We start from the raw sequence: 919,566 nt of genomic DNA, 5'->3' as shown, positions 1-919,566 counted from the left end.
CGTAAAGGTCGAGATCCGGCGCGGCGCGGGCAAGCCGGGCGCTGTCGGCGAGGCTGGCATAGGGATCTTCGGGCGAGACGGCGGCCATGGCGAGCGCGCGCTCGACCAGGGTTTCGATATCGCTATCGTCATTGGTCGAGACGGTCGCAACCCTGGCGCCGCGAAACACCCTCAGCGAAAATCCCCTGTTTTCGGAAGCCTTGGCGTTCTCTCGTTTGCCGTCGCGCACCGAAATGCTGTTCGAAACGCCTTCGGAGACGACGACATCGGCCGCATCCGCGCCCTTTCGTCTCGCGACATCGAGAATCTTCGACGCGCTGTCGATCAATTGAACGGGAACCCTTGATGATGTCATGGCTTTGGCCTTTCCTTGCGCCCTCATTTATTGTTCACTTCATTGCGCATCAAGTGCCGTCGCGCCGGCCCTCCCGTTTTCTTGCAATCCAGGAACCTATTTATGGCAACTACGCAGAGCCTTTTCACCGAAACCGTGTGGATGCTGGGGGCCGCGACCATCGCCGCGCCGCTGTTCAAGCGACTCGGGCTCGGCACGGTTCTCGGCTATCTGGCCGGCGGGATCGTGATCGGCCCGGTGTTGCAGCGCATCAGCAACGGCGAGGAGGTGCTGCATGTCGCCGAGCTCGGGATCGTGTTCCTGCTGTTCATGATCGGGCTTGAACTGAAGCCATCCAGGCTCTGGACGATGCGCAAGGATATTTTCGGGCTTGGCCTCGCACAGGTGCTGGTCACTGGCGCCGTGCTGGTGCCGCTTGCCAAATTCGGCGGTATCGGGGCCTGGCCGGCAGCGGTGATCGCCGGTTTCGGCCTGGCGCTGTCGTCCACCGCCTTCGCGATGCAGATCCTCGACGACAGCGGCGACGTCAATACCCGTTATGGCCAGCGTTCGTTCTCGATGCTGCTGTTCCAGGATATCGCGATCGTGCCGCTTCTGGCGCTCGCCAGCATTCTGGGCGGCGGCGTGGAGGAGGCGAGCACTTCGGACGTGCTGATGAATGCCGGGATTGCCGCCGGCGTCGTTGTGCTGATGATCGCCGCCGGCCGCTACGTGCTGACGCCGGTGTTCCAGATCATCGCCGCGACAGGCGCGCGCGAGGTGATGATCGTGGCCGCGCTGTTCCTCGTTATCGGCGCGGCGATGATGATGCAGATGGTCGGGTTGTCGATGGCGATGGGCGCGTTTCTCGCCGGCGTCATGCTCGCCGAATCCTCCTACCGTCATGAACTTGAGGCCGATATCGAACCCTTTCGCGGCGTGTTCCTCGCGGTTTTCTTCATCGCTGTCGGCCTGTCGCTCGAACTCACCGTGGTCTACGAGAACATCCTCTTGATCGTCATCGCCGTTCCGGTGCTGATCGTCGTCAAGGCCGCTGTCATCTACGCGCTATGTCGTCTGACGGGATCGCCCCATGAGGATGCGATCAGGATTGCAGCGCTTTTGCCGCAAGGCGGGGAATTCGGCTTCGTGATGTTTTCGACGGCCGCCGCCGCCGGCATCTTCTCCAACGCCACCGCCTCGCTGCTGATCGCGATCGTGACGGTCTCCATGGTCGCGACGCCGCTCTGCGTCCGTCTGGCCGAGCGGCTTTATGCCCGCCGCGAGGCGCATGAGGAGATGGAGGAGGATTTCGAGGGTGCGAGCGCGGACGTGCTGATGATCGGGTTTTCGCGCTTCGGCCAGATCGCCGCGCAAATTCTGCTGGCGAGCGGCCGCGAGGTGACGATCATCGATTTCTCCGCCGAGCGCATCCGCCAGGCCTCGGCCTTCGGCTTCCACATCTATTTCGGCGATGGCACCCGCAAGGACGTGCTGATCGCGGCGGGGATCGAGAAGGCAAAGATCGTTGCTGTCTGCACCCAGAGGCGCGAGATCACCGACCGGGTGATCGACGTGGTGCAGGAGAATTTCCCGCGCGCCCACATCTACGCCCGATCCTACGATCGCGGCCACACGCTTGCGCTGCGTCAGCGCGGCGTGGAGTACGAATTGCGCGAAACGCTGGAATCCGGCCTCGCCTTCGGTCGTGAGACCCTGGTGGCGCTCGGCACCAGCGAGGAGGAGGCGATCGCGATCACCGACGATATCCGCAAGCGCGACGCCAAGCGGCTGGAGATCCAGGCGGTCGAGGGCATCATGGCCGGCGCCGACATGCTCCACACCCACCCCGTCAGCCCCGAACCGCTGATGCGCCCCAAACGCCGGCAGATCGACCCGACGGTGAAGGTGACCGGCAAGGACATGGCGTAGAGCCCCTCAGGCCGCGCTGTAGACGCGTTCCCCGGCAATGTAGCTGGCGGAAAGCGCGAGGTCCTCGGTCAGCAGAACCAGATCGGCATCGCAGCCCGGTTTCAGCCGCCCCTTCGATGACGCGCCCACGGCGTCAGCCGGATAGAGCGAGGCCATGCGCAGGGCTTCCTCCAGCGGCACGCCCAGCAGGTCGCGCACGTTCTTCACGCAGGTGAGCAGATCGGTATCGGCGCCGGCGAGCGTTCCGTCGGCAAGCGTCAGGCGACCGTCCTTGCGGTAGATCGTGCGGCCGTTGAGTTCGAAACTCTGAAGATCCGTGCCCGTGACCGACATCGCGTCGGAAACCAGGAATATCTTCCCAGGCCCGGCCTTTGCCCGGAGCGCAATCCCCATCGCCACCGGATCCACATGGTATCCGTCGGCAATGAGCCCGCAGGAAAATCCGCCATCGCCGAGAACCGCGCCAACCATGCCCGGCTCGCGATGGGCAAGCGGGCTCATCGCGTTGAAAAGATGCGTCGCCATGGTGGCGCCCGCAAACCGGTACTCCCGCGCGACCGCGCAGGACGCGCCGGTATGGCCGAGGCTGACGATATAGCCGGCCGCCGCGAGGCGCGCGACCTGCTGGCGGGTGACGTTTTCAGGCGCGACCGTGATCAGCCCGACGCCGAAACTGCCGGCATGTTCCACCAAATAATCGCAATCCTCCGTCTCCATCGGGCGGATAAGCGCTGGATCATGCGTGCCCTTTTTCGCAAGCGAAAGGTGCGGGCCTTCGAGATGCAGGCCGAGATAGCCCGGAACGCCCGCCTCCCATGCAGCCTTGCCGGCTTCGATTGCCGCGCGCAGCACATCGGACCGGTCGGTGATCAGCGTCGGCAGCAGCGCGGTGACGCCGGAGCGGATCTGGGCGGCGCAGATGGTGCGAAGCCCCTCGATATCCGGCGCGTTGTTGAACAGCAGGCCGCCGCCGCCATTGACCTGGAGATCGATGAAACCCGGCGCCAGAATCCGGCCATCGGCCGGGATAATCTCGCATTCGTCCGGAATATGACGCGCCGAAACGATCGCCTCGATCCCTTCCGGGGAAAACACCAGCGCGCGGCCTTCGAGAAAGCTTTCGCCATCGAATATCCGTGCGCCGCGGATCGCCTTCTTCATCACTATTCGGTCTCCGTCACCTTGTTGAGCGCCACCGGCGCATCCGGGTTGAAGCCGCGGGCGCGCGACAGTTTCTCGATGACGCCGTAATAGGGCACGATCAGCGCCAGCGCATCGGTCAGCGGATGGCCGGTCGCCACATGCGGCAGCATCTCAGTCCCCTCGCCCCGGTCCGATGACAGGAACACCGTCGCGCCCTTTTTGGCAAGGCCGGAGGCGATCCTGACGACGCTGTCCTCCGCCTTGTCGCGGGCGGCAAACGCGATCACCGGGAAGCGCGGCTCGACCAGCGAGACCGGGCCGTGCATCACCTCCGCCGAGGAATAGGCCTCGGCGTGGAGCTCCGAGGTCTCCTTGCATTTCAGCGAGGCTTCGCTGGCAATCGCAAAGCTCGGGCCGCGCCCCAGCACATAGAGCGACTGGGCATGTTTCAAGGGATCGATCAGCGCCGACCAGTCGCAGGCCAGCGCCTTTTCGAGATCGCCCGGCAGTTTTGCGAGCGCAGCCTTGAGCGCCGCGTCATCGGCCCATTCCGACAGCACGGCAAGGCCCGCCACGATCGAATTGACGTAGGATTTGGTCGCGGCCACCGCCTTTTCCGGGCCGGCGGCGATATCGATCGGCTGATCGGCGATCTCCGCAAGCGGCGAGGCGATGGTGTTGACCAGTGCAAGCGACAGCGCGCCGCCGGCGCGCGCGGCCTTGGCGAGCGCCACGATGTCCGGGCTCTTGCCGGACTGCGACACCGAAATGGCGGCCGCTTTGTTCATCCGGAGCTTCGCCCCATAGATCGAGGCAAGCGACGGTCCAAGCGAGGCGACCGGAATGCCGACGGTCAGTTCGATCGCATATTTCAAAAACAGCGCCGCGTGATCGGACGAGCCGCGCGCGATGGTGACGATCACCGCGGGGTCCTTTTCGGCAAGCGCCCGTCCGGCCGCGGCAAGGGCTGCGCTCTGGCTGTCGAGAAGCCGGGCGGCGGCTTCGGGAATCTCGTCGATCTCGCGGCGCATATTGGTGATGTCGGTCATGCGGTCATCTTCCGTTTCATGGGTCGCCGGCATAGGTCAGCTCGGCGACGAGGTCATAGATATCGCTTCGATAATAGGTTCTGGTCAGTTCCACCGCCCGGCCGCCGGCCGTAAAACCGGTGCGGCGGATCGCGAGCGCCGGCGCGCCGGGCGCAACCGTCAGAAGCGCTGCCTGGGCGGCGGTCAGGATGCAGGCGGTGATCCGCTCCTCCGCTTTCACCATGGTAACGCCGCGCTCGGCGAGCGCCCCGTAAAGCGAGGTTTCGACAAGGTCGGGCCGCTCGAGAATGTCGGCGGGCAGCGTGGAATGTTCGATCGCCATCGGCAGATCGTCGCCAAGACGGATACGGCTGAGGCGGGCAATAGCGGCATTGGTGCCAAGCTGCAGCGCCGCGGCCTCCTCGGCGCTTGCGGCAAACAGGCCGCGCTCCAGCCAGAGCGAGCGCGGCGTGAGGCCGCGCGCCTGCATATCCTCGGTAAACGATGTCAGCCGCTTCAGCGGCTGCTCGATCCGTGCCGGCGGGCGAAGCACGAAGGTGCCGGCGCCATGGCGGCGCTGCAGGAAGCCCTCGCTGGTCAGTTCCGCGATCGCCCGGCGCACGGTCACCCGGCTGACGCCGACGATCCGGGCGAGATCGCGCTCGGGCGGAAGCGCCTCGCCATGGGCAAGCGCCCCGCTTTCAACCGCCCTTGCCAGCTCGGCCTTCAGCCGCCGGTAGATCGGCCCGTCACCCGAAATGTCGAAGTCCTGGAAAACCCGCACGGTCGTCTCCTGCTGCCAATATTGATACCAATTTAATACCAAATGGCAAGACCGTCTCACAAATTTCATCGAGGGATCATCGGCGACCGGCCTTGCCTTGCGGCCGACCGGATGGCTCAATCAAGTTTCCGGCAAATGCGAGACCGCCATGCAGATCGAGGCTCTTGTCTATTTCAACGAACTGGTGCGCTCGCGCTCGATCCGGCAGGCGGCGGTAACGCTGGGCGTCTCGCCGATGGCCGTCAGCCGCCAGCTTGAAAACCTCGAGGCCTATTTCAACGCCGTCCTGATCGAGCGCGGCGCGCGCGGCATTGCGCTGACGCCGGCGGGCGCACTGCTTGCCGAACGCGCCGACGCGATGATCCGCGATCTCGAAAGCGCACGGCAGGTGATCGACGATCTGCGCGGATTGAATGCCGGTCATGTCTCGGTCCATGTCAACGGAGCGGTGATCAACGCGATCCTGGCCCCGGCGCTTGCCGAGTTCTACGCGCTCTATCCGAAAATCTCGATTGCCGTTACGGTGACATCGGCGGAAATCGCGCTCAACGCGGTGACCACCGGCGAGACCGATATCGCGGTCACGATGTTCTCGCCATCGGATGCGCGGATCGAGACGTTGTTTTCACTGTCGGTACGCCACGATCCGGTGATGGCGCCGGATCATCCTCTTGCCGGCGAGAAGGAAATCACGCTTCAGGCCATCCGCCGCCACGCCATCGCCATGCCCGACCGCGCCTTCAGCATTCGCCGCGATTTCGACGATCGTCAGCGCGCGGGAGGGTTCGTGCCCGTGGATGTCGCCTTCACAACGTCCTCGCTGGAACTTCAGAAGGAGCTTGCCCGGCGCAGCACGGCGGTGCTGATCCTGCCGGCGATGACAGTCGCCCGCGAGCTTCGCGACGGCCATCTTGTGCTCCGCCCCTTCGCAAGAGGCGCGGAAATTGCCAGCGATATGCGGCTGGTGCGCGCCGAAGGCCCAACCCCCACCTTCGCCGCCCTGAAGCTCGCCGAGTTCCTGGAGGCTTTCCTTCGCGAGCACGGCTAGAACGCGGATAGTGCCCGCTCAGACCTCGCCGCCGGCGAAAATCGCCTGCACCCATTCGAGAAACACCCGCAGCCTCGGCGCGGTGTGGCGGTTCTGGGGGTAGAGCGCGGTGAGCGGTGTCGGCGGCGGCGGGAAATCCGGCAGGACTTCGATCATTTCGCCGGTTTCGAGCGCCCCGGCGAAATGATAGCGCGGTGCCTGGACCAGCCCGAAACCCGCCCGCGCCAGCGCATTGGCCGTGCCGGAATCATTGGCGGTCACGCGGGTTCCGAGCGCCACGTAGCGGGTGCGGCCGTTCTCGATCAGTTCGAGCGGCATCACCTCTCCGGTGCGCGACGAGATGAAGCCGACCGCGATATGGCCGGCCAGATCATCCGGCGTTTCCGGCACGCCGTGCCGCTCGAGATAGGCGGGGCTTGCCGCAGTGACCTCGCCAAGCGCGCCGAGCCTGCGGGCGATCAGGCCGCTATCCTCCAGTTCGCCGGCCCGGATGACGCAATCGAAACCCTCGCGCACCAGATCGACATAACGGTCGCCCTGACCGAAATGGATCTTGAGATCGGGGTATCGCGCCAGGAACGACGGCAGGCCGGGCAGCAGGAAATTGCGGGTCAGATGAGGATGGGCATCGATGCGCAGAAGCCCGTCCGGATTGCCGGCCCTGAACGCCCCCTCGGCCTCCTCGACATCGGCAAGGATCGCCAGACAACGCCGATAGTAATCGGCGCCGTCGAGCGTTGCCGCGACATGGCGGGTGGTGCGGTCCAGGAGCCGCACGCCAAGATCGGCCTCGAGCCCCTTGATCGCCTCCGTCGCGGTCGAGCGCGCAAGGCCGAGATCGAGGGCGGCCGCGGAGAAGCTGCCGCGCTCGACGACGCGGGTGAACAAGCGCATGCGGTCAAATCTGTCCATGGACATTGTTCACCACAGCCGAATTATCTTGTCAAATTTTCTGTGATTGTTTCGTTCAGGCGGGAGCTTATCTTCAACCCAGTCACAGACATAGGGAGTTTACCATGACCAGAACAGCCATCATCACCGGCGCCTCTCGTGGGATCGGCGCGGAAATCGCAAGGCGGCTCGCCGCCGACGGCATCGACATCGTCGTCAACTACGCCTCGAACGCCGCCGCCGCGGACGAGGTGGTCGCGGCCATCACGGAAAACGGCGGCAAGGCGGTTGCCGTGAAGGCCGATATCGGCGCCGATGACGGCATCAGGACCCTGTTCGATGCGGCAGAGGCCGAATTCGGAAAGGCGGATATCCTCGTCAACAATGGCGGCATGATTTCGCTGTCGCCGCTCGGCACGGTTACGGACGAGGATTTCGCGCGTCAGGTCGCCGTCAATTTCGGCGGCACGTTTCGCGGCCTTCGCGAAGCTGCGAACCGGCTCGCCGATGACGGGCGGATCGTCAATTTCTCGACCACCGTCGTGGGCACAAAACTGCCGGCCTACGGCGTCTATGCCGCGACCAAGGCCGCCGTCGAGACCATGACCCATATCGCCGCCAAGGAGCTTGCCGCACGGGGCATCACCGTCAATGCGATCGCCCCCGGTCCGGTTGCCACCGAGCTGTTTTTCGTCGGCAAGAGCGAGGAACTGATCGCCAACATCACCAGAACGATTCCCGCCGGTCGTCTCGGCGAGCCCGATGATATCGCCGGAGCCGTCGCGTTTCTCGTCAGCGACGAGGCCCGCTTCATCAGCGGACAGGTGCTGCGCATCAATGGCGGCATGATTTAACCACACGATTTAGCAAGGAGAACCGATATGCCATTCGTCAACATCAAGACCCCTGAAGCAGCACTCACCCGCGCCCAGAAGGAAGAAATCGTCCACCGCGTCACCGACATGCTGACCGAGTATTTCAGCGAAGCCGCCCGGCCCCACACCATGGTGCTGATCGAGGAGGTCGGGGACGGCGGCTATGGCCGCGCCGACGAGGTTTTCGTCATCCCCGAGGCCTATCGCGTGCCCGCGTTTCCCTGAATCGCGAACACGCTCCAACCTTTTGCTTTCCACGCGTCCGGACGGAAAACCGGTGTCCACTTTTCCTGGACGCGCTCTATCGCGCCGCGAGTTGAAGCGCGGGCCGGGGCGGAAACGCCTCGGCAAGCCCTTCGACGAACCGCATGATCTTGGCGCTCGGCCTGTGCCGCGCCGGATAGAGGGCCTGCATCGGGCGCGGGGGCGTGCGATAGCCGGTCAGCAGGCGCACCAGACGGCCCGCCTTCAGTTCCTCCCGCAGGATGATATCCGAGCCGAGCGCGACGCCGTGCCCCTCCACGGCGGCGCGCAACAGCATCAGCCAGTCATTGCTGTAAAGCCGGCCGCTGACCTGGATTTCCCGTTCCCGGCCATTTTCGGTAAACAGCCAGCGGCACGGCGTCTGCCCGGCCCGCTGGCCGAAGATCAGGCATTCGTGCCGCGTCAGGTCCTGCGGGGTTTCCGGCGCGCCGTGCCGGGCGAGATAGGCGGGGGCGGCACAGACCACCAGGTCGTAAGGCGCCAGCGCGATCGAGGCGAGGCCGGCGCTTTCCGCTCCGCCGATCCGGATGGTGACATCGAAGCCCTCCTCCAGCGGATCCACGAACCGATCCTCGAGCGTGACCTCGACCTGCACATCCGGATATTTTTCGAGAAACCGGGTGACGAAAGGCGCGAGCGCCAGCGTGCCGAAGGTTTTCGGCGCGTTGACCTTCAGCAGTCCCTTGGGGTGACGGTGCATCTCCGAGGCCAGCCCCTCCGCGGCCTCCGCCTCGCCAAGGATCACCCGGCAGCGCTCGTAAAACGCACGGCCGATATCGGTAAGGCTCTGGCGACGGGTGGTGCGGTGGATCAGCGTCGCGCCCACCCTGTCCTCCAGAAACACGATATGCTTGGAGACCATCTGCGGCGAGATGCCGAGCGCATCGGCGGCGGCCGCAAACGAGCCGAGATCAACCGCCTTGACATAGACGGCCATGCTGGTGAGGCGGTCCATGATTATCCCCTTCTGGTTGGGAGAGTGTGTGTTTTTCCGATATTTAAAAACCTCTGGTGGAGGTTTAAGCCGGGTCATCATTGCATGACAAGGAGAAAACACATGAAAATCGGAATTATCGGCGCGGGCTTTGTCGGCCGCTCGGTGGCGCAGAAGGCGGTTCAGGCCGGCCATGAGGTGATGCTCAGCAATTCGCGCGGACCGCAAAGCCTTTTCAGCATGAAAAGCGCCCTCGGCTGTGCCGTGGGGACGGTGGACGAGGCGATCGCCTTCGCCGACGTGATCGTGCTCGCCGTTCCGCTGACCGCCTATGGCGCGCTGCCGCCGGAAGGCTTCAGGGGCAAGGTCGTGATCGACGCCATCAATTACTATCACGAGCGTGACGGCCATATCGCAGCGCTGGATCAGGGCGACACCACCACCAGCGAGATGATCGCCGCCCATCTCCCCGGCGCCCGTATCGTCAAGGCCTTCAACGCCATCCGCATGGTCGACCTCGACGTCGCGGGACGGCCGGAGGGTGCAGAAGATCGCCTCGCCCTGCCGCTTGCCGGCGATGATGCCGATGCAAAGGCGGTGGTGGCCGGGCTCTACCATCAGTTCGGTTTCGACAGTTTCGATGCCGGACCGCTTCACGAGGGCTGGCGCTTCGAACGCGACCGCCCGGCCTATTGCAACCTGAAACCGAGGCAGGCGCTTGCCGACACGCTGGCGGCCACGACCCGGTAATTTCTGGCGCGGGTGGGCAGAGCAACGCCGCAAATTCAGTGCATGTGGCGTCCGCCGCCTCCCCTCACCCGGCGCATACGCGCCACCCTCTCCCCTCCGGGGCGAGGGTAACCATGCAGCCAGCGCGGGAACAGGCGGGCCAGCACGGCATCGCCGGCTTCCCCTTCTCCCCGTGGGGAGAAGGTGGCCGAAGGCCGGATGAGGGCATGCCCTTCTCCATTGCGCACAACCGCGCAATTGCCCCGCCCGCCGCCTCTTCTTCCTCCCACATGACATAAATCAATTTCCTGCCCGTCCCGCTCGGTTAAACCTGTAGCCAGGGGTCGACGGCTTGCGTTCCGTCAAACATCGGTATACATAATTTTCAGTAATTTCTGAAAATTCAGGCAGAGCAGGAATATCGATGCAATTGTCGCCGATCGTGCAGGATTTCGTGGCCCATTTCGGAGAGATGGGGAGCCGCTGGGGCATCAACCGCTCGGTCGGGCAGATTTACGCCCTGCTCTACGCCACGCGTGAACCGCTCTGCGCCGACGACATGGTGGAAGCGCTGAAGATGTCGCGCTCCAACGTGGCCATGGGGCTGAAGGAATTGCAGGGTTGGGGGCTGGTCCTGCTGCGCCACAAGGCCGGCGACCGGCGGGATTACTTCACCACGCCGGACGACGTCTGGACGATCCTGAGGACGCTGGCCGAAGAGCGCAAGAAGCGCGAGATCGACCCGACGCTGACCATGCTGCGCGAGGTGCTGATGCGCGAGCCGGAAAACGAGGAGGAGCGCTATGCGCAAGCCCGACTGGGCGAGATGCACGCGTTGATCGAGAAACTTTCCGACTGGTACGACGATGTGAAGGTGATGGAGACGGAACGGCTTCTGATGCTGCTGAGCATGGGCTCGGCAGTCACCAAACTGCTCGAAACCACAGACAGGCTCCCCGGCTTCGGCCGGAAGAGCGTGAAGAAGAACAAGGGTTCATGATGGACGCGCTTGTCGAAAGGACCGGGGTCGCGGAGGCCGAACCAGCGCGGAGCAACGCTCCGGAGAGCGGTCGTCCCGTCTCACCGCAAGGTGCTGCGCCGAGTGCTGCCCGCCACAAGTCGCGCGCGCCGAAAACCCGGGCGCTGAAACTTGCCGCCTGGCTCTCCACGCTTGCCGAACTGATGTGGCTGCCGCAGGCGGCCTGCCTCGCTTATGGCATCGGCCAGATCGCCGAGGGCTACGGCATCGCCGCGATCTGGCCGCTGGCCGCGGCCGTCACGGCGCTCGGCCTTGCCAAGGCGGTGCTGGAGCGGGCGGGCAATCGCATGGCCTATCGCGCGGCCCGCAATATCCTCTCGGAAAAACGCGAAATCGCGATCGCCGCGCTCACGCGCCGTTCGCCGCTCGATACCGGCCGGGCCGCCTCGGGCGAAGCCGCAAGCATTCTCGCCGAACAGGCCGAGCATATCGTGCCCTATCTCGCCCGCTTCCAGACCGCCCGCTTCAAGGCGAGCGTCGTGCCGCTTGCGATTCTCGCCGTGGTGCTTCCCTATTCCTGGATTGCCGCACTCGTGCTGATGATCGCGGCACCACTGATCCCGGTGTTCATGGCGCTGATCGGCTGGAGCGCGCAATCGGCAAGCGAAAAGCACCTCGCCAATATGGGCACGCTCAACGCCTTCCTGCTCGACCGGCTGCGCGGGCTGCAGACCATCCGTTCCTTCGATGCCGTCGAGCAGGTCTCGCGGCGGCTGAGGCTTCGCGCCGAAAACCTGCGCCGCCGCACCATGGCGGTGCTGAAGATCGCGTTCCTGACCTCGGCCGTGCTGGAACTGTTCTCCGCGCTCGGCGTGGCGATGGCGGCGGCCTATATCGGTTTTCACCTGCTCGGACAGATCGGCTTCGGCGCCTGGGGCGGCAAGCTGACGCTGTCGGAAGGGCTGTTCATATTGCTGCTGGCGCCGGCCTTCTTCGATCCGCTGCGTATGCTGTCCTCCGTCTGGCACGACCGGGCCGCGGGCGAGGCGGCGCTTTCCGCGCTCGACAGTCTTGCCGAAGAGGGGCTTTCCATGGCCGGCGGCGCGGCAACCGAAGGCGCAACGACCACAGCCCGCCCGGCAAGCGTGGAACTCAGCGATCTCGGCTTCGTCCATCAGGGCTCGAAAGACCCGGTCTTCGACGGCTTCGACCTCACGGTCAAACCCGGAGAGCATGTTGCGCTGCTGGGACCCTCGGGCAGCGGCAAGTCGACGCTTCTCGCTCTGATCGCAGGCCTCGCCGAGGCCCGTCACGGCCGCATCGTCATCGATGGCGTGACGCTTGGCGACGACACCGCCGACGGGCTGCGCGCGAAGATCGCCTGGATCGGCCAGAACCCGCATCTCTTCGCCGGTTCGATCGCCTCCAATATCCGCCTCAACCGCGAAAACATCAGCCGCGACGATATCGCCGGCGCGCTGAAGCTATCCGCGCTCGACACGGTTGCCGAGGCCCATGGCCACGCGATGATCGGCGAAAACGGCGCGGGGCTTTCCGGCGGCGAGGGCCTCCGGCTGACGCTGGCGCGCGCCGCCGCAGGCAAGGGCGCCGGCCTCATTCTCGCCGACGAGCCGACCGCCCATCTCGATCACGATACCGCGGCCGGGATCACCGAGGCGCTGCTGGCGCTCGCCGCCGGACGGACGCTGATCGTGGCGACCCACGATCCGGTGCTGGCCGCGAAAATGGATCGCGTCGTCCACCTTGCTCAGGATTTCAGGGAGAATACGCCATGAAACGAGCCATGCGAAAATCGGGGTTTGCCGCGCTCGGCCCGATCATCGGCCTGTTCTGGCGCGAACGGCGCGGCGGGCTCGTCGCCGGCGCCGCACTTTCCGCCTTCACCGTGCTCGCCGGCATCGCGCTTCTCGGCGTCTCCGGCTGGTTCGTGACCGCCACCGCGATCGCGGGGCTGACCATGGCGACCGCACTTGCCTTCGACGTGTTCGCCCCCTCTGCCGCGATCCGCTTCCTGGCGCTGTCGCGCACCACCGGCCGCTATTTCGAACGGCTGCAGACCCATGACGCCACGCTGCGCGTACTCGCCGGCCTGCGCGTCAACCTGTTCCGGGGCTTTGCGGCACCTGGCGCCGCCCGCGCGCTGGCGCTCAGGCCCGCCCGCCTGCTGTTCCGGCTGACCGCGGATGTCGACGCGCTCGATTCGCTTTATCTGCGCGTGCTGGTGCCGGGCACGGTGGCGATCATCGCCGGGCTTGCCGCCATTGTCGCGCTCGGGGTTCTGTCGTGGCCGCTGGCGCTTGCCGTCGGCGCGGCGATCGTTGTGCCGGGTCTCGCCCTGCCCGCCCTTGCCGCGCGCGCCGCGGAAAAGCCCGCCCGCCGCCGCGCCCATGCGCAGGAAGCGCTGCGCGCCCGCACCGTCGACATGATCGCCGGCCAGAGCGAGCTGGCGCTCGCCGGACGGCTCGATGCCCAGCGCGCGCGGGTGGAAAACGCCGATCGCAGGGAGCATGAAGCCGATCTGGCGCTGAACCGGATCGACAGCAATACCGGTTTCGGCTTCGACATGGCGACCGCGCTGATCCTCGCCGGCGTTCTGCTTGCCGGCGCGGGCCTTGCCGAGGCCGGGCGGATCACCGCGCCGCTCGCAGCCCTCGCGCTTCTCATCGCCTTTGCAGCACTGGAGCCGTTCGCGGCGCTGCGTCGCGGCGCGATGGAGCTTGGCCGCACGCTGCTTGCCGCGCGCAGGCTGTCGCCCCGGCTGGCCGACGAGCCCGCAGCCCGCATCGTACACGCCGCGCCGGACGCCGGCATCGCGGTCGCGCTCGAAGCGGTCACTCTGCATTATCCGGGCCGCGGCGGGGCCGCGCTTTCCGGCCTGACGCTTACGATTGCCGAGGGTGAAAGGCTTGCGCTGATCGGCGCGAGCGGGGCCGGAAAATCCACGATCATGGCGCTGATCGCGGGCGAGGTCATGCCCGAAAGCGGCAGGATCGCCGCCCTGCCGGCAACGCTTCTGACCCAGCGCACCGAACTGTTCCAGGATACGCTGCGCGCCAATCTGAAACTCGCTCAACCCACAGCCGGCGATGAAAGCCTGATGGCGGCGCTCGATGCCGCGGGGCTCGGCGACACCGTGCGCGGTCTCCCCCATGGCCTTGATACCGAGCTTGGCGAACAGGGGCTCGGGCTTTCGGGCGGTCAGGCCCGCCGGCTGGCGCTCGCCCGGCTGGTGTTGCGCGATACGCCGGTGTGGCTGCTCGACGAGCCGAGCGAGGGCCTCGACGGCAAGACAGCCCGCGACGTCATGACAAAGATCAAAGCGCGGGCCGGAAAACACCGTAGTTTGCTGATTGCGACCCATATCCGCCGGGAGGCAGAAATTGCCGATCGACTGATCATGATCAATTCGGGGCGGATCGTTTCCGCCTACAGAAGAGGCGAGCCCGGCTTTGCCGGAGCGCTTGCCGCACTGAGACCGGACTGAACCCCGGCCTCCAATAAAAATGCGGCCTGCCGGTAACACGGACGGCCGGTGAAACTGAGACCCGGTTTGAACGCGGGAGAGACGCAATGGAACTGGACATCGTGGCGCTATCGCGCCTGCAATTCGCTATGACGGCGCTATATCACTTTCTGTTCGTGCCGTTGACGCTGGGCCTTTCCATGATCGTTGCGATCATGGAAACGACCTACGTCATGACTGGCCGCAAAATATGGCGGCAAATGACAAAATTCTGGGGGACGCTGTTCGGTATCAACTTCGTCATCGGCGTCTCCACCGGTCTCGTGATGGAATTCCAGTTCGGCATGAACTGGAGCTATTACAGCCATTATGTCGGTGACATCTTCGGCGCGCCTCTGGCGATCGAGGGCCTGATGGCCTTCTTCCTGGAAGCAACCTTCGTCGGGCTGTTCTTCTTCGGCTGGGACCGCATGTCGCGGGTCGCGCACCTCATCGCCACATGGTGCGTGGCGATCGGCTCGAACCTGTCGGCGCTGTGGATCCTGATCGCCAACGGATGGATGCAGAACCCGGTCGGTTCGGCGTTCAACCCGGTCACGATGCGCATGGAGGTCACCAACTTCTTCGAGGTTCTGACCAACCCGGTCGCGCAGGCGAAGTTCGTGCATACGGTTTCGGCCGGTTATGTCACGGCCTCGGTCTTCGTGCTCGGCGTCGGCGCATGGTATGTGCTGAAGGGCCGCCATGTGGAACTCGCCAAGCGCTCGATGACGGTTGCCTGTTCGTTCGGCCTGGCCGCCGCCCTCTCGGTGGTCGTGCTGGGCGACGAGAGCGGCTATCTGACCACCGAACACCAGAAGATGAAGCTCGCCGCGATGGAATCCATGTGGGATACGGAACCGGCTCCGGCATCATTCACCTTGTTCGGCATTCCCGACGCCAAGGACCGTGAGACCCACTACGCGGTCAAGATTCCGTGGGTGATGGGCCTGATCGGCACCCGCTCGCTCGATACCCCGATCGAGGGCATCAACGAGCTGGTCGAACGCGGCAAGACCAAGATCGAAAACGGTATCCTGGCCTATGATGCATTGACGAACATTCGCCAGAATCTCGGCACCGGCACGCCGGACGCCGCAGATCAGGCGATCTTCGAGGAACATGGCGCAGACCTCGGTTACGCCTATCTTCTGAAGCCCTTCGTCGACGACCCGAGCCAGGCCACGCCCGCCCAGATCCAACAGGCCGCAAACAGCCTCGTTCCCCCGGTCGGCACCCTGTTCTGGTCGTTCCGCGTCATGGTCGGCGCAGGCTTCCTGTTCATCGCCGTCATGGCTGTGTTCTTCTACCTGTCGACCAGGCGCCGGCTGGACAGCCATCGCTGGCTGCTTCACGTCGCGGTCTGGATCATTCCGCTGCCGTGGATTGCCGCCGAATGCGGCTGGATCGTCGCGGAAATCGGTCGCCAGCCGTGGATCATCGAGGGCATCCTACCGACGGCGCTCGCCGTATCGAGCCTCGGCGCGGGAACGGTGCTTTTGACGATCATCGGCTTTGTCGGAATCTATACGGTGCTGTTCATCGTCGAAATGGGCCTGATGCTCGCCGCGATCCGCAAGGGACCGCAGCCGGACAACGGACCTGACATGCCGGTTCTCGGCGCTCGCCGGGTTCAGGGCACCATGGCACCTGCGGAGTAAAACATCATGGTATTGCACGATCTCATCTCCTACGAAGCCCTCCGCGTCATCTGGTGGCTGCTGCTCGGCGTTCTGCTGATCGCATTCGCCGTGATGGACGGCTTCGACCTTGGCACCGGAACGCTTCTGCCCTTCGTTGCCAGAAACGACACTGAACGACGCGTCGTCATCAACACGGTCGGACCCATCTGGGAAGGCAACCAGGTCTGGCTCGTTCTCGGCGGCGGCGCGATCTTCGCGGCGTGGCCGGCGATCTACGCCGTCTCGTTCTCGGGCTTCTATCTTGCGATGTTCGCGATCCTGTTCGCGCTCATCCTGCGCCCGGTCGGCTTCAAGTATCGCTCCAAGCGCGAAAGCGCCACATGGCGCAGTACCTGGGACTGGCTGCTGTTCATCGGCGGCTTCGTGCCGACGCTGATCTTCGGCGTGGCGCTCGGCAACGTCCTGCAGGGCGTTCCCTTCCGTCTCGATAACGATCTGAGGATCTTCTACGACGGCTCGTTCTTCGGCCTGCTGAACCCCTACGCGCTGCTGACCGGTCTGGTCTGCGTCGCCATGCTGGTCATGCACGGGGCGGCCTACCTCACGACCAAGACGGACGGTCCGGTCAACGACCGCGCCCGCGCCTATGGCTCGATCTCGGCTCTGCTCTTGATCGTTCTGTTCGCGCTGGCCGGCGTCTGGCTCTATTACGGGATTGACGGCTATGCCTTTACCGGCGCGGTCGATGCGGCCGGCCCGTCCAACCCGCTGATGAACGACGTTGCCCGCACCCAGGGCGCATGGTTCGTCAACTACGGCAAATATCCCTGGATGATGCTGGCGCCCGCGCTCGGCTTCATCGGCGCCATCGGCGCGTTCATCGGGCTGAAGGGCAACAGGCCGGCGCTTGCCATGCTGTCGTCGTCGGCTTCGGTCTTCGGCGTGGTGGCAACGCCCGGCGTCGCGATGTTCCCGTTCATCCTGCCGTCGTCGGAACAGCCCGGCGCCAGCCTGACGGTCTGGGATTCCTCGTCGAGCCACCTGACGCTGTTCATCATGCTGGTCTGCGCGCTGATCTTCGTGCCGCTGATCATCATCTACACCTCGTGGGTCTACCACATCATGTGGGGCAAGGTGACCAATGCGGACGTCACCAACAAGGACAAGCACGCCTATTGAGCAAAGCCGGCGGGCCCACAAGGCCCGCCCCCTTCACGAAAGGAGAATTCTATGTGGTATTTCGCCTGGATCCTCGGCCTGCCGCTCGCAGCACTTTTCGCGGTGCTGAACGCCATGTGGTACGAACTGATGGACGACCGCGCCAGGGAGCGCGAGAACAAGAGCAGCGGCCTCTGACCTGCCGCGCCTGAAGGTTACGGACGGCTCGCGGATATGCGGGCCGTTTTGTTTTGGGAGTGATTTCTCGTCACGCACCCATCAATCTCCCCAACACAGGGGTAGGCAAAGCGCAACCAGCATCACCGCAAAGCCCCCCAATCTTCTCGCCCCGGAGGGGAGAGATGTCGCGAAAGCGACAGTGAGGGGGGAGACTATCACCGCGGACGCCCTTACGGGTCGAAATGCCGCGCCACCCTCACTGCCCCTTTCGGGGCATCTCTCCCGCCAGCGGGAGAGAATATTGGGAGCAAGCGGCAAGACCCGATGCAACTCATCTGCCATCAAGAGACGGCTGCGGCGCTTCCGACGCAGTAAACACCCGTGAGGAACACAAGACCCGTGCCTCAGCCCTTGCGCGCCCGCCGCCGGTCTTCCGCCTGCGCTTCCAGCAGCGCCCGCACCTCTTCGACGAGGTCGCCTTCCGGCACGGTCTTCTGCGCCACCCGGGCCTCGCGCCATTCGGCGTTGTCCTCGATCTCGCCCGAAAGCCGCTTGCCCTCGATCAGGTCCTTGATCTGGACCACGCCCTCGGCGCGTTCATCGCCGCCCTGGATGATCGCGATCGGGCAGCCGCGACGGTCGGCATATTTGAGCTGGTTGCCGAATTTCTTCCAGTTGCCCTGGTACATCTCAGCGCGGATGCCGGCGCGGCGCAACTCCTGCGTCATCTTCTGGTAGCGGCCCATGCTCTCCGCATCGCCATCCATGACGGTGACCAGCACCGGCTCGATCACCTCGAACGCGCCAAGCTTGCCGAGGTTCTTCAGCGCCGTCATCAGCCGCGACACGCCGATGGAAAAGCCCGTGGCCGGAACCGGCTGGCCCATGAACCGCGACACCAGCCCATCATACCGCCCGCCGCCGCCGACCGAACCGAACACGACCTTTTCACCCTTTTCATTGGTGACATCGAAGGTGAGTTCGGCTTCGTAGACGGGGCCGGTGTAGTATTCGAGGCCTCGGACGACGGAGGGGTCGATTTTGATGCGATCTATCCCATAGCCAGCATATCTGACCATTTCCCACATACGCATCAACTCTCCTAAGCCCTCACTAGCGAGCCTATTCTCATAGAACGATTGCTGCATCTCATCGAGGACATACCAGTCCGCCATATCTTCATCGCGTACGTTCGCTGGCATCGTTCTCCGCTCTGCAATTTCGCTTGCAACACCAACCGCTGTTGATATGAAACCTACAACAACCGTAATTTGCCCTTCATCTAACCCCGCCCCCTTGGTGAAATCGCCGCTCTCGTCCTTGCGGCCCTCACCCAGCAGCAGCCGCACACCCTCGACGCCAAACTTATCCAGCTTGTCGATCGCCCGCAGCACAGTCAGCCGCTGCCCGGCATTCTCCTCGCCGCCAAGCCCGATCGCCTCCAGCACCCCATCCAGCACCTTGCGGTTGTTCACCCGGATCACATAGTCCCCGCGCGCAATTCCGAGCGCCTCCATCGTATCGGCCATCAGCATGCACATTTCGGCATCGGTCTGGACGCCCGGCGCGCCGACGACGTCGGCGTCGAACTGCATGAACTGGCGGAACCGGCCGGGGCCGGGCTTTTCGTTGCGGAACACATAGCCGGCACGATAGGTGCGGTAGGGAAGCTGGATGTCGTTGAAGTTTTCGGCGACATGGCGGGCGAGCGGCGCGGTCAGGTCATAGCGCAGGCTCATCCACTGGTCGTCATCGTCCTGGAGCGAGAACACGCCCTCGTTCGGGCGGTCGCTGTCGGGCAGGAATTTTCCCAGCGCATCGGTATATTCGAACAGCGGCGTTTCCACCGGATCAAAACCGTAATTCTCGTAGACCCTCTTGATCTTGCCGACCATTTCATCGGTCGCGCGGATATCGGCGGCGGAGCGGTCGCCAAAACCGCGCGGCAGGCGGGCCTTCAGTTTCTGCGGTTTTTTCTTGCTTTTGTCGCTCATGGGATTGCTCGCCAATCTGTCTTGAAAAGTCTGTCAGGGAAAGGGTTGGCCGCAGTCTTAAAAGATGCGCGCCGTTGCGGCAAGCCTTCAGGCGGCAAGCGAGAATTCGACCAGCGCCGCCGCCGCCTTGCTCAGATGCCGTTCCTTGTGGCTCAATAGCTGGAACGCGCGCGAGGGCAGGTCGAAATCGACGCGCTTCAGCCCGCCGGAGGCAAGCCACGGGGCGGCAACCGCGCCGGAAACCGCCGTGGCCGCATGGCCGGAACGCACCGCCGAAAGCACCGCCTCGTTGGAGGGCAGCACCATTACCACATCGAGATCGGCGGCGGCGATGCCGAAACCCGCCATCGCATGCTCGAACTCGAAGCGGGTGCCGGAGCCTTCCTCGCGCAGCACGAAGCCGGTGTTGCGCACGAGATCGGCGGCCGTCACCTTCCCGCCGTCCGCCAGCGGATGGCCGGGGCCGACCACCACCATCAGCGCATCGTCGGTCAGATGGCGTTTTCTGAGCCGCGGATTGTCGAGCGTGCCCTCGATATAGCCGAGTTCCGCCTCGCCCTTCGCCACCGCATCGGCCACCGTGGTGGTGTTGCCGATCGAGAGCTTGAGTTCGATGCCGGGATGGCGCGCGTGAAACCGCATCAGCACATCCGGCAGCCAGTAGCTGGCAATCGTCTGGCTGGCGAAGACCGAAAGTTCGCCGCGCTCCAGCCCGCCGAGCTCGCCCAGCACCCGTTCGGCGGAACGGATGCCGGCGAGCGCGCCCCGCGCCTCCTCCAGAAACACCCGCCCCTCCGCCGTCAGCACCAGCCCCCGGCCGACGCGATCGAACAGCGCGACTTGATAAAAATCCTCGAGCTTGCGCAGCGCGCTGGAAACCGCTGACGGCGTCAGGTGCAGCGCTTCGGCCGCCCGGGTCAGGTGCTCGCGTTCGGCAACAGCCACGAACACGATGAGTTGTTCAACGGTCATCATGAAAAAACATTCTCTCCAATCGAACGAAACGTCAAATATTATTCGATGGAAGATGACATTGGAGAAGATCATCTATTGCGCAAATCAGGAAAACCCGAATGCGCATTGCCCTTACCCACGATACCAACCGCTCCTGGATCGCGCCGATCATGTCGCTCGCGCCCGGCATCATCCTGTCCTGTCTCGTGGCGCTTGCCGCGTTCGGACTGGAGGCGGTGGAGGTGCGGCTTTCCGGCCATCGCTTCGTCGAGAACCTGGTGCTGGCGATCCTGCTCGGCACCCTGATCCGCTCGCTGGTCTCGCTGTCGGAGGTGTTCAAGCCCGGCATCCGGTTCTGCGAGAAATTCATTCTGGAAGTCGCGATCGTGCTGCTCGGCGCCTCGATCAGCGTTCAGGCGCTGAAGGCGGCGGGGCCGGCGCTGGTGCTCGGCATTGTCGGCACGGTGGTCTTGGCGATCGCGGTTTCCTACGGCATCGGCCGCGCCTTCGGGCTCAACAAAAAGCTCGCCACGCTGGTTGCCTGCGGCAACTCGATCTGCGGCAATTCGGCGATTGCAGCCGCGGCCCCGGTGATCGACGCCGAGCCCGGCGATATCGCCTCGGCGATCGCGTTCACCGCCGTGCTCAGCGTCGTCATGGTGCTGGCGCTGCCGCTGGCGCTTGTCGGTTTTTCCATGACGGGCACGCAATATGGCGTGCTCTCCGGCCTCACCGTCTACGCCGTTCCCCAGGTTCTGGCCGCCGCCCAGCCGGGCGGCGTGATCGCGGTGCAGACCGGCACGCTGGTCAAGCTGATCCGGGTGATGATGCTCGGCCCGGTGCTGTTTACGCTCGGCATGACCATGCGTTCGGGCTCGGGCGGCGCACAGATCAAGCTCAGGCATATCGCGCCGTGGTTCATCATCGGCTTCGCGCTGATGATGGCGCTGCGCTCGGCCGGCGCGTTCCCCGAGGCGATGGTGGAGCCGCTTGCCCATACCTCCAACGCACTGACCGTGCTTGCGATGGCCGCCCTCGGCCTTTCGGTCGACATCCGCTCGCTCGGCCGCGCCGGCGGCCGGGTCGTCGCCACCGCCGTGCTCTCGATTGCCGCGCTGACGGCGATTGCGCTCTGCCTGATCTTCGCGCTGCAGATCGGCTGATCGCGATCAGGCGACCGGACGCTTCAGCGCCGTGCGCAGCCGCTCGACCTCTCCCCGGCAGCAGCAGCCTTCGAGATGGTCGTTGACCAGCCCCATCGCCTGCATGAAGGCATAGACGGTGGTGGGGCCGACGAATTTCCAGCCGCGCTTCTTCAGATCCTTGGAAATGCGGACCGAAACCGGCGTCGTCGGGTTGGCGCGCAGCGTCTCGAGGTCGACGACGGCGGGACGCTCGTCCGCGCCCGGCTCATGGGCCCAGAAATACGCCGAAAGCGATCCGAATTCGGCCTCCATTTCGATGGCGCGGGCGGCGTTGTTGATCGCCGCCTCGATCTTGCCGCGGTGGCGGATGATCCCGGCATTGCCGAGCAGGCGCCCGACATCGTCGGCGGTATAGTGCGCGACCCTGTGATAGTCGAACCCCCCAAAGGCCTCCCGGAAATTCTCGCGCTTGCGCAGGATCGTCAGCCATGAAAGCCCCGACTGGAACCCTTCCAGGCAGATTTTCTCGAACAGCCGGAAATCATCGGTAACCGGCCGTCCCCATTCGTCATCGTGATAACGCAGATAATCCGGCAGATTGCCATGCCAGAAACAGCGGACCTTGCCGTCCTCGCCCGTTATCAAACCCGCCGTCTCACTCACGCCCGCCTCCTGATTCTAAAACAGAACAAAGAGGAAACATGTTTTTGCCGTTACGGCAAGTGCAGACCTAGCAAGCTCCCCGGAAATGCGACGGGCGTTCCTCCCCTGAAGGTGAAACGACTATGCGCGCGGCGGCTCGTCCGGCGGGTTGACCGGATCACTGGTTACGGCCTCAGGCGGCTGAGGCGGCGGGGTTTCGATCACCTCGGCGTTCCGGCGTTCGCGCCGCGCGAGCATGCTATGGCCGCAAAGTGCTGCCATGGCGCCAAAGCCGAGCAGCACGACGACGATGTTCGCGATCCAGCCGAAGAACGGCAGGTAGTGCAGGAGCGACATCAGCACCAGCCCGCCCGCAATCGCCAGCAGGCGGTTGACGAGGCTCGGACTGAGCGGCCTGATGCTGGTCACCACCCACCAGGAAAGCGCATAGACGGCGAGCAGATAGGCAAATGTCCAACCCACCACCGTGGCCAGAACGACGAACGGGATCAGCGGAATGGCGATGATCGTCATCAGCGCGACCGGCACCGCGCCGATCAGCGTTGAAAGTGCCACGAAGCCGTAGCCGAGCGAGGCGAACGGACGGGCGATCAGCCGCGCCCGCGCGGTTTCCGTCCGCTGCGGCGCGAGCAGCAGGAACACCGCCGCCAGCGCCAGCATGAACACCAGCATCGAAATGAAGCTCGCGACCACGGTGGTGTCGGAGACGACTTCCGTCTCGTCCTCCTGTTCCACTGCGGCATGCGGCGTCAGCTTGTGATAGGTCACCTTGTCGGCGGCGATCACCGAGGTCGGGATCGTAACTTCATCCGGAGCGTAATAGGTCAGCGTCCCGCCGACCGTGGCATCCGGCCCGAACGCGATATCATCGCCCATGATCCGGACATCGCCGGAAACCGCCGCGTTAAGGGTCAGGTCGCCAGTGCCCACGAGCAGGCTTCCCGCGATCGGGGCGTTGATTTCAACCGAGCCGCCCGCCAGCCGGGCATTGCCGCTGACGGCCGCGCCGGGGCCGATCTCGATATCCGCGCCGGCGGCCGAAAGATCGCCGGCGACCGTACCGTCGATCTTGACGGAGAAACCGGCCGCGTAGAGATCGCCGTTCACCGAGGCGTTGGAGCGGACCCTGGCGCCCGCCAGCAGCGCATCGCGCCCGACCGAACCGTCGAGCCGGGCGGTGGCGCCGGCCACGAAGGCATTGCGCGGGCTGTCCTGATTGAGAACCGTCGTCGTGCCGCTGGCATAGGTATCGCCGCCGAAGACCATGATCTTGTCATCGTCCGCCATGGCAGCGGTGCAGGCGAGCACCAGAACCGTGAATACAGTCGCCAGAATGCGTGTTATTCCGCTCATGACCAAAGCCCCTTTCGTCATTCAGCCGGTTCAGACACTATCAGGCTTGTGAGGCCATAGGTAAAGGACTAATCCGGCCGTCAACCCGCGCGACACGCCAGCACCGCCGCCGCCAGCGCCTCCATGCTCTTGCCCCGTCTGTCCGAGCGCCGCCAGCAAAGCCCGAGCCTGCGCGCCGGCGCCGGCTCGGCGAACGGCAGGATGGTCAGCGGCGTGCGGGCGGTTTCGGCGGCCACCGCCATTTCCGGGATCAGCGTCATGCCCATGTCGTTGGCCACCATCTGCAACAGCGTTGTCATCGAGGTCGCTCCGACATTGACGATCGCGCGCTTCGGCTTTCGCTCGCAAAGCGCTAAGGCCTGGTCGCGCAGGCAATGGCCCTCTTCCAGCAACAGCAGGCGATCCGCCTCGATATCGGCCTGGATCAGCGGCGAGGCCAGCACGGTCTGGTTGTTGCGGGCAACCGCCATGAAGAACCGGTCGGAAAACAGTTCCATCGCCTCGATGCCATCACGCTCGACCGGCAGCGCCGCCACCACGACATCGAGCATTCCCGCCTCCAGATGATCGAGAAGCTGGTCGGTGACCGCTTCCTTCAAGGCGATCTCCGCTTCGGGGTAGTGGCGCTTCAGATAAGGCACGAGCTTGGGGATCAGATAGGGGGCGACGGTGGGAATGAGGCCGATCGCCACCGGCCCCGAAAGCGGCCCCGAGGCCGGCCGCGCGGCATGCTCCAGCGCGGCCATCGCCGCCAGCACGCTTCCCGCATGGGCAAGCACCCGCTCGCCCTCGCGGGTCAGGAGCACCTGCCTGCGGGCGCGCTCGAACAGGGCCACGCCGAGCGTCGCCTCCATCTCCATGATCTGGGCGGACAGCGCCGGCTGGCTGATATGCACCGCCTCCGCCGCCCGGCCGAAATGGCGTTCACGCGCCAGCGCCTCAAAATAGCGCAATTGTTTGAGTGTAATCATGATAGGAAAATCCTATCGCAATTTCAGGAAATCGCAATTGGAAACTATCGTTACTTCGTGAGATCATCGTGCTCACCCACAATGGAGGAAACCATGGCTGATAAACCGACCCTGACGACGACAGCCGGCACCGCCGTGCCGGACAACCAGAACTCGATCACCGCCGGCCCGCATGGCGGGGTGATGATCCAGGATTACCAGCTCCTCGAAAAGCTCGCCCACCAGAACCGCGAGCGCATTCCCGAGCGCGTGGTCCACGCCAAGGGCTGGGGCGCCTTCGGGACGCTGAAGATCACCGGCGACATCTCGAAATACACCCGGGCCAAGTGTCTCCAGCCGGGCGCGGAAACCCCGATGCTCGCCCGGTTCTCCACGGTTGCCGGCGAAATGGGCGCCGCCGATGCCGAGCGCGACGTGCGCGGCTTCGCGCTGAAATTCTACACCGAGGACGGCAACTGGGACCTCGTCGGCAACAACACGCCGGTGTTCTTCGTCCGCGACCCCTACAAGTTTCCGGACTTCATCCACACGCAGAAGCGCCATCCGCGCACCAATCTCAGATCGCCGACGGCGATGTGGGATTTCTGGTCGCTGTCGCCGGAAAGCCTGCATCAGGTGACGATCCTGATGTCGGACCGCGGCATTCCGGTCGATCCGACCTTCATGAACGGCTACGGCTCGCATACCTACTCGCTCTGGAACGATGCCGGCGAGCGCTTCTGGGTCAAGTTCCACTTCAAGACGGAGCAGGGCCACAAGCATTACGTCAACGAAGAGGCCGAGACGCTGATCGGCAAGAGCCGCGAAACCTATCAGGAAGCGCTGTTCGACAAGGTCGAGACCGGCAATTATCCGCGCTGGAAGGTGCAGGTGCAGATCATGCCGGAAAGCGATGCCGGTAAGACGCCCTACAACCCCTTCGACCTCACCAAGGTCTGGCCGCATGGCGACTATCCGCCGATCGATATCGGCGTGATGGAATTGAACCGCAATGCCGACAATTACTTCGCCGAAATCGAGCAGGCCGCGTTCTCGCCCTCCAACAGCGTGCCCGGGATCTCGCATTCGCCGGACAAAATGCTGCAGGCCCGGATCTTCTCCTATGCCGATGCTCACCGCTACCGCCTCGGCACCCACTACGAGGCGCTGCCGGTCAATGCGCCGAAATGTCCGGTCCATCACTACCACAAGGATGGCCAGATGAATTTCTTCGGCCAGAAAACCGGCGCGACGGATGCCTATTACGAGCCGAACAGCATGGGCGGCGCGGTCGAGGACAAGTCGGCGATGGAGCCGCCGCTCGCGATCGAAGGCGCGATGGCACGCTACAATCACCGCGACGGCAATGACGATTTCGGCCAGCCGCGCGCCCTGTTCGAACTCTTCGATGATGGCCAGAAATCCCGCCTGTTCGACAATGTCGCGGCCGCCATGGGCGGCGTTCCGGGCGAGATCATCGAGCGCCAGCTTGCCTTGTTCAAGCAGGTCCATCCCGACTACGAAGCCGGCGTCCGCCGCGCGCTGAAGCAAGCGCATGGCTACGAGGCCAACGCGATCTCGACGCCCGGTACGCAGTCTGCGGCCGAATAGACCCAGCTTCTAAAGGACTCTCGTAAAGGCCGGCGCCAACAGCATCGGCCTTTTTGCTATTCTGCGGCCGCCGCCGTCGCGGCACGTGCGAAATGCGCTGGCGCCATGCCGGTGTGGCGGGTGAAAGCGAGGCTGAAGGCGCTGGAGGAACCGTAGCCGACGCGTTCGGCAACGGTCGCGACCGGCAGTCGGCCCTCCGTCAGAAGGCCCTTCGCCAGAACCATCCGCCAGCCGAACAGATATTCCATCGGCGGCACGCCGATTGTGCGGCTGAAACGGGCGAAGAAGGACGAGCGCGACAGGGCGGCGAGATCGGCAAGCTCGTCAACCGTCCACGCGCGCGCGGGCTCGCGATGCATCGCCCGGATCGCCTCGGAGATCCGGGCGTCGCCAAGGCCGCGCAGCAGGCCCGGCGCGGTGTCGGAGGCCGCCGCCGACCTGAGCGCCTCGATAAACAGCACTTCCAGCAAGCGTTCGAGCACGACGTCGCGCGCCGGGCGTTTCGACAGCGTTTCGTCGCGCACAAGCCTCGCGAGCGCGGCCAGCCGCTCGTCGCGCCGGACGATGACGGTATCGGGCAGGAGCGACACCAGCAACGCCGCATCGGCCGATCCGAAGACGCAGTGCCCGACGAGGTATTGGCAATCGGCCGGACCATCCGCCCGTCCCACCCTGAGCGCGCCATTGCCAAGATGAACCGGCGTCGTCACGATCCCGGCTTCCGGCTTCTCGTTCGCGCTGGTGGTGGTGAAGCCGAAAGAGGACGGCACCAGCACGAAATCGCCTTGCGCGAGCGCCACCTCGTCGCGACCATCCGCCTGAAACCGGATCGCGCCCTCGAGCACCAGACCATAGAACACCTGGCCGGTCTGTTCCCGGCGGATGCGCCACGGGCCGGCGCCGGTGACCCATTTGGAATAGGGCGCGCGCGGCTGCAGAAATGAAACGATATCGGCGAGAGGATCGGTCAAAACCGGACTTTCAATGATGTTAACGCGATGATCCATTATGGAGCGTCCGGGCCGCGCTGTCTATATTGGCATTGTCAGCGCGGCCATCCATGCCCCTCGCTTTCATATCCACCCATTCGGTTCACAGCACTGCCGTAGCCGTGCAAAGGAGTCCCCATGAAAACCGTCCTCATTACCGGCTGCTCTTCCGGTTTCGGACTTGAAACCGCCAAAACCTTTCTCGATCGCGGCTTCAGGGTCATCGCCACGATGCGAAGCCCGGACGCAGGCCTGTTTCCCGCATCCGACAATCTGAAACTGCTGCCTCTCGACGTCACCGATCCGGCGAGCATTGCCAACGTCGTGGAGGCCGCCGGCCCGGTCGATATTCTTGTCAACAATGCCGGCGTCGGCTGGCTGAACGCGCTCGAGGGAACGCCGGTCGACATCATCCGCAAGGTGTTCGAGACCAACACAATCGGCGTGATGGCGCTGACCCAGGCCCTCCTGCCGCAGTTTCGCGCCCGCCGCTCCGGCATGATCGTCAATGTCACCTCGACGGTGACGCTCAGCCCGCTTCGCCTTCTTTCGGTTTATACCGCCAGCAAGGCGGCGGTGAACGCGTTCAGCGAATGCCTGGCGCTGGAGCTTGCGCCGTTCAACATCGGTGTCCGCATCGTGCTGCCGGGCCGCGCGCCCTCGACCGATTTCGGCAGGAACGCGGCGTCGCTTTCACCCGACGGCATGAGCGTTCCGGAGGCCTACAAGGAGATTGCCGATGCGGTCTTCGGGCAATGGGCCGCGGCCCCGGCGGATCTGGTGACCCATGCGGAGGACGTCGCGAACGCTGTCCTTCGGGCGGCGACCGACCCGTCAACGCCGATGCGCATTCCGGCGGGCGCGGATGCCGAGGCGGGCATGGCGTCATAGCGCATCGTTGATTGTCGGGGCCGCGAAGCTCTCGCCTGCCCCGGCAGCTCTTACAACAGCTGAACGCATTTACGGATCAGGATCGTCCAGCCCGTCATGCTCGCCCGCATGGGCGATCATGTCGGAGACGACATGTTCGATATGATGGTCGGCGGCCTCGTAATACATCTGCCGCGCCTGGCGGGTGCGCCGCACCAGCCTTGCGCCGCGCAACAGACGCAGATGGTGGCTGACGAGCGACGGCGAGGCCTCCACCTTGTGCGCGATATCGCCAACGGCCATCGGCGCGCTCAGGCAGGCGACCAGGATCTTGAGACGCGTGGGGTCGCCCAGCAGCTTGAAGGTTTCGGCGGCAACTTCGATTTCTGGCTGTTTATCGTCCAAGGGTCTTCACTTATCCGGATCGCACCATTTCTCGGGGGAGCCTCATGCCGGCGCCTGGAGCGGGCAGTCGGCGGGTTGCTCGCCCCATCGGATCTCGATCGTCGCATGGCGGATATCGTAGCGCCTTTCCAGCACAGCCTTGACGCGATCGACGGCGGTTGCGGCATTGCCATTCTCCGCAAGGCTGATTTCCATGGTCGCCGCCGGACGGCCCGAGGTGATCGACCAGACATGGACATGGGCGACGTCGGCAACGTCTGCGACCTCGCTCAGCACATAGCGGCGCAGTTCCTCGATCTCGATATTGCTCGGCGTTCCCTCCATCAGGATCTGCGCGGCGCTGCGCAGAAGCGCCCAGGCGGAACGCAGAATGAGGACGGACATCAGCACCGACAGGATCGGATCGATCGGGGTCCAGTCAGTGTAATAGATGATCACCGCGGCGGTGATCGCGCCGACGGAGCCGAGCAGATCGCCGATGACATGCAGCAGCGCGCCGCGGATCGTCACATGGTCGCGGTCGCCCCGCATCAACAGCAGGAAGACGCCGATATTGACGAACAGGCCGAGGACGGCGACGATGAACATCGGTCCCGCCAGCACCGGCTCGGGCGTCATCAGCCGTTCGACCGCCTCATAGGCAATCCAGATCGTCAGCAGGAACAGCGCGAGCGCATTGACAAATCCCGCCAGCACCTCTGACCGCATATAGCCGAAGGTGCGCTTTTCATCCGAGCCCCGGCGTCCGAAGCGGAACGAGGCCCAGGCAAGCCCAAGGGCTGCGGTATCCGTCAGCATATGCGCAGCATCGGCAATCAGCGCCAGCGACCCAGACAGATACCCGCCGATGAATTCGGCGACCATGAAACCCGCGGTCAGGCACAGGCCGATCAGCACCACGCGTTCATTGTTGCGCGAAACGGTCGGCGCATGGCTGTGGTGGCCGTCGCCGTGGCTGTGGCCATGATCGCCATGATCGCCATGGGCGTCGTCATGTTTATGGTGGCGGTCGCCATCATGCGCGTGTTCATGCGCCTCGCCCTTGCCGGGCCCGCCGCTGCTGACGCCTTCAGACATGTCTGATCTCCGTTCTTATATATGAACATATAAACACCTATTCATATTTCCGGTCAACGGGAATGGTCCGTTCCGGGAAAAAAGAAGCGCGGTACATCGAAAAAACCACGTGGCTGGAGAACCGGGCTTGTCGCGAAACAAGCGCCCCAACGAAATCGCCGGCTTCAGCGGATCTGGCATGAAGACATACGGCTGTGGCGGCTTCGTCAGACTGAAGACCTGCTGGTGAAGCGCGAAGTTGAACCACAAAAACAACATGAAATATTTTCTTAAAATTACCAGTGATATTGTATAAATAGCGATATCGAATTAGTAATAGCATATAGATGGCAATTTATACTTACGTGTAACCCGCCGCAGTAGGTTCTTCGTTGAATTCTCAAGAAAACGAAGCGGCGTCTGCGCCGGACGCGTGGAAGCGGGAGGCAGCGCAAGACCGATAGATCTGCCGGGGCGACTTCGTTCAACATCTGCCGGCATCGGTCTAAAACTGCCGCAACACGGCAAGCGGGAGGCCCCGTCACGCCGTATCGGGGTCAACGAAGCCAGACGCCCAAAGCAGTCGGAGTAGAAACCTGCGTTCCCGTCGGCAATGTCTGCGCGGCAACGCGTGAGGAGGCACAACATGAAGAACCGCGACACATCCCGCAGCGAGGAAAATCACAGCCCTGAAGGAATGATGATGAAGGAAGACGATCTTCTCGACTTGATCGAAATCGCTCTCCAGCTCGCCATGCGGCTCGGCCTGGCCGAGACGGCCAGCCATCTCTTCCTGGCATGCGATACACTCAGCCCTGCCGAGACAGAAGCGCCGCAATGGGGCGAAAGTTCGAATATCAGCACGGCTGACAGCCCCTCCATGAACACATCGGACTGATAACGACGCTCGGTTTCGACCCACACTGACGGAAAACATGGCCAATCATCGGCTCGACCGAAGCAGCCTGATGCCGTTGTGATACACTGCGGTATCACTGCCGCGCGAAACAGATGAAACTGTCTTTGATTTCAATGAATTGATTTTGTTTGGCTGGGGAACCTGGATTCGAACCAGGACTAACGGAGTCAGAGTCCGTGGGTCTACCGTTAACCTATTCCCCAACAGAACGCGCCCGAGGGCATCGTTGATGTGGGGGCTTATAAACAGAAAGGCCGGGCTTTGCCAAGGGGGAGACGCAAAATTTTCCGCGACCCGGCCGGGTCACGCCGTCGAGAGCCCCGGGCGTCTCGTTTGAATCACCTGATGCTCTCTCTTCGCTTTGCCGTATCGGGATTGTCGAAAAACCGGGTTCCCGCCTTTGGCCCGAAACTCCGGCAATGGCGGGCGGCAGAAGGGCCGCGACCTCCGCTGCGCCGGACTGGAAGGACCGGCTTCCGGGCCGGACCGATGCCTGCGCAGAAAAGGCATTGGCCTTCTGGTCTCACACTGTTATGATCACGCCAACTGAAAATCATAAGAGCGCCTTGCAGCGAGCCAAATCAGCGGTTTGCGCGGCGCGATGGAATTGGCAAAGTGGAAGACCCCCAAAACAGCGCTGAGCTGTCCGATGGCGGGGCGCGCTTGAACAATGACGGCAAGGGTAAACGCGCTCGCCGCCGATCCCGGAAAGGTCGCCGCAAGGCCGCTGCCGGAGTGCCCGCATCGCATGATGCCGTCGTCGCAGGCGGCAGTGAGCAGCTGCGTTCGCCAGATGGCGGTGAAGCGAAGGAAGGCCGCGCCATGCGCGGCAAGGCCGCGCGTTCGCCGTCTTCGGACCGAAAGCCAGGCGGCAACCCCGACGAAAACCCGAACCATGCCGCCCATGATGGCGACAAGCCGCAGCGCAAACGCAAGCGCCGTCGCGGCCGCCGGGCGCATACCAAAGGACCGCTCGGCGCCGATGGCTGCAAGCATGTCCCCGGCGCCGAGAACAGACCCGCCCGGGCCGCCGACACCGCAAAACAGCCTCCGCCTCATCCGCCCGTCCGCGAGGTGCCGAGGGCACAGGACGGCGCGCGGCCGCCCGACCACGGCCTCTATGCCGCTCTCGACCTCGGCACCAACAATTGCCGGCTGTTGATCGCCCAGCCGACCCGCCACCATCAGTTTCGCGTGGTCGACGGCTTCTCCCGCATCGTGCGTCTCGGCGAGGGCCTTGCCGCCACCGGCAGCCTGTCGCCCGCCGCGATGGACCGCGCGATCGAAGCGCTCGCCATGTGCGCGGCGAAGCTGAAGGGCCGCTCCGTCAGGCGCATGCGGCTGATCGCGACGGAGGCCTGCCGCTCGGCCGACAATGGCGCGTTGTTTCTCAAACGGGTCCGCGAGGAAACCGGGCTGCAACTCGAAATCGTCAACCGCGAGACCGAGGCGCGGCTCGCCGTCTCCAGTTGCGCCTCGCTGATCGGGCGCGAAACCCGCTCGGCCGTGCTGTTCGACATCGGCGGCGGCTCCTCTGAAATCGCGGTGATAAAGCTCGGCGAGAACCGGTCTTACCGGATTGCCAACCACATCTCGCACTGGACATCGCTGCCGGTCGGCGTGGTCACGCTGTCCGAGCGCTATGGCGGCCATCACGTGACGCCGGAAATCTTTGAAAACATGGTGGCGGAAGTCACCCGGCTGCTTGGCGATTTCAACTGTCCGGGCACCGGCGGCGGCGCGGATGACGAGGGTTTCCACCTGATCGGCACATCGGGCACCGTGACGACACTGGCCGGCGTCCATCTCGACCTGCCGCGCTATGACCGCCGCAAGGTCGATGGCATATGGTTGACCGATGACGAGGTTTCGGCCATGCAGGCCAAGCTGCTGTCGTGGGATTTCGCGGGACGGGCCGCCAATCCCTGTATCGGCCCGGATCGCGCCGACCTCGTGCTCGCCGGCTGCGCCATCCTCGAGGCGATCCGCCGGCGCTGGCCGTCCTCGCGCATGCGCGTCGCCGACCGCGGGCTGCGCGAGGGGCTTTTGACCGATATGATGATGCATGACGGGGTGTGGCGTAAACAGCGCCGCCGCGGCGGCTTCAGCCGGCGCCAGGGCGCGGCCTCAAGCAATGACTGAATGGGACTGAATGGGACTGAATGTGACCAAACCACCGTCCAAGCCGGCCAGAACAGGCCGCAAAATCGGCCAGAAGGTCAAGAAATCGAAGCTGAAGGCCTCTTCGCGCCGCTGGCTGGAGCGCCACATCAACGACCCCTATGTGCAACGCGCCAGAACCGAGGGTTTTCGCGCCCGCGCCGCCTACAAGCTGCTGGAAATCGACGAGAAGCATCAGATCCTCAAGGGCGCGCGCCGGATCATCGATCTTGGCGCAGCACCCGGAAGCTGGTCGCAGATCGCCGCCAAGGTCACCGGCTCCAACGATACCAATATCCGCGTCGCGGCCATCGATTTCCTCGAAATGGACGGCGTTCCGGGCGTCAAATTCTTTCAGATGGATTTTCTTGACGAGACCGCCCCGGACCTTTTGCGCGAAGCTCTGGACGGGCCGCCGGATGTCGTTATCTCCGATATGGCAGCCCCCACCACCGGGCACCGGCGCACCGACCATCTGCGCACCATGTATCTGTGCGAGGTCGCGGCCCATTTCGCCGTGGAAACGCTTGCCGAAGGCGGGCATTTTCTGGCCAAGACATTCCAGGGCGGCGCGGAACATGATCTCCTGACCATGCTCAAGCAGAACTTCCGTCAGGTTATCCACGTCAAGCCCGCGGCCTCGCGCGCCGAATCCGTCGAAATGTTCGTGCTCGCCAAATCATTCAAAGGTCGGAACGCCTGAAAGGCACTGCCTATCCCGTGCCGTAACGCGTGCTCAATCGTGCGACCCGCCCCGCGCCATCACCATCTCCCGCAGCCTTTCGAACACTGCAGGGCCCTGCCGCACACCGTCATGTTCATATTCATTGGTGATCCAGACCTGGCAATTGCCAAGACGGGCCGCCGTCTCCTGCGACAGCCCGGCATCGACATACATGTCGTCGTGATAGACGGCGGCGGCCACCGGAACGTCATTGGCGAACAGCCGCGTGGCGTCATAAAGCGGCGGATTGTCCTGCCTTGCCGCGAGCGCCTCGGCGGCGGCTTGGAACGGGCGCAGCGACCGGATTTCCTCGAACATCCACGGATAGATCATTTCGCCGGTGAACATCAGCGGCCGCAGTGCGGGATCGAAGCGCTGAAACTCGCCCCTCATCCTTTCAGCGGCAAAGGCGGTCGCCCCTTGCCCCTGGGCATAGATGCTCTCCTGCAGCACCGCATAGAGCGGATTGCCGTCAAAACCGGTCTGAGCCATGACGGAGAACAGGAAACCATCCGACAGACGCGTCTCGTCGGGGTCTGCGAAGGCCTCGTCGAGGAGGAAATGAAGCGCCTCGAAACCGGGACCCATGCCGAGCCCCAGACCCAAAGTCTGCAGCCGACGCACGCTCAAACGGTCGCCGTCCGGTAGGTGAACCGCATTGTTTTCGATGAAGTCGGCGATGCGGCCGGCAAGCCGCTCGTCCTCGGGATAGCGCTGATAATAGCGCCGGTTCTTGGCCAGAACGCGCGGGTAGGTGCGGCGGTAGACCTCGTCCGCGTCGGCGGAAATCCCCGAAAGACCGCCCGTGACATAGCAGGCGGCAAGCCCTTCCGGCGCGCGCGACAGATAGGTGAGCGTGATGAACCCGCCATAGCTCTGGCCGAGCGTTTCCCATTTGACCTCGCCCAGCAATTGTTTGCGGATGTGCTCGCAGTCGGCGACGATGCTGTCGGCGCGAAAATGCATCAGGTAATCCGCAGCCGCCTCCCCGGTTTCGAAACGGGAGATGACATGCGCGTCGATCGGACTGCTGCGGCCGGTTCCGCGCTGGTCGATCAGCACGACCCTGTGGGTCTTGAGCGCCGCCTTGAGCCATGGCGGGCCGCCGGCGACCGGACGCGGCGACTTGCCGCCGGGCCCGCCCTGCAAAAAGGCAAGCACAGGAAGGTTGTCCCGCCGCTTGACGGGATCGACGATCTCGCGCGCGAAGATTTGCAGCACCGGTCCCTGAGGGCGGGACCAGTCGAGCGGCACCGGCACCAGCATGTCCCGGATCATCATGCCGGGAATGATATATTGCTTCGGCATCATCGGCAGATCTCCTGTTATCTCTGCCGAGGCCTAAAGCGGATCAGGCAAAAGGGCAACCATGCCCGGCCAAAGCATTTCGCAGTCAGGTGGAATCACCTGACGCCCGCGAAAATGCGGCAAAGAATATAGAGAGGACAACAAAAAAGCGGGCGCTCTGGCCCGCTTTTCGTACTTCTGGATCGTATCGCGCTTATTTGCGCTTGCCGTCGAGGCTGAAGGAGCCGGGGCCGGCGAAGACGAGGTAGAGGAAGACAAAGCAGAACAGGATCGCCGCATCGCCGCCGTTATTGACCGGATAAAGGCTTGAGGGCGCGTGGAACATGAAATAGGCGACCGCCATCATGCCGGACAGCACGAAGGCCGTGACGCGGGTGAAAAGGCCGAGCACGATCAGCACGCCGCCGACGATTTCGAGAATGCCGCCGATCCAAAACAGCGAAAACATCGGGGGATGCATTTCCGAGATCGGGAAGTGCAGAATCTTTTGGGTACCGTGCTCGAAGAAAAGAATGCCGGCCACGACGCGGAGAATGGCGAGGAAAATCGGCGCCATCGGCTGCAACATGCGGTTTGTACTCATAAATCAACTCCGTGATAAGGCGAGATCGTTGCCCGCGCAGGCGCGGTTACAGAAGGCGCTAACATACGCGAAAAAGCGATCTGTGAAAGACGGAGATATGTAAACACTGCGTCGCCGGCTGCATCGATTCGCAAAAACCCAAAAACGCCTGAAGCTGGCCCTATGGATTGCAGTTCCTTTTCTCCCCTCATATAGTCGCCCGACTTTATCGGGGACCGGCCTTTTCGCCGTGCAAGGAGACCAGAGAATGAGCGAACCGACAGGAAAGAAGCCCGCCGGAGAGGACCTCCAGCAGCAGGCTCTTTTTTATCACCGCTATCCGCGCGCCGGCAAACTGGAGATCCAGGCGACCAAGCCGCTCGGCAACCAGCGCGACCTTGCCCTTGCCTATTCGCCCGGCGTCGCCGCGCCCTGCATTGCCATTCACGAAAATCCGCATGACGCCGCCCAGTACACCGCGCGCGCCAATCTGGTCGCCGTGATATCGAACGGCACCGCCGTTCTCGGCCTCGGCAATATCGGCCCGCTCGCCTCCAAGCCGGTGATGGAAGGCAAGGCCGTGCTGTTCAAGAAGTTCGCGGGGATAGACGTCTTCGATATCGAGATCGACGCGCCGTCGATCGACGGCATGGTCTCCACCATTGCAGCCCTCGAGCCCACATTCGGCGGGATCAACCTCGAGGACATCAAGGCTCCCGAATGTTTCGAGGTCGAGCGGATCCTGCGCGAGAAGATGCAGATCCCGGTGTTCCACGACGACCAGCACGGCACCGCCATCATCGTTGCCGCCGCGATCCTGAACGGGCTGGAACTTGCCGGCAAATCGCTCGAGAATGTGAAGATCGTGGCCTCCGGCGCGGGCGCCGCCGCCCTCGCCTGCCTCAACCTTCTGGTGTCGCTCGGCGCCAGGCGCGAGAATATCTGGGTGTTCGACATTGACGGCCTGGTCTATCCCGGCCGCGAGACCAATATGGACGAATGGAAAGCGGTCTACGCCCAGCAAAGCGACGCCCACGCGCTGGCCGACCATATTGCGGGCGCGGACGTGTTCCTCGGCCTTTCGGTCGCCGGCGCGCTGAAGCCATCGCTCCTGAAGCAGATGGCGCCGCGGCCGATGGTCATGGCGCTCGCCAATCCCGTGCCCGAAATCATGCCGGATCTGGCCCGCGCCGAGCGCGAGGATGCAATGATCTGCACCGGGCGATCGGATTTTCCGAACCAGGTCAACAACGTCCTGTGTTTCCCCTATATCTTCCGCGGCGCGCTGGATTGCGGTGCGCGCACGATCAACGAGGAAATGAAGATGGCCGCCGTGCGCGCCATCGCCGGGCTCGCCAAGGAGGAGGTCTGGGAAGCCTCGCGCAACGCCGCCAACGGCGAACCGCTGATCTTCGGGCCGGACTACCTGATCCCCTCGCCCTTCGACCCGCGCCTCATCCTCAGGATCGCCCCGGCCGTTGCCCGCGCCGCCGAGGAGACCGGCGTCGCCGAACGCCCGATCCCGGACTATCAGGCCTATTACGAAAACCTGACGCGCTTCGCCTTCCGCTCCGGCCTGGTGATGAAGCCGGTATTCGCCGCCGCCAAGGCCGCCGAACGCAAGCGGGTGATCTTCTCCGACGGCGAGGATGAACGCGTGATGCGCGCGGCCCAGGTGCTGATCGAGGAAGGCATCTCCCAGCCGATCCTGATCGGGCGGCCCAACGTGCTCGAAACCCGGATGAAACGCTACGGCCTGCGCATGCGGCTGCATGAGGATTTCGAAATCATCAACCCGGAAAGCGATTCGCGGTTCCGCGAATATGTCGACGAGTACCTCTCCTTCGTGGCGCGCAAGGGCGTGACGCCGGAGCGCGCCCGCACCATCGTCCGCACCAACACCACGGTGATCGGCGCGCTCGCCGTCAAGCGCGGCGATGCGGATGCACTGCTGTGCGGGGTCGAGGGCCGGTTCGAAAAACATCTGCGCGATATCGGCAGCATCATCGGCAAGCATGAAAATGTCCGCGATTTCTCGAGCCTTGGCCTGCTGATTTCCAACCGCGGCGCGACCTTCTTCGCCGATACCCACGTGACCTATTGCCCGACCGCGGAAGAGATCGCGGAGACCACGATCCAGTCCGCCCGCGCCGTTGCACGCTTCGGCATGACGGCGAAAGCCGCCCTCGTCTCCCACTCCAATTTCGGCTCGCGCGATTCCGAAAGTGCGACAAAGATGCGGGATGCGCTGGCGCTGATCCGGTCCCGCATGCCCGAACTCGAGGTCGACGGCGAAATGCACGGCGATACCGCGATCTCCGAATTGCTGCGCGAGCGCGCCATGCCCAACAGCACGCTGACAGGCGAAGCCAATCTGCTGATCTTCCCCTCGCTCGATGCCGCCCATATCACCATGACGGTGGTTCAAAGCATGCTGGATGCGCTTCATGTCGGCCCGATCCTGCTGGGCAGCGCCCTGCCTGCCCACATCATGTCGCCCTCGGTGACCTCGCGCGGGATTGTCAACATGGCAAGCCTCGCCGTGGTCGAGGCGGATGTCGCCGCCTCGGAAAAGCGCCGGGCGGCCGAGTAGACAACACGGCAGGTCGCAAGCAGAGGCTGTCCAGCCAGCCTGCTTGCCGCCGCCTCCCCAACAACCCCTGACAACCGCCCGATGACCCTGATCGAGGCGCGACGTTGTGCCGGCCCGCGCCGTTTGCGGCCCGTTGCGCCGAGGCGCGGCAGGATAGCCGGCATCTCGCCTTCCAGACCGCCGTCGCGGGCAGATGGCGGCCAAAACGGGGGAAGTCGCGCCCCGAATTACAACTTTAACTTGATTTTCACATGTTAAAAGGTCTATCAAACTATAGACAATATTCGATTCCAAAGGTTTCCTGCGTCAACTCATGAGGGAGTAGTCCATGGACGTCATACCGTTCACGCTCCCCCGGACGGTAACCGACTCTCCTCTGCATCCTTGGATCGAAATTCGAAAAACTGTTTAGGTATCATAATTTACGACAGAAATGGCGATGATGATGGACGAAGCCAGAATTTTGGAATTGCGGGCACGGGTCGCGCATTCGGAAACAATTGCCGAGCTTATCGTTTCGCTTGGCGAGATAACATCAACCTTTGGTTTTAACCACTTTACGTTGACTGACATCCCCCGAAGCAGCGACGCGCTGCTGCAGTCCCTGATTCACTTCACCTCGCTTCCCTACCCCCTCATCGCGGCCTATGATCAGGCGGAGATCCTGCAAAACTCCGCTTTCGTCCGGTCGTGGAGAAAAGCAACTTCCCCGGTCGAGTGGAATATCGGCCAGTTCGAGCTGGATGATGCGGAGGCGGCTTTCGGCCAGCGCCTCAAGACAATCCATGTCCGCATGGGCGTTGTCTTCACGGCGCCGGATTGCCAGCCGGAGCCCTTGGCTTTCCTGCTGTTCGGGGATCGCGCCCCCCTCAGCGACGAAGAAAAGGACGAAATCAACAGGCTGGCGCTGTGCGCCTGCCGCCGGTTCGAGCAGTTGCGACCGGTTTCCGCCCATCACCTGAAGAGCCTTTCCTCGCGGGAGTTGGAGGTCATCAAATGGACCGCCGAAGGCAAGACCTCGCACGAGATCGGCAGGATCCTCAATCTCTCCGACCACACCATCAATGCCTATCTGGCAAATGCGATCCGCAAGATGGAATGCGTCAACAGGGCGCATCTCGTGGCAAAGGCCATCCGCCTCAGGCTGATCGAATGAGTGCGCGCAGCGGGTCAGCGCCGGAGGGAACGCTCTATCGGCGTCCGGTCTTCTCTTTCCAGTGCAGGCGGCAATAGGAAACGTAGCGGTCATTGCCGCCGACCTCGATCTGGGGGCCTTCGAGCAGCGCCTTGCCCGTCTGGTCCTGCCGCACCACCATGGTCGCCTTGCGGCCGCAATGGCAGATCGTCCTCACTTCCCGGATTTCATCCGCGAGCACGAACAGTTCGGCCGATGCCGGAAACAGCCGCCCCATGAAATCGGATCTGAGGCCATAGGCCATGACCGGAATCCCGAGTTCATCGACAACCCGCGCCAATTGCCAGACATGATCGGCGGTGGCGAAATTGACTTCGTCCACGAACAGGCAATCAATCTTGCGCTTGCCGTCGAGCGCGCCCGCGCATTCGAACAGATCGGTGTCCGGCCCGAAGGTGACCGCATCGGCCTCCAAGCCGATCCTAGAGGAAACCACGCCCTTGCCGCCCCGGTCATCCAGTTCGGCAAGCAGGATGACGGCATGCATGCCGCGCTCGCGGTAATTATAGGCGGCCTGCAGCAGCAAGGTCGATTTGCCGGCATTCATCGTGGCATAGTAGAAGTGGAGTTTCGCCATAGTGCGGTCCTTTTTCTCCTTTCTTGCCGCGATCGCGCGCCTACAAGAAGCCGGAATCGCAGATAGCCACAGAAAACCGCGGGCCGCGCGTTTCGCGCGCTGTGTCTTGCCGCTTCGGCCCGAATGTGAGAAACAGCCTCCTGCTATCCTACCCCTGCCGATGATGATGCAGACCCATGGAAACAGTCGTCGAGATCAACACAATCGATATCATCTATGGCAAGCATGCGCGGCGCGCGCTGCCGCTTGTCGACGCCGGTCATTCGCGCGACGACATTCATGCCCGCACCGGCAACCTCGTCGGCGTCGCCAACGCCTCGCTGACGCTCGGACGCGGTGAAATCGTCGTCCTGATGGGCCTTTCGGGGTCTGGAAAGTCGACATTGCTGCGCGCCGTCAACGGTCTGGCGCCGGTCATACGCGGCGAGGTTCGCGTCCATACCGATAAAGGCGTCGTCAATCCCTACACCGCCAATGCCAAGGCGCTCAGGGCCCTGAGAGCGCGGTCCGTCTCCATGGTGTTCCAGCAGTTTGCCCTGCTTCCCTGGCTGAGCGTTGCCGAAAATGTCGGCCTCGGGCTGGAGCTTTCGGGCGTGCCCAGACGCGAGCGGCGCGAGCGCATCGAGGAGCAGCTTCACCTGGTGAACCTCTCGGATTGGGCCGATCATCCCATCGATGCGCTTTCCGGCGGCATGCAGCAGCGGGTCGGCCTGGCGCGCGCCTTTGCCACCGGAGCGCCGATTCTTCTGATGGACGAGCCGTTTTCGGCGCTCGATCCGCTGATCCGCGCCCATCTGCAGGATGAATTGCTGGAACTGCAACAGCGCCTCAGAAAATCGATCCTGTTCGTGAGCCACGATCTCGATGAAGCCATCAAACTGGGCAACCGCATCGCGATCATGCAGGCAGGAAAAGTGATCCAGACGGACACGCCGCGCGGAATCGTCAAAAACCCGGCAAACGACTATGTCGCCGACTTTGTAGCCAATACCAACCCGCTCACGGTTCTCACGGCAGAAGATATCATGAAACCTGTTGCTTCACGCAGTCAGCTGGACACACGGATCGCGGCGACCGTCAAATCCGCGACGCCGGCCATGACGCTGATACGACTGCTTTCAGACCGGCCGGGAACCATCGGCGTCGTCGAGGGCGGGCGGATTGCCGGGACGATCTCGCACCGCGAGATTGCCGCCGGCCTTGCGCCGCGGCGGCCGGAAAGGCCGACGGCATGAGCGAAAAATCATCTCCCCTGCGCGAAACCGACGAAGCGGCGATCAGCCTTGCGAAATCGCTCCTGCGGGATGCAAGCTTTGCCGCCCTTGCCGTCAACGAACCGGAAACAGGTTTCCCGCTTGCAAGCCGTGTGCTGGTCGCGACCGATACCGACGGCACGCCCGTCATCCTGATTTCGGCGCTGTCGAACCACACCAGGGCGATCTTGCAGGACAGCAAGGTATCGCTGCTGACGGGAGAACCGGGAAAGGGCGATCCGATGGCCCACCCGCGCATGACGACGCGATGCCTTGCCGCGGTCATCGAACGCGGCGGCGACGATCATCAGCGGGTACGAACGCGATTTCTCGACCGCCACCCGAAGGCAAGGACCTATATCGACTTCCCCGATTTCAACCTCTTCCGCCTGTCGCCGGTATCGGCGAACCTCAATGGCGGTTTCGGCAAGGCCTATGCCATCGAGGGCAAGGCTCTGATCGAGCCTGATTGACCAGAATGGCCACCACGCGAAATACCAGTGCCGGCTCGATCTTGAAAAGTAACTAATTTAACAAAGTTGCGGCGACGAGCACCCGAAACGGAGATTTGCTTTATTTTCGCCAGCCCTTTTAAAAACTACCCTAAATTTCACATTATTATTTTCCCGACGACTCGGTTACATTCCATTTTAGGCATTGGAAAAATTATTGACACTTAAAGTCAAACCAAGGAGTACTGCTGTGAGCGCAAACAAACTTTCAGACATGACCTCTCCCGCGGCCAGCCTGCTTTCGGCGATGGCAAATCCGAAGCGGCTTCAGATTCTCTGCGTGCTGATCGAGAGGGAAATGCCGGTTGGCGCGCTCGCAATCCGCGTCGGCCTGAGCCAGTCCGCGCTGTCGCAGCACCTGTCGAAACTGCGCGCCCAGAACCTCGTCGAAACGCGGCGCGAGGCGCAGACCATCTATTACAGCACACATGCCGAACCGGTTCGCAAGCTTCTCGACACGCTCGGCGAGATCTACGACGATGAAATGATCGCCAGCCGCAAGGCGGGCTGAACCTCTGCCGGCCGGCTCATCGAAGGCCGGCACGGGTTGTCCGGGAGACGGCTATCGCCTGCCGGATTCCGCATCGGCAGAGGCTTTCGCTTGACGACGTCGGTGCCGCTGATAACGTACTCTCCATTGAAATGATGCAACAGGGGCCCGGCGACGGGTCGCTTTCTTTTTTGGAGCAGCTCATGTCCGACAGCGCCAATGTGACGCCCAACAATCTCGACGCATTCTGGATGCCGTTTACCGCCAACCGGCAGTTCAAAAAGGCCCCGCGCATGTTCGTGGCCGCCAAGGACATGTATTACACGACCGCCGATGGTCGTCAGGTTCTGGACGCAACCTCCGGGCTCTGGTGCGTGAATGCCGGTCACTGCCGGCCGAAGATCACCGAGGCGATCCGCAAACAGGCCGGCGAACTCGACTACGCCCCCGCCTTCCAGCTCGCCCACCCCAAGGCCTTCGAGCTTGCCAACCGGCTGGTCGATATCGCGCCCGAGGGCATGAACCATGTGCTCTATACCAATTCGGGCTCCGAATCGGTCGAGACCGCGCTGAAGGTCGCGCTCGCCTACCACCGGGCAAGGGGCGACGGCTCGCGGTTCCGGCTGATCGGCCGCGAACGGGGCTATCACGGCGTCAATTTCGGCGGCATCTCGGTCGGCGGCATCGTTTCCAACCGCAAGATGTTCGGCACGCTTCTGACCGGCGTCGATCATCTGCCGCACACCCATCTGCCCGAAAAGAACGCCTTCACAAAGGGCCAGCCGGAACATGGCCTCGACCTTGCAAGCGAACTCGAACGGATCGTGACGCTCCACGATGCCTCCACGATCGCCGCCGTCATCGTCGAGCCTGTCGCCGGCTCGACCGGCGTCCTGATTCCGCCGAAGGGCTATCTCAAGAAACTGCGCGAGATCTGCACCAAATACGGCATACTGTTGATTTTCGACGAGGTGATCACCGGTTACGGACGCCTCGGCGCCCCGTTTGCGGCGCAATATTACGACGTCACCCCGGACATCATCATCACCGCCAAGGGCCTGACCAACGGCGTCATTCCGATGGGCGCCGTTTTCGTCACCTCCGCAATCCATGACGCCTTCATGAGCGGCCCGGAGCATATGATCGAGTTCTTCCACGGCTATACCTATTCGGGCAATCCGATGGCGTCCGCCGCGGCACTCGCCACGCTCGACACCTACAAGGAAGAAGGCCTGCTGACCCGGGCAACAGAACTCGCGCCCTATTGGGAAGAACAGCTCCACAGCCTGCGGGATTGCCCGTATGTCATCGACATCCGCAATACCGGCCTGATCGGCGCGATCGAGCTGGAGCCGATTTCCGGCGAACCCACCAAGCGCGCCTTCACCGCCTTCCTGAACGCCTATGAAGCCGGCCTGCTGATCCGCACCACCGGCGATATCATCGCCATGTCGCCGCCGCTGATCGTCTCCAAGGCCCAGATCGACGAATTGTTCGACACGCTGCGCAAGGTGCTGATGAACAATATCTGACGCCGTCGCGTGGCGCGTCGGGAACAGGAGGCCGGCGTATCGGGCGTTTGGTTCAGATCGCCCGATTTTGCCTTGCCGCATCAGCATTCTCAGGAAGCAGGTCTCCGTTTTTCGACTCCGCGCTCTATTTTTTGCACTGTCGCAAACGGGAGATGCCGTCATGTCCGACGACATTCTGATTGAAAACGAAAACCTTGCCGTCGCGGTGTCGCCGCTCGGCGCCGAGACCCGGTCGATCACGAGCAGGGACGGGCGCGAATGGCTCTGGGACGGTGACCCCGCCTTTTGGACGGGACGGGCCCCGGTCCTGTTTCCGATCGTCGGCAAGGCGCCGGACAACAGGGTGACGATCGACGGCATGGCATTCCCGATGCAGCAGCATGGTTTTGCCCGCAAGAGCGAATTCACGCTTGAAGAAAGCGCGGCGTCGTCCTGTCGCTTTGTGCTTGCCCCGACGGCGGACACGCGGATGGCCTATCCGTTCGAATTCTCTCTGTCGATCACCCACGCGCTGGCCGGCGCCACGCTGACGGTCACAGCCGAGGTGGCGAACCGGGACGACCGGGCGATGCCGTTCGGTTTCGGCTTTCACCCTGCCTTCCGCTGGCCGATGCCGGGCCTGAACAAGGGCCATGTGCATCACATCACGCTCGACAACCGTGCAGAGCCCGCCATGATCCGCCTGCGCGACGGCCTGCTGGACCCGACGCCGCTCGCCTCGCCCTTCGCCGATGGCGTGCTCGCGCTCGACCACGACTATTTCGAGGAGGATGCGATGATCTTTCCCGAGGGAGCCGGCGACCGACTGAGTCTCAGCGCCGAGGACGGTCCCTCGCTGCATTTCCGCTTCGAAAACCTGCCCAATCTGGCGCTCTGGACCAAGCCGGGCGCGCCCTATATCTGCGTGGAACCGTGGCACGGCATGGCCGCCGCCCACGGCAAGGGCCCGGCGCTGGAAGACCGACCTTTCACCCGGACGCTCGCCCCGGGCGAGAGCGCGCGCTTCGGCTGGTCCGTGGCAATAGACGGATAGGTTGTTCCGCGCTCATTTTGATTGCCTAACGCGAAACAATATCGCATATCTCGAAAAAAACACCTGGGTCGCTTCGCATTGATCTTTCAATCGTCGGCGCGCCGCTCGGGTAATGATGAGGGCCGCCGTGTTCTTCGGGGACCTCAACATGAAAAAACTCGTGGCAGAATTTATCGGCACTGCGGTGCTCGTGCTGTTTGGCTGCGGCGCTGCCGTTCTTGGCGGCGATGCCATCGGGCAGACCGGGATCGCCTTTGCCTTCGGCCTCGCCATCGTCGCCATGGCCTATGGCATCGGCCCGATTTCCGGATGCCACATCAATCCCGCCGTCAGCCTCGGCGTGTTTGTCGCAGGCCGCATGCCCGCTGGCGAAATGGCGCGCTACTGGATCGCCCAGTTCGCCGGCGCACTGGTGGGCGCGGTCGTTCTGGCCGTCATTGCCGGCTCCACCGCCAGCCTTGGCCAGAACGGCTGGGGGCCGGGCTATCTCGGCGAATATGCGCTGCCGGCAGCTCTCGTCTTCGAGGTCGTGTTCACCGCGATCTTCGTGATCGTCATCCTCGGTTCGACCGCCGCCGCAGCCCCTGCCGGCTTTGCCGGCCTCGCAATCGGGCTGACGCTGGTCGCGATCCACCTCGTCGGCATCCAAGTGACGGGCGTTTCCGTCAATCCGGCCCGCAGCTTCGGCCCCGCGATCCTGGTCGGCGGCCATGCGCTGGCGCAGCTCTGGCTGTTCATCGTCGCGCCGCTGGCCGGCGGTGTCATCGGGGCATTGCTCTATCGCTTCAAGACGCTCGAAGACTGAGCGCTGCGCATGGTGGACGCCTGAATGTCGGCGTCCACCACGTCAGGATCAGCAAATGCCGTCTAGATCCGTGCGCAAAACCCGTCAAACCCGCCGAGTTCCACCCCGGCGCCGTTCAGCACCGCCGTCATGCCCGGAAAATCGAGCGTATCGACGTGGCCGACGGCCATATGCAGCGGCACGGACTGTGGGATGGCGGCGAAGTTGAACACGAACAGCAGGGTTTCATTGCCCTTGCTGCGGGTAAACATCAGCACGTCGTCATTGTCGCTGTCGAGAAAGGCGATCTCGCCATCGAACAGCGCGTCGTGTTCGCCGCGGAAGGCGAGCGTCGCGCGATAGTGGTTGTAGACCGTATCCGGCAGCGGCGCCTGCTCGAACACCGACAGCGCCAGATGGGCTTCAGGCACCGGCAGCCAGGGCTTTTCGGCGGTGGAAAAGCCGGCATTGGGCGGCACATTGCTCCATGGCATCGGCGTGCGGCAGCCGTCCCTTCCCTTGTAGGAGGGCCAGAAGCGGATGCCGTAAGGGTCGCGCAGGTCCTCGAAGGCGAGTTCCGCCTGCGGCAGGCCGAGTTCCTCGCCCTGGTAAAGGCAGATCGAGCCCTTCAGCGTTGCCAGAACCGAAATGGCGAGCCGCGCGACCGGCTCGCGCTCGGCCTCTGTCTTCGCAAAACGCGAGACATGGCGGTCGACATCGTGGTTGGAAAACGCCCAGCACACCCAGCCGTCCGAAACCGTGGCAAAATAATTCTCCACGCATTTTCGGATATGACCCGGCGAGAAATCCGGGCCGAGGAAATCGAAGGTGTAGCACATGTGGAGCTTGTCATTGCCGGCGGTATAATCGGCGACCGTCTTCAGCGAGCGTGCGCCATCCCCGACCTCGCCGACCGACGCGCGGTCGTCATATTCATCCAGCAGCGCCCGGAAGCGCTTGAGAAAGCCGATATTCTCCGGCCTGGTCTTGTCATAGATGTGCTTCTGGAAACCGTAGGGGTTCACGTCGGGCGCATCGAGGCCGGCGGCATCGTCATCGCCCAGCATTGGCGGGTTGTCGCGCAGCTTGTCGTCGCAGAAATAGTAATTGACGGTATCGAGGCGGAAACCGTCGACCCCGAGATCGAGCCAGAACCGCACCGTCTCGAGAAGTGCGTCCTGCACCGCCTTGCAGTGGAAGTTGAGATCGGGCTGGCTGGTCAGGAAATTATGCATGTAATACTGCTTGCGGGTGCCATCCCACTCCCAGCCCGGCCCGCCGAAGATCGACATCCAGTTGTTGGGCGCCGTGCCGTCGGGCTTGGCATCGGCCCAGACATACCAATCGGCCCTGGCATTGTCCTTGCTCGATCGGCTTTCGCTGAACCAGGGATGCTGGTCCGAGGTGTGGGACAGAACCTGATCGATGATCACCTTCAGGCCGAGCCTGTGGGCCTCGCCGACCAGCGCCCTGAAATCGTCGAGCGTGCCGAACATCGGGTCGACATCGAGATAGTCCGAAACGTCATAGCCCATGTCGGCCATCGGCGATTTGAAGAACGGCGACAGCCAGATCGCGTCGACGCCGAGTTCGGCCACATAGGTGAGCCGCCGCGTGATGCCGGGCAGATCGCCGATGCCGTCGCCGGTGGTGTCCTGAAATGAGCGGGGGTAGATCTGGTAGATGACGCCGCCGCGCCACCAGTTGCCGGTATTGCCAACCGTCATTGAAAATTCCTTGCTCGAAGCGTCCGGCCGCCAGACTATCTCCCGGACCACGCGAGGTAAATGCGAAGTCGGCGTTTCTTTTGCAACGCACCATCACGCCGGAAATTCGACTGTAATATGACTGACACACGGACGGGCTAAAGCGGCTGAAGCCCGCACAGTGCCTTTCGGCTGAGGAAGCCCCGTGAATGCTTGAACCGGCGAAAAGACTGACCCTGGTGTCCGACGCCTGGCATCCGCAGGTCAACGGCGTGGTCCGCACCATCGAGAACACCAATCGCGAGCTTGCGAAGATGGGCGTGGAGGTGACGATGATCACCCCGGACATGTTTCGCAATATCGGCATGCCCACCTATCCGGAAATACGGCTGGCGCTGGCAAGCTACCGTCACGTGGCACGCCTGATCGAGGAAAGCCGGCCCGATTACGTCCATATCGCAACCGAAGGCCCGCTCGGCTACAAGGCCCGCCGCTGGTGCCGGAGCAGAGATTGCCGCTTTTCGACGAGCTACCACACGAAGTTTCCGGAATATGTTTCCGCCCGCCTGCCCATTCCGCTCGGCCTGCTCTATTCCGTCATGCGCAATTTCCACAATGCCGGCAATGGCTGCATGGTCGCGACCGAAAGCCTCGCCCGCGAGCTTGAGGCCCATGGTTTCAGAAACCTGATGCAGTGGAGCCGGGGGATCGACAATACGCTGTTTTACCCGCGACCGAAGTCCGATGCCCCGTTCGGCGGCCTTCCCCGGCCGATCTTCCTGACGGTCGCGCGCGTCGCGGTCGAAAAGAACCTTGAGGCCCTGCTCTCGCTCGACATGCCGGGCAGCACCGTGATCGTCGGCGACGGCCCCGCCCGGCGCGAGCTCGAAGAGAAATACCCGAAGGCGCATTTCCTCGGCATGCTGAAAGGCGAGGAACTGGCAAAGGCCTATGCCGAGGCCGACGTCTTCGTGTTCACCTCGAAGACCGACACATTCGGCAATACCACGATCGAGGCGCTGTCATGCGGCATTCCGGTCGCAGCCTTTCCGGTCAGCGGTCCGGCGGATATCCTCGGCGGACATGATCAGGCGGGCGTCCTCGACGACGACCTCAAGGCCGCCTGCCTGAAAGCCCTTGAATGCTCCCCGGAAAAGGCGCGCGAACTGGCCGCGACCTATACCTGGGAAGCGGCCGCCATCCAGTTCTACCAGAACGTGACCAGCGCGCACGACGGCTGATCGCGCCAGTCAGCGCTTCTTCTTGCGCTTGTGCTCGAACGGATTTTCGCCGGCGCGGAAGTGGATACGGATCGGCACGCCCGGCATCTGGAAATCATTGCGCAGGCCATTGGTCAGATAGCGGATATAGCTTTCCGGCACAGCCTCCGGCCTGGTGCATGAGATCATGAAGGCCGGCGGGCGGGTCTTCACCTGGGTCATGTATTTCATCCGCAACCGCCTGCCGGAAACGGCGGGCGGGGGATGGCTGACGGTCTGCACGTCGAGCCAGCGGTTGAGCCTTGCCGTGGAGATGCGGCTGTTCCAGACCTTGTCGGTATCGGCGATCGCCTGCATCAGCTTGTCGAGGCCGGTTCCGCGCTCGCCGGAAATCGGCACGGCGCGAAGGCCGCGCGCCTGTGGCAGCAGCCGGTCCGTCTTCTCGCGCAGATCGGCAAGCACGGCCTGACGATCCTCGATCAGATCCCATTTGTTGAAGGCGAGCACGGCGGCGCGGCCCTCGCGGATGACGAGATCGACGATCTGCAGGTCCTGCTTCTCGAACGGAATGGTGGCGTCGAAGACGATCACCACGCATTCGGCAAAACGGATCGCGCGCAACGCATCGGAGACCGAGAGCTTTTCGAGCTTTTCGACGACCCGCGCCTTGCGGCGCATCCCGGCGGTGTCGAACAGCCTGATCGGCCGGCCGCGCCACTCCCACTCCACGGAGATCGAATCGCGGGTGATCCCCGCCTCCGGCCCGGTCAGCAGCCGCTCCTCGCCGAGATAGCGGTTGATCAGCGTCGACTTGCCCGCATTCGGGCGGCCGACGATTGCAACCCGGAGCGGCTTGGTGTCGTCATAGGGGGCGACCTCTTCCGGGTTCTCGGCCTCTTCCTTGGTCAGCATCACATCGGTGCGAGCTTCCTCGACCGGCTCTTCCTTGGGGAAGGCCCGTTCCTCGCCGATCGCCGCAATGATCGCCTCGCGCAGATCGTGCATGCCCTGGCCGTGTTCGGCGGAAATCGGGCAGGGTTCGCCGAGCCCGAGCGTGAAGGCGTCGTAGAAACCGGCGTCGGAGCCGCGCGCCTCGGCCTTGTTGGCGACCAGCACGACAGGCTTGCCGCGCCGGCGCACCATTTCAGCCAGCGTATTGTCGGCAGGCGTCAGCCCGGCCTTGGCGTCGACGACGAACAGCGACAGGTCGGCCTCGTCGATCGCCGCCTCGGTCTGGGCGCGCATGCGTCCCGGCAGCGTATCGGCGGCGGCCTCCTCAAGGCCGGCGGTATCGATGATGGTGAAGCGCAGGTCCGAAAGCCGCGCCTCGCCCGGCCGGCGATCGCGGGTAACCCCCGGCGTGTCGTCGACAAGCGCCAGCTTCTGTCCGACCAGACGGTTGAACAGCGTCGATTTACCGACATTCGGTCTTCCGACGATGGCGACCTTGAAACTCATGAAATGTTTCTCCTGACGGTCGTGTTTGCCGCATTCACGCGGGCGTCAGGTGGCTCCACCTGACTGCGAAATGCTCCGGTCAGCCGGTAGCGCTTTCGGTGACATTGCCATCGGCGGTCATCACCTCGAGCATGATCTGGGCGCGATTGAGCACGTTGCGCGGGGCTTCCGGGTCGTTGGAAATTGCCTCGAACCATTCCTGCGCGCGGGCGTAATCCTTCAGCCGGTAAGCGGAAAGACCGAGAATCTCGCGCGCGGAGAAGCGGAACGGATTGCCGTCGCTCGCAAGCTGCTCGACCTCGGCGGACACCTGCTCATAGGTGCCGGTATCGACCAGCAGCCAGCCGGCGCGCAGCTTGGCCGCATCGCGGATCGCCTCCGGCACGGCGCGGTCCTTGCCGATCGACGAAAAGGCCGAGATCGCGGCAGCGGTATCGCCGGCTTCAGAAAGCAGGGTTGCCGCGCGCAACTGCGCCAGCACCGGATAGGAGCCGTGGCCTTCCTGTTCCAGTTGCGCCAGCGTCTGTTCGGCGGCCTCGAGATTGCCGGCCTCGATCTGGTTCAGCGCGGTGAGGAACACGTCGCCGGATTTCGCCGCCGCGCGGGACTGCCAGTATTCATAGCCGCGCCAGCCGGCCGTGCCGATCACGAGAATGACGGCGGCCGCGATCAGGATCTTGCCATAGCGTCGCCAGGCATCCTTCATCCTGTCGGAACGCAGTTCCTCGTTAACTTCGCGGATAAAGCTGTCGTCCTGATTAGCCATCACGTCACTCCGGCGTGCATTTTTGTTAGGTGCGGCCTTCTAACCGTTTTTTTGCTCAGTTGTAAGGGAAAACGCGCCTCATTGCGCTGATTATGCAGCGAACTGGATCGGCACGCCGATCAGCCAGACATGCAGCTTCCAGATGAACAGGCCCCAGAGCACGATGCCGAGCATGCAGGCATAGGCGTCATAGCGCGCCGAGACGTAGGGCTTGCGCGTCAAAAGCCCCGCCCGCTCCCGCCTTGCAAGCGAAATCCGCAGGATCACCGCCCAGATCAGGATGCCGGCAAACAGGATGACCGAGGCCGCCTCGCCGTTCGCCAGAAGATGGGCGAGCGCCCAGATCTTGACCGACAGCACCATCGGATGCTTGGCGATCGTCGCGATCTTTCCGGGCGGAAAGAAGCTTGCCGAAAGACAGATCATCGCGAGCAGCATCAGCAGTACGGTGATATGGGCAAACCAGAATGGCGGCGTATAGAGAACGACGCCGCCCTGACGCGCCTGGCCGTAGGCGAACACCAGGAACACGAATTCGGCGAGCGCCGCCAACGAAAACAGGCCCCGCCACGGGTTTTCGCCGATGCGGTCGATCATCGACCGGCGAAAGCCGGGCGCGAAGGCGTGAACGAGATGCGTTCCGGCAAATAGCAGAACCGCGATAACAAGCATGACCATGAATCAACCCCTGGCGAACATTCCAACTGGCGCCACCTTATGCCGGAAGCGCCGAGTTTAGAAGCGATCCAGAAGATTTCGCTATCGGGCGGCCTGATGATCGAGTTTTAGCTGATAACCCTTTCCCTCTTTGGGTCACCCTCGGGCTTGACCCGAGGGTCCAGGCGGCGTTCCCCGCGTGGCCTGGATGCTCGGGACAAGCCCGAGCGGAGACGGCTGCATCCGAACAGGCAGGCAAAGCGAAGCTGCCATATCGCGCCGCAGGCAACCTCTTCCCTCACCCCTCGGGATGCGGCTCGGTCACGTCGCCGCCGGGCTCCTGATAATCCTCGCGGTCGATCTCGGGCAGCGGCTGGCCGAAGATCGCGGCCTCGAAGGCGGCAAGACGCTTGTAGATCGATATCAGCTCGATGATCGTCGACCATGACATCACCAGATACTGGAACGACGAGGCGACCTGCCCGAAGGCGGTCACGATCTGCTGGACGAGACCATAGGTCACCGCGCCGGCGACGATCGCCGGAACCAGAATGAAATAGCCGAAGATATTGTCTGCCTGCAGATAAAGGCTGCGGGCGAGGTTGAAATAGGTGTAGTGCAGGTAAAGCCGGAAATAATTGCGCCGCACATTGGAAAACAGCTCGATCAGGGTCTCCGGCTGGGCGCGATCCGCATGGTCCTCGCCATAGACGAGCTCCTTACGATAGGCCGCCTCGACGCGCTGGTTGCGGAATTCGAGCCCCGGCAGCTTGACGCCGACCACCACCATCAGGATCGTGCCGAACAGCGACCAGAAGATCGCCGCGGTAAACAGCGGCGCCGGGATCGCGCCGACGATCGGCAGTTCGGTGACGTATTGCGACAGCGAAAACAGCACCGGCAGAAAGGCGATCAGCGTCATCACGGCGTCGATCATCGAGACCCCGAGGCCCTCCATGATCGAGGCAAACCGCATCGTATCTTCCTGCACGCGCTGGGAAGCGCCCTCGATATGGCGGACGCGTTCCCACATGCCGGTATAGTAATCGTTCATCGCCGTGCGCCAGCGGAAGATGTAATGGCTGATGAAGAAGCGCGAAACGATGAACAGCGTGACGCTGAGGAAGGCGATCTGCAGGAAGATCAGCATCAGCGTATAGAAATCGCCGACGGTTATACCGCCCTCCCCCTGAAGCGCGGCCTGCAGCGTATCGCCGAAGGGCCGGCGCCAGTTGTTGATCGCGACCGATATCTGCACCGAGAAATAGGTGATGAAGATGATCAGCTGCGAGCCCCAGACCGACCACGCCTGCCATCTGCGATTGTCGCCGACAAACCACCAGAAAACGCCGAAAATGACCGAAAACACGGCGTAATAGAGATAGAACCAGAGAAAATCCGGGGTGATGAAATGCGCGAGCCCGATCGGCTGGTCGCCTTCCGGATAAGGCGCAAAACCCATGCTGACGCCGAGTTCGCGCACCACGCCATACCATCCGGCGATCGCGACCAGTGTCCATATCAGGGCGGAGAGGAAATACCATTTCGGCCGGGGAAAGAATGACTGGAACAAGATCTGGCCTTCCGGAAATGTTTGCGCTTTCGCAACTACTACGGCATTTCGCTTAAGAAAGAGAAATTAAACATAATTAAGGTGCCTCACGATAGCGCGAGGATGGTGTGGCAGCAGCTACCCGGCGCGGTTTGAACCGCTGTCGAAAGCCCCCGGAAGGCAGAAATCCCTCAAGCCCCCTCGCCCAATGTCAACACCAGCGGGCCGTTGCGGGTGGCGATGACCGTGTGCTCGAACTGCACGGTGAGCGCGCGCGGGTGGGAATAGAGCACCCATTCGCGGTCCTCCTCCTCCGCCCATTCGCCGCCGAACGACAGAAACGGTTCGACGGTGAAGACCTGCCCCTCCGCTATGATCCGCCGCTCGCTGGCATCGGGCCAGGTGGAAAGCTCCGCGGGCTCCTCGTGCAGCGACCGGCCGACGCCGTGGCTGGCAAGGTTCTGGATCAGCGAATAGCGGTTCTTGCGGGCGAAGGCCCCGATCGCATTGCCGATCTCGGCAAAGCCGCCACCGGGCTTCACCTGGTTGATGCCGGTCCACATCGCCCGCTTGCCGTCGCGGCAAAGGCGCTTGACCTTGGCTGTGACCGGCGGAACGGCAAAGGAGGCGCCGGCATCGGAGAAGAAGCCGTTTTTTTCAGCCGAGACATCGATATTGACGAGGTCGCCGGCGGCGATCGCCCGGTCGCCCGGAATGCCGTGGGCCACCTCCTCGTTGACCGATATGCAGGTCGCGCCAGGAAACCGGTAGGTCACCTCCGGCGCCGATCGCGCGCCGTTTTCGTCCAGGATCGCGCGGCCGATATTATCGAGCTCCAGCGTGGTGATGCCCGGCTCGAGCGCCGCAGCCATTCTTTCAATCGCGGTGGCGCAAATCCGGCCGATATCCTTCAGCGCGGCCAGTTCTTCCTCAGTCTCGACAATCATGTAACGCTTTCTCTCAGACCGGCTCTCCCTGAGCCAGCATTTCCTTCACCATCGGGGCAACCTTCGTACCCAGCAGTTCGATTGCATGCAACACTTCCTCGTGCGGCACAAGACCGACCGCGAACTGGATCATGAACCGGTCGAGCCCCATGATGCGCTGGTGGGCGACGATCTTGCGGGCAAGCTGTTCCGGTCCGCCGACGAACAGCGCCCCTTCCGGGCCCATGGTTGCATCGAACTGCGCCCGGCTTTGCGGACCCCAGCCGCGCTCGCGGCCGATCCGGTCCATCACCGCCTTTTGCGGCTCGAAGAAGATGTCGGCGGCCTTTTCGGTGGTATCGGCGAGGAAACCGTGCACCGAAATGGCGCGCTTCAGCCTTGCCGGATCATGGCCCGCCTGCTCGCCGGCTTGTCTGTGAATATCGAACAGCGGCGCGAACCGGCGCGGCTGGCCGCCGAGAATGGCGATGATCAGCGGCAGGCCGAGAAAACCGGCGCGCGCCATCGATTGCGGCGTGCCGCCGGCCGCGATCCACACCGGCAGCGGGTCCTGCACCGGGCGGGGATAGACCGGAAGGTTGTCGATCGGCGCCCGCGTCTTGCCCGACCATGTCACCGTCTCGTTGTCGCGGATCTTCAGCAGCAGATCGAGCTTTTCCTCGAACAGCAGGTCATAAGCTTCGAGCGGATAGCCGAACAGCGGGAAGCTCTCGATGAACGAGCCGCGCCCGGCCATGATCTCGGCACGACCGCCCGACAGAAGATCGACGGAGGAAAATTGCTGGAACACCCGCACCGGATCATCCGAAGAGAGGATCGAGACCGCGCTGGTGAGGCGGATATTCTCGGTGATCGTGGCGGCGCCCGCCAGCACGGTCGCGGGCGAGGAAACGAGGTAATCGACCCGGTGATGCTCGCCGACGCCGAAGACATCGAGCCCGACCCTGTCGGCGAGCCTGATTTCCTCCATCAGGTTCTTCATCCGCTTTTCGGCCTCGCGGCCGCGATCGACTCCGTCGGCCGGATCGACATCGGCAAAGGTGAAAACGCCCAGTTCCATGAGACTGTCCTTACGGTTGAATTTGCTTGACCCCGATATGGGGCAGGCAGGCGGCATTGTCACGCCGGGGGCAGGCTTCAATGGCGAAACGCAGTGTTCACCATCTGTCGCCGGGCGGGCGCGGCAAAAAAAACGACCAACCGGTCAAAATTTCTGCCCGCCCCATGCCATTCTGGGGCCTCGCGGCGATTGCATGGCCCCATATTTGCGCATAACCTTTCCTGCAAACAACAAAAACGGGAATGGTTCGACACATGGCACGCACGGTCGTCATAACAGGCTCCACAAGCGGCATAGGACTCGGCATCGCCGAGGGTTTTGCGGCCGCCGGCGAGAATATCGTTCTGAACGGCTTCGGAAATCAGAAAGACATTGACGCGGCAGTCGAGCGCATCGGCGCGCTCGGGAGCGGGTCGGTGATCTACCACCCAGCCGACATGACGAAGCCGGACGAAATCGCGGCGCTGATCGCCTCCGCGGCCGACACGTTCGGCGGCATCGATGTGCTGGTCAACAATGCCGGCATCCAGCATGTCAGCCCGATCGAGGATTTTCCGCCGGAGCAATGGGACCGGATCATCGCCATCAACCTGACGAGTTCGTTCCACACTATCCGCCACACTGTGCCGCTGATGAAGAAGGCGGGCTCAGGCCGGATCATCAATGTGGTCTCCGCCCACGGCCTTGTCGCCTCGCCGTTCAAGGCGGCGTATGTCGCGGCCAAGCATGGCATGATGGGACTGACCAAGACCGTGGCGCTGGAGCTTGCGGAACTGAGGATCACCGTCAACGCGATCTGTCCCGGCTACGTGCTGACGCCGCTGGTGGAAGCCCAGATACCCGATACCGCCAAAGCCCGGCACATGACCGAGGATGAGGTGAAGACCGAGGTGCTGCTCGCCGCCCAGCCGACGAAGGAATTCGTCACCGTCGAGCAGATCGCCGCGACCGCGCTTTATCTGGCAAGCGATGCGGCAGCCCAGGTGACCGGCACCCATATTTCGATCGATGGCGGCTGGACGGCCAAATGAGCGGCAAGGTGAACGGCCAGACGAGCGCCCATTTCTGAAGGACTTTTGATGACGATACGGTTCATACTGAACGATCAGGAAATTGCGCTCGAGGCGCGGCCGCCGGCGGAAACCCTGCTCGACTATCTGCGTATCAAGAAGCGGCTGACCGGTTCCAAGGAAGGCTGCGCGGAGGGCGATTGCGGGGCCTGCACCGTGCTTGTCGGCCGGCTGACGCGCGGCAGGCTGGTCTATGAATCGGTCAATGCCTGTATCCGCTTCACCGCCTCGCTTCACGCCACCCATGTGGTGACGATCGAACATCTGGCGGCAAAGGACGGCACGCTGCATCCGGTGCAGCAGGCGATGGTCGACCTCAACGGCTCGCAATGCGGCTTCTGCACGCCGGGCATCGTGATGTCGCTTTACGCGCTGTGGATGACGAATGAAAAGCCGTCGCGCTTTGCCATCGAAAAGGCGCTGCAGGGCAATCTCTGTCGCTGCACCGGCTATGAACCGATCGTGAAGGCCGCCGAGAAGGCATCGGCCATCCGCCCCGATGCCGCCTTCGACGCGATTGCCCGCGAGCGCGATCACGTGATGGCAAAGCTTGCCGGCATGAAGACGGGCGCAACCATCACGGTCGGCGACGAAACGGCGCGCGCCATCATTCCCGGCTCGGTCACAGCACTTGCGGATATTCTGAAGGAATATCGCGACGCGACCATCGTCGCCGGCTCCACCGATGTCGGCTTGTGGGTCACCAAGCAGATGCGCCGGCTGAACCCGATGGTGTTCATCAACCATCTGGAAGAATTGCAGACCATCACCGAGACCGACGCCGGCTTCATCATCGGCGCGGGCGTCACCTATTCCGAGGCGCTGCCGGCGCTTGCGGAAAAAATTCCGGCCTTTTCCCGGCTGATCTTCCGCATCGGCGGCGAGCAGGTGCGCAATATGGGCACGATCGGCGGCAATGTCGCCAACGGCTCGCCGATCGGCGACACCCCGCCGGCCCTGATCGCGCTCGGCGCCACGCTGACGCTGCAATCGGCCGAGGGCACCCGGACGATAGCGCTGGAGGATTATTTCCTCGGCTATGGCAAGCAGGACCGGCGCGCCGGCGAATTCGTGCTGTCGCTGACCGTGCCGAAGCCCGCCGAAGACGCTCATTTCGCCGTCCACAAGGTCGCCAAACGCCGCGAGGAGGATATTTCGGCCGTCTGCGGCGCGTTCTATCTGAAGCTTGCCGATGACGGCACGGTCGCCACGATCCGCATCGCCTATGGCGGCATGGCGGGCACCCCGAAGCGGGCCTCTCACGTGGAGGCAGCGCTTTCCGGCAAGCCATGGAACGCAGAGACGGTGGAAGCGGCCCGCGCGGCCTTCGAGGACGATTACCAGCCGATGACCGATATGCGCGCCACCGCCGGCTATCGCATGCTGACGGCGAAGAACCTGCTGACGCGCTTTCTTCTGGAAACCCGAGGCAATGGCCAGGAACTCAGCCGGTTCGCGGAAGAGGAGGCCTGATCGATGGACAAGCCGGCAACCGACACCCTGCCCCTCAAGGCCGAAATTTCCGGCGGCATGCACAAGTCCCGGGTGCATGATTCCGCCCACAAGCATGTGGCGGGCACCGCCGAATATATCGACGACATGCCGGAACCGGCCGGCCTGCTGCATGCCGGCGTCGGCCTTTCCGACCGGCCCCACGCGAAGATCGTCGCCATGGACCTTTCGAAGGTCGAGGCGGCCCCCGGCGTGGTCTGCGTGCTGACCGGCAAGGATGTGCCGGGGATCAACGATATTTCCTCCGGCGGCTACCACGACGAGCCGCTGTTTGCCGATACGCTGGTCGAATATCACGGCCAGCTCATCTTCGCCGTGATCGCCGAGACCCGTCAGCAGGCCCGCGTGGCGGCGAAACTGGCCGAGATCACCTATGAGGACCTGCCGTTCTGGACCAATGTCCGCGATGCGCTGGCCCATAACGCGCCGGACGTCATCACGCCGCTCAAATTGCAGCGCGGCGATGCGAAAGAGGCACTCGAGGCGGCCAAAAACCGGATCACCGCCGAAATGGAAATCGGCGGTCAGGAGCATTTCTATCTCGAAGGCCAGATCGCCATGGCGATACCGGGCGAGGATGACGAGGTGGCGGTCTGGTCGTCCACCCAGCATCCGAGCGAAATCCAGCACATCGTCGGCCATGTGCTCGCCATCCCGTCCAATGCCGTCACCGTCTACCAGCGGCGCATGGGTGGCGGGTTCGGCGGCAAGGAGACGCAGGGCAATGGTTTTGCGGCGATCGCGGCGCTGGCGGCGAAGAAGCTGAACCGGGCGATCAAATTCCGTCCCGACCGCGACGAGGACATGATCATGACCGGCAAGCGGCATGATTTCGTCGCCTTCTACGATATCGGCTATGACGATGACGGCGTGATCGAGGCGGTCGACGCGACCTTTGCCGCCCGCTGCGGCTTTTCCGCCGACCTTTCGGGACCCGTGACCGACCGCACGCTGTTCCACGCCGACAGTTCCTATTACTACCCGAACGTTCATCTGGTGACGCGGCCCTTGAAGACCCACACCTGCTCCAACACCGCCTATCGCGGGTTCGGCGGGCCGCAGGGCATGCTGGCGGGCGAGCGCTTCATCGAGGAAATCGCCTATGCGCTGGGCCGCGACCCGCTCGATATCCGCAAGGCCAATTTCTATGGCCCGAACGGCTCCGGCCGCGATGTCACGCCCTACCACCAGACGGTGGAGGACAACATCATCCTGCGGGTGGTCGAGGAGCTGGAACAGACCGCCGATTACCGCGCCCGGCGGCAGGCGATCGTCGATTTCAACAAGACGAGCCCGGTCATCAAAAAGGGCATCGCGCTGACGCCGGTGAAATTCGGCATCTCGTTCACCATGACCGCCTTCAACCAGGCGGGCGCCCTCGTCCATGTCTATCAGGATGGTTCGGTGCAGTTGAACCATGGCGGCACGGAGATGGGCCAGGGGCTTTATATCAAGGTCGCGCAGGTGGTTGCCGATGTGTTCCAGATCGACCTGGAGCGGGTGAAGATCACCGCCACCACCACCGGCAAGGTGCCCAACACCTCGGCAACCGCAGCCTCGTCGGGTTCCGACCTCAACGGCATGGCGGCCTATAATGCGGCGAAAGAGATCAGGGACCGGCTGATCGCGTTTGCCGCCGGACACTTTCAGGTCTCGCCGGACGACATCGAATTCCTGCCCAACCGGGTCAGGATCGGCGACCGGGAAATCCCCTTCCCCGAACTCGTGAAGGCCGCCTATTTCGGACGCGTCCAGCTTTCGGCGGCGGGCTTCTACAAGACCCCGAAAATCCACTGGGACCGGGCGGCGGGCAAGGGAAGGCCGTTCTATTATTTTTCCTATGGCGCGGCCTGCACCGAGGTCTCGATCGACACGCTGACGGGCGAATATATCTTCGAGCGCACCGATATCCTCCACGATGTCGGCCGCTCGCTGAATCCGGCCATCGATATCGGCCAGATCGAGGGCGGCTTCGTCCAGGGCATGGGCTGGCTGACGACGGAAGAATTGTGGTGGAACGACAAGGGCATGTTGCGCACCCATGCGCCGTCGACCTACAAGATCCCGCTCGCCTCCGACCGGCCGAAGATCTTCAACGTCAGGCTCACGGATTTTTCCGAAAACCGCGAGCCGACCATCGGCCGTTCCAAGGCGGTCGGCGAGCCGCCCTTCATGCTGGCGATCTCGGCCTTCGAGGCGATCTCGATGGCGGTGGCGAGCGTCGCCGGCTACCGCGTCTGCCCGCGTCTCGATGCTCCGGCAACGCCCGAGCGCGTGCTGATGGCGGTGGAGCGGATGAAGCAGGTATGAACCATGGACGAAACGGAGAAATATCGGCGGTTCATCGCGGAGCACGGCAGATCCGTGATCGTCACCGTGGCCGCGATAAAGGGCTCGACGCCGCGTGAGGCCGGCGCCGCGATCGTCGTCTCGGACGACGCGACCTGCGGCACGATCGGCGGCGGGCAGCTTGAATTTCTTGCTATAGACCACGCCCGCGCCCTGCTTGGGGGACGGGTGACCGAGACCCGGCTCGACATCGCGCTCGGCCCGGAGATCGGCCAATGCTGCGGCGGGCGGACGGAACTGGCATTCGAAACCGCCGATCGGCAGACCGTTCAGGCCTTTCTCGCGCGGCTTGCGGCCGAGAGCGCCCGCGAGCCTCATGTGTTCATCTTCGGCGGCGGCCATGTCGGCTCGGCGCTGGCGACAGCACTTGCGCCGCTACCCTTCAACACCGCGATCGTCGAGACCCGGCCGGAAATGGTCGAGGCGCTTCCCGACGGCGTGGAACTCAGGCTTTCCCCCATGCCGGAGGCCGAGATTGCAAACATTCCCGCAGGTGGCGCTGCCGTGATCCTGACCCACGATCACGCGCTTGATTTCCTGATCGCGACCGAGGCGCTGAAACGCGACGACCTTTGCTATCGCGGCATGATCGGCTCGAAGACCAAGCGCGCCACCTATCGCCGCTATGCCCGCGAACAGGGGCTCTCCGAGGCAGCGCTTTCGCGACTCACCATGCCGATCGGCGGCATGGCGGTTTCCGACAAGCGTCCGGCGGTGATCGCCGCTCTGGTTGCAACTGAACTGATCGTAGTCATGTCTGCTGCAAAAGCGGGCATTGTGCCCACCGGGGATGCAACCCGGTAACGCCTTCCTATCTATTTGCGATTCCTCGCAAAACATCCCTTTTTTTTCGCGCGGAAATTGCGCATCATCACCGTGATCATACTATCGGGGACACAATCCATGTTTGAACTCGCCATCATCTGGGAATGGGCGCAATTCGCCGTGCGCTGGCTGCATGTCATCACGGCCATGGCCTGGATCGGTTCTTCCTTCTACTTCATCGCGCTCGACCTCGGTCTGGTCGCGCGACCGGGGCTGCCGGAGGGCGTCTCGGGCGAGGAATGGCAGGTCCATGGCGGCGGGTTCTACAATATCCAGAAATACATGGTCGCGCCGGAACACATGCCGGAACACCTGATCTGGTTCAAATGGGAATCCTATTTCACCTGGTTGTCCGGTTTCCTGATGCTGGCGCTGGTCTATTATGGCGGCGCCGATCTGTTCCTGGTCAACCGCAGCGTGCTCGATGTCTCGGCCCCGGTCGCGATCCTGATCTCGCTCGCCTCGCTCTCGATCGGCTGGCTGTTCTACCATTATCTGTGCAAATCGCCGCTCGGCAATCACACGATTGGGCTGATGCTGCTGCTCTATGTGCTGCTGGTGTTCATGGCCTGGGGCTATACCCACCTGTTCACCGGCCGCGCCGCCTTCCTGCACATGGGCGCGTTCACGGCGACGATCATGACCGCGAACGTGTTCTTCGTGATCATTCCGAACCAGAAGATCGTGGTTGCCGACCTGAAGGCCGGACGCACCCCCGATCCGAAGCTCGGCAAGGAGGCCAAGCAGCGCTCGCTCCACAACAACTACCTGACGCTGCCGGTGATCTTCTTCATGCTGTCGAACCACTATCCGCTGGCATTCGCAACCACGTTCAACTGGGTGATCGCCTCGCTGGTATTCCTGATGGGCGTCACCATCCGGCATTATTTCAACACCATGCATGCCCGCAAGGGACAGCCGAACTGGACCTGGCTGCTGACGGCGATCATCTTCATCGTGATCATGTGGCTGTCCACCTCGCCGCAATTCTTCAAGGCGGAAGATCCCGACATGGCGGTCGCGCCGGCTTTCGAGAAATTCGCGCAGGACCCGCATTTCGATGCCGCCAAGCTGGTGGTTTCCACGCGCTGTTCGATGTGCCATGCGGCCGAACCGGTCTATGAGGGCATTCACCGCCCGCCGCTCGACGTGCGGTTCGAGACCGATGCCGAAATCGCGGCGCGCGCGAACCAGATCTACTTGCAGGCCGGCCGCAGCCATGCGATGCCTCCGGGGAACGTGACCGGCATGACGCCGGACGAACGGGCGAAGCTGGTGGCATGGTACAGGTCGAGCACCGGAATGAAGAACGAATGATCCTCAGGGGGCGGTTGCTGTCGTTTTACCGCCGGCCCGAGGATTTGTCGGACACGGCGAGCTATTTTTACGAGGACGATGGCGGCCTGCTGATCGAAGATGGCCGCATTTCCGCCTGCGGCGCGTTCAGCGATGTCCGGGCTGAGGCCCCGGAGGGCGTCGCGATCGTCGATCATCGCCCGCACCTGATCCTGCCGGGCCTGATCGACACCCACCTTCATTTTCCGCAAATGCAGGTGATCGGCTCCTATGCCGCGAACCTGCTGGAATGGCTCAACACCTACACCTTCGTCGAGGAACAGCGCTTTGCCGATCCGGCCCATGCTGCCCGCATCGCCGTGTCCTTCTTCGACGAGATGATCCGCCAGGGCACGACGACTGCCGTTGCCTATTGCTCGGTGCACAAGGCCTCCGCCGACGCCTATTTCGCGGAAGCCCTGCGCCGCAACATGCTGATGCTCGGCGGCAAGGTGATGATGGACCGCAATGCGCCGGATGCGCTCACCGACACCCCGCAGACAAGCTATGACGACACCAGGGCCGTGATCGCAGAATGGCACGGCAAGGGCCGCAACCACGTGGTCATTTCGCCGCGCTTCGCGATCACCTCCTCGCCCGGGCAGATGGAGATGGCGGCAGCACTCGCCCGCGAGCATCCCGACCTGCATATCCAGACGCATCTGTCGGAAAACCTCGCGGAGATCGAGTTTGCCTGTTCGCTCTATCCGAACGCGAAAGACTATACCGATATCTACGCGCAATACGGCCTGCTGAGATCCAACATGCTGCTCGGCCACGCGATCCATCTGTCGGAGCGCGAGCGCGACGTGCTCTCGGAAACCGGCGCGGTCGCCGTTCATTGCCCGACCTCGAACCTGTTCCTGGGCTCCGGCCTGTTCGCGCTGAAGGATCTGGAGCGCCGCGACAAGCCGGTCCGCATCGCGGTCGCCACCGATATCGGCGGCGGAACCAGCTATTCAATGCTGAGGACCATGGACGAGGCCTACAAGATCCAGCAGTTGCGCGGCGAAAGGCTGACGCCGCTGGAAAGCTTCTTCCACATGACCCGCGGCAATGCCGAAGCCCTGGGCCTTGCAGGCCGGATCGGCACCCTCGAGCCAGGCACCGATGCCGATATCGTCGTGCTCGATGCCCGCGCAACGCCCGCAATGGCACTGAAGATGGAAGCCGTCACCACGCTTGCCGAGGAGCTTTTCCTGCTGCAGACGCTCGGCGACGACCGGGCCATCGCTGAGACCTATATTGCCGGAAGACCGGCCAAATCCACGATATGACGCCGGAGCCGGCTTGGCAGGCTTTCACTCATATGTGATAAGCCTGTTTATATTTGATGCGGGAGGAAATCATGTTCTCAGAGCCTTTGACCATTGCCGATCTGAAACGGCGGGCGAAACGGCGCGTGCCGAAGATGTTCTACGACTACGCCGACAGCGGCGCCTGGACGGAAAGCACCTATCGCGCCAACGAGGCGGATTTCGCCAAAATCCACCTGCGCCAGCGCGTTCTCGTCGACATGTCGAACCGCTCGCTCGCAACCACCATGATCGGCGAGAAGGTCTCGATGCCGGTCGCGCTCGCGCCCACCGGACTTTGCGGCATGCAGCATGCCGATGGCGAAATCCTCGCGGCCCAGGCGGCAGAGGAAGCGGGCGTGCCGTTCACGCTGTCGACGATGAGCGTGTGCTCGATCGAGGACGTCGCCGAGCATACCACCAAGCCGTTCTGGTTTCAGCTCTATGTGATGAAGGACCGGGGCTTCGTCGAAAGCCTGATCGGCCGCGCCAGGGCCGCCGGCTGCAGCGCGCTGGTGCTGACCCTTGACCTCCAGATCCTCGGCCAGCGCCACAAGGATCTCGTCAACGGGCTTTCGACCCCGCCGAAATTCACGCCCAAACATGTCTGGCAGGTCGGAACGCGGCCGTTCTGGGCGCTGGAAATGCTGCAGACCAAACGTCGCTCCTTCCGCAACATCGTCGGCCACGCGCCGGCCTCTTCCGACCTCTCCTCGCTCGCGGTCTGGACCGCCGAACAGTTCGACACCAGGCTTTCATGGGCCGATGTCGACTGGATCCGGGAACGCTGGGGCGGCAAGCTGATCCTGAAGGGCGTGCTCGATACCGAGGACGCGGCAATGGCGGCGAAGACCGGCGCCGACGCCATCATCGTCTCCAACCATGGCGGCCGCCAGCTCGACGGGGCGCTGTCCTCGATCTCGATGCTGCCGAAGATCCTCGATGAAGTCGGCGGCGATATCGAAATTCACATGGATGGCGGCATCCGCTCGGGGCAGGACATATTGAAGGCCCGCGCGCTCGGCGCCAAGGGCACCTATATCGGCCGCCCCTATCTTTACGGCCTCGGCGCCATGGGCAAAAAGGGCGTCACCCGCTCGCTCGAAATCCTCCGCAAGGAACTCGATGTCACCATGGCGCTGTGCGGCAAGCGCGATATCGAGGAGATCGACCGGAGCATTCTCGCGAAGGTGGATTTTTGAGGGAAGCGCAAAGGGCGCTTGGTACTTTGGGGAGATACGCCGCTTGCTCCCCCCAATACTCTCTCCCGCTGGCGGGAGAGATGCCCCGACAGGGGCAGTGAGGGTGGCGCGGCATTTCGACCCGTAAGGGCCTCCGCGGTGATAGTCTCCCCCCTCACTGTCGCGTTCGCGACATCTCTCCCCTCCGGGGCGAGAAGTTTGGGGGGCTGTGCGGCGAGCCCAAAGACGGCTCGTTCAGGCCAGAGATTCTCCCACCCAGCCCGTCGCCAGAACCCGCGCCCAATCCTCGTACCCCCGCTCCCGCGCCATTGCGACCATCCGGCTGGTATCGTAGCGCACCTGCCGGAAACTCGGCGTCCAGCCCAACTCCGTCTTTTCGATCATGGCATAGCAAGCAAACGGCGTTGCGGTTTCGAGCTTGTGGTCAACGGGGATGTGGTAGGCGAAGCCCGGGCAGCCGACCGAGCCCGGATTGACGATCAGGCGGCCATCGGAAAGCATCACTGAGCGGGCGACATGGCTGTGGCCGCACAGGATCAGCGGATAGGAAACGCCGGCCGCGAAGGCCTCGATCTCCGGCTGGCCGCGCATGGTGAAGCGGCCGTTTTCGAGCAGTTCCTCCAGCCACATCACGCCGTCGTCCTTCGGCGTGGCGTGGCACAGATAAACCTCCTGCGCGACCACGGCGGCGCTCGGCATGTCGCGGATCCACTGGAGGGCGTCGGGCATCAGTTCGCGGAAGATCGGCTGTTCCCAGTCGCCCATCTCCTCGAAGGGCCGGTCGACCAGGGCGCGATCGTGATTGCCGCGCACCGTGGTCAGGCCGAGCGGCAGCAGACGGGCCGCGGTTTCGCCGGCGGCAAGCGGGCCGGACAGGCTGTCGCCGAGGTTGACGATCAGGTCCGGCTGCTGGCGCGCGATATCGGCAAGCACGGCCTCGAGCGCATCGATATTGCCGTGAATGTCGGCAATCGCGGCAATCTTCATCAGCTGCCCCGATAGGTCGAATAGGCATGGGCCGAGACGAGCAGCGGCACGTGGTAATGCGCGGTGACATCGGCGATCGAGAACCGCAGCGGGATATCCTCCAGAAAGGCGGGATCGGTCAGGGTCGCGCCGGTGCGCCGCAGGTAATCCCCGGCAAAGAAAACCAGTTCGTACTGGCCCGGCTCGATCTCCTGCGCCGTCAGCATCGCGCCGCCGTCGATACGGCCGTCGTCATTGGTATAGACGGTCTTGAGAAAGATCCGCTCGGCGCCGTTGATGCGGTAGAGATCGATCCTCATCTGTGAAGCCGGCTGGCCAAGCGCGGTGTCGAGAACATGGGTGGTCAGGCCGGTCATGGATATGCCTCCTCGATGATGAACGGTTCGCGATAACGATACTCTTCGAGATTGTCGCCCGGGCCGGCGCGATCAACAACCAGAAAATCGCTGGCCTCGCCGAGCGTCATCAGCGGGTGGTGCCAGACATTGGCGTCATAGTTCACGCCCTGGCCGCTTTCGGCGAAAAACACCCGCGGGGCCGACGGCGCGCCATTGTCATCTTCGGCGACCACAACCAGAAAGGGGCGGGACGACAGCGGCGAGAAGCTCTGGCTGCCGAGCGGATGGCGCTCCATCATGTCGACCTGATAGGGAAAGCGGCGCGGCTCTCCCCGGAAAATGCTGATGATCACGCAAGCCCCCTCGCCCAGCGCTTCTACGCGGGCGAGTTCGTGAAACCGCGTGGTCGTGCCGCCATTGATCAGCCTTGCCGTGGCGGGGTCTGGCGCAATCACGGCGCCGAACGGCGCGAACGCCTCCGGCGTCAGCCGTTCAAGCGCCAGCCTTGTCATGCCTTCACCCCGTAGAGCCTCAGCCGGCTGATGCCGCCATCGGGAAAGATCGCAAGCCGAACATGGGTGACAGGACCGATATTCGCGACCGCGCTGCCGCCGAATTCATGGATATGATCGGCCTGCAGCTTGGTCTGCTGGAGAATCGGCTGCCAGCCCTCGGAGGCTTCGATCTCCTCCATGCTGAAGACGTCCTTCTGGTCGGCCAGGTTGGCGCCGAGCAGCATGCAGGTATCGGGATAATTGCCCTTGAAATGAGCGGTATCGGCAACGACGCGGCGGATGACGCCGGGATGGCCGAGCTTGAAGATCACCCAGTCATGGCCCGGCCCGCGGCGGCGCGCGGTTTCCCAGCCATCGCCCATATTGATGCCGCGTCCGGGCGCCAGCATCCGGTCCGGATGGCCGTAATGGGCATCCGACCAGTGCAGCGCATGAGTGCCGCCGAAGATATAGGCGAGGTCGATCTCCTCGTTCTCGCCGACCTTGTCCCAGTTGAAATAGGCGGAGCCGTAGACCCTGAGCCGCGCGATGCCGCCATCGGGAAAGATGTGGAGACGAAGATGGGTGAACACCTTCTGGCGCGTTTCCTGATCCATTTCGTAATAATGGTGCCGGTCGGGGCCGAGATCGGAAACCGGCAGCACCGCCTGCCAATCGGCGTTCTCGTCCGGCTCGCCGCTGTCCATGAAACAGCCCTCGATCGAACATTGCGGCGGGTAGTTGCCGGTGAAATGGGTGGTATCGACATCGAAACCGCGAATTCGCCCGGGCATGGCGAGCCGGATGATCGCCCAGTCGTGGCCGGGCACGCGCTTGCGGCGGCTTTCCCAGCCATCCATCCACTTGCCGTGCTCGTCGTATTCGCCGGACAGGAACACGGCGGCATCGTCCTTCAGCATCCGGGCAAGCGGCGCGAAGAACTGGTCCGTGGCAAAAATCGCCCGCGCGCCGAGCCGGGCGGAAGCAAGGTTGATCGCACCGACCGCGAAATCGGGCAGGGCTACGGACGTCTCTTGGTCTGACATATATTACTCCGCGAGCATGTGGCGCAGCCTGAGACCGGCGATCTTCTCGACCTCAGCACAGGCTGTTTCAAGCTCAACGGCCGCGGAATTGTCGATCCGTTGCCTGAAGGCGGAGAGAATATCGTCCTTATCGAGGCCGCTGACCGCAATAATGAAAGGAAACTTGTACTTGTCTATATAGGCGGAATTGAGTTTCGTAAACTCGGCATGCTCTTCCGGCGACAGCCGGTCGAGGCCGGCGCCGGCCTGCTCGCGGCGGCTCTCCTCGGTCAGTTCGCCGGCAATCGCAAGCTTGCCCGCAAGATCGGGATGGGCGCGCAGCACGCCGAGCCGTTCATCCTCATGCGCCGCGCGGAATACGGCGGCAAGGGCCTGATCCACGCCCGTGGCCGTCAGCGGCTCCCGGATCAGCCCCCGGTCGAAGGCCCGCTCGGCGATGAAAGAGGAATGCTCATAGACGCCGCCGAAACGGCTGACGAATTCATCGCGGCTTATCATCGCGCATCTTCCTTTGGCAGGTGGTTTTCATACCAGTGACGCGCGATCTCGATCCGCCGCGCGATCCAGACCTTGTCGTGGTTCTGGACGTAGTCAAGGAAGCGCTTCAGCCCCGCCAGCCGCCCCGGCTTGCCGACGAGGCGGCAGTGAAGCCCGATCGACATCATCTTCGGCGCGCCATCGCGGCCCTCGTCATAGAGCGTCTCGAAGGCGTCCCGCAGATAGGTGAAGAACTGTTCGCCGGAATTGAAGCCCTGGGGCGTGGCGAAGCGCATGTCGTTATTGTCGAGCGTATAGGGAATGCGCAGGAACGGCCTGCCCTCGGGGTCGCGCACCCAATAGGGCAGGTCATCGGCATAGCTGTCGGAGGAATAGAGGAAGCCGCCCTCCTCCATGACGAGGTCGAGCGTGTTGACCGAGGGCTTGCCCTGATAGAGGCCGTAGGGCCGCTCGCCGGTGATTTCGGTATGAAGCCGCACCGCCTCGCGAATATGGGCGCGTTCGGTCTCGATATCGAAATCCTTGTATTCGAGCCATCTGAGACCGTGGCTGGCGATTTCCCATCCGGCCTCCTTCATGGCGGCGACGGCTTCCGGATTGCGCGCCATGGCCCGTGTCACGCCATAGACGGTGACCGGTATGTCCATGCGCGTGAACAGCCGCCACAGCCGCCAGAACCCGGCGCGCGAGCCATATTCGTAAAGCGATTCCATGTTGAGATTGCGCTGGCCGGGCCAGGCCTCGGCGCCGACGATTTCCGACAGCAGACATTCGGAGGCGGGGTCGCCATCGAGAATGCAACTCTCGCCGCCCTCCTCGTAATTGATCACGAACTGCACGGCGATATTGGCATCGCCCGGCCATTTCGGATCCGGCGGATTGCGGCCGTATCCCACAAGTTCGCGCGGATATGCGCTTGTTTCAGCGTTCATCATGCCCTCGACTCTCTTTCCTGCCGACGGTAGACGACGGCTGGCATCGCCGGAAGAGGCAAGGCGAAAAAACCGGCACAAATCAAGGGGAAAACCCCTGTCCATCGAGCGATCGTACGCAAAGCCCTACGCCGACTGCCGTGCCCGGAGGGCGCCCATCGGGTGCAGCGAATGGACGCAGAAAGGCGCGCCGGGCTCCTCCTCGATGAACAGCGCGATATGGTCGACCTCGACCGGCTCCAGCAGGATCGGCCCGAAAAACGCTTCCAGCGAGCGCTCCATGCGCGGCATCTCCGCCGCTGCGAGCGGGCCGGTCAGCGGCATGTGGAAGGAGAAGGCGGTAAGCACATCCGGCTCGCCCCAGCGATGCAGGTTGGAAAACTGCACCGGCGTCAGGCCTCCCGACGCCCGCCGCTCGATCTCGGCTTCGGAAAGCGGCGCGCGAAAGCTGTCGAATTCGGTGACGATGCTGGCGGCAAGCGTATCGAGCGCGGGCACGGCCGTCATTGGCGCAAGCGCCAGCATGTTGCCGCGGTGCACGACCCTGAGCGGCGGCAGGGTGAAGGGATGAAAGCGCATGGCAAAGCGCATCATCGCCTTCAGCAGCATCTGCTCGCTCATGCCCTCGGCCAGATGGAACGGCGATTTCAGCATGCCCTGAAAGCCGTAGCGGCGCGGCAGCGCGGTGTGATAGGCGATTTCTGCAAGCGGCAGGCCGACGATCATCGGCGGTTCGACCGCAGCACCCGAAAACGCGTTCCGCCCGACCCAGTTGGCGCCCACAATGGCGAGCCCGTCATGCGGCGATGGCGTAAAGCAGATGGCATAGCGTTCGGCGGGCATCGCGGATCACTTGGGGAAGCGGTTTCTCGCTCCTCCGATAGCTGATTCCGATGACAGGGATACGACGGGCTTACCGGCCGAGGCGCTATTTCGCCCGGCCTTCCGCCCGCCTCAGATAGATGCCGGGATCGTATATTTCCGGCAGCGGCGCAACCGCCATGCCGGTGGCAAGCCGCACCGCGTGGTCCGCCAGCCGGTAGGCGATGCCGAAACTGGTCTTGAAGCCGCCGCCAAGCGCGACGACATCCGGAAAGGCCTCGATCGCGCCGATCATCGGCTCGCGGTGCACGCCGCGCGGGCGCAAGCCGGCCCAGCGTTCGACGACCGGCGCGTCCCGCAGGGCCGGCACGGTTTTGCGCGCGGCCGCGATCAGGGCATCGAGGCGGTGATCGGTGGTCGCCCCATCTTCGAATTCATCCTCCGTGGTCGAGCCGACGGCGACACGCCCGCCTTCGTGCGCGATCACGTAAAGCCCGTCATCGAAGACGATCGGCAAGGACGGGTCGCAGTCGGCGGCAAACAGCGCCGCCTGCCCCTTGACCGGGCGGCCGAGCGGCTTGCCGGCCGGCGCCCAGAGCGGCTGAAGCAGCGGGAAACCGCCGACGCCTGCTGAGACGATAACCCGCCCGAAACCGATCCGTCCGCCATCGCTCAACCGCAGGCATTTCGCCGTCGCGTCGATTTCCGCGACAGGCGCCGTCAGCCGGCGTACATGTCTGGCGTTTTCAAGAAATGCCCGAAGCGCCGCGACCACGCCGCGTGGAAAGATATGGGCGGCAAAGGTTTCATGGACATAGGCGAGCGCTGCGGGATCTTCGGCGGGCCAGCCGTCAAGCGGGGGATGCTGGACCACCCGCCACTCGAACCGACGGCCGCCCTCACGCCAGTTGAGGGCGGCGGCATCGGCGCGCAGCCGGGCGGTCTCGACCTGCCGTTCGGCGTAAAGCGGCATCACCCGGCCCGCGCGGCGATAACCGGTTGAGAGCCCGGTCTCGGCCTCGAGCGTGCGGATATGTCCCTCCAGCGCGGCAAGCGCCTCGAACTGGTACTGCTTCTTTTCATCCCACTGATCCGGCATATAGGCCATCAGCGCACCGAGCAGACCATTGCTCGTGGCCGGCGCGCCGCTGTCGATCAGCAGGGTGTCGATCCCGGCCTTCTCAGCGTGATAGGCCGCCCACAGCCCCATGATGCCGCCGCCGACAATTGCCAGGTCGGCGGCAAGATCGGCAGATGGCATTTGACGGGAGGGGCCGGGCGCGTCATTCATCCCGGCGATGGACCACAAATGGCGGGCGGATGCAACAAAAACAGGCTCTGACATGACCGTGACATGGGATGACGGCGACCGGCCGTTTTCGGAAGCGTTTCAGGACCATTTCTTCTCCGAAGCGGATGGACGGGCCGAATGCGGCCACGTGTTCATCGACGCCAACCGGCTCGGGGAACGCTGGCGGGCTGGCGGCCCCTTCCGTATCGGCGAACTCGGCTTCGGCACGGGGCTGAATTTCTGCGAAACCTTGCGCCAGTGGAAAGCGCTCAGACGCCCGGACGGGCATCTTGGCTTCACCTCGTTCGAACTGTTCCCGATGACCAAGGCCGATATCGACCGTGCGCTGTCGCACTGGCCCGAGATCGCCGCCGAACGGCAAGCCCTTGTTGCACAATGGCCCGCGCATCCCGCAGGCGTGATCACGATCGAACCCGACGCGCAAACCCGGCTGACCGTGATCTGCGGCGATGCGCTGGAGGCGCTGACGGCCCTGCCCGACCGTTTCGACGCCTGGTATCTCGACGGCTTCGCGCCGTCCCGCAATCCCGACATGTGGTCCGAAAGCCTGATACGCGCCGTCTTTGACCATACCGCCGCCCGCGGCACGTTCGGCACCTATGCCGCCGCCGGCTTCGTGCGCCGCAACCTGCTAAAGGCGGGCTTCACCGTCGAACGGCGGCCGGGTTTTGCCGGAAAGCGCGAAATGCTCGCCGGTTGTCGCCCCTCTGAGAGGTAGTGCTTGACTTTTGCAGGCCCGCGCATCATGTAGAGCCCAGCTTTCCACCTGTTCGCATGCCGCGTGAGCATGCCTGGCGCGGATGACCCGAAACGGGTCGCGTCAAGTCCAGGTCAAGCGCATGATAAAGTCCGGCGCTCCCAGTCGGCGCGCGGAAGGCATTTTCCACCAATAAGTTCCCACTTCACGCGGGGCGCTTGAAACCGAAACCACCGGCATTTGCGTTTGGTCGCAATGCGCGGAGGGCTTTCGGCATGCCTTGAAAGGCGCTTTTGAATTGACTGATTTTAATACACTTGGACTTTCCGCCCAGCTCGTTGCCCGTGTCTCCGCCGAAGGTTACGAAACCCCGACGCCGATCCAGGCGAAGGCCATTCCGCTGGTGCTCGAAGGCCGCGACGTGATGGGCCTTGCCCAGACAGGCACCGGCAAGACCGCCGCTTTCGGCCTGCCGATCATCGACATGCTGCTCGCCAACGGCGGCAAGCCCGCCCCGAAGGCCGTCAAGACGCTGATTCTGGCGCCGACGCGCGAACTGGTGAACCAGATTGCCGAGCATCTGCGCATCTTTGCGCGCAAGACCCCGCTCAAGGTCAACATCGTTGTCGGCGGCGCGTCGATCAATCGCCAGCAGCAGCAGCTTGCCGGCGGCACCGACATTCTGGTTGCGACCCCCGGCCGGCTTCTCGACCTGCTCGACCGCAGGGCGCTGAACCTTTCCGCCGTGCGTTATCTGGTGCTGGACGAGGCCGACCAGATGCTCGACCTCGGCTTCATCCACGACCTGAAGAAGATCTCCTCGCTGGTGCCCGACGCGCGCCAGACCATGCTGTTTTCGGCGACCATGCCGAAATCGATCGCCGAGCTTTCGAAGCGCTTCCTGACCAATCCGGAACGCGTTGAAGTGACTCCCCCCGGCAAGACCGCCGACAGGGTCGAGCAGGCCGTGCACTTCGTCGCCGGCAAGAACGACAAGGTCGAACTGCTGCGTCAGGAACTGACCAACAACCCCGAAGGCCGCGCGATCGTGTTCCTGCGCACCAAGCACGGCGCCGAGAAGCTGATGAAGCATCTCGAAAGCCGCGGCTTCGCCACCGCCTCGATCCACGGCAACAAGAGCCAGGGTCAGCGCGAACGGGCGCTGAAGTCCTTCAAGACCGGCGAGATCAACGTTCTGGTCGCAACCGACGTCGCAGCCCGCGGCATCGATGTGCCCGGCGTCACCCACGTCTACAATTACGACCTGCCGGAAGTGGCCGATGCCTACGTTCACCGTATCGGCCGTACCGCCCGCGCGGGCAAGGAAGGCAAGGCCGTGGCATTCTGCACGCCCGAGGAATCCGCGCTGCTGCGCGATATCCAGAAGCTGACCGGCATCGAGATCACGGTTGCCAGCGGCGTACCGCATGCGATGGCCGAGCGCCCCGCCCGCGGTCGCGGCAATGGTCGCGGAGGCGCCGGAAACGGCAAGCCCGCGCGTCGCGCCCGTCCTTCCGCCAATGCCGGCCCGCGTCAGGGCGAAGCCCGCAACGGCGCACCGCGTGACGGCGCCCCGCGCGACGACGCCAATCGCAATCGTCCGGCAAAGGCCCGTCGTCCGCGCAACCGCCAGGGCGACCGCCGCCAGAGCGCTTAAATCCGCTCGAAGACCCGCCGCATTGCTGGCGGGTCCGACTGCTGACGCAGCCCCCTTCTCCACTCCGTCATGCCGGCCTTGAGCCGGCATCCAGGGCAGCCCGAAAAGCCTTTGCCGATTTCGACACAAAGCCTTCAGGGCCCGTCGTGCGGCCCTGGGCCCCGGGTCGAGCCCGGGGTGACGGCGGAGAGAGAGAGGCCGCACCGTGAGCCGTTTATCAATAAGCTGACCCGCCGCACTGCCGGCGGGTTTTGTTTTGCGCCCATTTTTCGGTCAGCAACCGTATGCACTCTGGATACTAAAGCAGCACAAATTTTGCGGAACCGCTCGTTTTTTCAGCGCGTTGCTCTTTATAGCGACCTTAAAAACGACATTGCGCGGCAAGGCATGGTCCTTGCATTGCTGTCGATGTTGTATTGATATGTAAGAATAACAATCGGGGGATGAACGCTTTGGCATTCGATGAAATGATGAACGCGGAAAACCAGCCGCGCGCGCCCTACCAGGACTATTATGACTGGTACAGTCAGCAGAACCCCGCTTCATTGATCGCAAAGTCACGAGATGCCGAGAACATTTTCCGCAAGACGGGCATCACCTTTGCCGTCTATGGCCATGCGGATTCCTCGGAGAAGCTGATACCCTTCGATATCGTCCCCCGCATCATCGCCGGACGCGAATGGCGCAGGCTCGCCGCCGGGATCGAGCAGCGGGTGATAGCGCTGAACGCCTTCCTGAAGGACATCTACCACAAGCAGGAGATCATCAAGGCCGGCCGCCTGCCGCGCCGGCTGATCGAGGAAAACGACGCCTTCCTGCCGCAGATGATCGGCTTCGAGCCGCCCGGCGGGGTCTATACCCATATCGTCGGCACCGATATCGTGCGCACCGGCGAGGACCAGTTCTACGTGCTGGAGGACAATGCCCGCACGCCCTCCGGCGTTTCCTACATGCTGGAAAACCGGGAAACCATGATGCAGATGTTTCCCGAACTGTTCTACAAGAACCGGGTGCGCCGGGTGGAGGACTATCCGCAGCTTCTGCGCCAGAGCCTTGCAACGCTTGCCCCGCCCGGTTTTACCGGCACCCGCCCGCGCGTGGCGGTGCTCACCCCCGGCATCTACAATTCCGCCTATTACGAGCACTCCTTCCTTGCCGACATGATGGGCGTCGAACTGGTCGAGGGCTCCGATCTACGCGTCATCGACGGCAAGGTGCAGATGCGCACCACCCGCGGTTACCAGGCGATCGACGTGATCTACCGCCGCGTCGATGACGACTTCCTCGATCCGCTGACCTTCCGCCCGGATTCAGCCCTCGGCATTCCCGGCATCATGGATGTCTACCGCGCCGGCAACGTTACCATTGCGAACGCGCCCGGCACCGGCATTGCCGACGACAAGGCGATCTATTCCTACATGCCGGAGATCGTCGAATTCTATACCGGCCAGAAGCCGCTCCTGGAAAACGTCCCGACATGGCGCTGTTCGGAGCCCGACAGCCTCGCCTACGTGCTCGACAATATCGCCGACCTCGTGGTCAAGGAAGTCCACGGGTCCGGCGGCTACGGCATGCTTGTGGGGCCAGCCGCCAGCAAGCGTGAGCTTGAAGATTTCAGCGCCAAGCTGCGCGCCCGGCCATCGAACTACATCGCCCAGCCGACGCTGTCGCTGTCGACCGTGCCGATCCTGGTCAAGAAGGGCATCGCGCCGCGCCATGTCGACCTTCGTCCCTATGTCCTCGTCTCCGACCGCGTCCGCATCATGCCCGGCGGGCTGACCCGGGTGGCGATCAAGGAAGGCTCGCTGGTGGTCAATTCCAGCCAGGGCGGCGGAACCAAGGACACCTGGGTGCTGGAGGACTGACAATGCTTGGAAAAACCGCAAACGGCCTCTACTGGATGTTCCGCTACATCGAGCGCGCCGAAAATATCGCCCGCCTGATCGATGCCGGCCAGCGCGTTTCGCTGACCCGTTCGAAAGGCGCCGACGACTGGGACGGCATCCTGCAGAGCGCCGGCGTGCAGGAAGCCTATTTCGAGGTTTACGACAAGCTGACGGCCGACAACGCCATCGACTTTCTGCTGCGCGACCGCCGCAACCCGTCAAGCGTCGCCTCCTGCATCGATTCCGGCCGCCACAATGCGCGCATGGTGCGCACCGCGCTGACCCGGGAAACATGGGAGGCCACCAATGAATGCTGGATCGAAACCCGCAGCCTGCTGGCGGCGAAGGTCAATCCCGCCGACCTGCCCAAGGCCATCGATGCCATTAAGCTGCGCACCGCGCTGATCCGCGGCACGTTTCACGGCTCGATGCTCAGAAACGAGATCTACAATTTCGCCCATATCGGCACCTTCATCGAGCGCGCCGACAATACCAGCCGCATTCTGGACGTGAAATATTACGTGCTGCTGCCGTCGGTGCACCATGTCGGCACCTCGCTCGACAATCTGCAGTGGGAATCGATCCTGCGTTCGGTGTCCGCCCACCGGGCCTATGGCTGGGTGCATAACGGCGAGTACAAGCCGAGCCAGATCGCCGATTTCCTGATCCTCGACGTGCAGCTCCCGCGTTCGCTTGCCTATTCCTACGAGAAGATCGTGCTCAACCTCGACTATCTGGCCGCCGACTACGGCGTCAGGGTCCAGGCCCACGAGACCGCGCACGCGATCCGCAACACGCTGCGCAGCCAGAAGATCAAGACGATCATGGATAACGGCCTGCATGAATTCCTGGAGGATTTCGTCAGCCGCAACAATATCGTCAGCCAGCAAATCAGCGAGGGGTATCGCTTCTACGTCTGACGCAGAAGCGTTAAAAGGAACAACAAACCATGCTTTTGAACATCAGCCATGTGACTGAATACAGTTACGACGAGCCGGTTCAGTTCTCTCTGCAGCGGCTGCGCCTGACGCCGGTGAGTTCCGCCAGCCAGACCGTGAAGGACTGGACGGTATCGATCGAGGGCGCCAAGAGCGAGGTCGCCTATATCGACCAGTATGAAAACCACGTCCGCCTCGTCTCCGTCGAGGGCGAGCAGCACAAGGTGCGGCTGACGGCAAAGGGCGTTGTCGAAACTCGCGATACCGACGGCATTTTCGGCCCGGCCTCGCCCGATATTCCGCTCTGGCTGTTCCTGAGACCGACGCCGCTGACGGGTGCGGACGAGCCGATCAAGGCGCTTGTCGCGCGTCTTGAAGGCGATTCCGATCTCGCCCGGCTGCACGATCTGATGGCGATCCTGCACAATTCGATGACCTTCAAGCCCGGCTCCACCTCGGTTGCGACCACCGCCGCCGAGGCGCTGGAAAACAAGGAGGGCGTCTGCCAGGACTACGCCCATATCGTGATCGCCGCGGCGCGCGCCATGAAAGTGCCGGCCCGCTATGTCTCGGGCTATCTTTATATGGAGGAAGGCCCCAACCAGACGGCAAGCCATGCCTGGGCGGAGTGCTTTCTCGAAGGCCTCGGCTGGGTCGGCTTCGACGCCGCCAACAAGGTCTGCCCGGACGAACGCTATGTCCGCGTCGCCACCGGCCTCGACTATCGCGACGCCGCCCCGGTCTCCGGCATGACCATCGGCGGCGGCCGCGAAACCCTTGAGGTGAAGCTCAGCGTGGCCGGCCAGAGCCAGTCGCAGAGCCAGAGCTGAGAAGCGGACTCACGCGGCATCGTCGTGGTGGTTTTCCGGTCTGACGGCAAGCTGGAGCCCAAGCGCTTTCAGAACACCGATGAGCGTGGAAAGCTTTGGATCGCCGTTTTCACTCAGAGCCTTGTAAAGCGCTTCGCGGGTGACGCCCGCGCGCCGCGACACCGCCGACATGCCCTTTGACCGGGCGACATCACCGAGAGCGGCGGCGATAAGCGCGGGGTCGCCATCCTCCAGCACCGCTTCCAGATAGAATGCGATGTCTTCCGGCGTTTCGAGATATCCGGCTGCGTCGAAGGGCGTCAGTTCTGCATGCTTGCCGATTTCGGTCATGACATTCCTTTCAGAAATTCCCGTGCCCTCTGGATGTCCCGCTCTTGCGCGGACTTGTCGCCGCCGCACAAGAGAATGACGATGGCCTCCCCACGTCGACAAAAATACAGTCGATAGCCGGGCCCGTGATGAATACGTACTTCGCCGAGACCATTCCCGAGGCTTTTGACGTCGCCCAGATTCCCCTGCTCGATCCGACGAATGCGGGCAATGATGCGGGCTCTCGCCTCCCGGTCGCGGAGGTCCGACAACCATGCTGAAAATGCGCCTGTTTGAAGGACCTCGCTCATACTGTGAATTATAGTTTACAGATTTGGATTAAACAAGCGGGAAACGCCAGGTCTCGGGAGCGAGGCAAAAACAAACCGGCAGCGCTTTCACGCTGCCGGTTTGGTCGCATCGACTGCGTACCGATCAAACACCACCCGGATAATTCGGGCTTTCGCGGGTGATCGTCACGTCGTGGGCGTGGCTTTCGCGCAGGCCGGCATTGGAGATCTGGACGAAGGTCGCCTTTTCCTGGAAGTCGGCGATGGTCTTGCCGCCGACATAGCCCATGGCGGCGCGCAAGCCGCCGCCGAGCTGGTGCAGCACCGCGCCGGCGGGGCCCTTGTAGGGCACCTGGCCCTCGATGCCCTCGGGAACCAGTTTCAGCGTGTCGCGCACCTCGGCCTGGAAATAACGGTCTGCCGAGCCGCGCGCCATCGCGCCGACCGATCCCATGCCGCGATAGGCCTTGAAGGAACGGCCCTGGTAGAGGAACACCTCGCCGGGGCTTTCATCGGTTCCGGCCAGCAGCGAGCCGACCATGACGGCCGATGCGCCGGCGGCGATCGCCTTTGCCATATCGCCGGAAAATTTGATGCCGCCATCGGCGATCACCGGAATGCCGGCCTCGCGCGCGGCCTCGGCAGCGGCCATGACGGCGGCAAGCTGCGGCACGCCGACGCCGGCGACGATGCGGGTGGTGCAGATCGAGCCCGGACCGATGCCGACCTTGACTGCGTCAGCGCCGACATCGATCAGCGCTTTCGTGCCATCGGCGGTCGCGACATTGCCGGCCATGATCCGCACCGAATTCGACAGCGTCTTCACCCGGCCGACCGCATCCAGCACCTTCTGGGAGTGGCCGTGGGCGGTATCGATGACGATCAGGTCGACGCCGGCATCGACCAGCATTTCGGCGCGCTGGAAGCCGTCATCGCCAACCGAGATCGCGGCGGCGGCCCTGAGCCGTCCCTGCGCATCCTTGGAGGCATTGGGGTTGAGTTGCGACTTTTCCATGTCCTTGACGGTGATCAGGCCGACGCAATGGCCGCGGTCATCGACCACCAGCAATTTCTCGATGCGGTGGTGGTGCAGCAGGCGCTTGGCCTCCTGCTGCTCGACCGACTCACGCACGGTGATCAGGTTTTCCCGCGTCATCAGTTCGTCGATACGCTGTTCGGGATTGGAGGCGAAACGGACATCGCGATTGGTGAGAATGCCGACGAGGCGGCCGGATGAATGACCGTCGCTGGTGCCCTGCTCAACCACCGGAATGCCGGAGATCCTGTGGGTCTTCATCAGCGCCAGCGCCTCGGCAAGCGTGGCATCGGGGCCGATCGTCACCGGATTGACGACCATGCCGCTTTCGAATTTCTTGACCTGGCGGACCTGCTCGGCCTGTTCATGCGGCGTCAGGTTGCGGTGGATGACGCCGATGCCGCCGGCCTGCGCCATGGCGATGGCAAGCCGGGCCTCGGTGACGGTATCCATGGCGGAAGAGAGGATCGGCAGGTTGAGGTGGATGTCCCGGGCGATCGTGGTCGAGACGTCGACCTCGCCCGGCATGACCTCCGAATGCCCCGGCTGCAAAAGCACATCGTCGAAGGTGAGCGCCTGCATGCCGGTTGCAGCCTGAATAATCTGCGCCATAGCCAATTTCCTCTTCAAAATACGAAACGGCCCGGAGGGAATATCCCCGTCCGGTCCCTTGCAAGATAATCCTGGAAGTTGGCGAGTGCTCGTAACACGAAGATGACGGCTTGGAAATAGCAATCCGCAGCGGTGAGCGCGGATTGCAGTGTTTTCCGGCAAAGCCGTGGCGCTATAGCGGCATCAGAGCCTGAACTGGTAGGTTTTCGGCATGAAGACATAGCCCTGATCGGTCTTTTCGACATAGCCGACTGCGGGAAACGGCATGTGATAGCCAAGAAACGGGATCTTTTCCGCCGCGACCATGTCAAAGACTTCTCTGCGGGTCTTGGCCGCCATCTCCTTGTCCATGTCGAAGCGCACCTGCCAGTCCGGCCGCTGCAGCGAAAGCACATAGTGATTGGCGGTATCTGCCGTCAGCAGCAATTGCCTGCCGTCCGATTCGAGCATGAAGATCATATGGCCCGGCGTATGGCCGAAGGCATCCATCGCGGTGATGCCGGGGGCCACGGTATCGCCGCCCTTGATGAAGCGCGCCTGGTCGGCAAGCGGCACGATCAGCTTTTTCACGCTCTCATGTCCGCCTTCAGCCGGCGTCCCCACCCGCGCCTCGTCGCCCCAGAAGGCATATTCCATGTCGCCGAACACATAGCTTGCATTGGGAAAGGCCGGGCCACCCTCCTCCATCAGGCCCATGATATGGTCGCCATGCATGTGGGTGATCACCACGACATCGATATCGCCGGGCTGATAGCCATTGACCTTCAGCCCGGCCACGAGTTGTCCAGCCCCCCAGGAACGGCCAGCCTGTCCCATGCCGGTGTCGAACAGGATCACCTGCTCGCCGGTATCGACCAGCACCGGCGCAAAGCCGTTCACCATCTTGTCCGCGGGCAGGAAATTTTCCTTAAGCAGCGCGGCGACGGCTTCCGGGTCCTGGCCCGTGCCGAAGGTCTCGCCCGGATTTTCCATCACGCGGGAGCCGTCCTCGACCACGACGAGCTTGAAATCGCCAAGGTTGAAGCTGTCGGTTCTCGGTCCCTGCGATGTTGCCATCGTTTCTCCGTCGGCGGCGATCGCGCTGCCACCTCTTGCAAGAAAGGGCGCGGCGATTGCGGTAAGTCCGGCCGTCGCCATCAGGCGGCGGCGGCGAATGCCTTTGTCTTCTGCCATGATCGTCCTCCTTAAAATGAAACCACTGACTTTGGGGAGAAAACCACGGTTTCAAGACAAGGGCCCGATTTCAGCCGCGCGCCGGTCTCACTTTTGCGTGAGTGTTTCGCCGATTATCCGTTTGGCATTTCGCGCTGTCGGGTCTAGTAAGTATGCCTTTCGCACATTTCTCGACAAAGAAGTCCTGTCAATGAATCCCGTCGTTCCGCTTATCATGGCCGTTGCCCTGTTCATGGAAAACATGGATTCGACGGTGATTTCGACCGCGCTGCCGGCGATTGCCGCCGATCTCAACGTCGGGCCGATCACGCTGAAACTGGCGCTGACGACCTATATGGTGGCGCTTGCGATCTTCATTCCGGTCTCGGGCTGGATGGCCGACCGGTTCGGCGCCGCGCGGGTGTTTCGCTCGGCGATCGTCGTGTTTCTGCTGGGCTCCGTCGCCTGCGCCGTTTCCGGCAATCTGGCGGAGTTCGTCGGCGCCCGCTTTCTCCAGGGCATGGGCGGTGCGATGATGACGCCGGTCGGACGGCTGGTGATCCTGCGCACGACAGACCGCTCCGAACTCGTGCGCGCCATGGCGTTGCTGACGATCCCGGCGCTGGTAGGGCCAATGGCGGGGCCGCCGGTCGGCGGCTTCATAACCACCTATTTCACCTGGCACTGGATCTTCCTGATCAATGTGCCGATCGGCATTGTCGGGCTCATCATGTCCGGCATATTCCTGCCGGCGATCAAGGACGAGCCGACGTCGAACCTCGACTGGACGGGCTTTTTCCTGGTCGCGACCGCGGCTTCCGGCATCGTCTTCGGCATGTCGGTGATCTCGCTTCCGGCCTTGCCGCCGGCAACGGGGATCATCACCGCCGGCGTCGGCATCGCGGCCGCGCTGCTCTATCTCCGGCACGCAAGACGCAGGAACAATCCGCTTTTGAACCTGAAACTGTTTCGGACGCCGACCTATCGCGCGGCGGTGGGCGCCTCGGCATTCTTCCGGATGGCGACCGGCGCGTTTCCGTTTCTCATGCCGCTGATGCTGCAGCTCGGTTTCGGGTTGAACCCGTTCCAGTCCGGCATGATCACCTTTGTCGGCGCGGTCGGTGCGCTGGTCATGAAATTCATCGCGCCGCGCATCTTCTCCGCCTACGGTTTCCGCACCGTGCTGATGGCCGCGGCACTCGGGGCCTCGCTGCTGACGATGAGCTTCACCTTGTTCGAGGCGACGACCCCCTACATCATCATCATCGTGCTGCTGTTTGCCACCGGGCTTTGCCGTTCCTTCTTTTTCACCGGCGTCAATGCGCTCGGCTATGCCGATATCGAGCCGGCGCAGGCGAGCCAGGCAACGGCATCGACCTCGATGTTCCAGCAGGTCAGCCTCGCGCTTGGCGTTGCCTTCGCCGCGACCATTCTGGAGGTCACGGGCTGGATCACGGGCGACGGGCTGACGGTCCAGCATTTCCACATCGCCTTCTTCGTCGTCTCCTTCATCTCGCTGGCCGCGATCATTCCGCTGCTGCGCCTCGACGCGGACAGCGGCTCCGCCGTTTCCGGCCACAAGCGCGGGCAACCGAAGGCCAGCGGCGAGGCGGCGGAATAGAGGTCGCGAAACGCTGAAACGAATATTTACGAACATTTACTTTGACAAAGCGAATGTATTCGCGCATTCTTACGCCGTTCAGCAGCGGGAGTGCGCATGTCGGAACCAGTCGATATCTTCGTCATCGGTGGCGGCGTCAACGGCGTCGGCGTGGCGCGCGATGCCAGCGGCCGCGGCCTTTCCGTCACGCTCGCGGAGATGAACGACCTTGCCTCCGCCACGTCCTCGGCCTCGACCAAGCTCTACCATGGCGGGCTGCGCTATCTCGAATATTACGAGTTCCGGCTGGTGCGCGAGGCGCTGATCGAACGCGAAGTGCTGCTGAAGGCGATGCCGCATATTTCCTGGCCGATGCGGTTCGTGCTGCCGCACCACAAGGGCCTGCGCCCGTGGTGGCTGCTGCGGCTCGGCCTGTTTCTCTACGACCATCTCGGCGGCCGCAAGATCCTGCCCGCCACGCGCACGCTCGATCTGTCACGCGATGAGGCCGGCAAACCGCTCAAAAACGAATATCGGCGCGCATTCGAATATTCCGACTGCTGGGTGCAGGATGCCCGTCTGGTATCGCTGATGGCGCGCGACGCGGCGACACGCGGCGCGCGGATCATGACCCGTACGCGGGTGACCGGCGCCGAGCAGGTGACGGACGAGGACGGCGCGACACTCTGGAAGGTCTCGCTTGCGGATGCCACGGGTCCCCTGCCACCGGTCCATGCCCGCGCGCTGGTGAATGCCGGCGGGCCCTGGGTTGCCGATCTGCTGAAAGGCACGCTCGGCATCGACACGAAGGAAAAGGTCCGGCTGGTGCGCGGCAGCCATATCGTTACCCGCAAGCTTTACGACCACGACCGCTGCTATTTCTTTCAAGGAGCCGATGGCCGGATCATCTTCGCCATTCCCTATGAGCAGGATTTCACCCTGATCGGCACCACCGACGAGGACCATCACGGCCCGGCCAGCGAGGCCAAATGCACGCCCGAGGAAGCGGATTATCTCTGCCGCTTCGCCTCGGACTATTTCGAAAAGCCCGTGACCCGCGACGATATCGTCTGGACCTATTCCGGCGTCCGTCCGCTTTATGATGACGGCGCCTCTTCCGCCACCGCCGCCACCCGCGATTACGTGCTGTCGCTGCGCAAGGAAGGCGCGCCGCTGGTCAGCGTCTTCGGCGGCAAGATCACCACCCATCGCAAGCTCGCCGAAGCGGTTATCCACAAACTGTCCCACTATTTTCCACAGGCCGGCGGCGACTGGACGGCGACCTCGACCCTGCCCGGCGGCGACTTCGCCGTCGCCGATGCGAAGGGACTTCCCGACAGGCTCGTCCGCGATTACCCTTTCCTGAAGCGTTCCGCCGCCTTGCGGCTTGCGCGCAGCTATGGCAGCGAGTGCCGGGACGTTCTGGGCGCGGCCGGAAGCGCCGCCGATCTCGGCCGGGATTTCGGCGGCGGGCTTTACGAGCGCGAGGTGCGGTGGCTCATGGAGAAGGAATTCGCCCGCACGGCGGAGGATATCGTCTATCGTCGCACCAAGTGCGGCCTCAGGATGAGCGCGGAAGAGATCGCGGCACTTGACGACTGGCTGAAGGCGGCTGGCTGAAAGCAAAAACGGGGAGGAGAAACCCATGGGCCATATTCTGGCAATCGACCAGGGCACGACGTCGAGCCGCGCCATCATTTTCGATGACGCGATGAAGATCGTGGCGTCCGCGCAGGAGGAATTCCCCCAGCATTATCCGGCCTCCGGCCATGTCGAGCACGATCCCGCCGACATCTGGTCGACGGTCGCCGCCACCTGCCGCGAGGCGATCGAGCGCGCCGAGGTTGCCACATCCGACATCGCCGCGATCGGCATCGCCAACCAGCGCGAGACCGTGATCGTCTGGGACCGCGACACCGGGCGGCCGATCCACAACGCCATCGTCTGGCAGGACCGGCGCACCGCCGACCGCTGCGCCAAGCTGCGCGAGGACGGGCATGAGGATTTCATCACCTCGGCCACCGGCCTGCTGCTCGACCCTTATTTTTCGGCGACCAAGCTCGCCTGGCTGCTCGACAATGTCGAGGGCGCGCGACAGAAGGCCGAGGACGGAAGCCTCGCCTTCGGCACGGTCGACACCTATCTGATCTGGCGGCTGACCGGCGGGCGCTCGCACGTGACGGACGCCACCAATGCGGCGCGGACCATGCTCTACAATATCCGGGAGGGCGAATGGGACGCCGATATCTGCAAGCTCCTGAACATTCCTCAGGCGATGCTGCCGGAGGTGAAGGACTGCGCCGCCGATTTCGGCATGACGCGGGCCGACCTGTTCGGCCGCGAGATCCCGATCTACGGCGTTGCCGGCGACCAGCAGGCGGCAACCATCGGCCAGGCCTGCTTTGACCCCGGCATGATGAAATCGACCTATGGCACCGGCTGTTTCGCGCTGCTGAACACCGGCGACAAGATGGTCTTGAGTAAGAACCGGATGCTGACCACCATTGCCTATCAGTTCGACGGCAAGCCCACCTACGCGCTCGAAGGCTCGATCTTCATCGCAGGCGCCGTGGTGCAGTGGCTGCGCGACGGACTGAAGGTGATCCGCCATGCGCGCGAGACCGACGCGCTGGCGAAATCCGCCGATGCCAAACAGACGCTCTACATGGTGCCGGCCTTCACCGGCCTTGGCGCGCCCTATTGGGACGCTGAAAGCCGGGGCGCGATCTTCGGGCTGACGCGCAATTCCGGCCCCGCCGAATTCGCCCGCGCCGCCCTTCAAAGCGTCGGCTACCAGACCCGCGATCTGCTGGAAGCGATGCAGGATGACTGGGGCAGTTCCGACAGCGCCAATATCCTGCGCGTCGATGGCGGCATGAGCGCCAATGACTGGACCATGCAGTTTCTCTCCGACATTCTGGGCGTTGCCGTCGACCGGCCGAAAGTGGTCGAAACCACCACGCTGGGCGCCGCATGGCTGGCCGGCAGCCGCGCCGGAATTTACCCCGATCGCGACGAATTCTCGAAGATCTGGGCGCTCGACCGCCAGTTCACGCCGTCGATGGACGAGACCACCCGCGAGCGGCTCTACAAGGGCTGGAAAAACGCCGTCAGCCGCACGCTCGGGGCGATCTGATCATTCCGCGAACAGATACTGCATGGTGACGAGATCGAGCCAGCGGCCGAACTTGACGCCGACTTGAGGGTAGCGTCCGGTGTGGAAGAAGCCGAGGCGCTCATGCAGCGCGATCGAGGGTGCGTTGCCCGCCTCGATCGCGGCGATCATCGCGTGGACGCCCGCATTTTTGGCATAGACGAGCAGGGCCTCCATCAGCGCCCGGCCGATGCCGCCGCCGCGCACATCGCTGCGGACATAGACCGAATGCTCGACGGTATGGCGGTAGCCGTCAAAGGCCCGCCAGTCGCCATAGCTCGCATAGCCGAGGACCACGCCGTCGCGCTCTGCCGCCAGCACCGGAAAGTCCCTGGCGCGGCGCGCGGCCAGCCAGGCCGTACGGTTGTCGAGATCGACCACGATCTCGTTCCAGATCGCGGTCGAATGGATCACGGCATCATTGTATATCTCGAGAATGGCGGGAAGATCGGCCTCGCCGGCGTCGCGTATCAGCATGGAGCTCACCTGAAATGGGTCTGCCCGCCTTTACAACGCAGACGAGCCCGCGTCCATCGCCTCAGTAGGACGGCCAGGCGCCCTCCAGATAAATATACTGTTCGGCCGTCATATCGAGCTGGCAATTGGAGGTGATCGTCTGCGCGATCGTGCCGCCCATGCCGGTCGAATAGGCGAAGGTGCAGGTGGCATCGCGATAGGGGATCCAGGCGCGCTGCATGTCACGCAGACTGTCGGCGATCTTTTCGACGATGCGCGGATCGCCCTCGTTCATCGCATCGGCCTTTTTCGCGCGCGCCATCATCGCCTTGTAGGTTTCGTTCAGCCTGCCATCCCAGAAGGCGGTTTCCTTTTCGGCGCATTCCATCATGCCGATCGTGGTCGAGCCATAATCCGAGGCATCGACGCATTGCGCCGCCGCGAGCCCGACACAGGCCCGCATCGCCTCCGGCGTCTCGGCGGCGGCCAGACAATTCGCGATTGGCGCGTCGGAATACCGCACCTGCTCATCCTGGGCGAAAACCGGCCCCGCGACCATCAGCGCCGCCGCCAGTCCCAATCTGAATACCGTCATACGCACCTCCCTGCTGCCGCGTTGAACGGCAGCATAGTGGCTGCGTAAGAGCCCGCTGTCAAAGCAGATCTCAGCTCGGTCAGAGCTTGGCGGCGCATGCCTTGCAGAACGGCGTCTGCGGCACGGCCTCAAGCCGTTCCGCGGAAATCGGCTTGCCGCATTTCACGCATATGCCGTAGGTGCCGTCTTCGACGCGCTCCAGGGCGGCGGCAAGCGCCTTCAACTCGTCCGAACCGACATGGCCGAACTCTTCCAGCACCTCGTCATTTTCAGCCTCGGTCGCCCGTTCCGCGCTGTCGGGATTTCGGGTCCGGCCGAGATCGTCGTCGATCCGGCGCAGCCGTTTCAGGATTTCGGCCTGGCGCGCTTCCAGCACGGCCTTGTAATGTGCAACGTCCATGATGTTCTCCTCGGCTATCCGTGCCTCACGGCAGGAAGCCCCACGGTAATTTGGTTATCGGCGCACCAGCACCGAGCAACCGGCATGACGCACCACCCTGTCGGCGGTCGAGCCCAGCAGATAGTTCGAAAAATCCGGCCGATGCGAGGCGATGATGATCAGGTCGGCGTCCTGCTCCCTGGCGCAGGCGAGAATTTCACGCGCCGGAGGACCGCTGCGCAATTCGATCTCGGCATCCACGCCGGTATCGCCGCGCAGTTTCGCGAGCTTGTCCTGAGCCTCATTGGCTGCGTTCTCGATCAGATCGGCCGGCACGTCGATCGCGAGGTAGGACGGCACTTCCTCGATAACGTGCAGGAGAACGATTTTCCCGCCTTCATCCAGAAGGCTGGCGGCCTTCCTGAAGATATCGACGCCCTTGTCGAGGGTCGAAATATCGACCGGAACGATGATCTTCCTGAACATGTCTGTTTGCTCCCTTATGCAGGATTGATGGCCTCAATCTGCGCGTCCCATCGAACCGCGCATTGACTAAGATCAATTCTGCACCCCCCGCGATCCGCTTTCGGGAAACTGGTCGGGGTGAAGCGCGATCTCGTGTTCGATCAACGCCAGCACGCGCTTGACCGGCGGCGGCTGAAGCGCGGCCACCCGCTGGATGATCGAATAGGCGCTGACGTCGATCCGTTCGCGCACCGGCAACTGGCAGATCGCCGCGCCGAGCTTGCCGCCCGTATGAAAGAAGTCCGCCACCGGTCGGGCGACCGGCGTCACCGCGTCGGTTTCCGCGATCATGGCGAACGAGAGCAGCGGCGATGTGGTGACGAACACATGGCGGGGAAGCTGGAAGCCGTTCGCCATCAGATGAGCCTCCACCGAACGCCGCATCGGCGCGCCGACCGGCTGCAGCACCCAGTCATACTCCAGGCAGTCGCCGATCGAGATCGATTCCCTGCCGGCGAGCGGATGGTGGACGCCCGCGATCATGACCACCGGTTCCACCCCGAGCGGCCGCATGGTCACGGATTTGGCATCCATATCCTCCGGCAGGCGGCCGATATAGAAATCGATGTCGTGGGAAAACAACGCCTCGGCCAGCTTGTCGGAGGTGTCGACCAGCACCGAAAGCTCGATCTCGGGAAAGTTTTTCCGGAGCTGCCGGATGACCGGCATGATCAGTTGCAGCGAGGGGCCGGTAACCGCGCCCATGCGCACCAGCCCGCGCGCGCCCTCGACGATCTGGGCGATCTCGCGGTGGGCGTAATCGAGCTGGTTGAGGATAACCAGCGCCTGCTCGGCCATCGCCTGCCCGGCCTCGGTCAGTTCGACGCCGCGGCCGTGACGTTCGTAGAGCTTGGCGCCGACGGTGTGCTCCAGTTCCGACAGCAGCCGCGAGGCCGCCGACTGGGTCATGCCGAGCTGGGCGGCGGCCGACGATATCTGGCCCTTGCGGTCGAGCAGCGCGATCAGCCGCATCTGCGAAAACCGCAATCCACGCCGGATAAACTCGTCCTGTCCGCTGTAACGCTCGCCGCTTCCCGTCATATCCATACCATTTCTGCTATATCAGAAACACGATTATTCATTTGTCTGTATAACGGTAAATTGCAACACTCGCCTCATCGCAAGGACATTTTTTGCGGGAGCCGGAACGGGCAAACCCATCGGTTGTCGCGAGGCACAACGGCTGTGACGGGAGGAGATACCTCCAGCCGTATGCTCTGTTCTGGCGTATTGCCGGGTGGTTCGATACCGCGCCGCCCGCGCCTGCGGCAAAGCCTTGCCGCGTTCTGTTAACGGGAGGACATAACAGATGAAAACGCTATTTCTTACAACCGTGGCCGCGATCACCATGACGGCAGCAGCCGCCTCGGCGCAGACCGTCGGGTTTTCGCAGATCGGCTCCGAATCGGGCTGGCGCGCGGCAGAGACCACGCTGACCAAACAACAGGCTGAAGAGCGTGGCATCGACCTGAAATTCTCCGATGCCCAGCAGAAGCAGGAAAACCAGATCGCCGCCATCCGCGCCTTCGTGGCCCAGGGCGTCGACGCCATCCTGCTTGCTCCGGTCGTCGCCACCGGCTGGGACAGCGCGCTGGAAGAAGCCAAGGATGCCGATATTCCGGTGATCCTGCTCGACCGCCAGGTCGACAGCTCCGACGACCTCTATCTGACGGCTGTCGGCTCCAACCTCGTCCATGAAGGCGAAGTCGCCGGCGGCTGGCTGGTTGACACGGTCGGCGACAAGGATTGCCGCGTCGTCGAACTGCAGGGCACCACAGGCTCGTCGCCGGCGATCGACCGCGCCACCGGCTTCCGCAACGCGATCGATGGCCATGCCAATATCGAGATCGTCCGGAGCCAGACCGGCGATTTCACCCGCTCGCAGGGCAAGGAAGTCATGGAAAGCTTCCTGCAGGTCGAAAATGGCGGCGCCGACATCTGCGCGCTCTATGCCCATAATGACGACATGGCCGTCGGCGCCATCCAGGCGATCAAGGAAGCCGGCCTGAAGCCCGGCTCCGACATTCTGGTCGTCGCGATCGACGCGGTTCCGGACTATTTCCAGGCCATGGCCGCCGGCGAGGCGAACGCCACGGTGGAATTGACGCCGAACATGGCCGGTCCCGCCTTCGACGCGCTTGCCGCCTACATGAAGGACGGCACCATGCCGCCGAAATTCATCCAGACCGAATCGAAGCTCTACACCCAGGCAGACGATCCGCAGGGTGAGGCGGAGCGCCGCAAGAGCCTCGGCTACTAAGCATCCTCCCGGGCGCGGTCGGGGTCATCGGGGCCCCGGCCGCCTCGGCATGCATAAGCGCCGCGCGATCGATCCAAGGTGCTCGAAAATGCTTCTGACAATTCAAAATCTCACCAAGAGCTTCGTTGGCATGAAGGCGCTCGACAATGTCGATTTCGAGCTTGCCGCCGGTGAGGTTCACGCCCTCCTGGGCGAAAACGGCGCTGGCAAATCCACGCTGATCAAATGTCTGACCGGCGCCTACAGCCGTGACGACGGCACGATCACGCTGGACGGCCAGACCATTTCCCCGCGATCGACGCTTGAAGCCCAGGATCTGGGGATCGGCACGGTCTACCAGGAGGTCAACCTGCTGGCCAACCTCACGGTGGCGCAGAACCTCACCTTCGGCCGCGAACCGCGCCGCTTCGGCGTCATCGACAATCGCGCCATGCGCCGCGAGGCCGAGGCGATGATCGCCGGCTACGGCCTCGATATCGACGTCAACCGCGACCTCGGCAACTATTCGGTCGCGGTCCAGCAGATCGTCTCCATCGCCCGCGCGGTCGCGCTCTCCGGCAAGGTGCTGATCCTTGACGAACCGACCGCCAGCCTCGATGCCCGCGAGGTCGAGATGCTGTTTGCCGTGGTGCGCAAGCTGCGCGATCAGGGTCTCGGCATCATCTTCGTCTCGCACTTTCTCGATCAGGTCTTTGCGCTGACAGACCGCGTGACGGTGCTGCGCAACGGCTGCAAGATCACCACCGAAAACACCGCCGAACTCGACCGGGTCCGGCTGATTTCCCATATGCTCGGGCGCGAGCTCGATGAGAGCGACCAGCACGGCCAGCGCCGCGGCACCGAGGGCCGGGTTGGCAGCGAGCCGCTGATTTCCGTCCGCGACTTGGGAAAGCGCAATTTCGTCGAACCCTTCGACCTCGACATCCACCGCGGCGAAGTCATCGGGCTTGCCGGATTGCTCGGCTCGGGTCGCACCGAAACCGCGGAGCTGATCTTCGGCGTGCGCAGCGCCCAGTCCGGCACGATCTCCGATGGCAACGGCAAGATTTCGATCACCAATCCGCGCGAGGCGATCGCCGCCGGCTTCGGCTTTGCGCCGGAGGACCGCAAGACCGACGGCATCATCGCCGACCTGTCGGTGCGCGAGAATATCGCGCTGGCGCTGCAGGCCCGTCGCGGCTGGGCGCGGCCCATCAGCCGCGCCGAACAGGACAGGCTTGCCGCCGAATACATCAAAAAGCTCGATATCCGCACCTCCAGCGCGGAAAAGCCGATCGGCGAACTGTCCGGCGGCAACCAGCAGAAGGTGGTGCTCGCCCGCTGGCTGGCGATGAACCCGCGCTTCCTGATCCTCGATGAGCCGACGCGCGGCATCGATGTCGGCGCCCATGCCGAGATACTGCATCTGATCCAGGCCATCACCGAGGAGGGCATGGCGATCCTGATCATCTCATCCGAGCTTGACGAACTGATCGCGGTTTCCGACCGGGTCATCGTCGTGCGCGACCGCCATCACGTGGCCGAACTGACGGGTTCGGCGATCGACACCGAGAATATCGTCAAGGCGATCGCCTCCTCGAAAAAGACGGAGGCCGTGTGATGCCCGCCGGACTGAAACGCGTCATTCCGCAACTGATCACGCTTGCCGTTCTGGTGGCGCTTGTCAGCCTGTTCTTCCCGAGCTTCCTTCAGGTCGAATATTCGGGCGGACGCTTCGTCGGCCCGGTGATCGACGTCCTGAAACGCGGCGCGCCGGTAGCCCTTCTGGCGATCGGCATGACGCTGGTGGTCGCCACCCGCGGCATCGACCTTTCCGTCGGCACCGTGATCGCGATCACCGGCGCGATGGCGGCCGCCACGATCGGCGCCGGCTATGGCATAGTCGCGGCGATCGCGATGGCCGTGGTCACCGGTCTTCTGGCTGGCCTGTTCAACGGCGTTCTGGTCGCCTTCATCGGCATCCAGCCGATCGTCGCGACGCTGATCCTGATGATCTCCGGGCGCGGCATCGCCCAGTTGATCACCGAGGGGCGGATCCTGACCTTCAACCTGCCGGGCTTTGCCTTTCTCGGCTCCGGCGAGGTTCTCGGCATCCCCGTGCCGGTCTGGATCTGGGTGCTGACGGCGGCATTCGCGATCCTGCTTGTCCGGCGCACCGCGCTCGGGCTGCTGATCGAGGCGATCGGCGTCAACCGGCGGGCAAGCGCGCTGGCCGGCATCAATGCCCGCGTCTTGCTGATCGCCGTCTACATGGCATCCGGCTTCTGCGCGGCGCTCGCCGGCATCATCATCACCGCCGATATCCGCGGCGCCGACGCCAACAATGCCGGGCTGTGGCTCGAGCTTGACGCGGTGCTGGCAACCGTCGTCGGCGGCAATTCGCTGATGGGCGGGCGGTTCTCGATCTCGGCGGCCGTCATCGGGGCGATGATCATCCAGACCATCGACACCGGCATTCTGCTCGCCGGCTTCCCCTCGGAATACAATCTCGTGATCAAGGCCGTGCTGGTGATCTTCATCCTGGTCCTGCAGTCGCCCAATATCACCGGCGACCTGAAATATCTCAGGCAGAACCTGTTTGGCCGCAGAAACGCGCGGGAGGCCGGCGAATGAAAAATCCGCGCCTCTATCCGCTCTATGCGACGATCGCGATCTTCATCGTCGCCTATGCGATCTGCTACATCCAGTTCCCGTTCATGCTGTCGACCCGGGTTGCCGGCAATCTGCTGACCGACAACGCCTATCTCGGCATCGTCGCCGTCGGCATGACGGTGGTGATCCTGTCGGGCGGCATCGATCTCTCTGTCGGTTCCGTGATCGCGTTTTCGGGCGTGTTCATATCGGTGCTGCTGCGCGATACCGGGCTTCATCCGCTGGTGGTGTTCGCCCTGCTGCTGGTCGTCACCACGGCTTTCGGCGCGGCCATGGGCTGGCTGATATATACGCTCGGCATGCCGGCCTTCATCGTCACGCTTGCCGGCATGTTCCTGGCGCGCGGCGTCGCCTACATGCTGACCATCGATTCCGTGCCGATCGACAATGAGTTCTTCAAGATGCTGCAGAAGACCTATTGGCTGATGCCCGGCAAGGGCCGGCTGACGCTGATCGGCATCGTGATGCTGCTCTCCTTCGTCTTCGGCCATGTCGTCGCCCACAAGACCCGTTTCGGCGCCAATGTGTTCGCGCTTGGCGGCGGCGAGCAGACGGCGCGACTGATGGGCTCGCGGATCGGCCACACGACGGTCTCGATCTACGCCTTTTCGGGTTTCATGGCCGGGCTTTCCGGCATCGTGTTCGCGATCTATACCGGCTCGGGCTATCCGCTCGCGACCGTCGGCACGGAACTGACCGCGATTGCCACCGTCGTCATCGGCGGCACGCTTCTGACCGGGGGCGCGGGCTATGTGTTCGGGACCTTGTTCGGGGTCCTGACCATGGGCCTGATCCAAACCTATATCGTCTTCGACGGCACGCTTTCGAGCTGGTGGACCAAGATCGCCATCGGTATTCTCCTTCTCCTGTTCATACTGCTGCAAAAGGGCTTGCTGCGATTGACCATGGACCGGACGACTGCACACTGAAAACAACAGCACGATCTCCGGCATTTTCCTGCCGGAGATCCGATAAAAACGAATGGTTTAGGCGAGGCACCCATGTTCTCCATCGGTATCGATTACGGCACAAACTCGGTGCGCGCGCTGGTCGTCGGCTGCGATGACGGGTTCGAATACGGCACCCACGTCTTCGATTATCCCAGCGGCGATCAGGGCGTGCTGCTCGACGCCGACGATCCGCTGCTCGCCCGCCAGAGCCCCGCCGATTACCTGCAGGGCCTGGAAGCGAGCATTCGCGGCGCGCTGCAACAGGCAGCCCGGCATGAAAAATTCGACGCCTCGAAAGTGATCGGCATCGGCGTCGACACCACCGGCTCCAGCCCGCTGCCGGTCAATGCCGAAAACGGCGCGCTGGCGATGGACCCGGGCTTCACCGATAATCTCAACGCCTATTGCTGGCTGTGGAAGGACCATACGAGCTGGCGCGAGGCCGAGAGGATCACCGCGCTCGGCAAGGCGGAACGGCCGCATTACCTCGCCATGGTCGGCGACACCTATTCGTCGGAATGGTGGTGGTCGAAGATCTGGCACTGCCTGAATGTCGACCGCGCCGTGTTCGACGCCGCCCATTCCTGGGTCGAGCTTGCCGACTGGATCCCCTCGGTGCTGGCCGGCGTCAAGGCCCCCGCCGAGATCAAACGCGGCGTCTGCGCGGCCGGCCACAAGGGCCTCTACAATCCCAAATGGGGCGGCCTGCCGGACAAGCAGTTCCTGAACATGCTCGACCCCGCGATCGCCGACCTGCGCGACCGGCTTTACGACACCGCGCAGGACATTTCGGTTCCCGCCGGCGCGCTCTCTCCCGAATGGGCTGAAAAACTCGGCCTGCCGGAGGGCATCGCGATCGCCACCGGCGCCTTCGACAACCATCTGGGCTCGATCGGCTGCGGCATCGAGGAAGGCATGCTGGTCAAGGTCATCGGCACATCCACCTGCGACTGCGCGATCGTCGACCTTTCGAAATCGGACGCCATCCCCGGCCTTTGCGGCATTGTCGAAGGCTCGATCCTGCCCGGCTTTTACGGCATCGAGGCCGGTCAGTCCGCCGTCGGCGATATCTTCAAATGGTGGGTAGAACGGGTCTGCCAGGGCGGCGCGGCGCTTCACGAAGAACTGTCGCGCGAGGCCGAGGCGATGAAGGCCGGACAAAGCGGGCTTCTGGCGCTCGACTGGAACAACGGCAACCGCACCATTCTCGTTGACCAGCGCCTGACCGGCGTTCTCCTCGGCCAGACGCTCTATTCCACCCGCGCCGAAATCTATCGCGCGCTTGTCGAGGCGACCGCCTTCGGCGCGCGCGCGATCGTCGAGCGCATGACCGATTACGGCGTGCCGATCGACAAGGTCGTCTGCGCCGGCGGCATTGCCGAGAAAAATCCGATGCTGATGCAGATCTACGCCGATGTCATGAACCGGACCATGCTCGTCGCCCGCTCGGCGCAGACCTGCGCGCTGGGTGCGGCCGTTGCCGCCGCCTCCGTCGCCGGCGCCCATGACGGCATCAAGGCGACGACGAAGGCAATGACCGGGCTGAAGGACATCCGCTATGACCCGATACCCGAAAACGTCGCGATCTACGAGGAACTCTACGGTCTCTACCTGACGCTGCACGACGGTTTTGGCGGGATCACCCGCGATTCCGATCTGTCGAAGATCATGAAGGACCTGATCGAGATCCGCGACAGGGTTCGAAACGCATAACAGGCGCCAGCGCCGCGCGTCCATTTGTTTTCACGCGCGTCCGGACGGAAAACCGACACCCGCTTTTCCCGGACGCGCTCATTTTCCGGAGGATACCCATGATCGGCCTGAAACCACTGAAAATCTGGTTTGTCTGCGGCTCGCAGCATCTCTACGGCCCCGAAACGCTGGCGGAAGTCGACGCGCAGTTCACCGCGATCGCCGACGCGCTGTCGAAGGACGGCAAGCTGCCGCTCGTGATCGTGCCGCAGCCGGTGGTCAAAAGCCCGGCGGAAGCGACCGATCTGGCGATCCGCGCCAATTCCGATCCCGAATGCGGCGGTCTGATCCTGTGGATGCACACCTTCTCGCCATCGAAAATGTGGATCCGCGGGCTTTCGCAGCTCAACAAGCCGTTTCTGCATCTCCATACCCAATATGCCCGCGAACTGCCGTGGGATACGATCGACATGGACTACATGAACCTGAACCAGGCCGCCCATGGCGACCGCGAGGCGGGCTTCATCCACACCCGTATGCGGCTTGGCCGCAAGGTCGTCGCCGGCCACTGGAGCGACCCGGAAGTGCATGCCCGGATCGACGCCTGGATGCGGGCCGCGCGCGCCTGGGATGACTGGCAGGGCGCCCGCTTCTGCCGCTTCGGCGACAATATGCGCGAAGTCGCCGTCACCGAGGGCGACAAGGTCGCCGCCGAAATGAAGCTCGGCTTCTCCGTCAACGGCTACGGCATCATGGATCTCGTCGATGTCATGAACACGCTTTCCGACGGCGATGTCGCCGATCTCGCGGCAAGCTATGAGAACGCGTACAATGTCGTCGACGCGCTGAAAAAGGGCGGCGACCGCCATGCCAGCCTGCTGAACGCGGCCCGCCAGGAACTCGGCCTGAAGACCTTCCTCGAGGCCGGCGGCTTCAAGGGCTTCACCGACACGTTCGAGGATTTGCACGGCATGGAAACGCTGCCGGGCATGGCGACCCAGCGGGTGATGGCGGCCGGCTACGGCTTTGCCGGCGAGGGCGACTGGAAGACGGTGGCGCTGGTGCGCGCGCTGAAGGTGATGGGCCACGGCATGAGCGGGGCAACCTCGTTCATGGAGGACTACACCTACCATATGGCGCCCGGCCACGAGCAGGTGCTGGGTTCCCACATGCTGGAAATCTGCCCGTCAATCGCCGACGGCAAGCCCAATATCGAGATCCATCCGCTCGGCATCGGCGGCAAGGCCGACCCGGTACGCATGGTCTTCAACGCGAAGCTCGGCCCGGCGCTGAACGCCAGCCTGATGGACATGGGCAACCGCTTCCGCCTGCTGGTCAACGAGGTGACCTCGGTCGAGCACCCGGACCTGCCGAAGCTGCCGGTCGCGCGCGCGGTGTGGGAATGCAAGCCGGACTTCAAGACCGCGCTTGCCGCCTGGATCTTGGCCGGCGGCGCGCATCACACCGCCTATTCGAACGACGTGACCACCGAAATGCTGGACGATTTCGCCACCATGGCCGGCATCGAGCTTGCCGTCATCAATGACGATACCCGGCTCGACCGGTTCAAGCAGGATCTCCGCAACAACGAGATCTACTGGCACCTCGGCCTCGGCATCAAGGCGTAAGGGAGGCGAACATGTACAAGGAAATCCGGCGCGAGGCCTATGAGGCCAATATCGCCCTGCCGAAACAGGGGCTGATCAACCTGACCTTCGGCAATGCCAGTGCTTGCGACCGCGATCGCGGCGTGTTCGCGATCAAGCCGAGCGGGGTCGACTATGGCGACCTCACGCCCGACAACATGGTGATCGTGGATTTCGAGGGGAATATCGTGGAGGGCAATCTGCGCCCCTCCTCCGATACGCCCACCCATCGCTGCCTGTTTCTGGCTTTCGAGGAAATCGGCGGCGTGGTGCACACCCATTCCACCCGCGCCACCGCCTTTGCCCAGGCCGGCCGCGCCATTCCCAATTTCGGCACCACCCATGCCGATTATTTCCACGGCGAGATACCCGTCACCCGCAAGATGACGCCTGAGGAGATTGCATCCGCCTATGAATGGGAGACCGGCAATGTGATCGTCGAACGCTTCCGGGAGATGAGCCCGCTCGATTTCCCGGCCGTGCTCGTCAACCGCCACGCGCCGTTCACCTGGGGCAAGACGGTCGCCAAGGCCGTCGAGGTTGCTGTGGCGGTAGAGTGCATCGCCGAAATGGCGCTGCTGTCGCTGAGCCTCAATCCCGACCTTCAGCCGATCGAGCCGGAACTGCGCGACAAGCATTTCCTGCGCAAACACGGCGCGACGGCCTATTACGGGCAACCGGAATAGCGAAAGCGCCGTCGCCGGACGGCAGAATCCTTGCTTGCCGGCGTACATCTCTGTTAGCGTGAGAACATATTCGCCAGCCGCCTGGGCGACAATGAAACCATGCTGACTTGTGCTAGAGTGGTCTCTTTCCATGAAATCCCTGCGCCGCCTTTTCACCCGACCAAAGCCTGAAGGCCGGACAGAAGCCCCGCCGCAATTTCGCGGCGGCCTGCCGAGCCCGGACGAGGGTTTTGTGGCGATTGGCGATGTCCACGGCTGCGCGGAAGCGCTTGCGGCGCTGTGGGACAAGCTCGCCAAAGCCGCCCCCGGCATGACGATCATTCATGTCGGCGATTATATCGACCGGGGCGAGGATTCCGCCGGCGTCCTGAGGATGCTCCACGAGCGCCAGGCCCATGACGGCGATATCGTCTGTCTCAAGGGCAATCACGAGGAAATGTTCCTCGACTTCCTGAGGGAGCCTGAGGAAAAGGGCGAACGCTGGCTGCGCTATGGCGGGCTGCAGACGCTTCAAAGCTTCGGGGATCTTTCGCTCGGCAAGGCGCTGCCGGAGCGCGATTTCGTCCGTATTCGCGATGGCCTGATCCAGCAGCTCGGCGAGGCGATGATCGGCTTTCTGGCAACGATGCCCCGATACTGGAGGAGCGGCAACGTCGCCGTGGTTCACGCCGGAGCCGACCCGCGCGAACCGCTGGACCGGCAGCGCCCCGCCAGCCTGACCTGGGGCCACCCGGCCTTCGGGGAGTTGCCCCGCAGCGACGGCCTCTGGATCGTTCACGGCCACACCGTCGTCGACATGCCGATCATGGCAAACGGCGTGATCTCGATCGATACCGGCGCCTATGCCAAGGGCAGGCTGACCGCCGCCATCATCCGGCCCGGCCGCGAGGTCGAGTTCCTGCAGGCCGCATCGCAGCGGCAGGGTTAAAACTGCTTGGTCACAAACAGCGATACCGTGCTCTTGTTGTAATCATAAAGCTCGACATTCGAAAAATTCTGCGAATAGGCATATTCCAGGCGAGGCGCGAATCCCTTCATCGCCAGCGTGCGGAATGTCGCGCCGAGTTCCACGTCGAGCCGCCGGTCGAACCGAGGCTCAGTCATCAGCGGAAAATCGCCGACATAGTCCCTGAGCGTGCCCGAGACCCCGATATCGGTCAGGATGCCGCCCGACCATTCCCGCGCATATTTGGCGTTCAGATTGTAGCCATTGTAGGAGTTGATGTCGTTTTCGGCATGGACATGATTGTAGCCTCCGCCAAACCGTATGCTGCTGGCCGGCGTCAGCGCGTAACGATGATTGAGGCTGATACCCGCCTGATAGCCGTCGAAGGCATCGTTCTGATCGTAATCCAGCCACTGGTACGAAACATTGGCAGAGGTGACGCCCCAGGGCCCGAAAGACCGGCGCACGGAAAATACCGGACCGTAACCGACCCGATAGGGTTCATTGCCCATCAACACATATTCCGCCGCGATGCCACCGCTGAAAATCCAAGGGTCCATGCGCCAGGAAAGCTGTGAAAAGCCGCCGAACTGGGTCTGGTTGTAGACGGTTTCCTTGTAGGCGAGACCGGTGATCGAACCGCCGAATGTCAGCGAAAGATCATCGACAAGCTGGAACGTGTAGGTTCCGTTCGCCCCGTAATTCAGCCCGACGCCGCTTTCGGCCTTGTCGCCCGGCGTGAGCGGTATGCCGCCGACATGAACGAGAGCCTGATCGGTCGCGTTCGAGATATTGGTGCTGGGGGCGATGGCGACATAACCGCCAAGCGTCCAGGGCCGGTCGAGGTTCACGCGGTCGATGAAATCCTCGTAGAAGGAGCGCAGCGATTCGCTCGGCGCATTATCGGCCAGTATCGAGAAATGGTAGATTGCTGCCTTCTTCTCGCCCATCAGCGAAAGGGTATGGGCGAGCTCCTGGCGCACCCGTGACAGATCCGGCTTCTCCGCCAGGATCTTGCGCATGATCCCTGCCGCCTGCTTCAACTGTCCCTGGCGCTTCAAAATGAGCGCATAGGTGAATTTCTGCGACAAGGCGGAAAGTTCCGGGTCCCTGGTCAGATGCGCAGACAACGCCATCGCCTGATCATACTGGCCCGATTCGATCAGCCCCTTGATCTTGGGAAATGGATTGTCAGCCACCGCCGCGCCGCCTGAAAGGCCGATGACAAGCGCCAGCATGGCGGGAACCGCCATACGTTTCAGACGGAGAATGAGGCGGGCGAACTGCATTCGACTACCAGGAACTCTGAACTGGAGCGCGGCCAGGAAAAGTGGATACCGGTTTTCCGTCTGGCCGCGCGTTAAAACAAAGAGATAAAGGACCGGGGCATGCCCCATTGGATGATCGCGGGCAGAGCGGCCCGTGATCGCTCTTTTGATGCTCAGTCCCGATCAGCGACGAAAGCCCCGACAGCGCCTGCACCGTTCAGCGGGCCCTGGCCGTTCAGCAGATAGGTGCCCGCCATGCCGGCAGCCCCTTCCCCGTAGAACCCGCCTTCGACACCGGAGGCGCCCTGGTTGATGACGCCGTAATCATTGTCGATCGCGATCGAATTGGCGTTCGAGTCGAACTCGGCCCCGGAGATGGTGGCATCGAATGTGATGTCGCCGAGACCGCTTTGCATCGCTCCGGCGAGCTGACCGGCGCCAAAATCGACATTGGCCTGGAACCCGCCCTCGATATAGCCGAGATAGTCGCCCGGTATCGCCGCGCCGCCCACATGACTGCCCCTATAGGTCGCAAAGCCCGTGACCGGCATGTCGGATGCCGCGGTCATGCCGTTGCTCGACCGAAATGCCATCAAAGTGAGATTTTCGTCGTCGGAAGCGACATCGATCAGCGCCACCACCGGGCCATCCTTGATGGAAGGATCGTCGAAATATCCAAGCTGGAGATAGGCATCGACATCGTCGTTGAAATAGCCGCCCGAACCATCGGCGTAGAAGGTTGCCGTTTCCCCGGCATCCGGTCCTTCCGTGATCTGCACCGTTACGCTGTCATCGTCATTGACACGGATATTGGCTTCGGTCGTGCCCGATCCCGTCATGACGGCATTGTCCCAGTTGACGTCCCCGTAATAGCCAAGTGCGTTAGTGCCGATTCCGTCATTGCCATTGTTGCCGCAGCCAGCCGCAAGCGCGGCCACGCCGAGCACGACAAATGTCAAATGTTTCATTTTTCCCTCTCCAGTTACTTGCTAAAATTAACAAGTAGTTAACATTCTCAATCTCGTCCCGGCCTGTCAACCTCGACAAGAAGGAAAATAGTGAACACAACTTAGAGCGGATGAATTACGATGACCTCCGCGATTGTTACGGCCCCGCAACCGATGTAAGAGAGCGGTAAGTCATATCGGACATGGCCGAGAGGAGACCAGAATTCATGACCACCCAGACCCGGTTGCCGCTTTTCTACAAAAAGCCGCAGGTGCTGCGCTTCGAAGACCACAAGGCGATGGGGCTTGTTGGCGGCCAGGATTTTTCATTCACCGCCGAGGCCACCGCGATCCCGCTTTCGGTCAGCGAATTCATGCCGTCCATCCGGCATTATCCGATCGTGTTCGTTGGAGAAAAGGAGCCCTCGCCCGTCGCGATCGTCGGCCTGAAGCAGGGCCGCAATCTGATGCTCGAGGAAAACGGCGGCTGGGCAGCGCAAACTTACATTCCGGCCTATATCCGCCGCTATCCCTTCATCCTGGTACAGTCGCCGGATCAGGATACCCGCTATCTCGCCTATGATGGCGAGAGCGACCGGGTAAAGCCGCTTTCGGATGCCCCGGACGCAGCGCCGATCTTCAACGATGACGGCACCGCCAGCAAGGCGGTCGAACCGATGCTGCATCTGTGTGAGGCCTATCATCAGCACCGCGCGCAGGACGCCGCCTTCCTGAAGGCGATCGCCGAGGCGGATATCCTCGTCGCCCGCCATGTCGACATGGATTTCCCCGACAAGTCGCGCTACCGCCTCGACGGCTTCAGCATCATCGATATCGAGCGCTACCGCGCTCTTCCGGCCAAGACCCTGAAGCTCTGGACCGAAAAGGGCTGGACGGACGCGATCGCGCTGCACCTCGCCTCGGCCCAGAACTGGGGATTGTTGATGGAACGCAACCAGCGCTTCCTCAAAAGCGCGTGAAGGCCCGGCGCGTTCAGGCGAGGAAGCCGCCGGTTACGGCATATACTGGCCGCCATTGATGTCGATGATCTGTCCGGTGATAAAGCCGGACATGGTCGGCGAGGCCAGGAACACGAAACTCCAGGCGCAATCCTCGGCCGTGCCGAGACGGCCGAGCGGGATCGCGTTCAGCGCCGCATTCATGGCCGCATGCGGCGTATCGTCGTGAAACGGCGTTTCGATGACGCCGGGGGCGAGCGCGTTGACGCGGATGCCGTCGCCGGCAAGTTCCTTGGCAAGGCTGCGCGTCAGAGAATGCACGGCCGCCTTGGCGGCGGCATAGACGCCCGATCCCGTGTTGCCGCCATGCCGCGCGGCAATCGACCCGACATTGATGATCGAGGCGCGGTCGCTCTCCCTCAGCGCGGGCGCCGCATGACGCACCGTTCTGAGGATCGAGCGCGTGTTGAGATCGAAGACCTGCTCGTAGATCGCCTCGTCGAATTCGGCGACCGCGGTCCGGCCGATCGCGCCGGCATTGTTGACCAGGCAATCGAGACCGCCCATCAGCGCGACCGCTTCCGTGACGATGCGCTCGGCGTCTTCGGCGCGCGAAACATCGCCGCCGACGACATGGGCCTTACCGCCCGTAGCCTTCATCTCGGCAGCCAGTTTTTCGGCGGCCTCCTTGCCGCTGTAATAATGGAGGCAGACCTCGGCCCCCGAACGCGACAAGGCGGCGGCGGCGGCGGCCCCGATGCCGGAGCTTGCGCCGGTCACCAGAACCTTCAGTCCAACGAGATCGTCGACAGGAATCACGGGATCGCCCTTTCAATGGATAATGCGGTTTTATAAACCGGAAGCCGCTGGCAAGGCCACCGATGATTTGTTCGAAAGCTGCCGCTCAAATGCAAAAACCCGGCCGGAGCCGGGTTGCTGGCGTCACGTCCGCAGGACGTCAGTTGCAGGCGCTGATCTTGTTGAGCGCCGCCGTGATGCCGATCAGGGAATAGGTGTGGACCGTCTTGGTTCCGCGCGCGGACGTGGCATCCACCTCCATGGTGCGGCCGGCCTTCATGGCTGCCACCAGCGTCGGCTCCTGGGCGGCGTTTTCGAGCCAGCCGCCCTTGCCCTTGTGGTACATCGGGAAGCTCTTGCCATCGACCACGACATCGATGGTCGAGCCTTCCTTGAGCGTGAAGCCCATCATTGCCTGCGGCTCGAGCGAAACGTTCTGGCCGGGATATTTCGTCACCACGAAGAAATTGTCGCCGTGATCGACATTGGCCGGCTCTTTCTTGGCCGGCACCGAAAGGGCGTAACACACCTTGCCGGCATCCGACTGGTAGGAATAGGCGACCCATGCATCGAATTTCTGGATGGGAGTCGGCGTCTGCGCTGAAGCGATCGAGGCGCCGGTGAATAGAAGTACCAGTACGAGGACGATTCTTTTTGCAAACATGTGATCCTGCCGATTTTCTCTGCTTTAGGCTGGCCGCGGCACCATAAAGGCGCGCGTCCCGCGACTTTGAGACCTAGCCAATTACATACCCATGCGAGGTTACCAAAATCTCAACGCCGAAGCGGTTTCCGGCCTGGCTCTGCGTATGGGCTGCCCGATGATTATGACACGACAAATGCCGCCAATCACGGCAAGATTGCGGCGGAGGCGGATCGAAATACCGTCAGTCCTTGCGGATCGCCGTCAACGCCGAATCCGCGCGGTCATAATGTGCGTCGTCAATATTCCTGCGGATCATGGTCAAGGCCGCGGTCAACACCGCAAGATCATCGCTGAAGCCGACGAACATGAAAATATCCGGGATGAGATCGGCGGGCATCACGAAATAGGCGAGCGCCGCATAAAGCACCACCCGCGCTCCGAGCGGCGTGTTGCGGTCGGTCGCGCAATAATAGGCGGCGACGGCATCGCGGGCAAAGGGGATGCGCGCCGCCGTACGGCTCAGCTTGCGCCAGAAGCCTTGGCGCACGATCCGCTCGTTTTCGGCCTGCGTTTCCTCGTCGCCCGGCTCAAGAATGTCGCCATATTTGATATCGCTCATGACAAACTCCCTGCTATCGCGAATATAGGTCGGGCGACATCAAATACCATAGCGCCGGGCCGCCGCATCCATGATCTTCGACATCGCGATATCGCGGGCGGAAACGCCGCCGGAGGAATGGGTGGTCAGCGACACGCCGACCCTGTTATAGACATTGTTCCAGGAAGGGTGATGATCGAGCCGCTCGGCGGCAAGGGCGCATTCGCTCATGAAGGCGAAGGCCTCGCGAAAATCGGCGAACTTGAAATCGCGGGTGATCGCGGTCTCGTCTTCGGCAAGCGCCCAGCCGGCGCACTCGCCGAGTGCGGCTCTCAATGTCTCCGGTTCCAGTCGGGTGTCATCCATGGCATCCTCCATCAACACAATAGCGATCACGAAATTGCGCAAACATCATGGCACAACCTGAAAAACACGCCGTCCTGTTCGTCTGCAGCGGCAATATCTGCCGCTCGCCGCTAGCAGAAGGCCTTTTCGCCGATCTGGTCGACAAGGCCGGGCGTGGTGACGCCTTCAGGCTGGATTCCGCCGGTATCGGCAACTGGCATCAGGGCGAACTGCCGGATATCCGCTCAAGGGCAACGGCAATCCGCCACGGCTTCGACATAGCCGGACAGCGCGCCCGTCAGATCACCCGGCAGGATTTCAGCCGGTTCTCGCTGATCCTCGGCATGGATTTCAACAATGTCACGGCGCTGGGCCGCCTCGCAGGCCCCAATCCGGATGCGACCGTCGCGCTCTTCAGCGAATACACGCTCGGCCGCCGCGAAGAGATACCCGATCCCTATTACGACGAGGAAGACGGGTTCGAGACCGTCTACCACATGCTGTTGGCGGGCTGCCAGTCGCTGTTGTCGAAGCTGTAGGCATCCATCGGATCGTAGAGGTCGAACGCCTCCTCGACCTTGTAGGGTCCGCCGCCGACCGAATCGCGCGAGGACATCAGCACGAACCGCCCGACCGTGAACGGCAGCGTCTGGAAATTGCCGCGGGCGGAAAGGTAATCGACCACGTCGGGCACCTTGGTGCCGCGCAGGCGCGCCAGCGTGACATGAGGCATGAATTTGCGCGGATCGGCCCTGAGCCCCAGCCTTTGACAGATACGGTCGATATCGCCCTGCAGCGCAAAAAGATCGGGCGATGGCGACACTCCGGCCCAGATCGCATGGGGCTTCCTGGAGCCGAAATTGCCGGTTCCGGCGAGCGTCAGCCTGAAGGACGGGCGCTCGATCCGGTCGAGCCAGTGAACAACCTCGTCGGCGGTGCGAAAGTCGACATCGCCGATGAACCGCAAGGTGATGTGGTAGTTCTCCACATCGATCCAGCGGGCCCCGGGCAGGCCGCCGCGCAACAGCGAAAGACTTAATGCCTTTTCGCGCGGGATTTCGAGGGCGGTGAAAATTCTCGGCATGGCGAGCTCCCCGAATCTGCTAGTCACAGCCTCAGCGAATCATTTAACCCGCCTTGAGGCAAGCGTTATTTTGGTTGTTCCCCGCTCGATTGCCGGATCGACCGAATGAAGGCCTCGACGCTTTGCAGTGAGTTTTCGACCATCAGATCCACCCCCGCCGCATTGGGATGCATGCCGTCGGCAAGCTGGTATTCGGCATGCGTGGCGACCCCGTCGAGGAAGAACGGATAGAGCTGCAGCCCGTATTCGCTGGCGAGTTCGCCATAGATCGGGTTGAAGTCGGCGGCGTAGTCGGACCCCATATTGGGCGGCGCCATCATGCCCATCAGCATCACCGGGATTTCGCGATCCTGGAGCCGTTCGACGATCGTTGACAGGTTTTCCGCTGCCTGCTGCGGTGCGAGACCTCTGAGGGCATCATTGGCCCCGAGTTCCAGAATCACGCCATTGGCGCTGTCGGGCACCGACCAGTCGAGCCGGGCAAGCCCGCCGCTGGTGGTATCGCCGGAGACGCCGGCATTGGTGACCGCGACATCGTAGCCTGCCTTTTTCAGCGCAGCCTCAAGCTTGGTCGGGTAATCCTCGCCGGGCGCGAGTTCGTAACCGGCAACAAGACTGTCGCCGAGCACGACGATCTCCAGCGGCGTTTCAGCCCGTGCCGGGGCGGCGAGAATCGCGAAACCGGCAAAAACAATCGGCGCTGTCGCTTTTAATCGCATGTTCGAACTCCTAAATCCAGTTTTCCACCGCAATTCCGGTCCATGCGGACCGTCGCTGCGTAATCCCTATGTGTTGAGCCGAGCAACGAATTTCAAAGCGGGAAACGAATTTGTCCGAAAAGCTGATTGCACTTGAAGACGCCCACCTGACCCTTGGCAGGGGAACCGCCGCCGTTCATGTGCTGAAGGGCATGTCGCTGGAAATCGGCAGAGGCGAATCTGTGGGCATTCTCGGCCCGTCCGGTTCCGGCAAATCGACGCTGCTGATGGTGATCGCCGGCCTCGAACGGCTCGACAGCGGCGAGATCACCATCATCGACACGCCTCTTACGGGCCTTTCGGAAGATGCGCTTGCCGCCTTCAGGGGCGAGAATATCGGCATCGTGTTCCAGTCCTTCCACCTGATCGCCAACATGACAGCGCTTGAAAACGCCGCGATCCCGCTGGAGCTTGCCGGCAGGCGGGACGCCTTCGAGCGCGCCCGCGCGGCTCTCACAAGCGTCGGCCTCGGCCATCGCCTCAGCCATTATCCGGGCCAGCTTTCCGGCGGCGAGCAGCAGCGCGTGGCGATTGCCCGCGCGCTTGCCCCCGAACCGGCGGTGCTGATCGCCGACGAGCCGACCGGCAATCTCGACGCCGATACCGGTGCCCAGATCGCCGATCTTCTGTTTGCCCGCCAGCGCGAAATGGGCACCACGCTTGTGCTGGTTACCCATGATGCGGCGCTTGCCGCGCGCTGCGACCGGCAGGTCCAGGTCCGTTCCGGCGAAATCGTCGCCCCTGCCGGACTTGCCGCGCAATGAGGCAGAACCGGTTGAATCTTCTCCTCTCGCTGAAATTCGCGCTGCGCGAAATGCGCGGCGGACTTTCGGGTTTCTATATCTTCCTCGCCTGCATCGCGCTCGGCGTGGCCGCGATCGCCGCTGTCAATTCGGTGTCTTCGGCCGTCAATGACGGGATCGCCGAGCGCGGCCGCGAGATACTGGCCGCCGATATCCGGTTCGAACGCGACAACGAGCCGCTCGCCGGCGATGCGCTCGCCTTTATCGAGACGCTCGGGGCGATGTCGCAATCGGTGACGATGCGCTCGATGACAAGGCTTCCCGATGGCGCCGACCAGTCGCTGGCGGAAATCAAGGCCGTCGACGGCGCCTATCCGCTCTATGGCGCGGTGATTTCCGATCCCGCCATGCCGGTCGGCGATGCGCTTGCCGAAACCGATGGAAAATACGGCGTTCTGGTTGCTCCGCTTCTGGCCGAACGACTGGGGCTTGCCCCCGGCGACGGCCTGCTGCTCGGCAATGTGGAACTGAGGGTATCGGGCACGCTGGTACAGGAACCCGACGCGCTTTCGGAAGGCTTTGCCTTTGCACCGCGCATCCTGATCAGCCGGCAGGCGCTCGATGCGTCAGGCCTGATCCAGATCGGCAGCCTTGCCGAGTACGGCTACCGCGTGAGGCTTACCGATCCTGTGGTGACGCCGGAGGCGGTCAAGACCGATGCGGAAGAGAAATTTCCCGACACCGGCTGGCAGATCCGCACCAGCGACCGCGCGGCCCCCTCGCTCAGCGAGAATGTCGACCGGCTGTCGGAATTCCTGACGCTGGTGGGTCTTGCCACGCTGATCACCGGCGGCGTCGGGATCGCCAATGCGGTGAGCGCCTATCTCGAAAGCCGCCGGCGCGCCATCGCCGCCTTCAAATGCATGGGCGCGCCCGCCGACATGGTGGTCGCGATCTATTTCCTGCAGATCATGCTGGTGGCGCTGATCGGGATCGCGATCGGCCTCGTTCTCGGGGCGGTCATTCCGCTGATCGCGCTGCCGCTGCTGTCCTCGCTGCTCGAAATCGCGATCCCCGCCGGCATCTTTCCGATGGCTTTGGGGCTCGCGGCGCTGTTCGGCCTCCTGACCGCGCTTGCCTTCGCGCTGCTGCCGCTTGCCGCTGCCCGCAACGTGCCAGCAACAGCGCTGTTGCGCGAGCACAGTTTCGATGAGGGTCGCCGTCCGGCCTGGTCGTTCCTGGCGGCCACCGGCGTGACGCTCGCAGCCCTTGCGGCGCTTGCGATCTTCACCGCCGAGGAGCGTTTCGTCGCGAGCGTATTTCTCGCCTCCGTCGCCGCCGCCTTCGTGGTGCTGCGGCTGGTGGCGGCGGCGATCAAATGGTCGGCAGCGAAGGCGCCGCGTCCGCGCGCGCCCTCGCTCCGGCTCGCGATCGGCAATATCTATCGCCCCGGCGCGCTGACCGGCTCGGTCGTCATGTCGCTCGGCCTCGGCCTCACGCTTCTGGTCGGCCTTGCGCTGATCGACGGCAATCTCAATCGCGAGCTGTCGCGCTCGCTGCCGGAACGGGCGCCGGATTTCTTCTTCGTCGACATCCAGGGCAGCGAGGTCGATGACTTCAAGACACTGATCAACGAGCAGGCGCCTGCGGGCGAACTGGCGCTGGTGCCGATGCTGCGCGGCCGCATCCTGAGCCTCAACAACACGAGAGCGAGCGAATGGGAGGCCCCTTCAGAGGAGGCCAAATGGGTGCTGAGGGGCGATCGCGGCATCACCTATGACGCCGACCTGCCTGAAAACGCGACCCTTGCCGAGGGCGAATGGTGGTCGGAGGATTACGGCGGAGAACCGCTGGTCTCGTTTTCCGCCGAGGAAGGCAAGGAGCTTGGCCTCAAGCTCGGCGATACCGTGACGATCAGCGTGCTGGGCCGCGATATCACCGCGACGATTGCCAATTTCCGCAATGTCGAATGGGATTCGCTGTCGATCAACTTCGTGATGGTGTTCTCGCCCAACACCTTCGCCGGCGCGCCGCATGCCTGGCTTGCTACCCTCACCGATCCCGGCGCCGACACCGCGAAGAACGCCGAAATTCTGGGGGCCGTGACCCGCGCCTTCCCGACCGTCACCACGATCGAGGTGCGCGCGGCGCTGGAAGTCGCCGGCGATCTCGTCAGCCAGCTTGCGACCGCGATCCGGGCGGCGGCCGCGATCGCGCTGATCGCTTCCGTGCTGGTGCTGTCCGGCGCGCTTGCCGCAGGCAATCGCCGGCGCGGGCATGATGCGGTGGTGATGAAGACGCTGGGCGCGACCCGCCCGGCGCTGATCCGGGCGTTTGTCTACGAATATCTGCTGCTGGGATTTGCGACCGGCGTTTTCGCGTTTGCCGCCGGTTCGGCCGCAGCCTGGTATGCGCTGACGAAGATCATGATGCTGCCCTTCGCCCTGTTGCCGATGGTGGCGCTTGCGACCGTCCTTGGCGCGGTGATCGTCACCGTCGCCATCGGCCTTGTCGGCACCTGGCATCTCCTCGGCCAGAAGCCCGCGCTATACCTGCGCGAGCTTTGAGGGCGAGGCTATTTGTCGCGGCGCAGCGCGTCCAGCAGTTCGGCGTTGCGGCGGTCGGCCCAGTAGTTCTGGACCGCGAACAGGGCCCACAATGCAGCAATCGGCCAGCCGATCAGGGTGATCTGCAGGATCAGGCAGATGATCCCGGAAAACGGCTTTCCGATCGTGAAAAACGAAAGCCATGGCAGAATGACGGCGATGAAATAGCGCATGAATACCTCTTACCCTGCGGCCGGCCCCGAGAGCGGATGTGCGGCCCTTTTCCAGCTGAAATGGTGCTTCCTGTTCGGGTTTTGCAAGGCGCGGGACGTATTTCTTACGAAAATTTGAGGAATTGCAGACGGAATTCAAACGGATATGCCTTGTATCGCGTCCCCGTTCCCCTCATATTGTCATCAGGCTTGCTGGAGCCCCCCAGCGGCGCCTGGGCTTCTGCCTTGCGGCGGTGCCCGACACCGTGAACAACGAGGGGCTTTTTTAGAGGAAATCAATGGCTGATCTTCGCAACTATCAGAACCGCGCGCAGGCGGGAGCGCATGCGAGTGCTGAAATCGATCAGGGACTGCGCACCTACATGCTGCGCGTCTACAATCTCATGGCGCTTGGTCTTGTGATCACCGGCATCGCGGCCTACGGAGTTTTCACTGCTGCGGTTGCCGGCGATGCCGGTGGCCAGATGCAGCTCACCCAGTTCGGTCAGGTCATGTACGCCTCGCCGCTGAAATGGCTCGTCATGTTCGCGCCGCTGATCGCCTTCTTCGTGCTGGCGTTCCGGATCAACAAGATGAGCGTCGCCGCCGCCCAGACCGCGTTCTGGGTCTACGCCGCGCTGACTGGCATTTCGCTGTCGACGATCTTCCTGGTTTATACCGGACAGAGCGTCGTCCAGACCTTCTTCATCACCGCCGCGTCCTTCGGCGCGCTGTCGCTTTACGGCTACACCACCAAGCGCGACCTTTCGGCGATGGGTTCTTTCATGGTGATCGGCCTGTTCGGCGTGATCATCGCCATGATCGTCAACATCTTCCTGCAGTCGAGCGCGCTCGGCTTCGCGGTCTCGGTTCTCGGCGTTCTGATCTTCGCCGGCTTGACCGCGTGGGACACGCAGAAGATCAAGGAAATGTACTATGAAGGCGACGGCCATGAAGTGGCCGGCCGCAAGGCGGTCATGGGCGCGCTGACGCTCTACCTCGACTTCATCAACATGTTCCTGTTCATGCTGCGCCTGCTCGGCAACCGGAACTGATCCCGATCGAGGATATAAACAGTGATCAAGGCGGCCCGCGGGCCGCCTTTTTCATGCCCGCAACCTTTCAACCGCCGCGACCCGAACCATGACCGTGACCCTCCGCCCCGCCTCCCCCGCCGACCTTTCCGCAATCACCGAAATCTACGCCGAATGCGTGTTGAACGGGGTTGCGAGTTATGAGCTGGAACCGCCCGGCCGGGACGAAATGGAAACGCGGATGACCGCGATCACCGCCGCCGGCTACCCCTATCTCGCCGCCATCGAGGACGACCGCGTGATCGGCTATGCCTATGCCAGCGCCTTCCGCACCCGCCCGGCCTATCGCTGGCTGGTCGAAAATTCGGTCTATCTCTCGCCCGAGGCGCGCGGCAAGGGCGTCGGCAAAAGCCTGCTGGCGCGACTGGTCGATGAATGCGAACAGCGCGGCTTTCGCCAGATGGTCGCCGTCATCGGCGGCGCCAGTCCGGCTTCGATCGCGCTCCATCTCGCGCTCGGCTTCACCGAGGCCGGCCGGCTGACGGGAACCGGCTTCAAGCACGGTAACTGGCTCGATACCGTGTTCATGCAGCGCCCGCTTGGCGAGGGCAACCGGAGCGACCCGCTGCCCTTGTCGCTTTGACCGGCCGGGACCGCGCCGACGGAACCATTCGCACCGGCAGCGCATTGAACATGGGGACGCCTTGCCAAGAGCGGCGAATCCCTGCACTTTCCCCATCCTCCCTTCATTACGGGCAAGGAAAACGATTTGCGCTACGCCATCTATTTCACTCCCGCCATCGACCACCCGCTGACGATTGCCGCCGGCCGCTGGCTCGGCTACGACGCCTTTGCCGGCGAGGAGCGACCGTTTCCCGACAGCATCGCGCTACCTTCCGGACGCATGAGCGCGGTGACGGCGGCGGCGGCCCGCTACGGCTTCCACGCCACGCTGAAGGCGCCGTTCCGGCTGGCCGACAACACCACGCCGGCAGCGCTTGAGGCCGCCTTCGATGTATTCTGCCGCAAGCATGGTCCATTCGACATTCCCGAACTGAAACTCGGCAAACTCGGCAGGTTCCACGCCCTTGTTCCCGCACGGGAGAACGAGACGCTGCGGGATTTCGCCGCCGATGTGGTGCGCTATTTCGAGCCGATGCGCGCGCCGCTTGCAAACGAGGAGATCGCGCGCCGCAAGCCGGACGACCTGAGCGACGAGGAACGGGACAATCTGGAGCGCTGGGGCTATCCTTACGTCTTCGACGCCTTCCGCTTCCACATGACGCTGACGGGACCGGTGTCGGGAACCGACGCGCACGTGATCGAGACCGCGATCGAGGATTATTTCGCGCCCTTTGTCGGCGAGCCGCTTGAAATTTCCGGCATCGGCCTGTTCATGGAGGAGCGGCGCGGGGCGCCCTTCACCATCCGCCGCTGGCAGCCGCTGACCGGCGGTCAATCAAGAGATATCGGGGCGGGAGATATCGGGACGGGAGATACCCAGGAATGAGCGCGGAAACCGTCTTCGCCAATGCGCGGATCGTCCTTGAGGACGAGATCGTGGAGGGCACGCTGGTGGTGCGCGACGGCGCGATCGCCGAGATCGCGGAGGGGGCAAGCACGGTCGGCGAGGACATGGAGGGCGATTACCTGATCCCCGGCCTGATCGAGCTCCATACCGATCACCTCGAAGGCCATTATTCGCCGCGGCCCGGCGTGCGCTGGGACAAGATCGCCGCCGTCCAGGCCCATGACGGCCAGATCATCGCGTCGGGCATCACCACCGTTTTCGACTGCCTGCGCATGGGTTCCGACGGCGACGACGGCTTCGATCTCGGCGAGATGCGCGACATGGCCGACGCGATCCAGCAGGCCGAGCGCGAGGACCGGCTGAAGGCCCAGCACTTCCTGCATCTGCGCTGCGAGGTTTCCGCCGCCAACGTGATGGAACACTTCGCCGGCTTCGAGAACGACCCGCATGTCCGGCTGACATCGCTGATGGACCACGCGCCGGGCCAGCGGCAGTTTACCGATCTTTCCCAGTACGAGCTCTTTTACAAGCCGAAGCGCGGGCTTTCCGATGAGGCCTTCGCCGCCTTCGTCGCGGAGCGTCAGGGGCAATCCGAGAAATATTCCGACCGGCACAGGCAGATGATTTCCGATCACTGCGCCGCCCGCGGCATCGCCATTGCCAGCCATGACGACGCGACCGTCGCCCATGTGGAAGAGGCGATCGGCCACGGCGTGGCGCTTGCCGAGTTTCCGACGAGTTTCGAGGCCGCGAACGCCTCGCACAAGGCCGGGCTTTCGGTGCTGATGGGCGCGCCCAATGTGGTGCGCGGCAAATCGCATTCCGGCAATATCGCCGCGCGCGATCTCGCCGAACGCGGCGTGCTCGATGTGCTGTCGTCGGATTACGTGCCGTTCAGCCTGCTTTATGCCCCCTTCATCCTCGCCGATACGCTTGAGGCGATCAGCCTGCCGCGCGCGCTGCGGATGGTGACGGCGACGCCGGCCAAAGCCGTCGGGCTCGAGGATCGCGGGCGGATCGCGCCGGGGCTCAGAGCCGATCTGGTGCGCGTTCATCGCCCCTCCGGCGCGCCGGTGACCCGCGCGGTCTGGCGGGCGGGCAAGCGGGTGGCCTGAGCCGATGGCAAGGGCCGACAGGATGGCGGGCAGGATTATCGTCGTGGTCGGTCCGAGCGGGGCCGGCAAGGACAGCCTGATCAACCACGCAGCGGCCCTCCTTTGCGACCACAAGCGCTTTGCCGTGATCCGCCGGGTGATCACCCGGCCCAGCGACAGCGCCAGCGAAATTCATGACACCATGTCGCCGGAAGCGTTCGCGGCGATGAAGGCCGAAGGCGGATTTGCCGTTTCCTGGTCGGCGCACGGGCTCGATTACGGCATTCCGGCCGCGCACCGCGCCTTCGTCGCCAAGGGCGGCGTTGCGCTCTGCAACGGCTCACGCAAGGCGCTCGGCGATTTCCGCGCAGCCTTTACCCGCCTCACCGTCGTCAACGTCACCGCCCGGCCCGAAATCCTTGCCGCAAGGCTTGCGGCGCGCGGGCGCGAGAGCGGCGACCAGATCACCGCCCGCCTCGCCCGCTCGACCATGGCGGTCCGTGGCGATTTCGACGTCGTCACGATCGACAATTCCGACGCGCTCGATATAGCCGGCAATCAGCTTGTGGCGCTGATCCGGGACAGCCTGTCGGAAAACGGGCGCTGAATTTTTAAGCTTCCACCTCGACATCGGTGAGCGGGCGGGAGCAGCAGGCGAGGATATAGCCCTCCTCGATCTCGTCATCGAGAATGCCGCCATTATGCTGCATGTCGACCTTGCCGGATCTGCACATGGTCCGGCAGGTGCCGCAGATGCCGCTCTCGCAGGCGGCGGGAATGCGGACGCCGGCATTGCGGGCGGTCTGAAGCACGGTGAAGCCGGGCGGCACCTCGGCCCGGATGCCGGAATCGGCGAATTCGATCACCAGTCGCTTGTCCTCGTCCGCGCTCTCGCCGACGAACATGGTCGGCGACGGCGCCTCCGGCTTGAAAGTCTCCTGGAAATAGTTGTTTTCCATGTCGAAGCTGGAGCTTTCAAGCGAATCCCTGACGGTCGCCATGAACGGATCCGGCCCGCAGCAGAACACCCGTCGCTCCAGGAAATCCGGCACCAGCAGCGCGATCTTGGCGCGGTCGATGAAGCCCTTCAGCCCCGACCAGAGCTGGGTGCGCTCCAGCTCGGTGACGATGAAGCCGAGATTGAAGAACGGCATGTAGCGCGCCTTGTACTCCAGCTCCCAGCGGAAAATGATGTCGTTCGGCGAACGGGCGCAGTGGATGAAGGCGATATCGGTATCGGGATCGCGGTCGCCGAGATCGCGCGTCATCGACATCATCGGCGTGATCCCGGACCCCGCCGAGATGAACAGGTATTTCTGGGCCGGCTTGGTGGCATAGGAAAAATCGCCGAGCGGGCCGATTGCCTTGATCTTCATGCCGGGATGCAGGTTTTCGAACATCCAGCGCGTGCCGATGCTGTCCTTCTGCGCCTTCACCGTGACGGCGATGGTAAACGGCCGGGTCGGGCTCGAGGAGATGGTGTAGGTTCTGAGCACCGGCTCCGGGCCGATCGGCAGTTCCAGCGTGATATACTGGCCCGGCAGGTAGCGGAACCAGATGTTTTCCTGTTCCGCGCGGAAGGTGAAGGTCATCACATCGGGCGCTTCCGGCGTCCAGGCGACGCATTCGAGCATATGCTCGCGGCCATTCCACGGCACCATCTCGTCGATATGCCTGAAGGTCTTCGGCTTGACCATGTCAGGCAACGATCGACAGCGGCGGCGCGGTGTCGGACAGCCGCGAAATCGAGGTGTTCGCGTACCATTCGACAAACTGCATCACGCCGCCCTCATCCTCTTCGCAGTACGGGCCGGGCTCATAGGCGGGCGAGCGGATGCCGCGCGCGTTTTCCTCCACGATCTGGCGGTCCTGGTCGTTGGTGAAGGTCCACACATGGGTGAGTTCCTCGATATCGTAATCGATGCCCTCGACCGCGTCCTTCGGCACCATCCAGGTGGTGGTGACCTCGGTTTCCTCCGGCCCGAGCGGCAGCACCCGGAAGGAAATCGCGTGGTCGCCCAGGAAATGGTTCCAGGTGGTGGGATAGTGGAACAGCAGCAGCGCGCCGATGCCGGCGGCGGCCGTGTTCGGTCCCATCGGCTTCCTGACCGCGCGCTGGCCCGACATGGTGTAGCTTTCCGCACCCGGGATCAGCGGCATGCGGGTGATGCGGTACTGGCCGTCGGGATTGAGGAAGAACTTCGCCTCCAGCCCCGCCGCCTCGCAATGTGCCCAGTGCGCCTGAATTTCCGGATCGTCCATCATCCCCTGCACCCCGGTGACCGAGGCGGCTTCGGGATAGGTGCGGCAGAGTTCCGGGTGATTGGCGGCGCAGTGATAGCACTCGCGATTGTTTTCCCAGACGAGCTTCCAGTTGCCCTTTTCCACAATAGAGGATTTGAAGGCGACCTTGGTCTCGGGAATGTTGTGCGGCACCAGATAGGGCGCGATCCTCGCCCTCAGCGGCGCGATATCGGGAGCATGATCGGCAAGGCAGACGAAGATATAGCCTTCGATGCTCTCGCAATGCACCGGCTTCAGCCCATATTGCGACTTGTCGAAATCCTCGCCCATATGGCGGACATATTGCAGCGAGCCGTCGAGATCATAGGTCCACTGATGGTAGGGACAGACGAGCTTGGCGGTCGTGCCTTTTTCAGCGGCGCAGACCCTGGAGCCGCGATGGCGACAGGAATTGTGCATCGCCCGGATGACCTTGTCGCGCCCGCGCGTCAGGATCACCGAATAGTCGCCGATCTGGAGCGTCAGGTAATTGCCCGGACGCGGCAGTTCGCAATCATGGGCGACGAACAGCCAGTCGCGGTAATAGAAATTTTCCATGTCGACGCGGAAATAATCCGGGTCGGTATAAAACGGCTGGGCGAGCGTGAAACCGTCGCGGCGGTTTGTCAGCTCATCCAGCATCTTCTGGCGTATCGTCATGGCGGCCTCCGGGGCGAAGACGGGCAATATTTTTTATTTAATCACCCGCGGCGTCCGGCATGCATTCCAATCACGACATGACTTTCGGAAATGACGACACGCGCCTTTTGGCTCTCACCCGCGCGCCAGCGCCGTCACCTCGATCTCGATCCGGTATTTGGGATCGATCAGGCCGCATTCGATCATGGTCGCCGCCGGCGGATTGTCGCCGAAGGTAGCGGCAAGGATCGGCCAGCAGGCCTCGAAATCCGGCGCGTGGGGCAGGTAGTAATTCACGCGGACCACATCGGCGAAACCCGAACCGGCTTCCGCCAGCGCCTTTTCGATGGCCGCGAGCGCCGAGCGGCACTGGCCTGCGACATCGCCGGGAATATCGGCGCCCTGTGCCGTGGTGCCGGCCACATGGACGAAGCCGCCCGCGACCACGGCGCGGCAATAGCCGATCTTGTTTTCATAAATTCCGCCCGAGAAAATCCGTCGCATCAGAAAATCCTTTGTTCAGCGTTTGCGTTGTTCTAAACGATTGTGGAACACGGAGAGCAGGAAGACCATGGCGCGGATCATAGACATCAGCCGGGAGGAAGAGCTTGCGCTTGCGGAAGGTCGGCGGCTGCTGATCGCGGGCGAACTGGTCGCGATCCCGACCGAAACCGTCTACGGCCTTGCCGGCGACGCCACCGACGCGGACGCGATCGCCAGGATCTACGCGGCCAAGAACCGGCCCGCCTTCAACCCGCTGATCTGCCATATGGCCGATCTTGCCATGGCGGAGCGCTATGCCGATTTCTCGCCGCTTGCGCGCGAACTCGCCGATGCCTTCTGGCCCGGACCGTTGACGCTGGTGCTGCCGCTGAAGCCCGGCTCGGGGATCGCGGCTGCGGCCACCGCCGGGCTTGCCACCGTGGCCGTCCGGGTGCCGCGCGGGTTCGCCGGACGGCTGATCGCGGAGACCGGCCTGCCGCTCGCAGCCCCCAGCGCCAACAGGTCCGGCCGGCTTAGCCCGACCACCGCCGGTCATGTGGAGGCCGATCTCGGCGACCGGCTGCAACTGATCATCGACGCCGGGCCCGCGATCGTCGGGGTCGAATCGACGATCCTCAAGGTCGAGGACGAGACCATCACCCTTCTTCGCCCGGGCGGCATACCCGCCGAGGCGGTCGAGCGGCTGACGGGGCTTTCGGTCACGCGACCACTCGCGTCCCACGCCATCGAGGCGCCCGGCATGATGGCATCGCATTACGCACCCAACGCCGCCGTCCGTCTGAACGCCAGTCATGTCGAGCCCGGCGAGGCGCTGATCGTGTTCGGCGCGCCGGTCGTGGACAACGCCGATGCCGCCCATATCGTGCTCCATCTGAGCGAGACCGCCGATCCGGAGGAAGCCGCGAGCAGGCTCTACGACCTGATGAAACAGGCCGACCAGAGCGGCGCAACCGCGATCGCGGTGACCCCGATCCCCCATGAAGGCATTGGCGAGGCGATCAACGACCGGCTTGCCCGCGCCGCCGCCCCCCGCCCTAAGGACCACAACTGAATGACCGGCCCGAATGCAGACCTGATCGCCCGCTTTGCCGAAATCGTCGGCGCCGGCCACGCGCTGACTGCGGCCGGCGATATCGCGCCCTACCTCACCGAAACCCGCGGGCTGTACCACGGCGCGACTTCGCTTGTGCTGAAACCCGGCTCCACGGCCGAGGTCGCCGCGATCATGACGCTTGCTAGCGAGACGAAAACGCCGGTCGTGCCCGCGGGCGGGCGCACCGGCCATGTCGGCGGCGCGGTTCCGCGCGAGGCAGGAACCGATATCGTGCTCTCGCTCGAGCGGATGACCAAGATCCGCAAGATCGACACCGCCGGTAATTTCATGGTGGTCGATGGCGGCGCGATCCTCGCCGAGGTCCAGAAGGCAGCGGCCGACAATGACCGGCTGTTTCCGCTGTCGCTCGGCTCCGAAGGATCGGCACGCATTGGCGGCAACCTGTCGACCAATGCCGGCGGCACGGCGGTGCTTGCCTATGGCAATATGCGTAATTTGTGCCTCGGCCTCGAAGTGGTGCTGCCGACCGGCGAGATCTGGAACGGGCTGCGCTCGCTGAAGAAGGACAATACCGGCTACGACCTGCGCGACCTGTTCATCGGCGCGGAAGGCACGCTCGGCATCATCACCGGCGCGGTGCTGAAGCTTTATCCCCGCCCGAAAGGCCATCAGGTGGCGTTTGCAGCCGTTGCCACGCCGGAACAGGCGCTGGACCTGTTCAACCTTGCCGCAGACCGCTGCGCCTCCGCGCTGACGGGTTTCGAGATCATGGCGCGCATGGCATTCGCCTTTACGGTCAAGCATACCGAGGGCGCGCGTGATCCGCTGTCGAAGCCCTTTCCCTGGTACACGCTGATCGACGTTTCGACCTCAGACAGCCAGCAATCGGCCGACGACATGATGACGGCGGTGCTGGAGGAAGCCTTTGAACAGGGCATTGTGGAAGACGCCGTGATCGCCAAGTCAGAGGCAGAAATCGCGGAACTCTGGCACATGCGCGACACCATGTCGGAGGCGCAGAAGCCGGAGGGCGGTTCGATCAAGCACGATGTCTCGGTCCCGGTTTCCTCCGTGCCCGCCTTCCTGCACCAGGCGGATGCGGCGGTGATGGCGGCCGTGCCGGGCGCGCGCATCTGCGCCTTCGGCCATCTTGGCGACGGCAATATCCATTACAACATCTCCCAGCCGGAAGGCGCCGACAAGGCCGCCTTCCTGGCGCGCTGGGGCGAGGTCAACGAGATCGTCCACGCAATCGTGCTTGCCCATGGCGGCTCGATTTCCGCCGAACACGGCATCGGACGGCTGAAGCGCGACGAGCTTGCCCGCATCCGCGAACCGATCGAGATCGAGTTGATGCAGCGGATCAAGAACGCCTTCGATCCGGCGGGCATCATGAACCCGGACAAGATTTTGAAGGCCTGAACGTCCCCGAAATCCTGGATGAAACCGGCGACTGCCGGTTCAGCCGCCGCTCCAAAACATGCCCAAGCGAGCGCGTTTCCGGTTGAGCCAGAGCACCGTGATCGCGACCACGAGCATGCCGAGATCACTTGCCGGCGCCGCCATCCATAAACCCGTTTCGCCGAAGATGAACGGCAGTATGAAGATCAGCGGCAGGGTGAAGACATAGGTCCGGCCGAGCGTGATCGCCGCCGCCCGGCTTGCCATGCCGAGCGCCTGGAAATAGCCGGCAAGCACCATAAGGGGCGCGACGAGGACATAGGCCGCGGTCACGATCCGCACGATGTGGACGGCCTCGGTGATCACCGCCGGATCGGTCACGAACAGTGCCGCGAGCGGCTTTGCTCCAAAGACGAACGCAAGCTCGACGACAATCCCGTAGCAAAGCCCCGTGGCGAGGCCAGCCATGAGCGTCCGGTCCGACCGGTCGAACAGATGCGCGCCGAAATTGTTGCCGACGATCGACTGGCAGGCGAAGTTCAGCCCCAACAGCGGCAGAAAGGCGAAGGTCAGAAGCCGCGAGGCGATGCCATAGGCGGCGATCGCGACATCGTGGTTGTCGCCGCTCCAGATGCCGATGCCGATAATATAGCAACCCGCTGAAAGGCTGGTGCCGGCCAGACCCAACGACGGCGGCAGGCCGAGCGCCAGAATGCGCGGCCACGCCTCCGTCAGCCGGTAGCCGGTGCGGCGGAAAAGCGCAAGCGGCGTCCGCCCGGAAAGCCTGAGCCACACCGCCACGCCCATGGCCACCGCCTGCGCTGAGAGCGTTCCGACCGCCGATCCGGCAACACCCCAGCCAAGGCCGGCGATGAACACATAGTTGAAGCCGATATTGGCGAGCGTGACCAGAACGCCGATGCCGGCCATCACGCCGGGCTTGCCCTCCGAGCGAAGCGCATCGCCCTGGATCGAGACCAGGAACTGCAGCGGGCTGCCGAAAATCAGCAGCGCCAGATAGGTTCTGGCCATCGCCGCAAGCCCGGCATCGCCTTCGGAAAACCACTCGACAAGCCTGATCCCGAGCGTGAGATAAAACGCCATCAGCAGCACGGCAACGAGCAGCGACAGCATCATTGCCGATTGCAGCACCGCCTGCGCGCCGTCATCATCGCCGGCGCCGAGCCGGCGCGCCAGAATGGAGGCCATGCCGGAGGAAACCAGCGTCGACAACGCCGCCACCGCCATGAAGATCGGAAATACCAGCGTGACGGCGGCAAGCGCGCGGGGACCGACCAGCAGGCCCAGAAAAATCGCGTCGACGATGGTGTAGAGCCCGCTGACAAGCATCAGCAGAACGATGGGTGCGGCGGTCTTGAGAAACAGCGGCCAGACCGGGCCGGAAAGATAGGGGTTCGCCCGCGGCGAAACGACGTCAGACATTCTCGTTGCCCTTCAAGGACACTCATGCCGCCGAAGCGGCCATGCACGGGACCCACATTGCCGAATGCTTCGAGTGTCGTTTGAAAAACGAAAAAGCGAAGTCGGAACTGACTTCACCATCGCCGTTTCCGGCGCGCGGGCGGCGGGCGTCAGCAGCCGCGCGCAACTAGCCTGCACGACCGTTGCAAGTCAAGCGGAGGCCATGGAAGATCGCTCAGGGCCGGTTCCTGAGCGCCTCCGCCTCGGCGTAGAACTTCTTTTCCCAGTCCTTGTGGTTGTCGAGCCCCTCGCGGATGAACGGCGTGAACACGGCCAGATTCATCAGCATCCAGTTGACGAAATTGGCCGGGAAACGGGTCGGTTTGACGAAGTCGACGAACAGCACCACGCGGGTCTTGTCGGTGTGGTTCCAGGCCTCATGCTCATAGGCGTCGTCGAAGATCAGCACTTTGCCTTCCTCCCAGTGGCAGATCTGGTCCCGGACACGGATCGCGAGTTCGCCGGGGGCTGCTTCCGGCACGATCATGCCGAGATGGAGGCGCAGCACGCCATTGTATGGCCCGCGATGCGCCGGCAGATGCTTGCCGGGCTCGAAGATCGAGAACATCACCGTGGTGAGGCCGGGTATCTTCTGCATCGCCTCCCAGGTCTTCGGGCAGGCCTTGATGTTCTGCTCCGATTTCAGCCCGTAGCCTAGCAGGAAAAAGGTCTTCCAGTGATTGTCGTCGGAGATCGTCTTCACGTCGGTCGAGATGTCCTGGAAGCTCGGAAGCTCCGACTGGCGCTCGAGCACCTTGTCAAGCTCGGCGCGGATCGCGGGCGCTGCCGCCTCGATCTCTTTCGACCAGGGAAAAGTGGCATTGTCATAGACCGGCGGATTGCCGTGGATGGCGTGTTTCAGATTGAGCTTTTCCGCCCAGTTGACGATGCCCATGAAGAAGCGGGTCACGGCGCTCGGCCGTTCCATCGGGGTGATCCCGTCAGTGCCGAAGGTCTGGTCGTGACCGGCGGTTTCGCTCTCTACTTTTGCCATGATGCCCCTCTCTCATGCTATGCATCGGACCTTCCTGCACGCGAACAGCATAACATTGTAACAAAAAAGGAAAAAGTGCGGCGCGCGGAACGGATATCCACGCGTTTTTGCTTGCCAACAGACCGGGATGCCGAAACATTCGGCTGACCTCCCTTTGCGAGCGATTGCATGACACCACGCCAACGCATCATTCCGGTCCGACGCGAATATAACCGCTGGGTCGCCAACCAGACGCTGGAGGACTATGCGCTGCGGTTCACCGCCAAGAGCGCGCGGCGGTTTTCCTCAAGCCGGATATCGCAGACCGCGATCGGCGCGATCTCGTTTCTGGCGCTGGAGGCGATCGGCGGCACGATAACGCTGTCCTACGGCACCACCAACGCCTTCTACGCGGCGATCGTCGCCTCCGCCGTGATGCTGCTCGCCGGCCTGCCGATCGCGCGCTATGCGATCCGCCACGGCGTCGATATCGATCTTCTGACGCGCGGCGCCTCGTTCGGCTATATCGGCTCCACGGTAACCTCGCTGATCTATGCCAGCTTCACCTTCATCCTGTTCGCGATCGAAGCCTCGATCATGTCCGGCGCGCTGGAGCTTGCCTTCGGCATACCGCTCTGGATCAGCTACGTCATTTCCGCCGTGGTGGTGATCCCGCTGGTGACCTATGGCGTGCAGATGATCTCGCGGTTCCAGTTGATCACCCAGCCGTTCTGGATCGTGCTCAACATCGCCCCGTTCATCTTCATCGCCTTCATGGACTACGAGAAATTCGAACTATGGCGGGCCTTTGGCGGGCTGAATGCCGCCGAAGCGCAACCGGGCACGGCCGCGCCGTTCACGCTGGCCGGCTTTGCGGCGGCTGCGGGCGTGATTTTCGCGCTGATGCCGCAGATCGGCGAGCAGGTTGACTTCCTGCGCTTTCTGCCCGCGACCGGCAAACGCAAGCTCCATCACCGCATCGCCATCTTCCTCGCCGGTCCCGGCTGGGTCGTGGTCGGGGTGCCGAAGCTGATGGCGGGATCGTTTCTGGCGGTGCTCGTGCTTTCCACCGGCATGCCGGCGTCCGCGGCCGCCGATCCCGCCCATATGTATCTGACCGCCTTCGGCTACATGATCCCCAACCAGACGGCCGCGCTGCTGCTGATGGCCGCCTTCGTGGTGGTCTCGCAACTCAAAATCAACGTGATGAACGCCTATGCGGGATCGCTGGCCTGGTCGAACTTCTTCTCGCGCCTGACCCACAGCCATCCGGGCCGGGTGGTGTGGCTGGTGTTCAATGTCGCGATCGCCCTTTTGCTGATGCAGCTCGGCATCTACCGGCTGCTGGAGGCCTCGCTCAGCGTGTTCTCGATCGTCGCCATGGCCTGGCTCTCGACGATATCGGCGGACCTCATCATCAACAAGCCGCTCGGCCTGTCGCCGCCCGGCATCGAGTTCAAGCGCGCCCATCTCTACGATATCAACCCGGTCGGCCTTGGCGCGATGACGCTCTCCTGCGCGGTTGCGCTCGCCGCCCATTTCGGCCTGTTCGGCGCGCTCGCGGTGTCATTCGCGCCGTTCATTTCGCTTGCCGTGGCGCTCATCGCCTCGCCGGCGCTCGCCTATGCCACCGGCGGCCGCTATTACCTCGCCCGGCGCCAGCGCAAGGGCTGGCAGACGAAAACCGCGATCACCTGCTCGATCTGCGAACACCCGTTCGAGCCGGAGGATATGGCGTGGTGTCCGGCCTATGCCGGACCGATCTGCTCGCTGTGCTGCTCGCTCGACAGCCGCTGTCACGACCTTTGCAAGCCCAACGCCAATCTCGACGCGCAACTGACGGCGGTCGCCCACAGGCTGCTGCCGGCACGGGTCGTCGCCCAACTCGCGACACGGCTCGGCCGCTATGGCATCACCTTCGCGCTGTCGATCACCGCGATCGGCGCCATTCTGGGCATGATCGCCTATCAGACAGCGCGGGCGGCCCCGGAAACCCAGGTGGTGGTCTACAACACCGCGCTGATCGTGTTCTTCGTGTTCGCGCTGATTACCGGCGTGGTCGCCTGGTTCTTCGTGCTGGCCCATGACAGCCGCAAGGTTGCTGAGGAAGAATCCTCGCGCCAGACCACGCTGCTGCTCAAGGAAATCGCCGCCCACGAGAAGACGGATGCCGCGTTGCAGGCCGCCAAGGAGGCCGCCGAATCCGCCAACCGCGCCAAGAGCCGCTATGTCGTGGGCCTCTCCCACGAACTCAGGACGCCGCTCAACGCCGTTTCCGGCTATGCGCAACTGCTGGAGCGCGATCCGACGATTCCCAAGGCGCGTCAGCCGGCGATCCAGTCGATCCGCCGTTCCGCGGATTATCTCTCCGGCCTGATCGACGGGCTGCTCGATATTTCCCGGATCGAAGCGGGCAGGCTCCAGGTGTTTTCCAACGAGATCAATCTGGGTGAGTTCCTCGATCAGATCGTCGATATTTTCGAGACCCAGGCCCGCGTCAAGGGCCTCGCCTTCCGGCACGGCCGCGACCAGAACCTGCCCGCCTATGTCCGCACCGACGAGAAGCGCCTGCGCCAGATCCTGGTCAACCTGCTGTCGAACGCGGTGAAATTCACCGATGCCGGAACCGTGACCTTCAATGCGCGCTATCGCAGCCAGGTCGCCACCTTCATCGTTTCCGACACCGGCAGCGGCATCGATGAAAAGGATATCGGCCATATCTATGAGCCGTTCGAGCGCGGCGGGGCGAAGACGCTCGACAAGCCGGGCCTCGGCCTCGGCCTCACGATCACCAAGCTTCTGGTCAACACGCTTGGCGGCGATATCGAGGTCGAGAGCCGCCCCGGCGCGGGCACGACCTTCTCGGTGCGGCTGATGCTCGCCTCCGTCGACCGCCCGGTTCCCCCGCCCCCGCATGCCGATTTCGATGCCGGCTTCTATGACGGTCCGCGCCGCACGATCATGGTCGTCGACGACAATGCCGATCACCGCGCGATGATGGCGGAGATCCTGAGCCCGCTCGGCTTCGACGTGATGCTGGCCGAGGACGGCGTAGCCTGCCTTGCGCAGATCGCGGACGAAACGCCGGATCTTTTCCTTCTCGATATCCGCATGCCCGGCATGAACGGCTGGCAACTGGCGACCGCGTTGCGCGAACGCAGCAATACCAGGCCGATCATCATGCTATCGGCCAATATCGGCGATGACGCCGTGATCGGTCGCGGCGACGACAGCCACAACGACACGCTCTCCAAGCCCGTCAACCTGAAGCGTCTGAAGGACGTGCTCGGCATTCATCTGGGGCTGACATGGCGGCAATCGGCGGGTGCCGCGCGCGCTGCGGCGGCGAAAATGCCGGAACGGCTCGTTCCGCCGGCGAAAACCGAGCGGGAGGAATTGATCCGTCTGGCCGAGATCGGCTATCACCGGGGCATCAGGGACAGGCTCGCGGCGCTTGCCGCCACGCACAAGCCGTTTGTCGACGAAGCGGCACACTTTGTCGATCGTTTCGATCTCGACGGCTTCCTGCGCTTCATGAGATCGCTTCCGGCCGAAGGGGATGGGAATGGCTGATGCACGGGAAATCGTTCTTCTGGTCGATGACAGCCCGGATGCGCTCAGCTTCCTGACCGAGGCGCTGGAGGCTTCCGGCTATTCGGTGCTGATCGCGACCTCGGGCGCGAGCGCGCTCTCGATCGTCGAGCGGATCACCCCGGATATCGTGCTGATGGATGCGGTGATGCCGGCGATGGACGGGTTCGAGGCCTGCCGGCGGCTGAAGGCCGGGCCGTCGGCCGCCGCGCCGGTGATCTTCATGACCGGGCTTTCGGAAACCGAGCATATCGTCCACGCGCTGGAATCAGGCGGGGTCGATTACCTCACCAAGCCGATCAATATCGACGAGCTGCGCGCCCGCATCCGCGTCCATCTCGCCAATGCCCGCTCGACCCAGAGCGCGCGGGTGGCGCTCGACGCGACGGGGCGTCACCTGCTGGCCTCCGATGCCGAGGGAGGGCTGCGCTGGATGACGCCGCAGGCAGGCCGGCTGATTCACGACGCGGTCGGCGCGGGAGCGGATCTCGGCTTCATCACCCGCCAGCTTTCCGTCTGGCTCGCCGGCGGCGAACCGGCCGCCGACGCCGTGCTTCCGATCACCGAAAGCGACCGCAAGCTGTTTCAGCTTGCCTTTCTGGAGAAGACCGGCGCCAGCGAGTTCCTGTTCCGCGTCACCCCGGCCAATCCCGTCAGCGACGACGAGGCGCTGCGCAAGGAATTTCCGCTGACCGCGCGCGAATCCGAAGTGCTGGCCTGGATCGCCAAGGGCAAGACCAACCGCGATATCGGCGAGATCCTCGGCCTTTCCACCCGCACGGTGAACAAGCATCTGGAAACCATCTACATCAAGCTCGGCGTGGAAAACCGCGCCTCCGCGGCCGTCAAGGCGGCCTATGTGCTGCACGGGATGTGAGCAGAGTTGCCATCGGTTCTAACAACCAAGCTGCGCCAGCTGTTTGTTGCCAAAACCTCCTCAGCACCGTCATGCCGGCCTTGAGCCGGCATCCAGGGCCGCACGGCAATGCCCTTGCGACAGATATTGTTTGATGCGCCCGTCACATCGCCCTGGATCCCGGCTCAAGGCCGGGATGACGGCAGAATGTGGGGCGCCTGCCGGCAGGAAAACGGCTATGTCGGCCATAAAAAAGGCGCGCGCAGCCATGCCGCGCGCGCCTTCCATGCAAACCGAAGCTACGTTACTGCCCAAGCCCCTCGAACAGCGCTGTCGACAGATAGCGCTCGGCGAAGGACGGGATGATGATGACGATATTCTTGCCCTCGTTTTCCGGGCGCGAGCCGACCTCGATCGCGGCCTTCAACGCCGCGCCGGAGGAAATGCCGACCGGCACGCCCTCGAGCCGGGCCACTTCGCGGGCGAGCGCGAAGGCGTCGTCGTTCTCGACCTTGACGATTTCGTCATAGACAGAGGTATCGAGCACACCGGGCACGAAGCCGGCACCGATGCCCTGGATCTTGTGTGGGGCGGGCGAGCCGCCGGACAGCACCGGCGAGGCCGCCGGCTCGACGGCAATGATCTGAATGTCCTTCTTCCGCGCCTTCAGCACCTGGCCGACGCCGGTGATGGTGCCGCCCGTGCCGATGCCGGAGACGAAGATGTCGACCTCGCCATTGGTGTCGTTCCAGATTTCCTCAGCCGTGGTCCGGCGATGGATTTCCGGGTTGGCGGGGTTTTCGAACTGCTGCGGGATCACCGCATTCTCGTTCTCGGCGGCGATTTCCTCAGCCTTGGCGATGGCGCCCTTCATGCCTTTCGGCGGCTCGGTCAGCACCAGTTCCGCGCCGAGCAGCGCCAGCATCTTGCGGCGTTCGATCGACATCGATTCCGGCATGGTGAGGATCAGGCGGTAGCCCTTGGCGGCCGCCGCGAAGGCGAGCGCGATGCCGGTATTGCCCGAGGTCGGCTCGACCAGCACGGATATGCCGGGGGTGATCTTGCCGGCCTTTTCCAGCGCCTCGATCATGGCGAAGCCGATGCGGTCCTTCACCGAGGCGATCGGGTTGAAGAATTCGAGCTTGGCGAGAAGGTTGGCCTTGACGCCATGTTCCTTCGCCAGCTTGTCGAGACGCACGAGCGGCGTATCGCCGATCGTCTCGAGGATGGATCCATATACCTTCCCGCGCCCGGGCTTGCCGTTCTGTTCCATGACTGTGCTCCCTTGAGTTCGTTGCATTCTAGGTAGGGTCGCAGGCGACCGAATTCGAGGCACGAACAGGCGATGCATTCCGGCCTCGGGGAATGCAGTTCCAATTATAGCGCAATTTCCGAAACTTTATTTCAGTCCCGACCCGTGAGCCCTCATGGAGCGTCCGCAGTCACTGAAAAACCGCGCTGTACCACCAGAAACAGGCTCCACCGACGGCAATCACGACCAGCGTCACCAGCCCAAGAAGCCCGCCATATTCCCGGGTGCCGCTGCCATAGGCCAGCACCACTTTGGTGACAAGATTGGACACCGTCGCCGTCAGCACCGCGATCGCGGCGGTATGGACGGGAACGGCGCCGCCGGCCAGATGCGCGGTCGAAAGCGTGATGGCATCGAGATCGGGAATGCCGGAAACCAGCGCGATGAACACGATGCTTGCCGGCCCCAGGAATTTGACCAGAACCTTCGCGGCAAAACCGATGACGCCCAGCAATGCGCCGAACCGCAACACCGATTGCAGCTCGAACGGATTGGAAAGCTGAAGCTCGGTCTTCGCAGCATCGGCTTTCCCGCTGCGATTGAGAATGAGGCTCGCAAGGATGAAGGCGCAAAGCCCCGGCGCAAGGGCGACAGCCAGCGGAATCATCAGAGCCGGCGCCACGACCGAGGCAATCACGAAGCAGCGCACCAGCGACAGCCCGCCGGCGATGGAGGCGGCGCCCGCGAGCCTTCTGGCCAGCGCCGGCTGGCTGACCGAAATGCGCGCGAAGGAGAGCGTCGTCGCCGTCGAAGACACGATGCCGCCGGTGGCGCCGGCAAACAGAATGCCGCGTTCCGGCCCGCCGATGCGCATGGCCACATAGCCGGCATAGGAAAGCGCCGCGATCATCACCGTCATCAGCCAGACGGAAAACGGATTGAATCCGCCCCAGGGGTCGATCGCGCGGTTGGGCAGAAGCGGCAGCGCCACGAAACTCATCGTCAAGAGCACCAGAGCCGAACGCAGTTCCACCCATGTCATCGATTTCAGGAAACCGTGCAGCGCGTGTCGGGCGGCCAGAAGCACGGTCGTGACCACCCCGCCGGCGGCCGCCAGCCGCATATCGCCGGTGGCCGAAACGATGCCGAGCGCAAACACGACAAGCGCCGCAACCACGCCGGTAACGCTGAAATCATGCCGCGGGGTCGCGGCCAGGTATTCGAACACCACAAAGGCGACCGTCAGCCCGGCCGCCAGCATCGCCGGAACCGCCGTCCCGGTCACAATGCCGAGATAGCCCGCGAGCCCGCCCAGAAGCCCGACAAGCGCGAAGGTGCGGATGCCCGCCACCCGCTGCCCGTCGGCGAGATCGCGCTCCTGCCAGCCGCGCTCGATACCGGCAAGCAGCCCGATCGCCAGCGCCAGACCAACCCGCTGAAACGCTTCGATCATGTCCATGAGCAAGTCTCCGCATCGCGCCGGATCGCGCGGTCTCCCAGGAACACTACAACACCGGCAAGAGCGCGGAAATAGGTCGACTTTTTTAACTCAGGAAACGAAGCCTCAAACGCCCGTCGAGCCGAACCCGCCGGTGCCGCGATGGGTCTCGGTCAGGTCGTCGACCACGGTGACCGGCATCTGCGTCACGGGGGCGATGACCACCTGGGCGATGCGCATGCCGCGTTCGATGGTGAAAGGCTCCTCACCGAGATTGACGAGCAGAACCTTCACCTCGCCGCGATAATCGCTGTCGATGGTGCCGGGCGTGTTGAGGCAGGTGATGCCGTGCTTGAAGGCGAGGCCGGAGCGCGGGCGGATCTGCGCCTCAAAGCCTTCCGGAATCTCGAAGATGAAACCGGTCGGCACCAGGGCGCGTTTGCCCGGAGCAAGGGTCAACGGCGCGTCGACGGCGGCGCGGATATCCATGCCGGCGGCGCCCGAGGTTTCATAGGCGGGCGGCTCGATGCCCTCTGCATGTTCAAGGCGTTTCAGCTTCAGCGTCATTTTCGTTTCCATGTTCGTTGCGTTCACCCCGGACCTATCAGTTTGAACGACCGCCTCACCTCCGGCCGATCTCCCCCCTTGAGGGGGAGATGCCCGGCAGGGCAGAGAGGGGTGCGGCGGGAACCGCATTCCCTGAGCCAGCGGCGAGGGTTCACCCCCCTCTGTCGCTTTCGCGACATCTCCCCCTCAAGGGGGGAGATTGTTGGTCGTGGGGCATTTGCTTGTTTCGCCCGCATCCTTCGCCATCCGGTCACGACAGGTCAATTGCATCTTGTGGCCCAAATCGCTACATAGGCCGCCATCAACAGGATATTCGACCGATGCCCGAAACGCTTGCCGAGGCGGTTGCCCGCCGCCGCACCTTCGCGATCATCTCGCATCCCGACGCCGGGAAGACCACGCTTACCGAGAAGCTGCTGCTGTTCGGCGGCGCGATCCAGCTTGCCGGCGAGGTGAAGGCGAAGAAGGACCGGATCCAGACCCGGTCCGACTGGATGAAGATCGAGCGCGAGCGCGGCATTTCGGTGGTCACCTCGGTGATGACCTTCGAATATGAAAACACCGTGTTCAACCTGCTCGATACCCCCGGCCACGAGGATTTCGCCGACGACACCTACCGCACGCTGACGGCCGTCGATGCCGCGATCATGGTGATCGACGCCGCCAAGGGCATCGAGCCCAGAACGCTGAAACTGTTCGAGGTCTGCCGGCTGCGCGACATCCCGATCATCACCTTCGTCAACAAGATGGACCGCGAGGCCCGTGACACGTTCGAAATTCTCGAGGAGGTGGCGGAGAAACTGGCGCTCGACACGGTGCCGATGACCTGGCCGATCGGCCAGGGCAAGAGTTTTGCCGGCACCTATCACCTGAAGGACAGCGCCGTGCGCTATGGCGATAGCCAAAAGGAACTGACAAAGGTGAACGGCCCGGAAGCGGTGTCCGAGAAACTGCCCGAGCACGAGCGCCAGGACTGGGCGGAAATGGCCGAACTCGCCATTGACGGCTACCCCGCCTTCAACCGGCAGGCCTTCCTTGAAGGCCACATGACGCCGGTCTATTTCGGCTCGGCGCTCAGGAACAACGGCGTGCGCGACCTGATCCACGCGCTCTCCGATTTCGCCCCGGCGCCGCGCGCGCAGGTGGCCGATATCCGCACCGTCGAGGCGACCGACCCGAAGATGAGCGCCTTCGTGTTCAAGATCCAGGCCAATATGGACCCGAACCACCGCGACCGCATCGCCTTCGTGCGGGTGTGCTCCGGCACGCTGACGCGCGGCATGAAGGCGCGGCTCGCCCGCACCGGCAAGCAGATGGGCCTGACCGCGCCGCAATTCTTCTTCGCCTCGCAGCGCCAGCTTGCCGACACCGCCTATGCCGGCGATGTCGTCGGCATTCCGAACCACGGCGCGCTCCGGATCGGCGACACGCTGACCGATGGCGAGGCGCTGGTGTTCCAGGGCGTGCCGAACTTCGCGCCGGAAATTCTCCGCCGCGTGCGGCTCGAGGATGCGATGAAGGCCAAGAAGCTGAAGGAGGCGCTGCAGCAGATGGCCGAGGAAGGTGTCGTCCAGTTGTTCACCCCCGAGGACGGCTCGCCGGCGATCGTCGGCGTCGTCGGCGCGCTGCAGCTCGACGTGCTGAAGGAGCGGCTGAAGGCGGAATACGGCCTGCCGGTGTCTTTCGAGATGGCGCGGTTTTCGGTCTGCCGCTGGATTTCGGCCGAAAAGCCCGCCGACCTTGAAAAATTCATCACAGGCCGCCGCGGCGATATCGCCCGCGATCTCGACGGCGATCCGGTGTTCCTCGCCCAGGACGGCTTCTCGCTGAATTACGAAAGCGAGCGGGCGCCGGCAATCAAGATGATCGCTATCAAGGAATACCATCAGGCGAAGGCGGCCTGATATGGCGGGCGATAAGGAGACGATCGGCATTTGCGGCATGGGCCGCATGGGCACCGCTATGGCGCGCCGGCTTTCGGCCTATGGCTTTCCGCTGGTTGTCTGGTCGCGCGGCGGCGTTTCGATGGAGCTTGCCGCCGAGACCCATGCCGAAGTCGCGCTTAACCCTGCGACCCTTGCCCGCAAGGCGGACGTCATCATCACCTCGCTGATCGATGACGCGGCGGTGGAGGCTGTCCTCGAGGCGCTGCTGACGACCTCGCTCCCGGGCAAGCTTGTGGTTGAAACATCGACCGTCAGCCCCGCCTTGCTGAAGCACTATTCCGCAGGCATCAAGGCCAAGGGCGGCAGCGCCATCGACGCGCCGGTCTCCGGCGGCCCGGAACTGGTGATTTCCGGCAAGGCCGGGCTCTATATCGGCGGGGCGGATGCCGATTTCGCCCGTTTCCTGCCGGTCGCCGAAACGCTGTCGGACCGCATCCACCACACCGGGCCGCTGGGCACCGGGGCTGCGGCCAAGATCGTCAACAACATGGTGCTGTGCGGCTATTGGGAAGTGCTGCGCGAGGCGCTGATGACAGGCAAACGCGCCGGCCTCAGCCTCGACAAGATGCTCGATATCCTGATGACCAGCCCCGGCGGCGCGCCCGCGCTGAAGACCCGCGCGCCGCGCATTCGCGGCGAAGACAGGAGCGTCGGCTTTCCCGTGCGCGGCGCGGTGAAGGATGCCACGCTCTTTGCAAGCGTCGCGGACAGCTACGATGTCGACACGCCGGCGATCGATGCGGCGCTGGCGAACTACAAGGCCTGCCTTGAAAACGGCAAAGGCGACGAGGATTTAGCGGCGATGCTGCGCACGGCGCTGGAAAAGGGCTGAGCGCTATTCCCTCGCCTCACCCGGAAGGGCGGCAAGTTCATTGGCGAAAGCTGCGGCCTCTTCGCACCAGATCTGCCGCCTCGGCGGCAGGTCGGCGCGCTGGTCGATCATGCCCCAGCGCAACACCCATTCATCCGCCGCCTCTGCGTCTCCCCTGGAAAGCACCGGTCCACCGCAGGTTTCGCAGAAAGCCTGGGCACGTCTGTTGCCGTTTTCGGCCGTCTTCCAGTATTCGCGCAGGCCATCGCTCAAAATGCGAACATCATCACGCGACACCAGAACCGAAACGCGATAGGGCGAGCCGCTCAACCGCTGGCACTGATTGCAATGGCAGACGACAACTGCTTCAGGGTCAACCTCTGCCGTAAAGCGCACATTGCCGCAAAAGCAGCCTCCGGTGATCTTCATGGTGCATTCTCCGCTTCCCGTGGGACCCCATTCCTGACACGGCACGTCGGCGCGAGGCAACATCACAAGGCTTGAAGAATCCTGAAGCCGGCATCAAATTAATGCAATCGTATGTCAGGAGAGTATTGATGAACATCGGCCAAGCCGCACGGCAATCGGGCCTGCCGCCAAAGACGATCCGCTATTACGAGGAAATCGGTCTCGTCGTGGCCGACCGCGCCCCCAACGGCTATCGCGATTATTCCGACAATCTCGTCCACCGGCTGAATTTCGTTCATCGCTCCCGCGATCTCGGTTTTTCGGTCGAGGAATGCCGGCTGCTGCTGTCGCTCTATGACGACGACGCCCGCGAAAGCGCCGAGGTCAAGGCTCTGGCGACGGCCAAGATCGCCGAGATCAACGAGAAGCTCGCGCGCCTCGCCGGCCTCAAGGCCACGCTTCAGCACCTCGCCGACCACTGCCATGGCGACCACCGGCCGGACTGCCCGATCCTGGAGGAACTTTCAGGCGGTTCAGACGCCGGCTGCCATTGACGGATTACCGCGTCGGAACCGGCTCGTCGCCGCGATAGTCGTAGAACCCGCGACCGGATTTGCGGCCGAGCCAGCCGGCGTCGACATATTTCACCAAGAGCGGGCACGGGCGGTATTTGTTGTCGGCGAGGCCCTCATGCAGCATCTGCATCACCGAAAGGCAGGTATCGAGCCCGATGAAATCGGCAAGTTCCAGCGGCCCCATCGGGTGGCGGGCGCCGAGGCGCATCGCGGTGTCGATGTGCTCGACGTTACCAACGCCTTCGTAAAGCACATAGATCGCCTCGTTGATCATCGGCAGCAGGATGCGGTTGACGATGAAGGCCGGGAAATCCTCGGAAACGGTCGGCGTCTTGCCAAGCGAGAGCACGAATTGTCTGGCGGTCTCGAAGGTCACCTCATCGGTGGCGATCCCGCGCACCAGTTCCACCAGTTCCATCACCGGCACCGGGTTCATGAAATGCACGCCCATGAACCGCTCCGGCCGATCGGTGGAGGCGGCAAGCCGGGTGATCGAGAACGACGAGGTATTGCTGGCCAGCAGCGTTTCCGGCTTCAGGATCGGGCAGACCCTGGCATAGAGCGCACGCTTTTCCGCCTCATCCTCGGTGATCGCCTCGATCACGATATCGGCGGCGGCAAGATCCTGAAGATCGGTCGAGGCGGTAATCAGCCTCAGCGCCTTCTTGCGGTCGTCATCGGAGAGCTTGCCGGAGCTGACCTGTCGCGCCAGATTGCCGTTGATGGTGGCAAGCCCGCCCTCGATCTGCTGCTGTCCGGTGTCGATCAGGTGGACGTCGTAGCCGGCGATCGCGCAGACATGGGCAACGCCGCAGCCCATCGCTCCGGCGCCGATCACGCCGACGCGCTTGATAGTTTCGGCCATCTCGCACTCCCTCATTCCTCATCTCGCGGTCGCCGCGCGCGGCCCCGAACTGTGATAATCCCTCGGGTACGGTTTTTCCAGTGCCTTGCGGCAAGCCCGCGCGGACCGGCACAAAGCAAGGGAATATCCGCCCGCCCCCTGTTGCCCGCCGGAAAAACCCGCTAGAGCCTGTCAGACAGGAATGACAGGCAGGAACATGCAGACGCGACGCATCGCCATATTCGGCGCGACCGGCTCCATCGGTATCAACACGCTCGACGTCATTGGCCAGCTCGGCGGCCGCGAGGCCTTCGAGATCACGGCGGTGACCGGCAATGCCAATGTCGCAGCACTTGCCCGTCTGGCGATCGAGCACGGCGCCGCCATGGCCGTCACCGCCGATGAAAGCCGTTATAGTGAACTGAAGCAAGCGCTTTCCGGCACCGGCATCCGCGCGGCGGCGGGAACCAGCGGCCTCGACGAGGCGGCCGACCAAGGCAATGACGTCGTGATGGCGGCGATCGTCGGCACGGCCGGGCTCGCCCCGACGCTGAAGGCGGCAGCGGCCGGCGCCGACATCGCGCTTGCCAACAAGGAATGCCTGGTTTCCGCCGGTCCGCTGTTCATGGAGGCCGTGAAACGGGGCGGCGGCATGCTGATCCCGGTCGACAGCGAGCATTCCGCGATCTTCCAGGTGTTTGCGGAAAACCAGAGACGCGCGCTCGACCGGGTCATCATCACCGCCTCCGGCGGCCCGTTCCGCGCGATGACGCTGGATGAGATGCGCCATGTCGACGCGGCCACCGCGCGCGCCCATCCCAACTGGTCGATGGGGCTGAAAATCTCGATCGACAGCGCTTCGATGTTCAACAAGGCGCTGGAAATGATCGAGGCGCAGCATCTTTTCGACCTCGCGCCCGAACAGGTCGAGGTGGTTGTCCACCCGCAGTCGATCATTCATTCCATGGTCGGCTATGCCGACGGCTCTATCCTTGCCCAGCTCGGCTCACCCGATATGCGCACCGCCATCGGCTATGCGCTGTCCTATCCCGAACGCCGCCCGCTTTCGGTGGAAAAGCTGGATTTCGCAAGGCTCGCAAGGCTCGATTTCGAAGCGCCGGATGAGGCCCGCTTTCCCGCACTCCGGCTTGCGCGACTGGCCATGGAGCGCGGCGGACTGCAGGGCGCGGTGCTGAACGGCGCCAAGGAGATCGCGCTCGAAGCCTTCATCGACGGCCGCTGCGGCTTTCTGGAAATGGCGGAAATCACCGGGGCGGTGATGGAGGAAATGCGCGACCTTCCAGCCGCAGCGGCCATCGAAGACGTATTCGTCGCCGACGGCGAGGCCCGCAGACGGGCCGCAAAGCGGGTTGGCGACTAGAGCATCGGGTTAACGAAAAACCGGATTCCACTTTTTCGCCCGACGCTCTAGCACAAGTCCGGATGATTACCGCCTGAGAGCAGTCTTGCCGCCATCAGGCCACGGCGCGCGCCAGCGCGCATTGCGACCACAGCGAATGCAGCGCCGAAACCAGATGATCGATATCGGCGTCGGTGTGAAGCGGGGTCGGCGTGAAGCGCAGACGCTCGGTCTTGCGCGGCACGGTCGGGTAGTTGATCGGCTGCACGTAGATGCCGAAACTATCCAGCAGGATGTCCGAGATCCACTTGCACTTGGACGCGTCGCCCACGATCACCGGCACGATATGGCTCGGATTGGGCATGTGCGGAATGCCCTGGCGATCGAGCCTGGCGCGCAGCGTCTCGACCCGTTCGCGATGGCGGGTGCGCTCGATCTGGCTGACCTTGAGGTGACGGATCGAGGCGACCGCGCCGGCGGCAAGCGCCGGCGGCAGCGCGGTGGTGAAGATGAAGCCCGAAGCGAACGAGCGGATGAAATCGACCAGCGCCTTCGAGCCGGTGATATAACCGCCCATGACGCCGAAGGCCTTGCCGAGCGTGCCCTCGATGATCGTGATCCGATCCATCAGCCCCTCGCGCTCGGCAACGCCGCCGCCGCGCGGACCATACATGCCGACCGCGTGCACCTCATCGAGATAGGTCATCGCGCCATATTTGTCGGCGAGGTCGCAGATTTCCCTGATGGGCGCGATGTCGCCATCCATCGAATAGACCGATTCGAACGCGATCAGCTTCGGCGCTGCCGGATCGGCGGCCTTCAGCTTGGCCTCGAGATCGTTCAGGTCGTTGTGGCGGAAGATCGCCCGCGCCGACTTGCCGTGGCGGATGCCCTCGATCATCGAGGCGTGGTTGAGCGCGTCGGAAAAGATAATCAGGCCCGGAATTTTCTCGCCGAGCGTACCGAGCGTCGCCCAGTTGGAGACGTAGCCGGAGGTGAAGATCAGCGCGGCTTCCTTGCCGTGCAGGTCGGCAAGCTCGTGTTCGAGCTGGACGTGGTAATAATTGGTGCCGGAAATATTGCGGGTGCCGCCGGCCCCTGCCCCGCAAACCTCGATCGCCTCCTGCATGGCGGCGATCACGGTGGGACACTGGCCCATGCCGAGATAATCGTTCGAACACCAGACCGTGACGTCGGATGCAGCGCCATCCTTGAAACGGGAGGCGCGCGGGAACTCGCCGCGATGGCGCTTCAGTTCCGCGAAAACGCGATAGCGGCCTTCATCATGCAATTCGGCCAGCTCGTTTTTGAAGAATGCTTCGAAATCCATTACCCAGATGCTCCACCACCGGCCTTGTTGTTTCTCGACAGGATTTGACGAAGATCGCTCCGCGTCAACCCGCAACGGGGCCCATTTCCTGCCCCTGCGACAATCAGCCCTTAATTTGAACTATTCCAAACTTTATCTACGCGCAACCGCCTGACCAAAACTTGATCAGGGTCAATTTGCCGCACGGCTTCGGAATTTTGGGCAATATGGAACCTATCGTCCCGCCGGACATTAACCATTCACCCGAGGCGTAATAACCTGGCCAAGGAGCTTTTCGCTTTTCGCCGGATCGCTATTCGGGTATGTATCGGAAGAGCGGCCACGTGCTGCATGTGAGGGACGGCAATGACAGGTCCGGGACAATGGAGCGGTCAGTCGGCGCGGAACCAAAGCGCAAAGATGATGAGGGTATCATGAAAAAATTATTCGCAGGAATTCTGATCGGCGTTTCTTCGCTTGCAGCCACGGCCTGCACGCCCACGCAGGAAGGCGCTGCCATCGGCGCCGGCACCGGCGCGCTGGTCGGCACCGCAATTGACGGCGGCGGCCTCGGCGGCGCGCTTCTGGGCGGCGCAATCGGCGCAGGCGCCGGCGCTCTCGTCGGCCGGGCCGTCGAAAACCAGCCGGGCAAGTGCTACTACCGCGACCGCTACGGCCGCGAATACACCGATAACTGCCCGCCCGGCTACCGGTAGGAAACAGGGCCGCCGCCGCAAAAGGGGGCGGCCCCGCCAGGGCTTGTCAATTCCGGCGATCGTCCGTGGCAAAACCAGACCCGACATACAGCTTCCGTAACCAACGGTTAATGCTGTTGCCGGGTTTTCGGTTTTCTTGGGCTATGCATTTGGAAACCTGCTAATATTTTGTCGCGTATGTATTTTTCGCGGTGTGGTTCGAGTTGAAGATGGTGACCCGTTCAAAACGGAAGAGATTAGGAATATCCGGCGCGCTGAAGCTGCCGCTGGCGATTTCTGCCGCGATCCTCGCCGTCAGCGGCGAGGCCAACGCTTTCAGTCTGTTCGGCATCCATCTCTGGGGCGAGAAGGAGGTCGACATCTCCTCCATCCAGGACCCCGTGCGCTATACCGTGACCTTCAGCGTGACCGGCGGCGACAGCGAGCTGGAAGGCTTCCTGCGCAAGCGCTCGGCGCTGGTAGGCGATGAGCGCCAACCCGTCGACGGCGATCTCGGCGTGTTAGTGAAGGCGCGCGACGATCTTCAGATCCTCGTCGGCTCGCTGTTCGAGAAGGCCTATTATGGCGGGCTGGTCAATATCAGCGTCGACGGACAGTCGATCGAGGATATCGTCGGCCTGCCCGATTTCGGGCGCGAGGATCCGGTCCCCGTCACGGTCGCGATCGAAGCGGGTCCGATGTTCACCTTTTCCCGGATCAACCTTGAGGGCGCACCGGCAAGCTTCAATCCGAAAAAACTCAATCTCGAGACGGGAAAACCGGCCTACTCGACCACCATCCTTTCGGCCGCCCGCGAGATCACCACCGAACTGAAGGATCAGGGCCATCCGTTTGCGACCATCACCCGCCGCGAGGTGATTGCCGATCACGCCACCTCCACGGTCGATGTCGATATTTTCGCCGAGGACGGTCCGGTCGCAGATCTGGGGTCGATCGCGGTGAAGGGATCCGAGGCCGTCGAGCCCGATTTCATCCGGCGCTATTCGCGGCTGAAGCCGGGCGAGCAGTACTCTCCCGAACAGCTTACAGCGGCGGCCAATCGTTTGCGCACGCTGAACGCCTTCGATTCGGTGACGATCACGACCGCGAGCGCGCTCGATGACAACGGTCAGTTGCCGACGACGATCACGGTGCGCGACGGCAAGTTCCGCTATTACGGCTTCGGCGCCACCGTGTCGTCGATCGACGGTCTCGGGCTGGAAGGCTATTGGGGCCACCGCAACCTGTTCGGCGAGGCCGAGGGCCTGCGCCTTGAAGCCGGCGTTTCGCGGATCGGCGCTTCGGACGACTACGGCGTCAACTCGCTCGATCTCGCCGGCGGCATCACCTTCACCAAGCCGGGCCTGTTCCATCCGTCCGGCATGTTCACCGCCAGCATTCTTACCGCCACGGAGAACCCGGACGCCTACAATGCGAAATCGGTCGCAGGCAGCGTCAGCTACAGCTATGAGCAGAACGAGTACAACACGATCAGCGCCGGCCTGACGCTCGACTACTCCCACATCAAGGACGCCTTCGGCACCGAGGACTACCTGACCTTCTCCGCTCCCATAGGCTTCGACCGTGACACCCGCAACGACACGCTGAACCCGACCGAGGGCATTTACCTGATCACCACGGCCGAGCCTGCCTATGATTTCCTCAACGGCAATTTCTTCTCGTCCTTCGATGCCGTCGGCTCGACCTATTTCTCGGCGGGCGAGGATGACCGCTTCACCCTCGCCGCCCGCCTCGGCGCGGGCACGATCGTCGGCGGCGGCGACCTCAAGGACATTCCCGCGACCGACCGGTTCTATGCCGGCGGCGGCGGCAGCGTGCGCGGCTATGCCTACAAGTCGATTTCGCCGCGACTCGCCAATGGCGACGAAACCGGCGGTCGTTCCTATGTCGAGGCGACGCTTGAGGCGCGGATCGGCGTGACCGAAAACATCCAGGTGGTGCCCTTCATCGATGCCGCCGACGTGTCCGCCGACTACTTCCCCGATTTCTCCGATATCCGCGCCGGCGCCGGCATCGGGGTGCGCTATATGACAGGCTTCGGCCCGATCCGCCTCGACGTCGCCGTCCCGCTCGATCGCTATCCCGGCGGTGACCGCTTCGGCATCTATGCCGGCATCGGACAGAGTTTTTAGTGAGCTCCTTGCAATTGACGATGCATTCATGCCTTTCATGACATGATTGGAAAAACGCGCAAATCGCGATATTTGCCAAAGGGAAATCGCGTCCGAGGAGTTTCATGGCGATATTTTTCAAACGACTGCTGCAGATAGTTGCGAGCCTTTTGGCGCTCGTCATCGTGATCATTGCCGCGGCCGTCATCCTGATCGGCTATACCGAACCCGGCGCGAATTTCGCCGTCCGCCAGGTTACCAAACGGATCGCCTCCCCGGATTTCGCCGTCCATGTGGGCCGGGTCAGCGCGCCGCTGACCGGCAATTTCACCGTCGACAGCGTCACCGTCTCCGATATCAAGGGCCCCTATGCCGAGATCGAAGGCATTGCGCTCGACTGGTCGCCGATGGCGCTGTTGCGCGGGCGGTTTGCCGCCGATAGCCTGTCGGCGCGCACGATCTCGCTTTCCCGCCTTCCCGTTCCGGGCAAACCGGCGCCGGAGACGGCAAAGACGCAATCGAATGGCTTCTCGCTGCCGATCGGCGTCGACATCGAGAAATTCGACTTTCCGCAGATCGATATCGCCGAGGCGGTGGCGGGCGAGGCCTATCCGCTCGCCGCCAGCGGCCATGTAAGCGCCGTTACCGACCGGATTTCGACCGCGCTCGACATCGCGCACCGCGCCCGCGCCGGCACCTATCTCAAGGCCGATATCGAATACGCGCCGGACCAGAACCTGCTCGATCTCACCGCCGAGGTGAACGAGCCGGAAGGCGGCATGGTTGCAACGCTGCTGAAGCTTCCCGGAACGCCCGCGCTCAATATCGCGATCGATGGCGACGGCCCGCTTTCGGACTGGAAGGGGCGCCTGACGGCAGCGCTTTCCGGCGAGACGCTCGGCGAGATCGATATCCGCCACCAGTTGAACGACAAGGCCGAGCGCACCATCACGGTGACCGGCCAAGGGGAATTTGCCGCGCTGACGCCGCCGCAATTCCAGTCGCTCGTCGAAGGCAAGACCGATATCGATGTCGCCGCGACGCTCTATCCCGGCGGGCGGATCGCGATCGGCAAGAGCCGGATCGAAACCGGCAGCTTCGCGCTGAACGCCTCGGGCGCCTACGATCCGAATGGCGACAACGACCTCGAGGTCACGCTTGACGGCGTCAATGACGGTTCCGTGCCGTTTTCCACGCCGATCGGCGACGATGCGCTGTCGCTGTCTCTGGAAAATGCCAGCTTCAGCCTGCATGGGGCAGCGAAGAATGCCGACCTGTCGGCATCAGTCACGCTGTCGCAGCTCTCGCTGCCGCAGCTTTCGGCAAGCGGCGTGTCGTTCGCCGCCAATGGCAAGGGCTTCGACCTTGCCGCCCGCACCGGCGCCTTCAACACCGGTCTTTCGGTTGAAAGCCTTGCCTTCCGCGATGAAAGCCTCGACCGGATGGTCGAGGCGCCGCTGTCGTTCAAGTCCCGGGTCACGCTTGCTGAAGGCACCGTAAAACTCGAGGACATCGCCCTTGAAAGCGGCAGTATCGGCGCAACGGCCACCGTCAATTACGATCTCGAAACCCAGGACGCCACCGGCCACGCCAGACTGTTCGTGCTCGCCGACGCCTTTCCCGATGCGGTCGCCGGCCTGATCGACGACATGACCCGAATCGAGAGCGACTTCTTCCTCTCGACCGCTTCCGGCGCCGCGGCGCTTTCCAATCTCGAGGTGGAAAACGGACTGCTCAAGGCCGGCGGCGATGTCCGCATCACCGGCAAAACGATCGACGCGACGCTGAAGGCGACGGTTTCCGAACTTTCCCGGCTTGCACCGCAGGTCAAGGGCTCGGCCACCATTGACGCCACGATCGGGGGCGACCTTGCCGCGCCCGAAATCGATGCCACGGTCAAGGCGGACAGTCTCGACATCACCGGCGAGACGCTTGAAGACTTCGTGGCGACGATCAAGGGCAAGGCGGATATGTCGGCGCCATCAGGAACGCTCACCGCCAAGGGCAGCTATGCCGGCGCGCCGCTTTCGCTTGCCGCCAATGTCACCTCGAACGACGGCATGATCGAGATCGCGGGCATTGACGGCGCGGTTGGCGGCAACACGCTTTCCGGCGACATCAGTCTCAACGGCAAGTTCCAGCCTGCGGGCGGCATCAGCTTCGATTTCCCGGACCTGAAACTGCTCGCCGGTCTTGCCGGCCAGAAGGCGGATGGCGCGATAGCGGGCCGCGTCGAACTCGACAACGCCAATGACAGGCTCGGCCTGTCGATCGATGCCAGAAGTCAAAGCGTCACCTTCAGCGGCATCACGGCGCGAAACCTCGACGCCGACATGACGGTTGCCGATATCGCTGCGTTGAAGGCGAGCGGCAAGATCACGCTCGGTTCCGTCGCCGTTGCGGGACAGACCGTCACCGACATCACGCTTTCGGCCAGCAACCAGGACACGACCACGAATTTCGACCTCGCGGCCCGCTATGACGGGCAGCCGGTATCGCTGGAAGCGGCCGTGAACCGGGGCGAGACGATGGAGATCGATCTGAAGCGCCTCGACGGTTCGCCGATGGGCGTTGGACTGCGGCTGCTCGAACCCGGCCGGATCACCATCGCCAATGGCACGACGACGATCGAAAGCCTCAGGCTCGGGATCGGCGGCGGCACTGTTGCCGCGAGCGGCAGCGTCGGCGAGAGACTGAACCTGACGGCCAATATCAGCGGCGTTTCGGCCGCGATCGCCAATCAGTTCGTCCCCTCGCTCGGGGCCAGCGGCACGCTATCCGGCACGGTAACGGCGACCGGCACCGCGGCAACCCCTTCGGTCGACTACAATCTGCGCCTCGACAACGGCAATCTGGCGCAGGCGAGCAGGATCGGCGGACAGTCGTTTTCCGTCACCACGACCGGCCGCTACGACGGCAGCCAGGTGACCACCGATACCACGATCACCAATGCCCAGGGCATGAATGCGCGCGCCACCGGTTCGATCGGGCTCACCGGCAACAAGCCGCTGAACCTCTCGATCAACGGCCGCCTGCCGATGCAGATCGCCTCCGCGCTCGCGGCCAGTTCCGGCTTTGCCATCGCCGGCAATGCCGATGTCGACATGACGGTGGGCGGCAGCCTGACAAGCCCCTCCTATTCCGGCGGCGTCGATATTGCCATCAGCGCGCTGACCGACATCAGGCGCGGCATTTCGCTCAATGATATAAACGGCCGCGTCGCCCTTTCCGGAGACCGGGTCGAGATCAACGGCATCACCGGTAAGCTCGCCGGCGGCGGCACGCTCGCGATCAACGGAAGTGTCGGCATCACCGGCAGCTTCCCCGCCTCACTGCAGCTCGTTGCCGACAATGCGGTCATCAATGACGGACAATTGCTGACGACAACGGCCAACGGCACGTTGACGCTGGAGGGGCCGCTTCTGGCGCAGCCGAAACTTTCAGGCCGGCTGACGCTTGCCCGCACGGCAATCGTGATCCCCGACCGGCTGCCCGCGTCGATCTCGCAGATCGATATCGTCCACCAGGATGCGTCGAAGGCGGTGCTCCGGCAGGCGGAGTTGCTTTCGCCGCAGCAGACCAACGAGGCGCGCTCCTCCATGGCGCTCGACCTCACCATTTCGGCTCCCAACGCGATTTTCGTGCGCGGGCGCGGGATCGACGCCGAGCTTGGCGGAAACGTGCGGATCACCGGCACGACCCAGAACCCGGTTGTCAGCGGCGGTTTCGACCTGATCCGCGGCCGGCTGTCGATCCTCAACCGCAGGCTCGATTTCACCCAGGGTCGGATCACCTTCGGCGGCGCCCTGATCCCGATGATCGATCTGAGGGCCAACACTAATGCCGGCTCCACCGCGATTACCATCGCGCTTGAAGGCGTGGCCAACGACCCGCAGGTGAAGCTGAGCTCGACCCCGGCGCTGCCGGACGACGAGATCCTAGCGCAGCTTCTGTTCAACCAGTCATCGTCCCAGCTTTCGGCGCTTCAGATCGCCCAGCTCGCAGACGCGGTCATCCAGTTGACGGGCGGCACGGACCAATCCCTGTTCGGCTCGATCCGTGACGTGCTGGGCGTCGACAATCTCGACCTGACGACGGATTCGACCGGCAATACCGCGGTCAGCGTCGGCAAATACCTGAACAGCAACACCTATCTCGAGATCGAGCAGAGCCGCGACACCGGCACGAAGGCGAGCGTCAATATCGATATCGGCCGCAACTTCATCCTCAAGGGCTCGGCGGGATCGAGAGGCGAGGCATCGGGCGGCGTGTTCTACGAGAGAGAATACTAATCGGTCTCCGCCACGGCCAGCAGTTGAAATGATGGCGATATCGTGGCAATCGAATAGGTAGTCCCAAGGCGACGGGATCATCCGACACGAGGAGACACACCCTTGATCAGCGAGCACAGCGCGGCCGAGGCCGCAGGGCGCTTCTCGTTTATCGCCTTTGCCAGGCGCGAGCGCGTGCTCGGGATTGCCATCATCACCAGCATCATCGCCTTCCTTTTCGAAGACGCGCTGTTTCACGACATGAGCCACCCGCTAAAGCTGGCCCTGCTGACCGCGTGGTTCTTTTTGGTGATCCTGGCAGCCGCTGTCGGCGTCGTGCGTCATGCGGAGGCGATCTCCGGGCGGCTGGGGGAGCCCTTCGGCACGCTGGTGCTGACGCTTTCGATCACCGGCATCGAGGTGCTGAGCATTACCGCGGTGATGCTCAACGGCGAGAACAATCCGGCGCTGGTGCGCGACACGCTGTTTTCCGTGGTGATGATCATCATGGGCGGCATGCTGGGGATTTCGCTGCTGCTCGGCGCGCTGCGCCATCGCGAACTCACCTTCAACCTGCAGGGCGCCAACGCCTATCTGGGCGTGATCATACCGCTGGCCGTGTTCAGCCTGATCCTGCCCGATTTCACCAGCTCGACCGAAGGTCCGACCCTGAGCGCCGTCCAGAAAGTCATGCTCGGCTCGATGGCGGCGGGCCTCTATTTCATTTTCCTGATGATGCAGACGGGGCGGCATCGCGGCTATTTTTCCCAGCCGGACGAGGATGTCGCGCAAACCGAAGAGCACGAAAAGCCTTCCGGGCCGCTCTGGCTGAGCGTCATCCTGCTGTTCTGCTACATCGTGCCGGTGGTCTATCTCGTCGAGCAGCTCGCCAAACCCGTCGATCATATCATCGAAACCCACGGCGCGCCCGGCATAATCGGCGGAGTGCTGATGGCAATCCTGGTCACCACGCCGGAAGGCATCGGCGGGGTCAAGGCGGCACTTAACAAACGGCTGCAGTCGTCCGTGAATATATTCCTCGGTTCGGTGCTCGCCACGATCGGCCTGACCGTGCCGATCATGCTTGTGGTCTCGAGCGTGCTCGGCCTCGACCTCGAACTCGGCCTTGCGCCGACGGATGCCTTGCTGCTGATCCTGATTCTGGCCGTCAGCATCGTCACATTCGCCAGCGGACGCACCAATCTGTTGCAGGGCGCGGTGCATTTCCTGCTGTTTGTCGCCTTCCTTCTGCTGATCTACAGAGGATAACCGAAAGGACCGTCCGACTGATGTCAAAAGCAAGCCTGAACCTGCGCCTTCCCGGTCTTCTTGTTTCATTGTTGTTTCTCGCATTGTGCGGATTGGCCGGGCCTTCTTTCGGCCAGGACCTGGGCGAACCGCTCAAGATCAAGGTTGGCTATCGCGTACTGCCGCCGTTCATCACGAAGCAGAGCGATGGCACAATCACCGGCATGGCGAGTGAGCTCTGGCGGGAGATCGAGGACGGCTTCAACATCGAGCCGACCTATGTCGAATATCAAACCGTCGCGGACCTGCTGACGGCGACGGCGGCCAGAGACGTCGATGTGGCGGTCGGCGCGATCTCGATCACCGAAGAGCGCGCCGAACTGGTCGATTTCACCCAGCCCTGGTTCGATTCCGGGCTTCGCGTCATGGTCGACGACCGGACCGGCTCCTCCCTTGTCAATGTCTGGAACGGTCTCGCCGAGGCCGGTTATCTGCGCTACTACGCCTGGCTGCTGGTGCTGATCATGCTCGGCACCATCGGACTGACGCTGTTCGACCGGCATTTCGACAAGAACTTTCCGAAGCGCTGGCGCGAAGGCGTATCCGAAAGCTTCTATGCCGTCATGCTGGTGGTGACCAAGGGTTCGCTGCCGAGCCGCGCCAAGCTCTTCGGCTGGTATGGCAGGATTTTCTCGGCCTTCTGGCTGATCATCGGCATCGCCGTCGTTGCCTATATCACCTCATCGGTCACCAGCGTCATGACCAGTATCGCGATCACCGGCAGCATCACCGGACCGGATGACCTGCCGGGCCGCACCGTTGGCGTCTTCAAGGGCTCGACGGCTGAAAACCGGATGCGCCGCAACGGCGTCGATTTCATCACCTATACCGGCATGGACGACGCCGTCGCCGCGCTGCGCGGCGCAGAGATCGACGCGATCGTCGGCGATGCGCCGGTGCTGGAATACTACAAGGCACAAAACCCCGCGTTGGGCCTCGATGTCGTTGGCCGCATCTTCGCCCCCGACAAGTTCGGCTTCGCCCTGCCCTATGGCCAGGACACGCTGATACAGCCGATCACCTTGCGTCTTCTGTCGCTGCAGGAGGACGGCGTCGTGCGCGAACTGGCACAGCAATATTTCGGCAATGAGCGGTAGCCGCATCCCGACACGGCGGCGGGCCGTTGCCTTGAAACTCCGCCCGTTCCGTCCCACCTCAGTCCGGCAATCGACATTTTCCCTGCGCTGAGGGCTTCCCAGGCCTGCGCATTCCATCACTGGAGACGACAATGGCTGACAAAATCGCCGACAAGGCCGGCACATTTTCCATCGGCGGCAAGCTGACCGTCAATCGCCTTGGCTACGGCGCCATGAGGATTACCGGCAAGGGTATCTGGGGCGAGCCCGACGATCGCGAGGGCGCGCTTGCAACCCTCAAACGCCTGCCGGAACTCGGCGTCGATTTCATCGATACCGCCGACAGCTACGGTCCCGATATTTCCGAATGGCTGATCAAGGAGGCGCTCCATCCCTACGGCAATGTGAAGGTCGCGACCAAGGGCGGACTGACCCGCACCGGGCCGAATGTCTGGATCCCGGTCGGCCGGCCGGAATATCTGCGCCAGCAGGTGCATAAAAGCCTGCGCAATCTGGGCGTCGAACAGATCGATCTGTGGCAACTCCACCGCATCGACAGCAAAGTGCCGGCCGACGAACAGTTCGGCGCAATCCGCGAATTCCTCGATGAGGGCCTGATCGCCCATGCGGGGCTGAGCGAGGTTTCGGTCGCCGAAATCGAAGCCGCCCGCAAGGTCTTCCCCGTCGCCACCGTCCAGAACCGCTACAATCTGGTCGACCGCACCAGCGAGGACGTTCTGGATTACTGCGCCGACAACAATATCGGCTTCATTCCGTGGTTCCCGCTGGCCGCAGGCGAACTCGCGGGCAAGGGCTCGCTGCTCGACGATATCGCCGGCAAGCATGGCGCGGCGCCAAGCCAGGTAGCACTTGCCTGGGTCTTGAAACGCAGCCCGGTGATGCTGCCGATCCCCGGCACCTCCAAGGTCAAGCATCTGGAGGAAAATGTCGCGGCGGCCAACATCGCGCTGTCCGACGACGATTTTTCCGCACTTGATGCCGAGGGCAGGAAGGTTTTCGCCAGGGCGGCCTGAGCCATCGGCTTCGAAAGCCACGACGCCGCCGGCTGCATTTTTGCCTTGCCGGCGGCGCGAATATCGTGAAACCTGCCGAAAACAGGAATTTCCAGCCATGAAATATGTCAAGCTCGGCCGCACCGGCCTCGATGTTTCCCGCCTTTGCCTTGGCTGCATGACCTATGGCGTGCCCGACCGGGGCAGCCACCCGTGGTCGCTGAGCGAAGAGGACAGCCGGCCCTTCATCCGCAAGGCTGTCGAGGACGGGATCAATTTCTTCGATACCGCCAATGTCTATTCGGCCGGCACGTCGGAGGAAATCGTCGGCCGCGCGCTGAAGGAGTTTGCCCGGCGCGAGGAGATCGTGCTGGCCACTAAGGTTCACGGCCGGATGCATGAAGGCCCGAACGGCGCCGGTCTGTCGCGCAAGGCGATCATGCAGGAAATCGACAATTCGCTGCGTCGCCTCGGCACCGATTATGTCGACCTCTACCAGATCCACCGCTTCGATTACGACGTGCCGATCGAGGAAACGCTGGAGGCGCTGCACGATGTGGTCAAGGCCGGCAAGGCGCGCTATATCGGCGCATCGTCCATGCATGCCTGGCAGTTCGCCACCATGCTCGCCACCCAGAAGGCCAATGGCTGGGCGCGCTTCGTGACCATGCAGAACTATGTCAACCTGCTCTACCGCGAGGAAGAGCGCGAAATGCTGCCGCTGTGCGAAGCCGAGGGCATCGGCGTCATTCCCTGGAGCCCGATGGCGCGCGGCCGCCTGACCCGGCCTTTCGACACCGAGACCAACCGCACCGAAACCGACGAGTTCGGCAAGACGTTGTTTGTCGAAACCGCCGATGCCGACCGCAAGGTGGTCGAGACGGTCGCAGCCATCGCCGAGGAACGCGGTGTGCCGATGGCCGAGGTGGCGCTCGCCTGGGTGCTGTCGAAAAAGGTCGTCTCCGCCCCGATCATCGGCGCCTCGAAGCCGCATCACCTGGATGATGCCGCAGGCGCGCTTGAACTTGATCTCTCGAAGGATGAGATTGCCCGGCTTCAGGCCCCCTACATCCCCCACCGGGTGATGGGCTTCAAGTAGCGGGCAGCGTCCTTGCAGACCTGTTCACGGCAGTGGCGGAAGCAATGCCAAAGCCAGATGCCGAATTGATTGCGTCCACCGGTTGAGGCCGGGGGAACTTTCGTGTTAATAAGCCGTTAACCAGCAGATGTGTCCCGCCTCCGGCAGGGACACTGGCGGGGTGGCTTTGTCCTGGCACGGGGAGGGTGTCATGGCAGTCCGGGCGCGCGGAACGGTTTGCCGTTCGTCTGTGCGCCGGAAGCCCCCGCCACCTCTTTTCTCTTGGGTCTTCGACCTGCCCGCGGCTCACGCGGCACACCCTCCCGAAAAACGTTCATTGCGGTGGCCAGGTCACCGCATTTTTTAGGCAATTCCGCCTGAGCGCAATTTATCGGAGGAGATAACATGCAGAAGACAGCTTTCATCCTGGCCTCGCTGATGGCGACCACGCCGGCGACCGGCTATGCCGCCACGGAACTGACGATGTGGTATCACGGCGCCGGCAACGAGACGGAATCCAGCATTCTCAAAAACATCGTTTCCGACTTCAATGACAGTCAGGATGACTGGGAAGTGGTGCTCGAAAGCTTCCCCGAGGATTCCTATAACGGCTCGGTAACGGCGGCCGCGCTCGCCGGCAACCTGCCGGACATTATCGATGTCGACGGCCCGATCATGCCGAACTGGGCGTGGTCCGGCTATATGCAGCCGCTGCCGATCGACAAGGCCAAGCTCGACGGTTTCCTCCCCGGCGCGATCGGCGAATGGGACGGCCAGATCTACTCCGTCGGGCTCTGGGATGCGGCACTCGCCATGATGACCCGCCAGTCCTATCTCGACAAATACGATATCCGCAGACCGACGCTGGAAGAACCGTGGACAGCGGAGGAATTCGACGACATCCTCGTCAAGCTCAAGGATAGCGGCGATTTCGAATATCCGCTGAACCTCGGCATGGCGGATGCCGGCGAATGGTACACCTATGCCTTCCTGCCCTTCCTGCAATCCTTCGGCGGCGACCTTGTCGACCGCGCCGATTATCAGTCCGCCGAGGGCGTGCTGAACGGCGAGGCGGCGATCGCCTTCGGCGAATGGTGGCAGTCGCTGTTCGAGCGCGATCTGGCGCCCGGACCGAGCCAGGACCCCGCCGACCACCAGAACGGCTTCATCAACGGCGATTACGCCATCGACTGGAACGGCAACTGGACGGCCCGCGCCAAGCTCGACGCCTTCGACGATGTCGTGTTCCTGCCCGCGCCTGATTTCGGCGAGGGCCCGCAGATCGGCGCGGCAAGCTGGCAGCTCGGCATCTCGTCTTCTTCCGAGCATCCCGAGGGTGCAGCAGCCTTCATCGAATTCGCGCTGCATGACGAATATCTCGCGGATTTCTCCAACGGTATCGGCCTGGTGCCGGCCACCCAGGCCGCTGCCGACATGTCGGACTTCTACAAGGAAGGCGCGCCGCTTGCCGTGTTCTACGGCCTGTCGGATGCGCAAGGCTCGCTGCGTCCGGTCACGCCCGGCTATGTGGTCGAGACCAGCGTGTTCCAGAAGGCGATCGCCGACATCGCCAACGGCGCGGATGTCGCCGACACGCTCGATGGCGCGGTCGATGAAATCGACACCGACATCGACCGCAACCAGGGCTATGGCCACGGCGGTTGAGGGGGAACGGCGGCTGGCTTCGGCCGGCCCCGCCTAATGTGGAGGGGAGCGGCGGCTTGCTCCCAATATTCTCTCCCGCCTGCGGGAGAGATACCCCCGAAAGGGGGAGTGAGGGTGAAGCAGCATGTCAGTCTCGTGAGGGCGTTCGCGGGGATGGACCCTCCCCTCACTGTCGCTGTCGCGACATCTCTCCCCTCCGGGGCGAGAAGAGCTGGGGGCTATGCGGAGAAGCCGCCGTGTGGTGGCCCTCCCCTCTCCGGGTCATCCTCGGGCTTGACCCGAGGATCCATTTACCGACGGGCCTTGCCGCCTGGACCCTCGGGTCAAGCCCGAGGGTGACACGGAGTGAAGTGCTGGCGATTGCATTCTACAGCATCGAGCGGGTGACCCGGGGAACGAAAGCAAGCGTAGACAGGAAACACGACACATGAGCCGGAAACTGACGGAGAACAATGGCGCGGGATGGGCGTTTGCCGCGCCTTCCATTCTGCTCATCGGCCTGTTCATCATCCTTCCGTTCTTCCTGGCGATCGCGTTTTCGCTCACCGACCAACGGCTGATATCGCCCAATCCGACCCGCTATGTCGGCGCCGAGAACTATCGTGATCTCCTTGGCCTCAATGTCATAAAACTCGAGCCCGAAACCGCCGACGACGGCACCCTGGCGCGCGACGAGGACGGCAATCTCGAATATCCCCGGGTGCGCACCCTCACCCGCTCCGACGACTATCCGCAATATCGCGGCATGCGCGAATGGTTCCGCGTCCATGCGGGCGACGCGGCCTATGTGGTGGTCGCGCGCGACGTGGTGTTCATGCGGGCGCTGGTCAACACGCTGATCTTCGTCGCGGTCACGGCCCCCGTGCAGGCGGGTCTGGCGCTCGGGCTGGCATTGCTGATCAACCAGCGATTACGCGGCGTCAATGTGTTTCGCGCGGTGTTCTTCATGCCGGTCGTGGTCTCGATCGTGGTCGTGTCGCTGCTCTGGCGGTTCATCTATGACGGCAATGACGGGCTTTTGAATGCGCTCTTGTCCGGCATCACCTTCGGCCTGTTCCAGCCGGTGGACTGGCTCGGCAACACCCATACCGCCCTCGGCTCGATCATCGCCATGTCGATCTGGCAGGCGGTCGGTTTCCACATGGTGATCTGGCTCTCGGGCCTTCAGACAATTTCTCCGACGCTCTACGAGGCGGCGGCGATCGAGGGTTCCTCGAAATGGCAGACCTTCCGCTACGTCACGTGGCCGGGGCTCAGAAACACCGCCGTGCTGGTGCTGGTGGTGATCACCATGCAGGCCTTCGCCGTATTCGCGCAGATCGATGTGATGACCAAGGGCGGGCCGCTCGATGCCACCCAGACGCTGGTATTCCAGGCCGTCGAGCGCGGCTATGGCCGGCAGGATATTTCCGGCGGCTCGACCATCTCCGTGGTGCTGTTCGTGCTGGTGCTCGCGATCTCGCTGGCGCAGCGCTATTTCACGCGGGAAAGGAACTGAGCCATGGCCGCCATCTCAAACGACAATCATGGCCTGAGACTCGCCGTGCGCTATCTCGTTCTGGTGCTGGTGGCGCTGGTGTTCCTGCTGCCGCTGCTGTTCATGGTGATGTCATCGCTGAAGCCCGACCACCAGCTCTTGAACGATACATCATCGCTGCGCGCCTTCCTGCCGGTCGGTGATATCAGCCTCGACAACTACGCCGATGCCTTCCGCCGCGCCCCGATCGGCCTGTTCGTGTTCAACTCGGTGATGGTGACGACGATCACGGTTCTGGCCTCGCTGTTCTTATGCTCGCTCGGCGCGTTCTCGTTCACCTTCGTCCGGTGGCGCGGCAATGCGGTGGTGCTCTCGATCGTGCTCGCCACGCTGATCATTCCGTTCGAGACGATCGCCATCCCGCTGCTGCTGTTCGTCTCGCGCCTGCCCTGGCTCGGCCTCGACGGCTTTTCATCGGGCTGGCTCAATACCTACCGCGTCCAGATCATCCCCTGGATCGCCGATGCGCTGACGATCTTCCTGTTCGTGCAGTATTTCAAGGACCTGCCGCGCGAGCTGATCGAGGCCGCGCGCGCCGAGGGCGCAAGCTGGTGGCAGATCTACCGTCGGGTGGTGATGCCGCTCTCGGGCCCGGTGATCGCCACCGCCGCCATCCTGAAAGCGCTGAAAATGTACAATGAACAATATCTCTGGCCGCTGATCGTGGTGCAGGACGAGGCCCATCGGCCGATCATGGTCGGGCTCGGCTATTTCTTCCAGCTCAACGTGCCGTGGGGCGAGGTCATGGCCTATCTTTCGATGATCACCGTGCCGGTGCTGGTGTTCTATCTGGTGCTGCAGCGCGCCTTTATCGCATCGATCGCGTCAACCGGCGTGAAGGGCTGAGGGAGAACAACATGGCAGATCTGTCACTCAAATCGGTCCGCAAATCCTATGGCAAGGTCGAGGTCATCAAGGGCGTCGATCTCGATATCGGCGACGGCGAGTTCGTCGTCTTCGTCGGCCCATCCGGCTGCGGCAAGTCCACGCTTCTCAGAATGATTGCGGGGCTTGAGGATATCACCGACGGCACGCTCGAAATCGGCGGCAGGCGGGTCAACGACCTGCAGCCGAAGGAGCGCGGCATCGCCATGGTGTTCCAGACCTATGCGATCTTCCCGCATATGTCGGTGCGCGAAAACGTCGCCTTCGGGCTGACGATCGCCGGCGTTTCCAGGAAGGAAAAGGAGGAGGCCGTGAGCCGCGCGGCCCAGATCCTGCAGATGGAGCATCTGCTCGACCGCCGCCCGTCGCAGCTTTCCGGCGGCCAGCGCCAGCGGGTGGCGATCGGCCGCGCGATCGTGCGCAATCCGGCGGTCTTCCTGTTCGACGAGCCGCTCTCCAATCTCGATGCGGCGCTCAGGATGGACATGCGCATGGAGATCGGCAAGCTCCACAACCAGCTCGACGCCACGATGATCTATGTCACCCACGACCAGGTCGAGGCGATGACGCTTGCCGACCGGATCGTGGTGCTGAAGGATGGCGTGGTCCAGCAGGTCGGCACGCCGATGGAGCTTTACCACGAACCCGCCAACCTGTTCGTGGCGGGCTTCATCGGTTCACCCTCGATGAATTTCATGGATGTCGATATCGTTGAAAACACCGGCCGGGGCATCACCGTCAAATCGGAGGCGCTCGATCCGGTCACGCTTCACACGAGCCGCTTCGATTTTACCGGCCACAAGACCGCCCGGCTCGGCCTTCGCCCGCAATATCTCGATGTCGTGGAAAGCGGCACGGCCGGCGGGTTGCACGGCAAGGTCACGCTGGTGGAACGGCTCGGCACCGAAACCGTGATCAATGTCGAACTGACCCGCGGCGGGCGCATCGTCGCAGCGCTCGCAGAAGATCGCCCGCTTGCGACCGGCAGCGAGATCACCCTGGTCTTCGAGCCGGAAAAGGCGCATCTGTTTCCGGTGGAAAAAGCCGCCCGTAAGGCTTCATCCTGACGGGCGCCGCCACCTTGCCGCCGATCAGCGCGGCGCGAGCCTTGCGATCAGATTGTTGACGATCTGGGCCATTTCCGTCGCTGCCGAGAAATTGAACTGATTGATGGCGATGAACACGCCGACGCCGCGCGAAGGCGCAAAGGCGACGTAGCTGAACACGCCATTGGTTCCGCCGGCCTTCTGGATGATCAGCGGACTGTCGCCTTCAGGCATCATGACCACCCATCCGAGCCCCATCGCGTCCATATGGCCGGATTCATCCATGCCCAAAACCGGGTTGAGGCCATCGCGCATCAGCCAAGCCGCGTGGCTGATCGCGCGGGTTTCCGCATCGTCTATACCGAAGCGATCGAGGTTCCAGCGCAGATATCGCACCATGTCGTTGGCCGTGGTGTACAGGCCCGATGCGCCCTGGCGGTTTGCGATCGGATCGCCGGGGTCCATTTCGTTGCCGTTCCAGTCGTAGCCGACCATGGCGTTTCCGCCCGCGGGCCGTTCATAACTTGTCGACATCAGATCGATCCGGTCCAGGACCCGTGATTTGAGCAGATCCGGGTAGCTTTCCCCACCAATGCGGGAAAGAGCCATCGCGAGAACGTCGAAGCCCACATTCGAATAGGCAATGCCGCTACCCGGCGCAAACAGCAGCGGATTTTCGGAAAGATTGGCGGCGAAGGAGGCATCGCTGTATCTTTCGACGCCTTCGACCTCGACGAGTTCGCGCGGCAATCCGCTTGAATGGGTAACGAGATCGATCAGCCGGATTGCCCGGCCGTCCTTTTCAGGGAGAGCATCGACGACGCCGGCATGCGGGCCGACGGGATCAGTGAGCGAAACGGTGCCATCCGCGGCCATGGATGCGAGGGAAAGCCCGGTGAAGGTCTTCGTCACCGATCCGACGCCGATCAGCGTATCGCCATCCGGCTCCTGTCCGCCGCCCTTGGCAATCTCCCCGAAGCCGAAGACTGTGCTTTCATCCCCGCTGACGGCGGCGATCACAAGCCCCGGAACGCCCGTGTCGAGATGGAAAATCTGCCCGGTGAATTCGACGGCTTCGTCGAGTAGCGGGTCGCTCGCTGCTGCAGGCGTTGCTGCCAGAATTGCGATTGCTGCAAAGGCGTATCTCATCTGAGTTCCAATCTTCTGTTTTCAAAAGTCGCGCTGTCGCAGAGGATTCGTCCCGGAGCCCCCTCCCCCATCAGGCCTATAAGCCCAAGCTAACACATTTCGGAGAGAAATGGCTGAAAACTGCGCGGCGCAATCAGGCTGCCCGTTGCCCATCTGGCAGCCTTCAACAAGCTCTCGTGTCCTGAAGGCTGGAACAACATGCCGGCCTTGCCTCTTTAGCAAACAGAAAAGCGCGAATGCCGCGCGGGATTTGCTCAGGAAAAGGTCGAGACCTTCGGCAAGAACACGCCGCTGAAGCGGCCGGGCCAGCCCAACGAGGTGGCCCCCAGCCTGCTATTCCTGGCCTGCGAGGATTCCTCCTATATCAGCGGCCAGGTGCTCCATCCCAATGGCGGCGAGTTGGTCGGCGGATAGAGCATGTCGTCACGGTGAAAGGTGCAGCACCAGTTCGCGGCGGTGGGGACGGTCGCGATGTTCGAACAGATAGAGCCCCTGCCATGTGCCGAGCGCGAGACGCCCGTCGAAGACCGGGATCGAGACCGAGACCTGCGTCAGCGCGGATTTGATGTGAGCCGGCATATCGTCCGGGCCTTCAAGGCGATGGACGAGATAGGACATGGAGGGATCGTCGGCCGGCGGCGCGATCCGGGCGAAATAGGCCGCGAGATCGCGCTTGACATCGGGATCGGCGTTTTCCTGTATCAGCAGCGAACAGGAGGTGTGGCGCACGAACACCGTCAGAAGCCCCTCGTTCATCGCCTCGTTGCGGACGAACCGCTCGGCCTCGCCGGTGAATTCGTAGAGGCCCTGGCCGCTTGTATCGATGGTCAGGAGGGTCTGGGGCATCGCGTTCTCCTCGCGTCAGGCAACGTGCCCTGCCCCGGCCCGCAAGGCCGGGGCAAAGCGCGCCTCAAAGCGCCTTTTCAAGCTCCGGCAGAACCACGAACAGGTCGCCGACAATGCCGTAATCGGCGACCTGGAAGATCGGGGCTTCCTCGTCCTTGTTGATCGCGACGATCACCTTGCTGTCCTTCATGCCGGCCAGATGCTGGATCGCGCCGGATATGCCGCAGGCGATGTAGAGATCGGGGGCGACCACCTTGCCGGTCTGGCCGACCTGCCAGTCGTTCGGCGCAAAGCCGGCGTCGACGGCCGCGCGCGAGGCGCCGACGGCGGCCCCGAGCTTGTCCGCCACCGGCAGGATGACCTCCTGGAACTTTTCCGAGGAACCGAGGGCGCGACCGCCGGAAATGATGATCTTCGCGGAGGTCAGCTCCGGCCGTTCCGAGGCCGAAATCGCGTTCTCGACGAAGCGCGACAGGCCCGGATCGGCGGCGGCGGACACCGTCTCGACCGGCGCGGAACCGGTCATTTCGGAAGCCGGGAAGCTTGCCGTGCGCACCGTGATCACTTTTTTGGCGTCGTGCGACTTCACCGTCTCGATGGCATTGCCGGCATAGGTCGGGCGCTTGAACGTGTCGGGGGCAATGACCTCGATGATCTCGGAAACCTGCATCACATCGAGAAGGGCTGCCACGCGCGGCATCACATTCTTGCCGATCGAGGTCGCCGCCGCGATGATCACGTCATAGCCGCCGGCAAGGTCGAGGATCGTGGCCGCAAGCGGCTCGGCTAGGCTTTCGGCCAGCGCATCGCTGTCGGCGATGAGGACCTTGGAGACGCCAGCGATCTTCGCCGCGTTCTCGGCCGCGGCCGCGCAGCCCTTTCCAGCCACCAGAACGTGGATATCGCCGCCGATCCTGGTTGCCGCCGACGCGGCCTTCGCGGTCTGTTCGGAAACGGCGCTGCCGTCATGTTCGGCGAGAAGAAGTATGGTCATGTCGCGGGCTCCCCTTACAATACGCCGGCTTCGTTTTTCAGTCTGTCCACCAGTTCGGCGGCGCTCGCGACCTTGATCCCGGCCTTGCGCGTGCCCGGTTCCTCGGTCTTCAGCACTTCAAGCCGGCGGGTGCAATCGACGCCGTAATCGGCGGGCGTTTTCCTGTCGAGCGGCTTCTTCTTGGCCTTCATGATGTTCGGCAGCGAGGCATAGCGCGGTTCGTTGAGCCGCAGATCCGTGGTCACGATCGCCGGGAGCTTGACCGAGATCGTCTGCAAGCCGCCGTCGATTTCGCGGGTGACCTTCGCCTCGCCATCGCCGGGCTCAAGCTTTGAGGCGAACGTCGCCTGGCTCCAGCCGAGAAGCGCTGCCAGCATCTGGCCGGTCTGGTTGCTGTCGTCATCGATCGCCTGCTTGCCGAGGATAACCAGCTGCGGCGCTTCCTCTTCGGCCACCGCCTTCAGGAGCTTGGCGACCGCGAGCGGTTCCACGGTCTCGTTGGTCGCGATCAGAATGGCGCGATCGGCGCCCATGGCGAGCGCCGTGCGCAGCGTCTCTTCCGCCTTCGCCGGGCCGATCGAGACAGCGATCACTTCGCTGGCCTTGCCGGCTTCCTTCAGCCGCAGCGCCTCTTCCACCGCAATCTCGTCGAACGGGTTCATCGACATCTTGACATTGGCAAGCTCGACGCCGCTGCCATCCGGCTTGACGCGGATCTTGACGTTGTAATCGACAACCCGCTTCACCGGGACCAGAATTTTCATGTTTATCCTCCAGGCTCACGGCCGTTTCCGGCCAAACGCGCAAATGTTTTCGCCGGAACCGCGTCCGGCATCATGCCAAGGACCATGCTGCCTTTGCGGTGCGGTCGCTTGCCAATGGGCGACATGGATAGTTTGTTTTCCCGCCTTGCGCAAAAAAAACATCGGCCTTGTTGGCACGATTTCGCAGAAATCAGCGGTTTTTTCCGGGCACCCACAGGACATCGCGTTCTCCCTTGCCGTTGGCGTGGCGGGCAGCGACGAACAGCAGGTCGGAGAGGCGGTTGATATAATGCAGCGCCGGCTTCGACACGACTTCCGTCTCGGCAAGCCGCGTCATCGCCCGCTCCGCGCGCCGGCAGACCGTGCGCGCCATGTGCAGATGTGCCGCAAGCGCGCTGCCGCCCGGCAGGATGAACGAGGTCAGGGGCGAAAGCGCGCCGTTCAGCCGGTCGATTTCGGCTTCCAGCCAAGCCACCTGCCCGGAAACGATCCTGAGCGGCTCGTAGGCAAGCGCCTCCCCGGTATCCGGCGTCGCCAGATCCGCGCCGAGATCGAACAGATCGTTCTGGATACGGGCGAGTGCTGCGTCATATTCGCCGGCTTGCTGCAGCCGCGCGAGGCCGATCGCGGCATTGGTCTCGTCGACATCGCCGATCGCCGCCATCCGGACATCGGCTTTTCTGCGGCGCGGGCCGGTTGCAAGCCCGGTGGTGCCGTCATCGCCGGTGCGGGTGTAGATCTTGTTCAGTTTGACCATGTTTTCCGTCGCAGTCCTTTTCAGTCCAACGCAATTGAGCGAGGCCGGTTGTCAAACGCCAGGTTTCGACAATGTTTCGACAACGGATATCGCGATTTTCCAAGCCGGATCAATGGCCGGATTGCATCAGCCAGAGGGTGATCATGATGAGGATGATGGCGAGCGCCTGAAACGCGACGCGGGCCTGCATCATCTTGTTGGAATGGTGCGGGTCGCCGCCAAGCATCATGTTGATGAGGCCCCGGGCCAGAAAGAACACCACCAGCAGCATCACGATGACAGTGGCGAAAACGAATACCGTGGACATTTTTTCTCCTCGAAATCGGCGGCATCAGACGACAAATCCGCCGCGCATGCAAGCATCCGCTCGGCTTGACCCGAGCGTGTCCCGCAACGGCTGTGCGGCGTCGGAACTGAAAGCGAACCAGACGAACCGGTTTTGCCTCAGCTCAAACGCCCCATCAGCCGGTAGAACCAGTCGGCGGGCATGATGCGCTTCAACACCATGCCCTGCTTCGCCGGCGTCGTGACCGGATAATGCGGGCGCGGTCGTCTCGCGGTTAGTGCTTTCAGCAGAACGGCATGGACGGCATCCGGTTCCAGCCTGCTCTTGTTGGGCGGTCCCGAGCCGTCCAGGCGGGCAAGCTGCTTTTTGTACTCGCCCGCGTGGTGGGAGCCCTCGATATCAATATTCTCGCGGATGTGCTTCAGCGCATTGGCGGTAAAGCGCGATGCGATCGGCCCCGGCTCGATCAGGCTCACGAAAATGCCGGTGCCCTCCAGTTCCATGCGCAGCGTCAGCGACATCGCCTCCAGCGCATATTTCGATGCCGAATAGGGGCCGCGATAGCGATAGGGCAACAGGCCGAGGATCGAGGAGCATTGCACGATACGGCCATGGCCCTGAGCGCGCATATAGGGCAGGACCTGCCGCGTCAGCTCGTGCCAGCCGAAGAAATTGGCCTCGAACTGGGCGCGCAGCACATCGGTCGCGACATCTTCCACGGCCCCCGGCTGGCCATAGGCGCCATTGTTGAAAAGCGCGTCGATACGGCCGCCGGTGCGGCCGGCGACGGCCTCGACCAGCGCGGTGATCGAAGCCTCGTCGGTATAATCGAGGTAGAACGCCTCCAGCCCGTCGGCCTCAACGGCCGCGATATCGGCCGGCTTGCGCGCCGTGGCGAACACCCGCCAGCCATCCCTCGCAAGCGCGCGGGCGCAATAGGCGCCGATCCCGCTGGAACAGCCGGTGACGATAATCGTGGATTGCTCGGCCAAGATGATACTCCGGTACACGAATTCATTGATCTTCCTATATAAGGATCGCAGCCGGCCGCGAAAGCGGCAACGCCTTTTGGAGCCAGAATGAGAAAGCCGATCCACACGACGTTCAAGGTGGCCTATGACGCGCTCTTTCATTTCAGCGAGGACGACGGCTGGGCGATGGCGAGCCATGTGGCGCTGTCGACGCTGCTTGCGCTGTTTCCCTTCCTGATCTTCGGCACCACGCTGGCGGGGTTTCTGGGCGCCGACCAGTTTGCCGATATCGCGATCAACACCATCGTCGGTGCATGGCCGAAGGAGATCGCCGAGCCTGTTTCCAACCAGATCCGCCAGGTGCTGACGGTGCCGCGCGGCGGCCTTCTGACGGTCTCGGTGCTGGCCGCCGCCTATTTTGCCTCGAACGGCGTCGAGGCCGTACGGCTTTCGCTGAACCGCGCCTACAGGGTGGAGGAAACCCGAACCTGGTGGTGGCTCAGGATCAGGAGCCTCGGTTTCGTGTTGCTGGCATCGGTCATCTTCGCGTTTTTGAGCATCATGTTCGTGGTCGTGCCGCTGGCGCTTCACTTCGCCGAGCGCTGGTTTCCCTGGCTTGAAAACGGGTTGACGACGCTCGCCAACGCCCGGCTTGTCGGCACTTTCCTGCTGTTGATGTTCGGTCTGGTGATCGCCCATCTGTTTCTGGCGGCCGGTCGCCGCCGGCTGGTCGACGTGCTGCCCGGCATTATCCTGACGCTGATCTTCTGGGCGGTCTTCGCCTCCGGCTTCGCCTATTATCTCGGCACTTTCGCGCAATACAGCGCCACCTATGCCGGGCTTGCGACGCCGATGATCCTGCTGGTGTTTCTCTACTCGATCGGCGTGATCCTGCTTCTGGGCGCGGAGGTGAATGCGGCGCTGCTGAAATACAAGGTGATCAAGCACGCCCCATGGAGCCGCCACCGCTCGCGCAGGGCCAAGCATTCAGATCCCGCAAAGGACACGAATATCAGCCCGTGACCGGCCTTCGGCGCGCAACTGCCTGAGCGCGGTATCGCCATTGGACTTCGATAATTTGCGCCCGTCCGGCCCGAGGATCAGCCGGTGGTGATGATAGACCGGCGCATCGAGCCCCAGAAGCTCCTGCAGCAGCCGGTGGATCGCGGTCGCGTGATAGAGATCGAGGCCGCGCACCACATGCGTGACCGCCTGGGCCGCATCATCGGTGACCACCGACAGATGATAGCTCGACGGCGCATCCGAACGCGACAGCACCACGTCGCCCCAGGCTTCGGGGTCCGCGGGGATATCCACGACCCGGCCATCGCGCTCCTCGCGCCAGGACAGCGGCCTGCCGACGCGGGCGACGGCCGCCGCCATATCGAACCGCCAGGCGTGGCGTTTGCCGGAGGCGAGCAGCGCCCGCCGCTCGCCTTCCCCCCGCAACCGGTCGGTTGCCGGATAAAGCGGCGCACCGTCGGGATCGCGGGGCCAGGATCGCCCTTCCGCCTCATGCGCCGCGACCAGCCGGCGGACCTCGCCCCGGGTCAGAAAGGCCGGATAGGCAAGTCCCATGGCAATCAGCCGGTCGAGCATCGCCTGATAGTCGGCGAAATGCTCCGATTGGCGAAACACCGGGGTTTCGAATAGAATGCCGAGCCAATCGAGGTCCTCGATCAGCGCGGCCTCCAGCGCCGCCGTGGCGCGGGCCTGGTCGATATCCTCGATCCTGAGCAGCAGCCTGCCGCCCGCCACCCGCGCCCGCATCTGGTTTTCGAAGGCCGACAGCGCGTGGCCGAGATGCAGGTAGCCGTTCGGGCTCGGCGCGAAGCGGAAAACGGGTCGATCCTGGGTCGGTTTCATGCGATGAGATGTCCGGTTCTTCGAGACAAGGGGTAAGGCCGATGCAGCGGCTGCGCAATGGCGACGATCTACAAAAGGCGCTCGCGGCCCTTTGCGAAAACGCCCCTCTCCTCGCCCGGCTTGCCGCCGATTGCCCCGAGATCCCGCTTCGCCTGCTGCCGCCGGGTTTTGCCGGCCTTGCGGAAGTGATCACCGGGCAGATGATTTCCAAACGGGCAGCGGCCGCCATTTTCGCGCGGCTTGAGGCAGCCTGCGATCCGCTGACGGCGGAGAGTTATCTGGCGCTTGCCCCGGAGATCCTCGCGAACATCGGCCTGACGCGCGCAAAGCAGGCAACGCTCGATATCGTCGCCCGAGCGATCGACGACGGCAGGCTCGATCTTGCCGCGCTGGAGACGCTGCAGGCGGACGAGGGGATGAAGCTTCTGACGACCTATCGCGGGATCGGCGCATGGACGGCGGAGGTCTATCTGATGTTCTGCGCCGGCCATGCCGACATCTTCCCGGCGGGCGATCTGGCGCTGAGGATAGCCGCTTCCCAGGCGCTGGGCAAAAGCGACCGAATCGAAGCCGAGGCGCTGCGGGCGGTCGCGCGCGAGTGGCAACCCTACCGTTCGGTGGCGGCCCGCATTCTCTGGGCGCATTACGCCCGGATCACGAAACGGGACGTCCTGCCGGTGGGATAAGGCTTTTGCGGGGTTTTCGGGCACAAGCGGACCAAGTGATCAATCAGGCTTCACAATACTGTAACAACGCGCCTAATATACAGAAGACAGATGCCGAATCGATCAGGAGAGCAACTTGACGATTGCAGTCTCGCCTCAAGCCTTGCCGGCGCTCGTTCTGAACGCCGACTACAGGCCCCTGAGCTATTATCCCTTGTCGCTCTGGTCCTGGCAGGATGCGATCAAGGCCGTATTCCTCGACCGTGTCAACATCATCGCCGAGTATGATCAGGCCGTGTCCTCTCCCAGCTTCTCGATGCGGCTGCCGAGCGTCGTTTGCCTGAAAACCTACATCAAGCCATCCCGCCACCCGGCCTTCACCCGCTTCAACCTGTTCCTCAGAGACCGCTTCCAGTGCCAGTATTGCAGCACGCGCGAGGAACTGACTTTCGACCACGTGATCCCGCGCTGTCGCGGAGGCGAAACCACCTGGGAAAATGTCGTCGCGGCCTGCTCGCCGTGCAATCTGAAAAAGGGATCGCGGCTGCCGAAACAGGCGGGCATGATCCCGCACCAGAAGCCCTTCCAGCCGACGGTCCAGGACCTGCACAACAACGGCCGCCAGTTTCCCCCGAACTATCTGCACGAAAGCTGGCTCGATTATCTCTATTGGGACAGCGAACTGGAACCGTAACCGGCCTCACATCTCATGCTGTAAATGCACCCATAAAAGTCACAAAAAAGACGGGTTTTGGTTCCGATGTGAAGCATCGGATTCACCGAGCAGGTGGCATACGTCGAGGAGTGCAGCCGGAGGAGAGGTTACTTGGGGCCTGTCTTCCCTCCACTTGTTTGGAGAATCCGAGGCGTCATACCAAATCCGGCTGATCAATTCGATGTTGGTTTTTGTGGCCACCACTTGAAGCATGTCTGTGTCCTGATGCGGTCCGGGTCGGCGGTGAGCTTTCGGCACTGTGCGGCGATGATGTCATCAAGTTCTTCGATGGTCTTGAGGTGGCTGTTGACGATGGGTTCGTCGACATGGACCCACAGCGTTTCTGCCGGCTGCAGTTCGGGCGTATAAGGCGGCATGTAGATGAGCTGAACGCCTTCCGGTACGCTGGGTAGAGCAGGAGGAAAGGCCATGAAAAGTGGCGATGAAGCCGGCAGCCTTCTTCGATGTCCACACGCCGCCGTCGTCAGGCGGGCTGTCGAGCCGACGTCTCAACGCCTCCAGCAAACCGTCGGTCAGAATGCTGGCGGGCTTGCCGTTTTTGCGGCGAAGATCACCAAGGCTGTCGGGGCCGAACGCATTGTAACGAACCACCAGTTCTTCAATCCAGCGCAGGCCGAAACCGCTCAGTGCCGCGACCTGCGTCGTCGAATGGCCCTTGGCCAGAAACCGGATCACCTCGTAATGCCGCGCCGTCGTCCCATCCTTGGCAGATCGGTATCCGCGATCCAACTCATCCACGCTCAGGTGATCTGCAATCGCAACCATCATCTCCTCCCACGACTTGTTCAACCGCAGAATAGCAGATCATCAAATGCGCCGGAATCCATCGAGTCAATCAGGCGGAAACCGTATTACAGCAGAGGGCAGGCAATTCTTAGCAACCTCCTTTCTCTTTGCATTCCAGTCATATGCCTCCCCGATTGGGGCGAGGCGCACCATAGGTGAAATCCGAAACCCAATGCCTGTTCGGCGCGGGAGCCTTGAACTGGCGGCTCACCCGATCGAGCGGGCTTGGAGCCGACTTATCCGTGATCGTCGTGCGGATCGGCTTGCCCCGAATGACACCATGAAGTGCCATCGATCGCATGAGCCAGGCGACGGTGCGGCGGGCTATGTCGAAGCCCTCCCGCTTCATTTGAAGCCAGACTGCTGCTGACGGTTCACGCAAGCCCCTATGCCGGTATTGAGACGATAGAACCAAGCGGACTGTATCTGAATTTAACCTGATGGTGGACCGTACTTGGGCTCGCATTCGGCTACTAGCAGTTTACGCGAATGAATATCGTTTCGACGGGGTCGTTGGTTCATATCCCATCAAGACCTTGATGCCGTCCCTCAATGCCGGCTGTGTCGCCCCAAGAGTTAGGCGAAAGTTTGAAAGGCAGCTTCGCGATCGAGGGTTTCACCGTGCTGCGCTACGTCGCGGAACGGGTCGGGGGCGCCGACCTTTATGAAGACCTCGACATGATCGCCGATCCGGACGACCCGCGCGACCTGTTCGGCATGCTGCAGCGGGCGGTCTGATCGATGGCGCGCCACAACCAGCGACAGCATTGTCGGAGCGCCCCGTCTGCGGGAGCGCTCCGTCGGAAATCCTGGCCTGAATCGCTTCAGATCGATCCTTCGTAGTCCAGATAGGCCATCATGCCGCTCGCCATGTGATAGAGGTGGTGGCAGTGGAAGGGCCAGCGGCCGGGATTGTCGGCGGTGAACGCGATATCGACCGTCGCCATCGGCGGTACATAGACGGTGTCCCGGAGCGCGCCCTCCAGAGGCCGGCCATTGAGGCCGACGACCTGAAAGTGGTGGCCGTGCAGATGCATCGGGTGCCCCATCATCGACATGTTGGTCATGGTGAGCCGGATGCGGTCGCCACGGCGCGCGCGCAACTGGTCCGCGCCGTCGATCCGCCAGTCGTAGCCGGACATGCTGCCGGACAATACGAGGTCATAGGTACGGGTTGTGGGGCCGGTTTCTAAAGTGGAAAGGCCGCGGAGCCGGCTTTCCAGCGAAAGATCCAGCACCGGCCCGTCTTCCGCCCCGAGGCCGGAAACCTTGGTAACGGCCGCGCCGCGCGTCGCCAGGATGATGCCGGTCCGTTCGCGCGCGCCTTCGCGAAGGGCGAGAACCGGAAAGGCGCCGCCCTCGGCCGGTACGTCGAGCATGATATCGAGGCGCTGTCCCATCGATATGCCGAACCGGGCGCCGGAAAGAGGCTGGACCGGCTGGCCGTCCACGGCCACCAGGCGACCGGGGAGCGTGCCGGTATCGATGGTGAAATTGGTCGCGGTGGCGCCATTGATGATGCGCAGGCGCACCCGCCCGCCTTTTTCGACGGAAAACACCTCCGGATCGTCCAGCGTCCGGTCATTGGCCAGATAGGCATCATAGTCGATGTCGTTCAGGTCCATCTGCATTCCCGGCATCGCCATGCCGGACATCTGATGTCCCTGCATCGCTTGGCCGCCCATCCCTCCATGGCCACCGCTGCCGCCTTCTTTCAGGCCGGCGAGCAGTTCCTCGGGCGAGCGGAACGAGAAGTCATGGAGCAGGATGACGACCTCCTGGACATCAGCCTTTCTGTCTTCTTCCGAAAGGACGATCAGCGGCGCTGCCAGCAGGTTTTGTTCCTGCAGCGTATGGGCGTGCATCCAGTGTGTGCCGCTGTTGAGCAATGGAAAATTGTAGCGGCGCTCTCCTCCCGCCGCGATCATCGGCGCCGGATTGTCGGGAACCCCGTCCATGTCCCATGGCGGGGTCAGGCCATGCCAGTGAACGAGCGTTGCTTCGTTGCTGTGGTTCACAAGGCGGACGTCGAAAGGGCGCCCCGCTTTGAGCGTGAGGCCGGGCTTTCCGTCAGGCCCGACAAGGCCGAAAACCTTGGCGGGCTTTCCATTCACTTCGATCGTGCGGTTGGTGATCTCCAGCCTGGATGGAGCTTGCTGGGCGTACGAGGGACTGGCCCAGGCCAGAGGCAGGCTGGGTCCGAAGGCTGCCGCGCCGAGCGCGAGCCTCTGCATGAATTGTCGGCGATACATGATCGTTCTCCCGAAGACCGGTCAACGGACCGGATGGTGTCACATGAAGGATGGCGGGCTGCCGACATGTCGCGGCAGCCCCGGTTCATGCGAGTGTCCGGGGAGGTTCGAAGGCGGGAGAAACGGGGTGACCGGTCAGGGGCGCGGAGCGATCGAGGAAGACCAGATCCCTGAGAACGGCCGCCGGAAGACCCGACGGCTGCGCGGGCGTGATGCCGGCCTGCGGGCTGCAAACCGCGAGGCAGCAGTTCTTCGCGCCGTGGTTGCCATCCTGGTGGTCCATGCCATGCTGGACCATGGCATCAGAAGGCTGCGCATGGTGCATTGCGACCTGGGGCGACGTTGCGCAATGGGCGGCGGCGCTGCTGACGGAGGGCAAAAGCATGCCGAGCATGATGGCCGTGACAATGCACAGCACCTTCACCGCCGCTCTCATTCGCCGCATGCCCGCCATCCATTCACCACCGCCGGAAATCCTCAGCGCCCCGACGTCCCGCAGACAGTGCGGCTCGATCGTGGCCGATCTTTGGCCTGTCCCGGCGTCTTGCAGGTCCCGAAGCATAAACCGTCTTATGCCAACGGTCATTGAAAATGACCGTTGGTATTCCGTTTGCGAATTCCCAAGTCACCAGGACAATTGGGAAATTCGCAATTCCTTCAAGGCGGGGATGCGTCAGCATCTTCGCGCCTTGGTATTAAAGCTTCGTCGCCCGCAATCTCAGCGCATTGCCGATGACCGAGACCGAGGACAGGCTCATCGCCGCAGCCGCGATGATCGGCGACAGCAATATGCCGAAGAAGGGGTAGAGTATCCCCGCCGCGAGCGGTACGCCCGCAGTGTTGTAGACGAACGCGAAGAACAGGTTCTGGCGGATATTGGCCATCGTCGCCTCGGCGAGGTGGCGGGCGCGGACGATGCCGGTAAGATCACCCTTGACCAGGGTGATGCCGGCGCTCTCGACCGCGACATCCGCGCCGGTACCCATGGCGATGCCGACATCCGCGGCCGCGAGCGCCGGCGCATCGTTGACGCCGTCGCCCGCCATCGCCACCGAGTGGCCGTCGCGGCGCAGCCGCTCGATCAGATCTTGCTTGTCCTGCGGGCTCACCCCGGCATGGACCTCGTCGATCCCGAGCGTCTGCGCCACGGCGTTCGCGGTCGCCTCGGCATCGCCGGTCGCCATCACGATGCGCATGCCCGCTTCGTGAAGCGCCCGGATCGCATCCGGCGTGGTTTCCTTGATGCGATCGGCAACCGCGACAATCCCGGCCGCCGTGCCATCGATGGCAACGAACATCGCGGTCTTGCCCTCGCCCTGGAGGGCGCCGACGCGTTCCCGCAAGGCGGCGACATTGATGTTGTTCGCCTCCATCAGCACGACGTTTCCAAGCGCTACCTTTCTTCCGTCAACCGTTCCGGTCACGCCCTGTCCGGTGACAGCACCGAAGTCGCTGCTTTCGCGTTCCGGCGCTCCGGCCTCGCGCGCGCCGGCGACGATCGCTTCGGCCAGTGGATGCTCGGAGCCGCGCTCAAGGGCTGCGGCGAGCGAGAGCAGTTCCAAGCGGTCGAAGCCGTCCAGCGGCTCGGCATCGGTGAGCGCGGGCTTGCCTTCAGTCAGCGTGCCAGTCTTGTCGACGACCAGCACGTCTATCTTCGAAAAGCGTTCCAGCGCCTCCGCATCGCGGATCAGCACGCCGGCATGGGCGCCGCGTCCGGTGGCGACCATGATCGACATCGGCGTTGCCAACCCCAGCGCGCAGGGGCAGGCGATGATCAGCACCGACACGGCCGCGATAAAGGCATAGGAAAGCGCGGGCGAAGGACCGAACGCCAGCCATGCCAGAAAGGCGATCACCGCGACGGCCACGACGGCCGGCACAAAATAGGCCGCGACCCGGTCCGCCATCGCCTGGATCGGCGCGCGCGAACGCTGGGCCTTCGAGACCATGTCGACGATCCGGGACAGCGTCGTCTCCGCGCCGACGCTTTCGGCGCGCATCAGGAAACTGCCGTTCTTGTTGAGCGTGCCGCCCGTTACAGGCTCGCCCTCGGTCTTTTCGACCGGAACCGGTTCGCCGGTGATCATGCTTTCATCGACGGATGAATGTCCTTCGGTCACCACACCATCGACGGGAACGCTTTCACCGGGCCGGACACGCAGGATATCGCCGGCCTGCAGTGTTTCGACGGGCACATCCTCCTCGCCGGCATCCGTGACCTTGCGCGCGGTCTTTGGCGCCAGATCCAGAAGCGCGCGGATCGCATCCCCCGTCCGTTCACGCGCGGCAAGCTCCATCACCTGGCCTAGCAGCACCAGTACCAGAATGACGGCGGCGGCCTCGAAATAGACCGGCGCCATGCCCATGGTGTCGCGCATTGCCTCAGGAAACAGCCCGGGCGCGACAAGGGAGACGACGGAGAAAACGTAGGCGGCCCCGGTCCCGAGCGCGATCAGGGTCCACATATTGGGGCTTCTGTTGATGATCGACGACCAGCCGCGCTCGAAGAACGGCCAGCAGATCATCAGGACCGGCGTCGCCAGCGCAAACTGCAGCCAGCCGAACAGCGTGTGGCCGAGCCAGTCCGCAAAGGGCAGACCCAGATGGGTGCCCATCTCGAGGACGAAGACCGCGAGCGCCAGGGGTGCTGCAATCATCAATCTGCGCTTGAAATCGACATATTCCGGATTGGGTCCGGCATCCGCCGAAGGCGTCGTGGGCTCCAGCGCCATGCCGCATTTCGGGCAATTGCCGGGGTGATCCTGCACGACCTCGGGGTGCATCGGGCAGGTATAGAGCGTGCCCTCCGGTTCAGGTTCGGGCTCCGGTGGCCCGCCGCTATAGCGTTCTGGGTCGCCCTCGAATTTCGCCTGGCAGTCCGCTGAGCAGAAGTAATAGCGCTTTCCACTATGCTTGATCATATGTTCAGCGCTGGCGCGGTCGACGGACATGCCGCAGACAGGGTCTTCTGCTGTCAGATAGGCCGAAGGATTTTCCAGAAAACGGTTGCGGCATTTTTCCGAGCAGAGATGAAGCAGCCGGTGGTCGTGTTCGGCGGTCGGCTTTCCGTCGCCCGGCTCGACCGTCATGCCGCAGACGGGATCGCGCGTCACCTTCTGCCCTGACGGCCCGCCTCGATGACCGGAGCCAGACGAATGATTCATGTGCGAATGCTGCATCTGTGGTCTCCTGCTGGTTTCGATCTCCTTCATATGGTCCTTCCAGTAACCGGAAGGTCAAGGCCGGGCATGTCGGGTTTTTGAGACGGAGGAGAATTGCGTAAATCTTCCGGCGACGACAGGTAAGCAGGATGCCAAGGCTACGGCTGGAGGTGTGAAGCCCATTGCCGGACCTTTTGGAGCGACTTGATCAAAGCAGAATTTTCCCGCCCGAGAAATCCAATTCGTCAAGACCGATCTTCTCAGGTCGCGCGTTGGATTGAACGAGGGGCGGCGGGAAGATGTGGCGACCTTACCGCCATCTGCCCTCGCATCAGGTCGTCGGTCCCTTATGATGCGATAGAACTGCAAGGCATAGTTCATCCAATACTGAGCCGTGATAGCATCCCTGAAAGGCTGATCGGCTCGACGCTTCATATCCTTTCAAGACCTTGATGCTGTCCGTCGATACGGGCTGTCTCACTCCAATATCCGGACGAATGCCCGAAAGGCAGTGCTCTGCCCCTGAAAACGGGATGGTTTTATGTTGGCGTTTTCCGCGACATTTTCCCGGCAGCGATCAAGGGCGAGAAGACGATGGTCGAGGTTTGGCGGCAGCTCGACGTTCACGCCAATCAGATCGAGCAATGGAAAGATCAATTGCTCACACAAACCGAGCTATTTCTGTCAGTCATCGCACATCGCGATCGTGGCGTAGATCTGCCCGGCGTCGGTTGCGGATCTGATGGTCTTGAGTGTTTCGGGAGACCGCAACTTGCGGGATATCATCGAAAGAAGCTTCAGATACTCCGCCTGATCGCCGGGCGGCGTGAGGATCAGGCAGATGACATCCACGGGCCTATCGTCGATTGCCTCAAACTCGATCGGCCGCGCAAGCCGGATCAGAAGCGCGAACGGCGCGGTCACACCGGCAACCGGCGCGTGAGGAATGGCGATCCCGGCGCCGAAACCTGTTGATCCCAGGTTTTCCCGATGCTCCAGGGCGCCAACAATGTCTGATCGATTGACGCCCAGGAACTCCGCCGCCCGATTGGACAATAGCTGCAGCAGGTTGGTTTTGGAGACGGCGGATACATCGACCAGTACATCGTCCGGCCGCATGACCTCGGAGATTTTCATACGTCTACTCACTTCCAGTTCTTCGCTCGCGGCGCTGGACCGCGCCCGCTCTCAGGACGATATCATACCAAGGCGCGAAGATGCTGACGCATCCCCGCCTTGAAGGAATTGCGAATTTCCCGATTGTCCTGGTGACTCGGGAATTCGCAAACGGAATACCAGCGGCCATTTTCAATGACCGCTGGTATCAGTCGGCTTCACGCAGCCGGTAGCCGACACCCGTTTCCGTTGTGATGTATTGCGGTTCTTCGGGGCTCAACTCGATCTTCTGGCGAAGTTGCCGGACATAGACGCGGAGATACTGCACATCGGCAGAGCTGCCCCAGACCGCCTCGAGCAAGTGCCGATGGGTGATAACCTTGCCCGCGTGCTGCACGAGAACGCGCAGGATGTCGTACTCCTTGGGCGACAGCTTAACCTCCTTGTCGCCGACCCTGACGATCCGCTTGACGAGATCGACGGAGAGCGCGCCGGTTTGGAATATCGGACGTTCACCCTGTTGCTGGAGCTTGTGACGTAAAGCGACGCGGATGCGCGCCGCCAGCTCCTTTGTGCCGAAGGGTTTGGTGACATAGTCGTCTGCGCCGAGTTCAAGCGCCTTGACGATGCCGGCTTCGTCGGTCCGGCTCGATAGAATGATGATCGGCAGTTCGAGTTGTTCGCTGCGCCACCTGGTCAGGAGTTCATGACCCGGCATGTCGGGAAGACCGAGGTCCAGGATGATCAGGTCCGGCTTGTCTGCAGCGACGCTCTCCATCGCATCCCTGGCATTCATCGCTTCAATGACCGTATAGCCCTCGACCGAGAGACCCACGCGCAATAGCTTTCGGATAGGCACTTCATCATCGACAACGAGTATCCTGACGGTCGGGCTGGTCATCGCACATCTTCCAATCTCGGCAGGTCCGCCGGAACAGGCATTCGGATCGTAAAGACGGCGCCACTGCGATCCGTCCTGTTGGCGGCCGCGATCGTGCCACCCATCGCCTCGATGAATCCCCGGCAGATGGAGAGGCCAAGGCCAGTGCCGGCGAGGACGTGATCGCGCTTGCGGGCACGATGAAAGCTGTCGAAGATCCGTTCCAGATCAGCCGATGGAATGCCTTGCCCTTCGTCCAGTATCTGGATCATCATCCATCGTCCGTCCTCCCAGGCCCGGATCCGGATCGTGGTTTCGGGCGGCGCATACTTCGCCGCGTTATCGAGGAGATTGAAGATCGCCTGCTCGAACAGGACGGGATCAGCCTTGAGCATCGGAAGGTCAGCCGGAACCTCGGTCCGAATTTTATGATGCGACAGCATCTTTTTCGCCCGGCGGAGCGCCGAGGCCACCATATCGTCGAGATATTGCAGTGAGGCATTGGGCTCCATCGCACCGGTCTCGATCCGCGACATGTCGAGGAGATTGGCAATGAATCTGTTCAATCGCTCCGACTCGTCGACGATGGTGGAAAGCATGTCGTTGCGATCCTGCTCAGGAAGCGCCGTCGAATAGTCGCGGAGGTTTCCGGCCGCGCCGAGAATGGCCGCAAGCGGGGTTTTGAGATCGTGCGATATCGATGCGAGCAATGCCGAGCGCAGCTTGTCGGCTTCCGCCGCCAGTTTGGCCTTGTCGACATCCGCGACAAGTTGAATACGCTCGATCGCGACCGCTGCCTGGTCGGCCAGTGCATCCAGCAACCGCTGTTCTTCGGGCGTGAGCAGTGGCCCCTCCTTGTCACTGTCCAGTCCGACAACGCCCACCGGCGTCTTGCCTGTCGTAAGGGGGACATAGAGGCGGGCGGCGCCCGGCAAGGTATCCGCCCCCCGTCCAGCCGGTCGGTTGTGCTCCCACGCCCAGCGTGCGGCCGCTATGTCGGCATCGCCCAGAGTGTCGTCAGGCGGTACGCCCGCCCTGACGGCCACAGTGCCATTCTCCGGCAGAAGGATGACGCAGCGCGACTTGAGCATGGTGGCCATCTGATGTGCCGCAGCCCAGAGCACGTCATCCAGCGTGCCTGCTCCGGCCAGTTTCCGGCTGAAAGAATAGAGAGATTCGGTCGTTCGCGCCCGTGCCTTGGCGGCAACTGTCTGCGCTCTGGCGCGAGCGGCGACGTTCGACACGATGACAGCCACGATCGTGAAAAAGACGACGGAGACAATCTCGCGCGGCCGCGAGATCAAAAATGTATGGTAAGGATTGGTGAAGAAAAAATTGTAGCAGGCGGCCGACAATACGCTTGCGTAGAGCGACGGCAACAGGCCGAACCATACGGCGACGGCCACAACACCCGTCAGGAAAATCAGCCCGATGTGCTCGACGCCGAGCCATGGCCAGAGGACCATGCCGAAGCCGATCGCCGTGGCAACGACCATCGTCGACTTCAGATAGGCCGTCCAGTCCGGGCGCCAGCGCGGTTCCGCGACCGCAACGGACGCCCTGGACGCCAGCACGCCCGTCTGCTTGCTTCCGGCCACCACATGAACGCTGATGTCGCCGGCATGACGGACAAGCTCGTGCACAACGGAACCGTGCAGGATTTCGAACCATCGGGACCGGCTGCTCTTGCCGATGACGATATGTGCAATGTTGTTGGCGCGGGCATAGGCAACCACTTCGGCGGAGATGCGACCATCTCCGCCAGGAACGGTCACTGCATCCCCTTCGAGATTCTGGGCCAGACGCAGTGCCGCCGCTACCCGGTCCCGGCCATCGTCATCCAGATCCTGAGTGCGCCGCCCCTCGACATAGATCGCAACCCATGGCGCATGCAGTCGGTCCGCGAGCCTTTTGGCGTAGCGCACAAGCCCTGCCGAACGCGGATCCTCGCTGACGCAAACGAGGATCCGTTCGCCCGCGGGCCATGGACCTTCGATAGCGCCCTGACGCATCTGGGAGAGCAGTTGCTGGTCGACGCGCTGGGCGGTCTGGCGCAAGGCCAGTTCGCGCAGCGCCGTCAGGTTGCGAGGAGAGAAATAGTTCTCGATCGCGCGTTTGGCCGTCCTGGGAACATAGACCTTGCCTTCATTCAACCGTCTGATCAGGTCGTCGGGCGTAATGTCGATGATCTCGACATCATCGGCCTTGTCGAGAATGGAATCGGGAAGCGTCTCCCGCACCCGGATACGCGTGATCTGCGCGACCACGTCGTTCAGGCTCTCAAGATGCTGGATATTGAGCGTGGTATAAACGTCAATGCCATGATCGAGGAGTTCCAGAACATCGAGATACCGCTTGGGGTGACGGCTGCCCGGCGCGTTGGTATGAGCCAGTTCATCGACAAGCACCAGTGCAGGATTGCGCTCCAGCACCGCATCCAGATCCATTTCCTCAAGGATCCGGCCCTTGTATTCGATCCTGGTCCTTGGAACGATATCGAGGCCGCGCACCAGGGCCTCTGTTTCCTTCCGGCCATGGGCTTCGACCACGCCTATGACGACATCGTCGCCGTCGGACTTGCGGGCCCTGCCGGACAGCAGCATCTCGTAGGTCTTGCCGACCCCGGGCGCGGCGCCCAGGAAGATCTTGAGACGACCGCGTGTCTCCTGTTCCGCCTTTTCCAACAGGGCGTCAGGAGAAGGTCGTGTTGTGTCGCGCGCTAACTCTTCCGAACCCATCTCGTTATTCCCGCCATTTTGAGGCAATCAAATGCAAGAGCCAAACAATACAATAGCTTATTGAACATTCGGCCGCCAATTTTTCCGGTGTGGGTGCGGTCGGTTGCTCCAAAATACCGCCTCCAGGCTCGCAATCTGCCGACCCCGGAGACGGCATTGATGGTTAGGTCAACGCATGGGTACGGTGTGATCGGTCTGCGGACAAACACCTGGGCCCATGCGTTCGACACCCGTCAACGTCCCGGCGTTCAGTTGATCGCATCCAGCGCGATGTTGAGCTCGAGGACGTTGACGATGCGGTCCGGGGTCATGAAGCCGCCCGGCGAGAACGCCTCCCTGTAAACCAGCCCCTCAACCTGTGTCCTGTCCAGTCCACGTGCCTCAGCGATCCGGGAGACCTGATAGAGCGCGCCTTCCTCGGAGATATGCGGGTCAAGACCTGCTCCGGAGGCGGCCGCAAGGTCGGCCGGCAGCGGATTGTCCGACGTCGCGCCGTAGCGTTCCACCAGATCGCGGCCGCGGTCAGCGATATCGGTGCTCGTCGGCGACTTGTTGCTGCCGCCGGCGCCCGCGCCGTCATAGTCGACGGCTGACGGCCTCGGCCAGAAGTAGCGCGGTTCGGTGAAGGCCTGCGCCACCTGGCGACTGCCGACGACTTGACCGCTCGCTCCGACGATCAGCGAACCATTGGCCGTGTCGGGAGCGATCGCCTGAGCCACGGCCCAGACGGCGGTTGCATAACCGGCGACACAAATCAGCATGGTCGCCGCGGCGATGCGAATACTTGAGAGAAGAAGCTGCATCTTTCGGATCTCCGGATCAGTTCATGAACATGACGTGTTCGGCAATCGGGCCGAGCGTCGCCGCCGGGAAGAAGGTGAGCGCGCCGATGACGAAGATCGTCGAAGCGAGCATCGCGGCGAAGACACCGCTTTCGACGCTGAGCGTTCCGCTCGATTCGACGCTGCGCCGTTTGGCCGACAGCGAGCCGACGATCGCGAGCGGCAGGATGATCGGGATGAACCGCGCGAGCAGCATCACGATTCCGGTCGCGATGTTCCACGGCACGGTGTTGTCGCCCAGCCCCTCGAAGCCGGAACCGTTATTGGCGCTGGCCGACGTGAACTCGTAGAGCATCTCGGAAAAGCCATGCGGGCCGACATTGTTGAGCGTAGCAGCACCCCACGGCGTCGCCGCGAAGATGGCGGTGCCCCCCAGAATGAAGAAGCCGTGCGCCAACAGCGCGAACAGCGCGAACTTCACTTCCCGCGCTTCCACGCGCCAGCCGAGATATTCCGGGGTGCGCCCGATCATCATGCCGGCGATGAAGACGCCGACGACGATATAGAGAAACATGTTGATCATGCCGACGCCGACGCCGCCGAAGGTGGAATTGAGCCACATGCCGACCATCGGCATCAGTCCGGTCATCGGATTGAGGCTGTCATGCATGGCGCCGACAGAGCCGTTCGAGGTCGACGTGGTCAGCACCGACCAGAGCGGACCGCCGGTAGCGCCGAAGCGCAGTTCCTTGCCCTCGAGATTGCCGACGGTCTGCTCGATCGGCAGGTTGGCGAAGGCTTCGGTCGGCGCGGATTCGAAATAGACCGCGCCTGTGATCTTGACCAGGATGAAGCCCAGCATCACCGCGAAGATCACCATGGCATGTCGTTTGCGCTCGATGATCCGGCCGAACATCCACACACAGGCCATCGGGATCAGGATGATGGCGACCATCTCGATAATGTTGGTCCAGAAGCTGGGGTTCTCCAGCGGATGGGTCGAGTTGGGACCGAAGAAGCCGCCGCCATTGGTACCGAGTTGCTTGATCGACACGAAGGCGGCGACCGGACCGCGCGCAATGGTTTGCTGTACGCCTTCCAGCGTGGTCGCCACGGCCGCCCCGTCGAAAGTCATCGGCACGCCGCCAACAACCAGCAGGATTGCAAAGACGAAGGCGACCGGCAGCAGGACCAGAAAGGACGCGCGCTGCAGGTCGATGAAGAAGTTGCCGAGCGGCTTTCCGGCAAGCCCGCGGGCGAGCGCGGCGAGCGCCGCGATACCGGTGGCCGCCGACACGAACTGCAGCCACATCAGGCCGCCGAGCTGCGACAGGTAGCTGAGCGAGACCTCGCCGGAATAGTGCTGCAGGTTGGTGTTGGAGGTGAAGGACGCCGCCGTGTTGAAGATCAGGTCGCCGGAGAGCGCTCCCTTGCCGTCGGGGTTGAGCGGCAGAACCTGTTGCAGGGCAAGGAAGCCGAAGGTCACAACGAACATGACGACGTTGAAGACCAGCATGGCGACCATGTAGCGCTTCCAGTTCTGGTCTTGCGCGCATACGGAACCACCGACCGATTGAAACAGGCGGGTGAGGCCGCGGGCCTCGCCCTTGTTCGGGTCCATGGCCCATTTCATGTAGCGGCCGAGCGGCCAGGAGATGAGCGCCGTGCCTCCCACGATGAGGACGACGAAGAGAACGGATTGTGTCAGCATCGGTAAGTCTCCGACATCGTTGAAAGGTCAGGCGCGGTCGACGGCATTGGTCATGACGAGCAACAGCCCGAAGACCGCCAGGCCGAGAATGAGATAGAGGATGGTCATGTGCCGAACTCCTTGTGGTCAGGCGAGGCCGATGGCGGTGATGGCGAGGTCGATCGCCTTGATGCCGATGAAGGGCGCGATCAGGCCGCCAAGTCCGTAGATGAGAAGGTTGCGCCGCAAAAGCCCGTCCGCGCCGATGGCCTTGTAGGCAACGCCCTTTAGCGACAGCGGGATGAGGGCGATGATGATGAGAGCGTTGAAGATGATCGCCGACAGGATCGCGCTTTGCGGCGTTGCCAGCCCCATGATGTTGAGTACAGCGAGCTGCGGATAAAGCGCGATGAACATCGCCGGGACGATCGCGAAATATTTCGCGACGTCGTTGGCGATCGAGAAGGTGGTCAGCGCCCCGCGTGTCATCAGAAGCTGCTTGCCGATCTCGACGATCTCGATCAGCTTGGTCGGATCGGAATCCAGATCCACCATGTTGCCGGCTTCGCGCGCGGCAACCGTGCCGGTGTTCATGGCGACGCCGACATCGGCCTGGGCAAGGGCAGGGGCGTCGTTGGTGCCGTCGCCGCACATGGCGACGAGCTTGCCCTTGGCCTGCTCCTCGCGGATCAGCGTGAGCTTGTTTTCCGGCGTGGCTTCGGCGAGGAAGTCGTCGACGCCGGCCTCGGCGGCGATCGCCGCCGCCGTCATCGGATTGTCGCCGGTGATCATCACCGTGCGAATGCCCATCCTGCGCAGCTCGGCGAAACGCTCGCGTATGCCGCCCTTGACGATGTCCTTGAGATGGATGACGCCGAGCAGCACGCCATCCTTGACGACCGCGAGCGGTGTTCCGCCGCTCCTGGCGATGTCGTTGGCGATCATATCGAGTTCGCGCTTGCTCTCGGCGCTGGCGCGCGTCGATCCGTTCGCGGCCGATGCCTGTTCGACATATTTGAGAACGGCGTCGACGGCGCCCTTGCGGATCGACGACCCGTCAAGGTCGACGCCCGACATGCGGCTCTGCGCGGTGAACGGCACGAAAGACGCGTGAAGCGACTGCATGTCCCGTCCGCGAATGCCGTATTTTTCCTTGGCAAGCACGACGATAGAGCGGCCTTCCGGCGTCTCGTCAGCGATCGAGGCGAGTTGCGCCGCGTCGGCCAGTTCCTGTTCGGTGACACCCTTTACCGGACGAAATTCGGTTGCCTGGCGGTTGCCGAGCGTGATCGTTCCGGTCTTGTCGAGCAACAGCGTATCGACGTCACCTGCGGCCTCGACGGCGCGGCCGGACATGGCGAGCACATTGAAGCGCACGAGACGGTCCATGCCGGCGATACCGATCGCCGAGAGCAGCGCGCCGATCGTCGTCGGGATCAGCGTTACGAACAGCGCCACCAGTACGATGATCGGAATGGACCCGCCGGCATAGGCGGCGAAGGCGGGGATCGTGGCCGTCGCCATGACGAAGATCAGCGTCAGACCGGCAAGCATGACGTTCAGCGCGATTTCGTTCGGCGTCTTCTGGCGCTCGGCGCCCTCGACCAGGGCGATCATGCGGTCGATGAAAGTCGAGCCCGCCTCGGCCGTGATCCTGACCTTGATCCAGTCGGACAGCACTTGTGTGCCGCCCGTTACCGCCGAACGGTCGCCGCCGGATTCGCGGATGACCGGTGCGGACTCGCCCGTGATTGCCGCCTCGTTGACCGAGGCGATGCCCTCGATGATCTCGCCATCGGACGGGATGATCTCTCCAGCCTCGACCAGGACGACGTCGCCCGTCTTCAGGCTCGTGCCCGGCACGAGCTTCGTCTCGTTGCTGTCCGGATCGGCGAGGAGTTTGGCCTGGGTCTCGGTGCGAGAACGGCGAAGCGAGTCGGCCTGCGCCTTGCCGCGCCCCTCCGCGACCGCTTCCGCGAAGTTCGCGAACAGGAGCGTGAACCAGAGCCATAGAATGATCTGGAAGGAAAAGCCGAGATCCGCTGCGCCGGTGGCGACGTCCTTGAGGAACAGCACTGTCGTCAGAACCGAGACGACGCCGACAACGAACATCACCGGGTTCTTCGCCAGCGTTCGCGGATTGAGTTTCCTGAATGCGCCCCCAAGCGCGGGGACAAGGATGCGAGCATCGAACAGGCTCGCGGAATTGGACTGGCTCATGCGTGACTCCAGCATGTTGTTTGTGATGGTGGCCCCGGCCTTCAGCCCTACCCGAAAAGCTCAGCACCAAGCCGGGCGACGAGCGCGAGCAGCACCATCGCCACGGTCATGGCGAGGATGATGTTCGATGCTCGGAGCGGCTTTTCCGCTGTCAGGAATTCGGATCGCGGATTGAAGGATTTGCGGATGTGGCGGAGCCATGTTCCGATGGCCCGCACCGCCGGTTTCATCGGACTGGACCTTCGGGAAATCAGAAGCGTTCCGGCCGAAGCAGTGCGTAAATCAGATAGGCGGCGACAAATAGCGTCACCGCTCCGCTAAGAACGTATTCCAGTATCATTTGACACCTCTTCTCGTATGCGGGGCCTGTGTTTGCTCTCCGCATTTCCAATGCAGGTCGTCGCCAGGCAATTGGGGGCGGTACGAACGTGCCCATAGTCCTATTTCCGCCCCCGCCGATCACCGATCGTGGCAAGAATATGGCGCTAAACCGCATAAAGGTTCGAGAGTGGCGAAGAGATCAAGACATAAAAATCTCATATGAAAAGCGCGAATTTTCGATCGGCCGGGGGGCAGAGAGAGGTGCTCGCCTGCTCGAAGTGTCGATGAGTTGCGGCTTGTCCGAACCGTTGTTGTGGGCCGGTCGCAATGGACGAGCATCATCGTCCACAGCGTGCTGATGACCTCCAGCGTGTTCCTGGCTCTGGTGATTGCCCACCTGGCGCTTCGTCTCGATCATCAGGCCACTTTGACCGTGACATTTCTGACGCTCGGGTTTGTCCAGCATTGGCATATCCTCGACATGGCCGGCAGATCGGCCGGTCTGCTGAACAATGACCTCACTCGAAATCCCTGGGGTTTATCAAGTTAAATGTCCGGCTCGGGTGGAAAACGGACTGGCAGGTATCGGGCAACTACGTTGGGAACGCTGACCTTCATAGGGTCAACGAGCTTCGGCGGTAAAGCGCCTCCATTTCGGACGATCAATCAGCCAGTTACGTATCCCGAAATCTGCCATGCGCTGCGACGCGGCAAACGTCGAGGTTGCGGCGGATGGCTAACTTTTGTTGCGATGCAGATGAATGGCGGCTTTCTGAAGCTGACCGCAGGAATCGGGTGTCGAAGTAGCTGAGTATTTCATATCCGTCAGTCTCCAATTTAAGGAGAACACTTGTGGGAATATTACAGGATAAAGTTGCAATTATCTCCGGCGCGTCATCCGGCATCGGCCGTTCGGCCGCGTTGCTTTTTGCCGCTGAGGGCGCATGCGTGGTTTTGAACGCGCGTGGGAAAGCGGCTTTGGAGGACGTCGCGAAGCGTATCCAAGAAACAGGCGGACGCGCGCATTTAGTTGCCGGCGATGTGAGTTCGGCTGAAACACATGAACAACTGGTCGCGGAAGCCGTGCAGGTTTTTGGAGGTCTTGATATCGCCTTCAACAATGCCGGGACCGTGGGTGCCTTAAAACCGGTCGCTGAACTGGAATCCGAAGAATGGATTCAAACGATCGCCACAAACCTGAACGGTGCATTTTTTGCGAGCCGTTATCAGATACCGGCAATGCTCGAACGCGGAGGCGGCTCTATTGTTTTTACCTCCAGCTTTGTCGGCACGAGCGTCGGTTTGCCAGGGATGAGTGCCTACGCCGCCGCAAAAGCAGGACTGATGGGCTTGGTCAAAGGCATCGCGGCGGACTATGGCGTAAAAAATATACGGGCCAACGCCCTTCTTCCGGGCGGCACAGACACGGGGATGGCGGGCGATCAATCGCAGAAAGATTGGGCCGCCGGTCTCCATGCGATGAAGCGAATAGCCCAACCAGAAGAAATCGCGCAGGCCGCGTTGTTTTTGGCGGGGCCAGCATCGAGCTTCGTGACAGGTTCCGCGCTATTCGCGGACGGGGGAAATTCGGCGGTGAAATAGGCGCATCTTTCACTGCGGTCGTTTGAGCTGAACGGCTCGAACGACCAGTCCGGGTCGAAAGCGGTTCCAAGCCCATGAAGCGTGAAGGGCCGCCTAGCTCATGATCTGAGTTCAAACCCGCCGGTCCGGACACGGCCCCGACCAAGTCGACCGTTGGGCGTGCTAGGAACGGCGGCTTTCGGGAAGCTGTCCTTGACTTTGGAACGACAGAGACGAGGTCGGCTCCCGCCAGTCCTGGATTGTTGCCCAAACGGCCAGTTGGGGGTGGAAACCTGCCGTTCCCCACGGTCGGGCAACGAAGGCGGCTATGCAGACGAAACTGCCGTTCGCCAGAAGTCCGTTTTCGCGCCTCGATCCGACCCCGTGGAATGCATGGTCGGCCAATCAGCCAAGGGGGGCAAATCGCGGCAAGCGCCTGCGCGGCTTCGTGTCGCCTGGCACTTGAATGGGTTCTTCCTCACCTGGACTGGAGCGGTGGCAGTATTCGTGCCCTAGAGGAACTGCCGGAACCGAACCACGGCAACGGCCTCAGTCCTCGGTCAGGCGATGGCGCTCTTGAAGTCCTCTGCGGTCGCGCCGGGCAACGTCTTTGCAGTCTCGCGCGCATAACGTGCCGGCGATATCCCGACATTGCGCAGAAACGCCACGCTGAAGGCGCTTGCCGAGCGGTACCCTACCTGCCGGGCAATTTCGCCGACACTGCACTCCTGCTTGCGAAGCAGATCCTTGGATAAGGCCAGCCGCCACGCCGTCAGATATTCCATTGGCGCCATTCCCACGGCCGACAGGAAGCGTTGATGGAAACCCGACCGCGACAGGGCAGCCTCGCGCGCAAGTTCGGCCACCGTCCAGCCATGCTCGGGCCTTGCATGCATACCCCTGATCGCCGCGGACAACCGGTCGTCCGACAAGCCGCGCAACAGCCCCGGAGAAGCGCCAAGCTCGACCGAGGAGCGCAAAGCCTCGATCAGCAGGACTTCCAGCAGATGCTGCAGCACTGCCTCACGGCCCGGCTTGCTGCTTGCTGCTTCGTCGCCCAGCAACTGCATCAGCATGGCGAGGCGATACTCGCCGCGCACCACGATCAGTTCGGGCAGCAATGATGACAGCAGCGTCGCATCATTCGACCGGAATATACAGTAGCCCACCAGAGCCCGCATATCGACCGGACCATCCGCACTGCCGACACGATAGCCGCCGCCGGGCAGGATGACCGGATCGATCACCATATCCTTATCTGTACTGGGTACTTCACTCCACATCATGAAGTCCTGCGCCCAGGGGATGAGGATGAAATCGCCCGCATTGACGAGGACCTCTTCGCCCCGTTGGTCCCCGTAGCGCATGCTTCCTTTGAGCACGGCGACATAATATGGATTGGGCGATTGCGTCCGCCGCACGCGCCATGGCCCTGATCCGGTGACGCACTTGGAAAACGGCGCGCCTGGCTGAAGCAAGCTAACAATCTGTGCGAGGGGATCCGCCATTATGGACTCATTCAAAATTTTCTTGGACACTTGAATATAGATTGTCCAGTCGCCCGTGGCCATCTCCTGTTTAGCCAATCAGGAACAGGACCCTTCCATGACTGAAAACTCACGCATCGCACTCGTCACCGGCGCCAACCAAGGCATCGGGTTGCAAATAGTGACCGACCTCGCTGCCAGCGGCCTGACGGTGCTGCTCGCCTCGCGCAATCTGGAGCGCGGCAAAACGGCAGCACAAGCCATCGCCGGCGATGTTCACCCCATTCAGCTCGATGTCACCGACGAAGCGTCGATTCATGCCGCCGCGGCACAGGTCGAACAGCAGTTCGGCCGCCTTGACATTCTGGTCAACAATGCCGCGATTTCCCGAGCCAATGGCGCGGAGAGCGAGACCATGCAGGACTATATCCAGCGCTCGCGGGCAACGCTCATCCCGGTCGATGAAGTTCGAGCCATCTGGGAGACCAATGTCTTTGGCGTCCTCGCCGTCACCCAGGCCTTCGTACCCCTGCTGCGCAAATCGGAAGCGGCAAGCATCGTCAACGTCTCGAGCGCTCTCGGCTCTCTCACCATCAACTCCACGCCCAATCCCTACCGGGCGACCTTCAACCCCGGTTATGGCGCCTCCAAGACCGCGCTCAATGCCATCACGCTGGCCTTTGCCATCGATCTTGAAGCCGAAGGCATCAAGGTAAACGCGGTGACGCCCGGCTTCACCAGCACCGCCCTCAACAATTATGAAGGCACCGAAACTGTCCAGCAGGGTGCCGCGGAGGCCGTCCGCGTCGCGCTGCTCGGCAGTGACAGCCCTACGGGCACCTTCACCGGATCGGTCAATGAAAGCTACCCCTGGTAATTGCCTCAGGGTCGCCGGCGCGATGCCGGCGGTCCCCGAGCGGTTGACAGTCTAGGATAGACATGGTGTCCGAGCTATAATGCGGATGCGCGCTGGTCCCAAGTTCGGCCTGCGCTCAATGAACTCGCCGAGATGTATCTTTCGCTGCGAGATTCACCAGACTTCCTGCAACAGCTCGACCAGGCGCTACGGGCCTCCAAGGGCGACCCACGCCCGTTCATTACCTTGCCAATACCACGACCCAGACCGGGGGAGCCGCGCGGCGTGGCTGCACCGGAAGCAGGCAACAACGCGGCCGCCGACAACCGTGAGCCGGAGATCGGCAGGTGGCATCCGGTTTTCCACTGCGGCCTGCGTCGATATCGTTTCAGCAGGATTCCAGAAAACGGCTATCCTATCAGGAAAAGATCACAAACCGCAGGTTCCGTGATGGGGCGCTCTTGTTTCGCAATATCCGAAGTTGTTGATTACCTGTATCAATTCGAAACGGCAAGTTTCGATGCACGTTGAAAGGCACGGGAAATCTATGGCTGAATTCAAACGCGGTACTCTGGCCGTTTTCGTCGGAGTCGTTGGTCTGGCGCTGGCATTTGGCGCTGCCGCCAAATCGCAAGTCTCTCCCATGCCGACTGACAGTGCCCGCTCCTATGCCGCTCTGTCGAACGGCACGTCTTCGACCTTGGGGGACACGATGAAACTGAGCCGCACATCGGCAAGTTTCTCGAGGCTCGAAGGCGAAATGAAGCTGCAGTATATCGATGTCTGGAACAGCGGCAACGACGCTGAATTCGGCGGAAATGTATACAAGGTACTCAACGCCGACACGTTTTTCTCGCAAAACAAGAAGAAGAACGGCTTTTGCGACCAGCCCGTGCGGTGGCTTACCGTCAAGGATATCAGCGGTCAGATCGGAGATGGGGCTGTTCGCATCGGGATGCTCAGTATCGATGACTGGCGCAAATACAAGCCGGACGCCTTGGGCGCCTGCAGTGCCGACACATATACGCTGGATTAGCGTCGGTCTTTTCCGGATTGTCTCGCATGAAGGCACGGAATGAACCGAAAGCTCATCGCTGTAGTGCCAGGCGAACAAGAGCGTTGCTTGCACCATTCGTCTGACATCCGGAGCTTTCCTATGCACACCATTTTCATTATTCTTGGCGGCCTGGTTTCGATGGCTCTGATCTACGGGATCGCCCTCTGGCTCAACGCCTCCTTGCGCCGAGCTTTCCTGATCTTCGTCATTGTCTGGGCTGTGGCGGCATCGGTCAATCTCTGGATCGGCGTGGCCCATGCGGGTTACTCCGTGGCAGCAGAACTGCCCATATTTGCAGTGGTGTTTGGCGTGCCATGCCTCATTGGATGGTTCATTTCGTGGCGCCTGTCTTGACGCCCCGACGTCTCGACAAAGTATGATGTTGCTACGGCCCGCGATCTTGCAACGTGCGATGCCGTCGTAGACCAGAGTCAGGCGTCGGCGAATTTCAGGGATAATTATGAAAATTCGACAGGAAAGTTCCATCTCCAGCATTTTCCACCGGCTCGTCCCGACCGGTGCCCTGCGTGACCTCGCCCCGCAAGACACGCCCCGTGTTACGAATATGGAACTGTTCTTTGATCTGGTTTACGTCTTCACGATCATCCAGCTATCTCACTACCTGCTGGAACACGCCAGTTGGCTCGGAGCGCTGGAGTACGTAACGCTTTTTGCTGCCGTCTGGTGGGCATGGAACTATACGGCCTGGGCCGCGAACTGGGTAAACCCCGATCACCCCAGCGGACGCGGACTGATGATCGTGCTGATGGGCTGTGCACTGCTGATGGCGGTGGCCGCGCCACAGGCCTTCAGCGACCGTTCAGGCCTGTTTGCTTTTGCCTATGTCGCCATGGCTCTGATCCGCGCGGCCTACATGGTCTTCGTGTTTCGCGGACAGGTAATGGCGCGCAACTATTTCCAGCTTGGAGCATGGAGCGCGATTTCCGGCGTGTTCTGGATCGCCGGCGCCTTTTTCGCACCCGCCCGGCTCGAGCTATGGATACTGGCCGTCCTTATCGACTACGCCGCGCCTTACGCCGGGTTCTGGCTACCCGGAAAGGGCGCTACGCCGATGTCGAGCTGGACACTGAAAGGCCTGCACCTGTTTGAGCGCAACCAGCTGATTTTCATCATTGCGCTTGGCGAATCCATACTTCTTCTGGGCGGCTATCTGGTCAGCCACGACATCCATGCAGACACCGGTTTTGCCGCTCTGATCGGCTTTCTGCTGATCGTGACGCTGTGGTGGATCTATTTTGTCGACCTTTCTGAACCCGGAGAGCATCGTTTCAAACGTGCAACAGATCACACCAGCCTCGCCCGCGCAGGTCTCGCCTATGCACACGGTGTCGCCGTTTGTGGTGCAGTCATCACAGCGGTCGCCATCGAAATGATCGTGGCGCATCCGCACGACGCAATCCACGGCGAAACCGCACTCATCGCCTTTGCCGGACCATCGGCGTTTCTTCTCGGATGCACGATCTTCCACCGGGTCACGGCAGAGCGGCTGCGCGCCCTCTATCTTCTGGCCGTGGTCGCATTGGCCGCATGGGGCTGGACCGCTTTGCTCCTGCATCTCAACGGACTTTGGCTCGGCGCCGGCATTTTACTGATCATGGTGGTCATGGCCGCCCTTGGCCACCGGAAGGCGTGTTGAGATGCTGTCGCTTCCCACCGCCCGCAACAAGGTGGCGGCCAACGCATGGTTTCTGGCTGCGATCCTGATCCACAACCTGACCTACCCTTTGTCAGCGGCGGGCGGCCCCTGGCCCGCGCTGTTCTACGGTTTCTACGCGGCGATTTTCGTGGCGGCGACGTGGGCATTGACCGATTTCAAGCCCCTGCGTTTCTTCGTCGGGTGCGCCGGACTGGCGGTCTTCTCGGCCGGCATACTGAACTCATATGCCCCCTCTTCCGGCGCGGCGCTGGCCGTCTACCTGACCTCCATCGCCTATCACCTCGGCATGATTGCGGTGTTGGCCCGCTACACCTTCGGAACGCGCACGGTCATGACCGATGTACTGCTCTCGGCCACCTCCCTCTATCTGGTAATCGGGTCGGGTTTCGCGGCCGTCCTGGCCCTCATTGAATGGTGCGCTCCAGGTTCCTTCATTGCCAGTTCGGGGACAGAGATCGACTGGCAGCAGATGGTCTATTTCAGTTACGTAACCCTCACCACCCTGGGCTATGGCGACATCACTCCGGTGGGCTTCTACGCCCAGTCCTTCGTCACCTTCGAAGCGATCGGCGGCACGCTCTATACCGTAATCCTGCTTTCGCGGCTGGTGGGCATGCATGCCAGCAGGGGATAGCCTCCACCAAAGTCAGGGTTCAAAAAAAGGCAATGTGAACAGTCACAGAGGCGGCAAGTTTGAGGCGCTTCAAATACGGCCTGGAGAGCCGTCGACCTGAACAACCACTAGGAAACCGCCCCTTTCTAGGGTCTGTGGGGATTCACAAATCAGCGCGAATGTGATTCACGCTTTGGATGGATCGTTTTGTACTGACAGATGCCCAATGGGCGAAGATAGAGCCGCATTGTCTGGGGAAGCCTATGGATCCCGGTCGCAGCGGAAGAAACAACCGGCTGTTTATTGAAGCCGTGCTTTGGATTGTACGCACGGGCAGCCCATGGCGTGACCTGCCCGCTGCGTTTGGCAACTGGAGCACGGCATTCCGCCGGTTTCGCGACTGGCGTGAAGCCGACATTTTCAAACGCATATTCGATGCCCTCTCTGAAGAACCGGACATGGAATACGCCATGGTGGATGCCACCATCGTCAAGGTCCACCGACACGGTCAGGGCGCAAAAGGGGGACTCAGAGCCAGGCCATTGGTCGCTCAAAAGGTGGGATGACAACCAAAATCCTGGCACTGACCGATGCTTTAGGCAATCTGGTCCGGTTCGAATTGCTGCCGGGCCATCGCTTCGACACGGTCGGCGTCGCGCCGCTCATCGATGGCATCGAGTTCGGTGCGCTACTCGCCGACAAGGCTTTCGATAGCAACAACATTGTAGCCGATCTCAACAAGCGCGGCGCGAAAATAGTAATCCCGCAACATCCGCGTCGATCAGTGCCTCTCCAAATCGACACTGAGATTTACAAATGGCGACACCTGATCGAAAACTTCTTCTGTAAACTCAAAGAATTCAAGCGCATCGCTATGAGAGCCTGTAAAACGGACCAGAGCTTTGAGGCCATGATCTATCTGGCAGCGGCTGTGATCAACTCAAGGTGAATCCCCACAGACCCTAGAGCATCGGGCGATTAATTGGCATCACCCGATGCTCTAGATTCTTTATTTTGACGCGTCGGGTTAACGAAAAACCGGATCCCACTTTTTCGCCCGACGCTCTAACGCGGATCAAAGCGCATCGCCCGCTGAGTTGAGGTCGGTTGTGGTTCGCATGAAGGAGTTTCAGAATGAAGGGACGTCCCGCGCCGGAGCGCGCCGTGATCCAGCATGTGAACTCAAGCCGGAATTCATCGATGACAGCTGTCGCGCAAAAACGACCGTGCTCCCGTTTGTGGCGCCTCCTGACGATCCTCTTCCTCATCCTTGCCGCCGCAATCGGCAAAGGCGCTCTGGCTCAATCTGACGAGCCGCTTGCGGGGGATCGCGCCGAAGTCGGGCTCTATCTCAGTCCTCCCTTCGTCAGTGAACGCGATGGCACGTATGAAGGCATGGCGATCGACATCTGGGAAAGAGCGGCGGGAAACCTGGATATCGCGTCCCACTATGTCGTCTATCCGACCTTCCGGGACCTGGTCCGGGCGACCAGGGACGGCGAGGTCGATATCGCCGTCACCAATCTGACGATTACCCGCGTCCGGGAAAAGGTGCTTGATTTCACGCAGCCATGGTATGATGCGGGATTGAGGATCATGGTTGCCGACACAAGCCCTTCCGGGTTTTCCGGCGTGATTGCCGGTCTGCGGAGCGCCGGACATCTGAGAGCCTATGCCTGGCTGGCATTGGTCATCGCCGTGGCCACGGTTGCAATGACGCTTTTCGACCGCCGTTTCGATAGAGAGTTTCCGAGGAAATGGCAGGAGGGCATCTCCGAGAGCCTTTATCACGTCGTCTCAATCGCGACCTCGGGAAAGGCCACCCGAAAAAACCTGTTTGGCTGGAAAGGGCGTATCTGGGGGGCATTCTGGATGATTTGCGGCGTCGCTGTCGTCGCCTACATCACGTCATCGGTCACAAGCGTCATGACCACCGTTTCCCTGGAAAGCGGCATCCATTCCCTTGCCGACCTTTCCGACAACGTCACGGGCGTTTTCACCGGAAGCGCATCCGAGGAGTATCTGCGCAACAGGGGCATCAGGGTCCGCACCTTCGACAATATCGACAGCGCCGTCGATGCCCTTCAGGCGGCCAGGATCGATGCGATCGTCGCCGACGCGCCGATCCTGGAATATTATGCGCACCGTCATCCGGATGAAAATGTTTCCGTCGTCGGCAATTTATTTCATCCGGACAAGTATGGTTTCGCGGTTCGCCAGCAAAGTCCGCTCGCCGAGCGTGTCACTTTGGAGCTTCTCGAACTTCACGAACTGGGTGTAATTGAGCAATTACGCCTCAGATATTTCGGGAGCATGCCATGATTACCGATCCGACGACGCTCTATCTCCTGCACATCATCTATCTTGTCGCCCTCGCCGCAGAAGCCATGACCGCTGCACTCGCGGCCGGGCGACGCAGCATGGATTGGGTCGGCGTGATCCTGCTTGCCTGTATCACCGGGCTCGGGGGAGGCTCTGTTCGGGACCTGCTTCTGGACCATCATCCGCTTTCATGGGTTGGCTCGCCGGAGCTTCTTCTGGTCACGGGCGGGGCTGCGATCCTGACGATCATCATTGCCCGGCACATGCATCGGCTGCAGCGCGTCTTTCTTTTTCTGGACGCGGTCGGGCTCGTCGTCTTCAGCATTATCGGCAGCAATATCGCCATCGGCCTCGATCAGCCGTTTCTCGTCGTGATCGCCGCCGGCATGATCACCGGCTGCGTCGGCGGCGTGTTGCGTGACATTCTGTGCAACGATGTTCCGCTGCTGTTTCGCGCGGAACTTTATGCGACCGTCTCCGTCATCACGGTTGCGATCTTCGCAGGCGGGGGGCGGTTGGGGCTCGATCACAACCTCGTCCTGCTGCTCGCCCTCAGTGCCGGCCTTTGCCTGCGTTTGCTGGCGCTGCGGTTCGGCTGGAGCATGCCCAAATTCGTCTACAAACACGATCTGCACTGACGTCTGCGACGGATACCATCCCGCCTCCGGTTGCGATGGCGTCTGGGGCGGTTCGCGTCAATCCTGTCGGGTCAATCCGCTCCCTCTTGAAGTTGGTCTGATCGGCCGATATTGACGGAGATCAGTTCGTCGTCGACAATGGCTGTCAGGGCAGCGCCGGTTTTTTGCCGCTAGACGTGATTTCACGTATTTTCGCTGTGCCAGGCTGCAAAAGAGCTCCAAGAGGTGCAGGCACGTGGATGACCGCGCTGCTCATATCGACGCGACATCCGGGGACAAACCCGGAAACCTGCTCGGTTTTGTGCCGGACGATTGGGGCCGGAAATTCGAGTTCGGTCCGTTCGGCGTGACATTGACCCGCATCGGGCCAAACAGCGTGTCATTTTCTGCCGGCTTTCATTATGCCGTACAGATGCTTTCCGCCCAGCCGGACCGGGAGACGGCCCTTTCGTCAGATCGAATGCGGCGGTTTGCGGCCGACCGCGGCACGCTGGAGCTCATACCGCACGCATCGGAATTCTCGGGTCGCTGGTACACACCGAAGGAGAACTGCCTTTTCGCGTTTGATCACGACTGGCTCGAGAGCTTTGCTGCGCGCGAGCTTGATTGCGGCCATCTGGAACTGCAACCTCCTCCGCCTGGAACGGTCGATCAGGCGGGCTATCAGATCGCGGGCCTGATACGCGATGAAATCGATCATGAAATCCGCCCGAGCCACATGTATCTGGAAGGGCTGGCGCTCAGCTATGCCGCGCGAATTCTGCGCAATCATTCCTCCGCAAGAGATCGGAAGCTGGCCCCCGGTCATGCGAAAGGCGGACTGTCTCCCCGAAACTGGAAGGATGTCGAGGACTTCATTCAAGCCAATCTGACCGAGAACTTCAGCCTCACCGCTTTGGCTGAACTCTGCAATCTCTCCTACAGCCACTTTACGCGGGCCTTTCGCAAAACCGCCGGCATGTCCCCTTATCGCTATGTCCTGAACCAGCGTCTGATCTATGCCCAGAATATCATTCTCCGCAGCGATCTCGCCTTGGCCGAGGTCGCCACATTGGCGGGGTTCAGCAGTCAGAGCCATCTGACGTCAACCATGCGCCGGCTGCATTGCGTCACGCCAGCCGCGTTGCGCAAGTCAAAATATTGAACGCCTTCCGTCGATCGCATGTCAGCTTTGCCGGCGGCGCACGTGCCGTTGGGTTGAGCGCGCCGCCGGCGACCCGCGGCGGCGTCGGAGGTCTTGAAGCCGCGCTCGGGACCCGCCTACCTGTAGGAAGTGCGAGACGTCCTGGAGTGTAAGCGGTGTTTTGGCCCCACCTTCCGGATCTCGGCTTGATTGACGATGTTGAGCCCGCACGAAGGGTTGGACATATGTCGACTTCAGAGTTTACGCTTACATCGAGCGATGAAGAGCCGGCGCGCCGTTTCGAGGTTTTCAGGGGCAGCGGTCGTCGGCGCGCGTGGAGCGACGAGCGCAAGGCTGAGATCGTCGCGGAGAGCTATGAGCCGGGCGTGACGGTCTGCTCCGTGGCGCGGCGCCACGGATTGACGCCGCAGCTTTCGGTTGCTCTGCTGCACGCAACAAGGGCAATGCCGTGTGTACCAACATGCTCACCATAAAGCAGCGTGATCTTGAGACCGGTGTCCTTGAGGCATTGACCAATAATCTGATGGCCCCCGAAGCTGTCAGGATATTCTGTGAGGAATATACCGCAGAACGGAACCGGCTGGCCAATTCAGCGCATCAGATCGCAAAGACAAGGAAGCAGAACTCGCCAGAGACAAAAGCGACCATGCCAAACTGGTTGATGCGATTGTCGCCGGCGTGCCTGCCGATCAGGTCAAGGACCGCATGAACGACCTCGATCGCTGCCGAAAGGCCCTTGAGCGCGAACTTGCATCAGTCGAAGCACCGGAACCAGTCCTCTTCCATCCGTCGATGGCGGCGCGCTATCGCGAACAGATTACAAAGCTCATTGCCGGTCTGAACCAGGCAGATCAGATGCTGGGCTCGAAGGAAGCGCTGCGTGATCTGATCGACAGGATTGTTCTGACGCCGTCTGAAGACGGCGCGGGTCTCGATATCGATCTCTATGGCGCGATCGCAGGGTTACTGCATCTCGCGACAGGTGTTTCGTCGGCAACCGACAAAAAGGCTTCACCTGATAAAAGTTAAGCCTTTGATATTATTGATAAAATATCATTGGCCGCGGGGGCAAGATTTGGATACTGTTTTGTTGATGCCGGTGATTCTCATGTCCGTTTTCAAGATTTTTGGCATAGGTATTTCGCGTCGCTTTTTCAGCGTCGACGAGGGGGGATATGCTGCCTATTGCAGGGCGCGGCGGCGCTGAGACGACGGTTGATCAGACTCTGATGCGCGGGTTGGATACCGCAAGACCGTGGTTCGTCTCGGGCCTTCCTCTGTCTCACATAGCGCGTGTCGCCATTTCAGGCTCGCAGAATCACAACGAGGGTTGCCCTGACCGGCCGCCACGCCCGGCAATAAGCAGCGTGATGGAATTGAACTTGTTTTTCTCTCCTTCGCGTTGATGCCTCTTCGTCAGGCTGTCTTTGTTGGGGGAATGGGAACTGTTGTCGCAATAGCCCAGACGAAAGCCGCAAGCTCGCGCGCGATGGCGACGATGACAATGTTGGTGGGGCGACCGCTGGCTTGCATGCGCCGATACCGCTGGCATAGCCGCACTTGCGCTTTCCAGGCGATCGCTCTGATTGCTTCAGGCAGCCCCTCCGTTCGCTTCAGGATTTCCTGGTTTACACGCGCGGGCAGTCTGTAGGTCCAGGCGCCTTCGACCAGCATGCGTCGCGCACGGATGTTGCCGGCCTTCGTGATCGACCCACGCGACACGCTGGCACCGGTCGAATGCTCTTTGGGAACCAGCCCCAGCCAGGCCATGAACTGACGCGGATTACTGAAGCGTCTAAAGTCGCCGATCTCCGATACCAATGTCATCGCCGAGATCTGCGCGACACCACGCAGGGCTTGGATCGCTTCGACGATCGGGTTAAGCGACCAATCCTGCAAGAGCTCCACCATTTGCCGTGTCAGCCGGTCGCGCCGCTCCTCGATCTGCTCAATGGCACGAATATATTCTTCCATGGCAATTTGCTGCGCGCGATGATCAAAGCGCTGTGTCGCCAACCAGTTTCGATGAGCTTTGCTCCAGTGGGAGCGACCTTCGAAGACCCTGCCGTGCCTGAGCAGAAATGACAAGAGATGCTGGCGGGCTCGTCGTAAATCCGAGACGGCCGCTTCCCGTGCCCGGCAAAGATCGCGCATGGCCTCATGCGTCTCGTCGGGAACCCAGATGGATGACAGTTCGCCTGCACGCAACAAGGCGGCAAGCGCGACAGCATCGCGCCGATCCGTTTTGACCTGAAGTCCCGGACGGGTCGGAACGAGCGATGGTGCAACGACAAGGCATTCATGGCCAAGATCGCGAAGTTGGCGATACAGTCCGTAGCCTGTCGGGCCAGCCTCATAGCAAAGGCACAGGCGTCTGTGACGTCCTGCAAGCCTATCGACAAATTTGCGCACTGCATCAGCACGGTTGGCGATTTCGCCGTAGTAACGCACCTCTCCCTTGCGGCCAGCTTCCGCCAGGCCAATGGCTATTTTTTCTTTGCTCACATCCAAACCAACGTAAAGTGCTGTATCATCGGTCACGGATCGTCTCCTATGTTTGAGGCTCTGGCTGCAAAGTTAACCCTCGTTGCCAACATATTGCGACGCGAGCCACCATGCCGATCAGGGACATGGGGTCTCAATACAGACAGAAATGACCGGGTGAAATCTCGTTGTAGCGCTGCACCTTCGCCGTATAGTTCAGCGGACGGATCGGGCTTTCCAATTCATCAACCTGGCCGCCGCGCTTCATGCCGAGCCGCGCGGGATCTGGAATCGGCACGGCCTGCATCAGCTTGCGGGTATAGGGATGCTGTGGATTGGAGAAGACAGCATCGCGCGGGCCGATCTCGACGATTTCGCCCAGATACATCACCGCAACCTGATGACTGACGCGTTCGACCACGGCCATATCGTGGGAGATGAACAGGAAGGCGATGTTCATGCTCTCCTGCAGATCCAGCATCAGATTGATGACCTGCGCCTTGATCGAAACATCGAGCGCGGACACGCTTTCATCGGCAATGATGACCTTTGGATTGAGCGCCAAAGCGCGGGCGATACAGATACGCTGGCGCTGGCCGCCGGAAAACTCGTGCGGATAACGTCTCCCCATGTCGGCGGATAACCCGACCTTTCCGAGAATATCCGCGACCATCTCGCGGGCCTCGCGCCGCGTTCCCAGCCGGTGCTCGAGATAGGGTTCGGCAACCGCCTCGCCAACGGTCATGCGGGGGTTGAGGCTGGCGAACGGGTCCTGAAAGATCATCTGCACTGTCTGCCTGAGCTTGCGCATCGAGCGCACGTCATCGCCAAGCACATCCTCGCCATCGACAAGGACCTCACCGCTGTCCGGTTCGATGAGCCGCATGACCGCGCGCCCGGTTGTGGATTTGCCGCAGCCCGATTCCCCGACCAGTGACAGCGTCTCCCCGGCATGCAGTTTGAACGACACATTCTCTGCCGCATGAACACGGCCGGAAAGCCGCGACAGCAGGCCGGAATGGATGTCGAACCGTACCGACATGTTCCTGGCCTCGAGAACAGGCTTTTCAGCGCGTGCGACTGTATCTTTCGAAACAGCGGCCGGGGTGATTTGCCCGGTCTGGACATCGGTAATAGGAAAGCGCGCCGGCAGTTCACTGCCGGACATCGAGCCGAGCACCGGCACGGCGGACAGCAGCGCACGGGTATAGGGCTCACGGCTGTTTGCAAAAATATCGCTGGTCTTGCCGCTCTCAACCTGTTCGCCGCGGAACATCACCACAGTGCGGTCGGCGATTTCGGCAACCACGCCCATGTCATGGGTAATAAACAGCACGGAGGTGCCTTCTTCCTCCTGCAGGGTTTTGATGAGGTCGAGAATCTGCCCCTGAATGGTGACATCGAGCGCCGTTGTCGGCTCATCGGCGATCAGCAGTTTCGGGCGGGCCGCCAGCGCCATGGCAATCATCACCCGCTGGCGCATGCCGCCTGAAAACCGATGCGGATATTCGTCAAAACGGGACGCGGCGGAGGGAATGCGTACTTTCTCCAGAAGCCGGACCGTCTCTTGCCGCGCTTCTTTCCTCGTTACCGCGCTATGGCAGCGGATCGCCTCGGAAATCTGGTCGCCGATGGTGAAAAGCGGATTGAGGCTCGTCATCGGTTCCTGAAAGATCATCGAGATATCGGCGCCACGAGTCGCCCGCATAGCCCTGTCGGAAGCCGTCAGCAGATCGCGGCCATCGAGCAGGATGCGGCCCTCGACGCGCGACATGTCGCGCGGCAGAAGGCCCATGATGGAAAGCGAGGTCACGCTCTTGCCCGATCCGCTTTCGCCGACAATCGCCAGCGTTTCCCCCGGCATGACGTCGAACGAGACATTGCGGACGACGCTGCGCCAGTCTCCTTCCGAATAGAAGGATGTGGTCAGGTTCTGAACCGACAGAACCGGTGCATGGTCGCCGTCATTCGTGGTTGCCTGATTTGTCATTTTGCTGTCCCCTTCGCGAAACCAGATCTTCAGTCCGGCCATTTGAGCAGGCCATCGAAGCGGTGGCGGCTCAGGTCCTCGATCGGCGTGGCGATGATGTCGTTTGAGCGGCGGGCCTTGTCGAGTTCCTCGCCAAGACGACGCGTCACGATATGCTCCTGCCCCGGATGCAGATTGCACGGATCGAGGTAGAAATAATGATGCTCCGCCTCATGATCACGCACGATGATCGGCGGTTCGCCATGGGCAAGCGCTGCGGAAAGATCCCACGCGGTAATGCGTGCCTCGGAAGGGTCGATCATGACCTTGAGGCGGTCGAGCGGATTGTTGGTCGGATCGGGGTCGATCACGGCATGAATGCCGGGGCGGCCGTCGAGTGCGTCCTTCCACAGATCAAGGTAGCCTCTCTCACGCGCCCGGATACCCTCGTGATCGCGGGTTTCCCAGGCTTCAAGCGCGGCCATGACGCCGAAAATGCTTTCCTTGCCGACCTTCATGCCGCGGCCGATGCCGTAGTTCTGAATATAGGCATTGCGGACCATATCCTTGCGACCGGCAACGATGCCCGACGTCGGCCCGCCAAGGAATTTATGGCCGGAATAGAGAACAATATCGGCGCCGGTCGCAAGGAAGCCCTTCAGGTCATATTCCGACGCCGCATCGACAATCACCGGAACGCCGCGCGCGTGGGCGATCTCGACGAACTCGCTGAGATGCAGCAGGCCGTAGTCGACGACATGGTGAGAGACGACATAAACCGCCGCCGCCGTGTTTTCGGTGATCGCGTTTTCAAGGTGGAAGCGGTGGGTCGAGGTTGCCTGCCCGATCGACACGACCGTTCCCCCGGCAAGGCGGATGGCCTGGTCGACCGGCGCGCCGTAATTGACGATATGGCCAGCCTGTACGATAATTTCTTTTCTGGCCGTCGTCGCCATCGGCAGGCGCTCGACAGCAAGGAGATCCGGACCGGTAATGGCCCCGGCAACGGCGAGGCTGATGCCGGAGGCGCAGGATGCCGTGACAAAACCCGCTTCTGCACCGGTCAGCCGGGCGATGACCTTGCCGGCCTTGCGCTGCAGGTCGTTCATGTCGACGAATTGCGGCATGATCTTCGCGACAGCGGCAACAGCCTCCGGAACGGCGATCGAAGCGCCAAGACTGGTCATCGTGCCGGAAACATTGATGACAGGCCGCAATCCGAGCGACTGCCTGATATCTTCACTCATTGAGATTCTCCGTGGATGTGCCGGACACGCCCGTGCGCAACTCGACAACTGTAACGTAATAATGCAATGTCACTCAAAACTGAGGAATAGGCATGACCGAGACAAATGAAACCGGATCCTTTGACGAACCGGAAACCGCCCCTGAAAAAAAGAAGAAGAGAACCCGGGTCAGCGGCATTGACCGCATCCTCCAGGTCATCGACTATCTTTATGAAACCGGTGAACCTGCCGGCGGTTATGCGATTGCAAAGGCCATCGGAGCGCCGCTTTCGACGATCTATACCATCACCGAGGACCTCGTTGAAAAGGCTGTGCTGACCCGCGCCCATGACGGCATGCTGTGGCTCGGCCCCCGCCTTTACAATTACGGCATTGCCTATGCCCGCTCCGTTGACTTCATGCGGGTGGCCACACAGGAGATGCACGATCTTTGCCGCCGCGCCGGCGAAACCGTCCAGCTTTGCGGCCGGGACGGCCATCATATGCTGGTCATGGCGATGGCCGACGGACCCAGCCATTTCCAGGTGATGTCGCGCGTCGGCTCGCGCATTCCGCTGAACTGGACGGCGTCGGGCCGGCTTCTGGTCGGCCACATGCCGGAAAAGGACCGCATCGAACTGTTCAAACGCGGCGCCCGCGCCTCGCCGACAGGCCGTGCGACCATCGATCCGAAAGCGCTTTCGAAGGCGGCGGCGGAAGCGTTCGAAAACCGGCTTTCCGTTCAGGTTGGCGAATCCGACTATTCCGTCGCCTGCATCGCTTCGCCGATCCGCAATGCGGAGGGCGAATGCACCGCCACGATTTCGATCGTGCTGCCCGAGCAGAAGGCCACGGCAGGCGACGCCCCGTTCGGCGACTATGTCCGGGATTCTGCTGAACGTATCGAACGGTTGATGGGATGGCGGGAACACTAGAATTCAATCCTTCACAGCGACGATCGCTTCGATTTCCACGGTGATATTATTCGGCAGCGAACCGAGGCCAACAGCTGAACGCGCATGAATGCCGGCCTCGCCGAACACCTCGATGAACAGATCGGAGCAGCCGTTGATAACACTCGGATGCTGGGTGAAATCGGGGGTCGCATTCACCATGCCGAGGATTTTCACCACATGTTTGACACGGTCGAGATTGCCGAGCGCTTCCTGCATTACAGCCAGAAGATTGAGTCCCGTCAGCCGCGCGTGTCTGTAGGCATCCTCGACGGTGACGTCGCCACCGACCTTGCCGTAATGTTGTGAGCCGTCGCTTTCGCTTGGTCCCTGCCCCGAAAGATAGAGAATATTGCCTTCCTGTTTGTAGGCTGCAAAATTGGCGATTGGAGGCTGCGCAGGCGGTATCTCGATACCCAGTGTCGCAAGTCGTTCTGCTACAGAGGCCGGTTCGCCTTTTTTAATCGCGGATGTCTGGGACACGAAAACTCCTGTACTTTCAAAATGTGATGGCTGACCGTCTTGGCGATCAGCGAAATGCATAATTCTGGCCGTCATAGCCGCTGCGCCATGTGCCGGGCGTGTGTCGCGAGGCCTTGATAGCGCGTGTGCCGATGACCGCGTAGACGGGATCGAAAAGCTTGGTCATCTGCGCCCTGTCGCCATTGGAATCGACCACGTCCAACGCTTCGTCGATAAGGTTGAACATCGTGAATTCAGCGCGCGCGCCCGGCGACAGAAGATTGTCCATCGGCAGACCGATGACGGCGGCAGGCGCGTGGGTGACGGCACTGACCACCTTGTCGAACGGCATGCCGACCGACAGCAGTTTCGACATGGTGGTCGCCATATCCCAGACCGCGCCGTTGAGCGAATGACCGTGGAGATCGGTGGAGATCGAAAACGGCATCAGGCCGCGCTCAATCGCCGCTTCCGCCACCTTGAACGAGAAGGAGGCGCCGCCATGGCCGATATCGAGACGTACCCCCTCGCCGGCGCAGCGTTCGGCCAGATTGAAGAGGTCTTCATCCTCCATGATCGACGAGCCGAGCTTGCCGTTGAAGCAATGGGTAATGATGTCGCCGGGGCCGAGAACTTCAAGAACATCCTCATAGAGCGCCGGCGGCTCGCCGACATGCACCATCATCGGCAGCTTGAGCAGTCTGGCAATCTTCTTGCCGAGCTTGACCGGCGTGATACCCCACGAGCCTGTAATGACATGGCTGGCGCGGACCTTGATGCCAACGATATGCTCGCGGTTTTCCTCGTAGCACTGGACAATGCGGTCGAAGTCCACGTCCTTGATATCGCGCAGCTCCGGCACCCGGTTACAGGCGACAAGCCCGATGGAACCGAGATTGAGGAAGGCTTTCACGCGTTCCACGGAGGGTTCGATGATGTATTCCCGAAAGCCGTGAAAATTGGCCTCACCGGCCGAACCGGCGTCCACCAGCGTCGTCACGCCCCGTTCGGCTCCGCATTGCGAGGGCCTGATCGAAATATCCGTGCCGCCATGCCAGATGTGCACGTGCAGGTCGGTCCAGCCCGGCGAAATCCAGGCGCCAGCGCCATCGATGACTTCCACGCCCTCACCGGCCGGCAGACCTCGACCGGTCGATGCGACCTTTCCGTCAGCGCCAATGGCTATATCGACAAGGTCTTCCGGCGTACCGGTTCCGAATGCGATCGGCCGGACATTGCGGATCAGCAGAGGCGAACCCGTTTGTTCAAGCGGCATTTTCCTACAGGTCCTTTTTCAGGCGGGGGTCCAGCATGTCGCGCAAACCATCGCCGACGAGTTGGAGAGAGAGAACGGCAAGGATGATGGCCAGCCCCGGGAAAAGCGTCATCCAGTCGGCGGCCCCCAGATACTGGCGGCCCGCGGCAATCATCGTGCCCCAGGTCGGCACTTCCGGGCTGACACCGAGACCGAGGAAGGAAAGCCCGGCTTCGGCCAGAATGGCGTTCGCAAACAGAAAGGTCGCCTGCACCAGGATTGGCGAGAACAGATTGCGCAGCACATGCCGGGTCATGATATGGCGGGTGGAAATTCCCATCGACCGGGCCGCCTCGACAAAGGGAAGCTCCCGGATCACGAGCGTGGACGCGCGCACGATACGGGCAAGCCTTGGCGCATAGACAATCGACAAGGCCACGATAACCGTCATCAGCGAGGGACCAAGTGCTGCAACCAGAGCAATCGCCAGCAGAATGTCGGGAAACGCCATCATCGCATCGATAAGCCGGGCAATCGGCATATCGAGGCTTCTGAAAAACCCGGCGACCAGTCCCAGCGTGACGCCGATGACTGCAGAAAAGACCACGACGGCAGCGCCGACCAGAAGCGAAAGGCGCCCCGCAAAGATCGTTCGGGCGAAGACATCGCGGCCGAATTCATCCGTGCCGAACCAGTATTCGGCGCCCGGCGGCGTCAGCCGGTTGGCAATCGACAGCTTGTAGGCGGAATGCGGCGTGATCCATGGCGCCAGAATGGCCAGCGCCACGAAGATCAACAGCACGAGCAGACCAAAAGCCACGCTCTTGCGTTTGAGAAGCTGCCTGACGAATTTTGCCCGGTCACGCCCCGGGCTGGCGGCTGTGTGTGTATCGGCCATCAGTAACGAACCCTCGGGTCGACGAGCAGATAGAGCATGTCGATTGCAAAATTGATGAGAACATAAAGTCCGGCGATGACCAGCAGCGCACCCTGAATGACGGGATAGTCACGCCGCAGCACCGCCGAGACGACGAGACTGCCGACGCCGGGAAGCGCAAACACCGTCTCGGTGACGACCGCGCCGGCGACCAGCACGGCCGCTGTCAGCCCGAGAACCGTCAGGATAGGAATCAGCGCATTCTTCAGCGCATGTTTCAGCACCACCCATCCTTCAGCCAGCCCCTTGGCGCGGGCGGTGCGGATGTAGTCGTCATTGAAGACATCAAGCATGGCCGCGCGGGTGAATCTGAGAATGAGTGCGGAGGAAACAACGCCGAGCGATACTGCCGGCAGCACCAGATGATGAAGCCTGACCCAGAAACTCGCGCCGGGACCGCCATAGCCGGAGACCGGGAAAAACCCGAACCGCACGGCAAACACCTGAATGAGGATAAGCCCCAGCCAGAAGCTCGGCACGCTTGCTGCCGTCATCGCCACAATGGTCGATGCCTGGTCAATGAACGAGCCGCGCCGGTAGGCTGCATAAATGCCGACCGGCAGCGCGATAACCGCCGCCAGCAACAGCGAGAACATCGTCAGGAAAAAAGTCGGTTCGGCGCGCTGGGCAAGGGCTGTCGTGACCGGGATATTGAGGAAGATGGAGCGTCCCAGGTTCCCCTGAAGCATCTGCCAGATATAGATGACATATTGCTGGAGGATCGACTGGTCGAGACCCAGCCTCGTTCTCAGATCGGCAATGTCCTGTGGCGTTGCATCCGGTCCGAGCATCACCGCTGCCGGATCCCCCGGCGTGACGCGCACGATCACGAACACGATCGTCACGACCAGAAACATCACCACGATCATTCCAAACAGGCGTTTGAGAATATACCGTATCATGAATTTATCTTTCTGTTTCGGCAGCGCGCACCCTCGCCCGCTGCGCCGTGTCCGCGCTTAAAGGGCATTGTTGCCAATCACACCCTTCAGCCAGTGATAAGAGGCTTTCGGAATGCGCTGCAGCGTCGGGTAATCGACATAGACGAGCCCGAAACGCTTGGAATAGCCGCGTCCCCATTCGAAATTGTCCATCAGCGACCAGGCGAAATAACCGCGAACATCATGGCCTTCGTCGATGGCGTCGAGAAGTGCGCCGAGATATTTGTCGAAATAGCTGATCCGTTCATTGTCGACGACCGTGCGGTCAGCCCGCAGCATGTCGGGATAGGACGCGCCGTTTTCGGTGATGTAGATCACCGGCTTGCCATAGCGATTGCTGGTATCGCGGATCTGCTCCAGGAAGGCGGCCGGATCGACAACCCAGTTAACGTCGGTCAGTGGTCCCATGCCCGATGGTGGCATCGATTCCGAAACGCCCCATGTAGCATTCGGGTTGGGGGCGACAAACACGGGGTTGTAGTGATTGAGCCCGAAGAAATCGAGCTTCTGGCTGATTTCCGCCATATCGCCGGCCTTGATCAGCGGTTCGATCTTTTCGGCAAGCGGCTCTGGATATTTGCCGAGCCACAGCGGATCGACCATAACCCGCCGCCACAGGCAATCGCCAAGAACGCGCGCTTCCTCGTGGGCGGCATCGTCATAATGCGGACGAACCGGACCGAGCGAGACGATATTGCCGATTTCGGCATCGGGGGCTTCGGCGCGCACGGCAGAGACCGTCTTGCCATGGGCGAGGTTGAGGTTGTGGATCGCCTGAAGACAGGCATCATAGTTCTGCTTTCCCGGCGCATGGCGGCCGAGATTATAGGCAACCCACGGAATGACATTGGGTTCGTTGATCGGCGCGAACCGCTTTACCCGATCACCAAAATGGCGGATCACCTCGGCGGCATAATCACCGAAAATCGTGGCGGTATCGCGCGAGCGCCAGCCGCCGGCTTCCTCGATCGCCACCGGCATGTCCCAGTGATGCAGGCAGATCCAGGGCTCTATCCCCTCATGCAGCATCAGGTCGATCAGCCGGTCGTAGAAATCAAGACCGCGCTGGTTCACCTGTCCCTTGCCTTCGGGGAAAATACGCGGCCATGCGGTGGAAAGCCGGAAGGCCTTCACGCCAAGCCCGTGCATCAAAGCTATGTCTTCGGGATAACGGTGATAATGGTCGCAGGAGATATCGGCAGTGTCGCCGTTGACGATATTGCCCGGCACTTTCGCATAGGCATCCCAGACGCTGGGGCCGCGACCGTCGGTTTCGGTCGCCCCCTCTGTCTGATAGGCGGAGGCAGCGGCCCCCCAGAGAAAATCGGGCGGAAAATTTCGAGCCATCAGTCAGCTTTCAGAAAATGATACCGAAGCGCGCCGCCGAACAGCGGGCCGGCTTGATGCAAAAGTCCGGGAGGGGCACTTCCGGCAGCACGGCCGGAAGCGCTATCTTGATTGTCGGAATGGGCGGCTTACTTGCCGTTTTCCGTGCTGACATTCCAGAAAAAGGGCCAGGGCGACGGCTGGAAATTCTCAAGCGTCACGGCCTCGGCGCTCAGTGAGTTGAAATCACCAACCTTGAACACGGGGGCATCTTCATAAAAGGTTTCCTGAACCTTGGCGAACAGCTCCTTGCGCTTTTCCGGATCGGATTCGGCCAGGAAGGGTTCGGTGGCCGCATGCTTGGCTTCGGAAGCCCACCAGCCCGGATAGTCATCGGACATCCAGCCGTTCAGCGCCGGTTCGGCCGGGAACGGACCATGGGTGATGAAGATATCCCACAGAGCCGGGTCGGCGCGGCGCTGGGTGAGCGTTGCCCAGTCATAGACTTCAAGCTCGACCGGGAAGCCCGCCATCTTCAGATATTCGGCGGCAACCTGCGCCATCTTGTAGTGGAACTCATACTGGCGGCTGGTCAGAATGCGCAACGGGCTGCCATCATAGCCGGCTTCCTCAAGCATCTTTTTTGCAGCCATCGGATCGGCAGCGCCATAACGCTCGATCCCTGCTTCGGTGTGCCAGACGTAACCTTCAGGATAAAGAGCGCCATCGACGGCGAAGAAGCGCGGATCGCCGAAGGCAGCAAGCAACATATCTTCCGGGTTCAGCGCTTCCTGAACGGCATGGCGGATGCCCTTGTTGGTCATCATGCCTTGCTTGGTATTCATCACGAAGACCGGCGCGCCATAAGGATCAAGCACGACGGGGACGGCCTGATCGGAATCCTCGATGCGGCTGAAATTCTCTGTCGGCAGCGATTCTGCAAAGTCGAACTGTCCGGAAACGATGCCTTCCAGACGGGTATTGGGATCGGAAACCGGGACAAAGCGGATTTCGTCAAGCACGGCCTCGCGCGTGCCGCCGAAGCCGTTAGCCGGTTCGGAACGGGCTGCGTAGTCGTCAAAGCGAACCAGTTGAATATACTGGTCGGGCCTGTGCTCCTTCAGCATATACGGGCCGGTACCGATAAACTTGGCCAGTGGCTCCGCCAGGTTTTCCTTCGGCATGATGACGGCCGCTGAATTGTTGAACGCCAGCAGCGACATCAGCGGCGCGTAAGGCTCACTCAGCTCGATACGAATGCTGTCATCGCCGGTTGCGGTCACGTTTTCGATGTAAGGCGCGGCCTGCTTGCCGCGTGAGGCGATAGCCATCCAGCGTTCGATGGCGGCAACGACATCGCTCGAATCCATGATCGAACCGTCGTGGAACGGCACGTTGTCCCGAAGCTTGATATCGTAAACAGTGCCCTCCTCCGAGATTTCCGGCATCGACTCGGCCAGCAACGGCACGACATTCCACTGATCATCATAGGTGAAAAGCGTTTCGAAAAGATGCTGGGTCGTCATGCCGACCACATCAGCCGTGGAGGCCATCGGGTCGAGCGTCGGCGGTTCGCCGATCGTGGCAACATCAATGATTCCATCGGCCTGGGCGGCGATCGGAGCAAGCGGCAAAGCCATGCATGTCGCTGCAAGCAACATTCGTTTCAACATACGGAAGTTCCCTTCTTTTATTCCGTTACAATGAAATAACAATTATTATTATGATATTAATTGTTAGATTTGAACGGCTGTCAAGTAGCCGCTTCCGCTTTCTGTCGAAAACGGCTTCGCGACAATTCACGACAGGCGGCGATTTTCAGGTTTTTTTGCGCGGCAATCGGCCAGAACTTGCGGGAAGGCTGCCTCGTCGTCAGGAACAATAATTCAGGTTGTTGTTCTGCGCGGCCGTCGCTGGCGAAGCGATGTCATGCGCTGGATCAGCATTCAAAAAAGCCGAGCACTTCCAAACCCTGCCTGCCCGGAAGCGAAAGTCAGCGGTTGTGGTTTTTTCGCAATTAATCTGTGAAGATTCGCACCGCTGCTTTGCGGTCGAAAAGCCATCCGGAGATGGGTCGTCTAACCCGCAACCAGCACGGCATTGAGGTCGACGAGATAGCGGTCGGAAAGCGGAAGGCTGGCGGCGCCGAGCGAACGGCCGTTCGGACCGATCGTGCCTGCGCGAAGCTCGGGCTTGTCGATGCCGGGGACATCGGTCTCGCCGAGGATCGCTGCCGTTCTTGTGACAATTTCAGCGCGGACATCGCCTGGCAGCCAGCCGTCGATCAGCACGGTCTCGACATCAACGACGCAACAGGAGGCGATGATGGCAACGGCCAGGCTCCTGCAGGTCTCCTCCAGCCAGGGTTCCAGTATGCTGTCATCGACCTCCCAGTCATCCGGCGGACCCCACAGGCTTTCGCTGGATTTTCCCGCATCGGTCAGCGCCCGTTCCAGCAGACAGAGCGAAGCCGTATCGGCCAGCTGGCGATATGAACCATCCGCCTGCGCGATCGGCAGGGAACCAAGTGCCGCCGCATTGCCCGAACGGCCGGTATAAAGCCGGTTGTCGAGCACCAGACCGCCGCCGATGAAGTAGCCTATGAAGAAATGCAGGAAGTCCTGCGGGCGTGGTCCCTTGCCGAAGGCCAGTTCCGCGCCGCAGGCGGCGGAGGCGTCATTCTGCAGATAGACCGGTAGCCCGAGACGTGCCTCCAGTTCCGCGCGGATGTCGCGGGTGCGCCACTCGTCCATCCCTCCGTCCGGGGCGCCGGCAATGCGCGCCCAGTCCCAGATGCGGAACGGTATGGCGATGCCGAGACCGGCCAGACGCTGCTGCGGAAGCGGCGCCCGCATTGCGGCAATCGCCGGCAGGACGAAATCCAGCATGTCGTCCAGACGCGGATAGTCATAGACGAGATGGGCGCTTTCCAGAACCTCGCCGATGAAGTTGAGAAGAACGATATCGGCCGAGCGGCGTCCGATCTTGAGGCCGAAGAAGAACGCGCCGTCGGGAGCCAGCCCCATCGGTACGGACGGCTGGCCGATCCTGCCGCGCACCGGCTCTCCGCGTTTCAAAAGGCCTTCCTGCTCCAGAGACCGCACGATCACGGCACTTGTCTGGATCGAAAGTCCGGTCATGCGCGCGACCTCGGCCTTGGCCAGAGGGCCATTCCGGCGGATCGTCGAAAGCACCAGGCGCTCATTATGGGCGCGCACGCCCGATTGGTTCGATCCTCTTGAAGTCGTGAGGTTTTTGCGCCCCTGATCATCTCCGGTGAAATGCGTTGTCACGTTTCAAGCTCCATATTCAGTCATTGGCGCAACATATCCCACGTATTGTAAATTGACTATAATAAATAAATCGGAGTGATTTAATATCTTGACAAAAGGCTGCGCCATCGTGCTTCCTGTGGTCAATGCGGCGGTAGGCGCCGTTTATGCGGACTTGGGAGAGTCCGCCGATCAATGGAGGAGAAGTCTCATGACATTCGATAAACTGAGTGCGAAAGCCCTTTACTGTGCAACGGCGCTTGGCGTGGCCGCGCTGGCCGGAAACGCGCAGGCCGCCGACACCTCGGCCTGCCTGATCACCAAAACCGATACCAACCCGTTCTTCGTCAAGATGAAGGAAGGCGCTGTCGCCAAGGCGAAGGAACTCGGTATCGACCTGAAGACCTTCGCGGGCAAGATCGACGGCGACCACGAGACCCAGGTTCAGGCTGTTGAAACCTGCATTGCCGACGGCGCCAAGGGCATACTGATCACACCGTCCGACAGTTCGGCGATCGTTCCCTCGGTCGAGCAGGCCCGCAATGCCGGCATCCTCGTCATCGCGCTCGATACCTCGCTGGAGCCGATCGACGCAGCCGATGCGACCTTCGCCACCGACAATTTCAGGGCAGGTGAACTGATCGGCGCCTGGGCCGCCGCAAGGCTCGGCGATGACGCCGCCAATGCGAAGATCGCCATGCTCGACCTCGGCGTCAGCCAGCCTTCCGTCGATGTCATGCGCGACCAGGGCTTCCTGCAGGGCTTCGGCATCGATCTGGGCGATCCCAACCGTTGGGGCGACGAAACCGATCCACGCATCGTCGGCAATGATGTGACGGCCGGCAATGAAGAGGGCGGCCAGCGCGCCATGGAGAACCTGCTCGCCAAGGATCCGATGATCAACGTCGTCTACACGATCAACGAGCCGGCCGCCGCCGGCGCCTATCAGGCGCTGAAATCGATCGGCCGTGAAAACGACGTCATGATCGTCTCCGTCGATGGCGGCTGCCCGGGTATCCAGAATGTCGCCGATGGCGTCATCGGCGCCACCTCGCAGCAATACCCGCTGCTGATGGCGTCAAAAGGTATCGAGGCGATTGCCCAATTTGCCGCCGACGGAACCAAGCCGATGCTGACCGAGGGCAAGAACTTTTTCGATACCGGCGTTGCCCTGGTGACCGATCATCCGGTTGACGGCGTGGAGTCGATCTCCGCCGAAGAGGGCATGAAGCTTTGCTGGGGCTGACGCCAACTCTCCTGAACCTTTCGGAGAGGCCGTGAACCGGCCTCTCCGTTTCAAGAAAGCGAGCTGACGGATCGTCCGGTCCCGATGCCTGGAGCAATGTCGGAGTGAGGACCATGCAAGAACCGACGGCAGAGCAGGATGACTACGAATCCTCGCTTGCGCAAAGCCCCGCAAGGATCGCTGAATTCGAGCAGAAGCCGGAGTGGCTGATCGACAAGCTCCAACATGCCCTGCACAAGACACCGTCGCTGGTGCCGTTTATTGTGCTTTTGCTGTCGATCGCGGTGTTCGGGGCATTGCTGGGGTCGAAGTTCTTCTCGCCCTTCGCGCTGACGCTGATCCTGCAGCAGGTCCAGATCGTCGGTATTGTCGCGGCGGCGCAAAGTCTCGTGATCCTGACCGCGGGGATCGATCTCTCCGTTGGCGCGATCATGGTCTTGAGTTCCGTCATCATGGGGCAGTTCACGTTCCGCTACGGACTTCCGCCCGCAGTGGCCATTGTCTGCGGGCTCGCCTGCGGGGCAGCGGTCGGGTTCATCAACGGGGTCCTGGTCGCGCGCGTCAAACTCCCGCCCTTCATCGTCACGCTCGGCATGTGGCAGATCGCGCTGGCAACAAATTTTCTCTATTCGGCCAATGAAACCATCCGCGCCCAGGATATCGAGGCTGAGGCGCCACTGCTGCAATTCTTCGGGAGTAAGTTTTCGGTGGGTGGTGCAATCTTCACCTATGGCGTGATCTTCATGATCGTGCTGGTGATGGTGCTTGCCTATGTCCTGCGCCAGACGGCATGGGGCCGCCATGTCTATGCTGTCGGCGACGATCCCGAAGCCGCGGAACTTGCCGGCGTCAATGTCAAGCGCACGCTGATCTCGGTCTATGTACTGTCCGGCCTCATCTGCGCCTTTGCCGGCTGGGCCCTGATCGGGCGGATCGGCTCGGTCTCGCCGACTTCGGGACAGTTGAGCAATATCGAATCCATCACCGCCGTGGTGATCGGCGGCATTTCGCTCTTCGGCGGGCGCGGCTCGGTGCTCGGCACGCTGTTCGGCGCCCTGATCGTCGGCGTCTTCACGCTCGGCCTCAGGCTGTTGGGCGCGGATGCCCAGTGGACATACCTGTTGATCGGCCTGCTGATCATCGCGGCCGTTGCCCTCGATCAATGGATCAGAAAGGTGTCACTATGATCGAACCGCTTTTGAAGGCCCGCAATCTCGTCAAGCGCTATGGCAAGGTGACGGCGCTCGATCACTGCGACTTCGATCTCATGCCGGGCGAAATCCTGGCGGTGATCGGCGACAACGGCGCCGGCAAGTCGACGCTGATCAAGGCCATATCCGGGGCCGTGCTGCCGGATTCAGGCGAGATCCACATGGACGGCCAGCGCCTCAACTTCACGTCGCCCAACGATGCCCGCGAGGCCGGCATCGAGACAGTCTACCAGACGCTTGCCATGTCGCCCGCGCTGTCGATCGCCGACAATATGTTCATGGGCCGCGAATTGCGCAAATCCGGCTTCATGGGCAGGGTGCTCCGCCAGCTCGACCGGCCGGAAATGGAGCGGATCGCCCGCCAGAAGCTGAACGATCTCGGCCTGATGACCATTCAGAACATCAATCAGGCGGTGGAAACGCTGTCGGGCGGGCAGCGACAGGGGGTTGCGGTGGCGCGGGCGGCGGCCTTTGGTTCCAGGGTCATCATTCTCGATGAACCGACGGCGGCACTCGGCGTCAAGGAATCACGCCGGGTGCTGGAACTGATCCTCGATGTCAGGTCGCGCGGCATTCCGATCATCCTGATCTCGCACAACATGCCGCATGTCTTCGAGGTGGCCGACCGCATCCATGTCCATCGCCTCGGCCGGCGGCTCTGCGTCATCGACCCGAAGGATCACACCATGTCGGACGCGGTCGCCTTCATGACCGGCGCCAAAGAGCCGCCGGAACTGATGACAGCGTCCTGACGAGACCGGTTCCCCGATGCTCTCCGGATGCGGGCGGGCCGACGGGAGGGAACTGCCCTTGTCGGGGAGCTTCCGCCTGTTCGGCGAATAGCGCTGCGAGCCTTCACCCGCCCTTGCCACGCATCAGCATGACCAGGAAGGGCGCGCCAATCAGGGAGGCGGCGAGGCCGGCGGGGATCTCGTAGGGGAAGATCGCGATACGGCCAACCCAGTCCGCGAAGGTCATCAGCCCGCCCCCGAGAAGAGCTGCGCCGATGATCATCTCGGCCGGTCGCCTGAGGCCCAGGAGGCGCGCGGCATGCGGGGCCATCAGTCCGACGAAACTCAAAGGCCCGACGCAAAGCGTGGCCGCGGCACTCATGAGCCCGGCAAGAAGCAACAATACGCTCCGGGCACGGGAGACGCCGACACCGCGCGCCGAGGCGACGGCATCCCCCAGCGGCAGAAGCTCCAGCCAGCGTCGCGACAGCAACGCCAGCGGCAGGAGCGCAACAACGGCCACTGCAGCAAGACCCGCAAGCGAGAAGCCGGCGTTGTAGGTCGAGCCACTCAGCCAGCGCATCAGAAACAGCGCCCGCGGATCGCCGCTCGCCCCCAGAAAGCCGATCACCGCGTCGGCGAGCGCGGTCAGCGCAATCCCGCCCAGAAGCACGCGCTCCGGAACAAGGCCGGAGCGGATCGCGAGCAGGAAGATCACCGCGATCACGGCAAGCGCGCCCGCCGCCATGGCAAGCTGCGCGGGCAGCGACAAGGTGGCAAACATCAGAACGCCCGCCGTCACGCCGAGCGCGGCGCGCGCAGGCCACCGATCGCGGCGAAGAGGTCAGGCCGCAGCAGTGTGAAGGCGCCGGTCCCGCTGCGCCCGATGAAGAACGCGAGCGCGACGACCGCGAGGCTCAGGACAATGGCGAGCGCAAGCCGCAAACGAAGATGATGCCGCGCAAGGTCGGTGCGCATCGGCGCTTCCGGCCTGCGATGGCGGGTCTTGAGGCGCGGCAGAAGCGCGATCAGCAGCGGCGCGCCGAAGATCGCCGTCACCGCCCCCGTCGGCAACAGCCAGTTATTGCCGGCCGCAAGCCAGATCACCGCATTATCGGTCAGAAACAGCAGGGCCGCGCCGGTGATCGCCGACCACACCAGAATTTCCGCGGGCCTTCTCGCACCGGCAAGCCGGGCCACGGTGGGCGCGACGAGACCGATAAACCCGATGACACCGACCGCGCTGGTGACGATGGCAGCCAGCGCGGCAGCGTCGAATAAAAAAGCAGCATCCGGGCGATGTCATAGTCCCCGCCGGCCGCCCCCCCCGCCGACCCCGGCAATCACCCATATAGCGATCGCTAGCCCTGGGCCACCCAGAACGAGGCAGATGGCCGCCGGTCCCCGTATCCAGCCCCTCATGCGCGCTGTTCCATGGCTTCGGTGAACAGCCCGGCAAAACGCGTCGCCTCGCTGACCATGCCGAACAGCAGCACCGGCGGTATCACGATGCGACGCTCCGGCGCGGCAAAGGGCAGCGCTTGCCACAGCGGGCTCTGCTCGAGGCGCGACAGGATATCGGCCGCGACCGGCTTCATGATGATGAGCTGGGTCTGCGGATCGGAAATCCGTGCAAGATCGGCCACGGTCAGGGTTTCATAGCCCCAGTAATTGGCGCTGCGACGCCAGGCGTTTTCCACGCCCAGACGCGTCAGGACGCCGTCGTAAAGTCCGGGGCTTGAATACACGCGCACATGGCGTTCATCGAGAAAGCTGATGATCGCGACGGGTGGCACACTCAGGCGAACAAGCCTTTCGGCGCAGTCATCGAAGATCGCCTCGGCGGTGTTCAGAAACCCCGTTGCCGCCCCCTCCTCGCCAATGGCGCCGCCAAGCCGTTCGGTCGCGGCAAAGGCCTTCGGCAGAACCGGACCGCCATCGGCGGTATAAACATCAAGACTGAGAACCGGACCGTAGTCCCCAAGCCGGGGTGTCAGGTGGGCGAGAAAGGGCGAGGTCAGGATCAGATCGGGTTTGAGCGCTGCCAGGACTTCGAAACTGACTTCCCACGAAGAGCCAATATCTGCCACACCTTCCGGCATGTCGGGTTCACCCACCCATTTGGCCCAGCCGGAAAGCGATGCGACGGCAGCGCGCGTCACGCCGAGCGCCAGAAGCGTCGACGCCCCCGCAGAATCGAGGCAGGCAATCCCCGGCAGCCGCTTCGCGCGCGACGGCAGGGCCGGCAGGGTGCCTGACGCCGCCAGCGCGGCTACGAACGAGCGCCGGCTGAGTTTCGCGCGTGACGTCGCATCAACGGACATAGGCAAGCGGCACGGACTGGCTCGGATGGGGCATGATATCCATTTCGACGCCATACACCGCGCGCAGGGTCTGCGGCGTGAGAAATGCGCCAGGGGTGCCGTCGGCGACCAGCCGGCCGCCCTTCAGGGCGTAGAGATGATCGGAAAACCGCGCCGCCATGTTGATGTCATGCAGGACGATGACCACCGTCAGGCCACTGTCGTGCGAAAGGTCGCGGATCAGGCTCAACACCTCGATCTGGTGGGCGATATCAAGCGCGGAGGTCGGCTCGTCCAGCAGCAGGCACCGGCTGTCCTGCGCGATCAGCATGGCGATCGAAGCCCGCTGCCGCTCACCGCCGGAAAGCGTATCCACCATGCGTTCCGCCATCACCTCGAGCCCGACCATCGCCAGGGCGCTTTCGACCTTTTCGCGATCCGCCTCGCTGAAGCGGCCGATCGCGCCATGCCAGGGGTAACGTCCGCAGGCAACCAGCTCACGCGCGGTCATGCCTGTCGCGGCAGACGTGTCCTGTGCCAGATATGCGATATTGCGCGCGAATGCTCGCGGCGGAATATCGGGCAATCGCCGGCCCCCGAACAGGATCTCTCCCGCCGACGGCGTCTCCTGACGGGCCAGGAGTTTCAGCAATCCCGCAATTCGTGTCCGTCATCGGCCGCGAAGAGCTCGATGACCGGGGTTCGAGCGGCAAGGTGGACGAAGCGCTGCGCTACACCACCGGCGTCTACGCCCAGCCCTTCGGCGTCGACCAGGATACCGACTGGATCTATGTCCGCGGGTTCGACGCGACACAGACCGGCGTTTATCTGGACGGGCTCAACCTGTGGTCCGACGGCTTCGGCGGGTTCCAGATCGACTCTGATTTCCTCGAGCGTGTGGAAGTGCTGCAGGGGCCGGCCTCGGTTCTCTACGGCGGCTCCAATCCCGGCGGTATCGTCAACATGGTTTCGAAGCGTCTGCAGCAGGAGGATTTCGGCTCCAGCGAGATCGGGATCAACAATTTGGGCAATGCCTATCTCGATCTCGACGTTAACGGCACGACCGACGATCAGGGCATTTCCTGGCGCTTTACCGGCAAGATCGCCGGCGGCGACGAATATGCCGACCAGTCGGAGGATTTCCGCGGCGTCCTGATGCCGCAGATCACCTGGTCGCCGGACGAGGAGACATCGCTGAACGTCTACGCCTATTATTCCTATCTCGACCAGAACACCGGTTCGAACGGCTTCCCGCCCTATTACGGCACGGTCGAACCCACATATTTCGGTATGAGTTCGAAAACGGCATCACGCCCTATGTCAGCGCCGCGACCTTCTTCAACCCGAAGATCGGTTCCAGCGCCGATCTCATTCCGGAAAGCGCTTTCGATAATGTCCCGGCATCGGAGAAATACATCTTCCGTCAGCCGATCGAACAGGCACGAGAAGAACTTGGCACCGGCAACATGACCGGAAAATACGTCTTCCGCAGCCACGAGGTCCCTGAAAGCAAATGGCCGGGTGGCGCGACCAAGATCATCGACTCGAAGAATTTCGAGCTTACGCCGATGGCGATGCTGATGATCGAAATCGAACCGCGCGGCATACGCGAAATCCATCGGCATCCGGATGCGGACGAGATTCAGTATTATCTCAGCGGTCAGGCCCGCATGACGGGCTTCAATGCTGTCAGCAATGCCCGGACGTTCAACTACGGTCCCGGAGCGAGATAGCGCATTCCTCGTCGCCCCGATCATGCTTTTTTTGAGAAGACGCAGTTCCAGTGTCTGTCGGCCACGGCTTCTTTCAGGTCGCGCGCGTCCCGGCGCAACGCTTTCACTTCATCTGTGGTTGCGGCCCGGGACGTATCGCCTGCCAACCGCCTCATGCCTGCTTCCAGAAATTCCTTCGACCAGGTGTAGTACATGCTCTCTGCAATACCCTCGCGCCGACATAGCGCCGCGATACCATCGTCACCGCGCTATGCCTTCCAGAACGATGCGGATATTTTCCTCGTGCCATGATCCCTGGATCATGGAATGCCGCTCTTGCGGGTTTGCCGAAACCGACCCTCCACTTTGTCGAAGCCTTCGCCATAGCTATGGCTATGCCGCGCAGGCTTCTTCGCGTGGAAGGATCGGTTCGGGCAAACAGAACGCCTCCATTCCACCGGAAGGGTTCTCGGGCCGCCGGAGGATGCCGCGTTCCCGTGTTCATGCCACCAGCAGCCGCTTGAGGAAGGTGTTTTCCAGCAATTGCTCGCTTTCGATCCGGTGGTGCGCCACCATGCCGCTCGCGCCGAACGCACCCTTGCGCAGCAGGTCGATCAGGCTCGCGGCGTAAGCCGCGGCGACCGATGTCATGGCGTTGAACGGCTGATGCCTGTCGGAGCGAAAGCGCAGGGACAGCGATCGCTCGGCGGGTCGGTTGCGATGCGTGCTGCGCGCTGTCAGGAACAGCAGGAGTTCGTCTTCATCAATGACAGGCAGTCCGTTCATCAACAGTGATCTCAGCATGTCACGGCGGTTTTTCAGTCCCAGATCGTCCAGAAGGAAGCGCATGTAATCGAGATGGCCGGGATAGCGCAGGGTCTTGAAGGTGACATTCCCGACCCCTGCCTCCAGATAGGGCGTCAGGTCGGACAGGCCCCGCGCGGTGGTGAAGCACTCATAGACCGTTCCGTCGAGAATGACCTTTTCGAGATGCTCCAGCGGTTTCAGGAACACCGCCTTTCCGTCATGCACGGCTTCGCAGGCCTGGGTATATTCCTCGATCATCGCGTCGATGTCCCAGATCTGGCCATAACCCAACCGGTTGGTGGGATAGCGCGGAAGCGATCCCACCCGGATCGTCAGATCGCTGATCGCCCGTCCGGGGTCCATCAGCCCGCAGGCAATGTTTTCCACCAGCCCCGGCGCCACGCCGGCGCCCGAAAGCACCACGCGTGTTCGGGCAAGCTGTTGCATCAGAGATAGATTTTCCGGCCGCGCTGGGGAGAAATCCAGAAAATGCGCGCTCGAGGCGCCGGCAAGCTCGGCAATGCCGGATGCCGCCCAATCGGGGGCGGCGGCAACGATCAGATCGCTCCCGCGCGCCTCGGCGGGCATCCCTTCATTCTGGCGCGCGCGCATCGCCTTGACCGGAAGGCCGAGTGCCGCAAACGTGTCGAGCGCCTCTTCCGAGGGGTCGATGATCGTGACGTCGATGTCTCCTGTCAGGCAAAGCGTTGCCGCGAGTGCCGAACCGACCTTGCCCGCGCCGAAGATCGCAATCTTGAACTTGTCCATGGTCTACCCCCTGAAGCGGGAAACAAAGGCCTGAAGCCGGGGATTTCGCGGATTGAGGATCACCTGATCGGGCGAACCGGTTTCCGCGATCACGCCCTGGTCCAGAAACAGAACCCGGCTCGAGACATCGGCGGCAAAGGCCATCTCATGGGTCACGATCGCCATGGTCATGCCGTCTTCAACGAGCTTTCGGATAACGGCGAGAACCTCGCCCACGAGTTCGGGATCAAGCGCGCTCGTCACCTCGTCGAGCAGCAGTACCTCCGGCTCCATCGCCAACGCGCGGGCAATCGCGACGCGCTGTTTCTGGCCGCCGGAGAGGTGGTTGGGATAAGCGGCGTGTTTTTCGGCGAGTCCGACCTGGGCCAGAAGTTCCATCGCGTGGGCGATGGCCTCTTTCTTCGGCTTGCGGCAGACGATCACCGGACCTTCGATGACGTTTTCGAGGACCGTCTTGTGCGGAAACAGATTGAAATGCTGGAACACCATTCCGACATGGCGCCTGAGCGTGCCGATACCGACCGTGTCGCCGGCATCGCGGAAGCTGGTGCCGACATCGCGCCCGCGGAAACGGATCGTGCCGCCGGTGGGCGTCTCCATGACGTTGAGGCAGCGGATGAAGGTGGACTTGCCGGACCCCGAGGGACCGATCAGGGCGACCACCTCGCCACGCGACAATGTCAGGTCGATTCCCTTGAGAACTTCGTGAATGCCGTAGCTTTTCTGAAGGCCGGCAGCTTCGAGAACCGGCGCACCGGTCTGGCTTTGCTGTGTCATGTTCTTCTCCGTTCCCTCAGTCGCTGACCCTGAGCCGTTTTTCAAACCAGTCCGCGGCCTGCATCAGAGGCAGCAGCACGACAATGTAGAGCACGGCCATCACCGTGTAGGATTCCAGTGGCCGGTAGGTCTGTCCGTTCACCACCGCGGCCATATAGGCGAGATCGGCAACCGAAATGACGGAGACGAGCGAGGTGTTCTTGAACTGGATGACCGACTGATTGATGAAGGACGGCAGCACCCGTTTCAGCGCCTGTGGGAGAATGATGCGACGCATCGACTGGAACGGGCTCATGCCGATGGCGGCGGCCGCCTCGCGCTGTCCCTTGTCGATGGATACGATCCCGCCGCGGAAGATCTCCGCGTAAAAGGCGCCGACATAGAGAGACAGGGTCAGCATGGCGGCAAACCGGTTGTCGATATTGACGCCGATCAGCAGCGGGAAGGCGTAGTAGAACCAGAGCAACTGCACCAGAAGCGGACTGCAGCGGAAGATTTCCTGATAGATTCGTCCGATCCAGTTGAATATCCTGAACCGCGACAGCCGGGCCGCACAGGTGACGAAGCCGAGGAACACACCGAAAAAGATCGATCCGAACGTGTAGACAATGCTGATACCCAGGCCGTACACGAACAGGTCGCGATACTGCCATACCGAATGAAAATCCCAGTGATACTGCATCACCTTGCTCCCTGGCTGTCATGCCGATGCCTTGTCAGGGCCAGCGATTGCCCGGAACACTGCTCTTGATGCCGTTTTCTTTCCATGTGGGTTCCCCTCGTTTTGGTGAAGCCCGGCTCCTCTCAAGACAAGGAACCGTTCCTGGTCGTGTCCCGGACGGCCGGTTCCGGCCGTCTGTCGTTCATGTCTGCGCGCTGAACCGGCATTCTGTTAGCCGCTGTCTCGCGCCGATCAATTGTCTTCGCGCAAATCCGTACCGAAAACCGCGAGGTTTCCTGCCGGACCTGCGCTGGTCTGCCGCCGTATGCGCCTGCGACGCCTCAGCGCGCGCCGAGCACGGCAGAGGCAGCGCAGGTATAACGGTTCAGGATGCCGGCGAGACGCTCGCGGTTGGCATCCGAAACCGGCACCATGGGTAGCCGCATTTCCGGACCCGAAAGGTTGTTCAGCGCCAGCGCCGCCTTGACGGGGCCGGGATTGCTTTCGACGAACATGCCGTCGGTCAGTTCCGCCACCAGATCGTGCAGCGCAAGAGCGTGGGCGGTGTTGCCCTCATGCCATGCCCTGACCATCGCGACCATCGATTCCGGCGCGACATTGGCGACAACGGACGTGACCCCAACAGCACCGAGTGACAGGAACGGCAATGTCAGCCCATCATCGCCCGAATGCACGATCAGTTCGTCGCCACAGGCGCGGCGCAGGTCGCTGACGCGGGCCGCGGAGCCGCCGGCCTCCTTGATGGAGAAGATATTGGCGTGATTGCGCATCAGCGTCGCGCAGGTTTCCGGTGCGATCTCGATGCCGCAGCGGCCGGGCACGGAATAGAGCATGACGGGCAGCGAAGTCGCCCCGGCCACGGCGCCATAATGGGCGATGAGGCCTGCCTGTGTCGGTTTGTTGTAATAGGGCGTAACGACGAGCACGGCATCGGCGCCGGCCGCTTCGGCGCGGCGGACTTTTTCAACCGCCTTGTTCGTGTCGTTGGCGCCGGCGCCTGCCATTACCAGTGCGCGGCCCCTGGCCTTTTCGACCGTGCGGGCAATCAGCGCATTGGCCTCGTCATCGGAAAGGGTTGCGGCCTCACCGGTGGTGCCGACGGGCACGAGGCCGGCGACGCCGGCCGCAATCTGTCGCTCGACAAGCGCATCGAAAGCGGCAAAATCGATCGTTCCATCGCGAAACGGGGTGACGAGGGCGGTGAAAACGCCGTTGAAGCGGCTCCTGAGTTCGTTCATTTTCTTCTCCTCTGATTGGGGAATTCACCGGGCCGCGAGGCTGTCGGCGAGCGTATAGCGGCGCGGTTCACGATGACCGGAAATCAGCCACTGGGCTGCGGCAATGGCGCCTTCGGCATAGGCCGATAGCGTGTGAACGTGGTAGGTGAAGCGGGCCTCGGCCGAGCCGAGATCGAAGCTGACGGCGTTGATGCCGACGGTATCGCCTTCGCGGAATACGGTGACCGGCGTTTTTGCGGCGGCAAAGCCCATGACGGCACTTCTGGCCTCCTCGATCTGTCCGGCAAGCAATTTCGATGTTCCGGAAGGTTCAGCCTTCTTGCGGGCGTGATAGGTCTCGATCACACGCGGTTCACCCTCCGGCATCATCCGAGCAAAGCCGAGAACATTCAGGCGAAAGGCTTCGAAACCACGGGCGAAATTCGCGCTGATGAGCATTGGCCGGTGCGCGCAGCAGGCCGACAGGCGAGCATCGTCCTCCGCAGAGAACCCGGTCGTGCCGATGACCACCGGTATGGTCTTGAGGCCGATGGCGTCCTGAAGCGCCATGCTGGCCCGCGGGGTCGAAAAATCGATGATGACGTCGCAATGGCTCTTCATCGCCGCATCGGCCGGGCGATATTCGATGCTGCTGCCTGCAACAGGCTTGCCGACAAGCCTTGAACCCGGCGACACCAGAGCGGCAGCAAGCTCAAGGCCGGGATTGGAGACGATCAGTTCAACCAGACTGGTTCCGACACGGCCCGAAGCGCCGAGAATTCCGATACGCATTGTGCACTCCTCAGTCGATCACGACCTTTTGTTCCGACATTTCCCTGATTGCGACGCGCACGCCTTCTCGGCCGAGGCCGGAACGCTTGATGCCGCCGAAGGGCACATGCTCGGCGCGAAAATCCGGACCTTCATTGATCATCACCCCGCCAACGGCGAGGTTGCGGGAAAACATCCGGATCAGGGCGTGGTCGTTGGTGAAAACGCCCGCCTGCAGCCCATATTCTCCGGCATTGACCTCCGCGATCGCCTCGCCGGCGTCGCTGAAGCGGCGGATCGCGATCACGGGGCCGAAGGTCTCCTCGGCAATGACCGGGGCATTGGCGGCGACATCGGCAAGGACGGTGGGCGCGAAAACAGTGCCATCATGATTGCCGCCGGCCAGAAGCCTGCCGCCGCCGGCGCTGATCGTCGCTTCGATCCTTTCGGCGACCATACGGGCCGCATTGAGGTCGATTACGGTTCCCATGTCGGTGTCGTCACGCGAGGGGTCGCCGAATTCTACCCCGTCCACGGCAGCCATCAGCTTGTCTGTGAAGGTCTTTTCGATTTCGGCATGGAGATAGAGCTTCTTGACGGCGGCGCAACTCTGCCCGGCGATCTCGAAGCGATGGCCGATCGTGGTGGCCACGGCGCGGTCCAGATCGGCATCGGGCAAGACAAACAGCGGATCATTGCCGCCAAGCTCCATCAGGCAACGCACCAGACCGCTGGCGTTCTTGAGCGCCAGCCCGGCCGCCGCCCCGCCTGTGAACGACAGAAGATCGATCGGCGCGCGCGCAAGGGCAAGCGCTGCCTCCGCCGCGCCATTGACGACCTGGAACAGGTCGTCCGGCCAGCCCGCCTTGCGGGCCAGTTCGCACAGCCTGTTGGCCGCAAGAGGCGCCTTCGGCGAAGGTTTGGCGACGACGGCGTTTCCGGCGGCAATCGCCGGGCCGAGCTTGTGGCAGAGGAGGTTGACCGGATAGTTGAAGGGTGTGACTGCACCGACAACGCCGACAGGTTCATAGGTGACGGTCGCGAGCCGGTCGGCGCCGCCTTCGACGATGGCGCAGTGCAGGGCCTCGCCGTCAAGGAAGGTGGCGGCGTCGCCCGAGAGCTTCAGCGTGTTCTGCGCCCGGCGGATTTCGTTGCGGGCTTCCCGGATGGTCTTGCCCATTTCCGACGACACGATGCGCGCAAGGTTCTCGGCATCCGCGGCCATCTCGGCGGCAAGGGCGTCGAGAAGGGCACGGCGCGTGGCCGGCGTCGAGAAGCGGAACGCGCGGGCAGCAGCCTTGCCTTTGATCACGACGGCGTTGATCTCGGCCGGCGTATTGACACAAAGCTCGCCCACCGGCGCGCCGGAAAACGGGTTGCGGACGGAAATCGTTTCTGTTCGCGGCAGGATCGCCGCCTGTGCCTGTGCCATAGGTGCCTCGCTAGTCTTTCGGTTCAATTGGGGAGGGATCCGCAGTGATCATCGCTTCGATCGGGATCGGACGGACCGGCCAGCGCCTGCCGGCAAGTTTCTCGGCTGCGGGGATGTTCCGGTCCGCTCTGAGCTCGGCCATGAATGCTGCGGTATTATGGGCGCAGAAACGCCCCTGGCAGGCGCCCATGGCGAAGCGGCCATTGTGCTTGATCTCGCGCTCGGAGGGTGCATCGACGCCGAGCACGAGCCTCTTCAGATCACCCGCGGTTCTGCCTTCGCAACGGCAGAGGATCGTGTCATCCGGCAGCGTCGCGAATGGCGGAGCGTCCGCGACCGGTGCAAAAATCCGGTTGAGCACCGCCTGGGCCGCGCGCATGCGCGCCAACATCGGTTCGGGTTTCGATGCTCTGCCGGACATGACGGAAATCACTTCGCCTGCGGCATTGCGCCCGTCGGCTTCGGCGGCGTTGCTGCCCAGCGCCTCGCGCCCGTCGCCGGCATAAAGGATCAGGGGGCGGTTCGCGGAAGGTTGACCCTGCGGCGGCAATCCGAAGTCATTGGGCCGGATACCGTCATGCAGGCCAACGCGATCGACGATGATTGTCCTGAGGTGGCCTTTCCGCCCGGAAAGCGTGACGGCAAGACCGTCATCGGTCTGGCGGATATCCTGCACCGTTGTCGCCTGCAGAAGCGTTACCTGCCGGGTGAAGAGCGTCGCCATGTAGCCGAGGGATTCCATCAGCAGATAGGGGAACCGGACAAGCTGCAGGCCGGTGGAAACCGCTTTAAAAGGCGCGCCCGCCTCGACGACGGCGACCGGTGGATTCCCGAGTCGCGCCATCTGCGCTGCAACCGCCAGAAGCAGCGGGCCGTTGCCTGCAAGCAGAACGCGGCCTGCGGGCGGTCGTCCGGTTTCCTTCATCATCACCTGCAGGCCGCCGGCGGTTGCAACGCCGGGCAGGTGCCAGCCCGGACGCGGCAGGACCTTCTCGAGCGCGCCGGTTGCGATGATGACCGCCCTTGGCCGCCGTGTTTCGATACGCCCTGTCCGGCGGTTTTCGGAAACCACGCAACCTTCGCCATCCACCGCGATGAAGACCTGCTCGTGGTGTATCGTGATGTTTTCGGCGGTCACGGCTTTTCTCAGCCGTGCAAAACGCGCCCTGGCGGCGCGCGGTTGCGGAACCGGCGCGACGCCGTCGATGGGCTGGCGGAAGATCGCGCCGCCGATCGTCGGCCGCTGTTCGAGGATCTCGACCGAGACACCGGCGCGCTTCAGCGTCACGGCGGCTGACAGCCCCGCCGGACCGGCGCCGATGACAAGCACTTCGGCCATTGCCGCGGGCTCAGACATAACCGCCCTCCATACTCTCCACCTGCATGCCGTCGCGGGCAGGGGTCAGGCAGGTTTCGCGCACGATCCCGTCGACCCGCGCGATGCAGCACTGGCATGCGCCGATGCCGCAGAAATAGCGGGTCGGCTGGCCGAGCCCGTCGACGCCAAACTGCATCACGCCTTCGGCGGCAAGAGCGGCTGCGATGGTTTCGCCCGGACGGAAGAAGATTTCGCGCCCCATGAAGAAGAATGATCCCTGGCTCATGCCGCCACCTCGCAGATGCCGAAGCGCGCAGGATCGAACGGGCCGAGATCGATCGACGGGAGCTGGCCGGTGACAAGTTCGGCGATCGCCTTGCCCGTGACCGGTCCAAGGCAGATGCCGTCGCCTTCAAAACCGGTGGCGATGAATCCGTTTTCTATGCCGGGCAGCCGCCCGATCAGCGGCAATCCGTCTGAAACGGCGGTGCGTGCGCCGGCAAAGGCTCTGAGAAGCCGCAGCCTGGCAAGGCCCGGCACCAGCGCGACGGCGTCGCTCAGGATCCGGGATACGGCCTGCAGATCGTTGACCTTGCGGTCGCCGAAGGCCTCGCGCGTGCCGCCGATCAGGAATTGTCCCGTTTGCAGTGGATCGATTACAAGGCCAAAGCCGCGCTCGGGCCGTGCGGTTTTGCCGTTGCCGGTGCGCTTGGAGAGCAGGTAGCGGCCCGACATGATCGCGCCGGGCATGGATGCGTTGAGGGCGACGGCCCGTTCGGTAACAAGCAACTGCCCCTTGCGCGGAATGAGGCCGGCCCCGACATTCACCAGATGCTCGGATCCGGAGCCCGCGCTGATGACGACCGCGTCGGCGGCGAGAAACCCGTTTTCGGTTTCAACGCCTTCGAACCGTTCGCCATTGCCGGCAAGCCGCAGACGGTTGGCGCGGGTGTTGCGGTGTACGGCAATGCCGGCGGCCGTGATCAGCCGATGAACGATCTGGTAGCCGATAGCGTGTCCCTCTGCATGGACTTCGACGGCAAGCGACGCACTGTCGGAAAGGACCGGAAAGCGACGGTGCAGCGCGCAGCTGTTGAGGTGCTCGACGTTCACGCCGGCAGACGAAAGGGCTGCTGCGTGAGCCTCGAGCACCGCGCATTCTTCGGCGCTGGTGGCGACGATGAAGGTTGAGCGCTGTTTGAACAGGCCGGCGAGCAGGCCGTCTTCGGCAAGCTCCCGATAAAGCGCGATGCCCTTCAAGGCCGTGTTCATCATCGGGCCGGGATGCTTGCTGGCCACGGAGACCGCGCCATCGGCCGCGCCGGTTGCTTCCGCCGCCGGCGCGCTGCTGTCGATCAGGGTGACGCTGACGCCCTTTTTCGCCAGAAAATAGGCGGTTGCCGCGCCGACGATGCCGGAACCGATTACAATCGCGGATGGTGATGAGCGGGAGGGCATTTGGTTTGACCGGTCTGATAGCGTTCGATATCGATCATATTGATCGCTGCCGGCTTCGGGCGTCGATACAAGAGAATGGCCTTCAAAGGTCATGTTTTTTGTATCAGGCTTGCGGGCAGCCACCCTTTAAAGGAAAAGAAAGGGGATTTTCTCGATGGCAAAGATCAGTCTTACGCTGGTGCAGACATTCTATCATGTGGCGCGCTACGGCTCGTTCTCGGCGGCTGCGCGCGAGCTGAACCTGTCCTATCAGTCCGCTGCCAACCATGTGCGCCGGCTTGAGCAGATACTGAAGAGCAAACTGATCGAGTCCGAACAGGGCGCCAAGCGCATAACGCTCACGCCGCGCGGCCGCGCCTTGTATAATCTGCTGCATCCCGAACTCGACATCATGCTGGAACGGCTGACGAAGCTGATCGAGAACCAGCGCTCCTCGCTCAGGGTCGGAATGCCGCAGGCGATCTTCTTCTATCTGTTTCCGAAGGTTCTGGCCCGCTTCCGCGAGGCTTTTCCCGAGATGGAGTTTTCCGTCTACGAGCGCGATACGGTGCTTGCGGAACTGGTCAAGAACGGTAGCCTTGATGTCTGTATCTCGGAACGCTATTTCGGCGATCCCGTCGTGCCGCAGCGCATGCTGGGAAGTTACCGGCTATCGCTCGTATTTCCGCGCGCCTGGGGCGAATTGCCGGCGCAGGAGGATATTCCGGGCTGGGCCGCGGACAAGCCGTTCGTGACGTATGAACCCGGGCAGACCCTGCGCAATGTCTCGGTCGATTTTCTCGGCCGTGGAGGCAGGACCATTCACCCCTCGATTTCGACGTCGGGCAGTTCCAGCGTGAAGCGGTGTGTCGAGGAAGGGCTCGGCTTTTCAATCATTCCCTCATGGTGCGTGGCTGCCGATGATGAAAAGATCGCCTCGCTCCGCCTCACCAGCCTGCCGGAAATACGGGTCTATTTCGGAAGCGCCGGATTCCTGCAGACCCATCCCATGGTCCAGCAGCTTCTTGAGGATTGCCAGCGCGAACTGGTGGGGCCGGTTCTGGACCCGCCGAGCGGCGATGCCCTGCCATCCCTATGATCCGAACATACAAAAAAGCGCACAAGCGCCGTTGTTTCTCTAGCATTGTCTACGTCGGCGCAGTCGCTAGCCTGTTCCTGGACGTGACCGATGGGGGTTGCGGTTCAATAAAACGATCAATCCGGGGAATTATGGAGATCTCTCAATGAACTTGTTTGCCAAGATCTGTGGCGCGACAGCCGTGGCGCTTTCGCTGTTATCATCCGCCGCCAGCGCCGACACGGTCAGTGAAATTCGCGAGCGCGGCAAGCTGCGTATTCCGGCGATCCTGAACGAGGTACCCTATTTCAACAAGGACCCGCGCACAGGTGAATGGACGGGCTTCGTCATCGATATGGCCGGGGACATCGCCAAGACGCTCGATGTCGAGCTTGAAGTCGTTGAATCGAGCTGGTCCAACGCCATCCTGGATGTCCAGAGCGGCAAGGTCGACATGGCGTTCGCCGTCACCGCGACGCCGGTGCGCGCACTGTCCGTTTCGTTCTCCGACCCGACCTATTACAACAGTTTCGTGCTGATCTCCGCCGATGAAACGCTTGAGGGCAAGAGCTGGAACGAGCTCAACGACCCGCAATACACTTTCGCGGTCGATCTCGGCTCCGCGCAGGACCTGATGGCGCAGCAATACCTGCCGAAGGCCAACATTCTTCGTTTCAAGACCCGCGACGAGGCGATTGTCGCCGTCACCACCGGCAAGGCGCAGGGGCTGATCAACACCATGCTCAACGGGCTGGTAATTTCCAAGAAGGCCGCCAATGTCGGCAGCGTCAAGGTGCCGACCCCGGTTCTGTCCACGCCTTCGGTCATTGCCGTGAACTACGGCGCGGACGAGACCTTCAAGAGCTTCGTATCCGCCTGGGCCGAGTATAACCGCCGCATCGGCAACAATCAGACCTGGATCCTGAAGAGCCTTGAGCCGTTCGGCATCTCGCTGACCGACATGCCCCCCGGCTTCGGCTTCGGCGGCTGATCGGGACCCGCAGCCTTTCCTCCCGCTTTCGCAGACGAAAACACGTCCGGCAAGATTGCCGCGCGTCTTCAGACTGCTGACAAACCCGTCGATTTTTCGACGGGTTTTACGTTTTGTGTTGGTAGCCAATTCTCGGCTGTTTTTCTGAAGCTTTTCGGCGTGGGATAAAACGGCCTTTGTTGCCTCATCCGAATGCTGGTCTGGGCGCCTGTGTCAGGGCCATTGCGATCTTCTTGATGTTCTGGGCGGCGGCCTGGAGCAGGCATTGGCATCGGCGTGATTCAGCCTGCGGAAGGACCGTCTGCCAGCAATTCGGACAGATATTTCCCATAATCGGTCTTGCGGAAGGTTTCGGCGTGCTGGCGTAACAGCGCTGCGTCGATCCAGCCGTTGCGATAGGCGATCTCTTCCGGGCAGCCGGACTGCATGCCCTGGCGCACCGAAAGGGTGCGCACGAAATTGCCGGCGTCGAGCAGGCTCGAATGCGTGCCGGTATCGAGCCAGGCATAGCCGCGCCCCATCCGCTCCACCGCCAGCCTGCCCTCGTGAAGGTAGCTCTCCAGCAGCGTCACGATCTCGAGTTCCCCGCGCGGCGAAGGCTTGACCGCGCGGGCGCGTTCCGGGGCCTCGCCGTCGAGAAAATAAAGTCCCGTGACGGCATAGTGCGACGGCGGAACCTCCGGCTTCTCGATGATCTGGCTCGCCTTGCCTTGCCTGTCGAAGGCGACCACGCCGTAGCGCTCGGGATCGGCAACGTGATAGCCGAACACAGTGCCGCCGGATGTCTTGGCATCGGCGGCGGCCAGCAGTTCCGGCAGTCCGTGGCCGAAGAAGATGTTGTCGCCGAGCGTCATCGCCGACGGCGCGCCATCGAGGAATTCCTCCGCCAGGATATAGGCCTGGGCCAGCCCGTCCGGGGACGGCTGGGTAATGAAGGTCAGGCTCAGACCCCACTGGCTACCGTCTCCCAGAAGCCGCCTGAACTGATCCTGATCCTCCGGCGTGGTGATGATCGCGATTTCGCGGATCCCCGTCAGCATCAGCACCGACAGCGGATAATAGATCATCGGCTTGTCGTAGATCGGCATCAGCTGCTTCGAAATCGCCATCGTCAGCGGATAAAGCCGCGTGCCCGACCCGCCGGCCAGAATAATACCCTTGCGTGCCTTCATGATATCGCCCCCAGTTCCTGCAAGACCTCTGCCAGATCAACCCGCCAGTCCGGTCGCGCAAGGCCGAAGACGGAAAGCGTCGTGCAATCGAGCCGCGAATTCAGCGGCCGCGCCGCCGGCGTCGGATAGGCCGAGGTCAAAATGTCGGTGACCGTTACGGACTTGCCCGCCAATTCGAAAATGGCGCGGGCGAAATCGGCCCAGCTCGTATCCGGCGCTCCGGAGAAATGATAGATGCCGGATTTTTCCGGGGCCTTCATCAGCTGTTCGGCGATCACCCGGCAGGCAAAGGCGATCGCGCGCGCCGAAGTCGGCCCGCCGATCTGATCGGCGACGATGTTCAGGCTGTCGCGGGTCTCGGCAAGCCGCAGCATGGTCTTGACGAAATTGCCGCCATGGGCGGAAAACACCCAGCTCGTTCTGAGCACCGCGAACGCGCCGCCGGCGCGCGCCACGAGCTGTTCTCCGGCAAGCTTGGTGCGGCCATAGGCGCCGAGCGGCGCGGTCGCGTCGTCGGGCGAGAACGGTTTGTCGCCAGTGCCGGCGAAAACATAATCGGTCGAGATATGAACGAACGGAATGCCGCGTTCGGCCGCCGCCCGCGCCATGGCGCCGGGCGCTGCGGCATTGACGTTCAGCGCCGTTTCCTCGTCGCTTTCGGCCTTGTCGACGGCGGTATAGGCGGCGGCGTTGATGACGGCTGTCGGCCTGCGCTCCGCAATCGCTGCAGCACATGCGGCGGGATTGCTCAGATCGGCCTCCTGCCGTGACAGGAACACGGCGTCGGGCAGTATTTTCTTCAGCTCGGTCGCAACCTGGCCGGAGTGTCCGAAAACCAGGATCATGCCTTCACCCCGAGCCGCTCGCCGACGCCCTTCCGGCTCTGCAGCGCCCGCCACCACGCCTCATTGTCGAGATACCACTGAACGGTTTGGGCAAGCCCCTCCTCGACGCTGACGGATGGCTGCCAGCCGAGTTCCGCGCCGATCCGGGACGGGTCGATCGCGTAGCGCAGATCGTGCCCCGGCCGGTCGCTCACGAAGGTGATGAGATCGGCATAGCTGCCGTTCTCGCGCGGCCGCTTTTCGTCGAGGATCGCGCAGATCGTGCGCACCAGTTCCAGATTGGTGCGCTCGTTGTTTCCGCCGACATTGTAGCTGCGGCCGACCCTGCCTTTGGTGATCACGGTCAAAAGCGCATCGGCATGGTCCTCGACATAGAGCCAGTCGCGCACATTCTCGCCCTTGCCGTAGACCGGGATATCTCTACCGGCGAGCGCATTGAGGATCACCACCGGGATCAGCTTTTCGGGGAAGTGATAGGGGCCGTAATTATTGGAGCAGTTGGTGACCAGAACCGGCAGGCCGTAGGTCTCGTGCCAGGCGCGGACCAGATGGTCCGACGCGGCCTTCGAGGAGGAATAGGGCGAGCGCGGGTCATACGGCGTTTCCTCGGTGAATGCACCGTCCGGGCCGAGCGAGCCGAACACCTCATCCGTGGAAATATGGTGGAAGCGGAACCCCTCCGGCCGGCCGCGGGCGACCCAGTAGGCGCGCGCGGCCTCCAGCATGTTGTAGGTGCCGTTGATATTGGTCTCGATGAAGTCGCCAGGCCCGTCGATCGAGCGGTCGACATGGCTTTCGGCCGCCAGATGCATGACCGCGTCGGGCTGATGCTTGGCGAACACCCGGTCGAGTGCTGCGCGATCGCGGATATCGGCCTGCTCGAAGGCATAAAGCGGGCTGTCGGCAACGCGTGCGACATTATCAAGGCAGGCGGCATAGGTCAGCGCATCGAGATTGACGACGTCAAAGCCGCGCGCGACCGCGAGCCGCACGACGGCCGAACCGATAAAGCCTGCCCCACCCGTGACGAGGAGTTTCATGACTGGACCTCAATATGTGAAGGGGTTTGAAAATGCGCTGAAGGACGGCGCATCCCTGTCTTTCGCGGAGACCACCGGATCGATATCCTTCAGCGGCCAGTCGATGCCGATATCGGGATCGTCGAAGCGCACGCTGCCATCGCATTCCGGCGCATAATAATCCGAGCATTTGTAGATGATCTCGGTATCGGGCCCCAGCGTCATGAAGCCATGCAGGAAGCCTTCCGGGATCAGCAACTGCTTGCCATTGTCGAAGGAAAGCTCCACCCCGAACCACTTGCCGAAGGTGGGAGAGTCCTTGCGGGCATCGACCGCGACATCGAAAAGCCGACCGCGCCCGCACCGCACCAGCTTCGCCTGCGCATGCGGCGGCGCCTGGAAATGCAAGCCCCGCACGGTGCCAACGGTTTTGGAGAGCGAATGATTGTCCTGCACGAAATCGACATCGACGCCTTTCTCGGCAAGCGCCTTGCGGTTCCAGCTCTCGCTGAAAAACCCGCGCTCGTCCCCGAAGCGGCGGGGAGTGAGGAGCAACAACCCCGGAATTTCGAGTTTCTGCATATCCATGGCCTGCACCCCCGTCGCGCGTAAAATTCTTGTGCTTCCGATTACACGAGGCGGCAACATGGGACAAGTTGTCTTCGGTAAGTCGCGTCACTGTGTTTCAGGAACAAGTCAGGGACATGGCTTGGGCTGTGGAGCCGGGAGAGGCGCGTATTGGACCATCGACTTTATCCCGTCTGGCGATAGGCAGACAGGTGTGAAATCCTGTAAGGGAGTATCAGCAAACTTAGGAACGGGCTCGTCATTGAAAAACATCTTCATCTCCGTCGTCTATTTCAAAGCGGCGCCGCTGATTAAAACCCAGTATCTCAAGCCCGTCCAGGCCGGCAGGGCGCTGGGGCGATATGCGTTTCCGGAGGTGATCGGCGATGATACCGGCGTCAATATCTCGGAAAAGAACGTCAGCTGGAACGAGCTGACCGTGCTTTACTGGATGCGGCACAATGTCGACGCCGAGTTCTACGGCCTGATGCACTATCGCCGCCTGCTGGTGTTTGCTGAAAAACCGCCAAAGCGGCTGGCCTTTTCCGAAGTCACCGAGCGCGAGATCGAGCGTTATGGCTGGAAGGATGATCTGATCGAAAAGGCCTGCGAAGGCGCCGATATCCTGACGCCGCAGACGCGCGATATCTATCTGCCGGGCCTTCCGGAAGTGCTGATGTCGGCGGGCGAATTCTATGCCCATCAGCACCACGGCGAGGATATGGAGATCGTCGAGGCGATCGTGAAAGAACGCTCTCCCCACATTTATCCCTATCTTGTGGCAGCGCTTACCGGCCGGCGCATCTTCTTCAACAGCGTCACCGTGATGCGCAAGCGCTATTTCGAGGAATATGCGGACTGGCTGATCGATATTCTGGAACAGGCCGAAAAGCAGATCGACACGTCGGCCTACGATTCGCACCAGCGGCGCTTGTGTGGTTTCCTTTCGGAGTATCTCACCTATGCCTACACACTTTACGCGCACGCCGTGCACGGCGCGAAAGTAAAGGAATTGCCAATGACCTGGGGGACCCGCCCGCGTCCCCCTGTGGCACCCGATGAGGTTCTCGGCGAGGCACGCGAAAAGCGGGCCCGGACCTCCTCGGCACCATCCGCGCCGGATGCAAAACCGATCAATATCGTGCTCGCGCTCGATAAAAACTATGTGCCGCACGGCGCAGTCACCATGCTCTCGGCGCTTGAAACGACAGCGGTCCCGTCAAGACTGCGCTTCTTCATCCTCAATGGCGGCGGCGTCGATGAGGAAAGCAGGACGAAACTCGCCGACCTCGTCTCCGCAAAAGGCGCGAGCCTTACCTTCATCGATATTGACGAAAAAGCTCTGCGATGGCTTCCGCTGAAGCGCAATTACCTTACCATCGCCGCCTATTACCGCATGGTGATGCACCGTTATCTGCCCGATGATGTCGGGAAGGCCATTTATCTGGATGCAGATACCGTGGTCGTCGATCCGATCGAAACCCTCTGGAACATCGATCTGGAGGGCCACCCGGTCGCAGGCGCGCCGGATGATGCCGGTTTTCATCAGGGCAGGCGCATACAACTCTCAAGCGACCATCGCTATTTCAATTCGGGCGTGATGGTTTTTGATGTCGCCCAACTCAGAACGATGAACATCGAGGACAGGGTGCTCGGCGCCCTGCGCCGGAGGGGGGCGTGGATCGTGTCAGAGGACCAGGACCTGCTCAACATCCTGTTCGAAAACGACACGAAAATCCTGCCGCTGTCGTGGAATGCGGGCACCCGGATCTACCGCGCCAATCCGCTCGAGCCCTCCTATAGCGAGGAGGAGGCCTATGAGGCGGCGCGGGCGCCTTCGATCGTGCATTTCACCGACGTGAAAAAGCCATGGCACACCAAATGCACCCATCCGTTCACGGAACTCTACTGGGATTATCGCAATCTGACGCCGTGGGCGGAAACGGCCGGCGCGACCCGCAAGCGACGGCTGATCCAGAAAGCCCGCAGGCTGTTGCGGGCGCGCGACCGGCGTTTCGAGCGCAACGTGGCCTCGTAGAGACATAACCGGGCCGTCTCCACCCGCTCAGCCGCCGCTCAGGATATCCATCAAGGTGCGACGCTTGCGTTGCGGCTGCGGACTTCCGTTCCCGACATCGGCCGGCGGGGTCGCCGAGGCGCCGGTCCCGCCGCCATCGAGGCTGCCGAGAAGTTCGACCAGCGTTTTCGGCTCGTTGCCATTCGCCGGCGCCCTCGGTTCGATAATCCTGCCACCGCCGTAAAGCGGCTGCGGCTTCAGGCCGCGATGGGCCTTGGCCATGTAATCCTGCCATATCTGAGCGGGCAGCTTGCCGCCGGTGACCCTGCGCATCGGCGAATTGTCGTCATTGCCGACCCATACCCCGGTCGTGAGATTGGCGGTGAAGCCGACGAACAGCGCATCGCGCGAGGATTGCGTGGTGCCGGTCTTGCCGGCGACCTGCCAGCCGGAGATCTGCGCGGCCTTGCCGGTGCCCTCGGTCACCACCCGCATCAGCATGCCGTTCATGTTCGCCGCCGTCTGTGGTGAAAGTACCCGCTGCGGCGCCGGCGGAACCGCCTGGTAGAGCGGCTGACCGCCCGCAGTCCTGACGCTTTCGATCAGATAGGGCGTCGCCTTGAAGCCGCCATTCATGAACGCGGTATAGGCCCCGGTCAGCTCCAGCAGCGAAACCTCCGAGGTGCCGAGCGCCAGCGACGCGTTGGCGGTGATATCCGAGGTGATGCCGAGCCTGTGGGCGAGGTTGACCACATAGCCGGGGCTTGCCTCCATCACCAGCTGGGCGGCGATGGTGTTGACGGAATGGGCGAGCGCGTTGGTCAGCGTCATCGGTCCGGAATAGGTCTTTTCGTAGTTTTCCGGCGTCCAGTCGTCGATCGTGATCGGCGCATCGTTTCGAACAGAGCCCGGCCGGTCGCCGATTTCCAGCGCCGCGGCATAGACGAACGGCTTGAAGGCGGAGCCCGGCTGGCGTCTGGCGGTCACGGCCCGGTTGAACTGGCTCTTGGAATAGTCGCGCCCGCCGACCAGCGCCCGGATCGCGCCGGTGGCATCGACGGAAACCAGTGCGCCCTGCTCCACCCGGTCGTTTTCGCCGTTTGCGGCAAGCGCCTTTGCAAGACTGTCGCCGGCATCGCGCTCGAGGCCGGGATCGATGGTGGTGGTGACAACGATATCGGTGGCGACCTCGCCGATCATCGGCTTGAGACGCTGCATCACCATATCGGCGACATAGTTTTCCGGCCCGGTCCAGTAGCTCGGCGCGCGCGTCGGTTCGCGGGCCATGGCGGTGGCCATGTCGCTGTCGTCGATCATGTCCTGATCGTGCATCGCGGCCAGCACCACCTGGGCGCGGGCCTCGGCCGCCTCCGGGTCGCGGGCGGGCGAAAGCCGCGACGGCGCTTTCAGCAGCCCCGCCAGAAGCGCCGCCTCGCCAAGCGTCACCTCGCGGGCGGATTTGTGGAAATAGCGCCGCGAGGCCGCCTCCACGCCATAGGCGCCGGATCCGAAATAGACCCGGTTCAGATACATCGCCAGTATCTGGTCCTTGGTGTATTCATGCTCCAGCCACAGCGCCATCAGCGCTTCCTGCACCTTGCGCTCCAGCGTCTGGGCATGGGACAGCGCGACGTTCTTGGCTAGCTGCTGGGTCAGCGTGGAGCCGCCCTGCACCACCTCGCCGTAGCGAAGATTGGTGATAAGCGCGCGAACGAGGCCGATCGGGTCGACGCCGATATGGGAATAGAACCGCCTGTCCTCGATCGCCACCACGGCCATCGGAATATAGGGCGACATCTCGTCGAGCGACAGCGCCTCGCCGCCGGTCGCGCCGCGATTGGCGATCAGCGAACCGTCGGTGGCCAGGATCTTCACATTGGGCGCCCGCTCGGGCACCGCCCATTCATCCACCGGCGGCAGTTTGGAGCCGTAAAAGACGACGATGCCGGCAGCAACGATCCCGCCCCACACGGCTGCCACGCAGCCCCAGTAGAACACGAAGCGGAATACGCGCATCAACCCGCCGCCGGAAGCGGCACGCGCCTTTTTCCGCGATTTCTTCCTGCGTTTTTTGACAGGCTTCGCCGTCCCTCCGCCGCCAAGGCCGAAAAGCGAGGGTTCGGTTCTTTCGCGCTTGTTCTTCTTGCTTGCCATGGCGGGGCCGCGAGCACCTTTTCGTTTCCGTCTCCGGTTCTAACCGGGCCACTTTAAGGTGGTATTAAGGCGCGGGTATTACCCGGCAGGATCCCGGGCAAAAGATATCAACGAGGGTTAACGCAGGCTGAATGGGATGGCGGCTCTCATACGACAAGCGCTGCGATCCTTCTGTGTTCCAGCTTTTCAATTTGCTCGCCTCATACCATGCAACCGCCTTGGACCCCGGTTTTGTCCGAAGTTCATGCAGCAAACAATCTCCCCCTTTGAGGGGGAGATGTCGCGAAAGCGACAGAGAGGGGTATGGGCATAAGCCGCGCACTCTGTGCTTGCGGATAGGGTTCACCCCTCTCTGCCCCTGCCGGGGCATCTCTCCCTCAAGGGGAGAGATTACTGGCTGAGAGGTTCGCGAACAGCAACACACCGCCCCCCTCAGCGCGAAAGCGCGTCGAGTATCCGGATCCAGGAGCGGATGCCCTTGTGGAACGAGGCAAGCTCGTATTTCTCGTTCGGCGAATGGATGCGGTCGTCGTTGAGGCCGAAGCCGACCAGCAGCGAATCCATGCCGAGCTTTCTCTGGAAATCGCCGACGATCGGGATCGAGCCGCCCATGCCGATCACCACCGCGGGCTTCGGCCATTCCTCGGAAAGCGCCGCCTGGGCCTTTTTCAGGAACGGCGCGTTGTAATCGAGCTGGATCGCGGGCGAACCGCCATGGGGATGGAATTCCGCGCTGCAATCCGCCGGCAGTTTCGAGCGCACATAGGCGCGGAAGCTCTCGCGGATCTTCACCGGGTCCTGCGTGCCCACGAGGCGGAAGGAGACCTTCGCCGAAGCCTCTGCCGCGATCACCGTCTTGAAGCCCTCGCCGGTATAGCCGCCGGTAATGCCGTTGACCTCGGCCGTCGGCCGGGTCCAGGTCAGTTCCAGCACCGAGCGGCCCTTTTCGCCGGCAGGCACCGAAAGCCCGATCTCGCCGAGAAACCGGCCATCGGTCTCGCCAAGCTGTTCCCAGCCCTTCTTGACGTCCTCGGGCGTTTCCTCGACGCCGTCGTAGAAGCCCGGCAGCGTCACCCGGCCGGTCTCGTCATGAAGGCCGGCGAGAATATCGGCGAGGATGTGGATCGGGTTGGCGGCCGCGCCGCCGAAAAAGCCGGAATGGAGATCGCGGTCGGCGGCCTTGATCACCACCTCGTCGCCCACCAGACCGCGCAGCGTGGCGGCGATCGCGGGTGTCTCGCGATCCCACATGCCGGTGTCGCAGACCAGCGCGAAATCGGCCTTGATCAGATCGCCATGCTCCTCGATGAAGGCCGGAAGCGAGGGCGAACCGGATTCTTCCTCGCCCTCGAACATGATCGTGATCTTCACCGGCAGTTCCGCATTTTCCTCGCGATAGGCCCGGCAGGCCTGGAGAAAGGTCATCAACTGGCCCTTGTCGTCGCTGGTGCCGCGCCCGGTGATCACCTTGCTGCCGGCAGCACTGTTCTTGATCTTCGGGTCGAAGGGGTCGTCTTCCCAGAGCGAAAGCGGGTCGACGGGCTGAACGTCATAGTGACCGTAAAACAGCACGTGCGGCGCGCCGTCCGGGGCGTTCTCGCTGGTTGCCACTACCATCGGGTGGCCCTTGGTCTTGTGGGCTTGCGCCAGAAAGCCGAGCGTCTTCAGTTCCGCGACCAGCCAGTCGGCGGCCTCGGCGCATTTTTCCCTGTAGGCCGGGTCGGTCGAAATCGAGGGGATTCTCAAAAGGGAAAACAACTTGTCGAGGCTTGAGGGCAGGTTGTCGTCGGCGCGCTTCAAAATCGCGTCTAGCTGGGCCATGGGGGAACCTCCGGTAGGCGGGCAAATCATGGCAGGACCATAGGCCAGCAAGCGGCGATTGAAAACCTTGATCGAGGTATGAAACAGGCAAGAAAAAGCCGCCATGGCCTGGAGGGGGGGACTGACCATGGCGGCTGCTTTTTTGGACAAAGGCCGGAGAGGGGGATGGAGCCTTTGTCCTTTTGTCCGAAGAGGCGGGGGACGGGCCTTCTTCGAACAGCGGCGTGATCAAGCGCCGTTGACTGATAGATGTACTCTGAAATGTGTCGATTCAAGGGAAGCCGAGGGCCCGTTTCGTTACAAATCAGTAATCTGAGCAAAATTTCGGGCTTACCTTCGACCGCGCGGTTCGCCGTTTCAAATTGCGCGGCGCCATCATCAGTGCCCCGCGGCAGTGGAGAACAGGTTCATCACCAGTACGCCGCCGACGATCATGGCGATGCCGAGCCAGGCCGCGAGGTCGAGGCTCTGGCGCAGGATGACGACGCTGACGGCCGCCGTCAGCACGATGCCGAGACCGGCCCAGATGGCATAGGCGACGCCGAGCGGGATCGTCTTCAGCGCCTGCGACAGGCAGAAGAATGCGATAAGATAGAACACCGCAACGCCGATCGTGGGCAGCAGGCGGGTGAAGCCGTAGGATTTCTGCAGAAGCGTCGAACCGACCACCTCGCAGACAATCGCGATACCGAGCGCGCCATAGGCCGCGAGTGCAGGGTTCATCATCAATCCTCTTAAAAAAAACTCAGTGCGCCTCGTCCCAGTTATGGGCGGCGCGGGCATCGACCTTGAGCGGGACCGCCATCGAAACGGCGGGCATGGCGGCGTTTTCCATGATGTCGACGATCACGGCGCGGGACTTGTCAACCGCGTCGTCCTCCACCTCGAAAATCAGTTCGTCATGGACCTGAAGCAGCATCTTCGCCCGGTCATCAAGCCCGCGTTCGCCAAGCTCCGGCTCGATCCGGGTCATCGCGCGGCGGATGATATCGGCGGCCGAGCCCTGGATCGGGGCGTTGATGGCGGCGCGTTCGTTGAAGCTCCGGACCTGATGGTTGGAGGATCTGATTTCCGGATAGTGGATCTTGCGGCCGAAGATCGTCTCGACATAGCCAACGTCCCGGGCCCGCTCCTTGGTGGCTTCCATGTAATCGCGAATGCCGGGGAAGCGTTCGAAATAGCGCTTGATGTAGTCGCTCGCCTCCGAGCGCTCGATACCCAGCTGGTTGGAAAGCCCGAAGGCGGAAATGCCGTAGATGATGCCGAAATTGATCGCCTTGGCGCGCCGGCGCACATCGCCCGGCATGCCTTCCACCGGCACGCCGAACATTTCCGATGCCGTCATCGCGTGGATGTCGATGCCATCGGCAAACGCCTGCTTGAGCTGCGGAATATCGGCGACATGGGCGAGCACGCGCAGCTCGATCTGGCTGTAGTCCGCCGAGAGCAGCTTGTGGCCGGGATTGGCGATGAAGGCGGTGCGGATCTTGCGGCCCTCGGCGGTGCGCACCGGAATGTTCTGCAGGTTCGGCTCGGAGGAGGAAAGCCGTCCGGTGGTGGTCGCCGCCAGCGAATAGGAGGTGTGGACGCGCTTCGTCTGCGGGTGGATATAGCCCGGCAGCGCGTCGGTATAGGTCGATTTCAGCTTGGTCATCTGCCGCCAGTCGACGATCCTGCTCGGCAGCGGCAGGCCCTCGGCGGCGAGATCGTCCAGCACCTGCACGGCGGTGGACCATTGCCCGCTCTTGGTCTTCTTGCCGCCGGGAAGGCCCATCTTGCCGAACAGAATATCGCCGAGCTGCTTGGGCGAGCCGATATTGAAGCGTTCGCCGGCAAGCTCGTAGATTTCATCCTCGAGGGCTGCCGCCTTCTGCGCCAGTTCGCCGGAAAGCCGCGACAGGATCTGCCGGTCGACCGAAATGCCGCGCTCTTCCATGCGGGCGAGCACCGGCAGAAGCGGCCGCTCCAGCCGTTCGTAGACGGTCATCACCCGCTCGGCGGCAAGCCGGGGCTTCAGCACCAGCCAGAGCCTGAGCGTCACATCGGCGTCTTCGGCCGCATAGGCGGTGGCGCGGTCGATATCGACATAGTCGAAAGTGACCATGTTGCGGCCGGAGCCGGCAACATCCTTGTAGGGGATCGGCTGGTGGCCGAGCCATTTTTCCGAAAGCGCGTCCATGCCATGCCCGCCCATGCCGGAATCGAGCACATAGGACAGCAGCATGGTGTCGTCGAAATTCTTCACCGTGATGCCGTGGCGCAGCATCACGAGGTAATCATATTTGAGGTTCTGGGCGATCTTCAGCACCGCCTCGTCCTCAAGCAGGCGCTTCAGCGCCTCAAGCGCCTTGTCGAACGGGATTTGCCCCTCGGCAAGCCCGCCGCCGAGCAGATCGTCCTGGCCGGCCTTGTGGGCGAGCGGCACATAGGCGGCGCGGATCACCGCGCCGTCGTCTTTCGCATCCTCGTCGTAGAGCGCCAGCGAAAAGCCGACCAGTTCGGCCTGCATCGCGTCAAGCGAGGTGGTTTCGGTATCGAAGGCGACAAGGCCGCGTTCGCGCGCCGCCTCTATCCAGCCTTCGAGCGCGGCGAGATCGTGGATCGTCTCGTAGCTGTCGCGGTTGATCGGCAGAGCGGCAAACCGCGCGGCCCTTGCAGCAGCCAGATCGCCCGGGCGCTTGCCGTCCGTCGATCCGGGCGCGGCAGGCGTCGCCGCGCCGCCTTCGCCGGGATCGAGGTCGGGACCGTGGGCGCCAGCACCCCATTCGATGTCGACCGGCGCTGCCTCGATCGCCTGGGCCTCGGCCCCGGTTGCCTCGGCCACGCGCCGGGTCAGCGAGTTGAACTCCATTGCCTTCAGGAAGGAGACCAGCTTCGGCCCGTCCTGCGGCTCCAGCGAGAGCGCATCGAGCGGCAGATCCACCGGGCAATCCTGCTTCAGCGTCACCAGCTTTCGCGATACCAGCACCAGTTCGCGGCTGGCGATGATGTTTTCGCGGCGCTTGTTCTGCTTGATCGTCTCGGCATTGGCGAGAAGATTGTCGAGATCGCCGAATTCCTCCAGCAGCGTCGCCGCCGTCTTCGGGCCGATACCCGGAACGCCCGGCACATTGTCGACCGAATCGCCCGTCAGCGCCTGCAGGTCGATCATTTTTTCAGGCGTCACGCCCCATTTCTCGACGACCTCGGCAACGCCGATCTGGCGGTCCTTCATGCCGTCATACATGTGGACGTTCGGCCCGACGAGCTGCATCAGGTCCTTGTCGGAGGAAATGATGGTGGCATCGCCCCCGGCCTCCACCGCCATCCTTGCATAGGTGGCGATGATGTCGTCGGCCTCGTAGCCTTCCATCTCGATGCAGGGCAGGTTGAAGGCGCGCGTCGCCTCGCGGATCAGCGCGAATTGCGGCACCAGGTCTTCCGGCGGCGGCGGGCGGTGGGCCTTGTAATCCGGGTAGATTTCCTTGCGGAAGGTCTTCGAGGAATAGTCGAAGATCACCGCGAGATGCGTCGGCGTGACCCCGACGGAGGTATCGCGCGCCTGGGTCAGAAGCTTCCACAACATGTTGCAGAAACCGGAAACGGCGCCAACCGGCAGGCCGTCTGTCTTGCGGGTCAGCGGCGGCAGCGCATGGAAGGCGCGGAAGATGAAGCCCGAGCCGTCAATCAGGAAAAGGTGGTCGTCTTTTTTCATGGCGAATCCATAGCCGCTCGGGCGGCAAAGGTCCATGGCCCGCGATCCCGGTCACCCGGCTTTTGAAGCCACGCTGAAGCATCGGCAAGAACCGGTAAAAAGATCCGACTGGAAAATCGACGGGCTTGTCGGCCGTCCGAAGAGCCCTACCCACCCCGCCGCTTGCGGGTCTGTACTTCCGAGAGGAACATGCCGAGCGCGATGGCGACGCCCTGGAACATCATCTGCCATGAGGTCTCCAGTCCCAGCACCTTCAGCGCCTGGCCGAGTTGCGTGAGGAACAGGGCCGCGCCCGCCACCGCGATCATCGAGCCGATGCCGCCGGAGATTGCCGTGCCGCCGAGCACTGCCGCGGCGATCGGCGCCAGCAGATAGGGATTGCCGACATCGAGCGTCGGGTTGCGGATGAAGGCCGAGAGCAGCACGCCGACAATGCCGTAGAGCAGCGCGGCGGCGACGAAGGCGCCCGCCTGATAGCGGCGGATCTCGACGCCCGTGGCATAGGCCGCGCGCGGATTGGCGCCGACGGCCTCGAACCGGCGGCCAAGCTGGGTGCGGCGCAGCAGCACCGTCAGCACCACGGTCAGCGCGATCGTGATCCAGATCGTGGTGTTGAGCCCGAGAAAGCGCGCCTCGCCGAATTCGGCCAGCACCGTCGGCACCCCGGCTTCCGCCGGGAGCGAGCCGCGATACCAGAGCGTGAGGCCGGCAACGATCGCGCCGGTTGCAAGCGTCACGATCAGCGCGTTCAGCTTCAGCCAGGCGACCAGTACGCCATTGACGAGGCCGACCATCATGGCAAGCGCCAGCGCCAGCGCCGTGCCGATGACGGCCGAGCCATCCGCGCCGCCCGATGTGCCGAGCAGCACCGTGCTCGACAGCGTCACGATCGCCGGCACCGAGAGATCGATGCCGCGCGCCATCAGCACCAGCGCCTGCCCCATGGCGGCAATCGCCAGAAAGCTCGCGAAAGGCAGGATGCTGGTCACCGACGTGCCGGAAATGCTGCGCGGCAGAAACAGCGCGCACAGCGCCACCAGAATGGCGAGCGCGATCCAGATCGCCGCGAACTGCATCTGGATCAGCGGTACCCGCCCCCTGCCGCCGCGACCGGCGCGCGAGGTCGGCGTATATGTGGCGATCACGGTTGAATCGGTCATATGACCCTCATCGCTGTTGGAAACACGGGCCGGCATCAGGCCGCCCTCTTTTCGGCCGACGCCAGCACCCTGCGCCGGCGCAGAGCCGAAAGCAGCAGCGCCTCAAGCTCGCCGAGGCCGGAATAAAGGAAGATCGCAAGCAGGGTCATGACGCCGCCGGCGATGATGCCGAACGCGGTGGAAAGCCCGAGAAGCGTGATGACATTGACCATCAGCGCGAAGAACAACGCCCCGAAAAGCGCGCCGACAAACGAGCCGCGCCCGCCCGAAAGCGCCGCCCCGCCGAGAACCGCAGCCGCGATCGAGGTGAGCGCATAATTGGCGCCGACGGTCGGCGCGCCGACGCCGACTTCCGAGCCGAGGAAGAAGCCGGCGACGGTCGCCATCAGGGCTGCGAACACATAGGCGCGGACATGCACCAGATTGACCCTGACGCCGTTGCGCTGGGCCGCGATCTCGCGAAAACCCACCGCCTTGGCCTCAAGCCCGGACCGGGTGCGGTGCAGCCAGAAATCGAGCGCGGCGGCAACGGCGATAAGCACGAAGATCGACGCCGGCAGAAAGCCGATCCGTTCCTTCATCAACCCGGTGAATTCCTGCGAGATCATGCCGCCAGGGATCGGCCGCGCCAGAAGCGCTGCCCCCTGAAGCACGGACAGCATGGCAATGGTGGTGATCACCGCGTTGATATTGGCGAAGCGGATCAGGCTGCCATTGACAAGCCCGACGACGAGACCGATGGCAAGGCAGGCCAGAACCCCGAGGATCTGCATCGGGATCGGCATCTGGAACGCGATCATGTAGGAGGCGGCGACCACGGTCAGACTCATCATCGAGCCGACCGAGACATCGAGACCGCGCACCAGCAGCACGTGGAGCTGCGCCATGGCGACGAGAGCGGCCGGCGCTGTCGCGAGCAGGATGTAGCGGATGTTGACCGTGCGCAGGAACACCTTGCTTTCCATCGCCGCATAGCCGCCGACGATCAGCGTCAGCACGGCGAGGAACACCAGCGGCACCCACCAGATGTTCGAACCCGAAATCAGCGTGCGGAACACCTGCGACAGCGCGCCGGGCGCATCCTCCCCCGCCTGCTTGGCATCGCGGGCGCGCAGGAAGCCGGAGACGATGTTCTCCTCGGTCACCTCGTTCCCGACAAGCTCGGCAACGATCCGCCCGCGCGAAAACACCAGCACCCGGTCGCAGATGCCGGCAAGCTCCTGGGCATCGGAGGAATTGATCACCAGCGTGCCGCTCTTGCCGAGATTGGCGCGGATCGCCTGATAGATGTCGTGGCGCGCGCCGGCATCGACGCCTTGCGTCGGCTCGTCGATCAGCACGGCATCGGCATCGGTGCGGAACGAGCGCGCCAGCACCGCCTTTTGCTGGTTGCCGCCGGAAAGGCCGCTCACCGGGGTCTCCAGCGTGGCGGCGACGACGCCGAATTCATCGCGCATCTCCTCGGCATGGCGCTGCTCGTCACAGGAGGAAACCAGTCCGCGCCGGATGAAATCGCCAAGGCGGGGGAGCGTCATGTTCTTGCGCACGCCGAGATCGGGAAAGATCGATTCCCCCGCCCGGTCGGACGAAAGGCAAAGCACCCCCGAACGCAATGCATGGCGCGGCTCGGTCACATCCACGGGGCGGCCCAAACAGGCGACAGTGCCGGCGCGGCTCGGATTGAGACCGGCAATCGCGCGCAGCGCCTCGCGCTGGCCATTGCCTTCGGCGCCGGCGAAGCCGACGATCTCGCCGCGATGGGCGACAAAGGAAATATCGTCGAAGCCGCTGCCGCTCAGGCCGTCCACGACCAGTACCGGATCATGCACGATTGTGCCGGGTTTTGCCGGATATTCGCTCGCGACATCGCGGCCGATCATCCGCGACACCAGTTCATGTTCGGAGGTCTCGCTGGTGACCTCGAACGTGCCCTCGTGAACACCGTCCCTGAGGATCGTGACGCGGTCGGCGAGGTCGAGGATTTCCGGCAGGCGGTGGCTGACATAGACGATGCCGGTTCCCTCCGCCACGAGTTCACGCACGATCCGGCTCAGATGCACAACGCCGTCATGGTCGAGCGTCGAGGTCGGCTCGTCGAGCAGCAAAACGCGCGGCTTCGACAGCAGCGCCTTGACGATCTCGACGAACTGGCGATGGGCGGGCGTGAGGTCGCCGACCAGACTTTTGGGAGAAATGCCGAGACCGAAGGGAGCCAGTTTTGCCTCCGCCCAGGCGGTCATGGCGCGATAGGGCACTTCGCCGGGGGCAGTGGCGAGGTAGAGGTTCTGGGCAACGGTCAGTTCGCGCACCAGGCTGTCATCCTGATAGACGGTCGCAAGGCCACAGGACAATGCCTTGCGCGGATCGGCGCGCTCCAGCATCCGTCCCGCGATCTCGACCGTGCCGCCATTGGGCGCGATCGCGCCGGAGGCGATCTTCATCAGGGTGGACTTGCCCGAACCGTTTTCACCGAGAATGGCGTGAACCTCGCCCGCGCGGCAGTCAAAGCTGAAACCATCCAGCGCTTTCACGCCCGGATAGGTTTTCGAAACGTCACGCATCGACAGGACGATTTCGGACATGGGTTATCCTCCCCTCATGAACAAAGCGCATGGCGGGCAGAGACCGCCCGCCATGCCGGATGCGAAGATCAGTTGAACATTGCCCGCAGCGTATCGGGATCGACCATGGTCGAAACCGAAACCTCGTCGGGCAGGCTCGGGTCGCACTGGTCGGCGGAGGCCTGTTTCATGGAGAACGGCACGTCGAGATTGGCCGGGATTTCGTCACCGGCAAGCGACATCATCGCCGCCGTCAGCGCCAGACGAGCCTGGTAGTTCTGGCCGGACGAATAGAAGATCTTGAAGTTCGGGTTCCCGGCCGCCTTCATGTCGCAGAACAGGCCCTGCTCGTCGGTGCGCAGCGCCACGACGATGTCGAGCGGCCTGCCCGCCGACTGGTAGGCGCGCACGCCGCCCCGAAAACCATCGGCATAATCGTAGATATAACCGTCGATATCATCGAAGCGCGACAGGATCGCGGAGACCGCCGAAAACGTGCCTTCCTGGGTCCAGTTGGTGTCTTCGGTTGCGACGATATCAAGTCCGCCGACCGCTGCCGCCTCTGCCTTGGCGCAGCCCTGCCATGTCGAGGACAGCGGGTTGCCGGGGGTGCCGCCAAGGGCTGCGATACTGGCCGCATCGGGATTGCCGGTGCGCACCGCCTTGACGAATTCCTTGCCGAGATCGCAGATATTTTCGGAAATATTGGTGACGTAATCGACGCCCGGCGTGCCGGCGACCGTGCCGTTGTGGAGCACCACGGTGATACCGGCCTCGGTCGCTTCCCGGATCGAGGGCGCAAGCGCCTCGCCATGGTCGGCGAAGGTGACGATCACGTCGACGCCCTGCGCGATATAGGCGCGGAAATCGGACAGCGCCTTGGCGGCATCGCCGCGCGCCGAGGTATAGACGATCCTGCCGATCTCCGGATAGGTGAGCGCCTGCATGATGAATTCCATCTTGGTGACTTCGCGCCAGACGTTCTCGCCGAAGCCGTCGGCATAGGCCACCGTCAGATCGCCGCCGGTACCGGTGTCGCACTGGTTGCTGTTCCAGCACTCGATGGCCTTGGCGCGCATCTCGTCGCTCACCGGAAGTGCCGCCCTGTCGAAGGTCTCCACGAACACCGGCCCGACATCGGTGGTACCGAGACGCGACATCAACAAATCATTGGCGGACTGCGCGCCGGCCGTCATCGGCAGACCCAAAGCCACCATCGCGAGCGCCGCCGCGCGGGCAGGCCATTTCAGGCCGTTAGAACGTGTCATTGCTATTTCCTCTCCCTGGTTTGAAGGCCGGACATCCGCCCGTCCCAAAATCGCCGCCCGCATCGCCTTGATGACGTGCCGGGAACCGCACGGCCACGCTCCTCGGGTGACCGGCGTTAATTGCGAATACTATATTACGGTATTACGGTCATACGTCAATATGCTTTAAACCCTCCCGCCGGCTGGCATCACTGGCCGGTATCCCTGAATGTGCCAACGCCGCCGGCATTGCGGCGGCGCAAGATTCCCATTCTGGAATTTTTCCGGCTCCGGCGGGCTACTGCGCCAGATAGCCGCCATCGATGACGAGTTCGGAACCGGTGACGAAACTCGATTCATCAGACGCCAGGAACAGGCAACCATTGGCGATCTCGCGCGGCGTGCCGGCCCGGCCCATCGGCGTCATGCCGATGACGAACCTGTTGATTTCGGGGTCCTGGGCCTGGGTCAACGGCGTATCGATGAAGCCGGGATGGACTGAATTCACGCGGATGCCGTCGCCGACATAGGTGATCGCAGCGTTCTTGGACATCATGATCACCGCGCCCTTTGAGGCGTGATAGGCGTGGGCGCCGGGCACCGCGCCCTTGCCCCAGATCGAGGAAATATTGATGATCGACCCGGACTTTTTCGCCTGCATGTGCGGGATCGCAGCGCGCATGCCGAAGAACACGCCGTCCTGATTGACGCCCAGAACCTTGCGCCAGTTCTCCGTCGAGCCGTCGACGACCCCGTCATAGACGGCGATGCCGGCATTGTTGACGAGGCAGTCGATCCGGCCCCGCTCGGCGATGATCCGCGCGATCGCATCGGCCCAGTCATCCTCGCTTGCGACATCGAGCTTCAGCCCGGTCACCCCCTCGGGGTAAACCCCCGACGGATTGCTGCTGCTGCCGGCATAGACGATCGCACCCTCCTCGCTGAAACGCTCGACAACGCCGAGCCCGATGCCGCGCGATGTGCCGGTCACAAGCGCCACTTTTCCTTCAAGCCGCATAAATTCTCCTCCCGATTGATTTTGTAGCGCCTCCGCGCATGATATTCGTGTAATACCGTATTATGATACGACGCGAAAGCCCCGATCCGGAACAGTTCAGCGCAAGTTTTGCCGCGCCCGCGATGAAATTTTTCCAGATTGGTCGAAACTGCGCGCCCAAGGCCAAAGCCGTGGCCGTAGTTTCACGAAAACGGAATCGAGGGAGGTAGTTATGTCTGCCACAAAAGCGGTCGGCTGGATCGGCGTCGGAAAAATGGGCGCGCCGATGGCGGGTCATCTTCTGGACGCCGGCGTCGGCGTGACCGTGTTCGACGCCCGGGCCGAAAACATCGCGGCGATGGAAGAGGCCGGCGCGCGGGCGGCGGCGAGCATCGAGGCGGTCGGCGGCGCATGCGGCGTGATTTTCACCTCGATCCCCGACGACGCGGCCCTTTCAAGCGTGGTCGCAGCGCTTGCGCCCGCAATGGCAAAGAACGCGATCCTGATCGACACCAGCACCGTGAGCCCGAAAGCCTCCGAGGAGGCCGCGCGCGCGCTTGCCGATCATGGCATCCGCTATCTGCGGGCGCCGGTTTCCGGCAGCACCACGATCGCGGCCGCCGCCGGCCTCACCGTGCTCGTCTCGGGTGACGAAAGCGCCTGGAAGGAAGCCGAGCCGCTCGTCAGCCATTTCTCGAACGAGCGCTTCTATCTCGGCCCCGCGGACGAGGCGCGGTTCATGAAGCTCGTGCTCAACACGCTTGTCGGCGCATCCGCCTCCGTCCTCGGCGAGGCCATCCTGCTCGGCGAACATGGCGGCCTCGATCGCGCCCGGATGATGGATGTCATCCTCAAAAGCGCGGTCAGTTCGCCGCTGCTCGGCTACAAGCGGGAGACCGTGGTGGTCGACGCGGCAACCCCCGCCTTCCGGCTCGACCAGATGGTCAAGGATTTTTCGCTGATCCTTGCCGCGGCGAACAGCGAGCATATAGATATGGAAGTCAGCGCGCTGATCCTGAAGCAATACGAGGCCGCCGCCGAGGACGGCATGCAGGGGCGCGATTTCTTCGCGCTGGTGGACTGGATCAGGGACCATTCGTCACGCCCCGGCTGAAGCGCCAGCGCATGGGAGGGTCCTTGGGAGGGGACCGTCGAATGACCGAATATGAGATGCTGCGTATCATCGATTTCCTGAACGACCTCAACGGTCCGTTCAGCGCGGTCGTGGCCGAAAGCAGGGGCGACCCGGTTTTCGCGCTGACGCTGTCGCTGATGCAGGCCCATCTGACCGGCCGCGACATCACCAAGAGCGCGCTCGCCGAAAGCGGCGGCGTTCCCTTCGTCACAGCGATGCGCCATATCAGCCAGATGATCGAGGACGGCAATATCGTGCTCGATCCGCGCACCGCCACCGGCCGCAGCTTCTACGTTCGCCCGAGCGAGAAGCTGCAGGAGCGCTTCATGGCCTATTGCCGCAGCGTCAAGGCCACGATCGGCCGCACCTTCGGCACCATCAATTCCGACGAGGATGTCGACGGGTTCTATTTCGGCGGCTCCAATTTCTCCCGCGTCGTGATCCCGCCGCCGCGCCTGCAGAGCCACCACGTTTCCGGCGGCAAGGAACTGCGCTTCCTGTTCCGCAAGGACAATTATTTCGAGGCGCTGCGCAATACCTGGGCCGATCTCAGGGCCAATATCGGCTCGATCCAGAATGTCGATCTCCTGCCGCTGCCCCAGCTTTACGACCGGATCATCGAAAACGGCGCGCGCAGGAGTTCCGAATTCGACGTCATCTGCGTCAACAAGCCGTGGGTCGGCGACCTCGTCGATCGCGGGCTGGTGCGCCCGCTTGACGACCTGATCGCCGGAAGCCGTATCCAGCCGCTCGATTTCTCGCCGATGGTCTGGGACTCCGGCGCCTGGCAGGGCACCCAGTACGGCGTGCCGATCTACACCACGGTCGAGCTGTTTCTCGCCCGCCAGGACATTTTCGAACGCGCCGGCCATCCCTATCCCCGCACCTTCGATCAGGTGATCGACGCCGCCCGCGCGTTGCAGCGCCCGTCCGAAGGCGTTTACGGCGTCGCCTGGAACGCGGCGGAAGGCATGCCGATCGCCAGCACCTTCATGGTGCTGCTCGGCTCCTGCAACACCGCCTGCCTCAATCTGCCGCGCCGCCGCATCCATATGCCGATGCATGATCTGGTCTCCGACAAGCTGCGCGGCCAGGTGCTGACCGACCAGGCATTCGAGGTGCTGGACTACATGCACCGCCTCGTCGACGTGTCGGAACCGAACATTCTCGAAATGGACTGGGACCGAAGGGTCGAGGCGCTGCTGACCGGCAAGGCGGTGATGGGCTATTGCTGGTCGATGCATGCGGCGCTGATGGAATATCACGTCAAATCCGTGGTTTCGCGCCGGATGCGCTACCTGGAACAGCCCAAGGGCAAGGCCGGCATGCATGCCAATCCGGTCGGCGGCTTCCACCTGATGATCCCGACCAATCTCGATGAAGACCGGGTCGCGCTCGCCTTCGACGCGATCAGCTGGATGTGTTCGCCCGAGGTGATGAAGGAGCATGTGTCGGAAGGCTTTCCGGTCGCCCCGCGCTTTTCCGTCGCCGCCGATCCCGAGGCCGCCGCAAGCTCACCCGTGATGGGCGTGGTCGCAAGGCTTTTGAAATCCAACTCGGTCTGCACCTGGTCGCGCCCCGCCGTGCCGGAATATCACGGGATCGAGGCCGTGCTCGGCCGCGAAATCCACACAGCGCTACGCGGCGACATCACCGACCGCGAGGCGCTGGAGCGCGCCCAGCGCGCAATCGACGGCCTGCTTTCAACCCGCCAGACGGCCACAGAGAACTACGCCTGACCTTCCACCAAAAAGAGGCCAACATGTCGACAATCGATGACTTCGTCTTCAAGGGCATTCCGACCCGCGTGCTGTTCGGCACCGGTACGCTTTCCAGGGCACGCGACGAGGTGGAAAAGCTCGGCGGGCGGGCAGCGCTGGTGCTGTCCACCGCCCACCAGAGCGCGGAGGCCGACCGACTCGTCTCGGATCTCGGCGAACTTGCCGCCGGCCGCTTCTCAGAGGCAGCGATGCACACGCCGACGGACGTGACCGCAAAGGCGCTCGAAATCGCGAAATCGACCGGGGCCGACTGCGTGGTCTCCATCGGCGGCGGATCGACGATCGGGCTCGGCAAGGCGATCTCGATCCGCACCGGCATGCCGCATCTGGCGATCCCCACGACCTATGCCGGTTCCGAGATGACCGACATTCTGGGTGAGACCGAGAACGGCAACAAGACCACGCGGCGCGACCCCGCGATCCGTCCCGATACCGTGATCTACGACGTGTCGCTGACGCTGTCGCTGCCGGAAAAGCTGACCGTCAGCTCCGCGCTCAACGCCGCGGCCCACGCCGTGGAAGCGCTCTACGCCCCGGACGGCAATCCGGTGATCAGCCAGATGGCGGCGGCCGGACTTGCCGCCCTTCATCGCGGCCTGCCGCGCATCATCGCCGACAGCGCCGATCACGAGGGACGACGCGAAACCCTCTATGGCGCATGGCTTTGCGCCACCGTTCTCGGACAGGCGGCGATGGGGCTGCATCACAAGCTCTGCCATGTGCTCGGCGGCTCCTTCAACCTGCCCCATTCCGAAACCCACGCGATCCTGCTGCCGCATACCGCCGGCTTCAACGCCATGGCGGCAAAGACAGCCCTCAAGCCGGCAAGCGACATCTTCGGCGATCCGCTCGGCGGCGGGCTCTGGGATTTCGCCAAGGCCGCCGGCGCGCCGCTTGCGCTTGCCGATTTCGGTTTCAGCGCGGCCGATATTCCCCGCGCTGCCGAGATCGCCGGCACGGACCGCTATGACAACCCGCGCGCGTTCGACACCGACGATATCGCCCGCATCCTGACGGCCGCCCTTCACGGCGATCGCCCCGAGACATTCTGAAAGGCCACAGACATGCACGAGCACACCACCGAAAGCGGCTATTTCACCGAGGAGGAATCGGCCGAGGTCGTCATCGCCCGCAATGCGAAAGCGAAGGACGCCCGCCTTGCCGAAGTGATGGCGGTGATCACCCGCCACCTCCATGAAGCGGTCAAGGAAATCGAGCCGACGGAAGAGGAATGGATGCAGGCGATCCGGTTTCTGACGGCGACCGGCCAGATCTGCAATGAATGGCGACAGGAATATATTCTCCTGTCCGACATTCTCGGCGTCTCGATGCTGGTCGACGCGATCAACAACCGCAAACCATCCGGGGCCAGCGAATCGACCGTGCTCGGCCCCTTCCATGTCGACGACGCGCCGCTGATGGAGATGGGGGCCGATATCTGCCTCGACGGCAAGGGCGAGCAGATGGAGGTGCGCGGCACGATCCGCGATCTTTCCGGCAATCCGGTCGCCAACGTGCTGATCGATGTCTGGCAGGCCAATGACGAGGGATTTTACGACGTCCAGCAGCAGGGCATTCAGCCGGAGTTCAATCTGCGCGGCCGGTTCCGCACCGGCCCGGACGGGCGCTACCGGTTCTGGGGGGTGCGGCCGAAATATTACGCCATCCCCGATGACGGGCCGGTGGGCAGGCTTCTGGGCGCGCTCGGACGCCATCCCTACCGCCCCGCCCATCTCCACTACATTTTGTCGGCGGACGGCTACAAGACGCTGACCACCCACATTTTCGATCCCGACGACCCCTATATCAACTCCGACGCCGTGTTCGGCGTGAAGGAAAGCCTGATGGCAGGGTTCCGGAAGATCGAGGATGCCGGCGAGATCGCGGCCTCGGGACGCGAAGGCTGGTTCTGGCGCGTAGAGCACGATTTCATCCTGGAGCGCCTGAAGACGTAGCCGCCCTGTCTCAGCCGGCCAGCATCTTCGCCAGCATGAAGCCCGAGCCGGCGCCGGTTCCAGCGCCCGGCCAGGTCGCCGCGCCGCAGATATAGAGCGCGGGCACCGGCGTGTTGTAGCGGGAATAGCCGGCGGCGGGGCGGAACAGGAAGTTCTGGTCGAGATGGTGCGAGCCGGACAGGCTGTCGCCGCCGATCAGGTTCGGGTTCGCCCGCTCCAGATCGCGCGGCGAGAACACCGCGCGAGAACGGATTTTCGCCCGGGTTCCCGGCGCATGGGCCTCGATGATATCGAGCACCCGCTCGGCATAGACATGCTTGGCCTCGTCCCAGTCGGTCTCGGTGATCTCGCCCGCGGCATCGCCCCGGATTTCGGCCGGCAGCACCCGCACCTGCACCCACAGTACATGCTTGCCCTCGGGAGCGCGCGCGGGATCGATCGCCGTGGGCTGGCCGACGACGAGCGCAGGTTCGCCCGGCAACAGCCCGTCCATCGCCTCGGCATAAAGCCGCGACATCATCCGCATGTCCGGCGCGATATGAATATAGGCGTAGTCACGCAGATCGCTCCCCGCCGACCACGCCGGCAGGTCGTCCATCGCCAGATGGATCATCATCGTGCCCGGCCCCGCGCGGAATTTCTCGAACGTGCCGGCAAGGTTTCCCTTCGGCCCGTTCCGAGGCACGAGATCGGCAAACAGCAGTTTCGGATGGACATTGGCGATCACGGCCTTGCGGGCCGCAATCGTCCGGCCTGAGGCGAGCGTCACGCCCGTCGCCTTGCCGGCCTTGTCCAGTTCGACGTTCGCGACCCGCTCGCCGAGCACGATATCGCCGCCGCTGTCTTTTACCACCTGGGTCATCGCACGAATGATGGTATCGGCGCCGCCCTTGCCGATGACCATGCCGAATGCCTGGTTGGCCATCGATTCCAGATAGGGAAACAGCGCGCCGCCCGCGACATCCGGCGCGAAATCGAGGTGCAGGCCCCAGGTCGCCATCATCACCTTGAGCTTTTCATTCTCGAAATGCCGGTCGAGGAAATCACGCGGGGTTGCGACCAGCAGGCGCGCCAGCCGGTATAGCCCCTGCGTGCCCAGCGTCCGCCAGGCCTTCCACACCGCCTTTGCGGTCTGGAAGGAGGGCATCGGCGCGCCCATCAGCGCGAAGATATGCAGCGCGTCGCGGGAAAAATCGGCAAGCATCCGCTCCCAGGCCTCGGCGTCCTTTTGCGACAGCGCCGCGATGCCGGCTTTGGTCTCGGCAAGGTCGGGACCGACGCCGAGCGCGGTTGCGTCACGGAAGACGCTTGCAAAGCAATGCGGCGCCGGCACCAGTTCCAGCCCCGCCGCCGTCAGTGCCTCGCGATGGGCGGCGAAGAAGGCGGAGCCGGCAAACATCGACAGGTTCATCGCGCCGAAATCGTGGCGAAAGCCGGGCTCGGTCAGGTCCTGCGTCTTGACCGCGCCGCCGGCCTCGTCGGCCGCCTCGACGACGCAGACCTTCCAGCCCTTCGAGGTGAGATGGACGGCCGCAGCAAGACCGTTGTGGCCTGCCCCGATGATCACCGCATCATAAACCGTCATTGTCGCCATCCGCGTCCCCTTCGATCAGATATACCTATATGCATACATAATTCCTTGGCGCCAGAAGAGCATTTTTTCCGGACAGACCGCAATAACCTGCGGCAAGATTGCCACTATGCCAACGATTTATGCAATTGCCTCCGTTTGCGACAGGCATGCTCCCATTGCCGGAAGAATTGCCTCCGCATCAGCATGATCCTTGCATTATCATATTTTCTTTCATAGGCTCGTCGGCAACGTCCGCAGCAAGACCGGTTGATCAAGACCGCGCGAAGCGCCGGCACCGGTTTCGGGCGACGAAGGGGAAGTTTATCATGAATGACACGTCCGTGCTTGGAAGCCTCGCCACCGCCCTGCTGTCGGGGTCGGTCAAGGTTGTCGACATCACAGCGCCGCTCGGTCCGGAAACCCCGGTCCTGTACCTGCCGCCGCAATTCGGCCAGAACACGCCGAATGTGAAGGTCCACAAGATTTCCGAATATGACGAGAACGGTCCGTTCTGGGCGTGGAACTGGATCGAGCTCGGCGAGCACACCGGCACCCATTTCGACGCGCCGTGTCACTGGATCACCGGCAAGGACAATCCCGACAACACCACGGACACGATCAAGCCGCAGAATTTCGTCGCCCCCGTCAACGTCATCGACCGCTCGAAAGAATCCGAAGCCGATCACGACTACCTGCTCACCGTCGACAGCATCAAGGAATGGGAAGCCGAGCATGGCGAGATCGAGGCCGGAAGCTGGGTGGTGATGCGCACCGACTGGTACAAGCGCAACGGCTCGACGGAGACCTTCCTCAACGCCGACGACAACGGCCCGCATTCCCCCGGCCCGACGGCGGAGGCGATCGAGTACCTGCTTTCCAAGGGCATTATCGGCTGGGGTCAGGAAACGGTCGGCACCGATGCCGGTTCCGCCGGCGGCATGGAACCGCCCTTCCCGGCGCATAATCTGATGCACAAGCACAACAAATACGGCCTCGCGAGCCTTTCGAACCTCGACCAGCTCCCGGCCAAGGGCGCGATCCTGATCGCTGCACCGCTGAAATTCGTCAAGGGCACCGGCTCGCCGGTGCGCGCGCTGGCGCTGATCGCCTGACGCAGCGGACCGATCGTTCGGCGCGGCCACTGTGTCGCCGCGCCGGTTCAAACCGACCTTTAAGCGGGGACTGACTTGGCGGATTTCGATCACATCATCATCGGCAGCGGCATCAACGCACTGGTGGCCGCCTCTCTCCTCGGCAAGGCCGGCAAGCGCGTGCTGGTGCTGGAGCGCAACGAGACCATCGGCGGCTGCCTGATGAGCGCGGAGGTGACCGCGCCGGGTTACCTTCACGATGTGATGGCGACCACCATGGTGCTGTTTTTGACCTCGCCGGCCTTTGCCGCCCTCGGCGACGATCTTGCCGCGCGCGGCGTGGAATTCTGCCATAGCGAAACGCCGACCGGCGTGTTGCGGCCGGATGGTAGCCACCTCATCTACGCAATGGACCGCAACCGCAATATCGATGCGTTCAACGACAAGGCCGACGGCGACGGCCAGAGCTTCGACGCCGAAATGGCGGCAATGGCGGGCGATGCCGATTTCGTGTTCTCGCTGCTCGGCGGCAATCTCTGGTCGGGCGCAACGGCGAAGAAACTGCTCCGCGAGGCCTGGAAACGCGGACCGCGCGGCCTTGCAGCGTGGTTCGGCGAAGCGCTGACGCCCGCCCGCGGCTATCTCGAGACGACCTATGCATCCGAAGAGGCAAAGGCGCTGTGGGCGCCCTGGGTGCTGCATTGCGGCCTGTCGCCGGAGGCGAGCTATTCGGCCCAGATGCTGAAGGTGATCGGCTTTGCGATCGAGCTTGCCGGCTGCCCGATCGTCAAGGGCGGCGCCCGCAACCTGACGCTCGGTTTCGAGCGCCTGATCCGCGACCATGGCGGCGACATCCGCACCGGATGCGATGTCGCCGGCATCATCCTCGACAAGGACGGCAAGGCGACGGGCGTGCGGCTTGCCGATGGCACGGAAATGAAGGCCGGGCGCGGCATCATCGCCTCCGTCACCCCCGGCCAGCTTTACGGACGCCTGCTCGACGACAGAGGCAAGCCGCTTCCCGCCGATGTCGAAAAGGGCCTGAAAACCTTCCGCTACGGCAAGGGCAACATGCAGATCCATTACGCGCTGAAAACGCCGCCGAAATGGAAGGCGGGCGCGGCGCTCGGCAAGGTCGCGCTGCTGCATCTGACCGACGGTCTCGACGCGGTGTCGCGCTCGGCGAACGAGGCCGAGCGCGGGCTGCTGCCGGCGGAACCGACCGTCTGCGTCGGCCAGCCGACGGTGCTTGATCCCGGCCGCGCGCCCGACGGTGGCGCGATCCTGTGGCTGCAACTTCCAGACACGCCCCGCCATATCAAGGGCGATGCGGCGGGCCTGATCGATTGCCCCGCGGGCGGCAACTGGACGGAGGCGCTGCGCGAGGCCTTTGCCGACCGTATCGAGGCCATGCTTTCCGCCCATATCGAGGATTTCGGGAACAATGTGATCGCCCGCAGCGTCTGCTCGCCCGCCGATCTTGCGGCCATCAACATGAACCTCGTCGGCGGCGATCCCTATGGCGGGTTTTGCGGGCTGGACCAGTTTTTTCTCTGGCGTCCGTTCAAAGCTGCCGTTAACCACAGGACCCACGTGCCCGGTCTCTATCATATCGGCGCCTCGACCCATCCGGGTCCGGGCCTTGCCGGCGGCTCGGGCTTTCTGCTGGCATCCTCGCTGAAATAACGGAGTGGGTCTATGGGTGAGCGGTTTTCGGGCTCGGTTCTGAACGATGACGGAGAAGCGGGCGAGATCGTCCGCAGCCTCGGAGAAATCGGCCTCAACGCGTTTTCGCCCTATCTGATGAACCGGGTGATGGCGCGCTATAACGCCAATCTCGCCGAGGAGCTGAAACATCTCGGCATGAGCACCGCCAAGGTGCGCACCCTTGCCGTGCTTTCGGTCACCTCATCGGCCACGATCAACGAACTGTCTGTTTTCGCCGTGATCGAGCAATCGACGATGAGCCGCACGCTCGATTCGCTGGAGGAGCAGGGCTATATCCGCCGCCAGTCGCGCAATGAGGATATGCGGGTGCGCGATGTTTCCATCACGGAGGAAGGCCGCATCGCCTTCGACGCCGCCTGGCCGACCATGTACGGCTTCCTGCTGCAGATGTTCGACGGCATCGACGAGGACGAACACCGCGCCTTCGTCACCACGCTGCAGAAGATGCTGCGCAATGTGCGGGTGAACGATATCTGAGCGGCGGCTTATGCCCTGCCGGCGGGCCGATCGGGCTCCCTTTCGGGGGAAGCGCATCGCACTCCCCTGCTCCTCCGGCTTGTGTGGATGAATTGTGGCTCGCGGCCCACATCGGCCAGGATGCACATCCCGGTCGATGCGGGCGGGAAGCCGCATCATCTGGCTTGGGCCGAGTCAGCCCTCACACATACTTGTTGACGACATTCTCCAGATATTCCTGACGGCCCGATTTCGGTTCGGGGTTGATGTCGTCCTTCTCCACCATGGCGGCGATGTCCCCGAGCGTCATTTCGCCCGAGAGCATCTTTTTGGCGGCGTCGTCGTTCCAGCCGGCATAACGCTCGTCCAGCGGCTTCGACAATGCGCCGTCCTCGATCATCCGGGCGGCGGCCTTGAGCCCGCGCGCGCAGCTGTCCATGCCGCCGATATGGCCGTAAAGCAGATCCGCCGGATCGATCGACTGGCGGCGCAGCTTGGCGTCGAAATTGGTGCCGCCGGTACCGAGCCCGCCGGCAAGCAGCACCTGATAGTAGGCGAGCGCCATTTCCGGCACATTGTTGGGGAACTGGTCGGTATCCCAGCCGGACTGGTAGTCGTTGCGGTTCATGTCGATCGAGCCGAGGACGCCGAGCGTGCGGGCAAGCGCCAGTTCGTGCTCGAATGTGTGGCCGGCAAGAATGGCATGGCCCTGCTCGATATTGACCTTCACTTCCTTTTCCAGACCGTATTTCTGCAGGAAGCCGTACACCGTGGCGACGTCGTAATCATACTGGTGCTTGGTCGGCTCCTGCGGCTTCGGCTCGACCAGGATCGTGCCTTTGAAGCCGATCTTGTGCTTGTACTCGACCACCATCGACAGCATGCGCGCCATCTGGTCGAATTCGCGACCCATGTCGGTGTTGAGCAGGGTCTCGTAACCCTCGCGGCCGCCCCACAGCACATAGTTCTCGCCGCCGAGCTTCATGGTCGCATCCATGCAGGTCTTGATGGTCGCGGCCGAAAACGCGAACACATCCGGGTCCGGATTGGTCGAGGCCCCCGACATGAAGCGGCGGTGGGAGAACAGATTGGCCGTGCCCCACAGAAGCTTGACGCCGGTCTCCTCCTGCTTTTCGGCGAAATGATCGACGATCTCGTTGAGGTTCTTCGTATTCTCCGCGAAATTTTTGCCTTCCGGGCGCACATCGGCATCGTGGAAGCAGTAATAGGGCGCGCCGAGCAGCGAAAACAGTTCGAAGGCGACATCGGCTTTCAATTTGGCCTTGTCCATGCCGCCGTCATACCAGGGCCGGTCGAAGGTGCGTCCGCCAAAGGGGTCGCCGCCCTCCCATGCCAGCGAATGCCAATAGGCGACGGCAAAGCGCAAATGGTCCTTCAGCGGTTTGCCCAGGACAACCTCGTCGGGGTTGTAGTGCTTGAAGGCCAGCGGGTTATCGCTGTCGGGGCCTTCATACTTGATTTTGGCGATATCGCCGAAAAAACCGGTGCTCATGTCAATTCTCCCATTCGGTTGTTCTCAGGCCCGGTGATTGTCTCACGACAATTCGCGGCCACATTCTACTGGTTGCACTTTGCAGGTCATCACGTGTGAATGACCGTTCTCGTTCTGCCTCGCAAAGCCAACGGCTTCCCAGAAGGCGGCGGCAAGCTCCGTTCCCGCATTGACGAAGATGAAGCGGCTTGAGACGGAGGCATGGGCGACGAGCAAACTTGCAAGCGCCCGGCCAACGCCATGGCGACGAGAGGCTGGGTGAACATAGAAACGGCGCATCCGCGTCGCATCGGCCACCACCGGATCGAGGCTTACGCCGCCGATAGCCTGCAACCGGCCTTCCGACCAGGCCGCCATCAGGCATTCGCCCTTACGGTCATATCGAAAGTCTTCGTTCCACTCGCTGGCCAATCGCTCCATGTGCCGAAAGCCCTCACGGCTGGCTTCTTTTCGCAGGCGCTCGAATCCGTCCGGTAAGGTCGTCTCGACAAGGGCGAGGTCGACAGGTCTCATGACTGGGCGCTCAGCGTTCTGATCGCCGGGTAGAGCGCCCGGAAGCGCTGATAGGCATCCTCGAACGCGGCTCTGTGGGCAGCTTCCGGCTCGATGGTTTCCGCCGTCTTCGGCGGAGTGCAGACGGAAAGCGGATCGGCGCCGGTGGCCGCAAGCATGCCGAGCCGGGCGGCCCCGAAGGCCGCGCCGAAATCGCCGTCGGCGGGAATGTCGATCGGCAGGTCGAGCGCGGTCGCCACCGCCTTCAGCCAGTAGCGCGACCGCGAGCCACCGCCGATCGCGGTGATCCGGGAAAGCTCGGTTCCGGCGGAGCGCAGCGCCTCGAGATTGTCGCGCAGCGCGAAGGCAACGCCTTCCATCACCGCGCGGGTCATGGCCGGCCGGTCGCTCTCATGGGCAAGGCCGATGAAAGCGCCGCGGATCGCGGCGTCATTGTGCGGCGTGCGCTCGCCGGAAAGATAGGGCAGGAAGGTGACATCGCCCGGCGCTTGCAGCGTATCGCCGACCTCGGTCGCAAGTTCGGCCGGGCTTTTGTCGGTGATCGTCGCATACCAGTTCAGCGTGTCGGTCGCCGACAGGATCACGCCCATCTGGTGCCAGGTGCCGGGCAGCGCGTGGCAGAAGGCGTGGACCGCGCTCTCGGGCTTGGGACGGTAGCGGTCATTGGCCGCAAACAGTACGCCGGACGTGCCGAGCGAGACGAACGCCGCGCCATCGGCGACCGTGCCCATGCCGCAGGCGGACGCCGCGTTGTCGCCAGCGCCGCCGGCAATCACGACCGGGCCGGTCATGCCCCATTCGGCGGCAAGCGCGGGCTTCAGCGTGCCGCCGACTTCGGAGCCTTCCACCAGCGCCGGCATCTGCGAACGGGTGAGGCCGGTCGCGGCGAGAAGTTCGTCGGACCAGTCGCGCTTTTCGGTGTAGAGCCATGAAGTGCCCGCCGAGTCCGACATTTCGGAGATATATTCGCCGGTCAGCCAGAACCGCAGATAATCCTTCGGCAGCAGCACCTTCGCGACCTTGTCGAAGATCGCCGGCTCATTTTTCCTCACCCACACCAGCTTCGGCGCGGTAAAGCCCGGAAACACGATATTGCCGGTGATCGCGCGGAAAAGCGGATCGTCGTCGAGCTGGGCGGCCTCGACATGGGAACGGGTGTCGTTCCAGAGAATGCAGGGACGCAGCACCGCGCCGTCTTTATCCAGAATCGTCGCCCCATGCATATGGCCGGAAAGGCCGATGCCCCTGACCGCGGCAAGCTCGCCCGGATGACGTTCGGCAAGGCGGCCAACGGCGATCCTGCAGGCGTCGATCCAGTCGGCCGGATCCTGCTCCGACCAGCCGTGATGGGGCCGCGAGACCTCCAGCGGCGCGTCGGCGCTGGCGATCACCTTCTGGCTGTCATCGATCAGCATCGCCTTCAAGCTGGAGGTTCCGAGGTCGAGCCCGAGATACATGGCGTTCTTCCCTTTCCCGCCCGTCAGGGCAGATTGTTCCTGATAAAGATGTCGATGCGGATGCGCTCCTGCGCGGCAATCACCGGCATGCCGTCGGCCTCGGCCTTCAGCACCCGGATCGCGCTTCTGACCTCGTGGCCCGCATCCTGGTTGAGCACCGCGTCGAACAGGCCGTTCTCCAGTGCCGCGCGCGAATGGTCGGAAAGCTCGTGCCCGATCGTGACGATTTCACGGCCGTCGCCGCGCGCCTTTTCAAGCGCCGCGATCAGGCCGCGATTGCCCGCGCCCAGACTGTAGATGCCGATGATATCGGGATCGGCGGCAAGCGCTTCGGTCACCAGCCGCTCCGCAACCTTCGCGTCGTCGCGGCCTTCCATGGGCGGGGTCAGCTCGAGGTTCGGAAAATCGAGCGCCATGCCCTCCGAAAACCCGGAGAGCCGGTTCTGATGGTCGCGCACCGAAAGCGAGCCGACGAGAATGGCAATACGCCCGGCGCGCGGACCGATGAACCGGCCGAGCAGGGTGGCAGCCGTGCGGCCCGCCGCCTGATTGTCGACGCCGGCATAGTGATCGCGGCCGCTATCCTCCAGGTCGGACACCAGGGTGACGACCGGAATGCCCTTCTTCTTCAGGGCGGCGACGGCGGCGCGCACCGGATCGGCATCGATCGCGACCACCGCGACGCCGGCCGGCTCCTCCTCGCCCGCGGCGATCAGCGCGTTTGCCAGCGCCTCGCCGTCGAAGGCCGGCACGTCGATGATCCGGATTTCGGTTCGTTCGATCCGCCCGCGCTCGCCTGCCTGCTGAACGGCGGCGCGCAGTTCGGCCATGAAGGCGTTGTCGTTTTGCGGCAGGATGAAGGTGAAGGGATAGACCCGGCTCTTGGCAAGATTGGCGGCGGCGACATCGCGGACATAGCCGAGCGAGCGGATCGCCTCCTCGACCTTGACCTTGGTCTTCTCGCGCACGCCGGGCCGGCCGTTCATGACGCGGTCCACGGTCGCCAGACTGACGCCTGCCTGCAAGGCTATGTCATGGACTGTCGGGCGCATTTTTCCTCCCGCCTGGCTCGCTCCCCCACGATCCGCTCCCCGGATCTTGTTCTGCCTCCCTTATAGCGCGCGCTTTGATGTACGTAAATCAAAAAGTCCGTGTGGAATTGCTTGGCTCACAAACCGGGTCAGAAACTGTCCTCGAACAGCTTGTTGAGCCGGCCGATAACGGCGATGGCGGGCGCATCGGTGCGCAGCGCCTCGTTCAGCACGTCGGAGGCCTGCTGCTGGAAGCGGATATAGCCGTTGTGACGCGGACGCCTATAGGCGTGGGCAACGGTATCGGCGGTGTTTCGATAGAACCCGTTGACCGCGCTGTTGACCTCGGCGCTGTTCCAGCCATCGGCGTGGCCGGGCTGGCCGCCGGCCTCTGCGTAAAGCGTCGCCTGCACCGGGCCGCTGGCGATCCAGTAGGCATAGTCGATCGCAGCCCCGGTGTTTTCGCTGAAGGCCGAGACGGCAATCCCCGTGCCGCCGAGCACCGAGCCCGCAGGGCCGCGCTCGCTAAGCCCTGGAATATCGGCAAAGCCGAGCCGATGATGGCGAAATCCATCCCGCGCATAGTGCGCGTAACCGGCCACATAGGGCGAGATGCTGGCCCTGGTATCGGGAGCGGCAAGCGCCTCGAGAACCGCCACGGGGTCCATTGCCTGATTGTCCTCGGGAACCAGACGCGCAAGCTCCGCCAGCCGTTCATAGGCAGCGATACCATCATCTTCGGCAATCAGCTTTCCGGGTGCGTCATTGCGGCAGGGCGTGCCGGCATTGGCGGCGAGCGTGAAGAATGTCAGCAGGTTGTGCGGAGGCCTGAGCGGCAGCATGACGTGGCCGTCCTCGGCAAGCGCGACAAGTTCGTCCCAGTTGCCCGGCAGGCCGGGTGCGCGGTCCGGGCGATAGGCCATGACCTGCGCGTCGACATCGATCGGAAATGCCCATTGATGCCCCTTGTAGCGGAACGCCTCGAAGGCGCCGCCGATCGATCCCTTTTCCAGCTTCTCGCGCTCGTCCTCCCGCCCCTCGATATCGAGCGGGACAAGGCAATTTTCGGCGGTGATCTGGCCGAGATGCGGATGATCGATGACGATCAGGTCGTATTCGCGGGCAATATCGGCCGGCGTGAGGTTTTCAAGGTCCTCCAGGCCGGGCTTTTCCCATTTGACCTCGATGCCGGTTTTCTCCTGCCATTTTCCGGCGCTGGCCGCCAGAGGTTCGAAACCGCGCGGATGGGTCCAGGTCATGCCCTTCAAGGTCGTCATACAGTCAAACTCCAAACCAGCGCCGCACCGGCAAGCGCGATCCTGCAAAAAATAACGGTTTCAGAAATGTCGTTCGCTGCAGAAGAAAGCCGATCGGGAGCGGAATGTTCCAAAGCGCCGGTATTATAGGCTGCGCGGCGCCTTCGCAGACCTCCAGCCCAGCGCCGGTTTAACGCCTGCCCGACACCACCACCTCCGTCCCCCATTCCCGGCAGCGCTCGGCAAGGGGAGCGGCGAGCGGCTGGTCGGTGAAGAACGCGGCGATATCGCCAAGGCCGGCGATGCGCGCCGGCGCGGTGCGGGCGAATTTGGAATGATCGGCGACCAGCACCGTTTTCCTGGCCCGCCGGATCGCCGCCTGGCTGACGCCGACCTCCATCATGTCGAAATCCAGCAGGTCGCCGTCGCCGTCGATCGCCGAGCAGCCGATCACCGCGAGATCGAACTTGAACTGCTCGACGATGCGGTTGGCGAGCGGCCCCACCAGCCCGCCATCGGCGCGGCGCAACTGCCCCCCGGCCACCACGATCTCGCAACCCGGATTGGCGACCAGGATATTGGCGACATTGATGTTGTTGGTGACGACGACGAGGTTCTTGTGGCCAAGCAGCCTTTGCGCCACCGCTTCCATCGTCGTGCCGATATTCATGAAGATCGCCGCGTTTTCCGGGACTGCGGCGGCGCAGGCCTCGGCGATCGCCGCCTTTTCCGCAGCATTCAGCGCCCGCCGGTCGTCATAGCCGATATTGGCGGTTCCAGATGGCAGCACGGCGCCGCCATGAACGCGGGTGAGCTTGCCCCTTTCGGCGAGCGTCAGGAGGTCGCGGCGGATGGTCTGGACGGTGACGCCGAGACGTCTGGCGGCGTCTTCGGCCACAATCCGGCCCTCTTCACGGGCCATCTGCATCAGGTCATCAAGGCGGAACGTTTGCGACACGGCCTTCCCCGGTTTGGCCGTGACCTCCACGGCGCGTTCACTGTTCCCCGCAAAAGAGGCATTTTTCGCCGCGATTTGCAACGGTTTGAACCGGTTATGCGTTGAACGGAGGGTCTGACGGTATTTTGCCTTGATCGGGCGGCTGAAACACTGTCAAAAGCGATAATGCCACCTTAACGGACGGGAAGATACAGTGAGCGGACTTGAAACAGCCATCCGGACAGCGCTGGAAAACACGGACCGGCGGGACGCCAATCAGCGCGCCAGGGTCTATCAATCCGCACGCCAGGCGCTCGAAAAGGGCCTTGCCAACCAGAACATAACCGAACCCGGCGCCGTTGCGCGCCAGCGCCGCAGGCTCGACGACATCATCACCGCGATCGAACAGGAAGAGGCGGCCGCCGCCCGCAAGGCGCGCGACACCGTAACCGGCCGGCCCGTCTTCGACGACCCCTTCGCCGTCGGCCGCGCGCCGGAAAGGCCGGCGCCTTCGCTCGAAGACGAGATCGGCGCGATCACGCCCGGCGAAAGCATGGCGGACGAACCGGCCTTCGAGGTCGAGCCGGACGCCCGCTTCGCCTACCCCGAAAGCCCGGTGATCGCTTCCGAAGATGCCGACAATGTCGATTTTACCGAAGCCGGCTTTACCATGGCGCCCCAGGTCGAAAGCGGTCATCTCGACCGCGAGGCGCTTTCGCCGATGGACGATATCGCCGTCTCGGACGAAGATCGCATGCCGCTTGCCGGCGGGGTAAAGGCCGATGATTCCCGTCCGCGCCGGATGTCCAGGAAACAGCGCAAGGCGGCGGCGAAGGCCGCAAGAACCCGGAAGCCGGTGCGGCGGCGGCGGACCCTGACCGCGATGATGATCGGCGTGATCGTCATCGCCTTCCTGCTGCTCGGCGGCTGGTGGATGGTCGATTCCAATTTCGCGTTCAATCCCGAAAACCTTGACACGTCCGTTCCCAATCCCGCCCCGCGCATCGAGGCCGAGGATTTCGAAGGGGCGTCCGGGTGGACCACGATCTTCCAGCCGGGGACGGCGAATGTGCTGACGCCCGGCCCGCAGGCAAGTCTTGGGAACGCCACCTTCGACAACACGCCTGTCGTCGAGATTGCCTCCAATGCCACCGGCGATGCCGGCGCCGTGACGATCGCGCTGCCCGTCTCCGTGCGCGGCATGCTGGAGAACGGCCCGGTGCTGATCGAGATCAGCGCGGTTGCGCCCGATGGCGGCGGCCAGCCGGTCGGGATCTATTGCGCCGACGGCACGATCGAGGGCTGTCAGCGCCACCGCTTCACCGCCACAACCCATCGCGACAGCATGGTCATCCGGCTCGATCCGAGCCAGGGCGTGCTGCCGAGCCGGCTGATGATACAGAGCGACCTGAACGGTTCCGGAACGCCGCTCGACATCTTCGCCATCCGGGCCCGCGCGGCGGAGTAAGCCTTCCGGTTTTCCGACATGCCCATTCAACAGCCTGAGCCGCCATCCCGGCGGCTTTTGCGTTTTCGGGCAGGCCATACCGGCCGCTTATTTTCATTTCGGTAATTTTTTCGGGCAGTATCGCGTCCGGACCGGCCATTGATGGGGTGAGCAAGGCTGGCGTTGGCGGGGAGGACCGTCACGCTGCCGGCCATGAAGAACAATTCGGCTATGGAGGAGGCCCGCATGTCACGCAAGGTCATCAGGAACGCGCACATCATCTCGATCGATCCCGAAATCGGCGTGGTGCCGCGCGGCGATATTCTGATCGAAGGTTCGAAGATCGCCGCAATCGGCTCCGATCTCGACGCCGGCGACGCCGAGGTGATCGACGGCGAGGGCCGGATCGCCATTCCGGGCTTCGTCGATACCCACCGCCACACCTGGCAGGCGCTTTTGCGCGCGACCGGCGCCGACTGGACGCTGGCGCAGTATTTCGCCGGCGTGCGCGGCGTGATGGGCGATCTCTACACGCCCGACGATATGAAGATCGGCAATCATCTCGGCGCGATCGCCGCACTCGATGCCGGCATCACCACGCTTTACGACTGGTCGCACAACAACAACACGCCGGATCATGCCTCCGCCGCGGTCGAGGGTCTGAAAGCCGCCGGCATGCGCGCGGTGTTCGGCTACGGCAATTCAAACGCCGAATGGGTGCCGGTCAGCGACAAGCCGACCGACTTTGCCGACGTCGCCCGCGTCAGGCGCGAATATTTCGCCTCCGACGACCAGCTCGTCACCATGGGCTTTGCCGCCCGGGGCAACCAGTTCGCCACCATGCGCGTGACCCGCGAGGATTTCATCAAGGCGCGCGAGCTCGGCCTCAGGATCAGCGTCCATATGGGCGACGGGCTCTGGGGCATGAACAAGCCGGTGGTCGAGCTCCATGGCGAGGGCCTTGCCGGACCCGATATCACCTATGTGCACTGCAACGCGCTGCATGACGAGGATTTCCGGGTCATCGGCGATACCGGCGGCACCGCCTCGATCTCGCCCGAGCTCGAACTTCACATGGGCCACGGTTTTCCGGCGACCCTTTCCCTGCTCGGCGTCGGCGTGCGCCCGTCGATCTCGATCGACGTGGTGACCACCGTGCCCGACGACATGTTCTCGGCAATGCGGGCGCTGCTTTCCAGCACGCGGGCGGTGGTCAACAATCAGGCGCTGATCGACAAGGTGATCGTCGACCCGCTGCCGCTGATGGCGACCGACGTGCTTGAATTCGCAACCCTTCAGGGCGCGATCGCCTGCGGGCTTGGCGACAGGACCGGCTCGCTGACCGTCGGCAAGGAAGCCGATATCGTGCTGGTCAACTGCATGTCGCTCAACACCATGCCGATGAACAACGCCTATGGCATCGTGGTCGAGGCCGCCCATGCCGGCAATGTCGAAACCGTGATTGTCGGCGGCACGGTGCGCAAGCGCGATTTCAGGCTGGTCGATTTCGACCATGCTGGCTTCAAGACCCGCGTGGAAGCGGCCCGCGATGGGCTGTTCGAACGCGCCGGCGTTCCCGCCGACGGCTCCTGGCTGCCGCGCCCGTTCGAGGCCGCCGCCGACAGCGAGTTCTAGGCGATGGCGCGTGACCGTCCCGCGCTTTCCGTGATCGGCGGCGGGCTTGGCGCCGGCAAGACGACGCTGATCGCCGGCCTGCTTTCGCGGCCCGACATCGCGCAAACCGGCGTGGTGGTGAACGAGTTCGGCGCCTTCGGCGTCGACGATCTGCTGATCTCCGCCGCAGCGCCGAAGACAAGCGTGGCGTTGCTGCAAAACGGCTGCGTCTGCTGCCGTCCGGGAAACGATCTGTCGGAGGCGGTTCGCAAGATGATCGCTGCGGCAGATGCGCCGCTGCGGCGAATTCTGGTCGAGACCTCCGGCGTCGCCGATCTGTCCGCCGTGATCGCCCGCATCGGCGCCGATCATGCGCTGCGCGCGCTGGTGCGTCTCGATGCGGCGGTGGCGGTGGTCGATGCAACCGCGCCGGATGATGCGCGCCCGGAACATCTCGCCTCGGCCGACCGGATCGTGCTGACCAAGACCGATCTGGTCTCTTCCGCCGTTGCCGACCAGCTTCGCCGCAGGCTTGCCGGAATGAACTCGACCGCGCCGCTTTTCGATGCGGCGGCGCTGCCCCCGGCCGACGACTTGTTCAATGCCGGGCTGATCGACAGCCGGACCGGCGCAATCCAGCCGAACCGCTGGCTGCGCGCCATCGGAACCATCCATGTCCATGATGAGGACGCGATCCGGTCCTGGGTGATCGAATTTGCGCCGCTGCGATGGACGGCGCTCTCCGAGCAGATCGCGCGCATGAGCCGGGCGGCAGGAACAGCGCTGCTGCGGCTGAAGGGGATCGTCGCCGATCGCGACGACCCGCGCCCGCTCGCCATCCAGATGGTGCGCGACCAGATCTACCGGCCGGTCCGGCTTGCCCCGGAAGCGGGCGGCGGCATAAGCCGGATCGTGATCATCGCCCGCGCGCCCGCTGCCCCCGCCATCGAAGCCTTCGCCGCCCGTCTCGGCGCGGCGCAAATCCATGAAAGGGATTGATTTTCATGCACTATATCGTCCATTGCCTCGATTACGAGGGCAACGTCCAGAAACGGCTGGACCATTACGAGGACCACAAGGCCTATCTCGCCACAAACCCGATCAAGACGCTGATCTCGGGTCCGCTTCTGGCCGATGACGAGGAAACCATGATTGGCTCCTGCTTTCTGGTGGAGGCCGACAGCATCGACGCGGTCATGAAATTTCATGAAAACGACCCCTTTTATGCCGCCGGCATCTGGGAAAAGGTCTCGATCCGCCCGTTCAGCAAGCGCGTGGACAACCGCTCATGAGCGCCCCGGTCCGCGTTGCCGCCCCAGTCCGCGTCGCGCTTGTCGGCCTTGGCTGGTGGGGCCAGAAAATCGCCGCCGTGCTGAAGGCCGCCCCCGAGGACGTCGCCATTGTCCGCGCCGTCGAGCCGAACAGCGAGATCGCCAGCGCCTTTGCCGCCGCCCATAATGTGCCGGTAAGCGCCGATCTTGAAACCGCGCTTGCCGATCCGGACGTCGAAGCCGTGCTGCTGGTCACCCCCCACAAGCTGCATGCGCGCCAGATCGCCGCGACGGCTGCCGCCGGCAAGCATGTGTTCTGCGAAAAGCCGCTGGCCATGACCCGTGCCGGCGCGGAAGCCGCCGTCAGCGCCGTCGAGGCGGCGGGGCTGATACTGGCGACCGGCCATGAGCGCCGCTACGAACCGCCGATTGCCGCGATGATCAAGGCGGCCGATGCCGGCGATATGGGCCGGCTGATGCAGTTCGACGCGACCTTCAGTCACGACAAGTTCCTGGACCTCGACCCGACCAACTGGCGGCTCGGGGCGGAAGATGCGCCGGCCGCCGGCATGACCGCGACCGGCATACACCTTCTCGACCTTGCCGTTCGGCTGATGGGTCCGGCCAAAAGCGTGGTCGCCTCGTGCGAAACGCTCGCCTCGTCGCTGCCGCAGGGCGATACCATCGCGACCTTCATCTGCTTTGAAGGCGGCGGCACGGCCACGATCTCGGCCAATCTCGCTATGCCGTTCGTGTCGCGCTGCTCGCTGTTCGGCTCCGCCGGCTGGGTCGATATCCGCGACAAGGCCCATGTCGAGGCCCCCGACGGCTGGATCGTCACCAGCGCTTCGACAGGCAGCAAGATCGCTGTCAAGGAAATCGCCCCCGCCGAACCGGTGCGCGACAACATCATCGCCTTCGCCCGCGCCATCCGCGGCGGGGCCGCATACCCGATCACCACCGCCGAGATGATCGACACCGCAGCCCTGCTGGAAGCGGTGATTGCGAGCGCGAAATCCGGTGAACGGGTTTTGTTGTAGAGGACAACACGAAGCAAAGGGGCGCACATGGGCGCCCCGAGCATGTCGTAATGATGGCAGCCCTTACAGCGTCGCCACCGTCTTCAATGCGCCGTCCAGCGCAATACCGGTCTCGTCGAGAAGGGCGGCCTGGCGCAGGCGTCGGAGCCAGTCGGCGCCGTCCTCGCGGGGTTGCAGCATCGGCACGGCGGAAAGCACCCGGTCGAATTTCGAAAGCCCGCGGACATGGGTATCCGAATAGCCCTTGACCAGCCGCCGGGTCGCGATCACTTCCGCGGCAAGATCGTAATTGACCGGCAGCACGGCAAGTGCGGTTTCAAGCCAGGCCTCGCGGTGCTGGACTTCGCGAAAATGGCGCAGGCTGCCGCGACGGATGCGGCGCATGGCGGAGAGAAGATAAAGCGAGGAGAACCAGAACAGCGTGTTGGTCTTCACCCGCCTGCCCTTGTTGACCCGCCGGTCGAGAAAGGCGAACAGCTTCGGCCGCGCCTCGATCCAGAGCCCGAGCCCCTTCGGCAATGTGCCGCAGACCTCGTCCATGCGCGGATGCATATATTCCGTCATGTAGAGGATCTGGCCGTCCTTGACGCCGACCTCGTTATGGACGCGCTCGAAACGGGAGCCGCGCGCCTTCAGGTCTGCGACCCGCACGACATCGTCATAGGCCATGGCGACGGCAAGATATTTGGCAGCCGCGACGGTGAACGCAAAGCCCTTCGCCTCGCCGCCATTTGCGCGGTCGGCGGCAACAAGCGCGGCCATCCGGCTCAGATATTCATCGGCATAGGCCGGGTCCTGAAAATCGGTGAGCTTCTTCACGCCGGCATAGAGCATGGCATGGGCGACCTCGGGAAATTCGGTGCGGATGCGGTTCAAAAGCCCGTCCAGCTTCGCGTGACCCGCCGTTTCAGGCAGGGCGTCGAGCCGCTTTGCCGGCGTCGCCGAAACCCTGTCATTTTCGCCCTGGAGCGCGCGGGCATAGGCGGCCTCGAACGCCTTGAGGCTGGCGGCAACGCCGCGCCCGCCGGCCCTGATGGTTTCCTCATAGACCTCCTTCGCGAACGGCAGCGCCTTCGAGGCGGCGAATGCGCCGAACATCGAGGAGGAGATGACGCTGCCGTTTTTCACCGCCAGCGTATCCATGTCGAAGGCGATGGTCTTGCGGGCGGCGAAATCGGTGGCGTCAACCACGGTTTCGGGATTGCCGATGCCATCGCCCGGCTTCTCCTTCTCGCCGACGGCAAAGGAGCGATGGGTGGACGCGATCAGCAGCGTCTTGTCCGGCGTCACCAGACCGCGCATCACCGAGCGGCCGGCTTCCATCAGCTCGGCGGCGATCACGACATCGACATCGCCGGGCGTCGGCATCAGCGACAGGATCGGGCTTTCCCCTTCGCGCGCCGGGATCAGTTCCAGATAATAGATCGTCGCTCCGGTGCGCTGGGCGACGCCCGGCACGGATGAGGTCTGGGCGACCCAGCCCTGGCTTTCGGCCAGATGCACGATCCAGTCGGCGAGCACGCCGCCGCCCTGCCCGCCCATGGCGAGGATGGCGATCGAAAACGGCTTGTCGGCGGAAAGCGGCGCGGTGGTCATCATGGTCCTACTCGGCAAAAACGATACGGCGGGCCTGACGGCGGCTCTGAAGCCAGCCGATCACGGCTATGCGGGCGCGGTACAGGAAGCGGTCCCAGCCGGTCGGGTTATGGATGACATCGGCGCGGTAGAAGGAGGGACAGAGAACAGCCGCCTCCGAGACCTCGCCGCAATTGCCGCAGCCGACGCAGGAATTGTCGATCGCGGCCACCGGATCGTCCTTCAGCGGGTCATCGGTGTGCTTGACCGAGAGCGACGGACAGCCCGAAAGCCGGATGCAGGCGTGATCGCCGGTGCAGACATCCTCGTCGACGCCGAAGCGTTCCCTGACCATGCGCTTGCCGTCCTTCACCGCCTTGGCGAATTGCGGCTTCACCCGGCGCTGCTTGTTCAGCATGCATTCGGACGAGGCGACGATGATCTTCGGGCCTTTTTCCTCCGTCGTCAGCGCCTCGCGCAGCGTGTCGCGCATCCTGGCGACATCATAGGTGCGGTCGATCTGGCGCACCCATTTCGCGCCGACGCCCTTGACCGCGTCGACGATCGAATTGTTGGTCTTGCGCCGCGCATTATCGGCGCGGGACGAGAGAATGTCCTGCCCGCCGGTGGCCGCCGAATAGTAGTTGTCGACCACCAGGATGACGCCGTCCTGCTTGTTGAACACGGCATTGCCGACGGAGGTGGCAAGCCCGTTGTGCCAGAACCCGCCATCGCCCATCACCGAGATCGACCGCTTGTCGGCATCGACATTGAAGGCCGAGGCCGAGGCCGGACCGAGACCATATCCCATGGTGGTGCCGCCGATATTGAACGGCGGCAGGATCGAAAACAGGTGGCAGCCGATATCGGCGGAGACGTGATGTTCGCCGAGCTCCTTTTCCACCAGTTTCATCGCCGCGAAGATCGGCCGCTCCGGACAACCGGTGCAGAACCCCGCCGGGCGCGGCGGCACGACCTCGGCCAGCGCCTTGACCTTGGGATCGGCAAGCACGGGACCGGCATCCGGCACCGGCGGACGATTGCCGAGGATCTGCGGCGCATTGGCCTCGAAGAACGCGGTCAGCCCGTTCACCAGAACCGGGGTGGTATATTCGCCGCCGCGCGGCAGGATATCCTTGCCGGAGACCCTGGTCTGGAGATCGCGGCGGCGCATCAGGGTGTGCAGCGCCTGCTCGATATATTCCGGCGCGCCCTCCTCCAGCATGATCACCGCCTTCTTGCCGGCGGCGAAAGCGACGACCTCCTCGTCGATCATCGGATAGGCGACATTCATGCAATAGATCGGCACCCGAGAATTGCCGTAGACATCGGCAAGGCCGAGCTGTTGCAAAGCGCGCATGGCGCTGTTGTAAAGCCCGCCCTGCATGATGATGCCGACATCGCCCTCTTCCGGGCCGAAATATTCGTTGAGTTTGTTTTCTTTGACGAATTCGACAGCCGCCGGCCAGCGCTGTTCCAGCTTTTCCTTCTCGTGCTGGAAGCTTGCGGGCGGCAGGACGATGCGGCTGACATCGCGCCTGGGGTTTTCCAGCGCCTCGCGCAGCGTAAAGGCCGGGCGCTTGTTGTCCCTGGCGGCGAACTGGCCGTGGACATGGCAGGAGCGGATGCCGACCTGCAGCATGACCGGCGTATTGGAGGCCTCCGACAGCTCGAAGCCCTTTTCGACCGCATCGACGATTGCGGGCAGGTTGGGGCGCGGCGTCAGAAGCCACATCTGCGATTTCATCGCGAAGGCGTGGCTGCGCTCCTGCATGATCGAGGAGCCCTCGCCGAAATCCTCGCCGATGATGATGAGCGCGCCGCCGGTGACCCCGCCGGAGGAGAGATTGGAGAGCGCATCGGAGGCGACATTGGTGCCGGCGGTCGATTTCCACGTCACCGCGCCGCGCACAGGATACATCACCGAGGCCGACAGCATGGCGGCGGCCGCCGCCTCCGAGGCCGAGGATTCGAAGTGAACGCCGAGATCGGCCATCACGTCCCTGGCGTCGGCGAGCACATCCATCAAATGCGAAATCGGCGAGCCCTGATAGCCGCCGACATAGGAGACGCCGGATTGCAGCAGCGCCTTGGTGATGGCCAGAATACCCTCACCCCGGAAGGTGTCGCCCTCACCCAGTTTCAGGTCCTCGACCTCACGCGCGAATGACCGCTCAGCCATCTCGACTTCCCCTTTTCCGTTGCCCGGAAATTCGAATTAACATGCATTAGCATATTTTTGGCTTTCTTGAAATGTCAACTGAATTAGCTGTTTTAGGCCTAAATTGCCTGAAGACGACAAAGCTGCACGCCAAAAGGCATGCAATTGCATATTTAAGCGTCACAGTCGCAAAAATCTGCATCCAAAACTTTAAACCTCAAATATTTGCCTTGCCGGGCGGCCCGATTTACTCTTAGAGTTGACCCAGACAACAAGCATGCCCCCGCGGAAACGATCCGACGGGGCTGGGGAACAACTGGAGCATCACCATGACGACCTTTACCCGTCGCCAGACACTTGGCCTTGGCGCAGCCGCATTCGTCTCTGGCATCCTTGCGGGCCGCTTGCCGGTCAGCGCGGCTGAGACCGATACGCTTACCATTGCATTCAACGTCAACCTGCCGTCCTTCGACCCGACCGTCGGCGCTTCCGCCGTCAACCCGACCATCCAGGCGATCTACCGTTCGATCTTCAGCCAGTTCGTCGGCCAGAAGACCGACCTCTCCTTCGAGCCCGGCGTTCTGACGGACTGGGGCTGGAACGAGGACAAGACCAAGGTGTGGATGGATGTCCGCGAGGGCGTGACCTGGCATGACGGCTCCGCCCTGACGCCCGAAGACGTCGTCTGGTCGCTGGAGCGCGCCGCCAATCCGGAGACCGGCAACCCGGGCCAGTTCGTCTGGTCGACGATCGGCAATTTTTCGATTGACGGCAGCAAGGTGACCGCCGACGTGCTGCGCTTCGAGCCGACATTGTTCATGTGGATGGCGTTCCTGACCGGCTATGTGATGCCGAAGGCCTATTACGAAAAGGTCGGCGCGGAAGGCTTCGAGAAGGCGCCGATCGGTTCCGGCCCCTATATGGTCGAGGGTTACGAAGGCAATGCGTTCCTCAAGCTCAAGGCCTATCCGGGCTATTACGGCGACAAGCCGGCCTTCGACACCGTGATCTTCAAATTCGTGCCCGATACCACGAGCCGCGTCGCCGAGATCGAATCCGGCTCCTCGGACGTGACGCTGGAAATTCCCTATGAGGAATATGACCGCCTGATCGCCAAGCCGGGTCTTTCGGGCGTGGCCGAGCCGGTCTCCGACATCGGCATGATCTTCCTCAACAATATCGACGTGATGAACGACAGGAATGTGCGGCTTGCCGCCAATTACGCGATCAACAAGCAGGCGATCATCGACCGGCTGCTGTCGGGTTACGGCGTTGCGCTCGACACGCTGGAAGCGCCGGAATATTCGGCCTTCGATCCCGATATCAAGGTGCCGTACGATCCCGAGCTCGCCGTCAAGCTTCTGGCCGAATCCGGCTATTCCGTCGACAATCCGGTGAAGTTCACGATCCAGACGACGCGCGGGCTGAAGCCCAAGGATTACGAGATGATCCAGGCGATCGTCGGCATGTGGCGCAAGGTCGGCATCGAGGCCGATATCGAGGTCTACGAGATCGCCAAGCATTACGAACTGCGCGCCGCCGACCAGTTGGCACCCGCCGCCTTCTACAACTGGGGCAATGCAATCGGCGATCCGACCACCTCGACCGGGTTTGCGATGTTCGGCCCGTCGCCGCATTCGGTCTGGAACACCGACGACCTCGACGCCATGATCGGCCCACTCTGGGGCGAGATGGACGAGGACAAGCGGATCGAGGGCTGGAAGGCCGTCAGCAAATACATCGCCGAACAGGGCTATGTGATCCCGCTCCTGCAATATGTCCAGCCGATCGTGTTCAGGGACACGCTGACGGTGACGCCGAACCTTTCCGGCGCGCTGCAGCCGACGCTGGTCGCGCCGAAGTAAGCTTTTAGGCACGGGCTGCAGGCATGGTGCCGCCTGTCCCAGTGTCTCAACAGACGCCACCTTCTCATGAGTCATGCTCGGGCTTGACCCGAGCATCCAGGCCACACGGAAAGTGCTGCCTGGACCCTCGGGTCAAGCCCGAGGGTGACGCGGAGAGGGGGAGAGGGTTTTAGAACAAGGCTGGAGCAGAGCACCGCTCTCCTCCTTTAAACTTGAAGAAATGCGGCGGAGTATTCATGTCTGTCACCGGAATTTTCAACCGGGCCATGATGGCGGCCGTGACGCTGTTCGGCGTCGCGGTCATCGTCTTCTGTCTGCTCAGGGTCGTTCCGGGCGATCCGATCGCGATGATGATATCGCCGGGCGCATCGGCCGATGACATTCTGGCGCTCCGGGTCAAATACGGTCTCGATTCGAGCATTCCGGTGCAGTTCGGCGTGTGGATGCGGGAGATGGTCTCGGGCGATTTCGGCACCTCGATCTCGCTGAAGCGGCCGGTGCTGTCGCTGCTGATGGAACGCCTTCCCGCGACGCTGGAGCTTGCCTTCGCCGCGCTGGTCTTCGGCGTGGCCGGCGGCGGGCTGATCGCCATCCTCGCGACCCTTGCCCGCCGCACGCCGCTGGAATCGTTCATCGACGTGCTGAACGGGCTGTTTCTGGCCGTGCCGGATTTCGTCTGGGCGCTGCTTCTGGTGCTGGTGCTCGGCGTCGCTTTTCCGATCTTCCCGACATCCGGGCGCGTCGACCCATCGCTTTCGGGCGATTTCACCACCAATTTCTATCTGATCGAAAGCCTTGTGACGCTGCGGTTCTCGCTGTTTGCCAATGTGCTGTCGCATATGGTCATGCCGGTGCTGGCGCTCGGCCTGCCGCTTGCCGCGGTGATCATCCGCACGCTGAAAGAAGCGCTGAACGAGGCGATGCTGCAGGATTACGTGCTGCTGGCGCGGCTGAAGGGCATGTCCGAAACCCGGCTCGTGGTGCAGGAGACGCTGCGCAACGCCATCGGCCCCACCCTGACGCTGACCGGGGTGCAGTTCACCTTCATGATCGGCGGCACGGTGATCGTGGAGAGAATATTTTCCTATCCTGGCATCGGCAATATGGCGATCGACGCGGTCATCAACCGCGACCTGCCGCTGATCCAGGGGATCGTGCTGATGTTCGGCCTGATCTTCGTGCTGATCAACATCGCCATCGATCTTGCCGGCAATTTCTTCAATCCGAGGCTGAAACATGGCTGACACCACGCTTGCTACCAGCGCGGCGCTCAAGAAACGGCATCCCCTGCTGTCCGCCCTTCTCGGCGAACAGCGCGTGCTGTGGGGCGGCGGCGTGATCGCGCTCTTGTTCCTGATCGCCGTGTTCGCGCCGCTGATCGCCCCGCACAACCCGCTGGAACAGGACCTGATGCTCTCGCGGGTGCCGCCGGTCACCTGGCCGGGCGCCGAGCCCGGCTATTATCTCGGCACCGACGATCTTGGCCGCGATGTGCTGTCCCGGCTGATCTACGGCACCCGAACCGCACTCACGGTCGCCGTGATCGCTGCCGGCCTTGCCGCGATACTGGGTTCGCTGCTCGGCCTGCTTGCCGGCTGGTATGGCGGCTGGACCGACCGGGTGATCTCCCGCCTCGTCGATATCTGGATGGCGTTTCCGCCGGTCCTGCTCTCGGTGCTGCTGGTCGCCGTCCTTGGCGCAGGCCTCCATTCGGTGATCGCGGCGATCGTGATCATCGACTGGACCCGTTTCTGTCGGGTGGTGCGCGCCGAGACCATCGCGCAGGGCGGCATGGATTACGTGACGGCGGCGCGCACGGTCGGCTTTTCGCGCATGCAGATCCTCGTCAAGGAGATCGTGCCCAATATCATGCCGGTCTTCGTGGCACTTCTGAGCCTCGAAATGGGGATTGCGGTAGTGGTCGAAGCTATACTTTCCTTTGTCGGCCTCTCCGTTTCCTCAGACAGCCCGACCTGGGGCGGCATGATCGCGGCCGGCCGCCAGACCATCCATCACACGCCGTGGGTGCTGGTGGCGCCGCTCTGCATGCTGCTCGTCACCGTGCTTTCCTTCAACCAGCTCGGCAACGGCTTGCGCCGGGCGCTCGATCCGGTGATGCGGCGATGACCTTGCTAACCATTGAGGCGCTGAGCGCTGTTTCGCTCCGCGACGGCAACCGCCCCGTCCTCTCCGATGTTTCGCTGAGCCTTGCGCCCGGCGAGGTGCGCGGGCTTGTGGGCGAAAGCGGGGCCGGCAAGTCGACCATCGCCAAGGCGCTGCTCGCCATGCTGCCGGCGACCGTGAAGGTCACCGGCGGGCATATCCGCTTCGAGGGCCGCGACCTGCTGTCGCTGCCGGGCCGCGCGCTGCGGGAGATCATGGGCAACGAGATCACCCTGATCCCGCAGGACCCACAGACCGCGCTCAATCCCGGCCGCCGGATCGAGGCGCAACTGACCGACGGGCTGCGGCTGAAGCGCGGCATGAGCGGCAAGGACGCCCGCACAACCGCGCTTTCAATGCTGGAGGAAGTCTATATCCGCGACCCGGAACGGGTGATGCGCGCCTTCCCGCACGAGCTTTCCGGCGGCATGCGCCAGCGCGTGCTGATTGCCGCGGCCTTTGCCATGCGGCCGAAGCTGGTGGTTGCCGACGAGCCGACGACGGCCCTCGACGTCACCGTGCAAAAGCAGATCCTCCGCCTGATCCGGCAGATGCAGCAGGCGCACGGAACCGCCGTGCTGTTCGTCACCCACGATCTCGGCGTGGTCGCGCAGATCTGCGACAGCGTCACCCTGCTTTATGCCGGCCGGGTGATCGAGGCCGGGCCGACGGCGCAGGTGCTGACCGCGCCCGCCCATGCCTATACGCGCGCGCTGATTGCCGCAGGCCCGCGCTACGACCGGCCGGATGCGGGGCTGACGCCGGTGCCCGACGCGGTTTTTGCGCAGTTACGCGCCGAGATCGGGGAGGTTTCGCGATGACGGAACCGCTGCTTGCCGCGACCGGCATCAAGGTCACCTACGGCGCCGGCGCGTCATTGTTCGGCAGAAAGCCGGGCAATACGGTGCTCCACGGCGTCGATATCGAGATCGCGCCCGGCGAGACCGTCGGCATTGTCGGCGAGAGCGGCTCGGGCAAGACCACGCTCGGCCGGGCGCTGCTCAGGCTGGTCGATGTCGCCGCCGGTGAAATCCGTTTCGACGGGCGGGACATCACCCGGCTCGACGATGCCGCGATGCGACCGCTCAGGCGGCGCATGCAGATGATCTTCCAGGACCCGATGGCCTCCCTCAATCCGCGCCACTCGATCGGCCGAATTCTCTGCGAGCCGCTGATCCTGCACGGGCTGGCGGAAAACCGGAAGGCGGCAAGGGACCAGGCAGCCGCCATGCTGCAGCGGGTGTCGTTGCCGAGCGAGGTGCTGGCGCGCAGCCCGCACGAGCTTTCCGGCGGCCAGCGCCAGCGCATCGGCATTGCCCGCGCCGCCCTTCTGAGGCCAGATTTCGTACTTGCCGACGAGATCGTCTCCGGCCTCGATGTCTCAACACAGGCGCAGGTGCTGAACCTGCTGAAGGATCTCAGCCGCGAGATGGGGCTTTCCATGGCCTTCATCAGTCATGATCTCTCGGTCATCCGCGCGGTCTGCGACCGGGTCTATGTCATGCAGTTCGGCACGATTGTCGAGCACGGGCCTTGCTCGCAGGTGTTCGACACTCCGCAATCGGCCTATACCCGCACCCTGCTCGACGCCATACCGCTGCCGGAAATCGATCCCGGCTGGCTGGACCGGGTGCCGGCAGACGAGGCATAACACCGCGACAATTCGCATTCCGGAGGACATCATGAGCGGCTTTCGCCAGACATGCATCGCGTTCGACCGCGTGGTCGGGACATTCGCGGCGATCCCGCATCCGGTGGCGGTGGAAATCACCGCCGCGGCCGGACCGGATTTCATCTGCATAGACTGCGAGCATGCCCAGATCGGCCGCGAACGGGTGGAGGAGATGATCCGCGCCGCCGACCTGCACCGCGTCCCCGCCATGGTGCGGGTGCCGGGTCATGCGCCCGAAGCGATCGCCAGCGCGCTCGATGCGGGGGCGGCCGGCGTGCTGGTGCCGCGCGTCTCGAGCGCCGATGAGGCGCGGGCCGCCGTTGCCGCGACCCGGTTCCCGCCAGCGGGTCGGCGCGGCGTCGGGCCGGGACGGGCAGCGGGCTACGGCTACCGCATTTCTGAACTCCTGAAATCGGCCAATGACACAATCGTCCTCGCCATCCAGATCGAAACCGCCGAGGGGCTCGCCGATATCGGGGAGATCGCGGCTGTCGAAGGGGTGGACGTGATTTTCATCGGCCCCGGCGACCTGTCGGTCTCGATCGATGCCATGGGACCGGAAAACGCCGACAGGCTCGACGCCGCGATCCGCCGGATCACTGATGCCGCGCGCGCCGCCGGCAAGACGGTCGGCATTTTCCGGCCCGATGGCGCCGACATCGGCAAATGGTCAGCGGCGGGCATCAGCTTCTATCTCATCGCCTCGGATGCGATGGTGCTTTCGGCCGGCGTTGCCGCCGGGCTGAAGCAGGCGCGGGCGGCCGAATAGTCTCAAAACCCGACGTGAGCCTCGGCCATCGCGTTTTCCGACTTCCTGTCGCGGATATGCCAGTCTGGAATGTCGGGCGATCGGACGGCATTGTCCAATGTTCTGGATTTTTGCGCACCGATTTGACGAAACCGGATTCCGTGGAGCCGAGCTAAAAGGCAGGTAAAAAACTGCGCTTTACATGCAGGCAAATACCTGCATAATGATGAATGTTGAAAGTGAGACCCATGGATACCGACACCGTTTTCAAGGCGCTGGCCGATCCGACACGCCGCAAACTGCTCGATCTTCTGTGCGAGCGGAACGGCCAGACCCTCGGCCAGCTCTGCGAAAACCTCGACATGACCCGCCAGTCGGCCACGCAGCATCTCGGCCTGCTGGAGCGCGCCAATCTCGTCACCAGCGTCCGGCGCGGGCGGGAGCGGCTCCATTTCATCAACCCGGTTCCGCTCTACGAAGTCTACGAGCGGTGGATACGCAAGTTCGAGCACCAGCGACTCGGCCTGCTGCATGACCTCAAGACAGAACTCGAAGGAGACAGCGAATGACCAAGGAAAAGACCCGCTTCGTCTATGTGACCTATATCGTCTCGACGCCGGAAAAAGTGTTCGAGGCTATTACCAAGCCTGACGTGACGCGCCGATACTGGGGCCACGAAAACGTGTCCGACGACTGGCGGCCGGGATCGCGATGGCAGCATGTCAGCGCCAGCGAGACCCGCAAGGTCCAGCTCGTCGGCGAGGTGATCGAAAGCAGCCCGCCGTCTCGCCTGGTCATAAGCTGGGCAAATGAATCCGAGGCGCAGGACCCCGAGGCCTATAGCCGGGTGACCTTCGACATCGAACCCTATGAGGAAATGGTGAAGCTCACCGTGACCCATGATGACCTTGTGATCGGCAGCGGCATGGAAACCGGCGTGACCAAGGGTTGGCCAATCGTGCTGTCGAGCATGAAGTCATATCTCGAAACCGGACGCGGCCTCGACGTTTTCGCCAAGCCGAAAGCGGCCTGAACGATAGAGAATCGACTGGAGCGGCACCGCGTTTCACGCAAACGCAGACCCGCTCCGTCTATTTGCTTTGACGCATTTTCACGGACGTCGGATGATTCCACCTGACTGTGAAATGCTCTATGCCTGCCGGAGCCTGTTCGCATTACGTCGAAGCGCAAACAGGCTCTGGCTTTGTTGTTCGCGCGCCCGGACGGAAATCCGCTGGCCAGTTTTCGTGGACTTGCTCGCGCATGCTCTCGAAAGAGATAGTTGAAATTTGAAATATCCTGTGATCAAATAATCAAAATAAAAACATGCAGGCAGGCGGCAGTGCGTCGCCGGCCGGGAACGACACAGGGTAACCCAATGAATATGCAGACCGAATCCCCCCCGCTCAGCAACAGCTTTCCGGTCGACGAGATTCGCCGCCTGTTTCCGGCGATCGCCAAAGCGGGCGATTTCATCTTCCTCGAAAACGCCGGCGGCGCGCAGGTGCCGCAGAGCGTGGTGGACGCGGTCACCAACCATCTGATCGACAGCAACGTCCAGCGCATGGCAAGCTACGAGCACAGCGCCCGCGTCGATGCCGGCCTGGAGGCCGCGCGCGAAAGCGTTGCCGTGCTCATCAATGCCGATCGTCCGGAGGAGATTTCCTTCGGCCTCAACGCCACCTCGTTCATCCGCCTCGTCAGCCTCGGCATCGCCAGAATGCTGGGTGAGCGCCACGAGATCGTGGTCACCGACATGGACCACGACGCCAATATCGCCACCTGGCTGGCGCTGGAGGAAGACGGCGCGAAAATCGTCTGGTGGCGGATGCGGGACGACGGAACGCTCGATCCCGAAGACCTGAAGCCGCTGGTCAACGAACGCACCCGGCTGGTGGCCTGCACGGCCACCTCCCATGCGATCGGCACGATCGTCGATGTCGCCGCCGTCGGCCGCATCGCCCATGCCGCGGGCGCAGAGGTGTTCCTCGACAGCGTCCATTTCGGGCCGCACGGGCTGATCGACGTCAAGGCCTGGGATTGCGATTATCTGGTCTGCTCCGGCTACAAGAACTTCTCCCCGCATATGGGGTTTCTGTGGGGGCGATATGAGGCGCTCTGCAGGCTTCCGACCTTCAAGGAGGATTTCATCCCTGACGTTCCGCCCTACAAGATCGAGGTCGGCACCTTCCCCTACGAGAATGTCGCGGGCATGGATGCCGCCGTGCGCTACCTCGAAAGCGTCGGCGAGCGGTTCCTGCCATCGGGCGAGCACAGCCGCCGCCAGACGATTGCCGCTGCGATGGGCGCGATCCGCGACTACGAGATGATCCTGGCGAAGGAAATGATTTCCGTTCTGAAGCGCCACGGCGCGGTGATCTACGGCATTTCCGACAGCGACAGGCTGGAGCGCCGGGTACCGACGATCTGCTTCAACATCCCCGGCCTGAAGCCGAAAACGCTTTCGGTGGAGATGGGCAAGAGGCGCATCGGCATCCGCGACGGCCACATGTTCGCGCCGCGCCTGATGGCGCGCCTTGGCCTCACGATGGACAGCGGCGCCGTGCGCGTTTCGCTTCTGCACTACAATACGCTTGAAGAAATCGGACGCTTCGACGCCGTGCTGGGCGAAGTCATCGCCGCCCACGCAAGATGAAGCGTCATGATGCCGGCGGCATAAAAATACGCCGCCACCCAACCGCATGCGGTCACCACCAGAGGGAGAATAAAAAATGATGCTTACCCGCCGCCACGCCATCATGCTTGCAACGGCAATCGGCCTTGCCGCCGGAGGTCTTTCCGCCGCCGCCGCCGAAACCTTCCAGATCGGCGCCTATCCCAGCAACCCGCCATTCGAATACAAGAATGCCAGCGGCGCCTTCGAGGGCTTCGAGGTCGATATCGCCACCGAAGCCGCCAGGCGCGCCGGCCTCGAGCCGGAAATCGCCGATTACGGTTTCCAGGCGCTGTTCGCGGCCACCACGTCGGGCCGTATCGATGGCGCGATCTCGTCGATCACGATCACCGAAGAGCGCCTGCAGTCGCAGTCCTTCACCCAGCCCTATTACGATTCCGACATGGGCATTGCCGTCAAGGAGGGCGTCGAACTCTCCGGCACCGAAGACCTGAAGGGCAAGATCGTCGGCGTGCTCTCCGGCTCGACCGGCGCGAAGTGGGTCAGCGACAACGAAGCCGGCCTCGGCATCAAGGCGGTCAAGGGCTACAACGCCCAGCAGGACATGTTCCTCGATCTCGGCGCCGGCCGCGTCGATGCCGCCGTCTCCGACATTCCGGGCATGGAATACCTGTTCACCAAGATGAAGGGCTTCGCGGTCGCAGGCCGGATCAAGACCGGCGAGCAGTATGGCATGATGATGTCAAAGGACCATCCGCAGCTCGACGCCATCAACGAGGCGATCACCACGATGAAGGAAGACGGCACGATGGCCGGGATCCACGAAAAGTGGTTCGGCTCTGCGCCGCCGGCAGGCTCCTCCACCGTCACGGTCTTCGCCATCCCCTGACCGGAAACCCAGAGGGCGCAATACAGCGCCCTCTACCGCTTGCTACCGCTTTTGTTTCCGCGAGGCGCGGGCGAACGCATGCCGCGCTCACCGAAAGTTGCCGCCAATGACCCTGGTCGAAACCTTCTTCAATACCGAAGTGCTCGTCGCGAGTATTCCGTTGCTGCTGCGCGGGCTGACGAACACGTTGATCCTCGGCGTGCTCGCCATCCTGATCGGCGTCAGCGCGGGCCTGCTGATCTGCGTGTTCCGGCTCTACGCGCCGAGGCCGATCCGGTTTCTGACCGTCGCCTATATCGACGTGTTCCGCGCCATGCCGGTGCTGGTGGTGCTGATCCTCGTCTACTACGCGCTTCCCTTTGTCGGCATCCGCTTCTCGGCCTGGACCTCGGCGATCCTGTCGTTCTCGATGGTGATGGCCGCCTATTCGGCGGAGGTGTTCCGCTCCGGCATCGAAAGCGTGCCGGACGGCCAGTTCGAGGCGGCGGCCGCCCTTGGCCTTTCCTTTCCCGTCACCTTGTGGAAGGTGATCCTGCCGCAGGCGATCCGGATCGTGATCCCGCCGACCACCAGCAATTGCGTCTCGATGTTCAAGGATACAGCACTTGCCTCCACCGTCGCGATGCCCGAACTCCTGAAGGAGGCGCAGGACGCCCAGGCGTTTTACGCCAATCCGACGCCGCTGATCGGCGCGGCGATCATCTATCTGGTGTTTCTGCTGCCGCTGGTGCGTCTCGTCGCCGTACTGGAACAGCGGTTCCGCAGGGCGAAAACCCGCTGACCGGCGGGCTCGCCGCTTGACTTTGCCGCCTCTTGCCCCGACAGACGGTGACAGGCTCGCACCACCTTGAAGAGAGGCGCAATGATCAACAACGGGCTTTCCAGGATTTCGTCGAGGATGACCGTGCAGGACGGGGTCTACGAGCAATTGCGCCACGCATTGATGTGGGGCCAGTTCGAGCCCGAACAGGTGACCACGATCTCCTCGCTCGCCGCCGAATTCGGCACCAGCCATATGCCGGTGCGCGAGGCGCTGCGCCGGCTTGCCGCCGAAAAGGGTCTCGAGATCAGCCGCAGCGGCTCGGCCCGTGTGCCCGCCGTCTCGCGTCAGCGGCTCGACGATCTGTGCTGCGCGCGCACGGCGCTCGAGGGGCTGGCGACCAGGCTGGCGACGCCGCGCATGAGCAAGGCCGACATCGACCGCTGCCTCGCGCTTGCCCGCGATCACGAGGCGCTCGGCCGGGAGGGCCATGTCCACGAGATGCTGCGCAAGAACCAGGAGTTCCACTTCGCGATCTACGAGCTTTCCGGCTCCGAAGTCCTGCCGCAGATGATCGAGACGCTCTGGCTGCGCTTCGGCCCCTATATGCGCATGCTCTCCGACCTGGTGATCCAGCAGCTCAATGCGGGCACCATCCACCCCTATTCAACCTATCACTACGAAATGATCGAGGCCTTCCGGCGCGGCGATGCAGAGACGGCCTCCGCGCTGATGGTCAAGGATATCGAGGCGACGCAGAGCCTGCTGCAGGACATGTGCCCGATCTGAGGTTCGCGGGCAGCAATCAGCGGCACGGAAAGAGGGCTTTTCACGAGCCCAAGCTGTGATATCGAAAGGCCGTGGCACTGCTTGGCCAGCGGATCGAAGCTTCCCGGCTTTCATCCAGCCTTCAAGAATGCCGGATAGAGGTGGCGGGCCGCGTCGGCGGCATGTCGGAGCGGATGAAAGCGAAACTATACCATGTCGGATATGCAGGGACTTCACCTTGAGCTGAATGGCCGCAAGACGCGGCTGAAATGGCACCAATTGCGCAAGCGGGTCGCCGATCCCACCTTTTCGCTCGCCGTGATGACGGAGGGCTTCGAGATCGGAGCCTCGATGGAGCTCGATCTCAGGGTGCGCGCCGATGGCGGTTTCGCCGTCGTTCATGATGACACGCTCGAAAGCGAGACCGATGCCCGGGGCCTGGTCTCCGCGCTGACCCGCGATGATCTGGCCAGCATACGCTACGCCCCGGGCGGCGAGCCGCTTATCCTCTCCGAAGATCTCGGCCGGCTGCTGCGCAGCGCCCATCCGGACGCGCTCTTGCAGTTCGATATGAAATCGGATCTCGATGAGGTCGGAGAAGCCGGCATTGCGCATCTCGGCCAGATCATCGGCGCCAATACCGGCAATATCATCATCTCGGCGACCGATCTCGACCTGATCGCCGCGATGCGCGAGACCCTCCCCGCGGTCGCGCGCGGTATCGATCCTTCCGAGGATATCGCCGAGGCCTGGCTGAAAGACGGGTTTTCGGCCGCCAGGGACGTGCTCGATGCGGCGCTTGCCGGACCGACCGGCGCCGGCACCATTTACCTGCACTACCCGCTGGTCCTGAAAGCCGCCGACAGCGGGCTCGACATGATCGCCGCCTGCCATGACGCCGGCATGCTGGTCGATGCCTGGACTTTCAATCCCGCCCATCCGGAGCACGGCCTGGCGGCGGGAGAGCTTGAAACGGTGCGACGCCTCCTCGAACTCGGCGCCGACCAGATAACCACCGATGAGGCCCCGGCCCTTGAAGCCGCCTGGCGCGCGGCGCGGGAACCCGCTTCCGGTTGACGCTGGAATAGGTCGGGGTAGAGCGGGAACGGTTTGCCGTCCGCTTGGAACAGAGAACCGCGTTTCACGGAAACGCCGTCCAGGTTCCTGACAAAATCCCTGCCGAGTTCGTCCGTTATGCCGGTCCCGAGTTGGCCTGATGGGCCGCCTGCGCTGAATTTCAGACAAGGCTGTTTACGCGCAAGGGCTTGCGCTCGCCGCCAGACCGGCCGGAAACCTTTCTTTTTTGTACACGTGTACAATTGTCATGTACACGTGTACAAAATGTCATGTGGGCGTCATGAGGAGGACTTAGGTCATATCTTGCGTCCGATCGGCGAAGGCTAGTTTCCGCGGTTTTGGAGGACGTGCGCGGGTAGTTTTCGCTTCACCGGCATCGCTCAAAATCGGCAGGCCCGGTTTCACCTATGGCGATGCGATATGACAACACGGGCAGGGCTTCCGTGACATTTTCGGAAGACTTCATGCTCAGGGACCTGGAGAGATCCGTATGAGTATCAGGGCATTTATCGGCACCGCTACCATTGCCATCATGGCCGCGACATCCGGCGCGGCGCTTGCCGAAGACTATACCATCACCGTCTGGTCGGGAGGAACGGACGAAAACTCGCTCTACCGCGTCGACGCCATCGAAATGGCGGCCGACTATCTCGAACGCGAGGCCGCCATTCGCGGCGACGAACTCAACATCACCGTCGAAAAGCAGGTCTGGTCGGGCTGGGACGATTTCAAGCAGGCGGTGACGCTTGCCGCCGAATCGGGCACCGCCCCGAACATCATCGTCACCGGCCATGAGGATATCGGCCCGTGGTCGCAGGCCGGCATTCTGCGCCCGATCGAGGACTATGTCGATTTCGACGCCTGGCCGCTCAACCAGCTCTATGACAACCTCATCAAGGTGTCGAGCTATGACGGCATGATCTGGGGCATTCCGCAGGACGCCGAAGCCCGCCCGTTCTTCATGTCCAAGCCGGACCTGAAGGCGATCGGCTACACCGATGCCGATATCGATGCGCTTCCGGGCAAGATCGAAAGCGGCGAATATACGCTTTACGACATGCTCGATGATGCCAAGAAAATGCAGGATGAAGGTGTCGTCGAACCCGGTTACGGCTTCGGCCCGCGCGTCAATAACGGCACCGATTACTGGCAATTCTATCAGTCCTTCGGCGGCGAGATGGTCGATCCCGAGACCGGCAAGCTGGTCTTCGACAAGCAGGCCATGACCGACATGTACCAGTTCTTCGTCGATGCCGTGGCCATGGGCGTGACGCCCGCGACCTATCTCGGCGGCGAGTGGGACACATTCCACACCAATGTCGCGACCGGCAAATACGGCGCCTGGCATGGCGGCACCTGGCACAAGCTGCAATGGGAAAACCAGTACGGCCTTGAGAACTTCTTCGACAACGTCTCGTTCTCGCTGATCCCGGCCGGCAATGAAAACGGCAGGCCGAACACCATCACCCACCCGCTGGTCTACCTGATCTCGACCCAGGGCACCGACGAAGACGCGGCGATCTCCGCCGAGCTCATCGCCGTCGCCTCCGAGCCGCGCATCAACGCGCTGCATGCGGTCCAGTCCGGCCATCTGGCCATCGGCGAAGCCGAAGCGGCCATTCCGTTCTACGCCAATGACCGCTGGGCCAGCGAAGCAACGGAAATGCTGCTTCCCTATGCCAACTCGATCCCGAACAATGCCGATTTCGGCGTCTACTGGGAAGCCATGTTCAAGGGACTGGAAGCGGCCTGGACCGGCACGACCTCGGTCGAGGACGCCGTTAATCAGGCCCAGGCGACGGCCGAAAACGGCCTCGGCGACAAGATCATCGTTCGCTGAACGGACCGATGATGAACGACAAAACCTCCGTCGAAAGAGGTCTCCGCCCGAGCGTGTCCGCACGCTCGGGCGATGAAGAGACCGTCCGCGCCGCCGGCAGGGGCCGTACGCGCGTCAGCCCGTTCGGGCTGATCATGCTGGCCCCGGCGCTTATGTTGCTGCTCGCCTTCTTCTTCGCACCGGTGGTGCTGACGGCGATCTTTTCCTTCACCAATATGACGAGCGCCACGGGCATTACCGGCGGCGCCTATGTGATCAGCCCCAATGCGCTGCGCAATCTCGAATGGCAGGGCATGGACAAGGCGGTTACCGGGAGCCTGAGCGGCACCTCCATCACCGTCGACGGGCCGGCCCTTGCCCGCGCCGCCGAGGCCGGCGTCGACCCGGATTTCCTCGATGATATCGAAGGCCGGTTGATGGGCGAGCACTTCGATGATGCGCGCAGCTTCAAACGCGAACTGAAGACGCTGCCGAACCGCCCGCGCCGCATACGCGATCTCAAGCTTGCGGCCGAACCCTTCAGCCAGTCGATCCTCAACACCCGTTTTGCCACCCGCGACCAAGCGGTGGCGGCGATCGATGCGGTCGCTCCCGACCTTTCGCCGGAGAACCGCGACACGGTTCTCACCGCCGCCTATACCGGCTGGGTCTGGACCACCGACAATTTCGAGCGGCTCGCCAGCGCCCCCGCAACCGGGCGGCTGGTGGCCAATACCGCGCTCTATGTCGGCCTGACGCTTTCGATCTTCAATGTCGGGCTCGGCCTGTTTCTGGCAATCGCGATCTTCTACATGCCGAAGACGAGCGGGTCGGTTTTCAGCGTGTTATGGCTTCTGCCGCGCATCACCCCGGTCGTTCTCTACGCGGTGATGTGGCGATGGTTCACCTGGGATGACGGGTTTCTGCCGATCCTGGCCGGTCATCTCGGCCTTCCCTCGTTCAACTACATGAAGGGCTCCGTGCCGACGGCATGGGCGACGATCATCACGCTCAACGGCTTCATCGGCGCATCCTTCGGCATGATCCTGTTCAGCGGCGCGCTCAGGGCCATCCCGGTCCAGCAGCTCTGGGCAAGCGAGGTCGATGGCGCGAGCCGCTGGCAGCAGGTCAGAAAGATCATCCTTCCGCAGTTGAAATGGCCGATCCTGTTCGTGATCTGCTATCAGTCGCTGTCGCTGCTGTCGTCCTACCAGGAAATCTGGCTGACCACCAATGGCGGACCGGGCAATACCACCAATGTGTGGGCGCTCGAAGCCTTCCGGATCGCGCTGTCGAACTTCACCGGCAATCTCGAATACGGTCTCGGCGCGGCCATGGCGCTGGTGCTGGTTGTCGTCGGTCTCACCCTTTCCATCATTTTCCTGCGTCTCTTCAAGTTCGGGGAAATGCTGGAAAAGCCCAAGATCGAATTCTAGGAGGGAACGTCATGTCACGCAATTTCGCGGCCTGGCCGCTCATCCTGGTGCTGGCGCTTCTCAGCCTTCCGCTTATGATCATGTATGTCTTCGTGTTCGTCGACAGCTTCACCAATTCGCCGCCGGACTCGCTGATACCCAACGAGTTCACGCTCGAACACTGGCAGTTTCTGATCGATCCGGCCATTGCCGGCAATGTCTGGTCGGCGACCCTCAACACGCTGATCTTCGCCTGCTCGATCGGAGCCATCGTTGTCTCGCTGTCGTCGATGGGCGGCTATGCGGTGTCGCGCCTCAACATGCCGTTCAGGCATTTCTTTCTGGCCGGGATCATGGTGATGCATGCCTTCCCGTCGGTGACGCTGATCATCGGGGTGTTTCTGGTGCTGCAGTTCGTCGGCCTCTACGACACCCTGATCGGCGTGGTGCTGGTCAAGTCGGCGCTGATGCTGCCCTTCGGCATCTGGATCATGAAGGGTTTCTACGACACCGTGCCCTGGGAGATCGAAATGGCGGGCGTCCAGGACGGCGCGTCGCGCTTTACCGTGTGGCGCAGGCTGATCCTGCCGCAGGTCAAGCCCGGGCTGGTCGCGCTCATCGTCTTTGCCTTCCTCGATGCCTGGGGCGAATATGTGCTGCCGCGCATTCTGGCCCCGACCGCGGATTATCGCGTGCTCTCGGTCTATCTGGAGCGGGTATCGCAGAAGGATTCGATCTCCTACGACTTCAATCTCTTCAAGGCGGTGGGGCTCTATTACACCCTGCCGGTAATCATCATCTTCATCATCTTCCAGAACCGGCTGATGAACATCTTCAGCGGAGGCACCAAAGGCTGATGCGTATCAAGCTCGAGAATTTCACCAAGACCTTCGACCACACCACCGTCATCGACAAGATGAACCTCGAGGTTCACGATGGCGAGATGCTGGCCCTGCTCGGGCCGTCCGGCTGCGGCAAGTCGACGACGCTGCTCGCCATTTCGGGTATTCACCGCATCAATGGCGGGGGGATCCTGTTCGGCGACAAGGATGTCTCCAATGTTCCCAGCCAGAAGCGCAATGTCGGTGTCGTGTTCCAGAATTACGCGCTCTACCCGCATATGAACGCCTATGAGAACATCGCCTTCCCGCTGGAAGTGCGCCATGCAAGCCGACAGGAGATCGATCGTGAGGTCCGCCAGATCGCGGAACTCGTGCATATCGATCGCTATCTCGACCGGCGTCCCGGCCAGCTTTCCGGCGGCCAGCAGCAGCGCGTGGCGCTGGCGCGGGCGCTGGTGCGCAAGCCCGGCGTTCTCCTGTTCGACGAGCCGCTCGCCAATCTCGATGCCAAGCTCAGGCTCGAAATGCGCTCGGAAATCCGCCGCATCCAGATGGAGACCGGCATCACCGCCATCCTCGTCACCCATGACCAGGTGGAAGCGATGTCGATGTGCGACCGGATCGCGATCATGAACGAGGGCCGGATCATCCAGATCGACACGCCGACGGACATGTACCGCAACCCGCGAACCCAGTTCGTCGCGGGCTTCCTCGGCAATCCGCCGATCGCCTTTGTCAACGGGCGCTCCAGCGGCGAGGCAATCCGCCTCAACGACGATGACATAACCCTGCCGCTGCCCTCCAACGCCAAAAAGCCGGCGGACGGCGAACCGATCATCATCGGCATCCGCCCCGAAATCTTCGGCACCAATGGCGGCAGCCCGGTCAGCGGGCGCGTCAGCTTCGTCGAGACCCAGGGCCGCGAAAACCTCTACGATGTCGCCCTGCCATCGGGCGCGGTGCTCAGATCCATCCAACCCGTCCGCCACGACATTTCGGTGGGTGACGAGATCGAATGGGGCGTCAGGCCGGAGGACCTGCTGGTGTTTCAGGCAGACGGAACCCGACTATGAGCGCCGCGCCCGGACTTTCCGACTTTATCCAGCGTTATGCATGGCCGGCCGGTCAGACGCCGCTCTGCATCGCCCATCGCGGGGCAAGCGACCACGCGGTCGAAAACACGCTCGCGGCCTTTCGTATGGCAAGCGCGCTTGGCGCCCATATGTGGGAACTCGACACGCAACTGACGCGTGACGGCGTCGTGGTCGTCTCCCATGACGATCACCTCGAACGGGTGTTCGGCGTCGACGCGCATATCTCGGAGATGACGGCGGATCAACTCGCCGGTCTTGACGGCGTGGCGGTTCCGACCTTCGCGGCGGTGGCGGCCTTGGCGCGTGAACTCGGGACCGGGCTCTATATCGAGCTCAAGGCGCCGGGCACCGGGCTGAAATGCTGGCAGGAGCTCAAGGATCATAACCAGCGCTTTGCCGCGCTCGGCTCGTTCGACACGGCCCAGGTGCGCGAATTGCGGGATGCCGGCTGCGACTTTCCGCTTGCCGTTCTCGTCGGCATGGGCAAAGACCCGATGGCGCTGGCGGAAGAGGCCGGAGCGGACCTCGTCCATCTGTGCTGGGAAAAAGACGGGCCGCGACCGCAGGACAAGGTGACAGTCGAACTCCGCGACAGTATCTTCCGGTCGCAACGGCAGATTGTTCTCTGGCACGAGGAGCGGGCGGATATCCTGAAAGACATGATCGACCTTCCGGTTCTGGGAATCTGCACCAACCGGCCGGAGATGATGCAGGCCGGCGGGGTATCCAGCGACATCACATGACTGATCCAGTATTTCCGAAACGAGCCGTTACATCCCATGATGTCGCCCGGCACGCCGGCGTTTCGCGCGCCGCCGTGTCGCGCACCTTCACGCCCAATGCCTCGGTCTCCGAAGAGACCCGGCAAAAGGTCATCAAATCCGCCAACGCGCTTGGCTATCGCGTCAACTATCTGGCCCGCAGCCTGATCAACAAGCGCTCCGATCTCGTCGGCGTCGTCGCCGCCGGCCTCGACAACCCGTTCCGCACCATGCAGATCGACCATCTGACGCGCGGCCTTCTGGCGCGCGATCTGAGGCCGATCCTGCTGCCGACCTCGCGTTCGGAAGACGTCTCCACCTTCATTCAGCAATTGCTGCAATATTCGGTCTCCGGCGTCATCATCACGTCCGACGCCCCGCCGACGGAGCTTTGCGAGGAATGCGCCGGCAACGGCATCCCGATCGTTCTGATCAACAAGGGCGAGCACATTCCGATGGTCGACCGCGTGGTCAATGACGACGATGTCGCGGGCCGGGCGGCGGCCGATTATTTCTTCGATGCCGGCTGCCGGCGGCTCGCCGTGATGGCGTCGCCGCATCTGTCGTTCACCGGCCGCAGCCGAAGACGGGCCTTCATCGCGCGGGCGGAAGAACTTGGCGCTGAACTTCAGGTGATCGACGTGCCGGTCAACGATTACAAGTCGGGCTTCGAGCATGGCATGGCATTGGCCGACAGCGCCGCCGAAGCGCTGTTCTGCGTCAATGACTACATGGCCTGCGGCGTCATAGACGCGCTGGCGCGCCTCGGGCGACGCCGCGACGGGCTCGGCGTCCGCATCATCGGCCATGACGATATTCCGCAGGCAGGCTGGGATGCCTATCAACTGACCACCTTTGCGCAGGCCTGCGATCTTCAGGCCGATGCGGCGATCGATTTCCTCGAGAGCCGGATTGCCGATCCAGACGTACCGGCGCGGCTGGAGACGACGCCCGTGCGGCTGGTCGAGCGGGTGTCCGCCGGATGACCAGTTTTTCCGAAGATGATCTTGACGAGCGCTATGCGTTTGCGCGGGCGCTGGCCCAAAGCACCGGCGAGCGCGCCCTTCAGCTTCAGCGAAGCGGCACCGCGCTTTCGGTATCCAACAAGGGACTTCAGGATTTCGTCACCAATGCCGACCGGGAATGCGAAGCCCTGATCCGCGCGGCGATCGCCGATGCCTTTCCCGAGGACGGCTTCCTGGGCGAGGAGACCGGCAAGGCGGGTGGCAAGGCAGGCGGCGGTGGCCCGATATGGGTGATCGATCCGATCGACGGCACCAATAACTACATGCGCCTTCTGCCCGACTGGGGCGTGTCGATCGCGCTGGTGGCCGATGGCGACATCGCGCTCGGCGCGATTTTCGACGCCACCACGAAAACCGTGTTTCACGCCCGCCGGAACCATGGCGCGTTCCAGGGCGACAAACCGCTTTCCGCCTCGAAAAACGACAACCCGAAAACGGCGCTGGCAATCACCGGCCACTCCCGCCGCACCCCGATCGCGCCCTATCTCGACCTTCTTTCGCGGCTTCACGAGCACGGCTTCGACCACCGCCGCATCGGCGCCGCGGCGCTCGGGCTGCTGCGGGTGGCCGAGGGCAAGGCGGAGCTTTTCCACGAGGCCCACCTCAATTGCTGGGATGTCATGGCCGGCATTCTGATCGCCGAGGAAGCCGGGGCCGTCGTCGAACGGCCGGCCCTTCCCGACCTGCTGCTCCAGGGCGGCGCCGTGCGGGCCTCAGCACCCGAAATCAACGCAACGGTCGCGGACCTGTTTCGCATGATGGAACCGGACGAGGTTTCCCGCCAGTTTCGGGAACAGCAGGGCTGAGCCTTCATTGTCTGGCGGCTATGGCCTCATTCTCTCGGGCGGCCGACCGGCCTATGTCGACAATTATTGCGGCAGGATCACCGAGCCTGTGGCCGCCCCCTACCAGCAGCAGAACCCGCCGTCGACGAGAAGGTCGACGCCGGTGCAATAGGAGGCGGCATCGGACAGAAGGAACACGGCCGGGCCGACCATTTCGTCCACGCTCGCCATACGCTGCATCGGCGTCTGGCGCTCGAATTCCTTGGTCTGGTGCACCATTTCGGGCCGGGTATTCATCGGGGTCGCGGTATAGCCGGGGCTGATCGAGTTGACGCGGATGCCGCGATCCACCCATTCCATCGCCATCGATTTCGACATGTGGATCACGCCAGCCTTGGAGGCGTTGTAATGCGCCTGCGAGAGGCCACGATTGACGATGACGCCGGACATCGAGGCGATATTGACGATCGAACCGCCCTTGCCATGGGCCAGCATCGCGCGCGCCTCGGCCCGGCAGGAAAGCCAGACGCCCTTCATGTTGATATCCATCAGCGTCTGGTACTGATCCTCGGGCATGTCCTCGCATGGACTGGCATTGGCGATGCCGGCCGCGTTCAGCGCCAGACGCAGCGGCCCGAGTTCGGATTCGGTTTTCGCAACGGCGTCTTCAAGCGCTGAGGCCGAAGTCACATCGGCCGCGATCTGCAATGACCGACGTCCCGTCCGGGCGATGAAAGCGGCGGTGTTTGCAACGCCGTCATCGGTGCGCCGGTCGACGAGCGCGACGTCGGCGCCACACTGGGCAAGCCCCATGGCGATGCGCTGGCCGATGCCGCTGCCCGCCCCGGTGACGAGCGCGACCCGGCCCGTGAGATCGAACAGGGCCGGCGCGTTCAGTCTGATTTCGGCGTTCTCGTTCATTGTCCGTGCCTTTCTGCTATGCGGTCATCATCCCTGCCGGACCTTTGTCACGACATGATCAGCCCGCCATCGACATTGATGGTCTGGCCGGTGATGTAATCGGCATCGTTGCTTGCGAGGAAGGCGATCAGGCCGGCGACATCCTTGCCCTCGCCCGCCCGCTTCATGGGGATGTTCTCGACCCAGCTCGCCATCAGTTCGCCGGGCTTGAAATCGCCGAGCATCCTGCCCCAGACGCGGTCGTTATAGTCCCACATATCGGTCCTGATGATGCCGGGGCAGATGGCGTTGACGGTGATGTTGTCGGGCGCAACCTCCTTGGCGAGGCTCTGGGTCATGCCCATGACGCCGAATTTCGAGGCGGCGTAATGCGGGGTGTAGATGAACCCGTCGCGCGCCTGGCCGGAGGCGATATTGATCAGCCGCCCGCCCTTTCCCGATGCACGCATGTGGCGGATTGCCTGCTGGCAGCACAGGAACGCCCCCTTGGTATTGACCGCCATGGTCGCGTCCCATTCGGCGACCGTCAGGTCCTCGACCCTGGCGATGGTGATGATCCCGGCATTCTGCACGGAGACATCCACGCCGCCGAACTCCTGTTCCGCACGATCGTAAAGGGCGATCACCGCCTCGGGATCGGTCACGTCGCAGATGACGCCGACCGCCTTTGCCCCGGTTTCTTTCGCCAGCGCCTTCGCTGCCGCCTCAACTTCGGCCTCGACGGAGGCGATGACGATATTGGCGCCCTCGGCGGCAAAGCGGGTGGCGATCGCAAGCCCGATCCCCTTGTTGCCGCCGGTGACGACGACGGTCTTGTTCTTGAACCTGTTCATGGTGATCTCCTTCTATGTGTCAGGCGGTGGCCAGTTCCATCACCGAGACGTCATTTGCCTCGCTGTGGTCCAGTATGCCTGTCTGCCGGCCGGCCGCCATGACGAGGATGCGGTTGGAAACGCCGAGCACCTCCTCGAGATCGGAGCTGACCACGATCACGGCGACGCCGTTTTCGGCCAGGCCGTGAATGATTTCATAGATCGAGGACCGCGCCCCGACATCGATGCCCCGGGTTGGCTCGTCCAGCAGCACCACGCGCGGATTGCGGGCGAGCCATTTGGCGATCACCACTTTCTGCTGGTTGCCGCCGGACATCTCGCCGGCCTTCTGGTGGCCTTTGCCCTTGACCCCGAACTTCGCGATATTGTCATCGGCAAACGCGCGGACCCGGCCCTTGCTGAGCCAGCCGCCGCGGCTGACCGTCTCGAAATTCGAATAGGCGATGTTCTCGGCGATGGTATGATCGAGGATCACGCCCTGCAGCTTGCGGTCCTCGGGCACGAGAACGATGCCGTTGGCAATCGCTTGCGCCGGCGAGGCCGGCGTGATGTCCTCGCCGTTGAGCGTGATCGTTCCGGACGCGATCGGATCGGCGCCGGCAATCGCGCGCACCAGTTCGGTGCGGCCAGCGCCCACGAGCCCCGCTATTCCGAAAATCTCGCCCCGGCGCACGGAAAAGCTGACATCGGTAAACCGCCCGCTCGGCGCGCAAAGCCTGCTGACCTCCAGCACGGTCTCCGTGCCCGGCGTATGCAGCGGCGGAAACATCTGCTCCATGCTGCGCCCGACCATCGCCTCGACAATGGTGCGCACGGGAAGATCGGCGGTGTCGAATTCCTGGACCTTGTCGCCGTCGCGCATCACCACGATCCGGTCGGCGATCTTCCTGATTTCCTCAAGCCGGTGGGAAATGTAGATGATCCCGACGCCCTCGGCCTTCAGCCGCTCGATCTGCTTGAACAACAGCCGCGTCTCCTCGCCCCCGAGCGCCGCGGTCGGCTCGTCGAGAATGAGCAACTTCGCGTTCAGCGTCAGGGCCTTGGCGATCTCGATAAGCTGCTGGCTTGCCGTCGACAGGTTTTCGACCTTGCGGCGCGGCGATATGTCGAGGCCGAGCCGCTCCAGGCCATGATGGGCGCGCCGGTTCATCTCGGCGCGGTCGAGCCGGCCGTTCCTCATCGGATAGCGACCGACGAAGATGTTCTCGGCAATCGTCAGATGCGGCAGCAGCAGCAGTTCCTGATGGATCATGCCGACGCCGGCGTCGATCGCCTCGCGCGGGTTGGCGGGCGCGTAGGGCGCGCCCTGCCAGGTCATCGTCCCGGAGGTCGGCATCACCGTTCCGGAAACGACATTCGAAACGGTGGACTTGCCGGCCCCGTTCTCGCCGAGCAGCGCCACCACCTCGCCGGCATGGATATCCAGATCGATCCCGTGCAGCACCTCGACAGGCCCGTAGGACTTTCGGATGCCCCTCAGGGACAGGATTGGAGACTTGCCGGTTTCGGTCATGGCGCCGCCCTTTCTCGAAGTCGCGTCAGCCGCAAGGGTTACGGATGCTTCTTGACATATTCCGGAGCGGTTTCGCAGGTCGTCAGCACCGCATTCGGGGTCTGGCGTTCCGGAACGCTCTCGCCGGCCGCGACCTTGATCGCGGAATCGACGGCAAGCCGGCCCATCAACTGGGTGCTCTGGGTCGCGGTCACCACAAACGGACCGTCGCATTTTGCCAGATATTCCAGCGCCGCGACATCGCCGTCGTAACCGCCGATGATCACCTGATCGTCGAGGCCGGCAACATCGACCGCCTTGGCAGCGCCCATGGCGAGACCATCGGCCTGGCCGAAGATGAGTTTGATATCGGGGTGGGCCTGCAGCATGTTCTGGGCAATCGAGAAGCCCTCATCCGGCGACCACATCTGGCTCCACTGTTCGGTGACCAGTTCAACGCCCGGGTTTTCCTCGATCGCGCGCATGCAGCCCTTGGTGCGGTCGACCTCGGGCGTCGTGCCCTTCTGGCCGTGGATCATCGCCATCTTGCCCTCGCCGCCGGCAAGGCCGATGATGTGCGCGCAGACCTGATAGGCGGATTCGATGCTTTCGCCGGCGATGAAGGTATCGCCCGGCGCGCCTTCGGGCGTGCGATCGACATTGATGACCGGAATGCCCTCGGCGCGGGCGAGACGGGTCGGCACGGCTGCGGCGGCCGCGCCGGCGGGAATGTAGATGAACGCATCGATGCCTTGGGTCATGAGGTCCTGCACCTGGCTGACCTGGGTTGCCGTGTCGTTCTTGGCGTCGACCACGATCACCTCGATGCCCTTTTCGGCGCCATAGCCTTCAACGCCGAGCTTGATCTGGTTGAAGAAGTCCGCCTGCAGGTTCGGGACCGCAAGTCCGATCTTCTTTACCTCGTCGGCCAGCGACGGACCGGCCAGAGCGACGGATGCAAGCGCAACCGCCATGACTTTCTGATAGGCTTTCATGATATTTCTCCTCCTGGTGTTTCGGGCCCAGATGTTTCAGGCCCGGTTGAAGCCCGGTTGCGCGGGCTCGGTGTTTGGCCGCAGACCCGGCCGAATGCTCAGTTTCCCCTGTGCTTGAAGGTCTCGGCCGCGACCGCGAGCACGATGACCGCGCCGATGATGACGGCCTGAAGAAACGGGGATACGGACAGAAGATTGAGGCCGTTGCGCAGAACGCCGATGATCAGGACGCCGATGATCGTGCCGACGACGCCGCCCGATCCGCCCGAAAGGCTGGTTCCGCCGATCACCACCGCCGCGATGGCGTCGAGTTCATAGGAGACGCCGGAGCTTGGCTGGACGGAGTCGAGACGGGCGGCGAGCAGCACGCCGGCGAGCCCCGCCAGCGATGCGCAGCTCATATAGACCAGCACCGTCGTGCGGCGGACATTGATGCCGGCAAGGCGCGCGACCTCCTGGCTGCCGCCGATCGCATAGAGCATCCGTCCGCCCTCGCGGTAACGCAGGAACAAGGTCGCGACCACGAAAACGACCAGCATGACAGCGACGGTCATCGTCAGGAAACCGCCATAGCGGATGATCGCGCTCATGTTGAACCACGGCGCGAATCCGATGATCTGCGAGCCGTTGGTGACCATGTTGGCAAGCCCGCGCGCAACCGACATCATCGCAAGCGTTGCAATGAAGGCCGGCACCTTGAATTCGGTGATCATCAGCCCCGAGACGATGCCGCAGATTGCCGCGGCGGCGAGCGCGCCGGCGATCGCAACCATCATCGGCATCCCGGCCTCGACGTTGAGATAGCCGAGCACCATCATGGCGAGCGCCAGCACCGAGCCGACGGACAGGTCGATGCCGCCGATCAGGATGACGAAGGTCATGCCCACGGCCATGATGCCGAGCACGGTGATCTGGTCGAGAATGTTCAGGAAATTGCGGAAGGACAGAAAGGAATCGGTCGCCACCGTCAGAAAGATGCACAGCAACACCAGGCCGATCAGCGGTCCGGTGGCGCCGGAAAGCGACACGATTTCCGACAGGCGCGGCTTTTGCGCAGGGGATTCCTGTGTAACAGCCATTTTTTCCTCCTCCAACGCATATGTATTCACAGCTGATGGAAAATCCATAACGGATGGATGCAAGCCTGTCAAGCAGCCGTCATACGGCAAAGCGCGACTTTAGCGCCCCGCAGGTTTAGCCCATACAACGTGGGCATGTCGTTCGGATATGGTCTGAAAGCAACCCGCCCATCTTGACAAATACCCTAACCGGATGTTTACTTCTTATCGAATAATTATGCATAGGTGACTCATGAACCCCCATGAACTGCGCGTTATCGCCAATCGCATCCGACGCCGCGATCTCAAGGCCGTCTACGAGGCGGGGGCCGGCCATATCGGCGGAGAAATGTCGGTCACCGATCTGCTGACCGCGCTCTATTTCCACGTGATGTCCGTCGACCCGGAAGCCCCCCTCGATCCCGCGCGCGACCGGCTGGTGCTGTCGAAGGGCCATACGGCGCTGGCGCTCTATATCGTGCTCTCCGAAAAGGGCTTCATCGACAGGGATGAGATCGCGACCTTCCTCAAGCATCGCTCCCGCCTCAACGGCCATCCCAACCGGGTCAAGGTTCCCGGCGTCGAAACCAATACCGGCCCGCTCGGCCACGGGCTTCCGGTGGCGGTCGGCATGGCCAAGGCGGCCAAGCTCGACCGCGCGTCCTGGCGCACCTTCGTGATCACCGGCGACGGCGAGATGCAGGAAGGGTCGAACTGGGAGGCGATCATGGCCGCCGCTCATTTCGGCCTCGACAACCTCACGCTGGTTATCGACCACAACCGTCTGCAGCAGGGCGCGCGGCTTGCCGACACCAACGATATCGCGCCGCTTGCGCCGAAACTCAGCGCCTTCGGCTGGGCGGTCGAGGAAATCGACGGCCACGACATGGAGGCGATCTGCAAGGCGCTGTCGCCTGAGACCGTCACCGCCGGCAGGCCGAAATGCATCGTTGCGCACACCAACAAGGGCCACGGCATCTCGTTCATGTCCGACAATGTCGCCTGGCATCACAAGGTGCCCAGCGAGGAACAATACCGGCAGGCCATGGCCGAGCTGGAGGAGGCCATCCGATGAATATGACTTTCGAGACCGCGAAACTGCATGATTGCCGCAACGCCTTCACCGAGACGCTGGAAGACCTCGCCGCGCTCGACAACAATATCGTCGCGGTGTGCAACGATTCCGTCGGCTCGTCCAAGCTTGGCGGCTTCGGCGAAAGGTTTCCCGAGCGGCTGATCAATGTCGGCATTGCCGAGCAGAACATGGTCGGCGTCGGCGCCGGCCTTGCCAATGGCGGCAAGATCCCGTTCGTATGCGCCGCAGCCCCGTTCCTGACCGGACGCGCGCTGGAACAGATCAAGGCCGATGTCGCCTATTCCGAAACCAATGTGAAACTGGTGGGCATCTCGTCGGGCATGGCCTATGGCGAACTCGGCCCGACCCATCATTCGATCGAGGATTTCGCCTGGATCCGGGCGCTGCCGAACGTTCCGGTGATTGCGCCTGCCGACCGGATCGAGACCGCCGCCGCCGTGCGCTGGGCCGCGGCCCACAAGGGCGGCTGCTTCCTGCGGCTGAGCCGCGTCGGCGTGCCGGACCTGCTTCCGGAAGGCCATCGGTTCACGCTCGGCAAGGCCGACATTCTGCGCGATGGCGACGCCCTGACCATCATCGCCAATGGCGTCCTGACCCACCGCGCCCTGATTGCCGCCGCCATTCTTCAGGAGCGCGGCATTGCAGCCCGCGTTCTCAACATGGCGAGCGTGCGGCCGATCGACGAGGACGCGATCATCGCGGCCGCCCGTCAGACGGGCGCGATCCTGACCTGCGAGGAGCACACGATCTTCGGCGGCCTCGGAAGCGCCGTCGCCGAGGTCGTGGTCGAGACCGCGCCGGTTCCGATGAAGCGGCTTGGCGTGCCGGGCGTTTTCGCCCATACCGGTTCGGCCAACACGCTGCTGGACGATTTCGGCATGTCGCCTTCCGCCATCGCGGACAGCGCGATCGCCCTGATCGCGCGAAAGGGATGAGATGATGGGCAAGGCGATCCTGGCGATCGACGAGGGCACCACCAATTCCAAGGCGGTGCTGGTGTCGCATGAAGGCGATATCATCGCCAGCGCCTCGGCCCCCGTGCCCATCAGCCATCCGCGCTCCGGATGGGTCGAACAGGATGCCGGGGAGATCTGGCGGGCGACCTCGAAAGCAATCGCCGAATGCCTGAAAAAGGCGCCGGATACCGAAATCGCGGCACTCGGCATCTCCAACCAGCGCGAGTCGATCCTGATCTGGGACCGCAACACCGGTCGGCCCCTCGGCCCCGTTGTCAGCTGGCAGTGCCGGCGCACCGCCGATGCCTGCCGGGGCCTGCGCGAAGCCGGCCATGAAGCCGATGTGATTGCCCGCACCGGCCTGCCGCTCGATCCGATGTTTCCGGCGACCAAAATCGCCTGGCTCCTGCAAAATCACGGGCACGAACAGGCCGATATCTGCATCGGCACGGTCGACAGCTGGCTGATATGGAAGCTTTCCGGCGAGGTTCACGCCACCGACTGCTCAAACGCGGCGCGCACCCAGCTTTTCAATCTCTCCGAAGGGCGATGGGACGAAGACCTTTGCTCCCTGTTCGGCGTCGATCCCGCGATGCTGCCGAACGTTTTCGATTCCTCCCATATATTCGGCGCGACCAGCGGCGTCGGCGTACTGCCGGACGGAATCCCGATCGCGGCCGCCATCGGCGATTCCCACGCAGCACTTTTCGGACACGGCGCGTTTTCAAGCGGCGACGGCAAGATCACCTTCGGCACCGGCTCCTCGGTGATGAAGACGATCGCGGACTATATCGTCCCGCCGGACGGCATCACCACCACCATCGCATGGTCGCTCGATGGTCGCCCGACCTATGCCTTCGAGGGCAATATCCTCGTCAGCGCCTCGATCTTTCCATGGACCGCGGACCTGCTCGGCCTTGACGGCGTCGAGGCCCTGCTGGAGCTCGCCCGGTCGGTGGACGATACCGGCGGCGTCACCCTGGTGCCGGCCCATGTCGGCCTCGGCGCGCCGCACTGGGATGCCGACGCCCGTGGCCTCGTCTGCGGCCTTTCATTTTCCACGCGGCCGGCCCATGTCGCCCGTGCGGCGGCCGAAAGCCTTGCCTTTCAGGTTCATGACGTGTTTTCGATCATGGCGGATGCCGGCGGCGATGTCGGGCGCATCTCCGTCGATGGCGGCCCGAGCCGCAACCGGTTCCTGATGCAGCTTGTGGCCGATTATATCGACCGGCCGGTCACGCCCTGCCGCAATGCCGAGGCTTCGGCGATGGGCGCCGCCCATCTTGCGGGCTTGGCCGTCGGCTTCTGGCCGGATATCGAGGCGCTGGCCGAACTCGCCAGCCGGGAGCCGGAAATCAGACCGGCGACAACGGCAGCCAGGCGCAATGCTTCCATTGCATCATGGACAAAAGCGATTGCCCGAACCACATTGCCGGTGTAGAGAATAAATATTCACACCAGCAGCGACGAGTACCCAAAACGCTATGTCCCGTCTCAACGAACTTCGGATGATCGCCCGCGTGGCGCAGATGTATCACACCGAGGGGCAGCGTCAGTCGGAGATCGCGAAGCACCTGCGGATCTCGCAGGCAACGGTTTCGCGCATGCTGAAGCGCGCCCAGGAAGAAGAGATCGTGCGCACCACCGTGGTCGCGCCTTCCGGCACCTATGCCGAACTGGAATCGGGCCTCAGGAGCCGGTTCGGAATTTCAGAGGCGATCGTGGTCGAATGTTCGGAGGACCGCGACGGCGCGATCATGGCGCGGATCGGCGAGGCGGCGGCGCATTTCCTGGAGGCGACGCTGCAGTCCGGCGAGATCATCGGGGTTTCGAGTTGGTCGGAAACGATCCTGCGGATGGTGGACAACATCCATCCGATGAAAACCGGCAAGGCCCGCTACGTGGTGCAGACGCTCGGCGGCATGGGCGATCCGACGGTCCAGATCCACGCCAACCAGCTCACCACCCGGCTGGCGCGGCTGACGGGCGCGGAAGCCCATCTCTTGAGCGCGCCGGGCGTGGCGCAATCGCGGGAGGCCAAGCTGGTGCTGCTCGGCGACACCTATGTGCGCCAGACCATGGAGCTTTTTTCAAGGATCACGCTGGCGATTGTCGGCATCGGCGCGATGGAGCCGTCGGGCATGCTGGCGCGCAGCGGCAACGTGTTCTCCTCGCGCGAGCTTGCCGAAGTCGCCGAGGCCGGCGGCGTCGGCGATATCAGCCTGCGCTTCTTCGATGCCGAGGGCGGCTTCGTGAAGACGCCGCTGCATGACCGGGTCATCGGCATGACGCTCGAGGAATTGTCGAAGGTCGAACGCGTCATCGCGCTTGCCGGCGGCCGGTCCAAGACCGAAGCCATTCGCGGCGCGCTGCGAACCGGCGTCATCGATCTGCTGATCACCGACAGGTTCACCGCCGAACGCCTGCTGGAAACATGAGCGTCCGGGGACCAGGCGCACCGGCATTACGGTTCTGGTCGACAACGACATAGGTACACGGCTTGGCCGCCCTCTCCCGCATGTCGATGCGCCGCGCATGAAATTGGCGCGTCGGGCTGTGGAATCGCTCCTGAGCGAAACCGTCGTTGGCGTACGCGACATTCGCCGCCGCATGCATCATCGATTTTGGTAAGACACCGGCCGGTATGACCCGGCCGACTTTGGAGCGCCGAGAAAATTCAGAGCAGCTTGTTGCTGCCTTCATCATTCTGGCTCGCATCGGCCGAAGCCTTGCGCAGCTTTTTGCCGGTCTTGGACTTGACGGCGGCATCGGAAGGCTGGTCGGAGTCCGCACCTTTGCCGGTCTCGACCGGCTTGGCCGCAACAGCGTCCTTATTGCTGGTAAAACGTATCATTTGGATCTCCTTTGGTTTGGCATCAGACGAGCGAAACGAAGCGAGCGAAAGACCTGCCGGAGCAATGCGACGCATGAGCGTCAGCCACCGGACGGTACTGTCGAAACGAGAGACGTGTGAAAACCATCACCTTCGCGCGTCACACACAAAGCCGCGCCTGCCTGAACGAGACCAGCCGGTTGGCGGCCTCATCCCACAAAACCAACTTAACACAACGCAGGCTCTCCAGTAATGTAATTCTGCCGATGTCGCGCAGTTCCGGATAGTCACGCAGGATCTCCGGCAACCGATAGAACGGCACCTTCGCCGCGAGATGGTGAACGTGGTGGATTCCGATATTGCCGGTGATCCATCTAAGCGGAAACGGAAGGTCATAATGCGAACTGCCGTGCAGCGCGGCGTTCTGGAAGTCCCAGCTTCGGCCCTTGGACCAATACGTCTCCTCGAACTGGTGCTGGACATAGAACAGCCACACCCCCGCGGTCGCGGCCATCAGCGTGATCGGCAATTGCACCGCCAGGAAGGCGAGCGGCCCCATCAGCCACATCAGCAGCACGACGGGAATGGCCGCGCCGAGCGTGGTTGCGACCGTCGAAGTCCACGGTTCGACGCCCGCGCGCATCAGACCGACCGGCAATCGGTACTGGCAGATGAACAGCCACGCGGGACCGAAACCGAACATCACGGTCGGATGGCGATAAAGACGATAGCGCAACCGCCCCATAAGGGACAAAGCGCGGTATTCCCTGACCGTCAGCGTATCGACATCGCCGATGCCGCGCTTGTCGAGATTGCCGGTGGTGGCGTGATGGACGGCGTGGGTCCGGCGCCAGTAATCGTATGGGGTCAGGGTGAAGACGCCGATGACGCGGCCGGTCCAGTCGTTGACGCGGCGTTGACCGAAAAGGGCGCCATGTCCGCAATCATGCTGCAGGACAAACAGGCGAACCAGGAAACCAGCCGCCGGAACCGTCAGCGCCAGCGCCCACCAATGACCGTGTGTCACGGCGAGCGCAATCAATGTCCACAAACCGACGAAAGGCACGGCCGTTACGGCGATCTCGATCGTGCTGCGGAGCAGATTTGGGCTCCGGTATTGTGCAAGCGCCGCCGTCCAGGAGCGTTTGCTACGTTCGACTGCGGCCTTCGCGGTGCTGCTTTCCAAGGGGTTTCCCAATACCGATATGCGCCCGTTCGCGACGCGCGTTTAACCTGTCACAGATAGCGCCGGCGGCCTTTCGCGCGTGGCCCACAACGCAAGAAAGGCCGGACGCATGCCCGGCCATTCCGTCCGTCTCAAACATTCCGTGCCAGTACATCCGTGGTCACGAAACGCAGACGTGGATTATGCAGACTGCAGGTTTTCCGCAGCGCTCTTGCCCGACCTGCTGTCGGTGACGACGTCGAAGCTGAGCTTCTGGCCTTCAACGATGGTGGTCATGCCGGCGCGCTCGACAGCGGAGATATGGACGAAAACGTCCGAACCGCCGGCATCGGTTTCAATGAAGCCGAAACCCTTGGTGGAATTGAAAAATTTTACTGTACCAGTGCTCATGATGATTTCCTTTCAATCGATCACAGAGAGAACGCCCGTCACGCGCAACGACCGCGACGGCTCGAAATAGTCGACTTTGATGGGAAATTTATCGGGGCGCCAAGGCGCGAACAAACATCAGGTAGCAAGGTCGATGAAACTCATATGCACTTCTTTTGCGGTTAAAACAAGGCATTTCGGTAATTTTTTAAAATAAAAGTGCAAATAAAAGCGATGATTCTGAAATAAAATCCCTTCAAAGGCCTATGTTTTTCTCAAAAAAATATGTATATTTAGCGTTGCAAATCTCTGAACCTGCCCATGAAATCACCTGCACCGAAATGCCCCTGCCTTCAGTCCGGAGCGAGGCAGCAGACTGTGCCGACGCGTTCGTCGTGTGGAACGGTTCAGGCCCTGGAGCGCCGTGGGTCCATTCGGAACGCACAAAGGACGCTCTGACTTATTGAATCTGCGCGTCGTGCTGCCCGAAAACCGGTAACCACTTTTTCGCCCGACGCTCTAGCTTGCCGGCGAGGCAATCGGGTGCGCCTCCAGCTACAGACCTCGCATCTTCGACAGACAAACATGAGGCGCCATCGCAACAAGGCGCGCTCGATACAGGGAGTTCACACATGGCCAAAGGTCAAAAGAAAAGCAATCGCGAAATCAGAAAGCCCAAAAAGGAAAAGGGTCCGGCCGTTGTCGATGCGCCGCTTTCCGGCTCACTGGTCAAAAATGCCGGAAAAGGCAATGCGACGTTCGGCAAGCCGAAAGGCTGATCCCCGGCGAGCGCATTTCGCAGTCGGGCGGAACCGCCTGACGTCCACGAAGATGCGTCAGCACAATAGCTGGAGCAGGTCCGCGTTACCGTGGAAGGCGGACCCGATCCATCGTCCGGAAATTTGCAGCCGGTGGCGTTCCTACGCCGTTCTCAAGGAGATATTCGATCATGGCACTCGCCTTTCCCAACCAAAGCCGCAGTTACGACAAAGGCGGCAAACGCGTCCGCTTCACAGGTCATGACGGCATGTTCGAAGTGATGTTTTTCGTCAATGCCGATGCGCTCAGCGACCCGGCCGACGGCGAAGCGAGCTACCTCGCCGCATTCGATGCGGCGCGCGAGAAAATCTACAACACGGCGCGCAAGCTCTACCTGAAGGGCCGTAAGGCCGTTTATGTTCTTTCGGCTGCTGATTTCGCCTGATCCGGGCGCATTGTGAGAGGTGAATCTCTCTTCCCGGCAGAGGCTCTCGAAAGCGCCACATCGGCGGCACCCAAGGGATGCGGCCGATGCGTGGCATGATCTACCGGCGGCGCGCCCGGCGCATCATTTCTGATCGCGATCGAGCGGATAGCCCGGTGCATCATAAAGCATCCGGATCTGCCGGTCGTCATAGCGGCTTTCCTCGACTTCCAGCACCGAGCCGCGCAGCTGGCACCCATCCCTTTCCTCGACGGCGAAGCGCACCGCTTCCGCGACTGTTTCAAACCGCTTGTAGCGGGGGCTGCGATGACCCTTGGCCTTTCGGCCGGGATAGAGTGCAGCTTCGACCATGTAGTCGAATTCGTTCATTGTGTTATTTCCCATTAAAGCGAAAGTAAACCGGGCGATCTGCTGACCTTGGCGATTGTCAGCGAGACCTCTGCGCCGGCGCGAAAAAGCGCGCTCCGATCACGCATCTGAAAATCATCCCGGACCTGTCACTGTCTGCCATCGGGCAGGCGGCCTCATGCTCATTATCATGGCGAGCAGGCAAACCAGCAATGAATAGAGGGAATGGTTTGGGAAATGCCCCTCACCCTTCCAGTTACGAAGGCAAGGAATTCTTCCCCGGCAGTCGCGCCCATTTCAAATCCGGCTGCCGATCTATAATGCGCCAAAATCACATTGACGGCAAGGTGCAAGCGACACGCGCTGCCCGCCATAGCGTGAGGCCGGGATTTGAACTCGGTCCTGCCGCAACCCGCCGGCGCCCATTACAGTGCTGCGCCGGTCTCGCTGTCGAAGATGTGGACGCGTTCCGGATCGATCTTTGCCGCGAACGGCTGGCCGTGATGGATCTCGTGTTCGCCATCGACGATCGCCGTCACATGCTGGCCGCCAAGTTCGAAGAGGACATGGCTCTGGGCGCCGGTCGGCTCCACCAGCAGCGCCGTGCCGTTGATCACCGATCCCGTGCCGATATCGGGATTGAGGTGTTCGGGGCGAAGGCCGACGGTGACCTTCCTGTCCGCCTTGAGGCCGGCATGGTTGCCGGAGATCGCCAGCACCGTTCCATCGACAAAGCCCACCGCCGGGCCGCCGTCTGCCGCAATAATGATGCCGGGCAGAAGGTTCATCGCCGGCGAGCCGATGAAGGCTGCGACGAACAGGTTGGCCGGCTTGCGGTAAAGCTCGATCGGCGTGCCCTGCTGCTCGATATGGCCCTGGTTGAGCACCACCACCCGGTCTGCAAGGGTCATCGCCTCGATCTGGTCATGCGTCACATAAACCGAGGTGGTCTCGACGCGCTGATGCAGCGTCTTGATCTCCGCGCGCATCTGCACGCGGAGTTTCGCGTCGAGGTTCGACAGCGGCTCGTCGAACAGGAACACCGCCGGATTGCGCACCACCGCGCGGCCCATGGCAACGCGCTGGCGCTGGCCGCCGGAAAGCTGCGAGGGCTTGCGGTCGAGCAGCGCGGTGAGGTCCAGCATCCGCGCCGCCTCTCCCACCCGCTCCTCGATCTCGGCCTTCGGGCGTTTGGCCAGACGCAGGTTGAAGCCCATATTCTCCTTGACCGTCATATGCGGATAGAGCGCATAGGACTGGAACACCATGGCGATGTTGCGCTCGCGCGGGGTGAGCGCGTTGACCACCTCTCCGCCGATCGAGATTTCGCCGCTGGTGATTTCCTCAAGGCCGGCGATCATGCGCAGCAGCGTGGACTTGCCGCAGCCGGACGGGCCGACGAGGGCGACGAATTCGCCATCCTCGATCGCCAGCGAAACGCCGTGGATGACCTCGAGAGCGCCGTAGGACTTTCTGATATTGCTGAGTTCGACGGATGCCATTTTCGACAAGCTCCCCGAGGTTTCACGATTTCACGGCGCCGGCGGTAAGCCCGGCGATGATGTGTTTCTGGGCGACGAAGAAGGCGATGATCGTCGGCAGGATGGTGAGCGTGATGAAGGCCAACACCAACTGCCATTCAGTCGCGAATTCGCCCTTGTAGACCATGATGCCGAGTGGCCAGGGATAGCGGTCCTCCGTGTTCAGCATGATCAGCGGGATGATGTAGCTGTTCCAGCTCTGCACGAAGGCGATGATGCCGACCGTGGCGATGATCGGCCGCGACAGCGGCATGGTCACGTGCCAGAAGAAGCCGATATAGCCGCAGCCATCGACAAAGGCGGCATCGAACAGCTCCTCCGGCAGGTTGCGAAAGTAATTGCGGAACAGAAGAATGCTCATGCCGAGCCCGAAGGCCACCTGCGGCAGGATCACGCCCCAATAGGTATCGAGCAGGCCGAGATCGCGGATGCGGATATAGAGCGGCAGGATCGCGGTCGCCGCCGGAAACATCAGCCCGATCAGAAAGTAATTGAGCAGGTAATCCGAGCCGAAGAACCGGATATGGGCGAAGCAGAACGCGGCGCAGGCGGCAAACACGATCGTGAGAAACACGGTGAACACCGCGATCAGCAGCGAATTGCCCATCTGCAGCCAGTACCGCTTCGACACCAGGATATCGGTGTAATTGCTCCACTGCCACTGGTCAGGCAGGCCGAAGGGAGAACCGCGCAGATCCGGCAGCGTCTTGAAGCCGCCAAGCGCGGTGGTCAGAAGCGGGATGATGACAATGCCGGCGACCAGCAGCAGCGAGACATAGAGATAGGTCTGCGTGCCGACATTCAGCTTGCGGCCTTCCCCGCCGGATTTTGCCGCATCGATCGGCGCGCTTTCGGAGATCTCAGTCATTTTTCATGAATATCCGTTTGTAGCTGAAGGCCAGCGTGACGCAGATGATGAACAGAATGACGCCGACGGCGCTGCCGAAGCCGACCTGCATGCGGGTGACGCCGAAATTGTAAAGGAAGGTCACCATGGTCTGGGTCGAGTTGGCCGGGCCGCCGCCGGTGAGCGGCATGATGAGATCGAAAAGCTGAAGCGAGCCGATAACGGCGAAAAACACCGACAGCCGGACGGTGGAGCCCAGCATCGGCAGTGTCACCAGCCTGAATTTCTGCCAGCCGGTCGCGCCGTCGATATCGGCCGCCTCCAGAATGGAATTGTCGATCGCCTGCAGGCCGGCGATGAACAGCATCATGTGGAAGCCGAAATATTTCCACACCACGACGCCAAGGATCGCCGACATGGCGGTATCGGGATTGGCCAGGAGAAACGGCGGTTCGGCGCCGAAGAAATGCCAGATGCCGGCCACCAGCCCGAAATCGCCGTCATAGACGAAGCGCCAGATCATGCCGGCGGCGACATCGGCCAGCACATAGGGCAGGAAGAAGATCAGCCGGAAGAACAGCGCGCCCCCGATCCGTTTCGTCACCATCGAGGCAAGCCACAGCGCCAGCGGCAGCTGGATGACGATCGACACGGCGATGATGAGGCCGTTATTGATGAGCGCCGTGGTGAAGGCGCTGTTGCGGAAGATCAGCCGATAATTGCGGAAATCGACCCACTTGCTCGGCTCTCCATAGCCATTCCAGTGGAAGAAGGAATACCAGGCCGCCTCGCCCATCGGCAGGATGACGAGCAGCGTGAACAACACCAGCGCCGGCGGCATGAAGATGATCAGCACCGGCCATTTGGTATGGGCCAGCGATCGCCGCCTTCTGCGCCTGCCGGGGGCAGGCCCGACCGGCGCGGGCAGAATGGAATCGGTGGTCGTCATTGGTATTTTTCCCGCATGCAATGCGGCGGCGGTCTGCCGCCTTGCCCGTGCGGCCGGGGATTGCCGATCATAGCCGGTTGGCGTGAAAAACCGCCGGCTTGCCGGATCCCCGGACATCAGGAGCCTTGATGTCCGGGCACCGCCGAAGCGGCGCCCGGAACAGCGCTACATGTTTTCCAGTTCGTAGGTGTCCTGGATCTGCTGGGCGGCGTCCTCCGGCGAGGTCGCCCCGGAAACGATCGCGGCGCTCATGTCGTTGACCACCGCGCCGACATTCGGGCCCAGATCCTGATCGAGATAGTTCTGGTGCCAGGTTTCCTCGGCCAGCGCCTCGGCACTGCTCTTCAGAAGCGGATCGGTGATCGAATCGGCAACGCCGATCGTGACCGGAATGACCTTCTGAACCGCCGATACCCTGCGGGCGACATCCGGACTGGTGTAATATTCGAGGAACTTTTCGGTCTCGGGCGGCGCATCGCGGGTGACGGCCCAGCCGGTCAGGCCACCCATATTGTCGGTGACAAGACCCGGCGCGCCTTCAATGACGGGAAACGCAAAGCGGCCGATATTGTCTTCCGCAAGCCCCTTGCCATCGGTGGAATTGCTGATCTGCGTCCGGCCGGTGTTTTCAAAGGACAGGATCATCGCCGCGCGACCGTCGCCGAAGGTTGCGAGCGCATCGTTCCAGGTCGCGCCGAGATAGCCGTTCTGGAAGGGCTCAAGCGCGCCGAGGGCTGCCAGTTTCTCGCCGGCCGCGACGAATGGCTCGCCCGCAAAGCCGCCATTTTCGCCGGCCTTTGCGGCCATGAAACCGTCATGGCCGGCCTCGCGCATGGCGAGATAGCCCCAGTAGAAATGGATCGGCCACTTGTCGCCGCCGCCGCCGGCAATCGGCGTGATCCCGGCATCCTTCAGCGTCTTCACGGCGCCCATGAAGTCGTCCCAGGTCTGGATCGAGGCGCCGTCCACGCCCGCCTTGTCGAACAGTTCCTTGTTGTAGAAGAACGAGACGACGCCATTGAGGACCGGAGCGGCCCAGACCTTGTCGTCAAACGTCATCCCGGCAATGGAAGACGGCTTCAGCGTGTCGCGCCATGTGTTGTTGTCGGCGTCGAGCGCCGGCGAGATGTCGCGCAGAACGCCGGTTTCCGACTGGGCTTTCAGGACGCCGCCGCCCCAGGTGTAGAACAGGCTGGGGATTTCGGACGATTGCAGCAATGTCGGAAGCTTGGCCTTGAAAGCCTGGTTTTCGAGAAACTGCATCTCGATCGTGACGCCGGGATTGGCCTGTTCGAATTCGTCGGCCACCTGGCGCCAGACTTCCACGACCGGCTCCTGGTTTTCCAGGTGCAGCCATTTGATGACGGTCTCGGCGGATGCCGTATTTGCCGTCGCCGCAAGGGCCGCAAAGCCGGCGGCGGCAGCGCCATAACGAAGCCATTTGGCAGTAATTGACATATCGCACTCCTCCCAAAGTACTTTTTGCACACTCCGGATTAAATAAATGTCGGTACCTGAGTTTTGTCAACCCGAATCTGCCAACGACGAGGCAAACCGCCTTAAAAATAGCCATACCCTGCAAAAACAGCTTGCATCCGCCGCGGGCGCAGGACTAGAAACGAACATCAATTATTTCGCAACGCGGAAAAATTAAACCCTGTCCTGAACCTGCCCGACGAGCCTTCATGAAGACCGCTGATCCTGAATTGATGCGAGCAATCAACCGGTTGAGCGTGCTGGATACGATCCGGCGCAATGGCCCGATCGCGCGCATCGAAATCAGCAAGCGCACCGAATTGTCGACCAGCACGGTCTCCGCGATCACGGGGTCGCTGATCGACGATGGCCTGATCCTGTCGCGTCACGAAGGCGATCTGCGCAATGCCGCGGCGCGCGGCCGCCCCCGGGTGATGCTCGAGCTCAACCCCGATGCGTCGAGGGTTGTCGGCGCCAAGATCGCGGCAACGCGGATGACCTTCGTGGTCTCCGATTTCTGCGGCGAGGTGCTTTCGGAATTTTCGCTGCCGGTGCGCATCGACCGGATGCCGATCGATGTCATCGCCGATCTGGTGGAGGACGGCGTGCGCGCCTGCGTGATGGATACCGGGCTGACGCTTTCCGAGATCGACATGATCTGCCTCGGCATTCCCGGCGTGGTCGAGCACCGCACCGGCATCGTGCGCTCCAGCCCGATCTTCAGGGACGAGAACGTCGATTTCGCAGCCGTCATGTCGCCGCGCTTCGGCATCCGGACCATCATCGAAAGCGATGTCCACGCCGTCACCCTTGCCCATCACTGGTTCGGCAAGGCGCGCCACCTCGAGGACATGGTGCTGATATCGCTGGAGCGGACGCTGGGTCTCGGCGTGCTGCACAACAGCCAGCTGTTTCGCGGGGCCGGCGGGCTCAGCCACAATCTCGGCGACCTCGTGCTCGGCAGCAGCGCCGACAGCATGTCGCGGCTGGCAAGCCTTGCCGGCGAAAGCGCGATCCTCGGCGACGGACCGCGCGAAGGGCTTTACGCCGATGCCGTTCGGCTCGGCCGGGGCATTTCCCATGCCCAGACGCTGATCGAGGCCAAGGATGCGCAGATCATGTCGGCGGCAGAGCGCGCCGGCGATGCCGTCGGGGTGACAGTCGCCAATATCGTCACGCTGTTCGCCCCGCCGCGCGTCATTCTGGTGGGCTCCAGCCTCGCGCTTGGCAAACCGTTCATCGACCGGCTGACCAAGGCCTTCAATAGCGCGATACCGCCATCGCTCGCCGATGTGAGCGAACTGATCTTCGATGACGCGACGGATTTCTTCTGGGCGCGGGGAGCGGCCGCCGTCGCGCTTTACGAACTGTATGAATCGCCATGGAGCACAACCGGTCCGGCGCTTTGAGCTTCACGCTTTCGGGAGGAGTGAAAAATGGAAAAAATCGGTATCGGCATCATCGGATGCGGCAATATTTCGGCCGCCTATCTGAAGGCGATGGCCGGATTCGACATTCTCGACATCCGCGGCATCGCCGACCTCAACCAGGCGGCGGCCGAGGCGAAGGCGGCCGAATTCAATGTGCCCGCCAGCACCATCGACGCGCTGATGGCCGACCCCAAGGTCGAGATCATCCTCAACCTCACCATCCCGCGCGCCCATGTCGAGGTGGCAATGCGGGCGCTTGCGGCGGGCAAGCATACCTATTCGGAAAAGCCGCTCGGCATTAATTTCGCCGAGGGCAAGAAGCTCGCCGAGGCCGCCGCGCGTGCAGGGCTCAGGATCGGCGCGGCTCCCGATACGTTTCTCGGCGGCGGCCACCAGACGTCCCGCGCGATCGTCGACAGCGGCGCGCTTGGCCTTGCCGTCGGCGGCACGGCGAGCTTCATGCGGCCGGGGCATGAATCCTGGCACCCCAATCCCGATTTCTACTATGATATCGGCGGCGGGCCGATGCTCGACATGGGCCCCTATTACATCACCGATCTCGTCAACCTGTTCGGGCCGGTGAAGAAGGTCGCGGGCTTTGCGACCATGCTGCGCAAGGAACGCGAGATCACCAGCGAACCGCGCCGGGGCGACACGATTTCGGTGCAGGTCCCGACCCATATCGCCGGCGTGCTTTCCTTTGCAAACGGCGCCGTGGTGCAGGTGACGATGAGCTTCGATGTGGCCGGCCACAAGCATCTGCCGATCGAGATCTACGGCACCGAGGGAACGCTGCTGGTTCCCGACCCCAATTTCTTCGCCGGCCCGGTCTCGCTTCTGAAAAAGGGCGGAGACTTCGAGGACCATCCCGTCGACCAACCCTATGCCGACGGCAATTACCGTTCGATCGGCCTTGCAGACATGGCCTATGCGATCCGCAACGACAGGCCGCACCGGGCCAACGGCGATCTGGCGCTGCACGTGCTGGAGGTGATGGAAGCTTTCGAGATTGCCGCGGAGACCGGCCGGACGGTCGAGATCACAACGACCGCCGAGCGGCCGGCGCCGCTCTCGGTCTCGCTCGTCAACGGCGTTCTCGGCCAATAGGCCGCGAACTCAGGGATTTCAAACCCGGCCGGCAGCCATCGCCGGCTGATGCAAGAGGAGAATGATCATGCGCGAAGCACTCATCGTCTGGGGCGGCTGGAGCGGCCATGAGCCGGAGGAATGCGCCCATATCATCCGCGACATGCTGCAGGAGGACGGGTTCAAGGTCTATCTGGAACATTCCACCGAGGCCTTCGCCGATCCGCAGATCAAGGATCTGAGCCTGATCGTGCCGATCATGACCATGTCGAAGATCGAGAACGAGGAGGTGAAGAACCTCTCCGCTGCCGTCGAGGGCGGCGTCGGTATTGCCGGCTATCACGGCGGCGCCGGCGATGCCTTCCGCGATTCGGTCGACTATCAGTTCATCATCGGCGGCCAGTGGGTCGCCCACCCCGGCAACATCATCGATTACCGGGTGAACGTCACGAAGCCGGATGACCCGATCATGGAGGGGATTTCGGATTTCCCATACACTTCGGAACAATATTACATGCATGTCGACCCCTCGAACGAGGTTCTGGCGACAACCACCTTTGCCGGCGACCATGCCGAATGGATCGACGGCGTCGTCATGCCGGTTGCGTGGAAACGCCGTCACGGCAAGGGCCGGGTGTTCTATTCCTCGCTCGGACACGTTGCCAGCGAGTTCCAGGTCCCGGAGATGGCGACCATCTTCCGCCGCGGCGCCAACTGGGCGGCGCGCTGAACCTGCAACCGGCGGAGATCACGCCTGATCTGCGCACAATAAACAGGAGAGCATCATGGAATATCGCAGACTTGGAAACAGCGGCACCGTGGTCACCAATCTGTGCCTCGGCACCATGACCTTCGGCGACGAGGCCGATGAGGAGACATCCTTCCGGCTGATGGACGCCTATGTCGAAGCGGGCGGTAATTTCATCGATACCGCCAATGTCTACTCGACCGGTATTTCCGAGGAGATCATCGGTCGCTGGCTGAAACAGAAACCCGGCATCACAAAGGAACTCGTGATCGCCACCAAGGCGCGCTTTCCGATGGGAGACGGCCCGAACCGCATCGGACTGTCGCGCAAGAACCTTGCCGAAGCGCTCGACGCCTCGCTTGTCCGGCTTGGCGTCGAGCAGGTCGACCTCTACCAGCTTCATGCCTTTGACGCGCTGACGCCGCTGGAAGAAACCCTGCGCTTCCTCGATGATGCTGTCTCGAGCGGCAAGATCGCCTATTATGGCTTCTCGAACTTTCTCGGCTGGCAGCTGACCAAGGCGGTCTGGATCGCGAAATCGAACGGCTTTGCGGCACCCGTGACGCTGCAGCCGCAATATAACCTGCTTGCCCGCGGCATCGAACACGAGATCGTGCCCGCCTGCGAGGATGCCGGCATGGGGCTGCTGCCGTGGTCGCCGCTTGCCGGCGGCTGGCTTTCGGGCAAATACAAGCGCGACCAGATGCCGACCGGCGCCACAAGGCTTGGCGAAAACCCCGAGCGCGGCATGGAAGCCTATGACAAGCACAATGCCAGATCCGCGACCTGGGCGGTGCTGGACGCGCTGGAGGAGATCGCGGGCGCGCATAATGCCAGCATGGCGCAGGTGGCGCTGGCCTGGCTTGCGGCCCAGCCGGCGGTCACCTCCGTCATCCTCGGCGCCCGCACCGAAGCGCAGCTCGCCGACAATCTCGGCGCAGCAGAGCTTCAGCTTTCCACGGATGAACTGAAGCGCCTGTCGGACGTCTCGACCCAGCCAATGCCGGATTACCCTTACGGGATCGCCGGTGCTGCACAGCGTTTCCGCAAGATTGAAGGCGGCCGCTGAAGGACGACGCGCTTTCGGGGCTGGCCGCCTTCGCCGGCCCCGCGGCTGCAAGCCTGGCCTGCCTCCCCCGTCTGCATGGGAATTTGACCAAGCCAAGAATCCTGATATGAACGTTTCTTGACAAACGCCTCCCAGCAGCGAACATATCCATGCCACGTAAATTCCTTGTCGTAGATCCTGAAAAGGACATGCATGTCATCAAAGGGCTGGCGGCGCCCGCGCGCATTTCCGTCCTCAAGCTGCTGCGCCGCAAGGGCGCGCTCAATGTCAAGGAAATCGGTGAAATCCTCGGTCTGCCGCAGTCGACTGTCTCTCTCAGCGTGCAATTGCTGGAGGATGCCGGGCTGATCCGGACTGAAAGCCAGCGCGCGCGCAAGGGCAATCAGAAGGTCTGCACGAGCATCTATGATGAGATCGTCATCCTGTTCGGCGATGCGGCGGAGGAACGTCGCAATGACGGCATCGAGGTCGCCATGCCGGTGGGCCTCTATACCGCCTGCGACGTCAGCGCGCCCTGCGGGCTTTGCACCGACGAGGGAATTATCGGGCTTCTGGACGTGCCCGACAGCTTCCTTGACCCGGCCCGGATGAAGGCGGGGCTGATCTGGTTCACGCGCGGCTCCGTGGAATACCAGTTCCCCAACAACGCCCGGCTCGACAACCGCGCCGTCGCCGAGATCGAATTCTCGATGGAGCTTTCCTCCGAAATGCCCGGCACCAATCCGGACTGGCCCTCGGATATCACCGTCACCGTCAATGGCGTCGATATCGGCCAGTGGACCTCGCCCGGCGATTTCGGCGACCGCCGCGGCGTATTCACCCCCGACTGGTGGAAACTGAAGGGCTCTCAATACGGCATGCTGAAGCGCTTTCGGGTGACCGACGCCGGCTCGTTTGTCGACGGCGTCAGGATGTCGGATGTCTGTCTTGCCGATCTCAGGCTCGATCAGAGACATTCGATCCGCCTCTGCCTGAGCGTTCGCGACGACGCCCGCCACCCCGGCGGCATCAACATTTTCGGCAAGGGTTTCGGCAATTACGATCAGGACATCGTGCTGCGCCTGACGACCAGATAGCCTCCGAACTTCCCCGGTCAATCCCGATCTCAGAAAACCGCCCGATCTCAGGAAACCGCTTGACGAACGGTTCGATCAGGTCTTTATTATCCATAAAAATTGGTTTGTACCAAAAAAACAAATCCGGAGGAGGATGCATGCAGGCCCGCGTTACCGCGCACAAGAACTTCACCATTTCCACGATCGATCCAAGGCTCTACGGCTCGTTTCTCGAGCATCTTGGACGCGCAGTATACACCGGCATCTATGAGCCTGACCATCCCACCGCGGATGAAAACGGCATGCGCCGCGACGTCATCGACCTTGTGCGCGAACTCGATACCCCGATCTGCCGCTATCCCGGCGGCAATTTCGTCTCGGCCTACAACTGGGAAGACGGGATCGGCCCGCGGAGCGAACGTCCCACCCGCCTCGACCTTGCCTGGCGGACGGCGGAATCCAACCAGGTCGGCATCCACGAATTCGCGAAATGGGCGAAAGCCGCCAATACCGAGATGATGCTGGCCGTCAATCTCGGCTCGCGCGGGCTCGATGACGCCCGCAATTTCGTCGAATATGTCAATCATCCGGGCGGCAGCTACTGGTCCGACCTGCGCCGCAGGAACGGCCAGGCCGACCCGTGGAACGTCAAGCTCTGGTGCCTCGGCAACGAGATGGACGGACCATGGCAGGTCGGCCACAAATCCGCCGCCGAATACGGCCACCTCGCCAACGAGACCGCCAAGGCGATCCGCGCCTTCGACGACAGGCTGGAACTGGTGGTCTGCGGCTCGTCCCATTCGGACATGCCGACCTTCCCGCAATGGGAGGCAACGGTTCTGGACGAGACCTATGATCAGGTCGACTATATCTCGCTGCACATGTATTTCATGAACTACGAGAAGAACACGCGCGAATATCTGGCGCTGCCGGAAAAGCTCGACCGTTATATCGGCACGGTCAGCGGCGTGATCGACTATGTGAAGGCGAAGAAGCGTTCGAAAAAAGACGTCAAGATCTCTTTCGACGAGTGGAATGTCTGGTATCATGAGCGCGAGGCGGACGAAAAGCGCATGAAGGAGTGGGACTGGCCGCACGCGCCGGTGCTTCTCGAGGACGTCTATAATTTCGAGGACGTGCTTCAGGTCGGCTGCATCCTCAACACCTTCATCCGCCGTTCCGATGTGGTGCGCATTGCCTGCATCGCCCAGCTCGTCAACGTGATCGCGCCGATCATGACGGCGCCCGGAGGCGCTGCCTGGAAGCAGACGATCTACTACCCGTTCCAGTTCGCCTCGCGTTATGGACGGGGAACGGCGCTCGACCTTGATGTCGACTGCGCCACCTATAATGCCGATATTGCGGCCGATGTGCCCTATCTCGACATTACCGGCGTCCACGACTTCGATGCCGGCACGCTGACCTTCTTCGCGGTCAATCGTCACGGAGAGGAGCCGATGACGATCGATCTCGCGCTCGAACGGTTCGGCGCAGCCAAATCGGTCGAGCACATCCTGATCAAGCATGACGATCTCGAAGCGGTGAACACGAAGGACAATCCGGAGAACGTGAAGCCCGTGAAACAGGACGGCGCGAGCCTGTCGGGCGACAAGGTCTCGGTGACGGTGCCTCCGTATTCCTACTCGATGATCCGGGTGACGCTGTAGCGCTCAGTGCGCGGTTCCAAAATGCCGGTGCGCCGCTATTTCTCCTGAACGGGGCGCGGCGCTCCGGAAGTACCAACCATGCGGCGGGAGGCCGTATTGAAACGAGGAGGAGAATAAGATGGCAAGAATGTTTGGTGTAGCCATGGGCGCGATTGTCGCCGCGGGGGTGTTTGCCACCGCCGCACAGGCTCAGGAAACTGTCACCTGGTGGGATTTTCTCGCCGGTGGCGACGGCGTTCGCATGAAGCAGCTGATCTCCGATTTCAACGCTGCGCACGAAGGTGAAATCACCATCGACGCCACGACGCTGGAATGGGGTACGCCGTTCTACTCGAAGATCCGCACCTCGACGGCGATCGGCGAAGGTCCCGATATCATGACCTATCACGCAAGCCGCATTCCGCTTGCCGTCAGCCAGGGCATCCTGCAGCAGATCACGCCCGAGGACTGGACGACGATGGGCCTTTCGGAGGCCGATTATGCGCCGGCGACCTGGGACGCGGTGACGGTGGACGGCAAGCAGTACGCCGTTCCCTTCGATACCCATCCGATCGTGCTCTACTACAACAAGGATGCGCTGGCCGAAGCCGGTCTGCTGACCGAGGACGGCAAGCCGAAAGGCCTTGATTCCCGCGAAGGCTTTGAAGCCACGCTGAATGGCCTCAAGGAAGCAGGCGCCAAGTTTCCTCTTGCTTCAACCACCGCGGACGGTACGTTCATGTTCCGCACCGTCTATTCCTTCATGGGGCAGCAGGACGGCGAGCTGATGACCGATGGCGAGTTCCTCGCCGGCGACAATGCCGAAAAGCTGCAGAATGCGCTGGCCGTGCTGCAGGGCTGGACCAATGACGGCCTGCAGACCACCTATACCGATTATCCCGCGACCGTCGCGCTGTTCACCTCCGGCGAATCGCCGATGATGATCAATGGCGTCTGGGAAGTCCCGACCATGATCGACCTGAAGGACCAGGGCAAGCTGTTCGAGTGGGGCGCCGTGGAACTTCCGGTGATCTTCGACCATCCCGGAACCTATGCCGACAGCCATACATTTGCCATCCCCGCCAATGCGGGCGAGGAGATGAGCCCCGAGAAGAAGGCGGCCGTGCTGGAAGTGATGTCGTGGATGGCGAACAATTCGCTGTTCTGGGCAACGGCAGGTCATATCCCCGCCTACGGGCCGGTGACGCAGTCCGCCGAGTATCAGGACATGCAGCCGAACGCCACCTATTCGAGCGTGACCGAGAACATGATCTTCGACCCCAAATCGCCGCTCGCGGGCGTTGCTGGTCCGATCTATGACGTCATGTCGACCTATTTCGTGCCGACGCTCAACGGCGAGATGGAGCCGGCGGAGGCGGTGGAGGAAATCAAGTACGAGCTGAACGATCTGCAGTGATCGTTGCGGGCCGCCGGCGTCGGAGCGTATCCGCGTTTCATGGAATCGCGGATACGCTCCGACCTCTTGCTTTTCCGCAAGCGCCGGCGGTCATTCCGCCCCGCAGCCGAACGTGATTTGAGGCCACCATGATGCTCCGCAACAAACGGAACGAAGCGATCGTCGCCCTGCTGCTGGTCGCGCCGTTCGTCGCTATCTACGGATTGATCTTCGTCTATCCGACCGTCCGGCTGTTCATCACCTCGTTTCAGGATGCGCCGCTGATCGGCAGCGGCGAGTTTGTCGGCCTCGACAACTACACCAGACTTTGGGGTGACCGGCGCTTCAACACCGCCTTCTGGAACACCATCTATTTCGTCGCCATCACCGTCATTCCCGGCACGCTTGCAGCCTTTGCCATCGCGCTCGGCGTCAACCGGCTGAAAGGCCGGGTACAGGCGCTGGTGCTGGCGCTGTTCTTCCTGCCCTATATCCTGCCGGTGTCGGTGGTCTATCTGATCTGGGACTGGACGCTGAACTTCCAGTTCGGCATCGCCATGTATGTGTTCGACATGCTGGGTCTCGATCGGGTGCCGGTGTTCAAGTCGACCGTCTGGTTCATGCCGGCTGTCGGCGTCATTACGATCTGGTGGACCGCCGGGTTTTCGATCCTGCTGTTCCTGGCCGGGCTGCGCGCCATTCCCGTCGAGATCTACGAGGCGGCGGCGCTCGACAATGCGTCGCGGCTGACGACATTCCGGCAACTCACCTGGCCGCTGATGTGGCCGATCACGGCGCTGGTGCTGACGATCCAGCTGATCCTGCAGCTCAAGATTTTCGACCAGGTCTATCTGTTTTCGGTCGGCGGCCGGCCGAACGACAATCTGGTGCTGGTCTATTACGTGTTTCAGCGGGCCTTCCAGTATGACCAGGGCGGGCGCGCGGCCGCGGCGGCCGTGGTCCTGTTCATCCTCGTTATCGTGGTGTCGGTGCTGAATTTCCAGCTGACCCGGCTTTCGAAGGGGCGCGAATGATGAACGCGACAACAGCAAGACGCCTCAATCTCGCCGGTCTCGTGATCACGCTACTGACGGTTTCTATCGCGGTATTATGGGCGTTCCCGCTCTATTGGGGGGTGATTTCCTCGCTCAAGCCGGAAGACGAGGTGGTGCGCCGCTATATCGAATTATGGCCGGAAACCCTGACCTTCTCGCATTATTACTTCGCGCTGACCCAGACCCAGATCGGCATCTGGTATCTGAATTCGATCGTCACGGCGGTGGCAATCACGGTGCTGACCGTCGGTTCGTCGATGTTTTGCGGCTATGCCATCTCGCAGCTTCAGTTCCCGTTCCGCCGGGTTCTGTGGTGGCTGATCCTGGCAAGCTTCATGGTGCCGATGCAGGTGCTGATCGTGAACCACTTCGAACTGATGGCGCGTTTCGGCCTCATCAACACCTGGGCCGGGATCGTGCTGCCGCAACTGATCCACCCGGTGGTGATCATCGTCTACAAGCAGTTCTTCGACAATGTGCCGAAGGATTTCCGCGAGGCGGCGGCCATGGACAATGCCTCCGAATGGCGCATTCTCACCCGCATTTACATGCCGATGAACTGGGGCGTGACCACCGCGCTTGCGATCGTCACCTTCATCTGGTCCTGGAATGCGTTTCTGTGGCCGTTCCTGGCGGTGACCAAGACCGAGATGATGACGATCACCGTCGGCATAACCCAGGTCAACGACGCCTTCGGCGTCTATTATGCCCGCGAACTCTCCGCCGCCGTCCTGGCTGGCCTGCCGGTCGCGGTCGCCTATCTGCTGTTCCAGCGCAAGGTGACGCAGGCGATCACGCTCTCCGCCGGCATCAAGGGATAGTCCGCCCGAAGTCGGGCGATCCCGCCCAAACGAAAACGCCGCGGTGAAAACACTGCGGCGTTTCTGTTTGGGCTGAATGTCGTGCGGTTCAGTGCACGTGGTAGGCGTTGCCCGCCTCATCGAAGAGGTGCAGGGCGGTCGCATCGAAGGCGAGTTGCACCTGATCGCCGCTCCTGGCCTCGGAGCGCCCACCGTCGGTGGCGATCAGTTCCGTGCCGTCGGCAAGGGTGCAGTAAAGCAGGGTCCGCTCGCCGAGCCGCTCGACGACGCCGACCGTCGCCGTGGTGGTGACCGCCTCGCGGTCCTCCGCCACCACCCGCACGGCTTCCGGGCGAATGCCGATCTCGTAGCGCCCGGGCGCGATCTCGGGGATGTCGATTTTCAATGTCGAACCATCATTGAGGCGCGCCGCCCGCGTACCGTCTCCGGCCAGATCGGCCTCGAGAAAATTCATGCCCGGCGAACCGACAAAGCCCGCCACGAAGCGCGAGGCCGGCCGCAGATAGACCTCCATCGGCGTGCCGATCTGTTCGATCCGGCAATTGTTGAGCACCACGATCCGGTCGGCAAGCGTCATCGCCTCGGTCTGGTCGTGGGTCACATAGATCATCGTCGCCTTCATGCGATTGTGCAATTGCGCAAGCTCGACGCGGGTCCTGACGCGCAGCGCCGCATCCAGATTGGAGAGCGGCTCGTCAAACAGGAAGGCCTTCGGCTCCTTGACGATCGCCCGGCCGATGGCGACGCGCTGGCGCTGTCCGCCGGAAAGCTGGGCGGGCCGCCGCTCGAGCAGTTCCACCATCTCCAGCATGCGGGCGGCTTCCTGCACACGGGTTTCGATCTCATCCGCGCCCATGCCGATATTGCGCAGGCCGAAGGCCATGTTGTCGCGCACTGTCATGTGCGGATAGAGCGCGTAATTCTGGAAAACCATCGCGACATTGCGCTGCCCCGGCGCGAGGTTTTCACTGCGGACCCCGTCGATCGTCAACGCCCCGTCATCCATGGTCTCGAGCCCCGCGATCATGCGCAGCAGCGTCGATTTTCCCGAACCCGACGGCCCGAGAAACACCATCAGCTCTCCGGTTTCCACGGCAAGCGAGATATCGTTGATAACATTGACGGTTCCGAAGCTCTTCGAAACATTGTCGAGCCTGATTGGCGCCATCTTTTCCTCCCGAACGGCTTTCGAACCATTGTTTCCGGTCCACACCAGAAGTCAAGATGTCATATGCCGTTCCGGCGCGATCATTCACGACGGGAGGTCGCCCAAGGGCCGACCCGTTTCCAAGGTTGTACATCAAAATATTGGAACTGCATTTCGCCGGCCCGGAACAGACCGGGCCGGCGAGAGCCCATATCGAAAGCGGCGGCCATGGTCGCATGGCTCGTTTCCCGCGAAAACAGCTTCACCACCGCCGCGACCTTCGACCTTTCCGGCGGACGAACCACCTACTGATTCTGGAGGTAGAACATCGAAACGGCTGCGTTGCGGACCGGCGGGGCGCAATGCCTCACCGGCGGAGGCAACCTGGTATGCCACATGCTGGGGCTTGCGTCCGGACAGAGCGAGGCGGCGTAAAGAGCCTTTCAGGCGAAAGACCGGATGCCATTTCAGGTCGACGCCGCGTGGTTCTCATGACACCCGACCGCGTCCAGCTCCGGCATCATGACGGTGCAAGACCGGACCAGCGGACGATATCGGTTTCGATGTCGAAGAGGTCGAGAACGCGGCCGAGCGACTGGCGCACCATCGCGTCGATACTGTCCGGCGCGGCATAGAATGCCGGCAGGGGCGGCGCGACAATCGCGCCCATTTCGGCAAGCTGGGTCAGCGTTCGAAGGTGGCCCAGATGCAGCGGGGTTTCACGCACCATCAGCACCAGCCTGCGCCGCTCCTTCAATATCACGTCCGCAGCCCGGGTCAGAAGCGACGCGGTTATGCCTGAAGAGATTTCCGACGCCGTGCGGATGGAACAGGGCGCGATGATCATGCCCATCGTCTTGAACGAACCGCTGGCGATCGTCGCGCCGACATTCTTTACGGGGTGAATGTGCGTGGCCCGGCTTTCGAGGTCCTTCAGCTTCAGGCCCGTTTCCGCCGCAAGCGTGAGTTCTCCCGATTTGCTGACGACAAGGTGGGTCTCGACCTCGACTTTGCGCAGTATGTCCAGCAATGTAACGCCGTATATGGCGCCGGACGCGCCTGAAATGCCGACTATGATACGGGGCTTTGACATGTCGTTTTCTCTTTCCGGCTCTCAACCCATGACAAATGCATTTCCGATCGGCGCCATTCTTCCGGCCGCGGAGCCATGATCGCATGAAAACGCAACGGCCGCTCGACCCGCAAAATCCGTTCTGGACCGGCATGCTGGCGCTTTATCGCCGCGATGGCGTCGCGGATATCTGCCTCGACCTGCAGCATAACCATGACATCAACGTCGTGCTGCTCCTGTTTTTCCGTCTCTGCGACCGCGAACGTCTTGCGCTCAGCGATGACAGGCTGGCCGCTGCCGAGGCTTCGGTCACGCCGTGGCACGAGAACGTCGTGCTGCCGCTGCGTCGGGCCCGGCGTTTCATGAAACCGCTCGCAGCCGATCCGGCGATTGCCGCGAACCGGGAGGCGATCAAGACCCGGGAAATCGAGGCCGAGCAGACCGAGCTTGCCATGCTTGTCCGCCTGCTTGACGAGGCCGGTTCCGCCGGCGCCCGAAAGCCTTGCGACAATGCCGAGCGCTTCCTGGCGAAAAAGGGAGTGAAGGACGACGCCATTGCGCGGTTCACATCCCTGACCGGTTGATCTGCTCCCGCGCCCACGCGATTGCCGCGTCGGGCAGTTCGTTGCGTTCGACATCCCATTCGAGCGGGGCCGTGGCATCAAGCCCGAGCTTTGCCGACATGCCATCGCGCGAGGAGGGGTCGAGCCGGTTGCAGAGCACATTCGGCACCATGAACATGTCGGTATCGGCCTGAAAGCGCGTGGCCATGGCCCACAAGACCTCGTCCTCGCGGGCAAGCTCGATGTCGTCATCGACCGCCACGGCGAATTTGGCATAAGGGTCGAGCCCGAACAGCATCATCAGCGCCTGGCGCGCCTGGCCTTCCGCCGTCTTCTTCAGGCCGATATAGGCGTGGAAATGGGTTCCGGACTTGGGATAGAAAAGCCCCGTCACCTGCGGCACCGCTTCCTTCAGCCGGCGGAAGACATAGGGTTCGCGCGGGCTGCGCGACAGGAGAAGATGCTCCGCCGAATAGCCGGGAATGATGTCATGGAACACCGGCGTCGAACGATGGGTGATCGCGGTCACCTGAAAGATGTTGCGGGTCGAGCGATAGGTCGAATAGCCGGTATATTCGCCGTAAGGCCCCTCGTCTTCCTCAGCATCGGCGAGAATGCGGCCCTCCAGCACGAATTCGGCATTGGCGGGCACCTCCATGTCGATGGTCCGGCAGCGGACGAGTTCGACGGGGCGGCGCATCAGGCCGCCGGCCAGTTCGTATTCATCGACATCCATGGCGACCTTGGCGGCACCCGCCAGATTGACCGAGGGATGCGGCCCGATGACGACGGCGACTTCCATATCCCGCCCCCGCGCCTTCCAGCGCTGGTAGTAATCCCAGATATGGCCGCGCGAATGCATGCTGACGCCGAACCGGTCGGGGCCTTTCAACTGCATGCGCTGGTAGCTGAGGTTGCGCGCGCCGGTATCGGGATCCTTGCTGACCAGCACGCCGGAGCCGATATACCGCCCCGCATCGGCCGCAAAGTGGCGCGAGATCGGCAGATCGGCGGCATCGAGCGATCCGGGGAGCATCACATGATCATGCACCGGCCCGTCTGCGACCATGACCGGGGGGAGCGGTCGTTCCATCGCCGCTATCCAGGCATCGCGAAAGCCTGCCTGATCGGTTCCGGCAATGGCGGCGATGCGTTTGCGGTCGCCGAAAAGATTGGTGACCAGCGGCAGGCCGGTCACCCGGTCGGTAAAGGAGACCACGGGCGCGCGACCCGCCTTTTCCAGTTCCAGGACCAGGGCGGTGGGGCCGAAATCGAGGTCGACGGGTTCATCGAGGGCAAGAATATCCCCGCTGTCGAGCCCGGCGAGAAATGCTCTCAGCGAATGGCCCTCTTCGCCGGTTTCCGCCAGCACGTCTTGCAGCGTGGTCATGATCTGTCCTTTCCGCCCGCCTCAGCCAAGCATTTTCGCCGCTTCGCCCGTGCGCGTGTCAATCCAGACGGCTTTGGGTCTTGTATACTCATCCAGCGCATGGGCACCGATGCCGGTCCCGTAACCGCTCGCCTTGACCCCGCCCCAGGGGGCCGCGGCATCGAAGCGCGAGAAGCAGTTGGTCCACACCGAGCCGACATTCAGCCGGCGGGCAACCTCGTGGGCGCGCGAGAGGTCCTGCGTCCAGATCGAGGCGGCAAGACCATAGGGCGAGGCATTGGCGCGGGCGATGACCTCGCCTTCCCCGGTAAAGCCGAATGTGGCGATCACCGGGCCGAAAATCTCTTCCCGCGCAATCGTTGCATTGTCGGCGACATTGTCGACGATCGCCGGGGAAATGAAATTGCCCGGCCCCTCGGGCCGCGTTCCGCCGGTGACGATGCGCCCGCCCTCGGCCTCGGCAATGGCGATGAAACCGCAGACCCGCTCGAGATGCGCCTTCGAGATCAGCGGGCCGAGCGCCGTGCCGGTTTCAAGCCCGTTGCCCATTTTCAGGGCCTCGGTCTTTGCGACCGCGCGCGCGACGAAATCCTCGCGGATGGCGTCGTGGACATAAAGCCGGGTGACGGCGCAGCAGTTCTGGCCCTGATTGGTGAAGCCGCCCATGACGGCGGCGTCGACGGCGGCGTCGATATCGGCGTCGGGATAGACGATGAACGGCGTCTTGCCGCCGAGTTCCATGGTCAGCTGTTTGAAATTGCCGGCGGAGGCGGCGATGATCGCCCGCGCGGTCCGGTGACCGCCGGTAAAGAAGATACGGTCGATGCCGTGATGTTCGGCGATCGCCGCCCCGGCTTCCGCGCCAAGGCCCGGCACGATGTTGACAACCCCTTCGGGCACGCCCGCTTCGGCAATCAGCCGCGCCAGATAAAGCGCGGTGAGCGAGGTTTCCTCCGACGGCTTCAGCACCAGGCAATTGCCGCCGGCAAGCGCCGGGGCGATGTTGCGGGCGGCCATGATCATCGGATAATTCCACGGGATGATCTGGCCGACGACGCCGACGGGTTCGCGCAGCGTATAGGCCAGGTGGCGCGGCCAGCTCACCGGCATGGTCTCGCCCTCAAGCTTGGTGCACCAGCCCGCATGGTAGAAGAAATGCTGGGCGGCCTGGGGCAGGTCGATATTCAGCGCGCCTGCCGCGGGCTTGCCATTGTCGAGGCTTTCGAGAACCGCGAGCTTTTCGGCATGTTCCTCGATAAGCTCGCCGATGCGCCACATGATGCGGGAGCGTCTGGCTGGCGTCATGCCGCGCCAGCGCTCCTGCTCATGCGCCCGCCGCGCCGCATTGACGGCGCGGTCGATCTCGGCCTTGCCGGCGGAGGCGATTTCGGCGAGCATTTCTCCGGTGGCGGGGTTCAGCGTCGCGAAGGTCCGGCCATCGGCGGCATCACAAAAATGTCCGTCGATGAAAAGCTGACGCGGGGTTGCCGCCAGAAGCGCGGCGCGTTCGGGTTCTGTCATCATGGTTCAGTCGGTCCTTCGGAATCGGTCACGGGAAAGGCGCCTGCGGCCACCATCGCCGCGCCTTCTGCGGCAAGTTCCCGGCCTGCGAAAACGTCCATTGCGCCCGGCCGGGCGGTCGCGATCAGATTTTGCAGCAGTTTCGACGCCGCTCCGCCGCCGCCGAGAAGCAGACGGTCGAAACGGCCGGTCACGGCTTCCAGCGCCTCGACACAGGAAAGCGCGCTCGAAGCCACGGCCGCAAAGCCGGCGCGCGCGATTTCCGCCGGGCCGGTCTCCGGCTTCAGCCCCGAAAGCACCGCCCCCGACGCTTCGCCCCAGGGGTCGAGCATTTCCGGTTTCATGGCCACATTTGAAGGCGGCGCGGTGGCCGCCAGCCGTTCCAGCGCCGGTACGTCTTCGAGCCCGAGGATACGCGCCAGCCAGTCGAGCGTCACGCCGCCCGCGCCCGTGCCGGTTTCAAAGGAACGATGCCCGGCGGCGATGATTTCCAGGGTAAAGGGCAGGCGCGGCATGGCGCCCGCCGGCGCCGGCGCGGTGATGACGCTGGTGGTGCCCAGGCTCAGGAAAACCGCCTTCGGGTCCCCCCTGCCCGCCGCCAGAAGCGCCGCCGGGACATCGCCTGGCGCGGCGACAACCGGAAGTCCCGGTTTCAACCCGCAGCCAATGGCGTCCGCATCCACAAGCGCACCGATTTCTGCGCCGATGAGGCTGAGCGGCGGAACAAGGCTTCCATCTATACCCAGCCGTTCGAGCACGTGCCGCGCATACGTCTTGCCGGCGATATCGAGCACGCCCATGCGCAGCGCCGAGCCGGCCGAGAGCGACAGTGTTCCTGTCAGCGACAGCGCCAGAAAATCCTGCGGGCCCAGAAAGGCGGAGAGGCCCGGGGTTTGCATGAAATGCAATATTTTCGGCAGCCCGGAGAGCGGGAAAGCCGGGCATCCGGTTTCCTGAAGGCAGGCCTTGCCGATGCGCTTCTCCACCAGCCGGGATGCGGCGATGGTGTCCGGATCGAAATCGGGGATGGCCTCGGTCACCGGATGTCCGTCGGCGTCGACGCCGACCAGAGCGCCGCGCATGCCGGAAATCCCGATGGCCTCCACCGCGCCGAGGCTTTCGCGCGGCAGGCCCGAAAGGGCTGCAAGAAAGGCATCGCGCCACTGGCCCGCGGGCCGTCTTGCCGGCGGCGGCGGCGCGGGATAGGCGGCGCGCGCCATGGCGATGGCGCTGCCCTCCCGCCTGAGCACGACCCGCACGCCATGGCTGGCGATATCAACTCCAAGCGTGCAGGTTCTGGTCATCGAAGGGCTCCGCTCAAAACGCCTTTTCGGGCAGGTCTATGGCGAATTTCAGCGTACCCTCGCTGCCTGTCTCCGCAAAGCCGCGCCCCAGCTCCTCAAGCGGAATGAGCGGCTGGCGGATGCGCGCGACATCGACCGCGCCCTCCATCAGAAATTCGATGGTCCGCTCGGCATCCTCGCGGCGGAAGCCGACGACGCCGACGATCTTCTGGCAGGCGTAATGAACCTTGTTGAGGTTGAAGCTCAATTCGGCATCGACCGGGCCGGAGGCGAAGATAACCAGCGTGCCGCGCTGGTCGAGGGCGGCAAGCCCGTCCTGGCAGGCCGGCTTCAGCGCCGGGCCGCCGGCGACAATGAAGGCCATGTCGAGCTTCGGGACAGCGCCGGGTTCGGCGGTGCTGGACGCGCCGAAGACACGCGCCAGTTCGCGCCGGTCGGCGCGCGGTTCAACGCCGACGACTTCGGCGCCCAGGTGCTTCAGCAGTTCGACATGGAGAAGCCCCATCGGGCCAAGGCCGTAAACGCCGCAACGCCTGCCCTTCACGTCACCGGCCAGCGCAATGCCGTGGACAATGTCGGCCAGCGGCTCGATCAGGCTGGCCGCCGCATAGGAAAGCCCGTCGGGAATGGCAATCAGGTTCTCGGCCGGCACCTTCACGATTTCGGCAAAACCGCCGCCGATGCCGCTTTCGCGCAGAAGCGCCGCATTGTCCTGAACCGACCCCGCCGCCGAACCGATGCCGGTCAGCACCTCGCGGCCTTCGGCATTGCGATTGCGGATCACCGGATCGATTGCCACGCGGTCACCGGGGGAAAAACCGGTAACGTCCGCGCCGGCGGAAACCACGCTGCCGGCGATCTCGTGGCCGAGAATGAGCGGCGTTTCCTTCAGCATGGCGTCGATGTCGGCATTGTTCCACTTCTTGATGTCGGTGGGGCAGACATTGACCGCGCGCACGCAAACCAGCGCTTCGCCGGGCCCCACATCGGGAAGCGGCAAGGCCTGCATGTCAAAGCGCTTGTGTCCGGTCAGGACGGCAGCCCTGTAATTCATCGTCATGCCCTCACGCCGCCGGTTCGCCGGCTGCCGCCCAGCCGGCGGCAACGGCCTCGGGGTTGTTTTCATGGACCGCGCCCACCAGAGCGTCGACGGCGCCCGCCGGGTTCGGGCGGCTCCACACGTTGCGGCCGACGACAACGCCGGCAACGCCGGTCGACATCCAGGCCTGCATGTCGGCGGCAAAACCTTCGGCATCGCGCGGCGCGCCGCCAAGCGTCATCACCGGAACGCCGGCATTCCTCACGATGCGCTCGAGAACGGCGGTATCGGTCGGCGCCGGAATTTTCAGGATGTCCGCGCCAAGTTCGACGGACATCCGCGCGGAATGCTCGATCAGGGCATTGTCCTTCTCGCTGGCCTTGACGCCCCACAGGGCGGGCTCGACCATCAGCGGCAGGCCGAGCGCCTGGCATTCCATGGCGCAACTGCGCACCAGTTCGACGCCCTTGGTGAAGATTTCCGTGCCCTCATAGCCGACCGGCAGCAGCACCTTGGCAGCCGTTGCGCCCAGCATCATCAGATGTTCGGCGGTTGCGATCCGGGCATGATCGCGGATCTTGCCATGTTCGCCGCACATGGAGGAAAAGATCGGCGCATCCATGGACACGATAAGACGCGGAGCGCCGGGGCGGGCGAAATACCGGCCGGCCTGGCGCGCGACGCCCGGCCCGACAAGAAGTCCTTCGGCACGGCTTTCGGCCACCGCGGCGAGAATGCCGGAAACGTCGCCGCCGCCGGGAGGCACCCCCGAACCGCCATGGTCGAACGCGACGATAACCGCTTTTCCGGTTTGGGGATTGAGGAGTTGATTGACCCGAATGGCGGTTCCGTTCATGGCACTTTCCTGTTGCTTTTAAAATAGAAATTTTATCAGTTGTCTATAGATGTACAGTTATTTGTCAAGACCGGGCGACGGTCTTGTCAGCACCCTGTGTGCCGAGATCTCCGGGATAGCCGGCAAGCGGGGAGAACGCCCGTTCTCGCTCAACGATCGGGCGTCATCGAGAAGCGGAGCCGATGCGCGCGCCCGTTGCGGGTCGTCGGCGATGAGGGCGTAGCGCTTCGAGCGCTACGCCCTATGCGGAAGCAGATGTTGGAGACCGGCTTCCGGCATTTTTCACTTCTTCGCCGCGAATTCCGGCTTTACCAGAGCGTCGATGTCGATCTCGGCCTCAAGCCCGGCATATTCCTTCAGAAGGCCATAGGTGTCGGCGACATTGGCGGTCTCGACGCTGCAGATACCGTTTTCCCTGGCAGAATCCGTCAGGATGAAATCGCGTTGCAGCTCCAACTGCCTGGATTGCTGTTCGGGATCGAGTTCGCCATTGATCGCAAGCACCGCCTCGACGGTTTCTTCCGGGTGATCGAAGGCATAGGCCCAGCCCTCGGCGGTCGCCTGCATGAAGGCCTCGACGATATCCGGATGCGCCTCGGCATAGGCGGCCGTGGTGAAGATCGTCTCGGCATAGGCGTTGACGCCGTAATCGGCCGCCACCAGCGTTGCCGTCGGATAGCCCTGCAGTTCGAGCGCGATCGGTTCGTTGACGACGAAGGCGGTCTTGGCATCGACGCGGCCGCTCATGAGCACCTCATTGCCCATGATGACGACGGTGTTGACCTTGCTCATGTCAACGCCGGATTTGGCCAGCATCGCCTGGGTATAGGTCCAGGGGCCGCCTTCATTATAGGCCAGCGTCTTGCCTTCGAGATCCTTCGGGGTTTTGATGCCGGTCTCCGCGAGCGAGAGCAGCCCCGCCGGGTTTTTCTGGAAGCAGGCGCCGACCACGGCAAGGTCCATGCCCTCGGCCTCTCCGAACAGCACGGCGCTGACGTCATTGGTGCCGAACGTGTTCTGCCCGGCGGCGACCATGGCGGTCGAATTCAGGTTCGGGCCGCCCGGCATGATCTCGACATCGAGGCCGGCATCCTTGTAGAAGCCCTTGGCGTCGGCCATCACATAGCCTGCGGACTGGACATTCAGCAGCCAGGACAGGCGAAGCGAGACGCTTTCCTCGGCACTGGCGGCGGTGGCGAACCCGGTTGCCGCGGCCGAAAGGCCGAGCGCGGCGATGAAGTTGCGTGCGGAAATCGGCATTGGTTTGTTCCCCTTTTATGGTTTCCACGGTTCAAAGAGCGGAAAGGTCAGCTTTCCACATTCGCCCCCGGCCAGCGGAGCGCGAATTTTTCGAGCAGGATCACCGCGTAATACATCGCGATGGTGACCAGCGAGGTGACGATGATGGCCGAAAACAGCATCACGGCGTCCTGCCTGTAGCCTGCGTTGACGATGATGGTTCCGATGCCGAGATTGGCGCCGGTGAACTCGGCCACGATCGCGCCGATCATCGACATGCCGACCGTGATCTTCATCGCCGAGAACAGATAGGGCAGCGCCGCGTTGCGGCGCGCATGCCAGAAAACCTGCGCCTGCGAGGCGTGGATGATCTTCATGAAGTCGAGGACCGGCGCATCAAGGCTTTTCAGCCCGCGCGTGACGTTCACGAGCGTCGGGAAGAAGCAGGAAATGGCGGCGACCGCGATTTTCGGCTGTATGCCAAAGCCAAGCCATATCGTCAGCAGCGGCGCAATGGCGATGATCGGTATCGTCTTGATCACGATTGCCCAGGGGAAAAGCGCCTGCTGAAGGACCCGCGAATAGAGGAAACAGACCGCCGTGAACACGGCCACCGCCGTGCCGATGACAAAGCCGCTGGCGGCGGCGGCGGCGGTGACGATGCCGTTGTCGAAAAGCATGCGCCAGTCTTCGATGATGCGCGCGAAGATCACCGTCGGCGCCGGCAGCAGGTAACGCGGGATCTCCAGAACATACACCATCGTCTGCCAGAACACGCCGACGGCAAGAAACAGGAAAACCGGCGGAAGCAGCCGCGCCGCGCTTTCGGCCAACCCGGCCAGGAAACGGCTGACCCGCGCCGTATTGTCCTGTGTTTCGGCGGTGGTTGCGCTCACAGCCTGTCTCCGAAAATCAGATGTTCGAGATGTTTGACATAACCGGCGAATTCAGGGCTTTCGCGCACATGCCCGTCGCGCGGGCGCGGCAGCTCGATCGGCACGATCCGGCGCACCCGGCCGGGCCTGGAATCGAGCACGACGACATTGTCGGAAAGCAGCACGGCTTCCTGCAGCGAATGGGTCACGAACACGACCGTGCACTGACGCTCGCTCCAGATGCGCAGCAGTTCGTCGCCCATTTCCCGGCGCGTGAAATCATCGAGCGCGCCGAACGGCTCGTCCATCAGCAGGACTTCCGGTTCGAAGGACAGCGAACGGGCAATCGAGGCGCGCTGGCGCATGCCGCCGGAAAGATGGGCCGGATAGCGGTCCTCGAAGCCCTCCAGCCGGACAAGGCGGATGAATTCGCGGGCGCGCGCATCACGGGCCTTCAGCGATTCCGTCTTGAGGATATCAAGCGGCAGGCGAACATTCTGCAGCGTGGTTTTCCACGACAGGAGCGCTGCATCCTGAAACACAAAGCCGAGTTGACGCCCCTTGCCATAGTGCTGCGGCGAACAGCCGCCAAGCGTCACTTCACCCGATGTGGAGGGCTCGAGCCCGGCCAGGATCCGCAGCAGCGTGGACTTGCCGCAACCGCTGTGCCCGACCAGCGACGTGAAGCTGTTGCAGGCAAACGTCAGGGAAATGTCCTGAAGAGCGGTGAAGGCGGCATTCTTCTCGCCGAACACCTTGCTGACGGCCTCGACCGATATGAACGGGTCTGTTGCCTGCTGCTCGTCCGCCCGGGCTGTCATCATGTGCGGAGCACCAATGGCTGCATACCCCGGTTGACATCCATCGACAGCCGATGACGGTCCGTCCGGATGACGGCGGTTGCGAATTCGAACGGACGTCCGTCGGAAAGATGCGTGACCTGCTCGATCAGCAAGACCGGCGCACCCGGTTCGAGATCGAGCAGGTCGGCCGTTTCTTCGTCGGCCTCGATACTGGAAAGCGTGCGGCGGATGGTGCCGATCCGGAAATCGCCCCGGTCTTCCAGCGCGCGATAGAGCGAGCCGCCGAGAATGAGGTCATCATCGATGTCGCCGCAGATCGGCATTGAAAGCGTGTTGACCATGACGGTGAAAGGCCCCTCCGGCAAAGCGCGGCGACGCTTGAGCTGAAGATAGGGGCCCTCTCCGATGAGCTTCGCGTAGAAGGAATTTTTCTTCAGCGTCGCCCGTGACACAAGCTCGGTCCGGTATTCCAGCCCCGACCGCGTCAGAAGGGCTGCGAGCGAATAGCCATCCAGCGGATCTGGACGCGCGGAATTGGTAACGAACGTCCCCTTGCCATGGACCTGCGCCATCAACCCATCCTGCACCAGAAGAGCGATGGCAGAGCGCAGCGTACCGCGGGAGACCTTCAGCTGCTGGGCAAGTTCCGGTTCCGCCGGCAATTTGTGCAGCGCCGGCCAGAGCCCCGACATGATGCGTCGCCGGAAGATATCGGCGAGTTGCAGATAGATCGGCTCGGGTCGCAAGGGATCGATTTCGTTGCGAACATTTGAATGAATATCTATGGACATATATGTACCTTCATATACTTCTCGGGATGAGTCAATTGTCATTTCCACAATTTCTTGCGTGCACAGAACATCGAACAATTGGTCAGCATCACCGGATGTTCCAGGTTCTCCGTTCCGGCGCGTCGGGTTAACGAAAACCGGGGCCGCCAGTCTTTATGCCGCAGAGGGCTTCGCCGCCACGTCGATGGAACAGATCGCCAGCCAGTGCGGCGCGAGCGATCCTGCATTTCTGCCGACCCGGCTTCTCTATGCCGCATCGATCAGGCCGCTGATGTCACAGCTCTTGGGTGAGCCGGATTTTGAGGAAGCGGCAGCACAGGACGCCTATTTCTGTCGCGCCTGGGATCTGTTCCGGAAGGGTGCTGCGGCGCGCGGCTGACCGGAGGCCGGTCTGAAGCCGGTGGACGCCTCAGGCCTTTCCGTCTGTCCGCGCCAGCGCGATCTCCGCCTTGATCGCACTGGTGAAATACCGGCCAAGCCAGGCGCGCGGCATATGCCGCATCACCGCGTTGCGCAGATGGAAGGCGAATTTTCCGCGCGGGATGAAAACGGAGGCCATCTTGCGGCTGCGGGCCTGAAGCCGGATGATGATGGGGCGCAGCGCCGCCTCGTGCTTTTCAATAGCGGATGCGAGATCGGGAGAGGTCGTCAACGCATTTCCGAGCATTTCCGCCGAGGCAAGCGCCATGCCCGCCCCCTGACCGGACACCAGTGTCAGGCAATGGGCCGCATCACCCAGAAGCAGGACGCGTCCTTTCGACCATTCCGGCAATTCCACCATCGTCAGCGTGTCGATCATGGGAGCGGCCCCGGTCGTCTCGGCCCGTTCGAGAATGGCGCGAACCTCGGGATGGCTCTTCCGGCAGACGCGGGCAAGCTGTTCAAACCCCGCTTCCCCGCGCTCCGCCTCGGCCATCTCATTGCGCCAGACATGCATGGCCGCAAGCTGCCCGTCGTGGAGAACGTAATATTCGGCCAGATGACCCGGCTCGGCATAGGACAGGAAGTCGCTCTCGAAGCTGCGCGGCGCATCGACATCGTAGACGGCGAAAGAATAGCCAAGCGGCGCCAGACAGGCATCGTCCGGCCCGAAAAGCTGCTGTCGCGTCTTCGAACGGAAGCCGTCCGCGCCGATCAGCAAGTCCGCCTTGATCGTCTCCCCGTTCGAAAGCGTCACCGACACGTGGTCGCCGCAATCCTGAAAACCGGAAACAATGGTCTCGAAGCGGACCGAAGCCGTCTCGGGCAGCGCCTCGAAAAGCACCCGCACCAGATCGCTGCGCCGAACCGCCATGAACGGCAGATCGCGGATGAAGTCGCGGTAACGCAGGCGCAGAAGCTCGCGTCCGGCGCTGTCCTTGTAGACATTCTCGTCGATGGCGTAGGAACAGGCGTCAAGCGCATCGTGCAGGCCCATCCGCCCGGCCGTCTCGAAGCCCAGTCCCGAAAGGCCGAGCATGTAACCTTTTTCGCGCAACGAGGACGACCGCTCCACGATCAGCGAACGCCAGCCTGCCCTGTCCAGCCACCAGGCGGCCGCAAGCCCGGCCACGCCGGCGCCAATGATGACGGCAAGGGGTCTTGTCATGGCGCGTTTCCTTTGTTCAGGCGGATGTCCATACGGCGAAGAAGCGGGAGGGCGATGGCGGACAGGACGGCCGCAAGCCCGAAACTGACCGCATAGCCCGCATGGGCGGCGATCAGCCCGCCGCCAGCGCCGAACGCGGCCGCGCCAATCGCGCTGGCGGACTGAAACAGCGTGAAATCGACGCCGGGCTGGTGCGCGCCGACAAGCGCCATCAGCCGCGAATAGACCACGACGAACAGCCCGCTTCCGAAAATCATGCCCAGATAGCCGCCGCCGACCTGGGCGATATTGGCAAAGCCGCGCCGGTCGGGCGGCGACTGTTCGATCAGGAAGGCGTCGCAGGCGATATCCACGGTCGCGGCGACCACGGCCAGCGCTATCAGGCCCGAGAGAACAAGCTCGAACCGGCCGATATCGGCAAGGGCAAGCGCCACAAGCAGAACAGCCGCCATTCCCTCCCCGGCCAGAATGATCGCCCGCGACCGCCGCCGCCCGTCCGGCCGGATGCGCCACCGCTCCACCGGCGGCGACCACAGGAATTTGAGGGCCCATACCAACATGGTGAGCGAGACGAGGCCGATCCGGTCGAGCGCGACATCGGAGGCGCGCAGGACGATCGGAACGCCCATGAATGTCAGGCCGCCGATCAGGCTTTGCGCGGTATAGATGCCGCCCGCGGCGGCCAGAACCGAAACAAGCCGGGCCAGCGATAGTGTTGCCGCCACCTCAGAATTCCTTGCGCACCGTCAGGCCGAAGGTGCGGGCCTGACCGAGCGTTCCCAACTCATAGCCGCCGAAGGCATAGCCGGAGGTCTTGTAGCTCTCATTGGTGAGGTTCTGCACGTAAAGTTGCGCGAACAGCCCGTTCGTTCCCTCGAAATCGAGGCTAGCATCGACCGTGGCATAGGCATCCTGGCCGGTCGAATTGGCATCGTCGAAATAGGTTTGCGAGGTGCAGTTGACGCCGAGATTGGCCACCAGACTGCCGCCGTCGAACAGATCCTCGGTGAGCAGGAACGCGGCGTTGACATGCGCGGTCACATCCGGCGCATAGGGCACGCGATTGCCGTCATAGGATATGCCGGTGTAGGAATTGGTGTAATCGAGGAATTCGGCCCGTCCGAAAGCGCCGACGCCGGAAAGCGTGAACCGGTGCGTGGGACGCCATGTCGCGTCGACCTCAAGCCCGGCGCTGTAGGCCTCGCCGGCATTTTCGATGAACTGCTGGCCGATCGGGCCGACATAGAACTGCATGTCCCGGGACCGGATGTAATAAAGAGAGGCCGAGAGATCGAGCGTGTCCTCGAAAAGCGTCGAGCGCAGACCCGTCTCGAAGTTCCAGTTGGATTCGGCATCATAGGGCTCGGCATCGATTATCGATGAAATGCTGTGGTTGAAGCCTCCGGGCTTGTAGCCGCGCGAGATGACGCCATAAAGACGGACATCCGGCGTCAGTTCATATCCAACGGCGACCTTGGGCTGCCAGCCGTTGAAATCGGCGCTGCTTTCGAAATCGAAGCCGTAGCCGGTCGCATAGCTGTCCTCGCGCCAGGCGTCGATTTCTGAGCGTTCATAGCTTGCGCGCAGGCCGGCCGTCAGGTCGAGACGATCGGTCGCGTGCCACGTGGTTTCGCCATAGGCCGCGTAACTGTCGGTGACGACATTGTTCTTGGAACTGCCGTAATAGCCGGGATAGCCGTTCTTCCATCCGCTGAAATCGTCATGGCTATACCATAGCCCGCCGACCCCGCTGAACATCAACCCGTCATAGGTTAGCCGCAGATCCTGGGTGAACAGCCGCTCGTCCTGCGGCCAGATATAGCGCGTCCCGGCTCCCGACGAGAAGTCCCGCTGGACATCGCTTTCCTGAAACGTGGTGATGCTCGTCAGCGTGAAATCGCCGAATGTGTAGCTCCACTGGCCCGCCACATTGGTCATGTCCCGTTTCAGCAGCGGGTAGTCGCCATAGAACGCGCTGTTGTAGTCGCGGTCGTCGACATGATCCTGAAGAACGTAGATTTCTTCACGGGTTTCGAGCTTTTCACGCGAATAGATCAGCGACGCGTCGAAATTGCCATCGACGGGCGCATAGCGCAGCGCGAACCTTGCCGCGCCGTCATGGGATGAATTGATATCGTCGTTGCCGGTCGCAACGTCATCGATGTCGCCGGCATAATAGGAATAAAGTCCGGCGTAATCGAAATAGAGCGTGTCGGGCACCAGTTCGACAGTGCCACCGAATTCGCCATAGGGCTCCTGGGGCGAGGCGTTGGCTTCGATATAGGCGGTGTTGCGATAGTTCTTTCTGGTGACGATGTTGATGACGCCGCCATAGGCATTCGCGCCGTAAAGCGTGCCCTGCGGACCGCGCAGGAATTCGACCTGTTCGACATCGACAAGCGGTTGGGAAAAGGTCGAGGGCGATTGCGGAATGCCGTCGACCAGCACCTGCACCGTCGGATTGAAATAGTCGGGCGAGGAAAGACCGCGAACCGTCACATTGGCATAGATCCGGTTGCCACGATTGCCCATGGTCAGGCCGGGAAACACCTTCTGCAATCCCTCGACGGTGCGGATGCCGCGCTGTTCCAGCTCCGCGCCGCTGACGACCGAGACGGCGGCATCGACCTTGCCGATGTCCTCGCTACGTTTGGTGGAGGTCACGGTCACCGGTTCCAGCACCGTCACCCCGGCGTCCTCCTGTGCCAGGGCCCCCGGCCCGGCGAACACCCAGAAGCAGGCCGTGCCCGCCAGCATTGTCTTTCTCACATCATGCATATTGCAACTGTTCCGATCCGAAACTAAACATGAGTGATAAATTCCACTTTTTAGCAGAGGGCGCTAACGCATTCGGAACCGCGATTGACGCAAACGGGACTATTACCTGATGCCGGAACCCAGGACTCCAGACCCACGGACGAAAACCGCACTCCCGGATCGCTGGCAGGCGTCGGTCGACAATGCCATCGATCAGCAGGGCTGGCGGCCCGGCACGCGGGTGATGCAGTCCGGCGAGGATGTAACCGTCTACACGATCGATTCCGTTCTGGAGGAGGACCGCGTGTTCCGGCCGGAGGGCCCCGAAACCTTTTCCCTGTCGGTCTTTCTGGAGGGGCGCGGAACGCTTTCCGTCGATGGCGCGTCGCCGCTGGAGATTTCGCCCGGTTCCGGCGTCCTGTTTGCCAGCAACCGTTACACGCGCGGCGAAAACAGCCTTCGGGGCGGCACCCGGCTGCGTGTCGTCGACATCCGTTTCGAGCCGCCGCTGCTGCGCAAGCTCGGCGGCGTATCGCTCGCCCGTCTTGGCGGCGCGGTGATGAGCGAGAACAGCCTGCCGGAGCAGGATATCTTTCTCATCGGCTTCAGGGCGCCCGCCAAGCTTTTTTCCATCGCGGCATCCCTGATGGATCGAGAGGCCAGCTCCGGCATTGCGGCGGCGCTTTTTCTCTACAGCAAGGCGGTGGAAGCGCTCGGTATCGCGGTCGATGCCGTGGGACGTCAGCAGACAAACGGATTTGGCCTCCGGCCGCTTACGGAACCGGAAAGCAGGAAGGTTCATGCCGCAATCGCGCTGATCGACGGCCGCTTTTCGGCGGACTGGACGATCGCGCGGCTTGCGCGCGAAGTCGGATTGAACGAGCGAAGATTGAAGGAAGGCTTCCGCCTCACGATCGGAAAATCGATCCACGCCTATCTGCGGATGACGCGGATCGAAGCCGCAGCCGAACTGATTTCCGCGGGCGCAAGCGTGACCGAGGCGGCGCTTGCCGTCGGTTTCGAGAATCTGAGCCACTTCAGCAAGGTTTTCCGCGCCGAAAAAGGCGTTCTGCCCAGCCGCTATGACGCCGGCTGACCAACCGCCGAATAACCGGCGGGATGATCTGACGGCAGCGCCGTCGTGGCGACCGCGATCGCCTGCGGCAGAGTTGCGCTATCGGCATGGCGCTTCGCGCGCCATGCCTGTTCAGGGTTACGGTTGCCGCATCGTCAGCCGACAAGACCGCCGTCATCGCGTTTCACCGCCATGATCGACGAGCGCGGCAGGCCTTCTTCCGCCGGCCACGAGCCGCCCGGATGCTGGACGCCGACGAACATCGTGCGCCGGTCCGCGGACCAGCACAGGCCGGTGATCTCGCTGCCGCGCGGGCCGGTCAGGAAGCGGACGATCTCGCCCGTCGCCGGATCGCCGGCAAGCTGCTGGTTGTTGCCCATGCCGGCGAAATCGCCCTCATTGCTGTCGTCGCCGTCGGTCTGGATCCAGACGAGCCCGCTGGTATCGAAGGCCATGCCGTCGGGGGAATTGAACAGGTTGCCGCTGTTGATGTTGGATGAACCGGCATAGGCATCCGCGTGGACGTCCGGATTGCCGGCCATGACGAACAGGTCCCAGCCGAAGGTATCGGCGGCATGGTCGTCGTCATCGGGATACCAGCGCACAATCTGACCGTATTTATTGGCCTCGCGCGGGTTCGGCCCGCCGACCGGGGTGGCGTCGCCGCCGGCATTCGCCTTGACGCCGCGGTTCTTGTTGTTGGTGAGACAGCAATAGGCCTCGACGGCATAGGGGTTGACGGCGACCCATTCGGGACGGTCCATGGTCGTGGCGCCGACCTTCGATCCGGCCATGCGGGCGAAGATCAGGATGTCTGCGGGTTCCATGCCGGTGGTCTCCGGCGTCAGCGCCAGCCATTCGCCCGTCTGGTCGTCGTTGAATTTCGCGACGTAGAGCGTGCCGTCATCGAGCAGGCCATCGGTATCGCCGCCGGCCACATACGGATGGGCGGAAACGAAACGGTACAGGAACTCGCTGCGCTCATCGTCGCCGAGATAGACCACGACGCGGCCATCAGGAGCCAACGTCACCGCGGCGTTTTCATGCTTGAAGCGACCGAGCCCGGTGCGCTTGACCGGCGTGCTGTCGGGATTGGTCGGGTCGATCTCGACCACCCAGCCGAAACGGTGCGGTTCGTTGGGATTTTTCGACGTATCGAAGCGCGGATCGAATTTTTCGTAGCCGTACTGGCTTTCCTGCGCCATGCCATAGCGCTTGTAGCCGGCGGCGACATCGTCGCTGTAGCTCGTCTCTTCGGTGGCGCCGAAATAGCCGTTGAAGTTCTCCTCGCAGGTCAGATAGGTCCCCCACGGCGTCTTGCCGGCGCCGCAATTGCCGAGCGTACCAAGCACGGCGCGGCCATCGGGGTCCGCTTCGGTCTTCAGCAGAGGATGACCGGCGGCCGGTCCGGAAATCGCCATCGGCGCGTTGTGATGCAGGCGGCGGTTGAACGGGCTGGAGCGCACCACGGACCAGCCTTCCGGGCTTTCCGCGATCTCGAGCACGGAAACGCCCTGCAGGTTCTGGAGCTTCAGAACATCGGCCGCAGTCTGCGGCGTGCCGTCTTCGGTATGCGGCAGGTTGATGTCGCTGTTCACATACTCGTTGTTGACCGCGAGAATCTGGTGATTGCCGATCTCGAAGGTTTCCATGCCGTCGGTATTTTCGCCGAAGACCTTGTCGGATTCCTCGACGGAACCGCCGGTCTCGTGATCGAACTCGGCAACGCCGTCATAAAGCGGATCGCCCCAGCTCACCAGAACCCTGGCTTTATAGCCCTCCGGCACGTGGAAGGCGTAATCGGTCTGGGCCGCAATCGGCGTGAACGGAAAGCGCGATTGCGGCGCGGCCGCTTCGGCCGTTCCGCTCGGCAGCAGCCCGGCGCCCATGGCGACAGCGCCCGAACCGAAGGCGACAACGCCGCCGAGAAAACCGCGACGCGAGATCGCGCGTTCGACCACACGGTCGAAATCGCTTTCTTCGGGTCGGGGAAAATTGAGTTCGTCCCACGCGTCGGCGGGCATCTTGATAGGCGGTATCCTGGTCATGAAGGTCCTCGTAATTTAATATCATTACCGGATTGACCATACAGGGCTTTCTTGACGGTGAAATGAAAGTCCCGTCGACGACAGCATCAAAAACGCTCTTTCGGCCCTGCACATCGCGGCGCTGGCCAAGACCGGAGGTGTCGAGCAAAAGCCGGCATGCGGAAGGACGCGGAGGAAATCCCGAAGACAGGCAAAGGCCGCGCGGCGGGCGCCCGCATTTTTCGGCGCGATCTTCAAACCCGGGGCAATTTTTCAGGAAAGCGGCAAAAAACGGTTGCCATCAAATCATCCCTTCGATAAATGTAATGATATTACGTTACAGATGCTCCAGCATTTGAATCGCGTCCGAAGCCGGACTGGAGCTTGGGGGAACGCTTTATTCGGACGCGTTGTCTTCAGCCGATGGCCCCGCGCCAAGCTATATCGACATGATGCATTACAACGCCGAAACGCTCGCCGCCGCCATCAATAACGGCTGACAACAATAAACCGGGCGAGGCCGAACCTCACCCATTGAAGTTACGTTATACCGTATAGGAGAGACAGATATGAAACGATGGATCCTGGGTGCATCCGCACTCGCGATTTCGCTCGGTGCACCGGCAGCCTTCGCCGAAGACCACGAGGACAGCGTCACCCTCTACCGGATTTTCGTCGGCGACCATGCCGATGCGAAAATCACGGCATTCGACCTCGGCCAGCCCGACAATCGCTGGTCCTTCGACACCACCGGGCAAAACAAGCTCTATGCGGTCAATGACGGTGCGGCCATTGTTGCTGTTCAGTCTGACAGCGATGCGGTTCACTTCATCGACAGCGGCATTTCGCTGCATTCCCATGGCGACCATTCCGATATCGACATTGAGGAGCCGGTTGTCGTCGAGCACAGCCTCAACGGCCCGCGCCCGTTCCACATCATCGATCATGACGGCAAGGTGGTCGTCAATTTCGACAAGGGCGGCTATGCCGAAATCGTCGACGCCCACGAGCTTTCCCATGGCGAGCTTGAAACCGGCCGGCTGGAGCAGGACCGCGCCCATCACGGCTTTGCGGCCCCGGTCGGCGCGTATTGGGTCACGACTGTCGCGACCAACACGCCGGTCAACGGCACCCGCATCGGCCTGCGCGCCGTCACCGTCGATGGCACGTCGACCGGCGATGTCGCGACTTGCACCGGCATCCACGGCGAGGCCTTCTCCGGGGCATATCTGGCCGCAGGCTGCAAGGAAGGCGTGCTGACCGTGACGACCGGCGAGGACGGCCTCGAATTCGAGATGCTGCCCTATCCGGCCGACCTGCCGAGCGATCAGACCACGGGCACCCTGCTCGGCGCGAAAAGCATGCAGGTGTTTCTCGGCAATTACGGTTCCAACGGTCTCGTGGTCATCGACCCTGCCGATGAACCGCACTTCCATTATATCGAACTGCCGTTCCGCCGCGTCGACTTCACGCTCGATCCGGCCAATGCCCGTTTCGGTTATGTCCTGACGGAAGATGGCAGCCTGCACCAGATCGACATTCTGGACGGAAGCCTCACGACAAGCGCCAGGGTCACCGAACCCTATTCGATGGACGGCCACTGGAACGACCCGCGTCCGCGCATCGCCATGGCCGGCGATGAGATCGTGATGAGTGACCCGAATGCCGGCCTCGTCCGCCGCATCGCAAAGGACGGGTTGCAGGAGGTCGGCACGATCGATGTCGGCGGCATGCCCTACAACATCGCCGTTGCCGGCGGCAGCGGCATGGTCCACGAGGGCGAGCATGACGGTCATGAACATGGTGATGAAGCCCATGCCCATGATCATGGCGACCCTGAGATCTACAAGGGCTATTTCGAGGATAGTCAGATCGCAGACCGGCCCCTTTCCGACTGGGCCGGTGACTGGCAGTCGGTCTATCCCTATCTTCAGGACGGAACGCTCGACCCGGTGATGGAGCACAAGGCAGAGTCGAGCGACATGACGGCTGCGGAATACAAGGCCTATTACGACACCGGCTACAAGACCGATGTCGAGCGGATCACCATCCAAGGTGACAAGGTCACCTTCTACGAGGATGGCGAGACGGTTCAGGCCGATTACGAAAGCGACGGCTATGAAGTCCTGACCTACGCCAAAGGCAACAGGGGCGTCCGGTTCATCTTCGAAAAGACCGGCGGCGACGAGGCCGCACCGCGGTTCATCCAGTTCTCCGATCACCGGATCGCACCGGCGACGGCCGATCACTATCACCTCTACTGGGGCGACGACCGTTCGGCCCTGCTGGAAGAAGTGACCAACTGGCCGACCTACTACCCGTCATCGCTCAACAGCGACCAGATCGTCCACGAAATGCTGGCGCACTGAGGCCAGCTCGGCAACCCACGAACAGACGTCCGGTCCTTAAGGGCCGGATGCACTATCTCCAGACCATTTCAACGCCGTGCCGACGGCGGCTCGGAAGGCTTCAGCCGTGACTGTGTCCCGGTGCATCGGGCTGAGGCGACACTCCGCGATCGTTCCGCATGAGCATTGCTTCAACAGCTGGTCCACTCGCTTTGAAGCGCCTTCGGATCATCGATCTGCCGCTCGCCCTCAAAAAGGTGTTCGCGCGCGATGCGGTCCACGGCCTCGCAATTTCGGGACCGGTCATCGGAAAGATCGAGCAAAGCGCGAATTTCATCCAGCGAGAAACCAAGGTCGCCACAGGGCGACATCCACCAATTCCAATCCGTCTCGGTTTCCCGACGCTCTATGCAGCCCTGCGGCGTGCTTTCCGCGCCGCGGCCGGCGCGATCAGGCCTCGTAGCCGTAGATCTCTCTTGCGCGGTCGGGCGTCAGATAGTCGTTGCGCAGGTCGCGTTCGATGTCGGCGCGGCTGCGTAAGCTCGGGTCGCCATAGCCACCGCCATTGCCGGTGACCACGCGGATGATGTCGCCTTCGTTGACGGTGAGGTTGGTGGTGAAGGCGTGGCGGTCGCGGGTTCCGTCGCGGCGCAGCACCTCGACATAATTGACCGATCCGTCGAGCCCGCCCGATGCGCCCCAGGGCGGCATCCGCGAGCGGGTGTAGCCGACCGAGAGGAAATTGTTGTCGGCGCGGACCCGGTAATGCACCTCGATGCCCTTGCCGCCGCGCCACTGACCCTCGCCGCCGGGCTCGGTATTCAGCGCCACCTGCTCGATCCCGAGGCCGTAGCGGGCCTCGGCAACCTCGGCGGGGCAGTTGAAGGTCTCGCCGTGGAAGCCGGAGAACTGGCCGGAAACGCCATCGGAGCCCTCCCACGCGCCCCAGCCGCCGACCTGCGGTTCGACGATGGTGTAGTGGCGGCCGGTATCGGGATGCGGGCCGCCGATATTGGTGCCGCAGATGGAGGCGAAATTGCCGGCCGGCACGGAGCCTGGAAAGTGCTCCGCCATCGCTCTGAGCAGCATGTCGAACAGCCTGATCTCGACCTCGGCATAATAGCCGAGCGCGCCGGGGGCCTCGACATGATAGATCGTGCCGGGCTTCGTCACCACCCTGAGCGGCCTGAAGAACCCGCCATTGCCGGGGGCATCGGCATCGGTGAAATCCTTGAACGCCAGCTGCACGGCAATTTCCGTGCCCTCGCGCGAGCAATTGAGCGAGCCGGACTGGGCCGGGTTGTCGGTCAGGTCGACGATGAATTCGTCGGCGGTGACCGTCAGCGTGACCTTGTGGATCGCGCCGCTATCCTGCTCCTCGGCAAAGCTGTAGCTGCCTTGCGGAATGTTGGCCAGCGCCGCGCGGGCACGGCGTTCGCCGAGATCCATATAATCGGTGACGGCCGCGGCAAACGTATCCGCGCCGTATTTCGCGACCAGTTCCAGCACCCGCCGCTCGCCGATGCGCAATCCTGCGATCGCGGCCCAGAGATCGCCGTTGAGGAAATCCGGTAGCCGGGAATTGACCTTGAGAATGTCGAAAACAGCCTGGTTTTCGACCCCTTCCGCAAACAGTTTCACCGCCGGGATGCGGATGCCTTCCTGGAAGATTTCCGTGGCTTCCGCCGACATCGAACCCGGAACATTGCCGCCGACATCGTTCCAGTGGGCGATATTGGCGACCCAGGCAACCATGACGCCGTCATGGAACACAGGTGCTGCCAGCACCATGTCGTTGAGATGGGTGACGCCGCCGAAATAGGGATCGTTTGAAGCAAACACATCGCCCTCGCGGATTTCCTCGAGCGGGAACTTGGCGAGGATGCCGGCGATCGCCTTGTCCAGAACGCCGATGAAGGCCGGAATGCCAGCGCCCGAGGCGGCGATCTCGCCTTCGGGGTTGAGGATCGAGGTGGAGAGGTCGAGCACTTCGTAGATGATCGCGCTCATCGAGGTCTTCACCTGGGCGTAGAACATCTCGTCGGCGATCGCTTCCAGCGCGTTCTGGATGATGTCGAAGGTGACGGGATCAAAGGTCTTGGCGGTCATGGTTCAGCCCCTCGTCTCGATATGGGTGTTGCCGAAATCGTCGATGAAGACGCGGTTGCCGGGATGGACGACGATGGTCGTGCCCGGATCCTCGATCACGGCAGGCCCGGAAAATTCCATGCCCGGCTCGAATTTCGTGCTGTCGTAGATGGTGGCTTCGTGCCGGCCTTCGGTGGCGTAATCGACCATGCGCCTGCCCTTCACCGCGTCTTCCAGTCGCGCGCCGGTTTTCGGCAGCGCCACCAGTTCGAGCTTGCCGACCGCGGCTGAGGCGACCAGATGGAGGCCGATGATCTCGACGCCTGCGGCAAGACGATAGGTATATTCGCGCTCGTAGATCTCGTGGAACTCCGACACCATCTTCGCCAGAACATCCTCGGTCACGCGACCGGCGGGCACCGGCACCTCGACCGCGAATTCCTGGTTCTGATAGCGGCAGCGCACCATCGGCTTCAGTGTGACCTTGTCGGCGCCGAAGCCTTCGCGGGCATATTCGGCGCGCGCGCGTTCCATGGTGTGCATCAAAAGGGCATCGAGGCCTTCGCGGTCCGCGCTGTCCATCAGGCGGGTGACGAAATAGTCGCGGCGCAGATCCGACATCAGCATGCCCCAGGCGGAGAACACCGGCGCGCCGCGCGGCACGACCACCTTCTTGACGCCCAGTTCCTGGCCAAGCGCCACGCCATGCATCGGCCCGCCGCCGCCGAACACCACCAGCGTGAAATCGCGCGGATCGTAGCCGCGATTGACCGAGACCAGTTTCAGCGCGTTGACCATGTTGGAGTTGGCGATCCGGATGATACCGCGCGCAACCTCTTCCGGGGTGTTGCCCATGCGCCCGGCAAGCCGCTCCAGCGCGCTTTCGAGCGCCGGCATGTCGGCTTCAACCGAACCGCCGCAGAAATAGTCCTTGTTGATCCGGCCGAGAGCGAGGTTGGCGTCGGTCGTGGTCGCATCCTCGCCGCCGCGTCCATAGGAGGCCGGGCCAGGCGTGGAGCCTGCCGAATGCGGACCGACATGCAGCTTTTCGAAATCATCGACCCAGGCGATCGATCCGCCGCCATTGCCGATCTCTACCAGATCCACCACCGGCACCATGATCGGGTAGCCTGCGGACTTTCCGTCGCGCTCGATCCAGTAATCGGTCTTGATCGTGACCTGGTTGTTTTCGATCAGCGAGCATTTGGCGGTGGTGCCGCCGATGTCGAGCGCCAGAATATTGGGCTCGCCGATGATCCGGCCGAGTTCGGCAGCCCCCCAGAAGCCGGAGGCCGGGCCGCTTTCGACCATGGTGATCGGCACGGCCTTGACCGCATCCACCGAATCCACGCCGCAATTCGACTGCATGATGAAGAGCTGCCCGGCATAGCCCCTGCCGGCGAGGCCCGCCTCCAGTTTCTCCAGATAGCGCTCGGCCTTGGGCTGGACATAGGCCGACAGGATGGCGGTGTTGGTGCGCTCGTATTCGCGCCATTCGCGGGTGATCTGGTGGGAGGCGACGACCGTCACCTCGGGCCAGCGCGCCTCGACCTCGGCCTTCAGGCGGGCCTCATGCGCCGGGTTGGCATAGGCGTGCAGCAGGCTGATGGCGATCGCTTCGATACCCTCGGCGCGGAACAGGGTGAGCGTCTCGTCGAGCGAGGAAAGGTCCAGCGGCGTGACCTCGTTGCCGTGATAATCCATGCGCCCGGTGATCTCGCGGCGCAGGTAACGCTCAACGAAGGGGGCAGGCTTGTTGTATCTGAGATTGAAGAAGTCCGGCCGGTTGCCGCGGCCGATCTCGATCGCATCGCGAAAGCCCTTGGTGGTGATCAGTCCGACCTTCGCGCCCTTGCGTTCGGTCAGCGCGTTGATGACCACGGTGGTGCCGTGGGCGAAGAAATCGACCGAACCGACATCGACCTTCGCCTTTTCCAGAACGTTGAGCACGCCCTTTTCGAAGTCCGGCGGCGTGGTGTCGGATTTTTCCGTGCGCACGGTCTGGACGCCGGTTTTGGTGTCGGTCTCGAAATAGACGAGATCGGTGAACGTGCCGCCGACATCGGTCGAAACGCGCGTGATTTTGTCAGTCATTGCAATTCTCTGTTCCTGGAGCGAGGGCCGTCAGCGGCTGCGCCTGCCGGATGCGGCAAGCGAGACCGCGGCCACGATGATCACGCCGGTGGTGAGGTCCTTGTAGAAGGGGTTCACATTGAGGATGTTGAAGCCGTTGCCGATCAGCGCCATCAGCAGCACGCCCGCGACCGAGCGCCAGATCGCGCCCGAACCGCCCATGATCGAGGTTCCGCCGAGAATCACCGCCGCGATCGCCTCGAACTCCATGCCGATGCCTGCCTGCGGGGACGCCATGGAGATGCGCGATACCGCGATCACCCCGGCAACACCGGCGGCCATGCCCGACAGCGAGAAAGTCACGATCTTGATCAGATTGGTGCGGATGCCCGACAGGATCGCGGCCTCCTCATTGCCGCCGACGGCAAAGACGCGCCGGCCGAAGGTGGTGCGGTTCAACAGCACCATGAAGATCACCATGAACACGATCAGCACGATCACGGCGATATTGACCATTCCGATCCGGCCACGGCCGATCCAGGAAAACTCCGCGATCCGGACCGGGATCAGCGCGCCGCCGGTGATCAGGATGGCGATGCCGCGATAGACGAGGCTGGTGGCGAGCGTGACGAGGAAGGAGTGGACGCCGAAGCCGGTGATGATCGCGCCGTTGACCGTGCCGAGCGCAAGCCCGATCAGCGGACCGGCGACAATCGCGGTATAGGGATCGACATGGACGGCGATCCAGCCGGCCGACACCGAGGCCACGCCGAAAATCGCGCCCGTCGACAGGTCGAACCCGCCGCCGATGATGACCAGGGTGAGCGCGCAGGCGATGATGGCGAGCGGGGCCGACTGGTTGAGAATGTTGAGCAGGTTCCGCGCCGTCAGGAAACTGTCGGAAATCAGGCTGAGCCCGATCATCAGGATGACGATGATGGTGAGAACGCCGTATTCGCGGGCGAAGTCGCCGGGCGTGATGGTAAAACGGCGGGCAGGTGTCTGAATGTCGCTCATTGTCGGGTGACCTCCTTGCCGCGGGAGACGGCGCCTTGTTCCTGAAAGATGCGGTGCAATGCCGCGTCGACCGTGGTGTTCCGGCAGTCGGTCTCCGCGAAGATGCGGCCGTCGCTCATCAGATAGCCGCGATGGGACAGGTTGATGACCTCCTCGAGTTCAGAGGAGATCAGCAGCACGGCCACGCCGCTTTCGGCCATTTCGATGATGAATTCGTGGATGCTCTGCCGGGCGCCGATATCGACCCCGCGGCTCGGTTCGTCGAGGATCAGCAGGCGCGGCTTTTCCACCGCCCATTTCGACAGCAGCACCTTTTGCTGGTTGCCGCCGGAATAGAACGCCACCGCGCCGTCGAGGGCCGAGGGCGTGATCGCGAAATGCTCGATCATCCTGCGCGCCCGCGTCCGCTCCAGCCCGCGGTTGATCCAGCCGTGGCGGGAAATGCGGCCGAGCGAGGCAAGCGAAATGTTGGGACGGGTGGTCTGGGTCAGCACCAGCCCCTGCTTGCGCCGGTCCTCGGGCACGAAGGCCAGCCCTTGCGCGATCGCGCGCGGAATGCCGAGGCGGCGGCTCTGCAGGACGCCGTGAATGGCATAGCGGCCGGAAACGATCGGATCGGCGCCGAACAGGGCGCGCGCAACCTCCGAGCGGCCGGAGCCGACGAGGCCGATCAGACCGACGATCTCGCCGGGGAAAATCTTCAGCGATATGTCGGAAAGCCCGGTGTCCGTGGCGACATCCTGCATCTCGACGACCGGGGTCTTCTCATCGGCCGGGCGCGGCGGCAGGGTGGGCCAGATGATTTCCGAGGCCTCGCCCAGCATGGAATCGATCAGGCTGTTCCTGGTCTCGCCGGCGATTGCATCGGTGCGGATGACCTTGCCGTCGCGCATGATCGTGACCTGGTCGCAATTGGCCAGGATATGGTCGAGAAAATGGCTGACATAGATCACGGTGACGCCGCGCGCCTTCAGCCGCGCGATCAGCTGATGCAGGCGTTCTGCCTCGTCCTCGGTGAGCGACGAGGTCGGCTCGTCCATGATGATCACCCGCGCCTCGCGGGCGATCGCGCGCATGATCTCGACCTTCTGGCGCTCGGCGATCCGCATGTCGGCGATCCTTGTATGCGGATCGAGGCCGAAATCGCAGGTCTCCTCCAGCGTGTGAAAACGGGCGAGATCGCCCTTGCGCAGAAAACCGGCGGTATTGCTTTCAAGCCCCAGGAACACGTTTTCGAGAACGGTCAGTTCGGGGACGAGCTGAAGTTCCTGATGGATCATGGCAATGCCGCGACCAAGCGCGTCGCGGGGCGAAAACCGTGTGACGGCCTCGCCGAACACCTCGACTACGCCCTCATCCGCAGAATAATAGCCGCCGACGATCTTGCCGACCGACGACTTGCCCGCGCCGTTTTCGCCGACGAGCGCGTGAACCGAGCCTTTTGCAATGTCGATATTGATGTCATTCAGGATGCGCATGCCGCCAAAGCTCTTGGCGACGCCCCGAAGCCGGATGGCGGTATCGGTCATGGCTTTCCTTTCCATCTTCGGCGCGCCGGGCGGAAACGCCGGCAGGACGCACTGAGCAGGACGGGGTTCCGGCGCGCGTCGGACGCGCACCGGAAGTGTCGAGGTCAGCCCTGCCATTCCGGCTCGAAATCGGGATTGGCCTCGAGCCATTCCCTGTTAATGATCTTCGGCGTTTCGCGCAGCGAATATTCGTCGATCCAGGTCGGAACCGTCTCGCCGTTCAGCGCCTTGACCATGGCGTCGAGCGCGGCTTCTCCCTCCGATTTCGGGAACTGCGCCAGCGTGCCGCTCCAGCTGCCGGCCTTGATCGCGTCCACCGCGATCTGGTTCAGGCCGCCGCCAATGGTGAACAGCTCGGACATGTCCAAGCCCGCATCCGCGATCGCGATCTCGGCGCCCATCAGGTGCTGGTCGGCGTTGGAGAGCACGACATCGATGTCCGGATGGGCCTGCAGAATGTCCTGCATCGCGACCATCGAGGTCTGGGGCGAGTAATTGCCCTCGCCGGTGGCGACGATCTCGATATTGTCGTGCGCGCCGAGGATGTTCTTGTAGGTGTCGTTGCGCAAATTGTCGAAGGGATAGATCAGCTGGCCGATCAGCACCACGACCTTGCAGGGGTCCTTGTCGGCGCAATAGTCGACCACCGCATCGGCCTGCGCGGTCGCGCCCACCACCGGGTCGGAGGCGACGGTGACGGTGAGGCCGGGCACCTGCGGCTCCATCTTCGAAAGCTCGGGGCCGACCGGGAACAGCGTGGTGCCGACCTTGACGCCGGCCTTTATGGCCTCTTCGAGCGCGGTCGCGATGCCCACCGTGTCGTTCGGCGTTATGATGATCGCGTCGAACTTGCCGCCGGCTGCGATATCCTCGACCTGGGAGAACTGCGCGGTGGCCGAGAACTCGCCGTCGAAGATCTGGGTCTTGACGTTGTCGTATCTGGCGGCCGCTTCCTCGATGCCGTCATAGATCGCCTGGTTGAAGCCGTTTTGCGACGAGGCGGCGAGGAAGGCGATGTTGAAATCCTCGGCCTCTGCGGCCAGCGGCGCGGCCAGCGCAGAGGACAGGATCACTGCTTTGAGTGCTGTTTTCATGGATCGGTTTCTCCGTTTGAGATGTCTTCATCTGGTTTATGCGACCATTGGACGGCCATTGCGCAGGGCTCTCCGGCCCCTTGGATCAGTCCGCCTGATCGTGCGGTTCTCGTCATGTCGGGTGGAATGTTGCCGTTTCGGCATCTTCGAGGTGCAGGAGAAGGAAGGCGGCGGTGACCGCCGGCTGCCAGGCGAGGGCCCGGGCGACGGTTGCGGACGTGAAATGCCCCCGCGGGCCCAGCATGTTGACCGTTCCGATCACGCGTCCGTTGGCGATCGCCGGAAGGTTCATGTTGGATTCAAAGCCGAGATCGCGGATCTTCTGCCAGTCGAAGAAGACCTCGGCGATCTGCTCGATGCCGGTTGTGCTGAAATGGCGGTTGCCGGCAATGACCGTTTCGAAATAGCGGTTTTTCTCAAGCGGCTTGAAGCCGCCCGGTTCATAGGCTTCGACATTTTCCGAAAACACCCGGCGCGAGCGCATGCGCGGCAGGTCGTAAACCGAGGCGGTGGTCAGGCCCTTGCCTACATCCGCGTTCAGCCCGTCAAGCAGATAGGCGAACACCCGCCGCGGCGCGTCCGGCTCTGCCGCAAGGCGAAAGATTTCTGCCGTGTCGCAGGGCATCAGCCGTTCCCCTTGTGGTTGCGCGCGCCGCGCGCCGCAACGCTTCCCTGGCCCGAAGGCGTTATCGCTTCAAAAGCTGACAGAGGGGCGTTCGTGCTGGCGGGTTTCATGATGGCGCTGCGTCCGGTCCAGATTGCGGTCGTTGCTGATCAGATCGGCACACTAGCCCTCAAAATTCATTCTGTCGACAGAAAAAATTTAAAAAGCGTCATGGATTGTGTGCACAGAGTGTAGCATATTGCCAGAAAGTTCAGGAGAACCGGACATCATGGTCAAGACAACGTCGGAAAAACACGCGCCCCAGAGCCAGCAGGTCAGGCGCGGTGGCGGCGTCGCGCACGTCTATGAAACCCTGCGCAACGAAATCATCGAGCTCAAGCTCGCTCCGGGCTGCCCGATCGACGAGACGGAGCTGTCGGAGCGGTTTTCGATGTCGCGCACGCCGATCCGGGAGGCCCTTGTGCGGCTCGCCGCCGAAGGCCTGATCACCGCGCTGACCAACCGCACCACGATCGTGTCCAACATCGACTTCGTGCAGCTTGGCGCGTTCTTCGATGCCCTGACGCTGATGTACCGCGTGACGGCGCGGCTTGCGGCGATCCATTACAGCGAGGCCGATCTCGCCGGGATTCGCGCCCACCAGGGCCGTTTCGCCGAGGCGGTCGAGGCCCGGGACGTGCTGGGCATGATCTCGGCCAACCGCGATTTTCATATCGCCATCGCCGAGGCCGGCCGCAACAAATACTATACCGACCTGTTCCGGCGCCTGCTGGATGACGGGCGTCGCATCCTGCGCCTCTATTACCGTTCCTATGACGACGATCTGCCGCGCCAATATGTGGCCGAGCACGAACACATCGTCAGCGCGATGATCGCGCGGGACGAAGAGGAATCCGACCGGCTCGCGATGGCGCATGCCGACCAGATCGTGCGCCAGATCCGGGCCTATATCTCGGCGGATTCGCGCAGCGTTTCCTCGATTTCGCTCTGAGCGGACCCTTGCCGCAGGCGCGCCGGCCGGCCGCGCCGACCAGTTAGTATTTTATTTGTCGACAAATTGAATCATCGGTGCTAGGGAATTTGCAACTGACCGGCCCCGGGCCGCGCCGCAAACGCTTGCCCGCAAACCGCCCCGCCGACCTCAATTCCTTGTGAATGCGAAAGGACCCCAGATGAACGACACGATCTTCACCGGCTGTATTCCGGCCCTGATGACCCCCTGCAACGCTGACCGCACGCCGGATTTTGCAGCACTCGCGCGCAAGGGCCGGGAGCTTGTCGAGGCGGGCATGTCGGCCGTCGTTTATTGCGGATCGATGGGCGACTGGCCGCTTCTGACAGATGAGGCGCGGATGAAGGGCGTCGAGGCGCTGGTCGAAGTGGGCGTTCCGGTGATCGTGGGGACCGGCGCGATCAACACCAAATCGGCGGTGGCGATCACCGCGCACGCCGCCCGTGTCGGCGCTGCGGGTCTGATGGTCATCCCGCGCGTGCTCTCGCGCGGCACATCGGTCTCGGCGCAGAAGGCACATTTCTCGGCCATTCTCGCGGCGGCCGACGGCCTGCCCGCCGTGATCTACAACAGCCCCCATTACGGCTTTGAAACCCGCGCCGACCTGTTTTTCGCCCTGCGCGCCGAGCATCCCAACCTGATCGGCTTCAAGGAATTCGGCGGCGCGGCCTCTCTCTCCTATGCCGCCGAACACATCACCTCCGGCGACGACGACCTGACCTTGATGGTCGGCGTCGATACCCAGGTGTTTCATGGTTTCGTGAAATGCGGCGCCACCGGCGCGATCACCGGCATCGGCAACGCGCTTCCCGCAGAGGTTCTGCACCTCGTTTCGCTTTGCAAGGCCGCCGCTGCGGGCGACAGCGAAGCCCGCCTCAAGGCGCGCGAGCTTGAGGAAGCGCTGATGGTGCTGTCGAAATTCGACGAGGGCGTCGATCTCGTGCTGTTCTACAAATATCTGATGGTGCTGAACGGCGACGCGGAATATAGCCTGCATTTCAACGAAACCGACGCCCTGACGCCGCCGCAGAAGGCTTTCGTCGAAGTGCAGTACAAACAGTTCAAGACCTGGTACGCCAACTGGGCCGCCTGATCATATCCGGGCCGTGCGAGGGAGCATCGTATGCATGTGATTGACAGCCACACCGCAGGCGAGCCGACGCGGGTCATCCTCGACGGCTTTCCCGATCTCGGCTCAGGCCCGCTTTCCGAGCGCGCGGCGCGTCTTGCGACCCGCTTTTACGACAACTACCGCGCCGTGGTGCTGGAGCCGCGCGGCCAGGTCGCCATGGTCGGGGCGCTGCTGGTGCCGCCGGTGGACCCGTCCTGCGTCACCGGCGTCATCTATTTCGATGTCGGGGCCGTTCTGGGCATGTGCGGCCACGGCACGATCGGCCTTGCCGTCACGCTTTATCACATGGGCCGGATCGGCACGGGGCTTCACCGGATCGAAACGCCGGCGGGCATCGTCACCGTCGATGTGCAGGATGAAAGCACGGTCACGGTCACCAATATCGAAAGCCGCCGGGTTTCGGCGGGGATCACGGTCGATGTGCCGGATTTCGGCACTATTGCCGGCGACGTCGCCTATGGCGGCAACTGGTTTTTTCTGGTCGACCCGAGCCCCGTGCGGGTCTCGCCGGACAATATCCGCCAGCTGACCGATCTCGCCATCGCCACCCGCACCGCACTCAACAACCAGAAAATCGGCGGCGAGAACGGCGAACCGGTCGACCATGTCATCTTCTACGGACCTTCCGGCAACGATGCGGCGCACAGCCGCAATTTCGTGCTTTGCCCCGACGATGCCTATGACCGCTCCCCCTGCGGGACCGGCTGTTCGGCGCGCCTTGCCTGCCTTGCCGCTGCGGGCCAACTGGCCGAAGGCCGGGAGATCGTGCAAGAGAGCATCATCGGCTCCACCTACACGCTGTCCTACAAGGCCGGGCAAAAGGGCGGCGTGATCCCGTCGATCACCGGTCAGGCCTATGTCATGTCGGTGGCCGAACTGCTCTTTCACCCCGACGACCCCTTCCGCAACGGCATCGTCATCTGATCCACGCCGCGCAACGCTGTCGCGGCATCGAGACGGAACGAAGGCCGCCCCGTTCTCGGAAGCGGCCTTCAGACTGCTGACAAAGTCCTTTTCAAGCTCCTCCGTCATGCCGGGCTCGACCCGGCATCCAGGGCCGCTTGTGGTGGATTTCAAGAAAGAGTCTTTGCGCGCAAGGACTTGCGCTTGCTGGATCCCGGATCAAGTCCGGGATGACGGCGGAGAGGGAGGCGACTCCGTACTCACTTACGGGGTTTGTCGGCAGGTTGAAGGCCGCCCCGTTCTCGGAAGCGGCCTTCTGTGTTGTGCTGTGGTCTCGGACCAAAAACCTATTTCGTCACCAGCCGGTAATAGACGAAGTCCGACGTCGCGCCGTTGACATAGCCGTCGACGTCGTCCTGCATCGCGACTTCGTAGGCGGCCTGGAACATGATCACGATCGGCGAGGTTTCCTGCACCTTCTTCTGCAGGTCGACATAGATGTCGAGGCGCTTGTCCGGATCGGCTTCCGAGAGGGCCGCCATGGTTTCGGTGTTGATGTCGTCCGGCACGGCCCAGGCGTTCCGCCATGTCGTGGTTGCCTGGTAGTTGCCGTCGGAATTATCGGCGTTATAGGCGAAGGCCTTGGCGTTCGAATGCGGGTCCATGAAGTCCGGACCCCAGTAGAGCAGCATCGCCTCATGGGTGCGGTCGCGGTATTTGGTGATGACCTGCGCGCCGGTCCCGGGGATGATGTCGAAATTGATGCCGGCCTCGGCGAAGCTTGCCTGCAGCGACTGCGCCATGTCGGTGAACGGCGCCGCATTGATGACGTCGAGCGTCACGTCGATCGGCGTCTCGACGCCGGCATCCGCCAGGATCTGCTTGGCCTTTTCAGGGTCGTAGGTGAAAGGCGTTTCGTCATAGGAGCCGGGAAAACCCTTCGGCCAGAAAGCCTGGTGGATTTCCATCTGGCCCTTCAGGAAGCTGTCGGCCATGCCTTCGTAGTTGACCAGATAGCGCGCGGCTTCCCACACGGCCTCCGGCTGCAACGCCTCGGTCTTCTGGTTGAAGGACAGGAAGTGGACGGCGGCCTGCGGGAAGGTCTCGACCTTGATGCCGTCGCCCTCTATGGACGCGATCTGGTCCGGCGTCAGGTTGCGGGCGATGTCGACATCGCCGGAAGTGAGCAGCAATTGCTGCGTTGCCGATTCCGCCACGTGGCGAATGATCACCGATGTCATCGCCGGCGCGCCCTTGAAGTAATCGGGATTGGCGTTGAGGCGGATCAGTTCGGCCGGGCGATAGTCGGCGAGGCTGAAGGGGCCGGAGCCGGCGGAATTCGCGTTCAGCCAGGCATTGCCCATGTCGCCATCGGTCTCGTGCGCCATCACTTCGACCTCGTCGACGATCGAGGCCGGACGGGCAGCGAGCACGTTGAGGGCGAAGGCGGAGGAGAAATCGCCGGTGTATTTGATCGTGACAGTGTTGCCGTCGGCGGTCACCATCTCGCCGACATTGTCAGGCGTCCAGCCGAGCTGGGTGAGAATGAAGGCGGGCGTCAGGTTCAGCTTGATCACGCGGGCGAGCGAGAACACGACATCTTCCGCGCGCACCGGATTGCCGGAGGTGAAGACGGCGCCGTCGCGCAGCGTGAAGGTGATGGTCTTGGCGGCGTCATCGGCCGTCCATTCGGCCGCAAGCCCCGGCGAAAGCACGGTCGGGTCCTCAGCATCATACTGCACCAGTCGGTCATAGGTATTGGTGACGAGTTCGCCGGAGGTGAATTCATAGGCCTGCGCGGGATCGATGGCGACGATGTCGTCGATGTTCTGCGCCACGACCAGCATGTTGGCGGGCGTTTCGGCCACCGCCGCACCCGCGCCCAGGGGCAGGGTGAGGGTTGCCGCAAGCAATGCGGTTCTGAAAAGTCTCATCTTCAGTTCTCCTCTGATTGGTTCGGTTTTGCCGTGAGAGCGGCGGTTTTTGGGGCGGCGTTGGAGCGGAACAGGGCCAGCGTACCCGCCCATAGAAGCTTCGCCGGCCTGTCGGTATGGTTCGACCATGCATGCGGCTGGCTGCCGCGGAAATGCAGGCTGTCGCCCGCCGACATGATCATTTCGTCATTGTCGACGCGCTGGGAGATTTCGCCCTCCAGCACATAGATGATCTCCTCGCCCTCATGGCTGACCACTTCGGAGCGGTAGCCGGGCGGCACGGTCATCAGGAAGGATGAGAGCGTGTTGCCGGGAAAATCGGCGCCGAGGCGCTCATAGATCACCGAGGAGCCGTCGACGGAAAACTTGGTGCGCTCGCCCTCGCGCGTCAGCGCGTCGCGCGGCGCCGGCGTGGCGATGAAATAGTCGATGCCGACATCGAGCGCGCGGGCGATCTGCGCCAGCGTGCCGAGCGAGGGCACGGCATGGTCGCGCTCGACCTGGCTCAGATAGCCGACGGACACGCCCGATGCCTGGCTGAGCGCCGTCAGCGTCATCTGCTTCTGCTGCCGGCGGGCGCGGATGATCGACCCCACCTGCGGCTGCTGCGATACGTCTCCCGCCGGGGCGATTGCCTCGCGCATGGTCCACCTCATCATAATTTTTTTGATCTAAGCAAAAATAATTGTATTATCCAAGCGAAAATATCCCGCCACGGCGCTTCGCCCCCCCCGAGAAGACGAGGGAAATATCCGACGTGAGTTTTGAGCCCGACGGCCCGACAGACGAGACGATGGCCGGCCCGTCGCGCGTGAGGCGAAGCGGGCGCATGCTTGGCGGCATCGTCTCGGTCATTTTCACCATGGCGCTCACCTTTCTGGGGCTTCTGGCGATCACCTTCTTCATCGGCCGGGTGATCCCGATCGATCCGGTGCTCTCCGTCGTCGGCGACCGGGCAACGACGGAGGTCTATGAGGCCGCGCGGGTGCAGATGGGGCTCGACCAGCCGCTGCCGGTGCAGTTCTTTCATTACGTCGTCAATGTGCTTTCCGGCGATCTCGGCCGCTCGGTCTCGACCGGGAGGCTGGTCTCCGACGATCTCGCCCGGTTCTTTCCGGCGACGCTCGAAATGGCGACGCTCGGCATCATCATCGGCGTCCTGCTCGGCGTACCGATGGGCGTCTATGCAGCAAGCTTCCGGGGAAGCTGGATCGACCAGACGATCCGCGTCGTCGGCATGCTCGGCTATTCGGTCCCGGCCTTCTGGCTCGGCCTTGTCGGGCTGGCGCTGTTCTACGCCCGTTTCGGCCTTGTCGGCGGACCGGGGCGGATCGATATCTTTTACGACGGGTTGGTGCCGCCGGTCACCGGGCTGCTGCTCGTCGACAGCCTGATCGCCGGCGATACCGCGATCTTCTTCAACGCGCTTTCGCATATCATCCTGCCGGCCTCGGTGCTGGGCTTTTTCAGCCTCGCCTATATCGCCCGCATGACCCGCTCCTTCATGCTCGACCAGCTCGGCCAGGATTTCGTCACCACCGCGCGGGTCAAGGGCGTTGCCGAATGGCTGGTGATCTGGCGTCACGCCTTCCGGCCCATTCTCGTGCCGCTGATCACCGTGATCGGCCTCTCATTCGCCGGCCTGCTGGAAGGCTCGGTGATGATCGAGACGGTGTTTTCCTGGCCCGGAATCGGCAATTACCTGACGACGGCACTGCTGAATGCCGACATGAACGCCGTGCTCGGCGCAACGCTGGTGGTCGGCGCGGTGTTCATCCTGATCAACAAACTGTCTGACGTGCTCTACCGCGTCATCGATCCGAGGGCGCGCCGATGATCACACGCAACTGGCTTCTGGCCGATTCCCCGACCTCGCTCCTGCAGGCGCGCCTTGGCGCATCCTACCGTGCCGGCAGCGCCCTGCTTGCCAATCCGCTTGCCGCGATCGGTCTTGCGATCGTGCTGCTGCTGATCGTGATGGCGGTCTTCGCGCCATGGCTCGCACCCTATTCGCCTTTCGGCCAGTCGCTCGGCGAACGGCTGCAGCCGCCGAGCCTCGAACACTGGATGGGCACGGACGAGCTTGGCCGCGACATTCTCTCCCGCGTCATCTACGGCGCGCGGATCACGCTGATGATCGTGGCTCTGGTCGCCGTCATCTCCGCGCCGATCGGCCTGCTTGCCGGCGCGGTCTCGGCCTATTTCGGCGGCTGGACCGACCGGATCATGATGGGCATCACCGACGTGTTCCTGTCGATGCCGAAGCTGATCCTCGCGCTCGCCTTCGTCGCGGCCCTCGGCCCCGGCATCGAGAACGCGATCATCGCGATCGCGATCACCGCATGGCCGGCCTATGCCCGCATCGCCCGCGCCGAGACGATGACCTTCCGCAACTCCGAATTCATCGACGCGGTGAGGATGCAGGGCGCGTCGCCGGCGCGGATCATCTTCCGCCACATCCTGCCGCTCTGCACTTCCTCGATGATCATCCGCGTCACGCTCGACATGGCCGGCATCATCCTGACGGCGGCGGGCCTCGGCTTCATCGGCCTCGGCGCGCAGCCGCCGCTGCCGGAATGGGGCGCGATGATCTCGCGCGGCCGCGCCTTCATCCTCGACCAGTGGTGGGTGGCGACCATGCCGGGCTTTGCGATCCTGATCGTCAGTCTCGGTTTCTGCTTCCTCGGCGACGGGCTGCGCGACGTGCTCGACCCGAAACAGGGGGCGGGACGATGACGGCGCTGCTCGACATCGAAAACCTCCGCGTTTCCTTCCCGACCCACGCGGGCCGGGTCGCGGTGGTGAAAGGCATTTCCTTCACCCTTGGCCGGGAGCGGCTCGGCATTGTCGGGGAATCCGGCTCCGGCAAATCGATGACCGGCCGTTCGATCCTCAAGCTGATCGCGCCACCCGGCGACGTCACCGCCGATCGTCTCGATTTCGACGGCATCGACATCCTGTCGCAATCGCAGCGGAACATGCGGAAAATCCGCGGCGCGCGCATCTCTATGGTGATGCAGGACCCGAAATTCTCGCTCAACCCGGTGCTGACAATCGGCGCCCAGATCGGCGAGTCGCTCGCCGCCCATTTCTCGCTGTCGCGGCGGGATATCCGGGCGCGCAGCATCGCCATGCTGGAATCGGTCAGGATCGATGATCCCGAGCGGGTAATGGGCCTCTATCCGCACGAGATTTCCGGCGGCATGGGCCAGCGGGTGATGATCGCGATGATGCTGATTCCCGAACCGGACCTCTTGATCGCCGACGAGCCGACCTCCGCGCTCGACGTTTCGGTGCAGGGTCAGGTGCTCGACATCATGGATCGGCTGGTCCGCGACAAGGGCATGGGGCTTATCTTCATCAGCCACGACCTCGATCTCGTCTCGCGCTACTGCGACCGCATCCTGGTGATGCGATCCGGCGAGATCGTCGAGGAATGCGTGGCGTCCGAGCTTTCAAAGGCGCGCCATCCCTATACGCGCGGACTGCTGGCGGCGATGCCGCGCATGGACGAGGACCGGGAGTTCCTGCCGGTGCTGGAACGGGGAGATACGTGATGACCGCGCTTTCCCTCAAGAATGTCGACATTTCCTATGGCGACACCAAGGTCGTGTTCGGCGCCGGGCTCACCGTGGCGGAGGGGGAGAGCTTCGCCCTTGTCGGCGAGAGCGGCTCGGGCAAGTCCACCATTCTGCGCGCGATCGCCGGCCTCGCGCCGGACTGGAGCGGCGACATCTCCGTACTAGGCAAGGCGCGTGGAAAGAACCTCGACCGGAATTTCGCCCGCATCTGCCAGATGGTGTTCCAGGACCCGTATGGCTCGCTGCACCCGCGCAAGACCATCGACGCCACGCTGTCCGAGCCGCTCGCCGTTCACGGCATCGGTAACCGTTCGGAGCGGGTGGAAGCGATGCTTACCGCCGTCGGGCTCGACCGGCGTTTCCGGTTTCGCTATCCGCACCAGCTTTCCGGCGGCCAGCGCCAGCGGGTGGCGATCGCTCGCGCCTTGATGCTGGAGCCGAAAGTGCTGCTGCTGGACGAGCCGACCTCGGCGCTCGATGTCTCGGTGCAGGCGGAAATCCTGAACCTCCTGAAGCGCCTGCGCGCCGAACAGAACCTCACCTTCCTGCTGGTGACCCACAACCTGCCGGTGGTTTCTTTCCTTTGCGACCGGCTGGCGGTGATGCGGCGCGGCCGGATCGTCGAGATTGCCGATGTCGACAGGCTCAAGACCGGCACCCTGACACATCCCTACGCCCGCGAGCTCTATGCGGCGAGCGGCGGCCATTCCCAAGGACAATGACATGGATACTTCCGAAACGGCGCTTGCCCGGTTTGCGACAGAGATCGCCATACCCACGGACGCCGATGCCGCCTATGGCGCGCTTCAGGCCCTGACCGAGGCGGTCGTCGGCGTGAAGCTCTTCACGGTGATGACGGTGGACATGGCGGCGGGGCTGGCGCGGCGCGCCTATACCAGCGATCCCAGATCCTATCCGGCAACCGGCACCAAGCCGATCCAGCGCAATGACTGGTTCGACATCGTCCATATCGAACGCCGCCCCTTCGTCGCCAACACGATCGAGGACATCGCGAAAGTATTTCCGGATTACGAACTGATCGATTCGCTCGGCTGCCAGTCTGTGGTCAATCTTCCGGTCATCCTCGGCGGCGAGCTGGCCGCGACCGTCAACATGCTGCACGAGACCGATCATTATACCCCGGAACGCGTCGCCGCCATCGTCCGCCACCTCACCATCCCCGCCCAGCTTTGCGTGAGCGTTGCGCGAGGTTAGGGGCAGTCTCTTTTCACATCATCTGTTCGGGCCGGCTTCTGCATCATGCCCACCGGGCGAGGCGCAGACGCAATCACGGCAGGACGTCCGATTTCCGGGCGGCGGTAGAGCGGATCAGCTCCCCTTGCGCAAGGCCTCGGGAAGCAGGTCCGCCGGCATGTCCTGATAGGCGACCGGGCGCAGGAACCGGTCGATGGCCATCGTGCCGACCGAGGTCGAGCGCGCATCCGATGTTGCCGGATAAGGCCCGCCATGAACCATGGCCGGAGATACCTCCACGCCGGTGCCAAACCCGTTGACGAGCAGGCGGCCGGCCAGCATTTCCAGCTTCGGCATCAGCTTTTTCGCCGCCTTGTGGTCGCCTTCGCCAATGTGCAGGGCGCAGGTGAGCTGACCTTCCAGAGCGTCGATCACGGTTTCGACTTCATCGAGGTCCGCGCATTTGACGATCAGACCGGCGCCGCCGAAGACTTCGTCATGCAGGCTTCTGTCGCCAAGGAAGGACGCGGCCGCCGTTTCAAAAAGAGCGGCCTGCCCGTGATGGGCATCACCCGCCTGCCCTTCCGCCAGTTGCGTCACATCGCCGTGGCCGATCAGCTTCGCCACGCCGTCGCGATAAGCCTTGCAGATGCCGGGGGTCAGCATGGTCTGGGCCGGCACGGCTTTCAGCGCCTCGACGGCGCTGGCCTTGAAGTCTTCGAGCCCCTCGCCTTCGACCGCGACAATCAGCCCCGGATTGGTGCAGAACTGGCCGGCGCCGAGCGTCAACGATGCCGCAAAACCCGCGCCGATCTCGCCGCCGCGCGCCTTCAGCGCTTCGGGGAAGAGCAGCACGGGGTTGATCGCGCTCATTTCGGCGTAAACCGGGATCGGCACGTCGCGCTTTGCGGCGATATCGACCAGCGCGAGGCCGCCTCTGCGCGAGCCGGTGAAGCCGACGGCGCGGATCAGCGGATGGGCGACGAGGGCGCTGCCGATCTCGTAACCGGTATCATGCAGCATCGAGAACGTGCCTTCCGGCATGCCGCAGTCGATCACCGCCTGCCGCACCGCGCGGGCGACCAGTTCCGACGTGCCGGGATGGGCCGGATGGGCCTTGACCACGACCGGGCAACCGGAGGCCAGCGCCGAGGCGGTATCGCCGCCGGCCACCGAAAACGCCAGCGGGAAATTCGATGCCCCGAAGACGGCAACCGGGCCAAGGCCGATCTTGCGCAGCCTGAGATCGGGTTTCGGCGGCGTGCGCGCTGCATCGGCCGGATCGAAACGCAGATCCTGAAATGCGCCCTCGCGCACAACGCCTGCGAACAGACGCAACTGGTTGACGGTGCGCATGCGTTCGCCCTCAAGGCGTCCGCGCGGCAGGCCGCTTTCGGCCATGGCGCGCTCGATGAGATCATCGCCGATGGCCAGGATATTTGCGGCCACCTTTTCCAGAAACGCCGCCCGGTCTTCCAGCGCCGTTTCGCGATAGACGGTGAAGGCCTGCCAGGCCAGCCGCGCCGCCTCATCGAGATCGGCAGCACTTGCGCCGCCGAACGCGCCGGCAAGAACCTTTCCGGTGGCCGCTTCCACGGCCGTCAGCGTTCCGTTTTCGCCCATGCGCGTCTGGTTGCCGATCAGCAATTCGCCGGTAATCTTCATTGGTGCATCCTCAGTCTGGTTCTCAAATCGATCGTGTTTCAAGTGCGCGCGGCGCGGGCGCGCAATTCATCGAGCACGTTTTTCCGCACTGGCATGACGCCGGCCTTGCGGTTGCGCGCCCGCGCCCGGTAACGCCTTGCCGACGGAAGGCGCGCCCCCTGCCCTTCCACGGCGTCAAACAGCGCTTCGCCGCGCTTCAGATTGTCAAGGGCCGCCTGCCCCGTAAACGATCCCGGATCGAGCGCGATGATCAGCTCGCCATGAAACGGCGCCACCTTGGCACCATCGTCGAAGGCGATGGATTCGGCGCTGGTGAGATCGCCGATCAGCGGTCCGGCGAGCAGTTCGATCATCGCCGAAAGCGCCGATCCCTTGTGGCCACCGAAGGTCAGCATGGCGCCTTCAACCGCTTTATCCGGATCGGTGGTGGGTTTGCCGTCGGCATCGATCGCGGTTCCTTCCGGCAGCGGCGTTTTCGCGCGGCGGTGCAGTTCGATATCGCCGCGCGCAATCGCCGAGGTGGCGAAATCGAACACGAAGGGATGTTTGCCGGGCCGGGGCCAGCCGAACGCAAACGGGTTGGTGCCGAACACCGGCCGGCTGCCGCCGGCGGGCGCGACCCAGGCATGGCTGACCGTGACGGCAATCGCGACCAGCCCCTCACCGGCAATCGTCTCGACTTCCGGCCAGAGCGCCGAAAAATGAAAGCAATTGTTGATCGCAAGTGCCGCAATCCCGCAATTCCTGGCTTTTTCAGTGAGTACGGGAAGCCCCGCCTCGAAGGCGACAAGCGAAATGCCCCGGCGGGCATCGACGCGGACGATGGCCGGCGCGCGATCCTCGACAACCGGCGTGGCGGCGGGATCGACCTTGCCGCGCTCGATCAGCTCGCAGCAGCTGATCAGCCGGTAAAGCCCGTGCGAATGACATTCGTCGATCTGCGCGCGCACGACGCACTCGGTGATGGCGCGGGCATGATCCCCGGAATAGCCGGCGGCCAGCAACAGGCCCTCGCCCAGCGCCCTCGCCTCATCGGCCGAAATGGTTTCGAAGTCTTCGCTCATGTCGTCTCCCTTCAGGCGTGGTTTCGCACAAGCGCGAGGTCGCACTCTGGCTCTTGGATGAGGATGGGCCGGGCGTCAGGCGAAGGGCTCGGTCGGGCTCCTGCCGGGCCTGGTAAACCATACCGGGCCGCTTTCGTCCATGTGGATGATGTCTTCCAGCCGGACGCCGAACCTGTCGGGAACGACGATCATCGGTTCGTTTGAAAAGCACATGCCCGGTGCAAGCGGCGTGGCGTTGCCGCGCACGATATACGGCGCTTCGTGGATATCCATGCCGAGCCCGTGCCCTGCCCTGTGCGGCAGGCCGGGCAGACGATAATCGGGGCCGAGGCCATGGGCGGCGATCACGCGGCGCGCGGCATCGTCGAGGGTTTCAGCCGGAACGCCCGGTTTCGCGGCGTCGAAAACGGCCTGCTGCGCTTCCCGCTCGATCGCCCAGATCCGGGAGAACTCGGCCGAGGGCTCGGCCTTCACATAGGTCCGGGTCATGTCCGACTGGTAGCCGCCGACAATGGTGCCGGTGTCGACCAGAATGATATCGCCCTCGGCATAGGTCTGATCGTAATCGACGCCGTGCGGCAGCGATGTCGCAGCGCCGAAGGAGCAGATCGCGAAGGTGCTGCCCGAACCGCACAGCGCGCGGTGGGTCTCGTCGATGAAACGCACGACCTCCGAGGCGCGGATGCCCGGCTCGATCATCGCATGGACGCGCCGGTGCACTTCAAGCGTGGCATTCATCGCATATTGCATCAGCGCGATTTCCGTCGGCGATTTTACCGCCCTGAGCGCCGAGATCATCGGTCCGCCGTCGATCAGCCGTTCCGGCGCAATCTGGCGGGCGAGCGCCGAATAGACGAAAAACGGCAGCGCGTCGTCCAGCGCCAGCGTCCGGCCCTGGCCCAGAAGCTTCGCTGCCAGCGCGGCGGAACTTTCATGCTCGTCCCAGCTGGCGATATCGCCGTCGAGCCGCTCAAGCGTTTCGATCTTCGAAACCTCGAAGGCCGGGGCGATATAGGTCAGGCCGTCGGCGGTGATCAGGGCGCCGACCAGACGCTCGCTTTGATGCCAGACAAGGCCGGTGAAATAGGCAAGGCTGGTGGTCGATCCCAGCAAGACGGCATCGGCACCCGCTGCCTGCATGGCCGCGCGCAGACGCGCGATCCGGCCCTTGCGTTCGTCTTCGCTGATCGGTGCGGGGCGGTTGTCGGACATCATGGCAGCGGTCTCTCCATTTTCACGCGATCGCGGATATTTCCTCGTCAACCCGGCCCTAACACATTTGTCGCCAGTTTGTCGACATTATCGTCAACACGCTTTTCGCAATCGCAGGAATTGCATCCGAGGGCATGAACGCGCCGTGAGCTACGAGGCTTCGACCGATGCCGTCTACCGGCCGGAAAACCGGTCGAAGCGCAGGTTTTCGAGATCGGCGGAGGGCTTCTGCTGCGCGGCCAGTTCCGCGATCAGCCGCCCCGTGGCCGCCGACTGGGTCAGGCCCAGATGGCCGTGGCCGAAGGCATAGAGCACGTTCGGCGCGGCCTTCGAGCGGTCGATCACCGGCAGGCAGTCGGGCATGGAGGGGCGAAAGCCCATCCACTGTTTGCCGCCGGCGGTTTCAAGCCCCGGCATCAACCGCCTGGCGAGTTTCAGCAGCATGTCGGCGCGTTTGAAGTTGGCGGGCAGATCGAGACCGCCGAATTCCACCGCGCCGCCGATCCGGATGCCGTCCTTCAGCGGTGTCGCGACAAAGGAATGATCGTTGAAATAAAGCTGGCGCTTCAGCGGGAAGGCTGTTGCCGGCAGAGTGGTGTTGTAGCCGCGCTCGGTATCGAGCGGGACCGCCTCGCCGAGACTTTTAGCAAGCCGCTTCGACCACGCGCCGCAGGCGACGACGACGGTGCGGGCCTCGATCGACCCGCCATCGGCGAGACGGATGCGGGCGCCCGCCTCGATCGGCTCGATGGCGGAGACTTCGGCTATCGTGATCGTGGCGCCGTCTTGCCGCAGGCTGTCGGCGAGCGCGCGGGTGAAATCGGCGGGATCGGAAACCTGCAGCCCGTCATCGCTGTAGATCGCATGTTCGAATAGCGGCGCGAGGCCGGGCTGAAGCGCTTCGATCTCGGCGCGGCCGACGCGATGGAAATCGAAGCCGGCCGCGCGCTTCTTCGCCCAGTCGGGCGCTGCGGCGCGGAAACTCTTTTCACTGTCGTAAAGATCGAGCGTGCCGGTATTGACGATAAAGGACGAAAGACGCGCATCCTTGCGGATCGTTTCGAATTCGTCGGCCGCCAGTTGCATCAGCTCTGCCTGGACCCTGAGGCCGCGTTCGAAATTTGCCCTGGAGCTCGCCCGCCAGAAATGCCAGAGCCAGGGCGCGAGCCTTGCCGCATAGGCCGGACGGATGGTCAGCGGCCCCAGCGGATCGAGCAGCCAACCCGGCGCTTTCCATGCGATCCCCGGCGACGGGATCGGCACGATCTCGGGGAAAGCGAGGATGCCGGCATTGCCCGCGCTGCTTCCGGCGGCGATGGCGCTGCGTTCCAGGATCGTGACTCTTCGGCCACCGGCAAGCAGATAGCGCGCGGCCATGCATCCGATAATGCCGCCGCCAATGACAACGGCGTCTGCGCCAGCTTCGTCTTTCATCGGGAACTCCCCGTGTTTTGAGACCGCATCTCGCCATGCCATGGCGAAGACGGCCCGCCTGCCCTTTCGCCCGCCGTCGGGATTTTCCGAAGCGGAAGCATCAAGATATTGTCCTTTTTGCCATTGTTCAGTCCAGTGACAGCGCGCGCGCCTGTTCGGTTTCCCGGGACAGGTATTCCTGTATCTGGCGCACGATCTGCCCGGCATGGGCGATCGCCAGCCGGTCGGCCCTTTCGGTTTCGCCGGCTTCGATCGCCGCGATGATATCCTCGTGTTCGTTGACATATTGACGCGGAAGCTGGTCTTCGAAGGTGGAATAATAGAGCCGCAGGATCCGGCGCCCCTCATCGAGCAGCCGCGAGAAGAAACCGGTGTAATAGGCGTTGCCCGCAAGTTCGGCGATGGCGACGTGAAACTCGCGATTGGCCTCGATCATGGCGAAGGCGTCCTGCGCCTCCACCGCGGCGACGAACTCGTCCTGCCGGTCGCGGATGTCTTTCATCATCGCCGGGTCATGCGGTCCGCGCGCGGCAGCGCCCCTGGTGCTGATCCGGTACATCAGCGTCAAGGCCTCGAAATAGTGCGGCATCGCGGCAAAATTGATGGCGGAAACGATGGTGTTGCGGTTGGGCAGCGTGGTCACCAGCGTGTCGCTTGCAAGCCTGAGCAGCGCCTCGCGCACCGGCGTGCGCGACATGCCGAAACGTTCCGACAGCCTGACCTCGTCCAGCGGACTGCCCGGTGTCAGTTCCATCGCCAGAATTTCCCGGCGCAGCGTCTCGTAGACCTTCTGGGTCCCCGATCCGCGCGTTTTCGTTCTTGCCGCCTCTGCCGCCGCCATTGCTGCCTCTTTTCCGGTCCTCGGGCTTCCACACAATCCTGCGGGTGGTGTATGCTATCCGTTCAGCCGGCCTGATCCGACCAAGTCGGCGATCTTCGGGTTTGAGCATACGTCGCCGCTTGCAAGTTGTCGACACTTTGTATTCAGAAAACCGGTTTCAAGGGCGGCAATCCCAAGACCACGGCGTCCATCCATCTGGCGTTTCAGGGTTATCGCGTCCTGTGTATCGATGCCGCGCGTTCGCTGGTGACGCGACAGGCTTCACCGCCATGATCGAGAAGGGAAGAAAGGCAGGAATGTCGGATACAACTGATGATCGGCGGCGAACCCATCATCCAGAATTCATCGGTATGTCGGCCGGTCAACCGCGTGGCGCGGCAGGCGCTTTATGACCTCGGCCTGGCGGCAAGGCCGCTGCAGGACAAAAGCGTCGAAGCCATAAACCGAAATCTCGGCCTCCACGCCGCAGTCGACCCGCACCTTCGCCGCGCCGCCGCACTGATGCCGGAAGTCAATATCCGTGACGACCGGATCAATCCCTATCCCGGCCGCGCAATCCTGATGATCGCGATCTTCGGGTATCTCGTCTGGGCAGGCTGGCTCTTCGTCAGGCCCGAGCGCGAGGGAGAAAGTTGAAGCGTTTGAGCTTGTAGCCAAAGCCCGGGAGATCGCCTCCATTGTCTGAACTTGAAAGGCTCTGGAAGCCGAGGCTTTGCCAGATGCCAAGAGCCGTGAGGCTGGCTTCATGCAACCGGAAGCTCCGGTCTCACGAATTCCTCACATCAGCAGGTCGCCGATCGAAAGTCTCCGGAGAGCCTTGGCTATGTTGGCGACAAGGGCTTCCTTGTTGGGCCCGTGATCCGGATAGCGGGTCATGTTGTCGCCATTATGCATGAAAACATAGCCGCCCCGCCCGTCGTCTGTTGGAAATTGCCAGAGCCAGTCCGCGGGTTTCGGGTCGAGGTCCGTGCCCACATCGCTCAGCCAGATCGCGCCGGGCGGCGCATCCGTCCAGCCGCGCGCATATTGGCCGTGGATGCCCTTCCATCCGTCGAAGCCCTCGCCAAGACCGCCGAAAATGCCGAAGCGATCGTCGCGCACCCGAACCTTGATATTGGTGAAGGGGCGGGACGGCACGGCCCGGAACGGGGCCATGAAGGGAAGCCAGGGCTGGCAGGGCTCGGCGCAGATGATCAGGTTGCCGCCTTGCGCAAGAAAGCCCAGGAGATCGTCCGCCTTGCGCTTCAGGAAGATCTCGTCGTGGCTGCTCGGCAGGTAGAGCGTGTCGGCCGCCGCCAGCAGGTCGGGGCCGAGCTCGTAGAGGGGCGCGAACCTCACTTCGAACCCTTCCGCCGCCAGGCTTTGGCCGAGCCGGTCCGGCTGCCATTCGCTCGGGACATGGCTGCACTGGAGATAGGTGAAGCGGTTCGGCCTTCGCCTCTCGATGCCGAGTTCCCGGTTCAGCCACGGGTAGAAGGACTGCAGAAACCGGGTGGTCGCCGGCATGAACCGTTGACCATTGTGGGAATGCGGATCGAGGGAGGCCAGCAACAGCCGGCCGCCGCCGGGAAGCGATGGAAAGTCGAGGAAGAGGCTGCCGCCGCCGTCCTCGATTTCCAGGATCGAACGCGCGCCCTCGGGCACGTTGTAGGATCCGCCCCAATGCCAGCTCATATGCGCGAGCGGCATCGCCTCGGTGATCGGATGGTGCGGTTCGCTCAGCCGGATCTCCAGCTTTTCGCCCTTCGTCCACCACAGCCAGTCGCGGCAATTGCCCGGTGTCCACCGCAGGCCGGGAGTGTCCAGCCAGTCCGCGTGCCCCTGAAGCAATACCACGAGGAAGCCGCCATTGTGCCGGTAGGCATTGAGCTGGCCGGCATGGGCCGCGGCCGCCGGCCCATCCATCGCATCGGGCATGACCACGGCCTTGTAGGCGGAGAGATCCACCTTCGGCAGGTCGTGGATATAGATGAGATCGTCGAGATGGTGGCGGAAATCCCGGAAGCTGCGAAGCTGCCAGCTGTTGCCCCAGTGAATGTAGGCAATTCCCTTCGTCCGGGCGTGGGGATCAGACATCGGCTTTCTCTCCCCGATGACGGAACAGCGGCGCATAAGTGTGTTTTGCCAGGCCGGCGAAATCCGCCCGCGCGATCGGCAGGTCGTAGAGTTCGCTCAGATTGCCGGCGTCGAGGGCCTGCGCGGTCGGGCCGCAGACATAGCGGCTCCCGCTGGTCATCAGCAACACGTCCGTGGCGATTTCGACTGCATGCTGCGGCATGTGGGTGGAAAAGACGATCGTCATGCCATGCTCGGCCTGCAGCCCGTGAAGGAGATCCAGAACCTTGTCCTGGTTCTTGTAGTCCAGCGCCGCGCAGGGCTCGTCCAGCACCAGCAGATCGCATTCCGAGGCGAGCGCCTGGGCGATCATCACCAATTGCCGCTGACCGCCGCTCAGGGCATTGAAGGCCTGCGCCTCCAAGGCCTCGATGCCGAGCATGGACAGGAATTGACGGACAATCTCGTAGTCCCTGCGCCCCGGCGCGCCGAACAGCCCGAGATGCCGCGCCCGTCCCATCAGGGCGATATCCAGAGCGGAATAGGCAAACGACACCTCGAAGAGCTGCGGGACGAACCCGACCTGTCCGCGGACCACGAGCCTTCCGGATTTTGGCTGGATGAGCCCCGTCAGGGTATTGATCAGCGTCGTCTTTCCAACCCCGTTTGCCCCGAGGATGGCGAGGGTGCGGCCTTTGTCGAGGCGGAGATTGTATCCCTCCAGGATCGTCCGGCCGCCTCTTTCCACGGTCAGGTCACGGGCTTCAATCACCGGCCCAGCCTCCCTTGGCGTGCAGGCGGCGCAGGATGACCGCAAACACCGGCACCCCGATGAGCGCGGTGATGATGCCGAGCGGAATTTCGGCGGTGGTCAGGGTGCGCGCCAGATTGTCGACCATCAGCAGATAGATTGCGCCGAGAACGCCGGCCACCGGCAGCATGCGCTGGTGATCCGCGCCGACGAGGGCGCGGGCGACGTGAGGAATGACAAGGCCGACCCAGCCGATGATGCCCGAGGTCGCGACAACCCCGGCCGATATCAGCGCGGAGGTCAGCAGGATGATCCACTGGATGAGAACGACGCGGACGCCAAGCGCGCGTGCCTTCTCTTCGCCGAGCGACATGATGTTGATCTGAAAGCGCAGCAGATAGATCGCGAAGGAGGACGGGACGACGGCGAGGAGGATCAGCAGCACGTCCGAATAGCTGCTGGAAGCGATGCTGCCCATCAGCCAGTACGTTATTGAAGGCAGTTTCTGGAACGGGTCGGCCAAAAGCTTGGCGATCGAAATCGCCGCCGAGAAGAACGCCGAGATGACCACCCCCGCCAGCACCAGCGTCAGCATGCTGGTGCGTCCGCGCACCGTTGAGAGAAGCTTGACCAGAAGCACGCTGCCGAGGCCGAACAGAAAGGCTGTCAGCATCAGCGCATAGCCCTGGAGGCCGAGGAGAATGGCGAGCGTGCCGCCGAAACCCGCCCCGGCCGTGACGCCGATAATGCCCGGATCGACAAGCGGATTGCGGAACAGCCCCTGCAGCGACGCCCCGGAAATGGACAACCCGAAGCCGATGAGAACGGCGGCAAGTATTCTCGGCAGGCGCACCTGCTCGACGACCACCTCCTTGACCGGGTCCCAGAAGGGCACGGCAAGCGGATGGATGTTTTCGATCAGGATCAGGGCGACCTCTTTGAGCGAAAGATCATAGCGGCCGATCGTCACGGAATAAAGGACTGCCATCACCAAAAGCACGACAAGGCCCGGCAGGACGGAGACTCTCGCCAGTTTCCGTCCTGCCGGGCCGATGCGCTCTGGCGCTGCCTCAGCCGAAGAGTTCGGCATAATCGAATGCAGGCGCGTTGCTGTCGCTTTCGAGAACGGCCTTGATCTGGTCGCCGGACAGGTCGGCGCCGTAGATCAGCTTGTAGACATCCGTGATCTGGGTCTTGAAGGCCGGCGCATATTCGGAGCCGTGGGCGATGGCCGCGAGCCAGACCGAGGTCAGGAAGATTTCCGGCGCGTCCGGGGTTCTGGCGAAGACCGGCTGCTTGTAGACGCGCCCGGCCTGGACTGCCGCCATGTTCGCGAGCAGCGGATCGTCGAAGAAATCCTGCGGGTCGAGTTCGGCGGCATAGGCCGGAATGATGATGATGTCCGGGTTCCAGACCAGGAGCTGTTCCATGTCGACGGTGCGCCACCACTCGCCGCTGCCGTCGGCCGCCGGGTTGGTCACGCCGCTGAGCGAAAGATCTTGCGAGCCGTTGGCGATGACGCGGTACTGGTCGCCGATCTGGTCGATATGCAGGACGGACGGCATATCCGCGCCAGCAAGGACCGACACCCTTTCACTGAGCGCCCCGAGAGAATCGGACTGGGACTTGAGGATGGCCTGTGCCCGGTCATTGCGGCCGGTCATGTAGCCGGTCAGCGTCACGTAATCGAGCCTGTCCTGTTCCGTGCAGCACTGCCAGCCGACAACGGTCAGGCCAACCCGTTCAAGCGGCCCGATCAGTTTCTCGTCGTGGGTCCACTGGATCACGGCGTCCGGCTTTTCGGCCAGGATCGCCTCGACGTTCGGCACGAAGCCTTCCTGCGCGGCGCTTGTGCTGATCTTCGACATTTCCGGGATCATCTCGGTGTAGATGCCCTCGGTGAAATAGCGGTCGAGGGAGTCCTTGTTCATCCCGACAATGTGGTCGGCCGTCTCGTCGACCGCCCGGTAGATGATCGGGGCGGAACGGACGATCGTGACGACCCGCTCCGGCGGCGTCTGGAACGTAATCGTCTTTCCGCGATGATCGGTGAAGGCGCTTTCCGCCTGGGCGGCGACCGGTACGAAAAGGCAAAGCGACACCGTAACCGCTGACCATGCTGCACGACGATTTGACATTCGAGACTCCTCTGGCAGGCCTTCGTCCGAAGGCGCAAAAACCCTGCGCTCGAGAAATCAAATATGAATGTTTTAGTCAAGTATTTATTCGACGGGCGCCGTCGGCAGGGAAAACCGAAGACTGAGCCGGCTCTGCCTGCGAGCGATAAAATTGTTGTATGGAGCGGTTATACCTTTCGAAAGCTCCTCGCGCTTCTTTTCGCTATGGTGCGGCGTCTGGACGGGAGGCGTTTATGACGAGGCCGAATATTTTGCTGATCACCACCGATCAGCAACACTACGATGCGCTCGGGGTGCGCGATGCGAAGCTCAAGACTCCCAATCTTGACCGGTTGTGCATGCAGGGGACGCGGTTTGACCGCGCCTATTGCCCGTCGCCGGTGTGCACGCCATCGCGGGCAAGCATCATCACCGGGCAGTACCCGTCGCATCATGGGGCCTGGACAATCGGGGTGAAGCTGCCGGAGGACGTCCCGACTGTCGGTGATCATCTGATTGCCGCAGGCTACAGTACCGCCCTGATCGGCAAGGCGCATTTTCAACCGTTGGCGAGCGCGCCGGGCTCTGAATCTCTCGAGTGCCAGCCGGTCCTTCGCGATCTGGATTTCTGGCGGGGGTTCAACAGAACATGGTACGGGTTCGAGCATCTGGAGCTTGCCCGCAATCACGCCGATGAAAGCCATGCGGGCCAGCACTACGCGATCTGGATGGAGGACAAGGGGCTTGTCGACTGGCGGGACTATTTCCAGCCGGTTCACGGCGAAAGCGCAAGGAACGCGCCCCGCCTCGGCGGAAAGGGCGGCTACACAAGGGCTGACCGATCCTGGTCTCTCCCCGCCGACATGCACTATACGACCTGGACCGCGGAGCGCAGCATGGCCTATCTCGATGAGCACGGCCGCAGCGCAAAGCCGTTCTTCCTGTGGGCCAGCTTTCATGATCCGCATCCGCCTTATACCGTCAGCGAGCCATGGGCATCGATGTACGATCCCGAGGATATGGATATCGACCGGGTGACGCCCGGCGAACATGATCGCAACCCGCCGCATTTCGCCATGACCCAGCAGGCAGAACCCGACTTCGCAGACTGGCACGATCCCTTTCAGGCGCACGGGTGCGAAAGCCATCTCTATCCGGAAGAGGAGCTGAAGAAGGACAAGGCCACCTATTTCGGAATGATGAGCTTTCTGGATTCCGAGATCGGACGCATCCTGGACAGGCTTGATGATATGGGCCTGACGGAGAATACGCTGGTGGTGTTCACGACCGATCATGGCCATTTCCTCGGCCAGCACGGCCTCATCGCCAAAGGGCCGTTCCATTATGAAGACATGCTGCGCCTGCCGATGATCGTCAGGCTGCCGGGGAAGGTGGCCGCCGGCGCGGTCACGCAGGACCTGCAGAGCCTCGTCGATCTGGCGCCGACCTTTCTGGAGGCCGCCGGCATTGCCGTGCCCGGAGAAATGCAGGGCGTGTCGCAATGGTCGAACTGGCGGGGCGGACCGGAAGCGCGGGATTTCATTTTATGCGAGAACCGGCACAACCCGGTGATGCCGCATGTCGAGACCTATGTCGACCGGCGCTACAAGATCACGGTTTACCGTCAAGGCCGTTTCGGCGAGTTGTTCGACCTTCGCGATGACCCCGGCGAGATCAGCAATCTCTGGGATGATCCCGCCTCGCAGGACCTCAAGGCCGGGATGCTTCACGCCATGATACAGGGCATCATGAAATCCGAACCCACCCGCATGCCGCGAATTGCCGGCGCCTGAGGGCGTTATGCGACGCGCTGGTCGATCGTCTCGAAATAGTCCGCGCACAGCGTCATCAGAGCCTGAAGCGGCGGATAGTGACTGATCGCCTTGCGGTAGACCGCGCCAGTATCGGAATTGCGCCGCCCAAGCTCGATCGGCACCGTCAGGATCGGGCGACCGGGAATGCCGAGGGCAGCGGCATCCGGCAGGATGCAGAGGTAGTCGCCGTCCTGCAAAAGGCGGAAAATGGCCAGAAGAGAGCTTGATCGCACTCTGATCTGCGGCAGTCTTCCGGTGCGTTCCATGACGGCGTGCAGCGTCTCCGCCTCGTAGATCGGATCGGCGGAATATATGATCCAGGGATAGCAATGCACGGCTTCATAATCATCGGCGCGGCATTGCTGGATCGGATGATCGGCGCGGGCGACGAGGCGGTCGCAGATCTTGGAAAAGGCGCGCGTCTCCAGGTTGGGATGTTCGCTTTCCGCGTAAAGCCCGCCGAACGAAACATCGATCAGCCCGTCGATCAGCGCCTGCGATGATCCGGCCACGCTGGGGGCCATTTCAAGCGTCAGATTGGGAAATTGCGCATGCAGTTTCGAGGTTACGGTCGGCAGCACGACGGAGGACCACAACGGCCCGGCATGAATGCGCAGCCGACCTTCGGCGGCCGGGTCATTGCCTGCCAGCTCCGCTTCGGCGAGTTCCCAGTCGCGGGCAAGCCGCGATATCGTTGAAAGCAGTTTCGCGCCGAAAGGCGTCGGCCGGACGCCGCGGGCGTGGCGCTCGAGCAATCTGGCATCGTAGTAATCCTCCAATTGCGCCAACGACCGCGAAAGCGCGGGCTGGGTCACGTTCAGGACCTCCGATGCCTTGCGCACGCTGCCCGCCTCGGCAATGGCGCGGAACCGGAAAAGCAGGCTCATTCTGTCCAGCATAGCTATCAAATTCCATTATCGCTGCAGTAAAGAATGGCATTTGTTTTTGATAACTTCAATTGATATCCATCAGATCGCAGCCGTCATCACACTGTTTTGCAGGCGTGCGTTTGCGGGAGGAGCGCCGGCGCCAAGTCTCAAATCCGGTTTGTTGGCACATCAGTATGCGTAAGCAATGATAGACGGATAAATGCAGATCAGGGGCAGCCCTGACCGAAGACCGGTCGGCATGCGCCAAGGGAGGAGATTATGACTTTATCTATATCGATGAAACGCCGGCAGTTCCTGGCAGGCAGCGCCGCTTTCGGCGCGCTGGCCTTGACCGGCGTCGGACGGGCATTCGCGCAGGAATTCGATATTCCCGCACCCATCGGGCCGATCGACGCCGATGGACCCTTCCGCTGGCTCGACAGCGGCGATCAGAAGGCGACCTTCTACAAGGCGTTTTTCCCTGAATATGCCAAGGCGCGCGATATCGAAGTGGTCTATGACGGGCTGCCCTGGAACGAGATCAATCAGGTCCTGCCGCTCGGCATCCGCAACAATACCGCACAGGACGTCTTCAACCTGCCGCTCAACATGCCGCCGGCCTATGCCGTCAACGAGGGCTGGGTGCAGGCCTATGACGATTTCATTCCCGATATCGAGACCTGGAAGCAGGGATTTCCGCCCGGCGCCTTTCTGGAGGGGCTGAATGTCTTCAACGGCAAGACCTATGGCCTGCCTTATACATCGGCCCGCGTCAGTTCGGCTTTCACGCTCTATAACCGGAAATACCTGAACGATGCCGGTTTTGATCCGGAGACGACACCGCTGACCTGGGATACATTCCGCGCAGCGGCCGGGAAGGTCACCGAAATGAACGCCGGGCGCGCTTTCGGCTTCATCATCGGCGGCAACCAGGTCAATCGCTGGTGGGATGCCTGCCGGACGCTGGCCCAGACCAACGGGCTGGCCTGCGGCGATACGTCGATCGGCAATGGCGTCGATTTCCGCTCCGGCGAGGTGGTCTTCGACGCCGACGAGATCGTCGGCGCCATCGAGCTTCTGCTGGCGCTGAAGGCGGACGGTTCGATCTTCCCGGGCGTGATGAGCATCAACGCGCCGCAGGCGCGCGCGATGATGCCGCAGGGCGCCGCCGGCATGATCCTTCAGGGCCCATGGAACATCCCCCAGTGGGAGCGCGAGAACCCGAATTTCGATTTCGGCATCGCGCCGACCCCCGGCAAGGGCGGCTACACCATCGTCGGCTCGCTTGCATCGGCTTCGAACACGATGTTCATCTATTCCAAGTCGAAAAACGCGACCATTGCCGCCGATGTCTTCCATTATCTCGGCACGGAAGAGGGCCAGATCGCGTGGGGCAATGTCGTTGGCTCCTCCGATCCGCCGATCTTCCCGAAGGCCATCGAACAGTCGACGATGTCGGCGCGATCGAAAAAGGCGCTGCAGATGTTCGAAAACACCATCCGCATTTCGCCGAACCCGTTCGCGCGCAACCCCGAGCTTGCGGCCGTCGCCAGCGTTTATCAGGAGCCGACCCCGAATGCGCCCCAGACCATTCAGGGTCTGTTCACCGGCCAGACCACCGACATCAAGGGAGAACTGACCAGGCTGGTTTCCGCCACCAACATAGCGCTCGATGCCGCCTTCAAGACGGCGAAGGACAACGGGGCGAATGTCAGCCGCGACGATCTCGTCTTCCCCAACTGGGATCCGTCCAAGGACTACGTGGCTTCGGATTACGAGGCGCTTTGAGACTGAAAACAGGTGTAAAGGGCCCGCTGCCGGCGGCGGGCCCGCTTTCAGGAAAACATCAATGTCCGATTCCACCGTGTCAGCCAGCCTGATGCGCCGTCTGGGCGCCCGGATATGGAACAGTCGCGTCGACTATCTGTTTCTGGTTCCCGGCATGCTCATCTTCGGCGCCTTCATTCTCTATCCGATCTTCGCCGCGGAATATTTCTCGCTGCTGAACTGGTCCGGCTTCGATTCCAACGCGAAGTTCGTCTGGTTCGCAAACTATGTCGAACTGCTTCAGGACCCGTTCTTCTGGAATGCGTTCGGCCGATCATTCCTGTTCACGCTCAGCACAGTTCCCGCGCAGATGATCATATCGCTGATCATCGCGATCATCCTCAACAACAAGCTGTTGAAGCTTTCGGCGCTGTTCCGCACGATGATCTTCCTCCCGGTGGTGACGCCGGTCGCCGTCATCGGCATCGTGATGACGATCATGCTTTCGCCCTTCAACGGGCCGATCAACATGGCCATCCTGGATATCGGCCTGCTGAAGCGGCCGCTGGATTTTCTCGGTGATCCGGACCTGGTGTTGTGGACGCTGGCCGCGATCTATGTCTGGAAATGGGTCGGCGTCACCATGGTCTACTGGCTGGCCGCCCTGCAGACCGTTCCCGCCGAACTCTACGAAGCCTGCAAGCTCGACGGCGTGAAAGGCTGGCAGGTCACGCTTTACGTCATCATGCCGATGATCATGCCCTTCGCCATCGTCATAGCGCTGATCTCGGCCATCAGCGCGCTCAATGTGTTTCCGCTGATCATGTCGATGACCCAGGGCGGACCCTATTTCGCCTCGGAGGTGATGGAAGTCTATATCTTCCGCTACGCCTTCGCCACGGCCGGCGCCGTGCCGCGCCTTGGGTATGCCAGTGCGGCCGGGGTGTTCTTCGGGCTGGCGATCATGTCGCTGACCATTCTCCAGGTGCTGGCGGTTCGTCATCTGCGCAACAGGGAGAAGCCCAATGCCGCATGATGCCGCTGCTTCAATCCGCCCGCCGGCGTTCTCGCCGCGCATGCGCCGCGTTCTGGTCTCGGTCGTGCTGGCAGCGGTCTGCGCCGTCTGGATCTATCCGCTGCTGTGGATGGTCTCGGCATCGCTGAAGGACAATGCCGCGATTTTTGCCAATGAGGGGCTGATCCCCGGACAGCCGAGTTTCGAGAACTATCTCCGTGCGTGGAAAGAGGCCAATATCGGTTCCTATTTCTTCAACACCGTTTTCGTCACGGTGGGTTCGGTTGTTCTTGTCACCATCGCCTCGTCGATGATGGGCTATGTGCTGGGGCGCCGGCGGTTCGTCGGGCGCGGGCTGATCTTCGCCCTGATCGCGTTCACGATCTTCGTGCCGCAGGGCTACACCATCATCCCGATCTTCGACCTGCTGACGCGCATCGGGCTTGGCCAGTCGCTCTGGGGCGTGATGCTGGCCACCTGCGGCGGATCCTTCGTGATCTTCGTTCTCCTGTTCGCGGGCTATTTCAGCCAGATACCGAACGAGCTCGAAGAAGCGGCCAAGATGGACGGCGTCAGTTTCGTCAAGACCTTCTGGTACGTCATGCTGCCGCTTGCCCGCCCGATTGTGGTGACGGTCGTGGTGATGCAGACGCTCTACGCCTGGAACGATTTTCTTCTGCCGCTGGTCGTCACGCTCGCCAATCCTTCGATCCGGACGCTCTCGGTCGGCGTCTACGCCTTTCGCGGCGAGAACTTCATCGACTGGGGCGGCATGACCGCCGCGTCCACCATCTCCATCCTTCCGGTGGTGATCCTGTTTTTGTTCCTGCAGCGCTACTTCATCGACGGCCTCGCCGGGGCGGTGAAGGGATGAATGCGCAGCTATTTGGGAGAGACCAGACATGACTGGCGTCAGTCTCAAGAACATCAAGAAATCCTATGGCGGTCTCGAAGTCGTCCACGGCGTCGACATCGAAATTGAAAAGGGCGAGTTCGTTGTGTTCGTCGGCCCGTCCGGCTGCGGCAAGTCCACGCTTCTCAGGATGATCGCCGGGCTCGAGGAGATCAGCGGCGGCGACCTTGAGATCCACGGTCAGCGGGTCAACGATGTCGATCCGGCCAACCGCGGCGTCGCCATGGTGTTCCAGACTTATGCGCTTTATCCGCATATGACGGTCGACCAGAATATGGGCTTCGGGCTGAGGATGAACGGCACGCCGAAAGCCGAAGTGGCCAGACGCGTCAGCGAGGCGGCGAAAATCCTGCAGATCGAGGACCTTCTGGACCGCAAGCCGAAACAGCTTTCCGGCGGCCAGCGCCAGCGCGTTGCCATCGGCCGGGCGATTGTCCGGCATCCGCAGGTCTTTCTGTTCGACGAGCCGCTGTCGAACCTCGACGCCGAGTTGCGGGTTGCGACCCGTCTCGAACTGGCCAAGCTGCATCAGCAACTGGCCGGCTCCACGATGATCTATGTGACCCACGACCAGGTCGAGGCAATGACGCTGGCGGACAAGATCGTGGTTCTGCGCAAGGGCAAAGTCGAACAGATCGGCGAGCCGATGGAGCTCTACGAGAACCCGGCCAATCTTTTCGTTGCCGGTTTCATCGGGTCGCCGAAGATGAACTTTCTCGATCTCGAAGGCGGGGAAAACCTGACATTCCGTTTCAAGGACAAAAGCACCGTCGCGCTTGCCGGTCCGGGGGCCCCGCAAACCGCCGTTCTTGGCCTGCGCGCCGACCAGATGACGCTCACGGAGCCGGACAGCGGCCATTTCACGGGCACGGTCAGCGTGGTGGAACGTCTCGGCGACAGCGAGTTCGTTTATGTCTCCACCGAATGGGGCCAGGAACTGGTGGTGCGGCTTCCCGGCGGCTCCAATACGCCGGTCGGCAGCCAAACCGGCATCGCATTGTCCGGGCGAACGCATTTCTTCGACAGCGAGGGACGGTCCCTTTCCGGCATCTCGCTCGCCGCGGACCAGAACTGACATAGAGGGGCAGATCCATGCGACCCAATATCATCTTCATCATGTCCGACGACCATGCCGCGCGCGCAATCTCGGCCTATGGCGGCGGGCTCAACAGCACGCCCAATCTCGACCGGCTGGCCGATGAGGGCATGCGGCTCGACCGCTGCTATGTCACCAATTCGATCTGCACGCCGAGCCGCGCCGCGATCCTGACCGGCACCTATAATCATGTGAACCTGGTGACGACGCTCGATACCCATATCGACAACCGGTTGCCGAATGTCGCCAAGCACCTCAAGCAGTCCGGCTACCAGACGGCGATCTTCGGAAAGTGGCATCTCGGTGAGGGCAAGGCCCACGAGCCGACAGGTTTCGACGACTGGTCGGTCATTCCGGGGCAGGGCGTCTATTACGATCCGATCTTCATCGATCGCGATGGTCCCAAAGTGCATCCGGGCTATGTCACCGACATCACCACAGATATGAGCATCGATTTCATCAAGGCCCGCGACAGGGAGCGGCCGTTCTTCCTGATGTGTCACCACAAGGCGCCGCACCGGCATTTCGTCTGCGATCACAAGCATGAGACCCTGTTTGAGGACGACCTGCCGCTGCCCGGCACCTTCACCGATGACTACGCCAACCGCGCCGCGGCGGCCAAGGAGGCAAGGATGCGGGTGCGCTCGGACATGACCTATGAGGATCTCGGGCTCGTTCAGCCCGAAGGCGGCTCGGAGGTCGGCAAGTTGCTGTTCGATCATCCGAATGTTCACATGCGCAAGGTGCCGGAACTGAAGGACGGTGAAAGCCTTACGCTGATCGATGTGAAGACCGGCGAAAACTTCATCTTCACCGACCCGCGGAAACTCGCCGAATTCAAATATCAGCGCTACATCAAGCGCTATCTCAGAACGGTGCAGTCGATCGACGACAATGTCGGCCGTCTCCTCGACTATCTCGACGAGGCGGGACTGGCCGACAACACGATCGTGATCTACACCTCCGACCAGGGATTTTTCCTGGGCGAGCACGGCTGGTTCGACAAGCGTTTCATGTATGAGGAATCGCTGCAGATGCCGTTTCTGGTGCGCTATCCCGACGGGATAAAACCGGGCGGCATTTCCGGGAAGATCGCCATGAATGTCGACTTTGCGCCGACCTTTCTCGACTATGCCGGCGTACCGGTCCCCTCCTACATGCAGGGAACGAGCATGCGGCCGGTGTTCGAAGGCCGGGCGGGCGAAGACTGGCAGGATGTCGCCTATCACCGCTACTGGATGCACAAGGATGTCATCCACAATGCGTTTGCCCATTACGGCATTCGCGGCGAACGCTACAAGTTGATCTACTGGTACAACGAGCCGCTCGATCAGATCGGGGCGACTGCCGGTGATGAACCGCCCGAATGGGAACTGTTCGACTGCGACGCAGATCCCTTCGAATTGCACAATCGCGCCGGCGACCCGCAATACGCGGATATTTTCAGGCTCATGGTGGAGAAGCTGGATCGGAAGATGACCGAGATCGGCGATACGCCCGAGCACGACAGCACCGCTTTACCCCGCAAGCCTTCCAGCACAACGCGGATACTGTCTTCGAAAGAATAGGATTGCGGGGCGGATACTCGACGAGGTCGAGCGCAACGTGCCCGCAGATCTCGACATTCACGTCATCATGGACAATGACGGCACACACAAGACCAGGCTGATCCGCAACTGGTTCGCCAAGCGTCCGCGCTGGCATGTGCATTTCACGCCCACATCGGCGTCATGGATCAACCAGGTCGAACGGTTCTTCGCGCTGCTGACCGAACGCGCCCTCAGGCGTGGCGTATTCCGCTGGACCAAGTCCCCCGACGACATCCTCGCCAGCAACCAACGCTTCTGCCTCCGGACAATCAAAGCAAATCCATAGAATGAACCGGACTTCAGAATCGGGACACTAGAGACCCCACAATGCCCTGACGGAGTTCGCCAATATATCCGCGCTGTACCGAACGTAGATCATTCACTGCGTGGCGAAGGTGCTCCGCGCCAAACGTTGTCTGGCGGATGAATTCCGCCCCCGAATGTGTCAGATGAGCACCGGTTCTGCTGCGTTCAAAAAGTGTAATGCCAAGTCGCCGCTCAAGTGATTGAACCCGCCTGCTGATCGTTGATTGAGGCAGATCCGGAACATCAGCGGCTCGACGAAAGCTTCCATGGTCGGCGACCGGCATCGCGTATTGGAGATGGCGAAGATCAAATGCAAGGTCTGGCATAAAACCAATTCCGCTTTCTCGTCCATAAAGTGAAAGAAAGATCCCTATTCTGTGTTCAGGGTATCCTGGCATAGTTGCGAAAACTCGTGTTTCTGGTTTTTCAGGCAACTTTTGATTGTGAATGGGTTTAGCCCGCCGCAGATTTCCCTCATTTCTGACTGGCACATGCTGGCGGTGCCCCAAAAAGCCTGACAGACGGGAGACAGCTTCGAACTGTTCTCCTCGACACAGGCCGATATGGCGTCAGGCGTAAGTCGCCATGGCCGCAGGCAGATCGACCGTATTTCCGCTCCGCACGTTTCCTTGACCGCAGCCGATGGCGCGGCGGCCATGGCGGCCTGCAGCGAGATGAGCAGGCTCAACGCCGCAATGATCGCCGGGCGCAATCGCTTTCCGGCAATCCCAAAGGCTTCAAGGCTCCAGACAAAACGATGACCTGCATGTGGCGCCGTTCTGTTATTCTGGTGGAAGCTGGGGTTTCGTTGGAACCACGCTTCGGGTTGGCGCATGGGGTCAATCTCCTGGTTATCCTGAATGCATCGGTCGGGGATTCAAACTGACCGAAAGGGATGAATTGCCGTCGTTTTGCACGTCGCAGAATCGGAAGAGCCAGTTCGGCTTGGCAACGGGCTCGAACGGTGAAGTGTTTGGGGATACGAGGTTCCGGAACGCTCTGTTCGCGCGGCGACTGGAATGTGTCAGTGCGTCACGAGCGGTTTGGGCTTCTTTTCGGTCCATTCCGGTGGCAGCCCGTAATTGGCCGCGATGGCGCCAAACACGCCAGGTGCCCGGCCAAAGGCTTCACACGCGGCGTATTTCGGTTTTCCGCCGAGCCAGGATTGCACGCCGTGTTTCGATGGAAGGGAAATGTCCAACATCTTTGGCTCCTCGCCTGTGACAAGCATTCCGGAAAAGTCACTCGCGAACTTCGATGCGAGGCCATAGGCGTCGCCCACCTCCGAAACGCGAGGGTTGTCCTGGATTGCGTTTGCCCCGCGAGCCCAGACGATCGCCGCGCGCTGGACGCCGCCGCTATCAACGGCCTCCGCTTCCACAGCCAGCCCACCCAGGCCGATGGGCAGTCGTGGCACGCTGAGAAAGGGAACATCGCCGGGTATGGCAAAACCGCCACCCACGGTGACAACGGCTGCAATCCCCGCTGTGATCTTGTTCGTTGGTACAACGTTGGCGATGACGGATCGGATTGTGATATCCGCCGGCTGGCCGGCTGGAACCATCTGATATTTATCGCTCAGCGCGACGCAGAGCGCCCGATCCAGTGCATTTGAGACCAGAGAACGGTCTGCTTGCGTTTTGACGCGGGGTGCGGCGCCAAAGGCGTAGGTGGTTGGCACGATACTGACCGTCTTCACCGCGGCCAGACCTTGGCCGTCTACGTAGATTCGCTTCTTTGACAGCTTTCCCTTAGGCGCACTGAGATTGCTGTAGGAGGTGAGTGTTCCAGCCTCCTTCATAGGCACCGAGGCACATCCGGATACCGCAAAAATCACCGATATGGCCAGACCGAGGTCTCTCAATGGAATAGGACGGCGAGAAGCGGCAAATCCTCGGAACGAGAAAATTGATGGATTGTTGTTCACGCTTTACAGCCTCCGTCACAAATATTGGAGGGACGATGCGAGCGGAGGATTGCCGCAACATTACACACTGGTCTAATGACGGATGATTCGGCCGTCGGCGCGGTTGGGTGGAGGCTCAAGCACACTTTTGCTTGGGCGATACCGTCGACCAGGAAGCGTGCGCTACGGCCAGTCAGGCATCTCGCAGGACGAATGCCACGATACTGGCAATCCCAAGCGTGAAAGTTGCCGCCGTAAGGATTCCCAGTCCAAGCCATGGTGTAACTTCATTGGCGAGCTGTATGACCGTATAGGCCTTCTGGCCGGCGGTAATCGGCCAATACTCCGCAAACCAATCGCCGATCGGACCAGGTATGGAAGGAGCGATAGCGGGCGTGAGCAGAGTGATGCCGACAAGTGCCGCCAGGCTGCCTGCGGTCGACCGCGCAAGAACGCCAACAGAAAGCCCGATAACGGCGACGAGCGTGAGGTAAATCGCGGCTCCGACGAGCGCCCAGGCAACACGCGGGCCGCCTATGCTCGCGATCGGGATACCAGCATCGCCGAGCACCATCTGTACCGCCGTGAAGCTGATCAGGGCCGTGGCAATGCCGGTGCCAAGCCCTATCCCAGAAACCACAGCCGCCTTCGCTATCAGAAGGTGGGGTCTCGAAGGGACGATGGAGAGACTGGTCGCGATCATTCCGGTGTCATATTCGGACGTGATGCTGAGCGCTCCGAGCATTCCGACGAGGAGTTGAGCGAACAGGAGCCCCTTCAGGCTCGTCGCCGTCGGATCCCAGTCATCGGGCAAGTCTGACGGCTGTGCGCCGATCAGGTCGGACACGCCGAGAAGCCCCAGCAACACGCTCGCGAGCATTGCGCTCACCACCAGCAACCAGGTGGTTCTGACGCTGGAGAGCTTTGTCCATTCGGAACACAAGATGCTCATGCGACGTGGCCCTCATAGTCGCGCGCATCACGCGTGAGGCGAAGGAAGACGTCTTCCAGGGAACCTCGGACCTGGGTCAACTCTTCGAGGACAATCGCTTCCCGAGCGGCAATTTTACCGATGGTCACTGTATCGGCGCCAGTGATGAGAAGGCTCGATGCGGAAACGTCCTCGCAAGCAATGCCCGCGCGACTTAATGCCGTCGCAAGCTGAATTCGCGAAGGGGTCCGGACCGCGACAGCGCTCGACGTGTGAAGCCGGATGAATTCCTCCAGCGTGCACTCCGCAATCAGTCGGCCCTGTGCAATGACGACCAACCTGTCCGCGGTCAGTTCCATTTCCGACATCAGATGGCTCGAAAACAGGATGGTTCGTCCCTCATTCGCCAGAGCTCGCAGCAAGGTCCGCATCCAGCGGATCCCTTCCGGGTCGAGTCCGTTAAGCGGCTCGTCAAGGACGAGAATGCCTGGATCGCCCAGCAATGCCGTTGCAATGCCGAGCCGTTGGCTCATCCCCAGGGAGAATGTTCCCACCCGGTGATGGGCGGCACTTGTGAGGCCCACGAGATCCAGGACCTCGCCAACCCGCGCCCTTCCGAGGCCAGCAGCTTGTGCGAAGGCGAGCAGGTGATTGAATGCGCTACGATGCGGATGAGTTGCTCGTGCATCCAGCAATGCGCCGATGGTCCGGGCCGGATTATTCAACTGGGTGAGGTGATGACCGACGATGCTAATTTCGCCCGAGGTCGGCCCGGTCAAGCCGAGCAGCATCCGCAAGGTCGTGCTCTTCCCGGCACCGTTGGGACCGAGGAAGCCGGTAATGACACCCGGTTCCGCGGTGAATGACAGATCCTTCACCACCAGCTTATTGCCGTATCGCTTGGTAAGTCGATGCGCGCAAATGCCGGCTACGCTTGCCTTGTCGACGTGCTGGTTAGGGAGACGCATCTGCCCGCCTGCGATAGGAAGAACTGCGTTCGATTGGATGTCTTGCCTGTTTCCGTGCGCCAGGGACCGGCATTGACTGATGATGCGCATTTCCGCCTACTCCAGGACATAGACGTAGGCATACGCATAGGCGCATTCGGGGTCGATCTGCTCCATCACGGGTCGCGCGCCACCGCCAAAGGCTTTCGAGACCTGGGCGGCGGCAATTGTTGCCAGTGAGGCAGCGAAAAGCGCCCGGCGACTCAACAGGAATTGCCCGCGCTTCTGCATGTCTTGCTGGGCGATGGGATCTTCGTGATCGTCAATCATGCTCACTCCGGGAAAAGGTGTACCCTGCCGGGCAGACAAGGCGGGCAGCTTTGACAGTGCCGTTGGGCTCGACAGGACAACCCGATGGTTGATTAAAAGGGATTGCGGGGATCGGCCAGCAGCGCCGGATCCGGCACAACCGACTTGCTCGCCACGTTTGCCAGCATTTGGTGCGCCATATGAAATCCGAAGTCTTCGGAGATTGCCTTCTTCCAATGTCTTGACAGGATGTTATGGGTCGCCCAACGCGTATAGCGCGGTCGTTTCATTATGTAGCGGGCCATATCCCAGGCCCTTTGGAGAAGCTCTTCACGGGGAAAAATCTCATTGACGAGACCGAGTTCGACGGCCATTGGCGCCGGAATGGACTTGGCCGCGTAGATATAATAGGCAGCGCGCTTTGGCCCCATCAGAGCTTGCAGCGCCATGCCTTGCCCGTCGCCCGGAGGGCTTCCCAACCAGAAGTGCGGGTCCATGAAATCCGCATCCGGCGCTGAAAAGGTGACGTCGGACAGCACCGCGAATTCCGTATGGACGCCCGGACCGTTGACGGCGGCGATGGTGGGAATGTCGATGCTGTAGATGAAGTTCTCGACATGCTTCCAGCCGTCCATCATCCGCTGGAAGATGTGGTCCGGGTCCAGTTCTGATGCCGGTTTCGGATTGAGCCCTTTCGGATCGCCCATCATCCATTTGTCCCCTGTGCCGGTCAGGATCAGCACCTGGTTCTCGGGATCGTTGCCGACGTCTTGCCATACGCGGGCCCACGCGTTGTGGGCGGCATGGGTGTGTTTGTAGGGACCGTCGTCGGTGTGCATGCGAAGCTCGATGATGCCGCCCTGGCGCCGCATCTTGAAAAAGCTCTCGTAACGCTTCGCGTAGTCATCGAACGAGGTTGGAGCGACATAGCCCTGCCATTCTGTGCGCGGATCCCAGGTCATGAGCACTGCCTCCGAGAATGGGTGGTAGAAGCTGCGATTGAGATGTGCGCGGGGACCTCGGCCATCAGCGAAGTCGGCTGGCGTTCTGCCGAAGATGTGCAATTTTCGTTTTTCATAGAAGTTGCTCTCGTTTCAACGCCGCCGCAGGCTGCAACGGCAGTTCACGAAGAACGATGAGGCGCAAGGATTGCGCGAGCATTACGGACCCGGCCAAAATGCCGGCAGGCGCCCCTTCTCGTTGACGTATTCTCGCGTTGCTCCAGAGTTCCCGTTTTGCTGTTGCCTGCAGATGAGACAGGCACTGGAATGAGAACGGTGCGCGATCCATGTCGGGCCGTTGCGAGAAGCGCCGGAGGCGGGCGCGTTTTGCGGCTTTCACGCCCGGTGACGGCTCTTCGTGCTCAAAGCCGCATTGTCACTTTGGTGCCTTTGGAGCCGCTTTCGATACTGGCATACCCGCCATGTTTTTCAGCGATTTGCTTGACCAGGCTCAATCCAAGGCCTGCCCCCCGGCTGTTCGGGACCACGCGATAGAATGGCTCGAACACCAGTTCCTGATGATCTGCCGCTATGCCGGGCCCCTCGTCGCTCACGCTGATTTCGCCGTCCGCCAAGGCTGAAACCGTGATTGTCCCATGCCCGCCGCCGTGATCGATGGCGTTGCGGATGAGATTGCCGACAGCTCGGCGAAGGGCGGAGCTGTCGCCTTTGCGCTCGACGCAGATTTCGTCGCCATGAAACGACATCTCGTAACCTGCCGCGATCGCGAGCGGCGCGAGATCCGCCACCGCCGTGCGCGCGATCTCGATGAGATCCACCGTTTCGTCGAGATCGGCCGTTTGGCTGCCGCGTTCAAAGTCGAGAAGCTGTTCGGCCATATCCGCCAAACGCGCCACGTCATCCAGCAACCGCCTGCGCTCCAGTCCTTCGCACATGCCCTCAATCCGCGTCTGCAAGATGGCGATCGGCGTCCTGAGCTCATGCGCTGCGTCGATCAAAAAGCGCTGGCGTTTCCTGAACTCATTCTCAATACGGTCGAGCGCGCCGTTGAATGCGGCAACCAGAGGAGCAACCTCTTTGGGGATGCCGGCCACAGGAAGCCGGTCCCCACGCCGCTGGGGTTCGATTTGCGACGCCATTTCAGCGATGTCGCTTACGCGCGCGATTGCACGCCCAACAATTTGGGGAACCGCGAGAAAGATGGCCGGCAGCGCAATTGCGAGCAGCGAGAGGTAGATCGGATAGGCCTCGGCGAGGATCGCAAGAACAGGCCACCCGTTGCCGGCGATACCGCCAAAGAGAATCCTGACTTCCCCGATCGGCGTCTCGACGTCCTCGACCGAAGCGATTTCACGCACACCGCTTGCCCCGCGAATGTCGGCCGAATGAAACAGATGTACTAGCGGAACAAGGGCGGCATAGGTTGCGGGGACGGTTCCATGGGAGAGCGAAGCCCCGTCGGTTGTGGCAGCCACGAACCAGAGTCCGTCGTTTCGCTCGATCAACGATCGAAGTGCCGGCGTTTCTCTGAGCGCGAGCGTGCCGTGGGGATCGCGCTCAATCGCCTCCGCCACGGCGGATTTGACCTCTTGCTCCATGGCGATATTCGGCGAAAGAACCATCGTGGCATAGACGGAAAGCCCGATGATAACGACGGCAATGACGGCCGTGATCACGAGACTGAGCTGCCAGCTCAATCTCCATCGCAGCGAGGGATTGGATTGACGCCCGGCGCGCATCATTCCTCCCTCAGAAGATATCCGACACCTCGGATATTGTGGATCGTTACCCCCGCATTGGCGTCCGCCAACCGCTTTCGTAGCCTCGAAATATGCGCATCAAGAGCATTGGATTGTATTTCCTCCTGGTAGTTGTAGACCGCATCCTCAAGCGTCGAGCGAAGAACGGTCTTTCCATTGCGCCTGGCAAGCGCCTGCAGGACCAGAAGTTCGCGCCTGGGAAGATCGAGCGGCACGGAGCCCGCCATGACATCGAGATGCAGCGGGTCGATGTGCAATCGCCCCACCCGAATAATCTGTTCCTCAAGGGTTGGGGGCCGGCGTAGCAGGGCTCGCACCCGCGCCATCAGTTCCTCGATGAGAAACGGCTTTCCAAGGTAATCGTCCGCCCCAAGGTCCAGACCCTCGACGCGCTCCATCGGTTCGTTTCTGGCCGTGAGCACAATGACGGGTGTATCAACCCCGGTCCGCCTCAACTTCGGAATGAACGTCAGGCCCTCGCCATCCGGCAATCGCCGGTCCAGGAGAATGGCGTCGTATTTGTTTTGAAGCGTGAGCTCCAATGCATCCGCGAGATTTAAGGTATGGTCGGTGACAATACCATGCTTGCTCAACGCCGCCGACAGCGCATTCGCCAACTCCCGTTCATCTTCAATCAGCAGGAGTCTCATCGCTTCTCCGTGTTTCATGCAATCAGAAGTCTTCCCTGCCAGGATTGCAACAGCATTACGGGGATAGAAAGACATGGAGAGCATGTCGGTGAAAAGGCGTGCCCCCAGCGGTTGATGTTCGTGCGTGCTGAGCCCGACCGCGACGGCCGGGGTTGATGCCGGTCCGCTCCGACGCGGCCTCTGTGGCTTCGGGTGCTGCCGGAGGCAGGAGGTGGTGCCCGACTGGCTCAGCCACGACAGTGCCTGCGGTGCCCGGCGTATGGACCCCATGTGTCCGCTGACCGTCCAAGATGACGGCGACATTGTCGCTGTTATGGAGGATGTTGCCGATATCCCGGACGTAAGGGCACATAGCTACGGCGTTATCAGACTGAACCGGTTCACACTTGGCTCAGGCGAAGGCCTTCTCTCCAGGCCGCATGTCGAGTTTGCCCACGAAGTCTTCCATGCTGATTTGTCCCAGGTCGACATTCTTGGCACCGCCGCCGGCAACGACCGCGATATCTTCGATCCCGAGCACAGTCAGGATCATCCTGAGATATTGCGTGGCGATGTCGCGGTCCCTGATCGGGGAACCCTCGCCATATTCGCCGCCCGAGGCAATCAGCAACGTGGCCTTTTTCCCGGTGACCAGGCCGCTGCCATCGAAGCCTAGGGTCAGGCCTTTGCGCACGATATGATCGATCCACGCCTTGAGCGCGGCGGGAATGTTGTAGTTGTAGACCGGAGTGGCGATGACAAGTTCGTCGCACTCCAGAAGTTCCCGCACAAGCATGTCGGAGAGTGCCAATTGCGCCTTCATCTTCGACGTCTGTGCATCGGGCGGTGTGAAATAGGCCGCAAGCCAGGGCATCGTGACGTGAGGAATGGCCTCTTCGGCAAGGTCACGACGGACGACCTTCCCGTTCGGGTTCAGCGCCTGCCAATCCGCAAGGTAGCGCTGCGTCATGTTGCGCGACACCGAGGCGTTGCCGCGCGGGCTGGTTTCTACAACGAGAAGTCTTGTCATGCTGCTTACCTTTTCCTGATTGGAGCATGAGGACGAAGGTAGGACTTCCGATAATGCAGCGGGAGTGATATAAATCCGATGATATCCATCACATCAGGTGATAGTTTTGATTTCATCGCTGAGCCTTGATCAGCTGCGCGTGCTGGTAGCGATCGCCGATACCGGCAGTTTTTCCGCCGCCGGCCGCAAATTGACACGGGTGCAATCCGCCATCAGCCAGACCGTCGCCACGCTGGAAGCGACCCAGGGGGTTACGCTCTTCGACCGGAGCGGTCACCGCCCGCAGCTCACGGACACGGGCCGGATCCTGGTGCAGCAAGCGCGGATGGTGTTGGCGAGCGCTGCTCGTTTTGAGGCCGTGGCCGCAGGATCCCGTCAAGGGATGGAGGCGGAACTAGCGCTTGCCATCGACCCGCTGGTCCCCACCGCGCCCTTGATCGGAAGTCTTCGCGCGCTGCACGAGACCCATCCACAATTGCAGATCAGCTTTTCGACCGAGGGGCTTGGCGGCGCGCTCCGTCGTTTGCGGGCAGGCGACGTCTCGCTTGCTCTTTGCCTGCTCCTGCCCGACGTGCCGGAGGATGTGATGGCGACGCCGCTTATCCGGATCAACCTGGTGCCCGTGGCTGCAGCAGATCATCCCCTGGCGACGCTTGGCCGTCCGGCGAGCCGTGTCGATCTGGAGACCCATGTCCAACTGGTTCTATCCGACCCGGCAAGCCGAGACGGGCCGAACTACGGACTGACCGGCTCGGCTCCGTGGCGGTTCGTCGATCTTGGACGGCGCATGGATTTCCTGCTTGCGGGTTTCGGCTGGTGCCGGATGCCCGAGCATCTTGTTGGGGAGCACCTGGATGCAGGCAGGTTGGTCAGGCTCATGCTTGATGACGATACCGGAGGGAATGCAGATCCGTTGACGATTTACGCGGCACATCTGGCCGATCGCGTGCCCGGCCCGGCGGGCCGCTGGCTTTTGAGCGACCTGGCGGCGCGATTGGCAAAGTGAGCTGTACCCTACCGTAACAGCCTGGTGGCATGGTCAGTCATGCGGGTCGCGCGGGTTCCTACCGATGCCCCGAAGGCCAGGAGCGAGGCTCTTCCGGCCTGTCTATTTGCTCTCGATCCGCCCCTCAGAGCCATTTTCAATCTCGCTCATTATCGTGCTCCAGGCCGGGTCATCGGCATAAAGCGCGGTCCGGAGGTAGGCCCAGGTGATGCGCTGGACAGTTGCAACGCGTTCAGGGCTTTCGTCCGAAGTTTCTGCCGCATCATAGCCCGATATGCCGCCGAAGATGTGCCCGGCATCCTTCAGGGTCAGGAGCGATTTGGGGCCGGGAGCAAGTCGGTATGCATCGGCCCGCCAGTCCGCGCGCTCGGAGAACATCGGGTTGATGTCCTTGTCGCCCGTCATCACCAGACAAGGTGTCGTCATGCTGCTGAAGTCGCTGTTGACCAGCGCCGGATAGAGTTCGGCGATCCTGGCGGAGGCACCGCTGCCACTGCCGGGCGGCGAGAACAGCACAGCCGCCTTTATCCGGGGCTCGGAGAAGTCAACATCCTCTCCATTTGCGGGATCTTTGACGCGCATGCCGGCGAGCATGGCGACAGTGTGCCCACCCAGGGAATGACCGACGGCGGCGATGCGGCTCCTGTCGATACGTCCCGCAAGGCCAGGAACGGCGGATTCAATCTCCGCCAGATGATCGATGATGAAACTCATGTCCCGGGGGCGCGATTTCCAGAACAGCGGCCCTTCGGGACCGGTCGTGTCGAGACCGAGGGTCTTGGAGTTCTGGTGCGTCGGAATGATCACCACGAAGCCATGGGCGGCATAAAAGTCGACCAGCGGGCCATAGCCTCGCATCGAGGCAATGAAATTCGAGGAGCCGTGGCCGTGAGACAGCAGGATCACCGGCAGCTTGTCGCCCGTCGCGGGAACGACGACCCGCATTTCAAGCGGTGCCTGGCGTCCCGGGACCTCGAACGTCACCGGGCTGAAGGAAAGGATCGGGGTCGCCATCGGCACCGGCGGTCTGTCCGGCTTTACGGTTGGTTCAGGCATGGTCTTGGTCTCCATTCGAGCAGATGATACTTCAGGGGGGCAGGCCTTCGTTCAGACCGATTCCAGAATGTCCTGGACGAGATCGGCCTTTTGCAGCGGCTGCCATTGCAGGGTTTGCCTTGTCAGGGCACTGGACGCGGGCACGTCCATTCTCGCGATCCGATCGAGCCAGCCGAAATGGCCTGCCGAGTCTTCTTCCGAAAGCGAAGTCACCGGCACATTCAGCCGTTTGCCGATCGCTTCGACGACGTCGCGGACCGCAACGCCTTCCTCGCCGACCGCATGGTAGCGCTCGCCACGCGCACCATTGTCGAGGACGAGGCTGTAAAGCCGGGCAGCGTCGAGCCGATGAACCGCCGGCCAGCGGTTTTGTCCATCGCCGACATAGGCCGAGACACCGTGTTTGCGGGCATGATCCATCAGGTAGGACGCAAATCCCTGCCGGTTCTGATCGTGGACCTGCGGCATCCTGATCACAGACACACGCACGCCGCTGTCGGTCAGCACCATCGCCGCCTGCTCCGACACGCGCGGCATGCCATGGGCGCCGGCCGGCAGACTATCGGTCTCGGTGGAAACCTGCCCCATCAAAGGCGGCAGGCCTGACGTGACGATGAACCTTTTGTTCGAGCCGGCAAGAGCGCTGCCCATCGCCTCGATTGCGATGCGGTCCATCTCGCAGTTGTCCGCCATGCGGGAAAAATCATGATCGAAGGCTGTATGAATGACCGCATCGGCCTGCTCTGCGCCACGGCGCAGGCTCTCCAGATCATGCAGATCGCCCTGCAGGACGTCACAGCCCGCTTGCCGCAAGACTTCGGCAGACGTATCCGACCGCGCAAGTCCGAGCACCTGGTGTTTGTCGTTGAGCAGGTTGGCGGCGATCGCCGAACCGATGAACCCGGTCGCGCCGGTCAGAAAAATTCGCATTTGAATATCTCCAGATTACCTTGTCGGAGTAGGCCGCATCTCTGAGAGCAACCCGCAATCCTGCACGTCTTCACCAAGGCACGGTTCCATTTTCATCCGAGAAGGTTCCGTTAGGACCGTCATCGCCAATCAGGGCAAGCCGCACCGGTTCCCGCGCGCCCTCTTCCACGCTGCGCGTGCCGTTGAAGTTGTTGAGCGCGGTCGAGGTAAAGCCGGGGCAAGCGGCGTTGACCTTGATATTGGTGCCTTCGAGCGCCAGCGCGAATGCCAGCATCACGGCATGCGCCGCTGCCTTTGACGCGGAGTAGTTGCCGAACATCCGCCGGTGCGGATTGGCTGGATCGGAGTTGAGTGTCAGCGATGCGCCAGAACTGCCGGTGATGACGATGCGGCCTGCAGGCGACTCGCGCAGAAGCGGAAGCATCGCCTGCGTCACGGCGATGACGCCGAACACATTGGTCTCGAACACCGTCCGGATATCGGCAAGAGGCGCATCCGTGAGCAGGTTTGTCCTGACAGCCTCCGCGAAGTCCTGGTTCGGCCTCGCGCGCGAGATTCCGGCATTGTTCATCAGGATATCAAGGCGGCCAAACCGGGTGCGGATGAGAGCAGCCGCTTGAGCGATGGATGCTTCGTCCGTGACGTCGAGTTGGATGGTGTGGGCTCCCGCTCCGATGTCCTTGGCCGCCTTCTCGCCCTTTTCGAGATCGCGCGCTCCGACAATCACCGTCAAACCTTTTGCAGCCAGATCCTTGGCGATCTGGAGGCCTATGCCTTGTGTGGCTCCCGTGACGAGAGCAACGCGTTGGTCCGACATGATGAAGTCCCCTTGTTTCTATGCTGGGTTTCTATGCTGGCTTTTTGAAGCCCGAAGGCGTATTAAGCGGAACAGTCTTCCGTCTATATACGGAACAACGTTCCGCTTAACAAGCGCATATTGGGGAATTTTTGGAATCCATGCCTGGCAGATCGTCGGAACGGACCGTGCGCGCCGATGCGCAGCGCAACATCGAAACACTGGTGCGGACAGCACGGGACGTGTTCGCCACGTCAGGCGTTGAGGCGCCGATGCGCGAGATCGCGGAAAAGGCAGGTGTCGGTGTCGGGACGATCTACCGGAACTTTCCGCAGCGCTCCGATCTGATTGCGGCGGTGTTTCGCAGTGAGGTCGACGCCTGCGCGGATGCAGCGACCAGTCTCGCGGAAGCCTATCCTCCCGGCGAAGCGCTCGATCGCTGGATGCAACGCTATGTCGACTTCATCGTTGCCAAGCGCGGACTGGCTGCCGCCCTGCATTCGGGAGACCCGGCGTTCGAAGCGTTGCCGGCCTATTTCGACAGCCGGTTCGAGCCTGCGCTGCAAAGGCTGCTCGATGCCGCCGTTGCCGCCGGAGAAATAAGGCCCGACGCAAATCCGTATGATCTCTTGCGAGCGGTCGCGAGCCTGTGCATGCCGTCAAGCGATGGAGATCCGTCTGCCGCTCGCCGGCTGGTCGCGCTGCTGGTTGACGGGCTTCGTTATCGCGCCGCCGTTCCGCAGGGAACTGCGAGTCCCGCACATGAGCCCGACTAGACGCCGAGCAAATCCTCTCAGGCAGCTTATACGCGCTGGTTTTCCGGAACCCCGCCGGGCCGCCTCAAGAGAATGGCGTCCGATATGATGTCGAAGAGGTGATCCGCCCGCGGCACAAGCGGAGGCTGGTCCGCAAGCCATGCCAGGGCGCTGATCAGTGCAAACAGGTCGTTGCCATCCATATCGTCCCGCGCCAGCCCCTTGGCTTGCGCCCGTTGCAGAAGCGTTGCTCCCGCGTGGCGCAGATCGACGCATGAGGAATGCAGGGCGGAATTTTCGTCGGCGATCGCGGCCACCATCGGCGCGATGACACCCTTGTAGCTGTGCGTCACCACGATCGCCTCGCGCAGCCAGCTTAACAGCGCCTCGTCAGCTTGTTCGCACCGTGCCAGTTCGCCGGCCCTCGCGCTCAACGCGTCGAAGCGCGTGCGGAGCAAGGCCTCCAGCAAGGCTTCGCGCGTGGGAAAATGGCGATGAAGCGTTCCATCGCCAACACCGGCCTTGCGGGCAATGTCCCGCAGCGACGCGTCGGCGCCCTCCCCGGAAAGAAGGTCGCGGGCGACGGCGAGGATGTGGTCGTAGTTCTTTCGGGCGTCTGATCTCATGATATCACTTGACAAGTGGAGCGGCGCGCCGTTTAAACGGGGCATCGCTCCACATAATGCGGGGCAGTGCTCCAGCTGTAGCACGCTTGCCTTGAAAGGACAAAGCCATGTCGAATGAAACAATGAGAGCTGTCTGAATCCACGCCTTCGGCAGCCCGGAAGTCCTGCAATACGAAGATGCGCTAAAAGCCATGCCGAAGTCGGATAAAGCCCTGGTTCGCGTCCGTGCTATCGGGTTCAATCCTCCCGGCCTCGGCGACCAGGTCTACTCCATGGGAGCAATCACCAGCTTTCCTTTGGGGTTGCCCGTCTTTTCGAGCTCAATGATGGCCGGGATCGCTTCTGACAGCGGTACGACACGACCAATCACCGGGGCGAGATTGCCTTGCTCGGCCGCTTCGGAAATGCCCGCGAAGCTCTCGGGGGTGGGATTGGCGAACACGAGGTGATGTCGCGATGAAAGCAGGCAGCCGATCATCTTGGCGGGCGTGGGGACGATGTGCAGTGACATGCCGCCCTTCTTAAGCATCGCGCCACACTGGCGCAGCGATAGCGCGCCTGCGGTATCAAAAATGACATCGAACCGGCGTCGATAGGACCCGATATCGAAGGCGTGGTAGTCGATAACCTCGCTTACGCCCAGCGCCTGAGCGTCCTCGCGTCCGGATGCACGACAACTGCCGGTGACGATTGCGCCTTGCATGCGTGCGATCTGCACCGCCGAGCGCCCCACGCCTCCCAGACACCCGGTGATGAGCACGGATTGGCCGGCTCTCAGTTTCGCCTTTGCGATAAGTCCGATCCAGGCTGCTGAACCGACAACGGTCATGGTCGCCGCCTGCTCGAAAGTGACATTGGACGGCTTCAGCCCAACGGTGTTTGTGTCCGCAACGACATATTCCGCGAAAGCGCCGGCTTGCCGGATGGTGGTGGCGCCGAAGACTTCATCGCCCCGCCTGAATTGATCGACGTCGGGGCCCACGGCTTCGACAATGCCGGCGAAATCATGGCCCAGGCCGCGCGGAAACTGCGAACCGGACAGCATTTTCATTTCTCCGCGCCGGATCTTCCAGTCCATCGGGTTGACTGATGCGGCCTTGACTTGAACCAGAATCTGGCCGCGTCCGGGTTTCGGCCGATCCACATCGACGAGCGCAAGCTCTTCCGGGTTGCCATACTTGAAATATTGGATGCGCTTCATGAGCGTTTCTTCCCGATTTGTGCGGCCTCGAAATCGACGGGTAGTGCGAAACTCACTGAGTTCATTACCCCATCCACCAAACCCAGATAAAGGCTGCCCCAAGCACCGCCTCCGCGACGACCGAACGAAAAATGCCCGCACTGACACGCCGAGCCAGGAACTCGTAGAGACCAAGACATGCAAGCAATATGGCCGTTCCGCCCATGAGCAGGCACACCACTGAGCGGATCTCGGAGGGGGCGGCCGTTCTGCCGAGGAAAAACATCAGGGCCAGGCCGAGATACATCAGGCCCATCCGGCGAAACAGGATGAGCGCGCCAGTCGTGCTCTCGAGCCCCCACTCCTTGAGCACGGTTCCGCCGAAGAAGAAGAAGCGGGCGCCGAGAACGATGCACGCGATTGTCATGACGAGCGCCAATATCTCGAAGGTCAAAGCCGATCTCCTTGTGCAAATGATCGCTGAACCGCGAGAGCATCCAGTTATAGGCAGTCGACTTCAGACGAGCTATGCGCCAAAATCCTATTTTTATTGGAGATCATCCAGGATGGACCCGTTATCCGATATCATCTCGTTCCTGCGATTGCGAAGCTATCTCGTGGGCGGCTTCGAAGCCGGTGGGAGTTGGTCGATCGGCTTTGACGCCCATGAGGCCATCAAATGCTACGCCGTAACCGCCGGCGCATGCTGGATCGCTGTGGAAGGCGCGGGCGAGCCTGTGTTTCTACAGAAGGGTGATTGCTTCATGCTGCCGCGAGGCCGGCCGTTTCAAATCGCCAGTGACCTGAGCCTGCCCCCGGACGATTGGCGGCGCCACTTTCTTGGCGCCGAAGAGGGCGCGCTGGTGAAGCTCAACGACGGCACCGGGGTGACGGTGCTTGGCGGCCATTTTGCGCTCGCGGGTCCTCAGGCGGAGATTTTGCTCGGCATGCTGCCGCCAATCGTGCATTTGCGCGGCGGGCCGGAGGGCGAGACGCTGCGCTGGGCCTTCGAGCGGATGCGGCAGGAACTGACCGAACTCAAGCCGGGCGGCATCCTCATCGCACAGCAACTCGCCTCAATGATCTTCATCCAGGCGCTCCGTCTCTATCTCAATGAGAACAAGGGTATCGGCTGGCTGTTCGCGCTGTCAGATCAACGGGTGGGGGCAGCCATCAAGGCGATCCATCGGGAGCCGTCGCGGCGTTGGACGGTGGAAACGCTCGCCACTGAAGCCGGCATGTCGCGCGCCAGCTTTGCGGCGCGGTTTCGGCAGTTGGTCGGCGAAAGTCCGATCGAGTATCTCACGCGCTGGCGAATGCTCCTCGCCGGGCGCAGTCTGGAGCACGGCGAGCCCATCGGCGCGATTGCCCATGCCCTCGGCTATGAATCGGAAAGCGCGTTCAGAACGGCCTTCAAACGCGTCATGGGCACAACGCCCCGCCATCACGCGCGTTCGTCTGGACATAGTGGTGCTGCGAGCTTCCTCGTGCATAGCGGTACGTAGTTGCGGCGTATGCTTTGGGCGACGTCGAACAGGTGTCCGGACCGTCATCCTCGGCGGCCGGCTTCAATGAGGAACCAGTTCTCGTCGATAAGGCAGATGCGTCCCGCGACGCGTCGGCGTCCTCCCCGGAAAGAAGGTCGCGGGCGACGGCGAGGATGTGGTCGTAGTTCTTTCACTTGACAAGTGGAGCGGCGCTCCGTTTAAACGGGGCATCGCTCCACATAATGCGGGGCACTGCTCCAGCTGTAGCACGCTTACCTTGAAAGGACAAAGCCATGTCGAATGAAACAATGAAAGCCGTCCGGATTCATGCCTTCGGCGGCCCGGAGGTTCTGCAATACGAAGATGCGCCGAAACCCGATCTTCAGCCGGGCGAGGTCCTGGTTCGCGTTCATGCCATCGGGATCAATCCTCCCGACTGGTACCTGCGCGATGGTTACAGGGCGCTTCCCCCGGAATGGCGGCCGCAGGTGGATTTCCCCCTCATTCTGGGTACCGACATTTCGGGGGTTGTGGAGGCTGTCGCCGAGGATGTTCAGGATTTTTCCGTCGGCGACGAAGTCTATTCCATGGTGCGCTTTTTCAGCGTCGGGGAAAGCAAGGCCTATGCGGAATATGTCAGCGTGCCGGCGTCAGAGCTCGCGAGGAAGCCCGCCGGCATAGATCACATTCATGCCGCCGCCGCACCCATGTCGTTGCTCACCGCATGGCAGTTTATGGTGGAACTCGGGCACAGCGAACCGAACCCGCTGCAGCCCCTCCTGCATCAGCCGGTCCCGCTTGAGGGCAAGACCGTGCTGGTGAACGGGGCGGCGGGTGGTGTTGGCCATTTCGCGGTGCAGGTGGCGAAGCTGAAAGGCGCGCGGGTCATAGCCGTAGCCTCGGGCAAACATGAAGCCACCCTGCGCGACCTCGGCACCGACGAATTCATCGACCACACCAAAACCCCACCCGAGGACGTCGCCTGTGACCTCGATCTTGTCGTCGATGCGGTGGGTGGTCCGACGACGGGTCGCTTTCTCCAGACCCTGAAGCCGGGCGGAGCCTTGTTTCCGGTCTACCCGCTGGGTTTTTCGGATGCCGGAGAAGCCGAAAAGCGGGGCATCACAGTCTCCACGACCCAGGTCCGTTCCAGCGGAGCGCAACTGACGGAGCTTGCCCGCTTGCTCGATGACGGAACGATCCGCGCGGTCATCGACAGCATCTATCCGCTTGCCGAGGCGCGCCAGGCGCATGAACGGGCCGCCAGGGGTCATATCCAGGGAAAGATCGTGCTGACCGTTGGCCTATGAACGGGGGGAAACCGACATGCTCATACTCATGGGTTACATCCACATCGATCCTCTGGACGTCGACGCATTCGTCCGCGACGTCCAGGCGATCAGTCTCAGCACGAAAGCCGAAGAAGGATGCCTGTTCTACGGCATCACTCTGGATGACCGGCCGACGGGACGCTTCCTGGTTGCCGAGCGCTGGCGGGATCAGGACGCGCTGACAGCCCATCTTGCAAGGGCGGAGACGCTGGCGTTCCTGACAAGCTGGGGTGACCGGATGAAAGGTGATCTTCAAACCTACGAGGTGCCGGAGGAAAGGCGCGGTCGCAAATGAACCGCCGGTTCCGGGCCAAGGCCGCGCATCGTCTCATCAACCCGGCGATGTCGTCACCGGCCTCAGGTCGCGCGCCAACTGGACGTTTGGCGTGCGCGCCAGTTCGTCGATGAAGCGATCCATGAACAGGCTGACACGGTGACTGGCGGCGAGGCTAGGTGCGCGGATCAGGTAGAGCAGCTTGGGGACCAGCGGGCGCTCGGCCAGAATGATTTCGGCCTCGCCGCGAGCCAGAAGGTCGGCCACGAGATAGCGGGGCGCCTTAGCAAAGCCCAGATGGTTCTCAACGGCGTGCAGAATGAGATTGGGCATCCGGGCAGCAAAGGAGACGGTGACGGGAGCAGTCCCGCCATCGGCAAAGACGATCATGTTTTCGTCAGGGTCGTCGCGGTACTGGATGTAGTCAAGCGGAAGCAAGTCCGCGGGTGCTTTCGGCCTGCCCACCCGGTCGAGATAGCTGCGCGACGCGACGAGGCAAAGCTCGATCTCGGCCAGTTTGCGCACCGTGCCGCTGCCGGCGCCGTCGGTGCTTGCCTGGATCGCCAGATCCAGTCCGGCATCGGCAAGATCAACCAGCTCATCGCCGGCACGGAACTCGATTTTCAGCTTCGGATGGGCGCGGCGTAACTCGGCAAGCACGGGCACGAGCAGGCTTTGCGCGACCAGCAATGCACAGGAGAGCCCCAGGCGGCCATCTGGCGAGGAGTGCAGCGCGGCGAGCGCATCCTGCATCTGCGATGAGACTGTAGAGAATTTTGTGCGCTGACGTTATTTCAGGACATTGGAAACCGTTCTTCGAAATGGCGGCGGATACGGCGATCCGCGTTCGCGCAGCCGCGCCGACATCGAGCACGACCTGCGCAATGACTACCTCCCCCGGAGCGCGCGAAAGAAATCTGCTACGAAGCCTGATCGGTGCGTGGTGAAGGAGATGGAGCGCAATAACAAGAGTGCAGATGCAAATACTCCTATTATCGCGCTTCTGAGAACCCGCAATGGATACCGGAAGCGCATATCATGGCCGGAGCGTTGCCTGTCTCTGGCATTATTCCTGCGCCGAGACGTGATTCAGCGCGATCACCCAACGACCCATGCGCTTGCGCATCAGGCGCGTGTTGATACCCCGCTGGTTGCCGGCTTTGCGGGTGAGTGTATAGCTGCTGACAAGCTGGGCCGCATCATCCGCGAGCACCTCGATTCGAATGTCGGAAAACGCGAGCGAGCCTTGCGAACCGGGCGCGCCGCCGTAATCCGCGATGTAGTGATCGAGGGTCGCCTGCCAGTCCTTCTGGATCCGCCCCCGCGACACGAAAACCACATCCGGGTTTGCAAAGCCTTCCATGTAGCCGATGAAATCGCCGCGATTCCATGCCGCTTCCATTTCGGCGATCACGGCGCGGATGGTTTGCTGCGCGCTCATTGTGGCTCTCCCGTTTTCATCTCGGCGCCATCAAGCCGCTGCCGCCTGCTGACGACCTCGTGGGCCGCGGAAATCAGATGCCGGCGCAGTGCGCTCCCGGCCGCCTCGGGATTCTGGTCAAGGATCGCGTCTACGATCTGCTGGTGCTCGAGTGAGGACCGTTTGAGCCGCCCGGCATCGCCAAGCTGGTATTTGCGGAACGGCGCGAGCTTCAACCGCAGCGCCTCTGCCGAAGCGATGATATCGGTGTTGTGACAACCCGCGAAGATCAGCGTATGGAAACGGGTATTCAACGCCTCGTAGGCGGTGCTGTCGGCAATCTCGGCGAGGCTTTCCATCTCGCGATGCAACGCCTGGAGTTCGGCGCGCTCGCTCATCGCCATACGGTGGCAGGCAAGCCGTCCGCAGACTGCCTCAAGCTCTGCCATCGCCTCGAACATCTCATCGATGCGCGCCGGCGAGATGCGGGTGACCACGACGCCCTTGTATGCAATCCGATCGGCAAGTCCGCGACCGCAGAGAATGTGCAATGCCTCGCGCACCGGCGTACGGGACACCGAAAACTGGGCAGCGATGGCGGTTTCATCGAGTTTGGCACCGGCGGGAATGCCTCCGCTGATAACCTGCTCCTCGAGTTGTCCCGCGATCCTGTCCCCAAGGCTCATTTTCTGCGCCGATGTTTTGTCCAGCATTTTCATTTCCTTACATCCGAACAGGCGCGAAGAGAACCAGATCGTCCCCAGCCTTCAGGCGATAAATTACACAATGCGCTTGCCATATGACACATTAGTATACAGTATGTGCACAGATAATCGGGGGCTCGGTATTCCTCGATCTGAACCCCGGTTATTGTATTATTCTAAGCGAAATTTTGCCCTGTTGTCGACAAACAGGCCATTCGCGCGACATCGAGTCCAGAGGCTGAAATATGGCATTCACCACCCGCCCCGAACTCAGGGGCACTTTCGGCGCCGTCTCGTCCACGCACTGGCTTTCCGCCGCAGTGGGAATGTCGGTCCTCGAAAAGGGCCACACGGCCTTCGACGCGGCGGTTGCCGCAGGCTTCGTGCTTCAGGTGGTCGAGCCGCATCTGAACGGTCCCGGTGGTGAGGTTCCAATCATCGTGACGCCGGCCGGCGCCGACAAGCCTGTGGTGATTTCCGGCCAGGGGCCGGTTCCGGCAAAGGCGACGATCGCGCATTATCGCGGCCTTGGCCTCGACCTCATTCCGGGCACCGGCATGCTCGCCGCCTGCGTTCCCGGCGCCTTCGGGGCGTGGCTGACGCTGTTGCGCGACTATGGCACGGCCGAACTCGAGGATGTGCTGGCGCCTGCGATCGGCTACGCCGAGAATGGCCATCCGCTGGTGCCGCGCATCGCCAACACCATTGCCGCCATGCGGCCGCTGTTCGAGACCCACTGGCCAACCTCCGCGGCAACCTATCTTCCCGGCGGCAAGGCCCCGGAAACAGGAAAACTGTTCCGCAACCCGGAGCTTGCCGCGCTCTACACCGAACTTTTGAAGCAGGCGAACAAGGCCCCCAAGCGCGAGGCCCGCATCCAGGCCGCGCTCGATTTCTGGTATCGCGGACCGGTGGCCGAAAAAATCGCGGCGTTCTGCGAGACCGAGGACGTCTGGGATGTCTCGGGACGTCACCATCGCGGTCTGATCACCGCTGATGACATGGCGAACTTCGTGGCCGGGATCGAGGCACCGGTCTCCACGACCTATGGCGACTACGAAGTGTTCAAATGCGGTCCGTGGTCGCAAGGCCCGGTCCTGCTGCAGATGCTGAACATTCTGAAGGGCACCGATATCGCCGATCTCGACCCGATGGGACCTGACTTCGTCCATCTCGTCGTCGAGGCCGCCAAGCTCGCCATGGCCGACCGCGAAAGCTGGTATGGCGATGGCGGCGATGTGCCGATGGCGACGCTGCTTTCCGACGCCTATGCCGACACTCGTCGCGCGCTGATCGGCGATCAAGCCTCATTCGAAGTGCGCCCCGGTGCGCCGGACGGACGCAACCCGCCGATGCCACCGCATCGCAAGGTTGGAACGATCGCGCAGCCCGGCCTCGGCGGCGGCGAACCGACGGTGGCGAAGGAGGCAAAGCTCCCCAACGATGCGGCAGGCGAGCCGACGCTGACCCGTGAGGGCGCCCAGCGCGGCGACACCGTACAGGTCTCGACCGTCGACCGCTGGGGCAACATGGTCTCGGCCACGCCATCGGGCGGCTGGCTGCAATCGAACCCGGTCATTCCCGGCCTCGGCTTCTGCCTGACGACGCGGGCGCAGATGTTCTGGCTGGAAGAAGGGCTGAATTCATCGCTGAAGCCTGGGGTCCGCCCGCGCACCACGCTGACGCCTTCGACCGTGTTCCGGAACGGCAAGCCCTACATGGCCTTCGGCACGCCCGGCGGCGACCAGCAGGACCAGTGGCAGCTGATCATGTTCCTGCGCCATGTCCATGCCGGCATGAACCTTCAGGAGGCGATCGATGCGCCATCCTTCCACACAGACCATCTGCCAAGCTCCTTCTGGCCGCGCGAGATCAGCCTCGGCGCCGTCACCATAGAAGGACGCTATGGCGAAGAGACCCGCGCGGAACTTGCCCGTCGCGGCCACAAGCTCACCATCGGCGATGACTGGTCGGAAGGCCGGCTTTCGGCGGTGGCGCGAGAAATGGACGGCACATCCCTGTTGCTGAAGGCAGGGGCCAACCCGCGCGGCGTGCAGGGTTATGCCGTCGCACGCTAGCCAGCTAGCGGCCAATCCGAATTTCGACCAAAGAGAGGGAAACAAATGAAAACGCCAATCCACCTTGCGCTTCTCGCAAGCCTTGCCCTTGGGGCCATGGCAGCGAGCCCCGCGGCCGCCCAGTCCGTGCTCAATATCGGCCTGCAGGACGATCCCGACACGCTCGATCCGGCCACCAACTGGAGTTTTGTGGGCCGCCACGTGCTGCAGTCGCTCTGCGACAAGATCGTCGACATCGACCAGGACGGCCAGATCGCGCCGAAGCTCGCCACCAGCTGGGAGTGGAACGACGATTCCACCGCGCTCACGCTGCACCTGCGCGACGATGCCGTGTTCCATGACGGCACGCCGATCAATGCCGAGGCGATCAAGTACAATCTCGAACGCGACCTCAACATGCCGACCTCGCGCCGCAAGTCCGAGATCAGCGCGATTTCGTCGATCGACGTCGTTGACGACACCACCGTCACGATCAACCTTTCGGCCCCGTCGGTTCCGCTGCTCGCAGCCCTTTCCGATCGCGCCGGCATGGTCATCAGCCCGAAGGCCGGCGAGGAACTGGGTGAAAACTTCACCAATGCTCCGGTCTGCTCGGGTCCGTACAAGTTCGTCGAACACATCGCCCAGGACCGCATCGTTCTCGAAAAATTCGACGACTACTACGATGCAGACAGCTATTCATTTGATGAACTCGTGTTCCGCGGCATGCCGGATTCCAACGTTCGCCTGCTCAACCTGCGCTCCGGCCAGCTCGACCTGATGGAACGCCTCGCCGCAACCGACGTGGCCGCGACCGAAGCGGATGCGGACTTCTCCGTGCTGCCTGTCGTCGGCCTCGGCTATTACGGCATCACCTTCGACATCGGCGGCGAAGGCGCCAATCTCGATGCCGGCAAGAAGGCGCTGGTGCGCCAGGCCTTCAGCCTCGCCATCGATCGCGATGCACTGAACCAGGTCGTGTTCGAAGGCCAGGCCGCCACCGGCAACCAGCCCTTCCCGCCGCAGAGCTTCTGGTATGATCAGGAATTCCCGGTTCCCGCCCGCGATGTCGAGGCCGCCAAGGCCAAGATGGCCGAAGCCGGCGTCGAAAGCATCGACCTTGAGGTTCTGGTGCCGACCGATGCGGAACGCCAGCAGGTGATGCAGCTCGTCCAGGCGATGGTCGGCGAAATCGGCATCAACATCTCGATCAAGCCGACAGAACTGATGACGCTTCTCGATATCGCCCGGCAGGGTAAGTTCCAGGCCCATCTGGTTGGCTGGAGCGGTCGCGTCGACCCCGATCTCAACATCACGCCGATGCTCTCCTGCGGTGCGGCCGGCAATGACGCCCATTACTGCAACGAGGACATGGACAAGCTGCTTGCCGATGCCCGGGCGCTCAAGGATCCGGAAGCGCGCAAGGAGATCTACAGCGAGGTGATCTCGATCCTCCAGGAAGACCTGCCGATCGTCTATCTCTACCACTCGAAGTGGATCTTCGCGATGGATTCGGATGTCCAGGGCTTCAAGGCCTATCCGGACGGCATCATCCGCCTGACGGGCGTGACCGCCGAGTGATACGGACGGTCATGACAGACACAGACAACATTGCATCGGCCCTCGTGGCCGATGCATCCCGCGACAATGTGCTCGAGGTCGATGGCCTCAGCGTCGTCTTCCATGGCGACGACCGGACTGTGACGGCGGTCGACGGTGTAAGCTTTAACGTCAAGCACGGCCGCACGCTCGCCGTCGTCGGAGAGTCGGGCAGCGGCAAGAGCGTCACCTCGCTTTCGATCCTGCGGCTTCTGCCAAAGCACAGCGCCGAGATCTCGGGCCATATCCGCTTCGGTGGCCGGGACCTGCTGCATGAACCTGAAGGTGCAATGCGCAATTTGCGCGGCAACCGGATGGCGATGATCTTTCAGGAGCCGATGACCTCTCTGAATCCGTCCTACACGGTCGGCGACCAGGTCATGGAAGTCATCCTGCGCCACACCGACATGAACAAGCGCGAGGCCAGGGAACGGGCAATCGAGATGCTGCGGCTAGTGCGCATCCCGTCGCCCGAGGTCCGGTTTGACCAATATCCCCACAATCTCTCCGGCGGCATGCGCCAGCGGGTGATGATCGCCATGGCGCTTGCCTGCGATCCGGAACTGCTGATCGCCGACGAGCCGACCACCGCGCTTGACGTGACCGTGCAGGCGCAGGTGCTGGACCTGATGCGCGAGTTGCAGCAGAAGACCGGCACGGCCATTATCCTGATCACCCACGATCTCGGCGTCGTCGCCGAAAGCTGCGACGATGTGATCGTGATGTATGCCGGCCAGGTGGTGGAACAGGCAAGCGTCGAACAGCTCTTCGCCTTTCCCCAGCATCCCTACACCGTCGGTCTGCTCGGCTCGCTGCCACGGCTTGATGCGGCGCGCGAACGGCTTGCCACGATCACCGGCATGGTGCCGGACATGTCGGCCCCGCCCACCGGTTGCCGCTTTGCCGAGCGCTGTCCGTTCCGCATGGAAAAATGCGCGGAGGACCAGCCGCTTCACGAAGTTCGTGACGGCCATTTCAGCCGCTGCTGGCGCACCCCGCTCGAGGAGCTTGCCCCTTGACCGACTTCCAGACCCCGATCCTCGAAGTGAAGGATCTCAGTTGTCATTTCGTCGTCAAGCGTGACCTCCTTGGCCGCCCGAAGGCCAAGGTGCAGGCGGTCGACGACGTTTCACTGAAACTGATGCCCGGAGAGACGCTCGCCGTCGTCGGTGAATCCGGCTGCGGCAAGTCGACGCTCGGCCGGATGATGATGCGCCTGATCGAACCCACCACCGGCAAGGTCTTCCTCGACGGCGAGGACATCACCGCGCTCGGACATCATGAATTGCGCTTGCGCCGCCGCCATGTCCAGCTGATCTTCCAGGACCCCTACGCCTCGCTCAATCCGCGCATGACGATCGCCCAGACGATTGCCGAGCCGCTGAAGCTCTACAATATCCTGCCGGCTTCGAAGCGCCGTGCCCGCGTCGATGAACTCCTGAGCCTCGTCGGCCTCAGGCCGGAGCAGGCGAACCGCTATCCGAACGAATTTTCCGGCGGCCAGCGCCAGCGCGTGGTCATCGCCCGCGCGCTCGCCTCCGAACCCAAGGTCATCGTCTGCGACGAGGCGGTTTCCGCGCTCGATGTGTCGATCCAGTCGCAGATTCTGAACCTTCTCAAAGACCTGCAGGCGCGGCTCGGCCTCGCCTTCATCTTCATCTCGCATGATCTGAGCGTGGTGAAGCACATCAGCGACCGCATCGCGGTGATGTATCTCGGCAAGCTCGTCGAACTCGGCGCCTCGGCGCAGATTTTCGCCGCACCGCGCCACCCTTATACGCGCGCACTTCTGTCTTCCATTCCGGTTGCAGCGACGCGCACGATCCGGCCACCGGCATCCGAAAGGCTCGTGGGTGACCTGCCGAGCCCGCTCGCGCCGCCCTCCGGCTGTCGGCTGCACACCCGCTGCCCGCATGCGCGGGAGGACTGCAAGTCCGTGCCTATGGTGCTGGAGGCGACGGAGGACGGTCATGCCAATGCCTGTCCGTTCTGGCGCGATCTGCCGGTAGCCGATCTCGGACTTTCCGGCCGGGAGAACCGGGATCCGCGACTGGAAGCGCTGTTTTCCGCCTTCGAGGCCTTTGCAGCCGAAAGGAGGGCCACGCCATGACATCGCTTCTTGCGCGCCGCCTGCTGCAACTCATCCCGACGCTGATCATCCTGTCGATGATCATCTTCTCGCTGCAGCATCTCCTGCCAGGCGACCCGGCGCTGATGCTTGCCGGTGAAAACCCGACAGACGAGATGATTGCCGCCATCCGAGCGCAATACCATCTCGACCAGTCAATTCCCGTCCAGTACCTGTTCTGGGTGAAGGGCGTGCTGGCCGGCGATCTCGGCATGTCGATGCGCCATAGCCTGCCGGTGCTCGACCTGATCCTGCTGAAACTGCCGGTGACGCTGCAGCTTGCCTTGATGGGCATCCTGGTGGCGATGGTTCTCGGCATCACCGGCGGCGTGATCTCGGCGCTCCGGCCCAATACGGCCATCGACTACAGCGCCAACGTCGTCTCGCTCGCCGGCATCTCGGTTCCGAATTTCTGGCTCGGCATACTGCTGATCCTGTTTTTCTCGGTTCATCTCGGCTGGCTGCCGGCATCGGGCTATGTCAGCCCGTTCAAGGATTTGAGGATGAATCTGGCGACGACAATCATGCCGGCCTTCGTGCTCGGCACGGCGATTGCCGGCATCATCATGCGCCACACCCGCGCGGCCATGCTGCAGGCGCTGGAAAGCGACTATGTGCGCACCGCCCGGGCCAAGGGCCTGAGCGAATGGAAAGTCGTGTTCAAGCACGCCATGCGCAACGCGCTGACGCCGATCATCACGCTCGGCGCGCTCGAATTCGGCACCCTGCTTGGCGGCGCCGTGCTGACTGAGCAGATTTTCACAATTCCCGGCTTCGGCAAGCTGATCGTCGACGCGGTGTTTACCCGCGACTATCCGGTGGTGCAGGGCGTGGTTCTGGTCACGGCCGTGTTCTACATCCTTCTCAACCTTCTGGCGGATATCGGGTACATACTCGTCAATCCGAGACTGCGAGGCTAACCATGTCAGCGATCCCGGACACAGAGAAGGCCGCACGCCTGCCAGTCCTCGGCTTTTTTCAAAGCCGCGTCTGGCGGCGTCTTTGCCGCCGCAAAAGCGCACTTGTCGGCCTTTTCGTGGTGCTGTTCATGCTTTTTATCGCGGCCTTCGCGCCGCTGCTTGCCCCTTACGATCCGACCGCGCAAAGCTGGACTGCGGTGCGCCAAGCGCCCTCTCTTGCCCACTGGATGGGAACCGACGAGGTCGGTCGCGACATTCTCTCACGCATCATCTGGGGCACCCGAGCCTCGCTTCTGGCGGGCCTTACCTCGGTTGCGATCGCGATAGCGATCGGTGTGCCGCTCGGGCTTGCCGCAGGCTTTCTTGGCGGCATTACAGACGGTTTCATCAGCCGGTTCACCGACGCGCTGCTCGCATGCCCCTCGCTGATCCTCGCCATCGCGCTCGCCTCGTTCCTCGGGCCGAGCCTCACCAATGCGATGATCGCCATCGGCATCACCGCGACGCCGCTGTTCATCCGGCTGTCGCGCGGACAGGTGCTGTCGATCCGGAACGAGGAATATGTCGAGGCGGCCAGTGTTGTCGGCAATCCGCGCTGGCGTATCGCGGTGCGCCACATCCTGCCCAATATCCTGCCGCAACTCACCGTACAGGCGACGCTGACGATTGCGTCCGCCATCATTTCGGAGGCAAGCCTGTCCTTCCTCGGCCTCGGCCTGCAACCGCCGGACCCTTCCTGGGGTTCGATGCTGAACACCGCGCAGCGCTACATCTCCAGCGCGCCGTGGATGGCGATGTGGCCCGGCATCGCTATTTTCTCCACAGTCCTTGCCTTCAACCTTCTCGGCGACGGCCTGCGCGATGCGCTTGACCCGCGCGCGCGCTGAAGCTGACAGGCAAACATTCCCCCAAGGACCGATATGCGTCGTTTTCTGCCCGATCAGTTCACGCTTCTCCTCCTCGCCACCGTGGCGCTGGCCTCACTGCTGCCGGTGGCCGGCACGGCTGCGGACTGGTTCGCGATTGCCACCAAATGCGCAATCGCGCTGCTGTTTTTTCTCCAGGGCGCAAGACTGTCGCGCCAGGTGGTGATCGGTGGTCTTTTGCACTGGCGTCTGCACCTCGCCATTCTCGTGACGACGTTCGGCATCTTCCCGCTGTTGGGATTCGGCATCGCTCATCTTTTGCCGTTCGAATTGCCAGATGGCATGCTGGCCGGCATCCTGTTCATCGCCGTGCTGCCATCCACGGTGCAGTCCTCTATCGCCTTCACCTCGATGGCCGGCGGCAATGTTCCGGCGGCGATCTGCGCGGCCACCGCCTCCAACATCGTCGGCATGTTCGCGACCCCGCTCCTGATCGGTATCATGCTGTCTGCAGGCGGACATGGCGGGTTTTCCTTCGATGCGCTCTACCAGATCCTGCTGCAACTGCTTGTGCCCTTCATCGTCGGCCAACTCCTGATGCCGTGGATCGGCGACTGGGTGCGTGGCCACAAGAAAATCCTGTCGCCGGTCGATCGCGGCTCGATCCTGATGGTGGTCTATCTCGCCTTTTCCACGGCTGTTGCCGAGGGTCTCTGGCAGCAGCTCTCGCTCGCCGATCTAGGCGAACTCGTTATCATCAACGCGGTCATGCTGGCTGTGGTGCTGACGCTGACCATGTTCGGCAGCCGGGCGCTCGGCTTTTCGCGTGCCGACGAGATCGCCATCGTGTTCTGCGGATCGAAGAAAAGCCTTGCAAGCGGCGTCCCGATGGCCGGCGCGATCTTTGCCGGACAAAGCGTCGGCGCGATCGTTCTGCCGCTGATGCTGTTTCACCAGATGCAACTGATGATCTGCGCGGTCATCGCCCAGCACTACGCCCGCAGCGCTTTCGAAACGGTGGAGACCTGACGATCGGCCCGAGGTGTTTGTGTCAGGCTGTGTTACGGCCATACGCTCTGCGCCGTCCTTGCCTCGTCAGCGGAGGCCGACAAACGCCATGTCCAGAAGGCAACCTGGCTACTTTCCCAATTGTCCTGGTGACTTGGCAACTCGCAAACAGAAGACCAACGGCCATTTTCAATGGCCGTTGGCATAAGTCCCATGTCCGGTCCACACGACGGCACCAGAAGTCGCCAACATCCGGAAATCACTCTTGCCGGAGAACCCGGAGCCGCAGCGGGGTCATGCGCCATAGATCGCGGTGACAGCTTCCTCGCCGGCGCGGACATGGCCGCGATACATGCCTTCCGAATTGAACGGCAGGGTAATGTTGCCTTCGCGATCAACGGCGATGACGCCGCCGGAGCCGTCGTTTTCTCCGAGATCGACCATCACCACATGTTTGGCGGCCTGTTCGAGGCTTTCGCCGGCATAACGCATGCGAGCCGCGATTTCGGAGGCTGCCGTCCAGCGGATGAAGATTTCGCCGTGGCCCGTGCCGGAAACCGCGCAGGTGGCATTGTCGGCATAGGTTCCGGCGCCGATCATCGGTGTGTCGCCAATGCGGCCCTTGGCCTTGCCGGTCCAGCCGCCGGTGGAGGTGGCGGCTGCCAGATTGCCGTCTTTGTCGCAGGCAACCGCGCCGACCGTGCCATGACGGCGCGCCGGATCGTTATCATCCTTGCCCTTCGCCTTCATTGTCAGCGTTTCCTGCAGCGCATTCCAGCGGGCCTCGGTGAAGAAATAGTCCTTGTCGCCAAATTCGACACCGGCCTTGCGGGCAATTTCCAGCGCATTCGGCCCGGTCATACAAACGTGAACCGTGTGCTCCATCACCGCGCGGGCAGCGCGCACCGGATTCTTCGGCCCGAAAATGCTGGCGACGGCGCCGGCCCTGCGGTCGCGCCCGTCCATGACGGCGGCATCCATTTCCTGTTCGCCGTGATCGGTGAAGACGGCGCCGCGTCCGGCGTTGAAAAGGGGCTCGTCCTCCAGTGCGCAGACGGCCTGAGTGACCGCATCGAGCGCGCTGCCGCCATCCTTCAGGACTGCCTCTCCCGCTTCAAGCGCGCGGCGGAGGCCCGCGTGATAGGCCGCTTCCTTTTCAGGCGTCATCGTCGATTTCAGGATGGTTCCGGCCCCGCCATGGACCGCCAGAGAATAGCGCATGTTTACTCCTTCAGCCCGGCTTCCTGAGCGCAGTAGCGGGCGATATCGGCATGGGTGGCGATCCAGCAGTCACCCTTCGCGGTGATGTGGGACAGTAGTTCTTCCAGGATGAAGATGCGCGAGCGATACCCGGTGATGTGCGGATGCATGGTCAGAAGGAACATGCCGCCTTCCTCATAGGCCCCGTCGAATTCACGGCGGAAGATGTCGAGAACATCGGTCGGCGGCGTATAGGGGCGCTGGGCGCCAAAGCGGTTCATCATGAAATAGACGGCATCATCGCGGATCCACTCGACCGGCAGTTCGACAATGCCGGTGGCCTCGCCATTGTCGAGGATCTCGTAGGGATCATCGTCGGCGAAGAGCGAGCTGTCATAGAGAAGGCCAAGTTCACGTGCGATCTTCAGCGTCGCGTCGGAATAGTCCCATGAGGGCGTGCGCATGCCGACGGGGCGGGTGCCGGTGATCTTTTCCAGCGTATCGGCGGACCGCAGCATCAGCTCGCGCTCCTTGTCGGCGGGCACCTGTGCATTGCGCTCGTGGATCCAGCCGTGAAGCGCGATCTCGTGGCCGTCCCCCACAAGCGAACGCTGTTCTTCCGGATGCAGCAGGGCGGAGACGGCGGGCACGAAGAAGCTCGCCTTTGCGCTGTAGCGATCGAGCGCTTTGCGGATACGCGGAATGCCGCGTCGGGCACCGAATTCGCCCCAGCTGAGGCGGGCCGGCGACTGCCCGCCATCGCGCAGTTCATTGGTCTCGTGGTCGCTGTCGAAGCTCAGCGCCACGGCGCAGCGCGCGCCGCCCGGCCAGCTTTTCGGCAGCAGGCTCTTGCCCGCGCGCACCTGATTGACCCGGCCCCGCCAGGTCGCCTCGTCCCATTCATAGGGTTCGCTCATGCATGGCCTCCATCGACCGAAAGGATTTGTCCGCTGATCCAGCTTGCTTGCGGCGACGCCAGGAATGTCACGGCGTTGGCAATATCGGCCGGCTGACCAAGGCGGCGCATGTGAATACTGCTGATGACCGCCTTCTGCCGCTCCGGCCCGAAGGCCGCCCATTGCTTTTCCGTGGACGGATTGGAAAGAATGAAACCCGGCGCCACGGAATTGACCGTGATGCCAAAGGGGCCGAGCTCGAGCGCCAGTTGTTTCGTCAGGCCGACGAGAGCATGCTTGGCGCTGGCATAGGCCTGGATACCGGTGAGGCTCGGCCGCAAGCCCGCGCCTGATGATATGGTGATGATCCGGCCTGCGCCGCGCTCCTTCATGCCGGGAGCAACGGCCTGCGCGCACCACATGGCGGCATCGACATTGGCCTGAAAGATGACGCGCCAGTCATCCTCGCCGATCTCTTCGATCGGGCGGCCTGCCTGGCCGCGCACGCCGCCGGCCGATGTCACAAGCCCGTCGATCCGGTCATATTGCGCAAGCACCGACCGGATTGCCTGATGCGCACCGTCTCGCGTTCCGAGATCCCCCTGATGTAGACTGATGCCGTCCCTTTCCAACGACGCCATTCCGGCACCATCGATATCGATGGCAGCAACCTCGGCGCCCGAGGCCTTCAACTGACGCGCAATCGCTGTGCCGATGCCCATCGCCGCGCCGGTGACGGCAAAGACTTTTCCGCTAAAATCTAGCCGCACAGCGGCACCATCTCGTCAACGAGCGCAGAAGATTGCGGCCGCTTTCCATCCTCGATATCGTGGATAAGGCCGACCATTTTTGAAAGAGCCGGAACGGCAATTCCATGTGAGGCCGCAAGCGGGAGCATGATGCCGATCTGCGCGTCAACTTCCGTCTTGCGTTTGCGCACGGCTAGGTCGCGCCAGATGCCGGAATGGGTCTTGGCCGTCTTGCGGTTATGCGCCACCATCCTGTCGAGCGCGATGCGCATGCCTTCCGGGTCAGCCGCTAGAAAGGCCACCGGATCAAACCCGTTGAAGCCGAGCGGGCTGACGCCTTCGGCGGCCGCAAGCGTCATGACTTCATGGCCGAGCCTTTCATACACCACGCGGTGTTCGGGCCGCGCCATGGCATCCGACATGGAATCGGGCGTCAACGCGGTGCAGAACAGCAGCGAGCCGTAGCCCATCTTGCCCCAGAGATAGCCCCAGATATTGTCGGTCGCCACCGCGTCCGGCTCGACCAGCGCAAGCAGTTTCCGAACCTCGGCGGCACGCGGCGTCATTGTGCCATCGAGTTCGCCGACAGCGACGGCGGCCCGATTGCCATAAAGAATGCGCCCCGGCTCCAGCCAGTCGGCGCCGAAATTGACAAAGCAGCCGACCGTATTTTCAGCGCCGATCTTCCCGGCAATCACCTTCTCATTGAGGCCGTTCTGGGCGGAAACGACATAGCCGCCCTTGGCCAGATGCGGAACCAGCATGTCGAGCGCATCGGCCGTATGATGCGCCTTGACCGCCAGAAAGACGCGGCTGAACTGTCCTTCAAGTTCATCGGGCGTGCTGGCCGGCAAAACCTGCGTGAATTCTTCCACCGGACCTTCGATCCGAAGGCCCGTTATGCGCATCGCGGCAACATGTTCCGGCACGATATCGACCATATGAACATCATGGCCGGCGCGGGCGAAGTAAGCGCCGAGGACGCCGCCGATCGCGCCGGCGCCCCAGATCAGGATTGGTGAATGACTCATGCCCACGCGCCTTCGATCAGAGCGCGCGTCTCTTCTACAGCGACGGTCCAGATGCGCTCCATGTCTTCATCAGGGCGCTGATAGAAACCGCCATAATTGCCGTCGCCGATCAGTTCGCGCACGCCGGCGGAATTGCGATCGCGCAGCCGGTCGAAATCGACATAAGGCTTCTGTTCGGCTGGCATTTCGCGACCGGGGAGCCGCGTCCAGGGGAAATTTTCCATCCAGCTTGCATGGCTTGCGACGGGGTCTATCTCGCGCACGGTCGCCATCGTCTTCGGCGCCCGCCACCAGTCATGAAAGCGGCAGCGCGCGCCTTCGTGGCGCTCCATCCACTCCATGGTCGCCGGCTGCACCGGCGTATTGCCGCCATGGCCGTTGACGATGAGAATGCGGCGAAAACCAGTGACATAAAGACTGTCGAGGATATCGGAGAGGAGCGCCGCATAGGTCGAAAGCTTCAGCGTTACCGACCCCGGAAACGCCATGAAATAGGGCGTCAGCCCGTATGCGACCGCGGGAAAAACCGGAACGCCGAGCGGCGCGGCTGCATCGGCTGCGACCTTTTCGGAAAGGATGCTGTCGACCGACAGGCTGAGCCAGGCATGCTGTTCGGTACTGCCCAGCGGCAGGACGCAACGGTCATCCGTCTTCAGGTATTCTTCGATTTCAAACCAGTTGCTTTCGGAAATTTTCAACGTTGCCCCTCCGTTTTTTCAGGATTTTTGTTCTGTACGCCTCAATGGTGGGAAGCAGTTCCTTCCGCACGGCGTGGATATCGGGCGTGTGGCGATATTCAAATGCCTGCTGATCGGGACGCAGTGTTTCGAGCAGATAGTCCGCACCGGTCGCATAAACCAGCACATCGGCAGCGGCGATTGCCGCTTCCACATCCGCCGCGCCGCGCACCGCGATCTGCAATTCGGTGATATGCGGCCCGAAACGCCGGATACCCGCTTTCATCATAGTGACGAATGTATCGAAATATGAATAGCCGACGACGCGCGCATCGGTCGAAAGCGAGGCAAGCGCGACCCGCGTGGCTTCATCGGGAATCAGGGTAACGCCGGTAATGGGCGTATCGGTGAAATGCGCTTTCGCCGGCTCCAGAAGGCTGCGCGGCGAAATCACGAGATCGACCTGTTGCGGATCGATGCTGGCAAGATCGTCCATGGTGGCGATCGACAACTGGTCTCCGGCGGCCAGGTGCGGGCGCAGCGCCCGCGCATAGGCTTCAGTGGCCTCAACGAAATTACCGAGGATGAGAAGTCGCATATTGACGTGCGTCTGACGCGACATCATCGACACCCGCGTGGCAAGTTCGGAGGGGTTGATCCCGCACTCGCGGGAAAGCTCGACCAGTTCGGCAATCTTCACATCGAGTTCGCGCAGCCGGCCGGCATTGGCGGAAAGCGACATGCTCTTCACGAACGTGCCTGAGCCCACCCGGCCTTCAATATTGCCGACCTCCTGCAATGCGGCATAAACGGTGCTGACGGTCACCGGCGATATTCGCAACCGGGTCGCAAGAGACCGTACCGAAGGCAGACGCGCGCCCGATGGCAGGTCGCCGGAAGCGATGCCGAACTCCAGCGCGCCGCGCAACTGAACCGAAACCGGAACCGTCGATGAACGGTCGACGGCCTCAATGATACGATCCATGGCCTGATCAAATTGTGCCTGCGTGTCTGTCATAGTGTTATAATGGATAAAAACACTCGGGCTGCCAAGTCATCAATCTGACATTTTTTGAATGACCGAACGGCATTTTTGTATTAACTCAGACTTGACTGTATCAATTTTTGCGCCCTACTGTATCAGAATAATGAAACAAAGGGGAACAAACATATGACGAAATCATTCCTGAGATCCGCCGTCGCGGCGCTGGCTATTCTGGCGGCTGCGCCCGCTGTCTATGCCGAAGACCTGATCATCGGCCTGCGCGCCGGTCCTGATTCCATCGACCCGCACTGGTCCACGCTTGGCAGCCAGGCTGAAGCGCTCCGCCATATCTATGACACGGTTGTCGATGTTGACGACAAGCTGCAGCTGAAGCCCGGCCTTGCTGTAAGCTGGGAGCCGATCGACGACATGACCTGGGAATTCAAGCTGCGCGAAGGCGTGAAATTTCATGACGGCTCGGACTTCACCGCCGAAGACGTCAAGTTCTCCATCGAGCGCATCCCGGAAGTCACCGGCCCGATGCCGATGACGCTCTACACCAAGTATGTCGACAGTGTCGAAGTCGTCGACGATTACACGCTGCGCGTCCACACCAAGGGCACGGCCCCTGCCCTGCCGAATGACTTCACGCGTCTCTTCGTCGTGCCGTCCGAAACCGGCATGGAAGCCCGCAACGAGGAATTCAACTCCGGCGAAGCCGCCATCGGCACCGGCCCTTACAAATTCGTTTCGTGGGAGCCGAAGGGCGACCTCGTGCTCGAGCGTTTTGACGGATACTGGGGCGAAAAGCCGGCATGGGACAAAGTTGTCCGCCGCGAAATTCCCGACGACGCCGCCCGCGTTGCCGCGCTGCGCTCCGGCGATGTCGACCTGATCAACTATGTTCCGGCGTCCGACTATCTGGCGTTCCAGAACGACGACAGCCTGGAAACCTTCATCTCCGACTCGATCTACATCCTCAACATTGCGCCCAGCGTGAAGGACGAGGAGCCGCAGCCGGTCACGATCAACGGCGAGCCGGTCGACGGCAACCCGCTGCAGGACCTGCGCGTCAGGAAGGCGCTCGACCTCGCCATCAACCGTGACGTTCTGGTCAATGTCGTGCTGGAAGGCCTCGGCAGCCCGGCCAACCAGCTGATGCCGGAAGGCTTCTTCGGTTATTCCGACAAGCTTGGCGAGCGCGAATACGACCTCGAGCAGGCCAAGGCGCTTCTGGCCGAAGCCGGTTATCCGGACGGTTTCGAAATCGACTTCACCTGCACCAACAACCGCGTTCCCGGCGATGCCGTGGTCTGCGAAGCGCTGGCGCAGATGTGGGCCCGCCTTGGTCTGAAGGTCAACGCCCAGGCACTGAACGGCACGGTCTTCTTCCCCGCCGCCGCGCGTGAGGAATACACGATGACCATGTCGGCCTGGGGTACGCTCACCGGCGAGGCCGCTTATACCTACGGTGCGCTGGCGCATACCAAGGACGCGGAAAAGGGCTTCGGCAACTTCAACCGAACCGGCTATTCCAATCCGGAATTCGACAAGGTCTTCGACGAGGGCACCCAGACGCTTGACGTCGACGCGCGCAAGAAGCTCTACGAGGATGCCTCCTACATCGCCATGGAAGACCGGGCTTTGATCCCGACCGTCATCCTGCAGACCGTCTGGGCCGCCGACGCCGACACGCTCGAAATCATGCCGCGCGTCGACCAGGAAACGCGCGCCTACGAAATCAAGCCCGCCGAATAAGGCGGCGCGCCGAACGCTCGTGCGCCAGGGCGTTCACGGGCTGCGGCCGGGCTGGCCGCAGCCGCTCATCGGCGAATGATGACCGGCCAGATGGCCGACGGCGCCATTCGTGCGATATTCAGCGCGTCGCAAATACGCGCATGCTAAAATCCAAGAGGCTCGGATGCTTGGCTTTCTCGTCCAGCGGCTGCTGCAGGCCGTTATCGTCATCTTTGCAATGTCGATCATCGTGTTTCTGGGCGTCTACGCCATCGGCAATCCGATTGACGTGATGATCGATCCCGGCGCGACCCAGGCGATCCGCCAGAAGCTGATCGAACAATACGGACTCGACCAACCGCTCTGGCATCAATACCTGACCTTTCTGTCCAATGTCGTTCATGGCGATCTCGGCACGTCGATGGTCTACAATGTGTCGGTCATCAAGCTGGTGTTCTCCAGGCTTCCGGCGACCATCGAACTGGTCTTCGTTGCCGTGATGATCGCGACCGTGATCGGCATTCCGGCCGGCATTTATGCGGGCTACCGCCCCAACAGCCTGGCCGGCAGGGCGATCATGGCGCTCTCGGTTCTCGGCTTTTCCGTCCCCACCTTCTGGATCGGCATGCTGCTGGTCATGGCCTTTGCCGTCAATCTCGGCTGGCTGCCATCGGGCGGACGTGGCGATGTGGGCTCGATCTTCGGCTTGCGCACCTCGCTTGCGACCGTGGATGGCTGGAGCCATGTCATCATGCCGGCCTTCAACCTGTCGCTGTTCATGATGGGGCTGCTCATTCGCCTTACCCGCGCCGGCATGGTCGAGGCGATGCAGACGGATTACGTGAAATTCGCCCGCGCCCAGGGCCTGCCCGACCGGCAGATCGTATTCCACCATGTGCTGCGCAACATCTCGATCCCGATCGTCACCGTCTTCGGTCTGGAGCTTGGCTCGACGCTTGCCTTCGCCGTCGTCACCGAAAGCGTCTTCAACTGGCCGGGTATCGGCAAGTTGATCATCGACAGTATCCTGCAGCTCGATCGCCCCGTCATGGTTACCTATCTCGTTCTCGTGGTGATCCTGTTCGTGCTCATCAATCTCGTCGTTGACATCGTCTACGCCCGGCTCGATCCGCGTGTGCGACTGAAAGGAGGCAAGTGATGGCCGATGCAACGCTCGTGGCCGCGCCGGTGGAAACCCGCCCTGCCCGGTTTCGCAATTTCTGCTCCGACTTTGCCCGCTCTCCGGTCGCCGTCGTCTCGCTGATCATGATCGTGCTGTTGCTGTTCGTATCGTTTGCAGCGCCGCTGGTCTCCCCGCAGGATCCCTATGACATGGCAAACCTCGACTGGATGGACGCTTTCCTGATGCCGGGAACCGTCGGCTCCGGCGGCTATACCCATATTCTCGGCACCGACAATGTCGGCCGCGACATGCTGTCGGCGATCTTTTACGGATTGCGCACCAGCTTCGTCATCGGACTTACGGCCGGCCTGCTGGCGCTGGTCGTCGGCATATGTCTCGGTCTGTCGGCGGCCTATTTCGGCGGCCGGATCGAATCCTTCCTGATGCGCATCGTCGATCTGCAATTGTCGATGCCGGCGATCCTGCTGGCGCTGGTGCTGGTTGCCGTTCTCGGACAGGGCGTCGGCCAGATCATCCTGGCGCTGGTGATTGCCCAATATGCCTATTTCGCCCGCACCACCCATGGCGCGGCGACCGTTGAGCGCGGCAAGGACTATATCGAGGCCGCCCGTTCGACCCCGCTTCCCACGGGCCGCGTTCTCTTCCGCCATCTTCTGCCGAATGTCCTGCCGCCGCTGATCGTGGTTGCCACGGTGCAGGTCGCAAGCGCAATCGCATTGGAGGCGACGCTCTCCTTCCTCGGCGTCGGCCTGCCCTTGACCGAGCCCTCGCTCGGCTCGCTGATTGCAAACGGCTTCAAATATATCCACACGGATCGCTACTGGTTGTCGATCTATCCGGGTCTCTTTCTGATGGTGACGGTGGTGACGATCAATCTGGTCGGCGATCAGGTCCGCACCGTTCTTGACCCGAGGCGCAGCCGATGACCAAAGCGCTGGACGTCCGGGGCCTGACGACCCGGTTTGAAACGCGCGGCGGTGATGTCACCGCCGTCAACAATGTCAGCTTCTCGGTCGAGCGCGGCCGCATCATGGGCCTTGTCGGCGAAAGCGGATCTGGCAAGAGCGTCACCGGTTTTTCCATCATCGGCCTCGTCGAAGAGCCCGGCCACATCACCGCCGGCGCGGTTCTGGTGGAAGGCCAGGACCTGCGCGCGCTCAAGCCCGAGGCGCTGCGCAAGCTGCGCGGCTCCAAGGTTGCGATGGTGTTCCAGGACCCGATGATGACGTTGAACCCCGTCCTGCGGATCGGCGACCAGATGGCGTTGGCAGTGCGCGTACACGAGAAGATGTCGAAGCGCGATGCCTGGGAGCGCGCCCGCCAGGCACTGGAAACCGTCGGCATCCCCGCCGCCCGCGAAAGGCTGAAGGCCTATCCGCACCAGCTTTCCGGCGGCATGCGCCAGCGCGTGGCGATCGCCACTGCGCTTCTGCACCGCCCGGCGGTGATCATCGCCGATGAGCCGACGACGGCCCTCGATGTCTCGATCCAGAGCCAGATTCTCGCCGAGGTGCGCAGGCTTGCCGACGAGACCGGGACGGCCATCGTCTGGGTTACCCATGACCTTGCCGTCATATCCAGCCTCGCCGATGATATCTGCGTGATGTATGCCGGCCGGATCGTCGAGCGCGGCGCCGCCGAAGAGGTGATCTCCGCCCCGCGCCATCCCTACACGGTGGGCCTGATCGGCTCCGTACCGAGCCTGCATGAACCCGGAACGCGTCTGCCGCAGATCCCCGGCTCGACGCCGCAGCTTGCCAACCTGCCGTCCGGCTGTCCTTTCCGACCGCGCTGTCCGCGCGCTTCCGATATCTGCGCCACAGAGCCGCCTGTGAGCGAAGCCGGCAGCCATTCGGTATCCTGTCATCACCCGGTGGAGGCCCCATGAAAAAGCCGCTTCTGACGATCGAAGGCGTTCACAAGCGCTTTACCCGCAAGCCCGGCCTCATCATTCAGGGCATCAACAGGATTGCCGGCAAGCCCTCGGGCGAAACCGTGCACGCGCTTTCCGACATCTCGCTGGTCGTCGCCGAAGGCGAGGTTCTGGGCCTTGTCGGGGAATCGGGCTGCGGCAAATCCACGCTTGGCCGCATCATCTCCGGCATCTATACGCCGAGCGATGGCCATGTCTTTCTCAACGGATCGCCCGTTGCGCGCAAGCGCGGCAACAATGTCGAAAAACTCACCACCAAGGTGCAGATGATCCATCAGGATCCGTTCGCAAGCCTCAATCCGCGCATGAAGGTCGGCGAGACGATCGCGGAAGGCCCGCGCATCCACCATATCGTCAAGGCGAACAAGGTGCGCGCCCGCGTGCGCGGCCTGCTGCAGCAGGTGGGCCTCGAGGGTGCCTACGCCGACCGCCTGCCGCACCAGTTTTCCGGCGGCCAGCGCCAGCGTGTTGCAATCGCCCGCGCACTCGCCATGGAGCCAGAACTGTTGGTGCTGGACGAGGCGGTCGCCTCGCTCGATGTTTCTATCCAGGCCCAGGTGCTGAACCTGTTCATGGATCTGCGCCTCGAACTCGATCTCACCGCCGTCTTCATCAGCCATGACCTTTCGGTCGTCCGCCATGTATGCGACCGTGTGGCGATCATGTATCTCGGCCGCATTGTCGAGCTTGCCTCGGCGGAAGAGCTCTATGCCACCCCGCGCCACCCGTACACGAAGGCGCTGTTCGCCTCGATCCCGAAGCTTGGGGCGGGGCGCGGCTCGTTCCAGCCGATCGAGGGCGAGATCCCCTCGCCGCTCAACCCGCCGAAAGGCTGCGCATTCCATCCGCGCTGTCCGATGGCCGGGCCGCGATGCAAGATCGAACTGCCGCGTCTGGAGCCGGCGGAAGGTGGAACGGCATCGGTTGCCTGCCACCTCAATGACGGCGGCACCGGCGCCACAGCAAAACCGGAGGCAGCATGAACGCGTTCACAAACCGCATCGCCGAAATCAATGACCTTCTCTCAGCCGTCAACCTGCTGCAATGGGATGCGCGGGTGATGATGCCCGCCGGCGGGGCCGAGACCCGGGGCCAGCAGATCGCCACGCTGAAGGCCAAGGCGCGCGAAATGCTGCTCGATCCTGCAATGGCAGATGCCGCCGAAGACATGCTCGCGCAAACCGCTGATGACCGCGAGCGCGGCGCCGCCGAGGCCGTGCTTGCCGCCCGCAAATGGCATCTGGGCGTACCGTCCGCCCTGTTGCGGCGCCAGGATGAAATCTCGGTGCTTGCCGGACGCGCCTGGGAAAGGGCGCGCGCGGATGGCGATTTCGCCCTGTTCCGCCCGCACCTTGCCGAGATCATTTCGCTGGCGCGTCAGATGGCCGAGACCATCGGTTATGACGCGCATCCTTATGACCCGATGGTGCAGATCTACGAACCCGGCGAGACCGCCGCCTCGCTGAAGGCGCTGTTCGACGACCTGCGCGACGGCATCAAGCCCGTGCTCGAGGCCGCGCTCGAGCGCCCGAAGCCGCGCACGGATTTCCTCTATCGCGACTATCCCGCAGAACAGCAGAAGGCCCTGTGTGCGGAGCTTGCCGAAATTCTCGGTCTCGATTTCAACCGCAGCCGGCTCGATACCGCCGTCCACCCCTTCGAGATTTCCTTCACCCGCCAGGACGTGCGCATCACCTCGCGCTGGAACCCGAACTACCTGCCGATGTCGATCTTCGGCACCATGCACGAGACCGGTCACGCACTCTACGAACAGGGCGTTGATCCGGCGCTGAACCGCTCGGCGCATACGACTGACCTGATCGGGCTTTATGCCGTCGGCGGCAGCAGTTTCGGCATGCACGAAAGCCAGTCGCGGCTCTTCGAAAACCACATCGGCCGCTCCGCCGATTTCTGGGCCCTGCACTTCGAACGGCTGAAGCGGCATTTCCCGGATCAACTCGCCGATGTCAGCGAGACGGAATTCGTTCATGCCGTCAACCGGACAGAACCGGGTCTCATCCGCGTCGAAGCCGATGAACTAACCTACGACCTGCACATCATGCTGCGGGTGCGAATCGAAATGGCTCTGATGGACGGTTCGCTTGCCGTCGATGATGTGCCGGAGGCCTGGAATGCCGCCATGCGCGCGGACCTCGGCATCGACGTGCCCCATGACGGGCTCGGATGCCTGCAGGACGTGCATTGGTCGAGCGGCTATATCGGCTCCTTCCCGACCTACACGATCGGCAATGTCACGGCTGCCCAGATCATGGCAAGGCTTGATGAGACGGAGACTCATCTTCGCGCGGCGGCCAGGGCGGGCGATCTGGCGCCGCTTTGCGACAGGCTCGGCGAGATTGTCTGGTGCCATGGCCGCTCCAGAGGCCGCCACGCGGTGCTATCGGCCATCGACGCGGATGCGGGAGATTGCAGCGCATATGTGAACTATCTGCGGGAAAAATTCGGATAGCGCATCGTTGTCGCCAAAAACGCCGCCGCCGCTCAGACCGACTGTCGACCCTCTGCAGGGTTCGCCGAGCAAGATGCCCGCCTTGTCTCCTGCCGGGAGGACAAGCCCTTTGTCTCGGTTGACGATCTCTAGCGCCGTGCCGGTATTACGGCACCTTACGCGACGGCCGCTGGATCAATGTCGCTGGCCTTGTTCTCGCGCGTCGGCGAGGGGGAACGACTTTGCGGCGCTGCATAGGTTCTTAAAGCCCGAACAGCAGCGTTTTTCCTAAATAGAACTGAAACATAGAAAGGAATTGAACTGATACGGTGGATGCCCCACCCAGCGGCATCGAGTATACCCAGACGGCTCTATATTCACCGAGCGGAGGGCGCATCAATGACATCGAAGATCAGCATTCTGGCGATCGACCTAGCAAAAGGCAGCTTTCAGGTTTGCGCAGTCGGACCCGATGGGAGAGTTATCTATAACCGGGCACTTTCTCGGAAGCGGTTGGCGACGTTTCTGGGCGAGCAGCCGGCCTGCGTAGTTGCTATGGAGGCATGCGCCACGTCGCATCACTGGGGCCGAATGGCGCAGTCTCACGGTCACGAAGTGCGTCTGGTGCCGGCGGCGTATGTGAAGCCGTTCGTCAAGCGCCAGAAGAATGACCGCGCGGATGCGGAGGCTATCGCAGAGGCGGCCATACGTCCGACTATGCGGTTCGTGGCGGTGAAGAGTGCCGAAACCCAGGGCCGTGCTGTGGCGTTCCGCACCCACCAATGCCTGGTCCGGCAGCGCACGCAGCTCATCAACGCGCTCCGGGGACATCTGGCCGAGTTCGGGCTGGTGGCGCCGAAGGGACCAGCGAGCCTGAAATTACTCGAGAATGCGCTGGCGGACGAGAGCAGCGACCTGCCTGACCCGGTTCGGGAGATGGGGGCGGTGTATCTCGAGCAGATCGCGCGGCTGAGCGACGTGATCGAACGGCTAGCAAGCGAGTTGGAAGATGCATCGAAGACAGATTGTGAGTTGCGGCGGCTTTGCACCATCCCCGGGATCGGCCCCGTGACGGCAGGCGCCGTGGCGGCGTTTGCGCCCGACCTCGACACTTTTGACAGTGGGCGGAACTTTGCGGCCTGGCTGGGTCTGGTCCCACGGCAGAGGTCCACGGGGGGCAAGGCCAGGCTGGGGTCGGTCAGCAAGATGGGACAGACCGATATCCGCCGACTACTAATCGTCGGAGCGATGAGCGTGATCCGGTGGGTCGTCCGAAAAGGTGGCAGTTCGAATCGCTGGCTCGCTGCTCTCGTGGCACGCAAGCCCAGGATGGTCGCGGCCGTTGCGCTGGCGAATAAAATGGCCCGGATGATCTGGGCCATGACGACCAAGCAAGAGGATTATCGAATGGCGTGACCTGAAACCGAGAAGGGAAAAGGCACGACATGGCCGCAAGGCCTAGGTGAGCGATCGGCGAGGAGTACGCGACAAGGACTTCGAAGTTCAAGGCAGGGAAATTCAGACCCGGGGCTCGAGCGCTTGCAGCTCTCTGAACCGATGTGAACCCAGCTTTCCGAACAGCATACCGGCCCGTGGCGTCATCGGAGGCCACAATCTGAGGCCTGACACACGTCCGATCGAAGACCCCGCCGAAAAATCGAAGATTAGGCTTGCCAAACAGGGGGCATCCACACACGTCCTCTTCGGCGGGAAATCATGCGGCAGCAACGCCCATTGGCTACCCGATTGCAGCAGGTAGAAGATGGCATCCATCACGGCTTGCGCTGAATACCGCGGCCGGGGAGATTCATGAGATTCTCGAGAAGTCCGGTCGCAAGACGGGCATGCTGAACCCGCTCTAAGTCACCCTCTCAAAACAGAAATCCGGGGCCGCCAGCGGCGGCCCCGCCCTCTGGCCGGAGTTCTGCATGTCGGACAACACACAGCCACGCTCACATATTGGCAAAACGGGCCCGTTCGAGCCGTTATGGGCCTTTGTCGATCGTCATTTCAAACTGCTGGCGATCCTGCCAGCCGCCGCCTTCTTTCTGGCGCTGAGCGTGTTTCCGCTGATCGAGCTGTTCCAGATGGCGGCCTCCACGATCACCTTCGAAAACAGCAATCTCGTGCGCACGCCGGCGCTTATGGAAAACCTCGGCAAGCTCGCCGACGACTGGATTTTCCGCAGGGCGATGGTCAACACGCTGATCTTCGTTCTGGTCGCCACGGCTTTCGAGATGGTGTTCGGATTTGCGCTGGCGCTGGCCGTCAGCGAGGTCGTGCGCGGTCGCGGGCTGGTGCGCACCGGCATGCTTCTGCCGATCCTGATCCCGCCGGTTGCCATCGGCAATATGTGGCGGCTGATGTACAATCCGGAATTCGGCGTCATCAACTGGCTTCTGGGGCTGGTCGGCATTCCCCCGATGGACCTGCTCGGATCGACGGGCACCGCCCTGATCGCCGTCATCATCGTCGATATCTGGCACTGGACGCCGCTGGTGTTCCTGATCCTGCTGGCAGGCCTCGAGGCGCTGCCGGAAGAAGTCATGGAGGCGTCCTCCATCGACGGCGCCAGCTACGCCCAGAAACTGCGCCATATCGTCATTCCGCTGATGTGGCCGGCGCTGATGGTCGCCTTCATCTTCCGCTCGATCGTCGCATTCAAGGTGTTCGACCAGATCTATCTCCTGACCTCCGGCGGACCCGGCACGGCCACCGAAGTCATCAGTCTCTACGTCTACAAGGTCTTCTTCAAGCAGAACCAGTTCGGCTACGGCGCGCTGATCGCCCTGATCACGATTGCCATCGTCTGCGCTTATCTCGGCGCCTTCGCGCTGGCGCAGCGCCGTCTGGCGAGGGCGCGCTGATGGTCCGGAAACCGATAAAGAACGGGCTCGTCTGGGCGCTGGTCGCATTCGCGCTGCTGCTCGTCGCGGCCCCGTTTCTCTGGATTGTCGTGGTTTCGCTCAAATACCAGATCGCGATCCTTATGGGACAATTCCCGTTCGAGGCGACGTTCTCGAACTATCAGCAGGTCCTGTTCGGCCGCAGTTCGGACTTTTTGAAAAACCTCCTGAACAGTCTGATTGTCGGCATTGCAAGCACGGTTGTGGTACTGGCGATCGGCACGCTTGCAGCCTATTCTCTGGCGTGGCGGCGCAGTTCCGGCCTTATCAGCGCGATCTTTCTGGCATGGACGCTGACCTTCAATATCGTTCCGCCGATAACGCTTGTCGGCCCGTGGTATGTCATGTTCCGGCAGGTCGGCCTGTTCGACACGCTGACGGCGCTCGTTCTCACCCACATCGTCATCAACCTGCCCATGACGATATGGCTGATGATGGCGGCCTTCGACAATATCCCGAGGGATCTCGAACAGGCGGCGATGATCGACGGATGCCGGCGCACCACCGCCTTCCGCAAGATTTTGCTGCCGCTCGTGGTGCCCGGCCTGATCGCCGCGGGGCTGCTCGCGTTCATCTTCTCGTGGAGCGAGTTTTCGATCGCCCTCAACCTGACCGCAAAGGACACGATGACCGTGCCCGTCGCCATTGCGGCCTATGCGGGACAGTATGAAATCCAGCATGGCCAGATGGCCGCCGCATCGGTGCTGTCGGCGCTGCCGGCGATCGTGCTGATGTTCCTGGGCCAGCGCTTTATCGTCCGTGGCCTGACCGCAGGTTCGGTGAAATAGGAGACACAATGTCCACTGTCGAGCTTCACTCCATTTGCAAGAATTTCGGCCGGTTTCAGGCCCTGCGCGATATCAGCCTGTCGATCGCCGAAGGAGAATTCGTGGTGCTTGTCGGCCCCTCCGGCTGCGGCAAATCCACCCTGCTGCGCATGATCGCAGGACTTGAGACGATCTCGTCCGGGACGATGAAGATCGGCGGCGAGGTGGTGAACGACATGGAAGCGCGCGAACGCGATATCGCCATGGTTTTCCAGTCCTATGCGCTCTATCCGCATTTCAGCGTCGATGAGAATATCGGTTTTCCGATGAAGATCCGGGGCGAAAGCGGCGAAGCGCTCGACGCCCGCGTCAGGGAGATATCGAAGACCATCGGCATGGACGCACTGCTCCATCGCAGGCCAAAGGACCTTTCCGGCGGGCAGCGCCAGCGGGTTGCGATGGGCCGGGCGATCATCCGCGATCCGCGCGTCTTTCTGTTCGACGAGCCGCTTTCCAACCTCGATGCCAAGCTGCGCGTGGAAATGCGCCGCCAGATCCGTCAGCTTCACCGCAGGCTCGGTTCGACCTCGATCTACGTCACCCATGATCAGGTCGAGGCGATGACGCTGGCAGACCGGGTCGTGCTGATGAAGGACGGCGAGGTCCAGCAGGTCGGCCCGCCGATGGAACTCTACACCCGTCCGGCAAACACCTTCGTCGCCGGCTTCATCGGTTCGCCGGAAATGAATTTCATCGATGCACGGATCGCGCGGCGCGATGGGCGAAAGGTTTGCGTCTTTGCTGGCGGGCAGATCATCGAGCCGGACAGACAGACGGAGCACTTGCCCGAAGGACCGGTGACGCTCGCCATACGCCCGGAAGATATCGCCCTGTCGGAAACCGGCATTGCCGGCGCGGTTCACGATATCGAGGTGCTCGGATCCGAAACCCATATGGAAGTGGATATCGGCGGCACGATCGTGACATGCGCACCGCGCGGCATCATGCCGCTCCGGCTGGGCGAGACGGTTCACATCGCGCCGGACCGCGACAAGCTGCATTTTTTCGACAAGCAGACCGGAAAACGCCTCAAGGCGTGGTGTCAAAGCAAACCTTGAAACCCTGCTTCGTGTCGCGCCTCTGCCACAGCCGGATGATGGCGCGCAGCAAGGCGGCGCAATTGCCTAGTTTGTCCGCCTCGACAGCGCGCTCATAGGCGTCGTCGCGCGCGGTGATCATGCCGTTCCGCCGCCGCGCGGTGATCATGCCGTTCCGCCGCCGCGCGGTCTGACCTGTTCAATCGCCGCCCTTCAGTGCGCGGGCGATCCGGCCGGCGATCTCGGTCAACGGCGTCTGGCCGAGTTCCAGCGCATCTCTGGTCGTCATCGCCGAGCGGATCCAGATCATTGAAACGCAGCCCAGCAGCCTGTCAGGCGCGAGGACAGGGACGGCGAAAGAGGAGGTCTGCGGACGGAACTCGCCGCCGTCGCGGACCGCGATGCCGCTGGCGCGGGTCTCCCCGAGCATGCGATCGAGCCAGGCCTTCTGGAGAAACGGCAGGTCCGCGGGATCGCCAAGCCGGCGCAGATGCTCCAGAATGTGATGGCGTTCATCATCGTCGCAAAAGGCGAGATAGGCCCGCCCCGCCGAGGTCCGCAGCATGGGCATGCGGTAGCCGATCATCGCCCGGTCGATGGACAGGGGCGACCTGTTGTGGGTCGTCTCCTGAATGACCATGCTGAAGTTGTCGTGAACCGACAGATCGAGCGGCCAGACGAGCTTTGCGGCATATGCGGAAAACACCGGGCCGGCCGCCTGGCAGAGCTCGGAGGTCACCGCATAGCCATCGCCGAGAGCGGCGGCAAGCCGGGTTACCCGCACAAGGCTCGAAGTCGGCGACAGCGCGACATAGCCGGCCTCCTCCAGCGTTTCGAGCAGGCGATAGACTGTCGGGCGCGGAATATCGAGCGCACGGGCGATTTCGCCGACGCGCGCCGCACCGTTTGCGTTGATATGGCGCAGAATTGCCAGACCACGCGTCAGCGCGCGCACACTGTCGGTTTTCCCGGCCTTTTTCGAGGTCGTTTCATTCATCCGGCAAGTGTCGCACGCGCCGCGCGATTGTAAAGGCATCCGGCATTCGACGGTCAGGTCGCGCGGCGCTTTATGCCTCCGCCTTCACCGGATTGACGAGCGTGCCGATCTCGGAAATCTCGACCTCGCAGACATCGCCGTCGCGCATCCACAGCGGCGGATTGCGGCGCGCGCCGACGCCGCCCGGCGTGCCGGAGACGATCACATCGCCCGGAAGCAGCGGCAATATCGTCGAGCAATAGGCGATCAGTTTCGGGATCGAGGTGATCAGCAGCGCGACATCGGTATCCTGCACCACCTCGCCGTTCAGCCGGGTCTGCAGATGCAGGCGCGCCGGGTCGGGGATTTCGTCGGCGGTCACCATGAACGGCCCGAAAGCGCCGGTTCCGGCAAAGGTCTTCCCGGGCATGAACTGATGCGTGTGTTTCTGCCAGTCGCGCACCGAGCCGTCATTGTAGCAGGCATAGCCGGCCACATGAGCGAGCGCGTCCTGTTCCGCGATCCGCCGCCCCGGCTTGCCGATGATCACCGCCAGTTCGCCCTCATAGTCGAACTGTTCGGATTCGAGCGGCCGGATCAGTGGCGCGCCATGGCCGATCTGGCTGCCGGCATAGCGGGCGAACAGGACCGGATTGACCGTTTCCTCACGTCCGGTTTCGACCACATGGGCATGATAGTTCAGTCCGACGCAGATGATCTTGTCGGGATCGGGAATGACCGGCAGATGCTCGACGGCGTCGAAGGCATGATCCGGCGTATCGTTTTCAAAGATTGCCGCGCGGGCGGGATCGCCGGCGGTAAGGAAAGCGCGCAGCGTCTTTTCGGGCAGGCGTTTGCCAAGGTCGACAATCCCCGCGCCGGTGACGAGGCCGTAGCTTTCGGTTCCGCTGGAGGCAAAAGAGCATAATTTCATGGGTCAGGCCATTTCCGGTTGTTGGGTTCTACAAGGGGCGGGGAAGACGCGTGTCAGAAGCGCTTCCAGTTCGGCCCGGCTGTTGGCCGCGCCAAGCGTGTGCCGGTCCGGACGCAGCACCGTGGCTTGCGCGCCGAGACGGGCGAGATGATCGGCGGCATCCGGCGAGGTATCGGTCGTCACAAGACCGACGTCTTCGGGAAGGTGCAGCCCTTCCGCCAGTCCTGCTTCCGCGACGACCACGAAACGGTGCTTCATCGCATCGTCCATCAGCCGGCCATCCGCAAGCGTCGGCTGGCCGAACAGGCGGCCGGCCAGGGGACCGATGCCCAGTCCCGGCCCGAGCGGCGGCGCTATCGATTCCATGCGGGCCGTGCCATCGGTGGAGGGAAGAGCGGCCTCAAGCGCTTCCTTCGTGCCGCAGGTATTGATCAGCCCGCCAAGCCGGACAGCGGTTGTGATATATTCGCGCGCATTCGGCTTGCGCTCGCTTTCATAGCTGTCGAGCAGGCGCTCGGCCTCCGCGCCGGCGACCTTCTCATTGCTGACGAGCGCCAGTTTCCAGTAAAGATTGGCGACATCGCGGGTTCCCGCGCACATGCCCTGCCCCATGAAGGGCGGCGTCTGGTGACAGGCGTCGCCGACCAGGAAAAGACGGCCCTTGCGCCATTTGTCGGCAACCAGCGAGTGAAACACATAGACGGCGGCGCGCTCAAGCTCGGCCTCCTCCGGTTTCAGCCAGGGCGACAGGATCTCCCAGACCCGTTCCGGCTTCACGATCTCGACGGAATCCTCGTCGGCCAGCACGGTCAGTTCCCAGCGCCGCCTGAGCCCCGGTCCGCGCACATAGGTCGCCGGGCGCTCGGGCACGCAATACTGGATCGAATGGTCGCCAAGCGCCGGCTTGTCCTCGTTGAGGATCACGTCGACCACCAGCCAGCGCTCGTGAAAACCATAGTCCTCCATATCCGTCTCGATATAGCGGCGGATGATGGAGCGGGCGCCGTCGCAACCGACGACATAGCCGGCGGTGATGTGTTCGACCTTGCCGCGGCTCATATCCTCGTAGCGCAGTTCAACTAGGTCGCCGCGATCCTCGACGAAGAAGACGTCGGCACGGGTGCGCACGGACACCTCCGCCTGATCCGCCAGACGACTGCGCAAAAGGTTTTCGAGATCCGGCTGATGGAAGCGGTAGTTCGCCCGCCAGCCCTGCGGCCCCGTGCCCTGTGGACGCGGCCAGTCGAGCAGCAACCTGCCGTCCGGATCGACAAAGCGCATGCCGGGATGCAGTGCCGTCAGCGGCTCCATATCGGCGGCGATCCCGATCCACTGGAAGACCCGCATGACCTCGGCATCGAAATGTGAGAACGGCGGTGCAAAAGTCGGCCACGGAAGCGGCGGAATAATTCGTCCGCGGGCGGAGTAAAATCCGGCCACCTATTTTCCTTCTGCAATGAGCGCAGGAGGGACAGAGGATCTACACCGTGGAACTTTATCTGAAGGTTCGTCTGGCCGTCTCGGAAGGGATGAGCCGACGTCAGGCAGCCAAGCACTTCAACATATCCCGCGACAGCGTAGCGAAGATGTTGTCGTATTCGACGCCTCCTGGCTATCAGCGACAATCACCGGTCCGGCGGCCGAAGCTGGACGCGTTCGTTTCAACGATCGACCACTGGTTGGACGAAGACAGACACGTACCGCGCAAACAGCGCCATACAGCCAAGCGTGTGTTTGACCGGCTTCGTGATGAGTGCGGGTTCACCGGCGGCTATACGATTATCAAGGGCTATATCCGGGAGCGGGAACAGCGCCGTCAGGAAGTCTTCGTGCCGCTTTCTCATCCGCCCGGCCATGCGCAGGCCGATTTCGGTGAGGCGACGGTCGTGATCGGAGGTGTCGAGCAGAAAGCCCATTTCTTCGTACTCGATCTTCCGCATAGCGACGGTTGCTATGTGCGGGCTTATCCGGCGGCGGTAGCCGAGGCTTGGGTCGATGGCCACGTCCATGCGTTCGCCTTCTTCGGGGCCGTGCCTCCATCAATCGTCTATGACAATGACCGCTGCCTTGTGGCGAAGATCCTGCCTGATGGCACGCGCAAGCGGGCAACACTGTTCAGCGGGTTCCTGTCCCATTATCTGATCCGGGATCGCTATGGCCGCCCCGGAAAGGGTAATGACAAGGGGAATGTCGAGGGCCTCGTGGGCTATGCGCGGCGTAACTTCATGGTCCCCATCCCGCAGTTTCCAACGTGGGATGCGTTCAATGCCTTTCTGGAAGAACAGTGCCGCAAGCGCCAGCGCGACAGGCTGCGTGGTGAGAGCGAGATGATCGGTGAACGGCTGCAGCGTGATCTGGCTGCCATGCAGTCCTTGCCAGCCTCCCCATTTGACGCCTGCGATCAGGCCAGCGCCAGGGTCACGGCACAGTCTCTCGTTCGCTACAAGACGAACGACTATTCCGTACCCGTCGCCTACGGTCACCAGGACGTCTGGGTCCGAGGCTATGTCGACAAGGTGGTGATTGGTTGCCGCGGCGAGATCATCGCCCGCCATCCCAGGAGCTTTGATCGGGAGGATGTCATCTTCGACCCTGTGCATTACCTGCCGCTGATCGAGCAGAAGATCAATGCGCTGGATCAGGCAGCCCCTTTGCAGGGCTGGGATCTGCCGGAGGAGTTCGCGACACTGTGCCGTCTGATGGAAGGCCGCATGGCAAAGCATGGCCGGCGAGAATACGTGCAGGTTCTTCGACTGCTGGAAAGCTTCGATATGGCTGACCTGCATGCGGCGATCAAGCAAGCCATTCATCTCGGTGCGATCGGCTTCGACGCCGTCAAACATCTGATTCTTTGCCGGGTGGAGCGCCGGCCGCCGCGACTTGATCTGTCGATCTATCCCTACCTGCCGAGAGCAACCGTGGAGACGACATCGGCGAAGGCGTATATGGGCCTCCTGTCATCGGGGAAGGGAGAAGCGGCATGAGCACCGAAGCACCCGAGATCCTGCTTGCCCACGACCTCAAGAGCCTGAAGCTGCCGACCTTCCAGCGGGAGTATCAGAAACTGGCCCGGCTTTGCGCCACCGAGGGCGTTGATCATATCGGATACCTCACCCGGCTTGCCGAGCGGGAAATGATCGAACGGGATCGCCGCAAGGTCGAGCGCCGTATCAAGGCAGCCAAATTCCCGGTTGTCAAAAGCCTCGACAGTTTCGATTTTACCGCCATACCGAAGCTCAACAAGATGCAGGTGCTGGAACTGGCCCGCTGCGAATGGATCGAGCGTCGCGAGAACGTCATCGCTCTCGGCCCCAGCGGAACCGGGAAGACGCACATAGCGCTCGCCCTTGGCCTGGCCGCCTGCCAGAAGGGCCTGTCCGTTGGCTTCACCACAGCAGCTGCCATGGTCAGCGAGATGATGGAGGCCCGTGACGAGCGGCGTCTCCTACGTTTCCAGAAGCAGATGGCAGGATACAAGCTGCTGATCATCGACGAACTTGGCTTCGTGCCGTTGTCAAAGACCGGCGCGGAGCTGCTGTTCGAGTTGATCTCGCAACGCTATGAGCGGGGCGCCACCCTGATCACCAGCAATCTGCCCTTTGACGAATGGACAGAAATCCTGGGATCCGAGCGACTGACTGGCGCTCTGCTCGACCGCGTCACCCACCACGTCAACATTCTCGAAATGAATGGCGACAGCTATCGTCTCGCCCAAAGCCGCGCCAGAAAGGCTGGCTGAAACCCTTCAGAAAATCGCTACGCCGGTATGAGACCCCCGCTCGGGCTACGCCCTCCCGCGGGTCTCATACCGGCGTCCAAAGTGGCCGACTTTTGCTCCGCCCCGTGGCCGGTTTTTACGCCGCCGTTGACATACCGGCGTGTCCGGATCGGGCAAATCGTCGCTTGACCTACACGACGAGGCAGCAGGACGCCCGGCCTTCTGATGCCAGGCGGTTCGCCGGATGCAAGGGACAACTCATGGATATTCCCGGCGTTCAAAATATGCTTCGGCAGATGCTGGAGCCGTAAATCAGCGGGTCCTTCAACAACGGTGCTGTATCTGGAGAAACTGCTATCCATCCGCCCATGACGACGAGGATGGAGGCTATCGAGAATGCCGTCACCCTGCCATATGGCATTACCTTTTCTGCGAACATGAAGACTGTCAGCAATGCCATCCAGACGAGGTTCATGGTGCCGACGGCGAACATGACACCCATCATGGCCCAGCAGCATCCGACGCAAACAACTGCATGACGAGCGCCCATCTGGAGCGCGCCAAGTTTGCCCGGCTTCCAGTAATGCGCAAGAAACGCAAGCGGGGAACGGCAATGGTTGAGGCAGACTTCCTTTAAGGGCGACACCTGATAGAGCCCGGCGCCAATGAGGACGCCGCCGACAACGAGCGGTCCTCGCTGGTACCAGGACAGAAAGGCTATTGGGCGACCCCGACAAACTGGCCGCAGCAGTGCTGACACTGATCGCTTCCGACAATCCACCGCCGTAGCTATTGCTGGGAAGCGACGCCCTTAAACTGGTGAATGAACGGATTGAACGCATGAATGAGGAAATTGCCGCGTGGGAGGAGCTCACCCGCTCGACAGATGGATGAGCGGGCGCACGGCGCCTGCGCGGCAGCAGCGGCCAGCGCGTTGCCATGCCGTGCCTTCACCGGTGCTCATGCGCGATCGTATAGGCCGAAAAGCCCTGCGGCTATTCGAAAAACATCGTTGGCCGTATTGTTGGAAAAGACCGCGATCAGCAGATCGTCATTGAGGCTGTAGATAAAATAGCTCCGGAACCCGACAATGCTACCCTCATGCATGATCAGGTCGCCGCTTCTCATCACGCCAAAACCGTAGCAGGCCGGGCCGCGCAGATCGCGTCCAGGCCAGCGCGTCGCATCGATGGGCACGACCGGCTGAAGCATGCGCTCAAGGGATGGTTTCGTAAGCTCCGGAAGCGCCATGCGCCTGTAGACGCTCACCCATCGCGCAAAATCATCCGCGGTGGTCACCAGACCGCCATCGGCGGGGGTGACGGGCAGAGACACGATGTCATCCGCGACATGCCCGCAGGCGCTATCGTCCCACCGAAGACCCGGAGCGTCGTCCGGCCGCGACCGGAAGCCTTCGTCATGAATTTCGGAATCCGCCATGCCGAGGGGATCCAGAAGCTCTTGCCTGATATAGTCGCCGTAACGACGCCCTGTGCCATGCTCGATGATCTTGCCGAGCAAGGTGAAGCCGATGTTTGAATATTGAAACCGCGCGCCGGGCGCGAAGTTGAGCGGGCTTCCCATCGCCTCCCGGATCATGCCGTCGATTGTCGCGGAAAACGCCCATCCATCTACAACATCGTAGTATTCGCGGACGACCGCGTAATCGGGGATTCCGCTGGTGTGGGTCAGAAGATGGCTGAGGGAAATTTCGCTCCAGATGCGCGCGCGGTACGTCTCCGGCAGCAGGGCGTTGATCGGCTCATCGAGTTTGATCGCCCCGGTCTCTACCAGCTGCATGATGGCTACTGCCGTGAATTGTTTTGTGAGCGAACCGACGTGCAGCCGGCGGTCCGTCCGGTTCGGCTGAACCTTTCCTGACGGCCCATAGGCGCGCTTGTGAACGGTCCGCTCCCGGGACGTGACCAGAACGACGCCGGAAAAGTGTTCGCTTGCAACCATCTCCCGGAGAAAGGCTTCCGCGTTGTCATCGAGTTTTTCGCTCAATCCGGCCCCCTGCTGCTGAATGTCTTTTCTGCCCGTGCAGGGCTTCGGACGCGAAGCCTGCAAGCTCGCGAATGAAGAAGTCGATGATCGTGGACGGTTTTTCGGCCGCCCGCGTGGCGATCACGAATGTCGACCGGATCGCGGTCGTCCCGGCCATCAGCGGGCGGAAAATGCCCTGCTGGACACGCTCCTCGGCGAAGTGATCCGGCAGATAGCCGAGATAGCGGCCCGACATGACGAACATGGCCTGGGCTTCCATGTTGGAGGCGGTGGCGCGGGCGCGCGCTTTCGGAAAATGCTGCAATTCTCTCATATTGGCATAGGGCCTGACGACGAAATCGAACGCTTCGATCCGGACCACGGACAGCGCCTCTTCCGCCACCGCAAACAACGGATGACCCTTGCCGCAATAAAGCGAGTGGGCCTCCTCCCTGAGGCGGGAAAGCTGCAATCCCTGATAGGGCTGGGTCTCGGGAAGGATCGCGATATCGAGACCGCCATTTGCGATCTCGGTCAGGAGCGCGTCGGGGGTATCGATCGTCAGCTCAACGCGCGCTTCCGGCGCTTTGTCGGCGATGCGGGCAATCACCTTGTGGATCGGCATATCCCGGTCGGTGATCGTATTGTCCACCAGGCCGAGCCGCAGCGTCCCGGTGATGCGGTTCTTCAGCGTCCCGATCTCGCTTTCAAAGGCGTTGAGCGCCAGAAACAGCGTCTTCGAGCGCTCATGCAGCATCGCGCCGCGATCCGTCAGCTCAAAACCGGATCGACCCCGCCGGCAGAGCGTGAACCCCAGTCTCTCCTCAAGCGCCTTGATGTGAAAGCTCACCGCCGACTGGCTGAGGCCAAGCGCGATCTGCGCGCCGAGGAAGCTCTGGTGTTCGACGACAGCGCGGAAAACGGTGAGCGAGCGAAGGTCGGTCTGGGCAAGCTGCATATCGCAATTACATCAATTTTCCTGATATGAGTTCCATATCTTTCCTATTTTTCTGCCTCTATGTCCATGCTCTTCTCGGTTCCAGTCATTACAAAAAAGGGGAACGGAACCATGAAAAGCGTGTTGAACCCGAAATTCCTGCTGATCGGCGCTGCCATCGCAGTCAGCCTTTGTGCAAACATCGCCAGCGCCGAGGATCTGCTCGACAGGATCAAGGCGGACAAGGAATTCACCGTCGCGACCGAGGCCCGGTTCGCGCCGTTCGAATTCGTCGAAAATGGCCAGATCGTAGGCTATTCGGCCGATATCATGGTGGAAATCATGAAAGACCTGCCCGGCGTGGAACTCAACCGTCTCGACCTGCCATGGCAGGGCATTCTGCCGGGTCTCGCCGCAAGCCGCTTCGACTATGTGGTAACCTCCGTCACGGTCACGCCGGAGCGCATGCAGGCCTATCACCTCTCGACGCCGATCGCCGATGCGACGATGGCGATCCTGAAACGCAAGGGCGACACGGAAATCACAGCGCCTGAAGATATCGCCGGCAAGGCGGTCGGCTCCCAGGCCGGTTCCGCGCAGCTTGCAGCACTCGAAACCTTCGCCGACACGCTGAAATCCGGCGGCGGCGCGGTGACGGTAAAGACCTACACCGATTTCACCGAAGCCTACGCCGATCTCGCCGCAGGCCGCATTCAGGCGGTGGTGAACTCGCTGCCCAATCTTCTCGAAGCCGCGCGCCAGCGACCCGATGTCTTCGAGGTGGTTCTGCCGACCTTCGGACCCAAGACCTATTTTTCCTGGGCCGGCCGCAACGATGCCGACAGCGACACGCTGAACGCGTTCATGGATGGTGAACTCGCCAGGCTCAACGAAACCGGCAAGCTTGCCGAGTTGCAGACGAAATGGTTCGGCGCGCCGATGGAGCTGCCGCTCTCCCTGCCGGCCGCCGAGTAAGCGAAAGCGAGGGCTGGTCATGACCCGGGCTGACGCCGGCATCTGGCCGGTCCTTTTCGACGGTCTCGTCACGACGGTAGGCGTCAGCCTCACCGCCCTCCTGCTCGGCGCGCCGCTGGCGCTCGCCATCGCCGCGGCCAGACGCGGCGGCGGCGTTCCCAAAGGCTGCGCCGCGCTCTACGTCTCCTTCTGGCGCGGCACGCCCATTCTGGTGCAATTGCTGATCGTCTTCTATCTCCTGCCCTTTCTCGGGCTCGACCTGCAGCCGGTGGCGGCGGCAATTCTGGCGCTGGCGCTCAACACCGCCGCCTTCCAGTCCGAAATCTACCGTGCAGGTCTTCAAGCGGTCCCAAAGGGCGAGCGCGAGGCCGCCGCCATGCTGGGACTGTCCGCGCCCCAGACATTCCTGCGGGTCGAGGCACCGCAGGCGTTGCGCACCATGCTGCCGGCGCTGATCGGCGAGATGCAGGCGCTCGTCAAGAACTCCTCGCTCGTCTCGGTGATCGCGGTCACCGACCTGACCCGACGGGCGCAACAGGTCGCCGCCAGCACCTTCAGGCCGCTGGACGCCTACACATCCGCGCTGCTGCTCTACGTCATCGTCGGCGCGTTACTGGCCGGCGCCGGTATCTTCGTTGAAAAGCGCCTGAAAGGCAGGCCGGCAAGATGAGCCATGATTTTGTGACGGATCTCCCGCTTTATTTCTCCGGGCTCGTGACAACGCTGACGGTGTCATTGGCCGGGATCGCGATCGCCGTCCTCCTCGGCATAGCGCTTTCCGCGGCCCTGCGCAGCTCCTCGCGTCTGGTCTCGATCCCCGCACGGCTCTATGTCGAGTTTGCGCGCGGCGCGCCGCTGGCGCTGGTCCTGTTCCTGATCTATTACGGCGGCCCGCAATTCGGCCTCGTCCTCAGCCCCTATTTCGCCGGCATTGCCGGTCTCGGACTTTACGGCGCCGGCCCTTTCGCGGAGATTTTCCGCGCCGGCTTCAATGCGGTGCCCGACGGCGAAATCGAGGCGGCCGCGATGCTGGGACTCAATCCCGGCCAGTCGTTCCGTCACATCGAGCTTCCCCAGGCGCTGGCGCTGACCCTGCCGCCGTCCATCGGCCAGGCGATCAATCTGGTGAAGGAATCCTCGGTCCTGTCGGTCATCACGCTCGGCGAGCTGACCAAGGTCGCCGGCACCATCAGTTCGATCAGCTTCGCGGTCGTCACGCCTTACCTCACCATCGCGCTGATTTACTGGGCGATCGTCGAAGCCCTGTCGCAGCTTGGCCTCCATCTTGAACGCCGCCTTGCAGCGAGGGGCATCTGACATGAGCAAGACAAAACCGGCCATTTCCATTCGCGGACTGGAAAAGCGCTTCGGCGACAAGACGGTGCTTTGCGGCATCGATCTCGAGGTGAACGATCGCGACGTTTTATGCATCATCGGTCCTTCGGGCTCAGGCAAGAGCACGCTCCTGCGCGCTATGGCCTTTCTCGATGCCTATGAAGGCGGCAACGTCGAGATTTTCGGCCGGTTGATCGGATGGCGGGAAACACCGCTCGGGCGCGAACGGATGCGCGGAAAGGCGCTGTCTGAAATCCGCCGTCCGCTCGGCATGGTATTCCAGCATTTCCACCTGTGGCCGCATATGAGCGTTCTCGAAAACGTCACGCTGGCTCTGCGGCTGGTCCAGCGCGTCTCGCGCGCCGAGGCCGACAAGGCGGGAAGCGCCGTGCTCGACAAGGTCGGCCTCGCCGACTTCGCCGACCGCCGCCCGGAGAGCCTGTCCGGCGGGCAGAAGCAACGCGTCGCAATCGCAAGGGCGCTGGCGATGAAGCCGAAGGCGATGCTGTTCGACGAACCGACCTCGGCGCTCGATCCCGAACTGGTCGGCGAGGTCCTCGCGGTGATGAAGACGCTCGCCGCCGAGGGCATGACCATGGTCATCGTCACCCATGAAATGGGCTTTGCCGCGCACGCCGCAAACCGCGTCGTGTTCATGGATGGCGGCAGGATCGTCGAGGAAGGCCCGCCCGCACGACTGTTCGCAAAGCCGAAAAGCGAGCGCCTGACCCAATTTCTACAGACCTGGCGCGAGCGCGCGCTCTGACATCTCGAAAGGAAACGCCATGACCGCCCACGGCTATGACAGCGGACGTCTGAACCTGCCCTTCGTCGGCATCTCCACCTTTGCCAAGAGCCCCTATGTCGAGAACTGGGATGCGATCGACGCCGACGTGGCGATCCTCGGCGCGCCCTTTGATTTCGGCACGCAATGGCGCGCCGGCGCGCGCTTCGGTCCGCGCGGCATCCGCGAGGCCTCCACGCTGTTTTCCTTCGGCCATGCCGGCGCCTACGATCACGAGGACGACGTGACCTATCTCGAAGGGGTGCGGATGGTCGATCTCGGCGACGCCGACATCATCCATACCGACACGATGAAAAGCCACGCCAATATCGAATTCGGCGTGCGCAAGATTCTGTCTGCCGGCGCGCTGCCGGTGGTGCTCGGCGGCGATCACTCGGTCAACATTCCCTGCATCAATGCGTTTTCCGACGAGGAGCCGGTTCATCTGGTGCAGGTCGACGCCCATCTCGATTTCGTCGACGAGCGTCATGGCGTCCGCTTCGGCCACGGCAGCCCGATGCGCCGCGCCTCCGAAAAGCCCTGGGTCACGGGCATGACCCAGATCGGCATCCGCAACGTGTCGTCCACGGCAAGGGAAGGCTATGAATATGCCCGGGCGCAAGGATCCGACATTCTGTCAGTCCGCCAGTTTCGCAAACAGGGCGTGGAGGCCGTTCTTGCCCGCATCCCTGCCCGAAAGCGCTACTACCTCTCAATCGACATCGATGGCTTCGACCCCTCGATCGCGCCCGGAACCGGCACGCCGAGCCATGGCGGTTTCCTCTATTACGAAGTGCTGGAGCTTGTCGCGGGCCTGGCAAAACGCGGTCAGATCGTCGGCATCGATCTGGTCGAGGTCGCGCCTGACTACGACCATACCGGAACGACCGCCATCCTCGCCGCCCAGATCCTGCTGAACGCCATCGGGAGAGTGTTCGCGGCGCGGTAGATCAGCGCGTTTATCTGGCGCCGTGACGGCTGCAAACTGTGCGCCGGTTCGCCGGCACGCCATGTTCCGATGGCGAGGCCAGTTCGAGGCTCTGTTTATTGCGTTTGGGACCGGGCTGTAAAACCGGTATCCACATCGGCAGCTATGGCCTTAGCCGATATACCGTCCGGAGCGGTGGTTCCAGGCGATGACGGCATTGAGGATGACGGCGCCAATAAAGGAATTGACCATCAGGTCGAGCGGAAACAGGAAGAGACCGCAGCAGAAAATCAGAATGTCGGACGCGAGTTGCACATAGCCCGCCGGAATTTTCCAGCGTGCCTGAACGACCAGGGCAGCAATACCGATACCGCCAAGCGAGCCGCCATGGCGGATAATGCCGAGAAGGCCCAGGCCGACAAGCACCCCGAAGGCGATTGCCGCGGCAAGCGGGTTCAGCGTTTTGAAGGCAAAAAGCCCGGGAAGAAACGCGACCAGCACAGAAAGGACCGTGACACAGACGAATGTGCGCAAAATGAAGCCTAAACCGGTCAGCCGGTATCCGATCAGATAGAACGGCAGGTTGACGACAAAGAAACACAGGCCGAATGACCAGCCGGTGAGATGGGCGATGATGATCGCCAGACCGGCGGTCTGGCCCGTCATCAGGCCGGCTGCCTGCAGACAGACAAAACCGAGCGCCGTGGATACGAGACCGAAACTGAGGCCCTGAACATCGTCCAGGGCCTTTCTAACCGACCCCGAAAGGCTGGTTCCAGGTTTCATCGGGCCATTGCCAGCCGTTTGCCGGCAATTTCGATTGCAATCTGGTGCGGCGGGCGGCTTTCAACTGCGGCGTGTTCGAGGATCCTTTCGATCTGGTCCTGAAGACCTGAAAGCTTCTCCTCGATCCAGCTTTTGGCCACGACCCCTTCGATTTCCGCGGCGGCGTTCATGATGCCGCCGGCATTGACGATGAAGTCGGGCAGATAGGTAATGCCCCGCTCCTGCAGAGCGCCGGCCAGACTCTCCTCGGCAAGCTGATTGTTTGCCGCCCCGACGATGAGACGCGCCCGAACCTCCGGAACCGTTTGCCGCGTCAGGATACCGCCAAGCGCGCATGGGGCGAAGATATCGCAGTCGATCTTGTGGATGTCCTTCGTGTCGGCGATGCCGGCGTCGAAAGCAACCTGCGCCTTTTCCAGATGCTCCCCGTTGATATCGGCCACGGTGAGACTGGCGCCGTCTGCGTTGAGCAGTTCGCAGAGCCGCCACCCCACATGCCCAAGCCCCTGAACGGCGACATGACGACCGGCAAGGCTCTCCCGCTTCAGGACGAGCCGCGCCGCGGTCTTCATCGATTCGAACACCCCTCTGGCGGTGACGGGCGACGGGTCGCCACTTGCCAGCGCGCCATCCGCAAGGCCGGTGACATGGCGGGTCTCGGTTCGAACCTCTGCCATGTCATCGGTATCGACGCCCACGTCTTCAGCGGTGATATAGGCGCCGTTCAGACGCTCGACGGCACGCCCGAAGGCGCGCATCAGCTCCGGCGTTTTCGACTGACCCGGTTCCAGCATGATAACGCCCTTGCCTCCCCCGAGATTGAGGCCTGCCGCCGCGTTCTTGAAGCTCATGCCGCGCGAAAGGCGGAGCGCGTCTTTGAGGGCATCGGCCTCGCTGTCATAGGCCCACAGGCGGCATCCGCCGGTGGCCGGCCCGAGCCGTGTCGAGTGCAGCGCGATGATGGCTCTGAGGCCGGAGGCCTGATCGCGGGCAAAGACCACGGTTTCGTGATTGTCAAAATCTTGATGCTCGAAAATCGACATCGGATTGTCATTCCTTCAGTGTTTTGGGAAGGTTGCGGATGAAACCGAAATGCAGGGCGGTGACATTTGTCTTCAACGTCGCGGCGAAGGCGAAAAGGTCGCGCGACAGGGCGCCGCTTTGTCCTACCAGCACGACCTCGTCGCCGGGTTGGGCTTCGGCTATGCCGCCGAGGTCAACGATGGAGGCAAGCAGGGTACGGGCGATCACCGGCGCTTCCCGCCCGCGAATGAAGACCGACCCGAGCGGCTGGCCGAATGGCAGGCCGTCAAAATGGCCGATTGGGAAAACGCCGATCCGGTCGCCGGAAAAGTCCGCGCCGCCATAGCCGATCGGCACTGCGGTATTTTTGTCCAATGCCCGGACCTCCAGCAGGCGCGACGTGATCTTGGAGACCACCGGCTGAAGCTGAGAGCCATGAGTTTCCTCCGGTGAAAGCATGCCGTAAAGCGCCCGCCCCGGATCGACCCGGGCATAGCCAAGGTCCGGCGCGCTGAACAGCGAATGGCTTGCGGACGCCATGCCGGAAACCTGAGAGCCGAGTGTCGCGCGGGCAAGGTCCAGAAAACGGTCATAGGCGGCGATTGCCGGCTGGAGATTGTCTGCCTGGTTCTGCCCGAAATGGGTATAAATCCCGCAAAGCCCGCCATGCCCGGAGCCGCGATAGGTCTCAAGGGACTGCTGCCATTGATCATATCCGAAACCATAGCGGTGCAGGCCTGTATCGACCTTGATGAAGAAGGGCGTGTCCGGTTTTGTCCTCAGCACCGCTTCAAGGCTGGCGGAATTATGCGCCGTGACGATGATCCCGCTTGCGCTTAGATCGCCGATATCTTCCGGCAAGGCCGCAGGAAACAGCAGCACGCGGGCATCCGGTTGAATATCTTTCAGTAGAAGCGCTTCTTCCGGCGTACCGGCACAGAACTGGCTGATCCCGTTTGCGATACCCAGTTCCATGGCGACCCTGAGGCCTAGTCCGTACCCGTCGCCCTTGCAGACCTGCCATATTTCCGTTCCGTCCGGGATTAGCCTGCGCACGCATTCAAGGTTGCTGGCGAAGGCCCTGGCGTCCACGACAACCTGATTGGGGCGGGAAAGTTCACATGCGCCCATCTCAGTTTCCGACCTTCAGGAGTTCTGTCGCGTTCATCGCTTCGAGAAAATGCCCTTGCTGGAGCGCAATGCGCTGTGGCCGGTCCATTTCTGCCAGCTTCCGGCGCTGCAACTCGGTCGCATCGACATCGACAAGGCCGCAAGAGTTGAGCACGACGCCGTAAACGTCCCGGGCGAAAGCATTGTCGATATGACCGTCCTCGATGTCCCGCAGCACCGTTTCGGCCGGTCTTTGAAGGGGATCGCCATAACCGGCGCCGCCGGCGGCGATGTGAACCACAACATCGCCGCGTTTGAGCGGCTGCTCGCCCATTTTCATGGTCGCCAGCAGCGCCCGGCTTCCGTCCGGATGTTCCAGAATGGTGAGCGAGGGCGAGCCCGGCATGCCGTCCTCGATGGGCAAGGGCAGGTAGCGCCGCCGATCCGAGCGCAGCGTCATCGCAGCATCCTCGCTCTCTATGACATAGGAGCGGATCATCGCCGCGCCGCCGCGCGTGCGTCCGGCCCCGCCCGAGTTGGCGGCATAGCCATATTCACGGATCCGCAACGGCAGGCGCGCTTCCATCAGTTCGATCGGCTGGTTGGAGAGGTTGGCGCCGGGATTGGAAATGCCTTCGACGCCGTCATGGGCGGCGCGTCCGCCCCAGCTTCCGAGAATGCCATCGGTGACCAGCCAGCGCGCATGGGTTCCCGCGTGGTAGCCTGAGAAGGTGACGGCAGTCGGCCCCCCTTCGCCGCCGGCCGGGACAAGCCCGGGCATCAGCTTCCCGAAGGCGGAAAAGCACGTATCGAGCATGCGATAGGCGATCACGCCGCGCGCCGCGCACGCAGCGTAGGGCCGGGGATTGACGATCGACCCGAGTGGCGCCGTCATTTTGACGGGCCGCATATAGCCTTCGCAATTGGGAATGCCGGGGCCGAGCACCGTGCGCAACGCGGCGTAGGCCAGCGACCAGGTCGTCGTGATCGGGCAGTTGATCGCGCCGGCCACCTGATCGGATGTGCCGCTCCAGTCGAAGCCGATTTCACTGCCGCTGATGGTAATGGCAACGGAGAACCTTATCGGCTCGCCATCCGCGCCCAGCCCGTCGATGAAGTCCTCACCGTTAACGACGCCATCGGGCATGGTCGCAATGCGCTGGCGGACCAGTCTTTCGGAATAATCATGCAATTCCTCGACCAGCGCCGGAAACGCCGCGCCGTGCTTGGCCGCGAGGCTCTTGAGCGAGCGGCCAACGGTGTCGCAGGCCGAAATCTGCGCCCTGAGGTCGCCCATCACCTCCTCGGGCATGCGCGAATTGGCCTTGAGCAGATCGAAGACCGCCCGGTTTTCACGGCCGGCCTCGTAAAGCCGCACAATCGGGATGCGCAAACCCTCCTGAAACAGCTCCTCGGCATTGAGCGCCATGCTTCCCGGCGCCATGCCGCCAATGTCGGTGTGGTGCACCAGAGCGGAGGTGAAGCCGACAAGAACCCCGTCGAGATGGACCGGGCGGATGAAGAAGATATCCGGCAGGTGCATGCCGCCGGCATCATAAGGATCATTGACGAGAAAACCGTCGCCTTCCGCGATCGCGCTGCCGAAACGCTCCGTCAGCGTCTGCATGATCCGGGGAAACGAACCCAGATGGATGGGGTTGGTCAGCCCCTGGGCGATGATGCGGCCCTTGTGGTCGCAGATGGCGGTGGAATAGTCCATCGAATCCCGGACGATCGGCGAGTAGGCCGAACGCAGAATGATCAGCGCCATTTCGTCGGCAAGCGATTCCAGCGCATTTTTCAGGATTTCGAGCGTTACAGGGTCGCCGTGCGGCTGCGTGACGATCTCGGATCTGGCGGTCAGCGACATATCAGGCCTCCGGCGTGATGACGATGTTGAAATAGGGGTCGAGCGCGGCCTGCCATCCGGGAGGCACGACGGTGGTGCTGTCATATTCCTCGATGATCAGCGGTCCCTTGCGGGCGCCGTTCGACAAGGCGCTGCGTTCGACAAGCGGCGTTTCGACCCGACCGCCCGACGCCTCGAAATAGACATTTCTGCTGACTTCCCTGTGCTGCAGGGCGCGCGCCCTGGGGGCGACGAAGCGGCGTTCCTTGCCATCTTCGCGCAATCCGATCACGCGCAGGTTGACCAGTTCGATGGCGCTTTCAGGCGACGCATGACCATAGGTGCGGGCGTGTTCGGCGTGGAAAGCGGTTCCGGCTTCCGTAAGCAGCGATCCGGCATCCTCGACATCGACCGGAACAGAGAGTTCGTAGGCCTGACCGACATAGCGGATATCGGCTTCAGCCTGGAACCGGATCTGCTCCCTCGGGCAGCCATCCGCCATCAGCGCCGCCGCGACATCGCCGGTCAGGCCGCTGAGCGCAGTCGCCAGTTGACCGGTGTCGAGCTCGGCGAAGCGTTTGTAGACCGTGCGGGTCAGTTCCCGCCGGGTTTGCGAATAAAGAAGCCCCATGGCGGAGAACACGCCCGGGTTCGGGGGCACGACGACGCGGCGCATTTCGAGGAGTTCAGCCACCTGAACGGCAGCGAGCGGCCCGTTGCCGCCGAAGGCAAAGAGCGTGAACTCGCGGGGGTCGCGGCCGCGAAAGGTCGAGACCGCCTTGACCGCGCGCATCATGGTGGCGGCGGCAATCGTATAGACCCCGCTTGCCGCCTGCTCAAGTGAGAGCCCTGCGGGAGCAGCGACCGTGCGCTCGAGGAATTCGGCGGCACGCGCGGCGTTCAGCTTGACCGCGCCACCGGCGATCTCGACCGGGTTCACAAGGCCAAGCACCACCGCTGCATCGGTAAAGGTCGGGGCGTCGCCGCCTGTATCATAACAGGCGGGGCCCGGGCTGGAGCCCGCGCTGTCCGGGCCGACCTGCACGGCTCCGCCATCATCAAGGCGCACGATGGAGCCGCCCCCTGCCCCGATCTCCGAAACGTCGATAAACGGCATCTTGACCGCATGACCGCCGCCCTTGACCAGCCGGGAGCTGAGGTTGATGCCGGCGCCGACTTCATATTCCGTTGTCCGGGTCGGCTCGCCGTTTTCGATCATCGCCGCCTTGGCGGTGGTGCCTCCCATGTCAAAGGTGATGATCTCGCCGTAGCCGGCGGCCTGCCCGAGATTGGCGGCGGCGATCACGCCGGCGGCGGGACCGCTTTCTATGATGGCGGCCGGCAGGTCCGCTGCCGCGCGCGCGCTCATCGCGCCTCCGTTTGACTGTACGACGGAAAGCGGCGCGGTGAGCCCCGCTTCGGCAAGCCGCCTTTCGAGCGATAGCAAATAGCGCTTCACCACCGGTCCGAGATAGGCATTCACGACCACGGTGCTGGTGCGCTCATATTCGCGGATTTCGGGAAGCACGTCCGTCGAGCGGGACAGATAGATTTCCGGCCCGAGGGCATCCTGAAGACAATCGAACGCGGCGGCTTCATGCGCTGGATTTGCGTAGGAATGCAGAAAGCTGATCGCAACGGCTTCCAGCTTCGCCGCCTTGATTTCGACGGCGATGGCCTTCAGTTCCTCCAGGTCGATCGGCTGCAGGACGGAACCGTCGGCCAGCATCCGCTCGCTGACCTCGTAGCGATGGCGGCGCAGCGCCAGCGGGACTGGCTTGCGGTAGTTGAGGTCATAGAGCTGCGGCACCCTGAGGCGCCCGATCTCGACGACATCCCGAAAGCCCTTTGTGGTCACAAGACCGGTGCGTGCGCCTTTGCCCTCGAGAACGGTGTTTGTGGCAATCGTGGTCGCGTGGATGATCTCCTCGACCCTGTCCGCGCTGGCGTCGAGCTCTCCCAGCAACTGGGTGATGCCATTGATGATGCCACGGCTGTAATCGTCCGGCGTCGATGGGGTTTTGCAGCAATGAATCGTTTCATCGCTTGAAACCAGAACAACGTCCGTAAAGGTGCCGCCGATATCGGCACCAATGCGGTATGTAGTCGGCATGTCTTGTCTCCGGTTTTGCGCATCGGCCGGGAAGCGCTGAGGTCTTCGCGAGCGACAATGCGTCGTGTCAAATTTTCCCGGGCTTTGCGCCCTTCGGGCGTTTCTGTTTTTCCTTGAACAGCGAACCGCTATGGCGCTGAAAGCGCCGGCTGCGGGCCGGCCCGGCTTGCGTATCGCTCGCGCCCCTTGATGCCCTGAGGCACGGCGTCGATCAGCGTTCGGGTGTATTCGTTTTGCGGGGCGGAAAGGATCTGTCCGGCCGGCCCCTGCTCGACGATCCGGCCGGCCTGCATCACCGCGACGCGATCGCACATCGTTCCGATAAGGCCAAGGTCGTGGCTGATCACGACCATGGTCATGCCCAGTTCCCGGTGGAGCGTTTTCAGGAGTTCGATGATTTCCTTCTGGATCGAGACGTCGAGCGCCGAGGTCGGCTCGTCGGCGATCAGGATCGCGGGTCTGGTCGAGAGCGCCCGGGCAATCCCGATCCTCTGGCGTTGTCCGCCGGAAAGCTGATGCGGAAAGCGATCCAGCAGCGCCGGATCAAGCTTGACCTGCCGCATCAGATCCTCAGGCGACGCGCTCACCGCATTGCCCGCTGCCCGGCCCGCCTCGATGAGCGCGCGACGGATCGTCTTGCGTGGATTGAGAGACGTCTGGCTGCCCTGAAACACAAGCTGCATGATCCCGCTCAGCCGGATACGATCCTTGCGCGAACCAAGGCTGAGCTCATGTCCCTCCAACATGACCGAGCCGGTCGTCGGTTTGTCGAGCCCGATCAGCAGGCGCGCCAGCGTGCTTTTGCCGGAACCGCTCTCGCCGACAATGCCGATCACCTCCCCCTCCCTGATCTTGAGGTCCGTGGGCGTCAGCGCATTGGTCATGCTCTTGTCGAAGAGCCGCGCCAGGCCTGATCTGGCTCTGGGATAGGATTTTGACGCTTGCCAGGTCTCAAGCACCACCTTGCCCGTTTCCGCCGGCGCGGTCGGCGCTGCGGCGGCGCTCAGTCGCGGGATGGCGGCAAGAAGGCGTCTGGTGTAGGGGGCCTGCGGGTTCCCCATCACCTGTTCGGCGGTCCCCTGCTCCACGCATTCGCCGTTCTGCATCACGGCAATCCTGTCGGCAAATTCGCCGACCAGATCCAGATTGTGCGAGATGAACATCAGCCCCAGCCCGCGTTGCTCGCAAAGCGAAATCAGCAGCCTGGTGATCTGCACCTGCACGGTGACGTCGAGCGCAGTGGTCGGCTCGTCGGCAATCAGGATGTCGGGATCGCAGGCGATCGCGAGCGCGATCATCACGCGCTGACGCATGCCGCCTGAAAGCTGATGCGGATAAAGCGACAGGCAATGGTCCGGGTCGCGAATGCCGACCTGCGCCAGAAGGCCCGCCAGATGCGCCCTGCGGCCTTCCGGCGTTTCGATCTCATGGGCCTTCAACACATCGCTGAGTTGCCGAAAAATGGTGAAGACCGGATTGAGCGATGTCATCGGATCCTGAAAGATCATCGCGATCCGGCGCCCGCGTATGTCCTTCATCTCCTTGGCCGACAGCGACAGAATGTCCTTGCCGTCAAACCGGATTTCGCCGGTCGCGGTGGCGCTGTGATCGAGAAGGCGCAGGATGGCCATCGCGGTCACGCTTTTGCCGGAGCCGCTCTCGCCGATGATCGCGAGTTTCTCCGATGGCGCCAGCGACAGTGAAAGATCACGCACCACCGAATAGTGTCCGAAGCTGATGTTCAGCCCTTCGATTTCGAGAAGACGACGGGTCATACCGGACTTGCTCCCATCTTTGCCTGGCGGCGGGGATCGAAGAAATCGCGCAGCGCGTCGCCGAGAAGGTTGAAGCCGATGACGGAAAGAAAGATCGCGATGCCGGGAAACAGCGACAGCCAGTATTCGCCGGTGAACACGGTCTGCTTGCTGTCGGCCAGCATGCCTCCCCAGCTCGGCGTCGGCGGCTGAACGCCGAGGCCGACAAAGCTGAGAGACGCCTCGATGATGATGCCGATGCCGACAAGCACGCTGGCCTGAACCAGCAATGGCGATATCACATTGGGCAATATGTCGCCGAACAGGATCGCCGGGGTGGACGCGCCCTGAAGGCGCCGGGCATCGACATATTCGTTCTTCAATTCGGCAAGAGCGAGCCCGTGGGTGATGCGGGCAATACCGGGAAAGAACAGGAAGCCCACGAGCAGGATCAGTTTCGTCTCGTTCGAGATGACGAGGCCGCCGATGGCGGTATCGCCGGTTCCGATGATCCCGACCACGGCGATGGCCCATATCAGCACCGGGATGGCGGCGAAGATATCGACCAGCCGCATGGCCACCTCCTCGAACAGCGATCCGGCGGCATGGGCTGCAAAAAGCCCGAGCGTGACGCCGATCACCATGCCGACGACAACAATGCCCAGACCGATGAACAAGGACTCCCTTCCGCCCCAGATCGTGCGGGCCAGAACATCGCGACCAAGCGCATCGGTTCCGAACAGATGCTGAGAGGATGGCGGTTGATAGGTGGCGAGGATGTCCGTCGCCGAGGGATCTGGAAGCGGCAACAGGGGAGCGATGACTGCAAGCATGACCATCGTGACGATCAGCAATGCACCGATCGCCGCAATCGGAGATCTCAAAAGCATATTCATGTCAGTTCTCAGTTTGCCAGGCGCGGATTGATCTGCCGTTGCAGAACATCCGAAAAGGTGGAGGCGATCACGAAGACCAGCGTGACAAACACGACGATGGCTTGGATCATCGGGTAGTCCCGCTGAAAGATCGCCGTCAGCAGTGCCCTTGATACGCCGGGTATATTGAAGACCATCTCGACAATAACCGCCCAGCCGAACATGTATCCGAACGACATGGCGGCCATGGAGACGAAGGGAGGAAGCGCATTCTTAAGCGCGTAAAGGTAGCTCATCCGCGCCGGCAGGCCGAGCGCCCGGGCGGTGCGCATGTAATCCTGCCCGAGAACATCGATGAAGCTTGCCCGCAGCAGGCGCGACATGGCGCCGATATAGTAGACCGCGATCGCGGTCGCCGGCATGATCAGCGCCGCAAGATGCTCTCCGGCCCCTTCCGGCCAGGGCGGCAGACCGACAGGCGGGAGCCATCCGAGCGATACGCCGAAAACCCGCATCAGGAGAAGGCCGAGCCAGAATCCGGGAACCGAAAGGGCGGCCATGCAGACAATGCGGATGGCATGGTCGGGCCACCGGTTTTCCCAGAAGGCAGATATGGACCCGAGCAGGACCGACCCCGCGACGGAGAGGGCAAAGGCCGAAACAACCAGTTCGAGCGAGACCGGGATCGTCTGCAGCAATCTTTCATTGACCGATTGTCCCGTCATGAAAGAGGTCGCAAACCCTTCTGTCGGCAGATGCGCCAGCCACGACAGATATTGCGCCACGATCGGCTGATCGAGCCCGTATTGCGCTTCATAGGTCGCGATCTGGGCCTGGTTTGCATCGGCGCCCAGGGCCATCAGCGCAGGCGAGACGCCACCGAGGCGCGTCAGCGCGAAAATCGTCGCGCTGACGACCAGCAGGACCATGAGCCCGCTGGCAATTCTGATGAGGAGCCACATATCAGGCGACCAGCTTGACGTCGCGCAGACGCAGGGTGATGCCGGTATTGACCTCGAAGGCGCTTACCCTCGGCCCCCAGAGATTGAAGGCTGACGGCGTACCGATAAAGGCTGCCGGCGCTTCTTCGGCAAGCAATGCCTGCGCTTCGGAAAGGATCGGCCCCAGCGCATCTTCGGCGACCGACTGGCTTTGCGCGATCAGTGCGCTCAGCTTTTCGTTCTGATAGTTCGTGCCGGCGTTGAGCGCCTGTCCTTCCATGAACAGCGCGTTCATGATGAATGTCGGGTCGACCGTGCCGACGACCGCCCACAGCACCGTCTGATGGTTGCCATTGAAGATTTCGCCGAACATCTGGCCGGTTTCAAGCGGCGTCAGCGTGACGGTGATGCCGATTGCGGCCAGCGCCGCCTGGATGTAGAGGGCCGTATCACGCACATCGAGCAGATAGGCGTCGGTCGGATAGATGAGGTCGAAGGCGGGCTGGTCGGCATAGGCTGATGCCGACAGTTCGGCCTTTGCCGCCTCAAGGTCGAAGGCGAGCTTGGCTGCTGCCTCTCCGTCGAAATAGGGCGAGGCCTGCGGCACAAGAACCGAGGTCGGTTCCAGCAGGCCGCCATAGATCTTTTCGGCAACGGCCGCCCTGTCGATGGCGCGGGCGACCGCCCGGCGGAAATGCACATCGTCGAACGGGGCGACGCCGCAATTGTGCATCATCATCATGGCCGCGCCGAGCGCCGGTTTGGCTGCTCCGGAAATATCGCCGCCCTGTGCCGTCAGGCGCAAATAGTCGCGCGCGGACGGGCCGCCGACGACATCCGCCCCGCCGCTCATCAGCGCCGCCACGCGCGCATTGGCCTCGCTGGCGATATCGATGCGCACAATGTCCCAGTCCGGCGCATCGCCCCAGTAGTCGGGGTTACGTTCGAGTTCAATGAAGTTGCCGCTTTCGGCTCTCTTGAAGATCGCGGGGCCTGTTCCGAGTCCCGCTGGCACGTTCTGGAAGGCATCCGCGCCCACGTCCTCACGGCTGCCCGCGGGGAAAATCCCCATATATTTGGTCATTGAATCGAGCAGCGGACGATAAGGCCGCGAGAGATGAAACTTGACCTCGTAGTCGGAGACGATTTCGACCGCGTCGATGACCTCCCAATAGGCGCGCCTGAGCGCCTTGTTTTCCGGATCGAGCATGAAATCGTAGGAATACTTCACATCCGCGGCGGTAAAGGGCTTTCCGTTCTGGAATGTCACGCCCTCGCGAAGCCGGAAAGTGTAGGTCTTGCGGTCGTCGGAAATGTCGGGAAGCGCGACGGCGAGCTGGGGAACCAGCTTTCCGTCGACGTCGACCTCCAGGAGATTCTCATAAATGAGCTGGGAGACCGCCATCGCATCGTGATTGCTCTGGTTGAGCGGATCAAGGGTCGACGGGGTGGAGGGGATGGTCGCTGTCAGGACGCGCTGGCCCTGTGCGTTGACCCGCATTGAGAAACCAGCGGCCATGAGCGCCGCCGTGCCGGCCATGAAGCCGCGTCTTGAAACTGATGTCATTGCTGTTCCCTGATTTTATCTGGATTATCGGTTGATCATTGCGACCGCCTCATCGGCGGACAGGATGTCGGCCCGCGTTGAAAACGGGACGGAAACGAGCGCGTCATGAACCGCGCGGTCTGGATCGAAACACCCGTCCTCGACAAGCAGAATGCGGAAATCGAGATCACTGGCCTCGCTCAGCGTCGACACAACGACGCCGGACGTCGCGATGCCTGCCATGATCAGGGTGTCGATGCCGCGATCGGCAAGCATGGCCTGAAGCGCGGTCCCGTGAAACCCGCTGACGCGATGCGCGGTGATGACAATATCGCCGGATCTCAAAAGCGTCGGCGCAATGCTATCCGCGGTAAACAGGCCGAAACTCTTGATCATCTGGCCGTTTTTGTTGAGCGGCGCGATCTCGCGATAGTCCGCGCTGAACCCGACCTTCACGAAGAAAACCGGAATGCCTGCCGCTCTGGCAGCCTCCGCCAGCCGGTCCATCCGCCTGACATAGGCGTCAATGCCGGCATCCTCGAACAGCGCCAGAATGTCGGTCTGGTAGTGCAACAGCACGAGTGCTGTTTTTTCGGGAGTAAGGGCCATTGCGTCCACCTTCTGACTGCCGGGCTCATTCGCGTTGGTTTCGCCTGCTTTCACAGGAGCGGCGGCGAACACGCCCGCGGCAGCGACAGCGAACTGGCGTCTGGTGAGAAGTCCGCCATGCCGTCTGCCTGCCTGTGCGTCAGCGCGCATTGACAATGATGCAACGTCATCAGGCATGCCGTCTCTCCAGAACAAATGAAACGTTTCATCAAATATGAAACGTTTCATTTGTTCTGTCCAGTGCTTTTTTAGACCGAGTTGCGCGCAATGAATTCCGGTGCCACGAGCGGGATCTCCAACGCGATTCCCGACTTCTTCTCGATGTTCGAGATAAGCTGTTTGGCCGCAAGGCGTCCGACCACTTCGGGATGGATACGCACAGCGGAAATGGGCGGGTTGCTGATCTCGAGGAAAGGGTCGTCGCCGATCGAGACAATCGCGATATCATCCGGGCAGGACAGGTTGCGTTTTTGCAATGCGCCCATGATTGCAGGGATATCGTGCACATTGGCGATGATCGCGTCATAGGACGGTTTGGCGCCCAGCTTTTCATCAAGAACCACCGGATCGAAGCGTCCGGTATGCATGATATCGAAACCGGCATCGCGACCGAGCGCCTCACGCAAGCCGGCAACCTGTTCGCGCCCGGTCCAGGTGTGTTCATGCCCCGCGACAAGCAGAATGCTGCTGTTCCTGCCGCGCTGTTTGAGGTGGCGTGCGGCAAGACAGGTGCCCTGCCGATGGTCGCTGCGCACAGACGGGAAAGCGCCCGCCGCGTCGCGCTCCCAAAGCACGATGGGAACGTTCATCTGCTTGAGGTCGTCGATCAGCTCGGCATTCTCGTCGGAACTGATGGTCAGCAGCAGGCCGTCGACATTGCGTTCACGCATGAAGCGCAGCAGCAGCGCCTCGCTTCCAACATCGTTCAGGAAATCGCCGATGATGGGCGCATAGCCATGTGCCCTGGCGACATCGCTTGCCGCCGCGACCATTTTGGAGGCCATCGGTTGCCTGATATCGGTCACGACGATGCCGAGCGCCTTGGTCCGGTTGGTCCGCAATGTCCTTGCATTGGCGTTCGGACGGTAACCGAGTTCGTCGATGACGGCGTTCACATGATTGCGCAATTCGCTCGACACCGTGGCGTTGCCATTGATGATACGAGAGACCGTTCCGACAGAGACCTTGGCCCGAATGGCCACATCCTTGATCGTCGCCGGCTTGCTTGCGCCCTTCTCCACCAAGAATCGATGCTCCCGTTCCGCGTTGACCATGCAAGCTTATGCTGAATTCACCGGCTTTTGAAAAGTATCCGCGTGAAATCGAGCTTGCCTGACGCCAGCTGTTTCAGACGATGGTTACGAGGATGCCTGAAGACTTTTGCCGTCCGGTCGAAACAGTGTCCAAGTCCAGTTTTGGTCTTGATGGGATACGAACCGGCGACCCCGCCGTTATGATCGATCCGCGTACAAATTCCAATAACCGGACATGAGCTGAGCCCCGGTGGGATGACAAAAATGGGGCGCGGTTGCGGTCGACCTGCTGTTCCGGCGATCTCGCGAGAAGCAGGCCTGCGAGGGACCCGTGCAACAGCCCGAGATCGGATAGAAACCGGCTTGGGCCGGATTTGCTTGAACCAGCGTCAGATAGAATGCGAACCGCCGTCGCACATAGCAGAAGCGGCATGCCCTGCTTTCTCTCGGTCCAGCATCGCCCTGCTTCCGTGGACCGTACAGTTGAGAAAACCATCTCGCGAAACCAGCGCTGTTGCGGGTCAGCGTCCAATTTTGGATGCCACATCGCAGACACCGTGATCCCGGGCACTTGGACCGGCAGCGGAACTTCGTTCTGATCAACAGCGCGCCACACCGACTGTTTGCGATCGCGGATCGTCGTCATAACGTCGTCCAAATGCCATACGTCGATGGGACTCGGCGCTTTCCGCCGCCTGCGGCCGGCATCGTCTGACCCGAACGTCTTTGCCCGGCAATGGATCGTCTCGCAGGAAACGACGATGCCGCGCTAAAGCAGCATCTCTTCGACCAGACGCAAGTTCAGCGGAAATACAGCCAGACTGCAGTGGCTACCACCGACGAGCGAAACGATGGCGCTTGTAGCTGACTGGGCTGAGGCTCCTCACAGCAGGGGAGCCGCAAATCCCTTCACCGGCAGTTAACCTGACATCACCCGCCAATACAGTTCGTCGCTCATGATCCAATCCGTCAATCTATCGCGCCGGCAAATAAAGCGCTTGATTCAAGCACGCATTTGAATTACGCATTTGAATTGTGCCTATCCATCCAGGGAGGGGTGGAGAAACGCGGTGACTTTGAAAACGGGAGGAGAACCATGAAACATCGAATTTACCTTGCTGCAGCAGTGTCCCTTCAAGCGTTGACGCTGGGCGCATTACCGCTCCATGCGGAAACCTTTTCAGCAACGATTGCTTCTGGCCATCCACCCGTGACAGGCGGTGTCCAGGCGATTTCTGAATATTTCATTCCTGAGGTGAACCGCCGACTCGAGGCGGCTGGCGGCAAGGACAAAATCAATTGGAACGAGGCCTATGGCGGGTCGCTGGCAGACCCGTTTGGTGTGCTCGAAGCGGTTGAAAGCGGCATCGCAGACTTCGGCTATGTGCCTCAGGTTTTCGAGGCCGACAAACTGCCGCTTGAACAAATCACCTATGTCGCGCCCTTTGGAACGAGCGACCTTGGAACACTGATGGCTATCATGAACGAACTGCATGCAGCCGTTCCGGAAATGGATGCCGCGTGGCGCGCAAACAACCAGATGCCGCTCGCCTTCGTCGGCGTTGACACCTATCAGTTGGTCACGAATTTCGAAGTGACCGGCGTATCATCCTTGAAGGGTCGCAAACTTGGCGCTGCAGGCCTGAGCGCCAATTGGCTGCGCGGAACCGGCGCGGTTGCAGTTTCAGCCTCGTTGCCCGATCACTATAACAACATCAAGACCGGCCTGACCGACGGGGTCATCACCTTCGAATCCAGTATCTCGCCCTACAAATTCTACGAGGTGGCGCCTTACGTTACCAAGGTCAATTTTGGCGCCATGTCATCGTCCTCATTGACCGTCAATCTCGACACCTGGGCGCGGTTTCCAAAAGAAGTGCAGGATATCATCAAGAGTGTAGCTCAAGATTATGAGCAAAAGGCTCTGGAGATCTATGCCACGCGGGCTGACCGCAGTTTGGCGACGGCGAAGGAGAAGGGCGCGAAGATTGTCGATTTTTCGGAATCGAACCGCGAGGAATTTGTCGATTCCCTGCCGAACATAGCGCAGGAATGGGCCTCTGATCAGGATGCGCGGGGCCAACCGGGTTCCACGACGCTGCAGGAATATCTTCGCATTGCCAACGAGAAGGGCGTCACCTGGCCTCGTGACTGGTCCCAGAAATAGAGCTGGAAAATGCGCGAGAACACGTCCTTTTCCTCCTCCGTTGCCCGTTCGGCAAGCCTCAGGCTTGTCGAGCGGGCGGTGACGGGGCTGTCGCGTCTCACCTCGGCGATCGGGAGCTTGATGATCGTGATCAGCATGTTCCTAATCGTTACCGACGTCTTCATGCGGTATGTCTTCAACAACCCGATCGAGGGTGTCGCTGAGATCGTATCTGCATCCATCGTGACGATTGTCTTTCTGCAGCTCCCCAACACGATCCGACACAAGCGGATGATCAACTCCGATGTCTGGCTTGACCGGCTGCAGCAATCGAAACCCCGTTTTTCAATGTTTGTCGAGGCCATCTATTTCTTGGCCGGCGCATTCATGATCGCTGTTCTGGTTCATTCGATCCTGCCCAAGGTCGTGCGTGCCTACACCGATAATTTCACGATAGGAACGCCCGGTATCTTCGTGTGGCCTCTCTGGCCTTTTGAATTCGGCGTTGTCGTCGGAGCGGGGTTGGCGGTTCTGGTTTACCTCCTCATGGCCGTTCAGCACTTTTTCCGGGCCGCCGCAATGAAGGGAGAGCAGGCATCATGACACCCTTGATGATTGGTTTGCTGTCTATCGTCGCAATTCTGGTGCTGGTGCAGTCGGGACTGCATATCGGCATAGCACTCGCTGCCGTGTCGTTTTTTGGCGTGGCGCTCATCCGCGACAACTTCGATATCGCTGGCACGTTTCTGGCGCTCGCCGCACTGGACAGTATCGCGAAATTTTCCTTCGGGGTCATTCCGCTTTTTGTCCTGATGGGTCTGTTGGTTTCCATCTCCGGCATCGGGCGCGATATTTTCGACGTGGCCGGGCAACTGTTCCGACGCGTGACAGGTGGGCTCGGCGTGGCAACGGTTTTCGCCAATGCCATTTTCGCTGCCGTCAACGGAACCAGCATCGCGTCAGCCTCCGTCTTCACCCGGATTGCTGTTCCTGAACTTCTCCGCCATGGCTATTCAGCAAAATTCTCCGTGGGCGTTGTGGCGGGATCGTCCGTCCTTGGAATGCTGATACCCCCCAGCCTGCTCCTCATTCTCTACGGTATTATCGCCGAAGTCTCCATCGGGTCCTTGTTCACCGCCGGAATTCTGCCCGGAATCACCCTTGCGATCCTTTTCATTGCGACGATATTTGTGATCGGTTTCATCAACCCGGCTGACCTCGGCAACAGCGGCGAGCGTACTGCGAAATCCGACGTCGCCCTTATGTCGGCTGGCCAGATGCTGTGGCTGTCTTTTCCCATCGTTCTGCTTATCGTCATCGTGCTGGGCGGAATATACGGCGGCGTCTTCACACCCACCGAGGCTGGCGCCATGGGTGCCTTTGCTTCCTTGCTTGTTGCTATTGCCCGCAGAAAACTGACTCTTCGCGGCTTCTGGGACCTTCTGCTTGAAACTGGAACTGTGACGGCGGCGATCTCGTTTGTCATCATCGCGGCCCACATTTACGCGAGGCTCCTGTCCTTGAGCGGCCTGCCTTCCGAATTGAGCGCAATCATAAGCACCCGCGATCTTGGCTTCGTCACGGTGATGATTGCCTATCTTGTCCTGGTGATCTTGCTCGGCACCATTTTGGACTCGGCATCCATCATGCTCATTCTGCTGCCGTTGGTCGTACCGGTCATGATCAATATGGAGGTGGATCTTGTGTGGTTCGGCATCGTGACCATCGTTGCGGTCGAGATCGGCCTACTCACACCCCCACTCGGGCTGGCGTGTTTTGTCATCAAAAGCAACCTGCAGGATCATGACATTCCCATTTCGACAATCTTCCGTGGCGCCCTGCCTTTTGTCGCGGCCATGTTTGTCGCTTTGCTCATCGTTATATTCGTGCCGGAACTGTCTCTCGCTCTCATCAATTAAGGAAACTCAATGACTGCGTCTAATCATCCGTTCCGGAAGGGCATAGCTGACCTGGGCAGGGGGACGTATGCCTATGTGCAGCCAGACGGTTCGTGGGGCTACTCCAATGCCGGATTGATCATTGCTGGGGATCAAAGCGTGCTTGTCGACACACTCTTCACTCTCGGTTTAACGAAAGAGATGCTGGACGCTTTCAAGGACATAAGTCCTTCAGCACAATCCATCGACGTTTTGGTAAACACCCATGCCAATGGAGACCATACCTTCGGAAACCAGCTCGTGGACGGGGCGCGCATGATTGCGTCGAAGGCCTGCGTGGAGGAAATACTGGAGCGGCCGCCGGAAGTCTTTCGTGCTTCTCTCGAAGACTGGAAATCAAACGGCGAAGCCGGCGCATTCCTGCATGAGGTCATGGGTTCAAAATTCGATTTCACTGGAGTCGAGGTGCGCCCCCCAAAGGAAACGTTCTCAGACTTCCTGGAATTCGACATCGGCGATACTCGAATTGAGCTTCATGAATTCGGACCGGCCCACACCCGTGGCGACATTGTCGTGCATGTCCCCTCGGCGAGAACCGTTTTCACTGGAGATCTCGTTTTTAACCAGGTTCACCCGATCCTCTGGGCCGGGCCATTCTCCAATTGGCTGCGGGCCTGTGATACGATTCTTGGCTGGGATGTCGAGACGGTCGTACCAGGTCATGGCTCGGTGTCCACGCTTTCGGCGGTTAAGGAAATGCGTAACTATCTCTGCTTTGTCATGGAAGAGTCGCGTCAACGTTTTGATGCAGGTCTGAGCTATGCCGAGGCTGCCTGGGATATAGCGCTTGGCGCGTACGATTCTTGGCTTGATCGGGAACGGATTGTTGCCAACGTTGCCCAGGCTTATCGGGAAATGAGCGCCGGGGCCGTCAATCCAGCGCGCAATGAAATTCTCGCGCTGATGGGGCGGCATTATCACGGTCACCGATCACCCTGTGGCGACGATGGCTGCGCTTGCCACGCAACCAAATAGCTCCGTCCTCAGGTAGTAGCTGGATAAAACTCTCTCTTAAAAACGACCTCAGCGAAGAAAGTGCAGTCTTCATGTCCCGACAAGCGCAGCAGATAAATAGCAAAGACGATGCAGGTCAGGAAAGCGCGGTGCCATCGAAACAGCGCATACTGGATGCAGCATCGCTTGCATTTGCAAAGGATGGGATTGACGGCGTGTCGCTGCGCCAAATCACGACTGCCGCTGGAACCAACTCAGCTTCGGTCAATTACCACTTCAAATCGAAAGCGGATCTGGTCCATGAAGTGCTTGACGACCTCGCCCGCAGAGTCAACGAGCGTCGCATTGCAGCCCTGGAGGCTTTATTCAAGGAGCGTGACAGCGGCGGCGCTCCGGATATCGGCGATCTCATCGACATATTCCTGAGCCCTTATCTTGAGCCGGATCGACCCCACGAGGGTGTTCTTCTGACCAAATTATTGCACGCCCATAGGGCGGCGCCCAGTTCGATCACCACCGAGATCGTAAAAAAGCGTTTCGACCCGCTGGCGACCCGCTTTGTCGATGCGCTGAAGACCCTTTATCCCGAGCTGGATCGTAGCGTTCTGGTCTGGAGATATTTCTTCATGGTCGGCGGCGTTCTTCTTGGCGTTTCCGAGGTCGTGACGTCTTCTCGTCTGAATTCTGTCTCGGAGGGCGCGATTGAGGTTGCAAGAATGGAAGATCTCCGCGTGCAGCTCGTCAGCTTCCTGACCGGTGGCTTTGCCGAGAAGTGAAATCGGCCGCTGCATACTCGAGTATCGTTGGAGGAAAGTAATGATAATTGAGCGCGATGTTGAAATTCGCATGGATGATGGTGTTTGCCTGCGCGCCGATGTTTTTCGTCCTGACGATGCGGCGAAAGTACCCGTCATCATGACCGCCGGTCCCTATGGAAAGGGCGTTGCGTACCAGGACCATTACAAAGCGAGTTGGGACTGGATGACCAACCGCCATCCCAGCCTTCTGAAGGGCTCGCAGCACAATTATGTGACTTGGGAAACGGTTGATCCAGAAATCTGGGTGCGGTGGGGATATGCCGTTGTCCGCGTTGACAGCCGGGGCTCGGGCAGATCGCCCGGTTATCTCGACATAGTCTCGCCACGAGAAACGAAGGATTTTTATGAGGCGATCGAATGGGCCGGCGTGCAGGAATGGTCGAACGGCAAGGTCGGGCTCAATGGAATTTCCTACTATGCCATTACGCAGTGGAATGTGGCTTCGCTTCAACCGCCGCATCTGGCGGCCATCATCCCGTGGGAAGGCGCTTCGGATTTCTATCGGGACTTTGCGCGCCATGGAGGAATTCTATCCAACAAGTTCTTCCAGACCTGGTATCCGCGTCAGATATTGGCAGTCCAGCATGGCAACCCCCAAGGCCCAATGGACCCTTGGCTGAATGAACGTTCCACAGGTCCGGCAGAATACTCAGGGACTGAGCTAGAAAACAACAGAAGCAATACGCTTGCAAACCTGCGCGCGCGCGAGATGGATGACACCTGGTACCGCGAACGTTCTGCAGATTGGGAGAATATCACCGTTCCATTTCTGAGTGCGGCGAACTGGGCAGGCTGCGGCTTGCACCCACGCGGCAATTTCACCGCCTTCAAGGAAGCCGCATCGACGCGAAAATGGCTTGAAGTACACCCCGGACGCCACGAGGAGTGGTTTCTTCTCGACTACGGTATGGACCTCCAGAAACGCTTCCTGGACTATCATCTCAAGGGTATTGAGAACGGCTGGAACGACGAACCTCCCGTTTGGCTCCACATAAGGCGGCCTTTCCAGGAGGAAGCCGAGCTGCGTAAAGAAACCGCGTGGCCGCTCGAACGGACACGGTGGGTCCCTTTCTATCTATCGGCGAATGATGGCGGCCTGGATACGGCACAGCCCCGAGAAAACGCGGCCACGGCTTTCGTTGCCGGAACCGGAAACGTTCGGTTCCTGTCCGCGCCCGTAAAGGAAGAGACGGAGATCACCGGACCATTGGCTCTAACACTCTTCATATCCTCTTCGGCCGAAGACGCTGATCTGTTCGTGACATTGCAAGCCTTTTCTCCCGAGATGAAGGAGGTGACCTATGTGGGGTCTGTAGATCCCGCCGCCCCGCTTTCGCAGGGCTGGTTGAGGGCCTCACACCGCAAGCTGTGTCCGCAACGTTCGACACCTTGGCAACCTTGGCATACGCACGACGAGAAGCAGTCTTTGACGCCAGGGGCGATAGTCGAGGTTGTTGTTGAGATATGGCCCACATGCATCGTGCTTCCGGAGGGGTATCGGATCGCCGTCGATATTCGAGGGCGTGATTTCCAACGCGACGATGCTGAAACGATATACAAGGGCTCAGGTCCCTGGCTGCACGATGATACTTCAGATCGTCCGGCTTGGCTTGCGGAGGCGAAAATATCAATTCACACCGGATACGATCATCCCTCCCGGCTTATTGTTCCCGTGATCTCGGCAGCGGGGAACAATGCCAATGATCCACAGCCCGCCTGAGCCCCATCGAATGACAAAGTTGATCGTAAGCTGGCTTCCTGAAGCCAACAGAAAAGGTTGCCTTTTCCCCCTGAACAATCTGCCATACGGCGTGTTTTCCGCTCGCGGCAATCCGCCACGCTGCGGGATTGCGCTCGGATCAGATATCGTTGATGCGGCAGTCCTGGCAGAGGCTGGACTCCTTGAAATTGATCCCTTGACCTTTCAACAGCCTCACTGGAACGCCTTCATGGCGCTCGGTCCGAAGGTCTGGCTCGACGTTCGCTCGCGGTTGATCGCGCTCTTTCGGGAAGACGGAGAGGCCGCACTTCGCGAACAGGAGCAGTTATGTCGCAAGGCGTTGGTTTCGATGTCAGATGCTGAACTGCACAAGCCCTTCAGCGTGACGGAGTTTACGGATTTCTTCTCAAGCTGGCACCACGCCTTCAACGCGGGAAGTCTGTTCCGTAGCCCCGAAGATGCTGTGCCTCCGAATTGGAAACATATGCCGATCGGCTACAACGGGCGCGCCTCGTCCGTTGTCGGTTCAGGCACGAAGATACGCCGACCTTGGGGACAGCTAAAACACCCGGATCAGATTGAACCCGTTTTCGAGCCCTCCCGAAAATTCGATTTCGAGCTGGAGCTCGGGGCCATTGTGGGTACGAGTACCAACGGACCGGTGACCGCTGAGGACGCGGACGACGTAATCTTCGGCTACATCCTCGTGAATGACTGGTCTGCCAGAGACATCCAAACTTGGGAAAGCCGGCCGCTCGGACCGTTTCAGGCCAAGGCGACGGCAACGACCGTAGGCAATTGGATCGTGTCTAAGTTCGCGCTCGAACCCTCACGAACAGGTGGCGGTAGCGAGAACGATGACTTACTTCCCTATCTGCAGGTGCACCGCCCCAACCTCTATGACATCGATTTCGAGGTGACTCTGATGCCTGAGGACGGGAAAGAAACGACGATCACCCGCAGCAATCACCGGCATATGTATTTTTCCGCTGCACAGCAAATCGCACACCACACGACCAGCGGATGCCCGATGCGCGTTGGAGACCTGATTGGCTCCGGGACAATATCCGGACCGACCGACGAGAGCCTCGGTTGCCTTCTCGAGCTCTCGCAAAACGGAAACCGCCCTTTGAAACTTCAGAACGGCGCGGTCCGCCGGTTCTTGGACGACGGTGATTCGATCCGTATCACAGGCATCGCACAACAACAGGAGGTCAGCATCGGGTTTGGCGATTGCAATGGACAGCTTCTATCGGCCCTGCATGATCCTTACACGGCCTGAGCGTCCGCGGATTTTGCATGAACCGGGCGAAACCAGCCCATGCGCAGCAATTGCGCGATCCCACGGGCATCCTTATCAAAACCTGCGGCTACCAGACCTTCGCGCAGCCATTGAGACAATGGCCCCGCCTCGAGACCAATCCTGACGATCGGAAGCTCAAACTCGGCAAGATACCGCGACAACGCTGCCGGTTCACTCGCCACTTTCGTTTCGCGTACTATCTTGCCCGACGCATCCACCACGCAAATACTGCTCTGTTCCAGCGACACATCGATTCCTGCATAATAGTCCATGGCTGTTCCTCGCTTGATGCCTGGGGCCGAAACCATCGGACCCCGTTTCAACATCATCACTCTGGGGGACAGCCACCTTCATGGCCACCAGAGGAGCGCAGGCCCATACGGCATCTAGAAGGACCGGAGAAAACTGGCTGCACCCGCAAGGTACGAAGCCGAGCGGAGCCCGTGACGGGACATACAGGTGCTAGTGGTTTGATTCCAACGTTTGGAACCCTCGGTTTCGTGCGGTGATGATGTCCTCGGGATCGGCTTTCCAGACAAATGGCTTGGGACAGTCAGCATTGTATTCGCGCACGAAACGGTTGATTGCGGCCTGCAGATCGACGACGGAATGGAAGACCCCGTATTTGAGCCTTCGCCGTGTGAGTTTGGCGAAGAAGCCCTCGACGGCGTTGAGCCAGGAGCAGGATGTCGGGGTGAAGTGGAAGGTCCAGCGCGGATGGCGGGCGAGCCAGGCGCGGACCTTGTCCTTTTTGTGTACGGCGTAATTGTCGAGGATGACGTGGATGGCCTTGTCTTGCGGCACCTCGCGCTCGATGCGGTTGAGGAAGCGGATGAACTCCTGATGGCGGTGGCGCTGCATGTTCTGGCCGATGACCGTGCCATCCAGCACGTTGAGCGCGGCAAACAGAGTGGTGGTGCCGTGGCGCTTGTAATCGTGGGTCATGGTGCCGGCACGGCCCTTCTTCATCGGCAGTCCGGGCTGGGTTCTGTCGAGAGCCTGTATCTGTGATTTCTCGTCAACCGACAGCACCACGGCATGGGCCGGCGGGTCGACATAAAGACCAACGATGTCGGTGAGCTTTTCGGCGAAGGCTGGATCGTTGGAGAGTTTGAACTGCCTCCAGCGATGCGGGCTGAGACCGTGAGCCTTCCAGATCGCCTGAACCGTCGAGGCCGCGATGCCGGCGACCCTGGCCATGGCGCGCAGCGTCCAGTGTGTTGCCTCGTGCGGCGGCGGTTCCTGCGTCAAGCGGACGATCTCGGCAACACGCTCCGGCGGGACCGGCGCCTTGCCGGGTGGCCGGGACCGGTCATGAAGCAGGCCGTCGACGCCCTCATGCATGAACCGCTCCTGCCAGCGCCACACACAGGTTTTCGACTTGCCGGTCTCGGCCATGATCGCCGAGGTGCCCAGACCATCGTCGCTCAGAAGGATGATACGTGCCCGCCAGACGTGCTTCTGTGGGCTGTTCGGGGCCGCGACGATGGCGCTCAATCGCTGCCGGTCGTCGGGAGATACCGTAAAGGAAATGTTGCTGCGCATGCCGCAGACTCGCACATCTCAAAGCGGTTGGGAATCAACCAACGGACTCCTTTGATCCGATCAATCCACTAGCGAAGCAATTCGAGCACCGACGCCAGAAACATGCGGGCGCCCGCCACACTGTCTTCCGGATTGACGTATTCCGCTTCGTTGTGGCTCAGGCCGTCCCGGCACGGAACGAAGATCATTGCAGATGGCGCATGGCCGGCAAGAAACAACGCGTCGTGAAAGGCGCCCGAGATCATCGATCTAGTCCTGAATGCGGCCTTTTGCGCGGCGATCTGCAATGCCGAGATCAGATCGTCCGCAAAGGTGACGGGCGCCATATCAACGGTCTTGCGGATTGCAACCGACACAGCTTCCGCTTCGGCGGCCTCCGCCAGGCGTGCGCGGATGCTTTCTTCAAGCCGGTCGAGAACATCGGCTTGCGGGTGGCGAAGATCGATCGTGCAGGACGCCGTGGCCGGAATGGCATTAACGCTGCCGGGCGTCACGGCAATCCGGCCGACCGTGAAGCGGGCCTCTGCGTTTTCAGACATCACGGTGGCATAAAGCGCTGCAAGCGCTGCCGTGAGCGCCTTCAGCGGATCGCGCCGGTATTCCAGCGCCGTGGTGCCGGCATGCGCCGTCTGCCCTTCGAACTCCACCTCCAGCCAACGCGTCCCCTGCACGCCGGTGACAATGCCGACGGGAATGCCTTCGCGCTCGAGCGACGGGCCCTGCTCGATATGCAGCTCGAGATAGGCGATGACCGGAAATCCGAGCTTGCGGTGACCGAGGTCAGGCGCCAGCGCAGCGACGGTCGCAAGGCGCTCGTCATTGAAAAGAGCGCCGTCATCGACCGCGCGCAGCCCTTCCCATTCGGCTGGGATATTGCCCTCGACAAAGGCGCGCGCTCCCATGCAGCCGGGCGCGAACCGACAGCCTTCCTCGTTCGTCCAAGCGACCACCTCGACCGGCCTCGGCGGCACAAAACCGGCATCCGCGAGACTTTCCAGAACTTCGAATGCCGTCAGCGTGCCGAGCGCGCCATCGAAACGACCGCCTGCGGGCTGGCTGTCGAGATGCGAGCCGATCAGCAAGGGCGGCAGGCTGCCATCGCTGCCCTCCATGCGGATAAACAGGTTGGCCATATCGTCCTGAAAGACGGAAAAGCCGCGCGCTTTGGAAAGCGCCGTCAGAAGCGCACGGGCTTTACGATCCCCACGTGTCAGGGCCTGCCTGTTGACCCCGCCGCCCGGCGTGGCGCCGATCGCGGCGAAAGCGTCCAGGCGCGCCAGAAGGCGGTCTCCATTGATTTGAGGAGGTGTCATGCCGTCGGCTCCTGTTCATAGGCTGCGGTATGAAAGTCGATCTCAAGCCGCATCGCCTTGCCGAAGACGGCGCTCAGATGCGCCCTTTGGCCTTCACCTAGCGTCTTGCCAGCCTCATCAAGGCGACCCTTCAGCCAGGTTGCCTGAGCGGCAAAGGTTTCATCGGTGTGAAGTCCGACCCATTCGGCCAGAAGCGGATCGGAAATCGGGTGCTGCGCGGCGTCCTTTGACCACGTCCAGTACATCCATTCGGCAGCAAACATCGCCGCAACCGTGTCGATGAAACCGCCATCGCGCGCGATCCCAAGCATGCCGTCGCGAAAACGAGAAACGGCCGGAACGTCGACGTCGAAGCCCCCCACATCGATCCCGCGCGCGACAAATGTCCGCTCGAAATAGGCGATCTGCTGGTTGGCGAGCGCGTCGAGCACGCCGATCAGCCAGCGCCGGTCGGCCATGGTCTCGGCCTTGGCCGTCGCATAGGCAAAGATCGAGATCGCCGTTTCGACAAAGGCGCCCTCGAACACAAGATAGCGTTCGAATGCTTTGTTCGGCAGCGTATCGGCCTTTATGTCCTCGACAAAACGGTGCGTGACCATTTCATCGAACACGGATCTGTTTTCGCGCAGAATGAAGTCGGAGAGCTTTTCCATCCTGGCAGGCCCTCAATCGCGGCCGAGGGCCGGGCGCGCGGCGTCCATGAACGCCTTCACCCGTTCAGGATCAACCGGGTTCCACCACACGCCACCCTCCTTCAGCGAGGAGGCGACGATAACGCCATTGGTACGGGCGAGGATTTCGCCGATATTGTCCTTGTTGACCCCCGAGCCGACCATCAGCGGCAGGTCGGTCGCCGAGCGGACCTCGTCGATCTCCTCGATGGTTGCCGCATTGCCGGTGCGCTGCCCCGTGGCGATCACCACATCGGCATCGAAGAAGGCCAGATCGCGGGTCTGTTCGGGGATGGTGCGATCGGCGGTGATCGCATGGGCGCCGTGCTTGACGTGGCTGTCGGCGAAGACCTTGATGTGTTCGGCACGCAGCAGCGAACGGTAGCGTAGCGCCTCGCCGGCCCGGCCTTCCATGAAGCCCTCATTGGCGACATAGGCATTGGCCCACTGGTTGACGCGGATGAAGCTGGCGCCGCCGGCGAGCGCAATCGCAAGCGCCGGGATCGGGGCGTTCGCGAGCACATTGATGCCGAGCGGAACGCCGGTTGCCGTCTTGATCCGATCGGTCACCACCGACATGAAGGCCGCCGTTTCATGGCCGATGTCCTCCGGCTTGGAGAACGGGATATCGCCATGATTTTCAATCACCAGACCGTCGAGGCCGCCGCCGATCAACGCATCCGCATCCCGCATGCAGGCATCATAGATGCTATCGACCGATGCGCCTCTGTAACGCGGCGCGCCGGGGAAGGACGGGCAATGGATCATGCCGAGCAATGCCTTGTCAGCCTGAAATATTTCCCGTATGGCGCTTGAAGTTCCACTTGCTATTTTCTGCATAAAACTCTCCAGGAAGCATAAAAAATGCGTGCGTTTGTGATTGGCAATGCCGCTATTGACGAAACCATTTCAGTCGACGGGCTACCAGAGCCCGGCGTCTCGATCCTGGGCCGGATCGCCAGCCGCGACCTTGGCGGCAAGGGCACGAACCAGGCCGTTGTGATGGCGCGCGGCGGCCTTGAAACGACACTCGTTTCGGCCACCGGCGACGACTTCCGTGCCGACACGATCCGAAACCAGCTTGCCGAAGAACCGCTTGATGCAAGGCTTTCGCGCCTTTCCGGCATCTCCACCGATTTCTCGATGGTGCTGAACACGCCCGACGGCGAAAATTCCATCGTCACCACCACCGAAGCCGCCGAAGCACTGCCGCTTGACGTCGCCATGAAGGTACTCGGCGAAGCGAAGCCCGGCGACTTCCTTGTCATGCAGGGCAATCTCAGCGCTGAAAACACCGAAACGCTGCTGAAGACCGGTCGCGAGCGCGGCATGGTGACCGCCTTCAACCCGTCGCCTCTTCGCCCGTATTTCGAGCGCCTCTGGCCTTTCATCGACATCGTCTTTCTCAACGAGAGCGAAAGTCTGAGCCTTGCGGGCGCCACCGGGCAGAAGGCCGCCGAAACCCTGCATGGCTTCGGCATTCGCCAGGTCGTGCTGACCGCCGGCACCAAAGGCGCCATGCTGAGCACGGCCGGCGGTGCGTTCGTCCACGTTCCCGCCGTCAAGGCGAAAGCCATCGACACCACCGGCGCCGGCGACACTTTCATGGGCGCCGCACTGGCGTCCGCTGCCCTGCGTGGCGGCATGCTCGACGAGCGCGCCATTTCCCACGCAAGTGCTGCCTCCGCGCTGACCGTGGCCCGACGCGGAACGCGCCGCGCCTTTCCCAGTCGGGACGAACTTGCCGTGATTTTCGCCGGTTAAGGGGGTAGCCGGCGCGTTGGGAATGCAAGTCCGTCCCGGTCTCGTCATTCCTTTTCGGCCAGCCAGCCGAGAATGTTCTTCCAAAGCCTGCCATACCCTTCCCATTCGCAGAACGCCGGCGAAAGCCAGTGCGGGCCGATATCCGAGGTCCAGACTGCACTTCTGCCCTTGCCGGCCTTGCCCGTCACCAGCAGCGGATGCCCGCCCTGTTCTTCCGGCAGACGGGCAACCACGTCGATATCGTCACGCGCGCGCAACTCGACCTCGTTGACGCCGAGCATGACCGGCCAATCACCGGAAATGCCCGCAAGCGTCGGGTGATCGGCGAGCAGGATGTCGGGCGTCGTGCCTTCCGGTATTTCCACGCGATCATCCCACGGCAGGCAGGTCACCGGCAGCACATCCTCGACGGCGGTGCGCCGCCAGCGTGCCTTGCCGTCTATGCCCTGGAACGAGAAATAGCCGCCGCACATCAAAAGGCCGCCGCCCTTTTCGACCCAGGCCTTGATCAGCTTCAGGCGGTTGGGAACAGTCTTCGACTGCTGCCATACGGCAGGCGGCAGAAGCAGCGTGTTGGCGCCGATGTCGGAGAGGATGATCACGTCATATGCGTCGAGCCCTTCCATTTCGAAGGGAAAGCCGTCCGCGGCCTCATGGGCGGTCATGTAGGTCAGTTCAAATTCACTGCCCTTCAGCGCGTCGACCAGCGGCTTTGCGCCAAGGTGGAAGTGGACGCTGCCGAACTGGTCGAAACCCTTGTAATGCGTTTCGGAGGTGACCCAGCTTTCACCGACCAGGAGTGCTTTCTTTGTCATTTCAGTCCCGTTTCTGTTCGAATTTTATTGCGCGGCGCTGTCGAAGACGGTGCGTGGATTGTCTGTCATGAAGCGCCGGAGCGTCTTCTGATCAAGCCCGTGGCGGGCAAGGCGCGGCAGGAAATGGCGCAGCACGAAGGCATAGCCGTTGCCGCCATAATGCGTCAGCATCATCTTCAGGAAGACGTCATGGGACAGCAGAATGCGGTCGCCATGGCCGGCCTCGACCAGTTGGACGATAGCCCGGGCGCATTCCTCGTCGCTCGGGCACTGCACCTGCTGATCCGCATAGAAGAAATCCATGCCGATCATGTCGTATTCGATGAAGGCGCCGCGTGAGGCAAGTTCACTTTGATAGGTGAAGTCATCATGCGACGGGTTCATGTGGCAGAGCACGGTGTGTTTCAGGTCCGCGCCCTCGCCCGCTACCGTGTCGAGCACCTCATGGCCCAGACGGAACCAGCCCGGCAGATGCACCATCAACGGCAGGCCGGTGCGTGCCTGCGCCTGGGCTGCGCCACGCAATGACTTGCGCTCTGCATCGGTAAAATCGCCGGAAACGCCGATCTCGCCGATGAGGCCGATCTTCACGCCCGTGCCGTCAATGCCGGCAGTAGCCTCGGCAACGATCTCGTCGGCAATATCCTTTTCCGACATCGAGGCGAGCTTTTCGGGATGGGAATCCTGAAGGTAGTATCCCGCACCGATGACGATGTTGAGACCGGTCGCCGCCGAAATGCGCTGCATGGCTTCGGGATTGCGTCCGATGCCCTGGCAGGTCGGCTCGACCAGCGTGCGTCCGCCGGCGTCGACGAACGGCTTCAGTTCGGAAATTGCCAGCCTCTCGTCATCAAGCGTGATGTTGTGCTTGTTGACGAAAGGATCCTGACGCAACTCGCTCAGGATCTCCATGCAGACGAAACTGCCTGCGAGATACTGCCGCTCCGGTGTGTTGGGCGGGTTCCACCAGCATGTGCAGTCGTTCAGCACATGCTCGTGCATCAGCGTCACACCGATATCGGCGGCGCTGACCGGCCCATTGACGGTCATGACCTTGCCGGAGCCCGTATGGGCTTCGGAAAGTTCGGCTACAGACATTATTTGCCTCCCCTGCCCCGGCGGAAGCTGAAATTCGCGCCGAATATCCGGGTGTTGAGCCAGATCGCCAGAAGAATGATCGCGCCGGTGACGATCTGCGTGAAGAACGGCGAGATGTGCATCAGGATCAGGCCATTTCCGATGACGGCAATGGTCATGGTGCCGAGCACGGTACCGAGAATCGTGCCGCGGCCGCCCATCAGCGATGTCCCGCCGAGAACCACGGCGGCGATCGCCTGCAGCTCGAAGCCGACGGCGGCGTTGGATGAGCCGGAACCGAGACGCGCCGCCATCAGCAGGCCGGCAAGGCCGCAGGCGAGGCCCGAAAGCACATAGACCGACATCAGCACGAATTTGGCGGGCATGCCGACGCGGCGGGCGGCCTCCAGATTGGAACCGATGGCAACGACCTGGCGGCCATAACGCGTCTTCGAGATGACGATATAACCGATGATGGCGACGATGACCGCGATGATGGCCGGGAAAGGCACACCGAACACCTCCCCACGGCCCAGAAACAGAAAGCCGGGCACGTCACGGATCGGGATCGAATATCCCTTGGTGAGATAGAGGGCGAGGCCGCGAAAGATCGAAAGGCCGGCGAGCGTGACGATGAACGCCGGGATGCCCTGATAGGAGACGAACCAACCCTGAAACAGTCCGATGAAGGCCCCAAGCGCCAGCATGGCGACGATGGCGAGCGGCCAGGGCATGCCCGCCGCGATAATCATCGCGACCACCGCATTGATGACCGCGATGATCGAGCCGACGGACAGGTCGATGCCGCCGGTGATGATCACGAAGGTCATGGCAATGGCGACGATCAGGATGGGCGCGGCCTGCCGGATGACATTGAGCAGGTTGCCCGCCGTCAGGAACGTGTCGGTACTGACGGAAAAGAAGAGGAAGCAGACCGCAAAGAAGAAGGCGATGGAGAGCACCTGGGCGTTTTCACCGAGAAAGTCGATGATCGGCGAGCCCTTGGCGCGTTCGGTATATGCGCTCAATGTTTTTGTCCCCCGACAATGAGTTGGACGAGGTCTTCAAGGCTGGTGTCGCCGATCATGCGTTCGGCCACCTTGGTGCCTTCATACATGACGGCAATACGGTCGCAGACACGGAACAGATCCTGCAGACGGTGCGTGATCAGGACAACGGAAACACCCTTGGCCTTGACCCGGTTGATCAGGTTCAGCACGGCTTCCACCTCCGCCACGGCAAGCGCCGACGTCGGTTCGTCCATGATCAGCACTTTCGGCTGGAAGGATGCAGCGCGCGCAATCGCGATGGCCTGACGCTGTCCGCCCGAGAGTTTTTCAACCTTTGCGGAAAGACGCGGAATGCGGATTTCGAGCGCCTCGAGCATGCGCTCGGCCTCGACCGTCATTTTCTTGCGGTCAAGAAACAGGCCGCTGGAGATTTCGCGGCCGAGAAACAGATTGCCCACCACATCGATATGGTCACACAGGCTCAGATCCTGGAACACCATTTCGATGTTGCGGTTGCGGGCATCGGCCGGTCCGGTCAGCTCGACGGCGTCCCCGTCAACCCTGATCGTGCCGCCGTCCGGAATGTATGTGCCGGAAATGATTTTGGTGAGGGTCGATTTCCCTGCGGCATTGTCGCCGACGAGGCCGAGGCACTCGCCGGGATAAAGGTCGAGGTCGACCCCGCGCAGCGCCTGATGGGAGCCGAAGGTCTTCGTTATGCCGCGAAGGGAAATGGCCGATTCTTTCGAGGGCCTGTCCGGCGAGCGGAGGGGGGCATCCCCTCCGCCGCCAGCAGCACCCATTTGCTGGATATCAGACATCATTTAAAGATAGCGCGGTAAGGTTCGACATTGGTCTTGTCGACGATCGTGACAGGCACCGAGATCGAAGCCTCGACGCTCTCGCCGCCGGACAGATCGTTGAGCGCCTCGACGGCGGCGGCACCCATCAGCGCCGGGTCCTGCTGAATGACGGCCACGACGAAACCGTCATCGATGGCATTGATTGCCTGAGCCGTCAGGTCCCAGCCGAAAATCTTGATGTCGTCCTGCTTGCCTTGGCTTTCGACAGCGGCAATCGCACCCATCAGCGCCGGCTCGCCGGTGGCGTAAATAGCGGTCAGGTCGGGGTTGGCGGTAATCAGGTTTTCTGCCGCTGCAAGCGCTGTATCCTGAACATTCTGGCCGTCCACGACGCCGGCGAACTCGATGCCGTCAACGCCTTCGATTGCGCCCTGAAAGCCATCCTGACGAACGTTCTGAATGTAGGAGTTCAAGGCGCCGACGACGCCGACCTTGGCCTTGCCGCCCATATCCGCTTTGACATAATCGAGGAAATAGGCGCCGATGTCTGCGCCAGCCTTGGCGTTGTCAACGCCGATCTGGGCTTTCTGTGGGCCTTCCGGCAGGATGGCATCGATGGCGACGACCGGAATGCCGGCCTTGTCGGCCTGCTCGACGGCGGGCATGATGCCGTTGACGTCGATGGCAACAACAGCAAGGCCGTCAACGCCTTCCTGGATATAGGTTTCAACGGCGTTGTTCTGCATCGCCGGGTCGTTGTTGGCATTGTATATCTGCAGTTCAACGCCGAGTTCTTTTGCCTTTTCTTCTGCACCACGATTGATGTCGTTGAAGAACAGCGCCTGCTGGTTGATCTGCACAAGCGCGAACGTCTTGTCCGCGGCGACTGCACCGGTCGAAAGGGCGCCTGCCATCACGCCGGCGGCAAGCGCTGTCGAAAGGAGTGTCCTGCGGGAAAATCTGGAAGTCATGCGTTCATCCTCTGGCTTGGTTATGGGCGTCGCTTTTTTTCGATCGCCGGCGGCGCGACGGAACTCCGCACGACGATTTCCACAGGCAGCAGTTCTTCCCGCTCGAGGGATTCGGACTGCTGCCAATCGGTCTGAAGAAGAAGGGACAGGGCGCGCGCCCCGATGGAGCGAACCGGCTGACGCACCGCTGTCAAAGGCGGCGAAAACAGGTGAAGCGGGCCGACATCATCGAAGCCAACGACAGACACCCGGTCGGGAATGGTCACGCCCTCGGAATAAAGGACCTCGATCATGCCGATCGCGATTTCGTCGGAGCTCGCAAATATGGCCGTGGCCGGAAGCTTCTCGTCCAGAAAGCGCCGCGCCGCAAGGCGACCGGCCGAAACCGTGTATTCACCGCGATAGCGGGTGATCTCCACATCTTCGCCAAAACATTCGCGAAGCCCCTGCTCGAGTCCCGCATAACGGCGGGTGGTGGAGATCATCTCCTCAGGTCCACCGACAAACACCACCTTGTTGTGGCCGAACGCGGCCAGATGCCGTCCGGCGAGGTAGCCGCCCTGGTGGTTGTCGCAGAAAAGCTTGGGGACCATGGCGCCCGGAACGTCCTCGTCGACGATGACGACCTTTCCGGTGCGGTTGATCAGACCTGCAAGCTCGCCGTCATCCGGATGGTTGGTAACGAAGATCAGCCCATCGACATGGTGATGCTCGATGAGACCGAGATATTTCATCTCGCGTCCCGGCCGGTTGAGCGTGGCATTGAGCGAAACGGCAAGACCCAGCTTGTCGGCCTCCTCTTCAATCGCAGCCACCAGCATGGCAAAGAACGGGTTCGCGATATCGGGAATGACCAGTCCGATCATGTCGGAGCGGCCGCGACTGAGGCGTCGAGCATGAGGGTTCGGCATATAACCGAGATCGTGGATGGCGGTTTCGATGCGCATCCGCGTTTCATCTGGCAGGACCAGTGAGCCATTCAGGAGACGCGAAATCGTCGCCACGGAAACACCCGCAGCCTTCGCCACATCTTTCAGGCCCGGTGCCTTTGCCATTTCGTTCGCCCTCGGAAGGCCTCTGCGACCTTCTCAGTCTAATTTTGTAAAGCGATTTACTAAACCGCTTTACAAGAAAAATTCAAATCCGCCCTTTTGTCAACTCAATATCTCAGAGATGACGAAACCCACACCATGGAACGACAGCGACAAACGGCTTCATCCGCCGGCTCTCGGCACCTTGACAGGGAGATGGGCAACGCCTGTGCCGGTGGCCCGACAGATGGCGAAATCGGCCCGACGTATCGGATCCGAGACGCGCCGGCAGTCAGTAGCCGCGGGTAAGGTCGACAACGTCGGGCAATGTTCCGGCGCGGCGGTATTCTGCGATGTTTACCGCCACGATGGCGGCGGCGGTTTCGGGGGTGGTGGGGGCGGAGATATGCGGCAGCACCGTGATTTTCGGATGCGACCAGAGCGGGCTTTCGGGGGCAAGCGGCTCGGTTTCGAAGACATCGAGAACCGCGTGCCTGATCTGGCCACTTTCAAGCGCCGCGACGAGGTCGCGGGTCACGATGATCTTGCCGCGCGCGAAATTGATGAGGCCCGCGCCGCTGGGCAGCAGCGAAAGCGCGTCCGCGTCGACAAGGCCGGTAGTCTCGGCCGTCAGCGGCAGCAGGCAGACCAGAATGTCGGATTGCGAAAGCATCTGCTTCAGACCTTCCGCGCCGGAAACGGCCGTCACGCCGGCAACATCCTTCGGACTCCGGCTCCAGCCACAGACCTGAAAGCCGGCCTGGCGCAGAAGCAACGCGGCGGCGCTGCCAAGCGCGCCGAGGCCCAAAATCCCGACCCTGGTATCACGCGCCGCGCGATAGGGAAGCGGCTGCCAGAGCCCCTGCCGCTGCTGCGCCGCATAGGCCGGCATATCGCGCGAGAGATAGAGCGTCCAGGCGAGCACCGCCTCGGCCATCGCTTCGCTGAGGCGGGGATCGACAAGCCGGACAACCCGTGGCTTCAGGTCGGCAAGCTCTATCACCAGTCGTTCCACGCCGGCCCAGAGACTGTGCATCCATTGAAGGTTCGCAAGCAGCCTGAGATCGGCCGGGTCCGGATTGGCGACGATCGCGATATCGGCGCGCGCCCGCTCCTCATCGCTCATCCTGGCGACGGGCATGATCTCTTCGTCAGGCATGGCGCGCTGCAGCGTTTCCAGCCAGTGCTGTTGCTCCGCCGGCGTTTGCCGGGTGACGAGGGCGATCATCGGGTGGCAAGGGCGCATGAGACCTCCTGGACTGGAACGAGACGGCTTACCACAGAAGATGTCGAACTGCGCTTTTTGCACAGGATGTGGACGTACCGCACGGCCTTGCAGGGGAGGTGAAAACCAGTTTCAAGACGCGGGTCGATCTTCCACAGGTCGAACAACTGACTTGGGACGCGAAACCGCCTTTCGAACCTTCGCCCAGTTCTTAAAGAGACACAGTTCGTATTGATGGACCACACCAATGGTCTTGATGGGATATGAACCGGCGACCCTGTCGTAAGGACATCCATCCGAGCAAAAATCCAAATACCCAAACACATGCTTGGTACCGGTGGATGACAAAGGCAGGGTCGGAATTTGGCTGTCCACAAAAGGAGGTCAAATCAGGAGAGCGGGCAAGTGAGGCAACTGAAGCGTCGCCTCACACTGCGGCTTCAAACCGCCACGAAGCCGCCATCCACCATCAGTTCCTCGCCTCCAACGAAGCTGCTCTCGCCCGAGGCTAGAAACAGCACGGCCCTGGCAACCTCTTCAGTCTGTCCGAGCCTGCCGAACGGGATGGCTTGGTCCATCCATTCCTCAATACCGGCATTGTTTCGAAGGTAGGTCGCCATGGCCGGGGTCAGAACCATGCCCGGCGACACCACGTTGACACGAATGCCGCGGCCTTTCAGGTCGACCGTCCAGGTTCGTGCAAAGGATCGGATCGCTGCTTTCGTCGCGCTGTAGATCGAGAGGTTGGCGAAGCCCTTGCTGCCGGCGCCCGAGCCGGCCAACACGACGGACGCGCCGGCTGACATCAACGGCAGAGCTTTCTGCACCGTGAAGACCGTCCCTTTGACGTTGATGTTGAATACGCGGTCGAAATGGTCTTCTCGGATCTCCCCGATCGGCGCTGTTTCAGACACGCCGGCAATGGCAAAGACCACATCCACGTGGCCGTGATCCTGCTTTATCCGGACGTAAAGCCGGTCGACCGCGCCAGGGTCGCTCACATCGCCCTGAACGCCGATGACGCCGTTCCAGCCTTGGAAAAAGAGGCTGCATTCGCATGGTCTATAAAACGTTACACTTCAATTGAGACTCAGGCAGCAAGAGTCTCAATTGAAGTGTAACGTTTTGCCAAAATATGCCCGAGTCCCAGTTTGAAGTGTAAAGCGACAACCGGCTTTTTCTTCCACCAAGTGCGTCTTGCCGAACAAAAGGGGTGGGACGTCAAAACCATTGCAGCAAGTTTTGCCGTCTTTGCCGTGGTTCAGGCGATTGTTTCCGTGGGAATTGGGCCGGTCATCGACCGGCTCGGTCCGAAAAGGTTGCTGCCTGTGTTTCTGCTGCCGCAGGTCTGCGCAATGCTCCTGCTGGAATTCATGAGCGCACCCTAGATCGCACCGGTCCACATGGTGTTGATGGCGCTTTCCATGGCGCTCGGATCGACATTGGCGACCGCGCTCTGGGTCGATCTGTTCGGCCCTGCCGAACTCGCTCGGGTGAGATCGTTTGTCGAAGCCGGAACGGTCATCGCGAGCGGCGCATCGCCGATCCTGATGGGTGTTCTTTCCTTTCAGGCACTCGCCTGTGGCGCGTATGCGCTTCTCGCCTCCGTCGCGACGATAAGGGTCATCAAGATGCCCCGCGAATTCAGATCCATGGATAAATCCCGCGCCTGAACACCAGAACGGCTGAGGCAGAACGATGTCGGTGCACCGTGCCGATCCCGAACGCCATCGTGACGGCTTTGCTCCGCCCCAGACACGTCCTTCAACTTTTTCTCCGCTTTGCGTAACAGATCCGGCGTTCGGCAGTCTCTGTGAAACAGGCTCCAACGGGCCGCGATTTCACGAGGCGACCGAATGGCACCGACAGATAAAAAGCCGAAAACCAACGGACAGCGGTGGAAACGGCCGAAGCGGTTTGACCGCAACCTCATCGTGATCGGCGCAGGCTCCGCCGGTCTTGTCTCGGCCTATATCGCCGCGGGCGCAAAGGCAAAGGTGACGCTGGTCGAGGTGAACAAGATGGGTGGCGACTGCCTGAACTTCGGCTGTGTGCCATCCAAGGCGCTGATCGGCAGCGCGAAGGCGGCGCATCGAATGCGCCACGCTGAGCGCTATGGCCTCAGACCGGTCAAGCCGGAGATTTCCTTTTCCGCCGTCATGGAGCGGGTGCATTCGGTGATCGCCGAAATCGAGCCGCATGACAGCATCGAACGCTATACCGCACTGGGTGTCGAGGTCCTGCAAGGCTATGCGAAGCTGATCGATCCCTGGACGGTGGAGATTGCGTTGAGCAGCGGCGAAACCCGACGGCTGACAACCCGCGCGATCATCATTGCCACAGGCGCGCGCCCCTTTGTGCCGCCAATTCCCGGTATCGACGAGGTCGGCTATCTCACATCGGATACGCTCTGGGATAGTCTGCGCGAGCGCCCCGAGGCTCCAAAACGGCTGGTCGTTCTGGGCGGCGGGCCGATCGGCTGCGAACTGGCGCAAAGTTTTGCACGGCTTGGGTCAAAGGTCACTCAGATCGAAATGGCGCCGCGCCTGATGATGCGCGAGGATGAGGACGCCTCCGGGCTCGTCGAGGCATCCCTCCGATCGGATGGCGTGGCGGTTCTGACGGGTCACAAGGCTGTCGCCTGCGGCGTGGAAGCGGGCAATAAATGGATCGAGGTCGAACACGGTGGTGAAAGACAGCGCATCGAATTCGATGACATGATCGCAGCCGTTGGCCGGTCGCCGCGGCTGAAAGGTTTCGGGTTGGAAGAGCTCGGCATTAAGACGGACCGTGTCGTCGCGACCAATGCGTATCTGCAGACGCTTCACCCGAATATCCTCGCCGCCGGTGATGTCGCGGGGCCTTATCAGTTCACCCATGTCGCCGGGCATCAGGCCTGGTTTGCCACGATCAATGCGCTTTTTGGCGACATCAGGCGTTTCAAGACCGACTACCGCGTCATTCCCTGGGCAACGTTCACAGATCCGGAGGTGGCGCGCGTCGGCCTGTCCGAGACCGAGGCGAGGGAAAACAACATTCCCCACGAAGTGACGCGCTTCGGCAACGACGATCTCGACCGCGCAATCGCCGATGGTTCGCCAGGCGGCTTCGTCAAGGTGCTGACGGTTCCGGGCAAGGACAGGATCCTCGGTGCGACCATCGTCGGCGACCATGCGGGTGATCTGCTCGCGGAATTCGTTTTCGCCATGAAACACGGACACGGCCTGGGCAAGATCCTGGGTACGATCCATATCTATCCGACGCTGGCCGAAGCCAACAAGATGGTTGCGGGCCAGTGGCGCCGCAACCATCTCAACGGCGTCCTCCTTTCGCTGCTCGAACGATTCCAGACATGGAGGCGCGGATGATCGACGCCCGGATATTGCCGCTGCAGCGTGCTGGCCTTCAGCCGATTGCCGGGCTTCTGGCACGGCGCGGCGTGCGCGCCGACGTGATCAGCCTCATCGGGTTCCTCGCCGGTCTCGGCGCCTTCATCGGCCTGTGCTTCGGTGCATGGTTGCTGGCGCTCGCCCTTGTTCTCTGCAACCGGGTCTTGGACGGGCTGGACGGCGCCGTGGCGCGCATCCAGGGCCCGACGGATCGCGGGGCCTATCTCGATATTGCGCTCGATATGGTGTTTTACGCCCTCATACCGCTGGGTTTTGCCGTTCAGGCTCCCGCTATCCATGCACTGCCGGCGGCTGTGCTGATCGTCTCCTTCGTCGGAACCGGCTCGTCCTTCCTCGCCTTTTCCGCAGTGGCCGCCAAGCGCGGTAAAAGGGCGCCGGAATTTCCCACGAAGGGCATCTATTACGCCGGAGGATTGGCGGAAGGGTTCGAGACAATCGCGGTATTCGTCGCAATGTGCCTGTTTCCCGGAAATTTCCCCGTGATCGCCTACGGCTTTGCTGCGCTCTGCGCGCTTACCACCGTGATCCGATGGCGGCAGGGCTGGGCCGCCTTTTCCGGCGCCGAAAAATGATCGCAGAAACGAACGTGCCGAGCAGCGAGCGGACACGGCCATGCGCCTGTTGTCAGATGTCCTTGTTCAGACAGTCAAGGGCGTTGCGCAGCGTCACACGCGCCCGATGCAACAAAACGCGCATGTTTCCCTCGCTGATGTCGAGAAGCGCACAGACCTCACAAGGATCAAGCTCCTGTTGACCGCGCAGGATCAGCACCGCCCGCTGCGCCGGGGGAAGCGTCGCGATCACGGCCTCGACATGCTGCAGAATGCTCCGGCCTGCCACATGGCGCTCGGGCGTCAGATCGTCCCAAAGCGCGGGCATTGTGCGCCAGCGTCCGCGTCCGTCAAAGGCATCCGCCAGCCCATCGCCGTCACCCTGCTCGTCAAACAGGACGACACGCCCCTCGCGCTTTGCGCGGGTGCGGGCCTTGTTGATCAGGATGGTGAATATCCAGCTCGCCAGCGAACTGCGTCCCTCGAAGAGGTCGATACGGTTGAGCACGGACACCCATGTATCCTGAACCACCTCTTCCGCTATCTGACGGGACTGGACCATCCCCGTGCAGAAACGGACCATCGCCGCATTGTGCCGTCGAAACAGGCGTTCGAAGGCCTCATGGTCCCCTTCAACCAGCAACCGCGCCAAAGCCTGCTCGTCATTTTTCGTATTGCTCACAATCCCTCCGGCCACCGTTGGCGTTCCATTAGCAGAACAGCCCTTCCGGAAGTCCAGAGCGATTTGCGCCGATCAAGCCATCGTGACGCAACCCCGCTTCCGCCTCTCGGGAACTTGATTCAAACCAGTGCGGGCGATGCGTTATGAACCGAATGAGCGGCCCTCACGTTCATGCGCCATCGCCACATGAACCACGCCTCGTCGCTCCCGTCCCGATTGCGGGGAAGAGCCTTGCCGGGTTGCTCGACCGATACCACCACGACCGGTGACTTTGCCCACGACTGGATATTCAAAGATGCCTGATGACCATAACCAACCACGCCCGCCAACAGGCAACACAGCTTCAGCAAAACCCCTGTCGCGCTTCGCGCCTGTCGGCATTATCTTGCTGGGGCTGGCGCTCGGCTATGCCCTTGGCTTGCAGAACTATCTGAACCTCGGGTTTCTTGCCGAACAACGGCAGGTGTTGCGGGCCTATGTGGATGCCAATACGGCCTGGTCGGCGCTGATTTTTGTCAGCGTCTACATTGTTGCCGTCGCCTTTTCGTTTCCGGTGGCGTCGATCCTCACCATCTTCGGCGGGTTCCTGTTCGGCTGGCTGGCTGGCGGGGCGCTCGTCGCCGTCGGCGCCACGGCCGGCGCATCAATCCTGTTTCTGGCGACGCGTTCGGCCTTTGGCAGCTTTTTGCAGCACCGTGTCGACGGGGTCGTCAGGAAACTCGCGGATGGCTTTCGCGAAAATGCATTCGGGTATCTGTTCGTCATCCGGCTCGCGCCGGTGTTTCCGTTCTTCGTGGTGAACATCGCCGCCGCCCTGTTCGACATCAGCCTCGGGCGCTTCGTCGCCGCAACCTTTTTCGGCATCCTGCCCGGCACCTTTGCCTATGCCTATCTCGGCCAGGGCGTCGACAGCGTGCTGGTCGCCGCGCAGGAGGCGGGACGCGAGGCGCGGATTTCCGATCTGGTGACGCGAGACATCACGCTCGCTTTTTTTGCGCTGGCCGTAGTGGCGCTGATCCCGACGGTCGTCAGGCAGATCCGCAGACGCCGGATCGGTTCCTGAACGGCGGGCGGCCGGAAAAGCGAAACCGTCGGCAGAAAAAACATGCCGGGCTGTAACGGATCGTGGCCGCGCGAGTCCTTTCCATAGAGTCCAGAACAAGGATTGATCTGATGTTGCGATGCAGTGAAGTCGCCCAACGCGCCAGCCTTCTCATAGACGGCGAGCTCGGCCCGTTGCAGCGCCTCAACATCAAGCTGCACCTCGCCATGTGCCGCGGTTGCCGCGCCTTTGTTGCGCAAATGCGGATCACGCGTGATCTCACACGCACGGCAAGCGGTTCGGAAGAGCAGCACATCGACCCGGAGATCCAGGCAGCACTCGCGCAAAGGCGGCCGCGGCCCGTCGGCAGGATCTGAGGATGCGAGCAGTTAAGTTCATCGAAGACGGGGTTCGCGCGAACCGGCTCCGACCGATCCGCACAAGGGAGAACAGAACAACATGGGTTTGATGAAACAACTTCTGGCGGCCTGCGTCATAACCGGGATTAGCTGTCTGAACGCCGCAGCCGCCGAACCCGATGTGAGCGGCTGGCCGGAGATCGAAAAGGCAGCCGCGGGCCAGACTGTTTACTTCAATGCCTGGGGCGGCTCGGAAAACATCAACGCCTATATCGAATGGGTGGGCGCACAGATGCAAAAGCGCCATGATGTCACGGTCGTTCAGGTCAAGCTCGACGATACCGCAAGCGCCGTTTCCAAGGTGGTGGCGGAAAAGGCCGCCGGAAAAGACGAGGGTGGCTCCGTCGATCTTATCTGGATCAATGGCGAGAACTTCGCCTCGATGAAGCAGCAGGATTTGCTTCTTTCCCCCGGCTGGGCAATGTCGCTGCCCAACTGGCATTATGTGGATGTCGAGAACCAGCCGACCATCCTCGCGGATTCCACCGAGCAGACCGATGGGCTGGAAAGCCCCTGGGGCGGGGCGAAGATGGTCTTCTTTTACGACAGTGCCCGCACGGACGCCGGTTCCTTGCCGGACAATGCCGCCCAGCTCCTCGACTGGGCGAACAAGCACCCTGGCCGTTTTTCCTATCCCGCTCCGCCGGACTTCATCGGCTCGTCCTTCCTGAAGCAGGTACTGAGCGAGGTGATCGACGATCCCTCGAAGCTTGGCGAACCGGTGGACGAGAAGACCTTCGAGCGCGACGTCGAGCCGCTCTTTGCCTATCTCGACCAGTTGCATCCGATTGCCTGGCGCTCGGGCCATGCCTTTCCGCAGAACTATCCGGACATGAAGCAGAAGCTGGCTGACGGCGAACTGGATATCATCTTCGCCTTCAACCCGGCGGAAGCCTCTGCCGGTATCGAGGCGGGCGAATTGCCCGATACCGTGCGTTCCTTCACTTTGTCCGGCGGTACGCTGGGGAACACGCATTTCGTCGCCATCCCCTACAATGCCAATGCCCGGGAAGCTGCCCTGCTAACCGCCAATTTCCTGCTGTCCCCGGAAGCGCAATTGCGCAAGCAGGATCCGGCCTATTGGGGCGATCCCACCGTTCTTGCCATGGACAGGCTACCGGAAGCCGACCGCGCTGCCTTCCAATCGCTCGATCTTGGCGTGGCGACCCTTCCGCCAGACCAACTGGGACCGGTCATCGCCGAGCCCCATGCGAGCTGGATGGACAGGATCGAGACCGAGTGGCGCAAACGCTACGCAAGCGGCAACTGATCCGTGTCGGGCATTCAGGGCGCACAAGCTGAAGCGGGGCGATGGCTGGCGCGCCTTGCCGCAAGCGCGGTCGTGGTCACCCTTGCTCTTCTGGTGCTGCCCATCACCTTCGGATTGCTCGGAACATTGCTCCCCGCCTTCGGCTACCTGCCTGCACTCGGCGGTCACCACTTCGGTCTCGATGCCTTCGCCAGCCTGTTTGCCGCGCCGGGGCTGACCGACGCGACGATGCTGAGTTTCATGACCGGGTTGGTTACCACCGGGCTTTCCCTCACGATCACCCTGGTTTTTATCGCAGGATTTGCCGGAACGCCGACGCTATCGCGCGTTCAGCATCTGCTCTCGCCGCTTCTTGCCGTGCCGCATGCGGCGGCAGCCTTCGGGCTTGCCTTCCTGATTGCTCCCTCAGGCTATCTGGTCCGGCTCGCGGCGCCCATTCTCGGCATCGAACGGCCACCGGATATCCTGATCCCGCATGATCCTCTGGGACTTGCGATGATCGCCGGACTGGTGCTCAAGGAAACGCCCTTCCTGTTTCTCGTCACGCTCGCCGCCCTGCCGCAGATCGATCTGGCCTCTGCCCGCAGGCTGGCAGCCTCCTTCGGTTACGGACGGATCAGCGGCTTCATCTACCTTCTGTGGCCTGCGCTCTACCGGCAGATCCGTTTCGCCGTCTATGCCGTCATCGCCTATTCCACATCGGTGGTGGACGTCGCGCTGATCCTTGGACCCAACCTGCCGGGCACGCTCGCCACGCGTCTCGTGCAATGGATGAGCGATCCCGATCTCACCTTTCGTTTCATGGCCTCCGCCGGCGCTATCGTTCAACTGGCGGTGACGCTTGCGGCGCTCCTCGTCTGGTATGCGCTGGAGCGGTGCTGCGCCACATTACTTCGGCTGTCGCGGGATCGCGGTTGCCGCTTCGCGCGGGATGCGGCACTGCGGCGGTTCTCGGCTGTCGTGATCGGGATCCTCGGCTTCGCCGTTTTTGCAGGTCTCATACTGCTCGCGATCTGGTCCGTGGCCGGGCTGTGGCAATTTCCAGACCTTTTGCCGCAGAGCTTTACCTTGCGCAGTTGGGTGCGGGCATTGCCACAGATGATCGATCCGCTTTTCACCACGCTTGTAACCGGCTTTTTCTCGACACTGATCGCCATCATGCTGACGGTCGGCTGCCTCGAACGGGAGAGCCAGACTGGACGGACCGGCGGTGAACGGAGCCTGTTCATTCTGTACCTGCCGCTGATCGTGCCCCAGATTACCTTCGTGTTCGGTCTGCAACTCCTCTTCATCGGCAGCGGCAGCCAGCATCGCTACGCCGCGCTGATCCTGGTCCATCTCGTTTTCGTCCTGCCTTATGTGTTTCTCTCGCTCGCAGATCCCTGGCGAGCGCTCGACCGGCGCTATGAAATCATCGCCACAGCGCTCGGACGTTCCCGCCTGGCCGTGCTTGTCACCATCCGCCTGCCGATGCTGATCCGACCGATCCTGACGGCCTCGGCCATCGGCTTTGCCGTTTCGGTCGGACAATACCTGCCAACGCTGCTCATCGGCGAGGGACGGTTGCAGACCATCACCACGGAGGCCGTCGCGCTCGCCTCCGGTAACAATCGCCGCGTTATCGGCGTCTATGCCCTGCTGCAGACAATTCTGCCGCTGATCGCGTTTTCACTGGCCGCGATGCTGCCCGCTCTCCTCCACCGGAACCGTCGGGACATGAGGGTTTGACCATGCGGCACGAAAATAACCGAAGCGGCCTTTCACTTTCCAATATCGTGATCCGTCTCGGCAGCGACACGCTGATCGATCTGTCAGCGCATGTTTCATCCGGCGAAGTGTTGACCGTGATGGGGCCTTCCGGCTCCGGCAAATCGACGCTGCTCTCTTTCATCGGCGGTTTTCTCGATCCGGTCTTCGAAACCGCGGGAAGAGTCTCCATCGATTGTATCGATCTGCTCGCCCTGCCGCCGGAAGCGCGACGGGCCGGCATCCTGTTCCAGGATCCGCTCCTGTTCCCGCACATGTCGGTCGGAGCCAATATTGAATTCGCGATTCCCGCCGACGTGAAGGATCGCCGCGCCCGGCGACACATCGCAGCCGGTATTCTGGCCGAAATGGATCTTGCCGGTTTCGAAAACCGTGACCCGGCAACGCTTTCCGGCGGGCAGAAGGCCCGGGTCGCGCTTGCGCGTGTGCTCGTCTCGCGCCCGAGGCTTTTACTGCTGGACGAACCCTTCTCCAAGCTCGACACGGAATTGCGCGCGCAGATGCGCCACCTCGTCTTCACCAAGATGCGCGATGCCGACCTTCCTGTCATTCTCGTGACCCATGATGAGGCCGATGCGGATGCCGCAGGCGGTGTCGTCCATCGCGTCGGCCCTAAAGACCAGCCCTATGCTTGAGAACAACGAAACGGATAGACCGATTGTCCTGCTCGGTGGAGGCCATGCGCATGTCGAGGTCGTCCGCTCTCTTGGCGAACATGGTCATGGCCGGAAGATCGTGCTCGTCTCGCCATCGCGCCATGCGCCCTATTCCGGCATGTTGCCAGGCTATATCGCGGGCCGGTACCGCTTCGAGGATTTTCATATCGATCTGGCCGCCCTGTGTGGGCGCAATGACGTGACCTTTCTGGAAACATCGGCGACCGGCATCGACCCCAAGCGCCGGAGCGTATCGCTCGCCGATGGAAAAGTTGTCGGCTACGATCTGCTTTCGATCGATATCGGTTCCGCGCCTTCGCTTCCGGCAGGTATTTCAGGCGGCATCCCGGTCAAGCCGATCGCGAGTTTTGCCGAGCGTCTGGCCCAGTTGGACGCCCTGGCCGCAGAACACGAAGGACCGTTCCGCCTCACGATCGTCGGCCAGGGCGTCGCGGGGATAGAGATGGCCTTCGCTCTTCATGAGAGGTTCGCGCGCGACCGGGTGCAGGTCACGCTTGCAGGCCGCGCTCTTCGCCCTGTTCCCGAGCGCAGCAGAAGAACACGGAAACTCGTGGAAACGGCTCTGCAACAGGCTGGCATCGAACATTATTCCGGTTTCGATGTCGTCGCATTCGAAAACGGCGAACTCGTCGCCCGCGATGGCAGGCGACTTCCGGTCGACGAGGCCGTGTGGACCACGTCGAGCGGTGCTCCGGAGTGGCTTCGCAAGACCGGTCTCGAACTGGACGCGGGCGGTTTCATCCGCGTGGATGCCGCGCTGCGTTCCGTCTCCCACAGCAATGTCTTTGCAGCCGGCGATGTCGCATCGCTGCCCGACCCGCGGCCCAAGGCCGGCGTCTTCGCCGTTCGCCAGGGCCCGATCCTCGCGGACAACATCCGTCGCAGCCTGACAGGTGAAGCTTTGCGAGCCTTTTACCCCCAGCGCGCGTGGCTGGCACTTATTTCGCTGTCAGACGGACGCGCCATCGCCGACAAGTGGGGTCTCGCGGTTTCAGGACGTGGGGTGCAGGCCTGGAAGCACTGGAATGATACGCGGTTTGTTCAGCGATATCGAAGGCCGCGCTAAGATCTTGAAGGGATATGAACCGGTGCCCACGTCGTTGCATGCTTTCGCTGGCGTGGAAGTGCCGTCGGACCAAGAACTTGCCGCGTCCGGGATGGCGTTTTGAGGCCGGGGGGCTATCCGAGTCTGGTGTCAATCCGTCAACCAATGCATCAGGTTCATCTCTGGCCCGGACGAAAGTCCGAGCTGTTGTTGAATCGCACACCGCAATCCGCGCGGCCTTAGCCCGTTACGTCCGGATGGATGATGTAGCGCACTTCGCCCGACCGTTTCCATACGCTGGCGATATCTGCGAGAGGCACGACCTCACAGGGCGGCGTCCATCCGGCTTCTTGCGCCGCGGCCATGAGTTCACCAGCGGATGCCAGATAATCGCGCACGGGAACCGAGCCGATGCCCGCGCCAAGAATGTCGAGTCCCGAGCTTTGCAGCCCGTATCCGGAGAGCGGCACCGTGGTGCCGCCAAGCGTTCCGAGAACGAGGTAGGAGCACCTCGGCTCGCCCGCGGGTGAACCGCGACCCGCCATGGCGACGGTGAGAACACGCTCTGCCACCGATCCCCAGACGAAGTCGAGCACGACGTCGACGCCGACGTCGAAAACAGCCTTCAGGGCATCGTCTGCATCCCGCGCGTCGAGCGCGATGCCGGTGTCGGCAGCGAGCCCATCCAGCTTGTCGGCGGAACGGACAACCGCGATGGTGCGCCCTGCTCCGAGATGGCGTGCAACATTCAGTGCCAAACGTCCGGCCGCTCCGTTGGCACCGGTGACAAGCACCGTCTGTCCAGACTTGATCGGCACTCGGCGTGTCAGCGCATCCCAGGATGCGAGCCCCGCGGTTGCGATCGCGGCGGCGCGTATATCGCTCAATCCGTCCGGAACGGGGACGGTCATCGCCGCCGGGACAAGCGTCCGCTCCGCCAGCGCGTCGAAGGGAGCCTTGGGGAAGAGAAAATAGACATAACGCCCCGACGCATCCTTACCCACCCCATCGACGCCGACCACGAAGCCTTTGCCGTCATCTGACGCGGGTTTCATCGCGGCCCGCGTACGCACGATCGGGCTGATCGGCGCCGCGGTTACAGAAATGACAGCTTCGCCCTCGGCGGCTTCTGGCTCCTTGAAGTCGCCGTAACGAGGGCCAGCCTCGGGCGATGTGATGATCGCAGCTTTCATGGTGAGCTCTCCAGTTCTTTGACATAGACGGCCAATGCCTTTGCCCGGATGCCGCCGGAGGCAGCCTCGGTAGCGTTGTTCTGTGCGGAAGGATCAGGATCCGGCGAAATAGGCCCGCATATCCTCTATGTCGCGCTGGTAGATGCCCTGGACCCAGGCTTTGACTTCGTCAGGATCGCCTTCGCGGATCGAGAAGGTGCCGCACCAGTGGACAAGCGCGCGGTTGCCATCGGTGATCGGGATGACCTGAACCTTGCCGCTATAGTCATGGATCATCGAAATGATGATGGAGGAGATGCGGGAGGCGCGCGCCGGATCGTCGCTCATGGCGCAACAGCTTTCGCATATGATACTGGTCCAGGCGCTGCGTCTTCATGTGGAGGAACAAGGCGCTGATGAGACCGGCTGGCTTGCCGCACTCGCCGATCCGCATATCGGCCCGTCGATCCGCGCAATTCACGCGGAGCCTGCTCGTGCCTGGACATCGGAGACCCTGGCCCGGCAGGTTGGCGTGTCGCGCACCGTCTTTGCGCAGCGGTTCAAGCGGAAGGTCGGCACGACGCCGATCGCCTATCTCACCCGCTGGCGCATGATGCTGGCCGGCGAACGGCTGATCGAAACCAGCGACAGTGTTGCCGAAATCGCGACATCGCTGGGATATACGTCGGAACACGCCTTCGCTGCGGCGTTCAAACGTGAAATGGGTTGTCCGCCGCGTCGCTACTTTCGGGAGACCAGCGGATTGCCGCGTCTGTGAAACGCCAACCTGGTCCGAAAGCTCTCCAGTTGGGTAAGACTGCTTTCCAGTGGCCAGCTAATGGTAGCGCCTTCCTGCCCTGAAAATGTTCAGCCCAGTGCAGACGTTCCGATGCGGATCGTCTGGGCTTCCGCCCTATTGCGATGGTCAATGCATCAAGGCTTACGGTTGTCGTAACGGATGCGATTGTCTGCGATAGCTTCACGGTGGGCCGCTGCCCAATCGGCGAGACGCCTTGCCGAGTCGGACAAGGAATGTCCGAGCGGCGTCAGGGCGTATTCGACCTGCGGCGGACTGGTGTGGCGCACTATGCGGTCGATCATGCCGTCGCGTTCCAGCGTCTTGAGCGTTCTGGTCAGCATCTGTTGCGAAATGCCGCCCACGCGCCGCTTGATTTCGTTGAAGCGGTGTGGGCCCGAGCGAAGCGCGACGACCACCTGGATCGTCCACTTGTCGCCGATGCGGCTGAGGATCTCGCTTACGGCGCGGCAGTCGACGCCGGCTGGCTCGACAGTCATATCCATCTGACCTGCTCCGGAATTTATGCTTTTGACGGTTCTTTTTAAGTCCCATAAGTGGCTGTGGTCAACAATTTAGACCTGGCTCCAGAAATTGACTCTGGCCGGGTTCAAACAAGGAGACCACACGTGAAGCTGTTTTATTATCCCGGCGCCTGCAGCCTGGCCGATCACATAGCGCTTATCGAGGCCGGGCTTGCCTATAAGCTCGTCAGCATCGATCGCGAAAAAAGGACCGAGGACGGTCGCGATTTTCTGGCGCTCAACCCGAAGGGCTACATTCCGGCCATTGAAATGGACGACGGAACGATCCTGACGGAGAACCAGGTCATCCTGGCCTATATCGCTGAAGAAAGCGGCAAGCTCCTACCCGAAGATCGCATGCTGAGGTGGCAGACATTCGAGGCGCTCGCCTTCATGTCCAGCGAAATCCATGGAGCTTACGCCCCGTTCTTCAGGGATTTCCCCGAACCGGAAAAGCAGCGCGTCCGCGAGAAGATCGGGAAGGCCTTCGCACTTCTCGCCGATCAGATGGGCGACAAGGCATTCCTGATCAGCAACGAGATGACGATTGCCGACTGCTATCTCTTCTGGATCCTGATGGTAGCGCCAAAGAGCGACGTTGATCTGCCCGTAAATCTACAAAATTGCCTGGATCGGATGAAGGCAATGCCCTCCGTCATCCGGGCGCTTGCGGAGGAAGGATTGAGCTGATCTGCAGTTCGGCGATAACGCCGCTGCGGCGAGCGCAGTCGAATAGCGATGCGCTCGCCGCGGCCATGCACAGCAGGGCGTTGGGATCGTTCAGATCCGGGCGCCACCGGTCGCATCAATCATCTGACCCGTCGTCCAGCGCGCATCGTTCGATGCGAGGAAGGCGATGACGTCGGCGACGTCTTCCGGCTTTCCGACACGTGAGAAGACCGAGAGGGCTTCGGCGCCGGCGCGCGCATCCGGCGATGCCAGCCACGCGGCATTCATATCCGTCTCCGTGACACCCGGCAGCACGGCATTGACCGTAATTCCACGCGCTGCAAATTCTGGCGCCAGCGCCAGTGTCAATGTCTCCAACGCCCCCTTGGAGGCCGCATAGGCCGGATGTGTCGGCGCCGCGATCCGGGTGAAGCCGGTGGACACATTGATGATGCGGCCATCGTCGCGAATATGGTCGGCCACTGCCTGGATCAGGAAGAATGGCGCCTTGTAGTTGATGGCCATCACTTCGTCGAAAGCAGCTTCGCTCGTCTGCTTCAACGGCAGGGCGGGCGCGATGCCGGCGTTGTTCACAAGAATGTCGAGAGCGGCGGAACCCGTCTCGGCACGGGCGGCTTCGCCGAACTGTGCCCAAAGGCTATCGGCCGCGTCCTTGCCCTCTCGCAAGTCAGCCTTGACACCAACCGCCTTGACCCCGAGCGCCTCGATGTCGCGAAGCGTGGCATTGGCCGCCTCCGCGTTGGCGGTGTAGTGCACGCCGATCAGTGCCGCGCCTTCCTTCGCGAAGGCAAGTGCCGCCGCCCGGCCGATGCCGCGCGAACTTCCGGTGATGAGGGCTATCTTGTTTTCCAGTCTCTTGGTCATGGATCACTCCGTTGCTAAATTAAATAGTGACCGATACAATAAGAGCGTAAATGCTGCTGTCAACAATTTAATAGGGATCACTATTTAATGTCGAATCCAGTTCGCAAACGGGGCAGACCGCGCGCGCTCGATCGCGACGTGGGCCTCGACATCGCGGCACGCCTGTTCTGGGAACGCGGCTATGAAGGAACCTCGACCGCCGACCTCACGAAGGCCATGGGGATCAATCCGCCGACGCTCTATTCCATGTTCGGCTCAAAGGAGGAACTGTACCGTCAGGCGCTCGAGTTCAGCACCGCCCGCGAAAGCAGCCGCCGGATGGAAATCTTAGCATCCCCTCTTCCAGCTTACGACGCCCTCAGGCAGTACCTCTACGATATCGCTGATGGAGACACTCAGCCCGACAAGCCGCGAGGTTGTATGGTCTCGACAGCCGTCCTGCAGCATGCGGAAGAAAACGCATCCGTCGCGCAGATGACAGCGGCCTTGCGGGAAGCATCGATGCAGACCCTCAAAACCCGATTTGACCGGGCGGTCGAACAAGACGAATTGCCGCCGCAAACCGACACCGAGACGCTCGCGCGCTTCTATGGCGCGATTATCCAGGGCATGTCGGCACAGGCCTGCGATGGCGCCTGCAATGCGCGGCTGAAGCAGCTGATCGATCTCGCGCTCACGGCCTGGCCCGGGAAGCATGGCGCCTGAAGAGGTGTAGCGCCCAGAGACAGGTGATCTGCTTGTGCTTGCCGCAAACGTCGCAGAACTTTATTGGTGGTTCGCCCCGGACGCCTTGAAGGGATACGAACCGCGAATCCCCATACTAGAGTTTCAACGGCTTGAGAACGTTCGATAGTTTCCTCCTATCGATTGTCCCGTCAACGGATCAGGAACATGTCCTCGCCGCGATGGTGCAGACGCGTGCGCTTCATTCTCTGGTCCTATCACTGGGATAGAGCTTCCTTAAAACGGAGTATTTCAACGGGGCAAGGTCAGCGGCGATCTCGCTGGAGGCCTTTCGTTTCCGGTCCAAGTTAAAGCCCCGCCTGGTAGGTGTAGATGTCACTCGGCGTAGGGGTTCGACGCCGATCGGCACTATATGTATTTGTAATTTCTGAAGTGAGTGGGGTTCCGACATCATGCTTATTGACACCTATGATCCGAAGCTGGTCCATTACGGCAACTGGGAACCCTCGTCGGGGTATGAAAAGACCCATGAACTGATGAAGCTTCCCGACCCGCCCGATGGAATTTTCTGCGCCAATGACCTGATGGCGATCGGTTGTCTGGAGGTGTTCAAGGAACTCGGAAAGTCGATCATCGTCGGTCTTCGGTGAACGTTCCATCAGGTGATCTTCGACAGCCCGACTGATCACCACCGTTACCCTGGTCCGCCAGTGCCGCGACAGCGCGCGCGACGTCCCGTGACACAACCTCGGTCTGCATCAGGTTGCGCGCCTTGTACTGCTCGATCGTCAGTCCGTAACGACGCGCCGATGTCGCCAGCGCCTCCGGCGTCCACAGATCGGTATCGAAGACCCCGTCGGGATGGATGGCGTTGACCCTGATCCCCTCGGGCGCCAGCTCTAGGGCGGCCACCCGCATCAACTGCGTCAGCCCGGCCTTGGAGACGGAATAGGCGGCCGCGCCGGCGCCCGGAGCCATGACATTGCGCGAGCCTATAAAGACCACGCTCGGATCGACGCCGTGGCGCAGGAACGGGATCGCCTGTTTCAAGAGCTTACGGTGCGACGTCAGGTTCACCGCCAGGGATGCGTCCCACGCCGCGGCCTCAAGCACTTCGATAGTCGCTCCGGCGCGGAATATCCCCACGTTGGAAACAAGGATGTCAATGCCGCCGAAGTCGGCCACCGTATGCCGCAATGCGGCGGTCACCTCCGCTTCGTCGGTGAGATCAACTGTCACGCCTCTGAAATCCGGACGGTTCATGAACCTCTCGACGTCGGGATTGATATCAAGCCCGACCACGACCGCGCCACGGTCGCGCAATGCTACCGCCGTCGCACGACCGATGCCGGTGGCGCATCCGCCGATCACCGCAATCTTCCCCGCAAGCGGCGGCGGTGTGCCCTGCGCGCGCAGCTTCGCTTGCTCCAGCTCCCAGTATTCGAGCGCCCGCAGATCGTTTTCGTCCAGTCCCTGCCAGCCGCCGAGACGGGCGGCGCGACGCAGGGCCGTCAAATTGGCTGCTGCGACATCGGCGGAAACATCCGCCCGCGCCAGCACCGACCCGAAGCTGCGCACCGCGCCGTCGGGCAGGATTGCCCAATGGGGATGCGGCGGCAGCGGCTGCAGGTCGTCATCATTGCCGCGCTCGACATAGGCGCGGTATTCAGAAGCGAAGTTCTCGAGCGCCAGTTCGATGTCGCCGCCGACGACAACTGGGAACGGCTTGTTGTGAATGACATGCTCGGGGGTCAGTGTGCCGTTGCGGGACAGCCTGCCGATTTCTTCGATCTCGTCGACCGGCAGGGCGGTCGAGGGCCGCGAGATCATGGCGCGTCCGGCCATTCGGCTGACGCGGCCACGCAGGTCGGCAATCGCGACGGGATCGGTCTCTGTTTCTCCCGCCTTCGGCAAGGACGGAACATGCTCTGAGAGCCATCCCTCCGCCCGCGCGCAGATCGCCACCATGCGATCATAGCTTTCACGCGCGGTCTCGCCCCAGGTGAAAACACCGTGATGCTCGAGGATGATCGCATCGGTCTCGGCCAACCCGGACGAGAGAATCGCTTCACGCATCTGCCGCGCCAGATCAAATCCCGGCTTTACATATGGCAGTATGATAACGCGCGGCCCGTAAATCTCGCGCAACAAGGCTGTGCCGTTGACGCTGTTGGAAATCGTCAGCACGCCGTCAGCATGAGAATGATCAACATAGGGCGCGGGAACGAGAGCATGAACGATGGCCTCGATAGAGGCGGCCGCGGCTTGCGGATCAAGACGCGCCCGCTTGACCTCGGCAACCATGTCGCTATCGGACAGACTTTCGAGCTCGGCCAGCGCCAAAAGGGCGGGAAGCTCAAGCGCGGTGAAGCCCTCGACGCCCATCGTGCCCAGATCGTAACCGCTGGCCTTCACCCAGATGACCTATTTCGACGCGCCGAAACGGTCGGCGGCTGCACCTTTGAAGGAAGTATTGCCACCGCCATGCAGGACCAGGGAGCGATCGCGCCCGATCAATCGCGAAGAATAGGCTCGCAGATCCAAACCTGTCTCCGCCTTTGCAGCCTCGGCCTCGTCCCAGAGGTTTTTCATGCCATTTCCCTGATTTCAAGTTTTCGGGGCCGGCGGACCGGCCCCGGTGTCGGCGCCTGCGACATCAATCCGTCGTCTTGTTCCGCAGATCCTGGAACAGCTCGTAGCCTTCTTCGCCGGTTCGCCCCTCATGCACGACAGCGGCGAGCGCGGTCAGCATGGCTACCGGATCTGTTGACTGGAAAACATTGCGCCCCATATCGACGCCGGCTGCGCCCTGGTCGATGGCGCGGTATGCCATTTCAAGCGCTTCGCGTTCCGGCAGCTTCTTGCCGCCGGCAATTACGATTGGCACCGGGCAACCAAGGGTGATGCGCTCAAACCCTTCGTCAACGTAGTAGGACTTGACGAATTGCGCGCCAACTTCGGCGGCGATGCGGGTGGCAAGGCCGAAATAGCGTGCATCACGCGCCATCGACTTTCCGACTCCGGTGACGGCCATGGTCGGGATACCATAGCGGGTGCCGGTATCGATCAGCTTCACGACATTGGCGATGGACTTGTGTTCATATTCCGCGCCGATATAGACCTGCGCCGCCATTGCGGTCGCACCCAGACGGATTGCGTCATCAATTTCCACGCTGACAAGCTCATTGGAAAGCTCGGTCAGGATCGAGTTGCCGGCAGAGCAGCGCAGAACGACAGGCTTGCGGACTTCAGGCGGAATTGAGCTGCGCAGGCCGCCCCGCGTGCACATCAAAACATCGGCATGCTCGGCAAGGGGTGCGATCGTCAGATCGAGCCGTTCGAGACCGGTGGTGGGCCCCTGGAAATAGCCGTGATCGAAGGCGAGCATGACCGTGCGGCCCGTGTCAGGACGAAAAACCTGCGAAAGACGCGCCTTCATGCCCCAATCGTGATGCGCATTGCCTTTTAGAAAGAAGCGCGAGGTATCCGCCGGCCGCTCCCGTCCCCAGTCCTTGCCGTCCTTGATATCGTCCAGATCTGCCATTCAACCCTCACTCTCGCCGCGTGAAAGCGGCTGTCTGGTCGTCATACGCTTTCACGCGGAACCGAACGTCAACACTCGCTGACGGAACCGCTATTTCCACCTTTCGACGAAATCCCGAGTGATCTCAGGATCTGCCGACACCGGATGCGTAAACGCTAACAGCGCGAGTTAGAGATATCAATAATTTTGTTTCTTTTATCGTAAAATTTGTTGCTTAACAACATTTTGGATATTTCTGATTGGGAGCACGCTCCGCATTCCAACGCGCGCGAGGGTATGTAATCCTTATCAAATAATTGGGTTTATTAATTTATTTTCTGCTTCAATAGCGATATCAGAAATGATTAGACAGAGACCGGAAATTGTTCGATACAAGAAAATGTTAAATTCAACGAGAGAAGCGATGAGCGATCATAACAATTTGGACGTCGACACCGAGGCAACGCCCTCCAAGGCGGAACGGCGACGGACCAAAATCGTCCAGTTTCTGATGAGCGGTTCATCGATCCAGATCCGGGATCTGGCCGAAATGCTCGACGTCAGTCTGATGACTGTCCATCGCGACCTATCCGTTCTGGAAGCGGAAGGCCTCGCGCGCAGATTGCGCGGATCAGTTTCAGCAGAAAAGTCGCTATTGTTCGAGAGCAGCTACAACTACCGCGGACGCAAGAATGTGGAGGACAAGAAGCGGCTCGCACGCGCGGCTATCGCTCATCTTGAGCCCGGAAATGCTGTCATGATCGACGACAGCACCACCACATTCCACCTTACCGACTACCTTGATGAGGTCTCGCCGTTAACCGTCGTCACCAATGCCGCGCCGATCCTTGAGCGGCTGCGGCAAACACCGGACATCGATCTGGTATCGACGGGCGGACGCTATCACCCGGGCTATCACGGCTATTTCGGAGCCAATTGCGAAAAAGCCATGCGCTCCTATCATGTGGACGTAGCGATCCTGTCGACGACCACGATCCAGGGGCTATCGCTCTATACGCCCGACGAAATCGTTGTCCGCGCCAAACAGACGATGATGCAGGTCGCCCGACGGCGGATTCTGCTCGCCGATGCGACCAAATTTCAGTTCAGCGCCCTGAACTATGTCGCAGAAATCACCGATTTCGACCTCGTGATCCTGACTGGCGACATACCATCCAAAGAACTCGAGTTAATTCGCGCATCGAACGTGAATGTCGAGATCGTCTAGACAACAGCATCTAGTCACCAGGAACCAAATTTGCCATCATTGATATGAAGCGAATTTTGGGGGTTGGCGATGAGGGGGCGGGCATCGGTTACAATTGAACTCAGCGATGAGGAACGCGGGTTTCTGGAAGCGCCGTTGCGCCGGCACAAGGCTGCGCGATCGCTGTCCGACAGGTGCAGGATCGTTCTGCGATGCGCTGATGGCGCGACAAGCAGGGAGATCGCCGCCGAACTCGGACATACCGAGCATACGGTCGGCAAGCGGCGGCGACGGTTTTCCGAACACCGCATCGAAGGGCTTTCGGACGCGTATCGCGCCGGCCGGCCTCGGACGAACAGGTTGCCGACCTGCCTCGAACGATTGTGATCAAATGGACGCTGGAGACGACGCCGAAGGATGCGACCCATTGGTCGATTCGGTCGATGGCCGAGGAAATCGGTCTGTCACACACCACGATCCGCCGCATCTGGAACGCGTTCGGACTGCAACCGCATCGCGCCGAGACGTTCAAGCTGTCCACCGATCCCCCTGTTCGTGGACAAGGTGCAGGATGTGGTCGATCTTTACATGTCTCCACCGAACCGGGCTATCGTGTTGTGTGTCGATGAAAAATCCCGGATACAGGCGCTCGACCGCGAGCAGCCCGTCCTGCCCATGGCGCCGGGCCTGGCGGAACGACGCACCCATACATATGTCCGCAATGGCGCCACCTCGCTGTTTGCCGCGCTCGATATCGCCACCGGAGCGGTGATCGGGAAATGCTGCAAACGCCACCGCGCGACGGAGTTCCTCGACTTCCTGAAGGAGCTGGACCGGAGAATGCCCAAGCGGCGGGACGTGCATGTCGTCATGGACAACTACGCCACGCACAAGACGCCGAAGATCAAGGCCTGACTGGCCCGCCGCCCGCATTGGCCCGTTGCCCGCATTGACACGTCCACTTCACGCCGACCTCGGCAAGCTGGCTGAACCAGGTCGAGCGCTGGCTCCATAATATGACAACTCCGTTGCGGAAAGGGGCATCGGCGCTAATCTCCAGTGGCGCCGAGGGGATAGTGGCAGGCCACCTGATGGCCATCACCGAAATCCCGCAATTTTGGTCGCTCGGAGCGGCAGCGATCGGCGGCAAACGGACAGCGGGTGGAAAACTTGCAGCCCTTCGGCGGGTCGAGCGGGCTTGGAATTTCGCCTTCCAGCAGAATGCGCTGGCGCTTGCCGCGGTTTTCCGCCTGCGGAACCGCGGATAGGAGAGCCTGGGTATAGGGATGGCGGGGCTCGCGATAGAGCGCATCGGTTTCGCCGATTTCCACCAGCGAGCCGAGATACATCACCGCAACCCGCGACGACACCTGCCGCACCACCGCCAGATCATGCGCGATGAAGATATAGGTGAGGTTCAGCCGCTCGCGCAGGTCCGAGAACAGGTTGACGATCTGGGCCTGAACGGACACATCCAGCGCGGAGACCGGCTCGTCGGCAACGATCAGCTCCGGTTCGACCGCAAGCGCGCGGGCAATGCCGATACGCTGGCGCTGTCCGCCGGAAAATTCGTGCGGATAGCGGTCGAGATATTCCGCGCGCAGGCCGACGATATCCATAAGCTCTTCGAGCCAGTCATTGACCGCGCCGCTCTTGCGGATGCCGTGAACCCGCACGGCCTCACCCACGATCTCGCGCACGCGCCGCTTCGGGTTGAGCGAGGCCGATGGGTCCTGGAAGATCATCTGCATCCGCCGGCGCACCGGCAGGAGCCCGCGTTCGCCCACGCGCGTGATGTCCTTGCCATCGAATTCCAGCGTTCCCGAAGTCGGATCGTAAAGCCGCGTCAGGCAACGGCCGAGCGTGGATTTTCCGGATCCGGACTCGCCCACAAGCCCGAGCGTTTCGCCCTGATGGACTTCGAGCGTGATGTCGTCCACGGCATAGAGCGTCCGGCCCGAACCGGGCCGCATGGTCTTGCCGACGGTAAAGTGCTTTGAAAGATCGCGGGAGGCAATCAGCGGCGGTTGCTGGCCTGTCATCTCGCTCATGCGTCCACCTCATGGCCTAGAACGGCGCGTCGCGCGGCGGCGCGCTCGGCGCCTTCGAGCACACAGAGTGCTGTATGATTGCCATCCCGACGGGTTGGCGGACGGGCCGCGCATTCAGGCCTGGCAAAGCGACAGCGCGGGGCAAAACCGCAGCCGACAGGCGCCTGTTGCGGGGTGGGCGGCATTCCGGGGATCGAGGGAAGCCGTGCCAGCTTTTCACCGTAAAGCGGCGGGATGGAAGCCATCAGACCCCAACTGTAGGGATGCATCGGCTGGTCGAAGACCTCCGCCGTCGTTCCCTTTTCCACCATCCGCCCGGCATACATGACATGGACCCGGTCCGCGACTTCGGCGACCACGCCCATATCATGGGTGATGAGGATGATCGCGGAACCGAATTCGTCGCGCAGTTTCAAAAGCAGATCCAGAACCTGCGCCTGCACGGTCACGTCAAGCGCCGTCGTCGGTTCGTCGGCAACCAGAAGAGACGGACTGCAGGACAGCGCCATCGCGATGACGGCGCGCTGACGCATGCCGCCGGAAAGCTGATGCGGATAGCGGTCGACCGCCTCGTTCGGATTGGGAAGGCCCACCGAGGCAAGGAGTTCCACCGCGCGCAGACGTGCAGCCTTCTTCGACACATTCTCGTGGGTCCGGATCTGCTCGGCAATCTGCCAGCCAATTGTGTAGACCGGCGTCAGCGCCGTCATCGGATCCTGCGAGATCAGGCCGATTTCCTTGCCGCGCAACCGGCGCAACGCCCGGTCCGGCAGTTCGAGCAGACGTTTGCCCTGAAAGGCGACGGAGCCCTCGACGAAGGTGGTCCTGGGATCGTTGAGGCCGAGCAACGACAGCAAGGTCACCGATTTCCCCGATCCGGACTCGCCAACGATCGACAGGATTTCTCCTTTCTCGACATGGAAAGACACGTCGTCGATGGCCTTCATCCGGCCCCGGTCGGTGGCAAAGGATACCGACAGGCCCTGCACATCAAGCAGCGTCGCGTTTGCGCTCTTTTCCATCAGCGCCCCCTTACCCGCGGATCTATGACAACATAGACGATGTCGACAATGGCATTGGTGACAACGACAAAGAACGAAGCGTACATCACGGTGGCGAGGATCATTGGCAGATCGAGATTGAGCATGGCCTGATAGGTCAGGCGGCCGACTCCATTGAGACCGAACACGACCTCCGTCAACAACGCGGCGCCACCGACGAGAACGCCGAAATCGAGGCCGAACATGGTCACGAACGGGATCATCGACATCCTGAGCGCATGTTGCAGCATGACGCGGCCGGGCGACAGACCCTTGGCGCGGGCGGTGCGGACATAGTCTTCCTGATAGGCCTCCACCAGATTGGCCCTCAGAACGCGGCCATAGATGCCGATGTAGAGGGCGGCCAGCGTGAACCACGGGATCACCAGGGTCTTGAACCACAGCCAGGGACCATCGAAGAACGGCTTGTAGCCGAGGCCCGGCACCCAGGAGAAAAGCCATGTGTCATGAAAGCGGCTCTGGGAAACCAGGTTCATCAGTTCGCCAAGCCAGAACACCGGCATCGACACGCCGATGAGCGCGAGGATCATCAGGCCCTTGTCGATCACCGTATCGCGGTACATCGCCGCCAGAACTCCGACCACGATTGACCCGAACACCCATAGCACCGCCGCTCCAAACACCAGCGACAGCGTGATTGGGGCGGCGCGCATCACCTGCGGCACAACCTCCAGCCCGCGATTGACGAAGGAGGTCAAATCGCGGGTGACGAACAACTTCTTCATCATGATCACATATTGAACGGGCAGTGGCTTGTCGAAACCGAAATCCTTGCGGATCGCCTGAACCGTTTCCTGCGCGGCATTGCGCCCCGCAATACGCGCGGCAGGATCGGAGCCGGGCGTTGCGAAGAAGATCAGGAACACGAGCGCCGAAATGCCGAACATCACGAAGATCATCTGGCCGAGGCGCTGGAGGATTGCAAAAAACATTGATCGCTCCTCAGCGCATCTTGGTTCTGGGGTCGAGCGCATCACGCACACTATCGCCGAGCACATTCAGCGCCAGCACGGTGAGCACGATCGAAATACCGGGCGCAAGCGCCACCATTGGCCGGGTGTAGAGCAGACCCTGCCCGTCCTGAATGATCGTGCCCCAGCTCGCATCCGGCGGCTGAACGCCGATGGAGAGGAAGGAGAGTGCCGATTCCGTGACGATGTTGAGCGCCATCATGATCGGGATATAAACGATCAGCGTGGTCGTCACATTCGGCAGGATATCCTTGATGAGGATCCGCCAGCGCGGAATGCCGAGGCCGCGGGCGGCAAGCACAAACTCGCTTTCGCGCAGAGACAGAACACGCCCGCGGATCGGCCTTGCAATATAGGGAACGTAGATGATGCCGATGATCACGATCGGGAGCGCGAGGCTTCCCGAACTGATCTCGATCGGGCCGAGAACGATCGTCTGCGACAGGAGCACGATCGACAGCGAGATGGCCAGGAGATAGACCGGGAACGCCCACAGCACTTCCAGTATTCGCGACAGGACCATATCGACCCAGCCGCCGAAGAAGCCCGCGGAAATGCCGATCACTGCCGCCAGCACCAGACAGATGAGCGTTGCCGCCGATGAAATCAGAAGCGAATTGCGCCCGCCGTAAAGCAGGCGGGCTGCGACATCACGGCCCTGATTGTCGGCGCCGAGCATGTATTGACCGTGCCAGGTGGGGCCGATGGGGGTGACGCCAAGGCCGAGACCGGTGGTCGAGGCCTGCATGATCTTCTCCGCGTTGCCGTCAATCTCGATCGAGCCCGAGAGATTGGAGCGGAACGGGTCCGACTTCGCGACATATTTCGCATAGAGCGGCGCGGCGAGACAGGCGAGCACGATCAGTACCAGCACGGCGAAGGCGCCGATGGCGGCCTTGTCGCGCGACAGGATCAGCCATGCCCGGCGCATCGGGCTTTGCCCGACGCGTGGCTTAGGCTCTGCCGGGTTCACTGGTAACGCTGCGTCTGTCATGGGCATGGATCTCGTCTGGCCGGTGACAGGGCGCAAACGCCCTGTCTCTGATGTCTTCAAGGCGCTGCCGCCGCCGGTCGCCCGACTTGAGGCCATCTGACCGGGAGCGGCAAAGCCGTTCTTGTTACTGCACCCAGGACTGGTCGATGAGCCAGCGGAACTGGTTGGAGAAGATGAAGTTGCCGACGCGCTTGGAGGTGAAATCGACATTCTTCGGCGTGAACAGCGGCGCGACCGGCGCCTGCTCCATGAACGCCTTGTCGATCTCGGCCCAAAGCTTGTTGGCACCTTCCGGATCGGTTACTGCCGTCTGCATGGCTTCAGCCATCTTGGCGTCGATCTCTTCGTTGCAATAGCCCGCAATGTTGATCGAAGCGTCCGAACCCTCGTTGAAGGATGCGCAGGACAGGAGAACATTCAGGAAGTTCGAAGCCTGCGGATAGTCCATGAACCACTGCGAAACCGAGATCTGCACATTGTTGTCGGTGTTCTGGATATAGGTGAACTGGATGTTGGGCGAGATCGCCTGCATCGTGGCGTCATAGCCGAGTTCGGCCAGAACGCTCTGCAGATAGGTGCCAACGGCGCGAGAGGTCGCGGTGTCTTCGGCAACCACCGTCACCTTCTGTCCGGCCGTGCCGGATTCCTCGACGAGCTGCTTTGCCTTTTCCATATCGGGCGCCGACCAGGTCGTGCCCGGATTTTCGGTGTAGAGGCAGCTTTCTTCAAAGCCGGGGAATTCCGGCGGCAGGATCTGGCAGGTCGGCTGCGCGAGAACGGGGCCGCCATAGATGCTGACCAGCGCATTGCGGTCGATGGCATAGTTGACGGCCTGGCGCACCTTGACGTTATCGAACGGCGCAAGATTGGTGTTCATCGGCGCATACCAGAAGGCGGCAAGCGGATTGACGTGAACCTGGTCGGCGTACTGCGTGCCGAGTTCGTTCAGCCGATCTGCCGGCGGCGGATCGAACATCCAGTCGAGCTGGCCGTTCTGGATTGCGTTGATCATCGATTCTTCATTCATGCCGAACCGGTAGACGATCTCGTCCGGGAAGCCCTGCGGCTGGGCGTCGACGCTCCATTCGGAAAATTCCGGATTGCGCTTCATCACCATCTTGTCGTTCGGATCGTAGCTCCCGATCATGTAGGGACCGGTGCCCGGAATATAGCTCGTGCCCGCGTCGGTCGCCGCGGTTTCGGCAGGCAGGATTGAGGCATGCGGAACGGCGAGCTTGTCGAAGAATTCCGAATCCGGTGCGACCAGATGGAAGGTCACCGTGCCGGCCGCTTCATCAGCGACAATGCCGCCTTCCAGCGTGCAGCTCTTCGACTCGGCAAGGCATTTGTCGGCGCCGACGATGTTGTTGTAGAACGAGCCGGAGGTCGGGCCGTTGATCTTGAAGATGCGCTGGAACGAGGCGACGACATCTTCCGCCGTCACATCCGTGCCATCGGCGAACTTGAGGCCGTCACGCAGCTTGAACACGTAGGTCTTGCCGCCATCCTGCGGTTCTGGGATCGCCTCGGCCAGATCGGGAACGATCTCGTAACCCTCCGCACGCGAGGCCTGCTTGAACTTCACGAGACCATCGTAAAGGATCTGGAACACTTGCCAGAACTCGGCGGTGTAGTTGACGTGCGGGTCGATCGTGCCGGCCGCCGACACCGCGCCCAGCATCATGGTGCCGCCGCTGTGCTCTTTCAGAAGCGCTTCGCGATCCTGCGCCTCGGCAACGCCGCCAAGCGCCGTCTGTGCCAGAAGGCCCACGGCGAGCGCGGCTCCTGCTGTCTTCAAATGCCTGATTGTCTTCATCACTGCTGTTCCTCTTTTGCTTTCTGTTTTTGGGTTGATCGCACGCCGCTCAGGCGGCCTTTTCATCGAGATAGGCGCAAACGGCCGCTATGCAGGCTTCCCGTTCCTCGACATGCGGCATGTGGGACGAAGCGCCGAACACGGTCCAGCGGACATCCGGAATTTCTTCCAGGAAGGGCGTCACGCAAGCTTGCGTCGCTTCATCGAAGCGCCCGGAGATCAGGTAGGTCGGAGCCTCGATTGCGGAGAGCTTGCCGACCACGGACCAGTTCTTCATCGTGCCGACGACATGGAACTCGTTCGGACCGTTCATCGTGTGATAGACCGTGGGGTCCTCGTCGATCTGATCGAATGTATGCTGGACCTCCGGCGGCATCGGTACGATCCGGCAGACATGGTTCTGATTGAACACGTCGGTGGCGGCCTTGTATTCGGCGCTGTCCGTCGTGCCTGCCTTTTCGTGCTTCAGGAGCGTCTCGTGAACGCCGCCCGGAAGCGCCTTGCGCAGCCGGTTGGCTTCGGAAATCCAGGTCTCCATAGCGGCCGGAGAATTGGCGATCACCAGCGCCTTGAGGCCCTTTGGGCAATCGATTGCAAATTCCGCGCCCAACATGCCGCCCCACGACTGGCCGAGCACGCAATAGGCATCGCGAATGCCGAGATAATCGATCAGATTGTGCAGTTCCTTCTTGAAGAAATCGACGGTCCAGAAATCGGCGCCCTTTTCCGGCAGGTGTGTGGACTTGCCATTGCCGACCTGATCGTAGTGGACGACGGCGCGGCCGCTCCCGGCGACATCCTTGTAGCTGTCGACATAATCATGCGTGCAGCCAGGACCGCCATGGACCACGATCAGAGGCGGCTTGCCGGATTTCAGGTCGCCGGTGATCCGATACCAGGTCCGATATTCGCCGTAGGGCGCGAAACCTTCTGTGACTGACACCTCTTTCTCCTTGTCTTTCATGCACCGCATTTGGTGCGGCCTTCATTGTTGCAGATGGCCTCCGCCGCTTCCTCGAGCGTCATCCGCCAGGTCATGGCAATGGCGCGCAGGGTCTTCATGGCCGCCTCCTGATCGCGCGCGCCCTCTTCCATCAGCAAGAGGACGGCCTGGACGACGGACGGGCGCTGGCGCAGCCGGCCCTCGAGAGCGCGAATGTCATCCGTCTGCCGGCGTATTGTCTTGAAGGCGTGGCTTGCCACGAGCAGAACGCTGTAGACACCGGTGGAGCCGATCGGCTTCAACAGATGGGCATCGGCGCCCTGTGCAATCGCCCATTCGATCCGGCCCGGCGCTTCCGATCCGATCAGCCCGATGGTGGGCATGGGCGCACAGCCCGGCTCCCAGGGAAACTGGCCCTCATGGCCGCCATCGACATCGAAAAACACGAAGTCGGCCTCGGCATCCGCCAGATCGAGCTGCGGCCAGACCACCCGTGTGGAGATCCTGAGAAGCGCCAGCTGCCGCACCAGCGCCTCACTGGTTGCATGCGGCGGGTGGAGAATGAGAGCTTTTTTGCCGGCGATATCCGGTCGCTTGAATGTCTTCATTTGACCACCTTCAAGCTTGCTGTTTTTTCGGCGCGCGGCATTGGCTGGAAAGCTTCGCGTGCGGCATCACCGGAAAGATAGGGGTCGGCCACGATCGGTCCGATGCTGCGGTCGAACAGGCGGAACCGTCCGTCTTTCCCGACTTCCGCCATATGGCATGAAAGTGCTGCGTGCTGTGTTGCAGGATCGACCGAGAGCGCCCCGATCGGCGTATCGAACCTGCGCGAGGTGACGACCCGGCGCACGACCTGTCAACGGCGGCGTAAAAACCGGCCACGGGGCGGAGCAAAAGTCGGCCACTTTGGACGCCGGTATGAGACCCGCGGGAGGGCGTAGCCCGAGCGGGGGTCTCATACCGGCGTAGCGATTTTCTGAAGGGTTTCAGCCAGCCTTTCTGGCGCGGCTTTGGGCGAGACGATAGCTGTCGCCATTCATTTCGAGAATGTTGACGTGGTGGGTGACGCGGTCGAGCAGAGCGCCAGTCAGTCGCTCGGATCCCAGGATTTCTGTCCATTCGTCAAAGGGCAGATTGCTGGTGATCAGGGTGGCGCCCCGCTCATAGCGTTGCGAGATCAACTCGAACAGCAGCTCCGCGCCGGTCTTTGACAACGGCACGAAGCCAAGTTCGTCGATGATCAGCAGCTTGTATCCTGCCATCTGCTTCTGGAAACGTAGGAGACGCCGCTCGTCACGGGCCTCCATCATCTCGCTGACCATGGCAGCTGCTGTGGTGAAGCCAACGGACAGGCCCTTCTGGCAGGCGGCCAGGCCAAGGGCGAGCGCTATGTGCGTCTTCCCGGTTCCGCTGGGGCCGAGAGCGATGACGTTCTCGCGACGCTCGATCCATTCGCAGCGGGCCAGTTCCAGCACCTGCATCTTGTTGAGCTTCGGTATGGCGGTAAAATCGAAACTGTCGAGGCTTTTGACAACCGGGAATTTGGCTGCCTTGATACGGCGCTCGACCTTGCGGCGATCCCGTTCGATCATTTCCCGCTCGGCAAGCCGGGTGAGGTATCCGATATGATCAACGCCCTCGGTGGCGCAAAGCCGGGCCAGTTTCTGATACTCCCGCTGGAAGGTCGGCAGCTTCAGGCTCTTGAGGTCGTGGGCAAGCAGGATCTCGGGTGCTTCGGTGCTCATGCCGCTTCTCCCTTCCCCGATGACAGGAGGCCCATATACGCCTTCGCCGATGTCGTCTCCACGGTTGCTCTCGGCAGGTAGGGATAGATCGACAGATCAAGTCGCGGCGGCCGGCGCTCCACCCGGCAAAGAATCAGATGTTTGACGGCGTCGAAGCCGATCGCACCGAGATGAATGGCTTGCTTGATCGCCGCATGCAGGTCAGCCATATCGAAGCTTTCCAGCAGTCGAAGAACCTGCACGTATTCTCGCCGGCCATGCTTTGCCATGCGGCCTTCCATCAGACGGCACAGTGTCGCGAACTCCTCCGGCAGATCCCAGCCCTGCAAAGGGGCTGCCTGATCCAGCGCATTGATCTTCTGCTCGATCAGCGGCAGGTAATGCACAGGGTCGAAGATGACATCCTCCCGATCAAAGCTCCTGGGATGGCGGGCGATGATCTCGCCGCGGCAACCAATCACCACCTTGTCGACATAGCCTCGGACCCAGACGTCCTGGTGACCGTAGGCGACGGGTACGGAATAGTCGTTCGTCTTGTAGCGAACGAGAGACTGTGCCGTGACCCTGGCGCTGGCCTGATCGCAGGCGTCAAATGGGGAGGCTGGCAAGGACTGCATGGCAGCCAGATCACGCTGCAGCCGTTCACCGATCATCTCGCTCTCACCACGCAGCCTGTCGCGCTGGCGCTTGCGGCACTGTTCTTCCAGAAAGGCATTGAACGCATCCCACGTTGGAAACTGCGGGATGGGGACCATGAAGTTACGCCGCGCATAGCCCACGAGGCCCTCGACATTCCCCTTGTCATTACCCTTTCCGGGGCGGCCATAGCGATCCCGGATCAGATAATGGGACAGGAACCCGCTGAACAGTGTTGCCCGCTTGCGCGTGCCATCAGGCAGGATCTTCGCCACAAGGCAGCGGTCATTGTCATAGACGATTGATGGAGGCACGGCCCCGAAGAAGGCGAACGCATGGACGTGGCCATCGACCCAAGCCTCGGCTACCGCCGCCGGATAAGCCCGCACATAGCAACCGTCGCTATGCGGAAGATCGAGTACGAAGAAATGGGCTTTCTGCTCGACACCTCCGATCACGACCGTCGCCTCACCGAAATCGGCCTGCGCATGGCCGGGCGGATGAGAAAGCGGCACGAAGACTTCCTGACGGCGCTGTTCCCGCTCCCGGATATAGCCCTTGATAATCGTATAGCCGCCGGTGAACCCGCACTCATCACGAAGCCGGTCAAACACACGCTTGGCTGTATGGCGCTGTTTGCGCGGTACGTGTCTGTCTTCGTCCAACCAGTGGTCGATCGTTGAAACGAACGCGTCCAGCTTCGGCCGCCGGACCGGTGATTGTCGCTGATAGCCAGGAGGCGTCGAATACGACAACATCTTCGCTACGCTGTCGCGGGATATGTTGAAGTGCTTGGCTGCCTGACGTCGGCTCATCCCTTCCGAGACGGCCAGACGAACCTTCAGATAAAGTTCCACGGTGTAGATCCTCTGTCCCTCCTGCGCTCATTGCAGAAGGAAAATAGGTGGCCGGATTTTACTCCGCCCGCGGACGAATTATTCCGCCGCTTCCGTGGCCGACTTTTGCACCGCCGTTCTCAGACCGGCTCGGCCTCATCGAGAGCGATGATTTCCTCAGGCGTCATCGCGGCGTACTTGTCCGAAAGCGCACGGATTTGATCGACAAGCTCCTGAGCGCGCTCAGGATTGGCGCTGTTGGCGACGAAATCGTCCCAAATCGGCGCGAGGCGCTTTTCGATTTCGGCCATGTCTTCCGGCGAGGGCTCGACCGTGGTCACACCCGCCTCGTCCATCAGGGCGAGCGCATCCTTGGTCAGGTTGTCGTAGTGGATCGCGTTGTTCATCGCCGCCTCGCGCCCGGCAACCGCAAGGACTTCCTTCAGATCGTCGGGCAACGGGTCATAGAAGTCCGGGTTCATCGCATTCGGAATCCAGATCAGCGCGCCGTTGAGCCGGTAGTTATATTTTGCGACATCGTACAGACGATAATCCGCCATGGCCGCGGTGCTGAGGATCACCCCGTCGACGACGCCCTGCTGGAAAGCGGCGTAGGTGTCTCCGATCGAGATGTTGACGGGCACCGCGCCCAGAAGCTCGAGCATGGTGCTGATCAGCCCGCCGGCGGAGCGGATTTTCAGGCCCTTCAGATCTTCAACCGAATTGACCGGCACCTTGGTGATGATGTCGTAGGGCGAGGTGACGCTGGTGAAGGCAAGGTCGGTACCCAGCCGCTCGAACTCGTCCCGGAAGTATTCGGGGTACAATTCGTTGATCACACGGGTCGCGACGTAGACATTCGGATAGGCCAGTGGAAGCTCGGTCGCCTTCACGAGGTCGAAGCTTGAAGACATGTAGACGGGGAAAGCGGGCGTGACGTCTGTAATGTCCCCGGCGATCGCCTTGAAACCGTCGGGCGCGCTGTGCAGCGTGCCGTCCGGAAAAGCCTCGATCGTGATGCGGCCATCGCTGAGTTCGGCGATACGCTCCGCATATGGGACGTAGACTTCCGTCCATGCCTTTGAATTGCTGGGTTTATATGTGGACAGACGCAGGGTGTAATTCTCCTGCGCCGCCGCCTCTCCAACTGCTAGGGTAGCGATGAGCGCTATGGCACAACTCCTCAACAAACACATCATGATCTCCTCCCAGCTCATGTGATGCATGTTGCGGAGTAAAACAAACATTCGTTGGTTTTGCAACTCCTCATCGAAACCCAAACCGGCAGGTCCAAGAAAAATACCGTGTTTACAAACGGTCGTTTGTATGAGACGCTCGGCAATCCTTGGAGGATCGGCTTCAATTGAAATGGAGCAAGGAGGGAGGAAAGAATGTTTATCAAGAAAATCGTAGTCGGGGCCGCGCTCGCACTTGCGCTGTCCGCTGGAACGAGCGTCGCGCAGGAGTTCGAGGTAAAGGTTTCCTATAACCAACCCGAGACGTCTCCTGCCTGGCAGGAGGTCTTTCAGGCCTATGCCGACGAGCTCGAAGAGCTCAGCAATGGTCGTATCGAGGCCGAAACCTATCCGGGCGGTGTACTGCACCCGGTCGGCGACGGCTTCAAGGCGCTGATCAGCGGCGTCACGGACGCGACAGCGGCCTACCCGATCTATATGGCGTCGAGCTTCAACCTGATCCATGCGAACGAACTGCCGCACGCCCTGCCGGACAGCGACATTGCCGCGACCCGCGTCGTCAATGAGATGTACCCGGACTACTACATGGATGAGTACGAGCGGGTTGGCGTCTATCTCGGTTTCTATGCGGTCACGCCATCCTACGACATCCTGTCGCGCAAACCGATCTCGAGCGTCGATGACCTGAAGGGCATGAAAATCCGTGCCGCCGGCGGCACCATGTCCGAGATCGTCGAGCGTCTGGGCGCCGTGCCAGTCACCATGACCATCACCGACACCTATTCCGCCTTCCAGCAAGGCGTTCTGGATGCAGTGCTCCTCAGCACTGCGGATCTCGGGGCCTACAATCTGGATGAGATCGGGAAGTACAATTACCGGATCGGCATTGGCCGTGTCGCCATCCCGACCGGGTTCAACAAGGCGCTGTACGACTCCATGCCGGAAGATCTGCAGGAAGTGGTCGCCGTCGCCGGCCGTCACGCCGCGATGAACTATGCCAAAATGTACACCAAGCTGACCGAAGATGCGCTGGCCGGCATGAACGAGGAAGGCGTCGAGATCATCGAGCCTTCGGAAGCGGACCTCGCCAGGATCGATGAACTCCTGGCCCCGATATACGCGGCCTTCATCGAGAAAAACGCCTCGATGCAAGATCCGACGGCCGAGGAGACCCTGGCGCAGCTTGAGCAACTCACGGAAAAATACGGCGCGATGAGCGACGAGGACATCCTCGCCCTGGACGAGGAGCAGCCGGTCACCGGCGCCTTCCACTGACAAGAGAACGGGCGGGGTCGGCCAACGGCCGGCTCTGCCCGCACCACTCATACACCGGACAACATCATGGTACGCTATCTGCTCGTAAGAGCTTCTTCACTGATGTTCGGCGTTGCAGCCTATGTCTGCTACCCCGCGATCCTCATCATCATCTCGATCGACGTCGTACGCCGCTACGTATTCAATTCTCCCTGGACCTGGTCGCAGGAATTCGCCTCGCTGATGCTCTTCCTCGCGCTTGCCCTCTCCGCACCCGCAGCCTGGCTGGCCGGGGTTCACATCCGGGCGGAATTTGTCCGGGCCAACGTGTCGGAGAAAGCGAAATCGCGCATCGAGCGCGTGGTCTGGCTGCTTGTGGTTCTTGTGAGCGCAGCCCTGGCCTTCCAGTGCTGGAAAGACGGCAAGATGATGATTCTCTTTAACGAAAACTCGCCTGAGCTGGACCTTCCGCACGTCTGGTTCCGCTTCGCACTGGGCGTGTCCGCCATTATGACCGGATTGGTCGGTCTCTGGGGTCTCGTCACGGGCCATGTGGCCGACGCGGACAGTTCCGAGCACGAGGAGATAATCGAATGATCCCGGTGATCCTCAGTTTCGGGGTCCTGCTTGCGCTGATCGCCTTGGGTATCCCGATCGGGCTGGCCATGATCAGCATTGGCCTGGCCGGCCTCTATTTTGTGGGAACGTTGAATAGCGCCCTGGCCCAAATGACGCTGGTCTACTGGTCCGAAGGCACGAGCTTCCTGCTGCTGTCTCTGCCCTTCTATATCCTGATGGGCAACCTCATCCATCACACCGGCATCGCGCGCAGCCTGTACCGTAGTGCGTCACTCTGGTTGAACTGGCTGCCGGGAGGCCTTGCCATTGCGTCGGTCTTCGCTTGCGCGGGTTTCGGGGCCGTCAGCGGCTCCAGTGCTGCCACCGCAAGGACCATGGGCGGCATCGTTATTCCGGAGATGAAGCGCTACGGCTATGGCATGCGGCTGGGAACCGGCGTGATGTCGGCCTCTGGCACGCTCGGCATCCTTATTCCGCCCAGCATCATCATGGTCTTCTACGGCCTGATGACCGAAACCTCGATCGGCGATCTGTTTGTCGCGGGCATCGTGCCCGGCATCTGCATTTCGATCATTTTCGCGCTGATCGTCCTGATCACCGCAGCCATCCGGCCAAGCGAGGTCGGCCGGAGGATCGACCCGGCAAGCTTCACCACGCGCGACATGCTGATATCGCTTTTTGAAGTCTTGCCGGTTCTGGGCATCTTTGCGGTCATCCTCGGCGGTCTTTACCTCGGCGTCTTCACGCCGACCGAAGCTTCGGCCATCGGTGTGGTCGCCGTGCTGCTCTACGGAGCGCTGTCGCGGAAGCTCAGCCCGGCAGCCGTCCGCAACGCACTGACCGACAGTGCCCTGACGACCGCAATGCTCTTTCTGATCATCGTGGGCGGATATCTCTTCACCCGGTTTCTCGCGCAGACCGGGCTGATGGGCACCATCCTCGGTTTCATGAACAGCCTCGACCTGAACTACTGGGAATTCATCATCGCGGTGACGATCCTTTACCTCGTGCTTGGCTGCATTCTCGATCTGTTTGGAATGCTTATCCTGACGGTCCCGATCCTGTTCCCCTTTGCCATGTCGCTTGGCATCGATCCGGTCTGGTTCGGCATCTATATCGTGATCGTCGCCGAGGTCGCGCTGGTCACGCCGCCGATCGGGATCAATGTCTACATCATCAACGCGGTGGCCAAGGATGTGCCGCTAGGCACGATCTTCCGGGGCTGCATCCCCTTCGTGGCGGGCATGTTGCTGTTCATCGCCGCCCTGGCGGTCTGGCCGGAAATCGCGCTGTTCGCAATCCGATAGGAGGACTCTGCTTTGATCATCACGGCCATCATCGACCTGCAGGAAAGGCTTGTGCCCGCAATGGCAGGGTCTAACGCAATGGTAGCGAACGCTGCGAAACTGGTCGCCGGGTCCAAGGAATTCGCTCGCCCGATCGTGGTGACCGAGCAGAACCCCGACAAGCTGGGCGGAACGGTCGCCGAACTGCAGATCGACCGGGAGACGGCAATCCCGAAAATGTCGTTCGACTCCTCCGGACTGATCCTGCCCGGTTCGGAGACGGTCGAGATGGTGGTCCTTGCTGGTTGCGAGGCGCATATCTGTGTGCGTCAGACAGTGCGCGGGCTGAGGGCGCGCGGGATCGACGTGGTCGTCGCCGTGGATGCCATCGGATCCCGGAAAGACATTGACTATCGCACCGCTCTTCGGTCGATGCGCGACATGGGCGCAAAACTGGAGACCGTGGAATCCATCTTGTTCGACTGGCTTGGAACCGCCGAGCATGACAGGTTTCGACCAATCTCGCAGCTGATCCGGTAGGCTTGCGGAGCCGGATGAAAACGGGGCCCAGCGACGGGCCCCGCTTTGTCATTTGTCGGCGCGCCAGTCCCATGCCGGCAGGCGTTTCTCGAAGAAGCTCGCCATGCCTTCCGCAGCATCGGCCCAGTCCCACATATCCGCGACCCGATCCACGGTGTAAATGAAATTCTCATCGTGATTGTGCCGATCGACATAGCGGATCAGATTCTTTGCCGCCGCAATCGCCTTGGGCGAGCAGCGCAACGCCAGATCGACCTCGCGCTCGACTGCGGCGTCCAGATCATCCGCCTCGACCGCCATGCTCAGGATGCCGTATCCGACGGCCTCTTCGCCGCTGAATGGCCTGGCGTTCAGGAACAGCCGCCTTGCATTCGCTTCGCCCAGTCGCTTGACCACATAGGGCGCGATCATCCCGGGGAGCATTCCGATGCGCGATTCCGTGATCGCAAAGGTTTCGCTCTTCAGCCCGATCGCGATGTCGCACGTGGAGACCAAACCAAGACCACCGGCATAGGCCGCGCCATTGATTCGGCCGATCAGGGGTTTGCTCAGGAAATCGAGTTCCCGCAGCCAGCTGGCCAACTTCTGAGCCTCGGCAATGCGTTCCTCGCGGGGCCGGCCGGACTGGCTCTGCTGATATTTGAAATCGCCGCCGGCGCAGAAGGCCTGGCCCTCGCCCGACAGCACCACGACGCGAACCTTCGGGTCCTCGTCATAATCGCGGACAACCGCGCGCGCCTCGTCGTACATCGTGCCATTCATGGCATTGCGAACTTCCGGCCGCGCCAGCGTCAGGTAGCCGACCCCCCTATCGTCGACATGCGCCTTGATCGTCTGAAATGTCATCCGTCCCTACCTTGTTTCGATTACAGGATTTACAAACAGTCGTACGTTAGTTTAATGTCATCAAGAGCGTTGATCAACCACTGATACCGAAATGCGAGACGAAGAGATGCGGAATGAACTCGAAGCAAAGCGCCGCAAGGCGCTTGAAGGTGGCCAGGGCAAGGCCCGCGACAAATACCTCAAGTCCGGCAAACTGCTTGTTCGCGACAGGCTGAAGCTGTTGTTCGATGATGGTTTCGCCTTCGAGGACGGACTTCTTGCGGGAAGCGAACGCGACCTGCCTGCCGACGGTATCGTCACATGCATTGGCAAGGTGAACGGCCAGGATGTCGCCGTTATCGCCAACGACATGACCGTCAAGGCCGGCACCTGGGGACCGCAGGCCCTGTTGAAGTTCAATCGGATGCAGGACCTCGCGCTCGAGGCCGGGATTCCCATCGTCTATCTCGTCGACTCGGCCGGCGCGCGCATCGACGAGCAGAAGTCGCTGTTCCTCGGCCGCAACGGCTGGGGCAATATCTGGTACAAGCAAGTCCAGATCTCGGGCCGTGTGCCGCAGGTCTGTGTGCTGTTCGGGCCGTCGCCGGCGGGGGCGGCCTATGTTCCGGGCCTTTGCGATCTGGTGATCATGGTGGACAAGCAGGCGTCGGCCTTTCTCGGCTCGCCGCGCATGGCCAAGATGACCATTTCCGAAGATGTCACCGACGAGCAGATGGGCGGCGCAAGACTGCACTGCATGTTCAGCGGTCTTGGCGATGTCCTGGTCAAGGACGATGCGGAGGGCATCACAAGCGCCAAGGAATATCTCTCCTACCTTCCCGGCAACTGGGAAGAGCCGGCCCCGATGGCCGAGGCCGTTGCCGCCGAACCCGCCGCCGCCGCCCGCATCAATGAGGTCGTGCCGAAGAACCAGAATGTCCCCTATGATGTTCATGACCTGATCGACGGGCTTATCGACGAGGGCACCTTCTTTGAGGTGAAGGCGCTCTACGCCAAGGAGATGACCGTGGGCTTTGCAAGGCTCGGCGGGCGACCGGTCGGCATTGTGGCCAACAATTCAAAGCACAAGGGCGGGGTGATCTTTTCGGACACTTCGGACAAGGCGGCCCGTTTCATCTGGACCTGCAACGCCTACAACGTGCCGCTCCTGTTCCTTCAGGACGTCAGCGGCTACATGATCGGCAGTTCGGTGGAAAAGGGCGGCATTATCCGCCATGGCGCAAAGCTGTTGTCCGCGGTCTGCGAATCCACCGTGCCGCGAATCTGCGTGCTGGTCCGCAAGGCCTATGGCGGCGGGTATCTGGCAATGTCCGGGGCGCCCACGCATCCCGACGCAATGCTTGCCCTGCCAACGGCGATGCCGGCCCTGGTCGGCCCCGAGGCCGCCGTCAACGCGATCTATTACAACAAGATCATGGAACTGCCCGAAGAGGACCGGGCGGAATTCATCCGGCAAAAGCGGGATGAATTTGCGCAGGACATCGACGTCTACAAGGCCGCCGCCGACACTTTCGCGGCAGAAGACGTGCTTGCACCGGAAACGCTTCGCGACGATCTCATCAAGCGTTTCGCAATCTACAGCCGCCGGAAAGCGCCCGTCATCCCGCGCCGCTCCGCCGTTCATCCCGTCTAAGGAGTAAAAAAATGGCAAAAACGATCGATTCTATCATGGCAGGAAACGTCTGGAAGATCCTGGTCAAGGAAGGCGACAGTTTCGATATTGGCGATACTGTGGCAATCCTTGAGTCGATGAAGATGGAGATCAACATCGAAGCCGACGATGCCGGCACGGTGGACAAGCTGATGGTCGCCGAAGGCGATACCGTCGACGAGGGCACGTCGCTCTTCAGTTATTCCTGATAGGCATCAGCTAGAGATGGGGAGGATAGTAAAATGATGAGAATGGATGTCGGCTCTCATGTCACCCACAACGCGGGACGATTTCCGGACAAGACAGCTCTTATCCAGAACGATCGCAACGTGAGCTATGCCGAGCTGGACCGCGTGTCCAACCGGATCGCCAACGCGATACGCGCAACCGGAGCCAGCAGCGGCGACCGCATCGCCATGGTGATGCATTCGACGATAGACTGGGTCGAAGCCTTCGTCGGCATCATCAAGTCCGGCTGCGTGGCGGTCCCGTTGAACTATCGGCTGATGGCCCATGAAATCGCAGCGCTTGTCGCGGATTCGGGCGCCGGGATCGTGTTCGTGAGTTCTGATCTGGTTGGTCTGACCTCCGAGGTTTCGGGGATCGATACGCAGGTCGTTTTCGACACCGCGGACCGCGACGGGTTTCTGGCCGATGCGTCATCGGAGCCCTGCGGCGTGGAAATTGACCGCGCGTGGACCAAGGTCATCATTTATACCGGCGGCACGACCGGCCCCTCGAAGGGCGTCATGCTTTCGCATGAGAACGTGTTCTGGAATACGCTGCACGAAGTCATCGACACCCGGATGCACGAGGATGACAACACCATGTTGCTCACCCCGCTGCATCACGCCGCCGCGCTGAACTGCTGGCTGCTGCCGCATCTCTATCTTGGCGCCACGGCGACGATCGTTCCGAAATACGACCCGGCGCTGGCCATCGCGACCATCGAAAAGCACAAGGTGACGAACGCCTTCACGCCGCCCTCGATGGCGCGTGACATCTTCAATCACCCTGACGCTGCAAAAGCGGACCTCAGTTCGTTCCAGCGCTGGTATGTCGGCGGCGCCAACCTGTCGCGGCGGGACCGGAACCGGATGCACGACCTGATCCCCGGCGTGGAGATCTTCTTCCAGTACGGGTTGTCCGAGGCGGGCGTGATCGTGACGGTTCTCAAGGAAAAGGACTATGAACGCGCGCCGCAGGGCTCCATCGGCCGCGCCTTCCTGAACTTCGACGTCAAGATCTTCCGCGAGGATCTGAGCGATGCCGAAAGGGGCGAAGTCGGCGAAATCGCCGTGCGGGGTCCAAGCGTGATGAAGGGCTATCACAACAAGCCCGATGCGACCGCCAAAACTTTTCACGAGGGCTGGCTGCGGACCGGCGACATGGGGTCGATGGACGAAAACGGTTTCGTCCAGTTCCACGACCGCCTGAAGGACATGGTCAAGACCGGCGGGCTGAACGTCTATTCTCAGGAGGTCGAGCAGGCACTGCTGAAGCATGCTTCGGTGCGCGAAGCGGCGATCCTGGGCTTCCCGAGCGAGAAGTGGGGCGAAGAGGTGGTCGCGGTCATCGTATGCCAGGACGGCTGTTCGGAGGATGCGGCCGAACTGATCGCCTTTGCAAAAACCGAACTCGCCGGCTACAAGGTTCCCAAGCGGATCGTTTTCCTCGGCTATGGCGAAATTCCGATCAACGACAGCGGCAAGATCGCCAAGAAAGAGCTCAGGGCCAGGCTGGTCCCCGACAAGGAAGTGGAAGATGTCTGAACAGATCATGCCGGCTGACCTGCTGAAGGGACAGACGATCCTGGTCACGGGCGCGGGGCAAGGGAATGGTAGGGCGATCGCTCTTGGCATGGCCGCTGCCGGAGCCCGCATTGTGAGCGCCGATCTGAACGGGGACACCGCGGCGAAAACCGCGCGGGATTGCGGCGCGGACGCCCGGTCCTTTGTCCTCGATATCTCGGATCGCGACAGCGTGCTGGCCATTGCGGCAGAAATCGAGAGGTCCTGCGGCCCGATCGACTGCCTGGTCAACAATGCGGGCATCCTGCTCAGGGGTCGCGTCGAGGAAGATCCCGACATCGAAAAGTGGAAGAAGACCTTCGAGGTCAACGTGACCGGAAGCTATTCGGTCGCCATGGCGTTCCTGGATCAGCTCAAGGCGACCAAGGGGTCGATCATCAATATCGGGTCGATCCAGTCCTTCGTCGCCACGCCGAATTCCACGGCCTACACCGCTTCCAAGGGGGCGGTGCTGCAGATGACGAAGTCCCTCTCTGTCGAGCTTGCGCGCTACGAAATCCGGGTGAACGGAATAGCCCCCGGCGTGATGCGCACGCCGATGACGGCCGAGACGCTGTCCAACGAAAAGGCATCGACCGCGCTGCTGAACCATATTCCCATGCGCCGCGCGGGCGAGCCGGAAGAACTCGCTGGACCGGCGGTGTTTCTGGCTTCGAGATTGGCGAGCTATGTCACGGGTGTTATGCTGCCCGTCGACGGAGGATATCTGTCTGTCTGATGAATTTGGCGGGAAGTTACATTGAGAACACTGGGGTCCAAGGGCGAGGTTACCGAAAAGCTGCTGCGTGAGGCTGGCATACGCCTGATCGCGCGGCACGGATATGATGCAGTCAGCCTCAGGCATCTGGCAAAGGAAGTCGGAATTCAGGCCGGCTCTCTCTACAACTACATCAGCAACAAGCAGGATTTTCTGCATGCGCTGATGGGAGACATCATCCGCGATCTGAACAACGACATGGAACAGGCTATGGCGGGTCTGGACGACCCGCTCGAAATGCTCCGCGCCTTTATCCGGGTGCACATTCTGTTCCACACCAAACGCAAGGACGAAGTGTTCATCGGCAATATGGAGCTGCGCAGCCTTACCGACGAAAACCGGGCCGACATCGTGAAGATGCGTGACGAATACGAGGACCGGCTGGATCATATTCTGAAGAAAGGTCAGGAAAGCGGCATCTTCAGATTTTCGAACCGACGCACCGTCCGGCTCGCCCTGTTCGCGATGCTCACCCAGATTGCCAACTGGTACAGCCCGAAGGGCAAGGAAAGCATCAGCTCCATCACGGAAGAATATATCGACCTCGCCGTCGCCATGCTGCGCGTGCCCGAGGAACACCTGATGGAAGCGGCATAGGCGCCCGCCCGATCAGCGGACGCCGATATCCCTGATCAGCTGCGGAAACGGCTCAGGCTTCCGGCGTGCATGACTTTTCCGGGCAAGGTGTGACCGAACATGGCCTCGGCCATCCGCGCGGTTTCGATCAGCGCGTCGAGATCCACGCCCGTGCTGATGCCCATCTCCTCACACATGAAGACAATATCTTCGGTGCAGACATTGCCCGCCGCGCCCTTGTGATCGGCAAACGGGCAGCCGCCAAGTCCGGCGGTCGAGCTGTCGAACTGGTCAACGCCCATGCGCAAGGCGGCATAGACGTTCGGCATACCGGTGCCCCTGGTATCGTGCAGGTGCAGCCCGACCCGCAGATCGGGGTAGCGTTCCCGCAGCGCGCCGACCCTTTCCTCGATATCGCGCGGCATCGCGAAACCCACCGTATCCGCAAGATAAATGCCCTTGAGCGGCTGCGAATACTCTTTCGCCAGCTCCACGATCCTGGCCGCCATGTCCATCACCCGGCTGATCGGTACGTGACCTTCATAGGTGCATCCGAAGGCCGTCATGATGTAACCCCACTCAAGCTCGATATCATGAGCGCGGTAGGTCTCCAGCCATTTGCGTTGCTCGTCGAAGGTCTGCTCGATGTTCTTGTTGGTGTTCTTGATCGAAAAGGTTTCCGATGCCGTGACGCGCAGCGATCCCATGATGTCGAGCGGCAGTTCCAGCGCGCGCTCCAGACCTTGCTGGTTCAGCCAGAGGCCGGTATAGCGAACGCCGTCGCGCTTGGGGATGGCGCGGGCAACCTCGTCTGCGTCGGCCATGCTTGGCACCCGCTTGGGGTTGACGAATGACACGCAGTCGATCTGCTTGAGACCGGTTGCGGCAAGAGAGTCGATCAGCTCTACTTTCTGATCTACCGTCAACTGCGCCTTCTCGATCTGGATGCCTTCGCGCGGGCCCTCTTCGTGCAGATGTATGGCCTTCGGAAAGTCGCTCATTGTTTTATGCCCTTGCATCTCGATTTGTAAACTAACGTATGTTTGTATATGTCATTGAGACGTTTTCTTCAAGCCTTGTTCCCGACAGGGTGCTAGGATCGAAGTACGGATGGAGGAAGCTTTGGGTATCATCAGGGAAACGCGCGGACCGGTGGCGTGGGTGTCGATCGACAGGCCGGCCAAGCTGAATGCTATCGATCCGGAGACGCACGAGGCGCTGGCCGCGATCTGGCCAGAACTGGAAGCCGACGACGAGGTGCGGGCCATCGTTCTGACCGGCGCGGGAGATCGGTCCTTCTGTGCGGGGGCCGATATCGGGACTTTTCTGCCGTATCTGGCGTCGGCCATCGAGGCCGGCAAGGACCCACAACATTTCTGCGGCCTGACCAACCGACGGCTGGGCAAACCATTGATTGCCGCGATCAATGGCGACGCCATGGGCGGCGGGCTGGAACTTGCGCTGGCCGCGGATATTCGGATCGCGTCCGACCGCGCGCGGTTCGCGCTTCCCGAAGTCCGGATCGGCGCGATGGCGGGCGCCGGCGGCGTCACGCGGCTGAGGCGCATGATCCCTCCCGCAGTTGCCGAACACATGATTCTGACCGGAGAGCCGATCAGCGCCGCGCGCGCCTGCGAGATCGGTCTGGTGTCCGAGATCGTGCCGGCGGCGGATCTTGCGGTGAGGGTGTCCCAGATCGCCCACCGCATCGCCGCCATGCCGCCACAGACAATTCGCGCCTGTCGGGAACTGGCTGACGACGACCATCTGCCGATCGACGCCGCACTTGAAAATGAAAGGGCCGCGTTCCGCACCCTGATGCATTCGCAGGTGCTGCGCGACAATCTTGCGCGGTTCTCGCAAGAACGCACCCGCATGTTCGGTGGGTCAGAGTAAGGCTCCGCGTCACGGGAGATTCCGACGGGCCGGAAGCCTGCTACGCCGGACGGCCGGGGCCGGCGCAGCGGTCGAATCTAGACCAGATCCTTGATGTTCTCTTCGACGAATTTCGTGTGCAGCCGATCCGCCCGGAACTCCGGGTGCCGCACGAGCTGTCGCAGAAACGCGATATTCGTCCTCAGCCCTTCGAACTCGGTCGCATCGAGCGCTTCGGTGAGCCGGTGGATTGCCTGGTCGCGATCATCCCCCCAGGCGATCACCTTCATCACAAGGCTGTCGTAGAACGGAGTGACGGAATCGCCCGCCTCGAACCCCGTGTCGACGCGGATATCGGGCAGGTCCGGGAGGCTCAGCTTCTCGATCTTCCCGGGGCTGGGGATGAACTGCTTGTCGGGGCGTTCCGCGCAGACCCGCACTTCGATTGCGTGGCCATCGTCGCGGACAGCGCCCTGTGTCAGTTCCTGCGACAGGTCCTCGCCCAGCGCTTGCCTGATCTGCAGTTGAACAAGATCGAGACCGGTGATCATCTCGGTGACGGGATGTTCAACTTGCAGGCGGGTATTCATCTCCATGAAGTAAAACGCACCGGTCTCGTCATCGTAGAGATATTCGACCGTGCCGGCGCCGACGTAGTTTGTGGCCCTGGCAAGCGCGACGGCCGAATCCAGCATGCCCTGCGCCGCCTTCGGATCGAGATGTCTCGGGCGGGCCTCCTCCAGGATTTTCTGATAACGCCGCTGCGCGGAACACTCGCGATGCCAGAGGTGCACCGCCCCCTCGCCGCCGAAGCCGAAAACCTGCACCTCGATATGGCGGGCGCGGCGGACGAGCTTTTCAAGATAGACGGAAGGGTCCGAAAACGCCCGCTCGGCCTGCGCCGAGGTGGTCTGCACGGCGGCCACCAGCTTGTCGGCCGCCTCGACCGGGCGCAGACCGATCCCGCCCCCTCCCCCGGCAGCCTTGACCAGCACCGGAAAGCCGATCTGTTCTCCTGCGGCGAGAATCCCCTCCGCGTCCGCGGGGTCCAATTTTGGCGTTCCCTCGAGAACCGGCACGCCGGCACTGCGGGCCACGGCGCGCGCCTCGTTCTTGTCCCCCATCATGCGGATCGTCTCCGCCGACGGCCCGATAAAGGCGATGCCGGCCTGCTCACAGGCCTCTGAGAAGCCGGTGTTCTCTGACAGGAAACCGTAACCGGGATGGACGGCGGCGGCGGCGATGCGCGTCGCGACTTCCAGTATCCGCCCGGCATCAAGATAGCTTTCGGTCGGCCGGGCGGGGCCGATCTCGTGCGCTTCGTCAGCTAGGCGCACGTGCAGCGCGGACTTGTCCGCCTCGGAATAGACCGCGACGGCCTCATACCCCATCTTCTGTACGGTACGGATGATGCGGCAGGCGATCTCGCCACGGTTCGCGATGAGAATCTTCTTGGTCATGTCCTACCTCGTAACGTCAGAATGAGCGGGGAAAACCGAGCCAGCGTTCGGCGATCATGTTCAGCGACATATTCTGGTTGAGCGGCGCGAAGGAATAGAGCCGGACATCGCGATAATAACGCTGGATGGGCAGGTCCATGTCGAAGCCGGCGCCCGCAAAAATCTCCATCCCGGTATCGGTGCAGTCCACGGCGGCACGGGCCGACGCCCATTTCGCCATCGAGCTCAGCACATCCGTCGCCTCGCCGGCCTCATCGCGGCGGGCGGCTTCCATCACCATGGACCAGGCGGATTCGATGGCGATGCCCGCCACCGCCAACTGGTGCTGGACGGCCTGGAACTGGCCGATCGGTCGCCCGAAGGCCTGACGGTCGGCGGCATAGTCGCGCGTGACCTCGATCGCGCCCCGGCCGATGCCGACGGCCACCGCGGCAGCATTAATCCTCTCGCCATTGAGCGTCGCGACCACCTGCGGAAACCCGTTGTCGAGCTGACCGAGGATGGCATCGGCCGGCACGCGGACATTGTCGAGCGACAGGGCATTTGTGTCATAGCCGTTGATCGCCATCGTGTTCAGTTCAGTGGCCTGGACGCCTTCGGCGCGGGTGGGGACAAGGAACATGGAAAGGCCCCGGCTGCGATGCTCCCCGGTCCGGGCAAGGACAACCATGATGTCGCTGGTCGAGGCGCCGCTGATCCACATCTTGTTGCCGGAAATCAGCCAGTCGTCGCCGTCGCGCACGGCCTTGGTCTTCATGGAGGCCAGGATATCCGTGCCGCCGCCAGCTTCGGTCAGGCAGAAGGAGGCCTTGGACTGCCCCTTGAGCAGCGGCACCAGATACTCCACCTTCTGCGCGTCGCTGCCGTTTTCCTTGATGATGCGCGTGATCATGTAATGCACGACCATAAAGACCGCCATCGAGGTCGCCTTGCGGCCGAGCACCTCGAGCACAATGGCCTGCTCCACGACCCCGCCGCCGCTGCCGTCCATTTCTTCCGGTATGCCGATGCCCATAATGCCCAGTTCGGCAAGGGCAGCGTGCAGATCCGCGTCGAAGGTCTTGGCGTTGTCGAGCCGCTGAACCTTGGAGACCGGAGAGACACGGTCGATCGTTCCCTCGAGGGCCTCGCGCAACATTTCCTGTTCGGGTGTGACGTTTATGAGATGGGGCAGCATTTCGACCTCCTTGGCGCCTATTCTCAGGCATGATTATCTGTTTGACAAAAGAACGGCTGTTTGTTTTTATACGCGAGGAGGAAGCGATGATCAAGATTACATACAGCATATTCGCAAGAAAGGATCTGGCTCCCGATATTGTTCGGTCCCGATGGATGGACGAACACGGGGACATGGTGCGCCGCTTTTCCGAAAAGCTTCGTCTGGCGCGCTACGTCCAGACCCTGCGGACTCCGCACAGGCTCGAGGGCGTGATGGCCGCCTCCAGGAACCAGCCGGCGCAATACCCGTTCGGCATGGCCGAGCTCTACTGGCGAAGCCGGGAGGACCTGGAGTGGTCCTTCACCGACGCGGACGCGCGCGAATGCTACCGCCAGCTTCTGGAGGACGAGAAGCGGTTTGCCGAACGGACGGAGTGGATGCCCTGGATCGGGGCTGAACATGTGGTCATAGACGGAGAGGTTACCCATGAATGAACGCGACCTGTTCGGTCCCGTCACAATCGGCGGCATCGAACTGAAAAATCGGATCGCGATGGCGCCGATGACCCGCAGCCGCGCGGATTTCGAGGGAAATGTCAGCCCGCTTGCCGCCGAATATTATGCGCAGCGGGCGTCTGCGGGGCTGGTCATCACCGAGGCCATTGGCATCAACCCGCAGGCCCATGGCTATCCATTCACGCCGGGCATCTGGTCGGCTGAGCAGCGTGCGGCCTGGCGCGCCGTAACCGATGCGGTCCATGCGGCGGGTGGGCACATCTGCGCCCAGCTCTGGCATGTCGGGCGGGTCTTCTCGAAGCGCAACAACCCGCTCGGTCTGGATGCGCTCGGGCCGTCAGCCGTGGCGCCGGCCTTCAAGATTTTCACCAAGAGCGGGGTGGAAGATATCGGAACGCCCCGGCCGATGACCGCCGAGGACATCGCACAAACGATCGAGGATTTCGCCACGGCCGCACTTGCCGCGCTGGAAGCGGGCTTTGATCTGGTCGAGCTGCACTGCGCCAACGGCTACATCATCGAACAGTTCCTGTCCGACGAAGCCAATCAGCGCACGGATGCCTACGGCGGCTCCCGGCAGGCCAGGCTCAAGTTCCTCTCCGATATCCTGGACGCCATCCGCGCCAAAGCGGGCGATCTTTCCCGGATCGGCATCCGCCTGTCTCCGTCTGGCGATTTCAATGGCATCCGCCATAGCGATCCCATGGGGGCATTCCGCGATGTGCTGGGGCTGATCGAAAATCAGGGGCTTGCCTACCTGCACATTATCGAGCCTTCGATTTCCGGCGATGGAAGCCGGCGCGTGGCCGGCGAATCCGAAGCGCCGGACGTCCTCGCCATTGCGCGGGCGGCTTTTTCGGGCCCGATCATCGCCTGTGCCGATTACGACCGCGCGCGCGCCGAGGACGCCATCCGCACGGACCGCGCCGATATGGTCGCCTTCGGGCGTCCCTATATCTCGAATCCCGACCTTGTCGAACGCCTGAAGGCAGGCATCGCGCTTGCCGAATACGACCGGTCGACTTTCTACACCCGCGGCGCAAAAGGATACGTCGATTATCCCCGCCTGCTGCCTGCGGAAGAAGATGCCAACACCTGACGCAGAGGAGAAATGCAATGGAAAAGGTAGTGCCAATCGTCACACGGGCTGGAGCCGAGGATAAGAGGACCGCACAGTCGGATGACTGCGTGCGGGTCTCGGGGGTCAGCCCGCAACACACCCCCGCCACGAAAATCTGGTTTGGCAAGGTTTTCAACGAACCCGGTCACCGCTCACCGCCGCATCACCACAAAGAGTGCGAAACGGGCGGCTATGTCCTGAAGGGCCACGGGCGGATCTATTTCGGCGACGACTACAAGGAATACACCGACATGTACGCGGGCGATTTCGTCTTCGTCCCCCCGTTCATGCCGCATGTCGAAGTCAACATGAGCACCACGGAGGAACTGATCTGGCTGACCTGCCGGACCCCCGACAATCTGGTCGAGAACCTGCCGGATGTGCCGGATGAACAGCTTGAAGGCTACCGCCGTTCCTGACCGCTTCCCCGGAGATCATCATGCAAAACGCCACTTCCCTGTCGCAGAGCCTATCCGGCGGCCTGGTCCGATCTTTCGGCGCCATCGTCCTCGGCTCCGTCCTGATGACCCTTGCCGCCAAGTACCAGGTGCCCTTTTACCCGGTGCCCATGTCGCTTCAGACGCTGGTGGCCATTGGCGTCGGCTTTGCCTTCGGCCCGGTTCTCGGATCGCTGTCGATCGTCTTCTACCTCGTAGAGGGCGCTCTGGGGCTTCCGGTCTTTGCCAACGCGCCTGAACGCGGGATCGGGCTGGCCTACATGATGGGCCCGACCGGGGGCTATCTCGTCGGCTTTGTCCTGGCGGCGGCGACCGCAGGACTGCTGTCCCGAAGGTTCCGTGTCAGGCGCTACCGGTCCGCGCTGGTCGTGGCGCTTAGCGCCGGGGCCATGGTGTATCTCCCCGGCCTCGCATGGCTGGGCTCGATGATCGGCTATGGCAGGACGCTTCTGGACGCCGGGTTCTACCCGTTCCTGCCGGGGGACCTCATCAAAGCCGGCATCGCGGCGCTGGTCTATGTTCAGGCCATGCGCATTCGCGACCACAGTAAAGCGTGACCCACGATGCGACTTCTGAGCTATCGAACTGCTGACGAGGCCCCCGACTACGGCGTTCTGGCCGCCGACGGTCAAGGCGTCGTCAGCCTATCATCCCATGCCCCGTCCCTGAAGGCCTTTCTGGGACTGGACAACTGGCAGGAGATCGCGGCCGGAGCGGAAACTGCCCCGGCAACGACCGCTCTGGCGGATGTCGACTTTCTGCCCGTCATTCCGGATCCGGCCAAGATTTTCTGTGTGGGCGTGAACTACGCAAGCCACCTCAAGGAAACCGGGCGCGACCTGCCCGAAAAGCCGATGATCTTCATCCGGTTCGCCCAGTCCCAGATGGGACACGGCCGCCCGGTGATCCGCCCCGCGGTGTCTGACAGGCTGGACTTCGAGGGCGAGCTTGCCGTCATCATCGGGTCTCATCTGCGCTATGCGCCCCCGGAGGCAGCGCTTGCCGCCGTCGCAGGTTATAGCTGCTACAACGATTGCAGCATCCGGGACTGGCAGCGCCACACGACCCAGTTCACGCCTGGCAAGAACTTCCCCTCGACCGGCGCCTTCGGCCCCTGGATGGTCACGCGCGAGGCCTTCGGCGCGATCGGTCCGCAGAAGATCGTTACGCGACTGAATGGCGAGGTGATGCAGGACGGCCGGCTCGATGATCTCATATTCGATGTCGGCCAGCTGGCCTCCTACATGTCCTATTTCTGCGCCCTGGAACCGGGAGACGTCATCATCACCGGTACCACCGGCGGGGTCGGCGCCTTTCGCGATCCCCCGGTCTGGATGAAACCCGGCGACCTGGTCGAGGTCGAGATCGACGGAATTGGCGTGCTGCGCAATCCGGTGGAAGGCGAAGCCCCATTGAAGAGCCCGGCCTGGTGATGCGCACGCGCGAACAGGGAGCCGGACCGCTTCTTGCCGGCAAGGTGGTCCTGATCACCGGCGGCGCATCCGGCATCGGCCGGGCCGCCGCGATCCTGGCCGCGCGCGAAGGCGCCCGGCTCTTCATCGCCGACATCAACCTGGCCAGCGCGCGCTCCACCCAGGCCGAGATCGAGGCGGAGGGCGGCACGGCAGAGGCGCTGCGGGTGGACCTTTCGGACGCTTCAACGATCACCGCGATAATTGCGCATCTGATGGCAGCGGCGGGGCGTCTCGACGGCGCGTTCCTGGCGCCCGGCGATATGGAGGCCTACAACCTGCACGAACAGGCCCAGCATCTTTACAGGACGCGCGCCGCCAGGGTTTTCGTTGCCATCGGAATGCGGAAGGACATGTATGATGGCCTTCCCGAGGACCTGCAGAATGTCTTCAAGGAGGCTGGCAACAATGCCATGATCAATATGGCAAAGATGGATGAACAACTCACATCCGAAGGGCTCGAGAAAATGGCTGCCGAGGGCGTGACCATTGTCGAACCGTCGGAAGAGGACAAGGCCGAGATCCGCCGACGGTTGGATTCCATGATCGGAGAGTTCCGCGAGAACAACAAGGACCTGCAGGATCCGTCGGTGGACGAGGTTCTTTTCTCCCTCGCGGCGCTTTCGGAGAAATACTCTGATCTTTCGGACGAGGAAATCCTGACGATCTGGAAGAATGATCCGATCGACAACTTCCTGCCGTGATCTGGCCGGCCGATCATCTTTCACCGCCGACAGGCGCATCGCGATATCGCAGGCAAGTAACTGGTCGGCACTGGTCGAAGGGAAAATGTCATGTACCCACTTGAAGACGTCAAAGTAATAGACTTCAGTTTTCATCTGCCGGGACCCATGGCGAGCCTCATACTGTCGGAAGCCGGCGCCGACGTCGTCAAGGTCGAACGCCCCGGTACGGGCGACGAACTCCGTATGATTCCGCCTTTCGCAGGTGACGAAAGCCTGAGCTTCGCCATGCTCAACCGAGGCAAGAAGTCCGTCTGCTTGGACCTCAAGAACCCGCGCGCTTTCGAAATGCTGGAACCCTTGCTGCGTGAAGCGGATGTGCTGATCGAACAGTTCCGGCCCGGTGTGATGGAAAGACTGGGATTTGGCTACGACGCGATCCGCGCGGTAAATCCGCGCATTGTATACTGTTCGATCACCGGCTACGGACAAACCGGACCAGCGCGGATGAAGGCCGGCCACGACCTCAATTACTGCGCTGAGACAGGCCTGCTCTCTTTGTCTGGCGACATATCGGGCCGACCCACGGTGCCCCAGGTCACCATCGCCGACATCGCCGGCGGCAGCTATCCAGCGGTCATGAACATCCTTCTAGCCTTGCGCCGGAAGGACAAGACCGGCGCCGGTTGCCATCTCGACATTTCGATGACCCGCAACCTCTTTGCGCTGCAGTACTGGGCCGTTGGGGAGACCGCTTTCCATGGAAAGCCTCCTGCACCTTCAGACGCCCTGCTGACAGGCGGATCGCCGCGCTACGCCATCTATGAGGCAGGCGACGGACGTTATCTTGCCGCCGCGCCGATCGAGGACCGTTTCTGGCAACGGTTCTGCGAATTGATCGAGCTTCCCGAGGAATACAGGGATGACGCCAAAGATCCCGAGCGGACGCGGACTGTAGTTGCCGCAATCATGGCGCGGGCGCCGGTGGATCACTGGGACCGCCTGCTTGGAGCCGATTGTTGCTGCGCGAAAGTCCGGAACATGGAAGAAGCGATGGCGGACGCGCATTTCGCCGCGACGGGAACATTCGATCGCAAAGTAGTCACTCGCGACGGTCGCACCCTCACAGGGACGACGGTTCCGATCGACAGCGCGCTGTCCGTATCATCCGATAGAATGCAAGCCCCGAAGCTCGGCGAGCAAAACAGCCTGCTTTTCCATTCCGGCCCGAAGGACGGAACCGACTAGAGTCTGTCAGGTTCAAATCGAACCAGACAGACTCAAGATTCATTTGTTTTCGTTTGTCTTTTCGGGAAAACCGGATTCCACTTTTTCCCGACAAACTCTAGCTTTGCGAGGGCATCAGGTCGGGATGCATCTCGGGTACCCGATCCTGGAAGTCGGGCGCACGCTTTTGCAGAAAACTTTCAACGCCTTCCCTGGCGTCCGACGATCGCGACCGCGTCTTGAGCAGCCGGCTCTCTTCCATATGCGCGGACATGGGCGTGTTGGACATCGACTGTGTCCACAGAAGGCGCCTGGTCAGCACCAAACCCTTTTCGAGCGCTTCCTCAGAAGAAATGGCCCTTCCGGAGAGGCACCAATCCAAAGCCGTGTCCATGCCCACCACCCTTGGCAGGAACCAGCTGGCGGCGCCATCGGGAACGATGCCGCGGCGCGTGAAGGGATAGGCGAACTTCGATTCCTCGCTGCAAAAACGCGCATCCGACGGCAGAACCAGCGTCGCGCCAAAGCCGACGGCCGCGCCATTGATCGCCGCGATCACCGGTTTCCGACATTCCAGAATACGCAAGGTGACAACGCCGCCCAGATCCCGGTCAGCATCCGGATCGAATTCGCAATCCCGATCGTCCGTGGCATCAAAGAATGGCGCCGAACCACTGAGATCCGCGCCGGCACAGAATGCACGTCCTGCACCGGTGATGACGATGGCGCGAATGCCGTCCTCACGATCTGCGCTGTCGAGGGTTTCGAGAAGGCCGAGGGTCATCTCCCGCGTGACGGCGTTCAGCTTGTCAGGTCGGTTCAGAACTATGAGCCGATGTCGCCATCGCGCTTGAGGACGACCAATCCGTTGCGCGCTCTGGTGCTCTCAGCCATAGACGAAAAGAATTTCCGCGATCATGGCGGGCTTTGGGGCGCCCTCCAGTTCGAACTTTACGCCATATGTCACCCTCAGCCCTGCCGGGGTTTCCTCGGTCTCTTGCACCGTCAGCGCCAGCCTCACGCGGCCGTCCACGGGCACAGCGGCGAGAAAGCGTGTCTTGTTCGAACCGTAGTTCAGGATGCGGTCGGATTTCACCTCCAGTATCTGCGGCATCAGCGTGCCGAGAAGCGACAGCAGGAGGTAGCCGTGGGCTATCGTCTTGCCGCCCGGGGCCTCCCGCTTCGCGCGCTCGACATCAACATGAATCTACTGGCGATCGCCGGTTGCCTGCGCGAAAGCGTCGATGGTTTCCTGCGTGATCGTCATCCATTCGCTTGGTTCGAAAGACGTTCCAGCCAGATTGATCAACTCCCCGGGGGGACGAAAAATGGTAAGCGTTACATCCAGCCCCTTTTTTAGTGTCTTCCCGTGGTGGGGTGGGTGCCGGTATATTGGCGCGTAGCGCCAATATAGAGACGGCTTCGCAGAGAGCCGCATTTTTGCGACCCTTGTCAATCCTTTGATTTGAAACGAATTTTCTGTCAATAATCGCTCGCTTCAGCTGACTGGGTGCGCCGATGGCCTGATCTCGGTGGATCGGGAGCGATGAGACGGGGACTTTGCCTGATCGATTCGTCGTATCCGACAGCGTCGTGGACACATCTCCAGTGTCTATTCGAGCTGGGGACATTTTCATGCGTCCAGCGTCATCGCAGGCCGGCTTGTTGTCGTTGCGGCTCGGATGACGGGTTCGGCGGCAATCGATCGATGCTTGATGGTTCTGGGGTCGGGCTCGGCGTCTGGCTGATCAATCGTATTCGCCATGATCACTCGTATGGGTTCTGGCCGTGAGGTCGGCTATGAGCGAAGGCCCGCCGTTCCAGAAAAGATCATTCGGCAGCGCCAAAAGCCGCTGGCTCTCTGCTGATGTGCCGTTCTCGCCAGGTTTTCCCTGCATTCGGTGTGCTCTTGACCGGCGGTGGTTTTGCCGCAACAGATTTTGTACGAGCTGCAGGCGGGTACGCCTGACAGACGATGCCGATGGACGTGGCAGCTGCCCTTCAGCGATTATGCCTGACGCACCTCCAGCGGCGCATTCCAGGGGAGAAGCTTTTCGTAGTCGACGGTTCCGCGATTGCAGCTGATCTCGTCGAATAGCCATTTCAGGTAGGGCTCGACCCTGACCCTGTTCAGCTTGCAGGACTCGACGATCGAGGACAGGATCGCCCATGCCTCGAACCCTTCATCGCTGCCGACGAAGAGTGCGTTCTTTGCGAGCAGCTTCGTTGGTTTGAACAAGCGCTCGACAGCGTTCGTATCGAGATCGATACGCCCGTCGTCAACGAACATGGTCAGGCCTTCCCAATGATTGAGAACATAGTGGATTGCCTTGCGCATGCCGTTATTGACGACATGGATTTCGGCAAGTTCGATGAGCCTGCAACGCAGCCGGTCAAGTATCGATTGTGATAATTTTCGTCTCACCGATCTTCGATGATCGGGCGGTTTGCCATTGATCCCGCCCTCAACGGCGTAGAGTTTGGCAATAATCTGGATGACGTCGTTCGCTTCCGGCGTCTTGTTGGCATCGAACTCGTCAATGAACTTGCGCCGCGCGTGGCTCCAGCATTTCGGTGACTTGATGCCCGCAACACAGGTGCCCGGCGTTCCGAGCCGTCCATAGCCGGAATAGGCGTCGGTCTGCACGATAGCGGTCATGCCTGAAAGAATTTCATGAATGCGTTTCATCGATCGCGTCGGGCCGACATAGTAGACAACCAGCGGAGGAAGGTTGCCGCCGAAGGAGCGGTCGTCACGATGAAGGGCGTACAGGTAAATCTGGCGGGTTTTGCCCCGACCCGGATCGAGTTCCTTCATCGGGCTTTCGTCCAGATAAAGACGCCAGCTTTCTATCCGTGCTTCGCGCTCCATTAATTGCCACACGGGATCAAGAACGCCGAGTGCCGCCGTGGTCGCCCAGCGCATAAGCGTGGAACGCGGATAGTTTATACCATAGGCCTCGAGAAGCCGCTCCTGCCTGTACCAGGGGAGATACCAGTCAAGCCGCATGGCGATCGAATGCGCGAGGAAGCCGTTGCTGAAGGTGGTTCCCCTGATCAGCGCCGGTTCAAAGGGCGTGCCGACCATCTTGCCCTGAAGGCAACGGTATTTCGCGTATTTGCGAACCGCAATATAGTATTCCGCCGCAACCGCAGGGACAGAGACCGTCCTTGGTGCCCATATCAAATTCACGCCGTTCGAGATGGGCCGGCCATGTGCGCGCGCCGCGCCCTGACCGGTTTCGCAGCTTCGTCTCCGAGGCTGTCGTGCCCTCGGCCGGCATGGCCTGCCCTGCTGACCCGTTGGTGCCATCCGCAGGTTTGCCGTCTCCAGTCTCCGGCTGGCCGTCGGGGTCTGTGTCGGACTTGCCTTTATCTTTGCCTTTCTGGGGATTGGTGTCAGCGCTCGGGCCGAATTTCATCTTGTTGAGCTTGGCAAGCTGCCCGCCAAGCCTTTTGATCTCAATCTCGAGCACGCGTATTGTCGCCGTCAGCTTGAGGTTTTCGGCCTGCAGATCGTCATTGTCGGAAATCACGGCACGCCACAGATCGTCGATCCGGTGGGCGATCAACGCTCCGTCGACAATGGCAGCATCCAGAATATCCTGCTTTATGCTTTCGATCGTATCGAGCATGGCGCCATGCACGACAAAGAGCACGTCCGATCGCGGTTTTCAGACAAGGTCCATTCGTTCACGCGCACCGACCGGTGGCATGCAACTTGACTTCTTCCGTGATGCGTGGGATGGGAAGATCAATCGTGGCACACGATTTATATGGGGTCTGGAGGACTGCAATCCTCCGGGCCTCAGTCTTTTTCAGCCCTGATGCTCAAGTCAGCGCATTTCAACTCCTGTATTTCTCATGAACCTCCGCCATCAATACCGATGGGCGAAGCAGAGGTTTGACGACTGATTCGCAGTCTTTCTATCGCCTTCGATTCGCCTCGACAAGTCATTCGATTATTAATTTTACAGTTCATTCTCCTGCTGAACTGATAAGATTTTCAAATTCTGGATTTATACATTCATTTTTCGCATTCTATACACGCTTTATCCTTTTATTTTTGGCATTTGTTTTCCCGGCTTGTCGCATTCCAGATTTCACCGCCACGCCCAGAGTGATGTGCCATCCGCAATCGAGCAGAAGGCCGAAATGACCGGCGATCCGGGCCGATAGCGTCGCATTCGCCTTGCAGGCTTCCGTCCCGGACGGATAGATTTTCGCATCGGTAGTACAACAGGCTTTTGCTGATTTTCGCATTTGCGCCGGAAAGCCACGTTTCTTTATTCGCATCATTTCGTGGAGTGCTCGTCCGTCAGAAAAAAAGGCGGTGGCTGCGGCCTTTGGAAATCGAGCATCGATTGCCAATCCCATATCAGGAAAGCTTCACTTGAGAATCTTCCCGTCTTCGACCGTGACGTCGATCGGGTTCCTGCTGCCCTTGATGGACAGGCGCCAGGTGAAGCGGCTGTCATTTTCGACATAGACGCTGCCGGATGAGCCAATCACCGTTCATATTTCTGTCGCAGAATTGATCACGGGCATTCCGCCCGTTCGAGTCTGCAGTCGTTCATGATATTTGCCGTCTTTGACGAAAGCAGTGTGCAGCGGCATGACGGAGGGCAGGTAGAGATCGAACAGGCGCTTTTCGAGCGCCGGTCTCAGATCGGATCGCTTAAGAATATCCCGAACGAATGCAAGGCGGCGCAGCGTCAGCGCATCTTCTTCGCCGACGGCGCGAAAGCCTACCGGGAGCCTGCTCCAGCGTGGCGTGACGGGGGTCAGGAAGCGCCAGCCGGAAAAGACGTCGAATGCCAATGTGCCGAAGCCATCGACCTCGACCGGATCGACATTGCTCGTCTGCCGGGCGACGAGCGCCCATCCGGCATCGGAATGATGCAGCACGAATGTTTCCTCCAAAACCTGGTCGATACCGACGACGGATTCGATCGTCACGATCGAATAGCTGTCCTGCGCTGGAAAGATGCGGAACGTTCCGACAAATCTTTGTGGCTGCGAAATCCGTACCTGCCGTCGGCGAACCGGTCCCGGCCGGACCACGCGGTCGGACAGGTCGGTCGAGGACTTTTGAGCCTGGGCCATGGCAGCGGCCGCCCCGTGGAAGTTCTGGCCACCAATGTAATAGGCCACTTCGAGATTGTGCAGCCCGTCGAAGACGGTTTCATCCGGGTGATCCAGATAAAACGCAACAAGCGCCTTTGCACTGGCCGCCCTTGTCGGCTGTGGTTTGATCCTGGGCCCATGATCCCTGATGATTTTATCGAGCAGCGCATCGTTAAGCTGCTTTGCCTGTTCAGGCAGCCTGCCCTTTGGCTCGATCATCTCAAGAAGAGCCGTGAAATCTTTCGCCAGAAGGACCGGTTCAAGCGGATGGTGTCCGGCAAGCGCGCTGACGCCCCAGACCGTCCCGAAATTTAGCGGATGCAGGCTGACAAGCAGCGACAGACAAAGGCTCATCGTTGCCGTGCTGACTTGCCCGATCGGGAAATAGCGTCTTCTGTCATACGGCAGCGTCTCGGTCATCACATAACCGCAGAGCCGCCGATAGCGCCTTTCGGTTTCAGCGATGCCGGGCAGGCCCTCGAAATCGGCAACATAGTGATAGCCGTCCAGGCACAGCGGCAGAGAGCGTTGTCCCTCGCATAGCTTGCGGGCGCCAAAATGTTCGAAATACCAGCGCAAATCGTCGGGAAACGACGCTGCCATCATGTCTTCCAGCTCCGCGATGCACTCCGGGGCATAAGGCTCGATGGAAGCATCATCCGAAAAGGCCAGTTGCCCGGCGATATCCTGAACAGTTTTCATCTTCAGCGCCTCCTCATGGATCGCATGCCATAGTCTGGTTGCAATCTGGCCGGACTATGATTGACATCCTTCCTTAAAGTTGTAAAACTTCCGCTGTCATATTAGACATCAAGGATATTCGTGTGTCACATCTGACGATGCTGGAAGCCGTTACGCCAATCACAGATATCGACGGTCGTGTCTTCTCCTGCCGGCAGGCGATTGACAGCGGGCACGGCTTTTCCATCTACCTCGGCTATCCCGAAGATCGATCGACCGGCACGCCGGAAGCGGTGCTGACGCGCGAACTCGCCGATCACCTGCTTGCCCATGGCTTCTCGCAGAAGCGTTCCGGCCTGCCGCTCGGATCGGTGCGGCTCCTCAAATTCCGCAAGCGTCTCGGCATTGTCGATGGCCGCGACCCTAAGGAGCGGGCGCGGCGGGCGGCGCTCGCAAAGCCGGTGCGCATCGTTGACGATATCGACGGAACCCGTTTCAAGGTCCGGCGCGAACAGAAGACGGATCTTGGTGTCACCATCCTGCGCGGCGTCGAGATCGGCAGGCCCAAGACCAGCCCGCAGGTCGTCCTGACGCCGGCGCTTGCCGCCCTCATCCGCGAATGGGCCGACTTTCCGATGAAGCTCGATGCGTTCCTGCCCTTCGACACCAAGATCCTGATGAACCTTCGCACCCGGCTCGGCCTTTCCTGGCACGACGACCGGGCGGCATGGTGGGCAGAGCGGTTCGGCGACCTGCTGACGCTCACGCCGGAAGATTTTTCTGCCCGTCACGGCCACAGGCCCAATGTCATCGACGACGAGCGGCGGGCGGTGCTCTATGTCGAGAAACGCCTGTCGCAGACGCCCGCCGACAGGGATTTCCTCGACCTGATGATCGATGACTGGTCCGGCAAGCGCCACGATAACGGCGCGGCCAAGGGCGAGGCGCTGCGCGAAAGAACAGGGCTCAGCTACACATCGGCGCGCCGCTATCGCCGTGCCTACAAGGTGCTGAAGGCCGCCGGACGGATCGGCGCCAATGGCTTTCCGGTCACTTTCCCGGCCTCACGCTCTTGAGCCACCCGCTCGCTCTTCAGGAAGGACATCACCATGAACGCCATCATCGACATGCCGGTCCTCTTCCAGGATCAGGACATTGCCTTCACCTTCGAGGCCCCGGCGCTGAAGGATGCGGAGCTTCTCGTTCATGGCTTTTCGTCAGAAGAGAAACTCTTCGAGCTTTCCGAGGTGGTGATCGAACTCGTCTCCGATGATCCCAAGATCGATATCAACGCCCTGCTCGACACACCGGCGACGCTGACGATCCATCACAAATATGCAGGCATAAGGCATATTTCCGGCATCATCGCCGATATGGCCCGCCGCGATGAGGGGGCTCACCGCACCTTCTACACCGTCGTCCTCATGCCTGCGCTCGGCCGGCTCGCCCATGGCTCCGACAGCCGCATCTTCCAGCAGAAGACCGTGCCCGAAATCATCGCCGAGGTGCTGAAGGAAAACCGCGTCGAGGATATGCGCTTCGTGCTTGAGGGCGCCCATGTAGCGCGGGAATATTGCGTCCAGTACAACGAAACCCATCTCGATTTCGTCCGCCGCATCGCCGCCGAGGAAGGCATCTGGTTCTTCTTCACCTCCGGCGAAAACGGACAGAACCAGGTCACATTCATCGATACGCCGATGATCGTGCCGAAGCTGAAGGCAATGCCGGAACTGGAATACAATGCCAATCCCGGCGGCGTGGCGAAGGGCGTCTTCTGCCGCAGCTTCACCTTCCGCGAGCGCTTGCGGGCGACGAGCTTCACCCAGCGCGAGAGGCTGTTCACCAATCCGGGGTACAGCCAAGAGCATCGCGCCGACCGTCAGGCCGATAACGGCGCCAAGGGCAATTACGATCTCTACAACTATCCGGGCGGCTACAAGAAGGATGTCGCGGGCAAGCCGTTCACCAGATCGCAGCTCGAGGCCGTGCGCGTCGAGGCCACCACCGGCGAGGGCCGCACCAATGCGCCGGCGCTGACGCCGGGCTATAAGGTCATGCTCACCGAGCATCAAAATGACGACTGCAACGTCTTCTGGCATCTGCTCTCCGTTTCCCATGAGGGCGAGCAGCCGCAGGCGCTGAAAGAGGAGGCAGGTGCTGGCGCGACCACCTATGCCAATCGCTTCCTGGCGATGCCGGCGGACCTCAACTACGCCCCGCCGAAACAGCCGAAGCCGAAAGCCGACGGCCCGGAGATCGCAACCGTCAGCGGCCCGGAGGGCGAGGAGATCTACTGCGATGACTGGGGCCGCGTGAAACTTTCCTATCCGTGGGACAGACGCTCGAAAGACAATGAGCACGCCTCGGTCTGGACCCGCGTCGCTTCAAGCTCGGCGGGCGGCACTTTCGGCGAGGTGATCCTGCCGCGGGTCAAACAGGAGGTGATCGTCGATTACGTCCGCGGCGACCCCGACCAGCCGATCATCACCGGCCGCTCCTACAACGCCCTCAACCTGCCGCCCTACAAGCTCCCCGAAAACAAGACCAGAACCGTCTGGCGCTCCCAGACGCACAAGGGTCCCGGCTATAACGAGCTGCGCTTCGAGGACGAGAACGACCGGCAGGAGGTCTATGTCTACGCCCAGAAGGACCGCAACGAAAAGACCAACAACAACCACTCCGAACGCATCAACAACAACTGGGTCCAGTCCATCGGCCACAACAAGGGCATCGAGGTCGGCAATAACCTGACCGAGATCGTTGACGGCAATATGGAGCTGCGGGTCGGGCCGGGCAATACCGGCACCCTCACGCCGTCATCGGCCTCGCGCGACACCCAAGGCATCGGCACGACAGCCGAAGCGCTCGGGCGGCCCGAAACGGGTGAAAAGGGCAATGGCAATCTGATGATTTCGGTCGAAAAGAGCAGGGCGCAGACGATCGGCGAAAACCACAGTGAGGATGTGCGCGACAACAAGACCACGACCGTCGGTAAGGATTACGACCTCACCGTCAAGCGCCGCATCGAGATTTCGGCCGGCGAGGAAATCATCCTCCATTGCGGCCAGGCGCGCATCATCATGACCGCCGACGGAACGATCAACATCATTGCCAAGCGGGTCATCCAGAAAAGCGACGAGAAGATCGAACTCCTCTCCGATATCGTCAAGGTCAATTGAGGGAGAGAGCCGCATGAAATGGAAACGGACGCTCATGATCGCCGGTGTCTCGGTGGCGCTCGCAGCCGGGCTCGGCGCCGGCGGGTATTGGGGCGGGAAGGCCTATTGGCATCTGCTTCAGAGGCAGGAACTTCAGGCGCAGCAACGGCAGGAGGAAATCATGGCCGAGATGAAAGCCGACGCGGCCGAGAAGGCCCAAAAGGAACAGGAACAGATCATCGCCGCGTTTCGGGAACGCAATCTCAGACGGGCGCAGACATCATTTGCCGATGCGCCGATGGATCTCAAGGCGCTGCTGACGGGCATCGTCATGGGGCGAACGCCCTCCGATGCCGATCTGGCCAAATTCAGCAAGGAAGAGATCAACAAGACTTACCCACTGACCGAAGGCGAGTTCGGCATTGATCAGGGCTATACCGACAATCTGCTGCGCGAGGCGCTGTTGTCCCGCAATTTCCCGGCGGCCGAAGCGCTGGCGAGGCATGGCGCGGATGTAACCTATAACGACAATGAACTGGCCTTTGACGCGATTACGACGCTGACCGGGTTCGGCATCTACCGCCCGGATACGGCTGCGACGCCGTTTCTCGACTACGCTTTTGGCAACCAGTTCCTGACGCTTTATCTCGAAAATGGCGGCGATCCGAATGCCTATGTGAAAGAGGGATTAAACAGTCTTTTGACGTACGCTGACGGTCATAACAACCTGCAGGCCATTCTGCTTCTACTGGCGCACCATGCCGATCCGTGGTTTCAGGTGCCGGCCGAAGGGGCGGACTATCGATACGACAGTTTCTTCATCACAATTGCCACAGCATATGATATTCAACTAGAAATTGCTTTTCGTGTTGCCAAAGCAGGTCACTACGACAATGCCCCCGTGGACAAGCTCGACAGATTGATCGAGCAATACCAAAGCATCGCCAAACAATATGTCGGCTCCACTGGTCCAAGCGATCTTGCTTCGACATGGGGCTTGCAAAAGGTCTTGCCGCTGATCCTCAAGGGCAACAACCGTGAACCAACCGGATTTATCTCCGAGCTTCTGGCGATGGATGTGCCGGACGATATCGGCGGATTCTTTCTTGCCCCCGGTCAGCTCTGGTCACCGCCGGACGCACTGCCCCTCACCAAACAGCAGGAAGGCACGGAGAAGTGGGATGGGTAAGGACAGCTGTATTATCTCCGGCGACTCGCTGACCAAGCTTTGCGAGCGCGCCAGTTCCATGCTGATCACGCGGATTTATGACACGCCGCGCGACAAGCTGCCGGACCCGCTGAAACCTTGGTATGACGCCAATCTGAAACATTGGGACGTGGCCTGGGAGGTGAAACAGACCAAGGGCAGCGACGGCTTTCAATGCGCCCTCTACACGCCGAAGAATGCCGGTGGAACGAAAGCGCCGCAATGCTGCCCGCCCGTACTGGCCTTTCGCGGCTCCGACGTAACCGATGAGGATTTTGCTGAACTGGCGTTGAACATCAATGGCGCCGTCACGATCACTTCCGATTCCACGGTGGGCTGGAAGAATTTTACCGGCAAGCCGGAGGTTCATGCCTTCGACACGACGCTCTCCAAAAATCCGGACTATAATGGCAAGCCGGAAAGCGTGCTGAAAGATGCCAGTGGCGTGCTTTCCGACAATACGGTCTTGTTTTCGAATGTGACGGTGACGCGCAAGCTGCCGGTCAACACCGCGGCCGGCACGGCCATGCCATCCTATCTGATGCTGACCTTCACCTTCACATTCTCCGCCACGCTCTATTATGGCGAAAACGGCGACTGGCCCACCAATATCAGTCAAGGACTGGGGAATGTTCCCAGTCAATATAAGAATGCGATTACCGCAGGAAAAGGAGCCGCTGGTGATGCAATCTCGAAATGGAATAACCGGTTGAGCGTTGTCGGCCATTCTCTGGGCGGCGGACTGGCGAGCGCGGCGGCACTGGCGGCACAAAAGGCCTATCCGGAACTGAAAATCTCCTGCTGGACCTATAACGCAGCGGGCCTGCACAAAAAGACCGCGAAAGCGGCAGGTGCCAAACTCACCGACGCCTGTTCCATCCCCGTCCGCTCCCGCTATGTGCAATCGGAAATCCTGTCCTCGCTGCAATCGCGCACGCCGCTTGTGCCGCTTCTGTCCAGCCTGTTGCGCTGGAGCGGCCATCAGATGCCGGAAGCGGTTGCCATGCCCTTCGGCTATCAGGGCATCAGCCCCGGCCCGACCGAACTGTTCGGCCAATCGCTGGACTATGCGCCGATGTGGGGCGACCTGCCGAAACTCTATCCGCTGGAGGATCAGGAACTCGCGCCGGGCTATCCCTTCTCCTTCCTGAAGCCGATCCTCGACATTGCCGAAACCAGCAATACGCTCGACCTGTTTTTGAACCGCCTGATCAGCCATATCGGCCTGTATATGCTTGCCCATCCTTTCTCCACGATCGGCGAGGGGCTCAAGCTCTGGCGAAATGATGACGACGCACGGGAGCGGCTGAAAGAGAGTGCCATCAAGGCCCCGCCTGCGGGCAAACCGACCAGCAGACGGCCGACCCCGATCACGGCGGACAGTCTTCGCCCCATATGGGAACGTGATCTCCTCGAATTGTCGCGGATATTCGTCGCATCCGGCTGCTATCACCTGTGGCCGTCCTGCGCTTTCACCTTCCTGCTCGACAGGCCAAAACAATAGGGAGCACGTCGCCATGATCCGTGAAACGCCGGATGCCCTGCCACTTACCAAGCAACAGGAAGGCACGGAGAAGCGGGATGGGTAAGGACAGCTGCATCATCTCCGGCGACTCCATCACCAAGCTCTGCGAGAGGGTCAGTTCCATGCTGATCACGCGGGTTTGTCGGGCGAAGTGCGAACACCCCCAACAAGACGCACTGTCATGGAGCCGCCCATGAAATGGAACCAGGTCTTTGGCGGTGTTTTTATCGTGGCGATGCTGGCCGGTTTCGGCTGGTTCCTGCGTGCGCCGCCGCAAGCACCGCAATCCCGACAACCGCCCATGACCGTGGAGGAAAGCATGAAACAGGCCGAGGCCGAACAGGCGCAAAAGGATCAGGAGGCGTTTCTGGAACAATGGCGGGAGAAGAACCTCAGACGGGCGCAGACCTCCTTTGCTGATGCGCCGATGGATATCAAGGTGCTGCTGACCGCCATCGTCATGGGGCGAACGCCATCTGACGCCGATCTGGCGAAGTTCACCAAGGAAGAGATCAACCAGACCTATCCTTTGACGGAAGGCGAGTTCGGCATCGATCAGGGCTACACCGACAATCTGTTGCGCGAGGCGCTGCTGTCCCGCAATTTCCCGGCGGCAGAAGCGCTGGTGAGGCATGGCGCGGATGTAACCTATAATGAGGATGAACTGGCCTTTGATGCGATCACAACCAGGACGGCATTCGGTCCAGAAGATGACAACCGGATCGTACCCTTTCCGGATTACTCATTCGGCAACCAGTTCCTGACGCTTTATCTGGAAAACGGCGGTGGCCCGAATGCCTACGATTCAGAGGCGGGTTTTAGCCTGCTGACGGATTCCAGTGCGGAATATAATCTTCAAGCCGTGCTAATTCTTTTGGCACATAATGCCGATCCGTGGTTTCAGGTGCCAGACAAGGGCTCAGACTATTTAAATCGAAGCTTTTTAACAACCATTGCCAATACCTCTAAAAGGTCCTTGGAAATTACGTTTCGGGTTGCTGAAGCCGGGTATTATGACAATTTAGACCTCGAAAAACTCGATGAATTACTTAAGAAGTATCAGCAATATGCCCATCACTACATTGGTATCACCGGGCCAGATGGTCTCTGGCGAGCATGGGCTCTGCAAAAGGTTTTGAAGCCCATCCTGAAAGGGAATCACAGTGAGCCAACCGGTGATATTGCAGAGCTGATGGCGATGAAGATACCGGATGATGTTGGCGGTTTCTATCTCGCCCCCGGTCAGCTCTGGTCCCCACCCGGCACACCGCAAATTGTCGCTGACGAATTCGGCACGGAGAAGTGGGATGGGTAAAGACACCTGCATTATCTCCGGCGACTCCTTGACCAAACTGTGCGCGCGCGTCAGTTCGATGCTGATCATGCGGGTTTATGAAACGCCGCGTGACAAACTGCCGGACCCTCTGAAACCCTGGCACGACGCCAACATGGAACATTGGGACATGGCCTGGGAGGTCAAGCAGACCAAGAACAGTGACGGGTTTCAATGCGCCCTCTACACCCCGAAAAATGCAGGTGGAACGAAAGCGCCGCAATGCTGCCCGCCGGTTCTGGCCTTTCGCGGCAGCGATAGCGAACCGGAGGATTTTGCCAAACTGGCCTTGAATATAAAAGGCCGTTTCACCCTGACCGGACGTAACACACCGGCACAGCCTGGCAGTGCTATCCCGCCTGTCAGCCTGCCCTTCGACACCTCGCTCTCGCCGTCACCTGACTATAACGGAAAGCCGGAACGGGAGCTCTCGGGCCTTTCAGACAGTACGCCGTTGTTTTCCAATGTGACCGTCAGCCGGTCTTTGTCCTTCACCTGGACGCCACCGCTGATGCAGGCCCCGATCGACACCAAACTGACCCTGACCATCGTTTTTACCGCGACGCTTTATTGCGGCGACAAGGGTGACTGGCCAACCAATTTTGCTCAGGGGTTGGGGCACCTTCCGAAGCAATACCAACAAGCAATCGACAACGGAATAAAAGCCGCCAAGGAAGCAACCTCCAATTGGAACAACCGATTGAGCATTGTCGGTCATTCTCTGGGCGGCGGACTGGCCAGTGCCGCAGCACTGGCAGCGCAGAAAGCCTATCCCGAGCTCAAAATCTCCTGCTGGACCTATAATGCCGCCGGGTTGAGCAAGGAAACGGCAAAAGCTGCGGATGATTCATCGCTCACCGACGCCTGCTCCATTCCGATCCGCTCCCGCTATGTGCAGTCGGAAATCCTGTCCTCACTGCAATCGCGCACGCCGCTTGTGCCGTTCATGTCCAGCCTGTTGCGCTGGAGCGGCCATCAGATGCCGGAAGCGGTCGCCATGCCCTTCGGTTACGAAGGCGTCAGTCCCGGAACGTACAATCTTGGTGGACAGTCGCTCGAATACGCACCGATGTGGGGCGCCTTGCCGAAACTCTTTCCGCTCGAGGCGCAGGAACTCATTCCCGGCGCGCAATTCCGCTATGTCAAGCCGGTTCTGGATCTGGCCGAGCACAGCCGCGACATCGATACGTTTTTAAAGGGCGTGCTCGACCTTCTGGCCAAATCCGTCAAAGGCGCGAGCCTTGAGGATATGGAGGGGATCGGCGGCCTGCTGCTCGGTTATTTGCTGCCGACCACCCGCAAGGCGCTGATGAAGGATGCCATGAACAAGCCGGACCCGGACATCGATATGGCCGGCCACCGGCGTCATGTCCCCTATGATCGCGATGCGTCGCGGCCGGCATGGCTTCTCGACTGGCTGGAGCTGAGCCGGCTTCTGGTCGCCTCCGGCTGCTACCACCTTTGGCCGACCTGCGCCTTCACCTTCCTGCTCGACAAGCCGAAACAATAGGGAGCACGTCGCCATGATCCCCCAAATCTCGCTTCCGTTTCCGTGCCTGTTTTTCCGCCATTGGTATCTCGATGGCAGTGAGATGGGCGTGCTGGTGGTGCGGGCGGTGTTCGATATCCGTGAGGGGAGACGGGCCGTGCTGCCGAAAGAACAGCCGGAGATGGTGCTGAGCGATATTTTTTCCGGCGAGGCGAACCTTTCTTCTCTCAAACAGGAAAGCGAAATCGCGCCGTTCAAGCCGAAAACCGATCTGACATTTTCTGCCATTGCCCGTTCGCCGGAGGAAAAGTCGCTGGAAAGCTGGCCGGTTCGGGTCGATATCGCGCGACCAGGGGCTGATGGCGGAATGCCGGAGGTGATCGGCAGTCACGGGTTTCATGTCTTCGGGGAACGGCTGATGGAGCCGGAGGCGACGAAGGGCGGAAAGCGCTGGCGGCTATCCTCCGTCGCGCCGGTGAAGGAGGTGCCGCTCACCTATGAGCATGCCTATGGCGGCACGGTGAAGATCGATGAGGAGAGCGAGGACACCCATGTGTTCAACCCGGTCGGGCGCGGCATGGTCAGCGATTATCTGCTGGAGGCTGGCGAGGCGCTGCCCGCGCCGCAGATCGGCCTTGTTGGCGAGTTTGCCGCCTGGGTTCCGGGCACGGAGATGACGGTCTGTGGGATCGCGCCGCTGACGAAATCCTGGCAACCGCGTCTTGCGCTCGCCGGCACCTTCGATGATGCTTGGCTCAGGGAACGCCATCCGCGCATGCCGGCCGATTATGGCTACGGCTTCTGGAATGCAGCGCCGCAAGCCTTGCAGTTCAGGCCGTTCCTCACCGGCATGGAGCAGATCACCGTCCACGGCATGCGCCACGACCCGGCGCCCTATCGGTTCTGCCTTCCCGAGGGCGGGCTGAAGGCCGTTGTGCGCTATGCCAATGCCGACGACCGGACCCTCGTTCTACGGCTCGATACCGTTCATTGCGATATCGCCGATCCGGACCCGGAAAAGCACGTCATGACACTCGTCTGGCGGCAGGCGATCGAAAATCCCGACGATGTGACAGCAATCGAAATTCTGCCGCATGCCCTGAGAAAGGAGACATCATGAGCCGCAGTGCAGCCCGCAATACCGGCGAGACCAACAGCATCGTCTGCCTTTCGCCCTGCGTCTGCCTGACGCCGCGCGGCCCGAAAATGGTGCCGGTGCCCTATATGATCGTCTCGAAACTGGAATGGAGCACGAAGACGATCTCCAATACCGGCTTCGGCGGCAATCAGGCGTTCACCATGGCAAGCCGCACGGAGAAAGTCACCGGCAACGAGCCGGGCACCGGCGGTGGGGTTTCATCCGGCGTCAATGTCGGCTGGTGCCGGCCGCAATCCAACAAGTCGAGCTTTCTGGTCGAGGGCCATCAGGTGCTTCAGGACAACTGCGTCTGCGAAATGAACTGCGCCGGCCCCGACGGGCCATCGAACACGCTCGGCAAGCTGAATTATGATGATGCTTGAGGGAGCCGGATATTCGACTGCATACGTGTCAAGGCAGCATCGGCTGCTTTTCCAGCACCTCCGCACGCGCCAGCATGCGGTTGACCGAGCGGAGGTTCAGGGGCTGGCGCCGCGCGTGCTGCCGCTCGATAACCTCGGCGATCACATCGACGGATAATTCCGAAAGTCTGCGCTTTCGCCCCTCTCGCTGAGCGAATGTGATCATGTCCGATGGCCGTGTCACGGACAGGTTCACGATGTTCAGCCGGGTTTGCAGCGGTTCCGGAATTCCGACAAGACTGTTCGACGTCAGGATCCAGTCGATCCACGACATATCGAAACTGAGCTGATAGTAGGGGCACTCCCACCGCGCCGCCGTCGCCAATTCCAGTAATGAGAGCAATGCGTCCGGCAGGCTGCATCGCGAGCCGCCCGTCGAAACTGCAATCCCCGCCTTCTCGATCTCATCGATGACGATGATCGGATTGGCAACCTTGTGCTGGATGACCGTCTGGATCGGCTTGCCGGCATGAGCCGACCCCCAACCGCGCTGGGAGCCCGCGACAGCGAAGGAAGCCTGCTCGCCAGCTGCATCAATCGTCCGGAGCGGAACCCGAAGCACTTCACTTACCTTGCGGGCCCAGACCGATTTGCCAATGCCCGGCGGCCCGTTCAGAAGCAGAGGCGGAAGACGGAAGCCAGCCATGCCCGAGCCAACGGACTGTCGCATTGCCTGCCAGAACAGCTCTGTCGCCGGCGCCATCCATGGCATTTCCGCATGAAGCGCTGAAGCAATCTCATCAGCGCGTGCCTCGCTTTCGATCTCGACCACTTGCACGCCGGTATTCAGCATTTCGATTGCCTTGCGGTCCTCGGCCCGCAGATGCATGATCCCGGACACCTTTTCCCGCCCCTTGATGATGCGCACTGCCCACCGCCTGATGCGAGCCCGGTCGCGACTTGTCACCATGTCTCTTGAGCGATGCCAGTCGTCCTCTTCGGAAAGCTCTTCGACAGACTGCTTGTCCTCGCGCAGCTTACGCAGGTGGTTTTCAAATCGGTATTCGAGATCGGTTTCGCTGTCGCCGACCGGGAACAGCTTCGCCTCGACAAAGGGGATACGCGTCATACTACAATGTCCGGATACAGAAAAAGAAGGAAAGAGGCCGTCTGATCAGGCGATCTTCGGGTGGGTGTAATGGGCGGTTGCGACCCGGCCCCAATCTAGGCCTTCAAACAGAGCCTCGAACTGCGCCTTGGTCAGCGTGACCGTGCCGCCCTGCATTTTCGGCCAGACGAAACCGCGGCCCTCGATACGCTTGTAGATCAGCACAAGGCCGGTCCCGTCCCACATCAGCACCTTGGTCTTGTCGCTCCCCTTGGAGCGGAAGACGAAGAAGGCGCCGCAAAACGGATCGAGATCGAAATTGCGCATCACATGGGCGGCAAGGCCATCCATGCCCTTGCGGAAGTCGACGGGATCGGTGGCGAGATAGATCTTGAAGGTACTCGACGGATAGATCATGAGAACTGCCCCGCGACGCGGATCAATTTCGCCAGCTCGGCATCACCGATGCTCAAAGGGAATTCGAGGCAGACGCCACCGACAAGATGCCGACCACTGGCCCCACTGTCGTGGTGGAGTTCAGCCAGGTGGGTTGGCTCGCGAGCAAGTTGGACCGCGGCAAAAGGCTTGGGCCTTTCACGCCCATCATGGGCTGCGCGTGTTTCAGCCAGCTTGATCCATTTGCGGACAAGGAAATCTCGCGTGCCGAGTTCATCGGCGATCAATTTGACCGGGCAGCCTTCGTCCCGAACCCGACGCACGGCTTCACGCTTTATCGACTTCGGCCAAATCTTCCTGCCATCGGTCGAGAGCCCGACCTTGAAGCCCCAGATGTCCACTGACGCCATTCTTCCCTCCTGATTTCAAAGGCAGGGAGAAATTACCATCTGGCGATTTGGCTTCGATAGTCCAATTTTCAGGGGCTCGATGCAACGCTTACGAAAAATGCTGCATTTTGGTACCTTCAGTTGACCTGTCGTGAATTGTTCGCCCAGTAGGGCTCTCGTAGGACGCGCTTCGGGATCTTGCCTGCAGCGTTTCGCGGAAACGCGTCGACAAAATCGAAGCTTTTGGGAATCTTGTAGCCGGCCAGTCGCTTGCGGGCGAAGCCGAGCAGGTCCGCCTGCGACAGCTGAGAATCGGGGGCCTTGACGACGATCGCCTTGACGGCCTCTCCCCACCGCTCGTCCGGAACCCCGATCACGGCGACGTCGCTGCCCCCCGGACAATCTGCCAGAACATTCTCAACCTCGGCGGGAAAGACGTTCTCGCCTCCCGTCACGACCATATCCTTGATCCGGTCATGGACGTAGAGAAAGCCCTCTTCGTCTGCGTAGCCGGCATCGCCGGTATGGAACCAGCCGCCACGCTTTGCATGGCGGGTCTCTTCCTCCATTCCCCAATAGCCTGAAAAAACGGGAGCGCCTCTGGCGACAATCTCGCCGATTTCGCGGGGATCGGCATCGGTACCGTCCTTGCGAACGATCTTGACTTCCATCAGCGGGGCAGCCCGGCCGACGGAGCGCTGCCTCTCGGCAGAGCCGGTCTCGAAATCCTCCGTCGACAGGACCGTGCCGACAGAAGCGGTTTCCGTCATTGCTAACAGCTGGATGAGGTCGCAACCGAGAACCGCCTTCGCGCGCCGGAACACGCTTTCGGAGATCGGCGACCCGCCATAGGTGATCGTACGGAGTTTGGAGAAGTCCATCTGCCCACAGCGTTCGTGCTCGAGACAGAATTGAAGCACCGAGGGCACGACCCCCGTCCGGCTCAGGGGCCATTTCTCGAATGCGTCGAAGACGGTGTCCGGGGGGGCGTCGGCCACGATCACCATATGGCCTCCGTGATGTAGGATATGGAGACCGGATTGCGCCCCGCCCACATGGAAGAACGGGAGGCACATCAGGGCGGTCTCATTGTCGGACCAGGGTCCGTACGCGCCGGCATCGCCGGATTTCAGGAATGCGACGATGTTGTCGTTGGAGAGCTGGACACCCTTCGACCTGCCCGTGGTTCCGGAGGTGTAGATCTGTATTACAATCGCCGAACCGTCGACGGGAAGTCGAGGATCCGTTTCGGGGCTGTCGCCGATCCATTGCGTTATGGACCCAGGATCATCGCCGGAAGAAAGCTCCACAAGTTCGATGCCATCGATCAAACCCTGCAGCTCGCGCGATGTGGCGGCATATTCCGGCGTATGAAACAGCAGCCTTGCTCCGCTGTCAGCGAGGATCTGCTGGAGTACGAAGGCCGTCAGCCGCCAGTTGAGCGGCACCAGCGTCACCTGAGACTTGGCGAAGAAAAAATAGAGCTGGGTGAAGAAATCGGTATTCTTGCCGAGATAGGCAATTCTGCTTCCGGCTCGAAACCCTTCCGCCAGAAGCGCCTGGGCAAGTCTGCTGGTTTCAAGAACGAGCTTCGCGTAGGAATGCGTCGTCTGGCCGAAGCTTACCGCGGGAGCCTCGGGTTTCTCCTTGCCGAAATGGCGGACGATGTCCGCGACTTCGCGGATGTCGTAATAGGGCGCCGATCTCATGACTTGCCTCCCTGCTCTTCCACCGGGGTGAAGCAAGGCGCCAGACCGCCCGACAGCTCCCGGAAGGTTAGCTGCACCTTTTGATCGATGCGCAATGCATCAAGGTCGCAATCGACGATATTGGTGAGAAGACGCGGCCCTTCCTCAAGGGTGACGAAGGCGATCGCATATGGCTCGGCGCCGCGGCGGGTAACGCTCACGGCATAGATATGCCCGAACCCGCTGCATTCCTTCCATGATTGATTGGTGCCGAAACACTCTGCGCAGTGCGGTCGAGGATAATAATTTGCCGAACCGCAATCGCCGCAGACCCGGATGCCCATATAGTAGGCCGCCAATTGGTTCTGAGCTGTGGCCTGCATCGCGATGCCGATGCGGGTGGCGCCGAAGAACAGCGAAAGCAGAGTGCAAAGCAGGAGCGCGCCGACGACCATCGCCATTGTGTTGGCTGGGACGCTGATGCCGAAAAGGCTCAGGGACTGCCCGAAGAAAGGCGTCGGCAGGACCAGGGAATTGGCGCCCCAGATCATCGTAGCGACCGCGCGGAAGATAAAGCCGAGCCCTATCGTCAGCATGACGATGGCAAACTGCGGCTGCCCGAGAACCCTTCGCAGAATTACGGCATCGATCATGAAGCCGAGGAATGCGACGACGACCATGCTCGCAACGAGGCCGGCCCAATACTGCCACCCCCAAAAGCCGATGAACGTATAGGCGACGAACGCACCGAGCATGAGGAGTTCGCCCTGGGCGAAATTCACGACTTCGGTCGCCTTGTAGATAAGCGTGTGAAGCCCAATGCGACAAGCGCGTAGATGCAGCCAACATCCAGACCGCTGATGATGATTTGTACGAGGTTATCCAAATCGACCACCCTCGGATACCAACGCCTGCCGGCTGATCCGCAGCTCGAATGTCGAGAGATACCCCTCACCTGCCTCGCAACGGCGATACACCACACCCTCCCCCCGGGGTCCTTGCGTTTGCCGGCTCTGCCGCGCAAACGACGCTCTACTCGCTCCACAATTAAACCAACAAGCACCCGTTCGTTTGTCAATGGCCTTTTTGTCGCTCCGCAACTGCAGCATGGACCGGAGCGCGATAGAGTGTTCCCGATAGCCGGGGGGGAGAGATGCTCTGGCCCGACCTGGGCTGTAATTGTGCAGGCTCCGCGTGAAACCGGCGGCTTTTCTTTCGCACGCATCCTCAACAGGCCTCAGTCCGTGGATTGACAAAAGTACGGTTGTTTGTTTTTTTAAAGACGGAGGACGGAATGATGATGACCCGTTGCGATATCGTTGCCCAAGGCGATCGTCCGTTCGCAGACGCAGCGCCGCGGATATTGGGAGAGCCTGGAGCGCTGCCTGAGCAAGTCGCAGTGCGCCCAGGTTTCGTTTCGATAGATCAAGGATACGGTCAGCCCGCACTCCGGCGGCAACGATCGCGCCACGGTCTTGCGTACCATTGGCGCACTGCCGTTTTGCCTATTCAGAAATTTTCCGGGAAAGAGCCGAAGGGCTTGCTTGGTCGTTCGGCGACGAAACTGCCCTCGATCGGCCCCTCGCGCAGCCATATGAAAGATGATTGAATGAGTATTCAGGTGACATCAATAAAAACACAAGAGCTCTTTCGGGACCTGCCAAAGAAGTTGCTGATCGATGGCGACTGGCGCGACGCCCAGGCCGGCGAGCCGTTGGAAACGAGGAACCCCGCGACAGGCGCCGTCATTGGCAGTGTCGCCAGGGGCAGGCCCGGCGACATCGACCTTGCCGTTGACGCCGCACGCCGCGCGCTCAATGGCCCGTGGGCGAAGCTCACCCCGTTCGAACGGCAGGAGATCCTGCTTGGACTGGCCGACATCATCGAAAAGAACTACGACCTGATCGCCGCGGTCGATACCATGGACATGGGGGCGCCGATCACGCGGACGCTGGCCGGCCGTCGCCGCGCCATGCAGCTTCTGCGCTACTATGCCGGTCAGGCCACCACCATCCACGGCGAGACGCTCAGAAGCTCGGTCGCAGGCGATCCCTTCGTCTGCACATTGAAGGAACCGATCGGCGTCGTGGGGGCGATCACGCCCTGGAACGCACCCTTTGGAATGTGCGTCTGGAAGATCGCTCCTGCGCTTGCAGCAGGATGCACCGTCGTCCTGAAACCGGCAGAGCAGACGCCCTTGTCCGCGCTTCTGTTTGGGCAGTTCTGCCTCGAAGCCGGCGTTCCGCCGGGCGTCGTCAACGTGGTTACAGGTGAGGGCGATGCCGGCGCGCGACTGGCGGAACACCCGGACGTGGACAAGGTCTCGTTCACCGGCTCGACCTCGACGGGTCAGAAGATCGTTCGCGCGTCGGCCAGCAACATCAAAAAGCTCTCGCTCGAACTGGGCGGCAAATCCGCGCACATCATCATGAGCGATGCCGACCTGGAAAAGGCTGCGGTTGCCGGCGCGGCGGCGGTGTTCAATAATTCGGGCCAGATCTGCAGCGCCGGAACGCGACTGTTCGTCCAGGCCGAAATCCACGACGCCTTCGTCGATATGGTCAAGGCGGAAACCGAGAAACTCAAGCTCGGCGATCCCCTGGACCCCGGCACGCAACTCGGGCCGCTTGTCGACACGAACCAGATGGAGAGAGTGCTCGGCTACATCGCCAAGGGTCATGCCGAAGGCGCAACGCTGAGGACGGGCGGCGAGCGTCCGCAAGAGCTTGCGCAAGGAAGCTTCGTTGCGCCAACGATCTTCTCGAACGTGACCGACGACATGACGATCGCACGGGAGGAAATCTTCGGACCCGTCCTCTCGGTATTCCGCTTCGAGACTGCGGATGAAGTCGTGGGACGAGCCAATAGCAGCGAATACGGTCTCGGCGCAGGTCTGTGGACTCAGAACATCGGCACGGCGCATTCGATCGGCCGTGCGTTGCGGACCGGAACCGTATGGATCAACAGCTATCAGAGCATGGATCCCGCGGTTCCCTTCGGAGGCTATAAGATGAGCGGCTACGGCCGGGAGTCCGGCTCCGCGCATATCGAGGAGTACCTTCAGACCAAATCGATGTGGATTGCCTGAGTTCACTGCGACGAACAAAACCAAGAGGAATATGCGAATAAAGGTCCTCGTAACTGTCAAACGTGTGATCGATTACAATATAAAGGTCCGCGTGAAAGCGGACGGAAGCGGCGTCGACCTGTTCACGGCCGTGCCGGAACTGGTCGAAAAGCTGTGAGGACTATTTTCGCGCTCAACCTCCTCCCTGAGGGCGAAACTGGCGGCGTCGGTAAATCCGGCGCCGCCGCATTTTCGGGACATCTCCCGGGAAAGAGTTGAAACGGTGGTAAAACATTATCAGTTGCAGACCGGGGCACAGATCCGGTCGATCGATGGAGGCGGCCAATGAGCGGAACGAGCATATTTTTCACCGAGCCGGAACCGGCCCGGGCGGTGAGCATCGAGGTCGCCGAAAACGTGAGCCGCATCGTGGCCAACAACCCCAACAAGATGACCTATCACGGCACGAACACATACCTTCTGGACACGTCCGAGGGCGTGTTCGTCATCGATCCGGGCCCGGTCGAAGACAGCGCGCATTTCAACGCGGTCGTCGACAGTCTGGGGACCCGGGGGAAAGGAATCCTGATCACCCATCATCATTCCGACCATTTCGGATCCGCACCGTCGCTTCGCGAACGGACCGGCCTGCCTGTCTATGTCTCAAGCGCGTTCCCGGACGATGCGTTCGAACCTGACATGCGCCTGGACGACGGGGACGTCATTGCCGGCGTGACCGTGCTGCACACGCCAGGGCATGCCAGCGACCATCTCTGCTTTGCAACGCCGGCGGGCGTCCTGTTTTCGGGGGACCATGTGATGACCTGGAACAGCTCGATCGTCAGCCCGCCCGACGGCAACATGCGTGACTATTGCGGCCAGCTGCAACGCCTGCTCGAACGGGACGACAAGACCTATCTGCCGGGCCACGGGCCGATACTTCAGGAGCCAAAACCTTACGTCGAACGGCTGCTCGCAAACAGGATGCGAAGAGAAAAGCAGATCCTGGCCCATATCGCGTCAAAGCCCGACACTGTCCAAAGCATTGCCGCGGCCGTCTACCGCAAATCTGATCCGCACATCGCGATGGCCGCAGAAAGAAATGTCATCGCCCATCTAGAAAAGCTCCTGTCCGAAAATCGGGTGATCCGGTCTGGAGGCCTTTGGAACATACCCTCCTGAGATAGCTACCCTTCTCGGATGCCGGACCCAAGATGCGGATGGTAGAGGCAATGGCTCTGGCCAACAATATGGCGCGTGATGTCCGGGCAATGCTGATGAAGCGGATGGTTTATAAGTGCGCAATACCGATAGAACTGATTATCGGATCCCCGTCACGTCAATCGCCCTTACCGCCTGCCGGCGTTGCGCAGTTTCGCGCAATGCCTTGGCCAGATCACTGGATTTCGACGAAGCGGAAAGTCTTTTCAGGATCGCGGATGGCGCGACGGTGCGTGACATGATCGACGCAGCCAGGCGGGAGAGTGTTCTCTTTTCATCTTCGGCAAGCAGCGTAAAGCTCCAGTCGAGCATCTCTTCCAGCGTTCGGTGTCGTGGTACACCGTTGCGCCGGCCAACCAGAGCAAGCTCCATATTGCTGGCGAGCAGGTTGGCGACGCCATGCATGCCGTATGTTCCGACTCGCCTTGCAACCAGTTCGATCGCCAGCGCGATACCGTCGGTCCGGCGACATATCTCAGAAACGACAGGAGCTTCGCTATCGCTCAGTTCCCCGTTAAAGCCACTCGACGCCGCCCGATCCATGAAGAGCTGCACAGCGGGTGTCGCCAGCGCCTCGGACGCAGTCGGAAATTCATCCTCCGGACAGGCCAGAGGGCTCAGCAGATGAACAGTCTCCCCTTCGACGCGCAGCGATTCACGGGAGGTGACCAACAAGTGCATATCCGGTGCGCATCGAAACAACTCACCGGCCAATTTCGAAATCGGGTCAATCAAATGCTCGCAACTGTCGAAGATGATCAGCATGTGCTTGTCGGCGAGAAAATTCAGCAACGCCGCGACCGGGTCAGCGCCGCCTTTGGTAAAGCCGACCGCCGAGATGACGGCCCCTGCTACCAGGGCATCCTCCGAGATTGCGCCGAAATCGACGAAGGCGACATTTTCGTCGCCGAATTCGATCAGGAGATTTTGAACAACGGCCGTCGCAACTGTCGTCTTGCCGATGCCTCCCGATCCCACGATGCTGATGAACCGGCGCGTCCGGAGAAGTTCACTCAGACTGTCGATTACGGCATCTCGGCCTATCAGCGAACGAGGGGGCGGCGGAGCGCGACCTGCGAACCGAGCTTGGTTGGGAACGGCGGGGGCAGGCAATGGGGAATCTGGATCATCGCGCCCGATCGGAGCGACAAAAGTGTAGCCCCTGCCAGCGACATTCACGATGTATCGCGCACCCTCCTGGCCATCTCCCAAAGCCCGGCGAAGTGAGGCCATGTGCACCCTTACCCCCGCCTCGTCGACGACAATGCCGGGCCACACGGTCTCGAGCAATTCATGATTGCTGACGATTTCTCCGGCACGTTCGGTAAGGGCGATCAGAATATCCAGAGCACGCGCGCCAAGCCGCACAGGCTCGCCATTCTTCAACAGCAGCCGCTGCGCGTGAACCAGTCGAAAACTTCCGAACGATACCGCCGCCGGGCGTTCACCAGCTTCGGTGTAAGACGGGACAGACGAGGCCTCGTCCGTCACACGACCTGTCATCGCTTCCGCTCCCGCGCATACCTATTTCGGACCAACAGGTAGGTTAGGGGAGATGGAAGACATGTCTTCCGAAAAAACGGCACGATTTGCGGAAATATGACATCACGCTGGCAATGACCTCGACGAAGCGGTGGCGCTGTTGCCAGGTCGGCCGTTCGGTCAGTCTCTGGATTTCATCCCCCAGGGCCCAGCCGACGCCAGTTTCCGGGGCTTGCGCCGGTATTCTCCTTGAACGCGGTGGTGAAATGGCTCTGGCTCGAAAATCCGCATCTGAGAGCGATTTCAGCGATCGAACGAGTCGAACCGGTGAGCATGGCCTGCGCCCGTTTCATGCGACGGGCCAATTGCCACTGATGCGGTGAAAGTCCGGTGGAACACTTGAAGGCCCGGCCAAAATGAGCAACGGAGAGCCCGCATTCCTGCGCGAGTTCCGACATGGACACATCCAGACGCTGGTCGATCAGCTCCTTCGCGCGACGCTCCTGCCACGGGGCCAGGCCACCCGACCTCAAAGGGGCATTTCCGTTGGTGCCGCAATACCGCCCGAGTACGTTGACGCATACGGCGTCGAGAATCGTGTCAATCAGAAGGCCGCTTGCGGCGTGTTCGGATGTGAAGGCGGCCGAGGCTGCCCCTGCCAGTTGACGCATCACCGGATCGTCATGGCCAATGGTGGGCGGTTGGGGAAAATCCGTGAACATCGGCATGTCGTTCCGTTCGGCATACGCTTTCAGTGTGGCGATGGGCAGGTAGAAATTCACGGTGTGAAAAGGGTCCCTTATAAGAACCCGCGGCTCCTGTCTCAAATCGGCAATGTAGGTCTTTCCCATATGCAGGGCGTCATTCAAGAGGGAATGATCGTTCAACCAAAGCTCCAGCCGAATATGCCTGAGATTAACGATTACCTGATAGGCGTCGTCATAGCCGAAAGACGGCGTTGGGTCCTGCGGTGGCATGAGGGACTGCAATTCCGTGACGGCGAGCATACCGCGATTCAACGTGCGACAGACATGGCTGAGAGGCTTCGGCAAACCCAAGCGTTCGCCCAGTTGCGAACCGTAGGCGCGGCCTCTGCTCGTTTGATCTTCGCTGAAAGCTTTCCTGCCCATCAGGGCCCTCGCGAACTAAACAAATTCGGATCACGGAAGACGATGCCATCACCAACCATGCTTTTCAAGTCAGGCAATGGCGGAGCGCGGAACCGCTCAATCTTTCCTCCAACTCCTTCGCGCCGGGGCTCAGCCATCTCTTCCTGTATATCGCAACAAAAGGCGGTGTTGTGGGCTTCACCCGGGGGCTTGCCGACGACCTCGGCATGCACGGCATAACCGTGAACGCACTGGCGCCAGGTCTGACGAAAGCGGCCAATGTCGTCGCCCGTGGTGTCGGTTCCAACGGACGTTCCCGGGAAGAGGAGTTTGCGCAGGCTGCAGAGGCGCAGGCAATTAGAGTCTGTCAGGTTCAAATCGAACCAGACAGACTCTAGATTTATTTGTTTTCGTTTGTCTTTTCGGGAAAACCGGATTCCACTTTTCCCTGACAAACTCTAGAGCGTCGGGCGAAAAAGTGGAATCCGGTTTTTCGTTAACCCGACGCGTCAAAATCGAGAATCCAGAGCATTGGGCGATGCCAACTAATCGCCCGATGCTCCAGGCGTACGCTCGTTCCGGAAGATTTGGTCGGGATGCTCTCTTATCTTGCATCACGGTAAGGTTGCCATTGCTGCCGAGCATGCCCGCCGCCAACCCGAGGGCGTGAACCCGGTATGACGGCGGAAAACGCGCGACAGATGCGCTTGGTCCGCCAAGCCGCAGTCAAGAGCGATTTCGCAAAGCGGCGTGTCGGTCAGCGCAATCCGACGTTTTGCCTTCTCGACGCGCTGAGCGATGACAAAGGCATGCGGTGAAAGACCGAAACTGACTTTGAAAGCCGCTGAAAAGTAGCTCACGCTCAAGTCGACCTCGCCGGCAAGCTCGCAAAGCGAAATCGATCCGTCGATATTCTCGTCAATGTAGCACCTGACCTTTGAAATCTGCCACGGGGCCAACCCGCCTTTTGGAATCACAGAACCGGGTTGCACCACCGCCGCGTGTTTTGTCGGCGATCTGCCCTCTGCCATTTCCATCATGCTCTGCGCCTTGCTCAGGTATTCAAGCGCCTTTCCGGGCTCGTCGCCCATTAGCAAAAGGGCCTGCATCACCAATTGGAACGCTTCAGGGACAGGGCCCGCCGGCAGCACTTTCTGATCAACAACCGGCGTTTTCAAGGTGGCTGCGGCAAACGTCATGTTCCGTTCCCTCGCTAAAGATCCAGCGTCCTGTTCGATGCTCCGAATTTTGACTGAGTGCGGACAACATCTGAATCACACTTTCATTCGCAAGAGGCAGACATTTGTGTGGGGGGATTATACCGGGGTATAGGGTGTCAAAGCCTACGCTTTGCCGATGCCCGATGAAATTTTCGCTCCACGGGCCTTGAGAAGTGCCCGCAGCCAAGCCGGCCCTCCCACACGAACGAACAAGGCAGATCGCCATAATTGTCTGGCCGCGGGCTCATAGCATCGGAAGCTTTGAAAAGATCGGTATGCGCGCTCTCAAGGATAGCTAGGCTCTTCATTGCCGCCCGGCAAGCTGCTCCATCAGGCGTTGGTGGAGCGCAGGATTTCGAACAGGAACCAGACGCGCTTCTCCGTCTCGTCGATCCAGTTTTCAAGAAGGCTTGCGGTGGCGACATCATTGTATTCGTCGCAGACGCCGTGGAGGGCGCGCATCCGTCCGGCAAGGTCGGCATTGTCGGAACGCAGTTCAGCCAGCATCTCGTGGGGATGCACGAATTCGGCGTCATTGTCGGCGATGCGCTGTCGGGCGGCGATGCCGCCGACGGATTTGAGCGTCAGTCCGCCCAGCTTGCGTACGCGTTCGGCCAAGGGATCGGTCATGGCGATCAGTTCGTCGGACTGATCGTCAAGCATCAGGTGCCAGTCGCGGAAATTCGCTCCCGACATGTGCCAGTGAAAATTCTTGGTTTTCATGAACAGGGCAAAAACGTCCGCAAGGAGTGCGTTGGCCCCGGCCGAAATGTCGCGGGCGGCATCGGCTCCGAGTCCGGAGGGGGTGTGAAGCGAGGCGCTTCTGAGGGATTTCGTATCTGCGTCCATTGATCGTCTCCTTTGTTTGAGAATGCTTATCGGAAATCAGCACTGGCGGGCGGATCGCTGGCCGGGAAGCTCTCGCGAAGGGCTTCATCGAGGATCAGATCCGTATCCTCGTGGGACATCTGCCTGCGTTCCTGTTTTTGGAGCTTGTCGACCGGATCGGCGTCTTCCGGCGACTTCTGCTCATGCACGAGTGGTCTCATCAACGGGCCTCCGTTTCGGGAGACAATCGGACGGCGTCGCCGAACCCGCGACAGATCAGGATTGAAGCGGCGATGAACAGCGGCGGAACGAGGAAGCAGAGCCGGGGCGAAACAAGATAGATGAGTGCCGCCGCACCGCAGCCGGCCGCGAAGAGAACAAAAGCGGGAAGCGTACGCTTAAGACGTAAAAGCGCCGTTTTTCGGGCCGGTTCAGAGCCGAAAACGAGGTCTGAAAGATCCAGCATGATCTGGGTCGTCGTTCCCGTCATCAGCGTCGTCGGCGGAAAATCCGAGAGATACGCCCTGTGCAGGGCATTCTGGATGGCCATGGCCACCACGAGGATCATGCCTACAAGGACTTCGACGGCGCTGCCGGCGTTGGCTGGTGCGATCAGAAAGAAGATTGCCGCCGCGCCCGCAAACAGCATGAACTTGATTGCCAGCAGAAGCGAGATGACCGGATACCCGCCCTGCTCAAGCCAGCCGCTTGTCAGTCGCGCCATCAGGACCGAGAAACAGAAGACCGGCAAGGCCAGAAACTTGGCGAGTGCACCTCCCGTTCCGTTGACCAGAGCCGCTCCCAGTGTGACGAAATTGCCGGTGACATGGGCGGTGAACAGGCCATTCAAAGCGACAAATCCCATCGTATCGACATAGCCGCCGTTGATGCTCAAAACTGAAGCAAGAGGTAATCGCGACATAAACTGCTCCTTCAATACAGGCCGGACATCGGGATAAAACAGTCCATGGCCGGCAGGCCCGGCCATGGGAAACCCTTCTATTAACTCTGGATGAATTCGAGGATGTCGGCGTTGAGCACGTCGGCATGTGTCGTCAGCATGCCGTGCGGATAACCAGGATAGATCTTCACAACTGCGTTGAGAACCAGCCTGGCCTGGAGCATGGCCGCGTCCTCGTAGGGCACGATCTGGTCGTCATCGCCCTGCATGATGAGGGTGGGAACCATCACGGCTTTCAGGTCGGCGGTCTGGTCGGTTTCCGAAAATGCCTTGATCCCTTCGTAATGGGCCTTGATGCTGCCATTCATGCCCTGGCGCCACCAATTGTCGATCACGCCGGGGAAAACCGTCGCGCCTTCGCGGTTGAAGCCGTAGAACGGGCCGGCCGCGACGTCGCGGAAGAACTGTGCCCGGTTTGATGCAAGCTGCTTTCGGAAATCATCGAAGACCTCGATCGGCGTGCCGCCGGGGTTGCTTTCTGTCTTCAGCATCAGCGGCGGCACCGCGGCCACCATCACCAGGCCGGCAACGCGCCCCTGGGGCTGGCCGAAGCGCGCCACATAGGCCAGAGCCTCGCCGCCACCGGTGGAATGGCCGACATGAACGGCGTTCCTGAGATCGAGCGCCTCAGCCACGGCAGCGGCATCGGCGGCATAATGTGCCATGTCGTGGCCGTCACTCACCTGGGTGGAACGGCCGTGGCCACGACGATCATGGGCGATCACGCGAAAGCCCTTGTTGACGAAGAACATCATCTGCGCGTCCCAGTCGTCGCCGCTGAGCGGCCAGCCATGGTGGAACATGATCGGCTGGGCCTCTTTCGGTCCCCAGTCCTTGTAGAAGATGTCGACACCATCTTTCGTCTTGATAAAGTTCTCGGCCATCTGGCTCACTCCTTCAGGTTGGTTCTCGGTGCCCGTCCGCCAAAGCGGCAAGAGCTGAAACGATTTTGTGGCGCTCAGCGCCTGTCATGGGGTCCTGTCATGGGTCCTGTCATGGGTCCCGTCATGGGCCCAGGGAAACGCGGCTCGGTTTGCGTCTGACATGCCCTGAACTGCCCTTTACGGATGGAAGGTAGGACGGTTCCGTTCTTGGCGATTGTCAAAACTTCTGCTTCCTTGGACAATCGCAGCGTCATATCGATACGGATGCGAACTACGCCTACAGCATCTCGGTGCGATCGATTCCAACCGGATAGGTGATGGGCGCGGTTCAGGTCGGACGACGTGGCCTGCCAGATGGAAACTCCGTCCTCCGCGCGTTGCCACGCCGTCGCGTGTCAGCTTGACGAGGCACTGCAGGATGTGGGCGGATCAATGCCGGAGCACCTGAGCCAAAGCCAGCAAGGCGGCCTGTTTTTTTGGGGAGGTGGCTGTTTCAGTCGCGCTCTTCGACCCTCATCGAGAAGGACGAAGTCGGTTATTCCGAAAGCGCTGGCGTGACGGCGAACGTGTCGGCTGCACGAATGATCGTCACCGGAACGCCTTTGTAGGCCGGTGTACCCGAGCGATGATCGTAGTGGTCGAGCGCCACGATGGCATTCACTTCGGGATAATAGCCGCCTGCCGACCCCTGCGGCAGGTCGTAGGCAACCGCCGTGTAACCTCGCAGCGCCCGTCGCTGTCCACCATCGGGCGCAACTCCGTGCACGTCGATGCGGTCGCCATCCTGAAGGCCTCTCGCGGCGAGGTCGGCGGGGCTGATAAAGATGACGTCACGCCGTCCGAAAACACCGCGATAGCGGTCATCCAGGCCATAGACGGTGGTGTTGTACTGATCGTGGCTGCGCATCGACGCCAACACCAGCGTGTCGGGATTTTTTAAGCGCGGATCCTCGTCGAGACCGGGCGAAGGCAGAAAGTTGGCCTTGCCGGAAGCCGTGTGCCACTGACGGCGCGAAGCGGGAACATCCAGCCTGAAGCCGCCATGAACTCTGACGCGCCGGTTGAAATCCCTGAAGTCGGGAAAAACGACTTCGATCTTGTCTCGGATTCGATCGTAATTCCCGATCAGGCCCGCCCAGTCGATACCGTATCGGTCGCCCAGCGTTGCCTGAGCGATCCCGGCGAGGATAGCGGGTTCCGATCTCACGAGCGGACCGGGCGGATCGAGAAAGCCACGTGAGGCGTGGACCATCGACATGGAATCCTCGACGGTCACGGATTGCGGACCGGAGGCTTGGGTGTCGAGATCGGTGCGCCCGAGGCAGGGCAAGACGATGCAGGTTTTCCCGGTCAGCAGGTGTGAGCGGTTGAGCTTGGTCGAAATATGTACGGCAAGATCAAGCCCGCGCATGCCCGCAAATGTCACCGCCGGATCGGACATAGCGACCGCGAGATTGCCGCCGAGGCAGATCAGCGCCTTCGAGCGTCCTTCGACAATCGCCTCGATGGCCTCTATCGCGCTGTGCCCCTTGTCTCCGGACGGCCGAAAGCCGAAGGCGCGTTCCATCCCGTCCAGCAGGCCGGAACCGGGACTTTCGGTGATCCCGACGGTGCGGTCGCCCTGGACGTTGGAGTGACCGCGGAGCGGGCAGATCCCGGCGCCCTGCCGGCCGATATTGCCGCGCAGCATCAGGAGGTTGGCGGCCTGCTGCACATTGCTTGTACCATGGGCATGCTGGGTCAGACCCATGCCATAGCAGAGGATCACATTGTTCGCGTTGAGATAGACATCGACCGCGCTTTCAAGCGCAGCACGCGACAGCCCCGAATAATGAAGAATTTCGGTCCACGAGGTTTGCTCGACGTCCTGGCGAAGCGCCGCGATGCCGAGCGTGTGTTCGGCGATGAATGCGCGGTCGAGAACGCCGTGGCCGCCCTTGCCGATGTCCTGTTCGTCGCGTTCGAAAATCAGTTTCATCATTCCCTTGAGCGCAGCAAGGTCGCCGCCAACACGAACCTGATGATAGGCCGATGCGATCTCGGTTGAGGAGAAGGTTGCCATTTCGATCGGATCCTGGGGCGCCGCAAATCTTTCGAGGGCGCGTTCCCTGAAGGGATTGAAGACGACGATCCGGGCGCCTCGCCGGGCGGCATTGCGCAGCGTGGTCATCATCCGGGGATGGTTCGTGCCGGGATTGTGACCGAAACTGAAAATGGCATCGGCGTGATCAAAGTCCTCGAGTGTTACCGTGCCCTTGCCGACACCGATCGATTCCGGCAGCCCGACGCTGGTGGCCTCGTGGCACATGTTCGAACAATCCGGAAAATTGTTGGTTCCGAAGGCACGGACAAAGGTCTGGTAAAGGAAAGCTGCCTCGTTGGAAGCACGGCCGGATGTATAGAACTCCGCCTGATGCGGGCTTTCAAGCGCGTTCAGCGCCGTTGCGATGAGGGTAAACGCATCGTCCCATTCGATCGGCCGGTAGCGGTCGGTCTGCGCGTCGTAGATCATCGGATGTGTCAGGCGCCCCTCGTTCTCAAGCTCATGATCCGTCCAGGTCCAGAGCTCCGAAATGGTATGGGCGGCGAAGAAATCGGGGCCGACGCGCTTTGCGGTCGACTCCCAGGTAATCGCCTTGGCGCCGTTCTCGCAGAATTCGAAGGAGGATGTATGTTTCGGGTCTGGCCATGCACAGCCGGGACAATCAAAACCCTCCGGCTGGTTCGCCTTCAGCAGGGTTGCCGTACCCTGTGCGGCCACCTGCTGGCGCGCCAGCGTCTCGGCCACCGCTTTCAGCGCCCCCCATCCTCCCGCTGGCTCGTCATATGCCTTGATGCCATCCGGCCGTTTTTTCTTCGTCATAGGAGCTCTCCACACCTTGGTCGGCAGAGCTTAGCAGAGAGAAAGAAACTCCGGATCTATACGAAGATATGTGCGGGCCCTTCTACCTCGCGAGCCGTCGCATTGTCGTGTCTGAGGATAACCCGAGACGATCCTGATCAAACCTTGGTTTGTATCTTGAAGTACTTGCGTATGATTTCGCTCTTGGCGTGTGCGGCGTAATTTAGACTTACCGCGTAACCAGCGGTCATTGACCAAGTCGCTGCTGAAGACAGTCGCGGCAATTCCGCAACAGACCCAAATGGAGACGATCATGAATCGCGTTTCGAAAACTGCAATCGCCGCAATCATCGCCTCGATGTCCTTTGTCGGGGCAAGCAAGGCCGAAGACAGCATCACCATGAACTGGCCCGCCGACATCGACCAGACGCTGGCGACGTTCGATCAGGACTTCAACGTCAAGTATGTCATGGAACGCCGCGACGACGACGGGCATACAGAAAGCATCCCTATTCCGACCACACACATCCAGGGCGTTCAGGCCGCAATCCTCGCCAACGAACCGCTTCTCCTCCGTCTGGAAGAGCAGGGCGTAAACGTCGATGACGTGGTGAGCGCCGAACAGGCGGCCGACGGCAGCATTACATTCTGGCTGCGCTGAAATCTGGCCAAGCTCTTTCGCATGGCCTTCACGCGTCCGGCCCTTTGTTCCAAGGTCCGGACGCGTTTCTTCAGGCTGACGGCATTGCCGGGCTGCGGCTTCCCGGAAACCGGGTTGGCTCTGGGCTACAAAAGCTCAGGTGACCTTCGACAGCCAAGACCGCACGCCGTCGATATTCGTAAATTCGTCCACGCTGCGGGCAGGAACACCCTGATGGGTGGCAGCCGCCATGCCGGCAAGTGCCGTGCCCGGACCAAGTTCGAGAAAGGCGGTAGCGCCGGCCTCGATACAGGCATGAAGACATGCCGACCACTGCACGGTATGCGAAAGCTGGGCTGCCAGCTTGTCGAGGCCCGATCGCGTGTCGAAGACGGGCGCGCCGTCTATTCCACTCAAAAGGCGCGGATTGCCCGCGTTTACGGGCGATATCGCAACCCGGTCCAGAATGGCCCGGAACGCCGGCGCCGCTGAAGCAAGCCTCTCCGTATGGGAGGCGACCTCGACGGGCATGTCGACAACCCTGACCACTTTGCTCGATCTCAGCTCGTCCGCCAGGCTGAGAAGCGCCGCGCGGGCGCCACCGACGACATAGGCATCCCCCGGGTTGACGATGGCGATGGCGGCACCGCGCGCCTCGCAGAGTTCGGCAAGAACCCGCTGAGACAATCCTCGAACGAACAGCAATCCATCGCCCGGCCGCGTCGAGGCATCCATGACTTCGGCGCGACGTGCCGCCAGATCGAGCGTGTCTTCGCCGGCAAAACGGCTGGAAACGCCCCAGGCCGCGAGTTCGCCGACGCTGTACCCGGCCACCACCATTCGCCCAGGCCAGGCGGTGCGCAGCGCCGCAGCGGCCGCAAGTGCCTGGAGGGTGCAGAGGATCTGGCTATTGCGGTTGTGATGCAGGACTGCGGCCGGTTCCTGTCGGACGAGTTCGCGCGGGTCCCTGTCATGCAACAGGCTTGCCGCATGTGTGAACAGGTTTTCGGCCTCTGGCACCGGGCCGGTGATTGCAAACATGCCCGGATGCTGCCCCCCTTGTCCGGAGCATAAAATGGCGAGCGACATCGTCTCTCCTCGCGTCGTCAGGGAAAAAGCACGGCAATGGCGATCGCCATCGTCATTGCGCTCAGCACCATGCTCGCGATCACCATGGAACCGATCGCGGCGGAATCCCGACGATAGCTGATGGCAAACAGGATGCCGAAAAAGCCGGAGGGCACGGAGGCAAGAAGGATCGAGACCTTCGCGACTTCTGTGGATACTGGCAGAACAAAGACGATAGCGGCGGTCAGCAGCGGCCGGACGACGTTCGACGCGACGGTAGCGCCGGCGATTTTCCAGTCCAGACGAAACGGTTGGGACGACAGGACAAGGCCGGTCAGAAACAGCGCGACTCCCGCGCCGGCCTGCCCCATCAGTGCAAACGAGGCATCAATGACCGGCCCCAGTTTCAATCCCGATATCGAGACGATGATACCAAGTGCAGGCGCCAGCACGACAGGTTTGCGCAAGGCCCGGCCAAGAGCGCCGGCGATTTTTCCGGTCGGGGAAATCGTCGCGCCGTCCCTGCCGGGCTGATTCAGTTCGACGACGATCAGCGAGAGCGGGCTGATGATGATCGAGCCCGCCGCTATGGCGATCGCGAGCTGCACGGTTCCGGTCGCGCCGAGCAAGGTCGTCGAGATCGGCAGGCCGACACCCGCCAGGTTGGGAAAGGCGACCGTCAGTCCCTGGAGCGCCGCGTCGGGAGGAGACATGCCCAGAAATCTCCGGGCACAGAAATACCACCCGGCCAGCACGATGAGCATGACACCCGAGAGAATGGCGAACAGCCAGGACTGTTCCAGCAATTCGGCGCGCGGCGCCGAAGCGGTCGCCACGAACAGCGCCGCGGGCACGGCAAAGGTCATGACGAGCACGTTCAGGCCTTCGATGTGATGGTTATCGACGATCTTCAGCCGACCCGCGCCGTAGCCGAGCAGCAATACGAAGAAGACCGGCACGAGTGCCAGCAGGATGGCCTGCGTCACCATTGCTGTTCCCTTTCCCAACTTTCGACGAACAGACTCATGGCCAGCAGGTCGGCCGATCCGCCCGGACTGAGGCGGCGTGTGACGAAGCTTTCATGGATATGGAGCGCATGGTCCCGCCAGCCCGGACGAGCGATCCCGCCCTGCCTGATAAAGGCGCGGGCGGCTGCGCGGGCAAAGGCAAGTCCCGCTCGGCCGCCGCGATGAAGCAGATTGGTGTCCTCGACGACGGCGATCAGCGAGAAGCAGGCCTCGACCCTGATCGCCTCGGCGTCGCTGGCGTCAATCCCGGCCGCAAGGCGCAGCCGTGGCAAGCCGATCTCGTAGACGCTCGGAAACCCGAGAGCCGCCTCCATCCGGGCGCCGCCTGCGCCGTAGCGTCGACGGACATGGCTGCCATTGCTGTGCAGCAGCACCGGACCATCGATGATGCTTTCGCCCCAGAGGCTCGAAACGGTGGCGCCGAGCGTCCGGGCCGGGCTCACCACCCCCGCAGCGCGCGCGCCTGCGGCAGCGCACAGAAGCCCCATGCCGAAGATGGCGCCGCGATGGGTGTTGACGCCCGACGTCGCGGCAAACATCGCCATTTCGGCTTCAAGCCCGATTTCGCGCAGGCGTCCCATCCCGGCGCCCCGTCCGCCTGCTTCGGCAAGGGCGGAAAAATAGGGAGCGATCGCAGACGCGCTTGCCCGGAACATGTCGGCATCCATATCGTCGTGACTGCCGTTGTCGACATGGCTCACAAGACCGGGCTTGGGCCAGGTCGCGATTTCCATCAACAGGCAGGCGAGCGCGTTTGCGGCGATCATCTCCGCATGGACAGACGGCCGGGCGGAGATGATCGCGGCGGCAATCGGGATGGAAACCGGCCAGGCTCCACGCGTCATGACACCACCCTCCCGCCGACGAACTGTCCCCGGGGGACGAGGCAGACGCCCGACATCGATTTTGCAAGGAGGTCCGGCGCGCCGGAACGAAATTCACGCCAATTCACCGCCGTGCCGTCATCGCGCACGAACTCGCCGTCGATGCGCATCGGCGCGGTGGCCTCGATTGCCGACAGGCCATCCGCGAGACAATCGAGATCGGTCGTACGCCGGATGTACACCAACACATCCAGATCGGATTGAGCGCTCAGATAGTCGAGTCCCGTGACGGCGCTCCAGGCGAGACTGCCGAAGATCCGCATGTCCAGGGCATGGCGCTGCATGAACGCATCCAGCCGCAACAGCGTGGGCCACCATGCCAACGGGGCGGCCCGGCAGACATAGCTCAGAGAAGGAGGCGGCATGCCACCGGCAATGTCGCCAGGCGGGACGACGAAGGAATGGCGATGCTTGCCTTGCGAAGGCGGCAGCGGCAGGCCGAGCGCCACGCCGCTGCGCGAATGCGGATCCCCACGCCTCGCAACGAGTGGCCAGCCGCGATCGGCCCAGAATGCGACAAGCCGGTCGCCCCTCAGTCCCGGTTCGGCGGCTAGTACGGCCTGCCAGCTTGACCGGCGAACAAAGATCATGTCGTGGCGCCGGATCATGACCTATTCCGCCCTGAGCGCGAGGTCGCGAACGCGGCCCGCGATAGCGGCAGCTTTCAGACGGCCACCACGGTCCCTGCCGAGAACGTCCCGGACGTCGCCCGCCCCCGGCATCCCCGCAAGCAGAGCCTCGAGCTGCCTGGAAAGTGGCATGTCCGCATCCCATATCCGTTCGACCGCGCCGGTGCGGGCGAGGTTGCCGAGGCCGGGCGCGAACACCGGCGTCGACCGCGCCATGTCTTCCAGAACCGCGACCGGCAGCTTTGTCACTCTGGACATGGAAGGTAGATCCATGACGGCCGGGTCGGCCTGCGGAAGCGCGACAAGGACACGCGTCGCCAGCGCCGTCGCCAGGAAGGCGCCGGCGGCGGCGTGGCCGTAGAGAAGCCCGATCGTCGGCCTGCCGGACATGTCCGCGTAAAGGAGGCACTTGGCCAGGTGCGAGAGGAATTCATTGAGGCCAAGCAGTTCGTCCCGCTTGCTCATGCGCTGGCTGTCGCTGTCGACGATGACGAAGATCGGGCCTGTTGTCGTTTCAAAATGGTCGAGGATGTGGCGCGAGAGGATGGCCGCCTCGTCGATCCCGAGCGAGGTGCGATCGGCGATGCCGACAACCAGAACCCGCTCGCCGGAGGGCAGCGTCGCCGTGCCGCGCAGGGTGCCGGCCGCGTTGCTAACGTCGTGGCCGGCAGGGAACATCGAAGCGAGTATCTCATCGAGCGTCATGGCTCTCTCTCCCATATTGTGCCGCGAGTAACGTGAATTGCCCTGCTGACGTGTCGGGAACCGTTTCCGGCAGAGCGATGCCCATTTTCCGCCAGACATCGATGCCGTCAGCGCAGTCGCCGAATGTGCTGAGCCGGTCCTCGAGGCGTTGCTGTTCCGCGCGCAGCGTTTCCATGCCAAATCCCGTCGGGATATCGACCAGTTTCAGAGCCGCCTCCCGGAACGACTGCACGCTGCCATCCGCGTAGATTTCGGCGGCGCCGAGGAGCCGCCGGTGCTTGCCGCCCATCGTCCGCCAGACAAGGGCCCTGTCGCGGGAATCGAATTCTTCGACGCCGCGATTGGTCTCGATAACCTCCGGGCCTGAGACGGCGATCCGTCCCTGTTCCGAAATCGCCAGCGCAGAGCAGCAGGCGGAGATCAGTCCGCCGCCGCCGTAGCATCCGGCGCGGCCACCGATCAGGCCGATGATGTTTGCGCCGGCCAGACGCGCGGCGATCATCGCCCGCATGATTTCCGAAATCGCAAGTTCGCCGGCGTTTGCTTCCTGCAGGCGAACGCCACCCGTGTCGAACAGGATCAGCACCGGAACGGACTTGCGTTCGCCGGCCGCGCGGAGCAGGCCCGTCAGCTTGGCGCCGTGAACCTCTCCGAACGCCCCGCCCATGAAGCGGCCTTCCTGGGCGGCGATCAGAACCGTGGTGCCGTTCAAGGTGCCCTGACCGACGATGATGCCGTCGTCGAACTGCTCGGGGAGGTCGAAGAGTGCCAGATGCGGACTCACCTCGCGCTGCTCCGGCCCGATGAATTCGACAAAGCTGTCCGGATCGAGCAGGAGACGGACCCGTTCCCGTGCGGATATTTCATACCAGCTCACAGACAGGTCCGCGGAAACGCCGGTCTTCTCTTCAATACCGTTCATCGTTCAACCTCCATAAGGCGGAGCGCCTGGGCGAGGCGCAGGGAGACCGTGTCCGGCCGTGCGCCGCCATCGTTGATGGAAAACCGGATGCCGCCGGCCGGATGACGCTCGACAAAATCGGCGACGACCGCCGCCCAGACGTCCGCGAAGCCTGCGGCCGTCGTTCTGATCGCCACGACACATTCGTTATCGGCGAGGACGCGTTCCGAAAGCACTTCAAGATTGCCGGATGCGACAACGCCGACGAGGCCGGTCTGTCTGGTGCCGCCGGCGGGTTTGGCAACTGCGTGACGAAAATTGAGATCTTCCATGGTTCCTGTTCCTTCTCACCAGTTCCGGAATTTCGAAGGGGGCACGTAGAGCCCGCCCGACCACCGGACGAGATCCTGGATCGAGTGCGCCGCGAGCAGACTGCGGCTGGCATCGAGCGGATCGATGCCGAGGTCCTCCGGGCGGCGGATGACGCCCCGCTGGCGCAGGCGCTCGACGGTCTTTCTGTCCCGGGCCCGACCGATATCCGTGAAACCCGCGACGCCGCGGATTGCCTGCTCGCGCTCGTCGAGGTTGCGGCAGGCAAGCAGGTTGGCGATCCCCTCTTCGGTGACGATGTGGGTGACGTCGTCGCCGTAGATCATGACCGGCGCGAGATCGAGCTTCAGTCGTTTCGCAAGGTCAATCGCATCCAGCTGTTCCACGAACAGCGGCACGTTTGCCTCCCCGAAGGTCTCGCCGATCTGCACGACCAGCTTGCGGCCGCGGCGCAACAACGGGTCGCCCTCAGGGTCGGCGTCAAGCCCCGCCCGAAGCCAGGGCTCGCTCGGATGGCGCCGCCCTCGCGCATCCGATCCCATGTTGGGCGCACCGCCAAAGCCGGCAACGCGCGAGGCGGTGACGGTCGAGGAGTTGCCCTTGAGGTCAATCTGCAGGGTCGAGCCGATGAACATGTCGCAGGCGTAAAGCCCGGCCGTCTGGCTGAAGGCGCGGTTGGACCGCAGCGACCCGTCCGGCCCGGTGAAAAAGACGTCGGATCGGGCGGACACATAGTCCTCCATTCCGACCTCGGACCCGAAACAATGGACCTGCTCCACCCAGCCGGATTCGATCGCCGGTATCAGCGAGGGATGCGGATTGAGCGCAAAACGGCTGGCGATCCTGCCCCTGAGCCCGAGTTTCTCGCCATAGGTCGGCAGCAACAGTTCGATCGCGGCGGTGCTGAAGCCGATACCGTGGTTCAGACGGCGGACGCCGTAGGGCGCATAGATCCCCTTGATGGCCATCATCGCCGTGAGGATCTGCGTTTCGGTGATGTCCGCCGGATCGCGGGTGAACAGCGGCTCGACGAAGAACGGCTTTCCCGCCTCCACGACGAAGTGCACGCAGTCGCCGGGTATATCGACCCGCGGCACACGATCGACGATCTCTTCCACCTGCGCCACCACCACGCCGTCCTTGAAGGCGGTTGCCTCGACGACGGTCGGCGTGTCCTCGGTGTTGGGGCCGGTGTAGAGATTGCCGTCCCGGTCGGCGCTGACTGCCGCAATGAGCGCGACGTTCGGGGTGAGATCGATGAAATAGCGCGCGAACAGTTCCAGATAGGTGTGGACCGCGCCGAGCTCGATCTTGCCGCCAAACAGCATCGCGGCGATGCGCGCCGATTGCGGTCCGGAATAGGCGTAGTCCAGTTTCCGGGCGATGCCGCGCTCGAAGACATCGAGATGTTCCGGGAGCACGACGCCGGACTGGACCATGTGGAGGTCGTGGATCTTCGCAGGATCGGCGGCCAGAAGTGCTTTGCTCAGCAGGTCCGCCTGCTTCTGGTTGTCGCCTTCAAGGCACACGCAGTCGCCGGGGCGGATCACCGCCTCAAGCAGGCTGGTCGCCGCGTCTGCCTCGACGACCTTGCCGGTGGCGACTTTCGCGCCGGCCGCAAGGCGGGCATCGCGCCGCTGTCGGTTCTGCTGCCAGTCTTTCATCTCATTCTCCTGTGCCGGAGGCCGGCGAATTTGAAAAATGGCGGGGACGGAGGGGGGAACCGTCCCCGCCAGTCGGGGCACGGAGGGGAGCGTGCCCTGTCTCTGCAGCCAGCGGAGGGAACGGCGACTGCAGGAATGCGGGGATTGCGGCTCAGCGTGCGGCGGCCTTTTCGAGGACCTCGTCGGCCGCCTTCGTGATCACCCTGGCGACTTCTTTGGGATGCGATTCGAAAACGACGTGGCTGGCGCCCGGCACTTCGATATACGTGCTGCCGGCGCGTTCGTAGTAGAACCGTTCCAGTTCGGGGCTGATGATCTGGTCGTTACCGGGGATGACGCCCCAGCTGGGCTTGGTCTTCCAGGCTGCGACGGTCATCGGCGTGGAGAACACGCCTGCGGCGGCAAACACCTGCGAGCGCGCGCCGAACTCGGCGTCCTCGCGCGGCAGATCGGGCGCGAACAGCGTCAGGTAATCCTCTTCCTTGAGATAGGTGAAGCCGTCCGCCGTTTTTTCGATCGCGCCGGGCGTCTTGCCGAGAACGCTCGGGTATTTTTCGCCAAGTTCGTGCTCGTCCTCACCGACGTCGGGCGCGTGAGCGGCCACATAGACGAGGCCGACGACATTGGGGTGGACACCGGCCTCGGTAATGACGGAGCCGCCGTAGGAGTGGGCAACCAGCAGCGTCGGCCCGTCCTGGAGATCGAGCACCCGCTTGGTCGCGGTAACGTCGTCGGCGAAGGAAGTCTCGGGTTCCTGCACCATGGAGACGTTGAAGCCCTCCTCATTCAGGATGTCGTAGACGGCTCGCCAGCCGGAGGCATCGACCCAGGCGCCGTGGACCAGGACGATATTCTTGACAGCTTCGGCATTCGCCTCGACCGACGCACCGGTGAGTGCCATCGCGGTGACGATGGCCAGGGAAATCTTGGAAGTAATCATCTCTCAGCTCCTTTGTTGAACTGAGCTCAGGCTAGCGCAGGCCCGGTTCTCGCTATTCCCGATTTGAACGCGGTTTTCGGTAACGCACGAACAACGTGCTTCGGCATTTTCGCCGCGCCATTCGCCTGCCGGAAGATTATTGCGGTCAGGGCCGGAAGCCGCTCGCAGAAATGGCTGGTGCGGCGGAATCCATCAAAAACGCGCGGTTTCCGGCCGCGCGCTTTTCATTCAAGCATTTGTGCGTCGCCTCGGTGCAAACCGCAGCTATGGGGAAGGCTGGAATGGCTCCGAGCCAACGGCTCCCATTTCGCGCGGCGACCGCTCCTGCATTGCCCGCCAACGGGCGGGGGTCGTTCCGACGAAGCGCTTGAACACCGTGGTGAAGTGGGCCTGCGTCTGGAAACCGACATTGAGTGCGATTTCGACAAGGCGGTTGCCGGGCTCGCAAAGCATGGACTTGGCGCGCTCCACGCGACAGCGCAGCAGGTAATCGTGGGGACGAAGACCGGTGGCGGCGCGGAACTGCGCGGCGAAATGCATCCGGCTGAGACCGGCCACCCCGGCCAGGTCGGAAAGTGTTATCAGCTCATCGATATGGTCTTCGATATAGGCCGCCACGCGCCTTATCCGCCATTTCGGCAGCGGTGTGATCGAACCCTTATCCTCGGGACGCCGGTTGGTGAAGCGGGTCGCAAGCCAGCGCGCGATCAGCGCCAGGCGGATAGTGTCGGAATGAACGCCGTGGAGGTCTTCATCGTTCCCGGAGGCCTCTAGCTGGCGAAACAGAAAGCCCATGACGGGATCGGCCGGATCGACATCGAAGCCGGGCGGCAGAAGGCTGTTTGCCTCGCCCGTGTTCTGGTCGTCTGGTCCGATCGAAAGCGAAAGCACGACGTCCATGTGGGGAAGGCCGATCGTCACGATGTTTTCCGCCGCTGCATTGTTCGTGTCCACTGGCGGGGACCCATCGCCATTGATGCCGACAGATGGGGGTTTCCGTCCCGGGACGACCAATTCCGTTTGCATACCCTATCCTCCATCAATGGCCAGATCTGCAAAAACCTGAACTGCAAAGGAATTTCCGCGTATATCTAAATAATGAACTGAGTTTTACTACGTCAAATACGCGATTTTTCGATTTACGTTGCTCAATCCTGCTGTTGAAGACATTAAAAAATACAGGAACGAACCTCCATCATACAGTCGTGTGCACGCATACCCGTCCTATTTGGCCGGACCAGACTTTCGTATGTTCAAGTGGTGAGGTGGTTGTCTGCCGACGATCCCGCCTGTCGGAAAGTCGGGACCGGCATCGGAAGAGGTTGCGCTGCGCGGCAAAACGGATCGCTGCAGCCGAATGAGGCAACCAAGGTATGAGGAAGCCATACCAAGGCCCCTCAGGCGCGAAACCAACGTAGAATGGGGCGAAGCCGGCCCTGACATTAATATCCGGACCGCAGCCTTCGCCGGAACCACGTCCTCCGGAGATGCCGCAGGGGGGCGTCGTGCGGACCTGTTCCGGATTCCTTTGCCTTGGCAAATGCGTTTCCGGGGCCCGAACGCGGGGAACGCCGAAATCCGCCATCTCCCCTGTCCGCTGCCGGAATTTCTTGTTCGATTCGCTGTCACTGCGCCCGAAAGCCAGCTTGGTGTCGGACGCAATATCCGAGAGGCACAGCCATGTCCGACGCCGAAGAAAAAGTGACGTCCGATGCCGCGATCCCGCTGAATGACAAGGCGGCCAGTGGCAGTCTTCCAGACCCGCCCATCGCGATGGAGCGACCGGTTCCGGAGCCACAACGCGAGATCCAGTTGCCGCCCGAACGCGCAGCGCCGGACAATGCGGCGGCAACCGGAAAATCCCGTCGCCGTTCCATCCTGCGCGTCACTCTCATGGTCCTCGGCGTGGCTGTGGCAGCAACAGGCTCGCTGGTGTTCTGGCTGAACGGCGGCCGCTATGCCGGGACGGACGATGCCAATGTTCAGTCGGCAAAGGTGATCGTGACGACGGATGTGTCGGGACTGGTCTCGTCAGTCAATGTGCGCGAGGGCCAGCAGGTCGAAAAGGGCGACATTCTTTTCGTGCTCGAGTTGCATCAGTTCCAGATCGCGCTGGACAATGCCGCGGCTCAACTGGCCAATGTTGAGCTTACCATCCGCTCGATGAAGGACGACTATCAGGTCTTGCTCAAGAATGTCGCGGCGCAGGAAGCGCAGATCGCGCTGGACCAGATCGCCTATAACCGTGCGTCGACGCTCGCGAAGGAGAATGCCCGCTCGCAGGCCGACAGCGACCAGGCCCGCTACACGCTCGAAATCGACAATCACAAACTACAGTCGCTGAGAGCGCAGGCCGAGGCTCAGCTTTCGCAGCTTGGCGGCGATCCCGACATTCCTGTGACCGAACACCCGCTCTACAAGCAGGCCAAGGCGCAAATGGATGAGGCACAGCGGGAACTCGACCATGCCTCGGTTCGCGCGCCGTTTGCAGGGACCGTCACCGAGGTGGACGACCTGCAGCCGGGCGCCTATCTCGTCGCCCAGACGGCAGCCCTCACAGGCGCCGGAGCGCTGGCGCTGGTCGCGAACGATCATGTCTGGGTCAACGCCGAGATGAAGGAAACCGACCTCACATTCGTGAAGACCGGAGATCCGGTGACGGTGACGGTCGACACCTATCCCGGGCAGGTCTGGAACGGGTCCGTTGACAGTATCAGTCCCGCAAGCGGCTCCGAATTCTCGATCCTGCCGGCGGAAAACGCGAGCGGCAATTTCGTCAAGGTCGTCCAGCGCATTCCGGTCCGGATTTTGATCGAGACGCCATCGGACGCCCCCGCCCTGCGCGCCGGCATGAGCGCCGTCGTGAAAATCGACACCGGTCACAAACGCTCCCTGCGGGATTTGTTATGAAACCGAGGGAGGTCAGGGACATGGGAACTTCACGCAGGAACGGCTCCGCAAGCACGGCCAGGACCATCATTCTGATCTGCGTCATGATGGCCACGCTGATGCAGACGCTCGACACCACCATCGTCAACGTGGCTTTGCCCTATATCCAGGGCTCGCTCGCGGCCTCGCCCGACCAGATTACCTGGATACTGACCTCCTACATCGTGGTTGCGGCGATCATGACGCCGCCGGTCGGTTGGCTTTCGGCGCGCTTCGGCCGGCGGATGGTCTTCCTGACCTCGATCATCGGCTTCACGGTATCGTCGATGCTGTGCGGCGCCGCGACATCGCTGACGGAGATCGTTCTGTTCCGCGCCGTCCAGGGCGTCTTCGGCGCCTCGATCGTGCCGCTTTCGCAGGCAACGGTCATCGATATTTTTCCGCCCGAACAGCGTGGCCAGGCGCTCTCACTATGGGTCATGGGCGTCGTGGTCGGCCCGGTGCTCGGGCCGACGCTCGGCGGCTACCTCACCGATCTCTACAATTGGCGCTGGGTCTTCTACATCAACCTGCCATTCGGCATCCTTGCCTTTCTCGGCCTCCGCTTCTTCCTGGAAGACAGCGAACGCGACAGCGGACGGCGGTTCGACTGGACCGGGCTGGCGGTTCTCGGCATGGCGCTCGCCACGCTGCAGCTCATGCTCGACCGCGGCCAGATGAAGGACTGGTTCGGCTCGACCGAAATCATCGTCTATGCGGTGCTGTGCGGCCTCGGTTTCTATCTGTTTCTCGTGCATTTCCTGCTGGCGCGCGACCCCCTGATCCCACCGCAGCTTTTTAGGGATGTGAACTTCTCCTCCGGGCTCCTGATGATCTTCGTCGTCGGCATGCTGATCCTCGCGACTTCCGCGCTCCTTGCGCCTTACCTGCAGGTTCTGGCCGGTCGCTCCGTCATCGATACCGGCCTGCTGCTTGCGCCGCGCGGAGCGGGTACGATGGCCGGCGTTCTGCTGGCGGGCCGGCTTTCCAACCGCGTCGATCCGCGTATCCAGATGTTTGTCGGCATCGTGCTGATTGCCCTTACCCTCTGGCAGATGACCGGTTGGACGCCGGATATCGACGCCCGGACCTTCACGGTGAACTCGATCATCCAGGGTTTCGGCCTCGGCATCGTGTTCACCCCGTTGCAGGTCGTCTCCTTCGCGACGCTTCCGGCCAAGCTCAGGACTGACGGCACGGCCCTGTTCAGCCTCGCGCGCAATATCGGCCTGGCGATCGGGGTTTCGCTGACATCGGTCGTGCTGATCCAGGAAACGCAGGTGCTGCACACGCAGATCGCCTCGAACCTCACGCCGTTCAACCGTAACCTGCAACAGGGCGGGGCCTATCTGTTCTGGAATCCGACGACCCCTTCAGGCCTTGCCGCACTCAATGGCGAAGTGACGCGGCAGGCCAGCATCATCGCCTATGTGGACGATTTCAAGCTCCTCTTCATCGTCAGCCTGCTGATGCTGCCGCTTCTGGCGCTGATGCGCGGCGGGCCGAAGAAAGAAACCGCCAACGGCCCCGAACTCATCGCGGACTGAGTCCGTCATTCAAGGAGAAGCAAAATGAAAGCTATCGTTATCGGAACAGGAACCATCGGCATGGCCGTCAAGGCGGCATTGCGGGATCATGGCCACGAGGTGGTTACGGTCGGACGCCAATCCGGAGACTTCAGCGCCGATATCCGGGAAACCGACAGCCTCACGAGACTGTTCGAGACGGTCGGCCCTTTCGATGCCGTCGCCAATGCCGCCGGCGATGTCTTCCCCGGTCCGCTCGCGGAAACGTCCGACGAGCAGTGGGAGAATTCCATCCGCTCCAAGGGCATGGGGCAGATCAATCTGGTCCGGGCCGCCCTGCCTTTCATCGCCGACCGCGGCGCCTTCGCGCTGGTCTCCGGCGTGCTGACGGACGAATTCACGGCAGCCCCGACGATCGGGACGACGGTCAACCACATGGTCGAGGGTTTCGTGAAGGCGGCGGCGGTGGAATTGCCCCGGGGGATCCGGATCAACTGCATCAGCCCGACCGTGCTGGCCGAATCCGTGGCCTATCACCCCTTCTTCCCGGGCTTCGTGCCGATACCGGCGGCCGAGGTCGCGCTTGCCTATGTGCGGGCGCTGTCCAACCCGTTCACCGGCCGCGTGTTGAAGCTTTACAAGACGGATTGCTGATCGTCTGCGTCCCTCCGGTCCGCCGCAGATGCCGCCAGACGCCGTGTGTGCCCGGTAGCATCTGCGTTTGTGACGCAGCGAGGTCCCCGGTCAGGCGGTCATGGTCGCTATCATTCTGGCGGCCTCGGCGAGGTCGGACGAGCCGGCATGCTCCGGGAACGCGTCGAAGACGGGAATGAGAATCGCGGAGGCGTCGTCTTTGCGGCCGAGGTCCAGCAGCAGGCGCGCCAGCGGTATCGCCGCTTTCAGCTGCCACCCAAGCGCAGATTGGGCGGCGGCATGCGTGATCGATTGCCGCAAGGCGGCCTCTGCCGCCGCGGCATCGGCCTCGGGCGCCATGCGGATGATGTTGCCCTGTGCCCGCAGCAGATCGGGTAGCCAGAATTTCTGGTCCATTTTCCGCGCTGAAGAAATCGCCGCGTCGATCACCGCGCGCGCCTCGTCATGCGAACCGCATTGCGCCAGTCCCTCGGCAAGCGCCCGGGAGGCGCCTGGTATGAGCATGTGGAACTGTTCACGCGCCAGCATTTGAACCGCCTGCCGGAGCACCTCCACCCCTGCCGACGGGTCTCCCGTGACCAGAAGCCATTCCCCTTTCAGGGCCAGGGCGGCTGCAAGATGGCTGCTGAAGGAATGCCTCTGCGTATGGGCGATCAGCCGCTCTATATGTTCTCCCGCCTCGACAAGGCTGCCGTTCCAGAGCAGAACCGGGATACCATGGGCCGCAGCCATGGTGTAGTCGCCCGGCAGAGGCGATTGCTCCGCCCTTTCCATGGCTTCCAGAGCAAAACGGCAGGCGCGTGCGGGAGAACCGCGGAGCCAGCCCACACGTGCGCGACCGAGTTCGGCGCGCAGACGATGGTCGTAGCCGAAGAGGTTCAGTTCGAGGTGACCGATACCGACCTCGAGTTCGAAGCCTCGTTCGCAGTGAACGAGCGCCGTCGCCTGATCGCCCGCCAGCTGGTAAGCTGCGGAGAGAAGCCATTCGGCAACCACGCGCTCGGAAAGGGTCCCGTCGCGTTCCGCGACGACCGCGCATTTCTTCGCCGCCACGAGGGCGCCCTCGAAGTCGCCGAGGCGGGTCAAGAACAGGTTCAGACCGGCCAGAAGGCGAAGCTGCGCCAGTCCGCCGCCATTCTCCTCCGAAAGGTTCAGGCCCCGTTCTATGGCATCGCGGACCTCCTGCGTGTTGCCGAGCGTGTGCATCGTCGAAACCGCCAGGGCTTCAAGCAGGCGAACCTCGCGTCGCGGCGAGCGGCTCTTTCCCGTGTCGGTATTCAGGGCCAGGCTGGACCAGGAACGGCACTCCGAAAGAAGCCAGAGGCCAAGAAAAAGAGGAACGGAATCCGCCGCCAGTTCGACGCCGGTCGCGCGGTATTCTCCATGCGAGAAACACCAGTCCAGCGCCTTTCTCACATTGCCGATATGCGGTGCGTGGCGGCGGATTTCGGCATAGGCGCCATGCTCGAGGGAAATGTCCTCGAGCAGTTTCGCAAAATAGAGGGCATGGCGCAGGTCGATCTCGTCGGCATCGCCATATTCGTCGAGCTTGGCCCTGGCATATGCCCGCGTCGTATCGGGCAGGCGGTAGAAGACGACATCGCCCTGAGGCTGGACCCAGACGAGCGACTTGTCGACAAGATCGGCGATCGTCGCGGCAACCGAACCCTCGCCTTCCCCCTCGATATCGGCGACGAAACCCGCAGCCTCGATCGTGAACAGGCCGACCAAGGCCGAGAGCCGGCACAGCACCCGCTGTTCGCAATCGCCGAGCAGCCTGAAACTCCAGTCGAGCATCGCTTCAAGCGTCCGGTGTCTCGGAACGACATTGCGCAGGCCCGCCAGGCGCAATTCGATGTTCGAAGCCAGAAGGTTGGCAATGCCACGTATCCCGTATGTCCCCGCGCGGCTGGCTGCCAGTTCGATCGCCAGCGCTATGCCGTCCGTCCGCCGGCAGATATCCGAGACAATGGGCGCGTCGCTGTCGGTCAGGGGTTCATGGAGGCCGCTGGAAATGGCCCGGTCCATGAAAAGCTGGACCGCCGGGCTTGCCATTGCTTCGGCGGCCGTCGGGGCGTCATTCACCGGACAGGCCAGGGTGCTGAGAAGGTGGACGGTTTCTCCCTCGATGCGCAAGGATTCCCGCGAGGTCACCAGCAGATGGATGTTCGGTGCCCGTTTGAACATTTGTCCCGCCAGGAAAGCGGTCGCCTCCAGCAAATGTTCGCAACTGTCGAAGATGATCAGCATGTGCAAATTGGCAATGAAGGCGAGAAGTTCGTCGACGGGGGCGTTGCCCGCGAGCGTGCAGCCGACTGAGGATATCACCGCGTCCGGAACCAGTGCCGGGTCGGCTATCGCGCCGAAATCGACGAAGACCACGTTCTGTCCATCGAATTCCGGCTTCAGCCTTTCGGCTACGGCCGCTGCCACGGTCGTCTTGCCGATGCCGCCCGTCCCGACGATGCTGACGAAGCGTCGTTCGAGCAAGAGTTCGCTCAGACTGCCGATGACACGCTCGCGGCCAATGATCGAGCGGTAAAGGGTCGGTGCCTGTCCGGCGAGGCGGCGTTGGGCAGGCGGCGCTGCCGGCACGTCGTGTGTGACAGCGGCGACGAAACTGTAACCTCTTCCGGCGATATTGACGATATACCGCGCGCCATTGCGACCATCGTCAAGCGCACGGCGAAGCGCTGAGATGTGGACCCGCACCGTGGCCTCTTCGACAACCGTGTCCTGCCATACGATATCGATCAGCTCATGCCGGCTCACAACGTCACCGGCGCGCTCAACCAGCGCGATCAGCAGGTCCAGCGCCCGGGAGCCAATACGGATGTCTTCGCCTTCTTTCAACAGGAGCCGGCGAGCGGGATCCAGCCGAAAACGTCCGAATGACACCGTGGAACTGCCCTTGCCCGCGCTGAACGTGCTACGCGACGAAGTGGACATAGCTGTGTGGTTCCAGATTTTGGATTGCCTCGTATTTTAACGTTGAGGCAATCAAGGTACCTGTCTTTCGAAAAAATGACGCGGATTGCGATAATCTGATATTTTCTTCTCACACAGTCGGCGTGCGCGGGACCTCAGATTCCTCACCTATTGGCCCTGCCGCTCCTGACCGACGCCAACATCCAGGAGCTCTTTGCGCAGCGCTCTTGTCGGGGCACCGCATCCTGTAAATGAAAGCGGACTTCGGTTTTCAGATCCCTGTTTGGTCCGAAAAAATGGGCGCAAACGGCATCAAAAAAAGGGAATTTTAAAGTATTTTAAGTATTTCCGGATGAAAAACATAAAATCATTCAAAGAAAATTATCCCGCATAACAATAACCGTCCTCAAAACATCAATATTGCCGCGCATGGCATTCGAATAAGGGCAGATCGTATCGGCGATCCTTGCGAGTTCTTCACCCGTTGCCTGATCGACGCCGCAAAGCGTTATGACAAGAGCCACGCGCAACAGGATGACTTCAGCTTCATTGCGAACCAGCCCGACTTCCGCGACCACAGAGACGTCGTCATCGGCAAAGCGGTGCCCGGCTTGCAAGGCAACCCGGAGCAGCGAGTTTTCGAAGCAGGCGGCGTAGCAGGCGCCGAACAACTGCTCGGGATTGGTCGCTCCACCACGGCCTCCCAGTTCCTCAGGGAGCGCGAGCGCGAGATCGAGAATGCCGTCATCGCTGCGGACACGGCCTTCCCTACCGGCCGTTGCGCTGACCCTGGTCGTGTAGAGCATTTTCATGTTGTTCGTCTCCTTCATAAGCGTTCGGTCTGTCCATCGCGCGGACGTTGCGGTGGAAACAGGACACGCGACGATCAAAAAAGACCACCGCGGGCGGCCAACGGTCGGAGCATCAGGGGCGCGAAGGCCCTTGTTGATCGCGCGGCGCAGGGCATTGCCGTTGCGGTAGGGCGAAACATCGCATGCTTCCATCTGCAAAGGTCGCTTGGCGAGGCGGGACGACGAAAAGAGCAGATCGATGGTGCTAAATGGGAACGATAGGCCATGATGCGTCCTGGATCAGACAAAAGCATGCCCGGACAACGGTGTCGCCAAGCGTAGGCAAATTTCGCATTTGCTGGCGACGCTGGCGAGTAAAGAAACGAAAAGTTTCGAAAGACCGTATCGGATCACTTCGCGGCCTCTGACTTTTTTTTGAACGGGACGAAAGACGATGATCGACGGGTTCCGCGTGACGTCGCCGCTGGACTCTAACACTTCTTTACAACTCATAACGCGGGAGATGCCGGAAGGTGATGTAAATATTAGATGTACCTTCAGTTCACGGGAGATGGCTATGAACCAACCGGCTTTTCCGAATGTTCACGGGCAGAGGCATCGTTGTACAGGGTCCGAAGTCGTACATATGCGTGGCGAGGTCGCAAACGCCATCTGCGCCATACTCCTGCATGCAGAGGCGGTTCACAGGCGCGAAATCGCAGGAATTGCCCGGCCGACCGAGAGCAGGCAGTCGGCCGAACAAATCATCTCCAACGCGAAACGCGCGTGGGAAGGCATCGAAACGTTGCTGGCAATGTGCGAGCGCGCCGACGTCAACTGAAGAGAAAGGGGTTCATTTGCGCCGGGCCTCGGGGCCGCCTGATCACGGCAATATTGCTGCGGTCAGGCGCCGGCCAAGCCGAGCGCGCGGCTGATACTGCTGACCAGTGTTCCCCCATCGAATGGCTTTTCGAGAAAAAAGAGCACACCGGCCATCTTGGCGCGGCGCCGCTGGTCCTCATCCGGAAAGGCCGTGATGACGATCGTCGGCAGATCGACCCCTCTGCGCAGGAGATGATCGCGGAGATCCAGTCCGCTCATCCCCGGCATCTGGAGATCGGTAACCAGAAAGTCGGCGTTCGGCAGCGTTTCGGATGCGATCGCCCTCTCCGCTGACTCGTAGGCATCGGCTTTCCAACCGACCGACCGCACGAGGCTCTCGGTGGCTTTTCTCACATGTTCGTCATCGTCGACGATAACGATAATCGGTTCCTGGTTCATGACACTCACAGCAGCCCCAAATCTATATAGGCCTATATGGTCGCGTCGGCCTTGCGGATAAATCATACAGAGGTTTATCCGCTACTCTTTCGGTGCCAGCATTTCGGCCATGCGCACCAGATCGGGAAGCGTTCGGGCCTTCATTTTCTGCATGGCGTTGCCACGATGTATTTTTACGGTGATCTCGCTCAGGCCGAGTTCGCCGGCAACCTGTTTGTTCATCAGGCCGCGAGTCACCAAAGCCATCACCTCCTTCTCCCGGGGCTTCAGCGCTTCATAACGCGCGCGCACATCATCAAGCGCGGCGTCCTGTACGCGCCGTTTCCGGTCGCCTTCAAGCGCGGCAGTGACGGCGTCGAGCAGGTCCTGGTCGCGGAAAGGCTTGGTCAGGAAATCGGCGGCCCCCGCCTTCATTGCCCTGACGGACATTGTCACATCTCCATAACCGGTCAGGAATATGATCGGCAACAAGATGCCGGCCCGAGCGAGTTGCTGCTGGAAATCCAGCCCGCTGACACCCGGCAGACGCACGTCGAGGATCAGACATCCATGGGCGTCAACCTCTCCGGTTTCCAGCAACTCGGCGGTGGATGAAAACAGTTTGACCTTCAGCTGTACCGAGCGAAGAAGGCTTCCAAGCGATTCACGCATTTCCTGATCGTCATCCACGATGAATACGACAGGCTGGTCTGAACCCGGTTGTTTTGGTTCCTGTTTCATCCGTCACCTCCTTCCGAGCGCGGGAGATGAAAACCGAACTCGGCGCCTCCCTCATCGCGCAGTTTCGCCCAGATATACCCGCCATGCGCCTCGACGATCCTGCGACATATGGACAGCCCGATCCCCATGCCCTGTGCCTTGGTGGTGAAAAACGGCGAGAACAGCTTCTGTCCTTCTTCCGGCCCAAAGCCGGGGCCCGTATCGTCAACCCTGACTTCCACCGTATCCTGGCCTTCCGAATGGCCGGAGGCTATGGCGATATGGATTTCGCGCATGTCGTTTTTGCTGGATTCCATCGCCTGAATGGCGTTCACGACAAGGTTGATCAGCACCTGCTGCAACTGGACGCGATCGCCTTGTACCGCTGAACTCCGCGGATCCCGCACGAAATCCACGACCACCTTATGCGCCCGCATCTCCCGGCTCAGCAGTGGAATAATGTCATCGACCAGATCATTGACGATGATGGTGGAATGCATGCTCGGGGAACGACGGGCGAAAGCCCTGAGACTGCTGATGATATTGCTTGCCCGCTGGGCCGAGGCGACGATGCGTTCGATCAGCACCGTGGCCTCGCCGATATCCGGATCGTTGCGTTTCAGCCAGCGCAGGCTGGCGTCGCCGCTCGCTGAAATCGCGGCCAGCGGCTGGTTCACCTCGTGCACGATCGAGGCGGTCAGTTCTCCGAGCGTCGAAAGCCTTTCGGCGTGGGCCAGTTCCTCGCGTGTTCTGTCAAGGACGAATTCGGCCTCCATTCTTTCAGTGATGTCGCTGTGCGTCTCCAGAACCGTCATCGGCGCTCCCGCCCGGTCCCGTTGCAGCGCCCAGCGGCACATGATGACGCGTGGGTCGCCGTTGCGACGCTTTCGCCGGACCTGCCCTTCCCAACGTCCTTCCAGGACGAGTTTCTCGTTGGCCACATGCCACGCCGCGGGAGACTCGGCACCAAGCAGTTCGGTTGAGCGCTTGCCTATCGCCTCTTCTTTTTTCCAGCCGTAAAGAACTTCTGCTCCGCGGTTCCATGACAGGATTACATCCTTGGGTGTTCGGGAGAAGATTGCGTCATGTGTGAGGTCGAGCAATGCGGCCTGATTGGCCAGGATCTCCGTGCTCGCCTTGTTCACCAACGTCAGAGCAGCCGTCACCGCCACCGCGACGACGCTGATCCAGGCCCGCGCCACTGCTCCCGTCTCATCGAAAGGATGCTGGATCAAGAAGCCAATGAAAATCAGAAGGATGCAAAATAGAGTGACGATAACGACGCCGCGTCGGCCAAGAACATTTGCCGCCAGTAGCAGCACCAGAACATAGAGCACGGCTATTGCATATCGGAACGGCGTAAAGGCATCGACGACAAAGATGGCCGCAGCGAGCGTGGCGGCCGCCGCCGCGACAGGCCAGTGGACGATCGGAGTGCTGCCTTGCTTTCTCTCTGACATCCCGCCCATGGCCCCTCGCCGGTTACGCGACCAGAACTACTCTTGTGCAAGACCGGACGACAAATCATGACTTCATCGGCCGGTATCGGGTGATTATACCAACGGTCATTGAAAATGACCGTTGGTATTCCGTTTGCGAATTTCCCAAGTCACCAGGACAATTGGGAAATTCGCAATTCCTTCAAGGCGGGGATGCGTCAGCATCTTCGCGCCTTGGTATTATAGGCCGGTTCGGGCTGGTGCACAGTAGCGCTTTGGATTGTCATCTCCATACCAAGGTATAATTGGTTTTTGAGGCGTCCCCCCGCGACCTGGACTCACCCAATTGCGAACCGCAGGCGCGGCCATGAGCAGTCTGGTTGCCGGCGACCGATGATTTGCGCATTGTGCGCCCAAGATTGCTTGACTGAACGCTGCAACCAAGGCCATCTGCTGGACCCGGTCGGTCACCTGACCGCAACGCCCCGATCAGAGAAGGTTCCGAGGCCGGAACATAGCTTCAAGACCCCATCAACCGTTGACCGGAGAACGCCAACAGCCATGTCGGTGAAATGGGGTCAGATGGGGCTATCAGCATCCGTCGAAAATGACACTGATTTTTGTGCGTCAAGCTCGGCGAGGCGGGCGGTGAGTGCTGCATGGACCGCATTGTAGGCGTCGCTTCCGGTCGCAAGCCTGAGGGGCGGAGACGTCTGGTCCGCCGTCGCAATGATCGCCTTTACGGTTTTCAGAGCATCACCGGGCGAGCGATAGGTGCCGCTGCCGAAGAAGGCGCGCATCTGCCCGAGCGGTCCATCGGCATAGGCATCGAGAGGATCGGCGACCACCAGGTTGTGGCCGAAATTCGTCGCGGTGCTTCCCGGTTCGGCAATGGTGACAGCGATGTTGAACGGCGCGAGTTCATGACGCACTGATTCCATGAAGCCCTCGATTCCCCATTTGGATGCGTGGTAGAGGCTGCCACCGGGAAAAGTCGCGAGCCCACCCATGGTCGAAATCTGTATGATCCTTCCACCACCCTGCTCGCGCAGATGCGGAGTAACAGCGCGCACGAACTGGATCGAACCCGTGAGGTTGGTGGCGATCTGCCGGTCAATCTCAGCATCGCTCAGCTCTTCCGCGGCCCCCAGAATGCCGTAACCGGCATTGCTGACGACGACATCGATGCGGCCCAGATCGCGAAACGCAGCGTCGACCACGTCGCGCATGGATGCCGTATCGGTGACGTCCAGTTCCATGAGCCAGAGACGGTCGCCAAAGCGCGACTTCAACCCGGAAAGCGTGCCCGCCTTGCGATAGGTGCCCGCAATCCTTTCGCCGCGGGTGAGCAGTTCCTCCGCCATCGCACGGCCAAGGCCGCTGCTGATGCCCGTGATAAGCCAACTACGTTCGTTCATCGCTCAGGTCTCCTTAGAAAACACGCTGTGAGTGAATATGCGGCGTTTTCCGGCGCACCACCGTGCGCTTCGTGGAGCGGCTCGATATCGGAGACCGGCGTAGCGCAGCTGGACTGAGGTGTCGGTGATCAAAACGGCTCTGGTCATTTTCCACTCCATTGTCAACATGTGTCCGATTTAGAGTTTGTCAGGGAAAAGTGGAATCCGGTTTTCCCGAAAAGACAAACGAAAACAAATAAATCTAGAGTCTGTCTGGTTCGATTTGAACCTGACAGACTCTAGGCGTGACGCCTCAACATGAGTTCCGGTTAAGTCCGAGGCATCTGACAGGTGCTTTTGATTGTAGGTTGCCATGAGGTCGATGCCAATTATACATGTGGATTCGTTTCAGAAGATGGTAATCCTTCGGCGAAGATCGATCCTGGCGTGGACGGAACGGCAAGCTCTTGGAAAGGCTTCAAAAACAACGAAACCCGCAGCGGCATCTTCAACTTAACGGATCGTGGATCTCGATGTGGGGTGATGGGGCATGACAGACCGTGCCCCGCTTTATCGCCGCCATCGTTTCCCGGCCGAGATCATCGCCCACGCCGTGTGGCTCTATTTCCGTTTTCCTCTCAGCTTGCGAATGGTCGAGGACATGCTGGCGGCCCGAGGGATTATTGTCTCGCACCAGACAGTCCGGGCTGAAGCCGCCGCATCGCAGAACCATCGTCGCTCGTCTCACCGATGTTGACCTCCAGAAGCGCGCAAAGCGACGCGGCGAGCAGAAGATCGCAAAGGCAACAACAGCCGTTCCCGGATCGTTTGAGGTCTCCCGCCCCCTTGAGGTGGTTCAGATCGACCATACCGAGGCCGATGTCTTCGTTGTTGACGAGGAGACCCGGCAACCGGTCGGTCGGCCGTGGCTGACATTGGCGATGGACATCTGCAGCCGAATGGTGACCGGTTTCTATCTCACAATGGAGGCGCCTTCCCGCCTGTCCACCAGCCTGTGCCTGCTACACTCCGTCTTCGGCAAATCGGCTTGGGCCGTCCGCCGATCGCGGTCTGGCGCAAGCACGAGGGTGAGATTCCGCTTCGGCTGCCGCAGGATCGGCTTCGCTTCTGGCTTACCTTCCTGCCGGTACAGGAGCGCACCCTGCGGCCGACCGGGATTCATCTGTTCGGCCTGCGTTATTGGTCAGCGGCGCTTAGCGCCGACGTGGGGCGGTCTGACCGGCGGGCTTTGCTGGCGAAAGGTCGCTGTGAAGTCGATACCCGCGCCATTGTCCGCACCGTGATGACGCAGCGCGAATTGATCGACACAGCGATCAAGGCGACGGCGACCGTTCGTCGTGGCAGGGCTTCGCCGAAATCGAGGGTGGATGATCGGAGATTGGGCTCGCTCCGCGGCGTCGACTCCAGCAAACCTGTACCCTTTGTTGAGGATACGGATTGAGCTGGAGTGAACATGAACGATGAGCCCTCCCACCTGACCGCCGGCGCCGCGGCGCTGCTTGCTGAAACCGACGAGAGACGTGTTCGCGCGATACGATCACGCCGCTGGGTGCTTTACCCACGCGCCAAGCAGGCGCTCGACCGGCTGAGCGCCTTTGTCGATCATCCACGTGGCACCCGCATGCCCTCTGTCGCGATCTACGGCGACAGCGGTATGGGCAAGACCATGATCATGAAGCGATCGGCGTACAGGTGCTGGTGATCGACGAAGTGCACAACATTCTCGCCGGAACCTATCGCGAGCAGAGGATTGTCCTGAACACGCTGCGCTTCCTGAGTAGCCGCCTTCAGATCTCGCTTGTCTGCTTCGGGGTCAACGATGCGCGCGAAGCGATCGGCGGCGACGTCCAACTTGCACGCCGGTTCGAGCAGTTGACCTTGAGCAGGTGGGCGGCGAACGATCAGTTCGAGGCCCTTGTGGCGTCGATCCTGCGCAACACGCCGCTGCGTCGACCCTCGTGCTGACGGCGAAATCGATGCGGCGGGTTCTTCAGGTCACCGAGGGTATCACGGCGAATATCTTCCACATGATCAACAGCCTCGCTGTCGATGCCATCAAGAGCGGCCACGAGAACATCACTGACGAGATGGTCGAGAATTGGGAGCCGGAGTTCGAGGCCGAGGCGGCATTCGCATGATGGAAAACACGCTGTCACGTCAATTGCCGGTGCGGTTGCCGCCCTGCGCTGACGAGCTTCTGTCGTCGTGGATCAGTCGTCATGCCGCATTCTATGCGGTACCACCGCTGGCCATGCTTCGACACTGCCTGCCGGAAGCTGCTTCATTGCGAACAACCGATTTCCATCTAGGCAGCGATCAGGAGATCCGTCTTGCCAGCATGTTCCCATTCGAACCGGCCATCTTGCGTCGGATGACCTCAAGAATTTGAAAAAAGGGGACAAAATGTCATCGGCAGGCGGGATATCCGCTGGCTCCCGGTGATTGTGGTCGCATCGAAAGCAAGGCGCGCGCCCCATTTGGGGGAAAAGCGTGCGGAAAATCGATTGTCATCATTCCGCTTTGGCGACAGTCAGTTTCCGGCACTCAGCTTTTCGACCAGAAAATCGACGAAAACCCTGATGCGGGCCGGCATCGCGGCGCCACCGATGAAAACGGCGTGAATGCTTTCCCGGTCGCGCGGATTGTAGTCTTCGAGGAGCGGGATCAACGCGCCGCTCTCGATCAGGTCGTCCACATGGAAGTTGCCGACCCGCGTGATGCCGACGCCCTGAAGCGCCAGCTGCACGAGCGTTTCGCCGCTATTGGCCTTGATCGTGCCGCTGACCGGCAGAATGTAGTCGCGCCCGTCTTCCCGGAACGGCCAACCCGGCTCGATGCGTCGGAAGCTGAAATCGAGGCAGTTGTGACGTTCAAGGTCGGCCGGCCTTTCCGGTCGCCCGCAGCGCTCGAGATAGGCCGGCGCTGCCACGACGACGCGGCCGGTCTCGCCAAGCCGCCGCGCGGTGAGCGGGCTGTCGGCAAGCGGCCCGAAACGAACCGCCACATCGGCGCGGCCGCCGATGATATCGGCCACCTCATCGTTCGAATCGACATCGATGATGATGTCGGGATACCGATCGGTGAATTCTCCGAGGAGCGGCACGATCGCCGTGCGGCCATGCGCGGTGGCGACGCTGACGCGGATCTGACCGCGCGGCCGCGCGCGGTCGGCGAGCGCTTCTTCGGTCTCGTCGATGTCCGCGAGAATACGGCAGGCGGCCCGCACATATGTCCCACCCTCGGCGGTGAGCCGCAGGCTACGGGTCGTGCGCACCACAAGCCGCACCCCGAGACGCTCCTCAAGACGGGAAATGATGCGGCTGACCGCAGACGGCGTGAGGCACAGTTCGCGGGCGGCGGCCGAAAGACTGCCGGCATGCGCAACCGTGATGAAGGCCTTCATCTCGCGCGTTCGGTCGGTCTTGTTCAGTTCCATTTGTGAATCTCATGCAAAACAGGTTGTCCCGCGCGCAGTCTACCCAGGCATCTGAAGTCAACCATATACTTCGCGACAACAATCGCAACATTCGGCGGGGCCTCGATACGTCTGTGAACCGACGGCCCCGAGGCGGCATTCGACGGCGGTATCCGATGTCGGCCGGATCATTTCATGTAAAGGGAATACGCAATGGACTATCGATTTCTGGGCCGTTCGGGGCTCAAGGTCCCGGCCTTGAGCTTCGGCGCCGGCACGTTCGGCGGCGCGGGGCCGCTCTTCAGTCATTGGGGAACCTCCGACGTTGCCGAGGCGCAGCGCCTGGTCGATATCTGTCTGGAAGCAGGCGTCAACCTGTTCGACACCGCGGATGTCTATTCGGACGGCGCTTCGGAAACGGTGCTCGGCGCCGCCCTGAAAGGGCGCCGCGACAAGGCACTGATCTCCACCAAGATGACATTGCCGATGGGCGACGGCCCGAATGACGGCGGCTCGTCGCGTGCGCGGCTGCTCAAGGGCGTCGAGGACGCGCTCAAACGCCTTGATACGGATTACATCGATCTCCTGCAGCTTCACGCCTTCGACGCCTTCACGCCGGTCGAGGAAGTGCTGTCGACGCTTGATCAGCTCGTTCGGGATGGAAAGCTGCGCTATCTCGGCGTTTCCAATTTTGCCGGCTGGCAGATCATGAAGTCACTGGCCGTCGCCGACCGTCATGGCTGGCCGCGCTACGTCGCCAATCAGGTCTATTATTCGCTGGTCGGCCGGGACTATGAGTGGGATCTGATGCCGCTTGGCGCGGACCAGGGGCTCGGCGCCATCGTCTGGAGTCCGCTTGGCTGGGGCCGGCTTACCGGCAGGATCCGGCGCGGCAGCCCGATCCCGGAAGGCAGCCGTCTGCACGAGACCGCAAGCTTCGGGCCGCCGGTCGACGACGAGCATCTCTACCGGATCGTCGACGTGCTCGACGCGATCGCCGAGGAAACCGGCAAGAGCGTGCCGCAGGTGGCGCTCAACTGGCTTCTCAGGCGGCCGACGGTCTCGTCGGTCATCATCGGCGCCCGAAACGAGGCGCAGCTTCGCGACAATCTGGGCGCCATCGGCTGGTCGCTGACGGATGCTGAGGTCGATCGGCTCGATGCCGCAAGCGCCGTCCCGGCCCCCTATCCTCATTTTCCCTATCGGCGGCAGGCAGCCTTTGCCGGCCTCAACCCGCCGCTGGCGGGCTGATGAACGGCATTCCGCACAATACCAGTTCCTCCCAAGCCCTCGAAAGCAACGCATTATGAAAATCAATCCTCCCTTGCTGGCCTTGGCAATCGGCGCGTTCGGCATCGGCGTCACCGAGTTTTCGCCGATGGGCATGCTGCCGCTGATCGCCTCCGATCTGGGTGTTTCGATCCCGGCCGCCGGCCTTCTGATCAGCGCTTACGCTTTCGGCGTTCTGATCGGTGCGCCGATCATGACGCTGGCCTTCGCCGGCATGGCGCGAAAGCGCCTTCTTCTGCTGGCGGCGCTGATCTTCACGGTCGGCAACCTGATTTCCGCGATGTCGGACAGCTATGCCATGCTGCTTGTCGGACGCGTCGTCACATCGTTCAATCACGGGGCGTTTTTCGGCGTCGGCGCGGTGGTCGCCGCCAGCATCGTGCCGCCGGAAAGGCGGGCGGGCGCCGTCTCGGCGATGTTTTCCGGCCTCACCCTCGCCACGATCGGCGGCGTGCCGCTCGCCACCTGGGTGGCCGGGCTGATCGGCTGGCGCATGGCGTTTTTCGGCATCGCGGCGATCGGCGTCGTCACCATGGCGGCGCTTGCGGTTTCCCTGCCGCCGATGCGGGTTGCGCAGAAGGCCGACATGCGCTCCGAGCTCAGGGTCCTGTTCCGGCGGCCGGTGCTGACGGCTTTGCTGCTGACCGTCGTTGGCGCGAGCGCCATGTTCACGGTGTTCACCTATATCGCGCCGATCCTGCAGATCGAAACCGGCGCCGGCGCGACCTTCGTGACGGCGATGCTGGTCATCTACGGCCTCGGACTGGCCGTCGGCAATGTGGTCGGCGGGCGGTTTGCCGATCGCTCGCTGGATGGCACGCTGATCGTCTCGCTGGCCGCGGTCGTGGTGTTTCTGGTCCTGTTCGCGCTCGGCATGGGATCGGCGGTTGTTGCCGCGCCACTGATCTTTCTCTGGGGCGTCGCAAGCTTCGCGCTGGTGCCGCCGCTGCAGACCCGTGTGGTTCAGGAGGCATCCGATGCGCCCAATCTCGCCTCGGCGATGAATATCGGCGCCTTCAATCTCGGCAATGCGATCGGCGCGGCGCTTGGCGGCGCGGTGATCGACGTCGGTCTCGGCTATCGGGCCGTGGCGCTCGCGGGCGCGGCGACGGCGATTGCCGGCCTCGTGCTTGCGCTTGTCTTCCGGCAGGGAAACGCCGCGGTCGCGGTTGATGGCAGCGGGACCGAAGGCGCTGCGGCCTGCCCCGAAGGGGTCGGCCAATAGGCATCAAGCGCAAACAAGCCGGACGGGCTGTCGCATTGTGTGCGGCGGCCCGTCGTGTTTCCGCCGCATGAAATTGTCATGAAAACCGGATTGACGATTTGCCGATGAAGTGAGATTATCTCGTTGCGCAAACGATAAACCAGACGTGAACAAACGTTTGTTCATGTAGTATCGATTGCACAATGGGAGGATCATCGGTGACGGACAGGGCGGCAAAGCTGCAATCGGCAGGCGTGTACCAGCGCAGCACGATCCGCGACGTTGCGGCCGGGGCGAATGTCAGTGTGACGACCGCATCGCGCGCCCTCAACGGAACCGGCCGCATGTCGGAGGTAACCCGGGAGCGCGTCCGCGCCGTTGCCGCCGAGCTTGATTACCGTCCGAATTCGATTGCGCGCGGTCTGGTCCAGCAGCGCTCCTTCACGCTTGGTCTTCTGACGAACGACACCTATGGCCGTTTCACCCTGCCATTGGCCTCCGGCCTGTCCTCGGCAATGGCCGATCGCGGCGTTTCCGTGTTTCTGAGCGCCGGTGAATACGAACCTGAAAGCCTGATCCTCAATCTGAGAGCGATGGAGGAGAAGCGTGTCGATGGTCTGATCATCACCGGCAAGCGCATCGATCGTGGCCTGCCGATCGATCTGCCGCCGCTCGGCATGCCTGTGGTCTATGTCTATGCCGCCGCGCCCGATGGTGCGGTGAGCTTCGTTCCCGATGACGAGAATGCGGCCCGTGCTGCCGTTCGCCATCTCATCGGTCTCGGGCGCTACCGGATCGCGCATATCACCGGGCCGAAGGATTTCAAGGCTGCGCGTCTGAGAGAAGCGGGCTGGCGCGCGGCGCTTCGGGAAGCCGGGCTGGCGCCGCATGGCCCGGCTGTCTTTTCCGCCTGGACGGAAGCGCATGGATTTACGACCGCCCACGCGATGATCGACGACGGCGCAGTCCCCGATGCGATTTTTTGCGGCAACGACCAGATCGCGCGCGGCGTGATTGATGCCTTCACGCTTGCCGGCGTGCGGGTGCCTCAGGATGTGGCGGTTGTCGGCTTTGACAACTGGGAAGTGTTTGCCCAGGCAACGCGCCCGCCGCTCACAACAATTGATATGGGGCTTGCGGGCCTCGGACGCAGCGCCGGCCTGGCGCTGCTCGATCTCATCGACGGCAAGCCGGTGGAACCGGGTGTTCGGGAGACGCCCTGCCAGCTTGTCATTCGTGAGTCCTGCGGCGCAAACAGCGTTTGAATTTGCGCCGGAACTGATCCCTTCACGCTGAAGAGCCAGATGGAAGGGGAGGAAATGCGCTGTTTGCGCAAACGTTGGCGCAATGCATTTGCATCAACGGATGACACCAAAACGGGAGGTAACGGGAATGAATATCAAGACTTTTCTCGGCGGCGTCGCCATCGCCGCGATCGCGCTGCCGGGCCTTGCCCAGGCCGAGACGTTTTCGCTCTGGGTGCGCTCCGATGGTTCGGAGTTCATGCCGAAACTGGTCGAGGCCTTCAACGCCATGGGCGAGGACAAGGCCGAACTTCAGATCGTGCCGGTCAATGAACTGGTGCAGAAATATGCGATCGCCGCCGCCGGCGGCTCGCAACCCGATGCGCTTTCGCTCGACCTGATCTACACGCCGTCCTTCGCGCAGGCCGGGCAGTTGAAGGATCTGACTGCGTTTGCGCAATCGCTGCCCTATTACGACAGCCTGTCGAAGGCGCATCTGTCGGTCGGCACCTATGACGGCAAGATCTATGGCATGCCGTTCTCGGCCGATGCCTCGGTTCTGGTCTGGAACAAGAACCTGTTCAGGCAAGCGGGCCTCGATCCGGACAAGGCGCCGGAAACATGGGCCGATATCCGTGCAGACGCCGAAGCCGTCTCGGCGCTGGGGGATGATACCTACGGGTTCTACTTCTCCGGCAATTGCGGTGGCTGCAACATCTTCACCTTCACGCCGCTGGTCTGGGCATCAGGCGGGGTTCTGTTCGAGGATGAAGGCGCGAAGGCGACCGTCGAAACGCCGCAGATGAAGGAGGCGATCGCGTTCTATCGCGGCATGGTTCAGGAAGGCCTGGTTCCGGCCGGATCGCAGACCGACGCCGGCTCCAACTTCTTTGCCGCGTTCGCCGGCGGCAATATCGGCATCACGCCGTCCGGTTCGTTCGCGATCGGCGCGCTCAACAACCAGTATCCGGATCTTGAATACGGCGTCACCTATCTGCCGGGCAAGGATGGCGACTGGTCGTCTTTTGCCGGCGGCGACAATATCGTCGTGTCGGCAAAAACGGCGGACTCGAAAATGCCGGCGATCCAGGCCTTCATCGAATTCGCCTATTCGCCGGACGGACAGAAGATCCTGGCGCAGAACGGCTCCCTGCCGGTGCGGGACGATGTCGCCGAACAGGCGCTTGAAGGCCTCGATGCGCGGTATCTGATCGCCGCGAAGGCGATGGCGAAGGGCAGAACGCCTTACAGCCCGGTCTTCAACGACCTGATCAACTCGCGCAACGGTCCCTGGGTCACCATGCTCAACAAGGCCTTCTACGCCGGCAGCGAAGAAGAGGTCGACGAGGCCATGGCCGAGGCGCAGCAAGAGATGCAGGCGATCATCGACGCCTCGCGCTGAGACTTCATACCGCACGCATTGAAAGGACTGCCGGCCGCATCGGCCGGCAGACGTTGCCCGATATCTTGTTGCATGAGGAACCAGCCATGTCCGACAGCACAATACCCGATGACGCGGCGACCGCAGCGGCGCGGACGAAACCCGCGCGCCGGCGACGGCGCCGATCCTCGCAATGGACCGGCCTGCTCTACGTTCTTCCCGCACTTGCCCTGGTGACCGTCTTCTTCCTTGTACCGCTCGGCATGACGGTGTGGATGTCGCTGCACAAATGGCCGCTCATGGGCGTGCCGCGCTTTATCGGCCTCGACAATTACGAGAGGCTTGTCTTCGACAAGAGCTTCTGGTCGTCGCTCTGGTTCACGATCGAATATACCGTTGTGGTGACGGTGGCGCTGCTGGGCGTTGCCTTGGCGCTGGCCTTCGTCGTTCAGGGGCAGGGACGCGCGGTTTCAGCCTACAGAACCATCTATTTTCTGCCGGTTGTGACCGGCTTTGCCTCGGCGGCCCTGCTCTGGGTCTGGCTGTCGAATGTCGATACCGGCCTGTTCTCCCCGCTCGCGCAGGATCTCGGGCTGACCGAGGGGCGCGTGAATATTCTCGCGAACTTCACGCCTGCCTTCTGGTCGGTGATCGCCATGGTGGTCTGGAAGATGGCCGGCTTCTTCATGGTGATCTTGATGAGCGGACTTCAGTCGATCCCGGCCGACTATCAGGAGGCCGCCCGGATCGACGGCGCCAAATGGCTGCAGCGTTTCCGCTACATCACCATGCCGCTGATCCGCAAACCGTTCGCCCTGGCGCTGATCCTCTGCATTTCAGGGTCGATGCTGGCCTTTGACCAATTCTATATCATCCTCAACGGCGGCCCCCAGAACCAGACCGTGACCGCCGTCTACAAGATCTTCAATGAAAGCTTCATCTCCTTCCGCCTCGGCTATGGCGCGGCCCTTTCCATGGTGCTGCTCCTCATCCTCCTGGCGCTCAGCGTGGTGCAGCTGACGCTTCTGAGCGACAGGAGGGAGAAATGACCCCCGCCGCCTTGTCCCGTTCGCAGACAGTCGCACCCGCCACCCGGCGGGGCCGGTTCCGCTATCACCGGGCGATCTTCCACGCGACAGCAACGCTGGTGGCCCTGCTGTTTCTGGCGCCGCTGGTCTGGGTCGTGCTTGCAAGCTTCCGCTCGCCGGCCGAAAGCGCCAGGCCGCCGCTGCCGCCGTGGCCGACGGAGGGTTTCAGCATCGCAAGCTATGAGCGGCTCGAAAATTTCGGCCAATCGGTGCTGCATTATTCGGGCAACTCGCTGTTCGTGGCGCTCGGCACGTCAGCGCTCACGATCGTCGTCGCCATTCTCGCCGGCTACGGGTTTTCGCGCTACCGCTTCCCGATGAAGGGCCTGGCCTTCGTGCTGGTTCTTTCGACGATGATGATCCCGTTCCAGTCGATCCTGACGCCGCTGTTTCTGCTGCTTGCGAAAATGGGTTTGCAGAACACGCTGATCGGCCTCGTCCTGATCTATTCGACGCTGCAATTGCCCTTCTCGGTCTTCATGATGCGCAATGCCTTCGATGCCGTGCCGAAGGAGATCGAGGAAGCCGCGCGCATGGATGGCGTCAAGGGCGTGCGCATGCTCGTGCAGGTCATGGGACCGCTGGTGCTGCCCGGCGTCGTCACGGTCGGGCTGTTTGCCTTCCTGAACGCCTGGAACGAGTTTCTGGCGGCCTTGGTGCTTTTGACGGACCAGTCGAAATTCACGCTTCCCGTTTTGATGACCGCCGTGCGCTACGGCCGCTACGGCTCGGTCGACTGGGGCGCGGTACAGGCCGGCGTCACCGTGATGATGATCCCCTGCATGATCCTCTTCCTCGTTCTCCAGCGCTCCTACATTCGCGGCCTGACGGCCGGCGCGGTCAAGTAATTCAGAATTTCCGAAAGGACAGAACCATGAACGAAGCCCAACCCTTCAGGACTGCCGACGCGCTTCGGCCGAAATCGAAATTCAGGCCGCTGGCGGTCAATCAGGTCGAGGTCGGCGGTTTCTTCGGACCGCATGTCGACGTGATCGCGACGACCACGGCAAAGCTTCTGTTCGATCGCTGCATCGAGGCGCGGATGCTGGAGCAGGTCGATCCCGACGTCCCCAATCCGGGCATCGTGATCCCCTTCGACCACGGCAATACGGTCACGACCCAGATGTTCTGGGATTCCGATTTCGGCAAGAGCATCGAGACGGCGGCCTACGCGCTCTACCGCCGCCGCGATGGGGAACTCGAAGCCCGCGTCGATGCCGTGATCGATGCCTATGGCCGTCTCCAGGCAGAGGATGGCTACCTCAATTCCTGGTATCTGCGCATCCAGCCGGGACAGCGCTGGACCAATCTGCGCGATCGCCACGAACTCTATAATGCCGGCCATTTGATCGAAGGCGCGATCGCCTATTATCATGCCACCGGCAAGCGCAAATTCCTCGACATCATGTGCCGCTATGCCGATTGCATCGAACGGACGTTCGGGCTCGGCGAGGGCCGGAAGCGCGGCTATCCGGGGCATCCGGAACTCGAACTGGCGCTGGTCAAGCTCGGCCGGGTGACCGGCGAACAAAATTATCTCGATCTTGCCAGATACCTCGTCGATGAACGCGGTCAGGCGCCGCTTTATTTTGAGGTCGAGGCCGAGGCGCGCGGCGAGACGCCGGACGCCTTCCACTTCGGAACGCTGGAATACTGCCAGGCCCACAAGCCGGTGCGCGAGCAGCGCGAAGTGGTCGGCCACGCCGTCCGCGCCGCCTATCTCTATGCCGGCATGGCCGATGTCGCGACCGAGTTTTCCGACGACAGCCTCGATCCTGCGCTTGAGGCGCTTTGGTCGCATCTGACCGACAGAAACCTCTACGTGACCGGCGGCTTCGGACCGTCCAAAGCCAATGAGGGCCTGACCTTCGACTATGACCTTCCGAACCAGACGGCCTATGCCGAGACCTGCGCGGCGGTCGCGCTCGTCTTCTGGTCAAGCCGCATGCTCGGGCGCGCGCCGGATGCCCGTTTTGCCGATGTGATGGAACGCGCGCTCTATAACGGGGCGCTGTCCGGCATTTCCCGGGACGGGACCCGCTTCTTCTACGACAATCCGCTGGAAAGCTACGGCGCGCATCACCGCTGGCGCTGGCATCGCTGCCCCTGCTGCCCGCCGAACATTTCGCGGTTGCTGGCGTCGATCGGAACCTATTTTTACGGTGTCGCGGAAGATGAGCTGGCGCTGCATCTCTATTGCGAAAACGCCGCCGAGGTTGAGGTGGCCGGCGCCAGGGTCGCTCTCCGGCAGGAAACGCAGTATCCGCGCGACGGCGAGATCGCCGTTACGCTGACGCCGGAAACGCCCGTTGAATTCACCTTGTCGCTGCGAGTTCCGGGATGGGCGAAGGGCTTTGCGGTGTCGGTCAATGGCGAAACCCTGGCAGCGAGCCCCGAAAAGGGCTACCTCAGGATCAGACGGCAATGGTCGGCCGGCGACGCGGTGAAGCTCGATCTCGCCATGGAGGCCGAAATGCTCTACGCGAACCCGAAGGTCGCGCCCGACCAGGGCCGAACCGCGATCCTGCGCGGCCCGTTGGTCTATTGCGTGGAGGAAACCGACAACACGGCGCCTCTGAACGCCTATGTCGTCAGGGATGGCGCTTCGATCCGCATGTCCGATATCGATGGCCTGCCGGAAGCCGTCGGCCTCGCGATCGAGGCCATAGCCGAGAGCCGGCCCGACGACGCGCTCTACGTGACAACGCCGCCCATGCGCGCACCGGCGACACTGAATGCGATCCCCTATTATCTCTGGGACAACCGCGCACCGGGCGAAATGCTGGTCTGGCTGCGCAGGGAGGCTTGAAGATGGCGATGAGCGAATTGCAGAGCCTCAAACAGGACCGCGCGCCTTCCGGCCTGACGCTTCGGCGGGTTTCGAAATCGTTTGGCGCAGTTCAGGTTATCCATGATGTCGATCTCGAAATAGAAGGGGGCGAGTTCGTCGTCTTCGTCGGGCCTTCGGGGTGCGGCAAGTCGACATTGCTGCGCCTGATCGCCGGGCTGGAAGAGGTGACCAGCGGCGATGTGCTGATTTCCGGCACGGATGTCACCGATGAGGACCCGTCGGATCGCGGCATAGCGATGGTGTTCCAGACCTATGCGCTTTATCCGCATATGAGCGTGGAGCAGAATATGGGGTTCGGCCTCAAGGTGGCCGGCCGGCCCAGGGCCGAGGTGGAGAGCAAGGTGCGGCAGGCGGCCGACATTCTGAAACTCACGGAATATCTTGATCGCCGTCCGGCCCAGCTTTCCGGTGGCCAGCGCCAGCGCGTCGCCATTGGACGCGCGATCGTGCGTGATCCGGAAATCTTTCTGTTCGACGAGCCGCTCTCGAACCTCGATGCGGAACTCAGGGCCGGCATGCGGATCGAGATCGCCCGGCTGCACCGGGAACTCGGCAATACGATGATCTATGTGACCCACGACCAGACCGAGGCGATGACGCTGGCAGACAAGATCGTGGTTCTGCGCGGCGGCCGTATTGAGCAGGTCGGTTCTCCCGCGGCCCTTTACGATGATCCGGACAATATGTTCGTCGGCGGCTTTATCGGATCGCCGAAGATGAACTTCCTGCCGGGCATCGCAAAGGGTTCGGGGGTGGAGGTGGCCAGTGCCGCGCTGGCGCTGCCCGCTCTCGGGGACAGGCCCGGCGACGGGGACCGGATCACGATCGGCATCCGTCCCGAACACTGGAAGATTGCGCGGGAGGGGCAACCTTCCGTGCCGTTCAGGGTCGACTTCTCGGAGTTTCTCGGCGGTGCGAGCTATCTTTACGGCGTCATCGGCGAAACCAGCTGCACCGTGGAGGTCGACCGTTCGGCGATCGCAAGACCCGGCACGGTTCTCCACCTGACGGCCGACCCTGAGGCCATGTGCATCTTCAATGCAGGCGAGCAGCGGATCCGCTAGAGTTTGTCAGGGAAAAGTGGAATCCGGTTTTCCCGAAAAGACAAACGAAAACAATAAATCTAGAGTCTGTCTGGTTCGATTTGAACCTGACAGACTCTAGAGCATTTCGCAGTCAGGTTGGGTCACCTGACGTCCGCGAAAATGCGTCAAAACAAATAGATAGAGCGTCGTCCGGACGCACAGGGGGCGCTCTGACGCCTGACAAAGCGATTTTTCGCGTCGAGATCGTCCCCGGTCCGGTAACGGTCCGTCTTGAGGAGGGTGCATCGCCACCGCTCGCGCCCCGGGTCCGTCGGCTTGCCCGGACATTGGTCGGATCCATCTCGCCACTGGGCATCCCCATGCCGGATCATGCGGGGATCTATGCCTGCGCGGCGAACACCGTGTCGCGGGCAAGATAGCCGATGCGCTGGCCGGCTGCGTCGACGACATCGACGCCCGGCAGGTCCGCGCCGAGGATCAGGGCGAGCGCGGTGTGCAGGCTTTCATCGCGGCCGATTTCCGTGCCGCAGCCGGCAACCGACGGCGGCGACATCACGGTATGGACCTCGATCAGGCTGAGGCGCTTGATGTGGCGGTCCTGGCCGAGGCAGTCGCGGACGAAATCATTGGCGGGCCGGGCCAGAATTTCGGCTGGCGTATCGTATTGCAAAAGCTTGCCGTCGCGCATAATCGCGATCCGGTCCCCCATCTTGATCGCCTCGTCGAGATCATGCGTGACCATGACCACGGTCTTGCTGACCTTCTTCAGGATCTGGCGGAACTCATCCTGCAGGCGAACGCGGGTGATCGGGTCGATCGTCGGCTTCATCTTCGGCGCCTCGCCGGGGCTGAGGGCCACGACCGGCGTTGCGATCGCGACCCCGCTCACCTTCGGCCTCGATTTCAATGCGGCCATGGCTCTGCTGGCAGCCGAAGCAACCGGAGACCTTCCGCCGGGCTCTGCTCACTATCCCGGCTCTTGATGGGATACGAACCTTCGACCCCGTCGAAATGATATTCATCCGCGTAAACTGCTAGCAGCCCAACGCGCGCCCAAGTACGTTCCAGCGTCAGGTTAAATTCAGATACAGCCCGCTTGGCTCTATCGTCTCGATACCGGCATAGGGGCTTGCGTGAACCGTCAGCAGCCAGAGGCTTGTTGTTGCTGCAAGTACATAAAGGAATATCGCTATACTCCCCGCGCGTGTTCTGTCTGCGTGGGTCACCGCGATCGTGATCGATGTCAAGATCGTCAGCGTCAGCAGCATATACCATTTATACTGATTGACGGTCGTGCTGGCGATGGCGAGGCGCACATCGCGTGTTTCCTGCAGGTCATTGAAAATGGAAACGGTCTGATTGATGATCGGAGCAGGTGCATCGCCCTCAGCGATATCCATGATGATGACACGTATTTTCTGAAGAGCCTGCTCGACCGAAGCCGCCGGATGAAGGTTTCCGTTGGCTCCCCATTCGTCCGAGATTACCTTTTCGCGATAGAACTCCATCGCTACTTCAAGGTCAGGCCTGTTCAGGACCTCGGCGGCTTTGCACCAGAACGTCGAGAACGAAACCGTCCTGATCGACGGCGCGCCAGAGCCAGTGCTTCTTGCCGCCGATCGAAACGACGACGCGAGTGGCGCGGGGGAATTTCACCCCCACGCTCTCTCAGAACCGGACGTGATACTCTCGCATCATCCGGCTCCCATTGTTCGGCCGTGTCCATGAAGCAGTGGCCAATGTGCGAACCGTCGAGATTGGCGTTGCGCGATGCGCAAAAGCCAATGCCGGGATCTGCGCTTGTGCCCACGCAAGGACTTGTACTTTCCCGAAGCCCATCGAGCCAAGTATCGTTCGATGCTCCAGAGAGTAGGTTGGAGAGGAGAAGGACAGAACCGACCATAGTAATTGATCCAGCCGCGGATGTGTGAGTTGAACATCCGTGCCAGATCATCGAGAGCCTTGTCACTGCGAAGGTGCAAGGACCATCTACGGAGGATGGTGCCCCGTATTGCCTTGAGCGCCGTCGAACTGGCCGCAGGACTGAATGCAACACCCATGCCCCCGGCCCTCTTGCTCACCAGACCCGGCCGGAAAGTGTTGCCGAGAAAGTCGAACTTGTAGAGCGGGTGAGGACCTCGTCGACTTTCATCCTTGCAGTAGACGATTTTGGTCTTCTCAGGATGAAGCGTCAGCCCACAGTCAGTAAAACGAGCCTCCAAAGCTTCCTGAAGCGCCATCGCTTGCCTCTCACTTCTACAGTGACAGATCGCGTCATCAGCATAGCGCTCAAACGGAATGTCCGGGAAATTCCGACACATCCACATGTCAAACGCATAGTGAAGAAAGAGGTTTGCCAAGAGGGGCTGATCACCCCGCCTTGTGGCGTTCCTCGTTCTCTGGCGACGAGACTTCCGTCCGGCATCTGCACTGGCGCCTCTAGTGGTTCGATTCCAACTTTTGGTTCCCCTCGCTGCGACCTCATCAGCAAATGCTGGAATCATGGGAACCACTAGCAAGTATATGTTTTCTAGTGGAATTTTAGAATTTGGCATTTGATGTACGAGGTCGCTGAAACGGGACTCAAATGTCAAATTCACTCCACTAGCCATCGTTCGATGTATAAAAGCACCCACGCGCAATCGGTGTGCTTGCGCACAGCCCGCATCAGCAGGTCCGGTTCGATGCTATCGAAGAAAGCCTTGATATCGAGATCAAGAACCCAATCGTAACGCCAGCATCGCTGCCGTGCCACGCCGGCACGTCGAGTGCCGGCTTGCCGGGCCGATATCCATAGGAATCCTGATGGAATTTGGGCTCCACCGTTGGTTCCAGATGGCGTTTGACCACCATCTGCGCAATGCGATCGGCGACCGTAGGTATGCCCAGCGGGCGCGTCTTCCCATCGCTCTTGGGTATGTCGACCCGCCGCACCAGCGGCGGAAAGTAGCGGCCCGACGCCAGCCGATTCCAGAGCTTGTACAGGTTGTTCGTAAGATCAGCCTCAAAGTCCGCAATCGTTTGGCCGTCAATACCAGCCGCTCCCTGGTTGGCTCTAACCCTCTTATAGGCTTCCCACACCTCCCTTTTCGGAATCGCATACGGCTTTGCTCTATCCACGAGGATCCCCCCGTCACCGGTTGTCCTCGCTCCAGAGCTGAACAACGCAACCCCTTCGCTCTAGCCCCATTACAGGACCTTCAGCACGACTACGGGCTGCTCCGCCCCTGTGCCCCCGCTTCGGTAATTTCACCCTCGCAGGGACCACCTGCTTGGGCTTTTCCCTTAACATCGGAGCGACAGGTTCCCGCGTTCCACACGAAAGCCTGGTTAAGAGTCACGCCGCCTTCATGCCGGATGCCGCCTGGGCAGAAAACCAGGTCGCCCCCCAGACTCGTCCCGGGCTAACGAGTTCCTCCCGGTTTCGACATCATCTTGCACTTTTCGACACGTCATCAGCGGTTCGCTTGCGCTCGTCTCTCTAAATCTCACCTGACGGACTAAAGCCCACCTTTTCTGCAACGCTCACCACCGCGGCTCTTTACCGTCGCAGCTTGCAGTGGTTTGAAACCTATCCCTGACGGTCGGTTTCGAGGGGCCATACCCTCATCTTCCGTGCAGCTCGGCTCCCACATTCCTGTGGGTGCCTCGCGGTACACCCTCGTCCAGATACCAAATATCGCCAGGGTGCGCCTGTCGCCGCCGCAAGGTGTAGGCGATCTGAGCTCCGAATTCGGCGATCCAGCGGCGGACCGTCTCATAGGAAATGTCGATCCCACGCTCGAGCAGCATTTCCTGAACTTCACGCAGGCTCAGATTGAACCGCAGGTAAAGCCAGACGGCATATGAAACGATTTGCGGCGGAAAACGGTGACGCTTGAAGTTGATATCGGGTGTCTGCATCTCCGGAATTTACGCTCAACCCGAAACGCAGGCACCTGTAAGACAGATAACGTGATAATACCAACGAAACGCCCGAAGCTGTCCAGACAAACCGAGCCACCTCAAAACGCGGGAAACGGGTACGTATTTCAAGGCTTCTAATTTTTTGGATGGCTATGGCATAAGATAATAGCCGGAAGGCATGCCATTGCCCGAGGTATTTCGAAACCCAATATGGTAGGTGTTCGCCCCGGAAATCAGGCTGCCTGAAAACGCGTAGGACGGGGAATTCTCAGGTGCCTTGACAATCAGTATGCCATCTTCAGGCATTGGTGCATCCATGATTTTGTTGAGCACGACCTTGGTGCGTCCGCTGATCGTGCCCTGGATGATAACCTGATCGCTCATACCGCCCGCCAAATCAACATTTACGGAAAGTGTTCCATATCCAGGGGACTGGCTGGAACCAGCGGAATAATCTCCGCCGATTTTCAAGCTGCCGCGCGCGGTACCATCATTCATCCGGATTGAGCCGTCGTTTTGAAAATTACCGGAAATTTCTGGAGCACTGTCCCCTAGAATCGAGAGTGCGTTGGAAATCGTCATATTCGCCGAAATTTGAATCGAAGTTTCAAGGGTTACAGCAGACGATGTTCCAATCGTGAAATCGCCCAGGTCGTTGCTGTTTCCGGAAGAATAGCCATCCAGGACCAGTTGACTTCCAGTGAAGCCGATCGCGGCGTTTTCGACGGAAAGTTTCTCCCAGTTCAAGATGTTCTCAGCATTGAGACGTGTCGCGGTGAGGCCTTTGGTAAAGCTGATTGTATCGATGTCGGCCTGGGTATCCTGGCCATCGTCGGCCTCGCCACCATCAAAAACATTGTTGATTGGCGTGCTTCCAAAGTAAATCCCCGACAGTGTGGCTGTATCATCGCCCCTCTGGCCGTAGAAATTATTTTTGAAGGTGCCCCCGGTCCAGGCGAAATTGATCTTGCCCGCTCCCCCAAAGATATCGCCGGCAACAGTGCCTGAGGTGGTGAAATCAATCACCGTGTCCTCGCTCGTGTTCCAGTTATCCAGCAGCGCTTTCCCACCAGAAGCGGTCATCTTTTCGCCGATCGCGACGGACACGGATATCGCACCGTTCAGGCTGTCGAGGTTGTCAATAGGCACATCGATAAATATTACCGTGCCCTTGTCTATCGATATCTCACCGCCTGATAGATCGAATTCATAGTTTGTGCCCGCGCCGGTTGTTACCAGGACACCGACGGCATCCTGAGCATCCAGCTGAATGAGGCCCCCGGACATATCAAATCCGAATGTATCGTTTAGCCCGTCGGGTTCAAATGTGACGGCTTGGGTGCGGGAGGTCGCTCCCTGATCCCTTATGCTGCCTCCGGAAATATTTACTTGAGAATTCCTGTCGTTGTCGAAAACGTCGAGAAAAAAAGCGGCACCTCCGTTACCTGATATGTTGATCTTGGTTCCTATCAAGTTTGCTTCCAACATATCTGGGTCTTCGTTGTAGTCCGAATTGGTGAGATAAACTGCTGCGGAGGCAGAGTCCTTGAATGTTGTAATCGTTCCTCCCATCAAGTCTGCTGTGGCTACGGCGCTGTCGAGAATAACGACACCTTCAAATCCTCCCGGAATCGTTGTGGAGAGGTCGCCGTCGAAAAGTTTGAATTGGGTTACTGTCGCATCGATATATATTTCCCCATCAATTTTCGTTTCCCCTGTGGTTTCATCGATCGAAACCAGAGCCGTCCCGTCGCCATCGCGATGGTAAACGTCGATTGCCTCCGCAGTATTTTCGATCGTTCCGCTCGTGACGATCACAGACGCGGTCGAGCCGTCGCTCGTGGCGTGAGCTTCCAAACCGACGCTATTTGCGCCAGCTCCGACAATTCTTCCTGAGGCAAGCGTGATGCTCGTGTTGCCGATACCTTGATTGTCCGCCCGGACGATGGCTCCTCCCTCATTGCGGATCGTGCCGCCATTGATGTTCACGACCGCGTTGCCGGAACCTATATTCTCCGTCAAAACGGCAAGCGAATCTCCGACTTGATCGATAAAGGCACCTGCTTCGATCGTGACAACCGCATCACCAGAATTCTTCTGATAGGAGGCCACTGCACGCGAGGACATCGCGCTCCGCACCCAGACATCCTGATGGATCGTGATCGAGGCATCTCCCGTTCCGGCTGCGGTTGCCGCGATCGGCCCCGTTATCGCCGGCACACCGGTGATACTCGGCGTGTTGATCCCGATCACAGCGCCGTCTGTTGGCGCTGAGACGTTGATGGCACCGCTGATCGACCGGTATAGCGAGGCCGAGAAAAATGCTTGGCCGCCGCTGTTTGAAAGAGAACCGATCGTGATGTTCCCGGTGACGATCATGTCGCTGTTTTCGAGCAACACCACGCCGCCATCCGGATAGGTGATGTTGCCGTAGCTGCTGGCCTTGCAAAAGACCGGCGATCCGCTGCCGCATTCGTTATCGGCCTTGGCCAATCCGGCGTTCATCATCATGACCGTGAGCGCCGCCGATGCCAGCAGCATGCTCTTGCCGCCGTGTCGCGTGCCACGGTCCTTCCAACGCTTTATCGTCTGCATCTCTTGTCCTCCGGAAAGCAGTACCCGAAGGAGTGGAGCATTAAAACGCAATCAAGTACAATCTTACATTGTATTTTTTATTGTAACTCGTTAAAGTAGTGATGCTGAAATACACCACCCGCCATCCGGCAAAGCGCATATCTCCGATGGGGCTTGTCGCAAAGTTTTTCCGTTAACCGGAGCGTTGGTGCGGGGATCAGCAAATGTGTGGAGCTCCGTCTTTGATGGACCTGCCTAGTTGGGTGCTGCCGCAGAGGGTCGACAACGAACGGATTTCGGGCGTCCACAGGCGAGCATTCGGTTAAGAATGGCGACGCCGATCACAGTCTCTGTCTGCTGAGCAAGGAATGAGCGAGCCCGCAAACGCAGGCCAATGACACCTTTATAGGTTCTCCCTCACTTTGTGTGATTCATCGGCTGTTAGCGACGATGTCGCTATGGGCGGGCATGCAAAAGAAATCGAAATGGTCGCCCGCCCAGAGGTTAGGATTCTGGGTGTCACGCTCACTGTTGACGACGGGTGGGTTGTTTCCGCTGCTGGATCCGCGATCGGCATCTGCCCCGATTGTGGCCGGCGAAGCCGAAGTCGGCATGGTTGGGCCCGCCGCAACCTCCAGAATCTGCCGGTCCAGAGCAAGCCGGTGACGGTGAAGCTCCTGCTGAGCCGCTGGCGATGTGCACATCGGGAATGCCCATGACGAACATTCACCGACCGACTGCCGACGGTAGCTGACCCATACGCGAGTCGGACGAGAAGGGTCGGAGAGATTGTCGGCCTGCTCGGCCATCGCGCCGGCGGCCGTCCTGGCGAGCGGTTGATGCAGAGGCTCGGCATCCCGGTCAGTGATGACACCATCCTGCGGCAGTTGAAGCGGGATGCCGTGGTTGCTCAACGCAATTCCGAGATACGGGTGGTCGGTATCGATGATTGGAGTTGGCGTCGGGCGACGAGCTACGGAACCATCATGGTCGACCTGGAGCACCGCTCGGTTGTCGACATACTGGATGACCGTAGCGTCGAGAGTGCGGCCAAGTGGCTGCGTGACCGTCCTTCCATTCGATTTCCGCCGTGCCGGCGGTCTCGCCCGGTATCGCGCCCGCCGCCGCCATGTTTCCGAATTCGAACGGCGTTTCGTCGCCCATTGTCTTCGGATAGAAAAACGTGCCCACGGCAGCGGCGAAACCGGCCCCCGCGATCATCGCCGCCGCATCCAGCGCGCCGATGGCCGATGCGGCCAGCCACCGCGCCGCTGCGCCAGCCGCTGCTTCGCCCGCAGCACCAACAGCCGGTGCGGCCAGAGTGGCCGCTGACGCCACGGAAACCACCGGCGTCGTCTGCATGGCCGCAACCGGTGGGGTCGGCGGAGCGATGGATGTGTCCTTGACATAGGCGAGCTTGCCGACAGTATTGCGGTTGTTCATATACCAGACGTCATCGTGGCGGATGACCGGTTTGCCGCCTGCGCGCACTGTGGCCGAATGTTCCTTCGGATGGCAGACATCGCCCACCGTGCCGGATTTGATCCCCTTGGCCGTGCCGGGTTCGTCGCCCGAGCAGGATGTGATAATCGAGCCCATGGTGTGGACGCGCTTTCCGGTGGCGCGCACGGTCGGGCAGGTATTGGCGTCATCGGCCTGTTTCGCGACGATCGTATAGGGGATCGGCACCCTGGTGCCGCCCACCGGCGTCAGGCACACATCCGGCGAAGTCGAGACCAGAATGCCTTCGCCGGTATCGCGGGAGAGTTCGCGCGGGATGCTCATGTTGCGCCTCCCGCTTCCGATTGTTCGCCGCTGGCGACTGCCGCTTCAGGTTCTTCCGTGCCCTCAAGCCCGTGGAGGGTGGAAACCGGATATGTCCGGGCTTCATCGAGCGATCCGGCGAAGAGGTCGATCTTGAAGAATTGCGGGCAGACCGGCAGCCAGGCCCGCCAGGTGATGGCGACGGTGAAGGGCTCTTCGCGGGTATCGACATGGACGCCATCACAGTTCAGCCGGACGAACACTTCGCGGTCGTCGATCCACTGGTAATGCGCCACCGGCCGGACACCCGGAAGGTTGAAGACCAGGTTCCTGCCGCCGGGCAGTACCGCCGCCAGAAACACCTCCTCATCGCCTTTCAGATAACCCGGATAGATGAGGCGCGGATTGGCGTATTGATAAAAGGCGTAGTCAAAATCCTCCGGCAGGCGCGGATGACGGTTTTCCAGCCACGCCTTGCCATAGGTGCCCGCATATTGCTGGCGCAGACGCCAGAAGGGCGGGACGGGAGCGAAGCCGGCAACCTCGTGGCGCGCATCCATCGCCTCCCGGCCTTGCGTATCGCTGGCGGAAAACAGCATGGGGTGGGGCCAGGTCTTTTCCTGGTCGAGGTATCGGGCTTCGAGCCGGCGCGCGCCAAGCGGGTTGTCCGGAATGCTATCGTCCGGCGGTGCGCCTTCGACCGTGTCGCTGGCGGCGATCCGGTAATCGACCAGCGTGCGCGACAGACTGTTCGGCGGAGCAAGCTGCCAGCCGCCGGATTCCGAAAACGACCAGCGGCGATCGCCGGTCACATCGATCACATAGGCGTGGTCGCCGAGCTTGACCCCGGTTTTCCAGCCAGTCGCGGTGTCGGCCGCGCGCGGATAGGTCCGGGTCAAAACCGTGATATCGGCTTTCGGGCGAAACGGGACCAGATCAGAACATCGAATGAGCGGTCTGGCCTGGGGGTCGCCTTCATATTCATCCGCCAGCACCAGTTCTTGCGTCGGCGCGAGCGTCAGGCTGCCGTCGGCACTGAGGTCGTAGCAGCCGCGAACCGCGACTACGCCCATCGGGCCGCCGTCGCGATGGGTCTGTTCGAAACCGATGGCCGCGAAGCCGGTCGTGTTCCTGTCCAGCATGACCTCCTCCCTCAGTTCAGGTCCACGACCTTGCCATTGATCTGCACATGGCCGGAGGCGGTGAAGTTGAATTTGGTGCCGGTGATCGTGACATTGCCTTCCTTGTCCATGATCAGCCGGGATTTACCGACCTTGATGATCAGCTCCTCTCCGACATTGATGGTGTGGGTGTGGCCGACGGAGGTGTTCTTGTAGGCGCCGATCTGTTCGGTCGAAGCCAGGCCGACGGTGGTGGACTGGAATTTTTCGACAAGCGTTGCCAGAACGCCGGAAAGCGGCATTGCCGATGACAAGATATCGCCGGCCGCAGCGGCTGTGGCCTGCTGTTCGCCGCCCGCCTGCATGAAGTGGTTGCCGGCGCCCTTGAAGGCGGCATTGCCGCCAAGCACCGCGCCCTCGGATAACGCACTTGCCGCAGCCAGCGCACTTGCGAATGCGCCGATCGCATCGATGCCGGTGGCCGAGGATCCGATCCGGCTTTCTGATTTTCACCGTTCCCGATCGCGCCAAAGTCGAGGCGCTCGTGGCAGCGGATCCGTTCGCCGTCGCGGGTCTCATCGAGAACGTGACGATCACCGAATGGGACCCGCTCTTCGGTGCTTTCGCGGCGGAGCCCTCCGGGCATCTGCCCGGGCTACCAGCGCCTTTGCCGATGGAGGTCTGACCGATGCGCGAATTCTATGAACTCACGACACTGGCGTTTCCACTTCTCTCTGCCTCGGAGGTTGCGAAGGCTGCGCGGGTCTGGATCTCGATGCCCGATGCCGCCGGCACCCTCTTGGGTTGCTGGCGCACGGAGATTGGCCCACTCGGACGCATGCTGATCTTGCGCCGCTTCGATGATGCCGGCGCCCTGCGACGGGAGCGGCATCGCGCGCTATCGAGTGCCAATCCGTTCAACGCCGGCGGCGTGGTAACAGCGCTGGAGATGGACAGCTACAGCCCCTTTCCCTTCCTGCCGCCGGCGCGAGCCGCCGCCCATGATGCGGTCTACGAGTTCCGTACCTACAAGCTAAAGCCAGGCGGTCTTCCGCCGACGCTCGCCGGCTGGGAAGCCGCGATCGCGCCGGCCCGGGACTACACGGCACACCTGATGATCAACATGTATGCGCTCGATGGGTCGCCCCGGATCACCCACGTCTGGGGGGTTCGACAGCCTCGCACAGCGCGCAGCGTTGCGGACCGCCGCCTACTCCGCGGGAATCTGGCCGCCGAAGGGCGGCCCGGAAAACATCATCGAGGCGATTTCGGTCATTGCACTGCCTGAGGGCGAGTGAGCTATACTCTTGGTGGTGATGCGGCGGCGGCAGTCGGCGGCTATATCGCACTATAGAGGGCAATCGACGGGGTTTGGCGGGCCACGCCCGACGATGATGAGCACACTATGTCTACGCTGTAGACCTCTAACGCCGCACGACGTGACTTTCGGAGCTTGTACCAGCGGTTCTGCCAGTTGCCGAATGAACTTGGTCTGGTGGATAGCTGTCCGTCCGGTAGGGAGCTGGCAACGTCAGCTTGGCGCCCTCGAAGCGGACTTTCGGTGGTGACGCTTGTCCCGACAATCATTGCCTTCAGGTTGTAGGAGCGGAAATCGGAGAAGCTTTAGATCACCGTGGGGACAGCGCCACGGAAGCAATTCGTGGGCGCAGAACGATGATGCTCCGGCTTCGAAGGGCGTCCTGAGATCGAACTCAAAGCCAATCGTTTTGCGCAAGCCATGAGCAACAGATTGTAGGTATCGGCCGGTCCTTGACATTCGTTCGCTACCTTGCGATAATTGCAAGGTAGCGAACGAACTAAAAAGGGCCCGCGCGGCATGCAGGACGAACATCTGACAGTGGGGGCATGGACAAAGCGATGCTACTTTGCGGGGCGGGCCCTGATGGACGCGACACTGCGACCATACGATCTGGGTTCGACGCAGTGGTACGTTCTCTGGCATCTCGCAAATTCCGGTCCGACGGTGCAGCGCGATCTCGGGCGGGCGCTTGAGCTGGAACGGGCGACATTGAGCGGCATCATCGCCACGCTCGTTCGCAAAGGTCTGGTCCAGCAGACCTCGGATGGAGAAGACCAGCGCCAGCGTCTTCTGACACTCACGAGTTCGGGTGAGGCCCTGTGGCGCGATCTTCCGGACCTCTCGTTTATTCACCAGGCTGCTTTTGACGGCATTGCCGAGACGGATCTGGCCACGACGATCCGCGTCCTTCGTTTGGCGACCGAGCGGCTACAGACCCTCTCACGAAGGGCATGAGCTCATGACAATCCTGATAACTGGAGCGACAGGTCTTGTCGGCGAGCGGCTTGTTCCGCGGTTGGTGGAAGCAGGCCTTGATTGCCGGCTGCTGCTGCGGACAGGGAAAACCTGCCCCCCGGGCGCAACGGCCGTGACTGGCGATATTCTCGACCCTTCGACGCTGTCGGAAGCTGTTCGGGGTGTTTCGGCGATTGTGCACCTGGCCGCCGTCTTTCGCAGCCCGGATACGGATTTGATCTGGAGGAGTAACCTGGAGGGCACCCGCAATCTGATCGCCGCCGTGCAAGCTGATGCACCTGACGCTCGCTTCATCATGGCGAGCACGTCGAATGTCTATAACAGGAACTCCACCCAGCCCGGCCAGGAGACGGATAGCGTCGAGCCGGAACAAGCCTACCCCGCCAGCAAGGTCGCAGCCGAAAAACTGCTGCGCGAGAGTGGCTTGAACTGGTCGATCTTGCGGTTCCCGTTCGTTTATGGCGACGGGGACGGCCACCTGGAGATGCTGCCAAAGCATCTGGTCGCCTCCGGCTTCCATCCCGCCAATCGGATGAGCACGATACATCATCGCGATATTGCGACGGCGACGAGATTGGCGCTGGCAGGCGCCTTCGATGGCCGGATCGTTAACATATCCGATGAAGCGCCGACGACGGTGTATGAACTGGTAGGACTTGTGGGCCACCAAATGGAACCGTCGGCAGAGGCAATGCAAAATCCCTGGTATCTCCATGTCGATGCATCGCTAGCGCGGAGCCTTGGTTTCCGGCCGACCGTGAGGACGGTTCATCAGGCCGCAGAGCAAGGAATGATGTGAGGATAGCCTAGTGGAAGAAGCCAGGCTGCCCCTCATCTACCGCGACTATATCGCCTGCCTCAACGAGCGCGACTGGACGAAACTGGGCGAATTTGTCGACAGCGATGTTGCGCATAATGGCCGTGAACTCGGGTTGGCCGGCTACCGGGGTATGCTCGAGCGGAACGTCCGAGACATTCCCGATCTGCGTTTCGAAACGGACTTGCTGGTCGTTCAACCGCCGCAGATCGGCAGCCGTTTGAAGTTTGATTGCAGGCCAATCGGATCGTTCTTTGACCTGCCGATCAATGGTCTCCGCGTGATCTTTTACGAGAATGTCTTCTATCGTTTCGATCGGGGCTGCATCGTCCAAGTGTGGTCGATTGTGGACAAAGCGGCGATTGAAGCCCAGCTTGGGGCGTGACAGCGGCTGCGTGAGAGCTCCTCTCCGGCCTTGGGATCGACGCGCCACATCACACTGCGCCAGGCCATCCCGAGCTACGTCGACCGACTGCTCAGGCCGAGAAGCTGCCATGGCCTCAGTGGGGCGTGAATGACCGCGATTGGGTCGAAAGACGCCGCACTCCCTGCCCGGGCGGGCAAGTATCGAACAATAGCGCGGAAACGGCGGTTCATTATACCGCACGGTGGCGTGCGGTAATCGGCGGCAATATCGCGCCATGGAGGGCCATCGGCGGCGTATGGCGGGCCACACCCGATGAAGATGAGCACTACGTCTACGCTATAGCCCTCTAATGCCGCCTTGGGTTGCCATCCGAGCGGCGTCCGAGCGGCCAACCACGACCGGCCTGCGCCACACGGCTAAAATTCGTCGAGAGCTTCCATCACTAGCTCCGCGGTGATCGCGCTGCTGTATTGCTGCTGACCGGTGATCAGGCGACCGTCGCGGACAGTGAACGGCTCGTTGGCGCCCCGGCAGAGGAAGCTGGTGCCGGCGATGCCCGCCGCCTCGCTCTGGATCGTGTAGTTGTTCAGCGTCATGCCGAACGCGGTGTTAACCTCCTTTTCCTCCTCGTCGGTGAAGCCCGTCCATTTCTTGCCCATCGCCGCCTTGGCCTCAGCGAACAGCTTCTCCACCGCGCCGGCTGTGGTGAGGTCGCCCTGGAACGCGAAGGCGTCCGCGCCCGCCGCCTTGATCGCGGCCACCGTGTCGTCGGCGGCCGGCTTGGTGGCGCTGGTGTTGTAGTGGACGGCGATTGCCTTGGCGCCCTGCGCGGCGAGATCGCGCGCGATCAGCCTGCCGAGATTCTTCGCGCCGCCCGCGATGAGGACGGTTTTTCCCTTGATGCTATGATCGGTCATTGGTGTGGCCTCCTTCGATTGCCGGCGGCCACCCGAACGGCCGCTTCCTGTACGGCACCATATCGTCTATAGTTTGGTCATAAAGACGCTCATTCTGACATCACCTGTCAGAAATGCAGACCAATCAAGTAGACTTAGGCGCCCTTGGACCGCATCGATCTCTTCCGCACCTTTGCCCGCGTCGTCGAATGCGCGAGCTTCACCCGCGCCGCAGACACGCTCATCGGTATCGGCTGCGGTGATAGAGTTCGAAGCACGGGTCGGCGCCCGCCTACTTCACCGCACCACGCGAAAAGTCTCGCCGACCCAGGACGGCGCGGCCTTTTACGAACGCTGCCTGCGGCTAATCGCCGATGTCGAAGAAACCGAGGGCCTATTCCGGCAGACTTCGGTCGGGCCGAGCGGTAGCCTCCGGATCGACGTACCGGGTCGGATCGGACGTCTCATCGTCGCGCCAGCCCTGCCGGAGTTCCTCGCCCGTCATCCTCAGCTCGACATTGAGCTGCGCGTCACCGACCGCGCGATCAATCTCGTCGAGGAGAGCGTCGACTGCGTGCTGCGGGTAGGACCGCTCGGTGATTCCGGTCTCATCGCCCGCAAGATCGGCGACTTGCCGCTTATCAATGTCGCCAGCCCCGGCTATCTCGCCCACTACGGCGTACCGGTCACGCCCGGCGATCTCGCGGCGCATCTCGCCGTCAATTATGCCTCCCCATCGACCGGGCGCGTCGAAGATTGGGAGTGGATAGAGCATGGCGAGATGCGAATGCTGCCTATGCGCAGCCGCGTCACCGTCAACAGCGCCGAGGCCTGTACGCCTGCTGCCTTGCCGGCCTTGGCCTGATCCAGATCCCAGCCTATGACGTCAAACTCCACCTCGCCGCGGGCGAACTCGTCGAGGTGATGCTCGGTCATCGGGCGGAGCCGATGCCCATGACACTGCTCTATCCGCACCGTCAGCATCTATCTCGGAGGCTTCAAGTCTTTGCAGACTGGCTTGAGCAGCTCCTGAAACGGGAGATTCTGTAGGCAACTGGCAGGCTGCCGAGCCGCCTTGCTGCGGTGTGTATCAGCAGGCGGGGGATCGAGTCGGAACCCTCGTTGGAAGTCTGTGCGGTTATCGGCGGCGTTTGCGTAGGCATAGCGAAGAATATCGCGCCATAGCGTAGAATCGGCGGGGCTGGCGGGCCGGGAGAGAATCGAACTCCCTAGCCTCGCATTCCATCAAAACAGAAGGTGGTGCGGGTGGCCGGGGTCGAACCGGCACTCCTCTCGGAACTGGATTTTGAATCCAGCGCGTCTACCAATTCCACCACACCCGCACATTTGCCGCCGATTCCAGCCGTCGCTCTCTGCACCTATACTGCACCTAGCTCGATTTTTGAACTCCGGCGGCTTAAACTCCTATCTCTATAACCTACTGAACCTACGTCTCTTTCGGCCCGTCGCAAAAACTGTGGATTGGTAGACAAACCACTTTTTGAGTCAGGCGCGTCTACCAGTTCCGCCAAAGGGGCCCTTTGCCTTGTCTGAAGGCAGGCCTCGCGGAATATAAGGAGATCGGGACCGTCGTCAACACGCTTCTGACGCCGGGAGCGCACAAATTTGCGTCATGCGGCCAGTCAGTGATGGACATGACGGGCCGAAAACAGCATTCTCCCGCCGACCCGCTGAGCCAATCAAACCCCGGACCCTCCATGCTGCGCAGACTTTACAACTGGACGCTTTCGCTCGCCGGCAAGCGCAATGCCGAAGGCGTTCTTTTCGGAATATCGTTTGCCGAGAGTTCGTTCTTTCCGATCCCGCCGGATGTGCTGTTGATCCCGATGGTGATTGCCCGGCCGGCAAAATGGTTCCGGATCGCGCTGATCTGCACCCTGGCATCTATCCTCGGCGCGATCGCCGGCTATCTGATCGGCATGTTCCTGTTCGAGCAGGTTGCCCGGCCGATCCTCGATTTCTACGGCAAGCAGCACTCCTTCGACCGGATCGCCGAATGGTACAACAGATGGGGCGGCTGGGGCGTGCTGTTCGCCGCCATCACGCCGTTTCCCTACAAGGTGCTGACGATCTTTTCCGGCGCCACGGGCCTGAATTTCGGCATTTTCCTTCTCGTCAGCGTGATCGGACGCTCGTTCCGCTTTTTCCTGGTCGCCTGGCTGCTCAACCGTTACGGCCCGCCGATCCGCGATTTCATCGAGAAATATCTCGGTCTTCTTTTCACCGTATTCGTCATTCTTCTGGCGGGTGGGTTCTATCTCGTCAAATACGTGTTCTAAGAGGGTTCATGACCGCGCGTTCTTTCTCCCGCATCCCGATCAGCCTGACGCTGTCAACGCTCGCCATGGCCGTCACGGTCGGGGCGGCGCTCGGCTTCGAGCATCTCGGCAGCTATATCCCCTGCCACCTCTGCCTTCTCGAGCGTAACCCTTATTATATCGGCGTACCGGTCGGCATTGTCGGCCTGCTCGCGTGGCGCTTCCGCCTGCCGCGCCTGATCGCACGGCTGGCGCTCGTCGTCATCGCCGGGCTGATGGTCTGGGGCATGGGGATGGGCGTCTATCACGCAGGCGTCGAATGGCACTGGTGGGCGGGGCCGTCCGATTGCTCCGGCTCGCTTGCCGGCGTGACCACCGATGCGATGGACCTGCTCGGCGATCTCAACCGCGTGACCGGCCCGAAATGCGACGAGGCGGCGCTGCGCGTGCTCGGCCTTTCCTTCGCCGGCTGGAACGTGGTAGCAAGTCTGGTAATCGCGGCGATCGCGCTCTGGGGCGCGCGCGGGAAATAGAGCGTCGGGCGAAAAAGTGGTTACCGGTTTTTCGTTAACCCGACGCGTCAAAAGAAAGAATCAAGCGCCTCAGGCAGCGCCGATCCGCAGGAAATCGTGGAAGTGGACGATCCCCAGGGGGCGATTGTCCTGATCGACCACCATCAGCGCCGAAATATTGTGCTTCTGCAACAGCGCCATCGCGGCGGAGACCAGCATGGTCTTGCCCACCGTCTTCGGCGCCGAGGTCATCACGTCTTCCACGACGAGCCGGCTCATGTCACGGGCAAGATTGCGGGCGAGATCGCCGTCGGTGATGATGCCGGCCAGCCGGCCCTCGTCCGTCAACACGCCGACACAGCCGAAACGACGCCGGGAAAGCACCATGATCGCCTCCGGCAGCGGCGTACCGGCCGGCACCAGCGGCACGTCCTCGCCGACATGCATGATATCGGCGACATGGGAGAGCAGGGCGCCGAGCTTGCCGCCCGGATGATAGATCTTGAAATCGACCGCGGAAAAGCCGCGCGCCTCCAGAAGCGCGATCGCGAGCGCATCGCCCAGCGCAAGCTGCATCGTGGTCGAGGTCGTGGGTGCCAGCCCGTGCGGACAGGCCTCCTCCGCCTTCGGCAGATCGAGCACGATATCCGCCGCCAGCGCCAGCGAGGATTGGCGGCCCGAGGTGAGCGCGATCAACGGAATAGCAAAACGCCGCGTATAGGCGACAAGGGCCGTCAACTCGCTGCTCTCCCCGCTCCAGGACAGCGCCAGCACGGCATCCTTCTGGGAAATCATTCCCATATCGCCGTGATTGGCCTCGGCGGGATGGACGAAAAAGGCGGGCGTGCCGGTGGAGGCAAAGGTTGCCGCGATCTTGGTGCCGACATGGCCGCTCTTGCCGACGCCCGAGACAATCACATGCCCCGCCGTCTGCTGCAGCAACGCCACGGCCTTTTCAAACGGCTCCGCGAGCCCGTTGCCGAGCGCCGCCGACAGCGCCTCGAGACCCTTGCGCTCGAAATCGAGCGTCCTCAGTCCCGAGCGGGCCGTCTCCCCCAAACCATTGTCATTCGCATCAACCATGCCACGCTGTTAGCGCCTTTGCGGAGCGCAATCAATAGATTGGTTGGGTGAGGCGCATTGGCAATGACGTGCATGGCGGCAATGGATCAAAATGAACGCGCCGCATATGCCAGCAAACAATGGACAAAATTGAGGTTTCGGAATTTGCGGCCTCGTCGGCCCAACCCACTGGCGTCATGCTCGGGCTTGACCCGAGCATCCATACTGCGCAAGTCACTGAGCACAGAGATAATTCTGAAGTTTACCTGCACCGGCCTGGATCCTCGGGTCAAGCCCGAGGATGACACAGAATGGGCTGGTCGTTTTGCCAAAATGGAGAATCTGCGATCCAGCCCTTGCCGCTATATCGCCGGCAGCGTTGTGCAGGCGCCCGTGAGCGGCCCGCCTGAGGTTACTTCAACGCCGCAATCAACGCCTTCAACTCGTTCTCCACCTTCGGACGAATGTCATCGCGCTTCAGGGCGAGCGCCACATTGGCGATGATGAAGCCTTCCTTGGAGCCGCAGTCGAATGTCTGGCCGTCAAACTTGTAGCCGTAGAAATCCTGCTCCCTGGCAAGCGTCAGCATGCCATCGGTAAGCTGGATCTCGTTGCCGGCGCCTCGGGCGGTCTTGCCCAGGATCGGGAAGATTTCCGGCTGCAGAATGTAGCGGCCATTGATGAAGTAATTCGACGGCGCAGTGCCCTTTTCCGGCTTCTCGACCATTTCGGTGATCCTGAACCCGCTGCCGATCGCCTCGCCGACGCCGACGATGCCGTATTTATGGGCAAGCTCGGGATCGCACTCCTCGACGGAGACGACGTTGCCGCCGGAGATTTCATAGACATCCATCATGCCCTTCAGGCACGGGGTCGTCGCATCCATCACCATGTCCGGCAGGATCAGCGCGAACGGATCGTGGCCGACAATCTCGCGCGCGCACCAGACCGCGTGGCCGAGGCCGTGCGGCTCCTGCTGGCGGGTGAAGGTGGAGGTGCCCGCCGTCGGCAGCAGGCTCGAAAGCAGGCTCAGCTCGGCATTCTTGTTGCGCGCCTTCAGCGTCGCTTCCAGCTCGTACTGGATATCGAAATAATCCTCGATGACGTTCTTGTTGCGACCGGTGACGAACACGAAATGCTCGATACCCGCCTCGATCGCCTCATCGACCACATACTGGATGATCGGCTTGTCAACGACCGGCAGCATTTCCTTCGGCACGACCTTGGTGGCGGGAAGAAACCGCGTTCCGAGACCCGCTACCGGAAGCACTGCCTTGCGAACCTTCTTATGCTGAGCCAAGCCGTTCTCCTCTATAGATAATAATCGAAAATGAATGAACTCTGGCAATATTGTTCAGGTCTAGCAAGAGACAAGGGGCAGCGCAATCAAGCCGCCGCCCCTTGCAAAAATTTATTGTCGTAAGTCAGCCCGTTGCCGGAACGGGTCTTGCGCATCACCGCGGCAGCAGCGTCTCACCCATCAGCGCTTCGTCAATGGCGCGCGCCGCCTGACGGCCCTCGCGGATTGCCCAGACTACCAGCGACTGGCCGCGGCGCACGTCGCCCGCCGTCCAGAACCTGTCGAGCGAGGTTTTGTAGTCGTTGTCGCCGGCCACGACGTTGACCGAGCCGCGCGCGTCGGTGTTGAGCGTGAGCCGGCCTTCGAGATCGGCGAGAACGCCGTCCTTGAACGGCCCCCGGAAGCCGATCGCGATGAAGGCGAGATCGGCCTTGATGACGAACTCGGTGCCGGGGATCGGCTTGCGCTTCTCGTCGACATGGCAGCATTTCACGCCGGTCAGAATGCCATCCTCGCCGACGAATTCCAGCGTCGCGACCTGGAACTCGCGCACCGCGCCCTCGGCCTGCGAGGACGAAGTGCGCATCTTGGTGGCCCAGAACGGCCAGACGGCGAGCTTGTCTTCTTTCTCCGGCGGCTGCGGACGGATGTCGAGCTGGGTGACCTTGACGGCGCCCTGGCGGAAAGCCGTGCCGACGCAGTCGGATGCGGTATCGCCGCCGCCAACGACGACGATATGCTTGCCGCCGGCCAGGATCGGCTCGGACGGCCAGCCGGTGCTTTCGATATTCTCGCGGCCGACGCGGCGGTTCTGCTGCACCAGGAACGGCATCGCATCATGGACGCCATGCAGTTCTTCGCCGCCGATGCCGGAAGCGCGCGGCGTTTCGGAGCCGCCGCAGTAAAGCACGGCGTCGTGCGCGGCAAGCAGTTGATCGACCGTGATATCGACGCCGACATTGACGCCGCAGTGAAATTCGACACCCTCGCCGCGCATCTGCTCGGCCCGCCGATCGATGAAGTTCTTCTCCATCTTGAAGTCGGGAATGCCGTAGCGCAGCAGTCCGCCGGGCTTGGATTCGCGCTCGTAGAGGTGAACCTCGTGGCCGGCGCGGCCAAGCTGCTGGGCAGCCGACATGCCGGCCGGCCCGGAGCCGATGACGGCGACCTTCCTGCCGGTCTTGGTGGTTGCCGGCTGCGGCACGATATAGCCCAGCTCATAGGCCTTGTCGGCAATCGCCTGCTCGACCGTCTTGATCGAGACCGGGATATCCTCGAGGTTCAGCGTGCAGGCTTCCTCGCATGGCGCGGGGCAGACGCGGCCGGTGAATTCCGGGAAGTTGTTGGTGGAATGCAGGTTGGCAATCGCCTCTTTCCAGTTGCCGTTATAGACCAGATCGTTCCAGTCCGGGATCTGGTTGTGGATCGGACAGCCGGTCGGGCCGTGGCAATAGGGAATGCCGCAATCCATGCAGCGGGCGGCCTGTTTCTGCACTTCAGGGTCCGACATCGGGATCGTGAATTCGCGGAAATGGCGGATGCGATCGGAGGCCGGCTGATACTTCGCGACCTGCCGGTCGATTTCCATGAAACCTGTAACTTTACCCATAGTATTCCCTGAACTACTCGATGACGACAGCGGTGCCCGAAACCGATACCATCAGCATGGTCCCGCGATCGGAGGTAATGTTTTCGTAGTCGAGATCGACCCCGACGACGGCATTCGCGCCAAGTTTTTCGGCCTGATGCTCCATTTCGGCATAGGCGGTTTCGCGCGCCTCGCGCAGCGAGCTTTCATAGGCCGCCGAACGCCCGCCGACGATATCGCGAATGCCGGCCATGAAGTCCCGGAAGATGTTGGTCCCGAGAATGGTCTCACCCGTGACGATGCCCTTATAGGCCACTATTTTGTGACCCTCGAGCGTGTTCGTGGTGGTTATCAGCATTGCGACACCTCGGTTTCAACCGGAGCCTTCCGGCTCATCCAAATTCTAATCACGTTCCCAGTTCTCGACCTTGAGGCCGGGAACCCGCTCAAATTCTCTCTCATTCGCCGTCACCACCACCGCATCAATCGCAAGCGCGTGGGCGGCGATCAGCATGTCCATGTCACCGATCGGCTGCCCGATCTGCCTAAGATGGTTCCTCAGCTCCGCGTAGCGGATATCGGCGGGCGGTTCCCACGGCAATATTTCAAATTGTGAGAGCACCCTTTCCATAAGCTCCGATAGTTCTTTTGATCCTCTTTTCACGACACCGTAGCGGAGCTCTGCTGCCACGATAAGACTAGTCTTAAGATCTCGCTTCTCGAGGCCCACCAACCGCTGCGCGATTTTTCCGGCTGGCCTGCGGATCATGTCCGAGATGGCATTCGTATCGAAAAGGTAGCTCACTCAGGTAAATCCAGATCAACCTCACGGGGCGGCAGGTCCTCGATTTCAGGGAGCTCCTCTCCCAACGGAGCCTTTGATCGCAGCCACTCAATCAGCTCCCGTGGCGTCATCTTCTTCTTTACCGGCTCGATCGTGATCAGGCCGCTCTCTTCCTGTCTGATGATGACCTCATCGCCCTCCAGCTCGAACTCGCTCGGAATTCGCACGGCGCGGCTGCGGCCATTCATGAAAATTCGGGACTTTTTTTCCTTGGTGATACGGTTCGACATTTCGGCCTCCACACCTGTGATATGACATTGTCATATCACAGGCATTTCGCAGCAACAATCACTCCGCGGCGACCCCCATGCGCATGCGTTCCATCTCCTCGAGCGCACGGCGATATTCGACCGGCATCACCTTGCGGAACATCGGGCGGTAATGCGCCCAGTCGTCCAGGATCGCCTTGGCGCGGCCGGAACCGGTGTAGAGCAGGTGGTTGGTGATCAGGCGCACGAGGCGCTCCTCGTCGTGCCGGGTCATGTCGCCGGAAACGTCGACGCGGCCCTTGTGCATGATGTCGCCGCCATGGTGGTGCAGCTTTTCAAGCATGTCGTCCTCTTCCGGAACCGGCTCCAGCATGACCATGGCCATGTTGCAGCGGTCGGCAAAGCCGCCATCCTCGTCCAGCACATAGGCGACGCCGCCCGACATGCCGGCCGCGAAGTTGCGTCCGGTGGCCCCGAGCACCACGACGATGCCGCCGGTCATGTATTCGCAGCCATGGTCGCCGACGCCTTCGACAACGGCGGCCGCACCCGAGTTACGCACCGCGAAGCGTTCGCCGGCAACGCCGTGGAAATAGCATTCGCCGGCGGTCGCGCCGTAAAGCACGGTATTGCCGACAATGATCGATTCCTCCGGCACGATCGGCGTGTTTTCCGGCGGACGGATGATGATCTTGCCGCCCGAAAGCCCCTTGCCGACATAGTCGTTGCCGTCACCGACGAGATCGAAGGTCACGCCGTTGGCGAGGAACGCGCCGAAGGACTGGCCGGCCGTGCCCGTAAGCTTGACCGTGATCGTGTCTTCCTTCAGGCCCTTCTCGTTCCAGCGCTTGGCGACTTCGCCGGAGAGCATCGCGCCGGCGGAGCGGTCGACGTTCCTGATCGTGGTCTCGATCGTGACCTTTTCCTTGTTCTCCAGCGCCGGCATCGCTTCGGCGATCAGCCTGCGGTCCAGAATGTCGTCGATCGGGTGCTTCTGGCGCTCGGTCCAGAAGGTCGCTTCCTTGGGCGCGTCGACCTTGTGGAAGATCTTCGAGAAATCGAGACCATTCGACTTCCAGTGCGCGATCGCCTCGTCCTTGTCGAGCAGTTCGACCGCGCCGATGACGTCGTTGAGACTGGTGAAGCCGAGTTCGGCGAGCAGTTCGCGCAGTTCCTCGGCGACGAAGAAGAAATAATTGACGACGTGCTCCGGCGCACCCTTGAAGCGCTTCCGGAGAACCGGGTCCTGGGTCGCAACGCCGACAGGGCAGGTGTTCAGGTGACACTTGCGCATCATGATGCAGCCGGCCGCGATCAGCGGCGCGGTCGAGAAGCCGAATTCGTCAGCGCCGAGCATCGCGCCGATCAGCACGTCGCGGCCGGTTTTCAGCCCGCCATCGACCTGCAGCGCAATGCGCGACCTGAGCCCGTTCAGCACCAGCGTCTGCTGGGTTTCGGCAAGGCCGATTTCCCAGGGGCTGCCGGCATGCTTCAGCGAGGTCAGCGGCGAAGCGCCGGTACCGCCGTCGAAGCCCGAAATGGTGATGTGGTCGGCGCGCGCCTTGGCGACGCCAGCGGCAACCGTGCCGACGCCCACTTCCGACACCAGCTTGACCGAGACATCGGCCGTCGGGTTGACGTTCTTCAGGTCGTAGATCAGCTGCGCCAGATCCTCGATCGAATAGATATCGTGGTGCGGCGGCGGCGAGATCAGGCCGACGCCCGGCGTCGAATGGCGGGTCTTGGCGATCGTCGCGTCGACCTTGTGGCCGGGCAGCTGACCGCCCTCGCCGGGTTTTGCGCCCTGCGCGACCTTGATCTGCAGCATATCGGCATTGACCAGATATTCGGCGGTGACGCCGAAGCGGCCGGACGCGACCTGCTTGATGGCGGAGCGCTCACGCGGATAGGAGCCGTCCGGCAGCTTCAGATAGCGGTCAGATTCCTCGCCGCCCTCGCCGGTGTTCGACTTGCCGCCGATCTGGTTCATGGCGATGGCAAGCGTGGTGTGGGCCTCGCGCGAGATCGAGCCGAACGACATCGCCCCGGTCGAGAAACGCTTGACGATCTCCGTCGCCGGCTCGACATTTTCGAGCGGAACGGGCTTGCGGCCGATCTCGGCGGCATTCCTGATGCGGAACAGGCCGCGGATCGTGTTCATCCGGAGCGCGGTGACGTTTTCCAATTTGGCGAACGCATCGTAGCGATCGCGGGCATTGCCGCGCACGGCGTGCTGAAGCTCCGCCACCGCATCCGGCGTCCAGGCGTGTGCCTCGCCGCGCATGCGATAGGCATATTCGCCGCCGACATCGAGCGTCGAGGCAAGCACCGGATCCTTGCCGAAGGCCGAACCGTGACGCGCCACGGTTTCTTCCGCAACCTCGGTCAGGCCGACGCCCTCGATCATCGAGGCGGTTCCGAAGAAGAACCGCTCGACGAATTCCGACGACAGGCCGATCGCGTCGAAAATCTGCGCGCCGCAATAGGACTGGTAGGTCGAAATGCCCATCTTCGACATGACCTTGAGCATGCCCTTGCCGACCGCCTTGATGAAACGATAGATCACCTCGCCGGAATCGACCTCCTGCGGGAACATGCCGCGGGTATGCATGTCGGAGAGCGTGTCGAAGGCGAGATAGGGATTGATCGCCTCCGCGCCATACCCGGCAAGACAGCAGAAATGATGGATCTCGCGCGGTTCGCCCGATTCCACCACAAGGCCGACCGAGGTGCGAAGCCCCTTGCGGATCAGGTGGTGATGCACGGCAGCGGTTGCCAGCAAAGCCGGGATCGCGATCCGGTCCGGGCCGATCTGGCGGTCGGACAGCACGATGATGTTGTAGCCGCCGCGCACGGCGGCTTCCGCGCGCTCGCACAGCCGATCGATCATCGCCGGCATGCCTTCCGCGCCCTGTTCGACGCCATAGGTAATGTCGAGCGTCTTGGTGTCGAACCGGTCCTCGGTGTGGCCGATCGAGCGGATCTTTTCCAGATCGCCATTGGTCAGGATCGGCTGGCGCACTTCGAGACGCTTTTCGCGCGAGGCCCCCTCATGGTCGAGAAGGTTCGGGCGCGGACCGATGAACGAGACCAGGCTCATCACCAGTTCCTCGCGGATCGGGTCGATCGGCGGGTTGGTGACCTGGGCGAAATTCTGCTTGAAATAGGTGTAGAGCAGCTTCGACTTGTCCGACATCGCCGAAATCGGCGTATCGGTGCCCATCGAGCCGATTGCTTCCTGGCCGGTGGTCGCCATCGGCGACATCAGGATCTTGGTGTCTTCCTGAGTGTAGCCGAACGCCTGCTGGCGGTCGAGCAGCGACACGTCGCGGCGCAGCGCCCGGGGTTCGACCGGGTTCAGGTCTTCGAGAATGAGCTGGGTGCGGCCAAGCCACTCCTGATAGGGATGCATGCCGGCAAGCTCGGACTTGATCTCCTCATCGGAAACGATCCGGCCCTTGTCCATGTCGATCAGCAGCATCTTGCCGGGCTGCAACCGCCATTTGGCAACGATGTTCTCCTCTTCGACCGGCAGCACGCCAGCTTCCGAGGCCATGATGATGCGGTCGTCCTTGGTGATCAGGTAGCGCGCCGGGCGCAGACCGTTACGGTCGAGCGTAGCACCAATCTGGCGGCCATCGGTGAAGGCGACGGCGGCGGGACCGTCCCACGGCTCCATCAAGGCGGCATGATATTCGTAGAAGGCCTTGCGCTCCGGGCTCATCGACAGGTTGCCGGCCCAGGCTTCCGGGATCAGCATCATCACGGCATGGGCCATCGAATAGCCGCCCTGCACCAGGAATTCGAGCGCGTTGTCGAAACAGGCGGTATCGGACTGGCCTTCGTAGGAGATCGGCCACAGCTTGGAAATGTCGGCGCCGAACAGCGGCGAGGACACCGACGCCTGACGCGCGGCCATCCAGTTGACGTTGCCCCTGAGCGTGTTGATCTCGCCGTTATGGGCGACCATGCGATAGGGATGCGACAGCTTCCATGACGGGAAGGTGTTGGTCGAAAACCGCTGATGCACAAGCGCGACGGCCGATTCGAACCGGGGATCGGAGAGGTCCTTGTAATAGGCGCCGACCTGATAGGCGAGGAACATGCCCTTGTAGACGATCGTCGAGGACGACATCGACACGGAATAGAAATCCTCGGTCGCCTCCGGATTCTCGGAGAAGATCGTGTTGGAGATCACCTTGCGCAGGATGAACAGCCGGCGTTCGAAATCCTGCTGCGTATCGGCGCGCTGGCCGGCGCCGATGAACACCTGCAGGTGATAGGGCTCGGTCGCGGCGATATCCTCGGCCTTCGACAGCGAAGAATTGTCGACCGGCACCTCGCGGAAGCCGAGGAACACCTGGCCCTCGTCGGCGATCACCTGGCGGATGATGTCCTTGTAGTGCGCGATGCGCGCATCGTCGCGCGGCATGAAGAAATAGCCGACGGCATATTCCCCGACCTTCGGCAGGGTGACGCCCTCCTTCGCCATTTCCTCGCGGAAGAAACGGTCGGGGATCTGCATCAGCATGCCTGCGCCATCGCCCATCAGCGGATCGGCGCCAACGGCCCCGCGATGGGTGAGGTTTTCGAGGATGAACAGGCCGTCGCGCACGATCTGGTGCGACTTCTCGCCCTTCATATGGGCGATGAAGCCGACGCCGCAGGCATCGTGCTCGTTGCGGGGATCGTAGAGACCCTGACGTTTGGCGCGACGACCGCTAGCAGCCTTGGCTTCGGTCGCCACCGAGGCAAGCTCTGTGACCGGTGCACCATCCAGCGCTATGGGCGTCATCTTCGTCATTCAAGATCTCCTAAAATCCTGCCGAGAGCAGGCGAAGCCGGGGCACACAGGCTCCGCAAGACGGTTGTCCCCTTCGGCCTGCCATCAATTTCACTTAAGTCCGGAGCGGAAACCATGAAAAACCGTCATGGAAAACCGACCGGGCGTGTCCTGACTGATAAGACGCGGGAGCTTTCCGCCGTCCGAAAAGCCCATTATAGACCCAAAAGCGGTATGACGTCAGCCCCCCGGCGGCAATCCTGCCAGACACAAAAATAGGACAGCATACCTGTCCTATCTTCACTACATGCCAGAAACAACGGAAACTGGCAAGCAAAATCACAAAGCCGCGCCCGAACCGACGAGTGAAAATTACGCAAAGCCCGCTGCCTGCGCAATAAAGTTGCCAGATCCCGTCGCTATTCGTAATACGTGAAAGAAAACGGCCATTTTCGGGCAGATTCCACGCCTGCCGCGCCCTGTCGCGCAAACTTTCCGCCGATCTCGTCCCGCGCAGCTTTTTCAAAGGCCTCCCTTTACAAAGCCGGCGATATTCCCCGATATCCGCAGCAGCATCAGATTTGAGGTTTTCCGCCATGTTCTTTGCTTCCGACAACTGGTCCGGCGCCCACCCCGCCATCGGCGAGGCGCTGATACGTGAACAGTCCGGCTATGCCAATGCCTATGGCGCCAGCGCGCTCGACCGCAAGATCGAGGCCAGGTTCAACGATGTGTTCGAGCGCGAGGTCGCCGTCTTCTTCGTCGGCACCGGCACGGCGGCCAACTCGCTGGCGCTGTCGTCCGTCGGCCGTCCGGGCGGCGTCGTGTTCTGCCACAAGGACGCCCATATCGCCAATGACGAGGGCGGCGCGCCGGAATATTTCACCGGCGGCGGCAGGCTTGCCACGGTATCGGGCGAAAACGGCAGGATCAACCCGGCAGAGCTCCGGCGGATGATTGCCCGCTACCCGGCCGATTTCATCCATCATGGCCAGCCGATGGCGGTGTCGCTGACCCAGTCCACCGAAGTCGGCACGATCTATGCGCTCGACGAGATCGATGCGGTAACCGCCGAGGCAAAGGCCCACGGCCTGCCCGTGCATATGGATGGTGCCCGCTTTGCCAACGCGCTTGCGGCCCTTGATGTCACGCCCGCCGAGATGACGTGGAAGCGCGGCGTCGACATTCTCTCCTTCGGCGGCACCAAGAACGGCTGCTGGTGCGCCGAGGCGATCGTGTTCATGAACCCCGATCAGGCCCGCGACATGCCGTTCATCCGCAAGCGCGCGGCGCATCTGTTCTCCAAGACCCGGTTCATCTCCGCCCAGTTCGACGCCTATCTCGAAGGCGGGCTGTGGCTCGATCTCGCCCGCCACTCCAATGCCATGGCGGAGCGGATGCGCAATGCGTTCCGCAAGGCGAAGACCGCCCGGCTCGCCTGGGAGACCGCCACCAACGAGGTGTTCATCATCCTGCCGGAGAAAGCGGCGGACGATGCCCGCAAGGCCGGCGCTCAGTTCCACAACTGGCCGACGCCCGCCGACCAGCCGGACCTGATCGCAGAAGGCGAAGCGCTGATCCGCTGCGTTACCAGTTTCTCGACCGAGGCGCCAGAAATCGACCGGTTCGTGTCGTTTTTGTAGCGCCTGCCCGCCGGTAACGCCGCACTCACGGACCGGTCATCCGCCGTGAGGCGGAAATGACGCGCCATTGATTTCCAGTTGAAGCGCCTCTTTGCCACACTTCATCACGCAAGGCAGACCTTGCTGAACAACCGATGAAGAGGAGAGCTTCATGTCCAGGACTTCAAAATTCAGCGCCGCCACACTGGCCGGCGCGCTCGCCGTCGCAGCCGGCGCGATTGCCACCACCACCCCTGCCCAGGCCGCCAACGTCAAATGCTATGGCGTTGCCATGGCCGGCCAGAATGACTGCGCCGCCGGCCCCGGCACCACCTGCGCCGGCACTTCCAAGGTCGATTATCAGGGCAATGCCTGGAAATATGTCGAGGAGGGCACCTGCACCGAGATGATGCTGCCGGGCGACCGGATGGGCTCGCTGGATGCGCTCGACCGCGACCTGCCGGCAATGTGAGCCCTGCCGCCGGCGTTCCCCCGCGCCGGCGGCCCATTTTCGGAGGCGATCATGAACGCGATTTCCAGAAAATTCGAAAATCCCGGCGCCATTCCAGCCCGCGCCGGGGCCGGCTTCAAGACCGCCCATGCCGATGCCATCCTCGCCGACGGCTATCGCGTCGGCTTTCTGGAGGTGCATGCGGAAAACTACATGGGCGATGGCGGCCAGCCGCATCGCATCCTCACCCGCATGCGCGCTGACTTCCCGCTGTCGATCCACGGCGTCGGCATGTCGATCGGCGCGCCCGGCGGGCTCGATCCGGCCCATCTTGCCCGGCTGAACCTTGTGGTGGAGCGCTACGAACCCGGCCTCGTTTCCGAGCATCTCGCCTGGTCGACCCATGAAAGCGCCTATTACAACGACCTGCTGCCGCTGCCCTATACCGAGGAAACGCTGGCGCTGGTCGCCGCCCATATCGACCAGGTGCAAACAGCCATCGGCCGCGCCATCCTGCTCGAAAATCCGTCGACCTATGTCGCCTTTGCCGAAAGCGTGATCCCCGAGACCGAATTTCTGGACGAGATCGCGCGGCGCACCGGCTGCGGCCTGCTGCTCGACGTCAACAATGTCCATGTCTCGGCCATCAACAACGGCTACGACGCGATCGCCTATCTGAAGGCCTATCCGCTGGAACGGGTCGGAGAGATCCATCTCGCCGGCCATGCCGAGGACAGCGACGACAACGGCGCGGCCCTCCTGATCGATGCCCATGACCGGCCGGTGGCCGATGTGGTCTGGGGGCTCTACAGCTTCGTGCTGAAACAGGCCGGCCCGCTGCCGACCCTGATCGAATGGGACAATGACGTTCCCGACTGGCCGGTGCTGAAACGCGAGGCGATGATCGCCGATGCGATGATCGAAGAACAGGACGGCCTGCTCGGTGTCCGCCATGGCTGAGCCGGCAAAGGGTTCCGTTTCGCGGGCGCAACCGGGGTTTCCGGCCTTTGCCGTCAGCCTGCTGTCACCGCCGGGCGCGAATGTGCCCGATGGCGTGATCAACCCGCTCGGCGGCCGGGCGGACAAGCGCTATGCGGTCTATCGCAACAATGTCGCGATGAGCCTGAAGGGCGCGCTCGGCGATATCTTTCCGGTGACGCGGCAGGTTGCGGGGCCGCGCTTCTTCGACGCCATGGCGCTCGATTTTCTGGCCGCAAACCCGCCGCGCTCCCCGATCCTTGCCGAATACGGCCGCGCTTTCCCGGATTTCGTCGCAGGCTTCGCGCCGGCGCAAAAACTGTTCTTCCTGGCGGATGTCGCGCGACTGGAGCGGGTCTGGCTCGATGCCTATCACGCCGCCGATTGCCCGCCGCTTGCGCCCGAAACGCTGTTGTCCCGCGATCCGGACACACTGATGATGACCCGGCTTGCCGCCCATCCGGCAGCCCGGCTGTTGCCGCTGCACTCCGCCGCGGCCAGCATTTTCCTGAAGTCAAAGGCGCAGGAAAGCCTGAAGGGCCTCGACCCCGCGCCCGCCGAGACCGCGTTGATCGTCCGGCCCCGCTATGACGTCGCCGTTCACATCCTGACGCCCGGCGACGCCGCATTCATCAAGGCGCTTTTTGCCGGAACGCCGATCGGCGAGGCCGCGGATCGCGCCGGCGCGACCGATGACGCCTTCGATCTCTCATCCGCCTTCGCCCTGATCCTGACCGCCGGCGCCTTTGCCGGCATCCGACCGGAGAATGATCCCCGATGAGCCTGTTCCACCGTCTTTTCCGTATGTACAGCGACGCCGGAGATGCTCTCGAACGGGCATTATCGTTTTGGCTGCCCGGGCTGCTCGCCCGGCTGGTCTTTGCCGCCACCCTCTATTTCTATTTCCTGAACTCGGCGCTGACGAAGGTCGGACCCGGCCTTGCCGGCTTTTTCATGGTTCGCGACAGCGCCTATTACCAGATCGCGCTGCCCGCCGTGGAGGCGGCCGGCGGTGACGTGTCCCAGGTGGCATTCCCCTGGCATCTGGTGGTCTATCTCGGCACCTATGCCGAATTCCTGCTGCCGCTGATGATCGTGTTCGGCGTGCTGACCCGGCTTTCGGCGCTCGGCATGGCGGTCTTCATCGTGGTCCAGACCATCGTCGACATTACCGTGCATCAGGTCGGCCCCGAGACCATCGGCGCGCTGTTCGACCGCTTCCCCGACGCCGTCATCCTCGACCAGCGGCTGTTGTGGCTGTTTCCGCTTGTCTATCTGATCATTTACGGCCCCGGCATCGTCTCCGTCGACGGGCTGGCAGGCCGCGCCTGCCGCAGGCGATAAGCGCAAAAAGGCGGCGCCTCTCCTTCGAGAAGCGCCGCCCGTCAGTTCAACCGCGCCTGATCAGGCGGCGGTCTTTTCACTGTTCTTGCCGACATCGGCAGAGATCATTTTGGCCTGGTCGCCGCCACGGGTCTCGATCGCGATCCGGCGGGGCTTCATGGCTTCGGGAATGTTGCGAAGAAGCGCCACATGCAGGATGCCGTTCTTCAGACTGGCGCCGCGCACTTCCATGTGATCGGCGAGCTGGAAACGGCGTTCGAAGGCGCGCTTGGCGATGCCGCGATAGAGATATTCGCGACCGTCATCGGCTTCTTCCGCGGCCTTCTCGCCCCGGACCGTCAGCACATTGGCATGGGCTTCGATCGAGAGCTCGTTTTCGCCGAAACCGGCAACGGCCATGGTGATCTGGTAGTCGTTTTCACCGGTGCGCTCGATATTGTAGGGCGGATAGGTGGGGGCCTGTTCGGGTTGACCTACGGTATCAAGCAGATTGAAAAGCCTGTCGAAACCGACAGTGGAACGATAAAGGGGTGAAAAATCGACATTACGCATGATGTCCTCCTTTGAGCGACGAGTTTGCGATAATATCCCCGGCAATCCCGAAACCGGCGATTGCTGAGAACGGTTACGGACCCGAGCTGCGGCGTCCGACGTGATTTATCTGGGATTTTGTCCGCATTATTTCAAGAGTCTCGGCGTTCGCAAACGGCACTCTACCCAAGACACGTTTTCCGCGATTGCAGATACGGCTAACTCGCCTTATGGATGAACGGGAAATGAATGCTTTATTGCAGCTCCGTTCAGGGGAAATGGGGCATTCATTTCCTTGCCGGGAACTACGGCGCACCCGTCCCGGCCCGTTGTCCGCTCTTGACCCAGCGGCGGCGGTAACCTTGGCCGGAACCGAGCCGCTTTTACCCCTGTTCAAGCGGCGGGTTCCGGTCCTTTTTTTGCCGATAAATCCGGCAATCAGGCCCGGCTGTCAGGCCCGGCTATCAGGCGTTGAGCACTGAAAGCGCCGCCTCATGGAGGTCCGGCGTTGCCGCAGCGACGATATCGCCGCCATCTTCCGGCCGTCCGCCCTGCCACGTCGTCACCACGCCGCCCGCCTGCTCGATGATCGGGATCAGGGCCCCGATGTCGTAAGGCTGGAGCCCGGTTTCCACCACCAGATCGACGAAGCCCGCCGCCACAAGGCAATAGGCATAACAATCCGTGCCGTAGCGGGCGAGACGCACGCGCGCTTCCAGACGGTCGTAGCTATTTTGAAGCTGGTCGGCGATGATTCGCGGCGAGGTGGTGAACATCACCGCCTCCTCAAGCGCATGGCATCCGCGCGTCTTCAGGACGCGCGGTCCGCCCGGCCCGGAATAGTGGCTGCGTTCGCCATCGGCGAAATAGCGCTCGCGGGTAAAGGGCTGGTCCATCATTCCAAGCGTCGCCCGGCCATTGTGGTAAAGCCCGACCAGCGTACCCCAGACCGGCACACCCGAGATGAAGGCCCGCGTACCGTCGATGGGGTCGATGACCCAGAGGCATTCGCGTTTCAGCCCCTCGGCGCCATGCTCCTCCCCGAGAATGCCGTGATCGGGATAGCGCTCGCCAATCAGCGCGCGGATCGCCCGTTCGGCCGCGCGATCGCCTTCGGTGACGGGATCGAAGCCGCCTGAAAGCTTGTTGTCGACATCGAGCCCGGAGCGAAAGCGCGGCAGGGTTTCGGCGGCGGCCGCATCGGCGAGCTTCTCGAAGAATTTGCGGTCGGGCAGCATGTCATGTCCTTCATCTCTATCTGTCTATATGCACTTTCGGGCGGAAGCGCTTCAATCGGCAGTCATCGCCCGATTCGTCCAGGCCCGCCGCGGCCTGAGCGGAGGAAACCGGGATAAAGCCCGGAAAAGCAGCCAATGACGAGAGCAAGAACGCGTAAAAAATAAGCTTTCAGCGTAAAAATTAAACATTAGTCGACCATGCGTAAATATCAGGCAAAAATGCTTGACAGTCATCAACCCGTCATCTAGAGTTCAATTACAGTCTTTTGACTGTGAATACCCTCCTTGGGTGTTTCCTCCCTAGACTTAGCCGCGCCACGAGCGCGGTTTTTTTTGAAGCGCTATTCGGCTGCAAGCCCGGTCGCTTCCCCCTCCGCCATCAGGAACGCCGCGAACTCGCCGATGAACAGGTTGACCGCCTGCCTGACCGCGACGAATTCCGGCTTCTTCTGAAGACTGGCCTCATCGGCATAGAGCCTGCGCGATATCTCGATCTGCAGCGCGTGGCAACCGGCGGCGGGACGGCCGTAATGCTCGGTAATGAAACCACCCGCATAGGGTTTGTTATAGGCGGTGGAAAACCCCATGCCTTCGAGGATCGAGATCGCGGCATAGGCGATTGCCGCCGAGGCGCTGGTGCCGTAGCGGTCGCCGATGATGAAATCCGGTCGCCTGCGGTGGCCGCCGACCGACACCGTGCCGGGCATCGAATGGCAGTCGATCAGCACCGCGCGGCCGAATGCGCGGCGCGTATCCTGCAGCAGCGCCTTGAGGCTTTGATGATAGGGCCGGTAGATCCACTCGATCCGCGACAGACCATCCTCCACGTCAAGCGGCGCGTCATAGATCGGCATGTTCTCCGCCACGATCTTCGGAATGGTGCCGAGCCCGCCGGCAACGCGCGGCGAGATCGCGTTGATGTGGGCGGGCAGGGCAGCGGAAAACATCCGCGGATCGAGTTCGAACGGCTCGCGATTGACATCGAGGAAGGCGCGCGGAAAAAACGCCCGCTGCAACGGCGCGCCGAAAGCGGGCGCTGCAGAAAACAGCTCATCGACATAAAGATCCTCCGAGCGGCGGATATCATGCGAACTGAGCCGCGAGGCGGCGAGGAACTCGCGGGTATAGACCCGGCCCGAATGCGGCGAATTGAACACTAGCGGCAGCGTCTGCGCCTCGGGGCGGATCACCTCGAAGAACACGTTCCGGCTGTCGCCGTCCTCCGGCCGTTCCTGTCTGCTGCGCTTGGTCACCCTGGCTCCTTCAAACCATGGAATTTAGGACGGCCGGGCCTTCCTGCCAAGCCGGTTTGCCGGCGTTTGAAAAGTTTGGACCCGTCTTTATTGCTTGTTTACGACAGAGGGTCTATCAGACCGTTAACAAGACGCCTGCGCCGATATGGTTGAACCGATGGTCCTGAAAATCCTGCTTGCTGAAGATGACGACGACATGCGCCGGTTTCTGGTGAAGGCGCTCGAAAAGGCCGGCTATCAGGTCGCCGCCTTCGACAATGGCGCAAGCGCCTACGACCGGCTGCGAGAAGAGCCGTTCTCGTTGCTCCTGACCGATATCGTCATGCCGGAGATGGACGGGATCGAACTGGCGCGCCGCGCCACCGAACTCGACCCCGACCTCAAGGTGATTTTCATCACCGGTTTCGCCGCCGTGGCCCTGAACGCCGATTCGCAGGCCCCGAAGGATGCCAAGGTGCTCTCCAAGCCGTTCCATCTGCGCGATCTGGTCGATGAAGTCGAAAAGGTGCTGGCCGCCTGAAACCGCCTGCCGGGCCGTCAAAAAAGCTTCAGAAATAAGTTGACGCCGCCGCCAAATTTTGGAATACACCGCGCCACGGATGGGCGTATAGCTCAGCGGGAGAGCACTACGTTGACATCGTAGGGGTCACAGGTTCGATCCCTGTTACGCCCACCATCCGTTCCCCCTTTACCGCAAGGGGTTAAGCTTCCAGCTTTCATTGCGATAGCTCCTTTCCATTCTGGCCGCCCATTTTATGCCCACGAAACCGCCTTTTGGCGGTACTCAGGTGGTGGGGGGAATGATGGCCATAAGTGTCTCGAATCACCTTCTCGGACGTGCCGAGAAAGCCCGCGACTTCCCATGTTGAAATGCCTCTCTGGAGCATCCACGTCGCGCATGTATGGCGCAGAACGTGAGGCGTTACGCTTTCATCCAGCCCTGCCAATATGCGGGCACGCGCAAAACCCTTCTTTTCTTTGGCAATCAGCTGGCCGTGATACTCGACCGCTCCGTGAATAGTGATTCGCTTCCAGCGCTCGACATGCGCCGCGAGATTTTCTTGGATCGGAACGGGCGGGCGGCGCTTGTTGGTTTCGGCCTGGCCTTGCCCGCGCCGATACATGATGCCGTGATCGAGGTCGAACCATCCGCCTTTGGAGTTCTGTTTCCAACGCATGTTCAAAATCGCGTCGTGACGCGTGCCGGTATAGAGCCCGATCAGGATGAACCGGGCGACATGATAGGAAGGCCGGAACATCCGGCCCCATTTTACCGGCTTCCGGCTGGCCAGGTCGTAGGCGACCGGCGTGATGCCGAGTGCGCCGGCGATCAACGCGGCAGCTTCCGTACGCGTCAACCAACGCTCTCGCGGCGGGGCTTTCTCAGGCAGCGTAACCGGCACGGGAAAAGCCAGCTTGTTGCTCTGATATGCGAAACGCAGCGCCGCCTGCAATGTCTCAAGCTCGCGACGCGCCGTGCCCTGCTTCACCACCCGTCTTCCGATCTTGCCTTCCATGCGGCCACGCCAATAGGCACGGCACGAACTGGCATCGATGAAGGCACAAAGCTTGTCGCCAAAGAAGTCGAGCAGCGGGATAAGGTGATAGCCGACAAGTTCCGGATGTGTGAGCTCAGGAGCGCGATGCTCGCCGTAAAAGGCAAGCACGTCAGCGACTGCTACTTCTGCCGGACTTCCGCGATGCCATTCCGGGCGATGCTTTTCGGTAAGATAGCGTTCGAGGGCTTTTTCAGCTTCTCCGCGATCATGCTCGCCGCATCCCGTGCTGACCTCAACGGGTCCGTCGAGGATGACCCAGACTGACGGACGACCTTTGCGGCTTCTGAGATAAAGCCGTGTGCCTTTCGCTCTTCGCGGCATAGTGCCCTCATTTCCTTAATTGCATTCAATGTCACATACTGGCGACCGGCGATCCTCTCGACCGCCAACCGCCCTTTCGCGATCTCGCTGCGAAGGCCGCTGTCCGTCATGCTTCCGTCCGGAAAAGCAATTTTGGCCGCAACCTTCAGCCTCAAAGGGGTGTCCGGCTCAATCTCCGAACGATCTATTTTTGTCATCTTCACTTCCCGTTGTTTCCGGGCCTCCCCCCGCCATGAGTGAACACGGGGAGAGGCCTTTGCAGCGGCGGACAAAGGAGAACGCCGCTCACCAGTCACATGCGCTTGACTGGCGTTTCGGCGAGGACGGATTCAGAACGCCCTCGCCGAAGTCTGCCCGCGTCAGTTTCTGACGCGAACCGTAACTGTGGTTGCAGCTACCGCCGCGGCTTCGACGGCATGGCCGACAAGCGTGTTGCCGGCGCTGTCGGCGGTGATGGCCGCGCCATCCCAGTAGACGGCCTCACCTTCGGCCAGGCTGTCGCCTGCGGCCTTCGGAAGCGCGAACACGCCTTCGAGCGACACGGCCAGTTTCTGACCTTCTGCGGCGGCTGTGGTGGCAATGCCGAACAGCGCCCCGAACAAATGCGCCTGCCCGGAGGCAAGCCCGCCTGCCGGCGCGGTGAGATCGACAATGTTGCCGGGCTGAATGAAGTTCTTCATGGCCTGTAGCCCCTTCGTCCCTGAATGTTGAAGATGCGCGGGCTCGCCTGCGCGGCGACCCCAAGTTCGGCTTGCAGGCGGCGGATATAGGCCTGAAGCGATGTGCGGTTGGCGGCGGTGTAGCTGACGCTCTCGCCCTCATAGGAGATCGTCACCACGCTCTGCCCGATTTCGAGCTTGTGAAGCGCCAATTGCGCATCCCGCAGCCGCTCCTGAGGCGTCTGAGGCACCGCAGTCTGTTCGGATATCGCCTGTTCTTCCGCCATCAGCCCGCCGCCTCCGTATGGTCGAGCCGGGTCCACGAACGCCATTCCAGCCAGCCGAGGCCGAAGTCCTGTCGGATCTTGAAGTCGATGGCGTCGGTGTCGAAGTTCTGGCGGCTGTCGGTGAACGGCGCTTCATTGCCGCGCAGCATCACCCGGGTTGCGCCGTCCATCTTGGCGGGTGCGGCAACAAACCAGCTCTGGTTGGTCTCGCTCAGCCGGGGTTCGGCGACGATCTCAAGCTTTCCTGCCAGCGGATTGACTTCAGCAACCGAGCTTGGCGAGGTCGAAGCCAGCATGCGGATGGCATCGGGTTCGAATTCCGGCGCAACCAGCCAGTGCGTCGGGTAAACGCCGATGATCACATTGCCCTTACCCTTGCGGCGGGACATGGCAGACCGGATGACCAGGAGTTCCCTTGCCGCCAGCGTCATGGTTTCCAGATCAGTGGAACCGGCATTCTCGAAGGTTGCGATATTGCCTCGGCTGGCATGGAACACGGCCTTGCCGTCCGCCATCTTCGGCCCGGCTCCGTTGCTCTGTTCGAGGAATGCGACCTGTCGGTCGGCGAGGTCGGCGGCAAGGCGCTTGCCGTATTTGGTGCCCATGTCGCCCAGCCGGGAACCGGCATTGATCGAAAGCTCGCGGGAAACCGAGGTCACCCCGCCAATGGTCGAGACATAGATCGTCTCGCCGCTCTCATCGACGTAAGAGGCCTTGTAGTGGCCGTTTTCGAGCTTGTCGCCGATGGCAAGCGTCGTCCAGTCCACGAGGCCGGAGGTTTCCTTGTTGAAGCTCTCGACCGTCGTCTCGCCGAACAGCGCGGCAATCGGGGAGAGCGCGGCCTCGTATTCCCGACGCATGGACAGGTTGAAGGTGCCGCCGGCAATGATCGCATAGTCGGCGGTAGCGGCAGCGTTGCGCAGCACCATGGCATCGGAGAGCCCGGCGATACTTTGTCCGGCATTGCGCAGGATCTTGCGGGCGAAAGCGGCCTCGCCTTCAGCAAAGACAGCCGAAGCGGCCCCGGTCGGCGCCTGCCCCCGGTTTATGGCGTCGAAGGCATCGATGGCCGCGCGGCAAAGTACCTGCGGATTGTCGAGCGTGTCCTCGTTGTGGTTGCCAGCGCTGCGGACGGTCGGCGCGGTCCCCAGGCTTTCGAGCAGCGCCCGCATGCGGGCTTCGCTGTTGCCGTCACGCGAAAGAACGCCGTCAATCGTGGCGTCGGCGATGCCTGCCGAACGGGCGAGTGTGCGCAGCGTGGCGTCATCGAGACCGGCGTTTTCATTGCCGGTCTGCGTTTCTGTTTCCATGTCTTCCATCCTTACGAAAGCGTTTGCGTCTGCCGGGTTGATGACAAGCGAGCCTTCGACGAACCGCCCGGCTACGGCGCGTCGCATCGGCTTTCCCGTCTGGCCGTCCTTCGACTTCTGCCAGCGGGAAACGGTGTAGCCGACCGAGAACCCCGTCTGCGCGCCGTCCTTCAGGTTGGCGGCAAGAGCTTCGTTGTCGGCACGGCCGGAAAGCACGGCATCGGCGACAAGCGCGCGCCTGCCGTCGATGGTCTCGATCCGGAAATTATTCATGCGGCCGACCGTGTCGCGGACACTCTGGGAATGGTCGGTCTGAAGCGGCAGGCTTTCGGGCAGGCCTGCGGCAAAGAATGCGTCAAGGTCCAGAACCTCAATATGATCGCCGCGATCGACGGGCGCTTCGGTGGCCGCGATCACGGTGAAGCTGCGGGTTTCTGGATCGTATGAGTTTGGCCGGGCGTGTGTCCGGCGCATGAGAAGCGTCATTCGTCTATGGCCTCCTGTTCGGGCGCTGTTGCCTTTGGGGTGTTGCGGGAAAAGCTGTCGGCGGCGATCTCGGCCTCGACCGTCTCGAAGTCGCGGCCCCGGCCTTCGATGACTTCCTTGCGGCTCTTGAGACCGGCATCGACAAGATCGATATCGGCCTGTGCTTCCTTCATCGGGTCGACCTGCGGCCAGGAGGGCTCGATCCATTCCGGCTCCTCGATCTCGGCCGAAAGATTGCCGCGAAGGGCTTCCACGGCCCGCCAGCGGCGATAGAGCGGCATGAGAAAGCCGTCGATGATCAGCAGTGCCCGGCGAGCATCGGCCTTGCGCCGTGCCGTCAGAGCGCCGCCCCGGAAGCTCGAATAGTTGACGCCCTCAAGATCCCCGATCAGGTCCTCATAGGTGCAGCCGATGGCGGCGGCGACCTGCCGGTAAAGGATCTTGAGGAAAGCAGGCAGGTCGCCGGCCTCGCCACCTTCGGCCAGGTCGACGCTTTCGCCGGGATTGAGGCGAACCGTAGCACCGGGCTCCATCGACGGCTTCACGTCCCCGCTGAAGACGTCCGAACCGTCCGGCGTGGTGAGAAACGCGGTGAAGAGCGCTGCCACCTGAAGCTTCTTGAGACCGGCATCAACCGCGATGCTGGCGGTATTCAGAACCGGCAGGACCGACACCAGCGGGGAAATCCCCCGCGTCTGGCCGGGAAACTCCCGTTCGAAGATGTGCAGCACGTTCGAAGCCTCGAAGCGCTGCGACGGGCGATAGACGCCGAAAGGATCGTCGGGCGACTGCGGCAGTATCCAGTAGGCGACAATCCGGTCGTAGGCGTCGAACTCCACACCCGCGATTATCACCCGGCCATTGCCCAGGTCTTCATTCTTCGCCCGCTCAAGCTGATCGGGGTGCAGCATCTGGACCGATACCTCGCCCTCAAGCGTCCGCATCAGCGCCAGCGCCTCGCCATAGACCGCCCAGGAACGGGCAATGGCGCGCTGAAGCGAAAGCAGGCTCTGTTCTTCGGACGGATCGAAGCGGCGCTTGTTGAAGCCCTTGGCGATCTCGGCATCTGCATGCTTCAGGCGAACCCCGTCGCCGACCAGCATCGAGACGGTGATCTCGATTGCGGAGCGGACAACGGGGTCATTGAGATAGAGGCCTGCGACACGCTGGCCGACAATCTGGGTTGAGGCGCGAATGTCGCGGCTGGCGGATACCGCGCGGGGATCATCAGGCCAGAAAGCCGCAGCGTTCACGCTACGGCCTTGTATTGCGCCTGATTTGTTCTTTCTAAAAAACAGATCTCTTATTAAGGATGTCATAAAATACCTTTCCCGCTCCCGTTGTGACCGTTGGCGTTAGTGGTTGGCGTGAAGCGCTTCGAGCAGGGCTTCGGCGGTCATCCGCTCCCGTTCGACGGGGGACGGAAAGGCTTCCGGGTCGAGAAGCTGAAGCGAAAACAGAACCGATTTGTAGATCTCGAACAGGTCGAGGAAGCTTGCCGCATTCCAGCCCATCCGGTTGCGGTTGTCGGCCGTCTTCAAAACCGTCTGAAGCGAAACGGTCGGCGAGTAGAACTCGATTTCAACATCGGCATCGGCGTGTTCTTCGGCGTCGTCTTCGCTCATGATCACGGCGACCGTATTGACCAGAACAGCATCCAGCCGGCTCTGATCTTCGCCATGTTCCCGCGCTGCCCTGTCGATCTCCTCGAAGCGCGGCAGCAGCGCCATGGCGGCTTTAGTTGCAAACTTTGCCTGCGCGCCGTGTGCGGTCATGCCTTTGACGGCAGAGGCCACGCAGATATCGGCGACGGAATAATAGCTCCAGCCCTTTTCCTGTTGTGTGCGCGGAAACAGGCCATTGCGGGTTCGCCATTTGTTGAACGTGATCTGCTTCACGCCGACAACGGCAATCACGATGGACACGGGATAGATATATTCGGGCGCAGTCTGCTTCGGTTTCATGGGTGCATTTAGACCACATGATGATAATAGATACAAGTGTATTCGTTTATTTGAGGTCGCCTCATTGCCTCAAAGCCGGCTATTTCATTCGGCTCGTCGCAGGACATAATCCTTGTAGACCATCAGTGGCGCGGCGCAGCTCGCAGCCCCTAGCCCCACCTTGTCCATGAGCAGATCAGCCGCCACACGGACCCCGCTGCGGTCGAAACCAGAATGGAAGCTCCATTCCTGCACTCCGCCATTTGAAGTCCGGTGAACGTTGGCCTGATTGAATTCTTCGGTCCACCCGCACAACGGCTCACTTTCGTCGCCGTTTACTTCGAGGTCTCGGTCGCACGGCGCTCCGGTGCCCCCTGAAGTCGTCCAGCCAAGCCAGGGCTCGTAGTCTGCATTGTCGACTTCCCGCTCGTCATCGCAGGACATGGCGATATTGGAAGACTGCCCCTGATTGGGCCAGCCGTTGACCGGCTCGTCGCTGCCGTCATCCTCCGCGTTCTCGTCGCCTGCATAGGCATCGAGGATCAGGAGGAGGTTTTCGACGGCATCCTCGATCTTGCGTTTCAGGTCAGGGGTGAGTTCTGTGATGCGGACATAGCTGTCCCGTTCGCGAAAATGAGTGTTCATTCGCGTTGCTCCATTGATGACAAATTGCTCACGTGATAAAATTTATATCACATGAAGTTTTTGCGATCAATAAAAAACCATATGATATGAAAAAGATCACTAGTGCTCAAATCCGCGCAGGCCGCGCACTTATCCGATGGACTGCAAGTGACCTCGCTCGGGCGGCAAAGATAGGAATTGCTACAGTTCGGCGCGCAGAAGCTGATGAGGGGGAAATCAGGATGACAGAGGCGAATTTAAGCGCTGTCGTTTCGGCTCTCGAAAGCGCGGGCGTACTATTCATCTCCGAGAATGGAGGCGGACCGGGAGTTAGACTGAGGAGATAAGACGCATGTCGATCAAAAATGTTTTCTTGTTAGGCGCGGGGGCGAGTTTTGGAAGCGGTGGCTGCATCCCCAATGCACCGCCATTGGGCTTGGGACTATTCCAGTTGCTCGAGGAAAAAGGAGAAATCGCAAAAAGTGTTGATAGCGATATTGCGGAACTCTTTCGGGAAAACTTTGAAGAAGGTATGACAGCCTTTATGGAGCGGCACCCCGAAAAGATTGATTCATTTCAGCGCGAAATGGCTCTTTTTTTTCTGCAATTTCAACCGAAGCCTGACAATGTATACCACGAATTAATTCGAAGATTTTATAGAAATAGCATATTTTCATCAACTAACTATGAATTGATATTTGAATTATGTGCCAACGATATTGGACTTAAAATATACTATGATTCTTCTAGGGATGATGATGGTATTAGCCTTTTAAAAATACATGGGTCGGCAAATTTTTGGCCGGACTTAATGGGAAGCCAGATCTCAGGAATCAGTATTTCCGGTTCAGGTACACATATCGAAGCCCCTGTTAGACCTAGAAACCTCGAGGAATCGATTCATCTTTGCGAAGTTGAAGACAGTTTATCTCCAGCGATCGCGGTCTATGCGCCGGAAAAAAAGTCATTTATTTGTGATGAATATGTAAAAGATCAATACAATAAATGGGTTTTATCAATTCAGAACGCGAAGAGAATATTTATAATTGGGGTTAGAGTTAATTTAAATGATAAGCACATTTGGGATAAAATTTCGAACACAAAGGGTAAAGTTTATTACTTTGGGATGAATTCTGATAAATTAGATTTCTTTAATTGGAAAAGAGAATGCGGGAAGGTCGATGCATTCTTTGTTGAGTCAGAATTTGCTACCTCGCTCAAGAAAATTTCAAGATTCATTCGGCAATAAATCATCCCAACCACCGACTCCGCACTACCTGCTGCGCCTCTCGCCGCACCTGTGGTAAATCATACTTCAGATCATCAACCCGCTGAAGCCAGTTCACATTGACCAACTGCCGAGCAGCGACCCCATAAACCACACAGTCCAGCGCCTCCGCCGCACGGCCAGGTATCCGCTCAAAACGCCGTGACGGCTGCCCACGCGAATAGCGCACCACAAGCCGCTCACTGGCAAGCTGTTCAAACCAGACGGGTTGCAGATCATCCGCAAAGCGGATAGTGCGCCCACGCGCCAGCCTCGCCACGATATGGGCCTTCAGGCCATCGACCCCCACCAGAAACAGATTGCCGCCACGCTTCGTCTTCGAGCGCTCGATCCATTGCCGGTTTCCGGCGACACCCTTACCCGCGACGATCTTTCGCCGGTATCGCGGAAAGCAGAAGGCATAAACCCGTTCCATGGTCTCGCCGTCGCCACTGTCCACCACAGCGGCATCAAGGCCCATGCGTCCACCGAGGGCATGCGGCCACCGCGTCGAAAGAAGGCTTTCGAGTTCAGCCCACGTCTCCTCGTCATGCGGACTGCCCCAGATGACGCGATGACCGAGGACCAAACACTCGCCCGGCTCCGTCCATCCGAGGAAAGAAATCTCAAGGCGGTCTCTTTGGACGTCAACGCCCGCTGTGAGCGCAAGCGCCTCTTGCGGGACCGACTCAAGCCCGAATGCCTCGCGACGGCTGTAGAGGTCGCTCTCGTCCAGTTCCTCGCCTGCTTCGTTCCAGCCTTCGGCCAGAATGGTGTTTGTGAACACCTGAAGCATGGCCGGGTCATCCTTGGCGGCAAGGAATTCCTTGGCGAGTTTTGCCCATGAGGCATTCGCGAGGAGAGACACAAGCGCATTGAGGCGGAACCCGGCATGGTCGGCGATTTCCGGCTGTGTCGCCCGCCAACGGCCACCGGCGACCATTTGCGGCTTCCACCGCTCCTCGATCTCGCAGCCGCATAACGGGCAGTGATAGGCCGCGCGCTCCGGTTCGCCCTCCGGCCACTGGATATCCTTCCACTGGATCTCGTGGAATTCGCCGCATTCCGGGCACGGAACCTCGAAGATGCGCTTGTCGGATTGCTCATAGGAGCGCAGGACGTGGCTCGTATTGGCATAGACCGGCGTCGAGCCGATGACGATCTTGCGGTCGGCAAAGGAAAGCGTCCGCCGTTCGGCAAGCAGGATCGGCGATCCCTCCGCGCCGTTCTCCATCCCGTCCACCTCATCGCAGAGCAGAACGCGGACGTTGTGACGGCGCAGGTTGCGCGGTGCCTTGGCGGCAACGACCTTCAGAGAGCCGCCCGGGAAGCGCCGGGAGAGCAGCGTATTGCGGTCGCCATCGCTGCCGCCACGCGCCAGAAGGCCGGTAATCTCCGGCGAGGCGGTGAAGATCGGCTCGATATCCGAAACCATGTAGTCCCGGCAATCGGCCTCAGTCGGCAAGAGGCAGAGGATCGGCGATGGATCGTTGGCGATGTATCCGGCAAGGGCTCCGGTCAACAGGGTCGTGAAGCCGACGCGGACGGGCTTGACCAGCGTCACGCGCTCGATCAGCGGATCGCCGATGGCGTCGGCAATATCGCGCTGGAACGGCCAGAGGCGAACCGAGCCGGGCAGCGACGACACGTCATCCGGCAGCATGATCGTTTCCTCGATCCAGTCGGAAAGCCGCCGTTTCGGCGGCGGCATCAGAGCGGCAAGAGCGTTCTTGCGAACGTTCGCAAGGGTCTCATTCGTCATGGGCGAGGTCCTCCAGGGCGCGGCGGAGTTCGTTGTCGATGGCTTCGACGTCATGCGGTGTCAGGTGCGGCAGAAGCTGGCGAACGCGGGACGGCACGGCGAGGACGCCGGAACGGACCTTGCGCAGGACCGACGCCCATTCGCGTTCGACGTCGGAGGCGTGAACCAGCTCCTTGCGAAGGATGGCGTTCTTGATCTCGGCGGCATCGGCCTGTTCCTTGGCGAGCCTTGCGCGCTCTTCGGTCAGCGAGGCCTTCTGCCGTTCCTCGCCGAACAGCGTCGGCCCCTTGGCCTGTGAGGCGGCACGGGTCGGGTTGATGTTCTCGGCGATCCAGAGCTTGCCGCGCGCAACGTCGATCTTGCCATCAGCCTCGACCGGCAGACCTTGCTTGACCATCTGCGACACCCGCCCCGGCGAGACCGCGATCAGCTTCGCGAAAGCTGATTTCGAAAGGGCACGCGGCAGTTGCGAAAGCGCCGGATCGGCCAGATTGCTATGCGTCTCGTGCATATCGTATCCCGGATAAGCAATTGTTTTTAGCTATAAAATTTACTCTCAGTGACTGAAATCACGGGGTGCCAAATACCCGCATCAGGGCCTAAAGGAAGGACCCGAGCGCGGCCTCTGGCTGGCTTCGCCACCCTCACCGCGATGCCAGCCGCAACACGTTGCCCGATGCCGGGCTCGCCTCGACCTTGAGGGCTGTCTCAAGGCGGAGGAGGAAGTCGTCCAGGCCTTTCGGCCCACAGTCGGGGAAGTGGACAAGCTGCCCGTTCTCCGGCGGCAGCGGCCAGCCTCTCTTGCGATACGCGGCCACCCATGCCCGCCACTGGCGGCTGTCTCGGGAGGCAACCACAGGCTCCATCTCGAAAGCCAGATCTTCGAAAGCATCTGCCCAGCGCTCGGGGTTACCGAGGTTCTCGTAGACGTTGGGCCATCCATGATTGGCCTGATGATCCATCAACCATTCCGGTCTCGGGTCTCTGCGAACGATGGGCGGTGGTGGTGGCAGTGGCCCCGGTCCCTTGATCAGGGCAGCGAGAACAGCAACGCCCGCTGCGGCCGGTGTGACGCTCTGACGCCCAAGCCCGCTCTCTTCGTCCAGAGCCTTCTTCCGCTCGGCTGGCACGGTCGGTTGCGGTTCCGGTTCGATTTGCGGTTTCGCGTCTCCATCAACGATTTCATTCAAAGATTTATTCAAAGTGTTTGTAGGACATGGGTGTCCACCTTTTGCACCGTCGGATGTCCACGTTTCGGGCGTGGAATGTCTACCTTTTGGCGATGCCGAAACCGCTTCCTGTTCAAAAGGTGGACATGGGTGTCTACCTTTTTGAGCAGTCGTTTCGGGCTCCTGAAGGGCTTCCGCCGCCGCCGGGCGCTTCAGAATGGCGAAGTAAGTCAGCGTGCAGTTGCGGCCACCCTTCCCTTTTGTCTTCAGATGCCCTCGTGCCTTCAGCAGACCCACAGCGCGCTGAACGGTGCGTTCCGTGCAGCCGACCTTTTCCGCGAGCGTGCCATAGCTCGGCCAGGCGCTGAAAACACCGCTGTCATTGAACCGCTGTCGGTTGAAGTGCTTCGAGATGAAGAACGCGACGTTTGTCGCAACGCCCTTGCTCAGTGCCTCGTCGTCATAGACCTGATCGAGCCAGGTCATCCGCAGGCGGGTGTATTCGTCACCTGTCATGCCTGCCTCCACACGGCCAAATTGGCGGTAGAAACCGCGCCCAGTTTATGCCCAGCATTACCGAGAACATTTGCAGAACAGTAACCCTCCCCGCTCTGTCTGACAGGCGATGCGAAAAGGGGTTTCAGGCTTAAAGCTGTGTTGACATCGTAGGGGTCACAGGTTCAATCCCTGTTACGCCCACCATCCAATTGACTGAATTCGAAGGGCTTTCGCATTTGCGGAAGCCTTTTCGCATTTCGGGGGCCTTCAGGCGGCATCTGGCCCACCCCTTTGCCCCGCGTTCCGGGGACTTTTTTGCAAATCACGGGTGATTCCACCGCACGTCGAAATGCTATAGGTCTTTTTCAACCGCTCGAGCCGCTCACCCGAGGCTTGGCGGCCCGAGGGAATGGACATGGCATTTTGCGTTTTGAGTTTCGATATCGGCGGCACATCGATCCGGGCGGCGACCGCCGTCAATGGCGGCGCGCCGGGTGAGGCGACGCGGTTCGATACGCCGGCGCGCGACCGCGAGGCGTTTCTGGCGCGGCTTGCCGGCATTGCCGCAAACCTCCCCGCAAAGCCCGACGCCATCGCGATTTCACTTGCCGGCGTCGTCGATCCCGAGACTGGCCGGATGATCGTGGCCAACATACCGGCGATCCACGACACCGATCTTGCCGGCGACCTCGAAGCCCTGACGGGCATCCCCGTTGTGATCGCCAATGACGCGGATTGCTTTGCCGTGGCCGAGGCCGTGTACGGGGCGGGACGAGGCCACCAGATCGTGTTCGGCATCATTCTCGGCACGGGCGTCGGCGGCGGGCTGGTCTCCGGCGGCCGCCTGATCAATGCCGGCGGCGGTTTTGCCGGCGAATGGGGCCACGGGCCGATCACGCCGACAATGGCGGGCGGCATCGCCATACCGCATTTTGCCTGCGGCTGCGGCCTTTCCGGCTGCCTCGACACCGTTGCCGGCGCGCGCGGCATCGAGCGGCTCAATGCCCATCTTGGCGGCGGAACGCTTGATTCAAGGGAGATCCTGGACGCCTGGCGGGCGGGCGAGCCCGCCGCCACCCGCACCGTCGGCGTCTATCTCGATCTGATCGCGGGACCGCTGGCGGTATGCGTCAACCTGACCGGCGCCACCATCGTGCCGGCCGGCGGCGGGCTTGCCGGCGCTCACGACCTGCTCTCGGCAATCGACGACGCAGTGCGCCCGCTCACGCTCTGGAAGTTCGACCGTCCCCTGGTGGTGCCCGCCGCAAGCGGGGCCGAACCCGGCCTCGCGGGGGCCGCCGCCATTGCCTTTCAGCAGCGCGCTCAGTCTTCGTAGCGGCCGTAGCGGGTCAGCATCCCCTTGGTGGCGATCCCGAGCAGCACCGAGAAGATCACCAAAGCCAGCGAGAACGACATCGTGTTGGTCGAGAACCAGTTGGTCGCCACCAGCCGGATGTTGTTGATCGAAAACGGCGTGTCGAAAATGAAGTCGGTCGCGCCCATGCCGATATTGTCGATCACCCCGGTATTCCGGTTATAGGTGGTGACCCGGCCCTGAACGGCGTCCCAGTGCTGGCGTTTCATCAGCGCGGTCATGCCATTGGAGAGGTTTTCCTGAGAGGGCGCTGAAATCAGCGTCCACGCCCCGTCCCCGTTCGGGCTCGGCTCCTGCGCGATGATCATCGAGACCGAGTTCGGCGGCAGATAGTCGGTGTCCGGCCGCGGCAGGAAGCGCAGCGTTTCAAAGGAAAGGTCGTAATTGCGCTTGAGATATTTCTCGACCTCGAAAATCCAGTTGTACCAGCCGGCCGTCACCGCCTCGTCCCACTGCTCGATCGTGGTTTCGGGCACTTCGTTGTAATTGGCCTCGCCGCCGACCTGCTGGGTCCACACGCTGCGGCTGGTCTGCGATATCTTGGTCTGCCGGAGCGCCTGCGTCGGCACCTGACCGATGGAACCGATGAGGATCGCATCGCCCTCGCCCACATCCTCGATCGATTGCACCACATCCACCGGAATCTGCTGGCGGGCGGCATTGGAAAGCTTGGCAACGAAGTCGGAGGCGGTTGCGAGCGTGTTGGCGTTAAGATTATCGATATAGAGCGGAATGCGCGCGGTATCGCGCGAATAGGGAAAGCCCGTCCCGCCGGTCGCCCAAAGGTCCGGCACCTGCGCGACGCGGCCGAAATTCGGCATTTCGAATTCGGTGGTGTCGAACACCGCAAAGCGCGGCGTATCGTCGGCCGTGGCGCCCGGCAGGCAGGCGGCATCTTCCTTGGTCAGAAGCGCCGCCTCCAGCACGATCTTGTTCACGCCGGGCTTCAGGTGGCGCATGGTGAAGCGCACCGGCGTACGCCGCAGCACCGCGCCGTTGACGGTGCTGATCGGCCAGGTGGCGGCAAGCTGGTCGTTGACGAACACATGCAGACGGCTTCCCGGCAGCACGATCGGCCCATAGGCGGCATCGAGCATCAGCCGGGCCTCGCCATAGGCGTTGGCGTAGAAATCGGCGGGCAGGCCGATCGTGAATTCGGCGCGGAACACGCGGCCGGAAAATTCCTGCGTGGGAATACCGAGCTGCTCGAAGGTCAGCGTCTTGTGGCCGGTCAGAAGCTGGGTATCCTGCTTGCGCCAGGAATGCGTCGAGTAGGCCTCGTCCTTCATCGCGGCGCTGCGGCCGGCAGGCGCGGTGATGCCGTCGATGAGCGGGCCGATCCGCTGCCAGGACGGCGCAACCAGTACCAGCACGCTTTGGCCGAGCGCATCTGTGCCGACGAAACGGGCAGACTGCGCCGTGCCGAGGTCCGGCAACCCATCACCGAGCAGCGGGCGCAGTTCATCCGGCGTCCCGACATAGACCGGCAGCACGCCGGAGCCGAACTTCACCGGCTCTGACATGGAATAGGTGAAATAGGTGTTCGGCATGTCTGCGAGCAGCGCCAGCCCCTGCGCAAGTTCCAGCAGCGGATCGCCCGCGATCGCATCGTTGAGCCCCGGCGCGACGATATGGAACTGCGTCCGCCCGATGGCATCGACGCCAACCGCGCGAATATCGCCGACGGTGGAAAGCTCGGCGGTGGCGGGATCGTCAAAGATCAGAAAGGTCCGTTGCGGATCGATGTCGGTCCACAGATCATAGGTCGAATCGAGATCGCAATCGGTGCGGTGACGTTGCTTGATCCTGATCGAGAACTGGTTGTAGCCCGGTTTCAGCACGCCGGCGGGCACCTCGAAGCGTAGGTCCGATTTGCGCTCGGACGAATCCAGCGGCGGCGTTGCGATCTCGACATTGTTGAAGGCAATCGTCAGTTTCGAATATTCCGGCGCGACAAAGATCGAGTTCTGGTAGCCGACATTGAAATGCGAAGCCGACTTCGCCTGGGCCTCGGTAAGATAGACGGACCAGGCCCGCTCGCCATTCTCGCCCTCGAGCCGCATCTGGTCGGCCGGCACGATGTAGCGGAAAAACGGCACCGCCTCGGCTATGGGCTCGGGTGTGGCGGCAGGCGAGGCAGGCGAGGCAGACGGCGCGCGTGGGAGCGGACCGGAGCCGTCCCCGCCCATATCGAAAGGCGCAACGGAGGTCGATGGCGGCGTTGTCGTCTGGGCCGAGACCAGCGAAGCGCCAGTGAGGAGAAATGCCAGGAAAAGCAGAATCCGTTTCATCAGCTCTTGCCTTTCGCCCGCGCAGAACCGCCGCCCGTGTTCGGCTGATACTTGCCGATGAAGTAGCTCATGCCGCGTCCCATCTGGCGCACCGACATCTTGATGAACCAGAAGGTGCCAACCAGCGTGCCGGGATCGTTCTTGCGCGATTGCAGAAGCTGCTGCCAGCGCTCCGAATTGGCGAACATCAGATCCGAGATCACCGAGAAATGCAGGCTGGAGACCGGCGCGTAGCGGCAGCCGACCATGGCAAGTTCGCCGAGCGAGCGGGCGTGACGGATCATCACCGGCACCTCGCCGGCGTCGCCGCCGCGATGCGGCTCGACCCGGAGCAGCGCTTGGGTGCCGGGGCGCAGACGGTCGAGATCGCGCACCTGCACCTGAAGCCCCGCGCCATCGGTCGAGACATCCTCGATCGTGCCCCGATAGACGCTGTCGCCGATCACCAGTTCGCAGCGACGCGACATCTTGATGCGCCGCGCCTTCTGGCGTTCGCCCGCTTCCGAGACGACGCCAAGTGCTGCGGCCGTCAGAAACAGGTTGAGGAAGTTCCAGCCGCCCACCACCCAGGTGACGCCTGCAAGATACGGCTCGGCGTAGAGCCGGTAAACCATCATCACGCTGGCCGCGACGAACACGAAGAAGATGATGAAGAACGGACGGCTGATTTCGGAAAGTCGGCTGTGCTCGATCGACTCGTCCTTCGCCGTCACCTTGAAGGACGGCTTTTTCGGATTGATGATCGCCGAGACCACCGCCGGCATCAGGTGGACCGTCTGGACGTATTCGTAAAGCTCGGAAATCCAGGGCCAGCGGAACTGGCCGAACAGATAGTTCTGAATCAACAGGTTCACGATCAGATAGGACAGCGTGTAGGCCAGGAACTCGCCGCCGGAGGCGTCGAAGATCTGCAGGCCGAAGAACAGATAGCACAGCGGCGCGATCATGAACGAGGCGCGCGCGAAGGGAAACAGCCAGAACAGGTTCGACGACATGTAGCAAAGCCGCTGCGGCAGGGTCAGCCCGCGTAAAAGCAGGGGAAACTTGAACCGGAGGATCTGCATCATCCCCTGCCCCCAGCGGCTGCGCTGGCCGATGAAGCTGGAGAAGGTCGCGGGCTGCAGGCCGGCAATCAGCGGGCGGTCGACATAGACGCTGTTCCACCCGTTGGAGTGCAGTTCGACGGCGGTCTCGCAGTCCTCGGTAATCGAAACGCCCGAAAAGCCGTTCACGGAATTCAGCGCCTCGCGGCGCAGCACCGCGGCGGAACCGCAGAAGAACGAGGCGTTCCACTTGTCGAGGCCGCGCTGGATGATGCCGTAGAACATCTCGTTCTCGCTCGGCATCAGTTCATAGGTTCTGAGATTGCGCTCCAGCGGATCCGGATTGATGAAGAAATGCGGCGTCTGGACCAGGAAGAGCTTCGGGTCTTCCAGAAAATAGCCGACCGTTTCCTGAAGGAAATCATTGGCCGGCGCATGGTCTGCGTCGAACACCACGATCAGGTCGCCGGTGGTATATTGCAGCGCGTGGTTCATGTTGCCCGCCTTGGCGTGCTCGTTGCGCGGGCGGGTAATATAACCGACGCCGAGTTCGGCGCAAATCTGCCTCAGCTCACGATGGCGCGTCTGGGCAAGACTTGCCTCCACCAGGTTCTTGGAGTTCCGCTTCTGCTCGGTGCCGCCGTCATCGAGCAGGTAGACCTTGAGCTTCTCCGGCGGATATTCCATGGCCTTGGCGGCGGCCAGCGTATGGGCAAGCATCGTCGAGTCTTCGTTGTAGGACGGCACGTAGACATCGACATAGGGGAGGTCACCCTCGAGTTTGCCCCAGCGCGGGCGCACCGGCAACGGCAGCGCAACCACGAACAGGCTGAGCGCCAGCATGCCCACGGAGAACATTTCGGCGCAGTAAAGCAGGACGCCCGGAATGAAGTTCTGCAGTTCGGTGATCGGCGGAAGCGTGCTCGTGGTGCGCCAGAACACATAGCGCAACACGATCGAGGTGCCGAAAGCCAGCGCGATCAGGCGCCAGTTGCCTTCGGCATGCATCTGCTTGAGAACCAGCATCACGGCCACGGCAACGAAGCTCACCACGATCTGGGTACGAAGATCAATCGGGAGCGTGACAAGGCCGAGAACAAAGATCGCGGTTATGATCCAGGCAATAGTGACTGCGATCTTACGCATCAGACAGATCCTTCCGAACGGAATATTCCGGACATATACGCAAGAAAACTAAAAATTGTCTTGCGCCGGTATACTTTTTTTCTGAGGACCCTGGCACAAGCGACCCCGCTTTGCGTGAAAAGCCCGCTACGGCCGTGATGCGTTACATCGGGAAGCGGCGCGCCGCCTTCCATCCTGACCGGAGGGTTCGCGATCGAAAATTTACTCACAGCTCACGGTCGTCGATCCCGGAAGCAGACGGCACGGCGGCGCCGGGATCGAGCTTCTGCCCGCCGCAGGCGTTCCCACGACCGAGGTCGCGGGCGATGACGTCGTGGAGGAACGCGCCGGCACCGGGATGTTGGCGGCCGCCGGTGCGGAAACCGGAGCGCCGATCGTCGGCGAGACCGCGGCCGGAACCGCCGATGCAGCCGGCGCCTGCCGGCCGGGCGTCGGAATGGTCGAGGCCGGTGCGCCCACCGAGGGCAGGCCGGTCGTGTAGGCGCCGGGCACGGCGGGCGTGCCGACATAACCGGCGGAGGGGAGGCTTCCGGGCGGCAGACGCACGACATCGACGTTGATTTCGTCGCCGGTTGCGACCGATGACGTCGCCGCGCGTGTCACCGGCGTGGTGCTGACGGTCGAGGATTTCAGCACCTTTTCGGTATCGGCAACGCGCTCGGGCCTCGGATCATAGGCCTTGCGCGGATAGGTCGGCGCGCCGGTCTCGCCCAGAAGCGGCGGCGGGCCGGCCTGCTCGCCATAGGGGTTCCAGCCATAGGCCTCGACCGCCGCGGCGATGGTGTAGCCATACATGATGCCGAGCAGGTCATCCTCGCTGGCGCCGGCCTCGCAGAACCGCACGCGCACCTGGATCGTGCCGGCCTGGCCGAAAGCGGCGAGGCTGTCCTGACCCGGCCTGATCTGCTGCCAGCCATACATGCACAGATCGCTGCCCCTGCCATGGCCGAAGGCATAGCCGAACGGGCCATAATTGTTCTGCACGTAATAGGGCGAGCGAACCATGCGCACGCCGGGCAGTTCCTCGCGCATCTCTTCATCGATGCGACGGTCGGTGATCGACTGGTAGGACAGGCTGTTGCCATTCATCCGCGAATAGTTGCGGGTGCCGAAGAAGACCGCGTGGATCGCGTTCTGGCCGGGGGTGCGCGCATCGGTGCGCAGCATGATCTGCTGGTCGATGGCGTTGGAGAACTGCTTCTCGAGCACAGAGACGATCGCCGGGCCGCCCGGCGGCGGCATGATCACGGCTTCTTCCGGCAGAAGATTGCGCACCGATGACGTGTACGGCATGAGATTGCCGGCACAGCTTGCCAACAGGCCCACTGCGAAAAGGCCCAATGCCGCGCGGCATCGGGACCTGATCTGACGGGCAACGGCAATTGTCATCTTACAGCACACCTTGGTTTGTCACGGTCAGGGGCATTGGAAACGCCCGAGCCGGCCTTTTGATTCCACATTCATATTTTTCAGACTTTGGTAAACAAAGACCTAACGCATCCCCGCTGCGACACATGAGAAAATTAACAATTTCCCTGAAAGTTTGGCGATATTCGCCCATTCTTTTAATATTTCTTAACGACAATACGTGTTTGTAGTGGATCACATGACGTTCGCCGCAACCCGTATACAGGGAACCGATATGCCAAGCCGCGAGAAGCCCGCCGCAACAAAGCTTGAAGGTTCCGCCCGGCGCCGCCGGGACGGAGCCGATGCGGGCGGTGAACAGTGGGGGTATGTAAATAACGCGGGCACAGTCGGTTACGGAATCCGGGCCCGCGGCTCGGCCGGAGTATGGATGCGATGAAGCTGACTTATATTGCACTGACCGCAGGCGCGATCGCCATGATCGGTGCAATCAGCATGGGCGCGCCCGGCCGCAGGCTTCCGGTCTCGACCGCGCTTGCCGAGCCGACCGAGGCCTTCAGCCAGGCCTATGAGAAAATCGTCAGCGATGACGCGCCGACACCCGCGCCCGAACCCGCGCCGCGCTTCAGCGCCGTGAGCGAGGCCCAGGCGCAGGAACCTTCCGCCGACCTGCGCAACCTGCCCGACAACACCACGCTGCCGCAAACCACGACGCCGCAGCCGGCCCAGCAGGCGGCAACCCGGCCGACCCAGGAACCGGAGCGCCCGGCGGTTGACGAAAGCGCGCTGCGCTATTTCGCCCAGCAGGGCGATCTGGAGCGTCTCCAGGCCGAAATCTCGCGGCTGCGCTCGCTTTACCCCAACTGGACGCCGCCTTCCAATCCGCTGGCCGTCGAGGATGGCGAGGACGATCAACTCAACGCCATGTGGCAGGCCTATGCCAGGGGCAATTACGCCGAAGTCCGCCAGATGATCCAGGATCGGCGAACGGAGGAACCCGACTGGACGCCGCCGGCCGATCTGGTCGACCGCCTGCAGATCGCCGAAAACCGGACCGCGCTGGTCAAGGCGTCGGAAGATGGCGACTACGAGAAGGTCATCGACCTTGCCTCGCAATCGCCGAGCATCCTGACCTGCGCGGAGATCAACGTCCTGTGGCTGGTGGGCGAAGCCTTCGCCAAGACCGACAAGCTCGGCCGCGCGATGGACGACTACACCTATATCATGAAGAACTGCGACGCTACGCAGGAACGCCTCGCCACCCTTCAAAAGGCGCTGGCCGTCATGCCCTATGACGACATGAAGACGCTGATCGGCTATGAGCGTCCCGGCGAAAGCGACATGCCCGAGTTTCAGGAGATCAGTGAAAACCTCCTGCGTGACCGGATGGCGGAAGCGGGCGATGACGAATCCATCATCGTCTCCCCGGAAGACCTGGCGGCGATGGAGAAACTGGCGAACACCTCCAACTCGGCCAACGACGCCGAACTGCTCGCCTGGTACTTCCTGGTTCGCGGCAGCGATTCGGCCGCCGAGCCGTGGTTCCGCAAGGCGCGCGAAGAGGGTGACTCGGCCACGATTTCGCAAGGGCTGGCGCTGATCCTGATCGAGCAGGACAAGGCCGACGAGGCCGAGGCGGTGATGTATCCCTGGCGCAACGACAGCAATGAAGCGCTCGATACCTATCTGAACGCAGTCGTCCGGATGCTCGGCCGGATTCCGCGCAAGGACTATTCCACCGATGTCCTGAGCCGCATGGCCGAGGTCATCACCGAAGCCAGGAGCATGACCGCGGCCCAGCAGTTCGGCTGGTATTCCAAAGATTTGAACCAGCCGCTCGCCGCTCTCCAGTGGTTCGAGGCGGCCCTTTCCTGGCAGCCCTCGTATGAACCAGCGGCCTATGGCGTGACGCTGACGCTCAACACCATGAACTACAAGCCCGGCGTCTATCTGATGCAGAGGGTCTGGGCGCCCTATTCCGAGCGCATCGCCTGGCTGAACGATCCCAACGCGCCGGTGACGACGCTTGAGAACATGATGGCGACCGTGTTCGAGCTGACGGTACTGACCGAGACCAACGGCGCCAGCCGCACCGTCGCCGTGCCGATCGCCGAGATCGATCTCGCCACCGGCCAGCAGACGCCGATCGGCGCCACGGCGGTGCCCTCGTCGCCCGGCCAGCCCCAAAACGGCGTGGCCCTGACAGCGCCTGTCGCAGGGCCCGGGATCGATGGAACGGACGCCACCACTGCCAATTACGTACCGGAATATTACCAGTATTATTACGGCGGCGGCGCTGCCGCGCAAACGGCGGCGCCGGGAAGCGCCGCAAGCCGCACCCAGACGCTGGAACGGCTCAGCATTCCGCGTTCGATGATCCGCACCGATCCGGTGTCCGGCGTCCAGACCGTGACCGTGCTGAACTCCGCCCTGCAGCCGGAGGCGAACCGCTATCAACCCTCCGCGGCCCAGATTCAGGCGGCATTCTACACCACCGGCCAGCCTTCGGAAAAAACCGAAATCTACCGGTTTGACGAACAGGCCTACGCCAATCGCGACTATCTGCGCCAGTTCCAGGTGGCCTACTTCCTGAATGTCGTCGGGGCCGCCAATGCGAGCGAGGACCAGGTGATGGTCTCCAGGCTGCCCGCCGGCACCCAGCTGCCCCAGGGTACGGCGATACCGGTTTCGACCGCCGAGCCGGCCGTGGCCCGCACCGCCACGACGACATCGACCCGGCGCGTCGCCGCGAGCAGTTCGTCTTCTTCCGGCGCCAGTTGCTGGAGCGGACGTTCCGCCGAAAACCTGTCGCCCGACGCCGCGCTCCGGCAGGGCTGGTGCCTGATGGATCTGCAGCGGCCGACCGAAGCCGCCCGCGCCTTCGAGACCGCGCTCGGCTCGTCATCGGCGAAAAACCGCGAGGAAGCCGCCTACGGCCAGAGCCTTGCCTATATGCGCCTCGGCCTGACCAACAAGGCCGCCGTCGCCGCTTCACAGGAGCCGCTGAGCCGCGAACGCCAGCTCAACCTGCAGGTCGATATCCTGTCAGCGCGCGCGATCGCCGCCTATCAGGGCGGACATTATCAGGATGCGCTGCTGCTGCTTGCCCAGCGCGACCAGCTCGCGCCAGAAGAAACCGGCCTGATGGTGATCCGCGGCTACGCCTATTACAATCTCGGCCGCTTCAACGACGCCCACAAGGTCTTCAGCGCACTCGCCGAAATGGGCAATCCCAAGGGCATGGAGGGTCTGGCGCTCGCCCGCAACCGGCTGGGCCTGCCGGGCAGCAACTGACGACGCGGTCGAGGCCGCCTGCGTGAAAGGCGGCCCGCTCTTATCGCTTGTCTGTCGGAAGCGCGCCAGCGCGCTTCTCCGCCTCGAAGGAGGCCTCCGCATCAATGTAAGCCTCCTGGCGGGCGACGCTCCAGTAGCGCAACTCGTCGAGCGGAATATGCTTGCCGGTAACGGCGCAAACCACGTGGCTGCCGGGTGTTACGATCTCGAAATTGGCGTCGAGATAACGAATCCGCGCCGCGCCCTTGCCGCTTCCATCAAAGATGTTCACCGATCGATCTCCATTTCCGCTTGCTGGTATCGCCGCGCCGTCAACGCCCGAAAAGCCGCTCGATATCGGCGAGCTGCAGTTCGATATAGGTCGGCCGGCCGTGATTGCACTGGCCGGAACCCGGCGTCGTCTCCATCTGCCTGAGCAGAGCATTCATTTCATCGACGCGCAAGCGCCTTCCCGAACGCACCGAACCGTGGCAGGCCATGGTGGCGGCGACACTTTCGAGCCTTGCCCGCAGACCGTCGGCGGTTTCCCATTCCGCGGCCTCGTCGGCGAGCTGGCGGATCAGCGCCCCGGCATCGACCTCGCCAAGAAGCGCCGGCGTCTCGCGCACGGCAAGCGCGCCCGCGCCGAAGCGCTCGTAGACGAGACCGAGCCGAGCAAGCTCATCGGCAAACGGCATCAGCCGGTCGCAATCTTCCTCCGGCATGTCGACGATTTCCGGGATCAGCAGCATCTGCGAGGGCAGTCTTCTATTGGAAAAGGCTGTCCTCAGCGCCTCGTAGACCAGACGTTCATGGGCGGCATGCTGGTCGACGATCACAAGGCCGGTATCGGTCTGGGCGACGATGTAATTTTCATGCACCTGCGCCCGCGCAGCCCCCAGCGGGTGGTCCGGGGACGGCTGAGTGACGGGCGCCTCGCCGCGCGCCGATGGCGTGGCAAAGCCCGCAAGGCTTGCCGCCGGCCCGCCGTCAAACACGGGCGCGGACGTCGTTTCGCCGAAGCCTGACGCGGCCTGCTCGCGAAAGCCGTCCGGCCGGTAGGGCGAATTCTGCGGCGACCAGTCGGCATTGGCCGCCCGTTGATAATCGCCCCGGAAGACCCGCGACGCACCGCCCGGATCTGGCGAGACCCCCGGCCTGAACGCCCTCAGCATCGCATCCGCGCCGGTTGACGATGCCCGGTCGCCCGCCCGCGTCAGCGCCTCGCGGATCGCGCCCACGATCAGCCCGCGCACCAGCGCCGGGTCGCGAAACCGGACATCGGCCTTGGCCGGATGGACATTGACGTCGACCAGCGCCGGATCGAGCGAAAACCACAGCACGGCGACCGGATACCGCCCCCTCGGCACCGTCTCGGCATAGGCAGCGCGGATCGCGCCCAGAAGCAGGCGGTCCTGCACCGGCCGGCCGTTGACGAAGGCATAGAGATGGCCGGAATTGCCGCGATTGAAGGTCGGCACCCCGGCAAAGCCGGAAAGGGCCACATCCTCGCGCAGCGCGTCTATTTCGATTGCATTGGCCTTGAAATCACGGCCGAGCACCTGGGCGATGCGCGCCAGCCGGTCATCGCCGGTGGCCGGCAGTTCGAGCGTGGTCCGGTCGGACCCCGACAGCACGAACCGCGTCGCCGGAAAGGCCAGCGCCATGCGCTTGATCACCTCGGTGATCGCGCCCGTCTCGGCGCGCTCGCTTTTCAGGAATTTCAACCGGGCCGGCGTCGCGAAGAACAGGTCGCGCACCTCGACGATCGTGCCGGCATTGACCGGGGCAGGCTCCGGCTCGCCCGAGCGCCCGCCTTCAAGGGCGATGCGATAGCCCTCGCCAGCCTCGCGCGTGCGGCTGGCGATCGAAAGCCTGGCGACCGAACCGATCGAGGGCAGCGCCTCGCCGCGAAAGCCGAGCGTGCGAATGTCCGTGAGGTCCGCGGTAATCTTGGAAGTGCAATGCCGCCTGACCGCGAGCGCCAGGTCGTCGCGGGTCATGCCCGCGCCATTGTCGGTTACCCGAAGCAATGCCTTGCCGCCGCCGGCGGTTGCGATCTCGATCCGGGTGGCGCCGGCATCGAGCGCGTTCTCGACCAGTTCCTTGGCGGCGCTCGCCGGCCGCTCGATGACCTCGCCGGCGGCAATCTGGTTGATGACGGTTTCGGAGAGCTGTCTGATGCGCATGTGGTCTACATAACAGATTCGCCCCGTCGAACCACGCGGATTTGGAGTGTGTCCACTTTTCCCGAACGCGCGCACAACTTTCTTTTTCCGCGCGCCCGGACGGAAAACCGGTATCCACTTTTCCTGGACGCGCTTTAGCGGCCAGCGCGATAGGCCGGATCGAAGCGCGGCTTGGCGCCGGTCACCAGCGCGAAGGTTTTGCCGGCATTGGGCTCTGCCTCTGCGCCTGTGTCCTGGGCGGCGCTCGTCACCAGCATCCAGCCGCCATCGCGACCGATGAAGGCGGGGCAGGTCGGTTGCCGCGCGGGCAGTTGATAGCGCGCCTTAAGCTTGCCTCCGGGGTCGAACTGGTCGAGCACGCCGGCGCCGTAGCGCGCGTTCCAGATATTGCCGTCGCCATCGCAGACGGCGCCATCCATGCCGCCCGGCATATGCGAGGTGTCGATGAACACGCTGGCCGGGCCAGTCGGCAGGCCGGTCTCCGGCGCAAGCGGAACCGCCATCAACTGGTTGACGTCGGTATCGACATAATAGCCGGTCGCCCCGTCCGGCGAAAAGCAGATCGCATTGGGGATGGTGATCTTCGTAAACAGCGGCGTTACCACGCCTTCGAGCACATGATAGATCGCGCCGGCCTTCTTTTCGGCGTTCTTGCCCATGGTCGAAACCCAGAACGCGCCGGAGGCATGGACCCGGGCATCGTTGGAGCGGGTGACCGCGTTGTCGGCCTCAATCGCCACATGCAGCGACAGCGCCCCGGTGGAGGTGTCGCGGAAATAAAGCCCGGTCTCGGTGGAGATCACCTGGCGGTGTTCATCCACGACGGCCAGCGCGCTGGCCATTTCCGGAAGCGCAATGATACGGCGGTCGCGGGTCGAGACTTTCAGCAGATGCAGCTTGCTGGCGTTGATATCGAACCACCAGATCAGGTCCGTGTCGCGGTCGTAACCCGGCCCCTCGCCAAGCGACATCCGCTCCGTCACCAGGATCTTGCCCTCAAATACGGTCTCTGTGATCATAATGTCTCCCGATGCCCCTCATTTCTTGTTTTACCGCAGCGGATCGCCGCGCGTATCATGAAAATTCCCGCCCTTGCCAGAGGAAAGACAAGGCCTGACAATAAATCAAGCTCTCAGTGTGGCGGGATGCCGGCAAGTTCGGCCTCTCCCGGGTATTGTCGCGAAGTTTTTTCAGGCTGCGACACAAGCCTCCACGACCGGCGTCGAGGCTTAAAAAATAAGCGGAGTCAATAATTTGTGCACCGCAACAAAACCAGTGACGGGCTTGTTCGCGCTATTTTGAGTCTAAATCATTGTTCCAGCCGTAAAAAAGCTGCTTGCAAAGGCAAACCGAATAGTCCATCTTCTCGACAGTTCCAGAGGGGATGAAAACAAATACGCGCCCAAGAGCGCGGACGTAAGACAATAGAAACGCCGGCGCCATGAACCTCAGGGTTCCTTTAAAAGCGCCGGCGTTTCTATTGTTTTGCTTGCCCCCTCCCCCACACTGTTCTCTCACGTAACTTCCGGCTTTCCTTGGCCGGCCGGCGCGAGGCCTTGAAGCCGAGGCGGTATCCGCATCGCCCTTGACGCCGGCTCGCCGCCGATTCCGGCTTTGCCATTGGCGCTCGCGGCATTTCCCACTATCTAGAGCAGGACCAGCGCTGCCGTACAAACCGGGAAACAGTTTCATGACCGAAATCACCAGCCAGCAGGTTCTCAGAAGCCTTGAAGCCGTAAACCTTCCCGATGGCAAACCGCTTGCCTTCAGCGGGCTTGTCTCCGACATCTTCGTGACCGACGGAAAGATTTATTTCTCGCTGACCGTTCCGGGTGGCGACGCGGATGCCTTCGAACCGGTGCGGCTGGCCGCGGCGAAAGCGGCCGAAGCCATTCCCGGCGCCCGGCAGGCCTTCGTGACGCTGACCGCCGACAAGCCGGCCAATAGCGCCGCCCCTCCTTCCAAACCCCGCCCGTCGGCTCCGCCAAAAACACCCGAACAGCCCGCCAAGCCGGATATCCCCGGCATCGGTTCGATCATCGCGGTCGCTTCGGGCAAGGGCGGCGTGGGCAAATCCACCACTTCGGTCAATCTCGCGCTCGGCCTCGCCGCGGAGGGGCTGAAGGTCGGCCTGCTCGACGCCGATATCTACGGGCCGTCGATACCGAGGCTGTTCGGCCTTTCCGGCCGGCCGACGCAGGGCCCGGGCCGAACCATCATGCCGATGGAAAAATTCGGCCTGAAGGTGATGTCGATCGGCTTTCTGGTCGATGAGGGCACGGCCGTGATCTGGCGCGGGCCGATGGTGCAGTCGGCGCTGATGCAGATGCTGCGCGAGGTCGCCTGGGGCGAGCTCGACGTGCTGGTGGTCGACATGCCGCCGGGCACCGGCGATGCCCAGCTCACCATGGCCCAGCAGGTTCCGCTCGCCGGCAGCGTGGTGGTATCGACCCCGCAGGATCTGGCGCTGATCGATGCCCGCAAGGCGATCGCCATGTTCAACAAGGTCTCGGTGCCCGTGCTCGGGATCGTCGAGAATATGAGCACCTTCATCTGCCCCGATTGCGGCGCGACCCACAACATTTTCGGCCATGGCGGCGCGAAAGCCGAAGCGGAAAAGATCGGGGTCCCGTTTCTGGGCGAGGTGCCGCTCGCCATCGACATCCGCGAAAAATCGGATGCCGGCACGCCGGTCGTCGTCGATGCGCCCGACGGGGCGTACGCAGCGGCCTACCGGGCCATTGCAAAAGCGGTGCATGAGGGTCTGCGCGCCCGCACCCGCAAGGCGCCGTCGATCGTTTTCGATTAGAGCGTCGGGCGGAAAAGTGGAATCCGGTTTTTCGCTAACCCGACGCGTCAAAATAAGGAATCTAGAGCGGCGCGGATCAAGCTGGTTCGACCGGGCTTCGCCGTGCCGGCGACAAAAAACGGCGCCCGCACTGGGCGCCGCTTTTGGTTTTGTCAGCCGCAGTCCGCTTTAACGCGGCTCGCTTCTGAGGCCCTTGATAATCGCAAAGCAGGCCAGAAGCAGGACGATCGTGAACGGGAAGCCCGTCGATACGGCCATGGCCTGCAGCGCCGTCAGACCGCCGCCGAGCAGCAGGGCGATGGCCACCAGCCCCTCGAAGCTTGCCCAGAACACACGCTGCGGCACCGGCGCATCGACCTTGCCGCCGGCTGTGATCGTATCGATCACGATCGAACCCGAGTCGGACGAGGTCACGAAGAACACGACGACAAGGATGATGCCGATGACCGAGGTGATCGTCGCCAGCGGCAGCGCCTCCAGCATGATGAACAGCTTCAGATCGAGCGGCGCATCGGCAAGGGCCTGATAATTGTTGACGATGATCTCGCGGATCGCGGTATCGCCGAACACGGTCATCCAGACGATCGAGACCGCCGAAGGAATGATCAGCACGCAGGTGATGAACTCACGCACCGTGCGGCCGCGCGAGACGCGGGCGATGAACATGCCGACGAAGGGCGACCAGGAAATCCACCAGGCCCAGTAGAACGAGGTCCAGCCATCCAGGAAGTTCTTGTCTGTCCGCCCGAACGGATTGGCAAGCTCCGGCAGGTAGCGGGCATAATCGACGAAGTTGGAGAACACGCCGCCAAGGATGGCAAGCGTCGGGCCAACGGCGATCACGAACAGCAGCAGCACTGCGGCAAGGCCCATATTGATCTTCGAAAGCCGCTGGACGCCGGCGTCCATCCCCGCCACCACCGAGACAAGCGCAATTCCGGTGATGAAGACGATCAGCACCACCTTGGAGACGTCGGTCACGGGCAGGCCGAAAATGTGGTTGAGGCCCGCATTGGCCTGCTCCGCGCCGATCCCGAGCGACGTCGCAAGCCCGAACAGGGTCGCAAGCACCGCCAGAACATCGATGACATGCCCCGTCCAGCCCCACACCCGTTCGCCGAAAATCGGATAGAACACCGAGCGCATGGCGAGCGGCAGGCCCTTGTTGTAGGAAAACAGCGCGAGCGCCAATGCGACAATGGCGTAGATCGCCCAGGGATGAAGCGCCCAGTGGAAGATCGTCGCCGCCATGGCGAGCGATTGAGCCTTTGCCGGATCGCCTGCAGCGCCGCCGAGCGGAGCCCAGCTTTCCGGCGTACCGGCGTTCGCCGCAACCGAAGTCGTATAGTGCGAAATCGGCTCGGAAACGCCGTAGAACATCAGGCCGATGCCCATGCCCGCGGCAAACAGCATCGAGAACCAGCCGGTATAGGTATAATCCGGCGTGGCATCGGCGCCGCCAAGGCGGATCTTGCCGTATGGCGAGAAGATCAGATAGACGCCGAGCAGCACGAAAATATTGCCGGCCAGCAGGAAGAACCAGTCGAACGTCGAGGTCAGCCAGTCGCGCAGACCGTTGAAGACGACCTCTGCCTGATCCTGAAAGGCAAGCGTGACCAGCACGAAGGCGACCACGGCAAGTCCCGAGATCAGGAAGACCGGATTGTGGATATCCAGGCCGAAGGGCCCGATATTGGTGGTGATATTGTCCTGGCCGATCTCGTAATCGGTGTCGATGATGTCTGTCTCGCCTTCTGGCTCGGGTATCCCCGTGTCGGACATGAAATATCTCCTTGTTTCAAATCAGCGCATCGGCCTGGACCTGTCCGCCCGGCGATCCGCGATGTCTTGAACCGGCTCAGCCGCGAACCAGCAGAACGGATGCCCTGGTATGGGTTGCGAGCTGGCCGCCGTGGGAATGCATGAAATGGTCGGCAAGGTTGGGCACGTGGGTGGCCATAACCACCAGATCGCAGCCGAGCTCATCGACAGAGCGCGCGAGCGCCTGGTTGAGATCGATCGCCGGATCGTGAGCGACGACAACGTGAGTTTCGGCCGTTAAACCGTTTGCGGCAGCCTGCGCCCGGGCGAAGGCGTCGAGTTTTTTCCGGTATTCCTCCGGATTATGACCGATAGCGCCCGGCGCCGACGATGTGACGCCGACATAGACGACCGATGCGCCGTAGAGCTTGCCGATATCGCCAGCTGCCTGCAGGCCGCGCCCGAGCTTTTCCGCATGGGCCAGATCGACGGGTACCATGATTTTCGTAAACATCGCGATTCCTGGATTTGCGGGTTTGCCGACCCGCCGGTTTCCTTCCCTTCACCACAATCCCTGTGGGGCTTCCCGCCGGCACGACATATGCCGATCACGAAAAAGCCACATTGTGTTTAGCATCTCGCCGCATGCCCGGCAAATCGAGCGGGGCATTTTGCCGTTGCATGGGCCCGACGCGGACGCAAAAAAGCCATGGCGCGCACGGGCAACCATGGCTTTTCAAAAAACCGGTGAAAGGCGATCAGGCCTCTTCGAGTTGCGGCAGGATCTGCAATTCATACAGGCGACGATAGGGTCCGTCATGGGAGAGGAGATCGCGCTGCGGCCCCTGCTCGAGGATTTTTCCGTTTTCGAGAACCACGATGTTATCGGCCGATGTGATCGTTGCGAGACGGTGCGCGATCACGATCGTGGTACGGCCCTCGGTCAGCCGCTTCAGCGCATCCTGCACCAGCGATTCGGCGTAGGAATCGAGCGCGCTGGTTGCCTCGTCGAGGATCAGGATATCGGCATCGCGCAACATAGCCCGGGCGATCGCGAGGCGCTGCTTCTGGCCTCCGGAAAGATTGCCGCCGTTTTCACCGACGGGAGAATCATAGCCGTTGGGCATGTTCATGATGAAATCATGCGCATGGGCGTCCTTGGCGGCCTGGATGATTTCCTCCTCGCTCGCCCCCTCGCGACCGAGCGCCAGATTGTCGCGCACCGTGCCGCTGAACAGGAACGTGTCCTGCCCGACATAGGCCATATGAGACCGTAGTGAGGCGAAGGAGACCTGCCTCAAATCGAGGCCGTTGACCTTGATTGTACCCTTCTCGGGGTCAAACATGCGCATGACGAGATTGATAATCGTGGATTTGCCGCCGCCGGATGCGCCAACGAGAGCTGTTGTCTTGCCCGCCGAAAAAACAAGATTGAGATTATCAAACAAAGGCTTGTCAGGGGCATAGGAAAAACCGACATCTTCGAAGACAATCTCACCGCCGCCCTCATCGGGTATCGGCAGGGCATTCTCGGCTTCCGTCAGCTGTATCGGATGGTCCTTGATCTCGTACATCATCCGCACGCCAACCATGGCTGCCTCAAGATTGATCCTCATGCGCGCCAACCGCTTGGCCGGCTCATAAGCGAGAAGCAGCGCCGTGATGAACGACATCAATTCACCCGGGCTCTTGTCGCCGCCGACGACCCAAAAGCCGCTCAGCGCAATCACGCCAGCGATGGCAAGCCCGGAAAGCGTTTCCATGATCGGGCTGGTGGCGGCCGAAAGGCGCGCGATGGCATTGGCACGATGTTCGACCTGCGTGACGTTATGGTTCATACGCTCGCGCATATGCTCCTCCAGACCGAACGCCTTGATGATCCGCACGCCCGTCGAAGCTTCCTGCACACCCTCGATGATCCTGGTAACCGCCGTCAATTCCTGACGCATGATGTCGCGGACCTTCTTGGTCAGATAGCGTACGCCCAAAAAGGCCGCGGGGCCGATCACCAGCGATACAAGCGACAGGATCGGCTGCTGGATGAACATCACCGCCATAAGGCCGATCAGCGAGAAGAGATCCCGGATGGCGGAAGTCAGCACCAGATCCATAACAGACCGGGCTGCCTGCGCGTTGTTCGTCAGGCGCATCACCAGGTCGGAGGACGGATGTTTGATGAAGAAGTTCAGATCCTGCCGAAGAATGCGATCGAAGATGCGCTTTTGCGTCACGGCAATGATGTTGTTGCCGGCCCTGCTGAGAATGACGATCTGAAAATAGGTTGCGATGCCCTTGACGATGAAGATCGTCGCAACACCGCCGGCGAGGAAGAACATGCGCTGCATGTCTTTCGAAACCACGGTTTCGTTGACGATATCCTTCATGATCCATGCGCTCATGGAGGTCATGGCCGCGACAATCAGCATCGCGACTGTCGCCAGAGCATACCACGGAGCCTGGGCGCGCAGGTTCTCCGACAGCAACCGATAAAGCAGGCTGCGGTTCGCCATGGGAATAAATCGCGCGAGAACTCTGTCGAGAAGTCGCTTGAAAACCGAGTTTCTGGGCATTGGGATGCGTTGTTCCATATCGATTAGGGCCCTTCGCTGGCGCGCGGCAACACTGACGTGCGCTCATCGTCCCATTCGGCATTGGGGGCTGACAAATAGGCCAATCATCTCGCAAGAGCAAGACCCGCGCGCTGTGGCCAATGCAGAAGAAAACAGATGTGTGTCTTCTCAGCCCTTCAGGAAACGCAACTCCGGAGCTCTCTCCCGCCCCAGATGCGAGGTCCGTCTGCGGGCCACCGTCAGCACCTTGTCCTCGCCCGGCAGGAGCGTGAAGCAATTGTCGGACCAGATGTCGTCGCCGCCGTGATCATAGGTGACGTAAAGCGCCGGCCGGTCGGTCGAAAGCGTGATCCGGTCATTCTCCGCCTTCACGGTGATGGTCGGTTCGCCGAAGCGGTAGGCTTTCGGCCGTTTCGGCAGATACTCGTTTTCGCCGAGATGATTGCCGTCGCCATCGCGCCAGTCGAACACCAGAAAGACGCTGTCGCTCAGGCTTTCCGGCCGGATGCGGGCGATCTCGACCACCGCGTCCACGCTGGCGACCGCCGCGTAGGTTCCCAGTTCCGAGACCGTCCCATCGGCCGCATCGACGGTGCGCAGCCGGACCGAGATCGGCTTTTCGTCCTCGATATCGGAGACCGCGAACAGCACGATCGCACCGGTTTCCGGGTCCGGCTCGGCGGTCACCATCAGCGGCGCGAAGAACCGGCGGGCGAGATACTGCGTGGCCTTCCAGCCGCCGCCATATTCGAGGCTCGACCAGCTTGCCACCGGCCAGGTGTCGTTCAACTGCCAGAACAGCGTGCCCATGGTTCTCGGCTTGCTCGCGCGCCAGAACTCAATCGCCGTCTTCATCGCCAGTCCCTGCGAGAGCTGGCTCAGATAGACCATGTCCTCGAAGGTCTCGGGAAAGCGGAAATAGCGCGCGATGGTTTCCACGATCCGGCTGTTGCCGCCGACATTGCGCTGGTGGACATCCATGACGGCGGACGAGACATTGCGGTCTTCAGGCGCGGTGAAGCTCTCGATCACCCGCATCGACGGAAACGACTGGAAGCCGAACTCCGAGCAGAACCGCGGGCGGACGCTGCGGTAATGCTCGAAATCTTTCGCCGAGTGCCAGACATCCCAGAAATGCATGTCGCCCGCGGTATCGACATGCCAGCCATCGCCGAAATCGAGCCGGCCGACCGACGGCGATGACGGGCGGAACGGCAGGCCGATCGCCTCATCCTCGACCGCCTCCTCGAGCGCATGGTTGAGGCGGTCGTAGATCGCCAGATAACGGTCGCGGTTCTCGATGCTGGCATCGTACCAGGTGAGCGCGCCCACCAGTTCATTGTCGCCGCACCACAGCGCGATCGAGGCGAAGCGCGACAGCCGGCGCAATTGCTGGCGGGCCTCCCGGCGGACCAGATCGAGAAAGCGGCGGTCATGGGCCGGATAGAGATTGCAGGCGAACATGAAATCCTGCCAGACCATGATCCCGAGTTCGTCGCAAAGCGCGTAAAACCAGTCGGCCTCATACTGTCCGCCGCCCCAGACGCGGATCATGTTCATGTTGGCCTCGACCGCCGAGAGCAACAGGTCGCGCACGCTCTCGGGCGTGGCGCGGGCGGGAAGCGCGTCGCCGGGGATCCAGTTGGCGCCCTTCATGAAGATTTCGCGGCCATTGATGCTGAAGGCGAAGCGGTTGCCGATGGCATCGGCATTGGTCAGCAACGCGACGCTGCGAAGGCCGATACGGAAATCGCGGGTCTCGCCGGCCAGCGACACCGAGAGATCGTAAAACGCCTGCTCGCCATGGCTGGCCGGCCACCAGAGCCGTGGATTTTCGATCCTCACGGTCACCGTGACCCGGTTTTCGCCGGGCCAGGCGGTGAGCTTGCCGGTCGCGCGCAAACCGTCGACTTCGACCCTGGCCTCGGCTTCGGCCGGTGCAAAGGCGAAGGCGTGGAAGGTGACATCGAGTTCGACCGCGCCTCGTTCGTGGCGCTGGCGGATCGCAACATCGTCGAGCCTGAGATCGCCGGTTTTCACCAGCGCGATATCGCCGTAGAAGCCGAGCGGCGAAAGCGCGATGCCCCAGTCCCAGCCGCCATGGCATTGCGCCCGGCGCAGGAAGTTGAAATGGCCGATGCGGCTGTTGGCGGTATAGGGCATCGGAAATTCGGACGCCTTCGCGCGCCGTTCGGCCTCTCGCGAATTGGACAGGAACCGCACCGCGATCTCGTTTTCGCCCGCGCGCAACAGCCCCGTCACATCGAAATCATAGCGCAGGAACTGGCTTTCGCAGCGCCCGGCCGGCTTTCCGTTGACGCTGACCTCGGCGAGGCAATCGATGCTTTCGAAGCGAAGCGTGAAGCGACCGCCGTCGAGATCGGCAAGCTGGAAGCGCCTGACCGCGACCCACTCGGCTTCGTGAACCCAGTCGGTTCCGGTCTCGTTGTCGCGGAAATAGGGATCTTCGATTTCGCCCGCCGCAAGCAGCGCGGAATGAACGTCGCCGGGCGCCGACAGCGTGACGGAACTGCCATGGGCATCAGAGGAAAAGGTCCAGTCGTCGTTGAGATAGAGAATTTCCGTCATGCTGCATCCGCCCATCGATATAAAATCATCACGCCGGCCTTGTAGACCTTTTTTGGTTCTCCCTGAACCGGTTTCAAGGAGGGCACGGCAGATTTTTGCGGCTTCTTGTCGCACGCGCCGAATTTGACCGGCGGGCGGTTAACGGGCACAGTTCGGCCACCAGCCCTCCGGGATATCATGATGCGTCGTATTCTCCTTCTCGCCCTGCTGCTGTTGCCGGTCACGGTTACGTCCGCCGCCGCCGGCGAGGTCACGATCGCCGTCGCCGCGAATTTCACCGGCACCGCCGAGGAGATCGCCGAGGCCTTCCGTGAGGAGACCGGACACGACGCGGTGTTGAGCTTCGGTTCGACCGGCAGGCTCTATGCCCAGATCATTCACGGCGCTCCCTATGACGTGTTTCTCGCCGCCGATCTGGAGCGCCCCGACCGCGCGATCGCCGAGGGATATGCGGTTGAAGGCAGCGCCTTTGTCTATGCGCTGGGGGCTCTCGTTCTCTACAGCACCGACCCCGAACTCGTCGATGCGGACGGCGCGGTGCTCTTCCACCCCGAACGGTTCGGGAAACTGGCGATCGCCAATCCCCGCACCGCGCCCTATGGCGCGGCCGCCGTCGAGGCGATGCGGTCGCTCGGTGTCTACGACCGGCTCAGTGACCGGCTGGTCGAGGGCGAAAACATCACTCAGGCATTCCAGTTCGTCGCCACCGGCAATGCCGGGCTCGGCTTCGTCGCGCTGTCGCAGGTCATCGACCGGCCCGGGGGCTCGCGCTACGAGGTGCCGGCCGATCTCTATCGCCCGATCGCCCAGGGCGCGGTTCTTTTGAAAAACGGCGAGAACAATTCGGCCGCGCGCGCGTTTATGAGCTTCCTGAAGGGCGAAGTCGCCCGTAAAATTGTCGAAAATCACGGCTACCGGTTGCCGCCGTGATTCCCTGCGGTCGGGAATAGGCTCTGGAGCGGAAATAATGTGGGAAGCCGTGTTCCTGACGCTGAAACTTGCAGGCGTCACGACCTTGTTCTTGATGGTGCTGGGCGTCCCTCTGGCCTGGTGGCTGGCGCGTTCCGGCACATGGTGGAAGGAGGTGATCGGCGCGATCGTCGCCCTTCCTCTGGTATTGCCGCCGACGGTCCTCGGCTTCTACCTGCTGATCGCGCTCAGCCCGCAAAGCCCGCTCGGCGAGGCGATCGGGGCGACCATCGGCTTCACGCTGCCCTTCACATTCGCGGGCCTCGTCGTCGGCTCGGTGATCTATTCGCTGCCCTTTGCGGTGCAGCCGGTGCGCAACGCCTTCGAGGCGATCGGCAATGATCCGCTAGAGGCGGCGGCGACGCTTCGGGCCGGGCCATTCGACCGTTTCTTTTCCGTCGCCCTGCCGCTTGCCCGGCCCGGCCTCATCACCGGCGCGATCCTCGGCTTTGCCCATACCGTCGGCGAGTTCGGCGTGGTGCTGATGATCGGCGGCAATATTCCGGGCAAGACCAAGGTCCTGTCGGTGGCAATCTACGATTATGTCGAAACGCTGCAATGGGGAAAGGCGCATATCCTCGCTGCCGGCATGCTGGTGTTTTCCTTCGTCGTCATTCTTTCGACAATGCTGATCGAGCGGCGCATGCGGAGGCGTTTTCCATGACCGGTGACAGACTTTCCGCCCGTTTCGCCGGCCGTTTCGGCACGTTCCTCCTCGAGGCGTCCCTCAGGTTTCCGAAAAGCGGGGTGACCGCGCTGTTCGGCCCGTCCGGCTGCGGCAAATCGAGCCTGCTGCGCTGCTTCGCGGGGCTAGAGCACCTGCCGGAGGGCGAATTTGCGATCGATGGCGAGGTCTGGCAGGACGGCACAACCTTCCGGCCGCCGCATCGGCGCGAGGTCGGCTATGTGTTCCAGCAGGCCAATCTGTTTCCGCATCTGACCGTGCGCGGCAATCTGCGCTATGGCGAAAAGCGGGCAAAGAGCGACGGCAAGGCCCGGTTCGACGAACTTGTCGGCCTTCTGGGTCTTGCCGGGCTTCTGGAACGCATGCCCGCCCGGCTTTCCGGCGGCGAGCGCCAGAGGGTCGCGATCGCCCGCGCGCTGCTGTCGCAGCCCAAGCTGCTGTTGATGGACGAGCCGATGTCGGCGCTCGATATCCATGCGCGCCAGGAGATTTTTCCCTATCTTCAGGACCTCAGGCAAAGCCTCTCCATTCCCATGCTCTACGTCACCCATGCGCCGGACGAGGTGGCCCGGCTTGCCGACCATCTGGCGGTGATGCGCGAAGGACGCATTATAGCCGTGGGCCCCACCGCCGAAACGCTCGCCCGCCTCGACCTGCCGATGGCGCATGAGCGCCGCGCCGGGATTTCGATCGATGCCCGGATCGCCGATATCGACCTGCGCTGGCAACTCGCGCTTGCCAAATTCGAGGGCGGCGCGCTGTGGATTACCCATACCGGAAAACAGGTCGGCGATCCGGTGCGCCTGATGATCCATGCCCGCGATGTTTCGATCGCGCTCACCGAAAATGCCAAGGTGTCGATCATCAACCGCATACCCGCCACGATCCGCCAGATCGCCCGGGGCGATCATCCCTCGGCGATGATCGTGCATCTGGAGATCGGCAAGAGTCTGGTGATGGCGCGGGTGACCGCGCGCTCGGCGCATCTGCTCGACCTGAAGCCCGGCATGGCGGTGTTTGCCCAGATCAAGTCGGTGGCGATCATCGATTAACACATAATGATTTGTTGATATAAATATATCTTTATATGATGTTGACAATCGCCGCGTGAACGATCAGTCTGGCGCTGTCTTGGTTCGCTGCGAAGCGCCAAGAGGGAATCCGGTGCGCCCCGAAACAAACAGGGCAATTCCGGAGCTGCCCCCGCAACTGTAAGCGGCGAGCGCCTTTCCACCGATGTCACTGGGAAACCGGGAAGACGGAAAGCCGCCGCGACCCGCAAGCCAGGAGACCTGCCAAGACGACAACTTGTCCACGGGCGGGGTGTCCTGATGGTGCTGCCGGTTGTGACGGGCGTTTTCGCCCGTCGGTTTCCGCACGCTTTCCTGAACCCATGCCCCCAGATCTGAATGGGGTATGAAATGTCAAACGACAAACTGGCCGCGGCGAGCCTCGGCTTTCCACGCATCGGCGCGCGGCGCGAACTGAAATTCGCGCTGGAATCCTTCTGGGCCGGCAAATCCGGGGCCGCTGCCCTGCTCGACACCGCCGAGCATCTGCGCCGCCGCAACTGGCTGACGCAGCAGGAAAAGGGGATCGCCATCATCCCCTCGAACGATTTCTCGCTCTATGACCACGTGCTCGACACCGCCGTCATGGTTGGCGCCATCCCCGAGGGTTATGGCTGGACCGGCGGCGCGGTGAGCCTTGAGAGCTATTTCGCGCTGGCGCGGGGCGGCGAGGTTTGCGGCCACAGCCACGGCGAAACCCGCGCGCTGGAAATGACCAAGTGGTTCGACACCAATTACCATTATCTCGTGCCGGAACTGACCGAGGACCAGACTTTTGCACTGACCGGAACCAAGCCGCTCGACCACTACCTCGAGGCCAAAGCCCTCGGCATCGAGACCCGGCCGGTCATCCTCGGCCCCGTCACCTTCCTCAAGCTCGCCAAGGCGCGCGGATCCGACTTCACGCCGCTCTCGCTGCTTGACAGGCTGCTGCCGGTCTATGCCGACCTGCTTTCGCGATTGAAACAGGCCGGCGCGGAATGGGTGCAGATCGATGAGCCGGCGCTGGTGCTGGACCTTACCGACGAGGAGCGCGCCGCCTTCGTCCACGCCTATGCGGTTCTTGCCGGCGATGCCCCGAAAATCATGCTGGCGAGCTATTTCGGCGCGCCGGGCGACAATCTCACGACCCTGCTTTCGCTGCCGGTAGCCGGCGTGCATGTCGATCTTGTGCGCGGGACGCTGGACAGCCTGCTCGACGAGGCCCCTTCCGGTCTCGTACTGTCGCTCGGCATCATCGACGGCCGCAATATCTGGCGCGCGGATCTCTCCGCGATCATCGACCGACTTGCCCCGATCGTCGCCAGACGCGGAGCGGCCAACATCCAGATCGCGCCGTCCTGCTCGCTGCTGCACGTGCCGATCGACGTCGAGCTTGAAACCGAACTCGAGCCGGCGCTGAAAACCTGGCTTTCCTTCGCCAATCAGAAGCTCGACGAGCTTGCAGCGCTCGCCGGGGGACTTTCGCGCGGCAAGGCGGCCGTGGCCGAGGCAATCTCCGCAGCTGACGCCGCCATCGCCTCGCGCGCGGCATCGGCGCGGGTCCACAACGACGTTGTTTCAGCCCGGCTTGCCGCCGTCACCGAGGCCGACAGGAGCCGGAAATCTCCGTTTGCCGAGCGTATCGCGCTTCAGCATGACCGGCTGAAACTGCCGGCCTTTCCGACCACCACCATCGGCTCCTTCCCGCAGACGGCCGCCGTCCGCAAGGCGCGCGCCGCCTTCAACAAGGGCGCGCTTGATGCCGATGCCTATCGCGGCTTCCTGGAGGACGAGACCGCGACCGCGATCGCCTTCCAGGAGGAAATCGGCCTCGACGTGCTGGTCCACGGCGAATTCGAGCGCAATGACATGGTGCAGTATTTCGGCGAGCAGCTTTCCGGTTTCGCCTTCACCAAACATGGCTGGGTGCAGAGCTACGGCTCGCGCTATGTCCGCCCGCCGATCATTTTCGGCGATGTCGCCCGGCCGCAGCCGATGACGGTCGCATGGTGGCAATTCGCGCAATCGAAGACGGAAAGGCCGGTCAAGGGCATGCTCACCGGGCCGGTGACCATCCTCAACTGGTCGTTCGTGCGCGACGATATTCCCCGTTCCGAAACCTGCGCCCAGATCGCGCTTGCGATCCGCGACGAGGTGGCCGATCTCGAAAAGGCGGGGGCCGCCATCATCCAGATCGACGAGGCAGCGCTCCGGGAAGGCTTGCCGCTGCGGAAATCCGGCTGGAAGGACTATCTCGGCTGGGCGGTCGACGCCTTCCGGCTGACGGCCTCGGGGGTTTCGGACGAAACCCAGATCCACACCCATATGTGCTACTCGGAGTTCAACGACATCATCGAGGCGATCGCGGCGATGGATGCCGACGTGATCTCGATCGAGACGTCGCGCTCGAAAATGGAACTGCTCGACGCCTTCACCGGCTTCGACTATCCAAACGAGATCGGCCCCGGCGTCTACGATATCCACTCCCCGCGCGTCCCCGACCGGGCGGAAATGACGGAACTCTTGACGCTCGCCCGAAAGCGCCTTGCCGACCGCAAGCTCTGGGTCAATCCCGATTGCGGCCTGAAGACGCGCGGCTGGGACGAGGTGAAGCCGGCGCTGGTACATATGGTGGAGGCGGCGAAGGCGTTACGGGGATAGGCTGCCGCCTCCAAAGCACCGACAGCTTCCTCACAATCTCCCCCTTGAGGGCAGGCAAGTTGCATATGGCCCTGAGACTTGCTCCCAATACTCTCTCCCGCTTGCGGGAGAGATGCCCCGAAAGGGGCAGTGAGGGTGAAGCAGCATTTCTGACCCGTGAGGGCTTCCGTGTGGATAGACTCGCCCCTCACTGTCGCTTTCGCGACATCTCTCCCCGCCGGGGCGAGAAGACTTGGGGGCTATGCGGTGAAGCGATAAGCGAAAGCCCCGTCTCAAGGGGGGAGATTGTTTTCTGCAAAGGCCGGGCTGTTTCCGCCGCCTCACCCGGAAGGCGGCACCCAGGCGCTTTCCGACGACACTTTCCGGCAGAAGTCGGCCGCACTCCTGCGGGCGTGGTCGGCGACGCCGCGCAGGATGTTCTGGCCGACGGCGGTCTGGTAGGTGGCGACGATCGGCATTGGCGGGAAGGGTTTGGTCACGCTCACCCGGCTGAGCAGGCCGTTCTCCAGTTCACGGGCGATCGCGACCGAGGGGATCGCCGCGAGGCCGAAACCGCCGATCAAGAGGTTGATCATCGCAAACAGCGAGTTCGAACTCGTCAGCTTGGAGGCGAGCACCCGTTCGTCCTGAAAATAGGGCGCGACATAGGCGTAGGGCGGCGTGCCCTTGGGAAAGGTGATGATCGGCATTTTCGACAGTTCGTCGACACTGTAGGTGGTCGCCTTGTCGATCACGGCGGGGGCGGCGGCCCAGACCATTTCATAATAGCAGATGATGAAGGACCGGAAATTGTCGCCGATCGCGGGCTCGATGCCGAAGATCAGGTCGAACTCGCCATGGGAAAGGCCGGCGATGAGGTCGCGCGTCCCCTCGATCGTAAGCTCGACCCTGAGGTTCGGCATCGCCTGGCTCAGCGCCTCGATGAAATCCGGCATCCAGGTGGCGACCACGGAATCGATCGCGCCGATGCGCACGGTATAGGCGGCATCGCTGCCGCCCTCCTTCAGGTCGGATTTCAGCGTGTTGAGCTTTTCCAGCACCTCCTGGAACACCTGCAGCGCTTCCTCGCCCGCCGGCGTCAGCCGGAACTCGCGGTCGCCGCGCTCGACAAGCCGGCAGGCATAATCGCGCTCGAGGATCGCAAGGCGCGAGGAAATCGCCGGCTGGGTGGTGTTCAGCTCCCGTGCGGTGCGGCCGAAATGCCGGTTGCGGGCAAGCGCCACGAACGTGGCCATGTCGATGATGCGCATCGCCATACGCTATCAGCCTCCACACCGCCGCACAATCAGACTCAAGCCTGCCGCGCGAGTACGCGAACGCGGCCGGGTTCGATTGAAAGCGCGACCTCGTCGCCGGGCTCGAACACGGTTTCGTTGTCGGTCAGCAACCGGATGGTTTCGCCGGCAAGGGTCAGCACATAGCGGTTGCGGGCCCCGAGATAGACCCGGGTCCTGACCTTCGCCTTCAAACCTTCGCCGGTTACGGAGACGGTCAGATCCTCCTGTCGCAGCACCACGGAAACCGGCCCCGCCGCCACGTCCGGCGAAACGGCAAGACACTGGCCGTCCTCCAGCACCGCGCTGCCGCCCCCTTCCGAATTCGCCTTCAGCACATTGGCCGAGCCGATGAAGCCGGAGACGAATTCGGTTGCCGGGCGGGCATAGATTTCCGCCGGCGCGCCCTCCTGCTCGACCTTGCCGGCGTTCAAAAGCACCACCCGGTCGGACAGGCTCAGCGCCTCCTCCTGGTCGTGGGTCACGAACAGGGTGGTGAGACCGAGACGGCGGTGGATTTCGATCAGTTCCACCTGCATGTCCTCGCGCAGCCGCGCGTCGAGATTGGACAGCGGCTCGTCGAGCAGCAGCACTTTCGGGTTGGACACGATCGCGCGGGCAAGGGCCACGCGCTGCTGCTGGCCACCGGAGAGCTGTCGGGGGTAGCGATCGGCAAGATGGGAAAGCTGCACCGTTTCGAGCGCGGCCTTGACCCGGGCGTCCTGCTCCTCGCGATCGCCGATGCGGCGCATCCTGAGCGGAAAGCGGATATTCTCGTAGACGCTGAGATGTGGCAGCAGCGCGTAAGACTGGAACATCATCGCGATATCGCGTCTTTCCGGCGGCAACTGCGTCACATCCTGACCGTCGATGACGACATGGCCGGCGGTGACGGCCTCAAGGCCGGCGACGGTGCGCAACAGCGTGGTCTTGCCGCAGCCGGATGCGCCCAGCAGGCTCACGAATTCGCCCGATGACAGCGCGAGATCGATGCCGTGGAGGACTTCCACCTTGCCGTAGGACTTCTTGATCCGATCGAGATGAATATCCGACATGATTATATTCCTAACCGCTGGCGAATTTGCCGATACCGAGCACGCGGTCGATAACGAGGATGAGAATGACAGTGAGCGCGATCATGATGGTGGAGACCGCGGCAACGGACGGGTCGGGGCTGAATTCGAGCTGGCCGTAGATCTGGACCGGCAGCGTCGTCAGGTCCGGGGTGCGCAGGAACAGCGACAGCACCGCCTCGTCGAAGGAGATGTTGAAGGCGAAGAACGCGCCGGCGGCAAGCCCCGGCCGGCATTGCGGCAGCACCACGAACAACAGCCGCTGGATGCGGCCCGCCCCCATGGTGCGCGCCGCCTCCTCGATGAACGGGTCGGATTCCGACAGCACGGCGAGTGTGGTGCGCACCACATAGGGCAGCGTGATCGCGGTATGGCCGATCCACAGCGTGACGAACGAGACGCTGCCGAAGGTCGCGCTCCAGAACATCAGCAGGCCGATGGCGTAGATGATCGTCGGCAGGATCAGCGGCGACAGGAACACGGCGCCGATGAGTTCCGATTTCGGCAATTGCCGGCGGTGGATCGCGATCGCCGCCGCCCCGCCGATAGTGACGGAGGAGAACGTCACCAGAAGCGCGATGCCAAGGCTCAATGCCCCGGCGGAAAGATAAGCGCTCGACGACAGCACCTTCCGATACCATTCGAGCGAGAAGTCCTTTGGCGGAAACGAGATGAACTGGTTGGCCGAAAACGAGGTGCCGATCACCACCACAAGCGGCGCCAGCATGACCACCACGATCAGCGCGATGAACACGAAGGTCGCGATCTTGAGCCAGAGCGGAACGGCCTTAACCATGATGGCCCCTCGTCAACCTGAAATAGGGGATGAGGGTGAGCGCGATGCCGAGGAACAGGATCACCGCCTGGGCGGCGGCGAAATGCCAGTCGAGCGTCTGCGTCACCGACGAATAGATCGAGGCCGCCAGCACCTGCAGCCGCGGACCGCCCAGCAGGCTCGGCGTCACGAACGAGCTTGCCGACAGCGTGAACGCCAGAAGCGAACCGGCCGCGATCCCCGGCATCGCAAGCGGCAGCACCACATGGCGAAACGCCTGCAGGAAGGAACAGCCCATGGTGCGCGCGGCCTCCTCCAGGCGCTGGTCGATGCGGGTGACCACGCCGAGAATGGACAGCGTCATGAATGGCAGCAGCACCTGCACCATGCCGATCACGATCGCGGTCTCGGTGCGCATCAGCGTGAAATTGCGCTTCACCAGTCCGAGATCGTAAAGCGTCGACGAGATGATGCCGCCACGCTCGAAGATCACCATCCAGCCGAAAGTGCGGATCACGACGCTGGTCATCAGCGGCAGCAGGATGACGATGATCAGCCACAGCCGGAGGCTGGGCCCGGCGCGGGCCATGATATAGGCCAGCGGAAAGCCGACCAGCGCCGAGATCAGCGTGATGATGAAGGACAGCCGGATCGTGCGCCACAGCACATTGAGGTAATAGGGCTCGCGGACGAATTCGGCAAAATGGGAAAGCGTGAAACCCTCCGGCCCCATCACCGACAGCATCAGCATGCGCGCGATCGGCAGGAAAAACGCCAGCGCCAGAAGCAGCAGACCGGGCGAAACCAGAAGCGCGTTTTCTGCACGGTCGGAGTTCATCCGCTGGGTTTCCTCTTGTTGATGCTGTGTACCACGCAAGCGTCTATTATAACGCACCCAACCGCATAGCCCGCCAATCTTCTCGCCCCGGAGGGGAGAGATGTCGCGACAGCGACAGTGAGGGGGGAGGCTTTCACCTCGGACGCCTTCAAGAATGGATATGCCGTTTCACCCTCACTGCCCCTTTCGGGGCATCTCTCCCGCAAGCGGGAGAGAGTATTGGGAGCAAGACGCAGGGCCAATGCGGCTCCGACGCTGTTGATTCACCCCGCATCCCGGCAGAGCCGGGATGCGGGGCGGGCGCACCGCCTTATTGCGCGATTGCCTTGTTCCATTCGACGACCCAGTCGGCGCGGTTGGCCTCGATCACTTCGGGGTCGAAACGCATCAGGCTCTTCACGCCTTCCTCGCCGTAAGCGACGTCGGCGGCAACCTCTTCCGGCAGTTCGGTTCTGGAATTGGTGGGCGTATAACGCAGCGCCTCGGCAAAGCAGGCCTGGGCCTCCGGCGAAAGCTCGATATCGATGAACTTCAGCGCCAGATCCTGATTGTCGCGGCCGGCCACCAGATTGGCGGTGATGTAGCTTGCCGGCGTGCCTTCCCCGCCCTGCTGGAACTTGACCGGAAGGCCGGCCTTTCTGAGCGTATAGGCATAGTCGGAGGCATAAGGGGCGACGAAGGTGCCGCCCTGGGCAAAGGCCTGCTGGATTTCCGGCGATTTCGAAACCACGAAGGCGCCGTTCTCGAGCATGGTCTTGACCACGTCGAGGCCCGGCTGGATGTTGTCGAGGTCGCCGCCGGCAATCCGGTTCAGCATCAGGAAGCCGAACAGGCCGTAGGTGTTGGAAATGTCGGTCAGCACCAGGCCTTCCGCCATCTCCGGCTTCATCAGGTCGGCCCACATGGCGGGCTCCTCGGAAAGCTCGTCGCTGTTATAGAGCAGGCCGATGGCGGCGATCTGATAGGCCGGGCCTTCACCCTTGGCCATGTTGGCGCCGGCGAAGGGGTAGAGGTCGGCGGCGTTGGTGAGCTTTTCGGCATCGATCGGCGCCAGCAGGCCTTCCTTGGCGCCCACGATTTCCTGGCCGCCGGAGAAATGGATCACGTCATATTGCGGCGCGTCCTTCTGGGCGCGCAGCTGGGCGAAGGCGTCAGCCGAATAGGCGGTGACGATCCTGACCTCGGCGCCGGTCTCGGCCGTGAACGGATCGATCACGCATTTGCGGTGCGCCTCCTCATAAGCGCCGCCGAAGGAATTGATGGTGATTTCCGCGGCGAAGGCCGGTACGGCGGTCAGCACGGAAACGCCGGCGAGCATTGCTGTAACAAGTTTCATGCTATTCCCTTCCTGTTGGTTATCGGATGATCAGGCCAGCCGGCCGATCTCCACTTTCTTCGCGCCCTCGGTGCGGATCAGCCTGCACTGGGCCGCCAACGCATCGAGATTTTCCGTCACCTTGCCGAAATAGGTGCAGGATATCCACCCGGTCGGGCCGAATGTCCGCCCGCCGACGCCGTAGAACATGCCGATCTCCCAGAACTCCTCGGGATCGATCTTGAAGAAGTTCTTCGGCTGGTAGAACCACAGCAGCTCGCCCGGCTCCGGCAGGATGGTCTGGTTTTCCGCCGGCAATTTGGTCGGGTCGAAATTGCGGGCTTCCTCCGGCAGGCCCATCATGATTTCGGGCCCGGAGAAAATCGCATGGGTCGCCGGCCACTGGATCGGCTTTTCGAGCGCGCCCCAGATGGCCTTGCAGGTCTCCGGCGCGTTTTCCCAATAAAGAGAAATTATGCCCTGGACATCGGCATCGACGAATTTCAGGTAAAGTTTCTTGTCGCTCACGAACAGGCTCCCGGTGGTTTTCGAGACAGGAAACCGGAATTTGGCAAAGTCTGTCCAATTTCAATTTCGCATGCGGCAATCAGATATTTTTATCGAGCCGCGCGATCCCCCTCCCTCACGTTCGCGCGGCTCTTCCCTCGCGCTCGCGCGAATGTGAGCGGCGACGGCGCTGTTTTTGCATGCCGCCGCTTGCCTTGCCATGTTTCGGGCGATCTACTGCCGGGGCGATGACGCGGGAGACGAAAATGATCGACAGACGTACGATTTTGACGGGAATGCTGGCTGCTGGCGGCCTTGCGGCCTTTCCCCGGTTTCCCGCCGCTGCCCATGAGCCTTCGCCGGAAGAGGTGTTCGCCGATCCGGCAGCGCCCGTGCTCGGCAATCCCGACGGCGATGTCACGGTGGTCGAGTTCTTCGATTTCCAGTGCACCTATTGCAAGCGCGACTATCCGATGATCCGCGACGTCGTGGCCAGGGATGGCAATGTCAAACTGGTGATGAAGGACTGGCCGATCTTCGGGCCGGTCTCCGTCTACGCCGCCCAGGCGGTGCAGGGCGCGGCCTTCCTCGGCGACTACGAGACCGCGCTCGACGCGCTGATGCGCGCCAACACCCGGCTGAGCCATGAAAAGGTCGAGGAAATCCTCACCGGCGCGGGGCTCGATTTCGACGCGATCGCCGCCAGCGTCTCGAAAAACGAGGAGCAGATCGGCGCGCTTCTCGATCGCAACTACCATCAGGCCGAAGCGTTCCAGTTCAACGGAACCCCGTCATTCGTGATCGGACGGATGATCTATCCGGGCGTCCTCGACCGCCCGCTGCTGGAAGAAGCCATCGCCAAGGCCCGCGCCATCTGAGCCGGCGCGATAAAGGACTGGACCGCAGGACAACCTGCCGATAGCCTTCCAGTGCCTCCAACAGCACAAGAGCCAAGCATGAGCAGACTCACCCGCTTTTCCGTTTCACCTCTGTCCGAAATGACCCGTCATCTCGCAGACGTCGCCTCCGGGCGGGCCGATCCCGATCTGGTGATCGCCGGCGCGCGGGTGCTGTCAACCTATAGCGAGCGGATACTCGACGGTCGTGAAATCTGGCTTGCGGGCGGACGGATCGCAGCGGTCAAGCCGGCGGGCAGCTATCAGGGTCGTTCGGCCGCAAGCTATGACGTCAACGGCGGCATCATTGCCCCCGGTCTCGTCGATCCGCATCTGCATATCGAATCGAGCATGGTGACCGCCTGCGCCTATGCCGAGGCGGCACTCCTGAACGGCACCACCACGATATTCTGCGACAGCCACGAGATCGGCAATGTCATGGATGTCGCGGGCGTCGAGGCGATGCTGGAGGATGCCCGTCAGGCGCCGCTGTCGATCTACCTCACCGTGCCCTCCACCGTGCCGGCGACCTCTGCCGCGATGGAAACCGCCGGCGGCGACCTGACCCCGGACAAGATCGCCGCGATCTTCGACAAATGGCCGGAAGCCGTGGCGCTCGGCGAGAAGATGGATTTCGTGCCCGTTGCCACGAGCGACGAGCGCTCGCATGCGATCATCGCCGAAGCGCTGAAACGCGGCCGCCCGGTCTCCGGCCATGTCTATGGCCGCGAATTCGTGGCCGCCTATGCCGCCGCCGGCGTGACCGACACCCATGAGGCGATCGACCGCGAGATCGCCAACGACCTGCTGGAGGCGGGCGTCTGGATTTTCCTGCGCGGCGGGCCGCCGTCCACGCCGTGGCATTCGCTGCCCGAAGCGATCAAGGCGATCACCGAGCTCGGCGCCTCCCACAAGCGCGTGGCGGTGTGCACCGACGATCGCGATGCCGACGATCTTTTGATGTTCGGACTGGACTGGGTGACGCGTCAGGCGGTGAAAGCCGGGATGAAGCCGGAACAGGCCTGGGCGATGGGCTCGCTCCACGGCGCGACCCGCTTCGGCCTTGGCGAGGAGATCGGCGGACTTGGCGGCGGCAGGCGGGCCGATCTGGTGCTGCTCGACGATACGCTGCAGCCGATCAACACCTGGTATGGCGGCGAACTGGTGGTCGAGGATCGCAAGGTGACGGCGGTACTCGACGCGGCGCTGTCGGATCGCTGGCGCTATCCCGATGCCGCCTATCACACCGTCAAGCTGCCGAAACAGGTGAAGCTCATCCCGGAACTGCCCGTGGAGCGCGTCAAGGCCCACTGCATCCGCACCGAACTGCCGGGCATCACCGCGGTTCACGAGATCATCGAGCTTGAACCGGCCAATGACTGGCAGTCGCATTTCGACCGCCACAATCTCTGCTTCGTTGCCGTGGTCGAGCGGCATGGCAAGTCCGACGGCAATGTCGCCCACGGCCTGCTGTCGAATTTCTCGCTGAAGCGCGGGGCGGTCGCCTCCTCGGTCGGCCATGACAGCCACAACATCATCGTCGCCGGCACCAATGAGGCCGACATGCAGGTCGCGATGCGGGCGATCGAGGATGTTCAGGGCGGGGTCTGCGTTGTCGCCGACGGCAAGGTCCGCGCCATGGTGGAACTGCCGATCGCCGGGCTTCTTTCCGACAAGCGCGTTCATGACGTGGCCGACGACCTGCGCGTGCTGAAGCTCGCATGGGAAGAGGCCGGCTGCTCGATCCCCTATATGGGCTTCAACCTGATCCCGCTCTCCGTGATCCCCGAAATCCGGATCACCGACAAGGGTCTGGTGCTGGTGCCGGAAATGGAAATCGCCGACTTGTTCGAGCCGGCCTAGTTCGTTCCGACTCAGGCTGATGCCCCCCCGAAACGCGAAGCCTATCGCGGGGGCTTCAACGCCTTGCGGATATAGCTGTTGGCGGATCGGAAATGCGAAGACCCGGCTGCCTCGGCATACCGGCCAAGCGTCCACTTCCCCGTCCAGGCGTAGACGCCGTTGGTATAGAGTTCGTGATCTTCCCGGGAGACGATAAACGACCGCAATTTGTCGCAGGCGGCATCGAACTTTGAAAGCAGCTCGGCCCAGGACGTGTCGCCGCCCTTTGCATAAAGTGGGGCGTTATAGGCCTTGAGCTGGTTCCACTTGTAGCCCTTGGCGGGCACGAACACCTCCCGGCCCGCAACACCATCTTCGTACCAATGATGGAACTTGCCCATCCAGTGGGTTCGGTGCGCGATGATGCCCTTGATCGTGGCGGCGTCATCAGGCGCAGACAAGGCCGACGTCTCCTCATCGACCTCTGTGAGCGTCTTTCTCAGCTTCGCAAGGTCCTTGTCGAAAACCGCAAGCAATTCGGATTTGTTCGTGGCTGCTGGCATGGCTCACCAATACGGAGGAGGGATGAACCATGCCTTGACTTCAATCAAGCCAATCCGTTCAGCTTTTGGTCAGCCGCGTAAACAGGTCCATGGGCGAGGCCGGCAGGCGGGCTTCAGTCAACCCGCCCGCCGGTTTTCCGGTCGAAGATGTGCGATGCGCCGTGGTTCAGTTGCAGCGCCTGTTTGTCGCCGATCGTAAAGCCCGGACGGTCCCGGAGCACGACCGACAGCGGCTGATCGCCAAAGCGGAGCTCGATGAAGGTCTCCGAGCCGGTCGGCTCGATATTCTCGACGCTCGCCTGCAACGGGCCTTCGGATGCCAGCCGGATTTCTTCCGGGCGCTTGCCGATCAGCACTTCATGGCCCTCGGCAAGCCCGGCGGGCGTTGCGATGCCCGACCCCGCGCCGCCGGACAACACAAGCTCTCCACCCGCTGCAGCCGCCGGAAACAGGTTCATGGCCGGCGAGCCGATGAACTGGGCGACGAAGGCATTGGCGGGGCGGTCGTAGAGTTCAAGCGGGGTGCCGACCTGCTCGATCCGCCCGCCCTGCATGACGACGATCCGGTCGGCCATGGTCATCGCCTCGATCTGGTCGTGGGTGACATAGACCATGGTGGTCTTCAGGCGGCGGTGGAGGGTCTTGATCTCGCCGCGCATCTGCACCCGGAGCTTGGCGTCGAGGTTGGACAGCGGCTCGTCGAACAGGAACACCTGCGGATCGCGCACGATCGAGCGGCCCATGGCAACACGCTGACGCTGGCCGCCGGAAAGCGCGCGCGGCTTGCGCTCGAGCAGCGGGGTCAGGCCGAGGATTTCGGCGGCCTCGCGGACCTTGCGCTTCTTTTCCTCCTTCGGCGCGCCGGCGAGCGTCATCGAAAACGCCATGTTCTCCTCCACCGTCATATGCGGGTAGAGCGCGTAGTTCTGGAACACCATGGAGATGTCGCGGGCTTTCGGCGGCAGCGCGTTGACCACCTTGCCGCCGATCGCGATCTCGCCGCCGGTGATCTCTTCAAGCCCCGCGATCATGCGCAGCAATGTCGACTTGCCACAGCCGGAGGGACCGACGAGCACCACGAATTCGCCATCTTCGATCTCGGCATCGACGCCGTGGATGACCTCGACGCTGCCATAGCGCTTGGCGACCTTGGTGAGGGAAACACTTGCCATGACGACCTCCTAAACCGGGCGGACCCGAATGCGGGTGGATGACAGCGCGCCCTCGTGAACCAGCATGCCGGCGGCGCCGCCCGGAAAGGCATCGTCGGCTGCCTCCACCCGGCAATCGCCGATCTCGGCAATAATGCGATCACCGCTGACGCTCGCCGTCATCGTGAAGGCGCGTTCGAGCGCGGTTTCGAAGGGCGCGGATGCCAGGATATCCTCGCTCTCATCCTTGCGGCGGACGATCTGCAGCGCGCCATCGAGGGTGACGCGGGCGAGATAGTAGCGGCGCTGGCCCTCGGCCCGCAGCACCAGCCCGCCATAGGCGCCGAGATGCAGCATCAGGTCGGCCTCGATCGCATAATCCGTCCAGCTCCGCCCGCCCTGCAGGATCAGGCCGTCGCCGCGATTCTGGCTGATGCGGATATCCTGCTGGAAATGCTTGGAGAAGAAATGGACATTGCTGACCCATGCCCGCCGCCAGAAATCGCCGGCGCCTGCCGGACGCTTGAAGGTCACATCCGGGCAGCCGTCCCACCATAATTTTTCGAGAAGCACGCGGCCATTGCTGCGGCCTTCCGATGTGGAAAGCACGACGCCGACCTCGGCGATCGGCTGAAAGCCCGTTTCCGGCACCACCCATTCGAGCGTGGCGGTCTTGCCCGGCGAAAGCGGCGTGGCATGCGGCATGTCGCAATCGACGAGCGTGTCCGAGCCGTCATAGTGGCGCAGGCGCAGCTTGACCTCGACCGCGCCATGATTTCCGTCTTCGGCCCGGACCAAAGCGCGGAGCGTCTGGCCGGCGTGGATGCGCGGGCTTGCAACCAGATCATAGGTGCGCATCCGGGTGGCATCGGGCGGGGAGAACACCGCCGTCGTCGCGGCCGCCTCGCGGCCGGGGGCCAGCGCATGATAATCGAGCGCCAGGGCCGACCCCGTGCCCGTCACGCTCATGCCGGCAAGCGCCGTCTCTCCGCCCTGCGGCAGGAAGCCCTGGACAGAGCCCGGCAGCGAGAAATGGAACTGCGCGCCATCCTTCGGCGCTGGCAGCGCCGCCTCCCCGGTAAGCTTGCGGCCGAGATTGGCGAGCCAGAGCGCGATTTCGACCGCATCGGACACCGAGCGGCCGCCATCCGCCGTCGACATGTAGAGCCGGTCGGCGACCGGGCCGCGCCAGTCGGGACCCGCCTCCAGCCCGTCGAGCCCGAGCATGATGCCGTGCAGGCAGCCGAGATTGCCGGCATTGCAATCGGTATCCCAGCCGGAGGTGTTGACGATCATCTGCCCGCGCTGGAAATCATGCGGCGCATGCAGCAGCGCCATGATCATCAGCGCGTGGTTGGGCACGACATGGCAATTGCCGGGATATTTGTCGTAGCCGTAATTGTCCTCGATCTTCTGCCGCGTTGCCTCCCAGTCCTCATTGCCCGAGGTCCATTGGCGAATATCGGCGATCAGCCCGGCGATCAGGCTGTCCTTCGGAATGAAGGAGAGACCGGTATCGAGAAGATGATCGACATCCTTGCTCACGAAGGCTTCCGCCTCCATCGCCGCCCACAGCACCGCAGCGTTGACGGATTCGCCGTCATGGCTGACCGAACCGGCGGCGCGCGCAAGCTTTGCCGCCTGCGCCGGGTTGCCGGGGGAAACCAGCGCCCAGCCATCAATGAAGATCTGCGCGCCGATCTGTTCGGCGACCGTTGCGCCATTGGTGGCGATCGAGCCGGAGGCGGGCGCGGGAATGCCGCGCGTCAGGTTCAGCCAGGCGGTATGCTCGGTGGAGTTGCCGGCCCCGCCCCACCACAGGATCGAACGTTCCTCGATGATGTAGTTGAGCCAGGCCCTGCCGATATCCTCCGACGACAGGTCGGGCGATATGCCATAATCGTCGAGCGCGCGCGGAAAGGTGAAGGTGCCGCCGATATCGTCATCGGTGACGATCAGCGGATCGCCCAGCCGGTCGTGGACGTAATAGGTGATCGGACCCAGTTTTTCGAGAATATCGCGATAGCGCCAGTTCTCGAAAGGCCGGCCGAGATAGACGCCGATCAGCTTGCCGAGCACGCCGGCATAGACGCGGTCCTGATAATCTGCGGGAATGGACATTGAGTGCTCCTTGTCAGCCCTTCACCGAGCCGCCGGCCATGCCTTCGATGAAGCGGCGCTGCAGCAGGACGAAGAGAATTACGATAGGCAGAATGATGATGAGGGCCGCCGCCATGACCACGCCCCAGTCGGACGAGTACTGGCCGGACAGCAGGAAGAACGAGACCACGGCGGTCAGCCGCTCCTGGCCTTGCAGGAAGGTGGTCGCGATCAGGAATTCGTTCCACGAATAGAGCCCGATGATCAGCGCCACCGTCAGGATGCCGGGAGAGACGATCGGCAGGAAGACGCGGGAAAACACCTGCCAGTGGGTCGCCCCGTCGATCAGCGCAGCCTCTTCCAGCTCCTTCGGCACCGCCAGGAAATAGGTCCGAAGCAGCATGATCGCGAACGGCGAATAGACCGCGGTATAGATGAAGGCGACCGCCACCGGATTGTTGATCAGCCCGAGCCGGGCAAAGCCGAAATAGAGCGGAAACAGGAACAACTGGATCGGCGCGGTGGTGCTGGCGAGCAGATAGAAGGTCAGGATTTTCCAGGTCTTGATCTTGCGCCGCGCCAGCACATAGGCCGTCAGCGAGCCGGTGGTGCACACCAGCACGATCGTCATCCCGGTCAGAAGCGCGGAGTTCAGCAGCGTGCGGCTGAAATTGGCGTCCGACCAGGCGCGGGTGAAATTGTCCCAGCGCAATCGCGACGGCAGCGCCAGCGGGTTCTGCACGATCTCGGCCGACCCCTTCAGCGAGTTCAACACCAGAAGCGCGATCGGAAACAGGGTGATGGCGAGCAGAACGCCGAGCGTGATGTAGGCGATGATGCGGGTCAGGCGGCTTTCTGATGTGTTCATTATTCGAACTCCTGCGCCTGCGAGCGGATGTAGAAGATGGTGGCGGCGAGGCCGAACAGGCTGATGACCACGGAAATCGCCGCCGCCTTGCCGACCGCCAGATCGTAGAACGCCGACCGGTAGGCGAAGGTCGACAGCACTTCCGACGAAAACGCCGGGCCGCCCTGGGTGAGGATGTAGACGAAATCGAACACCAGGAACGACCAGATGACGGTCATGATCATCATCAGCGTGATCGTCGGCCGGATGCCGGGCAGAAGCACGTAGCGGATGATCTGGGTGAAGGTCGCGCCTTCCACCCTTGCCGCCTCAACCTGTTCGGCGGGCACCTGCCTAAGCGCGGCGAAGAAGATCACGCACAGAAAACCCCACCAATGCCAGAGGTCGACCGTGGCGATGCCGTAAAGCGCCGTCGAGGTCTGGGCGAGCGGATTGGCGATATCGATGCCCATGCGCTGCAACAGGCCGGTAATGCCGGTGATCGGCGAATAGATCATGCCCTGCCAGATGCGCCCGGTAATGACGGTCGCAATGATGACCGGCAGGAAATAGATCACCTGGAAATAGGTCGATCCCCGGCGCGCCACCAGCATCATGGTCGCGGCCAGCAGGCCCATGGCGATCGGCACGGTCAGGAAGATCAGCGTCCAGATGATGTTGTTGGTGAGCGCGGTCCAGAACACGCTGTCATCAAAGAGCGCCTTGAAATTGCCGAGGCCGACGAAGATGGGCATGGTGATGCCATCCCACTCGAAGAAGGCCAGAAACACGGTCAGAAGCGCCGGTATGGCGATGATGACGACATTGATCAGCAATGTCGGCAGGACATAGAGGCGGTGCATGAGAATACCTTTCCAGAGCGAAGACCTTGCTTCCTTCCGGCTGCGCCTTGCGCATTGGGCGGTGCGCCATCGAGACGGCGCACCGGTAGGTCCTGGGGTTTATCGAGCCGGCACGGCCGGCGCCTTGCCGGCCTTGAATTCCTTCTCGAAGGTATCGTTCAGCTTGGTCAGGAAAGCCTCGCTGTCGATCTTGTCGAGCCAGACCTCCTCGATGCCGTTGATCAGGTAGCTGTCGGTCGCCGGCGGCAGGAAGGTCCAGGTGGTGTAGCCGTAATTGCCGTCATTCACCGAGCGCGCGAGCGTCTTCATCGTCTCGGTGAACAGCGGCGACACGTCGCTCGCCATCGTGACATTCGAGATATCCTTCAGCGGAATGTTCCACTCGCCCTGCCAGGCCGAATTCATCGCGCCATAGACTTCCGGCGAGAACACGAAATCGATGACGGCGGCCGCGCCATCCGGGTCCTTGGCTTTTTCGGCAATCGAGAAGGTCGAGCCGATGCCGAGCGGGAACACCGGCGCGCCGTCAGCACTCGGGAAGCCGACGAAACCGGCCTCGGAATTATCCTTCCTGGTGTAGGTCGCGACGTTCTGGAACTGCCACGTGCCGGTCGGCATCATGCCGGCGCGGCCCGACGCCATCATGTCGGCTGCCTGTTCGGAGCTTTGGAGCGAGAAGTAGTTCTGGCCGAAATAGCCATTTTCCCACCAGGAATTGAGCCGGTCGATTGCTTCGACGAAGGGTTCGGCGGTCCACGGGATCTCGCCGCGCAGCGCCTTGTTCATGTTGTCCGGCCCGGCGATCGCGTTCAGCGCCAGCGTCACGAACCATTCGTTCGCGCCGCGCCAGTCGGCGTTGCCGGCGGCAAACGGGGTGATGCCCTCGGCCAGCATCTTGTCGGCAAGCGCTTCCATTTCATCGAGACTGGTCGGCGCCTGCCAGCCCTTCTCCTCAAACAGCGTCTTGTTGTAGAACAGGCCGAGCGTCTCATAGGTCTTGGGCAGCGCATAGAGCTTGTCATTGTAGCGGCCCATCTCGATGAAGGCTTTGAGCACGCGGTCGTTCCAGCCATATTCGGCGGCGTAATCATCAAGCGCCATCAACTGGCCGGACTGGGCCATCGGCGCGACGTAGCTCGGGCCGGGCGTATAGACCACGTCCGGGCCATTGCCCGAAAGCATGGCGACGCGAAGCTGCTTGTCGAGCTCGTTGCCGCGATAGTCGACCACCAGATCATAATCCGGATGGGCCTTGTTGAACGGCTCGACGATATTGTCGGTAATCAGCTTCTGCTGATCCGGCGTCGCCTGTTCATACCACCAGCTCACCTTTTCCTGGGCTGTGGCAAGCTGGGCCGTGCCGATGACGATGGCGGCTGTGGTCAGCAATCTCAACATGTTCATTGCATTTCCTCCCTGGTTATTTCGAAAGCGCTTGGCTCAAGGGTCCGGGCGGTCTGGCCACGGAATTCCTGATGATGATCTCGTAGGGCATTTCCTCGGCCCGGCCCGGCTCGTCGGCCCCGTTCGCCAGCCGGGCGAGCAGCTTTTCGGCCGCGGCGGCACCCAGCCTGTCCTGAAATTGTGCGATTGTCGTGAGCGATGGCGTCACCAGCGCCGAGGCCAGAATATCGTCGAAGCCGGCGACCGATATGTCGTCGGGGATGGCGAGGCCGTACGCGATCAGGCTCTGCATCACGCCAATCGCCATCATGTCGTTGGCGGCGATGATGGCGGTGACGGGCCGCCCGCTTTCCACGAGCGCATCGGCGGCGTGACGCCCGCCCTCGACGGTGAAATGCTCGGCCTCGAGCACATTGGGCTCGGCTCCCGCCGCCGCCATCGCATCGAGATAGCCCTGCAGGCGGACGCGCTGCGGACCGCCCGGGGCGGCGATCATGGTGATGCGGCGATGACCGAGGGCGAGCATGTGCCGGGTGAGCGCGCGCGCCGCCGCCTCGTTGTCGATGAACAGATCGTCGATCGGAAGCGGCCCGCCGGCCTTGCGGCTGACCTCGATGCGCACGATCGGCACGCCAACCTTGCCAAGCGGGGCGAGTTCCCGGGCGCCGAGATTGAAGAACACGCCGACTATGCCGTCGAAACGACCGTGCAGGGCGGCCTGGACCACTTGGCGTTCATTGGCCTCGCGGCCCTCGGTGTCGATCGTGATGACCTCGTAGCCGGCCGCGCGGGCAACTTTCTGCACCGCCACCACCAGCGAGGGATAGAACGGATTGGTGAGGTCCGGCACCATGCAGGCGATGACATGGGTCCGCTGGGTGCGCAGCGCCTGGGCAAAACGATTGGGCTGATAGCCGAGCTGGGCGATCGCCGCCTCGATGCGCTCGGCGGTCTCGGCTGCAACCTTGTCGCGGCCGCCATTGAGCACGAGCGAGACCGTCGCCTGCGCGACGCCCGCCCTCTCGGCGACTTCCTTCTGGGTAATCCTCCTCGGCACCCGAAACTCCTATTGCTACGTAACAATAGCTTATTGATACGTAGCAATAAGTCAATCGGGTCGGAAAAATTTCGCGGTCATTGCGCTCGAGACACTGCGTCGAGTGGACAGATAGATGCTGGCAAAAACCGAAAACGCCCTCGGGCTGCCGACAAAGCCCCTCCCCAACCTCCGTCATGCCGGCCTCGAGCCGGCATCCAGGGCCGCGCGTGATGAAGTTCCAGAACGGTCTGTGCGCGCAAGGACCTGGCCCTTGCTGGACCCCGGATCAAGTCCGGGGTGACGGCGGAGAGGGAAGCGGCGCCGAGGCCTATCCGACCGTCAACCCGCCGCAGACGAACAGGGTCTGACCGGTGACGAAACCCGAACGGTCGTCGCAGAAGAAGCTGACGGCGTTGGCGACATCCTCCGGCGTGCCCATGCGGGCGACCGGAATGGCGTCGGTGATAGCCTTCGTCTTCGGCGCATCGGGCGGGTTGTTCTGCCAGAAGGCGGTGGTCGCGATCGGACCGGGGGCAACGCAATTGACGGTGATGCCGGCGCTGCCAAGCTCCAGCGCCCAGGTGCGCGCCATCGACTGGGCAGCGCCCTTGGTGGCGCTGTAAAGCGTGCGGTCGAGCTTGCCCCTGGTGACGCGGCTGGTATTGAACACGATCCGGCCGCCGCCATGTTGCTTCATGCCCGGAACCACGATCTGCGCGCAGATGATCGCGGTTCTGAGGTTGAGGTTCATCAGTCGCTCGAAATCGTCCAGCCTCACCTCTTCGAGAGGGGCGGGTGCGACCAGCCCGACATTGTTGACGAGGCGCGTGACCTTGTGACTGGCGACGATGTCGCCCACCGCCGCCTTGGCGGCCTCGACGTCGAGAAGGTCGACCAGCGCGGCATCCGCCCGCAGCGATTCCGCCTCCGGCTCGACCACATCGAGCACAAAGACACGAAATCCGTCCTGTTGCAGCCTCAGCGAGATCGCCTGACCGATATTGCGACCGCCGCCGGTGACGATCGCGCAGATTGCGTCATTCATGGCTCGGCCTCACTTCAGCGCAGGCAAAAGGCGGGGATTGATCGGTTCGGCGTGGAACCGGTAGTTGCCGTCCGCCACCCGCACCATCCGCCCGAGCCCCGGATAGGGAAAATGATAGCCGTGGTAGCGGATATTCTCGTCGACGACCTTCCTGAAGATCGCCGCCTTGGCATCCGCTCCCATCTGCGGGTCGCTGTCGTAATCCATGTGGAAGAACCATTCGGGGTGGTAGGGGTCATAGACCTGATGATGGGCGAGATCGCCGGTGAAGATCACCTTCTCGCCCTCGCTCTCGAACAGATAGGCGCACTGGCCGGAACTGTGACCGGCAGCCGAATGGGTCGTCACGCCGGGCAGGATGGCATCGCCGATATCGAAAAGCCGAAGCCGGTCGCGATAGGGCGCGACCGCCGTGAGCGTACCGGCGGTCCAGGCGTTGCGGAAATCATTGCGGTCGAGATTGGCCTCGTCGGTCCATTCGTTCCAGTCGGTTCCGGGCGCGTAGAGCGTGGCGCTGGGAAAGGCGGGCGCGCCGTCGGGCAGGATCAGGCCGAAGGAGTGGTCGGGATGGAGATGGGTCAACAGCACGATATCGATCTCGGCCGGATCGAGACCGGCGGCCCTCATGTTCGCAAGCAAGCAGCCCATCTGATCGCCGAACATCGTCGATGTCTGGCCCATGCCGGCATCGATCAGGATCAGCTTATCGCCGGTATTGACGACGACCGGGTTCAGATCCATCGGAATGTGGTCCGCGGGCAGAAGGTATTCGCGTTGCAACCGCGCCATCTCTTCCGGATCGGCATTGGGAAATATGCCTTCATAACCGTGATGGATATAGCCGTCCCAGAGGATGGTGCATTCCAGCGCGCCGACGTTGAACCTGTGCCATCCGGCATTCTGCGATTTCTGACGCTTGGCGACCATTGTTTCCTCCCGTAAATGCCTCGCACCCTTTCCGGCGGCGGATACCGCAGCCGGCAGGGTTCTCTTTTCCTGTCGTACCGTATTACAGTAATAATGTACAGGGGCTTCTGACGGATCGCACCGTACCTTCGCGGGAACTTCGCGACCGGGCCGTCCAGCGTTCCAGGGTCGACTAAAGCAGGGTGGCGATTGACGGTATTACTGTCATATCATATCAGTGAATAATGACAAAAGCCGGAACGCCCTGGCTCGCATCCACGGGCAAATCTTGGTAAACCGGATTAAAAGCCCGGCTCCGGCGACGCAGATCATTTGTCTGGTGAGGGACGTTCCTCGCCTGCAATCGGGCCACGGCAATCAGGCCAAGGTCGGCACGGAACGGATATCGGAGAACAGCATGACAGGTTCGACAGTCATCGCCCGCACGGCGGCCCCGCTTCGCCAGCAGGTGGTGCGTCTGGTTCGCGAGGATATTCTCGAAGGCGGGCTCGTGCCCGGCCAGCGCCTGATCGAAAGCGCGCTTTGCGAGACCTATGGGGTTTCGCGCACCGTGATCCGCGAGGCGCTGCGCCAGCTTGAATCCGAGCATCTGATCAGCGTCGTGCCCAATCTCGGCCCGATCGTCACCGTGCTCACCGAAAAGGAAATCCGTTCGATCTATGTGGTGCGCGCCGCGCTCGAAGGCCTTGCCGGCAGGCTGTTTGCCGAAAACGCCAGCGACAGCCAGTGCGCCAAGCTGAAGAAGCTCGGCGCGCGGCTGGACAAGGAATACCGCAAGGGCAATGTCGAAAGCCGCGAGCATATCAAGGCGGAGTTCTACACCCTGCTCACCGAAGGCAGCGACAACGCCGTGCTGACCGAAAGCCTCAGAAGCATGCATGCCCGCATCGCAATGTTCCGCCGCTTCGCCTTCGTCGACGAAACCCGGATCGAGCCCTCGATCGCGGAGCTGGAAACCATCATCAACGCCGCCGCGATTACCCGCGACGGCGATGCGGCGGCGGCGGCCTGCGAACATCACATCGCGCTTGCCGGCGAACTTGCGATCGCCGAATACATGAAGCGCAACAAGGCGATACTGGCCGAAGAATAGGCGGGCCAAGGGCCGGGTCGCCGACAAAGCCCAACCCCTCCCTCCGTCATGCCGGCCTTGAGCCGGCATCCAGGGCCGCACGGCAATGCCATTGCGACAGGTACCGTTTTTGATAGCTCGTGAAATCGCCCTGGACCCCGGATCAGTTCAGGGGCAACGCCGTAACTGCCTGCCGGGCTTGTTAACACACCGTCGCGTCGGCCCCATCACCGTTTCACGAGAGCAGCCGCCGCACGCCGCTATTCCCACCAGCTCCGGTCGCCGGCAACGCCGTGGGCGAGCACCTTGCGGACCGCGTCCTCGGTCAGCGGCGCGGGGTTGTTGAGCACCAGCCGTGTCGCCTTCACCGCAGAGCGGGCGATCTGGTCGAAATGGCGCTCCTCGATCCCCAGCGACGCAAGCTCCAGCGGCGTGCCGGTCTTTTCCAGCAGCGCCTCGATCCTCGCGATCGCGGCCTGGCCGTTCTCCTTCTGCGTGGCGGCGCTGTCGGCGACATCGAGGCAATGCGCGATTTCGGCGAATTCCGCAGGGGCATAGGAGAGGTTCAGCCGCATCACATAAGGCAGCAGCGCGCCGACCCCGAAACCGTGCGGCGTATGACCGATCGCCGCCATCGGGCTCTGGATCGCGTGGGCGGCAGCCGTGCCGGTGGTGTTGATCGCCATGCCGGCGCAATAGGCTGCCAACATCACATCCGCCCGCGCATCAAGATCCGACGGGTTTTCGACGACGCGCTCAAGCGCGCGGTTCATCAGCCGCAGCCCCTTTTCGCAGAACATGTCGGTGATGCGGTTCTTGCCGACATAGATCTGGGTTTCGATCTGCTCGGGGCTGGGGTTCTTCGGCCTGGCGGTATAGGCCTCGACGAGATGCGACAGCGCATCGGCGGCCGTCGCCGCCGTCAGGCCGGGCGGGCAGGTCAGCGTCAGTTCGGGGTCGATGATCGCGATCGCCGGCGCGATACGGGCGTCGGCCACCGCCATCTTCATGCCGGTATCCTCGTCGAACACGATCGCAAGGCTTGTGACCTCGGCGCCGGTTCCCCCGGTCGTCGGGATGGTGACCACCGGAATGCAGGGCCCCGGCACCGCGAACTCGCCGAAATAGTCGCGAACGTCACCGCCATGGGCGAGCACGGCCGAGGCGGCCTTGGCGAGGTCCATGCAGGAACCGCCGCCGACGCCGATGATCACATCGACAGCGCCGGCCATTGCCGCGACATCCATGACGTTCTGGCGCGGCAGGTCCGGCTCGGCCCGATCATAGACCGTGACCGAAACGCCGCATTCGCGCAGATCGTCGGCAAGTGCGGCGAATTCCGGGGTCGTCGCCATCCGCTCGTCGGTCACCACCAGCGCGCGCGTACCGAAGCCGCGCGCATAGCGGCCGAGCTGGCGGCGCTGGCCGGGTCCGAAAAGCACCGTTTTCGGCTGGCGCACGAGACCGAGCCCCAGCGTATTCTCCATCGACATCAGCTCAGCGCCTCGTTGACCGTGACTGCCATGTATTTTGCCTCCATGAATTCATAGATCCCCTCCTGCCCGGCCTCGCGTCCTATCCCCGAAGCCTTGGTGCCGCCGAACGGCGCCTTCGGATCGGCCATGATGCCGCGATTGATGCCGACCATGCCGAATTCCAGCCGCTCGCCGAAGGTCAGCGCCCGCGACAGATCCCTTGTAAACACATAGGACGCCAGGCCGAAATCGCTTTCATTGGCAAAGGAGAGCGCCGTTTCCGGACCATCGACCGAAAAGATGGCGGCAATCGGCGCGAACAGCTCGTTCGAGCACATCACCTCGTTGCGACCTTCGAAGCGCACCACCGTCGGCTCGAAGAAATAGCCCTCGCCCGCAATCGCCTTGCCGCCGGCCATCAATTGCCCGCCGGCATCGGTGAGCTGCTTCAGGGTCTCGCTCAGCCGGTCGCGCTGTTTTGCCGAGATCATCGGCCCGACATCGACCGCCTCCATGCCGTCGCCAACCTTCAGCGCCTTGACCTTGGCGACGAATTTCTCGGTGAATTCGGCCTCCACCCTTCTGTCGACGATGATCCGGTTGGCGGCAACGCAGGCCTGACCGGCATTGCGGAACTTGCAGATGATCGCCTGCTCGACGGCGAGATCGATATCGGCATCATCGAGCACGATGAACGGCCCGTCGCCGCCAAGCTCCATCGAACAGTTGAGGATATTGCGCGCGCCCTGCTCCATCAGCAGGCTTCCCACCCCTGTGGAACCGGTGAACGAGACCTTGCGCAGCCGCCTGTCCGTCAGCAGCGGCTCGGAGACGCCGGAGGATTTCGTCGTGTGCAGCAGATTGACGACGCCCGGCGGAAAGCCCGCATCGTGGAGCACCTCGGCAAACAGAGCGCCCGTCAGCGGGGTTTCCTGCGCGGTCTTGGTGATCGTGGCGCAGCCGGCGGCGAGCGCGGCGCCCGCCTTGCGCACGATCATCAGCAGCGGGAAGTTCCAGGGCGTGATCAGCAGGCAGGGACCGATCGGCTGGTGCTTGACCACCACCCTGAAATCGCCATTGGAACTGTCGGAATAGGAGCCATGCAGATGGGCGCTCTGCTCCGCGAACCACAGCAGGAAATCGGCCGAAAGCAGGAATTCCGCCCGCGATTCCGTCAGCGGCTTGCCGCTTTCCAGCGTCATGATCTTGGTGAACGCTTCTTCGCGCTCGATCATCAGCCGGTAGGCCTTGTGCATCAGATTGGCGCGCGCGCGCGGCGACACCTTTGCCCAGCCGGGTTGGGCCGCGGCCGCGGCGTCAAGCGCGCGGAGCGCTTCGGCAGAGCTTGCATGCGACACGACGGCGACTGGCCGGCCGTTTGCCGGGTTGATCACCTGGAAGTCCGACGGCCCCTCCACCCAGGCGCCGCCGATATAGAGCCTGCGGTCCGGCATCAGAGCGTCATGAGTCGTCGGTAGCGGGCCCGGGCTTTGCTTGTTCATGTCATGCGATCCTTGATGATACGGCGCTGGGGGCTGCCTGTTACCTTAATATGTTCGTATTACGGTATTATAGGAATATGATCATGACAAGAGTGTTTTGCGTCATCGGGCTGATTGACGATAATACCGTAATACCATATGAGTGTGTTAAGAGGAGGCCGGCGGCGCGATTTTACTGTGCCCGTGAGACGCCTGTTTCAGACCACGCGCCGGACCCGCAGGGCTCGGCTTCAGGATAGTGACCGGCGGACGGCTTGCCGCCGCGGAATTTGACGAGAATGGGAGGTTTTATAATGAACGCGGTATCGCACAATCAGCGTGAGCTTGATGTCGCCATCATCGGCGCGGGCGTCGGCGGGCTCTATGCGCTTCACCGGACGCGCAATGTGCTCGGCATGAACGCGGAAGCCTTCGATGACGCCGGCGGCGTCGGCGGCACCTGGTACTGGAACCGCTATCCCGGCTGCCGCGTCGATACCGAATCGACCGTCTATACCTATTCCTTCGACCTCGATATGTTTCAGAACTGGGAATGGTCGGAGCGCTATGCCAAGCAGCCGGAAGTGCTGAACTATCTGAACGCGGTCGCCGACAAGCACGATCTCAAGCGCTCGATCCATTTCAACACCCGCATCGCCCGCGCCGAATGGAACGAGGACGAGGGCCGCTGGCACCTGACCACGGTGGGTGGCGACACCATCAGGGCCAAATATGTGATCGAGGCCGTCGGCCTGCTGTCCTCCTCCTATGCCCCGCAGTTTCCGGACCAGGACAAATTCAGGGGCGAAGTGCTGCTCGCCTCGAAATGGCCGGACGAAGCACCCGATCTCGAAGGCAAGCGCGTCGGCGTGGTCGGCACCGGCTCGACCGGCATCCAGATCATCACCGCGCTGGCGGACAAGGTCGGCCATCTGCATGTGCTGCAGCGCACCGCGCAATGGGTGGTGCCGCTCGGCATCGGCCCGTTCCCGGCGGAAACGCGCGAGAAGATCAAGGCCGATCCTCACGGCTTCCGCGACTGGGCGCTGAGCACCGCGGCGGTTTTCGGCTTCGACGAGAGCACCGTCTCCGCCCTTGATGTCGACGAGGAGGAGCGGCAACGCGTTTACGAAAAGGCCTGGAAAAAGGGCAATGGCTTCAGCTTCCTGCTTGAAACCTTCTCCGATATCCCGGTGACCGCCGAGGCCAACAAGACGGCGACCGACTTCATCAGGTCGAAGATCGACGCCATCGTCAAGGACCCGGAAGTCGCCCGCAAGCTCACCCCGCGCGACTATTACGCCAAGCGTCCGCTGGCCGCCGACGACTACTACGAGACCTATAACCGCGACAATGTCACGCTGCACGACGTCAAGGCCGAGCCGATCGAACGCTACACCGAAAACGGGCTGATCGTCGGCGGGAAGGAACTGGAACTCGACGTCGTGATCATGGCGACCGGCTTCGACGCGATGACCGGCAATTACCTGAAGATCGACACGATCGGCCGCAACGGCGTCCGCCTGAAGGACGCCTGGAGGACGCCTGGAGGCAAGGCCCGCGCGCCTATGCCGGCATGTCGATCGTCGATTTCCCGAACCTGCTGATGGTGTTCGGCCCCTTCAGCCCGTTCACCAGCCAACCGCTGGTGCATGAGTGGCAGGTCGATTTCCTGTGCGACCTGATCGAAAAGGCCGAACAGGGCAACGGCATCATCGAGACCAGCAAAGAGGCCCAGGACGGCTGGGTGCGGGTGTGCCAGGAAGGCATGGCCGGCACGCTGTTCCAGGTCACCGACAGCTGGATCAACGGCGCCAATATCCCCGGCAAGCCCAGAACCTCGATGTGGTACATGGGCGGCATGGGCAATTACATGACCGAAATGAACGCCATCCGCGATGATGACTATCGCGGGTTTGTGGTCGGCTGAGACCGGTCGCCGGAAACACGGGATCGCCCGACGCCTGTCCGGCTTAGACGGGTTTCGGACGATCTTCCGTTCCTCTAACGCTTCAGCCCATAATCTCTCCCCCTGAGGCAGGGCAATCGCATATGGCTTCGCCGCACAGCCCGCAAATCTTCTCGCCCCGGAGGGGAGAGATGTCGCGAAAGCGACAGTGAGGGGCAATGGGCATAAGCCGCAAATTCTGTGCTCTCGGAAAGGCTTCACCCCTCTCTGCCCCTATCGGGGCATCTCTCCCTCAAGGGGAGAGATTGTTGGCGGCAAGGCTCTCGAAAACCGTACGGCTCCGTCATTTGCAGTCAGGCCCCGCCATCCGAGTCCACGCGATTATTTTCCCGTCCTGAATATTCCTGTTACAAAATGCGTATAGTAAGCGCAGTTCAGGAGATTTCGGGAGTATCAGGTGAACCGTGTGGAAGGCATTCTGAGCGGCATTGCGTCACGCACGGCCGCGGCACGGTTCGTGTTGATCGCGGCGACGGCGGTGGCGCTGCTTGCGCTCTATGATGGCGCGCTGCCGGCCTTCGCGGTCGTCTTCGCCTGGGCCATCATCTGCATCGCCGCCATTGCCGGCATCCGTCCCCGGACGGAGACGGCGGAGGAGACTGTTCCGGATAGTGCGGAGACCGCCCTCGCTCTTGATTTCGGCGATCTTCCCCGCCTTCTCGAGGAGATCGACCTTGCGATCTATCTTCTGGGGCCCGACGGCACGGTGCTGTTCCAGAACCGCTCGGCAAGCGACACGTTCGGAAAATTCCCGCTCGGCTCCCATATCTCGGCGCGCATGCGCGCGCCGGGCGTGCTCGACATCATCCGCGATACGCTGGCCAACGGCCGATCCAACCAGATCGAATATTCCGAGCGCCTGCCCTCCGAACGCGTCTATCTGGTGCGCAGCGCCCCGGTTTCCGATGCCGAAAACCCGATTTTCATGCTGGTGCTGCGCGATGTCTCCGAGGCCCGGCGGATCGATCGGATGCGCTCGGATTTCGTTGCCAATGCCAGCCACGAATTGCGCACCCCGCTTGCCTCGCTGCGCGGTTATATCGAGACGCTTCAGGGACCCGCAAAGCACGATGTGAAGGCGCAGGAGCGGTTTCTGCCGATCATGCTCGATCAGGCAACCCGTATGAGCCGGCTGGTCGACGATCTGATGAGCCTGTCGCGGCTGGAGGCCAAGGCGCATCTGCCGCCGGACCAGACGGTCACGCTCAACGCCCTGCTCGGCCATGTCCGCGACAGCCTGCTGCCGCTGGCCGAGGATCTGGAGGTTTCGATCCATCTGTTCATGCCCGAGGAACCGGTGACGGTGAACGGCGACAAGGACGAACTGGTGGAAGTGTTCGAAAACCTGATCGAAAACGCCTGCAAATACGGCTCCGAGGGCGGCAAGGTCGAGGTCTATCTCAAACCGCTGTCGCCCTCCGGCGCTGAAGTTTCGGTGGTCGATCACGGCCCCGGCATCCCCTCCGAACACGTGCCGCGACTCACCGAACGCTTCTACCGCGTCTCGGTCGCCGACAGCCGTTCCAAGAAAGGCACCGGCCTTGGCCTGGCAATCGTCAAGCATATCCTGACCCGCCATCGCGCCCGGCTTACGGTCAAATCCGAAGTCGGCCAGGGCACGACTTTCACCGTCCGGTTCTGATCGCTCGTCCGATATGAAAATATTATTATTTTCATAGAGATAGACTGTCATAAAACTGAAATAAAAATGACATAAAACGGGGCAGCCCGGAGAGGGCGCCGCAAAGCCGCAAGAGGCGAACCCAGCCATGACGTCATTCATCCTGCCGATCGTCACGCTCGCCGCAGCGCTTGCCTTTTCCGCGCCGGCGCTCGCGCGCAGCCAGATCCAGATCGCGGGCTCCTCCACCGTGCTGCCCTATGCCAAGATCGTGGCCGAGACCTTCGGCGAGATCTTTCCCGACTACCGGACGCCGATCGTGGAATCGGGCGGCTCGTCGGCGGGGCTCAAGGAATTCTGCAAGGGCGTCGGACCGCGCACCATCGATATCGCCAATTCCTCGCGGCCGATCCGGCCGGGCGAACGCGAAAACTGCGCGAAGAATGGCGTCACCGGCATTGCCGAGATCGTGTTCGGCTACGACGGCATCGTGTTTGCGACCGATGCCGCAATGGAGCAGATGGCGCTGACGCCGCTCGACCTCTATCACGCGCTCGCCGCCGAACTGGTGATCGACGGCAAGCTGGTGGAAAACCCCTATACCCGCTGGGCGCAAGTCAATCCGGCGCTCCCCGACAGCGAGATCACCGCCTATATTCCCGGCGAAAAGCACGGCACCCGCGAAGTGTTCGAGGAAAAGGTGCTGGCGGTCGGTTGCGAGGAGGCGGGCGCGGTCGAATTTCTCACGGGGGAATTCGGGGAGAAGCAGGGCGAGAGCAAGTGCATCGCCGTGCGCAAGGATGGCCGCGCGCCCGGTATCGACGGCGATTATACCGAGACGCTGGCGCGGGTCGCCGCCAACCGCTCCGCGCTCGGCGTCTTCGGCCTCTCCTTCTATGACAACAACGCCGACAAGCTGAACGTGGCGACCATCGACGGCGTCACGCCGACGCTCGCAACCGTCGGCTCCGGCGAATACCCGGTGTCGCGACCGCTCTATTTCTACGTCAAGCTGGCCCATGTCGGCGCGATTGCGGGGTTGCAGGAATATGTCGACTTCTTCCTGTCCGACGATATGGCCGGGCCTTACGGGCCGCTCGCCGAATACGGCCTGGTGCCGGCCTCAAAGGCCGAAAGGGCGGCAACCGAGGCCGCTTTCGAAAAGGGCGTGATGCTACAGCAGACGCAGTAACGCCCGATGTGAATGACAAGTCCCGCCGGTGGCGGGAAAAAAGGGGCCGCACGCCCCGGATGGTCCGGATATGCATGTGTTTTTGATCATACTGGCGCTTATCGTGCTGTTTGGCGCAGGCGGCTTCTTCGCGGCCCGCGCCAAAGCCTATGCGCTGGCGGATGCCGGGCGGATCAATTCCCGGCCCAGCCATCACGCATCTTTCGTGACGATCGCAACCGTTATTCCCGCGATGCTGCTGACGGCGGTGTGGATGGTGGCGAGCCCGCTTCTGATCGGCGGGGAAATCCGTGAGGGTTTTCCCGAAAGCGTGAAGCAACAGCCGGCCTCGGCCCAGAGCCTGACCTTCAACACCGTCACCTCGGTGGCCTACGGCCTGCGCCAGCTTCCAGACAGCGCGCGCGAACGCGTGGCCGAGGATTCCAGCCAGCTTCGCGCCGTGCTCGCCAGAAGCGGCATCCCGCTGGCCTCCAGTCCGCAGCCCTTCGTGCTGGCATCGGCCGAGCGGATGAACACGCTTTCGGCGAAAAGCAGCTATGCGATGGCGGCCGCCGTGCTGGCGGTGGCGCTGGTTTCGCTGGCGCTTGCCTTTCGCGCGGTCAGACCGCAATTTCACGCCCGCAACCGCGTCGAGCAGGTGGTGCTGGCGGCCCTGCTGCTGGCCTCCACCATCGCGATCCTGACGACCGTCGGCATCGTGCTGTCGATGCTGTCGGAATCGCTGCGCTTCTTTGCGCAGGTTCCGCCGATGGATTTCTTCTTCGGCACGGTCTGGGACCCGCGCTTCGCCGCCGCCGGCGAGAGCGGCTCACCCGGTCAGTTCGGCCTGATCCCGCTTCTGGCCGGCACGATCTACATTTCGGTGGTGGCGATGGCGGTTGCCGTGCCGGTCGGGCTCTATGCCGCGATCTACATGTCGGAATATGCAAGCGGACGCCTGCGCGCGATCGCCAAGCCGCTTCTGGAAGTGCTGGCGGGCATTCCGACCATCGTCTACGGCTTCTTCGCGCTGGTGACGGTCGGCCCGCTGCTGCGTGACCTGTCCGTCGAGCTAAACGGGCTTTTCACCGGCGATTACCGCAATTTCATCGAGGCGCAGTCGGTGCTGACGGCGGGCCTGGTGATGGGCATCATGCTGATCCCGTTCGTCTCCTCGCTGTCGGACGACATCATCAACGCGGTGCCCGACAGCCTGCGCAAGGGCTCGCTCGGGCTCGGGGCCACGCAATCGGAAACCATCAAGCGCGTGGTGCTGCCGGCAGCCCTTCCCGGCATTGTCGGCGCGCTGCTGCTGACCGCCTCGCGCGCGATCGGCGAGACCATGATCGTGGTGCTGGCCGCAGGCGTCGCCGCCAATCTGCAGATCAATCCGTTCGAGCCGATGACGACGGTGACGGTCAAGATCGTCAACCAGCTCACCGGCGACCTCGAATTCAATACGCCCCAGACGCTGGTGGCTTTCGCGCTCGGACTGACCCTGTTCGTGATCACGCTCTGCCTCAATGTCTACGCGCTCTATGTCGTGCGCAAATATCGGGAGCAGTACGCATGAGCGAGACATTCACCAATCCGAACGAGGCGGAGGATTTCCGCCGCAACGTGACCGAGACCCGCCGCAAGGGGTTGAAACGCCGCCACCGCGCGGAAAAGCGTTTTCGGGTGTTCGGCTTCCTCGCGATCGCCGCCGGCCTGTTTTTCCTGGCAGCACTGCTGTTTTCGGTCGCCGGCAAGGGCTTCACCGCGTTCCAGCAGACCACGATCACGCTGCCGATCACGTTTAGCGAAGCAGTCGTCGACCCCGACGGCCTGCGCGATGAAAATCCGCGGCTGCTGCTCATCGCAAACTATCCGGTTCTGGTCGGGGACGCGCTGGCGAAAACGCTCGGTCTCGACCCCGCCAATGACGCCGAAATGCGCGCGGCGATGCGGCTTGTCTCGCGCTCGGCCCGCGTCGACCTGCGTGACGTGGTGATGGACGACCCGTCGGTGATCGGCAAGACCGTCGACGTGAAGCTGCTTGCCGCCGCCGATATCGATTCCGCCAACAAGGGCCAGATCGACCTGTCGATGCCGGAAGCCAGCCGTCGCGTCTCCGACCAGCAGGCCGCATGGATGGCGGAGTTGAAGGCCGAGGGCCGGCTGCACAAAAGCTTCAACACCGGCTTCTTCACCCATGGCGCCTCCTCGCGTCCGGAATCGGCGGGCATCGGCGTCGCCTTCGTCGGCACGCTCTACATGATGGGCATCGTGCTGGTGTTGTCGCTGCCGCTCGGCGTGGCATCCGCGATCTATCTCGAGGAATTCGCGCCGAAGAACCGGTTCACCGATGTCATCGAGGTCAATATCAACAATCTCGCCGCCGTGCCGTCGATCGTCTTCGGACTTCTGGGCGTGGCGCTGTTCATCGGCTTCCTCGGCCTGCCGCGCTCGGCGGCCCTCGTCGGCGGCCTTGTGCTGACGCTGATGACGCTGCCGACGATCATTATCGCCACCCGCGCCGCACTCAAGGCGGTGCCGCCCTCGATCCGCTCGGCAGCGCTCGGCGTCGGCGCCTCGAAGATGCAGGCGGTGTTCCACCACGTGCTGCCGCTCGCTATGCCCGGCATCCTGACCGGCACGATCATCGGCCTTGCCCGCGCGCTCGGCGAGACAGCGCCCTTGCTGCTGATCGGCATGGTCGCCTTCGTCGCGGATTATCCGGCAAGCCCGCTCGATCCCTCGACCGCGCTGCCGGTGCAGATCTACATGTGGGCGGGCGAGGCCGAGCGCGCCTTCGTCGAGCGCACCTCGGCGGCGATCATCGTGCTGCTGGTGTTCCTGATCCTGATGAATTTGACCGCGGTCATTCTCCGCCGCCGCTTCGAGCGGCGCTGGTAGGAGGCGGAGATGAACCTTGATGCGAAAAAGACAATGGGCCCAAATATGAACGAACAAACCTACAAGATGGCCGGCAAGGATGTCTCCGTCTATTACGGCCAGAAGCGGGCGCTGTTCGACGTCAACCTCAATATCCGCCAGAATGCCGTGACCGCGCTGATCGGCCCGTCGGGCTGCGGCAAGTCGACCTTTCTGCGCACGCTGAACCGCATGAACGACACGATCGACAATTGCCGGGTGACCGGCGCGATCACGCTCGACGGCGAGGATATCTATACTTCCGGCATCGACGTGGTGGAGTTGCGCGCCCGCGTCGGCATGGTGTTCCAGAACCCGAACCCGTTTCCGAAATCGATCTACGAGAATGTCGCCTACGGCCCGCGCATTCACGGCCTTGCCCGCCACCGCGCCGATTTCGACCGGATCGTGGAAACCAGCCTGCAGAAGGCCGGCCTGTTCAACGAGGTCAAGGACCGCCTGCAGGAGCCCGGCACCAGCCTTTCGGGCGGCCAGCAGCAGCGGCTCTGTATCGCGCGCGCGATCGCCGTCAGCCCCGAGGTGATCCTGATGGACGAGCCGTGCTCGGCGCTCGACCCGATCGCGACCGCCCGCGTGGAAGAACTGATCAGCGAGCTGAAACAGAACTACACCATCGTGATGGTGACCCATTCGATGCAGCAGGCCGCCCGCGTTTCAGAGCGCACGGCCATGTTCCATCTCGGCTACATGGTCGAGGAGGACGACACCGACACGATTTTCACCAATCCCACCGACAGCCGCACCCAGGATTATATCATGGGCCGGTTCGGTTAGAGCGCGTCCAGGAAAAGTGGACACCGGTTTTCCGTCCGGACGCGCGGTAAAACAAGAGGTTAGAGCGTGTTCGCGATTCAACGAAACGCGGACAGGCTCTCAGGAGAAACAGAGATGGCACACTCGCATATCATATCGGCGTTCGACGACGAGCTGAAATACCTCCAGCGCCGGATTTCCGAAATGGGCGGCATGGCGGAGGAAATGGTCTCGCAATCCGTCGTGGCGCTGGTCAACACCGATACCGAGCTCGCCGAAAAGGTGATTGCCGAGGATCTGGCGCTTGACGAGGCCGAACGCGAGGTCGGCGAAAAGGCGATCGTCACCATCGCCAGACGCCAGCCGGTGGCAACGGACCTGCGCGAAATCATGGGCGCGATCCGGATCGCAGCCGATCTCGAGCGCGTCGGCGACATGGCCAAGAACACCGCCAAGCGGGTGATCTCGGTGCAGGGCACCGGCGTGCCGCGCAAGCTCGCCCACGGCATCGAGCACCTGTCGGAACTGGCGCTGTTGCAGCTCAAGGAAGTGCTCGACGCCTACACCTCGCGCCAGGCCGACAAGGCCAATTCGATCCGCGAGCGCGACGAGGAGATCGACGCGATCTACACCTCGCTGTTCCGCGAGCTTTTGACCTACATGATGGAAGATCCGCGCAACATCACCACCTGCACGCATCTTCTGTTCTGCGCCAAGAATATCGAGCGCATCGGCGACCATGCGACCAACATCGCCGAGATGATCTACTACATCGCCACCGGCTCGCAGCCGCAGGGAGAACGCCCGAAGGACGACATGTCGCCCTCGGTCGGCTCCGGCGAGAGCAAGTCCTGAAACCATTTGACAGAGGCACGAGATGGTTCCGAAGATCGCAGTTGTCGAAGATGAAGAAGCGCTGAGCGTCCTGCTGCGCTACAACCTCGAATCCGAAGGCTACGAGGTCGAGACGATCTCGCGCGGCGACGAGGCCGAGATCAGGCTGCAGGAGCGGGTGCCGGACCTTCTGCTGCTCGACTGGATGCTGCCCGGCGTTTCCGGCATCGAGCTTTGCCGGCGCCTGCGCATGCGGCCCGAGACCGAGCGGTTGCCGATCATCATGCTGACGGCGCGCGGCGAGGAGAGCGAGCGGGTGCGCGGCCTTGCGATCGGCGCCGACGACTATGTCGTCAAGCCGTTCTCGACCCCGGAGCTGATGGCCCGGGTCAGGGCGATCCTGCGCCGGGCCCGGCCGGAAGTGCTGTCCAGCGTGCTCAAATGCGGCGATATCGAGCTGGACCGCGAGACCCACCGCGTCCACCGCAAGGCCAAGGAAGTGCGGCTCGGGCCGACCGAGTTCCGGCTTCTGGAATTCCTGATGACCTCGCCGGGCCGGGTATTTTCCCGCTCCCAGCTTCTCGACGGCGTCTGGGGCCACGACATCTATGTCGACGAGCGCACCGTCGACGTCCATGTCGGCCGTCTCAGAAAGGCGCTCAACTTCTCGCAGATGCCGGACGTGATCCGCACCGTGCGCGGCGCGGGCTATTCGATGGAAGTGTGAGGGGCCTCTCAGTCGTCCCCTTCTCCCCTTGGGGAGAAGGTGGCCGTAGGCCGGATGAGGGCAAGCTGCATCACCGTGGTTGAAACGCTCGCGGCACTGGTTTTCACCCCCTGTCCGGCCACGGAAAGTTGCAAGACCCTCCCCTCACCGGGCGCATTCGCGCCACCCTCTCCCCTGCGGGGCGAGGGGGTGGAAGACTGCGATGCCGATGCGCTTCATCGGCGCCTCGCCTTCGGAAATTCCGTTAATACCGCCCACCGTCATTGCGATACCTCATCGTTTCTTTATCCTCAGACCACCAAAGCACTGTCCTTTCCTGCACCAGCGATTGATTTTTCCCTCCGAACAGGGCACGGACAGAACCGTCAGACGAAAGGGATGATGATGACGAGCGCGAGTTTTACCGAGCCGGTGGTGATGGCCGATCTGATGGCCCGCATGCTGTGGGAGATCGAGGCGGTGCATTTTTCCCCCGATGAGCCCTACAAGCTTTCCTCCGGTCTGGTGAGCCCGGTCTATATCGACTGCCGTCGGCTGATTTCCTTTCCCCGAATCCGCTCCACCCTGATGGATTTCGCCGCCGCAAAGATCATGAGCGAGGCCGGCTTCGAACAGTTCGACTGCGTGGCCGGCGGCGAGACCGCGGGCATTCCCTTTGCCGCCTTCCTCGCCGACCGTCTCGACCTGCCGATGATCTATTGCCGCAAGAAGCCGAAGGGCTACGGCAAGAACGCCCAGATCGAGGGCCATATGAACGAGGGCGCGAGGGTGCTGGTGATCGAGGACCTGACCACGGCGGGCGGCTCGATGTTCAACTTCATCAATGCGATCCGCGATGCCGGCGGTATCGTGAAGCATGGCATGGCACTGTTCTACTACGATATTTTCACCGAAGCCGGGAAACGATTCGAGAGTGGCGGCGTTGACCTCCATTACATCGCGACCTGGCGGAACGTGCTGGCGGTGGCGCGCGAGAAAAAGCGGTTCGATGCGAAAACGCTCGATTCCGTCGCCGATTTCCTCGATCGGCCGATGGCCTGGTCAAAGGCGCGCGGCGGCGTTGACGTGTTGCCCGTCTGACCCGGCCCGGACGCGAAAAGAACAAATTGGGAGAAGACCATGATCCTGTGCTGCGGCGAAGCCCTTATCGACATGCTGCCCCGTGAGACCACCGGCGGCGAGCCGGCGTTCTCGCCCTATGCCGGCGGCGCGGTCTGCAACACGGCGGTGGCCCTTGCCCGGCTCGGCCGGCCGACCGGCTTCTTCTCCGGCCTTTCATCGGACCTGATGGGCGATATCATTCGTGACAAGCTCGACGCCTCGAAGGTCGACCATTCCTATGTCGCAACCTCCGACCGGCCGACCACGCTCGCCTTCGTCAAGCTGGTGAACGGCTCGGCAAGCTACGCCTTCTACGACGAGAACACCGCCGGCCGGATGATCACCGAGGACGACCTGCCGGTGATCGGCGATGATTGCAGCGCGATGCATTTCGGCGCGATCAGCCTGATCCCGGAGCCCTGCGGGTCGACCTATGAGGCGCTGCTGATGCGCGAGGCGGAAAAGCGCGTAATCTCGCTCGACCCGAATATCCGCCCAAGCTTCATCACCGACGCCGAAAAGCATCGCGCCCGGATCGAGCGGATGGCGGCGAAATCCGACATTCTGAAATTCTCCGACGAGGACCTCGACTGGTTCGGACTGGACGGCTCGCTCGACGACAAGGCGCGCCGCTGGATCGCGGCCGGCGCCAGTCTTGTCGTCATCACCCGCGGCAGTGACAGCGCGATCGGTTACACGGCCACGGAAAAGGTCGAAGTCCCCAGCGAAAAGGTCGAGGTGGTCGACACCGTCGGCGCCGGCGACACTTTCGACGCCGGCATCCTCGCCTCGCTCGATCTCGCCGGCCTCCTGACCAAGGACAAGGTGAAGTCGCTTTCAGCCGACGCCATCCGCGATGCGCTGGCGCTCGGCGCAAAAGCCGCCGCCGTCACCGTATCCCGCGCCGGCGCCAACCCGCCCTTCGCGCACGAAATCGGGCTGTGAGCCGGCGCGCGGGTCACGCCTGACCCGTGCCTAGACCTACACCAGCCCCCTGCCCTTCAGCATTGCCGCCGGGCCCGGCATGCGGCCGCGAAACGCCTGATAGGCCGCCTCGGGGGCAACCGAGCCGCCCTTTGTCAGGATTTCCGTCTTGAGCCGGCTGGCGGTCGTCTGATCGAAGACATCGCCCGCTTCCACGAAGGCCTCGAAGGCGTCGGCGTCGAGCACTTCGGACCACATGTAGGAATAATATCCTGCGGAATAGCCATCGCCCGAGAAGATATGCAGGAAATGCGGGATCGCATGGCGCATCGCGATCGCCTTCGGCATCCCGATCGCATTGAGCACGCCGTCCTGAAACGCCACCGGATCGGCCGGCGGGTGTTCCGCGGTATGAAGACGCATGTCGACGATCGCGCAGGCGGTATATTCGACGGTGGCATGGGCCTGACCGAAGGTCGCGGCGGCAAACACCTTTTCCATCAGCGCATCCGGCATCGCCTCGCCGGTTTCCGCGTGCAGCGCATAGGTCTTCAGCACTTCGGGCGTGGTCAGCCAGTGTTCATTGAGCTGGGAGGGCAGTTCCACGAAATCGCGATCGACGCCGGTGCCCGAGACCGAGGGATAGGTGACATCCGACAGCATGCCGTGCAGCGCATGACCGAATTCGTGGAACAGCGTGCGGGCGTCGTCCAGCGACAGCAGTGCGGGCTTTCCGGCGCCGGGCTTGGCGAAATTGCAGACATTGATCACGATCGGCATCTCGCCCTCATCACCGTTCGGCAGCGTCAGTCGGTGCTGGCTCTGCAGCGCGTTCATCCAGGCGCCGGACCGCTTCGAGGTGCGGTTGAAATAATCGCCGAGGAACAGTGCGATCACGTCATCGTCGGCGTTTCGGATTTCATAGACCCGCACATCGGGGTGATAGGCCGTCACATCCGGCCTGGCCACGGCGTGGATGCCGAACAGCCGCTCGGCCACCGAAAAGCAGGCCTCGATGACCTTTTCAAGCTGGAGATAGGGTTTCACCTCGCTCTCCGAAAAAGCGAATTTGCGGGCCTTCAGCTTCTCGGCATAATAGCGCCAGTCCCAGGCCTCGATCTCGCCATTATAGCCGTCTTCGGCGGCCAGTTCCCGCAATTCCGCCTCGTCGGCGGCGGCAGCCTTCACGGCCTTTTCCCAGACATCCATCAACAGCATGTCGACGGCATTCGCCGTCTTGGCCATGGTGTTGTCGAGCTTCAGCGCGGCGAAATTCTCGTAGCCGAGGAGTGCGGCCTTTTCAGCGCGCAACGCCAGCGTTTCCTTCATGATTTCGCGATTGTCATGCTCGCCGCCGGAAAGGCCGCGCGCGGTCCAGGCGCGGAACGCCTTTTCGCGCAGGTCGCGCCGGGCAGACAGCGTCAGGAACGGCTCCACGATCGAGCGCGACAGGGTGACGGCATATTCGCCGTCTCGGCCGCGCCCGGTGGCGGCCCCCGCCATCGCGTCGACCAGAAAGTCGGGAAGGCCCGCAAGTTCGTCAGGCTCGCTCAGGAACAGCGCCCAGCCGCTTTCGTCGGCAAGCACGTTCTGGCCGAAGGCGGCGCCAAGCTCCGCAAGCCTGCGGTTAACGGCGGCAAGCCGCTCCTGCTCTGCGCCCTCAAGCTTCGCGCCGGAGCGGACGAAGCCCTTCCAGTGGCGCTCCAGCACGCGCAGCTGCTCGCCGGTCAGTCCCAGCGCATCGCGCCCCTGCCAGAGCGTGTCGATGCGCTGAAACAACGCCTTGTTGGCGCCGATCGCGGAGTAATGGCCGGAGAGTTTCGGCACGACCTCGCGCTCGATCTTCTGGATTTCCGGATTGGTATCGGCCCCGGCCCTGGTGAAGAACACCGCGCTGACGCGCGACAGCGCATCGCCTGAAACCTCGAGCGCCTCCACCGTGTTGACGAAATCGGGGGCATCCGGGTTGGTCGCGATCGCGTCGATCTCGCGATCATGGTCGGCCATCGCCCAGTCAAAGGCAGCGGTGAAATCGCCCTCTGCGATGCGGTCGAATTCGGGCAGGCCCGAAAATCCTTGCCAGCGGATGAGGGCGCTGTTGATCTCGTCGGTCATGTCGCATCGGTCCTTTCATGCTGCCGGCTGGCTTCTCATGTGTGTGCGGCAGACGCGGCTTCAAGGCAAGAGGGTTGATTGAGTCCTGAAATAATAGTAAGCAAAGCTTATTAATTACCGGCGACGGGAAACGCAATGACGCAAGCTTCGGTCGACAGGCTTGGCTTCCTGCTGAGCGATGTCGCGCGGCTGTTTCGCGCGGCCTTCGAACGCGAGATCGCAAAAAGCGGCCTTGGCATCACGCCGGGCGAGGCGCGCGCGCTGGCCCGCATTGCCGCGATCAACGGCGTACGCCAGAGCGAGATCGCGGTGGCGCTCGGCATCGAGCCGATGACGCTGTCGCGCTATGTCGACGGGCTGGAAAAGGCCGGGCTGATCAAACGCAAGACCGACCCGAAGGACGGGCGCGCCAAATGCGTGACCACCACGGAAAAGGCCGGCGACGTGCTGGCGGTCATCCGCGCGCACGCCGACGATCTGGTCTTGCGCCTGCAGGCGGGCCTTGACGAAAGTGACAAGCAGGCACTCACCAGGGCGCTGAGAACCATGCGCGACAATTTCGCGCAGCTTTGAAAGATGATCACGCGATGAGCAAGGCTCCCGCAACGCGACCGCTGATGAGTGAGGGCCGCACAAGCTTTTTAGGCGCGGCGCTCTCCATGCTCGGGCCGATCTCGCTGTCGCTCTACACCCCGGCCATGCCGGCGCTGACGGAGGCCTTTGCCACCACAGAGGCGGCGATCAAGCTTTCGCTCTCGCTCTATTTCGGCGGCTTCGCCTTCGCCATGCTCGCCACCGGTCCGATGGCGGATGCGTTCGGGCGGCGGCGCACGGTCGTGGGGTTCCTGGCGCTCTATCTGATCGGCAGCATCATGGCCACCTTCGCCGTCGGCGTGCCGATGCTGCTGGCCGGGCGGCTGGTGCAGGGCATCGGCGCATCGGTCGGGATGACCGTCGGACGCGCGATCGTGCGCGACCAGTTCACCGGCGAACCGGCGGCGCGGATCCTCAACATGCTCGGCATCATGCTCGCCGTCGGACCGGCGATCGCGCCGACATTCGGCGGCATCATCCTGTACCTGATCGGCTGGAAGGCAATCTTCGTCACCATGATCGGCTTCGGCCTGACGCTCGGCGCGCTGGTGCTGCTGCTGATGGCGGAGACCGGCCAGCCCGATCGCGCCAAGGCCCGGCCGCTGCCGCTTCTGAAGGCCTATGGCCGGCTGTTGCGCAACCAGCATTTCATGGCCTCCTCGCTGATCATCGCCGCTTCCACCGGCTCGCTTTACGCGCTGGCCTCGATCCTACCCTTCGTGATGATCAATCTTGCGGGTCTGTCGCCCTCGCAATTCGGCCTCGGCATGCTGATGCAGACCGGCTGCTATTTCTCCGGCTCGGTGATCTTCCGTATCGCGCTTCGCTGGTTTACCTCGCGCGCCATGGTCGGCTTCGGCCTGGTGTTCGTCGGCATCGGCGCGGTTGCGCTTGCGATTTCGACCGAGGTTCTGCCGATCTCCTATCTTTCGGTGATGCTGCCGGTCGGCTGTTTTGCCTTCGGCATCGCCTTCCTGATGCCCTATATCACCAATGCCGCGCTGCTGCCGTTTCCCGATATCGCCGGCTCCGCCTCGGCGATGATGGGCTTCATGCAGATGGGCTCCGGCCTCGTCACCGGCATGATCGCCGCCGCCCTCGGCTCCCCGGTGCTGGCAATGCAGATCATGGTGCCGGCGATGGGCGCGATCGCGGTGATCTGCTATCTCTGGCTGCGGCTGGTCGAGGGGAGAGGCCCCGACGCGGAGGAACCCGCAGAACAGCAGACTTCCGGAGACGACTGGAGCGAAAAACCCCGGTCGATCGCGGCGATGAAATAGCAAAGCCGGAGCCTTTCAGCCCCGGCCCAGACTGCTGAAAAAGTCCTTTTCAAGCTCCTCCGTCATGCCGGGCTCGACCCGGCATCCAGGGCCGCTTGTGGTGGATTTCAAGAAAGAGTCTTTGCGCGCAAGGACTTGCGCTTGCTGGATCCCGGATCAAGTCCGGGATGACGGCGGAGAGGGAGGCGACTCCGTACTCACTTACGGGGTTTGTCAGCAGTCTGAGCCGGAGCCTTTCGGCCCCGGCCTTTAATTTTCTACGGTGGCTTGAAGCTCAGCTCCGGTCGCGCTTGGCGAGTGTGCGAAGCCGCAGCGCGTTGAGCTTGATGAAGCCGGCGGCGTCCTTCTGGTCGTAGGCGCCGTGGTCGTCCTCGAAGGTGACGAGGGCTTCGGAATAGAGCGATTTCGGGCTGTCGCGGCCGATGACCATGACATTGCCCTTGTAGAGCTTCAGCGTCACCTCGCCCTCGACATGCTCCTGGCTCCGGTCGATCGCGGCCTGCAGCATGTAGCGCTCGGGCGAGAACCAGAAGCCGTAATAGATCAGTTCCGCATAGCGCGGCATCAGCTCGTCCTTGAGGTGGGCCGCGCCCCGGTCGAGCGTGATGGATTCGATCGCACGATGGGCGGTCAGAAGAATGGTGCCGCCGGGGGTCTCGTAGACGCCGCGCGACTTCATGCCGACGAAGCGGTTTTCCACGAGGTCAAGCCGGCCGATGCCGTTGTCGCGGCCGTAATCGTTGAGCTTTGCCAGAAGCGTCGCCGGGCTCAGCCGCTCGCCATTGATCGAAACGGCGTCGCCCTTTTCGAAACCGACCTTGATGACGGTCGCCTTGTCGGGCGCGGCCTCCGGCGAAAGCGTGCGCATATGGACATATTCCGGCGCCTCGATGGCCGGATCTTCCAGCACGCGGCCTTCGGATGACGAATGCAGCAAATTGGCGTCGACCGAGAACGGGGCCTCGCCGCGCTTGTTCTTGGCGATCGGGATCTGGTGCTTCTCGGCGAATTCCAGAAGGTCGGTCCGGCTCTTGAACGTCCAGTCGCGCCAAGGCGCGATGATCTTGATGTCGGGGTTCAGCGCATAGGCCGACATTTCGAAGCGGACCTGGTCATTGCCCTTGCCTGTCGCGCCATGGGCGATCGCGTCGGCGCCGGTCTTTTCGGCGATCTCGATCAGGTGCTTGGAAATCAGCGGCCGGGCGATCGATGTGCCGAGCAGGTAGACGCCCTCATAGACGGCATTGGCGCGGAACATCGGGAAGACGAAATCGCGCACGAATTCCTCGCGCACATCCTCGATGAAGATTTCCTTCACGCCCGCCTGTTCGGCCTTCAGGCGCGCCGGTTCCAGCTCCTCGCCCTGGCCGAGGTCGGCGGTGAAGGTGACGACTTCAGCACCGAATTCGGTCTGGAGCCATTTCAGGATGATCGAGGTGTCGAGGCCGCCGGAATAGGCGAGCACGACCTTCTTGACGTCTTTGTGCGTTGCCATTTGAGTTCAGGTCCATGTGGTGTTCTGGTGGTGTCTTGAATGTGCCAGCCGTTTTAGCGGCTTTGCGCCGTCACGCAAGGAAAACCCGTGATAAGGCGATAAAACGCCGCACGCTCTCGCCAAATTGCGGATTGACACGCCGTTTCATCTGCCAAAAAGTCGTCGGCAAGGCAAACCGCGCGCCCGATCGCCCCCGGCGATCCGGGAGAAAGCGGAAAACGGGAGGAAATCATGAGCCAGCACCCTGCACTGCAAGCGGGCAATTCCGCCGTCATCACCGGCGGCGCATCCGGCATCGGGCTTGCCGCCGCGAAGGCGTTCATCGATCTCGGCATGAATGTGATGATCGCCGACCTGAAGGGCGAGAAGCTGAAAGCGGCGGGCCGGGAGCTGGCCGAGCTTGCCGACAACAAGGGCGTCAAGGCGCTCGCACACGCGACCGACGTCTCCGACCTGTCGGAACTGGAGGAGCTTGAACGCGCCGCCAACCGCGCGTTCGGCAATATCCACGTGCTGATGAACAATGCCGGGATCCAGCCCGGCACCGGCATTTTCGGCAAGCAGATGCCCTGGGACCGGATCATCGCCGTCAACCTCACCGGCGTCATCAGCGGCACCCGCATCTTCGCGCCTGAAATGCGCGCCCATGGCGAGCCGGCGCTGATCATCAATACCGGCTCGAAACAGGGCATCACCACGCCGCCCGGCAACCCGGCCTATAATGTCGCAAAAGCCGGCGTGAAGGCGTTCACCGAGGCGCTGCAGCATGAATTGCGCAATATCGAGGGCTGCAGGCTCGAAGCCCATCTACTGATCCCGGGCTTCGTGTTCACGCCGCTGACCGCCAATGGCCGCGCCGACAAACCCAAGGGCGCATGGACCCCGAAGCAGACCGTGGAGTTCATGCTGAAAAGCCTGGAAAACGGCGATTTCTATATCCTGTGCCCGGACGGCGAGGTCGACCGCGTCACCGACGAGAAGCGGATGATGTGGGCGATCGGCGACATCGTCGAGAACCGCCCGCCGCTGTCGCGCTGGCATCCCGACTACGGCGATGCGTTCAAGGCCTATCTGAACGGCGACGGCGATGGCCATTGACGAGGAACTGAGCGCGCGGGTCCGCGACCGTCTCGCCGGCCTTGAAGGGCTCGGCGAGAAAAAGATGTTCGGCGGGCTCTGCTTTCTGGTGAACGGCCACATGGTGGTGGCCGTCAGCCGGCGCAAATCCGGCGAGGGCAATTATCTGTTCCGCGTCGGCAAGGAAAACGCCGATGCCGCGGCAAAACTCGGCCAATCGGAACCGATGGTGCATGGCGGGCGAAAGATGAGCGGGTTCTACCATGTCGACGCCGATGACTGCCCGGACGCGACCTTCAACGAATGGCTGTCGATCGCCGTCGAAAACGCCTATTCCCTGCCGCCCAAGGCATAAACGCAGTGTCTTCGGCAGCGCTCTTGTTTTCGAAGCGCGCGCCGCTCATATTGCCGTCGATCCTTTCAACTGAAGACGCGACCGTTGCAGCCAGACGGAAGACGCGCGACGGGAGAATTCCATGTATACCGGCATCGTCCAGGCCGTCCGGCCGCTCGCCGACATCGCCGCCTATAACGGCGGCAAGACATTCACGGTCTCCTTCACCGACGACCTGCTGGACGGGTTGAAGCTCGGCGCAAGCGTGAATATCGAGGGCGTGTGCCTGTCGGTCACAGGGATTTCCGGAAACAATGTCACCTTCGATGCGATGAACGCCACGCTGGAGCGCACCAATCTGGAGCGATTTTCGGCAGGCGACGGCGTCAATCTCGAGCGCTCGGCGAAGATGACCGACGAGAATGGCGGCCATGTGATCGCCGGCCATGTGGCAACGACCGCGGTGGTGGAGGAAATCAGCACCGCCGAGGAAAAGGCCTTCATCCGCTTCCGTGTTCCAGAGGACTGGGCGAAATATATTTTCGCGCGCGGCTTTCTGGCGGTCAACGGCTGCAGCCTGACGGTGGCCGAGGTCGACGACAACCTGTTCACCATCAACCTGATCCCGGAAACGCTGCGCCAGACGACGTTCGCCCATTACAAGCCCGGCGACCGGCTGAACATCGAGGTCGATCACCAGACCATGGTTCTGGTCGACGTCATCGAGCGCACCGTTTCGCGGGTCCTGCCGGGACTTGTCGCCGGCCGCTGACGCGGTCGGGCGCGATCCGGTATTTCAGCCGCAACGGGCAAACCGCCCGAAGGCGCCGCGTGAGAAGATCAGCGGCTCGCCTTCGCCATGGGCGGCGCGCAGCACCCGGCCGAGGACGATGGTATGATCGCCGGCGTCATGGGCCTCGGCGCGGGCGCATTCGAACCGCGCGAGCGTTCCCTCCAGCACCGGCACGCCTTCGTCGTTCAGGTGATGGGAGAGCCCGGCAAAGCCCGGCCCGCCGCCCGTGAAGCGGGCGGAAAGATCGTGCTGGTCGGCCTTCAGCACATGGATCGCGAAATGGCCCGCGCCGGCGAACAGATCGTGGCGGCGCGAGGTCTTGGCCGGCGACCACAGCACCAGCGGCGGATCGAGCGAGACCGAGGCGAAACTGTTGACGGTCATGCCCTGCGGCCCGGCATCCCCCCGCAGCGTCACAACCGTAACGCCGGTGGAGAACGCGCCGAGCGCATGGCGATAGCGGCGGCTATCGGCCGGATCGGGCACGAATACAGTGTCTTTTGCAATCGCCATCTGGTGCAATGTCACGCTCCATATTGCGGCTCCGCCTTTCACGGCCCCGCCCTGTTGATTTGTTCTGCCGCATTTCGCGGACGTCAGGCGTAGCCGCCTGACTGCGAAATGCTCTATGGAACCCCGTAACCGCGCGCGGTTTCAAACAGGGCGAACCAGTCCTGACGGTCGAGTTCGACCTTGCCGGCGTCGGCAATCGCGGAAATCCGGTCGAGATTATTGGTGCCGAGCACCGGCAGGATATTGGCCGGATGCGCCAGCAGCCAGGCGATCGCGACCGCCGAGCCATCGACCCCGAAACGCGCGCCGATCGTCTCGAGCGCCGCCATCAGCGGCTTGCCGGCTTCGGAAAACAGACGGCCGCCGCCGAGCGGCGACCACGCCATGACCGGCAGTTTGCGCTCCTGCAGGAAGGCGAGATCGCCATTGGTGAAGGGTTCGGTCGCAAGCAGGCCGAGCTCGATCTGGTTGGTGGCGAGCCAGGTTTCCATGCTGGATTGCAGCAGGGTGAAATCATGCGGGCGGAAATTGGAGACGCCGGCGGCAACGATCTTGCCCTCGGCCACCAGATCGTCCAGCACCCGGCCGGTTTCCTCCGGATCGATCATCGGATCGGGACGGTGGATCAACAGCAGGTCGACATGATCCGTCGCCATGTCCCTCAGCGATGCCTCGAGCGAGGCGCGGATATGCTTTGCCGAGGTATCGTAATGCTTGACCCGCGCGCCCGAATGCCGGCCCATGGGCGCGACGATGCCGCATTTGGTGACGATCTCGATCCTGTCGCGCAGGCCGGGTGACGCCTTCAGCGCGGCCCCGAGCACGGATTCGGCGGTGTAGCCGCCATAGATATCGGCATTGTCCATGGTGGTGATGCCCTGCGCCAGGCAGGCTTCGATCTTGGCCTGCACGGTCTTCGGCGTCGCATCACCCTCGGCGATGCGCCACATGCCGTAGACCAGACGGCTGAAACTCAAATCCTTCGCGATATCGACCCGTTGCATCAATGCCTCTCTCCAACGCCGAGCGGCGTTGCCGGTGTGGTTTGTGGTACCCGGCCATATACATGCGGCAGCGAACAGGTCTCAAGCTCCGGCATCACTTTCGCGCCGAAATGATCGGCCTCGTCGAGATGCGGATAGCCGGAGAGAATGAAGGCGCGAATGCCCATCTCGCGATATTCGGCAAGCTTGGACAGCACCTGATCGGCGGAGCCGACAAGGGCTGCCCCACAGCCCGAACGGGCGCGGCCGATGCCGGTCCACAGATTGGGCTCGACATAGCCGAACCGGTCGGCGAGTTCGCGCGCGCGGGCCTGATGGGAAACGCCGAGCGAGGCGGCGTCATGGGCGCGGTTGCGGATCAGCCGGCCATATTCGTCGTCGAGGATGGAGACCAGATGATCGGCGTAGTCGCGCGCCTCGTTCTCGGTGTCGCGTACGATCACATGGACGCGCAGGCCGTAATCGAGCGTGCGGCCATGGGCGGCGGCGCGTTCATGGACCGCCTTCATCCGCTCGGCGAGCTGGTCCTTGGTCTCCGGCCACATCAGATAGACGTCGCATTGCGCGCCGCAAAGCTCCAGCGCATCCGGCGAATAGCCGCCGAAATAAAGCAGCGGACCGCCATTCTGCTGGTAGGGCCGCGCCGGCTCCGTCGGCACATTGCGGAACCGGTAGATTTCGCCGTCGTAATTGATCTCGTCGCGGGTCCAGGCCTGGCGCAGGATTTCCACCACCTCATGGCTGCGGCGGTAGCGATAGGCGCTGTCGGCCTCCTCGCCCGGAAAATTGGAGGAGATCACGTTCAGCGTCAGCCGGCCCTTCAGCATATGATCGAGCGTCGCCACCGTGCGCGCCAGCATGATCGGCTGCATCTCGCCGCAGCGGATCGCTGCCAGAAAATTGATTTTTTCCGTAATCGGCGCGCAACCGGCAACGAAGCTCAGCGTATCCTGTCCGACCTGATAGGAAGACGGGCACAGGATATTGCGGAAGCCATGGCCCTCCGCCTTCCTTACGATGTCGGAGCAATGCTCGAACGACGAGCGCAGGCTGCCGTCCGGAACGCCGAGATAGGCATAATCATCCGAACACAGCGCGGAAAACCACGAAACTTCGGCGGCGCTCAGATCGGCGGATGTGACGGGCACGACGGTCATGTGTTTCTCCCACTTTTCACTTGCGTAACATCAAATTTTAGGTAAATCAATAGTGTATCAATTTTGAGGTGACCGATGATTTCCGAGGCCCGGCACGATGGCAGCCTGCCGATCTATCTCCAGATCGTGGAACTGATCGTGCGCGATCTGGCGGCCGGAAGGCTGGTCGACGGCGAGAAGCTCGCGCCCGAGCGCAAGCTCGCCGCCGAGCTCGATGTCGCGGTCGGAACGCTGCGCAAGGCGCTCACCGAGCTGGAGACGCGCGGCCTTCTGGAACGCCGCCAGGGCTCGGGCAATTACGTGCGCGCGATCGCCGATCCGGCGAGCGTCTACACCATGTTCCGGCTGGAACTGATCGAGGGCGGCGGCCTGCCGACGGCCAGGGCGCTTTCCGTGGACCTTTTGGCAAAGCCGGATGGCCTGCCGGATTTCGGCGCCGCCGGAATGGCCTATCGCATCCGCCGGCAACGCTTCGTCGGCAAGAAGTTCGCGGCACTCGAGGAAATCTGGCTCGACGCGGCCTATGCCGGGACGATCACGATGCAGGACCTGTCGGAAAGCCTCTATCTCTATTACCGCACCCGCCTGAACCTTTGGATCACCCGGGCCGAGGACCGGGTCGGGCTCGGCACGGTCCCGGACTGGGCGCCGGACGCGTTCGGTCTTTCCCCCGGCGCGCCGGTTCCCGAGGTGCAGCGGATTTCGACCGCCCAGGACGGCGAAAAGGCGGAATTTTCATACACATGGTTTGATCCGGCAATGGTGCGTTACGTCGCGCGGCTCAAATAGGAGGTCAGAGGTGAAGGCAATCTACGGCATTATCGGCTGCGGCATGATGGGGCAGGAACATCTGCGCAATATCGCGCTTCTGCCCGAGGCCGAAATCGGCGCGATCTTCGAACCCGACCCGGCGATGCGCGCGAAGGCGGCAGCGCTTGCGCCGCGGGCGCGGCTTTGTGACAGCCTCGCCGAACTGCTTTCGGTGGAGGCGATAACCTGCCTGCTGATCGCAAGTCCCAACCACCTCCATCTGGCACAGATGGAGGAGATCGCCCGCACAAGGCCCCTGCCGTTGATGGTGGAAAAGCCGCTGTTCACCGATCCCGGCGACACCGCCCGCATTGCCGGTTTCAAGGCGCATTATCCCGCCCCGGTCTGGGTGGCGATGGAATACCGCTACATGCCGCCGATCGCCCGGCTTTTGAGCGAGGCCGAAAGCGTGACCGGCGGAGTGAGGATGCTGACCATCCGCGAACACCGCTTTCCGTTTCTCGAAAAGGTCGGCAACTGGAACCGGTTCAACCGCTATTCCGGCGGCACGCTGGTGGAAAAATGCTGCCATTTCTTCGATCTGATGCGGCTGGTGATGAAAAGCGATCCGGTGCGGATCATGGCGAGCGGCGGTCAGGCCGTCAATCACCGCGACGAGATCGTCAACGGCAATGAGCGGCCGGATGTCTGGGACCACGCCTATGTGATCGTCGATTTCGCTTCGGGGAGCCGCGCGGCCCTGGAGCTTTGCATGTTCGCCGAAGGCTCGCGCTTTCAGGAGGAAATCACCGCGATCGGGCCTGAAGGCAAGATCGAATGCCACGTGCCCGGCCCGACGCGTTTCTGGCCGGCCGAACTCGGCGCGCCGCCGGATGCCCGCATGGTCTATTCCCCGCGCAACCCCAGAGGCCCGCGCGAGGCCGTGATCGCGGTCGATCCGACGCTGCTGATGGCCGGCGACCACAACGGCTCGACCTTCTACCAGCATCGGAGCTTTATCGCCGCGATCGCCGGTTCGCGCCCGGTGGAGGTGAGCCTTGCGGATGGCTGGTGGGCGGTGGCGATGGGCCATGCGGCACAGCAATCGGCCATGAGCGGCCATACGGTGAAGCTCGAAGGCGACCATTTCAGGGTCGCGGTTTGATAAAACGCAAGAATTTCAATGCTGACGCCTGATTTAGGCTGATCGCGACCCGCCTTGGAACTGGACGGTGACCTGACAACCGCTGTACCATGTTCACGAGCACGAAACAGTGGACGCGAAAACAATGGGTCGCCTGCCCTTGCCCCTGACGCTGGCCGCGACGAAGCAGCCGGACGATGCGGTCGATATCATTCTGGAGACGGTGCGCACGCATTTCGACATGCAGGTCGCCTATCTGTCGGAAATCGTCGACGGCCAGTCGATTTTTCGCGCCGTCAGCGCCCCTGGGTTCGAGGCGCTTGTCAGCCCCGGAACGACGATGCCGCTTTCCGAGGTCTACTGCCAGCATATTCTGGACGGCGTGTTGCCGAACCTGATCACCGATACCAGCCAGCACCCGGTGGCCGTTGCCATGCCGATCACGCAGAGCGTACCGATTGGTTCGCATATGAGCCTGCCGGTCTATCGCGAGGACGGCAAGGTATATGGCATGTTCTGCTGCCTCAGAACCACGCCGCATCCAAGTCTCGGCGAGCGCGATATGGCGGTGATGGAAACCTTTGCCGGGCTCGCCGGGCGCCAGATCAATGACGGCCTGCGCCGCCGCGCCGAAATCGCCGACATCAATGCGCGCCTGGACCGTGCGCTTGAAAAGGACGGTTTCAGGGTGGTGCTGCAGCCGGTGGTGGATCTTGAAACGCTGCAGCCGATCAAGTTCGAGGCGCTGTCGCGGTTCGGCGATGGCCGTCCCCCCCAAATCTGGTTTGAAGAGGCCCGCCAGGTGGGTCGCCAGGTTGAGCTCGAAGTGGCGGCCGTCGAAAAGGCGCTGGCGTTGCTTGGCCGGTTCCCGGATGACATGGCGATCGGCTTCAATGCTTCGCCGCAGACCATCGCCAGCGGCGCGCTGATCGAGGCGATCCGCCATGTGCCTCCGGAGCGCCTTGTGGTGGAGATCACCGAACACGATGTGGCCGAGGATTTCGACGAACTCGCAATTGCGCTCGAGGCGCTGCGCCGGGCCGGGATACGCACCGCCGCCGACGATGTCGGCGCCGGTTTTTCCGGCCTGATCGCGCTGCTGCGGATGCAGCCGGACATCCTCAAGCTCGATATCGAACTGGTGCGCGACATCAACCAGAACCTCGCCAAACAGGCGCTCGTCCTCGGCATGGTCGACTTCGCCCGCAAGACCGGCGCGGTCACCACCGCCGAAGGCGTGGAAACCGAGGAAGAATGCGCCGCGTTGCGCCGCCTCAAGGTCGATTTCGGCCAGGGATACCTGTTCGCCAGGCCGATGGATGTCGAAGATACGCTGACATGGATGGGGGACAGAAGACAGCGCTGACGCGCCGCGAAAGCGCCTCTACGCAGGCAGGAAGGCAGAGCCGGCCTTCACCGAAGCGCCGAGAGGAAACCGACGTCTGGGAAATGGCTCCCGGGGGCGCGGTGCTTCGATCTCCCAATCCCAGCAGAAGCGCATCCACGCCCGGGCGGCAGCAAACCGCCTCCACAGCGACCTCTCGACACAAATGCGCCGCCTCGGTTTCCTTCGGCGGCGCGTTATGAGTTAAAACTATTCAACCTTCACCGAGGTCGCTTTCATTATGGATCAGCTCGAGCGCTCCGTAGATACGGACCGCAGCGGTGCTGTAACCAAGCCTCATGGCAAGATCCAATGTGGATTCTATTGATCTCACCATCCGTGTTTTCTTTGATTCTGAAATCAGCCAGCGACCAACGCGCTCCTGATTATCCGCACCAATATCATGCATTCCCTCACCTCATTTATTGTTATCGTTGAGGCGCGCCCGCTGCATAATAGTTATTATTATTTAAATAATATACATGATATTTCTGATATAGACAATTCTAATGATTGTCTATTTTGTAACTATTGGAATGTTATATTACAAAACTCGACGCGACCCAGGTTCAAGCCAGGAACAGCGATCCGTGCGCTTCAACTGCTCGCGCATGGCTGACGAACGGCATGAAGAACGCGTCGCGCGTTTCCCCGTATGAGGTTCGGGGCAAAATAATGTCAGGATATCGAAAATGAATTGGTGCCCAGAAGAGGACTCGAACCTCCACACCCTTGCGAGTACCAGCACCTGAAGCTGGCGCGTCTACCAATTCCGCCATCTGGGCAATGACGGCTCGTTTAAGAGGCGGGGCGGCATTAGTCAACGGGTATTTGACGTTTTCGCGACAAAAACTTGCGCGCTTTCGCCACGGCAACGGTCCCGCCTTTCAGTCTTCATTGCCGGCCTCCCCCGCCCGGTCGACATGGCCGAGATCGCGCTCCGGATCGATGATATCGCGGACCTTCTGCTTGAGTTCCTTCGGGCCGGGAAAGCCGCCGTCGCGCTTGCGTTCCCAGATCAGCACATCATCGACCCAGATCTCGAAAATGCCGCCCGTGCGCGGCTCGAGCGTGACGGCGCCGAGTTCGAGCGAGAAGGTCGACAGCAGTTCCTGGGCCATCCATGCCGAACGCATCAGCCAGTTGCACATGCTGCAATAGACAATTCTGATTTTCGGCTTTTCCGCCATGACGCGCTTCCTTTCGCAATTGCCCATCAATAGAACAGTCTGAGGTGAGGTGGAAACCGGCTCACCAGCCGGGCAGCGCAAAAAAAATAGAAACCAGCGCGTTCGCAAGCAAGCCGCTGAGTGCGGTTGCGCGGCCGTGATAGCTGATTTCCCGCCCCGATGCGCAGCGCCGGCAGTGAGCCTTCCATGCAACGGTCCGGCGCGGATGGAACCAACGGGGCCTTCATGCAGTTGATTTTTAGAGCCAGATAAGCCTTTCTTGTACCTGAACCGATTGCGAAAGAGCGCGCCCGTGAAAACGATCCCGATCCTGACCCTCGTCTGCTGCACGGCGCTTGCCGCCTCGTGCACCACCACGCCGCAGTCCGGCCGCCTGCCCGCGACGTCAACCGCGCCGCAGGCTCCTGTTTCCGCCGTCGATGGCGAGTGGCGCGACAAGGACGGCATCATATCGCGCTTCGCCGGCGGCCGGTTCGAGACGCTGTCGGCCGACAGCAACACGACATTGGCCATCGGAAGCTATACCGAGACCGGCAATCTGGTCGAAATCGAGCTGACCTCGGTGCTGCGCCGGACTCAGGCCCGGGTCAATTGCGCTCTGGTGGCGCCCTATCTGATGAACTGCACACCGAGCCAGGGCGCGAAGTTCTCGCTCTACAGACCGAGCATGGCCCCCGTCGGCTTCACCCTGCAGGAAGCGCCCCAGCAGATGGCCGGCGCCGACCCGTCCCAGATGGCGCAGGCGACAACGATGTCGCCAGCCACAACGATGTCGCCCGCCCCGTCGGTAACCTTCTCCGGCGCACAGGCCGGCGGCAGTTTCTGACAACGCGGTCCTGCCGGTCCGATTTTCCCGATCAGGCCGGCGGGAAACCTGTTTTTATGGCGTCCCCTGAAATCGGCACTTGACGCGACGGTTTAAAACGTCGTCACATTTCCATGTGAAGTTAAGCGTCGGGCGGCATCAGCCGCGTTTTCATTCTGCACCAGGAGTTTGCCATGAATTCCCTATCGAAGGCCGCATTGCTCGCGGCAACCGTGCTGTCCCTTTCAGCCGGCAGTGCCTTTGCCGATTTCGAACTCGAAATCCTGCACAATAATGATTTCCATTCGCGCTTCGATTCGATCAACGGCTATGATTCCGTCTGCTCGGCCGAGGACGAGACCGATGGCAAGTGCTTCGGCGGCGCGGCAAGGCTTCTGACCGCCGTCAACGAGACGCGGGCGGCACTTGAGGCGGACGGCAAGAATGTCATCCTGCTCAATGCCGGCGACAATTTCCAGGGCTCGCTGTTCTACACCTTCTACAAGGGCGAGATGGAAGCCGAGTTCATGAACATGCTCGGCTATGACGCGATGACCGTCGGCAATCATGAATTCGACGACAGTGAGGACGGGCTGAAGACCTTCCTCGACATCGTCACCTTCCCGGTCGTCACCGCCAATGTGAAGACCAATGCCGATTCCACCGTCAACGACATGATCGAACCCTCGATCGTGCTCGATATCGATGGCGAGAAGGTCGGCATCATCGGCGCGGTCACCAACGACACGCCGGAAATCGCCAATCCCGGCAAGAACATCGACATCACCGTCGATGTCGATGCGATCACCGCTGAGGTGAAGGCGCTGACCGATCAGGGCGTCAACAAGATCATCGCGCTGACCCATGTCGGCTATCCGCGCGACCTGGCCGCCATCGCCGTCATTCCGGGCGTCGACGTTGTCGTGGGCGGCCATTCGCACACGCTTCTGTCGAACACCGACGAGAAGGCCGAAGGCCCCTATCCGACCATGGTCGACAATCCGGACGGCTACAAGGTGCCGGTGGTGCAGGCCAACCAGTATGGCAAATATCTCGGCGATCTCGACGTCGTCTTCAACGATGACGGCATCGTGACGTCTGCCAAGGGCGACCCGATCCTGCTTGATGCGAGCGTGACGCCGGACGAGGAGGTTCTCTCCTGGATCGCCGAAAAGGCTGTCCCGCTCGAGGAGCTGAAGAACAAGGAAGTCGGCGAATCCACCGGCGAGATCGTCGGCGACCGCAATGTCTGCCGCGCCGAGGAATGCTCGATGGGCAACCTCGTGGCCGACGCCATGCTCGCCCGCGTCGCCGACCAGGGGATCACGCTCGCGATCCAGAATGGCGGCGGCGTGCGCGCCTCGATCGATGAAGGCACCGTTACCATGGGCGAGGTTCTCACGGTCCTGCCGTTCCAGAACACGATCGCCACCTTCCAGCTTACGGGCGCGGACGTGATCGCCGCGCTTGAAAACGGGCTGTCGCAGATCGAGGAAGGCGCCGGCCGCTATCCACAGGTGTCCGGCCTCAAATACACCTATGATTCCAGCAAGGAACCGGGCAGCCGCGTCATCTCCGTGGAGGTCGCCGATGGCAATGGCGGGTTTACGCCGATCGATGAGGGCGCCACCTACGGCGTCGTCACCAACAATTTCATGCGCTCCGGCGGCGACGGTTACGCCATCTTCGCCGAAAAGGGCATGAACGCCTATGATTTCGGACCGAATCTGGAAGATGCCGTCGCCGAATATATCGGCATGAACAGCCCCTACGCGCCTTATACCGACGGCCGGATCGTGAACGTCGCGAAGTAGGCGAAGCCTCTCAGCCCATAATCTCCCCCCTTGAGGGGGAGATGCCCGACAGGGCAGAGAGGGGTGAACCCTCTCCGAGAGTTCGGGGTTCGCGGCTTGCGCCCTTGCCCCTCTCTGACGCTTTCACGACATCTGCTCTTCAAGGGCTGGGCAATCGCATATGGCTTCACCGCGCAGCCCGCAAATCTTCTCGCCCCGGAGGGGAGAGATGTCGCGACAGCGACAGTGAGGGGGGGAGTCCATCCTCTCGGACGCCCTCCCTTTTGGAAATGCTGCCCACTGCCCCTTTCGGGGCATCTCTCCCGCAGGCGGGAGAGAGTATCGGGAGCAAGCCGCAAGGCCAGATGCGATTGCCCTGCCCTCAAAGGGGGGGAGATTGTTTTGTGCCAAGCGCCAACCTTTCCAACGGGTGGCAACGCGCGGCATTTTCCCCGTTCACCCATCTGCGACATCGTATAATCTGGCGAAGCCCGGACTGCGTAGTTATATAAAACCAACGAAAGTCGGAAATGAAAGGCCGGAACCGCCGATGTCAGAAATGCATGCCGCATGGCCGGACAAACACCCCAGCGTCGCCTTCGGCAAGGTCGGCGTTCTGCTCGTCAATCTCGGCACGCCCGATGGCACCGACAAGGCGTCGATGCGGCGCTATCTGGAAGAGTTTCTGAAAGACAAGCGCGTGATCGAATGGCCGAGGGCGCTGTGGTATCCGATCCTTTACGGCATCGTTCTGAACCGCCGTCCGGCCAAGGTCGGCGAGGCCTACAAGCTGATCTGGAACAATGAGCTCGATGAAAGCTATCTGCGCACCTATACCCGCAACCAGGCCGAAAAGCTTGCCGCGCACTATGCCGATACGCAAAACCTCGTGATCGACTGGGCGATGCGCTACGGCCAGCCCTCGATCCCCGCGCGGATCGAAGCGCTGAAGGCGGCCGGCTGCGAGCGCATCCTGCTTTACCCGCTCTATCCGCAATATGCCGCATCGACGACGGCGACGGTCAACGACAAGGCGTTTCAGACCCTGCTCGACATGCGCTGGCAGCCGGCGCTGCGCACCGTGCCGCCCTATCACGACGACCCGGTCTATATCGACGCGCTGGCGAAATCGGTCGAAAACCACCTCGCCACGCTCGACTGGGAACCGGAGCTTATCCTCACCTCGTTTCACGGCATTCCGCAGTCCTATTTCAGGAAGGGCGATCCCTATCACTGTCAGTGTCAGAAGACGGCGCGACTTTTGCGCGAGCGGCTGGGACTTTCCAAGGAGCGGCTGATGATCACCTTCCAGTCGCGCTTCGGGCCTGAGGAATGGCTGCAGCCCTATACCGACAAGACCGTCGAGGCGCTGCCGGCAAAGGGCATCAAGCGCATCGCGGTGATGAATCCCGGCTTCGTTTCGGACTGTCTGGAAACGCTGGAGGAAATCGGCGAACAGGCGCGCGAGAGTTTTATCGAGCATGGCGGCGAGAAATTCGCCCATATCCCCTGCCTGAATGATACTGAGGAGGGCATGCGCGTGATCGAACACGTGGTTGCCCGCGAGCTTTCGGGCTGGGTAAACTGAACAAAGGCCGGCAAGACCGGCTCAAGGAGGAAATGAAATGGCAGTACTGACCGGGTTTTCCATCACGATCATCATACTGGCGGTCCTGATCCTCCTGACGCTGTTTGCCGGGATCAAGACCGTGCCGCAGGGCTACGGCTATACCGTCGAGCGCTTCGGCCGCTACACCCGTACGCTGAATCCCGGCCTCAACCTGATCGTCCCGTTCATCGACCGGATCGGCAAGCGCATCAGCATCATGGAACAGGTGCTGGACGTGCCCGAGCAGGAGGTGATCACCCGCGACAATGCCAGCGTCCAGGCCGATGCCGTGTGCTTCTACCAGATCCTCAATCCGGCAAGTGCGGCCTATCAGGTTGCCCATCTGCAGCTCGCGGTCCTCAACCTGACGATGACCAACATCCGCTCGGTCATGGGTTCGATGGACCTCGACGAGCTGCTTTCCAATCGCGATTCGATCAATGAGCGCCTGCTCAGGGTCGTCGACCTGGCGGTCGAGCCGTGGGGCGTGAAGGTGACCCGCATCGAGATCAAGGATATCCGTCCGCCCGCCGATCTGGTCGAGGCCATGGGCCGGCAGATGAAGGCCGAACGGGTAAAGCGGGCGCAGATCCTCGATGCCGAGGGCCATCGCGCCGCGCAGATTCTCCGGGCCGAAGGCTCCAAGCAATCCGCCATTCTGGAAGCCGAGGGCGAGCGCGAGGCCGCCTACCGCGAGGCCGAGGCCCGCGAGCGGCTGGCCGAGGCGGAAGCGAATGCCACACGTTCAGTCTCCACCGCCATTGCCGAGGGCGACGTCACCGCGATCAACTACTTCGTGGCGCAGAAATACACCGAGGCCATGGCCGCGATCGGCACCTCGACGAACTCCAAGGTCGTGCTGATGCCGATGGAAGCCTCCGCGCTGATCGGTTCGCTCGGCGGCATCGGCCAGATCGCGAAGGAAGTCTTCGGCGGCGATGACAGCGGCAAGGCGGCGGCAACGCCGCCCGCATCCCGCTCGACCCCGTCGGTGCGCCCGCCGCGCCCCAGCAAGGAGACCTGACCGGCGATGGAGCTGCTCGTCTTTTTCGCAGAATCCGGCCCCTGGGGCTGGTTCATCATCGGCCTCCTGCTGCTGGTGGCCGAACTGATGGTGCCGGGCGTGTTCCTGATATGGGTCGGGATTGCTGCCCTGGTCCTCGGCCTTTTGTCGCTGGCGTTTCAGCCCTTCGGTTTCTGGGTCTGGCAGTTGCAACTCGTCCTGTTTGCAGTGCTCGCCTTCGTGAGCATCCTCGTCGGGCGGAAGGTGTTTGCGCGCCGGGAGAAATCCTCCGACCAGCCGCTCCTGAACCAGCGCGCGGCAAGCCTGATCGGCCGCACCGCGATCGTCAGCGAGGCGATCGTCAACGGCCGCGGCCGGATCAAGCTCGATGACACGACCTGGACCGCCGAAGGCCCGGACACGGCGGCGGGCGCCACGGTGCGCATCACCGGTGGTGATGGCGGCAAGCTCGTCGTCGAGCCGGTTTAGGCCGGCAGGAGGCGCCGGAAGAATACGCGGCCCGCCGAGAAAAAAGTCTAAAAATCCGAAAGCCGCGTCTTCACGGCGCCGAGCGCGCCGACCAGGTCGGCGAAGCTTTGGCGCAGGCGGTTTTCCATTTCCCGGCCGATATCGGGATATTCCTCGATCAGACGCAGGAACTGTTCACGCCGGATCAGCAGGATTTCCGAGGGCGCGCCGGCGCGGGCGGCGAAGCGATGGGGCACGGGGCTGATCAGCGCGGCCTCGGCAAGCAGGCTGCCCGGCCCCGCAATGCCGGCCGAACGGCCGCCCGCCTCAAGATCCAGATGGCCGCTTTCGAGCATATAGGCGCCGGCGCTATCGTCATCCTCGTCAAACAGCATATCGCCCGCGCCGAGCGAGCGTCGCGCTATGGTAAAGGCGATAAGGCGAAGCTGTTCGACCGAAAAGCCGGAAAAAAGCTCCGCGCGGCGCAGCGTCGCGATGTCCTCAGACAGTGCCATTTTCGTCCCCCTCGCCCGAACGCATCGACGTCGCGTCAGGGCACCAGCTTGTAGCCGCCGTTTTCGGTCACCAGAATACGCGCATTCGAGGGATCTTCCTCGATCTTCTGGCGCAGGCGGTAGACATGGGTTTCGAGCGTATGCGTCGTCACCCCGGAATTATAGCCCCAGACCTCTTCCAGCAGCATGTCGCGGGTTACCACCTTCTGTCCGGCGCGGTAAAGATAGCGGATGATCGAGGCTTCCTTTTCGGTCAGCCTGATCTTCTGGCCGTCGCTGGTGTGAAACAGCTTCTGGCCCGGCTTGAACACATAGGGGCCGACGGTGAAGGTCGCGTCCTCGCTCTGCTCATGCTGGCGAAGCTGGGCGCGGATTCTCGCCAGCAGCACGGCGAAGCGGAACGGCTTGGTGACATAGTCGTTTGCGCCCGCCTCGAGCCCCAGAATGGTGTCGCTGTCGGTGTCGTGGCCTGTCAGCATGATGATCGGCGCCTTGTATCCGTTCTTGCGGGCGATCTTGATCGCCTCGCGCCCGTCCATGTCCGGCAGGCCGACATCCATGATCAGGAGATCGATCTGTTCCTCGCGCAGCATCTTCAGCGATTTGGCCGCGCAATCGGCGGAGCGGAGAATGAATTCGTCGTAAAGCTCAAGCTGCTCCACCAGCGTCTCGCGCAAATCCGCATCGTCATCGACGAGAAGTATCGTCCGCTCTGTCATCCGAACCTGCCCTTTTGTCACGCATCCCCGAAAAGTGCCGCGACCATTGCGATCCGCCATGGCCGGGCGTATTGCTATGAAACTATATGATTTCACGTACAAAGCAAAAAAAAGTGAAGAAAACCAGCCGTTCGGCGATGAAAAGGCGGGGCATGATCACGGTCCGGCGGGCGCCGGGCGCCGCCCACCGCGCGATCCTCGCCTTCGGGCCGCTCCGGTTTCAGGCGGCAATCGGGCGGAACGGGGCGACGGCCCTCAAGCGCGAGGGCGACGGCAAGACCCCGATCGGCACGATGGCGCTCATCTACGGCTACCGCGACGATCGTCATCGGCAAAGCTGGCCGCGCTCCGGACTGGGGATCAAGGCGATGAAAGCCGAAGACGGCTGGTGCGATGCGCCGGCCTCGCCGAACTACAACCGCCCCGTCCGCCTGCCCTTTGGCGCAAGTCATGAACGCTTGCTGCGCGACGACGGTATCTACGACCTCGTGATCGTGATGGACTGGAACATGCGGCCGCGCGCCCGCAATCGCGGCTCGGCGGTGTTCTTCCACCTCGCCCGCCGCGACTTCTCGCCGACCGCCGGCTGCGTAGCGATCGCGCCGGCGGCGATGCGCGTGTTATTACCCCACCTCAGAGCCGGCATGCGGCTGAAGGTTCTCGGATAAGCGCCTGTCAGACCCGGCCCGGCAGCACCCGATTGGGCGGACGGTGGCCGTCGAAGAAGGTGCGGATATTGATGATCACCTTGTCGCCCATGTCGATCCGGCTTTCGAGCGTGGCCGAGCCCATATGCGGCAGCAGCACGGCCTTGCCCGCTTTGGCGAGTTCCAGGAGCCGCGGATTGATCGCCGGTTCGTTCTCGAAGACATCGAGCCCGGCGCCGGCGATGCGGTCCTCCTCCAGGCAGCGGATCATCGCCGCCTCGTCGATAACGTCGCCGCGCGCGGTGTTGACGATATAGGCTTCCGGCCTGAGCAGCGCCAGCCGACGGGCCGAGACCAGGTGATAGGTGGCCGGCGTCGACGGGCAGTTGACCGACACGATATCGACGCGGGCGAGCATCTGGTCGAGACTGTCCCAATAGGTCGCCTCCAGCTCGGCTTCCGTCTGCGGATTGACGCGGTGGCGGTTGTGGTAGTTCACCAAAAGACCGAACGCCTTTGCCCGGCGCGCGACCGCCGTTCCGATCCGCCCCATGCCGACAATGCCGAGCCGCTTGCCCCAGATACGCCGTCCGAGCATCCATGTCGGGCTCCAGCCCTGCCAGCTGTCCGGTTCATTGCCGGCGAGCAGCCGCGCGCCCTCGGCAAGCCTGCGGGGCACCGCCAGCACCAGCGCCATGGTCATGTCGGCGGTGTCCTCGGTCAGCACATTGGGGGTGTTGGTGACGGTGATCCCCTTGCGGGCGGCGGCATCGACATCGACATTGTCGATGCCGTTGGAAAAGCTCGCGATCAGCTTCAGGTTCGGGCCGGCCTCGTCGATCAGCGCGGCATCGATGGTGTCGGTCAGCGTCGGCACCAGCACATCGGCCCGCGCCATGGCATCGGCGAGTTTTGCGCGCGAGAACGGCCGGTCCTCGCGGTTCAACTCGACGCTGAACAGCTCCCCCATCCGCGCCTCCACCGGATCGGGCAGTTTGCGGGTGACGACGACGACGGGTTTTCTGGGGTTATTCATCGGTTAACAGCTCATTAATCATGTCGGGCGATAATGCACATAATGAGGGCGCTTTTCCACCTGAAGCGGTTCTTCCCGTGTCGAAAACCGCTTCGGACGCGTAAATCCCTCGATGAAGGGTCGGGCGCGCACCTTACAAGTCACGGCCGCGCGCCAATAAACAAGACAAGGCCGGAGAAACGGCATTCGAAGAGGTCATATGCGTCGCCTGGCAAGACTGTTGATCTGCACATTGCTTGTCTTCGCCATGCTGGAACCGGCGATGGCGCAAACCGAGCGCAAGGGCGCCTCGGGCGGGCCGCTGCCGCGCTTTGCGATGGTCAAGCCGGATCGCGCCCGCATGCGCGTCGGCCCCGGCTTCAACTACGCCACCAAATGGATCTACAAGCGCCCCGGCCTTCCCGTCGAGATCACCGAGGAATACAGCGTCTGGCGGCAGGTGCGCGATGCCGATGGCACCGAGGGCTGGATGCATGTCTCCGTGCTGTCCTCGCAGCGCAATGCCATGGTGGCGCCCTGGCTGCGCAACAGCACGGACGGCGAAACCTTTCTGGCGCTGAAGGCCGGCAAGGACGATTCGGCCCGCGATGTCGCAAGCCTGGAACCGGGCGTGATCGTCCAGCTCGAGGAATGCGACGGCACCTGGTGCGAGCTGAAGGTCAAGGGTGTCAACGGCTACATGCACCAGAAGGACATCTGGGGCGTCTATCCGAACGAAGTGTTCAACTGATCCCACGCCGCGCGAAAGCCCGTGGCCTGATCAGGCTTCCGGCTTCACTGCCAGCACCATGTAATTGACGTCGGTATCGTTCGAGCGGTTCCAGCTGTCGGTCAGCGGGTTGAAGAACACGCCCTGCCGCTCCACCGGCGTCATGCCGGACGCTTTCAGCGGCGTCTCGATTTCCTCCGGACGCACCAGCTTGTCGTACTGATGGGTGCCGGGCGGCAGCCAGCGCAACACCCGCTCGGCGGCAAAGATCGCCAGCGCCCCGGCCTTCAGCGTACGATTGATGGTGGCAACGAACATCATGCCGCCGGGTTTGACCAGCGACGCGCAGGTCGTCATGAAAAAATCGACATCGGCGACGTGCTCGACCACTTCCATGTTGAGCACGATATCGAAGCTTTCACCGGCTTCGGCAAGCTGCTCCGCCGTGGTGGCGCGGTAATCGACCGACACGCCGGCTTCGGCGGCATGGGTCGTGGCGATCCCGATATTCTTCTCGGCGGGATCGATGCCGACGACGCTTGCGCCCATACGCGCCATCGGTTCCGCCAAAAGCCCGCCGCCGCAGCCGACATCGAGCACGCGAAGTCCCTCCAGCGGGCGGGCGGATTTCTCGTTCCGGCCGAAATGGCCGCAGGCCTTCTCGCGGATATAGCCGATGCGCACGGGGTTGAACTTGTGCAGCGGCTTGAATTTTCCGCGCGGGTCCCACCACTCGGCGGCCATCTTCGAGAACCACTCGACCTGTGCGTCATCGATCGTCGTCTTGCCGGAAGCCTCGGTCATCGGTGTCTCCACGATTGTTTCCCGGAACGCATCTCGATCCGATTGTACCGGATCGGCGCTCCAGGTTTTTGTTTCAGCCGCATGATCTCGTCGCTCCGCTCCGGTCGGATCATGCTCTGGATTCTTTATTTTGACGCGTCGGGTTAACGAAAAACCGGATTCCACTTTTTCGCCCGACGCTCTAGGTATAGGAGCGGCGACACGCGCCGGCAAGGCGCTGGCGGGAGACAGATGCGCGCACCTCCCGCCAGAGGGGACCGGACGATCTCCCTACGCCCGGATCACGCCGCCGGTGGATTTTTCGACATTGGCGATCACTTTCTTCATCAGCGCCTCGAAATCCTCATCCGTCAGCGTGCGCTCGGCGGGCTGGATCGCGACTTCGATGGCGACCGACTTCTTGCCCTCACCGAGCGATGCGCCCTCGAAAACGTCGAAGACCGTGACGCCGGTGATCAGCTTGCGGTCGGCGCCCGCAGCCGCCCGTTCGATCGCGCCCGCCTCCACAGCCCGGTCGACCACGAAGGCGAAGTCGCGGGTGACCGCCTGGAACGGCGACAGCGTCAGCGCCGGCTTGGTGCGGGTCGGCTTCTTCTTCGGCTCCGGCATCGCATCGATGAACACCTCGAAGCCGGCGAATTTTCCGGAGACATCGAGCGCTTCCAACACCTTCGGATGAAACTCGCCGAAATGGCCGAGCACGATCTTCGGGCCCATCCTGATGGTTCCCGAGCGGCCCGGATGATACCAGTCCGGCCCGCCGGCAACGATCTGGACATTGCCCATCGGCAGGCCGCAGGCTTCCAGTACCGCCAGCGCATCGGCCTTGGCATCGAACACGCCGACGGCGCGGCCGGCGCCGGTCTCGGCGTTCGACCACATCCGGCCCGAACCGGAAAGCGTCGCCGTGCCGCGGCGGATGCCGCCGGCCACCCGGCGCTGGCCTTCCGGCGTGTCGTTCTCATAGGTGGCGGCAACCTCGAACAGGGCGATATCGCCATGACCGATCGCGGCGTTGCGGCGCGCAGCCGTCAGCAGGCCGGGCAGCAGCGAAGGCCGCATATCGGACATATCGGCGGCAATCGGATTGGATAGCTTCAGCGCCGGCGCGCCGCCGCCGAACAGCTTCGCCTGATCTTCCGGGATGAACGACCATGTGACCGCCTCAAGCATGCCGCGCGCGGCAAGCTCGCGTCTTGCGGCGCGCGAGCGGATCTGCAGCGTGGTCAGGATCTTTTCATTCACCGCGCCGGTGGCCGGCAGCGGCGCGGGCTTGATCTCGTCGACGCCGTGAATGCGCATCACCTCTTCCACGAGATCGGCCTTGCCATCCACATCCGGCCGCCAGGACGGTACGGCAACGGCGGCCCGCTCGCCCTCGCCAGTCACCGTAAAGCCAAGACGGGTCAGGATATCGCTGCTTTCTGCGGAAGAGACATCGAGCCCGGTGAGGCGTTTGACCTCCGAGAACGGATAGTCGATCACCTTCGGCGCGTGGCCCTGATAGCCCTCGACCTTGGCTTCCGCTGCCGTGCCGCCGCAAAGCTCCAGCACCAGTTCGGTGGTGCGTTCCAGGCCCGGCACCATGTATTCCGGATCGACGCCGCGCTCGAAGCGATACCGGGCATCGGTGATGATGGCGAGCGTGCGGCCGGTGCGGGCGATGTTCATCGGGTCCCACAGCGCCGATTCGATCAGCACGTCGGTGGTGTTTTCATCGCAGCCGGAATGCTCGCCGCCCATGATACCGCCGATCGATTCGACGCCATTGTCATCGGCAATGACGACATTGTCATGATTCAATTGATAGTCGCGCTCATCGAGCGCCAGCAGCGTCTCGCCCGCCTTCGCCCGGCGCACCACGAGACTACCCTTGACCTTGGCGGCGTCGAAGACATGCATCGGCCGGCCCTGATCGAAGGTCATGTAATTGGTGATATCGACCAGCGCGTTGATCGGGCGCAGGCCGATCGCAACGAGGCGCTGCTGCATCCAGCTCGGGCTCGGCCCGTTGTTCACGCCGCGCACCAGGCGGAGCGCGAAACCGGGGCAGAGATGCCGGTCTTCTACGGAAAAATCGAGCGTAAGGCCGACCGTGGTGTCACCCTCCGTCTTGAACGAAGGCGCAGGTCGTGTCTTCAGCGAGCCGAGACCCGAAGCGGCCAGATCGCGGGCGATGCCGAAAATGCTGGTGCAGTCCGGCCGGTTCGGCGTCAGGTTGATCTCGATGACCGGATCATCGAGCCCGGCATAGGCGGCGAAGGACGCGCCGAGCGGCGCATCCTCCGGCAGGTCGATGATGCCGTCGTGATTGTCCGACATGTTAAGCTCTTTTTCCGAGCACATCATGCCCTGGCTCTCGACGCCGCGGATCTTGCCGACCGCAAGCGTGACATCGATGCCCGGCACATAGGTCCCCGGCAGCGCCAGCGCGCCGACGAGCCCGGTGCGCGCATTCGGCGCGCCGCAGACGATCTGAAGCGGCTTGCCGCCATTGACCGCCGGTCCGGCATCGACCGTCAGCACCTTCAGCCGGTCCGCATCCGGATGCTGCTTCGCCTCGATCACCCGGGCGATGGTGAACGGCCTGTAGGCCGCCTTGTCATCGACGTCTTCAACCTCGAGCCCGATCGTGGTCAGCCGCTCGCAGATCGCTTCCAGCGTGGCATCGGTTTCCAGATGGTCCTTCAACCAGGACAGTGTGAATTTCATTATCGTCTTTTCCTGTTATTCCGCCCGGACCATCCCCAGGCTTAAAGTTCTAGGCCGCCTTCTCCGGCGCCTTGGCGCCTGGCGCTTTCCAACCGGCCAGCATGCCGCGAATGGACAGATCCTCATCGACATCCGGCCAGTGAACGCCAGCCAGCATGAGATGCACGTTGTTGCGCTCCGCCGGGGTGGCATTCAAAAGCCTCGGATACCACCACAAGGGCGTCGAAACATGCCGCCCATCAGAAAGGCGCACGTGGACATCATGCAGATCACACCACGCCTCGATCGGACGTTCCGCTTCCGGGTAGGATTCATGCGAAATAGTCATGCCATGCCTCCAACATCTGCTGTCTGTGCTCTCGTACGACTTCCAGTATACGAGCCAAGTCTCTTTGGCTAAAGCCCCCCGCCTCGGCCAGCTTCACCTCGGTCAGCCATACCTTGGCTTCGCCGCCATTTCCGTCGACGTGAATATGCGGTGGTTCAAATCGGTCGCCGGAATAGAAGTGAAAGCGGAAGCCGTATTTGCGGAGAACGGTCGGCATCAGCCTCTCACGAACTCAACCCGCCAAACAGCGTCGGTATATCCAGCGGCCGGAAGCCGTAATGCGACGTCCAGCGTTCGTCGGCGGCAAAGAAGTCGCGCAGGTCCGGCATGCCGTATTTCAGCATGGCGATGCGGTCGAGACCCATGCCCCAGGCGAAGCCCTGGTAGACGTCCGGGTCGAGGCCGCAATGGCGCAGCACGTTCGGATGGACCATGCCGCAGCCGAGGATTTCCATCCAGTCCGTGCCGGTTCCGAACTTCACCTGCTCGCCGGAGCGGTCGCACTGGATGTCGACCTCGAAGGACGGTTCGGTGAACGGGAAGAAGGACGGGCGGAAGCGCATCGTCACGGCTTCAACCTCGAAGAAGGTCTTGCAGAATTCCTCCAGCGTCCAGCGCAGATGGCCGACATGGGTGGTCTTGTCGATCACGAGGCCCTCAAGCTGATGGAACATCGGCGAATGGGTGGCGTCCGAATCCTGCCGGTAGGTCTTGCCGGGAATGACCACGCGGATCGGCGGCTCCTGGCTTTCCATCGTGCGGATCTGCACCGGCGAGGTGTGGGTGCGCAACACCTTGCGGTTGCCCTCTTCATCCGGATTGAAGAAGAACGTGTCGTGCATCTCGCGGGCGGGATGGCCCTCGGGGAAATTCAGCGCCGTGAAATTGTAATAGTCGGTCTCGATCTCGGGGCCTTCCGCGATCGAAAACCCCATATCACCGAAAATGGCGGAAATCTCGTCGATCACCTGGCTGACCGGATGAATGCGGCCGGAAAGCGAGGGCGACGGGCGCACCGGCAGCGTCACATCCACGGTCTCGGCGGCAAGGCGCGCGGTAATCGCGGCGTCCTTCAGTTCGGCCTTGCGGGCGGCGATCGCATCGGAGACCTCGGTCTTCAGCGCGTTGATCGCCGCACCCCTTGTCTTGCGCTCCTCCGGGTCCATCCTGCCGAGCGTCTTCAGAAGCTCCGACACCGACCCCTTCTTGCCGATGGCTGCAAGGCGCACAGCCTCGATTTCAGCCTCGTCGGAGGCTTTGGCGATCTCCGCCATCAGCGTTTTTTTCAAATCGTCAAGATCGGACATTTTTCTTCTCTCGCTTGCCGAAGCGGCTGGCCTCCGCTTCTCGACCGGTCAGATATCAGATTTTCATGATTTAAATGCGAAAAACCCGCACTGATCCTGCCAGCGCGGGTTTCCCAAATTGGTATATGTCGAAGGCTTGGGAAGCGCTGGCTTAAGCTACAGCGCTTTCAAACTCGTTGGCGGTACCTTCCTTCTTGAGGTACTCCAGGCCCTTCTTCGCAGCCGCAACCAGCGATGCGAATGCTTCCGGCTCATGGATCGCCATGTCGGACATCACCTTGCGGTCGACTTCGATGCCGGCCTTGTTGAGACCGTCGATGAAGCGACCATAGGTCAGGCCGTGTTCACGCACGGCGGCGTTGATGCGCTGGACCCACAGAGCGCGGAAATTGCGCTTGTTGACCTTGCGGTCGCGGTAGGCGTACTGCTTGGACTTGTCGACAGCGGCCTTGGCGGTGCGGATGGTGTTCTTGCGACGGCCATAGAAGCCCTTGGCTTGCTTGATGACCTTCTTGTGCTTGGCGTGTGCGGCAACGCCACGTTTTACGCGAGCCATATCATGATCTCCTTGAAATCTATCTGTTGTGCGAGTTTACGGGCGTTACTTGCTGTAGGGCATGAACTGCTTGACGATCTTGGCATCTGCATCCGCCAGAACCATCGTGCCGCGCGCATCACGGATAAACTTGTTGGAACGCTTGATCATTCCATGGCGCTTGCCGGCGGCTGCCGACTTCACCTTGCCGGTCGCGGTTACCTTGAACCGCTTCTTGACCGACGACTTCGTCTTCATCTTGGGCATTTTGCTACTCCGTTGTTTTTGATTGCGCCGGGAGACGAACCCCGACATCGCATTTGAAGCGGACACGGCATGCCCTGCCGGCCCGCTCTCGGACGGCGCGCTTATACGCGCTTTGCCCTTGTAGTGCAACCTCTCCGCCGCGACAAAAAGACAAGCGCCGCGCCGGGCGAATGTCCCCGGGCGGCGTGTCGTCGATCGTCAACAGCGAAAAGCCTATTTCGGCGCGAGCACCATCAGCATCTGGCGGCCTTCGAGCTTCGGCTCGGCCTCCACCTTCGCGATTTCGGCGGTGTCCTGCTTGACCTGGGAAAGAAGCTTCATGCCCAGTTCCTGGTGCGCCATTTCACGGCCGCGGAAACGGAGCGTGACCTTGACCTTGTCGCCTTCCTCAAAGAACTTGTTCATCGCCTTCATCTTCACCTGATAATCATGGGTGTCGATGTTGGGACGCATCTTGATTTCTTTGACTTCGACGACTTTCTGCTTCTTGCGGGCTTCGGCAGCGCGCTTCTGGTTGGCATATTTCAGCTTGCCCAGATCGAGAATCTTGCAAACGGGCGGCACCGAGTTGGGGGCGATCTCGACAAGATCAAGCCCGGCTTCCTCAGCCATTCTCAATGCATCTTCAGTCAATACGACGCCCTGGTTCTCCCCGTCCTCGGTAATCAGCTGGACTTCGCGGATGCGAATGTCGCGATTGGCGCGGGGACCTTCCTTGGTCGGGGGAGCGGCTCTGTGGGGTCTGCGAATGGTCGTTGTCTCCTCAAATCGTTGAAACGGGGTTGCGCATGTGCCAGCTGCACAAAAACTTGCACCTGACGGACACAAATGGTTGTTACAGCGTTCGTGTCAATAACACAGCCGAAAAAGAAAATCACCTGCCGATCGCCAAAAGCGCGCATTTGCGGGCGTTTTGAAGTCCGGGACAAGCTTGGAGAGCATGATGAACGAAGACGGCCAGCCGACCTACACCGAAATCGACCATGGCGACGGCCCGCTCAGGATCGCCATGCGCCTTCGCAAGGGCAGAAGCGATGCCCCCATGCTGGTCTGGTTTTCCGGCTACGGCTCCGACATGCTGGGCAGCAAGGCAGAGGCGCTCGATGCCTATGCCGGCGAAAACGATCTTCCCATGCTGCGCTTCGACTATACCGGCCACGGCGAAAGCGAGGGCGACTTCAGGGACGGCACGATCTCGCGCTGGCTCGCCGACGCCCTTGCCGCCATTGCCCATGCGAGCCCGGAAAGGATCATCATCATCGGCTCGTCCATGGGAGGCTGGCTGGCGCTTCGGGCGGCGCAGGAACTGAAGGGCAAGGAAGGCGCGCCCGCAATCGACGGGCTGCTGCTGCTGGCGCCCGCGCCCGACTTCACCAGCGAGCTGATCGAGCCGGACCTCACGGATGCCCAGTGCAAGGCGCTCGCCGAAAACGGTTATTTCGAGGAACACTCGATCTACGGACCGGAGCCGACCATCTATACCTCGGCCCTTCTCGACGATGGCCGGCGCAACATGGTGCTGACCGGCATTATCGAGACCGGCTGCCCGGTCCATATCATCCAGGGCAAGCAGGACCCGGACGTGCCCTATAAACACGCGTTGAAGCTGATGTCGCATCTGCCTGCCGACGATGTCGTGCTGACGCTGGTGCAGGATGGCGATCACCGGCTTTCCAGGCCGGAGGATATTGCGCGCATGCTGACCGCGCTTTCCGGGCTTCTGGAAACCGCGGCCGAACACCGCGCCGGTTAACCATTTCTTAAGATCTCGGCCTGCGGGCCCCTCACGCTGATTGACTCAAAGCCCTAATTCTCCTTAACTCTTTGTTAAGAATTCACGGGCGGATGGGTATAGCGTGCCTCGTTTGGATAGACTGATTTTTTCGGCTTTCTGCGCCATTGCGGGCCTCTTTGCGGCGGCCCCCGCCCTTGCTGCATCCGCCATGCCGGTGGGTGGCGTCACCTCCCAGCCGATCGGCCATTTCGAGTTCTGCGAGCTTCACCACCGCGATTGCGCGCCCCATAACGCCAGCACGATTGCCGCGCGGGTAACGAGCTACGGCTGGAAAACGGTGGTGGCGATCAACAGTACGGTCAATGCCGCGATCGAGCCGATGACCGACGAGGAGCTTTACGGCCGCGAGGAAGTCTGGGCCTATCCCGACAGCGGCGCCGGCGATTGCGAGGACTTTGTTCTGGAGAAACGCCGCCGCCTGATGAAGGCCGGCTTCTCCGCCTCGGACCTGCTGATCACCGTGGTGCGCAAACCCAATGGCGAGGGCCATGCGGTGCTGACGCTGCGCACCAATGACGGTGATTTCGTCCTCGACAATCTGAACGACGATGTGCTCGCCTGGTCGGATACGCCCTACACCTTCCTCAAGCGTCAGGCGTCCTTCGATTCCGGCCGCTGGGTCAAGGTCGAGACGGGAACCGATCTGCCTGTCGCCTCGCTGCGTTGATGTCCACCAGCCGCGAGGATGCGCCGGCGTCGAAGGCCCGAGACAGGCGTGACCTATGAAGATTGACCCTTCCTCCCCGATCGTTGTGCTGACCGGCGCCGGCATTTCGGCGGAATCCGGCCTTGCCACATTCCGCGATCAGGGCGGCCTCTGGGAGGGACACAGTATCGAGGATGTGGCGACCCCTGAGGGCTTTCACAACAACCCCGATCTGGTGCTGGATTTCTACAATATGCGCCGCCGCGAGGCCGCCAGGGCTACGCCCAACGCCGCCCACAACGCGCTTGCGGCCCTTGAGAATGCCTGGGACGGCGATTTCCTGCTGATCACCCAGAATGTCGACAACCTGCATGAAAAGGCCGGCTCGAAGAAATTGCTGCACATGCATGGCAGGCTCGATTCCGCGCTCTGTTACGAATGCGGCAGCCACCAGCACTGGGAGGGCGACCTCGACCGGGACTGTTTCTGTTCGAGCTGCAGCCGTCCCTCGCTTCGGCCCGACATCGTCTGGTTCGGCGAAATGCCCTACGACATGGACGTGATCGAGGATGCGCTCGGCAAGGCCGCCCTGTTTGTCGCGATCGGAACCTCCGGCACGGTCTATCCCGCGGCAGGCTTCGTGGCGGCGGCCACATCTGCCGGCGCGCGCGCCGTCGAGATCAATCTCGAGGCGACCGGCAACAGCCTGTTCGGCGAATGCCTCACGGGTACGGCGTCAACCACCGTTCCCGCGTTCGTCTCCGCCCTGATCGGCAGAAAACCCTGATTCACCGTTTGACCTCCGGCGACTTACGATTTAGAATTATTCTAAATTGAAACCGGAAGCCCTCAGATGGTCCTGAATCTGTTCCCGCGCACCAAGCGCGACCTTTCCTCGTTGAGCGAACCCGAAATGCTGGCGCTCGCGATCTCCTCCGAAGAGGACGACGCGCGCATCTACAAGGCCTATGCCGCCCATCTTCGTGACGATTATCCCGACAGCGCGCGGATTTTCGATGATATGGCGGAGGTCGAGGACAGCCATCGGCGCATGCTGATCGACATGTTCAAGCGCCGCTTCGGCAACGACATACCGCTGATCCGGCGCGAACATGTGCGCGGCTTCATCGAACGCCGGCCCGACTGGCTGATGAAGACGCTGTCGCTGGATAAAATCCGCCGCCAGTCGGTGCTGATGGAGGAGCAGGCGCAGCGCTTCTACCGCGCGGCCATGGCCGAGGTTTCGGACGCCGACACCCGCAAACTGCTCGGCGATCTCGCCATAGCCGAGGAGGCGCATGAGGAACTGGCCGAGACGCTGACTGAAAAGCATGCGCCGGAAACCGTACGCGACGAGGAGTCCAGGAAGGAGCACCGCCAGTTCCTGCTGACCTGGGTGCAGCCGGGCCTTGCCGGGCTGATGGATGGTTCGGTCTCGACGCTGGCGCCGATCTTCGCCGCGGCCTTCGCCACCCAGGACACCTGGCAGACCTTCCTGATCGGCTTGTCCGCCGCCGTCGGCGCCGGCATCTCGATGGGCTTTACCGAAGCGGCCCACGACGACGGCAAGCTTTCCGGCCGGGGTTCGCCGATCAAGCGCGGCATCGCCTCAGGCGTGATGACGACGCTTGGGGGGCTCGGCCATGCGCTGCCCTATCTGATCCCGGACTTCTGGACCGCGACCATCGTTGCCATCGTGGTGGTGTTCTTCGAACTCTGGGCGATCGCCTTCATCCAGAACAAATATATGGAAACGCCGTTCATGCGCGCCGCCTTCCAGGTGGTGCTCGGCGGCGGACTTGTGCTGGCCGCCGGCATGATCATCGGCAGCGGCTGATCAGCCGTAACTCCGCGTGGGGCGGTCCATCACCCGCCGGCCGAACAGGCTGGCGGTCAACTCGGTCATCAGGATCGCCGCCTTGCCGCGTTCGTCGAGAAACGGATTGAGCTCGACCAGATCGAGGCTGGTCACGCGTTCGCTGTCATGCAGCATTTCCATCACCAGATGCGCTTCCCGGAAGGTCGCGCCGCCCGGCACGGTGGTGCCGACCCCGGGGGCGACGGACGGGTCGAGGAAATCGACGTCGAAACTGACATGCAGCATGCCGTTTTCGGCCTCGACCCTGTCCAGAAATGCCTTCAGCAGCGGCGCGATGCCGTTCTCGTCGATGGCGCGCATGTCGTAAACCGTGACGCCGGCAGCGCGGATCGTCGCGCGTTCGGCGGGATCGACGCTGCGGATGCCGATCATGCAGACATTTTTCGGATCGACCGGGGCTTCAAGCGGCGGAAACACGCCCTCAAAACCCGGCTGGCCGGTGAAATAGGCAGCCGGCGTGCCGTGCAGATTACCGCTGTCGGTGGTCTCGAGCGTATGAAAATCCGTATGGGCGTCGAGCCACAGCACAAACAGCGGACGGCCCTGTTCCCTTGCCCGCCGCGCGAGGCCGGCAACGCTTGCCGCCGCCATCACATGATCGCCGCCCATGAAGATCGGCAGTCCTTCTCCGGAAATCTCGAACGCGGCCTCGGTCAGCGCATCGAGCCAGGAGACGGTCTCGGCCAGCGCCTTCAGCGCGGTGTTTTGATGGGAGACCGCGCGCTCGGGCGCGGGCCTCAGATCGCCGAGATCGCGCACCGTGTGGCCGAGCCCCTTCAGCGCCTCGGCCAGACCCGCGGCCCTGAGCCCGTTTGGCCCCATGTTGCAACCCTTGCGCCCCGAGCCGCACTCGACCGGTACGCCCAGCAGGATACATTCCATGTCATTCTCCATAGCCCGGCCGAAGAAGCGGGCATTTTGGCGCATCCAAACATGAATGGCCGCAAAAGAGAACCATCTTGCCGTGCGGCGGCCGTCATCTGGCAGCCGATCTTTCCGGAAACGACATGTCCCTGCGGCGGCCTCCACCAGCGCCGGCGTCATGCAGCGCGGCCCGTTCGGCCGGCGACAGCAGGCTGGCGCAGCTTTCCGAAAGCGGCGGGCTTTCAGCCGGATAGCCCAGTCCCGAAAGCAGTTCCCGGGTCTCCACCTTGCTGTTGTCGGGCTCCAGTATGACGGCCCGGACAACGGCGGTCACCGCCACCGTCTCGCGTGCGGGGCCGCTCAAGGGGATGATCCGGTGTTCCATGAAAATGGAGCGCTCCGTCCAGCCGATGAGTTCGGTCTCCATCCGGTATTTCTGAAACAGGCCGAGCGAACTCTTGTAGCGGGCGCTGAGCCCGGTCAGCACCGGCCGCCGCCGACCCTTGAGACCGGCCGAACCGAGGCCGGACCGAAACACGAAATCGAGCCGTCCGAGATCCATCAATGTCAGATAGCGGCCGTTATTGACATGGAGATTGATATCGAGGTCCTGCGGCCAGATACGGCCGACGACAGACGACTTCGTCGCCCCGCCCGCAAGCGGTTTGCCGCAACGCGCCGCGATCACGGTTCTGACCAGCCTCGCCCAGATATACATGATGTCTCCCGTTTTCCTGCCGCGACCGGTCCCGCCGGCGCGCAACCATGACGATTTCTCTTGAATAGAGGTTGACCTATACGTATAGTAGGTATCGTAATAGTCATGTCCAGAGAAAAATGCCGGGACAACGCCTTGGAGGAGGGGGTGCCGGCAGGGAGGAGGAGACGTGCATCATCAATCCGGCACGGCCGGGCCGGCGCCGACCGCCGCGACGGCTACGCTGACGGCTCTGTTCGATGAGGCGAGCCGCCGTTTCCCAGACAACCGGGCGATCTGGTTTTCGGGACGCGAATGGACCTATGGCGAGCTTGCGGCGGAGATCGACCGGTGCGCGATCGGCCTTGCCGCGATCGGCGTGGCAAAAGGCGCGCGCGTCGGCCTCTGCCTTCCCAACTCGCCCTATTCGGTGATCTGCTTCTTCGCGATCCTTCGGGTCGGGGCCACCGTGGTCAATTTCAATCCGCTCTATACCAGCCGGGAACTGCTCGCCCAGATCCGCGATGCCGATGTCGAAACGATGTTCACGATGGATATCGCCGCCTGCTATCAGGGGCTCGGCCCGATCGTCGCGGAGGCGGGTCTGAAACATGTGATCGTCTGTCCGCTGGCCCCGGCATTGCCGCCCGTCAGGGCGCTGCTCCTCAAGACCCTGAAAAGATCGATACTGACCGCCACGCCGCGCGACGACCGCCATATCTCCTATGCCGACCTGCTGAAAAAGGATGCGGGCAGGTGGGCGCCCGAGGCCGATATCGCGCCGGAGGATATCGCCGTGCTGCAGTATACCGGCGGCACCACCGGCATTTCCAAGGGCGCGATGCTGTCGCATCGGGCGCTGGTGGCCAACACGAAACAGGTCAAGGCGACCTTCATCGGCACCGCCGAGGACGGCAGGGAGATATTTATCGGCGTCCTGCCGTTCTTCCATGTCTTCGCCCTGGTCGCCACGATGCTCTACGCGATCGAGATCGGCGCCGCGATGATACTGATGATGCGGTTCGACCGAGACGCGCTCATAACGCTTACGCAAAAACACCGCGCCACGGTGCTTTCGGCCGTGCCCACGATTTTCGGCGCGATCAATGCCGTTGCCGAAACCCGCAAAATCGATCTCACATCGCTGAAATTCTGCATTTCCGGCGGCGCGCCGCTGCCGCTTGAAGTGCGGAACCGTTTCGACAAGCTGACGGGCTGCCGACTGACGGAAGGCTACGGGCTGACGGAATGTTCCCCGGTGGTCTCGGTCAACCCCGTCAATGGCCCCCCGGCGCCCGACGGCTCGGCCGGCCTGCCGCTTGGCGACACCACGCTGCAGATCCGCGATCCCGACCATCCGGAGATCATCTTGTCTCAGGGTGAGAAGGGTGAATTATGGGTGCGCGGACCGCAGGTAATGTCGGGCTACTGGAACCGGCCTGACGAGACCGCAAACGTCCTCAGGGACGGCTTCGTCAGGACCGGCGATATCGCCTATGTCGATGCCGACGGCTATCTCCACATCGTCGACCGGCTGAAGGAGTTGATCCTCTGCAGCGGCTACAATGTCTATCCGCGGGTGATCGAGGAAGCGCTCTACGAACATGAGGATGTGGCCGAAGCCGTTGCGATCGGCGTGCCCGACGCCTATCGCGGCGAGTGCCCGAAGGCCTTCGTCACGCTGAAACCGGGCGCGAACACGACCATCGAGGCGCTGCACGCCTTCCTCGAGCCCCGGCTTTCGAAGATCGAACTGCCGCGCGACATCGAAATCCGCGAAACGCTGCCGCGTACCCTGGTCGGCAAGCTTTCCAGAAAGGCGCTGATCGACGAGGAACGGGCCGGAGGCGAACGCCATGTTGACGCCTAGGCCCCGTCGGGTTGAAATACGATCCGGCTTTGCGTACGGACCGGCTTCGACGCCCGCCCGCACCGCCGCCTTCCCTTATCCGCAAACCCTGAACCAAAAGGTTGCCCGTGACCGAGCAGTTTCTCACCGTCACCCAGTTGGCAGAAGAACTCGGACTGACGCCCCGCGCGCTTCGCTTCTACGAGACCAAGGGGTTGATCACGCCCGGCCGCGCCGGCACGACCCGGATCTATACCCAGCGCGACAGAGCCCGGCTGATCCTGATCCTGCGCGGCAAGCGGCTCGGCTTTTCGCTTCAGGAAATCAAGTCGTTTCTGGACCTCTACAATGTCGACGGCACCCAGCACAAACAGATGAAAGCGCTGCTGCAATCGCTGCGCGAGCGTATCGCCAACCTCGAAGACCAGCGACAGGCCATCGACCAGACGCTTGCCGAACTGAGACGGGCCGAACAGGAGGCCGAGGCGCGGCTCGCCGGGCCTGTGCGCTAGAGCGCGTCCAGGAAAAGCGGACACCGGTTTTCCGTCCGGACGCGCGGAAAAACAAAAGGTTGGAGCCTGTTCGCGATTCAACAAAATGCGGACAGGCTCCGGAGCGTTTCCCGCAAGGGCGGGTCCACCCGACATCCGCAGGAATGCGGCAACACAGACAGACGGAGCGAAGCCGCGATTCCACCAGGAGCGGCCTGGCTTCCGTGTGTGCCCGAAGCAGATGGCCGCCGCGTTTCCCGCGCGACGCCAGGCCCCGGCAGCCCGACCGGCGCTGCCAGCCCACCCCACTCTTCCAACTTCACATCCATCTGGGAGGATGACATGACGTCACCCATCGTTATCGCGGGCTATCAGCGCTCGCCGTTCACACTTGCACACAAGGGCGCGCTTGCCCGGGTGCGCCCCGACGATCTGGCCGCGCGGGTCATCGCCAGCCTCATCGAGAAGGCCGGCATCGACCCGGGCGACATCGAGGACCTGATCCTCGGCTGCGCCTTTCCCGAGGCCGAACAGGGCTTCAATCTCGCACGCCTCGTGGTGCTGCTCGCAGATCTGCCGCAATCGATCGCGGGCGTCACGGTCAACCGCTTCTGCGGCTCATCGATGCAGTCCGTGCACATCGCCGCGGGCCAGATCGCGCTCGGGGCCGGCGAGGCCTTCATCTGCGCCGGCGTCGAGAGCATGAGCCGGGTGCCGATGTCGGGGTTCAACCCGCTTCCCAATCCGGCGCTCAACGAGAAGGTTCCCGGCGCCTATATGAGCATGGGCGATACGGCCGAGAACATCGCCCGCCGCTGGCAGATCTCGCGCGAGGAGCAGGAGCGCTTTGCGGTGGCAAGCCAGCAACGCGCGGCCGAGGCCCGCGCGGCCGGAAAATTCAGCGACGAGATCGTGCCCATCAGGGCGAACGGCGCCGAAATCAGCGAGGACGGCTGCATCCGGGCCGAGACCACCGGGGAGATATTGGCCGGCCTGAAGCCCGCCTTTTCGACGGATGGAACGGTGACGGCCGGAACCTCCTCCCCGCTCACAGACGGGGCTTCGGCGCTGCTGGTCTGCTCGCTGGCCTATGCCGAGAGGAACCGGCTCGAGCCCCTTGCCCTCGTCAGATCGACGGCCGTTGCCGGATGCGATCCGGAGATCATGGGGATCGGACCCGTGAACGCGACGAAAAAGGCGCTGTCTCGCGCCGGCATCGGGATCGACGAGATCGGCGTGGTCGAACTCAACGAAGCCTTCGCCAGCCAGTCGATCGCCTGCATGCGCGACCTCGGTATCAATCAGGATATCGTCAACATCGATGGCGGCGCGATCGCGCTCGGGCATCCGCTGGGCGCCACCGGCGCGCGCATCGTCGGCAAGGCCGCATCGCTGCTCAAGCGCGAGGGCGGGCGCTATGCGCTGGCCACCCAGTGCATTGGCGGCGGCCAGGGCATCGCAACCATTCTGGAGCGCGTGTGATGGAACCGATCGCGAAAGTCGCCGTCATCGGCGCCGGCGTCATGGGTTCCGGCATTGCCGCGCAAGTGGCCAATGCCGGCATTCCCGTGATGCTGCTCGACATCGTGCCCGAGGGCGCAGCCAACCGCAACGTGATCGCCGAAACCGCGCTTGCGCGCATGAAGAAGGCATCGCCTGCCCCGTTCATGTCGCAACGGGCGGCCCGGCTGGTGACGACCGGCAATATCGAGGACCATCTCGAAAGCCTTGCCGACGTCGACTGGATCATCGAGGCGATCATCGAAAGGCACGACCTGAAACAGGCGCTCTACCGCCGCGTCGATGCCGTTCGCAAGGAGACGAGCGTCGTCTCGTCCAATACCTCGACTATCCAGCTGTCGCATCTGGTCGAGGGCATGCCGGGCCGGTTCCGCCGCGATTTCATGATCACTCATTTTTTCAATCCGCCGCGCTACATGCGGCTGATGGAACTGGTGACGGCGGGTGAAACCGATGCGCAAAAGACCGCTTCCGTCAGCGATTTCGCCGACCGGACGCTCGGCAAGAGCGTCGTTGTCTGCAATGACCGCCCCGGCTTCGTCGCCAACCGTCTCGGCACGGTATGGCTGCAGCTTGGCATGATCCACGCGATGGAACTGGGCCTGACGGTGGAGGAGGCCGACGCCGTGATGGGCCGACCGTTCGGCATTCCGAAGACCGGCATATTCGGCCTGGTCGATCTCGTCGGCCTCGACCTGATGCCCCATATCGGCGCAAGCCTCAAGGCAGCGCTGCCCGATGGCGACATGTTCCATGACACCAACAAGGACCTGCCGCTCCTCAACAAGATGATCGCCGAGGGCTATACCGGCCGCAAGGGCAAGGGCGGGTTCTACCGGCTGAAACGGACGGATGACGGCAGGAAGATCAAGGAGACGATCGACCTTGAGAGCGGTGAATACCGGCCCGCGCAAAAGCCCGCCGACCCCGCCTTTGACGCCGCCCGCAAACCGCGCGCGGTGATGGAGATCGACAACCGGCTTGGCCGCTATGCCACGGCGGTGATGACCAATACGCTCGCCTATGCGGCAAGCCTCGTCGGCGATGCCGCCGACGATATCGCCGCGATCGACGAGGTGATGCGGCTCGGCTACAACTGGCGCTACGGCCCGTTCGAGCTGATCGACATGATCGGCGGCCAATGGCTGGTGGATGCGATGCGCGCCAATGGCATCGCCGGGCCGGAGCTTCTCGAAACACTCGGGGACAAGAGCTTCTACCGCGTCGAGAACGGCCGCAAACAGGCGCTGCAGCCGGACGGCAGCTACCGCGACGTCATCCGCCCGGACGGCATCCTCATGCTCGAGGATATCAGGCTCGGCGCAAAGCCGGTGCTGAAGAACGGGTCCGCCGCGCTCTGGGATATCGGCGACGGCGTCGTCTGCCTGGAATTCACCTCCAAGTCCAATACGATGGACGAGCAGGTGATGGCGATGATCAGCGATGCGGTCGACCTGGTGACCCGCGACTACAAGGCGATGGTGATCTATAATGAAGGCCGGCATTTCTCGGCCGGGGCCAATCTCGCGCTCGCGCTGTTTTCCGCCAATATCGCGGCCTTCGGCCAGATCGAGAAGCTGGTGACGGGCGGTCAGCACACCTATCGGAAGATGAAATACGCCCCGTTCCCGGTCGTCGCCGCACCCGCCGGCATGGCGCTTGGCGGCGGGTGCGAGATCCTGCTGCATTCCGATGCGGTGCAGGCCCATGCCGAAAGCTATATCGGTCTTGTGGAATGCGGCGTCGGGCTGGTGCCGGCCTGGGGCGGCTGCAAGGAAATGCTGACGCGCTGGCAGACAAGCGGCAAGCTGCCCAACGGCCCGATGCCGGCGGCGGCCAAGGTCTTCGAGATGATCTCGACCGCGACCGTCTCGAAATCGGCCGACGACGCGAGGGACCTGATGTTCCTTGGCAGGAACGACGGCATCACCATGAACCGCTATCGCCTGCTGGCCGATGCCAAGGCGAAGGCGCTTGGCCTTGTCGACGGCTATACTCCGCCGGAACCCCGGGAGGTCCGGCTTCCCGGCCCGTCCGGACGGGTGGCCATGCTGACGGCGGCGGAAGGTTTCGCGCGGCGCGGCATTGCCACGCCCCACGACCTGACGGTCGCGGGCGAACTCGCCACCGTGCTTTCCGGCGGCGACACCGACATCATCGATACCGTGAGTGAAGACGCGATCCTGAAGCTCGAATTCGACAGCTTCATGCGCCTGGTCCGCAACGAGAAGACTCTCGCCCGTTTCGAGAGCCTGATCGAAACCGGAAAACCGTTGAGGAACTGATGCCATGCAAATCTATAACGCACCGATCAGGGATATGCGCTTTGCCCTGCACGAGTTGAACGGCTTTGACGACTATGCCGGCCTGCCGGGTTTTGAGGAGGTCACGCCCGATCTCGCCGACACGATCCTGGAGGAAGCCGGCCGGTTCTGCACCGAAGTGCTGCTGCCGCTGAACGCCAGCGGCGACGCCGAGGGTTGCCGGCTCGAAAATGGCGTCGTCACCACGCCGAAGGGCTTCCCCGAGGCCTACAAGGCATTTGCCGAAGGCGGTTGGACCGCGATTTCGGCCTCGCCGGAATGGGGCGGACAGGGTCTTCCCCAGCTTCTCAACAAGTGCATCGAGGAGATGCATTGCGCCTCCAACCTCGCCTTCGGCCTCTATCCGGGGCTGACCCACGGCGCCTGCGAGGCACTCGAACATCATGCGAGCGACGCGCTGAAACAGCTCTATATGCCGAAGCTGGTGGAAGGCGTCTGGACCGGGACGATGTGCCTGACCGAGGCCCATTGCGGCACCGATCTCGGCCTGCTGCGCACCCGCGCCGTGCCGCAGGACGACGGCAGCTACAGGATCACCGGCTCGAAGATCTTCATTTCCGCCGGCGATCATGACCTTTCCGAAAACATCATCCACCTCGTGCTGGCGCGGCTTCCCGATGCGCCGGAAGGCGTCAAGGGCATCAGCCTGTTTCTGGTGCCGAAATTCCTGCCCGACGGCGATGGCAGGCCGGGTGCGCGCAACGGCGTTTCCTGCGCCGGCATCGAGCACAAGATGGGCATCAAGGCGTCTGCCACCTGCCAGCTCGCCTTCGACGATGCCACCGGCTGGCTGGTCGGCGAGCCGCACAAGGGCATGCGCGCGATGTTCACGATGATGAACAGCGAACGGCTTTCGGTCGGCGTCCAGGGTATCGGCATCGCCGAGGCCGCCTATCAGGGCGCGGTGGCCTATGCCAGGGAACGGCTTCAGGGCCGCGCGCTTTCCGGCGCGAAACATCCCGAAAAACCCGCCGACCCGATCATCGTCCATCCCGACGTGCGGCGCATGCTGATGACGATGCGGGCCTATGTCGAGGGTTGCCGGGCGCTTTGCGGCTGGGTGGCGCGCAATATCGATATCGCCAGGGTCCACCCCGACGCCGAGACCCGCCGCAAGGCCGAGGATTTCACCGCGCTGATGACGCCGGTGGTCAAGGCGCTGTTTACCGATCTCGGCTATGAATGCGCCAATCTCGGCATGCAGGTCTATGGCGGCCACGGCTTCATCCGCGACCACGGCATGGAGCAATATGTCCGCGATTGCCGGATTTCGATGATCTACGAGGGCACCAACGGCGTTCAGGCGCTCGATCTCGTGGGTCGCAAGATGCCGGCCCATGGCGGACGGCTGCTGAGATCCTTCTTCCACCCGGTCCAGGCAGAACTGGAGGCAGCATCCGCCGATCCGCGCCTTGGCGAACTGGCGGCACCGCTTTCCAGGGCCTTCCAGGGGCTCCAGCTCTGCACCGGCGAACTTGCGCAGAAGGGCCTGAAGGACCCCGAGGAGGCCGGGGCCGCGGCAACCGATTACCTGCGCCTGTTTGGTCTGGTGGCGCTTGGCCATATGTGGCTGAAATCGGCGAAGACCGCTTATGCGGCGCTTGATGGCAATGCCGACGATCCCGAGTTCTATCGCGCCAAGCTCGTCACCGCGCGGTTCTTCATGACCCGGCTTCTGCCGCAGGCGGCAGGCCTCGTCGCCACGATCCGCTCGGGCAAGGACAGCATGATGGCACTCGACGAAGCCGCGTTCTGACGGCTGTCGTCAGTCAATCAACCGGGCGGGCAACGGGGCGGGCAACGGGGCGGGACCTCAGTTCTCGCGTGAGGCCACGAAACGGGCCGCGGCGATCAGCGTCGCGGCCCGCGCGCCGAACGGGGCAAGCAGGGTCTCGGCCTCATCGACCAGTTCCGACAGCCGGCGCTCGGCCCATGCTTCGCCGTGCAGCGACACCAGCGTACCCTTGCCGCGCCCGGCATCCTTGCCGGTCGCCTTGCCCATGGTTGCGGCGTCGGCCCTCAGGTCGAGAAGGTCGTCGGCCAGTTGAAAGGCAAGGCCGATCACCGCGCCGAAACGGGCAAGCCGGGCGCGATCGTCTACGCCCGCACCGGAAATGATCGCGCCCGCTTCCGTTGCGAACCGGATCAGCGCGCCGGTCTTCATCGCCTGCAGGGTCACGATACCGGCCTCATCCGGGGGCGTCTTCTCCGCGGCGAGATCGAGCGCCTGCCCCCCCGCCATGCCGCCAATGCCCGAGGCCCGCGACAGCGCGCTGACAAGGGCAAGACGCGCGGCGGGCGTAAGCCCGGTCGCGTCATCGGCGATGATATCGAAGGCAAGCGTCAGCAGGCTGTCGCCGGCGAGAATGGCGGCGGCCTCGTCGAACGCCTTGTGCACGGTCGGCCGTCCCCGGCGCAGATCGTCGTCATCCATGGCCGGCAGGTCGTCATGGATCAGCGAATAGCAATGGATGCATTCAAGGGCTGCGGCCACGCGCAGCGCCGCGTCTTGCCGCCCGTCCAGAAGCCGCGTGGACTCGATCACCAGAAACGGCCGGAAACGCTTTCCGCCGTTCAGCACCCCGTGACGGATCGCCGCCATCAGCGCTTCGGGCCGCGCCGTTTCACCGACAAGCGGCTCTGGACCGAGCAATCGGTCGAGGCAGGCTTCGACATCCTGTCGGGCGCTGGCAAGGCGGTGGGTGAATTCGGCATCTGACATGGGGCCATGTCTTGGCATGCGGGCGGGCGGCGTTCAAGCGGTTTTCCGCACGTTTCGCGCAGGGCCGACCGCGCCTTTTCTTGGCGCCCGCTTCACGCTATGGAAGGGGCGGATTTCACGAAAGCCAATGAACCGATGCGCCATGACGAGATGCCGGAAGACGATGACGACGAGGCCCCGCGCCGTTCGCCTTTCCGCCGTCTGATCCGCTACGGCGTGATCGCCGTCATCGTGATCGTGTTGCTGCCCTACCTGCTGCTGCCGCTCTACCGGCCATCCTTCGTCCATCCGGTCTCGGTGCCGATGCTCGCCCGGCTGTTTTCCGGCTACGACCGGCAATGGGTGCCGTTCGACGCGATCGCGCCGGTGCTGGTGCAATCGGTGATGATGTCGGAGGACGGGCAGTTCTGCAATCATGACGGCGTCGACTGGGGCGAATACAAGGCCGTGGTCGAGGATGCGCTTGCCGGGAAATCCGTGCGCGGGGCCAGCACCATACCGATGCAGACGGTCAAGAACCTCTATCTCTGGAACAGCCGCTCCTATCTCCGCAAGGCGCTCGAACTGCCGCTGGCGATCACCGCCGATATTGTCTGGCCCAAGCGGCGGATCATGGAAATCTATCTCAACATCGCCCAATGGGGGCCGGAAACCTTCGGCATCGAGGCGGCAGCACGCGAACAGTTCGGCGTGTCCGCAGCCAGTCTCAATGCCCGCCAGGCGGCGCTGCTCGCCGTCTCGCTGCCCGATCCCGTGGGCCGGCAGGCGGCAGCGCCCAGCGGCCATATGCGCAATCTCGCGGCCAGGGTGGAACGGCTGGCATCGCGCTCGGGCGGCTATATAAGCTGCCTTTATGATTGACATTCGACAATATTGTTGGTGCCGGACGCCGAAATCGGGTTAACTCCCGCGCAAACGGGATCGGAAGGGTGAGGCATGAGCGATCTGACGCTTTATATCGGCAACAAGAAATATTCCTCCTGGTCGCTCAGGCCATGGCTGGCGATGGAGGCCGCCGGCATTCCGTTCAAGGAAGTGCTGATCCCGTTCGATTTTCCCGCCGGCAATCCGCGCTTCCGCGAGGTCTCGCCCGTCGGCCAGGTGCCGGTGCTGCATCACGGCAACTTCCGGGTCTGGGAATCGCTCGCGATCATCGAATATGTCGGCGAACTCTATCCCGAGGCCCAGCTCTGGCCCGACGACAGGATCGAACGGGCGGCGGCGCGCGCCATCTCGGCGGAAATGCACGCAGGCTTCCGGGCGTTGCGCGGCGCCTGCCCGATGAATTTCGGCCGCAAGCCCGCCCCTTTGGCCGTGGACGACGCCGTCAGGGCCGATGTCCGGCGCATCGAAACGCTGTGGGCGGACGCGCTCGAGACATCCGGCGGGCCGTTCCTGTTCGGCAGTTTTTCGGCGGCCGATGCGATGTATGCGCCGGTCGTCAACCGGTTCGAGGTCTATGAACTGACCGACAGCACCACATCGGCGGCCTATATGAACGCGATCAGAAGCCTGCCGGCGTTCCAGCGCTGGCGCGACGGCGCGCTTGCCGAAAGCTGGGTGGTTCCCGAAGACGAAGTCTGAGCCGGGTTTGCGCCAAGTGTCCGCCCGGCTTCCGCCCGGCTTCCGAATGAGTCAAAAAAATGCCGGGGGGACTGGTCAAACCTCCGTTTGCCCTGTATAAGCGCGCCAAATTTCAAGTATTCTAAGGGCGATCTTGCGGTGGTTTCACCCGCCGATGATTGAGCCTTGCCCCAAATGGAGTAGTTCCAATGGCTGTACCGAAAAGAAAAACGACCCCGTCGAAGCGCGGTATGCGCCGTTCTGCCGACGCTCTCAAGGCTCCGACCTATGTCGAAGACAAGAACTCCGGCGAACTGCGCCGTCCGCACCATATCGATCTGAAGACCGGTATGTATCGCGGCCGCCAGGTTCTGACGCCGAAGGAAAGCGCCTGATCCATCAGGCCCGTTTCCGCTGAATTGAAAAAGCCGCCCCTCGGGGCGGTTTTTTGTTTAATTGATGCAGGTCCGGTTTTCTCCGGGTCTGCTTTTTTGTATGTTTCAGGCAGCGAAAATATTGTGTTTCGCAGCAAGCACACGGTCGAAAGGCGACCCGAGGTCCGTAGTGAGGAACTGCGCACGATGCTTCTTGCACTTTATACTTTCGGACAGTTCATCAAGCCTGCCGATGACGAGGCCAATGACGGATTCCGGGATATTAATGACCCGATCTTCGGCATCGTCGATGTTGCCGAGGGTTTGATTGCGCGTTCCGGCTATGCATCAGATGCCGGGCCTCTTGCGTGGGGAGAGGAAGTCTATCCTCGGTTCTACGATGACCGTGGCGATGGATGGGCTCCGGCAACACTGTCGCTCTGGACGGATATCGAGGCGCTCTATGCCTTCACCTATTCCGGATTGCATGCCGAAGCAATTCGCCGTGGTCGGGAGTGGTTCAGACAGGGCGACTGGCCGCCGCTGGTGATGTGGTGGCACGCTGATGTCGAGCGTCGTCCGATCTGGGCCGAGGGTGTGGAGCGGTACGAATTTCTTCATGACCACGGCGCCTCGCCGTTCGCCTTCACCTTCAAAGAACCATTTGATCGTGATGGCAATCGCACAAACCTCGACAAGACGCGGGTCAGGGAATTGCGTAACGCCGCAAATTGATTGCCGTCTTCAAAAAACAGCTATCTGCATCTGAATGCGGGCCCGCGTTTCACCGAAACGTGAGCCCGCTTTTTCTCACATATTGTCGATACGGTCCTGCAGAACCCGCAACTGCCGCCTCAGATCGTCGAGGTCGCCGGCTGCCGCGTTGTGCATGCCGTCGAGGTCTTCCTCGTCTGCCGCGGCGCGGTAGCTGGTGGCGCCGAGACCGGCCTGACGCGCGGCCTCCTCCTTGCGGTAATATTCCCGCTTCAGCGGATTGGCGTAGAGCGCCTTGTCCATCTGCTCGCGCATATGGGTCTGCTGCTCGGAGAACGCCTTCATGGCGTTGTCGAGAAAGCCGGGCAGCATCGCCTGCATCTGGTCGCCGTAATAGCCGATGATCTCGCGCAGGAACGAAACCGGCAGGATCGCCTGATCGGATTTCGCCTCCTGTTCGAAGATGATCTGGGTCAGCACGGTGTGGGTGATGTCGTCGCCGGCCCTGGCGTCCTTGACGGTGAAATCCTCTCCTCTTTTCACCATGTCGGCCAGGTCTTCCAGCGTCACGTAACTGCTGGTGCCGGTATTGTAGAGCCGGCGGTTGGCGTATTTCTTGATGATGGTCGGTCCGTCGCTTACGGGCATTATGCCTCCTCCCCGCGATCTGTTTCCTCTTCCCGGCTCAGATGTAACCTTAAAAAACGCCCTGGTACAATGATTTTGTCGCAATGCAGCGATGGCGGCAATGCCGCCTGCCTCACCGGGAAAAGCGGCGGCGGCGGGCGGTTTGACTTCGCGGACCGGCTTCTGCACATTGCCGCTGTCGTGAATTGGGGAGAGAGTGAAATGTCCGGTTCGGCAATTGTTATTGCAGGCGCGGCGCGCACGCCCATCGGCGTTCTGGGCGGTGCGCTTTCGGGCGTGGCCGCCCATGAACTCGGCGCCGTCGCGATCGCCGAAGCGCTTTTCCGGGCGGGGGTTTCGCCGGCGGAGGTCGACGAGGCGATCCTCGGCCAGGTGCTGACCGCCGGCGCCGGCCAGAACCCCGCACGCCAGGCGGCGATGGCGGCCGGCATGCCGGCGGAAAAGACCGCGATCGTCATCAACCAGCTCTGCGGATCGGGGCTCCGGGCCGTCGCGCTCGGCATGCAGCAGATCCTTGCCGGCGATGCCGAAATCGTCGTGGCGGGCGGACAGGAATCGATGTCGCTGTCGCCGCATTGCGCCAATCTTCGCAGCGCAACGCGCATGGGCGATGCCACCATGGTCGACACCATGCTGAAGGACGGCCTGGTCGATGCGTTCTATGGCTATCATATGGGCATCACCGCGGAGAATATCGCCGAGCGCTGGGGCCTGACGCGGGCGATGCAGGATGACTATGCCGCCCGCTCGCAAAACCGCGCCGAGGCCGCCCGCGCCGCCGGTCGCTTCGCCGATGAGATCGTGCCGGTCACGGTCGCCGCGCGCAAATCCGAAACGGTGATCGACCAGGATGAAGGCATCCGCGAGGGCATGACGCCGGAAGGGCTGGAGCGGCTGCGGCCCGCCTTCATGGACGGCGGCAGCGTGACCGCCGGCAATGCCTCGGGCATCAATGACGGCGCGGCGGCGCTTGTGCTGATGGACGAAGCCAATGCGCAAAAGCGCGGGATCGAACCGTTGGCGCGGATCGTCTCATGGGCGACGGCCGGCGTCGATCCGCAGATCATGGGCACGGGCCCGATCCCGGCCTCGAAAAAGGCGCTGACGAAGGCCGGATGGCAGGTTGGCGATCTCGACCTGATCGAGGCCAACGAGGCGTTTGCGGCGCAGGCCTGCGCGGTCGTGCGCGACCTCGGGCTCGATCCCGAAAAGGTCAACGTCAATGGCGGGGCGATCGCGCTCGGCCACCCGATCGGCGCGTCCGGCGCGCGGGTGCTGACGACGCTGCTTTACGAAATGCGCCGCCGCGATGCGAAGAAGGGCCTTGCCACGCTCTGTATCGGCGGCGGCATGGGCATCGCCATGTGCGTGGAACGGCCCTGAAGGCAAAAAGAAGGCGTCGCACGTGGCGACGCCTGGATCGGCGAGCGTGGGGTGCTGCGAGCCGATCTTGACGCGACAGCCAGAGGCGCGCGCCGCTTTCGATGGCGCCGGCATACAAGACGCTGCCGGCGCGATCCTGTCTTACCTTGCGGTTGCCGCGCCAACGCCAGCGCCGATAAGGCCGCCGGCAACAGCACCGGTAGCATCGCCCGTCAAGGCGGCGCCGGTTGCCACGCCAAGGCCGCCGCCGATTGTGGCGTTGCGCTGCGTCGTCGAGCATGCAGCCAGCGGAAGAAGGATCGCGATGGCGAGAACGGTCTTTTTCATAAGTTCAGGTCTCCAATGTTCTTTGTCAGATATAGCCTGGTCAGATATAGCCTGCCAGCAGCAGGATTATGACGATCAGCAGCACGAGGCCGAGACCGCCCGACGGCCCATAGCCCCAGTTGGTGGAATGGCCCCAACGTGGCAGTGCGCCGATCAGAAGCAATATCAGAATAATAAGAAGAATGGTGCCCAACATATCTTTCCCTCTCCATTGGAATGGTCGGATAGTAAACGCGGGCTTGTCGAAATTTGTTCCCGCCCTGCGTTCCCGGCACGCTGGAAAAATGATTAACGGCGGCCGCCGCTGCCGGCGGCAACCGCCTGAAATCTATGGTTAACAAAACCTTATTCCGCCACATATAGCGGTGAACAAAACAGGAAAACCGGCAGGTAAGCGATTCGTCGCTGATTCGTTCCGGCTTTGGCCCGAAAGTTAACGGGCGCTGCTTTCGCGGGCATTCGCAAGCCTCTTCACCTTGAGAAGATAGGCCGTCGCGCGACCGGTCGAAAACCCGGTGGCAAGGCCGATGACGGCGTTGACGGTCAGCATGAAAGGCACGTTTTGAGCAAGCGCGGGAAAACCTCACGAATGGCAGCGGTTTGCAATTCACGCTTGGCCGGATGCGGCGCGATCTGGCGAACTGGCGCGTGCATGGCCTGCTCCTGCCTCGACGATCTGCGCCGGACGGGCCTGCTGGCGGGTTGAGGCATATGGTTAACGCCGGACCCGAATCCGGCCGTTCGCCGCATTCCCCCAAAAATCCGAATCCAGATGTGGACAGGGTGCCGCCATTTTTCGCAACATCTAGCCGTGAACAAATCAGGAAAACAGCAGAGTCAGCGATTCGTCTGTGATTCGTTCGCTTCTGTTCCAAATCTTAACGGGAGGGCATTTTCGCGGCTGAAATTGCGGGTTCCCCTTGCTTGTCGGGCGGGGGCAGGCCATCTATAGGAAAAGCGGCTGCCGCGGACTGACGGAGCCGTTTCGCGCAGCGAAGAAAGACCGTCGGGGGCGAGCGTTTGGCCCCGGCCACATGATTTGGGACCGGACATTGAATTCTGAAGCAATGATCTTGAGCGGACGCGGCGTCACCGCGATGCTCGGTCCGACCAATACCGGCAAAACCCATTTCGCGATCGAGCGCATGGTGGCGCATTCCTCCGGCGTGATCGGCCTGCCGTTGAGGCTGCTTGCCCGCGAGGTCTATGCCCGCATCGTCGAGCGCGTCGGCGTCAACAATGTCGCTCTGATCACCGGCGAGGAGAAGATTGCCCCGCCGAAAGCGCGCTTCAGCGTCTGCACCGTGGAGGCCATGCCGCGCGAGGCCGATGTCGCCTTCGTCGCGATCGACGAGGTCCAGCTTGCCGGCGATCTCGAGCGCGGACACATCTTCACCGACCGCATCCTGCACTTGCGCGGACGCGAGGAGACGCTGCTTCTAGGCTCGGCCACCATGCGCCCGATCCTGCAGAAACTGCTTCCGGGCATCTCCGTGGTCGAGCGGCCCCGGCTGTCGCAGCTTTTCTATGCCGGGCAGAAGCGGATCACCCGCCTGCCAAGGCGCTCGGCGGTCGTCGCCTTTTCCACCGAGGAGGTCTACGGGATCGCGGAACTGATCCGCCGCCAGCGCGGCGGCGCGGCCGTTGTGCTCGGCGCGCTCAGCCCGCGCACCCGCAACGCCCAGGTCGAACTCTACCAGAACGGCGATGTCGAATATCTGGTGGCGACCGACGCGATCGGCATGGGTCTCAACCTCGATGTCGACCATGTCGCCTTCGCCCAGGACCGCAAGTTCGACGGCCATCAATATCGCAACCTCAATCCCGGCGAGCTCGGCCAGATCGCCGGCCGCGCCGGGCGGCATATGCGCGACGGCACGTTCGGCGTGACCAGCCGGGTCGCCCCGTTCGACGATGAACTGGTGGACCGGCTGCAATCGCACCATTTCGATCCCGTCAGGGTGCTGCAATGGCGCTCCAAGGCGCTCGATTTCTCCTCGCTGCAAAGCCTGAAGGCAAGCCTTGACGACGTGCCGCGCGTGCAGGGACTGACGCGGGCGCTGCCTGCCGTCGACCAGCGCGCGCTTGAATTCCTGGCCCGCAATCCGGACGTCGCCGGCAAGGCGGACCGGCGCGCCCGGATCGAACTTCTCTGGGACGCCTGCGCGCTGCCGGATTACCGCCGGATCACGCCCGCCCAGCACGCCGAACTGATCGCCTCGCTCTATCTCGACCTTGTCGAGCGCGGCACGGTGGACGAGGATTTTCTCGCACAGCAGGTCCGGCATGCCGACCGAACCGACGGCGAAATCGATACTTTGTCGGCACGGATTGCCCAGATCAGAACATGGACTTATGTTTCGAACCGGCCCGGATGGCTTGCCGATCCGACACACTGGCAGGAAAAGACGCGGAAAATCGAGGATCGGCTGTCAGATGCGCTGCATGAGAGGTTGACGAAACGCTTCGTTGACCGCAGGACATCTGTGCTGATGAAGCGCCTGAGAGAGAATGCGATGCTTGAAGCTGAAGTGAGCGTGAATGGGGATGTCTTTGTGGAAGGACATCATGTGGGGGAACTGGCGGGCTTCCGTTTCAAAGCCGTGGCCGGGGCCGAGGGTCCCGACGCCAAGGCGATAGAAGCGGCCGCACAGAAAGCGCTGGCGCTGGAGTTCGAGGCGCGCGCCGCGCGGCTGCATGCCTCCGGCAATGGCGACCTGGCGCTCGATGCGTCGGCGACCGTGCGCTGGCTCGGCGATCCGGTGGCGCGTCTGGTGGCCTCCGACAACATCTTGCGCCCGCGCGTGATCGTGCTGGCCGACGAGCAGTTGACGGGTGCAGCGCGCGACCATGTCGCAGCCCGCATCGAGCGCTATGTCAACCACCAGATCCAGACCGTGCTGAAGCCGCTCGACGATCTTGCCAGCGCCGAAGACCTTGAGGGCATCGCGCGCGGCCTCGCCTTCCAGCTGGTCGAGGCCTATGGCGTGCTGTTCCGCCGCGATGTCGCCAATGAGGTGAAAACGCTGGATCAGGACGCGCGCGCCTCGCTGCGCCGCTATGGCGTGCGTTTCGGGGCTTATCATGTATTCATGCCCGCCCTGCTGAAGCCCGCGCCCGCCGAAATGATCACGCTCTTATGGGCGCTGAAGAATGACGGGGTCGAAAAGCCGGGCTATGGCGACCTGATCTCGGTGCTGGCCGCCGGCCGCACCTCGGTCGTCACCGACCCGACTTACGAGCGCGAATTCTACAAGCTCGCCGGTTTCCGTTTCCTCGGAAAGCGCGCCGTGCGTATCGACATTCTCGAACGCCTCGCCGATCTCATCCGTCCGCTGACGCAGTGGAAGCCGGAAGCGGGCTCGCCCCGGCCGGAAGGCGCATTCGACGGCCGCCGCTTCGTGACCACGCCGGCGATGATGTCGATCCTCGGCGCCACCGCCGACGATATGGAGGAAATCCTCAAGGGTCTCGGCTATCGCGCCGATATCGCGTCGGAACAGGAGGTCGCGCAGCTTGCCGAAATCCAGACCGCGCGCGATGCCGAAAGGGCCGCGCGGCAGGCGCCGAGCGGCGTGACGGTGGAAACCGTCGCCAGGAAGGCCGTCGCCGAAAAACCCGTCGAAGCTGAAAAGCCGGCCGCCGAGGCCTCGACGGACGCGCAGGAACCGGCTGCGGCGGAAGCCTCCGAAGAGACCTCCGCAGCCGAAACGGAAACCGCTGAGACGCCGGTAGCCGAGACGCCGGCCGAAGAGCCGACGGCCGAGGTTGCCGCGACGCCGGTTACGGACGAACCCTCCGCGCCTGACGTCGACAAGGCCGAAGCGACCGCCGAGGACAAGCCGGAAGAAGAGCCGAAGCCGGTTCTGCTGTGGCGTCAGGCAGGCCGCAACGAGCGCAACAACCGCCCCCAGCAGGGTCGCGGCCAGCCACGCGGCGAAGGCCGCGGACGCGGGCAGCAGGGTGGCCGCAAGGGCGGCGGCGAACCCGGTGAAGGCCGTGGCGAGGGCGAGCGGCCCGGCAAGGGCGGCCCGGGCGGCAAGGGTGGAAAAGGCGGCAAGGGACCACGCCGGGATCGCAATGACGATCATGCGAACCAGCGCCCGCCGCGCCGCGAAAAGGAAAAACCGATCGATCCCGATTCGCCGTTTGCAAAGCTCGCCGCGCTGAAGGCGCAGATGAAGCGGTAACGTCATGGTTGATGCCGCGACAAGACAGCGCATCGACAAATGGCTGTTCTTCGCGCGCATCGTCAAGACCCGCTCGCTGGCGCAGAAACTGGTGCGCGACGGCAAGGTCCGGCTCAACGGATCGCGGCTGGTCCGCCCGAGCGTCGAGGTGGGTGACGGCGACAGGCTCGTCGTTTCGCTGGAGCGCCGCGATGTTCATCTGATCGTGCGCGCGCCGGGTATGCGCCGGGGGCCGTTTACGGAGGCGCAGGCGCTGTACGAGGATGTCAGCCCGCCGCCGCAAGCGCGTGAAGCGCTGACCGCGTTTGAGCAGGCGCAGCGGGTTCCGGGCTCCGGACGGCCGACCAAGAAGGAACGCCGCGACCTTTCGAAACTGCGCGGCGATTGAACCGGCCGCCGCAGTTTGGAAAGTTCTACCCGTCCCGCCCCGGTTTCGAGCATGAAATGGTCTTGCCCGGCCGTTTGAAAGTCGGTACTCCCCGGGCAGAGTTTATGGATGCAAAGCCCGAGGCAAACCGGTTCTCGGTTCTGCCGGGCCGGCACCGACCGTTTTTCTGGAGTCTTTCATGACCTATGTCGTGACCGATAACTGCATCAAGTGCAAATATACCGATTGCGTCGAAGTCTGCCCGGTGGACTGTTTCTACGAGGGCGAGAACTTCCTCGTCATCCATCCCGACGAATGCATCGACTGCGGCGTTTGCGAGCCGGAATGTCCGGCCGAGGCGATCAAGCCCGATACCGAGCCCGGCCTCGACAAGTGGTTGAAGCTGAACGCCGATTTTTCCGAATCCTGGCCCAATATCACCATCAAGAAAGAGCCGCTTCCCGAAGCGGAAGAGATGGACGGGGTCGAAAACAAGTTCGAGCAATTCTTCTCCGACAAGCCCGGCGCGGGCGACTGAACGCCCTGCCCGCAGGGCTGATACGGGCACGCGAACGCCCGTTCCCCATGCGTTGACCGGGCGTCAACGAACGCCGCTTTTTTCGGGCCGGGGTACAATTTTGGGCTTGGCGAACCGCTTCAATTCGGTTAGGTGTCGGCCATGGACCACTCTCCCGCCGGTGACAGCGCGTCACGGGTGCACGGCTCATTGATTTCTGCTGCGAGACATGCTATATAATTGGCACTGACCCATAAAACGGCAGCTTTGTCCTAAAAGCCGAAGAAAGAAATCAACCCAAACGTCGAATAATCGGAATTTTTGAAGACCTTTGTCTTCAGATCAGGATTTCGTGTCGCTTTTCGTTGCCCGTTCGATGGAAACAGTGGGTGGCAACCTCCGTTGCCCCACCCTCCGGATCATGCATGTCCGGAACCGGCGCCCGCCGGATGCGTAACAGGGAGTTTTTGAAAGCCTATGACAGTACAACAGAAAAAGCCTGCCGGCCGCCACGGTTTCAAACCCGGCGAGTCCATCGTCTACCCTGCCCACGGCGTTGGCATGATCAGCGCGATCGAGGAGCAGGAAGTGGCCGGCATGAAGCTCGAACTCTTCGTTATCGAATTCGACAAGGACAAGATGCGCCTGAAAGTGCCGGTGGCCAAGGCCATGAGCATCGGCATGCGCAAGCTTTCGGAGACCGATTTCGTCGAGCGCGCGCTGAAGGTTGTGCAGGGCAAGGCCCGCGTGAAGCGCACCATGTGGTCGCGCCGCGCGCAGGAATATGACGCCAAGATCAATTCCGGCGACCTGATCTCGATCGCCGAAGTGGTTCGCGATCTTTACCGCGCCGAAAACCAGCCCGAGCAGTCCTATTCCGAACGCCAGCTCTATGAGGCAGCGCTCGACCGCATGGCGCGCGAAATCGCCGCCGTCAACAAGATGTCGGATACCGAGTCTGTCCGTCTGATCGAAACCCACCTTGCCAAGGGTCCCAAGCGCGGCAAGGCCGCCGAAGACGAAGACGACGCCCGCGAGGAAGCCGCCTGACAAAGCCAAACTTGCCGCAGTGATTGTAGAAAATCCGGTCTTTTAGGCCGGATTTTTTATGTTCCAGCCCTGTGATATGAAAAAATGAAATCCATGTTGAACCAAATGGCCCCGGTTTGCGTTGAAGTTACCGAGGAGCGATGGGAAATGCGTCACGCTTGACGCGATCCCAAGCACTCGTTGGCCCAAACAACGCGCCTTCCGGGAGCTCAGCCATGGATATCGACGTACAGGACCACCGCATTGCCAGCGCAGCGATGGCGGCGCCCTATCTCACACGCGAACAGGAAACAGAACTCGCGACCCGCTGGCGGGTCGAGGACGACAGCAATGCGCGCGACGACATCGCAATGGCGCATCTGAGGCTGGTGGTCTCGATGGCCGGCAAGTTTCGCGGCTTCGGCCTTCCCCGGGCGGATCTGGTGCAGGAAGGCTATGTCGGCCTGCTGGAAGCGGCCGCCCGGTTCGATCATCAGCGCGGCGTCCGGTTTTCCACCTATGCCAGCTGGTGGGTGCGGGCCTCGATGCAGGACTACGTGCTGCGCAACTGGTCGATCGTGCGCGGCGGCACCAGCTCCACCCAGAAGGCGCTGTTCTTCAAGCTGAGACGGCTTCGCGCCAAGATCGCGGCGCGCGACCGGAACATGAGTTCGCAGGCGATCTACGAGGAGATCGCCGCCAGCCTCGGCGTCTCGGTTTCGGATGTCCAGGTCATGGATGCCCGCCTTTCCGGCAATGACGCTTCGCTTCAGGCCCCTGTCGGGAGCGAGGGCGAGGACGGCGCCGAACGGATCGATCTCCTGGTTTGCGATGCGCCGCTTCCCGAAGAGCAGGTTTCCGGCATCATCGACGGCGAGCGCCTGCATCTTCGGCTGAAGCGCGCGCTCACCAAGCTCTCGGCGCGGGAGAACCGCGTGATCCGCGCGCGCAAGCTCGCCGATGACGGCGCCACGCTCGCCGAACTCGGCGCCGAACTCGGCATCTCCAAGGAACGCGTCCGCCAGATCGAAACCCGGGCGCTTGAAAAGCTGAAAATGGCGATGACATCGGACGGGCCCACCGAGCTCGCGATCGCCTGAGCGCCCTACTGCGAAACGATCTTCACCGTGTCGCCCGCCGAAAGCGTCGCGCCCGGCTGCAATGCGTTCAGCACCTGGAACAGGGCGAGCTTGCGGTTGGTTCCCATCATCTGCGCGGCGATGCTGGCAACCGTATCGCCCGGCTTGACGGTAACGATGCGAAGCCTCAGCGGCTTCAGATCGGCGGCCTCGGCCGGCGTCAGCTTGTGGAACGACGAGCGGACGGAGAAGGCAACGTCCTCCAGCGCGCCGCTGCCGCGCGGAGCGGCGGTCAGCAGGCGGTATATGTCGCCGCCGTCGCGGATCACGGTCACATCGAAAACCCAGTCGCCGGCGACCGCCTTCGCGGTTGCGGCCGACATTCCGTTGACGGTGGTGGTCTGAACCGAGCCATCCACCAGTCCCGTCACCCAGCCGCTCCTGATATAATCCTCGAGGTTGCGCCGGCCATTGGCCTTGACCCCGTCGAAACGGATCGCGACATCGCCGGGGCCGGTGGCCACCACCGCATTGGCCTTGTCGGTCATCACGAAGCCGGGCGGCACCTCAAAGGCGATCTGCAGTTTCGGATGATAGAAATCACGGTTGCGGATATAGCCCTGCTCCGGATTGCTGCCGTAAAGCAGGCCATTGATTCCGTTCAGGAAATACTCGCGCCCGATCTCTGTGGCGCCGACATTGGCATAGAGCGCAGCCTGTTCGGCGGCAAGCTCGATACGCCGCGGCGTATTGGGATGGCTTGACAGGAAGTCCAGGCTCTCGCCTTCCGCCCCGGTCGATTCATATTGCGCATAGGCCGCCATCGAACGCAGGAAACGCGATGCGGCATAGGGATCGTAGCCGGCTTCCGCCAGCATGCGGATACCGATCGCGTCGGCCTCCAGCTCCTGCTGGCGCGAGAAGGCGGCGAGGCGCAGCTTGCCGCGCGCGGCGATCTGGCCGACCTCCGGATTGCCCGGCAGCACCTCGGAAATCACCTCGTTGGAAATCGCTTCCGCTTCCTCGCGGCGCTGGCGCTCGATGCCGTGATTGGCGGTCACATGGGCCATCTCGTGCGACAGCACGGCGGCGATCTCGGAGGCGTCGGTGGCAAGCGCCAGCAGCCCGCGCGTGACATAGAGATAACCGCCCGGCAGCGCGAAGGCGTTGATGCTCGGCGAATTCAGGATCGTGATCCGGTAGGTCTGGCGCGGATTTTCCGACACGGCCGTCAGCGCTCCCGCCACGCGGGCCACCAGCTTTTCCACCTGCGGATCGCGGTACTGACCACCGTAATTCTCGAGAATGCGCGGATGCTCGCGCGCGCCCATTGCCGCGTTCGGATCGTTGCGGGTCAGCGCGTCGACGGTCTGCTCGGCAGCGGCCGGGGTTTCCGGCAGGATAAAGAACGTGTCGTTGGTCTGGCATGAGGAAAGCCCCAGCGCGCCGATCAGGACGAACACCGAGGGCCGCACTCCCGGCAGGAAGCGCCTGCGTCTGTCTTGCCTGCGGCCGCGGCCGACCAAATTTACCATGCCTGTCGCGTTCGAAGGAACGCGTCCCTGCTCACTGCGGTCCGGCGCGAGCCGCCCGGCGCTTGTTTCACTCTATCATATTTGACGTTCAGTGCGCCAAGGGTCAATAGCGCGCGGAAAGTCGTCCATCCTCGACAACCAGACGGTGGTCGGCAATCGCCTCCACCTCGTCCGGCTCGTGCGAGATGATAACGACGGTATTGCCGGATTCGCGGTGAAGTTCAAGCAGCAGCCTGCCCATCTCGCCGCGCATTTCGGGATCGAGGGCGGCGAAGGGCTCGTCGAGCAGCAGAACCGGCCGGTCGCGCACCAGCGCCCGGGCAAAGGCCGCGCGCTGGCGCTCTCCGCCGGACAGCGTCGCCGGCCGGCGCTTGTCATAGCCCGCCAGCCCGACCCGCTCCAGCGCATCGCGCACCCTTTCCCGTCCGGCATCGTCGAGCTTCAGGGCGGGATCAAGGCCGAGGCCGACATTGGTGAAGATATCGAGATGGGCAAACAGGTTGTTGTCCTGAAACACCACCGTTACCGGCCGTTTCGAAACATGAAGCGCGTTCACGCGCTCCCCGGCGATCAGGACATCGCCGCTATCGGGCTTCTCGAAGCCGGCGATCAGGTTCAGGAGCGTCGATTTGCCGGAGCCGGAGCGGCCGGTCACCGCACTCACCTTTGCCCCCTCGATCCGGCCGTCGAAGAGAAAATTCTTCTCCCCGAGCCGGAGAGCCACATCGCGGAGGGTAATATCGACGGGCATTGTCGCTTCCTTTGTCATCGCGCGGCAGGCTGACGAGTGCCGGCAACCATCAGGACAAGGCAGATCGCGCCAAGAAGAAGCGCCAGCCCGTTGGCATCGTCCGTGCGGTAGCTGCCGAGCCGGCTGTAGAGCAGCCAGGGCAGCGTTGTCAGGTCATCGCCGCCGAACAGCGCCACGGCGCCGAGATCGCCGAGCGACAGCGCCGTGGCGAAGGAAAGCGCGGTCGAAAGCGGCTTTTTCAGACCCGGCCAGTCGACGATCCGCATTCTGGCGAGACCGGACAGGCCGAGGCTTGCCGAAAGCCGCGCGGTGCGCGCCCGGTGGACGGCGATTGCCGGCGCGAGCACCCGCAGCACGAAGGGCAGCGCCATCAGCGCATTGATGCCGGCGACCACCAGCGGCGCGGCGGCATCCGTCAGGCCAAAGGGGCGCAGCAGCAGGAACCAGCCGGTTCCCAGCACGATCGGCGGCACCAGCAGCACCAGCGACCCCATCGCCGCCATCGTCGCGCTGAAACCGCGCTCGGCGACGTTCGGTCGCTTCGCCGCGGCCACCGCCCCGGTGGCGGTGATGAAGGCGAGCGCAACGGAAAGCGATATCAGAGCCGCGCCGAACGCGATCGCAAGGCTTGTCGCGGTGGCGCTGAGAAATATCCGCTCGCCGAGCAGCTTGAGGAGGTCGGCCTCGACGCCCTTGATGACGATGATGGCGAGCGGCAGAGCCAGAAAGACCGTGAAAAGCGCGATCAGGCCGGTATCGGCCGCGACCCTGAGCCGGCCGGCGCCATCCGGGCGGGCAAGGGCGGTATCGGCGCTCGTGCCGGGATCGGCGGCCTTGGGCAGAAAGGCGAGTGCTGTCAGCACCATACCGGTCAGCCCGATCTGCATGCCGGCAAGGGCGACGGCGCGCGCGGGATTGAAATCGAAGCGCAGCGCCTGATAGATCGCGACCTCGATCGTGGTCGCAGCCGGCCCGCCGCCGAGGATAAGCACCAGCGTGAACGAGGTGGCGCAGAGCATGAAGATCAGCCCGGCGACGCCTGCAATCAGCGGCGCGATCACCGGCCATTCGATGAAGCGGAACACCGCGCGTCCGGGCATTGAAAGCATCGCCGCCGATTTGAAATATTCCTGCGGCACCCGTTCAAGCCCCGCCAGGAACAGGCGGGCGGCGAGCGGCAGGTTGAAATAGACATGGGCGAGCAGAATGCCCTGCAGGCCATAAATTTGCAGTGGACGACCAAAGCCCGCAAATGTCAGCAGATCGTTGAATATCCCCTGCCGGCCCCAGATGCCGATCAGCCCGAGCGCGCCGATCAAGACCGGCAGGCCAAGCGGCACGGCCATCAGCCGCACGATCCAGAGCCGGCCCGGAAAATGCGGCCGCCGCGCCAGCGCCCGGGCGACGGGGATGGCGAGCGCTACCGAAATCAGCGTCGACAACGTGGCCTGCCAGAGCGTGAAGCGCAGGATGCGCCAGACATAGGGCTCGTCAAAGACCGCGATCGACGCCTGCAGCCGCCCGAAACCGGACAGCGCCACAATCGCGATCACGATAAAGCCGACCACGCCGGCAAGGGCGACGATGCCGTAGCCGTAACTGCGACGGCGCTCGGAGGGGGACAGGAACACGGGGCGCGGCCTCCGTCTCAGGCGCTGCCGGGCGGGTCGGCCCGGCAGCATTTGGAGGATGGATATGCGACCCTTCGCAGAATCGGCCGACCACCTCGCCCCTCAAGGAGCAGTTCTGTTGCATATGGGCGTGGCGTCTTGCTCCCGATACTCTCTCCCGCCTGCCGGAGAGATGCCCCGAAAGGGGCAGTGAGGGTAATGCAGCGTTTCGGATTGTGAGGGCGTTCGCGGGGATGGACTCGCCCCTCACTGTCGCTGTCGCGACATCTCTCCCCTCCGGGGCGAGAAGATTGGGGGGCTATGCGGCGCGGCCGTGTGTCGCGGCGCTGCCCGAAGCTTGAGACGGAAACAGCCGCACTCACCGCGCGCTCATGGCGTTCAGCCATTCATCGATCCATTTCTGACGGTTTTCGGCGACCACGTCCGGTGAAAATTGCAGGGTCTTTTCGGGCTTGACCGCATCCGCGAAGGCGGCGGGCAGCGGATCGGTGGTGGCGGCTGCCGGCATCATCCAGTTATGGGTCGGGATCGCGTCCTGAAAACCGGGGGTCAGGATGAATTCGAGGAAGGATTTCGCAAGCGCGGGATCATCGGCCATGGCGGTCATGCCGGCGACCTCGATCTGGATATAGAGCCCGTCCTTGAAATCGATCGCCTTGTAGCGATCGCTGCCCTCGGCGATCTCGTGATAGGCCGGCGAGGTGGTGTAGGACAGCACCATCGGCGCCTCGCCGCTGGTAAACAGCCCGTAGGCCTCCGACCAGCCCGGCGCGACCGTCAGGATCCGGTCGGAGAGTTTTTTCCACTGCTGGGCGGCGTCATCGCCATAGACCGATTTCATCCACAGCAGCATGCCGAGCCCGGGCGTGGAGGTGCGCGGGTCCTCGATCACCAGCTTCTCGCCGGCGGGTCCGTTGACCAGTTCGTCGAGCGTGGTCGGCGGCGCGTCGATGCTTTCGGTGTCATAGACGATGTCGAACCAGCCGTAATCGAAGGGCACGAACACTTCGTCGGAAAAACCGCCGGGAATTTCGGTATTCTCGGTCGAGACCCCGGAGTCTGCGAAAAAGCCGGTTTCCTTCGCCTCGTGGATCAGGTTGTTGTCGAGGCCGAGAACGATGTCGGCCGGGCTCGACTGCCCCTCAAGCTTCAGCCGGTTGAGAAGGGCGACGCCATCCTGGACGCTGACGAATTTCAGCGTGCAGCCGCAGGTCTTCTCGAAGGCCGCCTTCACCAGCGGTCCGGGCCCCCATTCGGCATTGAAGCTTTCATAGGTGTAGACGGTGAGGACCTTGCCCTCCTGGGCTGCCGCCGGCAGGGCCGGAAGGGCTGCGAGCGCCAGAATTGCGATGGCTGAGCGATGGATCATGACGCCTCCTTTGTGTTCCGTGACTGAAGGGGAAAACGGCGTCCTGCGCCTCTAATCCCTCCGCCGGTGCTAGCCGGATCAGGTTCTTCGGGTTGGCCTCAGGCCTCTCAGCGAAAATCGCACCCCGTTAGAGCTCATCAACACCTATCGCGGCGCTCCCGGCATTTCAAGAGGCGCATGATTTGAAAAATCGGCTCAAACGCACTAGGTAAAGAGCGGGTCCGGCCTGCCGGATGCCAAGCCGGTCGTCATGCGAAAACAAAGCGTGTCGGCTCATCCTTCAGGGGCGAAAGCACTCTGGAAACGGGAAACGGCGCGGCCGATCGCGGCCAGCGTGCAGTGTTCAAAAGGAAGGAGCACACGAAATGACAGAAGCCAAAACGGGCGATACCGTTCGTATTCACTACACCGGAACCCTCAATGACGGTTCGACCTTTGACAGTTCCGATGGCCGCCAGCCGCTGGAATTCACCGTGGGCGCCGGCCAGATCATCCCCGGCCTCGACCGCGAGATCGCCGGCATGGCCGTCGGAGACAATCGCGATGTGAAGGTGGCCTCCACCGAAGCCTACGGCCCCCACGACCCGCAGAAGGTGCAGGTCGTACCGCGCTCCGCGATGCCGCAGGAGGTCGAGGTCGCCCCCGGCATGCAGCTTCAGGCGCGCACGCCCGATGGCCAGACCGTGCCGCTGATCGTCACTAGGGTCGAGGAGCGGGAAGTCACGGTCGATGCCAATCATCCGCTGGCGGGCCAGGACCTGAACTTCGCGGTCGAACTGGTCGAGATCGTGAAGGCCGCCTGATCGGGGTCCCTGATCAACGCTGCCGCGCGGTTTTCGAACTATGTGAAAATATTGCGGCGCGAAGGTGGCAACCTGCCATGATTTTGCCATTCTTTGGCTGAATGGCTTTGCTAATAATGGGCTGGTACGCAACGCCGTGTGTCAGCCCTTTTTGGTGAGCCATACCCATGCCGGATTCCCGGAAAGACGTCTTTATCGATCGAAACTATTTCCTTTCAGTGATGGAACCGAAACGGGTTTGCCTCGTTTGTGACTCGTTCGCGTCTTATTGGCGCAGGACATTCGCGCAACCGCGTGCCTCAGCCTATGGTAGCCGGAGGGAATGAATATATTGCCCCGCACCATTTCAGATTATGTATCCATTTTAAGCTAACGGGATTTGCGCATGAAGAGACGAACCTTTCTGGCCCAGACGGCGGTCGGCGCGCTCGCTCTTTCCGGTGTGGGCGGCAACGCGTTCGCGCAGCAGGCAGTCGAGCCAGGCAAGATGCCGGAAGCCAACGCCGCGGTCGAGGCGGCCGGCCCGCCCCCCGATGCGTTCAATTTCGACAAGCTGACGGCGGACATGAAGGCAAAGGCCGGCGAGCCCTATCAGGAGCCGTCGCAGGATGTCCCCGAGCCGTTCAAGGACCTTCAATACGACGATTACCGTGCGATCCGTTACGATCCCAACAAGGCGATCTGGCGCGACCAGTCCGATTTCCAGCTCCAGGCCTTCGCGCTCGGCTGGCTGTTCAAGACGCCGGTCGATATCTACGAAGTCGTCGACGGCCAGACCGAGAAACTGGTGTTTACCGGCGACGATTTCATCTATCGCGCGCCCCTCGACATCGAGCAGTTCCACGGCGTCAAACTGCCGGGCGTGGCAGGGTTCCGGATCAACTATCCGCTCAATCGTCCCGAAGTCTCCGACGAGCTGATTTCGTTTCTCGGCTCATCCTATTTTCGCGCGCTCGGCCAGGACAATCTCTACGGGCTGTCGGCGCGTGGGCTCGCGGTCAACACCGCGACCAGCCAGGGCGAGGAGTTTCCGCGCTTCTCCGCCTTCTACATCATGCGCCCGGGAACGGACAACGACAAGATCACGGTTTTCGCAGCGCTCGACGGTCCGAGCGTGACCGGCGCCTACCGTTTCGTGATCACGCCGGGAAAAAATACGCGAATGGATGTCACCGCGCGACTTTTTTTCCGGAACGATATCGAGCGTCTCGGCGTTGCACCCATGACATCCATGTTTCTGTTCGGGCCAGCCAACCACCATGCTTTCGATGACTACCGGGGGCGGGTCCACGACAGCGAAGGGCTGAAGATCGTGCGGGCCGACGGAACGGAATTGTGGCGCAATCTGCAGAATGCGAAATCGCTGGCCAATTCGTTCTTCGGCGAAACCAATCCACGCGCGTTCGGGCTCTATCAGCGCCATCGGGCGTTTGTGGACTACCAGGACGCCGAGGCCCATTACGAGCGCCGGCCCTCGCTGCTGGTCGAGCCGGTCGGCAACTGGGGCAAGGGAACGATTTCGCTGGTCGAGATACCGACCGACAAGGAAGTCAACGACAATATCGTCTGCTTCTGGCAGCCGGACAGCCCCGCCCTGAAAGGCGGCTCCGCCGAGTTCGGTTATCGGCTGACCTGGGGCGCGATCGAGGAAGACCAGGCCCGCCTCGCCCGCGTGATCGATATCCGCAGCGGCGAAGGCGGCGTGTCGGGGGGCGCCGATGACAATGACGGCGTGCGCAAGCTCGTGGTCGATTTCGCAGGCGGCCCGCTCGATGACATGGCGCCCGGCTCGGAACTGCAGGAGCGCCTGCACGTTACCAATGGCGAGATCGTGCATTCCACGGTCTCGGCGATCAGGGGCCAGGGCATCTGGCGTCTGGCAATCGATATCAAACCCGCAGGCGATGCTCCGGTGGAGCTTGTCGGGGCGCTGACGGACGGCAGTCGCGACGTGAGTGAAATATGGTTATATCAGTGGAGAAAAGGCGATGACCAACCAGATTAACGGGTCAGACCAGAAGTCAGAGTTCAGCCGGTTTCTCCCGGCGGCCGCACCGCTTCCCATGCCCGAGCAGCTTCTCGAGCGTCCGCGCCGCAAGGGCGTGATCGCAACGATCCTGTCGCCGGTTCTCGTCTGGCAGCGGCCGCGCTCGGCACGGCTCTAGAGTATTTCCGGTGAAAACGGGATCGCCAGAAATGCTCTATCTATTTGTTTTGACGCATTTTCGCGGACGTCAGGTGGCTCCACCTGACTGCGAAATGCTCTAGAAACCGGAAGGCGATCTTTCCGGGCGGCCTCTCGTCTTGAAACGAGGGGGCCGCAAGGACAGAGGGATGACCGATGCTGGCCTTCAGGCGCACATTTTCGATCGTATTCGCCGCAATCATCGCGATTGCGGCGTCGCGCATCGCGATCGACGTATTTTTCGCCGATGGCGCCGACTGGGTCGATTTCGTGCGGATCGCGCTTTGCGCGGCGACGGCCGCGTGGATCGCGTGGGGCGCGGCGCTCGGCATTGGCGGCCTCATCGGCCGGCGGCTGAAGACGCCGCCGCGCGCATCGCTTGCCGAAAGCGGCCAGGCGGCAAAGACGGCCATCCTGATCCCGGTCTATAACGAGGATCCGCGCGCGACGTTTTCGTCCGCCGCCGCCATGGCGCATTCGCTTGCCGGGACGCCCTATGGCGGGCTTTTCGACATCGCCATTCTCTCCGACAGCCGGGACCCCGACGTGATCGCGCGGGAGGAGGAGTGGTTCCTCACCCTCCACGCCGACATGCCCCGCGAGATCGGCGCCTATTATCGCCGCCGCACCGACAATACCGGCAAGAAGGCCGGCAATATCGGCGATTTCATCCGCCGCCACGGCGCGCGCTACACCTATATGCTGATCCTCGACGCCGACAGCCTGATGGAAGGCGAGACGATCGTGGAAATGCTGCGGCGCATGGAGGGCGAGCCAAGGCTTGGCCTGCTGCAGACGCTGCCGAAGATCATCGCCTCGAAAACCTGGTTCGCCCGGGCGCTACAGTTTTCCGCTGGCCTGTTTTCGCCGATCTTTACCCGCGGCCTTGCCCGCATACAGGGCAATGAAGGGCCGTTCTGGGGCCATAATGCGATGGTGCGCACCAATGCGTTCGCCGAAAGCTGCGGCCTGCCGGCCCTTTCCGGCGCGCCGCCCTTCGGCGGTCATATTCTGAGCCATGACTATGTCGAGGCGGCGTTGCTGACCCGTCAGGGCTGGATCGTGCGCGTCGATCCCGATCTGGAGGGATCGTACGAGGAAGGTCCGCAGAACGCGATCGACTATGCCAAGCGCGACCGCCGCTGGTGCCAGGGCAATCTCCAGCATATCCGCCTGCTGACGGCGCCCGGCCTGCATGGCTGGAACCGGTTCACCTTTCTTCAGGGCGTGATGGCCTATCTCAGCTCGCCGCTGTGGATGGCCTTCATCGCCGCCTCGATCGTCGCGCCGCTGTTTGCGCCCGCGATCGATTATTTTCCGAGCCCCTACCTGCCGGCGATCTTTCCGCGCGCCGAGACCGCGCTCGCGGTCACGCTGCTGGTCGGCGTCGGCGGGCTTTTGATCGGACCGAAGCTGCTGATCGCGCTTCGGGCCGGCATTTCCGGCGAAGCGCGCCGTTTCGGCGGATTTTTCAGGGTGTTCCTGTCCACGCTCATGGAGATCATCTGGTCGTCGGTGCTGGCCCCGATCACGCTGATGTATCAAAGCCGCTCCGTGCTTCAGGTGATTTTCGGCATGGATGGCGGCTGGCCGTCATCCGATCGCGAGGGGCAGACGCTGAAATTCGGCGAATCCTTCAAGGCAAGCTGGTGGATCGTGCTGACCGGCATCCTGATGCTCGCCGGCGCCTGGACCCTCGCCCCCGACCTGTTCTGGTGGCTGACGCCGATCGCCGGGCCGCAGATCCTGTCGCCGCTGCTGATCGCGGCGAGCTCATCGCCCGCGAGCGGACGGCTTGCCTACCACTGCCAGCTGTTCCGCACGCCCGAGGAACAGGCGCGTCCCGCTATCATGTTGGAACGCGACCATGTGCTGGCGCGTTGGAAGGAAAGACCGGTCATCGACCGGGAAACCTATCTGGCCACGCCGCCGGCAGACGCGGCGGAGCCCGCCTATTCGGCAGTGCAGGGATAACGCCTTTGGACGCGAGGAGAAGCACGACCGCCGTTCGGCCGTCACCGGTGAAAAGCAAGCGCGACCCGCGCATCGACGTCCTGCGCGGGCTGGCGCTGATCATCATCTTCATCGACCATGTGCCGGAGAACCTCTACTCGTTCTACACCATGCGGATGTATGGCTTCGCCGATGCCGCCGAAGCCTTCGTGCTGATTTCCGGCATCTCGGCAGGGCTTGCCTATAGCGGCCGGTTCGTCGCGGGTTCGGTGATGGCGACGGCGAAGCGCATCTGGCGTCGGGCGGGCACGATCTACGGCGCCCATGTGTTCTCCACGCTTCTGGTTCTCGCGCTCGCGACGCCGTTTCTGGTGCGTTTCGGCATGGAGGAATTTGCCGATGTCAACGGGCTCTCATGGCTCTGGAAACAACCCCTCGCCACGATTTCCGGCTCCGCCCTGCTGACCTATCAGGTGAGCTATTTCAACATCCTGCCGCTCTATGTCCTGCTGTTTGCGGCCCTGCCCGCTCTGCTTTTCCTCGGCACGCGCAGTATCGGCCTGATGCTCGCGGTCTCGACGGCGATCTGGCTGGCGGCGCGCTATTTCGAGCTTCGGCTGCCCGCCTATCCCGGCGAGTGGGCGTGGTATTTCAACCCGTTCTGCTGGCAATTGCTGTTTGCCCTCGGTCTTGCGATCGGCATCGCCGCCCGGCGCGGCAGGGCGCTGGTCGCGTTCCACCCGGCGCTTTATGCCGTGGCCGTCACCTTCGTGCTTTATGCATTGTGGTGGCGGCTGAGCGGGGAATACAGCTTTCCCTTCCCCGCCCTGATGCCGGAATTCATCGCCGATACCAGCAAGGAAACGCTCGGCCTGCCGCGTATCGCCCATATCATGGCGCTCACCTATATCGTGGTCTACATGCCGGGCCTCAGACGGTTCCTGTCGCTGCCCCTGTTCGAGCCGATCAATGTCATGGGCAGGGCAAGCCTTGCGACTTTCGTCACGGGGTCGCTGATCGCGTTCGCGCTTCAGATTTTCCGCGAGATGACCGGTATAACCGTTCTGGGGGATACGCTGCTGCTGCTGGCCGGCCTCACGGTCCAGTATTATGCCGCCCGCGCGGCACTTGCCCGCGCCGGCAAGGCGAGAGCCGCGATACCGTCGGCAATCACGCCGCCCGCCACCGTCATGAAGCGTTCAGGCTGAACGCCCGGCCGGTTCCGTCGCCGACGCCCCGAGCACCAGCGGCCGAAGCGCGAATGCCGCGACAAGGCCGATCAGGCAGACGGCGGCGGCAAACATGAACAGCATGGTGAACGTATCGCCATAACCGCCGATCGCGAGCGAACGGGCGGGTTCCGGCAGCGCGTCGATAGCGGTCGGCGAAAGTTCCGTAAGCGATCCGACGCCGGGGATGGAAGCGAAACTGCCAAGGCCGTGCGCCAGGATGGCGCCATAGATCGAGATGCCCGCCGACGCGCCGACCATGCGCGACAGCGTCACCGTGCCGGTCGCAGCCCCGACATCGCCGCCGCGCGCCGCATTCTGAACGCCGAGCACCGGCACCTGCTGGCCGAAACCGATGCCAAGCCCGTGCATGCCCATGATCACCGCCATCAGCGCCAGCGGCGCAGCCGCGGAAAACAGCGCCAGCGTGACGAAGGAAAGCGTCGAGATCGACATGCCCAGAATGGCGAGCGGCCGGTATCGTCCGGTGATCGACATCAGCCGCCCGCCGGTGAGCGCGCCGACGGCGAGGCCGCAGGTGACCGGTATGAAGAACAGCCCTGCGGTGGTGGGTGAAAGCCCGTGGACAGTCTGCAGGAACAGCGCGAAGTAATTGACCATGCCGATGGCGATGCTGCCGCTGGCGATCGAAATGACCAGCAGCAGGACAATGGTGGGGTTGGCAAACAGCGAAAGCGGGATCATCGGCTCCGGCGCGCGCCGCTCCACCATCACCCAGAGGCAGGTGAGCACGGCGACCGCGGCGAGCACGCCAAGGCTTGCCGGCGACAGCATCGAGCCGAAGATCTCGCCGGAATCGCACCACAGAACGATCCCCGTCACCATCAGCGCCAGCAGCAATGCGCCAAGGAAATCGATTTTCGGCGTACGCCCGGTCCGGCGGTTTGGAATGAGAATATAGAGCCCCGTAAGAACGACCAGTCCGACCGGCAGATTGACGAGAAAGATCGAGCGCCAGCCGAAAGCGGCCGTCATCGTGCCGCCGAGGATCGGCCCGAGCGCGCCCGACGTCATCAGCACAAGGCTTGCATAGCTCTGGTATTTCGCGCGTTCGCGCGCGGCAAACAGATCGGCGTTGAGCGAGAAGATCGAAACCATCAGCCCGCCGCCGCCAAAGCCCTGCAGCACGCGCGCGGCGATCAGCGTGTTCATCGACACCGCCAGGCCGCAGGTCAGCGAGCCGACCAGAAAGATCACGATCGCCGCCATCAGCACATATTTTCGCCCGATAAGGTCGCCAAGCTTGCCATAAATCGGCATCACCGCGCAGGACGCCAGCAGATAGGCCGAGGCGACCCAGCCGAACCGCTCGATGGCCCCGAACTCGCCGACGATCGTCGGCAGTGCGGTGGAGACGATCTGGTTGTCGAGGGTTGCCAGGAACATCGACGAAAGCAGAAACAGAAAGGCGATGACGCGGCGGCGCGGATTTTCAACCAGTGAGACGAACGGTATCTGTTGGTCCATGGGCGGGTCTGTCTCAGTGGATTTCATGACCGATACATGTGCTGGAAGCAATTATTTGTCAACAGCATAGATATGCTGTATGCATGTTTCAAATTGCCCGATCTTCTGATAGACAGAGAGCATGAACGAAAAAACCGACCCGACAGCCCCCGACCACACCGACGCCATGGCGCGGATTTCCGATGCCATAACGCAGCACCGGCTGATGATGCGGCGGCGAATCATCGGGCGGATCGCGATCGCCAATGTCGCGCCGGCGCTGGACATCACCCATCTCGATGTTCTCGATGTCGTCTATCGCGCCGGCCAGAACGACCGCGCGACGATCGGCTCGGTCGCCGACGGCATGCGGATCGATCCATCGCGCGCAAGCCGGATCGTCGCCGAACTCGTTTCCCAGAGCGTGCTGGAACGCCGCGTCTGCCAGAACGACGCCCGTCGTTCGATCCTGGTGATCACGCCGAAAGGCAAGGTGCTGCTCGACGAGGTCCATGCGGTCAAGCGCCAACTGCTCGAAAGCGTTACCGAGAACTGGTCGGCCGACGACCTCGACCAGTTTTCCAGGCTCTACAAGCGTTTCGTCAACGGACTGGAGGACTACGCCCGCGACCATGCCGCCGGCGAAGCCACAGAAATAGAGGCCAAGACCCGCTCGGCCGGATAGCGCCTCTCATCGAAAGGTCGTCGCTCCGTCCGCGCGTTTTCCGCCTCATCGCACCCACCGACGGCCAAATACCTCGGCAAGCCGGCTTGTCGCGAGGCCCGTGAACCGCCCTTCCCTTTACCCCCGATCCGCTCTATTGCGTAGGCGATGAACCAGACCTTCACGATATTGCTGGGCGGCGCGCTGGCCGTTGACGACAGGGTACGCGCGCTTGTCAAGGAAAGCCGGGTGATCGCCGCCGATGGCGGCATGCGCCATGCCGACGCGCTTGGCGTGCGCCCCGAAGTCTGGGTCGGCGATTTCGATTCCACCGACGCCGGTCTGGTGGCGCGCTTTCCCGATATCGCGCGCAAGGATTTCCCCCCGGCCAAGAACCTGACCGACGGCGCGCTTGCCATCGAAGAGGCGCTGGAGCGGGGCGCTGACAGGATCGTGATGGCCGGCGCGCTTCAGGGCGAGCGGACCGATCACGGCCTGATGAACATGCTGCTTGCCGTCCGGCTGGCGGGTGAAGGCGCCGATATCGTGCTGACCTCCGGCGAGGAGGAAGCCCATCCCCTGCTTGCCGGCGAAACGGTGGTGGACATGCCGGAAGGCGCGCTGTTTTCCGTGCTCGGGTTCTCGGACCTGGCGGGTCTTGCGATCGATAACGCCGTCTATCCGCTCCAGGATTTCGCCCTGCCCTTCGGCGTCGCGCGCGGGGTTTCGAACAAGGCGAAGGGCGGGCCGGTGCGCTTCGCCTTGAAAAACGGATCGGGGATCATCATTCTCCGGCCGCATGATTTTTCGGGAGTATGAGGCTTTATGCCGCCGATTTTGAAACTTGACGACATCCATCTGAGCTTCGGCGGCACGCCGCTTCTTTCCGGCGCCGGCCTGCAGGTCGAGCCGGGGGACCGGATCTGCCTTGTCGGACGCAACGGATCGGGCAAGTCGACGCTCCTGAAGATCGCCGCAGGTCTGGTCGAGGCGCAGTCCGGCGATATCTTCCGCCAGCCCTCGGCCACCATCCGCTATCTCGAACAGGCGCCGGATTTTTCCGGCTACGCCACCGTGGAGGCCTATGTCGCGGCGGGACTTGCGCCGGGCGACGAGCATTACCGCGCCGACTACATGATGGAGCATCTGAGCATCTCGCCATCCGCCGATCCGTCGAAGCTTTCGGGCGGCGAGGCCCGGCGCGCGGCGCTTGCCCGCGTGCTGGCGCCCGAGCCCGACATCCTGCTGCTCGACGAGCCCACCAACCACCTCGACCTCACCACCATCGAATGGCTGGAGGAGGAACTGGCCGGCACCCGCTCGGCGATGGTGCTGATCTCGCATGACCGGCGCTTCCTCGAAAACGTCTCGACCGCCACCGTCTGGCTCGATCGCGGCACGGCGCGACGAATGGACCGCGGCTTTGCCGGTTTCGAGGAATGGCGCGACAAGGTGCTGGAGGAAGAAGAGGCCGAACAGCACAAGCTCGCCCGCGCGATCGTGCGCGAGGAGCACTGGCTGCGCTACGGCGTCACCGCAAGGCGCAAGCGCAACATGCGCCGCCTCGGCGACCTTCACGACATGCGCGCCCGCCACCGCGGCCACCAGGGGCCGCAGGGCACGGTCAACGCCACCGTTTCCGAGGTGCGCGAAAGCGGCAAGCTGGTGATCGAGGCCGAGAACATCGCCAAGTCCTACGGCGCGCGCGAAATCGTCAAGCCGTTCTCGCTGAGGGTCTCGCGCGGCGATCGCATCGGCCTTGTCGGCCCGAACGGCGCGGGCAAGACCACGCTCCTGAAGATGCTGACCGGCGAGCTTGCGCCCGACAGCGGCTGGGTGCGCCTCGGCGTCAATCTCGAGATCGCCGTCATCGACCAGAAGCGCGAGGAGCTCGACCCGGAAGACACGCTCGCCCATTATCTCACCGACGGGCGCGGCGACACGCTGCTGGTCAATGGCGAACAGCGCCACGTCACCGGCTACATGAAGGACTTCCTGTTCCAGCCCGAACAGGCGCGCACGCCGATCCGCAATCTTTCCGGCGGCGAGCGCGCGCGGCTGATGCTGGCGCGCATCCTGGCGCGGCCTTCCAACCTGCTGGTCCTCGACGAACCGACCAACGACCTCGATATCGAGACGCTCGATCTGCTGCAGGAGATCGTCGCCGGCTTTGCCGGCAGCGTCATCCTGGTTTCGCATGACCGTGATTTTCTCGACCGCACCGTGACCTCGACGATCGCGCCTGCCAATCCGCTGTCGCCCGAAGGCGCGTGGCTGGAATATGCCGGCGGCTATTCCGACATGATGGCGCAGCGCAAGGGCGCGGCCGCCGAGGCGAAGGCGGCGGAAAAGAGGGAAAAGCAGGCCGCCCGGCAAAAGGCGGCGGGAGAACCGGCAAAGGCGAAAGGAAAACTGTCCTACAAGCAGAAATTCGCGCTCGAAAACCTGCCGAAGGAAATGGCGAAGATCGAGGCCGACATCGAAAAGCTCGAAGAGCGCATGGCTGATCCGCAATTCTTCGCCCGCGATCCGGACGGGTTTTCCAAGGCCGCGAAAGTGCTTGAACGCGAGCGCGAGACGCTTGCCGCCAGGGAAGAGGAATGGCTGGAGCTTGAAATGCTGCGCGAGGAACTGGAAGGCTGATGGCGCTCACCTACTTCGCCTTTGGCTCCAACATGCTGACCGAGCGGCTGGGGCGCCGCTGCCCATCGGCAAGGCCGGTCGGCCCGGCAGCGCTTGAGGGCCATGCGCTTGCCTTTTCCAAGATCGGCCGCGAAGGATCCGGCAAGGCGACTATCGTCGAACGGGCGGCGAGCCGGGTATTCGGCGTGGTGTTCACGCTCGACCCGCGCGAACTCGATCTGCTCGACGCCTTCGAGGGCAAAGGCAAGGGCTATGACCGGATCGATAATTGCGCGTTGCGCCTCCTCAAGAACGACGCAACGGTTTCGGCCTGCACCTACAAGGCGCCGCCCGCTTTCTGCGATCCGGCGCTGATACCCTTCGACTGGTATCATGCCCTGGTGATAGCCGGCGCGCGCCAGCACGGCCTGCCGGAGGACTATGTCGCCCGGCTCGCCGCCGCGCCGCGCCGCGCCGATTCCGACAGATTTCGCCCGACCGCGCTGGAGGCCAGGGAGGTTCTGGCCTGTGCGGGGTTTACCGAAGCTGGCGAGCACAGGGCTTTTGCTGGCTATCGACCTTGAAAGGCGATATGGGGGCAGCATAAATAACGCCGGTCGGCCCGACGGGAAAGAAACAGGCGATGGACGAGAAACCGCATCAAAGGACGCAGAGCTGGATCGGCACGACGATGTCCACCCGCGCGCCGCTGATCCCATCCGTCACGGCCGCGCGCTGGCTGTTGCTCGGCGTGGCGCTCGCCGCGGTCTATTTCTTTCACGGCTTTCTGGTGCCGGTGCTGGCGGCCCTGATCATCGCCTTTGCCTCGCAACCGGTCTATCGCGACCTCAACCGCAGGCTCGGCGGGCGGCGCAAAATCTCCGCGGCGATCGCGATCTTCCTGATCCTGCTGTTTCTGGTCCTGCCGATCGTGTTTGCGGTGATCTACATGTCGCACGAGCTCGAAGCCTGGATCACCTGGGCGGCGGAGGCCAACCGGATCGGCGCGCCGGTGCCGGACTGGATCCACAACCTGCCGGTCATCGGCGACTGGGTGTCTGGGAAATGGCGGGACTATCTTGGTCAGCCCGGCGATATCGGTCAGTTGATCCAGGCGATCAGCGGCGAAAATATCGGCAGCATCTATCGCACCGCCCTGTTTGTCGGCGGCCGGTTGTTCGGGCTGGTGCTTGCGGCGCTGTTCATGCTGATCGCGCTGTTCTTCCTCTACAAGGACGGCGACAAATTCGCCGCCCAGCTCGACATGATCGGCGAGCGGCTGTTTCCCGACCGCTGGTACCGGATCTCGCGCGTGGTGCCGGCGACGATCTCCTCCACCGTGACCGGCATGACCCTGATCGCCATGGGCGAAGGCATCGTGCTCGGCATCGCCTATTACCTTGCCGGCGTGCCGAATTTCGTCTCCTTCGGCCTGCTGACGGCGGTGATGGCGATGGTGCCGGGCGGCGCGCCGCTGACCTTCACGCTGATTTCGGCCTATCTGGTCGCGCGCGGTACGCCGATCCACGGCATCGCCTTGATGGCCTGGGGTACGATCGAGCTCTTCATCGTCGACAAGACGCTCCGGCCGCGCCTCGTCGGCGGGCCGATCAAGCTGCCCTTCCTGCCGACCTTTTTCGGCCTTATCGGCGGGGTCAAGACCATGGGGCTGATCGGCCTGTTCGTCGGTCCGGTGCTGATGGCGCTGATCGTCGCGATCTGGCGCGAATGGGTGCTGGAGGCAAACATCGCCGCCGCCGAAAAACCTTCCGATGCCGCCCCCGCCGCCGCTAAGGACAGGGACAAGACTTTCGAAAACGACTGAACCGCCACGCTCCGGGAGCGGGTCGCGAGGGGATTGGGCGCGGGAAAAATGCTTTACGTACATCAGCTTTCCCGCTAGGCTCTCGGTTATCGGGCAAGATTTCGTCGCAGCGGCGATGCAACGCCTGTCAGCCGCCGCCCGGGAGTGCGGCGCGAAGGAGCCCCCGGCGGAACCGCCGGAAGGGAAAGAGCGCTTCGGCAACAGCGCCTGGGGAGGAGCATGATACAGGAAGCCGGTGGGAGCGCCCCGATACTGCAAACCGAGGGCCTGAGGAAATCCTTCGGCCCGATCGAGGTGCTGCACGGCATCGACCTTTCCGTTCGCGCCGGCGAAATTCACGCTGTCATCGGGGAAAACGGCGCAGGCAAATCCACCCTGATGCGGCTTTTGGCCGGCAATCTGAAGCCGTCGGCCGGTACGCTGAAGGTGGACGACGCGGTGGTCGCCTTTGATAATCCCGTGCAGGCGGAAGCCGCCGGCATCGTGCTGGTGCATCAAGAAATCCTGCTTGCTCCCGATCTCACCGTCGCGCAGAACATCTTCCTCGGCCGTGAAATCCGGCGTGGCCTTGCCGTCAACGACCGCGTGATGAACGCTGAAGCCCACAAGGCGCTCACCGAACTCGGCACCGATATCGCCCCCGATACCCTCGTGTCGCGGCTTTCGATCGCCAAGCGCCAGCTCGTGCAGATCGCCCGCGTGCTGCTCACCCCGCACCGGGTGGTGATCTTCGACGAGCCGACCGCCTCGCTGACGCCGTTCGAGACCGAAGCGCTGCTGAAGGTCATCCGCGATATCCGCGACCGCGGCGTGGCGGTGCTGTTCATTTCCCACCGCCTCAACGAGGTGAAGGCGATCGCCGACACCGTGACCGTGCTGCGCGACGGCCATCTGGTCGCAAGCCGCGATGCCGCTACGCTTCAGCCCGCCGACATGGCAAGGCTGATGGTCGGCCGCGATGTCTCCAAGCTCTATCCCGACCGTGTCCATGACGCGGGCGGCGAGCCCGTGCTGGAGGTCGAGGACTTTTCCGTGCCGGGCTATGCGGAACGCTGTTCGTTCACCCTGAGGAAGGGCGAGATCCTCGGTTTTGCCGGCCTGATCGGCGCCGGGCGCACGGAACTGATGGAAGGTCTGCTGGGCCTCCGTCCGGGCAAGGGCGCGGTGCGGCTGAACGGCAAGAAGGCGCATTTCAGCGCCCCGATCGCAGCCCTTCAGGCCGGCATCGTCTATCTTTCCGAGGACCGCAAGGGCAAGGGCCTGCTGCTGACCAAGGACCTTCGCACCAACCTGACGCTTTCGGCCCTCAACCGTTTCACGAAACACCTGCAGGTCGACCGCAAGGCCGAGGACAAGGCGCTTGACGATGCGATCCGCGAATTCGACATCCGCACCGGATCGAAGGAACTCGCCGCCGGCGAACTGTCCGGCGGCAACCAGCAGAAGCTGCTGCTGGCCAAGATGATGCTGCTCGACCCCGAGATCGTGATCATCGACGAGCCGACGCGCGGCATCGACATCGGCAACAAGGAACAGATCTACAAATTCATCGCCGCACTGGCCCGCAAGGGACACTCGATCATCGTCGTATCCTCGGAAATGCCGGAGCTCATCGGCCTTTGCGACCGGATCGTGGTGATGCGTTCGGGCGAAATCGCAGGCGAGGTTACGGGAGAGCATATGAACGAGAACGAGATCGTGGTGCTGGCAACCGGCGTCTCCATCGAGGACATGGCATCATGAGTGGCGGTGACGACACGAAAGCGGGCCTCATGAGCCGCGTGGACCTGAGGATCATGGCGCCTTTCCTGGCGCTGGCGCTGCTTCTGGTGCTGGGCACCTTCTCGAACCCGAACTTCCTGACGGTCACCAATCTGATGAACGTCGCGACCCGCTCGGCCTTCATCGCGATCATCGCCGTCGGCGCGACCTTCGTGATCTCGGCCGGCGGGCTCGATCTTTCGGTGGGCGCGATGGTGGCCTTCGTCGCCAGCCTGATGATCATGTTCATCAATACGGCGGTGATTGCCAATCCGTATCTGCTGATCGCGACCGCGATGGCGCTTGCGATCCTGATCGGCATGGCCTGCGGGCTTTTAAACGGGGTGATCACCACGGTCGGGCGGATCGAGCCGTTCATCGTCACGCTCGGCACGATGGGGATATTCCGGGGGCTGACGACATGGCTGTCGCAGGGCGGCGCGATCACGCTGAAGGATTTCGACGTGCAGTCGGCCTATCGCCCTGCCTATTTCGGCACGGTGCTCGGCATACCGGTTCCCGTGATCGCGATCATCGTGACCGCGCTGATCGGTGCCTTCGTGCTCTACCGCACCCGCTTCGGCCGGCATGTCACCGCCGTCGGCTCCAATGAGGAAGTGGCGCGCTATTCCGGCATCTCGGTGCGCAATGTCCGGATCATCACCTATCTGATCCAGGGGCTCTGCGTGGCAGTCGCCGTGCTGTTCTACGTGCCGCGTCTCGGCTCGACATCGGCGACCACAGGCATATTGTGGGAACTGCAGGCGATCACCGCCGTTGTCGTCGGCGGCACCGCGCTTCGGGGCGGCGTCGGCCGCATCTGGGGCACGATCTGCGGCGCTTTCATTCTGGAGATCGTCGGCAACATCATGCTGCTGTCGAACTTCATTTCCGAATACCTGATCGCCGCCATCCAGGGCACGATCATCATCATCGCCATGCTGGTGCAGCGCTCGCTGTTCCGCAGGCAACAAGGTTAGCGGGTTTCACGGACCGCCCGCAGCCCCGGGGATCACCCGGCCTGAACCGGTCCGCCACTTGGGAGGAGTGAACATGAAACATATGGTATTGGGGGCAACCCTGCTGGCGGCGACCTCGCTTGTCGGCGTCACTCAGGCGCAGGCTCTGACCGTCGGCGTATCCATCCCGGCCGCCGACCACGGCTGGACCGCCGGCATCGTCTACCACGCCCAGCGCGTGGCCGAGGAACTGATGAGCGAGTACGACGACCTCAACGTCATCGTCAAAACCTCACCCGATCCGGCAAGCCAGGCGAATGCCGTGCAGGATCTCGCCGTGCAGGGCATCGACGCGCTGGTGATCCTGCCGACCGACCCGGATCCGCTGGTCAACGCCATCATGCAGGTCAAGAACCAGGGCGCCTTCATCACGCTGGTCGACCGCGCGCCGTCGAACAACGACAATTCCGTGCGTGATCTCTACGTGGCCGGCAACAACCCGGCGCTCGGCGCGGTCGCTGGCGAGTACATCGTCGACACCACGCCGGACGCCGAAGTCGTCGTCATCCGTGGCCTGCCGATCCCGATCGACCAGCAGCGCCAGGACGGCTTCGACGCCGCGCTCGAAGGCTCCAATGTCAAGGTTCTCGAAAAGCAGTTCGGCAACTGGAACCGCGACGACGCCTTCCGCGTGATGCAGGACTACCTGACCAAATATCCGAAGATCGATGTTGTCTGGGCGCAGGACGACGATATGGTCGTCGGCGTGTTGCAGGCGATCGAACAGTCCGGTCGCGACGATGTCCAGTATGTCATCGGCGGGGCCGGTTCGAAGGACATGATCAAGAAGGTCATGGACGGCGACAGCATGATCCCCGTCGACGTGCTCTATCCGCCGGCGATGATCGGCACGGCCATGGAGCTGACGGTCGCGGGCCTGATGGATCAGGTGCCGGTGGCCGGCAGCTACATTCTCGACGCCACGCTGGTGACGCCGGACAATGCCGAGAACTACTACTTCCCGGATTCGCCGTATTGATCCGGTAAGCCGCCACACACGAGGCGGCTCGACAGAATGCGCCGGCGAAGCGTTCGGCCCTGCACCCCCGCAGGGCCGTTTCGCCGGAACCTCAAGGTGGAACCCACCAACAAGACGCAATCTCTGAGAACGGAGGAAACATCATGAAGACGATCAAGGGACCGGCCATTTTTCTCGGTCAGTTCGCGGGCGACGAAGCGCCGTTCAACAGCTGGGATGCGATCACCAAATGGGCGGCCGATTGCGGCTATGAGGGCGTGCAGGTGCCGACATGGGCCGGCCAGCTGATCGACCTGAAGAAGGCCGCCGGATCGAAGGATTACTGCGACGATTTCGCAGGCAAGGCGCGCGAGAACGGCGTCGAGGTGACCGAGCTTTCGACCCATCTCCAGGGCCAGCTCGTCGCCGTCCACCCGGCCTATGACGAGGCCTTTGACGGCTTTGCGGCGCCGGAAGTGCGCGGCAATCCGAAAGCCCGGCAGGAATGGGCCGTCAACCAGGTGAAGATGGCGATCTCGGCCTCGAAGAACCTCGGCATCAACGCCCATGCCACCTTCTCGGGCGCGCTCGCCTGGCCGTTCCTCTACCCGTGGCCGCAGCGCCCGGCCGGCCTTGTCGAGACCGCATTCGCAGAGCTTGCCAAGCGCTGGATGCCGATCCTGGACCATGCCGACGAGAACGGCGTCGACATCTGCTACGAGATCCATCCGGGCGAGGACCTGCATGACGGCGCGACCTTCGAGATGTTCCTCGAACACGTCAACAACCACCCCCGCGCCAACATGCTCTACGACCCGTCGCATTATGTGCTGCAGTGCCTCGACTATCTCGACAACATCGACATCTACAAGGACCGGATCAAGATGTTCCACGTCAAGGACGCGGAATTCAATCCGACCGGCCGTCAGGGCGTCTATGGCGGCTACCAGGGCTGGGTCGACCGCGCCGGCCGGTTCCGCTCGCTCGGCGACGGACAGGTCGATTTCGGTGCGATCTTCTCGAAGATGGCCGCCAATGATTTCGACGGCTGGGCCGTGGTCGAGTGGGAATGCTGCCTGAAACACCCGGAAGACGGCGCCCGCGAAGGCTCTGAATTCGTCAGGCACCACATCATTCGCGTCACCGAAAAGGCCTTCGACGACTTCGCCGGCGGCGGCACGGACGAGGCTGCCAACAAACGGATGCTGGGGCTTTAGGGCCTCCCCCCTCACCCCAACCCTCTCCCCTGCGGGGCGAGGGGGCAGGCTGATCGGGTTGAGAGGCACTGCAATAGCCACACGGTCCCTTCTCCCCAAGGGGGAGAAGGTGGCGGCAGCCGGATGAGGGTCAGGGCCCTCGAAAAACATTCAGGAGAACACGACATGGCGATTGAAGGAAAAGACGAAATTTACTCCGGCCGGATCAGGCTCGGCATGGTGGGCGGCGGATCGGGCGCCTTTATCGGCGGCGTGCACCGCATGGCGGCGCGGCTTGACGACCACTACACCTTTGTCGCCGGCGCGCTGTCCTCCACCCCGGAAAAGGCGCTCGCCTCCGGCAAGGAGCTTGGCCTCGACCCCGAGCGCACCTACGGCACCTACGAGGAGATGGCCGAGAAGGAAGCCGCGCGCGAGGACGGGATCGAGGCGGTCGCGATCGTGACCCCGAACCACATGCATTTCGGCCCGGCCAAGGCCTTCCTTGAAAAGGGCATCCACGTCATCTGCGACAAGCCGGTGACCTCGAACCTAGCGGACGCCAAGAAGCTGAAGGCAGTTGCCGACAAGGCGAACGCCCTGTTCATCCTCACCCATAATTACACCGGCTATCCGATGATCCGCCAGGCCCGCGCCATGGTGGCCAACGGCGATCTCGGCGATATCCGCCTGATCCACGCGGAATATCCGCAGGACTGGCTGACCGAGCCGGCAGAGCGCGCCGGCTCCAAACAGGCCGAATGGCGCACCGATCCGGCCCGTTCGGGCGCGGGCGGCGCGATCGGCGATATCGGCACCCATGCGCTGAACCTCGCGCTGTTCGTCTCCGGCGCCGAGGTCGAAAGCCTCGCCGCCGATCTCGACAGCTTCGTCGAGGGCCGACAGCTCGATGACAACGCCCATATCATGCTGCGGTTCAAGGAGAAGAACGGCGTGAAGGCCAAGGGCATGATCTGGGCAAGCCAGGTGGCCCCCGGCTTCGAGAACGGGTTGAAGATCCGCATCTGCGGCACAAAGGGCGGGATCGAATGGGTGCAGGAACACCCGAACATCCTGTGGTTCACCGCCTTCGGCAAGCCGAAGCAGATGCTGACCCGCAACGGCGCCGGCGCGATGGCGGTTGCGACCCGCGTCTCCCGCATCCCCGCCGGTCACCCGGAAGGCTATCTCGAAGGCTTTGCCACGATCTATTCGGAAGCCGCGCTCGCGATCAAGGCATTCCGCGACGGCAGTAACGCGCCCGACGTGGTTTATCCGACGATCGAGGACGGCGTGATCGGCCTCGCCTTCATCGAGGCCTGCGTCGAATCGGCCAAAAAGGACGGCGCCTGGGTGAAGCCCGACGTCTGATCCGGCACGAACCGCATGCGCCCGGGCGGGCGCATGCGGCCGCTGGTGACGCAATTCGGCAACGTTTGCGGGATAAGTTCTGTAACGTTACAGATTCCCGGTGCCCGTTCTGTACAAAGCGCTTTGGATTTTCTAGAGATCGCCTTTGGCATGGCCGCTCGCGTCCTCAGGTGGCGTCCGGCGGCTCAGGAATCGCAGGCCGCGAAAACGGCGGCACGACGGATGGCCGGGGCGATTGCCTCATCCCGGTCAGGATCAAAAGGATATCCAGCATGATCGACCCCAAGGCTCTGGCCGGACGTTTTCCGTCCGATTTCATGTTCGGCGTCGCAACCGCCTCGTACCAGATCGAAGGCGCTGCCCGCGAGGATGGCCGCAAGCCGTCGATCTGGGACGCGTTTTCCCACATGCCGGGCCGGACCTTCAACGGCGACAGCGGCGATATCGCCTGCGACCACTACCACCGCCTCGATGAGGACCTCGACCTGATCAAGGCGCTCGGCGTCGAGACCTACCGGTTCTCGATCGCCTGGCCGCGTATCATTCCGGATGGCCGCGGACCGGTCAACGAAGCCGGCCTCGACTTCTACGACCGCCTGATCGACGGCTGCAAGGAACGCGGCATCAAGACCAATGCGACGCTCTATCACTGGGACCTGCCGCTGACGCTTGCCGGCGACGGCGGCTGGGCCGCGCGCTCGACGGCCTACGCCTTCCAGCGCTACGCCCAGACCGTGATGAAGCGCCTCGGCGACCGGCTCGACATGGTCGCGACCTTCAACGAGCCGTGGTGCATCGTCTGGCTCAGCCATCTCTACGGCGTCCATGCACCCGGCGAAAAATCGATCGACGCAGCACTCGCGGCGCTTCATACACTGAACCTTGCCCATGGCCTCGGCGTCGAGGCATGCCGCCAGGAAGCGCCGGAGGTGCCGGTCGGCATCGTCTGCAATCATCAGGCGATCGAGCCCGCGACCGACAGCGCCGAGGATATGGCGGCCGCCGAGCGCGCCTTCCAGTTCCACAATGCCTGTTTCTTCGATCCGATGCTGAAGGGCGAATACCCCGAGGCATTCATGGCCGCCTATGGCGACCGGATGCCGGAAATCGAGGCGGATGATCTCACGACCATCAACCAGAAGCTCGACTGGTGGGGCCTCAACTATTATTTCCCGATGCGCATCGCCCATGACGGCAACCCGGAGGCTGCCTTCCCGGCCGTGAAGGACGCGACCCCGGTCAACAACGTCTTCACCGATATCGGCTGGGAGGTGAACGCGCCCTCGCTCGGAAAACTCGTCAGGCAGCTTTACGACCGCTATGACCTGCCGGAGATGTACATCACCGAAAACGGCGCGTGCTACAATATGGGCCCGGTCGACGGCGTGGTCGACGACACGCCGCGCATCGACTACCTCTCCGATCACATTGCCGAGGTCGCCGATCTCGTGGCGGGCGGCATCCCGCTCAAGGGCTATTATGCCTGGAGCCTGATGGACAATTTCGAATGGGCGGAGGGCTATCGCATGCGCTTCGGCCTGATCCACGTGGATTACGAAACCCAGGAACGCACCATCAAGGAATCCGGCAAGTGGTACAAGGCGCTCGCCGAAACCTTCAGGACGCCCGACACCGAAACGGCCTGATGAAGAGGGCCGCCGCGCAGCTGCTCGTTAAAGACTGTCAGGGAAAACGGCGCACCGTCTTCCCCAAGACACAGACGAAAACAGATGAATCCAGAGGCAGTCCGGTTCAGACTGCCTCTGCCAGGCCGGCATGGCCGGGCAGAATGGTCATCGTCACGGCGGAAGGTTGACCGGAGCTCGGGGCTTCCGCCTTACCTGGCGTCGAACCAGACCTTCCATTGCGGAACGGCAGTTGCGAACGTGCCGCGATGGCTGGTCGGCCCCGTCGAGACGGCTTCGACATTCTGGTTTCCGGTTCCCATCGATTGAGCATAAGTCATCGCCATGCGGCCAACACCGGGGGTAATTGCCTCGTCGGTCTCGCCGTAATAGTTGCGCACGGGCGATTTGATCACCCAGCGATAGGCCTGCGCTGTCTTGATCAGCTTGCCGAACGCGGAACTGGCGAAATACTGAGGATCGAAATAGTCCGGCCGGATCAGCTTGTGCAGATCGGTGGTGATGTCCTCCGGGTTGAACGGTTCCCGGTCATAGGCCTTCTTTGCGATGTCGTAATATTCGTCCGTCAGCAGCGAGCGGGCAAGCCCGGGTATGCCGTAGTAGTTCTCATAGGCGAAGGACGAGAGGATCATGATGCTGTTCAGCCATACCGCGTCGAACTCGCGCGGGTAGACGAGAAAACCCTCCATGAGCGCATAGACGTCAAGAGGAGCACTGGCGGTTGCCGCCGCATCGACCGGGATGCCGGCCGCCTCAAGCTTCTCGAGGAAGGCCATCGTCACGAAGCCGCCCTGCGACCAGCCAGCCAGAAACAGCTTCGGGCTGGAAAGATTCCTGTCCGTCAGCACGTCACGGCTGGCCATCAGCAGATCGTAGGCGGCCTGCTGATGACTGCCTTTGACCATATAGCCTTCCGGTTCTGTGGAAAGGCCAAGGCCAAAATAATCAGCGCCGATCACCATATAACCTTGCCCGGCAAACTGAGCGACCATCAACTGCGTTTCGGGCGACTCTTCCAGAAAGGACGGAACCTCATGACGGCCATAGACAGTGCCATGCTGGTAGGAAACCGTTGGAAATGACGTTCCGTCGGTGTCAGGCACCGCAATCAGGCCTGAAGCCACTGTGGGTTTGTTGTCCATCTCCGGAATGACGGAATTGTAAGTGATCCGATAAAGGTTCACACCGTTGCGTGCCGGCGTATAGGGTACAGTGATGCCCGCGAAGGCAGGCGTATCGGTTTTCAGAATTTTGTTCAGGCGTTCGACATCCCAATGGCCGATCCACTGATAACTGACGCCGGAGGTCACCTGGATGACAGCATCCTGCTGTGCATGTGCGGGTGAGAAGCCAACGGAAAGCAGCACGAACAATGCCGCATAACGCACGAACACAAGCATACTGGTCCCCTTTTTCCGATACACGAGCGTATCGATCTCCATTGACGATGAATTCAGATTAAGTTCCAGCTATTTTTTTCGTCGATGAACCGCAGATATGTTCACGCGGCGCGTTTTCTTTCCGGAAAACCGGTTTCCAGTTTTCCCTGGCAAAAACTAGCCGACCACCAGCCTGACGCCGGCGGCGGCAAGGATCGCCCAGACGATATGGAGCACCGCCGAACGCGATATCCGCCCGGAAAGCAGGCTGCCGCAGGCAAGGCCCGCAAGCATGGCCGGCAGAACCCAGACGATCAGCATCAGCGTATCGCCCCTGGCATAGTAGCCGGTGGCGAGAAACCACGAGAACCGGCAAAGGCCGATGGACAGGATGAACAGGCTGATCGACGCCCGGAACCTGCGGTGGTCGGAGAGGCGGCGCGCGAGATAAACGGAATAGATCGGACCGCCCGTGCCGAAAAGCGCTGTAAAGATCCCGCCGAAGAAACCGGCCGGAACCGCCCAGCCCGCCGATACCGGGCTGAGCGATGTGCGGCGCAGGAAGGACCAGCCCGAAAACACGATCAGGAAAATCCCGAGCGTCAGCTTCAGCGCGCGCTCGGGGGCATAGTGGAACACCACGAGCCCGCCCGCAACGCCGATCGCGCACCATGGGACGAGCTTCGCGAGCTCCCTGAAATCCGCCGAGCGCCGGCCCCTGACGCCGACCAGAAGACCGGCGAGGATATCGAATATCTGCATCACCGGGGAGGCGACGGTCAGCGGCAGAAACAGCGCCAGAAGCGGCAATGACGTGATCGTCGAGCCAAAGCCGGTGAGCCCATAGACCGCATAGCCGAGAAAGACGATCGGCGCGGTCGCGAAAAAGGCTTCCGGCGCCGTGATCATGGATCAGCCCTTGCCGGAGGCGGTCGGGACAGTATCGAAGATCATCACGCAATCGACCACGCTCGGGCCATCCGCCCCCACCAGAACGGGGTTGAGATCGAGTTCGGACAGATGGTCCGCCATGCCCGCCGCCCATTGCGAAAGGTTCGCCAGCATAGCGGCGATCCGCCCCCGGTCGACGGCGGGTTTGCCGCGTACGCCATCAAGCACGGCACCCATGCGCAGCTCCGACAGCATCACAAGCGCCTCCTCGCGGCTGAAGGGGGCCTTGCGGAAGGTGACGTCCTTCAGCACCTCGACCAGCACGCCGCCGAGCCCGACCATGACGATGATGCCGAACACCGGATCGCGGCTGACGCCGACGACAAGCTCGACATGGCCCGCCGACATTTCCTGCACCAGCACGCCCGAGATCCGCGCATCCGGCGCCATCGTTTTCGCCCTCTCGATCAGCGTGGCGTAGCCCGCGCGGATATCCTCCTCGCTGTCGACATTGAGGAGGATGCCCTCGATCTCGGTCTTGTGCAGGATGTCAGGGGATTCGATTTTCAGCGCCACCGGCCCGCCATTGCCGCGCCAGAGTGCCACGGCCGCATCAGCGCTTTCCGCAAGCGCCACATGCGCCATCGGCACGCCCGCCGCCCTCAGCCAGGCCGACGCTTCCACCGTAGGCTGTGCGCCGGCTGAAATCATGGACGGAAGCGCCACGGGGGCGACAGCGATATCCGCGCCGGGCGCCGGCAGCATGCCGTAGCGGGCAAGTGCCGCGGCCGCCTCCACCGCGCGTTCGCCGGCGGTGAACATCGGAATGCCGAGCGCCCTGAGCCCCGTCACCGCCGCCTCGGGGGCGGCAACCCAGCACACCAGGAATGGCTTGGCGGTGCGGTCGCGGATCTCAGTGAAGATGTTCAGCAGCTTGTCGACATGGGCCGTCATCAGCTGCAGCCAGACGATGGCGACATCGATATCCGGATCCTCCAGCATGCCGACCACCGATTCGCTCAGAAGCTCCGGGCGGGCGACGAACTGGCCGGTGACATCGACCGGATTGCCGGCAGCCCCGAAGGCGGGCATCACCGCCGAAAGCCGCGCCTGCGTTTCCGCTCCGAGTTCGGGCACGGCAAGTCCCACCTCCTCGGCGCGGTCGGCCATCATCACGCCCGCGCCGCCGGATTGGGTGGCGATGCCGAGGCCGTTGCCCTTCGCCCGGCGCGGCTGGCAGAACACCTCCATCATGTCGAGCATCTGTTCCTCGTTGCGGGCCCTGAGCACGCCATATTGCCGGACGACGGCGTCAAACACCGCGTCCGAAACGGCAAGCGCCCCGGTGTGTGACGCTGCAGCGCGCGCGCCGGAGCCCATGCGGCCGACCTTGGTGAGGATCAGCGGCTTGCCGAGCGCCCGGCATTTTTTCGCAAGCCGGACCAACGCCTCGCCATCCTTGACACCTTCCAGATAGCCCGCCGCGACCTTGATGCGCGGATCCTCGACCACCACAGACATCAGTTCCGCAAAATCGAGATCGGCCTGATTGCCGGTGTTGACGAAGTAGCCAAGCCCGAGGCCGCGCCGGCGCACCAGGGCCGCCAGCGCCGTGCCGAACGCGCCGGACTGGGTGACGAAGGCGATCGGTCCCGCCCCGGTCTCGCCATCGGCATACTGGCTGAAGGTGGCGTAGACATTCTCGAAGGCGTTGATGAATCCGAGACAATTCGGCCCGAGCAGGATGACGCCCGCCGCCTTCGCGGTCTCGGCCAGCCTCTGCTCCAGCGCCTTGCCTTCCGGCCCCATTTCGCCGAAGCCCGAGGAAAAGATCACCGCAGCGCGGATGCCCTTCCTGCCGAGTTCCGCCACGCAATCGCAGACGAAAGCCGCCGGCAGCGCGATGATTGCAAGGTCGGCCGCGACCGGCAGCGAGGCGATATCCGGATAGCAGGCAAGGCCCGCGATCTCCCGATATTTCGGGTTCACCGGCAGGATATCGCCGGTATAGCCCTTTTCGATCAGGTGCTTCAGCGGTCGGCCATTGACCTTGGAGAAATCGGCGGATGCCCCGATGACGGCAATCGATTGCGGGCTGACGAGCTTGCGAATGGTCTCGGTGCGGTCGTGACAGGTCATCGGGCGATCCTCGAACAATTCCGCGGCGATCTTCTCATCCTCTGGAATTGCGTAAAAAAGAGTTGCAGCGGCTTTCCGCTAGAATGCGGAAATGTCGGTCTGGGCGCGGCCCAGCACCAGCGCATGGATATCATGCGTGCCTTCCAGCGTGTTCACGGTTTCCAGATTCATCAGGTGGCGGATCACGTGATATTCGTCCGAAATACCGTTGCCGCCATGCATGTCGCGGGCCGCGCGGGCGATTTCGAGCGCCTTGCCGGCATTGTTGCGCTTCAACAGCGACACCATTTCCGGGCTCGCCCTGCCCTCGTCGCGCATCCGGCTGAGATGCAGCGTGGCGGTGAGCGCCAGCGTGATCTCGGTCTGCATGTCGGCGAGCTTCTTCTGGATCAGTTGGTTGGCGGCAAGCGGCCTGCCGAACTGCCTGCGGTCCAGCACATAGGAGCGCGCGGCATGCCAGCAAAATTCCGCCGCCCCGATCGCGCCCCAGCAGATGCCGAAGCGGGCATTGTTGAGGCAGGCGAAGGGCGCGCCATAGCCGCGCGCGCCGGGCAGCCGGTTTTCATCCGGAACGAAGACGTCATCCATATGGATTTGCCCGGTGGGCGAGGCGCGGACGGAGAACTTGCCTTCGATCTTGCTGGTGGCCAGCCCCTCCATGCCGCGCTCCAGGATGAAGCCGAGCAGCGTGCCTTCGTCATCCTTGGCCCAGACCACCATGATATCGGCGATCGGCGCGTGGGTGATCCAGGTCTTGGAACCGGTCAGGCGATAGCCGCCATCGACCTTTCGGGCCCGCGACTGCATGCCGGACGGATCGGAACCGTGATCCGGCTCGGTGAGCCCGAAACAGCCGAGCCTTTCGGCTTTGGCCATGGCGGGAAGGTATGTCTCGCGCTGCGCCTCGGAGCCGTAAAGATAGATCGGCAGCATCGACAATGTGCTCTGCACGCCAAGCGCGGACCGATAGGCGGTGTCCACCCGCTCGAATTCGCGCGCGATCAGCCCGTAGGCGACATAGCTGATGCCGGCACAGCCATAGCCATCGATCGTGGCGCCGAGGAAGCCGAGTTCGGCGAGTTCCTGCATCACCTCGATATCGAAACGCTCATGCCGGTTCGCGTCGAGAATGCGCGGCATCAGCCGCTCCTGCGCATAATCGCGGGCGGCATCGCGGATCATGATTTCCTCCGGCGACAGCAGGGCCTCGATCAGAAACGGGTCTTGCCAATCAAAATGCGCGCCCTTCATGCGCGCCCGGTCGAGAACGGCTACGGCCGGTTCGGTCATGATCTCTCCTCCAAAAGGGCGCTCCGGCCGCATTCTCCTCAACGCGACGGGTGCCCGAAACCTCAGAAGCCGTCCCTGTCCGGTTCAGGCCCGAATTGCGGCTTTCGCTTTTCCAGAAAGGCCCTCACGCCTTCCTTCTTGCCCTCAGAGCCGAGGCAGAGCTGGAACCAGCGATGCTCGTAGTCGATCGCATGGTCAAGGCTCATATCGGCGGTTTTGGAAACGGTATCGATGATCGCGCGCGCGGAAACCGGTGCCAGCCTCGACAGCCGCTCGGCAAGCGTCTCGATCTCCGCTTCGAAATCGTCTTCGCCGACAACCCAGTTGAGGATGCCGAGACGCTCGGCCTCTTCTGCCTTCACTTGCTCGCCCAGCAGGATCATCCGCATCGCCCGTCCGCGCCCGACCAGTCGCGTCAGCCGCGCCGTGCCGCCATTGGCGGGCAATATGCCGATCCGGGTTTCCGGCAGGCCCACCACCGCGCTTGTGCTGCCGATCCGCAAATGGCAGGCAAGCGCCAGTTCCAGCCCGCCGCCGAGCGCGTAGCCGTTAATGGCCGCGACGGTGACGAAGGGCGCCGATTCAAGCCTGCGCGCCAGTTCCCGGCGGCGGCCGAAGTCGATCTCGTTCCACGGCGTGCGCCGCTGCATTTCTTCAAGATCGGCGCCGGCGGCAAACGCCCTGTCGCCCGCGCCTTTCAGCACCAACACCCGCGTCTCGCCCGAAAGGCCGGAAACGGCATCCAGCGCCTCGGCAATGAGCATGTCGTTAAGCGCGTTGAGCACTTCGGGCCGGTTGAAGGTCAGATAGGCCCTGGCCCCGTCATTGCTGAGTGTGATCGTCTGATAATCGGCCATGCGGTTTCAATCCTGTCGTCAACAACGGCTAACAGGCGGGGCTCTATACAGTCCAATTTATTTTAAGGAGTATTATTATTCAGATTGTGAATAGAACAGTTCTCACAGCGTCTCGCAGATCGCCATCAGGTGGTTTCGGAGCCAGCGGTGGGCGGGATCCTCGTTCAGCGTGTCGTGCCAGATCATGAACACCGGGAATTCGGGTGTGCGCACAGGCGGCGTATAGGCCTTCAGTCGGAAATGATCGGCGTAGATATAGGCCATCCGGCGCGGCAGTGTCGCCAGCAGGTTGGAGCGCTGGACCACCGTCGGCATCGACAGGAAATGGGGAACCGTGAGCGCGATCTTGCGCTTCAACCCGCGCTTGTCGAGCGCCAGATCGATCATCGGGCGGGATTTGCGGCGCGGCGTGATCACCACATGCTGAAGCTCGAGATAGGTGTCGAGGCTGAGCTGTTCGCCGATCGTCGGATGGTCGATGCGCGACAGCGTGACGAGGTCCTCGGTCAGCACGCATTTGCTCTCGAACCCCTCGCCCCGCAGCGCGAAATAGTCGAGCGCGAGGTCGACCGTGCCCTCCCTGAGCTCGCGCGTGAGCGAGGAGCTGAGCTCCGGGCGGATCTCGATATGGATGCCGGGCGCGACATCGGCAAGCCAGTCGATGAAGCGCGGGATCAGCACGGTCTCGCCATAGTCTTCCACGGCGATCACAAATTCGCGGGTCGAATGCTGGTGATCGAATGCCTCGTCGCTGCGGAAGCCGCGTTCGAGAATTTCCAGCGCCTGGCGGATCGGGTCGCGCAGCATCTTGGCGCGCGCCGTCGGGATCATGCCGGAGCCCTCGCGCTTGAACAGCGGATCGCCGACCGCATGGCGCAGCCGCGCCAGCGCGTTGGAAACCGCCGGCTGGGAGAGATTGAGCCGCACCGCCGCGCGCGAAATGCTGCGCTCGGCATAGACCGCGTCGAAGACCAGAAGCAGGTTGAGATCCATCGAGCGCAGTTTCATTTCTTCTCCCCCCAATAGCGCGCTATTATATTCACTCCATCAATAATGTCTATCATCTATAGAAACTAGACAAATAAGATGCCCCTGCCATCCTTGCACGAAACATGCGGGCCGACCGGCTCGAAGGGAGGAGATTTCGATGCGAGGCAAGGTAGCCATTGTCGGCTATGGCAGGACGCCTTACAGCCGGGTCAAACCCGGCGAACAGGTGCTGACTGTCGATGAATATATCGCCTGGGCGGCCGATCTGGCGCTGACAAGCGCCGGCATGTCGAAGGCCGATTTCGATGGCCAGGGGCTCGGCGTTTCCCACGCCGAGGTCGCCCACACCGTGAACTGGTCGGCCGCGACCGCGGAAAATCTCGGCATCAGCCCCAACGCCCTTATCCGCGGCGATCAGGGCGGTTGCTCTGCAACATCGATGCTGATCCGCGCGGCAGCCCTGATCGAGGCCGGCGTGATCGACCGGGCGCTGATCGTCGGCGCCGACACGCCGCTTTCCATGCCCTCGATCGCCCCCGGCCTGCCGCTTTCGCCGGAGCGCACCCGCGGCGTGTTCTGGGATTTCCAGGGACCGTTCGGGGTGATGGGCGCAACGGCCCAGTTCGCGCTGGTGCTGCGCCGCTATATGCATGAATATTCCGTCACGCCCGAGCAGCTCGGCAAGGTGGCGGTTACCAACCGCTATCATGCCTCGCTGCATCCGGGCGCGATCTACCGCACGCCGTTTTCGATCGACGACTATCTCGGCTCGCGCATGCTGTCCGATCCGATCCGGCTTTACGACTGCGTGCCGATCGTCAATGGCGGGCTCGCCTTCATCGTCACCTCGGCGGAATCGGCCAGTGCCATCACCGACAGCCCGGTCCATGTGCTCGGCTTCGGCGAGACCAATAATTTCTATGCCGGATCAAAAGTGTTTCCGGACGTCACCGTCACCGGCTTCTCGCAATCCGCGCCGCGCGCGATGAAGATGGCCGGCGTCGAACATGATGATATCGATTTCCTGCAGCCCTATGACGACTATCCCTTCATCTCGATGATGACCATCGAGGACTGGGGTTTCTGCAAAAAGGGCGAGGGCGGCAGGTTCATCGAGGAACACGATCTTCGTTTCGACGGCGATTTCCCGGTCTCCACCGATGGCGGCCAGCTATCGGGCGGCCAGCCCGGCGGCGCCAATGGCGGGTTCATGCCGCTGGTCGAGGGGGTTGCGCAATTGCGCGGCGAAGGCGGCAAGCGGCAGGTGAAGGACGCAACGATCGGGGCGGTCTGCGGCTTTGGCGGCATTCCATACGGCAGGCCGGGTCGAAGCTGCATCTCTGTCATTCTCGGATCGGAGGCGTGAAGCCATGAACGCGTTACCCAACAAGCCGCTTCCCGAAATTTCCGACCTGACGCGACCGTTCTGGACGGCGGCGCGCGCGGGAAAGCTGGTGATGCAGAAATGCCCGCGCTGCGACACGGTCAACTTTCATCCCAAGCCATGGTGCATAGAATGCGGCGAACGCGCGCTCGAATGGACGGAAATGAAGCCGGAAGGCGCCGTCTATTCCTACACGATCTCCCATTCCGTCGCGATGAACTACCTCGGTTGGCAAAAGGAGCTGCCCGTGGTGATGTGCCTCATCGATATCGATGATGGCGCCCGGATGTATGCGCAGGTGACCGATGTATCGGAAGCGGATATCCGCGTCGGCATGCGGGTGAAGGCCTATTTCGAGGAAATCAGCAAGGAGGCTGGAATCCCGAAATTCAGACCGGCATAGATTTTCGTCATAGAACTGGGGCGCAGGTCCGGACGCCCGAGGCGTTCGCCATCCGGACGAAGGACCAATAACACTCTGGGAGGAGAACTGTTATGAAGACTTCATCGATATCCAAAAGGGGCGGGTTTACCGCCGCCCTCGTTGCATCGGGGGTCGTTGCGCTGTCGCTTGGCGGCGCGCGGGCGCAGGACCAGACCGAAATCAGCCTGATCAGCGCCCCGTTCGGCACCGGCTCCTACGTCATGGGGTCGGCGCTCGAGGAGATTTCCAAGAAGAACGATATCGGCGTGCGCATCACCCATACCGAAAGCCCCGGCTTCGTTTTCAACATCAAGAAGCTCGATGCCGAGCCGGAGCTGAAGGAAACCACTATCGTCGGTTCGGGCGGCGGCGTTCTGGGCCTTGCCAAGGCCGGCGACGAGCCGTTCGACAAGCCCTATGACGGGCTGCAGCTGATCGCCAACTACAATCTCAATTCGAGCTGGCTCGCAACCCTCGACCCGGACATCAAGACGATCGAGGACCTGAAGGGCAAGAAGATCGCTGTCGGTCGCCGCGCCCAGATCAACTGGGCGATCCAGCCGGTCGCGATCCTGAAGGACGGCTACGGCTTCACCGATGACGATATCGACATCGAATATGTCGGCACCCAGGAGGCCGTCGATGCGCTGCTCGACGGCACCGCCGATGCGGCGGTTGTCGGCGGTTACATCGACCCGGTCAGCAACCGGGTGATGATGAGCCCGCAGACGATCGAGTTTCTGGCGTCAGGCCGCAACCCCCATCATCTTTCCTGGGGCGCCGAGCAGGTGACCAAGGCGCGGGAGGCCGGCATCAGCATGGCCAACGCCACAATCCCGGCCGGCGCCGATCCCTCGATCACCGAACCGCTGGAAGGCTTCGCCGACAGCGTGGCATGGACCGTGGCGCCGGAATTTCCGGAGGAAACCGCCTATCAGATCACAAAGATGATCCTCGCCAATGTCGATCAGTTCGGCGAATATCAGGCCACCGGCAAGCTGATGTCGCCGGAGGGCATGGTCTATGGCTGGGATGTGGAGGATATCCACCCCGGCGCGTTGCGCGCCTACCGCGAGGCCGGCGTCATCCAATAGGGCACGGGGCCGGCGGAGGCACGACCTCCGCCGGCGTTTTTTTTTCAGTCAGGTTGCAGCGAATGGCGGACAGGGCCTGCCTTCAAAAGTCTGAAGAAGGGCGGGGAACCGCCCATACCGGAGCTTGCGGAACATGCGTGTGAGATTGTTGGATGGCGCACTGATCGTCACCGGACTGGCGATGTTCGCCTACCAGATGTTTTCGACCCAGTATCTGTTTCTGGGCTCGTACGAGCATCAGGCCGTCCATCTCGGCTTCGTCTTCGCGCTGCTCTTTCTGCACCAGGCGCGCCAGGCGAAAACCCGCTTCGGCATGGCGCTGAACCTTGCCCTCGGCGCGCTCGGCGTGGCGGCCTGCGCCTATGTGCTCGCCAATATCATCCACCTTGAGGAGGTCTTCGGCTTTCCCGACCCGACCGACGTGATCGTCGGCGTCGTGCTGATCGGCCTTGTCGTGATCGCCACGCGGGCGGCCTGGGGCTGGACGCTGCCGATCGTGGCGGCGATCTTCGTCGCCTATTTCCTCTGGGGCAACAACCTGCCCGGTCATCTCTATCACCGGCCATTCAACTTCGACTACGTCGTCTCCTATCTCAGCATCGGGCTTTCCGGCATTTTCGGCCAGTTCCTCGGCATTTCCGCCAATCAGGTGTTCCTGTTCGTCGTCTTCGGCGCGCTGCTCGGGATCATCAAGGTCAATGATTTCTTCCTCGAAGCCGGCAAGATCGCCGGCAAGGCGTTTCGCGGCGGACCGGGACAGACGGCGGTGGTTTCCAGCGGCTTCATCGGCATGATTTCGGGCGCGGCCGTCGCCAATGTCGCCGTCACCGGGGCCTTCACAATCCCCTACATGAAGCAGGTCGGCTACAAGCCCGAACATGCCGGCGCGATCGAGGCGGCGGCGTCCACCGGCGGGCAGATCATGCCGCCGGTGATGGGCGCGGCCGCGTTCCTGATGGCGTCCTTTCTCGGCGTTTCCTACGACACGGTGATGCTGGCCGGCGTGCTGCCGGCGGTGCTCTATTTCTGGGGCGTGATGCTCGGCGTCCAGTTCCTGGCCGTACGCAACGACATCCGCACCCCGCTGGAGCGGGTCGACTACCGCAAGCTGTTTCGCCGGCTGCCGCTGTTCGCCATTCCGCTTGCCGTGCTGATCACCATGCTGATCATGCAGTACAGCCCGGCGAAATCGGCGTTCTGGGCGATCGTGCTGGCCGTTGGCCTCTCCTATATCGATCCGCAGACGCGACCCCGTCTCTCCGAACTTGCGAAAAGCATCGCGGGCGGCGCGCTGATCGGCGCGCAGATCGGCATTTCGCTGGCGATCGTCGGACTGATTGCGCAGACGCTGATCACCACCGGTCTTGGCAACAAGATTGCCGGTCTCGTCGAGATCCTGAGCGCCGGCAACCTGCTGATCGGGCTGGCGCTGACCATGGTGGTCTCGATCATTCTCGGCTGCGGCGTTCCCACCAGCGCCGCCTACACGCTGGTCGCGATCGTCGTCATCCCCTCCATCATCAAGATGGGCGTTGAACCGATGGCGGCGCATTTCTTCTCGTTCTATTTCGCGGTGATCTCGTCGCTGACGCCGCCGGTGGCGCTCGCGGCCCTTGCCGGCGCTGGCATTGCCGGCGCGCCCTATTTCAAGACGGCGCTGTCGGCGGCAAAGCTCGCGATCTCCGGTTTCATCATCCCGTTCCTGATCATCTTCAACCCGCTGCTGACATTCAATCCGGTGGGCTGGGTCTGGGGGCTCGGCACCATCATAGCGGTCCCGCTCGGCATGACGGCGCTGACGGCAACGATCTACGGCTGCGGGCTGACGGTGTTTTCCGCCCGGGAACGCGCGTTGGCGGCGCTGGCTGCGGCCGGATTGTTCGGCTATTCGGCATTTCGCCATGTCGAGGGCCTGCCGCTCGAATATCCGCTGCTTGCGATCGGCTGCGGCGCGTTTGCGGCCGTCATGGTATCGCAGATCCGCGCCAACCGGACGGCATCCGCCGTCAGTCCGCAGCCAAGCCCGACGCGCGTGTAAGATCGCCGCATTGCCGGCGGCGTCAATCTTCCGCGGCAGGCGCCAGCAGCGTCTCGAAATCGAAATCCTTGAGTTCGACGCGGCGCTCCAGCGCCTTGCCGGCATCGTCGAACAGGTGGCAGTCGGCGGCATTGATGCCGATATCGACCGCCTCGTCGACGCGCACCGGGACCGAGCCGGCGGAGAGCGAGCAGAAGGTCTTGTCGGCGGCAAGCGTGGCATAGGCGATCGTGTTGATGCCGAGGCGCTCGATCACGGTGGGCCTGATGGTGATCGCAATATCGCCGCCGCCGAGCACGGTGTGCTCGGGACGCACACCGAGCGTCAACGTCTCGCCGACAAGGCCGTCGCGGGGCTCGACCGGAACCGTCAACTGCTGGCCGTCATAGTCGACGGTGACGCCCGCCTGATCCGCGCTCGTGCAGGTCACCGACAGCAGGTTCATCGGCGGATTGCCGATAAAACCCGCGACAAACAGGTTCTGCGGCTTGTGGTAGAGTTCGAGCGGCGCGCCGACCTGCGCGATATCGCCGGCATTCAGCACGACGATCCGGTCGGCCATGGTCATGGCCTCGACCTGGTCGTGGGTCACATAGATCATCGTGGCCTGGAGGTCATGATGAAGACGGGTCAGTTCGATGCGCATCTCGCCGCGCAGCGCCGCATCGAGATTGGAAAGCGGTTCGTCGAACAGGAAGATCTTCGGCTTGCGCACGATCGCGCGGCCGATCGCCACGCGCTGGCGCTGGCCGCCCGACAGCATGCCGGGCTTTTGCTGCAGGCGTTCGCCAAGCTGCAGGATCTGCGCCGCGGCCTCCACCCGGGCCCGCACCTCCGGTTCGGCCATTTTCTGGACGCGCAGCGGAAAGGCGATGTTCTCGTAGACCGTCATGTGCGGGTAGAGCGCATAGGACTGAAACACCATCGAGATGCCGCGCTTGACCGGAGCGAGATTGTTGACGCGCTCGCCATCGATGCTGATGTCGCCTGAGGTGATATCCTCAAGGCCGGCGATCATGCGCAAAAGGGTCGACTTGCCGCAGCCCGAGGGACCAACGAAGACGACGAATTCGCCCTCGTGAACCTCGAGGTCGATGCCCTTGATGACATCGTAAATGCCGTAATTCTTGTAGATGTTTTTGAGATTGAGCTGTCCCAAGGGTCTCTCCTGCCGCATCCGGGCGGCCTGCGTTGCGCCGGCCCGCAAATGGGGAAGCCGCCCGGCCGGACGAGGCCGGGCGGCTATCGTTTACTTGTACTCTTCGATCTCGGCCGCGGTCGAGGTCAGGATTTCCGAAGGTTCGGCATTGCCGATGACGACGGACTGGACCATGTCGACCATGGCGTTCTGGAAGGCCTGGTAGTCGGTGAACAGCGGCTCGGGACCGCCGAACTCGATACCGTCGAGGAACGGCGCCCAGGTCGGATCGGCGGCGACCATTTCCTGAACGCCCGGAACCGGACGCAGCGGCGTCAGGCCGTGGGTCTTTTCATAGAAGAACTGGTTTTCCGGATTGGTGAGCCATTTGGCGAGGCTGATCGCCTGCTCCTCAACGCCGGAACCGTCGAATACCGCCATGCTGTCGGTGATCAGCAGCGTGCCGGGGCCTTCGCCCTGCGGGCCGACCGGCAGCAGCGCCACGCCCCAGTTGAGGTCGTCATTGACGCGGTTTCTCACCCACGGGCCCTGTTCGATCATCGCGACCTGGGCATCGTTGAACAGCGGCGTCAATTCGTCCTGCTCATAGGCCGTCGGGCCTTCTTCGGCCACAGCCACCATCTTGCCGTACCATTCGAGCGCCTCGAGGTTCTGCGGGCTGTCGAGCACGATATTGCCGTCGGCATCGACCACCTGGCCGTTATTGGTGTAAACCCAGTGCAGATACTGGTGCATGGTGTTGTCGAAGCTCTTGGCGGTCAGGCCGAAACCGGGCGTGCCGGTCTTTTCCTTGATCGTGGCGGCCATGTCGTAGAGTTCCTGCCAGGTCTTCGGCGGGGTCTCCGGGTCGAGGCCGGCCTGTTCGAACAGGTCCTTGTTCCAGTAGAGCGCCTTGGTGGAAAACGCCACCGGCACGCCCCACTGTTCGCCGTCGAAGGTAACGGTGTCGACGATGTGCGGATAGTAGGAGGCCTTTTCCTCCTCGCTCATCGGCACCGGCACGATCAGGCCGTTTTCGGAAAGCTGCTTGAGAGTGCGCGAGCCCATATAGGCAAGCGCGATCGGCGTGCCGGCGACGGCGAGGTTGGTGGCCTTGTCCTGGCACTGGCCCCAGCCGACGACCTCGGTTTCGACCTTGTAGCCGGGATTGTTCTTTTCCCATTCGGCGATGAAGCCGTCATAGCCTTCGGCAAGCTCATCGCCGCACTGGATCATCGAGACGACCTTGTCGTCGGCGGAAGCGACGGACGCCGAGGCGACGAGCGCGAGCGTGGCGACGCCGAGGCTGAGTTTTTTCAGATCAGGCATATCGGTATTCCCCTATCTCTCGTCCAATCCATGATCGCCCGTGGACGGTGCGGGCCTTCTTGGTCCGGCAATATGCCGCTTTGACTGGCGCTCGCATGCTCTCGCATGTTCTCCCGATCGCCAGCGATGAGGACGGCATGCGCCGCCGGTTCAGGCCTTCACCGCCCCCGCCGTCATGCCGGCGACGAGATAACGCTGAAGGAAGATGAACACGACGAAGACCGGCAGGATGCCGACGAAGCTTGCCGCCATCAGCTCGTTCCAGATCACCTCCTGGCGTCCGAAAAAGGCGTAGAGGCCCACCGGAAGCGGCATATACTCGGTCTTCGAATTGAAGGTCAGCGCATAGATGAACTGCTGCGCGTAGATCGTCAGGAACGCGGCGATCGCGATCACGGAGATGCCGGGCATGGCAAGCGGCACGATCACCCGGCGGAAGGTGTAGAACCGGCTCGCGCCATCGACGAGGGCGGCCTCTTCCAGCTCGCGCGGAATGCGCAGCATATAGGTGCGCAACAGCCAGATGCCGGTCGGGATCGTGAAGGCGACGCCGGGAACGATCATCGCGAAATAGGTATTGATCAGGCCGAAGGAGCGCATCAGCCGGAACAGCGGGATCAACAGCACCGCGCCCGAAAACATGTTGACCGCCAGGAACGCGCCGAGCAGCGGCCCCCGGCCCTTGAACTCGAACCGGGCGAAGGCATAGGCGGCGGGCGTCACGAAGATCACCGAAAGCGCCGTGCCGATGCCGGCGATCAGGATCGAGTTGAAGATATAGCGTCCGAGCAGCGGCACCCGCTCCCACATATCGAAATAGGCGGCAAGCGAGGGATCTTCCGGCCAGAATTTGTAAGGCGCGGAAAACAGATGGTTGAGCGGCTTCAGGGAAACCATGAAGCCCTCGAAGAACGGCGCCAGCACGAAACCGAGAAACACCAGCAGCCCGGCATAGACGCCGATCAGCTCGTACCATTTATAGTGATGGATGCGGGCGGTGGGCTTCATCGTGCGGCCTCCCCGGAGAAACGGTTGACGGCGCGGAAATAGACATAGCAGAAGATCGACAGGAAGATGCAGATCAGCACGGCGCGCGCAGCCCCCGCGCCGAATTTGTAGGAGCCGATCGCGACCTTGTAGGTATCGATGATCATCGTGGTGGTGGCGCTGGAAGGGCCGCCCTTGGTCAGGATCCAGATGATGTCGAAGGAATTGAAGGTCGAGATCAGCGAGATCATCGACATCGTCACCAGCGCCGGCACGATCAGCGGCAGCGTGATCCGGCGGAAGCGGTAGAACCGGCCGGCGCCATCGGTCCATGCCGCTTCGTAAAGATCGGCGGGGATCGATTGCACCGCCGCCAGCATGTAGATCGTGACCATCGGCACGCCGATCCAGACGTCGGTGACGATGGTGGCGATGAAGGCCGAGGTGCCGGTGGCAAGGATCGGGAACGGTCCGTCGAGCAGGCCGAAACGCTGCAGCAGGCCGGAAATCATGCCGAACTGGCCGTTATACATCCAGCCCCACATGAAGATGCCGATCGCCATCGGCACGATCCATGGCGGCATGGCCAGCACGCGAAACAGCGTGCGGCCGGGCACGGCGGCGCTCAAAAGCACGGCGCCGAACACGCCGATCACCATTTTCGCGGCCACCGAGAAGAAGGTCCAGACGAAGGTGCGGACGATGACCTCGCCGAAGCCGCGCTCGAAGATCTTGAAATAGTTCTCGAGCCCGACCCAGTCATAGCTGCGCTTCAGCGAGGCGTCGGTGAAGGACAGGTTGATCGTATCGAGCAGCGGATAGGCGACGATCAGCAGGATATAGATCAGGGCCGGGGCCAGCAGGAGCCAGGCGAAGATGACGGCGCCGCGTTTGGTGTCCATCCCCGCCCCCTCAGCCTGCGGCTTGCGCCGCGAGGGCGTCACCGTGAAGAAGCGCGTCGTAGCGCGCCCACACCGGGACAAGATCGACGACCTTGCGTTCGCGGCGGGCCTCATCCATGGCGAGCGCCAGAATGCCGGCCTCGATCGCGTCGAGAGCCGAGACCGGCAGCGCCACGCCGCGGGTGATATGGGCGATCACATCCTCGGCCATCTGCTCGTCGGCGCCGTAATGCTGGGAGCGTTCCGAAGGGGCGGAATAGGTGCGCGACACGGTCTTTTCGCCGGTGCGGGCATCATGGACATCGAGGAAGCCGCGCACGAAATCGCCTTCCGCCATGCCCTTCGCGCCGATCACGCAGAAGCGGCGGAATTCGTCCGGCACATTGAGATTGGTGTGGAAGGTCATGGCGACGCCGTTTTCATATTCGACCGTCGCCGTCTGGTAATCGATGATATCGCCGTCGCTGTCGAAGACCTTGTCCGCGCCCATCCAGCCGCTCGGCTTGCGGTGATAGACCTCGATATCATTGGCGCCGGCGCCCTGGGGCGCATTGGCGGGCGTGAAGCTCTTGCGGCCGCCGAAACTTGCGACATAACGTGGCCGCGCGCCGACGACGCCATTGTAAAGATCAAGGTCGTGGCAGCATTTTTCCAGCATGAACGGCCCGGAATAGCGCGTATGCCGCCGCCAGTCGCGCATGAAGAACGCGCCGTGATAGGGCGCGATATGCTCCGAGGCTTCAATCGACACCACATCGCCGAGACGGCCTTCGGCCTGGGCGGCGCGCAGATCGCGGTAAAGCGGCGAATAGCGCAGCACCAGACCGACCAGCAGGCGGTCATGGCCATGGGCCTGCAGCAGGGCCGCGAGTTGGTAGCTTTCCTCGATCGATATCACGATCGGCTTTTCGGTGAAAACGGTCAGCCCCGCCTCAAGGCCGAGGCGGATATGGTCGAGATGCATGAAATTGGGCGAGCCGATCATCAACAGATCGAAGCGCTCGTTTGCGATCAGCGCTTCGGGCGTATCATAGGCCCGGCCGGGAGAAATGCCCTCTTTTTCAAGCGTTTCGAGACCGGCGGGCGCAGGGTCGACATAGCCCACGATCTCGAAATCGGGGTCCATTTCGGAAAACACGACGCCAAGATAACCCAGACGGAAACCGAGTCCGATTATAGCGACCTTCATAGAGGACTGTTCCCAACATTTTTCGTAATTTATTTTCTTCAGACTGAGACAAGAATGCCCAAACGTCAACAAACTTTCATGAAAAAAATGACCGCGTGAAAATGATTTTCAGAAATGCGCGATTTGCGGCTGGAATATGAAACTGTTCGCACGCTCAGTCGACGCCGCGGCCGCGCCTCTTCCCCCATGCGTGACATAAAAAAGGCCCCGGAAAACCAGGGCCTTTTTTTTGAGAATGAGCGGGCGCCGTCCAAGGCGCTGCTACCATCGATCAGTTGTCGGACTGGCGAAACTGATCGACAAACTCCAACTCGCCATTCGCGCCGACACGGAAGTAGTTGTCGTAACGGGCGCCGAACTTGCCGGTGCTTTCGATCTGTACGGTGCTGCCGACGGGCGAGTTGACCAGCGGGCCGGCATCCGGGATGGCGGACGGCTGGATGGCAAAGGCGGCCGGGGCGGCCAGAATGGAGGCGAGAGCGGCGGCTACTGCGAACTTGTTCATTATAAATACTCCTTGTTGCGGTGCGCTACCGTTTCCGGGCGCACCATCATGATTGTTGATTTCAGTCGTCGCTCTGGCGAACCTGGTCGACGAGCTTCAGCGAGCCGTCATCGGACACGCGATAGAAATTCACGTAATGATCCCCGAACTTGCCGGTACTCTCGATCTGGACCGTGGAACCGACCGGAGCCTTGGAAAGCGTGCCGGTTTCCGGAACGGCCGAGGGCTGGATGGCGAAGGCCGCGGGGGCCGCTGCGAGAGCGGAGACCAGGGCGGCGGTGGCTGCGAACTTGTTCATGATGAAACTCCTTTGATCATCATTGCATCATTTGATGACCGGGAGATGGGTTTTAATCGCGTGATTAACAAGTCTTCATTTTAGAGCCGCAGCGTCGTTCTTTTGTTGACGGCCCTCGCGCATATTCGTCGAAGCCCTTGTTACGGCTTTATTTTTGGCGCTGGAAACCTTCGGTTCGAGTGCGATTCAGCTTATAAATCAATTGATTAAATTGGGACAGAAGGACACGCTGAGGATCCTGTCGGGGCGGCCAAAGACAACAAAAAACCCGGCCTTGCAGCCGGGTTCATCGTTCGATTTTTCTTCGAAAAAAATCAGGCGTCGAGCTTTTCCGCCACCAGCGTGCGCAATTTGCCGAGGTCCTTGGCGAAATTGCGGATGCCCTCGGCGAGCTTTTCGGTCGCCATCGGGTCCTCGTTCATCATCCAGCGGAAGGTCTTCTCGTCGATATCGATCCTGTCTTCGGCCTCGAAGACATCCGGCGTCAGCTTGCGCTCCAGCTTGCCGTCGTCGGCGGCAAGTTCTTCAAGCAGGTTCGGCGCGATCGTCAACCGGTCGCAGCCGGCAAGGCCTTCGATCTCGCCGGTATTGCGGAACGAGGCGCCCATGACCACGGTCTTGATGCCGTTGGCCTTGTAATAATTATAGATCGAGCGGACAGACACGACGCCGGGATCGGTTTCCGACGTGTAGGTCTCGCCGGTATCCTTCTTGTACCAGTCGAGAATACGGCCGACGAACGGCGAGATCAGGAAGGCGCCGGCATCGGCGCAGGCAATCGCCTGGCATTTGGAAAACAGCAGCGTCAGATTGCAGTCAATGCCTTCCATCTGAAGGATTTCGCAGGCGCGGATGCCCTCCCAGGTGGAGGCGAGCTTGATCAGGATGCGCTCGCGGCCGATGCCGCGCTCGTCATAGGCCTTGATGATCGCGCGCGCCTTGGCGACCGAGGCATCGGTATCGAAGGACAGGTCGGCATCGACCTCGGTCGAAACCCGGCCGGGCACCAGCTTGACCAGGGCCGCGCCGACATCGATGGCGAGCCGGCTGGCGACGGCGGCGACCACATCATCCTTGGCGCCGCCCTGCTCCTTGCCCCATTTGATCGCCTCGGCGAAGGCGTCGTCGAACATGTCGGTGGACAGCGCCTTCAGCACGATCGAGGGATTGGTGGTGCAATCGACCGGTTTCAGTTTCTCGACAGCGCGGATATCGCCGGTATCGGCAACGACCGTGGTCATCTCGCGCAATTGATCTAGCTTGGAAGCCATTTTCCTCATCCTTCCTTCTATGGCCGGACCAGAAGGCCGGCCGCAATCCTGTTCCGCCGAAGCCGTCGCGGCGCTCCCGCGATGATAGCGGGTCGCGGTGATGCGTTCATGACTGTTCGCAGACATCGGCCCGCCATGCAAGGGCGGCAGTTTCCCGGCGACTATCGCAAGCGAGGCTTTTCAAAGTCAAGGAAGGATATCGCAATTGCCGGCGGCAGCAGGGTCTGAAACCGGCTGCTCCGGAACCATCGCTCAGGCCTGGCCGGCCTCCCAGCCGAGCATGGCCCGCTTGCGGGTCACGCCCCAGTGGTAACCCGTAAGCTGGCCGGACTTGCCAAGCGCCCGGTGGCAGGGAACGACGAAGGAAACCGGGTTCCTTCCAATCGCGGCGCCGACGGCGCGCGACGCCTTCGGCCGACCGATTTCAGCGGCGATATCGGAATAGGACTTGGCCTTGCCGAACGGTATCTTCAGCAGGCTTTCCCAGACCTGAACCTGAAAGTCGGTTCCGATCAGCACGACTTTCAGCGGCCGGTCCGACGACCATTCCTCCGGATCGAATATCCGCCGCGCATAGGCCGCCGTCGCGCGCTCGTCCTCGATATAGGTGGCGTTGGGCCAGCGCGCCGCCATGTCCTCGAATGCAACGCGCTCCTCGCCGGGATCGGCAAAGGCGACGCCGGCAAGCCCGCGATCGGTGATCATCAGCAGCGACCGGCCGAAGGGCGAGGCGTGGAACCCGTAGCGGATCACCAGGCTCTCGCCGCCGCTCTTCCACTCGCCCGGCGACATCGCCTCGTGGGTGACGAACAGGTCGTGCAGGCGGCCGGGACCGGAAAGGCCGAGTTCATAGGAGGTGTCGAGCACCGGCAGCCGTTCCTTGCCGAGAAGCTGCTTGGCGTGATCGAGCGTGATGGCCTGCAGAAACGCTTTCGGCGAAAGCCCGGCCCAGCGGGTGAAGGTCTTCTGCAATCCGGTCGGCGACATGCCGAGCCGCTCGGCGATGGTCTCGAGCCCCGGCTGGTCGCGATAATCCTCGCTGATCATCGTGATCACACTGCGCACCGTGTCGTAATCGGCCCCGCACGGGGTCATCTCGACGGCGCTGTCGGATATGGTTTCGAATAAGGCGTTCATCGGCTTCGTGCTCCTTCGTCACGGCAGCAAGCACGGTTTTCGCAAGCCCCGCCACCCGATTCTTGCCAGCCGCCGTCAAATGCGCTGTTTCACGGTCGCCAGCGCCTGCCGGAAGGCCCCTGCGAAACTCTCCCGGTCATCCGGATTGAGAAAGGCGCCGATCTCGGTTCGCCGCCCCTCGCCCGCAAGCGCCATGCGGGTGATGCCGAACTCGTCGTGGCGATCAACCATGAAGCGCGCCCAGAACGGATTGTAATGCGCCTCGAGCCTGCGGCCCGCCGGCGTCACCTTGGTGACCGATATCTCAAGCCGCGACACCGAAACATGCTCGCGCTGAAGGGCTGTCCGGTAGGACCACCTGAAGGCGGCATAAAGGCCGGCGAATGCCGCAAGGCAGTAAAGCGCGATCGGCCAGGCCCCGTGGGCGGTGAAATACAGCATGTTCGGCACGAAGCCGAGGGCCGCGAGCGAGAGCAGCACGCGAAAACCCTTGCGCCCCAAAGAGCGATGGGGGAAAAGTTCAGCCGAAAAGACCGGCCTGTCATCAAGCGCTTCGGTCATTGCGCGTCGAGCCAGATTGAAAAAATGACAAAACCCAAGACCACAGTCAGCACCCAAAGGCGCAAAAAGTCAAATACCGGTCGACCGAGCGTCTATAGCGATGCGGAAATCCGCGAGATTTTCCGCCGCTTCGAAATCCAGCGGCCGGAACCGAAGGGCGAGCTGGAGCACACCAATCCGTTCACGCTGCTGGTCGCCGTTGCGCTTTCCGCCCAGGCCACCGATGTCGGCGTCAACAAGGCGACCCGCGCGCTGTTTGCCGAAGTCGAGACCCCGGAACAGATGGTGGAACTCGGCGAGGAACGGCTGATCTCCCATATCAGAACCATCGGGCTTTATCGCAACAAGGCCAAAAACGTGATCGCGCTCAGCCGGAAACTGATCGACGAGTTCGGCGGCGAGGTGCCGAGGACCCGCGAGGAACTCGTCACCCTGCCCGGCGTCGGCCGCAAGACCGCCAATGTGGTGATGTCGATGGCCTTCGGCGAGGCGACGATTGCCGTCGACACCCATATCTTCCGGATCGCCAACCGCATCGGCCTTGCCCCCGGCAAGACGCCGGACGAGGTGGAGGCAAAGCTCGAAAAGATAATCCCGGACCAATACCTGTTCCACGCCCACCACTGGCTGATCCTGCACGGCCGCTATGTCTGCAAGGCCCGCAAGCCCGACTGTCCGGCCTGCGTCATCGCCGATATCTGCAAGGCCGCGGAAAAGACCTCGGAAATGCCGGCGCCGCTGGTGCCGCTGGGGTGACTTGAGACGACTTTCCTCGAGGCGCAAATCGCGGTCCAGGCCCTGCCTCTTTCTCGGCGTCATCAACTCTGTTGGCTTAGCTGGTCTCTGAACCTTGCATTCAATGTGATGACTATCTTTCGCATGACCGCGGCGAGGGCGACGATTGGCTTTTTACCGTTGTGGATGAGGCGTTTGTAGAATTCGACGAATTCGCCCCTTCCTTGTGCGGCCTGCATGGCGGGCATGAACAGGATCGTTCGCACGGCTGGCCGTCCACCGCGCATCCTGCGGTAGCCGATCTTGTTGCCGCTTTCGTTTGGATGAGGCGCCAGGCCCGCCAGAGCCGCTGCTTGCTTTCGGTCCATCTTCCCCAGTTCCGGTATGGCGGCAATGAGGGCTGCGGCCGTCGTTTCGCCGATACCCTTCATGGCGGTTGCGGTCCTGGCCCTCTGCACAAGGGATGCGGAGCGCATCAGCGCACTGATGGCTTTGTCGACAAGCACGATCTGCCGGTTGAGGACAGTGAGCAGGGCCTTGAAGGTGGCGGCCAGGTCGCGCCCGCCCAGTTCGCGCGCGCTTGGGGCCTTGGCGCGATTCTGCTCGGCCACCCTCATGGCCACCAGATCGGCGCGGCGGCGCACGAGAGCCTTGAGCCTTGCCTCACAGGGGTCCTCCGCATGCCATAAAGGCAGGGTTGCCCATCGCTCCAGCCCATAGGCGACCATTTCCCGCGCATCGATCGCATCGCTCTTGCCCAAGCGGCCGCGTGACCGGATGAAAGCCTTGAGCTTGCGTGTGTCGGCGCGATGGAGCGGAAGTTTCAGGCCCCGGCATTCTTCCATCAAGATGATCTCGTAGCCGCCGGTGGGCTCGCAAATGACCAGGTCGACATCGCACTTTCGCAGGAAGTGCCGGATCTGTTTTCGCTGGTTGGGAATGACCGTCGCGATGCGGCCGTCAAAAACGGCGATGGTGTCCTTGGCGACATCGACGCCAAGGCAACGGCACGGGGGATGATGCAAAAAGGTCATGGTGATGCTATCCTCTCTAGGCTTCGGATTGTTTGCGGGCGTGCCAGGCAGCGGCCCAATCAACTCTCCAAGCGATGGCAGAGTGCGGCAGTGACCTTGATGACGTCGGGTGTTGCCCAATCCTCGGACGGTCGCCTGCCACAGCAGCTGCGGGCTGTGAAAGAGCCCGCAGCTGCGCCAACATCATAACCTGCATTCAACAAACAATCCTCGGGCTTGACACGAGGATCCAAGCACATCCCACCACGTCAGGCGTAACGGCTTTCTCCATTCGTGGTGCCATAGTGTGCCCAAACGCCAGCGCCGCTCGCGACAGGCGTGGTTAGATCCTCGGGTCAAGCCCGAGGATGACGCGGGTGGCGGTGGCACGGCTTTTCGAAAAGAAACTTTTCGGAACGGCACTGTCCGATGGGAGGCGCCGATAACTGGTGGCTAAATCGCGTTCGCCCGCCGGTCGGCGATGTAGAGTTCGCGCAGCTTCAGACTGGTTGCGCCGGGCTTGCCGTCGCCGATCGGCTGACCATCGATTGAAATCACCGGGGTCACGAAATTGCTGGCAGAGGTGAAGAAGGCCTCTTTGGCTTCCCTGGCCTCTTCGACGCTGAAGGCGCGTTCCTCGACCTTGAAGCCGTTGCGGGCGGCGATTTCGAGCGCGGTGGCGCGGGTGATGCCGGGCAGGATTTCGCGTGACAGCGGGCGGGTCACGACCACGCCGCCCTCCGTCACGATATAGGCCGTGGCCGAGGTCTGCTCGGTAACCAGGCCGTCCTTGACCATCCAGGCATCGTCGGCGCCCTTTTCATGGGCTTCCATCTTGGCGAGGCTCGGGTAGAGAAGCTGCACCGTCTTGATGTCGCAGCGGCCCCAGCGCAGGTCCTCGACTGTCACCACGGTGATGCCGTTCTTGCCCGTGGGCGCGCCGAGCACGTCCTTTTTCTGGGTGAACATCGAGAAGGTCGGCGTCATCCCCTTTTCGAACATGAAATCGCGGTCGCCCGGATTGCCGCGCGAGACCTGCAGATAGATCAGCCCCGCGGTCATGGCGTTGCGGGCGGCGATCTCGCGGTGGAGCGCAAGCAGGGTTTCGTCATCGGTCGGCATGGCAATCCCGATGGCCGCCGTCGAACGCTTCAGCCGCGCGGCATGGCCGTCATAATCGAGCAGCTTGCCGTCGAGAACGCAGGTGACCTCGTAAATGGCGTCGGCGAAGACATAGCCGCGGTCGAAGATCGAGACCTTGGCGTCTTCCTCGGCCAGCCATTCTCCGTTCAGATAGACGATACGGCTCATCGCGCGCTCCTGAGTATTCATGATGTCAAGACGGTCATAGCCGCTTGGAGGCTTCGATTCAAGAGTGATGGATTCGCGGTTTATTGCATATTTACATCAATTTTCCGCACGAACCACGCCTTGCTGCCGGTCCATCCGTTTGAACAGATGCATCATGAAGGCGGTGGCGAACAGCGGGGTCGCCAGGTTGACGATCGGGATCGCCACGAAGCCGGCGACGATCAGGCCGGCAATGAACACCGTGAACCCGCGTTTCCGGCGGAAGGCACGCGCCTCCTCGGGGCTCATGAACCGCATCGCCGCGAATTCGAAAAACTCGCGTCCGAGCAGATAGCCGTTGACGATGAAAAACGCGATCAGGTTGACGCCGGGAACCAACAGCAGCAGCAGCGCGAAGATATTGCCGAGGATGACGACGCCGAGAAAGGCCAGCGCCTCCTTGATCGCGGCAAACACCGGCAGCGCGCGACCGGGCGGTTCTTCCGGATAATGATTGCGCTCGATATGCTCAGCGGCCTCATCGAGAAAAATGCCGGCGACGAGTGCCGAGACCGGGGCCATCAGCAACGCAAGGCCGAGCGCCAGACCGATCGCCGCAAACAGCAGCAGCACGAATGTGATCCAGCCGGTCCATTCCGGCATGGTCGGAAACAGGCTTTCGAGCCAGGGAAAGGCGAGCCACAGAAACAGGCCGCGAAGGGCGAACCAGAGGCCGGTCAGGCAGAGCAGCGAAAGACCCAGCACCTTCCACAGGATGGTGCGCATCTTCGGATCGATCAGATCGTAAAACGCCCGGCGGGCGGCATCTATCAGCATGGTCGGCTCCGGGACGGGACGAGAGGCCGGCCTTTGCGCCTGCATCGCGCAAAGTACCTTGCGCGATGTAGGGTTGGTTTTCGCCTGAAACAAGCGTTTTCAGGAACCGCGATGCTGCTGCTGGGAAAGCCAGTCGAGGCTTTCGCGGAAACCGGTCAGGTCGGCGGTCGCCACTTCCTGGCTTTCCGGGCCGTCATAGGTCACCATGATCGCGTCCTTGCCGACCCTTGCCGCGGCCAGCACCGGTTGTACGATCTTCGGGTCGCTGGTCACATAGCCGCCCTCGCCATCATCCTGCTTGAGCTGGCTGACCTTGATCGAGGTGATCTCCTCTCCGTCGACCGAAATGGTGAACTTGCCGTCGCTGGCAAGCGTGTCCCAGCCGTCAATCGTCGGCAGCACCATCATGACCGGCGATTTCGCGCCATTGGCCCGCACGAAGGAGGGGATCGCCAGGCCGCCGTCATTGGCCGGCAGGTCGCTGGTCGTCAGCCGGCAGGTCATCGCGGTATTGCACGCCGCATTCCAGGTGGCGCCGGTATCGAGCAGTTCCGCGGCCGAGGCCGTGGTCTGAAGCGCAAGGACGCCAACCACCGAGGCCGCCAGCCCCGCATATACAAATGAACGCAGTTTCATGAACATTTTCCTTTCTGTACGTTGACAGCGCCGCGACAATGCTCCCTCAAACGCGCCCAAACTGTGACGTATGCGGAACGCATTTTTTGAGCGATTGCTGATGGAAAACAAGGGATTGTTGTGCGGGGGAAAGCGCTCTCGTTTAGCCGCCCATCGCTCTGGCAGTGCGTCGCCATTGATCCCAGGCGGGGCATTGCGCATCCCAATCTCTCCCCTTGAGGGAGAGATGCCCCGACAGGGGCAGAGAGGGGTGAACCCTTTCCGAAAGCACGGGGTCTGCGGCTTATGCTGCACACCCCTCTCTGTCGCTTCGCGACATCTCCCCCTCAAGGGGGGAGATTGGTTGGGGGCTATGCGGCTGAGAAAGCTGCCATCTCAGGCGACGATTTACGGCAGCGTCGCAGTCTCAGCCCGCATCCTTCGCCTTCCGCTCCAGACGCCGCTTGTGCAGCACCGGTTCGGTGTAGCCGTTCGGCTGTTCGCGGCCCTTGAGCACCAGGTCGAGCGCGGCCTGGAAGGCGATGGAGCTATCAAAGTGTCCGGCCATCGGGCGGTAGGCAGGATCGCCCGCGTTCTGGCGGTCGACGACGGCGGCCATCTTCTTCATGGTCGCGACGATCTGGTCCTCGCTGACCACGCCGTGATGCAGCCAGTTCGCCATGTGCTGCGAGGAGATGCGCAGCGTGGCGCGGTCTTCCATCAGGCCGATATCGTTGATGTCGGGCACCTTGGAGCAGCCGACGCCCTGATCGACCCAGCGCACGACGTAACCGAGGATCCCCTGTGCGTTATTGTCGAGTTCGGCCTGAATATCGGCCTCGCTCCAGTTCGGGCGCACCGCGACCGGAACGGAGAGGATATCCCTGAGGCTGGCGCGCGGGCGGCTCTTCAGCTTTTCCTGCACGCTTGCGACATTGACGGCGTGGTAATGCGTGGCATGCAGCGTTGCCGCCGTCGGGGAGGGCACCCAGGCGGTGTTGGCGCCGGCCTTGGGCTGGGAAATCTTCGCCTCCAGCATGCCCGCCATCAGATCCGGCATCGCCCACATGCCCTTGCCGATCTGGGCGTGGCCGGCAAGGCCGCATTCCAGTCCGATATCGACATTCCAGTCCTCATAGGCCGCAATCCAGGGGGCGGCCTTCATGTCGCCCTTGCGGATCATCGGCCCGGCTTCCATCGAGGTGTGGATCTCGTCGCCGGTGCGGTCGAGGAAGCCGGTATTGATGAACACAACCCGGTCCTTGGCCGCGCGGATGCATTCCTTGAGGTTGACCGTGGTGCGGCGCTCCTCGTCCATGATCCCCATCTTCATCGTGTTCGGCTTCATGCCGACGATCGCCTCGACGCGGCCGAACAATTCCGAGGCGAAGGCCACTTCCTCCGGCCCGTGCATCTTCGGCTTGACCACATACATCGAGCCCGCGCGCGAATTCATGTGACGGCCGTTTTCGCCAATGTCGTAAAGCGCGATCAGCGCGGTGACGGCGGCATCCATGATGCCCTCCGGCACTTCGCGGCCGTCGCGGTCGAGGATCGCCGGATTGGTCATCAGGTGGCCGACATTCCTGACCAGCATCAGCGAGCGACCGGGCAGCGTCTTCGACGTGCCGTCGGCGGCGGTGTATTCGATGTCGTTGGCGAGTTTGCGGGTGAATGTCCTGCCGCCCTTGGCGACCTCCTCCGTCAGGTCGCCCTTCATCAGGCCGAGCCAGTTGGAATAGGCCAGCACCTTGTCCTCGGCATCGACGGCGGCAACGGAATCCTCGCAATCCATGATCGCGGTAATGGCCGATTCCAGCGCGATATCGCCGATGCCTGCCGGGTCGTCCTTGCCGATCATGCTGTCGGGGTCGACGAAAATCAGCGCATGGAGGTTGTTGTTGACGAAATAGAGCCGGAAGGCATCGCCGTCCTCTTGCCTGAAACCGGCATATTGCGCCGGATCGGCAAGGCCGGTTTCACCGGCGGGCGTCTTGACGATCAGCGCGCCGCCATCATAGCCGAAGCCGGTGACATCGGCCCATTTTCCGCCTGCCAGCGGAAAATTGCCGTCGAGGAAATCCTTGGCCCAGGCGATGACTTTCTGGCCGCGCTTCGGGTTATAGCCCCTGCCCTTTTCCGCGCCGTCATCCTCGGCAATCGCATCCGTGCCGTAGAGCGCGTCATAGAGCGAGCCCCAGCGGGCATTCGCCGCGTTCAGCGCATAGCGCGCATTCATCACCGGCACCACCAGCTGCGGGCCGGCGATGGTGGTGATTTCCGGATCGACATTGTCGGTCTCGACCGCGAAATCCCCGCCTTCCGGCAGGATATAACCGATCTCGCGCAGAAACGCCTCGTAAGCCGCCATGTCGGAGGGCGCGCCGTTTTCCTTGTACCAGGTGTCGAGCTTTTCCTGCATCGCATCGCGGGTCTTCAACAGCGCGCGGTTCTTCGGCGCAAGATCGGCGACGATCGCGGCAAAACCTTCGAAAAAGGCCTCAGCTTCTACGCCGGTGCCCGGCAGCACCGTCTCGGCCAGAAAGTCGTAAAGCGCCTTGTCATAGGCAAGGCCGTTCTTCTCGATGCGCGCCATGAAATCATCATCCCTGTGGCTGGATTCGTCATTGTCGTCACTGTAGCGGCAAAGGGCGCGAGGTCAATTCGGCAAGAATTTGAAATATTATTGCCATTCGGGCATAAATCCCTCACTTGCGAGGCCTCGTCTCCACCAATCTCCCCCCTTGAGGGGGAGATGCCCCGATAGGGGCAGAGGGGGGTGAACCCTATCCGTGAGCGCTGAGTTCGCGGCTTATGCCCAATACCCCTCTCTGTCGCTTTCGCGACATCTCCCCCTCAAGGGGGGAGATTGTGAGCCGAAGCTTTCCCTATGCAGTAGGGGCCTAGCTAAACGAAAAGCAGTTGCTCCTCGGCTGCATATCGGGTGGTGCCCCCTCGCCTTACTTCCCTTCCAGATACGGCTCGATCAGTGCGAGATCGGCAGCGCCGAGGCGGTCGCTCGCGGTATTGCGCTGGTGCCAGTAGGGGTATTGCAGCCAGGGCTGGCTGACGGCATCGAGGCGGCCGCGCTCGTCGTCGGAAAGCGTCAGGTCGGCGGAAGCGAGGTTGTCGCGGAACTGTTCCTCCGTGCGCCCGCCGATGATCACCGAGGTCACGCCCTTGCGCCCGAGCGTCCAGGCCAGCGCGACCTGGGCGGCCGAAACGCCGCGAGCGTCCGCGATCTCCACCAGCGTGTCGATGATGGTCCAGAGCCGCTCCTCGTCGCGGATCGGCGGCTCGGTCCAGCCGGCGAACTGGCGGGTGCCCTCCGGGGCCTTGCGGTCACGGCGATGCTTGCCCGACAGAAGCCCACCGGCGATCGGGCTCCACACCAGAATGCCGAGCCCCTGGTCGATGCTGATGGGCACCAGCTCGTTTTCCGCGTCGCGGCTTTCGAGCGTATAGTGGATCTGTTGGCTGACGAAGCGCTGGCGGTGCTCGCGCTCGGAAATGCCGAGCGCCTTCATGATATGCCAGCCGGAGAAATTCGAGCAGCCGACATAGCGGACCTTGCCGTGGCGCACCAGCGTGTCGAGCGCTTCCATGGTTTCTTCCAGCGGCGTCAGCCCGTCCCACTCATGGACCTGATAGAGGTCGATGACATCGGTCTTCATCCGCTTCAGGCTGGCCTCGCAGGCGGCGATCAGATGGTGGCGGGAAAGCCCTGCATCATTCGGCCCGTCGCCCATGGCAAACCGGGCCTTGGTTGCGATCATCATCTTGTCGCGGCGCGGCCTGTCGAGGATTTCGCCGATGATTTCCTCGCACACGCCTTGCGAATAGGCATCTGCGGTGTCGAGAATATTGACCCCGGCATCGATGCAGATGTCGACGAGGCGGCTTGCCTCCTTGGCGCCGAGGTCCCCCACGGTCTTCGCCCAGCCGACCCCGCCAAAGGTCATCGTGCCCATAGTGATGGTCGAGATTTTGAGGCCCGAGCGGCCGAGCTGGCGATATTCCATGATTTTCCTCCGGGGTTGGGGGCGTGGCACGACGACAAGCGCTGCGCGACCTTTCAGATGATTGGATGGTAGGGAGCAAGACCCGCGATTTCAATCGCGGTGAGAGATAAAATGCGTCCGTCATGCCCTGACGCATCTTCCGTCGACGCGACGCGGCACTGTCCGCAATATGAATGCCCGACGTTCGAGCGGTTTTGCAAAATTGAAAACCGCGCACCGCTTTTCGGGTCACCCTCGGGCTTGACCCGAGGGTCCAGGCAAAATTCACCGTGTGGCCTGGATGCTCGGGTCAAGCCCGAGCATGACTCAGCTTTGATGGGGCATTTCGAGCATTTACCCGCCTCGCCGTAAAAGCTGGCTACAGAATGAACCGCGACAGATCGGTATCCTGCGCCAGATCGCCGACATGCTTGCGGACATATTCCGAATCGATCGTCAGGGACTGGCCGGACTGGTCGGAGGCTGTGAACGAGATTTCGTCCAGCACCCGTTCCATCACCGTCTGCAGCCGGCGCGCGCCGATGTTTTCGACGGTGGCATTCAGATGCACCGCGACATCGGCAAGCGCGTCGATCGCATCCTCGGTGAAGTCGAGCGAGACTTCCTCGGTGTTCAGCAGCGCCTTGTACTGGCGGATCAGGCTCGCTTCGGTTTCCGTCAGGATCCGGCGGAAGTCCTCCTTGGTCAGCGCCCGCAATTCGACGCGGATCGGCAGTCGGCCCTGAAGCTCCGGAAGCAGGTCCGAAGGCTTGGAGACATGGAAGGCGCCGGACGCGATGAACAGGATATGGTCGGTCTTGATCGGCCCGTGCTTGGTGGCGACGGTCGTGCCCTCGACCAGCGGCAGCAGGTCGCGTTGCACGCCCTCGCGGGAAACGCCGGCGCCCATGCGCCCGTCGCCCGCGGCGATCTTGTCGATCTCGTCCAGGAACACAATGCCGTCTTCCTGCACGGAGCGTATCGCTTCGCGCTGGATCACTTCGTCATCCAGCAATTTGTCGCTCTCGTCGCGGATCAGGTCCTGGTAGGAATCCTTGACCGTGGTGCGCACCTTCTTGGTCTTCTGGCCCATGCCCTTGCCGAACATTTCCGAAAGGTTCAGCACCCCGATATTGGCGCCCGGCATTCCGGGGATATCGAAGCCCGGCATGCCCGAACTCGTGTCCGTCACTTCGATGTCGATTTCCTTGTCGTCCATCTCGCCATCGCGCAGCTTCTTGCGGAATGAATCGCGGGTGGCGGGCGAGGCGGTCTTGCCGACCAGCGCGTCGAGCACGCGTTCCTCGGCATTCGCATGGGCCTTGGCCTGCACTTCCTGGCGTTTCTTGTCGCGCACGATCACCAGACCGATCTCGACGAGATCCCGGATGATCTGCTCGACATCGCGACCGACATAGCCGACCTCGGTGAACTTGGTCGCCTCGATCTTGATGAAGGGCGCGCCCGCGAGCTTCGCCAGCCGCCTTGAAATCTCGGTCTTGCCGACGCCGGTCGGGCCGATCATCAGGATGTTCTTCGGCATCACCTCGTCGCGCAGGTCATCGGGAAGCTGCTGGCGACGCCAGCGGTTTCGAAGCGCGATGGCGACGGCGCGCTTGGCGTCGTGCTGGCCGATGATGTGGCGGTCGAGCTCGGAAACGATCTCGCGGGGGGAAAAACTGGTCATCTGTCACTGCTCCTCAAGGATCGCGGGCCATCAGCAGCGCCGGACCGCTTGTCATGCTGAAAATTCCAAGCCGGATGAAGCCGGCCTTCTCATAGGCGCGGATCGCCGCCGCGTTATCGGGATGCGGATCGACGAGGACGCGCTTCGCATCACTCGCCAGGGCCCGCTCCGCCATGGCGGAGACCAGCCTTGTGCCGAGGCCCTTGCCGATCTTGTCGGCCGGGCCGATGAACTGATCGATGCCGAAGGTGCCGGCGGGCTGGCCTGCAAGCGCCGGCTCGTTGTCGCGCTCGCCATCGAGATCGCAAAGCTGGATATAGCCGAACGGCACATCGTCCAGCAGCACCACGAAGGGCGAAACCGTCGGATCGTCGATATGGGCGCGCATGCTTGCCACCTGCTTTTCCGCAGCGTGCCACCATGCCGCAACATGCGGCTCGGCAAGCCAGCGGGCCATCATGTCGAGGTCGCCTTCGACAAGTGGGCGGAAGCCTATGACGCCGTCATTATGCGGCATCCAGCGTTTCCACGTTGATATTGCCATTGGTGTAGACGCAGATCTGCGAGGCGATCTCCATCGCGCGGCGGGCGACATCGTCGGCGGGCTTGTCGCTGTCCATCAGGGCGAGCGCTGCCGAAAGCGCGTAATTGCCGCCGGAGCCGATCGCCATGACGCCGTGTTCGGGCTCCAGCACATCGCCATTGCCGGTGACGGCAAGCGTGATGTCCTTGTCGGCGACCAGCATCATCGCTTCCAGATTGCGCAGATATTTGTCGGTGCGCCAGTCCTTGGCAAGCTCGACGCAGGCGCGCATCAGCTGGTCGGGATATTGCTCAAGCTTGCGCTCCAGCCGCTCCAGCAGGGTGAAGGCGTCCGCCGTGGCGCCGGCGAAACCGGCGATCACATTGCCGCCCTTGCCGATGCGGCGCACCTTGCGGGCATTGCCCTTCATCACCGTCTGGCCGAGCGAGACCTGGCCGTCGCCGGCCATCACCACCTTGCCGTCCTTGCGCACGGTAATGATGGTGGTGGCATGCATGGTGCCGAAGGGATTGTGTTCGCTCATGATCAAAAAACCTCATTTCCGGTCCGCAGCAGCGGCCTTTCCGGCCTCCTATGTAGGCAGCCCTGCCATATTTGCAATCCGTGAGGGGGTCACGCCTTCGGGCGGGCCTGCGCCAGCAGGATACCGGCGAGGATCAGCGCCAGGCCCGAAAACCGCAATACCGGCGAAGCGGTCATGCCGTCCGCCATGTCCATCGCCGCGCCGGCGATCATCTGGCCGCCGATGATCAGCACCGCGGTATTGACCGCGCCGATCTTCGGGATCACCCATGATCCGGCGGCCACGAAGATCACGCCGAGCGGACCGCCGAGCCAGGCATGAAAGGGAATAGCGGAAAACGAGGTCGGCCAGAGCCCGCCGATAGCGAAAAGCACCACGCTCATGACGACGAAGCCGACCAGATGGTTGAAGAATGACGATGTCATCGGCGAGGTGGAGAGGCTGAGACGACCATTGACCTGCCGGCTGAGCACCACCAGCAGGCCGGTGACGACGGCAAAGAATATCGCCGCGATCATGCCGTGGCCCCCGCCAGAATGACCAGCAGGCCGCCCGTCAGGATCAGCGCCACGACGCAGAGATCCCGGCGGTCGAGCTTGCGCGCCGGCAGGCCGAAAAAGCCCCAGTAATCCGCGGCCAGCGAAAACAGCACCTGGCTGGCTAGCCCGATCGCGATCGTGCCGGAGAGCGCCAGCGGCGAATTGACGGCGAGCGCCGCGCACACCACCGTGGCCGCGCCGAACACGCCGCCGAGATAGGCCCACCAGGGTATCGAAGGCTTTGCCCCGGCCGTCGCCGCCGGCTTCTTGAAACGGAGAAGCCCAAGCAGCGCGATCGAGACCGCCGTGCCGGTGGCATGCGCCGTCCAGGAGGCGAACATCGCATTGCTGTAGAAACCCATAACGGCATTCAGATGGGTCATCATCGCCAGCACGCAGCCGGCGGCGAAGGCTGCGGCGAAATAAGGCAGGGCGGGACGATTTGCGGCGGGCATGAGGGACTTTCGGTGAAATCTGCCCCTCCTTTAGCGGAGAATATGCGCTTGGGAAACATCGCCGGTTTTCCATGGCCGGTTTTCGGGGGCCGGTTTTCTGCGGCCGGTTTTCTTTTGCGCTTCCCGACCCTGCCTGTTAAGAAACGCCGATCATCCCTTATCATGGAGGCATCAGGCATTATGGCCGCTGGAAAAGACGCCCGACGCGCGGATGTTTCGCGCAAGACCAAGGAAACCGCCGTTTCCGTTGCCGTCAATGTCGACGGTACCGGCGAGGCGCGGATTGCGACCGGTATCGGCTTCTTCGACCATATGCTCGACCAGCTTTCCCGCCATTCGCTGATCGACATGACGATCGAGGCGAAGGGCGACCTGCATATCGACGACCACCACACCGTGGAGGATGTCGGCATCGCCATCGGCCAGGCTTTGGCCAAGGCGCTCGGCGACCGCGCCGGCGTGACCCGCTATGCCTCGATCGATCTCGCCATGGACGAGACCATGACCAAGGCGGCGCTCGATCTTTCCGGCCGGCCGTTCCTGGTATGGAATGTCACCTTTCCGAGCGAGAAGATCGGCACCTTCGATACCGAGCTGATGCGCGAGTTCTTTCATGCGCTGGCCCAGAATGCCGGCATCACGCTGCATGTGCTCAATCACTACGGCGCCAACAGCCATCACATCGCCGAGACCTGTTTCAAGGCGGTGGCCCGCGCCCTGCGCGCGGCGGCCGAAATCGACCCCCGCCAGGAAGGCCGCGTGCCGTCCACCAAGGGCATGCTCGCCTGAGGGCGGCCGCCTTATAAACGGAACGACCGTATGACCAACACCGTCGCGATTATCGACTATGGCTCGGGCAATCTGCGCTCGGCCACCAAGGCGTTCGAGCGGGCCGCCCGCGAAATCGGCGCCGACACTGAGATCGTGCTCACCGACAAGGCCGGGGTGGTGGCCAGCGCCGACCGGATCGTGCTGCCGGGCGTCGGCGCCTATGCCGATTGCCGCGCCGGCCTTTCAGCCGTCGACGGCATGGTCGAGGCGATCCGCGAGGCGGTGGAGGTCAGGGCCCGGCCGTTTCTGGGCATCTGCGTCGGCATGCAGCTGATGTCCGAACGCGGGCTGGAGAAAACCGTCTCCGAAGGCTTCGGCTGGATTGCCGGCGACGTCACCCCGATCACGCCCGCCGATCCCGGCCTAAAGATCCCGCAGATCGGCTGGAACACGCTGACGCTGACGCGGCCGCACCCGCTTTTCGACGGCATCGAGACCGGCGAGAATGGCCTCCACGCCTATTTCGTGCACTCCTATCACCTTGCGGCAAAAAAACCGGAACAGGTGATCGCCACCACCGATTACGGCGGCCCCGTCACCGCCTTCGTCGCAGACGGCAACAAGGCCGGCAGCCAGTTCCACCCGGAAAAGAGCCAGACCCTCGGCCTCAAGCTGATCGCCAATTTTCTGACGTGGGCGCCGTAAGCTATTGTGAGAGAATGAAGCCAAAATGATCCTTTTCCCCGCAATCGACCTGAAAGACGGCCAGTGCGTTCGCCTGAAGCTTGGCGACATGGAGCAGGCGACGATCTACAATCCCGATCCGGCGGCACAGGCGAAGGCCTTCGAGGATCAGGGGTTTTCATGGCTGCATGTGGTTGACCTCAACGGCGCGTTCGCGGGTGAGACCGTCAATGGCGCGGCGGTTGACGCGATCCTGAAGGCGACGAACAACCCGGTGCAGCTCGGCGGCGGGATCCGTTCGCTGGCCCATATCGAGAACTGGCTGTCGCGCGGCCTTGCCCGCGTCATCCTCGGCACCGTCGCGGTGCGCGACCCGGACCTTGTGAAGGCCGCCTGCAAGGCGTTTCCGGGCCAGGTCGCCGTCGGCATCGATGCGCGCGGCGGCAAGGTGGCGGTCGAGGGCTGGGCCGAGGCTTCGGAGCTCGAAGTCATCGAGCTCGCCAAACGCTTCGAGGGCGCCGGCGTTGCCGCGGTCATATACACCGACATCGATCGCGACGGCATTCTGACCGGCATCAACTGGGAGGCCACGCTGGAACTTGCCCGCGCAGTCTCGATCCCGGTGATCGCCTCCGGCGGTCTCGCCTCGATGGCCGACATCGCCCGGATGACCGCGCCGGACGCCCAGATCCTCGAAGGTGCAATCTCCGGCCGCGCGCTTTATGATGGCCGCATCGATCCGGCCGAAGCGCTGGCGCTCTTGAAAGGCTGACCTCATGACCCTCAAAGCCCGTGTCATACCCTGTCTCGACGTCAAGGACGGTCGTGTCGTCAAGGGCGTCAACTTTGTCGACCTGATCGATGCCGGCGATCCGGTGGAAGCGGCGCAGGCCTATGATGCGGCGGGGGCGGATGAACTCTGCTTCCTCGACATCACCGCCACCTCCGACAATCGCGACACCATCTTCGACGTCGTGACCCGCACCGCCGAGCACTGCTTCATGCCGCTCACCGTCGGCGGCGGGGTGCGCACGGTCGCCGATATCCGCAAGCTGCTCTTGTGCGGCGCCGACAAGGTGTCGATCAATTCGGCGGCGGTGAACAACCCGGATTTCGTGGCCGAGGCCGCCGACAAGTTCGGCAATCAGTGCATCGTCGTTTCGATCGATGCCAAACGGCGCGAAACGCCGGCAGAGGAAGGCGACAGCGCCTGGGAAATTTTTACCCATGGCGGACGTAAGCCGACCGGCATCGATGCGGTGAAATTTGCGCGCAGGGTCGTTGATCTGGGCGCGGGCGAAATCATGCTCACATCCATGGACCGCGACGGCACCAAGGCGGGCTACGACATCGAATTGACCCGCATGCTTGCCGATGCGGTTTCCGTGCCCGTGATCGCGTCGGGCGGCGTCGGCACGCTCGAGCATCTGGTCGAGGGCATCCGCGATGGTCACGCCACGGCCGTTCTGGCTGCGTCGATTTTTCACTTCGGCACCTATTCCATAGGCGAGGCGAAACAGTATATGGCTGACAGCGGGATCGCCGTCAGGCTCGACTGACGGCTGAGGAGAAGACATGTCAGAATTCACGCTCGCCGATCTGGAAGAAATCGTCAGAACCCGCGCCGAGGCCTCACCGGAAGAAAGCTGGACCGCGAAACTCGTCGCCGGCGGCCAGCGCAAGGCCGCCAAGAAGTTTGGCGAGGAAGCCGTTGAAGCCGTGATCGCCGCGATCGCGGAAGACCGCGAGAACCTCATTGAGGAAACCGCCGACGTGCTGTTTCACCTGCTTGTGGTGCTGAAGATCGCCGATGTTCCGCTTTCCGAGGTGATGGACGAACTTTCCCGCCGCACGGGCCAATCCGGCCTGGAGGAAAAGGCGGGACGGCCATCGTGATGATCGAGGACTTCCAGGACGCCCTGCAGGCGCAGGGCGATATCCGCCCGGGCAGGGTCTCGCCCTATCGCTTCTTCACCGCGGAGGAATGGGCCCGGTTTCGCGCCGATACGCCGCTGACGCTGACGGCCGACGAAGTGCGCGAGATGCGCTCGCTCAACGACCCGACCGAGCTTGAGGAAGTCCGCCGCATCTATCTGTCGCTGTCGCGGCTTCTGTCCACGCATGTGGAAAGCTCGCAGATGCTGTTTCGCCAGCGCGCGCGGTTCCTGAACTTCGACGAGCAGGACAACAAGACGCCGTTCATCATCGGCGTTGCCGGCCCGGTCGCGGTCGGCAAGTCCACCACCGCGCGCCTGTTGAAACAGCTGCTTGCGCGCTGGCCGTCAAGCCCCAAGGTCGATCTCGTCACCTCCGATGGATTTCTCTATCCCAATGCCGTGCTGGAGCGCGACGGGCTGATGCAGCGCAAGGGCTTTCCCGAGAGCTTCGATACCGGCGCGATCCTGAATTTCCTGTCGGCGATCAAGGCCGGCATGCCGCATGTCAAGGCGCCGCTTTATTCGCATCTGAGCTATGACGTGCTGCCCGACGGCTTCGTCACCGTCGACCGGCCCGATATCCTGATCTTCGAGGGCATCAACGTATTGCAGGCCCGCAATCTGCCGGCCGGCGGGCGGATGGTGCCGATGGTCTCGGATTTCTTCGATTTCTCGATCTATATCGATGCCGAGGTCTCGCTGATCCATCAGTGGTATATCGAGCGGTTCCGGCAGTTGCGCGCCACCGCGTTCCAGAACCCGGCCTCCTATTTCCACCGCTTCACCCAGATCAGCGAGGCGGAAGCGATCGCCCATGCCGAAGAGCTCTGGGACAAGATCAACTTCAGGAACCTCGAGGAAAACATCCTGCCGACCCGTCCCCGCGCCGACCTGATCCTGCGCAAGGGCCGCGATCATCTGGTCGAAACGGTCGCGCTCAGAAAGCTCTGAGCGAGACCGCAGGTCAGTCCTCGATGGGCTCCGGTTCCGGGTTCGGCTTTCTCTTCCTTGGCCCCAGATAGACGATCGAGATGACCGAGAGCGCCAGCAGCACCAGCGCGATCGGATGCTGGAACACGACCATCGGGTCGCCGCGGCTGATCAGGATCGACTGCACCATTTTCGATTCCAGTTCCGGCGTCAGCACATAGCCGATGATGAAGGCGACCACCGAAAAGCCGAAACGCTGCATGAAATAGCCGAGAACGCCGAATGCGAGCATGATGTAGATGCCGAACATCGAACCGGCGGTCACATAGGCGCCGGTGACGCAGAGCAGCAGGGCTGCCGGATAGACCACCGAATTGGGCGCGGCGATCGCCAGCGCCCAGATCCGCATGCCGATCTGGCCGACGCCGAGATTGCAGAAATTGGCAATGAGCATCGCCCCGAACAGACCGTAGATCAGCCGGCCCTGTTCCTCGAACAGAAGCGGGCCCGGCTGGACGCCGTGAATGATGAAGGCGCTGACGAGAAGGGCGGCGGCGATATTGCCGGGGATGCCGAGCGTCAGCAGCGGTATCAGATTGGCGCCGACCACCGCGGAATTGGCGGCTTCCGAAGCCGCGATGCCGCGCGGATCGCCCGTGCCGAAGCTTTCGGGGTCCTTCGCTGCCTGCTTGGTGACCGAATAGGACAGAAATCCTGCCGTCGCCGAGCCGAGCCCCGGGATCGCCCCGATCACGGTCCCGATCACGAAGGCGCGGATCGCGACATATTTGTTCGCCATCAGTTCGGCGAAGGTGACGCCCCTGTCGTCGGGATCATCGGAACGAACGCGGATGGGCGAGGCGGTGCTGGTGGCCCGCGTGGTCGCGGCGATCTGGCGGAAGATTTCGGAAACGGCCAGAAGCCCGATCGACATCGCCGTCAGCGGCAGGCCGTCGTAAAGATCGAGCGAGCCGAAGGTGAAACGCGGCGTGCCGAGGCCGGGATCGATGCCGACGGAGGCGAACAGAAAACCGAGGGCCGCCGCCATCAGCCCCTTCACCATCGAATTGCCGACAAGCCCGGTAATCACCGTGAAGGCGAGGATCATCAGCGCGGTGATCTCGATCGGCCCCATTTTCAGCGCCACAATAGCCAGCGGCGCCGAGATCGTGATCAGCACGATGTCGCTCGAAATATCGCCGAAAACCGAATAATACAGCGCATATTTCATCGCCTTCATCGGCTTGCCCTTTTTGGCCATGGGATGGCCATCGAGCGCGGTTGCCGCCGATTCCGGGGTGCCCGGCGTATTGATCAGGATCGCCGGGATCGCGCCGCCGACCGTGCCGCCCTTGTTGACGGAAATCAGGAAGGCGAGCGCCGTCAGCGTGTCGAGCGTATAGGTGAGCGGGATCGCGATCGCGAGCGCCATCAACAGCGTCATGCCGGGTATGGCGCCGACGATCTGGCCGACGGCCACGCCCATGATGATGTAGAAAAGATTGGTGAGCGTGAGCGCGTCCGTCAGCCCGCCGATAATGGTTGCAAGATCAGGCATGGCGCTTTCTCAGAACGGTATTGCGGGCAGCGGACGGCCCATCACGATGACGAAGACGAACCATGTGCCGACCGGCACGGCCGCGACCGTGGCGGCAAGCCAGGCTCTGCGCCGTTCGAACATGAAGGCGCAGATCACCGCCATCAGCGCCACCGCCGACGGCAGGAAACCGATCCGCGGCATCGCCAGCGCCGCCACAAGCACGGCGATGGTGAGGCCGGCGAGACGGACGAATTCGTAAGCATCGAACGCGGACGCCTCGCGCGGTTTCATGACGAGTTGCACCGCGCCGAGCAGGATGAACAGCCAGGCGGCAATTTTCGGAAACAGCGACGGGTCGATCGGCCCGGCGCTGGCGGTCACCTGATCGGGGATCAGGTAGAACAGCAGGAACCCGCCGAAGATGATGGCGGCTCCCCCGATCAGTCGTTCGAAATGCATGCCGCCAGACCTTCCCGCGTCACTTGCCGAGATAGGATTTGTAGAACCGGGCGTTCTGCGCGATCCGCTCGGTCGTTCCCTCAGGCCCGAGATTGAGCGGCTCGTTTTCCAGCCTGGTCATCAGCTCGCCATAGCTTTGCGAATTGACCGCCTCGTCGAGCGCCTCTTCAAGGCAGGTCCTGATCGCAGGATCGACGCCCTTGGGGATCATGAAGATGGTCTGTCCCTCGATCGTGGCATCGAGGCCGCCCTCCACCAGCGACGGCGAATCCGGCGCGTAGGGCACGCGGGAATCGGTGAGCGAGGCGAGCTGGTTCATCGCGCCGGCCTTGATCTGCTGCACATGCTGGGTGCCCTGTGTGGTTGCATCCACATGGCCGCCAAGCGTCGATTGAAGCGCGTCGGCGGCGCCCTTGCTCGGCACCGCGATCAGCGTCACGTCGTAGTGCTTGGCCATCTGATCGACGAGGATTTCCTGGCTCTTGCCGCCGACGGCAATGGTCGCGCCATTGTTTTCCCTGGCATAGGCGATGAATTCCTCGAGGTTCTGGTAGGGCCGGTCGACCAGCGCCACCAGGCCGTAATTGATCTGCATCGCGGTGCCCAGATAGTCGAAGCTTTCATAGGTGTAGGGCGTGTCGTTGTTTTCGTATGGGTTGAGCGCCACCGTGCCGGTCGCGCCGACGCCGATCGCATAGCCATCGGGCTTCATGTTCATCAGCATCGCCGACATCACCCCGCCGCCGGCGCCCGGCTTGTTGTCGGTGATCACCGTCCAGCCCTGGCTCTCCTCGATTTCGGCCGCGAGCGCGCGCGCAATCGCATCCGTGCCGCCGCCCGCGCCGTAACCGACAAGCATCTGGATCGGCTTTTCCGGAAAGCCGTCCGGGCAGGTTGCGGCATAGGCGCCGGTTGCCGTCATTGCCGTAAAGCCAAGCACGATCGTGCCAAAAATTGTGGTTTTCATGTTTTCCTCCTCCGTTGCGGGTGGCTGGCCTCAATCCCCAATGCCAGATCGCACCCTTGTCCTGTTCCTGCCTATCAATCCGCTTGCGAAACGCAAACCGTGCGAGGCCTTTGTTTCGCCAGGCGAAACGAATCAGCGTCCCAGAAACGCGTCCATTTCTCCAAGCATCGCATCCCGTCCGCGTTCGGGCCGATCGAAAAGAATGTAGTGCGTGGTGTTTTCCGGCTGCCAGTATAACACTTCCGCCGCATTGATCAGGTCGCCGGCAAGCGCGTCCATATCATCCTTCTGGCTGAGCGTGTCGAATTCCGGGCGCACGATCATGACCCGGGCATAGACCTGGCTGGCATCGACAAGCTTGTGGCCGGTTCCCATCAGGAACAGGTCCTCCAGCATGCCGTTGGGGCTGCGATAGGTCGGCGGATCGCGGTCCTTCGCGGTCGGATCGCCATCGATCAGCGCCTTCTCGAAGGCCTTGACGATGGCCGGGTCGCGCCATGCGGTCTTGTCCTCGATCGGGATCTGCCGGTCCCATTCGCGGGTCAGCATGTCGACGGCATTGAAGGTGTAATTGCCGAAATGCGGGCGGTTGAAATGACCGGGCCGGGCGGGATCCTCCCATTGCGAGCCATGACGGAATTTCGGGTGATTGCCGGCCGCGCCATACATCATCACGTAGAGCACGAGGTGGCTGACCTTTTCCGGCCAGAGCGCCGCATAGGCCATGACGCAGGTGCCGCCGACGCCCCAGCCGAACATGCCGACCTTGTCATACCCGCTTGCATTGCGCAGATGATCGGCGGCTGCGTCGAGATCGCGCGTCAGTTCCAGCATGCGGTAAAGCGGCCGGGACTTTTGCGGCGGCGCTTCCATTTCCGGCGGGCGCTCGGACCGGCCGAAGCCGCGGCCATCGACGATGTAGCAGCGGTGCCCGCTGCGGGCCAGGTCTTCGGCAAGCGAGCCGTTCGGCGCATCGAGATCATATTCGGAAAGGCCTGGAATCCGCGTGCCATGCATCAGGATCATCGGCACGGCACGGTCGGGCGCGGCCTCGTCAACCACCTCCCGGATCGCGATCCTGACGCCGTCGCGCGTCGTAACGAAAAAATCCCTGCGGCTGATCTGCTGCACAATGCATCCTCCCTGATTCATGCGTCGTTCATATGCGCGGACGGCGACGGACGCATCCCCTGCCGCCGCCGCGTTTCGTCAGCCGAAAGGGAGACGCTTTCCTGACCGCTGACAAAGTCCTCCCAAGCTCATCCGTCATGCCGGCCTTGAGCCGGCAGCCAGGGCCACCTGTGGTGATTTTCAAAAAAAGGTTTTGGGCGCAAGGACTTGCGCTTACTGGATCCCGGCTCAGGGCCGGGATGACGGCGGATAGCGCGGCAACTCCGTAACCACTTGCCGGGTTTATCAACCCACTCTCCTCATTATGCCGCTACCCCGCATCGCGCGCGGGCACCTGACCGAGTGACGTGAAGGTCATCACCGCCTCACCGTCCTGGTTGGTCATCGTCACCCTGGTGCGGACGCGGCCGAATTCGGGGCGTTTTTCATGCCGGGAGGTTTCCACCACCTCGCGGGTGACGGTCAGCGCATCGCCGGGCCTGACCGGCCGCCGCCAGCGCAGCTCATCGACGCCAAGGCCGACCATCGGCGTTTCGCCATAGCCGCCCTGTTCCACGAACAGGCGCATGGAAAGCGCTGCGAGTTGCCAGCCGCTGGCGATCAGCGAGCCGAACCGGCCCTTTGCCGCCGCTTCGGGATCGGTATGCATCGGCTGCGGGTCGTATTCGCCGGCAAAGCGGATGATATCGGCCTCCGACAGGGTAATCGTCTTGCTGGTCCAGGTCTCGCCGACCTCAAAATCCTCGAAATAGCGCCGCATGCTGTCCTCCTGTTGGAGATGATGTTCTAGATACCATCGCAATGCCAGGCAAAACCGCGCGCCTTTCATTTCGTCAGACGAAATGCGGCAGCGCCCCGATTGCAGCCTTGCCCGCGACGGATAAAGTCGCCGCTGCCGAGCAAGGGAGAGGATCATGGACGCGCTGGAGTTCTATATTGACGGAAGCTGGGTGACGCCTGCAGGCGCTGGCGAGATGGCGATCATCAACCCGGCCGACGAACAGCGGATCGGCCGTGTCGCGCTCGGCTCCGCTGCCGATGTCGATATGGCCGTCGCTGCCGCGCGCCGGGCCTTTGCGACCTGGTCGATAACGACGCGCGAGGAACGGCTTGAAACGCTCCATCGCATCGTGGAAGGCTTCCGGGCAGACCTGCCCGAGCTTGCCCGGCTGATGACGATGGAAATGGGCGTGCCGATCACATTCTCGACGGAACGGCAGGCGACCGTCGCGCTGTTTCACTTCGAGGAAGCCATCCGGATTCTGGAAACCTACGCATTCGAGCGTCCCGAACCGACCGGCATCGTCCGGCGCGAACCGATCGGGGTCTGCGGCATGATCACGCCGTGGAACTGGCCGCTGAACCAGATGGCCTCGAAGATCGCGCCGGCGCTTGCCACCGGCTGCACCATGGTGCTGAAGCCGAGCGAGATCGCGCCGCTGAGCGCCAAGGCGCTTGCCGAGATCATCGACCGGGCCGGCGTTCCCGCAGGCGTCTTCAACCTCGTCGCCGGCGACGGGCCGACCGTCGGCGAGGCGATCGCAAGCCACTCGGACATCGACATGGTGTCGATCACCGGCTCGGGGGGCGCGGGCATCCGCGTTGCCAAGCTTGCCGCCGACACGATCAAGCGCGTGGCCCAGGAACTCGGCGGCAAATCCGCCAACATCATTCTGCCCGATGCCGATATCGCGAAGGCGGTCGCCGCCGGCGTCCATGCCTGCAACGTCAATGGCGGCCAGAACTGCCAGTCGCCAACCCGCATGCTGGTGCCGCGCGTCAATCGTGAAGAAGCAATCGAGGCCGCGCGCGGCGCGATCGATACGATCGTGCTTGGCGATCCGATGGACCCGAAGACGACGATGGGCCCGCTGGTGAGCCGGACGCAATTCGACAAGGTGCAGGCGCTGATCGTCTCCGGGATCGCGGAAGGCGCGACGCTGGTTGCCGGCGGTCCCGGCCGCCCGGCCGCACAGAACGCCGGCTATTTCGTCAATCCGACCGTATTCGCCGATGTGACGCCGGAGATGCGGATCGCGCGCGAGGAAATCTTCGGCCCGGTGCTGTCGATGATGTTCTATGAAAGCGAGGACGAGGCGGTCGAGATCGCCAATGACACGCCGTTCGGTCTCGCGGGCTTCGTGCAGTCGCCCGATCCCGAGCGCGCGCGCGGGATCGCCAATCGTCTGCGCGCCGGGCGGGTTTACTACAATGGCGCGCCCTTTGACCGGGCGTTGCCCTTTGGCGGCTACAAACAATCCGGCAATGGTCGAGAATTCGGCCTTGCGGGCTTCGAGGAATATCTGGAAACCAAGGCCCTGGTCGGCTTTTTCGCCTGACCGGCATCGATGCGGAGGACAACATGCAACCCGAAACCGAAAAACGCCTGATGGAAATGCTCGAGCGCGAGGAACTGTTCGACTTGGTGCGCCGGGAGCGTTTCGCTCGCGATCAGGGGCGTTTCGACGTGATGCGCGAATGCTTTCACGACGACGCCTATGTGCGAACAAGCTGGTATGACGGCAAAGGGGGGGCTGCCTATGTCGATTCCAGCCGCGAATTCATGAAGAAGGTGCGCGGCGGCAAGCACTGGGTGTTTCCAGCCTTCGCCCGCATCAACGGCGACAGGGCGACCGTGGAAAGCCCGGCGATGATCTTCAACCGCGCCAAGCTCCACGATGTCACGGTCGATTTCCACGTGTTCTGCCGCTTCTTCTCGCGCTGCGTGCGCGAGGACGGCCGCTGGAAGATCCTGAGTTTCGAGGTGCTGTTCGAGCGCGACGTCATGAGCGCCCTCAACCCGCGCGATGGGTTGCCGATCGACTGGGACAAGCTCGAAAGCTTCCGCCCGAGCTATTGTTTCCTGTCCTATCTCCAGGGCAGCCGCGGCATCACCGTCAACCAGAACCTGCTCGGCGACGACCGCCCCGAAGACCTCGCCGCCTTCCACGAGGGCGAGGAGGCGTGGCTCGCATCGATGTGATTGATGATTTTGGCTCGGTTCAAGGCGCGCAGCGATGGGACATTTAGGCTCGCTCCCCATGCGGAGCATGGGCTATCGCATTTGGCCTAATGGCTTGCTCCAAATACTCTCGCCCGCTTGCGGGAGAGATGCCCCGAAAGGGGCAGTGAGGGTGAAGCCGCGTTTCCAGTTGTGAGGGCGCCCGAGGGGATGGGCTCCCCCCTCACTGTCGCTGTCGCGACATCTCTCCCCTCCGGGGCGAGAAGATTTGGGGGCTGTGCGGAAAGGTCAATTGCAATTCCCATGCCCTTGAGGGGGGAGTATCTGTTGACTTGACGGTTGGCTTTAGTTCGGCTCGGCATTCAAACACGGCTTCGCTCCGGCACTGCGTTGCTGTTTCATCATTATCCAGCAAGTATCGGCGGCTCTTCGGGCCGCCTTTTTCATGCCGCCTTAGGTTCCGCTTCTCCGGCATCGGCGGCGGCCCTTATTCCGCCAGGCGAAACGTATCTGGATTGAAATATCCCCCGGACACCAGTCATCCTAATTTCGGGTCGGGACGGCAGAAAGGCGGCGATTGCGCCGGCGATGCCGAGGAAGTCAGCCAAAATGACGAGGAGGATAAACCAATGAATACACTTGCGCGCATGGCGCTCGGCGCATTCTGCCTGGTGGCGGGCAGTGCTGTCGCCGCCGATGATACCGTAACGCTGCCGAAAACGCTGGTCTGGACCAGTTTCGACACCGGCAGTCTTGGCTACAACCAGTCGATCGCGGTCGGCAAGGCGCTGGAAGATGCCTATGGCATTTCGCTGCGGGTGCTGCCGGCCTCCACCGATCTTTCGCGGATCGCGCCGGCGCGCGAGGGCCGGGTGCCGTTCGCGCTTGCCGGCAGCGATGCCTTCTACGCCTTCGAGGGCGTGCTGAGCTACGCCACGCCGGAACTCGGGCCGCAGAAACTGACGGCCGTGGATCTCGCGGGCGCCGATAACGGCGTTGCCATGGGGGTTGCCGCCAATGACGGCATCAATTCGATCCAGGATCTGAAGGGCAAGAAGATCGGCTGGGTGGTCAGTTCTCCGTCGCTCCAGTCCAATGTCCGGGCGTTTCTCGCCTTTGGCGGTCTCACCATCGACGATGTCCAGCTTGTCGAACAGCCGAGCTATGGCGGCGCATGGCAGGCGTTCACCAGCGGCCAGATCGACGCGATGACGGCCGTGACCTCCGGCAGCGGCGTGCTGGAACAGGCCGCAGCCTCGCCGCAGGGCCTCAAATGGCTGGCGATGCCGTTTTCCGACACGGCGGGCTGGGAACGGCTGCAGGCCGTCAACCCGCACTTCACCCAGCGCAAGGCGACCGTCGGCGTCGATATCGACGAGGATCATCCGCTCGAATGCGCGGGCGTGCCCTATCCGGCGCTGATCACCTACACCGCCCCGGAAGACCTGGTCTACAACGTCACCAAGGCGATCGACCTGCAGGCCCCGGTCTATTCCAAGATGCAGTCGGGCACCTCCGGCTGGGCGGCGGACCGCCAGGTGTTCGACTGGGTCGTGCCGTATAATGCCGGCGCCATCGAATACTACAAGGAAGCAGGCGTTTGGACCGACGAAATCCAGAAGCACAATGATGACCTCATGGCCCGCGGCAAGGTGCTTCAGGATGCCTGGGCAACCATGGAAGGCGAAAGCGGCGACGGCTTTGGCGACAAGTGGATGCAGGTGCGTGCCGATGCGCTGGAAGCCGCCGGCTTCCCGGCCTATTTCAGGTAAGAAAACGAAATGTCCGAACCGGAAAAGATCTATCATGATGGCGAGACGGCTCCCGCCCGCCATCTCCCCGGTCCGGCGCGCTGGGCGGTCAGGGTGTTTACCCTGATCCTCCTGGTGCTCGGCACCAACCAGACCTTCAATCTCGGATCGCATTTCGGTTTCACGATCCTCGAAAACCAGTATTTCTATCTCGTGCTGGCGCTCGCCATACCGATGGTGTTTCTGCTCATTCCCGGCTTTGGCGGCAACAGCGCGAAGGGACCGGGGGTCATCGACTGGGCGCTCGCCACCATCACTGTCGTCACGCTCTCCTATTTCGTCATCCACGCCTATGACATCGTGCTCATGGGCTGGGAAATGTCGCCACCGCAGGTGGCGGTGATCTTCAGCGCCATCCTGTGGATCCTGATGCTCGACGCCGGACGGCGGGCGGGCGGGCTGATCCTCGGTCTGATCGTACTGTTCTTTTCGGCCTATCCGCTGTTTGCCGACAGGATGCCCGGACCGATCTCGGCGTTCGCCTCGCCGTTCCGCTATGTCGCGGCCTATCATGCGATGAGCCTTGAGAGCATGCTCGGGATTCCGCTGAAGGCGTTCGCCAATCTCGTGTTCGGTTTCGTCATCTTCGGTGCGGCGCTCGAACATACCGGCGCGGGCCGGTTCTTCATCAACCTCGCCTTCGCGCTTCTCGGTCATGTCCGCGGCGGACCGGCCAAGGTCGCGATCCTTTCGAGCGGGCTGATGGGCTCGCTTTCGGGCAGCGTCGTCACCAATGTGCTGACCACCGGCGTCATGACCATTCCGGCCATGCGCAGGGTCGGCATGAAGGGCACGACGGCTGCCGGGATCGAGACCTGCGCCTCGACGGGCGGCGTGCTGATGCCGCCCGTCATGGGGGCCGCGGCCTTCGTCATGGCGGATTTCCTGCAGGTGCCCTATGCGACGATCGCGGTTTCGGCGGCGATCCCCGCCTTCCTCTATTTCATGGGCCTGTTCATCCAGATCGATGCGCGGGCGGCGCGCGAGGGGCTGAAGGGTATCCCGGTCGCCGAACTGCCGAACCTGAAGCAGACGCTGAAGGAGGGCTGGCACCACGTCTTCGCCTTCGCGCTTTTGACCTTCATGCTGCTGGTGATGCAGAACGAGCAATATGCGCCGTTCTACGCCACCGCCGCGCTGCTGGTGATCAACCAGATCGTCTCGAAGACCGACCGCTGGGGCAAGAAGGAACTGCTGCACTTCATCGATTCGCTTGCCCGGCTGTTTGCAACGCTTGCCGCGACGCTTGCCGCCGTCGGCATGATCGTCGGCGGGCTTTCGATGACCGGCCTTGCGGCGACGCTGGTCAACGACCTGCTGTCGATCGCCGGCGACAGCCCGCTGCTGCTCTTGATCATGGGCGCGCTCACCAGCCTGGTTCTCGGCACCGGCATGACGGCGACGGCCTGCTACATCTTCCTCGCGGTGATGCTGGCGCCGGCGCTGATCCAGGTCGGGCTCGATCCGCTCGCCTCGCATCTGTTCATCTTCTACTGGGGCATGCTGTCGTTCATCACGCCGCCGGTCGCGCTCGGCGCCTTCGCCGCCGCCTCGGTCGCCAACACGCCGCCGATGCGGACCGGGTTCGAAGCCATGAAGATCGGCAGCATCGTCTACTTCATCCCGTTCTTCTTCGTGTTCGATCCGGCGCTGATCGGCCACGGAAGCTGGGGCAATATCCTGCTTTCGGTCTCGCTAGCGCTGTTCGGGGTGTGGATGTTCGCAAGCGGCATCCAGGGATACATCATGGGCATCGGCCCGATCTTCCGCGACAGCCCCTATGCCTGGATCCTGCGGCTGCCGCTCCTGATCGGCGCGATCCTGATCGCGCTGCCCGGCGAGGCGGTTGCCGGGATCGGCGATCTCGAACTGCTGGTGATCGGCCTTGCGGTGATGTCGCCGGTGGTGATCGCCGCGATCATCCAGAACCGCCGGGGCATGAGTGCGACGGGTGCAGTGTGATCCCGCCTCCCGGGGCATGCCGGCGGGATGCCCCCCGGCTCAGATAGCTGAGCAAACCTATCCTTTCCACGGGCGTCATCCTCGGCCTTGTGCCGAGGATCTAACCACCGTTCCGCACGAGCGGCGTTGGCGTTTCGTAATTGATCTCGCCCGAGACGGCCGTCGTGTTGATACGTGCTTAGATGCTCGGGACAAGCCCGAGCATGACGGCGGAGAGTAGAGTAGGCTTTGTCAACAAACTGAACCCGGCGAGGATGATCTAGCCGGCTCTTGCATGCAATGCGGCGGCTACACCGTCACCCGGCGCAGCGTCAGGTTGATCCGGCCGCCATTCTTCAGCAGCGTCGAGGTGCCGGGATAGGTCCGGGTGACGCCGTGGAAGGCGAGGCGGCTTTTTCCGGCGAGCAGCACGATATCACCGCTTTTGAGCTTCAGCGACACCGCCTTGCCGGAGCGCTCGGTGCCGCCGACGCGGAACAGGCAGGTATCGCCGAGCGAGACGGAGAGCACCGGCGCGTTCAGATCGGCCTCGTCGCTGTCCTGATGCAGACCCATCCTCGCGGTATCGTCATAGAAATTGACGAGGCAGGCCTCGGGCGGGCGCGGGTAGTCCGCAAGCGTATCCCAGAGGTTCAGAAGGCTTGCCGGCATCGGCGGCCATGGCTTGGCCGTAGCCGGATGAGTTTGCTGATAGCGATAGCCGCGTTCCTTGTCGGTGACCCAGCCAAGCGCGCCGCAATTGGTCATCCTGACCGACATCGGCTTGCCGGTGCGCGGCATTCGCGGCACGTAAAGCGGGGCCTCCGTGACCACGGCCCGGATTTCGTCGACCAGCGCCTGCTGGGCGGCGCGGTCGAGATGATCCGGCAGATAGCGGAAACCCTCGGGCAGGTCGGTCATCGCGACTACTCGTCGGGCGCGGGTTTGCCGCGCATTTTCTTGATGGTGCCGCGGCCGGTCTTTTCCTTCAGCCGGCGTTCTATCGAACCCTTGGTGGGCCGGGTCTTGCGCCGTCTTGGCGGCGGCGGGGCGGCGGCGGCGAGGATCAGTTCCTTCAGCCGTTCGCGGGCATCCTCGCGATTGCGCTCCTGACTGCGAAACCGGTTGGCCTCGATCATCAGCACGCCTTCCTTGGAGACCTTGCGGCCGGCAAGGCGCACGGCATTGCGCTTGACCGCCTCGGGCAGCGAGGGCGAGGCTGCGAGCGGAAAGAACAGCTGAACGGCGGTCGCGACCTTGTTGACGTTCTGCCCCCCGGGCCCGCCCGCCAGCACGAACTGTTCGGTCAGTTCCCAGCCGAAGATCGTGATCCGGTCATTGATGAAAAGGTCGCTTGAAGCCATGGCTCGCGTTATCTCATGCCGCGTCCCGCCCTTCAAGACCGCAATCTCCGCCGCGCGGGCATTGCTTGACGTGGCCGCAAAAGCGGCCTACTCAGCAGCAACGGCAAGGGTCGCCGGCCGCCCGCGGGTTTCATGTGAAACCATGGTGAAGTGCCCATTGAACCGATGAGCGATGTTTTCAAACCTTGCGCATTCGCGTTTCCGGCAATGCGGGCACCGAAACACCAGACAGCGGATGCGAAGGAAAGACTTCGCCATGTCCAATTTACCCAATTCCCCACTGCCATCGCTTGAGGCGCTCAAGGATCAGGCCAAACGTCTGCGCGCTCATCTTGGCCGCGAAGGCCAGCCGATCACCCATTCGCGCGCGCTGGAACTGATTGCCGCCCAACTGGGCTTTCGCGACTGGAACACGCTGCATGCCAGGATCAGCAATCGCCCGCCGCTCAATCCGTGGATGCTCGGCTCACGGGTCTCGGGAACCTATCTGGGCCATGCCTTCAACGCCGAGATCATTTCCGCCAGCGCCTTTGCGGGCAAGCCGGGCCATTATCGTCTGACGCTGAAGTTCGACGACCCCGTCGATGTGGTGACATTCGACAGTTTCTCGGCTTTCAGGCGGCGGATCAACTGCACGGTCGATGAGACCGGGCGGTCTCCTGCCAAGACGTCCGACGGCCGTCCGCATGTGGAACTGTCGTGGTAACAGGTCGATCGCGGAAACGAAAAAATACCCGGACGACCAGTGCCGCCCGGGTATCGCGCACCCTTTTCAGGGTTCGTCTGTTTGTCAGGCCGCCGCCAGAACGCCCGGCGACGCGGCCTTGACGCCGTCATCCACATGGTCCTCGAACTTGGCGAAGTTGGCGACGAACATGTCGACCAGTTTCTTTGCCTGCGCATCATAGGCGTTGGCATCCGCCCAGGTGCCGCGCGGGTTGAGGATGGCGGCATCGACGCCCGGCACGGAGACCGGCACCTCGAAGCCGAAATTGGCATCGGTGCGGAAATCGGCGCCGGCAAGCCGGCCCGACAGCGCCTCGGCGAGCATGGCGCGGGTCTGGCGGATCGGCATGCGGCTACCGGTGCCATAGGCGCCGCCGGTCCAGCCGGTATTGACCAGCCAGCACTGGACGCCGTGCTGCGCGATCAGCGCCTTCAGCAGATTGCCATATTCGGTCGGGTGGCGCGGCATGAACGGCGCGCCGAAACAGGTCGAGAACGTCGCTTCGGGCTCGGTGACGCCCTTTTCGGTGCCCGCGACCTTGGCGGTGTAGCCCGACAGGAAGTGGTACATCGCCTGCTCGGGGGTGAGCTTCGCGATTGGCGGCAGCACCCCGAAGGCATCCGCCGTCAGCATGATCACGGTCTGGGGATGGGGCGCGAGCCCGGTGCGCGAGGCGTTGGGAATATAATCCAGCGGGTAGGCGCAACGGGTGTTTTCGGTCAGCGAGCCGTCGTCGAAATCGGGATTGCGGTCGGCATCGAGCACGACATTTTCCAGCACCGTGCCAAAACGCTGGGTCGTGGCGTAGATCTCGGGCTCGGCCTCCGCCGAAAGCCGGATGGTCTTGGCGTAGCAGCCGCCCTCGAAGTTGAACAGGCCCTTTTCGCCCCAGCCATGCTCGTCATCGCCGATCAGCGTGCGCGCCGGATCGGCCGAAAGCGTGGTCTTGCCGGTGCCCGACAGGCCGAAGAACACCGCGGCATCGCCGTCATCGCCGACATTGGCCGAGCAGTGCATCGGCATCACGCCGCGTTCCGGCAGCAGGTAATTGAGCACGGTGAACACCGATTTCTTCATCTCGCCGGCATAGGACGTGCCGCCGATCAGCACCAGGCCGTTGACCAGATCGCAGGCGATCACGGTCTCGGTGCGGCAGCCGTAGCGCTTCGGATCGGCCGCGAAGGACGGCAGGTTGATGATCGTCAGCTTCGCCTCGAAATCCTCCACCGCGTCGCGATCGGGACGGATCAGCAGGTTGCGGATGAACTGGGCGTGCCAGGCATATTCGGTGATCACGCGCGTCGGCAGGCGGTTGTCCTCATCGGCGCCGCCGATCAGGTCCTGCACGAAAAGGTCCCTGCCGGCGGCATGGGCCAGCATGTCCGCCTTCAGAAGCGCGAAATGCTCCGGCGTCATGGCCTTGTTGTTGTCCCACCAGATCTGGTCGCGGGTGACGTCATCGCAAACGACGAACTTGTCCTTTGCCGAACGGCCGGTGTGCTGGCCGGTGAGCGCGCGCAACGCGCCGCCGGCGGTCAGAACGGCTTCGCCACGACGGATTGATTCCTCGCAGAGTTCAGCCGGAAGAAGGTTGTAGTAGACTTCATTGAGGTCTTTCAGCCCCGCCTGGTCCACCGGAAAGCTGCGATTGTAAATTCCATGCTCCGCCATGTCTTCGCCTTTCAGAAGCAAATTCAATTTTTTAAAAACATATTAAATAAATTCGCATCCGACAACCGGGAAAGTCTCAAAAGGTAATGAAATCAGTTATTTAATCGATTAAAGAAAATTCACGCATGACAGCGATATGAAATTTTCCCTGTTTTCTCATGACTTTAACCGCGCAGAAAAGCCGGCGCGAAATCCGGTTTAAACCGCAGCGGATTGGCGTAACCGGCGATCCTGCCACAATTTGTTCCAGTTTTTTTCCAACAAATGCTAAAAACAGGGAGTTGGTCCGTTCTTTCGGGGCGGTCCTTCCAAAACCAAGCTGACAGGGAGTTCCCCATGCAGACGATCGCTCTGGTCGATGACGACCGCAATATTCTGACCTCGGTGTCGATCGCGCTCGAATCGGAGGGGTATCGCGTCGACACCTATACCGATGGCGCCACCGCGCTGACCGGGCTTCAGGCCAACCCCCCGCAGCTTGCCATCTTCGATATCAAGATGCCGCGCATGGACGGGATGGAACTGCTGCGCCGGCTGCGCCAGAAATCCGACATGCCGGTGATCTTCCTGACCTCGAAGGACGAGGAGATCGACGAGTTGTTCGGCCTCAAGATGGGCGCCGACGATTTCATCACCAAGCCTTTCTCGCAGCGCCTGCTGGTGGAGCGCGTCCGCGCCGTGCTGCGCCGGGTCGCCGCCCGCGAGGCCGCCGCCAACGGCATCAAGCCGGCCGATGGCGAGGCCAACCGTCCGCTGGAGCGCGGGCCGCTGGTGATGGACCGCGAGCGTCATACCTGCACCTGGAAAGGCGGCGCGGTCACCCTCACCGTCACCGAATTCCTGATCCTGCAATCGCTTGCCCAGCGCCCGGGCGTGGTCAAGAGCCGCGATGCGCTGATGGATGCCGCCTATGACGATCAGGTCTATGTCGATGACCGCACCATCGACAGCCACATCAAGCGCCTGCGCAAGAAGTTCAAGATCGTCGACACCGACTTCGACATGATCGAGACCCTTTACGGCGTCGGCTATCGCTTCCGTGAGGCGGCCTGATTTTCCCGATGACGACCGGCGAGCCCATCGACTTCGGGCCCGCCGGGGCAAGCAGGACGTAGCGTGACGGACACAGCCAAGAACACTGCCAAACCGGCCCGGCGCTGGCGAAAGCCCTTCGCCGTGATGCGCTGGGTGCTGGCCTCGACCGTGTTCTCCAGCCTCAACTGGCGCATCCTGTTCTTCAACCTTCTGGCGCTGTTCTTTCTGGTCGGCGGCATCCTCTATCTCAACCAGTTTCGCGAGGGGCTGATCGACGCGCGCGTCGAAAGCCTCTTGACCCAGGGCGAAATCATCGCCGGCGCGATCGCCTCCTCGGCCTCGGTCGAAACCGACACGATGACCATCGACCCGCAGAAGCTGCTGGAACTGCAGGCCGGCGAGAGCGCCCGGCCGACCACCAGCGACGAGGATCTTCGCTTTCCGCTCAATCCGGAAAAGGTGGCGCCGATCCTCAGGCGTCTGATTTCGCCGACGCGGACAAGAGCGCGGATCTTCGATCCGGACGCCAATCTCATTCTCGATTCGCGCTATCTCTATTCGCGCGGACAGGTACTGCGCTACGATCTGCCCGCCGCCAGCGTGGACGACAGCGAAAGCGTCAGCAACAAGCTCGGCAACCTCATGAACCGCTTCCTGCAGCCCGGCAACCTGCCGCGCTACGAGGAGGCGCCGGGCGGCGACGGCTCGATCTACCCGGAAGTCGTCAAGGCGCTCGATGCCCAGCGTTCCGCCGTGGTGCGCGTCACCGACAAGGGCAAGCTGATCGTCTCCGTCGCCGTGCCGATCCAGCGTTTTCGCGCGGTCCTCGGCGTATTGCTGCTGTCCACCCAGGCCGGCGATATCGACCAGATCGTCCATGCCGAGCGGATCGCGATCATCCGCGTCTTCGGGGTCACGGCGCTGGTGACGATGATCCTCTCCTTCATGCTGTCCTCGACGATTGCCAATCCGCTGCGCCGGCTTTCCGAAGCCGCCGTAAGGGTGCGCCGCGGGGGACCGCGCGAGCGTGAGGAAATCCCGGATTTTTCGGCCCGCCAGGACGAAATCGGCCATCTGTCGACAGCGCTCAGGGAGATGACCACGGCGCTCTATGACCGGATCGACGCGATCGACAGTTTCGCCGCCGATGTCGCCCACGAGCTGAAAAACCCGCTGACCTCGCTGCGCAGCGCGGTCGAGACGCTGCCGCTGGCGAAAACAGAGGAGTCCAAGGCCCGGCTCACCGAAATCATCCAGCACGATGTGCGCCGCCTCGACCGGCTGATCAGCGATATCTCGGACGCCTCCAGGCTCGATGCCGAACTTGCCCGCGAGGATGCCACACGCTTCGATGTCGAGGCGCTGCTCACCGACCTGGTGGAGATCTCTCGCGAGACCAGCAAGCGCCACAAAAAGGTGCAGATCGGATTCACCGCCCATCCCGGCAATCACGGCAAGACCGCGTTCGAGGCGATCGGGCATGATCTGCGCATCGGCCAGATCGTCACCAATCTGATCGAAAACGCCCGGTCCTTCGTGCCCGAGAAGACCGGCCGCGTCGATGTGGCGCTGACCCGCACAAGGGCACAGATCACCGTCACCGTCACCGATAATGGCCCCGGCATCCGGCCCGATGCGCTGGAGCGCATTTTCGAGCGGTTTTACACCGACCGGCCGGATGGCGAGGCCTTCGGCCAGAATTCCGGCCTCGGTCTTTCGATCTCGCGCCAGATCGCCGAGGCCCATGGCGGCACGCTTGCGGCGGAAAACGTCACCGATCCGGAAACCGGCGAGGTCAGGGGCGCACGCTTCACGCTCACCCTGCCGGCGGCCATCGGCAAGGCATCATGACCGGCGCGACCAATCTGCATGCGACGGCAATCGTGCTTGGGGCGACCGGCATCCTGATCACCGGCCCCTCTGGCGCCGGCAAAAGCGCGCTCGCGCTCTCGCTGATACGGGCGGGACGGCTGCATGGCCTTCATGCAAGCCTGATCGCCGATGACCAGATCATGATTTCGGCCTTCAACGGCACGGTGGTGGCTGCAGCCCCGGCGGCGACCGCGGGATTGATCGAAATCCGCGGGACCGGCCTCGTCCCCATCGACCACCTGCCGGAGGCGGTCATCGATTTCGCGCTCCTGCCCGTCGATCCGGCCGAGGCCGCGCGCCTGCCGGAAGCCGGCGAAAGCCTCGCCGTTCTGCCCGGTCTGGCGCTGCCGCTCGCCCGCCTGCACTGGCCCTCGCCCGATCCGTTTTCGACGCTTGCAGCACTTTGTCCCGGACTTGAGGAAGGACGTCCCGCACGGCCGCGTTTCGCCGATTACTGATCGCCTCGGCACGGGCGACTTGTGACCGGCCCGCATCAGAGCGACGGCTGCAACTGATTTCATGTGAGATTTCGCCCTTTTGGCTTGCACTTCGCGCCCGCTTCGACAAGATGCGAACGTGATCGCCTGCCGAAAAGGAGCTTGGTGAATGATCGGACTGGTTCTTGTGACCCATGGCGGCCTTGCGGAGGAATTCCGTCTGGCGGTCGAACATGTTGTTGGGCCCCAGGATGCCATCGAGACGATTTCGATCGGTCCCGAGGACGACATGGATCGCCGCCGCGACGATATCGTTGGCGCTGTCGGCAGGGTCGATGCCGGCAATGGCGTCATCATCCTGACCGACATGTTCGGCGGAACGCCCTCAAATCTTGCGATTTCGGTGATGAACAGCACGACCGAGGTGATCGCCGGCGTCAACCTGCCGATGCTGATCAAGCTCGTGGCCGTGCGCCAGGAAAACGACATGGCCAAGGCGCTTGCCGAAGCCGAGGATGCCGGCCGCCGCTATATCAATGTCGCAAGCCGTGTTCTGAACGGGAACTAACAGGCTAGATGGAACCGCTGACCCGCCGCCTTACCATTCTCAACAAAAGGGGGCTGCATGCGCGCGCTTCCGCGAAATTCGTTCAGACCGTCGAAAAGTTCGACGCCTCCGTCAATGTCACCAAGGATGGCATGAATGTCGGCGGTACGTCGATTATGGGGCTGATGATGCTTGCAGCCGGCATCAACAGCACTATTCTCGTTTCCGCCGCGGGAGCCGAGGCGGAGCCGGCGCTCGATGCGATCGAGGCGCTGATTGCCGACCGCTTCGGCGAGGACGGCTGAACCCGGAGCCGGGCCGCTTTTCACGAAAGAACCGCGGACCCGCTCCATCTGTTTGTTTTCCGCATTTCCGCGAATTTCGGGCGAGCCCGCCCGGGTCGCGAAATGCGCCGAGCCCATCCGGGAAAAGTGGATACCAGACATGACGATCAGAACACTCGTTTGGGGCGAGAACGTCCACGAGCAGACCAACAAGACCGTGGCCGACCTTTACCCGCGCGGCATGCATGCCGCCATCGCCGAAAGCCTCAACCGCGATGACGGGATCTCCGCCGAAACCGCCGTTCTCCAGGATCCCGAACATGGGTTGACCGCGCAGAGGCTTGCCGAAACCGACGTCCTGCTGTGGTGGGGCCATGCCGCCCACGGCGAGATCTCCGACGCCGTCGCAGAGCGGGTCTGCGAGGCGGTGTGGAGCGGGATGGGCATGATCTTCCTGCACTCGGCGCATTTTTCGAAACCGTTCAAACGGCTGATGGGCACGGCCTGCAATCTCACCTGGCGGGAGGCGGGCGAGCGCGAGCGGCTGTGGGTGACCTCCGCCAACCACCCGATCGCCGCCGGCGTCGGGCCGATGTTCGAGCTTGAAAACGAGGAAATGTACGGCGAGCCCTTCGGCGTGCCGGAACCGCTCGAGACCGTGTTCGTGAGCTGGTTCCAGGGCGGCGAGGTGTTCCGCTCCGGCCTCACCTACAAGCGCGGCGCGGGCAATGTGTTCTACTTCCGCCCCGGCCACGAGACCTATCCGACCTATCACGACGCCAATGTCCAGCGCGTGATCGCCAACGCCGTGCACTGGGCCCACAATCCGGCCCGCCGGATCGCCGAGCCGACCGCCGCTCCCAACGTGCCGGTCGACAAGGCGCCGGAAAAAATCGCGGAGCGCGGCGCCCGCCTGCACAATCCCGGCGAAGAGGGTTTCCGATAGAGGCAGCGCTTTTCGCCGAAGCGCCTCTCCACTCCATTCCATCTATTTGTTTTTCTGATACATTTTCGCAGAGCTCAGGCGTTTTCACCTGCCCGCGAATGCTCAACCACGGAGACATCCCGATGAGCGAGACCAAGAAACCGGTACGGGTGCTGCTGGTCGGCACCGGCGGCATGGGACGCACCCACGCCGAAGCCTATGCCGACATCCCCGGCGTGAGCGTCGTGGCGGGCGTCGATCCTCGCACCGATGTGCTCGCTGCATTTTGCGACAGGCACGGGATCGAGGGCCGCTACGCCACGCTTGCCGAGGCGATCGAGCGATGCGATTTCGACGCCGCCTCGGTGGTGACGCCCGACGGTCTGCATTATGCCACGACCATGCCGCTGATTGCCAGCGGCAAGCATGTGCTTTGCGAAAAGCCGCTGAGCACCGACTACGCCTTTGCCTCCGAAATGGCCTCGGCCGCCGAGGCCGCCGGCATCGTCAACATGATCAATCTCAGCTATCGCAATGTCGCGGCCCTGCAAAAGGCCGCGGATATGATCGCCGAAGGCGCGATCGGCGCCGTGCGCCACTTCGAGGCATCCTACCTGCAAAGCTGGCTGACGCAGGCGGCATGGGGCGATTGGCGAACCGAGCCCGGCTGGCTGTGGCGGCTTTCCACGGCGCATGGCTCGAAAGGCGCGCTCGGCGATGTCGGCATCCACATCGTCGATTTCGCCACGTTTGCCGCCGGTTCCGCGCCGCATTCGGTCTCCTGCCGCACGGCCGTGTTCCACAAGGCGCCGGACGACCGGATCGGCGACTATACGCTCGATGCCAATGACAGTTTCGTCATGCATATGGATCTGGCCAATGGCGCGATCGGCACGATCACCGCCTCGCGCTTCGCCTCCGGCCACCACAATGACCTCCGCCTCAGGATTTACGGCGACAAGGGCGGGCTGCAGGTGCTGTTCGAGCGCGGCGTCAGCCATCTGCGCGCCGCTATCGGTCCGGATGCGCTGCTGAAGGAAGAGTGGAGCGATATCGAATGCCCGCCGGTGGCCTCGATCTACCAGCGCTTCATCGCCGCCATTCGCGGCGAGGCCCCGGCCGACCCGACCTTCCTGCGCGGCGCGGAACTGCAGCAGGTGCTCGACCTCGCCGGCCGCTCCCAGGAAATGGGCAGCCGTTCGCTCACGCTGGAAGCCGTCGCCGGGGAATAGGATTCCGCATGATTAACTTAAATCGAGTCAATCAGACTTAATCATTTAAAATCATAGACATATGCGTGATCACGCCTCGGCCGGCGCGCTCTTGGGAAACCATGATGTGTCGAGATTGGTGTGGCGGTCGGAGAAGTCGCAGATGCGCTTCATCCGTTGCTCTTCCAGAATTTCCACCGACCCGTTGGAGCGGCGGATAAGGCCGTCCTTTTCGAGCGCGGTGAAGCTGCGGCTGACATAGACATTGGTCAGCCCGAGGACATCGGAGAGTTCGGTCTGTTTCAGCGGCAGGCGGAAGGTCGTCGTCATCGATGTGTTGGCTATGCGAAGCCGGGCCTGAAGATCGAGCAGCAGATAGGCGATCCGTTCGCGCGCGCTCATGCGGCCGATGGCGCGCAGGAAATCGATCATGATCACCTGGTTGCGCACCGCGAGCGCAAACAGCAGCGCGGCAAGCTGGGGCGCGCGCATGAACACGTCGTCGAGGTCCTTTTTCGGAAACGGGCACAGGCGCACGTCTTCGGCGGCCCTCAGCACCGTCGTGCGTTCGGTGAAGGCGATGTCGGGAAAACCGACAATGTCGCCCGGATGATGGATCTCCACGATCTGCCGGCGGCCGTCCTTCAGGTCGGCATAGCTGTAGAGCCAGCCCTTTTTAACCACATAAAGGTGAATATTGCGGTCGCCCTCCTGATAGACCTCGTCATTCCTGGCGAAGTCCTTTTCCTCGCGTTCGAGCCGGGCAAGACCTTCAAGCGAGGCGTCCTCGAGTTCGGCATAATGCGAGAGCTTCTGGACCAGGCAGCTTTTCGTGTGCGCGTTCATCTTTGCAAAATCTCCCGGCAGGGCGAATGTGATGGCAAGCTGACTGCCACAGCAATTATGCCGAAACGATGGCAGCAAGGGCAATGACCGGTCGCAGCGCACTTTATCCGGGACCTTCGCACTTTCATCGCAATTTTCACCTATTTGTAACCAGTTTAATGCGCGCTTCGTCAGAATGGTTCAGGTAGATGCCGCGAACGAGGAAATTTCTGATGTCAAAACTGCTGCCGGACTGGCGCAAGGAGGTCATATAATGACCGCCGCCATCGCCATTATCGATCCTTACTGCCTTTCGCCCTACACGCTTGGCACACTTGAAGCCGGGACGCTCAGCGGTGCGGAATCGGTCGCCATGCGCGTTGCCAGAGCCCATGGCAAGAAATTCCGGTTTCATTTCTACCAGAACGGCCGCATCGACATCGATCGCGATTCCTGCGGCTTTTACCGCCCGATCGGTTCGATGCGGGCGGACGATCTCGCCGGCGTTCAGGCGATCGCGGTGATCAGTTCGTGGAAATCGGCGCTGAAGGCGCGCAAGCTCAATCCCCATTGCCCGATCTTTCTCAGGCTTCATTCCAACCCAGGCCGGCACAACCGCCGCATGGGCGAGGCGCTTGCCGAGGCCGATATCGAGATCGTCTGCGTCTCAAATGTCCATGCGCGCCATGTGCGCGATTTCCTGAGCGCGGAGAACCGCACGCTGCCGAAGATCAGCACGATCTACAATCCGGTCGATGACGACCTCGTGCCCGACGCCACCCCGCGCGACATGAGCCGGCTGTTCTTCCCCGGCACGCCGCTGAAGGGGCTTTCGGAAATCATCGAGAAATTCGAACTGCTGCGGCGCGAACGGCCTGATCTGAAACTCGATATCTGCGAAGCCGGCGATATTGTCTGGCCCGACAGCAGGGCGCCGGCCGGCGTCACCTTCCTTGGCCGGCTCGATCATCGCCGGATGATTGAACGGATGCGCCGGTCGCTCTGCGTTTTCTATCCGCAGACGCGCCATTGCCTGCCGTTCAGCCTGCCGCTTGCCGAGGCGAACGCGGTCGGCACGCCGGTGCTCGCCGACGAGCGGCTCGCCACCAATCATGAGATCCTGGGCGGCGGCCAGTGCATCGACACCAGCGACATCGCCGCCATGGCCGGCCGGCTGGACCAGTGGCGCAAGGCACCGCCCGAGATCGCGGCCGCTCCGCAATTCCGCATTTCGCATATCGCTGGATTATGGCGAAACAAGCTTGCCGGCCGGCGCGAGCAACTGCAATCGCAGGGCAACGCGACCGCCGCCATGGATGTCGCCGCGCCGGCAAAGCCTTCCACATAGTCCGGCCGCTGCTTGCCGGACCTGCCCTATCCGATGTGCCTCAAATCCTCCGGCAACAGCGCCGCCGGCATGTTCTGATAGCAGACCGGGCGCAGGAAACGCCGTATCGCCATGGTGCCGACCGAGGTTCCTCCGAAATTGGTGGTCGCCGGATAGGGGCCGCCATGGACCATGGCGTCGCTGACCGCGACCCCGGTTGAAAAACCGTTGGCGAGCAGTCGGCCGGCCTTGCGTTCCAGCACCGGGATCAGCGAGCGGGCGAACTCGGCATCGTCTTGATCCATATGCAGGGTACAGGTGAGCTGACCCTCCAGCCGCTCGGCAACCGCGCGCATTTCCTGGGCATTGGACGCCATGACAATGACGCCGAGCGGGCCGAACACTTCATGGGCGAGCGACGGATTTTCGAGGAATGCCGCGGCGGAGACCTTGTAGAGCGCCGGCGCCGCCTTGCGGTCATTCGCCTCCGCCTTGATCAGCGTTTCCACGCCGCTTGCATCGGCAATCGCGGCGCTGCCCTTGCGGAAAGCCTCTGCGATCCCCTCGGTCAGCATCGTGGCCGCGCCGATCCGCGCCAGTTCCGCTGTCGCCTCGTCGGCGAACCGATCGGCCTCGGGGCCCGACAGCGTCACCATCAGGCCCGGATTGGTGCAGAACTGGCCAACGCCCATGGTCAGCGATGCAGCCCAGGCCCTGGCGATGTCGGAACCGCGATTGGCAACCGCATCCGGCAACAGGAAGTTGGGATTGACCGAGCCAAGCTCGCCGAAGAACGGGATCGGTTCATCGCGACGGGCGCAAAGGTCGAACAGCGCCCGCCCGCCGGCAAGCGAACCGGTGAAGCCGACCGCCTTGATCAGCGGATGGGTCACGAGCATCGCGCCGGCTTCATGCGAGGCGCCCTGCAGCAGGGAGAACACGCCCGGATGAATGCCGCATTTTTCCGCCGCCGCGGCAATCGCCTCGGCCACGATCTCGCCGGTGCCGGGATGGGCCGGATGACTCTTGACGACCACCGGGCAACCGGCGGCAAGGGCCGATGCGGTGTCTCCGCCGGCCGTCGAAAAGGCAAGCGGGAAATTGGAGGCGCCGAACACCGCCACCGGGCCGATCGGGCGCTGGATGAGCTTCAGATCCGGCGAAGGCGGCGTTGCCTCCGGATTGGCCGCGTCATGCCTGCGGTCGAGATAGTCGCCGTCCATGATGTGACGCGCGAACATTCTGAGCTGGCCGGTCGTGCGCCCACGCTCGCCTTCGAGCCGCGCTTCCGGCAGGCCGGTTTCCGCCGCGCCGATCAGGGTGATGTCATGACCGCGTTTTTCGATCTCGTCGGCGATCTTGTTCAGGAATTCGGCGCGGGTCTTTCGGGAGGTATAGCCATAATCCCAGAACGCGGCCTCGGCGGCCTTGGCCGCCTCGTCCACCAACCCCTCCTCGGCCTCGTAATAGTCGATCGGCTTTCCCGTCACCGGCCGTGACGTGAAACGCCGGGCGGCTTCCTTCCAGTCGCCGCCGATCAGATGCCTGCCATGTGGTTCGAACGTCATCGGTGTCTTCTCCATTCAGATCAGTTCGCGTTCAGCGAGATTTGCCATCAGCGCGCGGATGCCGAAGCTCCACGGCGTGCATTCGGTCGAGAGACGAACGGTGTTGTCGAGCCGGCCAAGCCCCGGAGCCGCGATCGCAACCCTGTCGCCGGTCTTGTGGGTGAAGCCCTCGCCCTTCACATCACGATCCTCGGTGGGCGCGAACAGGGTTCCGAGGTAAAGCATGAGGCCGTCGGGATACTGATGATGACGACCGATGGTCTGGCGGACGAGCATCTCCGGATCGCGGCTGATCTCCGACATCGAGGAGTGTCCCGTCATGGTGTAGCCGTCCTCGCCTTCAACCGTCAGCGTCAGTTCCGCGCGCCGCACGTCATCGAGCGTGAAACGCGCGTCGAAAAGCCGGATCATCGGCCCGATCGCCGCGGACGCATTATTGTCTTTCGCCTTGCCAAGCAGCAGCGCCGAGCGTCCCTCGACGTCACGCAGATTGACGTCGTTGCCGAGCGTGGCGCCGACGATGCGGCCGGCCGAAGATACAGCGACAACAATCTCGGGCTCCGGATTGTTCCATTTCGAAATCGGATGAAGCCCGACATCCGCGCCGGGGCCGACCGAAGACAGAACCTGCGCCTTGGAGAACACCTCCGCGTCCGGGCCGATGCCGACCTCGAGATACTGGCTCCAGAGCCCCTCCCCGATCAACGCCTCCTTGACCCGCGCCGCCGCCGCCGAGCCCGCTTCGAGGTTCCTGAGGCTGTCGCCGATCGTCTCGCCGATGCGGGCGCGAATGGCTTCCGCCTTTTTGGGATCGCCGGCGGCCTTTTCCTCGATCACGCGCTCGACCATGGAGCGCGCGAAGGTGACGCCGCAGGCCTTGATCGCCTGCAGGTCGCACGGGCTCAGCAGATGTGTCCGCGCGCTGTCGCCCGGCCGCACCGCCGCAATCTCATCGAGCGGACCGAGAGACCGGCCTTCGGCGTTGCGGACATAGGCGACGGGATCCGCCATTTCGCAGACATCGCGCACCAGCGGCGCCGCCTTGTCGGTGATATCGAAGAGCGCGCCATCGCGCAGCGTCACGATCGCGGGACCCTCAGCCTCTGCAAGCCAGACGCGTCCGATATAGGCGCCGGTGGGGTCGTCGATGATGCTCATGCCTGCCTCCCTCGTGATTGGCCTGCAAGCATGCGCAAAATGGCGTTCGACGCAAGCATTCTCCACGGCGGGCGCGGCAGCGCCTCGCCTGATGCCCGAAAATGCTACTTCCGACTGATCTGCGCCGGCCAGCCGGCGACGTGATCCTCCAGCGCCGTCAGCCATGCACGCGCTTGCCGGTCATTCACCAGACAGGCGTCGAGGAAGGCGAGCGTGAGCATGGAGACGGCTTCACGCTGGGCGGGATTGCCGGGCGTCGGGTCGTTGCGGGTCATGCCGCCGAGAAAATGATCGGCCTCATCCAGCACGGCGAGATATTTGTCACCTGCCGGCGCGTGGTGAAACGGCTCGGTCTTCCAGCGCCAGTCCTGCCCCTTGGCGCCGCCGTCGCGGGTCCCGGTCACAGTCAGCATCGGACCTTCGATCGCGTCCCAGGACCCCTCGCGCAGGCCCTGCTGGCCGCGACCCTGGGGGCTCAACAGCACAGCGGCCGCAAACCGCCGGTCGTGGAAGCTGCGCGCGCACTCGCCCGGGACGTCGATCTCGGCGCCGGACAGAAGTTGCGAGGCATAGGCGCCGAAGGAATGGCCGGCGATCGCCGTCGGCAGGGACCCGGCCGATGCGCCAATCGTTTCCGCCTTTATCGACGGGAGATTGTCCATGACGGCGGTGACGATCCGGATCCGGTCCAGCCAATAGAACGGCGTATGCAGGACTTCGAAAAGCCGATCCCTCAACGCCGGAACCAGGATCCACCTTGAAACCTCCGGCGCGTCGGGCGCAAAGCCGAGTTCGTGTGCGGCAGCCGCAACCGCAGCCGCGCCATCGGCAAAGGTCGGATGGATGACGAGATAGCCGTGGCCGGCGAGAAACGCCGAGAGTTCCACATGGTCCTCGCCGTTGCCGCCAAGTCCGTGACAGAAGACGACGGAGCCCTTCGCCTGCCCGCCAGCCGGAAAGCGGCAGACGAGCGGCAATGTCGCGTCCCCGTCTGCAACGTCGATCCGGACGGTCCTGACAGCGCCGGGTTCGCCCGGCCAACCGATAGCATCCATCGTCTTTCCTCCGCTTTCCTTCAGATCACTGCGGGTTTTCCTCAGATCACGCCGGCGCTGCGCAATTCGGCGATCTCGCCGTCCGACAGTCCGATTCCCTGTAGCACGCTTGTGGTATCGGCGCCGAGTTCCGGCGGCGGCGACTGCGCGGTCACCGCCTCGCCATTGGCGCGGAAACTCATCGAGGGCACATGGATCGGCCCGTCATGGCCTTCGATCCGGAATTCGGAGAGCAGGCCGCGCTCGGCAATATGCGCTTCCGAAAGGGTCTCGTCGAGGCTGCGCACCCTGGCGGCGGGAACATCGACCTTAGCCAGCAAAGCCTCCCATTCATCCGCCGTGCGGGTGAGGAAGGTGGCATTCAGCGTTTCACGCAGCGCGGCCCGGTTTTCCATGATGGCCGCCGGGGTGTTCCAGCGGTCATCGGCGAGGATGTCGTCGCGGCCGATCGCGCCGCAGAGCTTCCTGAACTGCGGCGCGTTGTTGGCGGCAAGCATCAGCACGCCATCCCTGGTTTCGAAAGCGCCCGAGGAGGGGCTGGCGCTCCAGGCCTCGTTGCCGCTCTGGCTCGGTTTCCAGCCGGCGGTCATATGCTGGGTCATCAGCGAGGCCATCAGCATCAGCGCGGTATCGAGCATGGCGACGTCGACCTCAACGGCCTTGCCGGTGCGGCCGACTTCCAGCAGCCCGGCCATGATCGCCTGCGCGGCGTTCATGCCGGTGGCGAAGTCGATATAGGGCGCGCCGACCTTGGTCGGGCCGTCGCCGGGTTTTCCGGTGGTCAGCATGATGCCGCACATGCCCTGAATGACATGATCATAGGCCGGCCGGCCGCTCCACGGCCCGTTCTGGCCATAGGCGGAGATCGAACAATAGACGATGTCGGGCTTGATGGCCTTCACCGTCTCGAAGCCGAGCCCGAGCCGCTCGGCGACGCCGGGCTTGAAATTCTCGACGAAGACATCGGCGCCGGCGATCAGCTTTTTCGCGACCTCAAGGCCCTTCGGGCTTTTCAGATCGATCGTCACGGATTTCTTGGCGGCGTTCTGGGTCAGGTAGCTCGATGCCATGCGCCGGGCGGTAAGCTTCGGCAGCAGGCCGCCAAGGCGGGTCCAGTCGCCCTCGCCGGGCTTTTCGATCTTGATCACGTCGGCGCCCATCAGGGCCAGTTGATAGGTGGCATAGGGCCCGGCCAGAACCTGGCTCAGATCGATCACCCTGACGCCCTTGAGTGGCTGAAACATATTGGCTTTCCAGTCTTGGTAAAAGTGCGCCGCGCGCTGATGCGCGACGCGTTTTCTTCGGGGACGGGCCTGCCGACGCAGTTCGCAGTCGTCCGGCTTAGCTCTATTGCGCCGCCTTCGCGGCGCTTTCAATGATCGCCTTGTTGTTCGCGTAGGACTCCCGCATTTCGGCGTAGGACTCATCGACATCGTAGTACTGGATCGGGATGTCGGCCGCCGCCGTGATCTTCTTGAAGCCCTCATCGGTTTCGGCGCCTGCAAGCGCTTCGGCGAGACGGTCGAGGATTGCGCGCGGCGTGCCCTTGGGCAGGAACAGCGTGGTGCGCGAATCCATCGCCATCGGATAGCCCTCCTCCGCGATCGTCAGAACGTCCGGCGCGGAGGGATGGCGGAAGGTGGTAAGCGCCGAGATCGACTTCAGTTCGTCCGGGTAGCGATAATGAAGGCCGCCGGAGAACGCCAGCGCCACCTGATTGCCGAGCAGCGCATTGATCATCTCGCTGCCGCTCTGCAGCGGCACGATGTTGATGTCGAGATCATTGTCCCTGATCAGCGCTCCGATGTAGAGCCGGGCTTCGGGGCTGAGCGCGCCATAGCTGGAACCCGGGTTTTCCTTCGCCCATGCCACATATTCGGACATAGTGTTGAACGGGCTGTCCTTCTGGGTGGCCATGCCGAGCTGATAGGTGGTGATCATGCCGGCATATTCGAAATCATCCGGCGTGTAGTTGACGCCCTCCATGATGAACGGAGAGGTATTGACCACCGAGTTCGACTGGAACAGCATGGTATAGCCGTCGGGCTTGGCCTTCGCCAGTTCGCGCGCGGCGACCGCGCCGCCGGCGCCCGGCTTGTTGGCGATATTGATCGGCTGGCCAAGGTGGTTGGACATGACCTGGGCGGCGGCACGGGCGACCAGATCGGTCTGGCCGCCGGCGCCGTAACCCACCAGCATGGTAATCGGCCTGTCGGGATAGGCATCGTCCGCAAAAGCCGCCCCCGAAAGGCTGGCAAGGCCGATGGCCGCGCCGCCGAAAAGGCCGAGAAGGCCCCGTTTGGTAATCGATTTCATCGCTCATCCTCCCTTTTGATTGCGTGAAATTCAGTATCGTCCGGGCCTTCCGGGCCGGAAAAATCATGCGCATCGTGCCTGACGACCGATGTCGCCATCTTGCTGCCATGGCCGATCCACCAGGTGACGACCACGGTCAGGATCAGGAAAACGAGCGCGATCGGGTGCTTCGCCAGATTGAGCGCGTTGTGATCGAGCAATTGCAGCGACTGGCGGAAGCTCAGCTCAAGATTGGGACCGATGACGAAGCCGATCAGAAACGTGACGAAGGAAAAATCGAGCTTGCGCGCGAAAAACCCGACCAGCGCGAAGGCCAGCATCACATAGATCGAGAAGATGCTGCCGGTTTCCATATAGGCGCCGATGCTGCACAACAGCAGGACGCCCGGAATGATCAGCCGCATCGGCGCCTTGATGATCTGGGCGAACACCCGCTGGCCGAGATAGCCGATCGCCAGCATGATCACGCTGGCGCACAGCATCGCGGCATAGACGTCGGCGACCAGCCGCGGCTGCTGCTTGAACATCAGCGGACCGGGGGTCAGCCCATGCAGGATGAAGGCGGCAATCAGGATCGCGGCGATGACGCTGCCGGGAATGCCGAGCGCGAAAAGCGGGATCAGACTTGCGGGCACGACCGCGTTGTCCGCGCTTTCGGCCGCCGCCACGCCCTCGATCATGCCCTTGCCGAATTTTTCCGGCGTCTTGGAGGCCTTGCGGGTGGCGCCATAGGACAGGAACGAGCCGACGCTGGCGCCGAGGCCCGGCAGGATGCCGACGACCGAGCCGATCAGCGTTCCGCGCGCGATCACCGGAAGACAGCGGCGCCACTCCGACCACAGGATCACGCGGTCCTCGCGCCTGTCGCTGTCGCGGATGTGGCCGGTCGCGGAATCGAGCGTCTTGATGTTGCCCGCCTGCACCGCCATTTCAGCGACCGCCAGCATGCCGATCGCCATCGGCACCAGCTTGATGCCGTCATCGAGCTCCAGCAGCCCGAAGCTCATGCGCGGCACGAAGGTCTCGGTCTCGAACCCGATCGTCGCGAAGAAGATGCCGAGCGCGCCGGCGATCAGCCCCTTGGTCATCGAGGTGCCGGAAAGTCCGCCGATGAAGGTGAGCGAAAACAGAAGGATCGTGCAGAGCTCGACCGGTCCGATCAACAGCGCATAACGCGCCAGGGGTGCGGCCAGCAGGATCAGAATGACCGTCGAGATGAAATCGCCGATCACCGAGGCGAACAGCCCCATCTTCAGCGCCTTCTGCGCCTTTCCCTGACGCGCCAGCGGATAGCCGTCAAGCGCGGTCGGCGCCGAGGACGGTTCGCCCGGCGTGTTGAGAAGGATGGCGGAGACCGCGCTTCCGGCCCCGCTGCCCTTGGCGATGCCGATCAGCATGCCGATGGCCGCCGGCGGCGAGAGGTAGAAGGTGAGCGGAATGGCGACGGCCACGCCGGTGCCCTTGCCAAGCCCCGGCAGAGCGCCCACGACATAGCCGATGAACACGCCGAGCGCCACCCAGATCAGCGTAGCCGGGTGCAGCACATCCTGAAAACCCAGAAGCAGATAGTTCATAGAATGCCCGTCCCGAGTACCTTGTAAAACAGGAGCCAGACCGCAATCAGCAGCCCGGCCGTCATGCCGATGATCACCAGCGGCCGCCGCTCACCGAGGAGCAGCAGGCTTGCGGCGACCAGAAAGACGCCGCCGGCAAGCGGGGACAGAAGCAGGAAAAGCGCAATCGAGATCAGGAAGATGGCGCCGATCCTGGTGAGCGCCAGCAATTCGCCGCGCGCGATCGGCAATTCGTCATCGTCCGGCGATGGCTTGGCGCGCAGATTGGAAAACACCAGAAAGGCCGACAGCACGACCACGACGCCCATCATCATGTTCGGCACGAGGCTGGGCGACATCATGCCGTCCGGCCCGCGCCCGATCCCGTTCGGAATGATGACGGCAAGCGCAAACAGGCCCAACAGGACCAGAACAACGCCCGAAACAATGTTGGCGCGTCTCATTTCACCTCCCATATAGCGATGTTCCCGCGGCAAAAGCCGGGCCATCACTCTCCTCGGTTGCACTATCGCCCATAAGGCGAAAAGAAATAGTCGAAACTTTCTTCAATGTGATAAGGTATTCTTATGGCCAGAACACCAAACCGTCTTGATGGCCTGCGTCTCAGGCATCTGCGCATCCTCGAACTGATCGACGAGCATCGCTCGCTGCGCGCCGTCGGCCAGGCCCTCAACCGGACCCAGCCCGCCGTTTCGCAGATGGTCAAGGACCTCGAATATGCCTTCGGCATCGAACTGGTGGCGCGCTCGGTGCGCGGCGTCGAGCTGACGCCGGCCGGCCATGTCGCGCTGGAGCGCGCCCGTTCGGGGCTTTCGTCATTCGACCAGCTCCTGGCCGAGTTGAAGACCAGCCAGTCTCCGACCCTCAGGATCGGCACCAATCCGGCGCTGATCTTCAACCTGCTGCCGATGGCGCTGCGCGCGCTCGACGCCGAAAACGGCACGGTCCGCTACCGCATTTCCACCGGCGTGGTCGGCGACCTGTTGCGCAATCTGTGGGACGGTCAGCTCGACTGCTATGTCGGGCGGATCGACTGGGATCATATCCCGAAAAAGGTGATGCCGGTGCTGCGTCACGACCCGCTGGCGCGCACCGACCTGGTGCTTGCCTGCTCCAGGAGCCACCCGCTGGCGGGGCGAGCCGATATCGATGTCGCCGAACTGGCCGACTGGGCCTGGCTGCTGCCGCTGGAAGACAGCAACAACCGCATCGCTCTCGAGAAGGAATTGCGCAACCACGGCGTCGCCCTGCGGCAGCCGATGATGGAACTGAACGCCGGTCCCGGCTCGTTGATCACCCTCACCCGCGAAATGCAGGTGCTGACGCTCACCCCCCGTTTCATGCTCGAAACCCGGATCGCCGGCGGAGAGGTGGTCGCGCTCGACATTCCCGGTTTCGCGCTGCCGCAGATCCAGGTCGGGTTCGTGACGCTGGCCGAGCATGAGACCATGGCCTCCGTCAGAGCCTTCCGCCAGGCCCTGAAGGAGGCCGCCGAGGCGCTCGCGACCGAACACGGCTGAGCCGATCCGCACGCCTCTCGCATGCGCGTTCTTTTGGATTCGTTCTGTTTAACTTAATTGGCGCCGAGACGGTCTCTGAAGCCGGGATAAGGACATCATCAAGGGGATGACCGAGGCCGGCCGGGACACCCGTCCGGTGACATCGTCTCAGCGTTTCACGTGTTGCGCCAGCACGGCCTCAAGTTCCCCGATCGCATTCTCGTCAAGCATGCCGATGCTGCGCGACAGGCGGTTGGCGAAGGCGGTGTGGGCGGAGGGCAGGCCGATCGTGTCGATGACGACGCGCGGATCGGACCGTTCGGCAATGTCGAAGAACGCCTCGGCATCATCCCAGATGATGTGGAAATAGCCCGCGACCCGCTGCAGGAAGTCGAAGCTCGGCTTGCCGCGCCGGCCGTGTTCGAGCGCCGACAGATAGGCGGGCGAGACGCCGATGGCCTCGGCCATCTGCTTTTGCGTCACCCCGCGCCTTGCGCGCAGTTCGCGCACGGCATCGCCGAAGGGGGTCATGCGGGTCCTGCCTTCCTGCGCGCGAGGCGGACATAGAGCGCGCCTTCGCCGCCATGGTTTCGGGCGGCGGTCTCGTAGGAGGAGATCAGCGGCCGGAAATCCGGCAGCGAGAACCACAGCGGCACCGTGCGCTTCAAGACGCCGTCGCTTCCGAAGGACGCCCCCTTGCCGGTGATCACCAGGATATGGCGATGGCCCCGGTCATGGGCGCGGCGCAGGAAGGCGAGAAGCAGCGCGTGGGCCTCGTCCTGAAACATGCCATGAAGATCGATGCGGGCATCTATGCCGATGCGACCGCTGGCGAGCTTCTTCTTCACCGGCCGTTCCAGCGGATGGTGGCGCGGTTCGGGCGGCTGGCGGAGCGCGAGCGGCGAAACACCATCCCTCGGCTGCTCGGCCCTGCGCGGGTCGGGCGCCTTCGGGTTCATCAGCTCGGCGAAATTTTCAGGCAAGGCGTCGGATTTGTCGACCTTGCGACCGGGCAAGGGCCGCGCGGTGCGGGCGACCCTGTTCCACAGTTCATGTTCCTCGGACGAGAGCTTGCGCCGGCTCATCAGTCGAACTCCCGTCGGGCGGCCATCGGCCGCCCCTTCAAGCGACCTATTCGGAAGCGGTGGCGATCAGCTTCCAGTTCGGATCGCGCGCCTTGGTATCGCGGGCGAAGGTCCACAGATCGCGGACCTCGGCGATTTCCTCCGGATCGCCGTCAACGACCTCGCCATCCTTGCCGTAAGTGGCCGAAATCATCTGGCTGACGATCCTGAGCGTGATCCGGGCTTCCGATTTGTCGACCTCGGCCTCGGTGATCTCCGCTTTTTCGATGCCGACGAAATTCGCCTTCACGGTCTCGCCGTTCGCCTCGCGCTCGCTGATGGCGGCGTTGAAGCCGTCATAGACCTCCTTCGACAGCAGGTTCTTCAGGCTGCGGCGGTCGCCCTCGGCAAAGGCCATCACGATCATCTCATAGGCCGAGCCCGCGCCCTTGAGAAAGGCATCGGGATCGAACTGGGGATCGGCGGCGGCAATTGCCCTGAGGCCGGAATTGACAGCGCTTCCCGCCGGCGCGATCCGGTCGATCGCGGCCTTGCGGGCGGCTTCCTGTTCCTTCTCGACGCCCGGCAGCGTGATCACCTTGCCCTCCCCGCGCCCCGGCTCCAGCGCATCGGCGCGCGAGCGCACGGTCGGCTGTTCGTAACGCGGCTTCTCATTGCCCGTCCGCCGGCCGAGAACGTTGCGCAGCTGGAAGAAAATCACCACCGCGGCAATCAGGAAGAAGAGGGTTATCAGATCGCTTGTGCCCATTTTGGTCGTAACCGCCGCTTTCCTTGTTGTTTTCCTATCCCCATATAGACTTCACAGGGCCATGATTCAAATGTAACACGTCGTATAAATTTTCGCATTTCCCATGGGCCGTGAAAACCGCAGAAAGCCAGAAAGACAAGCCAGACAGGAAACCGACTTGCCGCTTCTCATCGCCATCATCTTTTACCCATTCATCGAAATCGCGGGCTTCATCGTCGTCGGCCGCGCGATCGGCCTGTTCCCGACGCTCGGCCTGATCATGCTGACCGCCGTGATCGGCGCGATCCTGCTGCGCATTCAGGGCTTCAGCGTGTTGCAGAGGCTGAACCAGGATGCCCGCGATGGCGGCAATCCGGGCCGCGACCTGGTGCATGGCGGCATGATCGTGCTGGCCGGCATCCTGCTGCTGCTTCCCGGTTTCGTCAGCGATATCTGCGGTTTCCTGCTGTTTATCCCGCCATTGCGCGATTTCGTGTGGAAGCGGATGAGCCGCAACATGGTTGTGGTTTCGCAGCGTTCGACCGGCTTTCGCTACACAAGCGACCCGCCGCGCCGCGAAGGCCCGAAAGTGGTCGATCTCGAGGCCGAGGACTTCACCCATGATCCGGACCCGAATTCGCCCTGGGCGGACAAGCCCGACGACGACGACAAGCCGAAATAGGCCGCGATACAGGCCGTTGCGGCCCGAACACCCAAGCCTGAGGGTTGTACGCCCGCCGGCTAGATGCTAACTGGCAATCACATGAATTACTCGAAAGGACGCGCAATGGCCGAGGAAAACGGGGCGGAAAAGAAGCAGAGCCCCTCGCTGAGCATTCTCACCCAGTATATCAAGGATCTTTCCTTTGAAAATCCGGGAGCTCCCGCCTCGCTGCAGAAGCGCGACGCCCAGCCGGCGATCAACATCTCCGTCAATGTCAATGCGAACCCGCTCGGCGACGACAATTACGACGTGCTGCTGTCGCTGAAGGCGGAAGCCAAGTCGAACGACAAGCCGATGTTCCTGTGCGAACTGGTTTATGGCGGCGTGTTCCGCGTGGCCGGCTTCCCGAAGGAGCATGTGCTGCCGATGCTGTTCATCGAATGCCCGCGCCTGCTGTTCCCGTTCGCCCGCCAGATCGTTGCCGATGCCACCCGCAACGGCGGCTTCCCGCCGCTGCTGGTCGACCCGATCGACTTCGCGCAGATGTTCCAGAAGCGCATGGCCGAGGAACAGGCCCGCGCCAAGGTGCAGCAGCCGGCCAACTGATCGGCGCAGCCTCTTTGGATAAGAAGAACCCGTCCCCACACTCCGCGTCATCCTCGGGCTTGACCCGAGGATCCAACCACCGTTCCGCTCGAGCGGCGTTGGCGTTTCGTAATGGTTTGTATTTGATTTGACTTGACTTTCCGCCGAGACGCTTGCCGTGTTGATACGTGCTTGGATGCTCGGGACAAGCCCGAGCATGACGGCGGAGAGTAGTGTAGGCGCGGAGCGAATGCCCCCTGCCGCATCGCCTTGCGGCTCACATCGGCGCGATCACGACGACGACCAGCCCGAGACCGATTTCACGGTCATGTATTCCTCCAGCCCCCAGACGCCGCCCTCGCGCGCGCCGCCCGAATGACCGACGCCGCCAAAGGGCGAACCGGCGCCGCGCGGCTGACCGTTCATCTCGACCATGCCGGAGCGCAGCCGCCGCGCCAGCCGGTTGCGCCGCGCGCCGTCGCCGCTCTGCACATAGTTGGTGAGGCCGTAGCGCGTGTCGTTGGCGATCGCCACCGCCTCATCCTCATCAGTGAAGGGAATGATGCTGAGGACGGGGCCGAAAATTTCCTCGCGCGCAATGGTCATGGCGTTGTCGACATCGGCAAACACCGTCGGCTGAACGAAATAGCCGCGGTTGAAGCCGGCCGGCCGGCCCGCGCCGCCCGCAACCAGCCGCGCGCCTTCGCGAACGCCGATATCGATCAGATCCTGGATCTTGTCGAACTGTCCCTTTGAGATCACCGGCCCCATATGCGCGCCCTCGGCCGATGACGGGCCGACCGCGATTGCGCGCGCTGCCGCGCCCGCCTTGTCCACGGCGGCCTCGTAAACCGAGCGCTCGACCAGCATCCGCGTCGGCGCATTGCAGTTCTGGCCGCTGTTGATGAAGCATTGCCGCACGCCGCGCGCGACGGCGTCCTCGTCGGCATCGGCGAAAATCAGGTTGGCGCCCTTGCCGCCCAGTTCCAGCGCGACCCGTTTGAAACTGTCGGCCGCGCCGCGCATGATGCTGGCGCCGGCGCGGGTCGAGCCAGTAAAGCTGATCATGGCGACATCGGGATGCTCGACGAGCCGTGCGCCCGCGGTCGCGCCGTCGCCCTGAATAAGATTGAAGACTCCGGCCGGCGCGCCCGCCTCGTGAATGATCTCGGCCAGCAGGTTGGATGACAGCGGCGCAAGTTCCGACGGCTTCAACACCATGGTGCAGCCGGAAAGAAGCGCCGGCACCACTTTCAGCGCGACCTGGCTCATCGGCCAGTTCCACGGCGTGATCAGGCCGACGACGCCGATGGGCTGCATCAGGATGCGGTCGTCCGGCGCATGCGGCCCGAGCGGCCTTTCGAAATCGAAATGCTCCATCGTCGCCAGAAAACTGGTCATGTGACGAAGGGCGGCCGCCGCCTGGCGCGTGCGGGCAAGCTCGATCGGCGCGCCCATTTCCTGAGAGATGGCGCGCGCCATCTCGTCGATGCGGCCGGCATAGATGTCATGGATACGCCTGACGAGCGCGACCCGCGTCGCCGGATCGCTCGCGGCCCATGCCGGAAAGGCGCGCCCGGCAGCCATCACCGCGGCATCGACCTCGTCGGCGCCGGCAAGCGCGACCGTGCCGAAGGGTTGTTCGGTGGCGGCATCGATCAGCGTATGGCTCGCGGTTGAAGCGGACCGCGTCCAGCGACCGTCGATATAGAAATTCCTGAGTTCAAGCATGGCTTTGGTTCCCTTCCTTACGCGCGGTCATACCGGATCTTCCAGCGCCAGTTCCGGCACCGGCGCTGCGTCGAAGAAATGGATCGCATCCGGCGCGACCTGAAGATGGATCGTGTCACCGGGCCGCGCATCCGTGCGTCCGCGCACCAGGATACGGATCACCTCGTCGGCGAGGCGGGCCGTGATCTGGGTTTCGGAGCCCGTCGGCTCGACAATCGTGACAATGGCCGGCCAGCCGCTTTCGGCGAGAACGAAATGCTCGGGCCTGACGCCGACGGTGACGCGATGCCGGGCCTTCGGATCGGGGCAAGGAAGCGGCAATATCCGCCCGTCGGCAAGCTTCAGCCCGGTTGCGGCGACGATATCGCCCTGCAGGAAGTTCATCGGCGGCGAGCCGATGAAGGCCGCGACGAACAGGCTGGCAGGCTTGTCGTAGAGTTCGAGCGGCGGTCCTTCCTGCTCGATCACGCCGCCGTTCAGAACGACGACGCGATCGGCAAGCGTCATCGCCTCGATCTGGTCGTGGGTCACATAGATGGTCGTGGTCTTCAGCCGCTGATGCAGCTCCTTGATCTCGGAGCGCATCTGCACCCTGAGCTTGGCGTCCAGATTGGAGAGCGGCTCGTCGAACAGGAAGACGTTGGGATCGCGCACGATCGCGCGGCCCATGGCGACGCGCTGGCGCTGGCCGCCGGACAATTGCCGCGGCTTGCGGTCAAGCAGCGGCTCGAGCCCGAGGATGCGCGCGGCATCGCCGACGCGCCGCTCGATCTCCGATTTCGACACCCGCCGCTGTTTCAGGGCGAAGCCCATATTGTCGCGAACATTCTTGTGCGGATAAAGCGCGTAATTCTGGAATACCATGGCGATGTCGCGATCCTTCGGGGCGACGTGGTTGACCACGCGATCGCCGATGACGATGTCACCGCCGGTAATGCCTTCCAGGCCGGCGATCATTCTGAGCAGGGTCGATTTTCCGCACCCGGAAGGACCGACCAGCGCGACGAATTCGCCATCCTCGATATCGATCGAGACGCCGTGCAGCACCTCGACGGCTCCGTAGGATTTGCGCACATCGCGTATTTGAACCGTACCCATTCGGAAATTCCTCCCTTTGCCGCCCCTTTTCCGGGACGCCCGATTTATGGCGTCGGCGCGCGGCGGCCTTCAGACCGCCGGTTCGCACCCTTGGCCGGCGCGGCCTCGATCAGGTCGATCAGGAAGTCGCCGGTATTCTTTTCATGCTGGTTCACCAGCGCCGCGGCGGCAGCGAAATCGCCCTCGCGCAGCCGGTCGCGGATGGCCATATGCTCCTTCAGGGCATCGGCGAGGCGTCCCGGCTGCGGCGGGATGCCGTGGCGCTGCGCCGACATCAGCCCATGCATGTTCTCAAGCAATCTGCGGCACCAGGGCGATTCCGGGTTGTCGCACAGCAACAGGTGAAACTCGTAGTTCCTGGCGCCGAACAGGTCGAAATCCTGCTGTTCCAATGCGGTCGCTGAAATCGCGATATTGTCGTCGATCCTCGCCAGCCGGCCGGCATTGAAGTTGCCGGCGCCAAGCTCCACCGCAAGCCCGCAAATCAGACCGCGCAATGCGCTGATCTCGCGGATCTGCTCGGCGCGCAGGCCCTGCACCACGGCGCCGATGTGGTTCTGCACCTCCAGCCAGCCGTCGGAGGCGAGGCTTCGGATCGCCTCGCGGATCGGCGTCTCGCTGATGCCGAGCGCAAGCGACACTTCCCGCGTGGTGATCCGGTCGCCCGGCCCGACCGTCCCGGAAAGCACCATTTCCTGGATATGCTGCCGGGCATGTTCGGCCTTGGTCATGTAGGTCTTGGGGTGGTCCATGATATCCGTCCAGTTCCGGTTTTGAGGCTCCGGCGCAATTATCCCTTGGTCGCGCCGTCCGCCAAGCCCTTGATAAGCCACTTTTGCACCAGAAGAGCGAAGATCACCACCGGAACAACGGTGATCGTGCCGACGGCGGTGAGCGCCCCCCAGTTCGCGCCGTTGACCGTGTCGCCCGCAATGCCGGCGATCGCGACCGGTATGGTCGAGGCATGACGGTTGGTGAGCACGAGCGCGAACAGCAGTTCCTCCCAGGCAAGGATCATGCTGAAGATCAGGGTCGACAGCAGGCCTGGCAGCGAAATCGGCAGGATGATCTTGAAGAACGCGCCATAGCGCGAGCACCCGTCGATCATCGCGGATTCCTCAAGTTCCTTCGGCAGCGACAGGAAGAAACTGCGCATCAGCCACATCACATAGGGGATCAGGAAGGTGCTGTAGGCGAGGATCAGGGTGATGTGCTTGTCGGTCAGCCCGAATTTGCGCGCGACAAGAAACATCGGCACCGCCAGCGCGATCGGCGGCACGCCGCGCGACAGCAGGATCAGCAGACCGATCGTTCCGGCCCCGCGAAGCCGGATACGGGCGAGCGCATAGCCCGCCATGGTGCCGACCACGATCGACAGCAGCCCGGAACCGGTGGCGACGATGACGGTGTTGACGAGACGCCGGACGATATCGGCGCGCGCGATATATTCTTTGTAGGTGGCAAGCGTCGGCGTGAAGAAGAAGGTCGGCGGATTGGTGAATATCTCCACCTGCTGCTTGAACGAGGTCAGCACCATCCAGTAGATCGGAAACAGGAAGAACAGGCTGACGATGATGGCAGCCAGGATGCGCATCCTGTGCCAGAACGCGCTTCCGGGCGCCGACGATGTAGCGGGGACGCTCAAAACAATTCCTCCAGTTTGCGGCTTCCGCGCAGGAAGATGCCGGTCAACACCATGGTCAGGATCAGCACGATGACGGCCATCGCCGCGGATTCGGCGAAGCGCAGCGAGCGGAACGCTTCCTCGTAGATGAACAGGTTGATGACGTTGGTGGCCTTGCCCGGCCCGCCATAGGTGGCGGCGAGCACGATGTCGAACATCTTGACCGCGCCGAGCCAGCGGATGACGAAGGTGGCCGCGATCACCGGCACCAGCAGCGGCACGGCGACCGACCAGAGCGTGGACCACCAGTTGGCGCCGTCGATCTTGGCGGCCTCGAACACGTCCTTGGGCAGAGCGAGGAGCGCGGCGGTGGCGATCAGCACGATGAACGGGGTCCAGCGCCATGTGTCGATGATGATCACCGCGGCCATGGCGAGATTGGCATCGCCGAACCAGTCGAGCGGGCCGAGGCCGACAAGGCCGAGCCAGTAATTGGCGATGCCCCAGAGCGGATCGAGGATCATCCGCCACATGCCGCCGGCGACCACGGGCGCGACCACCATGGGAATGATGAACAGCGCGCGCAGGATGCCCCGGCCCCACCACTCGGCATTGATCAGAAAGGCGATGCCGAAGCCGAGCGCGACCTGCAGCGGCAGGGCGATTGCCAGATAGATCAGCGTGACCTTCAGCGATTCCCAGAACCGGTAGTCGCCCATCACCTCCCTGTAATTGTCCCAGCCCACCCATTGATCGGCGCTGAAGCTTGCAAGGTCGAAGGAGGAGAAGCTGATCTCAAGCGTATAGAAGATCGGATAGGCCAGCATGACCGTCAGCACCAGCATGCTCGGCATCAGGAACGACCAGCGGCTCAGAAGGTCGGCAAGGGCATGGCGCCGGGCGTGCCGTGCGGCCCCGTCGCTTCCGGTCCTATCGCTTCCAGCCCCGTCGTTTCCGGCCCCATCGTTTCCGGCAATGCGGCGCGATGCTGTGTCTGTCGTCATCCCGGTCTCCTCCCTCATGGTCCTCGTCCTTCCCGCCCCGTCATCCGTCGGGATCTCGCTCTGTTCAGGGCGTTTGCGAACGCCAGATCGGTCCGCGCGCCCGCACGGGGTCGAGCAGCGACCAGTCTCCCTCCTCCACCTGATATCCTTCCGGAAACGGCGGACGAACCTCGATGCCGATCGATGCCATCACCCTGTCGTCGCGATAATAGCAGCGCGCGGTCACGGCTTCGATGACGCCGGCAAGCGCCGGTTCATCGACGCGGAACTCCCGCAATATCGCTGCCTGCTCCTCACGCGCAAGCGTCGCGAAGCCGGTTACGGCGCGCGCCTCGACCGCTGAAAGCGCCTCGATCAGGGCCTGCCGGTCGCGGCCGACGGAGCGCAGGATATCGGCATAGATCGCCGGATCGTCGGCGCCGGGAACATCGTGGCGCGCACTTGCCGGGATCATCTGTCCGACGATTGCGAACAAGGTCTTGCCGTCGTCTTCGAAGGGCGGGTTTTCCGCCTGGTCTGTCGTCGTCTGTGTCATGGCCGGTTCAATCGAAAAGCTCGTAGAGGCGGGTCTTGATCTGATCGGCGACGTAAAGCGCCACCGCCTGGATCGTCGAGGTCGGATTGACGCCGCCGGAGGTTACGAAAACGCTGCCGTCGACGATGAACAGGTTCTTCACATCGTGACTGCGTCCCCATTCATTGACGACGGAGCGCTCGGGGTCCTTGCCCATCCGGGCCGTTCCCATCAGGTGCCAGCCGGCATAGGGCAGCGGGGCGCGGGTGGTGATGTCGCGCGCGCCGGCGGCCTTCAGGATCTCGACGCCGCGAGCCACCGAATGGTCGAGCATAAGACGAGAATTCTCGCTCAGCCGGTAGCTGATCTTCGGCGCGGGAATGCCGTCGGCATCCTTAAGCTCGGGGTCGAGCGTGACGCGATTATGCGCCTCGGGCAGATCCTCGCAGATCGCCAGCATGCCGGCGCTGTGGCCGAACAGGCGGCGGAAGGCATCATGATGGCCCTCGCCCCAGGGCAGCAGACCGTCCGCCATGCCGGTCATGGCGGTGCGGACCGGCCCCATGCCGCGCGAAAACTGATAGCAATAGCCGCGCACGAAACCGCGCGCCGTGTCCGTCTCGTAGAACTCGTGGCTCCAGGTGCAGATCGGGGAGCCGCGATGACCGTCCATCGGCTGGTCGAAATGGCCGCGCACCTGGGCATAAGGGTGCAGCATCAGATTGCGGCCGACCAGGCCGCTGGAATTGGCGAGGCCGTTCGGAAAGCGGTCGGACGCCGAGTTGAGCAGCAGGCGCGGCGTGCCGATGCCGTTGCAGGCAAGGATCACGATCTCGGCCGGCTGGAACTGCTCCCTGCCGTCCGCGTCGAAATACCAGGCGCCCGTCGCCATGCCGTCCGGACCGGTCTCGATCCGGCTGACGCGACAGCGCGGCCGCATCTCGACGCGCGCGCGCAACGCCTCCGGCCAGTAGGTCAGATCGGTGCTGCCCTTGGCGCCCTGGGCGCAACCGGAACCGCATTGCCCGAGATTGATGCAGGGGGCCCGCCCCTCATATTCGCGCGTCGCGATCGCCGCATCCGACGGCCACCAGTGCCAGCCGAGATCGTTCATCGCCTTGCCGAGCGCCTGACCCGTGCGGCCAAGCGGGATCGGGCCCATGACCTGCTCCTTTTCAGGATAGGCCGGATCGCCCGCCAGACTGGCAACGCCCATCATCCGGTCGTTGAGGGCGTAGAACGGTTCCAGCGTCCGGTAGTCGATCGGCCAGTCGTCGGCCACGCCGTCCAGGCTGCGGACCCTGAAATCGGAGGGGTGGAGCCGGGGATAGTGTCCGGCATAGAGGATCGTGCCGCCGCCGACGCCATTGAAATTGGCGATCTTGATCGGCGAATCGTCGTCATTGACCGGATAGTCGGCGGCAAGTCGCCGCCGGTTCGGGCTGAGGGCGAAGTCCTCCGTAAGACGCGCTTCCCAGTCCCGCCCATTGCTGGGGAAATCGGAGGTATTCTGCCAGTCCCCCTGGTCCAGGCACAGGATACGCATCTTGGTATCGGCAAGGCTCCAGGCCATGACCGCGCCGGAAGCGCCCGCGCCGACGATCAGGACATCCACTTTCTCATTCATGATCGAAGCCCGGGCCTCCCCTCATTTGCCGTTATACCAAAAGCCGCGAGGCTTCGGTGCGCTGCCACATGCCCGCGCCGGGAACCGGCGGATGTTCGGCGAGCGCCGCCTCGATCGGCTCGGTGCCCCAGCCGGGCCTGTCGGGAAGGATGAGATAGCCGTCCCGGAATTCCGGCAGGTGGGTGAAGATCTCCGCATCCCAGCCGATCCGGTCGATATCGGTTTCCATGATCGTCAGGTTCGGCACCGCCGCGCAGAAATGGGCATTCATCATCGTGCACAGATGGCCGTAGAAATTGTGGCAGGCGACATTGGTCTCGTAGGCTTCCGCCGCGGCGGCGATCTTCATCGACTGCCAGACGCCGTTCCAGGGCGTATCGATGATGGCGACATCGACGGCCTGGGCGCGGAAGAAGGGCAGGAACTGCTGGAGCCCGATCAGGGTCTCGCACGAAGCAATCGGGTGCCGGCTCTGCGCGCGGATATAGGCCAGCGCCTCGGGATCGAGCGTATCGAGTTCGACCCAGAACAGGTCGAGGTCGTCGATCTCGCGCAGGATCTTCAGATAGCCGTCCGTCTTGGCGTTGAAATTGAGATCGAGCAGCATGTCGATGTCGGGACCGGCCGCCGCGCGCATGACTTCGAGGTGACGGCGAAGCCCCTCAAGCGTCTCGCGCTCGACATTGCGGCCGGTCTCGTAGGGACGGCCGAAGCCGGGCGACCACGGCTCGATCCGATCCTCAGCGTCATAGCGGAAGATATTGGTCTTGAATGCCGAAAACCCCTTTTCGCCAACTTCGCGCGCGATCTGTTTCACGCCTCCGATATCGGTGATGCCGGGCGAAAAATGCTGGGTGCGGGTGCGATAGGAAACGCAATGGGACCAGTAGACGCGGATGCTGTCGCGCACCTTTCCGCCCAAGAGAACATGGCAGGGCACATCCAGCGCCTTGGCCTTGATGTCCAGCAGGGCGTTTTCGATCGCCCCGAGCGCCTGGCCGACAATGCCGCCGGAGCCGGGCCGCGTGACATTGCGCAGATCCTCGCGAATATGCTCGTGATGCATCGCGCTCTTGCCGATCATGCGGGGCGAAATCTGGTTGATCGCGGCGCTGACGCCGGGAGAGCCGAAATACTCATCGAACTCGCTCCAGCCGACGATCCCGTCCTCGGTGGTGATCTTCAGGAAATTGTAATTGCGCCAGGAATTGCTGCAGGACAGCGTCTTGACTTCGCTTATTATGGCTTTCGTTGGCATCATGGTCCTCAGTCGGTTCGGGCGCGGATATCTCCGTCCCTGGCATTCGATGCCGAAAGCATCGACACGATCTCGCTCGCGCCGCGTCTCCGCCGGCAAAAGCTCTCAATGGATTCTGGAAGGTTGGCGGCGGATGCGGGAACCTCCCGCATCCGTATCGTCTGTTTGGCTGAAAGCTCTATTTCAGCACTCTGGAGATTTTCTTGGAGGCGGTATCGAGCGCCTCCTGCGCGGAAGCCTGGCCGGCAAGCGCGCGGGCCACCTCATCGGCGAGGACCTGCTGGGCGGCGTCCGATTTCGGGCTGCGGATGCGCCACATCCTGCCCTCCTCGGCAACTTCGTAGGCATTCTGCAACGTGGCGTAGACCGGCGCCAGCCAGGGTTCGCTCGGCTCTCCGGAAAGCGTCGACTTGCGGGCCGGGAACGAGCCGACCAGCGCGGCATTGACGCTCTCGCCCTCTTTGGAGGTCAGCCACTGGAGGAAGGACCATGCCGCCTCGGGATGTTCCGTCTTGCTGCTGATGCCGGCAATCCAGATGCCGCGATGCGTGCCGGCGCGGACATCACCGACCGGAAGCACCTGGATACCGACCTCGTCGGTGGTGAGCGTCGTCGACTGCGGGTCAACGGCGGTCGCCTTGTAGACGCTGCCCCAGGTGATCATGTTGGCCACGGCACCCTGACGGAAGGCCTGGAGCGATTCCGAAAAGCCATGGCTGAGACCGCCGGGCGGCGCGTAGTCGAGCAGGCGCTTGTGGGTTTCCAGCGAAGCGACGCCGATATCGTCGGCAAAGGCGGGATTGCCGTCGTCATCGAGCAGGTTGCCGCCATTGGCGTTGAGAATCGACTGCCAGATGGTCGGCGTCAGCGGATCGCGCACGAAATAGGTATCGATCGCCCAGGCATCGACCTTGCCGTCGCCATCGGTATCCTGAACCAGTTTCGGCGCATTCTCGAAGAATTGCTCCCATGTCAGTTCCGGCGTCGGCTCGGGCACGCCCGCCTTGTCATACAGGCTGCGATTGTAGAACATCAACAGCATGTTGGAGCGGACCGGCACGGCATACTGCACGCCCTGCCATTCGCCGGCGGCAAGCGGCGCGGCGTTGAAATCGGCCCAGTCGTATTCCGCGTCGGTGATTGCGGCGATCTCGTCTCCCTGCAGGTCCATCAGCGCGCCGATCGAGGCAAGCTGCGGCACCCACGGATCGTCGGCCAGCAGGATATCATATTCCGGATCGGGGCTGGTGGCATCGAGCATCATCTTGGCGAGCAGTTCCGTATAGGGCACGCCATCGATCCGAACCTCGACATTCGGGAACTTCTTGTTGAATTCCGGAACCAGAATGGTCTGCCAGGTATTGGCGAATGCCTCGTTGGCCATGACCTTGATTTCCACCGGATCGCCCGGCGAGCCGAGGCCATCCTGCGCATTGGCCAGTCCCAGCGGCATTGCCGCCAGGATCAGCGATGTGGCCGCTCCCTTGAGTAGACGCCTTCTTCCGGCGCGCTGTCCTTCAATCATGCCTTTCACGACTTACTCCTCCTCCGCGTTGCATGTTCTATATTCTATAGAATATTGAAAGTGTGCTCGTCAAGCGCCCGCAAAACAGGTTTTTCGCGATAAACGAATGGCCGCGCCATGGCCGAAAACGGCAGCGGCACGCGCAGGCCGGCCCGGGCGGAAAGCCCGGAATTTGCGGAAATGCGGGAAAATAAGGAGAGGGTGCGGCGGCGCGCCCGCTGTTACCGGTCGGAGGTTTCGCGGCGCGGGTTCATCCACGGCTCGGCGTTTTCCGGCGCCAGCGGCTGGCGGCCGAGAATATGGTCGCTGGCCTTTTCGCCGACCATGATCGACGGCGCGTTGAGATTGCCGTTGGTGATGCGCGGGAAGATCGAACTATCGGCGACGCGCAGGGCCTCGACCCCGATGACCCGGCATTCGGGATCGACCACCGCCATCGGATCGCTTGCAGCCCCCATCTTCGCCGTTCCGCAGGGGTGATAGGCGCTTTCGGCATGTTCGCGGATGAAGCCGTCGATCTCGTCGTCGCTCGTAATATCCGCGCCGGGCTGGATTTCCTTGCCGCGATAGGGGTCGAAGGCGGCCTGGGCGAAGATTTCACGGGTGAGCCGCACGCATCTGCGGAAATCGGCCCAGTCCTGTTCGTGGCTCATATAGTTGAACACGATCTTCGGATCTTCCGCCGGATCGGCGCTGGCGAGCGTGATTTCGCCGCGCGAGGGCGAGCGCATCGGACCGACATGGGCCTGGAAGCCATGGCCTTCAGCGGCCGCCGTACCGTCATAGCGCACCGCCATCGGCAGGAAATGGTACTGGATATCGGGATAGTCGACGCCCGCCGCCGAGCGCAGGAAGGCCGCGCTTTCGAACTGATTGGACGCGCCGATGCCGTTCTTGAAGAACAGCCATTGCGCGCCGGCCAGTGCCTTTCCAAAAAGATTCCAGTGCTTGTAGAGCGTGATCGGCTGGGTGCTGGCCTGCTGGATATAGACTTCCAGATGGTCCTGCAGGTTCTTGCCGACGCCCGGACGGTCGGCCACGACCGCGATATCATGCCCGGCAAGTTCCGCCGCCGGGCCAATGCCGGACAGGAGCAGCAGTTTCGGCGTGTTGATCGAGGAGGCGGCGAGGATCACCTCGCGGCGCGCCGTGACCGTCTCGATCTTGCCGTGGCGCTCGATCTCGACGCCCGTCGCACGACCGTTCTCGATCACCACCTTGCGGGCGAAGCAGCGGATGATATCGAGATTTTCACGCTTCAGCGCCGGTTTCAGATAGGCATTGGCCGCCGACCAGCGCCGCCCTTTCCAGACGGTCTGCTCCATCGGTCCGAAGCCCTCCTGCTTCTCGCCGTTATAGTCGTCGGTCAGCTCGAAACCGGCTTGCCGGCCCGCCTCGACAAAGGCGTGAAACAGCGGGTTCTTGCGCGGGCCGCGCGTGACATGCAGCGGGCCGGAATTGCCGCGCCAGGACGGGTCGCCGCCATGGCCGCTATCGTGCCAGTTCTCCATGCGCTTGTAATAGGGCAGCACGTCGGCATAGCCCCAGCCGGCAGCGCCCGCCTCGGCCCAGTGGTCGAAATCGCTTGCGTGGCCGCGCACATAGACCATGCCGTTGATCGAGGACGAGCCGCCGATCACCTTGCCGCGCGGGGTCGCCAGCCGACGGTTGCCAAGGTTCGGCTCCGGCTCGGAGGCAAAGCCCCAGTCATAGCGCTTCATGTTCATCGGATAGGAAAGCGCCGCCGGCATCTGGATGAACGGCCCGATATCCGTACCGCCGTATTCCAGCACCAGCACCGAATATTTCCCGTCCTCCGACAGGCGATAGGCCATCGCCGAGCCTGCCGAACCGGAACCGACGATGACAAAATCTGCTTCAGCCAATCTAGAACCTTTCATTGCCGCGGCGGGCGTTTTTTCTAAGTCCGGCCGCTTGCTCCCATCGATCTCTCCCCTTGAGGGAGAGATGCCCCGACAGGGGCAGAGAGGAGTGAACCGCAAGCCCGGAACTCAGAGTGAATTGGAAGCGCTGCACCCCTCTCTGTCGCTTTCGCGACATCTCCCCCTCAAGGGGGGAGATTGGTTGGTGCGGAGGTGCCGCCCCAGTAAACTCAATACGGGCTATCCACCCTGCCCAGCGCCACATGCACCGTCTTCACCTGCGAATAGAACTCCATCGCTGCCCTGCCGTTCTCCCGGCCGAAGCCCGAATGCTTCACGCCGCCGAACGGGATTTCGACCGGCGTCAAATTATAGGTGTTGATCCAGCAGATGCCGGCCGCAAGCCTGCCCGCCACCCGGTGGGCGCGGGAAATGTCCTTGGTGAACAGGCCGGCGGCGAGGCCGAAATCCGTGCCGTTGGCGCGCGCGATCACCTCGTCCTCGGTGTCGAAGGCGAGCACGCTCATCACCGGTCCGAAGATTTCCTCGCGCGCGATCGTCATGTCGTCGGTGACGTCGGCGAAGACCGTCGGCTCGATATAGGCGCCGTTCGCAAAGCCTTCCCCTTGCGGAATGCCGCCGCCGATCACCAGCCGCGCGCCCTCGGCCCTGCCCTTGTCGATATAGGCCATCACCTTGTCGCGCTGCCCCTTAGAGATCAGGGGGCCGAGATGGGTGTCGGGATCGAGCGGATCGCCGAGACGGATCGTCTTCGTCCGCTCGGCCAGACGCGCCAGGAATTTTTCAAGGATCGGTTTCTGGACGAACACCCGCGTGCCGTTGGAGCAGATCTGGCCGGTGGAATAGAAATTGCCGAGCATCGCGCCGCCGATCGCGTCTTCGAGGTCGGCATCCTCGAACACCACCAGCGGCGACTTGCCGCCGAGTTCCATCGTCACGTGGCGCATGCCGGAGGCGGCCGCGGCATAGACCTTGCCGCCTGTCGGCACCGAGCCGGTGAGCGACACCTTCGCGGTTTCGGCATGGGTGGCCAGCGCCGCGCCGACATCGCCGAAGCCCTGCACCACGTTGAAAAGCCCCTTGGGCGCGCCGGCCTCGATGAAGATTTCGGCGAGTTTCAGGGCGCAAAGCGGGGTCATCTCGGAGGGCTTGAACACCATGGCATTGCCGCAGGCAAGCGCGGGCGCTGCCTTCCAGCAGGCGATCTGGGTCGGATAGTTCCACGCCCCGATGCCGACGCAGACGCCGAGCGGCTCGCGCACCGTATAGGCGAAGGCATCGCCCAGCGGCACGCTCTCGCCGGAAAGGCCTGCCGCCTGCGCGGAGAACCATTCGAGACTGTCGGCACCCGACGTCGCATCGGCCACCAGCGTTTCCTGGATCGCCTTGCCGGTATCGAGCGTTTCGAGCTCCGACAGCGCTTCGTTGCGCTCGCGGATGATATCGGCGGCGCGACGCAGCACCCGCGCCCGCTCGACCGGCAGCAAGGCTGCCCATTCGCGCTGGGCGCGGACGGCCGACGCCATCGCCTGGTCGATGATCGCCGGCGTTGCGCTGTGGAGCGTGGCGATCACCTCGCCGGTCGCGGCATAACGGCTTTCGAACGCCTTGCCGGCGGTGTCTTCGACATAGGCGCCGTCGATGAAATGGCTTGCTTTCGGCTGTGCCCGCATAATTTACTCCCCGCGCGGCCAGCGCTGGCTGGCCTCGAGTATGTTGAGATCCATGTGATTGCGCATGAAGCGCTCGGAGGCATTTTTCACCGGCTGGAAATCCCATGGCCGGTATTGCCCGGCGCGCAGCGCCTCATAGACGACATGCCGGCGCGCCTGGCTTTCGCGCACCTCGTCGTCATAGGCCTTCATGTCCCAGAACTGCCGCACTTTCGCGGCGAAATCCGCCGCCGTTTCGGCATGAGCCGGATCATCGGCGAGGTTCTTCAACTCGTGCGGATCGGCTTCAAGGTCGAAGAGCTGGGGCGGGTCGAGTTCGCAGTGATTATATTTGAACCGGCCCTCGCGGATCGAGACCAGCGGGGCCTGAGAGGCTTCGGCCGCATATTCCATCCGCACCGGCAGCTTGCGCTCCGCCCCGGCGGCGATCGGCAGCAGGCTTTCGCCATCGACCCAGGGTTCGATCTCGCCAAGGTCGATGCCGGCGATATCGGCGAGCGTCGGCGCGATATCGATCGACGAGGCCGGCGTTTCGACGAGACCGGGCGTCATGCCGGGGGCTGCGATCATCAGCGGCACCCGGGCCGAGCCCTCGTGGAAGCTCATCTTGTACCACAGCCCGCGCTCGCCCAGCATGTCGCCATGGTCGGAGACGAACACGATCGCGGTGTCCTCGCCGAAACCGACGCTGTCGAGGGCGGCCAGAACCTCGCCGATCTTGTCGTCGATATAGGAGATATTGGCGAAATAGGCGCGGCGCGCATTGCGGATATCCTGCTTTTCGATCACGGCCCTGTGCCAGTCGTTTGCATCGAGAATGCGCCTCGAATGACTGTCCTGCGCGTCGTAATCGAGCGTGCCGATCTCGGGCTCGAGATGGTCGCAATCGGCGTAGAGATCCCAGTATTTCCTGCGCGCCACGTAAGGGTCGTGCGGATGGCTGAAGGACACGGTCAGCATGAACGGCCGGTCTTCCCTGCGGCGGCCGAGATCATAGATCTTGCGCACCGCCTCATAGGCGACCTCGTCGTCATATTCGAGCTGGTTGGTGATCTCGCCGATGCCGGCGCCCGTGACCGAACCCATATTGTGATACCACCAGTCGATCCGCTCGCCGGGCTTGCGGTAATCCGGCGTCCAGCCGTAATCGGCGGGGTAGACGTCGGTGGTCAGCCGCTCCTCGAAGCCATGCATCTGGTCGGGGCCGACGAAATGCATCTTGCCGGAAAGCGAGGTCTGGTAGCCGGCGCGGCGCAGGTGATGGGCATAGGTCGGAATGTCGGGCGCAAACTCGGCGGCATTGTCATAGACGCGGGTGCGGCGCGGCAATTGCCCGGCCATGAAGGACGCACGCGCCGGCGCACAGAGCGGCGAGCCGGTATAGGCATTCCGGAACCGCGCCGAGCGGGCGGCAAGCTTCTTCAGGTTGGGTGTGTGCAGAAAATCGGCCGGGCCATCGGGAAACAGCGTTCCGGCAAGCTGGTCGACCATCAAAACGAGAATGTTCGGTCGCGCACTCATGAGGACATCTCCTTGGCGAGTGTGAGTTCGAGATATTCGAGCGTCATATCGACGGCCGCGCCCCGGCTCATGCCGAAATCCTTCAGCGCGGCGCGCAGGTAAAATCCGTCGATCAGCGAGCCGAGCCCGGTGGCGATCCGCCGGGCGGCGCCGACGGATACGAGCTGGCGCAGCGCATAGACCAGGTTGGAGCGCAGCCGCGCCTCGTAGATCGCAAGCAAGCGGCTGGCATCGCCCTTGCGCTGGGCCTGGACGTAAAAGGCAAGCCAGGCGGCAACGACGGCGGGATCGAACTGGTCCGGTCCAAAACAGGCCTGGACAATCGCCTCGAGCCGCTGTTGCGGGGTAACGGCATCCCGGTAGCGGGCCTTGACCGAGGTGCCGAACTCGTCAAGGATACGCCGCATGGCCGCAAACAGGATCTTTTCTTTGGAGCCGAAATAGTGATGCGCGAGCGCAGGCGAAACGCCCGCCCGCTTGGCGATCCTGGCGACCGTGACCTCGACCATGCCGACCTGACCGACTTCGGCGATGGCCGCCTGTACAAGCGCTTCGCGGCGTATGGCTTCCATTCCGATTTTAGGCATTGGCTGGACCCGCTGAAAAAATGCTCATTTGCATCGTGTGGCGAAATTCTGAGCAACACGCCGTTTACACGAATTAACATATGTTATATTGATTGACCGATCAATCAAGGAAGCCACTCGTTTATTTTGACACGCCGATCGATCCGCTACGGCCTTCGACAAACGAACCGAAAGGAAACGCTGACATGTCTTATAACCTGAAATTGACCATCGCCGCGCTGACCGCCGCGACCGCCCTTTCCGCCGGCGCCGCAAAGGCACAGGACCCCACCGCCTGCGATAGCGTCAGCTTCTCCGATGTCGGCTGGACCGATATCACCACCACCACCGCGACCGCCAAGCATATCCTGGAAGGCCTCGGCTACAAGGTCGACGTCAAGGTTCTGTCCGTGCCGGTCACCTTCGCATCGCTGAAGAGCGACGACATCGACATCTTCCTCGGCAACTGGATGCCGGCCCAGACCAGCGCCATCACGCCTTACATCGACGAGGGCGAGATCGATGTCGTCGCCACCAATCTCGAGGGCACGAAATACACCCTTGCTGTGCCGACCTACACCTATGAAAAGGGTCTGAAGACCTATGCCGACATCGCCAAGTTCGGCGACGAGCTGGATAACAAGATCTACGGCATCGAGCCCGGCAATGAAGGCAATGCCTATCTGGTTTCGCTGATTGAGGCGAACAAGGATGGTCTCGGCGACTTCGAGGTCGTGGAAAGCTCCGAACAGGGCATGCTCGCCATGGTCGGCCGCAAATACCGCCAGGACCAGCCGATCGTGTTCCTCGGCTGGGAACCGCATCCGATGAACTCGACCTATTCGCTGAAATATCTTACCGGCGGCGAGGATTTCTTCGGCGGCGAAGGCATCGTGCGCACCGTCACCCGCAAGGGCTATGTCGATGAGTGCCCGAATGTCGCCAAGCTGCTCGAAAACCTGAAGTTCACCCTGCCGATGGAAAACGAGGTCATGGGCAAGATCCTGAACGACGGCGAAAACGAGGGCGATGCGACCGCCGCATGGCTCAAGGCCAATCCGGATGCCCTCGACACCTGGCTTGAGGGCGTGACCACCACCTCCGGGGAACCGGGGCTGCCGGCGGTCAAGAAATCGCTCGGTCTGTAAAAATCTTCAAGCCCGGCAAGCCAACGCTTTCCGGGCTTTCCTTTTTCGATGATGATATCTGTGCGGTCGCGGATTTCGCGACACGGGCCCGAGGCAAAATGCCGGGGCCGGATCGCCATGCGCTGTCTTGGGCAGTGGCACGGTCCGACACGCTGAATTTGGGGAACAAAGGAGCAGTCTCTTGCACTGGCTGACGGATTACAAAATCCCGCTGGGACGCTGGGCCCAGGATATTTTCGACTGGCTGCAAATGCATGGCGGCTGGTTTTTCGATGGTCTCGCCGAGGTCATGAGCTGGCTGATCGACCAGCTTCTGTTCATCCTGCAGGCGCCGGGGCCGATCGTGATCGCCGTGATCGTGACCGCGGCCTCCTACTGGCTGCAGCGCAACTGGAAGGTCTCGCTGTTCGTCTTCCTCGGCTTCCTGTTCATCGTCAACCAGGGCTATTGGGAGGAAACGACCGAAAGCCTGGCGCTGGTGATTTCAGCCTGCATCATCTGCATGGCGATCGGCGTTCCGATCGGCATTTTCGCCGCTCACCGGCCCCGCCTCTATCAGGTCCTGCAGCCGATCCTCGACCTGATGCAGACGCTGCCGCCGTTCGTCTACCTGATCCCGGCGATCGTGTTCTTCGGCATCGGCATGGTGCCGGGTCTGCTGGCAACCGTCATCTTCGTGGTTCCGGCCTCGATCAGGCTCACCTATCTCGGCGTCTCCTCCGTGCCCAAGCCGCTGCTTGAAGCGGCGGATGCGTTCGGCGGCACCGGCTGGCAAAAGCTGACCAAGGTCGAACTGCTTTATGCGCTGCCGCAGATCATGGCCGGCCTCAACCAGACGATCATGCTGTCGCTGTCGATGGTGGTGGTCGCAGCACTGGTCGGCGCCGACGGGCTCGGCGTGCCGGTGGTGCGCGCCCTCAACCAGGTCAATCCGGCGCTCGGGTTCGAGAGCGGCTTCGTCATCGTCGTCGTCGCCATCATCCTTGACCGCGTACTCAAGATCGAGAGGAAAAGGTGATGGCCGCCTCAGTTGTTTTCGAAGATGTGAACATCGTGTTCGGCGACCGGCCGAAAACCGCCCTTCCGCTGATGGACCAGGGCAAGAGCCGCGCCGAGGTGCAGGACGAAACCGACCAGGTGCTGGGCGTCCACAACTGCTCGCTTACCGTGGGCGAGGGCGAGCTTCTGGTGCTGATGGGACTGTCCGGCTCCGGCAAGTCGACGCTGCTTCGGGCCGTCAACCGGCTGAACCCGGTCTGCCGGGGGCGCGTGCTGGTCAATGACGGCAACGGCATGACCGATGTGACCGCCGCGGACGCCAAGACGCTCAGAGAGATCCGCCTGTCGCGGGTTTCCATGGTGTTCCAGCAATTCGGCCTGCTGCCGTGGCGCACCGTGGTTGAAAATGTTGCGCTCGGGCTCGAATTCGCCGGCATGGGCCAGAAGGAACGGCTTGCAAAGGCACGGGCCCAGCTTGAACTGGTCGGCCTCCATGACTGGGGCGACAAGCTAGTCGGCGAATTGTCGGGCGGCATGCAGCAGCGCGTCGGCCTTGCCCGCGCCTTTGCCACCGAGGCGCCGATCCTGCTGATGGACGAACCGTTTTCCGCGCTCGATCCGCTGATCCGCACAAGACTGCAGGACGAACTGATCGAGCTGCAGAAGAACCTGAAGCGCACCATCATCTTCGTCAGCCACGATCTCGACGAGGCTTTCAAGATCGGCGACCGGATCGCGATCATGGAGGGTGGCCGCATCGTCCAGTGCGGCACGCCGTCCGAAATCGTGCGCAAGCCCGCCGACGCCTATGTCGCCGATTTCGTCGCCAATGTTAACCCGCTGGGCGTCTTGCGCGCTCAGGACGTGATGAGCGAGGCGCAAGCGCTCCCGGATTCGCCCGCCGTCGAGGCGGAAACCAAGCTTGCCGCGATGATGGACAGGCTCGGCCACGGCGAGGTGCTGCGGGTGGTGGGCAAGGATGGCAACACCATCGGCAGCATCCGCCCCTCCGACGTCGTCATCGCGCTCAATCCGGCGAGCAGTCCGGAAGCCGGCTGATGCGAATGCCCCAGAAAACCCGGGCCTTCATCGTCAGCGCGGAAGCAGGAAGAACTCCAGTATGCCGGTGCGGATCGCCCGGCGGCGGACCTTGCTCTTGAACGGCAGCGAGATCAAATTGCCGATCAGGCGACAGACCTTGTAGGGCTTGTAGAACTTCTCGATCTTCTCGCGTTCCGGATCGTCCGCCGGAACCGGCGTGCCGGCGTCGACATGCTTGCGGTAAAGTCCGATCCACTCATTATGGGTGTAGCAGGTCATGAACGAATTCGGATGCACCTTCATCACGAAGGTCGGCTTGGAAGGCGCCAGATCGAACTGATCGAAGGTGAGGAAGACGAAATTCGAGGCGAAATATTTCTCGGTTTCGAGGATCGCCTGCGGGTTGGCGTCCTTGTAGTAGGCGCACGGCACATGCCGGCCGTCCCGGCGCAGGGCGTTGACGAAAATATGCTGCTCGGGCGTATAGCGATTGTAACGCTGGCCGCCGGTATCCCAGTTCGCCTCTTCCTCGGTCATCAGCGGAACGTCGAACAGCTTGCGGATGTCGTCGGTGTGGCCGAAAAAGGCGAGATCCGAGGGGTGGAACGGAAAGCTCACCCGCGAGCGCGGATTGCGCGAGAAATAGCAGGCCGCCAGCAGCTTGTGCGAAAACACCTTGTAGGCGTCGACACTGTCGGGATAGGCGTCAAAGAAGCGCAGAAACCCGTCGCCGTTCAGCCTGAAATCGGTGCGCATGCGGAAACAGTAGCGCGTCTCGACCTTTGCGAGCCCCGCCCTTGTGCCGATGATCTGGCGATTGACATTGTTCGGCTTTTCGCCGGGTCGCGGGGAATAGTAGAAAAAACCCGGATCCTCGCACAGCGCCACCTCGTCGCAATCCAGGCCCGAAATATCGGTTCCGACCCAGGTCGACAGGATGATTCTGGACGACGGAAAATGGCGCCTGACCGCGGCAAAGCTGCCGCGCAGGAAAGACTTGTCCACCACGCCCTGAAACAGAAATGTGATTTCGTCCTTGTCCATCTTTCCGCACCCGCTTTCGGCGAGCCCCAGTTTAACTCAGATCATACAAAACACATAACCCCGACGAAGTGTGGAGCGGTAACACAGAATACCGTCCATGGACGACATACTATATTCGCGCCGGTCATCGGCCTTGCGCGCCGTTTCATTTCTGCTCGCCGGAACCCATATACTTATCGTTCGCGGCACCCGGAAGCTTCACCACCACATTGATGCTGCCGTCCTCCAGACATTCGAAATCCGTCGCCTCTCCCGGCTCCATCACGATGATATCGCCCGCGCCATAGTCGACCCCGTTCATGCGGATCCGCCCCTGAACCACGACGGTGTATTCGGTGGCGACCTTGTGAAAATGCACGGCCTCGCCGTCGCCGCGGTCATAATGCTTGACGGCCACTTCCACATCCTCGGTTTTTGCAAGGCTGGGGTCGAAATTGCCGATGAACCAGCCCTTCACCATGTCGTCGAGGCGCGCGGTCTTCAATGGAGCAGCCCCTCCTTTTGGTCGTTGAGCTGGGAGATATACTGCGCGAGCTGCATTTCCGTCTTCAGCGGATGAAACCTGTCATTGCCGATGAATTCGATGCCGACCCTGGCATGACGCAGGATCATCTCGTTGATGGTCTGGCTGATATAGAAGGCGTTGTTGATCTTGCGGTCCTTGCGCACGACGTTGAGCGCCGAGCGCACGAAATCCCGACCGCTGCGGAAATAGTAGAAGCTCGCCAATGCATGCTTGCTGATCGGCCGCTTTTCGGCGACCTCGCAGACATCGCCGTTCTGATCGAGAAGCGCGAAAGAATAGCGCGGATGCACCGAGCGGAATGCGAGCACCCCGGCATCGCAATCGCGCCCGCTGAAGCCCTTGACGATACCAGCAAGATCGGCGTCGATCAGCTCGTCGGCGGCAACCAGCACGATCTCCTCGTTGTCGTCGATATGTTCGGCCGCCAGAAGCGCGGTGCACACCGATCCCGCCGTCGGGCCGGCAACCTCCACGCACAGCCCGTTGTCGGTGGTCTGGCGGATCACGTCGTCGACGTTGAACTTGCGGATATCCGCGCTCCGGACACAGAAAATGATCTCGCGCGGCGCAAGCTTCTGGAGGCCGGCGATCTGGCGTTCCAGAACCAGTTCCTCGTTGAACTCCGTCATGTAGAGCGGATAGAGTTCGCTCTTGATGTCGAGGTTTTCGCCGCCCATCAGCACTACGATCTTCATGCCGCCGACCCCACTGAACTGCCTGCCTGGTCGATCTCGGCAATCCGCGCCTTGATCCGGGCATAGGTGACTTCATCCACTTCCTTGACCACCATGACATGCGCGCCTGAGCCGGTCGCGGCCTTGATGCCGTTCGGGTTGTCCTCGACGATCAGGCATTCCATGGGAGAAAGCCCCATGCGCTCGATCGCCTTCAGATAGATCTCCGGGTCCGGCTTGCTCTTGGTAACGTCCTGATTGGAGAGCTTGAAATCGAGATAGGGGGCAAGGCTCGCCTTCTCCATCATCAGCACCACGGTATCGCGGGTGGAATTGGAGGCGACGGCGAGGTGATAGCCTTCCATCCTCAGGCGCGACAGCGCATATTCATGGTCGAAACGCGGGCGGCAGCGCTCATAGATGATCTCCATCGTGTAGCGCTGCTTCATCTCGTTGATAAAGCCGTGCAGATAGGGCGGCAGTTTCTTTTCCATGCTGAGACGCTGCAACTTCGTGCGCGTCGGCAGGCCGTCATAGACGGTGCGGTGCTCATGGCGCTCAATGGTGAAGCCGAACAGGCCGAGCGCCCGGTTGAGCGCATCATAGTGCCACTCCTTGGCCTCGATCAGAACGCCGTCCATGTCGAAAATGACTGCCTTGATCGCCATCTTCACTCTCCCGAAAAATAGGCGCGCGCCGCCTGCGGCGTGTCCGTGCACAAATAAAGCCGGCTGCTATCGATGCATTGGGCCGATTTTATGATCGACCATTGCAGCCCGGCATCACGCCGGTGCAGGTCGCTCGACACCACGCAGACCCGCTTCCCCCGTCCGATCAGGTCGTCGATGAGACCTGGTCCGAACCAGTCGGAGCGAAAGCAATCGAGCCAGACCCCGTCGCATTGATCGATGAGCGGCGCATTGGGCTGGAGGTCGCTCAGGCCGGTGAACACGGTCAGCCCGTCGGCCACCTGGCGTACCAGATCGGGAAGCGACATGTCGAACACGAAATAATTCGTGTGACCATGGGCCGCCAGTATCTCCTTCACCTTGCCGCTCAACCCGTCCGCCTTGATATTCAGCGCCAGCATCAGATTTCGGCCGGCCATGATCTCCAGAACGTCCGATAACCGCGGCTCGTTCCCCATCGGCATGTCATGGGCGATGACGATTTCGCCATTATGATCACGCAGATCGGTTTCCGTGCCGAAGCCGAGGTCGAAGGAACGGGCGAAGGCGGTCATGGCGTTCTTTTCCGCCGCGCTCTCCCAGAGCCCCCTGTGCGACAATATCTCCATCACCGCGCCTTTTCCGAAACCGGGTGGGCCAGAAACAGATCGAGGTCGGACGGAATGCCGAGACCGTACATGCCGTCGGCCTCGTTGCCGATCGAATAGTGGCCGATCCTGCGACCGTCGCGGATCAGGTAATTATAGGCGGGGCAGATGTAGAACTCGCCATTGACGCGTTCGTCGTCGCCGATCATCGCCTTCGTCGCCGCCACCAGATCGCGTCCGGTCCTGAAATTGTAGACCCCAACGGTGGCATCGCTGGAAATCACGCGCTTTTCCGCGGTCTCGACCACCTGACCGTTTTCCTCGCGCACGAACGACCATTTCGGATCCTGCGCCTTCATCGTCATGATCATCCCGTCATAACCGCCGTCCTCCATGAAGCGGAGGTAGTCGTTGATGTCGATGTCGATATACTGGTCCGAGTTCGCCGTCATCACCGGATCGTCATTGTCGATCAGGTGTTCGGCAAGCATCACGGTCGAGGCCTGACCTTCGGTGATATGGTCGATGCCGATGATCTCGACATTTCCGGCAAGCGCTGTCAGCTTTTCCTCGAGCCCGTAATCGCGGATATGATCGGACTGGCAGATGAAGATGAAGCGATGATCGACGGCCGGCGTCAGGTTTTCGACGACGACCTGGATCATCGGCTTGCCATGCACCGGTATAAGCGGCTTCGGATCGGTATAGCCCGCCTCGGAAAAACGGCTGCCGCGACCGGCCATCGGTATCACAATATTCAGCACTTAATCATCCCTGCCGGCTTTGTCTGCCGCATATGCTTTTGCCGCCACAAAAGCATCCCCTACCTCATAACAGATCGTCGCACCTTATGCGCTCAACAAAACTTACCCGTAGTCGCACAATATGAACAGCGCTTGCGTGACCTCGTCCCGCCTGACACGGCTTCCCCGCCTTTCAGGTAGTCCAAGCGGAAGGTCGGGGCAACCGCGCGCAGTCGCTTGGGCCGCTTATCCCAAATTATACTAAATTTTCGGGCGCGGATTGACTGAGCGCAACCGATGTCATAAACATCAGAAAAATTTGGAACGTGCCAAATCGGGAGGAATGGCCATGCGATGGGGGTTGATCGGCGCCAGCACGATTGCGGCGGAACATGTCATCGGGGCCATCAGGGCGCAGAAAGACAATGCGATCAGCGCAGTGCTGTCATCGAGCCGCGAACGCGCCGACGCATACGCCGCCCGTCATGCGATCCCGAACGCCGATACCGAACTTGCCGTTCTTCTGGCGCGTCCGGAGATCGATGCAGTCTATATCTCGACCACCAACGAAAAACATCGCGACCAGGCGTTGGCCGCCATCGCCGCCGGCAAGCATGTGCTGTGCGAAAAGCCGCTGGCGATGAGCGTTGCCGATGCCAGGCGTATGGTGGACGCCGCGCGCAAGGCCGGCCTTGTGTTTGCCACCAATCACCATCTGCGCTGCTCCGGCGCCCACCGCGCCGCCAAGGCGCTGATCGCCGGGGGCCGGATCGGCAAGGTGCTGTCGATGCGGGTTTTCCATGCCGTCCTGCTGCCGGAGCACCTGCGCGGCTGGCGGCTCGACAATCCGGCCGCCGGCGGCGGCGTGATCCCCGATATCACGGTGCATGATGCCGATACCGTGCGCTTCTATCTCGACGAGGACCCAAAGCGGGTGGTGGCGCAGGCCGTCAGCTCCGGCCTCGGCCAGGGCGTCGAGGACAGCGTGATGTCGGTCTGGACCATGCCCTCGGGCGTGATGGTGCAGAGCCATGAGAGTTTCACCCACCCGTTCGCAGGCTCCGGCCTTGAAATCCATGGCACGGAAGGCTCGATCTTCGCCCGCAACGTCATGACCCAGCTTCCGACCGGGACGATCACGCTGGTAACGGCCGAGGGCGAAGCCGATGTGCCCTATGAAAGCTATAACCTCTACGAATACGCGATCGCCGCCTTCAACCGCGCCGTTTCCGGCGAGGGCCGCCCGGCTGCGGACGGGATCGACGGCGTGAAATCGCTCGCCATCGCCATGGCCGTGCGCCAATCGGCCCGCGAAGGCCGGGCCATCGACGTCGATTACGAAGGATATTGAGCATGCCGGGCAAGATCGTCACCGCCGAGGCCGCCGTCAGCCACATTGCCGACAGCGCCGTCGTCTCGGTCTCCTCGTCCTCGGGCCTCGGCTGCCCGGACAAGGTGCTGGAGGCGCTAGGCGCGCGTTTCGAGGCAACCGGCCATCCGCGCAGGCTGACCACGATCCACCCGATTGCCGCCGGTGATATGTACGGCATCAAGGGCATCGACCATATCGCCCGCGACGGATTGCTCGACACCGTGATCGCCGGTTCCTATCCGAGCGGCGCCTCGTCGCTGCCGATGCCGGAAATCTGGAAGATGATCGTCGAGAACCGGGTCGCCGCCTATAACGTGCCCTCCGGCATATTGTTCGACATGACCCGCGATGTCGCCGCAAGGCGGCCGGGCGTGCTGACCCGCGTCGGGCTCGACACCTTCGTCGATCCCGAGCGGCAGGGCTGCGCGATGAACGACAGGGCGGCTGCCCGGCCGATCGTCTCCCGCGTCGAGTTTGCCGGCGACACCTGGCTGCATTTTGAAAATTTCGCGCCCGACGTCACCATCCTGCGCGCCACCACGGCGGATGAGCACGGCAACCTCACCTATGAGCACGAGGGCGCCTATCTCGGCGGTCTCGATCAGGCGATCGCCGCCCGCAACAATCGCGGCATCGTGATTGCCCAGGTCAAAAGGGTGACGGCAGCGGGAACGCTGCGTCCGCATGACGTGCGGGTTCCCGGCCACCTGATCGACTTCATCGTCGTCGATCCCGGCCAGTACCAGACCACCGAAACCTTCTACGACCCGGCGATCTCCGGCGAAATCATCCATCCCATGGAGGATTTCGCGTTGGCCGAACACGGTGTCGAGAAAGTGATCGCCCGGCGCGCCGCGATGGAGCTTGTCGCCGGCCAGACCGCCAATCTCGGCTTCGGCATCTGCGCCATGGTGCCGCGCATCCTGCTGGAGGAAGGCCATGCCGGCAAGGTGACATGGGCGATCGAGCAGGGCGCCGTCGGCGGCATGCCGCTGACCGGATTCGCCTTCGGCTGCGCCTCCAATGCCGATGCCTACATGCCCTCGCCCAACCAGTTCACCTATTTCCAGGGCGGCGGCTTCGACGTCACCTTCCTGTCCTTCCTCGAGGTCGACCGGCAAGGCAATGTCAACGTCTCCAAGCTCGGCAAGAAGCCTTATCTGACCGCCGGTTGCGGCGGCTTCGTCGATATCACCGCAAACGCCCGCAAGATCGTTTTTGCCGGGCTTTTCGAGGCCGCGGCGACATTTGTCCTCTCCGCCGACGGCCTGAAAGTCGAAAAGCCCGGCAAATTCTCCAAGATGGTCGATGACGTCGAGCACGTCACCTTCTCGGGCCGCCGGGCGCGCGAAACCGGCCAGGACGTGCTCTACGTCACCGAACGCTGCGTCATGCGGATCACCGATGACGGCCTCGTCGCCACCGAGATCATGCCGGGCATCGATCCGGACCGCGACATCGTGGCCGCTTCGGGCGGACGGGTGCGGGTGGCCGAAAACGCCACGACGATGCCGCTGTCGCTGCTTGGGGAAAAACCGATGGGGCTGGTGCTGTGATGGTTGCAGATATTTTCGTGAAGCCTCTCCTCCAAACAATCTCCCCCCTTGAGGGGGAGATGCCCCGACAGGGGCAGAGAGGGGTGAACCGCAAGCCACGCACTCAGAGCGGATCGGATACGCTGCACCCCTCTCTGTCGCTTTCGCGACATCTCTCCCTCAAGGGGAGAGATCGATGGGCGGGCTTGGCGACGCCGCGCGCGATCGCCGGCGTCACGCCACTTCTTCCCCTCCCCCGTCATGCCGGGCCTGACCCGGCATCCAGGGCGGATTGCACGGGCGTTGCTGCTCCGGTCGTAGGGCCCTGGACCCCGGCTCAAGGCCGGGGTGACGAAAGAAAAGAAATGCCTGAGGAGTCCACCCGATGAGCGCCCTCCATCTCATCTGCCACGACGCCATTGCCGAACTCAGGCTCGACAACCCGGCAAAACTCAACGCCTTCACGCCGGACATGCTGGCCGCGCTCGAGGCGCATCTCGACGCGATCGACGCCGACCCCGAAATCCGCTTCGTGATCCTCACCGCCGAGGGCGAGCGCGCCTTTTGCGCGGGCGCGGACATTCAGGCCTGGGGCGATCTGCCGCCTGCCGAATTCGCCCGCCACTGGGTGCGCGACGGCCATCGCCGGTTCGACCGGCTGGCGCGGCTGTCGAAGCCGACGATCGCGGCGCTTTCCGGCCATACGCTCGGCGGCGGGCTGGAGCTTGCGGCGGCCTGCGATATCCGCGTCATGACCGCCAATGCCACGATCGCGATGCCCGAACCGAAAATCGGCATGGTGCCGGGATGGTCGGGGACGCAGCGGGTGGCGCGGCTTCTGCCGGAACCCGTGATCAAGGAAATGGCGCTGTTCGGGCGCAGGCTCGATGCGGAGCGCGCCGTTGCGCTCGGCTTCGCCGCCGAAATCGCCGTGGATGCGCGGGCCGCCGCCTTCGATATCGCCGATGGCGCGCTCGCCGCCTCGGCCTATGCCACCGAAATCGCCAAATACATGATCCATGCCGGTGTCGGCGAGGATACCGCCGCCATGATCGAAACGCTCGGCAGCGGCATGATCGCCGCCTCCGCCGACAAGGCCGAGGGCGTTGCAGCCTTCCGCGCCAAACGCAAACCCGCATTCAAGGGCAGATAGGCATGACCGATCTCACCATCATTCCCGCCGGCACCCCCCTTCAGGAGCCCGTCTTCGAGGCAAGGCACCTGATCGGCGGCGAGTGGCAGGCCTCCGCCGATGGCGCGACGTTCGAGCGCCAGTCGCCCGCCCATCTCGTGACCGTCACCAATGCGGCGAAGGGCGGCGCGGCCGAGACCGAGGCCGCGATCGCGGCGGCCCGCGCCGCCTTCGACGACGGCCGCTGGTCGCGCCTTTCCGGCAAGGATCGCGCCACGGTATTGCTGAAGGTCGCCGACCTGATCGAGCGCGATCTGGAGCGCATCGCGCTGCGCGACACGCTGGAAAGCGGCAAGCCGATCGCCCAGGCGCGCGCCGAGATCGCGGGCGCCGCCGACCTGTGGCGCTATGCCGCCTCGCTTGCCCGCACGCTCTCCGGCGACAGCCACAACACGCTCGGCGACGACATGCTGGGCGTGGTGCTGAAGGAACCGGTCGGCGTCGCCGCCCTGATCGCGCCGTGGAATTTCCCGTTCCTGATCGTCTCGCAGAAGCTGCCCTATGCGCTTGCCGCCGGCTGCACCGCCGTCGTCAAGCCATCCGAAATGACGCCGTCCTCGACCGTGATCCTCGGCGAACTGCTGATCGAGGCCGGCATACCCGATGGCGTCGTCAACATCGTTCTCGGCTACGGCGATCCGGTCGGCACGACGATGTGTACGAGCGAGCTTGTCGACATGGTGTCGTTCACCGGATCAACCGGCGTCGGCAAGGCGATCGTGCGCGCCAGCGCCGGCACGCTGAAAAAGGTCTCGCTCGAACTCGGCGGCAAGAACCCGCAGGTGGTGTTTCCCGATTGCAATCTCGACGATGCCGCCGATGCGATCGTCTTCGGCGTCTACTTCAACGCCGGCGAATGTTGCAATTCCGGCTCGCGCATCATCGTCCACGAGGATATTGCCGAGGCGCTGACCGAAAAGGTGGTGGCGCTTTCGAGAAAGGTCGCGTTCGGCGACCCGCTCGACCCTAAGACTAAAGTAGGGGCTATCATTTCCGAGGCGCATTTTGCAAAAATCGATAGCTATGTGGAGGCCGCGCGCGAGGCCGGAGCCGACATTCCGATCGGCGGCGTCGCGCTCGAAGTCCCGGGCTTGTCAGGCCGTTTCTACGCGCCTACAGTTGTTACAAATATCCATTCTGGTATGGCGATCGCACGGGAGGAGGTCTTCGGACCAGTGCTGTCGGTCCTGACCTTTAAATCGATTGAGGAGGCAATCGAACTGGCCAATGACGCAAGCTACGGGCTTTCCGCAGGCGTCTGGAGCAGGGATATCACAACCTGCCTCGCCTTCGCCCGCCGCGTACAGGCCGGCACAGTGTGGACCAATACCTGGATGGATGGATATTCCGAGCTGCCGTTTGGCGGCGTCAAGCAATCGGGCCTCGGCCGCGAGCTGGGTCGCTATGGGCTTGAGGAATACCTGGAGGTGAAAACCGTGACCATGCGCATCGGGCGCACGCGGGCGCCCTGGGTGGAGTGAACCGTTCCCTTCGAGGGGACTGGAGGAGGATTCCCGGCCGGGCCCCGTGGAGCTTGGCTCCCCCGCCGGGATTTACAACGCAGCAAGGAGGAGACCTCATGCGTTTGAATTTTGGAAAGAGTGCGGCGATCATCGCAATCGTCGCGGCTTCGGCTTCGGCCACTTCGGTCAAGGCGGAGGATGTGGAGGTTCTGCACTGGTGGACGTCCGGCGGTGAAGCCTCGGCGCTCAACGTGCTGAAGGAAAACCTGCAGGATCAGGGCATCGGCTGGCAGGATATGCCGGTTGCAGGCGGCGGCGGCGAACAGGCCATGACCGTGCTGCGCGCCCGGGTGACCGCCGGCAACCCGCCGGCCGCCGTGCAGATGCTCGGCTTCGACATCACCGACTGGGCTCAGGAAGGCGCGCTCGCCAACCTGAACGACATCGCCGCTGAAGAAAACTGGGACGGAGTGGTCCCGGAGGCGCTGCAGAAGTTCTCGAAGAACGACGGCAACTGGGTCGCAGCCCCGGTCAACGTCCACTCCACCAACTGGGTATGGGCCAACAAGTCGATCCTCGACGAACTCGGCATCGAACAGCCCCAGACCTGGGATGAGCTGATCGCCGCCCTCGACAAGGTCAAAGCGGCCGGCAAGGTGCCGATCGCCCATGGCGGCCAGCCCTGGCAGGACGCGACCATCTTCGACGCCGTGGTAATGGCGACCGGTGGGCCGGAATTCTACCAGGCCTCGATGATCGACCTCGATCCCGACGCACTCGGTTCCGACACGATGACCGAAGTGTTCGACCGCATGACCGTTCTGCGCGGCTATGTCGACGACAACTTCTCCGGCCGCGACTGGAACCTGGCATCGGCCATGGTCATCAACAATGAGGCCGCCTTCCAGTTCATGGGCGACTGGGCCAAGGGCGAATTCCTGAAGGCCGGCCTGACGCCGGGCGAGGACTTCCTGTGCTTCCGCTTCCCCGGCACGCAGGATCAGGTGACCTTCAACTCCGACCAGTTCGCCTTCTTCAACCAGGGCGACCAGCCGACCCCGCAGCAGGTGGCGCTCGCCAAGGCGATCATGTCGCCCGAGTTCCAGTCGGCCTTCAACGTCGTCAAGGGCTCGGTTCCGGCGCGCACGGATGTTTCCGACGCCGATTTCGATGCCTGCGGCAAGCAGGGCATGAAGGATCTGGCGGCTGCCGCCTCGTCCGGCAACCTGTTCGGCTCCATGGCCCACGGCCACGCCAACCCGGCCTCGGTCAAGAACGCGATGTACGACGTGATCACCGCCCAGTTCAACGGCGAGTATGATTCCGCAACGGCAACGGAAGAAATGGTGACCGCGGTTCAGATCGCGCAGTGATGGCTGAGCCTTCCGGGCGGACCCTTGGGTTTCGCCCGGAAGGCGGGCGGATGTTTCCTCCTTATTCGGAACTGGTCGGGTTCAACGATCCCGCCACGCGCCGATCTTCCCCCTTGGGGGGAGATGCCCGGCAGGGCAGAGAGGGGTTCAGCGCCAGCCCGCAATTCTGAATACGCGGTGAGGGTTCACCCCTCTCTGTCGCTTTCGCGACATCTCCCCCTCAAGGGGGGAGATTGTTTGGCGCACGCTGCGCCACTTCGAGCAACACCGGCGAAACCAAGGTGCTTTCGCCAATCCGGAGGGTTTGAATGGCTTCGTCCGCGCAAAGAAGCGGGAGAGCGGGGGATTTTCTACGCGATGCCCTGCCGAAGATCGTGCTCAGTCCGTCGCTCGCGATGGTTCTGATATTCGTTTACGGCTTCATCGCCTTCACGGTCTATCTCTCCTTTACCGACAGCCGCATCCTGCCGAGCTTCGATCTCGTCGGCTGGAAGAACTACATCAACCTGTTCAGGCTGCGCGCCTGGACGATCGCGATCAAGAACGTCGCGATCTTCGGCTCGCTCTACATCATCTTCTGCTGCTTCATCGGCCTGATGCTGGCGATTTTCCTCGACCAGAAGATCCGCGCCGAGGGCTTCATCCGCTCGATCTATCTCTACCCGATGGCGCTGTCCTTCATCGTCACCGGCACCGCCTGGAAATGGTTCCTGGACCCCGGCATCGGGCTTGAGGCGGTGATGCATTCCTGGGGCTGGACCAGTTTCCAGTTCAACTGGATCAAGTCCAACCAGATGGCTATCTACACGATCGTGATCGCAGCCGTCTGGCAGACCTCCGGCTTCGTCATGGCGATGTTTCTCGCAGGTCTCAGGGGCATTGACGGCGAGGTGCTGAAGGCCGCCCAGATCGACGGCGCGTCCAACTTCGCGCTCTATCGCCGGATCGTGATCCCGCAGCTTCGTCCGGCCTTCATGTCGGCGATCGTGGTGCTCGCCCATATGGCGATCAAATCCTACGACCTCGTGATCGCGCTGACCGGCGGCGGGCCGGGGCGCGCCACCGAGCTTCCGGCGACCTTCATGTATTCCTACACCTTCACCCGCAACCAGATGGGCATAGGTGCTGCTTCCGCCGTGATCATGCTGATGTCGGTCGCGGCGATCATGGTGCCCTATCTGTGGTCGGAACTGAGGGAGAAGCCGCAATGAGCAGCAACGCTTCCACCCAGGTTGTCTCGACCGGTCGCACGGCGCGGTTTTTCATCTATACCGTGCTCCTGATCTTCTGCCTCTATTACCTGCTGCCGCTCTACGTGATGTTGGTCAACTCGCTCAAGCCGCTGCGCGAAATCCAGGCCGGGGGCATGATGAACCTGCCCGACGCGCTGACCTTCGAGCCGTGGAAAAGCGCCTGGTCGACCGCCCAGATCGGCGTGCAGGCGACGGGCCTGAAGCCCTATTTCTGGAACTCGATCCAGATGGTGGTTCCGGCGGTCGCGATCTCCACCATACTCGGCGCGCTCAACGGCTATGTCCTGACCAAATGGCCGTTCCGCGGCCACAACATCATCTTCGGCCTGCTGCTGTTCGCCTGCTTCATTCCGTTCCAGATCGTGCTGATCCCGATGGCGCGCATTCTCGGGCTGATGGGCATCGCCGGCTCTGTGCCCGGCCTGATCTTCGTGCATCTGGTCTATGGCATCGGCTTTTCGACGCTCTATTTCCGCAATTACTACGCCCAGTTCCCGACCGAGCTGGTGCGTGCGGCGATGATCGACGGCGCTGGCTTCTTCACCATCTTCCGCCGCATACTGCTGCCGTCCTCCGGGCCGATCGCGGTGGTCTGCATCATCTGGCAGTTCACCAATATCTGGAACGACTTCCTGTTCGGCGCCTCGTTCTCCGATTTCAACAGCCAACCGATGACGGTGGCGCTCAACAATCTCGTCCAGTCGTCCACCGGCGTGAAGGAATACAACGTCCATTTCGCCGGCGCGATCATGGCGGCGATGCCGACATTGCTCGTCTACATCGTCGCCGGACGCTATTTCGTACGCGGCCTGATGGCCGGCAGCGTTAAAGGTTAAGGCCAATGGGTTTTCTGAAAATTGACAAGGTCACCAAAAGCTTCGGTTCCCTGACCGTCCTGCATCAGACCGATATCGAGGTCGAGGAAGGCGAGTTTCTCGTGCTCGTCGGCCCGTCGGGTTGCGGCAAGTCGACGCTTCTGAACATGATTGCCGGCCTCGAGCCGGTCTCCTCCGGCGATATCGTGATCAACGGCCGCTCGATGAACGGGGTGCGCCCGGCCGATCGCAACATCGCCATGGTGTTCCAGTCCTACGCGCTCTATCCGAACATGAATGTCGGCGAGAACATTTCCTTCGGGCTGGAAATGCAGAAAGTGGCGAAACCGGAGCGTGAAAAGGCGATCGCCAGCGTCGCCGAGCTGTTGCAGATCACCCATCTTTTGAAGCGCAAGCCCGGCCAGCTTTCCGGCGGCCAGCGCCAGCGCGTTGCCATGGGCCGGGCGCTGGTGCGCGATCCCGACGTGTTCCTGTTCGACGAGCCGCTCTCCAACCTCGACGCCAAGCTGCGCGTCGACATGCGCACCGAAATCAAGAAGCTTCACCAGAAGCTCGGCACCACCATCGTCTACGTGACCCACGACCAGATCGAGGCGCTGACGCTGTCGACCCGGATCGCGGTGATGTTCGGCGGCCATGTGCAGCAGCTCGGCACCCCGAAGGAAATCTACGACAATCCGACCAACATGTTCGTGGCGGGCTTCATGGGCTCGCCCTCCATGAACCTGTTTCCGGCCAAAGTCACGGTCGCAGAAGGCAACGCGGTTGCGAAATTCCCGCTTGCCGATGGCAACACGGCCGAACTTCCTTTCCCGCCCGGTTCGATGACCGCCCATGACGGACGCGACATCATTCTCGGCATCCGCCCGGAGGCGATCACCGACGAACTCGGCGCCGACCGTTCGTCCGAGGCCGTCCACACCATCAAGGCCAGGGTCGAGGTGACCGAACCCGCCGGCTCCGACACCTATGTGGTCGCCGAGCTCGGCGGCAAGGAAGTCACCGCCCGGTTCCGCGCCGATGTCGAGGTCAGGCCCGGCGATGTCTTCCCCTTCGCCATCAACATGGACAAGGCGGTCGCCTTCGACCCTGAAACCGAACAGCGGCTCAAATAGCAATGCGGCCTACGCCTGATGTGGTCATTATCGGCTCCGGCATGGGCGGCGCGAGCCTTGCGGCAAGCCTTGCGCCGACCGGAGCCGACATCCTGATCCTGGAGCGCGGACACCAGATCCCTGACGACGCGCCGGCGCGCGACCCGGACCGGATCTACAGAAACAGCGCCTTCCGATCCGACGAAACCTGGCTGGACGAGACCGGCACGCCGTTCTCGCCCGGCAATTATTACAATGTCGGCGGCAATACCAAGCTTTACGGCGCGGTGCTTTACCGCTACCGCCGCCAGGATTTCCAGGCCATGGAGCATCTCGGCGGCATCTCGCCCGCTTGGCCGTTTCCCTACGAGACGCTCGCGCCTTATTACGATGCCGCCGAACAACTCTATCAGGTGCGCGGCGATATCACCGAGGATGGGACCGAGCCGCCGCATGCCGGCCCCTATCCGTTTCCCGCCATACCCGATGAGCCGGCGCTTGCCACCGTCCGGCGGCGGCTGGAGAAGGCCGGGCTTCACCCCGCGGCCCTGCCGCTCGGCGTCGACCTGGACCGCTGGCTTTCCCACGGCAATGACGGCTGGGACGGATATCCCGATACCCGCTCCGGCAAGATGGACGCGGAGACCTGCGGGCTCGCCACTGCATTGTCTCATGACAATGTGCGGCTGGAGACCGGCGCCCGCGTCACCGGCCTGACCGCCGCGCCTGACGGCCGCCGGATCACCGGCGTGACCTATGAGCAGGCGGGCGAAACCATCACCCTGAAGCCGAGGATCGTGGCGCTGGCCGCGGGCGCGGTGCAATCGGCGGCGCTGCTCCTGAAATCCGGTCTTGCCAATTCCTCCGGCGCCGTCGGCCGCCATTTCATGAACCACAACGCCACCGCGATGATCGCCTACGACCCGCGTTTTTTGAATGACGCGGTCTACCAGAAGACCTTCGCGATCAATGACTGGTATCTTTCCGACGGCGATAACGGCCCGCCGCTCGGCAATGTCCAACTGCTCGGCCGGGTGGTGCCGCGGATCCTGAAGGCGACCACGCCGTCGATGCCGATGGCGCTTGCCAATCATCTCTCCCGCCACGCGGTCGATTTCTACGCGATCTCCGAGGACCTGCCGGACCCGGAAAGCCGGGTGGTGCTGAACGGCGGCGATATCCAGCTTTTGTGGCGGCGCTCCAACATGGAGGCACATTGCCGGCTGGTGAAGCGGATGAAGCAGGCGCTTCGCCGCGCCGGCTTTCCGGTCGTGCTGTCACGGCTGTTCGATGGCCGCGTACCCTCGCACCAGTGCGGCACCACGCGGCTCGGGAACGACCCGGCCACCGCCGTGCTCGATCCGGATTGCCGCAGTTTCGACCATGAAAACCTCTTCGTCACCGATGCCGCAGCACTGCCGACATCCGCCGCCGTCAACCCGTCGCTGACGGTCGCAGCCCTCGCGCTGAAGGCCGGGGACGCCATCAAACGGGAGCTTGCATCATGAGCCTTGCCCTTGTCACAGGCGGCCAGCAGGGCATCGGCCTCGGTATCGCCAAGGCGCTTGCCGGCGCCGGGTTTTCCGTGGCGATCGCCGCCGAGGCCGATCCCGAAAGCCAAACCGTCCGCGACGCGCTCGCGGCACTTGGCGCCAACGCCCGCTACTATCGCCACGACGTGCGCGATACCGCCGCGATCCCGGCGCTTCTGGACAGGGTGGAGGACGATCTCGGCCCGCTCACCACCTTCGTCTCCAATGCCGGCGTCGGCGCGCCGGTGCGCGGCGACATGCTCGACCTGTCGCCCGAAAATTTCGATTTCGTGATGTCGGTGAACCTCAGGGGCGCGTTCTTCCTCGCCCAGGAAGCGGCAAGGCGGATGCTCGGCCATGATCGGGGCTACCGCTCGATCATCTTCATCACCTCGGTCAGCGCCGGGATGGTCTCGGTCGAACGCGCCGAATACTGCATCTCCAAGGCCGCCGCCGCCATGGCCGCCAAACTGTTCGCCGCCCGGCTTGCCGCGGAGAATATCGGCGTCTTCGACATCCGCCCCGGCATCATCGAAACCGCCATGACGGCCGGCGTGAGGGACAGGTACACCGCCCGCATCAAGGCCGGCTTGGTGCCCGCCGCCCGCTGGGGCACCCCCGAGGATATCGCCGCCGCCGTGCTGCCATTGGCGACAGGCGCCTTCGCCTTCGCCACCGGAACGGTGATCGCGGCGGATGGCGGACTTTCGATTTCACGCCTGTGAGACGTTGGTGCGACAGCATTCCCGGAGTATCGAGCGTCCCTCCCCATTCTCCGTCATGCCGGCCTTGAGCCGGCATCCAGGGCGACACGAAAGCCCTTGATGATGAAACACGTCCGCTGTGCGTACGGAATCCGTTTGGAACGTTCCTAAACTTATGCTAAATCGCATTCGGGAGGATCATTGCATGGTCTATGATTTCATCATTGTCGGCGGCGGTTCGGCCGGATGCGTGCTGGCGGCGAGGCTTTCCGAAAACCCCGATGTCGAGGTGCTGCTGCTGGAAGCCGGCGGCGGAGACCGGCATCCGTTCTATACGCTGCCGGCCGGTTTTGCCAAGATGACCAGGGGCATCGGCAGCTGGGGCTGGCACACCGTCCCACAAAAACACATGAACGACATGTCGATCCGTTTCACCCAGGCTAAGGTGATCGGCGGCGGCTCGACCATCAACGCCCAGATCTATACCCGCGGCAACCGGCTCGATTACGACGAATGGCGGCAGATGGGCTGCGTCGGCTGGGGCTATGACGACGTGCTGCCGTTCTTCCGCAAGGCCGAGGACAACGACACCTACGACAACGAATATCACGGCAAGGGCGGCCCGCTCGGCGTCTCGAAGCCATCTGCGCCGCTGCCGATCTGCGAGGCCTATTTCCGCGCCGCCGGCGAGCTCGGCATTCCCTTCAACGCCGACATGACCGGCGAGAGACAGGACGGCGTCGGCTATTATCAGCTCACCCAGCGCCATGCCCGCCGCTCCTCCGCATCGAAGGCCTATCTCGGACCAGCGCGCAGCCGCAACAACCTCACCATCCGCACCGGCGTCGAGACCCGCCGCATCCGCGTCGAGAACGGCCGGGCCACCGGCGTCGAGACCGCGACCGGCGAGATTCTGACCGCAGGCCGCGAGGTGCTGCTGTCATCGGGCGCGATCGGCTCGCCGCGGCTGCTGATGCTGTCCGGCATCGGCCCGGCCGATCACCTGCGCGCAGCCGGCATCGAGGCGATCTTCAACCATCCGGAGGTCGGCGAGAACCTGCAGGACCATCTCGACCTGTTCACGATTCTCGAATGCGCCGGCGATTTCACCTATGACAAATATGCCCGACCGTTGTGGTCGGCGGTCGCGGGTCTGCAATATCTCCTGACCCGCAAGGGCCCGGTCGCCTCCAGCCTGTTCGAGACCGGCGGGTTCTGGTACGCGGAAGAGGACGCGCGCTCGCCGGATATCCAGTTCCATCTCGGCCTCGGCTCCGGCATCGAGGCGGGCGTGGAGAAGATGAGCAATCCCGGCGTGACGCTCAACTCCGCCTATCTGCGCCCGCGCTCGCGCGGTTCGGTGCGGCTCAAATCGGCAAATCCCGCCGATGCGCCGCTGATCGACCCGAATTACTGGGCCGACCGCCACGACCGCGAAATGTCGATCAAGGGGCTGAAGCTGGCGCAGGAGATCATGCATCAGGACGCGCTCAAACCGTTCATCAAGCGCGAAATGCTGCCCGGACCGGAGGTGAGGACGGATGACGATTATTTCGCCTATGCCTGCCGCCACGCCAAGACCGATCACCACCCCGCCGGCACCTGCCGCATGGGCGCCGACGATCGCGCGGTGGTCGACCCGGAGCTGAAGTTCAACGGGATCGGAAGCCTGCGCGTGGTCGACGCCTCGATCATGCCGACGCTGATTTCCTCCAACACCAATGCCGCCGCGATCATGATCGGCGAAAAGGCCGCCGACATGATTACGCGGGAGCATGGTTTGTAAGCGTGCTCCGTAATCGACCAGAGCCGATACGGAAGTGAAAGATTTACCGGTCTGGCATAGACTGCCGCCAACCGGAAGCCTCACCGCAATCAATCTCCCCCCTTGAGGGGGAGATGTCGCGAAAGCGACAGAGAGGGGTATGGGCATAAACCGCGCACTCCGGACCAGCAGAGAGGGTTCACCCCCCTCTGCCCCTGTCGGGGCATCTCCCCCTCAAGGGGGGAGATTGTGGGTGCGGGTGGACAGGCAGCGGAACGTAAACGAAAATGAAGGACCGAAAATGGCGAAACGACCGACGATCATCGATGTGGCCCGCCATGCCGGGCTTTCCAAATCGACGGTCTCGCTCGTGCTGCAGAATTCGCCGCTGGTGAAGAAGGCAACCCGGACGCGCGTCGAGCAATCGATGCTGGCGCTGAACTATGTCTATAACCGCACCGCCGCGAACTTGCGCGGCGCCGAGGCCGGGCTGATCGGTCTCGTCATCAACGATCTCAGAAACCCGTTCTTCGCCGAGTTCGCGGCCAGCGCCCAGATGACCTTCGCCGAGCACGGCTTTGCCACCGTGATCGCCAATACCGACGAGGATGTGGCGATCCAGGCGCAGGTGATCGCCTCGATGGTCGAGCACGGCGTTTCCGCGTTGATCATCTCGCCGGCTTACGGCGACGAGGGCGCGGTGTTCGAGCGCATCGGCCGCGCCGGGCTTCCCGCCCTTCAGGTGCTGCGCATGGCATCCCCCGATACCGCCCGCTTTCCGTTCGCCTCGCTCGATTACGAGGCCGGGAGCCTCGAGGCCGCGCGGCATCTCATCGCAAGCGGTGCGCAAAAGATCGCTTTCGTCGGCGGCCTGCCGGACCGGGCGGTGACGCATGAGCGCATGGCAGGCTACCGCGCGGTTCTCGGCGATCGCGAACCGGTCACCCTGCTTGGCCGCCCGACCCGCGCTTTCGGCCGCGAGGCGGCGCTGCAGCTTGCCCGCGACCGTCAGGGCATCGATGCGGTGCTCTGCTTCAACGATCTCGTGGCGCTCGGCATGCTGGCGGGCTTTGCCGAGGCGGGCATCGCCGTCGGCCGCGATATTGCGCTGATCGGCTTCGACGATATCGAGGAATGCGCGCTCGCCTTCCCCAAACTCTCCTCCGTCCATTGCGATATCGGCGCCTTCGGCCGCGATGCGGCTGCCACCATGCTCGCCTGGCTCGAGACCGGCGAACGCCCGCCGGAGCGGCATCTGTCGCCGGTAAAGCTGGTGGTGCGGGAGACGAGCGGCGAACGATGATTCTGTAAACGGAACCGCGCCGCCTAAAATCTCCCTTTCGGGGGAAGCGCGTGGTGGTGCGGCTTGCTGCCAATACTCTCTCCCGCCTGCGGGAAAGATGCCCCGGAAGGGGGAGTGAGGGTGAAGCAGCGTGTCAGCCTGTGAGCGCGTTCGAGATAAAAATCCCCCCTCACTCCCCCTGTCGGGGTATCTCTCCCCTCCGGGGCGAGAAGATTGGGGGGCTTTGCGGCAAGTCCAACTCGCGTATTTGATGGTCCGCAGATAAGCCTTGCTATTCCGCCGCCTGCCGCCCCCCGCCAAAGCGTTGCTCGATATAATCGGCGACCATGGCCTCGAAATCGGCGGCGATGTTGGGGCCGCGGAGCGTCTTTGCCTTCTTGCCGTCGACGAAGACGGGGGCTGCCGGGCTCTCTCCGGTGCCGGGCAGCGAGATGCCGATATCGGCATGCTTGCTCTCGCCCGGGCCGTTGACGATGCAGCCCATCACCGCGACGTTGAGCGCCTCGACGCCCGGATATTTCTCCCGCCACACCGGCATGTTCTTGCGCAGATCGGCCTGGATCCTGGAGGCCAGTTCCTGAAACACGGTCGAAGTGGTGCGCCCGCAGCCGGGACAGGCGGCGACCACCGGTACGAACTGGCGGAAGCCCATCACCTGTAAGAGTTCCTGCGCCACCTGCACCTCGCGGGTGCGGTCGCCGCCGGGCTCGGGCGTCAGGGATACACGAATGGTGTCGCCGATGCCGTGCTGCAGCACATAGCCCATGGAGGCCGAAGACGCGACGATGCCCTTGGTGCCCATGCCGGCTTCGGTGAGGCCGAGATGGAGCGCGTGGTCGGAGCGAGCGGCGATCATCGAATAGACGGCGATCAGGTCCTGCACCTGGCTGACCTTGGCGGAGAGGATGATGCGGTTCCTCGGCAGGCCGATTTCTTCCGCAAGTTCGGCGGAGAGCAGCGCCGACTGGACGATCGCCTCGCGGGTGACATCGCGCGCCGACAAGAAAGAGCCGGCGGCGGCGTTCTCGTCCATCAGCCGGGTCAGCAGTTCCTGGTCGAGCGAGCCCCAGTTGACGCCGATCCTGACCGGCTTGTCGTAGCGGATCGCCATCTCGATGATATCGGCGAACTGCTTGTCCTTCTTGTCCCTGAAGCCGACATTGCCGGGATTGATGCGGTATTTCGCCAGCGCCTCGGCGCAGGCCGGATGGTCGGCGAGCAGCTTGTGGCCGATATAGTGAAAGTCGCCGATCAGCGGCACGTCGAGGCCGAGATGTTCCAGCCGGTCGCGGATCCTCGGCACGGCGGCGGCCGCCTCGTCGCGGTCGACGGTGATGCGCACCAGTTCGGAACCGGCCTTGGAAAGAGCGGCGACCTGCGCCACGGTGGCGTCGATATCAGCGGTGTCGGTATTGGTCATCGACTGGACCACCACCGGCGCGCCGCCGCCGACGATCACGCCGCCGACATCGACGGCGACAGACGCGCGGCGCGGCAGCGGATCGTAATTCGGGCGGGCGAGCGACATGGTCTTCTCCGGATAATCCATTGCCCTTCAGGTGGTACAATGCCGCGCGCTTGTCAACTCTGGCGGTCGCGCTCGGCGTAGCGCGCCATCGGCGCCATGAAGAACACGATGACATGCAGCAGTGACAGGGCGGTGAAGATCGGCGCGAAGCCGATATGTTCGGCGATGAAGCCGATCAGCGAAGGTGCTGCCAGAATGCCGGAATAGCCGAGCATGGTGGTGACCGAAAGGCCGATGCCGGGCTGAAGCCCCGGCAGGTTGCCGGCCGCCGAAAACGCCACCGGCACCAGATTGGAAATGCCCGCGCCCGTGATCGCAAAGCCGATGATGACGAGCGGCATGCTTGTTGCAAGCCCCGAGCAAAGCAGGCCGATCACCGAGGCGGCGGCACAGAAGCGCACCGTGTTGACCGCGCCGAAACGGTCGCGCACATGGTCGCCGGCAAAGCGCATGATCGTCATGGTGAGCTGGAAGGCAGCATAGCCGAAGCCGGAGGCCGCCAGCGTGACGCCAAGCTCGTCCCTGAGATAGACCGCGCTCCAGTCCAGCACCGCGCCTTCCGGGATCATCGAGAACAGCGCCATGATCCCGATCAGCCAGGGCAGCGGCGTCATCGGCAGGCGCACCTTCTGACGGCGCACGCTTTCCTCCGGCGCATCGCCGAGAATTCTTGGAAAGGCGATCGCAAGCAGGACGATGCCGATGGCGGTGACCGCCAGCGCATGGCCGATCGGGCCGATGGCGGAGATCAACAGCCCGCCGAGGCCGGCGCCAAGCAGCCCGCCAAGGCTCCAGAACGCATGACAGGACGACATGATCGCCCGCCGCTCGGCCTTTTCGACGGCCACGGCATTGCCGTTCATCGCCACATCCATCGCGGCCATCAGCGCGCCGAACACAAACAGCGCAAGCACGGAAAGCGGGATCGTGCCGGCCAGGCTGACGAGCAGCAGCGTCGGCGTGAAGATCACCGCGACAATCTTTACGACCCGGGCTGTGCCGAATTTCGCGATCAGCACACCGGTGAACGGCATCGCCAGGATCGAACCGATGCCGAAGGTCAGGATCATCAGGCCGAGCTCGCCTTCGGAGAGGCCGAGCCGGGCGGCGAACACCGGAATTTTCGGCGCCCAGGACCCCATCACGAAACCGTTCATCAGGAACAGCAGCGAGGTCGCGAGCCGGGGCGAGGACATATAGCGGCGGCGCGTCGCCGTGGCGGTGGTGGAGATGGTCATCGAGCAATTGCTCCGTCTGTCGTTTCAATCAGGCTCACGCCGGCCCGGACAAGCGCATCGCGGCTTTCAGGCGCGAGGCCCGGGCTGACGACGAGGCCATCCAGCGCCTCAAGCGCGATCACGCTGCAGGGCGCGCGGGTGGCGAGCTTGTCGGCTGTCACCGCGGTGATCACCCGGCGCGAGCGCATGGCGATCTCGCGCTTGAAAAGCGCATCGTCGTAGTGGAAACAGGTGAGCCCCGCTTCGATATCGAGGCCGCAGGCGCCGATCAGGCAGAGATCGAAGTGGAAGCGCTCCAGCTCGGCGATCGATTTCGCCCCGATCGCGCCGCCGACCTCGGGATGGATCAACCCGCCGATCATGATCACCGTCTGGTTCTCGCGACCATCGAGGGCGACGGCGATCGAAGGCGCATTGGTGACGACCGTCACCGCGCGGTCTTCGGCAAGCGCGCGGGCAGCCGCGATATTGGTGCTCGAGGCATCGAGGAAGACCGTCATGCCGTCATCGATCTGCGTGGCCAGTATCTTGCCCAGCATGTCCTTCTCGCCCGCATCCCGCCCCTTGCGGTGACCGAGCGTCCCGCGGGCCGGCGCTATCGGCAGCGCCCCGCCATAGACCCGCTCGCACAGGCCGCGCGCGGCGAGATCGCGCAGATCGCGGCGGATCGTGTCCTCGGAGACCGAGAACTCCACGGCCAGATCGGCCGCCAGCACCCGGCCGGCGGATTTGAGGCGTCCCAGGATAATCTCCTGCCGCTCGCGTATCAGAAATTCATTCATTCGGGTTATCCAAAACGTGCACAAACATGCATAATCCAGTTCAAACATGCATGCAAGCACAACCTGACGACAGGTTGGAACCGGGGCTCGGGTTGGGAGAAACGCCTATTCGAAGGCCGAAAGCCAGCGGACAAGCAGGCGATCGAGCTGATCGCGTTCTTCGGCGCTCAATTGCGAGATCAGCGCATGCTGGTTGCCGACATGGGCGCTGACCGCTTCGTCTATCAGCGCGAAACCCTTTTCGGTCAACGCAATGCCGAAGCCGCGCCCGTCCTCGGGGTTTCGCTTCCGGGACACGAACCCGGCTTCCGCGAGACGGTCGATCCGGTTGGTCATGGTGCCGGATGAGACCATGGTCCAATCCATGAGATCGGAAGGGGACAGCGCATAGGGCGGCCCCGAACGCCGCAGCGTGGCCAGAACGTCGAAGCTGGCGGCATTCAGCCCGTAACGGGCGAACACGGTTTCGAGCCCGCGCGACAGGTGAACCTGAAGCCGCTTGAGGCGCCCCATAACGCCCATCGGGCCGACATCAAGGTCGGGCCGCTCCGCCTGCCATTGCGCCAGAATTCTGTCCACATGATCCATGACGGCAGATTAGGCAATTTTATCTTGACGTCAAGATTTATGGATTTACCTTGATATCGAGATAAATGGAGGCCTCCATGGCCAAACCGTCTGACTTTCTTCTGACCGGACTGGCGCCTGCGATCTGGGGCAGCACCTATATCGTCACCACGCAATGGCTGCCGCCGGGCTATCCGCTGACCGTCAGCCTGCTGCGGGCGCTTCCGGCAGGCATCATTCTGCTTCTCGTCGTCCGCCGGCTGCCGCAGCTCCGCTGGCTGCCTAAACTCTTCCTTCTGGGTTTCCTGAACTTCACCCTGTTCTGGACACTGCTGTTTGTCGCGGCATACCGGCTGCCGGGCGGGGTGGCCGCAACGCTTGGCGCGACGCAACCGCTGATCGTTCTGTTTCTGGCCCGCGCCCTGATCGGTGCGCCGATACGGCCGCTGGCCGTTGGCGCGGCCATTGCCGGGCTTGCCGGCGTCGGCCTGCTGCTGATTTCATCGCATATATCTCTGGACCCTGTCGGCGTCGCGGCCGCATTCGGCGGCGCGCTCTCCATGGCCTTCGGCACGGTGCTGACCCGCAAATGGCAATGGCCGGTGTCACCGCTGACCCTGACGGCCTGGCAATTGACGGCGGGCGGCCTGCTGCTGGTGCCGATCGCGCTTCTCGCGGAGCGGGGTTTTCCACTGCCGGACATGAAAAACCTCGCCGGCCTCGTCTGGCTCGGTCTGGTCGGCGCCGCGCTGACCTATGTTCTCTGGTTTCGCGGCATCGCGCGGATCGGGCCCGGCAATGCGGCCCTGCTCGGTTTTCTGAGCCCGCTCAGCGCCGTGCTTCTGGGCTGGCTGATCCTCGGCGAGGCGCTGACGCCGATCCAGCTTGCCGGCGCGGCCCTCGTCATGGCGAGCCTATGGACAGGTCAGCGCGCCGGACGCACCACGCCCGATGCCTTCGGCAAATCGATCGCGGAGACAAAAACCCCGGCCGAATGACCGAAGTCGGTTTGTTGACAAAGCTCCGTAGTCCTCACGGTATCACCTCCCTCTCAGCCGTCACCCCGGACTTGATCCGGGGTCCAGGGCGTTGCGACGGGCGCATTACCATACGGCCCTGGATGCCGGGTCAAGCCCGGTATGACGGACGAGCTTGGTGACGGCTTTGTCAACAAGCTGCCCTCGGCCGAATGACCGGGGCTTCCAAATTCAACATGCCAAAGTGATAGCGGGCCGCTATCACCCCTCATAGACCACCAGCAAATCCTTGGCGTCGATCTGGTCGCCGGCCTTCACGTGGATCTCCTTGATGACGCCGTCGCGGTCGGCGTGGAGGGCGGTTTCCATCTTCATGGCCTCGATCGAGACCAGGACATCGCCGACGGAGACCTGCTGGCCGGCGGATACGCCGACGGTGGAGATCACGCCCGGCATCGGCGCGCCGACCTGGTTGACGTTGGCGGGATCGACCTTCTGGTTGACGCCGGCGCCGGCGCCGTGGGCGCGATCGGGCACCTTGATCGAACGCGGCGCGCCGTTCAATTCGAAGAACACGGTGACCATGCCCTTCTCGTCCGCGCCGGTGATCGCCTGGTTCTGGATCACCAGCGTCTTGCCGCGCTCGAGATCGGCGAACAGCTCGTCGCCCTCCTGAAGACCGTAGAAATAGGCGGGCGTCGGCAGAACCGAAACCGGACCATAGGTCTCGCTCACCAGCGCGTAGTCGACGAATACCTTCGGATACATCAGGTAGGAGGCAAGCTCGAAATCGTTGATCTCGCGGCCGACCTTTTCCTCGGCTTGCCTGCGGGCCGCTTCAAGATCGGCGTCCTCAAGCAGCGAGCCCGGGCGAACGGTATAGGGCTTCTCGTTCTTCAGCGCCTTCTTCTGCAGGCCTTCCGGCCAGCCGGCCGGCGGCTGGCCGAGATCGCCCTTCAGCATCGAGATCACCGATTCCGGGAAGGAAATGTCCTTGGCAGGATTCTCGACATCGGCGACCGAAAGATCCTGGCTGACCATCATCAGCGCCATGTCGCCGACCACCTTGGAGGACGGCGTCACCTTGACGATATCGCCGAACATCTGGTTGGCGTCGGCATAGGCCTGCGCCACCTCGTGCCAGCGGGCCTCAAGGCCGAGCGAGCGCGCCTGTTCCTTGAGATTGGTGAACTGGCCGCCCGGCATTTCATGCAGATAGACTTCCGAGGCCGGCCCCTTGAGGTCGCTTTCGAAGGCGGCGTACTGGTGGCGCACCGCCTCCCAGTAGAACGAGATCCGGCGGATATGGCCGGTGTCGAGCCCCGGATCGCGTTCATGGCCCTTCAGCGCCTCGACGATCGAGCCGAGGCAGGGCTGCGAGGTATTGCCGGAAAACGCATCCATCGCGGCATCGACCGCATCGACCCCGGCATCGATCGCCGACAGCACGGTGGCGGCCGAAATGCCCGAGGTGTCGTGGGTGTGGAAATGGATCGGCAGTTCGGTAGCATCGCGCAGCGCGGTGAACAGCATCTTCGCCGCTGCCGGCTTCAACAGGCCCGCCATGTCCTTGACCGCGATGATGTGCGCGCCGGCCGCTTCCAGTTCTTTGGCGAGGTCGGTGTAGTATTTCAGATCATATTGCGGCCGCCGGGCGTTCAAGATGTCGCCGGTGTAGCAGATCGCCGCCTCGCAGAGCTTGCCTTCCTCGGCAACCGCATCCATCGACACGCGCATGTTCTCGACCCAGTTCAGGCAGTCGAACACGCGGAACAGGTCGATGCCGCCCCTCGCCGCCTGACGAACGAAATATTTAACGACATTGTCGGGATAATTGGTGTAGCCGACGCCGTTTGCCCCGCGCAGCAGCATCTGCAGCAGCAGGTTTGGGGCGGCCTCGCGCACCAGCGCAAGCCGCTCCCACGGGTCCTCGGTCAGAAACCGCATCGACACGTCGAAGGTCGCCCCGCCCCAGCATTCCAGCGACAAGAGTTCCGGCAAAGCGCGGGCATAGGTGCCGGCGATCGATGCGATGTCGTGGGTGCGCATGCGGGTTGCCAGCAGCGACTGGTGGCCGTCGCGCATGGTGGTGTCGGTGATCAGCACGCGCTTTTCGTGGCGCATCCATTTGGCGAATTTCTCCGGCCCCATCCCGTCGAGAAGCTGCTTGGTTCCCGGCATCGGTTCGCCCTCGATATAGGGCACCACCGGGCGGGCGATGTCTTCGGCGGGCTTCGGCCTTCCCTTGGCTTCCGGGTGTCCGTTGACGGTGACGTCGGCGAGATAGGTCAGAAGCTTGGTGGCGCGGTCGGCGCGCTTGACCTGGTCGAACAGCTCCGGCGTCTCGTCGATGAAACGGGTGGTGTAGCTGTAATCCATGAACTTCGGATGGGTGATGATCGCCTCAAGAAAGGTGAGGTTGGTCGCCACCCCGCGGATGCGGAATTCGCGCAGCGCCCGGTCCATGCGGCGCGCCGCCTCCTGCGGCGTCGGGGCCCAGGACGTCACCTTTTCCAGAAGCGGATCGTAGAACCGGGTGATCACCGCGCCGGAATAGGCCGTGCCGCCATCGAGCCGGATGCCGAAGCCGGTCGCCCCGCGATAGGCGGTGATCCGGCCGTAATCGGGAATGAAATTGTGTTCCGGATCTTCCGTCGTGATCCGGCATTGCAGCGCGTGGCCGCGAAGCGCGATCTCTTCCTGCGGGGGAACGCCCGATTCCGCCGTGCCGATCTCAAAGCCGTCGAGGATGTGGATCTGCGCCTTAACGATGTCGATGCCGGTGACGACCTCGGTCACGGTGTGCTCGACCTGGATGCGCGGATTGACCTCGATGAAGTAGAACTTGCCGGTATCGGCATCCATCAGATATTCAATCGTCCCGGCGCCGATGTAATTGGTGGCCCGGCCGATCTTCAGCGAGTAGTCGGCAAGTTCCTTGCGCTGCGCCGCGTTGAGATAGGGCGCCGGCGCGCGCTCGACGACCTTCTGGTTGCGGCGCTGGATCGAACAATCGCGCTCGAACAGATGCACGACATTGCCATGGGTATCGCCGAGGATCTGGCTTTCGACGTGACGGGCGCGCTCCACCAGCTTTTCGAGATAGACCTCGTCCTTACCGAAGGCGGCCATGGCCTCGCGCTTGGCCTCCGTCACCTCGCGGGCGAGGTCTTCCCTGGCGCGGATCACGCGCATGCCGCGCCCGCCGCCGCCCCAGGAGGCCTTCAGCATCACCGGATAACCGACTTCCTCGGCCATCCGCTCGACCTCGGCCATGTCGTCGGGCAGCGGCGCGGTGGCCGGCACGACCGGCACCCCGACCTCGATTGCAAGATTGCGGGCGGCGACCTTGTTGCCGAGCCGGCGCATGGTCTCTGCCTTGGGGCCGATGAAGATCAGGCCCGCTGCTTCGCAGGCATCGACGAATTCCGGACTTTCGGACAGAAGGCCGTAGCCCGGATGGATCGCGTCGGCGCCGGAGAGCTTTGCCACCCGGATCACTTCCTCGATCGAGAGATAGCTTTCGATCGGCCCCATGTCGCGTTCAAGATGCGGACCCCGGCCGACCTGATAGCTCTCGTCGGCCTTGAAGCGGTGAAGCGCCAGCTTGTCCTCTTCCGCCCAGATTGCAACCGTCTTGATATCCAGTTCGTTTGCAGCGCGGAAAACGCGAATGGCGATTTCGGAACGATTGGCGACAAGAATCTTTGAAATCGGCAAGGGAGGTCCTCCAAGGGAAACGGCTGGAAAATCGCTATTGTGAATTCATACCCAAACTCCGGCACAAGCGCAAACCCGTCCGGCCGTTCACCGGGCGGAGATCGACTATCGGACGAGGCCGTGCCGAAAGGCCAGCGCTACCAGGTTCTGGCGGTTGCGCGCGCCGAGTTTGCCCTGGAGGTTGTTGACGTACCAGTCGACCGTATGGTGGGAGATATTCGCCGCCTTGCCGGTCTCGACCGACGTCATGCCGCCGGCAATGCACTTCAGGATCAGAAGCTCCCTGTCGGAAAGCCGCGGCACCAACGTCGTTTCGGCGGCATCATCTTTACCGCGCTGCAGAATGGATGTGCACTGCCGCAGGCTCTGGGTGGCAAGCGTGGTGAACAGGCTTACCTCCACCGGGGACAGGTCGACCGGCGTATCGCTGCCGAGGATCAGCTTACCCATCAGGCCATCGCGGGCAAACACCGGAAAGGTGATGCCATGGGTAATGCCCGCTCCAGCCGCCCAATCCGTCTGCTTTTTCAACTTTCGGTAGACGACCTGGTTTTCACGCCGGGCCATCTCCAGCAACTTGTCCCAGGTAAACGGCGCGTCCACGCCCGAAAGCCTCGACCATCCCACATCGGCGCCGTGCGCGCACTTCTCGCTGAATTCGAGAATTGGCCGGCGGTTGAGCCAGTGGGTTACCGGCTGCCAGCGCGGGCGATCGCCATCGCTGGGCCAGAACCGGCGAAACAGGCCCACATAGGAGAATCCGTAACCTTGCGCGGCATTGGCGACGACGCGGCCGATTTCCTCAACCCTGTTCATCTCATGAACAAGGACGAGATTTTCCAGCACCAGGTCGATTTTGTTCATGCGATCTCGCCCAGACCCAGCACACAATATGTGGCTCGTGCAGTCTACGACGGGCCTCCCGCAGTGAGGGTTTTTCAGTTATCCGCACGTAAAGCGCGCATTTTCGAACAGTAGCTAACTCTGCATTATAATCATCTGATCAACGGTAGGGAACCACGAAACAGCGGGCATCGGCCCTCTTCCTGCAAACGACCGATGCGGATCCGGCGGTTGCTCCCCGAACCGTTCAGTCGCGACCGGTTTTGCGCGAAGGCAACACCTCGGACAGGAAGATCGCCACCGCCGCGAGCCCCGCAAACAAAGCCAGCAGGAAGCCGGGCGCAAGCGTGAACCCGGTCTGCTGAATGATGAAGGTCGCCGTCAGCGGCGTCAGTCCGCCGACGATCGCGAAGCCGATATTGTAGACGAAGGCAACGCCGGTATAGCGCACATCCGTGGGGAAGATCGCCGTCAGCAGCACCGGCCCGACGCCCCAGGCAAAGGAGGCGATCAGCGAGATCACGACCATCGCCGGCAACAGTTCGGCCACGCCCTGATGCATCCAGACATAGGCCGGGATCGCCGCCACCGCCAGCGTCAGCGAAGCGATGAAGGCGGGGATCTTGATGCCGACGAAATCCGAAATCAGGCCGGCAACCGGCATCGGCAGCGAGAACAGGACGATGCCGACAAGAACGGCGGTCGCCACCTGATCGGGATCGTATTTCAGGAAATCGGTCAGATAGGAATTCATATAGAGATAAAGCAGCGGCACGGCTGCCGCCCCGAGCCCGGTGATGAACAGGCCGAGCCAGACGGCGCGGCCATTGTTGCGGAAAAGCGCGGCGAGCGGCACCTTGTGGGCGTGGGATTCCATCTCGGCGAAGGCCGGGCTCTCGGAAAGCCGCGCCCGCAGGAAAAACCCCGCAATCGCAACCAGGCCGCCGACGAAGAAACCGATGCGCCAGCCATAGGAAAGCACCGCGGCTTCCGACAGCAGATGCTCGATCGACCATTGCACCGCCTGGGCGACCAGCATGCCGACATTGATGATCATGAACAGGAAGCCGCAGGCAAGGCCGCGCCGCTTCGGCATGGTTTCGGTGATCAGCGTCATCGCGCCCGGAATCTCGCCGCCAAGGCAAAGCCCCTGCACCATGCGCAGCAACACCAGCAGCACGGTGGCGGAAATCCCCCAGCTGGCATAGCCGGGCAGGAAGGCGATCACGAAGGTTGCGCCCGCCATCCCGGCAATCGAGATCCGCAGCATTGCCTTGCGGCCGTATCTGTCGCCGAAATGGGAAAACAGGATGCCGCCGATCGGGCGCACCAGATAGCCGACGGCGAAGATCGCGAAGGCCGCGAGAAGTCTTGTGGCGGCGGCCTCGTCGGGAAAGAAGGTCTTGCCGATCTGGGAGGCGAAGGAGGCGTAGATCACGAAGTCATAGAATTCGAGCCCGCCGCCCATGCTCCCCAGAAACAGTGCGCGATTGCGCTCGCTGGCCGTCACCGTCATTCCGTTTCTCCACGCTTACACCTGCCTGACGTTCGCTGATGAATGCGCGAAAGGCAAGGCGGAAAACGCGGCGGCTCAGTCAAATGCGCCGGCAAGGCCCGAAAGCGCCGCATCGCAGATCGCTTCGAGCGGATGATCGATGTCGACGACGACCACGCCGGGCTCTCCGTCCGGCCGTTCCAGCGTCGCGAGCTGGCTCTTGAGCAGCGAAAGCGGCATGAAATGGCCGGCGCGGTGGCCCATCCGGGCGCTCAGCAATGCCTCGCTGCCCTCAAGAAAAATGAAAGCCAGCGGCCCTCCGGCGGCCTCGCGCAGACGGTCGCGGTAGGCCTTTTTCAGCGCCGAACAGGTGATCACGACCCCCTCCTGCCGGTGGCTCGCGATTTCCGTGCCGATCAGCGCCAGCCATGGCCAGCGGTCGTCATCCTCGAGCGGAATGCCGCGCGACATCTTGTCGACATTGGCAGCAGGGTGGAGCCCGTCGCCCTCGATGAAATCATAGCCTGCCCGCTCGGCAAGACGCCGCGCAACGGAGGACTTGCCCGAGCCGCTGACGCCCATGACGATGATGGCGTCAGGAATTGCGATGTCACGATTGTTCATTCTGTCCCGCCTGATTTTCGCAAATGTCAGTCCGTGGTCTAAAATGGTTCGCATCGGAATGGAAGCGCACATGCCGTTTCAGCGGCCGGGGCCTCACACGCCTCATCCGGCCTTTACGGTGACGGATTTATGAGACGCCGGGGGTTTACCCCCGCCCCGCCCGGAGGCATAAGGGTTCAGGCATTACCTGCAGGCCGAATGAAATGAACGAGTTACAGACCCCCGATACGGATGACGGCCTCGCCGGCCTCGGCGATGACCGCAGCCTTCTGCTTGTGGACGACGACGCGCCGTTCCTGCGCCGGCTCGCCCGCGCCATGGAAACGCGCGGCTTCGATATCGAAACGGCGGGCTCGGTTGCAGAAGGAACGGCGCTTGCCAAAGCGCGGCCCCCGGCTTTCGCCGTCGTCGACCTGAGACTGGAGGACGGCAGCGGGCTGGACGTGGTCGCCGCCATCCGCGAGGCCCGGGCCGATACCCGGATCGTGATGCTGACCGGATACGGCAATCTCGCCACCGCGGTCACGGCGGTAAAGCTCGGCGCGCTCGATTACCTGGCCAAGCCCGCCGATGCCGACGATATCGTCCACGCGCTGACCCAGCAGCCCGGCGAAAGGACCGACCTTCCGGAAAATCCGATGTCGGCGGACCGGGTGCGCTGGGAACATATCCAGCGGGTCTACGAAATGTGCGACCGGAATGTCTCCGAGACCGCCCGCCGTCTCAACATGCACCGCCGCACCCTGCAGCGCATTCTGGCAAAACGGGCGCCGCGTTAAACGGCGGCCGGATCGGCAATCAGCCCTCCCGGCCGTTTCCGACAATTGGCCAATCCTTCCCTCCGAAACCGTACCGTTTCCTCCAAATTCGTTCGATTCCCGCCGAATATATCTTGAAGCGGCGTTTCGCCATTTCCATATCGTGAGTATCGGTGGTCAACCGCCGAAACAGAGCGAGGAAAAACAGAGATGAACGAGACCGCGTTACTGCGTCCGGCGTGGACGCCACTTACGATTGCCCTGATGGTGATCGGCTTTGTCGTGTTCTGGCCGCTTGGACTGGTGATGCTTGCCTATATCATCTGGGGCGATCGTCTGAATATGTCGCGCGGCGACTGGAAGCGCTCCGCCGAGCGCGCCTTCGGGTCCTGCAGGCGCAACATGCGCAACGCCGCCGAACCGATGGCTTCGACCGGCAACGCCGCCTTCGATGAATGGCGCCGCACCGAAATGGAGCGGATCGAGGCCGAACGCCGCAAGCTCGACGAGATGCGAGCCGAATTCGACCGCTATACCGACGAGCTCCGAAAAGCCCGCGACCGCGAGGAATTCGACCGCTTCATGCGTGATCGCAATAACCATAACGGCAATTTCGGCGGCACGCCGCAGGATTGAACCGATGCGTCACGCCTTGGGCGTGGCTCCAGTGTTTCGGCATCGCCCATATCCCCCGGGCGGTGCCTTTTTTTGTGGCCGGGCCGGTGATCAAGGGGCTATAGGAAATCAATCCGCCCACGAGAGACAGAATGAACGACAGGACCAGCACAATCGACATCGGCGGCCGGCTGTTGCCCCTCAATGTCAAGACCAGCGCGCGCGCCAGGCGGATGACGCTGAAGATCGAGCCGGGCGGCCACGCGGTGAGCCTGACCGTGCCGCCGGGGCTCGCGCGCCATCAGGTCGACGGATTTCTGCGCCGCCATCATGACTGGCTGATCGACCGCATGGCCCGCTTCGACGGCCGCGACACCACGGTTGGCGACGGCGCAACGCTGCCGGTTTTCGGCGTTGCCCACACCATCCGCCACAGCGGCAATCTGCGCGGGCTGACCGAGGCCTGCCTGGAGGACGGCGCGCCTGTTCTTCTGGTCTCCGGCCCCGCTGCCAGCATCGGCCGCCGGGCGGCCGATTACCTGAAGAAGGAGGCGAGACGCGAAATCACCGAGCGGGTGCGCCATCACGCAGGGGCAAGCGGCAAGAGTTTTTCGGCGATCGCGTTCAAGGACACCAAATCGCGCTGGGGTTCGTGTTCGTCGACCGGCAACCTCAATTTCTCCTGGCGGATCGCGATGGCGCCGCTTTTTGTGGTCGATTATCTCGCCGCCCATGAGGTCGCGCATTTGAGCGAGATGAACCATGGCCCGCGCTTCTGGGCGTTGTGCGAAAGACTGTGTCCGAGAACCCCCGAGGCGCGGCGCTGGCTCAAGGCGGAAGGCTCGTTTCTCCATGCGATCCGCTTCGAGCCCCCGACCGTATAGCTACTCGCGAAGTTTTTCCCGATATGTTAAGGACAGACCATGAAACGTCCGGCCATCAAGATCTGCGGGCTCCGCAGCGAAGACACGATCGATCACGTCATCCGTCGCGGCGCGAGCCATGTCGGCTTCATCTTCTTTGAGAAGAGCCCGCGCCATGTCGAGCCCGATATCGCCGCCGGCCTGATTGCGCATGTGCGCGGCCGCGCGAAAACGGTCGCCGTTTCCGTCGATGCCGACAACGATCTCCTGGAGGAGATCGTCTATGCCGCCCGCCCCGACATGCTGCAGCTTCACGGTCACGAGACGCCCGACCGGGTGGTGACCATCAAGGCGCTGTTCGGCCTGCCGGTGATCAAGGCGTTTTCGCTGCGCACGCCTGAAGACCTTGCCCGGGTCAGCGACTATGACGGTGTCGCGGATCATCTGCTTTTTGACGCAAAACCGCCCGTAAACGCAACGCTTCCGGGCGGAAATGGGGTGACATTCGATTGGCGCTTGCTTGCCGGCTGGCGCCCGACTATTCCCTATTTCCTGTCGGGCGGTCTTTCGGCGGACAATGCGGCCGCGGCGCTTCATGAAACCGGTGCGCCGGGGCTCGATGTTTCCTCCGGCGTCGAAAGCGCGCCCGGGGTGAAAGACGCCGCCCGGATCGATGCCTTTTTTGATGCCGTTGACGCTGCCTATGCAACGGCCTGATGGAGAATGACCGTGAACGAGACCCCGAAGCTGAATTCCTTCAAATCCGGACCTGACGAGACCGGTCTGTTCGGCATTTTCGGCGGCCGTTTCGTCGCCGAGACGCTGATGCCGCTGATCCTCGAACTCGAGGCCGAGTGGGAAAAGGCGAAGACCGATCCGGCCTTTCAGGCGGAGCTCACCTCGCTCGGCAAGCACTATATCGGCCGGCCGAGCCCGATCTATTATGCCGAGCGGCTCACCGAGCATCTCGGCGGCGCGAAGATCTACTTCAAGCGCGAGGAACTGAACCACACCGGCTCGCACAAGATCAACAACTGCATCGGCCAGATCCTGCTCGCAAAACGCATGGGCAAGACCCGGATCATCGCCGAGACCGGAGCCGGCCAGCACGGCGTGGCCTCGGCCACCGTCGCCGCCCGTTTCGGACTGCCCTGCGTGGTCTATATGGGCGCCACCGATGTCGAGCGGCAGGCGCCGAACGTGTTCCGCATGAAGCTTCTGGGCGCCGAGGTGAAGCCGGTAACGGCAGGACACGGCACGCTCAAGGATGCGATGAACGAAGCCTTGCGCGACTGGGTCACCAATGTCGACGATACCTATTACCTGATCGGCACGGCGGCAGGCCCGCATCCCTATCCGGAAATGGTGCGCGATTTTCAGTCGGTGATCGGCATTGAAGCGCGCCAGCAGATCCTCGAAGCCGAGGGCCGACTGCCCGATCTCGTCATTGCCGCCGTCGGCGGCGGCTCGAACGCGATCGGCATCTTCCATCCCTTCCTGGATGATCCGGAGGTCAGGATCGTCGGCGTCGAAGCCGGCGGCAAGGGGCTTGGCGGCGAGGAGCACTGCGCCTCGATCACCGCCGGCGCGCCCGGCGTGCTCCACGGCAACCGCACCTATCTGCTGCAGGATGGCGACGGCCAGATCAAGGAAGGCCATTCGATCTCGGCCGGCCTCGACTATCCGGGCATCGGTCCCGAACATTCCTGGCTCAACGATATTGGCCGCGTCGACTATGTGCCGATCATGGACACCGAGGCGCTTGAGGCGTTCCAGTTGATGACCCGTCTCGAGGGCATCATCCCGGCGCTCGAGGCAAGCCATGCGATCGCCGAAATCGTCAAGCGAGCGCCGAAGATGGGCAGGCAGGAGATCATCCTCGCCAACCTTTCCGGCCGCGGCGACAAGGACGTGCATACGGTGGGCAAGATTCTCGGAATGGAGATGTAGGCATGAGCCGGGGGGAAATGATCGAGGAAGTGTCGGAACTGGCGGAAGCGCTGTTCGAGATCATCGAGGAGGAGGATGACGGCAGCAACGATGTCCGCCGTGCGGTGATCGAGGCGCTGGCGCATCAGAACCTGTTCAACATCGAGATGGTCTCGGCGCTGAACGCTCTTGCGGCTGGCGGCAATGCCTCGGCCGAGATCGACAGCCTCGTGCTGAACATGAAGTCCGTCCATAAGTCGCTGGTGGAGGCGATTTCGGCCTGGTCGGACGAGGCAACGCAATAGCACGCAGGGCCGGCGCGCCGCTCGCAGATTATTTCGCATCGAAGATGCCACGGAGTAGAGTATGACCGAACGTATGGAAAAACGCTTTGCCGCGCTGAAGACCGAGGGCCGGCCGGCGCTGATCACCTATTTCATGGGCGGCGATCCGGATTTCGATACCTCGCTCGCCATCATGAAGGCGCTGCCGAAGGCCGGCGCGGACGTGATCGAACTGGGCATGCCGTTTTCCGATCCGATGGCCGATGGCCCGTCGATCCAGATGGCGGGACTGAGGGCGCTGAAGGGCGGCCAGACGCTGGCCAAGACCCTGGAACTTGCCCGGAGGTTTCGCGAAAGCGACGCCGATACCCCGATCGTGATGATGGGCTATTACAATCCGATCTATATCTACGGCGTCGACCGCTTCATCGCAGATGCGCTGGAAGCTGGCATTGACGGGCTGATCATCGTCGACCTGCCGCCGGAAATGGACAATGAACTCTGCATACCGGCACTCGCGGCGGGTCTGAACTTCATCCGGCTTGCGACCCCCACCACGGACGGCAAGCGCCTGCCTGCGGTTTTGAAGAATACCTCCGGCTTCGTCTATTATGTCTCGATGAACGGGATCACCGGCTCGGCGCTGCCCGACCCCTCGCTGGTAGGCGCTGCGGTTGCGCGCATCAAGGCGCATACCGATCTGCCGGTCTGCGTCGGCTTCGGCGTCAAGACCGCCGAGCATGCCCGCCTGATTGGGGCGGCCGCAGATGGCGTGGTGGTGGGAACCGCGCTGGTCAACCAGATCGCCGGCAGCCTGACGGCCGATGGCAAGGCAAGCAAGGATACGGTCGATGCGGTTTCGACCTTCGTGAAAGGCCTTTCAAGCGGGGTGCGGGACGCGCGCCTTGCAGCCGCCGAGTAAATCTGGCACACGGCAGGCAAAGAAATTCAGGAGGTTCATGTGGTGAACTGGATTACCAATTACGTGCGGCCGCGGATCAATTCCATGTTCGGCCGCCGCGAGGTGCCCGAGAATCTGTGGATCAAGTGCCCCGAAACAGGCGCCATGGTGTTTCATACCGATCTGGAAGAAAACAAGTGGGTGATCCCGTCTTCCGGCTATCACATGAAGATGCCGGCGCGCGCGCGCCTTGCCGATCTGTTCGATGACGGCGCCTATGAGGATCTGCCGCAGCCGAAGGTGGCGCAGGATCCGCTGAAATTCCGCGATTCCAAGAAATATATCGACCGTCTGAAGGAAAACCGCGCCAAGACCGACCAGGAAGACACGATCGTCGCCGGTCTCGGCACGCTCGAGGGTCTGAAACTCGTTGCCGTTGTGCAGGAGTTCAAGTTCATGGGCGGCTCGCTCGGCATGGCCGCGGGCGAGGCGATCATCCAGGCCTTCCAGCGCGCGATCGACGAAGGCTGCCCGCTGGTGATCTTCCCGGCGTCCGGCGGCGCGCGCATGCAGGAGGGCATCCTGTCGCTGATGCAGATGCCGCGCGTGACGGTGATGATCGAGATGATGCGCGATGCGGGCCTGCCCTATGTCGTTGTGCTGACCAACCCGACCACCGGCGGCGTTTCGGCTTCCTATGCCATGCTCGGCGACCTGCATATCGCAGAACCCGGCGCCGAGATCGGTTTTGCCGGCCGCCGCGTGATCGAGCAGACCATTCGCGAACAGTTGCCGGACGGCTTCCAGACGGCGGAATACCTGCTCGAACACGGCATGGTCGACATGGTCGTCAAGCGCCATGATCTGGCCGAGACGCTGGCCAGGCTTTTGAAGATCATGACCGGGTCCCCGGCAACGCCCGCAAACGCGTTGTTGGAAGGACCGCAGTCGCCGCAGGCGATCTCCGAAGAGATGCCCCGCGCCCCGCTTCCTGCGGACGAAGCTCCGGTGCAGCAGGCCTGAGAAAGATGAAGGGAGCCGCCGCCCGCCAGAGGCAGCGGCGACCGTCCGCACCGGACGGAATAAAAAGGGTGCGAAGACGCCCCGGCGGGAGACGCCCGCAGAATCGGATCAATCATGGACAACCAGTCATTCGGCGCTGCCGAGCGCGTGATCGAGCACCTGATGCAACTGCATCCGAAGGGCTTCGATCTGTCGCTTGAGCGGATCCGGGTTCTGCTCGAAAAGCTCGGCAATCCGCATCTCTCCCTGCCGCCGGTGATCCATATCGCCGGCACCAACGGCAAGGGTTCGACGACCGCCTTCTGCCGGGCGCTGCTGGAGGCCTCCGGCCTTTCGGTCCACGTTCATTCCTCGCCGCATCTGGTGCGCTGGCACGAGCGCTTCCGCATCGGCGGGCCGGGCGGCGCGAGCGGCTATGTCGACGACATGCTGCTGGCCGAAACGCTCAGCCGCGTCGAGGCCGCGAATGGCGGGGCCAAGGCCACCGTGTTCGAGATGCTGACGGCGGCGACGTTCGTGCTGTTCGCCGAAATTCCCGCCGATGTGGTGATCCTGGAAGTTGGCCTCGGCGGCCGGTTCGATGCCACCAATGTCATCGACAGGCCCGCCGTTTGCGTGGTCATGCCGATCTCGCTCGACCACCAGGCCTATCTCGGCGACCGGGTGGAACTGATCGCGGCGGAAAAGGCCGGCATCATGAAGCCCGGCGTGCCGGTGGTGATCGGCCAGCAGGAATATGAGGCGGCCGAGGAGGTGCTGATCGCCAGCGCCGACCGGCTCGGCTGTCCGCTTCACGTCTATGGCCAGGATTTTTCCGCCCATGAGGAACATGGCCGCCTTGTCTATCAGGATGGCGACGGTCTGATGGACCTGCCGCTGCCGGCTCTGCCGGGACGTCACCAATATGCCAATGCCGCCGCCGCGATCTCGGCCGTCAAGGCCGCCGGTTTCACGCTGGAGGAAAAGGCCGTCGAAACGGCCATGCGCTCCGTGTTCTGGCCCGCGCGCCTGCAGCGGCTGACCGTGGGCGACCTGGTGACGGCGGCTCCGGCGGGGTCGGAAATATGGCTCGACGGCGGCCACAATCCGGGCGCCGGAGAGGTCATCGCCGAGGCGCTGGCGGGCTTCGAGGAGCGCGATCCGCGTCCGCTGTTCCTGATAATCGGCATGATCAACACCAAGGACCCGTTCGGCTTTTTCGAACATTTCGCGGGCCTTGCGACCTATGTCTATTGCGCGCCGATCAAGGGCACGGAGGCCTCGATCGACCCCGTCGCGCTGGCATCCTCTGCGGCCGATGCCGGTCTTTCCGCCGAGCCGGTGTCCTCGATCGGCGAGGCGCTGGCGGCGATCTGCATGCGCGCGCGCGCCGACCAGCCGGCACCGCGTATCCTGATCGGCGGCTCGCTCTATTTCGCCGGCAATGCGCTTGCCGAAAACGGAACGCCGCCACTATAGATTCTCTATTTTGACGCGTCGGGTTAACGAAAAACCGGATTCCACTTTTTCGCCCGACGCTTCAGGGCCTTTCAGATTCGAACGTCGATGCCCTCGGCTTCCAGCTTTTCCAGCGCCAGTTCGGCAAAGGTCAGCCGGTCGGCGGCGTTGCGGGCGAAGGCAAGGGTCAGCACCTTGCGCCGGGCCGGGGCGAGCCGGTGTTCCGGCGCGGGGCGGATCATCTCGGCGCCGTAGCGATCGGCAAGCAGCAGGCCGCAATCCTCGGGGAAGATATCGAGCGGCACATCGGCATGGGTGGCGAAGAACAGCCTGTCGCAATATTCGCGGTATTCCGGCCATTTCCGGTCGACGCGGAAATCCTCGATCGAGGTCTTGATCTCGATGATCCAGATCTCGCCCTTTTCCGAAAGGCAGATCAGGTCGGCGCGCCGGCCGCTTCTCAGCGTCATCTCGGCGATTGCGGAAAGGCGCATGTGTTTCAGCAGATGCTGGACGCCGCGGCGCACCATGATGGCGCGGTCCGACTGGCGGCCGTCCGCCGTCGGGTTTTTTCCATGTAGATCGACAATCGCCATGGAACTTCCTTTCATTCGATGCATTTTCACAACAGCGCTGCGGCCTTGGCGCGCGATTCACACCTCCCGCCAGTACCAGAGCTTGTGTTGCAACCAAATCTTAACCATAAGCTTCTATCACTTGCTTATTATCACCTTTTGTTCCACGCCGTGAGACCGCCCATGCACATTCGAACCCTTTTCCTGGCAATCTCGCTGACGGGCCTGCTCGCAGCCGCTGGCTGTACCACCACGAACAGTTCGTCAACGGTGATGGCGCCGATCTCAGCCTATGCGGCGACCAGTGACGACGGCGTCGACCTGCCGCGCGTGCCGATCACCCAGGTTGACGACAAATATCGCCGCCAGATCATCAACTACCAGACCGACGAGGCCCCCGGCACGATCATCGTCGATACCAGGGAACGGCTGCTTTATCTGGTGCTCGAGGATGGCAAGGCCTTGCGTTACGGCATCGGCGTCGGCCGCGACGGCTTCCGCTGGTCGGGCGACGCCTATATCGGCCGCCGCGCCGAATGGCCGACCTGGTATCCGCCGCAGGCCATGATCAAGCGCCAGCCGGAGCTGAAGGAATATGCCGGCGGCATGGAGCCCGGCGTGATGAACCCGCTCGGCGCGCGCGCGCTCTATCTCTACAAGAACGGCAATGACACGATGTTCCGCATCCACGGCAATCCGGACTGGACCTCGATCGGTCAGGCCGTCTCGTCCGGATGCATCCGCATGATCAACCAGGACATCATCGATCTCTATGCCCGCGTCGATCCCGACAAGCGCACCAAGGTGATCGTGCTCGAAGGCTGAGCAGGGACGAGACGACATTTGGTCTGCCGGTTCAGCGCGCACCTGCCAGGCTGGTGACGCAGGAATTACACCACTCTCAGAGTCATGCTCTGATTTGATCCGAGCATCCAGGCCGCACGGTGAACGTCGCCTGGACCCTCGGGTCAAGCCCGAGGGTGACCCGAAAAAAGCGAGATGCCGATAGAAAAAGGCGGCTCCTACGCAGGGCCGCCTTTTCTTTTTATGACGTTCGCAGGCCACCGACTGATCGACCGCCCCCGTCAGGCCTCAGTAGCGGTAGTGTTCCGGCTTGAACGGACCCTCAGGCGTCACGCCGATATAGGCGGCCTGTTCTTCCGACAGCACCGTCAGCTTCGCGCCGAGCTTGTCGAGATGCAGGCGGGCGACCTTTTCGTCGAGATGTTTCGGCAGAACGTGGACCGTGTTTTCGTACTTGTCGTGGTTCTGGAAGATTTCCATCTGGGCCAGCACCTGGTTGGTGAACGAGGCCGACATCACGAAGGACGGATGGCCGGTGGCGTTGCCGAGGTTCAGCAGGCGACCTTCCGACAGAAGCAGGATGCGCTTGCCGTCGGGAAACGAGATCATGTCGACCTGCGGCTTCACATTGGTCCATGTGTAATTGCGCAGCGAGGAAATCTGGATCTCGTTGTCGAAATGGCCGATATTGCCGACGATCGCCATATCCTTCATCGCGCGCATATGCTCGATGCGGATGATGTCCTTGTTGCCGGTGGTGGTGACGAAGATATCCGCGCTCGCGACCACGTCTTCCAGCAGCACCACTTCAAACCCGTCCATCGCCGCCTGAAGCGCGCAGATCGGATCGGCTTCCGTCACCTTGACGCGGGCACCCGCGCCGGAAAGCGAGGCGGCCGAGCCCTTGCCGACATCGCCGTAACCGCAGACGACGGCGACCTTGCCGGCCATCATCACATCGGTTGCGCGGCGGATGCCGTCGACCAGCGATTCCTTGCAGCCATACTTGTTGTCGAATTTCGACTTGGTGACCGAATCATTGACGTTGATCGCCGGGAAGGGGAGTTGGCCCTTCTTCGCAAGCTGGTAGAGACGGTTGACGCCGGTGGTGGTTTCTTCGGTCACGCCCAGAAGGGCTTCGCGCTGTTTGGTAAAGAAGCCGGGAGAGGCTTCCATGCGCTTTTTGATTTGCGCGAACAGCACTTCCTCTTCCTCGGAGCCGGGCTTCGACAACACGTCCTCGCCGGCCTCGGCGCGGGCGCCGATCAGGATATACATGGTGGCGTCGCCGCCATCGTCGAGGATCATGCTCGACTGACCGCCATCGGTCCACTGGAAGATCTGGTCGGTATAGGTCCAGTATTCCGCAAGCGTCTCGCCCTTGACGGCGTAGACCGGCGTTCCGGAAGCGGCAATCGCGGCGGCGGCATGGTCCTGGGTGGAGAAGATGTTGCAGGAGGCCCAGCGCACATCGGCGCCAAGCGCCTTCAGCGTCTCGATCAGCACTGCGGTCTGGATCGTCATGTGCAGCGAACCGGAAATACGTGCGCCCTTCAGCGGCTGGCTGTCGCCGAATTCGGCGCGCGCGGCCATCAGGCCCGGCATCTCGGTTTCGGCAATGTCGATTTCCTTGCGGCCGTAATCGGCAAGCGCGATATCGGCGACGAGATAGTCGTTTGTCATCTGAAACTCCGGAATAGGCAGGCCGAAACGCCCGCAGGTTTTGATCCTTTACTACCAGCAAGCGTCCAAGCTGACAAGAAAGACATAAAGAAATCTTTATGTCTTTCTGTCGCAAGTCATCTGACGGATTTTAGATCTTCGCGGCATCGTTGCAGGATTTCGAGCCGGCGATACTGGCCGGCATAGTAGTCCGAAAGCGCGGGGTCAGGTTTAATCTCCAACGGCGCGGCCTGCATGGTTCGCGCTGCAGCACCGAGGCTGTCGGCGAGGCCCGCGGCGGTTGCGGCGTGGATGGCGGAGCCGAGCAGGACGACGTCCTCGGTGGGCGATATCGCCACCGGCAATCCGGTCGCATCGGCATAAAGGCGGGTCAGCAGCGGGTTGCGCCTGTGGCCGCCGGCAAGATGTAGCCTCGTGGCGGGAATGCCATTCTCTGTCAGCAAAGCGAGGATCTGCCGGAGCGACAGGGCGATCGCCACCGAGGCGCGCCAATAGAGCCGGCAGAGCCCGTCGAAACTTCCGTCGAGCGTCAATCCCGCGACCATGCCGGTCATCGAGGGATCGGCGAAGGGGGAACGGCTGCCGTGAAAATCGGGCAGGATGTCGAGGCCGTCGGCAAAGCCGGGGCCATGTTCGGCAAGCATTTCCTCGATCCGGGCAATCACCCGACCATGCTGCTCCTCGGTGGCGATGCCGCCGGCGCTGTGGACTTCCAGCAGGTGGTTGAGCAGGCCGCCGGTCGCCGACTGGCCCGCCTCGAACAGCCATTTCCCGGGATAGAGCGCGGAAAAATAGGGTCCCCAGAGGCTTGGCGCGAAGGCGGGCCGGCCGGCATAGCCGACGATGCAGCTCGATGTGCCGCCGATCAGGGCGAGTTCGCCATCGGCTTTCAGGCCGGGCGGCGGCAGCGCGCCGAGCGCGCCGGCATAGGCATCGATGAGGCCAGCGGCGACCACCACGTCGTCGTCCAGCCCGAGATCTCGGGCCGCCGCCGCCGTCAGCCGTCCCGCAGCATCCCCCGGCGCCAGCACGGATGCCGGGACGCCCGCCTTGTCGCGCAGGTCGGACAGGCCTACCCGGTCCAGAAGGTCGCCCGGCCAGGGAAGAACGTGATCGCCGCGATAGAACCATTTGGCCGCAAGTGTGGACAGCGACCGCCGATCGTTGCCGGTGGCGCGGAAGGTGAGGTAATCGGCGAGGTCGAAGAAGGCGCCGGCCTGATCCCATAGGTCCGGCCGGTGGCGCTTCAGCCATGCCAGTTTCGGAACCTGCATTTCCGGCGACACCGAGCCGCCGGAATGGCGCACCGCCTCATGGTCGAAACCGCTGAGAAGCGCTGCCTCATCGGCGGCGCGGTGATCGAACCAGGCGATGGTGTCGAACGGACCGGTGTCGTCTTCGGACAGCGCCAGCGGGCGGCCGTCGCGCCCCAGAAGCACCAGCGAGCAGGTGGCGCCGAAGGCGAGACCCGCGATCCTTTCGGCCGCGATGCCGGCTGCCTTGCGGGCCGCGACCACTGCGCCCGCCGTCATCTGCCAAATGTCTTCGGAGCAATATTCGCCGCGCCGGGGGCCGGCACGTTTCAACCGCAGCGGAGCGGCCTCGCGGGCAAGCATTACGCCTGCAGCATCGAACACGCCCGCCCTGACGCTTGCCGTGCCGACATCGACCGCAATCACATGATCGCGCATCCCGGTCGCTCCTACCCTTGATTTTTCCGTCAGACTTTTGCCGCACGTTGGACGAGAATGTCCATGGCGTCAAACATTAGGTCGGGGTCAAGCGCCGCGATCTGCGCACGGTAGTCGGATGATTGTGCGTGGCTGGCGCCGACATAGGCGAAAACCCGCATGCCCGCGGCCTTCGCCGCGGCAATACCCGCGAGGCTGTCCTCGATCACCAGACATTCCTCCCGCGACCGCTTCATCCGGCTTGCCGCGTAAAGGAAAAGATCCGGCGCGGGCTTGCCGTTCTCCACCATCGAGGCGGAGAAGATCGGCGGTTCGAACCGGGGCAGAAGCCCCGCGATCTCCAGCGAAAGCCGGATGCGCTCGGGTTGGGACGAGGAGGCAACGCACCAGCCATAGCCTTCCGCCGCAAGTGCTGTCCAGGCTTCGGCAATGCCCTCCGTCGGCTTCAGATCGCGGCGGAAGCGGGCGTAGAGTTCGCGTCTCAGCCGCTCCAGAAACCCGTCGCCAAGCGTCGCGCCGAAATCCTGCTTGACGACTGCAAGCATGGTGGCAAGCGAGCGGCCGAGAAAAAGCCGCCGCGCATCCTCATCGCAAATGCTGATGCCCTCGGTGGCCAGCGCCTCCCGCAAGACCGCGAGCGAAATCGGCTCGCTGTCGACCAGCACCCCGTCGCAATCGAAAATGATGAGCGGCTTT

852 protein-coding genes, 4 tRNA genes, 28 pseudogenes and 2 riboswitches (2 of these 886 cut by a window edge) are annotated in these 919,566 nt (G+C 62.4%); of the genes and pseudogenes, 418 read left to right on the top strand and 466 right to left on the bottom strand.

The genetic code is table 11. The annotated features are described in order from the left end of the window. Positions 1-355, bottom strand: partial view of a TldD/PmbA family protein gene (locus HQ843_RS09960; RefSeq protein WP_180898455.1) — the 5' end (the start) only. Its footprint begins 992 nt before the window's first position; the window shows 355 of its 1,347 coding nt (coding positions 1-355); its start codon is at positions 353-355; its stop codon lies off the left edge, out of view. Between the two features lie 102 nt (positions 356-457). Between HQ843_RS09960 and HQ843_RS09955 the strand changes: the two genes are divergently transcribed. Beyond that, positions 458-2,266, top strand: coding sequence for a monovalent cation:proton antiporter-2 (CPA2) family protein (locus HQ843_RS09955; RefSeq protein ID WP_180898456.1), 1,809 nt, complete (start codon positions 458-460; stop codon positions 2,264-2,266). Between the two features lie 6 nt (positions 2,267-2,272). Here HQ843_RS09955 and nagA read toward each other — a convergent pair whose 3' ends face one another. Genes nagA through HQ843_RS09940 form a run of 3 tightly spaced genes read right to left on the bottom strand, consistent with a single transcriptional unit; the run spans position 2,273 to position 5,290 of the window. Further along, positions 2,273-3,427, bottom strand: a complete 1,155-nt coding sequence (nagA, locus tag HQ843_RS09950; RefSeq protein WP_371822048.1) for an N-acetylglucosamine-6-phosphate deacetylase — start codon at positions 3,425-3,427, stop codon at positions 2,273-2,275. 2 nt (positions 3,428-3,429) lie between these two features. Further along, positions 3,430-4,458, bottom strand: a complete 1,029-nt coding sequence (locus HQ843_RS09945) for an SIS domain-containing protein (protein ID WP_180898457.1) — start codon at positions 4,456-4,458, stop codon at positions 3,430-3,432. A gap of 16 nt (positions 4,459-4,474) precedes the next feature. Beyond that, positions 4,475-5,290, bottom strand: a complete 816-nt coding sequence (locus HQ843_RS09940) for a GntR family transcriptional regulator (protein WP_371822186.1) — start codon at positions 5,288-5,290, stop codon at positions 4,475-4,477. 79 nt (positions 5,291-5,369) lie between these two features. Between HQ843_RS09940 and HQ843_RS09935 the strand changes: the two genes are divergently transcribed. Continuing rightward, a complete protein-coding gene (locus HQ843_RS09935; RefSeq protein ID WP_246710333.1) occupies positions 5,370-6,269 on the top strand; it encodes a LysR family transcriptional regulator in 900 nt (299 codons plus the stop codon). Between the two features lie 18 nt (positions 6,270-6,287). On the opposite strand, the gene HQ843_RS09930 is transcribed toward HQ843_RS09935, so the two are convergent. After that, positions 6,288-7,181 carry a LysR family transcriptional regulator gene (locus HQ843_RS09930; protein ID WP_180898460.1) on the bottom strand — a complete coding sequence of 298 codons (894 nt, stop codon included), beginning with the start codon at positions 7,179-7,181 and terminating at the stop codon, positions 6,288-6,290. A gap of 104 nt (positions 7,182-7,285) precedes the next feature. Between HQ843_RS09930 and HQ843_RS09925 the strand changes: the two genes are divergently transcribed. Together HQ843_RS09925 and HQ843_RS09920 are read left to right on the top strand one after the other, a co-directional pair. Beyond that, positions 7,286-8,014 (top strand): SDR family oxidoreductase, encoded by a 729-nt coding sequence (locus HQ843_RS09925; protein WP_180898461.1) that lies wholly within the window; start codon positions 7,286-7,288, stop codon positions 8,012-8,014. 27 nt (positions 8,015-8,041) lie between these two features. Continuing rightward, complete coding sequence (locus tag HQ843_RS09920) at positions 8,042-8,260, top strand: tautomerase family protein (RefSeq protein WP_180898462.1); 219 nt, start codon at positions 8,042-8,044, stop codon at positions 8,258-8,260. Positions 8,261-8,336: 76 nt separating this feature from the next. Here HQ843_RS09920 and HQ843_RS09915 read toward each other — a convergent pair whose 3' ends face one another. Beyond that, positions 8,337-9,254, bottom strand: a complete 918-nt coding sequence (locus tag HQ843_RS09915; RefSeq protein WP_180898463.1) for a LysR family transcriptional regulator — start codon at positions 9,252-9,254, stop codon at positions 8,337-8,339. Here HQ843_RS09915 and HQ843_RS09910 point away from each other — a divergent pair. From HQ843_RS09910 to cydX, 7 genes are all read left to right on the top strand, one after another. Then, positions 9,147-9,983 carry an NADPH-dependent F420 reductase gene (locus tag HQ843_RS09910; RefSeq protein ID WP_256432944.1) on the top strand — a complete coding sequence of 279 codons (837 nt, stop codon included), beginning with the start codon at positions 9,147-9,149 and terminating at the stop codon, positions 9,981-9,983. The genes HQ843_RS09915 and HQ843_RS09910 overlap by 108 nt on opposite strands. A 403-nt stretch (positions 9,984-10,386) precedes the next feature. After that, positions 10,387-10,962: a GbsR/MarR family transcriptional regulator gene (locus HQ843_RS09905; RefSeq protein ID WP_180898465.1), complete on the top strand. Its 576-nt coding sequence runs from the start codon at positions 10,387-10,389 to the stop codon at positions 10,960-10,962. Next, positions 10,962-12,737, top strand: coding sequence for a thiol reductant ABC exporter subunit CydD (gene cydD, locus HQ843_RS09900; protein ID WP_180902254.1), 1,776 nt, complete (start codon positions 10,962-10,964; stop codon positions 12,735-12,737). The genes HQ843_RS09905 and cydD overlap by 1 nt, the downstream gene beginning before the upstream one ends. Further along, positions 12,734-14,446: a thiol reductant ABC exporter subunit CydC gene (gene cydC, locus HQ843_RS09895; protein WP_246710331.1), complete on the top strand. Its 1,713-nt coding sequence runs from the start codon at positions 12,734-12,736 to the stop codon at positions 14,444-14,446. The genes cydD and cydC overlap by 4 nt, the downstream gene beginning before the upstream one ends. Positions 14,447-14,532: 86 nt before the next feature. Further along, the gene (locus HQ843_RS09890) at positions 14,533-16,125 is read left to right on the top strand and encodes a cytochrome ubiquinol oxidase subunit I (RefSeq protein ID WP_180898466.1); all 1,593 of its coding nucleotides are present in this window, start codon (positions 14,533-14,535) and stop codon (positions 16,123-16,125) included. A 6-nt stretch (positions 16,126-16,131) separates the two neighbouring features. Next, on the top strand, positions 16,132-17,286 hold the full coding sequence (cydB, locus tag HQ843_RS09885; RefSeq protein ID WP_180898467.1) for a cytochrome d ubiquinol oxidase subunit II: 1,155 nt from the start codon (positions 16,132-16,134) through the stop codon (positions 17,284-17,286). Between the two features lie 51 nt (positions 17,287-17,337). Further along, positions 17,338-17,463 (top strand): cytochrome bd-I oxidase subunit CydX, encoded by a 126-nt coding sequence (cydX, locus tag HQ843_RS09880; RefSeq protein WP_180898468.1) that lies wholly within the window; start codon positions 17,338-17,340, stop codon positions 17,461-17,463. A gap of 386 nt (positions 17,464-17,849) precedes the next feature. On the opposite strand, the gene hisS is transcribed toward cydX, so the two are convergent. Next, positions 17,850-19,439, bottom strand: coding sequence for a histidine--tRNA ligase (hisS, locus tag HQ843_RS09875; protein ID WP_180898469.1), 1,590 nt, complete (start codon positions 19,437-19,439; stop codon positions 17,850-17,852). An 87-nt stretch (positions 19,440-19,526) separates the two neighbouring features. After that, a complete protein-coding gene (locus HQ843_RS09870; protein ID WP_180902256.1) occupies positions 19,527-20,411 on the bottom strand; it encodes a LysR substrate-binding domain-containing protein in 885 nt (294 codons plus the stop codon). 101 nt (positions 20,412-20,512) lie between these two features. Here HQ843_RS09870 and HQ843_RS09865 point away from each other — a divergent pair, with 101 nt between their 5' ends. Continuing rightward, entirely contained in the window at positions 20,513-21,556 is a 1,044-nt protein-coding gene (locus HQ843_RS09865; protein WP_180898470.1) for a YeiH family protein, read from the top strand. Between the two features lie 6 nt (positions 21,557-21,562). Here HQ843_RS09865 and HQ843_RS09860 read toward each other — a convergent pair whose 3' ends face one another. From HQ843_RS09860 to HQ843_RS09850, 3 genes are all read right to left on the bottom strand, one after another. Further along, positions 21,563-22,201: a DNA-3-methyladenine glycosylase I gene (locus HQ843_RS09860; protein WP_180898471.1), complete on the bottom strand. Its 639-nt coding sequence runs from the start codon at positions 22,199-22,201 to the stop codon at positions 21,563-21,565. Between the two features lie 120 nt (positions 22,202-22,321). Continuing rightward, positions 22,322-23,554: a bactofilin family protein gene (locus tag HQ843_RS09855; protein WP_180898472.1), complete on the bottom strand. Its 1,233-nt coding sequence runs from the start codon at positions 23,552-23,554 to the stop codon at positions 22,322-22,324. Between the two features lie 80 nt (positions 23,555-23,634). Beyond that, positions 23,635-24,525, bottom strand: coding sequence for a hydrogen peroxide-inducible genes activator (locus HQ843_RS09850; RefSeq protein ID WP_180898473.1), 891 nt, complete (start codon positions 24,523-24,525; stop codon positions 23,635-23,637). Positions 24,526-24,618: 93 nt separating this feature from the next. Here HQ843_RS09850 and HQ843_RS09845 point away from each other — a divergent pair, with 93 nt between their 5' ends. Next, positions 24,619-26,115: a catalase gene (locus tag HQ843_RS09845; protein WP_180898474.1), complete on the top strand. Its 1,497-nt coding sequence runs from the start codon at positions 24,619-24,621 to the stop codon at positions 26,113-26,115. Between the two features lie 56 nt (positions 26,116-26,171). Here HQ843_RS09845 and HQ843_RS09840 read toward each other — a convergent pair whose 3' ends face one another. Continuing rightward, positions 26,172-27,122 carry an AraC family transcriptional regulator gene (locus HQ843_RS09840; protein ID WP_246710330.1) on the bottom strand — a complete coding sequence of 317 codons (951 nt, stop codon included), beginning with the start codon at positions 27,120-27,122 and terminating at the stop codon, positions 26,172-26,174. Between the two features lie 120 nt (positions 27,123-27,242). Between HQ843_RS09840 and HQ843_RS09835 the strand changes: the two genes are divergently transcribed. Beyond that, the gene (locus HQ843_RS09835) at positions 27,243-27,995 is read left to right on the top strand and encodes an SDR family oxidoreductase (RefSeq protein ID WP_180898475.1); all 753 of its coding nucleotides are present in this window, start codon (positions 27,243-27,245) and stop codon (positions 27,993-27,995) included. 69 nt (positions 27,996-28,064) lie between these two features. Here the strand turns inward: HQ843_RS09835 and HQ843_RS09830 are convergent, their stop codons facing one another. Then, entirely contained in the window at positions 28,065-28,379 is a 315-nt protein-coding gene (locus HQ843_RS09830; RefSeq protein ID WP_180898476.1) for an ArsR/SmtB family transcription factor, read from the bottom strand. Positions 28,380-28,421: 42 nt separating this feature from the next. Continuing rightward, positions 28,422-29,456 (bottom strand): cation diffusion facilitator family transporter, encoded by a 1,035-nt coding sequence (locus HQ843_RS09825; RefSeq protein WP_180898477.1) that lies wholly within the window; start codon positions 29,454-29,456, stop codon positions 28,422-28,424. A 625-nt stretch (positions 29,457-30,081) separates the two neighbouring features. On the opposite strand from HQ843_RS09825, the gene HQ843_RS09820 reads away from it, so the two are divergent. Then, positions 30,082-30,333: a hypothetical protein gene (locus HQ843_RS09820; protein WP_180898478.1), complete on the top strand. Its 252-nt coding sequence runs from the start codon at positions 30,082-30,084 to the stop codon at positions 30,331-30,333. A 150-nt stretch (positions 30,334-30,483) separates the two neighbouring features. Here HQ843_RS09820 and HQ843_RS09815 read toward each other — a convergent pair. After that, a tRNA-Gln gene (locus tag HQ843_RS09815) sits at positions 30,484-30,557 on the bottom strand. Positions 30,558-30,969: 412 nt separating this feature from the next. Here HQ843_RS09815 and HQ843_RS09810 point away from each other — a divergent pair. Both HQ843_RS09810 and HQ843_RS09805 read left to right on the top strand, forming a co-directional pair. Further along, positions 30,970-32,496 carry a Ppx/GppA family phosphatase gene (locus HQ843_RS09810; protein ID WP_180898479.1) on the top strand — a complete coding sequence of 509 codons (1,527 nt, stop codon included), beginning with the start codon at positions 30,970-30,972 and terminating at the stop codon, positions 32,494-32,496. A 10-nt stretch (positions 32,497-32,506) separates the two neighbouring features. Next, positions 32,507-33,217: an RlmE family RNA methyltransferase gene (locus HQ843_RS09805; RefSeq protein WP_180898480.1), complete on the top strand. Its 711-nt coding sequence runs from the start codon at positions 32,507-32,509 to the stop codon at positions 33,215-33,217. A gap of 33 nt (positions 33,218-33,250) precedes the next feature. Here HQ843_RS09805 and HQ843_RS09800 read toward each other — a convergent pair whose 3' ends face one another. Then, the gene (locus tag HQ843_RS09800; protein ID WP_180902258.1) at positions 33,251-34,546 is read right to left on the bottom strand and encodes an alpha/beta fold hydrolase; all 1,296 of its coding nucleotides are present in this window, start codon (positions 34,544-34,546) and stop codon (positions 33,251-33,253) included. Between the two features lie 193 nt (positions 34,547-34,739). Next, positions 34,740-35,129, bottom strand: coding sequence for a DoxX family protein (locus HQ843_RS09795; RefSeq protein WP_180898481.1), 390 nt, complete (start codon positions 35,127-35,129; stop codon positions 34,740-34,742). A gap of 247 nt (positions 35,130-35,376) precedes the next feature. Between HQ843_RS09795 and HQ843_RS09790 the strand changes: the two genes are divergently transcribed. Continuing rightward, complete coding sequence (locus HQ843_RS09790) at positions 35,377-37,701, top strand: NADP-dependent malic enzyme (protein WP_180898482.1); 2,325 nt, start codon at positions 35,377-35,379, stop codon at positions 37,699-37,701. 439 nt (positions 37,702-38,140) lie between these two features. After that, positions 38,141-38,857, top strand: coding sequence for a helix-turn-helix transcriptional regulator (locus HQ843_RS09785; protein ID WP_180903472.1), 717 nt, complete (start codon positions 38,141-38,143; stop codon positions 38,855-38,857). A gap of 34 nt (positions 38,858-38,891) precedes the next feature. On the opposite strand, the gene HQ843_RS09780 is transcribed toward HQ843_RS09785, so the two are convergent. After that, positions 38,892-39,473 (bottom strand): thymidine kinase, encoded by a 582-nt coding sequence (locus HQ843_RS09780; protein WP_180898484.1) that lies wholly within the window; start codon positions 39,471-39,473, stop codon positions 38,892-38,894. A 176-nt stretch (positions 39,474-39,649) separates the two neighbouring features. Between HQ843_RS09780 and choV (HQ843_RS09775) the strand changes: the two genes are divergently transcribed. The 6 genes and pseudogenes from choV (HQ843_RS09775) to HQ843_RS09750 all read left to right on the top strand — a co-directional run bounded on the left by choV (HQ843_RS09775) (position 39,650) and on the right by HQ843_RS09750 (position 45,098). Next, positions 39,650-40,708 (top strand): choline ABC transporter ATP-binding protein, encoded by a 1,059-nt coding sequence (gene choV, locus HQ843_RS09775; protein WP_180898485.1) that lies wholly within the window; start codon positions 39,650-39,652, stop codon positions 40,706-40,708. Next, a pseudogene (locus tag HQ843_RS09770) lies at positions 40,705-41,187 on the top strand (HugZ family pyridoxamine 5'-phosphate oxidase); the annotation flags it as partial. The gene choV (HQ843_RS09775) and the pseudogene HQ843_RS09770, both read left to right, overlap by 4 nt. A gap of 265 nt (positions 41,188-41,452) precedes the next feature. Continuing rightward, positions 41,453-41,749 carry an ArsR/SmtB family transcription factor gene (locus HQ843_RS09765; protein WP_371822187.1) on the top strand — a complete coding sequence of 99 codons (297 nt, stop codon included), beginning with the start codon at positions 41,453-41,455 and terminating at the stop codon, positions 41,747-41,749. A 182-nt stretch (positions 41,750-41,931) separates the two neighbouring features. Next, the gene (locus HQ843_RS09760) at positions 41,932-43,260 is read left to right on the top strand and encodes an aspartate aminotransferase family protein (protein WP_180898488.1); all 1,329 of its coding nucleotides are present in this window, start codon (positions 41,932-41,934) and stop codon (positions 43,258-43,260) included. Positions 43,261-43,420: 160 nt separating this feature from the next. Beyond that, a complete protein-coding gene (locus tag HQ843_RS09755; protein ID WP_180898489.1) occupies positions 43,421-44,293 on the top strand; it encodes an aldose 1-epimerase family protein in 873 nt (290 codons plus the stop codon). A gap of 148 nt (positions 44,294-44,441) precedes the next feature. Next, a complete protein-coding gene (locus HQ843_RS09750) occupies positions 44,442-45,098 on the top strand; it encodes an aquaporin (protein ID WP_180898490.1) in 657 nt (218 codons plus the stop codon). A 62-nt stretch (positions 45,099-45,160) separates the two neighbouring features. Here HQ843_RS09750 and bglA read toward each other — a convergent pair whose 3' ends face one another. Beyond that, positions 45,161-46,804, bottom strand: a complete 1,644-nt coding sequence (bglA, locus tag HQ843_RS09745) for a beta-galactosidase BglA (RefSeq protein WP_180898491.1) — start codon at positions 46,802-46,804, stop codon at positions 45,161-45,163. Positions 46,805-46,992: 188 nt separating this feature from the next. Between bglA and HQ843_RS09740 the strand changes: the two genes are divergently transcribed. Continuing rightward, entirely contained in the window at positions 46,993-48,024 is a 1,032-nt protein-coding gene (locus HQ843_RS09740; RefSeq protein ID WP_180898492.1) for a glycosyltransferase family 4 protein, read from the top strand. 9 nt (positions 48,025-48,033) lie between these two features. Here the strand turns inward: HQ843_RS09740 and der are convergent, their stop codons facing one another. The 6 genes from der to HQ843_RS09710 form a co-directional block, all read right to left on the bottom strand. Beyond that, positions 48,034-49,461 carry a ribosome biogenesis GTPase Der gene (gene der / locus HQ843_RS09735; RefSeq protein ID WP_180898493.1) on the bottom strand — a complete coding sequence of 476 codons (1,428 nt, stop codon included), beginning with the start codon at positions 49,459-49,461 and terminating at the stop codon, positions 48,034-48,036. A gap of 79 nt (positions 49,462-49,540) precedes the next feature. Then, entirely contained in the window at positions 49,541-50,227 is a 687-nt protein-coding gene (locus HQ843_RS09730; RefSeq protein ID WP_180898494.1) for a tetratricopeptide repeat protein, read from the bottom strand. A 90-nt stretch (positions 50,228-50,317) separates the two neighbouring features. Next, positions 50,318-50,905, bottom strand: coding sequence for an NnrU family protein (locus HQ843_RS09725; RefSeq protein WP_180898495.1), 588 nt, complete (start codon positions 50,903-50,905; stop codon positions 50,318-50,320). 277 nt (positions 50,906-51,182) lie between these two features. Next, the gene (gene sbmA, locus HQ843_RS09720; RefSeq protein WP_180898496.1) at positions 51,183-52,457 is read right to left on the bottom strand and encodes a peptide antibiotic transporter SbmA; all 1,275 of its coding nucleotides are present in this window, start codon (positions 52,455-52,457) and stop codon (positions 51,183-51,185) included. A gap of 170 nt (positions 52,458-52,627) precedes the next feature. Then, on the bottom strand, positions 52,628-53,383 hold the full coding sequence (map, locus tag HQ843_RS09715; protein ID WP_180898497.1) for a type I methionyl aminopeptidase: 756 nt from the start codon (positions 53,381-53,383) through the stop codon (positions 52,628-52,630). Between the two features lie 13 nt (positions 53,384-53,396). Continuing rightward, positions 53,397-54,443 (bottom strand): LLM class flavin-dependent oxidoreductase, encoded by a 1,047-nt coding sequence (locus HQ843_RS09710; RefSeq protein WP_180898498.1) that lies wholly within the window; start codon positions 54,441-54,443, stop codon positions 53,397-53,399. Between the two features lie 254 nt (positions 54,444-54,697). Between HQ843_RS09710 and HQ843_RS09705 the strand changes: the two genes are divergently transcribed. From HQ843_RS09705 to HQ843_RS09675, 7 genes are all read left to right on the top strand, one after another. Further along, positions 54,698-55,474 carry a 3-hydroxybutyrate dehydrogenase gene (locus tag HQ843_RS09705; RefSeq protein ID WP_180898499.1) on the top strand — a complete coding sequence of 259 codons (777 nt, stop codon included), beginning with the start codon at positions 54,698-54,700 and terminating at the stop codon, positions 55,472-55,474. Positions 55,475-55,522: 48 nt separating this feature from the next. Continuing rightward, positions 55,523-56,986: a xanthine dehydrogenase small subunit gene (xdhA, locus tag HQ843_RS09700; protein ID WP_180898500.1), complete on the top strand. Its 1,464-nt coding sequence runs from the start codon at positions 55,523-55,525 to the stop codon at positions 56,984-56,986. Positions 56,987-56,989: 3 nt separating this feature from the next. Beyond that, positions 56,990-59,335, top strand: a complete 2,346-nt coding sequence (xdhB, locus tag HQ843_RS09695; protein ID WP_180898501.1) for a xanthine dehydrogenase molybdopterin binding subunit — start codon at positions 56,990-56,992, stop codon at positions 59,333-59,335. A gap of 3 nt (positions 59,336-59,338) precedes the next feature. Next, complete coding sequence (gene xdhC, locus HQ843_RS09690) at positions 59,339-60,178, top strand: xanthine dehydrogenase accessory protein XdhC (protein ID WP_180898502.1); 840 nt, start codon at positions 59,339-59,341, stop codon at positions 60,176-60,178. Between the two features lie 99 nt (positions 60,179-60,277). Beyond that, on the top strand, positions 60,278-61,516 hold the full coding sequence (locus HQ843_RS09685; RefSeq protein WP_180898503.1) for a urate hydroxylase PuuD: 1,239 nt from the start codon (positions 60,278-60,280) through the stop codon (positions 61,514-61,516). Then, complete coding sequence (guaD, locus tag HQ843_RS09680) at positions 61,513-62,811, top strand: guanine deaminase (RefSeq protein WP_180902259.1); 1,299 nt, start codon at positions 61,513-61,515, stop codon at positions 62,809-62,811. Before HQ843_RS09685 ends, guaD begins: the two co-directional genes overlap by 4 nt. A gap of 71 nt (positions 62,812-62,882) precedes the next feature. Beyond that, a complete protein-coding gene (locus HQ843_RS09675; protein ID WP_180898504.1) occupies positions 62,883-64,031 on the top strand; it encodes an alpha-hydroxy acid oxidase in 1,149 nt (382 codons plus the stop codon). Positions 64,032-64,265: 234 nt separating this feature from the next. On the opposite strand, the gene HQ843_RS09670 is transcribed toward HQ843_RS09675, so the two are convergent. The 8 genes from HQ843_RS09670 to HQ843_RS09635 form a co-directional block, all read right to left on the bottom strand. After that, positions 64,266-65,018: a metallophosphoesterase family protein gene (locus HQ843_RS09670; RefSeq protein WP_180898505.1), complete on the bottom strand. Its 753-nt coding sequence runs from the start codon at positions 65,016-65,018 to the stop codon at positions 64,266-64,268. Next, positions 65,018-65,374: a hydroxyisourate hydrolase gene (gene uraH, locus HQ843_RS09665; RefSeq protein WP_180898506.1), complete on the bottom strand. Its 357-nt coding sequence runs from the start codon at positions 65,372-65,374 to the stop codon at positions 65,018-65,020. Before uraH ends, HQ843_RS09670 begins: the two co-directional genes overlap by 1 nt. Further along, positions 65,371-65,868, bottom strand: coding sequence for an ureidoglycolate lyase (locus HQ843_RS09660; RefSeq protein WP_180898507.1), 498 nt, complete (start codon positions 65,866-65,868; stop codon positions 65,371-65,373). The genes uraH and HQ843_RS09660 overlap by 4 nt, the downstream gene beginning before the upstream one ends. Then, a complete protein-coding gene (alc, locus tag HQ843_RS09655) occupies positions 65,865-66,896 on the bottom strand; it encodes an allantoicase (protein WP_180898508.1) in 1,032 nt (343 codons plus the stop codon). Before alc ends, HQ843_RS09660 begins: the two co-directional genes overlap by 4 nt. 3 nt (positions 66,897-66,899) lie before the next feature. Next, positions 66,900-67,394, bottom strand: a complete 495-nt coding sequence (gene uraD / locus HQ843_RS09650) for a 2-oxo-4-hydroxy-4-carboxy-5-ureidoimidazoline decarboxylase (RefSeq protein WP_180898509.1) — start codon at positions 67,392-67,394, stop codon at positions 66,900-66,902. Continuing rightward, positions 67,391-68,326 (bottom strand): allantoinase PuuE, encoded by a 936-nt coding sequence (gene puuE / locus HQ843_RS09645; protein WP_180898510.1) that lies wholly within the window; start codon positions 68,324-68,326, stop codon positions 67,391-67,393. The genes uraD and puuE overlap by 4 nt, the downstream gene beginning before the upstream one ends. Before the next feature lie 126 nt (positions 68,327-68,452). Continuing rightward, entirely contained in the window at positions 68,453-69,169 is a 717-nt protein-coding gene (locus HQ843_RS09640) for a DUF1045 domain-containing protein (protein ID WP_180898511.1), read from the bottom strand. An 85-nt stretch (positions 69,170-69,254) separates the two neighbouring features. Next, complete coding sequence (locus HQ843_RS09635; RefSeq protein ID WP_180898512.1) at positions 69,255-70,409, bottom strand: NAD(P)/FAD-dependent oxidoreductase; 1,155 nt, start codon at positions 70,407-70,409, stop codon at positions 69,255-69,257. 82 nt (positions 70,410-70,491) lie between these two features. On the opposite strand from HQ843_RS09635, the gene mnmD reads away from it, so the two are divergent. From mnmD to HQ843_RS09610, 5 genes and pseudogenes are all read left to right on the top strand, one after another. Further along, the gene (gene mnmD / locus HQ843_RS09630) at positions 70,492-71,178 is read left to right on the top strand and encodes a tRNA (5-methylaminomethyl-2-thiouridine)(34)-methyltransferase MnmD (protein WP_180898513.1); all 687 of its coding nucleotides are present in this window, start codon (positions 70,492-70,494) and stop codon (positions 71,176-71,178) included. Positions 71,179-71,455: 277 nt separating this feature from the next. Then, positions 71,456-72,811, top strand: a pseudogene (locus HQ843_RS09625) (DEAD/DEAH box helicase); the annotation flags it as partial. A 446-nt stretch (positions 72,812-73,257) separates the two neighbouring features. After that, the gene (locus tag HQ843_RS09620; RefSeq protein WP_180898515.1) at positions 73,258-74,679 is read left to right on the top strand and encodes a circularly permuted type 2 ATP-grasp protein; all 1,422 of its coding nucleotides are present in this window, start codon (positions 73,258-73,260) and stop codon (positions 74,677-74,679) included. Between the two features lie 2 nt (positions 74,680-74,681). Then, the gene (locus HQ843_RS09615; protein WP_180898516.1) at positions 74,682-75,620 is read left to right on the top strand and encodes an alpha-E domain-containing protein; all 939 of its coding nucleotides are present in this window, start codon (positions 74,682-74,684) and stop codon (positions 75,618-75,620) included. A gap of 29 nt (positions 75,621-75,649) precedes the next feature. Beyond that, a complete protein-coding gene (locus tag HQ843_RS09610; protein WP_180898517.1) occupies positions 75,650-76,468 on the top strand; it encodes a transglutaminase family protein in 819 nt (272 codons plus the stop codon). A gap of 9 nt (positions 76,469-76,477) precedes the next feature. Here the strand turns inward: HQ843_RS09610 and HQ843_RS09605 are convergent, their stop codons facing one another. The 4 genes from HQ843_RS09605 to HQ843_RS09590 all read right to left on the bottom strand — a co-directional run bounded on the left by HQ843_RS09605 (position 76,478) and on the right by HQ843_RS09590 (position 79,888). Beyond that, positions 76,478-76,798 carry an addiction module antidote protein gene (locus HQ843_RS09605; protein ID WP_180898518.1) on the bottom strand — a complete coding sequence of 107 codons (321 nt, stop codon included), beginning with the start codon at positions 76,796-76,798 and terminating at the stop codon, positions 76,478-76,480. Beyond that, on the bottom strand, positions 76,795-77,088 hold the full coding sequence (locus HQ843_RS09600; RefSeq protein ID WP_180898519.1) for a type II toxin-antitoxin system RelE/ParE family toxin: 294 nt from the start codon (positions 77,086-77,088) through the stop codon (positions 76,795-76,797). The genes HQ843_RS09605 and HQ843_RS09600 overlap by 4 nt, the downstream gene beginning before the upstream one ends. Positions 77,089-77,212: 124 nt before the next feature. Beyond that, positions 77,213-78,715 carry an IMP dehydrogenase gene (guaB, locus tag HQ843_RS09595; protein WP_180898520.1) on the bottom strand — a complete coding sequence of 501 codons (1,503 nt, stop codon included), beginning with the start codon at positions 78,713-78,715 and terminating at the stop codon, positions 77,213-77,215. Positions 78,716-78,898: 183 nt separating this feature from the next. Then, positions 78,899-79,888, bottom strand: coding sequence for an MBL fold metallo-hydrolase (locus HQ843_RS09590; protein ID WP_180898521.1), 990 nt, complete (start codon positions 79,886-79,888; stop codon positions 78,899-78,901). Positions 79,889-80,078: 190 nt separating this feature from the next. Here HQ843_RS09590 and HQ843_RS09585 point away from each other — a divergent pair, with 190 nt between their 5' ends. The 3 genes from HQ843_RS09585 (at position 80,079) to glpK (ending at position 84,603) form a co-directional block, all read left to right on the top strand. Next, positions 80,079-81,488 (top strand): MFS transporter, encoded by a 1,410-nt coding sequence (locus HQ843_RS09585; protein WP_180898523.1) that lies wholly within the window; start codon positions 80,079-80,081, stop codon positions 81,486-81,488. Between the two features lie 96 nt (positions 81,489-81,584). Further along, on the top strand, positions 81,585-83,087 hold the full coding sequence (gene glpD / locus HQ843_RS09580) for a glycerol-3-phosphate dehydrogenase (RefSeq protein ID WP_180898525.1): 1,503 nt from the start codon (positions 81,585-81,587) through the stop codon (positions 83,085-83,087). Positions 83,088-83,112: 25 nt separating this feature from the next. Further along, entirely contained in the window at positions 83,113-84,603 is a 1,491-nt protein-coding gene (glpK, locus tag HQ843_RS09575) for a glycerol kinase GlpK (RefSeq protein ID WP_180898527.1), read from the top strand. Here glpK and HQ843_RS09570 read toward each other — a convergent pair whose 3' ends face one another. The 5 genes from HQ843_RS09570 to HQ843_RS09550 form a co-directional block, all read right to left on the bottom strand. Next, the gene (locus tag HQ843_RS09570; RefSeq protein WP_180898529.1) at positions 84,604-85,098 is read right to left on the bottom strand and encodes a GNAT family N-acetyltransferase; all 495 of its coding nucleotides are present in this window, start codon (positions 85,096-85,098) and stop codon (positions 84,604-84,606) included. Positions 85,099-85,159: 61 nt separating this feature from the next. Further along, positions 85,160-85,672 (bottom strand): lysozyme inhibitor LprI family protein, encoded by a 513-nt coding sequence (locus tag HQ843_RS09565; RefSeq protein WP_180898531.1) that lies wholly within the window; start codon positions 85,670-85,672, stop codon positions 85,160-85,162. 79 nt (positions 85,673-85,751) lie between these two features. Further along, complete coding sequence (locus HQ843_RS09560; protein WP_180898533.1) at positions 85,752-86,072, bottom strand: TraR/DksA family transcriptional regulator; 321 nt, start codon at positions 86,070-86,072, stop codon at positions 85,752-85,754. Positions 86,073-86,126: 54 nt separating this feature from the next. Further along, positions 86,127-86,537 (bottom strand): universal stress protein, encoded by a 411-nt coding sequence (locus HQ843_RS09555; protein ID WP_180898535.1) that lies wholly within the window; start codon positions 86,535-86,537, stop codon positions 86,127-86,129. A gap of 72 nt (positions 86,538-86,609) precedes the next feature. Beyond that, a complete protein-coding gene (locus HQ843_RS09550) occupies positions 86,610-87,623 on the bottom strand; it encodes a LysR family transcriptional regulator (protein WP_180898537.1) in 1,014 nt (337 codons plus the stop codon). Positions 87,624-87,885: 262 nt separating this feature from the next. Here HQ843_RS09550 and ytfQ point away from each other — a divergent pair, with 262 nt between their 5' ends. From ytfQ to HQ843_RS09510, 8 genes are all read left to right on the top strand, one after another. Next, a complete protein-coding gene (gene ytfQ / locus HQ843_RS09545) occupies positions 87,886-88,836 on the top strand; it encodes a galactofuranose ABC transporter, galactofuranose-binding protein YtfQ (protein ID WP_180898539.1) in 951 nt (316 codons plus the stop codon). Positions 88,837-88,924: 88 nt separating this feature from the next. Beyond that, positions 88,925-90,436 (top strand): sugar ABC transporter ATP-binding protein, encoded by a 1,512-nt coding sequence (locus tag HQ843_RS09540; RefSeq protein ID WP_180898541.1) that lies wholly within the window; start codon positions 88,925-88,927, stop codon positions 90,434-90,436. Next, positions 90,436-91,449 (top strand): ABC transporter permease, encoded by a 1,014-nt coding sequence (locus HQ843_RS09535; protein ID WP_180898543.1) that lies wholly within the window; start codon positions 90,436-90,438, stop codon positions 91,447-91,449. The genes HQ843_RS09540 and HQ843_RS09535 overlap by 1 nt, the downstream gene beginning before the upstream one ends. Further along, the gene (yjfF, locus tag HQ843_RS09530) at positions 91,446-92,417 is read left to right on the top strand and encodes a galactofuranose ABC transporter, permease protein YjfF (RefSeq protein ID WP_180898545.1); all 972 of its coding nucleotides are present in this window, start codon (positions 91,446-91,448) and stop codon (positions 92,415-92,417) included. Before HQ843_RS09535 ends, yjfF begins: the two co-directional genes overlap by 4 nt. A 72-nt stretch (positions 92,418-92,489) precedes the next feature. Further along, positions 92,490-94,151, top strand: a complete 1,662-nt coding sequence (locus tag HQ843_RS09525; RefSeq protein ID WP_180898547.1) for a ribulokinase — start codon at positions 92,490-92,492, stop codon at positions 94,149-94,151. Positions 94,152-94,249: 98 nt separating this feature from the next. Beyond that, positions 94,250-95,758 (top strand): L-arabinose isomerase, encoded by a 1,509-nt coding sequence (gene araA, locus HQ843_RS09520; RefSeq protein ID WP_180898549.1) that lies wholly within the window; start codon positions 94,250-94,252, stop codon positions 95,756-95,758. Between the two features lie 11 nt (positions 95,759-95,769). Continuing rightward, positions 95,770-96,462 (top strand): L-ribulose-5-phosphate 4-epimerase AraD, encoded by a 693-nt coding sequence (araD, locus tag HQ843_RS09515; protein ID WP_180898551.1) that lies wholly within the window; start codon positions 95,770-95,772, stop codon positions 96,460-96,462. 130 nt (positions 96,463-96,592) lie between these two features. Then, the gene (locus tag HQ843_RS09510) at positions 96,593-97,390 is read left to right on the top strand and encodes a metallophosphoesterase (RefSeq protein WP_180898553.1); all 798 of its coding nucleotides are present in this window, start codon (positions 96,593-96,595) and stop codon (positions 97,388-97,390) included. Here the strand turns inward: HQ843_RS09510 and HQ843_RS09505 are convergent. Beyond that, positions 97,387-98,697 (bottom strand): surface lipoprotein assembly modifier, encoded by a 1,311-nt coding sequence (locus tag HQ843_RS09505; RefSeq protein ID WP_180898555.1) that lies wholly within the window; start codon positions 98,695-98,697, stop codon positions 97,387-97,389. The two genes, HQ843_RS09510 and HQ843_RS09505, sit on opposite strands and share 4 nt — an antisense overlap. 152 nt (positions 98,698-98,849) lie before the next feature. Further along, entirely contained in the window at positions 98,850-99,644 is a 795-nt protein-coding gene (locus HQ843_RS09500) for a transferrin-binding protein-like solute binding protein (RefSeq protein WP_180898557.1), read from the bottom strand. Positions 99,645-99,850: 206 nt separating this feature from the next. Between HQ843_RS09500 and HQ843_RS09495 the strand changes: the two genes are divergently transcribed. Continuing rightward, positions 99,851-100,603 carry a SapC family protein gene (locus HQ843_RS09495; RefSeq protein ID WP_180898559.1) on the top strand — a complete coding sequence of 251 codons (753 nt, stop codon included), beginning with the start codon at positions 99,851-99,853 and terminating at the stop codon, positions 100,601-100,603. 33 nt (positions 100,604-100,636) lie between these two features. On the opposite strand, the gene HQ843_RS09490 is transcribed toward HQ843_RS09495, so the two are convergent. The 4 genes from HQ843_RS09490 to HQ843_RS09475 all read right to left on the bottom strand — a co-directional run bounded on the left by HQ843_RS09490 (position 100,637) and on the right by HQ843_RS09475 (position 102,990). Next, the gene (locus HQ843_RS09490; RefSeq protein ID WP_180898561.1) at positions 100,637-101,401 is read right to left on the bottom strand and encodes an SDR family NAD(P)-dependent oxidoreductase; all 765 of its coding nucleotides are present in this window, start codon (positions 101,399-101,401) and stop codon (positions 100,637-100,639) included. A 139-nt stretch (positions 101,402-101,540) separates the two neighbouring features. Then, on the bottom strand, positions 101,541-102,044 hold the full coding sequence (locus HQ843_RS09485; RefSeq protein ID WP_180898563.1) for an invasion associated locus B family protein: 504 nt from the start codon (positions 102,042-102,044) through the stop codon (positions 101,541-101,543). 223 nt (positions 102,045-102,267) lie between these two features. Next, on the bottom strand, positions 102,268-102,645 hold the full coding sequence (locus HQ843_RS09480; protein WP_180898565.1) for a YkvA family protein: 378 nt from the start codon (positions 102,643-102,645) through the stop codon (positions 102,268-102,270). Positions 102,646-102,684: 39 nt separating this feature from the next. After that, the gene (locus tag HQ843_RS09475; protein ID WP_180898567.1) at positions 102,685-102,990 is read right to left on the bottom strand and encodes a 4a-hydroxytetrahydrobiopterin dehydratase; all 306 of its coding nucleotides are present in this window, start codon (positions 102,988-102,990) and stop codon (positions 102,685-102,687) included. Positions 102,991-103,037: 47 nt separating this feature from the next. On the opposite strand from HQ843_RS09475, the gene HQ843_RS09470 reads away from it, so the two are divergent. After that, a complete protein-coding gene (locus HQ843_RS09470) occupies positions 103,038-103,508 on the top strand; it encodes a low molecular weight protein-tyrosine-phosphatase (RefSeq protein WP_180898569.1) in 471 nt (156 codons plus the stop codon). Here HQ843_RS09470 and thpR read toward each other — a convergent pair. Both thpR and HQ843_RS09460 read right to left on the bottom strand, forming a co-directional pair. Further along, positions 103,460-104,053: an RNA 2',3'-cyclic phosphodiesterase gene (gene thpR, locus HQ843_RS09465; protein ID WP_180898571.1), complete on the bottom strand. Its 594-nt coding sequence runs from the start codon at positions 104,051-104,053 to the stop codon at positions 103,460-103,462. The two genes, HQ843_RS09470 and thpR, sit on opposite strands and share 49 nt — an antisense overlap. 65 nt (positions 104,054-104,118) lie before the next feature. Beyond that, on the bottom strand, positions 104,119-104,772 hold the full coding sequence (locus HQ843_RS09460; RefSeq protein ID WP_180898573.1) for an arylesterase: 654 nt from the start codon (positions 104,770-104,772) through the stop codon (positions 104,119-104,121). Between the two features lie 110 nt (positions 104,773-104,882). On the opposite strand from HQ843_RS09460, the gene HQ843_RS09455 reads away from it, so the two are divergent. Together HQ843_RS09455 and HQ843_RS09450 are read left to right on the top strand one after the other, a co-directional pair. After that, a complete protein-coding gene (locus tag HQ843_RS09455) occupies positions 104,883-105,575 on the top strand; it encodes an ABC transporter ATP-binding protein (RefSeq protein ID WP_180898575.1) in 693 nt (230 codons plus the stop codon). Next, positions 105,572-108,121 carry an ABC transporter permease gene (locus HQ843_RS09450; RefSeq protein ID WP_180898577.1) on the top strand — a complete coding sequence of 850 codons (2,550 nt, stop codon included), beginning with the start codon at positions 105,572-105,574 and terminating at the stop codon, positions 108,119-108,121. The genes HQ843_RS09455 and HQ843_RS09450 overlap by 4 nt, the downstream gene beginning before the upstream one ends. Positions 108,122-108,129: 8 nt before the next feature. On the opposite strand, the gene HQ843_RS09445 is transcribed toward HQ843_RS09450, so the two are convergent. After that, the gene (locus tag HQ843_RS09445) at positions 108,130-108,333 is read right to left on the bottom strand and encodes a YqaE/Pmp3 family membrane protein (RefSeq protein WP_180898579.1); all 204 of its coding nucleotides are present in this window, start codon (positions 108,331-108,333) and stop codon (positions 108,130-108,132) included. Between the two features lie 278 nt (positions 108,334-108,611). Between HQ843_RS09445 and HQ843_RS09440 the strand changes: the two genes are divergently transcribed. The 5 genes from HQ843_RS09440 (at position 108,612) to phnN (ending at position 112,578) form a co-directional block, all read left to right on the top strand. Continuing rightward, on the top strand, positions 108,612-109,367 hold the full coding sequence (locus HQ843_RS09440) for a Bax inhibitor-1/YccA family protein (protein ID WP_180898581.1): 756 nt from the start codon (positions 108,612-108,614) through the stop codon (positions 109,365-109,367). Positions 109,368-109,455: 88 nt separating this feature from the next. Then, positions 109,456-109,989, top strand: coding sequence for a GNAT family N-acetyltransferase (locus HQ843_RS09435; RefSeq protein WP_180898583.1), 534 nt, complete (start codon positions 109,456-109,458; stop codon positions 109,987-109,989). A 126-nt stretch (positions 109,990-110,115) separates the two neighbouring features. Next, positions 110,116-110,856, top strand: coding sequence for a DUF1045 domain-containing protein (locus tag HQ843_RS09430; RefSeq protein WP_180898585.1), 741 nt, complete (start codon positions 110,116-110,118; stop codon positions 110,854-110,856). Next, the gene (locus tag HQ843_RS09425) at positions 110,853-111,992 is read left to right on the top strand and encodes an alpha-D-ribose 1-methylphosphonate 5-triphosphate diphosphatase (protein ID WP_180898587.1); all 1,140 of its coding nucleotides are present in this window, start codon (positions 110,853-110,855) and stop codon (positions 111,990-111,992) included. The genes HQ843_RS09430 and HQ843_RS09425 overlap by 4 nt, the downstream gene beginning before the upstream one ends. Before the next feature lie 4 nt (positions 111,993-111,996). Then, complete coding sequence (gene phnN / locus HQ843_RS09420; protein ID WP_180898589.1) at positions 111,997-112,578, top strand: phosphonate metabolism protein/1,5-bisphosphokinase (PRPP-forming) PhnN; 582 nt, start codon at positions 111,997-111,999, stop codon at positions 112,576-112,578. 4 nt (positions 112,579-112,582) lie between these two features. Here phnN and HQ843_RS09415 read toward each other — a convergent pair whose 3' ends face one another. The 3 genes from HQ843_RS09415 to HQ843_RS09405 form a co-directional block, all read right to left on the bottom strand. Then, positions 112,583-113,668, bottom strand: coding sequence for a hybrid-cluster NAD(P)-dependent oxidoreductase (locus HQ843_RS09415; protein WP_180898591.1), 1,086 nt, complete (start codon positions 113,666-113,668; stop codon positions 112,583-112,585). 1 nt (position 113,669) lies between these two features. Then, complete coding sequence (locus HQ843_RS09410; protein ID WP_180898593.1) at positions 113,670-114,914, bottom strand: aromatic ring-hydroxylating oxygenase subunit alpha; 1,245 nt, start codon at positions 114,912-114,914, stop codon at positions 113,670-113,672. Between the two features lie 114 nt (positions 114,915-115,028). Further along, entirely contained in the window at positions 115,029-115,397 is a 369-nt protein-coding gene (locus HQ843_RS09405) for a RidA family protein (protein ID WP_180898595.1), read from the bottom strand. A gap of 67 nt (positions 115,398-115,464) precedes the next feature. Here HQ843_RS09405 and HQ843_RS09400 point away from each other — a divergent pair, with 67 nt between their 5' ends. Together HQ843_RS09400 and HQ843_RS09395 are read left to right on the top strand one after the other, a co-directional pair. Then, positions 115,465-116,448 carry an L-threonylcarbamoyladenylate synthase gene (locus HQ843_RS09400; protein ID WP_180898597.1) on the top strand — a complete coding sequence of 328 codons (984 nt, stop codon included), beginning with the start codon at positions 115,465-115,467 and terminating at the stop codon, positions 116,446-116,448. Continuing rightward, positions 116,449-117,873, top strand: coding sequence for an FAD-binding oxidoreductase (locus tag HQ843_RS09395; protein WP_180898600.1), 1,425 nt, complete (start codon positions 116,449-116,451; stop codon positions 117,871-117,873). 39 nt (positions 117,874-117,912) lie between these two features. On the opposite strand, the gene HQ843_RS09390 is transcribed toward HQ843_RS09395, so the two are convergent. Both HQ843_RS09390 and HQ843_RS09385 read right to left on the bottom strand, forming a co-directional pair. After that, complete coding sequence (locus HQ843_RS09390; protein ID WP_180898602.1) at positions 117,913-119,295, bottom strand: MATE family efflux transporter; 1,383 nt, start codon at positions 119,293-119,295, stop codon at positions 117,913-117,915. A gap of 214 nt (positions 119,296-119,509) precedes the next feature. Next, a complete protein-coding gene (locus tag HQ843_RS09385; protein WP_180898604.1) occupies positions 119,510-120,328 on the bottom strand; it encodes an ornithine lipid ester-linked acyl 2-hydroxylase OlsC in 819 nt (272 codons plus the stop codon). Between the two features lie 168 nt (positions 120,329-120,496). Here HQ843_RS09385 and HQ843_RS09380 point away from each other — a divergent pair, with 168 nt between their 5' ends. Then, a complete protein-coding gene (locus tag HQ843_RS09380) occupies positions 120,497-123,880 on the top strand; it encodes a hybrid sensor histidine kinase/response regulator (RefSeq protein WP_180898606.1) in 3,384 nt (1,127 codons plus the stop codon). Next, positions 123,873-124,775, top strand: a complete 903-nt coding sequence (locus HQ843_RS09375) for a response regulator transcription factor (RefSeq protein WP_180898608.1) — start codon at positions 123,873-123,875, stop codon at positions 124,773-124,775. Before HQ843_RS09380 ends, HQ843_RS09375 begins: the two co-directional genes overlap by 8 nt. A 283-nt stretch (positions 124,776-125,058) precedes the next feature. Here the strand turns inward: HQ843_RS09375 and cysK are convergent, their stop codons facing one another. The 3 genes from cysK to dut form a co-directional block, all read right to left on the bottom strand. After that, positions 125,059-126,027: a cysteine synthase A gene (gene cysK, locus HQ843_RS09370; protein ID WP_180898610.1), complete on the bottom strand. Its 969-nt coding sequence runs from the start codon at positions 126,025-126,027 to the stop codon at positions 125,059-125,061. 169 nt (positions 126,028-126,196) lie between these two features. Further along, complete coding sequence (locus tag HQ843_RS09365; RefSeq protein WP_180898612.1) at positions 126,197-127,465, bottom strand: MgtC/SapB family protein; 1,269 nt, start codon at positions 127,463-127,465, stop codon at positions 126,197-126,199. A 105-nt stretch (positions 127,466-127,570) separates the two neighbouring features. Next, positions 127,571-128,023: a dUTP diphosphatase gene (dut, locus tag HQ843_RS09360; RefSeq protein WP_180898614.1), complete on the bottom strand. Its 453-nt coding sequence runs from the start codon at positions 128,021-128,023 to the stop codon at positions 127,571-127,573. A 308-nt stretch (positions 128,024-128,331) separates the two neighbouring features. Here dut and HQ843_RS09355 point away from each other — a divergent pair, with 308 nt between their 5' ends. Together HQ843_RS09355 and HQ843_RS09350 are read left to right on the top strand one after the other, a co-directional pair. After that, entirely contained in the window at positions 128,332-129,915 is a 1,584-nt protein-coding gene (locus HQ843_RS09355; protein ID WP_180898616.1) for a peptide chain release factor 3, read from the top strand. 1 nt (position 129,916) lies between these two features. Further along, a complete protein-coding gene (locus HQ843_RS09350; protein WP_180898618.1) occupies positions 129,917-130,789 on the top strand; it encodes an NAD(P)-dependent oxidoreductase in 873 nt (290 codons plus the stop codon). Between the two features lie 3 nt (positions 130,790-130,792). Here the strand turns inward: HQ843_RS09350 and HQ843_RS09345 are convergent, their stop codons facing one another. After that, on the bottom strand, positions 130,793-131,197 hold the full coding sequence (locus HQ843_RS09345; RefSeq protein WP_180898620.1) for a GFA family protein: 405 nt from the start codon (positions 131,195-131,197) through the stop codon (positions 130,793-130,795). Positions 131,198-131,325: 128 nt separating this feature from the next. Here HQ843_RS09345 and cueR point away from each other — a divergent pair, with 128 nt between their 5' ends. Then, positions 131,326-131,730 carry a Cu(I)-responsive transcriptional regulator gene (gene cueR, locus HQ843_RS09340; RefSeq protein WP_180898622.1) on the top strand — a complete coding sequence of 135 codons (405 nt, stop codon included), beginning with the start codon at positions 131,326-131,328 and terminating at the stop codon, positions 131,728-131,730. A 4-nt stretch (positions 131,731-131,734) separates the two neighbouring features. On the opposite strand, the gene HQ843_RS09335 is transcribed toward cueR, so the two are convergent. Continuing rightward, positions 131,735-132,616 carry a 3-hydroxybutyryl-CoA dehydrogenase gene (locus tag HQ843_RS09335; RefSeq protein WP_180898624.1) on the bottom strand — a complete coding sequence of 294 codons (882 nt, stop codon included), beginning with the start codon at positions 132,614-132,616 and terminating at the stop codon, positions 131,735-131,737. A gap of 181 nt (positions 132,617-132,797) precedes the next feature. Here HQ843_RS09335 and dxr point away from each other — a divergent pair, with 181 nt between their 5' ends. Beyond that, positions 132,798-133,976, top strand: a complete 1,179-nt coding sequence (gene dxr / locus HQ843_RS09330) for a 1-deoxy-D-xylulose-5-phosphate reductoisomerase (protein WP_180898626.1) — start codon at positions 132,798-132,800, stop codon at positions 133,974-133,976. A 94-nt stretch (positions 133,977-134,070) separates the two neighbouring features. Here the strand turns inward: dxr and hemA are convergent, their stop codons facing one another. Further along, positions 134,071-135,285 (bottom strand): 5-aminolevulinate synthase, encoded by a 1,215-nt coding sequence (hemA, locus tag HQ843_RS09325; protein ID WP_180898628.1) that lies wholly within the window; start codon positions 135,283-135,285, stop codon positions 134,071-134,073. A gap of 413 nt (positions 135,286-135,698) precedes the next feature. Here hemA and HQ843_RS09320 point away from each other — a divergent pair, with 413 nt between their 5' ends. The 11 genes from HQ843_RS09320 (at position 135,699) to HQ843_RS09270 (ending at position 151,991) form a co-directional block, all read left to right on the top strand. Beyond that, positions 135,699-135,980, top strand: a complete 282-nt coding sequence (locus tag HQ843_RS09320; RefSeq protein WP_180898630.1) for a glycine zipper domain-containing protein — start codon at positions 135,699-135,701, stop codon at positions 135,978-135,980. A gap of 209 nt (positions 135,981-136,189) precedes the next feature. Continuing rightward, positions 136,190-138,112 (top strand): autotransporter assembly complex protein TamA, encoded by a 1,923-nt coding sequence (locus HQ843_RS09315; RefSeq protein ID WP_180898632.1) that lies wholly within the window; start codon positions 136,190-136,192, stop codon positions 138,110-138,112. Positions 138,113-138,216: 104 nt separating this feature from the next. Beyond that, positions 138,217-142,383: a translocation/assembly module TamB domain-containing protein gene (locus HQ843_RS09310; protein ID WP_180898634.1), complete on the top strand. Its 4,167-nt coding sequence runs from the start codon at positions 138,217-138,219 to the stop codon at positions 142,381-142,383. Positions 142,384-142,488: 105 nt separating this feature from the next. Then, positions 142,489-143,631 carry a calcium:proton antiporter gene (locus HQ843_RS09305; protein WP_371822188.1) on the top strand — a complete coding sequence of 381 codons (1,143 nt, stop codon included), beginning with the start codon at positions 142,489-142,491 and terminating at the stop codon, positions 143,629-143,631. Positions 143,632-143,651: 20 nt separating this feature from the next. Then, the gene (locus tag HQ843_RS09300) at positions 143,652-144,767 is read left to right on the top strand and encodes a transporter substrate-binding domain-containing protein (RefSeq protein ID WP_180898636.1); all 1,116 of its coding nucleotides are present in this window, start codon (positions 143,652-143,654) and stop codon (positions 144,765-144,767) included. 131 nt (positions 144,768-144,898) lie between these two features. Then, the gene (locus HQ843_RS09295) at positions 144,899-145,780 is read left to right on the top strand and encodes an aldo/keto reductase (RefSeq protein WP_180898638.1); all 882 of its coding nucleotides are present in this window, start codon (positions 144,899-144,901) and stop codon (positions 145,778-145,780) included. Between the two features lie 97 nt (positions 145,781-145,877). Further along, positions 145,878-146,858, top strand: a complete 981-nt coding sequence (locus HQ843_RS09290; protein WP_180898640.1) for an aldo/keto reductase — start codon at positions 145,878-145,880, stop codon at positions 146,856-146,858. Positions 146,859-147,242: 384 nt separating this feature from the next. After that, the gene (locus HQ843_RS09285; protein ID WP_180898643.1) at positions 147,243-148,502 is read left to right on the top strand and encodes an ABC transporter substrate-binding protein; all 1,260 of its coding nucleotides are present in this window, start codon (positions 147,243-147,245) and stop codon (positions 148,500-148,502) included. 427 nt (positions 148,503-148,929) lie between these two features. Then, a complete protein-coding gene (locus HQ843_RS09280) occupies positions 148,930-150,000 on the top strand; it encodes a carbohydrate ABC transporter permease (protein WP_180898645.1) in 1,071 nt (356 codons plus the stop codon). 3 nt (positions 150,001-150,003) lie between these two features. After that, positions 150,004-150,885, top strand: a complete 882-nt coding sequence (locus HQ843_RS09275) for a carbohydrate ABC transporter permease (protein WP_180898647.1) — start codon at positions 150,004-150,006, stop codon at positions 150,883-150,885. Positions 150,886-150,896: 11 nt separating this feature from the next. Next, positions 150,897-151,991, top strand: a complete 1,095-nt coding sequence (locus HQ843_RS09270; protein ID WP_180898649.1) for an ABC transporter ATP-binding protein — start codon at positions 150,897-150,899, stop codon at positions 151,989-151,991. 24 nt (positions 151,992-152,015) lie between these two features. Here the strand turns inward: HQ843_RS09270 and ampH are convergent, their stop codons facing one another. Continuing rightward, positions 152,016-153,119, bottom strand: coding sequence for a D-alanyl-D-alanine-carboxypeptidase/endopeptidase AmpH (ampH, locus tag HQ843_RS09265; RefSeq protein ID WP_180898651.1), 1,104 nt, complete (start codon positions 153,117-153,119; stop codon positions 152,016-152,018). 249 nt (positions 153,120-153,368) lie between these two features. Between ampH and HQ843_RS09260 the strand changes: the two are divergent. After that, a pseudogene (locus HQ843_RS09260) lies at positions 153,369-153,533 on the top strand (SDR family oxidoreductase); the annotation flags it as partial. Between the two features lie 9 nt (positions 153,534-153,542). On the opposite strand, the gene HQ843_RS09255 reads toward HQ843_RS09260, so the two are convergent. The 6 genes from HQ843_RS09255 to HQ843_RS09230 form a co-directional block, all read right to left on the bottom strand. Next, on the bottom strand, positions 153,543-153,965 hold the full coding sequence (locus HQ843_RS09255; RefSeq protein ID WP_180898653.1) for a secondary thiamine-phosphate synthase enzyme YjbQ: 423 nt from the start codon (positions 153,963-153,965) through the stop codon (positions 153,543-153,545). A 64-nt stretch (positions 153,966-154,029) separates the two neighbouring features. Next, positions 154,030-154,959 carry an electron transfer flavoprotein subunit alpha/FixB family protein gene (locus tag HQ843_RS09250; RefSeq protein WP_180898655.1) on the bottom strand — a complete coding sequence of 310 codons (930 nt, stop codon included), beginning with the start codon at positions 154,957-154,959 and terminating at the stop codon, positions 154,030-154,032. Positions 154,960-154,973: 14 nt separating this feature from the next. After that, positions 154,974-155,723: an electron transfer flavoprotein subunit beta/FixA family protein gene (locus HQ843_RS09245; protein ID WP_180898657.1), complete on the bottom strand. Its 750-nt coding sequence runs from the start codon at positions 155,721-155,723 to the stop codon at positions 154,974-154,976. Between the two features lie 190 nt (positions 155,724-155,913). Beyond that, on the bottom strand, positions 155,914-156,480 hold the full coding sequence (locus HQ843_RS09240; RefSeq protein WP_180898659.1) for a cob(I)yrinic acid a,c-diamide adenosyltransferase: 567 nt from the start codon (positions 156,478-156,480) through the stop codon (positions 155,914-155,916). 109 nt (positions 156,481-156,589) lie between these two features. After that, positions 156,590-156,787, bottom strand: a complete 198-nt coding sequence (locus HQ843_RS09235; RefSeq protein WP_180898661.1) for a twin transmembrane helix small protein — start codon at positions 156,785-156,787, stop codon at positions 156,590-156,592. 137 nt (positions 156,788-156,924) lie between these two features. Further along, entirely contained in the window at positions 156,925-157,758 is an 834-nt protein-coding gene (locus HQ843_RS09230) for an SDR family oxidoreductase (RefSeq protein ID WP_180898663.1), read from the bottom strand. An 87-nt stretch (positions 157,759-157,845) separates the two neighbouring features. Between HQ843_RS09230 and HQ843_RS09225 the strand changes: the two genes are divergently transcribed. Then, positions 157,846-158,760 carry a YihY/virulence factor BrkB family protein gene (locus HQ843_RS09225; RefSeq protein WP_180898665.1) on the top strand — a complete coding sequence of 305 codons (915 nt, stop codon included), beginning with the start codon at positions 157,846-157,848 and terminating at the stop codon, positions 158,758-158,760. Here HQ843_RS09225 and gluQRS read toward each other — a convergent pair. Next, a complete protein-coding gene (gluQRS, locus tag HQ843_RS09220) occupies positions 158,725-159,603 on the bottom strand; it encodes a tRNA glutamyl-Q(34) synthetase GluQRS (protein WP_180903470.1) in 879 nt (292 codons plus the stop codon). The two genes, HQ843_RS09225 and gluQRS, sit on opposite strands and share 36 nt — an antisense overlap. A 41-nt stretch (positions 159,604-159,644) precedes the next feature. Between gluQRS and HQ843_RS09215 the strand changes: the two genes are divergently transcribed. Beyond that, entirely contained in the window at positions 159,645-160,289 is a 645-nt protein-coding gene (locus HQ843_RS09215; protein ID WP_180898667.1) for a DNA-3-methyladenine glycosylase family protein, read from the top strand. A 115-nt stretch (positions 160,290-160,404) separates the two neighbouring features. Beyond that, entirely contained in the window at positions 160,405-160,962 is a 558-nt protein-coding gene (locus HQ843_RS09210; RefSeq protein WP_180898669.1) for an HNH endonuclease, read from the top strand. Positions 160,963-161,259: 297 nt separating this feature from the next. On the opposite strand, the gene HQ843_RS09205 is transcribed toward HQ843_RS09210, so the two are convergent. After that, positions 161,260-161,769, bottom strand: a complete 510-nt coding sequence (locus HQ843_RS09205; protein ID WP_180898671.1) for a helix-turn-helix domain-containing protein — start codon at positions 161,767-161,769, stop codon at positions 161,260-161,262. Positions 161,770-161,941: 172 nt separating this feature from the next. Beyond that, positions 161,942-162,151: pseudogene (locus HQ843_RS09200) on the bottom strand (IS3 family transposase); the annotation flags it as partial. Between the two features lie 239 nt (positions 162,152-162,390). Here HQ843_RS09200 and HQ843_RS09195 point away from each other — a divergent pair. Continuing rightward, positions 162,391-162,528 (top strand): annotated as a pseudogene (locus tag HQ843_RS09195) (ornithine cyclodeaminase); the annotation flags it as partial. Positions 162,529-162,614: 86 nt separating this feature from the next. Here HQ843_RS09195 and HQ843_RS09190 read toward each other — a convergent pair. The 12 genes from HQ843_RS09190 to HQ843_RS09135 all read right to left on the bottom strand — a co-directional run bounded on the left by HQ843_RS09190 (position 162,615) and on the right by HQ843_RS09135 (position 177,416). Continuing rightward, the gene (locus HQ843_RS09190; protein WP_180898673.1) at positions 162,615-164,042 is read right to left on the bottom strand and encodes a multicopper oxidase family protein; all 1,428 of its coding nucleotides are present in this window, start codon (positions 164,040-164,042) and stop codon (positions 162,615-162,617) included. Between the two features lie 85 nt (positions 164,043-164,127). Then, the gene (locus tag HQ843_RS09185) at positions 164,128-164,487 is read right to left on the bottom strand and encodes a hypothetical protein (RefSeq protein ID WP_180898675.1); all 360 of its coding nucleotides are present in this window, start codon (positions 164,485-164,487) and stop codon (positions 164,128-164,130) included. A 250-nt stretch (positions 164,488-164,737) separates the two neighbouring features. Then, a complete protein-coding gene (locus HQ843_RS09180) occupies positions 164,738-167,221 on the bottom strand; it encodes a heavy metal translocating P-type ATPase (RefSeq protein WP_180898677.1) in 2,484 nt (827 codons plus the stop codon). Positions 167,222-167,887: 666 nt separating this feature from the next. After that, positions 167,888-168,340 (bottom strand): PTS sugar transporter subunit IIA, encoded by a 453-nt coding sequence (locus HQ843_RS09175; protein ID WP_180898679.1) that lies wholly within the window; start codon positions 168,338-168,340, stop codon positions 167,888-167,890. Positions 168,341-168,527: 187 nt separating this feature from the next. Continuing rightward, positions 168,528-169,220 carry a response regulator transcription factor gene (locus HQ843_RS09170; RefSeq protein ID WP_180898681.1) on the bottom strand — a complete coding sequence of 231 codons (693 nt, stop codon included), beginning with the start codon at positions 169,218-169,220 and terminating at the stop codon, positions 168,528-168,530. Then, the gene (locus HQ843_RS09165; protein WP_180898683.1) at positions 169,217-171,937 is read right to left on the bottom strand and encodes a sensor histidine kinase; all 2,721 of its coding nucleotides are present in this window, start codon (positions 171,935-171,937) and stop codon (positions 169,217-169,219) included. The genes HQ843_RS09170 and HQ843_RS09165 overlap by 4 nt, the downstream gene beginning before the upstream one ends. A 248-nt stretch (positions 171,938-172,185) precedes the next feature. Beyond that, positions 172,186-172,740 carry a potassium-transporting ATPase subunit C gene (locus HQ843_RS09160; RefSeq protein ID WP_180898685.1) on the bottom strand — a complete coding sequence of 185 codons (555 nt, stop codon included), beginning with the start codon at positions 172,738-172,740 and terminating at the stop codon, positions 172,186-172,188. Positions 172,741-172,756: 16 nt separating this feature from the next. Further along, positions 172,757-174,430 (bottom strand): potassium-transporting ATPase subunit KdpA, encoded by a 1,674-nt coding sequence (gene kdpA / locus HQ843_RS09155; RefSeq protein ID WP_180898686.1) that lies wholly within the window; start codon positions 174,428-174,430, stop codon positions 172,757-172,759. A 126-nt stretch (positions 174,431-174,556) separates the two neighbouring features. Then, the gene (kdpB, locus tag HQ843_RS09150) at positions 174,557-176,629 is read right to left on the bottom strand and encodes a potassium-transporting ATPase subunit KdpB (RefSeq protein WP_180898688.1); all 2,073 of its coding nucleotides are present in this window, start codon (positions 176,627-176,629) and stop codon (positions 174,557-174,559) included. Positions 176,630-176,676: 47 nt separating this feature from the next. Continuing rightward, on the bottom strand, positions 176,677-176,859 hold the full coding sequence (locus HQ843_RS09145; protein ID WP_180898690.1) for a hypothetical protein: 183 nt from the start codon (positions 176,857-176,859) through the stop codon (positions 176,677-176,679). Between the two features lie 20 nt (positions 176,860-176,879). Then, positions 176,880-176,969 carry a K(+)-transporting ATPase subunit F gene (gene kdpF, locus HQ843_RS30010; protein ID WP_180898692.1) on the bottom strand — a complete coding sequence of 30 codons (90 nt, stop codon included), beginning with the start codon at positions 176,967-176,969 and terminating at the stop codon, positions 176,880-176,882. Positions 176,970-177,149: 180 nt separating this feature from the next. Then, positions 177,150-177,416 (bottom strand): hypothetical protein, encoded by a 267-nt coding sequence (locus tag HQ843_RS09135; protein ID WP_180898694.1) that lies wholly within the window; start codon positions 177,414-177,416, stop codon positions 177,150-177,152. A gap of 386 nt (positions 177,417-177,802) precedes the next feature. Here HQ843_RS09135 and HQ843_RS09130 point away from each other — a divergent pair, with 386 nt between their 5' ends. Further along, complete coding sequence (locus tag HQ843_RS09130) at positions 177,803-178,552, top strand: SDR family oxidoreductase (RefSeq protein ID WP_180898696.1); 750 nt, start codon at positions 177,803-177,805, stop codon at positions 178,550-178,552. A 307-nt stretch (positions 178,553-178,859) separates the two neighbouring features. Further along, positions 178,860-178,997, top strand: a complete 138-nt coding sequence (locus tag HQ843_RS09125; RefSeq protein ID WP_180898698.1) for a hypothetical protein — start codon at positions 178,860-178,862, stop codon at positions 178,995-178,997. A gap of 94 nt (positions 178,998-179,091) precedes the next feature. Here the strand turns inward: HQ843_RS09125 and HQ843_RS09120 are convergent, their stop codons facing one another. After that, the gene (locus HQ843_RS09120) at positions 179,092-180,117 is read right to left on the bottom strand and encodes an AraC family transcriptional regulator (RefSeq protein ID WP_371822050.1); all 1,026 of its coding nucleotides are present in this window, start codon (positions 180,115-180,117) and stop codon (positions 179,092-179,094) included. A gap of 19 nt (positions 180,118-180,136) precedes the next feature. Here HQ843_RS09120 and HQ843_RS09115 point away from each other — a divergent pair, with 19 nt between their 5' ends. From HQ843_RS09115 to HQ843_RS09060, 12 genes are all read left to right on the top strand, one after another. Continuing rightward, positions 180,137-180,895 carry an SDR family NAD(P)-dependent oxidoreductase gene (locus tag HQ843_RS09115; protein WP_180898700.1) on the top strand — a complete coding sequence of 253 codons (759 nt, stop codon included), beginning with the start codon at positions 180,137-180,139 and terminating at the stop codon, positions 180,893-180,895. Between the two features lie 132 nt (positions 180,896-181,027). Then, the gene (locus tag HQ843_RS09110) at positions 181,028-181,405 is read left to right on the top strand and encodes a hypothetical protein (RefSeq protein WP_180898702.1); all 378 of its coding nucleotides are present in this window, start codon (positions 181,028-181,030) and stop codon (positions 181,403-181,405) included. 16 nt (positions 181,406-181,421) lie between these two features. After that, positions 181,422-181,910, top strand: a complete 489-nt coding sequence (locus HQ843_RS09105) for a hypothetical protein (protein WP_180898704.1) — start codon at positions 181,422-181,424, stop codon at positions 181,908-181,910. Between the two features lie 120 nt (positions 181,911-182,030). Next, a complete protein-coding gene (locus tag HQ843_RS09100; protein ID WP_180898705.1) occupies positions 182,031-182,285 on the top strand; it encodes a hypothetical protein in 255 nt (84 codons plus the stop codon). Between the two features lie 106 nt (positions 182,286-182,391). Then, complete coding sequence (locus tag HQ843_RS09095; RefSeq protein ID WP_246710328.1) at positions 182,392-183,588, top strand: low temperature requirement protein A; 1,197 nt, start codon at positions 182,392-182,394, stop codon at positions 183,586-183,588. A gap of 1 nt (position 183,589) precedes the next feature. After that, a complete protein-coding gene (locus tag HQ843_RS09090; protein WP_180898707.1) occupies positions 183,590-184,243 on the top strand; it encodes a potassium channel family protein in 654 nt (217 codons plus the stop codon). A 176-nt stretch (positions 184,244-184,419) separates the two neighbouring features. Next, a protein-coding gene (locus HQ843_RS09085) for an IS5 family transposase (protein WP_180898709.1) occupies positions 184,420-185,171 on the top strand; the annotation gives its coding sequence in 2 pieces (ribosomal slippage) (positions 184,420-184,750 and positions 184,750-185,171; 753 coding nt in all). Positions 185,172-185,356: 185 nt separating this feature from the next. After that, a complete protein-coding gene (locus tag HQ843_RS09080; protein ID WP_246710327.1) occupies positions 185,357-186,544 on the top strand; it encodes a transporter substrate-binding domain-containing protein in 1,188 nt (395 codons plus the stop codon). After that, entirely contained in the window at positions 186,541-187,182 is a 642-nt protein-coding gene (locus HQ843_RS09075) for a trimeric intracellular cation channel family protein (protein ID WP_180898711.1), read from the top strand. Before HQ843_RS09080 ends, HQ843_RS09075 begins: the two co-directional genes overlap by 4 nt. A 235-nt stretch (positions 187,183-187,417) precedes the next feature. Further along, positions 187,418-188,326: an AraC family transcriptional regulator gene (locus HQ843_RS09070; RefSeq protein WP_180898713.1), complete on the top strand. Its 909-nt coding sequence runs from the start codon at positions 187,418-187,420 to the stop codon at positions 188,324-188,326. 224 nt (positions 188,327-188,550) lie between these two features. After that, a complete protein-coding gene (locus HQ843_RS30005; protein WP_180898715.1) occupies positions 188,551-188,799 on the top strand; it encodes a transposase in 249 nt (82 codons plus the stop codon). Between the two features lie 232 nt (positions 188,800-189,031). Continuing rightward, on the top strand, positions 189,032-189,355 hold the full coding sequence (locus HQ843_RS09060) for a hypothetical protein (RefSeq protein WP_180898717.1): 324 nt from the start codon (positions 189,032-189,034) through the stop codon (positions 189,353-189,355). Between the two features lie 387 nt (positions 189,356-189,742). Here HQ843_RS09060 and HQ843_RS09055 read toward each other — a convergent pair whose 3' ends face one another. The 3 genes from HQ843_RS09055 to HQ843_RS09045 form a co-directional block, all read right to left on the bottom strand. Then, entirely contained in the window at positions 189,743-190,867 is a 1,125-nt protein-coding gene (locus tag HQ843_RS09055) for an IS110 family RNA-guided transposase (protein ID WP_180898719.1), read from the bottom strand. Between the two features lie 97 nt (positions 190,868-190,964). Continuing rightward, positions 190,965-192,800, bottom strand: coding sequence for an ABC transporter ATP-binding protein (locus tag HQ843_RS09050; RefSeq protein WP_180898721.1), 1,836 nt, complete (start codon positions 192,798-192,800; stop codon positions 190,965-190,967). Between the two features lie 29 nt (positions 192,801-192,829). Continuing rightward, positions 192,830-194,026 carry an aminotransferase class V-fold PLP-dependent enzyme gene (locus HQ843_RS09045; protein WP_180898723.1) on the bottom strand — a complete coding sequence of 399 codons (1,197 nt, stop codon included), beginning with the start codon at positions 194,024-194,026 and terminating at the stop codon, positions 192,830-192,832. A gap of 92 nt (positions 194,027-194,118) precedes the next feature. Between HQ843_RS09045 and HQ843_RS09040 the strand changes: the two genes are divergently transcribed. Continuing rightward, entirely contained in the window at positions 194,119-194,940 is an 822-nt protein-coding gene (locus HQ843_RS09040; protein WP_180898725.1) for an IclR family transcriptional regulator, read from the top strand. 3 nt (positions 194,941-194,943) lie between these two features. Here the strand turns inward: HQ843_RS09040 and HQ843_RS09035 are convergent, their stop codons facing one another. The 7 genes from HQ843_RS09035 to HQ843_RS09005 all read right to left on the bottom strand — a co-directional run bounded on the left by HQ843_RS09035 (position 194,944) and on the right by HQ843_RS09005 (position 203,172). Then, positions 194,944-195,501, bottom strand: a complete 558-nt coding sequence (locus tag HQ843_RS09035) for a RidA family protein (protein WP_180902264.1) — start codon at positions 195,499-195,501, stop codon at positions 194,944-194,946. After that, positions 195,488-196,696, bottom strand: coding sequence for an amidohydrolase/deacetylase family metallohydrolase (locus HQ843_RS09030; RefSeq protein ID WP_180898727.1), 1,209 nt, complete (start codon positions 196,694-196,696; stop codon positions 195,488-195,490). Before HQ843_RS09030 ends, HQ843_RS09035 begins: the two co-directional genes overlap by 14 nt. A 4-nt stretch (positions 196,697-196,700) precedes the next feature. Beyond that, on the bottom strand, positions 196,701-197,573 hold the full coding sequence (locus tag HQ843_RS09025) for an ABC transporter permease (RefSeq protein WP_180898729.1): 873 nt from the start codon (positions 197,571-197,573) through the stop codon (positions 196,701-196,703). Further along, entirely contained in the window at positions 197,573-198,514 is a 942-nt protein-coding gene (locus tag HQ843_RS09020; protein ID WP_180903468.1) for an ABC transporter permease, read from the bottom strand. The genes HQ843_RS09025 and HQ843_RS09020 overlap by 1 nt, the downstream gene beginning before the upstream one ends. 57 nt (positions 198,515-198,571) lie before the next feature. Further along, positions 198,572-199,900, bottom strand: coding sequence for a GH1 family beta-glucosidase (locus HQ843_RS09015; protein ID WP_180898732.1), 1,329 nt, complete (start codon positions 199,898-199,900; stop codon positions 198,572-198,574). A gap of 128 nt (positions 199,901-200,028) precedes the next feature. Next, positions 200,029-201,552 (bottom strand): ABC transporter substrate-binding protein, encoded by a 1,524-nt coding sequence (locus tag HQ843_RS09010; RefSeq protein ID WP_371822052.1) that lies wholly within the window; start codon positions 201,550-201,552, stop codon positions 200,029-200,031. Positions 201,553-201,957: 405 nt separating this feature from the next. Continuing rightward, positions 201,958-203,172, bottom strand: coding sequence for an ROK family transcriptional regulator (locus HQ843_RS09005; RefSeq protein ID WP_246710324.1), 1,215 nt, complete (start codon positions 203,170-203,172; stop codon positions 201,958-201,960). A 190-nt stretch (positions 203,173-203,362) separates the two neighbouring features. Between HQ843_RS09005 and HQ843_RS09000 the strand changes: the two genes are divergently transcribed. From HQ843_RS09000 to HQ843_RS08990, 3 genes are all read left to right on the top strand, one after another. Next, positions 203,363-204,397 (top strand): sugar ABC transporter substrate-binding protein, encoded by a 1,035-nt coding sequence (locus HQ843_RS09000; RefSeq protein ID WP_180898735.1) that lies wholly within the window; start codon positions 203,363-203,365, stop codon positions 204,395-204,397. A 113-nt stretch (positions 204,398-204,510) separates the two neighbouring features. After that, complete coding sequence (locus HQ843_RS08995) at positions 204,511-205,584, top strand: ABC transporter permease (protein WP_180898737.1); 1,074 nt, start codon at positions 204,511-204,513, stop codon at positions 205,582-205,584. Next, entirely contained in the window at positions 205,560-206,360 is an 801-nt protein-coding gene (locus tag HQ843_RS08990) for an ATP-binding cassette domain-containing protein (RefSeq protein WP_180898739.1), read from the top strand. Before HQ843_RS08995 ends, HQ843_RS08990 begins: the two co-directional genes overlap by 25 nt. A gap of 103 nt (positions 206,361-206,463) precedes the next feature. Here the strand turns inward: HQ843_RS08990 and HQ843_RS08985 are convergent, their stop codons facing one another. From HQ843_RS08985 to HQ843_RS08970, 4 genes and pseudogenes are all read right to left on the bottom strand, one after another. After that, positions 206,464-207,123, bottom strand: coding sequence for an iron chelate uptake ABC transporter family permease subunit (locus HQ843_RS08985; protein ID WP_180898741.1), 660 nt, complete (start codon positions 207,121-207,123; stop codon positions 206,464-206,466). A gap of 14 nt (positions 207,124-207,137) precedes the next feature. Then, positions 207,138-207,611: pseudogene (locus HQ843_RS08980) on the bottom strand (iron chelate uptake ABC transporter family permease subunit); the annotation flags it as partial. A 146-nt stretch (positions 207,612-207,757) separates the two neighbouring features. Further along, complete coding sequence (locus tag HQ843_RS08975; RefSeq protein ID WP_180898743.1) at positions 207,758-208,663, bottom strand: ABC transporter substrate-binding protein; 906 nt, start codon at positions 208,661-208,663, stop codon at positions 207,758-207,760. Continuing rightward, positions 208,653-209,294 (bottom strand): ATP-binding cassette domain-containing protein, encoded by a 642-nt coding sequence (locus tag HQ843_RS08970; RefSeq protein WP_371822053.1) that lies wholly within the window; start codon positions 209,292-209,294, stop codon positions 208,653-208,655. The genes HQ843_RS08975 and HQ843_RS08970 overlap by 11 nt, the downstream gene beginning before the upstream one ends. Here HQ843_RS08970 and HQ843_RS08965 point away from each other — a divergent pair. Beyond that, positions 209,243-209,911, top strand: a pseudogene (locus tag HQ843_RS08965) (TonB-dependent receptor plug domain-containing protein); the annotation flags it as partial. The gene HQ843_RS08970 and the pseudogene HQ843_RS08965 sit on opposite strands and share 52 nt — an antisense overlap. Positions 209,912-210,108: 197 nt before the next feature. Then, entirely contained in the window at positions 210,109-210,375 is a 267-nt protein-coding gene (locus HQ843_RS08960; RefSeq protein WP_180898745.1) for a cupin domain-containing protein, read from the top strand. Here the strand turns inward: HQ843_RS08960 and HQ843_RS08955 are convergent. The 10 genes and pseudogenes from HQ843_RS08955 to HQ843_RS08910 form a co-directional block, all read right to left on the bottom strand. Then, positions 210,366-210,657: pseudogene (locus HQ843_RS08955) on the bottom strand (transposase); the annotation flags it as partial. The gene HQ843_RS08960 and the pseudogene HQ843_RS08955 overlap by 10 nt on opposite strands. Before the next feature lie 198 nt (positions 210,658-210,855). Beyond that, positions 210,856-211,929: a saccharopine dehydrogenase family protein gene (locus HQ843_RS08950; protein WP_180898747.1), complete on the bottom strand. Its 1,074-nt coding sequence runs from the start codon at positions 211,927-211,929 to the stop codon at positions 210,856-210,858. A gap of 3 nt (positions 211,930-211,932) precedes the next feature. After that, positions 211,933-212,706 (bottom strand): amino acid ABC transporter ATP-binding protein, encoded by a 774-nt coding sequence (locus HQ843_RS08945; RefSeq protein WP_180898749.1) that lies wholly within the window; start codon positions 212,704-212,706, stop codon positions 211,933-211,935. Positions 212,707-212,722: 16 nt separating this feature from the next. Beyond that, positions 212,723-213,388 carry an amino acid ABC transporter permease gene (locus HQ843_RS08940; protein ID WP_180898751.1) on the bottom strand — a complete coding sequence of 222 codons (666 nt, stop codon included), beginning with the start codon at positions 213,386-213,388 and terminating at the stop codon, positions 212,723-212,725. A gap of 320 nt (positions 213,389-213,708) precedes the next feature. Further along, positions 213,709-214,626: a 4-hydroxy-tetrahydrodipicolinate synthase gene (dapA, locus tag HQ843_RS08935; RefSeq protein WP_180898753.1), complete on the bottom strand. Its 918-nt coding sequence runs from the start codon at positions 214,624-214,626 to the stop codon at positions 213,709-213,711. A gap of 24 nt (positions 214,627-214,650) precedes the next feature. Continuing rightward, positions 214,651-215,397 (bottom strand): 4-hydroxy-tetrahydrodipicolinate reductase, encoded by a 747-nt coding sequence (locus HQ843_RS08930; RefSeq protein WP_180898755.1) that lies wholly within the window; start codon positions 215,395-215,397, stop codon positions 214,651-214,653. 10 nt (positions 215,398-215,407) lie between these two features. Next, entirely contained in the window at positions 215,408-216,808 is a 1,401-nt protein-coding gene (locus tag HQ843_RS08925) for an aldehyde dehydrogenase family protein (RefSeq protein WP_180898757.1), read from the bottom strand. Positions 216,809-216,818: 10 nt separating this feature from the next. Beyond that, positions 216,819-218,165, bottom strand: coding sequence for an FAD-dependent oxidoreductase (locus HQ843_RS08920; protein ID WP_180898759.1), 1,347 nt, complete (start codon positions 218,163-218,165; stop codon positions 216,819-216,821). After that, positions 218,158-218,412 carry a 2Fe-2S iron-sulfur cluster-binding protein gene (locus tag HQ843_RS08915; protein WP_180898761.1) on the bottom strand — a complete coding sequence of 85 codons (255 nt, stop codon included), beginning with the start codon at positions 218,410-218,412 and terminating at the stop codon, positions 218,158-218,160. The genes HQ843_RS08920 and HQ843_RS08915 overlap by 8 nt, the downstream gene beginning before the upstream one ends. Next, positions 218,409-219,584, bottom strand: coding sequence for an NAD(P)/FAD-dependent oxidoreductase (locus HQ843_RS08910; RefSeq protein ID WP_180898763.1), 1,176 nt, complete (start codon positions 219,582-219,584; stop codon positions 218,409-218,411). The genes HQ843_RS08915 and HQ843_RS08910 overlap by 4 nt, the downstream gene beginning before the upstream one ends. A 154-nt stretch (positions 219,585-219,738) precedes the next feature. Between HQ843_RS08910 and HQ843_RS08905 the strand changes: the two genes are divergently transcribed. Continuing rightward, positions 219,739-220,662 carry a LysR family transcriptional regulator gene (locus HQ843_RS08905; RefSeq protein ID WP_180898765.1) on the top strand — a complete coding sequence of 308 codons (924 nt, stop codon included), beginning with the start codon at positions 219,739-219,741 and terminating at the stop codon, positions 220,660-220,662. Positions 220,663-220,807: 145 nt separating this feature from the next. After that, the gene (locus HQ843_RS08900) at positions 220,808-221,632 is read left to right on the top strand and encodes a transporter substrate-binding domain-containing protein (RefSeq protein WP_180898767.1); all 825 of its coding nucleotides are present in this window, start codon (positions 220,808-220,810) and stop codon (positions 221,630-221,632) included. A gap of 281 nt (positions 221,633-221,913) precedes the next feature. Here the strand turns inward: HQ843_RS08900 and rfbA are convergent, their stop codons facing one another. Genes rfbA through rfbC form a run of 4 tightly spaced genes read right to left on the bottom strand, consistent with a single transcriptional unit; the run spans position 221,914 to position 225,256 of the window. Continuing rightward, complete coding sequence (gene rfbA, locus HQ843_RS08895; RefSeq protein ID WP_180898769.1) at positions 221,914-222,804, bottom strand: glucose-1-phosphate thymidylyltransferase RfbA; 891 nt, start codon at positions 222,802-222,804, stop codon at positions 221,914-221,916. Then, positions 222,801-223,649: a dTDP-4-dehydrorhamnose reductase gene (gene rfbD / locus HQ843_RS08890; RefSeq protein ID WP_180898771.1), complete on the bottom strand. Its 849-nt coding sequence runs from the start codon at positions 223,647-223,649 to the stop codon at positions 222,801-222,803. The genes rfbA and rfbD overlap by 4 nt, the downstream gene beginning before the upstream one ends. Then, positions 223,646-224,689 (bottom strand): dTDP-glucose 4,6-dehydratase, encoded by a 1,044-nt coding sequence (gene rfbB, locus HQ843_RS08885; RefSeq protein ID WP_180898773.1) that lies wholly within the window; start codon positions 224,687-224,689, stop codon positions 223,646-223,648. The genes rfbD and rfbB overlap by 4 nt, the downstream gene beginning before the upstream one ends. Before the next feature lie 9 nt (positions 224,690-224,698). After that, complete coding sequence (gene rfbC / locus HQ843_RS08880) at positions 224,699-225,256, bottom strand: dTDP-4-dehydrorhamnose 3,5-epimerase (protein WP_180898775.1); 558 nt, start codon at positions 225,254-225,256, stop codon at positions 224,699-224,701. Between the two features lie 241 nt (positions 225,257-225,497). Between rfbC and HQ843_RS08875 the strand changes: the two genes are divergently transcribed. Next, entirely contained in the window at positions 225,498-227,273 is a 1,776-nt protein-coding gene (locus tag HQ843_RS08875) for a DUF4422 domain-containing protein (protein ID WP_180898777.1), read from the top strand. A gap of 27 nt (positions 227,274-227,300) precedes the next feature. Here the strand turns inward: HQ843_RS08875 and HQ843_RS08870 are convergent, their stop codons facing one another. The 8 genes from HQ843_RS08870 to HQ843_RS08835 all read right to left on the bottom strand — a co-directional run bounded on the left by HQ843_RS08870 (position 227,301) and on the right by HQ843_RS08835 (position 240,907). Continuing rightward, on the bottom strand, positions 227,301-229,406 hold the full coding sequence (locus tag HQ843_RS08870) for a transglycosylase domain-containing protein (RefSeq protein WP_180898779.1): 2,106 nt from the start codon (positions 229,404-229,406) through the stop codon (positions 227,301-227,303). 432 nt (positions 229,407-229,838) lie between these two features. Then, the gene (locus HQ843_RS08865) at positions 229,839-231,227 is read right to left on the bottom strand and encodes a M20/M25/M40 family metallo-hydrolase (protein WP_180898781.1); all 1,389 of its coding nucleotides are present in this window, start codon (positions 231,225-231,227) and stop codon (positions 229,839-229,841) included. 378 nt (positions 231,228-231,605) lie between these two features. Beyond that, positions 231,606-231,950 carry a DMT family transporter gene (locus HQ843_RS08860; protein WP_180898783.1) on the bottom strand — a complete coding sequence of 115 codons (345 nt, stop codon included), beginning with the start codon at positions 231,948-231,950 and terminating at the stop codon, positions 231,606-231,608. A 22-nt stretch (positions 231,951-231,972) separates the two neighbouring features. Then, positions 231,973-234,921, bottom strand: a complete 2,949-nt coding sequence (gene polA, locus HQ843_RS08855) for a DNA polymerase I (RefSeq protein WP_180898785.1) — start codon at positions 234,919-234,921, stop codon at positions 231,973-231,975. Positions 234,922-235,067: 146 nt separating this feature from the next. Then, positions 235,068-236,081: an ABC transporter permease gene (locus tag HQ843_RS08850; RefSeq protein ID WP_246710323.1), complete on the bottom strand. Its 1,014-nt coding sequence runs from the start codon at positions 236,079-236,081 to the stop codon at positions 235,068-235,070. Positions 236,082-236,116: 35 nt separating this feature from the next. Continuing rightward, positions 236,117-238,663, bottom strand: coding sequence for an ATP-binding cassette domain-containing protein (locus tag HQ843_RS08845; protein WP_180898789.1), 2,547 nt, complete (start codon positions 238,661-238,663; stop codon positions 236,117-236,119). Between the two features lie 68 nt (positions 238,664-238,731). Next, complete coding sequence (locus HQ843_RS08840; protein WP_180898791.1) at positions 238,732-239,910, bottom strand: substrate-binding domain-containing protein; 1,179 nt, start codon at positions 239,908-239,910, stop codon at positions 238,732-238,734. 277 nt (positions 239,911-240,187) lie between these two features. Further along, complete coding sequence (locus HQ843_RS08835; RefSeq protein ID WP_180898793.1) at positions 240,188-240,907, bottom strand: SDR family NAD(P)-dependent oxidoreductase; 720 nt, start codon at positions 240,905-240,907, stop codon at positions 240,188-240,190. A 211-nt stretch (positions 240,908-241,118) separates the two neighbouring features. On the opposite strand from HQ843_RS08835, the gene HQ843_RS08830 reads away from it, so the two are divergent. From HQ843_RS08830 to HQ843_RS08815, 4 genes are read left to right on the top strand one after another with little or no spacing between them, the layout of a single operon-like run. Continuing rightward, positions 241,119-242,000 carry an NAD(P)-dependent oxidoreductase gene (locus HQ843_RS08830; RefSeq protein WP_180898795.1) on the top strand — a complete coding sequence of 294 codons (882 nt, stop codon included), beginning with the start codon at positions 241,119-241,121 and terminating at the stop codon, positions 241,998-242,000. A 41-nt stretch (positions 242,001-242,041) separates the two neighbouring features. Then, the gene (locus HQ843_RS08825; protein WP_180898797.1) at positions 242,042-243,760 is read left to right on the top strand and encodes an extracellular solute-binding protein; all 1,719 of its coding nucleotides are present in this window, start codon (positions 242,042-242,044) and stop codon (positions 243,758-243,760) included. Positions 243,761-243,783: 23 nt separating this feature from the next. Then, complete coding sequence (locus tag HQ843_RS08820) at positions 243,784-244,854, top strand: maleylacetate reductase (protein ID WP_246710322.1); 1,071 nt, start codon at positions 243,784-243,786, stop codon at positions 244,852-244,854. A gap of 12 nt (positions 244,855-244,866) precedes the next feature. Continuing rightward, positions 244,867-245,757: an intradiol ring-cleavage dioxygenase gene (locus HQ843_RS08815; protein ID WP_180898799.1), complete on the top strand. Its 891-nt coding sequence runs from the start codon at positions 244,867-244,869 to the stop codon at positions 245,755-245,757. A gap of 10 nt (positions 245,758-245,767) precedes the next feature. On the opposite strand, the gene HQ843_RS08810 is transcribed toward HQ843_RS08815, so the two are convergent. Then, complete coding sequence (locus HQ843_RS08810; protein ID WP_180898801.1) at positions 245,768-247,342, bottom strand: phytoene desaturase family protein; 1,575 nt, start codon at positions 247,340-247,342, stop codon at positions 245,768-245,770. 314 nt (positions 247,343-247,656) lie between these two features. Between HQ843_RS08810 and HQ843_RS08805 the strand changes: the two genes are divergently transcribed. The 3 genes from HQ843_RS08805 to HQ843_RS08795 all read left to right on the top strand — a co-directional run bounded on the left by HQ843_RS08805 (position 247,657) and on the right by HQ843_RS08795 (position 250,626). After that, positions 247,657-248,442: a cyclase family protein gene (locus HQ843_RS08805; RefSeq protein WP_180898803.1), complete on the top strand. Its 786-nt coding sequence runs from the start codon at positions 247,657-247,659 to the stop codon at positions 248,440-248,442. Positions 248,443-248,517: 75 nt separating this feature from the next. Then, positions 248,518-250,107 (top strand): phytoene desaturase family protein, encoded by a 1,590-nt coding sequence (locus HQ843_RS08800; RefSeq protein WP_180898805.1) that lies wholly within the window; start codon positions 248,518-248,520, stop codon positions 250,105-250,107. A 12-nt stretch (positions 250,108-250,119) separates the two neighbouring features. Beyond that, positions 250,120-250,626: a MarR family winged helix-turn-helix transcriptional regulator gene (locus HQ843_RS08795; RefSeq protein ID WP_180898807.1), complete on the top strand. Its 507-nt coding sequence runs from the start codon at positions 250,120-250,122 to the stop codon at positions 250,624-250,626. A gap of 181 nt (positions 250,627-250,807) precedes the next feature. Here the strand turns inward: HQ843_RS08795 and xylA are convergent, their stop codons facing one another. The 6 genes from xylA to HQ843_RS08765 all read right to left on the bottom strand — a co-directional run bounded on the left by xylA (position 250,808) and on the right by HQ843_RS08765 (position 257,333). Further along, the gene (gene xylA / locus HQ843_RS08790; protein ID WP_180903466.1) at positions 250,808-252,118 is read right to left on the bottom strand and encodes a xylose isomerase; all 1,311 of its coding nucleotides are present in this window, start codon (positions 252,116-252,118) and stop codon (positions 250,808-250,810) included. A gap of 42 nt (positions 252,119-252,160) precedes the next feature. Then, a complete protein-coding gene (locus HQ843_RS08785; RefSeq protein ID WP_180898809.1) occupies positions 252,161-252,631 on the bottom strand; it encodes a GNAT family N-acetyltransferase in 471 nt (156 codons plus the stop codon). Further along, a complete protein-coding gene (gene xylB, locus HQ843_RS08780) occupies positions 252,628-254,088 on the bottom strand; it encodes a xylulokinase (RefSeq protein WP_180898811.1) in 1,461 nt (486 codons plus the stop codon). The genes HQ843_RS08785 and xylB overlap by 4 nt, the downstream gene beginning before the upstream one ends. 23 nt (positions 254,089-254,111) lie before the next feature. Continuing rightward, the gene (locus HQ843_RS08775) at positions 254,112-255,140 is read right to left on the bottom strand and encodes a LacI family DNA-binding transcriptional regulator (RefSeq protein ID WP_180898813.1); all 1,029 of its coding nucleotides are present in this window, start codon (positions 255,138-255,140) and stop codon (positions 254,112-254,114) included. 128 nt (positions 255,141-255,268) lie between these two features. Beyond that, entirely contained in the window at positions 255,269-256,396 is a 1,128-nt protein-coding gene (locus HQ843_RS08770) for an ABC transporter substrate-binding protein (protein ID WP_180898815.1), read from the bottom strand. A 169-nt stretch (positions 256,397-256,565) separates the two neighbouring features. Beyond that, complete coding sequence (locus HQ843_RS08765; protein ID WP_180898817.1) at positions 256,566-257,333, bottom strand: DeoR/GlpR family DNA-binding transcription regulator; 768 nt, start codon at positions 257,331-257,333, stop codon at positions 256,566-256,568. 193 nt (positions 257,334-257,526) lie between these two features. Between HQ843_RS08765 and HQ843_RS08760 the strand changes: the two genes are divergently transcribed. The 5 genes from HQ843_RS08760 to HQ843_RS08740 all read left to right on the top strand — a co-directional run bounded on the left by HQ843_RS08760 (position 257,527) and on the right by HQ843_RS08740 (position 262,684). Further along, complete coding sequence (locus tag HQ843_RS08760; protein WP_180898819.1) at positions 257,527-258,780, top strand: hypothetical protein; 1,254 nt, start codon at positions 257,527-257,529, stop codon at positions 258,778-258,780. Between the two features lie 225 nt (positions 258,781-259,005). After that, positions 259,006-260,394 carry an amidohydrolase family protein gene (locus HQ843_RS08755; RefSeq protein ID WP_180903464.1) on the top strand — a complete coding sequence of 463 codons (1,389 nt, stop codon included), beginning with the start codon at positions 259,006-259,008 and terminating at the stop codon, positions 260,392-260,394. Positions 260,395-260,397: 3 nt separating this feature from the next. Further along, complete coding sequence (locus HQ843_RS08750; protein WP_180898825.1) at positions 260,398-261,372, top strand: CobW family GTP-binding protein; 975 nt, start codon at positions 260,398-260,400, stop codon at positions 261,370-261,372. 5 nt (positions 261,373-261,377) lie between these two features. Continuing rightward, a complete protein-coding gene (locus HQ843_RS08745) occupies positions 261,378-261,665 on the top strand; it encodes a YciI family protein (protein ID WP_180898827.1) in 288 nt (95 codons plus the stop codon). After that, the gene (locus HQ843_RS08740; RefSeq protein ID WP_180898829.1) at positions 261,662-262,684 is read left to right on the top strand and encodes a Gfo/Idh/MocA family protein; all 1,023 of its coding nucleotides are present in this window, start codon (positions 261,662-261,664) and stop codon (positions 262,682-262,684) included. Before HQ843_RS08745 ends, HQ843_RS08740 begins: the two co-directional genes overlap by 4 nt. Before the next feature lie 63 nt (positions 262,685-262,747). On the opposite strand, the gene HQ843_RS08735 is transcribed toward HQ843_RS08740, so the two are convergent. Next, on the bottom strand, positions 262,748-264,283 hold the full coding sequence (locus HQ843_RS08735; protein ID WP_180898831.1) for an indolepyruvate oxidoreductase subunit beta family protein: 1,536 nt from the start codon (positions 264,281-264,283) through the stop codon (positions 262,748-262,750). 4 nt (positions 264,284-264,287) lie between these two features. Then, a complete protein-coding gene (locus HQ843_RS08730; protein ID WP_180898833.1) occupies positions 264,288-266,441 on the bottom strand; it encodes an indolepyruvate ferredoxin oxidoreductase subunit alpha in 2,154 nt (717 codons plus the stop codon). A gap of 308 nt (positions 266,442-266,749) precedes the next feature. Here HQ843_RS08730 and HQ843_RS08725 point away from each other — a divergent pair, with 308 nt between their 5' ends. The 20 genes from HQ843_RS08725 (at position 266,750) to HQ843_RS08630 (ending at position 286,759) form a co-directional block, all read left to right on the top strand. Beyond that, positions 266,750-268,285 carry an ABC transporter substrate-binding protein gene (locus tag HQ843_RS08725; protein WP_180898835.1) on the top strand — a complete coding sequence of 512 codons (1,536 nt, stop codon included), beginning with the start codon at positions 266,750-266,752 and terminating at the stop codon, positions 268,283-268,285. A 236-nt stretch (positions 268,286-268,521) separates the two neighbouring features. Further along, positions 268,522-269,529: an ABC transporter permease gene (locus HQ843_RS08720; RefSeq protein ID WP_180898837.1), complete on the top strand. Its 1,008-nt coding sequence runs from the start codon at positions 268,522-268,524 to the stop codon at positions 269,527-269,529. Further along, positions 269,522-270,412 (top strand): ABC transporter permease, encoded by an 891-nt coding sequence (locus HQ843_RS08715; protein WP_180898839.1) that lies wholly within the window; start codon positions 269,522-269,524, stop codon positions 270,410-270,412. Before HQ843_RS08720 ends, HQ843_RS08715 begins: the two co-directional genes overlap by 8 nt. Next, positions 270,409-271,269, top strand: coding sequence for an ABC transporter ATP-binding protein (locus tag HQ843_RS08710; protein WP_180898841.1), 861 nt, complete (start codon positions 270,409-270,411; stop codon positions 271,267-271,269). Before HQ843_RS08715 ends, HQ843_RS08710 begins: the two co-directional genes overlap by 4 nt. Next, positions 271,266-272,099, top strand: coding sequence for an ATP-binding cassette domain-containing protein (locus HQ843_RS08705; RefSeq protein WP_180898843.1), 834 nt, complete (start codon positions 271,266-271,268; stop codon positions 272,097-272,099). The genes HQ843_RS08710 and HQ843_RS08705 overlap by 4 nt, the downstream gene beginning before the upstream one ends. Positions 272,100-272,130: 31 nt before the next feature. Further along, positions 272,131-272,889, top strand: coding sequence for an HpcH/HpaI aldolase family protein (locus HQ843_RS08700; protein ID WP_180898845.1), 759 nt, complete (start codon positions 272,131-272,133; stop codon positions 272,887-272,889). A 227-nt stretch (positions 272,890-273,116) separates the two neighbouring features. Continuing rightward, the gene (locus HQ843_RS08695; protein WP_180898846.1) at positions 273,117-273,437 is read left to right on the top strand and encodes an ArsR/SmtB family transcription factor; all 321 of its coding nucleotides are present in this window, start codon (positions 273,117-273,119) and stop codon (positions 273,435-273,437) included. After that, the gene (locus tag HQ843_RS08690; RefSeq protein WP_180898848.1) at positions 273,434-273,901 is read left to right on the top strand and encodes an SRPBCC family protein; all 468 of its coding nucleotides are present in this window, start codon (positions 273,434-273,436) and stop codon (positions 273,899-273,901) included. The genes HQ843_RS08695 and HQ843_RS08690 overlap by 4 nt, the downstream gene beginning before the upstream one ends. A 345-nt stretch (positions 273,902-274,246) precedes the next feature. Beyond that, positions 274,247-275,524, top strand: a complete 1,278-nt coding sequence (locus HQ843_RS08685; RefSeq protein ID WP_180903455.1) for a cysteine desulfurase-like protein — start codon at positions 274,247-274,249, stop codon at positions 275,522-275,524. A gap of 76 nt (positions 275,525-275,600) precedes the next feature. Further along, positions 275,601-276,392, top strand: a complete 792-nt coding sequence (locus HQ843_RS08680; protein ID WP_180898850.1) for an ABC transporter substrate-binding protein — start codon at positions 275,601-275,603, stop codon at positions 276,390-276,392. 106 nt (positions 276,393-276,498) lie between these two features. Next, a complete protein-coding gene (locus HQ843_RS08675; protein WP_180898852.1) occupies positions 276,499-277,173 on the top strand; it encodes an amino acid ABC transporter permease in 675 nt (224 codons plus the stop codon). A gap of 81 nt (positions 277,174-277,254) precedes the next feature. Continuing rightward, on the top strand, positions 277,255-277,941 hold the full coding sequence (locus HQ843_RS08670) for a GntR family transcriptional regulator (protein WP_180898854.1): 687 nt from the start codon (positions 277,255-277,257) through the stop codon (positions 277,939-277,941). A gap of 192 nt (positions 277,942-278,133) precedes the next feature. Beyond that, the gene (locus HQ843_RS08665; RefSeq protein WP_180898856.1) at positions 278,134-278,997 is read left to right on the top strand and encodes a glycerophosphodiester phosphodiesterase; all 864 of its coding nucleotides are present in this window, start codon (positions 278,134-278,136) and stop codon (positions 278,995-278,997) included. Positions 278,998-279,487: 490 nt separating this feature from the next. After that, positions 279,488-280,837 carry an extracellular solute-binding protein gene (locus tag HQ843_RS08660; RefSeq protein WP_180898858.1) on the top strand — a complete coding sequence of 450 codons (1,350 nt, stop codon included), beginning with the start codon at positions 279,488-279,490 and terminating at the stop codon, positions 280,835-280,837. A 134-nt stretch (positions 280,838-280,971) separates the two neighbouring features. Beyond that, a complete protein-coding gene (locus tag HQ843_RS08655) occupies positions 280,972-282,252 on the top strand; it encodes a carbohydrate ABC transporter permease (RefSeq protein ID WP_371822190.1) in 1,281 nt (426 codons plus the stop codon). An 11-nt stretch (positions 282,253-282,263) separates the two neighbouring features. Next, positions 282,264-283,088, top strand: coding sequence for a carbohydrate ABC transporter permease (locus HQ843_RS08650; protein WP_180898862.1), 825 nt, complete (start codon positions 282,264-282,266; stop codon positions 283,086-283,088). Then, positions 283,088-284,146 carry an ABC transporter ATP-binding protein gene (locus HQ843_RS08645; protein ID WP_180898864.1) on the top strand — a complete coding sequence of 353 codons (1,059 nt, stop codon included), beginning with the start codon at positions 283,088-283,090 and terminating at the stop codon, positions 284,144-284,146. Before HQ843_RS08650 ends, HQ843_RS08645 begins: the two co-directional genes overlap by 1 nt. Further along, positions 284,143-284,910 carry a glycerophosphodiester phosphodiesterase gene (locus tag HQ843_RS08640; protein WP_180898866.1) on the top strand — a complete coding sequence of 256 codons (768 nt, stop codon included), beginning with the start codon at positions 284,143-284,145 and terminating at the stop codon, positions 284,908-284,910. Before HQ843_RS08645 ends, HQ843_RS08640 begins: the two co-directional genes overlap by 4 nt. Then, positions 284,907-285,914, top strand: a complete 1,008-nt coding sequence (locus HQ843_RS08635; RefSeq protein ID WP_180898868.1) for a LacI family DNA-binding transcriptional regulator — start codon at positions 284,907-284,909, stop codon at positions 285,912-285,914. The genes HQ843_RS08640 and HQ843_RS08635 overlap by 4 nt, the downstream gene beginning before the upstream one ends. Beyond that, positions 285,911-286,759 carry an inositol monophosphatase family protein gene (locus tag HQ843_RS08630; RefSeq protein ID WP_180898870.1) on the top strand — a complete coding sequence of 283 codons (849 nt, stop codon included), beginning with the start codon at positions 285,911-285,913 and terminating at the stop codon, positions 286,757-286,759. Before HQ843_RS08635 ends, HQ843_RS08630 begins: the two co-directional genes overlap by 4 nt. A 99-nt stretch (positions 286,760-286,858) precedes the next feature. Here HQ843_RS08630 and HQ843_RS08625 read toward each other — a convergent pair whose 3' ends face one another. The 5 genes from HQ843_RS08625 to HQ843_RS08605 form a co-directional block, all read right to left on the bottom strand. After that, positions 286,859-287,659 carry an SDR family oxidoreductase gene (locus HQ843_RS08625; protein WP_180898872.1) on the bottom strand — a complete coding sequence of 267 codons (801 nt, stop codon included), beginning with the start codon at positions 287,657-287,659 and terminating at the stop codon, positions 286,859-286,861. A 47-nt stretch (positions 287,660-287,706) separates the two neighbouring features. Continuing rightward, entirely contained in the window at positions 287,707-288,492 is a 786-nt protein-coding gene (locus HQ843_RS08620; protein ID WP_180898874.1) for an SDR family NAD(P)-dependent oxidoreductase, read from the bottom strand. Positions 288,493-288,511: 19 nt separating this feature from the next. Next, entirely contained in the window at positions 288,512-290,005 is a 1,494-nt protein-coding gene (locus HQ843_RS08615) for a sugar ABC transporter ATP-binding protein (RefSeq protein WP_180898876.1), read from the bottom strand. Positions 290,006-290,043: 38 nt separating this feature from the next. Continuing rightward, on the bottom strand, positions 290,044-290,979 hold the full coding sequence (locus tag HQ843_RS08610; RefSeq protein ID WP_180898878.1) for a substrate-binding domain-containing protein: 936 nt from the start codon (positions 290,977-290,979) through the stop codon (positions 290,044-290,046). Positions 290,980-291,077: 98 nt separating this feature from the next. Beyond that, positions 291,078-292,058 (bottom strand): ABC transporter permease, encoded by a 981-nt coding sequence (locus tag HQ843_RS08605; RefSeq protein WP_180898880.1) that lies wholly within the window; start codon positions 292,056-292,058, stop codon positions 291,078-291,080. Positions 292,059-292,290: 232 nt separating this feature from the next. Between HQ843_RS08605 and HQ843_RS08600 the strand changes: the two genes are divergently transcribed. The 4 genes from HQ843_RS08600 to HQ843_RS08585 are packed head-to-tail and all read left to right on the top strand — an operon-like array spanning position 292,291 to position 296,527. Further along, positions 292,291-293,112: a transketolase gene (locus HQ843_RS08600; protein ID WP_180898881.1), complete on the top strand. Its 822-nt coding sequence runs from the start codon at positions 292,291-292,293 to the stop codon at positions 293,110-293,112. Continuing rightward, positions 293,109-294,068, top strand: a complete 960-nt coding sequence (locus HQ843_RS08595) for a transketolase family protein (RefSeq protein ID WP_180898883.1) — start codon at positions 293,109-293,111, stop codon at positions 294,066-294,068. Before HQ843_RS08600 ends, HQ843_RS08595 begins: the two co-directional genes overlap by 4 nt. Positions 294,069-294,072: 4 nt before the next feature. Beyond that, complete coding sequence (locus HQ843_RS08590; protein ID WP_371824615.1) at positions 294,073-295,530, top strand: FGGY family carbohydrate kinase; 1,458 nt, start codon at positions 294,073-294,075, stop codon at positions 295,528-295,530. A 43-nt stretch (positions 295,531-295,573) separates the two neighbouring features. After that, complete coding sequence (locus tag HQ843_RS08585) at positions 295,574-296,527, top strand: sugar-binding transcriptional regulator (RefSeq protein ID WP_180898885.1); 954 nt, start codon at positions 295,574-295,576, stop codon at positions 296,525-296,527. 239 nt (positions 296,528-296,766) lie between these two features. Here HQ843_RS08585 and HQ843_RS08580 read toward each other — a convergent pair whose 3' ends face one another. The 3 genes from HQ843_RS08580 to HQ843_RS08570 all read right to left on the bottom strand — a co-directional run bounded on the left by HQ843_RS08580 (position 296,767) and on the right by HQ843_RS08570 (position 298,498). Beyond that, positions 296,767-297,018, bottom strand: coding sequence for a hypothetical protein (locus HQ843_RS08580; RefSeq protein ID WP_180898888.1), 252 nt, complete (start codon positions 297,016-297,018; stop codon positions 296,767-296,769). 64 nt (positions 297,019-297,082) lie between these two features. Beyond that, complete coding sequence (locus HQ843_RS08575) at positions 297,083-298,108, bottom strand: fatty acid desaturase (protein WP_180898890.1); 1,026 nt, start codon at positions 298,106-298,108, stop codon at positions 297,083-297,085. A 180-nt stretch (positions 298,109-298,288) separates the two neighbouring features. Continuing rightward, positions 298,289-298,498 carry a cold-shock protein gene (locus tag HQ843_RS08570; protein ID WP_180898892.1) on the bottom strand — a complete coding sequence of 70 codons (210 nt, stop codon included), beginning with the start codon at positions 298,496-298,498 and terminating at the stop codon, positions 298,289-298,291. 611 nt (positions 298,499-299,109) lie between these two features. Between HQ843_RS08570 and HQ843_RS08565 the strand changes: the two genes are divergently transcribed. Together HQ843_RS08565 and HQ843_RS08560 are read left to right on the top strand one after the other, a co-directional pair. Beyond that, positions 299,110-299,256: a hypothetical protein gene (locus HQ843_RS08565; RefSeq protein WP_180898894.1), complete on the top strand. Its 147-nt coding sequence runs from the start codon at positions 299,110-299,112 to the stop codon at positions 299,254-299,256. 170 nt (positions 299,257-299,426) lie between these two features. Further along, entirely contained in the window at positions 299,427-299,681 is a 255-nt protein-coding gene (locus HQ843_RS08560) for a DUF1488 family protein (protein WP_180898896.1), read from the top strand. A gap of 123 nt (positions 299,682-299,804) precedes the next feature. On the opposite strand, the gene HQ843_RS08555 is transcribed toward HQ843_RS08560, so the two are convergent. The 5 genes from HQ843_RS08555 to HQ843_RS08535 all read right to left on the bottom strand — a co-directional run bounded on the left by HQ843_RS08555 (position 299,805) and on the right by HQ843_RS08535 (position 304,824). Continuing rightward, positions 299,805-300,050, bottom strand: coding sequence for a hypothetical protein (locus tag HQ843_RS08555; protein ID WP_180898898.1), 246 nt, complete (start codon positions 300,048-300,050; stop codon positions 299,805-299,807). A gap of 404 nt (positions 300,051-300,454) precedes the next feature. After that, a complete protein-coding gene (locus HQ843_RS08550) occupies positions 300,455-301,531 on the bottom strand; it encodes an ABC transporter ATP-binding protein (RefSeq protein ID WP_180898900.1) in 1,077 nt (358 codons plus the stop codon). A 22-nt stretch (positions 301,532-301,553) separates the two neighbouring features. After that, positions 301,554-302,438 (bottom strand): carbohydrate ABC transporter permease, encoded by an 885-nt coding sequence (locus HQ843_RS08545; protein ID WP_246710320.1) that lies wholly within the window; start codon positions 302,436-302,438, stop codon positions 301,554-301,556. Then, positions 302,431-303,366 carry a carbohydrate ABC transporter permease gene (locus tag HQ843_RS08540; RefSeq protein ID WP_180898902.1) on the bottom strand — a complete coding sequence of 312 codons (936 nt, stop codon included), beginning with the start codon at positions 303,364-303,366 and terminating at the stop codon, positions 302,431-302,433. Before HQ843_RS08540 ends, HQ843_RS08545 begins: the two co-directional genes overlap by 8 nt. A 165-nt stretch (positions 303,367-303,531) precedes the next feature. Beyond that, positions 303,532-304,824 carry an extracellular solute-binding protein gene (locus HQ843_RS08535; protein ID WP_180898904.1) on the bottom strand — a complete coding sequence of 431 codons (1,293 nt, stop codon included), beginning with the start codon at positions 304,822-304,824 and terminating at the stop codon, positions 303,532-303,534. A gap of 227 nt (positions 304,825-305,051) precedes the next feature. Between HQ843_RS08535 and HQ843_RS08530 the strand changes: the two genes are divergently transcribed. From HQ843_RS08530 to HQ843_RS08490, 9 genes are all read left to right on the top strand, one after another. After that, a complete protein-coding gene (locus tag HQ843_RS08530) occupies positions 305,052-306,251 on the top strand; it encodes an ROK family transcriptional regulator (protein ID WP_180898906.1) in 1,200 nt (399 codons plus the stop codon). A gap of 27 nt (positions 306,252-306,278) precedes the next feature. Continuing rightward, positions 306,279-307,379: a Gfo/Idh/MocA family protein gene (locus tag HQ843_RS08525; protein ID WP_180898908.1), complete on the top strand. Its 1,101-nt coding sequence runs from the start codon at positions 306,279-306,281 to the stop codon at positions 307,377-307,379. A gap of 67 nt (positions 307,380-307,446) precedes the next feature. Next, positions 307,447-308,088: a ThuA domain-containing protein gene (locus tag HQ843_RS08520; protein WP_180898910.1), complete on the top strand. Its 642-nt coding sequence runs from the start codon at positions 307,447-307,449 to the stop codon at positions 308,086-308,088. A gap of 55 nt (positions 308,089-308,143) precedes the next feature. Continuing rightward, positions 308,144-309,175 carry an aldo/keto reductase gene (locus HQ843_RS08515; protein ID WP_180898912.1) on the top strand — a complete coding sequence of 344 codons (1,032 nt, stop codon included), beginning with the start codon at positions 308,144-308,146 and terminating at the stop codon, positions 309,173-309,175. Positions 309,176-309,324: 149 nt separating this feature from the next. Then, complete coding sequence (locus tag HQ843_RS08510) at positions 309,325-310,251, top strand: ArsR/SmtB family transcription factor (protein ID WP_180898914.1); 927 nt, start codon at positions 309,325-309,327, stop codon at positions 310,249-310,251. Between the two features lie 137 nt (positions 310,252-310,388). Beyond that, positions 310,389-311,897, top strand: a complete 1,509-nt coding sequence (gene arfA / locus HQ843_RS08505) for an arabinosylfuranosidase ArfA (protein ID WP_180898917.1) — start codon at positions 310,389-310,391, stop codon at positions 311,895-311,897. 127 nt (positions 311,898-312,024) lie between these two features. After that, on the top strand, positions 312,025-313,293 hold the full coding sequence (locus HQ843_RS08500) for an extracellular solute-binding protein (protein WP_371822192.1): 1,269 nt from the start codon (positions 312,025-312,027) through the stop codon (positions 313,291-313,293). Between the two features lie 128 nt (positions 313,294-313,421). After that, positions 313,422-314,306, top strand: a complete 885-nt coding sequence (locus HQ843_RS08495) for a carbohydrate ABC transporter permease (RefSeq protein ID WP_246710318.1) — start codon at positions 313,422-313,424, stop codon at positions 314,304-314,306. Further along, positions 314,306-315,148 carry a carbohydrate ABC transporter permease gene (locus HQ843_RS08490; protein WP_180903451.1) on the top strand — a complete coding sequence of 281 codons (843 nt, stop codon included), beginning with the start codon at positions 314,306-314,308 and terminating at the stop codon, positions 315,146-315,148. The genes HQ843_RS08495 and HQ843_RS08490 overlap by 1 nt, the downstream gene beginning before the upstream one ends. Before the next feature lie 88 nt (positions 315,149-315,236). On the opposite strand, the gene HQ843_RS08485 is transcribed toward HQ843_RS08490, so the two are convergent. Further along, a complete protein-coding gene (locus tag HQ843_RS08485; protein ID WP_180898919.1) occupies positions 315,237-316,316 on the bottom strand; it encodes an ABC transporter ATP-binding protein in 1,080 nt (359 codons plus the stop codon). Between the two features lie 201 nt (positions 316,317-316,517). Between HQ843_RS08485 and HQ843_RS29425 the strand changes: the two are divergent. Continuing rightward, positions 316,518-316,607, top strand: a pseudogene (locus tag HQ843_RS29425) (3-oxoacyl-ACP reductase); the annotation flags it as partial. A 208-nt stretch (positions 316,608-316,815) separates the two neighbouring features. Here HQ843_RS29425 and HQ843_RS08480 read toward each other — a convergent pair. Further along, positions 316,816-317,388 (bottom strand): UbiX family flavin prenyltransferase, encoded by a 573-nt coding sequence (locus HQ843_RS08480; protein WP_180898921.1) that lies wholly within the window; start codon positions 317,386-317,388, stop codon positions 316,816-316,818. A gap of 83 nt (positions 317,389-317,471) precedes the next feature. Between HQ843_RS08480 and HQ843_RS08475 the strand changes: the two genes are divergently transcribed. After that, positions 317,472-317,951, top strand: coding sequence for a TIGR02444 family protein (locus HQ843_RS08475; RefSeq protein WP_180898923.1), 480 nt, complete (start codon positions 317,472-317,474; stop codon positions 317,949-317,951). Here the strand turns inward: HQ843_RS08475 and HQ843_RS08470 are convergent. The 9 genes from HQ843_RS08470 to HQ843_RS08430 form a co-directional block, all read right to left on the bottom strand. Next, positions 317,932-319,320 carry a UbiD family decarboxylase gene (locus HQ843_RS08470; RefSeq protein WP_180898925.1) on the bottom strand — a complete coding sequence of 463 codons (1,389 nt, stop codon included), beginning with the start codon at positions 319,318-319,320 and terminating at the stop codon, positions 317,932-317,934. The genes HQ843_RS08475 and HQ843_RS08470 overlap by 20 nt on opposite strands. A 21-nt stretch (positions 319,321-319,341) precedes the next feature. Next, positions 319,342-320,844, bottom strand: coding sequence for an aldehyde dehydrogenase family protein (locus HQ843_RS08465; protein ID WP_180898927.1), 1,503 nt, complete (start codon positions 320,842-320,844; stop codon positions 319,342-319,344). Continuing rightward, positions 320,841-322,145, bottom strand: coding sequence for a xylulokinase (locus HQ843_RS08460; RefSeq protein WP_180898929.1), 1,305 nt, complete (start codon positions 322,143-322,145; stop codon positions 320,841-320,843). The genes HQ843_RS08465 and HQ843_RS08460 overlap by 4 nt, the downstream gene beginning before the upstream one ends. A 13-nt stretch (positions 322,146-322,158) precedes the next feature. Then, the gene (locus HQ843_RS08455; RefSeq protein ID WP_180898931.1) at positions 322,159-323,205 is read right to left on the bottom strand and encodes a zinc-dependent alcohol dehydrogenase; all 1,047 of its coding nucleotides are present in this window, start codon (positions 323,203-323,205) and stop codon (positions 322,159-322,161) included. A gap of 4 nt (positions 323,206-323,209) precedes the next feature. Further along, a complete protein-coding gene (locus tag HQ843_RS08450) occupies positions 323,210-324,040 on the bottom strand; it encodes a class I fructose-bisphosphate aldolase (protein ID WP_180898933.1) in 831 nt (276 codons plus the stop codon). A gap of 282 nt (positions 324,041-324,322) precedes the next feature. Beyond that, positions 324,323-325,300 (bottom strand): ABC transporter substrate-binding protein, encoded by a 978-nt coding sequence (locus tag HQ843_RS08445; RefSeq protein WP_180898935.1) that lies wholly within the window; start codon positions 325,298-325,300, stop codon positions 324,323-324,325. 47 nt (positions 325,301-325,347) lie between these two features. Beyond that, complete coding sequence (locus tag HQ843_RS08440) at positions 325,348-326,175, bottom strand: ABC transporter permease (RefSeq protein ID WP_180898937.1); 828 nt, start codon at positions 326,173-326,175, stop codon at positions 325,348-325,350. After that, a complete protein-coding gene (locus HQ843_RS08435; RefSeq protein WP_180898939.1) occupies positions 326,172-326,978 on the bottom strand; it encodes an ABC transporter ATP-binding protein in 807 nt (268 codons plus the stop codon). The genes HQ843_RS08440 and HQ843_RS08435 overlap by 4 nt, the downstream gene beginning before the upstream one ends. Continuing rightward, complete coding sequence (locus HQ843_RS08430) at positions 326,975-327,748, bottom strand: GntR family transcriptional regulator (RefSeq protein WP_180898941.1); 774 nt, start codon at positions 327,746-327,748, stop codon at positions 326,975-326,977. Before HQ843_RS08430 ends, HQ843_RS08435 begins: the two co-directional genes overlap by 4 nt. On the opposite strand from HQ843_RS08430, the gene HQ843_RS08425 reads away from it, so the two are divergent. After that, positions 327,741-328,127: a TetR family transcriptional regulator gene (locus HQ843_RS08425; RefSeq protein WP_180898943.1), complete on the top strand. Its 387-nt coding sequence runs from the start codon at positions 327,741-327,743 to the stop codon at positions 328,125-328,127. The genes HQ843_RS08430 and HQ843_RS08425 overlap by 8 nt on opposite strands. A gap of 30 nt (positions 328,128-328,157) precedes the next feature. On the opposite strand, the gene HQ843_RS08420 is transcribed toward HQ843_RS08425, so the two are convergent. The 3 genes from HQ843_RS08420 to HQ843_RS08410 are packed head-to-tail and all read right to left on the bottom strand — an operon-like array spanning position 328,158 to position 332,114. Next, positions 328,158-329,336, bottom strand: a complete 1,179-nt coding sequence (locus HQ843_RS08420; protein WP_180898945.1) for an FAD-dependent monooxygenase — start codon at positions 329,334-329,336, stop codon at positions 328,158-328,160. Next, a complete protein-coding gene (locus HQ843_RS08415) occupies positions 329,333-330,061 on the bottom strand; it encodes an MFS transporter (protein WP_180898947.1) in 729 nt (242 codons plus the stop codon). The genes HQ843_RS08420 and HQ843_RS08415 overlap by 4 nt, the downstream gene beginning before the upstream one ends. A gap of 1 nt (position 330,062) precedes the next feature. After that, positions 330,063-332,114: a TonB-dependent receptor gene (locus HQ843_RS08410; protein ID WP_246710317.1), complete on the bottom strand. Its 2,052-nt coding sequence runs from the start codon at positions 332,112-332,114 to the stop codon at positions 330,063-330,065. A 109-nt stretch (positions 332,115-332,223) separates the two neighbouring features. On the opposite strand from HQ843_RS08410, the gene HQ843_RS08405 reads away from it, so the two are divergent. Then, positions 332,224-333,189: a helix-turn-helix transcriptional regulator gene (locus HQ843_RS08405; RefSeq protein WP_180898949.1), complete on the top strand. Its 966-nt coding sequence runs from the start codon at positions 332,224-332,226 to the stop codon at positions 333,187-333,189. A gap of 134 nt (positions 333,190-333,323) precedes the next feature. On the opposite strand, the gene HQ843_RS08400 is transcribed toward HQ843_RS08405, so the two are convergent. After that, entirely contained in the window at positions 333,324-335,216 is a 1,893-nt protein-coding gene (locus HQ843_RS08400) for a PhoX family protein (protein ID WP_180898951.1), read from the bottom strand. Positions 335,217-335,554: 338 nt separating this feature from the next. Between HQ843_RS08400 and HQ843_RS08395 the strand changes: the two are divergent. Both HQ843_RS08395 and HQ843_RS29415 read left to right on the top strand, forming a co-directional pair. Further along, positions 335,555-335,695 (top strand): annotated as a pseudogene (locus tag HQ843_RS08395) (metal ABC transporter solute-binding protein, Zn/Mn family); the annotation flags it as partial. A 1,266-nt stretch (positions 335,696-336,961) separates the two neighbouring features. Then, positions 336,962-337,564, top strand: coding sequence for a ZinT family metal-binding protein (locus tag HQ843_RS29415; protein WP_246710411.1), 603 nt, complete (start codon positions 336,962-336,964; stop codon positions 337,562-337,564). A 170-nt stretch (positions 337,565-337,734) separates the two neighbouring features. Here HQ843_RS29415 and HQ843_RS29410 read toward each other — a convergent pair whose 3' ends face one another. The 7 genes from HQ843_RS29410 to HQ843_RS08355 all read right to left on the bottom strand — a co-directional run bounded on the left by HQ843_RS29410 (position 337,735) and on the right by HQ843_RS08355 (position 345,969). Then, the gene (locus HQ843_RS29410) at positions 337,735-337,914 is read right to left on the bottom strand and encodes a MerR family DNA-binding protein (RefSeq protein WP_246710316.1); all 180 of its coding nucleotides are present in this window, start codon (positions 337,912-337,914) and stop codon (positions 337,735-337,737) included. 79 nt (positions 337,915-337,993) lie between these two features. Further along, on the bottom strand, positions 337,994-339,652 hold the full coding sequence (locus tag HQ843_RS08380; RefSeq protein WP_180898956.1) for a hydantoinase B/oxoprolinase family protein: 1,659 nt from the start codon (positions 339,650-339,652) through the stop codon (positions 337,994-337,996). A gap of 3 nt (positions 339,653-339,655) precedes the next feature. Further along, complete coding sequence (locus HQ843_RS08375) at positions 339,656-341,725, bottom strand: hydantoinase/oxoprolinase family protein (protein ID WP_180898958.1); 2,070 nt, start codon at positions 341,723-341,725, stop codon at positions 339,656-339,658. A 30-nt stretch (positions 341,726-341,755) separates the two neighbouring features. Further along, complete coding sequence (locus HQ843_RS08370) at positions 341,756-342,721, bottom strand: ABC transporter permease (RefSeq protein WP_180898959.1); 966 nt, start codon at positions 342,719-342,721, stop codon at positions 341,756-341,758. Continuing rightward, the gene (locus tag HQ843_RS08365) at positions 342,718-344,250 is read right to left on the bottom strand and encodes a sugar ABC transporter ATP-binding protein (protein ID WP_180898960.1); all 1,533 of its coding nucleotides are present in this window, start codon (positions 344,248-344,250) and stop codon (positions 342,718-342,720) included. The genes HQ843_RS08370 and HQ843_RS08365 overlap by 4 nt, the downstream gene beginning before the upstream one ends. Positions 344,251-344,354: 104 nt before the next feature. Beyond that, positions 344,355-345,344, bottom strand: coding sequence for a sugar ABC transporter substrate-binding protein (locus HQ843_RS08360; RefSeq protein WP_180898961.1), 990 nt, complete (start codon positions 345,342-345,344; stop codon positions 344,355-344,357). Positions 345,345-345,456: 112 nt separating this feature from the next. Further along, entirely contained in the window at positions 345,457-345,969 is a 513-nt protein-coding gene (locus tag HQ843_RS08355) for a hypothetical protein (RefSeq protein WP_180898962.1), read from the bottom strand. Positions 345,970-346,237: 268 nt separating this feature from the next. Here HQ843_RS08355 and HQ843_RS08350 point away from each other — a divergent pair, with 268 nt between their 5' ends. The 3 genes from HQ843_RS08350 to HQ843_RS08340 all read left to right on the top strand — a co-directional run bounded on the left by HQ843_RS08350 (position 346,238) and on the right by HQ843_RS08340 (position 349,037). Further along, complete coding sequence (locus HQ843_RS08350; protein WP_180898963.1) at positions 346,238-346,960, top strand: GntR family transcriptional regulator; 723 nt, start codon at positions 346,238-346,240, stop codon at positions 346,958-346,960. A 181-nt stretch (positions 346,961-347,141) separates the two neighbouring features. Further along, a complete protein-coding gene (locus tag HQ843_RS08345) occupies positions 347,142-348,074 on the top strand; it encodes a dihydrodipicolinate synthase family protein (RefSeq protein WP_180898964.1) in 933 nt (310 codons plus the stop codon). Between the two features lie 30 nt (positions 348,075-348,104). Next, positions 348,105-349,037, top strand: coding sequence for a 4-hydroxyproline epimerase (locus HQ843_RS08340; protein WP_180898965.1), 933 nt, complete (start codon positions 348,105-348,107; stop codon positions 349,035-349,037). A gap of 326 nt (positions 349,038-349,363) precedes the next feature. On the opposite strand, the gene HQ843_RS08335 is transcribed toward HQ843_RS08340, so the two are convergent. Then, positions 349,364-350,950 carry an ABC transporter substrate-binding protein gene (locus tag HQ843_RS08335; protein WP_180898966.1) on the bottom strand — a complete coding sequence of 529 codons (1,587 nt, stop codon included), beginning with the start codon at positions 350,948-350,950 and terminating at the stop codon, positions 349,364-349,366. 2 nt (positions 350,951-350,952) lie between these two features. Next, positions 350,953-351,594 (bottom strand): helix-turn-helix domain-containing protein, encoded by a 642-nt coding sequence (locus HQ843_RS08330; protein ID WP_180898967.1) that lies wholly within the window; start codon positions 351,592-351,594, stop codon positions 350,953-350,955. Between the two features lie 113 nt (positions 351,595-351,707). On the opposite strand from HQ843_RS08330, the gene HQ843_RS08325 reads away from it, so the two are divergent. From HQ843_RS08325 to HQ843_RS08305, 5 genes are read left to right on the top strand one after another with little or no spacing between them, the layout of a single operon-like run. After that, entirely contained in the window at positions 351,708-352,787 is a 1,080-nt protein-coding gene (locus HQ843_RS08325; protein WP_180898968.1) for an ABC transporter permease, read from the top strand. Then, a complete protein-coding gene (locus HQ843_RS08320; RefSeq protein ID WP_180898969.1) occupies positions 352,784-353,686 on the top strand; it encodes an ABC transporter permease in 903 nt (300 codons plus the stop codon). Before HQ843_RS08325 ends, HQ843_RS08320 begins: the two co-directional genes overlap by 4 nt. Further along, a complete protein-coding gene (locus tag HQ843_RS08315; RefSeq protein WP_180898970.1) occupies positions 353,683-354,507 on the top strand; it encodes an ABC transporter ATP-binding protein in 825 nt (274 codons plus the stop codon). Before HQ843_RS08320 ends, HQ843_RS08315 begins: the two co-directional genes overlap by 4 nt. Beyond that, the gene (locus tag HQ843_RS08310; RefSeq protein ID WP_180898971.1) at positions 354,507-355,253 is read left to right on the top strand and encodes an ABC transporter ATP-binding protein; all 747 of its coding nucleotides are present in this window, start codon (positions 354,507-354,509) and stop codon (positions 355,251-355,253) included. The genes HQ843_RS08315 and HQ843_RS08310 overlap by 1 nt, the downstream gene beginning before the upstream one ends. 1 nt (position 355,254) lies before the next feature. After that, on the top strand, positions 355,255-355,746 hold the full coding sequence (locus HQ843_RS08305; protein ID WP_180898972.1) for a GAF domain-containing protein: 492 nt from the start codon (positions 355,255-355,257) through the stop codon (positions 355,744-355,746). Between the two features lie 114 nt (positions 355,747-355,860). On the opposite strand, the gene HQ843_RS08300 is transcribed toward HQ843_RS08305, so the two are convergent. From HQ843_RS08300 to HQ843_RS08280, 5 genes are all read right to left on the bottom strand, one after another. Next, a complete protein-coding gene (locus HQ843_RS08300; RefSeq protein ID WP_180898973.1) occupies positions 355,861-357,390 on the bottom strand; it encodes an aldehyde dehydrogenase (NADP(+)) in 1,530 nt (509 codons plus the stop codon). 38 nt (positions 357,391-357,428) lie between these two features. Beyond that, a complete protein-coding gene (locus HQ843_RS08295; RefSeq protein WP_180898974.1) occupies positions 357,429-358,454 on the bottom strand; it encodes an Ldh family oxidoreductase in 1,026 nt (341 codons plus the stop codon). A gap of 75 nt (positions 358,455-358,529) precedes the next feature. Continuing rightward, entirely contained in the window at positions 358,530-359,669 is a 1,140-nt protein-coding gene (locus tag HQ843_RS08290) for a M24 family metallopeptidase (protein ID WP_180898975.1), read from the bottom strand. 171 nt (positions 359,670-359,840) lie between these two features. Further along, on the bottom strand, positions 359,841-361,100 hold the full coding sequence (locus HQ843_RS08285) for an NAD(P)/FAD-dependent oxidoreductase (protein WP_180898976.1): 1,260 nt from the start codon (positions 361,098-361,100) through the stop codon (positions 359,841-359,843). Positions 361,101-361,227: 127 nt separating this feature from the next. After that, a complete protein-coding gene (locus HQ843_RS08280; protein WP_180898977.1) occupies positions 361,228-361,941 on the bottom strand; it encodes a GntR family transcriptional regulator in 714 nt (237 codons plus the stop codon). 312 nt (positions 361,942-362,253) lie between these two features. Here HQ843_RS08280 and HQ843_RS08275 point away from each other — a divergent pair, with 312 nt between their 5' ends. Continuing rightward, entirely contained in the window at positions 362,254-362,577 is a 324-nt protein-coding gene (locus HQ843_RS08275; protein WP_180898978.1) for a hypothetical protein, read from the top strand. Positions 362,578-362,718: 141 nt separating this feature from the next. Here the strand turns inward: HQ843_RS08275 and HQ843_RS08270 are convergent, their stop codons facing one another. The 4 genes from HQ843_RS08270 to HQ843_RS08255 are packed head-to-tail and all read right to left on the bottom strand — an operon-like array spanning position 362,719 to position 366,885. Beyond that, complete coding sequence (locus HQ843_RS08270; RefSeq protein WP_180898979.1) at positions 362,719-364,017, bottom strand: hypothetical protein; 1,299 nt, start codon at positions 364,015-364,017, stop codon at positions 362,719-362,721. Then, positions 364,010-364,768, bottom strand: coding sequence for an ABC transporter ATP-binding protein (locus tag HQ843_RS08265; RefSeq protein WP_180898980.1), 759 nt, complete (start codon positions 364,766-364,768; stop codon positions 364,010-364,012). The genes HQ843_RS08270 and HQ843_RS08265 overlap by 8 nt, the downstream gene beginning before the upstream one ends. Next, positions 364,761-365,837 (bottom strand): FecCD family ABC transporter permease, encoded by a 1,077-nt coding sequence (locus HQ843_RS08260; RefSeq protein WP_246710315.1) that lies wholly within the window; start codon positions 365,835-365,837, stop codon positions 364,761-364,763. The genes HQ843_RS08265 and HQ843_RS08260 overlap by 8 nt, the downstream gene beginning before the upstream one ends. Next, complete coding sequence (locus HQ843_RS08255; protein ID WP_180898981.1) at positions 365,818-366,885, bottom strand: ABC transporter substrate-binding protein; 1,068 nt, start codon at positions 366,883-366,885, stop codon at positions 365,818-365,820. The genes HQ843_RS08260 and HQ843_RS08255 overlap by 20 nt, the downstream gene beginning before the upstream one ends. Positions 366,886-367,118: 233 nt before the next feature. Between HQ843_RS08255 and HQ843_RS08250 the strand changes: the two genes are divergently transcribed. Then, positions 367,119-368,657 (top strand): sulfatase family protein, encoded by a 1,539-nt coding sequence (locus tag HQ843_RS08250; protein ID WP_180898982.1) that lies wholly within the window; start codon positions 367,119-367,121, stop codon positions 368,655-368,657. Between the two features lie 5 nt (positions 368,658-368,662). On the opposite strand, the gene HQ843_RS08245 is transcribed toward HQ843_RS08250, so the two are convergent. Next, entirely contained in the window at positions 368,663-369,577 is a 915-nt protein-coding gene (locus HQ843_RS08245) for a LysR family transcriptional regulator (protein ID WP_180898983.1), read from the bottom strand. 249 nt (positions 369,578-369,826) lie between these two features. Here HQ843_RS08245 and HQ843_RS08240 point away from each other — a divergent pair, with 249 nt between their 5' ends. The 6 genes and pseudogenes from HQ843_RS08240 to HQ843_RS08215 all read left to right on the top strand — a co-directional run. Beyond that, the gene (locus HQ843_RS08240; RefSeq protein ID WP_180898984.1) at positions 369,827-371,335 is read left to right on the top strand and encodes an ABC transporter substrate-binding protein; all 1,509 of its coding nucleotides are present in this window, start codon (positions 369,827-369,829) and stop codon (positions 371,333-371,335) included. Between the two features lie 61 nt (positions 371,336-371,396). Next, a complete protein-coding gene (locus HQ843_RS08235) occupies positions 371,397-372,350 on the top strand; it encodes a carbohydrate ABC transporter permease (protein ID WP_180898985.1) in 954 nt (317 codons plus the stop codon). After that, positions 372,340-373,203 carry a carbohydrate ABC transporter permease gene (locus HQ843_RS08230; RefSeq protein ID WP_180898986.1) on the top strand — a complete coding sequence of 288 codons (864 nt, stop codon included), beginning with the start codon at positions 372,340-372,342 and terminating at the stop codon, positions 373,201-373,203. Before HQ843_RS08235 ends, HQ843_RS08230 begins: the two co-directional genes overlap by 11 nt. 28 nt (positions 373,204-373,231) lie before the next feature. Continuing rightward, complete coding sequence (locus tag HQ843_RS08225) at positions 373,232-374,317, top strand: ABC transporter ATP-binding protein (protein ID WP_180898987.1); 1,086 nt, start codon at positions 373,232-373,234, stop codon at positions 374,315-374,317. 17 nt (positions 374,318-374,334) lie between these two features. Further along, positions 374,335-375,906, top strand: a complete 1,572-nt coding sequence (locus tag HQ843_RS08220; RefSeq protein ID WP_180898988.1) for a sulfatase family protein — start codon at positions 374,335-374,337, stop codon at positions 375,904-375,906. Further along, positions 375,884-376,213, top strand: a pseudogene (locus HQ843_RS08215) (transposase); the annotation flags it as partial. The gene HQ843_RS08220 and the pseudogene HQ843_RS08215, both read left to right, overlap by 23 nt. A gap of 13 nt (positions 376,214-376,226) precedes the next feature. Here the strand turns inward: HQ843_RS08215 and HQ843_RS30000 are convergent. The 10 genes from HQ843_RS30000 to HQ843_RS08165 form a co-directional block, all read right to left on the bottom strand. Continuing rightward, positions 376,227-376,517, bottom strand: coding sequence for a LysR family transcriptional regulator (locus HQ843_RS30000; RefSeq protein ID WP_371824620.1), 291 nt, complete (start codon positions 376,515-376,517; stop codon positions 376,227-376,229). An 86-nt stretch (positions 376,518-376,603) separates the two neighbouring features. After that, positions 376,604-377,068, bottom strand: coding sequence for a hypothetical protein (locus HQ843_RS08205; protein WP_180898990.1), 465 nt, complete (start codon positions 377,066-377,068; stop codon positions 376,604-376,606). A 189-nt stretch (positions 377,069-377,257) separates the two neighbouring features. Then, positions 377,258-378,160, bottom strand: a complete 903-nt coding sequence (locus HQ843_RS08200) for a DUF3313 domain-containing protein (RefSeq protein ID WP_371822057.1) — start codon at positions 378,158-378,160, stop codon at positions 377,258-377,260. A gap of 172 nt (positions 378,161-378,332) precedes the next feature. Then, entirely contained in the window at positions 378,333-379,091 is a 759-nt protein-coding gene (locus HQ843_RS08195) for an ABC transporter permease (RefSeq protein WP_180898991.1), read from the bottom strand. Beyond that, positions 379,088-380,128: an ABC transporter ATP-binding protein gene (locus HQ843_RS08190; protein WP_210275233.1), complete on the bottom strand. Its 1,041-nt coding sequence runs from the start codon at positions 380,126-380,128 to the stop codon at positions 379,088-379,090. The genes HQ843_RS08195 and HQ843_RS08190 overlap by 4 nt, the downstream gene beginning before the upstream one ends. A gap of 6 nt (positions 380,129-380,134) precedes the next feature. Then, positions 380,135-380,347 carry a hypothetical protein gene (locus HQ843_RS08185; protein ID WP_180898992.1) on the bottom strand — a complete coding sequence of 71 codons (213 nt, stop codon included), beginning with the start codon at positions 380,345-380,347 and terminating at the stop codon, positions 380,135-380,137. A 92-nt stretch (positions 380,348-380,439) separates the two neighbouring features. Next, positions 380,440-381,288 carry an enoyl-CoA hydratase/isomerase family protein gene (locus HQ843_RS08180; RefSeq protein WP_180898993.1) on the bottom strand — a complete coding sequence of 283 codons (849 nt, stop codon included), beginning with the start codon at positions 381,286-381,288 and terminating at the stop codon, positions 380,440-380,442. 401 nt (positions 381,289-381,689) lie between these two features. Continuing rightward, positions 381,690-383,027 (bottom strand): sensor histidine kinase, encoded by a 1,338-nt coding sequence (locus HQ843_RS08175; protein WP_180902279.1) that lies wholly within the window; start codon positions 383,025-383,027, stop codon positions 381,690-381,692. After that, positions 383,027-383,698: a response regulator transcription factor gene (locus HQ843_RS08170; protein WP_180902280.1), complete on the bottom strand. Its 672-nt coding sequence runs from the start codon at positions 383,696-383,698 to the stop codon at positions 383,027-383,029. Before HQ843_RS08170 ends, HQ843_RS08175 begins: the two co-directional genes overlap by 1 nt. Positions 383,699-384,089: 391 nt before the next feature. Continuing rightward, complete coding sequence (locus tag HQ843_RS08165; RefSeq protein ID WP_180898994.1) at positions 384,090-384,707, bottom strand: FMN-dependent NADH-azoreductase; 618 nt, start codon at positions 384,705-384,707, stop codon at positions 384,090-384,092. 106 nt (positions 384,708-384,813) lie between these two features. Here HQ843_RS08165 and HQ843_RS08160 point away from each other — a divergent pair, with 106 nt between their 5' ends. Further along, positions 384,814-385,713 carry a LysR family transcriptional regulator gene (locus HQ843_RS08160; RefSeq protein ID WP_180898995.1) on the top strand — a complete coding sequence of 300 codons (900 nt, stop codon included), beginning with the start codon at positions 384,814-384,816 and terminating at the stop codon, positions 385,711-385,713. A gap of 102 nt (positions 385,714-385,815) precedes the next feature. Here the strand turns inward: HQ843_RS08160 and HQ843_RS08155 are convergent, their stop codons facing one another. The 3 genes from HQ843_RS08155 to HQ843_RS08145 all read right to left on the bottom strand — a co-directional run bounded on the left by HQ843_RS08155 (position 385,816) and on the right by HQ843_RS08145 (position 388,516). Further along, positions 385,816-386,769, bottom strand: a complete 954-nt coding sequence (locus tag HQ843_RS08155; RefSeq protein ID WP_246710313.1) for an alpha/beta hydrolase family protein — start codon at positions 386,767-386,769, stop codon at positions 385,816-385,818. Between the two features lie 51 nt (positions 386,770-386,820). Then, positions 386,821-387,699 (bottom strand): SDR family oxidoreductase, encoded by an 879-nt coding sequence (locus HQ843_RS08150; RefSeq protein WP_180898997.1) that lies wholly within the window; start codon positions 387,697-387,699, stop codon positions 386,821-386,823. 70 nt (positions 387,700-387,769) lie between these two features. Beyond that, positions 387,770-388,516 (bottom strand): SDR family NAD(P)-dependent oxidoreductase, encoded by a 747-nt coding sequence (locus HQ843_RS08145; RefSeq protein WP_180898998.1) that lies wholly within the window; start codon positions 388,514-388,516, stop codon positions 387,770-387,772. A 140-nt stretch (positions 388,517-388,656) separates the two neighbouring features. Between HQ843_RS08145 and HQ843_RS08140 the strand changes: the two genes are divergently transcribed. Then, positions 388,657-389,271, top strand: coding sequence for a TetR/AcrR family transcriptional regulator (locus tag HQ843_RS08140; protein ID WP_180898999.1), 615 nt, complete (start codon positions 388,657-388,659; stop codon positions 389,269-389,271). Between the two features lie 26 nt (positions 389,272-389,297). On the opposite strand, the gene HQ843_RS08135 is transcribed toward HQ843_RS08140, so the two are convergent. The 3 genes from HQ843_RS08135 to HQ843_RS08125 all read right to left on the bottom strand — a co-directional run bounded on the left by HQ843_RS08135 (position 389,298) and on the right by HQ843_RS08125 (position 391,510). After that, positions 389,298-389,876: a TetR/AcrR family transcriptional regulator gene (locus tag HQ843_RS08135; protein WP_180899000.1), complete on the bottom strand. Its 579-nt coding sequence runs from the start codon at positions 389,874-389,876 to the stop codon at positions 389,298-389,300. Positions 389,877-390,141: 265 nt separating this feature from the next. After that, the gene (locus tag HQ843_RS08130; protein WP_180899001.1) at positions 390,142-391,077 is read right to left on the bottom strand and encodes an NADP-dependent oxidoreductase; all 936 of its coding nucleotides are present in this window, start codon (positions 391,075-391,077) and stop codon (positions 390,142-390,144) included. 64 nt (positions 391,078-391,141) lie between these two features. After that, positions 391,142-391,510, bottom strand: a complete 369-nt coding sequence (locus HQ843_RS08125) for a hypothetical protein (RefSeq protein ID WP_180899002.1) — start codon at positions 391,508-391,510, stop codon at positions 391,142-391,144. A 112-nt stretch (positions 391,511-391,622) separates the two neighbouring features. On the opposite strand from HQ843_RS08125, the gene HQ843_RS08120 reads away from it, so the two are divergent. The 3 genes from HQ843_RS08120 to HQ843_RS08110 all read left to right on the top strand — a co-directional run bounded on the left by HQ843_RS08120 (position 391,623) and on the right by HQ843_RS08110 (position 394,169). Then, positions 391,623-392,561, top strand: coding sequence for an AraC family transcriptional regulator (locus HQ843_RS08120; RefSeq protein WP_180902281.1), 939 nt, complete (start codon positions 391,623-391,625; stop codon positions 392,559-392,561). A gap of 275 nt (positions 392,562-392,836) precedes the next feature. Next, positions 392,837-393,853, top strand: coding sequence for an NADP-dependent oxidoreductase (locus HQ843_RS08115; RefSeq protein WP_180899003.1), 1,017 nt, complete (start codon positions 392,837-392,839; stop codon positions 393,851-393,853). Between the two features lie 16 nt (positions 393,854-393,869). After that, the gene (locus HQ843_RS08110) at positions 393,870-394,169 is read left to right on the top strand and encodes a putative quinol monooxygenase (protein WP_180899004.1); all 300 of its coding nucleotides are present in this window, start codon (positions 393,870-393,872) and stop codon (positions 394,167-394,169) included. 36 nt (positions 394,170-394,205) lie between these two features. Here HQ843_RS08110 and HQ843_RS08105 read toward each other — a convergent pair whose 3' ends face one another. The 3 genes from HQ843_RS08105 to HQ843_RS08095 form a co-directional block, all read right to left on the bottom strand. Further along, positions 394,206-394,901 carry a LysR substrate-binding domain-containing protein gene (locus HQ843_RS08105; protein ID WP_180899005.1) on the bottom strand — a complete coding sequence of 232 codons (696 nt, stop codon included), beginning with the start codon at positions 394,899-394,901 and terminating at the stop codon, positions 394,206-394,208. 313 nt (positions 394,902-395,214) lie between these two features. Beyond that, positions 395,215-395,589 (bottom strand): YybH family protein, encoded by a 375-nt coding sequence (locus tag HQ843_RS08100; protein ID WP_180899006.1) that lies wholly within the window; start codon positions 395,587-395,589, stop codon positions 395,215-395,217. Then, the gene (locus tag HQ843_RS08095; RefSeq protein WP_180899007.1) at positions 395,586-396,281 is read right to left on the bottom strand and encodes a GntR family transcriptional regulator; all 696 of its coding nucleotides are present in this window, start codon (positions 396,279-396,281) and stop codon (positions 395,586-395,588) included. Before HQ843_RS08095 ends, HQ843_RS08100 begins: the two co-directional genes overlap by 4 nt. A 236-nt stretch (positions 396,282-396,517) precedes the next feature. Here HQ843_RS08095 and HQ843_RS08090 point away from each other — a divergent pair, with 236 nt between their 5' ends. From HQ843_RS08090 to HQ843_RS08060, 7 genes are read left to right on the top strand one after another with little or no spacing between them, the layout of a single operon-like run. After that, positions 396,518-398,350, top strand: coding sequence for a gamma-glutamyltransferase family protein (locus HQ843_RS08090; RefSeq protein ID WP_180899008.1), 1,833 nt, complete (start codon positions 396,518-396,520; stop codon positions 398,348-398,350). A gap of 45 nt (positions 398,351-398,395) precedes the next feature. After that, a complete protein-coding gene (locus HQ843_RS08085; protein WP_180899009.1) occupies positions 398,396-399,910 on the top strand; it encodes an ABC transporter substrate-binding protein in 1,515 nt (504 codons plus the stop codon). A gap of 11 nt (positions 399,911-399,921) precedes the next feature. After that, a complete protein-coding gene (locus HQ843_RS08080) occupies positions 399,922-400,947 on the top strand; it encodes an ABC transporter ATP-binding protein (RefSeq protein ID WP_180899010.1) in 1,026 nt (341 codons plus the stop codon). After that, complete coding sequence (locus tag HQ843_RS08075; RefSeq protein ID WP_180899011.1) at positions 400,944-402,038, top strand: ABC transporter ATP-binding protein; 1,095 nt, start codon at positions 400,944-400,946, stop codon at positions 402,036-402,038. Before HQ843_RS08080 ends, HQ843_RS08075 begins: the two co-directional genes overlap by 4 nt. Further along, on the top strand, positions 402,035-402,976 hold the full coding sequence (locus HQ843_RS08070; RefSeq protein ID WP_180899012.1) for an ABC transporter permease: 942 nt from the start codon (positions 402,035-402,037) through the stop codon (positions 402,974-402,976). The genes HQ843_RS08075 and HQ843_RS08070 overlap by 4 nt, the downstream gene beginning before the upstream one ends. A 2-nt stretch (positions 402,977-402,978) precedes the next feature. After that, complete coding sequence (locus tag HQ843_RS08065) at positions 402,979-403,863, top strand: ABC transporter permease (protein ID WP_180899013.1); 885 nt, start codon at positions 402,979-402,981, stop codon at positions 403,861-403,863. 33 nt (positions 403,864-403,896) lie between these two features. Then, positions 403,897-404,871, top strand: a complete 975-nt coding sequence (locus HQ843_RS08060) for a bile acid:sodium symporter family protein (protein WP_180899014.1) — start codon at positions 403,897-403,899, stop codon at positions 404,869-404,871. 273 nt (positions 404,872-405,144) lie between these two features. Here HQ843_RS08060 and HQ843_RS08055 read toward each other — a convergent pair whose 3' ends face one another. Genes HQ843_RS08055 through HQ843_RS08030 form a run of 6 tightly spaced genes read right to left on the bottom strand, consistent with a single transcriptional unit; the run spans position 405,145 to position 410,388 of the window. Beyond that, complete coding sequence (locus HQ843_RS08055; protein ID WP_180899015.1) at positions 405,145-406,071, bottom strand: isoaspartyl peptidase/L-asparaginase family protein; 927 nt, start codon at positions 406,069-406,071, stop codon at positions 405,145-405,147. A 2-nt stretch (positions 406,072-406,073) separates the two neighbouring features. Then, on the bottom strand, positions 406,074-406,967 hold the full coding sequence (locus HQ843_RS08050) for a polysaccharide deacetylase family protein (protein ID WP_180899016.1): 894 nt from the start codon (positions 406,965-406,967) through the stop codon (positions 406,074-406,076). After that, positions 406,964-407,716 carry an SDR family NAD(P)-dependent oxidoreductase gene (locus tag HQ843_RS08045; protein WP_180899017.1) on the bottom strand — a complete coding sequence of 251 codons (753 nt, stop codon included), beginning with the start codon at positions 407,714-407,716 and terminating at the stop codon, positions 406,964-406,966. Before HQ843_RS08045 ends, HQ843_RS08050 begins: the two co-directional genes overlap by 4 nt. After that, positions 407,707-408,726, bottom strand: coding sequence for a ketopantoate reductase family protein (locus HQ843_RS08040; protein ID WP_180899018.1), 1,020 nt, complete (start codon positions 408,724-408,726; stop codon positions 407,707-407,709). Before HQ843_RS08040 ends, HQ843_RS08045 begins: the two co-directional genes overlap by 10 nt. Beyond that, positions 408,723-409,424 carry a creatininase family protein gene (locus HQ843_RS08035; protein WP_180899019.1) on the bottom strand — a complete coding sequence of 234 codons (702 nt, stop codon included), beginning with the start codon at positions 409,422-409,424 and terminating at the stop codon, positions 408,723-408,725. Before HQ843_RS08035 ends, HQ843_RS08040 begins: the two co-directional genes overlap by 4 nt. Beyond that, positions 409,396-410,388, bottom strand: a complete 993-nt coding sequence (locus HQ843_RS08030) for a GntR family transcriptional regulator (protein ID WP_246710312.1) — start codon at positions 410,386-410,388, stop codon at positions 409,396-409,398. The genes HQ843_RS08035 and HQ843_RS08030 overlap by 29 nt, the downstream gene beginning before the upstream one ends. A gap of 186 nt (positions 410,389-410,574) precedes the next feature. Here HQ843_RS08030 and HQ843_RS08025 point away from each other — a divergent pair, with 186 nt between their 5' ends. The 7 genes from HQ843_RS08025 to HQ843_RS07995 all read left to right on the top strand — a co-directional run bounded on the left by HQ843_RS08025 (position 410,575) and on the right by HQ843_RS07995 (position 419,067). Next, a complete protein-coding gene (locus HQ843_RS08025) occupies positions 410,575-412,146 on the top strand; it encodes an ABC transporter substrate-binding protein (protein ID WP_180899021.1) in 1,572 nt (523 codons plus the stop codon). 163 nt (positions 412,147-412,309) lie between these two features. Beyond that, the gene (locus tag HQ843_RS08020; RefSeq protein ID WP_180899022.1) at positions 412,310-413,284 is read left to right on the top strand and encodes an ABC transporter permease; all 975 of its coding nucleotides are present in this window, start codon (positions 412,310-412,312) and stop codon (positions 413,282-413,284) included. Then, complete coding sequence (locus HQ843_RS08015; protein ID WP_180899023.1) at positions 413,284-414,195, top strand: ABC transporter permease; 912 nt, start codon at positions 413,284-413,286, stop codon at positions 414,193-414,195. The genes HQ843_RS08020 and HQ843_RS08015 overlap by 1 nt, the downstream gene beginning before the upstream one ends. Then, on the top strand, positions 414,192-415,157 hold the full coding sequence (locus HQ843_RS08010; RefSeq protein WP_180899024.1) for an ABC transporter ATP-binding protein: 966 nt from the start codon (positions 414,192-414,194) through the stop codon (positions 415,155-415,157). The genes HQ843_RS08015 and HQ843_RS08010 overlap by 4 nt, the downstream gene beginning before the upstream one ends. Continuing rightward, positions 415,154-416,185: an ABC transporter ATP-binding protein gene (locus HQ843_RS08005; RefSeq protein WP_180899025.1), complete on the top strand. Its 1,032-nt coding sequence runs from the start codon at positions 415,154-415,156 to the stop codon at positions 416,183-416,185. The genes HQ843_RS08010 and HQ843_RS08005 overlap by 4 nt, the downstream gene beginning before the upstream one ends. Next, positions 416,182-417,672 (top strand): carboxypeptidase M32, encoded by a 1,491-nt coding sequence (locus HQ843_RS08000; RefSeq protein WP_180899026.1) that lies wholly within the window; start codon positions 416,182-416,184, stop codon positions 417,670-417,672. The genes HQ843_RS08005 and HQ843_RS08000 overlap by 4 nt, the downstream gene beginning before the upstream one ends. A 378-nt stretch (positions 417,673-418,050) precedes the next feature. Next, positions 418,051-419,067, top strand: coding sequence for an IS110 family RNA-guided transposase (locus HQ843_RS07995; RefSeq protein ID WP_180899027.1), 1,017 nt, complete (start codon positions 418,051-418,053; stop codon positions 419,065-419,067). Positions 419,068-419,169: 102 nt separating this feature from the next. On the opposite strand, the pseudogene HQ843_RS29995 reads toward HQ843_RS07995, so the two are convergent. Next, positions 419,170-419,451 (bottom strand): annotated as a pseudogene (locus tag HQ843_RS29995) (transposase); the annotation flags it as partial. 128 nt (positions 419,452-419,579) lie between these two features. On the opposite strand from HQ843_RS29995, the gene HQ843_RS07985 reads away from it, so the two are divergent. Genes HQ843_RS07985 through HQ843_RS07975 form a run of 3 tightly spaced genes read left to right on the top strand, consistent with a single transcriptional unit; the run spans position 419,580 to position 422,442 of the window. Next, positions 419,580-420,518 carry a carbohydrate ABC transporter permease gene (locus HQ843_RS07985; protein WP_180899029.1) on the top strand — a complete coding sequence of 313 codons (939 nt, stop codon included), beginning with the start codon at positions 419,580-419,582 and terminating at the stop codon, positions 420,516-420,518. Next, positions 420,518-421,345 carry a carbohydrate ABC transporter permease gene (locus HQ843_RS07980; RefSeq protein ID WP_180899030.1) on the top strand — a complete coding sequence of 276 codons (828 nt, stop codon included), beginning with the start codon at positions 420,518-420,520 and terminating at the stop codon, positions 421,343-421,345. The genes HQ843_RS07985 and HQ843_RS07980 overlap by 1 nt, the downstream gene beginning before the upstream one ends. Positions 421,346-421,353: 8 nt before the next feature. Beyond that, entirely contained in the window at positions 421,354-422,442 is a 1,089-nt protein-coding gene (locus tag HQ843_RS07975; protein ID WP_180899031.1) for an ABC transporter ATP-binding protein, read from the top strand. On the opposite strand, the gene HQ843_RS07970 is transcribed toward HQ843_RS07975, so the two are convergent. The 4 genes from HQ843_RS07970 to HQ843_RS07955 form a co-directional block, all read right to left on the bottom strand. Then, complete coding sequence (locus HQ843_RS07970) at positions 422,414-422,590, bottom strand: hypothetical protein (protein ID WP_180899032.1); 177 nt, start codon at positions 422,588-422,590, stop codon at positions 422,414-422,416. The genes HQ843_RS07975 and HQ843_RS07970 overlap by 29 nt on opposite strands. Positions 422,591-422,620: 30 nt before the next feature. Beyond that, positions 422,621-423,418 carry a DNA-binding transcriptional regulator gene (locus tag HQ843_RS07965; protein WP_180899033.1) on the bottom strand — a complete coding sequence of 266 codons (798 nt, stop codon included), beginning with the start codon at positions 423,416-423,418 and terminating at the stop codon, positions 422,621-422,623. Between the two features lie 70 nt (positions 423,419-423,488). Next, positions 423,489-424,331 (bottom strand): fumarylacetoacetate hydrolase family protein, encoded by an 843-nt coding sequence (locus HQ843_RS07960; RefSeq protein ID WP_180899034.1) that lies wholly within the window; start codon positions 424,329-424,331, stop codon positions 423,489-423,491. Between the two features lie 3 nt (positions 424,332-424,334). Beyond that, positions 424,335-425,771 (bottom strand): bifunctional 3-(3-hydroxy-phenyl)propionate/3-hydroxycinnamic acid hydroxylase, encoded by a 1,437-nt coding sequence (locus HQ843_RS07955; RefSeq protein ID WP_210275234.1) that lies wholly within the window; start codon positions 425,769-425,771, stop codon positions 424,335-424,337. Positions 425,772-425,818: 47 nt separating this feature from the next. Here HQ843_RS07955 and istA (HQ843_RS07950) point away from each other — a divergent pair, with 47 nt between their 5' ends. Beyond that, positions 425,819-427,315 (top strand): IS21 family transposase, encoded by a 1,497-nt coding sequence (gene istA / locus HQ843_RS07950; protein WP_180899035.1) that lies wholly within the window; start codon positions 425,819-425,821, stop codon positions 427,313-427,315. Then, the gene (gene istB, locus HQ843_RS07945) at positions 427,312-428,070 is read left to right on the top strand and encodes an IS21-like element helper ATPase IstB (RefSeq protein WP_180899036.1); all 759 of its coding nucleotides are present in this window, start codon (positions 427,312-427,314) and stop codon (positions 428,068-428,070) included. The genes istA (HQ843_RS07950) and istB (HQ843_RS07945) overlap by 4 nt, the downstream gene beginning before the upstream one ends. 256 nt (positions 428,071-428,326) lie before the next feature. On the opposite strand, the gene HQ843_RS07940 is transcribed toward istB (HQ843_RS07945), so the two are convergent. After that, positions 428,327-428,695, bottom strand: a complete 369-nt coding sequence (locus HQ843_RS07940) for a DUF2182 domain-containing protein (RefSeq protein WP_246710409.1) — start codon at positions 428,693-428,695, stop codon at positions 428,327-428,329. A gap of 71 nt (positions 428,696-428,766) precedes the next feature. Here HQ843_RS07940 and HQ843_RS29400 point away from each other — a divergent pair. Then, a pseudogene (locus HQ843_RS29400) lies at positions 428,767-428,943 on the top strand (short-chain dehydrogenase/reductase); the annotation flags it as partial. A gap of 66 nt (positions 428,944-429,009) precedes the next feature. Here HQ843_RS29400 and HQ843_RS07935 read toward each other — a convergent pair. Next, positions 429,010-430,056: a serine hydrolase domain-containing protein gene (locus HQ843_RS07935; protein ID WP_180899037.1), complete on the bottom strand. Its 1,047-nt coding sequence runs from the start codon at positions 430,054-430,056 to the stop codon at positions 429,010-429,012. Beyond that, on the bottom strand, positions 430,037-430,993 hold the full coding sequence (locus HQ843_RS07930) for a LysR family transcriptional regulator (protein ID WP_180899038.1): 957 nt from the start codon (positions 430,991-430,993) through the stop codon (positions 430,037-430,039). The genes HQ843_RS07935 and HQ843_RS07930 overlap by 20 nt, the downstream gene beginning before the upstream one ends. A 111-nt stretch (positions 430,994-431,104) precedes the next feature. Between HQ843_RS07930 and HQ843_RS07925 the strand changes: the two genes are divergently transcribed. Genes HQ843_RS07925 through speB form a run of 5 tightly spaced genes read left to right on the top strand, consistent with a single transcriptional unit; the run spans position 431,105 to position 435,015 of the window. Beyond that, positions 431,105-431,947, top strand: a complete 843-nt coding sequence (locus tag HQ843_RS07925; protein WP_180899039.1) for a transporter substrate-binding domain-containing protein — start codon at positions 431,105-431,107, stop codon at positions 431,945-431,947. 19 nt (positions 431,948-431,966) lie between these two features. Next, positions 431,967-432,617, top strand: coding sequence for an amino acid ABC transporter permease (locus HQ843_RS07920; RefSeq protein WP_180899040.1), 651 nt, complete (start codon positions 431,967-431,969; stop codon positions 432,615-432,617). Continuing rightward, the gene (locus HQ843_RS07915; protein ID WP_180899041.1) at positions 432,614-433,264 is read left to right on the top strand and encodes an amino acid ABC transporter permease; all 651 of its coding nucleotides are present in this window, start codon (positions 432,614-432,616) and stop codon (positions 433,262-433,264) included. Before HQ843_RS07920 ends, HQ843_RS07915 begins: the two co-directional genes overlap by 4 nt. Before the next feature lies 1 nt (position 433,265). Next, positions 433,266-434,048 (top strand): amino acid ABC transporter ATP-binding protein, encoded by a 783-nt coding sequence (locus tag HQ843_RS07910; RefSeq protein ID WP_180899042.1) that lies wholly within the window; start codon positions 433,266-433,268, stop codon positions 434,046-434,048. 19 nt (positions 434,049-434,067) lie between these two features. Beyond that, entirely contained in the window at positions 434,068-435,015 is a 948-nt protein-coding gene (speB, locus tag HQ843_RS07905; RefSeq protein ID WP_180899043.1) for an agmatinase, read from the top strand. A gap of 150 nt (positions 435,016-435,165) precedes the next feature. Here speB and HQ843_RS07900 read toward each other — a convergent pair whose 3' ends face one another. The 12 genes and pseudogenes from HQ843_RS07900 to HQ843_RS30200 all read right to left on the bottom strand — a co-directional run. Beyond that, a complete protein-coding gene (locus tag HQ843_RS07900) occupies positions 435,166-435,780 on the bottom strand; it encodes a YitT family protein (RefSeq protein WP_180899044.1) in 615 nt (204 codons plus the stop codon). Further along, positions 435,777-436,823, bottom strand: coding sequence for a Leu/Phe/Val dehydrogenase (locus HQ843_RS07895; protein WP_180899045.1), 1,047 nt, complete (start codon positions 436,821-436,823; stop codon positions 435,777-435,779). Before HQ843_RS07895 ends, HQ843_RS07900 begins: the two co-directional genes overlap by 4 nt. Before the next feature lie 7 nt (positions 436,824-436,830). Continuing rightward, positions 436,831-437,934, bottom strand: a complete 1,104-nt coding sequence (locus HQ843_RS07890) for an alanine racemase (RefSeq protein WP_180899046.1) — start codon at positions 437,932-437,934, stop codon at positions 436,831-436,833. A gap of 1 nt (position 437,935) precedes the next feature. Next, positions 437,936-439,783, bottom strand: coding sequence for a hydantoinase B/oxoprolinase family protein (locus HQ843_RS07885; RefSeq protein ID WP_180899047.1), 1,848 nt, complete (start codon positions 439,781-439,783; stop codon positions 437,936-437,938). Position 439,784: 1 nt separating this feature from the next. Continuing rightward, positions 439,785-441,875, bottom strand: coding sequence for a hydantoinase/oxoprolinase family protein (locus HQ843_RS07880; RefSeq protein WP_180899048.1), 2,091 nt, complete (start codon positions 441,873-441,875; stop codon positions 439,785-439,787). Positions 441,876-442,003: 128 nt separating this feature from the next. Further along, the gene (locus tag HQ843_RS07875) at positions 442,004-443,650 is read right to left on the bottom strand and encodes a dipeptide ABC transporter ATP-binding protein (RefSeq protein ID WP_180899049.1); all 1,647 of its coding nucleotides are present in this window, start codon (positions 443,648-443,650) and stop codon (positions 442,004-442,006) included. After that, entirely contained in the window at positions 443,647-444,525 is an 879-nt protein-coding gene (locus HQ843_RS07870; RefSeq protein WP_180899050.1) for an ABC transporter permease, read from the bottom strand. Before HQ843_RS07870 ends, HQ843_RS07875 begins: the two co-directional genes overlap by 4 nt. Before the next feature lie 8 nt (positions 444,526-444,533). After that, positions 444,534-445,466, bottom strand: coding sequence for an ABC transporter permease (locus tag HQ843_RS07865; protein ID WP_180899051.1), 933 nt, complete (start codon positions 445,464-445,466; stop codon positions 444,534-444,536). Between the two features lies 1 nt (position 445,467). After that, complete coding sequence (locus HQ843_RS07860) at positions 445,468-447,012, bottom strand: ABC transporter substrate-binding protein (RefSeq protein WP_180899052.1); 1,545 nt, start codon at positions 447,010-447,012, stop codon at positions 445,468-445,470. Positions 447,013-447,036: 24 nt separating this feature from the next. Then, entirely contained in the window at positions 447,037-447,777 is a 741-nt protein-coding gene (locus HQ843_RS07855; RefSeq protein ID WP_210275236.1) for a cysteine hydrolase family protein, read from the bottom strand. Positions 447,778-447,848: 71 nt separating this feature from the next. After that, a complete protein-coding gene (locus HQ843_RS07850) occupies positions 447,849-448,841 on the bottom strand; it encodes a LacI family DNA-binding transcriptional regulator (RefSeq protein WP_246710408.1) in 993 nt (330 codons plus the stop codon). 604 nt (positions 448,842-449,445) lie between these two features. Further along, positions 449,446-449,740, bottom strand: a pseudogene (locus HQ843_RS30200) (IS6 family transposase); the annotation flags it as partial. A gap of 209 nt (positions 449,741-449,949) precedes the next feature. On the opposite strand from HQ843_RS30200, the gene HQ843_RS07845 reads away from it, so the two are divergent. The 7 genes from HQ843_RS07845 (at position 449,950) to fahA (ending at position 457,731) form a co-directional block, all read left to right on the top strand. Continuing rightward, on the top strand, positions 449,950-451,020 hold the full coding sequence (locus HQ843_RS07845) for a C4-dicarboxylate TRAP transporter substrate-binding protein (protein WP_180899054.1): 1,071 nt from the start codon (positions 449,950-449,952) through the stop codon (positions 451,018-451,020). 9 nt (positions 451,021-451,029) lie between these two features. After that, entirely contained in the window at positions 451,030-451,602 is a 573-nt protein-coding gene (locus HQ843_RS07840) for a TRAP transporter small permease subunit (protein ID WP_180903449.1), read from the top strand. Further along, a complete protein-coding gene (locus tag HQ843_RS07835) occupies positions 451,599-452,918 on the top strand; it encodes a TRAP transporter large permease (RefSeq protein ID WP_180899056.1) in 1,320 nt (439 codons plus the stop codon). The genes HQ843_RS07840 and HQ843_RS07835 overlap by 4 nt, the downstream gene beginning before the upstream one ends. A 9-nt stretch (positions 452,919-452,927) precedes the next feature. After that, a complete protein-coding gene (locus HQ843_RS07830) occupies positions 452,928-453,932 on the top strand; it encodes an MBL fold metallo-hydrolase (protein ID WP_180899057.1) in 1,005 nt (334 codons plus the stop codon). Between the two features lie 71 nt (positions 453,933-454,003). Beyond that, positions 454,004-454,687: a TetR/AcrR family transcriptional regulator gene (locus HQ843_RS07825; RefSeq protein ID WP_180899058.1), complete on the top strand. Its 684-nt coding sequence runs from the start codon at positions 454,004-454,006 to the stop codon at positions 454,685-454,687. A 40-nt stretch (positions 454,688-454,727) separates the two neighbouring features. Continuing rightward, a complete protein-coding gene (locus HQ843_RS07820) occupies positions 454,728-456,449 on the top strand; it encodes a CocE/NonD family hydrolase (RefSeq protein WP_180899059.1) in 1,722 nt (573 codons plus the stop codon). 10 nt (positions 456,450-456,459) lie between these two features. Continuing rightward, positions 456,460-457,731, top strand: a complete 1,272-nt coding sequence (gene fahA, locus HQ843_RS07815; protein ID WP_180899060.1) for a fumarylacetoacetase — start codon at positions 456,460-456,462, stop codon at positions 457,729-457,731. On the opposite strand, the pseudogene HQ843_RS07810 reads toward fahA, so the two are convergent. The 5 genes and pseudogenes from HQ843_RS07810 to HQ843_RS07790 all read right to left on the bottom strand — a co-directional run. Beyond that, positions 457,722-458,024, bottom strand: a pseudogene (locus tag HQ843_RS07810) (IS110 family transposase); the annotation flags it as partial. The gene fahA and the pseudogene HQ843_RS07810 sit on opposite strands and share 10 nt — an antisense overlap. A 190-nt stretch (positions 458,025-458,214) precedes the next feature. Further along, the gene (locus HQ843_RS07805) at positions 458,215-459,297 is read right to left on the bottom strand and encodes an IS630 family transposase (RefSeq protein ID WP_180899062.1); all 1,083 of its coding nucleotides are present in this window, start codon (positions 459,295-459,297) and stop codon (positions 458,215-458,217) included. A 68-nt stretch (positions 459,298-459,365) separates the two neighbouring features. Next, on the bottom strand, positions 459,366-460,610 hold the full coding sequence (locus HQ843_RS07800; RefSeq protein WP_180899063.1) for a Zn-dependent hydrolase: 1,245 nt from the start codon (positions 460,608-460,610) through the stop codon (positions 459,366-459,368). Then, entirely contained in the window at positions 460,607-461,263 is a 657-nt protein-coding gene (locus HQ843_RS07795) for a TenA family protein (RefSeq protein WP_180899064.1), read from the bottom strand. Before HQ843_RS07795 ends, HQ843_RS07800 begins: the two co-directional genes overlap by 4 nt. A gap of 12 nt (positions 461,264-461,275) precedes the next feature. Beyond that, positions 461,276-462,121 carry a BtpA/SgcQ family protein gene (locus HQ843_RS07790; protein ID WP_180899065.1) on the bottom strand — a complete coding sequence of 282 codons (846 nt, stop codon included), beginning with the start codon at positions 462,119-462,121 and terminating at the stop codon, positions 461,276-461,278. 24 nt (positions 462,122-462,145) lie between these two features. On the opposite strand from HQ843_RS07790, the gene HQ843_RS07785 reads away from it, so the two are divergent. Then, complete coding sequence (locus tag HQ843_RS07785) at positions 462,146-463,045, top strand: PfkB family carbohydrate kinase (protein WP_180899066.1); 900 nt, start codon at positions 462,146-462,148, stop codon at positions 463,043-463,045. A gap of 44 nt (positions 463,046-463,089) precedes the next feature. On the opposite strand, the gene HQ843_RS07780 is transcribed toward HQ843_RS07785, so the two are convergent. The 8 genes from HQ843_RS07780 to HQ843_RS07745 all read right to left on the bottom strand — a co-directional run bounded on the left by HQ843_RS07780 (position 463,090) and on the right by HQ843_RS07745 (position 470,996). Next, positions 463,090-463,860 (bottom strand): glutamine amidotransferase, encoded by a 771-nt coding sequence (locus tag HQ843_RS07780; RefSeq protein WP_180899067.1) that lies wholly within the window; start codon positions 463,858-463,860, stop codon positions 463,090-463,092. Between the two features lie 24 nt (positions 463,861-463,884). Continuing rightward, a complete protein-coding gene (locus tag HQ843_RS07775; protein WP_180899068.1) occupies positions 463,885-464,958 on the bottom strand; it encodes a phosphotriesterase family protein in 1,074 nt (357 codons plus the stop codon). Next, positions 464,958-465,965: an ABC transporter permease gene (locus HQ843_RS07770; protein ID WP_180899069.1), complete on the bottom strand. Its 1,008-nt coding sequence runs from the start codon at positions 465,963-465,965 to the stop codon at positions 464,958-464,960. Before HQ843_RS07770 ends, HQ843_RS07775 begins: the two co-directional genes overlap by 1 nt. Then, complete coding sequence (locus HQ843_RS07765; RefSeq protein WP_180899070.1) at positions 465,962-466,771, bottom strand: ATP-binding cassette domain-containing protein; 810 nt, start codon at positions 466,769-466,771, stop codon at positions 465,962-465,964. The genes HQ843_RS07770 and HQ843_RS07765 overlap by 4 nt, the downstream gene beginning before the upstream one ends. Continuing rightward, positions 466,768-467,721: an ABC transporter substrate-binding protein gene (locus HQ843_RS07760; protein WP_180899071.1), complete on the bottom strand. Its 954-nt coding sequence runs from the start codon at positions 467,719-467,721 to the stop codon at positions 466,768-466,770. The genes HQ843_RS07765 and HQ843_RS07760 overlap by 4 nt, the downstream gene beginning before the upstream one ends. Before the next feature lie 20 nt (positions 467,722-467,741). Continuing rightward, positions 467,742-468,776, bottom strand: a complete 1,035-nt coding sequence (locus tag HQ843_RS07755; RefSeq protein WP_180899072.1) for a LacI family DNA-binding transcriptional regulator — start codon at positions 468,774-468,776, stop codon at positions 467,742-467,744. A gap of 268 nt (positions 468,777-469,044) precedes the next feature. Beyond that, complete coding sequence (locus HQ843_RS07750) at positions 469,045-469,998, bottom strand: 2-hydroxyacid dehydrogenase (RefSeq protein WP_246710311.1); 954 nt, start codon at positions 469,996-469,998, stop codon at positions 469,045-469,047. Positions 469,999-470,417: 419 nt separating this feature from the next. Then, positions 470,418-470,996, bottom strand: a complete 579-nt coding sequence (locus HQ843_RS07745) for an SDR family NAD(P)-dependent oxidoreductase (RefSeq protein WP_180902286.1) — start codon at positions 470,994-470,996, stop codon at positions 470,418-470,420. Between the two features lie 132 nt (positions 470,997-471,128). Here HQ843_RS07745 and HQ843_RS07740 point away from each other — a divergent pair, with 132 nt between their 5' ends. The 4 genes from HQ843_RS07740 (at position 471,129) to HQ843_RS07725 (ending at position 473,959) form a co-directional block, all read left to right on the top strand. Further along, positions 471,129-471,365: a hypothetical protein gene (locus HQ843_RS07740; RefSeq protein WP_180899073.1), complete on the top strand. Its 237-nt coding sequence runs from the start codon at positions 471,129-471,131 to the stop codon at positions 471,363-471,365. Positions 471,366-471,389: 24 nt separating this feature from the next. Then, positions 471,390-471,650 (top strand): hypothetical protein, encoded by a 261-nt coding sequence (locus HQ843_RS07735; protein ID WP_180903447.1) that lies wholly within the window; start codon positions 471,390-471,392, stop codon positions 471,648-471,650. Between the two features lie 183 nt (positions 471,651-471,833). Further along, positions 471,834-473,345: a dihydrolipoyl dehydrogenase family protein gene (locus tag HQ843_RS07730; protein WP_180899075.1), complete on the top strand. Its 1,512-nt coding sequence runs from the start codon at positions 471,834-471,836 to the stop codon at positions 473,343-473,345. Further along, positions 473,342-473,959, top strand: coding sequence for a CDP-alcohol phosphatidyltransferase family protein (locus HQ843_RS07725; protein WP_180899076.1), 618 nt, complete (start codon positions 473,342-473,344; stop codon positions 473,957-473,959). The genes HQ843_RS07730 and HQ843_RS07725 overlap by 4 nt, the downstream gene beginning before the upstream one ends. A 52-nt stretch (positions 473,960-474,011) precedes the next feature. Here the strand turns inward: HQ843_RS07725 and HQ843_RS07720 are convergent, their stop codons facing one another. Further along, positions 474,012-474,620, bottom strand: coding sequence for an RNA polymerase sigma factor (locus HQ843_RS07720; RefSeq protein WP_180899077.1), 609 nt, complete (start codon positions 474,618-474,620; stop codon positions 474,012-474,014). Positions 474,621-474,915: 295 nt separating this feature from the next. Between HQ843_RS07720 and HQ843_RS07715 the strand changes: the two genes are divergently transcribed. The 6 genes from HQ843_RS07715 (at position 474,916) to HQ843_RS07690 (ending at position 480,861) form a co-directional block, all read left to right on the top strand. Next, the gene (locus tag HQ843_RS07715) at positions 474,916-475,683 is read left to right on the top strand and encodes a TVP38/TMEM64 family protein (RefSeq protein ID WP_180899078.1); all 768 of its coding nucleotides are present in this window, start codon (positions 474,916-474,918) and stop codon (positions 475,681-475,683) included. A 110-nt stretch (positions 475,684-475,793) separates the two neighbouring features. Then, positions 475,794-476,039: an anti-sigma factor family protein gene (locus HQ843_RS07710; protein WP_180899079.1), complete on the top strand. Its 246-nt coding sequence runs from the start codon at positions 475,794-475,796 to the stop codon at positions 476,037-476,039. A gap of 82 nt (positions 476,040-476,121) precedes the next feature. Then, positions 476,122-477,351 (top strand): ABC transporter substrate-binding protein, encoded by a 1,230-nt coding sequence (locus HQ843_RS07705; RefSeq protein WP_371822061.1) that lies wholly within the window; start codon positions 476,122-476,124, stop codon positions 477,349-477,351. A gap of 12 nt (positions 477,352-477,363) precedes the next feature. Beyond that, positions 477,364-479,079 carry an ABC transporter permease gene (locus HQ843_RS07700; RefSeq protein ID WP_371822193.1) on the top strand — a complete coding sequence of 572 codons (1,716 nt, stop codon included), beginning with the start codon at positions 477,364-477,366 and terminating at the stop codon, positions 479,077-479,079. Between the two features lie 2 nt (positions 479,080-479,081). After that, positions 479,082-479,753 carry an ATP-binding cassette domain-containing protein gene (locus HQ843_RS07695; RefSeq protein ID WP_180899080.1) on the top strand — a complete coding sequence of 224 codons (672 nt, stop codon included), beginning with the start codon at positions 479,082-479,084 and terminating at the stop codon, positions 479,751-479,753. After that, positions 479,746-480,861 carry an FAD-dependent oxidoreductase gene (locus HQ843_RS07690; RefSeq protein WP_180899081.1) on the top strand — a complete coding sequence of 372 codons (1,116 nt, stop codon included), beginning with the start codon at positions 479,746-479,748 and terminating at the stop codon, positions 480,859-480,861. Before HQ843_RS07695 ends, HQ843_RS07690 begins: the two co-directional genes overlap by 8 nt. Before the next feature lie 218 nt (positions 480,862-481,079). On the opposite strand, the gene HQ843_RS07685 is transcribed toward HQ843_RS07690, so the two are convergent. Next, positions 481,080-482,033, bottom strand: a complete 954-nt coding sequence (locus HQ843_RS07685; RefSeq protein ID WP_180899082.1) for a quinone oxidoreductase family protein — start codon at positions 482,031-482,033, stop codon at positions 481,080-481,082. A gap of 93 nt (positions 482,034-482,126) precedes the next feature. Next, positions 482,127-482,360: an SRPBCC family protein gene (locus tag HQ843_RS07680; RefSeq protein ID WP_180902335.1), complete on the bottom strand. Its 234-nt coding sequence runs from the start codon at positions 482,358-482,360 to the stop codon at positions 482,127-482,129. On the opposite strand from HQ843_RS07680, the gene HQ843_RS07675 reads away from it, so the two are divergent. Further along, complete coding sequence (locus tag HQ843_RS07675) at positions 482,314-482,790, top strand: helix-turn-helix transcriptional regulator (protein ID WP_180899083.1); 477 nt, start codon at positions 482,314-482,316, stop codon at positions 482,788-482,790. The two genes, HQ843_RS07680 and HQ843_RS07675, sit on opposite strands and share 47 nt — an antisense overlap. 155 nt (positions 482,791-482,945) lie before the next feature. Here the strand turns inward: HQ843_RS07675 and HQ843_RS07670 are convergent, their stop codons facing one another. Then, positions 482,946-483,314 carry a winged helix-turn-helix transcriptional regulator gene (locus HQ843_RS07670; protein ID WP_180899084.1) on the bottom strand — a complete coding sequence of 123 codons (369 nt, stop codon included), beginning with the start codon at positions 483,312-483,314 and terminating at the stop codon, positions 482,946-482,948. 123 nt (positions 483,315-483,437) lie between these two features. Here HQ843_RS07670 and HQ843_RS07665 point away from each other — a divergent pair, with 123 nt between their 5' ends. Then, complete coding sequence (locus HQ843_RS07665; RefSeq protein WP_180899085.1) at positions 483,438-484,022, top strand: glutathione S-transferase N-terminal domain-containing protein; 585 nt, start codon at positions 483,438-483,440, stop codon at positions 484,020-484,022. 90 nt (positions 484,023-484,112) lie between these two features. On the opposite strand, the gene HQ843_RS07660 is transcribed toward HQ843_RS07665, so the two are convergent. Further along, positions 484,113-484,886, bottom strand: coding sequence for an SDR family NAD(P)-dependent oxidoreductase (locus tag HQ843_RS07660; protein ID WP_180899086.1), 774 nt, complete (start codon positions 484,884-484,886; stop codon positions 484,113-484,115). Positions 484,887-484,973: 87 nt separating this feature from the next. Here HQ843_RS07660 and HQ843_RS07655 point away from each other — a divergent pair, with 87 nt between their 5' ends. After that, entirely contained in the window at positions 484,974-485,591 is a 618-nt protein-coding gene (locus tag HQ843_RS07655; RefSeq protein WP_180899087.1) for a TetR/AcrR family transcriptional regulator, read from the top strand. A 431-nt stretch (positions 485,592-486,022) separates the two neighbouring features. Beyond that, the gene (locus HQ843_RS07650) at positions 486,023-486,220 is read left to right on the top strand and encodes a type 1 periplasmic-binding domain-containing protein (RefSeq protein ID WP_180899088.1); all 198 of its coding nucleotides are present in this window, start codon (positions 486,023-486,025) and stop codon (positions 486,218-486,220) included. Here the strand turns inward: HQ843_RS07650 and HQ843_RS07645 are convergent. From HQ843_RS07645 to lsrF, 3 genes are all read right to left on the bottom strand, one after another. Then, positions 486,201-487,985 carry an SDR family NAD(P)-dependent oxidoreductase gene (locus HQ843_RS07645; RefSeq protein ID WP_180899089.1) on the bottom strand — a complete coding sequence of 595 codons (1,785 nt, stop codon included), beginning with the start codon at positions 487,983-487,985 and terminating at the stop codon, positions 486,201-486,203. The two genes, HQ843_RS07650 and HQ843_RS07645, sit on opposite strands and share 20 nt — an antisense overlap. A 9-nt stretch (positions 487,986-487,994) precedes the next feature. Further along, positions 487,995-488,162 (bottom strand): hypothetical protein, encoded by a 168-nt coding sequence (locus tag HQ843_RS07640; RefSeq protein ID WP_180899090.1) that lies wholly within the window; start codon positions 488,160-488,162, stop codon positions 487,995-487,997. A 64-nt stretch (positions 488,163-488,226) separates the two neighbouring features. Next, entirely contained in the window at positions 488,227-489,114 is an 888-nt protein-coding gene (gene lsrF / locus HQ843_RS07635; RefSeq protein ID WP_180899091.1) for a 3-hydroxy-5-phosphonooxypentane-2,4-dione thiolase, read from the bottom strand. Between the two features lie 403 nt (positions 489,115-489,517). Here lsrF and HQ843_RS07630 point away from each other — a divergent pair, with 403 nt between their 5' ends. Together HQ843_RS07630 and HQ843_RS07625 are read left to right on the top strand one after the other, a co-directional pair. Next, positions 489,518-490,321 (top strand): DeoR/GlpR family DNA-binding transcription regulator, encoded by an 804-nt coding sequence (locus HQ843_RS07630; protein ID WP_180899092.1) that lies wholly within the window; start codon positions 489,518-489,520, stop codon positions 490,319-490,321. A gap of 69 nt (positions 490,322-490,390) precedes the next feature. After that, a pseudogene (locus HQ843_RS07625) lies at positions 490,391-491,340 on the top strand (IS630 family transposase); the annotation flags it as partial. Between the two features lie 9 nt (positions 491,341-491,349). Here the strand turns inward: HQ843_RS07625 and HQ843_RS07620 are convergent. The 11 genes from HQ843_RS07620 to HQ843_RS07570 all read right to left on the bottom strand — a co-directional run bounded on the left by HQ843_RS07620 (position 491,350) and on the right by HQ843_RS07570 (position 502,636). Further along, positions 491,350-492,342, bottom strand: coding sequence for an ABC transporter ATP-binding protein (locus tag HQ843_RS07620; protein WP_180902289.1), 993 nt, complete (start codon positions 492,340-492,342; stop codon positions 491,350-491,352). Positions 492,343-492,347: 5 nt separating this feature from the next. Next, positions 492,348-493,373: an ABC transporter ATP-binding protein gene (locus HQ843_RS07615; protein WP_180899093.1), complete on the bottom strand. Its 1,026-nt coding sequence runs from the start codon at positions 493,371-493,373 to the stop codon at positions 492,348-492,350. Continuing rightward, a complete protein-coding gene (locus HQ843_RS07610; protein WP_180899094.1) occupies positions 493,373-494,344 on the bottom strand; it encodes an ABC transporter permease in 972 nt (323 codons plus the stop codon). Before HQ843_RS07610 ends, HQ843_RS07615 begins: the two co-directional genes overlap by 1 nt. A 10-nt stretch (positions 494,345-494,354) precedes the next feature. Next, positions 494,355-495,377 (bottom strand): ABC transporter permease, encoded by a 1,023-nt coding sequence (locus HQ843_RS07605; RefSeq protein WP_180899095.1) that lies wholly within the window; start codon positions 495,375-495,377, stop codon positions 494,355-494,357. Between the two features lie 124 nt (positions 495,378-495,501). Further along, the gene (locus HQ843_RS07600) at positions 495,502-497,193 is read right to left on the bottom strand and encodes an ABC transporter substrate-binding protein (protein WP_180899096.1); all 1,692 of its coding nucleotides are present in this window, start codon (positions 497,191-497,193) and stop codon (positions 495,502-495,504) included. Positions 497,194-497,242: 49 nt separating this feature from the next. After that, positions 497,243-498,157 (bottom strand): proline iminopeptidase-family hydrolase, encoded by a 915-nt coding sequence (locus HQ843_RS07595; RefSeq protein ID WP_180899097.1) that lies wholly within the window; start codon positions 498,155-498,157, stop codon positions 497,243-497,245. Then, positions 498,154-498,744, bottom strand: a complete 591-nt coding sequence (locus HQ843_RS07590; protein WP_180899098.1) for an ANTAR domain-containing response regulator — start codon at positions 498,742-498,744, stop codon at positions 498,154-498,156. Before HQ843_RS07590 ends, HQ843_RS07595 begins: the two co-directional genes overlap by 4 nt. Then, a complete protein-coding gene (locus tag HQ843_RS07585; RefSeq protein WP_180899099.1) occupies positions 498,741-498,989 on the bottom strand; it encodes a transporter substrate-binding protein in 249 nt (82 codons plus the stop codon). The genes HQ843_RS07590 and HQ843_RS07585 overlap by 4 nt, the downstream gene beginning before the upstream one ends. Before the next feature lie 136 nt (positions 498,990-499,125). Then, positions 499,126-499,884, bottom strand: a complete 759-nt coding sequence (istB, locus tag HQ843_RS07580; protein ID WP_180899036.1) for an IS21-like element helper ATPase IstB — start codon at positions 499,882-499,884, stop codon at positions 499,126-499,128. Next, entirely contained in the window at positions 499,881-501,377 is a 1,497-nt protein-coding gene (istA, locus tag HQ843_RS07575; protein WP_180899035.1) for an IS21 family transposase, read from the bottom strand. The genes istB (HQ843_RS07580) and istA (HQ843_RS07575) overlap by 4 nt, the downstream gene beginning before the upstream one ends. A 119-nt stretch (positions 501,378-501,496) precedes the next feature. Beyond that, entirely contained in the window at positions 501,497-502,636 is a 1,140-nt protein-coding gene (locus HQ843_RS07570) for a TRAP transporter substrate-binding protein (RefSeq protein ID WP_180899100.1), read from the bottom strand. Between the two features lie 111 nt (positions 502,637-502,747). Here HQ843_RS07570 and HQ843_RS07565 point away from each other — a divergent pair, with 111 nt between their 5' ends. From HQ843_RS07565 to HQ843_RS07550, 4 genes are all read left to right on the top strand, one after another. Next, positions 502,748-503,827, top strand: coding sequence for a TRAP transporter substrate-binding protein (locus HQ843_RS07565; protein WP_180899101.1), 1,080 nt, complete (start codon positions 502,748-502,750; stop codon positions 503,825-503,827). Between the two features lie 66 nt (positions 503,828-503,893). Beyond that, positions 503,894-504,403, top strand: coding sequence for a TRAP transporter small permease (locus HQ843_RS07560; RefSeq protein ID WP_180899102.1), 510 nt, complete (start codon positions 503,894-503,896; stop codon positions 504,401-504,403). Then, the gene (locus HQ843_RS07555; protein ID WP_180899103.1) at positions 504,400-505,692 is read left to right on the top strand and encodes a TRAP transporter large permease; all 1,293 of its coding nucleotides are present in this window, start codon (positions 504,400-504,402) and stop codon (positions 505,690-505,692) included. The genes HQ843_RS07560 and HQ843_RS07555 overlap by 4 nt, the downstream gene beginning before the upstream one ends. Before the next feature lie 12 nt (positions 505,693-505,704). Next, positions 505,705-506,211 carry an isochorismatase family protein gene (locus HQ843_RS07550; protein WP_180899104.1) on the top strand — a complete coding sequence of 169 codons (507 nt, stop codon included), beginning with the start codon at positions 505,705-505,707 and terminating at the stop codon, positions 506,209-506,211. Positions 506,212-506,259: 48 nt separating this feature from the next. On the opposite strand, the gene HQ843_RS07545 is transcribed toward HQ843_RS07550, so the two are convergent. Continuing rightward, the gene (locus HQ843_RS07545; RefSeq protein WP_180899105.1) at positions 506,260-507,057 is read right to left on the bottom strand and encodes an enoyl-CoA hydratase-related protein; all 798 of its coding nucleotides are present in this window, start codon (positions 507,055-507,057) and stop codon (positions 506,260-506,262) included. Positions 507,058-507,163: 106 nt separating this feature from the next. Between HQ843_RS07545 and HQ843_RS07540 the strand changes: the two genes are divergently transcribed. The 5 genes from HQ843_RS07540 to HQ843_RS07520 are packed head-to-tail and all read left to right on the top strand — an operon-like array spanning position 507,164 to position 511,873. Then, a complete protein-coding gene (locus tag HQ843_RS07540; RefSeq protein ID WP_210275238.1) occupies positions 507,164-508,690 on the top strand; it encodes an acyl-CoA carboxylase subunit beta in 1,527 nt (508 codons plus the stop codon). An 11-nt stretch (positions 508,691-508,701) separates the two neighbouring features. Further along, positions 508,702-508,917 carry an acetyl-CoA carboxylase biotin carboxyl carrier protein subunit gene (locus tag HQ843_RS07535; protein ID WP_180899107.1) on the top strand — a complete coding sequence of 72 codons (216 nt, stop codon included), beginning with the start codon at positions 508,702-508,704 and terminating at the stop codon, positions 508,915-508,917. Positions 508,918-508,950: 33 nt separating this feature from the next. Further along, entirely contained in the window at positions 508,951-510,480 is a 1,530-nt protein-coding gene (locus HQ843_RS07530) for a class I adenylate-forming enzyme family protein (protein WP_210275239.1), read from the top strand. Then, complete coding sequence (locus tag HQ843_RS07525) at positions 510,473-511,237, top strand: SDR family NAD(P)-dependent oxidoreductase (protein ID WP_246710307.1); 765 nt, start codon at positions 510,473-510,475, stop codon at positions 511,235-511,237. The genes HQ843_RS07530 and HQ843_RS07525 overlap by 8 nt, the downstream gene beginning before the upstream one ends. A 21-nt stretch (positions 511,238-511,258) precedes the next feature. After that, positions 511,259-511,873: a TetR/AcrR family transcriptional regulator gene (locus HQ843_RS07520; protein ID WP_180899108.1), complete on the top strand. Its 615-nt coding sequence runs from the start codon at positions 511,259-511,261 to the stop codon at positions 511,871-511,873. A 35-nt stretch (positions 511,874-511,908) separates the two neighbouring features. Here the strand turns inward: HQ843_RS07520 and HQ843_RS07515 are convergent, their stop codons facing one another. Then, a complete protein-coding gene (locus HQ843_RS07515; RefSeq protein WP_180899109.1) occupies positions 511,909-512,853 on the bottom strand; it encodes a hydroxymethylglutaryl-CoA lyase in 945 nt (314 codons plus the stop codon). Between the two features lie 121 nt (positions 512,854-512,974). Here HQ843_RS07515 and HQ843_RS07510 point away from each other — a divergent pair, with 121 nt between their 5' ends. Then, positions 512,975-513,748 (top strand): enoyl-CoA hydratase/isomerase family protein, encoded by a 774-nt coding sequence (locus HQ843_RS07510; RefSeq protein ID WP_180899110.1) that lies wholly within the window; start codon positions 512,975-512,977, stop codon positions 513,746-513,748. Between the two features lie 77 nt (positions 513,749-513,825). Here the strand turns inward: HQ843_RS07510 and HQ843_RS07505 are convergent, their stop codons facing one another. Both HQ843_RS07505 and HQ843_RS07500 read right to left on the bottom strand, forming a co-directional pair. Then, positions 513,826-515,187: an acetyl-CoA carboxylase biotin carboxylase subunit gene (locus HQ843_RS07505; protein ID WP_180899111.1), complete on the bottom strand. Its 1,362-nt coding sequence runs from the start codon at positions 515,185-515,187 to the stop codon at positions 513,826-513,828. A 16-nt stretch (positions 515,188-515,203) separates the two neighbouring features. Then, the gene (locus HQ843_RS07500) at positions 515,204-516,364 is read right to left on the bottom strand and encodes an acyl-CoA dehydrogenase family protein (protein ID WP_180899112.1); all 1,161 of its coding nucleotides are present in this window, start codon (positions 516,362-516,364) and stop codon (positions 515,204-515,206) included. Positions 516,365-516,450: 86 nt separating this feature from the next. Between HQ843_RS07500 and HQ843_RS07495 the strand changes: the two genes are divergently transcribed. The 7 genes from HQ843_RS07495 to HQ843_RS07465 all read left to right on the top strand — a co-directional run bounded on the left by HQ843_RS07495 (position 516,451) and on the right by HQ843_RS07465 (position 521,842). Next, positions 516,451-516,840 carry an EthD domain-containing protein gene (locus tag HQ843_RS07495; protein WP_180899113.1) on the top strand — a complete coding sequence of 130 codons (390 nt, stop codon included), beginning with the start codon at positions 516,451-516,453 and terminating at the stop codon, positions 516,838-516,840. Then, complete coding sequence (locus HQ843_RS07490) at positions 516,833-517,960, top strand: alkene reductase (protein ID WP_180899114.1); 1,128 nt, start codon at positions 516,833-516,835, stop codon at positions 517,958-517,960. Before HQ843_RS07495 ends, HQ843_RS07490 begins: the two co-directional genes overlap by 8 nt. A gap of 17 nt (positions 517,961-517,977) precedes the next feature. Continuing rightward, the gene (locus HQ843_RS07485) at positions 517,978-518,400 is read left to right on the top strand and encodes a cupin domain-containing protein (RefSeq protein WP_180899115.1); all 423 of its coding nucleotides are present in this window, start codon (positions 517,978-517,980) and stop codon (positions 518,398-518,400) included. A gap of 20 nt (positions 518,401-518,420) precedes the next feature. Continuing rightward, positions 518,421-518,996: a biotin transporter BioY gene (locus HQ843_RS07480; protein ID WP_180899116.1), complete on the top strand. Its 576-nt coding sequence runs from the start codon at positions 518,421-518,423 to the stop codon at positions 518,994-518,996. 6 nt (positions 518,997-519,002) lie between these two features. Further along, the gene (locus tag HQ843_RS07475; RefSeq protein ID WP_180899117.1) at positions 519,003-519,872 is read left to right on the top strand and encodes a fumarylacetoacetate hydrolase family protein; all 870 of its coding nucleotides are present in this window, start codon (positions 519,003-519,005) and stop codon (positions 519,870-519,872) included. Next, on the top strand, positions 519,872-520,615 hold the full coding sequence (locus HQ843_RS07470; protein ID WP_246710406.1) for an SDR family NAD(P)-dependent oxidoreductase: 744 nt from the start codon (positions 519,872-519,874) through the stop codon (positions 520,613-520,615). Before HQ843_RS07475 ends, HQ843_RS07470 begins: the two co-directional genes overlap by 1 nt. 90 nt (positions 520,616-520,705) lie before the next feature. Further along, on the top strand, positions 520,706-521,842 hold the full coding sequence (locus HQ843_RS07465; protein ID WP_180899119.1) for a CaiB/BaiF CoA transferase family protein: 1,137 nt from the start codon (positions 520,706-520,708) through the stop codon (positions 521,840-521,842). Positions 521,843-521,939: 97 nt separating this feature from the next. On the opposite strand, the gene HQ843_RS07460 is transcribed toward HQ843_RS07465, so the two are convergent. Together HQ843_RS07460 and HQ843_RS07455 are read right to left on the bottom strand one after the other, a co-directional pair. Next, positions 521,940-522,644 carry an enoyl-CoA hydratase-related protein gene (locus HQ843_RS07460; RefSeq protein ID WP_371824619.1) on the bottom strand — a complete coding sequence of 235 codons (705 nt, stop codon included), beginning with the start codon at positions 522,642-522,644 and terminating at the stop codon, positions 521,940-521,942. Positions 522,645-522,707: 63 nt separating this feature from the next. Beyond that, a complete protein-coding gene (locus tag HQ843_RS07455; protein ID WP_246710405.1) occupies positions 522,708-522,977 on the bottom strand; it encodes a hotdog family protein in 270 nt (89 codons plus the stop codon). On the opposite strand from HQ843_RS07455, the gene HQ843_RS29200 reads away from it, so the two are divergent. Next, the gene (locus HQ843_RS29200; protein WP_210275240.1) at positions 522,969-523,181 is read left to right on the top strand and encodes a hypothetical protein; all 213 of its coding nucleotides are present in this window, start codon (positions 522,969-522,971) and stop codon (positions 523,179-523,181) included. The genes HQ843_RS07455 and HQ843_RS29200 overlap by 9 nt on opposite strands. A 388-nt stretch (positions 523,182-523,569) precedes the next feature. On the opposite strand, the gene HQ843_RS07450 is transcribed toward HQ843_RS29200, so the two are convergent. From HQ843_RS07450 to HQ843_RS07430, 6 genes are all read right to left on the bottom strand, one after another. Then, positions 523,570-523,719, bottom strand: a complete 150-nt coding sequence (locus HQ843_RS07450; protein WP_180899120.1) for a hypothetical protein — start codon at positions 523,717-523,719, stop codon at positions 523,570-523,572. Positions 523,720-523,829: 110 nt separating this feature from the next. Then, positions 523,830-525,008 (bottom strand): IS66 family transposase, encoded by a 1,179-nt coding sequence (gene tnpC / locus HQ843_RS07445; protein WP_180899121.1) that lies wholly within the window; start codon positions 525,006-525,008, stop codon positions 523,830-523,832. Beyond that, entirely contained in the window at positions 524,890-525,480 is a 591-nt protein-coding gene (locus HQ843_RS07440) for a hypothetical protein (protein ID WP_180899122.1), read from the bottom strand. Before HQ843_RS07440 ends, tnpC begins: the two co-directional genes overlap by 119 nt. 382 nt (positions 525,481-525,862) lie before the next feature. Continuing rightward, positions 525,863-526,198 carry a hypothetical protein gene (locus tag HQ843_RS07435; protein WP_180899123.1) on the bottom strand — a complete coding sequence of 112 codons (336 nt, stop codon included), beginning with the start codon at positions 526,196-526,198 and terminating at the stop codon, positions 525,863-525,865. A gap of 12 nt (positions 526,199-526,210) precedes the next feature. Beyond that, on the bottom strand, positions 526,211-526,333 hold the full coding sequence (locus HQ843_RS29770) for a hypothetical protein (protein ID WP_256432943.1): 123 nt from the start codon (positions 526,331-526,333) through the stop codon (positions 526,211-526,213). A 3-nt stretch (positions 526,334-526,336) separates the two neighbouring features. Next, positions 526,337-527,650 carry an SMI1/KNR4 family protein gene (locus tag HQ843_RS07430; RefSeq protein ID WP_180899124.1) on the bottom strand — a complete coding sequence of 438 codons (1,314 nt, stop codon included), beginning with the start codon at positions 527,648-527,650 and terminating at the stop codon, positions 526,337-526,339. A gap of 122 nt (positions 527,651-527,772) precedes the next feature. On the opposite strand from HQ843_RS07430, the gene HQ843_RS07425 reads away from it, so the two are divergent. From HQ843_RS07425 to HQ843_RS07390, 8 genes are all read left to right on the top strand, one after another. Next, positions 527,773-528,705, top strand: a complete 933-nt coding sequence (locus HQ843_RS07425) for an LbetaH domain-containing protein (protein WP_180899125.1) — start codon at positions 527,773-527,775, stop codon at positions 528,703-528,705. A 33-nt stretch (positions 528,706-528,738) separates the two neighbouring features. Then, on the top strand, positions 528,739-530,808 hold the full coding sequence (gene tssI / locus HQ843_RS07420; RefSeq protein WP_180899126.1) for a type VI secretion system tip protein TssI/VgrG: 2,070 nt from the start codon (positions 528,739-528,741) through the stop codon (positions 530,806-530,808). 13 nt (positions 530,809-530,821) lie between these two features. Beyond that, positions 530,822-531,976, top strand: coding sequence for a hypothetical protein (locus HQ843_RS07415; protein WP_180899127.1), 1,155 nt, complete (start codon positions 530,822-530,824; stop codon positions 531,974-531,976). Beyond that, positions 531,969-533,498 carry a hypothetical protein gene (locus tag HQ843_RS07410; protein ID WP_180899128.1) on the top strand — a complete coding sequence of 510 codons (1,530 nt, stop codon included), beginning with the start codon at positions 531,969-531,971 and terminating at the stop codon, positions 533,496-533,498. Before HQ843_RS07415 ends, HQ843_RS07410 begins: the two co-directional genes overlap by 8 nt. Positions 533,499-533,712: 214 nt before the next feature. Beyond that, positions 533,713-534,834 carry a hypothetical protein gene (locus HQ843_RS07405; protein ID WP_180899129.1) on the top strand — a complete coding sequence of 374 codons (1,122 nt, stop codon included), beginning with the start codon at positions 533,713-533,715 and terminating at the stop codon, positions 534,832-534,834. Beyond that, positions 534,731-536,362 (top strand): lipase family protein, encoded by a 1,632-nt coding sequence (locus HQ843_RS07400; protein WP_180899130.1) that lies wholly within the window; start codon positions 534,731-534,733, stop codon positions 536,360-536,362. Before HQ843_RS07405 ends, HQ843_RS07400 begins: the two co-directional genes overlap by 104 nt. Before the next feature lie 13 nt (positions 536,363-536,375). Further along, positions 536,376-537,461 carry a DUF2169 family type VI secretion system accessory protein gene (locus HQ843_RS07395; protein WP_180899131.1) on the top strand — a complete coding sequence of 362 codons (1,086 nt, stop codon included), beginning with the start codon at positions 536,376-536,378 and terminating at the stop codon, positions 537,459-537,461. Beyond that, entirely contained in the window at positions 537,458-537,862 is a 405-nt protein-coding gene (locus tag HQ843_RS07390; protein WP_180899132.1) for a PAAR-like domain-containing protein, read from the top strand. Before HQ843_RS07395 ends, HQ843_RS07390 begins: the two co-directional genes overlap by 4 nt. Positions 537,863-537,890: 28 nt before the next feature. Here HQ843_RS07390 and HQ843_RS07385 read toward each other — a convergent pair whose 3' ends face one another. From HQ843_RS07385 to HQ843_RS07365, 5 genes are all read right to left on the bottom strand, one after another. After that, positions 537,891-538,970 (bottom strand): AAA family ATPase, encoded by a 1,080-nt coding sequence (locus tag HQ843_RS07385; RefSeq protein ID WP_180899133.1) that lies wholly within the window; start codon positions 538,968-538,970, stop codon positions 537,891-537,893. 45 nt (positions 538,971-539,015) lie between these two features. Next, positions 539,016-539,366 carry an IS66 family insertion sequence element accessory protein TnpB gene (tnpB, locus tag HQ843_RS07380; protein WP_180899134.1) on the bottom strand — a complete coding sequence of 117 codons (351 nt, stop codon included), beginning with the start codon at positions 539,364-539,366 and terminating at the stop codon, positions 539,016-539,018. Beyond that, entirely contained in the window at positions 539,363-539,755 is a 393-nt protein-coding gene (locus HQ843_RS07375; RefSeq protein ID WP_180899135.1) for a transposase, read from the bottom strand. The genes tnpB and HQ843_RS07375 overlap by 4 nt, the downstream gene beginning before the upstream one ends. A 116-nt stretch (positions 539,756-539,871) precedes the next feature. Further along, positions 539,872-541,443 carry an AMP-binding protein gene (locus HQ843_RS07370; protein ID WP_180899136.1) on the bottom strand — a complete coding sequence of 524 codons (1,572 nt, stop codon included), beginning with the start codon at positions 541,441-541,443 and terminating at the stop codon, positions 539,872-539,874. After that, a complete protein-coding gene (locus HQ843_RS07365) occupies positions 541,440-542,225 on the bottom strand; it encodes an OB-fold domain-containing protein (protein ID WP_256432952.1) in 786 nt (261 codons plus the stop codon). Before HQ843_RS07365 ends, HQ843_RS07370 begins: the two co-directional genes overlap by 4 nt. Positions 542,226-542,716: 491 nt before the next feature. Here HQ843_RS07365 and HQ843_RS07360 point away from each other — a divergent pair, with 491 nt between their 5' ends. The 4 genes and pseudogenes from HQ843_RS07360 to HQ843_RS07345 all read left to right on the top strand — a co-directional run bounded on the left by HQ843_RS07360 (position 542,717) and on the right by HQ843_RS07345 (position 545,671). Further along, complete coding sequence (locus HQ843_RS07360) at positions 542,717-543,031, top strand: hypothetical protein (RefSeq protein ID WP_180903442.1); 315 nt, start codon at positions 542,717-542,719, stop codon at positions 543,029-543,031. Further along, the gene (locus tag HQ843_RS07355) at positions 543,032-544,510 is read left to right on the top strand and encodes an aldehyde dehydrogenase family protein (protein WP_180899138.1); all 1,479 of its coding nucleotides are present in this window, start codon (positions 543,032-543,034) and stop codon (positions 544,508-544,510) included. 37 nt (positions 544,511-544,547) lie between these two features. After that, positions 544,548-544,631 (top strand): annotated as a pseudogene (locus tag HQ843_RS07350) (electron transfer flavoprotein subunit beta/FixA family protein); the annotation flags it as partial. A 203-nt stretch (positions 544,632-544,834) separates the two neighbouring features. Continuing rightward, the gene (locus HQ843_RS07345) at positions 544,835-545,671 is read left to right on the top strand and encodes an MBL fold metallo-hydrolase (RefSeq protein WP_210275241.1); all 837 of its coding nucleotides are present in this window, start codon (positions 544,835-544,837) and stop codon (positions 545,669-545,671) included. Positions 545,672-545,809: 138 nt separating this feature from the next. Here HQ843_RS07345 and HQ843_RS07340 read toward each other — a convergent pair whose 3' ends face one another. Together HQ843_RS07340 and HQ843_RS07335 are read right to left on the bottom strand one after the other, a co-directional pair. Continuing rightward, positions 545,810-547,213 carry an ATP-binding protein gene (locus HQ843_RS07340; protein WP_180899139.1) on the bottom strand — a complete coding sequence of 468 codons (1,404 nt, stop codon included), beginning with the start codon at positions 547,211-547,213 and terminating at the stop codon, positions 545,810-545,812. Between the two features lie 173 nt (positions 547,214-547,386). Continuing rightward, positions 547,387-548,322, bottom strand: coding sequence for a helix-turn-helix domain-containing protein (locus HQ843_RS07335; RefSeq protein ID WP_180899140.1), 936 nt, complete (start codon positions 548,320-548,322; stop codon positions 547,387-547,389). A gap of 23 nt (positions 548,323-548,345) precedes the next feature. On the opposite strand from HQ843_RS07335, the gene HQ843_RS07330 reads away from it, so the two are divergent. Then, a complete protein-coding gene (locus HQ843_RS07330; protein WP_180902294.1) occupies positions 548,346-548,699 on the top strand; it encodes an SDR family NAD(P)-dependent oxidoreductase in 354 nt (117 codons plus the stop codon). Between the two features lie 216 nt (positions 548,700-548,915). Here the strand turns inward: HQ843_RS07330 and HQ843_RS07325 are convergent, their stop codons facing one another. The 6 genes from HQ843_RS07325 to HQ843_RS07300 all read right to left on the bottom strand — a co-directional run bounded on the left by HQ843_RS07325 (position 548,916) and on the right by HQ843_RS07300 (position 555,057). Beyond that, positions 548,916-549,500: a helix-turn-helix domain-containing protein gene (locus tag HQ843_RS07325; protein ID WP_180899141.1), complete on the bottom strand. Its 585-nt coding sequence runs from the start codon at positions 549,498-549,500 to the stop codon at positions 548,916-548,918. Positions 549,501-549,851: 351 nt separating this feature from the next. Further along, positions 549,852-550,370: a Dps family protein gene (locus tag HQ843_RS07320; protein WP_180899142.1), complete on the bottom strand. Its 519-nt coding sequence runs from the start codon at positions 550,368-550,370 to the stop codon at positions 549,852-549,854. Between the two features lie 26 nt (positions 550,371-550,396). Continuing rightward, complete coding sequence (locus HQ843_RS07315; protein ID WP_180899143.1) at positions 550,397-550,570, bottom strand: hypothetical protein; 174 nt, start codon at positions 550,568-550,570, stop codon at positions 550,397-550,399. After that, positions 550,570-551,271 carry a YoaK family protein gene (locus HQ843_RS07310; RefSeq protein ID WP_180899144.1) on the bottom strand — a complete coding sequence of 234 codons (702 nt, stop codon included), beginning with the start codon at positions 551,269-551,271 and terminating at the stop codon, positions 550,570-550,572. The genes HQ843_RS07315 and HQ843_RS07310 overlap by 1 nt, the downstream gene beginning before the upstream one ends. Positions 551,272-551,351: 80 nt before the next feature. Further along, the gene (locus tag HQ843_RS07305; RefSeq protein ID WP_180899145.1) at positions 551,352-552,194 is read right to left on the bottom strand and encodes an alpha/beta fold hydrolase; all 843 of its coding nucleotides are present in this window, start codon (positions 552,192-552,194) and stop codon (positions 551,352-551,354) included. A gap of 535 nt (positions 552,195-552,729) precedes the next feature. Continuing rightward, positions 552,730-555,057: an FdhF/YdeP family oxidoreductase gene (locus HQ843_RS07300; RefSeq protein ID WP_180899146.1), complete on the bottom strand. Its 2,328-nt coding sequence runs from the start codon at positions 555,055-555,057 to the stop codon at positions 552,730-552,732. 229 nt (positions 555,058-555,286) lie between these two features. Between HQ843_RS07300 and HQ843_RS07295 the strand changes: the two genes are divergently transcribed. Further along, positions 555,287-555,697, top strand: a complete 411-nt coding sequence (locus tag HQ843_RS07295) for a hypothetical protein (RefSeq protein WP_180899147.1) — start codon at positions 555,287-555,289, stop codon at positions 555,695-555,697. Positions 555,698-555,832: 135 nt separating this feature from the next. Here HQ843_RS07295 and HQ843_RS07290 read toward each other — a convergent pair whose 3' ends face one another. From HQ843_RS07290 to HQ843_RS29990, 10 genes are all read right to left on the bottom strand, one after another. Continuing rightward, entirely contained in the window at positions 555,833-556,765 is a 933-nt protein-coding gene (locus HQ843_RS07290; RefSeq protein WP_180903440.1) for an acyltransferase domain-containing protein, read from the bottom strand. Positions 556,766-556,782: 17 nt separating this feature from the next. Continuing rightward, a complete protein-coding gene (locus HQ843_RS07285; protein ID WP_180899149.1) occupies positions 556,783-557,733 on the bottom strand; it encodes an AEC family transporter in 951 nt (316 codons plus the stop codon). Continuing rightward, positions 557,727-558,539: a triphosphoribosyl-dephospho-CoA synthase MdcB gene (gene mdcB / locus HQ843_RS07280; RefSeq protein WP_246710403.1), complete on the bottom strand. Its 813-nt coding sequence runs from the start codon at positions 558,537-558,539 to the stop codon at positions 557,727-557,729. Before mdcB ends, HQ843_RS07285 begins: the two co-directional genes overlap by 7 nt. A gap of 74 nt (positions 558,540-558,613) precedes the next feature. Beyond that, entirely contained in the window at positions 558,614-559,264 is a 651-nt protein-coding gene (mdcG, locus tag HQ843_RS07275; RefSeq protein ID WP_180899151.1) for a malonate decarboxylase holo-[acyl-carrier-protein] synthase, read from the bottom strand. Positions 559,265-559,267: 3 nt separating this feature from the next. Further along, positions 559,268-559,990, bottom strand: coding sequence for a biotin-independent malonate decarboxylase subunit gamma (locus HQ843_RS07270; protein WP_180899152.1), 723 nt, complete (start codon positions 559,988-559,990; stop codon positions 559,268-559,270). After that, the gene (locus HQ843_RS07265; RefSeq protein WP_180899153.1) at positions 559,977-560,912 is read right to left on the bottom strand and encodes a biotin-independent malonate decarboxylase subunit beta; all 936 of its coding nucleotides are present in this window, start codon (positions 560,910-560,912) and stop codon (positions 559,977-559,979) included. The genes HQ843_RS07270 and HQ843_RS07265 overlap by 14 nt, the downstream gene beginning before the upstream one ends. Next, positions 560,909-561,223 (bottom strand): malonate decarboxylase acyl carrier protein, encoded by a 315-nt coding sequence (mdcC, locus tag HQ843_RS07260; protein ID WP_180899154.1) that lies wholly within the window; start codon positions 561,221-561,223, stop codon positions 560,909-560,911. The genes HQ843_RS07265 and mdcC overlap by 4 nt, the downstream gene beginning before the upstream one ends. 15 nt (positions 561,224-561,238) lie before the next feature. Further along, on the bottom strand, positions 561,239-562,885 hold the full coding sequence (gene mdcA, locus HQ843_RS07255; protein WP_180899155.1) for a malonate decarboxylase subunit alpha: 1,647 nt from the start codon (positions 562,883-562,885) through the stop codon (positions 561,239-561,241). Between the two features lie 151 nt (positions 562,886-563,036). Beyond that, entirely contained in the window at positions 563,037-563,786 is a 750-nt protein-coding gene (locus HQ843_RS07250) for an alpha/beta hydrolase (protein WP_246710402.1), read from the bottom strand. Between the two features lie 303 nt (positions 563,787-564,089). Then, positions 564,090-564,779 (bottom strand): helix-turn-helix domain-containing protein, encoded by a 690-nt coding sequence (locus HQ843_RS29990; protein ID WP_371822063.1) that lies wholly within the window; start codon positions 564,777-564,779, stop codon positions 564,090-564,092. Positions 564,780-565,505: 726 nt separating this feature from the next. Between HQ843_RS29990 and HQ843_RS07240 the strand changes: the two genes are divergently transcribed. From HQ843_RS07240 to HQ843_RS07230, 3 genes are read left to right on the top strand one after another with little or no spacing between them, the layout of a single operon-like run. Then, positions 565,506-566,735 (top strand): HlyD family secretion protein, encoded by a 1,230-nt coding sequence (locus HQ843_RS07240; protein WP_180899158.1) that lies wholly within the window; start codon positions 565,506-565,508, stop codon positions 566,733-566,735. A gap of 20 nt (positions 566,736-566,755) precedes the next feature. Continuing rightward, positions 566,756-568,300 carry a DHA2 family efflux MFS transporter permease subunit gene (locus HQ843_RS07235; RefSeq protein WP_180899159.1) on the top strand — a complete coding sequence of 515 codons (1,545 nt, stop codon included), beginning with the start codon at positions 566,756-566,758 and terminating at the stop codon, positions 568,298-568,300. Positions 568,301-568,324: 24 nt separating this feature from the next. Beyond that, positions 568,325-568,933: a short chain dehydrogenase gene (locus tag HQ843_RS07230; protein ID WP_180899160.1), complete on the top strand. Its 609-nt coding sequence runs from the start codon at positions 568,325-568,327 to the stop codon at positions 568,931-568,933. 90 nt (positions 568,934-569,023) lie between these two features. Here HQ843_RS07230 and HQ843_RS07225 read toward each other — a convergent pair whose 3' ends face one another. Together HQ843_RS07225 and HQ843_RS07220 are read right to left on the bottom strand one after the other, a co-directional pair. After that, on the bottom strand, positions 569,024-571,786 hold the full coding sequence (locus HQ843_RS07225; RefSeq protein WP_180903438.1) for an ATP-binding protein: 2,763 nt from the start codon (positions 571,784-571,786) through the stop codon (positions 569,024-569,026). A gap of 446 nt (positions 571,787-572,232) precedes the next feature. After that, positions 572,233-572,673: an organic hydroperoxide resistance protein gene (locus HQ843_RS07220; protein ID WP_180899162.1), complete on the bottom strand. Its 441-nt coding sequence runs from the start codon at positions 572,671-572,673 to the stop codon at positions 572,233-572,235. A gap of 556 nt (positions 572,674-573,229) precedes the next feature. Between HQ843_RS07220 and HQ843_RS07215 the strand changes: the two genes are divergently transcribed. After that, on the top strand, positions 573,230-573,493 hold the full coding sequence (locus tag HQ843_RS07215; RefSeq protein ID WP_180899163.1) for a hypothetical protein: 264 nt from the start codon (positions 573,230-573,232) through the stop codon (positions 573,491-573,493). A gap of 62 nt (positions 573,494-573,555) precedes the next feature. On the opposite strand, the gene HQ843_RS07210 is transcribed toward HQ843_RS07215, so the two are convergent. The 5 genes and pseudogenes from HQ843_RS07210 to HQ843_RS29985 form a co-directional block, all read right to left on the bottom strand. Beyond that, positions 573,556-573,933, bottom strand: a complete 378-nt coding sequence (locus HQ843_RS07210; RefSeq protein WP_180899164.1) for a response regulator transcription factor — start codon at positions 573,931-573,933, stop codon at positions 573,556-573,558. 81 nt (positions 573,934-574,014) lie between these two features. Further along, entirely contained in the window at positions 574,015-574,653 is a 639-nt protein-coding gene (locus tag HQ843_RS07205; protein WP_180899165.1) for a response regulator transcription factor, read from the bottom strand. Next, positions 574,650-576,101, bottom strand: coding sequence for a PAS domain-containing sensor histidine kinase (locus HQ843_RS07200; protein WP_180899166.1), 1,452 nt, complete (start codon positions 576,099-576,101; stop codon positions 574,650-574,652). Before HQ843_RS07200 ends, HQ843_RS07205 begins: the two co-directional genes overlap by 4 nt. A 548-nt stretch (positions 576,102-576,649) precedes the next feature. Then, positions 576,650-577,489: an SDR family oxidoreductase gene (locus tag HQ843_RS07195; protein ID WP_180899167.1), complete on the bottom strand. Its 840-nt coding sequence runs from the start codon at positions 577,487-577,489 to the stop codon at positions 576,650-576,652. Positions 577,490-577,781: 292 nt separating this feature from the next. After that, positions 577,782-577,886, bottom strand: a pseudogene (locus tag HQ843_RS29985) (IS481 family transposase); the annotation flags it as partial. Positions 577,887-578,018: 132 nt separating this feature from the next. Here HQ843_RS29985 and HQ843_RS07190 point away from each other — a divergent pair. The 4 genes and pseudogenes from HQ843_RS07190 to HQ843_RS07175 form a co-directional block, all read left to right on the top strand. Beyond that, positions 578,019-578,174: pseudogene (locus HQ843_RS07190) on the top strand (IS6 family transposase); the annotation flags it as partial. Between the two features lie 342 nt (positions 578,175-578,516). Next, positions 578,517-578,930 carry a Mu transposase C-terminal domain-containing protein gene (locus HQ843_RS29390; RefSeq protein ID WP_246710304.1) on the top strand — a complete coding sequence of 138 codons (414 nt, stop codon included), beginning with the start codon at positions 578,517-578,519 and terminating at the stop codon, positions 578,928-578,930. A gap of 12 nt (positions 578,931-578,942) precedes the next feature. Continuing rightward, positions 578,943-579,627, top strand: a pseudogene (locus tag HQ843_RS29980) (TniB family NTP-binding protein). After that, positions 579,624-579,878 (top strand): TniQ family protein, encoded by a 255-nt coding sequence (locus HQ843_RS07175; protein WP_246710300.1) that lies wholly within the window; start codon positions 579,624-579,626, stop codon positions 579,876-579,878. The pseudogene HQ843_RS29980 and the gene HQ843_RS07175 overlap by 4 nt, the downstream one beginning before the upstream one ends. Before the next feature lie 141 nt (positions 579,879-580,019). Here the strand turns inward: HQ843_RS07175 and HQ843_RS07170 are convergent, their stop codons facing one another. Beyond that, a complete protein-coding gene (locus tag HQ843_RS07170) occupies positions 580,020-580,925 on the bottom strand; it encodes a LysR family transcriptional regulator (RefSeq protein ID WP_180899168.1) in 906 nt (301 codons plus the stop codon). Positions 580,926-581,117: 192 nt separating this feature from the next. Between HQ843_RS07170 and HQ843_RS07165 the strand changes: the two genes are divergently transcribed. The 8 genes from HQ843_RS07165 to HQ843_RS07130 all read left to right on the top strand — a co-directional run bounded on the left by HQ843_RS07165 (position 581,118) and on the right by HQ843_RS07130 (position 591,026). After that, positions 581,118-582,155, top strand: coding sequence for an aldo/keto reductase (locus HQ843_RS07165; RefSeq protein WP_180899169.1), 1,038 nt, complete (start codon positions 581,118-581,120; stop codon positions 582,153-582,155). Continuing rightward, a complete protein-coding gene (locus HQ843_RS07160) occupies positions 582,043-583,419 on the top strand; it encodes an MFS transporter (RefSeq protein ID WP_371824614.1) in 1,377 nt (458 codons plus the stop codon). Before HQ843_RS07165 ends, HQ843_RS07160 begins: the two co-directional genes overlap by 113 nt. 197 nt (positions 583,420-583,616) lie before the next feature. Continuing rightward, positions 583,617-584,663 (top strand): LacI family DNA-binding transcriptional regulator, encoded by a 1,047-nt coding sequence (locus HQ843_RS07155; protein WP_210275242.1) that lies wholly within the window; start codon positions 583,617-583,619, stop codon positions 584,661-584,663. Positions 584,664-584,790: 127 nt separating this feature from the next. Further along, positions 584,791-586,044, top strand: coding sequence for an ABC transporter substrate-binding protein (locus HQ843_RS07150; RefSeq protein ID WP_180899171.1), 1,254 nt, complete (start codon positions 584,791-584,793; stop codon positions 586,042-586,044). Positions 586,045-586,130: 86 nt separating this feature from the next. Beyond that, on the top strand, positions 586,131-587,072 hold the full coding sequence (locus HQ843_RS07145; protein ID WP_180899172.1) for a carbohydrate ABC transporter permease: 942 nt from the start codon (positions 586,131-586,133) through the stop codon (positions 587,070-587,072). Next, positions 587,069-587,959, top strand: coding sequence for a carbohydrate ABC transporter permease (locus HQ843_RS07140; protein WP_246710298.1), 891 nt, complete (start codon positions 587,069-587,071; stop codon positions 587,957-587,959). Before HQ843_RS07145 ends, HQ843_RS07140 begins: the two co-directional genes overlap by 4 nt. Before the next feature lie 26 nt (positions 587,960-587,985). After that, entirely contained in the window at positions 587,986-589,920 is a 1,935-nt protein-coding gene (locus HQ843_RS07135; RefSeq protein WP_180899173.1) for a glycoside hydrolase family 127 protein, read from the top strand. Between the two features lie 2 nt (positions 589,921-589,922). Continuing rightward, positions 589,923-591,026, top strand: coding sequence for an ABC transporter ATP-binding protein (locus HQ843_RS07130; RefSeq protein ID WP_180899174.1), 1,104 nt, complete (start codon positions 589,923-589,925; stop codon positions 591,024-591,026). 361 nt (positions 591,027-591,387) lie between these two features. On the opposite strand, the gene HQ843_RS07125 is transcribed toward HQ843_RS07130, so the two are convergent. After that, positions 591,388-591,837 (bottom strand): ATP-binding cassette domain-containing protein, encoded by a 450-nt coding sequence (locus HQ843_RS07125; RefSeq protein WP_246710297.1) that lies wholly within the window; start codon positions 591,835-591,837, stop codon positions 591,388-591,390. A gap of 19 nt (positions 591,838-591,856) precedes the next feature. Between HQ843_RS07125 and HQ843_RS29370 the strand changes: the two genes are divergently transcribed. Further along, on the top strand, positions 591,857-591,991 hold the full coding sequence (locus tag HQ843_RS29370; RefSeq protein WP_246710401.1) for a hypothetical protein: 135 nt from the start codon (positions 591,857-591,859) through the stop codon (positions 591,989-591,991). Between the two features lie 87 nt (positions 591,992-592,078). On the opposite strand, the gene HQ843_RS07115 is transcribed toward HQ843_RS29370, so the two are convergent. The 7 genes and pseudogenes from HQ843_RS07115 to HQ843_RS07085 form a co-directional block, all read right to left on the bottom strand. After that, the gene (locus HQ843_RS07115) at positions 592,079-592,516 is read right to left on the bottom strand and encodes a bestrophin-like domain (RefSeq protein WP_180899175.1); all 438 of its coding nucleotides are present in this window, start codon (positions 592,514-592,516) and stop codon (positions 592,079-592,081) included. Between the two features lie 16 nt (positions 592,517-592,532). Beyond that, positions 592,533-592,640, bottom strand: a pseudogene (locus tag HQ843_RS07110) (DDE-type integrase/transposase/recombinase); the annotation flags it as partial. A 62-nt stretch (positions 592,641-592,702) separates the two neighbouring features. Then, a complete protein-coding gene (locus HQ843_RS07105; protein ID WP_371824618.1) occupies positions 592,703-593,329 on the bottom strand; it encodes a group II intron maturase-specific domain-containing protein in 627 nt (208 codons plus the stop codon). Between the two features lie 284 nt (positions 593,330-593,613). Continuing rightward, a pseudogene (locus tag HQ843_RS07100) lies at positions 593,614-594,128 on the bottom strand (reverse transcriptase domain-containing protein); the annotation flags it as partial. Positions 594,129-594,662: 534 nt separating this feature from the next. After that, a pseudogene (locus tag HQ843_RS07095) lies at positions 594,663-594,911 on the bottom strand (IS6 family transposase); the annotation flags it as partial. A gap of 153 nt (positions 594,912-595,064) precedes the next feature. Next, entirely contained in the window at positions 595,065-597,509 is a 2,445-nt protein-coding gene (locus HQ843_RS07090) for a beta strand repeat-containing protein (RefSeq protein ID WP_180903436.1), read from the bottom strand. Between the two features lie 234 nt (positions 597,510-597,743). Then, a pseudogene (locus tag HQ843_RS07085) lies at positions 597,744-597,896 on the bottom strand (IS5/IS1182 family transposase); the annotation flags it as partial. A 60-nt stretch (positions 597,897-597,956) separates the two neighbouring features. On the opposite strand from HQ843_RS07085, the pseudogene HQ843_RS07080 reads away from it, so the two are divergent. Beyond that, a pseudogene (locus HQ843_RS07080) lies at positions 597,957-598,567 on the top strand (transposase family protein); the annotation flags it as partial. On the opposite strand, the gene HQ843_RS07075 reads toward HQ843_RS07080, so the two are convergent. From HQ843_RS07075 to HQ843_RS07065, 3 genes are read right to left on the bottom strand one after another with little or no spacing between them, the layout of a single operon-like run. Then, positions 598,473-599,273 carry a DUF4150 domain-containing protein gene (locus tag HQ843_RS07075; protein WP_180899178.1) on the bottom strand — a complete coding sequence of 267 codons (801 nt, stop codon included), beginning with the start codon at positions 599,271-599,273 and terminating at the stop codon, positions 598,473-598,475. The pseudogene HQ843_RS07080 and the gene HQ843_RS07075 overlap by 95 nt on opposite strands. Then, positions 599,270-600,394 carry a DUF2169 family type VI secretion system accessory protein gene (locus tag HQ843_RS07070; protein WP_180899179.1) on the bottom strand — a complete coding sequence of 375 codons (1,125 nt, stop codon included), beginning with the start codon at positions 600,392-600,394 and terminating at the stop codon, positions 599,270-599,272. The genes HQ843_RS07075 and HQ843_RS07070 overlap by 4 nt, the downstream gene beginning before the upstream one ends. Positions 600,395-600,405: 11 nt before the next feature. Further along, positions 600,406-600,783, bottom strand: coding sequence for a hypothetical protein (locus tag HQ843_RS07065; RefSeq protein ID WP_180899180.1), 378 nt, complete (start codon positions 600,781-600,783; stop codon positions 600,406-600,408). A 20-nt stretch (positions 600,784-600,803) separates the two neighbouring features. Here HQ843_RS07065 and HQ843_RS07060 point away from each other — a divergent pair, with 20 nt between their 5' ends. From HQ843_RS07060 to HQ843_RS07040, 5 genes are all read left to right on the top strand, one after another. Further along, entirely contained in the window at positions 600,804-601,058 is a 255-nt protein-coding gene (locus tag HQ843_RS07060) for a YciI family protein (protein WP_180899181.1), read from the top strand. 3 nt (positions 601,059-601,061) lie between these two features. Further along, on the top strand, positions 601,062-601,661 hold the full coding sequence (locus HQ843_RS07055) for an NIPSNAP family protein (protein ID WP_371822065.1): 600 nt from the start codon (positions 601,062-601,064) through the stop codon (positions 601,659-601,661). Between the two features lie 615 nt (positions 601,662-602,276). Further along, complete coding sequence (locus tag HQ843_RS07050; protein ID WP_180899182.1) at positions 602,277-602,648, top strand: MarR family winged helix-turn-helix transcriptional regulator; 372 nt, start codon at positions 602,277-602,279, stop codon at positions 602,646-602,648. 4 nt (positions 602,649-602,652) lie between these two features. Continuing rightward, a complete protein-coding gene (locus HQ843_RS07045) occupies positions 602,653-603,468 on the top strand; it encodes an NAD-dependent epimerase/dehydratase family protein (protein WP_180899183.1) in 816 nt (271 codons plus the stop codon). Positions 603,469-603,478: 10 nt separating this feature from the next. After that, on the top strand, positions 603,479-603,871 hold the full coding sequence (locus tag HQ843_RS07040; protein ID WP_180899184.1) for an ester cyclase: 393 nt from the start codon (positions 603,479-603,481) through the stop codon (positions 603,869-603,871). Positions 603,872-604,503: 632 nt separating this feature from the next. Here the strand turns inward: HQ843_RS07040 and HQ843_RS29365 are convergent. Further along, positions 604,504-604,770 (bottom strand): annotated as a pseudogene (locus tag HQ843_RS29365) (SDR family NAD(P)-dependent oxidoreductase); the annotation flags it as partial. A 144-nt stretch (positions 604,771-604,914) separates the two neighbouring features. Between HQ843_RS29365 and HQ843_RS07030 the strand changes: the two are divergent. Further along, a pseudogene (locus tag HQ843_RS07030) lies at positions 604,915-605,799 on the top strand (LysR family transcriptional regulator). 208 nt (positions 605,800-606,007) lie between these two features. Here HQ843_RS07030 and HQ843_RS07025 read toward each other — a convergent pair. Then, a tRNA-Leu gene (locus HQ843_RS07025) sits at positions 606,008-606,092 on the bottom strand. A gap of 375 nt (positions 606,093-606,467) precedes the next feature. Here HQ843_RS07025 and HQ843_RS07020 point away from each other — a divergent pair. Continuing rightward, positions 606,468-607,049 (top strand): YqaA family protein, encoded by a 582-nt coding sequence (locus tag HQ843_RS07020; RefSeq protein ID WP_180899186.1) that lies wholly within the window; start codon positions 606,468-606,470, stop codon positions 607,047-607,049. Positions 607,050-607,057: 8 nt separating this feature from the next. Further along, positions 607,058-607,561: a disulfide bond formation protein B gene (locus HQ843_RS07015; protein WP_180899187.1), complete on the top strand. Its 504-nt coding sequence runs from the start codon at positions 607,058-607,060 to the stop codon at positions 607,559-607,561. A 69-nt stretch (positions 607,562-607,630) separates the two neighbouring features. Here the strand turns inward: HQ843_RS07015 and HQ843_RS07010 are convergent, their stop codons facing one another. From HQ843_RS07010 to HQ843_RS06975, 8 genes are all read right to left on the bottom strand, one after another. Beyond that, positions 607,631-608,623 (bottom strand): KpsF/GutQ family sugar-phosphate isomerase, encoded by a 993-nt coding sequence (locus tag HQ843_RS07010; protein ID WP_180899188.1) that lies wholly within the window; start codon positions 608,621-608,623, stop codon positions 607,631-607,633. Between the two features lie 391 nt (positions 608,624-609,014). After that, positions 609,015-609,902: a UTP--glucose-1-phosphate uridylyltransferase GalU gene (galU, locus tag HQ843_RS07005; protein ID WP_180899189.1), complete on the bottom strand. Its 888-nt coding sequence runs from the start codon at positions 609,900-609,902 to the stop codon at positions 609,015-609,017. Between the two features lie 154 nt (positions 609,903-610,056). Next, entirely contained in the window at positions 610,057-611,511 is a 1,455-nt protein-coding gene (locus HQ843_RS07000) for a glutamate synthase subunit beta (protein ID WP_180899190.1), read from the bottom strand. Positions 611,512-611,524: 13 nt separating this feature from the next. Beyond that, a complete protein-coding gene (locus HQ843_RS06995) occupies positions 611,525-611,848 on the bottom strand; it encodes a heavy metal-binding domain-containing protein (RefSeq protein WP_180899191.1) in 324 nt (107 codons plus the stop codon). A gap of 45 nt (positions 611,849-611,893) precedes the next feature. Continuing rightward, positions 611,894-612,295 carry a type II toxin-antitoxin system VapC family toxin gene (locus HQ843_RS06990; protein ID WP_180899192.1) on the bottom strand — a complete coding sequence of 134 codons (402 nt, stop codon included), beginning with the start codon at positions 612,293-612,295 and terminating at the stop codon, positions 611,894-611,896. Next, positions 612,292-612,564 carry an antitoxin gene (locus HQ843_RS06985; protein WP_180899193.1) on the bottom strand — a complete coding sequence of 91 codons (273 nt, stop codon included), beginning with the start codon at positions 612,562-612,564 and terminating at the stop codon, positions 612,292-612,294. The genes HQ843_RS06990 and HQ843_RS06985 overlap by 4 nt, the downstream gene beginning before the upstream one ends. Before the next feature lie 58 nt (positions 612,565-612,622). Further along, a complete protein-coding gene (gltB, locus tag HQ843_RS06980) occupies positions 612,623-617,338 on the bottom strand; it encodes a glutamate synthase large subunit (RefSeq protein ID WP_246710399.1) in 4,716 nt (1,571 codons plus the stop codon). Positions 617,339-617,441: 103 nt separating this feature from the next. After that, entirely contained in the window at positions 617,442-617,924 is a 483-nt protein-coding gene (locus HQ843_RS06975; protein ID WP_180899195.1) for a hypothetical protein, read from the bottom strand. Between HQ843_RS06975 and HQ843_RS06970 the strand changes: the two genes are divergently transcribed. The 5 genes from HQ843_RS06970 (at position 617,923) to HQ843_RS06950 (ending at position 621,721) form a co-directional block, all read left to right on the top strand. Next, positions 617,923-618,969 (top strand): threonine aldolase family protein, encoded by a 1,047-nt coding sequence (locus HQ843_RS06970; protein ID WP_180899196.1) that lies wholly within the window; start codon positions 617,923-617,925, stop codon positions 618,967-618,969. The two genes, HQ843_RS06975 and HQ843_RS06970, sit on opposite strands and share 2 nt — an antisense overlap. Positions 618,970-619,120: 151 nt before the next feature. Further along, positions 619,121-619,420 (top strand): BufA1 family periplasmic bufferin-type metallophore, encoded by a 300-nt coding sequence (locus HQ843_RS06965; protein WP_180899197.1) that lies wholly within the window; start codon positions 619,121-619,123, stop codon positions 619,418-619,420. A 51-nt stretch (positions 619,421-619,471) separates the two neighbouring features. Beyond that, positions 619,472-620,359: an MNIO family bufferin maturase gene (gene bufB / locus HQ843_RS06960; protein WP_180899198.1), complete on the top strand. Its 888-nt coding sequence runs from the start codon at positions 619,472-619,474 to the stop codon at positions 620,357-620,359. Then, positions 620,352-621,158 carry an HvfC/BufC N-terminal domain-containing protein gene (locus HQ843_RS06955; protein ID WP_180899199.1) on the top strand — a complete coding sequence of 269 codons (807 nt, stop codon included), beginning with the start codon at positions 620,352-620,354 and terminating at the stop codon, positions 621,156-621,158. The genes bufB and HQ843_RS06955 overlap by 8 nt, the downstream gene beginning before the upstream one ends. Beyond that, positions 621,155-621,721, top strand: a complete 567-nt coding sequence (locus tag HQ843_RS06950) for a DoxX family protein (RefSeq protein WP_180899200.1) — start codon at positions 621,155-621,157, stop codon at positions 621,719-621,721. The genes HQ843_RS06955 and HQ843_RS06950 overlap by 4 nt, the downstream gene beginning before the upstream one ends. Positions 621,722-621,781: 60 nt before the next feature. Here the strand turns inward: HQ843_RS06950 and HQ843_RS06945 are convergent, their stop codons facing one another. The 3 genes from HQ843_RS06945 to HQ843_RS06935 form a co-directional block, all read right to left on the bottom strand. Then, complete coding sequence (locus HQ843_RS06945) at positions 621,782-622,273, bottom strand: Hsp20 family protein (RefSeq protein ID WP_180899201.1); 492 nt, start codon at positions 622,271-622,273, stop codon at positions 621,782-621,784. Between the two features lie 443 nt (positions 622,274-622,716). Further along, on the bottom strand, positions 622,717-623,490 hold the full coding sequence (hisN, locus tag HQ843_RS06940; protein WP_180899202.1) for a histidinol-phosphatase: 774 nt from the start codon (positions 623,488-623,490) through the stop codon (positions 622,717-622,719). 341 nt (positions 623,491-623,831) lie between these two features. Continuing rightward, positions 623,832-624,743: an N-formylglutamate amidohydrolase gene (locus HQ843_RS06935; RefSeq protein WP_180899203.1), complete on the bottom strand. Its 912-nt coding sequence runs from the start codon at positions 624,741-624,743 to the stop codon at positions 623,832-623,834. Between the two features lie 157 nt (positions 624,744-624,900). Here HQ843_RS06935 and cpdR point away from each other — a divergent pair, with 157 nt between their 5' ends. Then, positions 624,901-625,263, top strand: coding sequence for a cell cycle two-component system response regulator CpdR (gene cpdR, locus HQ843_RS06930; protein ID WP_174802139.1), 363 nt, complete (start codon positions 624,901-624,903; stop codon positions 625,261-625,263). A gap of 81 nt (positions 625,264-625,344) precedes the next feature. After that, positions 625,345-625,419: transfer RNA gene (locus HQ843_RS06925), tRNA-Val, on the top strand. Positions 625,420-625,459: 40 nt separating this feature from the next. On the opposite strand, the gene HQ843_RS06920 is transcribed toward HQ843_RS06925, so the two are convergent. The 8 genes from HQ843_RS06920 to HQ843_RS06890 all read right to left on the bottom strand — a co-directional run bounded on the left by HQ843_RS06920 (position 625,460) and on the right by HQ843_RS06890 (position 631,953). Continuing rightward, entirely contained in the window at positions 625,460-626,410 is a 951-nt protein-coding gene (locus HQ843_RS06920; protein ID WP_246710296.1) for a site-specific integrase, read from the bottom strand. Positions 626,411-626,421: 11 nt separating this feature from the next. Beyond that, positions 626,422-626,820 carry an excisionase gene (locus tag HQ843_RS29360; RefSeq protein ID WP_246710295.1) on the bottom strand — a complete coding sequence of 133 codons (399 nt, stop codon included), beginning with the start codon at positions 626,818-626,820 and terminating at the stop codon, positions 626,422-626,424. A 162-nt stretch (positions 626,821-626,982) separates the two neighbouring features. Further along, positions 626,983-627,303, bottom strand: coding sequence for a DUF2190 family protein (locus tag HQ843_RS06915; RefSeq protein WP_180899205.1), 321 nt, complete (start codon positions 627,301-627,303; stop codon positions 626,983-626,985). After that, complete coding sequence (gene gpW, locus HQ843_RS06910) at positions 627,300-627,569, bottom strand: gpW family head-tail joining protein (RefSeq protein WP_180899206.1); 270 nt, start codon at positions 627,567-627,569, stop codon at positions 627,300-627,302. Before gpW ends, HQ843_RS06915 begins: the two co-directional genes overlap by 4 nt. Beyond that, positions 627,569-629,365, bottom strand: coding sequence for a phage major capsid protein (locus HQ843_RS06905; protein ID WP_180899207.1), 1,797 nt, complete (start codon positions 629,363-629,365; stop codon positions 627,569-627,571). The genes gpW and HQ843_RS06905 overlap by 1 nt, the downstream gene beginning before the upstream one ends. Continuing rightward, the gene (locus HQ843_RS06900) at positions 629,362-630,618 is read right to left on the bottom strand and encodes a phage portal protein (RefSeq protein WP_246710294.1); all 1,257 of its coding nucleotides are present in this window, start codon (positions 630,616-630,618) and stop codon (positions 629,362-629,364) included. The genes HQ843_RS06905 and HQ843_RS06900 overlap by 4 nt, the downstream gene beginning before the upstream one ends. A 102-nt stretch (positions 630,619-630,720) precedes the next feature. Then, complete coding sequence (locus tag HQ843_RS06895) at positions 630,721-631,329, bottom strand: hypothetical protein (RefSeq protein WP_180899208.1); 609 nt, start codon at positions 631,327-631,329, stop codon at positions 630,721-630,723. Positions 631,330-631,413: 84 nt separating this feature from the next. After that, positions 631,414-631,953 carry a hypothetical protein gene (locus tag HQ843_RS06890; RefSeq protein WP_180899209.1) on the bottom strand — a complete coding sequence of 180 codons (540 nt, stop codon included), beginning with the start codon at positions 631,951-631,953 and terminating at the stop codon, positions 631,414-631,416. Positions 631,954-632,284: 331 nt separating this feature from the next. Here HQ843_RS06890 and HQ843_RS06885 point away from each other — a divergent pair, with 331 nt between their 5' ends. Next, on the top strand, positions 632,285-633,181 hold the full coding sequence (locus HQ843_RS06885; RefSeq protein WP_180899210.1) for a hypothetical protein: 897 nt from the start codon (positions 632,285-632,287) through the stop codon (positions 633,179-633,181). 1 nt (position 633,182) lies between these two features. On the opposite strand, the gene HQ843_RS06880 is transcribed toward HQ843_RS06885, so the two are convergent. The 3 genes from HQ843_RS06880 to HQ843_RS06870 form a co-directional block, all read right to left on the bottom strand. Further along, positions 633,183-634,961, bottom strand: a complete 1,779-nt coding sequence (locus tag HQ843_RS06880) for a phage terminase large subunit family protein (RefSeq protein WP_180899211.1) — start codon at positions 634,959-634,961, stop codon at positions 633,183-633,185. Continuing rightward, positions 634,951-635,472: a DNA packaging protein gene (locus HQ843_RS06875; protein ID WP_180899212.1), complete on the bottom strand. Its 522-nt coding sequence runs from the start codon at positions 635,470-635,472 to the stop codon at positions 634,951-634,953. The genes HQ843_RS06880 and HQ843_RS06875 overlap by 11 nt, the downstream gene beginning before the upstream one ends. 133 nt (positions 635,473-635,605) lie before the next feature. Further along, entirely contained in the window at positions 635,606-636,646 is a 1,041-nt protein-coding gene (locus HQ843_RS06870) for a helix-turn-helix domain-containing protein (RefSeq protein WP_180899213.1), read from the bottom strand. Between the two features lie 391 nt (positions 636,647-637,037). Here HQ843_RS06870 and HQ843_RS06865 point away from each other — a divergent pair, with 391 nt between their 5' ends. Continuing rightward, positions 637,038-637,964 carry an ROK family protein gene (locus HQ843_RS06865; protein WP_371822066.1) on the top strand — a complete coding sequence of 309 codons (927 nt, stop codon included), beginning with the start codon at positions 637,038-637,040 and terminating at the stop codon, positions 637,962-637,964. Here the strand turns inward: HQ843_RS06865 and HQ843_RS06860 are convergent. The 3 genes from HQ843_RS06860 to bcsN all read right to left on the bottom strand — a co-directional run bounded on the left by HQ843_RS06860 (position 637,952) and on the right by bcsN (position 643,776). Continuing rightward, the gene (locus HQ843_RS06860; RefSeq protein ID WP_180899215.1) at positions 637,952-640,294 is read right to left on the bottom strand and encodes a cellulose biosynthesis cyclic di-GMP-binding regulatory protein BcsB; all 2,343 of its coding nucleotides are present in this window, start codon (positions 640,292-640,294) and stop codon (positions 637,952-637,954) included. The genes HQ843_RS06865 and HQ843_RS06860 overlap by 13 nt on opposite strands. Then, positions 640,294-642,483, bottom strand: coding sequence for a UDP-forming cellulose synthase catalytic subunit (bcsA, locus tag HQ843_RS06855; protein ID WP_180899216.1), 2,190 nt, complete (start codon positions 642,481-642,483; stop codon positions 640,294-640,296). The genes HQ843_RS06860 and bcsA overlap by 1 nt, the downstream gene beginning before the upstream one ends. 201 nt (positions 642,484-642,684) lie before the next feature. Continuing rightward, positions 642,685-643,776: a cellulose biosynthesis protein BcsN gene (gene bcsN, locus HQ843_RS06850; protein ID WP_180899217.1), complete on the bottom strand. Its 1,092-nt coding sequence runs from the start codon at positions 643,774-643,776 to the stop codon at positions 642,685-642,687. 510 nt (positions 643,777-644,286) lie between these two features. Here bcsN and HQ843_RS06845 point away from each other — a divergent pair. Then, complete coding sequence (locus HQ843_RS06845) at positions 644,287-647,145, top strand: tetratricopeptide repeat protein (protein WP_180899218.1); 2,859 nt, start codon at positions 644,287-644,289, stop codon at positions 647,143-647,145. A 40-nt stretch (positions 647,146-647,185) separates the two neighbouring features. Here the strand turns inward: HQ843_RS06845 and HQ843_RS06840 are convergent, their stop codons facing one another. From HQ843_RS06840 to HQ843_RS06830, 3 genes are all read right to left on the bottom strand, one after another. Continuing rightward, positions 647,186-647,416 (bottom strand): DUF2093 domain-containing protein, encoded by a 231-nt coding sequence (locus HQ843_RS06840; protein ID WP_180899219.1) that lies wholly within the window; start codon positions 647,414-647,416, stop codon positions 647,186-647,188. A gap of 40 nt (positions 647,417-647,456) precedes the next feature. Then, complete coding sequence (gene mutL / locus HQ843_RS06835) at positions 647,457-649,313, bottom strand: DNA mismatch repair endonuclease MutL (RefSeq protein ID WP_180899220.1); 1,857 nt, start codon at positions 649,311-649,313, stop codon at positions 647,457-647,459. Between the two features lie 134 nt (positions 649,314-649,447). Continuing rightward, positions 649,448-650,332, bottom strand: coding sequence for an SMP-30/gluconolactonase/LRE family protein (locus tag HQ843_RS06830; protein WP_180899221.1), 885 nt, complete (start codon positions 650,330-650,332; stop codon positions 649,448-649,450). A 671-nt stretch (positions 650,333-651,003) separates the two neighbouring features. Here HQ843_RS06830 and apbC point away from each other — a divergent pair. Further along, positions 651,004-652,122, top strand: a complete 1,119-nt coding sequence (gene apbC / locus HQ843_RS06825) for an iron-sulfur cluster carrier protein ApbC (RefSeq protein WP_180899222.1) — start codon at positions 651,004-651,006, stop codon at positions 652,120-652,122. 168 nt (positions 652,123-652,290) lie between these two features. Here the strand turns inward: apbC and HQ843_RS06820 are convergent, their stop codons facing one another. The 4 genes from HQ843_RS06820 to HQ843_RS06805 all read right to left on the bottom strand — a co-directional run bounded on the left by HQ843_RS06820 (position 652,291) and on the right by HQ843_RS06805 (position 659,042). Beyond that, positions 652,291-653,904 (bottom strand): BCCT family transporter, encoded by a 1,614-nt coding sequence (locus tag HQ843_RS06820; protein WP_180899223.1) that lies wholly within the window; start codon positions 653,902-653,904, stop codon positions 652,291-652,293. A 76-nt stretch (positions 653,905-653,980) separates the two neighbouring features. Then, a complete protein-coding gene (locus tag HQ843_RS06815; protein ID WP_180899224.1) occupies positions 653,981-654,397 on the bottom strand; it encodes a universal stress protein in 417 nt (138 codons plus the stop codon). A gap of 244 nt (positions 654,398-654,641) precedes the next feature. Next, positions 654,642-656,393: an ABC transporter ATP-binding protein gene (locus HQ843_RS06810; protein ID WP_180899225.1), complete on the bottom strand. Its 1,752-nt coding sequence runs from the start codon at positions 656,391-656,393 to the stop codon at positions 654,642-654,644. A 228-nt stretch (positions 656,394-656,621) separates the two neighbouring features. Continuing rightward, on the bottom strand, positions 656,622-659,042 hold the full coding sequence (locus HQ843_RS06805; RefSeq protein ID WP_180899226.1) for a beta-mannosidase: 2,421 nt from the start codon (positions 659,040-659,042) through the stop codon (positions 656,622-656,624). 180 nt (positions 659,043-659,222) lie between these two features. Here HQ843_RS06805 and modA point away from each other — a divergent pair, with 180 nt between their 5' ends. The 4 genes from modA to metE all read left to right on the top strand — a co-directional run bounded on the left by modA (position 659,223) and on the right by metE (position 664,409). After that, entirely contained in the window at positions 659,223-659,972 is a 750-nt protein-coding gene (modA, locus tag HQ843_RS06800; RefSeq protein WP_180899227.1) for a molybdate ABC transporter substrate-binding protein, read from the top strand. A gap of 37 nt (positions 659,973-660,009) precedes the next feature. After that, a complete protein-coding gene (gene modB / locus HQ843_RS06795) occupies positions 660,010-660,675 on the top strand; it encodes a molybdate ABC transporter permease subunit (RefSeq protein ID WP_180899228.1) in 666 nt (221 codons plus the stop codon). Further along, entirely contained in the window at positions 660,672-661,748 is a 1,077-nt protein-coding gene (gene modC, locus HQ843_RS06790; RefSeq protein WP_180899229.1) for a molybdenum ABC transporter ATP-binding protein, read from the top strand. Before modB ends, modC begins: the two co-directional genes overlap by 4 nt. 63 nt (positions 661,749-661,811) lie before the next feature. After that, a riboswitch (cobalamin riboswitch) is annotated at positions 661,812-662,010 on the top strand. Positions 662,011-662,117: 107 nt separating this feature from the next. Beyond that, the gene (gene metE, locus HQ843_RS06785) at positions 662,118-664,409 is read left to right on the top strand and encodes a 5-methyltetrahydropteroyltriglutamate--homocysteine S-methyltransferase (protein ID WP_180903432.1); all 2,292 of its coding nucleotides are present in this window, start codon (positions 662,118-662,120) and stop codon (positions 664,407-664,409) included. Between the two features lie 320 nt (positions 664,410-664,729). Here metE and HQ843_RS06780 read toward each other — a convergent pair whose 3' ends face one another. The 6 genes from HQ843_RS06780 to HQ843_RS06755 all read right to left on the bottom strand — a co-directional run bounded on the left by HQ843_RS06780 (position 664,730) and on the right by HQ843_RS06755 (position 670,212). Next, entirely contained in the window at positions 664,730-665,665 is a 936-nt protein-coding gene (locus HQ843_RS06780) for a LysR family transcriptional regulator (RefSeq protein ID WP_180899230.1), read from the bottom strand. 35 nt (positions 665,666-665,700) lie between these two features. Next, positions 665,701-666,738 carry an ABC transporter ATP-binding protein gene (locus HQ843_RS06775; RefSeq protein ID WP_180899231.1) on the bottom strand — a complete coding sequence of 346 codons (1,038 nt, stop codon included), beginning with the start codon at positions 666,736-666,738 and terminating at the stop codon, positions 665,701-665,703. A 10-nt stretch (positions 666,739-666,748) separates the two neighbouring features. Continuing rightward, positions 666,749-667,552: an ABC transporter permease gene (locus HQ843_RS06770; RefSeq protein WP_180899232.1), complete on the bottom strand. Its 804-nt coding sequence runs from the start codon at positions 667,550-667,552 to the stop codon at positions 666,749-666,751. Beyond that, entirely contained in the window at positions 667,545-668,369 is an 825-nt protein-coding gene (locus HQ843_RS06765) for an ABC transporter permease (RefSeq protein ID WP_180899233.1), read from the bottom strand. Before HQ843_RS06765 ends, HQ843_RS06770 begins: the two co-directional genes overlap by 8 nt. Before the next feature lie 310 nt (positions 668,370-668,679). Next, on the bottom strand, positions 668,680-669,705 hold the full coding sequence (locus HQ843_RS06760; protein WP_180899234.1) for an ABC transporter substrate-binding protein: 1,026 nt from the start codon (positions 669,703-669,705) through the stop codon (positions 668,680-668,682). A 30-nt stretch (positions 669,706-669,735) separates the two neighbouring features. After that, positions 669,736-670,212 (bottom strand): DUF3830 family protein, encoded by a 477-nt coding sequence (locus HQ843_RS06755; protein ID WP_180899235.1) that lies wholly within the window; start codon positions 670,210-670,212, stop codon positions 669,736-669,738. A 245-nt stretch (positions 670,213-670,457) separates the two neighbouring features. Between HQ843_RS06755 and HQ843_RS06750 the strand changes: the two genes are divergently transcribed. Both HQ843_RS06750 and HQ843_RS06745 read left to right on the top strand, forming a co-directional pair. Continuing rightward, complete coding sequence (locus tag HQ843_RS06750) at positions 670,458-671,069, top strand: DsbA family protein (RefSeq protein ID WP_180899236.1); 612 nt, start codon at positions 670,458-670,460, stop codon at positions 671,067-671,069. A gap of 78 nt (positions 671,070-671,147) precedes the next feature. Continuing rightward, on the top strand, positions 671,148-672,950 hold the full coding sequence (locus HQ843_RS06745; protein ID WP_180899237.1) for an adenine deaminase: 1,803 nt from the start codon (positions 671,148-671,150) through the stop codon (positions 672,948-672,950). 41 nt (positions 672,951-672,991) lie between these two features. On the opposite strand, the gene HQ843_RS06740 is transcribed toward HQ843_RS06745, so the two are convergent. From HQ843_RS06740 to HQ843_RS06700, 9 genes are all read right to left on the bottom strand, one after another. After that, positions 672,992-673,492 (bottom strand): ClbS/DfsB family four-helix bundle protein, encoded by a 501-nt coding sequence (locus HQ843_RS06740; protein ID WP_180899238.1) that lies wholly within the window; start codon positions 673,490-673,492, stop codon positions 672,992-672,994. A gap of 113 nt (positions 673,493-673,605) precedes the next feature. Beyond that, the gene (locus HQ843_RS06735; RefSeq protein WP_180899239.1) at positions 673,606-674,664 is read right to left on the bottom strand and encodes an ABC transporter ATP-binding protein; all 1,059 of its coding nucleotides are present in this window, start codon (positions 674,662-674,664) and stop codon (positions 673,606-673,608) included. A 9-nt stretch (positions 674,665-674,673) separates the two neighbouring features. Continuing rightward, on the bottom strand, positions 674,674-676,764 hold the full coding sequence (locus HQ843_RS06730; protein ID WP_180899240.1) for an ADP-ribosylglycohydrolase family protein: 2,091 nt from the start codon (positions 676,762-676,764) through the stop codon (positions 674,674-674,676). 13 nt (positions 676,765-676,777) lie between these two features. Next, positions 676,778-677,611: a carbohydrate ABC transporter permease gene (locus HQ843_RS06725; RefSeq protein WP_180899241.1), complete on the bottom strand. Its 834-nt coding sequence runs from the start codon at positions 677,609-677,611 to the stop codon at positions 676,778-676,780. Beyond that, entirely contained in the window at positions 677,611-678,453 is an 843-nt protein-coding gene (locus tag HQ843_RS06720; RefSeq protein ID WP_180899242.1) for a carbohydrate ABC transporter permease, read from the bottom strand. Before HQ843_RS06720 ends, HQ843_RS06725 begins: the two co-directional genes overlap by 1 nt. 99 nt (positions 678,454-678,552) lie before the next feature. Beyond that, complete coding sequence (locus HQ843_RS06715) at positions 678,553-679,857, bottom strand: ABC transporter substrate-binding protein (protein WP_180899243.1); 1,305 nt, start codon at positions 679,855-679,857, stop codon at positions 678,553-678,555. Positions 679,858-679,873: 16 nt separating this feature from the next. Next, a complete protein-coding gene (locus tag HQ843_RS06710) occupies positions 679,874-680,914 on the bottom strand; it encodes a LacI family DNA-binding transcriptional regulator (protein ID WP_180899244.1) in 1,041 nt (346 codons plus the stop codon). A gap of 310 nt (positions 680,915-681,224) precedes the next feature. After that, on the bottom strand, positions 681,225-681,941 hold the full coding sequence (locus tag HQ843_RS06705) for an SDR family NAD(P)-dependent oxidoreductase (RefSeq protein ID WP_180899245.1): 717 nt from the start codon (positions 681,939-681,941) through the stop codon (positions 681,225-681,227). A gap of 9 nt (positions 681,942-681,950) precedes the next feature. Further along, on the bottom strand, positions 681,951-682,868 hold the full coding sequence (locus tag HQ843_RS06700) for an MBL fold metallo-hydrolase (protein WP_180899246.1): 918 nt from the start codon (positions 682,866-682,868) through the stop codon (positions 681,951-681,953). Positions 682,869-683,265: 397 nt separating this feature from the next. On the opposite strand from HQ843_RS06700, the gene HQ843_RS06695 reads away from it, so the two are divergent. Further along, the gene (locus HQ843_RS06695; RefSeq protein WP_180899247.1) at positions 683,266-683,961 is read left to right on the top strand and encodes a GntR family transcriptional regulator; all 696 of its coding nucleotides are present in this window, start codon (positions 683,266-683,268) and stop codon (positions 683,959-683,961) included. Positions 683,962-684,200: 239 nt separating this feature from the next. Here the strand turns inward: HQ843_RS06695 and HQ843_RS06690 are convergent, their stop codons facing one another. Both HQ843_RS06690 and HQ843_RS06685 read right to left on the bottom strand, forming a co-directional pair. After that, the gene (locus HQ843_RS06690; RefSeq protein WP_180899248.1) at positions 684,201-685,433 is read right to left on the bottom strand and encodes an iron-containing alcohol dehydrogenase; all 1,233 of its coding nucleotides are present in this window, start codon (positions 685,431-685,433) and stop codon (positions 684,201-684,203) included. Next, positions 685,433-686,917, bottom strand: a complete 1,485-nt coding sequence (locus HQ843_RS06685; protein ID WP_180899249.1) for an NAD-dependent succinate-semialdehyde dehydrogenase — start codon at positions 686,915-686,917, stop codon at positions 685,433-685,435. Before HQ843_RS06685 ends, HQ843_RS06690 begins: the two co-directional genes overlap by 1 nt. Before the next feature lie 293 nt (positions 686,918-687,210). Here HQ843_RS06685 and HQ843_RS06680 point away from each other — a divergent pair, with 293 nt between their 5' ends. The 11 genes from HQ843_RS06680 to HQ843_RS06635 all read left to right on the top strand — a co-directional run bounded on the left by HQ843_RS06680 (position 687,211) and on the right by HQ843_RS06635 (position 698,954). After that, entirely contained in the window at positions 687,211-688,503 is a 1,293-nt protein-coding gene (locus HQ843_RS06680; RefSeq protein ID WP_210275243.1) for a flavin-containing monooxygenase, read from the top strand. After that, the gene (locus HQ843_RS29195) at positions 688,473-688,826 is read left to right on the top strand and encodes a hypothetical protein (protein WP_210275244.1); all 354 of its coding nucleotides are present in this window, start codon (positions 688,473-688,475) and stop codon (positions 688,824-688,826) included. The genes HQ843_RS06680 and HQ843_RS29195 overlap by 31 nt, the downstream gene beginning before the upstream one ends. 445 nt (positions 688,827-689,271) lie before the next feature. Then, a complete protein-coding gene (phoR, locus tag HQ843_RS06675; RefSeq protein ID WP_180902298.1) occupies positions 689,272-690,507 on the top strand; it encodes a phosphate regulon sensor histidine kinase PhoR in 1,236 nt (411 codons plus the stop codon). Between the two features lie 127 nt (positions 690,508-690,634). Next, positions 690,635-691,678 carry a substrate-binding domain-containing protein gene (locus HQ843_RS06670; protein WP_180899250.1) on the top strand — a complete coding sequence of 348 codons (1,044 nt, stop codon included), beginning with the start codon at positions 690,635-690,637 and terminating at the stop codon, positions 691,676-691,678. A gap of 70 nt (positions 691,679-691,748) precedes the next feature. After that, positions 691,749-693,230, top strand: a complete 1,482-nt coding sequence (pstC, locus tag HQ843_RS06665) for a phosphate ABC transporter permease subunit PstC (RefSeq protein ID WP_180899251.1) — start codon at positions 691,749-691,751, stop codon at positions 693,228-693,230. Then, a complete protein-coding gene (pstA, locus tag HQ843_RS06660; protein ID WP_180899252.1) occupies positions 693,227-694,555 on the top strand; it encodes a phosphate ABC transporter permease PstA in 1,329 nt (442 codons plus the stop codon). Before pstC ends, pstA begins: the two co-directional genes overlap by 4 nt. 9 nt (positions 694,556-694,564) lie before the next feature. Then, positions 694,565-695,368 carry a phosphate ABC transporter ATP-binding protein PstB gene (pstB, locus tag HQ843_RS06655; RefSeq protein ID WP_180899253.1) on the top strand — a complete coding sequence of 268 codons (804 nt, stop codon included), beginning with the start codon at positions 694,565-694,567 and terminating at the stop codon, positions 695,366-695,368. A gap of 114 nt (positions 695,369-695,482) precedes the next feature. Continuing rightward, positions 695,483-696,202: a phosphate signaling complex protein PhoU gene (phoU, locus tag HQ843_RS06650; protein ID WP_180899254.1), complete on the top strand. Its 720-nt coding sequence runs from the start codon at positions 695,483-695,485 to the stop codon at positions 696,200-696,202. 22 nt (positions 696,203-696,224) lie between these two features. Next, positions 696,225-696,908, top strand: a complete 684-nt coding sequence (gene phoB, locus HQ843_RS06645) for a phosphate regulon transcriptional regulator PhoB (RefSeq protein ID WP_180899255.1) — start codon at positions 696,225-696,227, stop codon at positions 696,906-696,908. A 384-nt stretch (positions 696,909-697,292) separates the two neighbouring features. Beyond that, positions 697,293-697,988 (top strand): orotate phosphoribosyltransferase, encoded by a 696-nt coding sequence (locus HQ843_RS06640; RefSeq protein ID WP_180899256.1) that lies wholly within the window; start codon positions 697,293-697,295, stop codon positions 697,986-697,988. Between the two features lie 39 nt (positions 697,989-698,027). Then, the gene (locus HQ843_RS06635; protein ID WP_180899257.1) at positions 698,028-698,954 is read left to right on the top strand and encodes a carbohydrate kinase family protein; all 927 of its coding nucleotides are present in this window, start codon (positions 698,028-698,030) and stop codon (positions 698,952-698,954) included. A gap of 36 nt (positions 698,955-698,990) precedes the next feature. Here HQ843_RS06635 and HQ843_RS06630 read toward each other — a convergent pair whose 3' ends face one another. Next, complete coding sequence (locus HQ843_RS06630) at positions 698,991-701,048, bottom strand: M3 family metallopeptidase (RefSeq protein WP_180899258.1); 2,058 nt, start codon at positions 701,046-701,048, stop codon at positions 698,991-698,993. Between the two features lie 135 nt (positions 701,049-701,183). On the opposite strand from HQ843_RS06630, the gene HQ843_RS06625 reads away from it, so the two are divergent. Beyond that, the gene (locus HQ843_RS06625; RefSeq protein ID WP_180899259.1) at positions 701,184-701,621 is read left to right on the top strand and encodes a MarR family winged helix-turn-helix transcriptional regulator; all 438 of its coding nucleotides are present in this window, start codon (positions 701,184-701,186) and stop codon (positions 701,619-701,621) included. 14 nt (positions 701,622-701,635) lie between these two features. Next, the gene (locus tag HQ843_RS06620; RefSeq protein WP_180899260.1) at positions 701,636-702,922 is read left to right on the top strand and encodes a multidrug effflux MFS transporter; all 1,287 of its coding nucleotides are present in this window, start codon (positions 701,636-701,638) and stop codon (positions 702,920-702,922) included. A gap of 274 nt (positions 702,923-703,196) precedes the next feature. Here the strand turns inward: HQ843_RS06620 and HQ843_RS06615 are convergent, their stop codons facing one another. Next, positions 703,197-704,417: an argininosuccinate synthase gene (locus HQ843_RS06615; RefSeq protein ID WP_180899261.1), complete on the bottom strand. Its 1,221-nt coding sequence runs from the start codon at positions 704,415-704,417 to the stop codon at positions 703,197-703,199. Between the two features lie 231 nt (positions 704,418-704,648). On the opposite strand from HQ843_RS06615, the gene HQ843_RS06610 reads away from it, so the two are divergent. From HQ843_RS06610 to HQ843_RS06600, 3 genes are all read left to right on the top strand, one after another. Beyond that, positions 704,649-705,515 carry an SDR family NAD(P)-dependent oxidoreductase gene (locus HQ843_RS06610; RefSeq protein WP_180899262.1) on the top strand — a complete coding sequence of 289 codons (867 nt, stop codon included), beginning with the start codon at positions 704,649-704,651 and terminating at the stop codon, positions 705,513-705,515. Beyond that, positions 705,505-705,849, top strand: coding sequence for a TfoX/Sxy family protein (locus tag HQ843_RS06605; RefSeq protein ID WP_180899263.1), 345 nt, complete (start codon positions 705,505-705,507; stop codon positions 705,847-705,849). Before HQ843_RS06610 ends, HQ843_RS06605 begins: the two co-directional genes overlap by 11 nt. Positions 705,850-705,970: 121 nt before the next feature. After that, positions 705,971-706,600, top strand: a complete 630-nt coding sequence (locus HQ843_RS06600) for a riboflavin synthase subunit alpha (RefSeq protein WP_180899264.1) — start codon at positions 705,971-705,973, stop codon at positions 706,598-706,600. Between the two features lie 24 nt (positions 706,601-706,624). On the opposite strand, the gene HQ843_RS06595 is transcribed toward HQ843_RS06600, so the two are convergent. The 3 genes from HQ843_RS06595 to HQ843_RS06585 form a co-directional block, all read right to left on the bottom strand. Beyond that, positions 706,625-707,134 carry a flavin reductase family protein gene (locus HQ843_RS06595; RefSeq protein ID WP_180899265.1) on the bottom strand — a complete coding sequence of 170 codons (510 nt, stop codon included), beginning with the start codon at positions 707,132-707,134 and terminating at the stop codon, positions 706,625-706,627. Between the two features lie 113 nt (positions 707,135-707,247). Then, complete coding sequence (locus tag HQ843_RS06590; RefSeq protein ID WP_180899266.1) at positions 707,248-708,138, bottom strand: aldo/keto reductase; 891 nt, start codon at positions 708,136-708,138, stop codon at positions 707,248-707,250. After that, entirely contained in the window at positions 708,138-709,295 is a 1,158-nt protein-coding gene (locus tag HQ843_RS06585) for an LLM class flavin-dependent oxidoreductase (RefSeq protein WP_180899267.1), read from the bottom strand. Before HQ843_RS06585 ends, HQ843_RS06590 begins: the two co-directional genes overlap by 1 nt. 75 nt (positions 709,296-709,370) lie before the next feature. Here HQ843_RS06585 and HQ843_RS06580 point away from each other — a divergent pair, with 75 nt between their 5' ends. The 3 genes from HQ843_RS06580 to HQ843_RS06570 all read left to right on the top strand — a co-directional run bounded on the left by HQ843_RS06580 (position 709,371) and on the right by HQ843_RS06570 (position 712,555). After that, positions 709,371-710,084, top strand: coding sequence for a GntR family transcriptional regulator (locus tag HQ843_RS06580; protein ID WP_180899268.1), 714 nt, complete (start codon positions 709,371-709,373; stop codon positions 710,082-710,084). Positions 710,085-710,094: 10 nt separating this feature from the next. After that, on the top strand, positions 710,095-711,210 hold the full coding sequence (locus HQ843_RS06575) for a Gfo/Idh/MocA family protein (RefSeq protein ID WP_180899269.1): 1,116 nt from the start codon (positions 710,095-710,097) through the stop codon (positions 711,208-711,210). Positions 711,211-711,319: 109 nt separating this feature from the next. Beyond that, positions 711,320-712,555 (top strand): sensor domain-containing phosphodiesterase, encoded by a 1,236-nt coding sequence (locus HQ843_RS06570; protein ID WP_180903429.1) that lies wholly within the window; start codon positions 711,320-711,322, stop codon positions 712,553-712,555. A gap of 232 nt (positions 712,556-712,787) precedes the next feature. On the opposite strand, the gene HQ843_RS06565 is transcribed toward HQ843_RS06570, so the two are convergent. From HQ843_RS06565 to HQ843_RS06555, 3 genes are all read right to left on the bottom strand, one after another. Continuing rightward, entirely contained in the window at positions 712,788-712,982 is a 195-nt protein-coding gene (locus tag HQ843_RS06565) for a hypothetical protein (protein ID WP_180899271.1), read from the bottom strand. A gap of 289 nt (positions 712,983-713,271) precedes the next feature. Further along, positions 713,272-713,358 (bottom strand) — tRNA-Leu (locus HQ843_RS06560). A 102-nt stretch (positions 713,359-713,460) separates the two neighbouring features. Next, entirely contained in the window at positions 713,461-713,763 is a 303-nt protein-coding gene (locus HQ843_RS06555) for a SelT/SelW/SelH family protein (RefSeq protein WP_180899272.1), read from the bottom strand. A 292-nt stretch (positions 713,764-714,055) separates the two neighbouring features. Between HQ843_RS06555 and HQ843_RS06550 the strand changes: the two genes are divergently transcribed. The 5 genes and pseudogenes from HQ843_RS06550 (at position 714,056) to HQ843_RS06530 (ending at position 719,462) form a co-directional block, all read left to right on the top strand. Next, complete coding sequence (locus HQ843_RS06550) at positions 714,056-714,589, top strand: hypothetical protein (protein ID WP_246710293.1); 534 nt, start codon at positions 714,056-714,058, stop codon at positions 714,587-714,589. A gap of 173 nt (positions 714,590-714,762) precedes the next feature. After that, a pseudogene (locus HQ843_RS06545) lies at positions 714,763-716,379 on the top strand (bifunctional metallophosphatase/5'-nucleotidase); the annotation flags it as partial. A 532-nt stretch (positions 716,380-716,911) separates the two neighbouring features. Continuing rightward, complete coding sequence (hemH, locus tag HQ843_RS06540) at positions 716,912-717,949, top strand: ferrochelatase (RefSeq protein WP_180899274.1); 1,038 nt, start codon at positions 716,912-716,914, stop codon at positions 717,947-717,949. Positions 717,950-717,986: 37 nt separating this feature from the next. After that, the gene (locus HQ843_RS06535; protein WP_180899275.1) at positions 717,987-718,994 is read left to right on the top strand and encodes an SPFH domain-containing protein; all 1,008 of its coding nucleotides are present in this window, start codon (positions 717,987-717,989) and stop codon (positions 718,992-718,994) included. Positions 718,995-719,000: 6 nt separating this feature from the next. Continuing rightward, positions 719,001-719,462, top strand: coding sequence for an NfeD family protein (locus HQ843_RS06530; protein WP_180899276.1), 462 nt, complete (start codon positions 719,001-719,003; stop codon positions 719,460-719,462). A 47-nt stretch (positions 719,463-719,509) separates the two neighbouring features. Here HQ843_RS06530 and HQ843_RS06525 read toward each other — a convergent pair whose 3' ends face one another. Both HQ843_RS06525 and HQ843_RS06520 read right to left on the bottom strand, forming a co-directional pair. After that, positions 719,510-719,956 (bottom strand): Crp/Fnr family transcriptional regulator, encoded by a 447-nt coding sequence (locus HQ843_RS06525; protein ID WP_180899277.1) that lies wholly within the window; start codon positions 719,954-719,956, stop codon positions 719,510-719,512. A 35-nt stretch (positions 719,957-719,991) separates the two neighbouring features. Continuing rightward, on the bottom strand, positions 719,992-720,675 hold the full coding sequence (locus HQ843_RS06520; protein WP_180899278.1) for a response regulator transcription factor: 684 nt from the start codon (positions 720,673-720,675) through the stop codon (positions 719,992-719,994). 86 nt (positions 720,676-720,761) lie between these two features. On the opposite strand from HQ843_RS06520, the gene HQ843_RS06515 reads away from it, so the two are divergent. Continuing rightward, positions 720,762-721,343 carry a L,D-transpeptidase family protein gene (locus tag HQ843_RS06515; protein WP_180899279.1) on the top strand — a complete coding sequence of 194 codons (582 nt, stop codon included), beginning with the start codon at positions 720,762-720,764 and terminating at the stop codon, positions 721,341-721,343. 7 nt (positions 721,344-721,350) lie between these two features. Here HQ843_RS06515 and HQ843_RS06510 read toward each other — a convergent pair whose 3' ends face one another. Further along, a complete protein-coding gene (locus tag HQ843_RS06510) occupies positions 721,351-722,358 on the bottom strand; it encodes a 2-hydroxyacid dehydrogenase (RefSeq protein WP_180899280.1) in 1,008 nt (335 codons plus the stop codon). A 199-nt stretch (positions 722,359-722,557) separates the two neighbouring features. Here HQ843_RS06510 and HQ843_RS06505 point away from each other — a divergent pair, with 199 nt between their 5' ends. Next, positions 722,558-723,088 (top strand): SH3 domain-containing protein, encoded by a 531-nt coding sequence (locus HQ843_RS06505; protein WP_180899281.1) that lies wholly within the window; start codon positions 722,558-722,560, stop codon positions 723,086-723,088. A gap of 30 nt (positions 723,089-723,118) precedes the next feature. Here the strand turns inward: HQ843_RS06505 and ubiG are convergent, their stop codons facing one another. The 8 genes from ubiG to infC form a co-directional block, all read right to left on the bottom strand. After that, complete coding sequence (gene ubiG, locus HQ843_RS06500; RefSeq protein WP_180899282.1) at positions 723,119-723,871, bottom strand: bifunctional 2-polyprenyl-6-hydroxyphenol methylase/3-demethylubiquinol 3-O-methyltransferase UbiG; 753 nt, start codon at positions 723,869-723,871, stop codon at positions 723,119-723,121. Between the two features lie 270 nt (positions 723,872-724,141). Continuing rightward, positions 724,142-726,583, bottom strand: a complete 2,442-nt coding sequence (pheT, locus tag HQ843_RS06495) for a phenylalanine--tRNA ligase subunit beta (RefSeq protein ID WP_180899283.1) — start codon at positions 726,581-726,583, stop codon at positions 724,142-724,144. Between the two features lie 49 nt (positions 726,584-726,632). Beyond that, positions 726,633-726,911: a DUF2442 domain-containing protein gene (locus HQ843_RS06490; protein ID WP_180899284.1), complete on the bottom strand. Its 279-nt coding sequence runs from the start codon at positions 726,909-726,911 to the stop codon at positions 726,633-726,635. Beyond that, positions 726,895-727,128, bottom strand: a complete 234-nt coding sequence (locus HQ843_RS06485; RefSeq protein WP_180899285.1) for a DUF4160 domain-containing protein — start codon at positions 727,126-727,128, stop codon at positions 726,895-726,897. Before HQ843_RS06485 ends, HQ843_RS06490 begins: the two co-directional genes overlap by 17 nt. A gap of 7 nt (positions 727,129-727,135) precedes the next feature. Continuing rightward, positions 727,136-728,218, bottom strand: a complete 1,083-nt coding sequence (pheS, locus tag HQ843_RS06480) for a phenylalanine--tRNA ligase subunit alpha (protein ID WP_180899286.1) — start codon at positions 728,216-728,218, stop codon at positions 727,136-727,138. A 151-nt stretch (positions 728,219-728,369) separates the two neighbouring features. After that, positions 728,370-728,774 carry a 50S ribosomal protein L20 gene (rplT, locus tag HQ843_RS06475; protein ID WP_180899287.1) on the bottom strand — a complete coding sequence of 135 codons (405 nt, stop codon included), beginning with the start codon at positions 728,772-728,774 and terminating at the stop codon, positions 728,370-728,372. Positions 728,775-728,819: 45 nt separating this feature from the next. Next, entirely contained in the window at positions 728,820-729,020 is a 201-nt protein-coding gene (gene rpmI / locus HQ843_RS06470) for a 50S ribosomal protein L35 (protein ID WP_018067458.1), read from the bottom strand. A 213-nt stretch (positions 729,021-729,233) separates the two neighbouring features. After that, positions 729,234-729,770: a translation initiation factor IF-3 gene (infC, locus tag HQ843_RS06465; RefSeq protein WP_180902299.1), complete on the bottom strand. Its 537-nt coding sequence runs from the start codon at positions 729,768-729,770 to the stop codon at positions 729,234-729,236. A 259-nt stretch (positions 729,771-730,029) separates the two neighbouring features. Here infC and HQ843_RS06460 point away from each other — a divergent pair, with 259 nt between their 5' ends. The 4 genes from HQ843_RS06460 (at position 730,030) to mbfA (ending at position 733,298) form a co-directional block, all read left to right on the top strand. Then, the gene (locus HQ843_RS06460; RefSeq protein WP_246710395.1) at positions 730,030-730,773 is read left to right on the top strand and encodes an alpha/beta hydrolase; all 744 of its coding nucleotides are present in this window, start codon (positions 730,030-730,032) and stop codon (positions 730,771-730,773) included. A 190-nt stretch (positions 730,774-730,963) separates the two neighbouring features. Continuing rightward, entirely contained in the window at positions 730,964-731,482 is a 519-nt protein-coding gene (locus HQ843_RS06455; RefSeq protein ID WP_246710394.1) for a transglutaminase-like cysteine peptidase, read from the top strand. A 55-nt stretch (positions 731,483-731,537) separates the two neighbouring features. Beyond that, on the top strand, positions 731,538-732,248 hold the full coding sequence (locus HQ843_RS06450; RefSeq protein ID WP_180899290.1) for an NAD-dependent deacylase: 711 nt from the start codon (positions 731,538-731,540) through the stop codon (positions 732,246-732,248). 66 nt (positions 732,249-732,314) lie between these two features. Then, entirely contained in the window at positions 732,315-733,298 is a 984-nt protein-coding gene (gene mbfA, locus HQ843_RS06445; protein ID WP_180899291.1) for an iron exporter MbfA, read from the top strand. On the opposite strand, the gene rocF is transcribed toward mbfA, so the two are convergent. Then, the gene (gene rocF, locus HQ843_RS06440; protein ID WP_180899292.1) at positions 733,299-734,222 is read right to left on the bottom strand and encodes an arginase; all 924 of its coding nucleotides are present in this window, start codon (positions 734,220-734,222) and stop codon (positions 733,299-733,301) included. It lies immediately after the preceding gene. Between the two features lie 94 nt (positions 734,223-734,316). Continuing rightward, positions 734,317-734,922 (bottom strand): thioesterase family protein, encoded by a 606-nt coding sequence (locus tag HQ843_RS06435; RefSeq protein WP_180899293.1) that lies wholly within the window; start codon positions 734,920-734,922, stop codon positions 734,317-734,319. Positions 734,923-735,091: 169 nt separating this feature from the next. Between HQ843_RS06435 and HQ843_RS06430 the strand changes: the two genes are divergently transcribed. The 5 genes from HQ843_RS06430 (at position 735,092) to HQ843_RS06410 (ending at position 742,842) form a co-directional block, all read left to right on the top strand. After that, positions 735,092-736,771 (top strand): long-chain-fatty-acid--CoA ligase, encoded by a 1,680-nt coding sequence (locus HQ843_RS06430; protein ID WP_180899294.1) that lies wholly within the window; start codon positions 735,092-735,094, stop codon positions 736,769-736,771. Between the two features lie 107 nt (positions 736,772-736,878). Then, on the top strand, positions 736,879-737,262 hold the full coding sequence (locus tag HQ843_RS06425) for a MerR family transcriptional regulator (RefSeq protein ID WP_180899295.1): 384 nt from the start codon (positions 736,879-736,881) through the stop codon (positions 737,260-737,262). Between the two features lie 321 nt (positions 737,263-737,583). Further along, positions 737,584-738,723: a thiolase family protein gene (locus HQ843_RS06420; RefSeq protein WP_180903427.1), complete on the top strand. Its 1,140-nt coding sequence runs from the start codon at positions 737,584-737,586 to the stop codon at positions 738,721-738,723. Continuing rightward, the gene (locus HQ843_RS06415; protein ID WP_180899296.1) at positions 738,723-741,047 is read left to right on the top strand and encodes a 3-hydroxyacyl-CoA dehydrogenase/enoyl-CoA hydratase family protein; all 2,325 of its coding nucleotides are present in this window, start codon (positions 738,723-738,725) and stop codon (positions 741,045-741,047) included. Before HQ843_RS06420 ends, HQ843_RS06415 begins: the two co-directional genes overlap by 1 nt. 4 nt (positions 741,048-741,051) lie before the next feature. Then, a complete protein-coding gene (locus HQ843_RS06410; protein ID WP_180899297.1) occupies positions 741,052-742,842 on the top strand; it encodes an acyl-CoA dehydrogenase C-terminal domain-containing protein in 1,791 nt (596 codons plus the stop codon). Positions 742,843-742,899: 57 nt separating this feature from the next. On the opposite strand, the gene HQ843_RS06405 is transcribed toward HQ843_RS06410, so the two are convergent. Next, positions 742,900-743,808, bottom strand: a complete 909-nt coding sequence (locus HQ843_RS06405; RefSeq protein WP_180899298.1) for a polyprenyl synthetase family protein — start codon at positions 743,806-743,808, stop codon at positions 742,900-742,902. 135 nt (positions 743,809-743,943) lie between these two features. On the opposite strand from HQ843_RS06405, the gene HQ843_RS06400 reads away from it, so the two are divergent. The 4 genes from HQ843_RS06400 (at position 743,944) to HQ843_RS06385 (ending at position 746,480) form a co-directional block, all read left to right on the top strand. After that, positions 743,944-744,669 carry a biosynthetic peptidoglycan transglycosylase gene (locus HQ843_RS06400; RefSeq protein ID WP_180899299.1) on the top strand — a complete coding sequence of 242 codons (726 nt, stop codon included), beginning with the start codon at positions 743,944-743,946 and terminating at the stop codon, positions 744,667-744,669. A gap of 75 nt (positions 744,670-744,744) precedes the next feature. Continuing rightward, positions 744,745-745,392: a glutathione S-transferase family protein gene (locus HQ843_RS06395; RefSeq protein ID WP_180899300.1), complete on the top strand. Its 648-nt coding sequence runs from the start codon at positions 744,745-744,747 to the stop codon at positions 745,390-745,392. A 188-nt stretch (positions 745,393-745,580) separates the two neighbouring features. Then, positions 745,581-745,766: a 50S ribosomal protein L32 gene (gene rpmF, locus HQ843_RS06390; RefSeq protein ID WP_097106820.1), complete on the top strand. Its 186-nt coding sequence runs from the start codon at positions 745,581-745,583 to the stop codon at positions 745,764-745,766. Between the two features lie 186 nt (positions 745,767-745,952). Further along, positions 745,953-746,480: a DUF3291 domain-containing protein gene (locus HQ843_RS06385; RefSeq protein WP_180902300.1), complete on the top strand. Its 528-nt coding sequence runs from the start codon at positions 745,953-745,955 to the stop codon at positions 746,478-746,480. A 75-nt stretch (positions 746,481-746,555) separates the two neighbouring features. Here the strand turns inward: HQ843_RS06385 and phaR are convergent, their stop codons facing one another. Then, positions 746,556-747,107, bottom strand: a complete 552-nt coding sequence (gene phaR, locus HQ843_RS06380) for a polyhydroxyalkanoate synthesis repressor PhaR (RefSeq protein WP_180899301.1) — start codon at positions 747,105-747,107, stop codon at positions 746,556-746,558. Between the two features lie 201 nt (positions 747,108-747,308). Here phaR and HQ843_RS06375 point away from each other — a divergent pair, with 201 nt between their 5' ends. After that, on the top strand, positions 747,309-748,490 hold the full coding sequence (locus HQ843_RS06375; protein WP_180899302.1) for an acetyl-CoA C-acetyltransferase: 1,182 nt from the start codon (positions 747,309-747,311) through the stop codon (positions 748,488-748,490). 141 nt (positions 748,491-748,631) lie between these two features. On the opposite strand, the gene HQ843_RS06370 is transcribed toward HQ843_RS06375, so the two are convergent. Both HQ843_RS06370 and HQ843_RS06365 read right to left on the bottom strand, forming a co-directional pair. Further along, positions 748,632-748,817, bottom strand: a complete 186-nt coding sequence (locus HQ843_RS06370; RefSeq protein ID WP_180899303.1) for a hypothetical protein — start codon at positions 748,815-748,817, stop codon at positions 748,632-748,634. A 40-nt stretch (positions 748,818-748,857) separates the two neighbouring features. Beyond that, complete coding sequence (locus HQ843_RS06365; protein ID WP_180899304.1) at positions 748,858-749,013, bottom strand: DUF3309 family protein; 156 nt, start codon at positions 749,011-749,013, stop codon at positions 748,858-748,860. A gap of 871 nt (positions 749,014-749,884) precedes the next feature. Between HQ843_RS06365 and HQ843_RS06360 the strand changes: the two genes are divergently transcribed. The 5 genes from HQ843_RS06360 to HQ843_RS06340 all read left to right on the top strand — a co-directional run bounded on the left by HQ843_RS06360 (position 749,885) and on the right by HQ843_RS06340 (position 756,020). After that, positions 749,885-753,007, top strand: a complete 3,123-nt coding sequence (locus HQ843_RS06360; RefSeq protein WP_180903509.1) for a helicase-related protein — start codon at positions 749,885-749,887, stop codon at positions 753,005-753,007. A gap of 4 nt (positions 753,008-753,011) precedes the next feature. Further along, a complete protein-coding gene (locus HQ843_RS06355) occupies positions 753,012-753,395 on the top strand; it encodes an RNA-binding S4 domain-containing protein (RefSeq protein WP_180899305.1) in 384 nt (127 codons plus the stop codon). 178 nt (positions 753,396-753,573) lie between these two features. After that, on the top strand, positions 753,574-753,912 hold the full coding sequence (fdxA, locus tag HQ843_RS06350) for a ferredoxin FdxA (protein ID WP_180899306.1): 339 nt from the start codon (positions 753,574-753,576) through the stop codon (positions 753,910-753,912). Positions 753,913-754,368: 456 nt separating this feature from the next. Continuing rightward, positions 754,369-754,941: a CarD family transcriptional regulator gene (locus tag HQ843_RS06345; RefSeq protein WP_018067479.1), complete on the top strand. Its 573-nt coding sequence runs from the start codon at positions 754,369-754,371 to the stop codon at positions 754,939-754,941. 215 nt (positions 754,942-755,156) lie between these two features. Continuing rightward, positions 755,157-756,020, top strand: coding sequence for an RNA polymerase factor sigma-32 (locus tag HQ843_RS06340; RefSeq protein WP_180899307.1), 864 nt, complete (start codon positions 755,157-755,159; stop codon positions 756,018-756,020). A 5-nt stretch (positions 756,021-756,025) separates the two neighbouring features. Here HQ843_RS06340 and HQ843_RS06335 read toward each other — a convergent pair whose 3' ends face one another. The 4 genes from HQ843_RS06335 to thiB all read right to left on the bottom strand — a co-directional run bounded on the left by HQ843_RS06335 (position 756,026) and on the right by thiB (position 761,285). Then, positions 756,026-757,534: a M48 family metalloprotease gene (locus tag HQ843_RS06335; RefSeq protein WP_180899308.1), complete on the bottom strand. Its 1,509-nt coding sequence runs from the start codon at positions 757,532-757,534 to the stop codon at positions 756,026-756,028. A gap of 103 nt (positions 757,535-757,637) precedes the next feature. Then, positions 757,638-758,285, bottom strand: coding sequence for a thiamine ABC transporter ATP-binding protein (locus HQ843_RS06330; RefSeq protein WP_180899309.1), 648 nt, complete (start codon positions 758,283-758,285; stop codon positions 757,638-757,640). Positions 758,286-758,299: 14 nt separating this feature from the next. Beyond that, positions 758,300-759,916: a thiamine/thiamine pyrophosphate ABC transporter permease gene (gene thiP, locus HQ843_RS06325; RefSeq protein ID WP_180899310.1), complete on the bottom strand. Its 1,617-nt coding sequence runs from the start codon at positions 759,914-759,916 to the stop codon at positions 758,300-758,302. A 358-nt stretch (positions 759,917-760,274) separates the two neighbouring features. Then, the gene (gene thiB / locus HQ843_RS06320) at positions 760,275-761,285 is read right to left on the bottom strand and encodes a thiamine ABC transporter substrate binding subunit (RefSeq protein WP_180899311.1); all 1,011 of its coding nucleotides are present in this window, start codon (positions 761,283-761,285) and stop codon (positions 760,275-760,277) included. A 38-nt stretch (positions 761,286-761,323) separates the two neighbouring features. Next, a riboswitch (TPP riboswitch) is annotated at positions 761,324-761,422 on the bottom strand. A 228-nt stretch (positions 761,423-761,650) separates the two neighbouring features. On the opposite strand from thiB, the gene HQ843_RS06315 reads away from it, so the two are divergent. The 5 genes from HQ843_RS06315 to HQ843_RS06295 all read left to right on the top strand — a co-directional run bounded on the left by HQ843_RS06315 (position 761,651) and on the right by HQ843_RS06295 (position 767,434). After that, entirely contained in the window at positions 761,651-762,088 is a 438-nt protein-coding gene (locus tag HQ843_RS06315; RefSeq protein WP_180899312.1) for an FKBP-type peptidyl-prolyl cis-trans isomerase, read from the top strand. Between the two features lie 385 nt (positions 762,089-762,473). Then, positions 762,474-764,093, top strand: a complete 1,620-nt coding sequence (locus tag HQ843_RS06310; RefSeq protein WP_180899313.1) for a glucan biosynthesis protein — start codon at positions 762,474-762,476, stop codon at positions 764,091-764,093. Beyond that, positions 764,077-764,253, top strand: a complete 177-nt coding sequence (locus HQ843_RS06305) for a hypothetical protein (RefSeq protein ID WP_180899314.1) — start codon at positions 764,077-764,079, stop codon at positions 764,251-764,253. The genes HQ843_RS06310 and HQ843_RS06305 overlap by 17 nt, the downstream gene beginning before the upstream one ends. Positions 764,254-764,429: 176 nt before the next feature. After that, positions 764,430-766,247, top strand: coding sequence for a glucans biosynthesis glucosyltransferase MdoH (gene mdoH / locus HQ843_RS06300; protein WP_180899315.1), 1,818 nt, complete (start codon positions 764,430-764,432; stop codon positions 766,245-766,247). A gap of 47 nt (positions 766,248-766,294) precedes the next feature. Then, a complete protein-coding gene (locus HQ843_RS06295; RefSeq protein ID WP_180899316.1) occupies positions 766,295-767,434 on the top strand; it encodes an OpgC family protein in 1,140 nt (379 codons plus the stop codon). Here the strand turns inward: HQ843_RS06295 and HQ843_RS06290 are convergent. Continuing rightward, positions 767,426-768,943, bottom strand: coding sequence for an MDR family MFS transporter (locus HQ843_RS06290; protein WP_180899317.1), 1,518 nt, complete (start codon positions 768,941-768,943; stop codon positions 767,426-767,428). The genes HQ843_RS06295 and HQ843_RS06290 overlap by 9 nt on opposite strands. 121 nt (positions 768,944-769,064) lie before the next feature. Here HQ843_RS06290 and HQ843_RS06285 point away from each other — a divergent pair, with 121 nt between their 5' ends. The 11 genes from HQ843_RS06285 (at position 769,065) to HQ843_RS06235 (ending at position 781,984) form a co-directional block, all read left to right on the top strand. Beyond that, a complete protein-coding gene (locus tag HQ843_RS06285; RefSeq protein WP_180899318.1) occupies positions 769,065-769,607 on the top strand; it encodes a MarR family winged helix-turn-helix transcriptional regulator in 543 nt (180 codons plus the stop codon). Positions 769,608-769,754: 147 nt separating this feature from the next. Beyond that, positions 769,755-770,405, top strand: coding sequence for a thiamine diphosphokinase (locus tag HQ843_RS06280; RefSeq protein WP_180899319.1), 651 nt, complete (start codon positions 769,755-769,757; stop codon positions 770,403-770,405). 6 nt (positions 770,406-770,411) lie between these two features. Further along, on the top strand, positions 770,412-772,229 hold the full coding sequence (locus HQ843_RS06275) for an ABC-F family ATP-binding cassette domain-containing protein (RefSeq protein ID WP_180899320.1): 1,818 nt from the start codon (positions 770,412-770,414) through the stop codon (positions 772,227-772,229). Beyond that, entirely contained in the window at positions 772,229-772,792 is a 564-nt protein-coding gene (locus HQ843_RS06270) for a gamma-glutamylcyclotransferase family protein (protein WP_180899321.1), read from the top strand. Before HQ843_RS06275 ends, HQ843_RS06270 begins: the two co-directional genes overlap by 1 nt. Before the next feature lie 59 nt (positions 772,793-772,851). Then, positions 772,852-774,033, top strand: a complete 1,182-nt coding sequence (locus HQ843_RS06265) for an AI-2E family transporter (RefSeq protein WP_180899322.1) — start codon at positions 772,852-772,854, stop codon at positions 774,031-774,033. Positions 774,034-774,252: 219 nt separating this feature from the next. Further along, the gene (locus HQ843_RS06260; protein ID WP_180899323.1) at positions 774,253-775,776 is read left to right on the top strand and encodes a sugar ABC transporter ATP-binding protein; all 1,524 of its coding nucleotides are present in this window, start codon (positions 774,253-774,255) and stop codon (positions 775,774-775,776) included. Further along, complete coding sequence (locus tag HQ843_RS06255; RefSeq protein ID WP_180899324.1) at positions 775,773-776,774, top strand: ABC transporter permease; 1,002 nt, start codon at positions 775,773-775,775, stop codon at positions 776,772-776,774. The genes HQ843_RS06260 and HQ843_RS06255 overlap by 4 nt, the downstream gene beginning before the upstream one ends. A 73-nt stretch (positions 776,775-776,847) precedes the next feature. After that, complete coding sequence (locus tag HQ843_RS06250; RefSeq protein WP_180899325.1) at positions 776,848-777,792, top strand: substrate-binding domain-containing protein; 945 nt, start codon at positions 776,848-776,850, stop codon at positions 777,790-777,792. A gap of 143 nt (positions 777,793-777,935) precedes the next feature. Next, a complete protein-coding gene (locus HQ843_RS06245) occupies positions 777,936-778,988 on the top strand; it encodes a sugar phosphate isomerase/epimerase family protein (RefSeq protein WP_180899326.1) in 1,053 nt (350 codons plus the stop codon). A gap of 165 nt (positions 778,989-779,153) precedes the next feature. Beyond that, positions 779,154-780,338, top strand: a complete 1,185-nt coding sequence (locus tag HQ843_RS06240; protein ID WP_180899327.1) for a Gfo/Idh/MocA family protein — start codon at positions 779,154-779,156, stop codon at positions 780,336-780,338. 272 nt (positions 780,339-780,610) lie between these two features. Next, positions 780,611-781,984 (top strand): GH1 family beta-glucosidase, encoded by a 1,374-nt coding sequence (locus HQ843_RS06235; RefSeq protein ID WP_180899328.1) that lies wholly within the window; start codon positions 780,611-780,613, stop codon positions 781,982-781,984. A 191-nt stretch (positions 781,985-782,175) separates the two neighbouring features. On the opposite strand, the gene HQ843_RS06230 is transcribed toward HQ843_RS06235, so the two are convergent. The 6 genes from HQ843_RS06230 to HQ843_RS06205 all read right to left on the bottom strand — a co-directional run bounded on the left by HQ843_RS06230 (position 782,176) and on the right by HQ843_RS06205 (position 789,548). Then, on the bottom strand, positions 782,176-783,384 hold the full coding sequence (locus HQ843_RS06230; protein WP_180899329.1) for an alpha/beta hydrolase family protein: 1,209 nt from the start codon (positions 783,382-783,384) through the stop codon (positions 782,176-782,178). Positions 783,385-783,540: 156 nt separating this feature from the next. Then, positions 783,541-784,272, bottom strand: coding sequence for a sulfite exporter TauE/SafE family protein (locus HQ843_RS06225; RefSeq protein WP_180899330.1), 732 nt, complete (start codon positions 784,270-784,272; stop codon positions 783,541-783,543). Between the two features lie 3 nt (positions 784,273-784,275). Beyond that, positions 784,276-786,393 carry an acetate--CoA ligase family protein gene (locus HQ843_RS06220; protein WP_180899331.1) on the bottom strand — a complete coding sequence of 706 codons (2,118 nt, stop codon included), beginning with the start codon at positions 786,391-786,393 and terminating at the stop codon, positions 784,276-784,278. A 78-nt stretch (positions 786,394-786,471) separates the two neighbouring features. After that, a complete protein-coding gene (locus tag HQ843_RS06215) occupies positions 786,472-787,683 on the bottom strand; it encodes an acyl-CoA dehydrogenase (RefSeq protein ID WP_246710291.1) in 1,212 nt (403 codons plus the stop codon). A gap of 62 nt (positions 787,684-787,745) precedes the next feature. After that, entirely contained in the window at positions 787,746-788,540 is a 795-nt protein-coding gene (locus HQ843_RS06210) for an enoyl-CoA hydratase/isomerase family protein (protein WP_180899332.1), read from the bottom strand. 102 nt (positions 788,541-788,642) lie between these two features. Next, a complete protein-coding gene (locus HQ843_RS06205) occupies positions 788,643-789,548 on the bottom strand; it encodes a LysR family transcriptional regulator (RefSeq protein WP_180899333.1) in 906 nt (301 codons plus the stop codon). Positions 789,549-789,687: 139 nt separating this feature from the next. Between HQ843_RS06205 and HQ843_RS06200 the strand changes: the two genes are divergently transcribed. The 4 genes from HQ843_RS06200 (at position 789,688) to HQ843_RS06185 (ending at position 794,470) form a co-directional block, all read left to right on the top strand. Further along, positions 789,688-790,896 carry a thiolase family protein gene (locus tag HQ843_RS06200; protein ID WP_180899334.1) on the top strand — a complete coding sequence of 403 codons (1,209 nt, stop codon included), beginning with the start codon at positions 789,688-789,690 and terminating at the stop codon, positions 790,894-790,896. Between the two features lie 4 nt (positions 790,897-790,900). Next, positions 790,901-791,317, top strand: a complete 417-nt coding sequence (locus HQ843_RS06195) for a Zn-ribbon domain-containing OB-fold protein (RefSeq protein WP_180899335.1) — start codon at positions 790,901-790,903, stop codon at positions 791,315-791,317. 92 nt (positions 791,318-791,409) lie between these two features. Continuing rightward, positions 791,410-792,432, top strand: coding sequence for a TAXI family TRAP transporter solute-binding subunit (locus HQ843_RS06190; protein ID WP_180899336.1), 1,023 nt, complete (start codon positions 791,410-791,412; stop codon positions 792,430-792,432). Positions 792,433-792,565: 133 nt separating this feature from the next. Next, positions 792,566-794,470, top strand: coding sequence for a TRAP transporter permease (locus tag HQ843_RS06185; protein WP_180899337.1), 1,905 nt, complete (start codon positions 792,566-792,568; stop codon positions 794,468-794,470). 22 nt (positions 794,471-794,492) lie between these two features. Here HQ843_RS06185 and HQ843_RS06180 read toward each other — a convergent pair whose 3' ends face one another. The 10 genes from HQ843_RS06180 to HQ843_RS06135 all read right to left on the bottom strand — a co-directional run bounded on the left by HQ843_RS06180 (position 794,493) and on the right by HQ843_RS06135 (position 803,787). Continuing rightward, entirely contained in the window at positions 794,493-795,629 is a 1,137-nt protein-coding gene (locus HQ843_RS06180; protein ID WP_180899338.1) for an ABC transporter ATP-binding protein, read from the bottom strand. 90 nt (positions 795,630-795,719) lie between these two features. Further along, positions 795,720-796,937, bottom strand: coding sequence for an ABC transporter substrate-binding protein (locus HQ843_RS06175; RefSeq protein ID WP_180899339.1), 1,218 nt, complete (start codon positions 796,935-796,937; stop codon positions 795,720-795,722). A gap of 150 nt (positions 796,938-797,087) precedes the next feature. Beyond that, complete coding sequence (locus HQ843_RS06170) at positions 797,088-797,945, bottom strand: carbohydrate ABC transporter permease (RefSeq protein WP_180899340.1); 858 nt, start codon at positions 797,943-797,945, stop codon at positions 797,088-797,090. After that, entirely contained in the window at positions 797,942-798,826 is an 885-nt protein-coding gene (locus tag HQ843_RS06165; protein WP_180899341.1) for a carbohydrate ABC transporter permease, read from the bottom strand. The genes HQ843_RS06170 and HQ843_RS06165 overlap by 4 nt, the downstream gene beginning before the upstream one ends. Before the next feature lie 10 nt (positions 798,827-798,836). Then, positions 798,837-800,015 (bottom strand): Gfo/Idh/MocA family protein, encoded by a 1,179-nt coding sequence (locus tag HQ843_RS06160; protein ID WP_180899342.1) that lies wholly within the window; start codon positions 800,013-800,015, stop codon positions 798,837-798,839. A 271-nt stretch (positions 800,016-800,286) separates the two neighbouring features. Then, positions 800,287-800,520, bottom strand: coding sequence for a hypothetical protein (locus HQ843_RS06155; RefSeq protein ID WP_180899343.1), 234 nt, complete (start codon positions 800,518-800,520; stop codon positions 800,287-800,289). Between the two features lie 61 nt (positions 800,521-800,581). Further along, on the bottom strand, positions 800,582-800,818 hold the full coding sequence (locus HQ843_RS06150; RefSeq protein WP_180899344.1) for a hypothetical protein: 237 nt from the start codon (positions 800,816-800,818) through the stop codon (positions 800,582-800,584). A gap of 314 nt (positions 800,819-801,132) precedes the next feature. Further along, a complete protein-coding gene (tal, locus tag HQ843_RS06145; RefSeq protein ID WP_180899345.1) occupies positions 801,133-802,089 on the bottom strand; it encodes a transaldolase in 957 nt (318 codons plus the stop codon). Positions 802,090-802,341: 252 nt separating this feature from the next. Further along, entirely contained in the window at positions 802,342-803,226 is an 885-nt protein-coding gene (locus HQ843_RS06140) for a methylated-DNA--[protein]-cysteine S-methyltransferase (protein ID WP_180899346.1), read from the bottom strand. A gap of 75 nt (positions 803,227-803,301) precedes the next feature. Continuing rightward, on the bottom strand, positions 803,302-803,787 hold the full coding sequence (locus HQ843_RS06135; protein ID WP_180899347.1) for a DUF2244 domain-containing protein: 486 nt from the start codon (positions 803,785-803,787) through the stop codon (positions 803,302-803,304). A gap of 24 nt (positions 803,788-803,811) precedes the next feature. Between HQ843_RS06135 and nth the strand changes: the two genes are divergently transcribed. Next, positions 803,812-804,543, top strand: a complete 732-nt coding sequence (nth, locus tag HQ843_RS06130; RefSeq protein ID WP_180899348.1) for an endonuclease III — start codon at positions 803,812-803,814, stop codon at positions 804,541-804,543. A gap of 62 nt (positions 804,544-804,605) precedes the next feature. Here nth and HQ843_RS06125 read toward each other — a convergent pair whose 3' ends face one another. The 11 genes from HQ843_RS06125 to HQ843_RS06075 form a co-directional block, all read right to left on the bottom strand. Continuing rightward, positions 804,606-805,556, bottom strand: coding sequence for an IS110 family RNA-guided transposase (locus HQ843_RS06125; RefSeq protein ID WP_180897501.1), 951 nt, complete (start codon positions 805,554-805,556; stop codon positions 804,606-804,608). Between the two features lie 432 nt (positions 805,557-805,988). Beyond that, a complete protein-coding gene (locus tag HQ843_RS06120) occupies positions 805,989-806,846 on the bottom strand; it encodes a D-amino-acid transaminase (protein ID WP_180899349.1) in 858 nt (285 codons plus the stop codon). A 96-nt stretch (positions 806,847-806,942) separates the two neighbouring features. Further along, positions 806,943-807,662, bottom strand: a complete 720-nt coding sequence (locus HQ843_RS06115) for a sulfate transporter family protein (RefSeq protein ID WP_180899350.1) — start codon at positions 807,660-807,662, stop codon at positions 806,943-806,945. A gap of 99 nt (positions 807,663-807,761) precedes the next feature. Then, on the bottom strand, positions 807,762-808,298 hold the full coding sequence (locus HQ843_RS06110) for a hypothetical protein (protein ID WP_180899351.1): 537 nt from the start codon (positions 808,296-808,298) through the stop codon (positions 807,762-807,764). A gap of 406 nt (positions 808,299-808,704) precedes the next feature. Then, the gene (locus HQ843_RS06105) at positions 808,705-810,873 is read right to left on the bottom strand and encodes a malate synthase G (protein WP_180899352.1); all 2,169 of its coding nucleotides are present in this window, start codon (positions 810,871-810,873) and stop codon (positions 808,705-808,707) included. A gap of 364 nt (positions 810,874-811,237) precedes the next feature. Next, complete coding sequence (locus HQ843_RS06100) at positions 811,238-812,299, bottom strand: aldo/keto reductase (RefSeq protein WP_180899353.1); 1,062 nt, start codon at positions 812,297-812,299, stop codon at positions 811,238-811,240. A 358-nt stretch (positions 812,300-812,657) separates the two neighbouring features. Beyond that, positions 812,658-813,965, bottom strand: coding sequence for an ATP-dependent protease ATPase subunit HslU (gene hslU, locus HQ843_RS06095; RefSeq protein ID WP_180899354.1), 1,308 nt, complete (start codon positions 813,963-813,965; stop codon positions 812,658-812,660). A gap of 13 nt (positions 813,966-813,978) precedes the next feature. After that, on the bottom strand, positions 813,979-814,482 hold the full coding sequence (locus HQ843_RS06090; RefSeq protein WP_180899355.1) for a GNAT family N-acetyltransferase: 504 nt from the start codon (positions 814,480-814,482) through the stop codon (positions 813,979-813,981). Beyond that, the gene (gene hslV, locus HQ843_RS06085) at positions 814,472-815,032 is read right to left on the bottom strand and encodes an ATP-dependent protease subunit HslV (protein WP_180899356.1); all 561 of its coding nucleotides are present in this window, start codon (positions 815,030-815,032) and stop codon (positions 814,472-814,474) included. The genes HQ843_RS06090 and hslV overlap by 11 nt, the downstream gene beginning before the upstream one ends. Before the next feature lie 89 nt (positions 815,033-815,121). Further along, a complete protein-coding gene (locus HQ843_RS06080; protein WP_180899357.1) occupies positions 815,122-815,550 on the bottom strand; it encodes a DMT family transporter in 429 nt (142 codons plus the stop codon). Further along, complete coding sequence (locus HQ843_RS06075) at positions 815,547-816,026, bottom strand: DMT family transporter (RefSeq protein ID WP_180899358.1); 480 nt, start codon at positions 816,024-816,026, stop codon at positions 815,547-815,549. The genes HQ843_RS06080 and HQ843_RS06075 overlap by 4 nt, the downstream gene beginning before the upstream one ends. 180 nt (positions 816,027-816,206) lie before the next feature. Here HQ843_RS06075 and hisB point away from each other — a divergent pair, with 180 nt between their 5' ends. From hisB to coaA, 6 genes are read left to right on the top strand one after another with little or no spacing between them, the layout of a single operon-like run. Next, positions 816,207-816,815 (top strand): imidazoleglycerol-phosphate dehydratase HisB, encoded by a 609-nt coding sequence (gene hisB, locus HQ843_RS06070; RefSeq protein ID WP_180899359.1) that lies wholly within the window; start codon positions 816,207-816,209, stop codon positions 816,813-816,815. A 30-nt stretch (positions 816,816-816,845) separates the two neighbouring features. Further along, a complete protein-coding gene (gene hisH, locus HQ843_RS06065) occupies positions 816,846-817,502 on the top strand; it encodes an imidazole glycerol phosphate synthase subunit HisH (RefSeq protein WP_180899360.1) in 657 nt (218 codons plus the stop codon). Between the two features lie 25 nt (positions 817,503-817,527). Further along, positions 817,528-818,253: a 1-(5-phosphoribosyl)-5-[(5-phosphoribosylamino)methylideneamino]imidazole-4-carboxamide isomerase gene (gene hisA / locus HQ843_RS06060; RefSeq protein ID WP_180899361.1), complete on the top strand. Its 726-nt coding sequence runs from the start codon at positions 817,528-817,530 to the stop codon at positions 818,251-818,253. A 4-nt stretch (positions 818,254-818,257) separates the two neighbouring features. Next, positions 818,258-819,040 (top strand): imidazole glycerol phosphate synthase subunit HisF, encoded by a 783-nt coding sequence (hisF, locus tag HQ843_RS06055; RefSeq protein WP_180899362.1) that lies wholly within the window; start codon positions 818,258-818,260, stop codon positions 819,038-819,040. Between the two features lie 16 nt (positions 819,041-819,056). Next, positions 819,057-819,377 carry a phosphoribosyl-ATP diphosphatase gene (locus HQ843_RS06050; RefSeq protein WP_180899363.1) on the top strand — a complete coding sequence of 107 codons (321 nt, stop codon included), beginning with the start codon at positions 819,057-819,059 and terminating at the stop codon, positions 819,375-819,377. Then, the gene (gene coaA, locus HQ843_RS06045) at positions 819,377-820,369 is read left to right on the top strand and encodes a type I pantothenate kinase (protein ID WP_180902302.1); all 993 of its coding nucleotides are present in this window, start codon (positions 819,377-819,379) and stop codon (positions 820,367-820,369) included. The genes HQ843_RS06050 and coaA overlap by 1 nt, the downstream gene beginning before the upstream one ends. A 13-nt stretch (positions 820,370-820,382) precedes the next feature. On the opposite strand, the gene HQ843_RS06040 is transcribed toward coaA, so the two are convergent. From HQ843_RS06040 to HQ843_RS06020, 5 genes are all read right to left on the bottom strand, one after another. Next, positions 820,383-821,906, bottom strand: a complete 1,524-nt coding sequence (locus tag HQ843_RS06040) for a tripartite tricarboxylate transporter permease (RefSeq protein WP_180899364.1) — start codon at positions 821,904-821,906, stop codon at positions 820,383-820,385. A gap of 9 nt (positions 821,907-821,915) precedes the next feature. Continuing rightward, entirely contained in the window at positions 821,916-822,347 is a 432-nt protein-coding gene (locus HQ843_RS06035) for a tripartite tricarboxylate transporter TctB family protein (RefSeq protein ID WP_180899365.1), read from the bottom strand. A gap of 19 nt (positions 822,348-822,366) precedes the next feature. Next, positions 822,367-823,314 (bottom strand): tripartite tricarboxylate transporter substrate binding protein, encoded by a 948-nt coding sequence (locus HQ843_RS06030; RefSeq protein ID WP_180899366.1) that lies wholly within the window; start codon positions 823,312-823,314, stop codon positions 822,367-822,369. Between the two features lie 132 nt (positions 823,315-823,446). Continuing rightward, positions 823,447-824,445, bottom strand: a complete 999-nt coding sequence (locus HQ843_RS06025; RefSeq protein ID WP_246710290.1) for an alpha/beta hydrolase — start codon at positions 824,443-824,445, stop codon at positions 823,447-823,449. Between the two features lie 310 nt (positions 824,446-824,755). Further along, positions 824,756-825,205: a MaoC family dehydratase gene (locus HQ843_RS06020; protein WP_180899368.1), complete on the bottom strand. Its 450-nt coding sequence runs from the start codon at positions 825,203-825,205 to the stop codon at positions 824,756-824,758. Between the two features lie 154 nt (positions 825,206-825,359). Here HQ843_RS06020 and HQ843_RS06015 point away from each other — a divergent pair, with 154 nt between their 5' ends. From HQ843_RS06015 to HQ843_RS06000, 4 genes are all read left to right on the top strand, one after another. Next, positions 825,360-826,784 carry an aldehyde dehydrogenase family protein gene (locus tag HQ843_RS06015; RefSeq protein WP_180899369.1) on the top strand — a complete coding sequence of 475 codons (1,425 nt, stop codon included), beginning with the start codon at positions 825,360-825,362 and terminating at the stop codon, positions 826,782-826,784. Positions 826,785-826,807: 23 nt separating this feature from the next. Next, on the top strand, positions 826,808-827,428 hold the full coding sequence (locus HQ843_RS06010) for a nuclear transport factor 2 family protein (protein ID WP_180903425.1): 621 nt from the start codon (positions 826,808-826,810) through the stop codon (positions 827,426-827,428). A gap of 608 nt (positions 827,429-828,036) precedes the next feature. Beyond that, positions 828,037-829,179, top strand: coding sequence for a TAXI family TRAP transporter solute-binding subunit (locus HQ843_RS06005; RefSeq protein WP_180899370.1), 1,143 nt, complete (start codon positions 828,037-828,039; stop codon positions 829,177-829,179). 9 nt (positions 829,180-829,188) lie between these two features. Then, positions 829,189-831,180, top strand: a complete 1,992-nt coding sequence (locus tag HQ843_RS06000) for a TRAP transporter permease (RefSeq protein ID WP_180899371.1) — start codon at positions 829,189-829,191, stop codon at positions 831,178-831,180. Between the two features lie 288 nt (positions 831,181-831,468). Here HQ843_RS06000 and HQ843_RS05995 read toward each other — a convergent pair whose 3' ends face one another. Then, on the bottom strand, positions 831,469-832,080 hold the full coding sequence (locus HQ843_RS05995) for an alpha-ketoglutarate-dependent dioxygenase AlkB family protein (protein ID WP_180899372.1): 612 nt from the start codon (positions 832,078-832,080) through the stop codon (positions 831,469-831,471). 5 nt (positions 832,081-832,085) lie between these two features. Further along, positions 832,086-832,523 carry an alternative ribosome rescue aminoacyl-tRNA hydrolase ArfB gene (gene arfB / locus HQ843_RS05990; protein WP_180899373.1) on the bottom strand — a complete coding sequence of 146 codons (438 nt, stop codon included), beginning with the start codon at positions 832,521-832,523 and terminating at the stop codon, positions 832,086-832,088. Between the two features lie 256 nt (positions 832,524-832,779). Here arfB and HQ843_RS05985 point away from each other — a divergent pair, with 256 nt between their 5' ends. After that, positions 832,780-833,229, top strand: coding sequence for a glyoxalase superfamily protein (locus HQ843_RS05985; protein WP_180899374.1), 450 nt, complete (start codon positions 832,780-832,782; stop codon positions 833,227-833,229). 84 nt (positions 833,230-833,313) lie between these two features. On the opposite strand, the gene HQ843_RS05980 is transcribed toward HQ843_RS05985, so the two are convergent. Continuing rightward, positions 833,314-834,921: a phosphoenolpyruvate carboxykinase gene (locus HQ843_RS05980; RefSeq protein WP_180899375.1), complete on the bottom strand. Its 1,608-nt coding sequence runs from the start codon at positions 834,919-834,921 to the stop codon at positions 833,314-833,316. 336 nt (positions 834,922-835,257) lie between these two features. Here HQ843_RS05980 and HQ843_RS05975 point away from each other — a divergent pair, with 336 nt between their 5' ends. The 7 genes from HQ843_RS05975 (at position 835,258) to HQ843_RS05945 (ending at position 841,253) form a co-directional block, all read left to right on the top strand. Beyond that, the gene (locus tag HQ843_RS05975) at positions 835,258-835,974 is read left to right on the top strand and encodes a response regulator transcription factor (protein WP_180899376.1); all 717 of its coding nucleotides are present in this window, start codon (positions 835,258-835,260) and stop codon (positions 835,972-835,974) included. 126 nt (positions 835,975-836,100) lie between these two features. Beyond that, complete coding sequence (locus tag HQ843_RS05970) at positions 836,101-837,807, top strand: sensor histidine kinase (RefSeq protein WP_246710393.1); 1,707 nt, start codon at positions 836,101-836,103, stop codon at positions 837,805-837,807. Next, positions 837,804-838,286: an HPr kinase/phosphorylase gene (locus HQ843_RS05965; protein ID WP_180899378.1), complete on the top strand. Its 483-nt coding sequence runs from the start codon at positions 837,804-837,806 to the stop codon at positions 838,284-838,286. Before HQ843_RS05970 ends, HQ843_RS05965 begins: the two co-directional genes overlap by 4 nt. A 148-nt stretch (positions 838,287-838,434) precedes the next feature. Further along, complete coding sequence (locus tag HQ843_RS05960) at positions 838,435-838,833, top strand: PTS sugar transporter subunit IIA (RefSeq protein ID WP_180899379.1); 399 nt, start codon at positions 838,435-838,437, stop codon at positions 838,831-838,833. 8 nt (positions 838,834-838,841) lie between these two features. Next, positions 838,842-839,117, top strand: coding sequence for an HPr family phosphocarrier protein (locus HQ843_RS05955; RefSeq protein WP_180899380.1), 276 nt, complete (start codon positions 838,842-838,844; stop codon positions 839,115-839,117). 139 nt (positions 839,118-839,256) lie between these two features. Continuing rightward, positions 839,257-840,042, top strand: a complete 786-nt coding sequence (locus HQ843_RS05950) for a ThuA domain-containing protein (protein WP_180899381.1) — start codon at positions 839,257-839,259, stop codon at positions 840,040-840,042. Positions 840,043-840,164: 122 nt separating this feature from the next. Next, positions 840,165-841,253 carry a Gfo/Idh/MocA family protein gene (locus HQ843_RS05945; protein WP_180899382.1) on the top strand — a complete coding sequence of 363 codons (1,089 nt, stop codon included), beginning with the start codon at positions 840,165-840,167 and terminating at the stop codon, positions 841,251-841,253. Positions 841,254-841,322: 69 nt separating this feature from the next. On the opposite strand, the gene HQ843_RS05940 is transcribed toward HQ843_RS05945, so the two are convergent. Beyond that, complete coding sequence (locus tag HQ843_RS05940) at positions 841,323-842,078, bottom strand: Crp/Fnr family transcriptional regulator (RefSeq protein WP_180899383.1); 756 nt, start codon at positions 842,076-842,078, stop codon at positions 841,323-841,325. A gap of 253 nt (positions 842,079-842,331) precedes the next feature. Between HQ843_RS05940 and HQ843_RS05935 the strand changes: the two genes are divergently transcribed. Next, positions 842,332-843,405: a glycosyltransferase gene (locus HQ843_RS05935; protein ID WP_180899384.1), complete on the top strand. Its 1,074-nt coding sequence runs from the start codon at positions 842,332-842,334 to the stop codon at positions 843,403-843,405. Positions 843,406-843,431: 26 nt separating this feature from the next. Here HQ843_RS05935 and HQ843_RS05930 read toward each other — a convergent pair whose 3' ends face one another. The 7 genes from HQ843_RS05930 to HQ843_RS05900 form a co-directional block, all read right to left on the bottom strand. Next, the gene (locus HQ843_RS05930; protein ID WP_180899385.1) at positions 843,432-844,952 is read right to left on the bottom strand and encodes an aldehyde dehydrogenase (NADP(+)); all 1,521 of its coding nucleotides are present in this window, start codon (positions 844,950-844,952) and stop codon (positions 843,432-843,434) included. Between the two features lie 15 nt (positions 844,953-844,967). Next, positions 844,968-846,110 carry a fumarylacetoacetate hydrolase family protein gene (locus tag HQ843_RS05925; RefSeq protein WP_180899386.1) on the bottom strand — a complete coding sequence of 381 codons (1,143 nt, stop codon included), beginning with the start codon at positions 846,108-846,110 and terminating at the stop codon, positions 844,968-844,970. 104 nt (positions 846,111-846,214) lie between these two features. Further along, positions 846,215-847,165 carry an alpha/beta hydrolase family protein gene (locus HQ843_RS05920; RefSeq protein ID WP_180899387.1) on the bottom strand — a complete coding sequence of 317 codons (951 nt, stop codon included), beginning with the start codon at positions 847,163-847,165 and terminating at the stop codon, positions 846,215-846,217. Between the two features lie 41 nt (positions 847,166-847,206). Further along, positions 847,207-848,409, bottom strand: coding sequence for a CaiB/BaiF CoA transferase family protein (locus HQ843_RS05915; protein ID WP_180899388.1), 1,203 nt, complete (start codon positions 848,407-848,409; stop codon positions 847,207-847,209). Between the two features lie 103 nt (positions 848,410-848,512). Continuing rightward, positions 848,513-849,481, bottom strand: a complete 969-nt coding sequence (locus HQ843_RS05910) for a Bug family tripartite tricarboxylate transporter substrate binding protein (protein WP_180899389.1) — start codon at positions 849,479-849,481, stop codon at positions 848,513-848,515. After that, positions 849,478-851,055 (bottom strand): tripartite tricarboxylate transporter permease, encoded by a 1,578-nt coding sequence (locus tag HQ843_RS05905; RefSeq protein WP_180899390.1) that lies wholly within the window; start codon positions 851,053-851,055, stop codon positions 849,478-849,480. The genes HQ843_RS05910 and HQ843_RS05905 overlap by 4 nt, the downstream gene beginning before the upstream one ends. Next, entirely contained in the window at positions 851,052-851,498 is a 447-nt protein-coding gene (locus HQ843_RS05900; RefSeq protein WP_180899391.1) for a tripartite tricarboxylate transporter TctB family protein, read from the bottom strand. Before HQ843_RS05900 ends, HQ843_RS05905 begins: the two co-directional genes overlap by 4 nt. A gap of 123 nt (positions 851,499-851,621) precedes the next feature. Between HQ843_RS05900 and HQ843_RS05895 the strand changes: the two genes are divergently transcribed. Then, positions 851,622-852,575: a LysR family transcriptional regulator gene (locus HQ843_RS05895; protein ID WP_180899392.1), complete on the top strand. Its 954-nt coding sequence runs from the start codon at positions 851,622-851,624 to the stop codon at positions 852,573-852,575. A gap of 147 nt (positions 852,576-852,722) precedes the next feature. Here the strand turns inward: HQ843_RS05895 and HQ843_RS05890 are convergent, their stop codons facing one another. Genes HQ843_RS05890 through HQ843_RS05880 form a run of 3 tightly spaced genes read right to left on the bottom strand, consistent with a single transcriptional unit; the run spans position 852,723 to position 854,387 of the window. Continuing rightward, positions 852,723-853,085 carry a helix-turn-helix domain-containing protein gene (locus tag HQ843_RS05890; protein ID WP_180899393.1) on the bottom strand — a complete coding sequence of 121 codons (363 nt, stop codon included), beginning with the start codon at positions 853,083-853,085 and terminating at the stop codon, positions 852,723-852,725. Further along, a complete protein-coding gene (locus HQ843_RS05885) occupies positions 853,082-853,639 on the bottom strand; it encodes a Smr/MutS family protein (protein WP_371822073.1) in 558 nt (185 codons plus the stop codon). Before HQ843_RS05885 ends, HQ843_RS05890 begins: the two co-directional genes overlap by 4 nt. Before the next feature lie 46 nt (positions 853,640-853,685). Further along, entirely contained in the window at positions 853,686-854,387 is a 702-nt protein-coding gene (locus tag HQ843_RS05880) for a Tim44/TimA family putative adaptor protein (RefSeq protein WP_180899394.1), read from the bottom strand. Between the two features lie 157 nt (positions 854,388-854,544). On the opposite strand from HQ843_RS05880, the gene HQ843_RS05875 reads away from it, so the two are divergent. Together HQ843_RS05875 and secB are read left to right on the top strand one after the other, a co-directional pair. Further along, entirely contained in the window at positions 854,545-855,048 is a 504-nt protein-coding gene (locus HQ843_RS05875; RefSeq protein ID WP_180899395.1) for an FxsA family protein, read from the top strand. A gap of 105 nt (positions 855,049-855,153) precedes the next feature. Further along, on the top strand, positions 855,154-855,636 hold the full coding sequence (secB, locus tag HQ843_RS05870; protein ID WP_180902304.1) for a protein-export chaperone SecB: 483 nt from the start codon (positions 855,154-855,156) through the stop codon (positions 855,634-855,636). 270 nt (positions 855,637-855,906) lie between these two features. Here the strand turns inward: secB and HQ843_RS05865 are convergent, their stop codons facing one another. The 13 genes from HQ843_RS05865 to betI all read right to left on the bottom strand — a co-directional run bounded on the left by HQ843_RS05865 (position 855,907) and on the right by betI (position 871,681). Continuing rightward, complete coding sequence (locus HQ843_RS05865; protein ID WP_180899396.1) at positions 855,907-857,346, bottom strand: aldehyde dehydrogenase family protein; 1,440 nt, start codon at positions 857,344-857,346, stop codon at positions 855,907-855,909. A gap of 27 nt (positions 857,347-857,373) precedes the next feature. Next, a complete protein-coding gene (locus tag HQ843_RS05860) occupies positions 857,374-858,444 on the bottom strand; it encodes an ABC transporter ATP-binding protein (RefSeq protein ID WP_180899397.1) in 1,071 nt (356 codons plus the stop codon). Positions 858,445-858,488: 44 nt separating this feature from the next. Continuing rightward, a complete protein-coding gene (locus tag HQ843_RS05855) occupies positions 858,489-859,196 on the bottom strand; it encodes a GntR family transcriptional regulator (RefSeq protein WP_180899398.1) in 708 nt (235 codons plus the stop codon). 38 nt (positions 859,197-859,234) lie between these two features. Beyond that, positions 859,235-860,089 (bottom strand): carbohydrate ABC transporter permease, encoded by an 855-nt coding sequence (locus HQ843_RS05850; protein ID WP_180899399.1) that lies wholly within the window; start codon positions 860,087-860,089, stop codon positions 859,235-859,237. Continuing rightward, positions 860,086-861,072 (bottom strand): carbohydrate ABC transporter permease, encoded by a 987-nt coding sequence (locus HQ843_RS05845; RefSeq protein ID WP_246710289.1) that lies wholly within the window; start codon positions 861,070-861,072, stop codon positions 860,086-860,088. Before HQ843_RS05845 ends, HQ843_RS05850 begins: the two co-directional genes overlap by 4 nt. Before the next feature lie 64 nt (positions 861,073-861,136). Continuing rightward, complete coding sequence (locus HQ843_RS05840; RefSeq protein ID WP_180899400.1) at positions 861,137-861,607, bottom strand: hypothetical protein; 471 nt, start codon at positions 861,605-861,607, stop codon at positions 861,137-861,139. A 7-nt stretch (positions 861,608-861,614) separates the two neighbouring features. Beyond that, complete coding sequence (locus HQ843_RS05835; protein WP_180899401.1) at positions 861,615-863,213, bottom strand: GMC family oxidoreductase; 1,599 nt, start codon at positions 863,211-863,213, stop codon at positions 861,615-861,617. Between the two features lie 31 nt (positions 863,214-863,244). Next, the gene (locus tag HQ843_RS05830; protein ID WP_371822074.1) at positions 863,245-864,471 is read right to left on the bottom strand and encodes a mandelate racemase/muconate lactonizing enzyme family protein; all 1,227 of its coding nucleotides are present in this window, start codon (positions 864,469-864,471) and stop codon (positions 863,245-863,247) included. A 178-nt stretch (positions 864,472-864,649) separates the two neighbouring features. Then, entirely contained in the window at positions 864,650-865,996 is a 1,347-nt protein-coding gene (locus tag HQ843_RS05825) for an ABC transporter substrate-binding protein (protein ID WP_180902306.1), read from the bottom strand. A gap of 221 nt (positions 865,997-866,217) precedes the next feature. Beyond that, the gene (betA, locus tag HQ843_RS05820) at positions 866,218-867,897 is read right to left on the bottom strand and encodes a choline dehydrogenase (RefSeq protein WP_180899403.1); all 1,680 of its coding nucleotides are present in this window, start codon (positions 867,895-867,897) and stop codon (positions 866,218-866,220) included. Positions 867,898-868,109: 212 nt separating this feature from the next. Next, positions 868,110-869,573: a betaine-aldehyde dehydrogenase gene (gene betB, locus HQ843_RS05815; protein ID WP_180899404.1), complete on the bottom strand. Its 1,464-nt coding sequence runs from the start codon at positions 869,571-869,573 to the stop codon at positions 868,110-868,112. Positions 869,574-869,576: 3 nt separating this feature from the next. Continuing rightward, positions 869,577-871,094, bottom strand: a complete 1,518-nt coding sequence (gene betC, locus HQ843_RS05810; RefSeq protein ID WP_180899405.1) for a choline-sulfatase — start codon at positions 871,092-871,094, stop codon at positions 869,577-869,579. Next, the gene (gene betI / locus HQ843_RS05805; protein WP_246710288.1) at positions 871,091-871,681 is read right to left on the bottom strand and encodes a transcriptional regulator BetI; all 591 of its coding nucleotides are present in this window, start codon (positions 871,679-871,681) and stop codon (positions 871,091-871,093) included. Before betI ends, betC begins: the two co-directional genes overlap by 4 nt. A gap of 185 nt (positions 871,682-871,866) precedes the next feature. On the opposite strand from betI, the gene choX reads away from it, so the two are divergent. The 3 genes from choX to choV (HQ843_RS05790) all read left to right on the top strand — a co-directional run bounded on the left by choX (position 871,867) and on the right by choV (HQ843_RS05790) (position 874,866). Beyond that, positions 871,867-872,808, top strand: coding sequence for a choline ABC transporter substrate-binding protein (gene choX, locus HQ843_RS05800; RefSeq protein WP_180899406.1), 942 nt, complete (start codon positions 871,867-871,869; stop codon positions 872,806-872,808). 181 nt (positions 872,809-872,989) lie between these two features. Next, positions 872,990-873,826, top strand: coding sequence for a choline ABC transporter permease subunit (gene choW, locus HQ843_RS05795; protein WP_180899407.1), 837 nt, complete (start codon positions 872,990-872,992; stop codon positions 873,824-873,826). Further along, positions 873,826-874,866: a choline ABC transporter ATP-binding protein gene (gene choV / locus HQ843_RS05790; protein WP_180899408.1), complete on the top strand. Its 1,041-nt coding sequence runs from the start codon at positions 873,826-873,828 to the stop codon at positions 874,864-874,866. The genes choW and choV (HQ843_RS05790) overlap by 1 nt, the downstream gene beginning before the upstream one ends. A gap of 33 nt (positions 874,867-874,899) precedes the next feature. Here the strand turns inward: choV (HQ843_RS05790) and HQ843_RS05785 are convergent, their stop codons facing one another. From HQ843_RS05785 to HQ843_RS05760, 6 genes are all read right to left on the bottom strand, one after another. After that, positions 874,900-875,892 (bottom strand): WavE lipopolysaccharide synthesis family protein, encoded by a 993-nt coding sequence (locus HQ843_RS05785; RefSeq protein WP_180899409.1) that lies wholly within the window; start codon positions 875,890-875,892, stop codon positions 874,900-874,902. 145 nt (positions 875,893-876,037) lie between these two features. Continuing rightward, positions 876,038-876,376: a cupin domain-containing protein gene (locus tag HQ843_RS05780; protein WP_180899410.1), complete on the bottom strand. Its 339-nt coding sequence runs from the start codon at positions 876,374-876,376 to the stop codon at positions 876,038-876,040. After that, on the bottom strand, positions 876,373-877,113 hold the full coding sequence (locus tag HQ843_RS05775; RefSeq protein WP_180899411.1) for a glycosyltransferase family protein: 741 nt from the start codon (positions 877,111-877,113) through the stop codon (positions 876,373-876,375). The genes HQ843_RS05780 and HQ843_RS05775 overlap by 4 nt, the downstream gene beginning before the upstream one ends. Next, positions 877,110-877,760, bottom strand: a complete 651-nt coding sequence (locus HQ843_RS05770) for an HAD family hydrolase (protein ID WP_180899412.1) — start codon at positions 877,758-877,760, stop codon at positions 877,110-877,112. The genes HQ843_RS05775 and HQ843_RS05770 overlap by 4 nt, the downstream gene beginning before the upstream one ends. Positions 877,761-877,762: 2 nt before the next feature. Then, positions 877,763-878,389, bottom strand: a complete 627-nt coding sequence (locus HQ843_RS05765; protein WP_180902308.1) for a PI-PLC domain-containing protein — start codon at positions 878,387-878,389, stop codon at positions 877,763-877,765. Then, positions 878,389-879,132: a glycosyltransferase family 2 protein gene (locus HQ843_RS05760; protein ID WP_180899413.1), complete on the bottom strand. Its 744-nt coding sequence runs from the start codon at positions 879,130-879,132 to the stop codon at positions 878,389-878,391. Before HQ843_RS05760 ends, HQ843_RS05765 begins: the two co-directional genes overlap by 1 nt. Before the next feature lie 322 nt (positions 879,133-879,454). Between HQ843_RS05760 and HQ843_RS05755 the strand changes: the two genes are divergently transcribed. From HQ843_RS05755 to HQ843_RS05700, 12 genes are all read left to right on the top strand, one after another. Further along, complete coding sequence (locus HQ843_RS05755; protein ID WP_210275245.1) at positions 879,455-880,462, top strand: Gfo/Idh/MocA family protein; 1,008 nt, start codon at positions 879,455-879,457, stop codon at positions 880,460-880,462. A gap of 2 nt (positions 880,463-880,464) precedes the next feature. Further along, positions 880,465-882,039 carry an acyl CoA:acetate/3-ketoacid CoA transferase gene (locus HQ843_RS05750; RefSeq protein WP_180899415.1) on the top strand — a complete coding sequence of 525 codons (1,575 nt, stop codon included), beginning with the start codon at positions 880,465-880,467 and terminating at the stop codon, positions 882,037-882,039. Positions 882,040-882,403: 364 nt separating this feature from the next. Beyond that, positions 882,404-883,171 (top strand): enoyl-CoA hydratase/isomerase family protein, encoded by a 768-nt coding sequence (locus HQ843_RS05745; protein WP_180899416.1) that lies wholly within the window; start codon positions 882,404-882,406, stop codon positions 883,169-883,171. A 2-nt stretch (positions 883,172-883,173) separates the two neighbouring features. After that, positions 883,174-884,691: an aldehyde dehydrogenase family protein gene (locus HQ843_RS05740; RefSeq protein WP_180899417.1), complete on the top strand. Its 1,518-nt coding sequence runs from the start codon at positions 883,174-883,176 to the stop codon at positions 884,689-884,691. 98 nt (positions 884,692-884,789) lie between these two features. Continuing rightward, positions 884,790-886,046, top strand: a complete 1,257-nt coding sequence (locus HQ843_RS05735) for an ABC transporter substrate-binding protein (protein WP_180899418.1) — start codon at positions 884,790-884,792, stop codon at positions 886,044-886,046. Between the two features lie 308 nt (positions 886,047-886,354). Next, positions 886,355-887,257, top strand: a complete 903-nt coding sequence (locus HQ843_RS05730; RefSeq protein WP_180899419.1) for a carbohydrate ABC transporter permease — start codon at positions 886,355-886,357, stop codon at positions 887,255-887,257. Next, positions 887,254-888,135, top strand: a complete 882-nt coding sequence (locus tag HQ843_RS05725) for a carbohydrate ABC transporter permease (protein ID WP_180899420.1) — start codon at positions 887,254-887,256, stop codon at positions 888,133-888,135. The genes HQ843_RS05730 and HQ843_RS05725 overlap by 4 nt, the downstream gene beginning before the upstream one ends. A gap of 5 nt (positions 888,136-888,140) precedes the next feature. After that, positions 888,141-889,250: an ABC transporter ATP-binding protein gene (locus HQ843_RS05720; RefSeq protein ID WP_180899421.1), complete on the top strand. Its 1,110-nt coding sequence runs from the start codon at positions 888,141-888,143 to the stop codon at positions 889,248-889,250. Positions 889,251-889,252: 2 nt separating this feature from the next. Next, positions 889,253-890,737 (top strand): FAD-dependent oxidoreductase, encoded by a 1,485-nt coding sequence (locus HQ843_RS05715; RefSeq protein WP_180899422.1) that lies wholly within the window; start codon positions 889,253-889,255, stop codon positions 890,735-890,737. Then, a complete protein-coding gene (locus tag HQ843_RS05710) occupies positions 890,734-891,486 on the top strand; it encodes a 3-ketoacyl-ACP reductase (RefSeq protein WP_180899423.1) in 753 nt (250 codons plus the stop codon). The genes HQ843_RS05715 and HQ843_RS05710 overlap by 4 nt, the downstream gene beginning before the upstream one ends. A gap of 184 nt (positions 891,487-891,670) precedes the next feature. Next, entirely contained in the window at positions 891,671-893,251 is a 1,581-nt protein-coding gene (locus HQ843_RS05705) for a GMC family oxidoreductase (RefSeq protein ID WP_180899424.1), read from the top strand. A 280-nt stretch (positions 893,252-893,531) separates the two neighbouring features. Further along, positions 893,532-894,533 (top strand): LacI family DNA-binding transcriptional regulator, encoded by a 1,002-nt coding sequence (locus HQ843_RS05700; protein ID WP_180899425.1) that lies wholly within the window; start codon positions 893,532-893,534, stop codon positions 894,531-894,533. Between the two features lie 271 nt (positions 894,534-894,804). On the opposite strand, the gene ispG is transcribed toward HQ843_RS05700, so the two are convergent. From ispG to HQ843_RS05680, 4 genes are all read right to left on the bottom strand, one after another. Continuing rightward, entirely contained in the window at positions 894,805-896,061 is a 1,257-nt protein-coding gene (gene ispG / locus HQ843_RS05695; protein ID WP_180899426.1) for a flavodoxin-dependent (E)-4-hydroxy-3-methylbut-2-enyl-diphosphate synthase, read from the bottom strand. Positions 896,062-896,114: 53 nt separating this feature from the next. Then, on the bottom strand, positions 896,115-897,299 hold the full coding sequence (locus HQ843_RS05690; RefSeq protein ID WP_180899427.1) for an MFS transporter: 1,185 nt from the start codon (positions 897,297-897,299) through the stop codon (positions 896,115-896,117). Then, positions 897,296-898,081, bottom strand: coding sequence for a DeoR/GlpR family DNA-binding transcription regulator (locus HQ843_RS05685; protein ID WP_180899428.1), 786 nt, complete (start codon positions 898,079-898,081; stop codon positions 897,296-897,298). Before HQ843_RS05685 ends, HQ843_RS05690 begins: the two co-directional genes overlap by 4 nt. 105 nt (positions 898,082-898,186) lie before the next feature. After that, entirely contained in the window at positions 898,187-898,669 is a 483-nt protein-coding gene (locus HQ843_RS05680) for a MarR family winged helix-turn-helix transcriptional regulator (protein ID WP_180899429.1), read from the bottom strand. 65 nt (positions 898,670-898,734) lie between these two features. Between HQ843_RS05680 and HQ843_RS05675 the strand changes: the two genes are divergently transcribed. Then, positions 898,735-899,646, top strand: a complete 912-nt coding sequence (locus HQ843_RS05675; RefSeq protein ID WP_210275246.1) for an EamA family transporter — start codon at positions 898,735-898,737, stop codon at positions 899,644-899,646. 240 nt (positions 899,647-899,886) lie between these two features. Here the strand turns inward: HQ843_RS05675 and pyc are convergent, their stop codons facing one another. The 4 genes from pyc to HQ843_RS05655 all read right to left on the bottom strand — a co-directional run bounded on the left by pyc (position 899,887) and on the right by HQ843_RS05655 (position 906,307). Then, positions 899,887-903,345, bottom strand: coding sequence for a pyruvate carboxylase (gene pyc / locus HQ843_RS05670; protein WP_180899431.1), 3,459 nt, complete (start codon positions 903,343-903,345; stop codon positions 899,887-899,889). Between the two features lie 105 nt (positions 903,346-903,450). Then, the gene (locus tag HQ843_RS05665) at positions 903,451-904,209 is read right to left on the bottom strand and encodes a helix-turn-helix transcriptional regulator (RefSeq protein WP_180899432.1); all 759 of its coding nucleotides are present in this window, start codon (positions 904,207-904,209) and stop codon (positions 903,451-903,453) included. A 226-nt stretch (positions 904,210-904,435) separates the two neighbouring features. Then, a complete protein-coding gene (locus HQ843_RS05660) occupies positions 904,436-905,704 on the bottom strand; it encodes an MFS transporter (RefSeq protein ID WP_180899433.1) in 1,269 nt (422 codons plus the stop codon). Between the two features lie 75 nt (positions 905,705-905,779). Then, a complete protein-coding gene (locus tag HQ843_RS05655) occupies positions 905,780-906,307 on the bottom strand; it encodes a gluconokinase (RefSeq protein WP_246710287.1) in 528 nt (175 codons plus the stop codon). A gap of 203 nt (positions 906,308-906,510) precedes the next feature. Between HQ843_RS05655 and HQ843_RS05650 the strand changes: the two genes are divergently transcribed. From HQ843_RS05650 to HQ843_RS05610, 9 genes are all read left to right on the top strand, one after another. After that, positions 906,511-907,086: an ActR/PrrA/RegA family redox response regulator transcription factor gene (locus HQ843_RS05650; protein ID WP_180899434.1), complete on the top strand. Its 576-nt coding sequence runs from the start codon at positions 906,511-906,513 to the stop codon at positions 907,084-907,086. Between the two features lie 189 nt (positions 907,087-907,275). Then, positions 907,276-907,701 (top strand): DUF2852 domain-containing protein, encoded by a 426-nt coding sequence (locus tag HQ843_RS05645; RefSeq protein ID WP_180899435.1) that lies wholly within the window; start codon positions 907,276-907,278, stop codon positions 907,699-907,701. Positions 907,702-907,832: 131 nt separating this feature from the next. Continuing rightward, positions 907,833-908,564 carry a M48 family metallopeptidase gene (locus tag HQ843_RS05640; protein ID WP_180899436.1) on the top strand — a complete coding sequence of 244 codons (732 nt, stop codon included), beginning with the start codon at positions 907,833-907,835 and terminating at the stop codon, positions 908,562-908,564. 39 nt (positions 908,565-908,603) lie between these two features. Then, positions 908,604-909,260 (top strand): phosphoribosylanthranilate isomerase, encoded by a 657-nt coding sequence (locus HQ843_RS05635; RefSeq protein WP_180899437.1) that lies wholly within the window; start codon positions 908,604-908,606, stop codon positions 909,258-909,260. 12 nt (positions 909,261-909,272) lie between these two features. Then, positions 909,273-910,493, top strand: a complete 1,221-nt coding sequence (trpB, locus tag HQ843_RS05630; protein WP_180899438.1) for a tryptophan synthase subunit beta — start codon at positions 909,273-909,275, stop codon at positions 910,491-910,493. 2 nt (positions 910,494-910,495) lie between these two features. Beyond that, the gene (locus HQ843_RS05625) at positions 910,496-910,777 is read left to right on the top strand and encodes a hypothetical protein (protein ID WP_180899439.1); all 282 of its coding nucleotides are present in this window, start codon (positions 910,496-910,498) and stop codon (positions 910,775-910,777) included. A 61-nt stretch (positions 910,778-910,838) separates the two neighbouring features. Further along, positions 910,839-911,678: a tryptophan synthase subunit alpha gene (gene trpA / locus HQ843_RS05620; protein ID WP_180899440.1), complete on the top strand. Its 840-nt coding sequence runs from the start codon at positions 910,839-910,841 to the stop codon at positions 911,676-911,678. Positions 911,679-911,720: 42 nt separating this feature from the next. Next, entirely contained in the window at positions 911,721-912,680 is a 960-nt protein-coding gene (gene accD, locus HQ843_RS05615; protein ID WP_180899441.1) for an acetyl-CoA carboxylase, carboxyltransferase subunit beta, read from the top strand. A 114-nt stretch (positions 912,681-912,794) separates the two neighbouring features. Continuing rightward, positions 912,795-914,138 (top strand): bifunctional folylpolyglutamate synthase/dihydrofolate synthase, encoded by a 1,344-nt coding sequence (locus HQ843_RS05610; RefSeq protein ID WP_180899442.1) that lies wholly within the window; start codon positions 912,795-912,797, stop codon positions 914,136-914,138. 71 nt (positions 914,139-914,209) lie between these two features. Here HQ843_RS05610 and HQ843_RS05605 read toward each other — a convergent pair whose 3' ends face one another. Beyond that, entirely contained in the window at positions 914,210-914,713 is a 504-nt protein-coding gene (locus HQ843_RS05605; protein WP_180899443.1) for an MmcB family DNA repair protein, read from the bottom strand. Positions 914,714-914,875: 162 nt separating this feature from the next. On the opposite strand from HQ843_RS05605, the gene HQ843_RS05600 reads away from it, so the two are divergent. After that, entirely contained in the window at positions 914,876-915,517 is a 642-nt protein-coding gene (locus HQ843_RS05600; RefSeq protein ID WP_180899444.1) for a L,D-transpeptidase, read from the top strand. Positions 915,518-915,784: 267 nt separating this feature from the next. On the opposite strand, the gene ahcY is transcribed toward HQ843_RS05600, so the two are convergent. The 3 genes from ahcY to HQ843_RS05585 all read right to left on the bottom strand — a co-directional run. Then, positions 915,785-917,179 (bottom strand): adenosylhomocysteinase, encoded by a 1,395-nt coding sequence (gene ahcY, locus HQ843_RS05595; protein ID WP_180899445.1) that lies wholly within the window; start codon positions 917,177-917,179, stop codon positions 915,785-915,787. A gap of 116 nt (positions 917,180-917,295) precedes the next feature. Further along, positions 917,296-918,870 carry an FGGY-family carbohydrate kinase gene (locus tag HQ843_RS05590; protein WP_180899446.1) on the bottom strand — a complete coding sequence of 525 codons (1,575 nt, stop codon included), beginning with the start codon at positions 918,868-918,870 and terminating at the stop codon, positions 917,296-917,298. A 29-nt stretch (positions 918,871-918,899) separates the two neighbouring features. Next, a protein-coding gene (locus HQ843_RS05585; protein ID WP_180899447.1) for an HAD family hydrolase crosses the window boundary here: on the bottom strand, positions 918,900-919,566 show its 3' portion. The gene runs 8 nt beyond the window's last position; the window shows 667 of its 675 coding nt (coding positions 9-675); its start codon lies beyond the right edge, outside the window — the gene reads right to left on this strand; it ends in the stop codon at positions 918,900-918,902.

The sequence above is a fragment of the Martelella sp. NC20 genome (assembly GCF_013459645.1).
Lineage (GTDB): Bacteria > Pseudomonadota > Alphaproteobacteria > Rhizobiales > Rhizobiaceae > Martelella.
The sequence above is the reverse complement of the archived record's forward strand: the minus strand, read 5'-3'. Positions and strand labels throughout refer to the sequence as shown.

Coding starts and splice junctions, on each gene's coding strand:
- HQ843_RS08480 (WP_180898921.1), bottom strand. CDS start 317,388: ATGTCAAAGCCCCGTATCATAGTCGGCATTTCAGGCGCGTCCGGCGCC.
- HQ843_RS07230 (WP_180899160.1), top strand. CDS start 568,325: ATGAAAGCTATCGTTATCGGAACAGGAACCATCGGCATGGCCGTCAAG.
- phoU (WP_180899254.1), top strand. CDS start 695,483: ATGGCACACTCGCATATCATATCGGCGTTCGACGACGAGCTGAAATAC.
- HQ843_RS09570 (WP_180898529.1), bottom strand. CDS start 85,098: ATGCTGATACGCGACGCCGGCGAGGCCGATCTTCCCGCCATTCTCGAG.
- HQ843_RS05920 (WP_180899387.1), bottom strand. CDS start 847,165: ATGGATGCTATCGGTTGGCCGGGCGAACCCGGCGCTGTCAGGACCGTC.
- HQ843_RS09535 (WP_180898543.1), top strand. CDS start 90,436: ATGCCCGCCGGACTGAAACGCGTCATTCCGCAACTGATCACGCTTGCC.
- HQ843_RS09185 (WP_180898675.1), bottom strand. CDS start 164,487: ATGCGGCGAATGAGAGCGGCGGTGAAGGTGCTGTGCATTGTCACGGCC.
- HQ843_RS09440 (WP_180898581.1), top strand. CDS start 108,612: ATGGCTGATCTTCGCAACTATCAGAACCGCGCGCAGGCGGGAGCGCAT.
- der (WP_180898493.1), bottom strand. CDS start 49,461: ATGAGTTTCAAGGTCGCCATCGTCGGAAGACCGAATGTCGGTAAATCG.
- HQ843_RS06270 (WP_180899321.1), top strand. CDS start 772,229: ATGGCGCTCACCTACTTCGCCTTTGGCTCCAACATGCTGACCGAGCGG.
- HQ843_RS08295 (WP_180898974.1), bottom strand. CDS start 358,454: ATGAGCGAAGACTTCGAAACCATTTCGGCCGATGAGGCGAGGGCGCTG.
- HQ843_RS06160 (WP_180899342.1), bottom strand. CDS start 800,015: ATGAAGGTCGCTATAATCGGACTCGGTTTCCGTCTGGGTTATCTTGGC.
- HQ843_RS08920 (WP_180898759.1), bottom strand. CDS start 218,165: ATGTCTGAGCCCGCGGCAATGGCCGAAGTGCTTGTCATCGGCGCCGGT.
- rfbD (WP_180898771.1), bottom strand. CDS start 223,649: ATGATCCTGGTTTTCGGACACTCCGGCCAGGTTGCGACCGAGCTGAAG.
- HQ843_RS05755 (WP_210275245.1), top strand. CDS start 879,455: ATGGCCATGCGATGGGGGTTGATCGGCGCCAGCACGATTGCGGCGGAA.
- HQ843_RS05600 (WP_180899444.1), top strand. CDS start 914,876: ATGCACATTCGAACCCTTTTCCTGGCAATCTCGCTGACGGGCCTGCTC.
- HQ843_RS06080 (WP_180899357.1), bottom strand. CDS start 815,550: ATGATCGCGGCGATATTCTTTGCCGTCGTCACCGGCCTGCTGGTGGTG.
- HQ843_RS07435 (WP_180899123.1), bottom strand. CDS start 526,198: ATGGGATTGGCAATCGATGCTCGATTTCCAAAGGCCGCAGCCACCGCC.
- betA (WP_180899403.1), bottom strand. CDS start 867,897: ATGAAAGGTTCTAGATTGGCTGAAGCAGATTTTGTCATCGTCGGTTCC.
- HQ843_RS08240 (WP_180898984.1), top strand. CDS start 369,827: ATGACTTTATCTATATCGATGAAACGCCGGCAGTTCCTGGCAGGCAGC.
- HQ843_RS05880 (WP_180899394.1), bottom strand. CDS start 854,387: ATGGGCACAAGCGATCTGATAACCCTCTTCTTCCTGATTGCCGCGGTG.
- HQ843_RS06600 (WP_180899264.1), top strand. CDS start 705,971: ATGTATACCGGCATCGTCCAGGCCGTCCGGCCGCTCGCCGACATCGCC.
- HQ843_RS05665 (WP_180899432.1), bottom strand. CDS start 904,209: ATGAACAAAATCGACCTGGTGCTGGAAAATCTCGTCCTTGTTCATGAG.
- dxr (WP_180898626.1), top strand. CDS start 132,798: ATGACAGGCAGGAACATGCAGACGCGACGCATCGCCATATTCGGCGCG.
- HQ843_RS09170 (WP_180898681.1), bottom strand. CDS start 169,220: ATGACCAGCCCGACCGTCAGGATACTCGTTGTCGATGATGAAGTGCCT.
- HQ843_RS09365 (WP_180898612.1), bottom strand. CDS start 127,465: ATGGACATGATCGAAGCGTTTCAGCGGGTTGGTCTGGCGCTGGCGATC.
- HQ843_RS07890 (WP_180899046.1), bottom strand. CDS start 437,934: ATGGGCGCATGTGAACTTTCCCGCCCCAATCAGGTTGTCGTGGACGCC.
- HQ843_RS08235 (WP_180898985.1), top strand. CDS start 371,397: ATGTCCGATTCCACCGTGTCAGCCAGCCTGATGCGCCGTCTGGGCGCC.
- xylB (WP_180898811.1), bottom strand. CDS start 254,088: ATGTATCTCGGGCTCGACCTCGGAACCTCCAGCTTGAAGGCGATGCTG.
- ubiG (WP_180899282.1), bottom strand. CDS start 723,871: ATGACCGAGGCTTCCGGCAAGACGACGATCGATGACGCACAGGTCGAG.
- ampH (WP_180898651.1), bottom strand. CDS start 153,119: ATGAGATACGCCTTTGCAGCAATCGCAATTCTGGCAGCAACGCCTGCA.
- HQ843_RS06725 (WP_180899241.1), bottom strand. CDS start 677,611: ATGAACACATCAGAAAGCCGCCTGACCCGCATCATCGCCTACATCACG.
- HQ843_RS07610 (WP_180899094.1), bottom strand. CDS start 494,344: ATGTTTTTTGCAATCCTCCAGCGCCTCGGCCAGATGATCTTCGTGATG.
- HQ843_RS05855 (WP_180899398.1), bottom strand. CDS start 859,196: ATGGACCACCCCAAGACCTACATGACCAAGGCCGAACATGCCCGGCAG.
- HQ843_RS09585 (WP_180898523.1), top strand. CDS start 80,079: ATGAATCCCGTCGTTCCGCTTATCATGGCCGTTGCCCTGTTCATGGAA.
- dapA (WP_180898753.1), bottom strand. CDS start 214,626: ATGAACGAACTCAGGAGCCGCTTCAACGGCGTTTTCACCGCCCTCGTC.
- pstA (WP_180899252.1), top strand. CDS start 693,227: ATGAGCGAGACATTCACCAATCCGAACGAGGCGGAGGATTTCCGCCGC.
- HQ843_RS08995 (WP_180898737.1), top strand. CDS start 204,511: ATGCAAGAACCGACGGCAGAGCAGGATGACTACGAATCCTCGCTTGCG.
- cydD (WP_180902254.1), top strand. CDS start 10,962: ATGGACGCGCTTGTCGAAAGGACCGGGGTCGCGGAGGCCGAACCAGCG.
- HQ843_RS06950 (WP_180899200.1), top strand. CDS start 621,155: ATGAGCCTGTTCCACCGTCTTTTCCGTATGTACAGCGACGCCGGAGAT.
- HQ843_RS06285 (WP_180899318.1), top strand. CDS start 769,065: ATGAACGAAAAAACCGACCCGACAGCCCCCGACCACACCGACGCCATG.
- HQ843_RS07400 (WP_180899130.1), top strand. CDS start 534,731: ATGATGTTGGCGGTTTCTATCTCGCCCCCGGTCAGCTCTGGTCCCCAC.
- bufB (WP_180899198.1), top strand. CDS start 619,472: ATGAACGCGATTTCCAGAAAATTCGAAAATCCCGGCGCCATTCCAGCC.
- HQ843_RS09080 (WP_246710327.1), top strand. CDS start 185,357: ATGAAGGGACGTCCCGCGCCGGAGCGCGCCGTGATCCAGCATGTGAAC.
- HQ843_RS09675 (WP_180898504.1), top strand. CDS start 62,883: ATGTTCTCAGAGCCTTTGACCATTGCCGATCTGAAACGGCGGGCGAAA.
- HQ843_RS07470 (WP_246710406.1), top strand. CDS start 519,872: ATGCGCACGCGCGAACAGGGAGCCGGACCGCTTCTTGCCGGCAAGGTG.
- HQ843_RS08565 (WP_180898894.1), top strand. CDS start 299,110: ATGGCCAAAGGTCAAAAGAAAAGCAATCGCGAAATCAGAAAGCCCAAA.
- HQ843_RS05895 (WP_180899392.1), top strand. CDS start 851,622: ATGGCCAGAACACCAAACCGTCTTGATGGCCTGCGTCTCAGGCATCTG.
- HQ843_RS08065 (WP_180899013.1), top strand. CDS start 402,979: ATGTCAGCGATCCCGGACACAGAGAAGGCCGCACGCCTGCCAGTCCTC.
- phaR (WP_180899301.1), bottom strand. CDS start 747,107: ATGCCCGTAAGCGACGGACCGACCATCATCAAGAAATACGCCAACCGC.
- HQ843_RS07265 (WP_180899153.1), bottom strand. CDS start 560,912: ATGAACGGTATTGAAGAGAAGACCGGCGTTTCCGCGGACCTGTCTGTG.
- HQ843_RS08585 (WP_180898885.1), top strand. CDS start 295,574: ATGTCCCGTCTCAACGAACTTCGGATGATCGCCCGCGTGGCGCAGATG.
- HQ843_RS08270 (WP_180898979.1), bottom strand. CDS start 364,017: ATGTCTGATCCCCACGCCCGGACGAAGGGAATTGCCTACATTCACTGG.
- HQ843_RS05985 (WP_180899374.1), top strand. CDS start 832,780: ATGTCCAATTTACCCAATTCCCCACTGCCATCGCTTGAGGCGCTCAAG.
- HQ843_RS07495 (WP_180899113.1), top strand. CDS start 516,451: ATGATCAAGATTACATACAGCATATTCGCAAGAAAGGATCTGGCTCCC.
- ispG (WP_180899426.1), bottom strand. CDS start 896,061: ATGTCGCTCGCCCGCCCGAATTACGATCCGCTGCCGCGCCGCGCGTCT.
- HQ843_RS07880 (WP_180899048.1), bottom strand. CDS start 441,875: ATGCCGACTACATACCGCATTGGTGCCGATATCGGCGGCACCTTTACG.
- HQ843_RS09635 (WP_180898512.1), bottom strand. CDS start 70,409: ATGCCATCTGCCGATCTTGCCGCCGACCTGGCAATTGTCGGCGGCGGC.
- HQ843_RS05700 (WP_180899425.1), top strand. CDS start 893,532: ATGGCGAAACGACCGACGATCATCGATGTGGCCCGCCATGCCGGGCTT.
- HQ843_RS05890 (WP_180899393.1), bottom strand. CDS start 853,085: ATGACCCCCTTCGGCGATGCCGTGCGCGAACTGCGCGCAAGGCGCGGG.
- cueR (WP_180898622.1), top strand. CDS start 131,326: ATGAACATCGGCCAAGCCGCACGGCAATCGGGCCTGCCGCCAAAGACG.
- HQ843_RS08245 (WP_180898983.1), bottom strand. CDS start 369,577: ATGCTGGACAGAATGAGCCTGCTTTTCCGGTTCCGCGCCATTGCCGAG.
- HQ843_RS05645 (WP_180899435.1), top strand. CDS start 907,276: ATGAACGAGACCGCGTTACTGCGTCCGGCGTGGACGCCACTTACGATT.
- HQ843_RS07915 (WP_180899041.1), top strand. CDS start 432,614: ATGAGCCATGATTTTGTGACGGATCTCCCGCTTTATTTCTCCGGGCTC.
- cydB (WP_180898467.1), top strand. CDS start 16,132: ATGGTATTGCACGATCTCATCTCCTACGAAGCCCTCCGCGTCATCTGG.
- HQ843_RS08680 (WP_180898850.1), top strand. CDS start 275,601: ATGATGCTTACCCGCCGCCACGCCATCATGCTTGCAACGGCAATCGGC.
- hisS (WP_180898469.1), bottom strand. CDS start 19,439: ATGAGCGACAAAAGCAAGAAAAAACCGCAGAAACTGAAGGCCCGCCTG.
- HQ843_RS08510 (WP_180898914.1), top strand. CDS start 309,325: ATGCCACGTAAATTCCTTGTCGTAGATCCTGAAAAGGACATGCATGTC.
- HQ843_RS09245 (WP_180898657.1), bottom strand. CDS start 155,723: ATGAAAATTCTGGTCCCGGTGAAGCGGGTTGTCGATTACAACGTCAAG.
- HQ843_RS08005 (WP_180899025.1), top strand. CDS start 415,154: ATGAAAAAGCCGCTTCTGACGATCGAAGGCGTTCACAAGCGCTTTACC.
- HQ843_RS09175 (WP_180898679.1), bottom strand. CDS start 168,340: ATGAAAATCTCCGAGGTCATGCGGCCGGACGATGTACTGGTCGATGTA.
- HQ843_RS08445 (WP_180898935.1), bottom strand. CDS start 325,300: ATGCCGATTTCCGCACGCAACTTCATCGCCGCGCTCGGCCTTTCGGCC.
- HQ843_RS08595 (WP_180898883.1), top strand. CDS start 293,109: ATGAATATGACTTTCGAGACCGCGAAACTGCATGATTGCCGCAACGCC.
- HQ843_RS09550 (WP_180898537.1), bottom strand. CDS start 87,623: ATGGATATGACGGGAAGCGGCGAGCGTTACAGCGGACAGGACGAGTTT.
- HQ843_RS05915 (WP_180899388.1), bottom strand. CDS start 848,409: ATGTTTCAGCCACTCAAGGGCGTCAGGGTGATCGATCTGAGCCAGGTT.
- HQ843_RS05835 (WP_180899401.1), bottom strand. CDS start 863,213: ATGAATGAGAAAGTGGATGTCCTGATCGTCGGCGCGGGCGCTTCCGGC.
- HQ843_RS07000 (WP_180899190.1), bottom strand. CDS start 611,511: ATGGGTAAAGTTACAGGTTTCATGGAAATCGACCGGCAGGTCGCGAAG.
- HQ843_RS08350 (WP_180898963.1), top strand. CDS start 346,238: ATGGTCAAGACAACGTCGGAAAAACACGCGCCCCAGAGCCAGCAGGTC.
- hslU (WP_180899354.1), bottom strand. CDS start 813,965: ATGACCAGTTTTTCCCCCCGCGAGATCGTTTCCGAGCTCGACCGCCAC.
- HQ843_RS08185 (WP_180898992.1), bottom strand. CDS start 380,347: ATGATTGACGATCACGAAGATCCCATCGCCCAGCAAGACATGCAGAAG.
- HQ843_RS06410 (WP_180899297.1), top strand. CDS start 741,052: ATGCAAATCTATAACGCACCGATCAGGGATATGCGCTTTGCCCTGCAC.
- HQ843_RS08365 (WP_180898960.1), bottom strand. CDS start 344,250: ATGACCGATACCGCCATCCGGCTTCGGGGCGTCGCCAAGAGCTTTGGC.
- HQ843_RS06125 (WP_180897501.1), bottom strand. CDS start 805,556: ATGACCTTTTTGCATCATCCCCCGTGCCGTTGCCTTGGCGTCGATGTC.
- HQ843_RS09030 (WP_180898727.1), bottom strand. CDS start 196,696: ATGCCGCTTGAACAAACGGGTTCGCCTCTGCTGATCCGCAATGTCCGG.
- rpmI (WP_018067458.1), bottom strand. CDS start 729,020: ATGCCCAAGATGAAGACGAAGTCGTCGGTCAAGAAGCGGTTCAAGGTA.
- mdcC (WP_180899154.1), bottom strand. CDS start 561,223: ATGGAAGATCTCAATTTTCGTCACGCAGTTGCCAAACCCGCCGGCGGC.
- HQ843_RS09780 (WP_180898484.1), bottom strand. CDS start 39,473: ATGGCGAAACTCCACTTCTACTATGCCACGATGAATGCCGGCAAATCG.
- HQ843_RS08340 (WP_180898965.1), top strand. CDS start 348,105: ATGCATGTGATTGACAGCCACACCGCAGGCGAGCCGACGCGGGTCATC.
- HQ843_RS09045 (WP_180898723.1), bottom strand. CDS start 194,026: ATGAGTGAAGATATCAGGCAGTCGCTCGGATTGCGGCCTGTCATCAAT.
- HQ843_RS08555 (WP_180898898.1), bottom strand. CDS start 300,050: ATGAACGAATTCGACTACATGGTCGAAGCTGCACTCTATCCCGGCCGA.
- guaD (WP_180902259.1), top strand. CDS start 61,513: ATGATCCTCAGGGGGCGGTTGCTGTCGTTTTACCGCCGGCCCGAGGAT.
- HQ843_RS06210 (WP_180899332.1), bottom strand. CDS start 788,540: ATGGCCGATTATCAGACGATCACACTCAGCAATGACGGGGCCAGGGCC.
- HQ843_RS09310 (WP_180898634.1), top strand. CDS start 138,217: ATGGCGATATTTTTCAAACGACTGCTGCAGATAGTTGCGAGCCTTTTG.
- HQ843_RS09955 (WP_180898456.1), top strand. CDS start 458: ATGGCAACTACGCAGAGCCTTTTCACCGAAACCGTGTGGATGCTGGGG.
- HQ843_RS05935 (WP_180899384.1), top strand. CDS start 842,332: ATGACCGCCGCCATCGCCATTATCGATCCTTACTGCCTTTCGCCCTAC.
- hemA (WP_180898628.1), bottom strand. CDS start 135,285: ATGGATTTCGAAGCATTCTTCAAAAACGAGCTGGCCGAATTGCATGAT.
- HQ843_RS07150 (WP_180899171.1), top strand. CDS start 584,791: ATGAATATCAAGACTTTTCTCGGCGGCGTCGCCATCGCCGCGATCGCG.
- modB (WP_180899228.1), top strand. CDS start 660,010: ATGTGGGAAGCCGTGTTCCTGACGCTGAAACTTGCAGGCGTCACGACC.
- HQ843_RS07490 (WP_180899114.1), top strand. CDS start 516,833: ATGAATGAACGCGACCTGTTCGGTCCCGTCACAATCGGCGGCATCGAA.
- HQ843_RS09205 (WP_180898671.1), bottom strand. CDS start 161,769: ATGGTTGCGATTGCAGATCACCTGAGCGTGGATGAGTTGGATCGCGGA.
- HQ843_RS05910 (WP_180899389.1), bottom strand. CDS start 849,481: ATGAAATCGATTACCAAACGGGGCCTTCTCGGCCTTTTCGGCGGCGCG.
- HQ843_RS09835 (WP_180898475.1), top strand. CDS start 27,243: ATGAAAACCGTCCTCATTACCGGCTGCTCTTCCGGTTTCGGACTTGAA.
- HQ843_RS08655 (WP_371822190.1), top strand. CDS start 280,972: ATGCTGGCCCCGGCGCTTATGTTGCTGCTCGCCTTCTTCTTCGCACCG.
- HQ843_RS06190 (WP_180899336.1), top strand. CDS start 791,410: ATGAAGACTTCATCGATATCCAAAAGGGGCGGGTTTACCGCCGCCCTC.
- HQ843_RS07760 (WP_180899071.1), bottom strand. CDS start 467,721: ATGACTTCCAGATTTTCCCGCAGGACACTCCTTTCGACAGCGCTTGCC.
- HQ843_RS30000 (WP_371824620.1), bottom strand. CDS start 376,517: ATGCCGGTCGCCGACCATGGAAGCTTTCGTCGAGCCGCTGATGTTCCG.
- HQ843_RS07960 (WP_180899034.1), bottom strand. CDS start 424,331: ATGAAATTATGCTCTTTTGCCTCCAGCGGAACCGAAAGCTACGGCCTC.
- HQ843_RS07430 (WP_180899124.1), bottom strand. CDS start 527,650: ATGAAAACTGTTCAGGATATCGCCGGGCAACTGGCCTTTTCGGATGAT.
- HQ843_RS09100 (WP_180898705.1), top strand. CDS start 182,031: ATGCACACCATTTTCATTATTCTTGGCGGCCTGGTTTCGATGGCTCTG.
- HQ843_RS09590 (WP_180898521.1), bottom strand. CDS start 79,888: ATGGCAGAAGACAAAGGCATTCGCCGCCGCCGCCTGATGGCGACGGCC.
- HQ843_RS09165 (WP_180898683.1), bottom strand. CDS start 171,937: ATGGGTTCGGAAGAGTTAGCGCGCGACACAACACGACCTTCTCCTGAC.
- HQ843_RS06995 (WP_180899191.1), bottom strand. CDS start 611,848: ATGCTGATAACCACCACGAACACGCTCGAGGGTCACAAAATAGTGGCC.
- HQ843_RS06595 (WP_180899265.1), bottom strand. CDS start 707,134: ATGGCGATTGCAAAAGACACTGTATTCGTGCCCGATCCGGCCGATAGC.
- HQ843_RS07480 (WP_180899116.1), top strand. CDS start 518,421: ATGCAAAACGCCACTTCCCTGTCGCAGAGCCTATCCGGCGGCCTGGTC.
- HQ843_RS05965 (WP_180899378.1), top strand. CDS start 837,804: ATGACCGGCGCGACCAATCTGCATGCGACGGCAATCGTGCTTGGGGCG.
- HQ843_RS08590 (WP_371824615.1), top strand. CDS start 294,073: ATGGGCAAGGCGATCCTGGCGATCGACGAGGGCACCACCAATTCCAAG.
- HQ843_RS07985 (WP_180899029.1), top strand. CDS start 419,580: ATGTCGGACAACACACAGCCACGCTCACATATTGGCAAAACGGGCCCG.
- HQ843_RS09840 (WP_246710330.1), bottom strand. CDS start 27,122: ATGGATCATCGCGTTAACATCATTGAAAGTCCGGTTTTGACCGATCCT.
- HQ843_RS09505 (WP_180898555.1), bottom strand. CDS start 98,697: ATGCAGTTCGCCCGCCTCATTCTCCGTCTGAAACGTATGGCGGTTCCC.
- HQ843_RS08345 (WP_180898964.1), top strand. CDS start 347,142: ATGAACGACACGATCTTCACCGGCTGTATTCCGGCCCTGATGACCCCC.
- HQ843_RS09020 (WP_180903468.1), bottom strand. CDS start 198,514: ATGATACGGTATATTCTCAAACGCCTGTTTGGAATGATCGTGGTGATG.
- HQ843_RS07475 (WP_180899117.1), top strand. CDS start 519,003: ATGCGACTTCTGAGCTATCGAACTGCTGACGAGGCCCCCGACTACGGC.
- HQ843_RS09415 (WP_180898591.1), bottom strand. CDS start 113,668: ATGGTCAAGCCGAAGACCTTCAGGCATATCGACGAGATGGTGCCGTGG.
- HQ843_RS06400 (WP_180899299.1), top strand. CDS start 743,944: ATGCGCCATGACGAGATGCCGGAAGACGATGACGACGAGGCCCCGCGC.
- HQ843_RS07820 (WP_180899059.1), top strand. CDS start 454,728: ATGATAATTGAGCGCGATGTTGAAATTCGCATGGATGATGGTGTTTGC.
- HQ843_RS09500 (WP_180898557.1), bottom strand. CDS start 99,644: ATGAAACATTTGACATTTGTCGTGCTCGGCGTGGCCGCGCTTGCGGCT.
- HQ843_RS07315 (WP_180899143.1), bottom strand. CDS start 550,570: ATGAGACCACTCGTGCATGAGCAGAAGTCGCCGGAAGACGCCGATCCG.
- HQ843_RS08175 (WP_180902279.1), bottom strand. CDS start 383,027: ATGCGCGCCGGGCGTCAATCCAATCCCTCGCTGCGATGGAGATTGAGC.
- HQ843_RS06580 (WP_180899268.1), top strand. CDS start 709,371: ATGATTTCCGAGGCCCGGCACGATGGCAGCCTGCCGATCTATCTCCAG.
- HQ843_RS09725 (WP_180898495.1), bottom strand. CDS start 50,905: ATGGTCATGCTTGTTATCGCGGTTCTGCTATTTGCCGGAACGCATCTC.
- HQ843_RS08815 (WP_180898799.1), top strand. CDS start 244,867: ATGCACGAGCACACCACCGAAAGCGGCTATTTCACCGAGGAGGAATCG.
- HQ843_RS09050 (WP_180898721.1), bottom strand. CDS start 192,800: ATGACAAATCAGGCAACCACGAATGACGGCGACCATGCACCGGTTCTG.
- HQ843_RS06280 (WP_180899319.1), top strand. CDS start 769,755: ATGAACCAGACCTTCACGATATTGCTGGGCGGCGCGCTGGCCGTTGAC.
- HQ843_RS08335 (WP_180898966.1), bottom strand. CDS start 350,950: ATGAGACTTTTCAGAACCGCATTGCTTGCGGCAACCCTCACCCTGCCC.
- HQ843_RS07995 (WP_180899027.1), top strand. CDS start 418,051: ATGACATCGAAGATCAGCATTCTGGCGATCGACCTAGCAAAAGGCAGC.
- HQ843_RS05775 (WP_180899411.1), bottom strand. CDS start 877,113: ATGAAGATCGTAGTGCTGATGGGCGGCGAAAACCTCGACATCAAGAGC.
- HQ843_RS07325 (WP_180899141.1), bottom strand. CDS start 549,500: ATGACGTTTGCCGCAGCCACCTTGAAAACGCCGGTTGTTGATCAGAAA.
- pheT (WP_180899283.1), bottom strand. CDS start 726,583: ATGAAATTCACACTGTCCTGGTTGAAGGACCATCTGGAAACCGATGCC.
- HQ843_RS05980 (WP_180899375.1), bottom strand. CDS start 834,921: ATGGCGGAGCATGGAATTTACAATCGCAGCTTTCCGGTGGACCAGGCG.
- HQ843_RS09565 (WP_180898531.1), bottom strand. CDS start 85,672: ATGACGGTATTCAGATTGGGACTGGCGGCGGCGCTGATGGTCGCGGGG.
- HQ843_RS09790 (WP_180898482.1), top strand. CDS start 35,377: ATGAGCGAACCGACAGGAAAGAAGCCCGCCGGAGAGGACCTCCAGCAG.
- HQ843_RS07250 (WP_246710402.1), bottom strand. CDS start 563,786: ATGGCACTCACCGGTGCGTCGGTCGAGGCGAATGCCGAAGCTGTCAAG.
- HQ843_RS06750 (WP_180899236.1), top strand. CDS start 670,458: ATGATCGACAGACGTACGATTTTGACGGGAATGCTGGCTGCTGGCGGC.
- mdcG (WP_180899151.1), bottom strand. CDS start 559,264: ATGATCCGGCGCCACGACATGATCTTTGTTCGCCGGTCAAGCTGGCAG.
- HQ843_RS06640 (WP_180899256.1), top strand. CDS start 697,293: ATGACGAGCGCGAGTTTTACCGAGCCGGTGGTGATGGCCGATCTGATG.
- HQ843_RS07860 (WP_180899052.1), bottom strand. CDS start 447,012: ATGACATCAGTTTCAAGACGCGGCTTCATGGCCGGCACGGCGGCGCTC.
- HQ843_RS08330 (WP_180898967.1), bottom strand. CDS start 351,594: ATGCGCGAGGCAATCGCCCCGGCGGGAGACGTATCGCAGCAGCCGCAG.
- HQ843_RS06720 (WP_180899242.1), bottom strand. CDS start 678,453: ATGCACCGCCTCTATGTCCTGCCGACATTGCTGATCAATGTCGTCATC.
- HQ843_RS07825 (WP_180899058.1), top strand. CDS start 454,004: ATGTCCCGACAAGCGCAGCAGATAAATAGCAAAGACGATGCAGGTCAG.
- HQ843_RS09660 (WP_180898507.1), bottom strand. CDS start 65,868: ATGACAAGGCTGGCGCTTGAACGGCTGACGCCGGAGGCGTTCGCGCCG.
- HQ843_RS09285 (WP_180898643.1), top strand. CDS start 147,243: ATGCAGAAGACAGCTTTCATCCTGGCCTCGCTGATGGCGACCACGCCG.
- HQ843_RS06955 (WP_180899199.1), top strand. CDS start 620,352: ATGGCTGAGCCGGCAAAGGGTTCCGTTTCGCGGGCGCAACCGGGGTTT.
- HQ843_RS08835 (WP_180898793.1), bottom strand. CDS start 240,907: ATGCGGCTTGAAGGAAAAGTGGCGCTTGTGACCGGCACATCGCGCGGC.
- HQ843_RS08580 (WP_180898888.1), bottom strand. CDS start 297,018: ATGCGTCGCATTGCTCCGGCAGGTCTTTCGCTCGCTTCGTTTCGCTCG.
- HQ843_RS09225 (WP_180898665.1), top strand. CDS start 157,846: ATGAGAAAGCCGATCCACACGACGTTCAAGGTGGCCTATGACGCGCTC.
- HQ843_RS06090 (WP_180899355.1), bottom strand. CDS start 814,482: ATGCCGCATAATGACGGCGTCATAGGCTTCCGCCCACTTGTCGAAGGC.
- HQ843_RS08925 (WP_180898757.1), bottom strand. CDS start 216,808: ATGGCACAGGCACAGGCGGCGATCCTGCCGCGAACAGAAACGATTTCC.
- pstC (WP_180899251.1), top strand. CDS start 691,749: ATGCATGTGTTTTTGATCATACTGGCGCTTATCGTGCTGTTTGGCGCA.
- HQ843_RS06605 (WP_180899263.1), top strand. CDS start 705,505: ATGGCCATTGACGAGGAACTGAGCGCGCGGGTCCGCGACCGTCTCGCC.
- HQ843_RS09805 (WP_180898480.1), top strand. CDS start 32,507: ATGGGACTGAATGTGACCAAACCACCGTCCAAGCCGGCCAGAACAGGC.
- HQ843_RS08460 (WP_180898929.1), bottom strand. CDS start 322,145: ATGACCAGAACCTGCACGCTTGGAGTTGATATCGCCAGCCATGGCGTG.
- HQ843_RS07835 (WP_180899056.1), top strand. CDS start 451,599: ATGACACCCTTGATGATTGGTTTGCTGTCTATCGTCGCAATTCTGGTG.
- HQ843_RS08650 (WP_180898862.1), top strand. CDS start 282,264: ATGTCACGCAATTTCGCGGCCTGGCCGCTCATCCTGGTGCTGGCGCTT.
- HQ843_RS07630 (WP_180899092.1), top strand. CDS start 489,518: ATGAGCGATCATAACAATTTGGACGTCGACACCGAGGCAACGCCCTCC.
- HQ843_RS08080 (WP_180899010.1), top strand. CDS start 399,922: ATGACAGACACAGACAACATTGCATCGGCCCTCGTGGCCGATGCATCC.
- HQ843_RS06515 (WP_180899279.1), top strand. CDS start 720,762: ATGATTTCACGTACAAAGCAAAAAAAAGTGAAGAAAACCAGCCGTTCG.
- HQ843_RS06765 (WP_180899233.1), bottom strand. CDS start 668,369: ATGAACTCCGACCGTGCAGAAAACGCGCTTCTGGTTTCGCCCGGTCTG.
- HQ843_RS07205 (WP_180899165.1), bottom strand. CDS start 574,653: ATGAAACAGGAACCAAAACAACCGGGTTCAGACCAGCCTGTCGTATTC.
- HQ843_RS07885 (WP_180899047.1), bottom strand. CDS start 439,783: ATGTCGCTGACCGCCAGATCCGAGATCGTCACGCAGCCGCACGGCGAC.
- HQ843_RS08315 (WP_180898970.1), top strand. CDS start 353,683: ATGACGGCGCTGCTCGACATCGAAAACCTCCGCGTTTCCTTCCCGACC.
- HQ843_RS08630 (WP_180898870.1), top strand. CDS start 285,911: ATGACCAGTTTTTCCGAAGATGATCTTGACGAGCGCTATGCGTTTGCG.
- HQ843_RS09180 (WP_180898677.1), bottom strand. CDS start 167,221: ATGCAGCATTCGCACATGAATCATTCGTCTGGCTCCGGTCATCGAGGC.
- glpD (WP_180898525.1), top strand. CDS start 81,585: ATGTCGGAACCAGTCGATATCTTCGTCATCGGTGGCGGCGTCAACGGC.
- HQ843_RS08320 (WP_180898969.1), top strand. CDS start 352,784: ATGATCACACGCAACTGGCTTCTGGCCGATTCCCCGACCTCGCTCCTG.
- HQ843_RS08900 (WP_180898767.1), top strand. CDS start 220,808: ATGAACTTGTTTGCCAAGATCTGTGGCGCGACAGCCGTGGCGCTTTCG.
- HQ843_RS08930 (WP_180898755.1), bottom strand. CDS start 215,397: ATGCGTATCGGAATTCTCGGCGCTTCGGGCCGTGTCGGAACCAGTCTG.
- HQ843_RS08545 (WP_246710320.1), bottom strand. CDS start 302,438: ATGACTGAGATCTCCGAAAGCGCGCCGATCGATGCGGCAAAATCCGGC.
- tal (WP_180899345.1), bottom strand. CDS start 802,089: ATGGCTTCCAAGCTAGATCAATTGCGCGAGATGACCACGGTCGTTGCC.
- hisN (WP_180899202.1), bottom strand. CDS start 623,490: ATGCTGCCCGACCGCAAATTCTTCGAGAAGCTCGCCGATGCGGCCGCC.
- HQ843_RS06885 (WP_180899210.1), top strand. CDS start 632,285: ATGTCGATCAAAAATGTTTTCTTGTTAGGCGCGGGGGCGAGTTTTGGA.
- HQ843_RS06035 (WP_180899365.1), bottom strand. CDS start 822,347: ATGCATTTCGAACGACTGATCGGGGGAGCCGCCATCATCTTCGGCGGG.
- HQ843_RS08525 (WP_180898908.1), top strand. CDS start 306,279: ATGGAAAAAATCGGTATCGGCATCATCGGATGCGGCAATATTTCGGCC.
- HQ843_RS08810 (WP_180898801.1), bottom strand. CDS start 247,342: ATGACGGTTTATGATGCGGTGATCATCGGGGCAGGCCACAACGGTCTT.
- HQ843_RS08675 (WP_180898852.1), top strand. CDS start 276,499: ATGACCCTGGTCGAAACCTTCTTCAATACCGAAGTGCTCGTCGCGAGT.
- HQ843_RS08745 (WP_180898827.1), top strand. CDS start 261,378: ATGCACTATATCGTCCATTGCCTCGATTACGAGGGCAACGTCCAGAAA.
- HQ843_RS05960 (WP_180899379.1), top strand. CDS start 838,435: ATGATCGGACTGGTTCTTGTGACCCATGGCGGCCTTGCGGAGGAATTC.
- HQ843_RS07135 (WP_180899173.1), top strand. CDS start 587,986: ATGAACGAAGCCCAACCCTTCAGGACTGCCGACGCGCTTCGGCCGAAA.
- HQ843_RS06415 (WP_180899296.1), top strand. CDS start 738,723: ATGGAACCGATCGCGAAAGTCGCCGTCATCGGCGCCGGCGTCATGGGT.
- HQ843_RS07105 (WP_371824618.1), bottom strand. CDS start 593,329: ATGTGTCGGAATTTCCCGGACATTCCGTTTGAGCGCTATGCTGATGAC.
- kdpB (WP_180898688.1), bottom strand. CDS start 176,629: ATGAGCCAGTCCAATTCCGCGAGCCTGTTCGATGCTCGCATCCTTGTC.
- HQ843_RS06880 (WP_180899211.1), bottom strand. CDS start 634,961: ATGACGAATGAGACCCTTGCGAACGTTCGCAAGAACGCTCTTGCCGCT.
- HQ843_RS07195 (WP_180899167.1), bottom strand. CDS start 577,489: ATGAACGAACGTAGTTGGCTTATCACGGGCATCAGCAGCGGCCTTGGC.
- mdcA (WP_180899155.1), bottom strand. CDS start 562,885: ATGAAAGACTGGCAGCAGAACCGACAGCGGCGCGATGCCCGCCTTGCG.
- HQ843_RS08190 (WP_210275233.1), bottom strand. CDS start 380,128: ATGCGCATCATCAGTCAATGCCGGTCCCTGGCGCACGGAAACAGGCAA.
- HQ843_RS09385 (WP_180898604.1), bottom strand. CDS start 120,328: ATGGCAAAAGTAGAGAGCGAAACCGCCGGTCACGACCAGACCTTCGGC.
- HQ843_RS05690 (WP_180899427.1), bottom strand. CDS start 897,299: ATGACCATCTCCACCACCGCCACGGCGACGCGCCGCCGCTATATGTCC.
- HQ843_RS07620 (WP_180902289.1), bottom strand. CDS start 492,342: ATGACAGGCCAGCAACCGCCGCTGATTGCCTCCCGCGATCTTTCAAAG.
- HQ843_RS08605 (WP_180898880.1), bottom strand. CDS start 292,058: ATGGCTGTTACACAGGAATCCCCTGCGCAAAAGCCGCGCCTGTCGGAA.
- HQ843_RS06510 (WP_180899280.1), bottom strand. CDS start 722,358: ATGAATAACCCCAGAAAACCCGTCGTCGTCGTCACCCGCAAACTGCCC.
- HQ843_RS07270 (WP_180899152.1), bottom strand. CDS start 559,990: ATGACGCTCGATGAGATACTCGCTTCGATGTTCCCTGCCGGCCACGAC.
- cydX (WP_180898468.1), top strand. CDS start 17,338: ATGTGGTATTTCGCCTGGATCCTCGGCCTGCCGCTCGCAGCACTTTTC.
- coaA (WP_180902302.1), top strand. CDS start 819,377: ATGATCGAGGACTTCCAGGACGCCCTGCAGGCGCAGGGCGATATCCGC.
- HQ843_RS07660 (WP_180899086.1), bottom strand. CDS start 484,886: ATGACCAAGAGACTGGAAAACAAGATAGCCCTCATCACCGGAAGTTCG.
- HQ843_RS06455 (WP_246710394.1), top strand. CDS start 730,964: ATGCCGGTGGGTGGCGTCACCTCCCAGCCGATCGGCCATTTCGAGTTC.
- HQ843_RS06875 (WP_180899212.1), bottom strand. CDS start 635,472: ATGCACGAGACGCATAGCAATCTGGCCGATCCGGCGCTTTCGCAACTG.
- HQ843_RS06395 (WP_180899300.1), top strand. CDS start 744,745: ATGAGCGATCTGACGCTTTATATCGGCAACAAGAAATATTCCTCCTGG.
- HQ843_RS06000 (WP_180899371.1), top strand. CDS start 829,189: ATGTCCGAACCGGAAAAGATCTATCATGATGGCGAGACGGCTCCCGCC.
- HQ843_RS06680 (WP_210275243.1), top strand. CDS start 687,211: ATGAACGCGGTATCGCACAATCAGCGTGAGCTTGATGTCGCCATCATC.
- HQ843_RS08120 (WP_180902281.1), top strand. CDS start 391,623: ATGGACCCGTTATCCGATATCATCTCGTTCCTGCGATTGCGAAGCTAT.
- HQ843_RS09760 (WP_180898488.1), top strand. CDS start 41,932: ATGTCCGACAGCGCCAATGTGACGCCCAACAATCTCGACGCATTCTGG.
- HQ843_RS07465 (WP_180899119.1), top strand. CDS start 520,706: ATGTACCCACTTGAAGACGTCAAAGTAATAGACTTCAGTTTTCATCTG.
- bcsN (WP_180899217.1), bottom strand. CDS start 643,776: ATGCCGTACACGTCATCGGTGCGCAATCTTCTGCCGGAAGAAGCCGTG.
- HQ843_RS09620 (WP_180898515.1), top strand. CDS start 73,258: ATGAACGCTTTGGCATTCGATGAAATGATGAACGCGGAAAACCAGCCG.
- HQ843_RS08465 (WP_180898927.1), bottom strand. CDS start 320,844: ATGATGACAGAACCCGAACGCGCCGCGCTTCTGGCGGCAACCCCGCGT.
- HQ843_RS09295 (WP_180898638.1), top strand. CDS start 144,899: ATGGCTGACAAAATCGCCGACAAGGCCGGCACATTTTCCATCGGCGGC.
- HQ843_RS09820 (WP_180898478.1), top strand. CDS start 30,082: ATGAAGAACCGCGACACATCCCGCAGCGAGGAAAATCACAGCCCTGAA.
- HQ843_RS06585 (WP_180899267.1), bottom strand. CDS start 709,295: ATGACCGTCGTGCCCGTCACATCCGCCGATCTGAGCGCCGCCGAAGTT.
- HQ843_RS08150 (WP_180898997.1), bottom strand. CDS start 387,699: ATGCGAATTTTTCTGACCGGCGCGACCGGGTTCATCGGTTCGGCGATC.
- HQ843_RS08670 (WP_180898854.1), top strand. CDS start 277,255: ATGATCAACAACGGGCTTTCCAGGATTTCGTCGAGGATGACCGTGCAG.
- HQ843_RS09670 (WP_180898505.1), bottom strand. CDS start 65,018: ATGAAGATTGCCGCGATTGCCGACATTCACGGCAATATCGATGCGCTC.
- phoB (WP_180899255.1), top strand. CDS start 696,225: ATGGTTCCGAAGATCGCAGTTGTCGAAGATGAAGAAGCGCTGAGCGTC.
- HQ843_RS08205 (WP_180898990.1), bottom strand. CDS start 377,068: ATGCGCCAACCCGAAGCGTGGTTCCAACGAAACCCCAGCTTCCACCAG.
- HQ843_RS05750 (WP_180899415.1), top strand. CDS start 880,465: ATGCCGGGCAAGATCGTCACCGCCGAGGCCGCCGTCAGCCACATTGCC.
- modA (WP_180899227.1), top strand. CDS start 659,223: ATGCGTCGTATTCTCCTTCTCGCCCTGCTGCTGTTGCCGGTCACGGTT.
- HQ843_RS08380 (WP_180898956.1), bottom strand. CDS start 339,652: ATGACCGCCAAGACCTTTGATCCCGTCACCTTCGACATCATCCAGAAC.
- mdoH (WP_180899315.1), top strand. CDS start 764,430: ATGCTGGCCTTCAGGCGCACATTTTCGATCGTATTCGCCGCAATCATC.
- HQ843_RS08665 (WP_180898856.1), top strand. CDS start 278,134: ATGTCGGATATGCAGGGACTTCACCTTGAGCTGAATGGCCGCAAGACG.
- HQ843_RS08730 (WP_180898833.1), bottom strand. CDS start 266,441: ATGGCTGAGCGGTCATTCGCGCGTGAGGTCGAGGACCTGAAACTGGGT.
- HQ843_RS05710 (WP_180899423.1), top strand. CDS start 890,734: ATGAGCCTTGCCCTTGTCACAGGCGGCCAGCAGGGCATCGGCCTCGGT.
- HQ843_RS09910 (WP_256432944.1), top strand. CDS start 9,147: ATGCTTGGAGACCATCTGCGGCGAGATGCCGAGCGCATCGGCGGCGGC.
- HQ843_RS06700 (WP_180899246.1), bottom strand. CDS start 682,868: ATGGTCGCCAAGCGTCAGAAATCGCAGAATGCCGGATGGCACAGGTTC.
- HQ843_RS09450 (WP_180898577.1), top strand. CDS start 105,572: ATGAGGCAGAACCGGTTGAATCTTCTCCTCTCGCTGAAATTCGCGCTG.
- HQ843_RS09025 (WP_180898729.1), bottom strand. CDS start 197,573: ATGGCCGATACACACACAGCCGCCAGCCCGGGGCGTGACCGGGCAAAA.
- HQ843_RS07340 (WP_180899139.1), bottom strand. CDS start 547,213: ATGACAGGTCGTGTGACGGACGAGGCCTCGTCTGTCCCGTCTTACACC.
- HQ843_RS29410 (WP_246710316.1), bottom strand. CDS start 337,914: ATGTCGCCCTGTGGCGACCTTGGTTTCTCGCTGGATGAAATTCGCGCT.
- HQ843_RS08100 (WP_180899006.1), bottom strand. CDS start 395,589: ATGAGCGCGCAGCAAACCATCCGCGCCGTGATCGCCGAAATGGAAGCG.
- HQ843_RS05740 (WP_180899417.1), top strand. CDS start 883,174: ATGACCGATCTCACCATCATTCCCGCCGGCACCCCCCTTCAGGAGCCC.
- HQ843_RS05770 (WP_180899412.1), bottom strand. CDS start 877,760: ATGGCGATCAAGGCAGTCATTTTCGACATGGACGGCGTTCTGATCGAG.
- lsrF (WP_180899091.1), bottom strand. CDS start 489,114: ATGGCAGATCTGGACGATATCAAGGACGGCAAGGACTGGGGACGGGAG.
- HQ843_RS07725 (WP_180899076.1), top strand. CDS start 473,342: ATGATCGACGCCCGGATATTGCCGCTGCAGCGTGCTGGCCTTCAGCCG.
- HQ843_RS09290 (WP_180898640.1), top strand. CDS start 145,878: ATGAAATATGTCAAGCTCGGCCGCACCGGCCTCGATGTTTCCCGCCTT.
- HQ843_RS08735 (WP_180898831.1), bottom strand. CDS start 264,283: ATGATGACCACCGCGCCGCTTTCCGCCGACAAGCCGTTTTCGATCGCC.
- HQ843_RS06335 (WP_180899308.1), bottom strand. CDS start 757,534: ATGGTAAATTTGGTCGGCCGCGGCCGCAGGCAAGACAGACGCAGGCGC.
- HQ843_RS08230 (WP_180898986.1), top strand. CDS start 372,340: ATGCCGCATGATGCCGCTGCTTCAATCCGCCCGCCGGCGTTCTCGCCG.
- pheS (WP_180899286.1), bottom strand. CDS start 728,218: ATGTCCGATCTTGACGATTTGAAAAAAACGCTGATGGCGGAGATCGCC.
- HQ843_RS06630 (WP_180899258.1), bottom strand. CDS start 701,048: ATGACCGACGAGATCAACAGCGCCCTCATCCGCTGGCAAGGATTTTCG.
- HQ843_RS06015 (WP_180899369.1), top strand. CDS start 825,360: ATGGACGCGCTGGAGTTCTATATTGACGGAAGCTGGGTGACGCCTGCA.
- HQ843_RS07975 (WP_180899031.1), top strand. CDS start 421,354: ATGTCCACTGTCGAGCTTCACTCCATTTGCAAGAATTTCGGCCGGTTT.
- HQ843_RS06985 (WP_180899193.1), bottom strand. CDS start 612,564: ATGTCGAACCGTATCACCAAGGAAAAAAAGTCCCGAATTTTCATGAAT.
- HQ843_RS07540 (WP_210275238.1), top strand. CDS start 507,164: ATGCGGAATGAACTCGAAGCAAAGCGCCGCAAGGCGCTTGAAGGTGGC.
- HQ843_RS06735 (WP_180899239.1), bottom strand. CDS start 674,664: ATGGCAAGTGTTTCCCTCACCAAGGTCGCCAAGCGCTATGGCAGCGTC.
- HQ843_RS08000 (WP_180899026.1), top strand. CDS start 416,182: ATGAACGCGTTCACAAACCGCATCGCCGAAATCAATGACCTTCTCTCA.
- HQ843_RS07695 (WP_180899080.1), top strand. CDS start 479,082: ATGCGGCACGAAAATAACCGAAGCGGCCTTTCACTTTCCAATATCGTG.
- HQ843_RS08275 (WP_180898978.1), top strand. CDS start 362,254: ATGATCGGCGGCGAACCCATCATCCAGAATTCATCGGTATGTCGGCCG.
- HQ843_RS09460 (WP_180898573.1), bottom strand. CDS start 104,772: ATGCGATTAAAAGCGACAGCGCCGATTGTTTTTGCCGGTTTCGCGATT.
- HQ843_RS09755 (WP_180898489.1), top strand. CDS start 43,421: ATGTCCGACGACATTCTGATTGAAAACGAAAACCTTGCCGTCGCGGTG.
- HQ843_RS05950 (WP_180899381.1), top strand. CDS start 839,257: ATGACGATCAGAACACTCGTTTGGGGCGAGAACGTCCACGAGCAGACC.
- HQ843_RS06250 (WP_180899325.1), top strand. CDS start 776,848: ATGAAACATATGGTATTGGGGGCAACCCTGCTGGCGGCGACCTCGCTT.
- HQ843_RS06745 (WP_180899237.1), top strand. CDS start 671,148: ATGAGCAGACTCACCCGCTTTTCCGTTTCACCTCTGTCCGAAATGACC.
- HQ843_RS07900 (WP_180899044.1), bottom strand. CDS start 435,780: ATGAAACCTGGAACCAGCCTTTCGGGGTCGGTTAGAAAGGCCCTGGAC.
- HQ843_RS07525 (WP_246710307.1), top strand. CDS start 510,473: ATGTCTGAACAGATCATGCCGGCTGACCTGCTGAAGGGACAGACGATC.
- HQ843_RS06235 (WP_180899328.1), top strand. CDS start 780,611: ATGATCGACCCCAAGGCTCTGGCCGGACGTTTTCCGTCCGATTTCATG.
- HQ843_RS09060 (WP_180898717.1), top strand. CDS start 189,032: ATGAACGACCTCGATCGCTGCCGAAAGGCCCTTGAGCGCGAACTTGCA.
- HQ843_RS08825 (WP_180898797.1), top strand. CDS start 242,042: ATGACCGAATATGAGATGCTGCGTATCATCGATTTCCTGAACGACCTC.
- HQ843_RS07050 (WP_180899182.1), top strand. CDS start 602,277: ATGGACGCGACACTGCGACCATACGATCTGGGTTCGACGCAGTGGTAC.
- HQ843_RS07675 (WP_180899083.1), top strand. CDS start 482,314: ATGATGATGGAGGAGATGCGGGAGGCGCGCGCCGGATCGTCGCTCATG.
- HQ843_RS09730 (WP_180898494.1), bottom strand. CDS start 50,227: ATGGCTAATCAGGACGACAGCTTTATCCGCGAAGTTAACGAGGAACTG.
- HQ843_RS05925 (WP_180899386.1), bottom strand. CDS start 846,110: ATGAGCATCATCGACGACCCCACCGGCGCCTATATCGGACGCGTCTGG.
- gluQRS (WP_180903470.1), bottom strand. CDS start 159,603: ATGAAACCGACCCAGGATCGACCCGTTTTCCGCTTCGCGCCGAGCCCG.
- HQ843_RS08620 (WP_180898874.1), bottom strand. CDS start 288,492: ATGAACAGGTTCAAGAACAAGACCGTCGTCGTCACCGGCGGCAACAAG.
- mnmD (WP_180898513.1), top strand. CDS start 70,492: ATGACCGTGACATGGGATGACGGCGACCGGCCGTTTTCGGAAGCGTTT.
- HQ843_RS07515 (WP_180899109.1), bottom strand. CDS start 512,853: ATGAGCGACTTTCCGAAGGCCATACATCTGCACGAAGAGGGCCCGCGC.
- HQ843_RS06610 (WP_180899262.1), top strand. CDS start 704,649: ATGAGCCAGCACCCTGCACTGCAAGCGGGCAATTCCGCCGTCATCACC.
- HQ843_RS06780 (WP_180899230.1), bottom strand. CDS start 665,665: ATGGCGATGCGCATCATCGACATGGCCACGTTCGTGGCGCTTGCCCGC.
- mdcB (WP_246710403.1), bottom strand. CDS start 558,539: ATGATCGCCGCAAACGCGCTCGCCTGCCTGTTGATGGAAATCGCGACC.
- apbC (WP_180899222.1), top strand. CDS start 651,004: ATGACCGAAATCACCAGCCAGCAGGTTCTCAGAAGCCTTGAAGCCGTA.
- modC (WP_180899229.1), top strand. CDS start 660,672: ATGACCGGTGACAGACTTTCCGCCCGTTTCGCCGGCCGTTTCGGCACG.
- HQ843_RS06075 (WP_180899358.1), bottom strand. CDS start 816,026: ATGCCCGCCGCAAATCGTCCCGCCCTGCCTTATTTCGCCGCAGCCTTC.
- HQ843_RS08070 (WP_180899012.1), top strand. CDS start 402,035: ATGACATCGCTTCTTGCGCGCCGCCTGCTGCAACTCATCCCGACGCTG.
- HQ843_RS09215 (WP_180898667.1), top strand. CDS start 159,645: ATGCAGCGGCTGCGCAATGGCGACGATCTACAAAAGGCGCTCGCGGCC.
- HQ843_RS08660 (WP_180898858.1), top strand. CDS start 279,488: ATGAGTATCAGGGCATTTATCGGCACCGCTACCATTGCCATCATGGCC.
- HQ843_RS09940 (WP_371822186.1), bottom strand. CDS start 5,290: ATGAAATTTGTGAGACGGTCTTGCCATTTGGTATTAAATTGGTATCAA.
- HQ843_RS07775 (WP_180899068.1), bottom strand. CDS start 464,958: ATGTCTGTAGCCGAACTTTCCGAAGCCCATACGGGCTCCGGCAAGGTC.
- HQ843_RS05660 (WP_180899433.1), bottom strand. CDS start 905,704: ATGACGGTGACGGCCAGCGAGCGCAATCGCGCACTGTTTCTGGGGAGC.
- HQ843_RS09925 (WP_180898461.1), top strand. CDS start 7,286: ATGACCAGAACAGCCATCATCACCGGCGCCTCTCGTGGGATCGGCGCG.
- HQ843_RS06620 (WP_180899260.1), top strand. CDS start 701,636: ATGAGCAAGGCTCCCGCAACGCGACCGCTGATGAGTGAGGGCCGCACA.
- HQ843_RS06150 (WP_180899344.1), bottom strand. CDS start 800,818: ATGAACAAGTTCGCAGCCACCGCCGCCCTGGTCTCCGCTCTCGCAGCG.
- HQ843_RS06530 (WP_180899276.1), top strand. CDS start 719,001: ATGGAGCTGCTCGTCTTTTTCGCAGAATCCGGCCCCTGGGGCTGGTTC.
- HQ843_RS08410 (WP_246710317.1), bottom strand. CDS start 332,114: ATGCATGATGTGAGAAAGACAATGCTGGCGGGCACGGCCTGCTTCTGG.
- HQ843_RS07385 (WP_180899133.1), bottom strand. CDS start 538,970: ATGACGCGTATCCCCTTTGTCGAGGCGAAGCTGTTCCCGGTCGGCGAC.
- HQ843_RS09935 (WP_246710333.1), top strand. CDS start 5,370: ATGCAGATCGAGGCTCTTGTCTATTTCAACGAACTGGTGCGCTCGCGC.
- uraD (WP_180898509.1), bottom strand. CDS start 67,394: ATGATAAGCCGCGATGAATTCGTCAGCCGTTTCGGCGGCGTCTATGAG.
- hemH (WP_180899274.1), top strand. CDS start 716,912: ATGTCAGAAATGCATGCCGCATGGCCGGACAAACACCCCAGCGTCGCC.
- HQ843_RS09605 (WP_180898518.1), bottom strand. CDS start 76,798: ATGACCGAAATCGGCAAGCATGCAGAACTGACGCCCTTCGACGCAGCC.
- thpR (WP_180898571.1), bottom strand. CDS start 104,053: ATGCCGAGAATTTTCACCGCCCTCGAAATCCCGCGCGAAAAGGCATTA.
- HQ843_RS07045 (WP_180899183.1), top strand. CDS start 602,653: ATGACAATCCTGATAACTGGAGCGACAGGTCTTGTCGGCGAGCGGCTT.
- HQ843_RS08470 (WP_180898925.1), bottom strand. CDS start 319,320: ATGACCACGCTGCAAGACGTGCTGGCGGAAACCGGCGAAGAGGGCCAT.
- mbfA (WP_180899291.1), top strand. CDS start 732,315: ATGGTCCTGAATCTGTTCCCGCGCACCAAGCGCGACCTTTCCTCGTTG.
- HQ843_RS07640 (WP_180899090.1), bottom strand. CDS start 488,162: ATGAAAAACCTCTGGGACGAGGCCGAGGCTGCAAAGGCGGAGACAGGT.
- HQ843_RS08690 (WP_180898848.1), top strand. CDS start 273,434: ATGACCAAGGAAAAGACCCGCTTCGTCTATGTGACCTATATCGTCTCG.
- HQ843_RS06215 (WP_246710291.1), bottom strand. CDS start 787,683: ATGACCGAACCGGCCGTAGCCGTTCTCGACCGGGCGCGCATGAAGGGC.
- HQ843_RS08090 (WP_180899008.1), top strand. CDS start 396,518: ATGGCATTCACCACCCGCCCCGAACTCAGGGGCACTTTCGGCGCCGTC.
- HQ843_RS08455 (WP_180898931.1), bottom strand. CDS start 323,205: ATGACGATGAATTACAGGGCTGCCGTCCTGACCGGACACAAGCGCTTT.
- HQ843_RS07345 (WP_210275241.1), top strand. CDS start 544,835: ATGAGCGGAACGAGCATATTTTTCACCGAGCCGGAACCGGCCCGGGCG.
- map (WP_180898497.1), bottom strand. CDS start 53,383: ATGATTGTCGAGACTGAGGAAGAACTGGCCGCGCTGAAGGATATCGGC.
- HQ843_RS06020 (WP_180899368.1), bottom strand. CDS start 825,205: ATGCGGCGCTATTTCGAGGATTTTGAGGTCGGCGAGACCTGGACCAGC.
- HQ843_RS07555 (WP_180899103.1), top strand. CDS start 504,400: ATGATCCCGGTGATCCTCAGTTTCGGGGTCCTGCTTGCGCTGATCGCC.
- HQ843_RS06770 (WP_180899232.1), bottom strand. CDS start 667,552: ATGGTTAAGGCCGTTCCGCTCTGGCTCAAGATCGCGACCTTCGTGTTC.
- HQ843_RS06590 (WP_180899266.1), bottom strand. CDS start 708,138: ATGCAACGGGTCGATATCGCGAAGGATTTGAGTTTCAGCCGTCTGGTC.
- HQ843_RS07845 (WP_180899054.1), top strand. CDS start 449,950: ATGAAACATCGAATTTACCTTGCTGCAGCAGTGTCCCTTCAAGCGTTG.
- HQ843_RS08985 (WP_180898741.1), bottom strand. CDS start 207,123: ATGTTTGCCACCTTGTCGCTGCCCGCGCAGCTTGCCATGGCGGCGGGC.
- ahcY (WP_180899445.1), bottom strand. CDS start 917,179: ATGACAAACGACTATCTCGTCGCCGATATCGCGCTTGCCGATTACGGC.
- HQ843_RS05715 (WP_180899422.1), top strand. CDS start 889,253: ATGCGGCCTACGCCTGATGTGGTCATTATCGGCTCCGGCATGGGCGGC.
- HQ843_RS09135 (WP_180898694.1), bottom strand. CDS start 177,416: ATGCTGGACAAACCCGAGCGTCAGAAATGTCACGGTCAAAGTGGCCTG.
- HQ843_RS07145 (WP_180899172.1), top strand. CDS start 586,131: ATGTCCGACAGCACAATACCCGATGACGCGGCGACCGCAGCGGCGCGG.
- HQ843_RS09795 (WP_180898481.1), bottom strand. CDS start 35,129: ATGAGTACAAACCGCATGTTGCAGCCGATGGCGCCGATTTTCCTCGCC.
- hslV (WP_180899356.1), bottom strand. CDS start 815,032: ATGAGCGAACACAATCCCTTCGGCACCATGCATGCCACCACCATCATT.
- HQ843_RS07685 (WP_180899082.1), bottom strand. CDS start 482,033: ATGAAAGCTGCGATCATCACATCGCCCGAGGCTGGCCCTCGTTACGGC.
- HQ843_RS09115 (WP_180898700.1), top strand. CDS start 180,137: ATGACTGAAAACTCACGCATCGCACTCGTCACCGGCGCCAACCAAGGC.
- HQ843_RS08030 (WP_246710312.1), bottom strand. CDS start 410,388: ATGGATCGTATCATTGAGGCCGTCGACCGTTCATCGACGGTTCCGGTT.
- betC (WP_180899405.1), bottom strand. CDS start 871,094: ATGAGTGCGCGACCGAACATTCTCGTTTTGATGGTCGACCAGCTTGCC.
- HQ843_RS05905 (WP_180899390.1), bottom strand. CDS start 851,055: ATGAACTATCTGCTTCTGGGTTTTCAGGATGTGCTGCACCCGGCTACG.
- HQ843_RS08540 (WP_180898902.1), bottom strand. CDS start 303,366: ATGACGACCACCGATTCCATTCTGCCCGCGCCGGTCGGGCCTGCCCCC.
- HQ843_RS09280 (WP_180898645.1), top strand. CDS start 148,930: ATGAGCCGGAAACTGACGGAGAACAATGGCGCGGGATGGGCGTTTGCC.
- HQ843_RS08785 (WP_180898809.1), bottom strand. CDS start 252,631: ATGAGACCTGTCGACCTCGCCCTTGTCGAGACGACCTTACCGGACGGA.
- HQ843_RS09275 (WP_180898647.1), top strand. CDS start 150,004: ATGGCCGCCATCTCAAACGACAATCATGGCCTGAGACTCGCCGTGCGC.
- thiB (WP_180899311.1), bottom strand. CDS start 761,285: ATGATCCATCGCTCAGCCATCGCAATTCTGGCGCTCGCAGCCCTTCCG.
- HQ843_RS09190 (WP_180898673.1), bottom strand. CDS start 164,042: ATGTATCGCCGACAATTCATGCAGAGGCTCGCGCTCGGCGCGGCAGCC.
- HQ843_RS06365 (WP_180899304.1), bottom strand. CDS start 749,013: ATGTTGGGCACCATTCTTCTTATTATTCTGATATTGCTTCTGATCGGC.
- HQ843_RS05640 (WP_180899436.1), top strand. CDS start 907,833: ATGAACGACAGGACCAGCACAATCGACATCGGCGGCCGGCTGTTGCCC.
- HQ843_RS06555 (WP_180899272.1), bottom strand. CDS start 713,763: ATGGCGGAAAAGCCGAAAATCAGAATTGTCTATTGCAGCATGTGCAAC.
- HQ843_RS08845 (WP_180898789.1), bottom strand. CDS start 238,663: ATGTCCGAAATCGTCCTGTCGATGCGTGACGTTTCGAAAACCTATCCG.
- HQ843_RS08860 (WP_180898783.1), bottom strand. CDS start 231,950: ATGAACCCTGCACTCGCGGCCTATGGCGCGCTCGGTATCGCGATTGTC.
- HQ843_RS06330 (WP_180899309.1), bottom strand. CDS start 758,285: ATGCCCGTCGATATTACCCTCCGCGATGTGGCTCTCCGGCTCGGGGAG.
- HQ843_RS06525 (WP_180899277.1), bottom strand. CDS start 719,956: ATGGCACTGTCTGAGGACATCGCGACGCTGCGCCGCGCGGAGCTTTTT.
- HQ843_RS06115 (WP_180899350.1), bottom strand. CDS start 807,662: ATGCTGATAGATGCCGCCCGCCGGGCGTTTTACGATCTGATCGATCCG.
- HQ843_RS07535 (WP_180899107.1), top strand. CDS start 508,702: ATGGCAAAAACGATCGATTCTATCATGGCAGGAAACGTCTGGAAGATC.
- HQ843_RS09765 (WP_371822187.1), top strand. CDS start 41,453: ATGACCTCTCCCGCGGCCAGCCTGCTTTCGGCGATGGCAAATCCGAAG.
- HQ843_RS09380 (WP_180898606.1), top strand. CDS start 120,497: ATGACACCACGCCAACGCATCATTCCGGTCCGACGCGAATATAACCGC.
- HQ843_RS07530 (WP_210275239.1), top strand. CDS start 508,951: ATGATGAGAATGGATGTCGGCTCTCATGTCACCCACAACGCGGGACGA.
- HQ843_RS09710 (WP_180898498.1), bottom strand. CDS start 54,443: ATGGAACTGGGCGTTTTCACCTTTGCCGATGTCGATCCGGCCGACGGA.
- HQ843_RS06175 (WP_180899339.1), bottom strand. CDS start 796,937: ATGCCTGATCTGAAAAAACTCAGCCTCGGCGTCGCCACGCTCGCGCTC.
- HQ843_RS09125 (WP_180898698.1), top strand. CDS start 178,860: ATGCAGACGAAACTGCCGTTCGCCAGAAGTCCGTTTTCGCGCCTCGAT.
- mutL (WP_180899220.1), bottom strand. CDS start 649,313: ATGCGCATCAGACAGCTCTCCGAAACCGTCATCAACCAGATTGCCGCC.
- HQ843_RS08050 (WP_180899016.1), bottom strand. CDS start 406,967: ATGAGCGAACCCTATGAATGGGACGAGGCGACCTGGCGGGGCCGGGTC.
- HQ843_RS07595 (WP_180899097.1), bottom strand. CDS start 498,157: ATGAAAGACAAGGAGAAAGAGGTGTCAGTCACAGAAGGTTTCGCGCCC.
- HQ843_RS08475 (WP_180898923.1), top strand. CDS start 317,472: ATGAAAACGCAACGGCCGCTCGACCCGCAAAATCCGTTCTGGACCGGC.
- HQ843_RS06240 (WP_180899327.1), top strand. CDS start 779,154: ATGGCGATTGAAGGAAAAGACGAAATTTACTCCGGCCGGATCAGGCTC.
- HQ843_RS07565 (WP_180899101.1), top strand. CDS start 502,748: ATGTTTATCAAGAAAATCGTAGTCGGGGCCGCGCTCGCACTTGCGCTG.
- HQ843_RS09300 (WP_180898636.1), top strand. CDS start 143,652: ATGTCAAAAGCAAGCCTGAACCTGCGCCTTCCCGGTCTTCTTGTTTCA.
- HQ843_RS09800 (WP_180902258.1), bottom strand. CDS start 34,546: ATGCCGAAGCAATATATCATTCCCGGCATGATGATCCGGGACATGCTG.
- HQ843_RS07310 (WP_180899144.1), bottom strand. CDS start 551,271: ATGTCGCGATTACCTCTTGCTTCAGTTTTGAGCATCAACGGCGGCTAT.
- HQ843_RS06975 (WP_180899195.1), bottom strand. CDS start 617,924: ATGGCGGAAAACCTCAAATCTGATGCTGCTGCGGATATCGGGGAATAT.
- HQ843_RS08840 (WP_180898791.1), bottom strand. CDS start 239,910: ATGACACGTTCTAACGGCCTGAAATGGCCTGCCCGCGCGGCGGCGCTC.
- HQ843_RS07605 (WP_180899095.1), bottom strand. CDS start 495,377: ATGACAGACGCAGCGTTACCAGTGAACCCGGCAGAGCCTAAGCCACGC.
- HQ843_RS09865 (WP_180898470.1), top strand. CDS start 20,513: ATGCGCATTGCCCTTACCCACGATACCAACCGCTCCTGGATCGCGCCG.
- HQ843_RS06385 (WP_180902300.1), top strand. CDS start 745,953: ATGCTTCTTGCACTTTATACTTTCGGACAGTTCATCAAGCCTGCCGAT.
- HQ843_RS09475 (WP_180898567.1), bottom strand. CDS start 102,990: ATGGATGACACCCGACTGGAACCGGAGACATTGAGAGCCGCACTCGGC.
- HQ843_RS05930 (WP_180899385.1), bottom strand. CDS start 844,952: ATGACGTTCGAACCACATGGCAGGCATCTGATCGGCGGCGACTGGAAG.
- HQ843_RS08135 (WP_180899000.1), bottom strand. CDS start 389,876: ATGAGATCAGACGCCCGAAAGAACTACGACCACATCCTCGCCGTCGCC.
- HQ843_RS05765 (WP_180902308.1), bottom strand. CDS start 878,389: ATGGAGATATTGTCGCACAGGGGGCTCTGGGAGAGCGCGGCGGAAAAG.
- rfbC (WP_180898775.1), bottom strand. CDS start 225,256: ATGGATATGCAGAAACTCGAAATTCCGGGGTTGTTGCTCCTCACTCCC.
- HQ843_RS06155 (WP_180899343.1), bottom strand. CDS start 800,520: ATGAACAAGTTCGCAGTAGCCGCCGCTCTCGCCTCCATTCTGGCCGCC.
- HQ843_RS07615 (WP_180899093.1), bottom strand. CDS start 493,373: ATGGAAAAGAGCGCAAACGCGACGCTGCTTGATGTGCAGGGCCTGTCG.
- HQ843_RS07895 (WP_180899045.1), bottom strand. CDS start 436,823: ATGTCGATTTTCGAGCATCAAGATTTTGACAATCACGAAACCGTGGTC.
- HQ843_RS06695 (WP_180899247.1), top strand. CDS start 683,266: ATGACAGGTTCGACAGTCATCGCCCGCACGGCGGCCCCGCTTCGCCAG.
- HQ843_RS09095 (WP_246710328.1), top strand. CDS start 182,392: ATGAAAATTCGACAGGAAAGTTCCATCTCCAGCATTTTCCACCGGCTC.
- HQ843_RS09850 (WP_180898473.1), bottom strand. CDS start 24,525: ATGATTACACTCAAACAATTGCGCTATTTTGAGGCGCTGGCGCGTGAA.
- HQ843_RS07545 (WP_180899105.1), bottom strand. CDS start 507,057: ATGACATTTCAGACGATCAAGGCGCATGTCGACGATAGGGGGGTCGGC.
- glpK (WP_180898527.1), top strand. CDS start 83,113: ATGGGCCATATTCTGGCAATCGACCAGGGCACGACGTCGAGCCGCGCC.
- HQ843_RS06865 (WP_371822066.1), top strand. CDS start 637,038: ATGGACATGGCATTTTGCGTTTTGAGTTTCGATATCGGCGGCACATCG.
- HQ843_RS06775 (WP_180899231.1), bottom strand. CDS start 666,738: ATGTCGGATATTCATCTCGATCGGATCAAGAAGTCCTACGGCAAGGTG.
- HQ843_RS06110 (WP_180899351.1), bottom strand. CDS start 808,298: ATGAAACTGCGTTCATTTGTATATGCGGGGCTGGCGGCCTCGGTGGTT.
- HQ843_RS08285 (WP_180898976.1), bottom strand. CDS start 361,100: ATGAAAGACGAAGCTGGCGCAGACGCCGTTGTCATTGGCGGCGGCATT.
- HQ843_RS09040 (WP_180898725.1), top strand. CDS start 194,119: ATGACCGAGACAAATGAAACCGGATCCTTTGACGAACCGGAAACCGCC.
- rpmF (WP_097106820.1), top strand. CDS start 745,581: ATGGCTGTACCGAAAAGAAAAACGACCCCGTCGAAGCGCGGTATGCGC.
- HQ843_RS08850 (WP_246710323.1), bottom strand. CDS start 236,081: ATGACCGATTCAACCGTGATCGCCACATATACGCCGACCTCGCGCGCC.
- HQ843_RS08055 (WP_180899015.1), bottom strand. CDS start 406,071: ATGCGCTATTCTCTGGCGGTCCATGGCGGGGCCGGAACCATCCTGAAA.
- HQ843_RS08600 (WP_180898881.1), top strand. CDS start 292,291: ATGAACCCCCATGAACTGCGCGTTATCGCCAATCGCATCCGACGCCGC.
- HQ843_RS09425 (WP_180898587.1), top strand. CDS start 110,853: ATGAGCGCGGAAACCGTCTTCGCCAATGCGCGGATCGTCCTTGAGGAC.
- HQ843_RS29360 (WP_246710295.1), bottom strand. CDS start 626,820: ATGACAAAAATAGATCGTTCGGAGATTGAGCCGGACACCCCTTTGAGG.
- HQ843_RS08685 (WP_180903455.1), top strand. CDS start 274,247: ATGAATATGCAGACCGAATCCCCCCCGCTCAGCAACAGCTTTCCGGTC.
- HQ843_RS06010 (WP_180903425.1), top strand. CDS start 826,808: ATGCAACCCGAAACCGAAAAACGCCTGATGGAAATGCTCGAGCGCGAG.
- HQ843_RS08625 (WP_180898872.1), bottom strand. CDS start 287,659: ATGAACGAGAACGCCGAAATCAGACTGAACGCGCCGGCCCTGTTCGAT.
- HQ843_RS06520 (WP_180899278.1), bottom strand. CDS start 720,675: ATGACAGAGCGGACGATACTTCTCGTCGATGACGATGCGGATTTGCGC.
- HQ843_RS08535 (WP_180898904.1), bottom strand. CDS start 304,824: ATGTCAATTACTGCCAAATGGCTTCGTTATGGCGCTGCCGCCGCCGGC.
- HQ843_RS07450 (WP_180899120.1), bottom strand. CDS start 523,719: ATGCAGGGAAAACCTGGCGAGAACGGCACATCAGCAGAGAGCCAGCGG.
- HQ843_RS05590 (WP_180899446.1), bottom strand. CDS start 918,870: ATGCGCGATCATGTGATTGCGGTCGATGTCGGCACGGCAAGCGTCAGG.
- HQ843_RS09345 (WP_180898620.1), bottom strand. CDS start 131,197: ATGAAGATCACCGGAGGCTGCTTTTGCGGCAATGTGCGCTTTACGGCA.
- HQ843_RS06705 (WP_180899245.1), bottom strand. CDS start 681,941: ATGAATGACGCAATCTGCGCGATCGTCACCGGCGGCGGTCGCAATATC.
- HQ843_RS08495 (WP_246710318.1), top strand. CDS start 313,422: ATGATGCTCCGCAACAAACGGAACGAAGCGATCGTCGCCCTGCTGCTG.
- HQ843_RS06030 (WP_180899366.1), bottom strand. CDS start 823,314: ATGAAAACCACAATTTTTGGCACGATCGTGCTTGGCTTTACGGCAATG.
- HQ843_RS09160 (WP_180898685.1), bottom strand. CDS start 172,740: ATGCAGCTTCTTCTCTCAAGTATTCGCATCGCCGCGGCGACCATGCTG.
- alc (WP_180898508.1), bottom strand. CDS start 66,896: ATGTCAGACCAAGAGACGTCCGTAGCCCTGCCCGATTTCGCGGTCGGT.
- HQ843_RS08425 (WP_180898943.1), top strand. CDS start 327,741: ATGGACATATATGTACCTTCATATACTTCTCGGGATGAGTCAATTGTC.
- xylA (WP_180903466.1), bottom strand. CDS start 252,118: ATGAGCACCGGTTTTTTCGGCGATATCGCCAAAATCAAGTATGAAGGC.
- HQ843_RS08435 (WP_180898939.1), bottom strand. CDS start 326,978: ATGATGACAGCCCGGGCGGACGAGCAGCAGGCAACAGACCCGTTCATA.
- HQ843_RS09255 (WP_180898653.1), bottom strand. CDS start 153,965: ATGCCCCAGACCCTCCTGACCATCGATACAAGCGGCCAGGGCCTCTAC.
- ytfQ (WP_180898539.1), top strand. CDS start 87,886: ATGAAAACGCTATTTCTTACAACCGTGGCCGCGATCACCATGACGGCA.
- HQ843_RS06200 (WP_180899334.1), top strand. CDS start 789,688: ATGCGAGGCAAGGTAGCCATTGTCGGCTATGGCAGGACGCCTTACAGC.
- HQ843_RS06275 (WP_180899320.1), top strand. CDS start 770,412: ATGCCGCCGATTTTGAAACTTGACGACATCCATCTGAGCTTCGGCGGC.
- HQ843_RS07210 (WP_180899164.1), bottom strand. CDS start 573,933: ATGAACCAGGAACCGATTATCGTTATCGTCGACGATGACGAACATGTG.
- HQ843_RS30005 (WP_180898715.1), top strand. CDS start 188,551: ATGTCGACTTCAGAGTTTACGCTTACATCGAGCGATGAAGAGCCGGCG.
- cpdR (WP_174802139.1), top strand. CDS start 624,901: ATGGTCCTGAAAATCCTGCTTGCTGAAGATGACGACGACATGCGCCGG.
- HQ843_RS09235 (WP_180898661.1), bottom strand. CDS start 156,787: ATGTCCACGGTATTCGTTTTCGCCACTGTCATCGTGATGCTGCTGGTG.
- guaB (WP_180898520.1), bottom strand. CDS start 78,715: ATGGCGCAGATTATTCAGGCTGCAACCGGCATGCAGGCGCTCACCTTC.
- HQ843_RS08560 (WP_180898896.1), top strand. CDS start 299,427: ATGGCACTCGCCTTTCCCAACCAAAGCCGCAGTTACGACAAAGGCGGC.
- HQ843_RS09015 (WP_180898732.1), bottom strand. CDS start 199,900: ATGGCTCGAAATTTTCCGCCCGATTTTCTCTGGGGGGCCGCTGCCTCC.
- HQ843_RS05720 (WP_180899421.1), top strand. CDS start 888,141: ATGGGTTTTCTGAAAATTGACAAGGTCACCAAAAGCTTCGGTTCCCTG.
- nagA (WP_371822048.1), bottom strand. CDS start 3,427: ATGAAGAAGGCGATCCGCGGCGCACGGATATTCGATGGCGAAAGCTTT.
- HQ843_RS08865 (WP_180898781.1), bottom strand. CDS start 231,227: ATGGCCCAGCTAGACGCGATTTTGAAGCGCGCCGACGACAACCTGCCC.
- HQ843_RS06195 (WP_180899335.1), top strand. CDS start 790,901: ATGAACGCGTTACCCAACAAGCCGCTTCCCGAAATTTCCGACCTGACG.
- HQ843_RS07200 (WP_180899166.1), bottom strand. CDS start 576,101: ATGGGCGGGATGTCAGAGAGAAAGCAAGGCAGCACTCCGATCGTCCAC.
- HQ843_RS07840 (WP_180903449.1), top strand. CDS start 451,030: ATGCGCGAGAACACGTCCTTTTCCTCCTCCGTTGCCCGTTCGGCAAGC.
- HQ843_RS09480 (WP_180898565.1), bottom strand. CDS start 102,645: ATGAGCGATATCAAATATGGCGACATTCTTGAGCCGGGCGACGAGGAA.
- HQ843_RS09945 (WP_180898457.1), bottom strand. CDS start 4,458: ATGACCGACATCACCAATATGCGCCGCGAGATCGACGAGATTCCCGAA.
- HQ843_RS06290 (WP_180899317.1), bottom strand. CDS start 768,943: ATGGACCAACAGATACCGTTCGTCTCACTGGTTGAAAATCCGCGCCGC.
- HQ843_RS07715 (WP_180899078.1), top strand. CDS start 474,916: ATGCCTGATGACCATAACCAACCACGCCCGCCAACAGGCAACACAGCT.
- HQ843_RS07500 (WP_180899112.1), bottom strand. CDS start 516,364: ATGCTGCCCCATCTCATAAACGTCACACCCGAACAGGAAATGTTGCGC.
- HQ843_RS07020 (WP_180899186.1), top strand. CDS start 606,468: ATGCTGCGCAGACTTTACAACTGGACGCTTTCGCTCGCCGGCAAGCGC.
- HQ843_RS08430 (WP_180898941.1), bottom strand. CDS start 327,748: ATGTCCATAGATATTCATTCAAATGTTCGCAACGAAATCGATCCCTTG.
- HQ843_RS07015 (WP_180899187.1), top strand. CDS start 607,058: ATGACCGCGCGTTCTTTCTCCCGCATCCCGATCAGCCTGACGCTGTCA.
- HQ843_RS05825 (WP_180902306.1), bottom strand. CDS start 865,996: ATGATTGAAGGACAGCGCGCCGGAAGAAGGCGTCTACTCAAGGGAGCG.
- HQ843_RS07780 (WP_180899067.1), bottom strand. CDS start 463,860: ATGACAAAGAAAGCACTCCTGGTCGGTGAAAGCTGGGTCACCTCCGAA.
- HQ843_RS08015 (WP_180899023.1), top strand. CDS start 413,284: ATGGCCGATGCAACGCTCGTGGCCGCGCCGGTGGAAACCCGCCCTGCC.
- HQ843_RS09375 (WP_180898608.1), top strand. CDS start 123,873: ATGGCTGATGCACGGGAAATCGTTCTTCTGGTCGATGACAGCCCGGAT.
- HQ843_RS09915 (WP_180898463.1), bottom strand. CDS start 9,254: ATGGACCGCCTCACCAGCATGGCCGTCTATGTCAAGGCGGTTGATCTC.
- HQ843_RS06730 (WP_180899240.1), bottom strand. CDS start 676,764: ATGTCCATTCCCGCAGATTATCAGGACCGCGTCTATGCCGGCGTGCTC.
- HQ843_RS06815 (WP_180899224.1), bottom strand. CDS start 654,397: ATGTTTACGAAAATCATGGTACCCGTCGATCTGGCCCATGCGGAAAAG.
- HQ843_RS06890 (WP_180899209.1), bottom strand. CDS start 631,953: ATGAACACTCATTTTCGCGAACGGGACAGCTATGTCCGCATCACAGAA.
- HQ843_RS06105 (WP_180899352.1), bottom strand. CDS start 810,873: ATGGCGCGCATCGAGAAGAACGGCCTTGCCTATGACAAGGCGCTTTAC.
- pstB (WP_180899253.1), top strand. CDS start 694,565: ATGAACCTTGATGCGAAAAAGACAATGGGCCCAAATATGAACGAACAA.
- HQ843_RS06535 (WP_180899275.1), top strand. CDS start 717,987: ATGGCAGTACTGACCGGGTTTTCCATCACGATCATCATACTGGCGGTC.
- HQ843_RS09270 (WP_180898649.1), top strand. CDS start 150,897: ATGGCAGATCTGTCACTCAAATCGGTCCGCAAATCCTATGGCAAGGTC.
- HQ843_RS06220 (WP_180899331.1), bottom strand. CDS start 786,393: ATGACCTGTCACGACCGCACCGAGACCATTCGCAAGCTCGTCAGCCCG.
- rfbB (WP_180898773.1), bottom strand. CDS start 224,689: ATGAAACTCCTCGTCACGGGTGGGGCAGGCTTTATCGGTTCGGCCGTC.
- HQ843_RS08105 (WP_180899005.1), bottom strand. CDS start 394,901: ATGCAGGATGCGCTCGCCGCGCTGCACTCCTCGCCAGATGGCCGCCTG.
- HQ843_RS05975 (WP_180899376.1), top strand. CDS start 835,258: ATGCAGACGATCGCTCTGGTCGATGACGACCGCAATATTCTGACCTCG.
- HQ843_RS07165 (WP_180899169.1), top strand. CDS start 581,118: ATGGACTATCGATTTCTGGGCCGTTCGGGGCTCAAGGTCCCGGCCTTG.
- HQ843_RS07115 (WP_180899175.1), bottom strand. CDS start 592,516: ATGGAGTTCTATCGCGAAAAGGTAATCTCGGACGAATGGGGAGCCAAC.
- arfB (WP_180899373.1), bottom strand. CDS start 832,523: ATGGCTTCAAGCGACCTTTTCATCAATGACCGGATCACGATCTTCGGC.
- HQ843_RS08570 (WP_180898892.1), bottom strand. CDS start 298,498: ATGAGCACTGGTACAGTAAAATTTTTCAATTCCACCAAGGGTTTCGGC.
- cydC (WP_246710331.1), top strand. CDS start 12,734: ATGAAACGAGCCATGCGAAAATCGGGGTTTGCCGCGCTCGGCCCGATC.
- secB (WP_180902304.1), top strand. CDS start 855,154: ATGGCCGAGGAAAACGGGGCGGAAAAGAAGCAGAGCCCCTCGCTGAGC.
- HQ843_RS05955 (WP_180899380.1), top strand. CDS start 838,842: ATGGAACCGCTGACCCGCCGCCTTACCATTCTCAACAAAAGGGGGCTG.
- HQ843_RS06205 (WP_180899333.1), bottom strand. CDS start 789,548: ATGAAACTGCGCTCGATGGATCTCAACCTGCTTCTGGTCTTCGACGCG.
- HQ843_RS07785 (WP_180899066.1), top strand. CDS start 462,146: ATGCGTGCGTTTGTGATTGGCAATGCCGCTATTGACGAAACCATTTCA.
- HQ843_RS07175 (WP_246710300.1), top strand. CDS start 579,624: ATGATGGAAAACACGCTGTCACGTCAATTGCCGGTGCGGTTGCCGCCC.
- HQ843_RS06460 (WP_246710395.1), top strand. CDS start 730,030: ATGCGCCTTCGCAAGGGCAGAAGCGATGCCCCCATGCTGGTCTGGTTT.
- HQ843_RS06895 (WP_180899208.1), bottom strand. CDS start 631,329: ATGAAACCGAAGCAGACTGCGCCCGAATATATCTATCCCGTGTCCATC.
- HQ843_RS08490 (WP_180903451.1), top strand. CDS start 314,306: ATGAACGCGACAACAGCAAGACGCCTCAATCTCGCCGGTCTCGTGATC.
- HQ843_RS09740 (WP_180898492.1), top strand. CDS start 46,993: ATGCTTGAACCGGCGAAAAGACTGACCCTGGTGTCCGACGCCTGGCAT.
- HQ843_RS29415 (WP_246710411.1), top strand. CDS start 336,962: ATGGTCCACGAGGGCGAGCATGACGGTCATGAACATGGTGATGAAGCC.
- HQ843_RS08060 (WP_180899014.1), top strand. CDS start 403,897: ATGCGTCGTTTTCTGCCCGATCAGTTCACGCTTCTCCTCCTCGCCACC.
- HQ843_RS06450 (WP_180899290.1), top strand. CDS start 731,538: ATGAAGATTGACCCTTCCTCCCCGATCGTTGTGCTGACCGGCGCCGGC.
- HQ843_RS06970 (WP_180899196.1), top strand. CDS start 617,923: ATGTTCTTTGCTTCCGACAACTGGTCCGGCGCCCACCCCGCCATCGGC.
- HQ843_RS07730 (WP_180899075.1), top strand. CDS start 471,834: ATGGCACCGACAGATAAAAAGCCGAAAACCAACGGACAGCGGTGGAAA.
- choX (WP_180899406.1), top strand. CDS start 871,867: ATGTCTTATAACCTGAAATTGACCATCGCCGCGCTGACCGCCGCGACC.
- HQ843_RS06185 (WP_180899337.1), top strand. CDS start 792,566: ATGCGTGTGAGATTGTTGGATGGCGCACTGATCGTCACCGGACTGGCG.
- HQ843_RS07235 (WP_180899159.1), top strand. CDS start 566,756: ATGGGAACTTCACGCAGGAACGGCTCCGCAAGCACGGCCAGGACCATC.
- HQ843_RS08940 (WP_180898751.1), bottom strand. CDS start 213,388: ATGCAGTATCACTGGGATTTTCATTCGGTATGGCAGTATCGCGACCTG.
- HQ843_RS09105 (WP_180898704.1), top strand. CDS start 181,422: ATGGCTGAATTCAAACGCGGTACTCTGGCCGTTTTCGTCGGAGTCGTT.
- HQ843_RS07925 (WP_180899039.1), top strand. CDS start 431,105: ATGAAAAGCGTGTTGAACCCGAAATTCCTGCTGATCGGCGCTGCCATC.
- HQ843_RS09525 (WP_180898547.1), top strand. CDS start 92,490: ATGTTCTCCATCGGTATCGATTACGGCACAAACTCGGTGCGCGCGCTG.
- HQ843_RS06965 (WP_180899197.1), top strand. CDS start 619,121: ATGTCCAGGACTTCAAAATTCAGCGCCGCCACACTGGCCGGCGCGCTC.
- HQ843_RS06485 (WP_180899285.1), bottom strand. CDS start 727,128: ATGCCGACCGTTCTCCGCAAATACGGCTTCCGCTTTCACTTCTATTCC.
- rplT (WP_180899287.1), bottom strand. CDS start 728,774: ATGGCTCGCGTAAAACGTGGCGTTGCCGCACACGCCAAGCACAAGAAG.
- HQ843_RS06315 (WP_180899312.1), top strand. CDS start 761,651: ATGACAGAAGCCAAAACGGGCGATACCGTTCGTATTCACTACACCGGA.
- HQ843_RS09110 (WP_180898702.1), top strand. CDS start 181,028: ATGTATCTTTCGCTGCGAGATTCACCAGACTTCCTGCAACAGCTCGAC.
- HQ843_RS09435 (WP_180898583.1), top strand. CDS start 109,456: ATGACCGTGACCCTCCGCCCCGCCTCCCCCGCCGACCTTTCCGCAATC.
- HQ843_RS29195 (WP_210275244.1), top strand. CDS start 688,473: ATGTCGATCGTCGATTTCCCGAACCTGCTGATGGTGTTCGGCCCCTTC.
- HQ843_RS07335 (WP_180899140.1), bottom strand. CDS start 548,322: ATGGGCAGGAAAGCTTTCAGCGAAGATCAAACGAGCAGAGGCCGCGCC.
- HQ843_RS06405 (WP_180899298.1), bottom strand. CDS start 743,808: ATGTCAGATGCCGAATTCACCCACCGCCTTGCCAGCGCCCGACAGGAT.
- HQ843_RS07875 (WP_180899049.1), bottom strand. CDS start 443,650: ATGACCCGTCGTCTTCTCGAAATCGAAGGGCTGAACATCAGCTTCGGA.
- HQ843_RS07240 (WP_180899158.1), top strand. CDS start 565,506: ATGTCCGACGCCGAAGAAAAAGTGACGTCCGATGCCGCGATCCCGCTG.
- HQ843_RS07750 (WP_246710311.1), bottom strand. CDS start 469,998: ATGCGCCCTTGCCACCCGATGATCGCCCTCGTCACCCGGCAAACGCCG.
- hisB (WP_180899359.1), top strand. CDS start 816,207: ATGGCCGCTGGAAAAGACGCCCGACGCGCGGATGTTTCGCGCAAGACC.
- HQ843_RS05650 (WP_180899434.1), top strand. CDS start 906,511: ATGAACGAGTTACAGACCCCCGATACGGATGACGGCCTCGCCGGCCTC.
- HQ843_RS08975 (WP_180898743.1), bottom strand. CDS start 208,663: ATGTCCGTTGATGCGACGTCACGCGCGAAACTCAGCCGGCGCTCGTTC.
- polA (WP_180898785.1), bottom strand. CDS start 234,921: ATGAAAAAAGACGACCACCTTTTCCTGATTGACGGCTCGGGCTTCATC.
- bglA (WP_180898491.1), bottom strand. CDS start 46,804: ATGACGGTTGGCAATACCGGCAACTGGTGGCGCGGCGGCGTCATCTAC.
- HQ843_RS09355 (WP_180898616.1), top strand. CDS start 128,332: ATGCCCGAAACGCTTGCCGAGGCGGTTGCCCGCCGCCGCACCTTCGCG.
- HQ843_RS09145 (WP_180898690.1), bottom strand. CDS start 176,859: ATGAAACCGGCGGTGCGGGCCATCGGAACATGGCTCCGCCACATCCGC.
- HQ843_RS05885 (WP_371822073.1), bottom strand. CDS start 853,639: ATGAGCCGGCGCAAGCTCTCGTCCGAGGAACATGAACTGTGGAACAGG.
- HQ843_RS08610 (WP_180898878.1), bottom strand. CDS start 290,979: ATGAAAGCCTATCAGAAAGTCATGGCGGTTGCGCTTGCATCCGTCGCT.
- HQ843_RS08640 (WP_180898866.1), top strand. CDS start 284,143: ATGAGCGCCGCGCCCGGACTTTCCGACTTTATCCAGCGTTATGCATGG.
- betI (WP_246710288.1), bottom strand. CDS start 871,681: ATGCCTAAAATCGGAATGGAAGCCATACGCCGCGAAGCGCTTGTACAG.
- HQ843_RS07505 (WP_180899111.1), bottom strand. CDS start 515,187: ATGACCAAGAAGATTCTCATCGCGAACCGTGGCGAGATCGCCTGCCGC.
- HQ843_RS08450 (WP_180898933.1), bottom strand. CDS start 324,040: ATGAACGGAACCGCCATTCGGGTCAATCAACTCCTCAATCCCCAAACC.
- HQ843_RS08960 (WP_180898745.1), top strand. CDS start 210,109: ATGACCGGAAAATACGTCTTCCGCAGCCACGAGGTCCCTGAAAGCAAA.
- HQ843_RS07215 (WP_180899163.1), top strand. CDS start 573,230: ATGAACCAACCGGCTTTTCCGAATGTTCACGGGCAGAGGCATCGTTGT.
- HQ843_RS08040 (WP_180899018.1), bottom strand. CDS start 408,726: ATGAGTCATTCACCAATCCTGATCTGGGGCGCCGGCGCGATCGGCGGC.
- HQ843_RS05940 (WP_180899383.1), bottom strand. CDS start 842,078: ATGAACGCGCACACGAAAAGCTGCCTGGTCCAGAAGCTCTCGCATTAT.
- HQ843_RS08755 (WP_180903464.1), top strand. CDS start 259,006: ATGTCACGCAAGGTCATCAGGAACGCGCACATCATCTCGATCGATCCC.
- HQ843_RS06505 (WP_180899281.1), top strand. CDS start 722,558: ATGCGTCGCCTGGCAAGACTGTTGATCTGCACATTGCTTGTCTTCGCC.
- HQ843_RS08300 (WP_180898973.1), bottom strand. CDS start 357,390: ATGAAGATTACCGGCGAATTGCTGATCGGCAACCAGACGCGCATGGGC.
- rocF (WP_180899292.1), bottom strand. CDS start 734,222: ATGGAATGTATCCTGCTGGGCGTACCGGTCGAGTGCGGCTCGGGGCGC.
- HQ843_RS05730 (WP_180899419.1), top strand. CDS start 886,355: ATGGCTTCGTCCGCGCAAAGAAGCGGGAGAGCGGGGGATTTTCTACGC.
- hisF (WP_180899362.1), top strand. CDS start 818,258: ATGACCCTCAAAGCCCGTGTCATACCCTGTCTCGACGTCAAGGACGGT.
- HQ843_RS06120 (WP_180899349.1), bottom strand. CDS start 806,846: ATGAGCCGTATCGTCTATCTGAACGGAGAATGGCTGGCCGAGGAAGAC.
- HQ843_RS07360 (WP_180903442.1), top strand. CDS start 542,717: ATGATGATGACCCGTTGCGATATCGTTGCCCAAGGCGATCGTCCGTTC.
- HQ843_RS09495 (WP_180898559.1), top strand. CDS start 99,851: ATGACCACCCAGACCCGGTTGCCGCTTTTCTACAAAAAGCCGCAGGTG.
- HQ843_RS07805 (WP_180899062.1), bottom strand. CDS start 459,297: ATGCGCAGCAACATTTCCTTTACGGTATCTCCCGACGACCGGCAGCGA.
- HQ843_RS07965 (WP_180899033.1), bottom strand. CDS start 423,418: ATGAATGAAACGACCTCGAAAAAGGCCGGGAAAACCGACAGTGTGCGC.
- HQ843_RS05745 (WP_180899416.1), top strand. CDS start 882,404: ATGAGCGCCCTCCATCTCATCTGCCACGACGCCATTGCCGAACTCAGG.
- tnpB (WP_180899134.1), bottom strand. CDS start 539,366: ATGATCTATCCGTCGAGTACCTTCAAGATCTATCTCGCCACCGATCCC.
- HQ843_RS09905 (WP_180898465.1), top strand. CDS start 10,387: ATGCAATTGTCGCCGATCGTGCAGGATTTCGTGGCCCATTTCGGAGAG.
- HQ843_RS08795 (WP_180898807.1), top strand. CDS start 250,120: ATGGGTGAGCGGTTTTCGGGCTCGGTTCTGAACGATGACGGAGAAGCG.
- HQ843_RS09615 (WP_180898516.1), top strand. CDS start 74,682: ATGCTTGGAAAAACCGCAAACGGCCTCTACTGGATGTTCCGCTACATC.
- HQ843_RS06740 (WP_180899238.1), bottom strand. CDS start 673,492: ATGCCAGCAGCCACGAACAAATCCGAATTGCTTGCGGTTTTCGACAAG.
- HQ843_RS05735 (WP_180899418.1), top strand. CDS start 884,790: ATGCGTTTGAATTTTGGAAAGAGTGCGGCGATCATCGCAATCGTCGCG.
- HQ843_RS08635 (WP_180898868.1), top strand. CDS start 284,907: ATGACTGATCCAGTATTTCCGAAACGAGCCGTTACATCCCATGATGTC.
- HQ843_RS05685 (WP_180899428.1), bottom strand. CDS start 898,081: ATGAATGAATTTCTGATACGCGAGCGGCAGGAGATTATCCTGGGACGC.
- HQ843_RS08750 (WP_180898825.1), top strand. CDS start 260,398: ATGGCGCGTGACCGTCCCGCGCTTTCCGTGATCGGCGGCGGGCTTGGC.
- HQ843_RS05830 (WP_371822074.1), bottom strand. CDS start 864,471: ATGCCAACGAAAGCCATAATAAGCGAAGTCAAGACGCTGTCCTGCAGC.
- HQ843_RS09930 (WP_180898460.1), bottom strand. CDS start 7,181: ATGGACAGATTTGACCGCATGCGCTTGTTCACCCGCGTCGTCGAGCGC.
- HQ843_RS08905 (WP_180898765.1), top strand. CDS start 219,739: ATGGCAAAGATCAGTCTTACGCTGGTGCAGACATTCTATCATGTGGCG.
- HQ843_RS07930 (WP_180899038.1), bottom strand. CDS start 430,993: ATGCAGCTTGCCCAGACCGACCTTCGCTCGCTCACCGTTTTCCGCGCT.
- xdhB (WP_180898501.1), top strand. CDS start 56,990: ATGGACAAGCCGGCAACCGACACCCTGCCCCTCAAGGCCGAAATTTCC.
- HQ843_RS08110 (WP_180899004.1), top strand. CDS start 393,870: ATGCTCATACTCATGGGTTACATCCACATCGATCCTCTGGACGTCGAC.
- HQ843_RS08165 (WP_180898994.1), bottom strand. CDS start 384,707: ATGACAAGACTTCTCGTTGTAGAAACCAGCCCGCGCGGCAACGCCTCG.
- HQ843_RS06040 (WP_180899364.1), bottom strand. CDS start 821,906: ATGCCTGATCTTGCAACCATTATCGGCGGGCTGACGGACGCGCTCACG.
- HQ843_RS09035 (WP_180902264.1), bottom strand. CDS start 195,501: ATGCATTTCGCTGATCGCCAAGACGGTCAGCCATCACATTTTGAAAGT.
- HQ843_RS06805 (WP_180899226.1), bottom strand. CDS start 659,042: ATGACGGAAATTCTCTATCTCAACGACGACTGGACCTTTTCCTCTGAT.
- HQ843_RS06760 (WP_180899234.1), bottom strand. CDS start 669,705: ATGAAACTTGTTACAGCAATGCTCGCCGGCGTTTCCGTGCTGACCGCC.
- HQ843_RS09540 (WP_180898541.1), top strand. CDS start 88,925: ATGCTTCTGACAATTCAAAATCTCACCAAGAGCTTCGTTGGCATGAAG.
- HQ843_RS08720 (WP_180898837.1), top strand. CDS start 268,522: ATGTCTGTCACCGGAATTTTCAACCGGGCCATGATGGCGGCCGTGACG.
- HQ843_RS07075 (WP_180899178.1), bottom strand. CDS start 599,273: ATGAGCATCCCGCGCGAACTCTCCCGCGATACCGGCGAAGGCATTCTG.
- HQ843_RS06360 (WP_180903509.1), top strand. CDS start 749,885: ATGATCTTGAGCGGACGCGGCGTCACCGCGATGCTCGGTCCGACCAAT.
- HQ843_RS09320 (WP_180898630.1), top strand. CDS start 135,699: ATGAAAAAATTATTCGCAGGAATTCTGATCGGCGTTTCTTCGCTTGCA.
- HQ843_RS06265 (WP_180899322.1), top strand. CDS start 772,852: ATGGACGAGAAACCGCATCAAAGGACGCAGAGCTGGATCGGCACGACG.
- HQ843_RS06830 (WP_180899221.1), bottom strand. CDS start 650,332: ATGATCACAGAGACCGTATTTGAGGGCAAGATCCTGGTGACGGAGCGG.
- HQ843_RS06945 (WP_180899201.1), bottom strand. CDS start 622,273: ATGCGTAATGTCGATTTTTCACCCCTTTATCGTTCCACTGTCGGTTTC.
- HQ843_RS08170 (WP_180902280.1), bottom strand. CDS start 383,698: ATGAGACTCCTGCTGATTGAAGATGAACGGGAGTTGGCGAATGCGCTG.
- HQ843_RS09350 (WP_180898618.1), top strand. CDS start 129,917: ATGGCGGGCGATAAGGAGACGATCGGCATTTGCGGCATGGGCCGCATG.
- HQ843_RS05610 (WP_180899442.1), top strand. CDS start 912,795: ATGGACAACCAGTCATTCGGCGCTGCCGAGCGCGTGATCGAGCACCTG.
- arfA (WP_180898917.1), top strand. CDS start 310,389: ATGCAGGCCCGCGTTACCGCGCACAAGAACTTCACCATTTCCACGATC.
- HQ843_RS06810 (WP_180899225.1), bottom strand. CDS start 656,393: ATGGCGAACCGCAGCCTGCTTTATCGGTTGCTGTCGGAGAACCTGCGC.
- HQ843_RS08705 (WP_180898843.1), top strand. CDS start 271,266: ATGACGGAACCGCTGCTTGCCGCGACCGGCATCAAGGTCACCTACGGC.
- HQ843_RS05675 (WP_210275246.1), top strand. CDS start 898,735: ATGGAGGCCTCCATGGCCAAACCGTCTGACTTTCTTCTGACCGGACTG.
- HQ843_RS08915 (WP_180898761.1), bottom strand. CDS start 218,412: ATGAGCCAGGGATCATTCTTCTTCATGGGGCGCGAAATCTTCTTCCGT.
- HQ843_RS09750 (WP_180898490.1), top strand. CDS start 44,442: ATGAAAAAACTCGTGGCAGAATTTATCGGCACTGCGGTGCTCGTGCTG.
- HQ843_RS07405 (WP_180899129.1), top strand. CDS start 533,713: ATGAAATGGAACCAGGTCTTTGGCGGTGTTTTTATCGTGGCGATGCTG.
- puuE (WP_180898510.1), bottom strand. CDS start 68,326: ATGAACGCTGAAACAAGCGCATATCCGCGCGAACTTGTGGGATACGGC.
- HQ843_RS07920 (WP_180899040.1), top strand. CDS start 431,967: ATGACCCGGGCTGACGCCGGCATCTGGCCGGTCCTTTTCGACGGTCTC.
- HQ843_RS05860 (WP_180899397.1), bottom strand. CDS start 858,444: ATGGGTACGGTTCAAATACGCGATGTGCGCAAATCCTACGGAGCCGTC.
- HQ843_RS06135 (WP_180899347.1), bottom strand. CDS start 803,787: ATGACCGAAGCGCTTGATGACAGGCCGGTCTTTTCGGCTGAACTTTTC.
- HQ843_RS06490 (WP_180899284.1), bottom strand. CDS start 726,911: ATGACTATTTCGCATGAATCCTACCCGGAAGCGGAACGTCCGATCGAG.
- HQ843_RS09555 (WP_180898535.1), bottom strand. CDS start 86,537: ATGTTCAGGAAGATCATCGTTCCGGTCGATATTTCGACCCTCGACAAG.
- HQ843_RS09335 (WP_180898624.1), bottom strand. CDS start 132,616: ATGGCCGAAACTATCAAGCGCGTCGGCGTGATCGGCGCCGGAGCGATG.
- HQ843_RS06005 (WP_180899370.1), top strand. CDS start 828,037: ATGAATACACTTGCGCGCATGGCGCTCGGCGCATTCTGCCTGGTGGCG.
- HQ843_RS08010 (WP_180899024.1), top strand. CDS start 414,192: ATGACCAAAGCGCTGGACGTCCGGGGCCTGACGACCCGGTTTGAAACG.
- HQ843_RS07170 (WP_180899168.1), bottom strand. CDS start 580,925: ATGGAACTGAACAAGACCGACCGAACGCGCGAGATGAAGGCCTTCATC.
- HQ843_RS08945 (WP_180898749.1), bottom strand. CDS start 212,706: ATGACACAGCAAAGCCAGACCGGTGCGCCGGTTCTCGAAGCTGCCGGC.
- HQ843_RS08910 (WP_180898763.1), bottom strand. CDS start 219,584: ATGCCCTCCCGCTCATCACCATCCGCGATTGTAATCGGTTCCGGCATC.
- HQ843_RS09600 (WP_180898519.1), bottom strand. CDS start 77,088: ATGAGCGAGGTCCTTCAAACAGGCGCATTTTCAGCATGGTTGTCGGAC.
- HQ843_RS08360 (WP_180898961.1), bottom strand. CDS start 345,344: ATGAAAACAGCACTCAAAGCAGTGATCCTGTCCTCTGCGCTGGCCGCG.
- HQ843_RS09395 (WP_180898600.1), top strand. CDS start 116,449: ATGACCGGCCCGAATGCAGACCTGATCGCCCGCTTTGCCGAAATCGTC.
- HQ843_RS07870 (WP_180899050.1), bottom strand. CDS start 444,525: ATGAATATGCTTTTGAGATCTCCGATTGCGGCGATCGGTGCATTGCTG.
- HQ843_RS07390 (WP_180899132.1), top strand. CDS start 537,458: ATGAGCCGCAGTGCAGCCCGCAATACCGGCGAGACCAACAGCATCGTC.
- bcsA (WP_180899216.1), bottom strand. CDS start 642,483: ATGCGTAAGATCGCAGTCACTATTGCCTGGATCATAACCGCGATCTTT.
- HQ843_RS07855 (WP_210275236.1), bottom strand. CDS start 447,777: ATGCCTGATGACGTTGCATCATTGTCAATGCGCGCTGACGCACAGGCA.
- HQ843_RS08485 (WP_180898919.1), bottom strand. CDS start 316,316: ATGGCGCCAATCAGGCTCGACAATGTTTCGAAGAGCTTCGGAACCGTC.
- HQ843_RS07375 (WP_180899135.1), bottom strand. CDS start 539,755: ATGGCGTCAGTGGACATCTGGGGCTTCAAGGTCGGGCTCTCGACCGAT.
- hisH (WP_180899360.1), top strand. CDS start 816,846: ATGACCAACACCGTCGCGATTATCGACTATGGCTCGGGCAATCTGCGC.
- HQ843_RS07690 (WP_180899081.1), top strand. CDS start 479,746: ATGCTTGAGAACAACGAAACGGATAGACCGATTGTCCTGCTCGGTGGA.
- HQ843_RS08130 (WP_180899001.1), bottom strand. CDS start 391,077: ATGAAGCGCATCCAATATTTCAAGTATGGCAACCCGGAAGAGCTTGCG.
- HQ843_RS09785 (WP_180903472.1), top strand. CDS start 38,141: ATGATGATGGACGAAGCCAGAATTTTGGAATTGCGGGCACGGGTCGCG.
- HQ843_RS08770 (WP_180898815.1), bottom strand. CDS start 256,396: ATGACGACCTTGAAGGGCATGACCTGGACCCATCCGCGCGGTTTCGAA.
- HQ843_RS08180 (WP_180898993.1), bottom strand. CDS start 381,288: ATGACCTGGGATCCGCGCACAGAATGGCAGGGCTATGTCGCTCCAACC.
- HQ843_RS09250 (WP_180898655.1), bottom strand. CDS start 154,959: ATGACCATACTTCTTCTCGCCGAACATGACGGCAGCGCCGTTTCCGAA.
- HQ843_RS08400 (WP_180898951.1), bottom strand. CDS start 335,216: ATGACCAGGATACCGCCTATCAAGATGCCCGCCGACGCGTGGGACGAA.
- HQ843_RS07735 (WP_180903447.1), top strand. CDS start 471,390: ATGGCGCTTTCCATGGCGCTCGGATCGACATTGGCGACCGCGCTCTGG.
- HQ843_RS08255 (WP_180898981.1), bottom strand. CDS start 366,885: ATGTCAAATCGTCGTGCAGCATGGTCAGCGGTTACGGTGTCGCTTTGC.
- HQ843_RS08500 (WP_371822192.1), top strand. CDS start 312,025: ATGTTTGGTGTAGCCATGGGCGCGATTGTCGCCGCGGGGGTGTTTGCC.
- HQ843_RS05680 (WP_180899429.1), bottom strand. CDS start 898,669: ATGGATCATGTGGACAGAATTCTGGCGCAATGGCAGGCGGAGCGGCCC.
- HQ843_RS09890 (WP_180898466.1), top strand. CDS start 14,533: ATGGAACTGGACATCGTGGCGCTATCGCGCCTGCAATTCGCTATGACG.
- HQ843_RS09610 (WP_180898517.1), top strand. CDS start 75,650: ATGCTTTTGAACATCAGCCATGTGACTGAATACAGTTACGACGAGCCG.
- HQ843_RS08950 (WP_180898747.1), bottom strand. CDS start 211,929: ATGGACAAGTTCAAGATTGCGATCTTCGGCGCGGGCAAGGTCGGTTCG.
- HQ843_RS08085 (WP_180899009.1), top strand. CDS start 398,396: ATGAAAACGCCAATCCACCTTGCGCTTCTCGCAAGCCTTGCCCTTGGG.
- HQ843_RS06225 (WP_180899330.1), bottom strand. CDS start 784,272: ATGATCACGGCGCCGGAAGCCTTTTTCGCGACCGCGCCGATCGTCTTT.
- HQ843_RS09640 (WP_180898511.1), bottom strand. CDS start 69,169: ATGCCCGCCGAACGCTATGCCATCTGCTTTACGCCATCGCCGCATGAC.
- HQ843_RS07305 (WP_180899145.1), bottom strand. CDS start 552,194: ATGGCCGAGAACTTTATCAAGACGAAAGATGGTGTCGACATCTTCTAC.
- HQ843_RS08645 (WP_180898864.1), top strand. CDS start 283,088: ATGCGTATCAAGCTCGAGAATTTCACCAAGACCTTCGACCACACCACC.
- HQ843_RS07220 (WP_180899162.1), bottom strand. CDS start 572,673: ATGAAAATGCTCTACACGACCAGGGTCAGCGCAACGGCCGGTAGGGAA.
- HQ843_RS09090 (WP_180898707.1), top strand. CDS start 183,590: ATGCTGTCGCTTCCCACCGCCCGCAACAAGGTGGCGGCCAACGCATGG.
- HQ843_RS06715 (WP_180899243.1), bottom strand. CDS start 679,857: ATGAACATGTTGAGATTGCTGACCACAGCCGCCATCGTCATCGGCACG.
- HQ843_RS06050 (WP_180899363.1), top strand. CDS start 819,057: ATGTCAGAATTCACGCTCGCCGATCTGGAAGAAATCGTCAGAACCCGC.
- HQ843_RS07755 (WP_180899072.1), bottom strand. CDS start 468,776: ATGGCAAAGGCACCGGGCCTGAAAGATGTGGCGAAGGCTGCGGGTGTT.
- HQ843_RS06820 (WP_180899223.1), bottom strand. CDS start 653,904: ATGTCCGACACGGGGATACCCGAGCCAGAAGGCGAGACAGACATCATC.
- HQ843_RS08695 (WP_180898846.1), top strand. CDS start 273,117: ATGGATACCGACACCGTTTTCAAGGCGCTGGCCGATCCGACACGCCGC.
- betB (WP_180899404.1), bottom strand. CDS start 869,573: ATGCGGGCACAGCCGAAAGCAAGCCATTTCATCGACGGCGCCTATGTC.
- HQ843_RS08375 (WP_180898958.1), bottom strand. CDS start 341,725: ATGACTGACAAAATCACGCGCGTTTCGACCGATGTCGGCGGCACGTTC.
- HQ843_RS07765 (WP_180899070.1), bottom strand. CDS start 466,771: ATGATGTCTGATATCCAGCAAATGGGTGCTGCTGGCGGCGGAGGGGAT.
- HQ843_RS06615 (WP_180899261.1), bottom strand. CDS start 704,417: ATGGCAACGCACAAAGACGTCAAGAAGGTCGTGCTCGCCTATTCCGGC.
- HQ843_RS06915 (WP_180899205.1), bottom strand. CDS start 627,303: ATGAAGAACTTCATTCAGCCCGGCAACATTGTCGATCTCACCGCGCCG.
- HQ843_RS08250 (WP_180898982.1), top strand. CDS start 367,119: ATGACGAGGCCGAATATTTTGCTGATCACCACCGATCAGCAACACTAC.
- HQ843_RS08805 (WP_180898803.1), top strand. CDS start 247,657: ATGAATGACACGTCCGTGCTTGGAAGCCTCGCCACCGCCCTGCTGTCG.
- HQ843_RS06435 (WP_180899293.1), bottom strand. CDS start 734,922: ATGTATATCTGGGCGAGGCTGGTCAGAACCGTGATCGCGGCGCGTTGC.
- HQ843_RS07830 (WP_180899057.1), top strand. CDS start 452,928: ATGACTGCGTCTAATCATCCGTTCCGGAAGGGCATAGCTGACCTGGGC.
- istB (WP_180899036.1), top strand. CDS start 427,312: ATGAGCACCGAAGCACCCGAGATCCTGCTTGCCCACGACCTCAAGAGC.
- HQ843_RS08405 (WP_180898949.1), top strand. CDS start 332,224: ATGCCGGAACCCAGGACTCCAGACCCACGGACGAAAACCGCACTCCCG.
- gltB (WP_246710399.1), bottom strand. CDS start 617,338: ATGACGCCCATAGCGCTGGATGGTGCACCGGTCACAGAGCTTGCCTCG.
- choV (WP_180898485.1), top strand. CDS start 39,650: ATGGAAACAGTCGTCGAGATCAACACAATCGATATCATCTATGGCAAG.
- HQ843_RS07285 (WP_180899149.1), bottom strand. CDS start 557,733: ATGGTGACGCAGGCCATCCTGCTGGCACTCGTGCCGGTCTTCTTCGTA.
- HQ843_RS07300 (WP_180899146.1), bottom strand. CDS start 555,057: ATGACGAAGAAAAAACGGCCGGATGGCATCAAGGCATATGACGAGCCA.
- HQ843_RS05625 (WP_180899439.1), top strand. CDS start 910,496: ATGAGCCGGGGGGAAATGATCGAGGAAGTGTCGGAACTGGCGGAAGCG.
- gpW (WP_180899206.1), bottom strand. CDS start 627,569: ATGGCGGAAGAACAGGCGATATCCGAACAGACTGCGGTGCCTCAGACG.
- HQ843_RS08530 (WP_180898906.1), top strand. CDS start 305,052: ATGAAGACCGCTGATCCTGAATTGATGCGAGCAATCAACCGGTTGAGC.
- HQ843_RS09870 (WP_180902256.1), bottom strand. CDS start 20,411: ATGACCGTTGAACAACTCATCGTGTTCGTGGCTGTTGCCGAACGCGAG.
- HQ843_RS06230 (WP_180899329.1), bottom strand. CDS start 783,384: ATGCTTGTGTTCGTGCGTTATGCGGCATTGTTCGTGCTGCTTTCCGTT.
- HQ843_RS07670 (WP_180899084.1), bottom strand. CDS start 483,314: ATGGATATGACTGTCGAGCCAGCCGGCGTCGACTGCCGCGCCGTAAGC.
- HQ843_RS09000 (WP_180898735.1), top strand. CDS start 203,363: ATGACATTCGATAAACTGAGTGCGAAAGCCCTTTACTGTGCAACGGCG.
- HQ843_RS07655 (WP_180899087.1), top strand. CDS start 484,974: ATGTCGAATCCAGTTCGCAAACGGGGCAGACCGCGCGCGCTCGATCGC.
- HQ843_RS06860 (WP_180899215.1), bottom strand. CDS start 640,294: ATGAAACGGATTCTGCTTTTCCTGGCATTTCTCCTCACTGGCGCTTCG.
- HQ843_RS05945 (WP_180899382.1), top strand. CDS start 840,165: ATGAGCGAGACCAAGAAACCGGTACGGGTGCTGCTGGTCGGCACCGGC.
- HQ843_RS05900 (WP_180899391.1), bottom strand. CDS start 851,498: ATGAGACGCGCCAACATTGTTTCGGGCGTTGTTCTGGTCCTGTTGGGC.
- HQ843_RS07355 (WP_180899138.1), top strand. CDS start 543,032: ATGAGTATTCAGGTGACATCAATAAAAACACAAGAGCTCTTTCGGGAC.
- HQ843_RS09920 (WP_180898462.1), top strand. CDS start 8,042: ATGCCATTCGTCAACATCAAGACCCCTGAAGCAGCACTCACCCGCGCC.
- HQ843_RS08990 (WP_180898739.1), top strand. CDS start 205,560: ATGGATCAGAAAGGTGTCACTATGATCGAACCGCTTTTGAAGGCCCGC.
- HQ843_RS07590 (WP_180899098.1), bottom strand. CDS start 498,744: ATGAAGACATTCAAGCGACCGGATATCGCCGGCAAAAAAGCTCTCATT.
- HQ843_RS07970 (WP_180899032.1), bottom strand. CDS start 422,590: ATGATCACCGCGCGGCGGCGGAACGGCATGATCACCGCGCGCGACGAC.
- HQ843_RS07410 (WP_180899128.1), top strand. CDS start 531,969: ATGGGTAAGGACAGCTGTATTATCTCCGGCGACTCGCTGACCAAGCTT.
- HQ843_RS06690 (WP_180899248.1), bottom strand. CDS start 685,433: ATGTCGATGGAGAATACGCTGGGGCTCGGTCTCGTGCGCCAGCCGAAA.
- HQ843_RS09410 (WP_180898593.1), bottom strand. CDS start 114,914: ATGACGATACGCCAGAAGATGCTGGATGAGCTGACAAACCGCCGCGAC.
- HQ843_RS07160 (WP_371824614.1), top strand. CDS start 582,043: ATGCTGAGGTCGATCGGCTCGATGCCGCAAGCGCCGTCCCGGCCCCCT.
- HQ843_RS08830 (WP_180898795.1), top strand. CDS start 241,119: ATGTCTGCCACAAAAGCGGTCGGCTGGATCGGCGTCGGAAAAATGGGC.
- HQ843_RS05605 (WP_180899443.1), bottom strand. CDS start 914,713: ATGGCGATTGTCGATCTACATGGAAAAAACCCGACGGCGGACGGCCGC.
- HQ843_RS07560 (WP_180899102.1), top strand. CDS start 503,894: ATGGTACGCTATCTGCTCGTAAGAGCTTCTTCACTGATGTTCGGCGTT.
- HQ843_RS07125 (WP_246710297.1), bottom strand. CDS start 591,837: ATGAAGCCGACGATCGACCCGATCACCCGCGTTCGCCTGCAGGATGAG.
- HQ843_RS08025 (WP_180899021.1), top strand. CDS start 410,575: ATGACGAAATCATTCCTGAGATCCGCCGTCGCGGCGCTGGCTATTCTG.
- HQ843_RS06685 (WP_180899249.1), bottom strand. CDS start 686,917: ATGAACAAGCAAAGCCCGGGCCCGCTACCGACGACTCATGACGCTCTG.
- HQ843_RS07865 (WP_180899051.1), bottom strand. CDS start 445,466: ATGTGGCTCCTCATCAGAATTGCCAGCGGGCTCATGGTCCTGCTGGTC.
- HQ843_RS08355 (WP_180898962.1), bottom strand. CDS start 345,969: ATGCCCTGCGACACGGCAGAAATCTTTCGCCTTGCGGCAGAGCCGGAC.
- HQ843_RS05865 (WP_180899396.1), bottom strand. CDS start 857,346: ATGCTTGAACTCAGGAATTTCTATATCGACGGTCGCTGGACGCGGTCC.
- HQ843_RS06635 (WP_180899257.1), top strand. CDS start 698,028: ATGATCCTGTGCTGCGGCGAAGCCCTTATCGACATGCTGCCCCGTGAG.
- tssI (WP_180899126.1), top strand. CDS start 528,739: ATGAACGCCATCATCGACATGCCGGTCCTCTTCCAGGATCAGGACATT.
- araD (WP_180898551.1), top strand. CDS start 95,770: ATGTACAAGGAAATCCGGCGCGAGGCCTATGAGGCCAATATCGCCCTG.
- HQ843_RS05725 (WP_180899420.1), top strand. CDS start 887,254: ATGAGCAGCAACGCTTCCACCCAGGTTGTCTCGACCGGTCGCACGGCG.
- HQ843_RS07140 (WP_246710298.1), top strand. CDS start 587,069: ATGACCCCCGCCGCCTTGTCCCGTTCGCAGACAGTCGCACCCGCCACC.
- HQ843_RS06870 (WP_180899213.1), bottom strand. CDS start 636,646: ATGACAGGTGACGAATACACCCGCCTGCGGATGACCTGGCTCGATCAG.
- HQ843_RS08195 (WP_180898991.1), bottom strand. CDS start 379,091: ATGAGCATCTTGTGTTCCGAATGGACAAAGCTCTCCAGCGTCAGAACC.
- HQ843_RS07650 (WP_180899088.1), top strand. CDS start 486,023: ATGCTTATTGACACCTATGATCCGAAGCTGGTCCATTACGGCAACTGG.
- HQ843_RS08155 (WP_246710313.1), bottom strand. CDS start 386,769: ATGCCTGAACCAACCGTAAAGCCGGACAGACCGCCGGTGCCGATGGCG.
- HQ843_RS09445 (WP_180898579.1), bottom strand. CDS start 108,333: ATGCGCTATTTCATCGCCGTCATTCTGCCATGGCTTTCGTTTTTCACG.
- HQ843_RS06340 (WP_180899307.1), top strand. CDS start 755,157: ATGGATATCGACGTACAGGACCACCGCATTGCCAGCGCAGCGATGGCG.
- HQ843_RS07800 (WP_180899063.1), bottom strand. CDS start 460,610: ATGACACCTCCTCAAATCAATGGAGACCGCCTTCTGGCGCGCCTGGAC.
- HQ843_RS07290 (WP_180903440.1), bottom strand. CDS start 556,765: ATGTCGCTCGCCATTTTATGCTCCGGACAAGGGGGGCAGCATCCGGGC.
- HQ843_RS06370 (WP_180899303.1), bottom strand. CDS start 748,817: ATGAAAAAGACCGTTCTCGCCATCGCGATCCTTCTTCCGCTGGCTGCA.
- HQ843_RS06375 (WP_180899302.1), top strand. CDS start 747,309: ATGTCCGGTTCGGCAATTGTTATTGCAGGCGCGGCGCGCACGCCCATC.
- HQ843_RS06625 (WP_180899259.1), top strand. CDS start 701,184: ATGACGCAAGCTTCGGTCGACAGGCTTGGCTTCCTGCTGAGCGATGTC.
- HQ843_RS09845 (WP_180898474.1), top strand. CDS start 24,619: ATGGCTGATAAACCGACCCTGACGACGACAGCCGGCACCGCCGTGCCG.
- HQ843_RS09510 (WP_180898553.1), top strand. CDS start 96,593: ATGAAATCCCTGCGCCGCCTTTTCACCCGACCAAAGCCTGAAGGCCGG.
- hisA (WP_180899361.1), top strand. CDS start 817,528: ATGATCCTTTTCCCCGCAATCGACCTGAAAGACGGCCAGTGCGTTCGC.
- rfbA (WP_180898769.1), bottom strand. CDS start 222,804: ATGAAGGCACGCAAGGGTATTATTCTGGCCGGCGGGTCGGGCACGCGG.
- HQ843_RS08305 (WP_180898972.1), top strand. CDS start 355,255: ATGGATACTTCCGAAACGGCGCTTGCCCGGTTTGCGACAGAGATCGCC.
- fdxA (WP_180899306.1), top strand. CDS start 753,574: ATGACCTATGTCGTGACCGATAACTGCATCAAGTGCAAATATACCGAT.
- HQ843_RS08260 (WP_246710315.1), bottom strand. CDS start 365,837: ATGCCGAACTCTTCGGCTGAGGCAGCGCCAGAGCGCATCGGCCCGGCA.
- HQ843_RS06170 (WP_180899340.1), bottom strand. CDS start 797,945: ATGAAGCCCACCGCCCGCATCCATCACTATAAATGGTACGAGCTGATC.
- HQ843_RS07070 (WP_180899179.1), bottom strand. CDS start 600,394: ATGCTGGACAGGAACACGACCGGCTTCGCGGCCATCGGTTTCGAACAG.
- cysK (WP_180898610.1), bottom strand. CDS start 126,027: ATGGAACAGAACGGCAAGCCCGGGCGCGGGAAGGTATATGGATCCATC.
- HQ843_RS05655 (WP_246710287.1), bottom strand. CDS start 906,307: ATGAACAATCGTGACATCGCAATTCCTGACGCCATCATCGTCATGGGC.
- HQ843_RS09010 (WP_371822052.1), bottom strand. CDS start 201,552: ATGTTGAAACGAATGTTGCTTGCAGCGACATGCATGGCTTTGCCGCTT.
- dut (WP_180898614.1), bottom strand. CDS start 128,023: ATGGAAACGAAAATGACGCTGAAGCTGAAACGCCTTGAACATGCAGAG.
- HQ843_RS08225 (WP_180898987.1), top strand. CDS start 373,232: ATGACTGGCGTCAGTCTCAAGAACATCAAGAAATCCTATGGCGGTCTC.
- istB (WP_180899036.1), bottom strand. CDS start 499,884: ATGAGCACCGAAGCACCCGAGATCCTGCTTGCCCACGACCTCAAGAGC.
- fahA (WP_180899060.1), top strand. CDS start 456,460: ATGACAAAGTTGATCGTAAGCTGGCTTCCTGAAGCCAACAGAAAAGGT.
- HQ843_RS08515 (WP_180898912.1), top strand. CDS start 308,144: ATGGAATATCGCAGACTTGGAAACAGCGGCACCGTGGTCACCAATCTG.
- phnN (WP_180898589.1), top strand. CDS start 111,997: ATGGCAAGGGCCGACAGGATGGCGGGCAGGATTATCGTCGTGGTCGGT.
- HQ843_RS08020 (WP_180899022.1), top strand. CDS start 412,310: ATGCTTGGCTTTCTCGTCCAGCGGCTGCTGCAGGCCGTTATCGTCATC.
- metE (WP_180903432.1), top strand. CDS start 662,118: ATGTCAAACGACAAACTGGCCGCGGCGAGCCTCGGCTTTCCACGCATC.
- uraH (WP_180898506.1), bottom strand. CDS start 65,374: ATGACCGGCCTGACCACCCATGTTCTCGACACCGCGCTTGGCCAGCCG.
- HQ843_RS08310 (WP_180898971.1), top strand. CDS start 354,507: ATGACCGCGCTTTCCCTCAAGAATGTCGACATTTCCTATGGCGACACC.
- xdhA (WP_180898500.1), top strand. CDS start 55,523: ATGACGATACGGTTCATACTGAACGATCAGGAAATTGCGCTCGAGGCG.
- HQ843_RS06100 (WP_180899353.1), bottom strand. CDS start 812,299: ATGGAATATCGCCAGCTCGGCCGCTCGGGCCTCAAAATCTCGACCATC.
- HQ843_RS08145 (WP_180898998.1), bottom strand. CDS start 388,516: ATGTCGGACCAACGCGTTGCTCTCGTCACGGGAGCCACACAAGGCATA.
- HQ843_RS07790 (WP_180899065.1), bottom strand. CDS start 462,121: ATGCAGAAAATAGCAAGTGGAACTTCAAGCGCCATACGGGAAATATTT.
- HQ843_RS08095 (WP_180899007.1), bottom strand. CDS start 396,281: ATGCTGGACAAAACATCGGCGCAGAAAATGAGCCTTGGGGACAGGATC.
- HQ843_RS09075 (WP_180898711.1), top strand. CDS start 186,541: ATGATTACCGATCCGACGACGCTCTATCTCCTGCACATCATCTATCTT.
- HQ843_RS07055 (WP_371822065.1), top strand. CDS start 601,062: ATGCGCGAATTCTATGAACTCACGACACTGGCGTTTCCACTTCTCTCT.
- HQ843_RS07795 (WP_180899064.1), bottom strand. CDS start 461,263: ATGGAAAAGCTCTCCGACTTCATTCTGCGCGAAAACAGATCCGTGTTC.
- HQ843_RS08290 (WP_180898975.1), bottom strand. CDS start 359,669: ATGATGTCCGACAACCGCCCCGCACCGATCAGCGAAGACGAACGCAAG.
- HQ843_RS07600 (WP_180899096.1), bottom strand. CDS start 497,193: ATGAAGACAATCAGGCATTTGAAGACAGCAGGAGCCGCGCTCGCCGTG.
- HQ843_RS08715 (WP_180898839.1), top strand. CDS start 269,522: ATGGCTGACACCACGCTTGCTACCAGCGCGGCGCTCAAGAAACGGCAT.
- HQ843_RS08820 (WP_246710322.1), top strand. CDS start 243,784: ATGTCGACAATCGATGACTTCGTCTTCAAGGGCATTCCGACCCGCGTG.
- HQ843_RS07010 (WP_180899188.1), bottom strand. CDS start 608,623: ATGGTTGATGCGAATGACAATGGTTTGGGGGAGACGGCCCGCTCGGGA.
- HQ843_RS06905 (WP_180899207.1), bottom strand. CDS start 629,365: ATGACGCTTCTCATGCGCCGGACACACGCCCGGCCAAACTCATACGAT.
- HQ843_RS08420 (WP_180898945.1), bottom strand. CDS start 329,336: ATGACAAGACCCCTTGCCGTCATCATTGGCGCCGGCGTGGCCGGGCTT.
- HQ843_RS09685 (WP_180898503.1), top strand. CDS start 60,278: ATGTTTGAACTCGCCATCATCTGGGAATGGGCGCAATTCGCCGTGCGC.
- kdpF (WP_180898692.1), bottom strand. CDS start 176,969: ATGATACTGGAATACGTTCTTAGCGGAGCGGTGACGCTATTTGTCGCC.
- yjfF (WP_180898545.1), top strand. CDS start 91,446: ATGAAAAATCCGCGCCTCTATCCGCTCTATGCGACGATCGCGATCTTC.
- HQ843_RS08725 (WP_180898835.1), top strand. CDS start 266,750: ATGACGACCTTTACCCGTCGCCAGACACTTGGCCTTGGCGCAGCCGCA.
- HQ843_RS08220 (WP_180898988.1), top strand. CDS start 374,335: ATGCGACCCAATATCATCTTCATCATGTCCGACGACCATGCCGCGCGC.
- HQ843_RS05970 (WP_246710393.1), top strand. CDS start 836,101: ATGCGCTGGGTGCTGGCCTCGACCGTGTTCTCCAGCCTCAACTGGCGC.
- speB (WP_180899043.1), top strand. CDS start 434,068: ATGACCGCCCACGGCTATGACAGCGGACGTCTGAACCTGCCCTTCGTC.
- HQ843_RS08520 (WP_180898910.1), top strand. CDS start 307,447: ATGCGCGAAGCACTCATCGTCTGGGGCGGCTGGAGCGGCCATGAGCCG.
- HQ843_RS07370 (WP_180899136.1), bottom strand. CDS start 541,443: ATGAGATCGGCGCCCTATTACGACATCCGCGAAGTCGCGGACATCGTC.
- HQ843_RS07320 (WP_180899142.1), bottom strand. CDS start 550,370: ATGGACGCAGATACGAAATCCCTCAGAAGCGCCTCGCTTCACACCCCC.
- HQ843_RS07130 (WP_180899174.1), top strand. CDS start 589,923: ATGGCGATGAGCGAATTGCAGAGCCTCAAACAGGACCGCGCGCCTTCC.
- HQ843_RS05840 (WP_180899400.1), bottom strand. CDS start 861,607: ATGACACAGACGACGACAGACCAGGCGGAAAACCCGCCCTTCGAAGAC.
- HQ843_RS07680 (WP_180902335.1), bottom strand. CDS start 482,360: ATGAGCGACGATCCGGCGCGCGCCTCCCGCATCTCCTCCATCATCATT.
- xdhC (WP_180898502.1), top strand. CDS start 59,339: ATGGACGAAACGGAGAAATATCGGCGGTTCATCGCGGAGCACGGCAGA.
- HQ843_RS06355 (WP_180899305.1), top strand. CDS start 753,012: ATGGTTGATGCCGCGACAAGACAGCGCATCGACAAATGGCTGTTCTTC.
- HQ843_RS07395 (WP_180899131.1), top strand. CDS start 536,376: ATGATCCCCCAAATCTCGCTTCCGTTTCCGTGCCTGTTTTTCCGCCAT.
- HQ843_RS07710 (WP_180899079.1), top strand. CDS start 475,794: ATGTTGCGATGCAGTGAAGTCGCCCAACGCGCCAGCCTTCTCATAGAC.
- HQ843_RS08700 (WP_180898845.1), top strand. CDS start 272,131: ATGAGCGGCTTTCGCCAGACATGCATCGCGTTCGACCGCGTGGTCGGG.
- HQ843_RS07485 (WP_180899115.1), top strand. CDS start 517,978: ATGGAAAAGGTAGTGCCAATCGTCACACGGGCTGGAGCCGAGGATAAG.
- HQ843_RS06670 (WP_180899250.1), top strand. CDS start 690,635: ATGACGTCATTCATCCTGCCGATCGTCACGCTCGCCGCAGCGCTTGCC.
- HQ843_RS09470 (WP_180898569.1), top strand. CDS start 103,038: ATGGCACAACCTGAAAAACACGCCGTCCTGTTCGTCTGCAGCGGCAAT.
- HQ843_RS09315 (WP_180898632.1), top strand. CDS start 136,190: ATGGTGACCCGTTCAAAACGGAAGAGATTAGGAATATCCGGCGCGCTG.
- HQ843_RS06310 (WP_180899313.1), top strand. CDS start 762,474: ATGAAGAGACGAACCTTTCTGGCCCAGACGGCGGTCGGCGCGCTCGCT.
- HQ843_RS07705 (WP_371822061.1), top strand. CDS start 476,122: ATGGGTTTGATGAAACAACTTCTGGCGGCCTGCGTCATAACCGGGATT.
- HQ843_RS06420 (WP_180903427.1), top strand. CDS start 737,584: ATGACGTCACCCATCGTTATCGCGGGCTATCAGCGCTCGCCGTTCACA.
- HQ843_RS06255 (WP_180899324.1), top strand. CDS start 775,773: ATGAGTGGCGGTGACGACACGAAAGCGGGCCTCATGAGCCGCGTGGAC.
- trpA (WP_180899440.1), top strand. CDS start 910,839: ATGACCGAACGTATGGAAAAACGCTTTGCCGCGCTGAAGACCGAGGGC.
- HQ843_RS07090 (WP_180903436.1), bottom strand. CDS start 597,509: ATGCAGACGATAAAGCGTTGGAAGGACCGTGGCACGCGACACGGCGGC.
- HQ843_RS06305 (WP_180899314.1), top strand. CDS start 764,077: ATGACCAACCAGATTAACGGGTCAGACCAGAAGTCAGAGTTCAGCCGG.
- HQ843_RS08615 (WP_180898876.1), bottom strand. CDS start 290,005: ATGACCGAAACCGGCAAGTCTCCAATCCTGTCCCTGAGGGGCATCCGA.
- HQ843_RS08710 (WP_180898841.1), top strand. CDS start 270,409: ATGACCTTGCTAACCATTGAGGCGCTGAGCGCTGTTTCGCTCCGCGAC.
- HQ843_RS05705 (WP_180899424.1), top strand. CDS start 891,671: ATGGTCTATGATTTCATCATTGTCGGCGGCGGTTCGGCCGGATGCGTG.
- HQ843_RS07910 (WP_180899042.1), top strand. CDS start 433,266: ATGAGCAAGACAAAACCGGCCATTTCCATTCGCGGACTGGAAAAGCGC.
- HQ843_RS07980 (WP_180899030.1), top strand. CDS start 420,518: ATGGTCCGGAAACCGATAAAGAACGGGCTCGTCTGGGCGCTGGTCGCA.
- HQ843_RS06260 (WP_180899323.1), top strand. CDS start 774,253: ATGATACAGGAAGCCGGTGGGAGCGCCCCGATACTGCAAACCGAGGGC.
- HQ843_RS08140 (WP_180898999.1), top strand. CDS start 388,657: ATGCCTGGCAGATCGTCGGAACGGACCGTGCGCGCCGATGCGCAGCGC.
- HQ843_RS08280 (WP_180898977.1), bottom strand. CDS start 361,941: ATGGCGGCGGCAGAGGCGGCAAGAACGAAAACGCGCGGATCGGGGACC.
- HQ843_RS09240 (WP_180898659.1), bottom strand. CDS start 156,480: ATGGTCAAACTGAACAAGATCTACACCCGCACCGGCGATGACGGCACC.
- HQ843_RS08550 (WP_180898900.1), bottom strand. CDS start 301,531: ATGGCATCCGTCGAACTCAGCAATATCAGAAAGTCCTACGGCGCTCTC.
- HQ843_RS07415 (WP_180899127.1), top strand. CDS start 530,822: ATGAAATGGAAACGGACGCTCATGATCGCCGGTGTCTCGGTGGCGCTC.
- araA (WP_180898549.1), top strand. CDS start 94,250: ATGATCGGCCTGAAACCACTGAAAATCTGGTTTGTCTGCGGCTCGCAG.
- HQ843_RS05785 (WP_180899409.1), bottom strand. CDS start 875,892: ATGGACAAGGACGAAATCACATTTCTGTTTCAGGGCGTGGTGGACAAG.
- HQ843_RS09560 (WP_180898533.1), bottom strand. CDS start 86,072: ATGGACGTTGCACATTACAAGGCCGTGCTGGAAGCGCGCCAGGCCGAA.
- HQ843_RS08115 (WP_180899003.1), top strand. CDS start 392,837: ATGTCGAATGAAACAATGAAAGCCGTCCGGATTCATGCCTTCGGCGGC.
- HQ843_RS05995 (WP_180899372.1), bottom strand. CDS start 832,080: ATGACCGACCTGCCCGAGGGTTTCCGCTATCTGCCGGATCATCTCGAC.
- HQ843_RS09400 (WP_180898597.1), top strand. CDS start 115,465: ATGGCGCGGATCATAGACATCAGCCGGGAGGAAGAGCTTGCGCTTGCG.
- HQ843_RS09825 (WP_180898477.1), bottom strand. CDS start 29,456: ATGTCTGAAGGCGTCAGCAGCGGCGGGCCCGGCAAGGGCGAGGCGCAT.
- HQ843_RS06845 (WP_180899218.1), top strand. CDS start 644,287: ATGAAGCTGACTTATATTGCACTGACCGCAGGCGCGATCGCCATGATC.
- HQ843_RS09405 (WP_180898595.1), bottom strand. CDS start 115,397: ATGCGACGGATTTTCTCGGGCGGAATTTATGAAAACAAGATCGGCTAT.
- HQ843_RS06565 (WP_180899271.1), bottom strand. CDS start 712,982: ATGCATGATATTGGTGCGGATAATCAGGAGCGCGTTGGTCGCTGGCTG.
- HQ843_RS06345 (WP_018067479.1), top strand. CDS start 754,369: ATGACAGTACAACAGAAAAAGCCTGCCGGCCGCCACGGTTTCAAACCC.
- HQ843_RS08775 (WP_180898813.1), bottom strand. CDS start 255,140: ATGCGCCCGACAGTCCATGACATAGCCTTGCAGGCAGGCGTCAGTCTG.
- nth (WP_180899348.1), top strand. CDS start 803,812: ATGACAAAACCCAAGACCACAGTCAGCACCCAAAGGCGCAAAAAGTCA.
- HQ843_RS05635 (WP_180899437.1), top strand. CDS start 908,604: ATGAAACGTCCGGCCATCAAGATCTGCGGGCTCCGCAGCGAAGACACG.
- HQ843_RS06245 (WP_180899326.1), top strand. CDS start 777,936: ATGAAGACGATCAAGGGACCGGCCATTTTTCTCGGTCAGTTCGCGGGC.
- HQ843_RS08370 (WP_180898959.1), bottom strand. CDS start 342,721: ATGAGCGACATTCAGACACCTGCCCGCCGTTTTACCATCACGCCCGGC.
- HQ843_RS09705 (WP_180898499.1), top strand. CDS start 54,698: ATGGCACGCACGGTCGTCATAACAGGCTCCACAAGCGGCATAGGACTC.
- HQ843_RS09855 (WP_180898472.1), bottom strand. CDS start 23,554: ATGAGCGGAATAACACGCATTCTGGCGACTGTATTCACGGTTCTGGTG.
- HQ843_RS09390 (WP_180898602.1), bottom strand. CDS start 119,295: ATGTCTGACGTCGTTTCGCCGCGGGCGAACCCCTATCTTTCCGGCCCG.
- HQ843_RS05845 (WP_246710289.1), bottom strand. CDS start 861,072: ATGACGACAGACACAGCATCGCGCCGCATTGCCGGAAACGATGGGGCC.
- HQ843_RS08740 (WP_180898829.1), top strand. CDS start 261,662: ATGAGCGCCCCGGTCCGCGTTGCCGCCCCAGTCCGCGTCGCGCTTGTC.
- HQ843_RS09485 (WP_180898563.1), bottom strand. CDS start 102,044: ATGTTTGCAAAAAGAATCGTCCTCGTACTGGTACTTCTATTCACCGGC.
- HQ843_RS08870 (WP_180898779.1), bottom strand. CDS start 229,406: ATGGCAAGCAAGAAGAACAAGCGCGAAAGAACCGAACCCTCGCTTTTC.
- kdpA (WP_180898686.1), bottom strand. CDS start 174,430: ATGCTGACACAATCCGTTCTCTTCGTCGTCCTCATCGTGGGAGGCACG.
- choV (WP_180899408.1), top strand. CDS start 873,826: ATGGCCGCCTCAGTTGTTTTCGAAGATGTGAACATCGTGTTCGGCGAC.
- HQ843_RS06165 (WP_180899341.1), bottom strand. CDS start 798,826: ATGGACACCAAACGCGGCGCCGTCATCTTCGCCTGGCTCCTGCTGGCC.
- HQ843_RS06140 (WP_180899346.1), bottom strand. CDS start 803,226: ATGAACGCCTTATTCGAAACCATATCCGACAGCGCCGTCGAGATGACC.